825 protein-coding genes, 20 tRNA genes, 1 other RNA gene, 4 pseudogenes and 1 riboswitch (1 of these 851 cut by a window edge) are annotated in these 915,215 nt (G+C 68.3%); of the genes and pseudogenes, 416 read left to right on the top strand and 434 right to left on the bottom strand.

What is annotated here, in order from left to right:
* Positions 1-990, top strand: partial view of an NADP-dependent oxidoreductase gene (locus ASE35_RS05515; RefSeq protein ID WP_057163174.1) — the 3' portion only. 45 nt of this gene lie to the left of the window's left edge; 990 of the gene's 1,035 nt are visible here — the last part of the coding sequence; the start codon falls outside the window, past its left edge; it ends in the stop codon at positions 988-990.
* A gap of 241 nt (positions 991-1,231) precedes the next feature.
* Here ASE35_RS05515 and ASE35_RS05510 read toward each other — a convergent pair whose 3' ends face one another.
* Entirely contained in the window at positions 1,232-2,647 is a 1,416-nt protein-coding gene (locus ASE35_RS05510) for a PLP-dependent aminotransferase family protein (protein ID WP_056176620.1), read from the bottom strand.
* A 129-nt stretch (positions 2,648-2,776) separates the two neighbouring features.
* On the opposite strand from ASE35_RS05510, the gene ASE35_RS05505 reads away from it, so the two are divergent.
* From ASE35_RS05505 to ASE35_RS05475, 7 genes are all read left to right on the top strand, one after another.
* Complete coding sequence (locus tag ASE35_RS05505; protein ID WP_235569997.1) at positions 2,777-3,127, top strand: hypothetical protein; 351 nt, start codon at positions 2,777-2,779, stop codon at positions 3,125-3,127.
* 66 nt (positions 3,128-3,193) lie between these two features.
* A complete protein-coding gene (locus tag ASE35_RS05500) occupies positions 3,194-3,400 on the top strand; it encodes a twin transmembrane helix small protein (protein ID WP_056174799.1) in 207 nt (68 codons plus the stop codon).
* Between the two features lie 126 nt (positions 3,401-3,526).
* Positions 3,527-3,994: a nuclear transport factor 2 family protein gene (locus tag ASE35_RS05495; protein ID WP_057163173.1), complete on the top strand. Its 468-nt coding sequence runs from the start codon at positions 3,527-3,529 to the stop codon at positions 3,992-3,994.
* A 484-nt stretch (positions 3,995-4,478) separates the two neighbouring features.
* Positions 4,479-4,892 carry a DUF4124 domain-containing protein gene (locus ASE35_RS05490; RefSeq protein WP_056174795.1) on the top strand — a complete coding sequence of 138 codons (414 nt, stop codon included), beginning with the start codon at positions 4,479-4,481 and terminating at the stop codon, positions 4,890-4,892.
* A 478-nt stretch (positions 4,893-5,370) separates the two neighbouring features.
* Positions 5,371-5,772, top strand: a complete 402-nt coding sequence (locus ASE35_RS05485) for an EF-hand domain-containing protein (protein ID WP_082611124.1) — start codon at positions 5,371-5,373, stop codon at positions 5,770-5,772.
* Positions 5,773-5,783: 11 nt separating this feature from the next.
* A complete protein-coding gene (locus ASE35_RS05480; RefSeq protein ID WP_057163171.1) occupies positions 5,784-6,383 on the top strand; it encodes a DUF3011 domain-containing protein in 600 nt (199 codons plus the stop codon).
* A gap of 94 nt (positions 6,384-6,477) precedes the next feature.
* Positions 6,478-7,200 (top strand): M15 family metallopeptidase, encoded by a 723-nt coding sequence (locus tag ASE35_RS05475; protein ID WP_057163434.1) that lies wholly within the window; start codon positions 6,478-6,480, stop codon positions 7,198-7,200.
* A gap of 13 nt (positions 7,201-7,213) precedes the next feature.
* Here ASE35_RS05475 and ASE35_RS05470 read toward each other — a convergent pair whose 3' ends face one another.
* Entirely contained in the window at positions 7,214-8,230 is a 1,017-nt protein-coding gene (locus ASE35_RS05470) for a transporter (RefSeq protein ID WP_057159359.1), read from the bottom strand.
* 338 nt (positions 8,231-8,568) lie between these two features.
* Between ASE35_RS05470 and ASE35_RS05465 the strand changes: the two genes are divergently transcribed.
* Together ASE35_RS05465 and ASE35_RS05460 are read left to right on the top strand one after the other, a co-directional pair.
* Complete coding sequence (locus ASE35_RS05465; protein ID WP_057163170.1) at positions 8,569-8,964, top strand: type II toxin-antitoxin system PemK/MazF family toxin; 396 nt, start codon at positions 8,569-8,571, stop codon at positions 8,962-8,964.
* Positions 8,965-9,105: 141 nt separating this feature from the next.
* Positions 9,106-9,792 carry a DUF4386 family protein gene (locus ASE35_RS05460; RefSeq protein WP_057163169.1) on the top strand — a complete coding sequence of 229 codons (687 nt, stop codon included), beginning with the start codon at positions 9,106-9,108 and terminating at the stop codon, positions 9,790-9,792.
* A 48-nt stretch (positions 9,793-9,840) separates the two neighbouring features.
* On the opposite strand, the gene ASE35_RS05455 is transcribed toward ASE35_RS05460, so the two are convergent.
* Positions 9,841-10,758 carry a DUF2268 domain-containing putative Zn-dependent protease gene (locus tag ASE35_RS05455; protein WP_057163168.1) on the bottom strand — a complete coding sequence of 306 codons (918 nt, stop codon included), beginning with the start codon at positions 10,756-10,758 and terminating at the stop codon, positions 9,841-9,843.
* 237 nt (positions 10,759-10,995) lie between these two features.
* Between ASE35_RS05455 and ASE35_RS05450 the strand changes: the two genes are divergently transcribed.
* Positions 10,996-11,610 (top strand): hypothetical protein, encoded by a 615-nt coding sequence (locus ASE35_RS05450; RefSeq protein WP_057163167.1) that lies wholly within the window; start codon positions 10,996-10,998, stop codon positions 11,608-11,610.
* Positions 11,611-11,646: 36 nt separating this feature from the next.
* Here ASE35_RS05450 and ASE35_RS05445 read toward each other — a convergent pair whose 3' ends face one another.
* A complete protein-coding gene (locus ASE35_RS05445) occupies positions 11,647-12,147 on the bottom strand; it encodes a hypothetical protein (protein WP_057159354.1) in 501 nt (166 codons plus the stop codon).
* A gap of 176 nt (positions 12,148-12,323) precedes the next feature.
* On the opposite strand from ASE35_RS05445, the gene ASE35_RS05440 reads away from it, so the two are divergent.
* The 7 genes from ASE35_RS05440 to ASE35_RS05410 all read left to right on the top strand — a co-directional run bounded on the left by ASE35_RS05440 (position 12,324) and on the right by ASE35_RS05410 (position 20,597).
* On the top strand, positions 12,324-12,740 hold the full coding sequence (locus ASE35_RS05440) for a DUF4124 domain-containing protein (protein ID WP_157489274.1): 417 nt from the start codon (positions 12,324-12,326) through the stop codon (positions 12,738-12,740).
* A gap of 70 nt (positions 12,741-12,810) precedes the next feature.
* Positions 12,811-13,614: an arginase family protein gene (locus ASE35_RS05435; RefSeq protein WP_057163165.1), complete on the top strand. Its 804-nt coding sequence runs from the start codon at positions 12,811-12,813 to the stop codon at positions 13,612-13,614.
* A gap of 261 nt (positions 13,615-13,875) precedes the next feature.
* A complete protein-coding gene (locus tag ASE35_RS05430; protein ID WP_082611122.1) occupies positions 13,876-14,802 on the top strand; it encodes a CPBP family intramembrane glutamic endopeptidase in 927 nt (308 codons plus the stop codon).
* A 242-nt stretch (positions 14,803-15,044) separates the two neighbouring features.
* Positions 15,045-16,133 (top strand): hypothetical protein, encoded by a 1,089-nt coding sequence (locus tag ASE35_RS05425; RefSeq protein ID WP_056174730.1) that lies wholly within the window; start codon positions 15,045-15,047, stop codon positions 16,131-16,133.
* Between the two features lie 78 nt (positions 16,134-16,211).
* Entirely contained in the window at positions 16,212-16,832 is a 621-nt protein-coding gene (locus tag ASE35_RS05420; protein WP_057163163.1) for a hypothetical protein, read from the top strand.
* 24 nt (positions 16,833-16,856) lie between these two features.
* Positions 16,857-19,322, top strand: coding sequence for an apolipoprotein N-acyltransferase (gene lnt, locus ASE35_RS05415; protein WP_057163162.1), 2,466 nt, complete (start codon positions 16,857-16,859; stop codon positions 19,320-19,322).
* Positions 19,323-19,460: 138 nt separating this feature from the next.
* Positions 19,461-20,597 (top strand): S41 family peptidase, encoded by a 1,137-nt coding sequence (locus ASE35_RS05410; protein ID WP_057163161.1) that lies wholly within the window; start codon positions 19,461-19,463, stop codon positions 20,595-20,597.
* A 203-nt stretch (positions 20,598-20,800) separates the two neighbouring features.
* Here ASE35_RS05410 and ASE35_RS05405 read toward each other — a convergent pair whose 3' ends face one another.
* From ASE35_RS05405 to ASE35_RS05395, 3 genes are all read right to left on the bottom strand, one after another.
* Complete coding sequence (locus tag ASE35_RS05405; RefSeq protein ID WP_200956990.1) at positions 20,801-22,123, bottom strand: HAMP domain-containing sensor histidine kinase; 1,323 nt, start codon at positions 22,121-22,123, stop codon at positions 20,801-20,803.
* Between the two features lie 95 nt (positions 22,124-22,218).
* Positions 22,219-22,893, bottom strand: a complete 675-nt coding sequence (locus ASE35_RS05400; protein ID WP_057163159.1) for a response regulator transcription factor — start codon at positions 22,891-22,893, stop codon at positions 22,219-22,221.
* A gap of 49 nt (positions 22,894-22,942) precedes the next feature.
* Positions 22,943-23,602: a methyltransferase domain-containing protein gene (locus tag ASE35_RS05395; protein ID WP_235569996.1), complete on the bottom strand. Its 660-nt coding sequence runs from the start codon at positions 23,600-23,602 to the stop codon at positions 22,943-22,945.
* A gap of 336 nt (positions 23,603-23,938) precedes the next feature.
* On the opposite strand from ASE35_RS05395, the gene ASE35_RS05390 reads away from it, so the two are divergent.
* Positions 23,939-24,673: a hypothetical protein gene (locus ASE35_RS05390; RefSeq protein WP_157489273.1), complete on the top strand. Its 735-nt coding sequence runs from the start codon at positions 23,939-23,941 to the stop codon at positions 24,671-24,673.
* Positions 24,674-24,821: 148 nt separating this feature from the next.
* Here the strand turns inward: ASE35_RS05390 and ASE35_RS05385 are convergent, their stop codons facing one another.
* Positions 24,822-25,232 carry an SRPBCC family protein gene (locus ASE35_RS05385; RefSeq protein WP_057163157.1) on the bottom strand — a complete coding sequence of 137 codons (411 nt, stop codon included), beginning with the start codon at positions 25,230-25,232 and terminating at the stop codon, positions 24,822-24,824.
* 405 nt (positions 25,233-25,637) lie between these two features.
* Between ASE35_RS05385 and ASE35_RS05380 the strand changes: the two genes are divergently transcribed.
* The 3 genes from ASE35_RS05380 (at position 25,638) to ASE35_RS05370 (ending at position 31,202) form a co-directional block, all read left to right on the top strand.
* Positions 25,638-26,354: a hypothetical protein gene (locus ASE35_RS05380; protein WP_157489272.1), complete on the top strand. Its 717-nt coding sequence runs from the start codon at positions 25,638-25,640 to the stop codon at positions 26,352-26,354.
* 53 nt (positions 26,355-26,407) lie between these two features.
* Positions 26,408-28,075 (top strand): hypothetical protein, encoded by a 1,668-nt coding sequence (locus ASE35_RS05375; RefSeq protein WP_157489271.1) that lies wholly within the window; start codon positions 26,408-26,410, stop codon positions 28,073-28,075.
* A 433-nt stretch (positions 28,076-28,508) separates the two neighbouring features.
* Positions 28,509-31,202: an ATP-dependent RecD-like DNA helicase gene (locus ASE35_RS05370; RefSeq protein ID WP_057163154.1), complete on the top strand. Its 2,694-nt coding sequence runs from the start codon at positions 28,509-28,511 to the stop codon at positions 31,200-31,202.
* Between the two features lie 258 nt (positions 31,203-31,460).
* On the opposite strand, the gene ASE35_RS05365 is transcribed toward ASE35_RS05370, so the two are convergent.
* Positions 31,461-32,390 (bottom strand): hypothetical protein, encoded by a 930-nt coding sequence (locus tag ASE35_RS05365; protein ID WP_235569995.1) that lies wholly within the window; start codon positions 32,388-32,390, stop codon positions 31,461-31,463.
* A gap of 501 nt (positions 32,391-32,891) precedes the next feature.
* On the opposite strand from ASE35_RS05365, the gene ASE35_RS20995 reads away from it, so the two are divergent.
* Together ASE35_RS20995 and ASE35_RS20990 are read left to right on the top strand one after the other, a co-directional pair.
* Positions 32,892-33,341 (top strand): hypothetical protein, encoded by a 450-nt coding sequence (locus ASE35_RS20995; protein WP_157489269.1) that lies wholly within the window; start codon positions 32,892-32,894, stop codon positions 33,339-33,341.
* 58 nt (positions 33,342-33,399) lie between these two features.
* Complete coding sequence (locus ASE35_RS20990; protein WP_157489268.1) at positions 33,400-34,011, top strand: hypothetical protein; 612 nt, start codon at positions 33,400-33,402, stop codon at positions 34,009-34,011.
* 261 nt (positions 34,012-34,272) lie between these two features.
* On the opposite strand, the gene ASE35_RS05360 is transcribed toward ASE35_RS20990, so the two are convergent.
* Together ASE35_RS05360 and ASE35_RS05355 are read right to left on the bottom strand one after the other, a co-directional pair.
* The gene (locus ASE35_RS05360; protein WP_057163152.1) at positions 34,273-35,994 is read right to left on the bottom strand and encodes a hypothetical protein; all 1,722 of its coding nucleotides are present in this window, start codon (positions 35,992-35,994) and stop codon (positions 34,273-34,275) included.
* Positions 35,991-36,794: a hypothetical protein gene (locus ASE35_RS05355; protein ID WP_235569994.1), complete on the bottom strand. Its 804-nt coding sequence runs from the start codon at positions 36,792-36,794 to the stop codon at positions 35,991-35,993. Before ASE35_RS05355 ends, ASE35_RS05360 begins: the two co-directional genes overlap by 4 nt.
* An 841-nt stretch (positions 36,795-37,635) precedes the next feature.
* On the opposite strand from ASE35_RS05355, the gene ASE35_RS05350 reads away from it, so the two are divergent.
* From ASE35_RS05350 to ASE35_RS05340, 3 genes are all read left to right on the top strand, one after another.
* Positions 37,636-38,055 carry an H-NS histone family protein gene (locus tag ASE35_RS05350; RefSeq protein ID WP_057163150.1) on the top strand — a complete coding sequence of 140 codons (420 nt, stop codon included), beginning with the start codon at positions 37,636-37,638 and terminating at the stop codon, positions 38,053-38,055.
* Positions 38,056-38,881: 826 nt separating this feature from the next.
* Positions 38,882-39,979, top strand: coding sequence for an efflux RND transporter periplasmic adaptor subunit (locus ASE35_RS05345; protein WP_057163149.1), 1,098 nt, complete (start codon positions 38,882-38,884; stop codon positions 39,977-39,979).
* Positions 39,976-43,056: an efflux RND transporter permease subunit gene (locus ASE35_RS05340; protein ID WP_057163148.1), complete on the top strand. Its 3,081-nt coding sequence runs from the start codon at positions 39,976-39,978 to the stop codon at positions 43,054-43,056. The genes ASE35_RS05345 and ASE35_RS05340 overlap by 4 nt, the downstream gene beginning before the upstream one ends.
* Positions 43,057-43,116: 60 nt before the next feature.
* Here the strand turns inward: ASE35_RS05340 and ASE35_RS05335 are convergent, their stop codons facing one another.
* Positions 43,117-44,175 carry a DNA topoisomerase IB gene (locus ASE35_RS05335; protein WP_057163147.1) on the bottom strand — a complete coding sequence of 353 codons (1,059 nt, stop codon included), beginning with the start codon at positions 44,173-44,175 and terminating at the stop codon, positions 43,117-43,119.
* Between the two features lie 196 nt (positions 44,176-44,371).
* On the opposite strand from ASE35_RS05335, the gene ASE35_RS05330 reads away from it, so the two are divergent.
* The 8 genes from ASE35_RS05330 to ASE35_RS05295 all read left to right on the top strand — a co-directional run bounded on the left by ASE35_RS05330 (position 44,372) and on the right by ASE35_RS05295 (position 52,672).
* A complete protein-coding gene (locus ASE35_RS05330; protein WP_057163146.1) occupies positions 44,372-44,815 on the top strand; it encodes a CopL family metal-binding regulatory protein in 444 nt (147 codons plus the stop codon).
* Between the two features lie 121 nt (positions 44,816-44,936).
* The gene (locus tag ASE35_RS05325) at positions 44,937-46,754 is read left to right on the top strand and encodes a copper resistance system multicopper oxidase (RefSeq protein ID WP_057163145.1); all 1,818 of its coding nucleotides are present in this window, start codon (positions 44,937-44,939) and stop codon (positions 46,752-46,754) included.
* A complete protein-coding gene (locus ASE35_RS05320; protein ID WP_057163144.1) occupies positions 46,751-47,806 on the top strand; it encodes a copper resistance protein B in 1,056 nt (351 codons plus the stop codon). Before ASE35_RS05325 ends, ASE35_RS05320 begins: the two co-directional genes overlap by 4 nt.
* A gap of 10 nt (positions 47,807-47,816) precedes the next feature.
* Positions 47,817-48,608, top strand: a complete 792-nt coding sequence (locus ASE35_RS05315) for a cytochrome c (RefSeq protein WP_082611120.1) — start codon at positions 47,817-47,819, stop codon at positions 48,606-48,608.
* A gap of 15 nt (positions 48,609-48,623) precedes the next feature.
* Positions 48,624-49,265: a DUF411 domain-containing protein gene (locus tag ASE35_RS22255; RefSeq protein WP_343123515.1), complete on the top strand. Its 642-nt coding sequence runs from the start codon at positions 48,624-48,626 to the stop codon at positions 49,263-49,265.
* A gap of 110 nt (positions 49,266-49,375) precedes the next feature.
* Positions 49,376-49,774, top strand: a complete 399-nt coding sequence (locus ASE35_RS05305) for a heavy metal-responsive transcriptional regulator (RefSeq protein WP_056174698.1) — start codon at positions 49,376-49,378, stop codon at positions 49,772-49,774.
* A complete protein-coding gene (locus tag ASE35_RS05300) occupies positions 49,771-52,146 on the top strand; it encodes a heavy metal translocating P-type ATPase (RefSeq protein WP_082611119.1) in 2,376 nt (791 codons plus the stop codon). Before ASE35_RS05305 ends, ASE35_RS05300 begins: the two co-directional genes overlap by 4 nt.
* Before the next feature lie 100 nt (positions 52,147-52,246).
* Entirely contained in the window at positions 52,247-52,672 is a 426-nt protein-coding gene (locus tag ASE35_RS05295) for a hypothetical protein (protein ID WP_056174696.1), read from the top strand.
* 108 nt (positions 52,673-52,780) lie between these two features.
* Here the strand turns inward: ASE35_RS05295 and ASE35_RS05290 are convergent, their stop codons facing one another.
* Complete coding sequence (locus tag ASE35_RS05290) at positions 52,781-54,589, bottom strand: CocE/NonD family hydrolase (protein WP_057163143.1); 1,809 nt, start codon at positions 54,587-54,589, stop codon at positions 52,781-52,783.
* A gap of 388 nt (positions 54,590-54,977) precedes the next feature.
* On the opposite strand from ASE35_RS05290, the gene ASE35_RS05285 reads away from it, so the two are divergent.
* Positions 54,978-55,751, top strand: a complete 774-nt coding sequence (locus tag ASE35_RS05285) for an SDR family oxidoreductase (protein ID WP_056174692.1) — start codon at positions 54,978-54,980, stop codon at positions 55,749-55,751.
* Between the two features lie 115 nt (positions 55,752-55,866).
* Complete coding sequence (locus tag ASE35_RS05280) at positions 55,867-56,772, top strand: LysR family transcriptional regulator (protein WP_057163142.1); 906 nt, start codon at positions 55,867-55,869, stop codon at positions 56,770-56,772.
* 351 nt (positions 56,773-57,123) lie between these two features.
* On the opposite strand, the gene ASE35_RS05275 is transcribed toward ASE35_RS05280, so the two are convergent.
* The 4 genes from ASE35_RS05275 to ASE35_RS05260 all read right to left on the bottom strand — a co-directional run bounded on the left by ASE35_RS05275 (position 57,124) and on the right by ASE35_RS05260 (position 58,863).
* Positions 57,124-57,199, bottom strand: a tRNA-Glu gene (locus ASE35_RS05275).
* Between the two features lie 56 nt (positions 57,200-57,255).
* Positions 57,256-57,331, bottom strand: a tRNA-Ala gene (locus ASE35_RS05270).
* Between the two features lie 45 nt (positions 57,332-57,376).
* The gene (locus ASE35_RS05265; protein ID WP_057163141.1) at positions 57,377-57,910 is read right to left on the bottom strand and encodes a DUF1249 domain-containing protein; all 534 of its coding nucleotides are present in this window, start codon (positions 57,908-57,910) and stop codon (positions 57,377-57,379) included.
* Positions 57,911-58,041: 131 nt separating this feature from the next.
* Complete coding sequence (locus tag ASE35_RS05260; RefSeq protein WP_057159277.1) at positions 58,042-58,863, bottom strand: pyruvate, water dikinase regulatory protein; 822 nt, start codon at positions 58,861-58,863, stop codon at positions 58,042-58,044.
* A gap of 131 nt (positions 58,864-58,994) precedes the next feature.
* Here ASE35_RS05260 and ppsA point away from each other — a divergent pair, with 131 nt between their 5' ends.
* Together ppsA and ASE35_RS05250 are read left to right on the top strand one after the other, a co-directional pair.
* On the top strand, positions 58,995-61,370 hold the full coding sequence (gene ppsA, locus ASE35_RS05255) for a phosphoenolpyruvate synthase (protein WP_057163140.1): 2,376 nt from the start codon (positions 58,995-58,997) through the stop codon (positions 61,368-61,370).
* Between the two features lie 4 nt (positions 61,371-61,374).
* On the top strand, positions 61,375-62,319 hold the full coding sequence (locus ASE35_RS05250) for a mechanosensitive ion channel domain-containing protein (RefSeq protein ID WP_056174684.1): 945 nt from the start codon (positions 61,375-61,377) through the stop codon (positions 62,317-62,319).
* A gap of 379 nt (positions 62,320-62,698) precedes the next feature.
* Here ASE35_RS05250 and orn read toward each other — a convergent pair whose 3' ends face one another.
* Positions 62,699-63,265 (bottom strand): oligoribonuclease, encoded by a 567-nt coding sequence (orn, locus tag ASE35_RS05245; RefSeq protein WP_057163139.1) that lies wholly within the window; start codon positions 63,263-63,265, stop codon positions 62,699-62,701.
* A 78-nt stretch (positions 63,266-63,343) separates the two neighbouring features.
* Between orn and ASE35_RS05240 the strand changes: the two genes are divergently transcribed.
* Entirely contained in the window at positions 63,344-63,829 is a 486-nt protein-coding gene (locus ASE35_RS05240; protein WP_056174680.1) for a DUF2721 domain-containing protein, read from the top strand.
* 69 nt (positions 63,830-63,898) lie between these two features.
* Positions 63,899-64,384, top strand: coding sequence for a DUF2721 domain-containing protein (locus tag ASE35_RS05235; RefSeq protein WP_057163138.1), 486 nt, complete (start codon positions 63,899-63,901; stop codon positions 64,382-64,384).
* Positions 64,385-64,553: 169 nt separating this feature from the next.
* Here the strand turns inward: ASE35_RS05235 and tadA are convergent, their stop codons facing one another.
* Together tadA and ASE35_RS05225 are read right to left on the bottom strand one after the other, a co-directional pair.
* Entirely contained in the window at positions 64,554-65,033 is a 480-nt protein-coding gene (gene tadA / locus ASE35_RS05230; protein WP_255357124.1) for a tRNA adenosine(34) deaminase TadA, read from the bottom strand.
* A 127-nt stretch (positions 65,034-65,160) separates the two neighbouring features.
* Complete coding sequence (locus tag ASE35_RS05225; RefSeq protein WP_056174676.1) at positions 65,161-66,042, bottom strand: LysR family transcriptional regulator; 882 nt, start codon at positions 66,040-66,042, stop codon at positions 65,161-65,163.
* A 287-nt stretch (positions 66,043-66,329) separates the two neighbouring features.
* On the opposite strand from ASE35_RS05225, the gene ASE35_RS05220 reads away from it, so the two are divergent.
* Positions 66,330-67,868: an MFS transporter gene (locus ASE35_RS05220; protein WP_057163137.1), complete on the top strand. Its 1,539-nt coding sequence runs from the start codon at positions 66,330-66,332 to the stop codon at positions 67,866-67,868.
* A 253-nt stretch (positions 67,869-68,121) separates the two neighbouring features.
* On the opposite strand, the gene guaA is transcribed toward ASE35_RS05220, so the two are convergent.
* From guaA to folD, 3 genes are all read right to left on the bottom strand, one after another.
* On the bottom strand, positions 68,122-69,690 hold the full coding sequence (guaA, locus tag ASE35_RS05215) for a glutamine-hydrolyzing GMP synthase (protein WP_056174672.1): 1,569 nt from the start codon (positions 69,688-69,690) through the stop codon (positions 68,122-68,124).
* 114 nt (positions 69,691-69,804) lie between these two features.
* On the bottom strand, positions 69,805-71,262 hold the full coding sequence (gene guaB, locus ASE35_RS05210; RefSeq protein ID WP_056174670.1) for an IMP dehydrogenase: 1,458 nt from the start codon (positions 71,260-71,262) through the stop codon (positions 69,805-69,807).
* A gap of 247 nt (positions 71,263-71,509) precedes the next feature.
* Positions 71,510-72,385, bottom strand: a complete 876-nt coding sequence (gene folD, locus ASE35_RS05205) for a bifunctional methylenetetrahydrofolate dehydrogenase/methenyltetrahydrofolate cyclohydrolase FolD (protein WP_056174668.1) — start codon at positions 72,383-72,385, stop codon at positions 71,510-71,512.
* 69 nt (positions 72,386-72,454) lie between these two features.
* On the opposite strand from folD, the gene ASE35_RS05200 reads away from it, so the two are divergent.
* The 4 genes from ASE35_RS05200 to ASE35_RS05190 all read left to right on the top strand — a co-directional run bounded on the left by ASE35_RS05200 (position 72,455) and on the right by ASE35_RS05190 (position 75,916).
* Complete coding sequence (locus ASE35_RS05200) at positions 72,455-72,766, top strand: DUF1244 domain-containing protein (protein ID WP_056174666.1); 312 nt, start codon at positions 72,455-72,457, stop codon at positions 72,764-72,766.
* On the top strand, positions 72,763-73,830 hold the full coding sequence (locus tag ASE35_RS05195) for a beta-eliminating lyase-related protein (protein ID WP_200956989.1): 1,068 nt from the start codon (positions 72,763-72,765) through the stop codon (positions 73,828-73,830). The genes ASE35_RS05200 and ASE35_RS05195 overlap by 4 nt, the downstream gene beginning before the upstream one ends.
* Before the next feature lie 64 nt (positions 73,831-73,894).
* Positions 73,895-74,950, top strand: a complete 1,056-nt coding sequence (locus ASE35_RS20595; RefSeq protein ID WP_157489265.1) for a DUF4062 domain-containing protein — start codon at positions 73,895-73,897, stop codon at positions 74,948-74,950.
* A gap of 162 nt (positions 74,951-75,112) precedes the next feature.
* The gene (locus ASE35_RS05190; protein WP_057163136.1) at positions 75,113-75,916 is read left to right on the top strand and encodes an alpha/beta fold hydrolase; all 804 of its coding nucleotides are present in this window, start codon (positions 75,113-75,115) and stop codon (positions 75,914-75,916) included.
* Here the strand turns inward: ASE35_RS05190 and ASE35_RS05185 are convergent.
* The 11 genes from ASE35_RS05185 to ndk all read right to left on the bottom strand — a co-directional run bounded on the left by ASE35_RS05185 (position 75,913) and on the right by ndk (position 87,413).
* Entirely contained in the window at positions 75,913-76,926 is a 1,014-nt protein-coding gene (locus tag ASE35_RS05185) for a DUF2272 domain-containing protein (RefSeq protein WP_162259020.1), read from the bottom strand. The genes ASE35_RS05190 and ASE35_RS05185 overlap by 4 nt on opposite strands.
* 76 nt (positions 76,927-77,002) lie before the next feature.
* Entirely contained in the window at positions 77,003-78,130 is a 1,128-nt protein-coding gene (moeB, locus tag ASE35_RS05180) for a molybdopterin-synthase adenylyltransferase MoeB (protein ID WP_057163134.1), read from the bottom strand.
* 64 nt (positions 78,131-78,194) lie between these two features.
* Entirely contained in the window at positions 78,195-79,409 is a 1,215-nt protein-coding gene (gene glp, locus ASE35_RS05175) for a gephyrin-like molybdotransferase Glp (RefSeq protein ID WP_057163428.1), read from the bottom strand.
* An 8-nt stretch (positions 79,410-79,417) separates the two neighbouring features.
* The gene (locus ASE35_RS05170) at positions 79,418-80,023 is read right to left on the bottom strand and encodes an NTP transferase domain-containing protein (protein ID WP_057163133.1); all 606 of its coding nucleotides are present in this window, start codon (positions 80,021-80,023) and stop codon (positions 79,418-79,420) included.
* Between the two features lie 350 nt (positions 80,024-80,373).
* Entirely contained in the window at positions 80,374-81,774 is a 1,401-nt protein-coding gene (gene der, locus ASE35_RS05165) for a ribosome biogenesis GTPase Der (protein ID WP_057163132.1), read from the bottom strand.
* Between the two features lie 294 nt (positions 81,775-82,068).
* Entirely contained in the window at positions 82,069-83,289 is a 1,221-nt protein-coding gene (gene bamB / locus ASE35_RS05160; RefSeq protein ID WP_056176591.1) for an outer membrane protein assembly factor BamB, read from the bottom strand.
* Between the two features lie 14 nt (positions 83,290-83,303).
* The gene (locus ASE35_RS05155; RefSeq protein WP_056174655.1) at positions 83,304-83,933 is read right to left on the bottom strand and encodes a tetratricopeptide repeat protein; all 630 of its coding nucleotides are present in this window, start codon (positions 83,931-83,933) and stop codon (positions 83,304-83,306) included.
* 114 nt (positions 83,934-84,047) lie between these two features.
* Complete coding sequence (locus ASE35_RS05150; protein WP_157489328.1) at positions 84,048-84,863, bottom strand: RodZ domain-containing protein; 816 nt, start codon at positions 84,861-84,863, stop codon at positions 84,048-84,050.
* Positions 84,863-85,708 carry a type IV pilus biogenesis/stability protein PilW gene (gene pilW, locus ASE35_RS05145; protein WP_057159270.1) on the bottom strand — a complete coding sequence of 282 codons (846 nt, stop codon included), beginning with the start codon at positions 85,706-85,708 and terminating at the stop codon, positions 84,863-84,865. Before pilW ends, ASE35_RS05150 begins: the two co-directional genes overlap by 1 nt.
* Entirely contained in the window at positions 85,698-86,879 is a 1,182-nt protein-coding gene (gene rlmN / locus ASE35_RS05140) for a 23S rRNA (adenine(2503)-C(2))-methyltransferase RlmN (protein WP_056176589.1), read from the bottom strand. Before rlmN ends, pilW begins: the two co-directional genes overlap by 11 nt.
* Before the next feature lie 108 nt (positions 86,880-86,987).
* On the bottom strand, positions 86,988-87,413 hold the full coding sequence (gene ndk / locus ASE35_RS05135; RefSeq protein WP_055906769.1) for a nucleoside-diphosphate kinase: 426 nt from the start codon (positions 87,411-87,413) through the stop codon (positions 86,988-86,990).
* 218 nt (positions 87,414-87,631) lie between these two features.
* Between ndk and ASE35_RS05130 the strand changes: the two genes are divergently transcribed.
* From ASE35_RS05130 to ASE35_RS05120, 3 genes are all read left to right on the top strand, one after another.
* Positions 87,632-88,252, top strand: coding sequence for a TetR family transcriptional regulator (locus ASE35_RS05130; protein ID WP_056174648.1), 621 nt, complete (start codon positions 87,632-87,634; stop codon positions 88,250-88,252).
* 117 nt (positions 88,253-88,369) lie between these two features.
* The gene (locus tag ASE35_RS05125; protein WP_057163131.1) at positions 88,370-90,745 is read left to right on the top strand and encodes a 3-hydroxyacyl-CoA dehydrogenase/enoyl-CoA hydratase family protein; all 2,376 of its coding nucleotides are present in this window, start codon (positions 88,370-88,372) and stop codon (positions 90,743-90,745) included.
* A gap of 172 nt (positions 90,746-90,917) precedes the next feature.
* Positions 90,918-92,123: an acetyl-CoA C-acyltransferase gene (locus ASE35_RS05120; protein ID WP_057163130.1), complete on the top strand. Its 1,206-nt coding sequence runs from the start codon at positions 90,918-90,920 to the stop codon at positions 92,121-92,123.
* Between the two features lie 172 nt (positions 92,124-92,295).
* On the opposite strand, the gene ASE35_RS05115 is transcribed toward ASE35_RS05120, so the two are convergent.
* The 3 genes from ASE35_RS05115 to ASE35_RS05105 form a co-directional block, all read right to left on the bottom strand.
* Positions 92,296-92,583, bottom strand: a complete 288-nt coding sequence (locus ASE35_RS05115; RefSeq protein WP_057163129.1) for a hypothetical protein — start codon at positions 92,581-92,583, stop codon at positions 92,296-92,298.
* A 212-nt stretch (positions 92,584-92,795) separates the two neighbouring features.
* On the bottom strand, positions 92,796-93,155 hold the full coding sequence (locus ASE35_RS05110) for a tRNA-binding protein (protein ID WP_082576271.1): 360 nt from the start codon (positions 93,153-93,155) through the stop codon (positions 92,796-92,798).
* The gene (locus ASE35_RS05105; RefSeq protein WP_056174640.1) at positions 93,152-94,441 is read right to left on the bottom strand and encodes an FAD-binding oxidoreductase; all 1,290 of its coding nucleotides are present in this window, start codon (positions 94,439-94,441) and stop codon (positions 93,152-93,154) included. The genes ASE35_RS05110 and ASE35_RS05105 overlap by 4 nt, the downstream gene beginning before the upstream one ends.
* Positions 94,442-94,512: 71 nt before the next feature.
* Here ASE35_RS05105 and ASE35_RS05100 point away from each other — a divergent pair, with 71 nt between their 5' ends.
* Together ASE35_RS05100 and ASE35_RS05095 are read left to right on the top strand one after the other, a co-directional pair.
* The gene (locus ASE35_RS05100; protein ID WP_057163128.1) at positions 94,513-94,953 is read left to right on the top strand and encodes a hypothetical protein; all 441 of its coding nucleotides are present in this window, start codon (positions 94,513-94,515) and stop codon (positions 94,951-94,953) included.
* A gap of 128 nt (positions 94,954-95,081) precedes the next feature.
* A pseudogene (locus tag ASE35_RS05095) lies at positions 95,082-95,384 on the top strand (DUF1232 domain-containing protein); the annotation flags it as partial.
* A gap of 226 nt (positions 95,385-95,610) precedes the next feature.
* Here ASE35_RS05095 and galU read toward each other — a convergent pair.
* The 8 genes from galU to cmk all read right to left on the bottom strand — a co-directional run bounded on the left by galU (position 95,611) and on the right by cmk (position 104,095).
* A complete protein-coding gene (gene galU, locus ASE35_RS05090; protein ID WP_056174635.1) occupies positions 95,611-96,510 on the bottom strand; it encodes a UTP--glucose-1-phosphate uridylyltransferase GalU in 900 nt (299 codons plus the stop codon).
* Positions 96,510-98,423 (bottom strand): nucleoside-diphosphate sugar epimerase/dehydratase, encoded by a 1,914-nt coding sequence (locus tag ASE35_RS05085; protein ID WP_056174633.1) that lies wholly within the window; start codon positions 98,421-98,423, stop codon positions 96,510-96,512. Before ASE35_RS05085 ends, galU begins: the two co-directional genes overlap by 1 nt.
* Positions 98,424-98,432: 9 nt before the next feature.
* Positions 98,433-99,419, bottom strand: coding sequence for a hypothetical protein (locus ASE35_RS05080; RefSeq protein WP_056174631.1), 987 nt, complete (start codon positions 99,417-99,419; stop codon positions 98,433-98,435).
* Between the two features lie 4 nt (positions 99,420-99,423).
* On the bottom strand, positions 99,424-100,599 hold the full coding sequence (gene lapB / locus ASE35_RS05075; RefSeq protein ID WP_056174625.1) for a lipopolysaccharide assembly protein LapB: 1,176 nt from the start codon (positions 100,597-100,599) through the stop codon (positions 99,424-99,426).
* A 3-nt stretch (positions 100,600-100,602) separates the two neighbouring features.
* Positions 100,603-100,857: a LapA family protein gene (locus ASE35_RS05070; protein ID WP_056174623.1), complete on the bottom strand. Its 255-nt coding sequence runs from the start codon at positions 100,855-100,857 to the stop codon at positions 100,603-100,605.
* 192 nt (positions 100,858-101,049) lie between these two features.
* Entirely contained in the window at positions 101,050-101,352 is a 303-nt protein-coding gene (locus ASE35_RS05065; protein ID WP_055906732.1) for an integration host factor subunit beta, read from the bottom strand.
* A 163-nt stretch (positions 101,353-101,515) separates the two neighbouring features.
* Positions 101,516-103,207: a 30S ribosomal protein S1 gene (gene rpsA, locus ASE35_RS05060; RefSeq protein ID WP_056174620.1), complete on the bottom strand. Its 1,692-nt coding sequence runs from the start codon at positions 103,205-103,207 to the stop codon at positions 101,516-101,518.
* Positions 103,208-103,408: 201 nt separating this feature from the next.
* Positions 103,409-104,095, bottom strand: a complete 687-nt coding sequence (gene cmk / locus ASE35_RS05055; protein WP_056174617.1) for a (d)CMP kinase — start codon at positions 104,093-104,095, stop codon at positions 103,409-103,411.
* 189 nt (positions 104,096-104,284) lie between these two features.
* Here cmk and ykgO point away from each other — a divergent pair, with 189 nt between their 5' ends.
* The 10 genes from ykgO (at position 104,285) to ASE35_RS05005 (ending at position 111,940) form a co-directional block, all read left to right on the top strand.
* Positions 104,285-104,410: a type B 50S ribosomal protein L36 gene (gene ykgO / locus ASE35_RS05050; protein ID WP_010342887.1), complete on the top strand. Its 126-nt coding sequence runs from the start codon at positions 104,285-104,287 to the stop codon at positions 104,408-104,410.
* A gap of 219 nt (positions 104,411-104,629) precedes the next feature.
* A complete protein-coding gene (locus tag ASE35_RS05045; RefSeq protein ID WP_056174615.1) occupies positions 104,630-104,965 on the top strand; it encodes a hypothetical protein in 336 nt (111 codons plus the stop codon).
* A gap of 22 nt (positions 104,966-104,987) precedes the next feature.
* Entirely contained in the window at positions 104,988-106,019 is a 1,032-nt protein-coding gene (locus ASE35_RS05040) for an agmatine deiminase family protein (protein WP_057163126.1), read from the top strand.
* Positions 106,020-106,045: 26 nt separating this feature from the next.
* Positions 106,046-106,462 carry a hypothetical protein gene (locus ASE35_RS05035; protein WP_056174610.1) on the top strand — a complete coding sequence of 139 codons (417 nt, stop codon included), beginning with the start codon at positions 106,046-106,048 and terminating at the stop codon, positions 106,460-106,462.
* A 95-nt stretch (positions 106,463-106,557) separates the two neighbouring features.
* Positions 106,558-107,445, top strand: a complete 888-nt coding sequence (locus tag ASE35_RS05030) for a carbon-nitrogen hydrolase (RefSeq protein ID WP_057163125.1) — start codon at positions 106,558-106,560, stop codon at positions 107,443-107,445.
* Positions 107,442-107,987 (top strand): GNAT family N-acetyltransferase, encoded by a 546-nt coding sequence (locus ASE35_RS05025; RefSeq protein WP_235569993.1) that lies wholly within the window; start codon positions 107,442-107,444, stop codon positions 107,985-107,987. Before ASE35_RS05030 ends, ASE35_RS05025 begins: the two co-directional genes overlap by 4 nt.
* Positions 107,988-108,062: 75 nt before the next feature.
* On the top strand, positions 108,063-108,674 hold the full coding sequence (locus ASE35_RS05020; RefSeq protein WP_056174606.1) for a TetR/AcrR family transcriptional regulator: 612 nt from the start codon (positions 108,063-108,065) through the stop codon (positions 108,672-108,674).
* A 22-nt stretch (positions 108,675-108,696) separates the two neighbouring features.
* Positions 108,697-109,623, top strand: a complete 927-nt coding sequence (locus tag ASE35_RS05015) for an alpha/beta fold hydrolase (RefSeq protein WP_057163124.1) — start codon at positions 108,697-108,699, stop codon at positions 109,621-109,623.
* A 246-nt stretch (positions 109,624-109,869) separates the two neighbouring features.
* The gene (locus ASE35_RS05010) at positions 109,870-110,610 is read left to right on the top strand and encodes a hypothetical protein (protein WP_057163123.1); all 741 of its coding nucleotides are present in this window, start codon (positions 109,870-109,872) and stop codon (positions 110,608-110,610) included.
* Between the two features lie 124 nt (positions 110,611-110,734).
* Positions 110,735-111,940: a TraB/GumN family protein gene (locus ASE35_RS05005; protein ID WP_056174599.1), complete on the top strand. Its 1,206-nt coding sequence runs from the start codon at positions 110,735-110,737 to the stop codon at positions 111,938-111,940.
* 157 nt (positions 111,941-112,097) lie between these two features.
* Here ASE35_RS05005 and ASE35_RS05000 read toward each other — a convergent pair whose 3' ends face one another.
* The 3 genes from ASE35_RS05000 to ASE35_RS04990 form a co-directional block, all read right to left on the bottom strand.
* Complete coding sequence (locus tag ASE35_RS05000; protein WP_082611116.1) at positions 112,098-113,855, bottom strand: DUF885 domain-containing protein; 1,758 nt, start codon at positions 113,853-113,855, stop codon at positions 112,098-112,100.
* Between the two features lie 215 nt (positions 113,856-114,070).
* Positions 114,071-114,409, bottom strand: a complete 339-nt coding sequence (locus ASE35_RS04995) for an iron-sulfur cluster assembly accessory protein (RefSeq protein ID WP_056174597.1) — start codon at positions 114,407-114,409, stop codon at positions 114,071-114,073.
* Between the two features lie 90 nt (positions 114,410-114,499).
* The gene (locus tag ASE35_RS04990; RefSeq protein WP_200956988.1) at positions 114,500-115,585 is read right to left on the bottom strand and encodes a DUF2891 domain-containing protein; all 1,086 of its coding nucleotides are present in this window, start codon (positions 115,583-115,585) and stop codon (positions 114,500-114,502) included.
* 117 nt (positions 115,586-115,702) lie between these two features.
* Here ASE35_RS04990 and asnS point away from each other — a divergent pair, with 117 nt between their 5' ends.
* The 6 genes from asnS to ASE35_RS04960 are packed head-to-tail and all read left to right on the top strand — an operon-like array spanning position 115,703 to position 119,570.
* Positions 115,703-117,103: an asparagine--tRNA ligase gene (gene asnS, locus ASE35_RS04985; protein WP_057163121.1), complete on the top strand. Its 1,401-nt coding sequence runs from the start codon at positions 115,703-115,705 to the stop codon at positions 117,101-117,103.
* Positions 117,104-117,116: 13 nt separating this feature from the next.
* Positions 117,117-117,470, top strand: a complete 354-nt coding sequence (locus ASE35_RS04980; RefSeq protein ID WP_056174590.1) for a hypothetical protein — start codon at positions 117,117-117,119, stop codon at positions 117,468-117,470.
* Positions 117,471-117,477: 7 nt separating this feature from the next.
* The gene (locus tag ASE35_RS04975) at positions 117,478-117,783 is read left to right on the top strand and encodes a hypothetical protein (protein WP_056174588.1); all 306 of its coding nucleotides are present in this window, start codon (positions 117,478-117,480) and stop codon (positions 117,781-117,783) included.
* An 11-nt stretch (positions 117,784-117,794) separates the two neighbouring features.
* Positions 117,795-118,118: a hypothetical protein gene (locus tag ASE35_RS04970; RefSeq protein ID WP_056174587.1), complete on the top strand. Its 324-nt coding sequence runs from the start codon at positions 117,795-117,797 to the stop codon at positions 118,116-118,118.
* A 7-nt stretch (positions 118,119-118,125) separates the two neighbouring features.
* The gene (locus ASE35_RS04965) at positions 118,126-118,749 is read left to right on the top strand and encodes an FMN-binding negative transcriptional regulator (RefSeq protein WP_057163120.1); all 624 of its coding nucleotides are present in this window, start codon (positions 118,126-118,128) and stop codon (positions 118,747-118,749) included.
* A gap of 35 nt (positions 118,750-118,784) precedes the next feature.
* On the top strand, positions 118,785-119,570 hold the full coding sequence (locus ASE35_RS04960) for an SDR family oxidoreductase (protein WP_057163119.1): 786 nt from the start codon (positions 118,785-118,787) through the stop codon (positions 119,568-119,570).
* Between the two features lie 33 nt (positions 119,571-119,603).
* On the opposite strand, the gene ASE35_RS04955 is transcribed toward ASE35_RS04960, so the two are convergent.
* From ASE35_RS04955 to ASE35_RS04915, 9 genes are all read right to left on the bottom strand, one after another.
* Complete coding sequence (locus ASE35_RS04955) at positions 119,604-121,457, bottom strand: hypothetical protein (RefSeq protein WP_057163118.1); 1,854 nt, start codon at positions 121,455-121,457, stop codon at positions 119,604-119,606.
* Positions 121,454-123,628: a hypothetical protein gene (locus ASE35_RS04950; RefSeq protein WP_057163117.1), complete on the bottom strand. Its 2,175-nt coding sequence runs from the start codon at positions 123,626-123,628 to the stop codon at positions 121,454-121,456. The genes ASE35_RS04955 and ASE35_RS04950 overlap by 4 nt, the downstream gene beginning before the upstream one ends.
* A complete protein-coding gene (locus ASE35_RS04945; protein WP_057163116.1) occupies positions 123,625-124,779 on the bottom strand; it encodes a BatA domain-containing protein in 1,155 nt (384 codons plus the stop codon). Before ASE35_RS04945 ends, ASE35_RS04950 begins: the two co-directional genes overlap by 4 nt.
* The gene (locus tag ASE35_RS04940) at positions 124,776-125,672 is read right to left on the bottom strand and encodes a DUF58 domain-containing protein (RefSeq protein WP_056174580.1); all 897 of its coding nucleotides are present in this window, start codon (positions 125,670-125,672) and stop codon (positions 124,776-124,778) included. Before ASE35_RS04940 ends, ASE35_RS04945 begins: the two co-directional genes overlap by 4 nt.
* 25 nt (positions 125,673-125,697) lie before the next feature.
* The gene (locus ASE35_RS04935) at positions 125,698-126,696 is read right to left on the bottom strand and encodes a MoxR family ATPase (RefSeq protein WP_057159251.1); all 999 of its coding nucleotides are present in this window, start codon (positions 126,694-126,696) and stop codon (positions 125,698-125,700) included.
* Between the two features lie 22 nt (positions 126,697-126,718).
* Positions 126,719-127,423 carry a DUF4159 domain-containing protein gene (locus ASE35_RS04930; RefSeq protein WP_057163115.1) on the bottom strand — a complete coding sequence of 235 codons (705 nt, stop codon included), beginning with the start codon at positions 127,421-127,423 and terminating at the stop codon, positions 126,719-126,721.
* 62 nt (positions 127,424-127,485) lie between these two features.
* Positions 127,486-129,111 carry a TldD/PmbA family protein gene (locus ASE35_RS04925; RefSeq protein ID WP_057159249.1) on the bottom strand — a complete coding sequence of 542 codons (1,626 nt, stop codon included), beginning with the start codon at positions 129,109-129,111 and terminating at the stop codon, positions 127,486-127,488.
* Positions 129,112-129,208: 97 nt separating this feature from the next.
* Complete coding sequence (locus ASE35_RS04920; protein WP_057163114.1) at positions 129,209-130,543, bottom strand: TldD/PmbA family protein; 1,335 nt, start codon at positions 130,541-130,543, stop codon at positions 129,209-129,211.
* Between the two features lie 21 nt (positions 130,544-130,564).
* A complete protein-coding gene (locus ASE35_RS04915) occupies positions 130,565-132,193 on the bottom strand; it encodes a TldD/PmbA family protein (RefSeq protein WP_056174569.1) in 1,629 nt (542 codons plus the stop codon).
* Positions 132,194-132,466: 273 nt separating this feature from the next.
* On the opposite strand from ASE35_RS04915, the gene ASE35_RS04910 reads away from it, so the two are divergent.
* The 12 genes from ASE35_RS04910 to ASE35_RS04860 all read left to right on the top strand — a co-directional run bounded on the left by ASE35_RS04910 (position 132,467) and on the right by ASE35_RS04860 (position 143,957).
* Positions 132,467-133,894, top strand: a complete 1,428-nt coding sequence (locus tag ASE35_RS04910) for an aldehyde dehydrogenase (protein WP_057163113.1) — start codon at positions 132,467-132,469, stop codon at positions 133,892-133,894.
* An 8-nt stretch (positions 133,895-133,902) separates the two neighbouring features.
* Entirely contained in the window at positions 133,903-135,267 is a 1,365-nt protein-coding gene (locus tag ASE35_RS04905) for a hypothetical protein (RefSeq protein ID WP_057163112.1), read from the top strand.
* A 21-nt stretch (positions 135,268-135,288) separates the two neighbouring features.
* Positions 135,289-135,954 (top strand): carbonate dehydratase, encoded by a 666-nt coding sequence (gene can / locus ASE35_RS04900; protein WP_056174563.1) that lies wholly within the window; start codon positions 135,289-135,291, stop codon positions 135,952-135,954.
* Positions 135,951-136,394: a RidA family protein gene (locus tag ASE35_RS04895; RefSeq protein WP_057163111.1), complete on the top strand. Its 444-nt coding sequence runs from the start codon at positions 135,951-135,953 to the stop codon at positions 136,392-136,394. The genes can and ASE35_RS04895 overlap by 4 nt, the downstream gene beginning before the upstream one ends.
* Positions 136,395-136,397: 3 nt before the next feature.
* On the top strand, positions 136,398-136,928 hold the full coding sequence (locus ASE35_RS04890; protein ID WP_056174560.1) for a 3-hydroxyanthranilate 3,4-dioxygenase: 531 nt from the start codon (positions 136,398-136,400) through the stop codon (positions 136,926-136,928).
* Between the two features lie 238 nt (positions 136,929-137,166).
* A complete protein-coding gene (locus ASE35_RS04885; protein WP_056174558.1) occupies positions 137,167-138,177 on the top strand; it encodes an amidohydrolase family protein in 1,011 nt (336 codons plus the stop codon).
* 9 nt (positions 138,178-138,186) lie between these two features.
* A complete protein-coding gene (locus ASE35_RS04880) occupies positions 138,187-138,555 on the top strand; it encodes a 5-carboxymethyl-2-hydroxymuconate Delta-isomerase (protein WP_056174556.1) in 369 nt (122 codons plus the stop codon).
* Between the two features lie 4 nt (positions 138,556-138,559).
* A complete protein-coding gene (gene kynU / locus ASE35_RS04875; RefSeq protein ID WP_057163110.1) occupies positions 138,560-139,852 on the top strand; it encodes a kynureninase in 1,293 nt (430 codons plus the stop codon).
* A 78-nt stretch (positions 139,853-139,930) separates the two neighbouring features.
* Complete coding sequence (locus ASE35_RS20590; RefSeq protein WP_082576268.1) at positions 139,931-140,260, top strand: GIY-YIG nuclease family protein; 330 nt, start codon at positions 139,931-139,933, stop codon at positions 140,258-140,260.
* Positions 140,261-140,291: 31 nt separating this feature from the next.
* On the top strand, positions 140,292-141,662 hold the full coding sequence (locus ASE35_RS04870; protein WP_057163109.1) for an NAD(P)/FAD-dependent oxidoreductase: 1,371 nt from the start codon (positions 140,292-140,294) through the stop codon (positions 141,660-141,662).
* Between the two features lie 4 nt (positions 141,663-141,666).
* Positions 141,667-143,109 (top strand): exodeoxyribonuclease I, encoded by a 1,443-nt coding sequence (gene sbcB, locus ASE35_RS04865; RefSeq protein ID WP_057163108.1) that lies wholly within the window; start codon positions 141,667-141,669, stop codon positions 143,107-143,109.
* Positions 143,110-143,270: 161 nt separating this feature from the next.
* Positions 143,271-143,957, top strand: a complete 687-nt coding sequence (locus ASE35_RS04860) for a DUF2461 domain-containing protein (RefSeq protein ID WP_057163107.1) — start codon at positions 143,271-143,273, stop codon at positions 143,955-143,957.
* Between the two features lie 75 nt (positions 143,958-144,032).
* Here ASE35_RS04860 and ASE35_RS04855 read toward each other — a convergent pair whose 3' ends face one another.
* Positions 144,033-144,254 carry a hypothetical protein gene (locus ASE35_RS04855; protein ID WP_157489264.1) on the bottom strand — a complete coding sequence of 74 codons (222 nt, stop codon included), beginning with the start codon at positions 144,252-144,254 and terminating at the stop codon, positions 144,033-144,035.
* A gap of 219 nt (positions 144,255-144,473) precedes the next feature.
* Here ASE35_RS04855 and ASE35_RS04850 point away from each other — a divergent pair, with 219 nt between their 5' ends.
* Positions 144,474-145,034: a DUF2939 domain-containing protein gene (locus ASE35_RS04850; protein ID WP_057163105.1), complete on the top strand. Its 561-nt coding sequence runs from the start codon at positions 144,474-144,476 to the stop codon at positions 145,032-145,034.
* Positions 145,035-145,043: 9 nt separating this feature from the next.
* Here ASE35_RS04850 and ASE35_RS04845 read toward each other — a convergent pair whose 3' ends face one another.
* From ASE35_RS04845 to ASE35_RS04830, 4 genes are all read right to left on the bottom strand, one after another.
* Complete coding sequence (locus tag ASE35_RS04845; protein WP_056174539.1) at positions 145,044-145,949, bottom strand: 5'-nucleotidase; 906 nt, start codon at positions 145,947-145,949, stop codon at positions 145,044-145,046.
* Positions 145,950-146,159: 210 nt separating this feature from the next.
* Positions 146,160-146,930, bottom strand: coding sequence for an NAD kinase (locus ASE35_RS04840; protein WP_056174538.1), 771 nt, complete (start codon positions 146,928-146,930; stop codon positions 146,160-146,162).
* Between the two features lie 144 nt (positions 146,931-147,074).
* A complete protein-coding gene (locus tag ASE35_RS04835; protein WP_057163104.1) occupies positions 147,075-152,117 on the bottom strand; it encodes an NAD-glutamate dehydrogenase domain-containing protein in 5,043 nt (1,680 codons plus the stop codon).
* Between the two features lie 230 nt (positions 152,118-152,347).
* Entirely contained in the window at positions 152,348-153,568 is a 1,221-nt protein-coding gene (locus ASE35_RS04830) for an acyl-CoA dehydrogenase family protein (RefSeq protein WP_343123518.1), read from the bottom strand.
* Between the two features lie 296 nt (positions 153,569-153,864).
* Here ASE35_RS04830 and ASE35_RS04825 point away from each other — a divergent pair, with 296 nt between their 5' ends.
* The 4 genes from ASE35_RS04825 to ASE35_RS04810 all read left to right on the top strand — a co-directional run bounded on the left by ASE35_RS04825 (position 153,865) and on the right by ASE35_RS04810 (position 159,532).
* Complete coding sequence (locus ASE35_RS04825; protein WP_056174532.1) at positions 153,865-154,833, top strand: metalloregulator ArsR/SmtB family transcription factor; 969 nt, start codon at positions 153,865-153,867, stop codon at positions 154,831-154,833.
* Between the two features lie 2 nt (positions 154,834-154,835).
* Positions 154,836-155,945: a homocysteine S-methyltransferase family protein gene (locus ASE35_RS04820; RefSeq protein WP_057159234.1), complete on the top strand. Its 1,110-nt coding sequence runs from the start codon at positions 154,836-154,838 to the stop codon at positions 155,943-155,945.
* A 135-nt stretch (positions 155,946-156,080) separates the two neighbouring features.
* On the top strand, positions 156,081-158,768 hold the full coding sequence (gene metH / locus ASE35_RS04815) for a methionine synthase (RefSeq protein ID WP_056174529.1): 2,688 nt from the start codon (positions 156,081-156,083) through the stop codon (positions 158,766-158,768).
* Positions 158,769-158,824: 56 nt separating this feature from the next.
* Positions 158,825-159,532, top strand: coding sequence for a hypothetical protein (locus ASE35_RS04810; protein ID WP_057163103.1), 708 nt, complete (start codon positions 158,825-158,827; stop codon positions 159,530-159,532).
* A gap of 164 nt (positions 159,533-159,696) precedes the next feature.
* Here the strand turns inward: ASE35_RS04810 and ASE35_RS04805 are convergent, their stop codons facing one another.
* Entirely contained in the window at positions 159,697-160,518 is an 822-nt protein-coding gene (locus tag ASE35_RS04805; RefSeq protein WP_162259019.1) for a right-handed parallel beta-helix repeat-containing protein, read from the bottom strand.
* Positions 160,519-160,829: 311 nt separating this feature from the next.
* Here ASE35_RS04805 and ASE35_RS04800 point away from each other — a divergent pair, with 311 nt between their 5' ends.
* On the top strand, positions 160,830-161,687 hold the full coding sequence (locus ASE35_RS04800; protein WP_057163101.1) for an alpha/beta hydrolase: 858 nt from the start codon (positions 160,830-160,832) through the stop codon (positions 161,685-161,687).
* An 18-nt stretch (positions 161,688-161,705) separates the two neighbouring features.
* Here ASE35_RS04800 and ASE35_RS04795 read toward each other — a convergent pair whose 3' ends face one another.
* From ASE35_RS04795 to ASE35_RS04765, 7 genes are all read right to left on the bottom strand, one after another.
* Positions 161,706-163,826: an acyltransferase family protein gene (locus ASE35_RS04795; protein ID WP_057163100.1), complete on the bottom strand. Its 2,121-nt coding sequence runs from the start codon at positions 163,824-163,826 to the stop codon at positions 161,706-161,708.
* Between the two features lie 61 nt (positions 163,827-163,887).
* Positions 163,888-164,589, bottom strand: coding sequence for a DUF2058 family protein (locus tag ASE35_RS04790; protein WP_057163099.1), 702 nt, complete (start codon positions 164,587-164,589; stop codon positions 163,888-163,890).
* 82 nt (positions 164,590-164,671) lie between these two features.
* Complete coding sequence (locus ASE35_RS04785; protein WP_057159229.1) at positions 164,672-164,920, bottom strand: SlyX family protein; 249 nt, start codon at positions 164,918-164,920, stop codon at positions 164,672-164,674.
* Positions 164,917-166,263 (bottom strand): UDP-glucose/GDP-mannose dehydrogenase family protein, encoded by a 1,347-nt coding sequence (locus tag ASE35_RS04780; RefSeq protein ID WP_057163098.1) that lies wholly within the window; start codon positions 166,261-166,263, stop codon positions 164,917-164,919. The genes ASE35_RS04785 and ASE35_RS04780 overlap by 4 nt, the downstream gene beginning before the upstream one ends.
* Positions 166,264-166,341: 78 nt before the next feature.
* The gene (locus ASE35_RS04775; protein ID WP_200943939.1) at positions 166,342-167,175 is read right to left on the bottom strand and encodes an FKBP-type peptidyl-prolyl cis-trans isomerase; all 834 of its coding nucleotides are present in this window, start codon (positions 167,173-167,175) and stop codon (positions 166,342-166,344) included.
* Between the two features lie 119 nt (positions 167,176-167,294).
* On the bottom strand, positions 167,295-168,251 hold the full coding sequence (locus ASE35_RS04770; RefSeq protein WP_056174514.1) for an FKBP-type peptidyl-prolyl cis-trans isomerase: 957 nt from the start codon (positions 168,249-168,251) through the stop codon (positions 167,295-167,297).
* Positions 168,252-168,406: 155 nt separating this feature from the next.
* A complete protein-coding gene (locus ASE35_RS04765) occupies positions 168,407-168,994 on the bottom strand; it encodes a glutathione peroxidase (protein ID WP_056174511.1) in 588 nt (195 codons plus the stop codon).
* A 134-nt stretch (positions 168,995-169,128) separates the two neighbouring features.
* Here ASE35_RS04765 and ASE35_RS04760 point away from each other — a divergent pair, with 134 nt between their 5' ends.
* The 7 genes from ASE35_RS04760 to ASE35_RS21460 all read left to right on the top strand — a co-directional run bounded on the left by ASE35_RS04760 (position 169,129) and on the right by ASE35_RS21460 (position 174,703).
* On the top strand, positions 169,129-169,530 hold the full coding sequence (locus ASE35_RS04760; RefSeq protein WP_056174508.1) for a hypothetical protein: 402 nt from the start codon (positions 169,129-169,131) through the stop codon (positions 169,528-169,530).
* 3 nt (positions 169,531-169,533) lie between these two features.
* Positions 169,534-169,905: a GntR family transcriptional regulator gene (locus tag ASE35_RS04755; RefSeq protein ID WP_056174506.1), complete on the top strand. Its 372-nt coding sequence runs from the start codon at positions 169,534-169,536 to the stop codon at positions 169,903-169,905.
* Positions 169,902-170,786 carry an ABC transporter ATP-binding protein gene (locus tag ASE35_RS04750; RefSeq protein ID WP_056174504.1) on the top strand — a complete coding sequence of 295 codons (885 nt, stop codon included), beginning with the start codon at positions 169,902-169,904 and terminating at the stop codon, positions 170,784-170,786. Before ASE35_RS04755 ends, ASE35_RS04750 begins: the two co-directional genes overlap by 4 nt.
* A complete protein-coding gene (locus ASE35_RS04745; RefSeq protein ID WP_056174502.1) occupies positions 170,783-171,847 on the top strand; it encodes a hypothetical protein in 1,065 nt (354 codons plus the stop codon). The genes ASE35_RS04750 and ASE35_RS04745 overlap by 4 nt, the downstream gene beginning before the upstream one ends.
* Before the next feature lie 155 nt (positions 171,848-172,002).
* Entirely contained in the window at positions 172,003-172,767 is a 765-nt protein-coding gene (locus ASE35_RS04740; RefSeq protein ID WP_057159227.1) for a DUF2807 domain-containing protein, read from the top strand.
* Between the two features lie 38 nt (positions 172,768-172,805).
* On the top strand, positions 172,806-173,336 hold the full coding sequence (locus ASE35_RS21465) for a hypothetical protein (RefSeq protein ID WP_057163097.1): 531 nt from the start codon (positions 172,806-172,808) through the stop codon (positions 173,334-173,336).
* A gap of 116 nt (positions 173,337-173,452) precedes the next feature.
* On the top strand, positions 173,453-174,703 hold the full coding sequence (locus ASE35_RS21460) for a serine hydrolase domain-containing protein (protein ID WP_057163096.1): 1,251 nt from the start codon (positions 173,453-173,455) through the stop codon (positions 174,701-174,703).
* 12 nt (positions 174,704-174,715) lie between these two features.
* Here the strand turns inward: ASE35_RS21460 and ASE35_RS04725 are convergent, their stop codons facing one another.
* Positions 174,716-176,197 (bottom strand): class II fumarate hydratase, encoded by a 1,482-nt coding sequence (locus ASE35_RS04725; protein ID WP_082576266.1) that lies wholly within the window; start codon positions 176,195-176,197, stop codon positions 174,716-174,718.
* A gap of 275 nt (positions 176,198-176,472) precedes the next feature.
* Between ASE35_RS04725 and purB the strand changes: the two genes are divergently transcribed.
* The 13 genes from purB to pilH all read left to right on the top strand — a co-directional run bounded on the left by purB (position 176,473) and on the right by pilH (position 191,233).
* Positions 176,473-177,849: an adenylosuccinate lyase gene (purB, locus tag ASE35_RS04720; RefSeq protein ID WP_057163425.1), complete on the top strand. Its 1,377-nt coding sequence runs from the start codon at positions 176,473-176,475 to the stop codon at positions 177,847-177,849.
* A gap of 22 nt (positions 177,850-177,871) precedes the next feature.
* Entirely contained in the window at positions 177,872-178,300 is a 429-nt protein-coding gene (locus ASE35_RS04715) for a DUF695 domain-containing protein (protein WP_056174494.1), read from the top strand.
* A 65-nt stretch (positions 178,301-178,365) separates the two neighbouring features.
* Positions 178,366-178,776: a VOC family protein gene (locus tag ASE35_RS04710; RefSeq protein ID WP_235569992.1), complete on the top strand. Its 411-nt coding sequence runs from the start codon at positions 178,366-178,368 to the stop codon at positions 178,774-178,776.
* A gap of 385 nt (positions 178,777-179,161) precedes the next feature.
* Positions 179,162-180,334 carry a cupin domain-containing protein gene (locus ASE35_RS04705; protein ID WP_235570015.1) on the top strand — a complete coding sequence of 391 codons (1,173 nt, stop codon included), beginning with the start codon at positions 179,162-179,164 and terminating at the stop codon, positions 180,332-180,334.
* Entirely contained in the window at positions 180,331-181,245 is a 915-nt protein-coding gene (locus ASE35_RS04700) for a GNAT family N-acetyltransferase (protein ID WP_235569991.1), read from the top strand. The genes ASE35_RS04705 and ASE35_RS04700 overlap by 4 nt, the downstream gene beginning before the upstream one ends.
* A gap of 310 nt (positions 181,246-181,555) precedes the next feature.
* Positions 181,556-184,396 carry a 2-oxoglutarate dehydrogenase E1 component gene (locus ASE35_RS04695; RefSeq protein ID WP_057163093.1) on the top strand — a complete coding sequence of 947 codons (2,841 nt, stop codon included), beginning with the start codon at positions 181,556-181,558 and terminating at the stop codon, positions 184,394-184,396.
* Between the two features lie 69 nt (positions 184,397-184,465).
* Entirely contained in the window at positions 184,466-185,677 is a 1,212-nt protein-coding gene (sucB, locus tag ASE35_RS04690; RefSeq protein WP_057163092.1) for a dihydrolipoyllysine-residue succinyltransferase, read from the top strand.
* A gap of 185 nt (positions 185,678-185,862) precedes the next feature.
* The gene (gene lpdA / locus ASE35_RS04685) at positions 185,863-187,287 is read left to right on the top strand and encodes a dihydrolipoyl dehydrogenase (protein WP_057163091.1); all 1,425 of its coding nucleotides are present in this window, start codon (positions 185,863-185,865) and stop codon (positions 187,285-187,287) included.
* A gap of 145 nt (positions 187,288-187,432) precedes the next feature.
* Positions 187,433-188,026: a TIGR00730 family Rossman fold protein gene (locus ASE35_RS04680; protein WP_056174481.1), complete on the top strand. Its 594-nt coding sequence runs from the start codon at positions 187,433-187,435 to the stop codon at positions 188,024-188,026.
* A gap of 29 nt (positions 188,027-188,055) precedes the next feature.
* Positions 188,056-188,676 (top strand): hypothetical protein, encoded by a 621-nt coding sequence (locus ASE35_RS04675; protein WP_057163090.1) that lies wholly within the window; start codon positions 188,056-188,058, stop codon positions 188,674-188,676.
* 82 nt (positions 188,677-188,758) lie between these two features.
* The gene (locus ASE35_RS04670) at positions 188,759-189,730 is read left to right on the top strand and encodes a hypothetical protein (protein ID WP_057163089.1); all 972 of its coding nucleotides are present in this window, start codon (positions 188,759-188,761) and stop codon (positions 189,728-189,730) included.
* Positions 189,731-189,817: 87 nt separating this feature from the next.
* Positions 189,818-190,810, top strand: coding sequence for a YhdH/YhfP family quinone oxidoreductase (locus ASE35_RS04665; RefSeq protein ID WP_057163088.1), 993 nt, complete (start codon positions 189,818-189,820; stop codon positions 190,808-190,810).
* Between the two features lie 57 nt (positions 190,811-190,867).
* Positions 190,868-191,233: a twitching motility response regulator PilH gene (pilH, locus tag ASE35_RS04660; protein WP_056174471.1), complete on the top strand. Its 366-nt coding sequence runs from the start codon at positions 190,868-190,870 to the stop codon at positions 191,231-191,233.
* A gap of 229 nt (positions 191,234-191,462) precedes the next feature.
* On the opposite strand, the gene ASE35_RS04655 is transcribed toward pilH, so the two are convergent.
* Positions 191,463-192,356 (bottom strand): DnaJ C-terminal domain-containing protein, encoded by an 894-nt coding sequence (locus ASE35_RS04655; protein WP_056174468.1) that lies wholly within the window; start codon positions 192,354-192,356, stop codon positions 191,463-191,465.
* A 204-nt stretch (positions 192,357-192,560) separates the two neighbouring features.
* On the opposite strand from ASE35_RS04655, the gene ASE35_RS04650 reads away from it, so the two are divergent.
* The 4 genes from ASE35_RS04650 (at position 192,561) to ASE35_RS04635 (ending at position 195,221) form a co-directional block, all read left to right on the top strand.
* Positions 192,561-193,037 (top strand): peroxiredoxin, encoded by a 477-nt coding sequence (locus ASE35_RS04650; protein ID WP_056174466.1) that lies wholly within the window; start codon positions 192,561-192,563, stop codon positions 193,035-193,037.
* Between the two features lie 174 nt (positions 193,038-193,211).
* A complete protein-coding gene (locus tag ASE35_RS04645; protein WP_056176571.1) occupies positions 193,212-193,739 on the top strand; it encodes a DUF892 family protein in 528 nt (175 codons plus the stop codon).
* Positions 193,740-193,806: 67 nt separating this feature from the next.
* Complete coding sequence (locus ASE35_RS04640; RefSeq protein ID WP_057163087.1) at positions 193,807-194,583, top strand: hypothetical protein; 777 nt, start codon at positions 193,807-193,809, stop codon at positions 194,581-194,583.
* A gap of 11 nt (positions 194,584-194,594) precedes the next feature.
* Complete coding sequence (locus ASE35_RS04635) at positions 194,595-195,221, top strand: M50 family metallopeptidase (protein ID WP_057163086.1); 627 nt, start codon at positions 194,595-194,597, stop codon at positions 195,219-195,221.
* Between the two features lie 184 nt (positions 195,222-195,405).
* On the opposite strand, the gene ASE35_RS04630 is transcribed toward ASE35_RS04635, so the two are convergent.
* The 3 genes from ASE35_RS04630 to ASE35_RS04620 all read right to left on the bottom strand — a co-directional run bounded on the left by ASE35_RS04630 (position 195,406) and on the right by ASE35_RS04620 (position 203,784).
* Positions 195,406-195,840, bottom strand: a complete 435-nt coding sequence (locus ASE35_RS04630; protein WP_157489262.1) for a hypothetical protein — start codon at positions 195,838-195,840, stop codon at positions 195,406-195,408.
* 271 nt (positions 195,841-196,111) lie between these two features.
* Positions 196,112-198,433, bottom strand: coding sequence for a penicillin-binding protein 1C (pbpC, locus tag ASE35_RS04625; protein ID WP_082611115.1), 2,322 nt, complete (start codon positions 198,431-198,433; stop codon positions 196,112-196,114).
* Between the two features lie 392 nt (positions 198,434-198,825).
* The gene (locus tag ASE35_RS04620) at positions 198,826-203,784 is read right to left on the bottom strand and encodes an alpha-2-macroglobulin (protein ID WP_057163084.1); all 4,959 of its coding nucleotides are present in this window, start codon (positions 203,782-203,784) and stop codon (positions 198,826-198,828) included.
* Between the two features lie 407 nt (positions 203,785-204,191).
* On the opposite strand from ASE35_RS04620, the pseudogene ASE35_RS04615 reads away from it, so the two are divergent.
* Together ASE35_RS04615 and ASE35_RS22250 are read left to right on the top strand one after the other, a co-directional pair.
* A pseudogene (locus ASE35_RS04615) lies at positions 204,192-205,490 on the top strand (M12 family metallo-peptidase); the annotation flags it as partial.
* A complete protein-coding gene (locus tag ASE35_RS22250) occupies positions 205,476-206,105 on the top strand; it encodes a PKD domain-containing protein (protein WP_343123517.1) in 630 nt (209 codons plus the stop codon). The pseudogene ASE35_RS04615 and the gene ASE35_RS22250, both read left to right, overlap by 15 nt.
* A gap of 118 nt (positions 206,106-206,223) precedes the next feature.
* Here ASE35_RS22250 and ASE35_RS04610 read toward each other — a convergent pair whose 3' ends face one another.
* Positions 206,224-207,708: an FAD-binding oxidoreductase gene (locus tag ASE35_RS04610; protein WP_082611113.1), complete on the bottom strand. Its 1,485-nt coding sequence runs from the start codon at positions 207,706-207,708 to the stop codon at positions 206,224-206,226.
* 846 nt (positions 207,709-208,554) lie between these two features.
* Between ASE35_RS04610 and ASE35_RS04605 the strand changes: the two genes are divergently transcribed.
* Entirely contained in the window at positions 208,555-210,711 is a 2,157-nt protein-coding gene (locus tag ASE35_RS04605) for a M4 family metallopeptidase (RefSeq protein ID WP_082576261.1), read from the top strand.
* Positions 210,712-210,922: 211 nt separating this feature from the next.
* Here ASE35_RS04605 and gyrA read toward each other — a convergent pair whose 3' ends face one another.
* From gyrA to smc, 9 genes are all read right to left on the bottom strand, one after another.
* Entirely contained in the window at positions 210,923-213,664 is a 2,742-nt protein-coding gene (gene gyrA, locus ASE35_RS04600) for a DNA gyrase subunit A (protein WP_056174457.1), read from the bottom strand.
* A 213-nt stretch (positions 213,665-213,877) separates the two neighbouring features.
* The gene (gene mtnA, locus ASE35_RS04595; protein ID WP_056174454.1) at positions 213,878-214,933 is read right to left on the bottom strand and encodes an S-methyl-5-thioribose-1-phosphate isomerase; all 1,056 of its coding nucleotides are present in this window, start codon (positions 214,931-214,933) and stop codon (positions 213,878-213,880) included.
* A 115-nt stretch (positions 214,934-215,048) separates the two neighbouring features.
* Positions 215,049-215,825, bottom strand: coding sequence for a DUF3011 domain-containing protein (locus ASE35_RS04590; RefSeq protein WP_056174452.1), 777 nt, complete (start codon positions 215,823-215,825; stop codon positions 215,049-215,051).
* Positions 215,826-216,060: 235 nt separating this feature from the next.
* Positions 216,061-216,798, bottom strand: a complete 738-nt coding sequence (locus tag ASE35_RS04585) for a DUF3011 domain-containing protein (RefSeq protein WP_056174449.1) — start codon at positions 216,796-216,798, stop codon at positions 216,061-216,063.
* 104 nt (positions 216,799-216,902) lie between these two features.
* Positions 216,903-217,889, bottom strand: a complete 987-nt coding sequence (gene epmA / locus ASE35_RS04580) for an EF-P lysine aminoacylase EpmA (RefSeq protein ID WP_057163083.1) — start codon at positions 217,887-217,889, stop codon at positions 216,903-216,905.
* The gene (ligA, locus tag ASE35_RS04575; RefSeq protein WP_057163082.1) at positions 217,886-220,252 is read right to left on the bottom strand and encodes an NAD-dependent DNA ligase LigA; all 2,367 of its coding nucleotides are present in this window, start codon (positions 220,250-220,252) and stop codon (positions 217,886-217,888) included. Before ligA ends, epmA begins: the two co-directional genes overlap by 4 nt.
* Positions 220,249-220,647: a hypothetical protein gene (locus ASE35_RS04570; RefSeq protein ID WP_057163081.1), complete on the bottom strand. Its 399-nt coding sequence runs from the start codon at positions 220,645-220,647 to the stop codon at positions 220,249-220,251. The genes ligA and ASE35_RS04570 overlap by 4 nt, the downstream gene beginning before the upstream one ends.
* Positions 220,648-220,776: 129 nt before the next feature.
* Positions 220,777-221,532 (bottom strand): cell division protein ZipA, encoded by a 756-nt coding sequence (gene zipA / locus ASE35_RS04565; RefSeq protein ID WP_056174443.1) that lies wholly within the window; start codon positions 221,530-221,532, stop codon positions 220,777-220,779.
* Between the two features lie 195 nt (positions 221,533-221,727).
* Positions 221,728-225,231 carry a chromosome segregation protein SMC gene (gene smc / locus ASE35_RS04560; RefSeq protein WP_057163080.1) on the bottom strand — a complete coding sequence of 1,168 codons (3,504 nt, stop codon included), beginning with the start codon at positions 225,229-225,231 and terminating at the stop codon, positions 221,728-221,730.
* 300 nt (positions 225,232-225,531) lie between these two features.
* Between smc and ASE35_RS04555 the strand changes: the two genes are divergently transcribed.
* From ASE35_RS04555 to ASE35_RS04540, 4 genes are all read left to right on the top strand, one after another.
* Positions 225,532-226,545: a LacI family DNA-binding transcriptional regulator gene (locus ASE35_RS04555; protein WP_056174439.1), complete on the top strand. Its 1,014-nt coding sequence runs from the start codon at positions 225,532-225,534 to the stop codon at positions 226,543-226,545.
* Between the two features lie 301 nt (positions 226,546-226,846).
* Positions 226,847-229,876, top strand: a complete 3,030-nt coding sequence (pgmB, locus tag ASE35_RS04550; protein ID WP_057163079.1) for a beta-phosphoglucomutase — start codon at positions 226,847-226,849, stop codon at positions 229,874-229,876.
* 63 nt (positions 229,877-229,939) lie between these two features.
* A complete protein-coding gene (locus ASE35_RS04545; RefSeq protein WP_057163078.1) occupies positions 229,940-232,339 on the top strand; it encodes a TonB-dependent receptor in 2,400 nt (799 codons plus the stop codon).
* Positions 232,340-232,556: 217 nt separating this feature from the next.
* The gene (locus ASE35_RS04540; protein WP_235569990.1) at positions 232,557-233,822 is read left to right on the top strand and encodes an MFS transporter; all 1,266 of its coding nucleotides are present in this window, start codon (positions 232,557-232,559) and stop codon (positions 233,820-233,822) included.
* Between the two features lie 79 nt (positions 233,823-233,901).
* On the opposite strand, the gene ASE35_RS04535 is transcribed toward ASE35_RS04540, so the two are convergent.
* The 3 genes from ASE35_RS04535 to ugpC are packed head-to-tail and all read right to left on the bottom strand — an operon-like array spanning position 233,902 to position 235,999.
* Positions 233,902-234,324: an SMI1/KNR4 family protein gene (locus ASE35_RS04535; RefSeq protein WP_057163077.1), complete on the bottom strand. Its 423-nt coding sequence runs from the start codon at positions 234,322-234,324 to the stop codon at positions 233,902-233,904.
* Between the two features lie 37 nt (positions 234,325-234,361).
* Positions 234,362-234,856 (bottom strand): hypothetical protein, encoded by a 495-nt coding sequence (locus tag ASE35_RS04530; protein WP_057163076.1) that lies wholly within the window; start codon positions 234,854-234,856, stop codon positions 234,362-234,364.
* Positions 234,857-234,886: 30 nt separating this feature from the next.
* The gene (gene ugpC / locus ASE35_RS04525; protein WP_057163075.1) at positions 234,887-235,999 is read right to left on the bottom strand and encodes a sn-glycerol-3-phosphate ABC transporter ATP-binding protein UgpC; all 1,113 of its coding nucleotides are present in this window, start codon (positions 235,997-235,999) and stop codon (positions 234,887-234,889) included.
* Between the two features lie 124 nt (positions 236,000-236,123).
* On the opposite strand from ugpC, the gene ASE35_RS04520 reads away from it, so the two are divergent.
* The 4 genes from ASE35_RS04520 (at position 236,124) to pgl (ending at position 240,712) form a co-directional block, all read left to right on the top strand.
* Positions 236,124-237,497 (top strand): GH1 family beta-glucosidase, encoded by a 1,374-nt coding sequence (locus tag ASE35_RS04520; protein ID WP_057163074.1) that lies wholly within the window; start codon positions 236,124-236,126, stop codon positions 237,495-237,497.
* Between the two features lie 30 nt (positions 237,498-237,527).
* On the top strand, positions 237,528-238,952 hold the full coding sequence (gene zwf / locus ASE35_RS04515; RefSeq protein ID WP_057163073.1) for a glucose-6-phosphate dehydrogenase: 1,425 nt from the start codon (positions 237,528-237,530) through the stop codon (positions 238,950-238,952).
* Positions 238,949-239,935 (top strand): glucokinase, encoded by a 987-nt coding sequence (gene glk, locus ASE35_RS04510; RefSeq protein WP_056174422.1) that lies wholly within the window; start codon positions 238,949-238,951, stop codon positions 239,933-239,935. The genes zwf and glk overlap by 4 nt, the downstream gene beginning before the upstream one ends.
* Positions 239,936-240,022: 87 nt before the next feature.
* Positions 240,023-240,712, top strand: a complete 690-nt coding sequence (gene pgl, locus ASE35_RS04505; protein ID WP_057159203.1) for a 6-phosphogluconolactonase — start codon at positions 240,023-240,025, stop codon at positions 240,710-240,712.
* Positions 240,713-241,312: 600 nt separating this feature from the next.
* Here the strand turns inward: pgl and serS are convergent.
* Positions 241,313-242,605 carry a serine--tRNA ligase gene (gene serS, locus ASE35_RS04500; RefSeq protein WP_057163072.1) on the bottom strand — a complete coding sequence of 431 codons (1,293 nt, stop codon included), beginning with the start codon at positions 242,603-242,605 and terminating at the stop codon, positions 241,313-241,315.
* Between the two features lie 152 nt (positions 242,606-242,757).
* Here serS and ASE35_RS04495 point away from each other — a divergent pair, with 152 nt between their 5' ends.
* Positions 242,758-243,411, top strand: a complete 654-nt coding sequence (locus ASE35_RS04495; protein WP_082576258.1) for an energy transducer TonB — start codon at positions 242,758-242,760, stop codon at positions 243,409-243,411.
* 103 nt (positions 243,412-243,514) lie between these two features.
* Positions 243,515-244,090: an energy transducer TonB gene (locus ASE35_RS04490; protein ID WP_057163071.1), complete on the top strand. Its 576-nt coding sequence runs from the start codon at positions 243,515-243,517 to the stop codon at positions 244,088-244,090.
* A 142-nt stretch (positions 244,091-244,232) separates the two neighbouring features.
* Here the strand turns inward: ASE35_RS04490 and ASE35_RS04485 are convergent, their stop codons facing one another.
* From ASE35_RS04485 to serC, 5 genes are all read right to left on the bottom strand, one after another.
* Positions 244,233-245,732 (bottom strand): O-antigen ligase family protein, encoded by a 1,500-nt coding sequence (locus ASE35_RS04485; RefSeq protein ID WP_057163070.1) that lies wholly within the window; start codon positions 245,730-245,732, stop codon positions 244,233-244,235.
* Between the two features lie 306 nt (positions 245,733-246,038).
* Positions 246,039-247,358 carry a 3-phosphoshikimate 1-carboxyvinyltransferase gene (gene aroA, locus ASE35_RS04480; RefSeq protein WP_057163069.1) on the bottom strand — a complete coding sequence of 440 codons (1,320 nt, stop codon included), beginning with the start codon at positions 247,356-247,358 and terminating at the stop codon, positions 246,039-246,041.
* Positions 247,355-248,524 (bottom strand): histidinol-phosphate transaminase, encoded by a 1,170-nt coding sequence (hisC, locus tag ASE35_RS04475; protein ID WP_200943937.1) that lies wholly within the window; start codon positions 248,522-248,524, stop codon positions 247,355-247,357. The genes aroA and hisC (ASE35_RS04475) overlap by 4 nt, the downstream gene beginning before the upstream one ends.
* A complete protein-coding gene (gene pheA / locus ASE35_RS04470) occupies positions 248,521-249,717 on the bottom strand; it encodes a prephenate dehydratase (RefSeq protein WP_057163068.1) in 1,197 nt (398 codons plus the stop codon). Before pheA ends, hisC (ASE35_RS04475) begins: the two co-directional genes overlap by 4 nt.
* Positions 249,718-249,993: 276 nt before the next feature.
* Complete coding sequence (gene serC, locus ASE35_RS04465; protein WP_056174408.1) at positions 249,994-251,079, bottom strand: 3-phosphoserine/phosphohydroxythreonine transaminase; 1,086 nt, start codon at positions 251,077-251,079, stop codon at positions 249,994-249,996.
* 182 nt (positions 251,080-251,261) lie between these two features.
* Here serC and msrP point away from each other — a divergent pair, with 182 nt between their 5' ends.
* Together msrP and msrQ are read left to right on the top strand one after the other, a co-directional pair.
* Positions 251,262-252,230 (top strand): protein-methionine-sulfoxide reductase catalytic subunit MsrP, encoded by a 969-nt coding sequence (gene msrP / locus ASE35_RS04460; RefSeq protein WP_056174406.1) that lies wholly within the window; start codon positions 251,262-251,264, stop codon positions 252,228-252,230.
* Between the two features lie 67 nt (positions 252,231-252,297).
* The gene (gene msrQ, locus ASE35_RS04455) at positions 252,298-252,915 is read left to right on the top strand and encodes a protein-methionine-sulfoxide reductase heme-binding subunit MsrQ (protein WP_056176555.1); all 618 of its coding nucleotides are present in this window, start codon (positions 252,298-252,300) and stop codon (positions 252,913-252,915) included.
* Here the strand turns inward: msrQ and ASE35_RS04450 are convergent.
* Entirely contained in the window at positions 252,884-253,684 is an 801-nt protein-coding gene (locus ASE35_RS04450) for an FHA domain-containing protein (protein WP_157489261.1), read from the bottom strand. The two genes, msrQ and ASE35_RS04450, sit on opposite strands and share 32 nt — an antisense overlap.
* Before the next feature lie 123 nt (positions 253,685-253,807).
* On the opposite strand from ASE35_RS04450, the gene ASE35_RS04445 reads away from it, so the two are divergent.
* Positions 253,808-254,083: a polyhydroxyalkanoic acid system family protein gene (locus tag ASE35_RS04445; RefSeq protein WP_056174401.1), complete on the top strand. Its 276-nt coding sequence runs from the start codon at positions 253,808-253,810 to the stop codon at positions 254,081-254,083.
* Between the two features lie 267 nt (positions 254,084-254,350).
* Here the strand turns inward: ASE35_RS04445 and ASE35_RS04440 are convergent, their stop codons facing one another.
* Positions 254,351-255,073: a hypothetical protein gene (locus tag ASE35_RS04440; RefSeq protein WP_056176553.1), complete on the bottom strand. Its 723-nt coding sequence runs from the start codon at positions 255,071-255,073 to the stop codon at positions 254,351-254,353.
* 132 nt (positions 255,074-255,205) lie between these two features.
* On the opposite strand from ASE35_RS04440, the gene ASE35_RS04435 reads away from it, so the two are divergent.
* The 3 genes from ASE35_RS04435 (at position 255,206) to ASE35_RS04425 (ending at position 258,522) form a co-directional block, all read left to right on the top strand.
* The gene (locus ASE35_RS04435; RefSeq protein ID WP_057163067.1) at positions 255,206-256,456 is read left to right on the top strand and encodes a patatin-like phospholipase family protein; all 1,251 of its coding nucleotides are present in this window, start codon (positions 255,206-255,208) and stop codon (positions 256,454-256,456) included.
* Positions 256,457-256,668: 212 nt separating this feature from the next.
* Positions 256,669-257,262 carry a phasin family protein gene (locus ASE35_RS04430; protein ID WP_057163066.1) on the top strand — a complete coding sequence of 198 codons (594 nt, stop codon included), beginning with the start codon at positions 256,669-256,671 and terminating at the stop codon, positions 257,260-257,262.
* Between the two features lie 303 nt (positions 257,263-257,565).
* Positions 257,566-258,522, top strand: coding sequence for a restriction endonuclease (locus ASE35_RS04425; protein WP_056174390.1), 957 nt, complete (start codon positions 257,566-257,568; stop codon positions 258,520-258,522).
* A gap of 323 nt (positions 258,523-258,845) precedes the next feature.
* Here ASE35_RS04425 and ASE35_RS04420 read toward each other — a convergent pair whose 3' ends face one another.
* A complete protein-coding gene (locus tag ASE35_RS04420; protein ID WP_056174388.1) occupies positions 258,846-260,834 on the bottom strand; it encodes an SDR family oxidoreductase in 1,989 nt (662 codons plus the stop codon).
* Between the two features lie 152 nt (positions 260,835-260,986).
* Between ASE35_RS04420 and ASE35_RS04415 the strand changes: the two genes are divergently transcribed.
* Positions 260,987-261,244: an acyl-CoA-binding protein gene (locus tag ASE35_RS04415; RefSeq protein ID WP_056174386.1), complete on the top strand. Its 258-nt coding sequence runs from the start codon at positions 260,987-260,989 to the stop codon at positions 261,242-261,244.
* A 54-nt stretch (positions 261,245-261,298) separates the two neighbouring features.
* Positions 261,299-261,925: a TetR/AcrR family transcriptional regulator gene (locus tag ASE35_RS04410; protein ID WP_056174384.1), complete on the top strand. Its 627-nt coding sequence runs from the start codon at positions 261,299-261,301 to the stop codon at positions 261,923-261,925.
* A gap of 152 nt (positions 261,926-262,077) precedes the next feature.
* On the opposite strand, the gene ASE35_RS04405 is transcribed toward ASE35_RS04410, so the two are convergent.
* Complete coding sequence (locus ASE35_RS04405; protein ID WP_057163065.1) at positions 262,078-262,482, bottom strand: phasin family protein; 405 nt, start codon at positions 262,480-262,482, stop codon at positions 262,078-262,080.
* A gap of 148 nt (positions 262,483-262,630) precedes the next feature.
* On the opposite strand from ASE35_RS04405, the gene ASE35_RS04400 reads away from it, so the two are divergent.
* The 3 genes from ASE35_RS04400 (at position 262,631) to arsC (ending at position 264,116) form a co-directional block, all read left to right on the top strand.
* On the top strand, positions 262,631-263,485 hold the full coding sequence (locus ASE35_RS04400; protein ID WP_056174380.1) for a hypothetical protein: 855 nt from the start codon (positions 262,631-262,633) through the stop codon (positions 263,483-263,485).
* A 74-nt stretch (positions 263,486-263,559) separates the two neighbouring features.
* Positions 263,560-263,634 (top strand) — tRNA-Val (locus ASE35_RS04395).
* A gap of 122 nt (positions 263,635-263,756) precedes the next feature.
* Entirely contained in the window at positions 263,757-264,116 is a 360-nt protein-coding gene (gene arsC / locus ASE35_RS04390; protein ID WP_057163064.1) for an arsenate reductase (glutaredoxin), read from the top strand.
* 150 nt (positions 264,117-264,266) lie between these two features.
* Here arsC and ASE35_RS04385 read toward each other — a convergent pair whose 3' ends face one another.
* Together ASE35_RS04385 and ASE35_RS04380 are read right to left on the bottom strand one after the other, a co-directional pair.
* On the bottom strand, positions 264,267-265,889 hold the full coding sequence (locus ASE35_RS04385; protein WP_056174376.1) for an FMN-binding glutamate synthase family protein: 1,623 nt from the start codon (positions 265,887-265,889) through the stop codon (positions 264,267-264,269).
* 70 nt (positions 265,890-265,959) lie between these two features.
* Complete coding sequence (locus ASE35_RS04380) at positions 265,960-267,237, bottom strand: nucleotide sugar dehydrogenase (protein ID WP_057163063.1); 1,278 nt, start codon at positions 267,235-267,237, stop codon at positions 265,960-265,962.
* A gap of 353 nt (positions 267,238-267,590) precedes the next feature.
* Here ASE35_RS04380 and ASE35_RS04375 point away from each other — a divergent pair, with 353 nt between their 5' ends.
* The gene (locus tag ASE35_RS04375) at positions 267,591-267,863 is read left to right on the top strand and encodes a hypothetical protein (RefSeq protein ID WP_057163062.1); all 273 of its coding nucleotides are present in this window, start codon (positions 267,591-267,593) and stop codon (positions 267,861-267,863) included.
* 167 nt (positions 267,864-268,030) lie between these two features.
* Here ASE35_RS04375 and fabR read toward each other — a convergent pair whose 3' ends face one another.
* Positions 268,031-268,684: an HTH-type transcriptional repressor FabR gene (fabR, locus tag ASE35_RS04370; RefSeq protein ID WP_056174370.1), complete on the bottom strand. Its 654-nt coding sequence runs from the start codon at positions 268,682-268,684 to the stop codon at positions 268,031-268,033.
* Positions 268,685-268,769: 85 nt separating this feature from the next.
* Between fabR and ASE35_RS04365 the strand changes: the two genes are divergently transcribed.
* Positions 268,770-269,885 carry a ferredoxin reductase gene (locus ASE35_RS04365; protein ID WP_057163061.1) on the top strand — a complete coding sequence of 372 codons (1,116 nt, stop codon included), beginning with the start codon at positions 268,770-268,772 and terminating at the stop codon, positions 269,883-269,885.
* A gap of 5 nt (positions 269,886-269,890) precedes the next feature.
* On the top strand, positions 269,891-271,024 hold the full coding sequence (locus ASE35_RS04360; protein ID WP_057163060.1) for an acyl-CoA desaturase: 1,134 nt from the start codon (positions 269,891-269,893) through the stop codon (positions 271,022-271,024).
* A gap of 10 nt (positions 271,025-271,034) precedes the next feature.
* On the opposite strand, the gene ASE35_RS04355 is transcribed toward ASE35_RS04360, so the two are convergent.
* The gene (locus tag ASE35_RS04355) at positions 271,035-271,742 is read right to left on the bottom strand and encodes an aldehyde dehydrogenase family protein (RefSeq protein ID WP_082611110.1); all 708 of its coding nucleotides are present in this window, start codon (positions 271,740-271,742) and stop codon (positions 271,035-271,037) included.
* 245 nt (positions 271,743-271,987) lie between these two features.
* On the opposite strand from ASE35_RS04355, the gene ASE35_RS04350 reads away from it, so the two are divergent.
* The gene (locus ASE35_RS04350) at positions 271,988-272,227 is read left to right on the top strand and encodes a hypothetical protein (RefSeq protein WP_056174361.1); all 240 of its coding nucleotides are present in this window, start codon (positions 271,988-271,990) and stop codon (positions 272,225-272,227) included.
* Between the two features lie 27 nt (positions 272,228-272,254).
* On the opposite strand, the gene ASE35_RS04345 is transcribed toward ASE35_RS04350, so the two are convergent.
* A complete protein-coding gene (locus ASE35_RS04345) occupies positions 272,255-272,620 on the bottom strand; it encodes a hypothetical protein (protein ID WP_057163058.1) in 366 nt (121 codons plus the stop codon).
* A 205-nt stretch (positions 272,621-272,825) separates the two neighbouring features.
* On the opposite strand from ASE35_RS04345, the gene ASE35_RS04340 reads away from it, so the two are divergent.
* Together ASE35_RS04340 and ASE35_RS04335 are read left to right on the top strand one after the other, a co-directional pair.
* Complete coding sequence (locus ASE35_RS04340) at positions 272,826-273,935, top strand: histidine kinase (RefSeq protein WP_057163057.1); 1,110 nt, start codon at positions 272,826-272,828, stop codon at positions 273,933-273,935.
* A complete protein-coding gene (locus ASE35_RS04335) occupies positions 273,932-274,708 on the top strand; it encodes a LytTR family DNA-binding domain-containing protein (protein WP_057163056.1) in 777 nt (258 codons plus the stop codon). The genes ASE35_RS04340 and ASE35_RS04335 overlap by 4 nt, the downstream gene beginning before the upstream one ends.
* Before the next feature lie 10 nt (positions 274,709-274,718).
* On the opposite strand, the gene ASE35_RS04330 is transcribed toward ASE35_RS04335, so the two are convergent.
* The 3 genes from ASE35_RS04330 to ASE35_RS04320 form a co-directional block, all read right to left on the bottom strand.
* Positions 274,719-275,057, bottom strand: coding sequence for a hypothetical protein (locus ASE35_RS04330; RefSeq protein WP_056174353.1), 339 nt, complete (start codon positions 275,055-275,057; stop codon positions 274,719-274,721).
* A 67-nt stretch (positions 275,058-275,124) separates the two neighbouring features.
* Positions 275,125-275,397, bottom strand: a complete 273-nt coding sequence (locus tag ASE35_RS04325) for a hypothetical protein (protein ID WP_057163055.1) — start codon at positions 275,395-275,397, stop codon at positions 275,125-275,127.
* Positions 275,391-275,723: a hypothetical protein gene (locus ASE35_RS04320; RefSeq protein ID WP_056174348.1), complete on the bottom strand. Its 333-nt coding sequence runs from the start codon at positions 275,721-275,723 to the stop codon at positions 275,391-275,393. Before ASE35_RS04320 ends, ASE35_RS04325 begins: the two co-directional genes overlap by 7 nt.
* A 591-nt stretch (positions 275,724-276,314) precedes the next feature.
* Between ASE35_RS04320 and ASE35_RS04315 the strand changes: the two genes are divergently transcribed.
* The 6 genes from ASE35_RS04315 (at position 276,315) to ASE35_RS04290 (ending at position 282,118) form a co-directional block, all read left to right on the top strand.
* The gene (locus ASE35_RS04315; protein WP_056174346.1) at positions 276,315-276,758 is read left to right on the top strand and encodes a fasciclin domain-containing protein; all 444 of its coding nucleotides are present in this window, start codon (positions 276,315-276,317) and stop codon (positions 276,756-276,758) included.
* Between the two features lie 167 nt (positions 276,759-276,925).
* Positions 276,926-277,159, top strand: coding sequence for a hypothetical protein (locus ASE35_RS04310; protein WP_057159178.1), 234 nt, complete (start codon positions 276,926-276,928; stop codon positions 277,157-277,159).
* Between the two features lie 72 nt (positions 277,160-277,231).
* A complete protein-coding gene (gene ligD / locus ASE35_RS04305) occupies positions 277,232-279,790 on the top strand; it encodes a DNA ligase D (RefSeq protein WP_057163054.1) in 2,559 nt (852 codons plus the stop codon).
* A 105-nt stretch (positions 279,791-279,895) separates the two neighbouring features.
* Complete coding sequence (locus ASE35_RS04300; protein WP_056174339.1) at positions 279,896-280,777, top strand: Ku protein; 882 nt, start codon at positions 279,896-279,898, stop codon at positions 280,775-280,777.
* Between the two features lie 131 nt (positions 280,778-280,908).
* On the top strand, positions 280,909-281,622 hold the full coding sequence (locus ASE35_RS04295) for a hypothetical protein (RefSeq protein ID WP_056174337.1): 714 nt from the start codon (positions 280,909-280,911) through the stop codon (positions 281,620-281,622).
* A gap of 16 nt (positions 281,623-281,638) precedes the next feature.
* Complete coding sequence (locus ASE35_RS04290) at positions 281,639-282,118, top strand: MgtC/SapB family protein (RefSeq protein WP_235567138.1); 480 nt, start codon at positions 281,639-281,641, stop codon at positions 282,116-282,118.
* A 31-nt stretch (positions 282,119-282,149) separates the two neighbouring features.
* Here ASE35_RS04290 and ASE35_RS04285 read toward each other — a convergent pair whose 3' ends face one another.
* The 16 genes from ASE35_RS04285 to ASE35_RS04210 form a co-directional block, all read right to left on the bottom strand.
* The gene (locus ASE35_RS04285; protein WP_057163053.1) at positions 282,150-282,524 is read right to left on the bottom strand and encodes a hypothetical protein; all 375 of its coding nucleotides are present in this window, start codon (positions 282,522-282,524) and stop codon (positions 282,150-282,152) included.
* Positions 282,525-282,669: 145 nt separating this feature from the next.
* A complete protein-coding gene (locus ASE35_RS21455) occupies positions 282,670-283,395 on the bottom strand; it encodes a LytTR family DNA-binding domain-containing protein (protein WP_056174333.1) in 726 nt (241 codons plus the stop codon).
* Entirely contained in the window at positions 283,392-284,495 is a 1,104-nt protein-coding gene (locus ASE35_RS04275) for a histidine kinase (RefSeq protein WP_056174331.1), read from the bottom strand. The genes ASE35_RS21455 and ASE35_RS04275 overlap by 4 nt, the downstream gene beginning before the upstream one ends.
* Positions 284,496-284,680: 185 nt before the next feature.
* On the bottom strand, positions 284,681-289,645 hold the full coding sequence (locus tag ASE35_RS04270; RefSeq protein ID WP_162259017.1) for an RHS repeat-associated core domain-containing protein: 4,965 nt from the start codon (positions 289,643-289,645) through the stop codon (positions 284,681-284,683).
* Between the two features lie 443 nt (positions 289,646-290,088).
* Positions 290,089-290,175, bottom strand: a tRNA-Leu gene (locus ASE35_RS04265).
* Positions 290,176-290,474: 299 nt separating this feature from the next.
* Positions 290,475-290,548: transfer RNA gene (locus ASE35_RS04260), tRNA-Cys, on the bottom strand.
* A 119-nt stretch (positions 290,549-290,667) separates the two neighbouring features.
* Positions 290,668-290,743, bottom strand: a tRNA-Gly gene (locus ASE35_RS04255).
* Between the two features lie 128 nt (positions 290,744-290,871).
* Positions 290,872-291,447 carry a CDP-diacylglycerol--glycerol-3-phosphate 3-phosphatidyltransferase gene (gene pgsA, locus ASE35_RS04250; protein WP_056174327.1) on the bottom strand — a complete coding sequence of 192 codons (576 nt, stop codon included), beginning with the start codon at positions 291,445-291,447 and terminating at the stop codon, positions 290,872-290,874.
* The gene (uvrC, locus tag ASE35_RS04245) at positions 291,444-293,336 is read right to left on the bottom strand and encodes an excinuclease ABC subunit UvrC (protein WP_057163420.1); all 1,893 of its coding nucleotides are present in this window, start codon (positions 293,334-293,336) and stop codon (positions 291,444-291,446) included. The genes pgsA and uvrC overlap by 4 nt, the downstream gene beginning before the upstream one ends.
* A 408-nt stretch (positions 293,337-293,744) precedes the next feature.
* Positions 293,745-294,227, bottom strand: a complete 483-nt coding sequence (locus ASE35_RS04240; RefSeq protein ID WP_056174325.1) for a low molecular weight protein-tyrosine-phosphatase — start codon at positions 294,225-294,227, stop codon at positions 293,745-293,747.
* A 3-nt stretch (positions 294,228-294,230) separates the two neighbouring features.
* Positions 294,231-294,998, bottom strand: coding sequence for a 3-deoxy-manno-octulosonate cytidylyltransferase (gene kdsB, locus ASE35_RS04235; protein WP_057163051.1), 768 nt, complete (start codon positions 294,996-294,998; stop codon positions 294,231-294,233).
* Between the two features lie 214 nt (positions 294,999-295,212).
* A complete protein-coding gene (gene lpxK, locus ASE35_RS04230) occupies positions 295,213-296,232 on the bottom strand; it encodes a tetraacyldisaccharide 4'-kinase (protein ID WP_057163050.1) in 1,020 nt (339 codons plus the stop codon).
* Positions 296,233-296,235: 3 nt separating this feature from the next.
* Positions 296,236-297,984 carry a lipid A export permease/ATP-binding protein MsbA gene (msbA, locus tag ASE35_RS04225; protein WP_056174318.1) on the bottom strand — a complete coding sequence of 583 codons (1,749 nt, stop codon included), beginning with the start codon at positions 297,982-297,984 and terminating at the stop codon, positions 296,236-296,238.
* A complete protein-coding gene (locus tag ASE35_RS04220) occupies positions 297,981-298,430 on the bottom strand; it encodes a biopolymer transporter ExbD (protein WP_056174316.1) in 450 nt (149 codons plus the stop codon). Before ASE35_RS04220 ends, msbA begins: the two co-directional genes overlap by 4 nt.
* 12 nt (positions 298,431-298,442) lie before the next feature.
* Positions 298,443-299,111: a MotA/TolQ/ExbB proton channel family protein gene (locus ASE35_RS04215; RefSeq protein ID WP_056174315.1), complete on the bottom strand. Its 669-nt coding sequence runs from the start codon at positions 299,109-299,111 to the stop codon at positions 298,443-298,445.
* A 28-nt stretch (positions 299,112-299,139) separates the two neighbouring features.
* Complete coding sequence (locus ASE35_RS04210; protein WP_235569989.1) at positions 299,140-301,494, bottom strand: DNA internalization-related competence protein ComEC/Rec2; 2,355 nt, start codon at positions 301,492-301,494, stop codon at positions 299,140-299,142.
* Positions 301,495-301,693: 199 nt separating this feature from the next.
* Here ASE35_RS04210 and ASE35_RS04205 point away from each other — a divergent pair, with 199 nt between their 5' ends.
* The 6 genes from ASE35_RS04205 (at position 301,694) to ASE35_RS04180 (ending at position 304,434) form a co-directional block, all read left to right on the top strand.
* Positions 301,694-302,083 carry a GFA family protein gene (locus tag ASE35_RS04205; protein WP_057163049.1) on the top strand — a complete coding sequence of 130 codons (390 nt, stop codon included), beginning with the start codon at positions 301,694-301,696 and terminating at the stop codon, positions 302,081-302,083.
* 107 nt (positions 302,084-302,190) lie between these two features.
* Entirely contained in the window at positions 302,191-302,580 is a 390-nt protein-coding gene (locus ASE35_RS04200; protein WP_057163048.1) for a hypothetical protein, read from the top strand.
* Complete coding sequence (locus ASE35_RS04195; protein ID WP_057163047.1) at positions 302,577-303,023, top strand: hypothetical protein; 447 nt, start codon at positions 302,577-302,579, stop codon at positions 303,021-303,023. The genes ASE35_RS04200 and ASE35_RS04195 overlap by 4 nt, the downstream gene beginning before the upstream one ends.
* 113 nt (positions 303,024-303,136) lie before the next feature.
* Positions 303,137-303,604: a hypothetical protein gene (locus ASE35_RS04190; protein WP_157489258.1), complete on the top strand. Its 468-nt coding sequence runs from the start codon at positions 303,137-303,139 to the stop codon at positions 303,602-303,604.
* A 121-nt stretch (positions 303,605-303,725) separates the two neighbouring features.
* Positions 303,726-304,145, top strand: a complete 420-nt coding sequence (locus tag ASE35_RS04185) for a hypothetical protein (protein ID WP_057163046.1) — start codon at positions 303,726-303,728, stop codon at positions 304,143-304,145.
* 34 nt (positions 304,146-304,179) lie between these two features.
* Positions 304,180-304,434 (top strand): CPCC family cysteine-rich protein, encoded by a 255-nt coding sequence (locus tag ASE35_RS04180; RefSeq protein ID WP_082611106.1) that lies wholly within the window; start codon positions 304,180-304,182, stop codon positions 304,432-304,434.
* Between the two features lie 37 nt (positions 304,435-304,471).
* Here the strand turns inward: ASE35_RS04180 and lolD are convergent, their stop codons facing one another.
* The 13 genes from lolD to ASE35_RS20575 all read right to left on the bottom strand — a co-directional run bounded on the left by lolD (position 304,472) and on the right by ASE35_RS20575 (position 313,473).
* Positions 304,472-305,170 carry a lipoprotein-releasing ABC transporter ATP-binding protein LolD gene (gene lolD, locus ASE35_RS04175; protein ID WP_091634392.1) on the bottom strand — a complete coding sequence of 233 codons (699 nt, stop codon included), beginning with the start codon at positions 305,168-305,170 and terminating at the stop codon, positions 304,472-304,474.
* 13 nt (positions 305,171-305,183) lie between these two features.
* Positions 305,184-306,428 carry a lipoprotein-releasing ABC transporter permease subunit gene (locus tag ASE35_RS04170; RefSeq protein WP_056174306.1) on the bottom strand — a complete coding sequence of 415 codons (1,245 nt, stop codon included), beginning with the start codon at positions 306,426-306,428 and terminating at the stop codon, positions 305,184-305,186.
* 6 nt (positions 306,429-306,434) lie between these two features.
* The gene (locus tag ASE35_RS04165; protein ID WP_235569988.1) at positions 306,435-306,734 is read right to left on the bottom strand and encodes a hypothetical protein; all 300 of its coding nucleotides are present in this window, start codon (positions 306,732-306,734) and stop codon (positions 306,435-306,437) included.
* Between the two features lie 97 nt (positions 306,735-306,831).
* Positions 306,832-307,080, bottom strand: a complete 249-nt coding sequence (locus ASE35_RS04160) for a succinate dehydrogenase assembly factor 2 (protein ID WP_056174303.1) — start codon at positions 307,078-307,080, stop codon at positions 306,832-306,834.
* Entirely contained in the window at positions 307,073-307,843 is a 771-nt protein-coding gene (locus ASE35_RS04155; protein WP_057163044.1) for a hypothetical protein, read from the bottom strand. The genes ASE35_RS04160 and ASE35_RS04155 overlap by 8 nt, the downstream gene beginning before the upstream one ends.
* A complete protein-coding gene (locus ASE35_RS04150) occupies positions 307,830-308,546 on the bottom strand; it encodes a hypothetical protein (protein ID WP_056174298.1) in 717 nt (238 codons plus the stop codon). Before ASE35_RS04150 ends, ASE35_RS04155 begins: the two co-directional genes overlap by 14 nt.
* Positions 308,539-309,234, bottom strand: a complete 696-nt coding sequence (locus tag ASE35_RS04145) for a hypothetical protein (RefSeq protein WP_157489257.1) — start codon at positions 309,232-309,234, stop codon at positions 308,539-308,541. The genes ASE35_RS04150 and ASE35_RS04145 overlap by 8 nt, the downstream gene beginning before the upstream one ends.
* On the bottom strand, positions 309,231-309,653 hold the full coding sequence (locus tag ASE35_RS04140; RefSeq protein WP_057163042.1) for an MAPEG family protein: 423 nt from the start codon (positions 309,651-309,653) through the stop codon (positions 309,231-309,233). Before ASE35_RS04140 ends, ASE35_RS04145 begins: the two co-directional genes overlap by 4 nt.
* 120 nt (positions 309,654-309,773) lie before the next feature.
* The gene (locus ASE35_RS04135) at positions 309,774-310,556 is read right to left on the bottom strand and encodes a succinate dehydrogenase iron-sulfur subunit (protein ID WP_056174292.1); all 783 of its coding nucleotides are present in this window, start codon (positions 310,554-310,556) and stop codon (positions 309,774-309,776) included.
* 81 nt (positions 310,557-310,637) lie between these two features.
* On the bottom strand, positions 310,638-312,392 hold the full coding sequence (gene sdhA / locus ASE35_RS04130) for a succinate dehydrogenase flavoprotein subunit (protein ID WP_056176540.1): 1,755 nt from the start codon (positions 312,390-312,392) through the stop codon (positions 310,638-310,640).
* Positions 312,393-312,433: 41 nt separating this feature from the next.
* Positions 312,434-312,826 (bottom strand): succinate dehydrogenase, hydrophobic membrane anchor protein, encoded by a 393-nt coding sequence (gene sdhD, locus ASE35_RS04125; protein ID WP_057163041.1) that lies wholly within the window; start codon positions 312,824-312,826, stop codon positions 312,434-312,436.
* Positions 312,823-313,218 (bottom strand): succinate dehydrogenase, cytochrome b556 subunit, encoded by a 396-nt coding sequence (gene sdhC, locus ASE35_RS04120; RefSeq protein WP_057163040.1) that lies wholly within the window; start codon positions 313,216-313,218, stop codon positions 312,823-312,825. Before sdhC ends, sdhD begins: the two co-directional genes overlap by 4 nt.
* A 78-nt stretch (positions 313,219-313,296) precedes the next feature.
* On the bottom strand, positions 313,297-313,473 hold the full coding sequence (locus ASE35_RS20575) for a DUF1674 domain-containing protein (RefSeq protein ID WP_082611105.1): 177 nt from the start codon (positions 313,471-313,473) through the stop codon (positions 313,297-313,299).
* A gap of 29 nt (positions 313,474-313,502) precedes the next feature.
* Here ASE35_RS20575 and ASE35_RS04115 point away from each other — a divergent pair, with 29 nt between their 5' ends.
* Positions 313,503-314,378, top strand: coding sequence for a folate-binding protein YgfZ (locus ASE35_RS04115; protein ID WP_057163039.1), 876 nt, complete (start codon positions 313,503-313,505; stop codon positions 314,376-314,378).
* Between the two features lie 186 nt (positions 314,379-314,564).
* Here ASE35_RS04115 and ASE35_RS04110 read toward each other — a convergent pair whose 3' ends face one another.
* From ASE35_RS04110 to ASE35_RS04090, 5 genes are all read right to left on the bottom strand, one after another.
* Positions 314,565-316,880, bottom strand: coding sequence for a thiamine pyrophosphate-dependent enzyme (locus ASE35_RS04110; protein WP_057163038.1), 2,316 nt, complete (start codon positions 316,878-316,880; stop codon positions 314,565-314,567).
* A gap of 70 nt (positions 316,881-316,950) precedes the next feature.
* The gene (locus ASE35_RS04105) at positions 316,951-317,592 is read right to left on the bottom strand and encodes a glutathione S-transferase family protein (protein ID WP_057163417.1); all 642 of its coding nucleotides are present in this window, start codon (positions 317,590-317,592) and stop codon (positions 316,951-316,953) included.
* Positions 317,589-318,146, bottom strand: a complete 558-nt coding sequence (locus tag ASE35_RS04100; protein ID WP_057159159.1) for a GNAT family N-acetyltransferase — start codon at positions 318,144-318,146, stop codon at positions 317,589-317,591. Before ASE35_RS04100 ends, ASE35_RS04105 begins: the two co-directional genes overlap by 4 nt.
* Before the next feature lie 183 nt (positions 318,147-318,329).
* The gene (locus ASE35_RS04095; RefSeq protein WP_056174279.1) at positions 318,330-319,493 is read right to left on the bottom strand and encodes an acyl-CoA dehydrogenase family protein; all 1,164 of its coding nucleotides are present in this window, start codon (positions 319,491-319,493) and stop codon (positions 318,330-318,332) included.
* Positions 319,494-319,715: 222 nt separating this feature from the next.
* Positions 319,716-320,537 carry a glycine zipper 2TM domain-containing protein gene (locus ASE35_RS04090; protein ID WP_056174277.1) on the bottom strand — a complete coding sequence of 274 codons (822 nt, stop codon included), beginning with the start codon at positions 320,535-320,537 and terminating at the stop codon, positions 319,716-319,718.
* 180 nt (positions 320,538-320,717) lie between these two features.
* Here ASE35_RS04090 and ASE35_RS04085 point away from each other — a divergent pair, with 180 nt between their 5' ends.
* Together ASE35_RS04085 and ASE35_RS04080 are read left to right on the top strand one after the other, a co-directional pair.
* Complete coding sequence (locus ASE35_RS04085) at positions 320,718-320,936, top strand: DUF6116 family protein (RefSeq protein WP_056174275.1); 219 nt, start codon at positions 320,718-320,720, stop codon at positions 320,934-320,936.
* A 3-nt stretch (positions 320,937-320,939) separates the two neighbouring features.
* Entirely contained in the window at positions 320,940-321,722 is a 783-nt protein-coding gene (locus ASE35_RS04080; protein ID WP_157489256.1) for a TatD family hydrolase, read from the top strand.
* Positions 321,723-321,876: 154 nt separating this feature from the next.
* Here the strand turns inward: ASE35_RS04080 and ASE35_RS04075 are convergent, their stop codons facing one another.
* On the bottom strand, positions 321,877-322,674 hold the full coding sequence (locus tag ASE35_RS04075) for a tRNA threonylcarbamoyladenosine dehydratase (RefSeq protein WP_157489324.1): 798 nt from the start codon (positions 322,672-322,674) through the stop codon (positions 321,877-321,879).
* 108 nt (positions 322,675-322,782) lie between these two features.
* Here ASE35_RS04075 and ASE35_RS04070 point away from each other — a divergent pair, with 108 nt between their 5' ends.
* The 3 genes from ASE35_RS04070 (at position 322,783) to ASE35_RS04060 (ending at position 325,225) form a co-directional block, all read left to right on the top strand.
* Entirely contained in the window at positions 322,783-323,235 is a 453-nt protein-coding gene (locus ASE35_RS04070) for a hypothetical protein (RefSeq protein WP_056174270.1), read from the top strand.
* A gap of 140 nt (positions 323,236-323,375) precedes the next feature.
* Positions 323,376-323,855, top strand: a complete 480-nt coding sequence (locus tag ASE35_RS04065; protein ID WP_056174267.1) for a glycine zipper 2TM domain-containing protein — start codon at positions 323,376-323,378, stop codon at positions 323,853-323,855.
* Positions 323,856-324,103: 248 nt separating this feature from the next.
* Positions 324,104-325,225, top strand: coding sequence for a M35 family metallo-endopeptidase (locus ASE35_RS04060; protein WP_056174265.1), 1,122 nt, complete (start codon positions 324,104-324,106; stop codon positions 325,223-325,225).
* Positions 325,226-325,451: 226 nt separating this feature from the next.
* On the opposite strand, the gene ASE35_RS04055 is transcribed toward ASE35_RS04060, so the two are convergent.
* A complete protein-coding gene (locus ASE35_RS04055) occupies positions 325,452-325,661 on the bottom strand; it encodes a cold-shock protein (protein ID WP_055906256.1) in 210 nt (69 codons plus the stop codon).
* Positions 325,662-325,877: 216 nt separating this feature from the next.
* On the opposite strand from ASE35_RS04055, the gene ASE35_RS04050 reads away from it, so the two are divergent.
* From ASE35_RS04050 to ASE35_RS04035, 4 genes are all read left to right on the top strand, one after another.
* Positions 325,878-326,366, top strand: a complete 489-nt coding sequence (locus tag ASE35_RS04050; protein ID WP_056174262.1) for a DUF456 domain-containing protein — start codon at positions 325,878-325,880, stop codon at positions 326,364-326,366.
* Positions 326,367-326,507: 141 nt separating this feature from the next.
* Complete coding sequence (locus ASE35_RS04045; protein ID WP_057163036.1) at positions 326,508-327,704, top strand: phospholipase A; 1,197 nt, start codon at positions 326,508-326,510, stop codon at positions 327,702-327,704.
* A gap of 96 nt (positions 327,705-327,800) precedes the next feature.
* Complete coding sequence (locus ASE35_RS04040) at positions 327,801-328,757, top strand: patatin-like phospholipase family protein (protein WP_056174259.1); 957 nt, start codon at positions 327,801-327,803, stop codon at positions 328,755-328,757.
* 112 nt (positions 328,758-328,869) lie between these two features.
* A complete protein-coding gene (locus ASE35_RS04035; protein WP_056174257.1) occupies positions 328,870-329,991 on the top strand; it encodes a sterol desaturase family protein in 1,122 nt (373 codons plus the stop codon).
* Positions 329,992-330,138: 147 nt separating this feature from the next.
* Here ASE35_RS04035 and ASE35_RS04030 read toward each other — a convergent pair whose 3' ends face one another.
* A complete protein-coding gene (locus ASE35_RS04030; protein ID WP_235567137.1) occupies positions 330,139-331,698 on the bottom strand; it encodes a fumarate hydratase in 1,560 nt (519 codons plus the stop codon).
* 191 nt (positions 331,699-331,889) lie between these two features.
* Between ASE35_RS04030 and ASE35_RS04025 the strand changes: the two genes are divergently transcribed.
* Positions 331,890-333,737 (top strand): serine hydrolase domain-containing protein, encoded by a 1,848-nt coding sequence (locus ASE35_RS04025; RefSeq protein WP_057163035.1) that lies wholly within the window; start codon positions 331,890-331,892, stop codon positions 333,735-333,737.
* 23 nt (positions 333,738-333,760) lie between these two features.
* Here ASE35_RS04025 and ASE35_RS04020 read toward each other — a convergent pair whose 3' ends face one another.
* Entirely contained in the window at positions 333,761-334,597 is an 837-nt protein-coding gene (locus ASE35_RS04020) for a hypothetical protein (protein WP_057163034.1), read from the bottom strand.
* A gap of 202 nt (positions 334,598-334,799) precedes the next feature.
* On the opposite strand from ASE35_RS04020, the gene ASE35_RS04015 reads away from it, so the two are divergent.
* The 4 genes from ASE35_RS04015 (at position 334,800) to ASE35_RS04000 (ending at position 339,350) form a co-directional block, all read left to right on the top strand.
* Entirely contained in the window at positions 334,800-335,513 is a 714-nt protein-coding gene (locus ASE35_RS04015) for an alpha/beta fold hydrolase (RefSeq protein WP_057163033.1), read from the top strand.
* A gap of 79 nt (positions 335,514-335,592) precedes the next feature.
* Positions 335,593-336,150: a demethoxyubiquinone hydroxylase family protein gene (locus ASE35_RS04010; RefSeq protein ID WP_162259016.1), complete on the top strand. Its 558-nt coding sequence runs from the start codon at positions 335,593-335,595 to the stop codon at positions 336,148-336,150.
* A 49-nt stretch (positions 336,151-336,199) separates the two neighbouring features.
* Positions 336,200-338,140 (top strand): ABC transporter ATP-binding protein, encoded by a 1,941-nt coding sequence (locus ASE35_RS04005; RefSeq protein WP_082611103.1) that lies wholly within the window; start codon positions 336,200-336,202, stop codon positions 338,138-338,140.
* A gap of 13 nt (positions 338,141-338,153) precedes the next feature.
* Positions 338,154-339,350: a PQQ-dependent sugar dehydrogenase gene (locus tag ASE35_RS04000; RefSeq protein WP_057159151.1), complete on the top strand. Its 1,197-nt coding sequence runs from the start codon at positions 338,154-338,156 to the stop codon at positions 339,348-339,350.
* A gap of 225 nt (positions 339,351-339,575) precedes the next feature.
* Here ASE35_RS04000 and ASE35_RS03995 read toward each other — a convergent pair whose 3' ends face one another.
* Positions 339,576-341,975 carry a Tex family protein gene (locus ASE35_RS03995; RefSeq protein WP_057163031.1) on the bottom strand — a complete coding sequence of 800 codons (2,400 nt, stop codon included), beginning with the start codon at positions 341,973-341,975 and terminating at the stop codon, positions 339,576-339,578.
* A 178-nt stretch (positions 341,976-342,153) separates the two neighbouring features.
* Between ASE35_RS03995 and ASE35_RS03990 the strand changes: the two genes are divergently transcribed.
* The 4 genes from ASE35_RS03990 (at position 342,154) to ASE35_RS03975 (ending at position 345,070) form a co-directional block, all read left to right on the top strand.
* Entirely contained in the window at positions 342,154-342,780 is a 627-nt protein-coding gene (locus ASE35_RS03990; RefSeq protein ID WP_057163030.1) for a hypothetical protein, read from the top strand.
* On the top strand, positions 342,777-343,577 hold the full coding sequence (locus ASE35_RS03985; protein WP_057163029.1) for a hypothetical protein: 801 nt from the start codon (positions 342,777-342,779) through the stop codon (positions 343,575-343,577). Before ASE35_RS03990 ends, ASE35_RS03985 begins: the two co-directional genes overlap by 4 nt.
* A gap of 87 nt (positions 343,578-343,664) precedes the next feature.
* Complete coding sequence (locus ASE35_RS03980; protein ID WP_057163028.1) at positions 343,665-344,474, top strand: ferredoxin--NADP reductase; 810 nt, start codon at positions 343,665-343,667, stop codon at positions 344,472-344,474.
* Complete coding sequence (locus tag ASE35_RS03975; RefSeq protein ID WP_057163027.1) at positions 344,471-345,070, top strand: TlpA disulfide reductase family protein; 600 nt, start codon at positions 344,471-344,473, stop codon at positions 345,068-345,070. Before ASE35_RS03980 ends, ASE35_RS03975 begins: the two co-directional genes overlap by 4 nt.
* Before the next feature lie 6 nt (positions 345,071-345,076).
* On the opposite strand, the gene ASE35_RS03970 is transcribed toward ASE35_RS03975, so the two are convergent.
* Positions 345,077-346,012, bottom strand: a complete 936-nt coding sequence (locus tag ASE35_RS03970; protein WP_082607022.1) for a LytTR family DNA-binding domain-containing protein — start codon at positions 346,010-346,012, stop codon at positions 345,077-345,079.
* Positions 346,013-346,166: 154 nt separating this feature from the next.
* Here ASE35_RS03970 and ASE35_RS03965 point away from each other — a divergent pair, with 154 nt between their 5' ends.
* The gene (locus tag ASE35_RS03965; RefSeq protein ID WP_057159146.1) at positions 346,167-347,363 is read left to right on the top strand and encodes an acyltransferase family protein; all 1,197 of its coding nucleotides are present in this window, start codon (positions 346,167-346,169) and stop codon (positions 347,361-347,363) included.
* Between the two features lie 151 nt (positions 347,364-347,514).
* On the opposite strand, the gene ASE35_RS03960 is transcribed toward ASE35_RS03965, so the two are convergent.
* The 4 genes from ASE35_RS03960 to ASE35_RS03945 all read right to left on the bottom strand — a co-directional run bounded on the left by ASE35_RS03960 (position 347,515) and on the right by ASE35_RS03945 (position 353,750).
* On the bottom strand, positions 347,515-347,892 hold the full coding sequence (locus ASE35_RS03960) for a hypothetical protein (protein ID WP_157489255.1): 378 nt from the start codon (positions 347,890-347,892) through the stop codon (positions 347,515-347,517).
* 25 nt (positions 347,893-347,917) lie between these two features.
* A complete protein-coding gene (locus ASE35_RS03955; protein WP_057163025.1) occupies positions 347,918-348,400 on the bottom strand; it encodes a glutathione peroxidase in 483 nt (160 codons plus the stop codon).
* Between the two features lie 216 nt (positions 348,401-348,616).
* The gene (locus tag ASE35_RS03950; protein ID WP_057163024.1) at positions 348,617-350,932 is read right to left on the bottom strand and encodes a TonB-dependent receptor; all 2,316 of its coding nucleotides are present in this window, start codon (positions 350,930-350,932) and stop codon (positions 348,617-348,619) included.
* A gap of 724 nt (positions 350,933-351,656) precedes the next feature.
* Positions 351,657-353,750 (bottom strand): amidohydrolase family protein, encoded by a 2,094-nt coding sequence (locus ASE35_RS03945; RefSeq protein ID WP_057159143.1) that lies wholly within the window; start codon positions 353,748-353,750, stop codon positions 351,657-351,659.
* A 503-nt stretch (positions 353,751-354,253) separates the two neighbouring features.
* Here ASE35_RS03945 and ASE35_RS03940 point away from each other — a divergent pair.
* Both ASE35_RS03940 and ASE35_RS03935 read left to right on the top strand, forming a co-directional pair.
* Complete coding sequence (locus ASE35_RS03940) at positions 354,254-356,458, top strand: M3 family metallopeptidase (RefSeq protein WP_057163023.1); 2,205 nt, start codon at positions 354,254-354,256, stop codon at positions 356,456-356,458.
* A gap of 442 nt (positions 356,459-356,900) precedes the next feature.
* The gene (locus tag ASE35_RS03935; RefSeq protein WP_057163415.1) at positions 356,901-357,752 is read left to right on the top strand and encodes an NAD-dependent protein deacetylase; all 852 of its coding nucleotides are present in this window, start codon (positions 356,901-356,903) and stop codon (positions 357,750-357,752) included.
* Positions 357,753-358,023: 271 nt separating this feature from the next.
* Here ASE35_RS03935 and ASE35_RS03930 read toward each other — a convergent pair whose 3' ends face one another.
* The 3 genes from ASE35_RS03930 to ASE35_RS03920 all read right to left on the bottom strand — a co-directional run bounded on the left by ASE35_RS03930 (position 358,024) and on the right by ASE35_RS03920 (position 361,007).
* The gene (locus ASE35_RS03930) at positions 358,024-359,337 is read right to left on the bottom strand and encodes a glycerophosphodiester phosphodiesterase family protein (protein ID WP_200956184.1); all 1,314 of its coding nucleotides are present in this window, start codon (positions 359,335-359,337) and stop codon (positions 358,024-358,026) included.
* 221 nt (positions 359,338-359,558) lie between these two features.
* Positions 359,559-359,864 carry a hypothetical protein gene (locus ASE35_RS03925; RefSeq protein ID WP_056174225.1) on the bottom strand — a complete coding sequence of 102 codons (306 nt, stop codon included), beginning with the start codon at positions 359,862-359,864 and terminating at the stop codon, positions 359,559-359,561.
* A gap of 81 nt (positions 359,865-359,945) precedes the next feature.
* Entirely contained in the window at positions 359,946-361,007 is a 1,062-nt protein-coding gene (locus tag ASE35_RS03920) for a hypothetical protein (RefSeq protein ID WP_200943935.1), read from the bottom strand.
* Between the two features lie 158 nt (positions 361,008-361,165).
* Here ASE35_RS03920 and ASE35_RS03915 point away from each other — a divergent pair, with 158 nt between their 5' ends.
* Positions 361,166-362,605 (top strand): amino acid permease, encoded by a 1,440-nt coding sequence (locus ASE35_RS03915; protein WP_056174223.1) that lies wholly within the window; start codon positions 361,166-361,168, stop codon positions 362,603-362,605.
* Positions 362,606-362,724: 119 nt separating this feature from the next.
* On the opposite strand, the gene cfa is transcribed toward ASE35_RS03915, so the two are convergent.
* The 5 genes from cfa to ASE35_RS20980 form a co-directional block, all read right to left on the bottom strand.
* Positions 362,725-363,885 carry a cyclopropane fatty acyl phospholipid synthase gene (gene cfa / locus ASE35_RS03910; protein ID WP_057159141.1) on the bottom strand — a complete coding sequence of 387 codons (1,161 nt, stop codon included), beginning with the start codon at positions 363,883-363,885 and terminating at the stop codon, positions 362,725-362,727.
* 122 nt (positions 363,886-364,007) lie between these two features.
* A complete protein-coding gene (locus ASE35_RS03905; protein ID WP_200943934.1) occupies positions 364,008-364,841 on the bottom strand; it encodes a DUF3298 and DUF4163 domain-containing protein in 834 nt (277 codons plus the stop codon).
* Between the two features lie 95 nt (positions 364,842-364,936).
* Positions 364,937-365,650 carry a pseudouridine synthase gene (locus tag ASE35_RS03900; RefSeq protein WP_056174219.1) on the bottom strand — a complete coding sequence of 238 codons (714 nt, stop codon included), beginning with the start codon at positions 365,648-365,650 and terminating at the stop codon, positions 364,937-364,939.
* A gap of 79 nt (positions 365,651-365,729) precedes the next feature.
* Positions 365,730-366,002: a GNAT family N-acetyltransferase gene (locus ASE35_RS03895; RefSeq protein ID WP_057159140.1), complete on the bottom strand. Its 273-nt coding sequence runs from the start codon at positions 366,000-366,002 to the stop codon at positions 365,730-365,732.
* A 59-nt stretch (positions 366,003-366,061) separates the two neighbouring features.
* Complete coding sequence (locus ASE35_RS20980; protein WP_057163022.1) at positions 366,062-367,021, bottom strand: hypothetical protein; 960 nt, start codon at positions 367,019-367,021, stop codon at positions 366,062-366,064.
* Positions 367,022-367,279: 258 nt separating this feature from the next.
* Between ASE35_RS20980 and ASE35_RS03885 the strand changes: the two genes are divergently transcribed.
* A complete protein-coding gene (locus ASE35_RS03885) occupies positions 367,280-367,477 on the top strand; it encodes a hypothetical protein (RefSeq protein ID WP_157489254.1) in 198 nt (65 codons plus the stop codon).
* Between the two features lie 25 nt (positions 367,478-367,502).
* Here the strand turns inward: ASE35_RS03885 and ASE35_RS03880 are convergent, their stop codons facing one another.
* The 3 genes from ASE35_RS03880 to ASE35_RS03870 form a co-directional block, all read right to left on the bottom strand.
* The gene (locus ASE35_RS03880) at positions 367,503-368,105 is read right to left on the bottom strand and encodes a rhomboid family intramembrane serine protease (RefSeq protein WP_057163020.1); all 603 of its coding nucleotides are present in this window, start codon (positions 368,103-368,105) and stop codon (positions 367,503-367,505) included.
* Positions 368,106-368,129: 24 nt separating this feature from the next.
* On the bottom strand, positions 368,130-369,758 hold the full coding sequence (locus ASE35_RS03875) for an oligopeptide:H+ symporter (RefSeq protein ID WP_057163019.1): 1,629 nt from the start codon (positions 369,756-369,758) through the stop codon (positions 368,130-368,132).
* Between the two features lie 152 nt (positions 369,759-369,910).
* Complete coding sequence (locus ASE35_RS03870) at positions 369,911-370,537, bottom strand: glutathione S-transferase (protein WP_057159137.1); 627 nt, start codon at positions 370,535-370,537, stop codon at positions 369,911-369,913.
* Positions 370,538-370,689: 152 nt separating this feature from the next.
* Here ASE35_RS03870 and ASE35_RS03865 point away from each other — a divergent pair, with 152 nt between their 5' ends.
* Positions 370,690-372,486, top strand: coding sequence for a M14 family metallopeptidase (locus ASE35_RS03865; RefSeq protein ID WP_200956987.1), 1,797 nt, complete (start codon positions 370,690-370,692; stop codon positions 372,484-372,486).
* Between the two features lie 8 nt (positions 372,487-372,494).
* Positions 372,495-373,385 carry an endonuclease/exonuclease/phosphatase family protein gene (locus tag ASE35_RS03860; protein WP_057163017.1) on the top strand — a complete coding sequence of 297 codons (891 nt, stop codon included), beginning with the start codon at positions 372,495-372,497 and terminating at the stop codon, positions 373,383-373,385.
* 60 nt (positions 373,386-373,445) lie between these two features.
* Here ASE35_RS03860 and ASE35_RS03855 read toward each other — a convergent pair whose 3' ends face one another.
* From ASE35_RS03855 to ASE35_RS03815, 9 genes are all read right to left on the bottom strand, one after another.
* Positions 373,446-374,054, bottom strand: a complete 609-nt coding sequence (locus ASE35_RS03855; RefSeq protein WP_057163016.1) for a YdeI/OmpD-associated family protein — start codon at positions 374,052-374,054, stop codon at positions 373,446-373,448.
* Between the two features lie 25 nt (positions 374,055-374,079).
* Positions 374,080-374,466 (bottom strand): hypothetical protein, encoded by a 387-nt coding sequence (locus ASE35_RS03850; RefSeq protein ID WP_057163015.1) that lies wholly within the window; start codon positions 374,464-374,466, stop codon positions 374,080-374,082.
* Positions 374,463-375,059 (bottom strand): RNA 2',3'-cyclic phosphodiesterase, encoded by a 597-nt coding sequence (gene thpR, locus ASE35_RS03845; protein WP_057163014.1) that lies wholly within the window; start codon positions 375,057-375,059, stop codon positions 374,463-374,465. The genes ASE35_RS03850 and thpR overlap by 4 nt, the downstream gene beginning before the upstream one ends.
* A 31-nt stretch (positions 375,060-375,090) precedes the next feature.
* Entirely contained in the window at positions 375,091-376,197 is a 1,107-nt protein-coding gene (locus ASE35_RS03840; RefSeq protein WP_056174197.1) for a hypothetical protein, read from the bottom strand.
* 40 nt (positions 376,198-376,237) lie between these two features.
* Positions 376,238-376,945, bottom strand: a complete 708-nt coding sequence (locus tag ASE35_RS03835; protein ID WP_057163013.1) for a helix-turn-helix domain-containing protein — start codon at positions 376,943-376,945, stop codon at positions 376,238-376,240.
* The gene (locus ASE35_RS03830; protein ID WP_057163012.1) at positions 376,942-377,505 is read right to left on the bottom strand and encodes a hypothetical protein; all 564 of its coding nucleotides are present in this window, start codon (positions 377,503-377,505) and stop codon (positions 376,942-376,944) included. Before ASE35_RS03830 ends, ASE35_RS03835 begins: the two co-directional genes overlap by 4 nt.
* 114 nt (positions 377,506-377,619) lie before the next feature.
* The gene (locus ASE35_RS03825) at positions 377,620-379,524 is read right to left on the bottom strand and encodes an ATP-binding cassette domain-containing protein (protein ID WP_057163011.1); all 1,905 of its coding nucleotides are present in this window, start codon (positions 379,522-379,524) and stop codon (positions 377,620-377,622) included.
* Between the two features lie 873 nt (positions 379,525-380,397).
* Positions 380,398-381,954 carry a YdiU family protein gene (locus tag ASE35_RS03820; RefSeq protein ID WP_057163010.1) on the bottom strand — a complete coding sequence of 519 codons (1,557 nt, stop codon included), beginning with the start codon at positions 381,952-381,954 and terminating at the stop codon, positions 380,398-380,400.
* A gap of 1 nt (position 381,955) precedes the next feature.
* Positions 381,956-382,633 carry a glutathione S-transferase gene (locus ASE35_RS03815; protein WP_057163414.1) on the bottom strand — a complete coding sequence of 226 codons (678 nt, stop codon included), beginning with the start codon at positions 382,631-382,633 and terminating at the stop codon, positions 381,956-381,958.
* 115 nt (positions 382,634-382,748) lie between these two features.
* On the opposite strand from ASE35_RS03815, the gene ASE35_RS21590 reads away from it, so the two are divergent.
* The 5 genes from ASE35_RS21590 (at position 382,749) to ASE35_RS03795 (ending at position 388,990) form a co-directional block, all read left to right on the top strand.
* On the top strand, positions 382,749-382,907 hold the full coding sequence (locus tag ASE35_RS21590; RefSeq protein WP_200943932.1) for a hypothetical protein: 159 nt from the start codon (positions 382,749-382,751) through the stop codon (positions 382,905-382,907).
* A 129-nt stretch (positions 382,908-383,036) separates the two neighbouring features.
* Positions 383,037-383,525 carry a YaiI/YqxD family protein gene (locus tag ASE35_RS03810; protein ID WP_056174187.1) on the top strand — a complete coding sequence of 163 codons (489 nt, stop codon included), beginning with the start codon at positions 383,037-383,039 and terminating at the stop codon, positions 383,523-383,525.
* Positions 383,526-383,577: 52 nt separating this feature from the next.
* Positions 383,578-384,930 (top strand): amidohydrolase family protein, encoded by a 1,353-nt coding sequence (locus ASE35_RS03805; RefSeq protein WP_200956986.1) that lies wholly within the window; start codon positions 383,578-383,580, stop codon positions 384,928-384,930.
* A gap of 306 nt (positions 384,931-385,236) precedes the next feature.
* Positions 385,237-387,318, top strand: a complete 2,082-nt coding sequence (locus ASE35_RS03800) for a DEAD/DEAH box helicase (RefSeq protein WP_057163009.1) — start codon at positions 385,237-385,239, stop codon at positions 387,316-387,318.
* A 916-nt stretch (positions 387,319-388,234) separates the two neighbouring features.
* Positions 388,235-388,990 carry a gamma-glutamyl-gamma-aminobutyrate hydrolase family protein gene (locus ASE35_RS03795; RefSeq protein WP_057163008.1) on the top strand — a complete coding sequence of 252 codons (756 nt, stop codon included), beginning with the start codon at positions 388,235-388,237 and terminating at the stop codon, positions 388,988-388,990.
* A gap of 117 nt (positions 388,991-389,107) precedes the next feature.
* On the opposite strand, the gene ASE35_RS03790 is transcribed toward ASE35_RS03795, so the two are convergent.
* Positions 389,108-389,995, bottom strand: a complete 888-nt coding sequence (locus ASE35_RS03790; protein WP_057163007.1) for a pseudouridine synthase — start codon at positions 389,993-389,995, stop codon at positions 389,108-389,110.
* 90 nt (positions 389,996-390,085) lie between these two features.
* Here ASE35_RS03790 and ASE35_RS03785 point away from each other — a divergent pair, with 90 nt between their 5' ends.
* Both ASE35_RS03785 and ASE35_RS03780 read left to right on the top strand, forming a co-directional pair.
* Positions 390,086-390,643: a YaeQ family protein gene (locus tag ASE35_RS03785; RefSeq protein WP_056174177.1), complete on the top strand. Its 558-nt coding sequence runs from the start codon at positions 390,086-390,088 to the stop codon at positions 390,641-390,643.
* Positions 390,644-390,647: 4 nt separating this feature from the next.
* Positions 390,648-391,835, top strand: coding sequence for an NAD(P)/FAD-dependent oxidoreductase (locus ASE35_RS03780; RefSeq protein WP_057163006.1), 1,188 nt, complete (start codon positions 390,648-390,650; stop codon positions 391,833-391,835).
* Between the two features lie 292 nt (positions 391,836-392,127).
* Here ASE35_RS03780 and ASE35_RS03775 read toward each other — a convergent pair whose 3' ends face one another.
* Complete coding sequence (locus ASE35_RS03775; protein WP_056174173.1) at positions 392,128-392,532, bottom strand: hypothetical protein; 405 nt, start codon at positions 392,530-392,532, stop codon at positions 392,128-392,130.
* Between the two features lie 91 nt (positions 392,533-392,623).
* Here ASE35_RS03775 and ASE35_RS03770 point away from each other — a divergent pair, with 91 nt between their 5' ends.
* From ASE35_RS03770 to ASE35_RS03740, 7 genes are all read left to right on the top strand, one after another.
* Positions 392,624-393,466 (top strand): helix-turn-helix transcriptional regulator, encoded by an 843-nt coding sequence (locus tag ASE35_RS03770; protein WP_235569987.1) that lies wholly within the window; start codon positions 392,624-392,626, stop codon positions 393,464-393,466.
* Positions 393,467-393,718: 252 nt separating this feature from the next.
* Positions 393,719-394,087 carry a metalloregulator ArsR/SmtB family transcription factor gene (locus ASE35_RS03765; protein ID WP_057163005.1) on the top strand — a complete coding sequence of 123 codons (369 nt, stop codon included), beginning with the start codon at positions 393,719-393,721 and terminating at the stop codon, positions 394,085-394,087.
* Entirely contained in the window at positions 394,084-394,530 is a 447-nt protein-coding gene (locus ASE35_RS03760; protein WP_057163004.1) for an SRPBCC domain-containing protein, read from the top strand. Before ASE35_RS03765 ends, ASE35_RS03760 begins: the two co-directional genes overlap by 4 nt.
* A gap of 21 nt (positions 394,531-394,551) precedes the next feature.
* Positions 394,552-395,073, top strand: a complete 522-nt coding sequence (locus ASE35_RS03755; RefSeq protein ID WP_057163003.1) for an SRPBCC family protein — start codon at positions 394,552-394,554, stop codon at positions 395,071-395,073.
* 28 nt (positions 395,074-395,101) lie between these two features.
* Positions 395,102-395,530: an SRPBCC domain-containing protein gene (locus tag ASE35_RS03750; protein ID WP_057163002.1), complete on the top strand. Its 429-nt coding sequence runs from the start codon at positions 395,102-395,104 to the stop codon at positions 395,528-395,530.
* 45 nt (positions 395,531-395,575) lie between these two features.
* A complete protein-coding gene (locus ASE35_RS03745; protein ID WP_057163001.1) occupies positions 395,576-396,367 on the top strand; it encodes an SDR family oxidoreductase in 792 nt (263 codons plus the stop codon).
* A 60-nt stretch (positions 396,368-396,427) separates the two neighbouring features.
* Positions 396,428-396,904, top strand: a complete 477-nt coding sequence (locus tag ASE35_RS03740; RefSeq protein ID WP_057163412.1) for an FKBP-type peptidyl-prolyl cis-trans isomerase — start codon at positions 396,428-396,430, stop codon at positions 396,902-396,904.
* Positions 396,905-396,921: 17 nt separating this feature from the next.
* Here ASE35_RS03740 and ASE35_RS03735 read toward each other — a convergent pair whose 3' ends face one another.
* The 5 genes from ASE35_RS03735 to ASE35_RS03720 form a co-directional block, all read right to left on the bottom strand.
* Positions 396,922-397,920, bottom strand: coding sequence for an LLM class flavin-dependent oxidoreductase (locus tag ASE35_RS03735; protein WP_057163000.1), 999 nt, complete (start codon positions 397,918-397,920; stop codon positions 396,922-396,924).
* Positions 397,921-398,135: 215 nt separating this feature from the next.
* A complete protein-coding gene (locus ASE35_RS03730; RefSeq protein ID WP_056174159.1) occupies positions 398,136-398,594 on the bottom strand; it encodes a hypothetical protein in 459 nt (152 codons plus the stop codon).
* Between the two features lie 22 nt (positions 398,595-398,616).
* Entirely contained in the window at positions 398,617-399,882 is a 1,266-nt protein-coding gene (locus ASE35_RS03725; protein WP_057162999.1) for a threonine synthase, read from the bottom strand.
* A 16-nt stretch (positions 399,883-399,898) separates the two neighbouring features.
* Entirely contained in the window at positions 399,899-400,051 is a 153-nt protein-coding gene (locus ASE35_RS20975; protein ID WP_157489253.1) for a hypothetical protein, read from the bottom strand.
* A gap of 69 nt (positions 400,052-400,120) precedes the next feature.
* The gene (locus ASE35_RS03720; RefSeq protein ID WP_057162998.1) at positions 400,121-401,740 is read right to left on the bottom strand and encodes a serine hydrolase; all 1,620 of its coding nucleotides are present in this window, start codon (positions 401,738-401,740) and stop codon (positions 400,121-400,123) included.
* Positions 401,741-401,890: 150 nt separating this feature from the next.
* On the opposite strand from ASE35_RS03720, the gene ASE35_RS03715 reads away from it, so the two are divergent.
* Positions 401,891-403,135, top strand: coding sequence for a TIGR03862 family flavoprotein (locus ASE35_RS03715; protein WP_057162997.1), 1,245 nt, complete (start codon positions 401,891-401,893; stop codon positions 403,133-403,135).
* Positions 403,136-403,371: 236 nt separating this feature from the next.
* Here the strand turns inward: ASE35_RS03715 and ASE35_RS03710 are convergent, their stop codons facing one another.
* The 6 genes from ASE35_RS03710 to ASE35_RS03685 all read right to left on the bottom strand — a co-directional run bounded on the left by ASE35_RS03710 (position 403,372) and on the right by ASE35_RS03685 (position 414,279).
* Entirely contained in the window at positions 403,372-404,232 is an 861-nt protein-coding gene (locus ASE35_RS03710; RefSeq protein WP_056174150.1) for a GDSL-type esterase/lipase family protein, read from the bottom strand.
* Positions 404,229-404,858, bottom strand: coding sequence for a hypothetical protein (locus tag ASE35_RS03705; protein ID WP_157489252.1), 630 nt, complete (start codon positions 404,856-404,858; stop codon positions 404,229-404,231). Before ASE35_RS03705 ends, ASE35_RS03710 begins: the two co-directional genes overlap by 4 nt.
* 187 nt (positions 404,859-405,045) lie before the next feature.
* Positions 405,046-405,786, bottom strand: a complete 741-nt coding sequence (locus tag ASE35_RS03700) for a sulfurtransferase (protein WP_057162996.1) — start codon at positions 405,784-405,786, stop codon at positions 405,046-405,048.
* Positions 405,787-406,482: 696 nt separating this feature from the next.
* Positions 406,483-407,106, bottom strand: a complete 624-nt coding sequence (locus ASE35_RS03695; protein ID WP_157489251.1) for a hypothetical protein — start codon at positions 407,104-407,106, stop codon at positions 406,483-406,485.
* Between the two features lie 147 nt (positions 407,107-407,253).
* Positions 407,254-407,622, bottom strand: a complete 369-nt coding sequence (locus ASE35_RS03690; RefSeq protein WP_157489250.1) for an excalibur calcium-binding domain-containing protein — start codon at positions 407,620-407,622, stop codon at positions 407,254-407,256.
* A 138-nt stretch (positions 407,623-407,760) separates the two neighbouring features.
* Positions 407,761-414,279 (bottom strand): putative Ig domain-containing protein, encoded by a 6,519-nt coding sequence (locus ASE35_RS03685; RefSeq protein WP_057162995.1) that lies wholly within the window; start codon positions 414,277-414,279, stop codon positions 407,761-407,763.
* On the opposite strand from ASE35_RS03685, the gene ASE35_RS21450 reads away from it, so the two are divergent.
* The 5 genes from ASE35_RS21450 (at position 414,278) to ASE35_RS03665 (ending at position 416,974) form a co-directional block, all read left to right on the top strand.
* Positions 414,278-414,433, top strand: a complete 156-nt coding sequence (locus ASE35_RS21450; protein ID WP_162259015.1) for a hypothetical protein — start codon at positions 414,278-414,280, stop codon at positions 414,431-414,433. The two genes, ASE35_RS03685 and ASE35_RS21450, sit on opposite strands and share 2 nt — an antisense overlap.
* Before the next feature lie 321 nt (positions 414,434-414,754).
* Positions 414,755-415,279: a tail fiber protein gene (locus tag ASE35_RS03680; RefSeq protein WP_056174140.1), complete on the top strand. Its 525-nt coding sequence runs from the start codon at positions 414,755-414,757 to the stop codon at positions 415,277-415,279.
* A 27-nt stretch (positions 415,280-415,306) separates the two neighbouring features.
* Positions 415,307-415,837, top strand: a complete 531-nt coding sequence (locus tag ASE35_RS03675; RefSeq protein ID WP_056174138.1) for a tail fiber protein — start codon at positions 415,307-415,309, stop codon at positions 415,835-415,837.
* A gap of 35 nt (positions 415,838-415,872) precedes the next feature.
* Complete coding sequence (locus ASE35_RS03670) at positions 415,873-416,406, top strand: tail fiber protein (protein WP_056174136.1); 534 nt, start codon at positions 415,873-415,875, stop codon at positions 416,404-416,406.
* Positions 416,407-416,410: 4 nt separating this feature from the next.
* Positions 416,411-416,974, top strand: coding sequence for a GNAT family N-acetyltransferase (locus tag ASE35_RS03665; RefSeq protein ID WP_056174135.1), 564 nt, complete (start codon positions 416,411-416,413; stop codon positions 416,972-416,974).
* Between the two features lie 133 nt (positions 416,975-417,107).
* Here the strand turns inward: ASE35_RS03665 and ASE35_RS03660 are convergent, their stop codons facing one another.
* From ASE35_RS03660 to soxR, 3 genes are all read right to left on the bottom strand, one after another.
* On the bottom strand, positions 417,108-417,404 hold the full coding sequence (locus tag ASE35_RS03660; RefSeq protein WP_056174133.1) for a hypothetical protein: 297 nt from the start codon (positions 417,402-417,404) through the stop codon (positions 417,108-417,110).
* Positions 417,405-417,481: 77 nt separating this feature from the next.
* Positions 417,482-417,991, bottom strand: a complete 510-nt coding sequence (locus tag ASE35_RS03655; protein WP_057162994.1) for a DUF1993 domain-containing protein — start codon at positions 417,989-417,991, stop codon at positions 417,482-417,484.
* A 204-nt stretch (positions 417,992-418,195) separates the two neighbouring features.
* Positions 418,196-418,645 (bottom strand): redox-sensitive transcriptional activator SoxR, encoded by a 450-nt coding sequence (soxR, locus tag ASE35_RS03650; protein ID WP_057159105.1) that lies wholly within the window; start codon positions 418,643-418,645, stop codon positions 418,196-418,198.
* Positions 418,646-418,708: 63 nt separating this feature from the next.
* Here soxR and ASE35_RS03645 point away from each other — a divergent pair, with 63 nt between their 5' ends.
* Together ASE35_RS03645 and ASE35_RS03640 are read left to right on the top strand one after the other, a co-directional pair.
* Positions 418,709-419,755: an NADP-dependent oxidoreductase gene (locus tag ASE35_RS03645; RefSeq protein WP_200956984.1), complete on the top strand. Its 1,047-nt coding sequence runs from the start codon at positions 418,709-418,711 to the stop codon at positions 419,753-419,755.
* Entirely contained in the window at positions 419,752-421,155 is a 1,404-nt protein-coding gene (locus ASE35_RS03640) for an MFS transporter (RefSeq protein ID WP_082611098.1), read from the top strand. Before ASE35_RS03645 ends, ASE35_RS03640 begins: the two co-directional genes overlap by 4 nt.
* Before the next feature lie 197 nt (positions 421,156-421,352).
* Here ASE35_RS03640 and ASE35_RS03635 read toward each other — a convergent pair whose 3' ends face one another.
* The gene (locus ASE35_RS03635) at positions 421,353-422,564 is read right to left on the bottom strand and encodes a glycosyltransferase (protein WP_057162993.1); all 1,212 of its coding nucleotides are present in this window, start codon (positions 422,562-422,564) and stop codon (positions 421,353-421,355) included.
* 224 nt (positions 422,565-422,788) lie between these two features.
* Between ASE35_RS03635 and ASE35_RS03630 the strand changes: the two genes are divergently transcribed.
* Positions 422,789-424,615, top strand: coding sequence for a PHB depolymerase family esterase (locus ASE35_RS03630; protein ID WP_057162992.1), 1,827 nt, complete (start codon positions 422,789-422,791; stop codon positions 424,613-424,615).
* A gap of 132 nt (positions 424,616-424,747) precedes the next feature.
* Here ASE35_RS03630 and ASE35_RS03625 read toward each other — a convergent pair whose 3' ends face one another.
* Both ASE35_RS03625 and ASE35_RS03620 read right to left on the bottom strand, forming a co-directional pair.
* On the bottom strand, positions 424,748-425,050 hold the full coding sequence (locus ASE35_RS03625; protein WP_157489249.1) for a hypothetical protein: 303 nt from the start codon (positions 425,048-425,050) through the stop codon (positions 424,748-424,750).
* A 151-nt stretch (positions 425,051-425,201) separates the two neighbouring features.
* Positions 425,202-426,320, bottom strand: coding sequence for a hypothetical protein (locus ASE35_RS03620; protein WP_157489248.1), 1,119 nt, complete (start codon positions 426,318-426,320; stop codon positions 425,202-425,204).
* Positions 426,321-426,430: 110 nt separating this feature from the next.
* Between ASE35_RS03620 and ASE35_RS03615 the strand changes: the two genes are divergently transcribed.
* On the top strand, positions 426,431-426,769 hold the full coding sequence (locus ASE35_RS03615) for a hypothetical protein (protein ID WP_056174119.1): 339 nt from the start codon (positions 426,431-426,433) through the stop codon (positions 426,767-426,769).
* Between the two features lie 141 nt (positions 426,770-426,910).
* On the opposite strand, the gene ASE35_RS03610 is transcribed toward ASE35_RS03615, so the two are convergent.
* On the bottom strand, positions 426,911-427,384 hold the full coding sequence (locus ASE35_RS03610) for a hypothetical protein (protein ID WP_157489247.1): 474 nt from the start codon (positions 427,382-427,384) through the stop codon (positions 426,911-426,913).
* Complete coding sequence (locus tag ASE35_RS03605) at positions 427,368-428,258, bottom strand: sel1 repeat family protein (RefSeq protein WP_057162990.1); 891 nt, start codon at positions 428,256-428,258, stop codon at positions 427,368-427,370. The genes ASE35_RS03610 and ASE35_RS03605 overlap by 17 nt, the downstream gene beginning before the upstream one ends.
* A gap of 277 nt (positions 428,259-428,535) precedes the next feature.
* On the opposite strand from ASE35_RS03605, the gene ASE35_RS03600 reads away from it, so the two are divergent.
* Positions 428,536-429,051 carry a M48 family metallopeptidase gene (locus tag ASE35_RS03600; RefSeq protein WP_057162989.1) on the top strand — a complete coding sequence of 172 codons (516 nt, stop codon included), beginning with the start codon at positions 428,536-428,538 and terminating at the stop codon, positions 429,049-429,051.
* A 49-nt stretch (positions 429,052-429,100) separates the two neighbouring features.
* Here ASE35_RS03600 and ASE35_RS03595 read toward each other — a convergent pair whose 3' ends face one another.
* A complete protein-coding gene (locus tag ASE35_RS03595) occupies positions 429,101-429,466 on the bottom strand; it encodes a DUF6164 family protein (RefSeq protein WP_056174112.1) in 366 nt (121 codons plus the stop codon).
* Positions 429,467-429,601: 135 nt separating this feature from the next.
* Here ASE35_RS03595 and ASE35_RS03590 point away from each other — a divergent pair, with 135 nt between their 5' ends.
* Both ASE35_RS03590 and ASE35_RS03585 read left to right on the top strand, forming a co-directional pair.
* The gene (locus ASE35_RS03590) at positions 429,602-430,735 is read left to right on the top strand and encodes a carboxylate-amine ligase (protein ID WP_056174111.1); all 1,134 of its coding nucleotides are present in this window, start codon (positions 429,602-429,604) and stop codon (positions 430,733-430,735) included.
* A gap of 23 nt (positions 430,736-430,758) precedes the next feature.
* Positions 430,759-431,553: a type 1 glutamine amidotransferase gene (locus tag ASE35_RS03585; protein WP_082611096.1), complete on the top strand. Its 795-nt coding sequence runs from the start codon at positions 430,759-430,761 to the stop codon at positions 431,551-431,553.
* Positions 431,554-431,579: 26 nt separating this feature from the next.
* Here ASE35_RS03585 and ASE35_RS03580 read toward each other — a convergent pair whose 3' ends face one another.
* From ASE35_RS03580 to ASE35_RS03560, 5 genes are all read right to left on the bottom strand, one after another.
* A complete protein-coding gene (locus ASE35_RS03580) occupies positions 431,580-431,924 on the bottom strand; it encodes a RidA family protein (protein ID WP_056174109.1) in 345 nt (114 codons plus the stop codon).
* Between the two features lie 88 nt (positions 431,925-432,012).
* Positions 432,013-432,270 (bottom strand): hypothetical protein, encoded by a 258-nt coding sequence (locus ASE35_RS03575; RefSeq protein WP_057162988.1) that lies wholly within the window; start codon positions 432,268-432,270, stop codon positions 432,013-432,015.
* Positions 432,271-432,337: 67 nt separating this feature from the next.
* Positions 432,338-433,759 (bottom strand): M20/M25/M40 family metallo-hydrolase, encoded by a 1,422-nt coding sequence (locus ASE35_RS03570; protein WP_057162987.1) that lies wholly within the window; start codon positions 433,757-433,759, stop codon positions 432,338-432,340.
* A 96-nt stretch (positions 433,760-433,855) separates the two neighbouring features.
* The gene (locus ASE35_RS03565; RefSeq protein WP_162259014.1) at positions 433,856-434,335 is read right to left on the bottom strand and encodes a DUF1579 domain-containing protein; all 480 of its coding nucleotides are present in this window, start codon (positions 434,333-434,335) and stop codon (positions 433,856-433,858) included.
* A gap of 41 nt (positions 434,336-434,376) precedes the next feature.
* Positions 434,377-434,955, bottom strand: coding sequence for a YceI family protein (locus tag ASE35_RS03560; RefSeq protein WP_056174101.1), 579 nt, complete (start codon positions 434,953-434,955; stop codon positions 434,377-434,379).
* Positions 434,956-435,151: 196 nt separating this feature from the next.
* On the opposite strand from ASE35_RS03560, the gene ASE35_RS03555 reads away from it, so the two are divergent.
* From ASE35_RS03555 to ASE35_RS03530, 6 genes are all read left to right on the top strand, one after another.
* Complete coding sequence (locus ASE35_RS03555; protein ID WP_057162985.1) at positions 435,152-435,577, top strand: YciI family protein; 426 nt, start codon at positions 435,152-435,154, stop codon at positions 435,575-435,577.
* Between the two features lie 107 nt (positions 435,578-435,684).
* Positions 435,685-436,035 (top strand): YciI family protein, encoded by a 351-nt coding sequence (locus tag ASE35_RS03550; RefSeq protein WP_056174097.1) that lies wholly within the window; start codon positions 435,685-435,687, stop codon positions 436,033-436,035.
* Positions 436,036-436,061: 26 nt separating this feature from the next.
* Positions 436,062-436,481 (top strand): VOC family protein, encoded by a 420-nt coding sequence (locus ASE35_RS03545; RefSeq protein WP_056174095.1) that lies wholly within the window; start codon positions 436,062-436,064, stop codon positions 436,479-436,481.
* Positions 436,482-436,631: 150 nt separating this feature from the next.
* Positions 436,632-437,054: a YciI family protein gene (locus ASE35_RS03540; protein ID WP_057162984.1), complete on the top strand. Its 423-nt coding sequence runs from the start codon at positions 436,632-436,634 to the stop codon at positions 437,052-437,054.
* Between the two features lie 15 nt (positions 437,055-437,069).
* Positions 437,070-437,594, top strand: a complete 525-nt coding sequence (locus tag ASE35_RS03535; RefSeq protein WP_057159090.1) for an SRPBCC family protein — start codon at positions 437,070-437,072, stop codon at positions 437,592-437,594.
* A 29-nt stretch (positions 437,595-437,623) separates the two neighbouring features.
* Positions 437,624-438,907, top strand: coding sequence for an RNA polymerase sigma factor (locus ASE35_RS03530; RefSeq protein WP_056174089.1), 1,284 nt, complete (start codon positions 437,624-437,626; stop codon positions 438,905-438,907).
* A gap of 79 nt (positions 438,908-438,986) precedes the next feature.
* On the opposite strand, the gene ASE35_RS03525 is transcribed toward ASE35_RS03530, so the two are convergent.
* The 4 genes from ASE35_RS03525 to ASE35_RS03510 all read right to left on the bottom strand — a co-directional run bounded on the left by ASE35_RS03525 (position 438,987) and on the right by ASE35_RS03510 (position 444,468).
* A complete protein-coding gene (locus ASE35_RS03525; RefSeq protein ID WP_235569986.1) occupies positions 438,987-439,706 on the bottom strand; it encodes a hypothetical protein in 720 nt (239 codons plus the stop codon).
* 8 nt (positions 439,707-439,714) lie between these two features.
* Positions 439,715-440,455, bottom strand: coding sequence for an alpha/beta hydrolase-fold protein (locus ASE35_RS03520; protein WP_235569985.1), 741 nt, complete (start codon positions 440,453-440,455; stop codon positions 439,715-439,717).
* A gap of 237 nt (positions 440,456-440,692) precedes the next feature.
* The gene (locus tag ASE35_RS03515; protein WP_057162983.1) at positions 440,693-443,242 is read right to left on the bottom strand and encodes a S9 family peptidase; all 2,550 of its coding nucleotides are present in this window, start codon (positions 443,240-443,242) and stop codon (positions 440,693-440,695) included.
* An 83-nt stretch (positions 443,243-443,325) separates the two neighbouring features.
* The gene (locus tag ASE35_RS03510) at positions 443,326-444,468 is read right to left on the bottom strand and encodes an acyltransferase (RefSeq protein ID WP_057163405.1); all 1,143 of its coding nucleotides are present in this window, start codon (positions 444,466-444,468) and stop codon (positions 443,326-443,328) included.
* 380 nt (positions 444,469-444,848) lie between these two features.
* Between ASE35_RS03510 and ASE35_RS03505 the strand changes: the two genes are divergently transcribed.
* Together ASE35_RS03505 and ASE35_RS03500 are read left to right on the top strand one after the other, a co-directional pair.
* Entirely contained in the window at positions 444,849-445,172 is a 324-nt protein-coding gene (locus ASE35_RS03505) for a hypothetical protein (RefSeq protein ID WP_057162982.1), read from the top strand.
* A gap of 157 nt (positions 445,173-445,329) precedes the next feature.
* The gene (locus ASE35_RS03500; RefSeq protein ID WP_157489246.1) at positions 445,330-445,572 is read left to right on the top strand and encodes a hypothetical protein; all 243 of its coding nucleotides are present in this window, start codon (positions 445,330-445,332) and stop codon (positions 445,570-445,572) included.
* Positions 445,573-445,584: 12 nt separating this feature from the next.
* Here ASE35_RS03500 and ASE35_RS03495 read toward each other — a convergent pair whose 3' ends face one another.
* The 7 genes from ASE35_RS03495 to ASE35_RS03465 all read right to left on the bottom strand — a co-directional run bounded on the left by ASE35_RS03495 (position 445,585) and on the right by ASE35_RS03465 (position 452,292).
* Complete coding sequence (locus ASE35_RS03495; protein ID WP_157489245.1) at positions 445,585-447,780, bottom strand: hypothetical protein; 2,196 nt, start codon at positions 447,778-447,780, stop codon at positions 445,585-445,587.
* A complete protein-coding gene (locus tag ASE35_RS03490; RefSeq protein WP_057159084.1) occupies positions 447,777-448,148 on the bottom strand; it encodes a hypothetical protein in 372 nt (123 codons plus the stop codon). Before ASE35_RS03490 ends, ASE35_RS03495 begins: the two co-directional genes overlap by 4 nt.
* 117 nt (positions 448,149-448,265) lie before the next feature.
* Positions 448,266-448,934, bottom strand: a complete 669-nt coding sequence (locus tag ASE35_RS03485; RefSeq protein WP_057162980.1) for a hypothetical protein — start codon at positions 448,932-448,934, stop codon at positions 448,266-448,268.
* A gap of 46 nt (positions 448,935-448,980) precedes the next feature.
* Positions 448,981-450,105 carry a hypothetical protein gene (locus tag ASE35_RS03480; RefSeq protein ID WP_157489244.1) on the bottom strand — a complete coding sequence of 375 codons (1,125 nt, stop codon included), beginning with the start codon at positions 450,103-450,105 and terminating at the stop codon, positions 448,981-448,983.
* A gap of 16 nt (positions 450,106-450,121) precedes the next feature.
* The gene (locus ASE35_RS03475) at positions 450,122-451,174 is read right to left on the bottom strand and encodes a hypothetical protein (protein ID WP_057162978.1); all 1,053 of its coding nucleotides are present in this window, start codon (positions 451,172-451,174) and stop codon (positions 450,122-450,124) included.
* A 164-nt stretch (positions 451,175-451,338) separates the two neighbouring features.
* Positions 451,339-451,824: a hypothetical protein gene (locus tag ASE35_RS03470; protein WP_057162977.1), complete on the bottom strand. Its 486-nt coding sequence runs from the start codon at positions 451,822-451,824 to the stop codon at positions 451,339-451,341.
* Between the two features lie 201 nt (positions 451,825-452,025).
* A complete protein-coding gene (locus tag ASE35_RS03465) occupies positions 452,026-452,292 on the bottom strand; it encodes a DksA/TraR family C4-type zinc finger protein (protein WP_056174068.1) in 267 nt (88 codons plus the stop codon).
* Positions 452,293-452,721: 429 nt separating this feature from the next.
* Between ASE35_RS03465 and ASE35_RS03460 the strand changes: the two genes are divergently transcribed.
* Genes ASE35_RS03460 through ASE35_RS03450 form a run of 3 tightly spaced genes read left to right on the top strand, consistent with a single transcriptional unit; the run spans position 452,722 to position 455,326 of the window.
* Positions 452,722-453,246 (top strand): hypothetical protein, encoded by a 525-nt coding sequence (locus ASE35_RS03460; protein ID WP_056174066.1) that lies wholly within the window; start codon positions 452,722-452,724, stop codon positions 453,244-453,246.
* Between the two features lie 12 nt (positions 453,247-453,258).
* Positions 453,259-454,716 (top strand): DUF2235 domain-containing protein, encoded by a 1,458-nt coding sequence (locus ASE35_RS03455; protein ID WP_057162976.1) that lies wholly within the window; start codon positions 453,259-453,261, stop codon positions 454,714-454,716.
* A 22-nt stretch (positions 454,717-454,738) separates the two neighbouring features.
* On the top strand, positions 454,739-455,326 hold the full coding sequence (locus ASE35_RS03450) for a hypothetical protein (protein WP_057159078.1): 588 nt from the start codon (positions 454,739-454,741) through the stop codon (positions 455,324-455,326).
* A 48-nt stretch (positions 455,327-455,374) separates the two neighbouring features.
* Here ASE35_RS03450 and ASE35_RS03445 read toward each other — a convergent pair whose 3' ends face one another.
* Both ASE35_RS03445 and ASE35_RS03440 read right to left on the bottom strand, forming a co-directional pair.
* Entirely contained in the window at positions 455,375-455,992 is a 618-nt protein-coding gene (locus tag ASE35_RS03445) for a glutathione S-transferase (protein WP_057162975.1), read from the bottom strand.
* Positions 455,993-456,020: 28 nt separating this feature from the next.
* A complete protein-coding gene (locus ASE35_RS03440; protein WP_057162974.1) occupies positions 456,021-457,463 on the bottom strand; it encodes a M20/M25/M40 family metallo-hydrolase in 1,443 nt (480 codons plus the stop codon).
* A 116-nt stretch (positions 457,464-457,579) separates the two neighbouring features.
* Here ASE35_RS03440 and ASE35_RS03435 point away from each other — a divergent pair, with 116 nt between their 5' ends.
* The 6 genes from ASE35_RS03435 to ASE35_RS03410 all read left to right on the top strand — a co-directional run bounded on the left by ASE35_RS03435 (position 457,580) and on the right by ASE35_RS03410 (position 462,307).
* A complete protein-coding gene (locus tag ASE35_RS03435) occupies positions 457,580-458,056 on the top strand; it encodes an Lrp/AsnC family transcriptional regulator (protein WP_056174057.1) in 477 nt (158 codons plus the stop codon).
* 112 nt (positions 458,057-458,168) lie between these two features.
* Positions 458,169-459,215 carry a pyridoxal-phosphate dependent enzyme gene (locus ASE35_RS03430; RefSeq protein ID WP_057162973.1) on the top strand — a complete coding sequence of 349 codons (1,047 nt, stop codon included), beginning with the start codon at positions 458,169-458,171 and terminating at the stop codon, positions 459,213-459,215.
* Positions 459,216-459,416: 201 nt separating this feature from the next.
* Positions 459,417-459,926, top strand: coding sequence for a hypothetical protein (locus ASE35_RS03425; RefSeq protein ID WP_056174053.1), 510 nt, complete (start codon positions 459,417-459,419; stop codon positions 459,924-459,926).
* Positions 459,927-460,049: 123 nt separating this feature from the next.
* Positions 460,050-461,000 (top strand): hypothetical protein, encoded by a 951-nt coding sequence (locus ASE35_RS03420; protein WP_056174051.1) that lies wholly within the window; start codon positions 460,050-460,052, stop codon positions 460,998-461,000.
* A 62-nt stretch (positions 461,001-461,062) separates the two neighbouring features.
* Positions 461,063-461,380: a DUF6869 domain-containing protein gene (locus ASE35_RS03415; protein WP_057162972.1), complete on the top strand. Its 318-nt coding sequence runs from the start codon at positions 461,063-461,065 to the stop codon at positions 461,378-461,380.
* A gap of 156 nt (positions 461,381-461,536) precedes the next feature.
* On the top strand, positions 461,537-462,307 hold the full coding sequence (locus tag ASE35_RS03410; RefSeq protein ID WP_200956983.1) for an alpha/beta hydrolase: 771 nt from the start codon (positions 461,537-461,539) through the stop codon (positions 462,305-462,307).
* A 13-nt stretch (positions 462,308-462,320) separates the two neighbouring features.
* Here ASE35_RS03410 and ASE35_RS03405 read toward each other — a convergent pair whose 3' ends face one another.
* From ASE35_RS03405 to ASE35_RS03395, 3 genes are all read right to left on the bottom strand, one after another.
* Positions 462,321-463,778: a hypothetical protein gene (locus tag ASE35_RS03405; RefSeq protein WP_057162970.1), complete on the bottom strand. Its 1,458-nt coding sequence runs from the start codon at positions 463,776-463,778 to the stop codon at positions 462,321-462,323.
* A 176-nt stretch (positions 463,779-463,954) separates the two neighbouring features.
* Positions 463,955-466,504, bottom strand: coding sequence for an MAC/perforin domain-containing protein (locus ASE35_RS03400; protein ID WP_057162969.1), 2,550 nt, complete (start codon positions 466,502-466,504; stop codon positions 463,955-463,957).
* A 141-nt stretch (positions 466,505-466,645) separates the two neighbouring features.
* Entirely contained in the window at positions 466,646-467,584 is a 939-nt protein-coding gene (locus tag ASE35_RS03395) for a hypothetical protein (protein WP_057162968.1), read from the bottom strand.
* A gap of 205 nt (positions 467,585-467,789) precedes the next feature.
* Between ASE35_RS03395 and ASE35_RS03390 the strand changes: the two genes are divergently transcribed.
* The gene (locus ASE35_RS03390) at positions 467,790-468,989 is read left to right on the top strand and encodes a lipase (protein WP_162259013.1); all 1,200 of its coding nucleotides are present in this window, start codon (positions 467,790-467,792) and stop codon (positions 468,987-468,989) included.
* A 213-nt stretch (positions 468,990-469,202) separates the two neighbouring features.
* Positions 469,203-470,315: an alpha/beta hydrolase gene (locus ASE35_RS03385; RefSeq protein WP_057162966.1), complete on the top strand. Its 1,113-nt coding sequence runs from the start codon at positions 469,203-469,205 to the stop codon at positions 470,313-470,315.
* 121 nt (positions 470,316-470,436) lie between these two features.
* On the opposite strand, the gene ASE35_RS03380 is transcribed toward ASE35_RS03385, so the two are convergent.
* The 3 genes from ASE35_RS03380 to ASE35_RS03370 form a co-directional block, all read right to left on the bottom strand.
* A complete protein-coding gene (locus tag ASE35_RS03380) occupies positions 470,437-470,808 on the bottom strand; it encodes a cell envelope integrity protein TolA (RefSeq protein WP_057162965.1) in 372 nt (123 codons plus the stop codon).
* A complete protein-coding gene (locus tag ASE35_RS03375; RefSeq protein WP_057162964.1) occupies positions 470,805-471,239 on the bottom strand; it encodes a hypothetical protein in 435 nt (144 codons plus the stop codon). Before ASE35_RS03375 ends, ASE35_RS03380 begins: the two co-directional genes overlap by 4 nt.
* Before the next feature lie 167 nt (positions 471,240-471,406).
* Entirely contained in the window at positions 471,407-472,327 is a 921-nt protein-coding gene (locus tag ASE35_RS03370; RefSeq protein ID WP_057162963.1) for a M14 family metallocarboxypeptidase, read from the bottom strand.
* A 290-nt stretch (positions 472,328-472,617) separates the two neighbouring features.
* On the opposite strand from ASE35_RS03370, the gene ASE35_RS03365 reads away from it, so the two are divergent.
* From ASE35_RS03365 to ASE35_RS03345, 5 genes are all read left to right on the top strand, one after another.
* Positions 472,618-472,848, top strand: a complete 231-nt coding sequence (locus tag ASE35_RS03365) for a DUF4287 domain-containing protein (protein ID WP_056174026.1) — start codon at positions 472,618-472,620, stop codon at positions 472,846-472,848.
* A 155-nt stretch (positions 472,849-473,003) separates the two neighbouring features.
* Positions 473,004-473,354, top strand: a complete 351-nt coding sequence (locus ASE35_RS03360; RefSeq protein WP_057159063.1) for a hypothetical protein — start codon at positions 473,004-473,006, stop codon at positions 473,352-473,354.
* A 564-nt stretch (positions 473,355-473,918) separates the two neighbouring features.
* Positions 473,919-474,872 carry a sialate O-acetylesterase gene (locus tag ASE35_RS03355; RefSeq protein ID WP_057162962.1) on the top strand — a complete coding sequence of 318 codons (954 nt, stop codon included), beginning with the start codon at positions 473,919-473,921 and terminating at the stop codon, positions 474,870-474,872.
* Between the two features lie 137 nt (positions 474,873-475,009).
* On the top strand, positions 475,010-476,731 hold the full coding sequence (locus ASE35_RS03350; protein ID WP_082611094.1) for a sialate O-acetylesterase: 1,722 nt from the start codon (positions 475,010-475,012) through the stop codon (positions 476,729-476,731).
* 88 nt (positions 476,732-476,819) lie between these two features.
* The gene (locus ASE35_RS03345; RefSeq protein WP_082611093.1) at positions 476,820-477,740 is read left to right on the top strand and encodes a sialate O-acetylesterase; all 921 of its coding nucleotides are present in this window, start codon (positions 476,820-476,822) and stop codon (positions 477,738-477,740) included.
* A gap of 127 nt (positions 477,741-477,867) precedes the next feature.
* Here ASE35_RS03345 and ASE35_RS03340 read toward each other — a convergent pair whose 3' ends face one another.
* Positions 477,868-478,290, bottom strand: coding sequence for a helix-turn-helix domain-containing protein (locus tag ASE35_RS03340; RefSeq protein ID WP_057162959.1), 423 nt, complete (start codon positions 478,288-478,290; stop codon positions 477,868-477,870).
* Between the two features lie 52 nt (positions 478,291-478,342).
* Between ASE35_RS03340 and ASE35_RS03335 the strand changes: the two genes are divergently transcribed.
* Together ASE35_RS03335 and ASE35_RS03330 are read left to right on the top strand one after the other, a co-directional pair.
* The gene (locus ASE35_RS03335; protein ID WP_057159058.1) at positions 478,343-478,918 is read left to right on the top strand and encodes a hypothetical protein; all 576 of its coding nucleotides are present in this window, start codon (positions 478,343-478,345) and stop codon (positions 478,916-478,918) included.
* Between the two features lie 163 nt (positions 478,919-479,081).
* The gene (locus tag ASE35_RS03330; RefSeq protein WP_057163404.1) at positions 479,082-479,924 is read left to right on the top strand and encodes an MnmC family methyltransferase; all 843 of its coding nucleotides are present in this window, start codon (positions 479,082-479,084) and stop codon (positions 479,922-479,924) included.
* A gap of 105 nt (positions 479,925-480,029) precedes the next feature.
* Here ASE35_RS03330 and ASE35_RS03325 read toward each other — a convergent pair whose 3' ends face one another.
* From ASE35_RS03325 to ASE35_RS03310, 4 genes are read right to left on the bottom strand one after another with little or no spacing between them, the layout of a single operon-like run.
* A complete protein-coding gene (locus ASE35_RS03325) occupies positions 480,030-480,647 on the bottom strand; it encodes a TetR/AcrR family transcriptional regulator (RefSeq protein WP_056174008.1) in 618 nt (205 codons plus the stop codon).
* Positions 480,644-482,083 carry an efflux transporter outer membrane subunit gene (locus ASE35_RS03320; protein WP_057162958.1) on the bottom strand — a complete coding sequence of 480 codons (1,440 nt, stop codon included), beginning with the start codon at positions 482,081-482,083 and terminating at the stop codon, positions 480,644-480,646. Before ASE35_RS03320 ends, ASE35_RS03325 begins: the two co-directional genes overlap by 4 nt.
* Positions 482,076-485,282 (bottom strand): efflux RND transporter permease subunit, encoded by a 3,207-nt coding sequence (locus ASE35_RS03315; RefSeq protein ID WP_057162957.1) that lies wholly within the window; start codon positions 485,280-485,282, stop codon positions 482,076-482,078. The genes ASE35_RS03320 and ASE35_RS03315 overlap by 8 nt, the downstream gene beginning before the upstream one ends.
* A 12-nt stretch (positions 485,283-485,294) precedes the next feature.
* Positions 485,295-486,482, bottom strand: coding sequence for an efflux RND transporter periplasmic adaptor subunit (locus ASE35_RS03310; protein WP_057163403.1), 1,188 nt, complete (start codon positions 486,480-486,482; stop codon positions 485,295-485,297).
* Between the two features lie 369 nt (positions 486,483-486,851).
* Here ASE35_RS03310 and ASE35_RS03305 point away from each other — a divergent pair, with 369 nt between their 5' ends.
* Genes ASE35_RS03305 through ASE35_RS03295 form a run of 4 tightly spaced genes read left to right on the top strand, consistent with a single transcriptional unit; the run spans position 486,852 to position 488,047 of the window.
* Complete coding sequence (locus tag ASE35_RS03305; RefSeq protein ID WP_057162956.1) at positions 486,852-487,364, top strand: DUF2975 domain-containing protein; 513 nt, start codon at positions 486,852-486,854, stop codon at positions 487,362-487,364.
* Between the two features lies 1 nt (position 487,365).
* Positions 487,366-487,587 carry a helix-turn-helix transcriptional regulator gene (locus ASE35_RS03300; RefSeq protein WP_057162955.1) on the top strand — a complete coding sequence of 74 codons (222 nt, stop codon included), beginning with the start codon at positions 487,366-487,368 and terminating at the stop codon, positions 487,585-487,587.
* A gap of 4 nt (positions 487,588-487,591) precedes the next feature.
* Positions 487,592-487,726 carry a hypothetical protein gene (locus ASE35_RS22165; protein ID WP_255357121.1) on the top strand — a complete coding sequence of 45 codons (135 nt, stop codon included), beginning with the start codon at positions 487,592-487,594 and terminating at the stop codon, positions 487,724-487,726.
* Between the two features lie 36 nt (positions 487,727-487,762).
* The gene (locus tag ASE35_RS03295) at positions 487,763-488,047 is read left to right on the top strand and encodes a hypothetical protein (RefSeq protein ID WP_157489240.1); all 285 of its coding nucleotides are present in this window, start codon (positions 487,763-487,765) and stop codon (positions 488,045-488,047) included.
* Between the two features lie 61 nt (positions 488,048-488,108).
* Here ASE35_RS03295 and ASE35_RS03290 read toward each other — a convergent pair whose 3' ends face one another.
* Positions 488,109-488,297 carry a hypothetical protein gene (locus tag ASE35_RS03290; RefSeq protein ID WP_057162953.1) on the bottom strand — a complete coding sequence of 63 codons (189 nt, stop codon included), beginning with the start codon at positions 488,295-488,297 and terminating at the stop codon, positions 488,109-488,111.
* 153 nt (positions 488,298-488,450) lie between these two features.
* Positions 488,451-488,699, bottom strand: coding sequence for a hypothetical protein (locus ASE35_RS03285; RefSeq protein WP_057162952.1), 249 nt, complete (start codon positions 488,697-488,699; stop codon positions 488,451-488,453).
* Positions 488,700-488,906: 207 nt separating this feature from the next.
* Here ASE35_RS03285 and ASE35_RS03280 point away from each other — a divergent pair, with 207 nt between their 5' ends.
* The 3 genes from ASE35_RS03280 (at position 488,907) to ASE35_RS03270 (ending at position 490,887) form a co-directional block, all read left to right on the top strand.
* A complete protein-coding gene (locus ASE35_RS03280; RefSeq protein ID WP_056173983.1) occupies positions 488,907-489,263 on the top strand; it encodes a hypothetical protein in 357 nt (118 codons plus the stop codon).
* Positions 489,264-489,323: 60 nt separating this feature from the next.
* Positions 489,324-489,944, top strand: a complete 621-nt coding sequence (locus tag ASE35_RS03275) for an FMN-binding negative transcriptional regulator (RefSeq protein WP_057162951.1) — start codon at positions 489,324-489,326, stop codon at positions 489,942-489,944.
* A gap of 265 nt (positions 489,945-490,209) precedes the next feature.
* Positions 490,210-490,887, top strand: a complete 678-nt coding sequence (locus ASE35_RS03270) for a DUF2306 domain-containing protein (RefSeq protein WP_162259012.1) — start codon at positions 490,210-490,212, stop codon at positions 490,885-490,887.
* A gap of 97 nt (positions 490,888-490,984) precedes the next feature.
* Here the strand turns inward: ASE35_RS03270 and ASE35_RS20970 are convergent, their stop codons facing one another.
* From ASE35_RS20970 to ASE35_RS21855, 11 genes and pseudogenes are all read right to left on the bottom strand, one after another.
* Positions 490,985-491,218 (bottom strand): hypothetical protein, encoded by a 234-nt coding sequence (locus ASE35_RS20970; RefSeq protein WP_157489239.1) that lies wholly within the window; start codon positions 491,216-491,218, stop codon positions 490,985-490,987.
* Positions 491,219-491,356: 138 nt separating this feature from the next.
* Positions 491,357-492,130 (bottom strand): NHLP-related RiPP peptide, encoded by a 774-nt coding sequence (locus ASE35_RS21445; protein WP_200956982.1) that lies wholly within the window; start codon positions 492,128-492,130, stop codon positions 491,357-491,359.
* A complete protein-coding gene (locus tag ASE35_RS03260; RefSeq protein WP_057162949.1) occupies positions 492,120-492,380 on the bottom strand; it encodes a BrnT family toxin in 261 nt (86 codons plus the stop codon). The genes ASE35_RS21445 and ASE35_RS03260 overlap by 11 nt, the downstream gene beginning before the upstream one ends.
* A 307-nt stretch (positions 492,381-492,687) precedes the next feature.
* Positions 492,688-493,080, bottom strand: coding sequence for a GFA family protein (locus ASE35_RS03255; protein WP_057162948.1), 393 nt, complete (start codon positions 493,078-493,080; stop codon positions 492,688-492,690).
* Between the two features lie 100 nt (positions 493,081-493,180).
* Positions 493,181-493,747, bottom strand: a complete 567-nt coding sequence (locus ASE35_RS03250; protein WP_057162947.1) for a hypothetical protein — start codon at positions 493,745-493,747, stop codon at positions 493,181-493,183.
* 153 nt (positions 493,748-493,900) lie between these two features.
* Complete coding sequence (locus ASE35_RS03245) at positions 493,901-495,544, bottom strand: peptidoglycan-binding protein (protein ID WP_082611091.1); 1,644 nt, start codon at positions 495,542-495,544, stop codon at positions 493,901-493,903.
* A gap of 66 nt (positions 495,545-495,610) precedes the next feature.
* Entirely contained in the window at positions 495,611-496,726 is a 1,116-nt protein-coding gene (locus ASE35_RS03240; RefSeq protein ID WP_082611090.1) for a lysozyme inhibitor LprI family protein, read from the bottom strand.
* Positions 496,727-496,860: 134 nt separating this feature from the next.
* On the bottom strand, positions 496,861-497,235 hold the full coding sequence (locus tag ASE35_RS03235; protein WP_057162944.1) for a hypothetical protein: 375 nt from the start codon (positions 497,233-497,235) through the stop codon (positions 496,861-496,863).
* A 1,066-nt stretch (positions 497,236-498,301) separates the two neighbouring features.
* Positions 498,302-500,478 (bottom strand): annotated as a pseudogene (locus ASE35_RS03230) (RHS repeat-associated core domain-containing protein); the annotation flags it as partial.
* Between the two features lies 1 nt (position 500,479).
* Positions 500,480-500,699, bottom strand: a 220-nt coding sequence (locus ASE35_RS21860; RefSeq protein WP_343123516.1) for an RHS repeat domain-containing protein, incomplete at its 3' end; no start/stop codon positions are given.
* Between the two features lie 27 nt (positions 500,700-500,726).
* Positions 500,727-502,382 (bottom strand): annotated as a pseudogene (locus ASE35_RS21855) (hypothetical protein); the annotation flags it as partial.
* A 580-nt stretch (positions 502,383-502,962) separates the two neighbouring features.
* Between ASE35_RS21855 and ASE35_RS03225 the strand changes: the two are divergent.
* Positions 502,963-503,649 (top strand): transposase, encoded by a 687-nt coding sequence (locus tag ASE35_RS03225; RefSeq protein WP_057162942.1) that lies wholly within the window; start codon positions 502,963-502,965, stop codon positions 503,647-503,649.
* Between the two features lie 1,674 nt (positions 503,650-505,323).
* On the opposite strand, the gene ASE35_RS20550 is transcribed toward ASE35_RS03225, so the two are convergent.
* From ASE35_RS20550 to ASE35_RS03210, 4 genes are all read right to left on the bottom strand, one after another.
* Positions 505,324-506,955 (bottom strand): DUF3696 domain-containing protein, encoded by a 1,632-nt coding sequence (locus tag ASE35_RS20550; RefSeq protein WP_082611087.1) that lies wholly within the window; start codon positions 506,953-506,955, stop codon positions 505,324-505,326.
* A 236-nt stretch (positions 506,956-507,191) separates the two neighbouring features.
* Positions 507,192-507,905: a hypothetical protein gene (locus ASE35_RS03220; RefSeq protein ID WP_057162941.1), complete on the bottom strand. Its 714-nt coding sequence runs from the start codon at positions 507,903-507,905 to the stop codon at positions 507,192-507,194.
* A gap of 70 nt (positions 507,906-507,975) precedes the next feature.
* Positions 507,976-508,521, bottom strand: a complete 546-nt coding sequence (locus ASE35_RS03215) for a hypothetical protein (protein WP_057162940.1) — start codon at positions 508,519-508,521, stop codon at positions 507,976-507,978.
* A 617-nt stretch (positions 508,522-509,138) separates the two neighbouring features.
* Positions 509,139-511,160, bottom strand: a complete 2,022-nt coding sequence (locus tag ASE35_RS03210; protein ID WP_157489237.1) for a M13 family metallopeptidase — start codon at positions 511,158-511,160, stop codon at positions 509,139-509,141.
* A gap of 386 nt (positions 511,161-511,546) precedes the next feature.
* Here ASE35_RS03210 and ASE35_RS03205 point away from each other — a divergent pair, with 386 nt between their 5' ends.
* Positions 511,547-512,032: a hypothetical protein gene (locus ASE35_RS03205; protein ID WP_157489236.1), complete on the top strand. Its 486-nt coding sequence runs from the start codon at positions 511,547-511,549 to the stop codon at positions 512,030-512,032.
* Between the two features lie 374 nt (positions 512,033-512,406).
* Here the strand turns inward: ASE35_RS03205 and ASE35_RS03200 are convergent, their stop codons facing one another.
* Positions 512,407-513,624, bottom strand: a complete 1,218-nt coding sequence (locus tag ASE35_RS03200) for a hypothetical protein (RefSeq protein WP_057162938.1) — start codon at positions 513,622-513,624, stop codon at positions 512,407-512,409.
* Between the two features lie 270 nt (positions 513,625-513,894).
* Positions 513,895-514,452: a DUF3228 family protein gene (locus tag ASE35_RS03195; RefSeq protein WP_056173936.1), complete on the bottom strand. Its 558-nt coding sequence runs from the start codon at positions 514,450-514,452 to the stop codon at positions 513,895-513,897.
* A 294-nt stretch (positions 514,453-514,746) separates the two neighbouring features.
* On the opposite strand from ASE35_RS03195, the gene ASE35_RS03190 reads away from it, so the two are divergent.
* The gene (locus tag ASE35_RS03190; RefSeq protein ID WP_235570013.1) at positions 514,747-516,297 is read left to right on the top strand and encodes an SDR family oxidoreductase; all 1,551 of its coding nucleotides are present in this window, start codon (positions 514,747-514,749) and stop codon (positions 516,295-516,297) included.
* Positions 516,298-516,467: 170 nt separating this feature from the next.
* On the opposite strand, the gene ASE35_RS03185 is transcribed toward ASE35_RS03190, so the two are convergent.
* Together ASE35_RS03185 and ASE35_RS03180 are read right to left on the bottom strand one after the other, a co-directional pair.
* Complete coding sequence (locus tag ASE35_RS03185) at positions 516,468-518,090, bottom strand: hypothetical protein (RefSeq protein ID WP_235569984.1); 1,623 nt, start codon at positions 518,088-518,090, stop codon at positions 516,468-516,470.
* Between the two features lie 165 nt (positions 518,091-518,255).
* Positions 518,256-521,741, bottom strand: coding sequence for a methylmalonyl-CoA mutase family protein (locus tag ASE35_RS03180; RefSeq protein WP_057162935.1), 3,486 nt, complete (start codon positions 521,739-521,741; stop codon positions 518,256-518,258).
* A 393-nt stretch (positions 521,742-522,134) separates the two neighbouring features.
* Between ASE35_RS03180 and ASE35_RS03175 the strand changes: the two genes are divergently transcribed.
* From ASE35_RS03175 to ASE35_RS03105, 15 genes are all read left to right on the top strand, one after another.
* Positions 522,135-522,452 (top strand): YXWGXW repeat-containing protein, encoded by a 318-nt coding sequence (locus tag ASE35_RS03175; protein ID WP_057162934.1) that lies wholly within the window; start codon positions 522,135-522,137, stop codon positions 522,450-522,452.
* Between the two features lie 76 nt (positions 522,453-522,528).
* Positions 522,529-523,797 (top strand): 2OG-Fe(II) oxygenase, encoded by a 1,269-nt coding sequence (locus ASE35_RS03170; protein WP_057161171.1) that lies wholly within the window; start codon positions 522,529-522,531, stop codon positions 523,795-523,797.
* 783 nt (positions 523,798-524,580) lie between these two features.
* Positions 524,581-525,684 carry a Glu/Leu/Phe/Val dehydrogenase dimerization domain-containing protein gene (locus ASE35_RS03165; protein ID WP_056173918.1) on the top strand — a complete coding sequence of 368 codons (1,104 nt, stop codon included), beginning with the start codon at positions 524,581-524,583 and terminating at the stop codon, positions 525,682-525,684.
* Between the two features lie 93 nt (positions 525,685-525,777).
* Positions 525,778-526,935, top strand: coding sequence for an isovaleryl-CoA dehydrogenase (locus ASE35_RS03160; protein WP_057161173.1), 1,158 nt, complete (start codon positions 525,778-525,780; stop codon positions 526,933-526,935).
* A gap of 724 nt (positions 526,936-527,659) precedes the next feature.
* Complete coding sequence (locus ASE35_RS03155) at positions 527,660-528,835, top strand: acetyl-CoA C-acyltransferase (protein WP_057162933.1); 1,176 nt, start codon at positions 527,660-527,662, stop codon at positions 528,833-528,835.
* Positions 528,836-528,957: 122 nt separating this feature from the next.
* Entirely contained in the window at positions 528,958-529,326 is a 369-nt protein-coding gene (locus ASE35_RS03150; RefSeq protein WP_057161175.1) for a hypothetical protein, read from the top strand.
* A 201-nt stretch (positions 529,327-529,527) separates the two neighbouring features.
* Positions 529,528-529,920, top strand: a complete 393-nt coding sequence (locus tag ASE35_RS03145) for a hypothetical protein (protein WP_056173905.1) — start codon at positions 529,528-529,530, stop codon at positions 529,918-529,920.
* Between the two features lie 176 nt (positions 529,921-530,096).
* Positions 530,097-531,707: a carboxyl transferase domain-containing protein gene (locus ASE35_RS03140; protein ID WP_056173902.1), complete on the top strand. Its 1,611-nt coding sequence runs from the start codon at positions 530,097-530,099 to the stop codon at positions 531,705-531,707.
* Between the two features lie 255 nt (positions 531,708-531,962).
* Positions 531,963-533,654: a molecular chaperone HscC gene (locus tag ASE35_RS03135; RefSeq protein ID WP_056173899.1), complete on the top strand. Its 1,692-nt coding sequence runs from the start codon at positions 531,963-531,965 to the stop codon at positions 533,652-533,654.
* On the top strand, positions 533,651-534,940 hold the full coding sequence (locus tag ASE35_RS03130) for a J domain-containing protein (RefSeq protein ID WP_057162932.1): 1,290 nt from the start codon (positions 533,651-533,653) through the stop codon (positions 534,938-534,940). The genes ASE35_RS03135 and ASE35_RS03130 overlap by 4 nt, the downstream gene beginning before the upstream one ends.
* Before the next feature lie 12 nt (positions 534,941-534,952).
* Complete coding sequence (locus tag ASE35_RS21850) at positions 534,953-536,404, top strand: J domain-containing protein (RefSeq protein WP_057162931.1); 1,452 nt, start codon at positions 534,953-534,955, stop codon at positions 536,402-536,404.
* A 295-nt stretch (positions 536,405-536,699) separates the two neighbouring features.
* Positions 536,700-537,290, top strand: a complete 591-nt coding sequence (locus ASE35_RS03120) for a polymer-forming cytoskeletal protein (protein ID WP_057161179.1) — start codon at positions 536,700-536,702, stop codon at positions 537,288-537,290.
* Entirely contained in the window at positions 537,287-537,649 is a 363-nt protein-coding gene (locus tag ASE35_RS03115) for a hypothetical protein (RefSeq protein WP_056173888.1), read from the top strand. The genes ASE35_RS03120 and ASE35_RS03115 overlap by 4 nt, the downstream gene beginning before the upstream one ends.
* 156 nt (positions 537,650-537,805) lie before the next feature.
* A complete protein-coding gene (locus ASE35_RS03110; RefSeq protein ID WP_056173883.1) occupies positions 537,806-538,003 on the top strand; it encodes a hypothetical protein in 198 nt (65 codons plus the stop codon).
* Entirely contained in the window at positions 537,990-539,015 is a 1,026-nt protein-coding gene (locus tag ASE35_RS03105) for a zeta toxin family protein (protein WP_057161181.1), read from the top strand. Before ASE35_RS03110 ends, ASE35_RS03105 begins: the two co-directional genes overlap by 14 nt.
* Positions 539,016-539,400: 385 nt before the next feature.
* Here the strand turns inward: ASE35_RS03105 and ASE35_RS03100 are convergent, their stop codons facing one another.
* Genes ASE35_RS03100 through ASE35_RS03090 form a run of 3 tightly spaced genes read right to left on the bottom strand, consistent with a single transcriptional unit; the run spans position 539,401 to position 541,789 of the window.
* A complete protein-coding gene (locus ASE35_RS03100) occupies positions 539,401-539,643 on the bottom strand; it encodes a DUF6587 family protein (protein ID WP_056173878.1) in 243 nt (80 codons plus the stop codon).
* A gap of 2 nt (positions 539,644-539,645) precedes the next feature.
* Positions 539,646-541,520, bottom strand: coding sequence for a ferrous iron transporter B (locus ASE35_RS03095; RefSeq protein WP_057163402.1), 1,875 nt, complete (start codon positions 541,518-541,520; stop codon positions 539,646-539,648).
* Positions 541,521-541,534: 14 nt separating this feature from the next.
* On the bottom strand, positions 541,535-541,789 hold the full coding sequence (locus ASE35_RS03090; RefSeq protein WP_056173873.1) for a FeoA family protein: 255 nt from the start codon (positions 541,787-541,789) through the stop codon (positions 541,535-541,537).
* 148 nt (positions 541,790-541,937) lie between these two features.
* On the opposite strand from ASE35_RS03090, the gene ASE35_RS03085 reads away from it, so the two are divergent.
* The 20 genes from ASE35_RS03085 to ASE35_RS02990 all read left to right on the top strand — a co-directional run bounded on the left by ASE35_RS03085 (position 541,938) and on the right by ASE35_RS02990 (position 559,540).
* The gene (locus tag ASE35_RS03085) at positions 541,938-542,720 is read left to right on the top strand and encodes an enoyl-CoA hydratase-related protein (RefSeq protein WP_056173870.1); all 783 of its coding nucleotides are present in this window, start codon (positions 541,938-541,940) and stop codon (positions 542,718-542,720) included.
* A 48-nt stretch (positions 542,721-542,768) separates the two neighbouring features.
* A complete protein-coding gene (locus ASE35_RS03080; protein WP_057162930.1) occupies positions 542,769-543,158 on the top strand; it encodes a VOC family protein in 390 nt (129 codons plus the stop codon).
* A 115-nt stretch (positions 543,159-543,273) separates the two neighbouring features.
* Entirely contained in the window at positions 543,274-543,660 is a 387-nt protein-coding gene (locus tag ASE35_RS03075; protein WP_056173862.1) for a VOC family protein, read from the top strand.
* Between the two features lie 50 nt (positions 543,661-543,710).
* The gene (locus ASE35_RS03070) at positions 543,711-545,720 is read left to right on the top strand and encodes a biotin carboxylase N-terminal domain-containing protein (RefSeq protein ID WP_057162929.1); all 2,010 of its coding nucleotides are present in this window, start codon (positions 543,711-543,713) and stop codon (positions 545,718-545,720) included.
* On the top strand, positions 545,717-546,343 hold the full coding sequence (locus tag ASE35_RS03065; protein ID WP_057161184.1) for a hypothetical protein: 627 nt from the start codon (positions 545,717-545,719) through the stop codon (positions 546,341-546,343). Before ASE35_RS03070 ends, ASE35_RS03065 begins: the two co-directional genes overlap by 4 nt.
* Positions 546,340-547,233: a hydroxymethylglutaryl-CoA lyase gene (locus ASE35_RS03060; RefSeq protein WP_057162928.1), complete on the top strand. Its 894-nt coding sequence runs from the start codon at positions 546,340-546,342 to the stop codon at positions 547,231-547,233. Before ASE35_RS03065 ends, ASE35_RS03060 begins: the two co-directional genes overlap by 4 nt.
* Positions 547,234-547,262: 29 nt before the next feature.
* Positions 547,263-549,806 (top strand): EAL domain-containing protein, encoded by a 2,544-nt coding sequence (locus ASE35_RS03055; RefSeq protein ID WP_235569983.1) that lies wholly within the window; start codon positions 547,263-547,265, stop codon positions 549,804-549,806.
* 193 nt (positions 549,807-549,999) lie between these two features.
* Complete coding sequence (locus ASE35_RS03050) at positions 550,000-551,361, top strand: amidohydrolase family protein (protein ID WP_057162926.1); 1,362 nt, start codon at positions 550,000-550,002, stop codon at positions 551,359-551,361.
* 30 nt (positions 551,362-551,391) lie between these two features.
* Positions 551,392-552,162, top strand: coding sequence for an SDR family NAD(P)-dependent oxidoreductase (locus tag ASE35_RS03045; protein ID WP_056173852.1), 771 nt, complete (start codon positions 551,392-551,394; stop codon positions 552,160-552,162).
* A gap of 123 nt (positions 552,163-552,285) precedes the next feature.
* Positions 552,286-552,852: an elongation factor P-like protein YeiP gene (yeiP, locus tag ASE35_RS03040; protein ID WP_056173850.1), complete on the top strand. Its 567-nt coding sequence runs from the start codon at positions 552,286-552,288 to the stop codon at positions 552,850-552,852.
* A 249-nt stretch (positions 552,853-553,101) separates the two neighbouring features.
* On the top strand, positions 553,102-553,383 hold the full coding sequence (locus tag ASE35_RS03035) for a hypothetical protein (RefSeq protein WP_057162925.1): 282 nt from the start codon (positions 553,102-553,104) through the stop codon (positions 553,381-553,383).
* A gap of 58 nt (positions 553,384-553,441) precedes the next feature.
* Complete coding sequence (locus ASE35_RS03030; RefSeq protein ID WP_057162924.1) at positions 553,442-553,984, top strand: CbrC family protein; 543 nt, start codon at positions 553,442-553,444, stop codon at positions 553,982-553,984.
* 256 nt (positions 553,985-554,240) lie between these two features.
* Positions 554,241-554,966: a hypothetical protein gene (locus ASE35_RS03025; protein WP_057162923.1), complete on the top strand. Its 726-nt coding sequence runs from the start codon at positions 554,241-554,243 to the stop codon at positions 554,964-554,966.
* A gap of 46 nt (positions 554,967-555,012) precedes the next feature.
* Positions 555,013-555,297 carry a hypothetical protein gene (locus ASE35_RS03020; protein WP_057162922.1) on the top strand — a complete coding sequence of 95 codons (285 nt, stop codon included), beginning with the start codon at positions 555,013-555,015 and terminating at the stop codon, positions 555,295-555,297.
* Between the two features lie 19 nt (positions 555,298-555,316).
* On the top strand, positions 555,317-555,604 hold the full coding sequence (locus ASE35_RS03015; protein WP_162258803.1) for a hypothetical protein: 288 nt from the start codon (positions 555,317-555,319) through the stop codon (positions 555,602-555,604).
* Between the two features lie 48 nt (positions 555,605-555,652).
* On the top strand, positions 555,653-555,961 hold the full coding sequence (locus ASE35_RS03010; RefSeq protein WP_057161192.1) for a hypothetical protein: 309 nt from the start codon (positions 555,653-555,655) through the stop codon (positions 555,959-555,961).
* A gap of 55 nt (positions 555,962-556,016) precedes the next feature.
* Entirely contained in the window at positions 556,017-556,379 is a 363-nt protein-coding gene (locus ASE35_RS03005; protein WP_057162921.1) for a hypothetical protein, read from the top strand.
* A 1-nt stretch (position 556,380) separates the two neighbouring features.
* A complete protein-coding gene (locus ASE35_RS03000) occupies positions 556,381-556,848 on the top strand; it encodes a GNAT family N-acetyltransferase (protein ID WP_056173836.1) in 468 nt (155 codons plus the stop codon).
* A 147-nt stretch (positions 556,849-556,995) separates the two neighbouring features.
* Entirely contained in the window at positions 556,996-557,379 is a 384-nt protein-coding gene (locus ASE35_RS02995) for a hypothetical protein (protein ID WP_057161195.1), read from the top strand.
* Positions 557,380-557,458: 79 nt separating this feature from the next.
* Positions 557,459-559,540 (top strand): phospholipase C, phosphocholine-specific, encoded by a 2,082-nt coding sequence (locus ASE35_RS02990; protein ID WP_057161196.1) that lies wholly within the window; start codon positions 557,459-557,461, stop codon positions 559,538-559,540.
* A gap of 563 nt (positions 559,541-560,103) precedes the next feature.
* On the opposite strand, the gene ASE35_RS02985 is transcribed toward ASE35_RS02990, so the two are convergent.
* Entirely contained in the window at positions 560,104-560,565 is a 462-nt protein-coding gene (locus tag ASE35_RS02985) for an NUDIX hydrolase (protein WP_235568803.1), read from the bottom strand.
* Positions 560,566-560,835: 270 nt separating this feature from the next.
* On the opposite strand from ASE35_RS02985, the gene ASE35_RS02980 reads away from it, so the two are divergent.
* The 4 genes from ASE35_RS02980 to ASE35_RS02965 all read left to right on the top strand — a co-directional run bounded on the left by ASE35_RS02980 (position 560,836) and on the right by ASE35_RS02965 (position 565,177).
* A complete protein-coding gene (locus ASE35_RS02980; protein WP_056173827.1) occupies positions 560,836-562,305 on the top strand; it encodes an amino acid permease in 1,470 nt (489 codons plus the stop codon).
* A 135-nt stretch (positions 562,306-562,440) separates the two neighbouring features.
* Positions 562,441-563,874, top strand: coding sequence for an amino acid permease (locus ASE35_RS02975; RefSeq protein ID WP_057161198.1), 1,434 nt, complete (start codon positions 562,441-562,443; stop codon positions 563,872-563,874).
* Between the two features lie 110 nt (positions 563,875-563,984).
* Positions 563,985-564,623 carry a methylthioribulose 1-phosphate dehydratase gene (locus ASE35_RS02970; RefSeq protein WP_056173822.1) on the top strand — a complete coding sequence of 213 codons (639 nt, stop codon included), beginning with the start codon at positions 563,985-563,987 and terminating at the stop codon, positions 564,621-564,623.
* The gene (locus tag ASE35_RS02965) at positions 564,620-565,177 is read left to right on the top strand and encodes an acireductone dioxygenase (protein WP_057162920.1); all 558 of its coding nucleotides are present in this window, start codon (positions 564,620-564,622) and stop codon (positions 565,175-565,177) included. The genes ASE35_RS02970 and ASE35_RS02965 overlap by 4 nt, the downstream gene beginning before the upstream one ends.
* Positions 565,178-565,195: 18 nt before the next feature.
* Here ASE35_RS02965 and ASE35_RS02960 read toward each other — a convergent pair whose 3' ends face one another.
* Complete coding sequence (locus ASE35_RS02960) at positions 565,196-565,462, bottom strand: hypothetical protein (protein WP_056173816.1); 267 nt, start codon at positions 565,460-565,462, stop codon at positions 565,196-565,198.
* Between the two features lie 136 nt (positions 565,463-565,598).
* Between ASE35_RS02960 and mtnC the strand changes: the two genes are divergently transcribed.
* Entirely contained in the window at positions 565,599-566,294 is a 696-nt protein-coding gene (gene mtnC, locus ASE35_RS02955) for an acireductone synthase (RefSeq protein ID WP_057162919.1), read from the top strand.
* 528 nt (positions 566,295-566,822) lie between these two features.
* Here mtnC and ASE35_RS02950 read toward each other — a convergent pair.
* The 13 genes from ASE35_RS02950 to ASE35_RS02890 all read right to left on the bottom strand — a co-directional run bounded on the left by ASE35_RS02950 (position 566,823) and on the right by ASE35_RS02890 (position 577,769).
* A complete protein-coding gene (locus ASE35_RS02950; RefSeq protein ID WP_056173811.1) occupies positions 566,823-567,026 on the bottom strand; it encodes a hypothetical protein in 204 nt (67 codons plus the stop codon).
* A 21-nt stretch (positions 567,027-567,047) separates the two neighbouring features.
* Positions 567,048-567,494, bottom strand: coding sequence for a type II 3-dehydroquinate dehydratase (locus ASE35_RS02945; RefSeq protein WP_082576350.1), 447 nt, complete (start codon positions 567,492-567,494; stop codon positions 567,048-567,050).
* A 145-nt stretch (positions 567,495-567,639) separates the two neighbouring features.
* Positions 567,640-568,224 (bottom strand): YdeI/OmpD-associated family protein, encoded by a 585-nt coding sequence (locus ASE35_RS02940; RefSeq protein ID WP_057162918.1) that lies wholly within the window; start codon positions 568,222-568,224, stop codon positions 567,640-567,642.
* A 4-nt stretch (positions 568,225-568,228) separates the two neighbouring features.
* Positions 568,229-569,851, bottom strand: coding sequence for a calcineurin-like phosphoesterase family protein (locus tag ASE35_RS02935; protein WP_057162917.1), 1,623 nt, complete (start codon positions 569,849-569,851; stop codon positions 568,229-568,231).
* A 246-nt stretch (positions 569,852-570,097) separates the two neighbouring features.
* Positions 570,098-570,763 (bottom strand): bifunctional phosphoribosyl-AMP cyclohydrolase/phosphoribosyl-ATP diphosphatase HisIE, encoded by a 666-nt coding sequence (gene hisIE, locus ASE35_RS02930; protein WP_057161204.1) that lies wholly within the window; start codon positions 570,761-570,763, stop codon positions 570,098-570,100.
* On the bottom strand, positions 570,753-571,529 hold the full coding sequence (hisF, locus tag ASE35_RS02925; protein WP_057162916.1) for an imidazole glycerol phosphate synthase subunit HisF: 777 nt from the start codon (positions 571,527-571,529) through the stop codon (positions 570,753-570,755). Before hisF ends, hisIE begins: the two co-directional genes overlap by 11 nt.
* Complete coding sequence (gene hisA / locus ASE35_RS02920; RefSeq protein WP_056173796.1) at positions 571,523-572,272, bottom strand: 1-(5-phosphoribosyl)-5-[(5-phosphoribosylamino)methylideneamino]imidazole-4-carboxamide isomerase; 750 nt, start codon at positions 572,270-572,272, stop codon at positions 571,523-571,525. Before hisA ends, hisF begins: the two co-directional genes overlap by 7 nt.
* On the bottom strand, positions 572,269-572,871 hold the full coding sequence (gene hisH / locus ASE35_RS02915; RefSeq protein ID WP_056176464.1) for an imidazole glycerol phosphate synthase subunit HisH: 603 nt from the start codon (positions 572,869-572,871) through the stop codon (positions 572,269-572,271). Before hisH ends, hisA begins: the two co-directional genes overlap by 4 nt.
* Positions 572,872-573,002: 131 nt before the next feature.
* Positions 573,003-574,082, bottom strand: coding sequence for a bifunctional histidinol-phosphatase/imidazoleglycerol-phosphate dehydratase HisB (hisB, locus tag ASE35_RS02910; RefSeq protein WP_056173793.1), 1,080 nt, complete (start codon positions 574,080-574,082; stop codon positions 573,003-573,005).
* Between the two features lie 22 nt (positions 574,083-574,104).
* Positions 574,105-575,196 (bottom strand): histidinol-phosphate transaminase, encoded by a 1,092-nt coding sequence (gene hisC, locus ASE35_RS02905; RefSeq protein WP_057162915.1) that lies wholly within the window; start codon positions 575,194-575,196, stop codon positions 574,105-574,107.
* A complete protein-coding gene (gene hisD, locus ASE35_RS02900; RefSeq protein ID WP_057163401.1) occupies positions 575,193-576,494 on the bottom strand; it encodes a histidinol dehydrogenase in 1,302 nt (433 codons plus the stop codon). The genes hisC (ASE35_RS02905) and hisD overlap by 4 nt, the downstream gene beginning before the upstream one ends.
* 14 nt (positions 576,495-576,508) lie before the next feature.
* On the bottom strand, positions 576,509-577,423 hold the full coding sequence (gene hisG / locus ASE35_RS02895; protein WP_056173787.1) for an ATP phosphoribosyltransferase: 915 nt from the start codon (positions 577,421-577,423) through the stop codon (positions 576,509-576,511).
* Between the two features lie 55 nt (positions 577,424-577,478).
* Positions 577,479-577,769, bottom strand: a complete 291-nt coding sequence (locus tag ASE35_RS02890) for a YerC/YecD family TrpR-related protein (RefSeq protein WP_235570012.1) — start codon at positions 577,767-577,769, stop codon at positions 577,479-577,481.
* Positions 577,770-578,060: 291 nt separating this feature from the next.
* Here ASE35_RS02890 and ASE35_RS02885 point away from each other — a divergent pair, with 291 nt between their 5' ends.
* On the top strand, positions 578,061-579,929 hold the full coding sequence (locus tag ASE35_RS02885) for a diguanylate cyclase (protein WP_056173781.1): 1,869 nt from the start codon (positions 578,061-578,063) through the stop codon (positions 579,927-579,929).
* Between the two features lie 120 nt (positions 579,930-580,049).
* On the opposite strand, the gene ASE35_RS02880 is transcribed toward ASE35_RS02885, so the two are convergent.
* The 3 genes from ASE35_RS02880 to hisS all read right to left on the bottom strand — a co-directional run bounded on the left by ASE35_RS02880 (position 580,050) and on the right by hisS (position 584,244).
* A complete protein-coding gene (locus ASE35_RS02880) occupies positions 580,050-580,595 on the bottom strand; it encodes a 2OG-Fe(II) oxygenase (RefSeq protein WP_200956981.1) in 546 nt (181 codons plus the stop codon).
* Positions 580,596-580,647: 52 nt separating this feature from the next.
* Positions 580,648-582,540, bottom strand: coding sequence for an aromatic amino acid ammonia-lyase (locus ASE35_RS02875; RefSeq protein WP_057161208.1), 1,893 nt, complete (start codon positions 582,538-582,540; stop codon positions 580,648-580,650).
* 303 nt (positions 582,541-582,843) lie between these two features.
* Positions 582,844-584,244 (bottom strand): histidine--tRNA ligase, encoded by a 1,401-nt coding sequence (gene hisS / locus ASE35_RS02870; protein WP_082607327.1) that lies wholly within the window; start codon positions 584,242-584,244, stop codon positions 582,844-582,846.
* Between the two features lie 196 nt (positions 584,245-584,440).
* Between hisS and ASE35_RS02865 the strand changes: the two genes are divergently transcribed.
* Positions 584,441-584,517: transfer RNA gene (locus ASE35_RS02865), tRNA-Pro, on the top strand.
* Between the two features lie 93 nt (positions 584,518-584,610).
* Here the strand turns inward: ASE35_RS02865 and ASE35_RS02860 are convergent.
* Positions 584,611-585,879, bottom strand: a complete 1,269-nt coding sequence (locus ASE35_RS02860) for a S41 family peptidase (protein WP_057162913.1) — start codon at positions 585,877-585,879, stop codon at positions 584,611-584,613.
* Positions 585,880-586,548: 669 nt separating this feature from the next.
* Between ASE35_RS02860 and pgaA the strand changes: the two genes are divergently transcribed.
* The 7 genes from pgaA (at position 586,549) to ASE35_RS02825 (ending at position 593,804) form a co-directional block, all read left to right on the top strand.
* Entirely contained in the window at positions 586,549-588,594 is a 2,046-nt protein-coding gene (gene pgaA / locus ASE35_RS02855; protein ID WP_082611084.1) for a poly-beta-1,6 N-acetyl-D-glucosamine export porin PgaA, read from the top strand.
* A 70-nt stretch (positions 588,595-588,664) separates the two neighbouring features.
* Positions 588,665-590,485: a poly-beta-1,6-N-acetyl-D-glucosamine N-deacetylase PgaB gene (gene pgaB / locus ASE35_RS02850; protein WP_235570011.1), complete on the top strand. Its 1,821-nt coding sequence runs from the start codon at positions 588,665-588,667 to the stop codon at positions 590,483-590,485.
* Positions 590,486-590,489: 4 nt separating this feature from the next.
* On the top strand, positions 590,490-591,743 hold the full coding sequence (pgaC, locus tag ASE35_RS02845; RefSeq protein WP_057161212.1) for a poly-beta-1,6-N-acetyl-D-glucosamine synthase: 1,254 nt from the start codon (positions 590,490-590,492) through the stop codon (positions 591,741-591,743).
* Positions 591,740-592,261 carry a poly-beta-1,6-N-acetyl-D-glucosamine biosynthesis protein PgaD gene (pgaD, locus tag ASE35_RS02840; RefSeq protein ID WP_057161213.1) on the top strand — a complete coding sequence of 174 codons (522 nt, stop codon included), beginning with the start codon at positions 591,740-591,742 and terminating at the stop codon, positions 592,259-592,261. Before pgaC ends, pgaD begins: the two co-directional genes overlap by 4 nt.
* Positions 592,262-592,429: 168 nt before the next feature.
* Positions 592,430-592,738, top strand: a complete 309-nt coding sequence (locus ASE35_RS02835) for a hypothetical protein (protein ID WP_056173760.1) — start codon at positions 592,430-592,432, stop codon at positions 592,736-592,738.
* A 23-nt stretch (positions 592,739-592,761) separates the two neighbouring features.
* On the top strand, positions 592,762-593,100 hold the full coding sequence (locus tag ASE35_RS02830; protein WP_056173757.1) for a YciI family protein: 339 nt from the start codon (positions 592,762-592,764) through the stop codon (positions 593,098-593,100).
* A gap of 89 nt (positions 593,101-593,189) precedes the next feature.
* Positions 593,190-593,804, top strand: coding sequence for a hypothetical protein (locus ASE35_RS02825; protein WP_157489235.1), 615 nt, complete (start codon positions 593,190-593,192; stop codon positions 593,802-593,804).
* Between the two features lie 4 nt (positions 593,805-593,808).
* On the opposite strand, the gene ASE35_RS02820 is transcribed toward ASE35_RS02825, so the two are convergent.
* Positions 593,809-594,591: a uracil-DNA glycosylase family protein gene (locus tag ASE35_RS02820; protein ID WP_057162910.1), complete on the bottom strand. Its 783-nt coding sequence runs from the start codon at positions 594,589-594,591 to the stop codon at positions 593,809-593,811.
* Between the two features lie 304 nt (positions 594,592-594,895).
* Here ASE35_RS02820 and ASE35_RS02815 point away from each other — a divergent pair, with 304 nt between their 5' ends.
* Complete coding sequence (locus ASE35_RS02815; RefSeq protein WP_157498930.1) at positions 594,896-595,273, top strand: hypothetical protein; 378 nt, start codon at positions 594,896-594,898, stop codon at positions 595,271-595,273.
* Positions 595,274-595,295: 22 nt separating this feature from the next.
* Here the strand turns inward: ASE35_RS02815 and ASE35_RS02810 are convergent, their stop codons facing one another.
* From ASE35_RS02810 to ASE35_RS02755, 12 genes are all read right to left on the bottom strand, one after another.
* Positions 595,296-596,090: a class I SAM-dependent methyltransferase gene (locus ASE35_RS02810; RefSeq protein WP_057162909.1), complete on the bottom strand. Its 795-nt coding sequence runs from the start codon at positions 596,088-596,090 to the stop codon at positions 595,296-595,298.
* 129 nt (positions 596,091-596,219) lie between these two features.
* Positions 596,220-598,496, bottom strand: a complete 2,277-nt coding sequence (locus ASE35_RS02805; RefSeq protein ID WP_057162908.1) for a CocE/NonD family hydrolase — start codon at positions 598,494-598,496, stop codon at positions 596,220-596,222.
* Between the two features lie 91 nt (positions 598,497-598,587).
* Complete coding sequence (locus ASE35_RS02800) at positions 598,588-599,856, bottom strand: glutamate-5-semialdehyde dehydrogenase (RefSeq protein WP_057162907.1); 1,269 nt, start codon at positions 599,854-599,856, stop codon at positions 598,588-598,590.
* Positions 599,853-601,034 (bottom strand): glutamate 5-kinase, encoded by a 1,182-nt coding sequence (proB, locus tag ASE35_RS02795; protein ID WP_057162906.1) that lies wholly within the window; start codon positions 601,032-601,034, stop codon positions 599,853-599,855. Before proB ends, ASE35_RS02800 begins: the two co-directional genes overlap by 4 nt.
* On the bottom strand, positions 601,031-602,320 hold the full coding sequence (argH, locus tag ASE35_RS02790) for an argininosuccinate lyase (RefSeq protein WP_057163398.1): 1,290 nt from the start codon (positions 602,318-602,320) through the stop codon (positions 601,031-601,033). The genes proB and argH overlap by 4 nt, the downstream gene beginning before the upstream one ends.
* An 11-nt stretch (positions 602,321-602,331) precedes the next feature.
* A complete protein-coding gene (gene argC / locus ASE35_RS02785) occupies positions 602,332-603,294 on the bottom strand; it encodes an N-acetyl-gamma-glutamyl-phosphate reductase (RefSeq protein ID WP_057162905.1) in 963 nt (320 codons plus the stop codon).
* Positions 603,269-603,889, bottom strand: a complete 621-nt coding sequence (locus ASE35_RS02780; RefSeq protein ID WP_057163397.1) for a GNAT family N-acetyltransferase — start codon at positions 603,887-603,889, stop codon at positions 603,269-603,271. Before ASE35_RS02780 ends, argC begins: the two co-directional genes overlap by 26 nt.
* A 1-nt stretch (position 603,890) precedes the next feature.
* Entirely contained in the window at positions 603,891-605,219 is a 1,329-nt protein-coding gene (locus tag ASE35_RS02775; RefSeq protein ID WP_057162904.1) for an acetylglutamate kinase, read from the bottom strand.
* Positions 605,219-606,310, bottom strand: a complete 1,092-nt coding sequence (locus tag ASE35_RS02770) for an acetylornithine deacetylase (RefSeq protein WP_057162903.1) — start codon at positions 606,308-606,310, stop codon at positions 605,219-605,221. The genes ASE35_RS02775 and ASE35_RS02770 overlap by 1 nt, the downstream gene beginning before the upstream one ends.
* Positions 606,311-606,530: 220 nt before the next feature.
* A complete protein-coding gene (locus tag ASE35_RS02765) occupies positions 606,531-607,727 on the bottom strand; it encodes an argininosuccinate synthase (RefSeq protein WP_056173723.1) in 1,197 nt (398 codons plus the stop codon).
* Positions 607,728-607,872: 145 nt separating this feature from the next.
* Positions 607,873-608,880 carry an N-acetylornithine carbamoyltransferase gene (locus tag ASE35_RS02760; protein ID WP_057162902.1) on the bottom strand — a complete coding sequence of 336 codons (1,008 nt, stop codon included), beginning with the start codon at positions 608,878-608,880 and terminating at the stop codon, positions 607,873-607,875.
* Positions 608,881-609,264: 384 nt separating this feature from the next.
* The gene (locus tag ASE35_RS02755) at positions 609,265-609,738 is read right to left on the bottom strand and encodes a hypothetical protein (protein ID WP_056173716.1); all 474 of its coding nucleotides are present in this window, start codon (positions 609,736-609,738) and stop codon (positions 609,265-609,267) included.
* 241 nt (positions 609,739-609,979) lie between these two features.
* Between ASE35_RS02755 and cysS the strand changes: the two genes are divergently transcribed.
* From cysS to ASE35_RS02740, 3 genes are all read left to right on the top strand, one after another.
* On the top strand, positions 609,980-611,356 hold the full coding sequence (gene cysS / locus ASE35_RS02750; protein ID WP_057162901.1) for a cysteine--tRNA ligase: 1,377 nt from the start codon (positions 609,980-609,982) through the stop codon (positions 611,354-611,356).
* A 258-nt stretch (positions 611,357-611,614) separates the two neighbouring features.
* Positions 611,615-612,061, top strand: a complete 447-nt coding sequence (locus tag ASE35_RS02745) for a SufE family protein (RefSeq protein WP_057162900.1) — start codon at positions 611,615-611,617, stop codon at positions 612,059-612,061.
* A complete protein-coding gene (locus ASE35_RS02740; RefSeq protein WP_057162899.1) occupies positions 612,058-613,311 on the top strand; it encodes an MFS transporter in 1,254 nt (417 codons plus the stop codon). The genes ASE35_RS02745 and ASE35_RS02740 overlap by 4 nt, the downstream gene beginning before the upstream one ends.
* A gap of 199 nt (positions 613,312-613,510) precedes the next feature.
* Here the strand turns inward: ASE35_RS02740 and dksA are convergent, their stop codons facing one another.
* Positions 613,511-614,587 carry an RNA polymerase-binding protein DksA gene (gene dksA / locus ASE35_RS20545; RefSeq protein WP_082576228.1) on the bottom strand — a complete coding sequence of 359 codons (1,077 nt, stop codon included), beginning with the start codon at positions 614,585-614,587 and terminating at the stop codon, positions 613,511-613,513.
* 278 nt (positions 614,588-614,865) lie between these two features.
* On the opposite strand from dksA, the gene yidD reads away from it, so the two are divergent.
* From yidD to ASE35_RS02720, 3 genes are read left to right on the top strand one after another with little or no spacing between them, the layout of a single operon-like run.
* Positions 614,866-615,114 carry a membrane protein insertion efficiency factor YidD gene (yidD, locus tag ASE35_RS20540; protein WP_200943927.1) on the top strand — a complete coding sequence of 83 codons (249 nt, stop codon included), beginning with the start codon at positions 614,866-614,868 and terminating at the stop codon, positions 615,112-615,114.
* Complete coding sequence (locus ASE35_RS02725) at positions 615,099-616,430, top strand: dihydroorotase (protein ID WP_056173699.1); 1,332 nt, start codon at positions 615,099-615,101, stop codon at positions 616,428-616,430. The genes yidD and ASE35_RS02725 overlap by 16 nt, the downstream gene beginning before the upstream one ends.
* Positions 616,427-617,326 (top strand): M23 family metallopeptidase, encoded by a 900-nt coding sequence (locus ASE35_RS02720; protein ID WP_057162898.1) that lies wholly within the window; start codon positions 616,427-616,429, stop codon positions 617,324-617,326. Before ASE35_RS02725 ends, ASE35_RS02720 begins: the two co-directional genes overlap by 4 nt.
* Before the next feature lie 26 nt (positions 617,327-617,352).
* On the opposite strand, the gene ASE35_RS02715 is transcribed toward ASE35_RS02720, so the two are convergent.
* The 7 genes from ASE35_RS02715 to efp all read right to left on the bottom strand — a co-directional run bounded on the left by ASE35_RS02715 (position 617,353) and on the right by efp (position 625,079).
* On the bottom strand, positions 617,353-618,945 hold the full coding sequence (locus ASE35_RS02715; protein ID WP_235569982.1) for a diguanylate cyclase: 1,593 nt from the start codon (positions 618,943-618,945) through the stop codon (positions 617,353-617,355).
* A 535-nt stretch (positions 618,946-619,480) separates the two neighbouring features.
* The gene (gene folE2, locus ASE35_RS02710) at positions 619,481-620,413 is read right to left on the bottom strand and encodes a GTP cyclohydrolase FolE2 (protein ID WP_235567131.1); all 933 of its coding nucleotides are present in this window, start codon (positions 620,411-620,413) and stop codon (positions 619,481-619,483) included.
* A 147-nt stretch (positions 620,414-620,560) separates the two neighbouring features.
* A complete protein-coding gene (locus ASE35_RS02705; protein WP_157489234.1) occupies positions 620,561-621,319 on the bottom strand; it encodes a squalene/phytoene synthase family protein in 759 nt (252 codons plus the stop codon).
* Entirely contained in the window at positions 621,316-622,002 is a 687-nt protein-coding gene (locus ASE35_RS02700; RefSeq protein ID WP_056173686.1) for a phosphoglycolate phosphatase, read from the bottom strand. The genes ASE35_RS02705 and ASE35_RS02700 overlap by 4 nt, the downstream gene beginning before the upstream one ends.
* Complete coding sequence (ubiG, locus tag ASE35_RS02695) at positions 621,999-622,748, bottom strand: bifunctional 2-polyprenyl-6-hydroxyphenol methylase/3-demethylubiquinol 3-O-methyltransferase UbiG (RefSeq protein WP_057162895.1); 750 nt, start codon at positions 622,746-622,748, stop codon at positions 621,999-622,001. Before ubiG ends, ASE35_RS02700 begins: the two co-directional genes overlap by 4 nt.
* Positions 622,749-622,794: 46 nt before the next feature.
* Positions 622,795-624,135 carry a TRZ/ATZ family hydrolase gene (locus tag ASE35_RS02690; protein ID WP_057162894.1) on the bottom strand — a complete coding sequence of 447 codons (1,341 nt, stop codon included), beginning with the start codon at positions 624,133-624,135 and terminating at the stop codon, positions 622,795-622,797.
* A 377-nt stretch (positions 624,136-624,512) separates the two neighbouring features.
* Positions 624,513-625,079, bottom strand: a complete 567-nt coding sequence (gene efp, locus ASE35_RS02685) for an elongation factor P (protein ID WP_055909928.1) — start codon at positions 625,077-625,079, stop codon at positions 624,513-624,515.
* Between the two features lie 217 nt (positions 625,080-625,296).
* Here efp and epmB point away from each other — a divergent pair, with 217 nt between their 5' ends.
* A complete protein-coding gene (gene epmB / locus ASE35_RS02680) occupies positions 625,297-626,328 on the top strand; it encodes an EF-P beta-lysylation protein EpmB (RefSeq protein ID WP_057162893.1) in 1,032 nt (343 codons plus the stop codon).
* Between the two features lie 62 nt (positions 626,329-626,390).
* Positions 626,391-628,466, top strand: coding sequence for an EAL domain-containing protein (locus ASE35_RS02675; RefSeq protein WP_057161234.1), 2,076 nt, complete (start codon positions 626,391-626,393; stop codon positions 628,464-628,466).
* A 318-nt stretch (positions 628,467-628,784) separates the two neighbouring features.
* On the opposite strand, the gene ASE35_RS02670 is transcribed toward ASE35_RS02675, so the two are convergent.
* The 4 genes from ASE35_RS02670 to htpX all read right to left on the bottom strand — a co-directional run bounded on the left by ASE35_RS02670 (position 628,785) and on the right by htpX (position 631,358).
* The gene (locus tag ASE35_RS02670; RefSeq protein ID WP_057162892.1) at positions 628,785-629,087 is read right to left on the bottom strand and encodes a hypothetical protein; all 303 of its coding nucleotides are present in this window, start codon (positions 629,085-629,087) and stop codon (positions 628,785-628,787) included.
* The gene (locus ASE35_RS02665) at positions 629,080-629,616 is read right to left on the bottom strand and encodes a hypothetical protein (protein ID WP_057162891.1); all 537 of its coding nucleotides are present in this window, start codon (positions 629,614-629,616) and stop codon (positions 629,080-629,082) included. Before ASE35_RS02665 ends, ASE35_RS02670 begins: the two co-directional genes overlap by 8 nt.
* A complete protein-coding gene (locus tag ASE35_RS02660; RefSeq protein ID WP_057162890.1) occupies positions 629,613-630,251 on the bottom strand; it encodes a TetR/AcrR family transcriptional regulator in 639 nt (212 codons plus the stop codon). The genes ASE35_RS02665 and ASE35_RS02660 overlap by 4 nt, the downstream gene beginning before the upstream one ends.
* A 198-nt stretch (positions 630,252-630,449) precedes the next feature.
* Positions 630,450-631,358, bottom strand: a complete 909-nt coding sequence (gene htpX / locus ASE35_RS02655) for a protease HtpX (protein WP_057162889.1) — start codon at positions 631,356-631,358, stop codon at positions 630,450-630,452.
* Between the two features lie 197 nt (positions 631,359-631,555).
* Here htpX and gluQRS point away from each other — a divergent pair, with 197 nt between their 5' ends.
* The 4 genes from gluQRS (at position 631,556) to phbB (ASE35_RS02635) (ending at position 634,848) form a co-directional block, all read left to right on the top strand.
* Positions 631,556-632,479 (top strand): tRNA glutamyl-Q(34) synthetase GluQRS, encoded by a 924-nt coding sequence (gene gluQRS, locus ASE35_RS02650; RefSeq protein WP_057162888.1) that lies wholly within the window; start codon positions 631,556-631,558, stop codon positions 632,477-632,479.
* 43 nt (positions 632,480-632,522) lie between these two features.
* Complete coding sequence (phbB, locus tag ASE35_RS02645; RefSeq protein WP_056173658.1) at positions 632,523-633,263, top strand: acetoacetyl-CoA reductase; 741 nt, start codon at positions 632,523-632,525, stop codon at positions 633,261-633,263.
* A 244-nt stretch (positions 633,264-633,507) separates the two neighbouring features.
* A complete protein-coding gene (gene phaR / locus ASE35_RS02640; RefSeq protein ID WP_056173655.1) occupies positions 633,508-634,008 on the top strand; it encodes a polyhydroxyalkanoate synthesis repressor PhaR in 501 nt (166 codons plus the stop codon).
* A gap of 99 nt (positions 634,009-634,107) precedes the next feature.
* Positions 634,108-634,848, top strand: coding sequence for an acetoacetyl-CoA reductase (phbB, locus tag ASE35_RS02635; protein WP_056176436.1), 741 nt, complete (start codon positions 634,108-634,110; stop codon positions 634,846-634,848).
* 668 nt (positions 634,849-635,516) lie between these two features.
* On the opposite strand, the gene ASE35_RS02630 is transcribed toward phbB (ASE35_RS02635), so the two are convergent.
* Entirely contained in the window at positions 635,517-636,449 is a 933-nt protein-coding gene (locus tag ASE35_RS02630) for a M48 family metallopeptidase (protein ID WP_057162887.1), read from the bottom strand.
* Between the two features lie 88 nt (positions 636,450-636,537).
* Positions 636,538-638,373, bottom strand: coding sequence for a formylglycine-generating enzyme family protein (locus tag ASE35_RS02625; RefSeq protein ID WP_082611081.1), 1,836 nt, complete (start codon positions 638,371-638,373; stop codon positions 636,538-636,540).
* Positions 638,374-638,530: 157 nt separating this feature from the next.
* Here ASE35_RS02625 and rnd point away from each other — a divergent pair, with 157 nt between their 5' ends.
* Together rnd and ASE35_RS02615 are read left to right on the top strand one after the other, a co-directional pair.
* Positions 638,531-639,616, top strand: a complete 1,086-nt coding sequence (gene rnd, locus ASE35_RS02620) for a ribonuclease D (protein WP_056173647.1) — start codon at positions 638,531-638,533, stop codon at positions 639,614-639,616.
* Positions 639,617-639,653: 37 nt separating this feature from the next.
* A tRNA-Ala gene (locus ASE35_RS02615) sits at positions 639,654-639,729 on the top strand.
* A 214-nt stretch (positions 639,730-639,943) separates the two neighbouring features.
* On the opposite strand, the gene ASE35_RS20965 is transcribed toward ASE35_RS02615, so the two are convergent.
* From ASE35_RS20965 to ASE35_RS20535, 5 genes are all read right to left on the bottom strand, one after another.
* Entirely contained in the window at positions 639,944-642,007 is a 2,064-nt protein-coding gene (locus ASE35_RS20965) for a hypothetical protein (RefSeq protein ID WP_157489233.1), read from the bottom strand.
* Positions 642,000-642,872 (bottom strand): hypothetical protein, encoded by an 873-nt coding sequence (locus ASE35_RS20960; protein ID WP_157489232.1) that lies wholly within the window; start codon positions 642,870-642,872, stop codon positions 642,000-642,002. The genes ASE35_RS20965 and ASE35_RS20960 overlap by 8 nt, the downstream gene beginning before the upstream one ends.
* Positions 642,869-643,759, bottom strand: a complete 891-nt coding sequence (locus tag ASE35_RS20955; protein WP_157489231.1) for a hypothetical protein — start codon at positions 643,757-643,759, stop codon at positions 642,869-642,871. Before ASE35_RS20955 ends, ASE35_RS20960 begins: the two co-directional genes overlap by 4 nt.
* Before the next feature lie 125 nt (positions 643,760-643,884).
* On the bottom strand, positions 643,885-644,988 hold the full coding sequence (locus ASE35_RS02605) for a GTPase-associated system all-helical protein GASH (protein ID WP_082611080.1): 1,104 nt from the start codon (positions 644,986-644,988) through the stop codon (positions 643,885-643,887).
* Positions 644,988-646,277, bottom strand: a complete 1,290-nt coding sequence (locus ASE35_RS20535) for a metallophosphoesterase (protein WP_082611079.1) — start codon at positions 646,275-646,277, stop codon at positions 644,988-644,990. Before ASE35_RS20535 ends, ASE35_RS02605 begins: the two co-directional genes overlap by 1 nt.
* Positions 646,278-646,693: 416 nt before the next feature.
* On the opposite strand from ASE35_RS20535, the gene ASE35_RS02600 reads away from it, so the two are divergent.
* The 6 genes from ASE35_RS02600 to ASE35_RS02575 all read left to right on the top strand — a co-directional run bounded on the left by ASE35_RS02600 (position 646,694) and on the right by ASE35_RS02575 (position 651,238).
* On the top strand, positions 646,694-647,128 hold the full coding sequence (locus tag ASE35_RS02600; protein ID WP_057162883.1) for a helix-turn-helix transcriptional regulator: 435 nt from the start codon (positions 646,694-646,696) through the stop codon (positions 647,126-647,128).
* Between the two features lie 42 nt (positions 647,129-647,170).
* Positions 647,171-647,581 carry a VOC family protein gene (locus ASE35_RS02595; RefSeq protein ID WP_057162882.1) on the top strand — a complete coding sequence of 137 codons (411 nt, stop codon included), beginning with the start codon at positions 647,171-647,173 and terminating at the stop codon, positions 647,579-647,581.
* 89 nt (positions 647,582-647,670) lie between these two features.
* On the top strand, positions 647,671-647,889 hold the full coding sequence (locus ASE35_RS02590; RefSeq protein ID WP_057162881.1) for a hypothetical protein: 219 nt from the start codon (positions 647,671-647,673) through the stop codon (positions 647,887-647,889).
* Positions 647,890-648,063: 174 nt separating this feature from the next.
* On the top strand, positions 648,064-648,513 hold the full coding sequence (locus ASE35_RS02585; RefSeq protein WP_057162880.1) for a DUF1801 domain-containing protein: 450 nt from the start codon (positions 648,064-648,066) through the stop codon (positions 648,511-648,513).
* A 290-nt stretch (positions 648,514-648,803) separates the two neighbouring features.
* Complete coding sequence (locus ASE35_RS02580) at positions 648,804-650,456, top strand: multicopper oxidase domain-containing protein (protein ID WP_057162879.1); 1,653 nt, start codon at positions 648,804-648,806, stop codon at positions 650,454-650,456.
* A 53-nt stretch (positions 650,457-650,509) separates the two neighbouring features.
* Entirely contained in the window at positions 650,510-651,238 is a 729-nt protein-coding gene (locus tag ASE35_RS02575; RefSeq protein WP_057162878.1) for an FKBP-type peptidyl-prolyl cis-trans isomerase, read from the top strand.
* 21 nt (positions 651,239-651,259) lie between these two features.
* Here ASE35_RS02575 and ASE35_RS02570 read toward each other — a convergent pair whose 3' ends face one another.
* Both ASE35_RS02570 and ASE35_RS02565 read right to left on the bottom strand, forming a co-directional pair.
* Positions 651,260-652,411, bottom strand: coding sequence for a metallophosphoesterase (locus ASE35_RS02570; RefSeq protein ID WP_057162877.1), 1,152 nt, complete (start codon positions 652,409-652,411; stop codon positions 651,260-651,262).
* A gap of 90 nt (positions 652,412-652,501) precedes the next feature.
* A complete protein-coding gene (locus ASE35_RS02565) occupies positions 652,502-655,555 on the bottom strand; it encodes a TonB-dependent receptor (RefSeq protein WP_057162876.1) in 3,054 nt (1,017 codons plus the stop codon).
* A gap of 285 nt (positions 655,556-655,840) precedes the next feature.
* On the opposite strand from ASE35_RS02565, the gene ASE35_RS02560 reads away from it, so the two are divergent.
* A complete protein-coding gene (locus ASE35_RS02560; RefSeq protein WP_056173620.1) occupies positions 655,841-656,323 on the top strand; it encodes an RNA polymerase sigma factor in 483 nt (160 codons plus the stop codon).
* A complete protein-coding gene (locus tag ASE35_RS02555) occupies positions 656,320-657,339 on the top strand; it encodes a FecR domain-containing protein (RefSeq protein WP_057162875.1) in 1,020 nt (339 codons plus the stop codon). The genes ASE35_RS02560 and ASE35_RS02555 overlap by 4 nt, the downstream gene beginning before the upstream one ends.
* A 152-nt stretch (positions 657,340-657,491) precedes the next feature.
* Here ASE35_RS02555 and ASE35_RS02550 read toward each other — a convergent pair whose 3' ends face one another.
* From ASE35_RS02550 to ASE35_RS02535, 4 genes are all read right to left on the bottom strand, one after another.
* Entirely contained in the window at positions 657,492-660,284 is a 2,793-nt protein-coding gene (locus ASE35_RS02550; RefSeq protein ID WP_057162874.1) for a TonB-dependent receptor, read from the bottom strand.
* A gap of 70 nt (positions 660,285-660,354) precedes the next feature.
* Positions 660,355-661,302, bottom strand: a complete 948-nt coding sequence (locus tag ASE35_RS02545) for an AraC family transcriptional regulator (RefSeq protein ID WP_056173611.1) — start codon at positions 661,300-661,302, stop codon at positions 660,355-660,357.
* 354 nt (positions 661,303-661,656) lie between these two features.
* The gene (locus ASE35_RS02540; RefSeq protein ID WP_057162873.1) at positions 661,657-663,435 is read right to left on the bottom strand and encodes an ATP-binding protein; all 1,779 of its coding nucleotides are present in this window, start codon (positions 663,433-663,435) and stop codon (positions 661,657-661,659) included.
* Positions 663,436-663,445: 10 nt separating this feature from the next.
* Positions 663,446-664,195: a response regulator gene (locus ASE35_RS02535; protein ID WP_056173603.1), complete on the bottom strand. Its 750-nt coding sequence runs from the start codon at positions 664,193-664,195 to the stop codon at positions 663,446-663,448.
* Positions 664,196-664,335: 140 nt separating this feature from the next.
* On the opposite strand from ASE35_RS02535, the gene ASE35_RS02530 reads away from it, so the two are divergent.
* The 4 genes from ASE35_RS02530 (at position 664,336) to ASE35_RS02515 (ending at position 669,619) form a co-directional block, all read left to right on the top strand.
* On the top strand, positions 664,336-665,634 hold the full coding sequence (locus ASE35_RS02530; protein ID WP_157489230.1) for an FAD-dependent monooxygenase: 1,299 nt from the start codon (positions 664,336-664,338) through the stop codon (positions 665,632-665,634).
* Positions 665,631-666,053, top strand: coding sequence for a winged helix-turn-helix domain-containing protein (locus tag ASE35_RS02525; protein ID WP_157489229.1), 423 nt, complete (start codon positions 665,631-665,633; stop codon positions 666,051-666,053). Before ASE35_RS02530 ends, ASE35_RS02525 begins: the two co-directional genes overlap by 4 nt.
* A 114-nt stretch (positions 666,054-666,167) precedes the next feature.
* On the top strand, positions 666,168-667,697 hold the full coding sequence (locus ASE35_RS02520) for a S8 family serine peptidase (protein ID WP_057162870.1): 1,530 nt from the start codon (positions 666,168-666,170) through the stop codon (positions 667,695-667,697).
* Between the two features lie 83 nt (positions 667,698-667,780).
* Positions 667,781-669,619 (top strand): ABC transporter ATP-binding protein/permease, encoded by a 1,839-nt coding sequence (locus ASE35_RS02515; RefSeq protein ID WP_056173590.1) that lies wholly within the window; start codon positions 667,781-667,783, stop codon positions 669,617-669,619.
* A gap of 114 nt (positions 669,620-669,733) precedes the next feature.
* On the opposite strand, the gene ASE35_RS02510 is transcribed toward ASE35_RS02515, so the two are convergent.
* Together ASE35_RS02510 and ASE35_RS02505 are read right to left on the bottom strand one after the other, a co-directional pair.
* On the bottom strand, positions 669,734-673,867 hold the full coding sequence (locus tag ASE35_RS02510; protein WP_157489228.1) for an autotransporter domain-containing protein: 4,134 nt from the start codon (positions 673,865-673,867) through the stop codon (positions 669,734-669,736).
* A gap of 672 nt (positions 673,868-674,539) precedes the next feature.
* On the bottom strand, positions 674,540-675,013 hold the full coding sequence (locus ASE35_RS02505; RefSeq protein WP_235569981.1) for a hypothetical protein: 474 nt from the start codon (positions 675,011-675,013) through the stop codon (positions 674,540-674,542).
* Positions 675,014-675,303: 290 nt separating this feature from the next.
* Between ASE35_RS02505 and ASE35_RS02500 the strand changes: the two genes are divergently transcribed.
* From ASE35_RS02500 to ASE35_RS02460, 9 genes are all read left to right on the top strand, one after another.
* Positions 675,304-675,380 (top strand) — tRNA-Arg (locus tag ASE35_RS02500).
* An 80-nt stretch (positions 675,381-675,460) separates the two neighbouring features.
* A complete protein-coding gene (locus tag ASE35_RS02495; protein ID WP_056173582.1) occupies positions 675,461-676,993 on the top strand; it encodes an aldehyde dehydrogenase family protein in 1,533 nt (510 codons plus the stop codon).
* 56 nt (positions 676,994-677,049) lie between these two features.
* Positions 677,050-677,790 (top strand): metallophosphoesterase family protein, encoded by a 741-nt coding sequence (locus tag ASE35_RS02490; protein ID WP_057162868.1) that lies wholly within the window; start codon positions 677,050-677,052, stop codon positions 677,788-677,790.
* Between the two features lie 51 nt (positions 677,791-677,841).
* Positions 677,842-678,171 carry a hypothetical protein gene (locus ASE35_RS02485; protein ID WP_057162867.1) on the top strand — a complete coding sequence of 110 codons (330 nt, stop codon included), beginning with the start codon at positions 677,842-677,844 and terminating at the stop codon, positions 678,169-678,171.
* Between the two features lie 107 nt (positions 678,172-678,278).
* Positions 678,279-679,334: a quinone-dependent dihydroorotate dehydrogenase gene (locus ASE35_RS02480; protein WP_056173573.1), complete on the top strand. Its 1,056-nt coding sequence runs from the start codon at positions 678,279-678,281 to the stop codon at positions 679,332-679,334.
* Positions 679,331-680,377, top strand: coding sequence for a UDP-N-acetylmuramate dehydrogenase (gene murB, locus ASE35_RS02475; protein ID WP_057162866.1), 1,047 nt, complete (start codon positions 679,331-679,333; stop codon positions 680,375-680,377). Before ASE35_RS02480 ends, murB begins: the two co-directional genes overlap by 4 nt.
* Before the next feature lie 20 nt (positions 680,378-680,397).
* On the top strand, positions 680,398-681,285 hold the full coding sequence (locus tag ASE35_RS02470) for a DMT family transporter (protein WP_057162865.1): 888 nt from the start codon (positions 680,398-680,400) through the stop codon (positions 681,283-681,285).
* A gap of 283 nt (positions 681,286-681,568) precedes the next feature.
* Positions 681,569-682,972 (top strand): pectin acetylesterase-family hydrolase, encoded by a 1,404-nt coding sequence (locus ASE35_RS02465; protein ID WP_056173568.1) that lies wholly within the window; start codon positions 681,569-681,571, stop codon positions 682,970-682,972.
* Positions 682,973-682,987: 15 nt separating this feature from the next.
* Entirely contained in the window at positions 682,988-683,596 is a 609-nt protein-coding gene (locus ASE35_RS02460) for a hypothetical protein (RefSeq protein ID WP_082611076.1), read from the top strand.
* Positions 683,597-683,727: 131 nt separating this feature from the next.
* Here ASE35_RS02460 and ASE35_RS02455 read toward each other — a convergent pair whose 3' ends face one another.
* The 8 genes from ASE35_RS02455 to ispG all read right to left on the bottom strand — a co-directional run bounded on the left by ASE35_RS02455 (position 683,728) and on the right by ispG (position 701,649).
* Positions 683,728-684,189, bottom strand: a complete 462-nt coding sequence (locus ASE35_RS02455) for a hypothetical protein (RefSeq protein WP_057162864.1) — start codon at positions 684,187-684,189, stop codon at positions 683,728-683,730.
* 264 nt (positions 684,190-684,453) lie between these two features.
* Positions 684,454-686,142, bottom strand: a complete 1,689-nt coding sequence (locus tag ASE35_RS02450) for a YadA-like family protein (RefSeq protein WP_057161259.1) — start codon at positions 686,140-686,142, stop codon at positions 684,454-684,456.
* Between the two features lie 109 nt (positions 686,143-686,251).
* Positions 686,252-689,581, bottom strand: coding sequence for a S8 family serine peptidase (locus tag ASE35_RS02445; protein ID WP_057162863.1), 3,330 nt, complete (start codon positions 689,579-689,581; stop codon positions 686,252-686,254).
* A 1,463-nt stretch (positions 689,582-691,044) separates the two neighbouring features.
* Positions 691,045-691,554, bottom strand: a complete 510-nt coding sequence (locus ASE35_RS20950; RefSeq protein ID WP_157489227.1) for a hypothetical protein — start codon at positions 691,552-691,554, stop codon at positions 691,045-691,047.
* A gap of 396 nt (positions 691,555-691,950) precedes the next feature.
* Complete coding sequence (locus ASE35_RS20940) at positions 691,951-692,292, bottom strand: hypothetical protein (RefSeq protein ID WP_235569980.1); 342 nt, start codon at positions 692,290-692,292, stop codon at positions 691,951-691,953.
* A gap of 162 nt (positions 692,293-692,454) precedes the next feature.
* The gene (locus tag ASE35_RS02440; RefSeq protein WP_082611075.1) at positions 692,455-699,546 is read right to left on the bottom strand and encodes a toxin TcdB middle/N-terminal domain-containing protein; all 7,092 of its coding nucleotides are present in this window, start codon (positions 699,544-699,546) and stop codon (positions 692,455-692,457) included.
* 134 nt (positions 699,547-699,680) lie between these two features.
* Positions 699,681-700,403, bottom strand: coding sequence for a phosphatase PAP2 family protein (locus tag ASE35_RS02435; protein ID WP_082611074.1), 723 nt, complete (start codon positions 700,401-700,403; stop codon positions 699,681-699,683).
* On the bottom strand, positions 700,378-701,649 hold the full coding sequence (ispG, locus tag ASE35_RS02430; RefSeq protein WP_056173556.1) for a flavodoxin-dependent (E)-4-hydroxy-3-methylbut-2-enyl-diphosphate synthase: 1,272 nt from the start codon (positions 701,647-701,649) through the stop codon (positions 700,378-700,380). Before ispG ends, ASE35_RS02435 begins: the two co-directional genes overlap by 26 nt.
* Before the next feature lie 147 nt (positions 701,650-701,796).
* Between ispG and xseA the strand changes: the two genes are divergently transcribed.
* The 4 genes from xseA (at position 701,797) to ASE35_RS02410 (ending at position 708,922) form a co-directional block, all read left to right on the top strand.
* Positions 701,797-703,152, top strand: a complete 1,356-nt coding sequence (xseA, locus tag ASE35_RS02425) for an exodeoxyribonuclease VII large subunit (RefSeq protein ID WP_057161262.1) — start codon at positions 701,797-701,799, stop codon at positions 703,150-703,152.
* A gap of 299 nt (positions 703,153-703,451) precedes the next feature.
* Entirely contained in the window at positions 703,452-705,098 is a 1,647-nt protein-coding gene (locus ASE35_RS02420; RefSeq protein WP_057162861.1) for an acetolactate synthase large subunit, read from the top strand.
* A 41-nt stretch (positions 705,099-705,139) separates the two neighbouring features.
* The gene (locus ASE35_RS02415) at positions 705,140-706,612 is read left to right on the top strand and encodes an aldehyde dehydrogenase family protein (RefSeq protein ID WP_057162860.1); all 1,473 of its coding nucleotides are present in this window, start codon (positions 705,140-705,142) and stop codon (positions 706,610-706,612) included.
* A gap of 375 nt (positions 706,613-706,987) precedes the next feature.
* On the top strand, positions 706,988-708,922 hold the full coding sequence (locus tag ASE35_RS02410) for a VWA domain-containing protein (RefSeq protein ID WP_343123514.1): 1,935 nt from the start codon (positions 706,988-706,990) through the stop codon (positions 708,920-708,922).
* On the opposite strand, the gene ASE35_RS02405 is transcribed toward ASE35_RS02410, so the two are convergent.
* The gene (locus tag ASE35_RS02405) at positions 708,912-711,707 is read right to left on the bottom strand and encodes an EAL domain-containing protein (RefSeq protein ID WP_235570009.1); all 2,796 of its coding nucleotides are present in this window, start codon (positions 711,705-711,707) and stop codon (positions 708,912-708,914) included. The genes ASE35_RS02410 and ASE35_RS02405 overlap by 11 nt on opposite strands.
* A gap of 313 nt (positions 711,708-712,020) precedes the next feature.
* Here ASE35_RS02405 and ASE35_RS02400 point away from each other — a divergent pair, with 313 nt between their 5' ends.
* From ASE35_RS02400 to ASE35_RS02380, 5 genes are read left to right on the top strand one after another with little or no spacing between them, the layout of a single operon-like run.
* Positions 712,021-712,575 carry an RNA polymerase sigma factor gene (locus ASE35_RS02400; protein WP_056173542.1) on the top strand — a complete coding sequence of 185 codons (555 nt, stop codon included), beginning with the start codon at positions 712,021-712,023 and terminating at the stop codon, positions 712,573-712,575.
* Positions 712,572-713,627: a hypothetical protein gene (locus ASE35_RS02395; protein ID WP_057162859.1), complete on the top strand. Its 1,056-nt coding sequence runs from the start codon at positions 712,572-712,574 to the stop codon at positions 713,625-713,627. The genes ASE35_RS02400 and ASE35_RS02395 overlap by 4 nt, the downstream gene beginning before the upstream one ends.
* 10 nt (positions 713,628-713,637) lie before the next feature.
* On the top strand, positions 713,638-714,240 hold the full coding sequence (locus tag ASE35_RS02390; protein ID WP_056173537.1) for a YigZ family protein: 603 nt from the start codon (positions 713,638-713,640) through the stop codon (positions 714,238-714,240).
* A complete protein-coding gene (locus ASE35_RS02385; RefSeq protein WP_057161266.1) occupies positions 714,237-716,018 on the top strand; it encodes an ABC transporter transmembrane domain-containing protein in 1,782 nt (593 codons plus the stop codon). Before ASE35_RS02390 ends, ASE35_RS02385 begins: the two co-directional genes overlap by 4 nt.
* A gap of 20 nt (positions 716,019-716,038) precedes the next feature.
* On the top strand, positions 716,039-716,407 hold the full coding sequence (locus ASE35_RS02380; RefSeq protein ID WP_057162858.1) for an MmcQ/YjbR family DNA-binding protein: 369 nt from the start codon (positions 716,039-716,041) through the stop codon (positions 716,405-716,407).
* A 59-nt stretch (positions 716,408-716,466) separates the two neighbouring features.
* On the opposite strand, the gene ASE35_RS02375 is transcribed toward ASE35_RS02380, so the two are convergent.
* The 12 genes from ASE35_RS02375 to ASE35_RS02320 form a co-directional block, all read right to left on the bottom strand.
* Positions 716,467-717,648 (bottom strand): S1 family peptidase, encoded by a 1,182-nt coding sequence (locus ASE35_RS02375; protein WP_057162857.1) that lies wholly within the window; start codon positions 717,646-717,648, stop codon positions 716,467-716,469.
* A 936-nt stretch (positions 717,649-718,584) separates the two neighbouring features.
* Complete coding sequence (locus tag ASE35_RS02370) at positions 718,585-719,817, bottom strand: S1 family peptidase (RefSeq protein ID WP_057162856.1); 1,233 nt, start codon at positions 719,815-719,817, stop codon at positions 718,585-718,587.
* Between the two features lie 536 nt (positions 719,818-720,353).
* Positions 720,354-721,523: a S1 family peptidase gene (locus tag ASE35_RS02365; protein WP_057162855.1), complete on the bottom strand. Its 1,170-nt coding sequence runs from the start codon at positions 721,521-721,523 to the stop codon at positions 720,354-720,356.
* A gap of 448 nt (positions 721,524-721,971) precedes the next feature.
* Complete coding sequence (locus ASE35_RS02360; protein ID WP_157489223.1) at positions 721,972-723,177, bottom strand: S1 family peptidase; 1,206 nt, start codon at positions 723,175-723,177, stop codon at positions 721,972-721,974.
* Between the two features lie 432 nt (positions 723,178-723,609).
* Positions 723,610-724,089: a L,D-transpeptidase family protein gene (locus ASE35_RS02355; RefSeq protein WP_235569979.1), complete on the bottom strand. Its 480-nt coding sequence runs from the start codon at positions 724,087-724,089 to the stop codon at positions 723,610-723,612.
* 49 nt (positions 724,090-724,138) lie between these two features.
* Positions 724,139-725,776: an acyl-CoA dehydrogenase family protein gene (locus ASE35_RS02350; protein WP_157489222.1), complete on the bottom strand. Its 1,638-nt coding sequence runs from the start codon at positions 725,774-725,776 to the stop codon at positions 724,139-724,141.
* Positions 725,777-725,850: 74 nt separating this feature from the next.
* Positions 725,851-727,092, bottom strand: a complete 1,242-nt coding sequence (locus ASE35_RS02345; protein WP_057161272.1) for an NAD(P)/FAD-dependent oxidoreductase — start codon at positions 727,090-727,092, stop codon at positions 725,851-725,853.
* A gap of 121 nt (positions 727,093-727,213) precedes the next feature.
* Positions 727,214-727,420 carry a cold-shock protein gene (locus tag ASE35_RS02340; RefSeq protein ID WP_056176409.1) on the bottom strand — a complete coding sequence of 69 codons (207 nt, stop codon included), beginning with the start codon at positions 727,418-727,420 and terminating at the stop codon, positions 727,214-727,216.
* 192 nt (positions 727,421-727,612) lie between these two features.
* Positions 727,613-728,386 (bottom strand): S-methyl-5'-thioinosine phosphorylase, encoded by a 774-nt coding sequence (locus ASE35_RS02335; RefSeq protein ID WP_057162853.1) that lies wholly within the window; start codon positions 728,384-728,386, stop codon positions 727,613-727,615.
* 1 nt (position 728,387) lies between these two features.
* Complete coding sequence (locus ASE35_RS02330; RefSeq protein WP_056173511.1) at positions 728,388-728,957, bottom strand: hypoxanthine-guanine phosphoribosyltransferase; 570 nt, start codon at positions 728,955-728,957, stop codon at positions 728,388-728,390.
* Complete coding sequence (gene nagZ / locus ASE35_RS02325; RefSeq protein ID WP_057162852.1) at positions 728,957-729,952, bottom strand: beta-N-acetylhexosaminidase; 996 nt, start codon at positions 729,950-729,952, stop codon at positions 728,957-728,959. Before nagZ ends, ASE35_RS02330 begins: the two co-directional genes overlap by 1 nt.
* Positions 729,953-730,220: 268 nt before the next feature.
* On the bottom strand, positions 730,221-730,736 hold the full coding sequence (locus ASE35_RS02320) for a CYTH domain-containing protein (protein WP_057162851.1): 516 nt from the start codon (positions 730,734-730,736) through the stop codon (positions 730,221-730,223).
* Between the two features lie 2 nt (positions 730,737-730,738).
* On the opposite strand from ASE35_RS02320, the gene ASE35_RS21435 reads away from it, so the two are divergent.
* Together ASE35_RS21435 and ASE35_RS02315 are read left to right on the top strand one after the other, a co-directional pair.
* Positions 730,739-731,074: a hypothetical protein gene (locus tag ASE35_RS21435; protein ID WP_162259002.1), complete on the top strand. Its 336-nt coding sequence runs from the start codon at positions 730,739-730,741 to the stop codon at positions 731,072-731,074.
* 828 nt (positions 731,075-731,902) lie between these two features.
* Positions 731,903-733,234, top strand: a complete 1,332-nt coding sequence (locus tag ASE35_RS02315; protein WP_235567128.1) for a S8 family serine peptidase — start codon at positions 731,903-731,905, stop codon at positions 733,232-733,234.
* A 98-nt stretch (positions 733,235-733,332) separates the two neighbouring features.
* Here the strand turns inward: ASE35_RS02315 and rlmD are convergent, their stop codons facing one another.
* The 3 genes from rlmD to ASE35_RS02300 all read right to left on the bottom strand — a co-directional run bounded on the left by rlmD (position 733,333) and on the right by ASE35_RS02300 (position 737,515).
* Entirely contained in the window at positions 733,333-734,688 is a 1,356-nt protein-coding gene (gene rlmD / locus ASE35_RS02310; protein WP_057162850.1) for a 23S rRNA (uracil(1939)-C(5))-methyltransferase RlmD, read from the bottom strand.
* 146 nt (positions 734,689-734,834) lie between these two features.
* Positions 734,835-735,440, bottom strand: coding sequence for a YdbL family protein (locus ASE35_RS02305; RefSeq protein WP_056173498.1), 606 nt, complete (start codon positions 735,438-735,440; stop codon positions 734,835-734,837).
* A 35-nt stretch (positions 735,441-735,475) separates the two neighbouring features.
* A complete protein-coding gene (locus ASE35_RS02300) occupies positions 735,476-737,515 on the bottom strand; it encodes a hypothetical protein (RefSeq protein WP_057162849.1) in 2,040 nt (679 codons plus the stop codon).
* A gap of 34 nt (positions 737,516-737,549) precedes the next feature.
* On the opposite strand from ASE35_RS02300, the gene ASE35_RS02295 reads away from it, so the two are divergent.
* Complete coding sequence (locus tag ASE35_RS02295) at positions 737,550-738,299, top strand: response regulator (RefSeq protein WP_235569978.1); 750 nt, start codon at positions 737,550-737,552, stop codon at positions 738,297-738,299.
* A gap of 83 nt (positions 738,300-738,382) precedes the next feature.
* On the opposite strand, the gene recO is transcribed toward ASE35_RS02295, so the two are convergent.
* The 9 genes from recO to rpoE form a co-directional block, all read right to left on the bottom strand.
* Entirely contained in the window at positions 738,383-739,144 is a 762-nt protein-coding gene (recO, locus tag ASE35_RS02290) for a DNA repair protein RecO (RefSeq protein WP_057162848.1), read from the bottom strand.
* Positions 739,145-739,238: 94 nt separating this feature from the next.
* Complete coding sequence (gene era / locus ASE35_RS02285) at positions 739,239-740,135, bottom strand: GTPase Era (protein ID WP_056173489.1); 897 nt, start codon at positions 740,133-740,135, stop codon at positions 739,239-739,241.
* A 54-nt stretch (positions 740,136-740,189) separates the two neighbouring features.
* Positions 740,190-740,867: a ribonuclease III gene (gene rnc, locus ASE35_RS02280; protein WP_235569977.1), complete on the bottom strand. Its 678-nt coding sequence runs from the start codon at positions 740,865-740,867 to the stop codon at positions 740,190-740,192.
* Positions 740,845-741,228 carry a DUF4845 domain-containing protein gene (locus ASE35_RS02275; protein WP_057162846.1) on the bottom strand — a complete coding sequence of 128 codons (384 nt, stop codon included), beginning with the start codon at positions 741,226-741,228 and terminating at the stop codon, positions 740,845-740,847. Before ASE35_RS02275 ends, rnc begins: the two co-directional genes overlap by 23 nt.
* A 64-nt stretch (positions 741,229-741,292) precedes the next feature.
* A complete protein-coding gene (gene lepB / locus ASE35_RS02270; protein WP_056173480.1) occupies positions 741,293-742,078 on the bottom strand; it encodes a signal peptidase I in 786 nt (261 codons plus the stop codon).
* A gap of 105 nt (positions 742,079-742,183) precedes the next feature.
* Entirely contained in the window at positions 742,184-743,977 is a 1,794-nt protein-coding gene (lepA, locus tag ASE35_RS02265; RefSeq protein WP_056173477.1) for a translation elongation factor 4, read from the bottom strand.
* A 106-nt stretch (positions 743,978-744,083) separates the two neighbouring features.
* Entirely contained in the window at positions 744,084-745,598 is a 1,515-nt protein-coding gene (locus ASE35_RS02260) for a DegQ family serine endoprotease (RefSeq protein ID WP_057161281.1), read from the bottom strand.
* Positions 745,599-745,740: 142 nt separating this feature from the next.
* Complete coding sequence (locus ASE35_RS02255; RefSeq protein WP_057162845.1) at positions 745,741-746,607, bottom strand: sigma-E factor negative regulatory protein; 867 nt, start codon at positions 746,605-746,607, stop codon at positions 745,741-745,743.
* Between the two features lies 1 nt (position 746,608).
* Positions 746,609-747,211, bottom strand: a complete 603-nt coding sequence (gene rpoE, locus ASE35_RS02250) for an RNA polymerase sigma factor RpoE (protein WP_056173469.1) — start codon at positions 747,209-747,211, stop codon at positions 746,609-746,611.
* Between the two features lie 239 nt (positions 747,212-747,450).
* Between rpoE and ASE35_RS02245 the strand changes: the two genes are divergently transcribed.
* Positions 747,451-749,502: a 3-hydroxyacyl-CoA dehydrogenase NAD-binding domain-containing protein gene (locus ASE35_RS02245; RefSeq protein WP_057162844.1), complete on the top strand. Its 2,052-nt coding sequence runs from the start codon at positions 747,451-747,453 to the stop codon at positions 749,500-749,502.
* 587 nt (positions 749,503-750,089) lie between these two features.
* On the opposite strand, the gene ASE35_RS02240 is transcribed toward ASE35_RS02245, so the two are convergent.
* From ASE35_RS02240 to ASE35_RS02180, 13 genes are all read right to left on the bottom strand, one after another.
* On the bottom strand, positions 750,090-750,455 hold the full coding sequence (locus tag ASE35_RS02240) for a PilZ domain-containing protein (protein ID WP_055909722.1): 366 nt from the start codon (positions 750,453-750,455) through the stop codon (positions 750,090-750,092).
* The gene (locus ASE35_RS02235) at positions 750,452-751,426 is read right to left on the bottom strand and encodes a DNA polymerase III subunit delta' (RefSeq protein WP_056173464.1); all 975 of its coding nucleotides are present in this window, start codon (positions 751,424-751,426) and stop codon (positions 750,452-750,454) included. Before ASE35_RS02235 ends, ASE35_RS02240 begins: the two co-directional genes overlap by 4 nt.
* A complete protein-coding gene (gene tmk, locus ASE35_RS02230; RefSeq protein ID WP_057161284.1) occupies positions 751,423-752,061 on the bottom strand; it encodes a dTMP kinase in 639 nt (212 codons plus the stop codon). Before tmk ends, ASE35_RS02235 begins: the two co-directional genes overlap by 4 nt.
* Positions 752,058-753,203 (bottom strand): endolytic transglycosylase MltG, encoded by a 1,146-nt coding sequence (mltG, locus tag ASE35_RS02225; RefSeq protein ID WP_057162843.1) that lies wholly within the window; start codon positions 753,201-753,203, stop codon positions 752,058-752,060. Before mltG ends, tmk begins: the two co-directional genes overlap by 4 nt.
* The gene (gene pabC, locus ASE35_RS02220; RefSeq protein WP_057162842.1) at positions 753,200-754,042 is read right to left on the bottom strand and encodes an aminodeoxychorismate lyase; all 843 of its coding nucleotides are present in this window, start codon (positions 754,040-754,042) and stop codon (positions 753,200-753,202) included. The genes mltG and pabC overlap by 4 nt, the downstream gene beginning before the upstream one ends.
* Positions 754,039-755,394, bottom strand: coding sequence for an aminodeoxychorismate synthase component I (locus ASE35_RS02215; RefSeq protein WP_057162841.1), 1,356 nt, complete (start codon positions 755,392-755,394; stop codon positions 754,039-754,041). The genes pabC and ASE35_RS02215 overlap by 4 nt, the downstream gene beginning before the upstream one ends.
* A 193-nt stretch (positions 755,395-755,587) precedes the next feature.
* The gene (gene fabF, locus ASE35_RS02210) at positions 755,588-756,826 is read right to left on the bottom strand and encodes a beta-ketoacyl-ACP synthase II (protein WP_056173449.1); all 1,239 of its coding nucleotides are present in this window, start codon (positions 756,824-756,826) and stop codon (positions 755,588-755,590) included.
* Positions 756,827-756,988: 162 nt separating this feature from the next.
* Positions 756,989-757,228: an acyl carrier protein gene (gene acpP, locus ASE35_RS02205; protein ID WP_031373652.1), complete on the bottom strand. Its 240-nt coding sequence runs from the start codon at positions 757,226-757,228 to the stop codon at positions 756,989-756,991.
* 117 nt (positions 757,229-757,345) lie between these two features.
* Positions 757,346-758,092 (bottom strand): 3-oxoacyl-ACP reductase FabG, encoded by a 747-nt coding sequence (fabG, locus tag ASE35_RS02200; RefSeq protein WP_056173446.1) that lies wholly within the window; start codon positions 758,090-758,092, stop codon positions 757,346-757,348.
* Positions 758,093-758,200: 108 nt separating this feature from the next.
* The gene (gene fabD / locus ASE35_RS02195) at positions 758,201-759,148 is read right to left on the bottom strand and encodes an ACP S-malonyltransferase (protein ID WP_057163388.1); all 948 of its coding nucleotides are present in this window, start codon (positions 759,146-759,148) and stop codon (positions 758,201-758,203) included.
* 188 nt (positions 759,149-759,336) lie between these two features.
* On the bottom strand, positions 759,337-760,332 hold the full coding sequence (locus ASE35_RS02190) for a beta-ketoacyl-ACP synthase III (RefSeq protein WP_056173443.1): 996 nt from the start codon (positions 760,330-760,332) through the stop codon (positions 759,337-759,339).
* A gap of 205 nt (positions 760,333-760,537) precedes the next feature.
* On the bottom strand, positions 760,538-760,732 hold the full coding sequence (rpmF, locus tag ASE35_RS02185; protein ID WP_056173439.1) for a 50S ribosomal protein L32: 195 nt from the start codon (positions 760,730-760,732) through the stop codon (positions 760,538-760,540).
* 85 nt (positions 760,733-760,817) lie between these two features.
* Positions 760,818-761,345, bottom strand: a complete 528-nt coding sequence (locus ASE35_RS02180; RefSeq protein ID WP_056173437.1) for a YceD family protein — start codon at positions 761,343-761,345, stop codon at positions 760,818-760,820.
* A gap of 126 nt (positions 761,346-761,471) precedes the next feature.
* On the opposite strand from ASE35_RS02180, the gene ASE35_RS02175 reads away from it, so the two are divergent.
* The 3 genes from ASE35_RS02175 (at position 761,472) to ASE35_RS02165 (ending at position 763,054) form a co-directional block, all read left to right on the top strand.
* Positions 761,472-761,837 (top strand): hypothetical protein, encoded by a 366-nt coding sequence (locus ASE35_RS02175; protein ID WP_056173434.1) that lies wholly within the window; start codon positions 761,472-761,474, stop codon positions 761,835-761,837.
* A gap of 11 nt (positions 761,838-761,848) precedes the next feature.
* Complete coding sequence (locus tag ASE35_RS02170) at positions 761,849-762,442, top strand: nucleoside triphosphate pyrophosphatase (protein ID WP_057162840.1); 594 nt, start codon at positions 761,849-761,851, stop codon at positions 762,440-762,442.
* A 93-nt stretch (positions 762,443-762,535) separates the two neighbouring features.
* A complete protein-coding gene (locus tag ASE35_RS02165) occupies positions 762,536-763,054 on the top strand; it encodes a tetratricopeptide repeat protein (protein ID WP_056173428.1) in 519 nt (172 codons plus the stop codon).
* A gap of 46 nt (positions 763,055-763,100) precedes the next feature.
* On the opposite strand, the gene ASE35_RS02160 is transcribed toward ASE35_RS02165, so the two are convergent.
* The gene (locus ASE35_RS02160) at positions 763,101-764,933 is read right to left on the bottom strand and encodes a glycosyltransferase family 39 protein (RefSeq protein WP_056173426.1); all 1,833 of its coding nucleotides are present in this window, start codon (positions 764,931-764,933) and stop codon (positions 763,101-763,103) included.
* 241 nt (positions 764,934-765,174) lie between these two features.
* Here ASE35_RS02160 and ASE35_RS02155 point away from each other — a divergent pair, with 241 nt between their 5' ends.
* From ASE35_RS02155 to ASE35_RS02140, 4 genes are read left to right on the top strand one after another with little or no spacing between them, the layout of a single operon-like run.
* On the top strand, positions 765,175-766,101 hold the full coding sequence (locus ASE35_RS02155; RefSeq protein WP_162250600.1) for an AAA family ATPase: 927 nt from the start codon (positions 765,175-765,177) through the stop codon (positions 766,099-766,101).
* Positions 766,102-766,106: 5 nt separating this feature from the next.
* Positions 766,107-767,072 carry a DUF58 domain-containing protein gene (locus ASE35_RS02150; protein WP_057162839.1) on the top strand — a complete coding sequence of 322 codons (966 nt, stop codon included), beginning with the start codon at positions 766,107-766,109 and terminating at the stop codon, positions 767,070-767,072.
* Complete coding sequence (locus ASE35_RS02145) at positions 767,065-769,047, top strand: DUF3488 and transglutaminase-like domain-containing protein (protein ID WP_057162838.1); 1,983 nt, start codon at positions 767,065-767,067, stop codon at positions 769,045-769,047. Before ASE35_RS02150 ends, ASE35_RS02145 begins: the two co-directional genes overlap by 8 nt.
* The gene (locus ASE35_RS02140) at positions 769,044-769,544 is read left to right on the top strand and encodes a Slp family lipoprotein (protein WP_056173413.1); all 501 of its coding nucleotides are present in this window, start codon (positions 769,044-769,046) and stop codon (positions 769,542-769,544) included. Before ASE35_RS02145 ends, ASE35_RS02140 begins: the two co-directional genes overlap by 4 nt.
* 240 nt (positions 769,545-769,784) lie before the next feature.
* On the opposite strand, the gene ASE35_RS02135 is transcribed toward ASE35_RS02140, so the two are convergent.
* The 5 genes from ASE35_RS02135 to dnaX form a co-directional block, all read right to left on the bottom strand.
* Positions 769,785-770,138 carry a histidine triad nucleotide-binding protein gene (locus ASE35_RS02135; protein WP_056173411.1) on the bottom strand — a complete coding sequence of 118 codons (354 nt, stop codon included), beginning with the start codon at positions 770,136-770,138 and terminating at the stop codon, positions 769,785-769,787.
* Between the two features lie 109 nt (positions 770,139-770,247).
* Positions 770,248-770,844, bottom strand: coding sequence for a recombination mediator RecR (recR, locus tag ASE35_RS02130; RefSeq protein ID WP_057161293.1), 597 nt, complete (start codon positions 770,842-770,844; stop codon positions 770,248-770,250).
* Between the two features lie 10 nt (positions 770,845-770,854).
* A complete protein-coding gene (locus tag ASE35_RS02125) occupies positions 770,855-771,091 on the bottom strand; it encodes a hypothetical protein (RefSeq protein ID WP_056173406.1) in 237 nt (78 codons plus the stop codon).
* Between the two features lie 19 nt (positions 771,092-771,110).
* On the bottom strand, positions 771,111-771,431 hold the full coding sequence (locus tag ASE35_RS02120; RefSeq protein WP_056173402.1) for a YbaB/EbfC family nucleoid-associated protein: 321 nt from the start codon (positions 771,429-771,431) through the stop codon (positions 771,111-771,113).
* An 89-nt stretch (positions 771,432-771,520) separates the two neighbouring features.
* Positions 771,521-773,428 carry a DNA polymerase III subunit gamma/tau gene (gene dnaX / locus ASE35_RS02115; RefSeq protein WP_057162837.1) on the bottom strand — a complete coding sequence of 636 codons (1,908 nt, stop codon included), beginning with the start codon at positions 773,426-773,428 and terminating at the stop codon, positions 771,521-771,523.
* A gap of 224 nt (positions 773,429-773,652) precedes the next feature.
* Here dnaX and ASE35_RS02110 point away from each other — a divergent pair.
* Positions 773,653-773,745: transfer RNA gene (locus ASE35_RS02110), tRNA-Ser, on the top strand.
* 81 nt (positions 773,746-773,826) lie between these two features.
* An RNA gene (gene ffs / locus ASE35_RS20525) (signal recognition particle sRNA small type) lies at positions 773,827-773,923 on the top strand.
* A 455-nt stretch (positions 773,924-774,378) separates the two neighbouring features.
* On the opposite strand, the gene ASE35_RS02105 is transcribed toward ffs, so the two are convergent.
* From ASE35_RS02105 to ASE35_RS02080, 6 genes are all read right to left on the bottom strand, one after another.
* Complete coding sequence (locus ASE35_RS02105) at positions 774,379-774,810, bottom strand: molybdenum cofactor biosynthesis protein MoaE (protein WP_057162836.1); 432 nt, start codon at positions 774,808-774,810, stop codon at positions 774,379-774,381.
* A 3-nt stretch (positions 774,811-774,813) separates the two neighbouring features.
* Positions 774,814-775,056, bottom strand: coding sequence for a MoaD/ThiS family protein (locus ASE35_RS02100; RefSeq protein WP_056173394.1), 243 nt, complete (start codon positions 775,054-775,056; stop codon positions 774,814-774,816).
* On the bottom strand, positions 775,053-775,565 hold the full coding sequence (gene moaC / locus ASE35_RS02095) for a cyclic pyranopterin monophosphate synthase MoaC (RefSeq protein ID WP_057162835.1): 513 nt from the start codon (positions 775,563-775,565) through the stop codon (positions 775,053-775,055). The genes ASE35_RS02100 and moaC overlap by 4 nt, the downstream gene beginning before the upstream one ends.
* A gap of 74 nt (positions 775,566-775,639) precedes the next feature.
* Positions 775,640-776,644, bottom strand: a complete 1,005-nt coding sequence (gene moaA / locus ASE35_RS02090; protein WP_157489320.1) for a GTP 3',8-cyclase MoaA — start codon at positions 776,642-776,644, stop codon at positions 775,640-775,642.
* Between the two features lie 23 nt (positions 776,645-776,667).
* Entirely contained in the window at positions 776,668-777,426 is a 759-nt protein-coding gene (locus ASE35_RS02085) for an MBL fold metallo-hydrolase (protein WP_057162833.1), read from the bottom strand.
* A complete protein-coding gene (locus ASE35_RS02080; protein WP_056173383.1) occupies positions 777,426-778,175 on the bottom strand; it encodes a 3-deoxy-D-manno-octulosonic acid kinase in 750 nt (249 codons plus the stop codon). The genes ASE35_RS02085 and ASE35_RS02080 overlap by 1 nt, the downstream gene beginning before the upstream one ends.
* Positions 778,176-778,197: 22 nt before the next feature.
* Here ASE35_RS02080 and ASE35_RS02075 point away from each other — a divergent pair, with 22 nt between their 5' ends.
* Complete coding sequence (locus tag ASE35_RS02075; RefSeq protein ID WP_057162832.1) at positions 778,198-779,262, top strand: glycosyltransferase family 9 protein; 1,065 nt, start codon at positions 778,198-778,200, stop codon at positions 779,260-779,262.
* Between the two features lie 251 nt (positions 779,263-779,513).
* Here the strand turns inward: ASE35_RS02075 and ASE35_RS02070 are convergent, their stop codons facing one another.
* The 3 genes from ASE35_RS02070 to ASE35_RS02060 all read right to left on the bottom strand — a co-directional run bounded on the left by ASE35_RS02070 (position 779,514) and on the right by ASE35_RS02060 (position 781,991).
* On the bottom strand, positions 779,514-780,524 hold the full coding sequence (locus tag ASE35_RS02070; RefSeq protein WP_157489220.1) for a hypothetical protein: 1,011 nt from the start codon (positions 780,522-780,524) through the stop codon (positions 779,514-779,516).
* Positions 780,525-780,898: 374 nt separating this feature from the next.
* Positions 780,899-781,567: a hypothetical protein gene (locus tag ASE35_RS02065; protein ID WP_057162831.1), complete on the bottom strand. Its 669-nt coding sequence runs from the start codon at positions 781,565-781,567 to the stop codon at positions 780,899-780,901.
* Between the two features lie 13 nt (positions 781,568-781,580).
* Positions 781,581-781,991 (bottom strand): DUF6165 family protein, encoded by a 411-nt coding sequence (locus ASE35_RS02060; protein ID WP_057162830.1) that lies wholly within the window; start codon positions 781,989-781,991, stop codon positions 781,581-781,583.
* A 97-nt stretch (positions 781,992-782,088) separates the two neighbouring features.
* Between ASE35_RS02060 and ASE35_RS02055 the strand changes: the two genes are divergently transcribed.
* A tRNA-Ser gene (locus ASE35_RS02055) sits at positions 782,089-782,179 on the top strand.
* Between the two features lie 270 nt (positions 782,180-782,449).
* Positions 782,450-783,154 carry a PP2C family serine/threonine-protein phosphatase gene (locus ASE35_RS02050; protein WP_056173368.1) on the top strand — a complete coding sequence of 235 codons (705 nt, stop codon included), beginning with the start codon at positions 782,450-782,452 and terminating at the stop codon, positions 783,152-783,154.
* A gap of 190 nt (positions 783,155-783,344) precedes the next feature.
* Here ASE35_RS02050 and dnaQ read toward each other — a convergent pair whose 3' ends face one another.
* Genes dnaQ through ASE35_RS02035 form a run of 3 tightly spaced genes read right to left on the bottom strand, consistent with a single transcriptional unit; the run spans position 783,345 to position 785,288 of the window.
* Positions 783,345-784,064: a DNA polymerase III subunit epsilon gene (dnaQ, locus tag ASE35_RS02045; protein ID WP_056173365.1), complete on the bottom strand. Its 720-nt coding sequence runs from the start codon at positions 784,062-784,064 to the stop codon at positions 783,345-783,347.
* 19 nt (positions 784,065-784,083) lie between these two features.
* Complete coding sequence (rnhA, locus tag ASE35_RS02040; protein WP_235567166.1) at positions 784,084-784,542, bottom strand: ribonuclease HI; 459 nt, start codon at positions 784,540-784,542, stop codon at positions 784,084-784,086.
* 44 nt (positions 784,543-784,586) lie between these two features.
* The gene (locus tag ASE35_RS02035; RefSeq protein WP_162259007.1) at positions 784,587-785,288 is read right to left on the bottom strand and encodes a methyltransferase domain-containing protein; all 702 of its coding nucleotides are present in this window, start codon (positions 785,286-785,288) and stop codon (positions 784,587-784,589) included.
* Positions 785,289-785,410: 122 nt separating this feature from the next.
* Here ASE35_RS02035 and gloB point away from each other — a divergent pair, with 122 nt between their 5' ends.
* The 3 genes from gloB to ASE35_RS02020 all read left to right on the top strand — a co-directional run bounded on the left by gloB (position 785,411) and on the right by ASE35_RS02020 (position 788,326).
* Positions 785,411-786,190, top strand: coding sequence for a hydroxyacylglutathione hydrolase (gloB, locus tag ASE35_RS02030; protein ID WP_056173356.1), 780 nt, complete (start codon positions 785,411-785,413; stop codon positions 786,188-786,190).
* Positions 786,187-787,407 (top strand): lytic transglycosylase domain-containing protein, encoded by a 1,221-nt coding sequence (locus tag ASE35_RS02025; RefSeq protein WP_057162828.1) that lies wholly within the window; start codon positions 786,187-786,189, stop codon positions 787,405-787,407. The genes gloB and ASE35_RS02025 overlap by 4 nt, the downstream gene beginning before the upstream one ends.
* Positions 787,408-787,534: 127 nt before the next feature.
* A complete protein-coding gene (locus ASE35_RS02020; RefSeq protein ID WP_057162827.1) occupies positions 787,535-788,326 on the top strand; it encodes an enoyl-ACP reductase in 792 nt (263 codons plus the stop codon).
* A gap of 455 nt (positions 788,327-788,781) precedes the next feature.
* Here ASE35_RS02020 and ASE35_RS02015 read toward each other — a convergent pair whose 3' ends face one another.
* From ASE35_RS02015 to ASE35_RS01955, 13 genes are all read right to left on the bottom strand, one after another.
* Positions 788,782-790,773, bottom strand: coding sequence for a peptidylprolyl isomerase (locus tag ASE35_RS02015; protein ID WP_056173348.1), 1,992 nt, complete (start codon positions 790,771-790,773; stop codon positions 788,782-788,784).
* Positions 790,774-790,969: 196 nt separating this feature from the next.
* Positions 790,970-791,046 (bottom strand) — tRNA-Asp (locus ASE35_RS02010).
* A gap of 109 nt (positions 791,047-791,155) precedes the next feature.
* Positions 791,156-791,232, bottom strand: a tRNA-Asp gene (locus ASE35_RS02005).
* 80 nt (positions 791,233-791,312) lie between these two features.
* Positions 791,313-791,387 (bottom strand) — tRNA-Val (locus ASE35_RS02000).
* A gap of 11 nt (positions 791,388-791,398) precedes the next feature.
* Positions 791,399-791,671: an HU family DNA-binding protein gene (locus ASE35_RS01995; RefSeq protein WP_056173345.1), complete on the bottom strand. Its 273-nt coding sequence runs from the start codon at positions 791,669-791,671 to the stop codon at positions 791,399-791,401.
* Between the two features lie 221 nt (positions 791,672-791,892).
* On the bottom strand, positions 791,893-794,325 hold the full coding sequence (gene lon, locus ASE35_RS01990; protein ID WP_056173342.1) for an endopeptidase La: 2,433 nt from the start codon (positions 794,323-794,325) through the stop codon (positions 791,893-791,895).
* A 247-nt stretch (positions 794,326-794,572) separates the two neighbouring features.
* On the bottom strand, positions 794,573-795,865 hold the full coding sequence (clpX, locus tag ASE35_RS01985; protein WP_056173339.1) for an ATP-dependent Clp protease ATP-binding subunit ClpX: 1,293 nt from the start codon (positions 795,863-795,865) through the stop codon (positions 794,573-794,575).
* Positions 795,866-796,051: 186 nt separating this feature from the next.
* Positions 796,052-796,678 carry an ATP-dependent Clp endopeptidase proteolytic subunit ClpP gene (gene clpP, locus ASE35_RS01980; protein ID WP_056173335.1) on the bottom strand — a complete coding sequence of 209 codons (627 nt, stop codon included), beginning with the start codon at positions 796,676-796,678 and terminating at the stop codon, positions 796,052-796,054.
* A gap of 166 nt (positions 796,679-796,844) precedes the next feature.
* Positions 796,845-798,143 (bottom strand): trigger factor, encoded by a 1,299-nt coding sequence (gene tig, locus ASE35_RS01975; protein ID WP_056173332.1) that lies wholly within the window; start codon positions 798,141-798,143, stop codon positions 796,845-796,847.
* Positions 798,144-798,314: 171 nt separating this feature from the next.
* Positions 798,315-798,944 (bottom strand): alpha-ketoglutarate-dependent dioxygenase AlkB, encoded by a 630-nt coding sequence (locus tag ASE35_RS01970; protein WP_057162826.1) that lies wholly within the window; start codon positions 798,942-798,944, stop codon positions 798,315-798,317.
* A 35-nt stretch (positions 798,945-798,979) separates the two neighbouring features.
* Positions 798,980-799,065, bottom strand: a tRNA-Leu gene (locus ASE35_RS01965).
* Positions 799,066-799,154: 89 nt separating this feature from the next.
* A complete protein-coding gene (locus ASE35_RS01960; RefSeq protein WP_057162824.1) occupies positions 799,155-799,469 on the bottom strand; it encodes a hypothetical protein in 315 nt (104 codons plus the stop codon).
* A gap of 194 nt (positions 799,470-799,663) precedes the next feature.
* Entirely contained in the window at positions 799,664-800,551 is an 888-nt protein-coding gene (locus ASE35_RS01955) for a methyltransferase domain-containing protein (RefSeq protein WP_057162823.1), read from the bottom strand.
* A gap of 362 nt (positions 800,552-800,913) precedes the next feature.
* Here ASE35_RS01955 and ASE35_RS01950 point away from each other — a divergent pair, with 362 nt between their 5' ends.
* The 4 genes from ASE35_RS01950 (at position 800,914) to ASE35_RS01935 (ending at position 804,414) form a co-directional block, all read left to right on the top strand.
* Positions 800,914-801,495 (top strand): TetR/AcrR family transcriptional regulator, encoded by a 582-nt coding sequence (locus tag ASE35_RS01950; protein ID WP_057162821.1) that lies wholly within the window; start codon positions 800,914-800,916, stop codon positions 801,493-801,495.
* 91 nt (positions 801,496-801,586) lie between these two features.
* The gene (locus ASE35_RS01945) at positions 801,587-802,411 is read left to right on the top strand and encodes an oxidoreductase (protein WP_056173317.1); all 825 of its coding nucleotides are present in this window, start codon (positions 801,587-801,589) and stop codon (positions 802,409-802,411) included.
* A gap of 108 nt (positions 802,412-802,519) precedes the next feature.
* Entirely contained in the window at positions 802,520-803,524 is a 1,005-nt protein-coding gene (locus tag ASE35_RS01940; protein WP_057162819.1) for an NADP-dependent oxidoreductase, read from the top strand.
* Between the two features lie 206 nt (positions 803,525-803,730).
* Positions 803,731-804,414, top strand: a complete 684-nt coding sequence (locus ASE35_RS01935; protein WP_057162817.1) for an AraC family transcriptional regulator — start codon at positions 803,731-803,733, stop codon at positions 804,412-804,414.
* Here ASE35_RS01935 and ASE35_RS01930 read toward each other — a convergent pair.
* The 4 genes from ASE35_RS01930 to ASE35_RS01915 form a co-directional block, all read right to left on the bottom strand.
* On the bottom strand, positions 804,411-805,307 hold the full coding sequence (locus tag ASE35_RS01930) for a sterol desaturase family protein (RefSeq protein WP_057162815.1): 897 nt from the start codon (positions 805,305-805,307) through the stop codon (positions 804,411-804,413). The two genes, ASE35_RS01935 and ASE35_RS01930, sit on opposite strands and share 4 nt — an antisense overlap.
* Before the next feature lie 117 nt (positions 805,308-805,424).
* Entirely contained in the window at positions 805,425-806,042 is a 618-nt protein-coding gene (locus ASE35_RS01925; RefSeq protein WP_157489218.1) for a hypothetical protein, read from the bottom strand.
* A 211-nt stretch (positions 806,043-806,253) separates the two neighbouring features.
* The gene (locus ASE35_RS01920) at positions 806,254-806,895 is read right to left on the bottom strand and encodes a GNAT family N-acetyltransferase (protein WP_157489217.1); all 642 of its coding nucleotides are present in this window, start codon (positions 806,893-806,895) and stop codon (positions 806,254-806,256) included.
* Between the two features lie 278 nt (positions 806,896-807,173).
* Entirely contained in the window at positions 807,174-807,578 is a 405-nt protein-coding gene (locus ASE35_RS01915) for a hypothetical protein (protein WP_057162809.1), read from the bottom strand.
* A 338-nt stretch (positions 807,579-807,916) separates the two neighbouring features.
* On the opposite strand from ASE35_RS01915, the gene ASE35_RS20935 reads away from it, so the two are divergent.
* Complete coding sequence (locus ASE35_RS20935) at positions 807,917-808,732, top strand: hypothetical protein (RefSeq protein WP_157489216.1); 816 nt, start codon at positions 807,917-807,919, stop codon at positions 808,730-808,732.
* A 508-nt stretch (positions 808,733-809,240) separates the two neighbouring features.
* On the opposite strand, the gene ASE35_RS01910 is transcribed toward ASE35_RS20935, so the two are convergent.
* The 3 genes from ASE35_RS01910 to ASE35_RS21840 form a co-directional block, all read right to left on the bottom strand.
* Positions 809,241-811,325, bottom strand: a complete 2,085-nt coding sequence (locus ASE35_RS01910) for an alkaline phosphatase D family protein (RefSeq protein WP_057162807.1) — start codon at positions 811,323-811,325, stop codon at positions 809,241-809,243.
* A 289-nt stretch (positions 811,326-811,614) separates the two neighbouring features.
* Positions 811,615-811,711: transfer RNA gene (locus ASE35_RS20930), tRNA-Gly, on the bottom strand.
* A gap of 813 nt (positions 811,712-812,524) precedes the next feature.
* Entirely contained in the window at positions 812,525-812,719 is a 195-nt protein-coding gene (locus ASE35_RS21840; RefSeq protein WP_235569976.1) for a hypothetical protein, read from the bottom strand.
* Between the two features lie 1,304 nt (positions 812,720-814,023).
* Between ASE35_RS21840 and ASE35_RS01905 the strand changes: the two genes are divergently transcribed.
* The gene (locus ASE35_RS01905; RefSeq protein WP_235569975.1) at positions 814,024-815,346 is read left to right on the top strand and encodes a VCBS repeat-containing protein; all 1,323 of its coding nucleotides are present in this window, start codon (positions 814,024-814,026) and stop codon (positions 815,344-815,346) included.
* 265 nt (positions 815,347-815,611) lie between these two features.
* On the opposite strand, the gene ASE35_RS01900 is transcribed toward ASE35_RS01905, so the two are convergent.
* The 4 genes from ASE35_RS01900 to ASE35_RS01885 all read right to left on the bottom strand — a co-directional run bounded on the left by ASE35_RS01900 (position 815,612) and on the right by ASE35_RS01885 (position 816,048).
* A tRNA-Lys gene (locus ASE35_RS01900) sits at positions 815,612-815,687 on the bottom strand.
* 50 nt (positions 815,688-815,737) lie between these two features.
* Positions 815,738-815,814: transfer RNA gene (locus ASE35_RS01895), tRNA-His, on the bottom strand.
* A 39-nt stretch (positions 815,815-815,853) separates the two neighbouring features.
* A tRNA-Arg gene (locus ASE35_RS01890) sits at positions 815,854-815,930 on the bottom strand.
* A 41-nt stretch (positions 815,931-815,971) separates the two neighbouring features.
* Positions 815,972-816,048, bottom strand: a tRNA-Pro gene (locus tag ASE35_RS01885).
* 155 nt (positions 816,049-816,203) lie between these two features.
* Here ASE35_RS01885 and ASE35_RS01880 point away from each other — a divergent pair.
* Positions 816,204-816,962, top strand: coding sequence for a Bax inhibitor-1/YccA family protein (locus ASE35_RS01880; protein WP_057162804.1), 759 nt, complete (start codon positions 816,204-816,206; stop codon positions 816,960-816,962).
* Between the two features lie 64 nt (positions 816,963-817,026).
* On the opposite strand, the gene ASE35_RS01875 is transcribed toward ASE35_RS01880, so the two are convergent.
* The 4 genes from ASE35_RS01875 to grxC form a co-directional block, all read right to left on the bottom strand.
* The gene (locus tag ASE35_RS01875; protein WP_056173281.1) at positions 817,027-818,370 is read right to left on the bottom strand and encodes a Na+/H+ antiporter NhaC family protein; all 1,344 of its coding nucleotides are present in this window, start codon (positions 818,368-818,370) and stop codon (positions 817,027-817,029) included.
* Between the two features lie 424 nt (positions 818,371-818,794).
* The gene (locus tag ASE35_RS01870; protein ID WP_056173276.1) at positions 818,795-819,808 is read right to left on the bottom strand and encodes an isocitrate dehydrogenase; all 1,014 of its coding nucleotides are present in this window, start codon (positions 819,806-819,808) and stop codon (positions 818,795-818,797) included.
* A gap of 252 nt (positions 819,809-820,060) precedes the next feature.
* The gene (locus tag ASE35_RS01865; protein ID WP_223621702.1) at positions 820,061-820,396 is read right to left on the bottom strand and encodes a carboxymuconolactone decarboxylase family protein; all 336 of its coding nucleotides are present in this window, start codon (positions 820,394-820,396) and stop codon (positions 820,061-820,063) included.
* A gap of 192 nt (positions 820,397-820,588) precedes the next feature.
* A complete protein-coding gene (gene grxC / locus ASE35_RS01860) occupies positions 820,589-820,876 on the bottom strand; it encodes a glutaredoxin 3 (RefSeq protein WP_056173270.1) in 288 nt (95 codons plus the stop codon).
* Positions 820,877-821,106: 230 nt separating this feature from the next.
* On the opposite strand from grxC, the gene ASE35_RS01855 reads away from it, so the two are divergent.
* The 7 genes from ASE35_RS01855 to ASE35_RS20925 all read left to right on the top strand — a co-directional run bounded on the left by ASE35_RS01855 (position 821,107) and on the right by ASE35_RS20925 (position 829,603).
* Entirely contained in the window at positions 821,107-822,750 is a 1,644-nt protein-coding gene (locus ASE35_RS01855; protein ID WP_057161318.1) for a M48 family metalloprotease, read from the top strand.
* A 194-nt stretch (positions 822,751-822,944) separates the two neighbouring features.
* Positions 822,945-823,652: a phosphate regulon transcriptional regulator PhoB gene (gene phoB / locus ASE35_RS01850; RefSeq protein ID WP_057162802.1), complete on the top strand. Its 708-nt coding sequence runs from the start codon at positions 822,945-822,947 to the stop codon at positions 823,650-823,652.
* An 11-nt stretch (positions 823,653-823,663) separates the two neighbouring features.
* Positions 823,664-825,013 carry a phosphate regulon sensor histidine kinase PhoR gene (gene phoR, locus ASE35_RS01845; RefSeq protein WP_056176400.1) on the top strand — a complete coding sequence of 450 codons (1,350 nt, stop codon included), beginning with the start codon at positions 823,664-823,666 and terminating at the stop codon, positions 825,011-825,013.
* A gap of 40 nt (positions 825,014-825,053) precedes the next feature.
* Entirely contained in the window at positions 825,054-827,153 is a 2,100-nt protein-coding gene (gene ppk1 / locus ASE35_RS01840) for a polyphosphate kinase 1 (RefSeq protein WP_056173265.1), read from the top strand.
* On the top strand, positions 827,150-828,679 hold the full coding sequence (gene ppx, locus ASE35_RS01835) for an exopolyphosphatase (RefSeq protein ID WP_057162800.1): 1,530 nt from the start codon (positions 827,150-827,152) through the stop codon (positions 828,677-828,679). The genes ppk1 and ppx overlap by 4 nt, the downstream gene beginning before the upstream one ends.
* A 96-nt stretch (positions 828,680-828,775) precedes the next feature.
* Positions 828,776-829,150 (top strand): hypothetical protein, encoded by a 375-nt coding sequence (locus ASE35_RS01830; RefSeq protein WP_057162798.1) that lies wholly within the window; start codon positions 828,776-828,778, stop codon positions 829,148-829,150.
* Between the two features lie 240 nt (positions 829,151-829,390).
* Positions 829,391-829,603, top strand: coding sequence for a hypothetical protein (locus ASE35_RS20925; protein WP_157489215.1), 213 nt, complete (start codon positions 829,391-829,393; stop codon positions 829,601-829,603).
* A 48-nt stretch (positions 829,604-829,651) separates the two neighbouring features.
* Here ASE35_RS20925 and mdoH read toward each other — a convergent pair whose 3' ends face one another.
* The 6 genes from mdoH to ASE35_RS01795 all read right to left on the bottom strand — a co-directional run bounded on the left by mdoH (position 829,652) and on the right by ASE35_RS01795 (position 839,018).
* Positions 829,652-831,556 carry a glucans biosynthesis glucosyltransferase MdoH gene (gene mdoH / locus ASE35_RS01820; RefSeq protein WP_057162794.1) on the bottom strand — a complete coding sequence of 635 codons (1,905 nt, stop codon included), beginning with the start codon at positions 831,554-831,556 and terminating at the stop codon, positions 829,652-829,654.
* Positions 831,553-833,073, bottom strand: a complete 1,521-nt coding sequence (locus ASE35_RS01815) for a glucan biosynthesis protein G (RefSeq protein ID WP_056173252.1) — start codon at positions 833,071-833,073, stop codon at positions 831,553-831,555. Before ASE35_RS01815 ends, mdoH begins: the two co-directional genes overlap by 4 nt.
* Before the next feature lie 474 nt (positions 833,074-833,547).
* Entirely contained in the window at positions 833,548-835,713 is a 2,166-nt protein-coding gene (locus tag ASE35_RS01810; protein ID WP_157489214.1) for a prolyl oligopeptidase family serine peptidase, read from the bottom strand.
* Between the two features lie 82 nt (positions 835,714-835,795).
* Positions 835,796-837,613, bottom strand: coding sequence for a hypothetical protein (locus ASE35_RS01805; protein ID WP_057162791.1), 1,818 nt, complete (start codon positions 837,611-837,613; stop codon positions 835,796-835,798).
* A 28-nt stretch (positions 837,614-837,641) separates the two neighbouring features.
* The gene (locus ASE35_RS01800) at positions 837,642-838,571 is read right to left on the bottom strand and encodes an ABC transporter ATP-binding protein (RefSeq protein ID WP_057162789.1); all 930 of its coding nucleotides are present in this window, start codon (positions 838,569-838,571) and stop codon (positions 837,642-837,644) included.
* Between the two features lie 36 nt (positions 838,572-838,607).
* The gene (locus ASE35_RS01795) at positions 838,608-839,018 is read right to left on the bottom strand and encodes a GntR family transcriptional regulator (RefSeq protein ID WP_056173241.1); all 411 of its coding nucleotides are present in this window, start codon (positions 839,016-839,018) and stop codon (positions 838,608-838,610) included.
* Positions 839,019-839,212: 194 nt separating this feature from the next.
* On the opposite strand from ASE35_RS01795, the gene ASE35_RS01790 reads away from it, so the two are divergent.
* Together ASE35_RS01790 and ASE35_RS01785 are read left to right on the top strand one after the other, a co-directional pair.
* Positions 839,213-840,394, top strand: a complete 1,182-nt coding sequence (locus ASE35_RS01790; protein WP_057162788.1) for a glycosyltransferase family 1 protein — start codon at positions 839,213-839,215, stop codon at positions 840,392-840,394.
* A 5-nt stretch (positions 840,395-840,399) separates the two neighbouring features.
* Positions 840,400-840,942, top strand: coding sequence for a phosphatase PAP2 family protein (locus tag ASE35_RS01785; protein ID WP_157489318.1), 543 nt, complete (start codon positions 840,400-840,402; stop codon positions 840,940-840,942).
* Between the two features lie 139 nt (positions 840,943-841,081).
* Here ASE35_RS01785 and ASE35_RS01780 read toward each other — a convergent pair whose 3' ends face one another.
* The 5 genes from ASE35_RS01780 to creB all read right to left on the bottom strand — a co-directional run bounded on the left by ASE35_RS01780 (position 841,082) and on the right by creB (position 846,394).
* Complete coding sequence (locus ASE35_RS01780; protein WP_057162784.1) at positions 841,082-841,966, bottom strand: carbon-nitrogen hydrolase family protein; 885 nt, start codon at positions 841,964-841,966, stop codon at positions 841,082-841,084.
* Positions 841,963-842,571: a GNAT family N-acetyltransferase gene (locus tag ASE35_RS01775; RefSeq protein WP_057162782.1), complete on the bottom strand. Its 609-nt coding sequence runs from the start codon at positions 842,569-842,571 to the stop codon at positions 841,963-841,965. The genes ASE35_RS01780 and ASE35_RS01775 overlap by 4 nt, the downstream gene beginning before the upstream one ends.
* Before the next feature lie 127 nt (positions 842,572-842,698).
* Positions 842,699-844,075, bottom strand: a complete 1,377-nt coding sequence (gene creD / locus ASE35_RS01770; protein WP_056173226.1) for a cell envelope integrity protein CreD — start codon at positions 844,073-844,075, stop codon at positions 842,699-842,701.
* A 183-nt stretch (positions 844,076-844,258) separates the two neighbouring features.
* Positions 844,259-845,707 (bottom strand): two-component system sensor histidine kinase CreC, encoded by a 1,449-nt coding sequence (creC, locus tag ASE35_RS01765; RefSeq protein WP_057162780.1) that lies wholly within the window; start codon positions 845,705-845,707, stop codon positions 844,259-844,261.
* Positions 845,708-845,716: 9 nt separating this feature from the next.
* Positions 845,717-846,394 (bottom strand): two-component system response regulator CreB, encoded by a 678-nt coding sequence (creB, locus tag ASE35_RS01760; protein WP_056173221.1) that lies wholly within the window; start codon positions 846,392-846,394, stop codon positions 845,717-845,719.
* A 169-nt stretch (positions 846,395-846,563) separates the two neighbouring features.
* On the opposite strand from creB, the gene rlmJ reads away from it, so the two are divergent.
* Positions 846,564-847,427 carry a 23S rRNA (adenine(2030)-N(6))-methyltransferase RlmJ gene (gene rlmJ, locus ASE35_RS01755; protein WP_057162779.1) on the top strand — a complete coding sequence of 288 codons (864 nt, stop codon included), beginning with the start codon at positions 846,564-846,566 and terminating at the stop codon, positions 847,425-847,427.
* A gap of 15 nt (positions 847,428-847,442) precedes the next feature.
* On the opposite strand, the gene ASE35_RS01750 is transcribed toward rlmJ, so the two are convergent.
* The 4 genes from ASE35_RS01750 to ASE35_RS01735 all read right to left on the bottom strand — a co-directional run bounded on the left by ASE35_RS01750 (position 847,443) and on the right by ASE35_RS01735 (position 850,335).
* On the bottom strand, positions 847,443-847,889 hold the full coding sequence (locus ASE35_RS01750; RefSeq protein WP_056173216.1) for a GNAT family N-acetyltransferase: 447 nt from the start codon (positions 847,887-847,889) through the stop codon (positions 847,443-847,445).
* Complete coding sequence (locus tag ASE35_RS01745; RefSeq protein WP_057162777.1) at positions 847,889-848,869, bottom strand: DUF1963 domain-containing protein; 981 nt, start codon at positions 848,867-848,869, stop codon at positions 847,889-847,891. Before ASE35_RS01745 ends, ASE35_RS01750 begins: the two co-directional genes overlap by 1 nt.
* A gap of 109 nt (positions 848,870-848,978) precedes the next feature.
* Positions 848,979-849,893 (bottom strand): cation diffusion facilitator family transporter, encoded by a 915-nt coding sequence (locus tag ASE35_RS01740; protein WP_057162775.1) that lies wholly within the window; start codon positions 849,891-849,893, stop codon positions 848,979-848,981.
* A gap of 91 nt (positions 849,894-849,984) precedes the next feature.
* The gene (locus ASE35_RS01735) at positions 849,985-850,335 is read right to left on the bottom strand and encodes an MmcQ/YjbR family DNA-binding protein (protein ID WP_057162773.1); all 351 of its coding nucleotides are present in this window, start codon (positions 850,333-850,335) and stop codon (positions 849,985-849,987) included.
* 50 nt (positions 850,336-850,385) lie between these two features.
* Here ASE35_RS01735 and ASE35_RS01730 point away from each other — a divergent pair, with 50 nt between their 5' ends.
* A complete protein-coding gene (locus ASE35_RS01730) occupies positions 850,386-850,940 on the top strand; it encodes a GNAT family N-acetyltransferase (protein ID WP_056173204.1) in 555 nt (184 codons plus the stop codon).
* Between the two features lie 156 nt (positions 850,941-851,096).
* Positions 851,097-852,146 (top strand): class I SAM-dependent methyltransferase, encoded by a 1,050-nt coding sequence (locus tag ASE35_RS01725; RefSeq protein ID WP_056173199.1) that lies wholly within the window; start codon positions 851,097-851,099, stop codon positions 852,144-852,146.
* A gap of 65 nt (positions 852,147-852,211) precedes the next feature.
* Here ASE35_RS01725 and ASE35_RS01720 read toward each other — a convergent pair whose 3' ends face one another.
* Together ASE35_RS01720 and ASE35_RS01715 are read right to left on the bottom strand one after the other, a co-directional pair.
* Entirely contained in the window at positions 852,212-852,637 is a 426-nt protein-coding gene (locus ASE35_RS01720; protein ID WP_056173195.1) for an organic hydroperoxide resistance protein, read from the bottom strand.
* Between the two features lie 129 nt (positions 852,638-852,766).
* A complete protein-coding gene (locus ASE35_RS01715) occupies positions 852,767-853,240 on the bottom strand; it encodes a MarR family transcriptional regulator (protein ID WP_056173191.1) in 474 nt (157 codons plus the stop codon).
* 589 nt (positions 853,241-853,829) lie between these two features.
* On the opposite strand from ASE35_RS01715, the gene mfd reads away from it, so the two are divergent.
* From mfd to aqpZ, 9 genes are all read left to right on the top strand, one after another.
* The gene (gene mfd, locus ASE35_RS01710; protein ID WP_057162771.1) at positions 853,830-857,294 is read left to right on the top strand and encodes a transcription-repair coupling factor; all 3,465 of its coding nucleotides are present in this window, start codon (positions 853,830-853,832) and stop codon (positions 857,292-857,294) included.
* 408 nt (positions 857,295-857,702) lie between these two features.
* A complete protein-coding gene (locus tag ASE35_RS01705) occupies positions 857,703-858,119 on the top strand; it encodes a heme-binding protein (protein ID WP_056173183.1) in 417 nt (138 codons plus the stop codon).
* An 11-nt stretch (positions 858,120-858,130) separates the two neighbouring features.
* Positions 858,131-858,646, top strand: a complete 516-nt coding sequence (locus ASE35_RS01700) for a phosphoglycerate mutase family protein (RefSeq protein ID WP_056173180.1) — start codon at positions 858,131-858,133, stop codon at positions 858,644-858,646.
* Positions 858,646-859,320: a deoxyribonuclease V gene (nfi, locus tag ASE35_RS01695; RefSeq protein ID WP_057162769.1), complete on the top strand. Its 675-nt coding sequence runs from the start codon at positions 858,646-858,648 to the stop codon at positions 859,318-859,320. Before ASE35_RS01700 ends, nfi begins: the two co-directional genes overlap by 1 nt.
* A 155-nt stretch (positions 859,321-859,475) precedes the next feature.
* Positions 859,476-859,844 (top strand): hypothetical protein, encoded by a 369-nt coding sequence (locus ASE35_RS01690; RefSeq protein ID WP_057162767.1) that lies wholly within the window; start codon positions 859,476-859,478, stop codon positions 859,842-859,844.
* Positions 859,845-859,911: 67 nt separating this feature from the next.
* Positions 859,912-860,292 (top strand): hypothetical protein, encoded by a 381-nt coding sequence (locus ASE35_RS01685; protein ID WP_057162766.1) that lies wholly within the window; start codon positions 859,912-859,914, stop codon positions 860,290-860,292.
* Between the two features lie 127 nt (positions 860,293-860,419).
* Positions 860,420-861,280 (top strand): pirin family protein, encoded by an 861-nt coding sequence (locus tag ASE35_RS01680; protein WP_057162764.1) that lies wholly within the window; start codon positions 860,420-860,422, stop codon positions 861,278-861,280.
* Positions 861,281-861,537: 257 nt separating this feature from the next.
* Complete coding sequence (locus tag ASE35_RS01675; RefSeq protein WP_057162763.1) at positions 861,538-861,897, top strand: hypothetical protein; 360 nt, start codon at positions 861,538-861,540, stop codon at positions 861,895-861,897.
* A gap of 161 nt (positions 861,898-862,058) precedes the next feature.
* Positions 862,059-862,769 (top strand): aquaporin Z, encoded by a 711-nt coding sequence (aqpZ, locus tag ASE35_RS01670; protein ID WP_056173160.1) that lies wholly within the window; start codon positions 862,059-862,061, stop codon positions 862,767-862,769.
* 103 nt (positions 862,770-862,872) lie between these two features.
* Here aqpZ and ASE35_RS01665 read toward each other — a convergent pair whose 3' ends face one another.
* Positions 862,873-863,130, bottom strand: a complete 258-nt coding sequence (locus ASE35_RS01665; protein WP_057161340.1) for a hypothetical protein — start codon at positions 863,128-863,130, stop codon at positions 862,873-862,875.
* A gap of 140 nt (positions 863,131-863,270) precedes the next feature.
* The gene (locus tag ASE35_RS01660; protein ID WP_056173153.1) at positions 863,271-863,726 is read right to left on the bottom strand and encodes an Rrf2 family transcriptional regulator; all 456 of its coding nucleotides are present in this window, start codon (positions 863,724-863,726) and stop codon (positions 863,271-863,273) included.
* 183 nt (positions 863,727-863,909) lie between these two features.
* Between ASE35_RS01660 and ASE35_RS01655 the strand changes: the two genes are divergently transcribed.
* Positions 863,910-864,806 carry an NAD(P)/FAD-dependent oxidoreductase gene (locus tag ASE35_RS01655; RefSeq protein ID WP_057161342.1) on the top strand — a complete coding sequence of 299 codons (897 nt, stop codon included), beginning with the start codon at positions 863,910-863,912 and terminating at the stop codon, positions 864,804-864,806.
* Positions 864,807-864,876: 70 nt separating this feature from the next.
* Here the strand turns inward: ASE35_RS01655 and ASE35_RS01650 are convergent, their stop codons facing one another.
* From ASE35_RS01650 to ASE35_RS01630, 5 genes are all read right to left on the bottom strand, one after another.
* Positions 864,877-865,749 (bottom strand): pirin family protein, encoded by an 873-nt coding sequence (locus ASE35_RS01650; RefSeq protein WP_057161343.1) that lies wholly within the window; start codon positions 865,747-865,749, stop codon positions 864,877-864,879.
* A gap of 844 nt (positions 865,750-866,593) precedes the next feature.
* Positions 866,594-867,181, bottom strand: a complete 588-nt coding sequence (locus ASE35_RS01645) for a methyltransferase domain-containing protein (RefSeq protein WP_200943925.1) — start codon at positions 867,179-867,181, stop codon at positions 866,594-866,596.
* 11 nt (positions 867,182-867,192) lie between these two features.
* Complete coding sequence (gene rlmKL, locus ASE35_RS01640) at positions 867,193-869,379, bottom strand: bifunctional 23S rRNA (guanine(2069)-N(7))-methyltransferase RlmK/23S rRNA (guanine(2445)-N(2))-methyltransferase RlmL (RefSeq protein WP_057162762.1); 2,187 nt, start codon at positions 869,377-869,379, stop codon at positions 867,193-867,195.
* A 100-nt stretch (positions 869,380-869,479) separates the two neighbouring features.
* Positions 869,480-870,010, bottom strand: coding sequence for an alpha/beta family hydrolase (locus tag ASE35_RS01635; protein WP_057162758.1), 531 nt, complete (start codon positions 870,008-870,010; stop codon positions 869,480-869,482).
* Between the two features lie 63 nt (positions 870,011-870,073).
* Complete coding sequence (locus ASE35_RS01630; RefSeq protein WP_057161346.1) at positions 870,074-870,574, bottom strand: MOSC domain-containing protein; 501 nt, start codon at positions 870,572-870,574, stop codon at positions 870,074-870,076.
* Between the two features lie 41 nt (positions 870,575-870,615).
* On the opposite strand from ASE35_RS01630, the gene ASE35_RS01625 reads away from it, so the two are divergent.
* From ASE35_RS01625 to ASE35_RS22245, 5 genes are all read left to right on the top strand, one after another.
* Positions 870,616-871,188 (top strand): N-acetylmuramoyl-L-alanine amidase, encoded by a 573-nt coding sequence (locus tag ASE35_RS01625; RefSeq protein WP_056173132.1) that lies wholly within the window; start codon positions 870,616-870,618, stop codon positions 871,186-871,188.
* Positions 871,189-871,280: 92 nt separating this feature from the next.
* Positions 871,281-872,180, top strand: coding sequence for an acyl-CoA thioesterase II (gene tesB, locus ASE35_RS01620; protein ID WP_056173128.1), 900 nt, complete (start codon positions 871,281-871,283; stop codon positions 872,178-872,180).
* 1 nt (position 872,181) lies between these two features.
* Complete coding sequence (locus tag ASE35_RS01615; protein ID WP_056173124.1) at positions 872,182-873,018, top strand: hypothetical protein; 837 nt, start codon at positions 872,182-872,184, stop codon at positions 873,016-873,018.
* A 183-nt stretch (positions 873,019-873,201) separates the two neighbouring features.
* Positions 873,202-873,372 carry a hypothetical protein gene (locus ASE35_RS20920; protein ID WP_157489213.1) on the top strand — a complete coding sequence of 57 codons (171 nt, stop codon included), beginning with the start codon at positions 873,202-873,204 and terminating at the stop codon, positions 873,370-873,372.
* Positions 873,373-873,401: 29 nt separating this feature from the next.
* Positions 873,402-874,532: a sigma-70 family RNA polymerase sigma factor gene (locus ASE35_RS22245; protein WP_157489317.1), complete on the top strand. Its 1,131-nt coding sequence runs from the start codon at positions 873,402-873,404 to the stop codon at positions 874,530-874,532.
* Positions 874,533-874,706: 174 nt separating this feature from the next.
* Here the strand turns inward: ASE35_RS22245 and ASE35_RS01605 are convergent, their stop codons facing one another.
* Positions 874,707-875,348 (bottom strand): hypothetical protein, encoded by a 642-nt coding sequence (locus ASE35_RS01605; protein WP_057162756.1) that lies wholly within the window; start codon positions 875,346-875,348, stop codon positions 874,707-874,709.
* 142 nt (positions 875,349-875,490) lie between these two features.
* Here ASE35_RS01605 and ASE35_RS01600 point away from each other — a divergent pair, with 142 nt between their 5' ends.
* The 4 genes from ASE35_RS01600 (at position 875,491) to ASE35_RS01585 (ending at position 878,649) form a co-directional block, all read left to right on the top strand.
* On the top strand, positions 875,491-876,234 hold the full coding sequence (locus tag ASE35_RS01600; protein WP_057161349.1) for an arginyltransferase: 744 nt from the start codon (positions 875,491-875,493) through the stop codon (positions 876,232-876,234).
* A gap of 116 nt (positions 876,235-876,350) precedes the next feature.
* Entirely contained in the window at positions 876,351-876,680 is a 330-nt protein-coding gene (locus ASE35_RS01595) for a hypothetical protein (protein WP_056173112.1), read from the top strand.
* Between the two features lie 200 nt (positions 876,681-876,880).
* The gene (locus ASE35_RS01590; protein WP_057162754.1) at positions 876,881-877,324 is read left to right on the top strand and encodes a hypothetical protein; all 444 of its coding nucleotides are present in this window, start codon (positions 876,881-876,883) and stop codon (positions 877,322-877,324) included.
* Between the two features lie 98 nt (positions 877,325-877,422).
* Entirely contained in the window at positions 877,423-878,649 is a 1,227-nt protein-coding gene (locus ASE35_RS01585; protein WP_056176397.1) for an endonuclease/exonuclease/phosphatase family protein, read from the top strand.
* A gap of 683 nt (positions 878,650-879,332) precedes the next feature.
* On the opposite strand, the gene ASE35_RS01580 is transcribed toward ASE35_RS01585, so the two are convergent.
* Entirely contained in the window at positions 879,333-879,731 is a 399-nt protein-coding gene (locus tag ASE35_RS01580) for a hypothetical protein (protein ID WP_056173107.1), read from the bottom strand.
* Between the two features lie 49 nt (positions 879,732-879,780).
* Positions 879,781-880,980 carry a formate-dependent phosphoribosylglycinamide formyltransferase gene (gene purT / locus ASE35_RS01575; protein WP_057161352.1) on the bottom strand — a complete coding sequence of 400 codons (1,200 nt, stop codon included), beginning with the start codon at positions 880,978-880,980 and terminating at the stop codon, positions 879,781-879,783.
* A gap of 105 nt (positions 880,981-881,085) precedes the next feature.
* On the opposite strand from purT, the gene ASE35_RS01570 reads away from it, so the two are divergent.
* From ASE35_RS01570 to ASE35_RS01515, 13 genes are all read left to right on the top strand, one after another.
* The gene (locus ASE35_RS01570; protein WP_057162753.1) at positions 881,086-882,003 is read left to right on the top strand and encodes a hypothetical protein; all 918 of its coding nucleotides are present in this window, start codon (positions 881,086-881,088) and stop codon (positions 882,001-882,003) included.
* A gap of 262 nt (positions 882,004-882,265) precedes the next feature.
* Positions 882,266-883,129, top strand: coding sequence for an SPFH domain-containing protein (locus ASE35_RS01565; protein WP_056173098.1), 864 nt, complete (start codon positions 882,266-882,268; stop codon positions 883,127-883,129).
* A 12-nt stretch (positions 883,130-883,141) separates the two neighbouring features.
* Positions 883,142-883,513, top strand: a complete 372-nt coding sequence (locus ASE35_RS01560) for a hypothetical protein (protein WP_057162752.1) — start codon at positions 883,142-883,144, stop codon at positions 883,511-883,513.
* A complete protein-coding gene (locus tag ASE35_RS01555) occupies positions 883,510-883,698 on the top strand; it encodes a hypothetical protein (protein WP_056173091.1) in 189 nt (62 codons plus the stop codon). Before ASE35_RS01560 ends, ASE35_RS01555 begins: the two co-directional genes overlap by 4 nt.
* On the top strand, positions 883,695-883,877 hold the full coding sequence (locus ASE35_RS01550; RefSeq protein WP_056173089.1) for a DUF4177 domain-containing protein: 183 nt from the start codon (positions 883,695-883,697) through the stop codon (positions 883,875-883,877). Before ASE35_RS01555 ends, ASE35_RS01550 begins: the two co-directional genes overlap by 4 nt.
* A 44-nt stretch (positions 883,878-883,921) precedes the next feature.
* Positions 883,922-884,068 carry a hypothetical protein gene (locus tag ASE35_RS20915; RefSeq protein WP_157489212.1) on the top strand — a complete coding sequence of 49 codons (147 nt, stop codon included), beginning with the start codon at positions 883,922-883,924 and terminating at the stop codon, positions 884,066-884,068.
* A gap of 1 nt (position 884,069) precedes the next feature.
* A complete protein-coding gene (locus tag ASE35_RS01545; RefSeq protein ID WP_056173086.1) occupies positions 884,070-884,615 on the top strand; it encodes a hypothetical protein in 546 nt (181 codons plus the stop codon).
* Positions 884,616-884,624: 9 nt separating this feature from the next.
* Entirely contained in the window at positions 884,625-885,425 is an 801-nt protein-coding gene (locus ASE35_RS01540) for a M15 family metallopeptidase (protein ID WP_057162751.1), read from the top strand.
* A 69-nt stretch (positions 885,426-885,494) separates the two neighbouring features.
* The gene (locus ASE35_RS01535; RefSeq protein ID WP_057162750.1) at positions 885,495-885,800 is read left to right on the top strand and encodes an NIPSNAP family protein; all 306 of its coding nucleotides are present in this window, start codon (positions 885,495-885,497) and stop codon (positions 885,798-885,800) included.
* Positions 885,801-885,805: 5 nt separating this feature from the next.
* A complete protein-coding gene (locus tag ASE35_RS01530; protein WP_057162749.1) occupies positions 885,806-886,240 on the top strand; it encodes a GNAT family N-acetyltransferase in 435 nt (144 codons plus the stop codon).
* A gap of 4 nt (positions 886,241-886,244) precedes the next feature.
* Positions 886,245-886,730, top strand: a complete 486-nt coding sequence (locus ASE35_RS01525; RefSeq protein WP_056173077.1) for a metal-dependent hydrolase — start codon at positions 886,245-886,247, stop codon at positions 886,728-886,730.
* Positions 886,731-886,823: 93 nt separating this feature from the next.
* Positions 886,824-887,915, top strand: coding sequence for an acyltransferase (locus tag ASE35_RS01520; protein WP_057162748.1), 1,092 nt, complete (start codon positions 886,824-886,826; stop codon positions 887,913-887,915).
* A complete protein-coding gene (locus ASE35_RS01515; protein WP_056173072.1) occupies positions 887,912-888,595 on the top strand; it encodes a methyltransferase domain-containing protein in 684 nt (227 codons plus the stop codon). The genes ASE35_RS01520 and ASE35_RS01515 overlap by 4 nt, the downstream gene beginning before the upstream one ends.
* A gap of 132 nt (positions 888,596-888,727) precedes the next feature.
* Here the strand turns inward: ASE35_RS01515 and ASE35_RS01510 are convergent, their stop codons facing one another.
* The 5 genes from ASE35_RS01510 to ASE35_RS01490 form a co-directional block, all read right to left on the bottom strand.
* Positions 888,728-889,402, bottom strand: a complete 675-nt coding sequence (locus ASE35_RS01510) for a DNA-3-methyladenine glycosylase (protein WP_056173070.1) — start codon at positions 889,400-889,402, stop codon at positions 888,728-888,730.
* Positions 889,403-889,404: 2 nt separating this feature from the next.
* Positions 889,405-889,773 (bottom strand): DUF423 domain-containing protein, encoded by a 369-nt coding sequence (locus ASE35_RS01505; protein ID WP_057162747.1) that lies wholly within the window; start codon positions 889,771-889,773, stop codon positions 889,405-889,407.
* Positions 889,774-890,095: 322 nt separating this feature from the next.
* Positions 890,096-891,172, bottom strand: coding sequence for an SRPBCC family protein (locus ASE35_RS01500; RefSeq protein WP_057161360.1), 1,077 nt, complete (start codon positions 891,170-891,172; stop codon positions 890,096-890,098).
* Positions 891,173-891,468: 296 nt separating this feature from the next.
* Positions 891,469-892,146 (bottom strand): response regulator transcription factor, encoded by a 678-nt coding sequence (locus tag ASE35_RS01495; protein ID WP_056173064.1) that lies wholly within the window; start codon positions 892,144-892,146, stop codon positions 891,469-891,471.
* The gene (locus tag ASE35_RS01490) at positions 892,143-893,348 is read right to left on the bottom strand and encodes a sensor histidine kinase (RefSeq protein WP_056173061.1); all 1,206 of its coding nucleotides are present in this window, start codon (positions 893,346-893,348) and stop codon (positions 892,143-892,145) included. Before ASE35_RS01490 ends, ASE35_RS01495 begins: the two co-directional genes overlap by 4 nt.
* 193 nt (positions 893,349-893,541) lie before the next feature.
* Between ASE35_RS01490 and ASE35_RS01485 the strand changes: the two genes are divergently transcribed.
* The 10 genes from ASE35_RS01485 to ASE35_RS01440 all read left to right on the top strand — a co-directional run bounded on the left by ASE35_RS01485 (position 893,542) and on the right by ASE35_RS01440 (position 904,367).
* A complete protein-coding gene (locus ASE35_RS01485) occupies positions 893,542-894,156 on the top strand; it encodes a GNAT family N-acetyltransferase (RefSeq protein WP_056173054.1) in 615 nt (204 codons plus the stop codon).
* A complete protein-coding gene (gene minC, locus ASE35_RS01480; protein WP_056173051.1) occupies positions 894,153-894,941 on the top strand; it encodes a septum site-determining protein MinC in 789 nt (262 codons plus the stop codon). Before ASE35_RS01485 ends, minC begins: the two co-directional genes overlap by 4 nt.
* A 25-nt stretch (positions 894,942-894,966) precedes the next feature.
* Positions 894,967-895,776: a septum site-determining protein MinD gene (gene minD / locus ASE35_RS01475; protein WP_056173048.1), complete on the top strand. Its 810-nt coding sequence runs from the start codon at positions 894,967-894,969 to the stop codon at positions 895,774-895,776.
* Positions 895,777-895,778: 2 nt separating this feature from the next.
* The gene (gene minE, locus ASE35_RS01470) at positions 895,779-896,045 is read left to right on the top strand and encodes a cell division topological specificity factor MinE (protein WP_056173045.1); all 267 of its coding nucleotides are present in this window, start codon (positions 895,779-895,781) and stop codon (positions 896,043-896,045) included.
* A 139-nt stretch (positions 896,046-896,184) separates the two neighbouring features.
* On the top strand, positions 896,185-896,670 hold the full coding sequence (locus ASE35_RS01465; RefSeq protein ID WP_057161362.1) for a hypothetical protein: 486 nt from the start codon (positions 896,185-896,187) through the stop codon (positions 896,668-896,670).
* Between the two features lie 1,087 nt (positions 896,671-897,757).
* A complete protein-coding gene (locus ASE35_RS01460) occupies positions 897,758-899,749 on the top strand; it encodes a M2 family metallopeptidase (RefSeq protein WP_057161363.1) in 1,992 nt (663 codons plus the stop codon).
* Between the two features lie 1,269 nt (positions 899,750-901,018).
* Complete coding sequence (locus ASE35_RS01455) at positions 901,019-901,648, top strand: TlpA disulfide reductase family protein (protein ID WP_082611064.1); 630 nt, start codon at positions 901,019-901,021, stop codon at positions 901,646-901,648.
* Position 901,649: 1 nt separating this feature from the next.
* Positions 901,650-901,874, top strand: coding sequence for a hypothetical protein (locus ASE35_RS01450; RefSeq protein WP_056173035.1), 225 nt, complete (start codon positions 901,650-901,652; stop codon positions 901,872-901,874).
* 109 nt (positions 901,875-901,983) lie between these two features.
* Positions 901,984-903,084, top strand: a complete 1,101-nt coding sequence (locus ASE35_RS01445; protein WP_057162746.1) for an aromatic ring-hydroxylating dioxygenase subunit alpha — start codon at positions 901,984-901,986, stop codon at positions 903,082-903,084.
* The gene (locus tag ASE35_RS01440) at positions 903,081-904,367 is read left to right on the top strand and encodes an amino acid permease (RefSeq protein WP_057162745.1); all 1,287 of its coding nucleotides are present in this window, start codon (positions 903,081-903,083) and stop codon (positions 904,365-904,367) included. Before ASE35_RS01445 ends, ASE35_RS01440 begins: the two co-directional genes overlap by 4 nt.
* Positions 904,368-904,459: 92 nt before the next feature.
* Here the strand turns inward: ASE35_RS01440 and ASE35_RS01435 are convergent, their stop codons facing one another.
* The 6 genes from ASE35_RS01435 to ASE35_RS01410 all read right to left on the bottom strand — a co-directional run bounded on the left by ASE35_RS01435 (position 904,460) and on the right by ASE35_RS01410 (position 910,360).
* Complete coding sequence (locus ASE35_RS01435; protein ID WP_200956980.1) at positions 904,460-904,855, bottom strand: lysozyme inhibitor LprI family protein; 396 nt, start codon at positions 904,853-904,855, stop codon at positions 904,460-904,462.
* A 166-nt stretch (positions 904,856-905,021) separates the two neighbouring features.
* The gene (locus ASE35_RS01430) at positions 905,022-906,302 is read right to left on the bottom strand and encodes a M1 family metallopeptidase (RefSeq protein ID WP_162250597.1); all 1,281 of its coding nucleotides are present in this window, start codon (positions 906,300-906,302) and stop codon (positions 905,022-905,024) included.
* Positions 906,303-906,477: 175 nt separating this feature from the next.
* Positions 906,478-907,680, bottom strand: a complete 1,203-nt coding sequence (locus ASE35_RS01425; protein WP_057162744.1) for a DegT/DnrJ/EryC1/StrS family aminotransferase — start codon at positions 907,678-907,680, stop codon at positions 906,478-906,480.
* Positions 907,681-907,696: 16 nt separating this feature from the next.
* Positions 907,697-908,959, bottom strand: coding sequence for a multidrug effflux MFS transporter (locus ASE35_RS01420; RefSeq protein WP_057162743.1), 1,263 nt, complete (start codon positions 908,957-908,959; stop codon positions 907,697-907,699).
* Complete coding sequence (locus ASE35_RS01415; protein ID WP_057162742.1) at positions 908,959-909,396, bottom strand: VOC family protein; 438 nt, start codon at positions 909,394-909,396, stop codon at positions 908,959-908,961. Before ASE35_RS01415 ends, ASE35_RS01420 begins: the two co-directional genes overlap by 1 nt.
* Before the next feature lie 115 nt (positions 909,397-909,511).
* Positions 909,512-910,360, bottom strand: a complete 849-nt coding sequence (locus ASE35_RS01410) for a hypothetical protein (protein ID WP_057162741.1) — start codon at positions 910,358-910,360, stop codon at positions 909,512-909,514.
* Positions 910,361-910,654: 294 nt separating this feature from the next.
* A riboswitch (glycine riboswitch) is annotated at positions 910,655-910,806 on the top strand.
* Between the two features lie 99 nt (positions 910,807-910,905).
* Here ASE35_RS01410 and gcvP point away from each other — a divergent pair.
* Positions 910,906-913,821, top strand: coding sequence for an aminomethyl-transferring glycine dehydrogenase (gcvP, locus tag ASE35_RS01405; protein WP_057162740.1), 2,916 nt, complete (start codon positions 910,906-910,908; stop codon positions 913,819-913,821).
* A gap of 261 nt (positions 913,822-914,082) precedes the next feature.
* Complete coding sequence (locus ASE35_RS01400) at positions 914,083-915,099, top strand: sensor domain-containing diguanylate cyclase (protein WP_057161371.1); 1,017 nt, start codon at positions 914,083-914,085, stop codon at positions 915,097-915,099.
* Positions 915,100-915,215: the final 116 nt, after the last annotated feature.

Genomic DNA, 915,215 nt, shown 5'->3' with positions numbered 1-915,215 from the left:
CGTCCGCGCGGCGTGCCGACCCCGCAGGACTTCCGCCTGGACCAGACCGAGGTGCCGACGCCGGAGGAGGGGCAACTGCTGCTGCGCACTCTCTACCTCTCGCTGGATCCCTACATGCGCCAGCTCATGAACGAAATCGGGCCGACCTATGCACCTTCGGTGGCGCTGGGCCAGCCTATGGTCGGCGGCACCGTCAATCGCGTGGTCGCATCGCGGCACCCCCAGTTCCGCGCCGGCGACCTGGTCCTGGGCAACGCCGGTTGGCAGGACTACGCCCTGTCGGACGGCAGCGATCTGGTCGCGCTGGGCGACATGCCTCAGCCGTCCTTAGCGCTGGGCGGCTTGGGCATGCCGGCCTTTACCGCCTACGTCGGCCTGCTCGATATCGGCCAGCCCAAGCCGGGAGAGACCGTGGTCGTGGCCGCCGCGACCGGCGCGGTCGGCGCCATGGTCGGCCAGATCGCCAAGCTCAAAGGCGCGCGCGTGGTCGGCATCGCCGGCGGCGCCGACAAGTGCCGCTACGCAGTGGAGGAACTGGGTTTCGATGTCTGCCTGGACCGCCGCGAGTCGGACCTGGCTCAGCGCCTGGCCGCGGCATGCCCGGACGGCATCGACGTCTACTTCGAAAACGTCGGCGGCGAAGTGTTCGATGCGGTGCTGCCGCTGCTCAATATCGGCGCGCGCGTACCGGTGTGCGGCGTGATCGCGCACTACAACGAGGAGTCCCCGCCGCCGGGCCCGAACCGTCTGCCCCAGCTGACCACGATGCTGGTGCAAAAGCGCATCCGCATGCAGGGCTTCGTGATCCTCGACCACTACGCCGACCGCTACCAGGCCTTCCGTCGCGACATGGACCAATGGTTCGCCGACGGACTGGTCAAACTGCGCGAGGATCGGGTCGATGGACTGGAGCGGGCACCGGCGGCGTTCGCGGGCCTGCTCGAGGGGCGCAACTTCGGCAAGCTGGTGGTGCAGGTCGCCGACGCCTGATCCTTACGGCCTGAGCAAGACGCCAGCTATCAACGAGGCGGAACCGCGAAAGCGACTTCCGTCCGCGTATCGCCGCTCTCGCGAAGGAGCGGCGATACGCGTCGGCCGGCGATCGGATGCGCGACCGACCTCGCTCGGCGCCAAGGCAGCGATCCAGCGCGTGACGGACCGTCGACCGCGCGCGCCTCGCCGGCGCCGCCTCGATGCAGATCCGCTCGGATACGCGCAGTGTTGGATGCTCCTATCCGCCGCCGCCCGCCAGCCGCCCCAAGGTCGCCAGCGCCGCATCCACGCGCGCATCCAGCGGGTGCCCGCAGTTGAGGCGCAGGCAGTGGCCGAAACCGCGCCGCACCGAGAACATCGGCCCCGGCGCGATGCTGATGTCCAGGGCCGAGGCGCGTTGATAGACGCGCAGCGCGTCGCCGCCCTCCGGCAGTTCGATCCAGAGGAAGTAGCCGCCGGCCGGACGGGTCACGCGAGTGCCTGGCGGAAAATGCCGCGCCACCGCCGCCAGATACTGCGCCTGCTGCGCCGACAGCGTCGCGCGCAGCCGCCGCAGGTGACGGTCGTAGCCGCCTTTCTCCAGATAGTGCGCGATCGCAAGCTGCGCCGGCACGCAGGTGCTCAAGGTCGCGGTGAGCTTGCGCCGCGCGACCTCGCGCGCATAACGCCCGGGCGCGACCCAGCCGATCCGATAGCCCGGCGCCAGGCTCTTGGAAAAAGAACCGCAATGCATCACCAGCCCCTCACGATCGTAGGCCTTGGCCGGCGTCGGTCGGCGCTCGCCGAAGTAGAGCTCGCCATAGACGTCGTCCTCGATCAGCGGCACGCCATGGTGGGTCAGCAGTTCGACCAGGGCGCGCTTCTTCTCATCGGGCATGGCGCTGCCCAAGGGGTTTTGGAAGTTGGTCATCAGCCAGCACGCACGCGGGCGATGGCGTTCGATGGCCGCGGCCAGCGCCTCCAGGTCGATGCCGTCGCGCGGATGCGTGGGTACCTCGATCGCGTGCAGACCGTGGCGCTCCAGCGATTGCAGCGCGGCGTAGAAGCAGGGCGACTCCACCAGTACGGCATCGCCCGGGCGGGTCACCGCGGCCACGCAAAGATTCAAGGCTTCCAGCGCGCCGTTGGTGACCACGATCTCGTCGGCGCCGATCTGCAGGCCGTCGATCCGGTAGCGCAGCGCGATCTGGCGCCGCAGCGCCGCATTGCCCGGGGTCAGATCGTCGACCGTGCTCCAAGGGTCCAGATGCACCGCCGCCGAAGCCATCGCCCGACCCAACTTCTGCAGCGGGTACAGCAAGGGGCTGGGGAACGCCGACCCCAGCGGCACCACCGTGTGCGCCATCGCCGATCCCAGCACCTCGAACACCAGTTCGGACACATCGACCGCGCGCGATTCGCCGTCCGGCTGCGAGGCCGCGTCCGGCTCCGGCGGCAGCAGCGCGGACGGGCGGGTCACGTAGTAACCCGAGCGCGCGCGCGATCTCACCAGGCCGCGCGCCTCCAGCAGGTAATAGGCCTGGAACACCGTCGCCGGACTGATCCCGCGCGCCGCGCTGGCCTGACGCACCGAGGGCAGCCGTTGGCCCGGACGCAGCAGGCCGTCGCGGATCGAGGCCGCGATGTCGTCGGCTAGGGCTTCGTAACGCTTCAAGGCGAGGCTCCAGAGCGCGGCGGGACGGCCGCTCAGGCTCAACTGATACGGTTTTTTATCTCATTTCTGATTCTGGCGAAACTGATATGGTCGGCGCAGTATGGCCTCAACCCCACAGAGTCGCCGTCGATGCTCGCCGCCGCCATGAATCCGCAGGTCGAACTCAACCTCGCGCTGATACTGTTCGTGCCCTGGTTCTCGATCCTGGCCTGGCTGTACTGGGCCTACCCGAAGCAGCCGCGCCTGGCCGCGCGCACCGTCTTCGACAGCGGCGCCTTGCTGCTGGCCACGCTGCTGGCCGGGTGGGGCATGCATTGGTCGATGTACAACGCCGACCCCAACGCGGGTGCGATCTGGAAACAGGTGCTCGCAACCTCCGTCGCCTACGGCCTGTTCCTGCTGATCATGACCGCCGCCGTGTTCCTACGCCTGCGCATGTTGCCGCGCTGGCGCAAGGCCGTCGCCTCCGCGGACGCCTGAACCCGCCGCCGCCCGCGGCGTCCCGCGGGCTCGCTACGTCGCCGGCCGCGCCGGCATGGAACCCGTATGAAAACGCTGTTCATCGTCGCCTTCCTGAGCCTGATCGTCTGGAACCTGGGCGCCGGCCTGTACTACATGCTCGTCGATCACGGACAGAGCCGGCGCACCGTCAACGCGCTCACCCGCCGCATCGTCTTGTCGGTAGCATTGATCGCGCTGGTCGCGGCCGGCATCGCCACGGGCGTCATCGAACCGCACGGCATCGGCCGCTGAGCGCGCAGCGCTCCGCGCAACCACGCGAAACCGCAAGATCCGCGCAGCCTGCGCGAGCGCACGCGGGCATGCTGCGCGACGGGCGCCGTTCGCGTCCCTCGCCATCGATCCCGCAAGGAACCCGCAATGCGCCTGTACTCGCTGCTGCCGCTGTCCATCGTCCTGGCGCTGTGCGCGCCCGCCGCCATCGCCGCCGATCGCAGCGCCGACGAACGCGCCATCCTGCAGTTGGAGCGCGACATCTGCGCGGCCTATGAAGCCGAGGACGCCGCCTGGATCGGCAAGCACCTGGCCCCGGACTTCACCCTGACCGCGTCCAACGGCAAGATCACCACGCGCGACGATGAGGTCGCCGAACTCGCCAAAGGCGTGACCACCTACGAGGTGTTCCGCAACCACGGCACCCGCCTGCGTTACTACGGCAACGACACCGCGATCGCGCTGGGCATCACCAGCGTCAAGGGCGTCTCCGAAGGCAAAGCCTTCGCCGCCGATTTCCAGTTCACCGACACCTACGTGCGCGGGCCGCAGGGCTGGGTGATGGTGGCCAGCCACGCCTCGCGCCTGCCAGCGGCGCCTGCGGCCAAGCCCTGACCCAGGCTAGGGCGCCCGCGCCATTGCGGGACCTCGCTCATCGAGGCCCGCCGCCCGAGCTCTTCGTTGCTCCTGCGCCTCGCGTGCTAGCCGCCCATCGCTGCACAGGCTCGCCAGAACGTACCTAATCAGCACGCCCCGGCTCTGGTGCGATCGCCGACCTCCAGCCGGGAGCCGCTCGACCTGGTCCTTTGCTAAAGGGGGCAGGGGGATTGGGTACTGCGCGCGCATGCCCACCGCTGATGACCCGACCAGCGCGCCACGAACTCCCACAGGCCTCGAAGCGCTACGCGGTACCGGTGCCTTGAGAACGCGCGGCTGCAATGCCGGCCTCCGCAAATCCGGATAAGGGCTTTCCTACGTCCCGATCCTCCTTTATCCGACCCCGATCCGCGCGCTCCACCGCTGGCGATGATCTCCCGCCACGATCAATCTGACCGCACCCCACAACGCGGCCCCGCCGCATCGGTCAAGGACGATCGCCATGCCCCTCCATCCCATCTGCACGCTGCTGTTGCTGCTACCTACCGTCGCCGACGCCGCCAGCCTCTACAAATGCGTCGCGCGCTCCGGTGCGGTCAGCTATCAATCCGAACCTTGCGCCGCCGCCACCGCCCGGGTCTGGGAGGCCACACCTCAACCGCCGCCCGATACGGCCGAATTGGCCCGCCGTCAGCAGGCCGAGCAGCGCGGCCAAGCCGATTCGCGCTATCTCTCGCGCCTGGCCGGCACCGACCGCCCCGGCGGCGCGCGCGCCTACGCGATCCGGCTCGGCGATGGCCGCGACTGCGATGTCGCGCGCGAACGCCGCGAACGAAAGCTCGCCGCCGTCGGCATGGAACGCGACTACGCGTTGGTCAGCGCGCTCAACGACGCGGTTTTCGAAGCCTGCAAATAGCCGGAGTGGCGCGACGGCCGGTCATGACGTGACCGTGCGCACACCTCGGACGGAGTGCCCGGCGGCCGCTAGTCGGCGCCGGCCGCGAATACATGTTTTGCTAACGATTGATGCACTATTAGTGCGGGGTCGCAGCGGCATGGGGTGAGCCATGTTCCGTACGCCAGTATCGCCGGACCGTCGCGCCGGGCTCGCCACGGCTGGGGGCTCCGTCGGTGCGCCGTATGGCCTGAATCTGGAGCCGCGCGCGTTCTTGATGAGCGCAGGCGCACCTGGGGCCGACCCGCCAGTGCGCTGCGGATGCCCGCCCGACCCATCGATGTCCCGCAAGCGCTGAACCGATCGCCACCGAACCGCCAGGACGCCGTTCGTTCACGAGGAGAAGGAAAGCCGCCCACACATCGTCGTTCCCTCGTCCACCGTTCGGCCCCTCTCGGCCGACGGCGCTTCGTCCGCTTCCCATCCTCAGGAGAACCGCATGAAACGATGCATATTGTTGGTGGCCGTCGTGCTGCTGTGCCTCAGTCCATTGGCGCTGGCGAAGACCAAGAACGAACCCGTGGCCGTCACCCCGGAGGGCCTGCTCAAGCGCATGGACCGCGACGGCGACGGCAAGCTCTCGTTCGAGGAATACCGCAACGCCATGATCCGCCGATTCGCCCAGGCCGACGCGGACCGCGACGGCGTGCTGCGCGGCGCCGAGATCCCGGCGCACCTGGTGCCTACCGCACGCGCGGAAAACCCGCAGCACGAGATCACCATGGACGCCTACGGCGACGCGCTGCGGCCGGTCTTCGACAGCTTCGATACCGATCGCGACGGCTACCTCGCCGGCGCCGAACTCGAAGCCCTGGCCCAGGCCCGCCGGGCCGCGAAGTGAAGGAGACGACCATGAAACGAATCGTCAGCAGCGTCCTCGTCCTCGCCCTGGTCGTGCCCTCGTTGGGCCAGAGCGCCTACGCGGGCCAAACCGTGCGTTGCGAATCCGGCAACGGCCAGTACAAGAGTTGCCCGGTCGATACCCGCGGCGGCGTCACCCTGTCGCGCCAGCTCAGCTCTTCGGGCTGCTGGCAGAACGATACCTGGGGCTACGACCGCAACCGGGTATGGGTGACCAACGGTTGCCGCGCCGAGTTCAACGTCGGCGACTATCAGTCCTCCGGTCACGACAATTCCAACGCCGTCGCCGGCGCGGTGGTGGTGGGCCTGATCGGCGCCGCGATCCTGGCCAACAAGAACAAGAAGGACCGCGATCGCGACCGCTACGACGACGATCGCTACAACGGCGGCAACTACTACCAGCCCAGCAACACCGTGCGTTGCGAGTCCAACGACAACAACTACGTGCGCTGCCCGTTCTACGGCCGCGGCCACGTCGAGGTGCAGCGCCAGCTCAGCAAGACCTATTGCCAGTACGGCCAGAACTGGGGCGTCGAGCGCAACACGATCTGGGTCGACAACGGCTGCCGCGCAGATTTCGCGGTGTATTGAGTCCGCTCCGACCCGCGCCCACGACCGCCCGCCGCGGTCGCGGGCCGGGTCCTGTATGTTGGCGCCCATGCGCATCGCCATCTTCCTGCCGTTGATGCTGCTCCTGTCCGGCTGCGTCTCGACCTCGCCACCAGCATCGCCACCAGCGCCGAGCGCCGCGGTCGCGCCGCGCCTGTCGCCCGCTAGCGACGCCGATGCGGCCGGCATGGTCGACGTGCGCGCATCGGTGCCGGATCTGGCCCTGGAAATCCGCTACGCCTCCGCCGACAACTTCGTCGGCCGTCCGGTCGAAGGCTACGCTGCGGCGCGCTGCTACCTGCTGCGCCCGGTTGCGCAGGCCCTGCAACGGGTCGAGCGCAGGCTGCGCACCGAAGGCCTGCGTCTGAAGCTCTTCGATTGCTATCGCCCGGCCCGCGCGGTCGGCGACTTCGTGGCCTGGGCGGGCGACCTGCACGACCAATCCACCAAGGCCGCCTATTACCCCAGACTGGACAAGAGCGCCTTGCTCGGCGACTACATCTCGCCGACCTCCGGCCACAGCCGCGGCGCCACCTTGGACCTCACCCTGATGCGTTGCGGGTCGGCGAGCGATCCGGCCACCTGCACGCCCTTGGACATGGGCACGCCCTTCGATTATTTCGACGTCTCCGCGCATACCGATTGGCCCGGTGCCAGCCCCGCCCAGCGCGAAGACCGCCAGCGCCTGTTGGCCGCGATGGCGCGCGAAGGCTTCGTCAACTATCCGCTGGAGTGGTGGCACTACACCTACAAGCCCGAGCCCACGCCCGATACCGCCTACGACTTCCCGATCCGCTGAGCGCGGGCTGCGCTCAATCCCGCTTGCGGCCGAACGCCAGGTAGGCCAACACCGCGGTCAGCACCACCAGGGCGGTGACCACGATGGCGAAGCCGTGGCCGTGCTCCGACAGCGGCACGCCGCCCACGTTCATGCCGAACAGGCCCGCGATCAGGTTGACCGGCAGCGCCAGCACCGTTACCACGGTCAGCACGAACAGGCTGCGACCGGTCTGCTCGTTGACCAGCGCCGCCAGTTCTTCCTGGATCAGCTTGACGCGCTCGACCAGTGCGGCCGAGTCGCCGATCGCGGTGGAGAACTCCTCGGCGGCCTGCTGCAGGTCCTGCACGTCGTCGCGATCGACCCAGGCCGGTGGGCGGTTCAACAGCCGGAACAGCGCGGTCGGCTCCGGCGCCATCAGCCGCTGCAGGCGCACCAAGGAGCGCCGCAAGCTGCCCAGCTCGGTGCGGTCGCTGGCGATGCGATTGGCCAGCAGGCGGTCTTCGATGCCGTCCACGCGTACGGTCGACTTGCGCAGGATATCGCTGAGCACGTTGGCCTGATCGCGCAACAGATGCGCGAGCAGTTCCACCGGCGAGCGGAACGGCTGCCCCGCACGTACCGCCGCGCGCAGCCGGTCGACCGATCGCAAGGGGCGCAGGCGCGCGCTGACGATCAGGCGCGGATTGATGCACAGGCTGGTGGTGCCGACCTCGGAGGCATCGAAGCTGGATTCGAACAGCACGTCGTGGATCACCGCGATCAGGGCATCGTCGTCCTGCTCCAAGCGGGTCGAACCGACCTGGCTGCCGAGCGACTCGAAGAAGGCCTCGGGCAGATCCAGCACGCGCCGCAGATAGCGCTCCGCGCCCTGATTGGAGAGCGAGAAATGCAGCCACAGGAACTCGCCGGTGGAGGCGACGCTTTGCGCGGCCAGGAACGCCGCGACCGCGTCGGTGCCGATGGCCTGCGCGGCCTGGCCGGGCGCGAACCGATAGCCCCAGATCAGTCCATCCTCATTGGAGCCGTAAGTAGCGTCGATCGAGCGCATCGTGCGTATTCCGGGATTTGTCGAAAGCCTAGCGGAAGTTGGTGGCGGGCGATGCCTTTGGGCTTGCGGGCGGGCCCGCCGGGTCGCGGCCTCGGAACGGCGGCCGGGTAGGGCGCGATGAGTAGCTAGCTTGCGGGGGCGAAGCGGAGTCCCAGTTCGCCACCCAGTCGGGCGGCGCGATCCGATCCGGGAGTGCAGTCAGGCGGACCCGCACCGCGGCAGTCGCCGGATTCGCGTCAGCCGCGCTTCGGCGGCAGGCCTAGTATTCTCTTCCGCGCGCTCCCGCATCGGCGGCGCCAGCACGCCCTCACCGCACCTCAGCACCGGTATCGCAAGCCATGGATCGAGAGCCAGAAGCCCAAGGCGGGGAGCATGCCCGCGTCGTCAATCAAGGCGAAGTGTTCTGGCTGCCGCCCGATCCCACGAAAGGCTCGATCCCGGGCGCGCCGCATCCGCACGTGATCGTGCAGGACGATGTATTCAATCATTCGCGCATCGGCACGGTGGTGGTGTGCGCGCTGAGTTCCAACTTGAACCGTGCCAGCGAGCCCGGCAACCTGCTGCTGGACCCGGACGAGGGCGGGTTGAGCAAGCGCAGCGTGGTGGTGGTCTCGCAGGTATCGACGGTCTACAAGGCGCGACTGGGCGAACGCATCGGCAGCCTGTCGGGCGAACGCGTCGCCCAGATCCTGGCCGGGATGCGCTTCCTGCAGGCCTCATTCTTCCGTCGCTGAGCGGGCCGGTCCGCGCCACCGGTCGCGCCTGGCCGGCATTCATCCAGTCCTTGTCGTCGCCTGTCGTTGTCGCGCTTGAACGCGCTGGCGACGCATGACGACAGTGGGCCTCGCCGATGAGGCGGGGAACGAAGGGACGAGATGAACAACATCACCACCGTGGGTCGCTGGATCGGGGCGAGCATGCTGCTCAGTTTCGCCTTAGGCATGTATTCGAACTTCAAACTGCAGACCGATCTGTTCGTCGGCGAGGGCCTGCTGGTGAATGCCGCGCAGCATCCGTATCGGATAGGCCTGATCGCGGTGATCGGCCTATGCACCAGCTTGCTGAAACTATGGGTGGCGGCACTGGTGTCGGCGCACTTCCGCCGCAGCCACCCGGCGATCGTCACCTTCTATTTCGGGCTGGCGGCGGCCGCCCTGGCGATCTCCCTGATCGAATGTTCCACCCTGGTCGCGTTCGCCAGCCTCAGCGAGGCCTACACCGCCGCCGGTCCGCACGCGGGCGAACTGTTCCTGCCGGCCAAGAGCCTGCTGACCGGGTTGCGCAACAGCATCCACTTCATGGACGTGCTGATGGGCGGTGCGAGCGTACTGGTGCTGTTCGCGTTTCTTTACCGGGCGCGGCTGGTGCCGCGCGCGCTTGCGGTGGTCGGCATCGCGGCGGCGACGGCGCAGATGTTCTCCGTCGGTCGCCCTTTGTTCGGGCTGCCGGTGATCTATCCCTTGATCGCTCCCTTGGCCTTGGTCTACCTGACGTTGCTGTGCTGGCTGCTGGTCAAGGGCTTCCCCAAGGAGACGAACGCGCAGCGCGCGGTCGATGGCTGACGGGCGGCGGTGGTCGGCGCGTCGTCGGCGCCGACCCGCCGCGATGCCTCAATCCAACTGCATACCTGGCTTCCATCCGCTCTTGGCCAGGAAGGCCTTGGCGTCTTCGAATTCGATGATCTCGCGCACCGCGGCCCGTTTGTCCTTGGCCTGACGGTAGTAGGCCTTGGCGATGCGATAGCCGACCCAGTAACCCAGGTCGCCCGGGCGCTCAGGCGTGCCCAGGCCGTTGTACAGCCAGGCCGAGCCTTCGGCTTTCTGGTCCTGGTCGGCAAGGAACGCGGTTTCCAGCGCCAGTTCCTTTCCGCGCGTCGCGGCGCGCAGATGGCTGTAACCGACCGAACCGGAGATCAGCTCGCCCACGAATTCGGCGCCGCCTTCGATCAGCGAGGCCTTGAGCACCGTGCTATTGGAGTCCTCCACCTGCGCGGCCGGTTGCAGCACGTGCGCGTACTCGTGTGCGATCACGTAGACGAAGCGGTCCTCCAGATTGGGGTTGAGGACGTCCACCGCGCACAGAGACTCCAACCCAATCATCACCCCGCTGGCGTTGGCGGTGCCGACCGGCTTGCCGCGCCCGATCGCCAGGGTCACCGGAGGGAAACGCGTAGGCGGGTAGTACTGGCTGAGCTTGCCCAGCGCTGTGCCCAGCCGGGTCTCCACCGCGGGCAGCACGTCCACGCAGCGCTTGGCGTTGGTGTACAGCGCGGGCCGCTCGGCGATCATGCCGGCGATGCGTTCGCCGGTGATCCTGCGCATCCGAGCGAACTCCAGCAAGCCAGGGCTGCCCTGATCCAGATAGTCGCGCTGCAGTTCTTCCGCGCTCGGCTTGCCGCCGGCGCGATCGTAGATCGCATAGAAGCGTTCGACATCGTCGACGCGTATTTCCGGGCCGCGCTGGGCCGGGACGGCGGCGGTGAGCAGGAGCAGGGATACGGTGGTCAGAAGCAGGCGTGTGGCTCGCATGGGGGCATTCCATTCGTCGTAGGCGGTTTGGAATCGGCTGGTCGTGCTGCGCCTGCATGGTAGCGCCGCACCGCCTCGGCGATAGCGGCCCGAGTAGGCCGGACGACGGTGAACTCAAGAGGCTTGACAGCCGAAGCGGAGGCGCTGCGACGGTGGCGTCCTGCTCCTTCGTCGATAGCGCCGTGCCTTTAGACTATGCCGCCCGCGGTCTTCGTCCGCTCCACGCAGTCTTCCCGAATGCCGCTCACCGCGCTCGCACGCCGTTATGCTTTATTCGTCCTGTCGCTCGCGTCGGGTCAGGCCCTGGCCCTGGATGCGGCGCCGACCCTGGATCAGGCCAATGCCGCCTTGTACGCGGCCTTGAGCGCGGAACGGGCCGGGCCCCAGGCGGCGGCGTCGCCGCTCGGCCGGGCCTTGCTGGAATCGCTGAAGTTCTCGCTCGTGCAAGGGTGTCAGTCGCTGGTCCCCGCGCAGACCGCCTGCATCGTCAAGATCGAAGCGCCGATGCGCGATGCGTATCAGGTCTTCGCCTTCGACCTGGACGGTGCGCACTGGCGGCTGGTCAAACGGTCCGATATCGAGGCTCCGCAACCGACCCTGGGCAGCGCGCAAGCGCTGCTGCGCGAACATTTGCAGGCGCTGGGCGCGCGCGAAACCGATGCCCGGCGCGCCGCCGAGTATCGTCGGTTCGCGCTCGCCCTCGAAGTCGCCGCGCTGGAGTCCTGCGATCTGGACCGCGACAGCGGCGCGGTCGAATGCGATGCGCAACTGCATACGCCCGGTGCCGGCGCAGGCTCCAAACGGGTGCGCTTCCAACTGCAGGGTTCGCAGTGGAGCTTATTGCCGGACTGAGGCCGCCAAGGCGCGGGACCCCGGCAGTCCGGGCGCTTAACCGATGCACTGCCCCGAGCGTCCAGCGTCGGTCGGAATCGGCGACCCCTGCTTCTCGACGTGGTAGTACAAGGACAGCACCTGCCACTGCGTGCCCACCTTGTAGAGCTGGACGCTGTTGACGCCGACGAAGTCCGGACGCGCCGCGTGCTTGTCGGCCCGGGATTCGACCACGCTGTAGGCCACCGCGAAACGATCGTAGGTGTGGACCACGCGCGCGACTTCGCATTCGTGGAAGCCTTGCTTGCGCACGCCCTGGAAGTTTTTCAGGAAATCGGCGGCGGACCAGCGCCGAACCACCGGCGCGCCGTCCTTGTAGCGGCCGCCGAAGACCACCGCATCGGCATGGAATAGCCGTTCCAGCGCGGTCAGATCCGCGCTGCCTCCGGCTTCATTGGACGAGGCGCGCCACAACGTCGACACGGCTTGCTCCGGCGTGGCCTCGGCAGCGCAAGCGCACCACGGCAGCAACAGGGCCGTCAGCAGAAGGCTACGCATAGGGATTCCGAATAGGGCATCGGCCCACAGTATCGCGTCGCGCCAGAGCGATCGGCCAGCCAGTCCCGCAGCGAGCGGCGCAGCGTTCAGGCGGCGGTTCGTGACCGTGCGTTGCGGGGGCCAGGGCGCCGCGGCTCAGGTCTGCTAGCCTGCGCTTATCAACCGGGGGGTGATGGATGCGAATCGGACTCGCATGCCTGTTGCTGGCGTTCGCTGGCACGGTCCAGGGCCAAAGCGTGCACAAGTGCGTCGGCAAGGGCGGAGCGGTCAGCTATCAAAGCGAGCCCTGCGCGCCCGCGCAGAAGGCGGTGAAGTCCTGGGACGCAACGCCGGCGCCGCCGCCTAGCAACGACGAATTGTGGCGGCGCCACTATCGGCGTAAACAAGGCGAGGCGGATTCGCGGTACTTATCGCGCCTGGCCGGCACCGACGGTTCGCGGGCCAGCGCCGCCTACGCACCGTCGCCGGCCGCAACCGACGCCTGCGCGGCGGCCAAGGCCCGACGCGAGGCCATCCTGCGTCAGCACAACGACGACGTAGGCTACGACGCGCGCCGGGCCTTGAACGACAGGGTGTACGACGCCTGCAAGTAGGCTGATGGGGGAGCGCGCGGCGAAGCGATCCGGCCGGCACCGCGCGCGGCGTCCTGGAGGGAATGAACCGATGCCACCGAATTCCAACGCGTTCGACCTGGTTCTGGCGTACCCGCAATGGCAGGGCTCCGGACGCCATCGCAACCTGGCGCGCGGTGCCGCGGCCGCCGCCGCGGTCTGCGCGCGCTTCGCGCCCCTGCAGCGGGTGCCGGTAAGCGCCGCCGAGGGCGACGCCCACGGCGTGCGGCGCTGGAGTGCGATCCTCGAGCAGTTCCGCGATGCCCAGAACATCCTCGCGCGCTCGGGCGCCAAACGCGTGCTGACCGCCGGTGGCGACTGTGCCGTCGATATCGCGGTGATCGATCATCTGCATCGCACCCATCCGCAGCTCACCGTGATCTGGATCGATGCCCACCTCGATGCGAACACGCCCGAAACCTCGCCCAGCGGCAGCTTCCATGGCATGCCGGTCGCGGCCGTCCTTGGCCGCGCGCCCGCGCCGATGCGGTCGCTAATGGGCGCGCCGCTCGATCCCGGGCGCTTGCGCTACTTCGGCATCCACGTCGGAGACGAAGGCGACTGGGCGCTGCGGCGCGAACTGGACCTGCAGACCCTGGACCCGACGCAGCTTCCCAACGGGCCCGTGCACATCCACTTCGACCTCGACGTGCTCGAACCCAGCGAGTTTCCCTACCTGGCCTATACCGATGGCGATCTGCGCGTGGACGATGCGGTCGCCCTGGTGCGTCGCATCGCCGAGGCGGCGGATCTGGTCGGACTTACCCTGACCGAGTTCTCGCCCGCCGACGCGCTGGAAGCGGAGCAGGGCAGCGGGGTGATCGCGCGCCTGTGCGAGGCGGCCCTGCGCCGTTGAGGCCCTAACCGCGCACCGAACCGGTCGTATCGACCGGGGCGCGTCCGTTCCCGGCCCGCCCCGCAGCCAAGCGCCGACGCCTTTATGGAGACTTCCGCGGGCTAATGCGGACGCGACTGCCTTGGAGCGCAGGCACGGCACCCTTGCCTGCGCCATGACCGCCGTCAGTTGCGGTCTCAGCGGGATAGTGTTTACATCGAGTATCTTCACGTGAAGATATATTCGCCGGCACGATCCTGACCGTCGGCAACCGACGAGCACATGCCTGTCGTCACCCGACATCGCCCCGAGGACACCTTGAAACGCCTATTTCTCGACTCGAACGGACGCGTGCGCAACGGCTGGTGGATCCTGATCTTCGCCGCGCTGATGTTCGCCAGCCGTTTCGTCTACACCCCGGTGAGCCGGGCGCTGCAGGGCTGGGGCGCGTCGCAGGAGGCCCTGGAACCGCTGCGCTTCGTCTTCCTGCTGCTGGTCACCTGGATCTGCGTGCGTCTGCGCAAGGAGCCGCTGTCCAGCATCGGTTTCGTGTTGAATGCGCGCTGGGCCAGGGAGCTGGGCGTGGGTTCCTTGCTTGGCTTGACGACGGCCGTGCTTGCGGTCGCGATGATCTGGGCGGTCGGCGGCGTGCGGCTGGAACTGGACCCGGCGCGCAGCTTCGGCCTGCTGGCCTATGGCCTCTACATCTTCTTGTTCGTGGCCTTGTTCGAGGAAACCCTGTTCCGAGGCTTCGTATTCCAGCGACTGATCGCCGGCGCCGGCGTGTGGGTCGCGCAATTGGCCTTGGGCCTGCTGTTCGCGAGCAGTCACTGGGGCAACCCGGACATGCAGGGCGGCACCCTGGTCTGGGCGACGATCGAACTGTTCCTGGGCGCGGTCCTGCTGGGCCTGGCCTATCTGCGCACGCGCAGTCTGGCCATGCCCGTCGGCATCCACCTGGGTTGGAACTGGGCGCAGGGTTATCTGTTGGGCTTCGACGTCAGCGGCTTCGCGCACGCGGGCTGGTTCCATCCGCAACTGCTGGACCGGCCGCAGTGGGTGACCGGCGGCAGTTTCGGCCCCGAAGCCAGCATCTTCGCGGTGGTCGTGGACGCGATCCTGATTTCGATCCTGTGGAAGTGGAAGGGTTCGGTACCCGCGGCGGCTGCAGCCGATGCGGACCCGCTGCCGCACGCGCCCTCGCAATGATCGCAAGCGCGCGCAGCCTGGCCCGACGCAGGTCGGCCATATGCGAAAACGTGATGCAGCCCGTCGCGACTGTTGCAGCGCACATTGCGCCGCCCCGGACCGTACGCTAGCGTCTGGGGGCGATGGTAGGGGGAGAGACGCCCGGAAAACTGCGGGCGTCCTCATCGTGATCGGGTTTAGCGTTTTCTCAGCGGGCACCAACCGGTGTCCGTGGCGCACATCATTTCGAAGGGGAATTAAGGATGAAGACTCTGTTCCGCACCAGGGCGGGGCGGTGGCTGTCGGCTGCTGCGCTGCTTGCGCTCGCGGCTCCGGCCATGGCCAGCACGCTCAACCAGAACGTGTCGTGGACCATCGACCGGGCCGGGACCAGCACCAAGTACCGCGTCGTCGCGTACGGCGATTCGATCTTCGCCGGCTACAACGGCTCGATCAGCAACGCGGCGCGCTACTCGGCGCCGACGGTGGACGCCGAATACCTGTCGGCGCGTTGGAACGCCGACATCGAAAGCATCCGCCGCGCCAAGTCCGGCGCCGTGGCGCGCGACGTCTACGAGAACAAGATCGTGGCCGAGCGTTCCTACATGCAGGCCGCGACCACCCGCGTGGTGAGCTTCGAAATGTGCGGCAACGACGGCCTGCAGGCGCGTTCCGCCTTCAAGTCGCAGACCGGAACCTGCGATTACAGCGGCCTGGACGCGGCGGTCAATTCCTGCAAGACCTACGTGTCGGCGGCGATGGACTACATCAATACCAATGCGCACGCCAACACCCGTCTCAAGGTGATCTCCAACCTGTACTACCCGGGTTACAACGCCGACAACGTGCAGAGCTCCTGCCGCGACGCCAGCACCGGTCAAACGGTGAATATGCGCGATCGCTTCCTGCCCGCGATCGCCAAGATGAACTACTGGATGTGCGAATACGCCCGCCAGAAGGGCTTCCAGTGCGCGGACAGCTTCGCCCAGTACATGGGCGCGGACTACGACAGCAACGGCGACGGCCAGATCGATGCCGACGCACTGCGCTACGTGTCCGGCGAAAGCGAGGCCAGCTACATCAACCGCACCGCGGTCACCCTGCGTGCGACCTTGCGCGACGCCAACACCAAGTTCGTCTCGTCCTCCAGCTCGTTCGACTACATCCAGTCCGACGACACCCATCCCACCTACACCGGCGGTACCGTGTCGGCCGGGCTCTGGGGCGGCAGCACCGGCAGCGGCGCGCCGCGCTACTCCAGCTTCAGCAACGGCCGCAGCCCGATCTGGAACCAGTACGGACACGAGCGCATGGGCTGGGCGCTGTCGGTGTATCAGCCGGCCACGCCCTGACGGATGGGCTAGGAAACCCGCCTCGTGGCCAAGCGCAGCCAGCCGCGTACCCCGTCGTCCCGAGCGGACGGCGAGGGCATGCGTGTGATCGCGAAGCCGCCCACCGCCCGCGGCAGATGGCTGCCGTGGGCGGTTTGCATCCTCGTCGCGCTGGTCGCGGCGTCGGCCTGGTGGGTGCTCAAGCCAGAATCCGCTGATCGCAACAACGCGCTCGCCGCACAGGCCGGCGCGCAAGACGATGCGACGGCCGGCCTGATCGAGGGCCGGCCGCCGTACGCGCGCCCGAAGCTGCAGGCCGCATCGATGCAGGAGCCCGAGGCCATGCCCAGCCAGGATCCCGACGATCTGGCGGCCTACTTCCAACCCGGCGATCCGGAACCCAGCGGCGCGCAGGTGATCGAGGCCTTGCAGCAGGCCGGCGTGCGCACCGGTCTGGGCGCGTTCAATCCGCCCGGCACCAGCCCGCCGCTGGCGGGACTGGCCGTGCCGGAGGGCTACGACCTGCCCGAGGGTTATGTCCGCCATCACCAGGTCACCGACGAAGGCGTCGCGATCGAACCGATCCTGATGTTCGCGCCCGACTTCACGCTCTACGATCCGCAAGGCCGGCCGATTCAGATGCCGTCCGATCGCGTCGTTCCGCCCGCGCTCGCGCCACCGGGCATGCCGTTGCGGCAGGTCCGCATTCCTCCGCGCTAAGACCGCTACACGGAGTTCTTCGACTTGACCAAGGAACGGTTGTCTACGTCCCGCTGGCGCAGCCTCGCCGGCATCCTCGCCACCGCCTTGTTGCTCGGCCTATACGCTCGCGGCGGCCCCGCCTGGGGGCTGGGCTTCGTCGCCTTGGTGCCTTGGCTGCTGGCGCTCGATACCGATCGCAGCTTGCAGCGCGTGCTGGCGATAGGCGCGCTGATGAGCGTCGCCTTCGTGGCCGCGGCGTTTCATTGGTTCGGCGCGGCGATCGGCGCCTACACTGGCGTGGGCGCGGCGACGGCGACGGTGGCGCTGCTGCTATTGGCGCCGTTGCTGCAGCCGCAGTTCATCGCCTACGCACTGGTCCGCCAACTGACCGGACGCCGCTACGGGCCGCTGCTGCGCGCGTTGGCCGCGGCCTCGGCCTGGGTGGCCTGCGAATGGCTGCTGCCCAAGCTGTTGGGCGACACCCTGGGGCACGGCCTGTTTCCGTCCGCGGTCCTGCGCCAGATGGCGGACCTCGGCGGCGCCGCGGGCATCACCCTGGTACTGCTGCTGGTCAACGAGGCGCTGGCCTTCGCCATCCGCCAACGCGAACGCGGCTTGCGCGCGGCGCTGCGGCCGTTGGCGCTGGCGGCGCTGATCGTGGCCTGCATGGCCGGCTACGGCCTGCTGCGGCGCGCCGCCTTGCAGGCGCCCGCGATAGCCGATGCGGCGACGCTGCGCGTGGCCATGGTCCAGGCCAGCATTACCGACTACGAGCGGCTGCGCGAGGAAATGGGCGCCTACGCGGTGGTCCGCCACGTGCTCGATACCCATTACGCCTTGTCCTGGTCGGCGATCCGCGACCACGACGCGGACGTGCTGCTGTGGTCGGAAACCGTCTATCCCACCAGTTTCGGTAGCCCGCGCAGCGAAGACGGCGCAGCCCTGGATCGGGAGATCCAAGGCTTCGTCGATGCCGCCGGAGTGCCGCTGGTGTTCGGCACCTACGACCGCGACGAGCAGGGCGAGTACAACGCGGCTGCGTTCCTCGAACCCGGCAAGGGCCTGCTCGGCGCTTATCGCAAGACCTATCCGTTTCCGCTGACCGAATACGTGCCGCGTTGGCTGGACGGCCCCTGGTTGCGCGGCTTGCTGCCGTGGGCCGGCGGCTGGCGCCCGGGCGAGGGCGCGCGCGTGCTGCCCTTGCGCAGCGCGGACGGGCGCGAAGTCAACGTGGTGCCGCTGATCTGTCTGGACGACGTGCATACCGACCTGGCCATCGACGGCGCACGCTTGGGGGCGCAGGCCATCATCGGCATGTCCAACGATTCCTGGTTCACCGCCTATCCGGTCGGCGCCCGATTGCATCTGGCGGTCGCGGCCTTCCGCAGCATCGAGACGCGGCTGCCGCAGGTGCGCGTCACCACCAACGGACTCAGCGCCATCATCGACGACACCGGCGAAGTGCTGGCGAGTACGTCGATGGGCGATCAGGCCGTGCTCACCGCCTTCGTCAGCGCCCGCGATCCGGCGCCGACCTTGATGGTGCGCTGGGGCGACTGGGTGGGGCGTGCGGGCGCGGTGTTCCTGCTCGCGTTGGCCGCATTGAGCGTCTGGCGCGTCCGCTACCGCCGTGCCGCCGCCGTGCCGAAAGACGAATCGACGGTAGCGGTCGTCGCGCTCACGCCATTGTGGCGTATGGCGGCCGGCGCGTTGAGGCTGTGCGCGGGCGTGGGCTTGCTGTGGCTGGCCTACGACATGCTGTCGCGCATCGGCCTGCAGATCCAATCCTTGTCGCAGCTGAAGATCTTCGCCGCCGCGGTGGTGGCGCCGGCGCTAGCGGCCTGGGCGATCGAGCGCGCGTTCCTCGCGCAAGCGCGCGTGGAAGGGCCGTTGCTGGTGCTGGACCAACGCCGGCAACGGATCGAGATGCCCCTGGCCTCGATCGCCGCCTTGCGTCCCTGGCGGCTGCCGCTGCCACGCAGCGGCGTCGACCTGCGCTTGGCCGAGGGGCCTTACTGGACACGCGCCCTGGCGCTGTCTCGGCCGCATGCCTTGCGGCGCCTGTTGGCCGCGACCGGCACAGCGGTGGACGGGGGAGGGCGCCTGACGAACGCGTTGGCCGATCTGGCCCAAACGCGTGCGGACGCACGCCGGCCGCGGCTGGATCACGCGCTGGTGAAGTTCGCGCTATTCCCTTTGCTGCTGGCGCTGGTGGCGTTTCGTCTGCACCAGGTCATCGCCTTCGGCGGCAGCTTCGGCGAGTACTACAGCTACGGGCTGGCGGCCTACCTGACGGGGTTGCTGATCTGGTGGGCGTCCTGGTCGATCGGCCTGATGCTGTTCGCCGCCGTGCTGCGGATCGCGATCGAAACGGCGGTGGCGTTGGCGATAGCGCTGCGCTCCGCGCACCTGGCCGCGCTGCGCGACGCCTTGGAATGGCTGGGCCGTCTGGCGTTTTATCTGGGCGTTCCGGCTTGGCTGGCGTTTCGTCTGATCTCCACGGGATAAGCGGTCTATCGTCCGACTTCGGGGGTGGCGTTCGGGGGTGCGGAGCCGGGCAGGCGAGGGCAAGCAGAGCCCGCTTGCGACCAATCGGCCACGGCCGGCATCCGTACTGGGATCTGGCTTAGCCCGCGAGGATCCGCCATGCGCCACCATGAGACCAACTCCGGCATATACCCGGGCCTGCTAGCCATCGGCCTGTCCGCACTGCTCGCGATCGTTTCGCCGGCCTTCGCCGCGGACCCGGACGATCCCTATCCGGCGGCGATCGAGACCCTGGCGGACAAATTGGCGACGCGCTTCGTCGATCCGGGCGTGGGCCGGCGTTACGCGGACATGCTGCGTAGCAAGCTAAGCGCGGGCGAGTACGCGGACATCGACGACGCCAAGGACCTGGCGCAGCGCCTGACCCTGGACCTGCAAGCGGTCGCGGCCGATGGTCATCTGCGCGTCGATCTGGCGCCGGACCTCGGCGCGGGCGCCGGGCCCGTGTCCAACGGTCCGCGGCGAGTCGTTGGCCCCGCGCCGACGGGTACCGGAAGTGCGGGAGCATCGCCGCAACGCATGCCGGCGGCGAGCGGAGCGCCGAGTCGGGTATCCGCACTGGCTCCGATCGACCTGCCCAGCGTCGCCGAGACCAAGTGGATCGCGGACGGTGTGGCCTACATACGCTTCAACCAGTTCGCTGGCGAACCGGCGTCCGTGGCGGCGATCCGGGCCTTCGTGCAAGACCATGCGAACGCCAAGGCCGTCATCATCGACACGCGCAGCTTGGCGCGGGGCGGCGGACTGGCGGAGATGGACGCCTTGTTTCCTTTCTTGTTCGCGCAAGAAACGGTGCTGGTGGAAATGTCGGTGGCGAAGAACGAGAGGCCAGGGCGAGGTCCGGTGCCGTTCGCAACCCCGACGCTGCGTACCGTCCCGGGTGCCGCGAACCAGCTGGTACGCCAGCATGTGGCCATTCCCGACCCGGCCGAACGCCGCCTGCGCCAGGCCAAGGTGTTCTACCTGACCTCCAAACGCACGCGTTCGGCGGGCGAACATTTCGCTCTCGCCTTGCAGCGCACCCACCGAGGCACGTTGATCGGCGAGCGTACCGCGGGCGCCAATCACTTCGGCGGCATCGAGCCCATCGGTGCGGGCCTGGCCGCGTTCATCCCGGTAGGACGCACCTATGATCCGGACACCGGCAAGGATTGGGAGGGCGTCGGCATCGTTCCCGATATCGAAGTTCCGGCCGACGAAGCTTTGGCCAAAGCCTTGACGCTGGCCGGCGCTTGAAAGAGTCCGCGCTTCGGAACGGGCAGGCAGGCGAGTGGGAGATGGCGACGGAACGACGAATGCGCGACATCCCGCGACGAACAATCCTGTCAATGCCATCAACGACGCCGGGAACTGCCGATTCTTCGTCGACAATCCCTACGCCGACTGGCCTTGCGCAAGCCTGCGCCGCGCGCAGGCTTGCATAGGCCCGGTGGGCCGGTTCAAGCGCCGTCCTGCGCCGCGGTCACGTCGCGGTCCGTGCCGAGCTTCGCATGCTGCGAACGCGCCAAGGGCAAGGCCAATCTGAAACAAGCGCCTTGCCGCGGCGCGTCCACGATCTCGATGGAGCCCCGGTGCAGTCGCACGATGTCGCGGACCAGATTCAATCCCAGCCCGCTGCCGCGTTGGTTGCCCCGGACGCGATAGAAGCGTTCGAACACTTTCTCGCGATACTCGGGACGAATGCCGGGGCCTTGGTCGGATACTTCGATAATGCCGTGGCCGCTATCGCGACCGACGAAGATCGTGATCGCGCCGCTATTGCCGCCGTGCTCGATGGCGTTCTGAACCAGATTCACCAGGACGCGTTCCAACGCCAGCGCGTCGCCCGCGACCCGGGCCGCGTCGGTAACGGTTTCGAATGCGAGCTCGTAACCGGCGGAAATCGCCAGCGGCGCCAGGTTGGCGGCGGTTTGCCGGCCCAGGTCGACCAGGTCGATCGGTTGGAAATTCGGGTTGCTTCGATCCAGGCGCTGCAGGTTCAGCAAGTGCTCGGCCAGCACGGACAATCGCGCGACGTCCTGCAGGAGTCGTGCCCGGTCGGGGGAGGGGGGCATCGACTCCAGGCGGGCGTTGAGTATCGCGACGGGAGTGCGCAGCTCGTGCGCGGCGTCCACCAGGAAGCGTCGGCGTCTTTCGTGGCCTTCGTCGTAGCGCCCCAGGGCGTCGTTGACCGCCGACACCAAGGGAAGCACTTCCTCGGGCACGCCGGCTTCGGGCAGACGCGCTCCGCGCTGTTCGACATCGAGCTTGCGCGCGGTGTCGACGACGGGCTCCAGGCTCTTCAAGGACCAACGCACGACCTTGGGGGTGGCGATCAGGGTGACCAAGGTCATCAGGACCAGTAACGGCAGCAGGACGGTGACCAAGACCGACAGAATCAGCCAGCTCGCGCGGCCGGGCGCCATCACCCGGCCTTCTTCGGTCGTCAGTATCTGGACCCTGCCGTACGGAGTGTCGACCCGCTTGAGGCGCGCGCCGGTCGCCTTGTCGTCGTCTATCAGGTATCCCAGCCGGGCCTGACTGACCTGGTCCAACGCGCCGCCGATAGAGGCGAACTCCGGCGGAATCGGACCATGGCGCAGTTCGCGGCCTCGCCGATCGCGGATGACGTACCACAGGGCCGGAATTTCCCGGCGCAGTTCCATAAGGTCCGGCGTTTCGCGCAAGCTCATCCGGCCGCGGTCGTCCAGCGTCAATGCCTCCTGCAGAATCTCGACCGCATTGTCGGCGTCCTTGGCGACGTTGCTGCTGTACAGCGCCAATACGATCAGCAATCCGAAGACCGCCAGGAGCGCGCCTTGCAGTGCCAGCAGTCTCCACAGCAGGCGCTGCTTCAGCGAGTGCGGGCGCGATCGGGTCACGCCGCCTCCCGCAGCAGGTAACCGATGCCGCGGATGCTGTGGATCTCCACGCCGGCGCCGGCTTCGGCCAACTTGCGGCGCAAGCGGGAAACATGGGAATCGAGTGTGTTCGACTGTATGTCGTCGTCGAATCCATAGACGGACTCTTCGATCACGCTGCGCATCACGGTGCGGCCGCGGCGTCGCAGCAGGGCTTCGAGCAGCAACAGTTCGCGGCGCGGCAGTTCCAGCGGTCGTCCCGCGACCTCCGCCAGCCGTTCCACCAGGTCGAACGCAAGCAGGCCCACGCGTATCGTGTCGGATGCCATCCGCGCCGGCCGGCGCAACACGGCACGCAGCCGGGCAAGCAGCTCCTCGATCGCGAAGGGCTTGACCAGATAATCGTCGGCGCCGGCGTCCAGGCCGACGACGCGATCGGTCAGATCTCCGCGCGCGGTCAGCACGATTACCGGCGTGCGCAGGCCCATTGCGCGCAAACGCGGTATCAAGGCGACCCCATCGCCGTCGGGCAGGCTTCTATCGAGCACGATCGCGTCGTGGACGTCGCCCATCGCGGCCGCTTGCCCTTCGCCCAGGGTGGGGACGTGGTCGGCGACCATGTCGTAGCGCTTCAGGGCCTGCGTCAGGGCCGCGGCGAACTCGAGCTCGTCTTCGATCAGCAAGATGCGCATGGGTCCGACCCTGTCGCGTAGGCTGCATTCTGCCACCGCCATCGCAGGCTCATGCTCCGATCCAGCGCGAGGCCGCCCGTCGTGTTACCCGATACACCGTCGCGGGAGGCAGATTGCCGTACACGCGACCCAGCCTTTGCACCTTGAAGCCATGACGGTCCGTCCACGAGCGCGGCAATGGGAAGCGTGCGCCATAAGTGAACTGGTAGAACGCGCCGTCGACGGCAAGATGGCCGAATGCGCCGAGCAGCACGGCGAGCCGATGCCGTCGCGACAGGTTGCGCAAGGGCAGGCCACTGACCACGGCGGAGACTGGGCTGCCGACCCGCGAGAGCGGGTGCGGAAGGTAGCGGGCGTCGGCGCGCAGGACCTGCGCCGCCGGAAAGCGCCGCTCCAGCAGTGCGGCGAACTCCGGTGCCGCCTCGACCAGAACCAGATCCTCCTCGCGAACCCCTCGTTCGAGCAAGGCGCGGGTGAATACGCCGGTGCCGGGCCCCAATTCCAATACCCGGCCGGGGGCTGCCGCTACCTCGCTGGTAATCAAGCGGGCCAGCGCGACGCTGGACGGCGCGATCGCTCCGACGCGTCCAGGCGAGCGCCGCCAGGTACGCAGGAACGACCAGAGGTCGCGCCATCCGGGGTAGGCGGCCGCGGAAGAGTCCAGCGGCGCGGATTCGTGCGGGGTTTGAGGTAGCGATGCTGGACTCATTCGAACTCCACAGGGCAGGCGAGAGTCCGATCTTAGGAAGGAAGGTTGCGCCAACATTGCGTGCTCTCCCCCTGCGCCGGGACTTGGGTTCCGATTGGGGCACGGTCGAATGGGCGCTGCGGGCATGACGGTCGTCCATGCCTTGGTGCTGTTGGTCCCAGTGGCAACAGGGGAGCGGGGCGGGTGTCGCATGCTAGTTTGGTCTTCGGGCAGCGAACGGATTGGAAGCGGCTCCGCTGCAGTGGTTTTCCCTTGAACTTGAGGGGCAGCCTATGGCATTGGTTCCCAGCCGAATCGGTTGCCCGTCGACCAAGGTTGTCCGGAGAGCAAGCCTTCATGCACAAAATCGCTACGATTCGGTTTTTCGCACTGGTATTCGCGTGCGTAATCGGTTCCGCTCAAGCCAATCAAGCGGAAATGGCCGCGCATGCGCGAGCGATGAACGATATCGCCGCGACGCCTCCGTGTTGCAACGGCGGCGACGATGAAGACGACGATGGCTGGGAAGGCTACGAACCCAACTTCTCGGCCGCGGAGTTGCAGGAGATGCTGGATCGCTCGCGCAGAGAGGAGGCGGAAAGCCTGCGCCGGCATCAGGAACGCATGGCGCGCGATCCGGAGTATCGGTCCTTCTTCGACGGCTTCTGGAACTTCAGGCCCGCCCAGGACAACGCGCCGGGACAGTACTGCGCCGCGCGTTTCTATCGCGAAGGCAGCAGCATGATCGTTCTGGGCCCGGGCGGCGATTCTCCGTACGCCTACCTGGCGCTGTACGGACGTGGCGTACCGGTGCCCAAGTCGCCCAGAAAGCTGACCGTCCGGCTCCATCAGACTGGAGAAGCACCCCAAACCGTCGAGGTCTTCAACCTGGCCATGGCGGGCACCGGCGGAGACGGCGGCATGCTGCTGATGGCGGCCCCGAATGCGGACGCGCTGCTGGACGGCATGCTGGACCAGCATCGGTTCGAGGTCTTCGACAGCAAGCAGCGCGAGGTGTTCTACATACTCGAATGGACCGGCGGCCTCGCGGCGCGCGACAAGCTGCGGGCTTGCATCGGTACGAAGTCGTAAATACCGCGATCGCCGTCGTCGAACGGGGCGGGATTCCGGCGAGCTACCTCGGCACGCCGGCCCGGCGTCAGCTGTCCAATCGCTAGCCGCCTGCGGCCCGGGGCGGACCGCGGCGCCGCAGGTACGGCGCCGCGATGCGCGCTGGATGTCAGGCCTTCGCTTCGACGTGGCGGGCGAAGTTGTCGAGGATCGCCTGCCAGCCGGCGCGCTGCATTTCCGGCGAGTTCTCCGACTCGGCGTCGAAGGTGGACTTGACCAGGACGCCGTCGGCCTGAGCGACGAACTCGGACTGGACTTCGCGGCCGTCCTCCATCCGATACTCGATCGTCTGCTGCGGGACCACACGGGTGTAGGTGCCCTCGAAGTCGAAACCGAAGCTGCCGTCCTTGGCCTCCATGCGCGAAAGGAACTTGCCGCCCTCGCGCAGATCGACCGTGCTGTGGGTGGTGTGCCAGTCGTCGCTGGCGGCGTTCCACTGCTTGATGTCCTCCGGGGTATTCCAGGCCTTCCAGACCTGGTCCAGGTCGGCGCGTACCACGGCTTCGATGGTGATCTTCATGTTGTGCTCCAGTGCGGCCCGGAATGGGCGTTCATTAGCAGCGTCGAACGGAGGGGCGTCGAATCGACAGGCTCGCGAGGATTTTTTCAGATCGCCGCGCCGATGTCGCCGAACCGGGATGTCGCGCGGCCCCGTCCAGGCGCGTCACGGCGGGGCAGGGCTCGGCTCAGGACAACATGGTCGGCAGTTGCGCCTTTTTGTTGCTTTGAGCCTGTCTTCGGCCAGGGCAGGGCAGGCGCATCCGGTCCGGATCCGATTCGAACGATACGGCGGCATCGCGAGGGGCGTCGCGACGCCCCCCGGCCTTCGGCACCCGTTCGATTTGCGCTTGGTGTGCGCTTGACTTTGTCCGGTGGCGGTGCTGCGATGATCCGGTCCGCACCGTACGGCAAGGCAAGGATGCCCATGTACCCTCGTGGTCAGGTCGCCCAACCGGATATGGATGTCTCGCCACCGCCGCAGCGGGCGGAGCGCGACGATGCCGATCTGGATCGCAGAGGACGAGACGCTCGCGGGGACTCCGAAGATCCCGCGCAAGGCGACCCCGGCGAATCGCCGGACTCGCAGATCCGAATCCCCTCCGATGCCATCCACTTGCATTCCCTAGGGGGTGCGGAGGGCAAATCCTCGATGCTGGGGATAACGCTGCTGGAGTATCAGGGGCTTCCTTTTTTCGAGTTGACGGTGAAGGGTTCCTTCGAGGTCGGCCCCAGCCTCAGCATCGACTACGTTCCATCCCCGAGCATGCTCCTGGACGCCAAGTCCCTGAAGGAGGGCAGCTCCTTCGAGACGCCGATACCGCTGCCGCTGGCCGGTACGTCCTTGAACTTCGGCGTCGGCATGGACGGATCGCAGACCATCGGCCTGGAGTTGGGGCTGGGTCCCAAGCTCGGCAGGGCGTCCTTGGGCGGCGCGCAGGTCTACGCCTATACGGTTTGCCCGGATTCCGGCCCTTGTTTCGACGCCGGCGCGAAGCTCAAGACGGGCAACATCACCTACAAGGCCGACGTCGGCGTTTCGCTGGGCCGCGGGTTCGACGTCATGGCCGACGAGATCGGCCGCGCGATCATTCGTTCGCTGGAGCTGCCGGTACCCGGAGCAAACGGCGGTAGTCAACGCTGAAACGCACAGGGGGTGCGCGTATGTCGTCGTCTTCGGATTCGCTGTTTTCCAAGGTGCAATCGCCCGACGAGCTGATCCAGCGATTGCGATTCGACCCGGACCCGATTCCGACCGATTCCGACGAACTGCTGGACTTCCTGAAGCGCGACAAGGACCTTCAGCTGCGCCTGCTGATCCGGGACAAGGCCAAGGACATTCCCTTGTCGGGGATCGTGCAGCAAGGCGGCAAGATCCGGATCACCGTGCTGGATACCCTGCTCGAGCCGGGTCTGAATCCGTTTCTCGTGCTCGAGAACATCGGCGTCGCCCGCTCGCTATTGTCGGATTGCCTGGAGCTGCGCCGGCGCATCGAGGCGCTGCAGCTCGACCTGTTCAACTACGCGCAGGAATCCTACGAGTTCGAGGAGACCAAGAAGCTGCGGGACGCCGAGCTGGCCCGCCTTGCCGACGAAGTACAACTGCACGACGGCTTGCTGGCCGCCAAGCGCAAGGAGCAAACCGCTTTCGCGACCGTGATCGCGAACTGGGCCGAGGCCATGGCCAGCCATGGTGCGGACGCTCCCGGGCACACGTCCGAGCATCGAGTCGACCGGATGCTGGTCCAGTCCTATTGGCCGGTGATCCATTCCACGTCGACGCCGGGTAATGGCACGCCGGAATTGGTGAAAGTGTCGAATGCGCCCTACAGCGCCCTGTTCTCCGGTTCCGTCTTCGACATCGTCTGGGCGGCGATGTCCTCCGATGCCAAGCGCAGCGTAAAGTTCGAGACCGCCAACCAACGCAACGAAACCCTGCGTCTGCAGAACGAGAAGTCCGCGATCGACAGCCAGATCGCCCAGATCTCGGCCGCCAAGAAGATCGCCGTCTACGACCACGACTTGGCGAAGAATCGCAATGCGATACGCGACGAGAAGTGGCGCCGCAAGGTGGTGCAGTTCGAGACCAACTCCGGCCTGGGCCTCAATCGCCGCTTGCGCGACTCGCTGATGCTGTATTCGGAGATCTTCGGCCAGCTGCGTGTCGCGCTGCACGCGATCGAGTTCGGCCAGACGGAAATCCTGGGCATGACCATCGAAGGCTTCGACGCCGAAAGGCTGGACCTTCGCAATCGTTACATCCTGGAACCGGCGCGCACGCAAACGCAAAGCGCGCCGGGCGCGGACGTGCAGGAGTCGTTCGACGACGGCATCTGGATTTCGCTGGACACGCTGGGCAGCTACCTGGTCCAGGCCGAGGCCAGGATGCGCAGGCGCGCCCATTCGACGCACGTCACCCAATCCGTGCTGCGGCTGGACGGCGAATTGGGCGAGGGCAGTGCACCCATCAATCTGGAACAAGCCATCGGCCCCAACAGCGCGCTCGCGGCGGACACACGGCGGGACAATATTCTCGCCATCCGCATCCTCAACCTCGGCGACCCGATCAGCCTGAGCCTGCGCTTGCGGCGGCCGCAGCCGATGGGCCAGTACGTCCCTCCGGATTTGCAGCATCCGAACGGGTCCTGGCTGCCCGATCCGATATGGAAAATATTGTCGAGCTACGATCTGGCGCTGGACTACGCCTATCTGCCCAGCACCTCGGCGGCCGTCGCGCCCGAGGTGCCGTCCGTGGTCACGCAGTTCTTGAACCGGGAACTCAACGGTCTGTTGAAAGCGACCGTCGGACCGGCGGAGCCGACCGCGCGGAAGCTGTCGCTGAGGATCGAGGTGTGGCACACCTGATGGTCGCCATCGATGACGCTATGCGGTTGCGGCAGACCCTGGCCAGGATTAGTGCCGAATCAGTCCGGAGGCGGTCCCGAACAAGGACGCCGGATGGTTGCCATGCTGAGCGACGGCTGCGGTCGCACCGAGGGCGTGGGTCTAGCCGGCCCGGCCAGGGCTCACAGGGCCATTGGGGAGAGCCTGCGCGTAGTGGTGGGACAGGAAGTAGCGTTAACTTTGACCGTAACTCCTGCGCCAGTGCGACCTAGTCACGATCCAATTCAGGTGTTGAGTGTTCGGTATTTTGGCAGGTAGTGAATATCGATAAGGCGGGGATTAGGGAGGGTTATCGAGGGCAGGGGGGATGTCGGCTTCCGACCCTAAGTGGCCACAGAATCTATCAGTGGTACCTTGACCGTGCACGTTTGAGCATAATCGATGAGGCACTTCTATGGCTTCGGTTGGAGCACAAATCCAAAGCGCAAGCGAGGCCATCTGCCAGAATATTGCTTCGTTAACCGAGCAGCGCCCGCTGCTATCGCAGAACGTCCTCGCGCAACTTCGCAATCTGGTCGAGGGAGTTATTGTGCGACTGCATCTCGGTGCTGACAGCCCTCAGTTTCGCTATGAGGATGTCGAGCCTGCTTTGGCCCACATCCGTAGTCAGGCCAAGCTTAACTTTCTCGGCCGCTTCCACAAATTGCTGCAAGCCAGTGCGTCGCATTACACCCTCGACGGCGACGCCTCAGAGCGGCTGATGCTTAAGTACTACGAATACCTGTACCGCTTGCGAAGCCTGGTCTGGGCTAGCTGTCAAACGAGTGTATTGGCCAACCTGGAGTCGTTCCCAGTCGACCTGGACCCATCCCTTCGGGAATATCACTTGAGGATCGCCGAGCGCATCGAAGCTGTGCGCCAAACGAAGCTAAATCGAGAGGCCGGTGCGCGGTACTACATCCATAAGATCCGCCCGCTCTTCGTCGAAGGGCGCATCTACTACGAAGTAACGTTCCATCGTGCTGTGAACCGGGTGAGCAAGTTCGATCGCGCTATCGCTTTTACCGACATTGACATGACGGATAAGTACTCCGCCTACTTGGTCCTACAGCGCGACTCCATTCGTGTGCTTGATCGAGGTATGCCGATCACGATTATTCGTGCATGGGACGTGTCGATCCGGCCATGCGAATTGACAAACTTCGCCCGACTTCTTGGCATCAACGCCGGTATCCAAAGCACCTCAGCAGAATACCGCTACCTGATGCATGGTCTTACAGCCACATCTGGAAGCTTGCTAGATTTGATGGACATGGATGATGCGGAGTATCAATCTATTCGCTTCATCCCCAAGGCGGGGGAGAAGGCACTTATCTTCTCAGTCTTGGATGAGGCACGTCGGCTCATTCGGAGCCGGGCCCATGGTCACATCCTCCTGCGTTACTTGATGCTCCGGATGCACAACCAGACGATAAAATTGCAGTATGCATCCGAACCCTGCCGGTGGCTGTCAAACCTTCGCCTGCAGATGGGATGCATTCCATTTGAAACTATGCCGTTTTGCACTTCTCCCCGAGGCCATAACCCCCGCCTATCGGATCTTTTCGAAGCACTGGATGCGGGCGAGAGGCGACACGAGTTGCTCGCGCGGCGGCTCCATACCAACGTCGAACAGCACGGAATGCTGTACACGCCGGAGGAGGATCTCCTTGCATTCGGCGATCCAAGTGCGTTGATGGCATCATTCAATGAAAGGCTTTACCACAAGCACGCGCATCGCAAGCTTGTGCAGGACAAGCGCCATGTCTTCATCATTGGGTACGAGGATGAGACGGCAGAGATTGTCTCGACTCTACAAGCCGTGGCCGACGAGGGAATCGCAGGTTACACCCAAGCCGTGCAGCGCTGGATGCAACAAGCTCCGGGCGAGATCGACGATCCCGCCAAGAAAGACGCGATCGAGCGCTTGTTCACTGACTCAAGAGTCGCATTGATTTACGGCGCGGCGGGCACCGGAAAGTCAACGATGGTTAACCACATCGCGACCTATTTCAATGACAAGTCCAAGCTCTTCCTTGCCCATACCAACCCGGCTGTTGATAACCTGAAACGTAAGGTGATTACCCAGAACGCGACCTTTCGGACGATCAGCAGTCACATACATCGGTATGGTCACGATCCCGAGTACGACCTTCTCGTCATCGACGAGTGCAGCACGGTCAGCAACACGGACTTACTCAAGGTGCTCCGGAAAGGCTCGTTCAAACTCCTGGTTCTAGTCGGGGATGTCTTTCAGATCGAGGCAATTCAGTTCGGTAACTGGTTCTCGATCATCCGCTCGTTCCTCGCGCCGAGTGCAATTTTCGAGCTGACGACGCCGTATCGAACGAAGAATCCGGCGCTGCTGCGATTATGGGATAGAGTGCGATACATCGAGGAAGACATCGACGAAGTTATTGCGAAGAACGGCTATTCATGCGTTCTCGACCGAACTCTCTTCGAACGCATCTCAGACGACGAGATCATTCTGTGTCTGAACTACGATGGTCTCTATGGGATAAACAACGTCAATAGGTTTCTTCAGAGCAGCAATCCAAGCCCCGCTGTCATTTGGCGGGAGGCGACATATAAAGTGGGCGACCCGATCCTGTTCAACGAATCCGAGCGCTTCCGTTCGGTGTTCTACAACAACCTGAAGGGTCGAATCGTTGCAATAACCCAATCCCTGGACTCCCTATCCTTCGATGTTGATGTAGATCGACCGGTCAGCGCATTCGACGTCTTGGGAACGGACGTGGAGTGGGTGGCGGGATCGATCGTGCGGTTCACCGTTTTCGACCATGACGCCAGCGACGATGATGATGACGCACTGCACACCCTAGTTCCATTCCAGGTTGCCTATGCCGTCTCGATTCATAAGGCACAAGGATTGGAGTACGACTCAGTCAAGGTCGTCGTGACCAATGCGAACGAGGAAGACCTAACCCACAGCATCTTCTATACCGCTATCACGCGAGCTCGAGAAGATTTGCGGATCTTCTGGACACCAGAGACCCAACGCAAAGTGCTGGGCAACCTGCACCGCACAGTAAATCCGAAAGACGTCCAATTGCTTGCAGCGCGTCGCGGACTTCAACTGACGCGCTAAGTCGGCAGCGGAGCGCAGCGCAAGTTCGACCTTGCCTTGCGGTTGGATGTCGGCTTCTGGCCGATAGTGTACATCCGGCTGGTTGAGTTCGCTTCGGCGATGCTAATGTCCGCTTTCGACCCATAGCGGATGCGACCTTGGGGCATCTGCTGGCCATGCTCAGATCAAATACGACTAGGCACCACCGCTATAAGTGCCGAACGCTCTACAACAGCCAGAATATGTCGAATTCTCGCCGCGGTGTCGAAAGATCAGCGTTCAACTAGGTAGCTGTCCTGGCGCCCCGGGGATCCCCTTCACGATGGTCTGCATGAAGTGGTTTAGATTCAAGGCGACCTGAAGCGCATTGGCGTCCGAACGCTCGAGCGGATTGTGTTCGAGAACCATCTTCAGAACTGTGGGGACAGGCCCCGCTTCCGTAGCGACCTGGACGACTGCTTGACCGGACAGTAGGAAGAGCGGCGATGTCTTGCCCGTGAACGCCTGATGCCAATCCGCCTCAGTGCGATCCCGCTCCGCCAGCTCTGCCAAGCCACGCAGCTCAGAGCGAAGCGCTTGAATCGCCGAGTCCACCGTTGGGAACGGTGTCGCCCACAGGCTAGCGTGATCGATCGACCCTCGCGCGGCAATAAAGACGATGCCGCGTTCTGCTGAGCACGTCTCCGCGTTAATCTGCTTCGAGGCCTTGAGAATATTCTCGAAGATCGTTTGGCCTGATCGCGAAGCGATGCTCTTGATCGCAATGGCCCAGCGAGTTCTCACACCGCTGATATCTTCGGTGGTAAACATCACATCGGGATTGTCTCCTTGAGAAGCCTGGGGATGATCCAATACCACGTCGTGCGCGAAATGTACTGCCAATGCGCCGACGTAGAGCTCCGTAAGCTTCCGGCCTGCGTCATCTCGCGGGTCGCCTGCTTTTGACTGGAGCGACGAAGTGTAGAGCGCTGGCTTTGCGAACAACCTCAGGTGCGGTGTAAACGTCGCGAACTCCGGTTCGCCAGCAATCGACAACAATTTGGCGGCGAGGTCATACATGCCACCGGCTTCCGCGAGCAATTCGATTGAGATGTCCTGGGGCCGCGCTCTACGTGCGCGCTCCATAACTTCCAGTGGCGCAAGTAGTTCATGCTCGACGCGGGAGTCCACTGGAGGTGTCACGCCGTGCTTTGCCAAGAGATCGATCAAGCGGTCTGTCACCTGCGCCGCTTCGGGGAATGTTGAAATGACCACGCCAATTCGCGCCTGCATGAAGGTGAGATTTGCAAGGAGTGTGCCAAGTCCGCTCTCGCTTGACCATCTGTGCCAGCAGCACAAGGGAGAAAGGGGGGGCGAGCACTTCGAATCGCTCGCAGAGGCGCTCTTTCTGGCGACCCGTCCTGCTCATGCTCGCCGTCGGATCAGGCGTCGCTCGACCCCGTAACGGCCGCTCGTGGCCGCATGCTGACAGGCCAGTTCCCAGGGCAGCTATCGACGCGAAGCGGACATCCCTTCAATGCTTGTCCGCGGCTTTCGAGGTGCACTCTGTTCAGCTCGCTGGATTCGGTTATACATCGGCTTGTTAGCCGGCCCCAGCAGTCATAAGATCGAGCTGTATCAAGGGATAGCCGGCCATACGGCGGGCTCTGGATAAGTCGTATAACCGGATCCAGAGATCCGACTACTAGGTAGTTTGGGCACAGGGGCAGCATGGCCGCATCTCAACCCTCGCAAGATCAACTGCACTTGGCTCACGTACTCGGGATTGACATTTCCGCCGATACATTTGACACGGCAGCAGCTCGCTTACTTGACGGTGTTGCAGCGGCTATCGGTTACGAGCCCGCCGACAGGTCCAGCGAGCGGCAACGAGCTTTTGCCGAGTCGCTCGGTCAGGATGTGGCAGGCGATTCAAAGCGTGTCGCAAGCGCCAAGATCGGCGAGGCTCTTCTTTCCAAGAACCGGAGTGCAATTGAGTCCTTGGACCTACGACCGGGTAATCGCGTCATCCGTGTCATTCAGTTCGAGCATGCCGGGGAGCTACGATCTTTCGAGCAAGAGTTCATTGTTTCCTCAATCCAGCCAAATGGTCGGGCATTCTTCAAAGGTGGCAATGGCCAGGGCGCTTGGCCAACCCAGCTTCGTAAGCCTACGCCCTAACAATTCATTCAAGCCGAACCCGCTTCGCGGTTAGGCTTAACTCCGGTGTTATGCCCCAATGGAAAGAGCCAGCAGGCCACAGGTCGGATTAATCCACCTTGAGGTGATAGACCGCTTTAACTTCGCGGAGTTCGAGACGGCTGTCCGCTCAGAAGGGCTAGACCTGCGGATCGAGTCAAGACCAGATCCCGGTCCTTACGCTGGTATTGAGTGGCTAATTCCTACAGCTGTCGTGATCTATATCGGCAAGGCCTACTTCGATTCATTCCTTAAAGAGGCTGGTAAAGATCACTACACCGTCTTAAAAGCGGCCGTCTCAAGTCTTTCTTCAAAGTTCTTTGGCAAAAATACGCCAAAGGGTCGTGTGGTCTTCTCAGAAGGCAAAGCCGAGTCGGAGCATCCGCGCTACTCAATCTTTTATTCTATCGTAGCGGACTTCGGAGATGGCTACTCCGTCAAGCTACTTCTTCAAAGCGACTTTGATGCGGATCTCTGCAACGAAGCGCAAGACGCGTTCCTGCAATTTCTGTCCGAGGCCGCGGCCGGAAAGTTGGATCCAAACGCAGTGAAAGGGCTCTCCACCGCCAAACCGATCGGTCATACCTTGCTCATCGCGTACAACCCAGATAGAAGGGCCCTTGAGGTCATCGATCCATTAGGTCCGCGTTAGGCCGTACTAGAGGAGATCTAAGCGAGGCCGGGGATTAAGCGGGTTTATTGGGGTAGGGAAGGCCTGCCCCCGACCCAAAGTGGACATCCGACTCGGCGCCTGGATTGAGCCGTGTTTCGAGGCGGCGTTAGCTCGTTCGACCTATTGAGCGCTGGCCGATTTGAGTAGCACAGAGTTATGCGGTGACAGACATACTCTGCGGTGAATGATGTTCCGGATGCTTCCAACTTCTGGGGAGAACGTGGAAGCTCGATTCGCGGCTTACGCCTCTGGGGTGACCTCAGGTTCAGGGTACGCGGCTTCTTGGGCGATCAGGGGCGGGCGTCGAAACTGTTCCATGTACCACGTCGGCAGCGGATGCCGGAAATGGCGTGCCGACAGCACTAGCAGCTCTTCTTGGTTCTTGGCAACGCAGGCTACCTCGCTCGCACCCGCTGCGCCAACCGGCACAGTCACAGACGCGGCCGCTTCTTCTGCACAGCTGCCCTGGAGGGCTATCAGGGCGCGCGATACGCCCGGCAATCCGTCTTGGGGGCGCGCGGCGATCTGATCGATGGGCGCGGCGGGGAACCAGCGTTCTTTAGTGACATCCCCGAGCAGAGGGTGCAGCTCTTCGCGCAGCACACGTAAGGCTTCGTCGGCTTGTGCGAACGCAGCCACACTTGCCAGCATCGGGACGAGCGAAGTGGTTCGGCATAGCACCTCGGTTCGACCGTCGCCATCGCGCAGTGTAAGCGCGTCCTCAATCCTATCCGTCGAAACCGGGGTACAGCGACCATCGCCCCGGGCGGTCACCACGAATCGGCTCGCGACGTCTTGCGCGAGGAGAGAGACGTTTTTGTAGTCGCCAACGGACATCAATGCGGCCAATGCAATGGATAAATCGACCGCTCGGCCATCGAGCGCCGGTAGGCGTCCGCCAGGGTGCGCGTTGAACAATGCCACGATTTTCACCCCGAGATCGGCGCGAAGACCCTGATTTTCCTCCTCGTCTGGTGTGAGTAGCAGCAGCAAGCCGAGGCGGCCGGCTTCCTGCAGGACCAGGCGGTTGTAAAAAGCTCCTTCGCCGACATGGTCCATCAACACGTACTGGTCGATCAGTTGCGGCCAGATCTTCTCGAAGTAGCGCGTCAGTGCGTCGCGAAACTGGGATTTCATGCCGTCGAACCGAGCCAGGAACGCCGGGTCGTCCGCCAAGTCAGCCGCCAGTGCTTCCGCCCAAGCACGCAAGAGGAGGTATTCAGCGCCCTCGACGCTGGGGCGCAGGTTGGATTCGGACTTTCCCCAAATATCGAACACGCCCCAGCCCATCTGCGCGGCCGCGAACCGCTTGAGCAACAGCCGCTTCTTGGCGGCAGGCGAGGGCGCGGCTCGCACGTCTGCTGGGTCGAACGCGCGATCGACGAATCGTCGAAAATGCTTGGATGCTTCCTCGCTCTCTTCCAACGTCGCGATGGCCGCGCGCAGGTGGTCTCGGCCAGCCTTCAGCAACAAAGCCTCGTTAAGGAGGTTTTCTTCAATCAGTGTCGCGAGCTTGTCGATATCCCATAATTCGAGTTTGAAGCCCGGCTGCCGTTGCACATCCTCAGCCAGCGCGGAGAACCCCGCCTGCACGGTCTGCTTGAGCTCGCCACTGGTGACGACCACCAGATGTTTTGCGCGTTCGCGCAACCTCGGATCGAGGCGGTTTCGTGCGAAGTCGGTATAGGCCTCGCGGACGGAAGGTTCGATGGCCTGTGTACCGACGTACATGTCATCGCGTCCGATGTCACCAAACTTGATGATGTACATATAGGCGTCGTCATCGTCGCCGGTGGGCGCGAAGGTGGATACAACATCGACGCCGGCCTGGCCGGCACCCAGTTGGGGGCGGCTAAGCACCGTGTGCCCCATCGCCACCAGCAACTCCGGAAGCAGCGCATCGAGCTCGTCGCGTTCCCGCAGGGAACTCAGATATTGGGTCAGGAGGAGCCGGATACTCATGGCAAACTGCCTTCCACCAGCCGGTTTCGGATGCCTTCGGCGCCGAGCGGGTCAGTCCGTTCCAGAAAGGGCAGCTCGTAAACTAGCGAGAACTCCTGCATCGAAACCACCTGTTCGTGCGTCTCGCCTCCCGTATTGAACTGGAAGGCCGCTTGCTGCGCGTACTTAAAGTGGGCGCGAGTCACGATCTGGGCGAACACTGACGCTTCCTCTGCGTGCTGTTCGATGTCACGTCGCTCCTGAAGCCGTCGGCTCTGGCGGATGATTCGGTCTTCGACCGACAGGGTGAGTTCCTTGAGCCGTGGAGCCTGCGCGCGGTGTTCGTAGAGGGCGTTTGAGGCTCGAATCGTTTCTGCAAGCGTCGGATAGCGCTCGGTGAGGGCCGGGGCGGCACCGCCGAGAAGCTGTCTCGTGGTGTCCGGGAACTGGCGCGCCATATGCCGTAGCAACGGGCCCAGCGTAGCCTCCGAAGGATCGAGCCCAGCTTGCAGACAGGCCACGATCCAACCCAAGGACACGGCGGGGGTCGCATGGACGCCGACCAGACGATGAGCCACCAACAGGGCGTCCACTGGGTCAATCCTACCCGGTTCGAACGGGGTCAGGGCCTCGGCCCGCAAATGGGTCACGCTGAGCTCGTGTTCGATCGCCTTGCCCATTTGGGCCGCCACCGTTCTTCCGAACCAGGCCCCAAGGGCCACTGTCGCCATGACCGGCGACGAAGCCAGAACATGGATACAGTGGTTGAGCTCGAAGCTATTGACCGGGAGGGCAGCGATTTCTGCCAGTAGTGGGGTCACTGCTGCTGGATCGTTCTCGGCGGCTGCTAGCCGCCCGAAGAGGTGGTCTGGACTGGTCGCCATAGATCCGCTCGAACTAGGGGTCAGCGAGCACCACTCAAGGCGCCCAGCCGCCCCTGGATGCTAGCAAAGACCTAGGTACAACGTCCTCGGGTCGGCACGAGTCTCGTGGTCCTGTATTCGCTCTCGCACTGAAAGTGCTCGGTCACAAGGACCTCGACACCAAGCGATGCCATATCCATGCGCTAGCCCGCGGGGCAAACGGTGTGTAAGTCCACGGGATGCGGCGCTGTGGAGGATTCGATGTCCGCTCATGCCGAGAGCAGACTCCGAGATAGGGATATGCTGATCCAGTTCTACAGATACTCAATGACTCCGTCCTCTGAGAACCAGTCCTGATCGAGCACGAAGCGTTTGACGCGCTCTGGGTTGGAACTGTATGCCACCAATGCACAGCATTACCTGTCGGGATGTAACAACTTCACCTGTCCCGCCAGAACCGGCCGCTAATACGGCGTGCCATCCGTTCGCACCACCGAACCAAACTTCGCATAATGTATATTATGTAAATACGAACCTGGGCCCCAGGCCACGTGTCGGCAACCCGCTTTGTCAGCTTCGGACGCCAGATCCGCAAGCAACATGCCGGCTGGCTGGAGTTGGTTAAGGACTAGGCCTTTCGCGCCGGCGTGCCATTGCGGGCTGAGCTAGCGGATCTGGCGCAGGACTCTGATGACGGCTACTTCGACTGGCTGCAACTTCCTGCCGAAAGCACATTCTGATCACAGGACATCGGCATGTTGGTTGACAGGTTGATAGGCATGCCTGGACCCTAAGCGGCATGAACATTGATGTCGATAAGCTCAACCTCTCGGAACTGAAGTCCCTACTGACCGCCGCGGAGCAGCGAATGCGGCTGATTTCCAGCCGTCGCCCCATTGCCTTGGTGCGTCGAAAACTGATCGCACTCGCCGCCCAGCACGGTTACACGATCGAGGAACTCTATGGCGATCAGCCGGTAGCTGAGATTGCGACTAAGAAGCGAGCGCCGCGGCGAAAGGCGAGCAAGGTTGCCGCCAAGTACCGCGACCCAGAGAACATGCGCAACACCTGGTCGGGCCGTGGACGTATGCCGCGATGGCTGGCCCAGAAGACGAAGTATGGCCGGAGCGTCACGGACTTCCTGATTCCCGGCCTAGGAAAGCCAACCGCACGCAAGGGCGGATCAATAGGCCAACGAACGCTCATCAAGCAAGGATGACGCGAAATCGGAAGTCGCGAATGGCGGCCTTGGGTCGGAAGCTGCCTCCCCTACCCTAGATGACCCTCGCTAACCGCCCGGTTCTTCGTGAGATCCGCGGTCTCCGCGCTTGCCCAACTCATGGATTCCGACCAGATCCAGCCGTCTCACGCTCAGCGCCGGCCTCCAGATTTCATTCTGGCCGGTTGGTGCTCGCATCAGCCCTGGTTTTGCGCGCAGCGCGACGTCCGGCGCGGTCCTGAGCTATAGACCGGCTACGTTGTCGATCGCCGTCGCTCTCTTGCCGGCCAGTTTCGACCCATCGCCCTGGGTGCAGGTGCTCCGGATCCAATCACGGCGGATCGCAGCTGCCGTCGTCCGGCAGCGATCATCAGCCACTGACGTTTTGCCCGACTCGTCAGAGGCTTGCTTGGTCGCGATTAAATGCTAATGAGAATCACTTGCTATCGCGCGATGAATCGAGGACGATTACGAGCGCTGGGCCATCGGGAACGGAGACAGCCTGAGCATGGTGGGTGTCGTTCGCGCTTGCTGACCACAGATCGCTGGATGTGAGGGCATGCTGATCTCGCGCGCAAGGGGCGCATCGCATGTTGTGATCCAGGCCCGCTTCTGTGCGTTGCGCTCTCCCCTACTCCCGCCGCGCTGCCGCCTGCGACGCCCCGCGCCGGGAACTTATTAATCCCTTCTTAAACTCGCCACCCTAAGCTGGGTCACGATGCGCCAGTCAGAGTCTGGATTCGTCTGCCGTTGGATCGGTCGTCGTGTGACCCCATCAGCGACTGCGCCGAAACGGGCTTACCACTTTTCTTCTACGGAATCTTCCATGCGTGCACGCTCCCCGCGTTGGCTAATCGTGTTCCTGGTCTGCTCGCTGTTGGCGGCGTGCGGAGGCGCCAAGGAGGAAGACAAGGCCAGCGACGCGTCGGCCCTGGCGGTATCGCTGGTTGCGGCGCGTGCGCAGCCTCTGGCGCGCAGCGTGCTGGTGTCCGGGCCGGTGTCGCCTTATGAGGAGATGCAGCTCGGGGTGGAACTCAGCGGGCAGCGAGTGACCTCGTTGCTGGTCGATGTCGGTCAGTCGGTGCGCAAAGGCCAGGTGCTGCTGGAACTGGACCATCGCACGCTGGACAGCGAGTTGGCCCAGGCCGAAGCCTCGCTGCGGCAGGCGCAGGCGTCCTTGTCGCTGGCGCAGGTCAGCTACGACCGCGGCGCCAAGCTGGCGGCCGAACAACTGATCAGCGCCGGCAATCTGGACGAGCTGCGCGCCACCCGTGTGCAGGCCGAAGCGCAAGTCGCCACCGCCCGCGCGGGTCGCGATGCGGCCAAGTTGCGGCGCGACTTCGCAGAACTGCGTGCGCCCGCCGATGGAGTCATCTCCAAGCGGCTGGTGCAGCCGGGCCAGGTCGTGGCCGCGGGCAACGAGCTGCTGCGCCTGATTCGCGACGGCCGTCTGGAATGGCGCGCCGAGTTGCCCGAGGACCAACTGGCCGGCGTCGCCGTCGGCAACACGGTCGAGCTGCCCTATGGCGGCGGCATCATCGCCGGGCGCATCCGCGCGGTCACGCCCGGCGTCGATGCGCAGACCCGCACCGGCACGGTGTACGTCGATCTGCCCGAGCCGGGGCCGCTCAAGCCCGGCGTCTATGTGGAAGGCCGCATCGTCACCGGCGCCGGCCGTGCGCTGATGGTGCCCACCGCGGCTGTGGTGCAGCGCGACGGTCATAGCTATGTGTTCACGATGAAGGACCAGCAGACCGTGCAGCGCGTACGCGTGCGCACCGGCCAGACCGGCAACGGCCAGGTCGAGATCGTGCAAGGCTTGAAGGACGGCGATCGGGTGGTCGCCGAAGGGGCGGGCTTCCTCGGCGACGGCGATCGCGTGCGGGTGGTGCCGGCCGCCGCGGCCGGGAAGGCCGCACGATGAATTTCTCCGCCTGGGCGATCAAGCGGCCGTTGCCGGCGCTGATGGTGTTCTTCGTGTTGTGCGTGGCCGGGCTGTGGGGCTTCCACAAGCTGCCGGTGGCGCGCTTCCCCGATATCGCCTTCCCGATGACCACGGTCACGATCACTCAGCCCGGCGCCTCGCCCAGCCAGCTCGAGGCCGAGGTCACCCGCAAGGTCGAGGACTCGGTCGCCACGGTGACCAACGTCAAGCGGGTGATCTCGACGGTCAGCGAAGGCGTCAGCACCACCACCATCGAGTTCCAGCTGGAAGCCGATCTGGCCACCGCGCTGGACGACACCCGCGACGCGGTCACGCGCATCCGCACCGACCTGCCGCAGGACATCCAAGAGCCGGTGATCTCCAAGGTCGATATCGGCGGTTCGCTGATGACCTATGCCCTGGTCGCGCCGCAGATGACGCCGGACGAGGCCAGCTGGTTCGTCGATCGCGAGGTCTCGCGCGCCATGTACGGCGTGCCCGGCGTGGCCCGGGTCACGCGCGTGGGCGGCGTGCAGCGACAGGTGCGCGTGGACCTGGACGCGAACGCACTGCAGGCTTTCGGCGTCACCGCCGGCGCCGTGTCGCATCAGCTCGCCCAGATCCAGGTCGAGCGCGCCGGCGGCAAGGCCGAACTGGACGGTGCGCAGCAGACCATCCGCACCCTGGGCACGGTCGGCAACGCGCAAGCCTTGCGCGATTACACGATCAGCCTGCCGGACGGGCGCTCGGTGCGTCTGTCGGCGCTGGCCAAGGTGACCGATGCCGCCGCCGACCCCACCGAGGCAGCCTTGCTGGACGGGCGCGACGTGGTCGCGTTCTCGATGTCGCGCACGCGCGGATCCAGCGAGGTCAAGGTCGAGGAAGGCGTGCACAAGGCGCTGGACGCCCTCAAGGCCAGCCACGCGGGCATCGACTTCCGCCTGGTCACCACCGTCATCGACGAGACCCATCGTTCCTACGATTCGTCGATGACCATGTTGTGGGAGGGCGCGTTGCTGGCCCTGCTGGTGGTGTGGCTGTTCCTGCGCGACTGGCGCGCGACCTGGGTATCGGCGCTGGCCCTGCCCTTGTCGATCATCCCGACCTTCGCGGTGATGTACTGGTTCGGTTTCACCTTGAACCTGATCACCCTGCTGGCGCTGTCGGTGGTGGTGGGCATCCTGGTCGACGACGCCATCGTTGAGATCGAGAACATCGTGCGCCATCTGCGCATGGGCAAACCGCCGCTGGAGGCTGCCCGCGAGGCGGCCAACGAGATCGGCAACGCGGTGATCGCGACCTCGCTGACCCTGGCGGCGGTGTTCGTGCCGGTCGCCTTCATGCCCGGCATCGCCGGCAAGTTCTTCCGCGAGTTCGGCTGGACCGCGGCCACCGCGGTGTTGTTCTCACTATTGGTGGCGCGTCTGCTGACGCCGATGATGGCCGCCTATCTGCTCAAGCCGCATGGCGAGGAGAAAGGCGATAGCAAGCTGATGCGCTGGTACCTGGGCTGGGTGGACGCGGCCCTGCGCCATCGCGCGCGCACACTGTGGATCGCCACCGGTCTGTTCGTCGCCTCGCTGGCGCTGGTGCCGCTGATCCCCGCCACCTTCATTCCGCAGTCCGATCTGGGGCGCAGCAACCTGAGCCTGGAACTGCCGCCGGGCACGCGCCTGGAGGAAACCAAGGCGGTGGCCGAACGCGCGCGCGTGCTGCTCAAGGACATGCCGGAGCTCAAGCAGGTCTACACCGCGATCGGCAGCGTGCTGGACCTGGGCGATCCCTCCACCACCGGCATCGGCGAGTCGCGCAAGGCCACTCTGGTACTGGACTGGGGCGTGGCGGACGAGCGCGAGCGCGACCAGCGCGTGCTGGAACGCGAGGCGCGTTCGCGACTGGCCCAACTGGCCGGCGTGCGCGTGAGCTACGTCAGTTCCGAGCCCGGCAATCAACTGCAGCTGGTGTTGTCCGGCGACGATCCGCAGCATCTGCAGGATGCGGCGATCGCCTTGGAACGCGACCTGCGCCGCATCCCCGGCCTGGGCAGCGTGACTTCGTCGGCATCGCTGTTGCGGCCCGAGATCCAGATATTGCCGGACCCGGCGCGGGCCGCCGACCTGGGCGTGGCCACCGCCGACATCGCCGAGGCCGCGCGCATCGCGACCGCCGGCGACTACGAGCAGCGCCTGGCCAAGCTCAACCTGCCCGACCGCCAGATTCCGATCCGCGTGGGATTCTCCGAGGCGACCCTGGCGAATCCGGCCCTGATCGGGCAGTTGCGCGTGCCCGGCCGCTACGGGCCGGTGCCCTTGGCGGCGGTCGCGGACATCAAGATGGGCAGCGGCCCGTCGCTGATCTCGCGTTACCAGCGCCAGCGCAACGTCACCTTGACCGCCGAACTCAATGGCCGGCCGCTGGGCGATGTGATGGAGACGGTGCAAAAGCTGCCCAGCGTGAAGCAACTGCCGCCCGGCGTGAGCTTCCTCAATACCGGCGACGCCGAAGTCTTCGTCGAACTGTTCATCGGCTTCATGCTGGCGATGGCCGCGGGCCTGGTCTGCATCTACATGGTGCTGTTGCTGCTGTTCAACCACGCGCTGATGCCGCTGACCATCCTGACGGCGGTACCGCTGTGCGCGGGCGGCGCGTTCGGCGCGCTGCTGCTGACCCAGAACATGCTGTCGTTGCCGGCCTTGATCGGTCTGCTGATGCTGATCGGCATCGCCACCAAGAACTCGATCCTGCTGGTCGACTACGCGGTGATCGCCGAGGACGAGCACGGCCTGAGCCAGCACGACGCCCTGATCGACGCCTGCCGCAAGCGCGCCCAGCCGATCATCATGACCACGCTGGCCATGGGCGCGGGCATGATGCCGATCGCGATGGGCTTCTCCGGCGATTCCAGTTTCCGCGCGCCGATGGCGATCGCGGTCATCGGCGGCCTGATCACGTCGACCCTGCTGAGCCTGATCGTGATCCCGGCGGCGTTCACCGTCGTCGACGATCTGGGCGAATGGATGACGCGGCGTTTCCGCCGCCGCTCCTCGCATCCGCGGCAGCACACGCCTCCGGCCTGACGACGCAAACGGCCCCGCCGATCCGGGTACGGCGACCAGGCCGTACCCGGCGCAGGCGTTTCAGGATTTGCGCCGGCGGCGACGACGCTTGAGGAAACCGAGCATCGCCAGCTCCCACTGGCGGTCCCCGCGCGCTCGCGCCGCGTACGACGCCAAGGCCTCCTCGCGCCAGCCTGCGAAGACGGTGGGATCGATGTACGACTTGCGGCAGACCGCCGGCGTGTTGCGCAAGGCTTGCGCAACTTCGCCTACGACCGCCTTCTCGATCCGAGCCAAGGCACGCTCGCTGGGCGTTGCGCTCCGTTTGCCCTCTGGTAGCGGCAGTTGGGCCAGGCGTCGGAAGGCGGCCAGGGTCGCGCCCCAGGTGCGGAAATCCTTGGCGCTGAACTCGCCGCCCATGACCTCGCGCAGGTAGCCGTTGATCGCGTCCGAATCCACCGGCTGCACCGTGCCGTCGTCGTCGCGGTACTGGAACAGCGACTGCCCGGGCAGTTGCTGGCAGCGCCGGATCTGTTTCACCAGTTTGGCGTCGTCGATGGCGACGTCGTGCATCTTTCCGCCTTTGCCGCGGAAGTGCAAACGCGCGCGACCGTCGCGCAGGAAGTCGATGTGGCGGTTACGCAAGGTGCTCAGGCCGAACGTGCCGTTGCTGCGCATGTAGGCGTCGTTGCCGACGCGCAGCAGGGTGTCGGCCATCAACGCGACCACGATCGCCAGCACTTTGGCGCGTGGAAATCCGGCCAGTTGGAGATCGCTGCGCAAGCGCCGGCGCAGGCGCGGCAGGGCTGCGCCGAACTCCACGATGCGGTCGAATTTGCCGTGGTCGCGTGCGTGCCGCCAATCCGGGTGGTAGCGGTACTGTTTGCGCCCGCGCGCATCGCGGCCGGTGGCCTGCAAGTGGCCGCTGGCCTGGGCGCAGATCCAGACCTCGCGATAGGCCGGCGGTACCGCCAGTGAGCGGATCCGCTTCAGGGTGGTCGGGTCGCGCACGGCGCGCCCCTGGGCGTCGCGGTAGCGGAAGCCGCGCCCCGAGTGCAGGCGCGCGATGCCGGGATCGGCGTCGCTGACGTAGCGCAGACCGGCCTGCGCGGCCACGCGCGCGGACGCGGCGTCGGGCATGGGACCGGGCGTGGGTACGGCCTTCGCGGGTTTAGCCATGCGCCACAGATACGCAGCGGTCCGTCAACGCGATGAAAACGCCCGGCCGCCGCCGCTCGGAAGCGGTCCAGGGTCTGAACCATGGTTCAGGCTTGCAACGGCGTTTTTCGGCGGATTTGACGACAAGCCCACGCGCTGGCGCTAAAGTAGCCGGGTGATGTCCGTCCTGCTGCGACTGCTGCTGTGCGTCGGCCTGATCCTCAACGGATCGGCGTACGCGGTCGCGTCCACGCAAATGCAGTTGACGCATATGAGCGCCGCGATCGAAGCGGCGGCCACCGTCCAGACCTCTTGCCACGACGGCATGGCTGCAGGCGGCATGGCTCACGACGGCATGGCGATGGCCGCGATGGATCACGCGTCGATGTCGGCGCCCTCCGATCACAGCCATCACGGCCAAGGCCAGGCGCCCGACGGCGCCCAGCCGGACTGCTGCAAGTCGCCGACCTGTACCTGCTCCTGCCTGCAACCCGCGCCGGCCACGGCGATCGCGTTCGCCCTCGGCGGCGCGCATATCGGCCACAGCCTGATCGCGCGGCCGATGTCGGTCGATCACGACGCGCCGGCCCTGCCCTACCCCATCCGACCTCCCATCGCTTAAGCGCTCCACGCGCCGCCGTCGCGGCGCGCTCAGGCAGGTCGCGTGCGGCGTTCGCGTCTACGCGGCCTGGTGTCGCCGATCGCATCGTGCGTCGGCGTTATCGATCCTTTGGAGTTCGACGATGTCTTCCGATTTCTCCGGCCGACGGCCGGATGCCCTGGCCGAGCCTTCGCGCCGGCGTTTCGTTACCGGTCTGGCCGCGGGCAGTGTCGCCGCAGGCCTGGGCCTGTGGCGCTCGCCCGCGTTCGCGGGCGCGGCGCTGGCCACCACCGCACGCGAACTGCGTGGCCTCGATTTCGACCTCGCCATCGACGCGGCGCCGGTCAACTTCACCGGCCGGGTGCGCCCGGCGATCACCGTCAACGGCTCGCTGCCGGGCCCGATCCTGCGTTGGCGCGAGGGCGACACGGTCACCTTGCGCGTCGCCAACCGCCTGCGCGACACCAGCTCCATCCATTGGCACGGCATCCTGCTGCCGGCCAACATGGACGGCGTGCCGGGCCTGAGTTTCGACGGCATTCCGCCGGGCGAGACCTACGCCTATCGCTTCCAGCTGCGCCAGTCGGGTAGCTACTGGTACCACAGCCATTCGATGTTCCAGGAACAGGCCGGGCTGTACGGCGCGATCGTGGTCGATCCGTTGCAGCCGCCGCCGTTCCACTACGACCGCGAGCACGTGATGCTGCTGTCGGACTGGACCGATCTGGATCCGGCCGCGCTGTTCCGGCGCATGAAGAAGATGTCGGACTACGACAACACCTACAAGCGCACGGTCGGCGACTTCGCCCGCGACGCGCGCGAGCAGGGCCTAGCGGCGACCCTGCGCGATCGCGGCCAGTGGGGGCGCATGCGCATGACCCCGACCGATCTGTCGGACATCAACGCGCACACTTACACCTACCTGCTCAACGGAACCGCGCCGGCGGCCAACTGGACCGGGCTGTTCCGTTCGGGCGAGAGGGTCCTGCTGCGCTTCATCAACGCCTCGGCGATGAGCTACTTCGACGTGCGCATCCCCGGCCTGAAGATGACCGTGGTCGCGGCCGACGGCCAGTACATTCATCCGGTCAGCGTCGACGAGTTCCGCATCGCGGTGGCCGAGACCTTCGACGTGATCGTCGAACCCTCGGGCCAGGATGCGTACACGATCTTCGCCCAGGACATGGGCCGCACCGGCTATGCGCGCGGCACCCTGGCGGTGCGCGAGGGCCTGTCGGCGCCGGTGCCTGCGTCCGATCCGCGCGTCATCTTGACCATGGACGATATGGGCCACGGCGGCATGGATCACGGCAGCATGGACCACGGCAGCCACGGCGCACCCAAGCAAAAGACGATGCCCGAAGGCGGCTGCGGCGCCAGCATGGGCATGGCCGGCATGGACCATTCCGGCGGCGGCATGGCAGGCATGGACGGCGGTGCGACGCACCCGGCCAGCGAAAACGGCAACCCGCTGATCGACATGCAGACGATGGCCAGCACGCCGCGGCTGGACGATCCGGGCATCGGATTGCGCGACAACGGGCGCCGCGTGTTGCGCTACGCCGACCTCAAGAGCCTGTTCGAGGACCCCGATGGCCGTGAGCCCAGCCGCACGGTCGAGCTGCATCTGACCGGCCATATGGAGAAGTTCGCCTGGTCGTTCGACGGGCTGAAGTTCATGGATGCGCAGCCGCTGCGCCTGAACTACGGCGAGCGCATGCGCATCACCCTGGTCAACGACACCATGATGACCCACCCGATCCATCTGCACGGGCTGTGGAGCGACCTGGAGAACGAGCAAGGCGAGTTCCAGGTGCGCAAACACACCATCGACATGCCGCCCGGAACCCGCCGCAGTTATCGCGTGCGCGCCGACGCGCTGGGCCGCTGGGCCTACCACTGCCATCTGCTCTACCACATGGAAGCGGGCATGATGCGCGAAGTGAGGGTCGAAGAATGAGCGCCCTCCACTCTCCGCGCCGCGCCGCGCTCGCGGCCGCATTGACGCTGGCCTTCGTCGGGGCCGCGCAGGCCCAGCATCACGCTGCGCAGGCCGCGCCGACGCCGCCCGAACCCGCGCCGGTCGCGACCGAGCCGGCCGTGGACCACGCCGCGATGGGGCATGCCGCGCCCAGCAAGGTGAATGCCGATCACGACAGCATGGACCATTCGAAGATGGACCACGCCGCGATGGGCCACGCTGCGCCCAGCAAGGCGGACGCCGACCACGGCAGCATGGACCATTCGAAGATGGATCACGCGGCCATGGCCGACACGGCCCCGTCGGCGGCGAGCCAGACCCCGCGCGAACCTATTCCCGATGTAACCGACGCCGACCGCGCGGCCGCCTTCCCGCGCCTGCGTCACCACATGCAGCACGCGCGTGAGTTCAACAGCTATGTCTTGTTCGATCGCCTCGAGGTCGGCGACACCGACCACGGTCGCAGCGAGGCCTGGGAGGCCACGGCCTGGTTCGGCAGCGATCTCAACCGCGTGTGGTTGCGCAGCGAGGGCGAACGCGAAGGCGGTGCCACCGCCGCGGCCGATCTGGAGGTGCTGTACGGCCGCAGCGTCACGCCCTGGTGGGACGTGGTGGTCGGCTTGAAACACGACTTCAAACCCGGTCGCTCGCAGGATTGGCTGGCCGTCGGTGTGCAGGGCATGTCGCCCTACAAGTTCGAGGTTCAGGCCACCGCCTATGTCGGCGCCTCGGGACGCGTCGCGGCCAATGTCGAGGCCGAGTACGACGTGCTGCTGACCAATCGCCTGATCCTGCAGCCGCTGGTCGAGTTGGACTTCAACGGCAGCCAGGACACGCGCCGCGGCATCGGCTCCGGACTGAGTACGCTGGAAGCCGGACTGCGCCTGCGCTACGAGTTCAGCCGCCGCTTCGCGCCATATGTGGGCGTGGTCCACGAACGCAGCTTCGGCAACACCGCCGAGTTGCGCCGCGACGAAGGCGAAGCCCGCGAGGACACCCGCGTCGTCGCCGGCGTGCGGATCTGGTTCTGAGGGCACGCCCATGACCCTCACAACCCGAAAGGCGGCGGTGGCGGTCGCCATCGCCGCGACGGCATTGGCGGCGGCGGCAGGCGGCCTGGTCTTCGCTGGCGTCTACGACGTCGGCGCCGACACGCCGCATACGCGACCGGTGTACGCGCTGCTGGAAACCGTACGCGAACGCTCGATCGCCGCGCGTGCGGACGAGTTGCAGGCCCCGCCGGATCTGAACAGTCCGGCGCGCATCCGCCAGGGCGCGGGCAATTACCAGGCCATGTGTTCCGGCTGCCACCTGGCACCGGGCATGCAGAGCACCGAGCTCAGCCGCGGCCTCTACCCTGCCCCGCCCGACCTCAGCAAGACGCCGGTTGATCCGCGCCACGCGTTCTGGACCATCAAGCACGGGATCAAGGCCTCGGGCATGCCGGCCTGGGGCGCGAGCGTGGGCGACGAGTACATCTGGAACATGGCGGCCTTGTTGCAGGCCTTGCCGAGCATGGACGCGGCCCAGTACCGCGCACTGGTCGCCGAAAGTGGCGGACATTCGCACGGCGGCGGCGAGACCGCAGCCGGCGACGACCACCACGGCCGCAGCGCGCCCGCCGAGACGCAAGGACACGGCCACCACGAAGCGGTGAGCCAACTGGCCGCGAGCGAGCCAGGCGCCGCGTCCGAGTCCGCTCACGCCCCCGCCGATGGCAAGCCGCATGCGCACGCGCCGACACCGAAGGCGCCGACCAAGGCGGTCGCGCCGCAAGCCGCGCCCGCCGAACCGCCCACCGACGAACATCAGGCGCATGAGCATGCGCATTGACCGCGAGGATCCACGATGAAACCAGCAACGAGCCGATTCGTCGTCGCGTTGAGCGTCGCGTTGACGGCCAGCGCCTGCAGCGGCACCGCCGCGCCGGAGCGAGCCGTCGCGGCAACGACGCCGGCGACACCCACAGCCGCCTCCGCCTCGCAAGCTGCTGACGATCACGCCGATCACGCCGATCACGCCGATCACGCCGATCACGCCGATCACAGCGCGCACGCGGCTCACGGCGAGCAAGCCGACCACGCCAAGCCTGCGACCGCCTCCGTGTCCGCATCGCTGCCGAAAATGGTGGTGCACAAGAGTCCTACCTGCGGCTGCTGCAGCCTCTGGGTCGATCACGTGCGCGCGGCCGGGTTCGAGGTCGAAGTGCGCGATCGCGAGGACCTGTCGGCGATCAAGGAGCGCCTGGGCGTGCCCTACGCCAAAGGCTCCTGCCACACCGCCGAAGTCGGCGGCTATTTCGTCGAGGGGCATGTCCCCGCCGTGGATATCCAGCGCCTGCTCCAGGAACGTCCGCAGGCGCACGGCCTGACCGTTCCCGGCATGCCGGCCGGTTCGCCGGGCATGGAGACGCCCGACGGCAGCAAGCAGGCCTACGCCGTCGAACTGGTGGCCGACGACGGCACGACCACGGCCTACGCCCGACACTGAGCCCTAGGCGCGGGCGGCGGCGCACGCCGTCGCCCGCGAAGGCTTGACTCTGGACCATGGTCCAGACCGGAGACTGGCCCCCTCTCCACTCTCTTCAAGGGACTGCAGCCATGCAGATCGGTCTACTGGCCAAACGCGCCGGCGTCCCCATCGACACCGTGCGCTACTACGAACGCAACGGCATCCTGCCGGCTCCCGAGCGCCAGGCCTCGGGCTATCGGGCCTATGACGAGCGCGACGTCGAACGCCTGCGCTTCCTGCGCCGCGCCAAGGCGCTGGGCTTCACCCTGGTCGAGATCCGCGACCTGCTGGAACTGTCCTCGCGCCGCGACGACGACATGGGCAGCCTCAAGGCGGCCGCGAGCGAGAAGCTCGCCGATGTCGAGCGCAAGCTGGCCGAACTGAGCCTCATCCGCGACGGCCTGCGCATGCTGATCGAGGCCTGTCCCGGCCACGGCGCGCTGCAGCGCTGCCCGATCCTGGCCGCGCTGGCGCAGGAGGACGCATGAACCACCGCGACCACGACCACAGCGCGCATCCGACGCCCGCGCCCGCCGCCGCGCATGCCTGCTGCGCGAACAAGTCCGCCGACGTCGGCGTCACGACCGTGATCGATCCGGTCTGCGGCATGCGCGTGGATCCGGCCAAGAGCCCGCACCACGCCCAGCACGAAGGCCACGATCACGCCTTTTGCTCGGCCGGGTGCCGCAATAAGTTCGTCGCCGATCCGCTCAAGTACCTCGCGCCCTCGCCCGCCGAAACGGTGGCGGCGCCGGCCGGCACGATCTACACCTGCCCCATGCATCCGGACGTGCGCCAGATCGGGCCCGGCACCTGCCCGATCTGCGGCATGGCGCTGGAGCCGGACATGCCCAGCCTGGACGAGGAAGACAATCCGGAACTGCGCGATTTCGGCCGCCGTTTCGCCTGGACCTTGCCGCTGAGCGTGGCGACCCTGCTACTGGCGATGTTCGGACACCGCTGGTCGGCGCTGTCCACCGACACCCGCACCTGGCTGGAACTCGCCTTGAGCGCGCCGGTGGTGCTGTGGGCCGGTTGGCCGTTCTTCCAGCGTTGCCTGGCCTCGATCCGCAATCGCAGCCCCAACATGTGGACCCTGATCGGCATCGGTGTGGCCGCGGCTTTCGGCTACAGCGTGGTGGCGACCTTGGCGCCGGGCATCTTCCCGGCCTCGTTCCGAGAGCATGGCCGCGTCGGCGTCTACTACGAAGCAGCCGCGGTGATCGTGTCGCTGACTCTGCTGGGGCAGTTGCTGGAACTGCGCGCACGCTCCAAGACCTCGGCCGCGATCAAGCGCCTGCTCGGCCTGGCGCCGGACCACGCCCGCCGCTTGCGCGACGACGGCGAGGAGGAAGACGTGCCGCTGGCGCAGGTGCAGGTCGGCGACCGTCTGCGCGTGCGTCCGGGCGAGAAGGTACCGGTGGACGGCGAAGTGCTGGACGGCCGCTCCAGCATCGACGAATCGATGCTGACCGGCGAGCCGATGCCGGTCGCCAAGCAGGCCGGCGACAACCTGATCGGCGCCACCCTCAACGGCACCGGCAGCCTGGTCATGCGCGCCTCGCGCGTCGGCGCCGACACGGTGCTGGCGCAGATCGTGCAACTGGTGGCGCAGGCGCAGCGCTCGCGCGCGCCGATGCAGCGCATGGCCGATCGGGTCGCGTTCTGGTTCGTGCTGGGCGTGCTCGGCACCGCCGTGGCCACCCTGCTCGGCTGGGGCCTGTTCGGCCCGGAACCCTCGTGGACCTATGGCGTGCTCAACGCGGTCGCGGTGCTGATCATCGCCTGCCCCTGCGCGCTGGGCCTGGCCACGCCGATGTCGATCATGGTCGCCAGCGGCCGCGCCGCCGAAGCTGGCGTGCTGTTCCGCGACGCCGAAGCGATCGAGCGCCTGCGCGAGATCGATACCCTGATCGTGGACAAGACCGGCACCCTCACCGAAGGCCGGCCCGCGTTCCGCGATGCGATCGCGGTCGAAGGCCGCACGCCCGACGAGGTGCTGCGCCTGGCCGCCAGCCTGGACCAGGGCAGCGAGCACCCGCTGGCGGCGGCCCTGATCGCCGCCGCACGCGAACGTGGCCTGGCGTTGGAGGCCGCGCAGGACTTCGATTCCGCGACCGGCCAGGGCGTGCGCGGGCGCATCGGTGAGCGACGTTTGGCGCTAGGCAACGCGGCCTTGATGGCGCAGGACGGCGTGGATCTCGGCGACCTGGCGGCGCAGGCCGAAACCCTGCGCCAGGACGGCGCCAGCGCGATGTTCCTGGCCGTGGACGGCCGCGCCGCCGGCGTGCTGGCGGTGGCCGACCCGATCAAGGCCACCACCGCCGCCGCGATCCGTGCGCTGCAGGACGCCGGCCTCAAGGTGGTCATGGCCAGCGGCGACGCCGCGACCACCGCGCACGCGGTCGGCCGCAGGCTGGGCCTGGACGGCGTGCACGGCGAGATGCGGCCGCAGGACAAGGCGGCGCTGGTGGAACGCCTGCGCGCGCAGGGCCGACGCGTGGCCATGGCCGGCGACGGCATCAACGACGCCCCCGCGCTGGCCAGCGCCGACGTCGGCATCGCCATGGGCACCGGCACCGACGTGGCCATGGCCAGCGCCCAGGTCACCCTGATCAAGGGCGATCTGAACGGCATCGTGCGCGCACGCGCGATTTCGGCGGCGGCGGTGGCCAACATGAAACAGAACCTCGCCTTCGCCTTCCTCTACAACGCGCTGGGCGTACCGATCGCGGCGGGTCTGCTGTATCCGTTCACCGGCAGCCTGTTGAGTCCGATGATCGCCGCGCTGGCGATGAGCCTGAGCTCGGTGTCGGTGGTGGCCAACGCCCTGCGCCTGAACTCGACACGGATCGGCTGAACGCCAGGCCGCGCCGCGCGCCCGACGACGGGGCGCGGCGCCTTCCGGCTCGGGCTATGATCTGCGCGTAGACAGTCCGGTAGCGGCCAGAGGAAGCCCCATGTCGATCCATTCCAAAGCCCGTCGCGACGCCAAGAAGCGCAAGGCCGCCAAGGCCGCCCGCGCCCCCGCCCCGCCCGCGATCGAGCCCCACGCCGAGATGCGCGACCGCAACGGCCAGTTGCTGGGCGGCATCGTGCGGCGCGACGGCGAATGGACCCTGGGCCTGGGCGGACGCATCGTCGGCGGCTCCGACAGCGCCGCCAAGGTGTTGATCATGCTCAAGCGCGCGGCCGCGCTGCACGAGCGCGAAGGCGAAACCGTGCAGCTCAAGTTCTCGCCCGCGCTCAGCGCCGCCGCCGCCCAGGAAGCCGCCGACCGCGGCCTGAGTTTCGAGCAGTTCGAGGCCGAGTTCGAAAAGGAACTCGCCGACAGCCAGCGGCCCTCACTGGATGGGCCTAGCGGCGGTAACGAAGCGGTGCATTAAGCCCGATTCGCAAGGGCCGCCGACTAGGCATACCTCGCTTGGCGTTCCCCGTACCGCACGGACTTGACGATCAGAGTCAGCCCGCCTCGCCAGGGCGCCTAGGCGACGCTACTTCTCGCCAACCGACGACTTCGCCGCGATCGGTACGTACAAGGCACTGGGATGCTGCGCATCGTGATACAGCGTTACCGTCACTTTGCGCGCGTCCTTGCCGGATTCGTCCGCGGCGACGCCGCCGCTGTTGTAGTTCTTCTGCATCGCCAGGCTGTTCAGCGGCGCGATCACCAGGCGTAGGCGGCTGCCTTGGCTCAAGCGTCGCGCGGTGAAGGGAAAGCGATCGAAGTCGTAACGCTCTACTTTGCCCGGCGTGACCAATACCGCCTCGCGCAGACTTGCGCGATAACGCGCGCGCTTGAGCTCCTGGGTCAGGTATACCGTGCTGCCGTCGGCTCTGACTTCGTAGAGCTTCGCGGTGAAGTCGGTGTCCGGCTGGTCAAGAGCGATGTACGCCGATAGCTTGAAGAAACCGGCGATGTCGGTATCGCGATCCAGCACGGGCGTGTGGTAGACCAACTGCTTGCCCGACGACAACTGCGTCCCGCGCTGATCGAGGATGTAGGCGTAGCCCGGCGCGAACACGTCCGGCCGGTACTCGTACTGCAGCGGGCCTGTGTCCAGCGGATCATAGACGTATCGGTCCGGCGTGCTGGCGGCCGACGGCGCGCCGCGCAGTTGGCCGGCTTCGAATACATCGTTGGCACGGCCGCCTTGCGAATCCAGATACCAAGTCTGGGTGCTCGCGGTGGCGGCCTGCAGCGACGGCGCGTAACGCCAGGCCTCCTCGCCGACCATGTAGAACGCGACCTTGTCCTTCAGGAACTCGGGCTTCTTGCCCTGCTTCAAAACCCAGTCGTACCAAGCGATATGCAAGGCGGGCATGTCGATCAAGGCGGCCGGCGCGAACTTGAGCCCGCCCATCTCCGCCTGCGGAATATTGGTGCCGTCGTGATCCCACGGGCCGATGATCAGGTAGTGCGCGGCCTTGGCGCGGTTGCCGCCATGGCGCATGTGCTCCTTGTAGTAGCTCAGCGCGCCTGGCTGATCGTCGTCGTAGTGGCCGGTAATGCTCAGGATCGGCATCGTCATCTTCGCGTACTGCTCGGGCGATGGCCGATAGCTGTCCCAGTAGGCGTCCTGTTGCGGATGCTCGATCCAGCCTTGGAAGATCGGCGACGGATTGCCGATGTAGGTATCGAGTTCCTTGAACGGCGCGTGCGCCTCGTACCAACGCTTGTATTGCGCTCCCCAGAACGCGCCATCCGCGAAAATCCGATCCTGCGAGGCATGGCCGCTGACGAAGGTCAGCCATTGCATGTTGTAGGTATAGGGAATGTTGTTGAGGATCGGGAAATCGATGCCCGGCCCCACCGCCGCCACCGGAACGATCGTCACCAGATGCGGCGGCAACTCTTTGGCTACCGCCCATTGGCTGTAGCCGCCATACGATCCACCGCTCATCGCAACCTTGCCGTTGCATTCGGGCTGTCGCGCCAGCCATTCGCTCACGTCGTAGCCGTCCTTCGCCTCCTGCAGCATCGGCGTGAATACGCCTCCGGAATTGCCGCGGCCGCGCACGTCGACGGCGTAGTAGGTGTAACCCTGGCCGGCGAAGTACATCGCGCGCGGATGATTGCGCTGGGCCGTGTACGGAGTCAGCGCGAAAATGCACGGCGTGCCGACTTGCTGGGCCTGCGGGCGATAGCGGATCGCACTGAGGTTCACGCCATCGCGCAGCGGAATCCTCACGTTCCATTGAAACGCGATCTCGGGTGTCGTGGGCTTCGGCTCCTGGGCGACGGCCGATCCGGCCAGCCACAAGGCGCCCAGGATCCCGCCTGCGATGACGCGTGCGTACATGAGGTTTCTCCGATTTCAGCGAATCGTCGCCACGATCCGACCGGCTGTCGAGTGTCCTGCACGCTTGCCGCAGCGATTCCGCTGCGGCGGGCACGCGCAATGGGGATATTTGGGGGCTGGTAGACGGCGGCCGTTGGCGTTGAAGGCATCTTCAAGCCACATAAATGCCACTGAATCCGAGTGCTTCACCGGCGCTGGGTAGCGTCGTCTCCTGGCCGCGCTCGTGGCGACGCGAACCGGTCTTCGTGGGGCAGCGGATGTACAAATCCCCGCTTGCGACCGCTGCGTCATTGGGCCGATTCTCTGGATAATCCATCCACGATCGCCCGGCCAATGCGGGCGATGGCCTTGCCTAGAATCGGATCTCCCCCTCACCACGGAGACGTTCATGGCAGATCATTCTCTCAACGGCAAAGTCGCGCTGATCGCTGGCGGCGCCAAGAATCTAGGCGGCTTGATCGCACGCGATCTGGCCAAGCACGGCGTCAAGGCCGTGGCGATCCATTACAACAGTGCGGCGACTCGCGCCGACGCCGAGGCTACGGTGGCGGCGGTGAAAGCCGCGGGCGCGCATGCGGTCGCGCTGCAGGCCGACCTGACCAGCGCCGGTGCGATGGCCAAGCTTTTCGAAGACGCGGTCGCCGCGGTGGGGCGGCCCGACATCGCCATCAATACCGTCGGTAAAGTCCTGAAGAAGCCCTTCGTCGACATCAGCGAAGCCGAATACGACGAGATGACGGCGGTGAACTCGAAGTCGGCATTCTTCTTCCTGCAGCAGGCCGGCCGTCACCTCAACGACAACGGCAAGGTCTGCACCCTGGTGACCTCGCTGTTGGGTGCGTTCACGCCCTACTACGCCGCCTACGCGGGCACCAAGGCGCCGGTGGAGCACTACACCCGCGCCGCGTCCAAGGAGTTCGGCCAGCGCGGCATTTCGGTCACCGCGATCGGTCCGGGCCCGATGGATACGCCGTTCTTCTATCCGGCCGAAGGCGCCGACGCGGTCGAGTACCACAAGGGCGCCGCGGCGCTGTCGCCGTTCTCCAAGACCGGTCTGACCGACATCGAGGACGTGGTGCCCTTCGTCCGCTTCCTGGTGTCCGAGGGCTGGTGGATCACCGGCCAGACCCTGCTGATCAACGGCGGCTACACCACCAAGTGACCTCATCGCGCACGGCCGTGCCCGCGTCGCCGTGCGCTCGGTGGGGCGCGACGGGCGCGGCGGGCGCGGCGGCGTCTATTCTGCAAGCATCCCAGCGCCCAAGGCCGGAACCGCCGTGGATCTCCTCGACCAATACCGCGTATTCGTGCGGATCGCCGAAATGGGCAGCTTCATCAAGGCCGCCCACGCCTTGGACCTACCGCGCGCCTCCGCATCCGCGGCGATACAGCAGCTCGAGCGCGACATCGGCGCGCGCCTGCTGCACCGCACGACGCGCGAGGTGCGGCTGACCGCCGATGGCGCGCAACTGCTGGAGCGCGTGCGTCCCTTGCTGGCCGATGCCGAAGACATCCAGCAACTGTTTCAGACCCGCCAGCGCCAAGTGGCCGGCCGCCTGAACGTCGACCTGCCCAGCCGCATCGCCCGGCGCCTGGTCGCGCCCGCGCTGCCCGGCCTGGTGCGGCGCTACCCGCGCCTGCAGCTGGCCCTGGGCTCCAGCGATCGCATGATCGATCTGGTCCATGAAGGGGTGGATTGCGCCATCCGCGTCGGCGACCTGCAAGACAGCCGGCTGGTCGCCTATCCGCTGGGCCGGATCGCGTTGGTGAACTGCGCCAGCCCCGCCTATCTGCGCGAGTTCGGCTTGCCGGAAACGCCGGACGCACTGACGCGCGGCCATTGGTCGGTGGGCTACGCCTCGCCCAGCACCGGACGCGAACTGCCTTGGGAGTACGAATGCGGCGGCAGCACGCATACGGCGCCGCTGCACAGTCGCGTGCTGGTCAACAACGCCGAGAGTTACATCGCCTGCTGCCGCGCCGGTCTGGGGCTGATCCAGGTGCCGCGCTTCGACGTGCAGCACTTGCTCGACCGCGGCGAATTGATCGAAGTGATGCCCGCCTATCGCGCCGGCGCGATGACGGTCTCGGCGCTGTATCCGCACCGTCGTCAGCGCTCGCGGCGTTTGAGCGCGTTCGTCGACTGGTTCCAGGCGCTGATCCGTCCGCATCTGGACGCGTAGCGTCTATAGCGCAGCGCGCAGCGCGCAGCGCGCAGCGGCTGCGATGCTTGTCGTTCGACGAGCAGAGCGCAACGCGAGCGCGCGGCCGCCGCGGAATCGGTGAGCAAGATCGCGATCGCGCGACGCATCATCCGCGCCATGCGCGACGAACTCCATCGCGTACGCGGATGCGGATGCGGGTTCTCATGCGTGCGCCTGCGTCCCCGCGCACGGAAGCAAAAGTAAGAAAGCGCATCGCATTCGTTCTGCCCCACGCAATCGCGCCGCCATCGGCCGCGCTAGTCGCGCGCAAGATGCCGAACGCCAAAAACACTTAGGGCCCGGTTTCCCGAGCCCTAAGTGCTTTTTACTTGGCGTCCCCACGGGGATTCGAACCCCGGTCGCTACCGTGAAAGGGTAATGTCCTAGGCCTCTAGACGATGGGGACAAAACTGATTGTTCTTGCAGCTAACTCGTCGAAACCCTTTCACAGTGTTCGAAGAGTGGTGGAGCCAGCCGGGATCGAACCGGCGACCTCTACAATGCCATTGTAGCGCTCTCCCAGCTGAGCTATGGCCCCACGTGCTGGAAAGACGAAAATTCTAGCGGGCGTTCAGCGATGTCGTCAAGCATTCATCGCTAATTTTTTTGCCGCCCCGCCGGGACCCTCGTTGAGGGGTGTTCCGGGCGGGTGAATCTCGACCGGGCGCAATGTTGCCATGCCATGACCGCGTTCGGCTAGATACTCGAGCCACTTTCCTAGAAAAGTGTTCATGCGCATGCGGTGGCCGATCAGCTCCGCCGGCGGCGGATACATGCCGATCACGTCCTGCCAGCGGCGCCCGACATAGCAATGGGTGGCTTCCAGTTGGTGGGCGTCGTTGTACAGGCGCAGCCAGGCCGAGGGATCGGGCTCGCCGGTGAGCGGATCCAGCAACGCATAGGTCATGCGCAGCTCGGTGGTGTAGCGGTGCTGCTCGATCACGTCCAGCTGCAGATCCAGGCCGTCCCCGATCGAGGACCGGTAGGTGCCGACGGCCAGGTCGGCGGGCGCGAACAGGCGCGTGAGGCGGCGGTGGTTCTCGGCGTACAGGCCCATCAGCCAACCGAAACGGGTCAGTCGCGGGATGCGTGCGGAGCGGGCGGAAAGCGATGTCATGCGAGCGATGCTACACGCGCAAACCGCTTCGCGGCAGCGTTGACGGACCTGTCGCGGAGGCCTAAGTTAAGGGTTCCTACCGCATCATTGGTGGCGCTGGCGAAAACGCCGCCGCCAGGCGCCGCCGGCGCTTAGAACATCTCGCGGTGGATTCCCAACGTCGTCAGCACCTTGCTCGAGATTTCCTCGATCGAGGTATGGGTCGTGCTCAGGGTCGGAATGCGCTCGGCGCGGAACATCATCTCGGCCGCGGCGACTTCGCGCTTGCAGGTGTCCAGCTGGGCGTAGCGCGAGTTGGGGCGGCGTTCCTGGCGGATCTGCTGCAGGCGGATCGGGTCGATGGTCAGGCCGAACAGCTTGTTGCGGTATGGGCGCAGGCGCGGCGGCAGGCGGTCGTGCTCAAGGTCTTCCTCGGTCAGCGGATAGTTGGCTGCGCGTACGCCGTAGTGCAACGCCAGGTAAACGCAGGTGGGCGTTTTGCCCGCCCGCGACACCGCCACCAGGATCAGATCGGCCTCGGCGTAATCGATGCTCTGGCCGTCGTCGTGGGTCAGGGCGAAATTCATCGCGTTGATGCGGCGATGGTAGGTCTCGAAATCGGCGATGCCGTGGGCCTGGCCGATGCGGCGCTGGCGCCCCTCGCCCAGTTCGCGCTCCAGCGGCTCGATGAAGGGCGCGAATACGTCCAGCATCAGCGCCCCGCTCTCGGCCAGGGCCGCGCCCACGTCGCCGTCCATGCAGGAATTGATCACGATCGGGCGCACGCCATGGACTTCCGCGGCCTCGCGGATCTTGGCCCCGACCTCGCGCGCGCGCTCGACGCTGTCCACGAACGGGATGCGGTCGGTGACGAAGCGGGTCTCGGTGAATTGGGTCAGCAGGCTATGGCCTATGGTCTCGGCGGTGATGCCGGTGCCGTCCGAAACGTAGAAAACCGGCCGTGTTCCCGCCATCGCCCACCCCTCCAAAACCGCGTTCCAATACGAAAAAGCCCGTCGGATCAAGCTTGTATGCGCCCGACGCAGCGGCGATCATATCCGCTTGGCCGCGCCCCCACGCGCGCCCCCCTCGGAGACAGTGTGCCTTGAACGAGAATATCCTCTGGCTGCACGCGCTGCGCCTCAACGATCTGGCCCGCGTAGGCGGCAAGAATTCCTCCCTCGGCGAGATGATCGGCAACCTCGCCAATCTGGGGGTCTCGGTCCCGGGCGGCTATGCCACCACGGCCGAGGCGTTCAAGGACTTCATCGCCCATAACGACCTGCACCAGCGCATTTTCGACCGCCTGGCCACGCTGGACGTGGAGGACGTGCCGGCCCTGACCGCGGCCGGCGGCGAGATCCGCGGCTGGGTCATCGACGCCCCGCTGCAGCCGGCCCTGGATCAGGACATCCGCACCGCCTATCGCCAGCTCTGCGCCGAGAACGGCGGCGGCGACGTGGCGGTGGCGGTGCGCTCCTCGGCCACCGCCGAGGACCTGCCCGACGCCTCCTTCGCCGGCCAGCAGGAGACTTTCCTGAACGTGACCGGCGAGGACGACGTGGTCCGCAAGGTCAAGGAGGTCTTCGCCAGCCTCTACAACGACCGCGCCATCGCCTACCGCGTCCACCACGGTTTCAAGCACGAGGACGTGTTCCTGTCCGCCGGCGTGCAGCTGATGGTGCGCTCCAACGTCGGTTCCTCCGGCGTGCTGTTCACCCTGGACACCGAATCGGGCTTCCGCGATGTGGTCTTCATCACCTCCAGCTACGGCCTGGGCGAGATGGTGGTCCAGGGCGCGGTCAATCCGGACGAGTTCTACGTCTACAAGCCCACCCTGAGCCAGGGCAAGCCGGCGATCCTGCGCCGCTCGATCGGCGCCAAGCAGCTGCGCATGGTCTATTCCGACCAGCCCGGCGAGCGCGTGCGCACCGAGGACACCCCGGCCGAGCTGCGCAATCGCTTCTCGATCGACGATGCCGACGTGCACGAGCTGGCCAAGCAGGCGCTGGTGATCGAAACGCACTACGGCCGCCCGATGGACATCGAGTGGGCCAAGGACGGCGTCAGCGGCAAGCTGTTCATCGTTCAGGCGCGCCCGGAAACGGTGAAATCGCGCGGCAAGGCCACCCAGATCGAGCGCTACCAGCTCGGCGCCCGCGGCCCGGTGATCGCCGAGGGTCGCGCCATCGGCCAGAAGATCGGCAGCGGCGTGGCGCGCGTGGTGCGCAGCCTGGACGACATGGCCCGCGTGCAGCCCGGCGACGTGCTGGTGGCGGACATGACCGATCCCGATTGGGAGCCGGTGATGAAGCGTTCGGCCGCGATCGTGACCAACCGCGGCGGCCGCACCTGCCACGCGGCGATCATCGCCCGCGAGCTGGGCGTGCCGGCCGTGGTCGGTACCGGCAACGCGCTGGAGACGATCAAGGACGGCGAGACCATCACGGTCAGCTGCGCCGAGGGCGACACCGGCTTCATCTACGACGGCGCCCTGCCCTTCGAGCGCCACGTCGCCGACCTGGACAAGATGCCGCCGGCGCCGCTCAAGGTGATGATGAACGTCGCCAACCCGGAGCGCGCGTTCGACTTCGCCATGCTGCCCAACGCCGGCGTCGGCCTGGCGCGCCTGGAGATGATCATCGCCAGCCACATCGGCATCCATCCCAAGGCGCTGCTGGAATACGCGCAGCAGGACGCGGCGACCAAGAAGAAGATCGACGAGAAGATCGCCGGTTACGGCGACGATCCGGTGCAGTTCTACGTCGATCGCCTGGCCGAGGGCATCGCCACCATCACCGCTTCGTTCGCGCCGCATCCGGTGATCGTGCGCCTGTCGGACTTCAAGTCCAACGAATACGCCAACCTGATCGGCGGCTCGCGCTACGAGCCGCACGAAGAGAACCCGATGATCGGCTTCCGCGGCGCCAGCCGTTACGTCGATCCGTCCTTCTCCGACGCGTTCGCGCTGGAATGCCAGGCGGTGCTGAAGGTGCGCGAGCAGATGGGGCTGACCAATTGCTGGGTCATGATCCCGTTCGTGCGCACCCTGGACGAAGGCCGGCGCGTGGTCGAGGTGCTGGAGAAGAACGGCCTCAAGCAGGGCCAGAACGGCCTGAAGATCATCATGATGTGCGAGGTGCCGTCCAACGCGCTGCTCGCCGACGAGTTCCTGGACATCTTCGACGGCTTCTCGATCGGCTCCAACGACCTGACTCAGCTGACCCTGGGCCTGGATCGCGACTCGGCGATCGTGGCCAAGCTGTTCGACGAACGCGACCCGGCGGTGAAGAAGCTGCTGGCGATGGCGATCTCGGCCGCGCGCGCCAAGGGCAAGTACGTCGGCATCTGCGGCCAGGGCCCCAGCGATCACCCCGATCTGGCGGTGTGGCTGATGGAACAGGGCATCGAGTCGGTGTCGCTGAACCCCGATACCGTGGTCGACACCTGGCTGCGCCTGGCGAAGGCCAAGGCGGGCTGAGGCGGTGACGGCGAAAGTCCCGCCGGTGCAGGTCGAGGTCCCGGCGTCGCTGGCGGAGCTCAAGGGCTTCGATTGGCTGGGCATGGCGCAGGCCGCCGGGCTCAAGCTGATCGGCGCGCTGCTGGTCCTGCTGATCGGGATCTGGCTGGCCAAGCGCCTGTCCAACGCCCTGGACCGGGCCATGGCGCGCGGCCACATGGAAGCCACCCTGCGCGGCTTCCTGCGCAACATCGCCTACGCCGGCATGGTGGTCGTGGTCACCACCTCGGCGCTGTTCACCCTGGGCGTGTCGCCGGCCTCGGTGCTGGCGGTGCTGGGCGCAGCCGGCCTGGCGATCGGCCTGGCGCTGAAGGATTCGCTGTCCAATATCGCCTCGGGCGTGATGCTGATCATGCAGCGCCCGTTCCGCGTGGGCGACTACGTGCAGGCCGCAGGCGTCGAGGGCACGGTGGACCAAATCCGGGTGTTCCAGACCCGTCTGCGCACCATCGACAACCGCACCGTGGTGCTGCCCAACAGCCTCATCACCACCGCGCCGATCGTGAACTTCACCGCCAATCCGCGCCGCCGCATCGACATCGCGGTGGGCGTGGGCTACGACGACGATCTGCAGCAGGCGCGCGAGACCCTGCTGGGCGCCGCGGCCGCGCATCCGAAGGTGTTGAAGGAGCCCGCGCCGGAGGTGTTGGTGGTGGCGCTGGGCGAGAGCAGCGTCAATCTGGAGCTGCGGGTCTGGGCCAAGACGGCGGACGTGCTGCGCACGCGCAGCGATCTCAACGAAGCGGTGCGCAACGACATCATCGGGCGCGGGCTGAGCATTCCGTATCCGCAGCGCGATCTGCACGTGTACCACCACGATGCCGACGGCCGGCCGTTGTCGGACGTGCTGGTGAAGGCGGTCGCCGATGATGGCGACGTGGCGCGGCCTGCGGGCAAGCCGAAGACCTGAGCGGGCGCCGTTGCGGGAGCGGCGTGAGCCTGAATCCTGGCAACGATGACGGCGCGCAATAGCGTCGCGGCTTACGCTGCTTCTACAAGAGCGGCTCGTGTGCCGGCCTGTGGGCCTCTGTGCGCTGCTTTGGGGTAGGAGTGGCGTGAGCCGCGACCTGCGCGGGTGGCCGGAGATTCGCAATCGCGACTTACGTCGCTCCCACAGGAAGCGGAAGCGGGCGGGTCTGCGGATGGCGACACATGTGCGCTGCTTTGGGGTAGGAGCGGCGTGAGCCGCGACCTGCGCGGGTGGCCGTAAGGGCGTGGTCGCGGCTTGCGCCGCTCCTACAGGGGCTTGCGGGCGGCTCCGCGCGACGTGTTGCGTTGAGCTAGGAGGCTCAGCCCAGGCCGCCCAGCTTGCCCATCGAGGCGCGGTAATGGCGCAGTTCGGCGATGGAGTCGTGCACGTCGCTCAGGGCGGTGTGCTTGGCATCCTTGCCGACGCCGGCCAGCACCTCCGGGGCCCAGCGGCGCGCGAGTTCCTTGACGGTGCTGACGTCGAGGTTGCGGTAGTGGAAGTACTTCTCCAGGCGCGGCATCTGGCGGTGCAGAAAGCGGCGGTCCTGGCAGATCGAGTTGCCGCACATCGGCGAGGCGTTCTGCGCCACCCACTGCGCCAGGAAGGCCAGGGTGCGGTCCTCGGCCTCTTCCAGGCTCACGCCCTGGTCCAGCGAGCGCTGCCACAGGCCGGACTTGCTGTGCTGGTTGCGGTTCCACTCGTCCATGGCCATCAGCCGTTCCAGCGGCTGGTGGATCGCCAGTTCCGGCCCTTCGGCCAGCACCTGCAACTGGGCGTCGGTGACGACGGTCGCGATCTCCAGGATGGCGTCGTTGTCGGTGTCGAGCCCGGTCATCTCCAGGTCGATCCAGATCAGTCGGTGGTCGTTGCCGTTCTTCGCTGTCATGGGCCCCTGTCGTGTCCTCGCCGTGATGCGTCCGTTCGGGGCATCATAGCCCACCTCCCCTCCCCGCTCTCCCGGCCGATGTCGCAGACCGCCGCCTACGCCCATTACGCGATCCTGACTGCGATGCTGGCGCCCGCGTTTTTCCTGACCGCGACCGCCTCGCTGCTGCTGTCGGCCAACAACCGCCTGGCGCGCGTGATCGACCGCGCGCGCGTGCTGTTGAAGGAACTGGCCGAGAGCGAGGACGAGGAAGAGCGCGAGATGCTGGAACGCCACATCACCCGCCAGAAGCGCCGCAGCAAGATCATCCTGCGCGGCAGCCAGCTGCTGTACACCGCGATCAGCTTCTTCGTCGGCACCAGCCTGACCGTCGCCGGCGACGCCTACCTGGGCTACCGCCTGGCCTCGCTGCCGACCATCCTGGCGGTGTTCGGCGTGCTGGCGATGTTCGCCGCCAGCGTGCTGTTGGCGCTGGAGTCCTCGCTGGCGGTGGAAGCGGTGAACGAGGAAATGGACCACGGCCACCGCCGCGCCAAGGTCCGGCGCCCGCGCGACGGCGACTGACGAACGACGCGTCTGGCGGCATCATAGGCGGGTCGTCCCAACGGGACCTTGCCGTCGGAAACCGCGCCCATGAGCGATGTGCTGAACCTGACCACCGGCCACTACGCCGTGGTCTCGGCGATGATCACGCCGGCGTTCTTCCTGACCGCGACCGCGTCGCTGCTGGTGTCGTCGAACAACCGCCTGGCGCGCGTGGTCGACCGCATGCGCCAGCAGCTCAAGCAGCTCGAAGAGACCACCAACGACGATGCGCGCGCCTATCTGGAGGCGCGCATTATCCAGCACCGGCGCCGGGTCCGGCTGATCCTGACCTGCCTGCAGTTGCTGTACGCGGCAATGAGCGCGTTCGTGGCCACCAGCCTGTCGATCGGCATCGACCAGTTCAGCGACTACCGCCTGCGCGGCGTGCCGACCGGGTTGGCCATGTTGGGCGTGCTGCTGGTGCTGGCGGCCTCGATCAACCTGGGCCGCGAGGCGCGCATGAGCGTGACCATGCTGGACGCCGAGCTCAAGCGCGAGTTCGACCGCGACGGGCGCAAGCTGCCGGTGGAGTGAGGCGGCGCCCTGCCTTGGGGTAGGAGCGGCGTGAGCCGCGACCGCGTCGATTGAATTACGGCGCAGGCCGGATACGCACGCGATCGCGCGGCGACGGAATCGCAGTAGCACCGTGGGCGGGGCATGGCGGTCGCGGCTCACGCCGCTCCTACCCCAAAGCGAGTGTGGCTCAGTCGGTCTTGCCGCGCTTGCGCCGAAAGTACGCGGTCAGGCGGCTGCCGGCTTCCTCGCCCAGCACGCCGCCGCGGACTTCGACGCGGTGGTTGTGGCGCGGGTCGGCGAGCAGGTCGAACACGCTGCCGGCGGCACCGGTCTTGGGGTCGCTGGCGCCGTAGACCACCCGGGCGACGCGCGCATGCACCATCGCCATCGCGCACATCGCGCAGGGCTCCAGGGTCACGTACAGGGTGGTGCCGATCAGGCGGTGGTTGTCGAGACGGCGGCCGGCCTCGCGCATCGCCACGATCTCGGCGTGGGCGCTGGGATCGCGGTCGCCGATGTTGCGGTTGCCGCCCTCTCCCAGGACCTCGCCCGCGGCCGAGACCAGCACCGCGCCGACCGGGATCTCGTCGTGCTCGCGTTCGGCGCGCTCGGCCAAGGCCAGGGCGTGGCGCATCCAGCGTTCGTCGATGTCGTCCTGCTCGCTCACCAAGGCATCCCGTACGCGCAAACCGCGATTATCCCCGAGCCGCGCCGGGCGCGCACCGTTGCGGCCGCAGCTCGCGGGTTTCGAGGCGCGAGCCTGCGTGCCTCGGTGCAGGGCGCCGTTGCGGGTCTCAGGCTCTCGCGTTCGCCCGTTTTGCGGCGATCGACGGCTCGGGCATGTCCAGGATCAAGCGGCCGAACTCCAGCGCGGCCGGGGTCTTGCCGCCGGCGCCGCAGATCAGGGCGAAATCCGCCTTCGGCAACGACGGCAGACCGTACATGCCGTCGACGATCTTCATGCCCGGCTCCAGGTCGTCCACCGTCAGCGCGGTCACCGCCAGCCCGGCGAGCACGGCCGCGCGCAGGCCCTGATGGCTGGGCGAGGTGAAGATCACATGCCATTCGACGTCGGTGCGGCCGAGCGCGGCCAGGCTCTCGCGCCGATAGACACAAGGCGGCGGATAGAACGCGAGCGGCAAGGAAGCGCCGGGCGCGGGGTCGAAGCCGTCCGCGGCGATCCAGACCAGGCGCGTGCGCCGCAGCACGGTGCCGCGCTCGTGCTTGGGCACGGAAATCACCACCGCCAGATCGAGATCGTCGGCGTCGATCATGCTGTGCAGGTCGAAGTTCATGCCCACGCTCACGTCCATTCGCACCGCCGGATAGCCGCGCGCGAACTGGCACAGCAGGGTCGGCAGGCGTTCGCCCATGAAGTTCTCCGGCACGCCGAAGCGCACGATGCCCGACACCGGCGACGGCAGGAAACGCCGGCTCAACGCATCCAGCGACTCCAGGATCTGCTCGGCGTAGCGCAGGAAGTCTTCGCCGTCCTCGGTCAGGGTCAGGCTGCGCGTCGTGCGATGCAGCAGCGGCCGGCCGACGTGTTCTTCGAGGCGGCGTATCTGATGGCTGACCGCGGACTGGGTCAGGTGCAGGCGCTGCGCCGCGCGGGTGAATCCTCCGCAGTGTTTGACGGCGACGAAGGCGCGCAACAGGGTCGGGTCGAAGTCCACGGCCGGACATCCATGATGTGAATTAATTAATACTACAAAATTAAATCATTTCCATCATGAAATCGCTGGGCCGAGAATGGCCTGCGTCGACCGGCCTGCAGGCGCCTTCAGGCCAGCGACAGCGGCGCCCGGCGGGCCGCGCCGAACGCGGACCGATGTGCCGGACTCGTCAGCCGCGCGCCGTCTACGCCGCACGCTGCGGCGGTTTCTTCCTCCCCTACCCGATGGGTCCGGCCGCGATATCCGCGACGCGGCCGCGTGCCCGCCTCACTATCGAGAACCTACGCATGAGTTCATCCGCCACCGGCAAGAACGCGATCGCGCTGGCCGCCGTGTCCCTGTCGGCCTTGATGTTCGGCCTGGAAATTTCCAGCGTGCCGGTGATCCTGCCGACCCTGGAGACGCTGCTGCATGGCGACTTCAACGACATGCAGTGGATCATGAATGCCTACACCATCGCCTGCACCACGGTGCTGATGGCCGCCGGCACCCTCGCCGATCGCTACGGCCGTAAGCGCGTCCTGCTCATCAGCCTGCTGCTGTTCGGCCTGACCTCGTTGATCTGCGGACTGGCGTGGGACGCCCAGGTGTTGATCGTCGCGCGCTTCCTGCAGGGCATGAGCGCGGGCACGATGCTGATCTGCCAGACCGCCGTGCTCTCGCATCAGTTCCGGCCCGGCCCGGAGCGCAGCAAGGCCTTCGCCGTCTGGGGCATCGTGTTCGGCGTCGGCCTGGGTTTCGGCCCGATCATCGGCGGCGCGATCGTGGCGCTGTCGAACTGGCAGTGGGTGTTCCTGGTGCATGCGCCGCTAAGCCTGCTGACCATGTCCCTGGCCGTGGCCGGCATCGTGGAGTCGCGCGACACCCAGGCGCAGCGGCTGGACGTGCCCGGCATCCTCACCCTGTCGCTGTCCGTGCTGGGCCTGACCTACTACATCACCCAGGGGCCGGAACTGGGCTACGCCAGTCCCGCCGGCATCGGCATCGTCGCGGCGACGCTCGCGGCCTTCGTCGCTTTTTGCGTCGTCGAACGCTTAGCGCCGCACCCGATGTTCGACTTTTCGGTGTTCAAGTCGCGCGACTTTTCCGGCGCGCTGATCGGCTCGGTCGGCATGAACTTCAGCTTCTGGCCGTTCATGATCTACCTGCCGATCTACTTCCAGGGCGCGCTGGGCTACGACGCGGTCGCCACCGGCCTGGCCTTGTTGGCCTACACCTTGCCGACCCTGGTGGTGCCGCCGCTGGCCGAACGCCTGGCCTTGCGCTATCGCCCGGGGCTGGTCATTCCCAGCGGCTTGTTCGCGATCGGCCTGGGCTTCGTGGCGATGCGTTACGGCAGCGCGGTCGCGCAGCCGAGCTGGCTGAGCATGCTGCCGGGCGCCCTGCTCTCCGGCATCGGCCTGGGCCTGACCAATACGCCGGTCACCAACACCGCGACCGGCGCGGTATCGAGCGACCGCGCCGGCATGGCCTCGGGCATCGACATGAGCGCGCGCCTGATCACGCTGGCGATCAACATCGCGCTGATGGGCTTCCTGCTGCTGGCGGGCATCGCGTCGCACCTCCGCCAGGAGCTGCCCGCTACGGTCGACGCCGCGCAGTTGCAAGCGATGGCGCAGCGGATCGCGGCCGGCCATGCGGCCGCGTTGCCGGCGGGAACCTCGGGCGAGCTGTCGCCCGCGGCGATCGAAGCCGTCGGGCACGCCGCGCTGGTGCACGGCTTCGGCTGGGTGCTGTGGTTCGGCGGCGTGGGGGTGTGCGTGCTCGCGGCGCTGAGCTTGCTGGTGTTCGGGCCGGCGAAACGCAGCGAGCTGGCGACTGTCTAGCTGGCTCCGTGCGGCTAGCGGGGAAGCGCTAGCGCCCAGCAGCCACGCGGCTGCCGTCCATGGCGCGACACTTCAGCTTCGGCGGGTCCGACCCGGCCGTTCATGGCCGGTCAGTAGTCGAGCTGCGAGCCAGTGGCTCGCGAAGACGCGGCTGCCGTCCATGGCGCGACACTTCAGCTGCGGCGGGTCCGGCCCGGCCATCCATGGCCGGTCAATAGCCCACCTGCGAGCCAGTGGCTCGCAAGCAGGTGGGCTATTCCCACTCGATCGTCGCCGGCGGCTTACCGCTGATGTCGTAAACGACACGAGAAACACCGCGCAACTCATTGATAATACGGTTGGAAACCGTACCCAAGAAGTCGTAAGGCAGGTGCGCCCAGTGCGCGGTCATGAAGTCGATGGTCTCGACCGCGCGCAGCGCGATCACCCATTCGTAGGCGCGCGCGTCGCCGACCACGCCCACCGACTTCACCGGCAGGAACACCGCGAAGGCCTGGCTGGTCTTGTCGTACAGGCCGGCCTTGCGCAGTTCGTCGATGTAGATGTGGTCGGCCTTGGCCAGCAGATCGGCGTACTCGCGCTTTACTTCGCCCAGGATGCGCACGCCCAGGCCGGGGCCCGGGAACGGATGGCGGTAGACCATCTCGCGCGGCAGGCCGAGTTCGACGCCCAGGCGCCGCACCTCGTCCTTGAACAGCTCGCGCAGCGGCTCGACCAGGCCCAGCTTCATGTTCTCGGGCAGGCCGCCGACGTTGTGGTGGCTCTTGATGACGTGGGCCTTGCCGGTCTTGCTGCCGGCCGACTCGATCACGTCGGGGTAGATCGTGCCTTGCGCCAGCCATTTGGCGTTGGCGAGCTTGTGCGATTCCTCGTCGAAGATCTCGACGAACAGGTTGCCGATGATCTTGCGCTTGGCTTCCGGGTCGCTGACGCCGGCCAGGCGCTCGAAATAGCGGTCGGCGGCGTTCACCCGCACCACCTTGACGCCCATGTGCTCGGCGAACATCGCCATCACCTGGTCGCCTTCGTTGTAGCGCAGCAGGCCGGTGTCGACGAACACGCAGGTGAGCTGGTCGCCGATGGCCTTGTGCAGCAGCGCCGCCACCACCGAGGAATCGACGCCGCCGGACAGGCCGAGGATGACCTCGTCGCTGCCGACCTGGGCGCGTACGCGCTCGATCTGGTCCTCGATGATGTGGGCCGCGTCCCACAGGGTCTGGCAGCCGCAGATGTCGACCACGAAGCGGCGCAGCAGGGTCTGGCCCTGCTTGGTGTGGGTGACTTCGGGGTGGAACTGCACGCCGTACCAGCGGCGCGCGTCGTCGGCGAAAGCGGCGACCGGGATGCGGTCGGTCTTGGCGGTGACGACGAAGCCGTCCGGGGCCTTGGAGACGTGGTCGCCGTGGCTCATCCACACATCCAGACGCGGCGGCGAACCCGGATGGTCCTTGAGGCCGTCGAACAGGCGGTCGTGCGCGACCAGTTGCACTTCGGCATGGCCGAACTCGCGCTGGTCGGCCGCTTCGGTGTCGCCGCCGAGCTGCTTGGCCATGGTCTGCATGCCGTAGCAGATGCCCAGGATCGGCAGGCCGGCGTCGAACACCTGCTGCGGCGCGCTGGGCGCGCCGGCTTCGGTGGTCGATTCGGGGCCACCGGACAGGATGATGCCCTTGGCGCCGAACGCGGCGATCTCGGCCGGGTCGTGGTCCCAGGCCCAGATCTCGCAATACACGCCGATCTCGCGGATGCGGCGGGCGATCAACTGCGTGTACTGCGCGCCGAAGTCGAGGATCAGGATCTTGTCGCTGTGGATGTCAGTCATGAGAGCCGGGATTCGGGAATGGGGATTCGGGATTCGTCAAAGCGGAACGCTGGGATGGGAACGGACCGGCTTCGCCGAATCTCGAATCCCGAATCCCCAATCCCGCGCGCCGGCTTAGCCGGCGCGATAGTTCGGCGGTTCCTTGGTGATCTGGACGTCGTGCACGTGGCTTTCGCGGGCGCCGGCGTTGGTGATGCGCACGAAGCTGGGGTTCTTGCGCATCTCCTCGATCGTCGCGCAGCCCACGTAGCCCATGGTGGCGCGCAGGCCGCCGGCGAGCTGGTGGACCACGCCGCCGAGCGAGCCGCGGTACGGTACGCGGCCTTCGATGCCTTCGGGCACCAGCTTGTCGGCGTCGGAAGCATCCTGGAAATAACGGTCCTTGGAGCCCTGCTCCATCGCGCCCAGGCTGCCCATGCCGCGATAGCTCTTGTAGCTGCGGCCCTGGAACAGCTCGATCTCGCCCGGCGCTTCCTCGGTGCCGGCGAACAGGCCGCCGACCATCACCGTGGACGCGCCCGCGACCAGCGCCTTGCCGATGTCGCCGGAATAGCGGATGCCGCCGTCGGCGATCAGCGGGATGCGGTCTTGCAAGGCTTCGGCCACCATCGCCACCGCGGTGACCTGCGGGACGCCGACGCCGGCGACCACGCGCGTGGTGCAGATCGAACCGGGGCCCACGCCGACCTTGACCGCGTCGGCGCCATGATCCATCAGCGCCAGCGCGGCGTCGCCGGTGACGATGTTGCCGCCGATCACCTGCAACTGCGGGAAGTTCTTCTTGACCCAGCGCACCCGCTCCAGCACGCCCTGCGAATGGCCGTGCGCGGTATCGACCACGATCACGTCCACGCCGGCCATGGCCAGCGCTTCCACGCGCGCTTCGGTGTCGCCGCCGACGCCGACCGCGGCGCCGACCAGCAAGCGCTCGGCGCTGTCCTTGGCGGCGTTGGGGTTGTCGGATTTCTTCTGGATGTCCTTGACCGTGATCAGGCCGCGTAGCTCGAAACCGTCGTTGACCACCAGGATCTTTTCGATGCGGTGCTTGTGCAGCAGCTGCAGCACTTCCTCGTCGCTGGCGCCTTCGTGCACTGTGACCAGGCGATCGCGCTTGGTCATGATGTGACGGACCGGATCGTCCAGCTTGGTCTCGAAACGCATGTCGCGGCTGGTGACGATGCCGACCAACTGGCCGCCGTCGACCACCGGCACGCCGGAGATGTTGCGCGCGCGGGTCAGCTTGAGCACTTCGCCGATGGTGGTCGCCGGCCCCACGGTGAACGGTTCGCGGATCACCCCGGCCTCGAACTTCTTGACCTTGGCGACCTGCGCGGCCTGGGCTTCCAGGCTCATGTTCTTGTGCAGGATGCTGATGCCGCCCAGCTGGGCCAGCGCGATCGCGAGACGGGCCTCGCTGACGGTGTCCATGGCCGCCGACAAAATCGGCAGGCGTATCGACAAGTCGCGGGTCAGGCGCGTGGAGAGGTTTACGTCCTTAGGCAGGACATTCGAATGCGCGGGGACGAGAGACACATCGTCGTAAGTAAGCGCTTCAGCCTGGATGCGCAGCATGGGCGGTCCCGGGAGGATGAAGCGAGCCATTGTAACCCGAATCGCAGCCGCGGCGCTGGGGCGACGGGTGGAATTCGGCGTTCCGCGGGCGGATGCGCCACTAGGGCTGGGTGCGCCCCGGGCCCGGGCCACCAGATGCGGGTTCGGTGCCGGCCTAGGGGTATGAGCGGCGTGAGCCGCGACCCGCGCAGGTGGCCGTAGCTTCGTGGTCGCGGCTTACGCCGCTCCTACCCCGAAGCCGCGAAGCTTAGGTGTCGGAAGCCTCGGCCGCTTCCAGGGTGTTCTGCATCAGCGTGGCGACCGTCATCGGGCCGACGCCGCCGGGGACCGGGGTGATCCAGCTGGCGCGCTGGGCGGCGGCCTCGAAGCCGATATCGCCGACCAGGCGGCCGTCGTCGAGGCGGTTGATGCCGACATCGATGACCACCGCGCCAGGCTTGACCCACTCGCCCGGAATCAGGCCCGGGCGGCCGGCGGCCACCACCAGGATGTCGGCGCCGCGCACCGAGGCTTCCAGCACCTCGGGCGGGGTGAATTTATGGCAACTGGTGACGGTGCAACCGGCGATCAGCAGCTCCAGCGCCATCGGCCGGCCAACGTGGTTGCTGACGCCGACGATGGTGGCGCTCTGCCCGCGCACCGGGCGGTCGGTATAGCCCAGCAGCGTGGTGATGCCGCGCGGGGTGCACGGGCGCAGGCCGAACTGGCGCAGCGCGAGGTGGCCGACGTTCTCGGGGTGGAAGCCGTCGACGTCCTTGCGCGGGTCGATGCGGTGGATCAGGGCGGTGCCGTCGCGGCGGTCCGGCAGCGGCAGCTGGACCAGGATGCCGTGAACCTCGGGATCGGCGTTGAGGCGGTCGACCAGGGCCAGCAGCTCGGCGTCGCTGGTACTGGCCGGCAGGTCGTAGTCGATCGCGCGAATGCCGACCTTCTGCGCGGCGCGGCGCTTGTTCTTGACGTAGACGCTGGAGGCCGGGTCGTTGCCGACCAGGACCACGGCCAGGCCGGGGCGCGACAGGCCGGCCGCCACGCGTGCGTCGACCCGGGCCTTGAGATTGTCGAGCAAGTCCTCGGCGATGCGTTTGCCGTCGAGGATGCGGGCCGGGGTCGGAGCGGACGTCATGAGGCGGGATTGGCGTCGGGTTCTGGGCCGCGCATTATCCCCCATTCACGACGCACCAACCGAGCCGCCATGAACGAAATCGATCACGACACCCTTGCCATCGAGGCCGCCGCGTTCCGGCGCCTGCGCCAGCACCTGATGCAGGACCGCCCGGACGTGCAGAACATCGATCTGATGATCCTGGCCGGCTTCTGCCGCAACTGCCTGGCCGACTGGTACCGCGAGGCCGCCGAGTCGCGCGGCATCGGCATGACCCGCGACGAAGCGCGCGAGGCGGTCTATGGCCAGCCCTTCGCGCAATGGAAGGCGCAGCACCAGGCCGAGGCCACCCCGGAGCAGTTGGCCGCGTTCGAGGCCGCGCAGCGCGCGCATCCGCGATGACCGGGGCCGCCTCCCGTATCAATCTGGCCAGCGACAACGTGGTCGGCGCCAGCGCCCAGGTGCTGGATGCGATCGTGCGCGCCAACGCCGACGCCGAACCCTCCTACGGCGCCGACCGCTACTGCGCCCAGGCCGAGGCCGCGCTGGCCGAACTGTTCGAGCGACCGCTACAGGTTTGCCTGACCGCCACCGGCACCGCCGCCAACGCGTTGGCGCTGGCCGCGCTGTGTCCGCCCTGGGGCGCGGTGCTATGCCACGCCGAAAGCCACATCCTCGAAGACGAGTGCGGCGCGCCCGAGTTCTACAGCGGCGGCGCCAAGCTGATCGGCATACCCGGCGTGGCCGGCAAGATCACCCCCGCCGGCCTGACCGACGCCCTAGCCCGCCTGAGCCCCGGCGTCGCGCGCAGCGTGCAGCCGGCGGCGCTGTCGCTGTCGCAGGTCACCGAGGCCGGCACGCTGTACAGCCTGGACGAGCTGCAGGCGCTGACCGCGCTGGCGCGCCAGCACGGCCTGCGCTGCCACCTGGACGGCTCGCGCTACGCCAACGCGATGGTGGCGCTGGACTGCAGCGCCGCGGCGATGAGCTGGCAGGCCGGCTTCGACGCGATCACGTTCGGCGCGACCAAGAACGGCGCGCTGGCCTGCGAGGCGGTGCTGATGTTCGATCCGGCGCTGGCCGCGTCGCTGCCGTTCCAGCGCAAGCGCGCCGGTCACACCCTGTCCAAGAGCCGCCTGCTCGGCGCGCAGATGGCCGCCTATCTGCAGGACGGGCATTGGCGCGACAACGCCCTGCACGCCAATGCGATGGCGGCGCGCCTGGCCGCGGCGCTGGCCGCCGTGCCCGGCGTGCGCCTGCCCTGGCCGACCCAGGCCAACGAGGTGTTCGCGGTGGTACCGGCGGCGCTGGACGCGCGTTGGCGCGAGGCCGGCATCGTCTGCGCGGGTTGGTCCAGCTGCGGCCTGCCCGAGGGTTTCGCGATCGCCGCCGAGCAGCGTTTCCTGCGCTTTGTGACTAGTTACGCGACCACGCAAGGGCAACTGGCCGCCCTCGAGGGCGTGTAGCGCACCCATCCGCGATGAGTGATACAAAGCAAGCGAGTCGGACTGACTACAAAAATAAACGGACGTGAATTTTCTGGGGGGAAGCATGGAAAGAAGGCATCAAGTTTTTATTTCATCCACATTCTCGGACCTGACAGAAGAGAGGAGTGAGATAATACAGGCGCTGCTTGAGCTTGACTGCTTCCCGGCTGGAATGGAAATGTTTCCGGCCACCAATGAGGCAGCCTGGGAGCTCATTAAGCATGTGATAGATGACTCCGACTACTACTGCTTAGTAGTCGCAGGCAGATATGGCTCAATGGATAGCAGCGGATTGAGTTACACAGAAAAAGAGTATGACTATGCCGTCGCGAGTGGAAAGCCAATAATTTCTTTCTTGCACTCCGATCCCAGCAAAATTTCAGCCGGAAAATGCGACACCGACCAAACTGCGCGCGAGCGTCTATCGAAATTCAGATCGAAAATTGAGGGAAATCACCACTGCAAGTATTGGGCAACACCCGAAGACCTGGGCAGCAAAGTTTCTCGCGCTATGGTTTCTCTGCGAAAGAACCATCCTTCAGATGGCTGGGTGCCCGGGGCTTTTGCTGCTGATGAAGGAACGAGACTGGAATTAGCTGCATATAAAGCTCGAATCTTGGAGCTCGAAGCGGAGCTGGCAAAAATAGCATCGGCTGAAACCACTCAGTCACTGGAAGGTATCGCAGGGGGGGATGATGAATTTGCAGCTAGCGTGGCCTACAGACACAGTGGCGATACCAGTTGGCACGAAGTCACGGTTACATGGGATGAGGTACTGGCTTATGTCGGGCCAACGTTACTGGCGGAGTGCAGTAACGAAGAGCTGATTGAAAAGATTCATTTATGCTTTTATCACGCACTTGAAATCGCGCTACCAGGCTCTGAAATGAGCTTCTCTGATGTTATTGTAACCCACCTTACCATTGACCAGATTAAAGTGCAGTTGCGTGCTTTAGGCCAGATGATTCCCGGGACAAAACGGAGGGCTGTCGCGGACCGAAAAACTTACTGGAAACTTAGCACCATAGGTGAGGCCCGCCTGCTAAGTGTTCAAGCTTTAAAGAAGACTAATCCTCAGCTTTCTTTGCCGGTCAAATAGACTACGTAAGTTTTCTGGGCTGACACCCCTGCGCCAGGTGTGTTCAACGGTAGCCTGTGCATGCTCCATTAGGTTGGCCCATCGGACGCCCGTTGCCAGACGCGTTCGACGTTGGTCATAGTCGTAACCGTTCGCAACCGCGGTATCGGCCAGGGGGAGACGATGGCGCTCAAAGTCTCGCGGCATGCCTTGATGGCGATGTTGGGGTTGCCGGCGGTGGTCTACGCCGGCATCTGCGGCCTGATGTACGCCAAGCAGCGCGATCTGATCTATTACGGCCAGTACACGCGCGTCGATCCGGCCAGCACCGATTTCGTGCTGGAACGCGAGGGCGTGCAGTTGCGCGGCTGGGCGGTGAACCCGGACGCGCCGCGCCCCCTGCTCTACTTCGGCGGCAACGCCGAGCGCATCGAGGCGCGCCGCGACCAGCTCGCACGTTTGTTCCCCGATCGCAGCGTCTATCTGCTCGCCTACCGCGGCTTCGGCGCCAGCGACGGCCAGCCCAGCGAGGCGGCCTTGTTCGGCGACGCGCTGAGCTTCTACGACCGCGTGCGCGCCGCGCATCCGGGCCAGCCCATCGACGTGATCGGTTGCAGCCTGGGCAGCGGCGTGGCCAGCCACGTCGCCTCGCAGCGGCCGGTGGCGCGGCTGGCCCTGGTGACCCCGTTCGACAGCCTGGCCGCGGTCGCGCAGTCGCATTATCCGCTGCTGCCGGTGGGCTGGCTGGTGCGCGACCGTTTCGACTCGGCGCGCTGGCTGGCGGGCTATCGCGGACCGACCCTGGTGCTGCGCGCGGGCCTCGACCAAGTGATCCCGGCCGGCAACACCGACCGCCTGATCGCGGCGCTGGCGACACCGCCCAAAGTGGTCGCGCTGTCCTATGCCGACCACAGCAGCATCGGCGAGCAGCCGGCGTTCGAGCAGGCCTTGCGCGAGTTCTTCGCGGTGGCGGACGCGGCGCGCTAGTTCGCCGGCGCGGGCGCTTCCGGCAGCGGCGACGCAGCCGGTGCGATCGGGCAGCGCTGCATGCCGTCGGGAATAGGCAGCGGGCAGACCTCGCAGCAATTGCGCACCGGCGTCAGGGTCGGCGCCGGCGTGGTCGGCACCATGGTCTTGAGCTTGAGCAGCACGGCCCAGTCCTGGCGATTGAAACTGCAGCCCTGCTCGTGACCGGGGCGGCAGTCCGCGGGCGCGCCGTCGCGGCGCGGCAAGGCCCACAGCAGGCCGCCCGCATTGAGGTTGAGCTCGCGCAGGGTCACGCTCTGCAGCACGTTGCCGCCGATCAGATAGAGCTTGCCGCCGTCGATGCTGGCGGCGATATCGCAGTGCATGTTCAAGGCGCCCTGGTCGCGATCGAGGAAGGCCTTGAGGCCCGCGTACCCGAACGGCGTGGACGAGGCGCGCACGAAGCACAGCAGATCGCCCAGCGCGGGCGCGGTGGTGTCGGGATCGGCGAAGGTGTACGGGCTGCTATCGGGATGCAGGTAGGCGTCGCGTACGTAATCGATGTGGCTGGCCGAGGCGCGGAAGTTGGGCACGCCGGCGCGGTTCATCACGTAGGACACGAACACCGCCGACCAGGGGTTGTCGATCAGGAAGGCGCGGCAGGAGGCGTTGGCGACGCGCATCTGGACCGGATCGGCGGCCGGCGAATAGCCGCATTCGCTGGCGCCGGCGAAACTGCTCATCTGCCACAGCAGGCCGCTGCCCTTCCAATAGTCGGCGACGCGGCGCCAGGCCGGGGTGCTGGCGTCGCGCAGGCGCGAGGTCTCGGCTTCGGCGACGGTGGTGCTGGCCAGGCGGCCGTCGCCGTCGATGAAGGCGCCGAACCACAGCGCGTTCTCCTGGCAGGCGATCGCGGCGATGCGGTTGGCGTAGCTGTCGGGCCCGGCGGTGGGAACGCAGACGCCGCTGGCGTGCGCGGGTATCAGGGCCATGGCCAGCCACAGCGCTATCGTCGCCCACCCTGCCAGCATGCTCCGCTCCATCGGCTATCCCCGATGGAGCGAACGTCGCACAGTCCGTGTGTCGGCCGTTTTCACATCGCCGCGCTCAATGCGCGGCGCAGAACGCGGCGTAGTCGATGTAACCCGGGAAGGCCAGGCCCGGCGCGCACACCGCGCAGCCCGGATCGGGACGCAGGCGGGTTTCGCGAAAGCGCATGCCCAGCGCGTCGAAATGCAGCAGGCGTCCGCGCAGCGGTTCGCCCAAGCCCAGGATCAGCTTGATCGCCTCGGTCGCCTGCAACAGGCCGATCACCCCTGGCAGCACGCCGAGCACGCCGGCCTCGGCGCAGTTGGGCGCGGCTTCCGGCGGCGGCGGCTCCGGGAACAGGCAGCGGTAGCACGGCGCCTGGCCGCGTTGGCGGCCGGCGTCGAACACGCTGGTCTGGCCTTCGAAGCGATGCACGGCGCCGTAGATCAGCGGCTTGCCCAGCTTCACGCAGGCGTCGTTGAGCAGATAGCGCACCGGGAAATTGTCGGCGCCGTCGATGACCACATCGGCGTCGGCGATCAGGCGCTCGACGTTGCCCGAATCGATGCGCTCGGGGAACGCGATCACCTCGATGTGCGGATTCAAGGCGGTCAGCGCGATCCGCGCGGAATCGACCTTGGGGGTGCCGACGCGCGCTTCGGTGTGCAGGATCTGGCGCTGCAGGTTGCTGCGATCGACATGGTCGTCGTCGGCGAGCACCAGCGTGCCGATGCCCGCCGCGGCCAGGTAATACGCGGCCGGCGAACCCAGGCCGCCCGCGCCGACCATGGCCACGCGCGCGGCCAGCAGACGGCGCTGCCCGTCCTCGCCCACTTCCGGCAGACGCAGGTGGCGCGAATAGCGGTCGTAGAAATCGGCCTGCGCATCCGGCGGCGCCAGCGGCAGGCCCTCGGCTATCCAACGCGCGGTGCCGCCGTCGACCGAGGCGACGCGCGTGTAACCGGCCTCTAGCAGCGCCTGCGCGGCCAGCAGCGAACGCGCGCCGGACTGACAGATCAGCAGGACCTCGGCGTCGCGGTCGGCGACGCTGGCGGCGGGGTCGGTTTCCAGCTCGGTGCGGGCCACGCCCAGCGCGTGCTCGGCGCGGCCGGCGGCGCGTTCGTGGGCTTCGCGCACGTCGATCAATACCGCGCCCGCGCGTTGCCGGCGCAAGGCTTCGGCCGGGGTGATGCGTTCGATGCTCATGCCGCGATTATCCGCCTTCGCGGTGGCGCTGTGCGGCGCGGGCGGCGACGCAGCGTTGCGCGCATCAATACGGCAGCACCTCGACCACCGCGCCGGCGGCCAGGCGTTGCGGGCCTTCGCCGATCACGATCAGGGCATTGGAATCGGCGGCCGCGCGCAGGCGGTGCGAGCCGGTGGCGGGATTGGGATCGGCGTACAGGCTGCCGTCCTCGCCCGCGGACAGGCGCGCGCGGATGAACTCGCGGCGCGGGTGGGTCTTGTCGACCGCATCGGCGAGGCGCGCGCGCCAGCGCGGGCGCGGCTCGCTGCGGCCTTGCAGGCCGTCGATCAGCGCGCGTCCGAAGGTCAGATAGGTCGCCATCACCGAGACCGGATTGCCCGGCAGGCCGAGGAAGCGGGCCTGGTCCAGGCTGCCGAACAGCAGCGGCATGCCTGGCTTCATGCGCACCTTCCAGAAATGGGTACGCCCAAACTGCGCCAGCACGGCCGGCACATGGTCCTTTTCGCCGGCCGAGACCGCGCCGCAGGTCAGGATCAGGTCGAAGGCGCAGGCGGCGTCGCGCAGCGCGATCTCGACCTGGCGCGGATCGTCGGGCAGGCGCGGCCAGGCGGTGGGCTCCAGGCCGTCGGCGCGCAGCAAGCCCATCAGCAGGTCGCGATTGCTGTCGTGGATCTGACCCGGTCCCAGCGGCAGTCCGGGTTCGACCAGTTCGTCGCCGGTGGTGAACACCGCCACGGTCGGGCGCCGCGCCACGCGCAGCGAGGGCAGCCCCAGCGAGGCAGCCAGCGACACCCGCGCCGGCGTCAGCGCCTGGCCCGCGTGCAGCACACGGTCGCCCACACGCACGTCTTCGCCGGCGTAGCGCACGTTGGCGCCAGGGACTGTGTCGGCCGGGATGCGCACGCGCTCGCCGTCGAGCCGCACGTTTTCCTTGATCGCGACCGTGTCGGCGCCCGCCGGCAACGCTGCGCCGGTGGTGATGCGCAGGCACTGGCCCGCGTCCAGCGCCGGCGCGAGCGCGGCGCCCGCAAACTGCTCGCCGGCCAGACGCAGGCCGTCGCCCTGCCCGGCCAGATCGGCATGGCGGAAGGCGTAACCATCCATCGCGCTGTTGTCGAACGGCGGCAACGCCAGCGGCGCGTCCACGTCCTGAGCCAGCACGCGGCCGTGGCAGCGCGGCAGGGCCAGGCTTTCGGTGTCGAGGCGGTGCGTGGCCGCGACCTCGGCGACGATGGCCAGCGCTTCGTCGTAGCTCAGACCGGTCGGGAACTCATGCATGGCTTCGATCAATCGCGTGCGGGCGCGACGATCCCGGCCGCGGCCAGATCGTCGTGCGTGTTGAGGTTGCCGAAGCGTAGGCCATCGCAGCGCACGCGCGCCATGCCCAGATCGGTCTGCAGCCGCTGCACCGCGAGGCGGCCCTGCGCGAGCGCCTCGCGCAGCGTCGGGCGCAGGCTGTCCACGTGCCAGAGCGCGAACAAGGGTTGCAGGCCGTCGTCGTCGATCGCGCAGGCGCCGTGCGGGCCGGCGGCCGCGAGGCGCGCGAGCAGATCGTCGGGCGGGTTCAAGGCATCGACCGGCAGTGTGAACAACCAGGGCGTGGCGGTGGCCGCGGCCAGCGCTTCCAGGCCGCCCAGCGGGCCCAGGTCGGGATGCGGGTCGGGGACGGCGCGCAGGCCGTGGGCGGTATAGCGGTCGAGGTCGCGGTTGGCGCTGATCAGGGTCGCGCTGGTTTGGGCTGCGTAGCGCTGGGTGAGATACAGGACTTGCGGCACGCCGTCGCGTTCTAGCCAGGCCTTGTCGAGGCCGCCGAGGCGAGTGGCGCGGCCACCGGCTAGGAGGCCTAGGGTTAGGTCGGAGGGGGCGATAACGTTGGCAGGCTGCGCTCGCATTGGCTTGGGATCGACTCCGAAGACGAACTAGCAGTGCAAGCCCGCAAGCACCGCGCGCTTTTGCTCGTCATTCCCGCGAAGGCGGGCTCCGCTTCACTTCGGCGGAGCCGAACATCCAGTGACTTTAGCGAGCGCTACAAGATGTCGAGTAGTGGCAAAGAACAGCCATGGAATTAGACGCTGCTAGGGAACTAACGACGATCATCGCTGCATGGCGCTAAAGCCACTGGATGTTCGGCTCCGCCGAAGTGAAGCGGAGCCCGCTTTCGCGGGAATGACGACGCTGAGGAGCGGGTATCTACGCTACTACGAGCTATCTCAGTCGAGCGCGCAACACCTGCGCGCCCGCCTCACTTCCCGCGCTTCACATGCCGGATCAAGCGCCGCTTCTTCGCCACCTGCTTCTCGGTCAGCACGTTCTTCTTGCCCTCGTAAGGGTTGGTGCCTTCCTTGAAGATGAAGCGCACCGGCGTGCCGACCAGCTTGAAGCGCTTGCGGAAGAAGTTTTCCAGGTAGCGCTTGTAGCTGTCGGCCAGGGTGCGCAGGCGCGTGCCGTGGACGACGAAGGTGGGCGGATTGCTGGCCGCCGGGTGGGCGTAGCGCAGCTTGGCGACGTGACCGCGCACCACCGGCGGCGGATTGGTCTCGTAGGCGATTTCCAGCGCCTTGGTGACCTCGGCGGTGGCGAACTCGCGGGTCGCCGAGTCGTGGGCGCGGTGCACGGCCTTGAACAGCTCGCGCAGGCCGGAGCCATGCTTGGCGCTGATGCGCACCGCTTCGGCCCAGTCTACGAAGGCGAGCTTGCGCACCAACAGGTTTTCGGTCTGCTGGCGCTGATAGTCGGTCTGGCCGTCCCACTTGTTGACCGCCACCACCAGCGCGCGGCCGGCGTCCAGCGCGTAACCGAGCACGCTGGCGTCCTGGTCGGTCACGCCCTCGCCCGCGTCCAGCATCACCACCGCGACCTGGCACTGCTCGATCGCCTGCAGGGTCTTGATGATGGAGAACTTCTCCACCGCTTCCTCGACGCGCGACTTGCGGCGCAGGCCGGCGGTGTCGATCAGCCGGTACAGGCGGCCGTCGCGTTCCATGTCGATGGCGACCGAATCGCGGGTGGTGCCCGGCACTTCGGAGGCGATCATGCGTTCTTCGCCGAGCAGGCGATTGACCAGGGTCGACTTGCCCACGTTGGGGCGGCCGATGAAGGCCACGCGGATGCGCGAGGGGTCGCTGTCGAGCTCGGCCTGGGTGCCCTCTTCCGGCAGCTTGGCCAGCACTTCCTCGAGCAGGCGGTCGATGCCCTGGCGATGCGCCGAGGACACCGCGACGCGGTCGCTGAAGCCGTAACGGGCGAAATCGTTGAGCGCGGCCTGGACGTCGATGCCGTCGGTCTTGTTGACCACCAGCAAGGTCGGACGCGCGGCCCTGCGCAACCACTTGAGGATGTCGTCGTCCAGGGCCGAGGCGCCTTCGCGGCCATCGACGATGAACAGCACCAGGTCGGCCTCCTCGGCGGCGGCGCGGGCCTGGCGCGCGGTCGCGCCGGCCAGTCCTTCGTCCTCGCCGGCGATGCCGCCGGTGTCGACCACCGCGAACGGGCGCAGGCCCTCGGGGCGGCAGACGCCGTAGTGACGGTCGCGCGTGACGCCGGGCTGGTCGTGGACCAGCGCATCGCGGCTGCGCGTGAGCGCGTTGAACAAGGTGGATTTTCCGACGTTGGGGCGGCCAACGAGGGCAACTAACGGAAGCATGATTTAGAGCCGGGATTTGGGAATCGGGATTCGGGATTCGGAAAAGCACAAGCGCGGAGCCCAGGGGCTCGCGGCCGGATTTCCGAGGGGCATAGCGGTACATAGTGCCAGAGCGGCCGCCCCGGCGTTTTGCCGCGCTGGTAAAGGGCGCGCTTAAAGGCCACAAACGAACGGCCCGGAGCGGCATACGCCGCCCGGGCCCTACCTGACGGTGGGTCGAGCCGAACGGCGCAAACCGCGCCGCTTCGGGATCCGCTCTTGCGAATCCCTACTCCCGAATCCCGAATCCCGGCTTTACTGCAGCTTGAACGCGGTCAGCTCGCCTTCGACGTTCTGCACCACCAGGACGCCGTCGGAGACCACCGGCGCGGCGCGCAGGGCCTTGCCGCCGACGCGCTGACGCGCGGCGAACTCGCCGTTGTCGAGCTTCAGCCAATGCACGTAGCCGTCGAAGTCGCCGACCACGGCGTAATCGCCCTGGATCGCGGCGCCGGTGACGTTGCGACGGGCCAGGCCGGCCTGCTGCCACATCGCGCTGCCGCCGGCCTTGTCCAGGCCGAACACGGTGCCGGTGGGATCGGTGACGACCAGACGGTCGGCGCTGACGCCGATCCGGCCGGCGCCGCCGTGCTCGCTGTTCCACATCGGGCGGCCGCTGGGGCCGTCGATCGCCAGGGTCTGCTTCTTGAAGCTGCTTGCGTACAGCGTGCTGCCTTCCAGCACCGGGGTGCCGTCGATGTCGGCCATGCGGTCCAGCTCGGTGCGGCCTTCCGGCTGCGACACGGCCTGTTCCCACATCGGGCGGCCGTCGGTGGCCGACAGCGCGACCACGGTGCCGTCGTCGTTGCCGACGAAGACGAAGCCCGGGCCCAGCACCGGCGCGTCGTTGCCGCGCAGCGACAGCATCGGCACGTCGCGGGTCCAGAACCAGCGGCGCTCGCCGCTGGCGGCGTCGAACGCGCTCAGGCGGCCGTCGTTGGAACGCACGAACACCAGGCCCATGCCGACGGCGGGCGCGGCGATGACTTCGTTGCCGACCTTGGCGCGCCACTTCTCGGCGCCGCTGGCGGCGTCCAGCGCGATCACGTCGCCTTCCAGGCTGCCGACCACGACCAGGCCTTCGCCTACGCCGGGGCCGCCGGAGAGGCGGATGTCCTTGTCCTTCTTCTTGGCGTCCTCGCCCTGACGCATCGGCAGGTAGTCCCAGATCGACTTGCCGGTCTGCAGGTCGAAGGCGTGCACGCCGCCCTCGATCGCGGCGGCGTAGACGCGGCCGTCGGCGATGGCCGGGCCCTGGCGCACGCCCATGCGGTCCTCGCCCTTGCCGGCATGCGTCGACCACAGCTTGGCGACGTTGGCGGTCGGGGTGATGTCGGTCAGTTCGACCGGCTCGTTGGGCTTGCCGTCGTCCTTCTTGCTACCGCCGAACCAGCCCTTGACGGTGGAGCAGCCGGCCAGCGCGAAAGCGCACATCAGGACGGCGGAAACGCGGACTACGGTGCGGCTGGGGGGCATGGCTGCAACCTTCATCAAGACTTGGCCTCGGGCTTGACCGGGGAACCGCCGGCTTCGGTGAGCTTGAGTTCGAGCAGGCGGCGCTGCGGCGAGGCCACGTCCAGCTTGGTCATCGCCTGCGTATACGCTTCCTGCGCCTTGGCGCGCTGGCCCAGGGCCAGTTGCGCGTCGCCGCGCACCGCGATGGCGGTGGGCGTGGTTGCGTTGGCCAGCAGCTTGAGCGCGGCGTCGGCCTGCTTGGCGTCGATCAACAGACGCGCCAGGCGCAGATTGACGATCTCGGCGATGGCCGGCTCGTCGCTCTGGATCGAGCGCAGGGTCGCGATCGCGGCGTCGCGCTGGTTGGCGACCACCTGCGACTGCGCCAGACGCAGCGCGGCGAGCGTGTGATAGGTGTTCTGGCCCAGCGCCTTGACCTTGGCTTCGGCGCCCTTGTCCTTGGCCTCGATCGCGTCGAGCGCGGCCTGATACTGGTTGGCGATTTGCGCCTGCTGCTGGACCTGATGGTTCTCCCACCACTTCCAACCGCCGATCGCGGCCAAGCCCAGGGCGATGCCGCCGATCAGTCCGGCGCCGTTGCGGCGCAGCCACTCCAGTACGCGTTCGCTTTGTTCGTGTTCGTCAGCCAGATCGTCGATCGCCATCGTTCATCTCGCTCCGCCGACCGGCTGGAGCCCAAAGGAATATAACCGGCCCGCAGTGCGGGCCAGTGAGGGACATGCCGGATTACCGGGGCATGCGCAGACCCGCGTCGCGGGTCAGTCGGAGACCGGCGCGAGGGAACCGTCAGAGGATAGCGTAAAGCGCGCGACGTTCGCGCGGCTGAACGGCGCCAGATCGACGGGTTGGCCCGCCTGCTGCACTTCGACCGCGGACGAGTTGCCCAGCACCACGCGCGCGACTTCGCCGGCGGCGTAGCTGCGGCGTTCGCCGGCGCCTAGCAGGCCCTGTTCCAGGGTGCTGCCGTCGGTCGCGTAGACCTGCACCCAGCTGTCGCCGGTGAAGTTCAGCGACAAGGCGGTCTGCGCTTGCGCCGCCGGCGCGGCCGGCAGCGGCGCCATCGAGGCGATCAGCGGGGTGCGCTGGGCCGCGGCGGCGGGTTCGGTGGAGGGCGTGGCGCCGGCGCTCAGCGCGCTGGCCGGCACGTCCAGCGACTGCACGGCCAGGTTGCTGTCCAGGTGCGGACGCGTGGCCAGCCAGACCGGCACCGCGATCGCGGCGGTCAGCACGATGTAGATCGCGCGGCGGGTGGCCTGTTCGAACACGCGGCGGTAGCGCGGCGTGTGGGTGTGGCTGACCAGCTGCGACGGCGCCAGTTGGGCGACGGCGACGCGGTCGAGTTCGGGTTCCAGATCGACCCCGAGCAGGCGCGCATAGCTGCGCAGTTGGCCGCGCACGAACACCGGCGCGCCGATGCGCGACAGGTCGTCCTCTTCCAGCGCCTGCACCACGCGGGTCGGCATCTTGAGGCGCGCGGACACGTCCGCGTGCGACAGACCGGCCCGTTCGCGGGCGAGTTTCAGGCGCGCGCCACAGCTACCCCCGCCGTCAGGCGCGACTTCGTTAGAAAGCATCATCGCTTACCGTCATCCCCTGTCCCGGAGCCCTGCGCGTCAGGGAACTCCGCCCGTAGACGCTGAACGTATCTTGCGGCGGCAGCCGTGTCGCCGAGTTTTTGTTCGATTTGTGACGCAAGCACCAGCGCGTCCGGATCCGCCGGGGCGGCAGCCAGCCTGCGTTCAGAAAAAGCCCGGGCCTCGAAGGCATTGCCCTGCTGCAGCTCGATCCGCGCCAGGCCGCCCAGGGCCAGCGCGTTGTTGGCGTCCAGCGCCAGCGCGGTACGCAGGTCGCGCTCGGCGCGCTGGGTCTGGCCGGCGGTGGCGGCGCAGCTGCCGGCATTGGCCAGCGCCGCGGTCGGGGTGGCGTAGGCGCTGTCGGCCAGGGCGCGGTCGAACCAGCTCAGCGATTCGGCGGCGTGGCCGCTGGCGCACAGCCAGGCGCCGTAGTTGTTGAGGAAAGCGCCGCGCTCGGGCGCGAGATCGACCGCCTTTTTGTAGTGCTGCCCTGCCCCGGCCATGTCGCCACGGCGTTCGGCGACCGCGCCCAGGATGGTGATGGCGTCGACCGAGCGCGGGTCGGCCTTGAGCGCGGTGCGGGCGTCGCGCTCGGCGCCGTCGAGGTCGCCGTTGCGCAGCGCGGCCTGGGCCAGCTGGACCCGGGTGCGCGCCGAGGAAGCGTCCTTGGTGCGCTTGTCGTCGCGCACCGCGTAGTCGGGCCCGGTGTGCTCGTACTTGGCCTTATCGAAGTTCGGCCGCACGAAGGTCAGGCGCTTGCAGCCGGACAGCGAGATCGCGGCGAGCGCGATCAGCGCCGCCAACAGCGGCCACTTGACCCACAGCGGACGTCCTTCAAGCCGCATCGCCCAGCCCTTGAGATTCGAGTTTCTTGCGGAATTCGGCCTGACGCCGGGTCCGGTCCATGACCTGGCCCTTGAGCTGGCCGCAGGCCGCGTCGATGTCGTCACCGCGGGTGCGGCGCACCGGCGCGATCATGCCGGCGTCGTTGAGCAGCTTCTGGAAGCTGCGGATCGCGGCGTCGTCCGGGCGCTCGAAGCGCGTGCCCGGGAACGGATTGAACGGGATCAGGTTGACCTTGGCGGCGTCCTTCATCTGCACCGCGTTGTCGAACTGACGCAGCAGACGCAGCAGCTGACGCGCGTGCTGGGGCTGGTCGTTGACGCCCTTCATCAGGGTGTACTCGAAGGTCACCGAGGTGCCGCGCTTGCGCAGCGCGTAACGCACGCAGGCTTCCATCAACTGCGCGATCGGGTACTTCTTGTTGAGCGGGACCAGTTCGCTGCGCAACTCGTCGTTGGCCGCGTGCAGCGAGACCGCCAGCGAGACGTCGCTGACTTCGCCCAGCTTGTCGATCATCGGCACCATGCCGGCGGTGGACAGGGTCACGCGCTTGTTGGCCAGGCCGTAGCCCAGGTCGTCGCGCATGATGCTCATGGCGCGCACGACGTTGTCGAAATTCGCCAGCGGCTCGCCCATGCCCATCATCACCACGTTGGTGAGCTTGCGCTGCTGATGCGGGACGTTGCCCAGATGGCGCGCCGCCACCCAGACCTGGCCGATGATCTCGGCGGTCGACAGGTTGCGGTTGAAGCCCTGGGTGGCGGTGGAGCAGAACTGGCAGTTCAGGGCGCAGCCGACCTGCGAGGACACGCACAGGGTGCCGCGGCCTTTGTCGGGGATGAACACCGTTTCGATCGCGTTCTTGGGGTCCATGCCCAGCAGCCACTTGTGGGTGCCGTCGGTCGAGGCCTTGTCGAACACGACTTGCGGCACGCGCACCTGCGCATGCTGCTCGAGCTTGGCGCGCAGCGCCTTGCCCAGGTCGGTCATGTCGTTGAAATCGGTGACGTAGCGGTGGTGGATCCACTTCATCACCTGGTGCGCGCGGAAGCGCTTCTCGCCCAGGGTCTGCTCGAAGAAATCTTCCAGCGACACGCGGTCGAGATCGAACAGATTGGTCTTGCTCGGATCGACGGCGACGTAGCCGGGCGTGGCCGGCTGCGCCGCCGCGATCGCGACGTCGTTGGCGAGGGCTTGCGCGCTCACGGGCGTTGCCGCCGCCGGCGCGTCGCCGGCGTGCGGAAGATCGTTCGTGTTGGCGCGCAGCTCGGTCACGGCGATTTAGCGCGCGTAGACGTCGGTGGCCGGGAAGAAGTACGCGATTTCGATCGCGGCGTTCTCCAGGCTGTCCGAGCCGTGCACGGCATTGGCATCGATGCTGTCGGCGAAGTCGGCGCGGATCGTGCCCGGCGCGGCGTCCTTCGGATTGGTCGCGCCCATCAGGTCGCGGTGCTTGAGCACGGCGTTCTCGCCCTGCAGCGCCTGGATCACCACCGGGCCGCTGATCATGAATTCGACCAGGGCGGCGAAGAACGGACGCTCGCGGTGCACGGCGTAGAAACCTTCGGCTTCCTGCTTGGAGAGGTGCTTCATCTTGGAGGCGACGACCTTCAGGCCCGCCTTCTCGAAGCGCGTGTAGATCTCACCGATGACGTTCTTGGCGACGGCGTCGGGCTTGATGATGGACAGGGTGCGCTCCAGCGCCATGGAAATTCTCCGGGTAGGCGGGCCGCTGCTGCTTCCTTGCGAGGGCCCGAGAATAACAGAAAACCCGCGACAGGACGCGGGTTTAGCCAATATGGCTACGGTAATTCTACCGGATCGGTCAGGCGATTTGCACGGTTGTGCTGAAAATCCGTTGACGATCCGGCCGGGGCGGGACTAGGATCAAACAAGCGTTTGATTCAGCCCAGCCCCGGAGCCCCATGGCCGCCACCGCGCATTTCTCCACCAAGGACCGCATTCTCGGCGCCGCCGAGGAACTGTTCGCCCAGTTCGGCTTCACCGGCACTTCGTTGCGCCAGGTGACCAGCCGCGCCGACGTCAACATCGCGGCGGTCAACTACCACTTCGGCAGCAAGGAAAACCTGGTCAACGAGGTGTTCCGCCGACGCATGGACGACATGAGCCGGCAGCGCCTGAGCGCCCTGCAGGAGGCCGTGCAGCAGCATCCGGGCGAGCTGGATCCGATCCTGGCCGCGTTCGTGGAGCCGGCCCTGGCCTTGGCCCAGGACCGCCACGGCGGCGCCGCCTTCGTGCGCGTGGTCGCCCGCGCCTATGCCGAGAAGAACGACAGCCTGCGCAAGTTCCTGTCCGACCATTACGGCCACGTGCTGCGCGAGTTCGCCAAGGCGATCGCGGCCGCGGTGCCGGGCCTGAGCAAGGAAGAGCTGTACTGGCGCCTGGACTTCCTGGCCGGCGCCCTGACCTATGCCATGGCCGATTTCGGCCTGATCAAGCGTCCCGCCGGTGTCACCGAGGCGGCGCATCGTGAACGTGCGGGCCGCGAACTGATCCGCTTCGCCGCCGCCGGCTTCAAGAGCTGAGCGCCACGCCCAGCCGCTTTTTTCCTGTCGCGTCCGGGCGACCCCATCGGGGCCCTCGCTTCCGTTTCCGTCCGGACGCTGCAACATAAATGCAATCAATCCAAGGAGTTGCAGACGATGTCTAATAAATTGCTTGTCCGCCGTGCCGCGGTCCTGGGCGCCGGCGTCATGGGCGCGCAGATCGCCGCGCACCTGACCAACGCGGGCGTCGACACGGTGCTGTTCGACCTGCCGGCCAAGGAGGGCGACCCCAACGGCATCGTCGCCAAGGCGATCGCCAACCTGGGCAAGCTCAGCCCCGCCCCGCTCGCCGCCAAGGGCTTGGCCGAGCGCATCAGCGCGGCCAACTACGAGACCGGCCTGGAACAGCTGCGCGACTGCGACCTGATCATCGAGGCCATCGCCGAGCGCATGGACTGGAAGCAGGACCTGTACAAGAAGATCGCGCCGTTCGTGGCCGCGCACACCGTGCTGGCCTCCAATACCTCCGGCCTGGGCATCAACAAGCTGGCCGAAGTCCTGCCCGAGGAACTGCGCCACCGCTTCCTGGGCGTGCACTTCTTCAACCCGCCGCGCTACATGCACCTGGCCGAGCTGATCCCGGCCCGCGGCACCGACGCCAGCGTGCTCGAGGGCCTGGAAACCTTCCTCACCACCACCCTGGGCAAGGGCGTGGTGATCGCCAAGGACACCCCGAACTTCATCGGCAACCGCATCGGCGTGTTCTCGATGCTGGCCGCGATGCACCACACCGAGCAGTTCGGCCTGGGCTTCGACACCGTCGACGCCCTGACCGGTCCGGCGATCGGGCGCCCGAAGTCGGCGACCTACCGCACCGCCGACGTGGTCGGCCTGGACACCATGGCCCATGTCATCAAGACCATGGCCGACACCCTGCCCGACGACCCGTGGCATCAGTACTTCAAGGCGCCCAAGTGGCTGGCCGCGCTGATCGAAAAGGGCGCGCTGGGCCAGAAGACCGGCGCCGGCGTGTACACCAAGCGCGGCAAGGACATCCTGGTGCTCGACCTCAAGGCGCAGGACTACCGCGTCTCGGCCGGTGAGCTCGATGCCGACGTCGCCGCCCTGCTCAAGGAGCGCGACCCGGCCAAGAAGTTCGCCGCCCTGCGCGCCAGCAGCCATCCGCAGGCGCAGTTCCTGTGGGCGGTGTTCCGCGACAGCTTCCACTACAGCGCTTTCCACCTGGAATCGATCGCCGACACCGCGCGCGACGTCGACTTCGCGATGCGCTGGGGCTACGGCTGGTCGCTGGGCCCGTTCGAGACCTGGCAGGCCGCGGGCTGGAAGCAGGTCGCCGACTGGATCGCCGAGGACATCGTGGCCGGCAAGGCGATGGCGCCCGCGCCGCTGCCGAACTGGGTGTTCGACGGCCGCGACGGCGTGCACGGCGCCGACGGCAGCTACAGCCCGGGCCGTAACGCCAAGGTCGCGCGTTCGTCCAACCCGGTCTACGCGCGCCAGCGCTTCCCCGACGCCCTGCTCGGCGAGAAGTTCTCGCAGGGCCAGACCGTGTTCGAGAACGACGGCATCCGCCTGTGGGCCGACGACGGCGACGACATCGCGGTGATCAGCTTCAAGACCAAGATGCACACGGTCAACGACCACGTGCTCAACGGCATCCAGGAAGCGATCGGCATCGCCGAAAAGAAGTTCAAGGGCGTGGTGATCTGGCAGCCCAAGGAGCCGTTCTCGGCCGGCGCCGACCTGTCCGGCGCGCTCGGTCTGCTGCAGGCCGGCGATCTCAAGGGCTTCGAGGCCATGGTCGCCAACTTCCAGGCCACCAGCCAGCGCATCAAGTATTCGCTGGTGCCGGTGGTGGCGGCGGTGCGCGGCCTGGCCCTGGGCGGCGGCTGCGAGTTCCAGATGCACGCGGCCAAGAGCGTGCTCGCGCTGGAAAGCTACATCGGCCTGGTCGAGGCCGGCGTTGGCCTGCTGCCGGCCGGCGGCGGCCTGAAGGAGTTCGCGGTGCGCGCCTCCGACGCGGCCGGCCCGGGCGGCGATGTGTTAGCCCAGCTCAAGACCGCGTTCGAATCCGTGGCCATGGCCAAGGTCTCTACCTCGGCCTTCGAGGCGCGCGAGCTCAAGCTGGCGCGCGACGGCGACGCGGTGGTGTTCAACGCCTTCGAACTGCTGCACGTGGCCAAGGCCCAGGCCCGCGCCCTGGCCGAGAGCGGCTATCGCCCGCCCCTGCCCGGCCGCCGCGTCCAGGTCGCCGGCGACGTCGGCATCGCGACCTTCAAGATGCTGCTGGTCAACATGCTGGAAGGCCGCTTCATCTCGCCGCACGACTACGAGATCGCCACCCGCATCGCCACCGTGATCTGCGGCGGCGAAGTCGACCGCGGCGCGCTGGTCGACGAGGAATGGCTGCTCAAGCTCGAGCGCGAACACTTCGTCGCCCTGGCGCAGATGCCCAAGACGCAGGAGCGCATCGCGCACATGCTCAAGACCGGTAAGCCGCTGAGGAACTGAGAATCGGGAATGGGGAATCGGGAATCGCAGAAGCGCGGCTTCTTCTCCCGCCTCCCCGCTACTACCCCCACATAGAAGAACCGGGAGCAAGAATCGAATCGGAATGTCGCCGGGCCTTTGCTCCGACGATTCCCGATTCCCGATTCTCGATTCCCGGCTATCGGAGAAAGCCATGACCAAGCAAGTTCAAGACGCCTACATCGTCGCCGCCACCCGCACCCCGGTCGGCAAGGCCCCGCGCGGCGTATTCCGCAACACCCGTCCCGACGACATGCTCGCCCACGTGTTGAAGTCGGTGGTGGCGCAGGCCCCGGGCATCGACCTCAACCGCATCGACGACGCCATCATCGGCTGCGCCATGCCCGAGGGCGAGCAAGGCATGAACGTGGCGCGCATCGGCGTGCTGCTGGCCGGCCTGCCCAACACCATCGCCGCGCAGACCATCAACCGCTTCTGCTCCTCCGGCCTGCAGGCCGTGGCCCTGGCCGCCAACGAGATCCGCCTGGGCAACTCCGATCTGGTCCTGGCCGGCGGCACCGAGTCGATGTCGATGGTGCCGATGATGGGCAACAAGGTCGCGCTGAGCCCCAGCGTGTTCAAGGACGACCACGTCGCCATCGCCTACGGCATGGGCATCACCGCCGAGAAGGTCGCCGAGGAATGGAAGATCTCGCGCGAGGACCAGGACGCGTTCGCGCTGGCCTCGCACCGCAAGGCGATCGCCGCGCAGCAGGCCGGCGAGTTCGCCGCCGAGATCAGCCCCTACGAGGTGCTGTCGCACCAGCCCGATCTGAGCGGCAACACGATCAAGCTGCGCAAGAGCCTGATCGAGCTGGACGAGGGCCCGCGCGCCGACGCTTCGCTGGAAGCGCTGGCCAAGCTCAAGCCGGTGTTCCGCAACGGCCAGTTCGGCGGCACGGTCACCGCCGGCACCGCTTCGCAGATGAGCGACGGCGCGGCCGCGGTGCTGCTGGCTTCCGGCCAGGCGGTCAAGGACTACGGCCTGACCCCGCTCGCGCGTTTCGTCAGCTTCTCGGTCGCCGGCGTGCGCCCGGAAGTGATGGGCATCGGCCCGATCGCGGCGATTCCCAAGGCGCTCAAGCAGGCCGGCCTGACCCAGGACCAGATCGACTGGATCGAGCTCAACGAAGCCTTCGCCGCGCAGGCGCTGGCGGTGATCCGCGACAGCGGCCTGGACCCGTCCAAGGTCAACCCGCTGGGCGGCGCGATCGCGCTGGGCCATCCGCTGGGCGCGACCGGTGCGATCCGCACCGCGACCATCGTCCACGGCCTGCGCCGTCGTCAGCAGAAGTACGGCCTGGTGACCATGTGCATCGGCACCGGCATGGGCGCGGCGGGCGTGTTCGAGGCGCTCTGAGTTCGGCCATCGAGCGAAGGCCTCGGCCTTCGCATCGAATCATCGGGGCGGCTACGGTCGCCCCGATGCGTTTACGGCCCACAAAAAAAGCGAGGGCAGCCGGAACCGCCCTCGCCTCGCACCACGCTGGGCGCGCGACGCCCGGCCCACGGTAGCCGGCGTCGTGCGCGCACTACTTCGGGCAGGCGGTGAATTTGCCCTGGGCGTCGCGGCAACGCTTGCTGGCGGCCTGCTTGTCGCAGGACACGAACTTGCCCTGGGGATCGCGGCAGTGGTTCGCCGCGGTCGCTTTGGCCGGCGCCGGTTTGGCCGCGGCCGCCATCGGTTGGACGGCGGCACGCGCGGGCGCGGGCTTGGCGGCGGGCGCCGGATGCGTGGCCGCTGCGGGTTGCGTGGCGCCGGCGGCCAGGCTCAGCGACAGCAAGGCGGCGGCGATCGGTAGCAGGGATGTACGGAACATGACGGCCTCTCCCTAAGACGCGACCGGTGCGATCGCGTTCGCAGGCTAGGCGCGGCGAGACTACGGCCGGCTGGGCGTGGGATTAAACATTTTTAATCCGGCAACTCTTGTGCAGGAGCGGCGTAAGCCACGACCGCGCCACAGGCTAGCGTCGCTGCTGCGATGGCGGGTCGCGGCTTACGCCGCTCCTACCCCAGAGCAGTGCGGGTAGCTCAGGCCAGGCGCGTTCCGTTCGGCACCGGCCGTTCGATCGCGGTGACCACCACGCCTTCGTCGGTGGGGAAGCCGGTGAGCAGGAATTCGGAACGGAACGGGCCGACCTGCTTGGGCGGGAAATTGATCACGCCGACGATCTGGCGCCCGACCAGTTCTTCGGCCGTGTACAGCTGTTTCACCTGCGCGCTGGTCTTGCGCACGCCGTGCGGTCCGAAGTCCACCCACAGTTTCCAGGCCGGCTTGCGCGCTTCCGGGAACGCCTCGACCCGCAGCACCGTGCCCGCGCACAGCATCACCCGCTCGAACTCGCTCCAGCTCAGATCGCCGCCGGCGACCGTGGTTTCGTTTTCGCTCACGCGCGCCTGCCCTCGTTCCAATCTTTCCAATGATCCTTGAACTGGGCCCAGCTGTAACTCAGCTGCGCGCCCAGCAACCCCGCCGGCTTCAGCGCCGAGACCAGGCCGTAATGGGCGAACTCGCGCCAGCGAGGATCGCCGTGCGCGATCGCCGCGGCCAGCACTTCGCCCGCGTAGGTGGTCGGCGCCACGCCGTGGCCGCCGAAGGCTTGGGCCAGCCACAGGCCGTCCTCGACCTGGCCGATCTGCGGCATCTGGTGGCGCGCATAGCTCATCAGGCCGGACCAGGCCTGCTCGATGCGCACGCCCTCCAATTGCGGGAACACCTTGAGCAAGTCGCGCCGCAACAGGCGCTCCACCGCCGCCGGCGAGCGGTCCAGCACCGAGATGCGCCCGCCCCAGAGCAGCCGCGTGTCCGGCAGCGGCCGGTAGTAGTCGAACGCGAAACGGGTGTCGTAGACCGCCGCGCGCGTGCGCAGAGCCTCGTCCAGGCGCGCGCCCAGGGGCTCGGTGACCATGACGTAGGTCGCGATCGGCATCACGCCCGCGTCCACGCGCGCGCTCAGGCCGGCCAGGTAGCCGCCGCAGGCCAGCACGACCTGGCGCGCGGCGATCTCGCCTTGCGGCGTGGTCACCCGCCAATGAGCGCCCTCGCGGCGCAGCGCGGTCGCCGGCGTGCGCTCGTGCACGGCGACGCCGGCGCGCTCGGCCAGTGCGGCCAGCCCGTGCGCGTACTTGAGCGGGTGGAAATGGAAGGCCTGCGGTTCGAACAGGCCGTCGTGGTAGCGCGGGCTGCGTACCAGGTCGCGCAGTTCGTCCTGCGCCAGCCAGCGCCACTCGGCGCCGTAGCGCTCGGCCAGCAGACGTTGGCGCGAACGCAGGACCTCGGGATCGCGGAACCAGTTGGCCCAGATCACGCCGGCCTGGACCGCGTCGCAGTCCAGGCCGTGGCGATGGATGCGCGTGCGAATCAGCTCGACCGCCTCGGTGGTGCCCGCATAGAGGGCGCGCGCGCGTTCGGGGCCGAGTTCGCGCAGCAGCGCGTCCTCGCCGCGCGAATAGCCGCCGAACACGAAACCGCCGTTGCGACCGGAGGCACCGTGACCCAGGCCCTGGGCCTCGATCAGGGCGACGCCGGCGACACCGCGCTCGGCCAGGCCCAGCGCGGTGTTGAGCCCGGCGAAGCCGCCGCCGATCACGCACACCGAGGCCTCGCGGCGGCCCTGCAGCGCCGGGCGTTCGGGCGTCGGCGGCAAGGTGGCGCGGTAGTAGCTGGGGACGGTCATGGGCGGTCTGGAATGCGGCGGTCGGGTTTGTTGAAATGCGCGGGAACGCTCGGACTCACAGGAACGCGATAGTGCGCGAAGCGGACATCCACCCGGCCGACCTAGCCTATCGCAGGCGCAGCCTGCTGATCATCGCCGCGATCGTGGTGCTGGCCTTGTTCGGCTTGTGGCAACTCGACGGCTGGCTGAGCGGGCTCGCGACCCAGCTGGCCCAGGACGGCGACCCGCAGCGCACCCGGCGCTGGCTGCGCGGCCTGCTGGTCGCGCTGGCGCTGTTGCCGGTGGTCCCGCTGTCGCTGTTGGCGCGCAGCTTGCGGCGTCTGGCCGCGGCGGCCCAGGCCGAGCGGCGCTTCCCACCACGCGACTGGCGCACCCTGCGCGACGTGCGCGTGCTGCGCGGCGTGGTCGCGCAGCGCTGGATCGTGCGGGTGCGGCGCATGGCCGCGGCCGCGAGCGTGCTGGCCATCCTGTGCGCGGTCCTGGCGATGGCGATGCTCTGGTATTACCGGTGAACGGTAAGCGCAGGAAACGGTTGCCCTGACTGGCCTTCGCATACATCGTGATGCGTGCCCGCAGCCCAAGCGCCATAGAGGTCGAAGACGTGCAGTGGATCGATGCATTGCGGCAACGGGCTCGCGAACTCAAGCGCGAGATCCATGCGCTCTATCTCGCGGCGCGGCACCCGCTCACGCCGTGGTACGCCAAGCTGCTGGTCGCGGCGATCGTGGCCTATGCGCTCAGCCCCATCGACCTGATTCCGGACTTCATCCCGGTCCTGGGCTATCTGGACGACCTGCTCCTGCTTCCGCTAGGGATCGCCTGGGCGATCCGCATGATTCCAGCGACCGTCATGATCGAGTGCCGCGCGCGTGCCGCGCAGGCCGGCGATCCCGAGGGCGGTTTGGCAGGCCGCGTCGCGGCCGCTGCGATCGTGACGCTCTGGATCGGGTTCGCCGCGCTATGCGCGTTGCTGGCCTATCGGGCGCATCGCGGCACGCCTTGATCGAGCCGCCATCGCCGTGCGCGCGTTGCGCGGGCCGATGGCGATGGCGACGTTCTGGCGCTGCGGGTGAGGGGCAGGAACGAGTAAGTAGTAGCGAGTAAGTAGTAACGAGTGAGACAGCTGCCCGCCTCTACTCGTTACTCGTTGCTTCACTCTAGCTACCGCCTCACTCCAGATCCGCCACGCCCAGTTCCGCCAAGGCGTTCTGCATCAGCTGGCGCGCCGAGTCGCTGAGCACTTCGTGGTCCAGAGCGAAACGGATCGTGGCTTCGATCAGGCCCAGGTGGGTGCCGCAGTCGAAACGCGTGCCCTGGAAGCGGTAGGCGTTGACGGCCTCCTCGGTGAGCATCGCCGCGATCGCGTCGGTGAGCTGGATCTCGCCGCCGGCGCCAGGCGTGGTGTTCTCCAGCAGGGAGAAGATGCGCGGGTTGAGCACGTAGCGGCCGACCACGGCCAGGTTGCTGGGCGCGACGTCCGGCGAGGGCTTCTCGACGATGGCGCGGATACGGCCCTGGCGCGCGGCGAAACCGTCGGTGGCGACGATGCCGTAACTGCCGGTCTGCTCGCGCGGCACGTCCTGCACCGCGATCACGCTGGCGCCGGAGATTTCGGCCGCGTCGGCCATCTGCTTCAGCGCGCCCGGGCCGCGGTTCCAGATCAGGTCGTCCGGCAGCACCACCGCGAACGGCTCGTCGCCGACCACGGGCTTGGCGCACAGCACGGCATGGCCCAGGCCCAGCGCCTCGGCCTGCGTCACGAACACCGCCCGCACGCCCGGAGGCAGCACGTTGCGCACCAGTTCCAGTTGCTCGAGCTTGCCGCTGCGTTCGAGCTTCTGTTCCAGCTCGTAGGCCTTGTCGAAGTAGTCGGCGACCGCGTGCTTGTAGCGGTTGGTGACGAAGATCAGGGTGTCGCAGCCGGCTTCGATGGCTTCGTCGACGGCGTACTGGATCAGCGGCCGATCGACGATCGGCAGCATTTCCTTGGGGACGGTCTTGGTCGCGGGCAGGAACCGGGTCCCCAGCCCTGCGACCGGGAATACGGCTTTGCGGATGCGAGCGGCCATCAAACCTTCCTGGCGTTGCGTGTGGGGAACGCCACCACGGTGGCGGATTCGACATAGTCGGGATGCTCGCCGACCGGCGCGAATTCGGGCACCGCCATGCGCAGCAACTGGTTGAGCAATTCGCGGTCGTAGCGCGCCGAGGCCTCGCGCAGCTGTGCGATGGCCGACTCGATCGCGTGGGCGGACACCTCGCGCGGCTCGGCCTGCAGGATCTTGGGGTGCTGGGTCGGGCGGTAGCGCTCGTCGGCGTGAAACAGGGTCTCGTGCAGCTTCTCGCCCGGACGCAGGCCGGTGTAGATGATCGCGACGTCGCGGCCCGGCTGCTTGCCGGCCAGACGGATCATCTGCTCGGCCAACAGGCGGATCGGCACCGGCTCGCCCATATCGAGGGTATAGATCGCCTCGTGCGTGCCGATCGCCGAGGCCTGCAGGATCAGCTGGCAGGCTTCGGGGATGGTCATGAAGAAGCGCGTGACCTCCGGATCGGTGACCGTGACCGGGCCGCCGCTGCGGATCTGTTCTCGGAACAACGGCACCACGCTGCCGGCCGAGTCGAGCACGTTGCCGAAGCGCACGGTCACGAAGCGGGTCGAGCGCTGGTCGGCCAGCGATTGGCAGGTCATCTCGGCCAGGCGCTTGGTCGCGCCGAGCACGTTGACCGGATCGACCGCCTTGTCGGTGGAGATCAGCACGAAGGTGCCGACGCCGGCCTCGCGGCAGGCCTTGGCCACGGTCGCGGTGGCGAGCACGTTGTTGCGCACGGCCTCGCGCAGTTGCGCTTCCAGCAGCGGCACCTGCTTGTAGGCGGCGGCGTGGAAGACCGCGTCGGGTTCGGACTGGCCCAGCGCGAACGCGATCACCGCCGGATCGCCGCAGTCGCCGAGGATGGGGATGTATTCCAGATCGGGGAAGTCGCGGCGCAGCGCGGCCTCGGTCTGGGTCAGGGCGAGTTCGTCGATCTCGATCAAGGCGATGCGGCGTGCGCCGTGGCGCGCGCACTGGCGGCACAGCTCCGAGCCGATCGAACCGCCGGCGCCGGTGACCAGCACCGAACGCGCGCCCAGCCAGCTGCGGATCGCCTTCCAATCCGGCAGTACCGGCTTGCGGCCGAGCAGGTCCTCGATCGCGACCTCTTTCAACTCGCCCGGCAGCGAACGCCCTTCCAGCACGTCCTGCAGGCGCGGCACCATCCGGAACGGCAGCCCGGTGCGCTCGCAGGCGATCACCACCCGTTGCAGCGCGTTGGCGTCGGCCGACGGCATCGCGATCACCAGCAGCTTGGCCGCGGTCTCGCGCGCGATCTCCGCCACTTCGGGCACGCGCCCCAGCACCGGCACGCCCTGGACCTTGCTGCCACGCAGGCGCGCGGCGTCGTCGAGGAAGCCGACGGGTTCGTAGGTGCCGAAGCGGCGCAGGTCGCGCACCAGCGCTTCGCCGGCACGGCCGGCGCCGAGGATCAGGATGCGCACCGAGGCGGTGTCGGCGCGTTCGACGCGGCTGTCCTTCCAGGCGCGGTACAGCAGGCGCGGCGCGCCCAGCATGCCCACCAGCACCACCGGATACAGCACCAGCACCGTGCGCGGCATCGTGGTGTCGAGGCGGTTATAGAGGAACAGCACCAGCACGATCGCGAACAGACCGAGCATGCAGGCCTTGAAGATGTTCCAAAGGTCGGGCACGCCGGCGAAGCGCCACAGGCCGCGGTACAGACCGACCTGCCAGAACACCAGGCCCTGGGCCACCATCACCAGCGCGATCTCGGACGACCACAGCGGCAGCGGAACCGGGGCGGGGATGATGCCGAAGCGCAAACGGTACAGGGCCTGCCAGACCAACCACACCATCGCGAGATCGTGCGCGACTACCGCCATGCGCGGCAGTGCACCTTTAAGACGATCGCGCCATGAGCTCATTCCATGCCCCTATACCTTGCCGGGAGAATTCAACGCCGGCTCGGAGCCGGCGCGTTGTAACCACCACCACAAAAAAGCGCCGGACATATACCACGCCGCAACCGTACACAACATGAAAGCCATTCTCGTTTGCAGCAGGACTGGGAGCGCCAGCACAGCGACGAGGGTGTGCATGGCGTAGGCGATGGTGACTTTGGTGTGCCCTACCCTCCTGGCCCAAACCTGATATGCATGCTGAGAATGCGCCGTCCACCACGCTTCCCGACGCAGCATGCGGCGCAACAGTGTCAAGCCCGCGTCGATAAGGAACGCCGACAGCGGCATCAGGACGACCGCTGATCGGCTGCCCAGCACGGTCGCGGCCAGGACCATGAGCCCGGCCAGGGCATAGCCGAGCGCTCCGCTGCCCACATCGCCCATGAAAATCCGGGCCTTGGGGAAGTTGAAGGGCAGGAAACCGAGGCAGGCCGCGGCCAGGGCCAGACCCAGCCACAGCCCCGGCGCTCCGGCCAGCCAACCCAGCGCCACGGCGATCAGGGCGGCCTGGCTGGCGGCCAGGCCGTTGATGCCGTCCATGAAGTTGCAAACGTTGGTCAGCGCCAGCGCGGCCACGAACGCGCCCAGGGCCAGCCAGGGCGCGTCCAGCACGTGCCAGACCGCGTAGGCCAGCACCGCCGCGGCCACAGCGTGCACCGCCAGCCGCAGCGAGGCCGACAGCGGGCGGTGGTCGTCGATCAGGCCGACCCCGGCCACCAGGGCCAAGCCCAGGCCGAACGCGGCCAGCAAAGGCGCCTGCGCGGGCAGGCGCACGGCCAGGGCCAGGGTCGCGACCAGCAGGGCGATCACCAGCGCGATGCCGCCGCCGCGCGGAGTCGCCACGGCGTGGCTGCGGCGCTCGCCGGGCTGGTCGATCAGTTCGTTGCGCAGCGCGTACCAACGCGCCAGCCAGGTGCCGACCGCTCCGATCAGCAGGTGGATGAGCAGCCAACTCGCCATGGGATCAGACCACCGCGTAGTTCAGCAGCGGCTTGACCGTTCCCCATTCCTTGCAGCTGGGGCATTGCCAATGGTGGCTGCGCGCGCCGAAGCCGCAGCGGTTGCAGCGATAGCTGGGGTTACGCACCAGCAGCTGGTCGGTGATGTGCTTGAGATCGTGCAGGGTCGCCAGCGGATCGGCGCCCTCGGCCAGGGTCAGGTCGATCAGGGCGGCCTCGCCGCGCACCGAGGGCCGGTCCTTGAGCTGGCGCGCCAGATAGCTGCGCGCGGCCGGCACGCCGTCCTCGGCCTCGACCATGCGGGTCAGGGCCAGCACCGGGGCGATGCCGCGGTAGTGCTCGCACATCTCGGCCAGGAACGCGCGCGCACCGGTCGGGTCGCCGTCGCGTTCGTAGCAGCTCAGCAGCGCGGGCAGCACTTCGGGCAGGTAGTCGGGATCGGCGCGGGCGACGCGCTCGAACGCGCGGATGGCGGCGGCGTCGTTGCCGGCCTCGACCTCGATCCGGCCCTCGAGCATGCCGGCGCGCACCGAGTTCGCGTCGGCATCGAAGGCGCGCTTGACCGAACCGCGCGCGGCCTCGACGTCGCCGGCGGCGCGATGGCGATCGGCCAGTTCGCACTCGAACTGCGCAATCAGCTTGCCCATGGGCTCGCCGGTGGCGGCCTCGTAGCGGCGCGCGTTCTCGATCGCCTTGTCCCAATCGCGTTCGGACTGGTAGATGCCGATCAGGTGGCGCAGCGCCAGCGGCGCCATGTCCAAGGCGACCAGGTCGCTGAATACGGTCTCGGCGCGGTCGAGCAGGCCCGAGCGCATGTAGTCCTCGCCCAAGGCCAGCAACGCCTGGACCTTCTGCTGATCGCTCAGGCCTGGGCGCTGCACCAGCGCCTGGTGCAGGCGGATCGCGCGATCGACTTCGCCGCGGCGGCGGAACAGATGGCCCAGCGCGACCTGGGTCTCGAAGGTGTCCTTATCGAGCTCGGCGATGTGCAGGAAGATCTCGATGGCCTTGTCGGGCTGCTCGTTGAGCAGGTAGTTCAGGCCGCGGAAGTAGGTGGTCGACAGGTGGCTGACCTGGTTGTCGCTGTGGCGTTCGCCGCCACGACGGCCGATCACCCAGCCGCTGACGGCCGCGATCGGCAGCAGCAGAAAGAACCAGAACCACTCGCTGATGAATTCCATGCGTCAGGCCTCGCGCGGGGCGGCGGCGGCGCGCTCGGCGCGGGCCAGGCGGCGACGCAGCGGCAGCACCAGGCTGGCCGTGATCGCCAGGCCGCCGGCGAGCACGCCGATCAGCAGCGACACGATCAGGGCCACGCCCAGAGTGGTCGGAAAGGTGCCGAAGCCCAAGTCGATGGGCACGATCTGCCGATTGAGCGCGCCGACGGTGGCGCCGGCCGCGAGGCAGACGAAGGCGATGAGGAAACGGATCAGGCGCATGGGGGATGGGTCCAACGTCCGCGATGTCGCTCTAGCTTAAGGCCAGAAACGAGTGCAGAGGAACGAGGAACTAGAGAAAAGCCGATGCCGGCCATGCCAGCGGCCAGAATAGCGAAACGACAAAGCGCGATGACGAGCGCACGGCAACGCCGCCCTACTCGCTCCTCACTGCTCTAAGCTCGTTCCTAGCCCTTAGGCTTCGTCATCCAGCGGCGCCACGCCGCTGACGCGTTCGCGCAGTTCCTTGCCGGGCTTGAAATGCGGGACGTGCTTGCCGGGCAATGCCACCGACTCGCCGGTCTTGGGGTTGCGACCCAGGCGCGGCGGACGGAAGTGCAAGGAGAAGCTGCCGAAGCCGCGGATCTCGATGCGTTCGCCCACCGACAGCGCGCCGCCCATCATTTCGAGCAAGGCCTTCACCGCCAGATCCACGTCGTCGCCCTTCAGGTGGGCCTGACGCTGCGAAAGGATCTCGATGAGTTCGGACTTGGTCATGGGCGCTGCGCAAGCTCTAGTACTGGGATGTCGGGACGGTGCCGATACGACGGCGCCGCGACGGTGCCACAAATCGAAGGCGACCCGGCTCGGCCGGGCCGCCTCCGCGGTAGTGCGGCCACGCCGATCCGGTTGCCCGGAACGGCGCGCCTTGACGCTGGTATTACTCGGACTTGTTGCCGCTCAGCTGCTCGCGCAGCAGCGCGCCCAGCTTGGTGGTGCCGCTGGAGGCATCCGACGCCGAACGGTTGTAGTCGGCCAGGGCCTCCTGCTGCTCGGCTTCGTCCTTGGCCTTGATCGACAGCTGCATGGAACGGCCCTTGCGGTCCGTGCCGACGATCTTGGCTTCGACTTCCTGACCGACCTTGAGGTACTGGCTGGCGTCCTCGACGCGCTCCTTGGCGATGTCGCGTGCGGCGACGTAGCCTTCGATGCCGTCGGCGAGTTCGATCGTGGCGCCCTTGGCGTCGACTTCCTTCACCACGCCCTTGACGATCGAGCCCTTGGCGTTGGAAGCGACGTACTGACCCATCGGGTCCTGCTCCAGCTGCTTGACGCCCAGGCTGATGCGCTCGCGCTCCGGATCCACGGCCAGGACGACGGCTTCGAGCGTGTCGCCCTTCTTGTAGTTGCGGACCACGTCTTCGCCGGTGGTGTTCCAGCTGATGTCGGACAGGTGGACCAGGCCGTCGATGCCGCCGTCCAGGCCGATGAAGATGCCGAAGTCGGTGATCGACTTGATCTGGCCTTCGACCTTGTCGCCCTTCTTGTGGATGGCCGCGAAGGTCTCCCACGGGTTCGAGGTGACCTGCTTCATGCCCAGCGAGATACGGCGACGCTCTTCATCGACGTCCAGCACCATGACCTGAACCTCGTCGCCGACCTGCACGATCTTGGACGGGTTGACGTTCTTGTTGGTCCAATCCATTTCGGAGACGTGGACCAGGCCTTCGACGCCCGGCTCGATCTCGACGAACGCGCCGTAATCGGTGACGTTGCTGACCTTGCCGAACACGCGGGTGTCGGCCGGGTAGCGGCGCGCGATGTTGTCCCACGGATCCTCGCCCAGCTGCTTGAGGCCGAGGCTGACGCGGTTGCGTTCGCGGTCGTACTTGAGCACGCGGACGTCCAGCTCCTGGCCGACTTCCACGACTTCCGACGGGTGACGCACGCGCTTCCACGCCATGTCGGTGATGTGCAGCAGGCCATCGATGCCGCCGAGGTCGACGAACGCACCGTAATCGGTGAGGTTCTTGACGACGCCCTTGAGGATCGCGCCTTCCTGCAGCTTCTCCATCAGCTGCTCGCGCTCGACGCTGTACTCGCTCTCGACCACCGCACGGCGGGAGACGACGATGTTATTGCGCTTGCGATCGAGCTTGATGAGCTTGAACTCGAGCTCCTTGCCTTCCAGGTAGGCGGAGTCGCGCACGGGGCGCACGTCCACCAGCGAACCCGGCAGGAAGCCGCGGACATCCTTGATGTCGACGGTGAAACCACCCTTGACCTTGCCGCTGATGCGGCCGGTGATGGTCTCGTTCTTTTCGAGCGCCTCTTCGAGCTCGTCCCACACCATCGCGCGCTTGGCCTTCTCGCGGGACAGCACGGTTTCGCCGAAGCCGTTCTCGATCGAGTCGAGGGCGACCTTGACTTCGTCGCCAACGGCAACGTCGATCTCGCCGGCGTCGTTACGGAACTGTTCGATCGGCACGATGCCTTCGGACTTCAGGCCGGCGTTGATCACGACGACGTCGCCGCGGACTTCCACGACTACGCCGACGACGATAGCGCCCGGCTTCAGCTTGGCCAGGTACTGCTGGCTGGATTCGAACAGCTCGGCAAATGATTCGGTCATTGGTTGATTTACTCGGTTGAACACACGGGCCGCACCGGCTGGCATCGTCGCTGTCGTAGCGACGCAAGCAGCACGTGGTCGACCCACCCGTTATGTGGCGCGATGGACTGCACCATGTGTCGTTGTGGATCCCGCCGCGGAATTACGGCGGGGCTGTTTTTTGTTGCGTACTGCCGCGTTCGATCCGCGTTTGCGGAAACGTCAGCGCGCCGGCAACAAGGCCAGCACGCGTTCGACCACCTGCGCGATGCCCAGGCCGGTGGTGTCGATGCGCACGGCGTCGTCGGCCGGGCGCAGCGGTGCCACCGCTCGCTGTGCATCGCGGGCGTCGCGGGCGAGAATCTCCCGCAGCAGACCGTCTAAAGTAACGGAAACCCCTTTGTCTTTCAACTGCTTATAGCGCCTTTCCGCCCTTTCGTCGGCGCTGGCGGTCAGGAACACCTTGTAGGGGGCGTCCGGGAAGATCACCGTGCCCATGTCGCGGCCGTCGGCGACCAGGCCCGGCGGCTGGCGGAAGGCGCGCTGGCGGTCCTTGAGGGCGGCCCGGACCTCGGGGATGGCGGCAATGGCCGAGGCGGCCGCGCCGGCGGTCTCGGTGCGCAGCTCGTCGGTGGCGTCCTGGTCGTTGACCAGCACCCGCAGCTCGCCGCGCTCGTCGTCGCGGAAGCCGATCCGGGTGTCGAAGGCGCAGCGGACCAGGGCGGCCGGGTCGGCCAGGTCCAGGTCGGCCCAGCCGGCGGCGACGCCGACCGCGCGGTAGAGGGCGCCGGAATCCAGGTAATGCCAGCCCAGGGACTGGGCGACCAGGCGGCTGATCGTGCCCTTGCCGGAGCCGGAGGGGCCGTCGATGGTGAGGACGGGGATGCTGCTGTCGTGAGGGGTAGTCATGCCGGCTATTATGCAAGGACGCCGGCCCTTCCCTGTTCATCGTGACGGCCGCAAGCGCCCCGATCCGGATGCGCGGCGGGGCCCGATTCGGCCCACCCGCAATTTATTTCGCGCAAACACTTGATCGCAGTGGGATTTACCCGCTATTATCGCGGGCTGTCTATTCCAATCCTGTTGCCGAGGTCTGTCATGAAGGTCCTGTCCTCCCTGAAGTCGGCGAAGGCCCGTCACCGCGACTGCAAAGTCGTTCGCCGCCGTGGCAAGGTCTTCGTGATCTGCAAGTCGAATCCGCGTTTCAAAGCGCGTCAGCGCTGAAACCAGGGGCATGTTCAAAGCGCGTCAGCGCTGAGAAGCCCGTTCGCGGCGTTCGCGCCTCGAACCGCTCGACTGGAAGGCCGCCGCGAGGCGGCCTTTCTGCGTTGCGTGCCGGCGCCCTCGCTGGCCCGGCCGAATCGCGAAAACGTGACGGCCGCGTGCTGCCGTGGCATCGGGGCTTGTGCGTACAATCTCGCGTCCTCCAGCGAGGTTGCACCCATGACGTCCCGCACCGCTCCTGCCGTACTCGCGCTTGCCGCCCTGCTGCTCCTGTCCACCGCCGCCTCCGCCGACACCCTGCTGATCGAGCGCGTGTCCGAAGAGAACAAGGCGGCCATGCCCGTCCGCGGCCAGACCATGGCCCAGGTCGAGGCCCGCTACGGCGCCCCGGCCGAACGCCTGGACCCGCGCGGCGGCCAGAAGCGCCAGTGGCCCACCATCAACCGTTGGGTCTACCCGGCGTTCACCGTGTACTTCGAGAAGAACAAGGTGGTCGACGTGGTCGCCAACAAGGCCGACGCGCAAGAGATCGGGCCCAAGCCGCCCGTGCGCTGAGCCGCCGAACGAGACCGTAGTTTTGACCGAGCATGCATTGCGCTTCCCCGCGGAGTGGGAACCCCAGTCCGCGGTCCTGATCGCCTGGCCCAACGCCGACACCGACTGGGCCGATCGCCTGGGTGAGGTCGAGGAGACCTACATCGCCCTGGTCGCGGCGATCACCCGTTTCCAGCCGGCGATCGTCTGCGTCGCCGACGACGACGTGCAGGCTTATGCGCGTGCGCGCCTGTCCTCGGCCCGCATCGACATGGACCGGGTGCGCTTCGTCGAAGCGCCTTACGACGACACCTGGCTGCGCGATTCCGGCCCGATCAGCCTGCGCGCCGGCGAGGGCTTCCGCCTGCTCGATTTCCGCTTCACCGGCTGGGGCGGCAAGTTCGACGCCAGCCAGGACGATCTGCTGGTCGAGCGTCTGCACGACTTGGGAATATTCTCGAAAAGTGAGCGCCAAAGCATTGATTTTGCTTTGGAAGGCGGCGCCATCGAAACCGACGGCGCGGGCAGCCTGCTAAGCACCTGGCAGTGCCTGCACGAGCGCCATCCGGACGCCAGCCGCGAAGAGATCACCGCCAAGCTGGCCGACTGGCTGTGCCAGGACCGCGTGCTATGGCTGGACCACGGCTACCTCGAGGGCGACGACACCGACGCCCATATCGACACCTTGGCCCGCTTCGCCGGCCCGGACGCGATCGTCTACCAGGGCTGCGACGACCCGATCGACTCGCACTACGCCGAACTGCAGGCCATGGCCGCCGAGCTGGCCGCACTGCGCACCCGCGACGGTCAGCCCTATCGCCTGTTCGCGCTGCCGTGGGCGCAGCCGATCATCGACGAAAACCGAAGGCTGGCAGCCAGTTACGCCAACTTTCTCATCGTCAACGGAGCTGTATTGATGCCGGCCTACGGCGATGCCGCCGACGCCGACGCCCAGGCGATACTGGCCCAGGCCTTCCCCGATCGCGAGATCGTGGCGGTGCCCTGCCGCCCGCTGATCTGGCAGAACGGCAGCCTGCACTGCATCACCATGCAGCTGCCGGCCGGGCTGGTCTAAGCGATTCCGGCAGCCGGCGCCGCGGAATGCGTCACCTCGCGCCGGCCTTCCTGGAGTCGACCCTGAGACGCGGTGCGACGCTGGAACAGTTCATGGGCGGAAGCGTCGGCCCACTCGGCGAACGATCGGTGCGCTGGATCGAGTTGTGCCCGACAAAGGCCGGGATCGAAGTCCGCGAGTACCACGCCGCCGATGTCGGCGGATCGCTCAGCGAAACATCTCTGGACCTCTACGCGCTGTGCGATCTGCACGACCTTTACGAGGCACAGCCTGAGCCGACGATGGTCGCGGACGAGCCGGCGCAGGCCTTGGCCTATGCGCACTCCGTGCTGCGGGCCCAGCCTTTACGCTGGGTCAATCAGGGCGTGTCGCAAGACGAGTTGCTGGATTTCCTGCGTGCGGGGCGTCCGGCCCTCTGGCCGCCCGAGGCGGCCCAGCAATAGCGACCGCTACTCGGGCTGTCGCAGACACGCAAGCCTTACAATGCCAGGCTACGCCGCCGCTCCGGCTTGCCGGGCCCGCCCATACGAATCCGCCCATGAAGAAGACCACTCTCCCCGTCGCCCTGATCCAGGACCGCGACCACGGCTCGCGCGAGGCCAACCTCGCCAATATCGAGGACCGCGTGGGCGAAGCCGCCAGGCGCGGCGCCAAGCTGGTACTGCTGCAGGAACTGCACAACGGCCCCTACTTCTGTCAGCACGAGTCGGTGGACGAATTCGACCTGGCCGAGACCATCCCCGGCCCCAGTACCGAGCGTCTGGGCGCGCTGGCCAAGCAGCACGGCGTGGTCCTGGTGAGCTCGCTGTTCGAGCGCCGCGCGGCCGGCCTGTACCACAACACGGCGGTGGTCTTCGACGCCGACGGCTCCACCGCCGGCAAATACCGCAAGATGCACATCCCGGACGATCCGGGCTTCTACGAGAAGTTCTACTTCACTCCGGGCGACCTCGGTTTCGAGCCGATCCAGACCTCGGTCGGCCGCCTCGGCGTGCTGGTGTGCTGGGATCAGTGGTACCCGGAAGGCGCGCGTCTGATGGCGCTGGCCGGCGCCGAGCTGCTGCTGTATCCGACCGCGATCGGTTGGGATCCCAGCGACGAGCAGGCAGAGAAGGACCGCCAGCGCGACGCCTGGGTGCTCAGCCACCGCGGCCACGCGGTCGCCAACGGCCTGCCGGTGCTGAGCTGCAACCGGGTCGGCCATGAGCCGTCGCCGATGGGCGCGTCCGGCATCGACTTCTGGGGTACCAGCCACGTGCTCGGCCCGCAGGGCGAGTTCCTGGCCCAGTCCGCCCAGGCCGAGCCCGAGATCCTGGTGGCCGAGGTCGACCTGCAGCGCAGCGAGCACGTGCGCCGGATCTGGCCGTTCCTGCGCGACCGCCGCATCGACGCCTACGGCGACCTGCTCAAGCGCTATCGCGATTGAGCGCGGTGGCCGCCGCGCCGCTGATCCGCGCCGCCGTCGCCGGCGATCTACCGGCGATCGCCGCCCTGTATGCGCTGGAAGTGCGTGAGGGCGTGGCCACCTACGAATACGAAGTGCCGGACCTGGCCGAGATGACGCGGCGCTGGCAGGGTGTGCTGGCTCAGGGCTATCCCTATCTGGTCGCCGAACTCGACGGCGCCTTCGCCGGCTACGCCTACGCCAGCAGCTACCGCAGCCGCGAGGGTTACCGCTGGACGGTCGAGGACACGGTCTATGTGCAGCCCGGTTGCCAGGGCCGCGGCGTCGGCCGCGCCCTGCTGCAGGCGCTGATCGCCGACTGCGAGGCGCGCGGCTATCGGCAGATGGTGGCGGTGATCGGCGACGGCTCCAACGCCGCCTCGGTGGCCCTGCACGAGCGCCTGGGCTTTCGTACCGTGGGCGTGTTCCAAGGCTTGGGGCGCAAGCACGGGCGCTGGCTGGATACCGTGCAGATGCTGCGCCCGCTGGGTCCGGGCGATGGCGCGGCGCCGGAATCGCGCTGAGTCGCGCACGCTGAATGTGCCATTCTGCCGACGAGCGGTAGGCGTAAAACGAACGAACGTGCTATTTTCTCAGCCATGTCCAATCTGACCGCCACCGGCAAGGGCGCCGCCACCCGCGACGCCATCATCGACCGGGCCTACAGCATCGCCATCGGCGGCGGTCTGGAGAGCCTGTCGATCGGTCCGCTGGCGCAGGCGGTGGGCATGTCCAAGAGCGGCGTGTTCGCCCACTTCGGCTCGCGCGAGGACCTGCAGCTGGCGGTGCTCGACGCCGCCGGCCAGCGCTTCCTCGAGTACGTGCTGCTGCCGGCGCTGAAGGCCAAGCGCGGCCTGCCGCGCCTGCGCGCGATCATCGCCGCCTGGTTCGACTGGGCCCGCCACACCTCCGGCGGTTGCGTGCTGTTGTCGGCCGTCAACGAGTACGACGACCGCCCCGGCGTGCTGCGCGATCGCGTGCTGCAGCACGAAACCCGTTGGCGCAACGACATCGCGCGCGCAGTGCAGATGGCGGTCGACGCCGGCGAACTGCAGGCCGACACCGACGCCCACCAATTGGCGTTCGAGATCTACGGGCTGGCCCTGGTCGTGCACCACGACGCCGGCCTGTTCGGCTTCGAAGCCAGCGTCGAGCGCGGCCACCGCGCGTTCGAACGCCTGATCCGTTCCTACTCCTCCCCCACCGCCTGAGCTCGCGCAGAGAGGCTCCGCCATGTACCCGCTTATCCCCAAAATTAGCACGACCGTTCGTAGCTTTATTAAACTCTACGGCGTCCGCCTGGGCTTCCTGATCGGCAGCCGTTTCGCGCCCGAAGCGGCTGTGCAGCGCGCCGCGCGCTTGTTCAGCACCCCGTTCGCGTCCTCGCGCAGCCGGGCGCTGGCCGCGCCCAGCCATGGCGCCCAGGAGGGCGAACTGGAGGTCGCCGGCCATCGCATCGTCACCTACGTCTGGGGCGATCCGCAGCGCCAGCCCTATGTGCTGTTCGCGCACGGCTGGTCCAGCCACGGCACCCGCATCGCGCCCTGGCTGGAGCGCCTGCGCGGCGACGGCTACGCGGTGGTCGCGTTCGACCAGCCCGCGCACGGCAAGAGCCCCGGCCGTCAGAGCACCCTGCCCGACTTCACCCACCACCTGCTCGCGGTCGGCCGCCACTACGGCCCGGCGGCGGCGGTGATCGGCCATTCGCTGGGCGGCGCGGCGACCCTGCTGGCGATGGCGCGCGGCCTGCGCGCCGAACGCGCGGTGCTGATCGCGCCGGCCGCCGACCCGGTCGCGGCCGCCCACCGTTTCGCCGATCTGGTCTGGATCGGCGAGCACCTGTGCCGGCGCATGTTCGCCTACTTCGAGGCGCGCATCGGCATCGGCTTTCAGGAACAACAGGCGCATCTCAACGCGCCGGCCATCGCCAGTCCGGCCCTGATCGTGCACGACCTGGGCGACCGCGAAGTGCCGTGGTCGGAGGGCGAACGCTACGCGCGCTACTGGCCCGACTCGCGCCTGCTCAGCACCACCGGGCTGGGCCACAAGCGCGTGCTCGAAGACCGCGGCGTGATCGACGCCGGCCTGCGCTTCCTGCACGGCGAGTGCGTCGGCGATCGCATGGTGTCCAGCCCCAACCTGCCCTACGGCTGGGCGTGAGCGCGCAGGCGGCGCGACGCCCGCCGATACCCGCGCCGCGTTGCCGCCGATGAGCCGCCGGTGAGCCGCCGCGCCAGCGCCGCGCCCTGAGCCGCGACGCCACTCTTGTTCCGGCGCCGCGCTTGCTTCTACTCTGCGCGCTGGCGGCCCGCGGGCCGCGGCGAAACCAGGGGAAGACGCGGTGAATTCGGCTACGCACACCCACGCCCGACGCGCGCGCTCGGACGCACGCAGGAGCGCGCGCCCGTGATCTCCCCGGTCCGCCTGTTGCTGATCCTCGGCGCCGGCCTGCTCGCGTTCGGTTACCTCAAGCGCGACACCGTGCCCGAGCACGGCCTGCTGCTGCCCGAGGTCCTGACCGAACCGCGCCAACGCGCGGTCGAGGAGGCGCCGTTCTCGGTGCGCGCCGGCGACGTCGACTACCGCATCGAGCCGGTCGCCGACTACGACATCACCGGCCTGGTGGTGAGCCGGCACGACTCGGACACGTTCTGGGATAGCTTCCACACCCGCGCCAACGACCACCTCAACGTCGCCGACCTGTGCCTGGTCTGGGGCGCCAACGCCAGCGACGGCGCCTACGAGCGCATGGCGTTCTGGAACGGCCAGTGGACCTGTAATTTCCGCTACGGCGGCGACGCCGCGATCGGGCCCGAGCACACCCGCGCGCTGTCCAACAATCATCTGCTGACCGAGCGCAGCGACATCGCCGAACGCATCCGCGACCTGCGCGTGGGCGACCAGGTGCGCCTGCGCGGCCAATTGGCGGTGTACAAGCACCAGGCCGGCATGAATTTCGTGCGCGGCACCTCGCTGTCGCGCGACGACACCGGCAACGGCGCCTGCGAGACCCTGTTCGTGAGCCAGCTCGACCTGCTCCAGCCCGCGCCGGCGTGGCCGCGCTGGCTGCGCTGGATAGGCGCGGTCTTGCTCGCGCTGGGCCTGGTGTTGTGGTATCGGGCCCCGTTCGACGCGCGCGAGCAGTGATCGCGCCGGCCCGGGCACTTCCGGGCCCGGCCGCGGTCGGACCTACGCGGTTTGCCGCTATCTCCCCCAGCCTCTATCCTGCCGGCCTTCCTGTGCCAGCCCCCGTACGGCGCCCAATCACCGAATGAATGCACCGATCAGCGACGGCCTGCACGGCCAACCCCATGCCATCGTCGAACGCGACGGCGTCCGCTATACCCTGCTCGGGACCGCGCACGTGTCGCAGGCCAGCGTGGACGCGGTGCGCGACGCGATCGGCAGCGGCGCCTACGACGCGGTCGCGGTGGAACTGGACCCGCAACGCCTGCAGGCGCTCACCGACCCCGACGCGCTCGCGCGCCTGGACCTGATCCAGGTTCTGCGCACCGGCAAGACCGCGCTGTTCGCGGCCAACCTGGCCCTGGCCGCTTACCAGCGCCGGCTCGCCGAGCAGTTGGGCATCGAGCCCGGCGCCGAACTCAAGCGCGCGGTGCTGGAAGCGCGCCAGCGCGACCTGCCCGTGCACCTGATCGACCGCGAGGTCGGCCTGACCTTCAAGCGCGCCTCCAGCAAGCTGGGCTGGTGGGGCCGGGCCAAGCTCGGCGGCGGCCTGCTGGCGGCGCTGTTCGTCGACGAGGAAGTCGGCGAAGAGGAGATCGAGAAGCTCAAGCAAGGCGACATGCTCGAATCCAGCTTCGGCGAATTCGCCAGCGAAAGCCCGCAGCTGTACGAAAGCGTGATCGCCGAGCGCGACCGCTACATGGCCGCGCGCCTGCGCGAATCGCACGGCGACGCGCGCGAAGTGCTGGCCGTGGTCGGCGCCGGCCACCTCCAGGGCCTGGCCCAGCACCTGCGCGAGGAAACCCGCGCGCCGGCGACGGTGCGCGAGGAACTCGAATCGCTGCCGCAGAAGAGCAGCATTCCCTGGTTCACGATCATCCTGTCCGCGTTCGTGCTCGGCGGTTTCGCCTGGGGCTTCTGGCGCGGCGGCATCGACGTCGGTTCCGACTTGCTGCTGCAGTGGGTGCTGGCCACCGGCGTGCTCGGCGCGATCGGCTGCGCGGTCGCCGGCGGCCATCCGCTGAGCATCCTGGTCGCGTTCGTGGCCTCGCCGATCACCCCGCTGCACCCGGCCCTGGCCTCGGGCACGCTCAGCGCGCTCACCGAGGCCTGGGTACGCAAGCCCACCTACGCTGACTTCATGGCCCTGCGCGACGACGTCCAGACCTTGCGCGGCTGGTGGCGCAACCGGGTCGCGCGCGTGCTGCTGAACTTCTTCCTGACCAGCCTGGGTACCGCGATCGGCGTGTGGACGGGTGGGTTGCGGATGTTGGGCAAGTTGATCGGGTGATCGATTGAGAGCGGGTGGAGCAAATCCCCCCTAGCCCCCCTTTTTCAAAGGGGGGGAACCGTCGACTTCGGAACGCCCCGTATGGCGCCTGTTTGTCTTCCCCCTTTGAAAAAGGGGGATTGAGGGGGATTTGCTTGTCCCCAGCAGCCGAGCAAGCTCAGCGCTTGCCCTGCTCAGCCGCGATCCACGCATCGATATGCGCCTCCAGCGCCTGCAGCGGCACCGAGCCGGTCGCCAGCACTTCGTCGTTGAACGCGCGCAGGTCGAAACGCTCGCCCAGCGCGGCCTTGGCCTTGGCGCGCAGCGCCGAGATCTTGAGCTGGCCGATCTTGTAGGCCAGCGCCTGCCCCGGCGTGCCGATGTAACGGTCGACCTCGTTGACGATGTCCTGGTCGGTCTTGGCGGCGTTGTCCTTGAAGTAGGCGATCGCGCGCTCGCGGCTCCAGCCCTTGGCGTGCATGCCGGTGTCCACCACCAGGCGCACCGCGCGCCACATCTCGTAGGTGAGCTGGCCGAAGCGGTCGTAGGGATCGTCGTACAGGCCCATGTCGTAGCCGAGCTGCTCGGCGTACAGGCCCCAGCCTTCGCCGTAGGCGACGAAGTAGGCGGTGCGGCGGAACATCGGCCGCTCCGGCAGCTCCAGCCCGCGCGCGAACTGGAAGTGGTGGCCGGGCACGGCCTCGTGCAGCGACAAGGCCATCATTTCCCAGCTCGGGCGCACCTCCGGCTTGTACAGATTCACGTAGTAGAAACCGGCGCGGCTGCCATCGACGGCGCCGGGCTGGTAATAGGCGGTGGTGGTATCCGGGGCGATGTTGTCGGGGATCGGACGCACGCCATAAGGCTGCCGCGGGATGGTGTGGAAGACCTTCACCAGCTCCGGATCGATGCGCTTGGAGAGCGCGCGATACGCGGTCAGCAGGTCCTGCGGCGTCTTGTAGAAGAACTTCGGATCGCTGCGCAGGTAGGCGAAGAACTCGGGCAACGTGCCCTTGAAGCCGACCTCGGCCTTGACCTGCTCCATCTGCGCGCGGATGCGCGCGACTTCCTGCAGGCCGGTCTGATGGATCTGCTCGGCGCTCAGGTCGGTGGTGGTGTAGTAGCGCGCCAGAAAATCGTAATAGGCCTTGCCGTCGGGCTGCTCGGCCACGGCGATGCCGGTGCGGGTCTTGGGCAGGTATTCGTCGTTGAAGAAGGCGGCGAACTTGCGGTACGCGGGCACGATGCGCTCGGCGATCGCCTGCCTGGCCTGGGCCTGCAGCGCGGCGCGGTCGGACTCGGGCACCGTGGCCGGAAAGCGCAGGAACGGACGGTAGAACGCGCTCTTGGCCGGGTCGTCGACGATCTGCGAGGCGATCTGCGCCGGCACGCGCTGCATCAGCACGCGCGGCGGCGTGCTGCCCTGCTTCAGGCCTTCGCGCATCAGCACGGTGGTCTGTTCGATCGTGGCCGGCAGCGCGTTCAAGCGCGCCAGCCAGTCGCGATAGTCCTTGACGCTGGCGAAGGGCAGCACCTCGGCGATGCCGTCGGCGGTCTGCACGCCGCCCTGGTGGCCGACCGGCTGCAGGTACTCGCGGAACTTCTGGCGCTCGATGTTGCGCTCCAGGTTCCAGGCGTAGGTGTCGTAATCGAGCTGGCTGTCGGCCGACAGGGCGGCGCGGTCGATCGCCTTGAGCCGGCTCAGCGCGTCGCGGTCGGCGCCTTCGCGCTGCGCGATCGCGGCCAGGCTGCGGTCGGTCCAGCGGTCGTTGAAGCGGTTGTCGCCGTTGTAGCTGGCGCCTTCCGGGCTCTCGACCAGGCCGCGCTCCCACTCGGCCTCGAAATAGGCCTTGAGGCGGGCGTCGGCATTCTGCGCATGCGCGGGCGCGACGAACACGGCCGCGGCGAGCGCGGCGAACACGAGCTTGCGGAACATGGCGATCCCCTGGAAGCGGATCCCGAGTCTAGCCCGCGACTTGCGCATCGGCGCTAGGCCGAAAGTCAATGTCGGCACTATCGGACCGATTCGGACAGGCTGGGTCTGCGCGCCTGCGGGCGAGGTTTCAGTCGCGGTCGAGACGACGCGACCCGCCGCGCACGGCGCGGGATCGGAATCGTCAGGGGAGGTCGCGACCCGGCCGGGTCGCGGGCTCAGGCCGCGTCGGCGGCGGTGGTGAAGCTCTCGCCGCAGCCGCACTCGGCGCTCACGTTCGGGTTCTGGAACACGAACTGCTCGCCCAGGCCCTGCTTCATGAACTCGATGCGGGTGCCGTCGACCAGCGGCAGGCTGATCGGATCGACATAGATGCGCACGCCGTCCTGCTCGAACACGGTGTCGCCCGGGCGCTGGTCGCGGGCCAAATCGGCGATGTGCTGCCAACCCGAGCAACCGGTGCGGGTCACGCCGAAACGCAGGCCCAAGGCATCGGGCGCCTCGGCCAGGAAATGGCGGACGCGTTCGAGGGCGGCGGGGGCGAGGCTGACGGACATCGGGGGACTCTCGTTGCTAGGCGGTCATGGTAACAGGCAGGCCGCGGCGACGGCCTGGGCCCTACCGATATGGCCCCGGGACGCAGCGTTTCAAGTTCCAGGCGGGAGCAGCAGATAGGTGGCGAAACTACCCAGCCAGTGCGCGCCGGCATAGTGCGCGTCGCTGACCGCGGCCAGGCCGCTGTCGCGATGGCGCGCGGCGGCCGCGCGCAGGGCGGCAATGCGGCGGTCGCCGGGCGGCAGGCCGCGCGCCATGCCTTCCAGCATCCAGGCCCGGCTCAGGTTCAGGCCGTCCAGGTGGGCGAGCTTGCCGTCGGTGGGGTCCAGGACCACGCCCGGGGTCAGCCAGCCGGCGTCGGCCTTGCGCGGAATCGCGGGCAGGAAGGCCTTCAGCCAACGCGCGTATTCGGCCGGCGGCAGCACGCGCCGCATCAGGTCGGCCTCGGCCAGACAAGGCGAGAGGAAGTCCTGGCCGGAAGGTTCGTAGGCGATCGGGCAGTCGCGATCGTTCAGATGGAACTGGCGTATGCGCGCCAGCAGCGCCTCGCGCAGGCGCGCATCGCCGCTGGCCTGGCTCCAGTCCAGGGCCAGGCCGAACGCGAACGCGGTCTGCGAATGCTCGCCGACCCGGATCGGCATGGTCAGCTTGGGCAGCCAACGCAGCAGGCGCCCGGCGGCCTCGCGCTCCAGCGGCTCCAGCGCCGCGGCCCACTGCCGCGCCTGCGGATCGTCCCAGCTGCGCAGCTGCGTGCCCAGCTGCAGCAGCCAGGCCAGCCCGTAGGGGCGTTCGAAGGATTCGTCGCTGCCGGCGCGCAGATAGGCCAGCTCGCCGGCGATGTTGGCCGCGGTCAGGTTGGCGGCCAGGGCGCGCCGCGCGGGCGCGGCGAACTCGGCCTGCGGATAACGCTGCAGCAGGCGCGCCAGCAGCCAATGCCCGTGCACCGAGGAGTGCCAGTCGTAGCAGCCGTAGAAGGCCGGATACAGCTTGCGCGGGGGTAGCGCGTCGGCGTCGCTGCGCAGTTGGTGCGACAGCTTGTTCGGGTACTCGCGTTGCACGCAATCCAGCGCCAGCTTGGCGAAGCGCTCGGCGCGGGCTTCGTCCAGCGCCGCCGGCGCCTGCGCCCACGCGCTCGCGGCGCACAGCCACAGCAGCGCCACCATCCAGCCTCGTCGCATGTCCCACTCCCCTGCCCGATCCTGGCCCGAGTGTAGCGGCGCCGTCGGCGCTTCGGGCCGCGCCGATCCGTTATCATCCCCGGTTCTTATCGAACAGCGTTCCGAGGCAGGAATCCCATGACGGTGGTCAGCGTCGAACAGGCACTCGCAGGCAAGGTCCCGGCGGGCGGTGAAGTCACGGTGCGCGGCTGGGTGCGTACCCGTCGCGACTCCAAGGCCGGGCTCAGCTTCGTCAATGTCAGCGACGGTTCCTGCTTCGCGCCGATCCAGGTGGTGGCGCCGGCCACGCTGGCCAACTACGACGGCGAGATCAAGCACCTGACCACGGGCTGTTCGGTGATCGCCACCGGCACCCTGGTGGCCTCGCAGGGCCAGGGCCAGAGCTACGAGATCCAGGCCAGCGCGCTGGAGGTGGTGGGCTGGGTCGAACAGCCGCTGACCTACCCCATGCAGCCCAAGCAGCACACGCTGGAGTACCTGCGCGAGTTCGCCCACCTGCGCCCGCGCACCAATCTGTTCGGCGCGGTCACCCGCATCCGCCACAGCCTGGCCCAGGCCGCGCACCGTTTCTTCCACGAGAACGGCTTCAACTGGATCAGCACCCCGATCGTGACCACGTCCGACGCCGAGGGCGCGGGCCAGATGTTCCGCGTCTCGACCCTGGACCTGGCCAACCTGCCGCGCGGCAAGGACGGCGAGGTCGATTTCTCGCGCGACTTCTTCGGTAAGGAAACCTTCCTGACCGTGTCCGGCCAGCTCAACGCCGAGGCCTATGCGCTGGCGCTGAGCAAGGTCTACACCTTCGGTCCGACCTTCCGCGCCGAGAACAGCAACACCACCCGCCATCTGGCCGAGTTCTGGATGATCGAGCCGGAGGTCGCCTTCAACGACCTGGCCGCCAACGCGCGCCTGGCCGAGGATTTCCTCAAGTACATGTTCCGCGCGGTGCTCGACGAGCGCGGCGACGACCTGGCCTTCATCGCCGAGCGCGTCCAGCCCGATGCGATCACCCGCCTGGAAGCCTTCGTCAACGCGCCGTTCGAACGCATCGACTACACCGATGCGATCGGCCTGCTGCAGAAGTCGGGGCAGAAGTTCGACTTCCCGGTCGAATGGGGCTTGGACCTGCAGACCGAGCACGAGCGCTGGCTGACCGAGCAGCACGTCGGCCGTCCGGTGGTGGTCACCAACTACCCCGAGCACATCAAATCCTTCTATATGCGCCTCAACGACGACGGCAAGACCGTCGCCGCGATGGACGTGCTGGCACCGGGCATCGGCGAGATCATCGGCGGCAGTCAGCGCGAGGAGCGCCTGGATGTGCTCGATGCGCGCATCGCCCAGTTCGGCCTGGACACGACCCACTACGGCTGGTACCGCGACCTGCGCCGCTACGGCACGGTGCCGCACGCCGGCTTCGGCCTCGGCTTCGAGCGCCTGGTGGTCTACGTCTGCGGCCTGAGCAATATCCGCGACGCGATCCCCTACCCGCGCGCGCCTGGTAGTGCCGAGTTCTGAGCCCCCGCACGCCATGACCACGGTGACCCTGTATCGCCCGACCGGCCCGAAGGAACTGGCCCTGGTCGAGGCCAGCGGCTTCCGGCGCTGGCCGCCGCGCCTGCCCGAGCAGCCGATCTTCTATCCGGTGACCAACGAGCAGTACGCGATCGACATCGCCACCCAGTGGAACATCAAGGACAGCGGCGTCGGCTATGTGACCCGGTTCGAAGTCGATGCGGATTTCATGGCGCGCTACGAAATCCAGAAGGTCGGCGGCGCGCACCACACCGAATGGTGGATACCGGCCGAGGAGTTGGAGCAGCTCAACGACCACATCGTCGGGCCGATCGAAGTCATCGGCGAATACCGCGCACCGCAATCCTGAGTAGCCCGTGATCCTGTTTCTAGCCCTGCTGTTCGTCGCCGTCGCCATTGCCGGCTTCTGCGCTTTCGTGATTTTCTGGCCGCTGTCGCTGGTGCACATCCGCGACCGCCATCCGGACCTGCAGCGCGAGCTCGGCGCGGGCGCGTTCGCCAATCCCTCGGCCTGGCGCTGGCTGTTGGGTCGCGGCTACCGCAGCGCCAACGACCGCAACCTCGACGGCCTGGCCAATCCGGCCCGGCTGTCGCTGCTGACCATCATCGCCGGCCTGGTTTGCGCCGGCCTGCTGTGGGCGCTGTCCACGGTGCTGCCATGAGCGATGCCTCCATGAACGATGAAGCCGTGAACGACACTCTGCGCGAGGAATGGTGGCTGGCCACTTTGGGCCGCACCGTGATCTGGGCGCGCCTGCGCGTGCGCGAGGCCGGTACCGCCGAGGTGTTCGACAGCGACGGCAATACCCTGGCCTACGACAGCGAGGACACGGCCCGCGCGGCCCTGATGGACGCCGAGTTCGTGTCGCTGGACGGCCTGGACGACGAAGATGCGGCTGAACGCGGTTTCGCGGTGGACGAACTGACCCCGCCGCGCGCCGACGACGACGAGGTGCTGCGCGAGCTGATGGTGCGCAAACTGCCGCAGCGGCACTGAGCGACGCATGTACCTGCCGCGCGCCTTCGCCGAGACCGATCTGGCCGCCTTGGACGCACTGTTCGCGCGCGACAACTTCATCAGTCTGATCAGCGTGCGCGACGGCGAGCCCACGCTCTCGCACCTGCCGGTGCTGTACCACCGCGACGGCGAGCGCATCCAACTGCGCGGGCACTGGGCCAAACCGAATCCGCAATCCCAGCACGCCGGGCCCGCATTGGCCGTGGTGCATGGGCCGCACGCCTACATCTCGCCGGGTTGGTACACCGACAAAGAGGAAGCCGCGCGCGTGCCGACCTGGAACTACGCGGTCGCGCATCTGCACGGGCGCTTGGACACGTTCGAGGACGAAGCCGAACTCGCGCGCCTGGTCGACGATCTCAGCGTACGACACGAGGCCGAAGTCGGCAGCGACTGGCGCTTCGAGGTTGAGCGCGACGACCTGCGCCGGCAGTTGCGCGGTATCGTCGGTTTTCGTTTCGAAGTCGAACGCGCCACGCTCAAGTTCAAGCTCAGCCAGAATCACCCGCTCGCCAACCGGGTCGCGGTGGCCGAGCGCCTGGACGCGCTGGGCGGCGAGAACGCGACCGAGGTCGCCGCGCTGATGCGCGCCGCCCTGCCCGACGCCTGATCTCTCTCACGCCGTATCGCAACCGGAGCACCGCCATGGACCTCGATCTGACCGGCAAACACGCCCTGGTATGCGGCGGCTCCGACGGCATCGGCCGCGCCGCCGCGCACGAACTGGCCCTGCTCGGCGCCGACGTCACCGTACTCGCGCGCCGGCCCGATGCGCTGCAAGCGGTGGTCGCGGCCCTGCCCACGCGCGCGGCGCAGCAGCACGGCTGGATCGCCGCCGACGTCTCCGACACCGCCGGCCTGCGCGCCCAGGTCGAAGCCCTCGCCGCCGGTCGGCCGGTGCACATCCTGATCAACAACAGCGGCGGCCCGCCCGGCGGACCCGCCCACAGCGCCCAGCTCGACGCCTACCTGGATGCCTTCAACCGCCACCTGCTCGCCAACCAGACCTTGGTCGCGGCGGTGCTTGCGGGCATGCAGTCGGCGCGCTGGGGCCGCATCGTCAACGTGATCTCGACTTCGGTGAAGGAACCCATCGTCGGCCTGGGCGTGTCCAACACGATCCGCGGCGCGGTCGCGAGCTGGGCCAAGACCCTGTCGCGCGAACTGGCGCCGTTCGGCATCACCGTCAACAACGTGCTGCCCGGCTACACCGAGACCGGTCGCATCACCCAGATCATCGGCGACCGAGCTCGTAGCTCGGGGCAATCCGAAGAAGCGGTCATCGAAACCATGCGCAAGACCGTGCCGGCTGGCCGCTTCGCCCAGCCCGCCGAGATCGCCGCCAGCATCGCCTTCCTGGCCTCGCCCGCCGCCGCTTACGTCAACGGCGTGAGCCTGGCGGTGGACGGCGGACGCATGCAGTCGATCTGAGCCGGCGAGCGCCGGCATCGCACGGGATGCGCCTCAGACCGCCGCGGGCGGGCGTCCCAGGCGCGAGCGTTCGAACCACCACAACGCCGCACTGAACAACAACCAGGCCAGGAACCAGGGCCAGGATGCGCTGCGATGCGTGTTCGCAGCGACGTCCGCAACGTCTGTGCGCGACGACGGCTGCGCGGCCAGCGCCAAGGTCTCCGCCTGCAGAGCGGCCGCGCGCAGGCCCGGCGCTTCGTCGGCGCTGCGCACCGCGAACGGCCAGGCGCGGTCGCCCTGGCGCAACGTGTGCCAGCCCGGCAGGCGCGGCCAGTAAGCGGCGCAGCGCGCCGCGCCGCTGGCCGGATCGATCGGCAACACCAGCTCGCTGCCGTCCGGCGCGGACACGCGCGCGCCCGCGCTTAGGCCGCACAGGCGCATGCGCCGGTGTGGTCGCGCTTCGGTGTCGATGTCCGGCGCGCCGCCGCTCTGCGCACGCGCCACCTTGGCCAGCAAGTCGTTCCACAAACGCGCGTGCAGATCGCCGCGGCCGGCCAGGGCCAGGCGGAAGCTGTCGGTCAGCGTCCACAGCGCGACGCGTCCGCGCCCTTGCTCGCGCCACACCGCCAAGGCGACGCCGCCGGCATCGCGCAGCAGGGTCTGGGTCCGCGGCGATTCCAGTCGCAGCACGCGTCGGCTCAGCACCGGCGTCTCCGGCACGGCCTCGTCGCGCGCTCGCGGCGCGTCGGCGCTGCCCGGGCCGAGGCGCGCGCGGATCGCGTCTTCGTCGGCGCCGCCGTCCAGCGCGAGCTTGGCGGTGGCGGCTTCGCGGCCGGCGTCGACGTTGAAGCCCAGCGCACGCCATTGCGCGCGCGTGCTCTCGGACAAAGGCCCGGTCGCGCGCAGGACCACGCCCAGGCCGTTGCGCATGGCCTCGATCAGGGCGGCGCGCTGGGCCGCGCCCAGGCCCTCCCAACTGCGATCGTCCAGCACGGCCAGATCGAAGTTGGCGAGGCCGGTGGCGTTGAGCGCGATCGGCGCATCGCCCAACTGCAGGCCGCCGCCGACGCTGATCTGGGTGTGCAGATCGGCGCCGCTGTCCAGCGCCCAGCGTCGCAGGTACTTGAGTTCGGGACTGGGCGCGCCGGCCAGGATCAGGATGCGCGGCGCGGTCTGGGCGGCGACGCTCAACGGCAGCTCGACGTCCTGCACGACTTTGCGTTGGGCATCGAGCAGGCGCAGACGGAACGGGGCGAGACCGGCGCCGCGCGCACTGCCGCTCAGGGCCAGGGCGCCGTTCGCGTCCACAGCCACGCGATCGACGCGTTGTCCGGCCGGATCCAGCAGTTCGGCGCTGCCGCCGGCCAGGCCATGGGCGCGCGCATGCACGACGAAATCGTCGCCGGCGGCGATCCGGCGCGGCAGCCACAGTCCGGTGAGGCCGCGCGGCAAGGGCAACGGCCGGAATTCGATCGCCAGGCCGCTTGCGGCATCCAGATCGCGGGCCTCCAGGCCGGCGCCGATCACGCGCAAGCGCCGCGTGCCGGGATGCCGGCGCAAGGCGGTGGCCAGGTCGGGCACGCGCTCGCCTTCCAGCGTGGCGGGCGCTTCCGGCAGAACCACGCGCACGTCGCCGGCGACGCCCTCGGCGAAATCGGCGATGCCCTGGGTCGCGACCACCATCGTGCCGGCTTCGCCCGGCAAGCGCGGCGGCAGCAGCGCCAGGTAGAGCAGGATCGCGCCCAGCGGTTGCGCGATCAGCAGCAAGCCCAGACGCCAACCCCGCGCGCCCCCGCCCGCGGGCGCACGCGCCTGGCGCAGAACCAGTCCGGTCCAGGCCGCCAACACCGCCAGCGCGAGCAGCGCGGCCAAGGCGAATTCCGGCGTGAGGTAGGCGGGGTTCACGGCGCCGACTCCTTGCGCAGGGCATCGAGATAGCGCCGCCCTTCTTCGCCGCCGTCCTCGCGCCGCGGCAGCGCCGCCGGCGGACGAGGCAGCAGCGGCCACAGCAAACCGCGCAGACGCGCGCGGCACGGCAGGCAGTCGGGACGCTCGCGCAAGGCATCGATCGCGGCCACGAACGCGAGCGGATCGGCGACGCGCGCCTCGTGCTCGCCCAGCCAGCGCTCCAGCGCGGCGGTGTCGACGGTTGCGTTCGCCGCGCCAGGTGCGGTCTCCAGGCTGCGCCACAGACTTTCGAGGCTGGCATCGGGCGCGCTGGCCGCGCTCAGCGCATCGCCGCGCCGCGCCAGACCTTCGCGCTCGCCGCTCATGCGCCGGCTCTCGTCGATCGGCGGCAGCTCCGGGCCGACCCGCGCCAGGTAGATGCGGCTGGCCTGCTGCACTTGCTTGATGTAGCGCAAGGCGCGATAGGCATAGGGCAAGGCGGTCTCCGGATGGGCCTGGCGCAGGTGCAGCTCCGATTGCCACATCTCGTCCAGCGCGGCCTTGAGCAATTTGCGCGTCTCCGGATCCAGCAAGGTCGCGGCCTCGGCGTGATCGTGGGTGTGGCCGTATTCCTCCAGCACCGAGCCCGCATCGCCGAAACGCGAGGGCGTCTGCGCCGGTGCGTGATCGTGATCGTCGTGGGCCTCGGGCTTCGCTTGGGCGTCGTGCCCGCCGTCCGCATGCGCCTGGTCTTCGGCATCGTTGGTCGGCGGCGGCTTGGGCTCGCCTTCGGCTTCCTCGCCCAGGAACTGGCCATAGCGCAGGCGCAGGATGCGCTGATCCACGCCGATCGCGTCCGAGCGCTGTTCGTATTGCGCGGCCGCCAGCTTGCGCCGCTGCGCGTACAAGGCCTCGGCGTCGATGATGATCTGGCGCTGGCTGCGGAAATACGCCGGCAAGGTGGTCTTGACCAGGCCTTCGATGCCGGTCGCCTCCTGGCCCAGGTCCGCCGGCCAGCGCAGGATCAGGCTGGGGCTGCGCGCGCTCTGCGGCTGTGGCGCGCGGTTGTCGTCGACGCTGAGTTGCACGATCAGGTCGTCGCCGACCGCGAAGCCCAGCGCGGCCAGATCCAGACGATGCGCATACCGCTTGGCGGTGGCGCCGCCGCTGCCGCGCAGGCCGATGCGCTGTTCGCGGAAGGTAATGCTCTCGCCGGAGCCCTGGGCCAGGGTGATGCGCAGGCTCGCGTTCGCGGCCAGGCCGTAGTCGTCGCTGGCGTCGAACACCAGCGGCCACACGCGCTGCCCCGGCGTGAGCAGGCTCAAGCCGCGGTCGGGTTCGATCACGCGCAGTTGCGGCGCACGGTCGGGGGTGAGATCGAGACGATAAAGGCGCCGCTGCTGCAAGGGCAGCGCATGCGCATCCAGCACGATGCGGTACAGCGTCGACTTCTCCAGCACCGCGCTCGCCGACCAGTCCTCGCCCTGGCGCTGCAAGGCCAGGCGGCGGCCGTCGTGGAACACCAGCTCGGCCGAGCCCGGCTGCGGCTGGAAGCGCAGGCGCCAGCGCAAACGCGCGCCCTGCACGGTCTTGGCCTCCAGTTGCGCTTCCTCGCGCGCCGGCAGACGCGTGTAGGCGGGCGGCGCGATCGCCAGCGAGGTCTCGCTCAGCCGCGTATGCGTGGGCGACGACGCCAGGCCGACCGCATCGGCCAGCCGTTCGCTCAAGGGCGCATCGTTCGGGCGCGGCCACAGCGACAGTCCGAGCAAGGCGAGTCCGGCCAGCGCCGCCGACAGCCACGCGCGACGCGACGACACGACCGGTCCCAGTGCGGGCGTCGCCACGCTTTCGAGACGCCCTTGCAGGCGCGTGCGCTGCAGCCGCTGCAGAGCACCCAGCGTCGCCGCGTTGGCGAACAGCAGATCGGCGCTGTCGTCCATATCGCGGCGGCGCGCATTGAGCTGGCGCGTGAGCCAGGCCGTGTCCAGGCGCAGCGCCAGGCGCCAGGCCAGCAGCGCGACGGCGACGATACCCAGCAGCGCGACCGAGGCCGCGACCGGTCCCCCGCTCCATCGCCAGGCGGCGACCGCCGCGACGATCGCCCAGGGTGCGGCCACCCGAACGGCATCGAGCCCGCGCCGCCAGCGCGCCGCGCGCAACAAGCGCTGCAGTTCGCCAGTTGCGTTCATGGCGTCGTCCCGCGGCCGGGCCGGCAGGCCAGCCAGCGTTCCAGCGCGAACAGCAGGCCGATCAACAAGGCCAGCCAGGGTTGCAGATCGCGGGCGGGCGCGGCATAGGCCGGGCCGCCGCTGCGCGGCGCGTAGTCGCTGGCTAGCGCGAGCGTGGGCTCGGGTGCCGGCGCGCTCAGCAGCTCGCGCAGACGGCGCGGAAACTCGGGCTCCAACAGCACCGGCATCGCCTGCGGCGTAAGCGCGCGGGTGAAGCGCAGCACGCGCCCGTCCCGGTAGCGACCGCCTTCGACCAGCACCGCGCCGTCGGCGTCGCGCCACAGCGGCGCCGGCGAGGTTCCCTCCGGCAGCGGCGCGCCCGCATCGAGCAGAACGCTACCGCCCGCCCCTACCCATTCCAGCAGCGGCGCAGGCAAGGCACCCGGCGCCAGCCATAGCAGGCTGCGCGTGCCCGGATCGCCGGGCGCAGCCGACGTCGCGGCCGCGACGTCGAGCGCGGCGGCTTGCGGCGACCACGACGACACCGCCGCACGCAGGTAGGGCAGCGAGGGCGCGCGCTCGGGCGCATAGCGGATCGCGAGCTTCGGCACCGCGAGCGGGCGCGCGACCGGCGCGGCCGGCGCCGCAGCGGCCACCACCTGCCATTCGATCTTGCGCGACAGCAGCGGGCGTTCGCCATCGGCGCCGGTCAGTTGCGCCGGCACCAGCACGCGCAGCGGCACATCCGCCGGCAGGGTCGCATCCAGCTCGCGCAGCAGGCTGGCCAGCGCGACCGGCTGGGTCGGCGATGGCGTGTCGATCTTCGGGAAGCCTGGCGCCAGCCAATGCGCGCGCGCATCGGGCGGGAGCTGCAGCGTGCGCGGATCCAGCCCCGGCGCGACCGCGACCCAGGGCCGCGCGGTCGCCGCCCCGTACATCACCGGGCGCGCCAGCCACAGCGCCAGCAAGGCCAGCAACAACAGTCGCAGCAGCAACAGCCAGCGTTCGTCGAAGCGAATGCGGTGGCGCGGCCGCGGCTTGTGGCGCAGCCAGCGCAGCGCCGCGAAATCGGTGGGACGCTGCTCGCTGCGCCGGGCCAGATGGATCAGCAGCGGCAGCAGCAGGGCCGCAAGCGCGGCCAGGGCGGCAGGCAGCAACAGCGCGAAGCTCACGCGTACTCCGCGGCGTCGCGGGCGCCGAACAAGCGGCGCAGCGGCAGATCGAGCTCCTGGTCGAGCACGTACTCGGCATGGCGAATACCGCAGGCATCCAGGCGCGCATCGACCTCGGCGCGGGCGGCGGCGAAACGCGCCAGGAACTCGTTGCGCAGCGCGACGCCGTCTCCCAGCAGCTCCTCGCCGGTCTCGGGGTCGCGGAAGCGGTGCCCGCCCTGATACGGGAAATCGCGTTCCTCGGCGGTCAGGATGCGCACGCTCAAGACCTCGCGCCGCGCCGATGCGAGACGCTCGGCCACCGCGATGCCGCTTTCGTCGAAGCCGTCGCCGAGCATCAGCACCAGGTCGTCGGCGCCGATGCGTTCCCACAGCGGGCGCAACTGCTCGCTGCTGGGCCAGGCGCCTTGCGCGGACAGCGCCTGCAGTTCCAGCAGCAAGCGATCGCGCTGACGCGGGCCGCTGGCGGGCGCGAGCAGACGCAAGCCGTCGCCGCGCAGGCCGATCAATCCGAAGCGGTCGCCTTGGCGCAAGGCCAGTTCGGCCACGCAGGCGGCCAGGCCCTTGGCCGCATCCAGTCGGCTCCAGTTCGGACGCGCGGCGTCGGTCTGATTCATCGAGGCGCTGGCGTCGACCAGCAGCCACACCGCGAGCGGGCTTTCGCGCTCGGCTTCGCGCACGAAGAAGCGGTCCGAGCGCGCATACAGTTTCCAGTCGATCTGGCGCAGTTCGTCGCCGGGTTCGTAGGCGCGGTACTGGGCGAACTCCAGGCCGGCGCCGCGGCTGCGGCTGCGGTGCAGACCCAGCCCGTGCGCGCCGACCGCGCGCCGCGAGGTCAGGCGCAGGGTGCGCAAGCGCGCCCGCACCGCCGCCGGAATCAAATCGCCGCTCATCGCGCTATCCGCCCTGCCCCGACGCTCAGGCGCCGGCGAACGGCACGCCGCGCAGCAGCGCCGCGATCACGTCGTCGGCGCTCTTCTGTTCGGCCTCGGCCGCGAACGACAGCAGCAGGCGGTGGCGCATCACCGGCGCCGCCAGCGCCAGCACGTCGTCACGGGTCGCCGCGAGGCGCCCATGCAGCAGCGCGCGCGCCTTGGCCGCGAGCACCAGCGACTGGCCCGCGCGCGGACCGGCGCCCCACTTCACCCATTGCCGCACTTCGGCCAGGGCGCTGTCGCGCGGCCGGCTCGCGCGCACCAGGCGGGTGATCCACAGCAGCAGATCGTCGCCCAGATGGACCTCGCGCACGCGCGCCTGCAGGGCTAGTACCTGCTCGCCGTGCATCACCCGCGGCACCTGCGCGCTGTGCGCGCCGGTGGTCTGCTGCAGGATGTCGTGCTCCTCGCGCTCGCTGGGGTAGTCGACGCGGATATGCAGCAGGAAACGATCCAGCTGCGCTTCCGGCAAGGGATAGGTGCCGGCCTGTTCCAGCGGGTTCTGGGTGGCCAGCACGAAGAACGGCGACGGCAGCGTGTGGGTGACGCCGGCGTAGCTGACCGTGCGTTCCTGCATCGCTTCCAGCAGCGCGGCCTGGGTCTTGGGCGGTGTGCGGTTGAGTTCGTCGGCCAGCAGCAGATTGGTGAAGATCGGGCCGGGCTGGAAACGGAAATGGCGATGGCCGGTGCCGTGGTCCTCCTCCAGCAGCTCGGTGCCGAGGATGTCGCTGGGCATCAGGTCGGGGGTGAACTGCACGCGCCGGAACTGCAGTTCCAGCGCCTGCCCCAACGAGCGCACCAGCAGGGTCTTGCCCAGACCCGGCACGCCTTCGAGCAGGCAGTGGCCGCCGGCCAGCAGGCCGATCAGCAACTGTTCGACCACGTCGTCCTGGCCGACGATGGCCTGCGCGATCGCGCTGCGCAGCGTGCTCAGCTGGGCCAGTTCGGCCTGGATGTCGGATTCGCTGGGGGTCTGGCTCATGGGTGTGCCCTTGCTGGTTCGTTCACGCGGTCAGCGCGTACATGACGATGTTGACCGCGAACTTGGTGTTGTCCTCGGCCAGGAAGCGCTTGTTGCGCCAGTCGTAGTCCCACTCGCAGCCGTAGTCCTTGTTGCTGTAGAGCACGCCCAGACGACCGTCGATCTCGATGCCCTGCAGGTACTCGTGGACCAGGTCGTCGCCCCAGCCGTTGAGTTCGAAGCCGGTCGCGGGCGGGCCGTCGAAGACGAAGAAGCTGCGGTAGATCGGATGGTTCTTGGGCAGCTTCTTCATCGCCTTGCGGCCGAAGATCGCCGCCATCTGCGATTCGAACGAGCGCGCGAACAGGCCGTCGATATCGTGATTGCAGTCGTCGACGAAGACGAAGCCGCCGTTGCGCACATAGCGCTCGAAGTTGCGGCGCTCGTCGGGATTGAACTCGAGCAGCTTGTGCCCGGCCAGGTAGCAGAACGGCGCGGTCAGCATCTTGGGATCGGCCAGCGCCAGCACGTGCTCCTTGGGATCCACGCGCAGGTTGGTGTAGTCGATCAGCGAGGTGATCAGGTTGGCCGGCATGCGCTGGTCCACGTCCCAGTCGCCGGAGTCGTACTTCAAACGGGTGAACCAGAAGTCGTACTCGGCCGCAGCCAGGGCCGCCTGCCAAGGCCGGGCCAAGGCCGCGCCGGCCAGGCCGCCCAGCATCAGGCGCAGGAACTGCGCGCGGTTCATGCGTACGCGCCCGCGCTCGGAAGCGCCTGAGGGCTGCGGGCGACGACACTGAGCATCGGCGGCTACAGCGAACGCGCGGTGTTGATGATGTTGACGCCGTTGAAGCGCGTCGTGCTCGATCCGTGCGACACCGCCGAGACCTGGCTGGGCTGGCCCTTGCCGTCGAAGAAGGAGCCGCCCATGCGGAAATCGCGCTGGTCGCAGACCGCCACGCAGGCGTTCCAGAACTCCGGCGTGCGGATCTGGTAGGCCGCGTCCTCGACCAGGCCCACGACCTGGCCGTTCTTGATCTCGAAGAACAGCTGACCGCCGAACTGGGCGTTGTAGCGCTGCTGGTCGATCGAATAGGAACCGCGCCCGTGCACGTACAGCCCACGCTCCACGCCCTTGACCATCTCCGCCACGCTCAGGGGTTTCTTGCCGGGCTTCAGCGAGACGTTGGCCATACGCTGGAACTGCACGCTGGACCAGCTGTCGGCGTAGCTGCAGCCGTGCGATTCCTTGTGGCCGAGGATATGCGCCTCGTCGCGGGTGGCCTGGTAGTCGACCAGGATGCCGTCGCGGACCAGGTCCCACTCGCGCGTCTTCACGCCCTCGTCGTCGTAGCCGACCGCGCCCAGGCTGCCGGGACGGGTCTTGTCGGCGACGAAGTTGACCAGCTCGCTGCCGTAACGGTAGCCCTGCTCGCGCTTGTCGAGGGTGGCGAAGCTGGTGCCGGCGTAGTTGGCCTCGTAGCCGAGCACGCGGTCCAGTTCCAACGGATGGCCAACGTTCTCGTGGATGGTCAGGAACAGGTTGGACGGGTCCACCACCAGGTCGTACTTGCCGGGCTTGACCGAGGGCGCCTTGAGCTTGGCGCGCGCATGCTTGGCGGCCGCGACCGCGTCCTCCATGACGTCGTAGGAGCTGCCGTAGCCGGTCATGCCGCCGGGCAAGGCGTGCTTGCCGGCCGGATCGGCGTCCAGGTATTCGTAGCCCAGGCCCATCGGCGCCGACAGGCCGTCGCGGGTGCGGAACTTGCCGCTGGCCTTGTCCACCGCAGTCGCGGTGAGCGGCAGCCAGATGCGGTGCACGTCCTGATCGATGTAGCTGCCGTCGGTGGAGGCGAAGTACTTCTGCTCGTTGATCACGAACAGGGTCGAATTGACGAAATCGGCGCCGGCCTTGATCGCCGCGGCGTTGACGCCCAGCAACAGCTCGACCTTGTCCTTGATCGGCACTGCCATCGCGTTCTTGCGCACCGGCGTGGCCCAGCGCACCTCGCCCACACCGCGCACCGGCGCCAGCTCGACCTTGCGGGTCTGGACCTTGGCGTTGGCGCGCGCGATCGCCAGGGCCTGGCGCGCCGCGGCGGCCACCGCCTCGGGCGTGGAGCGCGCGGTGGCGGCGAAGCCCCAGGCGCCGTCGCAGAGCACGCGGATACCGACGCCGGCCGACTCGCCGTTGACGATGTTGCGCACCTGGGCCTCGCGGGTGATCACCGACTGGCGCAGGTAGCGGCCGATGCGCACGTCGCAGTACGACGCCCCGCCCTCGCGCGCGGCGCTCAGGGCGGTGTCGGCCAGGGCGCGCCGACGCACGGCGTCGACCGGCTCCAGCAGGGCCTCCGCCGCGATGCTGCGGCCGTAGGGAAGCATGAGACCGGCCAGACCGAGGCCGGTGAAACTCAGAAAGTCGCGTCGTTGCACGGGTCGCAGGCTCGGCTGTAGCGGGGGAACGCGCGGCTGGCGCGTCGGCGATGGGCGGCGCGCCGGACACCGGCGGCACCGCCCGCGCCCTGTGGCGTCAGACCGCGTCCGACAACGAAGTGAAGGTGAAATCGCGCAGCTTCATCGGCGGAATCATCATCACGAACGAGGACTCGTCGCCGGCCACGCGCACCGGCTTGCCGAGTTCTTCGATGTTGTTGAGCATGATCACCGGCGACTCGTTGAAGCGGAAATTCTTCACCGGGTGCTTGATCACGCCGTTCTCGATGTAGAAGGTGCCGTCGCGGGTCAGACCGGTCAGCAGCACGGTCTGCGGATCGACCAGGCGGATGTACCAGGTGCGGGTGACCAGGATGCCCTTCTGGGTGCCCTTGATCAGTTCCGCGGTGGACTTGTCGCCGCCGGCCATCAGCAGGTTGCCGGGCGTACCGACCGCGCGCTTGCCCTGCTTCTTGGCCCAGTAGCGCGAGTAGCGCAGCGCCGCGATCTTGCCGTTCTCGACCACCGCCATCTTCTCGCGCGGCAGGCCCTCGCCGTCCCAGGGCATGACCGCGGCGCGCTCGTCCCAGGGATCGGCGACGATGTTCACGCGCGGGTCGTAGACCTGCTCGCCCAGCTTGTTGCCGCCGCCCTTCTTGGACAGGAAGCTGCGGCCCTCGTCGGCCTGACGGGCGTCGAAGAAATTCATCATGAACGAGATCAGGCCGGCGGCCGCGGCCGGCTCCAGGATCACCGTGTACTTGCCCGGCTCCAGCGCCTTGGCTTCGGCCGATTCGGTGGCCTTGCGCATCGCCGTACGCACGTCGCTGTCGACCTTGAAGTCGCCCGCGCTCTTGAGGTTGCGGCCGACCCAGCCAGAACCGCGGCCGTCGTCGGTGCGCACGGTGCAGGTGTAGTCGAAGTTGGTCGCGCGCTGATAGCCGAAATTGCCCTTGCTGTTGGCGAAGGCGACGAAGCTCTGGCCGTCCTCGAGGAAGCCGGCGGCGGTCAGTTTGTCGGCGCGGCAGGGCGCGATCGAATCGGCGGCGACCTTGGCGCGGTACTCGGGCGTGATCGCGGCGGTGGCTTCGCTGAAGGTATTGCTGGGCTTGTAGGTTTGCTTCTCGATCGCCGGCATGAATTCGGGGTTCTCCGGCGCCAGGCGCGCCAGATCCTCGGCGCGGCGCACCACGCGCTCGAGCGCGTCATCGTCGAACTCGTTGATCGTGGCCACGCCGACGCGGTTGCCGAATGCGACCTGGACCGCCAGATCGGCGTCGTCGACGATGCCGCTGGTGGAGACGTTATTGAGCGCGAAACGGATGTTGCCGTTGATCGAGCCGCTCAGCGTGGCCGTGCATTCGTCGGCCTTGGACAGCTTGACGACCTTCTCCAGCAGGGTCCGGGCTTCGGCTTCGGTAAAGATACTCATCGTGAATTCTCCTGGCGTCGCTTAGCCGAGCTTGCGGGCGGTGTTGATGACGTTGATGCCGTTGAAGCGCGCCGTGCTCGATCCGTGCGAGACCGCCGACACCTGGCCCGGCTGGCCCTTGCCGTCGAAGAACGAGCCACCGAGGCGGTAGTCGCTGTCGTCGCAGACGGCGGTGCAGGCGTTCCAGAACTCCGGGGTGCGGATCTGGTAGGCCACGTCCTCGAGCATGCCGGTGATCTTGCCGTTCTTGATTTCGTAGAACAGCTGGCCGCCGAACTGTGCGTTGTAGCGCTGCTGGTCGATCGAGAACGAACCGTCGCCGATGATGTAGATGCCGTTCTCGACGTCCTTGATCATGTCGGCGACGCTGAGCTTGTTCTTGCCCGGCGCCAGCGAGACGTTGGCCATGCGCTGGAATTGCACGCTGGACCAGCTGTCGGCATAGCAGCAGCCGTCGGACTCGGTCTTGCCGACGATATGGGCCTGGTCGCGGATGGTCTGGTAGTCGACCAGGGTGCCGTCCTTGACCAGGTTCCAACGCTTGGTCTTGACGCCCTCGTCGTCGTAGCCGACCGCGCCGAGGCTGCCGACCTGGGTCTTGTCGGCGAACAGGGTGACGTTGTCGCTGCCGTAGCGGAACTTGTCCTTGAGCTTGTCCAGGGTGGCGAAGCTGGTGCCGGCGTAGTTGGCCTCGTAGCCGAGCACGCGGTCCAGTTCCAGCGGATGGCCGACCGACTCGTGGATGGTCAGCCAGGTGTGCGAAGGGTCCAGCACCAGGTCGTACTTGCCCGGCTTGACCGAGGGCGCGGTCAGCTTCTCGCGCGCCTGCTTGGCCGAAGCCACGGCGTCCTCGAGCATGTCGTAGGAATCGCTGTAGTTGACCACGCCATTGGGCGAGACCACCTTGCCCGAGGCGGCGCCGTCGAGATACTCGAAGCCCATGCCCATCGGCGAGGACAGGCCGTCGCGGGTGCGGAACTTGCCGCTGGCCTTGTCGATGGCGGTCACCGTCATCGGCGCCCAGATCCGGTGCACGTCCTGATCGATGTAGGAGCCGTCGGTGGACGCGAAGTACTTCTGCTCGTTGACCAGGAACAGCATCGAGTTGACGAAGTCGGCGCCGGCCTTGACCGCGGCGGCGTTCACGCCCAGCAGCAGATCGACCTTCTCCTTGAGCGGAACTTCCATCGAGTTCTTCTTGATCGGCGTCTTCCACGACACCTCGCCCACGCCCGGCGCCTTGGCCAGCTGCACCGGCGCGGTCTGGCTCTTGGCGTTGGCGCGCGCGATCGCGGCGGCCTGCTGCGCGGCCTTGACCACGCCGTCGTTGGTGAGGCGGTTGGTGGCGGCGAAGCCCCAGGCGCCGTTGACCAGCACGCGCACGCCGATGCCGGTGGACTCGGTGTTGACCACGTTCTGGACCTTGTCCTCGCGCGTGATCACGAACTGGCGCAGGTAGCGCCCGATGCGCACATCGCAGTAGGAGGCTCCGGCCTGGGTGGCCGCGCCCAGCGCGGCGTCGGCCAGCACCTTCTTCTTGGCCACATCCAACGGCGAAAGCAGCGCCTCGGCGGCGATGAGGTTGCCGTAGGGAACCATCAGCCCGGCCAATCCCAGGCCCGACATCGTCAGGAAATCTCGTCTGTCCACGTTGATTCTTCCGCCGTTGAGGCCCGCATGTCGACGTCGCCGTCCGCCATCGGGCGTGGATGAGAAGGGTCCGTCCGAATGTGCAGAGCCGCTAACCGGCGCGTCAAGTGCCGAGAGGCCCGGGTCATGCCCGCGTGGCGCGAAGCTGGGACCTGGATGCGTATGCGCTTTGCATAACTTGGCCGCAGCGCGTTCGAGGACGAGCGTGCCGGACGGACGCGCCTGCGCACGCCGCCGATGGGCGCGCGACGGCCCACGCGCTAAGCTAGCCGGATGCGATATTTCCGGCACTGCATCGACGGACAGTCCCGCGACCCTGCCAGCGGCCGCTGGCTAGATGTCTACGACCCCGCCAATGCGCAGGCGTATGCAAAAGTCGCCGCCGGCGACGCCGCCGATGTCGAGGCCGCGATCGCGGCCGCCGGCCAGGCCTTCCCGGCCTGGGCCGGCCTGCCCCACAGCGAGCGCGCACGCTGGATGGAGAAGCTGGCCGACGCGCTGGAAGCGCGCCTGGATGCGTTCGCGCAGGCCGAGTCCGAGGACGCCGGCAAGCCGATCCGACTCGCGCGCGAGGTCGAGATTCCGCGCGCGGTCGCCAACCTGCGCTTCTTCGCTCACGCCGCGACCCAGTTCGCCAGCGAATCCCACCACGGCCAGGCCGGGCTCAACTACACCCTGCGCTCGCCGCTGGGCGTGGTCGCGACGATCTCGCCCTGGAACCTGCCGCTGTACCTGTTCACCTGGAAGATCGCCCCGGCCCTGGCCGCCGGCAACGCGGTGGTCGCCAAGCCCTCGGAGGTGACGCCGGCCACGGCGACGATGCTGGGCGAACTCGCGATCGAGATCGGCTTCCCGGCCGGCGTGCTCAACATCGTCCACGGCCTGGGGCCCCAGGTCGGCGAGCCGCTGGTGAATCACGACGCGGTGCGCGCGGTGTCGTTCACCGGCAGCACCGCGGTCGGCAAGCGCATCGCCGCGCTGGCCGCGCCGCGCCTGAAGAAGGTCTCGCTGGAACTGGGCGGCAAGAATCCGACCCTGGTGTTCGCCGACAGCGACTGGCGCGCCCAGCTCGACACCCTGGCGCGCTCGGCGTTCCAGAACTCGGGCCAGATCTGTCTGTGCGGCTCGCGCCTGCTGGTGGAACGTTCGATCTACGCCGAGGTGCGCGAGGCCATGATCGAGCGCGCGCAAGCGCTGCGCGCGGGCGCGCCCGCGGACGAGGCGACCACGCTAGGCCCGCTGGTATCGCAGGCGCATTACGACAAGGTTCTGCTGGCGCTAGCGCGCGCCCGCGAGGAAGGCGGCCAGGTCCTGTGCGGCGGCCATGCGCTTGAGCGCGCGGGCTGGTACGTGGCCCCCACCGTGATCGAAGGCCTGGGGCCGGACAGCGTCAGCAATCGCGAGGAGATCTTCGGGCCTGTGGTCACCCTGCAGCCCTTCGACGACGACAGCCACGCCCTGGCCCTGGCCAACGCCGGCGACTACGGCCTGTCGGCCTCGATCTGGACCCGCGATCTCAACCGCGCGCATCGCCTGGCCGCGCAACTGCGCGTGGGCATGGTCTGGATCAACACCTGGCTGCAACGCGACCTGCGCACGCCGTTCGGCGGCGTCGGCGCGTCCGGCCTGGGCCGCGAAGGCGGTGCCGAGGCCATGCGCTTCTTCACCGACGCCAAGAACGTCGGTCTGCACCTGGGATGAGCCCGTCCATGCCGCCGTCCGCCGCCGAATCGCGCCCGCGCTCGATCCGCGGGGCCCTGACCGCAGTACTCGCCCTGCTGCTGTCCGGCGTCGCCCTGCTCGCCCAGGCTCAGCAGGCGCCGTTGGATCCGGTCGACGAGTTCTATCGCCAATTCAACGCCCAGCCCGACGAGTACAGCCGCTTCCTGCTCGCGTACGGCTACGACAGCGGCCAGGACGAGGCCCTGGCTAACGAAATCGGGCAGATGCTGGCGACCCAGTACGGCTTCTTCGGCCGACCCAACGACGCCGACCGCACGATGCCGTTCTGGGAGGAGGCGCCCGCAGGCTTCAGCTTGCCGGACCGGCCCCGTTATACCGCCCTGCCCGCGCTGGAATGGATCGCCGCGCGCGCCGCGCGACGTCAGGTGTTGATGATCAACGAGGCCCATCACCGCAACGACACCCGCCGCCTGACCCTGGCCCTGTTGCCGCGCCTGCGCGCGCTCGGCTACACGCATGTGGCGTTGGAAACCCTGGAAGCCGACGACACCGGGCTGCGCCAACGCGGCTATCCGCTCTACTCTCGCACCGGCTACTACAGCGGCGACCCGATCTACGCCGAGATCATTCGCACGGCGCTGCGTCTGGGCTTCGTGCTGGTGCCCTACGATTCGATCCGGGTGCCCGGCCAGACTCAACAGCAGCGCGAAACCCGCCAGGCCGAGCAACTGATCGAACGCGTGTTCCGCGACAACCCGCGCGCCAAGCTGCTGGTGCATGCCGGCTACGCGCATATCGACAAGTCGCCCGGAGGCTTCGGGCCGCGCACCCGGCCGATGGCGATGGAGTTCCAACGCCTGAGCGGGATCGAGCCGCTCAGCGTCGAGCAGGCGCTGCTGACACCGGCACCGCCGGGAACCGCCGCCTCGATCGCCGACCGCATCGCCGCGGAATTCCGTCTGACCCGACCCAGCGTCTTGCTCGACCGCCGCGTCGGCCGCGAATGGACGTTGTGGCCGGGACGCAACGATCTCACCGTGATGTTCCCGGACACGGCCGATTCGGTGTTGCGCCCGGATTGGATGCGCCTGGGCGGCCAGCGTAATCCGATCGATCTGTCCGACGAATTGCGGCCCTGTCTGGCACGCCTGCCGTGCGCGCTGGAAGCGCGATATCTCGGCGAAAGCGTCGATGCGGTACCGGCCGACCAGACCGTGATCCTGAGCGCGGCGGAGCATCGCCTGCCGCTGTACCTGAAACCGGGACGCTACGACCTCAAGGTCCGCGACCGCAGCGGCCAAGTTGTAGGTCGACACCTTTTGCGGGTCTGCGCTCCGGCGCAGGCCGCGTACGTGCGCGCTTGCGCCCGTCCGTCCCGCGCCGCCCACTGAAACGGACTCTGCGAACCCGCCATGAGCTCACTCGAAAACCTGCTTGGCCGAAACCGCGAATGGTCCGAACGGCTGCGTGCCGAGGACCCCGACTTCTTCGCACGCCTGTCTAGCCAGCAGGCACCCGAATACCTGTGGATCGGCTGCTCCGATTCGCGCGTGCCCGCCAACCAGATCGTCGATCTCGCCCCCGGCGAGGTCTTCGTCCATCGCAATATCGCCAACGTGGTCGTGCACACCGACCTGAACTGCCTGTCGGTAATCCAGTTCGCGGTCGACGTGCTCAAGGTCAAGCACATCCTGGTGGTCGGCCATTACGGCTGCGGCGGCGTGCACGCGGCCCTGCACGGCCATCGCTACGGCCTGGTCGACAATTGGCTGCGCCATGTCACCGACGTCGCCGACAAGCACGTCTCCTGCATCAGCCATGCCCATCATGACGAGCGCCACGACCGCCTGTGCGAGCTCAACGTGATCGAACAAGTGCAGAACGTCTGCCTGACCACGATCGTGCGCGACGCCTGGGCGCGCGGCCAGCCGCTGACCGTGCACGGCTGGGTCTACAGCCTGCGCAACGGCCGGGTCAACGACCTGGGCATGGACATCGAAGCGCACGAGGAACTGCAATCGGCCTACGACTCGGCGATCGCGCGCGTGCATTCCACCCACGGCGGTTCGCCGCGATGAGCGCCGCCGGCGACAGCATCCGCACCGACGCCGCGCCGCGCGCGGTCGGCCTGTATCCGCATGCGCGCCGGGTCGGCGAGCTGCTGTTCCTGTCCGGCATCGGCCCGCGCGATCCGGCCGGCAACGGCATACCCGGCAACGTCCACGACGCCGACGGCCGCCTGATCGCCTACGACATCGGCCTGCAATGCCGCGCGGTGTTCTCCAACGTGCGCGCGGTGCTGGAAGCCAGCGGCGCCGGCTGGGACGACCTGGTCGACGTCACCGTCTACCTGACCGACATGGCCCGCGATTTCGCTGCCTACAACGCAGCCTGGGCCGACGCCTTTCCCGACATCGACCGCGCGCCCTGCCGCACCACCCTGGGCATCACCGCGCTGCCGACTCCGATCGCGATCGAACTCAAATGCATCGCGCGCCTGGCGCGCCCCGCGGAGTAAATCATGCTGCCCGGACCGATCAACCTGCAGGCCTGGATCGAGGAACACCGCCACCTGCTCAAGCCGCCGGTCGGCAACAAGACGATCTACGTCGACGACTTCATCGTCATGATCGTCGGCGGCCCCAACCAGCGCACCGACTACCACTGGGACGAGGGCGCGGAGTGGTTCTACCAGCTCGAGGGCGAGATGGTGCTGCGCATTCAAGAGGACGGCGCCGTTCGCGACATCCCGATCCGCGCCGGCGAGACCTTCCTGCTGCCGCCGCGCGTGCCGCATTCGCCGCAGCGCATGCCCGACTCCATCGGCCTGGTGATCGAGCGCCGCCGCCGTCCCGACGAGGACGACGGCCTGATGTGGTTCTGCGAACGCTGCAACCACAAGCTCTACGAAGAGTACTTCCATCTGCGCAACATCGAGACCGACTTCCCACCGGTGTTCGAGCGCTTCTACGCCTCGCGCGAGCACCGCAGCTGCAAGCAATGCGGGCACCTGAACCCGGCCCCGTCCAAGTACGTGATGCCGGATACCTGAGGCCGCCACGGGGCCGTTGGGTCCGATGCGCGACCCTGCGGACGGCAGCGGCGCTCGGGGCCCCAATCGGGCCCAGCCGGACAGGCGGCCCGATCGGCCCACCGAACGCATCCCGGTCGGTGGCGAAGGCCGTATCCTTGAGTTCCCGCGGTCGCTCATCGACGCAGCCGGGCGAGCTCGCCGCCACGCCCGGCCTGATACGCTCAATCCACCAGGCGATTAAGGTTTCCGGCATTCCGTGCTCAAGATCGACACCCACGCCCACTACCTGCCGCGCGACTGGCCCGACCTGGCGCGCAAGTTCGGCGACGACCGTTTCCCGGTGATTCACCACACCGACGACGGCCGCCACCGCATCTACAAGGACGGCAAGTTCTTCCGCGAAATCTGGTCCAAGACCTGGGACCCGCAGGAACGCATCGACGACTACGCGCGTTTCGGCGTGCAGGTGCAGGTGATCAGCACCGTGCCGGTGATGTTCAGTTACTGGGCCAAGCCGCACCACGCGCTGGAGCTGCACCAGGCCCTCAATGACCACATGGCCGAGACCTGCCGCAGCCATCCGCGCCACTACGCCGGCATCGGCACGGTGCCGCTGCAATCGCCGCGTCTGGCGGTGCAGGAGCTGGAGCGCTGCATGGACCAGTTGGGCCTGCAGGGCGTGCAGATCGGCAGCCACGTCAACGACTGGAACCTGGACGCGCCAGAGCTGTTCGAGTTCTTCCAGGCCGCCAGCGACCTGGGCGCGGCGGTGCTGGTGCACCCCTGGGACATGATGGGCGCGGCCAGCATGCCCAAGTACTGGCTGCCCTGGCTGGTCGGCATGCCGGCCGAGCAGTCGCGCGCGGCCTGCTGCCTGGTGTTCGGCGGCGTACTCGAACGCCTGCCCAAGCTGAAGATCTGCATGGCCCACGGCGGCGGCAGTTTCCCCTACACCATCGGCCGCATCGAGCACGGCTTCAACATGCGCCCCGACCTGGTCGCCACCGACAACCCGCGCAACCCGCGCGAGTATCTGGGACGAATGTACTTCGATTCCTGGGTCGCCGATCCCCGCGCCCTGCAGTACCTGCTCGATACCTGCGGCGTGTCGCGGGTGATGCTGGGCACCGACTATCCGTTCCCGCTGGGCGAACAGGAGCCCGGCGCGGGCATCGCCTCGCTGGCGCTGCCGGAGGCGGACCAGGCGCGGCTGTACCACGGCACCGCCCTGGAGTGGCTGGGGCTGCCCTTGGCGCGCTTCGCCTGAGTTCCAGCGATGCCGCATCTGAGCCTGCAGTACACCGCCAATCTCGAAGGCTACGACGCCGACGCGGCCCTGGCCGAGCTCAATCGCGCGCTCGCGGACAGCGGCCATTTCGACGAATTCGCGATCAAGAGCCGCGCCTTTTTGCTGAACCACTACCGCGTCGACACCGCCGACGGCGGCCGCGCCTTCGTCCACGCGCAGCTCAAGATCCTGCCCGGCCGCAGCGAGGCGGTACGCGGCGCCTTGTCCGCGATCGCGCTCGACGCCCTGCGCCGCGGCCTGCCCTCGCACCATCCGTCCGTGCAGCTGTGCGTCGAAGTCGACGAGCTGTATGCGCCCGCCTACGCCAAAACCGTCCTAGACGCGAACCTGCCCTGAGTCCATGACCGACCTGTATTCCGAATCGCACGCACTGGCGCTGGATGCCGCCGACCCGCTGCCGACCCTGCGCGAGCAGTTCCTGTTGCCGCGCCACGGCGAATCCGAGCAAGCCTACTTCTGCGGCAACTCCCTGGGCCTGCAGCCGCGCGGCGCGCGCGCGCACGTCGAGGAAGTGCTGGACAAGTGGGCGCACGAAGCGGTCGAAGGCCACTTCACCGGTCAGGCCCAGTGGATGTCCTACCATGAGCTGGTGCGCGAGCCATTGGCGCGCCTCGTCGGCGCGCAGCCCTCGGAAGTGGTGGCGATGAATTCGCTGACCGCCAACCTGCATCTGATGATGGCCAGCTTCTATCGGCCCACGCGCGAGCGCCCGGCGATCCTGATCGAGGCCGGCGCGTTTCCGTCCGATCGCCATGCGGTGGCCTCGCAGATCGACTTCCACGGTTACGACTCGGCGGCCGATCTGATCGAGCTGGAACCCGATCAGCCGGGCGGCACCTATTCGATGGCCGCGATCGAACGCGCGATCGTCGAGCACGGTCACCGTCTGGCCCTGGTGCTGTGGCCCGGCATCCAGTACCGCAGCGGTCAGGCCTTCGATCTGGCCGCGATCGCGCGGGTGGCACGCGCGCAAGGCGCGGTCTGCGGTTTCGACCTCGCCCACGCGGTCGGCAATCTCGAACTCGCCCTGCACGACAGCGGCGTCGATTTCGCGGTGTGGTGCCACTACAAGTATTTGAACGCGGGCCCCGGTGCGGTCGCCGGCTGTTTTGTGCACGAGCGCCATGCGCGCACGCAGCGTCCGCGCTTCGCCGGCTGGTGGGGCCATGAAGCGGCCACGCGCTTCCGCATGGGGCCGCAGTTCGTGCCCACGCCCGGCGCCGACGGCTGGCAGCTCAGCAACCCGCCGATCCTGGGCCTGGCGCCGCTGCGCGCCTCGCTGGACCTGTTCGACCGCGTCGGCATGCCGGCCCTGCGCGCGAAATCGCTGCGCCTGACCGGTTACCTGGAGGCGCTGATCCGCGAGCGTTTGTCCGAGACCCTGCAGATCGCCACGCCGGCCGATCCGGGCCAGCGCGGCTGCCAGCTGTCCCTGCGCGTGATCGGCGGCCGCGGTCTCAGCGGCCGAGACGCCGGCCGCGCACTGTTCGACTACCTGGCCGCGAACGGCGTGCTCGGCGACTGGCGCGAACCGGACGTGATCCGGATCTCCCCGGCGCCGTTGTACAACACGCATGCGGATGTGCTGCGGTTTGTGCGGGCGGTGGAGGCTTGGAGGAACTCTGGCTCTTAAAGCTGTCATTCCCGCCGAGGAGCTCTGGCTCTTAAAGCTGTCATTCCCGCGAAGGCGGGAATCCAGTGACCCGACGTCATGAGCAAATCGCCGGCAGTCTATGTCCTGGCAAGCTCCCGCAAGGGAACGCTATACGTCGGCGTTACCAGTGATCTAGTGAGTCGCATTTGGCAGCACCGCGAACACATCACCGACGGTTTCAGCAAGCGATACGATGTCACGCGTCTGGTCTGGTACGAACTGACCGAATCGATGGAAAGCGCGATACAACGCGAGAAGCAGATCAAGAAGTGGAATCGGGAATGGAAAATACGCCTGATTGAAGAGCGGAATCCGACCTGGAGGGATCTATGGCCGGAGATTGCAGGTAACGCTGAAGTCCCTGGATTCCCGCCTTCGCGGGAATGACGGCAAGAACAACAGCTTAGAGCGAAACGCCTTGAACACACCCGCACCCCACAAACACCTCACCATCATCGGCGCAGGCCTCGCCGGCGCGCTGCTGGCCACCCTGCTGGCGCGGCGCGGCTGGGACGTGGATGTGTACGAGAAGCGCGGCGATCCGCGTTTGAAGGGGTATCAGGGCGGGCGTTCGATCAACCTCGCCCTGGCCGAGCGCGGTCTGCACGCGCTGCGCCTGGCTGGCGCCGATGCGGCGGTGATGGCGCAGGCGGTGATGATGCGCGGGCGCATGGTGCATTTCCTCGACGGTCGCACCGACCTGCAGCGCTACGGGCGCGACGACAGCGAAGTGATCTGGTCGGTGCACCGCGGCGAGCTCAACCTGATCCTGCTGCAGATCGCCCAGGACGCGGGCGCGCGCCTGCATTTCCATCGCGGCCTGCAATCGGTGGACTTCGACGCCCGCGTCGCGCGCTTCCTGGACGAGCGCGACGGCAGCGTTCACGAGGCCGGTTTCGGCAGCCTGGTCGGCGCCGACGGCGCCGGCTCGGCGCTGCGCGCTGCGATGAACCGCGCCACCGATCTGGGCGAGCGCACCGAATTCCTCGGCCACTCCTACAAGGAACTGGAGATCCCACCCGCGCCCGACGGCGGCTTCAGCGTCGAACCCAATGCACTGCACATTTGGCCGCGCGGGCGCTACATGTGCATCGCCCTGCCCAACGACGAGCGCACCTTCACCGTCACCCTGTTCCTGCCCAACGAGGGCGAGCCCAGTTTCGCCAGCATCCGCGACGGCGCCCAGGCGCGCGCCTTGTTCGAGCGCGACTTCGCCGACGCCCTGCCGCTGATCCCGAACCTGGAGCAGGACTTCGAGCGCAATCCCGCCGGCCTGCTCGCCACCCTCTACCTGGAACGTTGGCACCTGGACGAACGCGCGGTGCTGCTGGGCGACGCCGCGCATGCGATGGTGCCCTTCCACGGCCAAGGCATGAACTGCGCCTTCGAAGACTGCGTCGCCCTGGCCCAGCAGTTGGAGGACGGCGCCGACCGCGCCGCCGCGTTCGCCGCGTTCCAGGCCCAGCGCCTGCCGAACGCGCGCGCGATCCAGGCCATGGCGCTGGAGAACTACCTGGAGATGCGCGACCGCGTCGACGACGACGACTACCTGCTGCAGCGCGCCCTGGAGCGGCGCCTGGCCGAGCGCCATCCCGATCGCTTCATGCCGCGCTACGCCATGGTCACCTTCCATCGCATGCCCTATGCGGTCGCGTTCGAGCGCGGCAACCTGCAGCGCGAATTGCTGGTCGAACTGACCCGCGGCCACGACAGCCTGGACACCCTGGACTGGGACCGCGTCGACGCCGCGGTGCGTGCGCGCCTTTCGCCGTTACCCGTGGACGACTGAACGCATGCCCGCCAGCTTCCTGTTCTACGACCTGGAGACCTACGGCGCCGACCCGCGCACGACCCGCATCGCCCAGTTCGCGGCGATGCGCACCGACGCGGATCTGAACGAGATCGAGGAACCGATCAGCGTCTTCGTCAAACCCGCCGACGATCTGCTGCCCTCGCCCACCGCCACCCTGATCACCGGCATCGCTCCGCAGGACGCCCTGCGCGAGGGCATGAGCGAGGCCGAGGCCTGCGCCCTGATCTACGACGAGATGGCGCGCCCGGAGACCTGCAGTCTGGGCTACAACTCGCTGCGCTTCGACGACGAGTTCGTGCGCTACAGCCTGTTCCGCAATTTCTACGATCCCTACGAACGCGAGTGGCGCGGCGGCAATTCGCGCTGGGACCTGCTCGATGTGCTGCGCCTGGCCCACGCCCTGCGCCCCGACGGGCTGATCTGGCCGCGGCGCGAGGACGGCCTGGCCTCGTTCAAGCTCGAACACCTGGCCCTGGCCAACGAGGTACGCATCGGCGACGCCCACGAGGCGCTGTCGGACGTGCGCGCCCTGATCGGCCTGGCGCGCAAGTTCAAGGCCGCGCAGCCGCGCCTGTGGGATTACGCCCTGCGCCTGCGCGACAAGCGCTACGCCGCCAGCCTGCTCGACGTGGTCGGCATGAAACCGGTGCTGCACGTTTCGCAGCGCTTCCCGGCCAGCCGACTGTGCGCGGCCGCGGTGCTGCCGATCGCGCGCCATCCGCGCATCGACAGCCGGGTGATCGTGTTCGACCTGGATCAGGAACCCGACGCCCTGCTCAGCCTGGACGCCGACGCGATCGCCGATCGTCTGTACACGCCCCTGGCCGATCTGCCCGAGGGCGAGACCCGGGTCGCGCTGAAGGAAGTGCAGACCAACCGCTGTCCGGCGCTGATCGCCTGGGACCACCTGCGCGAACCCGACTTCGAGCGCCTGAAGATCGACCCGGCCGTGATCGAACGCCGCGCGGCGGTGCTGCGCGCGGTCGGCCCGGCCCTGGCCGACAAGGTGCGTCGCGTCTATGGCGCCGAACGCGAACGTGCGGCTGCCGACGCCGACGCCTCGCTCTATGACGGCTTCATCGGCGACGGCGACAAGCGCCTGTTCACGCAGGTGCGCACCACCGCGCCGGCCGAATTGGGCGTCGCCAGCTTCGGTTTCCGCGACGCGCGCCTGCCCGAACTGCTGTTCCGCTACCGTGCGCGCAACTGGCCCGACACCCTGACGCCGGCCGAGCACGAGCGCTGGAACGACTACCGTCGCCGGCGCCTGTACCAGGACGCCGGCTTGGCCGAATACAACTTCGAACGCTTCCACGCCGAACTGGCCGCGCTGCGCCAGACCCACGCCGAGGACGGCGCGCGCCTGGCCCTGCTCGATCGACTCGAGGCCTGGGGCCGCGATATCGACGCCGGCTTGGCGTGAAAGCCAGGAGTGAGCGGGGAGAAGTGAGGAGTGAGCGAAAGCGGTCGACAGCTCATTACTCGCGGCTCATTTCCTGTCTTGAAGCGCATAGGGGTGAGCGGCGAGCCAAAGCGGGGTAATCTCGGGCTCACTCCTCACTTCTCCCCGCTCACTCCTCGCTTATGAGCCGCTATTTCTCCGACGCCAGCTTCAAGTTCCTGCGCGGTCTGGCGCGCCACAACGAGCGCGAATGGTTCCAGGCCCACAAGGCCGAATACGACGAGCAGGTGCGCGCGCCGTTCCAGCGCCTGCTCACCGACCTGCAACCGGTGCTGGCCGGGGTCAGCGAGCACTACCGCTCCGAGCCCAAGACCGTCGGCGGTTCGCTGTTCCGGATCCAGCGCGACACCCGCTTCGCCAACGACAAGACCCCGTACAAGACCTGGCAGGGCGCGCGCCTGTTCCACGAGCGCGGCCGTCAGGTCGAGGCGCCCTCGTTCTATCTGCATCTACAGCCGGGCAATTGCTTCATCGCCACCGGCCTGTGGCACCCGGAGCCGGATTCGCTGCGCCGCATCCGCCATTTCATCCTGGACAATCCGGGCAGTTGGAAGGCCGCGGCGCACGATCCCAAGTTCCGCCGCCGTTTCGACCTCGACGAGGACGAGATGCTGGTACGCATGCCGCGCGGCTTTCCCGACGACTTCGAGTTCGCCCACGACCTGCGCCGCAAGAACTTCGTGGCCCTGCGCGCGATCGACGACGAGGTGATGACCGGCCCGCGCCTGCTCAAGACGCTGCAAACCGACTTGAGCGGGCTGGCGCCGTTCACCGACTACCTGTGCGCGGCGCTGGATCTGGAATTCTGAGAACGAGTCCGAGGCGCGGCCCGCAGGCGACAGCGGCGGGCCTGGCCGCCACCGCTGACGCCGGCCTTGCCGCGTTTACGAGAAAGGACAGACCAAGTAGCTGATCTGCACGTCTTCGGTGGCGATGCCGCCGCTGGTCAAACGTCCCTTGCAGTCGCGTTGCGCCCAGCCCACGTGCTGGCCGTCCTGGTAGTACTCGTGCACCTCGCCCACGTACACGGGCGGAATCGCCCACGCCGCGGTCGCCACCGCCAGCAACGCCAATCCAAGCGCCCACATCGGTTTCTTGTTACGCATCGTTCGCTCCTTGCCGTGCGCCGGCCTCATTGCCGGCGACCACGACCTTAGCCGCTCGCGCCGCGTTCGCGCGCACGCCCTGGCGCAGCGCGCGCCCGCTTCGACGCAAGCGCGTACACGACGGGCGCCGGGCCCGCGTCGCGCCCGCAAAGGCCGACATTCATCACGCGCGGACGCCACGGCGCTAAGCTGGGCCCTTCCCGTGCCCGGTAGGCCCGTATGAAGAAGTGGATCGCCCTCGTCGTCCTGGTGCTGCTGTTGCTGGTCGGCTACGTCGCCGCCGGCCCGTATCTGACCGTCAACGCGATCCGCAAGGCGGTGCAGGAGCAGGACACCGCCGCGCTGTCCGAGCACATCGATTTCCCGGCTCTGCGCCTGAGCCTGAAGGCCCAGCTCGAGGACTACCTGGTGCGCGAGGCCGGCGAGGACGTGCAGGCCAATCCCTTCGGCGCGATCGCGGTGCGCATCGCCAGCGGCGTCGCCGGCGGCGCGGTCGATGCGCTGGCCACGCCGGTCGGTATCGGCGCGGTGCTGGAAGGCCGCAACCTGTTCAACCGCCTGGGCGGCGGCGGGCGCGGCCAGGACAGCTACGCGCCCAACATTCCCGCCGATCCGCTCAAGGACGCCAAGTACGGCTTCGAGTCGCCGTCGCGCTTCACCGCCACGGTCAACAACGCCGACGGCGAACCGGTGGTGTTCGTGCTGACCCGCTCCGGCTTGAGCTGGAAACTCAGCGACATTCGCCTGCCCTTCGGCGACGCCGCGCCCACGCCTCGCTGAGCGCCGATCTCAGCGGTTGGCCACGCCGTGCGGCACGTGGCCGGCGGCGACGTGGTCGCGCGCCGAAACGATGTTGTGCTCGGAATCGTCGAAGAAGATGTCGGCGCCGAAGGCTTCCAGAAACGGCCCCTTGGCGCGACCGCCTAGAAACAGCGCCTCGTCCAGGCGGATGCCCCATTCGCGCAGGGTGCGGATCACGCGCTCGTGCGCCGGCACCGAACGCGCGGTGACCAGGGCGGTGCGGATCGGCGCGTCCGGGCCGATCGGGAACGCCGCCTGCAGGCGATGCAGGGCGTCCAGAAAACCGCGGAACGGCCCGCCCGACAGCGGCTCGCCGGCATGTTCGCGCTCGTGCTTGGCGAACGCGGCCAGACCGCCCTCGCGCGACACGCGCTCGCCCTCGTCGTCGAAGATCACCGCGTCGCCGTCGAAGGCGATGCGCAGCTGGTCGTGGCGCTGCTGCGGTGCCTTGGCCGGCAGCAAGGTAGCGGCGGCGACCCCGGCGCTGAGCGCGTTGCGCACGTCCTCGGCGTTGGCCGACAGGAACAGGTCGGCGCCGAACGGCTTGATATAGGGGAACGGCGGCGCGCCGTTGCTGAAGGCCGCGCGCTTGATCGACAGGCCGTGGTGGGCGATCGAGTTGAAGATGCGCAGGCCGCTGTCGGCGGAATTGCGCGAGATCAGGATCACCTCCACCCGCGGCGCCTCCGCCGGCGCGCCGTCGTTGAGCGCGAGCAGCTTGCGCACCAGCGGAAATGCGATGCCGGGCGCGAGCAGATCGTCCTCGTGCTGGCGCTGGAAGCTGGCGTAGGCGTCCAGGCCCTCGCGCTCGAACAGCAAGTGGCTCTCCTCCATGTCGAACAGGGTTCGCGAGGAGATCGCTACGATCAAAGGGTCGGCGTCGCGGTCGGGCATGCGGCTATTGTGCCTCCTGCGGCGTCTCAGCGCTTGCGACGGCGGCGCCTGCACGACGGAGCAGCGGCTTGAGCCGCGATCCGAGTCGGCCCTCCGCGTGCCGACGCGGCCACCTCCCTGAGTGGGAGCGGCGTGAGACGCGATCGCGCAACTCCATGAAGAGACGAACGCGGCTCACGCCGCTCCTACAGGAAGCCAGCGGCGCCCGCCTCAACCGCTGGTGAACTGCTCGATCAGCATGCGCTCTTCGAGGTTGTGCTCGGGATCGAACAGCAAGGTCACGGTGCGGTCCAGCGACTCGCGGATCATCACCTCGACCACGTCGCGTACCTCGTGCGAATCGGCGGTGGCGCTGACCGGACGCTTGTAGGGGTCGAGCACGCGGAAACGCACCTCGGTGTCGGCCTTGAGCAGCGCGCCGCGCCAGCGGCGCGGACGGAACGCGGCGATCGGGGTCAGCGCGATCACGCTGGAGCCCAGCGGCAGGATCGGGCCGTGGGCGGAGAAGTTGTAGGCGGTGCTGCCGGCCGGCGTCGCCACCAGCACGCCGTCGCAAATCAACTCGTCCAGCCGGGTCTGGCCGTTGAGATCGATGCGCAGATGCGCGGCCTGGCGGGTCTGGCGCAGCAACGAGACCTCGTTGTAGGCCAGCGAGCCCACGGTGGCCCCGGATTCGGTCTGCGCGACCATCTCCAGCGGCCGCAATACCGCGGGTTCGGCCGCGGCCAGGCGTTCAAGCAAGCCCTCGCCGTGTTGGTTCATCAGGAAGCCGACCGTGCCCAGTTTCATGCCGTACACCGGCTTGCCGAGGCTGCCGTAGCGATGCAGGGTCTGCAGCATGAAACCGTCGCCGCCCAGCGCGACCAGGACGTCGGCATCGGCCGGCTCGTGCTGTCCGTGCGATGCGATCAGCTCGGCGAGCGCGCGTTGCGCTTCGTCGATGGGACTGGCGAGGAAGGCGATGCGAGGCGTCGCGGTCATCGGCGGCTCCGAACGGATGGCGACCGCAGCATAACCCGCGCCAGGGGAAATGCCGATGACGACGGATTCCGCGGGGAAGCGGAGGCAGACAAAGCCGTGGCGGGAAAACCGCGCCCCTCCCCCATCGGGAGAGGGGCGCGTGGATCAGCCGCGCGAGGCCAGTTGCGACAGACGCTGCACCGCGACCGAGGCGGTCGGGTAGTCCAGGGCCTTCTGCGCGGCGAGTTCGTTGAGCATCGCCAGGGTGAAACGCAGCGAGACGTCGTCGCGCTCCAGCCACTGCTTGACCTTGGCTTCGGCGCTGGCGCCCGGCATCGCCAGGACCTGACCGACCAGGATGCGCTGCTGGGTGCCCAGTTCCTCGCGCAGCACGCCGCGTGCGACCGCGTGCCAGCGGCCGTCGACGGTCAGCGCGTCGATCTGCTCCAGCAGCCACGGCAGGCGCAGCGCCTCGCCGAGGCGGAAGTGGACCTTGGCCACATCGACCGGCTTGAGCTTGCGCTCGCGCGCGACCTCGATCACGTCGCAGCTGGGCTCCAGGTAGGGCAGCGCCGCGAGCTGGTCGGCCAACGCGACCGGCACGCCCTTGGCCTTCCAGTCGGCGAAGCTGGCCTCGTAGACCGGTCGCTGACCGTCGCCGAGGATGCCCTTGCCGGCGCGGATGTCCTTGAAGCCGTCGTGATAGCGCGCGACCGCGGTGGCGATGTCCGGAATCGCGCCCGGACGCGACAGCAGCCAGCGCGTGAACGAGCGCTGCAGGTTCCAGATCACCTGCAGGGCGTCGATCTGGGTGGACTCGGCGACCTTGCCGTCGAGCGCGTCGATCTGCGCCCACAGCTCGCGCGCGTCCAGCGTCTCGCGGGTGATGGTGAAGGCCTTGGCGACCTCGCCCGGGGTGCGGCCGCTGTCTTCCTGCATGCGCAGCAGGAAGGTCGCGCCCATGCGGTTGATGGTGGAGTTGGTGACCGCGGTGGCGATGATCTCGCGCTTCAGGCGGTGGTTCTCCATCGCCTTGGCGTACTTCTTCTGCAGCGGCTCGGGGAAGTAGCGGACCAGTTCCTTGGACAGGTACGGGTCTTCCGGCACGTCCGAATCCAGCAACTGCTGGAACGCCACCAGCTTGGAATAGGACAGCAGCACCGACAGTTCCGGACGGGTCAGGCCCTGGCCGCGCGCCTTGCGCTCGGCGATCTCGGCGTCGGACGGCAGGAACTCGATCTGGCGGTCGAGCAGGCCCTGCGATTCCAGGGTGCGGATGAAGTGCTGCTTGGAGCCCAGGCGCGACAGACTCATCCGCTCCATCAGGCTGATCGCCTGGTTCTGGCGGTAGTTGTCGTTGAGCACCAGCCCGGCGACCTCGTCGGTCATCGAGGCCAGCAGCTTGTTGCGCTCGGGCAGGGTCAGCTTTTTGGTCTGGACCTGGCCGTTGAGCAGGATCTTGATGTTGACCTCGTGGTCCGAGGTGTCCACGCCGGCCGAGTTGTCGATGAAGTCGGTGTTAAGCAGCACGCCGTGCAGCGCGGCCTCGATGCGGCCGAGCTGGGTCAGGCCCAGGTTGCCGCCCTCGCCCACCATCTTGCAACGCAGCTCGTTGCCGTTGACGCGCAGGCCGTTGTTGGCGCGGTCGCCGACGTCCAGGTTGGACTCGCTGCTGGCCTTGACGTAGGTGCCGATGCCGCCGTTCCACAGCAGGTCCACCGGCGCCTTCAGGATCGCGCTCATCAGCTCGGTCGGGCTGAGCGCGGCCACGCCGGCGTCGATGCCCAACGCGGCCTTGATCTCCGGCGACAGCGGGATCGACTTGGCCGAGCGCGGGTACACGCCGCCGCCCTTGCTGATCAGCTTCTTGTCGTAGTCGTCCCAGCTCGAGCGCGGCAGCTTGAACATGCGCTCGCGTTCCTTGAACGTCCTGGCCGCATCCGGGTTCGGGTCGAGGAAAATGTGGCGGTGGTCGAACGCGGCCAGCAGGCGGATGTGCTGGCTCAGCAGCATGCCGTTGCCGAACACGTCGCCGGACATGTCGCCGATGCCGACCGTGGTGAAGTCCTGGGTCTGGCTGTCGCGGCCGAGGCTGCGGAAGTGGCGCTTGACCGACTCCCAGGCGCCCTTGGCGGTGATGCCCATGCCCTTGTGGTCGTAGCCGACCGAACCGCCCGAGGCGAACGCGTCGTCGAGCCAGAAGCCGTGCTCGGCGGCGATGCCATTGGCGATGTCGGAGAAGGTCGCAGTGCCCTTGTCGGCGGCCACCACCAGGTAGGGATCGTCGTTGTCGTGACGGACCACGTCGCGCGGCGGCACGATCTTGCCGTCGACGATGTTGTCGGTGATGTCGAGCAGGCCGTTGATGAACATCTTGTAGCAGGCGATGCCTTCGGCCAGCACGGCGTCGCGATCGCCGCCGACCGGCGGACGCTTGGCGAAGAAGCCGCCCTTGGAGCCGACCGGCACGATCACGGTGTTCTTGACCATCTGCGCCTTGACCAGGCCCAGCACTTCGGTACGGAAGTCCTCGCGACGGTCCGACCAGCGCAGACCGCCGCGCGCGACCGGGCCGAAGCGCAGGTGCACGCCTTCCACGCGCGGGCCGTAGACGAAGATCTCGCGGTACGGACGCGGCTTGGGCAGGTCCGGTACCTGCGCCGAATCGAACTTGTAGCTGACGTAACCGCGCTCGCCGCCGTTGGCCGGGCGCTGGTAGTAGCTGGTGCGCAGGGTGGCGTCGATCACGCCGATGAAGCTGCGCAGGATGCGGTCCTCGTCGAGGCTGGCGACGCGGTCGAGCAGACCCTTCAGGGTCGAGCGGGTCACGTCGACCTGCTGCTCGCGCTTGCCGTTACGGGCCTCGATCACCGGCTGCAGCGCCGCCAGCACGGCCGCGTCGCCGCCGGCCAGCGCTTGCAACTGCTGGCTCAGGCGTTCGATGCCGGCCTTGATATCGGCCTTGCTTTCCTTGCCGGTGCAGGGATCGAAGCGGGCTTCGAACAGCTCGACCAGCAGGCGCGCCAGCAACGGATAGCGGAAGAAGGTTTCCTCGACGTAGCTCTGCGAGAACGGCACGCCGACCTGCAGCAGGTACTTGCAGTAGGCACGCAACATCGCGACCTGACGCCAGGACAGGTTGGCGGCCAGGATCAGGCGGTTGAAGCCGTCGTTCTCGGCGTTGCCGCGCCAGATCTGGCCGAACGCGTCCTCGAAGGTCTCGTCCAGGCGCGACACGTCGACGTCGGCGCCGACGGTCTCGACCTCGAAGTCCTGGATGTACAGCGGGGTGTCGCCGGCGGTCAGGCGGTAGGGGTGCTCGGAGATCACCCGCAGGCCCATGTTCTCCATCATCGGCAGCGCGTCCGACAGCGGGATGTCGTCGTGCTGGCGATAGAACTTGAAGCGCAGACCGCCCTCGCCGCTGCCGATGCGGCGCAGGTTGAGGCGCAGGTCGTCCGGGCCGCTGAGCGCGGCCAGGTGTTCGATGTCGTTGGCGGCGACCGCGGCCGAGACTTCGTCGACGTAGCCGGTCGGCAGCGCGCGGCCGTACTGGTTGATCAGGGCCAGGCCGCGCTCCTCGCCGTGGCGGGCGACCAGGGCCTCGCGCAGCTCGTCGCGACGGTCGCGCACGATCTGGGCCAGTTCGGCCTCGATCGCGGCGTTGTCGATCTGGATCGCCTCGCCCGACTTCGGCCGCACGATCAGGTGCAGCTGGGCCAGCGGCGATTCGCCGATCAGTACCGTGGTGTCGACCTGCTCGCCGTGCAGCATGCGCTTGAGCATGGCCTCGATGCGCAGACGCACGTCGGTGTTGAAGCGGTCGCGCGGGATGTAGACCAGGCCGGAGAAGAAACGGCCGTAGCGGTCGCGGCGCAGGAACAGCTTGCTGCGTACGCGCTCCTGCAGGCCGAGGATGCCGGTGGAGGTGCGCAGCAGTTCCTCTTCGCCGGACTGGAACAGCTCGTCGCGCGGCAGGGTTTCGAGGATGTGGCGCAGGGCCTTGCCGCTGTGGCTGTCGGAGGACAGGCCGGACTTGTCCATCACGTAGGCGTGGCGCTGGCGCACCAGCGGGATGTCCCAGGGGCGGCGGTTGTAGGCGCTGGAGGTGTACAGGCCGATGAAACGCTCCTCGCGCACCGGCTTGCCGTCGGCGTCGAAGCTGAGCACGCCGATGTAGTCCATGTAGCCCGGACGGTGCACCGACGAGCGCGCGTTGGTCTTGGTCAGGATCAGGGCGTCGACCGAACCCGACTGCGGCATGTAGTGCGCCGCCAGCGAGGTCAGCGGACGCGGCTTGCCGGCGTCCTGGCCGCGCAGCAGGCCCAGGCCGCTGTCGGGCACCGCGCACAGCACTTCCTGGCCGCCCTTCTTGGTGACTTCGTATTCGCGATAGCCCAGGAAGGTGAAATGGTTGTCGGCGGCCCAGCGCAGGAACTCCTGCGCCTCGCGGCGGCCGTCGTCGCTGACCGGCAGCTTGCGACCGCCCAGGGCATCGGCGACCTCGCCCATCTTGTCGCGCATCCGCGCCCAGTCGCGCACGCTCGCGCGCACGTCCTCGAGCACGGCTTCCAGCGCCTTCTGCACGCGCGGCATGGCTTCGACCGACTGGCGGTCGATCTCCAGGTGCATCAGCGATTCGGCCACGCCCTCGCCGACGGCGACGATCTTGCCGCTCTTGTCGCGGCGGAAGGTCACCACCGGGTGGCCCAGCACGTGCACGCCGATGCCCTGCTCGGCCAGCGCCATGGTGACCGAGTCGACCAGGAACGGCATGTCGTCGTTGGCGATCTGCAGCACGGTGTGCGCCGATTCCCAACCGTGGGTCTTGATGGTCGGGTTGAACAGGCGCACCAGCGCCTTGCCGGTCTTGCGCGCGCGCGCGAACTCGAGGAAGTCGCTGGCCAGCGCGGCCCAGCCGTCGGCGCTGTGCTGCGGCAGCTCGTCGCCGCTCATGCGGCGGTAGAAGGCCTGGGCGAAGGCCTCGGCCTCGGCGTGGCGCGCCTTGGGCAGGCGCTTGCGCATCGCGGCGATGATCGGCTCGAGGGACACCGCGTCGCTCTTGGGCGCGGCGGGCTGGCTGACGTTGCGCTTGGCGACCGGCTTGCTGGCTGCCGCCTTGGTGGCCTTGGTGGCTGCGGCCTTGGCGGGTGCCGATTTCGAGGCGGCCTGGGCGGTCGGTTTCGCGGCTTTGGGTTTGCTGCTCATGGGAACTTGGAGGTCCGATGGAATGAGGCCCACGCTCGCGCATGGGCCGTGAAGAGATTCAGTTCGCTGGCGTGACGGCTTGATGCAGAACGACGCCTCCGCGGGCCGGGCGGCCCGCGTCGCGTTTGACGGTCTTTGATACCCGCAGACCGCGAGCGCGATCCCCGGGTGAGGCGGTGACTCGATACGAGCCGATGCGCTTCATATCGATGCGTTTCATGCCGTGGCGATCAGCGCAGACCGGTTTCGTTGCGGGCGATCACCAGGCGCTGGATCTCGCTGGTGCCCTCGTAGATCTCGGTGATCTTGGCGTCGCGGAAGTAGCGCTCCAGCGGCATTTCCTTGGAATAGCCCATGCCGCCGTGGATCTGCACGGCCTGGTGGGCGATCCACATCGCCGCCTCGGAGGCGGTCAGCTTGGCGATCGCGGCCTCGTTGCTGAAACGGCCGCCGTTCTTCTCGGTCTGGCCCTTCTGCCAGGCCGCGCGCAAGGTCAGCAGCAGGGCCGCGTCCAGCTTGCACTTCATGTCGGCGATCTTGGCCTGGGTCATCTGGAAGGCGCCGATCGGCTGGCCGAAGGCCTTGCGCTCGCGCACGTAGGCCAGGGTGGCCTCGTAGGCGGCGCGGGCGATGCCGATGGCCTGGCTGGCGATGCCGATGCGGCCGGCGTCGAGCACGCCCATGGCGATCTTGAAGCCGTGGCCTTCGTCGCCGAGCACGTCCTCGGCACGGGCGACGTAGTCCTCGAACTCGATCTCGCAGGTGGCCGAGGCGCGGATGCCCAGCTTGGGCTCGGTCTTGCCGCGGTGGAAGCCCGCACGCGAGGTGTCGACCATGAAGGCGGTGATGCCGCGCGCGCCCTTGTCCGGGTCGGTCATGGCGAACAGGACGATGTACTTGGCGACCGGGCCGGAGGTGATCCAGCTCTTCTTGCCGTTGATCACGAAGCTGCCGTCGGCCTGCTTGACCGCCTTGCAGCGCATCGCGGTGGCGTCGGAGCCGGACTGCGGTTCGGTCAGGGCGAAGGCGCCGATCTCGCGGCCCTCGGCGATCGCGCGCACGTAGAGCTGCTTCTGCTCCTCGGTGCCGAACTTGAGGATGCCGTTGCAGAACAGCGAGTTGTTCACCGACACGATGGTCGAGTGGGCGGCGTCGCCGGCCGCGATCTCGACCATGGCCAGCACGTAGCTGATCGGATCCATGCCCGCGCCGCCGTACTCGGCCGGCACTTCGATGCCCATCAGGCCGTTCTCGCCCAGGGTGCGGATGTTCTCGAGCGGGAATTCGCCGGTCCGGTCGTGGTGCTCGGCGCTGGGAGCAATCTTTTCCTGGGCGATACGGCGCGCCACGTCCTGGATCATCAACTGCTCTTCGGTAAAGCCAAAATCCACGTCGGCACCTCTGCTGGTTCTGGAGTGGCGGCGGCCTGAAACCGCCCCCGGGACAGGGATCCGCGCCGCGCAAACCGGCGCGCGGATCGAGCCGCGGCCATCGTTCCGCGGCCGCTATGCGAATTGTAGCCGCGCGCGCCGAATAACCCCACCTCCCAGCCCAACGCCAGCTGCATCGCGCGCGGCGCAAGACTTGACCCTTTCGGGCGCGCGGAGGACACTTATCTCTGTATCGCGATAGGTTGATGGAAGCCAGGGCCGGCGATCGCGGATCCAGCCCGTGCCCGCTGCGGCGCCGGCGCCGCCCTGTCCTCTCCGTCGCGACTCCCGAATCCCGCATATCTAAGGCTCAACCCATGGATCTCGAAGGCTGGTCGTCCCGACTCAAGGTGTTCGCAGACGCCACCCGCGTGCGCCTGCTGACCCTGCTGGAAGGCGAGGAGCTGACCGTGGCCGAGCTGTCGGCGATCACCCGCCTGGCCCAGCCGCGCGTGTCGACCCACCTGTCCAAGCTCAAGGAGGCCGGCCTGGTGCGCGACCGGCGCGCCGGCGTGTCGGCCTACTACCGCTTCGACGAAGCCGCCCTGGACCAGGCCCAACGCGCGCTCTGGCAGACCCTGAGCACCGGCAGCGACGATCCCCTGCTGCGCCAGGACGCCGAGCGCGTGGCCGGGGTGCTGTCGATGCGCGCGGCCGATCAGAACTGGGCCGACTCGGTCGCCGGCGACATGGAACGCCACTATTCCCCGGGCCGCACCTGGGAGGCGCTGGCGCGCTCGGCGGTGCCTCTGCTGCAGCCCGGCGACGTGCTCGACATCGCCTCCGGCGACGGCGTACTGGCCGAACTGCTGGCACCGCACGCCAACCGCTATCTGTGCCTGGACGCCAGCACCAAGGTGGTCGCCGCCGCGTCCGAGCGCCTGCGTCGGCTCGACAACGTCGAAGTGCGCGAAGGCGACATGCACGCGCTGCCCTTCCCCGACGCCAGCTTCGACCTGGTGGTGTTGATGCACGCGCTCACCTATGCCGAGCACCCGGCGCAGGCGGTGGCCGAGGCCGAGCGCGTGCTGCGCCCGGGCGGCCGCCTGCTGCTGACCAGCCTGGCCCGGCACGAGCACCGCGGCGTGGTCGCGGCCTACGGCCACGTCAACCTGGGCTTCTCGGAGAAGGACCTGCAGAAGTTCTCGACCAAGGCCGGCTTCGAGATCGTCAGCTGCGAAACCGTGACCCGCGAGCGCCGGCCGCCGCATTTCGAAGTCATCGCCCTGATCGCGCGCAAGCCCCCCGTCGAAACTCCGGCGCGCAAGCCGTCCAAGAAGGCCTGAACATGAAGACCCTGCCCTGGCTCAACCCGACCCGTGCGCACGCCCTGCAAGACGCGCTCGCCGCACGCATCCTGCTGATGGACGGCGCCATGGGCACCATGATCCAGCGCCACGAGCTGGACGAGGCCGCCTACCGCGGCGAACGCTTCGCCCAGGGCTACGACGGCCTGCGCGCGCCCGAGGCCGAGGCCGGCCATGCGCACGGCGAAGGCTGCGGCTGCGCGCGCGACCAGCGCGGCAACAACGACCTGCTCAGCCTGACCCGGCCCGAGGTGATCTCCGGCATCCACGCCGAGTACCTGGCCGCCGGCGCCGACCTGATCGAGACCAACACCTTCAACTCGACCACGATCTCGCTGGCCGACTATGGCCTGGAGCACCTGGCCTACGAGCTCAACGCCACCGGCGCGCGCCTGGCGCGCGCGGCCTGCGACGCCGCCGAAGCGCTGGACCCGTCGCGCCCGCGCTTCGTGATCGGCGTGCTCGGCCCGACCAGCCGCACCGCCTCGCTGAGCCCGGACGTGAACCGCCCCGGCTACCGCGCGGTGACCTTCGACGAGCTGCGCATCGCCTACCGCGAGGCCACCGACGGCCTGATCGACGGCGGCGCCGACGTGATCATGGTCGAGACCATCTTCGACACCCTCAACGCCAAGGCGGCGGTGTTCGCGGTCGAGGAAGCCTTCGACGCGCGCGGCGCGCGCCTGCCGCTGATGATCTCCGGCACCATCACCGACGCCTCCGGCCGCACCCTCTCGGGCCAGACCGCGGAAGCGTTCTGGTACTCGTTGCGCCACGTCCAGCCGATGGCGATCGGCCTGAACTGCGCGCTCGGCGCCAAGGACCTGCGCGCCCACGTCGACGTGCTGGCCCAGGTCGCCGACGCCTATGTCAGCGCCCACCCCAACGCCGGCCTGCCCAACGCCTTCGGCGGCTACGACGAAACCCCCGAGGACATGGCGGCGGTGCTGTCCGAGTTCGCCGAAGCCGGCCTGCTGAACCTGGTCGGCGGCTGCTGCGGCAGTACCCCGGCGCATATCGCGGCGATCGCCGAAGCGGTGAAGGGCATGCCGCCGCGACGCCTGCCGGAATTGGTCAGCGCTGCGGCGTGAATCGGTAACGAGCAATAAGTCAGTAACGAGTAAAGAGAGAAAACAGCAACAAGCCGACGCACCCCAACTCGTTACTAGATTCTCGTCGCTACTCCTCAGCTTCCAGCCTCAAGAGCATTTCGAACCCCACACCCGATGACCACCGCACTCCCCCGCCAGACCCGCCTCAGCGGCCTCGAGCCGCTGCAGATCACGCCCGAAAGCAACTTCATCAACGTCGGCGAACGCACCAACGTGACCGGCAGCGCGCAGTTCAAGAAGCTGATCATGGAAGGCCGCCTGGACGAAGCGGTCGTGGTCGCGCGCCAGCAGGTCGAGAACGGCGCCCAGGTCATCGACGTCAACATGGACGAGGGCCTGCTCGATTCCGAGAAGGCGATGGTCGAATACCTCAACCTGATCGCGGCCGAGCCGGACATCGCGCGCGTGCCGGTGATGGTGGACAGCTCCAAGTGGAGCGTGATCGAGGCCGGCCTGAAGTGCCTGCAGGGCAAGGGCATCGTCAACTCGATCTCGATGAAGGAAGGCGAAGCCGAGTTCCTGCGCCAGGCGCGCCTGGTGCGTCGCTACGGCGCGGCGGTGGTGGTGATGGCTTTCGACGAGGTCGGCCAGGCCGACACCATCGATCGCAAGGTCGACATCTGTTCGCGCGCCTACAAGCTGCTGACCGAGGAAATCGGGTTCCCGCCCGAGGACATCATCTTCGATCCCAACGTGTTCGCGATCGCCACTGGCATCGAGGAGCACAACAACTACGCGGTCGACTTCATCGAGGCCACCCGCGAGCTCAAGCGCCGCTTCCCCTACAGCCACATCTCCGGCGGCGTCTCCAACGTCTCGTTCTCGTTCCGCGGCAACGAGGTGGTGCGCCAGGCCATCCACGTGGTGTTCCTGTACCACGCGATCCGCGCCGGCATGGACATGGGCATCGTCAACGCCGGCGCCCTGCCGCTGTACGACGATCTCGATACCGACCTGCGCGAGCGGGTCGAGGACGTGGTGCTGAACCGGCGCGCCGACGGCACCGAGCGCCTGCTCGAGATCGCCGATCGCTACAAGGGCAAGAAGGGCGAGAAGCGGGTCGAGGACCTGGCATGGCGCGAACGCCCGGTGCGCGACCGCCTCAGCCATTCGCTGGTGCACGGCATCGACCAGTGGATCGAGGAGGACACCGAAGCCGCGCGCGCCGAATCCACGCGCCCGCTGGACGTGATCGAAGGGCCGCTGATGGCCGGCATGAACGTGGTCGGCGACCTGTTCGGCGCCGGCAAGATGTTCCTGCCGCAGGTGGTGAAGTCGGCGCGGGTGATGAAGAAGGCGGTGGCCTACCTGCTGCCCTACATCGAGGCCGAGAAGCTGCGCACCGGCGAAGTCGGCAAGTCCAACGGCAAGATCGTGATGGCCACGGTCAAGGGCGACGTGCACGACATCGGCAAGAACATCGTCGGCGTGGTCCTGGCCTGCAACAACTTCGACGTGGTCGACCTGGGCGTGATGGTGCCGGCGCAGACCATCCTGGATCGGGCCAAGGCGGAGAACGCCGACCTGATCGGCCTGTCCGGCCTGATCACGCCCTCGCTGGAGGAAATGAGCCACGTCGCGCGCGAGATGCAGCGCCAGGGCTTCACCATGCCGCTGCTGATCGGCGGCGCCACCACTTCGCGCGCACACACCGCGCTCAAGATCGATCCGCACTACAAGTCGCCGACGATCTGGGTCAAGGACGCCTCGCGCGCGGTCGGCGTGGCCCAGTCGCTGATCTCGATCGAACTGCGCGAACCGTTCGTGGCCGCCAACGCCTCCGACTACGCCGAGATCCGCCAGCGTCACAAGAACCGCGGCGACGGCAAGCGCCTGGTGCCGCTGGAGAAGGCGCGCGGCCAGCGCTACGACGGCGGCTGGGCCGATTACGCGCCGCCGGCGCCGCGCCAGCCCGGCCTGCACGTGTTCGACGACTATCCGCTGGCCGAGCTGGTCGACTACATCGACTGGACGCCGTTCTTCAACACCTGGGAACTGGCCGGCCGTTACCCCGCCATCCTCACCGACGAGGTCGTCGGCGCCCAGGCCAGCGAGCTCTACCGCGACGCGCGCGCGATGCTCAAGCGCATCGTCGAAGAGAAGTGGATCGGCGCCAAGGCCGTGTTCGGGCTGTGGCCGGCCAACAGCGTCGGCGACGACGTGGTGCTGGGCGACGAGGCCGGCACGGTGCTGCACTTCCTGCGTCAGCAAGCCGACAAGCCGGTCGACCGCCCCGACTTCTGCCTGGCCGATTTCATCGCGCCCAAGGACTCCGGCCGCCAGGACTGGATCGGCGGCTTCGCCGTCACCGCCGGCCTGGGCATCGAGCCGCACGTGGCGCGCTTCGAGGCCGACCACGACGACTACAACGCGATCATGCTCAAGGCCCTGGCCGACCGCTTCGCCGAGGCCCTGGCCGAGCGCCTGCACGAGCGCGTGCGCAAGGAGTTCTGGGGCTACGCCGACGACGAAACCCTGAGCAACGACGCCCTGATCGACGAAGGCTACCGCGGCATCCGCCCGGCCCCGGGCTACCCCGCCTGCCCTGAGCACAGCGAGAAGGCCACCCTGTTCCGCCTGCTCGACGCTGAGAACAAGGCCGGCCTGCAGCTGACCGAGAGCTACGCCATGTACCCGGCCGCGGCGGTCTCGGGCTACTACTTCAGCCATCCGGGCAGCCAGTACTTCGTGGTCGGCCGGGTCAACAAGGAACAGGTCGAGGACTACGCGCGCCGCAAGGGCGTGAGCGTGATCCAGGCCGAGCGCTGGCTGGCCTCGAATCTGGATTACGATCCGGAGTGACACCGCGCGGGGCGCTCGTCGACCGCCCCGCCCGCCGCCCTTGCCGAGCACGACCGATGAGCGAAACGCTGCCGCCCGACCACGATGCCGACACCGACGACGAGAGCCTCGGCAACGCGGCCTTCATCGAGAAATACGCCGGCCCCGGCCGGATCGGCCTGTGCGGCGGCCGCGACTTCATCAACAAGCTGATCCGCAAGGCGCAGGCGCCGCTGACCCACGATGGCCATCGCAGCCTGTGGTCGCACGCCTTCGTCTTCAGCGAGCGCCGCGTCGACGGCCAGTGGTGGGTGATCGAGTCCGACCTGGACCTGCGCTACCGCCAGATCCGTCTGGGCGTGCAGGAGAACCGGGTCGAGCGCTATTACGACGCCGAGGCCTTCCCGAACATCGCCATCCTCGACTTCGGCCTGGACGAGACGCAGATCCGCCAGGTCCAGATCGCCGGCCTGGACCTGCTGTCGGGCCTGTCCAGTTATTCGATCAGCGAGCTGGTCGGCACCCTGATGGCCATGCACAGCCGGCGCCTGCGCCGGCGCAGCAACCTGCTGGCCAAGGAAGGCGCGCTGTACTGCTCGGCGCTGGTCCAGCACTGCTACGCCGCGGCCGGCATCGAATTCCTGCCCGGCGTGCCCGGCAAGAACATCGCCCCGCACGACATCGACGAATCGCCGCTGCCGCACCGCACCCACCGCATCCTGCGCGACCTGGGCGTGTCTACGGTGCGCGAACTCGGTCACGAGGCGCTGTCGCGCTTCAGCTGACGCGCGCCGCGCGGGCCGTGATTCCCGCGAAGGCGGGGATCCAGGGGCCTCGCCAGGCATGACTTTGCAGTCACTGGACCCCCGCCTTCGCGGCAAGCACGGCCTACCCGTGCAAGCCGGCCGCGGATCGCCGTTACGCGCGCGATCCGCGGCCCGCGCCTACCTCAGTGCGGCTCGATCCAGGGCTGCACCACGTTGAAGCGCGACACCCCGCAGATCTCGAAACCGCCGCCCATGGCGTTGACCACGATGTTCTCCACGCAGGTGTGGTCGTTGGTATCGCTGCTGACCGCCGAACGCCCGCGCACGGTTTGCAGGGCGATGGTGTTGTGCACCAGGCGGGTGCGCGGCGATTCCTGCATCGAGATCACTCCGTCGGTCTCGGCCAGAAAATCCAGCATCTGGTTGCCGGTGAGCTGCGACTCGGGCGAACGCATCATCAGGATGCCGCGGTTACCGCGGTAGCCCACGACCACGTTGTTGATCAGCTGCGACTTGGGCAGATCCCACACTTCGATCGCGGGCGTCCAGGCCGGGACCTCGTGGCCTTGGCGCTCGTAGCCCACGACCCGGTTGCCGGTCAGGCGCGAGCCCTGCGGATCGCGGCTGCCGGAGACGAAAATCGGCTGCCCGGCGTTGCTCACGGTGTTGTTGATGAGCTGGCCGTTGCGCTGGATCAGCATTTCGATGCCCACCGGATAGCCGTCGACGCGGCAATTGCGCACGGTCACGTTGTCGTGGCGCCGTACTTCGATGCCGATGTGCCTACTTTGCTGATCGCCGCGCGAAATCGTGCGGGTCTTGCAGTCGAGCTCCACATCGGAGGCGTCGATGGCGACCGGGTGATCGCGATTGGCGTTGAGGCAGTACTTGCCGGGCGCGTCGATGACGTAAACATCGGCGGCCAGCACGGTGTCGCAGGCCAGCACGGAGGTGGAACACAACAGGCCGGACAAAACCAGGCCCAGAGTCGGTACGACGCGCATGAAATCCCTCTCGATCGATGTCGCGCCGGTCGGCGCGGGGCCGCTCATCGGCCCTGGTTCATCCTAGGCGGCCGCTGTCGCATAGCCCGCGACTTGCGGCCACGGCTGCGCCCAGGCGTGCGCGTCTTGCGACAGTCCGTTCGCGGCTTCGCGCCACGGTGCGACGCTCGATCATCGCCGTTGCCGCGAATGCGGTTCGTGATCGAAGGTCGGCAAAACTTCCGTCCCTCCAGCGCCGCGTCCTCAGCGGATGCCCCGAGACCGTACTCAATGGTATGGTTGATTCTACACCCGTCTCGCCGCGCCCCGCCATGTCCGATCTGCTGCTGTTCTCGCACGCTAACGGCTTTCCGGCGCCGGTCTACGGACTGATGCTGGACGCGCTGGCGGCCGACTACCGGATCGAGCGGCCGGAACGCATCGGCCACGATCCGCGCTATCCGGTCACGCCGGACTGGCCGCACCTGGCCGAGGAACTGGTCGCACGCGTGCATGCCGCGGCTGGCGATGCGCGCCGCATCTGGCTGGTCGGCCATTCGCTGGGCGGCTACCTCAGCCTGCTCGCCGCGCACCGCCTGGCCGACAGCGCATTGGGCGCACGCGTGGCCGGCGTGGTGATGCTGGATTCGCCGCTGATCGCGGGCTGGCGCGCGCACTTGGTCGCGATCGGCCGCCGCACCGGCCTGGACAATCTGCTGATGCCGATGCGCGCGACCCTGCAGCGACGCCAGCACTGGCCCGACCGCGAGGCGGTGCTCGCGCACTTCCAGGCCAAGCCCGCGTTCGCACGCTGGCACCCGCGCGTGCTGCAGGATTATGTCGAACACGGCACCCGGGTCGCCGACGACGGCGGCCGCGAACTGGCGTTCGTGCGCGAAACCGAATACGCGATCTACCGCAGCCTGCCGACCACCGCGCTGAGCGACCTGGCCACGCGGCTGCGCGTGCCGGTGGCCTTCCTGGCCGGCACGCGTTCGCGCGAACTGCGCCATGCCGGCAGCGCGGCCACGCGCCGTCTGGTCGACGGGCGTTGGGCCTGGATCGAAGGCAGCCATCTGTTTCCGATGGAGCGGCCGCTGGACACCGCACAGGCGGTCGCGGCGATGATCGCGCGCATGCGCCCTGCCGCCGCCGCCGACGGCGCGACGCAGGCGATGCAAGCCGCCTGAACCGGCGCGCCCTGAACCTTACTGCGCGGGCGCGGCCACAGCCGGAGCCGACGCGCCCGTCTTCAAACCGTCCAGGTGCGCGGCGAAGCCCGGCAACAGCACGCGATTGCCGTAGCCGCTGAGGTGGTCGCCGTCGAAGTACAGCGGGCGGCCATCGCGCAGCGCGGCGCAGGTCGGGCCGGGGCATAGCAGCGGGAACGGGTCCCAGACGCTGGCGCCCGGCACCTGCGCGGCGATCTGCTGCAAGGCCGTCACCGCCGGCGCCCGGTAACGCTGCAGGAAATCGCGCTCCACGGTCAGCCCGCGCGCGCAGATCGGATTGTCTCGGTTGAACCAATCCGAACAGCGGTAGGGCGGCGCGCGCAGCAAGGGCTTGGGCGCCTCGAACACGATGCGCACGCCGCGCTGCGCCAGCGGGCGCAGGCGCTCGATCGCACCGGCCACGCCCTGGCGCCGCGAGGCGTCGGCATCGGCGCTGAACATCGCGCTCACCGCCGCCTGTTCGTCGAACAGCATCCATTGCTCGGACAGCCGCGGCAGGCGCAGCGCCGGCAGGAACAGCACGTCGCCGCTGCGCGCCTGGCGCGTCACGTCGGCGAGCACGGCATCGACGTAGCCGCGGCATTGCGGATTGTCGAACTCGCGGCGATCGACCAGACCGGCCACACCGCAACCGCCGGCGAAGTACAGCCGCACCGTGCGGCCGCTGGCCAGCACCGAGCGTTGCAGCAGTTCCGAATAGGCGCCGGCATGCGAATCGCCGGCCACGAACACGCGCCGCGCGTCCACCGGCGCCGACGCGCAGCCGCTGCGCTCGTAGACCCAGGCCGCGCCGCCTTCGATCTGTTCGGTGCGCGATACCAGCTTGCAGCCCGGATACGCCGGATCGGTTTCCGGCCCGTACGGATACCAGTCGCCGGCGTTGCGGCTGACCACGCTCAGCGAGTAATCCTGCGCGTGCCGCGCGACGTGCCGGTAGATCGCGCTGGAGGCGAACACCACCAGCACCGCCGCGGTCACGAAGCCCCAATTGCGCATGCGCACCAGCGGCGCGGCATGCCGCAGCGGGCGTTCTACCCACAGATAGGACGCCGTAGCGAGCGCGAACGTGAGGCCCAGCGCGAGCGAGCGCGTGCCGGCCGACTCCAGTCCCAGGGTCCAGCGGAACAGCACGAACACCGGCCAATGCCACAGGTACAGCGAATACGAGATGCGTCCGATGCCGACCGCCGGCGCGGTCGACAGCACGCGTCCGACCCAGCCGCCCGCGCCGCCGGCGTACAGCAGCCCCAGCAGCAATAGCGTGCCCAGCACCGGCCACACGCCGTCGGGCCAAGGCGAATGGCCGGGCCGCGCATACACGAAACCGGCCGCGATCAGCAGCACCGCCAGCGCCAGTCCGGCCGAACGCAGCCAGGCCCCGACGCGCGCACTGCCCTCGCCCGTGCGCGCCGACACGCCCGCCAGGCTCAGCGCCTGGTACAGCAACACGCCCGCGCCCAGCTGCCAGAAGCGGCTGGTGCTGAGGTAGAAGGCCTCGACCGCGCGGTCGCCGGCCCCTGCCAGCAAACGCGCGTACCACAGCGACACCAGCGCGCCTACTGCAAACAGCCCCAGCGAGATCCAGCGCTTGCGCGCACCGTAGCTCCAAGCCAGGAACAGCAGCGGGAACACCACATAGAACTGTTCCTCCACGCCCAGCGACCAGGTGTGGGTGTAGGGGTTGAACTCGACCTTGGGCGAGAAATAGTCGTTGCCGGTCGCGGCCAGGACGAAGTTGCTGAGCCCGAAGAAGGCCATGCGCCCGGTATTGCGGCTGGTCTCGCTGAGCCAGGCCTCGGGAATGAACAAGGCGCTGGCGACCACGGTCGCGAGCAGGCAGACGATCAGCGCCGGCGCGATCCGGCGCAGGCGGCGCGCGTAGAAGCGCAGCAGCGATTCGAAGAAGCCGGCGCGCGGAAAACGCGCGACCGAGGCGCTGACCACGAAGCCGGAAATGACGAAGAATATGTCGACGCCGGTGAAACCGCCCGGCAGCCACGCCGCGTTGAGGTGGTAGGCGACCACCGCGAGCACGGCGACGGCGCGCAGGCCGTCGATATACGGAAGATAGTCTGACTGACGCTCGTCTACGCGCATCGGTATCCATTCGCGGACGAGCCGCGTGCGCCGCGGCGCGGGTGATCGGAACGGCGCGACCTTACCAGACCAGGTCGTCGGGCACCTGGTATTGCGGATCGGCGTAGGGGTCGTCCTGCGCGGGCGCGTTCGGATCGACCTTGAGCGCGACCGCCGGCGCGAACACCGCCTCGGCCTGGGCCAGCATCTGCGCGCTCACCAGCACGTAGCGGCCGTCCATCTGCAGCACGCCCAGCTCGCCGGCGTTGAGCGCCTTGAGCTGATCGGGGGTGACGTAGATGCGCTTGATCTTGCCGCCGTACGGGAAGTGGCGCGCGATCTCGGCGTCGGGCACGTTGAGCGCCTGATCCTTGACCAGTTCGGCCAGGCGCGCGCGCGCCTCGCGGCGCTGGCGCGCCTCTTCCTGCTTGGCCTGTTCGGCGGCGATGCGCTCGTCCTTCTCGCGCTGGGCGCGGATCGCGTAGGCCTTGGCCAGGTCGATGTCCTCGCGCGAGCGCGGCTTGCCCTGCCCCGGCTGGCCCGGCTTTCCGGCCGGCCTTCCAGCCGGCTTGCCGCCCGGGCCGCGACGCTGTTCGTTGCGGTGCTGACCCGGCTGTGCGGGCTTGGCGCCCGGGCCGCGCGCATCGGCGCGCACGCCCGACGCGGGCTTGCCGTCGCGACGACCGTTGCCGCGCTTGGGATCGTTGCCGCGTTCGGGCCGCTCGGGCTTGGGCGCGGGCTTGAAGCCCAGGCCTAACAATTGGTCGCGCAGTGTGTCGCTCATCGGCTTGGATCTTCGGCTGGGGGACGTGCGTGGATAAGGGATCTAACGAGTTCGGGCGCTGTCGGTGAACGCGCCGCGGCGATCAGTAATGCGGCGGCGGCGGCTCGCTGGCGGCGTCGTTGCCGAGCGGACCGCCGCTGGACATGGCCATGCGCAGCTGGCGCAGTTCCTCCAGGGCGCGGTGCAGCAGCAGCGTGGTACGCGTTTCCTCGTCGCGCGAGGCGGCGAGCGCGTCGCTGAGTTCGAGCAGGGCATGCTCCTGGAACGCGAGCCGCGTCTCCAGGTCGATCAGGCGCCGCTCGACCTCGGCGCTGGCGGTGTCGGCGCTCACGGCGTGTCCAGCCGGATCGAGCGGCCGCGGCCGATGCCGTAATAGGCCAGGCCCGCCGACTCGACCTCATCGGGATGGTAGAGGTTGCGTCCGTCGAAGATCACCGCGTCGGCCAGCGCGTTGCGCACGCGCGCGAAATCGGGGCTGCGGAACTGCTTCCACTCGGTGACCACGACCAAGGCGTCGGCGTCGGCCAGGGCCGCGCGCGAGGAGTCGCACAGGACCAGATCGTCGCGCTCGCCGAAGACGCGCTGGGCTTCCTCGGTCGCCTCGGGATCGTAGGCGCGCACCTTGGCGCCGGCCTCCCACAACTGCGCCAACAGGCGTCGGCTCGAGGCCTCGCGCATGTCGTCGGTGTTGGGCTTGAAGGCCAGGCCCCAGACCGCGAAGGTCTTGCCTTCGATGGCGCCGCCGTAATGGCGCTGGATCAGTTCGAACAGGTGGCCCTTCTGGCTGTCGTTGACCGCCTCCACCGCATCCAGCAGACGCGCGCTGTAACCGCTGTGCTGGGCGGTACGCGCCAGCGCCTGCACGTCCTTGGGGAAGCAGGAGCCGCCGTAGCCGGCGCCCGGGTAAATGAAATGCCAGCCGATGCGCGGATCCGAGCCGATGCCCTGGCGCACCATCTCGATATCGGCGCCGACTTTCTCGGCGATGTTGGCGATCTCGTTCATGAAGCTGATCTTGGTCGCCAGCATCGCGTTGGCGGCGTACTTGGTCAGCTCGGCCGAACGCACATCCATCACCACGATGCGCTCGTGATTGCGGTTGAACGGCGCGTACAGGCGCTTGAGTTTCTCCACCGCGGCCGGATTGGACGAACCCACCACGATGCGGTCCGGACGCATGCAGTCGTTGACCGCATCGCCCTCTTTCAGGAATTCGGGATTGGAGGCGACATCGAAACCGACCTCGACCCCGCGCTGGGCGAGCTCGGCGGCGATCGCGGCCTGGACCTTGTCGGCGGTGCCGACCGGCACGGTCGATTTGTTGACCACCACCACCGCGCGTTCGATATGCCGGCCGATGGTGCGGGCCACCGCCAGCACGTACTGCAGGTCGGCGCTGCCGTCCTCGTCGGGCGGCGTGCCGACCGCGATGAAGATCATGTCGCCGTGCGCGATCGCGGCGGCGGCATCGGTGGTGAAGTGCAGACGGCCGGCGGCGTGATTGGCCTTGACCATCGGCTCCAGGCCGGGCTCGTAGATCGGAATCACGCCCTGGTTCAGGCCTTCGACCTTGGCCGCGTCGATGTCGACGCAGACCACGTCGTGGCCGACGTCAGCCAGACAGGTACCGGTGACCAAGCCCACGTAACCGGTGCCGAAAATCGTAACGCGCATATCGGGCTCTCTTGTTGCGTTGCGTTCGTGCCCGGCGAACTCCGCCGCCGGGCACGTGTGCGCGCGAGGCGCGGCGGCTTACTTGCCGGGCTTGGGACCGCCGGCGCCGAGCACGTCGAGCAGTTCGACCTCGAACACCAGCACCGAGTTCGGCGGAATCGGACCGCCCGGGGTGCCCTTCTCGCCGTAGCCGAGCTTGCTCGGGATCCACAGCTTGTACTTGCTGCCGACCGGCATCAGCGCGATGCCTTCCTGCCAGCCCGGCACCACCTGCTGCAGCGGGAACTCGACCGGCTGGTTGCGCTCGTAGGAGCTGTCGAACTCCTTGCCGTCCAGCAAGGTGCCCTTGTAGTGCACGCGCACCATGTCGGTGGGCTTGGGCTTGGCGCCCTTGCCTTCGGTCAGCACCTGGTACTGCAGGCCCGAGGCGGTGGTCACCACGCCCGGCTTCTTGCCGTTGGTGGCCAGGAAGGCCTCGCCGTCGGTGAGGTTCTTCTTGGCCTCGGCCATCATCTTGGCGATCTGCTTGGCCTGGATCTTCTGGGCGAAGCTGTCGCGCACTTCGGCGGCCTGCTTTTCGTCCATCAGCGGCTTTTCGCCGGCCAGGGCGGTCTTCATGGCCTTGTTGATGGTGTCCAGGTCGATCTCGTCCTTGGCCATCTCCAGCGACTTGGCGATGTCCAGGCCGATCATGTAGCTGACCTGCTCCTTCTCGGTGGCCAGGCCGGGGATGGCCTTGACCTCGCCCTTGCCGTCGGCCTTTGCGGTTTCGGTTTTGGCCGCGTCGGCTGCTTTTTCGCCGGGCTTCTTGTCGCAGCCGGCAGCGAACAGAACCAACGAACCCACGGCGAGCGCGAGGGCGGTGTGGCGCAGGAAGGGCTTCATCAAACGGAACTCCTGGTGGGTGGGCATGCCTGCTCGGTCATGCCGTCTTGCAATCGGGGGAGCCGCCAAGTTGCCAGCGGCCGGCTGAACGTATCGCTTATCGCATGCCGCGCGTGTCCGACGCCGTGACGCCGGACACCTAGTCCTTACAGGATCTCGACCAGCTCGACGTCGAAGGTCAAGGTCGCGTTCGGCCCGATGCTCGGCGGCGCGCCCTTGGGACCGTAGGCCAGTTCGGCCGGGATCCAGAAGCGGAACTTCGCGCCCACGTTCATCATCGCCACGCCTTCGGACCAGCCCTGGATCACTTGGTTCAAACCGAAGTCGGCCGGCTGGCCGCGGTCGTAGGAGCTATCGAATACGGTGCCGTCCAGCAGCGAGCCCTTGTAGTTCACGCGCACGCGATCGCTGGGCTTGGGACGCGCGCCGGAACCGGCGCGCAGCACCATGTACTGCAGGCCCGACGGGGTGGTGAACACGCCCTTGACCGCCTTGTTCTTGGCCAGGAAGTCGGCGCCGGCGACGCGGTTCTTCTCGCCCGCGGCGGCCGCATCGGCTTCCATCTTCTTGCGCATGCGCTCGCTGAAAGCGGTCAGCACGGCCTTTTCCTGGGTCTCGTCGAGCAGCGGCTTGGCGTCGCCCAGCACGGTGCGCACCGCCTGCATCAGCAGCGGCACTTCGATTTCGGCTTTGATCGGCGCCAGCGAGGGGCCGACCATGTAGCCGCCGACCAGCTGACTGACCTTTTCCTTGGCCACGGCCGGCGGAGCCGGCGGCGGCGTGCCCGGGGCGCTGCCCGGCGCGGGCTTGCCGTCGCGTGCGGCCACGCGCGCGCGCAGGGCCTGATCGGTGGCGCGCGCCTCGTCCTCGCTGATCAACGGCTTGCCGCCGTCGAAGCTGTTGCGCACCGCCTTCTCGAACGCGGCCATATCCAGGTCGGGACCCACCGGCTTGATCGACTTGCCTACGTCCAGGCCGATCGCATAGCTGATCTTTTCGCGTTCGGTGGTCAGCACGGTCTTGTCCTGGGCAATGGCCGCCGCGCTGCTCAGCGCGACCGCAGTGGTGATCAGCGCGGCGGCGCCGCGCACAAAAGCCTTCATCGGGTCCCTACTCCTTTGTATTGGGAATGATTGACGCTGCGGATGCGGGCGCAAGCCTGCCATTGTCGCGGGCTGCGCGCCTATCGGCAATCGCACCGAAATTCACAGTATTTGCGCCGGCGCCTTGCTCGCACCGGCTGGGCCGCTGCGCGCGCTCAACCGGCCTTCTTGGGGCGCGGTGCCTTCAGCGCGGCCTCGATCGCGGCCACCACGGTCGGATCGTCGGGCTTGATCTTGCTGCCGTAGCTGGCGATCAGCTTGCCGTCGCGGCCGATCAGGTACTTGTGGAAGTTCCATTTCGGCGCTTCTCCGGCGCTGCGGGCCAGATCCTGATACAGCGGCGTGGCCTGTTCGCCGACCACGTGCACCTTCTCGAACATCGGGAACTTGACCCCGTAGGTGAGCGTGCAGAACTCCTGGATCTGCTTCTCGTCCTCGAATTCCTGGGCCTTGAAATCGCCCGAGGGGAAGCCGAGCACGGCGAAACCCTGGCCCTTGTACTTGGCGTGCAGGCCTTCCAGCGCCTCGAATTGCGGGGTGAAACCGCATTTGCTGGCGGTATTGACCACCAGCAGCACCTGACCGCCGTACTGGCCACGCAGGTTGACCGCCTGCTTGCCCGCCAGCGGGCGGAAGCTGCGGTCCAGCAGGCCGCCCGCGGCCGAGGCCAGGCCGGCGACCAGGAGCAGGGAAACGGCGGCGACGGCGGCCGTACGGCGGATGCGGGGGGCGATAGCGTTCATGGCGGGCTTCGGAGCGGGGCCGGACGGCCGGTGGGCCAAGTATGACTTCAGTTGGGTAGGCCGGACTTGACCGGGCGTGTTTTGGTGTTATAGTTGCATACAACACCGGTCTACCAACGAGCAGGACGTTCGCCATGAACAGCAAGCTCCATAACTCGATTTCAGCCCTCCTGGTCAGCGGCGCCACGCTGGTGCTGGCCCTGGTGGCGGCGAACCCGGCCCTGCCGGAAGCCCCCGCCGCCCAGGTCGCGGCTGCGGCCGCGCCCCTGCCCTTGGATGCCGCCGCCATCGTGCGTCGCGCCGAGGCCCAGGCCCTGCGCATCGAGGCCCGCGCCCAGCAGGTCGAAAACCTGGCCGACGTCGCCGCCCTGACCGCCGAGGTCGCCACCGCGGTGGCCCTGGCGAACGCACTGGATAAAGCCTCTGCCGCGGAGCCGGCCGTTGACGCAGTACCGCACCGCAAGGCCCGGAAGGCCACGCGGCGCAATCGCCAGGCCTTAGTCATGCCTTATTTCTCATTCGCACCGCGGGGCTGAACCATGACCGCTATCCAATGGAGCGACGGCGCTCCCATCTATCGCCAGCTGAAGGAACGCGTCGTCGCCATGATGCTCGACGGCGTGCTCAAGCCCGGCGACGCCCTGCCCTCCGTGCGGCAGGTGGCGGCCGAGTACCAGCTCAACCCCATCACCGTCTCGCGCGCCTACCAAGAGCTGGCGGACGAGGCACTAGTCGAAAAACGCCGAGGACTGGGCATGTACGTCACCGAAGAGGCTGCCAAGAAACTGCTGCTGAACGAGCGCGAGCGGTTCCTGCGCGAGGAATGGCCGTTGGTGCTGGAGCGCATCCTGCGGTTGGGCCTGAGCACGGAAGAGCTGCTGACGGCGGGCAACAAGGCAGGTGCGCAATGAACGCCGACTCCCTCGCCAGCTCCGCCAATGTCGTCAGCGCGCGCGGTTTGCGCAAGGCCTATAAGAACAAGCTCGCGCTGGACAACACCGCGTTCGAGATTCCGGCCGGACGCATCGTCGGCCTGATCGGCCCCAACGGCGCCGGCAAGACCACCGCGCTCAAGGCCATCCTCGGCCTGATCCCGTTCGAGGGCGACCTCAAGGTGCTGGGCCGCGACCCGCGCACCCAGCGCGACGAACTGATGCGCGACGTGTGCTTCATCGCCGACGTGGCGGTGCTGCCGCGCTGGATCCGGGTCAAGGAGGCGATCGAATTCGTCGCCGGCGTGCACCCGCGCTTCGACCGCGCCAAGTGCGAACGCTTCCTCGCCGGCACCCAGCTCAAGCCCGAGCTGCGCGTGCGCGAACTGTCCAAGGGCATGATCGTGCAGTTGCATCTGGCCCTGGTGATGGCGATCGACGCCCGCCTGCTGGTGCTGGACGAGCCCACCCTGGGCCTGGACATCCTTTACCGCAAGCAGTTCTACCAGCGCCTGCTGGAGGATTACTTCGACGAGGACAAGACCATCATCGTCACCACCCACCAGGTCGAGGAGATCGAACACATCCTCACCGACGTGATGTTCATCCGCGACGGCAAAGTCGTGCTCAACAGCGATATGGAAGTGCTAGGCGAGCGTTTCGTCGAAGTGCTGGTCAACGCCGACAAGCTCGAACAGGCGCGCAGCCTGAAGCCGCTGGACGAACGCGCACTGCCGTTCGGCAAGACCGTGATGCTGTTCGACGGCGCGCCGCACGAACGCCTGGCGGAGCTCGGCGAAACCCGCACGCCGGGCCTGGCCGATCTGTTCGTCGCCACCATGAAGGGGACCTACGCATGAACGCGCTCGATATCAACGCCGACCGTCCGGCCCCGCGCGCCGTAGCCGCGGTCCATCCCACCCACACCTTCCGGCTGTTGCTGCGGCGCGAGTTCTGGGAGAACCGCGGCGGCTTCCTCAAGGCGCCGTTGATCGCCGGCGCGATCTCCCTGTTCCTGCTGGTGCTGGTGATCGTGTTCTTCGAGGCGGTCGCGCTGCCCAAGATCCAGGACCAGAACATCGAAATGAACGGCGGGCGTTTCGCCGTCAACGGCCTGGATCTGAATGCCCTGATCAGCAAGATGGATCCGGAGGACCTGCGCCACATCGGCCCGGCGATCGATCTGTCGCTGTACGGCGCCTCGCTGTGGCCCTTCATCGTGCTGGCTTTCGTGGTGTTCTTCTATTGCCTCGGCAGCCTCTACGACGAGCGCAAGGACCGCAGCGTGCTGTTCTGGAAGTCGCTACCGGTATCGGACGGTCAAACCGTACTGTCCAAGCTGGTGAGCGCGGCGCTGGTCGCCCCGGCACTGGCCACGGCGGCGGCTATCGCGACCATGTTCGGTTATCTCCTGATCATGAGCGGATTCGTCATGCTGCACGGCGCCAATCCGATCGATCTGCTGTGGGGACCGGGCAATCCGCTGTCGGTGGCCGCCACGCTGATCGCCGCGATCCCGATCTACGCGCTGTGGGCCCTGCCGACCATCGGCTGGCTGATGTTCTGCTCCGCCTGGGCCCGTAGCCTGCCCTTCCTGTGGGCCATCCTGATCCCGGTCGTGGCCACCCTGCTGCTGGGCTGGATCACCTTGATGGGCGTGGTCGATGCGGACTCCTTCATGTGGATCCTGCAGCACGTGAGTTCCCGCTCCCTGACGAGCGCGATCCCCGGCACCTGGATGAGCGCCATCCCCGCTTCCGTCCTCAACAACATCGAAGGGCCGGACTCGGTCAGCCACCTGGTCGGTATCCGCACCATGTACTCGACCCTGCTGAGTCCGCATATGTGGGGCGGTGCGGTGGCCGGTGCGGCGATGATCTTCGCCTCGGTCCGTCTGCGCCGCTGGCGCGACGAGGGTTGACCCCGCGGCGCCGGGCGGACCGCACAGCGGCACCGCCCGGCGCACGCTCTCAAGCGACACCTCGGCACCACCCGATTGCAACCTTGATCGCTCCCGCTGCATCCGAGTACGCGACGCCCGCCGCTGCGGCGGGTCAGACCCGACAGGAGTACGTGATGCGCAAGTCCATGCTCGCCGTCCTAGCCCTGCTGCCGCTGGCAGCCATGGCGCAGGACCGCAACTGCCAGCATTCCCAGGCCCGCGATCTGAAGCTGGACCTGGCCGGCGCCAAAGCGGTGGTCTTCGATATCGGCCAGCACGATCTGAACGTGGTGACCGGCAGCGAATACGCCGTCCACGGCCGCGCCTGCGCCTCCGACGCCAAGTACCTGCCCGAGCTCACCCTCACCCAGCACCGCGTCGGCGACAAGCTGGTGGTGGTGGCCCGGCGCAGCGAACGCAATTGGTTCAACCTCGGCGACCACTACGCCTACCTGCGCCTGGAAGCGACGGTACCGGCCGATCTGATGGTCCAGCTCAACGTCGGCTCCGGCGACGCGCGCGCCACCGGCGTGGCCGCGCTCAGCGCCGATGTCGGTTCCGGCGACGTGCGCGCCGAGAACGTGCGCGGCCAGGTCACCGCCGACGTCGGCTCCGGCGACATCGAGCTGGACAACATCGGTTCGCTGCACGTGGTCTCGGTCGGTTCCGGCGACCTCAAGGCGCGCCGCATCGCCCAGAACGTCAAGGTCGGCGATATCGGTTCGGGCGACGTCGAGCTGCGCGAGGTCGGCGGCAACGTCGACGTCGACGAGATCGGCTCGGGCGACATCGATGTCGTCGGCGTGCGCGGCAACCTGCGCGTGCACGCGGTCGGCAGCGGCTCGGTCGACCACCGCGACGTCGCCGGCACGGTCGCCGTGCCGCGCGACAACGAATGATCGCGTTCCCCACCCTCTTACGTCCTCGGGACTTCGCCATGAAACTCGCCACCGCCGCTTTCGCCTGCACCCTGCTCGCCCTCGCCCTGGTCGGCTGCGGCAGCCAAGACCGAGCAACGATCGGCAACAGCGTCCTCAAGGGCATCGAACTCGGCGACGACCGCATCAGCCTGCACGGCGGGCGCGAAGTCGCGGTCATCACCAAGCAAGGCGATCTGAGCATCGGCGGCAAGGCGGTGGCCTTGAATCCGGCTCAGCGCAGCCAGGCCCAGCGCCTGTACGCCAACGCGGTGGGCGTGCGCGACGACGGCATCGCGATCGGCAAGGCCGGGGCTGCGATCGCCGGCAAGGCCGTCAGCGAAACCATCGAAGGCATGGTCAAGGGCGACCCCGGCGCGGTCGGCGACAAGATGGACGCCGAAGCCAACAACATCGCCCAGCAGGCCCAGCGCCTGTGCAAGCGCGTGGTCGAAATGCGCGCCGCCCAGGACGCGCTGGTCGAAACCCTGCCCGCGTTCAAGCCCTTCGCCACCCTGGACCGGGGCAGCGTGACCGACTGCAACGCTTAACCGAGTGCGGTGCCCGTCGCTTCTCCGGTGCTGCGACGGGCACCCGCTCGACCTGTAACGCATCTCCCTACGCCCGCCACGCGGGTCGCCGTCCGAACGCCATCGGAGGTCTCGTCATGCCCGCTCGTCGCTCGTTCACCCGGTTTCTGCCCGCCTGTTTCGCGATCCTGCTGCTGGCCGGCTGCGCCGGCCAGGCCGTACGCGAGCCCGCGCCCCTGCGCGGCCCGGCGCTGGACCGCGAAGTCGAACGCCTGATGCAAGCCGCGCGCGTGCCCGGCCTGGCGCTGGCGGTCATCGACGACGGCCGCGTCGTGCACCTGAAGGCTTACGGTTCGCGCGATCTCGAACAGCGGTTGCCGCTGAACACCGACACCATCATGTACGGCGCTTCGATCACCAAGGGCGAGTTCGCCTACGCGGCGATGTCGCTGGTCGAGTCCGGGCAATTGGATCTGGACCGCTCGATCGCGCAGTACCTGCCCAAGCCGCTGCCCGAGTACGAGAAGTACGCCGACCTGGCCGGCGACGAGCGTTGGCGCAAACTGACCCCGCGCATGCTGCTGTCGCACACGTCGGGCTTCCCGAACTTCCGCTTTTTCCTGCCGGACGGGACCTTCGACCAGAACGGCAAGCTCAAGTTCTATTTCGAACCGGGTGCGCGCTACGCCTACTCCGGCGAAGGCATCAACCTGATGCAGTTCGTGATCGAGGTCGGTCTGGGCATCGACGTCGCCGACCTGATGCAGCGCCAGGTCTACGATCGCTTCGGCATGACGCGCACCAGCCTGGTGTGGCGCGAGGATTTCGCCGACAACCTGGCGATCGGCTACGACCAGCAGAACAAACCGCTGGGCCATAAGAAACGCGGCGCGGTGCGCGCAGCCGGATCGATGGACACCAGCATCGCCGACCAAGCCGCCTTCCTGGCCGGGCTGGTCCGTGGCGAGGGGCTGAGCGCGGCCGGCAAGGCCGAACTGCTACGCCCGCAGATCGCGATCGATTCGGTACAGCAGTTCCCCACTCTGTTGACGGACACGACTCAGGACAACCGCGGCATCGCGCTGTCCTATGCCCTGGGCTGGCTGACCTATCGCGAGCCGCAAGGCCAGGCCTGGGCCAAGGGCGGCCACGACGACGGCACCAACAACCTCGCCCTGTGCGTGGCCGACGGCCGCCGCTGCATGGTGATCCTGAGCAACAGCTCCAACGGCGAAGGCCTGTTCAAGTACCTCGCCGACGCCACCCTGAGGCCGACCTGCCTGCCCTGGTTCTGGAACGGCTATATCCCCTACGACCACCCGGAATGGCGCGAACCGGCCGCGCGTGCGCAGCCGCATCCGGCCTGCGCGCCGTTGCCGCGGCCGTAATCGCGCCCGGACTCAGCCGCCGCCACCAGCGCCGGCATGGATGCCGCCGCGGGTCAGCGCGGTCGGGTCCAGCAGCCGGCGCAGTTCCTTTTCGGACAGGCCGGTCTCGGCGATCGCGACCTCCAGCACCGGCCGGCCTTCCTTGTAGGCGCGCTTGGCGATCGCGGCGGCCTTTTCGTAACCGATGATGGGATTGAGCGCGGTGACCAGGATCGGGTTGCGATCCAGCGCCTCGCGCACGCGGTCCTCGCGCACCTTGAGCCCCGCGATCGCGCTGTCGGCGAGCACACGCATGACATTGGCGAGCAAGCGGATCGAATCCAGCAGGTCGTAGGCGATCAGCGGCAGCATCACGTTGAGCTGGAAGTTGCCGCTCTGGCCGGCCACGGTGATCGCGCCGTGGTGGCCGATGACCTGGGCGCAAACCATGGCCACGGCTTCCGGGATCACCGGATTGACCTTGCCCGGCATGATCGAGCTGCCCGGCTGCAGTGCCGGCAGCTCGATTTCGCCCAGGCCGGCGAGCGGGCCGGAATTCATCCAGCGCAGGTCGTTGGCGATCTTGCTTAGCGCCACCGCCAGGGTCAGCAGCTGGCCGGACAGCTCGACCGCGTCGTCCTGCGCGGCCAGGCCTTCGAACTTGTCGGTGGCCGACTCGAACTTGCTGCCGCCCAGCGCCGACAGCGCGCGCGCCATGGCCTTGCCGAAACGCGGATCGGCGTTGATGCCGGTGCCGATCGCGGTGCCGCCGATCGGCAAACGGCGCACGCGCTTGAGGCTGTCCTCGATGCGCGCCTGCGCCGAGCCCAGCTGCGAGGCCCAGGCCCCGAACTCCTGGCCGAAGGTCAGCGGCATCGCGTCCATCAGATGGGTGCGGCCGGTCTTGGTGACCTTGGACAGGGACTTGGCGCGGCGTTCGATGGTCTTGCGCAAGTGCTTGAGCGCGGGCAGCAGCGATTCGGTGGCGGCCAGCTTGGCCGAGACCCGGATCGCGGTCGGGATCACGTCGTTGGAGCTCTGCCCCAGATTGACGTGGTCGTTGGGATGGATGGCGAGCTTGCTGGCGCGCGTGGCCAGGGTCGCGATGACCTCGTTGGCGTTCATGTTGCTGGAGGTGCCCGAACCGGTCTGGAACACGTCGATCGGGAACTGGGCGTCGTGGCGGCCGTCGGCCACTTCCAGGGCGGCGTCGCGGATCGCCAGCCAGTGGCCCTCGTCCAGCAGTTCGAGATCGCCGTTGACCTCGGCCGCGGCGGCCTTGACGTAGGCCAGGGCGCGGATGAACTCGCGCGGCATGGGCTGGCCGGAAATCGGGAAGTTCTGCACCGCGCGTTGGGTCTGCGCGCCCCACAGCGCGGCCGTGGGCACCCGCAGCTCGCCCATGCTGTCGTGTTCGAGGCGGAACGCCGCGGCCGGGGTCCGGCCCTGGCCGGGCACGTATTTCGCAGGCTTGCTGTTCGCGGCCTGGGCCGGGGTCTTGCGTCGGGTCGCCATTGCCAACTCCATTGCGTCGTGGGATTCGGGAGCGTGGCGGCGCGCGGGCCTGGCGGGCGCGCGGGCGGCCACGTCGATCAGATCGGGTGCGCCGTGCTCGCTTGCAAGAGCGGCGCGGCCGGCTGGCATCGGACAGCGCTGGCGGCCGTCATGATGGCCGCCGCGGCCCGGGGCGTCGAGTGCGAGCGGCCGTGGCAGGCGCCATATGGCGTGGTCCGAACGGAGAAAACCGGCGGGCTGTTAGAATGTTCGACTGTTTCCCGCCGCCTCTGCCCATGTCCGCCGACCCCAACGCCCAGCTGCTCGCCCTTTCCCCGCTCGACGGCCGCTACGCCGCCAAGGTCGACGCGCTGCGCCCGATCTTCTCCGAATTCGGCCTGATCAAGGCCCGGGTCAAGGTCGAGGTGGAATGGCTGCTGGCGCTGGCCGAGGAGCCGGGGATCGCCGAACTGGCGCCGTTCTCGGCCGCCGCCGCCGCGCGCCTGCGCGCGCTTGCCGACGATCTTTCGGTGGCCGATGCGGCCCGGGTCAAGGAAATCGAGCGCACCACCAACCACGACGTCAAGGCGGTCGAGTACCTGATCAAGGAGCGCCTGAAGGACGACGCCGAGCTGGGCCCGGCACTGGAGTTCGTGCACTTCGCCTGCACCAGCGAGGACATCAACAACCTCAGCTACGCCCTGATGCTCAACCAAGCGCGCCAGCACGTGCTGCTGCCGCGCCTGGACCAGCTGATCCAGGTCCTGCGCGCGATGGCGCACGAGCACGCCGCACTGCCGATGCTGTCGCGCACCCACGGCCAGACCGCATCGCCGACCACCGTCGGCAAGGAAATCGCCAACGTGGTCGCGCGCCTGCTGCGCCAGGGCGAGACCCTGGCCGCGGCGCCGATGCCGGGCAAGATCAACGGCGCGGTCGGCAACTACAACGCGCACGTCGCCGCGTATCCGGACATCGACTGGCCGGCGTTCTCGCAGCGCTTCGTGAGCTCGCTGGGCCTGGACTGGCAGCCCTACACCACCCAGATCGAACCGCACGACGGCATCGCCGAGATCTGCGACGCCCAGCGCCGCATCGACACCATCTGCGTGGACCTGTGCCGCGACATCTGGGGCTACATCTCGCTGGGCTACTTCAAGCAGGCGGTCAAGGCCGGCGAAGTCGGCAGCTCGACCATGCCGCACAAGGTCAACCCGATCGACTTCGAGAACGCCGAGGGCAACTTCGGCATCGCCAACGCGCTGTTCGAGCATTTCGCCGCCAAGCTGCCGATCAGCCGCTGGCAGCGCGACCTCACTGACTCGACCGTGCTGCGAGCCCTGGGCACCGCCTTCGGCCACGCCCTGATCGGCTACGACGCGCTGCTGCGCGGCCTGGGCAAGCTCAGCGTGAATCCCGAGCGTCTGGCCGCCGATCTGGACGCGGCCTGGGAAGTGCTGGCCGAAGCCGTGCAGACGGTGATGCGCCGCCACGGCCTGCCCAACCCCTACGAGCAGCTCAAGGCGCTGACCCGCGGCCACGGCATCACCGAAGCCTCGATGCGCGAGTTCATCGCCGGTCTGGAGCTGCCGGCGGAAGACAAACAGCGCCTGCTGGCGATGACGCCGGGCAGCTACAGCGGCCTGGCCGAACGCCTGGCGCGCGAGATCTAAGGCCGCCAGGAGCGCACGCGCCATGGAAGACACCCGCGGCTGGACCCTGGCCGAACACCGCGCCGACGACGGCCTGTCGCTGATGCGGCTCAAGCGCTTCGAGCGCGGTTTCGATTTCCGCGCCTACCCCGAACGCCTGAACCTGATCTGGGCCTACCAGGACGACCGCAGCGTCGACACCGCCTCGCCGGAGGAACTGGAGGCCATGCAGCGCTTCGAGGACCGCGTCTGCGAACGCATCGAAGCCGCCGGTCACAGCCTGCTGGCGATCGTGTTCACCGAACCGGACCATCGCGAGTACGTGTTTTACAGCCGCAATGTCGAGGCTTTCATCGGCGTGCTCAACGCGATGCCGCAGGAAGCCACGCCCTACCCGATCGAGATCGACCGCGAGAGCGATCCGGGCGGCGAGTTCTACCGCTCCTTCGCCGAAGCCATCGGCCTGCGTTGAAGCAGGGCCGCGCCGAGACCGAGCCATCGGCCTGCGTTGAAGCAGGGCCGCGCCGAGACCGAGCCATGACGACGACGATGCGCCTGCTGCTCAATCTCGACGTCCCCGACCTGGCCACGGCCGAAGCCTTCTACGTCGCCGCCTTCGGCCTGCGTCCGGCGCGCAGGCTCGGCGATGGCGTGCTCGAACTCGACGGCGCGCAGGTGCCGGTCTACCTGCTGCGCAAGCCGGCCGGCAGCGTCGGCGCCAGCGGCTCGGCGCGCGATTACGCGCGCCATTGGATGCCGGCGCACGTGGACGTGGTGGTCGACGACCTGGATGCGGCGTTGACGCGCGCGCTCGCCGCCGGCGCGATTCAGGAAGGCGCGGTGCGCGAAGCCGACTGGGGCCGCATCGTGCAACTGGCCGACCCGTTCGGGCACGGCTGGTGCCTGTTGCAGTTTCTGGGCCGCGGCTACGACGAGATCGCAGGCTGACGCCTCGTCGGCGGGTTCTCCATCGCGCCCTCTCGATCGCCTCCTTTGCAACGGGGGGACGCCAACCGTCGCCACCTTTGCAAAAGGGGGCGGGCGCCCGATGTGAATCGATGTCGATGCTCTACTCGTGGCGCCGGGGGATTTGCTGTTGCTCGCGCAGAGCCAAAAGCAAATCCCCCCTAGCCCCCCTTTTTCAAAGGGGGGAACTCGCCCCCAATCTTCCACGCCGCATGAGCGACAATGAGGCGATCCGCGCGGATCGCCGCGCCACCGCATCGAGCCAGCCCGCCCCATGGCCAAGAAATCCCCCGCCGCGTCCACCGGCCAGTCCAAAACCGCCGCCGCGCCCATCGAGGTCGACGCCAGCCGCGCGCCGCCGCTGGGCATGCCCGCCGCGCAGTTCCTGCGCGATTACTGGCAAAAGCGCCCGCTGCTGATCCGCAACGCCTTTCCCGGCCTGGTCTCGCCGATCCAGCCCGAGGACCTGGCCGGCCTGGCCTGCGAGGAGGCCGCGCTGTCGCGGCTGATCCAGCACGACCGCGCCAGCGACCGCTATTCGTTGCGCCACGGCCCCTTCGAGGAGGCCGAGTTCCCGGCGCTGCCGCATCAGGACTGGACCCTGCTGGTGCAGGACGTGGACAAATGGGACGCCGACGTGGCCGCGCTGCTACCCGCATTCGACTTCCTGCCGCGCTGGCGCGTCGACGACATCATGGTGTCCTTCGCCGCGCCCGGCGGCTCGGTCGGCGCGCATGTCGACCAGTACGACGTGTTCCTGCTCCAGGCCCAGGGCCATCGGCGCTGGCAGATCGATGCCGGCCCCAACCCGCCGCAGGAATTCCGCGCCGACGCCGAGCTCAAGCTGCTGCGCGAGTTCGCGCCCAGCCACGAGTGGGTGCTGGGCCCCGGCGACATGCTCTATCTGCCGCCCGGCGTGCCCCACCATGGCATCGCCGAGGACGCCTGCCTGACCTTCTCGGTGGGCATGCGCGCGCCCTCCTCGGCCGAGCTGATGGGCGACTACATCGACACCCTGGCCGCCGAGGCCGACGAGTCGCTGCGCTACCGCGATCCCGACCTGAGCCCGCCGACCGACCCGGCCGAGATCGATGCCGCCGCGATGACGCGCGTGGTCGAGGCCCTGAACACCCTGCGCATGAACGACCCCGACCGCCTGGGCGACTGGTTCGGCCGCTTCATCACCGTCTACCGCGCCGCCGGCGTGGTCTCGGCGGGCGCCGAACCGGCGCGCTCGCGCATCGAGATCGAATGGGACCTGGAGCAGGGCGCGAGCCTGTGGCGCCACCCCTGGTCGCGCCTGGCCTGGCGCCGCGCCCACGCCAAGGGCCAGGCCGCGCGCCTGTACGTGAGCGGCCAGGAGTACGCCCTGGCGGCCAAGGACGCGCAGGCCCTGGCCAATGCGGTCGAGATCGACCAGGCCGTGTACGCCGCGCTGTCCGAAGCCGGCCGCGCCTGCGTGCATGAGCTGATCGCCGGCGGCCACTACCGCCTGGGCCTGGACAACGACGAAGGCGAGGACGAAGGAGAAGGCGCGTGAGCGCGGCCGGCCACGGCTTCAGCGTGGTCGCCGTGGCCGACTACGCGGCCGCGAAGCCGGCGCTGCGGGCGGTACGCGAGGCGGTGTTCGTGCGCGAACAGCAGGTGCCCGAGGCGCTGGAACTGGACGCCGAACGCGACCCGCTGTGCGAACACGTGCTGGCCCTGGACGCGGCCGGTGTCCCGATCGGCACCGGCCGGCTCACCCCGGACCGGCGCATCGGCCGCATGGCCGTGCTCGCGCCCTGGCGCGGCCGCGGCGTCGGCGACGCCCTGCTCGCCGCGCTGCTGCAGCGCGCCGCCGAGCTGGGCTGGCGCGAGGTGTCGCTGCACAGCCAGGCCGCGGCGGTCGGTTTCTACGCCCGCCACGGCTTTCTGCCGCTGGGCGAGCGCTTCCTGGAAGCCGGGATCGAGCACCTGGGCATGCGCCGCCTGCTCGGCGCGGCCAACCCGGTCGAGAGCCGCGAGGCCGCCCTGGCGGCCTTGCTGGGCGTGATCGCGGGCGCGCGGCGCGGCCTGTCGATCTACAGCCGCGAACTCGACCCCGGCCTGCTCGACCGCGCCGACGCGATCGCGGCGCTGCGCCGCCACGCCACCGCCGGCGGCGGCGTGCGCGTGCTGCTGCAGGACCCGGCCGCGCCGCAACGCGCGCTGGCGCCGCTGATCGGCCTGGCCCAACGCCTGCCGACCGCGTTCGAGTTCCGCGCGATCGAGGAACCCGTCGATCAGAACTACCCTTCCGCCTACGTCGTCAACGACCGCGACGGCTGGTACTTCCGCACCCTGGGACACCGCTTCGACGGCGAGACCCGCATCGACGACGGCGCCCGCGCGCGCCAGCTGCGCGCGCATTTCGATCCGGTCTGGGAGCGCGCCCGCCCTTGCAGCGAGTACCGCGCGCTCGGGATCTGAGCCGGGCCCGGCCCGGCTTCGACGCCGGGGCCTGAGTGCCGGTTAAATCCCCGCCCCGCTGCGGCCGCCTTCCGGCGCGGCTTGAAAGCGCGCGCGCCAGCCCAAGATTTTCCGGGCTTGCCGCAACGGCCGCTTCGACGGTCCGGCCCGGTCGGCTGCCGGAAATCGAAGAAAATCTGTCGCTTAGACCTAAGTAGTTATGCCGCTGGGCTTAACACTACCGCTATAATTCCGATCCTATGTCCGCGCGCCGCGCCGTCAGCGCGCGCGCGACTCCACATCCGCCCCCTAGAGTTTCCCGATAATCATCGTGGACAGCCTCCTGAAGCAGTTCTCCCAGTCCTCGCAACTCGGCGCCAACGCCGCCTTCATCGAAGACCTGTACGAGCAGTACCTGGTCGATCCCGACAGCGTCGGGGCCAAATGGAAGGCTTACTTCGACGGTTTCAAGGGCCGCGAAGCCGGCGACGTGCCGCATTCGGCCGCCATCGACGCCATCGCCCAGGCCAGCCGGGCCGCCGCCCGCGGCGCGTCCAACGGCGCCGCGCCGGGCACCGGCCCCAGCGACGAACGCGAGCGCGGGGTCGGCAAACTGATCACCGCCTACCGTTCGCGCGGCCACCTGGCAGCCAACATCGACCCGCTGGGCCTGCTCGAGAAGCCGGAAGCGCCGGACCTGGCGCTGGGCTTCCACCGCCTGTCCGAAAGCGACCTGTCCGGCGAGTTCAGCACCGGCGGCGTGGGCGGCAAGGAACGCATGAAGCTGGGCGACCTGGTCGCCCTGCTCAAGGCCACCTACACCGGCCCGATCGGCGCCGAGTTCATGCACATCGCCGACGCCGAACAGCGCCGCTGGATGTACGAGCGTCTGGAAACCGCGGCCGGCAAGTACGGTCGCAGCGCCGAAGACAAGAAGCGCATCCTCGAGCGCCTGACCGCGGCCGATGGCCTGGAACGCTACCTGGGCACCAAGTACGTCGGCCAGAAGCGCTTCTCGCTGGAAGGCGGCGACGCCCTGATCCCGCTGATGGACACCACCATCCGCCGCGCCGGCGAGCACGGCGCCCAGGACGTGGTGATCGGCATGGCCCACCGCGGCCGCCTCAACGTGCTGGTCAACACGCTCGGCAAGCCGCCGCGCAAGCTGTTCGACGAGTTCGAAGGCAAGTTCGAGCACATCGAAGGCGACCTCGCCCACACCGGCGACGTCAAGTACCACATGGGCTTCAGCGCCGACGTCGCCACCCCGGGCGGCCCGGTCCACCTGGCGCTGGCGTTCAATCCCTCGCACCTGGAAATCGTCAACCCGGTGGTGGCCGGCAGCGTGCGTTCGCGCCAGACCCGCCGCGGCGACCAGGGCCGCGCCCAGGTGCTGCCGATCCTGCTGCACGGCGACGCTGCGTTCGCCGGCCAGGGCGTGGGCATGGAACTGTTCCAGATGTCGCAGGCGCGCGGTTTCGCGGTCGGCGGCACGCTCCACATCGTGATCAACAACCAGGTCGGCTTCACCACCAGCGCCCGCGAAGACGCGCGCTCGACCCTGTACTGCACCGACGTGGCCAAGATGGTCGGCGCGCCGATCCTGCACGTGAACGGCGACGATCCGGAAGCGGTGGTGTTCTGCGCAGAACTGGCGCTGGACTTCCGCAACCGCTTCGGCCGCGACGTGGTCATCGACCTGGTCTGCTACCGCCGCCACGGCCATAACGAGGCCGACGAGCCGGCGGCGACGCAGCCGCTGATGTACCAGGTGATCCGCAAGCACAAGACCCCGCGCGAGCTGTACGCCGAGCGCCTGGTCGCCGAGGGCACGCTGCAAGCCGCCGACGCGCAGGCCCTGGTCGACGGTTACCGCGACAAGCTCGACGCCGGCGCGGTCACCACCGAACTGGTCGAGGTCAAGCCGGACGAGTTCACCATCGACTGGTCCAAGTACCTGTCGGGCAAGGTCACCGACCCGGTCGACACCACCTTCGACCGCGCCAAGCTCGACGGCCTGGCGGTGCAGATCAACACCGTCGCCGACAGCGTCAAGCTGCACCCGCGCGTGGCCAAGATCTACGAGGACCGCCGCAAGATGGCGGCCGGCGAACTCGCCGGCGACTGGGGCTTCGCCGAGAACCTGGCCTACGCCACCCTGCTGACCGAGGGCTACAAGCTGCGCCTGGTCGGCCAGGACTGCGGCCGCGGCACCTTCTTCCACCGCCACGCGATCCTGCACGAGCAGACCAGCGACGATTACGTGCTACCGCTGCGCGAGTTGGTCAAGACGCCGTCGGACGTGACCATCATCGACTCGCTGCTTAGCGAGGAAGCGGTGATGGCGTTCGAGTACGGCTACTCGACCGCCGATCCCATGACCCTGGACATCTGGGAAGCCCAGTTCGGCGACTTCGCCAACGGCGCCCAGGTCGTGATCGACCAGTTCCTGTCCTCGGGCGAAGCCAAGTGGGGCCGTCTGTGCGGCCTGGCGCTGTTCCTGCCGCACGGCTACGAAGGCCAGGGCCCGGAGCACAGCTCTGCGCGTCTGGAGCGTTTCCTGCAGCTGTGCGCGCTGGAGAACATGCTGGTGTGCGCGCCGACCACCCCGGCCCAGGCCTACCACATGATCCGCCGCCAGATGCGCATGAGCACGCGCAAGCCGCTGGTGGTGATGACGCCCAAGTCGCTGCTGCGCCACAAGCTGGCGGTGTCGAGCCTGGACGAACTGGCCCAGGGCGAGTTCCAGCACCTGATTCCGGACGCCGCCGCCAATCCGAAGAAGGTCAAGCGGGTCGTGCTGTGCTCGGGCAAGGTCTACTACGACCTGCTGGAAGAGTCGCAGAAGCAGGGCCTGGAAGACGTCGCCCTGCTGCGCGTCGAGCAGCTCTACCCATTCCCGCGCCAGGCCCTGAGCGAACAGCTCAAGCGCTACGCCGCGGCCAAGGACGTGGTGTGGTGCCAGGAAGAGCCGCAGAACCAGGGCGCGTGGTACCAGATCCGCCATCACCTCGCCGCCTGCCTGGCGCCGAAGCAGGCCCTGCATTACGCCGGCCGCGCGCGTTCGCCTTCGCCGGCGGCGGGCCATCTGGCCGACCACGTCGCCGAGCAGACCAAGCTGGTCGCCGACGCCCTGGTCAATTCGCTGCACGGCGAGGACAGCGCCGAGTAATCGGCGCCGTCCCGCGCATACCCCCTACCTACGCCCCATATCAATCAAGCAAGCCAGGATGCCCACCCCATGAGCACCGAGATCAAAGTCCCCGTCCTGCCCGAGTCCGTCTCCGACGCCACCATCGCCACGTGGCACAAGAAGCCGGGCGATGCGGTCAAGCGCGACGAGAACCTGGTCGACCTCGAAACCGACAAGGTCGTGCTCGAAGTCCCCTCGCCGGTCGACGGCGTGCTCAAGGAAATCAAGTTCGAGGAAGGCGCCACCGTGACCAGCTCGCAGCTGATCGCGATCGTGGAAGCCGGCGCCGTCGCCGAGGCCAAGCCGGCCGCGGAAGCCGCTCCGGCCGCCGCCAAGGCCGCCGAACTGCCGGCCGCCGGCGCGCAGCCGATCACCCCGAAGCCCGAGGCCGCCAAGGCGCCGGCCGGTAACGACCAGCTGCCCCCGGGCGCGCGCTTCACCGCGAACAAGGAAGGCATCGACGCCTCCCAGGTCGAAGGCACCGGCCGCAAGGGCGCCGTGACCAAGGAAGACATCCTCAACTACGCCAAGTCCGGCGGCGTCGGCAACGCCTCGGGCGCACGTGCCGAAGAGCGCGTGCCGATGACCCGCATCCGCGCGCGCATCGCCGAGCGCCTGATGCAGTCGAAGAACTCGATCGCGATGCTGACCTCGTTCAACGAAGTCAACCTCGGCAAGGTCATGGCCATGCGCAAGGAGCTGGGCGAGTCCTTCGAGAAGGCCAACGGCGTCAAGCTGGGCTTCATGAGCTTCTTCGCCAAGGCCGCCGCCAACGCGCTGCAGCGCCACCCGGTGGTCAACGCCTCGGTCGACGGCAACGACATCGTCTATCACGGCTACGCCGACATCTCGATCGCCGTGTCCACCGACAAGGGCCTGGTCACGCCGGTGCTGCGCAATGTCGAGCGCATGGGCTTCGCCGACGTCGAAAAGGCCATCGGCGATTACGCCAAGAAGGCCCGCGACGGCAAGCTGGCGCTGGAAGACCTGCAGGGCGGCACCTTCACCATCACCAACGGCGGCACCTTCGGTTCGCTGATGTCGACCCCGATCGTGAACCCGCCGCAGTCGGCGATCCTGGGCATGCACGCCATCAAGGAGCGCGCGATCGTCGAGAACGGCGCCGTGATCGCCGCGCCGATGATGTACATCGCGCTGTCCTACGATCACCGCATCATCGACGGCAAGGACGCGGTGCTGTTCCTGGTCGACATCAAGAACCAGCTCGAGAACCCGCATCGCATGCTGCTGGGCATGTAATGCCCAGCCGGGATTCGGGATTGGAGATTCGGGATTCGCAAAGGCAAAAGGCCGATGCGGGTTCCTCCCCTCTCCCGAAACCTTGGCCTATCGCAAGCATTTTTCGCGGGCTTCGGAATTCGCAGCGCTGACGCGCTTTGAACGAATCCCGAATCCCCAATCCCGAATCCCGTGAGCGAATGATAATGAGCGAACAATTCGACGTAGTCGTCATCGGCGCCGGCCCGGCCGGCTACCACGCCGCCATCCGCGCCGCCCAACTCGGTCTCAAGACCGCCTGCATCGACGCCGCGCTGGGCAAGGACGGCAAGCCCGCGCTCGGCGGCACCTGCCTGCGCGTGGGCTGCATCCCGTCCAAGGCGCTGCTCGACAGCTCGCGCCAGTTCTGGAACCTGCAGCACCTGTTCGGCGAACACGGCATCACCACCGACAACGCCAAGATCGACGTCGCCACCATGATCGGCCGCAAGGACAAGATCGTGAAGCAGTTCACCGGCGGCATCGCGATGCTGTTCAAGGCCAACAAGATCGCCCCGTACTACGGCTTCGGCACCCTGCATCCGGGCAACGTGGTCAAGGTCAAGCAGCACGACGGTTCGGAAGTCGAACTCAAGGGCACCAACGTCATCATCGCCGCCGGTTCGGATTCGATCGAGCTGCCGTTCGCCAAGTTCGACGGCGACAAGATCGTCGACAACGTCGGCGCGCTGGATTTCACCGAGGTGCCCAAGCGCCTGGGCGTGATCGGCGCCGGCGTGATCGGCCTGGAGCTGGGTAGCGTGTGGAAGCGCCTGGGCTCGGAAGTCACCATCCTCGAAGCCCTGCCCGACTTCCTCGCCGCCGCTGATGCCGAGGTCGCCAAGACCGCGGCCAAGGAATTCAAGAAGCAGGGCCTGGACATCAAGCTGGGCGCCAAGGTCAGCAAGGCCGAGATCAAGAAGGACGGCGTGCACCTGACCTACAACGACGGCAAGGCCGATCAGGCACTGGTCGTGGACAAGCTGCTGGTGGCCGTCGGCCGTCGCGCTGCGTCCAAGGGCCTGCTGGCCGAAGGCACCGGCGTCAAGCTCAACGAGCGCGGCCAGATCGAAGTCGACGAGCACTGCCACACCGGCGTCGACGGCGTGTGGGCGGTCGGCGACTGCGTGCGCGGCCCGATGCTGGCGCACAAGGGCTTCGAGGAAGGCATCGCGGTCGCCGAGCTGATCGCCGGCCTGCCGGGCCACGTCAATCTCGACACCGTGCCGTGGGTGATCTACACCGAGCCGGAAATCGCCTGGGTCGGCAAGACCGAGCAGCAGCTCAAGGCCGAGAACATCCCGTACAAGACCGGCAGCTTCCCGTTCGCGGCGATAGGCCGCGCCGTGGCCATGGGCGAGCCGGCCGGCTTCGTCAAGGTCATCGCGCACGCCGAGACCGATCGCGTGCTCGGCCTGCACCTGGTCGGCGTCGGCGTGTCGGAGCTGGTCCACGAGGGCGTGCTGACCATGGAATTCAACGGCTCGGCCGACGACCTCGCCCGCATCTGCCACGCCCATCCGACCCTGTCGGAAGCGATCCACGACGCGGCGATGGCGGTGGACAAGCGCGCGATCCATAAAGCCAACTAAGCCGGCAATCGGGAATGGAGAATCGGGAATCGGTAGGAGCGCAACGCGCTCGTCCGGTTCCCGATTCGCTTTTGGGCCCCATGAACCTGCGTTGGCGCTTTTGCCGTTCCGATTCCCTATTCCCCATTCCCGATTCCCTTAGCCAATGAAAAGCCTTTGCGTCTACTGCGGCTCCAATTCCGGCTCGCAACCGATCTACACCGAACGCGCGATGGCGCTGGGCCAGCGCATGGCCCGCGACGGCATCGCTCTGGTCTACGGCGGCGGCAACGTCGGCCTGATGGGCGTGGTCGCCGACGCGGTGCTGGAAGCCGGCGGCGAGGCCATCGGCGTGATCCCCGAGCAACTGGTCAACTGGGAAGTCGCGCATCGCGGGCTGAGCAAACTCGAAGTGGTCGGCTCCATGCACGAGCGCAAGGCGCGCATGTTCGATCTCGCCGACGCCTTCGTCGCCCTGCCCGGTGGCTTCGGCACTCTCGACGAGATGTTCGAGATGCTGACCTGGCGCCAGCTCGGCATCGGCGACAAGCCCTGCGCCTTCCTCGACGTCGAAGGCTTCTACTCACCGCTGATGGCGATGCTGGACCGCATGGTCGCCGAACGCTTCCTGCATGCCGACCAGCGCCGCGACCTGTGGCACGGCGACGACCTGGACGCGATGCTGACCTGGATGCGGGCCTACCGCCCGGCCGAAGCCAGCAAGTGGATGGACGAGAAGCGCCGCAACGCGCTGCGCTAAGCTGCATCGATCCAGAAGGAGATCGGACGATGCGCGCGATCGCGGTGCCCTTGCTGCTCGGCTTATGCGCCTGCCAGCCCGCCGAATCGGTCGAGCCCGAGTTCCGCGACGACACCCATGTCGTGCTCAAGCGCAGCGGCTGCCCCGGTGCGTGCACGCCCTACGAGGTGCATATCGGCCCCGGCGGCAATGCCGTGTTCGTCGGACGCGATCGAAACGGCAAGCACCCCGAGCGCAATCAGGACGGCGATCTGGTCAGGGCCTATGCGCTGGCCTACCCGCATCGCCGCGCGATGTTCGATCTGATCTTCTCCCCACGCTACGCCGAACTCGAACCGGTCTACAGTGCCGGCACCGGCGACGGCCAGACCACGACGATCACCATCACCGATCGCCAAGGCACCCGCTCGGTCTCGCGCAACGGCGCCGCCTGCCTGCGCGACAGCAAGCAGCCGGGCGCGCTTAAGGCGATCGCGGCGGCCGGCAAGCCGGCGCGCTGGGTGCCGGACGTGTTCTGCGAAACCGTAGAGCTGATCGACAGCGCCAGCTGCGCCACCTATTGGAGCGCCGAACTCGAAGCGCCCGACGACCCGGCCGATCCGCGCCTGTCGCCGCCGTGGCAATGCCGCCCGGCGGATCATCCCCACTGACGACGCCGCTCGCGCCGCCGGCCCGGATCCGCCCCGGGCTGCGTTAGGATCGCGTCGGGGAATACAGAATCCGGAACATCCGATGCGCACTCCGTTCGCGACCGCCGCGCTCGCGGCCTTGCTGGTCTGGCCGCTGGCCGCCGGCGCCAAAGACAAAGCGGCCAAATCGGCCTACGACTGCGCCGAGGTCGCCGAGCTGCCCGCCGATGCCAGCGACACCGACCGCCGCCTGACCTGCACCATCCCCGACAAATACCGCCGCGACGTCGCCATCGCCGAGTACATCGGCAACGCGATCCGCCGCCACGACCTGGCGGCGTGGCTGACCACCGACCAGTTGGTCAAGATCAAGGCCCTGCCGGACGCGCCCGGCCAGCCCTCGGGTTGGCTCACCCTCGAGCGCGACGACGACATCGACGTGCGTTACTTCAGCAAGGTCGATGGCCAGTTGGTCGCGTTCGCATCGGCGACCCTGGGCTTGGCGCCCCTCGGTGTGCGCGACGCCACCCGCCTGCAACCGCCGCAGCCCGCGCAGCCGCGCGAACAACGGTTGATGGCGGCGCTGCATCTGGCCCGCCAGCAGGACCAGGTCTATTGCAGCCAACGTCCGCCCAATACCGTCGCCTTCGAATACGAAGAAGACGGCCAGGACCAGATCCTGGTGTTCGTGATGACCCCATGGCTGGACGAGTCCGCGCCGCTGGGCGGTTACGCGATGTACCGCATCGACGCCCAGGGCGAACGCCTGATCGACCGTTACGAACAGACCCGCGGCTGCGTGAACACGACCCTGGATCAGGCGCGCAAGCCCGATGCGCTGTTCGTCTCGCATCTGACCTCGGCCGCGCCGACCATGTTCCATGTGTTCATGAGCCTGCAGTACGGCACGCCGATCGTGGTGTTCACCACCCAGAACGAGCAGTTGTGGAAGGTCGAGCAAGGCCGCATCCGGCTGTTGGGCCCGGACGAGCCCGACTACCGCAAACTCAAGCAGTGGAGCGACGGCATCGAACGCAAGCACGAAGCCGCGCCGACTTCGAGCCCGATCGGCTAAGCGCGACGCGTCCGCGTCTGGCCACGCCATGACGGGGCGCGCAATCGCGCTCGGTTATCATCGCGTTCTGTCCGCAGAGACCGCGCCATGACCGTGCCCAGCGACTTCAACGCCTTCCGCATCCACAGCGACGACGCCGGCTACCGCAGCGGCATCGAACGCGTGTCCATCGACGCGCTCTCGCCGGGCGAGATCGTGATCAAGACCGCCTATTCCTCGATCAACTTCAAGGATGCGCTGGCCGGCACCGGCGAAGGCAAGATCCTGCGCCGCTTCCCGCTGGTGGGCGGCATCGACGTGGCCGGCCATGTGGTCGCCTCCAGCGACGACAAGTTCCGCGAGGGCGACGCCGTGCTGGTGACCGGCTGCGGCCTCAGCGAAACCCGCGACGGCGGCTACGCCGAGTACGCGCGCCTGGAAGCGCAATGGGCGATTCCCCTGCCCGGCGGCCTCAGCCTGCGCGAGAGCATGATCCTGGGCACCGCCGGCTTCACCGCCGCGCTCGCCCTGCACCGCATGCAGGACAACCGCCAGACGCCCGAACTGGGCCCGCTGGCGGTGACCGGCGCCAGCGGCGGCGTGGGCTCGCTGGCGATCGACATCTTCAGCCGCGCTGGCTACGAAGTGCACGCGATCAGCGGCAAGGCCGAGCAGGCCGACTATCTGAAGTCCATCGGCGCCAGCCAGGTGCTGGGGCGCGACGCTCTGGCCACCGCCCGGCCGATGGAATCGGCGCGCTTCGGCGGCGGCCTGGACAACGTCGGCGGGCCGATGCTGACCAGCCTGCTGGCCCAGACCGCGCCCTACGGCAACGTCGCCAGCGCGGGCCTGGCCGCCAGCCCCGCGCTGGACGCCACGGTGATGCCGTTCATCATCCGCGGCGTGTGCCTGCTGGGGGTGGCCTCGGCCGGCACCGCGCGCCAGATCCGCGACGAAGTCTGGCGCCATCTGGGCAGCGACTGGAAACCCGCGCACCTGGACCGCATATGCACCCGTGAAGTGGGGCTGGCCGAACTGCCCCAGGTGTTCCCGGGCATGCTGGCCGGGGGTTCCCTGGGCCGGACGCTGGTCGTGATCTAGTTGGCATTGCGGCGTCAGCGCGCATCGCTACAATCGAGACAATTCCGGGGGAAACACATGGCGCGTATTCTGATCGTCGACGACTCACCGTCTCAGCTGATGGGCATCCGCCGCATCGTCGAGAAGCTGGGGCATGAGGCCTTGACCGCCGAAGACGGCGCGGCGGGCGTGGAAGCCGCCAAGCGCGAAATCCCCGACCTGATCCTGATGGACGTGGTGATGCCGAACCTCAACGGCTTCCAGGCCACGCGCTCGATCTGCCGCGAGGCCACCACCAAGCACATCCCGATCGTGCTGGTGACCACCAAGGACCTGGACACCGACCGGGTCTGGGGCATGCGCCAGGGCGCCAAGGCCTACATCACCAAGCCCTTCAGCGAAAGCGACCTGTCCGAGATCATCGCCCAGCTGTTGCCGGGCTGATCGACGCCCGCGGGCCGTGGCAGGCCCGCCGCTTTACCGTAAAGCCCTACCGCTTTCCGTGGGAGCGACGCGAGTCGCGATCGTGGAGCGTCGGCGTGCGGCGCAGTTCGGCCTCGCGTAGACCTGATGCGTAGGATGTGGTGAGCCGCAGGCGAACCGCATCGCCCGTCGCCAGTGCGATCTCGCGCCGGTGCGGTTCGCTGCGCTCACCGCACCCTAGGCCATCCGCTCAGCCGCGCCGCCAATCGTCGCCGAAGGCGTCGCGCATGCGCGCGTAGGCCTCGTGCTGTTCCTCGGTGTGGGCGCGCGGCGCCAGCACCTCCAGTTCGACGATCTGGTCGCCCGGCGGCGTGCCCGGCAGGCCGCGGCCGCGCAGGCGCAGCTTGCGCCCGGCTTCCGAGTTCGGCGGAATCTTCAGCTCGACCGCGCCGCCCAGGGTGGGCACGCTGATGGTCGCGCCCAGCGCCGCTTCCCAGGGCGCCAGCGGCAGCACGTGGATCACGTTGCGGCCGTCGACCTCGAAATGCGGATGCGCGGCGTATTCGATCTCCAGCAGCAGATCGCCGTGCGTCCCCTGCCCGCCCAGGCGTATCAACTGCCCCGGCTGGATGCCCTTGGGAATGCGCACTTCCAAGGTGCGACCGTTGACCGAGATGCGCACCATGCCGCCTTCGTAGATCGTCTCCAGCGCCACCGCCAACTTGGCGCGGCTATCGCCGCGCGGCGGCGGACGCCCGGCCTGGCCGCCGAAACCGGCCGGGCCGCGACCGCGTCCGAACAGGCTCTCGAAGAAGTCGCTGAAACCGCCGCCCGCGCCGCCGCCGGCGAAGATCTCGTCGAAATCGGCGCCGCCGTAACCGCCGCCGAAGCCGCCCGGCGGCGGCTGGACCTCGTCGCCGGGCCGGTAGCCGCGCGCGCGCAGTTGGTCGTAGGCGCCGCGCTTCTGCGGATCGCGCAGCGCTTCGTAAGCCTCGTTGACGGCCTTGAACTTGTCCTCGGCGCCGGCCTCCTTGCTGACGTCCGGATGGTACTTGCGCGCCAGCCGCCGGTACGCGGTCTTGATCTCGGCCTCGCCGGCGCTGGGCTCCACACCCAGGGTTTCGTAGTAATCCTTGAACTGCATCGCGGCTCCCTCAAGCTCGCTGGTGAGCGGCCGACACCGCCCCACAGAGTAGGCGGCGCGCGATCGCACGGGAAGACCGGGTCGAAATGGCCGCTGCGCCTGCGTTTTTCAATGCTTGCGCGCACAATGCGCGCTGTACCCGGGTCTTGACGCGCCGTTACGCGCGCGCCGACCAGACTGCCATCCCCACCGGAGAATATCCCCATGAGCATCCAGGTCGGCGACCGCCTGCCCGAAGTCAATCTGCAACGCATCCGCGAAGGCGTCGAGACCGTCGACACCAACGCCCTGTTCGACGGCCGCAAGATCGTGCTGTTCGCCGTGCCCGGCGCCTTCACCCCGACCTGCTCGGAAAAGCATCTGCCCGGCTTCGTCTCGCACTTCCACGATTTCCGCGCCAAGGGCATCGAAGTCGCCTGCATGGCGGTCAACGACCCCTTCGTGATGCAGGCCTGGGGCCAGAGCCAGCACGTGCCCGACGGCCTGATGATGCTGGCCGACGGCAACGGCGACTTCACCCGCGCGCTCGGCCTGGAGCTGGACGCCAGCGCCTACGGCATGGGCACGCGCGCCAAGCGTTTCGCCCTGTACGCCGAGAACGGCGTGGTCACCCAGTTGGAAGTCGAAGCCCCGGGCGAGTACCGCGTTTCCTCGGCCGAGCACATGCTGTCGCTGGTCTGACCGCAGCGAACTGAACGCGGGAGGCGGCGCCTACATCGCCGTCACCGGCCGCCGGGCATCGTTGGGGGCACCTCGCCCCCAGCGACCCGCCAGGAGGTCGATATGAGTGCCAAACCCACACGCAAGTCCGCACATGCGGTCGCCGCCACGGCCAGCCGCAAGCCCGAAGCGGCGATGATCACCGACGTCAAGGCGATCCGCGCCCGCGCCCGTCAGCATATTCAGGACGGCGCGATCACCAGCAGCTACAACGCCGACCGCGGCACCGTGATCAAGCTGCTCAACGAAGCGCTGGCGACCGAAATCGTCTGCGTATTGCGCTACAAGCGCCACTACTTCATGGCCAGCGGCCTGATGGCCGACGCGGTCAAGGCCGAGTTCCTCGAGCATGCCAACGAGGAGCAGGCGCACGCCGACCGCATCGCCGAACGCATCGTCCAGCTCGGCGGCGAGCCCGACCTGAACCCCGATGTCTTGTCCAAGCGTTCGCATGCCGAGTACGTGGAAGGCAGCGATCTGCGCGACATGGTCAAGGAGGATCTGGTCGCCGAACGCATCGCCATCGACAGCTATCGCGCGATCATCGACTACCTCGGCGACCGCGACACCACCACCAAGCGCATGCTGGAAGCCATCCTCGCCCAGGAAGAGGAACACGCCGACGAGCTGGCCGACCTGCTCGACGGCTGGACCGGCAAGTAAGCGCCTAGGCGGCGCGCCCGGATCGGGCGACGGCGGCGGCCGCCAGGGCCGCTGCTAGACTCGCCGCATGAGCCGCCTGGTCCATATCGCCCGCATGCGCGCCCGTCTGGAGCGCGCGCATTGGCCGCGCCTGCAGATGGCGACGGTGGTCGCCATTACCGGCGGCGTCGGCTTCGTGGCCTCTTACGTTCTGCTGCGCGGCGGCATGGACGCGATGTGGCAGCGTTACCCGCTCGCGGTCGCCATCGCCTACGCCGTATTTCTGTTGTTGTTGTGGCTGTGGGCACGGTTCTTCGAGCGCAAGGCCTACGACTGGCTCGACCTGGTGCCCGATGGCGGCGGCCACAGCGGCGGTGGCGGCTCCAGCGGATCTCCCGGTGGCGGCGGGCACAGCGGCGGCGGTGGCGCTTCGGCGTCGTTCGAGGTCGACGGCAACGTGCCCATGCCCTCGATCGCGGCGCCCGACATCGACATGAGCCTGCCCGAGCTGGAACTGCCCGACGCATTGGGCGGCGTCGAGGAAGGCGGCTGCGCGCTGGCGCTCCTGCTGCTGGTGGCGACGGTGGCGCTGGGCGCCCTGCTGTTGACCGTCGGCTGGGTGGTCTGGATCGCGCCCACCCTGATGGCCGAGCTGATCCTGGACGTTGCCCTGGCCGGTAGCCTGTACCGGAGACTGCGCCGTATCCAGACCCAGCACTGGCTGCGCACCGCGCTGCGACGCACGATCTGGCCGGTGCTGGGCGTCGCCCTGACCCTGGCCGTGCTCGGTTATGCCGGAACGCGCTACGCGCCGGGCGCGGACTCCATCGGCGACGTGGTCGCCGCGATGCGGGCGCGCGAGTGAAACCTCAACGCATGCGCCCTTTGCCGCGCGAATTCGTCCCGTTCCGCCTGCTCGGCGCGCCGGTGGTGTTCCACTGGAGCGTGCTGGTGGTCGTGGCGCTGCTCCTCAGCTTGTCGTTCAGAAGCAATCCGCTCACCGCCGCCGTGGGCGTGCTCGCGTACCTGCTGTTGATCGTCGCTCATGAAGCCGGCCACGCCTGGGTCGCGCGCCGCCATGGTCTCTACGTGGAGAGCCTGCGGATCTATCCGATGCATGGCTGCTGCGTGCACGAAGCGGCGCGTACGCCCGCGCAGGACATCGCGATCGCCTGGGGCGGCGTCGGCGCGCAGGCCCTGCTGTTCGGGTTGGCGATGCTGATCGGCGCGCTGCCCTCCACGCCCGGGTTGCTCGCCTCGCTGCAGACCGCGGTGGTGATCGCCTGGGGGCCGGTCAACCTGATGATCCTGGTGCTTAACCTGCTGCCGGTGCCGCCGTTGGACGGCGTTCGCGCCTGGCGCGTACTGCCCTGGTTGCGGCAGCGTTGGCGCATGCGCGCGCAGGCCAAGCCGGTCAAGCCGAAGCCGCGCGCGCCGGGCGAACGCGGCCAGGTCGTATCGCTGGACGAGCATCGCAAGCGCAAACCGCGCAGCGACGACTGAGACGTCGCGCTTAAAGCGCGGCGACCAGATGATCGCCCGGCGGCGTTTTAGGATGCGGTGAGCGCGGCGAACCGCATCACTGGCGTGAGTCCTGCATGGCGACGGTGCGGTTCGCCTGAGGCTCACCGCACCCTACGGCGGATCGGCGCGGGGTGGTTGCGATCCAACCGCCATGCATGCCCACTTACAGCGTCTTTTCCAGATACGCCTTGGTCTTGTCGGAAATGTTCGGCGTGTCCACATCGAAGGCGAAGGTCAGCGTGCCGTCCGCGGCCAGGCTGAAACTGCCGTTGCGGTCGCCGGGTTTGTGGCTGCAACGCAAGGCCTTGACCTTGGCCGCGATGGCCGCCTTGGACGTGGGGTCGTCGCACATATGCGCCATGCCGTCGGCGACGGCCTGGCAATAGTTCGAGGCGACCTGCTTTTGCGCCACGAACGGCGCGACCAGATTCGGATCGAGCTTGGCGCCGAGGGCATAGCCGCATTTTTCCTGGAACAGCGAGACCTTCGCATCCAGCCAACCCTGCCATTGCAGCAACTGCTTCTGCTCGCCCAAGGATTGCGCGAACGCGGGCAAAGCGGCGATCGACAGCACAGCAAGCACGGTGATTCTGTTCATGAGCACATCCTGTAGTGACGGAGGCGCGAGGCGCGCAACGGCAGCCGGCTTTCCACCATCGCCTCATCGCCACGATCATGCCGGCCGCTGCAATGGAACAGCCGTGCGGTTAGCGTCGAGTGACGAATCGGACGGCATGCACAGACATCACACTGCACAAGCACCAAATAGACATGCGCAGTGTCCATCTGATGCATTTGCAGCGTGCCATTCTCCGTCGTTACGAGCTTGCGATTCAGGCCCGGACGAACACCGCGCTATTCGAGCCAGCTCAGCGCAGCACCCGGAACCGCACTCGCGACCAGGCGCCGCTGTCGGCCAAGGCGGTGAGCTGATGATCGCCGGGCTCGCCGAAGTCGTGCGCGAAGGCGGTGTCGCCCTCGGTCTCGCCGATCAGGCGCCCATCCAGCAACCAACGGATCCGCGCCGCGCTGCCGATCGCACGCAGGGACAGCCGCAGCGCATGCACGCTGCCGGGCGCGCGCGCGATCGTGGCCTGGTCGGCCAGACCCTCGATGCGCAGTTCCTCGCTGGCGTCGCGCCCATCGGCGGCGCAGTCCGGCGCCAGCGCCGGCAGGCGCGAGGCGCGGCGGGTTTCCGCGGCCAGCCAGGGCGAGGCCAGGGCCGGCCAGCGCGCGATGCTGGCCTCGCGGCGCGCATGCGAGGCGCTGCAATCGGCGGACAGGCGCAGGCCGCTGCGCGCATCGACCTGGAAACGCTCGACGCCCGCGTTCCACAGGCGCGCATCGCGCTCGGCGAAGGTCGGCGGCACCGAGCCGTCCAGGGTCCAGGCCTGCAGCTTCTTCTGGCACAGCTGCGGCGCCAGCGGATCCGGCGGCAAGCCCAGCGGCCAGCACACCTCGATCTGCTCGACGTTCGCCGGCGGCGGCTTCAGCGCGCCGTCGCCGCGTTGGCGCGGCAGGCTGTCGACCACCTCGAACAGCAGCGGCAAGGCGGTGACCGCGCCGTACTGGCCGGGCAAGGGCGTGCCGTCCGGCCGCCCGACCCAGACCCCGACCGTGTAGCGGCGCGTGCTGCCCAGCGCCCAAGCGTCGCGGAAGCCGTAACTGGTGCCGGTTTTCCAGGCCACCCGCGGTCGGCCCGAGGTGTCGAAGGTATCGGCGACGGCGCCCGGCCGCGGATTGGCCTCGAGGATTTCGCGCACGATCCAGCCCGCGCCCGGCGACAACAAGCGCCGTTCCAGCAGCGGCGCGTCCGGCGTGTAGCGCACGCGTCCGGCCAGGCCTTCGCGGTTCAGCGCCGCGTAGGCGCCGACCAGATCCTCCAGGCGCGCGCCGGTGCCGCCCAGGATCATCGACAGGTTCGGGGTCGCGCCGCGCGGCCAATGCAGTTCGATGCCCGCATGCGCGAGCCGCGCCGAGAAACGACTGGGCCCGACCCGATCCAGCAGATCCACCGCGGGCACATTGAGCGACAAGCGCAGCGCCTCGGCCGCGCCCACCGGCCCGTTGAAGGTCGCGTCGAAATTGCCCGGCCGGTAGTCGCCGAACGACTGCGGCGCGTCGACCAGCAGGCTTTCGGAATGGATCAGGCCGTCGTCCAGGGCCAGGCCGTACAGGAAGGGCTTGAGCGTCGAACCGGGCGAGCGCCAGGCCTTGACCATGTCGACGTGGCCCAGGCGCGCGGTATCGGCGAAGGTCGCCGAGCCGACGTAGGCGCGCGCCTCCAGGCTGGCGTTGTCGATCACCAGCAAGGCCGCCGAGGTGCGCTCGGGCAGATTGGAGAAGTAGGCCGCGACGCGGTCCTCGAGGGTGCGCTGCAGTTCGATGTCGATGGTCGAGGTCAGCCGCGTCGCCTTGGGCTGCTCGAAGCGCAGTCGCTGCGCCAGCAGGGGCGCGTGCTGCGGCGGTTGCAGCGAACGCGCCACCACCGGTTCGATGCGCGCGTCGGCGACCAGCGCGCGCGACCACACGCCCAGCGCGGCCATGCGCGCCAGCACCTTGTCGCGCGCCACGCGCGCGCGCTCGGGTTCGCGGTCCGGACGCAGCCGGCTCGGCGACTGCGGCAGCACCGCCAACAGCGCGGCCTCGGCATGCGACAGGCGCGACGAAGGCTTGCCCAGATAGGCCCAACTCGCCGCCTCCACGCCTTCGACGGTGCCGCCGAACGGGGCGCGATTGAGATAGAGGGTCAGGATCTCGCGCTTGGACAGATGCGTTTCCAACTGCAGCGCGCGCAGCAACTGCTTGAGCTTGCCCCAGGGCGTGCGCGTATGCGGATCCAGGATGCGCGCGACCTGCATGGTCAGGGTCGAGCCACCGGACACCACCCGGCCGCTGCCCAGCCACTGCCCGCCCGCGCGCAGCAAGGCGTAGGGATTCACGCCGGGATGCTTCCAGAACCAGCGGTCCTCGTAGTTCAGCAGGGCCTGCAGGTACAGCGGCGAGACCTGCTCGATGCGCACCGGGTACCGCCAGATGCCGCCGCGATCGGCGAACGCGCGCAGCGGCGTGCCGTCGGCGGCGACCACCACCGCGCCGGCCTGACCCTCGCGCGGCAGCGGCAGCGGGAAGGCCAGATCGAGCAGCATCGCCGAGGTGACGAACAGCAGCGCGGCGAGCAGCAGCTTCATTCCGAAGCGGCGCGGCGTCGGCAGCGTGGTCGTTGCCGTTGCGGGGTCGGACTTCGCTGCGCGCAGGCGATGCCACCAGCGCTTGCACGCGCCTATGCCCCCTCTCCCGCCTGCGGGTGAGGGTTGGGGTGAGGGCCGCTCCGGCGCCGGAGGTTCCGTACTGCTCACTGGATTCACCGGCTTTCGTTTACTGGAAGTACTTGGGAATGGAAGCACTCACGCCTGCGGCGCTCGCTTCCCTCATCCGCCCTACGGGCACCTTCTCCCGCCAGCGGGAGAAGGGACAGCATTGGTTACGCCTCATGCGCTGCACCGAACGCCCGACCGCCATGCAGTCGGGCCGGGGCGCGGCTTGGGGTGAGGGCCGCCGCGAGCCCGCCCGCGGCGCTACCTCACTTGCCCGGCTGCGTCACCGTCAGCATCGCCGGTACCGCCTTGCCGACGCCACGCAGATCCGGACGGTACATGTCCTCGACCAACGACGGCGGCACGGTGTAGGTGCCCGGCGTGACCGCGCGCACCAGGTAGAACACCCGCGCGGTGTCGCCGACGTCGAGCTTGAGCGCGGCCACGTAACGGTCGTCGCGGAACTCCTCGTGACGCACTTCGGCGGCGTCGTCGCGGTCGGAGATCTCGATGCCGTCCACCACCACGCCGGCCCACTGCTTGGCGTCGCCGAGGTTGAAGTTCTCGATCTCCAGGCCCGCCGGCAGCAGGTCGGTGAGCAGGGCATCGGGCATGCTGCGGCTGGCCTTGATGCTGACCTGCACGATCAGGGCCTCGCCCTCCTCCAGGCTGCCGCCTTCCCACTCCTCGCCCTTGGTCGTGTAGTACTTGCGCTTGACCTCGATCACCGAGCTGTCCGGGTCCGGCGCGCGGCGCGGCACGCCGGCCACTTCCATGCTCGCGTACAGCGGCGGCTGACCGACCGGCGCGAAGCTCACGCCCGCGGCCAGCGCGTCGTAGTCGAACAGGCGGCCGACGATCTTGGCCGCACCGGCATCGCTGGCGACATCGCCGACCTTCCATTGGCCGGACACGGTCTTGGCCTGGTCGGCCATCAGCGCCTTGCCCAGGCGCGCCAGCGCGACCTGCTCCTGCGTGCTCAGCCACAGCCAACCGCGATTGCGGCGCGCGTCCAGCTCCAGGCCCAGCGGCACCGCGCGGCCGTCGTAGGCCGGCGTGGCGTAGCCGCGCTCGTGCACCAGCGCGATCATCAAGGCGTCGTCGCGCACGCGGCTGCCGTAGTCGCCCAGGTACTCCGGACGGTCCTTGGAGTCCTTGGCGAAACCTTCGGCGATCGCCTTCTTGCCGCGCGCCTTGTCGCCCTGCATCGACAGCGCCAGGCCCAGGTGCACCAGCGGCAGGCCGGTCACGCTGTTCTTGCGCTCGTTGTCGTAGAGCGCGCGCAAGGTACCCAGCGGCGCGCGGTTGACGCGCGCCAGCACATAGCCGGCGTGGGCCTGATAGGCGAACTTGAGGTGTTCGCGGCGGTCGTAGCCGAAGAACTGGGCGCCGCCCGACAGCAGGTCCTCGTTGAGCACCTTCAGCGACTTCTGCAGCATCGTCTCGGGCACCGCGAAACCGGCGTCGCGCGCGTCCAGCAGGAACTCGACCACGTAGGGTGTGATCGCCTGATTGACGTAGTCGCCGTCGCCCCACATCGAATAGTGGCCGGAGCCGATCTGCATCGCCGCCAGGCGACCGAACGCGCCTTCCATGCGCGCGCGCCGCTGCTTGGCGTCCAGGCCCTTGACCCCGAGCATCTTGGCGGTCGCCTCGTCCAGCTCCAGCGCGGCATAGCCCTTGCTGGTGGTCTGCTCGGCGCAGCCGTACGGATACTCCAGCGCGCCCTGCAGCGCGCTGGCGAACGGAATCGGCGGCAAGGCGCTGACCGTCATGCGCGCGTTCACCGAGCCCGGCATCAGGCCTTCGGCGAAGTCCGCGCCCAGGCGCACCGAGGCGTTGTCCTCCAGCACCTGGGTGCGCGCACGCAAGACCTGCGGCCAGGCCGGCCGCACCGGCACGTCGTAGCGCCGGTCGACCTTGTAGCCGTTGCCCTCCACGCGCACGCGCACCTGCGCGACCGTGTAGCCCTCGCGGGCGACGATCGGGAAGGTGTAGGTGGTCTTGGCCTCCACGCCCAGGTTGGCCTTGCGGTTGCCGTCGCTCAGCGACAGCGGGCCGATGCCTTCGACCTTGACCTCGAACTCGCCGGGCTTGCCGGTGAAGTTCTGCACGTCCAGGGTGACGTTGCTGCGGTCGCCCGGCGCGAGCACGCGCGGCGTGCTGGCCTCGGCCAGCACCGGCGCGCGCACGATGGTCTCGCGGTCGCGCTTGCCGTACTTGCCGCCGGAGTACACCAGCGCCGACACCCGCAAGGTGCCGTTGAAATCGGGCACCGCCAGCTTGACCAGGGCATTGCCCTTGGCGTCCAGCCGCACCGGCCCGGCGAACAGGTCCACCGTCTGCACCTTGGCGGTCGGGCGCCGCGCCTGCGGCAACGCCTCCAACGCCGCGTCGCCGCCGAAGCGGAGCTTGGCTGTGCCGCCCTCGAAGCTCTCGATCACGCGCCCGTAGACGTCGTAGGCGTCCACGCCCAGACGACGCTGGGCGAAGAAATGCGCGGCCGCGTCCGGCACCGGGAAGCGGGTGATGTTGAGGATGCCCACATCGACCGCGGACACGGTCACGTAGGCCTCCTGCCCGGCCAGCTGCGGCGCGCTGACGGTGACCGGCAGGTCCTGCTCCGGCCGCATCAGCTTGGGCACGTTGAGGCCGACCGCGACCGTGCGCTCGCGCCGGTCCATCGGCACGTGGGCGATGCCGACCGCACGCGCGGGCGTGATCTTGCTGGGCGCGCTGCCGCCGCGGAACACCAGCGCGGTCACGTAGACGTCGTGGCGGTCCCAATCGTTGGTGACCGGAATCTCGAAGCTGCTGCCGGCCTTCACGTCGATCGCCTGCACGTACAGCATGCGATCGCTTTCGACCATCAGCAGGCCCTTGCCAGCGTGCGGCGGGGTCAGGGTGACCTTGAGGGTGTCGCCGGCCTTGTAGGCGGTCTTATCGAGCGCGATCTTGACCTTGTCGGGGCGCGCGTCGAGGCCGCGGTTCTGGTCGTCCCAGCTCCAGCCGGCCTTGAACGGATAGCGCGAGGTCAGCTGGGTCGCCGGGTCGTAGACGTCGATGCGGTACTCGCCCCACTTGACCGGGAAATCCAGGCGCAGCGGCGAGGCGCCGAGGTCGACGTTGCGGGTCTGCACGTCTTCGTAGCGGCGGTTGAAGTCGTAGTCCCAGCCGCCGTCGGCGTCGTAGTTCCAGTGGTAGTCGCGGTGTTCGCGGATCAGGGTCACGCGCAGGCCGCGCGCCGGGCGCGGCTTGCCGTCGGCGCCGACGCGGGTCAGCTCGAAACCGGCGTTGCCGTTGGAATCGGTGCCTTCCTTGTCGTCGAACAGCGGACGCACGCCGACCAGGGCGTCGGCCGGCCACAGCACGCGCTTGAGGCTGCGATTGACGCTGCGGCCGCCGCTTTCGTAGACGCTGCCGGTGAGGATGGCGGCGATCGGGCTGACCGGCTTGGCCTCGCTGGGCAGCGCCACGCTCTGCTGCAACTTGCCCTGGGCGTCGAGCGCGGTATCGACCACGTCCTTGGCTTCCTTGGGCAGGCTCAGGGTCGGGTCGCCGAAGAAGTAGCCGGGCAGTTGTTCCAACGGATGCTGCTCCACCATCACCGCCAGCTTGGCGGTGAAGCGGTTGCCGGCCGCGGGCGCACCATAGAGGTAGGCGCCGTCGACGGCGAGCTTGATCGGCTCGCCCGGCTTCAGCGTGGCCTGGGCGTTGAGGTCCAGCTTGAGACGCTCGGGCAGGAACTCCTCGATGCGCAGGGTCATGCCCTGCACCGCTTCCTTGCTGGCCGGATCGGTGCGGAACTCGACCCGCCAACGGCCGGTCGCGGCGTCGGCCGGAATCACCTGGGCGTGGCGCACATAGCCCTGACTGTCGGGCTGCAGGCGCGTTTCCAGGAAGGTCTTGCCGTCGGGCTGCACGTAGCGCAGGAACACCGGCTGCAAGGCCTTGCCCTTGAGCGCGACCGGCTTGCCGTCCTGATCGCGCAGCAGCGCCGACAGGCGCACGGTCTCGCCCGGGCGGTAGAGATCGCGGCCCGACCAGGCGAACACGTCGAACCAGGCCTGCTCGCGGCCGGAGACCGCGAACTCGGACAGGTCCAGCGCCGGCTGGTTGAACGGCAGCATCGACACGTCGCTGCCGCGCTGCGCCACCAGCACCTGGGTGGCGTCGAGCTTGTAGGCCAGCATCACGTTGCCGTTGCGATCGGTCTCGCCCTTCAGCACCGGCTCGCCATTGGCATCCAGCACCTTGAGCTCGACCCCGCCGACCGCATCGCCGTTCTCCAGCGAGGCGGTATGCACGAACAGCTTGTCCTTGTAGGCGCGCGCGTGCAGGCCGAGATCGCTGACGGTGAAGAACGCGGTCTCGAACTCGTCCTTGAACTGGCCGCTGCGCTTCATCACCGCGAAGTACAGACCCGGCTTCTGCAGCTCCTCGATGTCCTGCAGCGGCAGATAGGTCAACACGCGCTCGTTGGGCTTGCCGCCGAGCACGAAACGATTGACGTAGACCGGCTCGGCCAGCTTGGACAGCGGCGTCTTGTCGTCCCAGTCGCGCTCCAGCTCCCAGCTGCCGCGACGGCCGCCGCGCTGGTACTCGGCGAAGAACTTGGGCAGTTCCTTGTCCTTGATGCGCATGAACTCGACGTCGACTTCGGCGACGTTGATCGACACCACCGGCAGGCCGCGGCTCTCGCGCGCCGGCAGCACGCTGCCTTGCGAGGCGAAGCCGACCACCGGATCCAGCGGACCGGTGTAGACGTTGCGGGTGACGGCCTTGCCGATGCGGTCGCCGTCGGCGGCGGTGAGGCCGCCCTTGATGGTGACCACGTAATCCTTGCTGGCTTCGACGTGGGGGAAACGCAGGACCTTGCCGCCGTCGTCCAGCACCCAGCTGCCCTTGACCACGGCGCCGTTCTTGTCGGCGACCGCGATCAGGTCGTCGAAGGCCTGGCTGCCGACCAGCGGCTGGCTGAATTCCAGGGCGATCGCGAGCTGCTCGTCGGCTTTCTGATCGGGATAAGCCGCGACCAGCCCGAAGCCCTCGACGGTCTCGCGCTTGGCCTTGATCGCCTCGCCGCTGACCTCGGGCAGTTGCCCGGTGGTGTCGCGCTTGCAGGCGACGGGCCCGCCGATCAGCAGCAGCGCCAAGGCCAAGCCAGCGGCCGCGCGCACGACGCGCCGGAACGAAAATGCAGCACCACCCACCACGCTATCCATGTCGTCTCCCCTAGGGTTGCGACGAGTATAGAGCGCGCCCAGCATCGCCATAAGGACAATTTGCGGGCCATGCGCAGGCATCGTTTTGCTGGCGTTGCCGAACGCCGACGGCGGCCGCATCGAGCGCCCGGCGCAATCGCCCCTCACACCCTGGAACAATGTTTCAAACCGAAGTCGGGCCGATCCAGCGCCAGCGACGCATGTGCCAATGCATGACTCGAATCACACTGTGAGTACAGGCGCGGTTGGTTTCCCCTGCCCCGCCCTGGCGCCTCGTTGGCTAGCTTGGAAAACGGCCGGATCGACGATCCGTCCGCCATCGCCCTGCGCATCGGCTAGCACGGACGCCGCGCCAGGGATCGCCATCGACGCGGCCGCGCCCCGGCCGACCAGGGAGAGAGAACCCGATGACCACCCGTAAGCATGCAGCGCGCCTGGCCCAGGCCGCCCTGCTCCTGTCCATCGCCAGCGCCCCAGCGTTCGCGGCCAAGCCGCTGTTCGTCGGACAGGCGCCGGCCCCGCAACGCGCCGCGCTCGCCACCGCCCAGCAGCTGTCGCACGCCGCCCCCACCCGCAGCCTGCGCATCGAACGCGCCGACGCCTCGGTGGTCAGCGCGCACAACCGCGAGATCGAACTGCGCCTGGGCTCGCGCCTGGTCACCGCCACGCTGGACGACGCGCACCAGACCGAGCGCGGCAACACCGTCTGGCTCGGTCGTCTGCGCGATTCGCGCGGCGCCGCGGCCTTGCGCGGCTCCCGCGAAGTGCGTGTCGACGAACGCAACTCGGTGGCCCTGGTCCGCCACGGCGACCGCATCACCGGCAACGTGCGCGTCGACGGCACCCTGTACCGCATCCAGTCCCTGCCCGACGGCAGCAACGCGGTGATCGAAGTCGACGAAAGCCGCCTGCCGCCGGATCACGCGGCCGACTACAACGAAGCCGGCATGCCGCAGATCGACATGCGCGCCGCCGCGGCGCGCGCCGTGAGCGGCGGCGGCCTGGTCGGCGCGGCCGCGATCGACCCCGGTGCCACCGCCACCATCCGCGTCCAGGTGGTCGCCACCAACCAGGCGGTCGCCGCGTACGGCGGCGACATGGAAGCGTTGATCGAACTGGCCGTGGCCGAGAGCAACCAGGGCTACGTCAACTCCAACGTCGGCATCAACATGGTCCTGGCCAACTACCGCACGGTGCAATACACCTCGGTCGGCGACGGCCACGCCACCGACGTGCAGCGTTTCGCGGGCACCAGCGACGGTTACATGGACGACGTGCATGCCAGCCGCGACGCCAACGCCGCCGACGTCAACGTGCTGGTCATCGACGACGACAGCAACTGCGGCCGCGCCAGTTCGATCGGCTCCAACGCCGCCAGCGCGTTCGCGACGGTGTATTGGGATTGCGCGACCGGCTACTACAGCTTCGCCCACGAGATCGGCCACCTGTTGTCGGCGCGCCACGATCCGACCAACGACCCCAGCAGCACGCCCTACGCCTACGGCCACGGCTACCAGTACGCACCGGCCACGGGCACGCGCTGGCGCACCATCATGGCCTACCAGTGCAGCGGCGCCGCCTGCACGCGCCTGAACTACTGGTCCAACCCCGACGTCAGCTATAACGGCGTGCCGATGGGCAACACCAACCTCAGCCACAACCAGCGCGTGCTGGTGCAGACCAAGGCGGCGATGGCGGCGTTCCGCGCCGACCCGGGTGCCAACGTCGCGCCGACGGCCAACTTCAGCTCCTCGGCCAGCGGCCTGACGGTAAGCTTCACCGACGCCTCCACTGACAGCGACGGCACGATCGCTACGCGCAGTTGGAACTTCGGCGACGGCACCACCTCCACCGCCACCAGCCCCAGCAAGACCTACGCGACGGCCGGCACCTACACCGTCACCCTGACCGTCACCGACGACGACGGCGCCAGCAACACCAAGACGGCCACCGTCACGGTTTCCACCGGCGGCGCGCAGACCTACAGCAACGGCACCGACGTCAACATTCCCGACAACAACGCCACCGGCGTGAGCAGCTCGATCGTGGTCTCCGGCCGCACCGGCAACGCCCCGTCCAACGCTTCGATCTCGGTCAACATCGTCCATCCCTACAAGGGCGACCTGATCGTGGACCTGCTGGCGCCGGACGGCTCGGTCTACAACATCCACAACCGCAGCGGCGGCAGCGCCGACAACGTCAGCGGCACCTTCGTCAAGAACCTGTCCACCGAAGCGCTCAACGGCACCTGGCGCCTGCGCGCGGCCGACCGGGCCGGCCAGGACGTGGGCTACATCGACAACTGGAGCATCACCTTCTGATGCGCCGCGACCGGGCCCGCGCGCCCGGCTCCGGATCCCACCGAAACCCCGGCCACGGCCGGGGTTTCTCTTGCGCCAGCGGGAAGCGCCACGGCGGCATCGCCCGACGAGCCCGCCCTCACCTCGGCAAGTACTTGTCCCACATCCGATTGCGGAAACGTCCTCGCGGATCGATCTGGCGCTTGAGCGCCGCGAACGTCGGCGCTGCCGGATAGCCGCGTAGAAACTGCTCGCGCGTGGCATGCAGGCGGTATGGCAGATAGTGGCGGCCGCCGTGATCCAGGGCCAGATCGATCAGGCGCCGCGTCCATTGTCCGGAGACCGCGTCGGCGCGCGCGCCGCTGCGCTGCTTGTGATAGAGCACGAACGAAAACACCTCGGTCGGCGACCAGCTCAGCAGCGATTGCCGATCCGCGGGCGCATGCCGGATCGAAACGTTCAATGCGTGCACCTCGAAGTCGCGCAGGACCCGCGCCAGCGCGCGCGCGAACTCGGCGAAGGCCGGGACCGGCACGAAGTACTCCTGCAGCAGATAGGTCGAATAGCGGCGCGTGCTCGGCTCCAGCGAAGCGATGTCCAAGCTGGCTTCGCGATTGCGCCAGACCACCTCGCGCTCGCGCAGCAGCCTCTCGACCGAGTATCGCTCGCGCATCCAGGGGCCGCCCGGCAATTCGGACGCGCTCCAGATCAGTTTGCGGTCGCGGCGGTAGTCGCCATTGCGCGCGATCAGGCGTTCATCGACGGTCAGCGGCTCTGCGCAGCGGCTCCAGGTCACCGCGACCGGCGCGTCGAAGCGTGGCGGCAGCAAGTCGGCGTTGTGCAGCACGCTGGCTGGATCGGCGAGCACGCGTTCGGCGAACCAGGCCGGATACTCGTCCAAGGCCACCCGCTCGGCGCGCCGCACGATGCGATGGTTGAGGCTGAGATCGAACTCGGCCTCGGTGATCGCGCCCAGCCCGCCATAGCCGCCCACCGCCGCATGGAACAACCGCGGGTCGCGCTCGCGGCTGAGCTCGTGCACCTGCCCGTCGCCGTCGATCAGTTGAAGCGCGCGCAGGCTGTGGATCAGGCTGCCCTTGCCGACGTAGCGGCCGTGGCAATTGACCGAGAGGGAGCCGCCTATGCTGAAGTTGCTGTAGCTTTGCATGATCGAAACCGCCAGACCGTGCGGGTCGATCAGCTCCTGCAACTCGCGCCAGGACATGCCGGTCTGCACGCGCACGCGCCGCTGCGCGGGGTCCAGCCACACCATGCGATTCAAGCCGCGCATGTCCAGATGCAACGATCCGTCCGCGGCGATCTGGCCGCCCATGCTGCAACGCGCGCCGCCGATCGACACCGCGCCTGGACCGCTTCGCAATGCGGCCACGACCGCGGCCACCGAGTTCGGTCTGAGCACGCGTCCCACTTCGATTTCGTCGATGCCGCCGATATCGCGCAGACGGCGTTCGTCGCGGTCCGGCGACTCGCGCGCGCAGCCGGACACGCCCAGCGCGGCGCAGGTGGCAAGCACCCGCAGCGCCTGGCGCCGTCCGGGATCGGCGCAAACCTCGTTCGCGACGTCGGCGTCGCCGCAGGCGGTATCGCTGTCGTCGCGGCCCATCAACGTGGGTCGCCTCCGGCCCGATCGGCGCGGCGCCCTCCACCCTGCCGCCGCGCGCCGGCCGGTCCGAATGCCGGGATCTCGATCGAAGCGTGGGGCGCGCGGGGCATGCGGTCAGGTTAGCGACCGTGCGCCAGGTGCACCAGATCGGTGGTCTAGGCCTGGCCGTGCCTGGCTGGAGGACGGAGGCCGGACTTCCGCGGCGTCGCGGTCGCGGCGGACACCCGCTCATCGAATCCGCATCGCCGGGCCCGTCAGCGTCTGCGAAGACCGGCTCCTGCCGTAACTGGAATAGCCCCCACGCTTATGCGCGGAATTAGGTCACATTCGATGATTGATTATCTAGCTGAAAATAATCAAGACCGCTTACTCGTTCATGTTAGTGAGCGTGAAAGCCTTTGATTTCGCTGGATAAGATCATCAACGCATTCAGGCGACAAAACCCCCACCCGCACCGCGCATAATCCTTGTGCATTGCAACAATATATTTAAAACATTATTACAATCCGATGGCGGTCTCGTGAAATCCGGATTCACGCGCCAAATACGGCAAAAAAACGGTTTCAGATGCAAGCGCCATGCACTGCATCAGTACGCATTCATTCCTTAACGAATGTGACTTAGTTCCACAGCTTTGACCCCAATTTGCACCCCGGCCTAGCGTCGCTCCGCCGTCGCGAAGGACATCGCGGCGGCATCCGATAGACCCACGACCTACCGCACGCACAAGGACGATCGAGTGCGCAGGGCCAGGGCGTGTTGGTGACAGGGGGCGGATGCACCACCTGCAGTGAGCCGGCCGCGACCGCGGCCCGACCAACAACACTAGCTTCGGGGGTAACACCAGTGAATCGTCATTCCGTACCGAAACTGCACGCACTCGCGGCCGCGGCCGCCCTGGTCCTGGCCGCTGGCGCGGCCGATGCGGCGCAACGCGTCGATCTGCACCAGAGCAACGTCAACCAGCTCAATCAGCAGTATCGCGCGGCCGCGGCCAGCGTCGGCGCCAGCGCCGATGCCGGTGCGCGTCACGCCGAGCTGCTGGCGCTGGACACGCAGTCCACGCTCAAGGCGGTCGCGATCAAGGCCGACCGCGACGGCACCCGCCACTACCGTTATCAGCAGAGCCATCGCGGCGTGCGGATCTTCGGCGAGCAGATGGTCGTCAGCGAAGACGCCAACGGCAACGTGCGCACGCTGTTCGGTCAGATGATCAACGGCATCGACGCCGACGTGCCCAGCGTCACGCCCAAGCTGGCCAAGTCGCAGGCGCTGAGCGTCGGCAAGCGCGCCGGCCTGGGCAACCGTCAGGGCCTGCTCGGCACCCGCGACGAGAAGACCGAGCAGGTCATCTATGTCGACGACGGCGGCCGCGCCCACCTGGCCTATGTCGTGTCGTACTTCGCCGACGCCGCCAAGGGCGGTTCGCCGACGCGTCCGTTCGTGATCGTCGACGCCAACGACGGCCGCGTGCTCAAGCAGTGGGACGCGCTGGCGCACGCCAACGGCACCGGCCCCGGCGGCAACCAGAAGACCGGCCAGTACGAGTACGGCACCAACTTCGGTTTCCTCGACGTGGCGCAGAGCGGCAGCACCTGCACCATGAACAACGCCAACGTGAAGACGGTCAACCTCAATCACGGCACCACCGGCAGCACGGCGTTCTCGTACACCTGCCCGCGCAACACCGTGAAGACCATCAACGGCGCCTATTCGCCGCTCAACGACGCGCACTACTTCGGCAAGGTCGTCTACGACATGTACGGCGCTTACGTGGGCGTGCCGCCGCTGAGCTTCCAGCTGACCATGCGCGTGCATTACAGCAACAGCTACCAGAACGCGTTCTGGGACGGCTCGGCGATGACCTTCGGCGACGGCGGCTCGACCTTCTACCCGCTGGTCAGCCTGGACGTGTCGGCGCACGAGGTCTCGCACGGTTTCACCGAGCAGAACTCGAACCTGACCTACTCCGGCCAGTCCGGCGGCATCAACGAAGCGTTCTCCGACATGGCCGGCGAAGCCGCCGAGTACTACATGAACGGCACGAACGACTTCCTGGTCGGCGCGCAGATCTTCAAGGCCACCGGCGCCCTGCGCTACATGGCCAACCCGCCGCAGGACGGCAGCTCGATCGGCCACGCCTCGAACTACACCAACGGCATGGACGTGCACTACTCGTCCGGCGTGTACAACAAGGCGTTCTGGAAGCTGGCGACCACCTCGGGCTGGGATACGCAGAAGGCGTTCAAGGCCTTCGCCCGCGCCAACCAGCTGTACTGGACGGCGAGCACCAACTTCATCCAGGGCTCCTGCGGCGTCGAGACCGCGGCCACCGATCTGGGCTACAACGTCGCCGACGTGAGTGCGGCCTTCGCGCTGGTCGGCGTCGACTGCCCAGGCGGCGGCAACGCTCCCCCGGTGGCGAACTTCACCTCGTCGGTCAGCGGCCTGACCGTGGCCTTCACCGATACCTCCACCGACAGCGACGGCTCCATCGCCTCGCGTAGCTGGAACTTCGGCGACAGCACCACCTCCACCGCCACCAACCCCAGCAAGACCTACACGACGGCGGGTACCTACACGGTGACCCTGACGGTGACCGACAACAACGGCGCCACCAACACCAAGACCTCCACGGTCACGGTCGGCGGCACCGGCGGCACCCAGACCTACAGCAACGGCACGGACTTCCCGATCGCCGACAACAGCACGGTCGAAAGCCCGATCTCGGTCTCCGGTCGTACCGGCAACGGTCCGAGCAACGCTTCGATCACCGTCAACATCCTGCACACCTACAAGGGTGATCTGAAGGTCGATCTGGTCGCGCCGGACGGCACGCTGTACAACATCCACAACCGCACCGGCGGCAGCGCCGACAACGTGACCGGCACCTTCACCAAGAACCTGACCAGCGAAGCGCTGAACGGCACTTGGAAGCTGCGCGTCAACGACAACGCTTCGCTCGACACCGGCAAGATCGACAGCTGGAGCATCACGTTCTGATTGCCCGATCCGGGCCAAGGAACGGCTCGGCGACGGCTATGCGATAAAAAAACCCCGGCTTCGGCCGGGGTTTTTCTTTTGAGCGTCGCGCTGCATGCGCGAACCACACGAACGCTCACGCTACGATCCCGATCGGCGACGCGTCGTCCGGACGCCGCAAACGAGAACGCCACCCGCAGGTGGCGTTCTCGTGGCAAGCGCGGGCCGCGGATCAGCTTTCCGGGCTGGGCGCGTCGCCTGCCTTGTCGCCCGCATCCGCGATCGGCGGCAGGCCATCGCCGCTCTCGTCCGCGTCGTCTTCCAACGAAGCATCGACGCGCTCGATGGTCTGCAAGGTCTCGTCTTCTGCCAGACGCATCAGGGTCACGCCCTGGGTGTTGCGGCCGACCTGAGAGATTTCCGCCGCGCGCGTACGCACCAGGGTGCCGCCGTCGGAGATCATCAGCACTTCGTGGTGATCGCTGAGCTGGATCGCGCCGACCAGGGCGCCGTTGCGCTCGGTGGTCTTCAGCGCGATCACGCCCTGAGTGCCGCGACCCTTGCACGGATACTCCTCGACCGGAGTGCGCTTGCCGTAGCCGCGCTGGCTGGCGGTGAGGATGTCGCCGTCGCCGTCGATCACGATCATGCTGACCACCATCTCGCCCGAAGCCAGCTTGATGCCGCGCACGCCGCGGCTGTTGCGGCCGGTGGAGCGAACGCCGCCCTTGCCGCGCTTGGACTTGTCGGCGCCTTCGCCCTCACCCGCCGCCTCGGCCTCGACGCCGTCCTCGGCGCCCTCGATCTCGGCCGACTCGTCGGCGCTGTCCGCCTCGTCCTCGCGACCGCTTTCGGCGAAGCGCACGGCCTTGCCATTGCTGGCGAACAGCATCACTTCGCGCTGGCCGTCGGTCAGGGCCACATCGACCAGGGCGTCGCCCTCGTCGAGGTTGATCGCGATCTTGCCGCGCGCCAGACGGTAGGCGAACTCGGTCAGCGGCGTCTTCTTGACCATGCCCTTGCGGGTGGCGAAGAACACGAAGTGCTGGTCGTCGTACTCGCGCACCGGCAGCACGGCCTGGACCTGCTCGCCGGCTTCCAGCGCCAGCCAGTTGATGATCGGACGGCCGCGCGCGTTAGGCCCGGCCTCCGGCAACTGGTGCACCGGCAGCCAGAACACGCGGCCGGAGCTGGTGAAGGTCAACAAGGTGTCGTGGGTGTTGACCAACCACAGCTTGTCGATGAAATCCTCGTCCTTGGTCGCCGCCGCGTTGCGGCCCTTGCCGCCGCGCTTCTGGGCGCGATAGGCGCTGACCGGCTGACGCTTGGCGTAGCCCGAATGCGACAGCGTGACCACCACGTCCTCCGGCGCGATCAGGTCGAGGATGTCGAGATCCTCTTCGCTGGCGCGGATTTCGCTGCGGCGCGCGTCGCCGAACTCTTCCTTCAGGTTCAGCAGCTCGGTGCGGATCACTTCCAGCAGCACGTCGGGATTCTCGAGGATCTCGATCAGGCCGCGGATGGTCTCCAGCAGCAGCTTGTACTCGTCGGTGAGCTTTTCCTGCTCCAGACCGGTCAGGCGGTGCAGGCGCATTTCCAGGATCTGGCTGGCCTGTGCCTCGGTGAGCTGGTAGCGGCCGTCGGCGAAACCGACGCCGGCCGGCAGATCGTCTGGACGCGAGGCCTCGGCGCCGGCGGCGGCCAGCAACGCGCCGACCAGGCCCGGTTCCCAGGTTTTGGCCAGCATGCGCTCGCGCGCTTCGTTGGGGTTCGCCGAGGTCTTGATCAGCTCGATCATCTCGTCGATGTTGGCCAGCGCGACCGTCAAACCTTCCAGGATGTGCGCGCGCTGACGCGCCTTGCGCAGATCGAAGATGGTGCGGCGGGTCACCACTTCGCGGCGGTGACGGATGAAGGCCTCGATGATTTGCTTGAGGTTCAGCAACTGCGGGCGGCCGTCGACCAGCGCCACCATGTTGATGCCGAACACCGACTCCATCTGGGTCTGCTGATACAGATTGTTCAGCACCACCTCGGCCGATTCGCCGCGCTTGACCTCGATGAAGATGCGCATGCCGTCCTTGTCGGACTCGTCGCGCAGCTCGCTGATGCCCTCGAGCTTCTTTTCCTTGACCAGCTCGGCGATCTTCTCGATCAGCCGCGCCTTATTGACCTGGTACGGGATCTCGGTGACCGCGATCGCCTCGCGACCGGTGTCCTCGTTGACCTCGATGTCGGCGCGCGCGCGCATGCGCACGCGGCCGCGGCCGGTGCGGTAGGCGGCGATGATGCCGGCGGTGCCGTTGATGATGCCCGCGGTCGGAAAATCCGGGCCGGGGATGTATTCCATCAGGCCGTCGACGTCCAGCTCCGGATCGTTGATCAGGGCGATGGTCGCGTTGATCACTTCCGATAGGTTGTGCGGCGGGATGTTGGTCGCCATACCCACGGCGATACCGGCCGAGCCGTTGACCAGCAGGTTCGGCACCCGGGTCGGCATGACCGTGGGTTCGAGTTCCTTTTCGTCGTAGTTGGGCTGGAAGTCGACGGTTTCCTTGTCGATGTCCGCCATCAGCTCGTGGGTGAGCTTGGCCATGCGCGATTCGGTGTAACGCATCGCGGCGGCGGAGTCGCCGTCGACCGAACCGAAGTTGCCCTGGCCGTCGACCAGCAGGTAACGCAGCGAGAACGGCTGGGCCATGCGCACCAGCGTGTCGTAGACCGACTGATCGCCGTGCGGGTGGTACTTACCGATCACGTCGCCGACGATACGCGCCGACTTGAAATGGGGCTTGTTGCTGTGCGCGCCGAGCTCGCTCATCGCGTACAGGACGCGGCGGTGCACCGGCTTGAGACCATCGCGGACGTCGGGGAGCGCGCGGCCCACGATCACGCTCATGGCGTAATCGAGATAGCTGCGACGCATCTCGTCTTCGAGATTGATCTGGATGATTTCCTTGGCGAGTTCGGCCATCAGGGTTCCGTGCTGAGCGGTTTTGCTAGGCGCCCCGGACGGCGGCGAAACCTGCCCGTGCGGGCCTGTTCTGCAGCTCGCTCAAGGCGGCATCAAAAGGACAGGAAATGATAGCACGAAACGGGGTCGGACAGCGGCCCGATTCCCACGCAGAAACAAGCACTTGCGGGTGCTTTTCCAGGCTTTGGCGCAGCCGCGCGACAGGCGCGGCGATCAGGCCGCGAACGCGGCCCGCATCGCCTGCGCGTCGGGACGCTCGATTACGCCGCGCTCGGTGACGATGGCGTCGATCAGTTCGTGCGGGGTGACGTCGAACACCGGGTTCCAGGCGCCGACCTGCTCGGCCGCCGTGCGCACCCCGCCGACCGCGAACAGCTCGCCGGGATCGCGCTCCTCGATCTCGATCGCCTCGCCCGAGGCGGTGGCCATGTCGACCGTCGAGGACGGCGCGGCGACCATGAATTTGACCCCGTGATGGCGCGCGGCGATCGCGAGCTGGTAGGTGCCGATCTTGTTGGCGGTGTCGCCGTTGGCGCAGATGCGATCGGCGCCGACCACCACCCACTGCACGCGCCCGCTCTTCATCAGATGCGCGGCGGCGGAGTCGGCGATCAGGATCGGCGCGATGCCGTCCTGCTGCAGTTCCCACACGGTCAGGCGCGCGCCCTGCAGCCAGGGCCGGGTCTCGCCGGCGTAGACCTGGTCGATGCGGCCCTGGGCGACACCGGCGCGGATCACGCCCAGCGCGGTGCCGAAGCCAGCGGTGGCCAGCGAGCCGGTGTTGCAATGGGTGAGCACGCCGCTGCCGGGCGCGATCAGGGCCGCGCCCAGCGCGCCCATGCGGCGGTTGGCGGCCAGGTCCTCGTCGGCGATCGCCTGGGCCTCGCGCGCGAGCGTGGCGCGCCAATCGGCGCCCGCCCCGCTCAGGCTGCGGCGCATGCGCGCCAGCGCCCAGGCCAGGTTGACCGCGGTCGGACGCGCGGCGTTGAGCCGCTGCAGCGCAGGTTCCAGCGCGGCCAGTGCGCCGGCGCCGTCGTCGGCCTGGATATCGCGCGCGGCCAGCACCACGCCCCAGGCGGCGGCGATGCCGATCGCCGGGGCGCCGCGCACGGTCAGGGCGTGGATCGCGGCCGCGACCGCGTCGCTGTCCTGGCAACGCACGTATTCGACGTGGAACGGCAGGCGGCGCTGATCCAGCAGTTCCAGGGCGTCGCCGGTCCAGCGGATCGGGCGAATGCGGTCGTAGCGGTCGAAGTCGATGTCGTTCATGCGCGCAGTTTATCGCAGCCGCGCCAGGCCCTGGTTGCGGGCGCGCGAAAGCGCCAACGAAAACGGGCCCCGCGTCGCCGCGGGGCCCGTCGTCCTCAAGCGCTGGCGCGGGCGATCAGCGCACGCTGAACTCGCCGCGGCAGCCCATCTGCACCCAGATGCCGTTCTGATCCCAGCCCCAGGTCTGGCCTTCGATGCAGGCGCCCTTGGACTTCTGGCGGATCAGGCGCGCGCCGTCGCGGATGCTGGTATTGCAGCGACGCATGCGGCCCTCGCGACCGTCGTTGGATTCGCACACCACGGTGCGCCACTGGTTGTTGCCGCCGTTCCAGCCGCCACCGTTCCAGCCACCGCCGCCGCGGCCGCTGCTGAACTCGCCGCGGCAGCCGTTGCTGACCCACACGCTGCCGCGTTGCGAGCCCCAGCTCTGGCCTTCCACGCAGGGCGACTTCGAAAGCTGGCGCACCAGGCGCGCGCGGTTGCCGCCGATGGCGCAGGTGCGGTAACGGCCGTCGTCGGATTCGCAGCGCACGGTGTCGCCGTTGTTGCCGCCGTTATTGCCGCCGCCGTTCCAACCGCCACCGCCGTTCCAGCCACCGTCGCCGCCGCGGCCCAGTTCGAACTCGGCGCGGCAACCGCCGCTGACCCAGATGGTGTCGCGGTTGTAGCCCCAGGTGCTGCCCTGGATGCACTGCGACTTGGAGAACTGGCGGACCAGGCGCACGCCGCCGCGGGTGTCGGCATAGCATTGACGGTTGCGGCCGTCGTCGGACTCGCAGCGGATGGTCTGCTGACCGCCGCCGTAGTAACCGGAATCGTATTGCGGCGCCGCCTGTGCGGTCGCGCTGAAACCCAGCGCCAGGGCGAAACAGGAAACGATGCGTACGAACATGTCCGTCACTCCTTTGTCAGTTGGCTGCAACTTTATCCACGCCCGCTTAACGCAGGCTCAAGATTTCGGCACCGCGCCGGACCCGATTCGGATGCGTTTATCTGCCGCTTAACGAGTCCCGGGGTCGCGGCCGGACAGCGGCGCGCATGGGCGCAAGTATGCCGCGCGCAGGGGGCGGCAGTCGCCCGGACTTATGGCAGGTGGCGACGGCGCGCGACGGCGCCGCGGTGGGGCCTCAGCCGCCGCGCGGCGTATCGACTTCGAACTCGGCGCGGCAGCCGTCTTCGACCCAGATGCCGTTGCCGTCGAAGCCCCAGCTGCGTCCTTCCACGCATTGCGAGCGCGAGAGCTGCTTGTGCAGGCGCACGCCAGCGCCGGTCTCGACCGCGCAGCGCTGGGCCTGGCTCTTGATCGATTCGCACAGCACCACCTTGCCGCGCGGCGCGACGGCGACCGGCTCGGTGGCACCGTCGGACAGCATTTGGAACTCGCCGCGGCAACCGCCGGACACCCACAGACCCTGGGCGTCCACACCCCAGTTCTGGTCGCGGATGCAGGGGCGCTTGGACAACTGGCGCACCAGCTGCACGCCATTGGCGCTGTTGCCACGGCAGTGATTCCAGCGCCCGCCCTTGGATTCGCACCGCATGACACGATCGCCACTGCGGCTGTCGCGGCCGCTGCCGCCCTGGCCGAGCACGAAGTCGGCGCTGCAGCCGCGCGCGACCCAGACGCCGCTGCGATTCACGCCCCAGCCCTTGCCCTCGACGCAGTCGCTGTCGGACAGGCGCCGCGCCAGACGCACGCCGCCGGTGGTGTCGGCCGGACATTGGCGCGGGGTTTCGCCATCGGATTCGCAACGCAGCACGCGGTCGCCGTACAGCCGTTCGCCGCCGGCCTGGGCCATGGCGTCGCCCGCGCCGGCCATCAAGACCAGCGCCAACGACAGTGCCGCGGCAGTACCTGTGCGCATTGCGAGCTCCCCCTTGCGATACGCGATCACTCTACCCCGCGCACCTGAATGGTCAATCAAAACATCTTGCAACTGCGCCGACTTGCGCTCTGCGTTCAGGCTTGTCATGCGCGCGCGAAATCGAAGGCCAAGGTATCGGCGATGCGCGGAACGTTCAGCATCGCCATTAGCAAACGGTCCACGCCCAGCGCAACGCCCGCGCAGTCCGGCAGACCGGCGGCGAGGCCGGCCAGCAGCGCCTCGTCGCGCGGCGGCGCGGGCGCGCCGCGTTGCGCGCGCAGCGCGAGGTCGCGTGCGAAGCGCACGCCCTGTTCGTGCGCGTCGGCGAGTTCGTGATAGCCGTTGGCCAGTTCCAGCGGCCCCAGGTAAAGCTCGAAGCGCTCGGCCAGCGGCGGCTCGCCGGCGCGCACGCGCGCGAGCGCGCACTGCGAGGCCGGGTAGTCGTAGACGGCGAGCAGGCGATCGGACGCGAAGCCGGGCTGCAGGCGGTGGGTCATCAGCAGATCCAGCCAATCGTCGCGGCCCAGGCCCTCGGGATCGATCACCAGCTCGCCCAAGGCGGCGCGCAATTCGGCTTCGTCGGCGCTCAGCGGATCCAGACCCAGGCGCTGTTGATAAAGCTCGCGATAGGCCACGCGTTCCAGCGCCGCCTCGCGCCCGACCAGGGCCAACGCGGCCTGGATCAGTTCGGCAGTCTCGGCGATCAAATCCTGATGGTCGTAGCCCAGCCGGTACCACTCGAGCATGCTGAATTCGGGGTTGTGGCGGCCGCCGGCCTCGCCGTCGCGAAACACCCGGCCGAGTTCGTAACAGTCGCCGAAGCCGGCCGCGAGCAGACGCTTGAGCGGGTATTCGGGCGACGTGCGCAGCCAGCGCGTGCGCGGTGCGCCGTCGGTGCGGCCGCTGAATTGCAGCGAGAACGAGGCGATGTTGGGGTCGGTGTTGCCGGCCATCGACAACACCGGGGTCTCGACCTCGGTCACGCCGCGCTGGGCGAAGAATTCGCGGATGCGCGCATTGAGCGCCGCGCGCAGGCGCAGCGCCTCGAAGCTCGCCGATGGCCGCCAGTCGCGTGCGCCGGTCTCGCTCACGGGACCGAGCGGCCGTGTTCGGCCAGGAACGCGAGCAACTGCGCCTCGTCCCAGATCGGCACGCCCAGCTCCTGGGCCTTGTCGAGCTTGGAACCGGCGGCCTCGCCGGCGACCACGAAGCTGGTCTTCTTGGACACGCTGCCGGCGACCTTGGCGCCCAGCGCTTCCAAGTGATCCTTGGCCTGATCGCGCGACAAGGCGCTGAGGCTGCCGGTGAGCACGGCGGTCTGGCCGTCCAGCGGGCCGGCGGCCGCGGCCGCCGCGGCCGCATCGGGCAGGCGCGCCTGCAGTTGCGCCAACGCCGCGCCCACGCGTTGTAGCAGGGCCGCGTTGTCGGCGTCGTCGCGCCACAGGGCGAAGGCCTGCGCGCTGTCGGCGGGCAGGCCGGCGGTGACGTAGGCGTGCTCGGGCGCGGCCGCCAGCTTGGCCGCATCCGCGAACGCGGCGGCCAGCTGTTCGGCGCGGATGCGGGTGACCTTGGGAATTTCCATATCCACCAACAAGGTCGCCAGATTCAGATCCGGAGCGAGCTTGGGCGTAGGCTCATGGGTGTCGGTAATGGTCACGCCGCGCGCGAGCAGGTCGTCGATCACCTGCTGGTTGCCAGGCTGGTCCAGGAAATGGCCCAGCGAACGCGCGACTTCGCCGCCGATGTCCGGCACGCGCTTGAACATGGGCCAGGGCAGATGGCGGATCAGGGCCAGATCGCCGAACCAGACCGCGAGCGCCTTGGCGGTGCTCTCGCCGACGTGCTGGATGCCGAGCGCGAACAGGAAGCGTTCGAGCGTGGTCGCGCGGCTGTGGTCGATCGCCTCGATCAGATTGTCGGCCCACTTGGTCGCGACCTTGCCGGCCTTGACCGTTTCCGGCGTGGTGCCGTCGCGCTCGTCCGCACGGCGCTTCATCTCCAGCAGGTCGTCCAGGCCCAGCTTGTACAGATCGGCCACCGACTGCACATAGCCCAGGTCCGACAGCACCTCGACATAACGCTCGCCCAGGCCTTCGATGTCCATGGCGCGGCGCGAAGCGAAATGAATGATGGCTTCCTTGCGCTGAGCCGGGCAGATCAGCTCGCCCGAGCAGCGCCAGACCACCTCGCCTTCCTCGCGCACCAGCTCCGAGCCGCACTGCGGACAGGTCTCGGGCATGGCCCAGGCCCGGGTGCCGGGCGGGCGCTGTTCGATCACCACCCGCACCACCTCGGGGATCACGTCGCCGGCGCGGCGCACGATCACGGTGTCGCCGTTGCGCACGTCCAGGCGCGCGACCTGATCGGCGTTGTGCAAGGTGGCGCGGGTCACGACCACGCCGCCCACCTGCACCGGCGCCATCAGCGCCCACGGCGTCACCGCGCCGGTGCGGCCGACGTTGATCTCGATCGATTCGACCGTGGTCGCCTGTTCCTGCGCCGGGAATTTATGCGCAATCGCCCAACGCGGTGCGCGCGAGACGAAGCCCATCTCGCGCTGGCCGGCGTAGTCGTCGAGCTTGTAGACCACGCCGTCGATGTCGAACGGCAGCTTGTCGCGCTTTTCGCCGATGCGGCGGTAGTAGCCGAGCAGGCCCTGGGTGCCGGCGACCACATCGCTTTCGGCGCTGACCGGGAAGCCCCACTCGCGCAACTGCGCCAGCGTGGCCGAATGCGTGGCCGGCAGCTCGTAGCCTTCGACGATGCCGACCGCGTAGGCGTAGAACGCCAGCGGACGCTGCGCAGTGATGCGCGGATCGAGCTGGCGCAGCGAACCGGCCGCGCCGTTGCGCGGATTGGCCAGGACCTTGCCGCCGTCCTTGAGCGCGCGCTCGTTGTAGGCCTTGAACGCGGCCAGCGGCATGTAGACCTCGCCGCGCACTTCCAGCACGTCCGGCCAGCCTTTGCCGCGCAGTTGCAGCGGGATCGCCTTGACGGTGCGCAAGTTCGCGGTCACGTCCTCGCCGGTGGCGCCGTCGCCGCGGGTCGCGCCCTGGACGAAGCGGCCGTGCTCGTAGCGCAGGCTGATCGCCAGGCCGTCGAGTTTGGGCTCGACCGAGAAGCTCGGCGAGCTGCGCTCCAGGCGCTCCTCGATGCGGCGTTCGAAGTCGGCGACTTCCTCGTCGCTGAAAGCGTTGCCCAGCGACAGCATCGGAATCGCGTGACGGACCTCGGCGAAGGCCGAGGACGGCGCGTTGCCGACGCGCTGGGTCGGCGAATCGGGCGTGAGCAGCTCGGGATGCGCGGCTTCAAGCTGGTCGAGCTCGCGCAGCAGGCGGTCGTACTCGGCGTCCGGAATGCTGGGATCGTCGAGCACGTGGTAGCGGTAGTTGGCGTCTTCGAGCTGCTGGCGCAATACGGCGGCGCGTTGCGCGGCTTTGGCGGAGTCGGTCATCGCGGGCGTCCATGGCGCTGCGGTTGCGGCGCTATCGGCGCATTTTGACCGGTTTGGGCGAATCTGGGGATGCTGGGTTTGTGAGTTTGCGTGGGGTGGAGCAAATCCCCCCTGCCCCCCTTTTCCAAAGGGGGGAACAGCAACGGCAACGGCGAGAGCAACGGCGACATAGGCGCGTGGGGGGCATGGGCGGCAATGGCGGCAATGGCGGCACCGGCGGCATCGGCGGCATCGGCGGCATCGGCGGCATCGGCGGCAATGGTGGCAATGGTGGCAATGGCGGCATCAGCGACAACGGTGCCATCAGCGGCATCAGCGGCATCGGCGCCAACGGCGCCAACGGCGCCAACGGCGGTAACGGCGGTAACGGCGGCAACGCCAACCGTAACGCTCATCGTCGCAGCCGATACTCCCGGCCTTGCACGGTCGATTGTCTTCCCCCTTTGAAAAAGGGGGATCGAGGGGGATTTGCTTTTCGAGCCGCGACGTCGCCGCGGCGCACCCGAGCTAAAGCGCGGGATCGCTTACCAGCGCGTAGGCCGCGTCAGCGGCGGCGCTTCGCGCTGGCGGTCGTAGGCGCGCAGCTCGTCGCGCAGATGGGCGATGCGCTGGCGGCCGAGGGCGTTGCGCTGCTCGTCCAGGACCACGCCGTCCAGCAATTCGGCCATGCGCTGCGCGGTGGGCAGCATGGTTTCCCAGGCGTCCAGCGCGGGCACCGGCGCCGGCAGGGTCAGGAAGAACGCGATCGCCGGCGTTTCCAGGGCCTGGATCTGGGCCATGTCGAAACTGCCGGGTTTCATGATGTTGGCCACGCTGAACACCGGGCCGCGCTCGGGATGGCCCTCGACCAGGCGGTGGAACACGCCCATGTGGCCGTAGACCAGGCCGGCCTTCTCGGCCGCGACCACGATGTCCGGGCCGTGCAGCTTGGCGCCGGCGCGCGCGGCCAGGTAGAGGGTGACGATCTTGTCGAATTCCTCGGTGGCGCGGCGGCCGAGTTCGCTGTTGGCGGCGCCGCCTTCGAGGGTACGATCGAACAGTTCCAGTTCGGCCTGGCGCGTGCTTTCGCCGGCCGCGGCCGCTTCGCCCTCGCCTTCGATCAGCTCGCCCAGGGTGGGCTCGCGACGGCCGCCCTCGCCCTTGCGCGCATCCGCGCCGCTCTCGCGCGGCACGCGCTTGCCCTGCCCGGGCTTGCGCGGACGGCCGAAGAACACGATCGCGCCGATCAGGATCAAGCCGGCGATCAGGATGCCGATCCGCAGCAGGGTCACTTCGGACATCGATTGCTCCTTTGAAAGCGGAGATTCGGGATTCGAGATTCGGGATTCGTCGAAGCACTTGCGCCGACTTTCGATTCCCTACCCGCTCCCGGCTCCTAAGTTAACTGCAAAAAAGCAGTTGCGATGCGACATCACGGGCCGGGCAGCGGCTCTTGCCAATCCCGAATCCCAAATCACTAATCCCGGCGTGGCCGCTTAGGCCGCGCCTGCCAGACGCGTCGCCTCGGCCAGGTCCACCGAGACCAGACGGCTGACGCCCGGCTCGCGCATGGTCACGCCCGACAGCTGCTGCGCGGCTTCCATCGTCGCCTTGTTGTGGCTCACGAACAGGAACTGTACCTGTTCGCTCATCTCGCTGACCATCGCCGTGAAACGGCCGACGTTGGCTTCGTCCAGCGGCGCGTCGACCTCGTCGAGCAGACAGAACGGCGCCGGGTTGAGGCGGAAGATCGCGAACACCAGCGCCACCGCGGTCATCGCCTTCTCGCCGCCGGACAGCAGCGAGATGTTGGACACGCGCTTGCCGGGCGGGCGCGCCATGATCGCCACGCCGGTATCGAGCAGGTCCTCGCCGGTGAGTTCCAGGTAGGCATGACCGCCGCCGAACAGGCGCGGATACAGCTCCTGCACGCCGGAGTTGACGCGGTCGAAGGTGTCCTTGAAGCGGCCGCGGGTCTCGCGGTCGATCTTGCGGATCGCGTCTTCCAGGGTCTCCAGCGCGGTGGTGAGGTCGGTGTACTGCGCGTCCAGGTAGTCCTTGCGGGTCGCGGCCTCGGCATGCTCGGCGATCGCGGCCAGATTGACCGGCTCCAGCCGGCGCAGCTTGCCGTCGAGTTCGGCGACGGTGCGCTCCCAGACCTGCGGCTGCATGTCCTCGGTGAGGGTGTTGACCACGTCCTCGAGCACGAACCCAGCCTCGGCGATCGCCGCCGACAGGGTCTCGGCCTTGAGCACCAGGGCCTGCTGTTCGAGGCGGCGCTGGCCGATGGCCTCGCGCTGCTGCAGGGCCTGCTCGTCGCGCTGGTGGCGGGTCTGCTCGTAGCGGCGCAGGTCGTTGTCGATGCCGTCGAGGTGGCTGCGCGCGCTGGTCAGGCTCTGCTCGGCGAGCACGCGTTGTTCCAGCGCGACCTGGCGCTGGGTCTCCAGCGATTGCACCGGCTGGTCGCCTTCGGCCAGCTGCGCGGCGAGTTCGCCCAGGCGGTTGTCGAGCTGGCCGCGCTGGCCGCCCATGCGGTCCAGGGCCTGCGACAGGCCGACGATCTGGGTGCGCTGCGCTTCCAGGGTCAGGGCCAGGGCATGCGCCATGTCGCGCGATTCGCGCGCGGCGTTGCGCGCGGCTTCGCGCGCGTCGCCCAGGCTGCGGCGCTCGGATTCCAGCGCCAGGCGGGTGTCTTCGAGTTCGCCCATGCGCTCGACCGCGGCTTCCTGGCGCGCACGCGCGTCGCGGGCCTGGTCGCGGCTGCCGTCGAGGGTGAGGATCAGTTGTTCCAGCTCGGCTTCGATCTTCTCGATGCGGCCGCGCGCGGTGTCCAGGCGGCCCTGCTGGCTCTGCAGTTGGCCGGCCAGTTCGGATACGCCGCGGTGGGCCATGTACAGGCCGCGCTGGGCGTCTTCGCGCTGCTGTTCGGCGGCCAGGGTGCGGTCGCGCAGTTGCACCAGCAGCGATTCGAGTTCGCGTTCGCGGTTGAGCAGGGTCTCGATCTCGCCGCGCAGGGTCTGGATCTCGCGCTCGCGCAGCAGCGCGCCCTGCTGGGCGGCGCCGGAGCGCAGCACCCGCACCCAGCCCGCGCCTAGGCGCTCGCCGCCGCGGGTGATGACCGAGTCGCCTTCGTCCAGTGAGGACTGCAGCGCACGCGCCGCGGCCAGATCCTCCGCCGTGTGCAGGCGCGCGAGCAGGCGCCGGATCGCGCGCGGGCCGCGCACCTTGGCGGCCAGCGAGGTCGGCGGATACACGCTGTCGTCGGCCTCGGGCGACACCAGGCTGAGGCGGCCGTCGGCGAGTTCGCCGATCGCGTCGACCAGGGACTCCGGGGCGTCGACCAGCACGCCCTCGATGAGTTGGCCGAGCGCGCTTTCGACCGCGTTCTCCCAGCCGGCGTCGACGTCCAGACGCTCGCCCACGCGCGCGGCGCTGTCCAGGCCGCGGCTCTTGAGCCAGTTCACCGCCGCGCCCTGCTCCTGGCCCAGCGCGGCGTGCTGCAAGGTTTCCAGCGAGGACAGGCGGCCGCGCGCGGCCTGCGCCTGCTTGCGCGCTTCGGCCAGTTCGGACTGGGTGCCGCGCTGCTGTTCCTGCAGCTCGGTGACGCTGGCCTTGCGGGTTTCGAGTTCGTGGGTCAGGCCTTCCAGCGATTCCTTCTGGACGTCGTGCTGGCTCTGGATCTGTTCGAAGGCGGCCGCCAGCGCGCTCAGGTCCAGGCCGGTGCGCTCGTTGGACAGGGCTTCGCGCCGGCGTTCGGCGTCCAGGCTCTGGCGGTCCAGGCCCTCGATGCGGGTGCGCTCGACGTCGGCCGCGCGCGCGGCCTCGGACTGGGCGCGGCTGTGCGCGTCCCAGCGCTGCTGCCAGTCGTTGAGCTTGGTCTCGGCGTCGCGCAGGGCTTCCTGGCGCGCTTCGTCGTTGTCGCGCAGCGCTTCCAGGCGCGGCTCGGCGTCCTCGACCGCGGCGCGCAGCGCGTCCAGGCGTTCCTGGTCGCTGCCCATGTGGCTGCCCAGTTCGGCCAGCTGCGCGGCGGCTTCGTCGCGCGCGCGCTGCAGGCGGGTGGTCATCTCGCGCTGGTGCTGGATCTGCTGTTCGATCCGGGCCAAGGCGCCGCCGACTTCGTAACTGGCGGCCTGGGCCTTGTTGAGCGCTTCGGCGGCTTCCTCGCGGCGCACGCGTCCGGTCTCGAGCTCGCGCTCGGCCTCGCGCTGCTCGGCGATCAGCTGCTGCAGGCGGGTTTCCTGCTGCGACAGCTTCTCGCGCTGCGCCTGCAGTTTCTGGTCCAGGGCGCGGTGTTCCAGCGCCTTCCACTCGGCGTCCTTGACCCGGCGCTCGGCCTGGATCGCCTGGTACTGCTCGGCCTGGCGGGCCTGGCGGCGCAGGTGTTCGAGCTGCTTGCCGACTTCCTCGCGCAGGTCGTTGAGGCGGTCGAGGTTTTCGCGGGTGTGGCGGATGCGGGTCTCGGTTTCCTTGCGGCGCTCCTTGTACTTGGAGATGCCGGCGGCCTCTTCCAGGTAGACGCGCAGTTCCTCGGGCTTGGCCTCGATGATCTGGCTGATCATGCCCTGTTCGATGATCGAGTAGCTGCGCGGGCCCAGGCCGGTGCCGAGGAACAGATCGGTGATGTCGCGACGACGGCACTTGCCGCCGTTGAGGTAGTACTGGCTGGTGCCGTCGCGGCTGACCGTGCGCTTGACCGAGATCTCGTTGAAGGCCGCGAATTCGCCGGTGATGGTGTGGTCGGAGTTGTCGAAGATCAGCTCGACCATCGCCTGCGACACCGGCTTGCGCGCCGAGGAGCCGGCGAAGATCACGTCGGTCAGCGAGTCGCCGCGCAGTCGGCTGGCCGAGCTCTCGCCCATCACCCAGCGCACCGCGTCGATGATGTTGGACTTGCCGCAGCCGTTGGGACCGACCACGCCGGTCATGTTGGTGGGCAGGTGCAACGTGGTCGGATCGACGAAGGACTTGAAACCGGAGAGCTTGATCGTGGACAGACGCATGCGGCGGGGTTGCCTCTGGCGCGCCTGCGAGGCGCTGCCGTAGATACCAAGGAAGATGAAGTTGTTCGTCTAAATTACTGATTACTATAGACGATATGCAGCGAAAACGCCGCACAGCCTCGTGAGTATAACGGGCCGGAGCCGGCCTCGCCGGGCCCGTCGCCGGTGCAGCCGCGGCCCGGATCGGCACAGGCTTCCGCCGCCCCGGGGGACTGCGAACCGCAACGGCCGTCATGCTATTGATGACGCACGGACCCGGACGCGGTCCGCGCCCGTCCGCAACGCAAGGTAGCCAGGCCGATGAGCCGACCCCGCGCCCAACGCCGCAAGAAAGAACCCGGCGACAGCCCGACCATGGCCGATCTGGCCAAGCTGGCCGGGGTCTCGGCGATCACGGTTTCGCGCGCCCTGCGCGACAGCCCCTTGGTCAATCCCGAGACCCGCGCCCAGATCAAGGCGCTGGCCGAGACCCAGGGCTACATGTTCAACATCTCGGCGCGCAATCTGCGCCTGCGCCGCAGCATGACCGTGGCGGTGGTGGTCGAGATGACCCCGACCATCGAACGCCAGATGTCCGGGCCCTACCCCTTGGACCTGCTCGGCGGCATCAGCCAGGAACTGACCTCGTCCGGCTACGCGGTGCTGCTGACCTCGCTGCAGGGCGGCGCGCTGCCCAGCGTGCAGGCCGCCGACGGCGTGATCCTGCTGGGCCAGGGCGCGCACGAGGACGCCATGCACCAGGTCGAGCGCTGGGGCCGGCCGATGGTGGTCTGGGGCGCGGTCAGCCGCCACGAATCGCAGGTGGTGGTGGGCAGCGACAACCAGCGCGGCGGCGCGCTCGCGGCCGAGCGTTTCATCGCCCTGGGGCGGCGCCGGCCGGTGTTCCTGGGCGATCCCGCGCACGGCGAATTCGCCGAGCGCCTGGACGGCTACAGCCGCGCCCTCGCCCGTCACGACCTGATTCCGCTCACGCCCTCGGTGCCGGCCCTGACCGTAAGCGCCGGCGCGGCCGCGGTGCATCGCCTGCTCGACGAGCATCCGCAGTTCGACGCCCTGTTCGCGGCCAGCGACTTGCTCGCGATCGGCGCGATCCGGGCCCTGATCGAACGCGGCCGGCGGGTGCCGGAGGACGTCTCGGTGATCGGCTACGACGACACCCCGCTGGGCGCGACCTATCTGCCGCCGCTGACCTCGGTGCACCAGAACTTCACCGACGCCGGCGTGCTGCTGGCGCGCAAGATCCTGGCCCTGATCGAGGGCCAGCCAGCGCAGTCGGAGATCCTGGCGACCAACCTGGTGGTGCGGGTGACCTGAGCCCGGCCTGGGCGCGGCGCAGACGCATGCTGCGCCGCAACGCGATTGACCGCAGCGCAATAGCGGACGCCGGGCGCCAGCGATTCGGCCCGCCCGCGTCGCGGCAACCAAAAACCGTCATGAATTCAGACGCCTAGACCTGGGCCAACGCGGGATCGAATGCTCCTGCGGCCCTGATCGGCAGCTCGGCACGCCCATGACGTCGGCTTTTGTTATCGATAACTTGACATCGATAACAATGCGCTTTTAGGGTCCGCCTCCAAGCCGCCGACCGGCGGTCCAGCGTGCAGGCCGAACCCGCGTGACCGATACGAATCCCCCGCCCCGCCCCGACCAAGACCCGCAAGCGCAGCGCGCCTGGCGCCTGCGCCAGGACCGTTACGAGCCGGCGCGCCGACAGCGCGACGCCAGCCTGTACGCGCTGGCCAACGGCTCGCTGGGCGTGCGCGGCGGTTTCGAGGAAGGTCGCGGCGACGGCGACGGCTGCTACCTGGCCGCGGTCTACGAGCACCACCCGATCCACTACCACGAGCGCTTCCGTGGTTTCGCCCTGAGCACCGACACCCGCGTGCCGGTCGCCGACGGCAAACGCATCGAGGTCTGGCTGGGCGAACAACGCCTGGATCCGGAAACCGCGGAAGTGCTGGCGTTCGAGCGCGAACTCGACCTGCATGCCGGCGCGCTACGGCGGCGCATGCGTCTGCGCGATGCGCACGGCGCGACGGTCGAAATCCTGGCCGAACGCGTGGTGCCGCTGAACGTGCATCCAGGCGCTTGCGACCTGCTGGCGATCCGCTACCGGGTGACCTCGATCGACTACAGCGGCCCGATCGCGCTGGTGTCGGCGATAGAAAGCGGCCGCCAGGCCGCGGCCCAGGGCGACGATCCGCGCATCGGCGTGTCCGGCAGCGAAGGCCTGCTCGCCAACGGCGCGCGCGCCGACGCCGTGCAGGCCCGCTACGGCCAGCGCACCCGCCACGGTACCGGCGCGGTGCTGTGCGGCCAACGCCATCGTCTGCCCTCGGGCGAGGCGAGCTTGCGCTATGCCGACGCCGTGGCCGACGAGGCGGGCGCCGCGCAGCGCTATGAAGCGCAGTTGCTGCCGGGCGCCAGCGTGGTGCTGGAGAAGTTCGTCGCCTACGCCAGCGCCGCCGATGCCGGCGGCTTGGACGCGCGCGTCGACAGCGCATTGTCGGCGGCGGTGGAGGCTGGCTATGAGGCCCTGGCCGCATTGCAGTCCGGCGCCATGGCCGAGTTCTGGCGCGACGCCGAACTGTCCATCGACGGCGATCCCGACAGCGAACTGGCGCTGCGCTTCAACCTGTTCCACCTGTGGCAGTCCGCTGGCCGCGACGGCGTGTCGGGCACCGCCGCCAAGGGCCTGACCGGCGAAGGCTACGAAGGCCATTGCTTCTGGGACACCGAGGCCTTCGTGCTGCCGGTGATGGCCTACACCGCGCCGGAAGTCGCGCGCGCGATGCTGCAGGCGCGCCACGGCATGCTCGAGGCCGCGCGGGCGCATGCGCGCGAGATGAACCACGCCGCCGGCGCGCTGTACCCCTGGCGCACCATCGGCGGCGGCGAGTGCTCGGCGCACTACCCTTCGGGCTCGGCCGCGTACCACATCAACGCCGCCATCGCCTACGCGATCGGCCTGTACCTGGACGCCAGCGACGACGTCGGCTTCCTGTTCGACGGCGGCGCCGAGATGCTGTTCGAGACCGCGCGCATCTGGCCGCAGATCGGCCACTACAACCCGCGCCGCGGCGGCGCCTTCTGCATCCACGAAGTCACCGGGCCGGACGAGTACACGGCCATGGTCGACAACAACTACTACACCAACCGCCTGGCCCAGCAGCATCTGCGGCGCGCGGTCGCGGTGTGGCGGCGCCTGCACGAGGAGCGACCGCAAGCGGCCATCGCCCTGGCCGCGCGCCTGGGCTTGGACGCCGACGAAGTCGCGAACTGGGAGCGCGCTGCCGAGGCGATGTACCTGCCTTACGACGAAGCCCTGGGCGTATACGCGCAGGACGACGGCTTCCTCGACAAACCGCGCTGGCCGTTCCCGCCGCGACAGGGCGAACACCGCCCGCTGCTGCTGGATTACCACCCGCTCACGCTCTACCGCTACCAGGTCTGCAAGCAGGCCGACGTGGTGATGGCGCTGGTGCTGGCCGGCGCCGACATCGACCTGGCGCGCAAGCGCCGCAGTTACGACTACTACGAAGCGGTGACCACCCACGACTCGACCCTGTCGGCGTCGATGTTCGGCATCCTCGCCAGCGAGGTCGGTTACGCCGATCGCGCGCTGCATTACTTCGACGCCAGCCTGCGCGTGGACCTGGACGACCTGCACGGCAACACCGATCACGGCGTGCACATGGCGGCGATGGCCGGGAGCTGGCTGGCCCTGACCCAGGGCTTCGCCGGCCTGCGCGCGATCGAGGGCGAACTGCATTTCGCCCCCACCCTGCCCGCGCGCTGGAACGGCTACGGCTTCGGCCTGCGCTGGCGCGGCCGCGAACTGCATGTGGGCGTCGAACGCGCGCAGGTGGTGTATCGGCTGATCGAAGGCGAGCCGTTGGAGATCGTGCACGCCGGACAACGCCTGCGCCTGAGTGTGGACGCCGCACAGACCCTGGCGCGCGCGCCCGCCGATGCCGCCGCATCCGCCCCGTTCCCGCGCCCGACCCAGGCCCTGATCTTCGACCTGGACGGCGTGCTCACCGACACCGCGCACACCCATTACCTGGCCTGGAAGCGCCTGGCCGACGAGATCGGCGTGCCCTTCGACGAGACCGTGAACCTGCGCCTGAAGGGCGTGGACCGCGAGGCCTCGCTGGCGATCATCCTGGAGCGCGCGGACCGGCCCTACGACGAGGCCGAACGACGCGAACTGGCCGCGCGCAAGAATGGCTACTACCGCGCCGCGATCGAAAGCATGGGCCCGCAGGACCTGTATCCCGGCGTGACCGAACTGCTGGAGGCGGCGCGTGCGCGCGGCCTCAAGCTCGGCCTGGCCTCGGCCAGCAAGAACGCGCCCGCGCTGTTGGCGCGGCTGGGCATCGCCGACCGCTTCGACTACGTCGCCGATGCCGCCCGCATCGCGCGCGCCAAACCGGCGCCGGACATTTTCCTGAGCGTGGCGCAGGCGCTGGGCGTTCCGCCCGAGCGCTGCATCGGCATCGAGGACGCGGCCGCCGGCATCGTCGCGATCCGCGCCGCCGGCATGCCCGCGGTCGGCATCGGCGCGGCCGATGCCCTGCCCGGCGCCGATGCGCACCTGCCCGAGATCGCCGCTTTCGACCTGGACGCTTTCGTGACGCCCTGACGCCGCGCCGGCACTCGGCGCGATCTACGCAACCTGACATTCTTGAGGAGTGGGGAGAACACCATGCAGCAGCAGTCTCTGATCCGTTACGCCCTGTCGATGGCCATCGCCGCCGCGTTGAGCCCGGGCCTGGCGCGCGCGCAGGACGCCACGCCGGCCGCGGATGCGCCGCCCGCCGACGAAAGTCAGGCCACCACCCTGGATGCGGTGGTGGTCTCCGGTACCGCGCGTTTCAAGGGCGTGCGCAAGCGCGACGCCAGCTTCTCGATCACCACCGCCTCGCTGGAGCAGTTGCAGGAAGCGGTGCCGCTGAGCACGGCCGACGCCCTCAAGGTGGTACCCGGCATCTGGGCCGAATCGGCCGGCGGCAGCACCGGCGCCAACATCTTCGTGCGCGGCATGCCGTCGGAAGGCGACGCCCCGTTCGTGACCGTGCAGATGGACGGCGCGCCGCTGTTCCCGCCGCCGACCCTGTCGTTCCTGGAGAACTCCACCCTGTTCCGCATGGACGACACCATCGACCGCATGGAAGTGCTGCGCGGCGGCCCCAGCCCGATCTTCTCCAACGGCCAACCCGGCGCCACCGTCAACTTCATCCAGAAGAAGGGCGGCGAAGAGACCGAAGGCAGCCTGCGCGTGACCGCCGGCAGCGACAACCTGCGCCGCGTCGACGTGTTCAACAGCGGCAAGCTCGGCGAAGGCTGGTACTACAGCATCGGCGGCTTCTACCGCGTCACCGACGGCGTGCGCGACACCCAGTTCCCGGCCGACAAAGGCGGCCAGTTCAGCGCCACCCTGACCCGCAGTTGGGACAGTGGCGAGATCACCCTGTACGCGCGCCACACCGACGACAAGAACGCCTTCTTCACTCCGATCCCGCTGCTGTCGCGCAACAACGGCAAGGACCTGTCCAGCTTCCCGGGCTTGAACGCGCAATCGGGCACCCTGCTGGGCAACGACTTCCGCCGCGTGACCATTCCGACCGGTCCCAACGGCCAGACCATCAGCCGCGACCTCGCCGACGGCCGCGGCATCAACCTCGACGTGTTCGGCGCATCGATGGACTTCTACGTCGGCGACTGGACCATCAGCGACCGCGTCAACTACGTCAACGGCAGCGCGCCCACCAACGGCCTGTTCACCGGCGCCAGCCCGCAGACCATCAGCAGCTACATCGCCTCCTTCGGCAGCCCCGGCACCGCCACCTACACCAACGGCGGCGGCGCGGTGGATCCGAACCAGCAGGTACTGACCGCCGGCTTCTGGGTGGTCGACAAGCAGATCGAGTCCTTCACCAACGACCTGCGCTTCAGCCGCGACCTGTTCGAGGGCAACACCCTCACCGCCGGCGTCTACTACGCGCGCTATTCCTCCAAGGACACCTGGTACCTGGGCAACAACATGCTGCTGACCGCGCAGAACAACGCGCGCCGCATCGACGTGACCCTGGCCGACGGCCGCCAAGTCACCCGCGACGGCTTCGTCGGCACCTCGTTCTTCTCGCTGCGCGGCGACTACGACGGTCAGAACACCGCCGTATTCCTGGCCGACGAATGGCAGATCAACGACCGCCTGCGCCTGGACGGCGGCATCCGCTACGAGTGGCAACAGGTCGACGGCACCGTGCACAACACCGCCACGGTCGATCTGGACGGCAACCCCAACACGCTCTACGACAACAACACCTCGATCTCGCTGCCGAGCACGCGCCGCATCGACCAGGACGACAAGCATTTCTCCTGGACCCTGGGCCTGAACTTCAAGCTCAACGAGACCTCCAGCCTGTTCGCGCGCGCCAACTCGGGCTACAAGCTGCCGGCCTTCGACAACCTGCGCGACGGCAACACCAAGGTCCAGGAAGTCGACCAGTACGAGCTGGGCTTCAAGTCCGGCAACTCGGTCTACGACCTGTACCTGACCGCGTTCTACAACAGCTTCACCAACTCGCCGTTCCAGGCTTTCCTCGACGACGGCAGCAACTTCACCACGGTCGGCGATTCGCGCGCCTACGGCGTCGAGCTGGAAGGCGCGATCCGTCCCTTCGGCGGCTTCGAGCTGCGCGCGACCGGGGTGTGGCTGGACGCCCAGTACGAGAACTATCGCGAGTTCACCGGCAACCAGGTGATGCGCCAGCCCAAGACCCAGTTCCGGATCACCCCGAGCTATTACTGGACCCTGCCGGTCGGCGATCTGAAGCTGTTCGCGACCTACTCGCACATCGGCGACCGCTACGCCGACCTGGCCAACACCCAGCAGTTGCCCTCGTACCACACGCTGGACGTGGGCGCGAACCTGCACGTGGGCGAGCATTGGGAGTTCACCGCCAGCGGCAGCAACGTCAGCGACGAGCTGGGCCTGACCGAGGGCAACGTGCGCGTGCCCGGCGCCGCCACCGGCGGCGTGTTCCTGGGCCGGCCGATCGCAGGCCGTTCCTACCAACTCTCGGCGGCCTACCGCTGGTGAGCGCGGCGGCGGCGGAGCGGCATGCGATGCTCGCTCCGTCGCGTTCGACCGCCGCGCGCCGCCCGGCGCGCGGTTTTCGAAGCCCGTTCGCGACGCGCTCCCGGAATCGCCGCCTGCGCAAGCCCTCCCCCCAAGGCGCAGGCGGCCTCCGCGACCGTCGCGAACGGTCTTTTTCTTCACAGCGCCCGGCCGCGACGGCCGTGCGCAGGAGCAGCGCATGAGCCCTACCGGCAGCCACCGCGGCCGCATGATCCTGGCGATGGTGTTGACCTACATGGTGTTCGCGGTGCTGCTCAACAGCGTCGGCACCGTGATCCTGCAGGCGATCCAGGGTTTCGGCGTGGACAAGGCCGAGGCCAGTTTCCTGGAAGCGTTCAAGGACCTGCCGATCGCGATCGTGTCGTTCCTGACCGCCTCCCTGCTGCCGCGCCTGGGCTATCGGCGCGCGATGATCCTGGGCCTGAGCCTGGTCGCCGCGGCCTGCGCGCTGATGCCGCTGTTCCACGCGTTCTGGGCGACCAAGCTGCTGTTCGCGACCGTCGGCGCCTCGTTCGCGCTGGCCAAGGTCGCGGTGTATTCCTCGATCGGCCTGCTCACCGACGGCAAGCAGCAGCACGCCAGTCTGACCAGCACCATCGAAGGCTGGTTCATGGTCGGCGTGCTCGCCGGCTATTGGCTGTTCGCGAGCTTCATCAATCCCGAATCGCCCGCCGATCCGCGCTGGCTGCGGGTGTACTACGTGATCGCCGCGGTCGCCGCCGCGACCGCGCTGCTGCTGGCGGGCAGCCGCCTGGACGAATCCGCCGCGCGCGACGACCATGCGCCGGGCCAGGCCTTCTTCGACATGTTCCGCCTGATCGCGCAGCCGCTGATCGGCGTGTTCCTGGCCTCGGCCTTCCTGTACGTGCTGATCGAACAGAGCATCGGCACCTGGCTGCCGACCTTCAACCGCGAAATCCTGCACCTGCCCACGACCATGAGCGTGCAGGCCGCGAGCATCTTCGCCGTGTCGCTGGCGCTGGGCCGGCTCGGCGCCGGCCTGCTGCTGCGGCGCGTGCCCTGGCATTGGCTGCTGATCGCCTGCGTGCTGGCGATGGGCGCGCTGGTGCTGCTGGCGTTGCCGCTGGCCGCGGGCCTGCGCCCGGATCCGAACGCCAGCTGGACCCACGCCCCGGTCGCGGCCTATGTGTTCCCGTTGATCGGCTTGTTCATGGCGCCGATCTATCCGGCGATCAATTCGGTGGTGCTGAGCGCGCTGCCGAAGTCGCGGCACGCCGCGATGACCGGCCTGATCGTGGTGTTCTCGGCGTTGGGCGGCACCACGGGCTCCTTCATCACCGGCCAGCTGTTCGCGCGCACCGGCGGCGAGACCGCGTTCTATCTGTCGCTGGCGCCGATGGCCCTGTTGCTGCTCGCGATCGTCGGCCTCAAGCGCCAATCCTTGCGCGCCGACGCGGCCCTGGCCGCGCAAGGTGCCGCCTGAGGCACAGGGTGGTTATCGGCAACGACGGAGCGTCGCGCCGTCGCGCAGGTCAGGCGCCGCAGCGATCGTCCCGCATCGTTCAGGAACACGACGCGTCGCGCTCGCCCAGCGTGCGCCCGCCGAACGCCAGCAGTAGCTGCTCCAGCGATCGCGCCGACACCGTCAGCTCGTTCTCGTCCATGCAGCCCATGCCGACCTCGTACACCGTGGACTGGTCGCCGCGCATCAGCAGCGCCCTACCGCCGCTGTCGTCGCCGATCATCACATAGCCGGGCAGATAGACCTGCACTTCGTAATCGGCATTGCGCGGGCCGATCGCAGCCAGTTCCAGCAGCGCCAGCCGGCCTTGCGTATGCAGGCCATCGCTGAGGCGCAGCAGCGCCGCGTAGTCGCCCGGCAGGCGAAAGGCCAGCTCCGCTTCGGCCGCGGCGATCGCCTGGACGTCGCATCCGGGATTCAGGGCATACAGCGCCGCCAGGCGCGGGCGAGCGATCGTGAGCAAACCGGCTTCCTCTCCGTTTCCGTCGCGGGGTCGTCGCTCAGCGCAGCAGTTCGTAGCCTGTGCCCGCATCGTTGAAGCGATACTCGCAGCCCAGCAGCCGCGCCGTGATCAGGTAGGAGTGTTCGTCGTCGGTCGGGTATTCCTTGTACGGCAGGCTCTTGAGATCGATGGTCGCATCGGTCACCGGCTGGCCGTCGCGCATGTCCAATACCTTGCTGCCGACCTGGAACAGCGCCGGCCCGAGCGGCGCGATCGCGCGCACCTGCCGGTCCAGCAGGCGCCAGGGCCGCGGGTTGTAGGTCGCGGCCAGGAACTCGCCGCCGCTGCCGAGCAGGTTGCGCACCGCCAGGCCGGCGTCCTCGATGCCGTCCGGCGGGGTGTCATCCGCGCCGATGCGGTCGTACACGTCGTACAGATAGCCCCAGCCTCCGCGCGCCAGGGCGACGTAGCCATAAGCGTAGCCCGCGCCCTCGACCAGCGGCACGCAGAACATCGCGCCTTCCGGGATGGCCGTCGCCTGATCGATCCGCATGCGCCGCTCCTTGGGTGGGACTGTCCGCGCTCAGCCGGCGGCCGGCGCCGGGCGCAGGCTGCGCTCGGTGTCGGGGTCGAAGTAATGCATGCGCTCGGGCGCATAGCCCAGGTGCACGGTATCGCCCGGCGTGGGCAGGTCGTAGGGCGGCAGGCGCAGCACCAGGTCGCAGCCGCCGCAGCCCAGGTTGAGGAAGGCCTCGTTGCCGACCGGCTCCACCACTTCCACGCGCGCGGCCAGGCGCTCGGGCGCGGCTTCGGCCAGATGCATGTCCTCCGGCCGCAGGCCGACGGTGAGCTGGCGGCCGAGGTAGCCGCGCACGCTCTCGCGCAGCGATTCGTCGGGCTGCAGCGGCAGCTCCACGCCTTCGGCGATGCGCAGGCGCAGGCCGTCGCGTTCGATCACCTCGCCCCACAGCAGGTTCATTTTCGGACTGCCCAGGAAGGTCGCCACGAACAGATTGGCCGGATGCCGGTACAGCGCCATCGGCGTGTCGATCTGCTGGATCTTGCCGTCCTTGAGCACGACGATGCGCTGGCCCAGGGTCATGGCCTCGATCTGGTCGTGGGTGACGTAGACCATGGTGGTGCCGAGCTGACGGTGCAGGCGCGCGATCTCCACGCGCATGCCCATGCGCAGCTTGGCGTCCAGATTCGACAGCGGCTCGTCGAGCAGGAACACCTGCGGCTGGCGCACCAGCGCCCGGCCCAGGGCCACGCGCTGACGCTGGCCGCCGGACAGCGCCGCCGGCTTGCGCTGCAGCATCGATTCCAGCTCCAGCGTGGCCGCGGCCTCGTTCACGCGCGCCTCGATCTCGGCCTTGGACGCGCCGCGCAGCTTGAGGCCGAAGCCGAGGTTCTCGGCCACGGTCATGTGCGGGTACAGGGCGTAGCTCTGGAACACCATGGCGATGTCGCGGTCCTTGGGCGGGACCTCGTTGACCCGGCGCTCGCCGATGCGCAGCTCGCCGCTGCTGATCGTCTCCAGCCCCGCGATCATGCGCAGCAGGGTCGACTTGCCGCAGCCCGAAGGCCCCACCAGCACCAGCAGCTCGCCGTCGCGGATCTCGAAACTGGCCTCGTCGACGCCGACGAACCCGTTCGGATAGACCTTGCGCAGACGTTCAAGCGTGACCTTCGCCATGAATTCTCCCAATCGTGACCCCGGCCACGATGCAATTGTCGTCGCCCTGGGCTATTCTGCCATGTAACCGTTTACATGCACGCCGGCGCTCGAAACGGGCGCCCGCTCCGGAGACCAAACCGCGATGAGTCAAGTTCGTGTCTTTCCCGAGGGGTTCCTGTGGGGGGCGGCCACCGCCGCCCACCAGATCGAGGGTTCCCCGCTCGCCGACGGCGCCGGTCCCAGCATCTGGACCCGCTTCGCCCACACGCCGGGGATGACCCTCAACGGCGACACCGGCGACGTCGCCTGCGACCACTACCGGCGCTGGAAGGACGACGTCGCGCTGATGAAGCGCCTGGGCCTGCAGGCCTACCGTTTCAGCGTGTCCTGGTCGCGGATCCTGCCCGAGGGCACCGGCCGGGTGAACCAGGCCGGCGTCGACTTCTATTCGCGTCTGGTCGACGAACTGCTGGCCAACGGCATCGAACCCCTGCTCACCCTCTACCACTGGGACATGCCGGCGGCGCTGGACGACCGTGGCGGCTGGCTCAACCGCGACTGCGCCGACTGGTTCGCCGAATACGGCGGCGTGCTCTATCGCGCGCTCGACGGCCGGGTCAAGAAGTGGGTCACCCTCAACGAACCCTGGGTGATCACCGACGGCGGCTACCTGCACGGCGCGCTCGCGCCCGGCCACCGCAGCCGCTTCGAAGCCCCGATCGCCTCGCACAACCTGATGCGCGCGCACGGCGCCGCGGTCCAGGCCTACCGTGCGATCGGCCAGCACGAGATCGGCCTGGTGGTGAACATCGAACCCAAGTACGCCGCCACCGACAGCGCCGCCGACGCCGCCGCGGTCAAGCGCGCGCACGCCTACATGAACGAGCAGTACCTCGACCCCGCCCTGCTCGGCTCCTATCCGCCGGAGCTGCGCGAGATCTTCGGCGAGGCCTGGCCGGAGTGGCCGGCCGAGGACTACGCGCTGATCCAGCAGAAGCTCGATTTCGTCGGCATCAACTACTACACCCGCAGCGTCACCCAGGACGCGGTCAGCTACCCGCTCAACACCGGCGTGGTGCGCCAGCCCTCGGGCACCTACACCGAAACCGGCTGGGAAGTGTTCCCGCAGGGCCTCACCGACACCCTGACCTGGTTCAAGCAGCGCTACGGCGACATCCCGATGTACGTCACCGAGAACGGCGCGGCCTTCTTCGATCCGCCGGTGGCCGAGCCCGACGCCAGCGGCGAGCGCCGGGTGCGCGACCCGCTGCGCATGGACTATCTGCAAAAGCACCTCAGCGCGATCCACGACGCGATTCAGGCCGGCTGCGACATCCGCGGCTACATGGTGTGGTCGCTGCTGGACAACCTGGAATGGTCGCTGGGCTACTCCAAGCGCTTCGGCGTGGTCCACGTGAACTACGCGACCCAGGAGCGCACGCCCAAGGACAGCGCGAAGTGGTACTCGAACGTGATCGCGACGCATGGCCGTTCGCTGTCCGAGCCGTTACCTTAAGCGCTTCGATCCCGACCAGGCGGCGGCGCCATGCACGACACCCTGTTGCTGTTCGGCGCCACGGGTGATCTCGCCCAGCGCTATCTGTTCCCGTCGCTGATCCACCTCTGGCGCGACCGTCTGCTGCCGCCCGACTTCCGCCTGATCGCGGTCGGGCGGCAGGATCTGAGCGACGAGGACTTCCGCGCCTGGCTGCGCGAACGCATGGCGGCCGAAGCCGCCGACGACGCCGCGTCCGTGGACGGGCTGCTGCGCTGCATCGTCTATGTCGCGGTCGACCTGCGCGACACCGCCGCGATCGCGGCCGCGCTGCCGCGTTACGCCGACCGCCCCAGCGTGAGCTACCTGGCCACGCCGCCGGACCTGTTCGTGTCGGTGGCGCAAGGCCTGAGCGCGGCCGGCGTGCTCGCCGATCCCTCGCGTCTGGTCCTGGAAAAACCGATCGGCCGCGACCTGGCCTCGGCGCGCGAAATCAACGCCGCGCTGCGCGCCTGCCTGGACGAGTCGCGGATCTTCCGCATCGACCACTACCTGGGCAAGGCCGCGGTGCAGAACCTGCTGGCGCTGCGCCTGGGCAACACCTTGCTGGAAGCGGTGTGGCAGCACCGCTGGATCGAATCGGTCGACATCCTGGTCGCCGAGACCGCCGGCGTCGACGGCCGCGAGGAGTACTACGCCGGCTACGGCGCGCTGCGCGACATGGTCCAGAACCACATGTTGCAGTTGCTGGCGCTGATCGCGATGGAGCCGCCCTCGAATCTGGACGCCGACAGCATCCGCGAGGAGAAGCGCAAGGTGCTGCGCGCGCTGCGCCCGATGAACGCCGCCGACGCCGCGCGCGACACCGTGCGCGGCCGCTACGGCGCCGGCGTGGTCGAGGGCCGCGCGGTCAAGGGCTTCGTCCACGACGCGCCGGTGGAGACCTTCGTCGCCCTGCGCACCTATATCGACAATTGGCGCTGGGCCGGCGTGCCGTTCCGGCTGGTGACCGGCAAGCGCCTGGCCGCGCGCGCGACCGAAGTGGTGGTCTCGTTCAAGCCGGTCTCGCACTGGCTGTTCGAGCGCCCCGCGCGCGGGCGCGAACGGCCCAATCGCCTGCGCATGCGCCTGCAGCCCGACGAAACCGTCGAGCTGGGCCTGATGGGCAGCCTGGCCGCGCCCGAATGGGGCGCGCTGGAACTGCGGCCGATGTCGCTGGACCTGTCGATGTCGAACTCGCCGCAACGCCGCATCGCCTACGAACGCCTGCTGGTGGACGCGCTGCGCGGCAACCAGACCCTGTTCGTGCGCGACGACGAGGTCGAATCGGCCTGGCAGTGGATCGACAGCGTCGAACGCGCCTGGAGCGGCACCGCCCAGCCCGTGATCGAGTACCCGGCCGGCTCCTGGGGCCCGACCGAGGCCGCCGACTTCCTGCCGGCGACGCTGCGCCAGGGCCGCGGAGGCGAACCGTGAGCGCGTCCACGCCGGATACCTTGCTGGCCGATATCGGCGGTACCAATGCGCGTTTCGCCCTGGCCGCGCCGCAGCTCGAGCAGCCGCTGCGCGAGGACAGCGTGCAGGTGTTCTCGGTCGCCGACTTCCCGTCCCTGGCCGACGCCGCGCGCCACTATCTCGACCGCATCGGCGCCACGCCGAGCGAGGCCGTATTCGCGGTCGCCGGCCGCGTCGACGGCGACGAAGCGCGCATCACCAATCATCCCTGGGTGATCTCGGCCGCGCGCACGCGCCAGGCCCTGGGCCTGGAACGCCTGCAACTGGTCAACGATTTCGCTGCGCAGGCGATGGCGGTGTCCTTGCTGCGCGCGCAGGACGTGGTCGCGATCGGTGGCAACGCCTGGCGCGGCGCCGACGAGGAAGGCGACCGTACCTATGCGGTGATCGGCGCCGGCACCGGGCTCGGAGTGGGCGGACTGATCCGCCGAGACGGCCGCTACTACCCGCTGCAGACCGAGGGCGGGCACGTGAGTTTCGCGCCCGGCACGCCTGAGGAAATCGAAATCCTGCAGCGCCTGTCGGGCGAGTTCGGCCGCGTCTCCAACGAGCGCCTGGTCAGCGGCAGCGGCCTGGTCAATCTGCATCGCGCGCTCAGCCAGATCGCGGGCGAGGACCCGGGCCCGCTGCAGCCGGCCGACATCACCGCGATGGCGCGCGAAGGCGACGCGCGCTGCCTGCGCGCGATCGACGTGTTCTGCGCGGTGTACGGCGCCGCCGCCGGCGACCTGGTGCTGACCCTGGGCGCCTGGGACGGCGTATTCCTGCCCGGCGGGCTGGTGCCGCGCCTGATGCCCTGGCTGCAGCATTCCGGCTTCCGCCAGCGCTTCGAGCACAAGGGCCGCTTCTCGCCGGCCATGGCGCGTATCCCCACCCTCGCCGTCACCCATCCCCAGCCCGGCTTGCTGGGTGCGGCGGCTCTGGCCAGGCACACGCCACGTTGAGGTGGTTCGTGCGAAGATCGGGAGATGCTCGACGATACGTCGCCCGCCTCAGCCGCTCCTCCGGAGCCGGAAACGACACGCTATGTGATGCACGCACATCGGGGCCGCGATGTGTGGACCTGGGCGTGCGCGGTCGCGATCGCGGCCGAATTGCGCCGCGACCTGTCGCTGCGCCCGCGCGCGCGCCTGCTGTTGTCGGGCGGCAGCACGCCCGGCCCGGTCTATCGCGCGCTGGCCAAGGCCCCGCTGGAATGGAGCCGGGTCGACATCGGCCTGGTCGATGAGCGCTGGCTGCTGCCGGACGATCCCGACAGCAACGCGCGCATGGTCCGCACCCATCTGCTGCACGACCACGCCGCCGCCGCGCGCTTCGAGCCGCTGACCCTGGCCGGCCGCCGCATCGAGGACGCGGTCGCCGCCGCCAACGCCCACGCCCAACTCGGCGCCAGCGCCGCGGTGCTGGGCATGGGCGAGGACGGCCACACCGCCTCGCTGTTCCCCAACAGCCGCGACCTCGCGCGCGCGCTCGAGAGCCGTCAGGCCTATGTCGCCGTCGACGCCCGGGACGCCCCCGGCGCGCAACAGTGGCCGCGCCGCATCAGCCTGACCCCGGTCGGCCTGGCGCGCGTGCAGACCCGGCTGCTGCTGATCCAGGGCGAACGCAAACGCGAAGTCTTCGAAGCCGCGCTACGCAGCGGCGATGTGACGCGCTATCCGGTGCTGGCGGCGCTGGAGGCGGGGCATGGCGCGCCGTTGCATGTGCATTGGTGCGAGTGAAGCGTCGGAACGCAAAACGTTGGTGGCTGCATAGCTGGCTGGGTGAGGATTCGACCTCAGCGTTCTCTTCGTGTCAGCGAGGCACGGTATCGGGCTACTTGAGCTCGCCTGGCCGGTACGGCCACCTTGGCGCCTATAGCCGGCAGCTTGTTGGGCAAGAGTTTCGTTGTGACAGGTGAGGCGGGAGGCGGCGGCAACACGGTCACTTCGGCTCGTCATTCTCGCGGACGCGGGCTCCGCTTCGCTTTGGCGCAGTCGAACATCCAGCGACGTAGGATGCGGTGATAACCGCATAGCTTTTTTGCTCGTCATTCCCGCGAAGGCGGGAATCCAGTGACTTCAGCGCGATGCGCCGGTGTATCGCGAACTGACATCGAGCGAACGCAATCGGAGACATGCAGCGCGACGCGCCTCCGTTCGACTACGTCGTGGCTATAGATGAGTCCAAGTCACTGGATTCCCGCCTACGCGGGAATGACGAATCGGAATATTCGCGATGCGGCGTAGTACGCGTGCGGTGCGCCTTCGGCTTACCGCACCCTACAACGGCACGGTAGCGAGCGCTCGCTAGAGCGCCGCACCGTTACCTCGGCCGCCGCATCAATCGATGCGCTCAGCCCCACCCATATACGAGCGCAGCGCCTCGGGCACGGTGATCGAGCCGTCGGCGTTCTGGTAGTTCTCCATCACCGCGATCAGGGCGCGGCCGATGGCGACGCCGGAGCCGTTGAGGGTGTGCACGGGCTCGGGCTTGTCGGTGGCCGGGTTGCGCCAGCGCGCCTGCATGCGGCGGGCCTGGAAGGCCTCGCAGTTCGAGCACGAGGAGATTTCGCGGTAGTTGTCCTGGCTGGGCAGCCAGACTTCCAGATCGTAGGTCTTGGTCGCGGAGAACCCCATGTCGCCGGTGCACAGCAGCATGCGGCGGTACGGCAGGCCGAGTTGCTCCAGCACCACCTCGGCGCAACGGGTCATGCGCTCGTGCTCTTCGTAGCTTTCGTGCGGGCGCGCGATCGTGACCAGCTCGACCTTCTCGAACTGGTGCTGGCGGATCATGCCGCGGGTGTCGCGGCCGTGGCTGCCGGCCTCGGCGCGGAAGCACATCGAGTGCGCGGTCATGCGCAGCGGCAGCGCCGCGTCCTCGACGATCGCGTCGCGCACGATATTGGTCAGCGGCACTTCGGACGTCGGGATCAGATAGCGCTTGCTGGCCGCCTCGCCCTCGCCCACCGTGGTCGCGAACAGGTCGTCCTCGAACTTCGGCAGCTGGCCGGTGCCGCGCATCGAATCGGCATTGACGAGCAGCGGCACGTTGGTTTCTTCGTAGCCGTGTTCGTTGGAATGCAGGTCCAGCATGAACTGCGCGAGCGCGCGGTGCAGGCGCGCGAGCTGGCCGCGCAGCACGGTGAAGCGCGCACCCGACAGCTTGGCGGCGGTGTCGCCGTCCAGCCAGCCCTTGCGCGCGCCCAGTTCGACATGGTCCTTGACCGCGAAATCGAAGGCGCGCGGCGCGCCCCAGCGATGCTGTTCGACGTTGCCGGTTTCGTCGCGGCCGGCCGGGACCGACTCGTGCGGCAGATTCGGGATGCCCAACGCGATCGCCTCGATCTGACCGCGGATTTCGTCCAGGCGCAGTTCGCTGGCCTTGAGCTCGTCGCCGAAGCCGGCGACTTCGGCCATCAGCGCGGCCACGTCCTCGCCCTTGGCCTTGGCCTGGCCGATCGCCTTGGAGCGGGTGTTGCGCAGGTTCTGCAGTTCCTGGGTACGGATCTGGATCTGCTTGCGCTCGCTTTCCAGCGACTCCAGCGCGCTCGCGTCGAGTACGTAGCCGCGGCTATCGCGCAGGCGCGCGGCGAGTTCGGCGGGTTGCTGGCGCAGCAAAATAGGATCGAGCATGGCGGAACCGGTGGGGAAGCGGAGCGCGATTATCGCGTGCTTAACGCGTTCAGGGCCAATCGCGGCCGCAAACCGCGACCGGTTGCCGACGGATTAACCCCGTTAGAGGCAGAATGCGCTCAGCCACGTTCCCTATCCCCGCCGGATCCCGCATGTCGACACCGTCCCCCGCACCGTCCCGTCCCAGCCTCGATCTGGCTGCCTGGCGCCCCTCGCGCAAGGCCCTGTGGTGGGTACTGGGCGCGTTCGCGCTCGGTCTGATCCTGTTCGCCCTGGTATGGTCGCGCAGCGGCGAGTACGACTTCTATCGCGCCGACGGGGTCGCCCCGCCGACCGCGGCCGGCCCCAACTACGCGCCCTTGCCGGCGCCGATGTCGGGCAACGAGGGCAGCGGCGTCGGTCCCGCGCCGCAGTCCGCGCCGCCCCGCGGCAGCGATCAACCGCGCCTGGTCGAGACCGCGCCTCCGCCGCCGGCCGATGCCGCGATCCCCGCGAGCCCGCAGACCCCGGCGCCGGCCGCGGTGGCCAGTTCCGACCCCAAGCCGATCCCGGGCCAGAATCCCGCGCCGCGCTACCCGCCCCAGGCCCTGCGCCGCGGCGAAAGCGGCACCGTCACGGTACGCGTGCAGATCGGCGCCGACGGTGTGCCGACCGACGTCAGCGTGGGCACCACCAGCGGCTCGCGCATGCTCGATCGCGCCGCCCAGGATGCGGTCCGGCGCTGGCGTTTCCGCCCCGCCCTGGCCAACGGCCAGCCGGTCAGCGGCACCGTGATGGTCCCGATCACATTCGATGCCAGTCGCTGAACGCGTAACGCCCTGACCCCCTCCGCCTCACTCGCCGCTAACACCGGCGTGGGGAAAGTCGGATCGCCACCCGGAACACCGGGGACGACCCGAGGAGGGACACATGACGGACAACACGCTGGACCATCGCGACACTCAACCGCAAGCCACCGCGGACGCCGCCGAGCCTGCGCGCAACCGTACCGGCCTCTGGCTGCTGGTGCTGCTGGCTGCGATCCTGCTGATCTGGTACCTATTGAGCCAACGTGCGCCGCTACCGGTGCCGATGCCGCCGGATGCCTCGATCGCGCCGGTTCCGACCGACACCACGCCCGCGACCACGCCCGAAGGCGACGCGCGCAAGCCGGTCGCGAGCGCGGCCAAGCCCAAGCCGACCAAGCCGGCGATCGCCGCCCCGCGTGAGACCGCGCCGGAACGCATCGCCAGCCGCAGTCCCGAACCCGAGTACCCCGCCACCGCGCTGCGTCGCGGCGAGGGCGGCGACGTACTGCTGCGGGTGAACGTGGGCGCCGACGGCGTGCCGGGCGAGATCGACTTCGTCCGCCGCAGCAGTTCGCGCGAGCTCGACCGCGCCGCCCAGGACGCGGTGCGCCGCTGGCGCTTCGAACCGGCCACGCGCAACGGCAAGGCCGTGCCGGCGGTCGTGGAAGTGCCGATCGAGTTCAAGCCGCAGGCCTGAGCGCGATCCAGACCCAACGGTCCTGAGCCGTAGGACCGCGCAATCGGGGGAGAGCGGGCTCCGGCCGCCACGACGGCGGCCGGAGCGATGCAAGAAGTGCGAATGCGGACGCACCCGCCGTCAACGAACCCGCTACCGACGCTCAGCCGCGAGCGCCCTGCCCGGCTTCGCTGCGCCGGCGGATCAAGCCCCAGGCCAGACAGGCGCCGAACAGGAACTCCAGCGGCGCACGGCCGTATTCGAAACGCCACAGCAGCGAATCGAAATTGTTCGCTACCAGGACGATGCCGACGCTGCCGGTCAGCGCCCAGAACCCCGCCAACGGCATCAGGCCGCGCCGCCAGGCCAGCAAGGCCTCGCGCAGCAACAGCGCGAACGCGACCGCCAGCAGCAGCGTGCCCAGCGCGCCCAAGCCCACCAGCGCGTCCAGATAGGTGTTGTGCAGATGCATGTGATGCTGACCGGCCATGTCGCGCCGGCTCTCGGCGATCAGCGACGGCGTGCTGCGCAGGCCCCAGCCCAGCAACGGCCGCTCCAGCCACTTCTCCATGCCCAGCTTGTACAGGGCCATGCGCACGCTCACGGCCTTGTTGTTGACCTGGGTCTGCTGGGCCGCGATCGCAGTCGGGATCGGTGCGGCGACAGGCGCCGCGGGCGTGGCGGCAGGCGTCGCGACGGGCGCGGCAGGAGCCGCCGGCGCCGGCGTGGGCGCGATCGCGACGGTGCCCGCGGCCGCGGCCTGCTGGGCCTCGCTGACCACGGTCTCGGAGCCGGCGAAGCGCAGGCTGATCAGATCGCGGGCCGCGAACAGCAACAGGGCCGACACCAGCGCCGCCGCGATCGCGGGCACCAGCGCGCCATAGCCGCCGCGGCCGCGGCGCAGCGCCCAGGCGTAGCCCAGCACCACCGGCGGCAGCACCGCCGCGAAGGCCAGCCAGGCGCCGCGCGACTGCGAGAACAGCAGCAGGCAGAAGCAGCCCACATAGGCGAGGAAGCCGATCGCCAGGGCCAGGCCGCGCCCGCGTTCGCGCCGCCGTGCCCACAGCGCCATCGACAAGCACAATGCCAGCCAGCCGCCGACCGCGGCGAGTTGGCCGCTCAGGTTTTCCGGAATCCCCAGGTCCGGGCGCAAACGCCCGTTCCACAAGGCATCGGCCTGGGTCCACGGCAGGTAGATCAGCGCCGACAACAGCAGGCCCAGGCCCATCAGCACGACCAGGCGCGGGATCGCGCGCGGCATCAGCGACAGCCACCAGCCGGTCACGCAGGTGAATACGGCCAGTCGCACCAACTTGCCCGCAGTCGACAACTGCGCCGACAGCGGTATGTCCGGCATCACGCTCACCGCCGCGTAGACCGCCTGCACCACCACGAACACGATCAGCAGCAGCAGCGCGCGCACCGCCGGCTGCGCCGCCAGTTCGCGCCAGGGGCGGCGGCCGGCGCAAACCATCAGCAGCAGGAGCACGCCCGCGCCCAGCTCCGGCCGCAGATACAGGCCAATGTCGGTCAGCGAGAAGAAGGCCTGGTAGGCCAGCGCGAACAGCGCGACCCGGCGCAGCCACGGCGGCAGATCGGCGGCGGCCTCGGAGTACAGAGCCATGCCCGCGCCTTCCGCACGGGCGCGCGATGCACGGTTCATGGCGAGCGCATCCTCAGCCATGCGCGATCGCCGCCGGCATCGCAAAATCGCTCGACGTCCGCACGTGCACGCGCGTGGCTGGCGTCGTCGAGCCGCATCGGGGTTGCTGCATCGCTTGCGTCCTCTCGTAAATCGCGCCGGGCCTGGCGCGAACCACGTGATGACCGTCGCGCCGCGGGGGCGGTGGACGACGGCCGTTACCTCCTTGTTCGCACATCCGGGTGCGTACGTCGGCCGATCGAGCGCCGCCGGCGGCGCGATTCGATCGGTCGACGAAGTCTAGCGAAACCCGGCTTCGCTGCCTGTCTACAAACCAAACGCCGTACGCAGTTCGAAGCCGCAGCCGCGCGCCAGGCCGTCGAAGTTCGGAAACGACGTCGCCACATTCTCGACATCGCCGATCCGGACGTCGCCGCGCGCGCGCTGCGCCGCCACCGCGAAGCTCATCGCGATGCGATGGTCGCCGTGGCTGTCGACCGCGCCGCCCTGCAAGGCGCCGCCGTCGATGATTGCGCCGTCCGGCGTCTCTTCGATTTGTGCACCAAGAATGCGTAACCCTTGTGCCATGGTCGCGATACGGTCCGACTCCTTGACTCGCAGTTCGGCCGCGCCGGAGATCCGGCTGCGCCCTTGCGCGCAAGCCGCCGCCACGAACAGAGCCGGGAACTCGTCGATCATGTCCGGCACCAGCGCCTCGGGCACCTCGACGCCGTGCAGCGGCGCGTAGCGCACGCGCAGATCGGCGACCGCTTCGCCGCCCTCCGCGCGCGCATGCTCCTCGACGATGTCGGCACCCATCAGGCGCAGGGCCGCGAGCAGGCCGGTGCGGCGCGGGTTCATGCCCACCGCTTCCAGCAACAGCTCCGAGCCCGGCACCACGCTGGCCGCGACCAGGAAGAACGCGGCCGAGGAGAAATCCGCGGGCACCGCGACCTGGGTCGCGCGCAGCGCGTGGCCGCCGCTGAGGCGCGCATAGCCGGGCGAGAACTCGATCGGCCAGCCGAACGCGGCCAGCATGCGCTCGGTGTAGTCGCGGGTCGGGTGCGGTTCGCGCACCACGGTCTCGCCTTGCGCGTACAGGCCGGCCAGCAGCAAGGCCGACTTCACCTGCGCGCTCGCCACCGGCAGGGTGTAGTCGATGCCCTGCAGGCCGCGTCCGCCGTGGATGCGCAGGGGCGGCAAGCCGCCGGCCTTGCTGTCGATGCGCGCGCCCATCGCCGCCAGCGGCTCGGTCACGCGCCGCATCGGCCGCTTGGACAGCGATTCGTCGCCGATCAAAACCGAATCGAAACCCTGCCCCGCCAGCACGCCCGCGAGCAAACGCATGCCGGTGCCGGCGTTGCCGCAGTCCAGCGCCTGCGCGCTCGCGCGCAGACCGTGCAGGCCGACGCCATGGACGATGCGCTCGCTGGCGCTGGGCGTTTCGATGCGCACGCCCAGTCGCTCGAACACGCGCGCGGTGGCGCGGGTGTCCTCGCCTTCCAGGAAGCCGGTGACGCGAGTGACGCCCTCGGCCAGCGCGCCCAGCATGACCGCGCGATGCGACACCGATTTGTCGCCGGGGACGCGCAGCGTGCCGCGCAGCGGCGCGCCGGGCGCCGCGATCCAGGTCTGGCCCGCGCTCATGCGCGCACCGCGTCCAGCGCGGCCAGCAAGCGGCGGTTTTCGTCGGCGTCGCCGACGGTGATACGCAGACAGTCGCCCAGGCCGTAGCCGCCCATCGGGCGCAGCACCACGCCGCGCGCGATCAGTTCGGATTCGATGCGCGCGGTATCGGCGCCGAATTCGACCAGGACGAAATTGGTCTGCGAGGGGAACACGCGCAAGCCGCGTTCGCGCAATGCGGCGCTCAGCGCGGCGCGCTGCTCGGCGTTGCGCGCGCAGGCCGATTCCAGATAGGCCTCGTCGGCCAGCGCGGCCTCGCAGGCGGCCAGCGCGGGCCCGTTGACGTTGAAGCTCTCGCGCAAGCGCTCCATCACCGCGACCAGGCCTGGCGCAGCCAGCAGATAGCCCACGCGCAGTCCGGCCAGGCCGTAGGCCTTGCTGAAGGTGCGGGTCACGATCAGGTTCGGATGCGCGCCCAGCAACGCGACCGCGCTGGCGAAATCGGCGGCCTCGCCGCGGTCGACCATCTCGGCGTAGGCCTCGTCCATCACCACCAGGGTCTCGGCCGGCACCCGCGCCAGGAACGCCTGCAGCGCCGCGCGATCGAACCAGGTGCCGGTGGGATTGTTGGGGTTGGCCAGGTAGACCAGGCGCGTCCGCGGCCCGATCGCGTCGGCGATCGCGTCCAGATCGTGGCCGGCCGGCATCGCCGCGTCGCGCGGCAGCGCCTCGACGATGCGCATGTCCGCGCCGGCGGCCTGGGTGGCCAGCGCGAACACCGCGAAGCCGTAGCGCGAGAACGCCACTTCGCTGCCCGGCGCGGCGAACACCTGCGCCAGTTGCATCAGCAGTTCGTGGGAGCCGTTGCCGAGCAGGATCTGCGCGCCGCTCACGCCGTGCTTGGCGGCCAGCGCGCGCTTGAGATCGGCGCCCAGCGGATCGGGATAGCGGTGCAGCTGATCCAACTGCGCCAATGCCGCCGCGCGCGCGCGCGGCGACGGGCCGTAGGGGTTTTCGTTGGAGCCCAGCTCGACCAGCTGCGCGGCGCCGAACTTGCGTCGCAGCGCGACCAGATCGTGGCCCGGGTCGTAGGCGCGCAGGCGCTGCACGCCCGCCTGCGCGCGCGCGGCGAACCAGGCCTCGTCATAGGCCGGCGTCGCCGCTGGCAAGGACGGCGCCGCGCTCACGCGATCGCGACCGGGTAGGAGCCCAGCACCTTGACTTCGTGCGCCAGCTCTTCGAGCTCCTCCAGCGCCTCGCGCATCGCCGGTTCCTGGACGTGGCCGCCGATGTCGACGAAGAACGCGTACTGCCAGCGGCCGGTATGGCCCGGACGCGACTCGATGCGGTTCATGCTCAGGCCGCGCTTGGCGAACGGCGACAGCACGTTGTAGAGCGCGCCGGGCTGGTCCTTGATGAAGATCAGCAGCGAGGTGCGGTCGTTGCCCGAAGGCGTGAACAGCTCACGTCCGATCACCAGGAAGCGGGTGGTGTTGTCGGGGCGGTCCTCGATCGGGCCGGCCACGTTCTTCAGGCCGTAGACGTTGCCGGCGCTGGCGCCCGCGATCGCGGCTGCGTCGTCGGCGTTGCGCGCGCGGCGCGCGGCCTCGGCGTTGCTGGCCACCGCGATCTTCTCGGCCTTGGGCAGGTACTGGCGCAGCCAGGCCTTGCATTGGGCGAAGGACTGCGGATGCGAGTAGACGCGCTCGATGTCCTCGATACGGCCGCTGCGCGAGAGCAAGTGCTGGTGCACGCGCAACTCGACTTCGCCGGAGATCTTGAGCTTCGAGGTCAGGAACATGTCCAGGGTCGACTGGATCGTGCCCTGGGTGGAGTTTTCCACCGGCACCACGCCGAAATCGGCGTTGCCGGCTTCGACCTCCTGGAACACCTCCTCGATGCTGGACAGCGGCAGGCCGTGGATCGAGTGGCCGAAATGCTTGAACACCGCCTGCTGCGAATGCGTGCCCTCCGGGCCGAGGAAGCCGATCTTGAGCGGCTCCTGCTGGGCCAGGCAGGCCGACATGATTTCGCGGAACAGCCGCACCAGCACTTCGTCGTTGAGCGGGCCGTCGTTGCGGTCGACCACGCGGCGCAGCACCTGGGCCTCGCGCTCGGGGCGGTAATAGTCCACCGCCGCCGCCAGCTTGCCCTTGGCCTTGCCGACCTGGTTGGCGAACTGGGCGCGCTCGGCGATCAGCTGCTGGATGTGCTGGTCGATGCCGTCAATGCGGGTGCGCAGGGTCGGGAGGTCGAGTGCGGGCGGCTCGGGCGTGGGCTCGGGGACGGCGGGCTTGAGCTTCGCGGCTTTGGCCGGTTTGGCGGCGGCCTTGTTCGGCTTCGGCTTCGGCGGCGCGGGCTTGGTGGGGTTCTTTGCCATGGTTGTCTCGTGGGTCCGGGGGGCTCGGCCGGAGGTGGTGCTGAGGTACGAGGATCTTTGAGGGTTACGAAAATCTACGACGCGAGCTGGAGTTCTAGGCTGCCGTCCATGGCGAGACTAGCTCGCTTGAGGACCGTCCGGCCCGGCCATCCATGGCCGTGCGTTCGCTACCGTAGTCGATGCCGATAGGGCATCGACTGAGCACGGCTGCTCACCCATGGCCGGGCGTTCGCCACCGCAACCGATGCCAATGAGGCATCGGTTAAGCGCGGTGGCTCACCCATTCCGCTGCTGGAAGTCCTGCATGAAGGTCGCCAGCGCCTGCACGCCTTCTTCCGGCATCGCGTTGTAGATCGAGGCGCGCATGCCGCCCAGGGCGCGGTGGCCCTTGAGCGAGATCAGGCCGGCGGCCTCGGCTTCCTTCAGGAACGGCTTGTCCAGCGCTTCGTCCTTGAGGAAGAACGGCACGTTCATGCGCGAGCGCGCGGCGGCCGCGACCTCGTTGCGATAGAAACCGCCGGAGTTGTCGATGGTCTGGTACAGCAGCGCCGACTTGCGCGCGTTGCGCTGGGCGAACTCGGTCACGCCGCCCTGCGCGATCATCCACTTGAACACCAGGCCGGCCAGGTACCAGTTCCAGGTCGGCGGGGTGTTGAGCATGGACTCGCCCTTGACGTGGGCGCGGTAGTCGAGGATCTCGGCGCGCGGCTGGCCGGCGCGCTCGAGCAGGTCGCGACGCACGATCACCACGCTCACGCCGACCGGGCCCAGGTTCTTCTGCGCGCCGGCGTAGATCACGCCGAACTTGGACACGTCCAGCGGCTCGGACACGATGCTGGAGCTGAAGTCGCCGATCAGCGGCACGTCGCCGGTCTGCGGAATGTCGCGGAACTCGACGCCGTGGATGGTTTCGTTGGCGGTGTAGTGGACGTAGGCGGCGTCCTTGGACAGCTGCCACTCGCCGTAGGCCGGGATGTCGCGATAGCCGCCAGCTTCACCATCGGCGACCACCTTGGCGTTGACGTAGGGCTTGACCTGCTTGAGCGCGGTCTTGCCCCAGTGGCCGGTCACCGCGTAGTCCACGGTCTGGCCCGGGGCGGCGAAATTCAGCGCGATCAAGGCCTGCTGGGTGGTCGCGCCGCCCTGCAGGAACAGCACCGCATAGTCCGCGGGGATCGACATCAGCGTGCGCAGGTCGGCTTCGGCCTCCTGCGCGACCTGCAGGAACTCCGGCCCGCGGTGGCTCAGCTCGACGATCGAGGCGCCGACGCCATGCCAGTCCAGCATTTCGGCCTGGGCCTGCTGGAGGACGGCTTCGGGCAAGGTCGCGGGGCCGGCACTGAAGTTGAACGCGCGGGACATCGGGTGCTCCGTGGGAGTGGGGTTGGAGCCCAAGTATGCCGCAGTGCAACACTTGCGCGCGCCTTGGTTACCCGCGCAACTTTTACCCCTCCGGCTGCCTCTATATGGCTAACCCGGCCGTATCTCCCGTACGACCCCGCGACGGTTCCCGCCGCACCCGCTTCCTGCAGGAGTCAGCTCCAATGGCATTGCGCGACGCCTTTACCCTCCCCGCCCGCGAAATCACCGACGAAACCGTCTACCGCGAGCGCCGGCGCCTGCTGGCCGCATTCGCCGCCGCACCCGCGCTGGGCCTGGCCGGCTGCGCCGATGCCGAGCCCCCGCCCGCGCCCAAGACCGCGATCACGCCCGCGCAGGCGGCCTCGGGCTTCCGCACCGACGAAACCCTGACCCGCTACGAGGACGTCACCAGCTACAACAACTACTACGAGTTCGGCACCGGCAAGGCCGATCCCGGCAAGGCGCCCAAGACCCTGCGCACCCGGCCCTGGACGGTCGCCGTCGGCGGCGCCTGCGCCAAGCCCGGCGCCCTGGCCCTGGACGACCTGCTCAAGGGCCTGACGCCGCAGGAGCGCATTTACCGCCTGCGCTGCGTGGAAGGCTGGTCGATGGTGATCCCCTGGCTGGGGGTGCCGCTGGGCGAGGTGCTCAAGCGCTTCCAGCCGACCTCAAAGGCCAAGTACGTGGCCTTCACCACCCTGGCCGACCGCAAGCAGATGCCGGGCCTGGCCTACCCCGCGCTGGACTGGCCGTACCGCGAAGGCCTGCGCATCGACGAAGCCATGCATCCGCTGACCCTGCTGGCGACCGGCCTGTACGGCAAGCCGCTGCCGCAGCAGAACGGCGCGCCGCTGCGGCTGGTGGTGCCGTGGAAGTACGGCTTCAAGAGCATCAAGTCGATCGTCGCGATCACCTTCGTCGAGAAGATGCCGTTCACCAGTTGGAACGACGCCCAGTCCAGCGAGTACGGTTTCTTCTCCAACGTGAACCCCAACGTCGATCACCCGCGCTGGACCCAGAAGAGCGAACGCCGCATCGCCGGCACCGCCAGCAAGCTGTTCGCCGAGCGCATCCCGACCCGGCCGTTCAACGGCTACGGCGACCAGGTCGCGTCCATGTACGCTGGCATGAACCTCAAGCAGTGGTTCTGAGCGCATGAACGACCGCACTCCGGCCGCCGCCGCGCGGCCGGCGCCGCGCCGCGCCGCATCCAAGGCCATGATCGCGGCCAAAACCCTGGTCCACCTGCTCGCGCTGACCCCGGCGGCGATCCTGGCCTGGCAGATCCGCGAAGAGTTCCTGACCGGCAGCGGCGGCCTCGGCGCCGACCCGGTCGCCGAGATCGAGCACCGCCTGGGTCTGTGGGCGCTGCGCTTGCTGTTGCTGACCCTGGCGATCACGCCGCTGCGCCAGCTCAGCGGGCAAGCGGTGCTGATCCGGTTCCGGCGCCTGCTCGGCCTGTACGCGTTCTTCTATGCCTGCCTGCATTTCGCCGCCTACCTGGTCCTGGACCTGCGCGGCTACTGGACCCAGATCTTCGAGGAGATCCTCAAGCGGCCCTACATCACCGTCGGTTTCCTGGCCTGGCTGCTGCTGGTGCCGCTGGCGCTGACCTCGACCCAGGCCGCGATGCGCAAGCTGGGCCGGCTCTGGGGCCGGCTGCATCAGCTCATCTACGCGATCGCAGTGCTGGCGGTGCTGCACTTCTGGTGGCTGGTGAAGTCCGACATCCGCGAGCCGCTGCTGTACGCGGCGATCCTGGCCGTGCTGCTGGGCTGGCGGGTGTGGAAGAAGCTGCGCGCGCTCAGCTCGCGCCGTACAGCAGCAGCAGGCTGAGCGCGGCGGCCAGCAACGCGGCCGCCAATAACAGCCACGGCATGCGCCGCACCGACGACGGCAGGGCCGCGGCCGGGCGCGTGCGCTCTTCGGCCTCGAATTCGACCGGATGCGGGGTATGCGGCGGCTCGCCGCCGCCGCCGCGGCTGGGCGCTTCGATCACGAAGCGGTGCTGCGATTCCAGCACCAGTTGATCGCCAGGCCGCAGCAGCGCGTTGCGTACCGAGCGGCCGTTGACCAGGCTGCCTTCCACCGAACCCATATCGCGCAGGACCACGCCGTCGGCGTGCGCTTCCAGGCGCGCGTGGCGCTCGGCGAAGGAGGCGTCGTCGATGCGGATATCGCACTCGCTGGCGCGGCCGATGGTGCGCGGCTTGTCCAAGGGATAGCAGCGGCCGTGATGCGGACCGGCGATGCCGCGGATCACCAGACGGCTCTCCGGCGCCTCGCCGAAACCATAGTCGGCCGGGGCCGGCAAGGGCTCGCCGGCGAGCAACAGCAGTTCGACGCCGTCCAGGAAGATCGTGTCGCCCGCGCGCAGCATCGCCATGCGCCGCACCGGGCGGCCGTTGACGTGCAGGCCGCGCACGCCTTCGCGCACCTGCAGCCATACGCCGCGACGGTCCACGCACACCTGTGCGACCGCGTCCGCGCCGTCGCGGACCAGGGCAGTGCGACCGTCGGCGTCGCGGCCGATCGCATGCACGCCCGGGCTCAGGGCCAGGTCGGCATGTTCGCGGTTGGGGTATCGCAGTCTTAGGCTTTCCACGCAGCGGAAATCTAGCATGCTGCGCGGCCATCACGCACACCGCATCGACGGCCGCTGTCGGCGCACTCTTGGATGCGGCGCGTCACGCCCGCACAATAGGCGGACCCTGGGAGGGAACCGTTTATGTCGAGCATCGATATCCGCCACGATCATTCGCTGACGCCGTCCAAGGCCCGCAAAGCCGTCGAAGAGGTGGCGGAAAAGCTGGCCGAACGCTTCGGCATCGAGTACGACTGGGCCGGCGACACCCTCAACTTCGCCCGCAGCGGCGTCGACGGCAAGATCGCGCTGGGCCCCAAGCAGCTGCGCGTGACCGCGAGCCTGGGCTTCCTGCTGGGCGCGCTCAAAGGCCCGATCGAAAGCGAGATCCGGCGGGTGTTGGACGAGCGCTTCAAGTAAGACGAGCGCGGCGGCGCTAGCGCCGCTGCGCGGCTTCGACTCGGGGGATCGTCCTCGAGTTGCGTTGCGTGATTCGGGCGCCGCAGGTCTGGCGCTCTTGGTCTGACCTAGTCGCCAAGCACGACGTCGTCATCTCGCGCAGTCATACGAGTCGCACGCAGTCACGCGCAGTCCCGCGCGGCCACAGCCACCCGGGCGCGCCCCGAAGTGACCTCGCGGTCGTCCTGAGCGGGCTCGCCCCCAACCGACAGATCTAGCAAGCCCGCCCTACTCCAACCCCGGAAACGGGTCCGGATCGCCCTCGAACAGGCGCTGCGCGACCTCGCGTTCGTCCTCTTCGATCTCGGCGATGAACTCGCGCACGTCGCCCAACTGGCCGAAGGCCGCGAAGCCGCGTTCGAGAAAGCCCTGCAACTCCGCCACGCCGGCCGCCTTGGCCGGTCCGCGCGAGAGTTTCAGCAAGGTCGCCACGCCCGGCATCCGCACCGCCCGTCCCAGGCCCAGGCCGACGCGTCCGATCAGGTCGATCTGGTGCCCGCGCAGGCGCGGCAGGCCGCAGTCGCGGTAGGCCAGCGCGTACAGGGCCGCGTCCAGGCGCCGGCGCCGCGGCGCCAGGGTCTGCAGGCGCTGGGCCATGCGCAGGTCGAAAGCGTGGGTGAGCAGCCCCAGCTCGATCGCGTCGGCGACCGTGCTCAACAGCGCCGAGGGCAACAGCCGCTGCATCATCGGCAGCACCCGCGCGATGTCGGCGTCGCGGCGGCTGAAGTCGTGGTCGTTGTAGACGTCGCTGAGGAAGAACTGCGCCGCCGGGCGCCGTCGTGGGTCGCGCAGGAAGCGGTCGAAGCTGGCCTCCAGGCGCCAGGCCTGCCACGCGCGTACCTCGGGCAACCAGCGCAAGCCGTTGCGCGACTCCTGTCGTGGGTCGTGCAGGGCCTGATGGCGCGCCAGCAGGTCGCTCAGGCGGGCGGAAAGGTCGGTCGTCCTGGACATCGAGCGCATGATCGCGGCCGCGGCCGGCTGCCGCAACCGCCCCTGGCTACGACCAAAGTCGCGGCGTCTGGCGTGCCCGCCGCGGTCGGCTACACTCGCGGGATACTCCTCCGCACGGTCGCCGCTCACCTCATGCTGTCACTCCATTCCGCCCAGCAACGGGCGCGTAGCACCGGCGCGCCGGCCAAGATCGGCCTGGCCATTGCCGGCGGCGGTCCGATCGGCGGCATGTACGAACTGGGGGCGCTGCGCGCGTTGGACGAAGCCCTGGAGGGCCTCGACCTGACCCGCCTGGATTGCTACGTCGGCGTCAGCAGCGGCGCCTTCCTGGCCGCGGGCCTGGCCAACCGCATGGACACCGCCGAGATGTGCCGGATCTTCATCACCGGCGACAGCGACGACGTCCAGTTCCGGCCCGAGACCTTCATGCGGCCGGCCTTCTTCGAATACATGAAGCGCGCCGCGAGCTTCCCGCGCCTGGCCACGCAGTGGTGGCGCGAGCTGCTGTTCTCGCCGCGCGAGGCGCGCTGGTCGGACCTGATCACCCGCTTCGGCGGCCTGATCCCGAACGGCCTGTTCGACAACGGCGAGGTCGAGCGCTTCCTGCGCGAGGTCTTCACCCGGCGCGGCCGCAGCAACGATTTCCGCGAACTCGATGCGCGCCTGTACGTGGTCGCGGTCGACATCGACAGCGGCGACGCGGTGCGCTTCGGCGGCGACGACTGGAACGACGTCCCGATCTCCAAGGCGGTCCAGGCCAGCGCCGCCCTGCCCGGTCTGTACCCGCCGGTGAATATCCGCGGACGCCATTTCGTCGACGGCGCGCTGCGCCGGACCATGCATGCCTCGCTGGTGCTGGAACAGGGCATCGACCTGCTGATCGGCATCAATCCGCTGGTGCCGTTCAACCACAACCACGGCGGCGCGCCGGTGGCCGAGGACAACAGCCTGGCCGCGGGCGGCCTGCCGGCGGTGCTGTCGCAGACCTTCCGCACCCTGCTGCAATCGCGCATGCAGGTCGGCCTGGCGCGCTACGCCCAGCAGTACCCCAACATCGACCAGTTGGTGTTCGAGCCCAATGCCGAGGACGGCGAGCTGTTCTTCACCAACGCCTTCAGTTTCTCGGCGCGGCGGCGGATCTGCGAGATCGCCTACCGCAACACCCTGGCCGACCTGCGCCAGCGCGCCGATGCCCTGCGACCGGTGCTGGCCGCGCACGGCATCCGCCTGCGCGAGGAGGTCCTGGCCGATCCGCAGCGCTCGGTCCTGGACGGCATCGCGCCGCCCTCGCGCGACACCGAAACCACCGCACGCCTGCGCCGGGCGCTGGACGATGTCGACCATTTGGTGACGAGCCGTCGCAAGCGCGCCAGGGCCAAGTAGCCGTAGGGTGCGGTGATGACCGCACCGGCACGGAGGTTCGGTTCGGCGCGATGATGCGGTTCGCCTTCGGCTCACCACATCCTACGGGCTGGCAGCGCCGGCTTCGCTGATTTTCGTCGGCCTTGGCCGCGCGTCCCGTCCAATGGTGTGAAAACTCTAGACAGCGCGCCCATCGTGCAGTGACATCGAATTCACGCCCGCTTGGAGGGCACATGGCCAAGTTCAAGAAGAACGCTAAGAAAACGACGGCCGGCAAGGCCAGCAGCAGCGCCCAGGAGCAGGCCGAGCGCCTGTCCAAGACCCTGAGCGAATCCGCGCAGCAGATCTGGCTGGCCGGCGTCGGCGCGTTCGGTCGCGCCCAGGCCGAGGGCACCAAGCTGTTCGAAGGCCTGGTCAAGGAAGGCCTGAACCTGGAGCAGACCGCGCGCAAGTTCACCGGCGGTCAGGCCGATGCCCTGCGCGACGTGGTCGAGTCCAAGGTCGGTCACGCGCGCGAGCGCGCCGCCGACACCTGGGACCGCCTGGAGAAGGTGTTCGAAGAGCGCGTGCAGCGCGCCCTGGTCAAGCTGGGCGTACCGGGCCGCGACGACCTCGCCGGCCTCAGCCAGCGCGTCGACACCCTGACCGCCGAACTGCGCCGCCAGGGCGGCAAGCCCGCCGCCAAGCGCGTCGCCGCCAAGCCGGCCCCGGCCAAGAAGGCCAGCGCCGCAAAGAAGGCGCCGGCCAAGAAGCCGGCCGCCAAGAAGGCCGCGAGCAAGGCGCCGCGCAAGTCGATCGCCAAGCCCAAGCCGCCGGTCGCTCCCTGATCCACCCCAGCCGGGCGGTCCGCCGCCCGGCCGCAGCGCTTCAATGCTCCAGCTCGCGCGCCTGAACGCCGGCCGCGCGACCCGCTAAGCCCGCCAGTCCGTCGCTCCGTATGCTCCCCTCCCCTTACGGTTTCGGACTGGCGGGCTTTCTTTGTCCGCCGCCCGCGGGCGCCCGCGTTTCTGTGGAAACCGGCGCCGATCTGTGTTCGCGGTGTGGCCGCTCGCGCATAGCGTGAGCCACGGCCGCAGCTGAAGGTGCCGAGTGGCGTATATTTTGCGCCCCACATTCGGCCTGAGGCCTGCATGTCCAATGCTGTTTCGCTGCTGACCGCGCTCCTGACCGCCGTGCTGGCCGGCGGCGCGATCACGGCCTATCTGTGGTTGTACCGCCGTCGCCGCGCCGAGACCAAGGCCGGCATCGACGCCCTGGCGACCATGCGCTGGCGCGAATTCTCGCGCCTGGTGGTGGAAGCCCTGCAGCCGCGCGGCTTCGAACCCGAATCGGTCGAGCAGACCCTGGAACGCGGCACCCAATCCGAGGAGCTGCGCCTACAGCGCGACGGCCGCCCCTGGCTGCTGGCCTGCAAGCAGGGCCATGCCGACTACCAGGTCAGCGCCGCGGTGGTGGCCGAGTTCGCCAACGCGGTGCGCTTCGCCGGCGCCAGCGGCGGCGTGCTGGCCACGCCCGGCCGGATCGCCGACGTCGAAGTGCGCGGGACCGAACTGGAACGCTACGACGGCCCCGCGCTGTGGGCGCTGGTGCGCCCGCTGCTGCCGGAGTCGCTGCGCAACGACCTGACCGCGAGCACGCGCAAGCGGGTGATGCGCGAGACCCTGTTCGGCTGGGCCGCGGCGATCGTGCTGGGCGCGCTGGCGAGCCTGCTGCTGCCGGATCCGCCGCGTAACCTCGACGCCGCGCCGGTGGCGCCCATCGCCGCCGCTCCGGCCGCTGCCGCGCCGCCGGCCGCCACCGCCGAACCGGTGCTGACCGCGCCCGCGCCGGCCGACCCGAATCGCGAGCAATACGAACGCGCCGAAGTGATGCGCATGGTCTCGTCGCTACCGAACGTGGAGCGCGCGTTGTGGTCGACCTCGTCGACGCTGCTGGTGTACCAGCTGCGCGAGGACGACCAGACCGACGCCAAGGAGATCTGCACCATCCTGGAGCGCTACGCCTTCCTGCGCTCCTCGCGTCTGCAACTGCAGCCGCCGCCGGGCAGCGACAAGCGGGTGCGTTTCCTGCAGTGCAAGACTTACTGAGCGCGTTCGTCTGTTGGAAGTTGTCGCCTCCGACGATCCTCCCCGTCTGAGGCTCTTCCCCGCTGCTGCTCTTCCCCGCTGATGCTCTTCCCCCCTTTGAAAAAGGGGGGCCAGGGGGGATTTGCTTCTCGCTCGAAAAGCACAAGGCACCAGCAACAGCAAATCCCCCCTAGCCCCCCTTTTTCAAAGGGGGGAATCGCGTAGGTAGGATGTGGTGAGCCGAAGGCGAACCGCATCGCCACCGCCCAGCGCTCTGCCCCTACCCCGGACAAAGAATCGGCCGCGCAAGGCGGCCGATTCCATACCCGCGATTCGCGCTACGCCTACCAGTGCACGCCGCGCATCAAGGCCGCAAACGCGATCTGCTCGTTGCTCGCGTGCTCGTCCTTCAGGCCCTTGCGATCGCCCTTGGCCGCGGCCGAGTCCGGGAACAGTTCGAAGGCGGTGCTCATCACCACCTCGTAGGCCTTGGGCGCCAGCGCGTTGACCACCGAGGCGAAGATGCCCAGGCGGGTCGCGATGCGGCTGGGCTTCTCGATGATGCCCTTCACCACCAGATCGGCGGCCTCGTCCGGGCTCAGGGTCGGGATGCTGTCGTACATCTTGGTCGGCGCGATCATCGGCGTCTTCACCAGCGGCATGTTGATGGTGGTGAAGCTGATGCCCTTGCCCGACAGTTCGCCCTGGGCGCAGCGGCTGAACGCGTCCAGCGCCGCCTTGCTGGCCACATACGCCGAGAAACGCGGCGAATTGGCCAGCACGCCGATCGAGGAGATGTTGATGATGTGGCCCTTGCGGCGCTCGGTCATCTTCGGCATGAAGCCCATGATCAGGCGCAGGCTGCCGAAGTAGTTGAGCTGCATGGTGCGCTCGAAATCGTGGAAGCGGTCGTAGCTGAGCTCGATCGAACGCCGGATCGAACGGCCGGCGTTGTTGACCAGGATGTCGACGTGGCCGTGCTCGGCCAGGATCTGCTTGACCAGGCGGTCGCAGTCGGCCATGTCGGCCAGATCCGCGGTGTAGGCGAAGACCTTGCCGCCGGCCGCCTTCATCGCGTCGCGGGCCTTGAACAGCTCCTCCTCGCCGCGCGCCACGATCACCGTGATCGCGCCGGCCGCGGCCACCTTCTCCGCGGTCGCCAGGCCGATGCCCGAGGAACCGCCAGTGATCACCACCACCTTGTTGCGGACCTTGCCCTTGAGGGTGCGGTCGATGAACAGGTCCGGGTCCAGGTGGCGTTCCCAGTAGTCCCACAGGCGCCAGGCGTAGCCGTCCAGGTGCGGCACCTTGATCCCGCTGCCGCGCAGCGCGCGCTCGGTTTCGCGGTTGTCGAAGCGGGTCGGATAGGTGATGAACTTCATCACCTCCTTGGGAATCTTGAAGTCGCGCAGCAGCATGCCGATGAAGCGCTTGACCGGCGGCAGGTTGCCGACCGCGCCGCGGATGCCCGAGGGCACGAAAGCGAACATGCGCGCGTCGATGCGCATGGTCATCTCCGGCGCGTGGCCGGCGCGGGCGAAGGTGTTGAGCACCTCGCCGACGCGCTGCGGCTCCGGATCGGTCAGGTGGAAGCAATGCCCGTCCAGCTTGGGCTTGTGCGCGATGTGGTCCATCGCGTCGACCACGTAATCGACCGGGATGATGTTGATGCGCCCGCCCTCGATGCCCAGGGTCGGCATCCACGGCGGCAGCATCTCGCGCAGCTTCTTGAGGAAGGTGAAGAAGTAGTAGGGGCCGTCGATCTTGTCCATCTCGCCGGTCTGCGAGTGGCCGACCACCATGCCGGGCCGGTAGATGCGCCACTTGACGCGCTTCTCGGCGCGCACTAGGCCCTCGGAATCGTGCTTGGTGCGCAGGTAGGGATCGTCCAGGCCCTCGGCCTCGTCGAACATGTCCTCGCGGAACACGCCCTGGTACATGCCGGCGGCGGCGATCGAACTGGTGTGGTGGAAGCAGCCGGCGCCGATCGCCGCGGCCAGGTCCAGCGCGTGCTGGGTGCCGTCGATGTTCGCCGCGCGCTGCGCCTCGGCGCTGGCGGTGAGGTCGTAGATGGCCGCCAAATGGAAGAAATGCTTGATCTTGCCGTTGAGCGCGCGCAGTTGCGCCGCGCTGAGCCCGCACTTGGCCGCGGTCATGTCGCCGTAAACGGGGATCACCCGCTTCAGGTCCCAGCCCATCTTCTTGGCCGTGGCGTCGAACTTCTTTTGCGAATCCTTGCGCACCAGCACATGGATCGTGCCCTTGCGCTTGAGCAGGTTGCTGACCAGGAACCGGCCGATGAACCCGGTCGCGCCGGTAACGAAATAACTCATGCCCCTCTCCTTGACCCCAAGTCGGCCGCGCGGCGGCGGTACACGCCTAACTTGCCAGAGCCCGGGCGCGCGGACAATTCCCTTCCGTATTGACCACCCCGCCGGTGCGTGCGGTAATGCCCCATCACCTTGGTCGCCGGGAGGGGCACACCATGTCCGATCTGAAGTCCAGTTTCGAGCAAGCCGCAAAGGATGTGCAGTCGCTGTCCGAGCGCCCCGACAACGACACCCTGCTGCGCCTGTACGCGCTGTACAAGCAGGGCGCCGAGGGCGACGTCAGCGGCGCCAAGCCGGGATTCTTCGATTTCGTCGGCACCGCCAAGTACGAGGCCTGGGCCAAGCTCAAGGGCACCGGCCAGGACGAGGCGATGAAGAAGTACGTCGACCTCGTGAAGAAGCTGCGCGACTGATGCCGCGCGGGGCGCGCCGACCGATGGCGTCACGATCCAGGGCGGGTTGACCCCGTGGCCAAACAGACCCGCCAGCGCATCCTCGACGCCGCGTTGACCATGTTCAACGCCCAGGGCGAGCCCAACGTCACCACCAACCATATCGCCGACGAGCTGGAGATCAGCCCCGGCAACCTGTACTACCACTTCCGCAACAAGGACGACATCATCGAGCAGCTGTTCGCGCGCTACGAGGAGCGCATGGACGGCGCGCTCGCCGCGCCGCAGGGGCGCCTGCCCGGGCTGGAGGACATCTGGCTGCAACTGCACCTGGTGTTCGAGTGCATCTGGGACTACCGCTTCCTGTACCGCGACCTGGTCGAGATCCTCAGCCGCAACCGCCGCCTGCGCCTGCGCTTCGCGCGCATCCTCAAGCGCGCCGACGAACAGGCGCATACGGTCATGCGCGGCCTGTCCCAGGCCGGGGTGATGCGCGCCTCCAGCGACGAACTGGCCGCCACCGCCACCAACGTGCTGGTGATCGCCACCTTCTGGCTCAACTACGCCTCCGCGCGCGGCGACAAGGACGAACATGCCGCGATCCGCGACGGCATCGTCCAGGTGATGATGCTGATGGCGCCGTTCCTGCGCGACGCCGAGCGCGTCCACCTCAACTCGCTGACCCGCGCCTACCTGGACTGACCGCGAATCCGTCGTTACGGAATCAGGCGCCTGCTGTGGGAGCGGCGTAAGCCGCGATCGGCATTCCATCCGCAGCAGCGGCCGCGACCGCCGACGCCAGCCACAAAAAAGGGCGCCGATCGGCGCCCTTTCTCGTCGCTAACGCAGCGGCCTCAGGCCTTGCGCGCGGTCCGCTTGGCCGGCTTGCGCACCGCGCGCCGCGCCGGCGCCGGCTTCTTCTTGGCCTTGGCCGGCTTGCGCGCCTTGCGCTGGGCCTTGGGCTTGAGGCCCAGCTTGTCCAGCACCGGCGCCAGACGGGTCTCGACCTCGGCGCTGAACTTCACCACCCGCGGCTCGACCTGGCCACGTACGTTGTCCAACTGCCCGCGCAGGTTCTGGCGCGTTTCGCGTACCAACTTCTGCGCCCTGCGCTGCAGTGCGTCGGCGCGCTCGACCGCGCGGCCGGCGGCGTCGAAGCCGCCACGGCGGGCGATCGCGACCAGGCCGAGGCCGGCCAGCCACAGGTGGCGCAGCGTGGTTTCCTTGGGCGCGCGGGTCTTGCGTTTGACGGTTGCCATCTGAGTGCTCCGCTGACCGGCCGGAGGGCCGGTTTCTCGACCGCCACTGTGGCCAAGCGCCATGGAGCAATCACACTAGGCGCCGGCCCTTGCCAGAACACCGCCGGTGGCGGGATGCTGCGCTACCGACTTACGACAAGGACTGCAGATGGCCGCGAAATCCGCCTGGGCCGCTTTTCCGCACGATGCCAAGGGCTACGCCTACGCCGGCGACGCCCTCAAGAAAGCCTGGCCCAAGCTGCACGCCGGCGACACCGAAGCCTATCCGGACGCCAAGCGCGCGGCCGCGCTGATCGCCGCCGCCGGCAAGGCCGCGCCCAAGGGCCTGGATGCCGACGCGCTCGCGAGCGCGCTGCAGGACGCCTGGCGCGCCTTCCACCGCGGCGATTTCAAGGCCGCCTTCGACGCCGGCGAAGCGCTGGGCCCGGTCGGCGCCTCGGTGGCGGTGAAGGCGCTGGGCATCCACGCGACCTATCTGGTCGACGACGAGGCCGAGAAGCTCAAGCGCTACGAGCACGCGGCCAAGCTCGCCGAGGCCGCAGTCAAGGCCCTGCCCGACGAGGCCAACAGCCACTACCGCCACGCCTTCGCGCTGGGCCGCTACAGCCAGGGCCTGAGCATCGCCAAGGCGCTCAAGGCCGGCATCGCCGGCAAGGTCCGCGCCGCGCTCGACGCCACCCTGGAACTGGCGCCCAAGCACGCCGAGGCGCATACCGCGATGGCGCTGTACCACGCCGAGATCATCGGCAAGGTCGGCGCGATGATCGGCGGCCTCACCTACGGCGCCAAGGCGGCCGAGGCCGACAAGCACATTAAGACCGCGCTCAAGCTGACTCCGGACTCGCCGATCGCCTACATCGAGCAGGGCAACGTGCTGATGCTGCTGCACGGCGACAAGCAGGAGGATGCGGCCGCCGCGGCCTACGAAAAAGCCGCCAAACTCAAGCCCATCGACGCCATGGAGGCGCTGGACGGGGCCTACGCGCGCGCGCAGCTGGAATGAGGCCACGGGGGGCGGCAACGAGGAAGGCTTGCCTAGTCCGCGCCCGCCCCCTACAATCTGCGGCCCAAGTATTTGGGCGGTTAGCTCAGCGGTAGAGCACTGCTTTCACACGGCAGGGGTCACAAGTTCGAAACTTGTACCGCCCACCAGATACGGACGAAGGCCGGCGCAAGCCGGCCTTCGTCTTTTCCGCGGCTCGATTCTCCGGAGCCGGTACCGTGGGCCGTCGCCGTGCGATCGCGGCCGGCACTGCCGCCGTCAGGAGCGCGCGATGCAGCCTTCGTCCCCTACCCGCCTCTATCACAACCCCGGCTGCTCGAAGTCGCGCGGCGCGCTGGAGCTGCTGCGCGAGCGCGGCATCGAGCCGCAGATCGTGGCCTATCTGGAACGCGCGCCCGACGCCGAGGAACTGCGCGGCCTGCTGGACCTGCTGGGCCTGCCCGCGCGCGCCCTGCTGCGCAACGGCGAGGACGCCTATACCGCGCTCGGCCTGGACAACCCCAACCTCGACGACGCGGCGCTGATCGCCGCGATGGCCGCGCATCCGCAGCTGATCGAACGCCCGCTGTTCGTGCACGGCGGCCGCGCGGTGATCGGGCGACCGCCGGAACGGGTGTTGGAGCTGCTCTGAGTCTTGCCGCTTGGCCGCTTTGGACTTCTGTGGGAGCGGCGTGAGCCGCGATTGAACTCCAACGGCTGTCGGGCTCGCGCTGCGGTGTGCGGGCTCGATCGCGGCTCACGCCGCTCCCACAGAAAGCGGGCGCCGCCGCAAACCGCGGACTCACATGGACTTGCTGGCCCGCAGCGACGCCACCTTGTCGGGCGCGGCGAATGAATCGCTGCGCGCGCCGGCCCAGTAGCTCTGGAACACCGCGTGCTGCGGAATGCGCCCGATCAGATCGCCGGGCGCGAGGAAGTTGTACAGCGCGCCCAGCGAACGCACCTCGGTCGCCGACACCCGGCGCACGATGTGCTCGGGCCCCAGTTGCTCCGGATGCGACAGCCCCGCCGCGCACAGCAGATCGCGCAAGGCCTTGAGCGTGTTGTCGTGGAAATGGAACACGCGCGTGGCCTTGTCCGGCACGTCCAGGCGCCGCCAGCGGCTGGGATCCTGGGTGGCGACACCGGTCGGGCAACGATCGGTGTGGCAGCTCTGGGCCTGGATGCAGCCCAGCGCGAACATGTAGCCGCGCGCCGCGTTGCACCAGTCCGCGCCCATCGCCAGGGTGCGTGCGATATCGAAGGCGCTGGTGATGCGGCCGGCCGCGCCGATGCGGATGCGATCGCGCAGCTCCAGCCCGACCAGGGTGTTGTGGACCAGCATCAGCGCCTCGTGCATGGGCACGCCGACGTGATCGATGAACTCCGCCGGCGCCGCGCCGGTGCCGCCCTCGGCGCCGTCGACGACGATGAAGTCCGGCAGCAGCCCGGTTTCGTGCATGGCCTTGGCGATGCCGAACCATTCCCAGGGGTGGCCGATCGCGAGCTTGAAGCCGGTCGGCTTGCCGCCCGAGGCTTCGCGCAGGCGCGCGACGAACTCGAGCAGCCCGCGCGGCGAATCGAAGGCGCTGTGCTTGGCCGGCGAAACGCAGTCCTGACCCATCGGCACGCCGCGCGTGGCCGAGATCTCGGCGCTGACCTTGGCCGCCGGCAGCACCCCGCCGTGGCCGGGCTTGGCGCCTTGCGACAGCTTGATCTCGATCATCTTGACCTGCGGATCGGCCGCGGCCGCGGTGAAGCGCGCCAGGTCGAAACGGCCCTGCTCGTCGCGGCAGCCGAAATAGCCCGAGCCGATTTCCCAGACCAGGTCGCCGCCGTTCTCGCGGTGATACGGCGAGATCGAGCCCTCGCCGGTATCGTGGTAGAAGCCGCCCAGCTTGGCGCCGCGATTGAGCGCGCGGATCGCGTTGGCCGACAGCGAGCCGAAGCTCATCGCCGAGATGTTGAACACGCTGGCCGAGTACGGCTGCGCGCTGGCATCGCCGATGACGATGCGGAAATCGTGTTCGACATGCGGCGTGGGCGACATCGAATGGTTGATCCATTCGTAGTCGTGGCCGTACACATCCTGCTGGGTGCCGAACGGGCGCACGTCGTTGACCGACTTGGCGCGCTGATAGACCAGGGCGCGCTGCTGGCGCGAGTACGGCACCTCGGCGGTATCGGCCTCGATGAAGTACTGGCGCATCTCCGGGCCGATCGATTCCAGGCCGTAGCGGAAATGCGCGAGCACCGGATAGTTGCGGCGCAGGGTGCTGCGCGTCTGCAGCAGGTCCCAGGTGCCCAGCGCGGCGATGGCGCCGAACGCGAGCGCGCCCCACCACCAATCCGGTTCCCACAGGGTCGCGATCAGCACCGATGCGAGCAGCAGGATCAGGCTGGCGATGTAGACGGCATAGCGCATGGCGGGCGGTTCGATCGCGGGCTGCGGCGAGCATAACGCGGCCGCGCGTCGCGCGGGTCGCATCGAACGATCAAAGTCGGGCGTCGACCTGGTCGCGCGGGTAGACGCTCTTGATGTCGTACAGCAAGGCGCCCGGGCGCCCGTAGGCGCGCGCGCCGGCCGCGCCCAGCGCGCGGAACTGCTCGTGCGCGACCGCCAGCACGACCGCGTCGTAAGCGCCCGCCTGCGGCTGCGTCACCACCTCGACCCCGTATTCGCGCAAGGCGTGGTCGGCATCGACCCAGGGGTCGTGGATATCGACCTGGGCCCGGTACTCGCCGAACTGGCGCGCCAGTTCGATCACCCGGGTATTGCGCAGGTCGGCGCAGTTTTCCTTGAACGCCAGGCCCAGGATCAGGATGCGCGACCCGGCGACGGCGACGCCGCGCTGGATCATGCGCTTGATCACGTCGGCGGCGACGTGCTCGCCCATGGCGTCGTTGATGCGGCGGCAGGCGTGCAGGATCTCCGGGTGGTAGCCGGCGGCCTGCGCCTTCTGGATCAGGTAATACGGATCCACGCCGATGCAATGGCCGCCGACCAGACCCGGACGGAACGGCAGGAAATTCCACTTGGTGCCCGCGGCTTCCAGCACCTCGGTGGTGTCGATGCCCAGGCGCTGGAAGATCAGCGCGAATTCGTTGACCAGGGCGATGTTGGCGTCGCGCTGGGTGTTCTCGATCACCTTGGCGGCCTCGGCCACGCGCAGGCTGGAGGCCTTGTGGGTGCCGGCCAGGATGATGCTGCGGTACAGCGCATCGACCAGCTCGGCCGCCTCCGGGGTCGACCCCGAGGTCACCTTCGGAATATCGACCAGGCGCCGCTGCTTGTCGCCGGGATTGATCCGCTCCGGGCTGTAGCCGACGTGGAAGTCCTGGTTGTAGCGCAGGCCCGAGGCGCGCTCGAGCTCGGGCACGCAGATTTCCTCGGTCGCGCCCGGGTACACGGTGGATTCGTAGATCACCAGCGCGCCCGGCCGCATCAGGCCGCCGATGCTGCGACTGGCCTGCACCAGCGGGCCGAAGTCGGGGCGCTTGTGCTCGTCCACCGGCGTGGGCACGGTGACCACGAACACGTCGCGGTCGCGCAGGTCCTCGGGGTTGGCGCTCAAGCGCAGGCGCGCGGCGGCCGCGATCTCGTCGGCGCCGGCCTCGCCGTTGCCGTCCTCGCCCGCGGCCAGCGCAGCCACGCGCGCGGCGTCGATGTCGTAGCCCAGGGTGTCGTAGCGCTTGCCCAGCTCGATCGCGAGCGGCAGCCCGACGTAGCCCAGCCCGATGACCGCGATGCGTGCGCTTGCCAGATCCTGCATGCCCTGCCCTGACGTAGTGAGGAACCGCCACCGTCCCCGGGAAGGCCCAGGCCAGGCGCCGGCCGATTATAGGGGCGGCCCACGCCGCCAGCGCGCGGCAACGCACGACTGTCATCGGCGCGCGCCACCATCCGACCGCGAGGCGGCCGTGCGCACACATGAACGGGCCGATTCGGATTTTTCCTACATGCGTATCAGGCCTGCGCCGACTGACTCGCCATCGACGCGGGTGCAGACTGGCCCGGTCTGGCAGCCAACGCGGATCCGGACCAGGACCTCGCTCGTCCCTGGATGCCCGCCCGACCACCGGCCCGTCCAAGCCGGCCCCCGCCCACGCCACCGGGACCTGCGCCATGCCGTACCGAGTCGAACTTCGCGAACAGCACAACCACGGCAGCCTGATCTGCAGTCCGGCCACGATCGAGCCGCACCGCGACCTGCAGGCCGCGGGCGCCGCCGCGCACCAGGACGCGGTCGAGCACGCCAAGGCCTACCGGGTGGACGTGCGCGTGCAGATCTACGCCCCGTCCGGCCAGCTCGCCATGGGCACCCAGGTACGTCATTTCGAAGTCACCGCACCGGGCCGGCCGCGGCCGCATCTGACCCTGGTCGCAAGCGCACCCTGAGCGCGGGTGCAGGATGCCGGCGAGCTTAGCGCTCGCGATTTCGCATCCACATTCGTCGGCCCAGGCCGCGCTGCCGCGGCTACGCGGCTACATCCGTCGAATCCGGCGCCTACGCGATCGGCGCGATCGCGGCATCGGCGGCGCGGCGTCGAGCGCGCCCCGCGGCCTCAGTCGCGCGCCATCGCCTGCGCGCCGGCCAGGATCATCCGCACCATCTGGGTCAGCTGCTGAATCAGCTCGGCGTCCTTGTGCGGCGGCAGGTCCATCGCGGTGGCGCCGACCGCGAACACCAGGCGGGTGATCGCCTTGGCCACCAACGCCGGTTCCAGCAGGGTCACGCCGTCTGCCGCCGACAGGCGCACCAGGTCGATGCGCAGTTCTTCCTCGAAGAAGGTCAGCTCGCGATCCACCGCCTGCTTGAACGCGTCCGAGCCCACCGTGCCCTCGCGCAGCAGCACGTGCAGCAACTTGTCGTCGGCGCGCACCTGTTCCATGAAGGCGGTGACCGAGTCGCGCACGATGCTGTGACTGGTCGCGGCGCGCCGGCGCGCCGCGCCGACGATCTTGCGCAGCGACTGCCCGGCCAGATCGATCAGGGCCACCGCCAACTCGTCGATGTCGCGGAACTGGCGATAGAAGCTGTTGGGCGCGATCCCGGCCTCGCGCGCGACCTCGCGCAGGCTCAGGCTGGACACGCTGCGATGCGGCCCGATCAGGCGCAGCGCCGCGGCCAGCAGGTCGTCGCGAGAAATCGCGGCCTTGCGCGCGGAGGTCGAATCGTCGTCGGCAGCTACGGGGTGTTGGGTCACGGAGACGAGCATGGACGGGATCGGGCCTGCATCATAACGACGGCGGTCAATATACATGTGTCTATACACTTGTGCTCTCACGTGTATAGTGTTGCCCATGAGCGCCCGCCCCCGCCCCACCCCCGCCCGCAACTCCAGCCGCCCGGACAGCCCATTCAGGCGCCTGGCCCGGCCCTGGCTGTCGCCGGGCGTGTTCGATTTCTGGGCCTCGCGCCTGCACCCGACCTGGTCCTGGGAACGCCCGCTGGCGCGCATCCTTGAGCGCCGTGCCGAATCCGCCGACGCGGTGACCCTGGTCCTGCGCCCGAACCACCACTGGGCCGGCTGCCTGCCCGGCCAGCACCTCAACGTCAGCGCCGAGATCGACGGCTGCCGCGTGACCCGCAGCTACAGCCCCACCGGCCTGCCCGGCCGCGACCGCCGCATCGCGATCACGGTCAAGGCGGTCGAGGGCGGCAAGCTCAGCCGTTATCTGTGCGAACAGGCCCAGGTCGGCGATGTGCTCGACCTGGGCCCGGCCTTCGGCGAGCTGCGCCTGGACAAGGGCGCTCACGTGGCACGCCTGTTGCTGGCCGCGGGCAGCGGCATCACCCCGATGATCGCGCTCACCCGCGCCCTGGCCGCGCAGGGCATGCCCGCCCCGCTGAGCCTGTTGTACTGGGCGCGCAAGCGCGAGCAGCTGTGCTTCGTCGACGAACTGCGCGGCTACGCGGCCGCGCATCCGCAGTTCCAGGTGCGCTTCCTGCTCACCGGCGAGGCCGCGCTCGCGCGCGATGAGGGCGAAGGCCGCATCGACGCCGCGCAGCTGGCCAGCCTGCCCGATCTCGCGCAGCGCGAGGTCTACGCCTGCGGCCCCGGCGGTTTCGTCGACCAGGCGCGCGCCTTGCTCGCCACGCAGGCACGCTCGTTCCAAGCCGAGGCCTTCAGCCCGCCGCCGCGCACGCTGGAAACCGAGGGCACGGTCGAGATCACCCTGGCCGCGAGCGCACGCAGCTTCACCGTGGCGCGCGGGCAGTCCCTGCTCAGCGCGCTGGAAGCGCAAGGCCTCAAGCCCGCCTCCGGCTGCCGCATGGGCATCTGCAACACCTGCGCCTGCGGTAAGCGTTCGGGCAGCACCCGCCACCTGCACACCGGCGATGTCCAACACGAGCCGGTGTCCGCGCTGCGCCTGTGCGTGAACAGCGCCACCAGCGATCTCGTCCTCGATCTGTGACCCCCATGACCACCACATCCCGCAATCGTGCGCTGAGCCCCGACGAACTCGAACGTTTCGGCGTGGAACTCGACGCGGTGCGCGCGCGCACCGCCGCCCAGCTCGGCCAGCGCGACGCCGACTACATCCGCGCCATCGTCGCCGCGGTGCGCTGGACCGGCCTGGGCGGACGCCTGGCGCTGATGGTCGGCGCGATCGGCGGCGCCTTCCTGCCGGCCCTGCTGCTGCCGGCCTGGATCCTGGGCGTGCTGCTGCTGGCGCTGTCCAAGATCCTGGAGAACATGGAGCTGGGCCACAACGTCATGCACGGGCAGTACGACTGGATGCGCGACCCGCATCTGGACGGCAAGACCTACGAATGGGACATCGCCGGCACCAGCGACAACTGGCGCAAGACCCACAACTACCAGCACCACACCTGGACCAACGTGCGCGGCATGGACGACGACATCGGCTACGGCCTGCTGCGTCTGTTCCCGGAGCAACGCTGGAAGCCCTACTACCTGGTCCAGCCGCTGGTCGCGGTGATCTTCGCCCTGCTGTTCGAATGGGGCGTGGCGATCCAGGACCTGCGCCTGGGCCGCTGGTGGATCGGCAAGACCAGTACCGCGCAGTTGCGCCGGCACTTCCGTCCGGTCGGCCGCAAGATGGCGCGTCAGGTCCTGAAGGACTACGTGTTCTTCCCGCTGCTGGCCGGCCCGTTCTTCCTGCCGGTGCTGCTGGGCAACGTGGTCGCCAATGTGCTGCGCAACCTGTGGACCTACACCGTGATCTTCTGCGGTCACTTCACCGCCGACGCCGAAACCTTCTCCAAGGAGTCGGTGGCCGGCGAATCGCGCGGCCATTGGTACCTGCGCCAGCTGCGCGGCTCGTCCAACCTCACCGGCGGCAAGCTGATGGACCTGATGACGGGCAACCTCAGCCATCAGATCGAGCACCACTTCTATCCCGACATCCCCGCGCACCGCTACGCCGCGATGGCGGTGGACGTGCGCGAGATCTGCGCGCGCTACGGCCAGCACTACAACACCGGCTCGCTGCCGCGCCAGTTCGGCCAGGTGGTGTGGCGGATCCTGCGCCACGCCCTGCCCAGCCGCCCGCCGGCCAAGCAGGCGCGACTGGCGCGTTCGCCGGCCTGAGCCGGCGCCGTCAGTAGCCCAGCCGCACCGCCTTGATCTCGGTGTAGGCCGACAGGCCGACGTGGCCGTTCTCGCGGCCGTAACCGGACTGCTTGACCCCGTCGAACGGCAGCGTGACCTCGCCGCCGCCGCCGTTGACGATGACCTGGCCGCTCTGGAGTCGTCCGATCAGCTCGTGCACCGTGCCCAGGTCGCGCGCCCACAGCTTGGCCGACAAGCCGTAGTGCGAATCGTTGGCCAGCGCCGCGACCTGCGCCGGCGTCGCGTCGTCGTCGAAAGCCATCACCGTCAGCACCGGCGCGAAGATCTCCTCGCGCGCGATCCGCATGTGCGGCGTGGCTTGGGTCAGCAGAGTCGGCTCGTAGAAATAGCCGGGCCCCGGCCGCGCGCGCCCGCCGCGCAAGGCCTGCGCGCCCTCGCTCAGGCTGTGATCGACGATGGCCTGCGCGCGTTCGCGCTGGCGCTGGCGCTGCGAGATCATCGGCCCCATGTCGCTGCCCTGCGCGTAACCGGCGCCGATGCGAATCCCGTCCATCGCCGCTTGCATGCGTTCCAGCAGGGCGTCCTGGATCGAACGCTGCACGAACAAACGCGAACCGGCCGCGCAGTACTGCCCGCTCTTGAACGCGATCTCGCCGACGATCGCGCGCGCCGCCTTGTCCAGGTCGGCGTCGGCGAACACCAGCACCGGCGATTTTCTACCGCGCGGTGGCCTGATGCACGATCGCGTTGATCAGGTTGACTATCTCGATGTCGCGGCTGGCCGGCATGAGGGTTCCGCAATGGAAGGCCGGCGGATTGTTGGATCGGCGCCGCGCAAACGTCAAATGCGCGAGCGCGAACGCGGCACTGACGCGGTTTTCACAAACCCATACGGATTCCGCGCGTCGCGGCCACCAGAGCCGGTACGTTCATGTAGGCACAGGCAAGGTGCCGCGGTCGCCACGACTGCATGAGGCAAGCATGGATCTGGGCTATCTGGAAGTCGTTACGGAAAAGGGCGTGCTCATCGAGGTGCGCTACGGCGGCGTGCACGTCGGCTGGATCCGCCGCAGCGCCGACCAGGCGCGATACGAGTACTACCACGGCGTCCTCAACGACTTCGCCTATGCCTACAGCAACAGTAGCCTGGACGAACTCAAACGCGTGCTCGGCGCTCGCATGGGGCGCTCGCCGCTGTCCAGCACGGGCCTGATGGTCTAGGCCCGTGCACTCGGCGCACGGCCCGGCTCACTCCCGGGCCATCGCACCGGCTTCGCGCTCGCGCGGAAACGGGCGCAGTTGCAGGCGCTGGCGGCGGCACACGTCGATATCGCGATAGAGCTGGCTACGGCCGTCGCGGAAGGCGACCCGGAAATCGCGCCGGCAGGCCTCGCCGTCCAGCTCGATCGTGGCCGAGCCGCCGCCGCCGCGTAGCGACTCGCCCAGCGCCGCGTCGCGGAACGCGCTCTGGCCGGCGTCGGCGATCGCCACGGCGACCACGCTGTCGTGGGCTCGGTTGACCAATTCCAGGTAACGGCCGCGGGCATGGGCGTTCGCGGCGGTCGTGGCGGCGACGCACAGGGTGAGGGCGACGGCGAAACGGATGGGGCGCATGGCGGGGCTCCGGCGGGATGAAGGGGCGCCGCGGCGCGCATGCGCGTCGCCATCGGCGCGACCATCAGGGCAGCCCGCCGCCGCGCGCGAAAGCGATTCGGGACGAATCGTCGCAGCGCGGCGACCAATCGTAGCGAGCGCGTGCGGCGCTTCCAGCCGGCCAGCGCTGCGCCTAGGATGCGGACATCCCTCACGACCGCGCCCGATGAAGATCCGCTTCGGCAGCACCGAGATCGCCCTGTCGCGCTACCTCGTCCTGTGGTCGGCGGTGGTGGCAGTGTTCGCCCTGCAGGGCTACATGCACGACGCCCTGGGCGGCAGCACCTGGTCGTCCTTCGACTATCTGCGCTGGTCGGCGATCCAGTGGTACACCTGGGCCGCGTTGGCGCCGCTGGTGTTCCGCCTGGCCGAGCGTTACCCGATCCAGCCGCCGTTCCGCCTGGACTCGTTCGGCACCCAACTGCTCGCCAGCGCCGGCGTGAGCCTGCTGGCGCTGGTGATCGGCGCCTTGATCTCGAGCGTGACCGAGTCCAGCACCTTCGCCGATCAATTCCGCCAGTTCGTCGGCAAGCACACCGCCACCTGCCTGCTCACCTACTGGACCCTGCTGGCGATCCAGCAGGCCCTGCACTTCCGCGCCGAGCAGGCGCGGCGCGAACTGGAGGCCAGCCGGCTCGCGACCGAGTTGGCGCAGTCGCGCCTGCAGGTGCTCAAGACCCAGCTGCAGCCGCACTTCCTGTTCAACACCCTGCACGCCATCGTGACCCTGCTGGACGAGGATCAGCGCTCGGCCGAGGACATGCTGCTGCGCCTGAGCGATCTGTTGCGCGCGTTCCTGGAGGACTACGATGGCCAGGAGATCACCCTGCGCCGCGAACTGGCCCTGCTCGATCTCTATCTCGGCATCCAGCGCATGCGCTTCAAGGACCGCCTGAGCACGCGCATCTACATCGCCCCCGACACCCTCGACTGCGCCGTGCCCAGCCTGGTCCTGCAACCCATCGTCGAGAACGCGATCCGCCATGGCATCGGCCGCCGCGTGGGCGACGACTGCATCGAGATCGAGACCCGGCGCGAGGACGCCCAGCTCTGCATCGATGTGCGCAACCGCAACAGCACGCTGGAGGAAGGCGCCGATCCGCTGGGGCACGGCATCGGCCTGTCCAACACCCGCCTGCGTCTGAAGGAACTCTACGGCGAGACCGCGGATATCCGTCTCGACATGATCTGGCCCAGCGGCGTCGCCTGCCGCATACGCCTGCCCTACCGCGAGATCGAGGAAGCCGACGAGGCGCCGGAGCACGTACCCGCATGAACCTGACCGCGCTGGTGATCGACGACGAGCCGATCGCGCGCCACGCGATCGTGCGCCTGCTGCGCGACGATGCCCAGATCGAGCTGCTGGGCGAATGCGGGGACGGCGCCTCGGCGGTGGTCGCGATCCGTTCGCAACGGCCCGATCTGGTGTTCCTGGACATCCAGATGCCGGCGATGACCGGCATGGAGGTGGTCGCCGCGATCGGCGCCGAACGCATGCCGGCGACGATCTTCGTCACCGCCTACGAGCAATACGCGGTGCGCGCCTTCGAAGCCAACGCGGTCGACTACCTGGTCAAACCCTTCAGCCGCGAGCGCTTCGCCGCCACCCTCCAGCGCGCGAAGGCGCGCCTGAACGCGGCCGCCGACGGTGGCGCCCTGCCCTCCGTGCAGATCCTGCAGGCGCTGGAAGCGCTGCGCCGTCGCGACGACTACCTGGAGCGCATCCCAGTGCGCGTGGACGAACGCCTGGTCTTCATCCCGGTCGAGGACATCGTCTGGATCAAGGCCAGCCGCAACCTCGTGGAGATCCACCTGGCCGATCGCGTGCACGAGTTGCGCGAGACCATGGCCGCGCTGGCCGCACGCCTGGACCCGCGCCACTTCGCCCGCGTCCACCGCTCGGCGATCGTCAACGTGCGCCGCGTCCAGGCCATCCACCCCTGGTTCAACGGCCACCACGTGGTCACCATGGACACCGGTCAGCAGCTGCGCATGAGCCGCTACCAGCACGAAGCCTTCCTGCGCCTGGCGACGACGCGCCAGGAGTGAGCGAGCCGTCCTAGGCCCGCTCGCGCTTGTTGGGGCCGCGATCCGGCGAGCGCATGCCCGACTTGTCGCAGAAGTGGATCTCGTCGTGAGCGAACCGGACCATCTGCCCGCGCGGGAAACCCGCCACGCGCTCGGACAGTTCCTCGAAGCCTTCGACCGCGCCCAGATAGTCCTGCCCTGGGGCGGCGGTGCGCACCCGCACGATCAACTGGTGATCGAGCTCGTCGCCCGCGTCGACGCGCAATATGACCTGATCGCCGACTTCGACCATCGGCGCGAGCTTGTCCTCGCGCGAGGACCCGTAGCCCGCGAAGGCGAATTGAAACTCGCCGTCGTTCTTCTGAAACATGGCTAGCCCCTCTTGGCCGAGATTGCGTAGGAATGGGTGTTGGATCGCCGCATCGCCACACTCCGGTTTACAGGGGTTCGCCCGCGCATTCCAGTCCAAGCAGCATCCGCCCAATCCGGATCTCGACCCTGGCGCGGATGTCGGCCAGCGCCAGGGCATAGGTTCCGGCGCCGGCGCCGACGATACCGATCGCGCTGCCCTCCACCCAGGCCTGGGGATCGAAGCGGCCGCCGCGGTGCCCGGCGATGCCGATCTCATAGGCCACCCCGCGATAGCGCTCGAACAGGCGGCCATTGCTGGTCCTGCCGCTCGCAGCGGTTTCGGTGGCGCGCCCTACCATCCGTTCGTTGCCACGCTGACCAGGAACGCCACGCCGGCCACGGCCGTGATCCAGTAGGCCGCCAGCATCGCCGCGCGATTGCGTTCGCAATAGCGGATGCCGCTGGAATCCCGACTGGAAACGAAGGCGTGGTCCTTCAGATAGAGCATGGTCTCACGTGCGCTGAACAGCGTACGGTCCTGCCACAACGGCGGCTGCGCCGCGTGCGCCCATTGCTTGGGATGTTTGCGCCTCAGGCGCAGCAGAAAGCGCAGCGACACCGCGCTTTCCAGCAGCATGGCCGACACGAAGAAAACCAGGGCGCATAGGGTCGGGCCGCTGCTCATGGGCTGGGCGCGATTTCCTTGCGCGACCAACGCCCACCCGGCCGCGGGCCCGGCACCGCATGCAGGATCTGAACCAGCTGCGCACCCAACCATCGTGGGGGCCAGCCCTCGTTCTCCGCCGATTCGATGGCGGGACGGGAATACGGGTCGGACTCGCCCGCAGCCGCAGCTGAGTGACGGACGACGCGGTGACGCTTGACCGGATTCATGAGATCGTCTCGCTGGAGCGGACAAGATCCCGTAGCACATGCTGTGCCGCAGCCCTTGAAGGCAGCTTCAAACTAGCACCAACCGGCCTGCGGCGTTGAAGTTTCGGACCGGCGGTCGGCGATGCGAGAGCGCCGGATGAGGCCCGCATCGCGCGCGAAACGACGCATGACGGCACCCCGCCTGCGATCACGAATCAGTAACGCCGACGCGCGCATGCTCCTGCGGCACTACGACGCAAGGTCGTAACGGCCACTCAGCCGCGCAGCACGCTTCCCTCCCCATCCGCACTGAGCCTTTCGACCTCCTGCCGACGCGGGAGTCGCGGCCACGGCCGTTCCCGATTCCGCCCTCGTGCGGATCGCACTCATAGGCACTCATCGCATGAATCCCGACAACCGCGCGCCCAACAGCCAGAACCTGGTCGATACCGCCGCCGCCCACGGCTCGTTCAAGACCTTCGGTCAGGCGATCGACCGCGCCGGCATGAGCGACATCCTGCGCAGCGTAGGTCCGTACACCCTCTTCGCGCCCACCGACGCAGCCTTCGAGAAGCTGCCAGCCAGCGATCTGGAGCGCCTGTTCAAGCCCGAGAACAAGCAAGAGCTGACCTCGCTGCTGAACTACCACGTCGTCAGCGGACGCAGGCTGGTGGCCGATATCGGCCAGTGGGAAAACGCCAGAACCGTGAACGGCCAATCGGCGCCGATCGCCGTGCTCGACGACACGATCAGCATCGACGGCGCACGCATCACCGCGGCCGACATAGGCTCCAGCAACGGCGTCCTCCACGGCATCGACAAGGTCAACATTCCGACCCAGCAGTAGGACGCCGGCGACGGCGCGGCGGCGGGGCTCGCGTCCCGTCGCCGCGCTGCGCGTCGAGATCGACGGGATATCGGCCGTTCAGGGTTTCGACTGGATCGGCCTTGCTGACGCGCTGTGCACGCGCCGGTGCGCACCATCCGATCGCGATACGTCTCGGGAGCAGACTTATGCAAGTCACGTTCCGCAAAGGATCGAGCGCGGATGCCATCGACGTGTACTGCGACGGCAAGAGGGTCGGCTGCATCCGCCGCAGCCAGGACAGCCGGCGCTACGAGTACTACCACGGGCGCCACAACATTACGGCCTACGCCTACGAAAACGTGAGCCTGGATCCGCTCAAGGCGCTGCTGTCGAGCCGTATGGGCCGACGGCCCCTGCTCTCCCTGATAAGCGAAAGCTAGAGGCCCGGATCGCGCCATGGCCACTCGTCCGCCGCCCAGCGTATTGCCCGGCGCCTGCGAGCGGACGCCGCAATGAGTCTGAGCGAGTACCAGCGCAAACGGCGCTTCGACAAGACCCGGGAGCCGGTTGCGAAGACGGGACCGCGGCACGGCGATCGACCGCAGTTCGTCGTGCAACTGCACCACGCCGGCCGTCGCCACTACGACTTCCGCCTGCAGGTAGGCGACGTGCTGAAAAGCTGGGCCGTGCCCAAAGGGCCGTCCTACGACCCCAAGATCAAGCGCATGGCCGTGGAGGTCGAGGACCATCCACTGGGCTATGCCGCGTTCGAAGGCGCGATTCCCGAAGGCGAGTACGGCGCCGGCCACGTCGCCCAATTCGACCACGGCGCATGGACCACCGACGACGACGTGGAGACGCAACTGGCCAAGGGCCACCTGCGCTTCGCCTTGCACGGCCGCAAACTCAAGGGCGCCTGGCACTTGGTCCGATCCGGCAAGCCGGCGCGGCAACCGCAATGGCTGCTGTTCAAGGAAGCCGACGAATACGCCAGCGTCCTGGAGGCCGACGACCTGCTGGGCGACGTCACGCCCGCGCCCGCCGCGGACCGCAGGCGCGCCGGCACCGGCAAGGCGAGCAAACGCCGCCTGAGCGAAGTCGCCGCGCCGTCGCGCCGCCGTCGCATCGACTGGGGCGCGCGGGCGCTGGCGATCGCCGGTGCCACGAAAGCCCGCATCCGCGACCAGGCCTTCGAAGCCCAGCTCGCGCGTCTGCACGAGCGACCGCCCGCGGGCGACGGCTGGGTGCACGAGCTCAAATGGGACGGCTACCGCCTGCTGACGACGGTGGTCGACGGCAGGGTCCGGCTGTGGTCGCGTAGCGGCGTGGAATGGACGCAGCGCCTGCCGGACATCGTCTCGGCGCTGGCGTCCTTGCGGCTGAAGCAGGCCCAGCTCGACGGCGAGCTGATCGCCGGCGCCGGCACCAAGGCGGATTTCAATCTCCTGCAAGGCATTTTGTCCGGCGAGAGGACCGGTGCGCTCACCCTGATGCTGTTCGACCTGCCGCATCTGGAAGGCGTCGACCTGCGCAAGGCCACCCTGCTCGACCGCAAGCGCCTGCTTGCGCGCTTGCTCGAGCCGCCGCCCGCACGGCTGGGCCTGAGTTCGCACATCGCAGGCGACGGCGAAGCCGCCTATGAGTTGGCCGCCGACCGACACTACGAAGGCATCATCTCCAAGCGTGCCGACGGCCACTATCACGCCGGCCGCAGCGACGACTGGCGCAAGACCAAACGCTTGAGCAGCGACGAGTTCGCGGTGGTCGGCTACACCGCGCCCAAGGGCCGGCGTCAGGGCTTCGGCGCGCTGCTGTTGGCGCGCCCGGACGCGCGCCACGGCTGGGTATATGCGGGTCGCGTCGGCACCGGATTCTCTGAAGGCTTGATCCGACAACTCGCGCCGCTGCTCGCACGCGACGCGCAGGACAGCCCCAGCGTGCACGTGCCGCCGCACAGCACCGATCTGCGCGGCGCGCGCTGGTTCGAGCCGCGCGCGGTGGTCGAGGTCTACTACCGCGGTTACGGCGGCTACGGCCTGCTGCGCCAGCCCTCGCTCAAGGGCCTGCGTTCGGATAAGGCGCCGGCGGACCTCGTCGATTCCGATCGTCCGCGCGCGAAGCCGGCGGCGTCGACTTCGCCACGCAAGCGCGCCGCCGCCCAGGACAAAACCGCGCCACCGGAGACACAGATGCAGCTCACCAGTCCCAATCGCGTCGTCTATCCCGATCGCGGCACCACCAAACAGGACGTGGCCGACTACTACCAGGCCGTGATGGATTGGCTGTTGCCGGAACTGATCGATCGTCCGGTCTCGGTGATCCGCTGCACCCAGGGCACGGCGCGGCCGTGCTTTTTCCAGAAGCACCGCGTCGCCGGCCTGGAACGCGTCGACGCGGTGGCGCTGAAAGAGGAGTCCGGCGCGCGCGCCGACTATCTGGTGATCCGCGACGCGCCCGGCCTGATGGAGCTGGTGCAGTTCAATGCGCTGGAGTTCCATCCCTGGGGCGCGCTCGCCGACGCGCCGGACCGCGCCGACCGCATGGTCTTCGATCTGGACCCGGGACCGGGCGTGGCCTGGTCCGAGACCGTCGCCGCGGCGCGCAAGATCCGTACGCTGCTGGAGGCTTTGGAACTGCGCAGCTACGTGCGCACCTCCGGCGGCAAAGGCCTGCACGTGGTGGTGCCCTTGGCCCCGGCCTGCGACTGGTCGCAGGTGAAACCCTTCGCCCACGGTTTCGCCGAATCCATGGCGGCGGCGGAACCGCTCAACTACGTGGCGTCGGCGGCCAAGAAATTCCGCCGCAACAAGATCTTCATCGACTATCTGCGCAACGGCCGCGGCGCCACCAGCGTGGCCTCGTTCTCGCTACGCGCGCGCGCAGGCGCGCCGGTGGCGATGCCGCTGCGCTGGGAGGAGCTGGGGCGCGTCAAGGCCGGCGACGCCTTCGACATCGATTCCGCGCTGCGACGCCTCAAGCGCCTCAAAGCCCATCCCTGGGACGGCATCGAGCGCGTCTCGCAGGACCTGAATGGGATCGATGCCCTGCTCGCGCGGCACAGGCGGGCCTGAGCCGAGGCGCGTTCGGCGCGCCTTCAGCCCGATGAAACGGCGTTAACGCGGGCGCTCGTATCGTCCGGCCTAACGCCTTCGTCTCGTCTACGCAAGGAAAACGCCATGGCACGCCCCATCTGGACCGGCACCCTCTCGTTCGGTTTGCTCAATGTCCCGGTATCGCTGATGTCCGGCGAGCGCCGCACCGACCTGAGCTTCCGCATGCTCGACTCGCGCGACAAGAAACCGATCCGCTTCGAGCGCGTGAACGCGGACACCGGCGAGGAAGTGCCCTGGAAGGACATCGTCAAGGCCTTCGAATACGACAAGGGCAGCTATGTCGTGATCGAGAAGGAGGACATCGCCGCGGCCGCGCCCGAGACCCACGAATCCATCGACGTGGAAGCGTTCGTGGGCCGCGCGGAAATCGGCACGCGCTACTTCGAGAAGCCCTACGTGCTGGTGCCCGGCAAGAAGGCCGAAAAAGGCTACGTGCTGCTGCGCGAAACCCTGAAGGAGACCGACAAGGTCGGAGTGGCGCGGGTGGTGATCCGCACGCGCGAGTATCTGTGCGCGCTGATTCCGGAGGGCGACGCGTTGATCCTGATGCTGTTGCGCTACCCGCAGGAGCTGGTCGACCCAGAGGAATACAAGCTGCCGCACGCCGCCACCGGTCGCTACCGCATCGCGCCCAAGGAGCTGACCATGGCCAAGCAGCTGATCGAATCCATGACCTCGCAATGGAAGCCGGACGGCTACCACGACGAGTTCCGCAAGCGCCTGTCGGCGATCATCCAAAAGCGCATCAAATCGAAGGGCAAGACCACCAAGATCGTCGACGAGCCGGCCGAGCACGAGCACGCGGCGACCAACGTGGTCGACTTCATGGCCTTGCTGGAGCAAAGCCTGAAATCCAAGAAGCGCACGCCCGCGGCGAAGAAGGCCGCCCCCGCCAAGAAGGCGGCGAAGGCGAGCAAGCGTCGGGCCAGCAAGCGAGCCTCTTGAACGAGGTGCATATCGCCGACGGCGAACGGTTCACGTCGGTGACGACGGGGTCAATGCACGCGGCTGCACATGACGCAAGCTTGACTCGCGCAGGCGTATTGGACAGTCACACACGCCGAGTCCACCTTCCGATGTCCATCGACGCCGCCCTGCGGCTGGCCAGCCGCGAATACTATCCACCGGTCCCCGAGCTGCTCCTGCTCGCGGGCCTGGAGGCTCGCCAGGCCCGCCCCGCACGCGGCCCGCCGCAGGCGCGGGCCCTGGACGCGCTCGCGTCCCTGCAGGTCGACATCGTTGCCGAGGTCGGCGCCTGCTTCCGTCAGGCGGTAAGGCAACGCAATGCGCCGCCTTACCGTCGCCAGGCCCTGCTGTCCACGGCGATCCAGCTCGATCGCCGCGGCGCGACCGCCTTGGTGGAGCGTTGCTTGCATGCCTTCCTCGCTCTGCATCACTACGGGCCGATCGCGCAGGTGCCCCTGCACACCTGGGCCGATTACCTCACCTGTGCGGCCGCCGCCCGCACCGTGTTGCTGATCGGTGCGGCGCAGTACCGCGCCGATGCCGCCACGTCGCCAACCACGGCCGTGGCGCATCGCCGGCTGCACACCGTGACCGGCTGCTTCTGGGACATGGGCGAGGATGAACCGGTCGCCGGCATCGCCGGCTGGGTCAGCCCGCATGCCGACGATCCGCACCTGCTGATGTCGGCGCTGGTCGTCGGCGAACCACCGGCCTTGAACGAGTTGCGCATCGACGCGGTGCGCGCGTACGGCGCGCTGGCGGCGGCCTCGCTGGCGCAGCCGCATCGCATCAGCCGCCCCTACCGGATCGAAGCAGCCACATGAAACGCGAGGAGCGCGAATGAGCATGGATTGGATGGACCAGCTGTGGGTGATCGTCGACACCGGTTACGCCATGGCGCTGGGCGGCTTGATCGGCCTGGAGCGCGAGTTGAAGGATCGCCCCGCCGGCTTTCGCACCCACATGCTGGTCGCGAGCGCATCCGCCTTGCTGATCGGTATCGGTCAGCTCAGCCTGGCCGACGCCAACCTGGCGCCGCCTGGCCGGATCAGCACCGACCCTCTGCGTCTGGTCGAAGCGGTCGTCGCGGGTGTGGCCTTCATCGGCGCCGGCACGATCTTCTCGCACCGCCGCGGCCAGGCGGTCGCCGGCATCACCACCGCCGCTTCGCTGCTGATGGTGGCCGTGATCGGCGTCGCCTGCGGTTTCGGCTACCACGCCCTTGCCTTCGCCGCGACCCTATTGACCTTGCTGGTACTGACCGTGCTCAACGTCCTGGAACGCCGCGCCAAGACGCACGACGAGCGGCACGACCGCTAGATCCGGCCTGCCGCGCATCCTTGCGGCCGCCTCAGCATTTGCCCGCGGCCTTCAGCAGCGCGTTGCAGGTGCCGGAGCGCTGAGACTTGGGAGCCGACTGCCCCGCGCCCTTGCCGGTTTCGGTGCATACCGCTTCGGACACCGATTTCCCCAGCACCGACACCGAACCCCCGACGAAGCAGTTGAATGTGCGCCCGCCGCTCGCCTTGACCTGGTAGCGCGTGGTGGTGCCCTCGTCCATGCGATTGGAAATGGTGAACTCGCGCGGCTCCATGCCCAAGGCGAAGCCCGTGCGCTGGACCAGCGCGTCGTCGCTGACCGCGAAGGACGCGCAGGCCGACAGCAGCGCCGACGCCGCGATCGCCGCGATGCCGAACCGGGCCGACGGTTTGTTGCCTATGCTCATGTCTCGCTCCGTAGCGAATGGAAGAGACTGGATCAGAACGCATACCGCCTTCGCTGCGCGCGCGTCGGGGACGAACGCCATTACCGCGTCGACGAACCGCACTCTCACCGCGACAGGGAGCGGCGCTGCGCCGCCCTCGGCATCGTCAACCGATCAGATCGTGCACCTGGTCGCGGTAGTGGCGGCCGGAATGCAGATGCTGGCCGCCCCACAAGCTGATACGGAAGCGCCCGGAACCGATCGGGCGGATCTCGCGGACCGCGGCGATGCGTACCACCGCCGAGCGATGCACGCGCACGAAGCGCTGCGCTTCCAGACCGCCGTGGAACTCGGTCAGGGTGCCGCGAACCGTGTATACGGCGCCGGCGGCATGCACATCCAGGTAATTGCCCTGGGCCAGCACCAGATCGATCTGATCGACCGGCACCAGGTGGGTGCGCTGGCCGACCTGCAGCGACAGGCGTTTTCCCTCGCCCGGGACCTGCGCCGATGCGGCCAGCGCCGGCATGCTTTCGCGCACGCGCTTGAGGGTGTCGCGTAACCGCTCGGCCGAAACCGGCTTCATCAGGTAGTCGGTGGCGCGCGCATCGAAGGCACGCACGCCGTGTTGCGGATACGCGGTGACGAACACCACCTGCGGCCGCGGCCCCTGCCAGCGCGCCAACGCGCCGAACCCGCCCACCCCGGGCATCTCGATATCCAGGAACAGCACGTCCAGCCTAGCGCTGTCGGCGATCGCGATCAGTTCCTCGGCATCGACGCATTCGGCCACCACCTCCAGCGAACCGTTGCCGACTTTCCCCAGCAGACGGCGCAGGCGCGCGCGCGCCAGCGGCTCGTCATCGACGATGGCCACGCGTAGAGCGGTCACGAGAACGCCTCGCGCAGGCTCGGCTTCGCGACCCGATCCATCCGCACAGCCGGGATGTTCAGACGCATCAGATACCGCCCGGAATCGGTAACGGCCTGGCTCAGACCCGCCTCCGCCCCGTACAGCAACTGCAGGCGGCTGCGGGTACTCTGCAAGCCGATACCCGTGCCCGGAACCACGTCCGTCTGCGGCGCGGCGCTGTTCTCGACCTCCAGCAGCAGTTGTCGGCCGACGATTCTCGCGCTCAAGCGCAAGGTGCCGGCCGTGCGCCGGCGCGCGATGCCGTGAATGATGGCGTTCTCCACCAGCGGTTGCAGAATCAGCGCCGGCACCGGCACCTCCAGGCAATCGGCGGCGACCTGCCACTCGACGCGCAAGCGATCGCCGAGCCGTATCGCCTCTATCATCAGGTAATGGCGCACCAATGCGAGCTCCTCGCGCAAGGGCCGCTGCTGCCCTCGATCCAAGGCCAGGCTGTCGCGCAACAGCGACGACAGCGATACCAACATGCGATCGGCCTGCTCGGCATCGCGATGGACCATCTCCGCCACCGAGTTCAAGGCGTTGAACAAGAAGTGCGGATTGAGCTGGGCCCGCAACACATCCAACCGCGTCGTCGCCAGGCTGGTTTCCAGCTCCGCCACCTTTTTCTCGCGTTCGCGTATGCGTTCGTAGAAGACCAGGGCGTGCACCATGCCGACCACGATCCAGGACATCAAGAAGTTGCTGTCCACGCTGGCCAACAACACGCCACCGAAATCGGGCAGCGGTTTGTCGCCGTACCAGTCGAAGATCGAGTCGGTGGAGTAGACGTAGACGGCGCGCAGAAACACGATCACCGCCACCGCCGCCGCCATCACCAGCCCCGAGCGCAGGACCCGACCGCGCTCGATGGGGTAGCGCCGAATCAGCCAGTACAGGCCCAGCGTCAGGGGCACCCAGGTCATCCAGCCCGCGTAGGTGCTGACCAGGGACTCGGCCCAACTGACGGGCGTGCCCAGCGCCTGGTTCATCCGCACGGTCTGGCCGCTCAGGACCAGCGAGCAAGCGGCCCACCAGAAAAAGACGATCCAGAAGACCGATAGATTGCGCTTAGACATAGGGACGGATACCGATAGGGGGTCGCCGATACTTCAATACGAAGAACCACACCGCACACGGGGAAACAACCGGCATCCGTGCCCTTGGGTCGCGATATCCGCCTATGCGGACACGAACCAGCCAGCACTGCGGCTGGCTGGTTCGAGACACCACTATAAAGACCGGGGGCTCCGGTATCGAACCCTCACTCCTGCATGGCTTTCCAGACGCTCTCCGCTATTCCCGTCAGCTTCTTCTCCAGCTTCAGCAGATCCACCCCGTTCCTCTCCATCCAGGGCTTGGCGTAATGGGCATCGATCTCCGCATCCGTCGGCACTTCGATATTGCCGACGGTCGCCATTCCCGCTGCCCCGCTTATGGCTACGTCTCGTGCGGCTTTGTAGGCCTTCGTCACCGACTTGACGCACCCCCGGACGGCGCAGTCCGCGCCAGCCTGGGCAGGCAATGTCGTGAACAGGAAGTCCGCCGACACCCTCCTCCTCATGTACCACTCGGCCTGCTTGTCGGACATCTGACCCATGGGCGGATTCCGAACGGTCCCACGCGCAGGCACCGGCTTCGGAGCGAAAACATGAATGGTCTCGAGAATGGGAACCTCATCCGCAGCCGGCGGCGGCGGCGGCGGTGGAGTCGGCACCACGGGCGCGTTCCTGGCCTGACGCCCGTCCGGATCCACGAACCGATAGGGATTGCCGTCGGCATACCGGTACCGATTGAAGCCGTCGCCCGAGGTCGCGTTCGCAGCGATCGGATCCACGCTCAGAAAGCTACCCAACTGCGCGTCGTAGTAGCGCTGCTGCATGTAGGTGAGGCCGGTGGCGCCATCCATGTGATGACCGGTGTAGCCCAAGCCGTTGGGACTGGGCTGACCGACGATCGCGCCGTAAGGTTCGTACTCCTGACGCTCGATCACCGCTCCGGCCTGATTGGTCGTCGCTACCGGACTGCCCAGTGCGTCGGTATGCCGGTACTTGGCCTGACTCGCGCTGTCCAGCGTGGCCACCAGTTGGTCGCCGAGATAGATATACGAGTTATCCAGCTTGCCGGTCTCGTGCTGGAACAGCAGCTTCCCCTTCAGGCCGTACTGCGACATCAGCAGATCGGCGCCGTCCGGAGCCGCGGGACGCCAGCTCGTCACCCGGCGCCCCAGGCCGTCGTAACGGTAGTACTCCTTTCCGGTCACGGCGCGCAGGCGGTTGCCGCTGTCGAACTCGTAGCCCTGCCCATTCTTGTTCTGAAGGTTGCCGTGGAGGTCGTAGCCCAGACCGATCACCGAGGCGCCCGCGCTGTTGCGGACATTGGTCAGGCGATTGCGACCGTCGTACAGATACTCGGCATGGTCCTTGACGCCCGCCAGCTTCCACGACTTCATGTTGTCCAGCGCGTCGTAACCGAAGCGATGCCAGCAGTCGCCGCCGAAGGAACACGAGCCGGCGTCGGTCAGACGATCCAGACCGTCGTAACTCATCCAACGTCCGTAATGGTCGCCTCGCAGGCCATCGACCATCTGGGTGACATTGCCGTTCTGGTCGAAGTGGTAACCCAGGTCCAGCACGCCTGCGCTGCTGGCGATGCGTTGCGGCAGCTGCCTCGCGTTCTGGGTCATCGTGTAGACGAGACCGTTGCCGTAGGTGAACTGCTTGAGGGCGCCGTTCGGGTGGTAGCTGGCGCCGCGGGCGAACGGGCCGGCCTTGGTCGCCTGACCCAGCGCGTTCGGGGCGTAGTCGATCGCCACCCCGCCCGGATAGGTCTGCCAATCCATATGGCCGCGGGCGTCGTAGTGATAGCCGATACCCCAGGTGTACCAACCGGGCTGGGTCAACGATTCGCCTTCCAACAGGCGCCGGTTGTTGTAGGTGTAGCCGGTCACGACCGGGGCCGCGTCGTTGGGCTCGTTGTAGGCCGTGATGCTGGCCGGCAGCCCGTCCTGGGTGTAGGTCCACACCTGGTTGCCGCGACCGTCGCCCAGGAAGCTCAAACGCGACAGCCGATTGCGCGCATCGTAACTACGCAGCGCCAGACGCCCCGCGTTCCATGCAGCGACGTGCTGGCAGTCGTAGGACGGGCCGAAGGCGGTCGTGTCCAGGCCCGATGCGGACCAGGCTAGATTGCCGCTGGCGTCGTAGCCCATCACCGTCGCGCCGGTTTCGGGCTCGACCGTCTTGCACAACCGCGCATTGCCGTCGTAGGCGTAGTAGCGGCTGGCTTGCAGCGTGTTGTCGGCGCTGCGCTGCTTGAGCTGCAGCGGCCAGCCGAATTGCGCGTGGCGCGTGATTTCCACGACCTTGCCCTCCGGCTGCAGGCTCTGCACCGGAAGGTCGTAGCGCGGCTGCTCCCAGGCCATGTAGCGGTTGCTGATTTGCGCGCCGCGGGGGTTGGTGACCCGCGTCTGCAAGCCGGACAAGTACTCCGTCACCGTGGTCAGCGGGCCGTGCTCGCTGTGCTGTTCCACCTTGGTGACGCGACTCAGGGCGTCGTAGTAGGTACGCGTGCCCTCGGTCACGTCGGCGAAACCAACTACGCCTCGAGTCGGATAGGACTCGAACGTCTTGCGCCCGTCGGCGTCGTAACGCTTGACCACTTGCTTGAGGGTGCCGGCGATATCGTTGGCGTCCATGGACGCTTCCAGCAGCGGCTGCGCGAGTCCGTCGTAGTAGGTATTGATGTGCGCATTCGCGCCGATGCGCCTGGCCAGGCGCCAGTGGCCCGCCGCGATTCCGTGCTCCTCCGAATCGACATACTGAAGCGCGAGCGTGACCGGCTGCCAACGCGAGGCGTCGCAGACGCCGAGCGCGGTCTCGGACGGATACGTGATGCTGGCCAGCCGCCCCATCGCGTCGTAGCCATAGCAGGTCTTCGCGCCGACCTCGTCGGTCAACGAGGCTATCCGTCCGTTGTCGTCGACGGAGACCGATTTAACGGCGCCCGACGGCGCCTCGGGCGTCGCGGGGTAACGGGTCAGGCGCGGAATGCCGCGGTAATAGTTCTCGAAAGAGGTGGTGTTGCCGCGCCCGTCCGAGCTGGCGGCCAGGCTGCCGTCGGCCGCGTAGGTCATGGAGCTTTGCAGCGCTCCGAACGAATAGACCTCGGCGGGCAAGGCACGGTCGTTGTAGCGGATATCCAATTCGAGCATGCCGGTGCCCAGGTCGGCGCGCCGACGCATCTGGCCCAGTACCCACAGCGCCGGATTGTCGTGGTAAGCGATCTCCTCGCGCTTGCTGTAACCCAGGCTGCTGTGCTTCTTGACCACCGTGGGCCGCGCGTAGCCGTCGAAGCAGTAAGCCGCGCCGGCACAGGCCTCCACTTCCCACGCGAACGTAGCCCCGTCCTGCGTGATCGAGGTGGCGCGCAGGGGATGCAGGCGCTCGGTCGCGAAGCGGTTGTTGGTGAGGTTCGGGTCCCAGCCCACGCGGTCCGGATACGCCTGCCCGTTGGCGTCGGCCATGTAGGTGTGGGCGACGCTGCGCAGGACCGTGCCGTTGCTGACGACATCCACGCGCAGCAATTGCCCCGCGCTGCGGTAGTAGTCGTTTCCGAAGGTCGAACGCGTGACGGTTCCATCCGGGCCCACGACCTGGGTGGACGAGGTCGCGTTGCAGCTAGCGCCGGCCCAAGTGCAGTCGTCGGAATAACCGGTCGGGTTCCAGCTCCAACTGGGCTGGTACTGATAGCTCCACGTCATCGGGGCCAGACCCGGGCCGCTGACCTGCTTGGATATCAACGAGGCGACCTTGTAGGCCATCAGGTTCGGACTGAGATCGACCTGCAGCGGACGGTTCGGATTGGGAACCGAGCACGACCCCGGGGTGCGGTCGGTGCCGTGCAGCAAGGTCTTGAAGGTGAAGACGCCCTTGGCGCCGGCGGGATGCCCGATCGTCACCGACTGGGTCGCGTCGGCCAGGATGACGGGGTCGCAATCGATCCACACGACCCGTTGATTCTCCGGATTGAGCATGCGCTCGAGGTCGCCGTACTGATACGTCCAGCGGCCGCCGTCGGGTTGCACCACCGCGGCCAGCGCGCGACCGCCGGCATCGGTGTACTGGTACTGCCAACTGCGATCGCCGGTCGTGGCCGACACGATCTTGCCGTTGGCGCCGTACTGGAACGACACCGACACGCCGTCGTTGGACGTAATCGAGGTCAAGCGCCGCGGCCGCGCCGGGTCGTACTGGTACGCGACCCAGTTGCCGAAGCGGTCCTCGACCTTGGTCGCGTGCAGGAAGTACTCGCGTCGGTTGACGACGACCTGCTTGCTCAGGGCGCAGCCTCCCAGCGAACCGCCCCCGCCCTCGAACGCGTGCGCGTAATGGGTATTGAAGCCGCTCTCCCAGGTCAGCGGCGGACGCCCGAACTGGGTGGTCACCGGCGCCGACGGGCGCTGCGCGAACAGACTTTCGTACAAAGCGGTCGACACGCAGTTGCTGCTCTTGAGCGGCGCCGACTTGCGCGAGGAGATCCAATCGAAGGTGTACCGGGTTCCGTCGGGCAGGACGATCAGGAAGCCCTCGCCGGTGCCGTTCTTCAGCGTCGGGACGCAGGCCACGCGCCAATCGCCGCGCGTGGTCCAGTAGTAGGCGCGGCCATCGCTGGGACGCGAGCGCTCGGGCGGCAGATACAGCAAGGGATAGCGGCCGACATCCGGAATATTGACGTTGTTGCCGCTCCAGTACTCCTCCGGCAGGTAGTAGGTATTCCAGGACGTATAGGCGCTCTTGACCGCCGGCGGGCCGGCCGCTCCCCATCCGGAGATGCTGCATCGCTGCTGCCCGTTGGGCATGCTGGACACCCAGCCGGTGCGCTCGTCGAATATGCCGGAAATGTAGGGCACGTCGAGTTGCCAGTTGCCGAACAACTCGCCGTCGCTGGCCGGATCGGCGTACTGGCCGGCGTCCCGGGTGTTGATGCGCAGGGAACGCTTCACCGCTAGCGGCAGGCCGCTGTTGGTGCGCAGTTCGATATCGGTCGCGTCGAACGCGGTGGCGCCGTCCTTGAGATCGACGGATTCGCCGAACTGATCGGGGCCGGAGCGACTCAGGCTCTGGGCGCCCTTGATGGCGTTGTCGTAATCCTCTACTTCGGTCCTCGCCGTCTGCGCGCTCAGGCCCGGCGCGAAGCACAAGCCCGCCAGCGCCATCAGGCAGAGCAAGGATGCGAGCGTGCGGTTCGGCGTTCGAACCGCGCCCGATCCGGCGATCAATCTCAACAACGACAGCCTAGTTGCAACAGCACGCATATGCGGCCTCCTGACCCCGCCCCGACGCTCGGGGCTGTGCGATGTGGGCTCGATCTCCAGCGGCGCCCGCCCGGGCGCGACGCCAGTCAGGCGCGCGACACGGGTTCGACCACGGGAGTCCCCACACTCAGTCAATGCCAAGGCCGCCGCCGCGACAACGACGCAGGGGCGAAGCGCACGAATGGGTACGCGAACGTACGCGACCGTGCGGAATCGCCGCGGGCCACGGGCCACGGGCCACGGGCCACAGCGATTCTCGCTAAGGGCAAACGCGTGCGGAGCGCGCGGGCCGTCTCTTACGGCGCAGCCAAGGGCGCGCCGAAGGCGGCTATGGGCGGATCGCCCGAATCAGGGAATGGTGCCCGGGGCCGGACTCGAACCGGCATGGCCTTGCGGCCGGCGGATTTTAAGTCCGATGCGTCTACCGATTTCGCCACCCGGGCCTGGGTTGCGACTGCAGCGATAGCTTACGACACGGCGCCGCTGGTCTGGAAAGTGGCTGCGGTGGCTGCGGGTCGGCATCAAGCGAGGATGCGCAACAGCGCCCCCTCGATCGGTCCGGCCGGCGCGCGCAGACCATTGGCGTTCGGTCGCGCGCGAACCTGCGGTTCGTAAACGCGCCATCACCCGCTTCAAAGGGGCCGCGCGGGTCGTCGCGCGGCGACGCGCCAAAAAGAAAGCCCCGCTTGCGCGGGGCTTCGGAGTTCCGATAAAGCCGGACCCTGCAAGCAGGGTCCGAAATTGGAGGCCTCGAGCGGAATCGAACCGCTGTAAACGGATTTGCAATCCGGTGCATCACCACTCTGCCACGAGGCCGGTGACTGGTCGCAAGCATACCGCTTGCGGTGGCGATTGCACACGTCGCGCGTGGGCTATCGCCGAAAAAACAAAACCCCGCATGCGGGGCTTTGTTCCTGAGGATGACTCCTCGAATTTGGAGCGGGAAACGAGACTCGAACTCGCGACATCTACCTTGGCAAGGTAGTGCTCTACCAACTGAGCTATTCCCGCAGAGGAACCAACATTTTAGGCATGGAAACAAAACTGTCAACACCCAATTTCGTTTTCCTTACAGCCCCGGACCCGGGCTTCAGCCCCGGTGCATCCGGCCCCCAGTGCCCCGGAGACGGATACCGCGATCAGCCCGAGGGGCCCTTCGCGTCCTCGCGCATTATAGGCCATGCCGCGCGCAAATACGCTAGCCCCGACCACAAAGTCAGCAGCGCGGCGCCGGCCAGCAGCCATTCGCCGATGCGGAAGATCGGCAAACCGAATACAGGTTCTTGATACAAAAGGCATACCAGCGCGACCATCTGCACGATGGTCTTGATCTTGCCGATCGAGGCCACTTTCACCGCCGCGCGCTGGCCCAGTTCGGCCATCCATTCGCGCAGCGCGGACACCGCGATTTCGCGGCCCACGATCACCGCCGCCCACAGCGTCATCCACACCGTCGGGTGCTTCTGCACGATCAGCAGCAGCGCCACGGCGACCATGAGTTTGTCGGCGACCGGATCGAGAAAAGCGCCGAAGGCCGAGTACTGGTTGTAGCGGCGCGCGATCCAGCCGTCGAGCCAGTCGGTGACGGACGCGAACGCGAAGATGAAGGCCGCGGCGAAGTTGGTCCACTGGAACGGCAGATAGAACACCACCACCAGTACCGGGATCAGCACGATCCGCGCCAGGGTGAGCATGGTGGGTATCGTCAACTTCATCCTTCGCTCCGCGTGCCGCCGTTGGCCGCTTTCGGGTTGGCCTTGACCGGGGCGCCGGCATCCGGCGCCTCCAGCCCGTGCAGGGTCGCATAGATGCGCTCGGCCAGGGCGGCATTGACGCCCTCGACCCGCGAAATTTCCTCGATTCCGGCCGCTTTCAGCCCGCCCAGGCCGCCGAAGTGGCGCAGCAGGCTGGCGCGGCGGCGCGGGCCGATGCCCGGGATGTCCTCCAGCCGGCTGGTATTGCGCGCCTTCTGGCGACGGCCGCGGTGGCCGGTGATGGCGAAACGGTGGGCCTCGTCGCGGACCTGCTGGACCAGTTGCAGGGCCGGCGACTCCGCGCCCGGGTGCAGCACCCGGCCGTCCGGCAGCAGCAGTTCCTCGTCGCCGGGGCGGCGCGCCGGGCCCTTGGCCACGCCGACCAGGATCACGCCCTCGACCCCGAGTTCGTCCAGGGCCGCGCGCGCCTGCGCGACCTGCCCCGCGCCGCCGTCGATCAGCAGCACGTCCGGCATCACGCCGTTCTCTTCGACCGCGCGCCGGAAGCGCCGCTCGATCGCCTGGTTCATCGCCGCGTAGTCGTCGCCCTCGACGATGCCGGCGATGTTGTAGCGGCGGTACTGGCCGCGTACCGGGCCTTCGGCGTCGAACACCACGCACGAGGCCACCGTGGCCTCGCCCATGGTGTGGCTGATGTCGAAGCATTCGATCCGGGTCGGGATCGCCGCCATGCCCAGCATCTCGCGCAGGGCCTCGGCGCGCGCGTGCTGGGCGGCGTGGCTGGTGCGCTCGGCGGCCAGCGACAGCTCGGCATTGCGGCGCGCCAGATCGAGGTAGCCAGCGCGCTCGCCGCGTACGTTGCTGCGGATCTGGACCTTGCGCTCGCCGGCGGCCGACAGGGCCTGCTCCAACAGCTCGCGATCCGGGATGTCGCGATCGAGCACGATCTCGCGCGGCGGGGTCTGCTCGGCGTAGTACTGCGACACGAACGCGGCCAGCACTTCTTCGGCGTTGTCGCTGCCGTTGGTCTTGGGATAGAAGGCGCGGGTGCCGAGATTGCGGCCGTCGCGGAAGGCCAGCAGCAGCACGCAGGCGGCCACGCCCTGCATCGCCACCGCCAGCACGTCCAGGTCGGCGGCGCGGCCGTCGACGTACTGACGCGCCTGCAGGGTGCGGATCGAGGTGACCAGGTCGCGCATGCGCGCGGCCTCTTCGAAGTCCAGGCGCGCGCTGGCGGCCTCCATGGCGCTGCCGAGTTCGTCGGTGAGCTCGTCGCTGCGGCCGTCCAGCAGCAGCCCGGCGCGGCGCACGCTCTCGGCGTAGTCGCGCGCCGCGACTAGGCCCACGCAGGGCGCGCTGCAACGGCCGATCTGGTGCTGCAGGCAGGGCCGCGAGCGATTGCGGAACACGCTGTCCTCGCAACTGCGCAGGCGGAACAGCTTGTGCATCAGGTTCAGGCTGTCGCGCACCGCGCCGACGCTGGCGTAGGGGCCGAAATACCGCCCCGGGATCGCGCGCGGGCCTCGGTGCATGGCGATGCGCGGCCAGGCCTCCTGGGTCATCAGCACATAGGGATAGCTCTTGTCGTCGCGCAGCAGCACGTTGTAGCGCGGCTTCAGCGATTTGATCAGCTGGTTTTCCAGGATCAGCGCTTCGGCCTCGGTGCGGGTGACCGTGACCTCCATGCGCGCGGTCTGCGCCAGCATGGACATGATCCGGGCCGACTTCGGCGTGGCGTTGAAATAGCTGGAGACGCGGTTCTTGAGCGCGCCGGCCTTGCCCACGTAGAGCACGCCGTCGTCGGCGCCGATCATCCGGTAGACGCCGGGCGCCGTACTCAAGGCCTTGACGAAGGACTTGCCGTCGAACGGCGGCGGCAACGCGCTCATGCGGCCCGCTCCGTCGCGCTCGGGCGGCATGCGCGCGCGGCCGCGCCCGAGCCGCCAAAGCGCGCGGCGAGCGGAACGATAGGCGGGGTGCGGGCGGTCACGGTCGCGAACATCGGCTACTGGATTGGGCCGATTATGCGTGAAGGCAAGACGGCGGCGCTGGAATGGGGGTTGCGGACTGGTGAAGCAAATCCCCCCTAGCCCCCCTTTTGCAAAGGGGGGGGAACAAGCGCTGGTGTTCTCCCTTTTCGCGGTAGGGGGCGGCGGCTTGCCTTCTTCCATTTTCCGACGTGGGGCGAGAGCTTGTTTTCTACCTGCACCGAACAGGGCGGCACCTTGCCCCCTTTTCCGAAAGGGGAACCGCACCCTGCCCTCCCCCTTCCAACGGGGGAGCGAGGAGGATTTGCGCTAGCGCCCGCGCAACCCCAATTCCTCGCGCAGGCGCGCGATCGCGCCGTCGGCGGCGCGGTCCAGCAGGCCGAACACGTGTTCGAACTGGGCGGGACCGCCGGTGTAGGGATCGGGCACCTCGCCCTGGCTTTCAACGCCGGTCCAATCCAGCAGCAAGGCCGCCTGCGCACGCGCGCCGCGCGGCGCGCGCGCCTGCACGTCGCGCAGGTTGGCGCGGTCGGCGCACAGCAACCAGTCGAAGTCGCGGTAGTCGGCGGCCTGCAGCTGGCGCGCGCGCAGGCCGGCGATGTCGATGCCGTGCTCGGCCGCGTTGGCGATCGCGCGCCGGTCCGGCGGCTGGCCCACGTGCCAGTCGCCGGTGCCGGCCGAATCCAGTTCGACCTGGCCGGCCAACGTCGAGGCGGCGATACGCGCGCGCAGCACGCCTTCGGCCACCGGCGAGCGGCAGATGTTGCCCAGGCAGACCACCAGCAGGCGCACCGCTCAGGCGTCCTGAGCCAGGCGCGACTCGGCGCGCGCGAGGTCTTCCGGGGTGTCCACGCCGGGCGGAAACGGTTCGGGCGTAAGCGCGACCGCGATGCGGTGCCCGGCCTCGAGCACGCGCAGCTGCTCCAGCGATTCGATCCGCTCCAGCCGCCCCGGCGGCATCGCCGCGAAGCGCTGCAGGAATCCGGCGCGGTAGCCGTAAATGCCGATGTGGCGTAGCCACTGCCCGTGCTCGGGCATGCGCTCGCGGTCGCGCGCGAACTCGTCGCGCGGCCACGGGATCGGCGCGCGGCTGAAGTACAGCGCGTCGCCGTTGGCCGCGCGCACCAGCTTGACCGCATTGGGATCGAGCAGGGTTTCGACCTCGGTCACCGGCGCGGCCAGGGTCGACATCTCCGCGCCGCTCGCGCGCAGCGCCTCGGCGCAGGCGCGCACGCCCGCGGCCGGCGCGAACGGCTCGTCGCCTTGCAGGTTGACCACCACGGTGTCGTCCGACCAGCCGGCGATGCGCGCGCATTCGGCCAGGCGATCGGTGCCGGAGGCGTGTTCGGTCGAGGTCATCGCCACCTGTACGCCGCTGTCGCGCAGGGCCTGCGCGATGCGCGCGTCGTCGGCCGCTACCCACACCTCGCGCGCACCGGCCGCGAGCGCGCGGCGCGCGACGTGCAGCACCAGCGGCTCGCCGGCGAGCAGGCGCAGCGGCTTGCCGGGCAGACGCGTGGCGGCGTAACGGGCGGGAATGGCGACGACGAAGTCCTGGGACATGGGATTTCCGTTTCGCGGACGGGCCGCGGGGTGTGGGCTGACGGCGCAGGGCAAACCGCAGCCTGTCTCATCTTACGGCGGAGCTCGCGGATGCGCGTTGCGGCCCGCTCCGGCATGCCCGCCCCGGCCCGCCGAATACCGACCGATCAGCGTAAGAGCCGGTGCTTCACGCCTGCGGCAGGATTTGTGTTCGATGCGGCCCGCATCGCGGCCGCTAGCGCCCTTTCAATGCCGCCAGCTTGGCCAGCAACGACACCCAGAAGGCCTCGGGCAGTTCGGTGCGCACCGGCACGCTGAAGAACTGCTCGGTGACGAAGGAGCCCTCGCCCACGCCGACCAGCTTGACCGCGTCCTTCTCGGTCATCAGCACCGGCAGTTGGCTGCCGAACTCGAAATCGGCGGCGCTGTAGCGATGGTGGTCGGGAAACGCGTGCGGGACCAAGGCGATGCCGAAGCCGCGCAGCATGGCGAAGTAGCGCTCGGGATCGCCGATGCCGGCAACGGCATGCACGCGCTGGCCGGAATAGGCGCTGAGCTTGCGCCCGCGCCCGCCCAGCACCGGCTGGGCCTGGTCGGCGACCAGGCGCATCGGCCATTCGCCGAAGCCGGTCTCGCCGCCGTTGACCACGCGGAAGTCGCAACGCGCGGCGCGCTCGGGCAGTTCGCGCAGCGGGCCGGCGGGCAGCAGTTGCGCGTTGCCGTAGCGGCGACGGCCGTCGACCACCTCGATCTCGATGTCGCGCGCCAGTCGGTAATGCTGCAGTCCGTCGTCGCAGACCACCACGTCGCAGCCGGCCTCGACCAGCGCGCGCGCGGCCACGACGCGGTCGCGGTCGACGCGCACTTTGACGCCGGTGCGCATGGCGATCAGGACCGGTTCGTCGCCGCCCAAGGCGGGATCGGTGGCGGCCTCGACCCACATCGGCTGCGCCGCACGCTCGCGGCCGTAGCCGCGGCTGGCGACGCCCGGGTTCCAGCCCTCGGCGCGCAGGCGCTCGACCAGGGCGATCGTCATCGGGGTCTTGCCGGCGCCACCGGCGGTGATGTTGCCGACCACGATCACCGGCACGCCGGGATGGCGGCGACGCAGCCAGCCCTTCAGGTACAGGCCGCGGCGCAAGCCGCTGACGCTGCCGTATAGCGCCGACAGCAGGCGTGCGCCGAGCGGAATCGGCGCGTCGCCGTACCAGTACGCCGGCAGGCGCGCGCGGCGCTCGTGGGAACCGCCGGCCATGCCCTACTCCGCCTCGCGGAACTGCATGCGGTGCAGGTGCGCGTACAGGCCGCCCTGCTCCAGCAACTGTGCGTGGCTGCCGCGCTCGACGATGCGGCCCTGGTCCAGCACCAGCACCTGGTCGGCGTGCTCGATGGTCGAGAGCCGGTGCGCGATCACCAGGGTGGTGCGGTCGGGCATCAGCCGGTCGAGGGCGTCCTGCACCAGGCGTTCGGATTCGGTGTCCAGCGCCGCGGTGGCCTCGTCGAGGATCAAAATCGGCGCGTCCTTGAGCATCGCGCGCGCGATCGCCAGGCGCTGGCGCTGGCCGCCGGAGAGCTTGCCGCCCTTGGCGCCGATGTGGGTCTGCACGCCCTCGGACAGGCGCTCGACGAATTCCATCGCATTGGCGCCGCGCACCGCGCGCTCCAGGCCTTCGGGCGCGGCTTCCTGCAACTCGCCGTAGGCGACGTTGGCGGCCACGGTGCCATCGAACAGCATCACCTGCTGGCCGACCAGGGCGATCTGACGGCGCAGGTCGGCCAAGCGGTAGTCCTGCAGCGGATGGCCGTCGAGCAGGATCTGGCCGGATTCAGGCTCGTAGAAACGCGGAATCAGCTTGATCAGGGTCGATTTGCCGCTGCCGGAGCGGCCGACGATGGCGGTGACCGTGCCGGGCCTGGCGCTGAAACTGATGTCGGCCAGCGCCGGGTCCTTCTGGCCCGGATAGCGCGCGACCACATCGCGGAACTCGAGCTCGCCGCGCGCGCGGGTGAGCGGACGGCTGCCGTTGTCGGGTTCGTCGTCGGCGTCCAGTACCGAGAACAGGCGCTCGGCCGAGGCCACACCCCGTTGCAGCATGTTCTGCACGTTGGTGAGCTGACGCAGGGCCGGGATGATCGCGATCATCGAGGTCATCAGGGTCACGAACTTGCCCGCGTCCAGGCGCCCGGCCAGGGCTTCGCGCCCGGCCACGAACAGCAACAGCGCCAGACCGACCGCGCCCATCAGCTGCACCATCGCCGAGGCGATGGAGCGCGTGGACTCGACCTTCATGCTCAGCTTGAGGTGGTTGTCGGCGATCGCGCCGTAGCGCGCCAGCTCGACGTCCTGGGCGCCGTAGACCTTGACCTCCTGGTGGTTGCCCAGTGCCTGATCGGCCGACTGCAGCAACGCGCCCGCGCTCTCCTGGATGCGATGGCTGATGCGACGGTAACGGCGGCCGATCTTGTCCATCACGAAGGCCAGCGGCGGCGCCATCAACAGCACCGCCAGGGTCACCTGCCAGCTCGCGAACAGCATCGCGCCCAGCAGCGCGATGGCCTGAAAGCTCTGCTGCAGCATCACCTTCATCGCATCGACCGCGGCCTGCGCGACCTGGTCGCTGTCCGAGCCCAGGCGCACCAGCATCGACGGCACCGGCTCGGTGTCGAAGCGCAGGCCCGGCAGGCGCAGGTACTTGCCCAGCACGTTCACGCGCAGGTCGCGCGCGATGCTGCGGCCGGCCTTGGCCATGTGGTAGTCGGTGACGTAGCCGGCCACGCCGCGCAGCAGGAACAGGCCGACGATCGCCAGCGGCAACAGGGTGCTGAGGTTCTTTTCCTTCTCGATGAAGGTCAGATTGATGATCGGCGTCATCAAGGTGGTGAAGATGCCGGCCGCGGCGGCCTCGACCAGCATGCCGATCAGGGCCAGCCACAACAGCCCGCCGTAGGGACGGGCGAAGCCGAGCAGGCGGCGGTAGGTCTGCCAGGGCGATACCTGGGCGGTCACCGCTTGCCCTCGCTGGGCGCGGCGCCCGTGCCGGCCGGCGGCGCGGTCGCGCTCATGATGCGGCGAAAGCCGAGCTGGCCCAGGGCGTCGTATACGGTCACCACCGCCTGGTAGGGCGTGCGCGCGTCGGCGCGCAGCATCACCGGGCGCTCGCGGTCGCTGCCAGCGACCTCGGCGATGGTGGTCTTCAGCGATTCCAGATCGTCGCGCAGCACTTCACGATCGTCGACGAAATAGCGGCCATCGGCGTTGACCAACACGATCAGCGCCTTGGACGCGTCGCTGACCGGCTCGCCGCTGGCACGCGGCAGCTCCAGCTTGAGCACCGAACGCGCGTCGAAGGTGGCGGTGACCACGAAGAAGATGATCAGCACCAGGATCACGTCGATCAACGGGACCAGGTTGATCTCCGGCTCGTCGTCGGCGCGGTGGTCGCGTATGCGCATGCCGGCCCTGCCTCAGCCCGCGGCCTGCTGCTGCGCCGACGCCGGCGCCGCCGGCGTGGCTGCGACCGGGCGCGCGGGCGTGCGCGGGTCCAGGGTGTCCAGCAACTGGATCGCCTCGTGCTCCATCGCCACGATGTACTCGGCGATGCGGCCGCGGAACCAGCGGTGCGCGATCAGCGCCGGGATCGCCACGATCATGCCGGCCGCGGTGCAGACCAGGGCCTTGCCGATGCCGCCGGCGAGCTGGTTCACGTCGCCGATGCCGTGATCGAGGATGCCCAGGAACATCTGGATCATGCCGACCACGGTGCCGAACAGGCCTAGCAGCGGACCGGCGGCCGAGATCGTGCCGAGGGTGTTGAGGTAACGCTCCATGCGGTGGACCAGGTGGCGGCCCACGTCCTCGATGCGCTCGCGGATCTCGTCGCGCGGGCGACCGCGCACGTCCAGGGCCGCGGCCAGCAGCGCGCCCAGCGGCGAGGTCGCACGCAGGGATTCGATGTGGGCCGGGTCCAGCTTGCCGCGACCGGCCCAGGCACGGACTTCCTTGCCCAGCTCGGGCGGCAGCACGGCCTTGCGCCGCAACGTCCACAACCGCTCGATGATGATCGCCAGCGCGACGGCCGACAGCAGCAACAGCGGGATCATCGGCCAACCGCCGGCCTTGATCAGTTCCAGCACTCGCGAACCTCCGGCCCATTCGGCCGCGTCAATCTGACCGATAGGATAGCCCAGGCGGCGCGGCCTCCACCCGCCTGGCCGCGTCCCACAGCCTCGGATGTGCCTGGCGTCGCGTTTCCAGCTTGAGCCCCTCCGCCGCGAGCCGCAGTCGCAGGGCCCCGCCGCGGCTGGTGTCCCAGACGCTGGCGCCGGCCGCGCGCCAGCGCGTCAGCACCTGCGGCTTGGGGTGCCCGTAGCGATTGCCGTAGCCGCTGGAGATCAGGGCGTGGCGGGCGCCGGTGGCGGCCACGAAGGCCGGATCCGACGAGCCCCGGCTGCCGTGATGGGGAACCAGGACCACATCGGCGCGCAGGTCGCGACGGCCGCTCTCGCGATCGCGACGGACCAGATCGCGCTCGACCACCTCACCGATGTCGCCGGTCAGCAGCACCGCGCCATGGGCGGTGTCGATGCGCAGCACGCAACTGGACTCGTTGCGCAGATAAGGGAAATACGGCGGCGGGTGCAGGAAGCGGAAGCGCACCCCGTCCCAGGTCCAGGCCTCGCCGGCCACGCAGGCCCGGGCCAGCGCGATTCCGGCCCCTTCGGGTGCGCGCCGGTCGTCGCCGGGGTAGGCCCGCGCCACCGCCTCCAGCCCGCCCGCGTGATCGTTGTCGGCATGGCTGACCACCAGCCGGTCCAGCGAGCGCACACCCAGCGCGCGCAGGGTCGGCAGCACCGCGCGTTCGCCGGCGTCGTAGCCGTCGACCACGGCCGGCCCGAAGTCGTACAGCAGCTCGTGGCGCGCGGTACGCACGTGCACCGACAGCCCTTGGCCGACGTCGATCACGGTCAACTCGGCCTCGCCGGGCTGCGGCAGGTTCCGGTCCGGCCACAGCAACGGCAGCCACAGCAGCAGGGCCAAGGGCTTGCCGGGCACCCCGCGCGGCAGCAACAGCCAGAACGCTCCGAGCAGGGCCAGCGGCAGGGCGAACCATGGCGCCTGCGGCAACCACCACAACGCCAGGCCGCCCGTGGCCAGGCGCTCGAAGCAGGGCCAACTCAGATCGAAGCAGAGCGCCGCCAGGCGCCAGGCACCCTCGCCCGCTCCCGTCCACAGCAGATCCAGCCCGGTGCCGATCAAGGCCAGCGGCACCACCACCAGGCTCCACCAAGGCACGGCGAGCAGGTTCGCGAGCGGGCCCGCCAAGGAGGCCTGGCCGAACAGCGCCACGCAGGCCGGCAGCAGACCCAGGGTGGCCACGCCCTGCGCCGACAGGAACTCGCGCAGCAGCGAAGGCCGCGGCCCGCTGCGTGGCAGGCACCACAGCAGCCAGGCCACCCCGAGAAAGCTCAGCCAGAAGCCCGCACCCAGCACCGCCAGCGGATCCACCAGCAGGACCGCGATCGCGGCCAGGGCCAGCGCCGCGGCGCCCTCGAACGGCCGCCGCGACAGACGCACGCCGGCGACCACCGCGATCATCAGCAGGGTACGCACCGTGGGCAACGCGAACCCCGCCAGCGCGGCGTAGAGCAAGGCACCGGTGGCGGCCGCCGAGGCCGCGGCGATCGGCCGCGGCCAACGCCGCGCCAACCCCGGCCGCAGGCGCCACACGCCGCGCACGATCAAGGCGAAGAAGCCCGCGACCAGGCCGACGTGGAAACCGGAGATCGCGATCAGGTGGGTGAGTCCGTTCGCGCGCAACACCTCCCAGTCGCGCTCGTCCAAGGCGCGGGTGTCGCCCAACGCGAGCGCGCGCACGTAGCGCGACGAGGGCGCCGCGACCGCGTCGCGGATGCGGTCCGACAGGCGTTCGCGCAAGGCCTCCAGCCCGCTCGCCGGCGCCAACAGTTGCGCTTGCTCGGCGGCGACCAGATAGCCGTTCGCGCTCAGACCCTGCATTAGCGCGTACTTCTCGGCGTCGGCGCCGCCCGGATTGCGCAGGCCGCGCGGTGCGCGCAGCCGCAGCTTCCAGCGCCAGCGCTGGCCCGCGCGCAACCGCTCACGCTCGACGCGATCCTCGCTGTACCACGACAGGCGTAACAGCCGCCCGCGCAAGGGCGCCGGCTGATCGTCGCCGCCATCGACGCGGAACGCGAAGCGCGTGCGCCTGACTTCGTGCACCGGCATTTCGACGATGCGACCGGACACCGTCGCCTGCCGCCGTTCCCACTCCGGCGGCAGCTGCCGGGACAAGGCGTAGCCCGCGTGCAGCCCGGTCCAGGCGAACCCCACCAAGACGACCCCGAGCAAGCGCCACGCGCGACCGCAGCGGCGCCAGACCCACGCGCCGACCATGAGTAGGGGCAACAACAACAGAACCGGCGACAGAACGGGGGCCGCGAGACTGACCGCCGTACCGCCCAGCAAGCCGATCGCGGCCGCCGGACCGAAAGCCGCCACCGTCGTTGCCCTGATCCCGACGCCCTTCGCCATCGCCCCGCCCGCACCGAATCGTGTGCGTCCAGCTTAGGAAGCCGCCTGGCGCGCCACTATCGGCGCTACACCCGATGCGGCCTAGGATTAATCCGAATGCCGGCGACATCGGAGCGGCCGTATGATCGCCATGGGCGCGAGCAGGCCGCCAAGGAGATCAGACGCCATGCAACAGACCTATCGCGGTTCCTGCCATTGCGGCCGCGTGAGCTTCGAGCTCGACGGCGAAGTGAAGTACGCGATCGAGTGCAACTGTTCGATCTGCCGCCGCAAGGGCGCGCTCTGGCACGGCACCGCGGATGCCGGCCTGCGCATCCTCAGCGGCGAATCCGAGCTGACCCTGTACCAGTTCAACACCATGACCGCGAAACACTATTCGTGTCGGCATTGCGGCATCTCGCCGTTCTCGCGCCCGCGCCTGGACCCGAGCGTGTGGGTGGTAAATATCCGCTGCCTGGAGGGCGTGGACCTGGCGTGCCTGCCCGTGCACGGGTTCGATGGCGAGCATTGGGAGGAGGCGGCGCGTACTTTGCGGGGCGGATCGCAACAGGCCTAGGCGATGGCGCGGCTTAATCGACTCGGCTCGCTCCGCCGACCTCGATCGCAGCCCTGTTCGCGTTTCTTCCACTGCGCCAAAATGCCGGATCACTCAGGGGAACCCGCATGCTGCTCCCGATTCTGTTAGCCGCCGCAATCGGTGGCCTACCGCCGGACTCGAACCTGGACTCGGTCATCGCTTTCGGCAACTCGAGCTCGTATCCGCTCGGGGTGAAGACCTGTAAACAGCTGTTTCCCGAACACCGCGACGCCTACGACGCCGCCTTGAAGGAATGGAAGGCCGCCAACGCCGACAAGGTGAAGGCCGGCCGCGACATCATCGCCGAAGAGGGGCGACGCACCGGCGTCGACACCATCCGCACGATTCGCGACAACCAGATCTGGCTGGACGAACGCTTGCGCGCAGCGCCGAAGGAACAGCAGACCAATAGCTGCAATCAGCTTCTGAAGGAGATTCGGGGCGATGGCGATCCCGCCTCCGGCTCGAATGCATGAGCGGCGCGATTTCGCTCTCCAGGATCTGGTCGGACGACGATTTGACCGAGTTGCGCATCGTTGTAGCCGGCACGAATTCGTCGTTCGCCAATTCGGTCTATGTCGGGCACGACGCGCTCGCCTCCCTGGTCAGGCAGATGCTGGAGTTCCGGTGTCAGGTGGTCGGGACCTCGGATATCCGTCTTGGGGCGTTCGGCCCGGAGTATGCGAGTGGCGGATTCCATGCTCACCTGGAGTTCCGCGATCCTGGACGCTTGTTCGTCAGCACTCATCAACAGGATGAGTTCCAACCTTTTCCACACGATCGCGTAGCCAACGAAGCCAGGCTGTATTTAGTGAGTGAACCTGTGCTGCTGGACCGGTTCGCATACGAACTGCAGGGCCTCGCCGGCGGCACCAGAGAAGAAGCCCAACTCTTATGCCCGATTGCACCCGGAAGCTGATTTGAACCAAAGCACCAGCACCGCCCCCCCTTGCATGGCTCGCTACGCCCAGCAGCAATCCGCGCGCCGACCCGCTTAAATACCGCCAGCAACCGCTCAGCCGGAGATACATCATGCGTTTTGGCAGTTTGTTGGCATTCTCAATACTTGCATACGCCTACCAGGGCCAAGCCCACGCCGGCTCCGCCCCCGCCAGCCTGACCTGCACGCCGCTGACCAAGGGCTCGAGCATGCAGCTCGACGGCACGATTCCGGCGAGCGAGGAAACCCTGTCCCTGGTGGTTTCCAGCCGCGAGCATCGTTACACGCTCAGCGACGCGGGCTCCGAAACCACGGTGATCGAGTCCCTGGCGGAGGGCGTGTTCGCGCTGAACATCAGGTCGCGCGGGTTCGAGACTACGCTGTATGCCATTCCCGCCACGGTGAAAGCCACGCCTCTGCCCTACGGCACCGACGCCCGCTTCGTCGCGAAACTGACCGCGCTGCGCCCCTCGCGCCATGCGGACGCCGGCGCCAGCTACCTCTACGACGATTACGTGCGCGATATCAAGATGTCCTGCCACTATCGCTACGAGATATGAGCGCGCAGGCCACCCGTCGGCGACGGCAAACCGAAGATTCGAATACCGCTCCGCGGCGACAGGGTCGCGCCGACCTCGCCGACGATTCCGCTTGATACGCGCGCAGCTTCGAGGAGGCCTTTTGTCCGACATCAACATGGAAGCGATTCTCTCCGCGCTGGCCCTGCTGGGCGGCGCGATCGCCTGGCTGCATCAGCTGCGCACCAAGTCGCGCCGCGACAAGATCAAGCTCGACCTGGAGATACTGGAGAAATCGAGGCACATGTTCGGCGAGACGGACGAGCGCACGAATCGGGTGCGGGCCGCAGTCGGGCGGCGGATGGATCGGGTTTACGGCGAGCAGTCCGAGCAAGGCCGCAAGCCCCTGCCCTGGGCCGACCTGGTGCTGCTGCTGTTCTGCATCGGCGCAGCGATCTTCTTCGTCAGGAACGGCATCGCTGGCAGCGAAGCCTGGGAACTGGTGCTGGCGGGCCTGCTGGCCTTCGTGGGCGCCGGCGCGGCGATGAACGCCCTGGAGCACCGGCGGGACACGGACAGCTAGAATCCAACACACGCGCAGAGCCCAGGTCACCCGCATGGCCGCAAACGAGTTACCGCTGCGCTGCCCTTGCTCCGGCTGCAAAACCTTGGATGAGCGTCGCGCTTACGAGATCTGCGCGGTGTGCTGCTGGGAGGACGACGGCCAGGACGACGCCGACGCCGATGAGGTCCGCGGCGGGCCGAATGGCGAGCTCAGCTTGAGCCTGGCCAGACTCAACTACGGCCAGTTCGGTGCGTGTCACAGGCGCTTCCTGCCGCGCGTGCGCGCGCCGCGCCCCGAAGAAATCTGAGCGAAGCTCAGGTCCGGCGGACCGGACCTATCCGCGATCAGACCTCGCTGGCCGCCAGCTGGCGCAGCTTGCCTTCGTGCAGCTCCAGCACGCGATCCAGGCGGCGCGCGAGGCGGCGGTCGTGGGTGACCAGAACCAGGCTGGTGCCCTGCTCGCGGTTCAAGGCCAGCATCAGCTCGAACACGGTCGCGGCGGTCTTCTCGTCCAGGTTGCCGGTGGGCTCGTCGCCGAGCACGCACGCAGGCTTGTTGACCAGGGCGCGCGCGACCGCGGCGCGCTGGCGCTCGCCGCCGGACAGCTCGCCGGGCTTGTGTTCGAGACGATGGCCCAGGCCGACCGATTCCAGCAGCGCCTTGGCGCGCTGGCTGGCGTCGGGCACGGCCGCGCCAGCCAACAGCACCGGCAGCATCACGTTCTCCAGCGCGGTGAACTCGGGCAGCAGGTGGTGGAACTGATAGACGAAGCCCAGCGCCTGGTTGCGCAGCGCGCCGCGGGCGGCGTCGGACAAGGCGTTCATGCGCCGCCCGGCGACGAAGACCTCGCCCGCGGTCGGGGTGTCGAGACCGCCGAGCAAATGCAGCAGGGTGCTCTTGCCGGCGCCGGACGCGCCGAGGATGGCGACGGTCTCGCCGCGCTCCACCGCCAGGTCCAGGCCGTCGAACACCGGCGTGCGCATCTTGCCCTCGGCGTAGGTCATGGCCAGGCCGGAGCAGCGGATCACCGCGTCGTCGGCCATTTCGGCTTGCGGATTACTCATAGCGCAGCGCCTCCGCCGGAGCCGTGCGCGCGGCGCGCCAGGCGGGATAGATGGTGGCGACGAAGGCCATCGCCAGCGCGACCGCGGCGATCGCGACCACGTCGCCGGATTGCAGATCGGTGGGCAGGCCGGTGATGTAGTAGACGTCCTCGGGCAACAACTGCACGCCCAGCACCTTCTCGATGGCCTTGAGGATGTGTTCGAGGTTGAGGGTGAGGACGATGCCGCCGATCACGCCCAGCACGGTGCCGATCACGCCGATCAGGGTGCCCTGTACCACGAACACCTGCATCACCCCGCGCGGGGTCAGGCCCAAGGTGCGCAGGATCGCGATGTCGGCCTGCTTGTCGGTGACCAGCATCACCTGCGAGGACACCAGGTTGAACGCGCCCATCGCGATGATCAGCGACAGCAGGATCGCCATGATGGTTTTTTCCATCTTCAGCGCGCGAAACATATTGGCGTTGTCGCTGGTCCAGTCGCTGACGTTGTAGGGCCCGCCCAGACCGATCGCGAGATCGCGCGCCACGTCCCAGGCCAGGTCCATGTCGTGCAGCCTCAGGCGCACCCCAGTGACGCCGTCGCCCATGCGCAGCACGCGCTGGATGTCGCGCAGGTTGACCACCGCCAGGCCCTTGTCGAACTCGTTATAGCCGGCTTCGAAGATGCCGCTGACGGTGAAGCGTTTGAGCTGCGGCAGCGCGCCCATCGGGGTGCTGCGGAAGTCGGAGGTCATCATCACCACGCTGTCGCCGACCCCGACGCCCAGCCACGCCGCCAGTTCCTTGCCGAGCACGATGTTGTAGCTGCCGGGGGTAAGCGAATCGAGCTTGCCCTGGACCATCTTCTCGGCCAGCACCGAAACCTTGCCCTCCTCGGCCGGCAGCACGCCGCGCACCATCGCGGGCTGGTTGCGCGCGCCGGACAGCAGGGTCTCCTTCTCGATGTAGGGCGCCGCGCCGGCCACGCGCTTGTCGGCGATGGCGGCGTCGACGGCGCGCTGCCAGTCGGTGAGCGGCTCGCCGTAGGCACTGACGGTGGCGTGCGCGGCCATCTGCAGCATGCGGTCGCGGATTTCGCGCTGGAAGCCGCTCATCACCGCCAGGGTGGTGATCAGGGCGGTCACGCCCAGGGCGATGCCCGCGATCGAGGCCAGCGAGATGAAGGAGATGAAGCCGTTGCGGCGCTTGGCGCGCAGGTAGCGCAGGCCGATGGCGACAGGAATAGGTTTGAACATATCCGGCTATGGTGCCATCGAAAGCGAATCGGGCGTAGGCGTTTGGACCGGCCAAGCCAGCCGCAGTTCACGACGGCCGGTGGAATCCAGGGTGTCGGGCCACCAGATCCGGTACCGGAGCCGGCCGCAGCCGTCGCGATAGCGCAGAAACGCCAGCGGACCGCGCCATTGCAGGGCCGGCTGGTCCAGGGGCGCGCCGTCCAGGGAGACCGCGTCGGCCGATACGACCAGTTGCTGCGGCGCGCTGCGCAGCTCCCGCCGCGCCAGCCAGGCGCCGTAGAGCGCGGCGCCCGCGGCCAAGGGCAACGACCCCGGCGCCGGCAATTCGCTGCTCAGGACCGCACCGGCGGCGAGCAGCCCGATCGCGACCAGCGCGCAGGCGAGCCCGCGCGAGGGCCGCCATTCAAGCCGGCATGGCGCGGATGCGTTGGATGAGCGCGTCGAGTTCGGCATCGGGACAAGCGTCGTAGCCCATGAACCAGCGCCAGAGCTTATCGTCCTCGCAATCCAGCAAGCGTAGGAAAACGCCGCGCTGGGCTTCGGAATCCTGCGCCCAGGCGCGGTCGAGGTAGCGGCCGAACAGCTGATCCAGCTCGCGCATGCCGCGGCGGCTGCGCCAGCGCAGGCGCCGCAGTTCGACGTCGTCAGTCATGACCGGTCTCCTGGGTCGGTGCCGCCTTCGCTTCGGTCCCTTTGCCCGGCCCCACGCATAAACCGATGTCTGGGTTACGGCTGCAGTAATCGACCATGAAGCGGGCGACCTCCGCGTCGCGCGCCTTCAGCACTTGCAGTGCGTCCCATAGCGCGGTTTCCATCGGCTCCACCGCCAGGGCGCGAACTTCACCCGGCGCGCCGAGATTCGCCTTGACGATCTTTGGGAAGAACTTGTTGTCGACGTCGTCCTTGAAGCAGTTGGGCGGCTGCCCGGCTTCCAGGCGCCAGCGCGCGTAACATTCGGACTCGAAGCGCCCCGCGTCCGAGCGGACGTAGTCCAAGGCCTCGCGCAACTGGGCCACGCTCGCCGTCTTGGCCAAGCCCTGGGCCAGGGTTTCGTTCATGACCTCGCGCGGCGCATCGCGCAGGATGCGCGTGAGCATACGGTCGTCGGGGTCGGCCGGCGGGTCGGCCGAGACCATGCGATCGAACAGCGCCAGCACCCGGCCCGTGGCCACGTAGTCGCGCGCCAGGCTTAGGCGCTCGTCGGCGGCGGCGGGCTCGGCCGCACAGACGCTACCGGCCCAGCCCGTCAAAACGCCCGCGAGGACGAATCGCATCGTGACGTTGCGCAGCGTGCGCGAGGACCGTGGCCGGGAACCTCGAACCATCGCGGACGCGGCCCAGGTGTCGGCAGCCGAGACGGCGCGCGCGCCGTGCGCCCGCACCGCGGCCATGGCGCCGCCCTCAAGGCCGCTCATCGTCGTCTCCCGCCGCGCCATCTGCGCTCGTAGCCTGCTCCGCGGTAGCGTCCGCGCTGTATCCGCACATACCCTCGCTCGGCTTGCGCTTGCAGTAGTCGGCCAGCTGCGCGGCGATTTCGGAGTCGCGCGAAGCCAGGTCGCGGGTGGAGGCATTCAAAGCAGTGACGATGGCGTCGCCCTTGAGCAACTTGTTGACCAGGGGCCAGCCGGATTCGGTTTCGCCGTGCTCGGCCATGCGCAGGATTTGGGCCTTGCTGGCGCCGGCCTCGAGACAGGCTTGGTAGCCCTCGGCTGGCTGCGGCCAGCGCGACATGCAACCGAACTCGAGCCGGCCGATATCGCTCCTGGCGTGGGCCAGACCGGCCTTCAACACGTCGAGCGACGCATTGGCCGCAAGCGAGCGGGCCAACGAATCGGCGATGACATCGCGCGACAGGTCGCGCACGATGCGGCGCTTCATGGCCAGGTCGTCCGCGCTTTCCGGAGCGGCGGGATTGGCCGCCATGTAGTTGATCATGCCGTCCAGCAGGTCGACGAAGCGCGCGCTCACGACGTAGTCGCGCGCGACGCCCAACCGGTCGGCCGTCGCCTCCGCAGGCGCGGCCGACAGCGACCACGGCAGCGCCAGCGCCAGCAGACTCGACAGCGCGATCCTGGCGCGACGCGTGCGCGGGCGGCGTGGCTGGGTACGGTCAGTCATGGATGCGGCTCTCGGCGGTGGGCGTCGCCCCGCTGGGCGGGCGCAAGGATGGACATGGACCGGCTTGCGGTTGGCGAGCGCAGTAATCGTCGAAAAAACGGCGGGTATCGTCGTCGCTGGCCATCAGGGCGCGCAGCGCATCGGCGATGGCGCCCTGCATGCCCTGCGCCGCCAATTGGTACACCTGCCCGGGCACGCCCGACTGGGCTGCCACCACCTGCGCGAACAAGGGCTGCTGGTCTTCGTCGCTGCCGAAGCAGCCCTCGCCGCGCGCTCCGGCGAAAGGCATGCGCGCGAAGCAGTCGGCCGCGAAACGGCCGGCGTCGGATCGGGCGTAGGCCGCGGCCTCGCGCAGTTGTTCGAGGCTGGCGCGTTCGGCCAGGGCCACCGCCAGGGATTGCGCCAGGACCTCGCGCGGCATGGCGCGCACCGCGCGCGCGAGCCGCAGCCGATCGGTGTCGGCGTCCGGATCGGGCGGCGGCAGATGCTCGAGGAAGCCGTGCGGCTTGGCGTTGGCGACGTACTCGCGCGCCAGCGCCAGCCGATCGGTTTGGGCGTTGTCGGCGGCCGGGGCGGCCAGGCTCCAGAGCGCTGCGCCCAGGGCAAGCGCCAGCCACCCTCCGCGCCAGCCAGGGCCAGGTCGCGAAAACATCGCGCCCGCATCCGACCAGGGGATCGAGCTCTTCATGCGCGCAACAGCCCCCAGGCCAGATAAGCCCACAGCGACCACAGCGCCAAGGCGCCGGCGACGTAGACCGCGAACCGGTGCATGACCCGGTTGTAGCCGCAATGGATGGCGCTGTGGACGACGCGCAGCGCCACGAAGCTCCAGGCCAGGCTCAATACGACCCGATCGCCCAGCGAGGTCATGGCCGCCACGGTCAGCGCCAGGTACAGCAGCACCGGCAGTTCGAACAGGTTGCGGAAATTGTCGGCGGCCGCGCTCTGAGTGAGCCGGGCGCTGGCCTGGGCCGAGGTCGCCACCGCCTGCGGGTGGATGCGCTCGCGCCGCATCTGGCCGATACGGACCACATACAGACGGATCCAGACCAGGCAGGTCAGCGCCGCCATCGCGGCGGCGGGCAGGAACAACTGCTTGGGGTCCATCGCTCGCCTGTCGGTGTCGGGCTAGATGGGGATGGTAGCCGGGCTCGCGGAGCTGCGCTGCCCCCGCCCCGCAGGCGGGAGAGAGGGCAGGTCGCCGCGAACGGGCCGCTAGCGTCGCGTTTAGACGCGACGCGCCAGCATCAGCTTCTTGATCTCGCCGATTGCCTGCGCGGGGTTCAGACCCTTCGGGCAGGTGCGCGCGCAGTTCATGATGGTGTGGCAGCGGTAGAGCTTGAACGGATCTTCCAGGTCGTCCAGGCGCGCACCGGTGTCCTCGTCGCGCGAGTCGACGATCCAGCGGTAGGCCTGCAGCAGGATCGCCGGGCCTAGGTAACGGTCGCCGTTCCACCAGTAGCTGGGGCAGCTGGTCGAGCAGCAGGCGCACAGGATGCACTCGTACAGGCCGTCGAGCTTCTTGCGGTCTTCCGGCGACTGCAGGCGCTCGCGATCGGACGGGGTTGCGCTCTGGGTGCGCAGCCAGGGCTTGATCGAGGCGTACTGGGCGTAGAAGTGGGTCAGGTCCGGCACCAGATCCTTGACCACGTCCATGTGCGGCAGCGGATAGATCGGCACCTCGGCCTTGCCGCAGTCCGCGATCGCGCGCGTGCAGGCCAGGGTGTTGGTGCCGTCGATGTTCATCGCGCAGGAACCGCAGATGCCCTCGCGGCAGGAGCGGCGGAACGTCAGGGTCGGATCGATCTCGTTCTTGATCTTGATCAAGGCATCGAGAACCATCGGGCCGCAGGTCGCCAAGTCCACCTCGTAGGTGTCCACGCGCGGGTTCATGCCGTCGTCGGGGTTCCAGCGGTAGACCTTGAAGGTGCGCGGCTGCTTGGCGCCCGGCGTCGCCCAATGGCGGCCCTTCTGGATCTGCGAGTTCTTCGGTAGGGCGAATTCGGCCATGCTGGCAATCTCTCGGCTAGCGTCGGTACTGGGGTCGGGTGCGGTGCCGGCGCGCATTGCGGCGCGCGCCGTGTGGGCCGATCAGTACTTACGCTCCTTGGGCGGGACGTAGGCGACGTCGTCGGTGAGCGTGTAGTTGTGCACCGGGCGATAGTCGATGCTGGTCTTGCCGCTCTCATCGACGTAGCACAGCGTGTGCTTCTGCCACTGCTCGTCGTTGCGCGTCGGGAAGTCCTCGCGGGCGTGGGCGCCGCGCGACTCGGTGCGGTTCTCGGCCGAGACGATGGTCGCCAGGGCCTGACCGAGCAGGTTGGACAGCTCGTAGGTCTCGATCAGGTCCGAGTTCCAGATCAGCGAACGGTCGCTGACCTTGACGTCGGCGAACGAAGCGTGGATCTCGCGGATCTTGCGCACGCCGTCGCTGAGCGTCTCGCCGGTGCGGAACACCGCGGCGTCGGCCTGCATGGTGCGCTGCATCTTGTCGCGGATGACCGCGGTGGGCGTGCCGCCGTTGGCGTTGCGCAGCTTGTCCAGGCGCGCCAAGGCGACGTCGCAGGCGTCCGCGGCCAGACGCGGCTGCGGCGCGTCGGGCTTGACGGTCTCGGCGCAGCGGTTGGCGACCGCGCGGCCGAACACCACCAGGTCCAACAGCGAGTTGGAACCCAGGCGGTTGGCGCCGTGCACCGACACGCAGGCCGCTTCGCCGATCGCGTACAGGCCCGGCACCACCGCATCGGGGTTGCCGTTCTTCAACTGCACGACTTCGCCGTGGTAGTTGGTCGGGATGCCGCCCATGTTGTAGTGGACGGTCGGAATGACCGGGATCGGTTCCTTCTCGACGTCGACGTTGGCGAAGATGCGCGCCGACTCGGCGATGCCCGGCAGCTTTTCGTGGATCACTTCCGGGCCCAGGTGGGTCAGGTCGAGCAGGATGTGGTCCTTGTGCTCGCCGACGCCGCGGCCTTCGCGGATCTCGATGGTCATCGAACGGCTGACCATGTCGCGCGGCGCCAGGTCCTTCACGCTGGGCGCGTAGCGCTCCATGAAGCGCTCGCCGTTGCTGTTGCGCAGGATGCCGCCCTCGCCTCGCACGCCTTCGGTGATCAGGCAGCCGGCGCCGTAGATGCCGGTCGGGTGGAACTGCACGAACTCCATGTCCTGCAGGCCCAGGCCGGCGCGCAGCGCCATGCCGCCGCCGTCGCCGGTGCAGGTATGCGCCGAGGTCGCGGAGAAATAGGCGCGGCCGTAGCCGCCGGTCGCCAGCACCGTGCCCTGGGCGCGGAACAGGTGCAGCGTGCCCTCGGCCATGTCCAGGGCGAGCACGCCGCGGCAGGCGCCGTCGGCGTCCATGATCAGGTCGAGCGCGAAGTATTCGATGAAGAACTGCGCGTCGTGCGCCAGCGACTGCTGGTACAGGGTGTGCAGGATGGCGTGGCCGGTGCGGTCGGCGGCGGCGCAGGTGCGCTGGGCCGGCGGGCCTTCGCCGTACTTGGTGGTCATGCCGCCGAACGGGCGCTGGTAGATCTTGCCCTCTTCGGTGCGCGAGAACGGCACGCCCTGGTGTTCGAGTTCGATGATGGCCGGAATGGCCTCTTTGCACATGTACTCGATCGCGTCCTGGTCGCCCAGCCAGTCCGAACCCTTGACGGTATCGAAGAAGTGGTAGCGCCAGTCGTCCTCGCCCATGTTGGCCAGCGCGGCCGAGATGCCGCCCTGGGCGGCGACGGTGTGCGAGCGGGTCGGGAACACCTTGGTGATGCAGGCGGTCTTCAAGCCCTTCTGGGCCAGGCCGAAGGTGGCGCGCAGGCCGGCGCCGCCGGCGCCGACCACGATCATGTCGAACTTGTGTTCTTGAATCTTGTAAGCAGCGGCCACGGTCAGGCTCCCAGCGCGATGCGGATAACGGCGAGCACGCTAGCGAGCGCAGCGAGGACGCAAATGAAAACGACGGCCAGCTGCGAGGCGAGCGCCAGCCCGTGGTGGCTCACGTAATCCTCGATGATCACCTGCAGGCCGAGCTTGGCGTGCCAGAACATCGCGACCAGGAACGCCACCAGCAGCACGGCGTTGCAGGGGTGGGCGACCGAGGCGCGCACCGCGGCGTAGTCGCCGCCGATCCAGGAGATCACCAGGCCGAGCACGTACAGGCTCAGGAAGATCAGCGCGATCGCGGTGACGCGCTGGACCACGAAGTGATGGGTGCCGTCCTTCGCCGAGCCCAGGCCGCGCGCGGTCTTGAGCGGATTGCGCAACTTGCCGGGGCCGCTCATGCGCCACCTCGCTGCATCATCGCGACCAGCCAGATGACGGCGGTCAGCACCAGGCTGCCGATCACGCTGATCCAGCCGTTGCGCACGAAGCTCGCCACGCGGTAGGCGTAACCCGCGTCCTGGACCAGGTGACGGATGCCGTTGATCAGATGGTAGGCGAAGGCCCAGGTCCAGCCGAACAGGATCAGGAAGCCCAGCGGCGAGCGCGCGCAGGCGGTGAACTGGGCCCAGGCTTCGGGACCGGCCGCCAGCGCGACCAGCGCCCAGGCGATCAGGAGACCGCCGATGGCAAGGATGACACCGGTGGCCCGGTGCACGATCGAGGTCACCATTTGGATCTGCCAGGCGTAGACCTGCAGATGCGGTGACAAGGGGCGTTCGCGGTTCGCCATGAGCGATGGCTGTCTCGGCTGGGCGGCGGCGCCGCGTGGCAGGAAGGATCGGTGAGGTGTCGTGAAGGCGGGGCGTAGCTAGAAGTCGATGCAGCGGCCGTTTTTTTCCCAGTCGCCGTAGCGGGTCGGTTCGGGACCCTCGCGGCCGCCGTACTCCTTGCCCGGTGGCGCATCGCTGCCGGTGGCCGGAACGGAAGTCGTCGGAGCCTCGACCTGGGGGTCGGGCGCTGCTTCCGGGGTGGTTTCGCCTATCATCACAGCGTTAAATCTTAAGTCCCGCCCCCATGCATGACAACCCGCAGCCTTCGTCCGGACAGGCGTTCGCCCTGCCCGGCCACCGCGTGATCGAGCTTTCCGGCCGCGACGCGGCGACGTTCGCGCAGGCGCAGTTCATGAACGATGTCAACGCCTTGGCCTCCGGCCAGTGGCAGTGGAGCGGCTGGTTGACGCCCAAAGGACGGGTCATCGCGCTGATGGCTTTACTGCGTCTGGCCGATGAACGGATTTGGCTGCTGTTGCCCGATGCCGACCCGGAATCGGTCGTAACTGCGCTGAAACGCTTCTTGTTCAGAAGCAAGACGACCATCGTCGTACGCGACGATCTGCGCGCGTTCGGGCATTACGCTGCGCCGCAGGCGGCCGTGGGTGCGACCCTGGCCGGCGAGGAGACGACGGGCGTGGAACTGGACTATCGCGGCGACGGCGACGCGCGCGCGCTGCGCATCGCACCCGGGCAGGCGGCGGGCGCCGAAGACCCCGTCCGGGCCGCGCGCTGGGCCCTGGACGACCTGCGCCACGGCCTGCCCCGGCTGGGCCCGTCCCAGATCGAACAATGGACCCCGCAGCAGCTCTCGCTGGAGCGCCTGCGCGCCTTCAGCGTCAAGAAGGGCTGTTATCCGGGCCAGGAGATCGTGGCGCGCACGCATTTCCTGGGCAAGGCCAAACGTGGGCTGGCGCTGATCGAATCGCCGCACTCGGTGGCGGTCGGCGCCGAGCTGCGCTCGCACGATGCGGTGCTGGGCACGATCGCGGCCAGCGCCAGCGCAGGCGACCGCCACTTGGCCCTCGCGGTCGCGCCGTTGGAGCGTGCGGAAGGCGGACTCAGCCTGGACGGCCACACGGTGGCCGAGATCGCATTGCTGGACGGCTTGGCGCGCTAGCCGCCCAATGCCGCGCGGCAACCTCCGGTAGAGGCGACGCAAGCCGCGACCGCGCCGCCGCGTGTGGCGGCGAGGCTATGCCTCAAGGTCGCGGCTTGTGAGCGTAGGAAATCCCTGCAGGACGCCGCTCTTGCACCCAAGCGCTGACGCTAGCGGACGGAGCGAGTCGCTCCGCCCACCGATGCCTCAGCCCGCGGCCAGCGTGTCCGCCGCGGCGACGATGTCGTCTTCGCCCGGAATCACCAGGAAGGCCGCGCCCGCGAGCGGGGTGTAGGTGTCGACGCCGACCACGCGCTGGAACGGGCGCGCGCCGTAGCCGCCCTCGGCGATCGCGGTGATCACGCCCTCGCCCACGCCGGCGCTGCGCCGCCCTTCATCGACCACGATGATGCGCTTGGCGGTGCGCGCCTGCTCGGCGATATAGGCGTCGTTGAGCGGCACCAGCCAGCGCAGATCGACCACACGGGTCTTCCAGCCGTGCTTGGCCTCGATCGCGCGCGCGGCGCGCAGGCTCATCGGCACGCCGTTGCCGTAGCTGAAGATCACCAGATCCTCGCCATCCCCGTACACCCGGCCCTCGCCCAGCGTCATCGCCTGGTCGGGTTGCGGGTACGCGGTCAGCCAGGCGCCGTCGCCCGGCTCGTAGAGATCCTTGGTCATGTACAGCGCGATCGGCTCAAGGAACACCGCCACGCGCCCGTCGACCTTGGCCAGCGCGGTCAGGGTGCGCAGCATGGTGGCGGCGTCGTCGCCGCGCGAGGGGCAGCCGACCACCAGGCCCGGAATGTCGCGCAGCGCGGTGATCGAGTTGTCGTTGTGGAAGTGGCCGCCGAAACCGCGCTGGTAGCCCAGGCCGGCGATGCGCACCACCATCGGGTTGCGGTACTGGTTGTTGCTGAAGAACTGCAGCGAGGCTGCTTCGCCGCGGATCTGGTCGCAGGCGTTGTGAAAATACGCCAGGTACTGGATCTCGGGGATCGGCAGCAGGCCGACGTTGGCGAAGCCCTGGGCCATGCCCAGGATCATGGTTTCATCGAGCAGCGTGTTGAACACGCGGCGCGGGCCGAAGGCCTTCTGCAGGCCCTTGGTGACGGTGTAGACGCCGCCCTTCTGGGCCACGTCCTCGCCGAACAGCAGGGTCTCGGGGTACTTGGCGAAGAGGTCGTGCAGGGCGTTGTTGATCTGGATCGCCAGATGGCGCGGCGGCTGGTGCTCGGGCAGCTTGGCCTCGCCGCCGAACACCTCCAGGCGGCGCGGCGCGTAATCGGCGCGTTGCGCTTCCTGCGCGACCGCGGCCGGCGTGTACGGCGCCAGCGGCGCGATCACTTCGGCGAGTTGGTCGAGCTTGGGCCGGCGGTCGGCTTCCTCGGCCGCGGCGAAGCAGCGCTTGCGCGTGGCCTCGTACAGTTCGAGCACTTCGTCGCGCGACATCAGGCCCGACTCCAGCGCGATCGCCGCCGACCGCAGCAGCGGGTCGCTGGCTTCGACCGCGCACAGTTCCTCGATCGAACGCCATTCGATCTCGAAGTCGGTGCCGGCGTGGCCCATGATGCGGGTGGTGCGCAGGTGCAGGAAGGTCGGGCGGCGGTTGCGGCGGCAATGCTCGACCGCGCGCTGCACGTCGGCGTAGCCGCTGGCCAGGTCGAGGCCGTCGGCAGCGAAATAGTCCAGGCCGTCCATGTTGCGGAAGCGATTGCCGATCCAGCCGCCCGGAGTCTTCACCGAGATGCCGATGCCGTTGTCTTCGCACACGAACAACACCGGCGCCGGCAGCTTCTGGTAGGCGGTCCAGGCCGCGGCGTTGAACGCGGTCTGGGCGGTGGCGTGATTGGCCGAGGCATCGCCGAAAGAGCAGATCGCGATGCTGTCGTCGGGGATCGGCAGCGCATGGCCGAGGCGGCGACCGGTTTCGATCGCCACCGCCGTGCCCAGCGCCTTGGGCAGGTGCGAGGCGATGGTCGAGGTCTGCGGCAGCACCCACAAGGGCTTGCTGCCCCAGACCTTGTGACGGCCGCCGGAAGCCGGATCGTCCTTGCTGGCCGCGAACGACAGCGCCGAGTCCATCACCGGGTCCATGCCCGGCAGCTTGCGGAAGCGCTCGGCCATGAAGCCGCCGCTGCGGTAATGCAGGAAGGCCGGATCGGTATGGCGGGTCAGGCGGGCGACCATCGCGTTGCCTTCGTGGCCGCTGGAACCGATGGTGTAGAAGACCTTGTTCTGCACGCGCAGTACGCGCGCCATCAGATCCAGATGACGGCTGATCAGCTGCGATTCGAACAGCTCGCGAAAGCCTTGCGCGTCCAGCGCGCTGCCGTCCAGCACCGCCTCGTGGGCGGCCGGGCGCGCGTCGGCGCGGCCGCTCCAGGCTTTGACGAACTCGACGAAGTTGAGGTCGCAGATCTCGGCCCGGTTGAGGCCCTTCATGCGCGCCGGAATCGGGCTGGGCACGGCATTGAAGTGGGGGACGCTGCTGAAGATCGAAGACTGCGCTTGCGCTGACATCGTGAGGCTCCGCCGCCCCGGGGGCCGGCTAGTCGTAGGGGGAATCGGGTCGTTTAGTCGCGGATCGTGTTCATGGGGTCTGCGCGATGAGCTCGGCGGCGACCGCGTCGGGCTCGGGCAAGGCGACGAAGCCCGGCGTCGCGCGCACGCGCGCCAGCCAGGACCGCAGCGCCGGGTACGGCGTCAGATCGACGCCGCCGTGGCCGGCGACATCGGTGTAGGCGAACAAGGCGATATCGGCGATGCCATAGCGCCCGGCGCTGAACCAGTCGTGCTCGCGCAGGTGGATTTCCATCACCTGCAGGGCCGCGTGCGAACGTTCGCGCAGGCGCGGCAGTTCGGCGCGCCGCGGCGAGTCCAGCGGCGTCCAGCCGGCGATGAAACGCGCGACCGCGACATAGGGTTCGTGGCTGTATTGCTCGAAGTTCATCCAGCTCAGGGTCTGCGCGCGCTCCCACCTGTCGTCGGACAGGAACGGCGTGCCGTCGGCCAGGTAGTACAGGATCGCGTTCGACTCGCTGAGCGTGCGCCCGTCCTCAAGTTCGATCACCGGTACCTTGCCGTTCGGATTCAAGGCCAGGAACTGCGGCGTGCGGGTCTGGCCGCGGCTGCTGTCGACCTCGACCCAGCGATAGGGCTGGCCCAGTTGCTCCAGCAACAGCTTGAGCTTGTGGCAGTTGCCCGAGGGCGAGAAACCGTGGATCGCGATCATGCCGGCGCCTGCGCGCGACGCGCGCGCCATTGCTCGCGACTCTGGCCCCAGATCTCGATGTCCTTGTCGTCGAACGGCGCCGGCAGACGGTCCTGGCGCAGGTAGCGCGAGCCCAGCTTGGCGGCCACGCCCTTGGAGCCGAGGTTGCCGGTGTCGATGCTGTGGATCACTTCGCTCCAGCCCAGGTGCTCGAAGGCCCAGTCGATGGCCGCGGTCGCGCCTTCGGTCGCATAGCCCTTGCCGCCTTCGCTTTCGATGATGCCCCAACCCACTTCGGGACCGGGCCAGCCCTCGGGCTGCCACGGGCCGAGCCGGCCGATCCAGCGCCCGGAGGATTTCTCGAACACCGAGAAGAAGCCGTAGCCCATCGCCGCCCAGGAGCCGATCACCGACATCAGCGAGCGCCAGGCCGGCGAGCGCGCCTGCGGCCCGCCGAGGTAGCGCAGATAGTCGCCGCCGCCGGCCATGAAGGCTGCCCAATCCTCGAAATCGTCCAAGCGCGGCGGGCGCAGGAGCAACCGCGGCGTTTCCAGTTCGATGTCGGGGATGGTCATCACGGATCGGCTCTCCTGCTGAGCGTGCCATCGCTAGCGGTATGCAAGCCCCTCTCTTGCCGGGAGAGGGGTTGGGGTGAGGCCGCTCCTAAGCTTGCGACTTGCGCCGTGGTTGCCTTGGCGCGGGCCCTCATCCGGCCCTGCGGGCCACCTGCTCCCGCGCCGCGGGGGCAGGGAAACTCGTTAGAACGCGTTGATGCCCGTCAGCTCGCGACCGACCACCAACTGGTGAATCGTCTCGGTGCCTTCGTAGGTGATCACCGACTCCAGGTTCAGCGCGTGTCGGATCGCGGCGTGCTCGGTGGTGATGCCGGCGCCGCCGAGCAGGTCGCGGCATTCGCGCGCGATGTCGATGGCCATCCGGCAGTTGTTCCACTTGGCCAGCGAGACCTGGGTGGGCTGCATCTGGCCGGCGTCCTTGAGGCGGCCGAGCTGGACCACCAGCAACTGCGCCAGGGTGATGCGGCGCGCCATCTCGGCCATCTTGATCTGCGCCGACTGGGTCGCCGCGACCGGACGGTCGAACAGGATGCGTTCCTTGCTGTAGTTCAAGGCCTCGTCCAGGCAGGCGATGGCCGCGCCGATCGGGCCCCAGGTGATGCCGTAGCGGGCCTGGGTCAGGCAGCCCAGCGGGCCCTTGAGGCCCTTCACGTTGGGCAGGCGGTTGGCCTCGGGCACGCGCACGTTGTCGAAGAACAGCGACGAGGTCACCGACGCGCGCAGGCTCATCTTATGCTTGATTTCCTGGGCCGCGAAACCGGCCATGCCCTTCTCGACCACGAAGCCCTGGATGCCGTCCTCGGTCTGCGCCCAGACGATCGCGATGTCGGCCAGGTTGCCGTTGGTGATCCACATCTTGGAGCCGTTGAGCACCCAGTCGCCGCCGTCCTTCTTGGCGTGGGTCTTCATGTTGGCCGGATCGGAACCGCCGTGCGGCTCGGTGAGGCCGAAGCAGCCGATGATCTCGCCGCGGGCCATGCCCGGCAGCCAGCGCTGGCGCTGCTCTTCGCTGCCGTAGGCGTAGATCGGGTACATGCACAGCGAGGACTGCACGCTGACGAAACTGCGAATGCCGCTGTCGCCGCGCTCGAGTTCCTGGCAGATCAGGCCGTAACTGACCGCGTTGAGGCCGGCGCAGCCGTATTGCTCGGGCAGCGAGGAGCCCAGCAGGCCGAGGTCGGCGATCTCCGACACCAGTTCCTTGGGGAAACGGCCCTGGTCGAAGGCGTCGCCGATGATCGGGATCACGCGCTCGTCGGTGAAGCGGGCCACGGTGTCCTGGACGGCGCGCTCCTCTTCGGTGAGCAGGGAACGGACGTCGTACAGATCGTAGGGATGCAGGGCCATGGCGCGCTCAGGAGACCGTAGGAACGGAAAGACCGCCATTGTACTGGCCGCGCCCGGTCCGGGGTAAACCCGCACTGCGCGCGCTCAAGCCCGCATGTAAGCGTTATCAGGCCGGTCGGCGCTGGCGCTGCGCGGATACAGCGCACCCAAAAAGAAACGGGGCCGGATAGCCGGCCCCGTTCGGTTGCGCTGGATGGCCGCGGGCCATGCCCGCGCGCGCACTCAGCCGCGTTCGTTGCCCGCGCCGGCCGAGGCGGTCTGGGTCACGACCTTGCCGTCGATCACCGGCAACTGCTGGCCCGGACGCTCGTCCATGCGCACGGTCTGCTCCTGGCCCTGGTAACGGTAGGTCACGTCGTAGCCGACCACCTTGTTCTCGTCGCCCAGGGCGATGCGGTTGCCCGGCTTGCTGCCGGTGCGCATGGTGCCGGTGGTGCCGTCGGGATTGCGGTAGGTCACGTTGTAGGCGACCACGCGGGTGGACTGCGAGGTCTCCGACACGGTGTGGCACTGGCGCTCGGTGCGGTTCACGACCTTGCCGCCGACGTGGTTGCGGTCGACGCGGTTGCCGATGTAGCCGCCGGCGGCGGCGCCGGCCACGGTCGCGGCCTTCTTGCCGTTGCCGCCGCCGATCTGGTTGCCGACCAGGCCGCCGATCAGGGCGCCGGCGACCGTGCCGCCGACGTTGCCGTCGCGCTCGGGCAGGCGCTCCTGCACGACCACGTCCTCGCAGACTTCGCGCGGGGTCGAGGCGGTGCTGGTCTCGCGCACCGGGTCGGTGCCGATCACGGTGGCGTACAGCTTTTCCTTCTGGTTGATCGGCTTGACGTTGACGACGTCGGCGTAATCGACTTCCGGCTTGGCGGTGGTGGCGATCGCGCCGTTCGCGGCGATGTCGCCCTCGGCGGCAGCCGCGGCGTCGGCGCTGGTCAGCGCCGTGGTCGGGGCGGCCGAGCCGTTGCCACGGAAGCTCTGGAACGCGGCGACGGCGACGCCGCCTACGAGCAGCGAAGCGAGCGCTACAGCCAACATGTTCTTGTTCATCGTGAGCCTCCTGCAGTGAAGCGAATTGGTGCGGGACGAGCCGCGGGTGTGGACGGCGCCATTGCACCACTCGAAACCTGAACGAGCACCTATTGAAATCCGCAAAACTGTCCCCTGCATGAACCCGTCGCGACGACGTGCTAGCGTGTTTGCAACGCGTGTCACACCCCTGGTGAGTCCATGGCCAATCCCCTGCTCGCTCCTTTGATGGGCTTCCTCGGACGCCTGAGTTATCCGCGACTGTTCATGCTGACCGCGGTCCTGTTCGGCCTGGATCTGGTGATCCCGGACCTGGTGCCGTTCGCGGACGAATTGCTGCTGGGCCTGGGCACCTTGCTGCTGGCCAACTGGAAGAAGCGCAAAGCGCCGCTGGAGCCGCCCGCCCCGCCCGCGCGCTGAACCGTGGTGGCGCTGGTCGACAGCCACAGTCATCTGGACGCGGCCGAGTTCGACCCCGACCGCGATCGGGTCGTGGCGCGCGCACGCGCCGCCGGGGTGACCCGGCAGGTGGTGCCGGCGGTCGATGCCGCCGGCTGGCCCAAGCTGCGCGAGGTCTGCGCGCGCGATCCGGGGCTGTATCCGGCCTACGGGCTGCATCCGATGTATCTGGCGTCGCACCGGCCCGAGCACCTGCGCGAACTCGGCGACTGGATCGAGCGCGAGCGCCCGCTGGCGGTCGGCGAATGCGGGCTGGACTACTTCGTCGAAGACCTGGACCCGCAAGCGCAGTCGCTGTACTTCGACGGTCAGCTGCGGCTGGCGCGCGACTTCGATCTGCCGGTGATCGTGCATGCGCGGCGCGCGGTGGACGCGGTGATCGCGGCGATCCGCCGCTGCGGCCCGCTGCGCGGCGTGGTGCACAGCTATTCGGGCAGCGAGGAACAGGCGCGGCAGTTGTGGAAGGCCGGCTTCCTGCTGGGTCTGGGTGGGCCGGTCACCTACGAACGCGCGAATCGTTTGCGCGGGCTGGCGGCGAGCATGCCGATCGAACACCTGCTGCTGGAAACCGACGCGCCCGACCAGCCCGACGCCGGCATCCGTGGCCAGCGCAACGAACCGGCGCGATTGGCGACGGTGCGCGACACCATCGCGGCCTTGCGCGGAATCGATGCCGACGAACTCGCGCGCGCGACCAGCGCGAACGCGGAGCGGTTGTTTCGCTTGCCGGCCGCAAGCGTCGGATAAGGCGATCGCGGGCCTTRGGGTGGGAGCGGCGCAAGCCGCGACCGCGCCACCGCATAAGCCGGCGCCATCGCGGTCACTCGAAATCGTTGTGACTCGCGCGGCAAGCGCTATGTCACGGTCGCGGCTTGCGCCGCTCCTACCCGAACAAGCGGCGCTAAGACGCCGACTTGGGCTTCAGCAATATCTCCAACGCCCGCCCCACCGCCGCGAACGCGAAGGCGCCGGTGATATGGGTGGCCGCGCCCAGGCCGGCGCCGCAGTCGAGCTTGAGCGCGGCGTCCGCGTCCAGCTTGGGGCGCAGGCCGCAGACGGTGCCGTCGGCTTGCGGATACTTGACGTTCTCCAGCGAGTAGATCGCCGAGACGCCGAAGTAGCGGTCCGGATTCTTGGGGAAGTTGAACTCGCCGCGCAGCTTCTTGCGGATCAGGGCCAGCATCGCGTCGTGCTCGGTGCGCGACAGGTCGCGCACGCGCACCAGGGTCGCGTCGGTGCGGCCGCCGGCGGAACCCACCGCGATCACCGGCCGCTTGCGGCGGCGACACCAGGCGATCAACTCGACCTTGCTGCGGAAACTGTCGCAGGCGTCCAGCACCAGGTCGTAGTCGCGGTCCAGCAGTTCGTCCAGGTTGGACGGGGTCAGAAAGCTCTGCACCGCGTCCAGGCCGATTTCCGGATTGATCGCGCGGCAGCGCTCGGCCATGACCTCGACCTTGGCGCGACCGTAGTGGCCGTCCATGGCCGGCAACTGCCGGTTAGTGTTGGAAAGGCACAAATCGTCTGCATCGATCAGGGTCAGATGGCCGACGCCGCTGCGCGCCAGGGCCTCCACCGCCCACGAGCCCACGCCGCCCATCCCGATCACCGCGACGCGGCAGCGGGACAGCCGGGCGACGGTGCCGGTGCCGTAAAGCCGGTCGATGCCGGCGAAGCGCTCCCGCCATGCGGGCGCCAGGGTGTTTTCGCTCATGCGCGCATTGTACGGGCGCGCCGCACGGGGCCCGGTGGCGGAACGCGCAACGCTGCGTGTTAAGGTTCGGCCATCTTGGATGGAGGCCAGGCAATGAACGATACCCAGCCCAACACCGTCGCCGCCCCGCGTAAGGGCAACGGCAGGAAGTACCTGTTCCTGTTCCTGATCGGCCTGGTGATGGGCGCGATCGGCACGGTGATGCTGATGCGCGCCTGGCAGGCGCGCCAGGACCCCTTCCCCGACAGCGTGATGCACGTGCAGGCCTGGCACCTGAAGCAGTTGGAAAGCCGGGTGCAGGAGAACCGCTGCGCGGCCACCGACACCCTGCCCCACGTCAAGGCGCTGCGCACCACCGGCGACGACCTGGAATGGGCCTTCCCCGACCTCAAGGACGACGCCCGTTTCACTGGCCACGCGAGCAAATTCCGCGCGACCCTGGACAGCGCGCTGGCGAGTCCGCCGCTCAATTGCGCGGGCGTGGGCACGATGAACAAGCAGATCCAGGATGCCTGCGGCGCCTGTCACCAGGACTTCAAGGGCTAAGCGAGGCCGCCAGCCCCGCCGCAAGCTGAACATCGCGTCGCGGCACAGGAACGGTTGATCGGCTGTTCACGCGGAGCCGCCTAGTTTGGAGGGCGCGTGGCGAGGTATGCCACTCGCCCCTCCATCCGCAGGAGATCCGAATGAATACCCAGAATCTACGCCTGCTCGGCATCGCCGCGGCCGCCACCCTGGCCTTGGCCGGTTGCGCCACGGGACCGGGCTACTCCTCCGGTTACGGCAACCCGCAGCCCAGCTACGGCAATGCCCCGGCCAACTGCTACGACTGCGGCACCGTGACCCGGATCGAGCAGCTGGCCGGCGGCTCCGCGCCCAGCAAGACCGGCGCCGTGCTCGGCGGCATCGTCGGCGCGGTCGCCGGCCATGAAATCTCGTCCCACACCGGCGGCAGCAAGGGCAACCAGAACGTCGCCGCGGTGGCCGGCGCGGTCGGCGGCGCGATCGCCGGCAATGCGATCCAGAACCGCACCGACGGCGGCCGTTTCAACGTCTACGTACGCATGGACGACGGCCGCACCACGGTGGTCACCCAGAACGATCTGGGCGGCATTCGCGAAGGCAGCTACGTACGCGTCTACAACGGCCGCGCCTCGGTGCGCTGAGCCTCGGCGTCGCGAACACGAAGGCGGCCCGCTACGGCGGGCCGCCTTTTTTGCGCCTGAAGCGCTAGCACGACGACCTCGTCGATGCTGCACAGCAGCATCGACAGCCGATCGCCACACTGCAACGGCAGTCACGATTGCGTCGCGACGCTGTCGTGGCCGAGCGCGCCCAACGCCTGCGTAGAGGATTAGTGTCGGCAGGTCCGCCCCCGCGGGCCTCGCCTACCCAAGACATGGAGACCAGTCGAATGAAGCTATTGCACCTCGTGTCCGGCACCGCCGTTCTGGCCGGCGCCATCGCCGCGGCCACCGCCGCCGGCCCCGCCGCCCCGACCAATCCGCTGCGCGTGAGCATCAACGCCTTCGACGGCGGCGCCCAGGCGCTCAGCGCCGACGCCGGCGCGCTGCAGGGCGCGGTCGAAATCGCGGTCACCAACACCAGCCGCCGCACCGTGCGCCTGCCCAAGTGGCAGCTGCCGACCGAAGTGCTGGATGCCAATCTGTTCGAAGTCAGCGTCGACGGCGTCAAGCTCGACTACCAGGGCCCGATGATCAAGCGCGGCGCGCCGCAGGCGGCCGACTTCACGATCCTGCGTCCGGGCGAAACCTACCGCGTGGTGGTCGACCTGGCCTCGGCCTACGACCTCTCGCAGGCCGGCGACTACACCGTCACCTACAACGCCCCGCTGCAGTTCGCCTCCACCGACGACCGCAAGCTGCTCAACCAGGCCAACGGCCTGCCGATGAGCGCGCGCAGCGCGCCCTTGCGCCTGTGGCTGGACGGCGGCGCCAAGCTCGACGCCGCGCAGCGCGTGAGCGCGGCGGCCAAGCCGGTCGGCCCCTTGCAGGTGGTCAACGGCGTCAACTACGTCGGCTGCACCAGCGCACGCATCACCACCGCCGGGCAGGCCGTGACCGCGGCGCGCAATTACTCCGAGAACGCCAAGGGCTATCTCAACGGCGGCACCGTCGGCGCGCGCTACACCACCTGGTTCGGCGCCTACACCTCGTCGCGCTACAGCACCGCGCGCCAGCACTTCGTCTCGATCGACGCGGCGATGGACCAGAACAGCGGCCAGATCACCATCAACTGCGGCTGCACCAGCAGCGCCTACGCCTACGTGTATCCGAACCAGCCGTACCAGATCTACGTGTGCAAGGCGTTCTGGAACGCACCGCTGACCGGCACCGACTCCAAGGCCGGCACCCTGATCCACGAGATGAGCCACTTCAACGCGGTCGCCGGCACCGACGATCACGTCTACGGCCAGACCGGCGCCAAGAATCTGGCGATCAGCAATCCGACCAACGCGTTGGATAATGCCGACAACCACGAGTACTTCGCCGAGAACACCCCGTTCCAGAACTAAACGTCGACTATCCAACGACGTGGCGATACCGGAAAGCGGTCCGTTTCGACGGGCCGCTTTCTTTATGTTTCGAAATCGCAAGTTTTAGAAACTTTAGCGGGCGCGCGAGCGTCGGCGGCAGATACACGCCGAGAATAAATCCCGGAAAAAGAAAAACCCGGCTCACGCCGGGTTTTTCAGGTCCTGAGCGCCCCCTTGCGGCGACGCTTCGATCAGGGGTGTTGCCTTACAGCGGTTCGACGGCGTCGGCCTGCAGACCCTTCTGGCCCTGCACGACGGTGAAGGAGACCTTCTGGCCTTCCTTCAGGCTCTTGAAGCCCTGGGACTGAATCGCACGGAAGTGCACGAACACGTCCTCGCCGTTCTCGCGGCTGATGAAGCCGAAGCCCTTCGCATCGTTGAACCACTTGACGGTACCGAATTCACGGTTCGACATTTTTACTTGCTCCTTGAAACGTTGGTTGTTTAACCGCAGCTCGCGCTGCGTGCTGGTTGCAAGGAGGAAGCGAGGTGCAACGATGTAGCGGATCGAGGATCAACCGCATCGGGCCACGATTCACGGTGACCCTTGGCAAACACAGCGCCCGCAACTTACCCCGCTATGGGGCAAAATGCAAACAGCCCGGACAGCCTGTCCGGACGGGGGTTCTGGATGGATTTCACGACTGTTTATTACGTACTGGCCGGGCTGCTGATCCTGGTCGGAATCGCCGGTACGGTACTGCCGGCACTGCCGGGTTTGCCGCTGGTTTTCGCCGGCATGCTGCTGGCCGCCTGGGCCGGCAAATTCGAACAGGTCGGCTGGATCATGCTGACCGTGCTGGGGCTGTTGACCCTGGTATCGCTGGCCGTGGATTTCCTGGCCACGGCGATGGGCGCCAAGCGCGTCGGCGCCAGCAAGCTGGCCCTGATCGGCGCCGTGGTAGGCACCTTCGGCGGTCTGTTCGTGGGCGGCCCGATCGGCCTGTTTGCCGGCCCCTTCGTCGGCGCTCTGGTCGGCGAGCTGATCCACAGCCGTCAGCTCGGTCAGGCGACCAAGGTCGGGGTCGGCACCTGGGTCGGCATTCTGATCGGCACGGTGCTGAAACTCGGCCTCGCATTCGCGATGCTCGCGCTATTCGCCGCGGCCTGGATTTTCTAGGCCGATAGTTACTCGCGAGTTTCGCGGGAGGCCGGCTTGGATACTAAAAGCGCGGCTGAAGCTCGAGCTCATGAAAACTGGAAACCGCAGGCGGTGGAAGACACACTGTCCGCGTAATCGCTTCGATCATGGAACCCGCACATGCGTTCAGCCGCGAACCGTCCCGCCCGCTCCCGTCCCAACGCCCATGCCGCGGTCCGCCCGCTGCTGTGGGCGCTGGCGGCCGCGGCGCCCTTGGCCGCGTCGGCGCAACCGGTACCGGCCCCAGCCACGCCCGAGGCCTGCACCGCGATCGCCGGCGACGCCGATCGCCTGGCCTGCTACGACAAGGCGCTCAACCGGCAAGCCCCGGACACCCGCGCCGCCGACGTGGCAGCCAAGGAAGCCAAGGCGATCCAGCGCAATCTGGAACTGGCCGACCAGATCGAAGGCAAGGCGCCGCCGGTCGAGGCCGAAAGCCAGCGCCGCCGCAACGACCTGTATTCCAGCGAGGCGCCGTTGGACAGCGCGATCGCCAACGCCGGCAAGGGCGGCCTGCTCGACAGCCGCTGGGAACTGGCCAAGGACTCCAAGCTGGGCGTGTTCAACTTCCGCGCCTACAAGCCGGTGTATCTGTTGCCGGCGTTCTGGACCAGCGACATCAACGAACAGCCCTACTCGCCCAACCCGCGCAACCAGGTCCCGACCCCGCAAGCGCTGGACAGCGTCGAGGCCAAGTTCCAGCTCAGCTTCAAGACCAAGGCGGTGGAGAACCTGTTCGGCGACAACGGCGACATCTGGATGGGCTACACCCAGAGCTCGCGCTGGCAGGTCTACAACGCCGACAACTCGCGGCCGTTCCGCGAGACCAACTACGAGCCGGAAGTGCTGCTGGTATTCCGCAACAACTACCGCATCGGCGGCTGGAACGGGCGCATGGCCGCGATCGGCCTCAACCACCAGTCCAACGGCCGCGCCGATCCGCTCTCGCGCAGCTGGAACCGGGTGATCGCCAACATCGGCCTGGACCGCGAGGACTGGGCGGTGACGCTGCGGCCGTGGTGGCGCATCTCCGACGGCAACGACGACGACAATCCCGACATCGAGGATTACATCGGCCGCGGCGACATGACGATCGTCCACCGCCGCGGCGGCCACGAGTTCAGCCTGATGGCGCGGCATTCGCTGCGCGGCGGCGACCGCTCGCACGGCGCGGTCCAGTTCGACTGGGCGTTTCCGATCCACAATTCGCTGCGCGGCCGCCTGCAGATCTTCGATGGTTACGGCGAGAGCCTGATCGACTACAACCATCGCGCGACCTACATCGGCCTGGGCGTATCGCTGCTGGAATGGTACTGAGCGCACGAAACGCGCAAGACGGGCCCCGCCCGTTCGCAAACCGCGCGACTACGCTGGGGTAGGCTCGACCTACCCCACGCACGCGCGAGACTCCCCATGAAAATGCGCCGCATTCTGTCGCTGGACGGCGGCGGCATCCGCGGACTGGTCAGCTGCCTGTGGCTGGGCGGCGTCGAACAGGCGCTGGCCCAGGCCGGCAAGCCCGGATTGCCGCAGGCCTTCGACCTGCTCGCGGGCAGTTCCACCGGCGCCATCGTCGCCTCGGGCCTGGCGATCGGCCTGGCCCCGATCAAGATGGCCGACCTCTACCGCGATCACCGCCACGCCATCTTCCCGGGCATCGCGCAGCGCTTGTGGACGCGCGCCGGCAGCGTGCTCTCGGCCGGCGTGTCGGCACCCAAGTACGACGCCAAGGGTTTGGAGCAGGTGCTGAAACAGGTATTCGGCGACGCCACCCTTGGCGATGCCCAGGTGCCGTTGCTGATCACCGCGTACGACACGATTTCGCGCACGCCGGTGATGTTCAAGAGCTTCAACGCCAAACACCGCGACCTGCCGCTGTGGGAGGTCTGCCGCGCCTCGTCGGCGGCGCCGACCTATTTCCCCGCGCATGCGATGAAGATAGAGGGCCGCGACTGCGCCCTGATCGACGGCGGCGTGGTCGCCAACAACCCCACCGCCTGCGCGATCGCCGAGGCCCTGCGCAAGGACGCCCAGGTCGACAACAGCCGCGACCTGGTGGTGCTGTCGGTCGGCACCGGCGAGCGCACGCGCAGCATCTCGCTGGCCTCGGCGCGCGAGTGGGGCGCGCTGGAATGGGCGGTGCCGATCATCGACGTGCTGTTCGACGGCAGCACCGACTCGGTCGACTACATCGCCCGGCAACTGGTCGGCGACGGCTACTTCCGCATGCAGGAGCACCTGCACATCGGCCTGGACGATCTGGACGACACTAGCTCGACCAACCTGATCGCGCTGGAGTTCATGGCCAAGGAGTATCTGGCCAAGGCGGACACCCAGCAGATGCTGGCGGAGCTGGCGCGGCAGCTGTAGGCCCGCACCTGCGGCCAGTCGTATCGGCTTGGCGGGCAAGGCCGTGCGGACCGGCGCGCGCAGGCGTTAGGCTAGGCGTGCCGCCGCCTTGCGGTGTACCCCGCTCGCAGACATGACGTCGACCGCCACCCGCCCCCGCCGTTCGTTCTTCGCCTACGCCTCGGCCCTGCTGGGCCTGCTCAGCCTGATGGCGGTGTTGTGCTTCCACTTTCCCGAGTTGTTGACCAGCAAGGAATTCCGCGCGGTCTACAACGAGACCTTCGCCCGCCACCTGCTGCTGGTGGGCCTGGTGGCGGCGTTCGTGCTGGGCACCGTGGCGATCCTGCGCGACCGCAATAGGCGCGTGGCCATGCTCGGCGTCGGCGGCGCGACCCTGGCGGTGCTGCTGGGCGGCAGCAACGTGCAATTCGACGCGATCGGCCAGACGCCGTATTCGCTGGGGCTGGACTGGTTCGTGATCTCGCTGTTCTTCTCGGCGCTGGTGTTCGTGCCGCTGGAACACTACCTGGGACGCCGCCGGGTCTCGCCGCTGCGGCGCGGCTGGCGCACCGACGTGGCCTACTTTTTCATGAGCCATGTACTGGTGCAGTTCATCCTGATCCTGGTCACGGCGTCGACCTCGACCATCGCCGGGCTGGCGGTCTTTCCCGGCCTGAAGGCCGCGATCCAGTCCTTGCCGGTGTGGGCGCAGTTCCTGATCGCGGTGTTCATCGCCGATCTGGCGCAGGCGCTGCTGCACCGCGCGTATCACAACATCCCCTGGCTCTGGCGCTTCCATGCCGTGCACCATTCCAGCCGCGAGATGGACTGGCTGGCGGGCTCGCGCATCCATTTCGTCGAGATCGTGCTGACCCGCAGCGCGGTGCTGCTGCCGCTGCTGATCCTGGGCTTTTCCACCCCCGCGGTGAACGCCTACGTGATCCTGGTGGGTCTGCAAGCGGTGCTGGCGCACGCCAATCTCGGCATCCGCTTCGGCTGGCTGGAGTACCTGCTGGTGCTGCCGCGCTACCACCACTGGCACCACGCCCGGCAGTACGAGTACATCGACGTGAATTACGCCATCCACCTGCCGCTGGTGGACATGCTGATGGGCACCTTCAAGCTGCCGCGCGAGCGCGACGCCTGGCCGCAGGAGTACGGGGTGATGAAGCTGGCCACCGTGCCGCGCGGCATCGTCGAGCAGCACCTGATGCCGTTCCGCAAGGGCAAGCATTACGACGACCACGTGGCGTGACGGCGCATGCGCCGGCAGCGGCCGGGTTCGTCGATGCCTGAGTTGCGCGGTCGCGGCTAACGCCGCTCCTCCCCCAAGGCGAAGCTGCGCTCTTAAAGCGCAACGCCCGGCGCGGGCCGGGCGTTGCGAGGACGACGGTTCCGGCGCTCAGGCCGGTTCGACCACGACTGGGATCTTGCCGATCCGCGCCTGCCATTCTTTCGGGCCGGTCTTGTGCACCGACTCGCCGGCGCTGTCGACCGCCACCGTGACCGGCATGTCCTGCACGGTGAATTCGTAGATCGCCTCCATGCCCAGGTCGGCGAACCCGACCACGCGCGAGGCCTTGATCGCCTTCGACACCAGGTATGCCGCGCCGCCGACCGCCATCAGATACACCGAGCGGTGCTTCTTGATCGCCTCGATCGCGACCGGGCCGCGTTCGGCCTTGCCGACCATGCCCAGCAGGCCGGTCTGCGCCAGCACCTGCTCGGTGAACTTGTCCATGCGCGTGGCCGTGGTCGGACCGGCCGGGCCGACGACTTCGTCGCGCACCGGATCGACCGGCCCGACGTAATAAATGAAGCGGCCCTTGAAGTCGACCGGCAAGGGCTCGCCCTTGTTGAGCATGTCGACCATGCGCTTGTGCGCGGCGTCGCGCCCGGTCAGCAGCTTGCCGTTGAGCAGCAGCACTTCGCCCGGCTTCCAGCTCGCCACGTCTTCCGGCGTGACCGTGTCCAGATCGACGCGACGGCCCTTGGAGGCGTCGTAGGTCAGCTTCGGCCAGTCTTCCAGCGAGGGCGGATCCAGCATCACCGGGCCGCTGCCGTCGAGGGTGAAGTGGGCATGGCGGGTGGCGGCGCAGTTCGGAATCATCGCCACCGGCAGATTGGCCGCGTGGGTCGGGTAATCCTTGACCTTGATGTCCAGCACGGTGGTCAGGCCGCCCAGGCCCTGCGCGCCGATGCCCAGCGCGTTGACCTTCTCGTACAGCTCCAGGCGCAGCTCTTCGGCGCGGTTGCTGGCACCGCGCGCCTGCAGCTCGGTGATGTCGATCGGCTCCATCAGCGATTCCTTGGCCAGCAGCATCGCCTTCTCGGCGGTGCCGCCGATGCCGATGCCGAGCATGCCCGGCGGGCACCAGCCCGCGCCCATGGTCGGCACGGTCTTGAGCACCCAGTCGACGATGGAATCGGAGGGGTTGAGCATCGCGAACTTGGACTTGGCTTCCGAACCGCCGCCCTTGGCCGCCACGATCACGTCGACCGTATTGCCCGGCACGACCTTCACGTTGACGACGGCCGGCGTGTTGTCCTTGGTGTTGCTGCGCTTGCCGGCCGGATCGGCCAGCACGCTCGCGCGCAACTTGTTGTCGGGGTGGTTGTAGGCGCGACGCACGCCCTCGTTGACCATATCCTCCACGCCCATGGTGGCGCCGTCCCAGCGCACGTCCATGCCGATTTCCAGGAACACGGTGACGATGCCGGTGTCCTGGCAGATCGGCCGGTGGCCCTCCGCGCACATGCGCGAATTGATCAGGATCTGGGCGATCGCGTCCTTGGCGGCGACGCTCTCCTCGCGCTCGTAAGCGGCAGCGAGGTTCTTGATGTAGTCGACCGGGTGGTAGTAGCTGATGTACTGCAGGCCATCGGCGATGGACTGGATCAGGTCGTCCTGGCGGATGACGACTGGGCCGCTGGAGGCGGCGGGGGACGGGCTGGCGGTCACGGCGGGCTTAAGCTGGCGGTGGGGACGGCTATTCTACTCGCCCGGCCTGTCGCGCCGCCTGCGGCCGCCGAGCATCCCGGGCCGGGACCGCGCCGCCGCCGCTCCGTGCGGGAAGGCCCCGTGACCTTGGCCACGGGGCGCGTTTGCGCCGCTCGCGCACACTGCCCCCCTTCCGATTCGCTGGTGCAGCTTTGGCAAGAACCTCGACGATCGCCCGCAAACGCGCGTCCGCCGCCTGGCGTGCCTGCCTGCTCGCGCTGCTGATCCTGCCCGTCCACCTGTTCGCCGCCGTCCCCGGGGTGGCCGCGCCGGAGCCGGACGTCGCCACTACCTTGCGGCAACAGGGCCTGACCGGCGCGACCTGGGCGCTGGTCGAACCGCAGCACGTGCGGATCGGCGCGGCCGGTCTCAAGGACGCCCGTACCGGCACGCCGCTGCGCGCCGAGGATCGGGTGCTGGTCGGCTCGATCGCCAAGACCATGCTCGCCACCGGCGTATTGCGGCTGGTCAGCCAGGGCCGGCTGCGACTAGACCAGCCGGTGACCGAACTGCTGCCCGGCATCGCCTTCGACAACCCTTGGGCCGCGACCGATCCGGTGCGCCTGCGCCATCTGCTCGACCAAAGCGCCGGCCTCGACGACGCGCGCTTCAGTCAGGTGTTCAGCCGCAAGCCCACGCCCGACACGCCGCTCGCACAGGCGTTCGCGCGCGAAGACAGCCGCTTGCGCGTGCGCTCGCGGCCGGGCACGCGCATGTCCTACTCCAATAGCAGCTACACCCTGCTGGGCATGGTGGTGGAGGCCGCGGTCGGTCAGCGCTACGAAGCGTATCTGGACCGCGAACTGCTGCAGACGCTGGGCATGCGCGACAGCAGCTTCGCCTACACGGACCAGCACCGCGATCCGCGCCTGGCGATGGGCCATTTCGACGATGGCAGCACGCATCCGATCGTGCCGATCTATCTGCGGCCTGCCGGACAGTTCAGCACCACCGCCGCCGACATGGCGCGGTTCGCGCGCTTCCTGATGAGCGACGGCCGCGTCGGCGGCGCGCCCTTCATCGACCCGACGCTGCTGCGCGGCATGGGCCGCCCCACGGGCACCGAAGGGGCGAATGCCGGACTCGGCGTCGGCTATGCCCTGGGCCTGTTCGCACGCGACCGCCACGGCGTTTTCGGGCACTGCCACGGCGGCAGCACGATCGGCTACCGGGCGATGCTGTGCGTGTTTCCGCAGCAGCAGCGCGCGTTCTTTCACACCACCAACACCGACAGCGAAACCGCCGACGCCGGTGCGCTGGACCGGACCCTGATCCAGGCCCTGGACCTGCCTGCGCCGACGCTCGCCGCGAAGCGGCGCAGCGCGCTGTCGCTGCCGGCGTGGGAAGGCTATTACGTGCCCGCGCCCAATCGCTTCGCCAGCTTCGCCTGGCTGGACACCACGCTGGGGTTCGTCCGGCTGCGCCGCGAAGGCGACGGCCTGCGCCTGCTGCCGTTCCAGGGCCAGCCGACCGCGCTGACGCCGGTGGGCGGCGCCCTGTTCCGCGCCGAGGATCGAACCCAGGCTTCGCACGCGCTGCTCACCGCTGCCGACGGCGCTCAGGTACTCACCACCGGCACCCAGAGCTACCAGCGCATCGCGCTGTGGAAACTGCTGGCGCTGTGGGCCAGCCTGGCCGCGGGAGGCCTGGGCCTGCTGTGGTTGATGCTGGGCGGCAGCCTGCGCGCCGCGCTGCGCCGCTTGCGCCGACGCGACCCCGTCTTCGCGCCGTGGCTGGCGACGTTGGCCTTGCTGCTGCCGCTGCCGTTCCTCTATCGCCAGTCGTTCCTGCAACTGGGCGACCTGACCTTCGGCAGCGGCCTGCTCACCGCGGTCGCCTGCGCCCTGCCCGCCGCGCTGCTGTTCGGCCTGTGGCGCTATCTGCGCCTGCGACCGGCGGGCATCGTGGCGGCGCTGGATGCGGTGGCGATGCTCGCACTGCTGCAATGGACGCTGGTGCTGGCAGCCTGGGGGCTGTGGCCGCTGCGGTTGTGGGCCTGAGCGAAGCCAGGCCCGGCACCGGATTACTTCACCAGCGCTTCCGAATTCGGAACGATCAGCACACCGGAGAAGCCCAGGCCCGCGGCCTGCACCGTCGACGGCGCCAGCGCACGGATCAGGGTGTGGGTCTCGTCGCGACGCACGAACTCGTACTTCACAGCGGCATGGAAGCGCGGCGCCAGCGCTTCCACCTCGACCTTCATCTTGGCGAATTCGCCGGCCCGTCCTTCCAGATCGAGCTGCAGCACCTTCAAGGTCTCGATGTAGGAGTCGCGCAGCTGGGTTTCCAGCATCGTGCGTTCCGCTTCCGGCAGGCCGGCCACGACCGCCGCCGAGGCGACACGCGCCGGCAGCACGCGCGAATAGCGTCCGCGCCAACCGTCCAGGTCGACATCGACGATGGTCCAGAAGATCAGGCGCTCCTGCTTGTCGCGGGTGAGGTAGAGGCTGGGCCGCAGCTTGGCCTCGCGGCTGGCCGACGCGCTCGCCGGCATCGCCGTCAATGCGGCCAGCAGCAGCGCATCCGGCGCGAAGCCGAGCTTGCCGCGCAGGGCCTCGGCCTCGCGCGCGGTGTTCTTCTGGATCGCGAGGGCGTTGGCGCCCGCGCCGAACGGGCCGAGCAGCAGGCCGCCGGCCACGCCCATGCCGCCGAAGTCCTGGCGGTAGACGACGCTGCGCGCCTCGTCGAGATAGGCGACGCCGGAAACCTCCGGCGGCAGCGCACCGCGCTCGCCTTCGACCAGTCGCACCTCGCCCGCTGCCGAGGCCGCGGGCGGCAGCGCGTACTGGAGCTTGCGCGCGCCCGCAGGCGCGCTGGCGAAGCCGATCGCGAGGATCAGCGCAGACGCAAGAATTCTCATGATTCCCCTGATAGTGACGTAGTCGCGACGCCGGCGCGCGGTACGGGATTGCGCCGATTCGCCGCGGGATTGTTCGGCGCGCGCTCCTGCGCCGTCAAGAAAAACCCGGCGCCGTGCGCCGTGGCGGTGGCGCTGCTGACAAAAGCTGGCAGCCGCGCGCCTTAGCCTGAGGCTATTCCCGCCATCGCCGAGGCACCGCCGCATGTCCACCCCCACCACCGTCCTGCTGCATGGCGCCGGCGTCGGCGCCTGGGTCTGGGATCGCGTGATCGAACGCATGGCGGTCCCCGCGATCGCGCTGGATATCGCGGGTCGGCATGCCGACGCGACGCCGGAGCGCTGCGCACGGGCGCTGATCGCCGAACTGGACCGTCGCGGCCTCGACGAGGTGACGATCGTCGCGCACTCGCTGGCCGGCGTGCTGATGCCGGACCTGGCCGCGGGCCTGGGTGCGCGTCTGCGCCATGCCCTCTATCTGGCCGCGGTGGTGCCGCCGCCGGGCGGCGCCTTCGTCGATGCGCTGGGCACGGTCGAACGCACCCTGCTGCGCCTGCTGTTCCGCTTCAACCGCGACGGGCTCGCGCCCGGACCGGCGATGATCCGCAAGGAACTGTGCAACGACCTCGACGAGGCCAGCGCGGCCCTGGTGGTCTCGCGCTACCAAGCCGAGTTCCCCGGCCTCTACCTCACGCCCACATGCGCGCAGCCGGTGCGCGCGGCCGCGACCTATCTGCGCTTGTTGCGCGACCGCAGCCTGCTGCCGGCGCGCCAGGGCGCGATGATCGCGCGCCTGCCGCAGGCGCAGGTGCACGACCTCGACGCCGGTCATCTGGCCATGCTGTCGGCGCCGGCGCAGCTGGCCGAACGCCTGACCGCGATCGCACTGGCCTGCCCCGCGGAGCGGGCCGCGGCTTGAGGGCGAACCGCTCGCGGCGGCACCGGTGGGCATCGTCGCGGCTATGCTGCATGCACGCCTCCACCTCGATGCCGCCGCGATGACGCACAGCCTGGACTCCGCATTGTCCACTCCGATCCCGACGCCGTCGCTGGCTGCGCGCTACCTGCGCGTGGATCACGCCGGCGAGTTCGGCGCGATCCAGATCTATCGCGCCCAGATCCTGGTCGGGCGCTGGCTGGGCCGCCCCTCGGTTGGCCTGTTGGAAGACTTCCTCAGTCACGAGCGCCGCCATCTAGCCACCTTCGACGAAATCCTCGCCGCGCGCGGCATCCGTCGTTGCCGCAGCTTCCTGTGGTGCGGCGTCGGCGGATATGCCTTGGGCCTGATCACCGCCCTGCTGGGCGAGCGCGCGGTCATGGCCTGCACGCGCTCGGTCGAGACCGTGGTCAACCACCACCTAGAGGAACAGCTCGCCCACATGGCGCATAGCGATCCGGATGCGCACGCCGCGGTGGCCTCGATCGTGCACGACGAACTCGAGCACCGCGACGTCGCCGCCGAGCGCGTCGGCCGCGACGATGCGCTCACCCGCGGCATCGATACGGTGGTCGCGGCCTCCACCGAAGCGGTGATCCGGCTGGGCATGCGCCTGTGAGCCGCGTCGCTTTCACGGCCCTCTAGCGCAGCCCAGGCACAATCCGGCCATGCCCTCGCCCGCCGACGCCGCCCCGCCCGCCTCCAACCCGAGCGCACCTGACCAGAACGCTCCTGGACAGAGCACGCCCGGCCGCAACGCCGGCCGATCGAGCGGCAAGCCCAGCCTGCGCGAGCGTTTCGATGCGCTGCGCAATCTGCCGCCGTTCCTGCGCCAGATATGGCAGACCAGCCGTAGCCTGACTCTGATTACGCTGGGCCTGCGTCTGGTACGCGCATTCCTGCCGGTCGCGACCCTGTACGTCGGCAAGCTGATCATCGACGAGGCGGTGCGCCTGGTCGCGGCCGGCGTCGAGTTCGAATCGGTGCGCGCCGCGCTCGACGGCGGCCAGCTCACCACCCTGCTCGGCCTGCTGGCGCTGGAGTTCGGGCTGGCGATCGGCTCGGACCTGCTCGGCCGCCTGATCAGCTACGGCGATTCGCTGCTGTCGGAATTGTTCACCAACGCCACCAGCGTGCGCCTGATGGAGCACGCCGCGACCTTGGACCTGGAGGACTTCGAGGACCCCGACCTGCAGGACAAGCTGGACCGCGCGCGTCGCCAGACCATGGGGCGCATGAACCTGATGAGCCAGTTGTTCGGCCAGGTCCAGGACACGATCACGGTGATCAGCTTCGCGATCGGCCTGCTGGTGTACGCGCCCTGGCTGATCCTGCTGCTGGCGGTGGCGCTGATCCCGGCCTTCGTCGGCGAGGCGCATTTCAACGCCTTGGGTTATTCGCTCAACTTCGCCTGGACGCCCGAGCGCCGCCAACTCGAGTACGTGCGCCAGATGGGCGCCAGCGTCGAGACCGCCAAGGAGGTGAAGATCTTCAATCTTCACCGCTATCTGATCGCCAAGTACCGCGAGCTGGCGGACAAGTTCTTCAAGGCCAACCGCTCGCTGGCGCGGCGGCGCGCGTTCTGGGGCACCCTGTTGGCGGCGCTGGGCACGCTGGGCTACTACGTCGCCTACGCCTACATCGCCTGGCGCACGGTCAAGGGCGATTTCAGCATCGGCGACCTGACCTTCCTGGCCGGCAGCTTCCGGCGCCTGCGCCAGCTGCTGGAAGGTCTGTTGGTGGGGTTCTCGCAGGTGGCCGGCCAGGCCCTGTACCTGGACGATCTGTTCTCGTTCTTCGAGATCGAACCGGAGATCGTCTCGCCCGCCGATCCGCTGCCGGTACCGCGTCCGATCGCGCGCGGCTTCGCGTTCGAGAACGTCGGCTTCCGCTATCCCGATGCCGAGCGCTGGGCGCTGCGCGGTCTGAATTTCGAACTGCGCGCGGGTGAAGTGCTGGCCCTGGTCGGCGAGAACGGCGCCGGCAAGACCACCCTGGTCAAATTGCTGGCACGCCTGTACGACCCCGACGAAGGCCGCATCCTGCTCGACGGCCGCGACCTGCGCGAATACGACCTGGACGAGCTGCGTGCCAACATCGGCGTTATCTTCCAGGACTTCGTGCGCTACCACCTCACCGCCGGCGAGAACATCGGCGTCGGCCAGATCGACGCCATGCACGACGAGGAACGCATCCGCAACGCGGCCCGGCGCGCCATGGCCGACCAGGTCATCGAATCGCTGCCGCAGGGCTACGACCAGCAGATCGGGCGCCGCTTCAAGACCGGCGTCGACCTCTCCGGCGGGCAGTGGCAGAAGATCGCGATCGCGCGCGCCTACATGCGCGATGCCCAGGTCATGATCCTGGACGAACCGACCGCGGCCCTGGACGCGCGTTCGGAGTTCGAGGTATTCCAGCGCTTCAAGGAGTTGTCGGACGACCGCACCGCGGTGCTGATCTCCCACCGCTTCAGCAGCGTGCGCATGGCCGATCGTATCCTGGTGCTCGCCGAAGGCCGACTCGAGGCCAGCGGCACCCATACCGAGCTGCTCGCGCAAGGCGGGCGCTACGCCGAACTGTTCGAATTGCAAGCCGCCGGTTATCGCTAAGGAGATTCCCCGCATGGTTGTCCGTCACCGCAGCATCGCGCTCGCCCTTGCCCTCGCTTGCGCCCTGGTCGCCTGCGACAAGACCCCGGCCCAGGACAGCGCCGCGGCGCGGCCCGCGCCGGCGCAGCAGAAAGCCCAGCAACTGGCCAGCGAACGCGGGCCGATCCAGGTCACCGAGATCGCCCACGGCCTGGAGCAGCCCTGGAGCGTGGCGCTGCTGCCCGACGGCGGCTTCCTGGTCACCGAACGGCCGGGGCGTTTGCGCCGGATCGGCGCGGACGGCGCGATCTCGGCGCCGCTGGCCAACGTGCCGCAAGTCTGGGCCGAGGGCCAGGGCGGCCTGCTCGACGTGGTGCTGGCGCCGGACTTCGCCAGCAGCAAGCGTATCTACCTCAGTTTCGCCGAGCCGGGCCCCAACGGCAGCGCCGGCACCGCGGTCGCCACGGCGACGCTGGGCGATACCGGCCTGAGCGAGGTCGAAGTGATCTACCGCCAGCAGCCCAAGCTGGTCGGACCCAACCACTTCGGTTCGCGCATCGCCTTCGACGGCCACGGGCATGTCTTCATCACCCAAGGCGAGCGCCAGGAGCGCATGGCCTCGCAGGATCTGAAGATGCTGCAGGGCAAGCTGGTGCGCCTGAACCTGGACGGCAGCGTGCCGACCGACAATCCCTATGTCGGCCGCAGCGATGCGCGCGCCGAGATCTGGAGCTACGGCCATCGCAACATGCAGTCGCTGGCGCTGGATCCGCGCAGCGGCAAGCTGTGGGAAGCCGAGCACGGCCCGCGCGGCGGCGACGAAATCAATCTGCCCGAGCCGACCAAGAATTACGGCTGGCCCATTATCACCAATGGCATCGACTACAGCGGCCTGCCGATCTCGGAAGCCGAGGGCAAGAGCAAGCCCGGTATGGAATCGCCGTACCACGTTTGGGCGAAATCGCCGGGGCTGTCGGGCATGGCCTTCTATACCGGCCGCCCCGACTCGCCCTGGAACGACAGCCTGTTCCTGGGCGCGCTCGCCGACGGCAACCTGATCCGCCTCACGCTGGATGGCGACAAGATCGTCAAGGAAGAGCGCCTGCTCAAGGAGCTCGGCTTGCGCATCCGCGACGTGCGTGTTGGCGCCGACGGCAAGGTCTATGTGCTGACCGACGAGAAGGACGGCAAGTTGTTGCGCTTGGATCCGCCGGGGAAGGCTGGCGGCTGAGTAACTGCGTTGCGAGGCAACGCGGCGATGGCCGTGTTGCCGTGGCGACGTGCGATTACGCGACGATGCGGTTCGCCTAGGGCTCACCGCATCCTATGGTCGAGGCCAATGACGTGGGTTGCGGCGCCCTAAAGTCGCTGGATCCCCGCCTTCGCGGGGATGACGAGCAAAAACAGTCACGTGGGATGGCTTTGGGACCACCCTACGCGGCATGGCATCGCGGAATCAGTTCTTCTGCTTGGCCCGCGCGAACGCATCAGCCAACGCCCCGCCCATCGGCGCATTGCCCTTACCCGCCGGCGCGAACGAACCGCCGCGTGCGGGCGGCTCGCGACGCCCGCCACGGCCGCCATCGCCGCCGCGCGGACCACCGCGATCCGCGCCGGCGCGATCGCCGCCGCCCGGCGGACGCGGCGCCGGTACCGCGTCGTCGAGACGGCGGGTGAGTGCGATGCGCTTGCGCGCGATGTCGACTTCCAGCACCCGCACCTTGACCACGTCGCCGGCCTTGACCGCCTCGCGCGGGTCCTTGATGTACTTGTCCGACAGCGCCGAGATATGGATCAGGCCGTCCTGGTGCACACCGATGTCGACGAAGGCGCCGAATGCGGCGACGTTGCTGATCACGCCTTCCAGGATCATGCCGACCTTGAGGTCCTTGAGATCCTCGACGCCGTCGGCGAAACGCGCGGCCTTGAACTCGGGGCGCGGATCGCGGCCGGGCTTTTCCATTTCCTTGAGGATGTCGCGCACCGTCGGCAGGCCGAAGGTGTCGTCGGTGTACTGCTCGGCCTTGAGCCCGCGCACGAACTGCGGGTCGCCCAGCAGTTGCTTCACCTCGCGGCCGCACTGCTGGACGATGCGCTCGACCACCGGGTAGGCCTCGGGGTGCACCGCCGAGGCGTCCAGCGGCTGATCGCCGTCGACGATGCGCAGGAAGCCCGCGCATTGCTCGAACGTCTTGTCGCCCAGGCGCGGCACTTTCAACAAGGCCTTGCGCGAGGCGAAGGGACCGTTCTCGTCGCGGTGACGCACGATGTTCTCGGCGACCGTGCTGGACAGGCCCGACACGCGCGCGAGCAGCGCGGCCGACGCGGTGTTCACGTACACGCCGACCGCGTTCACGCAGTCCTCGACGCGCGCGTCCAGCGCGCGCGCGAGGCGGTACTGGTCGACGTCGTGCTGGTACTGGCCAACGCCGATCGCCTTGGGCTCGATCTTGACCAGCTCGGCCAGCGGATCCTGCAGCCGCCGCGCGATCGAGACCGCGCCGCGGATGCTCACGTCCAGGTCCGGAAATTCCTTGGATGCGAACTCGGAAGCCGAGTACACCGACGCGCCGGCCTCGCTGACCACGACCTTGGTCAGCTTCAGCTCGGGCGCCAGCTTGATCAGATCGCCGGCCAGTTTGTCGGTTTCGCGCGAGGCGGTGCCGTTGCCGATCGAGATCAGTTCGACCGCATGCTTGGCGCACAGCGCGCGCAGGGTGTGCAGCGACTGGTCCCACTGTTTGCGCGGTTCGTGCGGGTAGATGGTGTCGTGGGCGACCAGTTTGCCGGTGGCGTCGACCACCGCGACCTTGACGCCGGTGCGCAGGCCCGGGTCCAGTCCGAGCACCGCGCGCGGGCCGGCCGGTGCGGCCAACAACAGATCCTTGAGGTTGTCACCGAACACGTCGATGGCTTCGGCCTCGGCCTTCTCGCGCGCCTGCCCGAACAGGTCCAGCAGCAGGTGCAGGTGCAGCTTGGCGCGCCAGGTCATGCGGCAGGCGTCGAGCAGCCAGCGGTCGCCGGCGCGGCCGCGGTCGGCGACGCCGGCATGCAGGGCGACGCGGCCTTCGCCGTAAGCGTGGCCGGCAGCGGGATCGGTGGTGGGTTCCAGATCCAGGTACAGCACTTCCTCGCGGCGCGCGCGGAACAGCGCCAGCAGGCGGTGCGAGGGAATCTTGGCCAGCGCTTCGGCGTGGTCGAAGTAGTCGCGGTACTTGGCGCCCTCGTTCTCCTTGCCCTCGACCACGCGCGCACGGATCACGCCGGTCTGGTGCAGCCAGGTGCGCAGCTCGCCGACCAGCGCGGCGTCCTCGCCCCAGCGCTCCATCAGGATCGCGCGCGCGCCGTCCAGCGCGGCCTTGACGTCGGCGACCTGTTTTTCCTCGCTGACGAATTCGGCGGCGTAGACCTCGGGCTGCAGGGTCGGGTCGGCGAGCAGTCCGTCGGCGAGCGGCTCCAGGCCGGCCTCGCGCGCGATCTGGGCCTTGGTGCGGCGCTTGGGCTTGTACGGCAGGTACAGATCTTCCAGGCGCGCCTTGCTGTCGGCGGCCTCGATATCGGCGCGCAACGCGTCGGTGAGCTTGCCTTGTTCGGCGATGCTCTCCAGCACCGCGGCGCGGCGGTCCTCGAGCTCGCGCAGATAACGCAGGCGGCCCTCGAGATCGCGCAACTGGGTGTCGTCCAGCCCGCCGGTGACTTCCTTGCGGTAGCGCGCGATGAACGGCACCGTCGCGCCCTCGTCGAGCAGGGCGATGGCGGAGCGGGCCTGGGCCGGTTGCGCGCCGATCTCGGCGGCGATGGTGCGTGCGATCTGTTCGGCGATCTGCGGTGCGGACTTCGAGGTCGTGTCTTGCATTGCTTCCAATCGGTCTGGCACCCGCTAGCTGCGGGCTGGACCGATTGTCGCAACGCCGGGCGGCAGGGGAAACCCGTTGACAGCGGGCACGGAAGCGGGGTCGTTTCCGCGCTGTCGCCGCTGCCGCGGGATTCGTGCTATATCGCGCGAACCGCTGGCTGCGTTCACGGAGCGAACCATGGCGACCGCCCTGCCCCCGGCCCTGGCCCTGCTGCGGGCCATCTCCGATCCGTTTCCGGTCACGGAAGTGGATATCCGCAGGCGCCTACGCTTGCAAGATTTCGCCGTCGACACCGACTTGGCGACTGTGTTCGTGGCGCGCTCGATCGAGGCGATGCTGGTGTTGCCGATCCGTATGCAATGGGACATCGCCGCCCGCCTGTCCGAACCGGTCGGCGTGCATTGGGAGCGAATGTTCGTCGCCCATGCCGAAGCGCCTGCGCAGCGACTGGTCCACGAGCGGGTGATCGAGCAGCGCGCGAAGCTGGAACCGCTGATCGAGCAGTTGGCGCTGCAATTGCGCCGCATCCTTGCCGCGCTCACACCGGACGATCCCGAATCCGGTGCCAGCAACGCCCAGCGCGAACCCGACCAGGGCGGAAGCCCGGGCGGCGCAGCGAGGGCCACCAGCTTCGAATCGACGGTCGTGGGCTACGGCGCCGATGCCGACACCTGGATCCAGCCGCTCGAACAGCAAGCCTTGCAGGTGGAAATCGCGCCCGACTATGCCCGCCAGGCAGACATCGAACCCGATGTCGATCTGGATGAAGAAGCTCATCGCTACGGCCGAGGCATGAAGCCATGAGCAAGGTCGCCTTCGATATCGACCAGGCCATCGCGGAGGTCGGCCGGATCGCCGGCGCGCTCGGCGCCCACGTGGAGGACCGCCATCTGCGCCACAGCGACAAGAACCAAGAGAAGGGCAAGTGCTACGAAGCCTGGGTGATGCTGGCATTGTCGGCCGCGCTGGTGGAGGAACTGAAAACCCGTTCGGCGGGGTCGTACCACGCTCATTGGCATCTCGGCTCCGGCGCTTCGGCCACCAGCGCCGATCGTGCGGTAATTCGCGGCGGCCCCGGGCTGCTGGGCTCGCGCCCCAACAGCCCCGGTTACATCACCCTCTACCGCAACGCACAACCGATCGTGCAGTTGCATAACTCCCTCCGATTCTCCGGCCGCAGCGGCGTCGCGCACGAATTCGATATCGCCCTGCTGCGCCCGGGCGCCGTCGATGAGGAACGCCGGCGCATCGCCGCCGGCGGCAGTACCGAAGGCGGCCATAGGATGCCGGCGCTGGTGGCGCTGGAGCTCAAATGCCTCGCCACCGATATCGCCATCGGTATCGCGCGCGAGGCCGTCGCCATTCGCTTCGACGTATCGCTCAATGCGTGGCCTGCGCCGCAACAGCCCTACCTGCCCGTCACCCCGCCCGGCAGCCGTCACGCGATGGTCTGCTACGAAGGCTTCAGCGACGGGGCCATCAGCTTCGGGCGCGCCTATCAGGTCGAAGCCTACCCCCGGATCGGCCGAGAGCTCGATCCGGCCTGGACTGGCCCGGAAACCATTGCTGCGCTGGCAGCCGACATGGTGGCGGCGGTCTGAACCGCTGCCACGGCCGCCGCGCGACAGATGAGAGTCAATCTCATCAATCGGCTACAATGCGCTCCCAGCTCCACACCCCTGCCCCGCATGTCCTCCGCTTTTGGCACCGAGACGGTGCTGGACGTCCGTCACTGGACCGACGACTACTTCAGCTTCACCACCACCCGCGACGACGGATTCCGCTTCGACAACGGCCAGTTCGTGATGATCGGACTGCAGGTGCCGCAGGCGGACGGTTCGTCCAAGCCGTTGCTGCGCGCGTATTCGATCGCCAGCGCGAACTGGGAAGAACAGCTGGAGTTCTTCAGCATCAAGGTGCCCAACGGGCCGTTGACCTCGCGCCTGAAGGAAATCCGTCCCGGCGATGAGGTGCTGATCGGCCGCAAGCCCACCGGCACCCTGCTGATCCACGACCTGCACCCGGGCCGCAATCTGTATCTGTTGGGCACCGGCACCGGCTTCGCGCCGTGGCTGTCGATCATCAAGGACCCGGAGACCTACGAACGCTTCGAGCGCGTAATCCTGTGCCACGGCGTGCGCAGCGCGCAGGACCTGGCCTACCGCGACTACATCGTCAACGAGCTGCCCAAGCACGAATTCCTGGGCGAGCAGATCGCGGCCAAACTGCTGTACTACCCGGCGGTAAGCCGCGAGGGCTTCGATTTCGCCGGCCGCGACCAGCGCGGGCGCCTGACCGAGATGATGGCCACGGGACGCATGATGGAGCAGCTCGGGATCGAGCCGCTGGCGGCCGAACACGACCGCGCCATGATCTGCGGCAGCCCGCAGATGCTGGCCGATTTCCGCGAACTGCTGGACAGCCGCGGCTTCGGCGCGGCGCCGCGTATCGGCGTCCCCGGCCAGTACGTGTACGAGCGCGCGTTCGTCGAGAAATGAGCGCGCGCCCGCCCTCGCCGCTGACCCATACGCTGCGGGGCTGGCTGTTCGCAACGATGCTGGCGCTGCTGGGCGGCGCGGCGCTGCTGCCGGCGCAGGCCGCGAGGGGCGACGCCACACCGGCGAACGCGACCGAGCAGGGCCCGCAGGTCGGCGACCTGCCGCCCGACTGGCTGGGCCTGGACCGCGACGGCCGTTCGATCCAGGTCAGCCACTACCGCGGCAAGGTGGTGCTGGTGGTGTTCTGGGCCGGCTGGTGCGAGCAATGCCGGCGCGAGCTGCCGCAGCTGTCGGCGCTGCAGACCGGATTCGGCCGCGAGCGCCTGCAGATCGTCGCGATCAACTACGCCGAACCGCAGCGCGACTACGAGGCCTTCCTGCGCCAGAACCCCGGCCTGGACCTGTTGACGCTGCGCGACCCGGGCACGGTCGCGCGCTACTACCGGGTGCGCGCGGTCCCCAACGCCTTCCTGATCGACACCCGCGGCCGGATCGCGCACGTGCAGCGCGGCTACACCCCGCAGAAGGTCGAGCGCCTGGTGCGCGAGCTGCACGCCCTGCTGCCGCCGCCGGCCGCGCAGGCCGGCCGCGACTGAGACGGCTCAGGCCGCGCGCCGGTCCTGGCGCAGCACACCGCGGTAGCGCCGGCTGCACGGGATGCGGGTGCCGTCGCGCATAGTGATGCGCGCGTCGCCGCTTTCCAGCGGCTCGATCTCGCCCACGCAGTCCAGATTGACCATATAAGAACGGTGCACGCGCACGAAGCGCGCGGGGTCCAGTTGGGCCTCGATCGTGGCCATGGTGGTGCGCAGCGGATAGTCGCGGCCGCGCAAGTGCAGGTTCACGTAGTTGGACGAGGCCTGCAGCCATTCGACCTCGCCGGCCGCGATCAGGAATTCCTTGCCCAGCTTTCGCACCAGGAAGCGCTCCGGGCGCTCGGGCGTGGCCGGCTCGGGCAGGTCGTCGGGCGGCGCCAGCAGACTGGCCTCGCCCTGCCAACGCCGCATCAGCAGGCGGTAGCCCTCGATCCACAACACCATGTAGACGTAGGAACGCACGTCTTTCAGATACTCGTAGACCAGCCCCATGCCCCAGGAACCGAAATCGTAGGACTCGCCCAGCCCGGCATAGATCAGCTTGCGCAGACCGACCATCAGGCTCACGTGCAGCAACGACCAGACCACGCTGCCCAGCAGGTGCAGCGCCAGCGCCCGTCGCCAGCTGTCGATATGGAACGGGATCCGGCGGGTGTACCAGACCAGGGCCGGCACCAGGCACAGCGCGACCAGGCAGCTGGTCGCCTCCCAGATCGCGGGCGCCCAGTCGGGGATGTCCAAGCCGACCCGATGGATGTCGATGATGGTGGTCAGGGTGCCGCCGATCGCGTTGGCCGCGAACAGCAGCACCCAGCTCGCGACCTCGGCGGTGCGCCGCCAGGGCTGGTAGCGGTCCCAGGCGCTGAGCGGGGCGACCGGCTGGGCGGGCGGAATGGCGGTGTCGGCGTCGGCCGTCCTGGCCGCGGTCGGTTCGTAATTCATGCGCGCATTCTCGCCTGTGCGGGCACGCGCGCGGCAACCGGCCGTCCCCAGGGCCCGCGATTCGTCCCTGCCGGCCCGCCACCGGTCACCTGAGCGCTGCGCGCGGCGCCGCTCGCGGCAAGGCTGGGCGCACCTTCACTGCCGCGGACCGACCATGCAACGCCGCCACGACATCGACGCCCTGCGCGCGATCGCCTTCGCCCTGTTGATCCTCTACCACTGCGCCATGCTCTACGTCGCCGAGTGGGACTGGCATCTGAAAAGCACCCATCTGTCGGAACCGCTGCAGATCCCGATGCTGTTCATGAACCGCTGGCGCATGGATCTGATCTTCCTGATCTCGGGCCTGTCGGTGCACTTCCTGTTGCGCGGCACCTCGCTGGGCCGCTTCGTGATCCAGCGCAGCTGGCGCCTGCTGTTGCCGCTGACCTTCGGCTGCCTGGTGGTGGTGCCGATCCAGCCCTACGCCCAGGGCGTGGCCAACGGCCTGGTCGAGCCGGGTTTCGTCGACTTCCTGTTGCGCTACTACCAGTTCCAGCCCTGGCCCAAGGACGCCTTCGACGGCTGGGAGTACGGCTTCACCTGGAACCACCTGTGGTACCTGGCCTATCTGTGGGTCTACACCCTCGCCCTGGCCGCCCTGCTGCCGCTGTTCCGCAATGGTCTGGGCCGGCGCCTGCACGCATTGGCGACGGGCTTGCGTGGCTGGAAGCTGGTGATCCTGCCGGCCCTACCGCTGGCCCTGGCGACCATGCTGCTGCAGCCGCACTTCGAGGAAACCGGCGACCTGATCCACGACTGGTACCGCCACGCGATCTATTTCAGCGTGTTCCTGTACGGCTATTGGCTGGGTAACGACAGCGGTTTGTGGAACGAGCTGGTGCGGCTGCGCAAGTGGACCCTGAGCCTGGCCCTGGGCCTGTTCGGCTTCTACCTGACCCTGGTGCTGGTGCTGCCCGACCAGATTCCGGACCTGCTGCAGAACAGCGTGTGGCTGCTGCGCAATCTGTACATCTGGTTCGCGATTTCCGCGATCCTGGGCTGGGGCCATGCCCTGCTCAATCGCCCGTTCCGCTGGCTGCCCTGGGCCAACGAGGCGGTCTATCCCTGGTACGTGCTGCACCAGAGCCTAATCGTGCTGATCGCGTACTGGATCCTGCCGCTGCACCTGGGCCCGGTGAGCGAACCGGTCATCGTGGTGGTGGGCACGGTGCTGGGCTGCTGGGGGCTGCACGCGATCATTCGCCGGGTGCCGCTGCTGCGGCCGTGCTTCGGGCTCAAGGCGCGGGTCCAGCCGCGCCGCCAGGCGATCGCGGCGACGGGGTTGCAGGCGGCGAACGACGCGGCTTGAGGGCCGATAGCTCTGGGGTAGGAGCGGCGTGAGCCGCGACTGCGCAGTTTCGGCTACGACGCGGTCGCGGCTCACGCCGCTCCTACCCCAAAGCCCTAGCAGCTTGCGCTAGATCGTTCTGCGGTCCTGACGAATACCCAGCTGCTTCCGTTCACATTGCATGACATACATAGGTTCCAGTTGCCGACGAGTACTCCACCCAAGGCCCATCGAAGCTCATCATGCCGTGCAGCCCAACGGATTTCACGGTGAACCCTCCGCGCTTGTCTAACTCGTAATTGGCAGCAAGATGCCCCGGAAGCCCGACACGCGTCATGTCCTCATCGTTTCCAGGCTCTGGAAGCTTGCTGCGCTCCAACTTGAACCGATGGATCGCATGGACCACTTCATCCACTCTCGCGATCTCATCCGGATATCGGTACTCGCAGGGGCCGGATGTCGCGAACCCGATGAAAGCCGCACCACATACGGCCACCGCCAACGCGACATAGACGATGGCTTTAACGGCAGACCTCAGTGTCATTCGCATGCGGGCGAGCCCGGTCGCTTTCGATCTAGGCCAGCGCCTTCTCGATATCCGACGCGATCGACTCGGGCTTGTCGGTCGGGGCGTAGCGCTTGATGACCTTGCCGTCGCGGCCGACCAGGAACTTGCTGAAGTTCCATTTGATCGCGTCGATGCCGAGGAAGCCGCCCTTCTCGTCCTTGAGCCACTTCCACAACGGATGCGCCTGGTCGCCGTTGACGTCGACCTTGGCGTACAGCGGGAAACTCACGTCATAGGTCAGCGAGCAGAACTCCTTGATCTCGGCCTCGTTGCCCGGCTCCTGGTGGCCGAACTGGTCGCAGGGGAAGCCCAGCACTTCGAAGCCCCGCTCCTTGAACTTGCGCTCCAACTGTTCCAGGCCGGTGTACTGCGGTGTGAAGCCGCACTGCGAGGCGACGTTGACGATCAGCAGCACCTTGCCGCGATACTCGTCCAGCGAGCGCGGCTGGCCGTCGATGTCGGTGGCGGTGAAGTCATAGGCGGTGGTCATGGTCGCTCCGGCGGGGCGGCGGGGATTGGGAGACGATAGCGCGTTCCGAGGGTACGGAAATAGGAGTGAGCGGGGAGGAGTGAGAAGTGAGCCGGAGCAAGCCCCGCCTTTACTCACTTCTCACTACGCACTCCTCTCTTCTGCATAAAAAAACGGCCCGCGCGAGGCGGGCCGTCCGGTATTGCGATGGCAGGCGGCGGGCCGCCCTGCCCGGCCTTAGAAGCCGGCCTTGAACTCCACGCCCACGATGCGCGGCTCGTTGACGAAGCCGGTCAGGTTGTTGAAGTCGATCCCGCCGACCGCCTGCACCTTGTCGAGGATGTTGCGGCCGTACAGCGCCACTTCGTACTTGCCGTTTTCCCAGCCGTAACCCACGCGCAGGCCGCCTTCGACCAGGGCCTTGCCGCGGAACTCCTTGGCCTCGTAGAGGAAGTAGTTGATCTCGCTGCGGTAGGCCCAGTCGGTGTAGACGAAGAACTCGCCGCCGTCGCCGACCGGCAGCGAGTAGCGCGCGGTCAGGTTATAGACCCACTTGGGGGCCTGCGGCAGCGGGTTGCCGTTGATGAACGCCAACGTGGTACCGCCCACCACCGTGGTCGGATCGGTAACCGTGCAGTGCGGCGGATTGCCGTTGCTGGCGCCGCAGACCGCCACCGCCAGATTGCCGTCCTTGATCTCGGTGTCGTTGTAGCTCGCGCCCAGCGTGATCATCAGGTTGTCGGTGACGTAGGCGTCGAAGTCCAGCTCGAAACCCTGGCCCACGGTCTTGTCGGCATTGACCAGGATGGTCTGGTTCGCACCGCCGCCGACCGCGTTGAGTTGCTGGTTGTCGACGTTGTAATGGAACACCGCGAAGCCCAGGCGCGCGCGCTTGTCCCACAGGTCGGCCTTGACGCCGGCTTCGTAGGAAATGACCTTTTCGGCGTCGGCCACCGACGGCTGCGGCGGCACCTGGAACAGCAGACGGCCCTGGATCGACGGCGCGCGGAAGCCCTTGGCCACGCGGGCGTACAGGTTCACGTCCGGGGTGACCTGGTAGACCGCACTGGCGTCCCAGCTGACGTCGTCGACGTCGGTGTGGACCGGGAACGGGCCCGACACCGGCGCGCCGAACGGCGCGCTTTCCAGCACGCTGGCGGTGAAATCCTTCTTGTCCTGGGTGTAGCGCAGGCCGCCGCGCAGGGTCAGCTTGTCGGTCACGTCGTAGTCCAGCGAACCATAGGCCGCCCAGGCCTTGTTGCGCTGCTTCTGCTGCGCCCAACCGGCACGCGCACCGGCGGCAAAGATCGTGTCGTAGTTGAAGCTGTCGACGGTGATGTCTTCGTCGAAATAGAACAGGCCGGCCTGCCAGTTCAGCGGGCCGCTGTAGTTGGACTCCAGTCGGAATTCCTGAGTCCATTGGCGGTGATCGGGCAGACCGTCCGCGGATTCGGCCGAGAACGGAATGAAGCCAGGGCCCGAGGGCGGCGCGAATACCGCGCCCACGCCGCCGTCGATGTCGCCGCGGCTGAGCGAATCGGCCGTCTCGTAGCCGGTGATGGAGTACAGGGTGAGGTCGTTGCCGAAATCCCAGCTCAGGCGCGCGCTGGCGCCGAAGGTGTCGAGCTGCTGCGAGTTGCGCCCGTCGATGGCGACCTTGCTGTCGTCGAAACCAGCGACCAGGTCGTTGGTGCCCGGCTTGAAGATGTTGGCGCGGAACAGGCGCGCGGTGCCGTTGAGATGGCGCGCGTGCACGTTGAACAGGGCGTGGAAGGTCTCGCTGCCGTCGTACTGCAGCTGCAGGCGCGCGGCCGACTCGTCGTAGCCTTCCAGCTTGGGATTGGTACGGGCGTTCGGGTTGGTGTTGGTCACCCACTCGTCGCGGCGCTGGTACAGCACCGAGGCGCGCGCCGACCAGTTCGGGCCCAGCGGGCCGCTGATCGCGCCTTCGATATTGGTGGTGCCGTGGCTGCCGTAGGCGACCTGGCCGTAGCCTTCCAGCTCGCGGGTCGGCTTGGCCGATTCGAACTTGACCACGCCGGCCGGGGTGTTGCGGCCGAACAGCGTGCCCTGTGGGCCGCGCAGCAGTTCGACGTTCTCCATATCGAACACCGGGAAGCCCTTCAGCAGCGGGTTCTCCAACACGATGTCGTCGTACACCAGCGAGACCGGCTGCGAGGCGTTGAGGTCGAAGTCGGTGTTGCCCAGGCCGCGGATGTAGAAGCGCGGGAAGGCACGGCCGAACGAGGACTCGATGTTCAGGCTGGGCAGACGGCCGGACAGGAAGCGGATGTCGCCGCCGCCGGAACCGAGCACGTGCAGCTTCTCGGCGTCGACGGTGGTGAGCGCCATCGGCACGTCCTTGGCGCGTTCGACGCGGCGCTGCGCGGTGACCATCAGCGCGTCCAGGGTCTTGGCGTCGGATTCGGCGGCGGGCGCCGTCTCGGTGGCGGCGGCGGGCGCGTCCTGCGCGAAAGCGGCGGCGGAAGTCAGGCTGATCGCGACGGCGATGGCCAAGGCATGGCTGCGGGGAGCACGGACGTGCTGACGCATGGCGGGGGGTCTCGATGAAAGCGGCGGCCCGGATCGGGGCGGCCTGGGTTCGTAAGAAGCCGGGCGATGCATGCGCCTGGCATGCGGCTCGGCGACGGGACGACTGCTACGTCGGTCCGACCGTCCCCTGACGGCCGTAGCGCGGACCTGCCCGCGCCGGTGGCGGCTCTTTGACAGGCGAATGTTACCAAAGCATTAAAGAGCCCGTACTCGGCGGTATGCGTTTAGGCATGGATTTGGCACATGTTTCGGCCAAATCGCGATTGCAAGACTACGCGATAAAAATCGCGCAACTAAATGAAATAGCTGAATTTATACGCAGAAATCCTTGCCCTGCTCCGGGTAGGAGCGGCGCGAGCCGCAACCGCGAACCCAAGGGCCGACGCCGGTCGAATCGCGCGCGCTGCCGAACGGGCCGACGAAGCGGCGCGTGCAAGCGCGGGCCGTGGGGGGCTCGGCAGACCTCAAAAAGCCGCGGTCACCGACTCCCCAATCGCTAAACGAATCTGACGCCGCAACGGAAACGGCGCGGTCGCGGCTTGCGCCGCTCCCACCCTTAGGCCCGGAGCCGGGCACGGACGCGACCGCTGTCTGTGGGAGCGACGTGAGTCGCGATTGCGCGGGCAGTCGCGGTGGCGCGGCCGCGGCTTACGCCGCTGCTACCCCAAAGCGGGGCCGGTGGAATGGACCACCGCCGTGTCGGCGACGGTCCATTCGCTTGCGCTTACTGCGCGCCGCCGACCTTCACCGGCGCCGCGAACGGCTTGATGCCCAGCGCTTCGTCGATCTCGCTGGGGTAGTAGGCGACCTCGCCCTTGAGCACCAGCGCGACCTTGCGGATGTCGGCGATGTTGGCGGTCGGATCGCCGTCGATCAGGATCAGGTCGGCGCGTTTGCCCGGCGCGATCGAACCGCGGTCTTCCAGGGTGCGCGAGTACTTGGCGCCGTTCCAGGTCGCGATCTGCAGCGCCTGCGACGGGGTCATGCCGGCCTGCACGTACAGCTCGAGTTCGCGCTGCAGGGTGAAGCCCGGAATCGCGTCGGTGCCGGCCACGATCGGCACCCCGGCCTTGTACAGGCGACCGACGAACTCGACCAGCTTCCCGTAGGACTTGTTGTAGCGCGCGGCGGTGGCGTCGTCGGGGATGTTCATCTCGGCCACGCGCAGGCCGCGCTGCAGGTCCGGCGGCAGATGCGCGGCGACCGCGGCGTAGGCCTGCGACAGTTCGCCCGGCCGCTGACGCAGGAAATCGAAGGTGGTCAGGGTGGGATCGATCACGGTCTGCTTCTTGGCCAGCAGCGCGATGAAGTCCTGGACCGGCTTGGAATCGAAATCCAGGTCGGCGGTCTTGTCGGCGACCAGGTAGAACCGGGTCAGGGTGCGGGTGTCGGTCTTGTCGTCGACGAAGAAGTTCAGCAGCACCTGATTGATGTGCTGGATCTCGTCGTAGCCCTGCTCCACCACGTCCTGGGCGCGCATGAAGGCGGGCACGTGGCCGCTTACGCGCAGGCCCTTGCTGTGGGCGTAGGCGGCGGTGTCGCGCAGCAGGTCCTTGGGGAAGGAGTTGTAGATCTTGACCTGCGGATAGCCGTGCTCGGCGTACCAGTCCACCGCTTTCTTGGCGCCGTCCAGGTCTTTGATCACGAAGCCGTTGCGCGCCGAGAAGTTGCTCTCGCCCTCGATGAAGCCGGCCGGCACCACGTCCGGCGACATCAGCTTGCCCTCGCGGATTTCGCCCAGGATCTGCTGCAAGGTGGCGTTGTCGTTGCCCATGTCGCGCACGGTGGTGACGCCGGCGGCGAGGTTGAGCCCGCCGTCCCAGCGGCCGACGTGGCCGTGCATGTCGAACAGGCCGGGCAACAGCACCTTGCCGCCGGCGTCGATCGTGCGGTCGGCCTTGACCTTGGTGGCGCCGCCGGCCTCGACCGAGACGATGCGGCCGTCGCGCAGCAGCACGTCGGAGGCCGGGCCGAGCTTGGCGTGCTCGCTGTCGAACACGCGCGCGTTGCGGATCAGGGTGCTGCCGGCGATGGGATGGCCCAGGCGCTTGCGCAGATCGACCAGGGCCTCGCCCTCGGCGACTTTCTGCTGGGTTTCCAAGGCGTCGGCGTTGCCCTGCCAGCCCTCCTCGATCAACTGCAGGAAGCCCGGGAAGATGTAGGCGAACAAGCGCGGATTCTCGCCCTGGGTGGCCCAGGCGAAGGTCGGGGTGAGGCCGACGCCGGTCATCGCGACCAGTTGCACCTTCTGCTTCTTGCCGTCGCGCACGACCTCGGCTTCGCCGACCTTGCGCACGGTCAGATTGCCGCTGGGGATCAACGGCAGCTTGCCGTCGCTGCGCTTGCTCAGCGCGGCCAGGGCGACGCTGAAACCGGCCGGGGTGCCGCCCAGCGGCGAGTACAGCGCGCCCGCCGCGGCGGCCTGCTCGCCCTGGTCGGACGTGGATTTCCACTTGGCCTTGCCGTCGGCGATCGAAAAGCTTTCGTCCACCGGCGCGCCGAAGGTCGAGGTGCCCTTGACCGCGTAGGTCTGGTAGGTGCCGTCGGCGGCGAGGGTGTAGGTCTCTTTGAGTTCGGGGCCGCGGCCGTTGTCCTTGAAGATGAAGTCGACGGCGATGCTGCCGTCGTCGGCGCGGGTCACGGTCTGATGGCCGGCCTGTTTGCCGCCGTCGACCAGGGCCAGGTAACGCGTGGTCTCGGCCGCCAGCACGCTGCTGACGAAGCAGGCGCTCAGGCACAGCCCCAAGGCCAGGCGGGCCAAGGCGCGGCGCGGACGGATCGGATGGGGGATCGCGGACGTCGTAAGCACAAAGGTCATCGTCGTTTCGCTCGTCTCGGGGAGGTGGGTAAAAGACGCAGGCGCGGCCGCGGATGTGACCGCGCGCGTTTTAGGTGTGGGGATCATGACGGCGTCTCCGCCGGCATCTGCGACGCCGCGGCGGCCTGGATCGCAATGCCGGCTTTCGATGCGCAAGCCCGGGTAGGCATGGAATGCGGACGCGCACGGCGGTCGGCGAGGTGCGCCGAGCAGGTGCAGACGCGTACCGGCAGCGGATTCATACCCGGCCCCGGCGATGGGAATGCCGCGATCCACGCCCCTCGTTGCGCTGTCCCATGCGCCCTGCCCCGGCCTGTGCGTGCCCGGCAGTGTAAGCCAGGGCCCCCGGCGCGTATGTGCCTGAAGTCGCCGGTTCAGGCAGCTTCCGACCAGGCGTTCGGCCTTGCCGCAGCGGCCGGCCCGCGGCAACCATGCCTTTAGTCATACGTCGGCGCAGACCCCATCCGGTAGGCTTCAGGGTTCCTTTCGACAAGGTCCGTCCGATGAAGCACCCCCTCGCCCTGGCGCTGGCCGTGGCATTGAGCGTCACCGCCCCCACGTATGCCGCGTCCCCCGCTAAAAAGGCCGACACCGCCGTGAGCGCGCAAACCGCCAACCCGTTCTACGCTCAGAGCCCGCTGCCGCTGCAGTATCCGCAGTTCGACAAGATCAAGGACAGCGATTTCGCGCCGGCCTTCGATCGCGGCATGGCCGACCAGATCAAGGAAGTCGAGGCGATCGCCAATAACCCCGACGCGCCGACCTTCGACAACACCATCATCGCGCTGGAGCAGTCCGGCCGCATTCTCGGCCGCTCGACTTCGGTGTTCTACAACCTGGTCGGCACCGACACCAACCCGACCCGCGAGAAGCTACAGGCCGAATACGCGCCGAAGCTGTCGGCGCACCGCGACGCGATTTCGCTGAACCCGAAGCTGTTTGCACGCATCAAGAAGCTTCACGAAACCCGCGACTCGCTCGGCCTCGACGCTCAGGGCGTGCGCCTGATCGAGCGCTACTACACCGACTTCGTGCGCAGCGGCGCCAACCTGTCCGAGGCCGACAAGGCCAAGCTCAAGGCGATGAACGCCGAGCTCGCCGGGCTGGGAGCCAAGTTCAGCCAGAACGTGCTGGGCGAGGTCAACGCCTCGGCGATCACCGTCGACACCAAGGAAGAGCTGGCCGGCCTGTCCGACGAGCGCATCGCCGCCGCGGCCGAAGCGGCCAAGACGCGCAAGCTCGACGGCAAGTACGTGCTGACCCTGCTCAACACCACCGGCCAGCCGCCGGAAACCGACCTGGACAACCGCGCCCTGCGCGAGAAGCTGTATCGCGCCTCGGTCGCACGCGGCAGCCGCGGCAACGAGTTCGACAACACCGCCATCGTCGCCCAGGTCGTCAAGCTGCGCGCCGAGCGCGCCAAGATGATGGGCTACCCGAACTACGCCGCGTTCGTGCTCGAGGACGAGACCGCCAAGACCCCGAAGGCGGTCAACGACATGCTGGGCCAGCTCGCCCCGGCCGCCGTCGCCAACGCCAAGCTCGAAGCCGCCGATCTGCAGACCATGATCGACAAGGAGCAGGCCGCCAAGGGCCAGCCCTCGTTCAAGCTCGAGCCCTGGGATTGGGCCTACTACGCCGAGAAGGTGCGCCAGGAGAAGTACGCCTTCGACGAAGCGCAGCTCAAGCCGTACTTCGAGATGAACAACGTGCTGGAGAACGGCGTGTTCTACGCCGCCGGCCAGCTCTACGGCCTGAAGTTCAAGCGCCGCACCGACCTGCCGCTGTACCACCCCGACACCGCCGTGTACGACGTGTTCGACGCCAACGGCAAGCAGCTGGCGATCTTCATCGCCGACATGTACGCCCGCGACAGCAAGCGCGGCGGCGCCTGGATGAACTCCTACGTCGACCAATCGCAGTTGTACGGCACGCTGCCGGTGGTGGCCAACCACCTCAACATCCCGAAGCCGCCGGCCGGCAAGCCGACCCTGATGACCTGGGACGAGGTCACCACCATGTTCCATGAGTTCGGCCATGCCCTGCACGGCATGTTCTCGAACGTGAAGTACCCCTACTTCTCCGGCACCAACGTGCCGCGCGACTTCGTCGAGTTCCCGTCGCAGGTCAACGAGATGTGGGCCGACTGGCCGTCGATCCTGGCCAACTACGCCAAGCACTACCAGACCGGCGAGCCGATGCCGCAGGCGCTGTTGGACAAGGTGTTGGCCGCGTCCAAGTTCAACCAGGGCTTCACCACCACCGAGTACCTCGGCGCGGCGATGCTGGACCAGAACTGGCACCAGATCGGCAGCCCGGACCAGGTCCCGGCGGCCAAGGACGTGATGGCCTTCGAAGCGGCGGCGCTGCAGAAGGACGGCGTCAGCTACGCGCCGGTCCCGCCGCGCTACAAGACCCCGTACTTCAGCCACATCATGGGCGGCTACGCGGCCGGCTACTACGCCTACATCTGGTCGGAAGTGCTGGACGCGAACACGGTCAAGTGGATCAAGGAGCACGGCGGCCTGACCCGCGAGAACGGCGACCGCTTCCGCGCCACCTTGCTCTCGCAGGGCGGCAGCAAGGACGCGCTGCAGCTGTTCCGCGACTTCTCCGGCCACGAGCCGCAGATCCAGCCGCTGCTGGAGCGTCGCGGCCTGACCGCGCCGGCCGGCGGCAGCCCGGTCAAGACCGGCTCCAAGGAATAATCCTCCGGTTTACGCACCGCAACCGCCCGGAGCGATCCGGGCGGTTTTTTTTTGGCGGTCGTCAGGCAGGTGAAGAGCAAATCCCCCTCAATCCCCCTTTTTCAAAGGAGGAAGCTGAAAGCAAATGCGGAGGCGTTGCGTCGCAACGGTTCCTTTCCGACACGGTTCCCCTCTTTGGAAAAGAGGGGTTAGGGGAGATTTGCTTTCCGCGGCAGCGAAGCGGTCCGAGCCGGCGTTCCAGTGCGTGGTGGCTGCGGACTCGGGGGAGCAAATCCCCCTCAATCCCCCTTTTTCAAAGGGGGAGGCTGAAAGCAAATGCGGAGGCGTTGCGTCGCAACGGTTCCTTTCCGACACGGTCCCCCTCTTTGAAAAAGAGGGGTTAGGGGAGATTTGCTTTCCGCGGCAGCGAAGCGATCCGACCCAGCGCTCTAGAATGGACGCCATGACCACCCTACCCGACTCCGACCGCCATGACCCGCACGCGGCCGCACAGGCCCTACGCGATTGGTTGGACGGGCATCGTCGCGTGTTCGTGCTTACCGGCGCCGGCGTCAGCACCGGCTCGGGGATACCGCATTACCGCGGCGAAGACGGCCAATGGCAGCGCAAGCCGCCGGTCACCTATCAGGCTTTCGTCGGCGAGGCGGCGACGCGGGCGCGCTACTGGGCGCGCAGCTTCGTCGGCTGGCCCTGGTTCGCGCGCGCGCAGCCGAATGCGGGCCACGCCGCGCTCGCGCGCTGGCAGGCGCGCGGCGGGCTGTCGCGGCTGCTGACCCAGAATGTCGACGGCCTGCACCAGCGCGCGGGCAGTACCGACGTGATCGACCTGCACGGCCGTCTGGACGAGGCGGTCTGCCTGGATTGCGGCGCGCGACGCTCGCGCGCGGCGGTGCAGGAGGAGTTGGCGGCGAACAATCCCGAATGGACCGCGTTGAGCGCGCGCAGCGCGCCCGACGGCGACGCCGATCTGGAAGACGTGCGCTTCGAGGATTTCGTGCCGCCGCGCTGCGGGGTCTGCGCGGGCCTGCTCAAGCCCGACGTGGTGTTCTTCGGCGAGAACGTGCCGCGCACGCGCGTCGCCGCCGCCCACGAAGCCCTGCAAGCCTCGGATGCGATGCTGGTGGTGGGCTCGTCGCTGATGGTGTATTCCGGCTTCCGCTTCGCACGCGCGGCGCGCGAGGCCGGGCTGCCGCTGGCCCTGCTCAACCGCGGCGTGACCCGCGCCGACGACATCGCGACCTTGAAGCTGGAAGCCGATTGCGCGGCGACCTTGGATCTCGCGCTGGCGGCGTGACGCTGTACTCGCGCATCGCGCCAATAGCCCGCCCTTTTGCCTCCTGTGGGAGCGGCGTAAGCCGCGATCGCGTCATGCGTACAACTGCGCTGGTGGCGGTAGTTGCGCTATCGCGGCTTACGCCGCTCCCACAGAAAGCCTGCAACGCGGAGCCGCCCCCGCCTAGGAGTAGGAGCGGCGCGTGCCGCGACCACGTCGGGTCCGGTGCGACGCAAGCACCGAGGAGCGAGCCGCCGCCTCGACTGAAGCCGCGCGGTGGTTCGCGCCGCCCTCACCGCTCGCGCAGTGGACGATGCAGGTCGAGGAAGATGTCGCGCGCGGCCACACCGATGTCGGGCTGGTCGATGAAGAAGCCCTGCACGCCCAGGCCGTATAGCTGCACGGCTTCAGCCAGCGCGGTCTGGGCGATGCCGTTCGGGCCCTGGCTCAGGAACGCTTCCTCGGCGCGCACCGTATACGGATGCACGACCAAACCGGCCTTCAGCGCCCAAGCCAGCATGGGATGGACCACGCCGGTATTGCGCGTGCCCAACTCGGCCTTGCCGTCGCCGTCGGCGTCGACTTTCGGGTCCAGTGCCAGGCGCGGCAACAGGCTGCTCTTGGACGGGCCGACGCCGCTGGCGTAATGCCCCTTCATCCAGCGCAGCGCCGGCTCGGTGGCGAAGTCGGCATAGCGCGTGTTCGCGCCGAGCCCGCCTTCGATCTGCTGGTTCAAGTCGCCATAGATCGCGCCCAGATCGTCGCCGCGCGCGACGTGATACGCCAGATCGTACGGGCGCCGGCTCTGGAAGTCCTCGTACAGCTGCACCAGCGGCAGGTCGACGCCGGCGCGCGGCATGATCCGGGTCTTGAGCTCGATCAGGTTCTCGATCTCGAAGCTTTGGATATAGACGCGGCGCGGATCGGTGAAGCCTTCCGTCACCAGGGTTTCGATCAGCTTGGCGCCCAGCGAGGTCGCGATCGGGGTGCCGTCGATGCGGCGGCCTTCGTGGGCGAAATAGGTCGGGTGCTTGGTTTCCGGATAAATGCCGATGCGGCGGCCGCCGCGGCTCTCGCGCTGGGCCAGGCGCACCACCTCGGCGAAGGTCGGGATTTGGTACATGCCGTCGAAGCGCGTGTTGGCCGGACGGATCGCAGGGATGCGCTCCTTGGCGCGCAGGGTCTTGAGCTCGGCGAGGGTGAAATCCTCGGTGAACCAGCCGGTCACGGCGACACCGTCGATGGTCTTGGTGACGCGACGCGAGGCGAACTCGGGATGCGCGGCGACGTCGGTGGTGCCGGAGATCTCGTTCTCGTGGCGCGCGACCAGCACGCCGTCGCGGGTCGCGACCAGGTCGGGCTCGATGAAGTCGGCGCCCATGCGGATCGCGAGGCGGTAGGACTCCAGGGTGTGTTCGGGGCGGTAGCCGCTGGCGCCGCGGTGGCCGATCACGATCAGGCCGTGGCGGTCGGGCGCGTGCCGGTCGGCGGCGCGGTCGGGCGAGCGGTCGGTCACGGTGGGCATCTCGGCGCAGGCGGCGGCGCTGACGGCGGCCAACAGCACGGCGCCGAACAGTCGGGCCAGCTTAGTGCAATGCGGGGTCATGGCGGACAACCTCGGGCGTGGGGGAAGACCGGCGCCCCTGCGTGCCGGCACCGCCATGCTCGCGGCCGAACATTGCGCGCACTTGACCGTCCATGCCCGCGATCGCCGGACTGCGACCGCCGGCGCATTCCGCGCCGGCCGCGCGCGCCGGCGGCGACAACGCCTGCGCACGCGGACGGCCCTGCCCCTGCGGCCCGGCCTCGCGCCGGGCCGCGCGTGCCTCAGTGTTCGCTGATCCAGGCGTTGACCGCGGTCACCGTGCCGTCGGCCACGGTGATCGCCAGACGGTCCTCGCTGCGCTTGCCGCCGGGATAGATCTCGATGCCGTTGAGGCTGCTCTTCCATTTCTGGGCGACGATCCCGTTCTGCTTCAGCACCAGCAGCCACTGGTTGACCTGATCGCCTTCGGTGGGCTCGGTCTCGGTGCACAGGGTGTCGATGGCCTGCAGCCGGGCCTCGGCGGTGACCGGATCGCCGAGCTTGGAGATCTTCTTGGCGCTGATTTCGTTGACGTAGGTGTAAGTCATGCGGATGGCTCCGGGCGCGCGGCGCCCTTGCGCGGATGTGGGCGGAGTAAGCCGCGGCCGCCGTGGCGGCCGCGGCGGCGATCACTCTTCGAGCACCGAGAAGTGGGTGGCGCCGGGCCACACGCCCGACATCTCGACATGGCGCTGGCCGGTCAACCACTGCCCCAGCGGGCGCGCCCAATGGCGGCGGTAACGATCGGAATTGATCATGCCGACGAAGGTCACGTCGAGGTTGAGGTCGGTGGCGTCGAGCGGGATGTTGCCGATCGTGCGCGACAGCCCGCCGCTGATCTCGAACTGCTCGCGGCGCGGGCCGCTGGGCGTGTTGTAGGTCAGCAGGATGCGGGTGATGTAGGTGCTGCCCGGACGGTTGTTGAAGAAGATCTGGAAGCCGCCGAGCTTGCCGATCCAGTTGGGCATCAGCAGACGGCCGTCGAAGGACGCGAACGAGTACGCGATCGGCACCGGCTCGACCGGACGGGTGTTGGCCTGGTCCGGCCACAGGTGGCGGTCGACGTCGCGGGCCTTGCGGATCGAGCTGAACGAGCCCTTGCCGCTGGCGCCGCCCAGCATCTCCTGGACCGCGCTGGCGCGGCCGGCGATCGAGAACGAAGCGTCGCTGGACTGCGAGCCCACATTGAGGCCGCTGTTGGCGAAGATCACATTGGTGACCACGCCGAAGCCCTGGGCGATCTGGCCGTTGCCGCCGAAGCCGACCGACTGCGCCTGCTCGGCCAGCCAATCGACGCTGCGCTCGACCACCGTGAGATCGCGCAGGAAGGACTCCTGGCGCAGCGAGAACTCCGAGGCGATCGAGTTGCTGTTGGCCATCGACCAGCTCACCTCCAGCCCGGCCTCGCCCTTGATGCCCGAATCCGGATCGGTGGCCTCGGCGCTCACGTCGACGCTGGCCTCGGTGCGCGAGACGCGCTCGGACATCAGCTGCCAGGAGCTCGAAGTGGCCGTGTGCAGCAGCTCGACATTGGGCAGCTGCTCCCGGACCAGGCGGAAGTCGCCGGTTTCGGCATCGACGATGCCCACCGCGCCGGGCCGGATCTGCGCATTGAGCGCCCAGTTGCCCCAATACGCCGGACGACTGCGCCGGATCAGGTCGGAAAAGGTGCGGTTCCAGCGGATACTCATTCGAATCTCTCCTGTGGTGCGCCTGTTGGCGTGGTGACAGGAAAAACGCGGCGGCGACGCGGCTGTGACGCGCGGGCTCTGGCCGTATCGAACCGCCCATGCGCCACCGTCCGGGGCGACAGCGGCTATGATGCGGCGATCACTGGGGAGGACAGCGGATGAGCCTGTTGGCGCGTATCTTGCGGCACAAGTCGGTGGAGCAACTTCAGGCCGATATCGGCAAGCGATCGGATTTCCGGCGCGTGCTGGGCCTGTGGCAGCTCACCGCGATCGGCATCGGCGGCATCATCGGCGTCGGCGTGTTCGTGCTGGCCGGCCATCAGGCCGCCGAGAACGCCGGCCCCGCGGTCGCGCTGTCGTTCCTGATCGCGGGCATCGCCAGCGCCGCCGCGGCGCTGTGCTACGCCGAGTTCGCCGGCATGATTCCGGTCACCGGCAGCGCCTACACCTACAGCTACGCGACCCTGGGCGAATTGCCGGCCTGGCTGATCGGCTGGGACCTGCTGCTGGAGTACGCGCTGATCGTGGCGGTGGTGGCGATAGGCTGGTCCGGCTACGTGCAGGTGCTGCTGGAAGGCATGGGCATCCATCTGCCGGTGTGGGCGCAGGGCGCGATCGGCACCGGCGAAGGCCGCGTGTTCAACGTGATCGCGGCCGCCGTCACCTTGGCCGTCTCGGCCCTGCTGGTGTTCCGCACCGAATGGGGCGCGCGCTTCAACACCCTGATCGTGGCGATCAAGGTGCTGGCGGTGCTGCTGGTGATCGGCGTGGGCGTGTTCTACATCGACACCGCCAACTGGACGCCGTTCATTCCCGAGCGCGTGATCGGCGCCGACGGCGTCGGCCACTTCGGTTTCGCCGGCGTCGGTACCGCCGCGGCGGTGGTGTTCTTCGCGGTGTTCGGCTACGACACCCTGACCACCGCGGCCGAGGAATCCAAGAACCCGCAGCGCGATCTGCCGCGCGCGGTGCTGCTGTCGCTGGGCGTGTCGATGATTCTGTACCTGGCGGTCTCGCTGGTGCTGACCGGCATCGCCCATTACTCCACCCTGGGCGGCGATGCGCCGGTGTCGGACGCGTTCGCGGCGCTGGGCCTGCCCTGGATCGCCAAGACCATCGCCTTCTCGGCCGTGGTCGGCATCGCCAGCGTGCTGTTCGCCTTCATGCTGGGCGCGGCGCGGATCTGGTTCTCGCTGTCGCGCGACGGCCTGCTGCCGGCCTGGTTCGCCAAGATCCACCCGCGCTATGGCACCCCGCACCGCCCGACCGTGGTGCTGGGCGTGTTCACCGCCCTGGTCGCCGGCCTGCTGCCGATCGGCGAGGTCGCCAAGCTGGTCAATATCGGCGTGCTCTCGGCCTTCATCGTGATCTGCGCCTCGGTGTGGCTGCTGCGCGTGCGCAAGCCGAACCTGGAGCGCTCCTTCCGCACTCCGCTAGTCCCACTGATCCCGATCATCGGCATCGCCTTCTCGATCTGGCTGCTGTCGGAGCTGCAGGCGATCACCTGGCTGATCTTCCTGATCTGGCTGTCGCTGGGCCTGCTGGTGTATTTCGGCTACGGCATTCGGCACAGCAAGCTGGCGTTGGAACAGAAGTAAGAAGTAAGAAGTAAGAAGTAAGAAGTGAGAAGTGAGAAGTGAGAAGTGAGAAGTGAGAAGTGAGAAGTGAGCAAAAGCATTACGCTCACTTCTCACTCCTCTACGCTCACTCCTCGCCTTCAGCGAGGCGCGACGTAGCCGCCCGGCACGCCCTCCGGCGACAGCACCAGCTGCCACAACTGGGCGTGGCGGCTGCGGAAGCTAGCCATGGCGCCGGCCAGGTAGAAGCGCCACATGCGCCGGAAGCGTTCGTCGTAGCGCGCGTCCAGCTCCGGCCAGGCGCGCTCGACGTTGGCGCGCCAGGCCTGCAAGGTCAGGTCGTAGTCGGCGCTGAAGTTATGCCAGTCCTCGATCACGAAGCGCTGCTCGACCGCTTCGGCGATCTGGCGCGCCGAGGGCAGCATGGAATTCGGGAAGATGTACTTGCCGATCCAGGGATCGGTATGGGTGACCGAATGGTTGCCGCCGATGGTGTGCAGCAGGAACAGGCCGTCGGGTTTGAGCGCGCGCCGCGCGGCGTCGAAATAGATCGCGTAGTTGCGCACGCCGACGTGCTCGAACATGCCCAGCGAGAACACCCGGTCGAAACGGCCGTCGGCGCGGCCGCCGCCCAGCGCATCGCCCTGCAGATCGCGGTAGTCCTGCAGCGCGATCTCCACCGGCAGCCCGGCGCACAGCTCGCGCGCGTACTCGGCCTGTTCGCGCGAGATGGTCACGCCCACGCCGCTCACGCCGTAGCGTTCGGCGGCGAACTTCAGGCCCTCGCCCCAGCCGCAACCGATGTCGAGCACGCGCATGCCCGGCGCCAGACCGAGCTTGCGGCAGACCAGGTCCAGCTTGGCCTCCTGGGCCAGGTCCAGGTCCTGCAGCGGCGCGCCCCCGCGATCGCGCCAGTAGCCGCAGCTGTAGACCATGCGCCGCCCCAGCATGGCGCGGTAGAGGTCGTTGCCCAGGTCGTAATGACGCTCGCCCACCGCGAACGCGCGCTTGCGGCTTTGCAGATTGATCAGGTGCGCGCGCAGGCCGTCGAACAACGCGCTCCAGCCGTGCACGCGTTCGTCCACATGCGCGCGCAGCAGCCGGTACAGCATCCCGTCCAGCGATGCGCAGCGCCACCAGCCGTCCATGTAGGACTCGCCCAGGCCGAGCGAACCCTGCGCGATCACGCGCGAATAGAAATGCTCGTCGTCGACCTGGATGTCCCAGGGACGGTCGCCATCGACCTGGACGTCGGCTAGCGCCAATAGAGCGACGACCCGATTGCGCAAGGTGGCGGGCATGGTGGCTCCGATCCAGCTGAAAGCTAGCAACGAGTGGAGATTAAACAGGAACGAGTAAAGGCCGTGCCTGTGTGCTTACTCCCACCTATCGCCACTAGTTGCTAGTTACTCGCTACTCGTTCCTAGCTTCCCGCGAACAGCGCCTTGTACGTCGGTGCCACGTAGGGCAGCAGCACGCTGGCCGGCACTTCCACGGTCTGGGTGCCGTCGGAGTACGGACCGACCTCGTAGGGCGCGAACACGAAGCGCAATGCGCTCAGCTTGCCGTCCGGCGCGACCACCGGCTCGAACAGAGCGAAGTTGGCTGGGTCGGCGTCGGTGCCGTCGTCGATCATGCGGCCGGCGCTTTCGACCACCTCGGCGCGCTCGGCCGGGGCCAGGTCGTCGGCGTCGACGCGCTGCGACAGCGCCGAATGCAGTTGCTCGCGCACGTAGCGCGAAATCGCATCCCAGCCCTTCTTGTCGGGCACCAGGTCGGTGGCCTTGAGCATCTGGTTCTGCTGCGGCAGCCACACGAAGCGCGCGATCAGCGGCGAGCCGTGGGCGCCGCCGGTGTAGCTGCTGCCCTCGGCGGCCACCGCCACCAGGGTCGGCGAATCCAGCACCTCGGTGAAGTTCAGCGACAGGTCGTAGGGCGCGCTGCCCTCGCCCTTCTTGCGCGCCTGCGCGGCTTCGATCAGGTCGGTGCGCGCGGCGTCGGCATAGCGCTTGAGCTCGGCCGCCAGGCCCGGGTACTTGGCCGCCGGGGTCTGGTAGCTGATGCCGATGATGTAATCGGGCGTGGTCTCGACCACGTCCTTGAGTTCGACGGCGGGCACGGCCGCGGGCGTGGCGGCCGCGGGCGTCGTGCCCGGCGCGGCGGCCGTGGTCGGGGCGGCGGCCTCGCGCTTGCACGCGGCCATGGCCAGACAAAGCACAGTGACGGCGACGGCGCGCCGGGCGATAACGGACTTCATGGGGCAATCCTTTGGTGTTCCCGCGGACATTATCGTCGAAACCGTGATGCCCGCATGCACAAGCTCGCCGAATTCGCGCTAGGTACGACGGCCGATCACCACTGGCTGCGGTGCGGCAGCAGCCCCTGCAGTTCGGCGTCGGTCAGATTGCGCCACTGGCCGGGCTTGAGGTATGCCAATTTGACGTTACCGATGCGCACCCGCATCAGCTGCTTGACCCGGAAACCGAAGTGCTCGGCCATCAAGCGTATCTGCCGGTTCAAGCCCTGCACCAGCACGATCCGGAAACCGAAACGGTTGAGCTTGCCGGTCTTGCACGGCAGCGTGGTCTGGCCGTGGATCGGCACGCCGCGGCTCATGCCGCGCAGGAACTCGGGGGTGACCTCGTGGTTCACCGCCACCAGGTATTCCTTCTCCAGCTTGTTCTCGGCGCGCAGGATCTCGTTGACGATGTCGCCGTTGCTGGTCAGCAGGATCAGGCCCTCGGACTCCTTGTCCAGGCGCCCGATCGGGAAGATCCGGCGCTCGTGGCCGACGAAGTCGACGATGTTGCCCTTGACCGTGGACTCGGTGGTGCAGGTCACCCCGGTCGGCTTGTTGAGGGCGATGTAGACGTGCTGGCGCTGGCCCTTGATGGCCACGCGGGTGCGCAGCTTCTGGCCGTCGACCAGGACCTCGTCGTCCTCGCCGACCTCGGCGCCGATCCGGGCGCGCACGCCGTTCACGGCCACCCGGCCCTCGGCGATGAGGCGGTCGGCCTCGCGGCGCGAGCAGTGGCCGGTGTCGCTGATGTGTTTGTTCAGGCGCATGCGGAATCGGACGCGGGGCGCGCCGGTCTGGGACGGGCGCGCATGCTGTCACACCTTGGGCCGCGGTGCAGCGTCGGGCTCAGCCCAGCAGGTCGGAAAATTCAGGATGGCGCTCGATCCAGGCCGCCGCGTAGGAGCAGGCCGGCCGGACCTTGAGGCCAGCGGCACGGGCATGTTCGAACGCCGCCCGGACCAGACCGCCGGCAATGCCGCGCCCGCCGATCACCTCCGGCACCCAGGTGTGGGTAATCACCAGATGGTGGCCGTCCAGGCGGGTGTCCAGGTAGGCGAGCTCGCCGTCGACCGTGGTCGAGAAGCGGCCGCTGGGAGCGTCGTGGTGGATATCGGGCATGGCGGTTCCTGGTGGGGGGCGCCGGGCCCGCGCATGGCGGGCCCGGCGCGGTGCTCGGGTCAGCGATTATCGCGCTTGCCCTGGTTGCGTCGATCCTGGGTGCCGATGCTGCCCTGGATCGCCTGCATGCGGCTCTCGGCGGCGTGCAGTTCCTCGGCCTTGGCGGCGGCGCCCGGCGACTCGCTGCCCTGCTGCGGGGCCTGGCCGTGCTGCGGATCCAGGTGCTGCCAGGGCGGCGGCTGGCGGTCGTGTTCCTGCTTGGCCTCCAACAATTGGCGGGTATTGGCCAGGGCCTGCTCGGGGGTGATCGGGCGGCTGCGTTCGGCCTCCGCTGCAGCCTCCTTGGCCTGCGCGGCGGCGCTGCGCGGCGCGGCCGCCGGCACCGGCGCGGAGGCCGCCATCGGTTTCCCGACCGGCGTGCGCGCGGCCGGCTTGGCTGCGCCCAGCGCCGGCACGGCAACGGCCGAGGTCGCGGCGGGTGCGGTGACCGCTGGCTCGGCGCGCGGCTTCGCGGCGGCCTTGGCCGCCGGCGCGGCGCGCGTGGGCTTGGACTGGGCCGGCGCAGCCACCGGGCTGCGTTGCGGCGTGGGCCGGACGACGGCGGGCCGCGGCACGGCCACCGGCTGCTTGGCGACGGCCGGCTTCGCGGACGCGGACTTGGCGGCGGTCTTCTTGGCCACGACCGGCTTGACGACTTTCTTGGCCGGCGCCGGCTTGGCCGACGGCCGCGCCGTGGCGACCTTGCCCGCGCTGCGCTTGACGACCTTCTTCGCCGCCTGCTTGGCCGCGACCTTCTTGGCCGCCGGCTTCGCGGTCTTCTTCGCGGCCTTCTTCACCGCCTTCTTCGCAGCCTGCTTGACCGCTTTCTTGACGACCTGCTGGGTCGTCTTCTTGGCCGCCTTCTTCGCGGTCTTACGGGCCGGCACCTTGCGCGCGGCGGTCTTGCGTACCGTTTTCTTGGCCGCCGCCTTGCGGGCGGGCGCCTTCTTGACGGTCTTGGCGGCTTTCTTGGTCGCCATGCCTTGCCTCCTGTGGGGTCTCCGAGGGGGCGGCGGCGCGGTGCCACCGCTGTATCGGTGGTAGCACGGCGGGCATTCAAGCCGGGTGAGCGACGCCCCGCCCGGCCGCCCCAGCGCGTCAGCCCCGGCCGGCCCTGAACGGCCAGCGTTGACACCGTACGTCACATTTTCCGGGTGATAGCCGCCACAAACGCTGGCATGGTTTCTGCGTTCTTTCCGTTACCAGAAAGGGAAAGTGAGAGGAGAAGGCGCATGTCCATGAACCTACCCATGAATACCGTCAGCGACGACGCTTTGGTCACCCGCATGTACGAGCTGGTCCGTACCGGCGAAGGCGATGCCCAGGAGCTGATGCAGCTAGACGCCGCCATCTACGGCCGCCTGGCCGAAGCCTACGGCGAGACCATTCCGGAACTGGACGCCCTGCCCCGCATCGAGAGCCGCTGGGCCGCCTGAACCCCGTCTTAGGGGAAGGGCGCGATCAGCGGAACTGAGGGTTGCTTAGCTGCTGCAGGAAGTACGGGCCCACGCGCGGCTCCATCAGCAGCATGAACAGCACGCCGTAGATCGCGCCCGACAGATGGGCGCTGTGGTTGATGCCGTCGCCACCGCGCTTGTCCATCCAGAACGAATACGCCACGTAGCCCACCGCGTATACGATCGCCGGCATCGGGATCGGGATGAAGACCAGGGTCCAGGGCTGCAGCAGGATCGAGGCGAACAGCACCGCCGACACGCCGCCGGACGCACCCAGGCTGCTGTAGTTGGCGTCGCGCCGATGGCGCAGATAGCTGGGCAGGATCGCCACGACGATCGCCGACAGATAGAAAAACACGAACACGACGGGGCCGACCAGCTGCGTCATGAGGCCTTCGAGCCCACGCCCGAAAAAGTACAGCGTCAGCATGTTGAACAACAGATGCTGCCAATCGGCGTGGACGAAGCCGTGGGTGAGCAGGCGGTCGTACTGATGACGGCGCTCCACCGCGGGCGGCCACAGGATCAGCCGCTGTTTCAGCTTGGGATTCTCGAACGCCAGCCACGACACCAGCATGGTCGCGGCGATCAGGACGAAGGTCAGCATCGGGTCGGGTCTCGCGGTGTTGCGTCAGGCGGCTCGGTAATGGTCCTGCATCGGATAGCGCCGCGCGTACAGCCCGAACGCGGCCGCCGCAACGAAGGCGAATCCGGCGAAGAAGAACATCAGGAAGGCATTTTCGCTCAGGCCCGTGCCGGCGATGTGAGCGGTCACCGAGGCGTTGCGCACCGCCGCGTTGGTCAGCATCACCCACAGGTTGCCGAAGGTGCTGGTGAGATACCACAGCGCCATGATCACGCCCTTCATCGACTGCGGCGCCTGGCTGTAGGCGAACTCCAGCGCGGTCGCCGACACCAGCACCTCGCCCAGGGTCAGCAGGATGTAGGGCAGGATCTGCCAGGACAGCGACATCGGGTGGCCGGCGTCCAGGTACAGCTGCAGCACCGCCGCGACGATCCAGGACAGGCCGGAGATCGCGATGCCGAAGCCCATGCGCCGCAGCGGCGTCGGGTTGAGGCCGACCCGGCGCAGCGCCGGGTACAGCAGCAGGTTGTTGAACGGAATCAGCAGCATCACCAGCAAGGGATTGATCGCCTGCATCTGCGAGGCCGCGGCGCGCGCGCCGCCTTCGCCGGAGATCAGCCAGGTCGGCCACCACCACAGGTCGGTGGGCACCACCATCTTCTGGCCCTGCAGCACCCAGGTCGAGGCCTTCTGGTCGAACAGCGACCAGAACGGGGTGACCAGGGCGAACACGATCACGATGCGCAGCACTGCGCGCACGCCGTCCACCGCCACCGCCGAATGCTTGCCGCGCGCGCGGTCCAGCTGCAGCGAGATGCCGTAGCCGCCGAAGCCGATCAGCAGGCCCAGCGCCAGGCACACGCTTTTGACGAAGCCCATCGCCGGCACGAAGCTCAGCGAGGCCGCGGCCAGCGCCAGGGCCACGCCCAGGCAGGCGACGATCGCGCCGGGGTTGCCCTGCCCCGGCGCCGACGTGGTCAGAGCGGTGCGGGCGACGTTGAAGAACGAATCCGGATCGGGCGTGTCGCGGGTCGGCGGCACGCGCACGTAGCGGTGGCGGCCGAGCCAGAAGATCAGGGTGGCCAGGAACATCAGCGCGCCGGGGATGCCGAAGGCGACGCTGGGGCCGTACTCGCGCAGGAAGATCGGCATCAGCAAGGACGCGAACAGCGAGCCGAAGTTGATCGTCCAGTAGAACGCGTCGAACACCAGCTTGGCCTTGGCCTTGTTGCTCTGGTCGAACTGGTCGCCGACGAAGGACACCACCAGCGGTTTTATGCCGCCGGCGCCGAACGCGATCAGGAACAAACCGGTGTAGAAGCCGGTCTGGCTGTGCTCGAACAGGGCCAGGCAGGCGTGGCCGGCGCAGTAGATCAGCGAGAACCAGATGACGGTGTTGTACTTGCCGAAATAGCGGTCGGCCAGCCAGCCGCCCAGCAAGGGGAAGAAGTAGGTGCCGATCATGAAGCTGTGGAACACCTCCTTGGCCAGGTGCTCGCGCTCGGCCAGGTCGGAGGTGGACGCCAGCAACAGGGTCCCGACCAGGAACGAGGTCAGGATGTTGCGCATGCCGTAGAAGCTGAAGCGCTCGGCCGCCTCGTTGCCGATGATGTAGGCGATCTGGCGGGGCATGCGCCCCTGCGAATCGGCGCGGGCGGTGGCGGCTTGGCTCATCTACGGGCGGTCCTGCGGTTGCGGTCCGCTAAGCCTAACCGATCGTCGCGGCCGGGCCGGCGGGGGCCGCACCGGCCGCTCGCCCGGGAGCCCGTGCCGGCGTCGCCGGCGGCCAGATACGGCACAGCCGGGCGCCGCTGGGGCCTAGGCGATCAAGCCCATTCGCTCAGGCCTTCGCGCTCGTACAAGGTGCGGAACGAGGGCCGCGCCTTCATGCGTCGGGCCAGCTCGCCCAAGTGCGGCCAGTCGTGGCCGGGGCGCGGCATGTTGCGGGTCCAGCGCATCAGCATGGTCAGGTAGAAATCGGCGATGCCCGGGCCCTCGCCCAGCAGATAGGGGCCATGTGCGGCCAGGTGCGCGTCGATGTGCTGCCAGGCCGCCTCGACGCGCTCGCGCACGCCCGCGCGCACGGCTTCGGGATCGGCGCCGACGTCGCCCGGGTACCACCACAACCGCAGCGGCGATTGCACCGCGTTGGCCAGGTACAGCATCCACTGGTAGTAAGCGCCGCGGCGCGGATCGCTGGGCGCGGGCGCGAAGCCGGACTCGGGATGGCGGTCGCCGAGCAGCAGCAACAGGCCGCAGGTCTCGTGCAGCGGCTGGCCATCGACCAGCAGGGTCGGAATGCGGCCGGCCGGATTCAGGGCCAGATAGTCCGCGCGTTTGTGCGCGCCGCTGTCGATGTCGGTCAGACGCAGCTCGTGCGGCTGATCCAGCTCGATCAGCAACCAATGCACGACCAGGCTGGCGGCGCCGGGAGAGTAGTAGAGCGCGTACATGCGGACATCCCTGGAGACGGCCGAGCAGTCTAAGCCAGGCCTCGGTCCGTACGCAGCCGCGTGGAGCGCGCGCCTTGCGTTTCGAATGTGCTGACGCCGCTTGTCAGCAGTGTGCCAACCGTGCACAGCCTTGGCCCGGAGGCTCCGTTACCATGCGGGCAGACCTGGGAGAGAGACCCCGCATGACCCGCACGCTCTTGCTCGCCGCGCTGCTCGCCAGCGCCCTGCCCGTCGCCGCCGCAGACACCTCGCTGAGCACCGTCGCCGAACGCAGCGGCTTCACCAAGACCGGCCGCTACGACGAAGTGATCTCGCTGTGCGAGGCCTATGCGCTGCGTTATCCGGACGCGGTGCGCTGCGCCGATTTCGGCACCTCGCCCGAGGGCCGGCCGATGAAGGTGTTGATCGTGTCGCCGGCCGGCGCGTTCACCCCGCAGGCGGCCAAGGCCAAGAACCTGCCGGTGATGCTGGTCCAGGGCGGCATCCATTCCGGCGAGATCGACGGCAAGGACGCCGGTTTCCTGGCCCTGCGCGAGGCCCTGGACGGCGCCGCCGCGCCCGGCGCGCTGGCCAGGCAGGTGCTGCTGTTCGTGCCGGTGTTCAACGTCGACGGCCACGAGCGCTTCGCGCGCTGGAACCGCCCCAACCAGCGCGGCCCCGAGGAAATGGGCTGGCGCACCACCGCCCAAAACTACAACCTCAACCGCGACTACCTCAAGGCCGACAGCATCGAGATGCAGTCCATGCTCAAGCTGGTCGACGCCTGGGACCCGCTGGTCTACGTCGATCTGCACGTGACCGACGGCGCCAAGTTCGAGCACGACGTGTCGATCCAGGTCGAGCCGGTGAAGTCGGGCGACGCCGCATTGCGCAAGGCCGGCACCGCGCTACGCGACGGCGTGATCCAGCGCCTGGCCGCGCAGGGTTCGCTGCCGTTGCCCTACTACCCCTCGTTCGTGCAGAACGACGATCCCAGCTCCGGCTTCGAGGACGGCGTCGCTCCGCCGCGCTTCTCGCACGGCTATTTCCAGCTGCGCAACCGCCTGGCCATGCTGGTCGAAACCCATTCCTGGAAGGACTACCCGACCCGCGTGCGCATCACCCGCAACACCGTGGTCGCGCTGATGGAACTGGTCGGCGCGCAGGGCGCGGCCTGGCGGCGCGAAACCGCCGCCGCCGATCAGCGTGCGACCAAGCTCGGCGGTCAGCCGGTGGCGCTGGACTACAAGGCCGGCCCCAAGACCCGCACCGTCGCCTTCCGCGGCTACGCCTACACGCGCACGCCCTCGGAGATCTCCGGCGCGCTGATGACGCGCTACGACGAGACCACGCCGCAGGTCTGGAACATCCCGATGAAGGACGACGTCCAGCCCAGCCTCACGGTCAAGGCGCCGCGCGGCGGCTACCTGGTGCCGGCCGCGCACGCGGCCTGGGTCGCGGCCAAGCTCGACCAGCACGGCGTCGCCTACCGTCGCCTCGACGGCGCGCTGCCCAAGGCACGGGTCGAGACCTTCCGCGCCGACAAGGCCGAATTCGGCGCGCAGTCGGTGGAAGGCCACCAACGCCTCACCGCCACCGGCGAGTGGAAGCCGGAACTGCGCAACGTCGGCGCCGGCGCCCTGTTCGTGCCGATCGCCCAGCCCAAGGCGCGCCTGGCCATGGCCCTGCTGGAACCGCAGGCGCCGGACGCGTTGGCGGCCTGGGGCGAGTTCAACAACGCCTTCGAGCGCAAGGAGTACATGGAGGACTACGTGGCCGAGGAAGTCGCGCGCGAGATGCTCGCCGCCGATCCCAAGCTCAAGGCCGCGTTCGAGCAGAAGCTGAAGTCCGATCCGGCCTTCGCCAAGGATGCGCAGGCGCGCCTGGAGTTCTTCTACCGCCGCCACTCGTCCTGGGACGACAGCTACCGCCTGTATCCGGTGCTGCGCATCGCGACGGTGCCGCGCTGAGCGCGCGGATGATCGGCGGGCCGGCGTCGCGGCGCCTGGCCGCGCGGCTGCTGGGCGGCGTCGCCCTGCTGGCGATGCTGGCGGCCGCGCCATCGCCGGCCGCCGAACCGCAGGCGCGCCCGCAAGCGGCGCCCGCCGACGGCGGGCTTTCGGTCGTTACCCTCAACCTCTGGCACGACAAGAGCGACTGGCCGGCGCGCCAACGCCAGATCGTGGTCGAACTGCGCCGCCTGCAGCCCGACGTGATCGCGCTGCAGGAAGTGCTGCAACACCAGACCCTGCCCAACCAGGCCCAGACCCTGGCCGATGCGCTGGGCTACCGCGCCTATTTCGTCTCGGTCGACGCCACCGACGCGGCGCGCCGCTACGGCAACGCGATCCTGAGCCGTCGCCCGCTGCTGGCGTTCGATTGGAAGCCCTTGCAGCCCGCCGACGACTACCGCACCGTCGCCCACGCCCGCATCGAGGTGAACGGTCGCGTAGTCAACGTCTACGCCACCCACCTGCACTACAAGCCCGAAGGCGGCGCGATCCGTCGGCGCCAGATCGACGATCTGCTGGCCTATATCGACGCCACGGCCGGCGGCGCTCCCAGCCTGGTCGCCGGCGATTTCAACGCCCCCGAGCATGCGCCCGAGTTCGCCGAGTTCGGCCGCCGCTTCCGCAACGCCTACGGCGCGCTGCATCCGGACATCGCCGACGACGCCCGCGAGCACAGCACGCTCAACCTCAATCAGTACGCGCCGCTGCGCATCGACCACGTCTGGTACCAGCCCGACGCGTTCGCGCCCAGCCAGGCCGAGATTCTGTTCGACGCACCGGATGCGGACGGCGTGTGGGCATCGGACCACTACGGCCTGCATGCCGTGCTGCGCATGACGCCGCCGACCGCTCCGTGACCGATACGCTTCGACGCGACCGCCGCGCAGCGATCGACGCGCGAACCTAGCGGGCCCCACTCAGCGCTGCATGTACTTCCAGTTGCGGTGCTTGCCTTCGGCCAGCCATTCCACGGCCTGCTGCACGCGCTTGAGCCGGGTCGCCTCGCGCTTGGCTTCGACGATCCACTCCACGTATTCGCGTCTGTGGCTGGGTGGGAAGGCCTCGAAGGTCTTGCGCGCCGGGGCGTTCTTCTTCAGTGCCGCCGCCAGGTCCTCGGGCACCGCCAGCGGCGGCTTGGGTTGCGCGCTCTTGGTCGTGGGCCGCTTCACGCCCGCGTCGATCAGGGCCATGGCCTGTTGGACGTAGCCGCCGAGCTCGCGCTTACCGGGCAGATCGGCGAGCCGGGTCAGTCGCCCGAACTGGCCCATCCCCTCCTCGCCCTTGCGGCCGTCCGGCCCGACGATGTGGGCGCCCTGCCAGAAACCGAAGCTGGCGTGCTGCTTGAACGCGGCCATGCCGCACAGGATCCGGCCGTGGTAGACGAAGCTGGGCATGCCCCACTTCAGGGTTTCCTCGACCTCCGGGCAGGCCTTATGCACCACGCCGCGCACCTGTTCGAGGATGGGCCGGGCGAACTCGGCGGCCTGGGCGATGTAAGCGTCGATGCGTGGGTCGTGCTGGGGCATGACGGGCTCCCGGGGCCGGCGTGGCTCACTGGCGCTTGAACACCAGGCTGAGCGTGGCACCGGGATCGTCGACGATCAAGCGGCCGTCGCGCAGGCAGTAGCGGTGACTGGGCGCGCTGCCCTGCACCTGCAGACGGTGGCAGTCGCCGTCGCGCTCGAGCTCGCGGTAGTTGCGCGCCACCGCGTCGGGCACGCCGAGCACGCGCATCACCAGGGCGTCGTCGGTGATCTCCAGCAGGCCGCGGCCGTAGAGCTCGCGCAGAAACGCGATCTCGCGCTCGCTGCGGCCGCCCCGACGCGCCTCGGCGACGGTCGCGTCCAGGTCCACCACCCAATGGCCTTGCAAGGTTTCGTCCGCGCCGCAGGCCGACAGCATCGCGACCGCGAGCACGGCGAGCGCCAGCGTCTTCATGCGTCCGCGAGCGCCCACTCGCCCAAGATGTCGTAGCGACTCTGTCCTTGCGCGGCCAACAGGCTATGCACCAGCACGAAGCGGTCCACCCGCCACGCGATCGGTTCGATCGGCGTCGGCGCCAGCGCGCGTTCGGCATCGCGCAGGATGGTCACGTGCGGCGCATGCGCGCGATGGCCGGATTCGATGCGCACGCCGGCCTTGGCCAGGGCCACGCCCAGACGCTCCCACAACTCGGTCAGGCCCGGTGCGGGGTGCTCGCAACCCAGCCACCACGGAATGGCGTGGTTGCGAAAGCTGCCGGCGCGGTCCAGGGACAGCTCGAACGCGGGCAGGCGCAGGGTCTGCGCGGCCGCGGCGGCGCGTTCGGCGATGGCCTGCGGCAGCGCGCCGAAATCGCCGAGGAACTGCAGGGTCAGGTGATAGCGGTGAGCGCCGATCAGGCGCCCGCCGCCCTGGTACCGCTGGCGCAAGGCCGGCGCGAGGCCGGCGATGCGCTCGCGCGTGGCCGTGTCCGGCATCAGCGCGAAGAACAAACGATGGATATCGGAACGCGCCGCGGGCGCCGGGCCGAACAAGGAGTCTTGTTGCATGCCGTCAGTTTAGCGCCCGCGCAGGGGGATCTCAGCCCTTCGGTGCCGCCGCCGGCGATTCGGCCTCGCGCTTGCGGGTGTCCTCGATCAGCGCCTCGCGCGCGGCGCGGCGCAGCGCTTCGGGATCGGACTGACGCAAGTCGGCGTTGGCCGGCAGACCCAGCTTGGCCAGCATGTCGGCGATCACGCGCTTGTTCGCGTACGGATGCGGGTGATCGGGCTCGTCGTCCTGGCTGCGGTAGAAGCGGTCGAGCAGCTTGATCCGGGTGACGTCGGCCTTGGCCAGCTCGACCAGCTTGGCGCGGTACTCCAGCGTCCACGGAGGCATGTCGGGCCAGCGCTTCAGGTCGGCGTAGTGCTGGGACTCGTGGCCTAGGAAACTGACCTGGAAGTCCTCGCCCTTGAGATCGCCGTAGGCCGCGCGCACCGCGTACAGCCCCTCGGGATTGGCCCAGCCGGCCGCACCGGTCTGATTGCAGGCGGTGTAATTGCTCCAGCCGCGGCTGAGCCAGCCGTCCATCACGAACACCTTGACCGGTTGCTGTTCGCCGCCGGGCAGCGCGACGACGTGGTCCTGCTCCTCCTGCTCGCTCCACAGGAACAGGTCGTACAGCGGCGGGGTGCGGCCCTGCAGAGGATGCAAACCGCTGGCACGCAGTTTCACGTTGATGCGTTCGGTCAACGCATCGAATGCCTCGTCGCCGTCGGCCGGCGGTTTCTCGCCGATCGTGGCGGCCAAGTCGGCCTTGAGCTTGGCATCCTCGGCCGGACGCTGGGCCGGATTGCGCACCGCGAGCCACCAGTAGCGCTGATAAATCTCGAGCACGCGCCGGGCGTAGGGATCGCGGACCTCGGCGGCCGAGGGTGGCGGCGGCGAACGACGCTCGTGACGATCCAGCATGCAGCTGCGGAAGGCCGCGTCCTTGGCGTTGAACTGCTCGACCGGCGCCGCCTTCAAGGCGGTGAGCGCGGTCGGCACGTCGGCGCGCAGGGAGGCGCCCAAAGCGTCGCTGACCGCCTTGGCGGCGAGCGGGCCGCTGGTTTCCGGCAACGGCGCCGGCGGAGCGGCGGCACCGCCCAGCCCCCAGGCCAGCAGCAGCGGCGCGGCGATCGCGGCGGACGACAGGGAAGGTTTCATGGCGAAGACTCCAGAGCGCGGGGGATGCGCGTTGGAGCCATTAGGCCGCGATGGCGAGCCGCCGGTCTTGTACGTACTTGATCTGGCGGCGCAGCCGCGCCGGCGTGCAGCCGGCATGCGCGACCACGATGCGGTGCAGGTGGCTTTGATCGGCGAATCCCGCGGCCGCGGCCACCTCGGCCAGCGGCAGCGCGCCGCCCAGCAGTTGCAGGGCGTGGCGCCAGCGCGCTTCGCGGCGCAGCGCGCGCGGCGACATGCCGTAGCTGCGGCTCAGCGCGCGGCTGGCGTGTTCGGCCGAGACCCCGAGCCCGCGCGCGAGCACGGCGATCTCGTGTTCGGACTCGGCCATGCCGCGCAACAGCTCGCCCTGCCAGTCGGGCAGCTCCGGCGCGGCCTGCGGGCGCGCGCAGGCCAGCAATTCCGACAGGCGCTGCGGGCAACGCTCGAACACTTCCACCGCCTCGCGCAGGTCGTGCACTTCCCAGGCGCTGGCGGCCAACTCGAACGCGCCGGGCGCGAGTTCGATGTTGATCGCGCTGGCGCCCAAGCCGCCGAAACGGTCGCCGTGGGCGTGAAACGCCGGGTGCAGCACCAGGGTGCCGGGCCGGCACGGCAGTGGGCCGTCGAGACTGGCTTCGGTGTAGTCGCCGTCCAGCACCAGCGCGGCGTAAGGCGCGCTGTGGCGATGGGTCGCCAAGGTCGCGCCGCGTTCGTGGCTAGTGCGGTAGGCGCTGCCGATCGGATTCAACGAGGCGGCTCCTGGGCGCCGTTCGCGCCGCCGCGCGCTTCGGGTTTGCGCAGGTAGTCGGCCAAACCGCCCAACTGCAAGCCCTGGACCTTGTCGATCACCGGCACGAACTTGCTCAGGTCGTCCGGCGTGTAGCCGCCGGCGCGGTAGGCCAGGGTGATGCGGGTGCCGCCACCGTCGGCGGGCGCCAGCCGGAACTCCATCGCGCCGTTCAAGCCCATGCCCTGCAGCGGGCCCAGCCCGCCGAGCAGGCGCAGGGTCTTGCCGGGATCGACGAAGCTCACCGTCATGTGCAGCGCCTGCTGCTGCCCGTCCAGACCGATCTCGCAGAAGCAACCGCCCGCACGCGGCTCGATCGACAGCCGCGACGCCTTGCCCCACCAGGTGTGATCCTTCGGCCACCAGCGATCGACCTCGCCGACCAGCGCCTTCCAGGCCGTGACCTGGTCGACGGGCACGACCTGTTCGTTCTCGATGCTGAAGCCGTTGGCGGCGACGTCCTTGACCGCGGCCGTGGCCGTGCCACCAACGCCCAGCAGCAGCGCCGCGGCGCATGCCATTGCGATCCTCACCATAGCCGTCCCCCTTCGCCAGGCCGCGACCGGCCGTTGCGGCGATTAGGAACCGCGCCGCGGCCGCCGCGCAAGCGACGGAAGTTGGGGGGCGGCGCGGCCTCAGGCGTCCAGTTCGCTCCAGCGCGCGTATGCCGCGTCCAACTCCGCCTGGGCCTGCGCCAGGGTCGCGTTGTGGGCGTTGATCGCGGCGCTGTCGCGCTGGTAGAACGCCGGTTCGTTCATCTGTTCGGTCAGTTCGGCCAGGCGCGTTTCCAGTTGCTCGATGCGCAGCGGCAACTGCTCCAGCTCGCGCGTTTCCTTGTAGCTGAGCTTGCGCTTGGCCGCCGGCGCCGCGGCTTCGGCCTTGGCCGGCTCCGGCTTGCCCGCGCTGGGCGCGCCCGCGGCGGGCTTGGCCGCGCCGACCGAGGCCACCGGCCGCTGCCGCAGCCAATCGGTGTAGCCGCCCACGTACTCGCCGACCCGGCCCTCGCCTTCCATCACCAGGGTCGAGGTCACCACGTTGTCGAGGAAGTCGCGGTCGTGGCTGACCAGCAGCAGGGTGCCGGGGTAATCGCCCAGCAATTCCTCCAGCAGCTCCAGCGTTTCCACGTCCAGATCGTTGGTCGGTTCGTCCATCACCAGCAGGTTGGACGGCTGCGCGAACAGCTTGGCCAGCAGCAGGCGGTTGCGCTCGCCGCCGGACAGGCGCGTGATCGGCGCGCGCGCGCGTTCGGGGGTGAACAGGAAATCCTGCAGATAGCCGATCACGTGCTTGCTCTTGCCGCCGACCTCGACGAACTCGCGGCCTTCGGCCACGTTCTCGATCGCGTTCCAGTCCTCGCGCAGGGTCGCGCGGTACTGGTCGAAGTAGGCGACCTGCAGTTTGCTGCCTTCGCGCACTTCGCCGGCCTTGGGCTGCAGATCGCCGAGCAGGATCTTGAGCAGGGTGGTCTTGCCGCTGCCGTTGGGCCCGATCAGGCCGATCCGGTCGCCGCGGAAGATCGTGGTCGACACGTCGCGCAGCAGCGGCTTGCCGCCGAAATCGAACGACACCGACTTGGTCTCCACGACCTTGCGGCCGGAGGCTTCGTTCTGGGCGAAGTCCATGCGCACGTTGCCGGTCAGGTCGCGGCGCGCGGCGCGCTCGTTGCGCATCGCCTTGAGGCGGCGCACGCGGCCTTCGTCGCGGGTGCGCCGGGCCTTGATGCCCTGGCGGATCCAGACCTCTTCCTGCGCCAGCAGCTTGTCGAAGCGCGCGTTCTCCTGCGCCTCGGCGTTCAGGCGTTCCTCGCGGCGACGCACGTAGTTGTCCCAGTCGCCGGGCCAACTGGTGACCTGGCCGCGGTCGATCTCGACGATGCGGGTCGCCAGCGCACGCAGGAAGCGGCGGTCGTGGGTCACGAACACCAGCGCGCCCTGCCAGGACTTGAGGAACTGTTCCAGCCAGTCGATGGCTTCGATGTCGAGGTGGTTGGTGGGCTCGTCCAGCAGCAGCAGGTCCGGCGCGGAGACCAGCGCGCGCGCCAGCAGCACGCGCCGCTTCATGCCGCCGGACAGGCCGGAGAATTCGACCTCGCCGTCCAGGTCGAGCCGGGCCAGGGTCTCGGTGACGCGCTGATCCAGGCCCCAGCCGTGGGCGGCCTCGATCTTGGTCTGGACCGCGGCGACCGCATCGGCGTCGTAGTGGTCGGCGTGGGTCAGATGGTGGTATTCGGCCAACCAATGGCCGAGCTCGCCCAGGCCGTCGGCGACCACGTCGAAGACGGTGCCGTTGGCGCCGGGCGGGACTTCCTGCTCGAGCCGGGCGATGCGGGTATTGCCGTCGCGGCGGCCGCCGTCGACCAGGATGCGGCCGTCGTCGGGCTGGATTTCTCCGGCCAGCAGTTTCATGAGCGTGGACTTGCCCGCGCCGTTGCGACCGATCAGGGCGATGCGCTCGCCCGGTTCGATGGACAGTTCGACGTTTTCGAGCAGGAGCGGGCCGCCGACGCTGTAGTCGACGTTCTGAACGGTGATCAAAGGCATCCGACCATTGTAGCCGGGGCACGCGCCCCGGCGCCGTCCGGGCGCGCGCCGGATCCCGGCACGGCGCATACTGGCGCCTCGCCGCCGGCATGGTGCTGCGGCCGCCACCACCGAATCGAGGAGCCTGCCATGAGCAAGGGCTTGGACCGCAAGAAAGAAACCAAGAAGAAACCGACCAAGACGATCAAGGAAAAGCGCGCCGAGAAGAACGAAAAGAAGGCCACCAAGGGCTTTGCGCCGACCTGATCGCGCGCTTCGCCGGCCCTATGCGGCCGGCCGGATCGCCGATCAACCCCGCCGCCCGCGCCTGTGCGCGGGCGTGCTTCATGAGCCTCGGATAAACCGGGCCCAGCCACCGAGCCCGCTGACGCTATTCGTCAGCATGCCCCACGCCTCGGGGTAGCAGCGGCGCAAGCCCTCGTAAGACCGCCGCGCCCCGCTTCCTGTGGGAGCGGCGTAAGCCGCGATCGCGCCGCCGCGCACCCCAGCGCCACCGGCGCCACCTGACGAATCGCGGCTTGCGCTGCTCCTACCCCGAGACCTCGAGCGCGCTCGACCATTCGCAAAGCCGCGCCCCTGCTTCCTGTGGGAGCGGCGTAAGCCGCGATCGCGCCGCCGCGCACCCCAGCGCCACCGGCGCCCACCGACGAATCGCGGCTTACGCCGCTCCTATCCCGAGACCTCGAGCGCGCGCGACCACTCGCAAAGCCGCACCCCTGCTTCCTGTGGGAGCGGCGTAAGCCGCGATCGCGCCACCGCACACTCCAGCGCCACCGGCTCCCACTGACGAATCGCGGCTTACGCCGCTCCCACAGAGAGCGGCGGTTTGCGTAGCCATCGAGCCGACCCTCGCTGCGACGACGGCACCCGACTTCAGGAGCTGCAGGACAGCATCGAACAACCGGCGCGGTCGCGCGCCCAGTCGGGGCGACGTTGCGCGTAGGCCTCGCGGCCGGGCTGGTCCTCGTAGGGTCGGCGCATCACCTCCAGCAACTCGGTCACACCGTCCGCATCGCCCTGCTCGGCGCGGTCGATCGCCTGCTGGGCCAGGTAATTGCGCAGCACATAGCGCGGGTTGCTCGCGCGCATGCGCGCCCGGCGCTCGGGCGCAGGCAGCGCGTCCTCGGCCAGGCGCGTGCGGTAGCGGGCCAGCCAGGCCAGCAGCGCCGGTTCGTGCTCAGCGCGCTTGGCCGGGTCGTAGAACGCGTCCGCGAACGGCTGCAGGCCGGCCTCGGCGTCCCAGTCGGACAAGGCGCGGAACCACAAGGTCATGTCGATCTCGGCCGCACGCATCAGTTCGCGCAGCGCGTCCATTAGCGCCAGGTCCTCATCGCCGCACTCGCGCAGGCCGAGCTTGCGCGCGACCGTGTCGCGCTCGGCCGCGTTCCAGGCCTCGACGTAGCGGCGCAGGCCATCCTGCAGCGGCGCCACGTCGGCGAACAGCGGCGACAGCGCGCCGGCCAGACGCGACAGACTCCAGTACGCCACCTGCGGCTGCGCGCCATAACGGTAGCGGCGGCCGCCGGCGTCGGTGGTGTTGGGGGTCCAGTCCGGATCGTAGTCGTCGATCCAGCCGTAAGGGCCGTAATCGATGGTCAGGCCGAGGATGGACAGGTTGTCGGTGTTCATCACCCCGTGCACGAAACCGACCCGCATCCAATGCGCCATGGTGATCGCGGTGCGCTCGCAGACCTGGGCGAACCAAGCCGCGTACAGCGCTTCGCCGCCGCCCGTCAGCTGCGGGTAGTCGCGGCCGATGCAGAAATCCACCAGGCGCCGCAGCAACTCGTTGTCGCCGCGCGAGGCCGGCAATTCGAAATGCCCGAAACGCAGGAACGAAGGCGCGACCCGACACACCACCGCGCCGGGTTCGGCCTTCGGATGGCCGTCGTAGAACATGTCGCGCACCACGTGCTCGCCGGTGCCGATCAGGCTGAGCGCGCGCGTGGTCGGCACGCCCAGGTGATGCATGGCCTCGCTGCACAGGAATTCGCGCACCGAGGAGCGCAGCACCGCGCGGCCATCGGCCGTGCGCGAGTACGGGGTCGGGCCGGCGCCCTTGAGCTGCAGCTCCCAGCGCTCGCCGGCGGCGTTGACGACCTCGCCCAGGCTGATCGCGCGACCGTCGCCCAACTGCCCCGCCCAATGCCCGAACTGATGCCCGCCGTAATTCGACGCGAACGGCTGCATGCCGGGCAGCAAGGCGTTGCCGGCGAACACCTGGGCGAACTCCGGCGAGCGCAGCGCGGCCTCGTCCAGACCCAGGCGCGCGGCCATCTCGGCCGAGTACGCGAGCAGGCGCGGCGCCGCCACCGGGGTCGGCTGCACGCGCGAATACAAGGCGCCCTGCACCTGGCGCACGCCTGGCCCCGTTTCGGGGTCGGCGGGCAGTTCGCGGATTAAGGCGTTGTCGAAGTCGAAAGCCAGCATCTCAGCCCAGCACGTCGAAGGGACCGCCGCGCTCCAGCGCGCGCTGGTACGCGGGCCGGGCGTGGATGCGTTCGAGGAACGCCTGCATGCGCGGACGATCGCCACCCGCGCGCGCGACCGCGGCTTCGACCGGGAAGCTCATCTGGATGTCGGCGATGCCGAAGCGCTCGCCCGCGAACCAGGCGTGCCGGCCCAGCTCGGCCTCGATGTAGTCCAGGTGCAGCTTGAGCTGCGGTCCGACGAAGCTGGCCATGGCCTTGTCGGCGATCCCGCGCGCCACCGGCTTGGCGAAGAACGGCATCGGCGCGCGCTTCAGGCGCGCGAACACCAGGCTCAGCAGCAACGGCGGCATCGCCGAGCCCTCGGCGTAGTGCAGCCAGTAGCGGCAGCGCAGGCGCTCGGGCCCATCCAGCGGCGCCGGCGGCGGGCTGTAGCGATGCTCGCCGTCGTAGCGCTCGGCCAGGTATTCCAGGATCGCGGCCGACTCGGCCAGGACCCGCTCGCCGTCCTCCAGCACCGGCGATTTGCCCAGCGGGTGGATCCGGCGCAGTTCCGGCGGCGCCAGCAGGGTCTGGGCGTCGCGCTGGTAGCGCACGACCTCGTAGGGCAGTTCCAGCTCTTCCAGCAGCCAGAGCACGCGCTGCGAGCGCGAATTGTTCAGATGGTGGACGCGGATCATGACGGCCTGGGCGGTGGGGTCCGGGCCCATGGTAGCGGTCGCGGCGGTTCGGCGATTCGGCTCCGGGGCCGCGCATGGCCTAGACTGGTGGCATTCCCCATCGAGATCGCCATACATGGCCAAGCCCAATTACTCGTTCGAGAAGCGCCAGCGCGAGATCGCCAAGAAGAAGAAGCAGGACGAAAAGGCGGCCAAGAAGGCCGCGGCCAAGGACACCGGCGCGCCGGCCGATCCCAGCGGCAGCCCCCGCGACGACGAACGCAGCAACGGCTGAGGCGTGCCCCGGGCCGAGGCGACGCCAGTCGCCCGCCCCGCCCCAGCCAGTGCAGGCGCGCGGACCCCGCTGTCCGCCCCGCCTCCCCCCGGCGCAGCCGTCACGGCCGTGCCTGCGAACCCCCTTCCGATGACCGACGCCCCCGTCCCTGCCGCGCAGCCGCCTGCCCCGCAGATCTGGGTCGATGCCGATGCCTGCCCCGGCGTGATCCGCGAGATCCTGTTCCGCGCCGCCGAACGCGCGCGCATCCAGGTCACCCTGGTCGCCAACCAGTGGCTGCGCACGCCCGGCTCGCGCTACGTGCGCGCGATCCAGGTGCCGTCCGGCCTGGACGTGGCCGACAACGAGATCGTGCAGCGCGTCGCCGCTGGCGACCTGGTGGTCACCCAGGACATCCCGCTGGCCGCGCTGGTGCTGGAAAAACACGCGGTCGCGCTGAATCCGCGCGGCGACCTCTACACCGCCGACAACATTGCCCAGCGCCTGTCGATGCGCAATTTCATGGACGAACTGCGCGGCGCCGGCGTGCAGACCGGCGGCCCGCCGGTGTTCCATGCGCGCGATCGCCAGGCCTTCGCCAACCAACTCGATCGCTGGCTGGCGCGAAGTCGCGTTTGAAGCCCGGCGCGCGCGGGTATGCTCGGGGCTTCGCGTCCAGCCGAGCCCGACGATGACCCCGAACCCGCGCCGCCCCGCCCTGCCCGCCTGGTGCCTGCCCGCGTTGCTGGCCTGCCTGCCGATGGCGGCGTCCGCGCAGAACGCCGACTGGACCCTGGTCCATGCCGGCCGCCTGCTCGACCGCCCCGGCCAGGCGCCGCGCGGCGCCAGCACCCTGCTGCTGCGCGCCGGGCGCGTGGAAGCAGTGCGCGACGGCTACCAGGACGCTGCCGCGTTCGCCGGCGTGCCCGCCGACGCGACCGTGCTGGACCTGCGCGACCGCTACGTGCTGCCGGGCCTGATCGACTGCCACGTGCACTTGGTGTCGGACAAGGCCGGCGTCGAAGGCCAGCTCGACAGCGTCTCCGGCAGCGTCGCCGACCACGCCTTCGAAGCCGCGGTCAACGCGCGCAAGACCTTGCATGCCGGCTTCACCACGGTGCGCAACCTCGGCGACAGCGACGGCGTGACCCTGGCCCTGCGCGACGCGGTCGCGGCCGGCAAGCTGCCCGGGCCGCGCATCCTCGACGCCGGTTCGGCGATCTCGACCACCGCCGGCCACATGGACCCGACCCTGGGCTTCCGCGAGGACCTGCATGCCGCGCTGGACGTGCACGGCAACACCTGCGACGGCGCCGACGATTGCCGGCGCGCGGTGCGCCGGCAGATCGCGCGCGGCGTCGACGTGATCAAGATCGCCACCACCGGCGGCGTCAACAGCCGCATCGGCGCCGGCCTGGGCCAGCAGATGTTCGACGATGAGGCGCGCGCCATCGTCGAAACCGCGCACCTGTACCGCAAGAAGGTCGCGGTGCACGCGCACGGCGCCGACGGCATCGCGGTCGCGCTGCGCGCGGGCGCCGATTCGATCGAGCACGGCACCCTGCTGGACCGCGAAGACATCGCCTTGTTCCGCAAGACCGGCGCCTACTACGTGCCCACGCTGTCCACGGTCAACGGCTACAAGGAGCGTCTGGCCAAGAACCCGCAGGCCTATACCGGCGAAGTCCGGGCCAAGATCGAATGGCGCATCGGCATCACCGGCAAGGCCCTGGAAGCGGCCGTGCCGGCGGGCGTGAAGATCGCCTTCGGCACCGACGCCGGCGTCAGCCTGCACGGCCGCAACGCCGACGAATTCGAGCTCATGGTCGCCCACGGCATGACCGCGCCGCAGGCGATCCAGGCCGCGACCGTGAACGCCGCCGACCTGCTGGGCCTGTCCGACCAGGTCGGCAGCCTGGAACCGGGCAAGCGCGCCGACCTGATCGCGGTATCGGGCGACCCGCTGCAGGACGTGACCGTGCTCAAGCGGGTCGAGTGGGTGATGAAGGACGGGCGAGTCGAGAAGGACGCGCGGGCGCGCTGAGGCGCGGATATCGCTCGCCGCGGCCCTCCCCATTTTTGGCTGGTCTCCCCTCTTTGAAAAAGAGGGGTTGGGGGAGATTTGCTTTTGCTTCTAAGCGGACGCAGCCGATCGCCTTCGCGCAAATCTCCCCTAGCGCCCTTTTCCAAAGGCGGGAACTGAACGACGATTCAGCGCGCGGAACGCCGCCAGCGCCAGAAAACCGCGCATTTCCAGGCGGTTTCCGCGCCGCTGAGCCAGTGCTCCACCCGCGTCCGGTACACTAGGCGGTCTTCCGACCGGCCTCCGCCGGCGCTGCCGAGCCGCCCCATGAGCGCCGAGACGCCCAGTTCCAGTTCCGCCCCTTCCGACCCCGCCAGTTCCGCCGAGGCGCCGTCGCTGAAGTTCACCGACCTCGCCCTGTCCGAGCCGCTGCTGCGCGCGCTGTCCGACGTCGGCTACGAGTCGCCCTCGCCGATCCAGGCCGCCACCATCCCGCCGCTGCTGGAAGGCCGCGACGTGCTGGGCCAGGCCCAGACCGGTACCGGCAAGACCGCCGCGTTCGCGCTGCCGATCCTGGCCCAGATCGATCCCAAGCAGTTCAAGCCGCAGGCCCTGGTGCTGGCGCCGACGCGCGAACTGGCGATCCAGGTCGCCGAGGCCTTCCAGAAATACGCCGTACACCTGCCCGGTTTCCACGTACTGCCGATCTACGGCGGCCAGAGCTACTACCCGCAGCTGCAGGCGCTCAAGCGCGGCGTGCACGTGGTGGTCGGCACCCCGGGCCGGGTCATCGACCACCTCGACCGCGGCACCCTGGACCTGTCCGAGCTGCGCTGCCTGGTGCTGGACGAAGCCGACGAAATGCTGCGCATGGGCTTCATCGACGACGTCGAGAGCGTGCTCAAGAAGACCCCGGAATCGCGCCAGGTCGCGCTGTTCTCGGCGACCATGCCGGCGCCGATCAAGCGCATCGCCCAGACCTATCTGAAAGAGCCGGTCGAGATCGCGATCAAGGCCAAGACCACCACCGCGGCCAACATCCGTCAGCGTTACTGGTCGGTCAGCGGCGTGCACAAGCTCGATGCGCTGACCCGGATCCTGGAGGCCGAGACCTTCGACGCCATGATCGTGTTCTCGCGCACCAAGCTGGGCACCGAGGAACTGGCCGAGAAACTGTCCGCCAGGGGCATTTCGGCCGCCGCGATCAACGGCGACGTGCAGCAGGCGCAGCGCGAGAAGACCATCCAGAACCTCAAGGACGGCAAGATCGACGTCCTGGTCGCCACCGACGTGGCCGCGCGCGGCCTGGACGTGGACCGCATCAGCCACGTGCTGAACTACGACATCCCCTACGACACCGAAAGCTACGTCCACCGCATCGGCCGCACCGGCCGCGCCGGGCGCAAGGGCGAAGCGATCCTGTTCGTGACCCCGCGCGAGCGCGGCATGCTGCGCGCGATCGAACGCGCCACCCGCCAGCCGATCGAACCGATGGAGCTGCCCAGCGTCGAGACCGTCAACGAGCAGCGGGTCACGCGCTTCCTCGGCCGCATCAGCGATGCGCTGGAAAGCAGCGACCTGAGCCTGTTCCGCGACATGGTCGAGCGCTACGAGCGCGAGAAGAACGTGCCCGCGGTGGAGATCGCCGCGGCCCTGGCCAAGCTGGTGCAGGGCGACAACCCGCTGCTGCTGACCCCGCCGCCGGCGCAACGCTACCAGCGCGAAGAGCGCGAGGGGCCGCGCGAGCACCGCGGCGCGGCCACGCGCAAATTCGTCGAGCGCGACAACGCCTCCAACGCCGGCGCCCACCGCCGCGAGCATCCGCGCGCCGACGCGCCGCGTCCGGCCCAAGAGCGCAGCTACGCGCCGCGCGACGAGGCGCCGCCCGCGCACCGCCACGAGACCCGCCAGTTCACCCCGCCCGCGCCGCGTTCGGTCAATGCCGCCGAGTCCTTCTTCGACGACGAAGCGCCCGCGCCGCGCGCGGAGCGCGAGCGCGCCCCGCGCCCGCCGCAGGCCGGTCCCGAACTCGGCATGGAGACTTTCCGTATCGAGGTCGGCCACAGCCACGGCGTGCAGCCGGGCAACATCGTCGGCGCGATCGCCAACGAGGCCGACCTGGAAAGCCGCTACATCGGCCGCATCGACATCCGCGACGACTACACCCTGGTCGATTTGCCGGAAGGCATGCCGCGCGAACTGATGGAGCATCTGAAGAAGGTGCGTGTGGCCGGCCAGCCGCTGCGCATCCAGCGCGCCGGCCCCGGCGACACCGAGGGCGGCCGCAGCCGTCGTCCGGGCGGCCCTGGCGGCCCCGGTGCGCGCGGCCCAGGCGGCCCGCGTCCCAGTGGTGGCAAGCCGCACGGCGCGGGTCCCCGCAAGCCGTTCAAGCCGCGCGATCCGCGCTGAGGCGGCTGGCTCCCTTATCCCGCTTGCGGGAGAGTGGCTAACGCAAACAGACGACCTTGGCTGTCCCTTCTCCCGTTTGCGGGAGAAGGTGCCCGCAGGGCGGATGAGGGCGCGCGAATCCAAAGTGTCGGCGCAAGTTGATGCTGCGCATGCCCTCACCCCAACCCCTCTCCCGCTTGCGGGAGAGGGGCTAACGCAAACAGGCGACCTTAGCGGTCCCTTCTCCCGCTTGCGGGAGAAGGTGCCCGGAGGGCGGATGAGGGCGCGCGAATCCAAAGTGTCGGCGCAAGTTGATGCTGCGCGTGCCCTCACCCCAACCCCTCTCCCGCTTGCGGGAGAGGGGCTAAGGCAAACAGACGACCTTGGCTGTCCCTTCTCCCGCTTGCGGGAGAAGGTGCCCGGAGGGCGGATGAGGGCGCGCGAATCAAAGCGGCGGCGCAAGTTGATGCTGCGCGTGCCCTCACCCCACCCCCTCTCCCGCAAGCGGGAGAGGGGCTAAAGCCAGCAGGCGACCTTGGCTGTCCCTTCTCCCGCTTGCGGGAGAAGGTGCCCGCAGGGCGGATGAGGGCGCGCGAATCCAAAGCGGCGGCGCTAGTTGATGCTGCGCGTGCCCTCACCCCAACCCCTCTCCCGCTTGCGGGAGAGGGGCTAAGGCAAGCAGGCGAACTTGGCGTCCCTTCTCTCGCTTGCCGGAGAGGGGCTAAAGCAAACAGGCGACCTTGGCTGTCCCTTCTCCCGCTTGCGGGAGAAGGTGCCCGCAGGGCGGATGAGGGCGCGCGTCCCCGAAGCGCCGACGCAAGCTTGAGGCGTCCTCAGCCCCCCGCCGCCTTCAGCGAACCAATCGTCATAAGCCAAGTCTCGCTACGCACGCCCCGGCTTTGGCATAGTCGTGAGGTAAGCCGCCGCCTCGTCCCCCATGCCCCGCATCCTGGTTTTCCAACACGTCGCCGCCGAGCCGCTGGGCACGCTGGACCCGCTGATCCGTCGTCGCGGGCACCGCATCCGGTTCACCAACTTCGATCGCGATCCCGACGCTCAGCCCAATGTCGACCGCTACCGCGGCCTGATCGTGCTCGGTGGGCCTATGAACGTCGAAGACCAGGCCCAGCGCCCGCACCTGCGCACCGAGCTGCTCGCGATCGAACGCATGCTGGAACAGGGCAAACCGATCCTGGGCATCTGCCTGGGCGCGCAGTTGCTCGCGCATGTGCTGGGCGCGCCGGTGCGGCGCCACCATCAGCCCGAGATCGGCTGGTATCCGCTGCACGCGACCGAACCGGGCCGCGACGACGCGGTGCTGGCGCCGTTGGCCGAGAGCGCTCCGGTGTTCCAATGGCATCGCTACAGCTTCGAGGTCCCGCAAGGCGCGACCCATCTTGCGCGCACCGACAGCTGCGAACAGCAGGCGTTCCGCTGGGGCGACAACGCCTACGGCTTCCAGTTCCATCTGGAAATGGACGTGCCACTGATCGAGCGCTGGCTGGCCAATCCGGTCTACCGGCGGGAACTGGAAGAACTGGGCCACGGCACCAGCGAGCCCGCGATCCGCGCCCACACCGCCGAACACATCGCCGGCATGCAGCAACGCGCCGACGCGGTGTTCAACAACTTCCTGGACCTGGTCGGCCGCCCGCAGCGCCGCTACACCCTGCCCTCGCGCGAGTGGGTGTGAACCTGTTTTAGGGGAGCGGCGCGAGCCGCGACCGCGTCGCCCTGCTGACGACGCCAGCGCGGCAGGCGATGGATGACGGCCGCGGTTCGTGCCGTTCCTGCCCTGCGATTCGCAGCGCTAGAGCGACAGGCCGCTTTCGTAGCGCCGCTGGCTGCCATCCACCGGATCGACGAACGCCAGCGACCGCGCCAGCAGCTTCAAGGGCCGGGCGTAATCGTCGGCCGTGCGCTCGGCCGGCAAGGGATAGAACGGATCGTTGAGGATGGGTGCGCCCAGCGCCGCCATGTGCACGCGCAGCTGGTGCTTGCGGCCGCTCACCGGTTCCAGCCCGTAGCGCCAATGCGTGTCGCCGCGCACCAGCACCTCGATCCGGGTCAGGCTGTTGGGCGCGCCTTCGGCTTCGCGCATCAGGAAGAAGGGATCGCCTGGCTCCAGCCGGCTGGCCCGCTCCAGCGGAAACGCCCATTGCGGCAAGGGCGCGGCCAGCGCCTCGTAGCGTTTGACGATGCGGCGCTCGCGAAACAGCGCCTGATAAGCCGAGCGCGTGCGCGGATCGACCGAGAACAACACCAGCCCGGCGGTGGCGCGATCCAGGCGGTGCAAGGGCGCCAATTCGGCGCTGCCGTAACGGCGCGTCAGCCGCGCCAGCAGCGTCTGGCTGACATAACCGCCGGACGGCACCACCGGCAGGAAATGCGGCTTGTCGACCACCAGCAGATGGGCGTCGGCGTACAGCACGCGTTCCTCGAACGGGATCTCGGCCTCGGCGGCGACCTCGCGGAAGTAGCGGATCTCGGCGCCGACCCGGTACGGCGCGTCCTCCACCAGCGCCCGGCCCTGCGCATCCAGCACGCGCCCGCGCGCGAAGCGCTCGCGCCACTGCGCGCGGGCGATGGCCGGGAAGCGCGCGCACAGGCCGTCCAGCACCGTCGCCCAGGGGCCCGGCGGCAGTTGCAGGCGACTGGCGGCGACGCCGTCGAGCGGCTGGAAGGGGGGTACGGGCATGCGCGCATTCTCGCCCAGCCGGCCCCGCTCAGGCGGCGCCGGCGCGCAGGGCCTAGAATGCGCGCTGTTTTTCACTCCGCAGGTCCGTCCATGGCGCCCAACGCCACCATCGTCAAGATCGAACTGCAAATCAGCGACATGGACCGGCATTACTACGCCGCCCACGCCCTGACCCTGGCCCAGCACCCCTCGGAAACCCAACAGCGGCTGATGGTGCGCATGCTCGCCTTCGCCCTGAACGCGCACGAGCGCCTGGAATTCGGCCCGGGCCTGAGCAGCGAGGACGAGCCCGACCTAGCCCTGCGCGACTACACCGGCGACATCGAGCTGTGGATCGACGTCGGCCAGCCGGACGAGTCGCGCATCCGCAAGGCCTGCGGACGCGCGCGCCAGGTGGTGGTGGTGAATTACGGCGGGCGCGCGGCCGACATCTGGTGGGACAAGAACGTCGCCATTCTGCGCCGCCTGAAGAACCTTACCGTGCTGGACATCGACAGCGACGCGGTCGAGGCGATGGCGGCGATGGTCGAACGCAGCTTCCGCCTGGACTGCCAGATCCAGGACGGCGAAGTCGCGCTCAGCAACGACCGCGTCGCGCTCACGCTGACGCCGTCGGTGCGCCAGGGCGTGGGCACGCAGGCCGCTTGAACGCATGGCGGAGCTTTACGACGTCCTGATCGTAGGCGGCGGCGCGGCCGGCCTGATGTGCGCGCTGACCGCCGGCCAGCGCGGCAAGCGCGTGCTGGTGGTGGAGCACGCCAACCGGGTCGGCAAGAAGATCCTGATGTCGGGCGGCGGCCGCTGCAACTTCACCAACACCGGCACCGGCCCGGCCAACTTCATCTCGGCCAATCCGCATTACTGCAAATCGGCGCTGGCGCGCTACACGCCGGCCGATTTCGTGGATCTGGTCGAACGCCACGGCATCGCCTACCACGAGAAGGAACTCGGCCAGCTGTTCTGCGACGTTTCGTCCAAGCTGATCGTCAAGATGCTGCTGGACGAATGCGCGGACGCGGGCGTGCGCATCGAGACCTCGTGCAGCGTCGAGCGCGTGCTGCACGCCGAGGGCGAGGCGCCGTTCCGCCTGCACACCACGCGCGGCGCGTTCGCGGCACCGCGGCTGGTGATCGCCACCGGCGCGCTGTCGATCCCCAGCATGGGGGCGACCGGTTTCGGCTACGAACTCGCCCGCCAGTTCGGCCATAGCGTGCTGCCCACGCGCGCGGGCCTGGTGCCGCTGACCCTCAGCGGCAAGCATCAGGAACGCCTGGCCGACCTCAGCGGCGTCGCCCTGCCGGTGACCGCGCGTTGCAACGGCCGCAGCTTCAGCAACCAGATGCTGATCACCCACCGCGGCGTCAGCGGCCCGGCGATCCTGCAGATCTCGTCCTACTGGCAGCCCGGCGACGACTTGCGCCTGGACCTGCTGCCGGGCCAGGACGCCGCGGCCTGGCTGCGCGCGCAGCAACTGGAACGCCCGGCGGCCGAACTCAAGACCGTGCTGTCGGATGCGATGCCGCGGCGTTTCGCCCAGCGCCTGTGCGAGCTGTGGCTGAGCAACAAGCCGATGAAGCAGTACACGCCGCCGGAGTTGAAGCAGCTGGCGGCGACGCTGCAGGACTGGGCCCTGGTCGCCAGCGGCACCGAGGGCTACCGCACCGCCGAGGTCACCCTGGGCGGCGTCGACACCGACGAGTTGTCCTCCAGCACCATGGAATCGCGGCGCGTAGCGGGCCTGCATTTCGTCGGCGAAGTGGTCGACGTGACCGGCTGGCTGGGCGGCTACAACTTCCAATGGGCCTGGGCCTCGGGACACGCGGCAGGTATCGCGGTCTGAGCTGAAGGCCGCTACCGGCTGCGCGCTTGCTGTGGGAGCAGAGCTCTGCCTTCTGTGGGAGCGGCGTGAGCCGCGATCGAAGCACCGAGATGCCGAATCTCGTCTCGATCTGACACATCCTTCGCGGCTCACACCGCTCCCACAGGAAGCAAGGGGCGCTGCGCTTTGGGGGTGGAGCCGCGCGAGCCGCGACCGTCATCCATCCCTTTGACCGCGCCATCGCCGCAAGCGAAGTGGCGCGGTCGCGGCTTGCGCCGCTCCTACATGGAGGCAGAGGTGGATCCGGGCCCGCTCAGCCGCGCTGCTGCTTGCGCAGGCCGAAGTACTGCAGCTCGGCGAACGCCGCCACCGCCAGCGCTTGCACGATCACGAAGGCCAAGCCCAGCGCGTTCGGCGAGACCCAGCCGCTGAGCAGCAGGATCGCGCTGTCGATCGTCCAGCAGGCGTTGATCGCGATCACCGACCAGGCCTGGGGCGCGGAGATGCGCTCGCGGCTGAGTAGCCAGCCCAGGAAGGCCACGTAGGGCACCAGTACCAGGCCCGCGCCCAGCAACAGGTTCTGCGGCAAGTGCAGCCACTGAGACAAGGGCGCGGCGGCCGCGATCAGCAGCGCGGCCATGGCCGCGGTGGCGATGGCGTCGAGCTGGATCGCGCGGCGCAGCAGTTGGGACTGGGAGGATCGGACGATGGCGCTCATGAGTTGCTCCTGTTCTGTCGGAGATGTCGGTCGGTTGGGTTCGACGCCATCTCAACCCAGCGCTCGCCGCCGGTCGATTACCTGCGAGGTCATGTCCGAACCCGGCGCCCTGGGCTATCGTTCGGCCATGAACGCGACCCGACCCGTAGGCGAACAATTGCGCGACTGGCGCCAGCGCCGCCGCCTGACCCAATTGGATTTGGCCGGCATGGCCGACATCTCCACCCGCCACGTCAGCTTCATCGAAACCGGGCGCTCGCTGCCGAGCCGGGCGATGCTGCTGCGCCTGGCCGATCGCCTCGACGTGCCACTGCGCGAGCGCAACCAGTTGATGACCGCGGCCGGGCTGGCGCCGATGTACGCGCAGCGCTCGCTGGACGATCCCGCACTGCACGAAGCGCATGCGGCGATCCAACTGGTGCTGCACGGGCACGAGCCCTACCCCGCGCTGGCCATCGACCGCCACTGGAACCTGCTGGCGGCCAACCGCGCCGTCGAACGCATGCTCGAAGGCATCCCCACCGACCTGCTGCAGCCGCCGATCAACGTTTTGCGCCTGAGCCTGCACCCGCGCGGCCTGGCGCCGCTGATCGTCAACCTCGCGCAGTGGCGCGCGCACTTGCTGCATCGCCTGCGCCATCAGGCCGACGCCACCGGCGATCCGGTGCTGAGCGAGCTGCACGATGAACTCGCCGCCTACCCCTGCGCGGATGCCGACGAGGTCGAACTGCCCACCACGCTCAGCGTCGCGGTGCCGCTGCGCTTGCGCAGTCCCGACGGCGGCGAGCACGCCTACATCAGCACCACCACCGTGTTCGGCACGCCGATGGACGTGACCCTGGCGGAACTGGCGATCGAATCTTTCTTCCCCGCCGACGCCGCCACCGCCAACGCGCTGCGCGCGCTGCAGGCCGCCGAAAGCCAGGCCGGCTAGAGCGCCACCGCGGCGCCAGATCGCGCCGACCCGGCTCTGGCAATCCAGCACGGCCAGCGGTGCGCCGCTGGTCACGCGCAGCCAGGGGCGGCTAACCGGCGCCACCCACGGCCGCCGGCAGCGTAGTGCCGCCAGGCTGCGCTGCGCAGCCGCTTTTGGGCGCCATCCGCGCCCGCAGGACGCCTTGCTGGAGTCGCTCGATATTTTACCGAATGGTTGACAATCGCTCCCAGCCGGAGGATATTCAACTCTATGGTTGAGAATAAGCCCGAACGCCTGGACGCCGTGTTCCACGCCCTTGCCGACCCGACCCGGCGCGCGATGCTGCGCAACTTGTCGCGCCAGCCCTGCAGCGTCGGCGAACTGGCCGCGCCGTTCGAAATGTCGCTGGCCGCGGCCTCCAAGCACATCAAGGTGCTGGAGCGCGCCGGCCTGGTCCAGCGCGAAGTCCAGGGCCGCACCCACGTCTGCCGCCTCGATGCGCGCCCCATGCACGGCGGCATGGAGTGGATGCGCCACTACGAACGGTTCTGGAACGAACGCCTCGACGCCCTCGACGCGCTGCTGCAGGCCGAGGATCGCGCCCTCGCGGCCGCGCGCAAACCCAGGAGCAAACGATGAGCCCGACCTCCCCCATCGTCGTGCGCGTCGCGCGCCGCTTCGCGGCCTCGCCCGAACGCGTGTTCGACGCCTGGCTGGATCCGCGCATGGCCGCGCGCTTCCTCTACGCGACCGCGAACGGACGCATGCAGCGGGTCGAGATCGACGCGCGCGTCGGCGGCGGCTACGTCATCGTCGAAACCCGCGAGGACGGCGACGCCGCGCACTACGGCCGTTATCTCGAGATCGATCGCCCGCGCCGGCTGGTGTTCACCCTGTCCCTGGATCCGGCCGCGGACGGCGACCGCATCACCGTCGAGATCGCGCCCATCGGCAGCGGCTGCGAACTCCGCCTCACCCACGAAATGGCGGCCGAATACGCGCCGTACGCGCAGCGCACCGAAGCGGGCTGGCAGCACATCCTCGCCTCGCTGGCCGAGCAGCTGTCGCACGCCCCCCACTGAGCATTCCCCAGGAGCCCTACCATGAGCGACTACGGCATCGTCACCGCCCCCGACACCGTGCGCATCGAACGCCTGATGCCCGGCCCGATCGAACGGCTGTGGAGCTATCTCACCGAATCCGAAAAGCGCCGCACCTGGATGGCCGCGGGCGAGATCGAACTGCGCCCCGGCGGCCGCGTCGAGCACGTGTTCCGCAACGCCGAACTGACCAACGACGACCCGACCCCGGCCAAGTACGCCGACCACGAGGAGTACCGCAGCGAAGGCCGGGTGATCGACTGCGATCCGCCGCATCGGCTCAGCTACACCTGGGACGGCGAATCGGAAGTGGTGTTCGAGCTGACCCCGAAGCAGGACCGCGTGCTGCTGGTGGTCACCCACCGTCGTCTGCCCAACCGCGGCGAGATGGTCAGCGTCGCCGGCGGCTGGCACAGCCACCTCGATCTGCTGCGGGACCTGCTGGAGGGCCGCACGCCCAGCCATTTCTGGTCCAAGCACTCCGCGATCGAGGCGGAGTACGAACGGCGGATCCCCAAGGAATGAGCCCTCGTATCCGCGACAGGAGCCGGCCATGGCCGCCATAGAACACATCCAATACGTGAACGCATCGCCGGCGCAGGTCTACGACGCGCTGACCAGCGAACGCGGCCTGGCCGAAGTCTGGACCGACGACCTGACCGTGCAGGCGGTGCAGGGCGCGGTCAACGAATTCCGCTTCGGCGAGGCCGGCCTGGTGCGAGTCAAGATCACCGAATGGCTGCCGCGCAGCCGCCTGGCCTGGCGCTGCCTGGATTCGGATCCGCAATGGATCGGCACCCAGATCAGCTTCGACCTGGAAGCGCGCGAGGGAAACACCGCGGTGGTGCTGCGCCATGAAGGTTGGCGCGAGGTCACCGAGTTCTATCGCTGGTGCAACTACAACTGGGCGATGTTCGTGTACAGCCTCAAGTCCTACTGCGAGGAAGGCGTCGGCCTGCCCTTTCAGCGACGCAGATTCTGATCTCGCGGCGACCGCCGCCACCCTGCCCTGACCCAGGAGTTCCCGATGCTGCTCGAACACAAAGTGGCGCTGATCCACGGCGGCGGCGGCGCCATCGGCGGCGCGGTCGCGCGTGCCTTCGCCCGCGAAGGCGCGCGCGTCTATCTGGCCGGGCGCGGTCGCGACAAACTCGCACGCGTGGCCGCCGACATCGCCGCCGCCGGCGGCCACGCCGATATCGCGACCGTGGACGCGCTGGACGAAGCCGCGGTGCAGGCGCATGCCGCCGCGGTCGCCGCGGACGCGGGCGGCATCGACATCGCCCTCAACGCGATCGGCGTGCCGCACGTGCAGGGCGTGCCCTTCGCCGAGCTGACGCTGTCGGACTATCTGCACCCGATCGAAGCCTACACGCGCAGCAACTTCATCACCGCCCAGGCCGCCGCGCGCCACATGCGCGGCGGCGGCGCGATCCTGACCCTGTCCACGCCAGGCTCGCGCATGAGCGGCGTGGGCTTCCTCGGCTACGGCGTGACCTGCGCGGCGATCGAGGCTTTCACACGCCTGCTCGCCGCCGAACTGGGCCCGTCCGGCATCCGCGTGGTCTGCCTGCGTCCGCACGCGATACCCGACGCGCAACCGGCCTCGCACGCGCACGAGGTCTTCGCCGAAAGCGCGCGCCGCGCCGGCGTGTCGATCGAGGCCATGCTCGACGAGGCCGCGCGCACCGGCACCCTGCTCGGCCGCCTGCCGACCCTGGCCCAGGTCGCCGACTACGCCGCCTTCGTCGCCTCCGACCGCGCCGGCGCCATGACCGGAGCCGTCGCCAATCTCAGCTGCGGCGCGCTGGTCGACTGAGCGCGCGCCGGGTCCGTTATCCTGGGCGTCGTCACCGCCACGCCCTCAGGGATGAACCCGATGCGCCCAACCCTCGTCACCCTCGTCTGCGGCGCGCTGCTGTCGGGCACGCTCCTGCTCGGCGGCTGCGCCCGCCACGAAGCCGAACCCGCCGCCGGCGGACGCGTGCAACGCTTCGAATGGATAGACGAGCGCCCCGGCACCGGCCCGGCCGCGCGCAGCGGCCAGGACGTGAGCGTGCACTACACCGGCTGGCTCTACGACGAAAAGGCCGCCGACAAGCGCGGCCGCAAGTTCGACAGCTCGGTCGATCGCGGCAAGCCGTTCTCGTTCCTGCTCGGCGCCGGCCGGGTGGTACGCGGCTGGGACGAAGGCATCGCCGGCATGCAGGTCGGCGGCAAGCGCGTGCTGATGCTGCCGCCGGAATACGGCTACGGCGCCGACGGCGCGGGCGGCGGCGTGATTCCGCCGGACGCGTCGATGGTGTTCGAGGTCGAGTTGCTGGGCGTGCGCGAGCACGTGCCGGGCTCGCGCTGAGGCAAGCCTGTCGCGCGTCAGGCGCGCTGCGCCAACTGCGCGCGCGCCTGCGCGGCCAGCTCGAACGAGCGCAGCCGCGCCGCGTGCTCGTACACGTTGGCCGTCAGCATCAACTCGTCGGGACGATGGCGCTCGATGAAGGCGGCGATGCCCTCGCGCACGCTATCGGGGCCGCCGACCACCGCGCAGGCCAGCGCGCGCTCCACGCCGGAGCGTTCGGCCGGCGTCCAGTAGGCGTCGATGTCGTCGATCGGCGGCGGAATCAGGCCGGGTTGGCCGCGCCGCAGGTTGACGAAACTCTGCTGCTGGGTGGTGAACAAGCGCCGCGCCTGCGCGTCGGTTTCGGCGGCGACCACGTTCAAGGCCAGTAGCGCATGCGGGCGCGGCCAGGCCGCCGAGGGCCGGAACTCGCGCCGGTAGATCGCCAGCGCCTCATCCATCGCATCGGGCGCGAAGTGCGAGGCGAACGCGTACGGCAGGCCCAGCTGCGCGGCCAGCTGCGCGCCGAACAGGCTGGAGCCCAGCAGCCACACCGGCACCCGCAGCCCCGCGCCCGGCACCGCGCGCACCGCCTGGCCGGGCCGCACCGGCTCGAAGTACTGCAGCAGTTCGGCGACGTCCTGCGGAAAGCTGTCGGCGCCGTCGAAATAGCGGCGCAAGGCGCGCGCGGTGGCCTGATCGGTGCCGGGCGCGCGGCCCAGGCCCAGATCGATGCGATCGGGATACAGCGACGCCAGGGTGCCGAACTGCTCGGCCACCTGCAGCGGCGAATGGTTGGGCAGCATGATGCCGCCGGCGCCGACCCGGATGGTCGAGGTGCCGCCGGCGATATGCCCGATCAGCACCGCGGTCGCGGCGCTGGCGATGCCGGGCATGTTGTGGTGTTCGGCCAGCCAGTAGCGCCGATAACCCAGGCGCTCGGCGTGCTGGGCCAGTTCCAGGCTGTGAGCGAAGGCCTGGGCGGCATCGCTGCCTTCGGTGACCGGGGCCAGGTCGAGTACGGAAAAGGGAATCATGGGCGCTCGCGGCGATGGCGTCCCTTCCAAGTTGGGGCGCCTGCGCACGATTTCGAGCGCGTTGCCGGGTACGCAGTGTTGCGGGGGTGGCGTTGCTTAGGAGCAAATCCCCCCTAGCCCCCCTTTTGCAAAGGGGGGAAACAAGCGGCTTTCGACGAACGTAATGCTCTTCCCCCCTTTGCAAAAGGGGGGCTAGGGGGGATTTGCTTTCGCCCTCACCAAAGATCGAACTTAAGCCCCTCGCGCTCGTTGTCCCAGATCGTGCTGAACACCCACCAGCGCCCGTGTTCGTGGCAGAGCTGCACGCTGTTGGCGCCGCGCTTGAGCAGCACCGGCGAGTCCGCGGTCGGGCGCGCCTCGTACAGGCTCCACACGTGCGCGACCTGGCCGAAGCGCTGCACGCGGCGGTCGATCTCGACTTCGAAGAAGTCGTTCTGGGCGAAGAAGGCCTCGACGTTGGCGATGTAGCTGTCGACGTCGAACACCATCGCGTGGGTACTGCCGTCGGCCTCGACCACGGTGCGCAGGCTGCGCGCGTTCGGGTGCTGCAGATAGCGAAAGCGCGCCCAGTCGCGCGGGGCGCCGGCCGGACCGGAGATGCAAGCGTAAACCGCGCGCACGCAGCGCTCGATGTCCTGGGTGTCCTGCCACCACTCGTGGTTGTCGGTGTCCATGTCCGCTCCTGCGGGCTTGAGGTCAGATCAGATGACGCAGGTCCGGCAGGTACTTCTCCGCCGAACCGGTATTGACCGCGACCACGCGCTGGCCGCGCGCGATCAGGCCACGTTCGATCAGCTGTGGCAACGCGGCCAGACAGGCCGCGCCTTCCGGCGCGATCCAGGCCGGCGCGCCGCCGCCGACCGGCTCGCGCCACAGGCGCGCGAACTCGGCCATGCTGTCGCGCTCCTCCACCGCGACCGCGGCGCCGCCGCTGGCGCGCAGAATTTCCAGAACGCGGAAGTGGCCGACGCCGCCGGGCACGTTGAGCCCGAACGCCAGGGTCTGGCCCGCCGCGACCGCTTGAGTGTCGGCCGCGCCGCTATCGAAGGCGCGCACCAGCGGCGGCGTGGCCGCGCTTTGCACGCACAGCATGCGCGGACGGCGCGCGTCGATCAGGCCCAGCGCCTGCAGCTCGTCCCAGGCCTTCCACATGCCGAGCACGCCGGTGCCGCCGCCGGTGGGATAGATCACCGCATCGGGCAGCGACCAGCGCGTCGATCCGGGCGCGGGTTCGGCCAGTTCCAGGCCCAGGGATTTCTTGCCTTCGATGCGCCAGCCTGGCTCCTGGAACGTGGCCACCGAAAAATAGCCTTGCGGCAGGTAGCGCTCCTTCAGCAGCGCGCCGGCCTCGCGGATGGTCGGGCCGACCAGTTCCAGGCGCACGCGCTCGGGGTCGCGCTGCGCGGCCGCGGCGACATTGCCCAGGATCGGCATCGGCGTATCCGGCGGCATCGCGATCGCCACCGACAGCCCGCCGGCCAGCGCATAGCGCAGCAGCGAATCGCCGGCATTGCCCTGGGTCGGCACCGCCAGCTTGAGCAGGCCCAGGCGGCGCGCCTGCGCGACCACCATGGCCATGCCGCGGTCCTTGAAGCTCTGGGTCGGATTGGCGCCGTAGCCGGGGTGCGCGCGGCCTTCGTCCTTCAACCACAGCGAGATACCGGCCGCGCGCGCGAGCGGATGCGCCGAGTAGTCGAGCAAGGGCGTGTGCCCCTCGCCCAGCGCGACGATATGGCGCGCGTCCTCGGGATCGGACGCGTCCAGCGCCATCAGCGCGCCGAAGCGCCAGAGGTCGCGGCGGCGCGGGTCGTACCAGGCCGCGTTCGGTCGCTGCGCGGCCAGGCGCTCCAGGTCGAGCAACATCTCCACCGGGCGGCCGTCGACCGGATCGAGATTCATCGCCGTGTCGGCGGAGTACTCAATGCCCGAACCCAGACCGCGCAGACACCTCACATAGGACATGCGACGCGGCTCCGGCTCAGAACGGCAAGGGCCAGCCCAGCGCCGGCGCGGCCAGCCAGTACAGGCCGCCCAGCACCACGGCCCACAGCAACAGCTTGAACACCAGCTTGACCGCCTTGAACGCGAGATAGCCCGCGACGATCACGATTCCTATGGCCATCCAACTCATCGTTCGCTCCTTCGGTGCGGGCGCCGGCAGCGGCGCCGCGCTTGTGGCTTCGAGCTTAGCAGCCGGCGCTCAACCGCCGCCCTTGGCCGGCACCGGCGTCAGGCGCAGATCGTGGAAATCGAAACTGAAATCGGTATTGGGCGACACCGATTCCATCCGCACTTCGCGCACCGCGCCGTCGGCGCTCAGCGAGAAATCGACGAAGGCGTCGGCGTTGAGCCAGCGCTGGTCCCAGCGCACGATGAAGCTGTCGTGCTGCCAGTGCTGCAGCTCGCCGACCAGGGCCTCACTGCGCGCGAAGCGCATGCGCAGCTTGCCGCCCTGCTGCTCGATCACCACGTCGCCGTACCAGGGGTCGCGATAGGTCGCGGCGTACTTGGCCAGCGCCAGCGAGGGCTGGGTGTTGGGCGCGCGCGCGGCCTGGTGCTGCTTCCAATCGTCGTCGGATTTGGCCAGCGACTTGTCCAGCGCCGCGCCGTAAGCCGCGGTCCAGTCGGTGCGCGGGCCGTCGAGATAGGCATCGAGCGCGCGCAGGGTCACCGCCTGGAACGCGCCCGACAGCTCGGCGCTGGTCAGCACCACGATGCCCAGCTTGTGCTCCGGCACCAGAGTCACGCGCGAGACCATGCCCGGCCAGCCGCCGGTGTGCCAGACCAGCTTGCGGCCGCGGTAGTCCGACAGCTGCCAGCCTTCGCCGTAGCCGAGGAAGTTGGGACGCACCGGCGCCAGCGCCGGCACCGAGGGCTCGCTGATCGGCATCGGCGTGACGATGGACCACATCGCTTTCTGGCGCTGCGCGCTGAACAAGCGCTGCGGTTTGCCGCCGGCGTCGGTGTACGCGCCGCCGTCCAGCTGCATGCGCAGCCACTGGCTCATGTCGTGCACGCTGGAGTACAGGCCGCCGGCGCCGGAGACGTTGCCCCAGGCCATGCGCGGCGCCGGTTGCAGGTCCTTGAAGTCGGCCTTGGCGTAGCCGGTAGCGACGTTGTCGCCGGGCTTGAGCGCGTCGCTGTTGTAGCGGGTGTCGCGCATGCCCAGGGGCTCGAGGATGCGCGTTCGCAGGAAACGCTCGTAGCTTTGCCCGCTGGCCTGCTCGATCACCAGTTGGGCGACGCCGTAAAGGATGTTGTCGTAAGCGTACTGGCCGCGGAAGCTGCCGCTGAGCGGGACATCGCGCAAACGCTGGGCGACTTCCAGGGTGCTGTAGTCGGTGCCGGGCCAATACAGCAGATCGCCCGCGCCCAGGCCCAGGCCGCTGCGGTGCGCCAGCAGGTCGCGTACGCGCATCTCGCGGGTGACGTAGGGGTCGGCCATGCGGAACCACGGCAGGTGGTCGATCACGCGGTCGTCCAGGCTGAGCTTGCCCTCGTCGGCCAGGATCGACAGCGAGGCCGAGGTAAAGGCCTTGGTGTTGGAGGCGATCGCGAACAGGGTGCGCGCGTCGACCTTCTCGGGACGGTCGAGCTGGCGCAGACCGTAGCCGCGCTCGAGCACGATCTGGCCGTCCTTGACGATCGCGACCGCGATACCCGGCACGTCGAAACGCTGGCGCACGCCTTCGACGTAGGCATCGAAGTCCTGCAGTTGCGCCGGCAGTTCCGGCGCGGGCGGCGCGGCCAGGGCCTGGCAGGCCAGCAGCGCGCCGAACAAGAGGCCGGCGCCGCGCGTGGCCAGGGACGTGGATCGCATCGTTCGCAACTCCGCCGATCAGGGGTGACGCCCGACGATACCCGAAGCCGGCCGCCGCGACCCGGCACGATGGTCATGGGCGCCCGGCCTCGCAGCGCGAGCGCGGCCTCATAATGGCGCGCCGTACACGACGGCGCCGGCCGCGAACCGATGAGCGATGCCCCCACCCTGTTGCCCGGCCTGGCCATCGTCGGCGGCGGTCCCGCCGGCCTGATGGCGGCCGAGGTCGCGCGCGCGGCCGGGGTCGAGGTCGATCTCTACGAGGGCAAGGGTTCGGTCGGGCGCAAGTTCCTGATCGCCGGCAAGGGCGGGCTCAATCTCACCCATGCCGAGCCGCGCCCGGGCTTCGACGCGCGCTACCGCGAACGCGCGCCGCAGATCGCGCGCTGGCTGGACGAGTTCGACGCCCAGGACTTGCGCGCCTGGGCGCGCGGGCATGGCGTGGAGACCTATGTGGGCAGCTCCGACCGCGTGTTCCCGGTCGATCGCAAGGCCGCGCCGCTGTTGCGCGGCTGGGTGCGGCGCCTGCGCGAGGACGGCGTGCGCTTCCATGTCCAGCACCGTTGGCTGGGCTGGAGCGAGGACGGCGCGCTGCGCTTGGCCACGCCCGACGGCGAACGGCGCGTACAGGCGCGCGCCTGCGTGCTCGCGCTGGGCGGCGGCAGCTGGCCCGAGTTGGGCTCCGACGGCGCCTGGGCGCCGTGGCTGGCGCAGCGCGGCGTCGAGGTGGCGCCGTTGCAGCCGTCGAACTGCGGTTTCGACATCGCCTGGAGCGAGCATTTCGCCCAGCGTCACGCCGGCGCGCCGCTGAAGCCGGTGATCGCGCACTGGCGCGATGCCGACGGCCGCGAACACGCGCTGCAGGGCGAGTGCGTGGCGACCGCGCACGGGATCGAGGGCAGCCTGATTTACGCGCTGTCGGCCGAGCTGCGCGAGACCATCGCGCGCGAGGGCACGGCGTCGCTGTGGCTGGATCTCGCGCCCGGCCGCGAACGCGAACGTCTGCAATCCGAGCTCGCGCGCCCGCGCGCGGGCCGCAGCTTCAGCGAGCACCTGCGCCGCCAGACCGGCCTCAGCGGCGTCAAGGCGGCGCTGTTGCACGAGGTGCTGGATGCGCAGGCCAAGCAGGATCCCGCGCGCATCGCGGAGGCGATCAAGCGCCTGCCTTTGCGCCTGCTGCGCGCGCGCCCGATCGCCGAGGCCATCAGCAGTGCCGGCGGCGTGCGCCTGGAGGCGATGGACGCGCAACTGCAGCTGCGCGCCCTGCCCGGCACTTACTGCGCAGGCGAAATGCTGGATTGGGAAGCCCCGACCGGCGGCTATCTGCTGACCGCCTGCTACGCCAGCGGCTTGATCGCGGGACGCGCGGCGGTGGCGTATTTGCGCGGCCGGTGAGCGACCGCGAACGCGGCACCGCTTCGGCTAGCAGCGGCGCAAGCCGCGACCACGCCACTGCGGCCACGACGCGGTCGCGGCTTGCGCCGCTTCTGCCCCAATAAGGCCTGATAGCGCATCTGCCTGGGGGACAGAAGGTCGAAGCGGCGGGATTTGCCTCGACAACTCAACAAAACGGCCGCGCAGGCGGCCGTTTGCGGGACCTCGGAAAATCGCGCGCCGCGGCGCGCGCCGCCTCAGCGCTTCAAGGCATCGCGCTGGGCATTGCAGACCTGGTTCACGCGCTGCTCGATGGTGGGCGCGTCCTCCAACCAGGCTTCCAGGCCGCCGGCACGCATCAGCATGGCCGCGCGCTGGGCAATCCTGGCCGCGCCGCAGGCCGTCGGCGAAGCCTCATCGTCGACCGGCAGCACGTAGCGGGTGTTGCGGTTGGCGTACACCAGCTCGTATTCGCTGTCGTACACGAACAGCGTCTTGGCGCCCTCCGACCCGGCCTCGCGCAGCAGCGCTTCGCTGGCGCGCTGCATGTCCATCAGCGGAACCTGGCGCTGCACCGCGATCGCGCGCACGACGTCGGCATACGGCGTGTTGTCGGTACGCAGGCCGCCGGAGCGGAAGTCCGGCTGCGCGACCTGGGTCAGCAGCACCGGGGTGGCGCCGCGCATGCGCGCTTCGTCGACGAAGCGCTCGAGATTGGCGCGGAACGCTTCCGGCGCAGTGTAGCGCTCCGGCCGCTTGGAGGCGTCGTCCTGGCCGAAAGCGATGAACACCACGTCGCCGGACTTGGTCGCGGTCATCAGCTTCGACCACAGCCCTTCTTCCAGATAACGGCGACTGCTGCGGCCGTCGGCGGCGCGGTTCTCGTACTGCACCACGTCGCCGCGCAGCAGCATCGGCAAGGACTCGCCCCAGCCGGTGGCCGGGCGCTGTTCGGGACGGCGGTTGGCCATCGCGCTGTCGCCGGCCACGCGCAGGGTCGGCGGCTGCATGGGCATCGGCGCCGCGTAGGCGTTCGCGCAACACAGGATCAGGGCGAGCGGGCCCGACCAGGCCAGGCCCAGCAGGCGTTGCGGAGTCGTACGCGGCGTGGATGTCATCGGCTGGCGACCAGGTAGCTGGTGGTGGCGCACACGCTCACGCCCTTGGCGCCGGGCGCGGGCAAATCTTGACCCTGCAGGGCGAGCACCTTGACGACCTCGCGCTCGCCTTCGCCGACCTTGGCCAGGGCGATATAGGCGGTGGGCGTGCCGCCACAGAAGGCGTTGCCGGGCTGATCGGTGGGCGGGGTTTGTTCGACCACGTGGCGCAGCTCGACCGGTTGGCTGGCGTCGATCTGCATCGAGGCGGCATAGGTGGCGCCGGCGCTGTACTCGTCGCCGCCGGTGACCAGGGCGACGCGCTCGGTGCCGAAGCTGGCGCCGTTGGCGCCCTTGAGGGTGGCATCCTCGATGCTGAGCTTGCCGGTGGCGGCGCTGGCGACGGGATTGCCGGGTTCGAACTCGCCCAGGGCGACGGGCTTGATCAGCGGCGGCGCGGCGCGCTCGACCGGGGCCGCGTTCGGGTCCGGCGAGGGCATGGCCGGCGGCGGCGCGGCGGTGGTGGATTCGGGCGCGGCGGCGTTGGCCGGAGCCTGCGGTTGGCAGGCGCTAAGGGCCAGCGCACACAGCGCCAAGCCTAGCGGCCAAGCAAAACGATGGGCAGATAAAGGGTGGATTCGACGCATCAGGGGTCCTTCGTACGGGGGCTGGAAGAGACGACCGTCGATCATAGCGGCCGCGTCGCCTCAGGTAACCCCTTGATTTGTCTGAATGGGATCGCCCGCCCGGTTTACGGTTTGGCTAACGTTCCCCTGTCCTTGGACCGAACAATACCGTTTTCGGGGCGCCGATGGCGCAGCCCGGGCCTGCGTTTCAGGCCGCGGCGTCGACCAGTGGACGCAGTTCCGGGTCCAGCGCGACGCGCTCGTCGAACACGAAGCAGCGGCCTTCGTAGTGGGCGCCGCCGACGCGTTCGAAGTAACCCAGGATCCCGCCCTCGAGCTGCAGCAGGTTGTCCATGCCGTCGTCGCGCAGCCACAGCGCGGCCTTCTCGCAACGGATGCCGCCGGTGCAGAAACTGACCACGGTGGCCTCGGCCAAAGCCTCGCGATGCGGGGCCAGGGCTTCTGGCAGGTCGACGAAATTGTCGATAGGCAGGGTCAGGGCGCCGGCGAAGCTGCCGTAGCCGACCTCCTCGCGGTTGCGGGTGTCCAGCAGCACGACCTGGCGGCCGGCGTCGTCGTGGCCTTGGTCCAGCCATTGGGCGAGGCGCTCGGGCGTCACCGCCGGCGCGCGCCGGCTCAGCGGCGCGCTGTCCTCACGCCGGAAGGTCACGATCTCGCGCTTGCGCTTGACCTTGAGCCGCGCGAACGGCTGGGCGTGGCTGTAACTGGCCTTGACCGCAAGCCCGGCGAAGCGCGGGTCGGCGCGCAGCTCGGCCAGGAACGCCCCGATTGCGTCCTCGCTACCGGCCAGGAACAGATTCAGCCCCTCCTCCGCCACCAGCACCGTCCCGCGCAGGTCCGCGGCCTCGGCGCTCGCGCGCAGACGCACGGCCAGGGCATCGGCGTCGTCGACGGGGACGAAGTGGTAGGCGGCGATATTGAGCAACATGCGGGCATTTTACCCGGGCCGGCGACCGGACGCCGGCAGGGCCCCGGCGGGGCCGGCGCATTAATACGCCGACGCAGCACGCCTGCCCGCGGCACCTGCCCCATCTTCACGAAGGCCCGCGCACTGTCGTTGCCGTTGCCGTTGCCGTTGCCGTTGCCGTGGCCGTTGCGGTTGCGATTGCGGTTGCCGTTGCGGTTGCGGTTGCGGTTGCGGTTGCCGTTGCGGTTGCGGTTGCCGTGGCCGTGGCCGTGGCATTGAAGTCCAAAAGCACCGCACTCACACGACCAACCGTAGACCCGAAGGGCGGCGCGCAGGACGCGCGCCGTTTTTCGAATGGACAGGGACGTCCATTCGAAAAATCCCGGCGCACGCACCGCACTCGCAAGGGAGGGTTGGTCACGCTAACCCTTCTCTTTGGTTACTTTCTCTTGGGTTAGCAAGAGAAAGTGACCCGCATGCGCAGCAGGCGGAAGCCTTTGACCTTCGGTCAGAAAAAACGAAAGCAGAGCGACAGCAAATCCTCCCCAACCCTCCTTTTACAAAGGAGGGAGCTAGGAGCAAGAGCCTGCTGGCGTTCACCCGTGCACGAACCTGCGATTCGTAAGCCGCACGGCTTCATCCTTTTCCAAAGGAGGGAGCCAGAGCCAAAGCACTGAATATCAAATCGGCCGACAATGAAGCGCTGAGCCAGGCGCGCTAGCGTTTAGTCGTAATCGCCCGCCGCAAATTATTGCGCGCCGCCGCGTCGTAACGCTGGTGGTAAAACTCGCTCAGATAGATGCGCTCGCGCTTGAGCAGCCCCTTGAGGAAACGGCGCCGATTGAGCCGGAACAACGGCCCCGGCACGTGCCCGCGATACTCCGACGCGATACCGCGGTCGTAAGCGTCGAACGCCTCCGGCGGCGCCCCCAGGATGGCCATGTCGCCATCCAGGAACAGCGCCGCCTCCTCGTCGACCTGGCTCGGATCGATCTGCCCATGACGCGCGGTGAGATCGATCAACTCGACCACCCGCCGCACCTCGATGCCCGCCTCCGGCAGATAGCGCGCGATGTGCGCCGCCGCCAGTTCGGCCGAACGCGCCTCGTTGTCGCGCCGTCCGGCCTGGTAGATCGCGTCGTGGTACAGCACCGCCAGCGCCACCTCGACCGGCTGCTGCCAGCCTGGCCCGGCCGCGACCTCGCCGTAGTGGCGCAGCACTTCGCGCACGTGATCGAAGTTGTGGTACGCCCGCGGCGGCGTCGCGTAGGCGGCTTCCAGCTCGGCCCAGAGCTCGGGCGGCAAGGCGATGGGCAGATCGACGGGCAATGCAGGCGACATCGGCGGCACGGTTAGGGGAACCTGCGCGCATCTTGGCACCGAACGCGGCGGCGGCGCGCGTATCGGCAGGGTCGCGTCTAAGCCGGCATGGACCGGCCATGCCCTGCCCCACGGCGCCCCGCTCATCCTGGCCCAGGCAGGGATCGCTCAGCGGCCGCGATACGGCTCGCAGCCGATGCCGTCGTTGTCGCGGTCCAGATGCGGGCCGTAGCCGGGGTCGCCGCGACGCACCGGCGCGGCGCCCGCCGCGCGCGCTTCGCCGCAATTGCGGTAGGCAGAGCCGGATGCCGGCGCGTAGCGTTGCGCACGCGCGGGGACGTAGGCGTTGGCATCGGACGCCGAGTACGAGGACCGCGCCTGCGCTCGCGTCGCGGGCGCCCCGCGGTGGCAGTGATAACCGCCATTGCGGCGGTCGTTGTGGCAGCCGTCGCGGTTGAGACCGCCGCCGTGCGCGTGCGCCGTCGGTGCGCCTAGCACCGCCAGCATCACCACCCAGCCCCACGACCGCCAGCGCATGCGCGCCTCCGTCAGCGCGCCCCCGGCCCGTTCGGACCGGAGGCGCCGGAATAAAGTGCCGGCGCGACGTTCACGGTGACGTCGCGCCGGCGTTCCTGAGAACAGGCGGAAGCGGTGTCGCCGCCTCCGCCTGCTCGATCAGTACTTCTTCTCCAGGTTCAGCAGGACGCCATGGTCGCTGTCGTCATCGCTACCGAACAGACCGCGGTACTCGAAGCGCAGAGTGAAATCGCGCTCGGTGTGCAGGATCGCGCCCAGTCCGAACACGAACCGGTTGCGCTCCAGCCCTTCGATCTCGGCCCGATAGAACGGACCGGACAGCAGGTCGGCGTAGTTCATGGTGACCGCGCTGTCGTCCTGGAAGTCGTGCTGGTACTCGAAGCGCAGCTGCGGCGAGAAGGTGCCGTAGCTGACCGGGATCTTGTAGTCGAGCCGCAGGCCGAGGCTGGCCGTGGTGGTATCGACGTCCTGATCCTGGTAACGCAGCGCATACACCGCGTCGCCCTGCTCGGTGTACCCGTCCAGGCGCGCGCGTGCGATATCGACGCGGGCGTAGGGCGAGATGTGCAGGCGGTCGCGCTGGTAGTCGCCGCCGGCCGAGAACGAGGCGAACCACTGCTTGCCGTCGCGCTCGCCGCGCACGCGGCCGCCGTTGGCGGTCACGTAGCGACGCGAGTCGAACGACATCCACTGGTAGCCAAGCAGACCGTCGAGGAAGAAGGTCTCGCCCGGGTGGTAGCTGCCGTACATCGCCAGCGTGTAGCTCTTGGCGTCGCTGCGGGTGCCGTTGCGGCCGATGTCGGTGTTGTCGCGGCCGTAGCCGATACCGCCGCCGATCGCGAACGCATCGTTGACGCGGGTGTCGATGCCGGCGCTGATGCCGGTGGTCTCGAAGTCGAACCCGGCGCTGCCCGAACGGCTGTCGCGGTCGCCGCTGTTGAGCGCGCCACCGGTCCAGATCGTGAACGAGCTCGCATCGCCGCCGCCCGACGCAGGCGCAGCGGTTTCCACCGGCGCGGCCTCGTCGCGGGTGGCGACCTGACGGCAGTCGCTGCCCGGCGTGCGGCGCACGTCGTCGGCGCAACGGCGATCCACGCCGAAGCTGATCCGGTTCTGGAAGCGGGCGCCGTCGCCGTTGCCGCCGTGCATGCCCTCCATGCGCTGCTGGAAGTTGCCGATCTGCGAGGTGGCGAAGCGGCGCGCGGCCGAGGTCTGCGCACCGAGCAGGCCCATGACCTCCGCATCCTGGGTCGGATCCGGACGGCCGGCGACGTCGAAGTCGATGGTCGCCGGGGCCGAGGTCGCGTAGGCGTTGGTCAGCGTGAACGTGGCCGTGGCCGTGCCCGAGAACGAAGCCGCCGGGGTGAAGGTCAGGCGGTAGCTCGCGCTGGCGCCGCTGCCGGAGGACGCGATGGTCGCGGTGCCGGCGCTGGCCGGCGTCAGCGAGACCAGGTTGGCGGCGGTGAACGGCCCACCGGTCGCGCCGGTGGTGAGCTCGACCGTGACCGGCGTGCCGGCGATCGCGGCGACCCGGCGCGACACCGCGACCGGCAACGGATTGACCGTGACCGTCGAGGTGATCGGTGCCGAGGGACCGAAGGCGTTGTTCAAGGTGTAGACGATCGAGACCGAGCCCGAGGCGCTGGCCGGCGGCGTGTAGGTGATGTTGGTACCCGCCACGGTGGTGGTGCCCGTGGCCGGCGCGGTCACGATGGTGACGCCGGTATACGGACTGCCGGTGGCGCCGACCGTGGTGTCGATGGTCACCGGCTGGCCGGCCAGCGTGGTCGCGGTGCGCGGCTGTCCGACCGGAACCGGCAGCGGCGTGACCGTGATCGAGACCGTGGCCGGAGCCGACGTGCCGCCCGGGCCGATCGCGGTGTAGGTCAGCGTATCCGGACCGAAGTACGCGGTGGCCGGGGTGTAGACGATGTTCAGTCCGCTGACCGTCGCGGTGCCGTGCGCCGGCGCCGAGGCGATCGCGATGGACGTGATCACGCCGGTGTCGTTGGCGGTGACGGCGATGGTCACCGGCTGCTGCGCCAGGGTCGTGGCGGTGTCGTTGTTGGCCACCGGCACGGCGTCGGCGATCACGATGGTGTAGTTCACCGTGGTGTTGTAGCCGGCATCGTCGGTGGAGCGGATCGCGGCGGTGTAGCTGCCGGCGGTGGTCGGGGTGCCGCTGAGCACGCCGGCCGAGCTGAAGGCCAGACCGACCGGCAGGTTGCCCGAGACGATCGAGTAAGTGTACGGCGCGATGCCGCCACTGCTGCTCAGGCTCTGGTTGTACGCCACCCCGACGGTGCCGCCCGGCAGGGTCGCCGGCGAGATCGTCACCGTCGCCGGGGCGATGCTGAAGGTGTACACGCGGCTGCCGGTCTGGCCGTTGCTGTCGGTGGACTGCACGGTGATGCTGAAGTTGCCGTCCGAGCGCGGGATGCCGGAGAACGCGCCGGCCGAGGTGAAGCTCATGCCGATCGGCAGCGCACCGCTGAGCAGCGAGTAGCTGTACGGTGCGACACCGCCGGTGGAGCTGAGCTGGGCGCTGTAGGCGACGGCCGCGCTGCCGTTGGGCAGGCTCGGCGGATCGATCGCGATCGCCGGAGTCGCTACGACGATGGTGTAGTTCTGCTGCAGCGCGAACGGTGCGCCCACGCCGGTGCTGGCGTCGGTGACTCGGACGCTCACGTTGTAGTTGCCCGGCACGGTCGGCGTACCGCTGAGCACGCCGGCCGAGCTGAAGCTCACCCCGACCGGCAGCGAGCCGGAGGCCAGCGAGAAGCTGTACGGACCGGTGCCGCCGCTGGCGGCGAAGTTGATCGTCGTGGCGACGCCGTAGTTCATCGGCAGGTTGCCGGCGGCCGGCGTCATGCTCAGCGTCGGCGCGCCCACGGTCAGGGTGAAGGCCTGGCCGACGGTGAACGGACCGTTGCCGGTGCTGGAGTCGGTGGCGCTGGCGTTGAGCGCGAACGAACCCGCCGCGGTCGGCGTGCCCGACACGGTCACGCTGTTGGCGGTGGTGCCGGTGATGCTCAGGCCCGCCGGCAGGTTGGTGACGTTGTAGCCGGAGAACGGCTGAGTGCCGCCGTTCCAGGTGAAGGTCTGGCTGTAGGCACCGCCGACCTGCGCCGTCAGCGGACCGCCCGCGGTCACGGTGATGGTCGGGTTGGAGACGGTGATGGTCACCGTGGCCGGCGCCGAAGTGCCGGCGCTGTTGGTCGCGGTGTAGGTGAAGCTGTCCGGACCGGCGTAGCCGGCGGTCGGCGTGTAAGTGATCGTGGTGCCGCTGGCCGTCGCCGTGCCATGCGCCGCCGCTGCCGCCACCGCCACCGAGGACGGAACGCCGCCGGTGATGTTCAGCGTGATCGGGTTGGCGCTGCTGTCGTAGGCCACCGTCGCCGAGACCGGGTTGGCCACCGGCACGATGTCGTTGACCAGCAGGGTGTAGCTCTGCGGCGCCGACGTGTACGGGCCGCTGCCGGTGCTGCTGTCGGTCGCGGTCAGGTTGAAGTTGTAGGTGCCCGGCGCGGTCGGCGTGCCGGTGATGCCACCGGAACTGCCGAGCGACAGGCCCGGCGGCAGCGCGCCGCTGACCAGCGCGTAGGTGTACGGCGAGACGCCACCGGTGGCGCCGGTCACGGCCACGCCGTAAGCGTTGGTCACGGTCGCGTTCGGCAGGGTCGTCGGCGGCAGGATCACCGTCGCGGCCGTGATCAACAGCGTGTAGGAGTTCGAGCCCGTGTACGGGCCGCTGCCGGTGCTGCTGTCGGTGGCGGTAACGGTGAAGTTGAAAGTACCGCCCGCCGTCGGCGTGCCGCTCAGCGTGCCGTTGCTGGCCAGGCTCAGGCCGGCCGGCAAGGCGCCGGCGGTGACCGCGAAGCTGTAGCCGGCGGTACCGCCCGAGGCGGTGATGGTCTGGCTGTAAGCCTGGGCCACGCCGCCGTTGGGCAGGGTCGCCGGGGCGACGGTGATGGTCGCCGCGCTCACGGTCAGGCTGTAGGCGCGCGAACCGCTCTGCGAGTGGTTGTCGGTGGCGGTGACGGTGAAGTTGAAGGTACCGCCCGCGGTCGGCGTGCCACTGAGGGTGCCGGTGGCGCTCAGGCTGATGCCGGCCGGCAAGGCGCCGGCGGTGACCGCGTAGGTGTACGGCGCGATGCCGCCCGCCGCGCTCACGGTCTGGCTGTAGGCGATGCCGATCTGCGCGCCCGGCACGGTGGCCGGCGTGATCGTGATCGTCGGCGCGGCCACCTGCAGCACATAGTTCTGCGTGCGCGCGAACGGTGCGCCGGCGCCGGTGGAGCTGTCGGTCGCCCGCACCGAGAAGGTGAACAGACCGGTGACGGTCGGCGTACCCGAGAGCACGCCGGTGTTGGCGTCCAGACTCAGGCCGGCCGGCAAGGCGCCCGCCGACACCGTATAGGTGTAGGCCGGCGTGCCACCGCTGGCGACGAAGGTCTGGCTATACGCCGCAGCGTAAGTCGCGTTCAAGGTACCGGCCGCCGGCGTCATGCTCAGCGTGGGCGCGCTCACGGTCAGGGTGAAGGCCTGGCCGACGGTGAACGGACCGTTGCCGGTGCTGGAATCGGTGGCGCTGGCGTTGAGCGCGAACGAGCCCGCCGCGGTCGGCGTGCCCGACACGGTCACGCTGTTGGCGGTGGTGCCGGTGATGAGCAGGCCCGGCGGCATGCCGGTGACGGCATAGCCGACGAACGGTTGGGTGCCGCCGTTCCAGCTGAAGGTCTGGCTGTAAGCGACGCCGATCTGCGCGGTCAGCGGGCCGCCCGCGGTCACGGTGATGGTCGGGTTGCCGACGGTGATGGTCACCGTGGCCGGCGCCGAAGTGCCGGCGCTGTTGGTCGCGGTGTAGGTGAAGCTGTCCGGACCGGCGTAACCGGCGACCGGCGTGTAGCTGATCGTGGTGCCGCTGGCGATCGCGGTGCCGTGCGCGGCCGCCGTGCCGATCGCCACCGAGGTCGGAACGCCGCCGGTGATGCTCAACGTGATCGGGTTGGCGCTGCTGTTGTAGGCCACCGTCGCCGAGACCGGGTTGGCCACCGGCGGGATGTTGACGATCTGCAGCGTGTAGCCACGCGGCGCCGAGCTGTAAGGGCCGGTGCCGGTGCTGCTGTCGGTCGCGGTCACGGCGAAGTTGAACGTGCCCGCGGCGGTCGGCGTGCCGGACAGCGCGCCGGTGCTGCTGCTCAGGGCGATACCCGGCGGCAAGGCGCCTGCGGTGACGGCGTAGGCATACGGCGCGGTGCCGCCGCTGGCCGGATTGAGCGTGGCGCTGTAGGCGACGTTCTGGGTGCCGTTGGCCAGCGTGGTAGCCGGCAGCAAGATGGTCGGTGCGGCGATCACCAGCGAGTAAGCGCGCGAACCGGTATGCGGCGCGCCGGTGCCGGTGCTGCTGCCGGTGGCGGTGACGGTGAAGTTGAAGGTGCCGCCCGCCGTGGGCGTGCCGCTCAGCGTGCCGGTACCGCTCAGCGTCATGCCTGCGGGCAACGCGCCCGCGGTGACCGCGTAGCTGTACGGCGCGATGCCGCCGCTGGCGGTGATGGCCTGGCTGTAGGCCGCCGCGACCGTGCCGTTGGGCAAGGTGGTCGGCGCGATCACGGTCGTCGGCGCTGCCACCACCAGGGTGTAGGCGCGGGTGCCCGAGAAGTTGTTGGCGTCGGTCGCTCGCACCGTGAAGTTGAAGGTGCCGGCCGCGGTCGGCGTGCCGGTCAGGGCGCCGGAGGTGGTGTTGAGGCTCAAGCCGGCCGGCAAGGCGCCGGCGGTGATAGCGAAGCCGTAAGGCGCGGTGCCGCCGCTGCCGGTGAAGGTCTGGCTGTACGCCGCGCCCACGGTCGCGCCCGGAATGGTGGCCGGGTTGACCACGATGGTCGGCGCGACCACCACGGTCAGGGTGACGGTCTCGACTTCGAAGTAGGAGCCCACGCCGGTGCTGCTGTCGGTGACGCGGATGCCGAAGGTAAAGGTGCCCAGGGCGGTCGGCGTGCCGCTCAGGGTCGCGCCGCTCAGGCTCAGGCCTGGCGGCAGCGGGCCGGAAACGACCTCATGCGCATAGGTGTACGGGCTGACGCCGCCATTGGTGCTGAAGGTCACCGAATACGGGAAGCCCTGCGCCGCGTTCGGCGGCGTGGACGGCACGATCTGCAGGGTCGGGTTGGCGACGTTGGGGGTGTAGGTCTTGACGCCGCTGACGCTGGCGCTGTCGGTGGCGCGGATCGAGAAGCTGTGCGGACCGCGCTGGGTCGGCGTGCCGCTGATCACGGCGCCGCTCAGCGTGAGGCCGGCCGGCAGCACGCCGCTGTCGAGCGTGTACGTGTAGGACCCGGTGCCGCCGGTAGCGGTCAGGGTGGTGCTGAACGGCACACCCGCGGTCAGGCTGATGGTGGCCGGGCCGATCACGATGGTCGAGGCCGGGCCGATGGCCACGGTGACGACGATGTCGCCGCCGAAATCGTCCTGCAGGGTGAAGGTGTCGGTGGTCGCGCTATCGCCGTTGTGCGAATAGGTCAGCGGGATGTTGCCGGGCGATTGCGCGCCGACGATGCGGGTGCCGTGGGGCGTGGTCGCGGTGCCGGCGGTGATGCCGAAGCCGCCATGGCAGTTGTTGATGTTGATGGTCTGCGAGCCGCTGTGCGCGACCGACATGCTCAAGGTCGGGCAGAACGTGGATGGCGCCGCCATCGCCCGCTGCGGCCATGCGCTGGCCAGGCACAGCAGCGCTATCGCGAGCCATGAAAACCAGGAAAAGAAGACGTGCGAAGGCGCACGCGGCGTCTCCACGCTATGCGCTGAAAGCTGATGCATGTTCTGCCCCTGTTGACACCACACGAGCTCGATCGGCCGCTGGCTGTCGAACCGTCCGGCGAGACTCGAATCCCTGTCCGCGGACACCGGGCCTACGCCCGAGCCGCACCCCTTGCGAACTGCTCTCCCCCATTCAATCAGGAATCGGCCCGCAAATAAAGTGCCACCCACTTCACAGATTTATATGCTGCACTGCCACAAATTTATATGCTGCACTGCCACAAAAAATTAGCTTGTACGGCGTACGGGCTGTGAGCGAGAGTAGCCACCGCGCCGGACATGACGTCCGGTGCCACCATCCTTTGGGGGGAAAGGTATGACCGAAGTCTTCCTCGGGCAGATTATGCTCACGGGGTTCCAGTTCGCGCCCAAGGGCTTTGCCCTTTGCAATGGGCAGCTGCTGCCGATCGCCCAGAACCAAGCGCTGTTCTCCTTGCTCGGCACCACCTACGGCGGCAACGGCACCACTAACTTCCAGCTGCCCAACATGCAGTCGCGCACCCCGGTGGGCTTCGGCAACTCGGTCGATGGCGGCTGGAATCCGGCGCCCTATCAACAGGGCGAAACCGGCGGTGTCGAGAACGTCACCCTGCTCACCACGCAGATGCCGACGCACAACCACATGGTGGCCGGCAACACGACCGCGAGCGCGGTCCGCAACCCGACCAACGCCCTGTACGGCACCAACAGCGCCTTCACCTTCGCCCCCTCCACGGGTGCCCAGGTCGCGCTGCAAGGCATCGGCATGACGGGCAACAACCAGCCGCACAGCAACATGCAGCCCTACACCACGATCAATTTCGTGATCGCGCTGGCCGGCATCTTCCCGTCGCGCAACTGACGCCCTAGCCATCTACAGGAGTTCCCTATGAGCACCCCTTACGTCGGAGAAATCCGTATGTTCGGCTTCGGCCGCGTGCCCAACGGCTGGTTCAGCTGCGACGGTTCGTTGAAGCCCATCAGCGAGTACGAAGTGCTGTACACCCTGCTCGGCACGATCTACGGCGGCGACGGCCAGAGCACCTTCGCCGTGCCCGACCTGCGCGGTCGCGCGCCGATCCACCAGGGCACCGGCCCGGGCCTGAGCACCTATGTGATCGGCCAGATGTCCGGCAGCGAGAGCGTGACCCTGATCAGCCAGCAACTGCCCAGCCATAACCACGCGCTGATGGCCACTACGGCCGCGGCCACCACCGGCGCGGTCGGCGTGACGGTACAGCCGGGCGCGGTGGCGGGCGACACCATGTACGTCACCGATATCACCGGCGCCACCGGCGCCGCGCTTGCGCCGGCCGCAGTCTCGATCAGCGGCAACACCCAGCCGCACGCCAACCTGATGCCCACCCTGACGGTGGGGTACTGCATCGCCTGGGCCGGCGTCTACCCGTCGCAGAGCTGAGCGGCCGCCGCGGACCATCATTCGAGGACATCACCATGACCGAACCTTTCATCGGCGAAATCCAGCTGTTCGGATTCAATTTCGCACCGCGCGGCTGGGCCTCTTGCAACGGCGCCACCCTGGCCATTCAGCAGAACACCGCGCTGTTCTCGCTGCTGGGCACCAACTACGGCGGCAACGGCACCACCACGTTCCAGCTGCCCAACTTCGTCAACCGCACCGCCTGCAACCAAGGCCAAGGCCAAGGCCTGACCCCGCGCAGCATGGGCGAGACCTTCGGTTCCAACAGCGTGACCCTGCAGCAGGGCGAAATGCCGGGACACAGCCATACGCTGACCGCCTACAACCAACCTACCGGCACCTTGCGCACCAGTGCGCCGGCCCCCGGCAACTACCTGGGCATCCCGACCTCGAGCAACCCGTTCATCGGCGGGCTGCAGCCGAACGTGCAGTTCGCCCCGACCATGTGCGGTCCGGCCGGCGGCGGCCAGCCGCACGAGAACCGTCAGCCCTACCTCGCGTCGAACTTCTGCATCGCGTTGCAGGGCATTTTCCCCAGCTTCCCCTGAGGCCATGCAGGCGCCATCGCGGCTGCTGCCGTTTCCGCGCAGCGACGATCCGCAAGGCCGCGACGACCGTCTGGCGACACCCGCGCTCCTGAGCGAGCGCGGGTTCGCATTGCGCCCCGCACGCGACGACGATCTGCCTTGGCTGCGCACGCTCTACGCCAGCACCCGCGCCGAGGAACTCGCTCCCATCCCCTGGCCCGACGAGGCCAAGCGCGCCTTCCTCGACAGCCAGTTCGCACTCCAGCATCAGCACTATCTGCTGCACTACGCCGACGCCGACTTCCTCGCGATCGAACGCGACGGCGCCCCCGTCGGCCGCTACTACCTGCAACGGCGCGCACCGGATCATCTGATCGTCGATATCAGCCTGCTGACCGCCGCGCGCGGCCAAGGCATCGCCAGCGCGCTGATCGAGCACAGCCAGCGCGACGCCGCCGCGCTGGGCCGCGGCCTGCATCTGCACGTGGCTTCCGACAACGCGGGCGCGCAGCGCCTATACCGGCGCCTGGGCTTCGTCCAGACCGAAGACAGCGGCGCCCACCGCCGCATGCGCTGGCCGGCGCCCTGACGCCGGCGATCCGTTTAAGGGGAAGGAGCGGCGTAAGCCGCGACCACGCCGGCACGATCCGCGCCGCACGCAGGAGCGCTTGAATCAGGTTGGGATCACCCAGCCGCCAAACGGACCGCGGGCCGGTGCGCGCTCAGTTGAATATCGCCTGATACAGAAAGCCCTCGCGCTCGCGCGCGACCGGCACCAGCATGATCCCGATCTCGCCCACGCTGTCGTGACGCATCAGATAGGTCTGCTGCGGGAACAGGAACGAGGAGGTATTGCGGAACAACAGCGAGAACGGCGCGCGCGCCGCCCCCGGCATGACCTGCTGGGGGTTCAGCGCCCGCGCCTCGACCAGGACGAACGGCACCTCGCCGTCGTTCAAGGCCGCCGAGAAGGTCTCGTTCACGTGGCGGGCGAAATGATCCAGCGTCAGCAGTTCCATGCGGGTTCCCCTAAAACCTGGGAACCATGGTCGCCGCGCCGCGCGCGCGATGCAAGCGCGCGCGGCGCGCGCAGGGCTCAGTACTGACCCATGTAATCGCGCTTGCCGACCTCGACGCCGTTGTGGCGCAGGATCGCGTAGGCGGTGACGACGTGGAACTGGAACTGCGGCAGGCCGTAGTGCAGCAGGTAGTCATGGCCGATAAGACGGCGCTCCTTGGGCGTACCCGGGCGCAGCACCACTTCGCGCTCATGGGCGCCGTCGAACAGCACCGGCTCCAGGCTGTCGATGAAGGTCGTGGTCTTGGCGACCAGCGCCTGCAGCTGTTCGAACGTGCGCTCGGAATCGTCGTACACCGGCACCTCCGCGTCGGCCAGGCGTGCGCTCACGCCCTTGGCGAAGTCGCAGGCGATCTGGACCTGACGCAGCAGCGGGAACATGTCCGGGTACAGACGCGACTGCAGCAGCACCTCCGGGTCGACCTTCTTCTCGGCCGCATAGGCCTGGGCCTTGTCCAGCAGCGCGCTGAGGCTGCCGAGAAACTGCTTGAACACGGGAACGGAGGCGGCGTGCATGGAAACGGTCATGGCGGGACTCGTGGGGTGAATCGCACATGGTACGCCGCCTCCGGCGTCCGACCACGCGCGCAACCGTGGATCGATGCGTCCTGCGGGCGGTGGCGTATGGGATGCGCGCTGGGGCGAGCGCGTCGAAGCGTGGGCGGATCGCCTACGCGGCGGCTGTAAAGCAAATCCCCCTCGCCCCCCTTTTCCAAAGGAGGAAGTTGCCCGTTACTCCCCCGCATGCTCCCAACGCTGCGCACCCTGCCCGTCCTCGGCCAGCACGTCGCCTGGGTTGGCCAGGCGGCAGCGATCGATCGACAGGCAGCCGCAGCCGATGCAGTCGTCCAGGGTGTCGCGCATCTGGCTCAGTTTCTGGATGCGCTCGTCCAGTTCCTCGCGCCAGATCGTCGACAGGCGCTCCCAGTCCTTGCGCGTGGGCGTGCGTCCGTCGGGCAGCGTCGAGAACGCCTCCAGGATCGTCGCCAGCGGCATGCCCACGCGCTGGGCGACCCGAATGATCGCGATGCGGCGCAGCATGTCGCGCCCGTAACGGCGCTGGTTGCCGGCCGTGCGTTGGCTGTGGATCAAGCCTTTGGCCTCGTAGAAATGCAGCGTCGACACCGCCACCCCGCTACGCTGCGCCATCTGCCCCACGCTCAGCTCGGTAGCCGCACCCATGGGCTTGACCTCAACTTAAGTTCAGGTCCTATCCTGGATCTCCCCCCTCTTTACGGTCAAGCCATGGACAATCGCAACGCGCGCGAGGACGACCTCGACCGCTCCGGCGCTCACCTCGATCGCGACGCCGACCTCGCCCTCGACAACGGCGACGACGGCCTGATGCAAGCCGTGCATTTCGATCGCTACGGTTCGCCCGACGTGCTCTATCCCACCGTGCTGGCGATGCCCAATGCGGCGCGCGGCGAGCTGCGCGTGCGCGTACGCGCGGCCGGCGTGCAGCCGGCCGACATCGCGCGCCGCAACGGCGAGTTCGCGCGCCGCGGCATCGACGCCGACGCCGCCTTCCCGCAACGACTGGGCTACGAATTCGCCGGCGTCGTCGACCAGATCGGCGACGGCGTGCGCGGCTACTACCACGGCCAGGAAGTGCTGGGCTGGTGCGACGGCGGCGCCTACGCCGAGGTCCTGGCCGTGCCCGCCGCGCAAGTCGTGGCCAAGCCGCCGATGATGTCCTGGGCGGTCGCAGGCGCGCTCTCGGCCTCCGGCCAGACCGCCCAGGTCGCTTTGCGCGCGCTCAACGTCGGCCGCGGCGACACCCTGCTGGTGCACGGCGCGGCCGGCGGCGTGGGTTCGATCGCGGTCCAGCTTGCGCGCCTGGCCGGCGCGCGCGTGATCGGCAGCGCCAGCCGCGAGAACCATGCCTACCTGCGCACCCTGGGTGTCGAACCGGTGCTGTACGGCGAAGGCCTGGTCGCGCGCGTGCGCGAGCTCGCGCCGCAAGGCGTGAGCGCGGCATTGGACGCGGCCGGGCGCGGCGCGATCGCCGCCTCGCTGGCGCTGGGCGCCGCGCGCGAACGCATCGGCACCCTGGTCGACGCCGACGGCGCGCGCGAACACGGCGTGCTGCGCCTGCGCGGCGAATGCGACCGCGACCGCCTGCGTCAGTTGGTCGAGCTGTACGAACACGGCCGCCTGCACGTGCACGTGCGCGAGATCTACCCGCTCGCGCACGCCGCGGTCGCGCACCGCGACGTCGAGACCGGCCACGGTCGCGGCAAGGTGGTGCTGATGGTCTACCAGACCGGCGACAGCGGCTTCGGGCCATGAGCGAGGCCGACAGCGCGGCCGACGCTCTCGCGCCCTTGCGCGCGCACGACGCCGACGGCGCCGCGGCCGGCCTGTTCGATCGCCGCTACCGCGTGCTCACCGTCGGCGCCATCGCCCTGGTCGCGCTTGCCGCCTTCGAGGCGCTGGCGGTCGCGACCGCGATGCCGACCGTGGCCGAAGCGCTGCACGGTCTGCCGCTGTACGCGCTCGCCTTCGGCGGCGCGCTGGCGGCCAGCGTGGTCGGCATGGTCGCGGCAGGACGCTGGGCGGATACTCGCGGCCCGGCCGCGCCGCTGCGCCAGGGCATCGTCTGGTTCGCGATCGGCCTGTTGTTGGCGGGCCTGGCGCCGTCGATGGCGTGGCTGCTGCTGGGCCGCGTCGTGCAAGGTTTCGGCGGCGGACTGATGTCGGTCGCGCTCTACGTGGTGGTCGGCCGCAAGTATCCGCAAGCGCTGCGCCCGCGCATCTTCGCCGCCTTCGCCGCCGCCTGGGTGGTGCCGGCGGTGATCGGACCGGCGATCAGCGGCGCCATCGTCGAACACTGGGGTTGGCGCTGGGTGTTTCTGTCGGTGCCGTTGATCGCGCTGGCCGCGGCGGCGCTGGTCTTGCCCGCGGTACGCGATCTGGGCGCGCCCGAACACGCCGACGCCTCCGACGCCGCCACGCCCGCGCGCATGCCCTGGGCGATCGGCGCCGCCGCCAGTGCGCTGCTGTTGCATATCGCCGGCCAGCAACGCGGCGCGCTCGCGGCCGTCCTGCTCGCATTGGCCGCGCTCGGCCTGGTGGTGTGCGCGCTGCGCCTGCTGCCGACCGGCACCTTGCGCGCCGCGCGCGGCCTGCCGACCGTGATCGCGCTGCGCGGCATCGCCTCGTCGGCGTTCTTCGGCACCGAGGTGTTCCTGCCGCTGCTGCTCTCGCACGAGCGTGGCTGGTCGCCGACCGCGGCGGGGCTCGCACTTACCGTCGGTGCGGTCGGTTGGTCGACGGGCTCCTGGTATCGCGGACGTCCGGTGCAGCGCTACGCCCCGGCGCGTCTACTGCAGATCGGCATGAGCCTCATCGCGATCGGCATCGCGGCCATCGTCGCGATACTCGTGCCGACGGTGCCCACCGCCGTCGGCGTGTCGGGCTGGGTGCTGGCCGGCCTGGGCATGGGCGTGACCTTCCCCAGCCTGTCGGTGCTGACGCTGGAGCTGTCGCCACCGGCGCAGCAAGGGCTCAACTCCTCGGCGCTGCAGCTGTGCGACGCGCTGTTCACCGCCAGCGTGCTGGCGATCGGCGGCTCGCTGTTCGCGGCCTTGTTGCCGCACGGCCACGCCGGCGCCTATCTGGCCGGGTTCGCGATTTCGCTGGCGCTGGCCGTGCTCGGCGCGCTGCTGGCGCGGCGGGTGCAGCCGTAGGCGGCTGCGATCACCGCTTCGGCTCCATCGCGTTCGCGCACGGAGATTCGATGCGGTGCGCCTACGGCTTACCGCATCCTACGAGAACGCTGCGCGTAAACCGTAGGATGCGGTGATAACCGCATCGGCTTCATTGCGTTCGCTCGTGGAAATGCGATGCGGCGCGTCTATGGCTTACCGCCTGCGTGGCGATGGGTTTACGAACTGGCTTCCGCGGTCATCGGGGTCGCGACGGCGCGCGGGCGCGCGAGCTGCTCGTACAAGGCGACCACCTGCTCCATCAGCCCGTCGGTGCTCCAGGCGCGCGCATCCTGCGGCCCCGCGGCCGACAAGGCGGCACGCGTCTCGGGCGAGCGCAGCACGTCGGCGACATGGCCCGCGAACGCGGCCTCGTCCTCGGCGCTGACCACCGCGCTGCGCACGTCGCGCAGGACCGTGGCCGTGCCCATCACCGCCGTCGATACGATCGGCACGCCCAGCGCCATCGCCTCGATCAGCACCAGGCCCTGCGTTTCGGTGGGCGAGGCGAACACGAACACGTCGCCGGCGCGATAGGCGTCGAGCAAGGTGGTGCGGCGGTCGAGATTGCCGAAGAAACGCACATAGTCCTGCAACTTCAATTCGACGCTGAGCCGCTTAAGACGTTCGGCGTCCGGGCCTTCGCCCGCGATCAGGAACAACAGCTCCGGAAACTCCCCGACCAGCCGCTTGGCCACCCGCAACAGGAAGGCGATGTTCTTCTCGACCGCCAGCCGGCTCACCGTCACCAGGGTCGGCCGCTGCGGCGCGATGCCGTGCTCGGCGCGGAAGCGCGCGCCGTCGCCGCGCGCGAATTCGCTCAGGTCGATGCCGGTCGGCAGCACCGTCGACGGCGTGGTGATGCCGTAGCGGTCCAGCACGTCCACCATCTGCGCGGTCGGTACGATCAGATGATCCACGCCATGGCACAGCGAGCGCGAGGCGCGCCGCGCGAACGCACGCAGCAGCGGCGCGGGCAGCCACGGCAGGTAGTGGCCCACGTATTCTTCGAAATAGGTGTGGTAGGTCTCCACGGTCGGCCGCCCGATCCGCCGCGCCAGGCGCACGCCCAGGCTGTGGGCGCGGAACGGCGTGTGGATGTGGATCACGTCCCAATCGCGGGCCGCCAAGGTTTCGGCCACCTCGCGCAGCGCGGAGGCGCGGATCAAGCGGTCCTCCGGATCGAAGAAGATCACCCGCGACGGCAGCCGCAGGATCTCGAACTCGCCGTGGCCGTCGTGCTGCTCCTGGCCGCTGCCGGGGCCGTAGTCCGGCACCACCAGGGTCACCGCGTGGCCCATGCGCGCCAGCGACTGGGCGAAGGTGCGGATCGACGTCGAGACGCCGTTGACCCGCGGGAAATACACGTCGGACAGCATCAGGATGTTCATGGCCGCCAGACTATGGCGGGGCGATGACGGATTTATGGCGGCGGCCTGAACCGGCGGCCGGCGACCGCCTTCGCGCTCGATGCTGCAGCGCAGCTTGCCCCATCGGACGATGGTGAGCCGCCTGTCGGCATGGCCTACTCCGCCGGCATCGGGCGCATCCGGGGAACCACGTCGCCGCCCGTTCCGCGTCACCCGCAGGATCCTCGTCCGAAGGAGTCGACCGCATGACTGTCCCGTCTCGCACCGCCACAACGCCCGCACGTCGCCGCCGTTTCCTGCCGGTCGCCCTGGCCGGTCTGTTCGCGCTCGCCATCAGCACGCCCGCCCTGGCCCTGACCGAAGTCACCGGCTTCGGCAGCAACCCCGGCAACCTGCGCATGTTCAAGTACGTGCCGCCGGGCCTGCCCGCCAACGCGCCGCTGGTGGTCGCCCTGCACGGCTGCGCCCAAAGCGCGGCCAGCTACGACGCCGAAACCGGCTGGGAGCTGCTGGCCCAGCGCTGGCAGTTCGCGCTGCTACTGCCGCAACAGCAAAGCGGCAACAATTCCAGCAGTTGCTTCAACTGGTTCGAAAGCGGCGACATCGCCCGCGGCCAAGGCGAAGCGCTGTCGATCAAGCAAATGGTCGACCGCATGCGCAGCGACCACGCCAACGCCGCCGACCGCGTCTATGTCACCGGCTTGTCCGCGGGCGGCGCGATGGCCTCGACGATGCTCGCGACCTACCCCGACGTGTTCGCCGGCGGCGCCATCGTCGCCGGTATCCCCTACCGCTGCGCGACCAGCCAGAGCGCGGCCTTCGGCTGCATGAACCCCGGCAGCGACCTCACGCCCGCGCAATGGGGCGACAAGGTGCGCGCCGCCAGCCCCCACGCCGGCCCCTGGCCCATCGTCTCGATCTGGCACGGCGACGCCGACTACACCGTGCGCCCGGCCAATCAGACCGAAATCCTGCAGCAATGGACCAACGTGCACGGCATCGACCAGATCCCGGAGGTGCAGGACACGGTCGCCGGCTATCCGCACCGGGTCTACCGCGACGCCGCCGGCCGCGCCCTGGTCGAAACCTACACGATCGCCGGCATGGGCCACGGCACCCCGGTCGATCCCGGCAGCGGCGAAAGCCAATGCGGCACCGCCGGCGCCTACATCCTCGACGTCAACATTTGCTCTAGTTATTACATCGCGCGCTTCTGGGGCCTGGACAACCTGGACGGCATCGCGCCGCAGGTCGTGCTGACCGCGCCTGCCGACGGCGCCGCCGTCAGCGGCAACGTCGCCCTCAGCGCCGATGCCAGCGACGACGTCGGTGTGGACCGGGTCGAGTTCCTGCTCGACGGCAACCTGATCGCCAACGACGCGAGCACGCCGTATACGGGTACGTGGAACAGCGCCAACAGCAGCAACGGCGCGCATAGCCTGCAGGCGCGCGCCTACGACCTGGCCGGCAACGTCGGCAGCTCCGCCGCGGTCGGCGTCAGTGTCAGCGGCGGTACCGGCGGCGGCAGCGGCGGCGTGCTGAGCTTCGACAACGAAGACGCCAACGACGGCTACGTCAAAGCCGACGCCAACGGCGGCGCGCCCGTCGTCGGCACCCTGGAAGCGACCTATGGCCTGGCCTCCGGCCGCGGCGCCGATGGCAAGTACAACCGCAGCCTGCTGTCCTTCGATACCGCCGCGATTCCCGACGGCGCCACCGTGGTTTCGGCCACGCTCAGCGTGGTCTACCGCAGCGCCTACGGCGACCCCTGGAGCAACCCGGCCGGCAACACCTTGCTGATCGACGTACGCAACGGCTGCTACGGCGCCTGCACCATCGAGGCCGCCGACTACGCCGCCGCCGCGAGCGCCAGCGCGGTCGCTCAGTTACCGCCCTTCACCGGCGGCAGCCAGACCAGCACCGCCTTCGACGCCGCCGGCTTGGCCGCGATCAACCGCGGCGGCCGCACCCAACTGCGCCTGCGCTACGCCAGCCCGCAGACGGCGACGAACTATCTGTGGATCGATCGCGGCGTGGGCGCGAAGTTACGGGTGGAGTATGTGATGCCCTGAACTCATCGGGCCGGTCGCACTGCATGCGGATCGCAGCTGACGGATCGATTGCCTGCCAGCCACTCATGCATGGCGTTCTGGTGGAACGACAAGCCGGAAAGCGACGCCCCATGACACGAGCGTCGCCCAAGATCACTCCTGCACCGTCTGCGGATCGCCCACGTATACCGTGCCGGTACCGCCGCCCGTGCCGCCACCGCCACCGCCGTCCCAACCCGGGTTGTAGCCGCCCTGGCCGCCGGCTTCGCCACCGCCGCTGGCATTGCCGCTACCGCTGTCGCCACCTACGCGCTCCATGCGTCCGTTGTCGGTGCCGAAGATGCCGAAGTCGTCGGTGATGAAGTACTTCGCGCAATGCGTCGGATTGCAGATGATGTAGATGTCGCCTTTGTTCCAGAACATGTCGCCGAACCATCGGTTGAACAAGGGTTTCATCTGCTCCACATACTCCGCCGTCTTCTCATCCGGCAAGGGATGCGCGATCTGGCAGCCGTTATCGCATACGAAGGGGCCGCGCTCTGCGGCAATCAGCCAAGCACCCGCAACCGCCAGCGGCACGGCGATGCCCGTGATCAGACACCATTTCTTAAGGTTTACAGCACACATCATAGATCCCTCTTCCCTGTTGGGTGGCCGCAGCCAGTTGCGTTGAATTCAATAGATCGGCATAGGCTTGCAGCCGCTTCTGGCCGTAGGTGCTGGGTGCGGCCAGGTCCTTCGCGTAGTAGTAGGCATAGGCCCTGATCGGATCGCGGCGGGTAATCACGCCGTAGTGGTAGGCATCGCTGAGACTCATCAGCCCTTCGATGCTCCCGCCCGCAGCGGCCCGCTGCATGTAGTGCATGGCTTTGCGCCTGTAAGCGATGACCTTCTCAGGATCGGAAAGCATCTGAGAGGAGTTGCCGATCACCGCTTCCGCATTCCGTGCATAGCTGAGCTGGGCCATGGCGATGCCGCTGTCGGCGGCCTGCTCCAGCCAGCGCACGTTGTTCCGGTATTGATCGGGGGTCAGGCCGTGGCATTGCGTGGGCGTACGCGCGATCAACTGCGTTTCGACATCGTCGCCGCGCACGGGCGCGGGTCGCGCGCCGCTGCTGGCGCCGTGATAGAGCGCGTAGCGACAGCCTTCGACTTTGACGAACAGATAGAAGGCGGCCTCGTTGTCGCCCGCCTCCGCTCTCGGCTGCAGGGCCGCCACCACGTCCACCGCGCGTCCGGGCGGCGGGTCGTAGCTGCGAGTGAAAGTCGATACCCGAGGCACAGTGTTCGGCGCTCGCGCCCGCAGCAGCTCGGCGGCCGGTCCATCGACGTCGCGCTCGTGCGCCGCCGCTACCGTCGCCGTCGCCGTCGCCGGCGGCTCGGCGGGTCCGGCGCTGGCCATCGGCCCGGCCGCATCCGGTTCCGGCGCACGCCGGCTCCACCACCAGCCCGCGCCCAGCCCCACGGCCAGCAACAACGCCATCACGATCGCGATGCGCGACTCGCGCTTGGACTGCATCCCTTCGCTCCTTTTCGTTCCATCCAGGTCGCCGGCGAGAAGGCCGGCATGCTTTCGCCAGCTCGCATTCGACAAATGAGCCCGCCATTTGACGAAAAGAAAAACATAGCCCTGATATGAAAATAAATTCCAAATTGAAGTTGCGATAGGAGTCACGGCGTGTTTTGCACACACCGAAGGCACCTCGTACGACGATGGAATACTCATGATTTGCGTGCTTGCAGGAGGAGCTAGCACGTACGCTGGCCGCTGCGCATCGCGCCTGCCGTGCGTCTATCGTTGCAGCGACCGACCTATCTCAACGGCTATCCCGAACCGTGCTGGCGCGTGTGCGCGAGTTGCTCGCGCAAGGCCGATTGGGCGAGATGCTGCGCCAGCGCCACGCCCAGGCGCACGAGGTCCGCGGCGACCACGCGCTGTACGAATACGCAACCGAGCCCAAGGCCCGTTACCTGCGCAATACCGAGCCGCCGCACAAGGCGATCTACGACTCAGGCAGTAGCCAGACCAGCACCGCCTTCGACGCCGCCGGCTTGGCCGCGATCAACCGCGACAGCCGCACCCAGCTACGCCTGCGCTACGCCAGCCCGCAGACGCGACGAACTATTTGTGGATCGATCGCGGCGCGAGCGCGAAGTTGCGGGTGGAGTACGTGATGCCTTGAGCTAACCGACTCGGCCGTGGCACCTCTGGGCCGCAGCTGGCGAGCCGATCGCCCGCCAGCCGCGGCGGCGTTGCGTTCGTGCGGAACAACCGGCCCAAAGCGACGTCCGTGCGATACGGACGCCGCCCCAGGATCACTCCTGCACCGTCTGCGGATCGCCCACGTACACCGTGCCGGTACCGCCGCCCGTGCTGCCACCGCCACCGCCGTCCCAACCCGGGTTGTAGCCACCCTGGCCGCCGGCTTCGCCACCGCCGCTGGCATTGCCGCTACCACTGTCGCCGCCTTCGCGCTCCATGCGTCCGTCGTTGGTACCGAAGATGCCGAAGTCGTCGGTGATGTAGTACTTCGCGCAATAAGTCGCATTGCAGACGATGTAGATGTCGCCCTTGTTCCAGAACACATCGCCGAACCATCGATTGAACAAGGGCTTCATGCGTTCGATGTAGTCCAAGGTGGCGGGATCGGGTTTGGGATAGCCGATCTGACAGCCGTTGTCGCATTCGAAAGGCCCGCGTTCGGCTGCCACCAGCCAAGTACCCGCAGCCAGTAGCGGTATCGCCAGCGCAGCGACGAGCCACACCTTGTGTTTATTTGCAGCACGCATCGTAAATTCTCCTTCCTTGTTGAGTGGCCGCAGCCAGTTGTGAGGGATCGAGTTGTTTCGCGTAGTTGCCCAGACGGAACTGCCCGTACTGCGGCAAGGCCAGGCTTTCCGCGTAGGCATAGGCGTAGGCGCGAGCCGGGTCGCGCGGGGCTAGCACGCCGTAGTGGTAGGCATCGCCGAGGCTGTGCAGGGCACCGACGCTGCCGTTGGCAGCCGCACGATGCAGGTAGCCCATCGCCTTGCGCCGGTAGGCGATGACCTTTTCGGGGTTCGCCAGCATCTGCGAGGAATTCCCGACCACGGCCTCGGCATTTCCGGCGTAGCTGAGCTGCGCCATGATCAATCCGCTGTCGGCGGCCTGCTCCAGCCAACGCAGGTTGTTCCGGTAGTGCTCGGGCGTCAGCCCGTGACAATCCGGCGACGTGCGCGCGATCAATTGCGACTCGACACTGTCGCCGCTGGTCGGTGCCGCACGGTTGTTGTCGCCGCTGTGATAGAGCTGGTAACGGCAGCCCTCGATCTTGAGAAACAGATAGAACGCGGCGTCGTTGTCGCCGGCCTCGGCACGCGGCTGCAGGGCTGCGATCACATCCAGCGCCCGCCCGCGCGGCAGGTCGTAGCTGCGCTCGGTGCTCAGGTCCCGTCGCGCCGCACCGGGACGGCGTGCCCGCACGATATCGCCAGCGGGATCACCGCCGACGAGGTCGGCCGGCTGGTCGACACCTGCGATCGGCGCGGGTGCAGGAGCGGCCCATTGCGCGATGGGCGTCGCATCCTGTCCACGCCGGCTCCACCACCAGCCCGCCACCAGACCCACCGTCACCAAGACTATGAGCACGATCGCGGTACGCGACCGGCGCTGATTGGAATGCATTCCTTCGCTCCTACGCCTTCTTGTTCGTCTCCGGCCATCGCCGGCATGCGCTCGCCAGTTCGCATTGGAGAAACGCGCCACTTCGAGTTGCCGAAAGATAAAACACAATCCTAAATTGATAATCAATACCAATTTTAAGTTGCGACACGAAACGGCGCGCTTTGCACGCATCGAAGGCATTTCATTAGGTGATGCAGTGCGCAGAATCTGCGTCTGCGCTTCGTCGGCGACCGCATGCGCTGGCCGCTGCGCATCGCGCCTGCCGTATCGTCTATCGATGCAGCGACTGACCTATCTCAACGGCTATCCCGAACCCGTGCTGGCGCGCGTGCGCGAGTTGCTCGCGCAAGGCCGACTGGGCGAGGTGCTGCGCCAGCGCTACGCCCAGGCGCACGAGGTCCGCAGCGACCGCGCGTTGTACGAGTACACGACCGAGCTCAAGGCCCGCTATCTGCGCAAGGCCGAGCCGCTGCACAAGGTGATCTACGACAATCGCCTGCAGGTGATCGGTCAGGCCCTGGGTACCCACACCGCGATCTCGCGCGTGCAAGGCGGGCGGCTCAAGGCCAGCCGCGAGATCCGCATCGCCAGCGTGTTCCGCGACGCGCCGGCGGAGTTCCTGAAGATGATCGTGGTGCACGAACTGGCGCACCTGAAGGAAAGCGAGCACAACCGCGCGTTCTATCAGTTGTGCACGCACATGGAGCCGGATTACCACCAGCTCGAGTTCGATCTGCGCCTCTACCTCACCGCGCTGGACCTGGAAGGCGCCGCAGCGGCATCGCAAGGCTGAGCACGCCTAAGAGGCCGCATGCGCGCGGCGCGCGCCCACGGCGGCAGGCTCAGGGCCGCAGCAGCCAGGCCGGCAAAGCCAGTACCGCCAGCAGGGCCACGATCGCGGCGACGATCGCCAGCACCCGCAACGGCTCGCGGCGCACGATTCCGGAAAAGGTTTCGGCGCTGCCGTCGCGCTGTGCGGCGGCGTGCTCGGCGCGCGCGCGCGCCTGACGCCCGGCTTGGTACTGCGCCATCAGCGCGCGCGCGGCGGTCTCGTCGGCGTCGGAGGCGATCCAGATGCCGCCATAGGAAATGCCCCAGCGGCTGGGCTGGGTCTCGTAGTACTCGATGCGGTGCGCGTCCAACATCGCGCGCACGTCGGCGACCTCGTCGTCGGGCACTTGGCGCAGGTTAAGCAGCAATTTCGACATACCGCGATGATAGCGCGTCGTCTTCAACTGGCGCTTACATCGACCGCGTTACCTTGAATGCTCCCGCGATCGCAAGGAGCGCCGCATGCGCCGACGCCACCCCATCGTTCCGTTCCCGCCGCGCGGTCGCCGCGCGTGAGCGAGGCCCACGACTACACCTACGGCATCGAGGAGGAGTATTTCCTGGTGCGTCCCGGCGCGCACGGCCTGGCCACGCGGGTGCCGGCCGAACTGCTCAAGCAGGCGCGGCGCGAACTCGGCGACTCGGTCGCCAACGAAATGCTGCAATCGCAGATCGAGATCTCCAGCCCGATCCTGCGCGACGCCGCCCATGCGCAGCGCTGCCTCACCGATCTGCGCGCCAGCCTGTCGCAGGTGGCCGCGCGTTTCGACCTGGGCCTGGTCGCGGCCGGCACCCATCCCCTGGGCGTATGGCGCGAACAGGAGCGCAGCCCGCGTTCGCGCTACCGGCGCATGATGGAGGACTTCCAGATCGTCGCCCGCCGCAGCCTGGTCTGCGGCTTGCACGTGCACGTGCAGCTGCCGCCGGGCGTGGACCGGGTGCGGGTGATGAACCGGGCCATGCCCTGGTTGCCGCTGTTCCTGGCCCTGTCGACCTCCTCGCCGTTTTGGAACCGTTCGCGCACCGGCCTGCTCAGCTATCGCCAGGCGGTGTACGACGAATGGCCGCGCACCGGCATCCCGGATTTCTTCGCCGACGAGGCCGAGTACGACGCCTTCGCCGCCCTGCTCACCCGGGTCAACGCGATCAACGACGCGCGCTCGCTGTGGTGGGGCATCCGGCCCTCGCTGCGCTACCCCACCCTGGAGCTGCGCATCGCCGACTGCTGCACGCGGGTGCGCGACGCGCTGGCGATCGCCGCGCTGTACCGCTGCCTGCTGCGCTACCTGGTGCGCACCCCGCAAGACGACCCGCCGCGCAGCGCCCTGACCCGGCGCGTGATCGACGAGAACCGCTGGCGCGCCAAGCGCTTCGGCACCGAAGCCAAGTTCTTCGACGAAAGCGGCGCCGAACCCGAGCCGCTGCCGCAAGCGCTCACGCGCCTGCGCGCGCTATGCGCCGACGACATCCGCGCCCTGGACTGCGCCGACGCGCTGGCGCCGCTGGATGCGATCATCGCCGAAGGCAGCAGCGCGCATGTGCAGCTGGCCCTGTACCGCGAGCAGCGCGAACGCGGCCTGGGCCGGGTGGCCTCGCTGGACGCGGTGGTCGACTGGTTGCGCGCGGCTACCGTCGTCGCCGACTGATCGCTCATCCCACGAGGCCGTCCATGTCCACTCCGCGCAAACTGATGATCGGCCTGTCCCCGCGGCTGATGCGCAACCTGCCGGCGCAGTACGGCTTTCGCAACAAGACCTTGCAATACCTGGAGCAGTCGATGGCGCACTGGGTGATGTCGGCCGGCGCGCTGGTGGCGATGATCCCCACCGTCGACCCGCACGGCGACGTCCAGCGCAGCGACCTGTCGGTGCGCGAGTACGCGCACTCCTTCGACGGCCTGATCCTGCAAGGCGGCGCCGACATCGACCCGGTCGCTTACGGCGAACAGCCCAGCGAGATGCTGCAAAGCACCGATCCGGACCGCGACCGCTTCGAGCTGTCGCTGCTGCGCGCCTTCGTCGCCGCCGGCAAACCGGTGCTGGGCGTGTGCCGCGGCATGCAGCTGATCAACGTGGCCTATGGCGGCAGCCTGTATCAGGACCTGGTCGCCGGCGGCGCCACCCGCAGCGTGCACTACCTGCCCGATCGCTACGACGAGCACGCCCACCCGCTGCGCGTGCAGGCCGATGGATGGCTGGCCGGTCTGTATCCGCCGCAGGAAGGCACGCGGGTGAATTCCATCCATCACCAGGGCATCCGTCGGCTCGGCGAAGGCCTGGAGGTCGAGGCCTGGTCCGAGGACGGCATCCCCGAGTGCGTGCGCGCGCCCAAGGCCGCCTTCGTGGTCGGCGTGCAATGGCATCCGGAGTTCCACGACACGCGCTTTCCGGACCTGATGCCCGGACGGCCGCTGCTGGATGCGTTCCTGGCCGCGGCCGAGGCCGGGCGTCGCGACGAGGGCTAAGCCTCAACGTCGCGACGCGAAACCCCTCAGACCGCCGCGGTCACCACGATCTCGATCTTCCAGTTCGGATTCGCCAACGCCGCCTGCACGGTCGCGCGCGGCGGCGTGCGGCCGGCCACCACCCACTGGTCCCAGACCGCGTTCATGCCGGCGAAATCGCCGATGTCGGCCAGATAGATCTGCGCGCGCAGGATGCGCGACTTGTCGCTGCCGGCCTGGGCCAACAGGGCGTCGATCGCCGCCAGCACCTGGCGGGTCTGCTCGCCGATATCGGCATGTTCGTCGTCGGCGATCTGGCCGGCCAGGTACACCGTGCCGTTGTGTACGGCCATCTCCGACATCCGCGGACCGACCTCGAAACGCTGGATCATGCTGCACCTCGTTCGCTGGGGAGGCGGGCATTATCGCCCGACGCGCACCGATAGCACCGGCGCGCGCGGCGGCGATGCGTGCGTTGGGCTAGGACGCGCAGGTGCCGGCGGCCCGCAACGCGCTCAGCAAGCTCAGCAGGTTGTCCGGCACGTCCGACTGCGCGATTTTCGCCGCGATGCCCGGATCGCTGCTGGCGACCAGGCGGACGTCGCGCTCGTCGTAGACGAGGTAGTGCACCAGCCCCAGGTGCGAGGTTTGCGCGATGAGTTCGGCGAAATCGTCGACGCTGGCGTTGGCGACGGTCGCGCCGTCGCCGAGTTCGGTGGTGTGCAGCAGGATTTCCATGGGCCTCCCCTGTGGTCGCCGGCCGGGGCACCCAGCCCCGGCCCGGCATCGCCTATCGGCGTGCCGTTCAATCCGCGGCGTCGGCGTAACGGCGCACGATCTCGTGCAGGAAACGCCGCCCGTCCAGCAGCGAGCGCACCCGGATGCGTTCGTTGAGCCCGTGCGCGCGGCTGCCTTCGGCATCGTGGAACAGCCCGGACAAACCGTAGGTCGGAATGCCGGCGGCGTTGAGGAAGCGGCCGTCGGTGGCGCCGGTGGCCATGGTCGGCACGATCGCCACCCCAGGCCAGATCGTGTCGGCGACCTCGCGTACCGGGCCGAGGATGCGCGGCGACAACGGCGGCACGCTGGTGGCCATGCCCGGCTCGCCGTGCGCGGCCACCGCGATGCGTTCGTCGGCAAGCACGCGCACCAGGGTCTGACGCACTTCCTCGACCGGCACGCCGGGCAGGATCCGGCAGTTGACGTTGGCGCGCACCTGCTGCGGCAGCGCGTTGGGCGCGTGTCCGCCCTCGATCTGGGTGACCACGCAGGTGGTGCGCAAGGAACTGTTCCAGCCGGGATTGATCGCCCACAGGCGTTCGGCCGCTTTCTCGTCGGACCCATCGGCCAGCACCGCGCGCATGTCGGCCGCGATCGCCGGGGCCGACAGGCCGGCCTGGGCCTCGAAGTAGGCGCGCGTGGCCGCGTTGAGGGCGATCGGGAAGCGATACGCACCCAGCCGCTCCAGGCCGACGGCCATGCGCGTGATCGGGTTGTCGCGGGTCGGGCGGGAGCTGTGGCCGCCGCCGTCGCGGGCGCTCAGCTCGAAATCCTGATAGACCTTCTCGCCGGCCTGGATCTGCAAGGCCAGCGGCTTGCCGTCGCGCAGCTCGCCGCCGGCGCCTTCGTTGAGCGCGAAACCGGCGGCCAGCGTCTCGGGCTGGGTCTGCATCAGCCACTTGACGCTGTTGAACACGTCGGGGGTTTCCTCGCCGCAGGTCAGGGCCAGTTTGATGTCGCGGCGCGGCACGTACCCGGCCTGGCGATAGCGCACCAGGCTGTCGGTGAAGATCGCGGCCATGGCCTTGTCGTCGCTGGCGCCGCGCGCGTAGAACCAGCCGTCCTCTTCGACCAGGGTGAAGGGATCGCGTTCCCAATCCTCGCGCCGGGCCTCGACCACGTCGATATGCGCCAGCAGCAACAGCGGCTTGAGCGTGCGCTCGCGGCCGCGCAGCACCGCGACCAGGGCGCCGTCCTGCGGTCGGTCGGCCGGCGCCAGGATGCGCGCGTCTTGCGCCGGCAAGCCCGCCGCGAGCAGGCGCGCCTGCATCGCCTGCGCCGCGCGCGTGCAACTGCCGACCGAACGGGTGGTGTTGATCTCGACCAGTTCGCGATACAAGGCGCGGAACGCGGCCTCGTCGGCCGCCGGCGCGGCCGGGCTGGCGCCGGACCACAAGGACGCGGCGATCGCCGCAACGAGGCTCAAGGCCGATAGCGCACGCGACATGCCGGGGCTCTCCTGTGCAAAGCCCCGACACTGCCGCCCGGCCGCGGCGCTGACAAGTGCCGCGGTCGCGACCGCAGTCGCGGCCGCGAAAGGCGCTCAGCCGGTGCGTCGGTAACGCACCGTCATCACCGGTTGCCATTGGCCGTCGTCGCCGAGCATGCGCGAACGCAGCTCGTGGCGGTCGTCGTCGATAAGCTCGACGATGTCCTGGAACCTGCGGGTCTGCCCGCTGCCGAAGTCCGGACCCTCGGTATCGAGCGTAAGCGTGCGCCCGTCGGCCTCGACCTTGCCCTGGTAGATCCACAGGTTGGACATCATGCTGCCGGCGAACACGCCCACGTAATGGCCCTGGGCCGTGTCGTAGCCCAGGGTGATCTGCATGATGTCCGCGCCGCCGTCCGCCATCTGGATGCGCGTCTCGCACTGGATCCACAGCTCGCCGATCTTGCGCACGCTCTGTAGCGAGCGCCAGGTGGTGGCCGCTTCGCCGGGCGCCGCCGGCATCTCGCCATCGCCTTCCCATTCGCCGACCAGACGATGCAGCCAGCGGTGTTCGGCTTGCGGTTCGTTGTTCATGCTCATGCTCCTGGCACGGTAGGCATCGAGGCGGGCCGCGCTTACTTGGCCTTGGCCACCGCTTCGACCTGGATGCGCAGGGTCACGTCCATGCTGAAGCCCCAGTCCTTGCCGGCGGAGATGCCGAACGCGTCGCGCTGGAAAGTGGCCAGCGCATCGGCGCCGCACAGCTCGCGCTTGAGCATCGGATGCGGGATGCACTTGAAGGAATTGATCTTCAGTTCCAGCGGCTTGGTCACCCCGTGCAAGGTGAGCTCGCCGACGACTTTGGTCGGATTGCCGTCGACGAAGCCCTCGAGCTTGCCCTTGTAGGTGGCGGTCGGGTACTTGGCGACGTCGAACAGATCCGCGCCACGCGCGTGCTCGTTCATTTTGTCGTGGCCGAAGTCGATGCTGTTGACGTCCACCGTCACCTCAACCGTGCCCGCGCCCTTGGCCTTGTCCAGCACGACCTGGCCGCTGGAGGAATTGAACTTGCCGCGCCACAGCGACACGCCCATGTGCGAGGCCTCGAAGCTGGGATAGGTGTGCGAGGGGTCGATCTCGTAGGTCTCGGGCGCGGCGACCGCCGCGGTGCTGGCCAGAAAAGCGAGCGGGATCAGATACTTGAGCGACTTCATCGGGGCGGCCTTAGGGTCCGTGGCGGGAGCCGGCACGCTAGCACCGGGCCCCGCCCAGGGGCAACCGCGCCGATTGGGAATTTATTTCGCACTCCTTGTCGATTCCGCGCGCCTGCGTTCGTCGTCCTGGGTAAGAGCGCCGTCAAACCACCGCCGAACGCGGACGACGCTCCTCACTCGACCCGGAGACACGACGATGCGATTCATGGTGATAGTCAAATCCAACGCCGCCAGCGAAGCCGGCGAAATGCCCAGCGAAGAACTGCTGACCGCGATGGGCAAGTACAACGAGGAGCTGGTCAAGGCCGGCGTGCTGCTGGCCGGCGAAGGCCTGCACCCCTCATCCAAGGGCGCGCGCGTGCGCTTCTTCGGCAAACGGCGCAGCGTGATCGACGGCCCGTTCCCGGAAACCAAGGAAATGATCGGCGGCTTCTGGCTGATCCAGGTCAAATCCAAGGAAGAAGCGATCGAGTGGGTGAAGCGTTGCCCCAATCCCTGCGAGGACGAATCGGAGATCGAGATTCGCCAGGTCTTCGAGGCCGAGGACTTCGGCGCCGAACTCACCCCCGAACTGCGCGCGCAGGAACAGCGCCTGCGCGCCGAGAGCGCCGCCCGCCACTGACGTCCGACGAAATCGATTCGGCGCGCTTGTCGATTCCGCCCGCCCCCGTTCGTCGCACTCCCATACAGCGTCGAAACCCAACCCGCATCACCGCCACGGAGCACGCGATGAAGTTCCTGACCATCTACACCCCCGACCCGACCAAGCCCGCCGATTTCGGCCCGGAGCAGCAACAGCGCATGGGCGCCCTGATCGAGCAAGGCTTCAAGGACGGCAGCCTGCTGCACACCGGCGGTCTGCTCGCACAGGGCAGCGCGCGCGTCAGCCTGACTGCGGGCCGTATCACCGTCACCGACGGTCCCTACGCTGAGGCCAAGGAAGTGATCGCCGGCTACGCCCTGATCGAAGCCGAATCCACCGCGGCGGCGATCGAACAGACCCGGCGTTTCCTGGAGATCGCCGGCGACGGCACCAGCCAGATCCATCGCATCGCCGAAGGCGACGCCGGCTGTCCCTGATCCCCCCACCCACACCGGAGCCCACCATGTACCTGAGTCCCTACCTGAGCTACGACGGCAACGCCGAACAAGCCTTCCACCGCTACGCCGAACTGCTGGGCGGCAAGATCGAACTGCTGCTGCGCTACGGCGAGGCGCCGGACGGCAGCTGCGAAGGCATGTCCGCCGCCGACAAGAACAAAGTCATGCACGTGCGCCTGGCCGCCAAGGACTGGGTGCTGATGGCCTCCGACGCGACGCCCGAGTATCCGTACCAGGGCATCAAGGGCATGTCGATCTCGCTCAACCTAGACTCCGCGGCCGACGCCGAACGCATCATCCAGGGCTTGTCGGAAGGCGGACAGATCACCATGCCGCTGCAGCAGACCTTCTGGGCCGAACGCTTCGGCTGCGTGACCGATGCCTATGGCGTGAGCTGGCTGATCAACTGCGAAAAGACCGCCTGAGCGGCCTTGCGAACGCGGGAGCCGTCGCACTCCCGCATTCGCGCCGCGTACGCGCGGCCCTCGCCCACGAATACCCCTCCCCCTGGCGCGCGGCGTAGCCTTGCCACGTCGCTCGCCGCGCCGCTTTTCCGCCACCACCGGAGCCGCACCATGCGCTTCATGATGTTGATGATTCCCCAGGGCTACGAACAAGCCGAGCCCGGCACCTCCCCGCCCGCCGACCGCGTCGCGGCGATGATGGAGTACAACCAGGCCCTGCAGCAGGCCGGCGTGCTGATCGCGCTGGACGGGCTGCATCCGCCGTCGATGGGCGCGCGCGTGTCCTTCGCCGGCGGCAAGCCCAAGGTCACCGATGGTCCCTTCAGCGAGGCCAAGGAAGTGTTGGGCGGTTACTGGATGATCGACGTCGCCTCGCGCGAGGAAGCGATCGCCTGGGCCCAGCGTTGCCCGGGCTCGGACAACGAAACCATCGAGATCCGCCAGGTCCAGGAATTGGCCGATTTCCCCGCCGATGTACAGGAAGCCGCCGCAGGCCTGCGCGACATGCAGACCGGCATCGGCCAGCGCAACTAAACCGGAACCACCCTCATGCTCGCACTCACCCTGTCCCTGCTCGCCCTGATCGTGGTCGCCGTGCTGATCTATGCCGCCACCCGGCCGAGCACGCTGCACATCGAACGCAGCCTGGTCATCCACGCCCCCGCCGAAACCATCCTCGCCCACGTCAACGACTTCCGCCGTTGGCGCGACTGGTCGCCCTACGAAAAGCTCGAGCCCGACATGCGCCGCGAGATCGGCGGTGCCGCCAGCGGACGCGGCGCGACCTACGCCTGGGAGGGCAAAGGCAAGGCCGGTGCCGGCCGCATGGAAATCACCGACACCCGCACGGACCGCACCACCATCCAGCTCGACTTCAGCAAGCCCTTCGTCAGCCACAACATCGCCGAGTTCGCCGCGGTCGCGCAGGCCGACGCCACCCGGGTGACCTGGACCATGCAGGGCCCGGCCGCCTACATGACCAAACTCATGGGCGTTTTCTTCAATATGGACCGTATGATCGGACGCGATTTCGAGACTGGCCTGGCCTCGCTCAAGGCTCTGTCCGAAAAGTAAGCCCTACCGCCATCACGAAGACGGACCGCATGACCACCGACACCCACCGCGCCATCGATGCCGTCTGGAGGATCGAATCGCCACGCCTGATCGCCGGCCTGGCGCGCATGGTGCGCGATGTCGGCCTGGCCGAAGAACTCGCTCAGGATGCCCTGGTCGCGGCGTTGGAGCGCTGGCCCGAGACCGGCGTGCCCGACAATCCGGGCGCCTGGCTGATGGCCACCGCCAAGCACCGCGCGATCGACCGCCTGCGCCGCAGCAAACTGCAGCAGCGCAAGTACGAGGAGCTGGGCTACGAACTGGAGGACTGGCAGGACGACGCCGAGGCCGCGTTCGAGGCGGCCATCGACGACGACATCGGCGACGACCTGCTACGGCTCGTGTTCACCGCCTGCCACCCGGTGCTGTCGACCGAGGCGCGCGTCGCCCTGACCCTGCGCCTGCTCGGCGGCCTCACCACCGACGAGATCGCGCGCGCGTTTCTGGTACCGGAACCGACCGTGGCCCAGCGCATCGTGCGCGCCAAGCGCACCCTGGCCGAAGCGCGCGTGCCCTTCGAAGTGCCGCGCGGCGACGAACTCGCCGAACGCCTGGCCTCGGTGCTGGCGGTGATCTACCTGATCTTCAACGAAGGCTATTCGGCCACCGCCGGCGACGACTGGATGCGCCCGGCGCTGTGCGAGGAAGCGCTGCGCCTGGGCCGCATCGTCGCCGAGCTGGTGCCGCGCGAACCCGAAGTGCACGGCCTGGCCGCGCTGATGGAAATCCAGGCCTCGCGCGCCCGTGCCCGCGTCGACGCCGCCGGCACGCCGGTGCTGCTGCTGGACCAGGACCGCGCACGCTGGGACCAGGTCCTGATCCGGCGCGGCCTGACCGCGCTGGAGCGCGCCGAAAAACTCGGCGGCGCACGCGGCCCTTACGCCCTACAAGCCGCAATCGCCGCCTGCCATGCCCGCGCGCGCACCGCCGACGAAACCGACTGGGCGCGCATCGCCGCGCTCTACGACGCCCTCGCCCAGCTCGCACCCTCGCCCGTGGTCGAACTCAACCGCGCCGTCGCCCTGGCCATGGCCTTCGGCCCCGCCGCCGGCCTGGAACTGGCCGACACCCTGCTCGACGAACCGTCGATGAAGACCTACCACCTGCTGCCCAGCGTACGCGGCGATTTCCTCGCCAAGCTCGGCCGCTACGGCGAGGCGCATGCCGAATTCAAACGCGCGGCCTTGCTGACCCGCAATGCGCGCGAGCGCGAGTTTTTGACCGAACGTGCGGCGGCCTGCGCGCGCAGCATCGCGACGATCAAGCGGGATTGAAGCGCGCCGCGCTGGCGCTGAAGCGCACGCGGCATAGGTCAAGCAGAGCGCAGAGCGTGTGGATGCGACGCGCCAGGCCTCAGTAGGTCGGACCGCCCACGTCCAGCACATACTCGAAGTTCTGCACCATGTTGCCGTAGCCGTCGTCGTCCTCGGCGTCGCGCCCGTAGTTCGCGCCGACCACCAGGGTGTGGCGACCCGGCTTCATCGGCGGCAGCAACAGCCAGTAGCCGTCGCTGGCGGCGATCACCGTGGCGCCGCTGCCATCGTCCTCGCCGAAGGCGTCGAAACAACGTTCGGTGCGGACCCGATAGCGCTTGGGATCGGCCACCCGCACGCCGTCGATCAGCACCACCGCGCTGCGCAGCGCGTCGTTGCTCAGGGCCAGTCCGTCCAGCAGCGACTTGCAGTGCGCCGGCTTGAGCCTGGCCGGAACCGGATAGCGGCTGCGCTGGTACAGATTGATGATCGGCAGGAACACATGCTTGTCGACCGGCACCGAACAGCGCCGCTGCACGTTCTCGCTGCCGTCGGTGCCGGCCAGAAACCACACCGGCCCAGACTGCGCGATCTTGCACCAGCGGCCGTCGGGGTCGCGATAAGGCTCCATCCCGCCCGGAAAGCGATCGGTCCAGCGCCACCAGTGCGCGCTGAGCTCGGCATAGCCCAGGCCTTCGACCTTGGCGTTCAAGGGCAGCACCGCCGATGCGGCCGCGGACTTCGGCGGCGCGGCCAAGGCCGACACCCCGCACATCAGGCCGGCCAACCCCAAACCGATCAGTATCCGCCGATGATCCATCCCGTTCCTCACTTCGCCTGCCGCGAGCCCGCGCCAGTCTCGGGCGGAAACGCATCGCGCAGCAACTGCGGCGACAGGGCACGGTAGATGGTGCTGTGCTGCAGGTCGGGCCGCGGATCGTAGCGCCAGGTCAGTCCCTTGGGCGCGACCGCGCGCAGCGCATCGGCCAGGCGCGCGGTCTGCGGCGCGATGTTGTCTTCGTTGGCCGACGACAACAGCAAGGTCCGTCGCCCGAACCCGCCCGCCTTCAAACGCGGCTCCGCGGCCTGCACCAACGCATCCTGGTTCCACCACAGGCTGGGACTGATCGCGATATAAACATCGAACAGTTTGGGCTGCTTGAAGAAAGTCTCGACCACGAACAACCCCGCCAGCGACTCGCCGATGATGCCGGTCTCATCGCCTGTCCGATAGCGCTTGCGGATCAACGGCATCAGCTCGGCGGCGATGTAGGCACGAAACTGCGCCGAGCCGCCCACCACCGACGCGATCTTGCGATCCTCGGCGAACGCCGTCGGACCGGTCATGTCGCGCCGCCGCTGGGTGTTCTCGATGCCGACCACCAGCACCGGCCGCATCTCCCCGGCCCGGATCGCCGCATCGACACTACTGGCCACATGCGGAAAATCCTCCTGCAAGCCGCCGTCGAGCATGTACAGCACCGGATAGCGCGCCCCCCTGGCCGCGTCGTAACCCGGCGGCGTATAGACGTTGATGCGCCGCGTTTCCTTCGGCACCGAGGTGTCCATGGTGAAGCTCTCGTGCGCGGGCACGGGCTCGGCGACGACGGCCGGTTCCGCAGCCAGCGCGGAGGCGCAGACACAGACCGCCAAGCAACCAGTCGTCATCATCTTCAAAAGCGTGTGCATGCAGTGCCCCGTTGAGATTGATCGGCCTCGGCGACAGGCACGAGAGCGGATCGCGCGATTATCGACGCACCCGCCCGGCGACAGGCATGCGCCGCGCCATGCGCACGGGTTGCGGCCTCATTGCGTCGCCGCAGCGGGAGCGGTGCCGGCGGGATCCGTCTTGGGCGCCGCGGCGCCGTCCAGATGCTCGCGCAAAAAGCCCGCGATGCCCGACCAGGTGATCTCCAACGCCAAAGGCTGATCGAAGCTGTGGCCCTCGTTCGGGAACGCCAGCACCACCGGCTGGCGCCCCTTGAGATTGAGCATGCGCACCAGGCGACGGGTGTGCTCGAAATCCACGCGCAGGTCCTCGCGGCCGTGGACCAGCATGATCGGCAGCTGCAGCTTGTCCAGGTTGTACAGTGGCGAGGTCGCTTCCATCTCGGCCAGGTCCTTGTTCGGGTCGCCAATGATGCGCTCCATCAAGGCGCGGGTCTTGGCCGAGCGCGCGCTGTCGCTGGCGGTGAAGAACAAGGCGCGATCGCTGACGCCGGAGATCGACACCACGCAACGGAAACGCCCAGGCCAGCGCATGGCCGACACCAGGCCCGAATAGCCGCCGTAACTGGCGCCGACCATGCACATCCGGGTCCCGTCGATGGGGTAGGACGCGATCGCGCTGCGCACGGCCGCGTCGATGTCGTCTTCGATCATCTTTCCGTAGTTGCGGTGGCCGGCCTCGCGAAAGGCCTTGCCATAGCCGTCGGAGCCGCGGAAGTTCACCTGCAACACCGCATAGCCCAGCGACGCCAGGTACTGCACTTGGCGATCGAAATGCAGGCGGTCGCCGACCCCGACCGGGCCGCCGTGCGGCAAAACCACCATCGGCCGCTTGCCAGGCGCCTCGGGCAAGGTCAGGAAGGCTTCGATCGTGAGCCCATCGCTGCCCTTCACCGACAGCACCTTCGCGGGCGCGAAGCGCTTCTCCGCCAGCCAAGGCATCACTTCATCGATCAATGAGGCACGCTTGGCGGCGACGTCCATGTGGTAGATCTGCGGCGGGCGATCGCTGCCGTCCACCCACAGAATCAGCTGCTTGCCATCCAGGCTGCGGTCGATCACGGCGACGGTGCGGCCGGGGTATGCCGCCTGCAGGGTCGCGCCCAGCGCGCGGTCCTTCTCGTCGAAGTACTCGGTGACCAGACGGCCCGATTGGTAGTAGCGCGCCGCCACCGGCTCGCGCCGGCGATCCAGCACCGGCGCCGCCACGTCCACGCCCGGTTTGCTGAACAAGGTGCGCTCGATCTTCTTCGTGGCTGGATCGAACACCACCAGGTCGCGCTGATCGCGGCCCTCGTCGCTGAGCCCATAGATCAGGTCGCCGTCGAAGGATAGCGCCAAGGGCTGGAACCCACCCTCCTTGCCCAGCTCCAGCACTTCCTGATACTGCCCGGCGATGCCGTGCAGCAGCACCATGCGCTCATCGCGCTTGACGATCGCCGCGCGCAGCCGGCCCTGCCCGTCTGCGTACCAGCCCAGGTCGTTGCTCATGCCTTTGTTGAGCCGGTCGCGCGAAGCGGCAGTGGAGAAACTGCGGATGTCTCGATCGCCGACGGTCAAGTCGATGCGATGCACCACCAGGGTGCCACGGCTGTCGTAGCCTTCGAACAGGATCGCGCCGGGCTCGTCGGGCAGCAGATCGACTATGGCGCCCTTGCCTTCCAATGCCAGCACTTGCGCGGCGCGCTTTCCATCCTTGGACTCGCCGATCCGGGCCACGGTGTAGTTGCCGCTGCCATTGCCGGCCAGCAGGATGCGATCGCTGTCCCACGCCAGCGAGTCGATGGCCTCCTTGCGGGTGGTGAGGCGTTGCACGCTACCGGCGACCAGGTCGATCAACTCCAGCCCGTAACGGTCCTCGCCTTCGCGCACCACCTCGGCCAACAGGTCGCCGCCGGGATTGAGCGCGACATCGACCACACGGCCGGGTTTCCACATCTGTTCGACCGGAATCGGCAGCGTCCCGGGCTTGGGCGGCTCGCGGCCGACGTTGAGCTTGGCCGGCGCTTCGGAATTGGATGCGCGCGCACTCCGATACAAAGCGGGGAACGGGTCCGGATAGCGCCCGACGAAGGACAGGCCATGCTGCGCGTAAACGGCCGGATGCTGAGCTTCCAGCCAGTCGATCACCGGCAAGGAGCGGTTCGAGACGTGCATGAAGATGCGCAGAAAGCCGGTCGCGCGCAGCACCAGATCGCCGCCGTAGTTAAGTTTTCCGGCTTCGACCCTGAAGCGGTATTCCGGATCGGTGATCGAGTAGCGCGCGTGATAGTCGCCGCCATAGAGATTGACCTCGGCCCACTCGTACTCGCCCGCCTTCAGCGCGTACAACTGCAGGTTGCGGCCCCCTTCCATGCGGTTGAGCACACCCTCGGTCGGGCCATGCCCGGCCTCGCGCACGTGCACGCTGCTGACGTAAACGCTGGTATCCACCACCAGCACCAGCAGGCCCTCGCCCGGCGCCAGCTTGGGCGCTTCGCCCGGATCGATCTTGCGCATCGCCGTGGCGTCCAGCGCCAGCGACATCAACAGCAGGGCCGCCAGCCAGCACGCGCCCCACTTCCATGCCCGCCGCGGGCCGTGCGTCTTCACCCGACCGCTGCCGCGGCCATCCGCCAGTTTCGCCATCGCTACCCACGCCCCAACGGGCGCCCCCTATCCACGCGTATATCCGCTACCACCCCTCATCGAAGCATAGCCCAGGGCCCGGCTCAGCCGGCAGGAGCGATCGCGGCCGGAGCGCGCGCCTCGCGCCGCAACCAACGCGCCCGCAACTGCAGAAACGGCCGCTCGACCGCGTAATGCAGCAAGGCGCCGGCCGCCAAGGTCGCTACCGCGTACACCGCAAACGCCAGCACCCCCTTCCCCTCCAACTGCGCGCCCAAATGGGTCTCCACCAGGTGGAACACCGGCTTGTGGATCAGGTACAGGCTGAACGAGGTCAGCGCGATCCAGCCCGCGCCGGGCACGCGCCAGCGGCCGAGCCAGCCGCTGGTGCTGGCGCCGGCGGCGACCAGCAAGGCCAGGCCGATCGACAGCAGCGGGTAGCCGATCACGGTCGGCAGCAAGGCGGTGCGCTCGTTGAACAAAGCGATCGCCACGGCGACCACGGCCAGGCCGGCGATCAGCAGCAAGTTGGCGCGGCGCTGCAGACCAGCCCACAGCTGCGGGCGAGAGACCTGGATGCTGGCCAGCACCACGCCGCAGAGCAGGCCGTCCAGGCGCATCCAGGTCGGGTAGTAGATGTCCTCGACGAAGCGTTGGCCGAAGCTGCGTTCGGCGGTCTCCAGGCCGCGCACCGGGGCCATTTCGTACACCCAGACGTAGCCGCGTAGCGCCAGCCCGGCGATCAGGACCGCGGCGCAGACGCTCAGGAACTTGGCCGTCGAGGGGCGCCGCGTCATCCACCAGGCCAGCCAGGGGAACACCAGGTAGAAATGCTCCTCCACGCACAACGACCACGCGTGCGAGAAGGCCTTGTTGTGCTGGTAATCGATCAGCAGGTTCAAGGTGAAAGTGAGGAACTGCCACAACGGCTGGATGCCCGGAGCCTCGCGGAAGCCCGGTACGGTGAAGTACAGCGCCAGCACCGCCAGGAACGCGGGCAGCACGCGGAACGCGCGACGCAGGTAGAAGTCGCCGGGGCGGAACGGTTGGCCCTGACTCAAGGGCTTGAGCAACTGGCCGCCGATCAGATAACCGCTGAGCACGAAGAACAGGTCCACGCCCATCCAGCCATGCGTGACCCCCGCCTGCCAGAACTCGCCCAATCCGCCGACCAGATAGGAATGGAACAGCATCACCCAGACGATGGCGATGGCGCGCAGCAGATCCAGACCGGGAAGGCGACCCATCGAGTACTCGTATAGCGTCGCGAGGCGCAGCGACCGCGGCGCGCGACAGTGGAAGGGATTGGGGGATGCGGGCGCCGTCGCGACCACTGGCTGCGCCCGCAGCGTCAGCATAGAACCGCGGCGGGGTCCTGCCTATCCCTCGCGATGGCCTTGCGCCGAGTCGTTGCGGCGGCGCCGCACCGCGCTGCCGCGACGGCGCGACCCAGCGCTGGGTGCCGAGGCGGCCGAGTCGCCTGGCGGCCCGATTCGGGACCGGCCCGCCGCCCCGCCGCAGGGCCGAAAAACCCCGTCGGCCGGTACCGCCGGCGACGCAAAACCATGGACAATGCGCGCAACCGCGGCGCGCCCGCGGCCCGTGCCGGATCGGAGGGGAGACACCGATGCAGCGGATGCTCGTGGGATTCGTGGCGATCGTCGCAGGCGCCCTGCTCGCCCTGGCCAGTCATTGGCTGATCGGCGTGGCGGTGCTGATCGTGGGCGTGCTGGTCGTCAACAGCGCTCGGCGCAACGCCCCCCTTGCCGCGGACACCGGCTCGGGCTACGACGGCGGCAGCAGCTGGAGCAACAGTTCCAGCAGCGACTGGAACTCGTCCAGCAACAGCAACGACGACAATCGCGACTGCAGCGCCAACGACGCCGACAGCGGCGGCAGCGACTGCGGCGGGGATGGCGGCGGCGGAGACGGTGGAGGCGGTGGCGACTGAGCCGCGTCGCCGCAGCATATCCAGTGAAGCAGGAGTGAGCGTTGGGAAGTGAGTACAGCCTCTTTGCCTGCTCACTGCTCACTTCTCACTTCTCACTTCTCACTTCTCAACACTCACACCTGCCCCCTCGATCGCGCCGTCGCAGCCGGCGAGACGCATGCCTCGCACAGTAGGCGGTCGAATCCGCGCCGCCGCCCGCATGCCCAGCTACTACCTCAACCGGACGCCGCAGCCCAACGGCACCTACGAAGTGCATGCGCTGGGCTGCCCGCGCCTGCCCTTGTATCGGATCCACCTGGGCGAGTTCGCGCAGGCGCGCGATGCCTTGCACATCGCGCAGCGCCATTACGCACCGGCCCAGGCCTGCCCGCGCTGCACCGCCGAACAAACGCGGCGCTGACGGCCACCGCCGTCAGTGGTGGAAGGCTTCGAACTTCACCTCGACCGGGGCGCCGGACGCGGCGCCGACCAGCACCAGGTAGTACTTGCCCGGGCGTATCGGCCCCGAGTACAGGTCCGAGCAGATCGCCAGGGCCTTGGACAAGGCGCGGCCGCGGGCATCGAACAGTTGATAGCCCGGGGACTCTCCGTCGTAGGGGTCGCCGATGCAGGTCATCTGATGCGACAGCACGAACAGGTCGCCGACATCGGGCTTGACGATGTCGATCAGATACGTGGTGCGTTGTCCGGCCGCTACCGCCACGTTGCGGGTGTTGCCGTTCGCCAGCGCCTCGGCCCGATCCATGTCCGGCGTCCATCGCGCCTCGAAGAACACGCTCGGCCCGGTCTCGCGTGCGGCCGCCGCCTCGGGTTTGGCGATCCGGCCCAGCGCCCGCGAACCCAGTTGATGCGAACTCAGGAAACCGCGCTCGCCGGTAACCGCCAGATCGAAGGCGCAGGCGTCCAGCAGTAGCGCGGCCACCCCGGCGGCGGCGCAGGCCTCGCGTGCCTGCGCCAGCGCGGCGGCCGTCGGCGCCGCGGGCGTGCGCGGGAAGTCGCGCAGGTCGTAGCTGGCCGCGTTGCGGCCGGGTGCGTAATCGAACAGCGACTCGTCGGTGCCGATGCGCCAACTCTGCACGAAGCCGTCGATGCCGGCCGTGTCGGGCTGCGAAAGCGCGACCCCGGAACGCGGCACGAAATCATGACTGGGGTCGTCGTCGGCGCGCCCGATCAGCCCCGCGTCCCCGGCGGTATCGACGCCGCGCATCAGCTGGTAGTCGAGGTCCAGCCAACTGCCGTGATGAACCACGCGCAGGCTGCTGCCGTCGGCCCACATCAGCGCGATCACCTCCGGCCGAGTCGACGCACCCCACACGCCCAGCGCATGGCCGTCGCCCAGATCCTGCTGGACGAACGCGCCCTGCCATTGCAGCGGTCGGCCGTCCACGCGCACGCCGTCGGCATAGACGCCGACGCGGCGCGCGCCGGCGCGTATCGCCACCGCGGTGACCGCGGCCACCGAGTCGCTGCCGTGCCAGGGCTCCTGGCGCACCTGGATCTGGACGCCGCGCGTGCTGCGCAGCAACCAGAACTCACCCGCGCGCTGGGTACTGAACACCGCGCCGCTGGGGACGATGTAATGCGGCTCGCCGACCGCGCCACCGCCGTGCTTGCTGCCATGCCCATCGGGGCCGCCCGTCGAAGCCGGCACGGTCGGCGGCGTCGCGGGGGCCGCGGCGGTCGGCTTGCGGCATTCGTCGATCGCGGGGTTGCGCGTGGGCGCGGGCGTGGCGCTGCCGTTGGCCGAGGGCCGCAGACAGACCTGGTCGTACAGCGCTACCCGTTCCAGCAGGGCGTCCTGTTGCTGTTTCAGGGCCTCGCGCCGGGCCGGGTCGTCGGCGCCGTTGGCCTCCCCGCACCAGGCCGCGATCGCCTGCTGGTTCTGCGCCAGTTCGCGCTCGGTGGTGTCGCGGCGTTCGGCGATGCCGCGCAGGGCTTCGTCGATGTTGTCGCGGGTTTCCTTCTTGTATTTGTCCGGGTCGGCGCGCATGCGCGAGGACCAGCCGGTCGCCCCCAGATGCTGGAGGAACTCGTCGATGCGCGGCGCGCTCGATTGAGCCATGGCCTTGAGCTGGTCGGTATAGGAAGGCCGGAACGCAAGGTACCCACTAGCGGCATCCTTCAGGCTGGGATAGGAGGGAAAGCAGACCTTCACCATCTGCATGGACTGGCCGTTCTCGATCCAGCACGGCGTGACCAAAGGCGACTCCAGCGCCTTCTTCTTGGACACCGCCAAGGGTTTGTCCTTGTTGGCGGACTTGCAGTTGACGACGGTGGACTCCTTGCAGCCCTCCTTATGATCGAACTGCACGTTCCACACGTTCTTGCTGGCCTTAACCGTGTGATTGCCAGCCTCGTCGACTTTGCCGCCCAGACCTTCCGCGCGCGCCTGACCGGCGATGTAGGTCCATAGCACCGGCCCTAGACCGCCCACGTTGTTGCGGACCAACGGCTCGGTGATGTTCTGGGTGAAACCTTCGTTGATCTTGCGCAGCTTGTCGCCGGCCGCGCGCGGCGATGGGCATTGCACCTGTGCATAGGCAGGCACGCAGGCCAACGCCAGCACCGCCAGCAGCAAGGTGCGCATGGCGCTCGCCCCCGCGCTCATGGCGCCCCTCCGGCGCCGGCCACCGTCTCGCGACCGTCGCGGCCGATGTAGCGCGAGGGCGCGGACGGCGGATGCCACCAACGCTCGCTGCTGCCGTCGGGCCAACGCTGCTCCAACACCTCATCGCCGTCGCGGTACAAAGCCTTGCTTAGCGACACTGCGCCGGGATCGGGCTTCAGCGCCACCCGCAGCGCGTCGCCCTGCGGCCAGCCTGGCGCCAAGGGCGCACTGGCGCCGTCCGCGCCCGCGATGACCGACGTCGATACCGAAGCCGGCGAAGGCTCGGGCCGCGATGCGGACCCGCGCCAGAACCAGTAACCGAGCAGGCCCAGCAGCGCTATCAACAACAGCCCGAACGCCTTCTTCATGGCCTCACTCCCTGTGATGGCGGGCCGACAGCCCGCGTCGCGCCGTTCCCGGCGCCATCGATCACCAACGCGCTCCGCGCGGCAATCAGGACATGAAGCGGGCGTCGCCGGCCGAGGCTACTTCGGTCCCAAAGCCAGGGCCGAGCCGGTGAACGGCACCGCCAGCTTGTAGCCGACCGGCACCGGTGCCGAAGTCGCGGCGGCGGTGCCGAACTGGGTCACGCCGGCGCCCAGGATCTGGGCCAGATCGTAGCGGCGCCCGCCGAACTCGAAGGCGCGGCTTTCCAGCAACCAGGCCGAGAACACGTTCGACGCCAACAACGGCGTCTGCGCCGGGCCGATGCCCTGCTCCACGGTGGTGCCCACGACCAGCCCGGTCCTGCGCAGCGTCGCGATGCATTCGCCCAGGGCGAACGAGGCTGGGTCGTCGAAGCTCGCCGCCGGCTCGCGTTGCAGGTACACCGAGAACTCGCCGACCGGGTCCAGCCCCAGGCTCAAGGCGCCGTTGACCACGCTGCCGGCTTCGAAGGGGCGCGCGGCGAAAGTGAAATGCGCGGTGGTGTCGCTTTGCGCGCCGTCGAACAGCGGCGCGTCGATGCCGGACAGATGCAGGAAATAGCCGAAGTCGGCCAGGCGGTTGTCGTTGTCCAGGTAAAAGCGTCCGGTCGCGTACCAGGCCAGTTCGCCCGGCATCAGTCGCTGGGCGCGCGCTTCGGCCCGGCGCGAAGGCCGCGCTAGACGGCGGCGACCGGCGCTGCGCGCGCCGGGATGACGGGGCGGGTTCATGCGGTGACGGCTCCGGTTCGGGCGCCTCCGATGGTAAGCCCCAAGTTTACTGCGACGCCACCCAGCAGCAGGTCGCGGTGACTTCGAAGCTGCGCGTTACCTGCCGGCCGCTGTTGTCCGCGTCGCAGTAGTAGGTGTCTCTACTCGGCCTGCCGTTCACCTGTCCGGGCTCGGGATCGCCGGCCGCGTTCTCCAGCCAACGGCAGCCACCGCCCATCGCGGTGCCGCGCGAGCCGCTGTCGGGCGTCAGGTAAGGGCATTGCGCGCCCTTGCTGCCGTAACGACTAGGTTCCATGTCGTAGACCTGCACCACCTGCTCGCAAGCCATGCCGACTTTGGGCGCATCGCCGAAGTAACCGACGACGTCCACGACCAGGTCGGTGGCCGCCGAAGAGAACACCGACAACGAGGGCTGGGCCGGGTCGGCGCCTTGCTTGGCGATGATCTCGTTGCCGGCGATGTCGGTAGCGCGATAGTTGAGGCTGGACGCGACCGGCAACTGCGTGCCGTAAGGGAACACGGTGAGGTAACCGGCCTGAGCCGGATTCACCGCGACCACATTGACCACCACGGCGCGCGCATCGACGGGAATCGCGCAGCCGGCCGGGTGCCCGCCTTGCGCGCTCAGGTCGGCGCCGGCGGTTTTCAGGTGCAGTTGCCCAGTCGCCACCAGGCGCGCGCCGTTCAGACGGGTGTCCGACAGGCGACAAGGAGAGAGCATGTTGTAGACCAGTTGCGCCGACGTCGTCTCCAGCAACGCGGCCGCACCGGCCTTGCGCGCGTCCCAGGCCGAGGGCGCGGGTATGTCGAGCGCCGGCTGCGGGGTCAAGGCAGCCATCATGGCGTCGAAACTGGGCATGGCTGCGGCGCGCCGCAAATCGCGTTCGCTTAGACGCGCGAGGGTGGGACGCATCGCCCGCGCCCAGGCCTGCGGCGGCGTGCCGTACACCTGCTGTACATGCGGCGCCCATAGCTGCAGCAGCCGCTCGCCGGCCTGTCGCGTCGGCGCCTCGATCACCGAGGCCGCAGCCGCCGCGCTCCCGGCCTGCGCGACCGCACGGGTCTCGCCGCGCAACGCGCCTAGCGCGCGCGGCGCCGCGATCGCGAACATCAAGCCCGCGGGCAGCAACAACGCCAGCGCCAGGGCCGCCTTCTTCATCGGAGTCTTCACGATCGCGATCCCAGGCTCAGCGACTGGGCACGCGACAGCACATGCCCGAGGCCGTGATCTTGTCGCTAGTGGTGGCGCGGTTGCGCGCGTAGCAAGCGTAACGCCCGTCCGCGCGCGGTCCGAAACTATGGAAGTACACGCCGTTGACCGCGGGGTACAGATCGACCGAGCTGCAGCCGCCGCCGCTGAGGGTGGAACCGGCCGGACACGCCGGCGTGATCGCCGCATCGGTGCCGCCCGGCGGGATAGTGACGTTCAAGGAGTAAACCGTGGTGCAGTTCAACGGTTCGTTCTTGGTCGGGCTGAAGTAGCCGGCCACATCGATCACCACGTCCGCCGCCGCATAGCTGTAGAGCGTGAAGCTGGGCAGGTTGTCGCCGCCGATGCGGGCGATGATTTCATTGCCGACGATGTCGCCATTGCGGTAGTTCAAGCTGGAAGCGAGCGGACGAACGCCGCCGGTCGGATACACGGTGAGGTAGCCGGCGGTGCCGGGGTCGACCACGGTGATGTTGAGCGTCACCGCCGAGGCATCGCTGGGCAGGCCACAGCCGCCGTTGGCACCGCCCTGCTGCGTCAGCATGGTATCGGTGTTGAACGCGCGCGCCTCGCCCGCGTACAGACGACGCGCAACCGTACGGGTATCGGCCAGGCGACACGGCGACAGCATGGTGTAGAGCAGCCGGTCGGTCTGCGGATAAAAGGCCTTCACCGAAACCGGCGGCGCCTTCGCCGCCGTCTCGGCGATGTGCGGAAACGGCTCGCTAACCGCCGCCATCATCGCCTCGTAGTCCGGCATCGACGCCGCGCGCTTGAGATTGACCAACGGCGCGCGCGCGAAGGTCGGGCCCATCGTCTGCGCCCAGCGCTGCGGCGGCGTGCCGTAGACGCGTTGCACATGGCCGGCCCAACGGCGCACGATGCCGGCCACCAGCGCGCCGCGTTCGCTGCGGGGCTGGTACTGGGCCGCGGGCGAGACGGGCAAGCTCTGGGCCAGACCGGCACCCGACGAACACGCCAGCAGCACGCCGGCCAGCAGGGCCGCGCGCGTCTTGTTTGCCAATTTCATGCTTTCCCCTGTGAACGCGGCCGGCTCGGCTCGCTATCGGCACACGGCGCCGGCAACGAAAGCGCCGGCTATCGCGACGATCGAAACTTCACGCGGATGGTGTCGGAACGCCATGACCGTTACAAGCGCAAGGCGCCGCCATTGCGCCTAACCGGTTCGGCGCCTCAACGCCGCAGCGCGCGCTTGGCGAACACCACGCAGATCACCCCGAACAGCATGTGCGCGAGCACGCTCCAGGCGATCCAGTCCGGATGCTTCAGCGATGGCGTGGCGTTGACGCGCGACAGCGGCAGCACCACGAAATTCATCACCAGGTACAGGACCACGCCGTAGGGAAGGCCGTAGGTCCAGATGCGCGACAGCAGTCCGGTGTAGCGGCGCGCGACCAGGGTGTAGATCAGCACGAACAGGGTCGCCATGAACACATGCAACAACACGCCCAACCCGGCCGATTGCAGGCCACCGTCGAAACTGGCCGGCCCCAGCACGCCCACCGCGATGGTCTGGAACAGACGCACCATGCCAGCCGCGTCCCAGCCGAACCACAGCGTGGCCGCGAAGCTCATGTCGCCCAAGGCCACGAGCAGGCCGCCCAGCAGCACCTGCGCCCAAGCAGGCGAGCGCGAGGTGTGATTGAGACTGGAGGACATGCCGGAACTCCCCGCGTTCGGATGGTGGCCGGATCATAGGGGCCGATCGGCGCGCGCGTATGTGCCGAAGGCAGGGGTTCGACGGCGCGCGGCTGTCGCCGCAACGCGTCTGGCGGCATCCGTGGCAGGCCGCCGCAGTCCTGGATGGAGAACCCGATCATCCGCACCCCGCTCGCAACGGCGCGGCGCGCGCAGGCGATCTCAGCGCAGCTGACTGTCCTTGCTGCCGCGTCGGTTGTAGCCGCTGGCCGCGCCCTGCTCGCGGTCGTGCGCTTCCTGGCAGCTCACGCACAGACGCACGCCCGGGATCGCCTTGCGCCGCGCTTCGGGGATGGGCGTGTCGCATTCTTCGCAGCGCTCCAGACCGGGGCCCTGCGGAAGTTGGTCGCGGGCGCGCTTGATCGCGTCCTTGATGGTGGCGTCGATCTGGTCCTGCACGGCGCCGTCGCCTGCCCAGCCGGTTGCCATGGCCGCCTCCGGGTGCGGTGGAAGGGACAAACAGCATAGCCGAGCGAAGCTGAGCGCCGCTCGACCCTGGACCGGCCTCCCGGGCGCGGCCGCGAGCGCGCAAGCGGACCTGCGTCTCCTCTCACGATACGGCGGCGTGTGTCGGTAGCGTGCCTGCGCTACCATCGGGCGATGCTCATGCCGGCGATGGACCGCGGCGACGGTCTCCAGGGGAGGAGGGGAATGGATCCAAAGTCAGGTCAGGGCTCGGCGCCCCGCTCTCGCGGATCCGCCAGCGCTCCCGGCCGCCATGACGGTCCCGATCCGGACCGCGCCTCGCCCCGCGCCGCCCGCCGCGGCATTCCGGTGCCATCCCCTCGTACGCGTCTGGCCGCACTGGCCCGCGTGCTCGCGCTTTCCGTCCTATTCGTAACAGGATGCCAACCCGCCATGTCCACCCAACCTGCCTACGTCGCGCCCAACAAGACCGACGCCAGCCGGCCGTTGACCTTCGCCCAGCACGATTTCGGCGCCGCGGCCTACGACACCTTCGGCTGCAGCGTGCTCTACAACGGCGAATACGCCCTGCGCGATTCCGATGAGACCAAGACGCCGTCCTCGGCCTCACTGGGCACCGACTACCGCAAGCACATCGCCGCGCCCTGGGCCGCGATCCGCAACTTCCCCGGCCCGGCGCAGCTGAGCTGGCGGTCCAAGGACGGCAGCGCGCACGAGGCCACGATCGATATCCCCGGCCTGTTCGAAGACCGCGTGATCCGCCATAACGTGCCCAGCGCCGAGCTCGCCGGATCCGGCGTGATCGCCGAGGACCCGGAGATTCTGGTCGAGGTCAACGACCGCACCGTCAACGTCTACATGCGCGCGATGGTCCATACCCGCGAGCTGCAGATCCCCGGCAACAAACACAGCGACTTCCGCAACGATCCGGTCCTGGTGTTCAGCCATACGTACTAAAGGAGTAGTGCGATGACGGACGACAAAAAGAAAAAAGGCCCGGACGGGGTCAGCACCTACCCCGCCGACGCGCACGACCTGGCCAGCTACGAGCAGGCCAGCGAGGCGCTGTCGCGTTTGTCCACGCCGGTGCTGCTGCACAGCTCGAACCCGCATGAGCGGCTGTTCATCGCCGCCTTCGACGGCACCGGCAACAGCATGCTCAAGGACGCGCCGACCAACCACACCAACATCGCCGACGTGGTGCGTCAGACCGCCGCGGCCAACAGCCGCGGCATGTCCAACATCCGCGTCGACTACATGGAAGGCCCCGGCACCCAGGACGGCGCGATCAAGAGCGGTCTGGACAGCATGACCGGCGGCACCTACGACGACCGCGTCGAAGAGATGTACGTGCGCCTCACCACCCAGAGCAAGAAGTGGCTGGCCGAGGATCCGGAGGCGGAGATCCGCGTGGTCAGCCTGGGCTTCAGCCGCGGCGCGGAACAGGCGGCGGGCTTCACCCGCCTGGTCGACGAGCGCGGCATCGGCGACCCGAAAGAGCGCGTGGAGGATCGCAACCTGTTCGGCAAGCTCAAGGGCGTGCATTACACCGGCGAGCCCTTGGTGCCTGCGCACGAAGTGCCGCAGGCCGTGGCCCTGTTCGATCCGGTCGGCACCGGCGAACCACGCAAGCACGACCGCCGCCAACCGCCGTCGGTGCTGTCGGGCTTTCAGATCACCGCCGAAGACGAACGCCGCAACCTGTTCAAGTCCACCAGCGTGCTGGACCCGGGCGTGAGCGAGAACGGCCGCTTCCTCAACGTCACCGTCGGCGGCGCCCACAGCGACATCGGCGGCAGCTATGCGCTCAACGGCCTGTCGGTGCGCAGCGGCAATCTGATGGTCGATTACCTCAACTCGCTCAGCGACCAACCTTTCCTGGCCAAGCGCCCGGTGCCCACCGCGCCGGAGATGAACGTCGTCCACCGCTCCGAAGAGCACCAGTGGTTCTATCGCACCTCCGACTTCGACAAGGACGGCCAGCGCGACCGCATGACCCAGCTGACACGGGACAAGCGCGTGGCCGATCAGCACAACAACGAGGCGCGCGACGATGTCATGAACGGGCGCTTCCCGCAGCGCCCGGTCGCGATCGGGCCGGTGCCGCCGGAGCGGCCCTCGCCCGAGCCGCGCCTCAATGCCGAGCCCGCGCCGATCGCCGCCGCGGACACCCGCGCGCTGTTCCAGCGCCTGGGCCAGGCCGCGGTGAACGGCGACGTCGACGGCGCACGCGCCGTCGGCGGCAGCTTCCTCGCCTCCGAGCAGGGCCAGCACCTGCAACGCCGCGGCGGCGAACAAGCCCAGGCCGCGGCCGCACCGCCCGAGCGCCAGCAGGACCGGCCGGCCGACCCCACGACGCCCACGCCGCCCACGTTGCCGCCGAACGGCCACGAAGGCCCCGAACGCCGCATGACGCCGCGGCTCTGACAGCAGGACGAGAAAGCGCACGATGGAGAAACAGGATCTGGAGTTGTTCGCCGTCCAGCTGATGGGCGTCGCCAAGATGTTCGAGGTGGTCTGCGACAAGGCCACCGAACGCTTCACCCAAAGCGCGACCGAACTCAAGCGCACCGCCGACGTCTGGGAGACCAACGCCCAGTTGCTGACCCGCGATCTGGTCGCCAGCGTCGGCGAGCAGACCCGCGACGCCATCGAGCTGGGCGTGGGCGCGGCCTCGGCGCAGTACGGCCAGCAGTTGCAGAACACCGCCGCGGCGCTGCGCGAGGTCTCGCGCAATGCCGAGAAGACCCTGCAGCAGTTGGACGACCAACGACGCGAGCTCAAGCGCGAACAGAAGTCGCTGATCTGGACCGGCCTGATCGGCCTGGGCCTGGGCGCCCTGCTCGCCGCCAGCGGCGCGGGTTATCTGATCTGGCAGAGCGGTCGCGAAGTCAAACGCGCCGAATTCGCCAGCGACATCCTGCGCGCGACCAAGTCCGGTGCGCTCAGCCGTTGCGGCCAGGCGCTGTGCGCGCGCGTGGACGCGAACGCCAAACGCTACGGGCCCAAGGGCGAGTACTTGCTGCTGGAGCAGTAGACCCGCCCCAGGGCGGCGCCAGGCGACCGCCCTGCCCTACCCCGAGACTCAATCGTGGGTCTCGCCCGACAACGGCGTCGCCCGCATCGAGGGCCGCGCCTGGAAGGCATCGAACCAGGCGCTCAGGCGCGGACGCCCCGCGCGAAAATCCGGCAGCGCGCGGAATTCCAGCCAACTCAGCGCGGTCGCCAGCGCGATATGGCCGACATGCAACGCGCCGTCGGTATCGAGCTCGCTTTCCAACCAGTCGTAGCTGGTCACCAGCTTCTCCGTATAGCCCTCGCGCAGGGCCGGATAGCGCAGCGCTTCCGGCCGCCGCACCGTCTCCCAACGCACCTTGATGCCGGCGTCGCCCAGGCCTTGCGCGATCGCCTGCACACGCAGGGCCTGCCAGCGCGCTTCGCCCTGGTCGGGAATCAAGCGCGGGCCCGCGTGCAGCGTGTCCAGATAGGCGCAGATCACATCGGAATCGAACAGGGCCGGCAGGCCCGGGCGCAGCAGCACCGGCACCTTGCCCAACGGGTTGGCGGCGTAGACCGCTTCGTTGCGCAAGGTCGGGCTGGTTTCGTGGTGCACGACCTCGATGCGGTCGGCGATGCCAGCCTCGTGCGCGAACACCAGCGCCTTGCGCGCGTACGGGGAATGGGTTTGATAGAGCAGTTTCATGGCAGGACCTTGAAGAGGAAGGAAACGCTTAGACGCGCGGCTGCGATGCCGGACCATCGGCGTGGGCCAGGCGGGCATCGTGCAGCAATTGCGCGACCACCGCGGTGATCCGTTGCGCGGTCGGCAGATGCAGAAACTCGTTGGGACCGTGCGCGTTCGATTGCGGACCCAGCACACCGGTGACCACGAACTGCGCCGATGGAAAGCGCTCGCCCAGCATCGCCAGGAACGGGATGCCGCCACCGCCGCCGATCAAGGCCAGGCCGGCGCCGAAGCTGGCTTGCGAGGCCCGCTCCAAACTGGCGCTCAGCCAGGGTGCGGTCTCGGGCGCATGCCAGCCCTGCGATACCATGTCGATGCGGAACGCGACCTCGCTGCCGTAGGGCGGCTCGGATTCCAGCAGCGCCTTCAATCGCCCGGCCGCGGCCTGCGCGTCCAGCGTCGGCGGCAAACGCAGGCTGAGCTTCAGCGTCGTCGCCGGCTGCATCACCGCCGCCGCATCGGCCACCGCGGGCAGACCATCCAGGCCGGTGATCGCCAACTGCGGCCGCCAGGCGCGATTGAGCAACACCTCGGCGGCGTCGGCATGCACGGGGCGCATGCCCGGATGCAGCGGCAGCTGCGCATGCAAGCCGTCGCCGAGGGCGCGCGCCGCGATCCGCGCCTGCGCACGACGCGAAGGCGGAATCGGGGCGTGGAACGGGCTGGCGATCTCGCCGCTGCCGGGATCCTCCAAGCGCGACAGCAGCATCCGCGCGATCCGGAACGACGAGGCCACCACGCCCGAGGCATCGCCCGAATGCACGCCCTCTTCCAGCACGCGCACGCTCAAGGCGCCCGCGACCTGACCGCGCAAGGAGGTGGTCAGCCACAGTTGCTCATAGTTGCCGCAGCCGGCGTCCAAGGCGACCACCACCGCGGGCGACCCCATCCGCGGCGCCAGGTGTTCGACGTAGTAAGGCAGATCGCCGCTGCCGGATTCTTCGCAGGCCTCGATCAGGATCGCGCAGGGCGCATGCGTCAGCCCCTGCGCGCGCAAAGCCTGGATCGCCAGGATCGCGGCGAAGATCGCGTAACCGTCGTCGGCGCCGCCGCGGCCGTAGAGCCGCTCGCCCTCCAGGGACGGCGTCCAGGCATCGCGTCCGTGGGTCCAGCCCGTCATCGGCGGTTGCTTGTCCAGGTGCCCGTAGATCAAAACCGGCGCCGTGCCTTCGCCGGGAATCTCGATGTAGATCACCGGCGTACGCCCCGCCAACGTCACGACCTCGACGCGCGCGCCCGGTACTTGCGCCAGGCGTTCGCGCGCCCAGTCGATCATCAATGTCACCGCGCGCTGCATATGTCCGCGTTCGGCCCAGTCGGGCTCGAAAGCCGGGGACTGGCAGGGAATGGCGATGTAGTCGCTCAGCACCGGCAACAGGTCGTCCTGCCAGCGGTGGGCGATGAAACGCTGCAATGCGGAAAAATCCATGGCCCGAGTCTGTGTTTTGGAGCTAGCATCCTAGGAGCGCAGCCCCGCAGTTTCGCCGCGAACCGGCATGGTCCTGCGCTTTTTTTCCGCGTTGTCGGCAAGCTCCGGAGCCCCGCATGTCTCTAGACCGATTCGATCGCCAACTCCTGAACCTGGTCCAGGACGATGCCGGCCAGACCGCCGAGCGCCTGGCCGAACAGGTGTTCCTGTCGCCATCGGCGGTGCAACGCCGGCTGCGGCGCCTGCGCGAACAAGGGGTGATCGTGCGCGACGCGGCGGTGGTCGACCCCAGGAAGGTCGGGCGCCCGACCTTCTTCGTGGTCTCGTTGCAGGTCGAACGCGAACGCCCCGAACTGCTGGCCCAGCTGCGGCAATGGCTGGCGGCGCAGGAACACGTGCAGCAGGCCTTCTACGTCACCGGCGAGGCCGACTTCGTGCTGATCATCACCGCGCCCGACACCGAGACCTACGACGCCCTGATGGCGCGACTGGTCGGCGACAACCCGAACGTGAAGCGCTTCACCACCAATGTCGCCCTGGGCGTGGTCAAGCGCGGGCTGACGATTCCGATACCGTTGGACGAAGACGAATGAGGCACGGGCGCGGCGCCGGATTCTGGCGTCGCCGGATGCTTGCGCGCGTTTTTCCCGCATCCGCGCGCCCACAACGCGGCCAGGCCGCGCACGCGGCGCGCAGACTGTCGGCATGAACTCCGACACCGACGCCACGCCCTGGAACATCGCCGAACTCTGGGACGACTACCGTCCCACCCCGTTGATCGCCTTGCCCGCGCTCGCCCGCCACACCGGCGTCGCCCAGGTGCTGGTCAAATGCGAGGGCCAGCGCCCGCTGGGCAACTTCAAGGCATTGGGCGGCATGTACGCCGGCTTGCGCGCACTGGCGCGCGCGACCGGCGCGTCCTCGCTGCGCGAGCTGGAGACGCGCAAGCGGGCGACCGGCACCTATCGCCTGCTCTGCGCCAGCGACGGCAACCACGGCCTGGCCGTGGCCGCCGCAGCGGCGCGTGCGGGTGCCGGCGCTTCGGTCTATCTGCCCGCCGACGTAGACGCCGGCCGCGCCCGTCGCATCGCCCGCTTGGGCGCCTTGGTCGTGCGCGTCCACGGCACCTACGACGACGCCGTCGATGCCGCCCAGGCCGCCGCGCTGCGGGGCGACGGGCTGTTGATCGCGGACACCAGCGAAGATCCGAACGACCCGGTCGTACGCGACGTGATGGCCGGCTACGGCCTGCTGGTCGACGAACTGCGCGCGCAGTTGCACGAACACGGCGATGGCCGCATCAGTCACGCCTTCGTCCAGGCCGGGGTCGGCGGCCTCGCCGCCGCGGTCGCGCAAGGCCTGCACGACCGTCTCGCCCAGCCCGCGGGCCTGGTCGTGGTGGAACCCGAGGCGGCCGCCTGCGTGGCGCATGCGCTGTCGCAAGGCGCGCCTTCGCGCATCCCCGGCGACCTGCGCACCAGCGCCGAAATGCTTTCCTGCGGCCTGGCATCGGCGCCCGCCCTGCGCGTGCTGCGAGACCACGGCGCGGTCGCCATCGCCGTCGACGAGTCAGCCTTGGTCAACGCGGCCGCCTGCCTGCATGAGCATGGCGGTCCGCGCACCAGTTCTTCCGGAGCCGCCGGCCTGGCCGGACTGCTGCAAGCCACGGTCGACGACCGCGCCCGCAGCGCGCTCGGCCTGTCCGCCGCAAGCACGATCCTGCTGATCGCCACCGAACAACCGCGGGACTGAACCTCGGCGGCGCTTACTTGGCTCGAGCTCGGGACGCCGCGTACAGATCGTGCCTTCGATTCGGATCGATCCTGCCCGCCGCGCGGCGCACGCAGACCGTGGTCGGCGAATTGGCCCTCTCCGCCGCAGGGTAATTGGCACTCCAAGTCGGCAGGCATCGGGCCTAAGGTCCGCCCTGCCCACCACAAGGAGGTACTCACCATGAAGACCCGCACGTTCCGTCTAGCCCCGCTGTCGACTCTGGTCGCCGCCACGCTGATTACCCTGTGCTCTTCCGCCAGCGCCGTCGCCGGCGATGCGCACCATGTCGGCATGGATTGGAAAGACAACATCATCACCCGTATCTGCGCCCGCCAGTTCGAAGTCGCCCAGCGCATGGACATGGAATCCTTCCGCGACTACGACGCCGAAACCTTCCGCGCCGTGCACGACGAGCGCGCGATCACGGTGTTCGGCAGCGGCACCACCCTGATCGGCATCGACGCGATCATGAACGCCTTCACCGGCCACTTCAGCAACCGCGAAGCTCGCTGGAGCTGGACCGAGCGCTATCGCGTGGTCGACGGCTGCAGCTCCGCCTTCATCCTGTACGAAACCGTGTACGAGATCCCGCGCATCGGCTTCCGCTCGCGCGCGCTGACCGGGGTTACCTACACCTACGACCGCGGCAAGTGGCTGGCGATCGCCGATCAGGGCACGCCGCTGCCGTAATCGCCTCTCGCAGTTGGGTTCGCAGCAGGGGCGGCGGCGAGGCCGCCCTTGTTGCGAATCCGTTCCGTCGACCGGTCGCGCCCAAGCCTGCGATACTGAAGTCTCCCTCAGGCCGGCATACGCATGGACCACCGCGATCTCGACATCGAGACTCTGCACCAACGCGCCTACGACGCATTCGATGCCGGCCGGCTAAAAGACAGCTCAACCCTGTTCGCGGAGCTGTTACGCCGCGAGCCCGATGCCGCGCACTACCACTACATGCGCGGGCTGACCCATAAGTACCTGCTCGACTGGCCGACCTCGTTGCGTCACAACCTGGACGCACTCGCGCTGGAACAGGCTCCCAATGAAGGCGCCGTCTGGAACGGCGCCATCGCAGCGACCGCCTTGGGCGATTGGGCGCAAGCGCGTCGCCTATGGACGCTGGGCGGGATCGCCATTCCTGAGGGCACCGGCCCCATCGAGGCGGACTACGGAATCGTCAGCATCCGCTTGAATCCCTGGGGCGACGGCGAAACCCTTTACGCACGCCGCATCGATCTCGTCCGTGCGCGGCTGCTCAACGTTCCCCTACCCGACAGCGGTTACCGCTACGGCGACATCGTCCTGCACGACGGCGCGCGCACCGGCGAACGCGGCTACTTCGGCCAACGCGTACCGGTATTCAATGCCCTCGCCCGACTGGTGCCTTCCGACCTCCAGACCTACGTGGCCTTCGTATCGTGCGAGAGCGCGGACGATATCGCGGCCTTGGGCTCAGTCTCGCTGCCGGGCTACGCCGATGCCGAAGACTGGAGCGCATCCATCGTTCACTACTGTTTGCGCTGCAGTTACGGCGCCCCGCATAGCCACGCATCCGCTCAGGACGACGCGGACTGGGAGCCCGAGCGCAGCCTGGGCATCGCCGCGCAAAGCAGGCGGGTGGTGGACAAGCTCCTGCGCGATTGGACCAGAGGCGGTCGCGGCCGCCGGGTCGACGCAGTGAATGCGGTCGATGCCCTGCCCCAAGCGCCCGCGGACGGCGGCGTGTGGTGGTGCGCGCCCGACGACGAGGAAGAGCCGGCTGAGTGAGCGGGAGACTTTGGTCCAGCGACGAGATCGAAGCATGGGCGGCCGCCCACATCGACTTTTAGTTGGACGCCCAACGACCTACCGAGGGCCATCCGCAGTGGTGGGCCGTGGACCGATTCATGGAGGACGAGCATTGGGAGGACAATTGGGCCGCAATCCTCTCGATTATCGACAAGACGGAAGCTAAGGAAGTGCTCGCTCTGCTGACTGCGGGCCCGCTGGAAGACTTGATTCATTCCGCCGGCCCGCACTTCATCGATCGCATCGAGCACGAAGCGCGGCGAAGCTCTGCATTCCGGCATCTGCTCGGTGGGGTTTGGGAGAGCAGCACGTCCGAGATCTGGGCCTGGCTGGAACGCGCCTGCGGCGAGAGTGGTTAGGGGCGAACATCCAGAGTTCGCCTTATCGATCGCGACACATGTCATCCCGGCGCCCGGTCACGCGTTGAATCGGCAACGCCCCGGGACTTCATCGCCATGCGCCCCTGTTCGATCCCTCCAACCGTACTGGCCCTGCTGCTGGCAGCGATCGCATCCATGGCCGCCGCTGCGCCGCCACGCGCCGCCCCCCGCGACCTGAGCTACGGTCCCGATCCCGCTCAGCGCCTGGATGTGTATCGTCCGGCGCGTGCGCGCAAGGCGCCGATCGTCGTGATGGTCCACGGCGGCGGCTGGCGGATCGGCAGCAAGGACTCGCGCGGCGTGGTCGGCAACAAGGCCGAGCACGCCCTGGCCAACGGCAGGATATTCGTCTCCATCGATTACCGCCTGCTGCCGGGGGCCGATCCGCTGAGCCAGGCTGAAGACGTGGCGCGCGCCCTGGCCTATGTGCAGAAGGAAGCCCCCAACTGGGGCGGCGACCCGGCGCGGGTGGCGCTGATGGGCCATTCCGCTGGCGCGCACTTGGTCGCCCTGCTCGCCGCCGCGCCCGGCATCGTGCGCGCACAGGGCGCCAAGCCTTGGCGCGGCACCGTGGCGCTGGACAGCGCCGCGTACGACGTCGATGCCCTGATGCGCCGGCCGCACCTGCCGCTGTACGACCAGGCCTTCGGCCGCGATCCCGCCTATTGGCGCCGGGCTTCGCCCACCCTGCAACTGCGCAGCGCACCCGCGCCGATGCTGCTGGTGTGCTCCAGCCAGCGTCGCCTGTCCTGCGCGCAAGCCGAGGGGTTCGCCCGCCGCGCGGTCGCATTGGGCGCTCGCGCGACCGTGCTGCCGGTGGATCTGAACCACGCACAGATCAACGCAGATCTGGGCTTGCCCGGCGACTACACCGCTCAGGTGGAGGCGTTCCTGGCGTCGCTGTGATCTCTACGCGCGGTCAGCGCCCCATCGCGATGGCCAACACCAATACCGACAGGCGGTTGACGTAGGCCGTCATCGCGTCGGCGACGCTGCCCTGCCTCGGCGTGAACGCATCGCAGGCGCCGCCCGGATAGGCTTGCTCGCCGAAACCGGGCAGCACGATGGCGTCGGCGTTGGCCAGAATTTGCGCGCGATAACCCTGCACCAGGGTCGGCTTGGCGCGCCAGGCCTGCAGCAGATAACGCATGAACACGGCCACCCCGGTCTGGTAGTCGCCGTCGTCGTTGCCGGGCGACGGCGCGTAATACGGGCTGGGTGAGGAGGTGTCCAACCACGGCATCGGAAAACTGCCGGACACCGAGCCGTAGCTGCGCGGCTGGTAGGCGTTCTTGAACACGCCCTCGATCAAAGCCGGATACAGGCTCAGCACCTTGGGCGGCGCGACACCGCCGGGCCAGACCGCCTGCGCCTCGCGCAAGGCGCCCAATAGCAGGCCCTGATCGCCGGTCCAGGCCAGGCTGCTGCGGTACATCGCGTCCCAATAGAGCTGCGCGTTTGGCCCGACCGGCTGGAACGTGGACACGCGCTCACGCACCAGCACGCCCGACGGCAAGGACATCAATAAGGATTGGTCGGGCTGCGGCGTGCCTGCCATCCATTGGTTGAACCAGCCGATCTGTTCGGTCCAGGCGACCCTGCAGGCCGATGTGTTCAAGTTGCTGGCGCGGAACACCTGCGCGAACGCGGGGTTCTGCGAGGCGCGATGCAGGCGCAGGCTCAACAGCGCATACAAACCGTTGGTGACAGTGTTCTGCACCGGGTTGAGGTAGCTGCGCCACCACTCGGTTTGACGCGTCGGCACCGGGTCCGGGTAGGCGTCCAAGGTGATCGGCGAGTTCCACGCGCCGCCGGGAATCCGGCGCGGCATCATCCACGCATTCGGCGGCAACGGCGGCTGCGGATTCGGACGCGTCTGGCCGATGCGCTTGCCGACGTTGGGCGCGCCGATGTTGTTCGCGTGCTCACTGGCGAAGCTCGCCCAGCCCGGCAAGTCCCGGAACGGATAGATCGCGGCACCGGCCTGCGTGGACCAGCCTGGGCCGTACATGTAAGCCCAGGCGTTGATCGCGATCTTGAGGAAATCGTCGCGGCGTTGCGGCGCGAAACCCTGCTCGGCGGCACGCAACGCGGCGATACCGATCCAACCGAAGTCGTCCCACCAGTTGCCCAGCTGGGTCGGGTCCAGCGCGCCCAGCGCGGCGTCGCCGTAGGGCGCGCTGTCGGCGCCGCTGACCAGGAAATAGTCGAGGATGCCGTCCATCGCCCAGGCGCTGCGCCAGACGTTATCGGCCGCCACCCAGCGCGGCAGGATTTCGCGCTCGAACAAACGTTTCGCCTCGGCGAGGTAGGCCTGCAGGTTGGCGTCCGCGGGCCGCACCTCCGCCTCATCTCGACCGTTGCGTTCGTCGTTCACCGCTTCGTCCTTGATCGCGCCGGGTTGGCCCCGTTTGCGCGCCAGGATAGCGCCGCGACGACGCGCGCGAGCGCGCGCGTCCTACCCGTTTTCGGCGATGCGGCGCGCGCCGGCGCCGGCCAGAATGCCGGGTTGCCCGGCGCTCCGCGCAACCGCCAGCGCTGCGTTACGAGCCGTCAGCTGCCCGCGGGTTCGGCCTCCCACACGATGTCGACGTTCGACAGACCCAGCGTGTACAAGGTCATCGCGCTGGTCTGCTTGATCTCGTGATCCTTGCTGGTCGCCAGCCAGCCATAAACCTGAGCCGCGCCGCCACGCCAGGCATCGGAGACCACCGGGCGCGAACCGGTCAGGCCGTGGTGCATGTCGGCGTCGGTCAGGCAGGCGCCACCGGCGATCATCACGCTGCGCTTGCTCTCGTCGCCGCCCGGATGCAACGCATGGGTGACGGTGTGGTCGTGATTGCTGGTGGCGCCGAAGCGGTGGTACTGGTAGTCAGCGTCCAGGGCGGTGCCGGCGCGCGCGCGTACGCCGATCGCATAAGCCTTGGCCGTGTGCGGGCAGGCCAGCACCAGATCGGTCGTTCGCACCACCACCTGGCATCGGCGCTCGGTCGCGGCGGGCGGCTTGCCGTCCAGCTGGGCGAAGCCGCAGGCCTTCAGCGCGGCCACCGAGAACACGTCGACCTCGCCGCCGCAGCCGGTCAGCAGGAAGTCGCCCGGCGGCTGCAGCGCGATCTCGTGCAGGGTCTGGTGCGCGGTCGCCTCCTTGACGAAGATCTGCACGTCCCAGACGTCGTCGGGGTCGTGCAGGGCCACGATGGTGAGCGCATGTCGGACCTTGGACACATGCTTGATGTCCTTCATGCGCGCACACCAGCTCCAACGCTGATCCGCGCCCTGCCCGCTGACTTTGGGATAGCTGGCGACGACGAAGTTGCCGGCCGCCTGGGTCACCGCGGACACGCCGCCGGCGAGGATCTTGTAGCCTTTGGGCAACGCGACTTCCTGGCCGAAGTGCTGCTCGGCCTGGTCCCAGCGGCGCTGGATCACCGTCAGCCGCATGGCCGGCGGCCGGGTCAGCGCCAGCAACGCCTCGGTCAGCGCGGCGGCGCTCGCCAGCGCCTTCGGCCGCATCGCCTCGCGCACCTTGGCGTCGGCGATCGAGGGGATGAACACCTCGTTGACCCAGGCCCGCTCCAGCAGCTCGGCCATGGCCTTGCGATCGAAGCCCAGCGTCTTCGCCGACAGCAGGCCCACGATCTTCCACACCGGCTGTTCGTCGCTGCGGTCGATCACCTGCCAATGCGCGTTGGCCTTGACGCTGGTCAGCCACAGGTCGCTGGGCAGCTCCGGCAGGCCGCCGAACACGCTGGTCGCCACCGACACCTGCTGCTCCTTGACCACGCACGACATCGCGGTCGAGGTCGCGCGCGCGGCGCTGACGCCGCCGGCGTGCGCGCTCGACACCGAGCCTGCGCCGCTCAGGCCCACGTAGGACGCCGACGCCGAAACCGCCCAGTTGGTCGCTGTGGACAGGGCTTCGTCCAGGGTCCTCATCTGTTCGGAGGAACTGCAGCTGGCCTTGGCCACGTGCTTGTACCAGCCGCCCAGTACCGCGGTGCAGAACACATGGCTGCCAAAGCTGCGCAGGAACTCGGCCGCCGCCGCGGCCTTCTGTGCGGGCTGCGCGGCCTCGATCGCGCGCAGGGCGTCCAGCGCGTCCTCGCTCAGCGCGAAGCGGTTGCTGGGCAGGGTCAGGGTCGCCTGCGGCGCCCATTGGTAGTGCACGCGCAGCTTGGTCGCCTTCTGCGAGCGCTTCATCGCGGCCTCGTCGCGCTGGCGCTGGCCGGCGGTCGCGTACTGCACCATCAGGCTGGCCGCGCCGATGCCGGTGCCCATGAACATCGCGCCGCGCGCACTGTTGGCGGTGGCGTAGGAACTGGCCGAGGTCTCGAACTGTTGCGAGGCCTCGCTGTAGGCGGCCTCGCTGCTGAACTCGAAATCCTGGGTCTGGATAGGCGCCGGCTTGCCTAGCAGCGCGGCCATGTCGAGCAGGTTGGAACCGCTGGCACGCGCCAGACCGGCTGCGCTGGCGCAGTAGCCGCGCAGCAGCTGGTTCTCCTCCAGCAGTTCGGCGGTGCTGCGCGGGCGCTGATCGAGGTAACTGTTGAGGCTGTCGGCGATCTTGCTCTGCAGGCCCTCCTGGATGCGTTCCATCAGCGCGGTGGCGCTGGCGATGGTCGCGAAGCTGGTCTCGCCGCCCTTGAGCAGGTCCTTGGCGTTGACCTTGGCCAGGATCCGATCGAGCTGTGCCTGAGCCTGCTTGGTCGCGGCCTCGCGGTCGGCGGCGGCCGCGTCGGCGGTCTCCTTGCGCAGCTTCTCTACCGCCTCGATCGCGTCGGCCAGCTGCTGCTTCTTCTGGTCGAAGTTCGCGCTGCCGGATTCCTCGGTCTCGCTGGCCAACTGGTCGATACGCGTCTGCACCTGTTTGGCGGTCAGCTTCTCGACGATGCCCGCCGCGATCCGCGCCGGCCCATCCGGATTGTCGCCGCGGATCTGCTGCGCCAATGCCTTGCGTTCGGCCGAATTGGCGCAGACCGCCTTGAGGAACTCCAGCGAATCGATGCCGTAGGCCTTGATGACCTTGATCTGGTTCTTCAGGCCCAGCGACTTGAGGTAATCCTCGAGCTGGGCCTCGTCGGTCTTCTTGGCGGGAGTGGGCATGGAAATCGCTCGATTCGTGAGTGAAGCGGCGGCACGCGATTGCGCACCTCTTCAGTTACGAACGTCGCGCCGCCGCGGGCGTGAACCGCGACGATGCCCATAGCCATGCCGTCTTGGTGCAGCTGGTTCAGACGCCAAACTTCATCTGACCGGAAGCGCCTGCGTGGCGACGACGGTGATGCCGCCATCCTTGTTGTAGAGATAGGCATAACCGCCCTCCTGCTTCCATACGCGACCGGGAAAAGTCAGAGTCGTTCCGCCTACCTGCAGGCGCGCCACCTCCTTGCTGGGGACCTGAGGCACCTCGAGCGTCTCGTCCCACACCATCGGCAGTAGCTGCTGCAGGCCCGATTCGAGCTGAGCGATGAATGCAGCACCGTCCTGGTCCGACCAGTAAGCCAAGGCATCGACGCCCGCGGGGGCGCCCTGGCCGACGAAGCGAACCGAGCGCCGCCTCACCTCACGTATCGGCATGCGCTCGCTGCCGTTATGCCTGTAGGTGCGGACATCCAGGGACAACAGCAAATGGCGGTCGTCCCAGCTCAACGTGACCAGATCAGCGGCCGGGTACGTCTGCACGGCAACGCAAACACCGTCCGCGGGCTTGCTGAGCACCCGTGACACGGCGCCCTGCCGGAGCGTCGGGACCTGTACCGTCCGGCTCACGGCATAGCCATTGGCCTGCATCGATGCGCGTAGCGCCTCTTCCATACGTTGCCGCAGTCTGTCGTCGCGTTCCATCGCGCGACGCAGTCCGGCGATGGAATCGTTACGCAGCGCCTGCATGCGGCCTTCGGCATAGCCGGCGCCGGCCGCCGCACCCATCGCACCACCCGCAAGGCCGCCCAGCACCGTGGCCGCTATATCGCCCCTGCGACCTCCCTCCTCCACCCAGACAGCGAGCTCGCCTTCGGCCGGAAGCCGATCGAAGCCGACTCGTCCGCGCGCGCCCGCTACGTAACTGACGGAAGCATCGAACACGAGCACGGCCGGCTTGTCCTGACCCTGGGCCAGGCCGGAAACCGCGGCGAAAAGCAGTGCCGGCACGGCCAGCGCCCGCGCTCTGGAAATCATGTTCATCTCTCCCCTTGGATCTAGCAGCCTCATGCTACGTGGCGGCTAGCGCTACCGAAAGGCGGAAATCATGCGCCGAATGAAGCTCATTGCAAGCGCCCAAGCGCCCGGCATTGCCCATAGGTGCAATACCCAAGCCCTGTCCCGCAGGTTCACCATCGTTCGATCCGGCTTTCGTTGTGATCGAACTGGCACCCTGGGGAGGGCTCTCATGTTTCGCAGCACGCTGAAGTTCGTTGGCTCCGGTCTTACCCGGTCGTGCGCCGCCGCGGCCCTGACATCCACCCTCATTCGCGCCCGCCTGTCCGGCTTGGCCCTGGCGGCGCTGCTACCGGCGCTCGGCGGCGCGGTCCTGCTCGCACCGGCGACCGCACAAGCCCTGGATTGCGGCAGCAACAACGGCTACACCTGCCTGGGCACGGCCAGTCAGTACGCGGGCGGATTCAGCCCGGGCGTGGGCAGCGGCGGCTTCGGCGGCGGCAGCTGCGTGGCCACGCGCACGCCGGTGGTGTTCATCGCCGGCAACGGCGACAGCGCGATCAGTTTCGATATGCCGCCCGCGGCCGTCGCCGGCTACACCACGCCGGCCAACTCCATCTACGACGAGCTCAAGGCGCGCGGCTACAACGACTGCGAGCTGTTCGGCGTGACCTATCTGGACGCGGACGAGCGCGCGACACCGCAGTACAACTACCACGAGCCGGCCAAGTACCAGATCCTCAAGACCTTCGTCGACAAAGTGAAGGCCTACACCGGCCGCAGCCAGGTCGATATCGTCGCCCACTCGCTGGGCTCGTCGATGAGTCTGGCCATGCTGCGCTACTACGGTTATCAGGGCAGCGTACGCCGCTTCGTGAACATCGGCGGAGGCTTGCGCGGCCTGCAGACCTGTCTGAGCACGGGCTACCAGTCGCCCTACGCGCCGACCTGCAACGCCGAGGCCTACGTCTTCCCTTACGACTACTACACCTTCGGCCTCTATCCCAGCAGCGGCGCGGTCTACTACGGCTACAACCGTTGGACCGGCAGCGGCAGCAACAGCCTGCGCGCGATGCCGACCCTGCTCAGCACGATCTCGTTCTACACCATCACCGGCGGCCTCTACGACCAGGTCCATTGCTTCACCACCAGCTACTCGGGTGGCTGCAGCTCCGGCGCCTTATTCAATGCCGCCAGCAACGTCAAAGCGCAGGTCGACATCGGCACCGGCAGCAGCGCCTATGCCTACGACTGGGACTGGTCGGACGGCAGCCCCTACAACGCCGGCGGCGGCGACACCAGCAGCGGCGTTGGCCACTTCCGCTCCAAGAGCAACGCGGGCCGGATCGTCTACAACATGCTGGCGACCACGTGCACCACGGGGTGCGCGAACGGCTATGTCGGCGTGAACGGGCCGTCGGTGAACCGCTAGCCCCGGGCAGCCCTGCAAGCGAGCGTGCACAAGGCGCGCTCGTACCCACGCTGTTCCTGCGCCGACGACCGCGAGCGGTCGATGCAACCGTGCGCGCCTTCTCCGTATCTGTATCGGTAACCGCACAGATACGAGCGGCCGGTCTTGCACCCGTCGCCTCAGTCCAGTACATCGTGCGGCCGCGCGTTCCGTTTCCACGCATGAGGCCCGCCTATGAAAACACTGTCGCTGCTGCTCGCCTTGTCGCTGCTCCTGAGCCCGGTCGCTCAGGCGGCCGAATGCAAGGACACCTCCAAGTACGCGGACGCCCGCCTCGTCATCCAGGACCTGGGCCGCATCCTCAACCCTGACGGCGTGCAGGAAGCCTACGCCGTAAAGGCCGGCGGCATCGAGCAATGGGTGAACGTGCGCGGCCAGGACAAGGCCAACCCCATGATCCTGTTCGTACACGGCGGACCCGCCTCGCCGCTGATTCCGGGCATGTGGCAGTTCCAGCGCCCGCTCGAGGAATACTTCACGGTGGTCAACTGGGACCAGCGCGGCGCCGGCAAGACCTACACCCAGCAGGACCCGAACGGTTACGCCGACACCCTGCACATCGAACGCTACGTCGACGACGCCATCGAGGTGGCCGAGCACCTGCGCAAGCGCTACGGCAAGCGCAAGCTGGTGCTGATGGGCCATAGCTGGGGCACGATCGTCGGCATGCAGGCGGCGTTGAAGCGACCGGACCTGTTCTACGCCTACATCGGCATCGGCCAGGTCATCAACGTACGCGAGAACGAGCGCATCAGCTTCGACCACGGCCTGCGCCAGGCCACCGCCGAGGGCAACCAGGAGGCGATCAAGGAAATGCAGGCTATCGCCCCCTACCCCGGCGACCAGCCCATCACCCGCGAACGCATCATCGCCGCACGCAAATGGGCCCAGCACTACGGCGGCCTGAGCGCCTACCGCGATACTTCGCTCTACTACTACCGCGCGCCGCTGCTGTCGCCGGATTACGACGATTGCGACCGCGCCGCGGTGGACGAAGGCAACGTGTTCTCGCTGGGCCGCCTGCTGCCCGAGTTCCTGGCCGTGAACATGAGCCAGGTGCGCGAGTTCCCGATTCCGGTGCTGATGTTCATGGGCCGCCACGACTACACCACGCCATCGGAACCGACCGATGCCTGGCTGTCGCGAGTCAAGGCGCCCTATAAACAAGGGGTTTGGTTCGAACACTCCTCGCACATGGTGCCCTGGGAGGAGCCCGGCAAGCTGCTGACCAGTCTGCTCACCTACGTGCGGCCGCTGACCGACGAGGGCGCCGGCGACAAGCGTTGACACTCGAGCAAGATTGAAGTGCGGAGACGTTCGGATGCGAGCGTCTCCGCTTTCATTTGGGCAAACCCAAGCCCATCGTTAAACAGTCGTCACCCTGTCCCGAATGAACGGCCCCACCCTTCTATGGCACGGAATCCTGAACGACGAATTTCAGGATCAAGCGACGATGGAACACGCTTTCGTAGCCCGCGTACGGCAGCGGCTGCGCCTTCAGCGTGGCGGCCATGATGGACTGCCTGCGGGCCGCGTCGTACTCGCAGTCCGACGCCACGTCCACGCTCGCGACGATGCCGCCGGGGAGCTGGCGCACGTCCAAAACGCAATGCTGACCGACGACCGCCGATTCCGGTCGCCTCCAATGCTTGAGGATGGCGCTTTGCACGGCGCGCGTGTATTCGTGCATCAGCGGATCGGGCGAGTCGGACGCGCGCTCCTGTGCGGAGACGACGCCCACGCTCAGCACCAGCACGGCGACCAGCGCGAGCCGCCTCACGCCTTGCCCGCCGACGCAGGCCTGCGCCGAAAAATGACGTAGGGCCAAAAACCGCTGAACGCCAGACCGGCCACCGTACCGAACAACGCCTTCAAGGCCGAGCCGACGTCGTTGGGGATCTTGAAGATCTGCAACTGCGGGTCGTACCAGGTCAGGTACAGCAGGCTCAGGCCGAAGATCAGCATCGGTCCGCCCAGGAACACCAGCGCGAACCAGCGCACGCCCGAACTCCTGCCGCCGTCGTGCAGCTTGCCGATGACGTCGGTGGTGGCGAAGCTGACCTGTAACGGATCGGAGGTGGAGCGTGCCGGTTCCATGGGCGCGGATGCGGGCGGCGCCACGGGCTGATTCAGATCGATCTCCGGCGCGGGTGGCGTCAGCAGCTCGTCCAGATTGGTGCGAGCCACGAGCTGTTGCAGTTTCGGATCCATTCGGCCTCCCCCAGGCCCACGGTCTGGCGCATTGATAGCAGAGCCCGCCGAGGCGCGTCCACCTCGGCCGCAAACCGCGTTGAAATCAGTCGCGACGGCAAAAAAGAAAGGCCGCTGGTCAGCGGCCTTTCGATCGAGTCCTCAAGCCGAATCGTGGGCGTCTGCGATCAAGGATGCGCCAGCGCGTAATCGATCGCCGCGCACACCGCGGTCGCCTGTGCCGTGTTGCACTGCTCGGGCGTGGCGCGCGGGCTGTCGGGGTAGACCTCGGTGGTGGTGCGGTAGCGCGCATCGGTGACGCCGGCGCACAGGCCCAGCGGGCGCAGCGCGTAGTTGATCACGCCCGGGGCGACCACGGCCGAGCCGATGATCTCGCCCTTGTCGTCGGCCGGCGCGATGTGGGTGACCTTGGCCACCGCCGCGATCACCGCCTGCTGGAACGCGGGCTGGGGCGCCTGCGCATCGTCGACCAGATAGAAGCCGTCGGGGATTTCGCCGGGTTCGAACGGCTTGCCGTCGCGCGCGGCCAGGGCCGGGCGGAATTCGGACTCGTCGCTGTCGGTGGTTTCGTGCAGATCGATATGCACCAGCACGCCGTCGCTCAGCGGCGCGACCAGACGCATCAGCGCGGCCGACTCCGGCGCCGGGCTGTCCTCGCGGAAGGAGCGGTTCGGGTCGATCGCCTGCGGGTTCCAGCGGTGGATGCGCTCGTAGGCCCAAGGGCTGATGCAGGGCGCGATCAGCAGATTGGCGCGGCCGGCGTAGTCCGCCGCGTGGCGGTCGACGAATTCCAGCGCACCGTGCACGCCGCTGGTCTCGTAGCCGTGCACGCCGCCGGTCACCAGCGCGGTGGGCAAGCCTTCCTGCCAGTCGCGGCTTTTGATCGCGAACAGCGGGTAGCTGTCGGGCGCGTAGTCCAGGCGACCGTACTCCAGCACTTCGAACCGCGAGCGCAGCGCATCGATCTTGCTCAGCACATCGTCCGCATAGCTGCGATGGCGAACCTGTCGCGAGCGCCACTCGGCGACTTCCGCGGCGCCCCAAGCCTGGCCGGGGGTACCGATGGGATAGAAGGCTGTGGCGGTCATCGCGTCGCTCGCTCCGAAGGCTGGCTGGGAAGGCCGACATTTTAGCATCGCGATTCCGCCGCTCAGCCTGTCGGCAACGGGCTATTCGCGGCTCGCTCGACGCGTTTCGCGGCAGCCGTCGCACGCCCGGAACCGGGCCGGCCGTCGAAGGGCGGTCCGCTCCACCTCGACCGGTCGAAAAAAAGTTCGCGCGCCATGTCGATTTGGCCCGCCCTGCTTCGTCGTCTCAAGTAAGAGCGGCCGAATCGCCCACGATCTCGCACGCTCGCCCACCATCCAGGAGCCCACCCATGTCCTTCCAGGCCTATCTCGACAACATCCAGACCAAGACCGGCAAGAGCCCGGCCGACTTCCGTGCATTGGCCGCCAAGAAGGGCTATGCGGGTCCCAAGGGCTTGCTGCCGGGGGTCAAACCCGGCGACATCATCGCCTGGCTGAAGCAGGACTTCGACCTGGGGCATGGCCATTCGATGGCGATCGTGGCGCTGCTGAAGGGCATGAAGAAGGAAGGCGACAAATAGCCGCGAATAACGCTCCAAGCGGTGCATTCCAAAAATCCGTCATTCGCACAGTGCGCTTGAACGCAGCCCCCCCGCGCTGGCGATGCAGCGATCTTTCACCTCGCCACGGCGGGCCCGAGCCCACCGTGGATCCCTCACCCTCACAGGAGTAAGCGATGAAGACTTATCTGGCGATCTTTACCGGATCCCCCGCCTCGATGGACGTCTGGAAAACCTTGGACGAGGCCACGCGCGCGGCGCGCGAGCAAGCCGGCATGCAGGCCTGGCAGGAATGGGTGACCCGCAACGCCGACGCCATCGTCGACCACGGCGCCCCGCTGGGAAAAACCAAGCGCATCACCAGCGACGGCATTGCCGACATCCGCAACGCCATGGCCGCCTACACCGTGGTGCGCGCCGAGTCGCAGGACGACGCCGCCAAGCTGTTCGAGAACCATCCGCACTTCGCGATCTTCCCCGGCGACGGCGTCGAGGTCATGGAGTGCCTGCCGATTCCAGGCATGTAGTCCAGTTCCACCCCCACGCACCGCGGACTGCGCGGGCGCCCCTGGGCGTCTACGCGCAGTCGGTGGTGCGCCAGCATTTCTTAGGCGCCGATTGCGCAGACCGTCAGCACGCATTCTGTGAACCGGTCTTCGTGCGCAGCGCGAGGCCGCCGCGCATTCGACTCGGCGGCGTCATTTTCGACTGCGGAAATTGGCTGTCCGATCCTGATACTTTGGTCTGAATTGCGGCCGCGCAACTGCCCTGAATAGCTTTAAAAATCATACGCCTAGGGAAAACACCCAGGAAGAACACCGGTCCATTTCGGCTTGACAGTCCGGGCGGGCATTCCTAGCGTCGATCCCATCCGCCGGACGCGGACCGACTCGCTCCAGCCGCTGGCACAGCCGCAGGCAAGCGTTCGCGCAGTACCCCACAGGACCCCCAAGACCATTGGCTCGACGCCGCTCGGGAGCTTTATGACGGGCCCATGTTCTCCGATTGGAAAACAGGTTTCGCATCCGCCGTAACCGGCCCCTGCCGCCTCGCACGGCCCCGCCCACCTACACGCACGAAGGAGCCACGACATGCCGCTACGCACCGCCGCAACCCGCGCCCGCCGCCTCTCCGGTTTGCTGCTGTCGCTCTGTGTCCTGGGCGCCAGCCTGGGCGCTCACGCGCAAGCCCCGGTCGTGACGCTGCGCACTTACATCGTGGCCGGGCAATCCAATGCCGAAGGCTTCGGCATCCGCAACATCGCCCTCTCCGCGAAGAACAACACCGACCAGGACCGCTACATCAACAGCGTCGTTCCCAAGCAGGACCTGTACACCATCGGCTTCGGCACTTGGGACAGCACCACCGACCAGGCGCTGATCTACAAAGCCCACCCCTCCACCGGCGTCGCGCCGGGGTGGGATGCCATGCGCCCCCACTACGGCTACTACTACGAGCAATACCTGCACCACAACAACATGTTCGGTCCGGAACTGGCCATCGGTCGCGAAGTCTCCACCCATCTGGGCGAGCGGATCGCGATCATCAAGTACACCCTCGGCGGCTCGCCCATCTCGATGTGGGACCCGGACGATCCGGCTCAGAATCTTTACGACCACCTGCTGGCGGCGGTTAACAACGGCAAAAATGCGATCGCCCCCGCCAACATCGCCCTGGATATCCAGGGGGTGTTCTGGATGCAGGGCGAGGCCGATTCGATCGACCAGGCGCGCGCGCAGGCCTACGAAGCGAATCTCAAGAAGTTCGTCGCCGCCTTGCGGCGAGACCTCAACAAGCCGCAGTTGGACGTCTACGTCGCCACCATCAAGGACACGCCGTACCTGACGTATCGGCAGCAGATCTGGAACGCGCAACAGACGGTGGCCGACGCAGATCCGAACGTCTATCTGGTCCACGGCCGGGACCTGGAGACCTACACCAGCGATCCCATCCACTACACCGCCCGCGGCCAGGTCTCGTTGGGCCAGCGCTTCGCCTTGCAAGCGCTGTACGACGCCTGGGGATTGGGCCAGGTCGCCTGGTAACGCATTCGGGCCGCTGCCTGGCGCGAAACGCGAGCCGTCTCGCTTCGTGCCCGGCGCGGGCCAGGGCTTCCGTAACGGGGGCACAACCGATCATCGGCAGTTCCGTAGCGCACGCACTTCACCCTAGGGGGTTCCCTATGTTCCATCCCAACACGTCAAGCCGCATCCGTCGCGCCTGTAGCCTGATGCTGATGCTGTTCGTGCTGTGCGCCAGTCTGGCCGCGCAAGCGCAAACCCGAACCATCCGCGCCTACATCGTCGCCGGGCAATCCAACTCCGAAGGCGGCGGCACCCGCAAGAACCCCGGCGGCCGGAATCCCGAACAAGACCTCAACACCATCGGCTACAGCCATTGGTACGCCGACTTCCCGCAGGCCTTGATCTATAAGGGCCATACCGACACGGGCGTCGGCCCCGGCTGGGACGCCATGCGCCCGGCTTACGGCGGCGGCTACGACCAAGCAAGGCATCTGAACAACCAGTTCGGCCCCGAACTCGCGATCGGGCACGAAGTCGCCACGCATTTGAACGAGCAGATCGCGATCATCAAATACGGCCAGGGCGGCACCTCGCTGGCGCAGTTCTGGAACCCCGACGACCCGGCGATAAACTGCTACGACAAGCTGATCGCGACCATCGAAAACGCCAAGCAGGCGATCGCGCCCGCCGGCATCACCCTGGACATCCAGGGCGTGTTCTGGACGCAGGGCGAAAGCGACTCGTGGAGCCTGGCCGATTCGCAGAACTACAAAGCCAATCTCGAACGCCTGATCGCCGCGCTCAGGACCCGGCTCAACAAGCCGAACCTGGCGTTCCACATCGCCACCCTGAAGGATCTGCCGCTATGGACGCATCGGCAGCTCATCTGGGATGCGCAACAGGCCGTGGCCGACGCCGATCCGAACGCCTATCTGGTCCACGGCAAAGACCTGGAAACCTATAACGACGACATCGCCCACTACACCGCCAGGGGCGAGGTCACCCTGGGCCAGCGTTTCGCACGGCAGGCGCTGTACGCGGCCTGGGGCAAGGGCCAGGTCAAGACGCTACGCGCCTACATCGTGGCCGGACAATCCAATGCCGAGGGTGTCGGCATCAGCAGAAACGCCGCGGCTTATGGCCTGAATCCGAAGCAGGATTTGTACACCATCGGCTTCGGCCACTACGACACCACCTACAGCCAGACCCTAATCTACAAAGGCCATCCGGACAGCGGTGTCGGCCAGCGCCTGGACGTGATGCGCGCGACCTACGGCCTCGGGCACGAAAGCAATCCGCTCAACTATCACTTGTTCGGTCCCGAGCTGGGCATCGCGCGCAGCATGGCCCACTACCTCGAAGAACAGATCGTACTGATCAAGCAATCCAAGGGCAGCACCACCCTGGCGGTGGACTGGAACCCCGCCGATCCGGGCACCAACCAGTACGACCACTTGCTGGTCGCCATCGCCAACGCGACCGCCGCCGCCCAGGCCGCCGGTGTCGAACTGGATATCCAGGGCGTGTTCTGGATGCAGGGCGAAAGCGATTCCATCGCCTTGCCGTATGCGCAGGCCTACGAGGCGAATCTCAAGCAGTTCATCGCGACCTTGAGGACGCAACTGGGCAAGCCGCAACTGCCCTTCCACCTCGCCACCATCCGCGATACGCCGCATTGGACCTATCGTCAGATGATCTGGAATGCGCAGCAGGCCGTCGCCGACGCCGACCCCAACGTCAATTGGGTCAGCGGCCGCGATCTGCAGGCCTACGACAACGACCCCGCTCACTACACCGCGGCAGGCCAGGTCACGCTGGGCAATCGGTTCGCGCTGCAAGGGCTCTACACCGCCTGGAGCCTGGGCCAGGTCCCCTGGTAAGGCCGGCTCGCCAATTCGACCCCGGCGTCGGACGCTAGCCGATCGTAATGACCGGCTAGCGTCCGCGCCCCAAAGAGGACAACCCCATATGTCGCATTCCAGCTCTCGCCAGCGCGCCCGTCGCGGTATCGGCCTCATGCTCGCCCTGTGCGTGTTCGGTGGCAGTTCCAGCGCACAGGCCCAGCAAGCCCCGATGCCGACCCTGCGCACCTACATCGTCGCCGGACAGTCCAATGCCGAAGGCACCGGCGTTCGCAGGAACAACCCGGCCAACGGCCTTAATCCGCAGCAGGACCTCTACACCATCGGCTTCGGCCATTGGGACAGCGACTACACCCAGGCCTTGATCTACAAGGGCCATCCGGACAGCGGCGTCGGCCCGGGTTGGGACGCGATGCGCCCCGCCTACGGCAGCGGATACGAACATTCGCTCTACCGCAACAACATGTTCGGGCCCGAGTTGGGAATCGGCCGCGAGGTCGCCGCGCACCTTAACGAGCCGATCGCGATCATCAAGTACAGCAAGGGCGGAACTTTGCTCGCGGTGGATTGGGACCCGACCGATCCCGGCATCAACCGTTACGACTATCTGATCAACACCATCAACCACGCCACGCAAGCCATGGCCGCAGGCGGCATCGCGCTGGATATCCAGGGCGTGTTCTGGATGCAGGGCGAAAGCGATTCGGGCGACATCAAGTACGCCCAGCACTACCAGGCCAATCTAGAACGCCTGATCGCGACCTTGAGGGCCCAGCTCAACAAGCCGAATCTGGATTTCTACGTCGCCACCATCCGCGACACGCCGGTGTGGACCTATCGCCAGCACATCTGGAACGCGCAGCAAGCCGTTGCCGACGCCGATCCGAATGTCTACCTGGTCAACGGCCGCGACCTGGAGGCCTACAACAACGACCCCATGCATTACACCGCCCGGGGCCAGGTCACCTTGGGCCAGCGCTTCGCTTTGCAGGCGCTGTACGACGCGTGGGGTTTGGGGCAGTTCTGAGTTCCGACGAAGCGTCTGGGCCGCGAAGCCAGCTGCGATGGCTTGCTTTGCGGACTCAACCGCTACGGATACGACATTACCGTCGCCGTAGCGGCCCCCGGCCTCGATCGCGACACCGCTTTGAGGGTCACGAATGCGCCTCACCGCGCGGCTCGATGGCCACGCCGCATGCCAGGCCCTCCGCGGCGACAGGCGATGCGGATCTCCGCTGTAGATGCCCTTCGCCCCAGACTCGCACGCTCTCGATAAGCGGCAGCAGCGTCTGGCCGTACGCGGTGAGTTGATAGATCACCGGCGCGGGTGGCGTGCCGGTCGGGGTGCGCTCCACGATGCCGTCGGCCTCGAGTTCGCGCAGTTGCTGCGCCAGCACCTTGTGCGAGATCGGCGCGACCCGGCGCGTCAGGCCGGCGAAATGCAGTTCGCCGTGGGCCAGCCAGTACAGAATCGTCAGCTTCCATTTGCCGCCGATGGCAGCGAACGCCGCCGCGAGCGGACAGCCTTCCAGCGGATTGGGCCGGGCACGGTTACCTGCAGGTGCGTTCTTGTTCATGGCCGCCTCGCGCTCGCAATCTGTGCGCCATCATGCGAAACGGAGCCCCGCGATGCAAAACGCCCTGCGACACTGGCGCCACGGCGCCTGCCTGCTGGCCCTGCTGGCGATGACGGCGTCCGCGCAACCGCCGCAGGCCGCGACCGCGCAGCGCGACGGCCAACACGATTTCGACTGGGAGTTCGGCACCTGGAAGACCCAGGTGCGCCGGCTGACGCGCCCCTTATCGGGATCGCAGGACTGGGTGGAGTACACGGGCACCAGCGTGGTGAGCGGCGTGCTGGACGATCGCGCCAACCTGGTCGAGCTGCGCATCGAAGGCCCCAGCGGCCGCATCCACGGCACCAGCTTGCGCCTGTACAACCCGCAGACGCGGCAGTGGAACATCAACTACGCCAGCGCCGGCAACGGCATGCTGACCCGTCCGCTGTACGGCGGATTCCAGAACGGGCGCGGCGAGTTCTACGGCCCGGAGGACCTGGATGGCCGCGCGATCCTGGTGCGCTTCGTGATCTCCGACATCACGCCCGATTCGGCGCGCTTCGAGCAGGCCTACTCCGGCGACGGCGGCCGGACCTGGGAAACCAACTGGATCGCCATCGACACGCGCATCCGCGCGTCCCCATGAAGACGGCCCCCACGCCGCTGGCACGCGGATAGCGGCGTCGACGAACTCGTCCTGGCTCACAAGGGCGTTGGCGCGCGGTACGATCCGCAGCTCCAAGCCGCACTGCTCCCGATCGCTCCGGATGCATGCGCTCACCATCGCGCCCTCCGAGATGCCGCCCGCCGTGTCCCATTACTCAGGCCCCCTGCTCACCCGCCCCGTCGCCGATGCTTTGCTGGCCGCACGCGACGCCAAGGCCGGCGCGTGGACCGGCTCGCTGGATCTGGGTCGATCGAACCAGGAGACGCGGTTGGAAGCGGACGCCTGGCACTGGCGCGACCAGGCCTATCCCTACCCGGATACGCTCAAGGACCGCACCATCTACTACTGGGACGGCGAGGACTACGCGGCGGTATCGCGCTACGCCGGCTCGCTGATCAAGCTGGTGCCGACCGAATGGGGCGCGCCTACTTTCGAGATCGACGGCATCAAGATGCTGCCCACCGCGAAGACCTCGCCTGTTGACGACGCGCAGCGCAAGGTCGCGCTGGTCGAACCGCGCGGCAAAGCGGTGCTGGATACCTGCGGCGGCCTGGGCTACTTCGCCGCCTGCTGCCTGGAGGCCGGCGCCGCGCACATCCAGTCCTTCGAGAAGAACGAGAGCGTGCTGTGGCTACGCACGCTCAACCCCTGGTCGCCCGACCCCGACGCGCCCAGCAGCGGCGGCCGTCTGCAGCTCACCCATGCCGACGTGTCGAAAGCGATCGCGCAGATCGGCGACGCCTCGGTGGACGCTCTGCTCCACGATCCACCGCGCTTCGGCATCGCCGGCGAGTTGTACTCGCAAACGTTCTACGACCACCTCGCGCGCGTGCTGCGCCGCGGGGGCCGTCTGTTCCACTACACCGGCAGTCCGAACAAGCTCACCAGCGGCCGCGACGTGCCGCGCGAAGTCGCCAAGCGCCTGGACAAGGCGGGCTTCAAGGCGCAGCTGGCGCTGGATGGGGTGTTGGCGAGCAAGCGCTGAGCGTGACGGCGCGAACATCGCGCGCCCGATCGCAACCCACAGACAAGACAGCCGCCCGAAGGCGGCCGTCTTAAAGCGATTCGTCGGCGCCGCGGCGCCGGCCGTTCAATCCGTGGTCGACAGCAACCCCGGCAGGACCCGCTCCAGCGCCACCCTCACCTGCGCCACGCTCAAGTCCGGCTGCGCGATCGAACGCATCGCCAGGCCCTCGATCAACGACTGCAGGATCAACACCCGGGTTTCGACCTCGCACTCGGGCACGCCCAGGCCGCCCTGCTCGCAGCTGCGCGCGAACCACGCCGCCAGATCGGCGCGGAACACCTTGTCGGAGGCATGCGTGGCCGCGGCGATCTCGGGATCGCGCGTGGCCTCGGCGGTAAGCTCCAGAAACAGCGCCGCGTTGGTGATGCTGGGATCGTTGGCCTGCCACTGCTGAAACACTTCGGCGATGCCGCCGACCAGATCGCTGCTCGCATGCAGCTTGGCCACATCGGCCCTGGCTTCTTCGAGCTGACGCTCGATGATGGCCAGGATGATGTCGTTCTTGGCCTTGAAGTAGCGATAGATCAGGCCGGCGCTCATGCCGGCCGTCTCGGCGATGTTGGCCATGCTCGCGGCATGGAAGCCATGCATCACGAAGCATTTCTGCGCGGCAACCAGTATCCGCTCGCGCTGCGCCAGCGCGCGCTCCTCGGCTTTGACGGTACGCTTGGGAGTGCTCATTGGCTGCGCTCGTTCCAGCCACCTCCGAGGACCTTGTAGAGCGTCACCCGATTGACCTGCTCGCTCAAGCGCGTGCTCACCAGGCCTTGCTGCGCGCCGTACAGCGTGCGCTGGGCATCGAGCTGGTTGAGGTAGCTGTCGCGACCGGCCTTGTAGCGCGCGGTCGAGAGCTGGTCCGCGCGCGCCGCGGCTTCCACCAGCGCCTGCTGCGCCTCGCGCTGTTGGGCGAGGGTCTGGGTCAGCGCTAGGGCGTCGGCGACGTCGCGGAAACCGGCTTGGATCGCCTTCTCGTACTGCGCCAGGGCGATCTGCTGATCGGCCTTCGCCGAATCCAGGCCCGCGCGCAGCTTGCCGCCCTGGAAGATCGGGATGTTGATCACCGGGTTGACCGACCAGGCGCGCGTGTTGGCATCGAACAGCCCAGACAGCTCGGTGCTGGCGCTGCCGAACAAGCCGGTCAGGCTGATCGACGGAAAGAACGCCGCGCGTGCGGCGCCGATGTTGGCGTTGGCCGCGCGCAGCGTGTGCTCGGCCTGCAGCACGTCGGGACGGCGCAACAGCACCTCCGACGGCAGACCGGACGGCAGGGCCGCGATGCCGCTCACCTCATCGCTCAAGCGCTGCGGCAGCAACGACGGATCGACCGGCTCGCCGACCAGCAGATTCAGCGCGTTGATGTCCTGGGCCACCTGCCCCGCATAGCGCGCCGCGTCCGCGCGCGCCTGCTCGACCTGGGTGCGCGCCTGGCTGACTTCCAGGCCCGACACCGCGCCCAGCTCGCGCCGCTTCACGGTCAGGTCGTAGGCCGACTGCTGGTTCTTCAAGGTCGCCTCGGACACCGACTGCAGCTCGCGGTCGGCGGCCAGGGTCAGGTAGGCGTTGGCGACCTCGGCGATCAGGCTCAGCTGCGCGCCGCGGCGCGCCTCCTCCTCGGCGAAGTAGCGCTGCAACGCCGACTGGCTCAGGTTGCGCACGCGACCGAACAGATCCAGTTCGAAGTTGGTGATGCCCACCCCGGCGGTGTACTGATCGCTGACCGCCTGGTTGTCGCCGCCGGTGCGCTGTAGCTGCGCATTCACGCCGACCGCCGGGACGCGGTCGGCGCGCTGGATGCGGTACTGCGCGCGCGCCTTCTCCACGTTCAGCACGGCCACGCGCAGATCGCGGTTGTTCTCCAGCGCGCGGCCGATCAAGGTCTGCAGGTTCTGGTCGACGAAGAAATCGCGCCAGCCGATGTCGGCCACCGCGGCGGTGGAGACCGCCTCGGTGGCCTCGCCCGTCGGCGCGGCGCCGGCGAAAGCCTGGGTGGTCGGCGGCAACGGCCACTCGCCCGGGATCGCCGCGTCGGCGACCGGCAGTTTCGGCGCCAGGCTCACGCAGCCGGCGGTCGCCAGCGTAATCGCCAGCGCCAGCGCATGGATCGACAGTTTATTCATGGCTCTGCACTCCTTCCGTAGCCTGCGCAGCGGGCGCGTGCTTCTTCCTCACGAACAATTTCTCGACCACCACGAAGAACAGCGGGACGAAGAAGATGCCCAGGAAGGTGCCCACCACCATGCCGCCGAGCACGCCGGTACCGATCGCGCGCTGCGCGCCGGAACCCGCGCCGGTGGCCAGGGCCAGCGGCAACACGCCCAGGCCGAAGGCCAGCGAGGTCATGATGATCGGGCGCAGACGGTCGCGCACCGCGGCCAGGGTGGCGCCGATCAGATCCATGCCGTTCTTCAGATTCTCCTTGGCGAACTCGACGATCAGGATCGCGTTCTTGCTCGACAAGCCCACGGTAGTGAGCATCGCCACCTGGAAGTAGACGTCGCGCTCCATGCCGCGCAGCCACGTGGCCAGCACCGTGCCCAGGATGCCCATCGGCGCGATCAGCAGCACCGAGGTCGGGATCGCCCAGCTTTCGTACATCGCCGCCAGACACAGGAACACGATCAGCAACGACAGCGTGTACAGCAGCGGCGTCTGGGCGCCGGCCTGGCGCTCCTGGAACGACAGCCCCGTCCATTCCAGGCCAATGCCCGCCGGCAGCTGAGCCACCAGCTTCTCGACCTCGGCCATGGCCTGGCCCGAGCTCACGCCCGGTTTGGCCTCGCCGTTGATTTCCAGCGCCGATACGCCGTTGTAACGCTCCAGTCGCGGCGACCCGTATTCCCAGCGCGTGGTCGCGAACGCCGAGAACGGCACCATCTCGCCCTTGTCGTTGCGCACGTACCAGCGGTTGAAGTCGCTGGGCACCATGCGGAACGGCGCGTCGGCCTGGATGTAGACGCGCTTGACCCGGCCGCGATCGACGAAATCGTCGATGTACTGACCGCCCCAGGCCGCCTGCAGGGTGGAGTTGATGTCGGCGATGTTCAGACCCAGGGCCGACGCCTTCTGGTTGTCGACGTCGACGCGGAACTGCGGCGTGTCTTCCATGCCATTGGGTCGCACGTTCTGCATCGCCTCGTTCTGTGCGGCCATGCCGAGGAACTGGTTGCGCGCGGCGACCAGGGCGTCGTGGCCCAAACCGGCGTTGTCCTTCAGGTAAAACACGAAGCCGTTGGAGTTGCCCAGTTCGAACACCGCCGGCGGCGCCAGCGCGAACACGAACGCGTCCTTGATCTGCATGAAACTGCCCATCGCACGCCCGACCACGCCGTTGACGCTGTTGTCCGGCATCGGGGTCTTGCCGAAGCTGGTCAGCCAGCGCCAGCGGTCGCCCCAGGTGGCTGCACGCTCTTCCCACGGCTTGAGCTGCGAGAACGCCATGCCGGCGTTCTGGCCGTTACCGGCGAAGCTGAAGCCTTGCACGGTGAACAGCGAATCCACGGCCTTGTCGGACAGGAACTGCTCCTCGACCTTCTTGAGCACCTCGCCGGTGCGCTCCTGGGTCGCGCCGACCGGCGCCTGCACGATGGTGAACAGGAAACCCTGATCCTCCTGCGGCAGGAACGAGGACGGCAGGCGGAAGAACATCACGCCCATCAGCACCGCCATCGCGACGAACACCATCATGAAGCGGCCCGAACGGGTGACGATGCCGCGCACCACGCCCTGATACTTGCTGTTGCCGGCGTCGAACTTCTTGTTGAACCAGCCGAAGAAGCCCTTGTCGGACGCGTGCTGGCCCTTCGCGATGGGCTTGAGCATGGTCGCGCACAGCGCCGGGGTCAGCACGATCGCGACCAGCACCGATAGCGCCATCGCCGAAACGATGGTCACCGAGAACTGACGATAGATGACGCCGGTGGCGCCGCCCAGGAACGCCATGGGCACGAACACCGCCGACAGCACCAGGCCGATGCCGATCAGGGCGCCGGTGATCTGGTCCATCGATTTGCGCGTGGCTTCGACCGGCGACAGCCCTTCCTCGCTCATCACGCGCTCGACGTTCTCGACCACGACGATGGCGTCGTCCACCAGCAAGCCGATCGCCAGCACCACCGCGAACATGGTCAGCATATTGACCGAGTAGCCGAACAGCGCCAGCAGGCCGAAGGTGCCCAACAGCACCACCGGCACCGCGATCGTCGGGATCAGGGTGGCGCGGAAGTTCTGCAGGAACAGGTACATCACCAGGAACACCAGCACGATCGCTTCGAGCAGGGTCTTGATCACTTCCTCGATCGCCACGCGCACGAACGGCGTGGTGTCGAACGGCGTCACCGCCTTCAAGCCCTTGGGGAACGAGGGCTTGAGCTGCTCCAGCTCGGCCTGCACCGCCTGCGCGGTGGCCAGCGCGTTGGCCAGCGCGTTGGCGCCGGTCGCCAGCGAGATCGCGATGCCGGTGGCCGGCTTGCCGTTGAAGCGGGCGATGGTGCTGTAGTCCTCCTGGCCCAGTTCGACGCGCGCGACGTCGCGCAGCTTCAGCACCGCGCCGCTGCTATTGGAACGCACCACGATGTTCTGGAACTGTTCGGCGGTCTGCAGGCGGTCCTGCGCGGTGATGGTGGCGTTGAGCTGCTGGCCCTTCACCGACGGCGTGCCGCCGAGCTGGCCGACCGCGACCTGCGCGTTCTGCGCCCGCAGGGCGGTAATGACGTCGGTCGGGGTCAGCTTGTAGGTGTTGAGCTTGTCCGGATCCAGCCAGATGCGCATCGCGTACTTGGTGCCGAACAGCTGGGTGCTGCCGACGCCGTCGACGCGCGCCAGCGGATCGACCAGATTGGCGGCCACGTAGTCGGCGATGTCGGCGCCGTTCATGCTGCCGTCCTCGGACACGAAGCCGATGACCTGCAGGAACGACGAGTTCGCCTTCGACACGCTCACGCCCTGCTGCTGCACGATCTGCGGCAGCAAGGGCGTGGCCAGCTGCAGCTTGTTCTGCACCTGCACCTGGGCGATGTCGGGGTCGACGCCGCTTTCGAAGGTCAGGGTCACGCCGGACTGACCGTCGGACGAACTGGTCGCCGACATGTACATCAGGCCGTCGATGCCCTTCATGTTCTGCTCGATGATCTGGGTCACCGAGTTTTCGACGGCCTTGGCGGAAGCACCGGGGTAGGACGCGTTCACCGATACGGTCGGCGGCGCGATGGTCGGGTACTGCGAGATCGGCAGCTGGGTGATCGCGATCGCGCCCCCCAACATGATGATGATCGCCAGGACCCAGGCAAAGATCGGGCGATCGATAAAGAACCGTGCCATGAATTTCTCCGATTACTGCTTCGGCGCGGCGGCGGGGGCCGCGGCCGGCTTGGCCGGGGCGGCGCCCTTCTCGGTCGCGTCGACCGGCATGCCGGGGCCGATCTTCTGCAGGCCCTCGACGATCACCTTGTCGCCGGCCTTCAGGCCGCCTTCGACCAGCCACTTGTCGCCGATGGCCTGACTGACCTGGACTTCGCGCGGCTCGACCTGGCCCTTGGCGTTGACGACCATCGCGGTCGCATTGCCCTTCGGGTCACGGTTGATGCCCTGCTGCGGAACCAGCAGCGCGTTCTGGCGCACGCCGGTGCCGATCAGCGCGCGCACGTACATGCCGGGCATCAGCAGGTTGTCGGGGTTGGGCACCACCACGCGCAGCAGGAAGCTGCCGGTGCCTTCGTCCACGGTGACTTCCGAGAACGCGAGCTTGCCTTGCAGCGGGTACTGGCTGCCGTCCTCCAACAGGATCGTCACCGGCGTGTTGGCCTCGGTGAGCGTGCCGGCGGCGATCTGCTTGCGCAGCGCCAGCAATTCGGCGCTGGACTGGCTGATGTCGACGTGCACCGGATCGAGTTGCTGCACCACCGCCAGGGCATCGGCCTGATTGGCCGTGACCAGAGCACCCTGGGTCACCGCCGACTTGCCGATGCGGCCGCTGATCGGCGAGGTGATGCGCGCGCGTCCCAGCACGACGCCGGCGCTTTGCACCGCCGCGCGGCCCGAAGCCACATCGGCCTGGCTCTGCTTGAGCGTGGCGACCGCGGTTTCGTCGTCCTGCTTGCTGACCGCGTCGATCTTGACCAGGTCGCTGGAGCGCTGTGCGTTCAAACGCGCCGAGTTCAGCGCCGCCTCGCCGCGCGCGAGCGTGGCCTTGGCGGTTTCCAGATCGGCGGCGTAGGTCTTGTCGTCCAGCTGATACAGCGGCTGGCCGGCGCGCACCAATCCGCCTTCGACGAACAGGCGCTGTTCGACGATGCCGCTGACCTGCGGCCGCACCTCGGCAACCAGCGAGGCGCTGGTGCGGCCCGGCAGTTCGCGGGTCAGGGTGACGGTCTCGAGCTTCAGGGTCACCACGGTGACCTGGCCCTTCTGGCCGCCGGGACCGCCCTGCGGCTCGCCGCCCTTGCCGCAGGCGGCTAGGGACAGCGCCAGCACGGCCACGGTGAGTACTGCGGGGACGCGGGAAATAGCGTTATGAGTCATGGACTTGCGCGACGGCATGGGGGAGCCTCAGGTCGTTATTGCGGTCGGACAGACCGCGGCCACATCGTAGAATGAACGATCATTCTCTTTTCTTTGGTAGGCGAGGTCAAGCGGCCTCGCCTCGCTAGGCGGCGATTTGAGTGCCTTTTTGGCCGTAGTTCCTGTGCCCTTGTGCAGGGCCGAAGCGAACAGCCAACAATCGCAAAGCCGTCGGCGACCCCTCGGGCACGCCGCGGGCAGCGGTCGCGGCGGCAGTCGCAATGCCCTGCCGCTGGGCTCTCCGCGCCGAGTGCCCCTGTCTTCCGGCCTATTTTTATCGTAAAACGATATGTTTATTATCGCTACACGATAACCTGCAGGGAGCCTTCTATGAACCGCACCTCCGCCCGCGCCCTCGCCGTCGCCCGCCCGGTCATCCAGGGCCTGACGGTCTTGAACCTGATCTACCTGGTCTGCCTGATCGTGCTGCTCAGCGCCAGCTTCCTGATGAACGGCTGGCCCGAACGCGCGCTGGGTTTCGACCTGGTCGCCAAGTACCCGCAGGCTTCGTACGGCCTGCGCGGCATCGTCATGGTCGGTATCGCCGGCGCCGCGATCGTGCACACCGTGCTGCGCCGGTTGCTGGCCATCGTCGACACCGTGCGCAACGGCGATCCCTTCATCCTCGAGAACGTGCGCCGCCTCGACCGGATCGCCTGGAGCGTGGTCGCGCTGGAAGTGCTGCGCCTGATCGTCGCCGCGATCGCCGCCGCGGTGTGGGAGCCGGGCCGCATTGAAGCCTTCTCCTTCGCGCCCTGGCTGTCGGTGCTGCTGCTGTTCGTGCTGTCGGGCGTATTCGCCCACGGCGCCCGCATGCGCGCCGATCTCGAAGGGACGGTGTGACATGGCGATCCTGGTCCGCCTGGACGAACAACTGCATGCGCGCCGCATGACGCTCACCGAGCTCGCCTCGCGCATCGACATCACTCTGGCCAACCTGTCGATCCTCAAGACCGGCAAGGCCAAAGCCATCCGCTTCTCCACGCTAGAAGCGATCTGCGCGGTGCTGGAATGCCAACCCGGCGACCTGCTCGCGTTCGATCCCACGCTGCCCTCCGAGGACTGACGCCATGCGCAACCCGTTCGCACCCGACCCGCGCCACGAAGGCGTGCGCCCGATCCAGCTCTGGGGCCTGCGATTGTTCTTTCTGCTGATGCTGGTGTTCGTCACGCCCACCGCATGGAGCGCATTGCTAACCCACTAAGGGCCCTGGGATCCGGTGCGCGCGGTCGCATTCGCCGTGTGGGCCACCTACCCCGCGCTCGCCCTGTTCGGCCTGCTGCGTCCGCTACGCTGGTTGCCGCTGATGTTCTTCACCATCGGCTACAAGACAGTGTGGCTGGCCTTCATCGCCTATCCGCTGTGGCAGGCCGGGACCTTGTGGGGCACGCCTACCGGCGAAGTCGCGGCTTCGTTCTTGGCGCTGCCGCTGTTGGCTTTGGTGGTGCCGTGGGGTTATGCGTGGCGGACTTACTTCGCTTGGCCGAAGAACGCAGTCGAATCGCTGCGTGCCGCTAGCAGCTAACACCGCGAACATACATCGAAGCGTCGGCGCTGCGCTCGTGCAGCGCCGATGACGCTCAGGGCTAGTCCTTCGACGGCGGATCCTCGCCCGGCAACGGCTGATGCCCTTCGCCCTCTGGCAGGTCCGCGTTCTGAACGTGCTTGCGGCGCGCCTGCCCTTCGCAGGAATGCGGGTTTTCGCCCGGCAGCGGCTGATGACCTTGCCCGTCCGGCGGGCCTTCGCCGCCTTGCTTGCTGGTGTCCTTGCCCATATCGATCGCCTCGTAAGCGCCGGGTGGGGTCCGGCTAATCTGCACGCTGCGTGCTGGGCGGTTAAGGCAGGGTCTAGCGCTTGTTCGCCGTTCTTCACGGTTACCGAACGTTAGCCGTCCATGCGCGCGGAACGGCAGCCCACGACGCCTGCGTCAAGGTACGTCGCAACGCCAGATCGAACTCGCCAGCCACAGGTTGGCGCGAGTGACATGGTTGTAGATCTCTTCCAGCGGCGTGCCGCCTTGCGCGATGCATTGGGCATTCGCATCCGCGCGCGCATCCGCCAGGGCGATGCCCGGATCGTAGCTCTGCCCTTGGCCGCTAACGGTCACCACCGTCGCGAAGGCGGATCCGCAGACCAGCAGCAGCGCCAGTGCTGTCGTTACCGTGTACTTCCTCATGCTCGTTCTCCCGTGCCCGAGTGGACGCGCGCATTCGAGCATGGCGCATGGAGGGGACCGTGAAAGGCGGGTAATCGAACCGTAAAGCCGATGGCCTCGCGCGTTGGACGCGGACGTAACGCAACCGCGCAATCGGATGTGGGAGATGGTTGAATAGCGCTCGAAAGCGAGCCATCGGCATCAGATCCTGTCTCAGGAGCGAGAGAGATGTCCTTAAGCATCACCGACCTCAAGGCCTACGTCCCCGCCCAGGACTTCGAAGTGTCCAAAGGCTTCTACCAGGCCATGGGGTTCGCCCTGTCCGAGGGCTGGGGCGGCACTGCCGACTTCGAGATGAACGGGCAGCGCTTCCGGCTGCAGAACTACTACGTCAAGGACTGGGCCGAGAACTTCATGATGGTGATCGGCGTGCCGGACATCGAAGCCTGGCACCAGCGCGCCAAGGAGGTCGTGGCCAGCGGCCGCTATGCGCCGGCGCGCTACATGCCGCCCGAACCGGTGGACGACTCCAGCGTGCTGCATGTCTGGGACCCGTGCGGTGTGTTGCTGATCTTCGTGCAGTAGCGGGCATCCGCGCCGCCGGTTTGCTCCTAGAATTGCCGATCGCACCGACGCCCCGAGCGCATGAACCCCCATCCCGTCTACAAGCCCGCCGCCCTTTCCGACGTCGACAGCATGATCGCCGCGTATCCGTTCGCGCTGGTGATCAGCTCCACCGACGCCGCACCGCTGGCCACGCCGGTACCGCTATTGCTGGAACGCGGCGCCGACGGCGAGCTCAGCCTGCTGGGCCATGTGCCGCGCACCCATCCGCATACCGACCTGCTGCGCCAGCAACCGCGCGCCTTGGCGGTGTTCCAGGGCGCGCACGGCTACATCTCGCCCTCGTGGCTGAGCGACCGCACCCAGGCGCCGACCTGGAACTACGAGAGCGTGCAACTGGAGATCGAAGTCGAGTTCGACGACAGCGACGAAGCTACCCAGAATGCACTGAACCGCCTGGTCGACCATATGGAGCGCGGTCGCCCGAACGCCTGGGCGGTCGCCGACATGGGCGCGCGCTACGCCAAGCTGGCTCCGTACGTGGTCGCCTTCCGCGCGCGCGTGATCGCGGCCTACGCCAAGTTCAAGCTCGGCCAGAACGAGCGGCCGGGCGATCTCGCGGAGATCCTCGCCGGCCTGGAACGGGAGCAACAGCGGCCGTTGCTGGAGGCCATGCTGAGGGCCGGCGTTTCGGTCGATTGAGCAGCGTGCGATCCGCCGCACGGCGGAACCCGCGTACCGACGTACTCGTGTGCGGGAACGCGGCCTTGGGTGTACTACACCCAGGTCTGGCGATCAGCCGCATCGAAATATCCTCACCGGCCAGCCGTAGGCGCTAACGCACCGCTGCGTCGATGGACCGTGCGCGAGATGCGCTGAAGCGAACGCCGACGCCCCGGAACCCACAGGCACGCGGGCTATGATTCGGGCAGCAAGCACTAACCGACTTATCGCCAGCGAGGGCATCATGGCCCCATCCAGCCGTGCAGCAGGTTCAGTCACCGCCGCGATCGTGGCCCGCCGCGTCGCGTGGGCCGCGTTGTGGCTGCTCGCGGTAGCCGTGGTGCTGCACTTCCTGTGGGGCACCTTCCACAAGTACGCAGCGCAAGACCCTAACGCCTACGGCATGTTCTGGTCGCGGCGGGCCTGGCTGTGGACGCACTTGGCCGGCGGCACGCTGACCGCACTGCTGGGGCCGTGGCAGTTCATCACGCGCCTGCGCAATGCCTACCCGCGCGCGCACCGCTGGACCGGCCGCGTATACCTGAGCGCAATGCTGGTCGCCTGCGTCGGCGCCGCCGGCCTGATCGCCACCACGCCCGGCGGTTTCGCCCTGCAGGCCGCGTTCGCCGCGACTGCGCTGGCTTGGCTGTGCACCTCCCTGCCCGGCTATATCGCGATCCGCGCCGGCCGCACGCAGGACCACAGGCGCTGGATGCTGCGCAACTACATCGTCACCCTGGCGCCGATGGTGTTCCGCTTGTCGATCCAGGTGCCGGGCATGATGACGCTGGCGCATCCGGCGGTGCTGATCCCGACGCTGCTGTGGCTGAGCTGGGCCGCGCCGCTGCTGGTCTACGAGCTGATGTCCGCCATAGCGCGCTGGGCACGTCGCACACCGACGCCCCAAGCAGGATTGGCGTAAACCATCGAGTACTGAATCAGTCGAGTCGACCGGATGCCTGTCCGAGCAGTGTTACACGCGCGCCGTTCGAGCACCCTGCCCCCGCCTGATACTGCCTCTAGGGCTTCGCCATGGCCTCTTCCGAGAAAATGATCAAGCCACCAGGCTCTCCATTAGATAGATGATCATTGAAGTGAGCATGCTCCCATTTCTGGTTACCGCTCATCTCAGAAACGCATTTTTCAAGAAAACATATGAGCTGCGCTGCTTCCGTCGCTGTCACAGCCAGCGCCACTTCTTCCAGCGCCATAGGCGCCGCCTCTGAGAAGCTTTTCTTTCCATAAAACTTCATCGCATACCTCCGCCGAGCTATCACAAGTGTTGCCCTGCGACGCTAACTTCTGTCGATCAAACCGATCTAACGCAGCATCTATCTTCTTGGCTTCAGGCAACACCGCGGTCAAAGATCTAGAGATACCCAACCTCACCATCACGCGCGTTTTGCGCTAAGAATGGAAACAACGTTGTCCGCTTCGAAGCTCCGAATCGCATTGTGAGCATCGGCAAATATCAGGTGCTGGAGCAACTCAGCGCGAGCTGCCTCGATTTCCGCCTTCGGAGCCAGATGCGTCACCCCCAAGCGGGCAGTCTTGTCGTGCACGTCCATCACACCGATTTGCTTCAACGCGGCCGCTGGGTCTTGCACGAACAATTCGCGAAAACGGTCATCGCTCCCGAGCATATCGAGCAATTTGTCCGCGGTCTCGAGACTCAGGCCTGGATGGCCCACAGCATCGCCTCCTCTGGAGGTTCTGCTTTGCGCGCCTTTCTGAGTTCTTCGAGGCGTAGGCGCATCGCCTCCTTCTGCCGAATCACTCACCGCGACCCTCGCGGAGTCGCCGACCTTCGGCGTGCGGTCGCCTCGGTCGCTGTACTGACGCGTCAACGCCTGATCGACCCCGGTATACAGCGCCCCTCGTTCCGAAACGGTGGCGGCAGGTAGGCGCTGTTTCATTTCGTCCAGCGTGTACTTTATTTCTGCCAGCAACGAAGGGACATCGGCCTGCGAAGCTCCCTCGGCAGACTGCATCGCGTTGCGTAGCGCACGGTTGATCACTGTCTGATAGCCCAGGCCCTCGCCGGTGGCGACGTCCCGAAAGTGGGTCAGCACGTCGTCATCCAGGTAGATAGTGATGCGCGTCTTTCCTGCCGCCGGCTTGACCGCGCCACGCTTGGCATTGGAGAAATCGTATTCAGCTTTCATAGGCCTGCCTCTCTTTTGCCGTCGCCGGGCGCGCCGAAATGATGCGTACCCGATCGCCTCGCTCCACCCACACCACCACCAAGATGCGACGCAAGGCATCGCGGCCCACAGTGACGGAACGGACTTCGTCGTCAGCGTGATCCTCAAGTGTTAGCGCCCGTTCGTCGTAGATCACGGGCTCCGCATCGGCTAGCGCTATCCCATGCTTTTTGAGGTTCGCGGCAGCTTTTTGAGGATCAAACTCGACCATGCGTTAATATATGCATATTATATGTATACAGGTCAAACAGCGTTCACCAAATTCACCCAAGTGGCTGCGCATGCTCATGACGGCGTAACCGTGACGAGTGCGCGCCAGGAGTGCGGTGACGAGCCCATGGTCTCGGTTTCGTGTGCCGAATACAGTCGGCGGCCGCTGCACCGCGGCGTCAGAAGTTTCTTGGCTGAAAAGTGGTGCGCGCAAGCACATACGCCCCAGAAGTAGCGCATGACGGCCCAAGCTCACAGAACTGCACTAGCCGCCAGTGAGTGAGCCGCATCGACTTGCCTGCCCATTTTTAGCTGTCGGCGCGCCCCGTGCCCTCGCGATCGCGTTCGTAATGCCGCTTGAACGGAAACGCCGGCAACCACGACTCGCGGCGGATCGTCCAGTTCTCGTATGTCGGCGTCAGCTGATCGGGAACATCCAGAGCGCCCAGGCTCACTTCGATCTCATCGCCCATACGCGCGAACACCGATGAGCCGCAGCGCGGGCAGAAGTGGCGTCCGGCGTAGTCGCGCGTTTCGCCGGCCACCGTCACCGCGTCCTCGGGGAAGATCGCGGAGCCGTGAAACACGGAGCCGGAGTGCTTGCGGCAATCGAGGCAGTGGCACAGGCCGACCCGGTAGGGGCGACCCGAGGCCACCAATCGGACGTCGCCGCACAGGCAACTGCCGGTGACTCGCTCCATGGCGCATCTCCTCTAAGCCAGATCGGCCATAGCGGACGGTAACGCCGGCGGAGTCAAGCGCGTGTCCACGCGTATCGGCCCGGGATCCGCACCCGGCGGCTTAGGTCGGCTCGATGAATCCGCTCGTCTTGTGTATCCGGACGAAGCCTTCCTTCATCACCGGCAGGTCCGCCAGGCACGCGGCGGCTTGCTCCACGTCGCGCACGAAGATGTCGACATGTGAAGTCTTAAGGTCGGTTTCGGACAGAAACTCGATGCCCGCCTCGTGCAGGCGCTGAGTCAGTAGTTGCTGGGTGCTGCGCAGGACTTGTAGCGACCTTGGCGCGGTTTCCGCCACGAACAGAGGATCGTCGCTGTAGGCGGCGAGTTGCGCCTTGGCGTCGCCGGTGAAGCGCACCACCACGCGATAGGTCGGTCGGTGCTCGATGTACAGGCCCGCGAACGTGTCCGGCCGTTCGGCCTCAATGCGCTGTCCCAGCTTGCCGATCTCGAGCTCGCGCATGGTGCGGCGCTCGGCTTCGGCGATGGACACGCCGTAGGTCTGCGCATACCAGTGCGCGATGGGACTGTCCTCGGGCGGATTCGCCAAGACGGTCATCGAGAGCAACAGGCTGCCGGTTAGAAACACCGCTGCGAAACGCAGCGACTTGCGCGAAGCATCTTCCATGAGACGGCGCTCCTTGATCCGATGAGGACACACGCCAGCGACTGTAGCGCGCCGCCGCGAGGCCTCGTCACCGGCTCAGCGCACGACGCACCGCATCCGCGGGCGGCAGCGTCGACTACAGGGGCGCGATTCGGACAGCGCGCTCCGCCCCTGCTAGGCCATCCTCATGCCCGAGCCCTGCGTCTGGGTCTGATTCTGAGTCGCCGTGCGTTGCGCCAGTTCGCGCTCGGCCACCACGCGCTCGCCTTCCTCGGCGCTCTGGCGCTGCGGGACGGCGACCGCGGCGGCGGTATGGACCGCTTCGGTGCTGCGGTTGAACGCGGGGTGGTCGTTGACGCGGCTGACTTCGACGGCGCGGGCGCGCGAGCCGTCGTTGTTCAACTCCACGCGGTCCGGATTGATGTCCGCGCGCAGGCTGGCCACGGTCAGCACGCCGGCGAGGTTGGCGCTGTGTTGACCGGCGGGGATGCCGCGTTCGCGTTCGACGCCGTGCACGTGGTCCAGCACCTGCGGAAACATCGAGGCATAGGTGCTTTGCGCGCCGCCGGTGGGTTGGACCGCACCTTGGCGCTGGTCGCCGGGCGGCTGTGCTGGCGGCGCGACGGGGGCGGCACCGGGCGCTTGCTGGGCCGGCGCCTGCGGGTCGGGCGCGGCGGCGTTTTCCTGGCGCCGGCGCACGGCTTCGGCGGCTTCGGGGAGACCGCGCTCCACCGCACGGGCGTTGATCGCATCGCGGGTGCGCTCGTCGGCGATGCCGTTGGCGGGCTCGATGTTTTCGTCGCGCTGGAACCGGCGCACGGCCGCCTGGGTGTTGGCGTCGTAGCGGCGGGTCACATCCAGCAGACCGTCGTTGTCGCGATAGCCCAGGCCGCGCAGCTGGCCCTGCAGGTCGGCGACCGGATCGCCGCGGTCGCCGGTGTTCAACACGCGGTCGTTCAAGGGCCCGTAGAGGTCGGTGATGCTCTTGAGGCGGAAGTTGGGGTCGGCCTGCAGCACGTCGCCGCGCATGCGGTCCATCAGCGCCTGGTCGACAGTCCCGGTCTGCGGGGTGATGCCGGCGTCGCGCTGGTAGTTGCGCACGGCTTGCGCGGTGGACGGGCCGAAATCGCCGTCCGGGGAAATCGCTTGACCGTTGGTGCCACGCACGTCCAGCGCCGCCAAGTACTGCTGCATTTCGAATGCGCGCGCGTTGGCGTCGCCGTTGCGCAAAACGGTGTCGGCGGCGGGCGCCGGTGCCGCGGGCGTCAGGTCCACGCCATCGCGCTGCACGGAGGTCACCAGGTCGGCGACCTGGCCCTCCCAGCCGCGCGCCAGCCCGGCAATGTGGGCCGCACGGTCGCTGCCGTTGACGATGGCGCGCGCGCCGTCGTAGTCGGTGCTGTTGGCGTTGACGTATTGGTCCAGCCGGCGCTCGGTGAACAGGCCGTCGCGCATGCCGATCACCAGCACGCGCGAGGCGGTTTGCGGATCGGCGGCCAAGGCGGGGGTGTCCGCCAGCTCGCTGCCGCGCCCCAGCGCGTCGCCCAGGCGTTGGTAGTTGTCGCGATGGGTGAGGTGCGCGTAGCCGCGGCCGAAGTACTCCTCGCCGCCCTGGTAGCCCAGGCGCGCGGCCTGCTGGCGGCCGTAGTCTTCCTCAGGCTTGGTGAAGTTGAGGCTTTCGTGCTCGGCGGTCGCCAGCACGTAGGCGATCTGGCGCTGGTCGGTCACGCCCTCGTTCAAGCAGGTTTGCACGATCAGGCGCACCGCCTGATCGCGGGTAATGGGGGAAGCGGCACTGCGCCCGTATCCATCGCTCATGACGTTTTCTCTCCTTGTGTCTTTGAACTCCTGGGGGCCGCGCGTCGTGCGCGGCCCCGGCCCGTGCTATGGGGCGTTTTTGGTGCAGGTGTTGTATTGCTTGCGTTCCACGACCTTGGGCGTGCCTGCGCGCGCGTCGATGGTTTGCTCGCCGCGCTCGCAGGCGCCGCTGCGGGACCACACGTACAGCCGGCCCACGGCGATGCGCGACACCGATTGCCCACGCACCAGTTCCGCCAGCGCGCGGTTTTCGACCAAGCGCCGAGTGCTGGCGTCGTACAAATAGTAGGTGTAGGACGGATCGCCGTAAGTGCCGTCCAAGCCGGTCCAGACCATCAGATCCTCATGCCCGTCGGCGTTGAGGTCCGACAATGCGAAGCTGTGCCAACCGTCGGCAAAGCCCGTGTCCAGGGGGCCGCGATAGCCGGTGGCGCCGGATTGCGGCGGCAAGGCCACCACTACCTGCGCCGGCGTCAGCGTTTGCGGCTCAGCCAGGTCCGGCGCCTTGATCTGCAGGCTGGGGCCTTGGCACACCATCCGCCCCTGCCCGCTGCACCCCTCAGAACTCAAGGTGATGACGGCATCGCCCAACTTCAGGCGCAGCGCACCTTGCGCATCGGGCACGCCCCGCGCGCTCAGCGCCGGTGCAGCAGAGAACGATTCATCGGCCAGTACGTCGAAGCGCTCGATGGTACGTTCCAGCCGGCACTCGCCACCGTCGGCGCCGCCAGGCCCCGAGGCCGGCGTAGTTGCGGTGCACAGACGGTCGGTCTTGTCCTCCCACGCAGCTTGTTGCGCGCGCAGCGCTTCACGCTCCGCGCCGGCCAGCTCGACGGTGCGTTCTTGAAATAATTGATCCAAGGCACGGGCCTGATAGGCCAGTTCGTCGTCCAGGCAACGTGATTGCGCTTGGGTGTCGTCGCGCGCGGCGGTCAAGCAATCGCGGTACTTGCGACTGCCTTGTGGGGGCGGCGGATCCAGCTGCGTAATCGCCGCGACTGGAGCGGCTGCGGGCGCGGTGGCGGCCGCCTTCTCGGCCTGGCCCGACGCGGCAGCGTCGGCCGCAGGCTGCGACTGCGCCGGGCCTTGGCAGCCCGACAGCACGGCCAGCAGCACCGTGCTGACCATGAGTGTACGGCTGCGCCGACGGCGCTGCGCTAGATCGTCCTTGTAACGAGCCATTCCTGCTTTTCTTAGGGTAGAAGAGACGGTTAAGTGGGCTTATAGCACACCAACTGGGGACGGCCGTAAGACGGGCGTAATTCGGACTTTCTCCACAACACCACACGGCCAACAAATGGACCGGCCTTCTTAGGCTAACTGCCGTTGCCCTTTGGCGCCCCATCTCTGAGCAGGCTCAGTGCTAGCAACCCGTTCCTCTCCACTTCCAACCATTCGGGCCGCTCAAAGTACCCCTCTGAATCTGGCTCCAGCCCATACAAGGAAAAGACGCGATCAAAGCTCTTCACCAGAGCCGTTATCGCCTCGGCCTCGGCGTGACTTCCAAGAAACCATCCTATTGCTGCGTCAGCATTACTGCCGAGCGACGTGTCGTCGTACAAGAAATGGATCAGATGATCTAGTGCGGTTGAGCGCAGCGCAAATTTATCCGCGGCGCGCGCAGGTTCGAAGAGTGCCCATAGATCGTCAATCAATTCCCGCCGCATATGCGGATACTTGATGTCATTCATGGCTTGTTCCACTGCTCCACTTAACCCATTCACGGCTTGGCAGGTCGCTTTCGCACCATGATCGAGCAGCAGCTAATGCGTCGCGCCGGACCGATAGCGATCGGGTGGCCGCGTAAGGCTTGAGCTTGCGGGGAACTGCACCTGAAAGTGCACTCCGCCCCGTTCCCCGGTGTCGACTTTTCAAAAAGTCGACACTGACCGCTGTCTCGGTGGGCGTCGTCAATCCCAATCTCGCCCTCATTTCAACAACGACCGCCGACGGCTCTCCAAAGCAGATCTGACACATTCTTCTATCGCTTTCGATTGAAGCAGGAAGAACCCTTCTTCGGCCTTGTCAATGCCTCTCTCGCTGCATCAAGCATTCCACTTACAAACACTCGACTTGGCGGCTTCCCGCCATCTATGGCGATCCTCAATGCGCGCATGATTGTGCCCACGTCGCGCAGCGTCCTCACATCGTGGTATTCGCTGCATTTAGCCCCCGCATTCACTGCATAAGACATGCAACGATCAACGATATGAAGCTGCCTGCTTTCTATAGATTCTATGCGAGCAACAAATTCGTTGGATTCAAATCCGCCCGTTCGAAAGGCAGCGTCTAGTTTTTCTACTTCTACACTTTGCTCGGATATCAATACAGAGAGCTGCTCACATCCTTCGGGCCCGCCAGTCTCGGCGCATGCGCACAGCCCAAGCAGAAGCATGATGAACAAGGACCTCATGGCACTGGACTCTTGGGCGGCTTAGTACCGACTATTCCAAGATTGCAAAGCCCGCCGACGATGTCCCACCACGGGACCGGGTCAACGAGCCCCAGATCTCTCTGTTCTCCGCGCAGCTCACACTCGACGGCAGCCCTTATCTTGTCGCATATCTTTAACGCATCTGGAACACAAGAAGGACTAGGGCTGTACTGGCAGCTTAGATAGATTTGCGTGCATTCGTTCTCAGCATTCTGCCTGCGCTCACTGCTATACCTTGAATAGTGATCCTCCTTTCTCTTATGCCAGTATCCACCGATACTGGCGACAAACTCACAAACCGCCTGACCAATGACCTGGCCCATCAGCCCATGCCTGTCGATCACTGACAAAGGATCTGCGTCGACGTATAAATAAGTGTTGACTCCGCCATTGAGGCCAATTGGATCGCTGGTGCCGTAGCGACCCGTAATCGACTCGTAATCTCGAAAGTAGTTGTAGTTGAGCCCGCTGCTTGCGTCATAGCGCTGCCCAGGGAACCGAAGATCGAACACGAACGCGGCGCCGTTGTTGTCCGGATCTTGATTCGGTGCGCTATCGCCGAACGCCTCATTGCCCAACTGCCACGCCCAGACGGATGTCTCTGCCACCGGATCAATCACGTTTCGCGGTGTACCCAGATGGTCAGCCTGGACGTAGTGCAGCTTGTTCGTGTCGATCACACCGATCGGCAGATCGCCTAGCCAAATGACTTCCTGGATGCGATTGCCCGTGTGGTCGTACACGCCAACCGTATGACCTGCCTCGTCGTAGCTCGCATAGGTCTGCGCGGTTGAGGTCGTGGTCGGATAACGCCGCGTCTGCTCGCCCTTGCCGTTGTAGGCATAGTTCATGACCGCACTGCCGCTTTGCTTCACCTGGCCCATGCGGTTGGCCGCGGTGTAGATGAACTCCTGTGCGGTACCACCAATAGCCGCCGTGTTGCCGACCGCGTCGTAGGTGCGGGCCGTGGCGCCGACCTGCGACAGGCGGTGATTGGTGCTCGGATAGGTGTAGACCTGCGTCGCACCGCCATCGGTCTTACTGGTGCGGTTGCCGGTGGCATCGTAGGTGTAGCCCTGCAGCAAGGCATTGGTCGTGCCGTCGCGGGCTTCGGTCAGGCGGCCGAGCTTGTCGTAGGCATAGGCGCGCAGCGGCGGTTCGGACTGGTCGCCCTTGCGCAGCTTGATCAGGTTACCGACCGCGTCGAACTCGTAGCCCAGGGACAGGCCGTCCGGGCCCACGTCTTCGATCACGCCGGGCTGGTAGTTCCGGTTGTGGGTGCGCTTGAGGCGGCGGCCGTCGCCGTACTCCAGCTCGGCCGCCGGGCCGAAGGGGTAGTAGGTGACACTGGTCAGCAGCACCTGCGGAGTCTGGCCCGGCTGGGTGACAGTGACGCCGCTGGGCTGGCCCAGGGCATTGTGGGTGTAGTCCACCCGCAGACCGCTGGGATAGGTGACCGACGACAGTTGATTGGCCAGGGTGTAGCCGTAGACCAGGGTGAACACCTGCCCATTGGTGGTCTGGACCTTGCGCACCACGTTGCCGCGGCGGTCGTAGCAGTAGCGGGTGTTTCCGCTGCCATCGTCCATGCGGGTCAGGCGACCGGCGCTGAAGGTCTCGCCGCTCTGGCAGACGGCCTGGGTGGTGTCGTAGGTGTAGCCGACGTTGAGCGCGGTGTCGCTGTAGGCGATACCCGTGACGCGGTTGAGGGCGTCGTAGCTGTAGGTGGCCGTCTCGTTGCGGGCGTCGGTCTGGGTGCTGCGGTTGCCGGCACTGTCGTAGGTATAGCCGGTAATGCCGGTGTCCGGGCTGGTCAGCTGGGTCAGGTCGCCCAGGCCGTTGTATTGGTACTGGGTGTTCAAGCCCTTGGGATCGGTGACCTGGGTCAGGCGGTCCAGCGCGTCGTATTGGAACTGGGTCTGGGCGTTGATCCCGGCGGTGTCCTGCAGGGTCTTCACCAGACGGCCCAGCGGGTCGTAGTTGTTGTCGGTGACCGTGCTTAGGGCATCAGTGACGGTATCTAGGTTGCCAGCGGCGTCGTAGACGTAGCCAGTGGCGTGGTTATAGGCGTCCTTGCCGGTGCTGAGCTGGCCGAGCTGGTTGTAGACCCGCGACAGGGTGCGCAGCAGCACCCCGCCGCTGTCCTTGGTGTCTTCCTTGGTGCGCTGGCCGGCGTTGTCCAGGGTGTAGACGATCTGGTTGCCGGCGTTGTCGGTGACCGTGGTCAGGCGGTGCGCGGCGTCGTAGCCGAACACGGTGTAGCTGCCGTCGGGCTGGGTGATCTTGTTGACCAGGCCGGTGGGCGTGTACTCGTAGCGGGTGATGGCGTCGTCGGTTTCGCTGCCGGCGTTGGGGCCGCGGACCTTTTGCGCGGTCATCCAACCGCGCGGGTGGTACTCCAGATCGGTGACGACGCCATTGGGGTCTTTGACCGACAGCGGACGACCGGCGCCGTCGTAGGCCAGGGTTTCCGTGACTTGGCCCAGCGCGTTGGTGACCTNTGACCAGGCCGGTGGGCGTGTACTCGTAGCGGGTGATGGCGTCGTCGGTTTCGCTGCCGGCGTTGGGGCCGCGGACCTTTTGCGCGGTCATCCAACCGCGCGGGTGGTACTCCAGATCGGTGACGACGCCATTGGGGTCTTTGACCGACAGCGGACGACCGGCGCCGTCGTAGGCCAGGGTTTCCGTGACTTGGCCCAGCGCGTTGGTGACCTTCCACAGGTCGCCCTTGCGGTGCGGGCAGGTGGNCAGCGGACGACCGGCGCCGTCGTAGGCCAGGGTTTCCGTGACTTGGCCCAGCGCGTTGGTGACCTTCCACAGGTCGCCCTTGCGGTGCGGGCAGGTGGCTGGAGCACTGGCGCAGATCGCGTCGTCGCTTGGGTAGTAGGTGAACTGGGTGGTGTCGGCGACGTCGGTGCGTGGGCCGTTGACCGAGGTGACCGCGCCCAGCAGCGGACAGGTGCCGGCGGTGATGTCGCCCTGCTCGCAGTAAGTGGTGGTGCTGGTACGGGTACTAGCGGGTGTCGCCGGGTCGGTGGCGGTCGACGTCAGCGCTTGGCCGCGTGCGTTATAGCTGTAATCCTTCTTGGCCAGCAAGGCGCCGTTGGCGGTGTAGGTCTGGCGCAGCGTGGGCAGGTCCAAGGCGGTGTCCCAGGCCGTGGTTTCGCTGCGAAGGCGGGTACTGGCTGCGGCCAAGACGTCGGTGGCCGGGCATTGGGCCGTAGTGGCCGCCGGGTAGTCGTAACGCGCGATTACGCGCAGCCAATCGGTGTCGTAGTACAGACAGGTCAGCAAGTCGCCGCGGCGGCGGTTAGAGACGTTCGATTTGGTGTCGTAGACGGTGCCCGCAGCGATGGTCACCCCACCTGCCCCCGACTCCACCTGCTGGCTCGGCACCCGCACGCCGAACCGGGTCTGGAACTGAAACTGGGTATTGCCACCCTGCGGCGTGGTGACGTTGACGCTGCTACCGTCGGCGCCGTAGTTGACCACGTAGCGGTCGACACCACCGGCATGTTCGGTGGTGATGGCGCGGCCGCTGCCGTCGTAGGTGAACGTGGCGTACGCCACGCCGTTGTGCGCCACTTCGGTCAGGTACCAGCTGTTGACGATCTTGACGTAGCTGTAGGACGTGACCGAGGCGCCCTGGGTGACGCTGGCCAGTTGGCCGTCGGCGTTGTAGGCGTAGACGATGGCCTGCCCGTCGGGCAGGTCGATGCGGCTGAGCTGATCGTTGACGCCGTAGGTCATCGTGGACACGCGGCCGTTGGCGTCGGTGACGGAGGCCACCCGGCCGTTGGCATCGCGCGCGTAGGACGCCACCACGCGGCCGTCGCGCAGATCGCGCTGGATCAAGCCCTGAGCGTCGTAGATTTCCTGTGCGTTGCCCGGCTTACGCAGCTCCCAGAAGCTTTGCCCGCCCACCTGATACGGAATGAGCCGGTACTGGCGCAGGTCGTCCTCGGGCTTCCATTGGCCATTGCCGTCGTGGGTGAACGCCAGCGAGCGCCCGTCCGCGCGCATCACCAGCGCCGCCTGGAACTGCGAGGGCCGCACATCGCTCACGACCAACTCGCGCGTCAGATCGGAGAACCAGGAGCCGCCATACGGGTTCGGTGAGCCGATGAAGGTGGGGAACGAGTTGTAGCTGCGCGCCAGGCTCAGCTGCGCGGTCAGCTCATCGCGCGCGCGCTCGATCTTGACGCCGCTGTTGACGGAAATGGGGTTGCCGACATCCGTGGGGCAGTGCTGGCAGGCCTTGGCGGGCGCCACCACCGACGAGTAGCGCACACAGGTGAACTGGTTCTTCAGGTAATTGTACCCAGCCGGGCACACCTGTTTGAGCGCCACGTAGTTCTGGTGGAAAACGTTGTACTGCGTCTGCCCAGTCGAGCGATCGGTCACGTCGTAATAGCACCCTATGCCGGAGGTCGGATGGGTGCCGAATCGGCCATTCGCGTAGGTGATTGGCGGTTGAGGCGAGTTCCGGGTGAGGGAGTCACCCACCAGTCGACAGGCCACGTTCGCATTCGCAAAGAGCAAGGTCTTGCCGTCAACACCGCCTTGATACATGGTGGTGGACGGCAGCGTGTGCTCCTGTGCCCCAACGTTGGCCGTTGCGCACAGCAGCAGCAGCGCGAGCGCGAAAGCCCGTGTAATCCGTGTCATCCCCAGTCCCCGAAGTGTTGCGATCAGCAGACATGATCGCGGTCGGGGCCCACGCGGCACAAGGCGCGCGGCTTGTCTATTTATGGCGGAGTGGGGTCGCCGATGCTGACCCTGCTGGGCGGCCGTGCCCGAATCGAGGACTCGGTCGCAGCGCCGGCCTTCAATCGGGTGTAGGCGGCGCTCCGGCGTGTATCGGGTGAGTAAAAAGGAAAACCGGGGTCAGAGTGGACTTTCCCTACCCAAACGGCCGACGCCCGCCTACGGATGTCCAATGGCGACTCTCGGAGACTGCACGCAGCTCGCATGGAGACGTCGCATGCCCCGCCAGCCCCGCCTCGACCTGCCGCACGTCCCTCAACACGTCGTACAGCGCGGCAATGATCGCCGCCCCTGCTTCTTCGAGGAGATCGATCGTACGCGCTATCTGAGCGAACTTAGCGATATCGCCGGGCGCATAGGTTGCGCGGTCCACGCCTATGTCCTGATGACCAATCACGTGCACCTGCTAGTGACGCCGTCCCAGACGGGTCAAGTCGGCTCGATGATGCAAGCGCTCGGCCGACGCTATGTCCGATACGTGAACGATCGATACCACCGCACCGGTACGCTTTGGGAGGGGCGTTACAAAGCCTGCCTGGTGGACAGCGACCATTACCTACTGCGGTGCTACCGCTACATCGAGCTCAACCCCGTACGGGCAGGGCTGGCGGCCACGCCTGGCCTGTATCGCTGGTCTAGCTATCACGCCAATGCGCTAGGCGAACACGCCCCACTGATCACCGCGCACCCCGCCTACCTGGCATTGGACCCGCAGACCGAACGGCGCGCACATGCGTATCGCGAGTTCGTCGAAGAAGCGCTCGACCCAGAAGAGTTGGATGTCATTCGACTGCGCCTACAAGGCCAGCACGCACTCGGCGGAGATCGCTTCCGCATCATGATCGAGGAACAACTACAGCGTCGCGCCGGACCGGCGAAGATCGGGCGGCCACGTAAGGCGTGAGCTGGCGGGGCGCTACAGATGAAAGTGCACTCTGACCCTGTTTCGAAAGTGCACTCTGACCCCTGTTTCGCTGGCGGGATCAGTGAGGAGCGGGCCTGGGTCATGGAATCAGAATCTCCGACCTGCCGTGCTTGCGCAGCCAGAAAATTCTGAATCGGATGTCAGGCTAGTGCGGAACTGTGGGTGTCCTCGATCTCCCTAGTGATCGATCCCGCACAGGAATGCTCGACGTACGCAACGCTGCACGCAATGGAACGTACCGGCTTGGCCGGGCGGGATCAGTGAGGAGCGGGCCTGGGTCATGGAACCAGAATCTCCGGCCTGCCGTGTTTGCGCAGCCAGAAAATTCTGAATCGGATGTCAGGCTAGTGCGGAACTGTGGGTGTCCTCGATCTCCCCTCGATCTCCCGGAACTGCTCGATCTCCGATCTCCGTCCTCGATCTCCGTCTTTGCCCTGCCACCAAGATGACTAGCTTGCGCTGAAACAGGAATCTTGTAGATCGCAAAGACATCGATCATAAGTCGCACTTCCGCAGCGCGTCGAAGGATAAACAGGAGTACGCCCAACGCTTTTTCATCAAACACCCAGCCTGACATAAAGTTTGGGATTTACTGTTTGCGAGGCAATGCCAGCGAAAAGCCCAAAAATAGTGAAGCAGCAGCAGTTAGATCAACCGGCCACCTTTCAACATCAGGAATCAAACGCCAACTATTGTGATCGCGAACCCAATCGCTAAATCTTCTCAGGAAATTCTCACCCAATGGAGGAGAAACAGAACAACCGCACTCATCGCAACTAGCACCACAGCGACTGAATCGCGCGTGTCGCTTTGCTGTTTCACGCAAAGCATTAATCGTTCTCTCATACCCCTCAGCGTCAGCCGAAACCCGATGGAACCGACACAGTGGCTCACCGGACTTCAAGCATACATAGCTCGACACATCAGAATGGACAGATTCAAACGAGGAAATTCTCTCGTCATCCATGCCAACACTTTCCGCCCATCTGCAAATCAACGGCCAGGGGACTATGTTCTCTAGCTCACGGCTATTTAATACGAAGAGCTCATTTCTCCAGCCTTCAGTCCAAACCCTTCTACAACCACGCGCAGTACTGCCCTCTGCGCCAAGCACTGCAGAGCGATCAGAGTCCAATATACACAAGAAAACTGGGCCAGGTCTTGCCAGAAGCCTCGACAGAACCGTTGATGTTGAAGCGCCGCCCCCCGCATGAGAACGCGAAGAAAGCACAAAACCCGGAAAGTTTTTTCGTGCCATAAATTCCGCGAATGCGGAGTAGATTTCGTAATCAGTGTCGTTTTCGCAAACGACGCTACATGGCTCCGAGTATTCTGACTGCGCGAAGAGGGACAATGGCACCCGCCATCCGCCTCCATAACTTATTGGAGCGAAAGCCCCAATTGAGGCAATTACATTTCTGACGCCATTAATGGCCGCGCCCAACTGCGTATACTCTTCGGCGATCCTTCTAAAATATACGCGCGCTCTCAAAGACAACGCCTCGAAATTCGCGAGATGGGCCATTAGAGGTCTAGGCCCAACAACCACGTGGCGCCCCTTGTAACCGGCCTCCCCCAACTCCAAAATGGCGTCGACAATAACTGCAGGCGTATTTTCGCAGCAATCCGCGGCGGCGGCATCAATCCAAATAATCATCGCCGATCGTCCGGCGTAAAGAAGCCAACAGGCCAATTAGCAGTTAGCACGCCATCCTTATCAAAACCCACTGACTCTGCGGTAGAACTTCCATTGCCGTCTTCACTTACTACAATCACTTGAATATCGTCTGGATCAATTTTCCCTTGAGAAACTAGCGACCCCAGTCTATTTACAAAATGATCGCTATGAGTCTCAATCAACACTCGTCCGCGAGCAAAAGTGTTCCTATTGGACGAAATGGCAGCAATTACATCAGCAAGCATCGCCTGATATTGCGGATGAAGATGAAGCTCCGGCTGCTCCATCGCAACAACAGCGCCACGAGCAGGCGTGGAAAACTTCACTCTCCATAACTGTAATATTATCGGTAAAAGCTGTGAATAGCCGAATCCGAGATCCGCCATATTTCTCGGGACGTGATCACCATCTGATATTTTAATCTGAACGTGCCCCGTCCCCGTCTCAACAGATACTGCGAATCCGAAATTTTCTTTCGTCCACAACTGCAAATTTTTCATCACAGTGTCAGGCAGTGAACTCAGAAACATCGCTATGTTCGTGCCACGAGAATCTATTTCATCAACAGCGAGATCCTGCTCCCGATAGTAGCGCTCAGCGGTCGCGCGAATTGGCTCGAGATATCTTATGCTTCGCGCGAACTGCGAAATTTCCTCGTCGACAGCTTTTACAATGGAGAGGGCAGAATTTATCATCACAGCCCTGCGGAGCGCTGATACCTCAACGGATTCCGCGCCCAAAATTTCTAGCCGTGACCGCAAGCTTGGAATACTGCTGGATGCTTCCACCAGAGTTTTAAAGAAAACTGAGCTCTTATTGTAGGAAAGTCGCCCAGCGAGAGTGGTCAACTTTTCAACACTGGTATTTCCATGCGCAATCGACGCCAACGCCTCCACTATTTCGTCTACAAAAGGACTATCCGACTCTTCCCAGGAGTATTCGATGTTCCCCTCATCATCCTCGTACTCCTCTTGTTGCAGGACTGCCATGAGGGGAATAATTTCACCACGATCTACACCCCATGCTCTGTCTGAGCTTAGCTGAACACTCTCCCCCATGATGGATACTAATTTAACCTTGTCATTTGAACCATATTCGATAACCATCTCATCCTGATCACAAGCAACGTGAACGGATCGAACCTGGCCCACTTTGTCATCAGCAGATCGCCCTAGAACCAACGAGGCTTTCACGCTGAGCTGAGACCTTAACGCTAGAGATGCCAGCCTGTTAGCGACTTGGTATTTTGGACTAAATCCTCTTCTGGTATATATTCTTAAATCAAACTCCAGTGACACCCCCCTTTCCGTGTCGCCATCGCGAGCAGCATTCTTAAAATCACCGAAATCCACCAGGCGCCCATACCAAAGAAGCGGCCCCTTGGTCGGCTGCTCCACGCTTTGCCTCAATAATGGCAGAAGCCTTAGTATCGTGCTTTTGCCGGAGCTATTTCGCCCGACCAAGACATTGATTTTTCTTAGTTGTATAACACCAGAATCCTCTATCGCTCGAAGATTCTTAATGCGGAATGATGTAATCACTCTAGCCGCCCCAACGTCAGATATGCGAGTACCCACCAAGTAGAGAGTGAAGCATGCGAACGCCATTGCCCACTCCCATACACCCTAATCGACGGCACTGAGAAAACGCCAGCCTGCTCCTATGAAGACACTTCGTCCTAGGCCTGATCCTACTTACCGCATGCTGCCACCAAATATATGCTCGATCTTTTTTGCGGGGACACAGGTGCAAGCTGCGAATCGGCAGATTTTAAGTGTAGCCCTGGAGAAGCGCCCCGGATTTTGCGATGGCTCATTTCTCCGAATGCAGGCGGGCACACGCCCTAGCCTCTCTCGCACTTCCATACCGGCTCTTTGCGCTCTGCCGTCTGCTTATGACTAGCCACTGAAGCGCGGGCGGCTCGACAGCGCCCCATTGATACGGCGCTTAGTGCTGGAGCGTGGTTTGTCTGGATCGCTCGCCTCCTCTTACGGTACTCGCACAGCGTCACTCGATGTCGAGGGTGAGAAATTCGGCCTGCAATGTGGTTGTATCGACATTGGCCGTAATCACGGCATCTGAATTGGCGGTGGTGCCAGTGTCGGTGCCCCCATTGATGCCTGCATAGACATAGATAAAACGTATCGCCAACGTCCAGGTTCCGAACCTCGAAGGTGTTGTTAACCACCACACTCTGCAGCGGCACACCGTTCTTGCTGACGATGAAGGTCACCGGGCTCACGTAGGTCTTCTGAAACTGCAGGTGGCTGGAACTGCTGCTGGGCATCTGCGCCACGGTGAGCTCGTAGATGCCTTGCGAAGCCAACTGCAGCACTTGGGCCAGGAAGCCGGTGCCGCCGGTCACGTCCATCGGCGCGACGGTATAGACGTTACCGTCGATCACCGTAGTGGCCGTGATTTGGTAGCTACTCGTGGTGGGAACGGCCACCTGCGCCTTGGGCGCGATACCCGGGATAAGCGCGATCACCTGGCGGCTGTTGAGCACCACGAGCTGGCAGGTATAGGCGGTAGTGTTGCGTAGGGTTAGAAGGCTCATGGGGCATCCTGTGCGGTGTAGGCGGCGATGGCGGGCCGCATTCCCCGCCGCCCGTCGCGCCTGCGCCCCCTCAATCAATTTCAAGCGTGAAGTACCCCTGCTCCAACGTGCTGGTATCGGAAATCGCCGTCACCGTCGCATTGGGATTGACCGTGCTGAACGTGTCCGTGGTAACCCCGTTCACCACCGCATAAACATAGAACGTGTCGCTGATATCCACCGTTTCCATCGTGAAGCTATCGGCCACCACCACCGCCTGCATGGCCACCCCATCCTTTTCGATGGTGAAGGTGACCGGCGCGATGGTGGTCTTTTGGAATTGCATCTGGTCGGGGCGGGTGCTGTAGCCCTGCACTACTTCGAACTCGTAGGTGCCTTGCTCGCGCACTTGCCGCACTTGGGCCAGGAAGCTGACGGCGCCGGTCACGTCCATCGGGGCGGAGGTGTAGGTGTTGCCGTCGATGATGGTCATGGCGGTGACCTGGTAGCTGTCTGCGGTGGGCACCGTCATCTGCGCTTCGGGCGCGATACCGGGCAGGCGCGCGATGATCTGGCCACCTTTGCGCACCACGAACTGGGCGATGTACTGGGTGGTGTTGCGTAGGGTGATGGGCATGGGGCGTCCTGAGGGATGAGTGGTGTGTAAGGGCGGTGGCGCTTTGCGCCGATAGACGTCAGGTACGCGTCGCCGGCCGGTGACCGGCGCGTGGGCCGCAGCGGTGGACGGCGCGGCGGTGCGGTGTTCGGCGTCGTGCGGGGGGCGATGGATGCGGGAACCGGTGCGGCGCGCGCGGGCCGCGCAGCCGTTGGCCGAACGCGTGGCGGGCTGTCCAGCCCGACCGTTGAGGCGCATGAGCATCGATCCCCTCCCTAGATTCGATGACGGCGTGCCGCCCGGCCGCGTGGAGCCGGGTTGCGATGGTGTATGCCGGTGTTACCCCTAGTGCCGCATGCTGCTACGAAATGTGCGCGCGATCAAATTTCGGCGGGCGCCGGCCGGCGGGTGGGCTTCGGCCATCCCCCACCTAAGGGGACGGCGTGCCATTAGAGAGGCGGCGGGCCGCCTCTCTATTTGCTTGCGGGGGCTGGGGTGGCACGGTGTGTGGGTGTCTAATCGCGGCTTACGCCGCTCCCACAGGAAGCAGGAGGGTGACCGGCGGCGGGGCCGGGGCCACCCTGGGTGCGACGACGGGGCGCAAGGCGGGCGGGGCCCGCCCTGCGCGTTGGGTCGGCTCACCAGACTTCGCAGCGGTCCTTCGCGGGGCGCACCATCGGTGCGTCGGCCTTGCACTGGAAGGCCTGCTGGAACGCGGGCAGGTTCGAGAGCGGGCCGTTGACGCGGTACTTGGCGATGGGGTGTGGGTCGCCCTGGATCATGCTGCGCTGGGTTTCTAGGCGGGTTTCGTCGCCGCGCCATTGGCCCCAGGCGATGAAGAACTGCTGTTCGGGGGTGAAGCCGTCCAGGGTGGGTTCGGGGCCTTTGCCTTCGCGCGACTTCAGGTAACCGCGGTAGGCGAGCTTGGCGCCGGCCAGGTCGCCGATGGATTCGCCCAGCACCAGCTTGCCGTTGTGGTGGACGCCGGGTTCGATGAAGTAACCCTCGAACTGATCGACCACGCATTGGCCCTTGGCGGCGAACTGTTTGCCGTCGGCGGGCGTCCACCAGTTGGCCAGGCGGCCCTGCGCGTCGAACTGGGCGCCCTGGTCGTCGAAGCCGTGGCTGATCTCGTGGCCGATGACCACGCCGATGGCACCGTAGTTGACGGCGTCGGTGGCGGTGACGTCGAACGCGGGCGGCTGCAGGATGCCGGCCGGGAAGACGATCTCGTTCTGCAGGGGGTTGTAGTAGGCGTTGGAGGTGGGCGGGGTCATGCCCCAGCGCGTGCGGTCGGTGGGCTTACCGATCTGGCTGCGGCCGTCGGTGACGTTCCAGCGTTGCGCGGCAACGAGGTTATCCCAGGCCGAAGCACGGCTGACGACCACGCCTTTGTAGTCCTTGAACTTGTCCGGGTAGCCCAGCTTGGGGAAGAAGGTGGCGCGCTTTTCCAGGGCCTTTTGCTTGGTGGCGTCGTCCATCCAGTCGAGTTCGCGGATGGTGTCGTCCATGGCCAGCAGGATGTTCTTGACCATCTCCTGCATGCGCGCCTTGGCTTCGGGCGGGAAGTATTTTTCGACGTACTTCTGGCCCAGCGCTTCGCCCAGCTGGTTGTCGGTGAGCTCGGCGCAGCGCTTCCAGCGCGGTTTGATCTCGGTGGCGCCGGTGAGGAACTTGCCGTTGAAGGCGAAGTTTTCCTCGACGAACGGGGTGGACAGGGAGTCAGCGGCGTAGTTGAGCAGTTGCCACTCCAGGTAGGTTTGCCATTGCGCGACCGAGGTGGTGGCCAGCTCCTTTTCGAACTGGCGCAGGAACTTGGGCTGGGTCACGTTGACGGCGTTGCGCGGGATGCCGGCGGCGTCGAAGTAGCGGCCCCAGTCGAAGCTGGGCGCGAGCTTGGCCAGGTCGGCAAAGGCGGTGGTGTTGTCCTGCAGTTTCGGGTCGCGCAGTTGCACGTTGTCCAACGACGCTTCGGCCAGGCGTTTTTCGAAGTCGAACACGACCTGGGCGTTCTGCTTGGCCTGCTCCACCGGCAAGCCGGCCAGCTCGAACAGCTTGGCCACGTGCACGAGGTACTTGGCGCGCGCTTCGACGAAACGCGGCTCCGGTTTCAGGTAGTAGTCGCGGTCGGGCATGCCCAGGCCGCCGGCGTAGAGGTGGGCGATGGTGCGCGAGGGCTGGTGCAGGTCCTCGCCGGCGAATACTCCGAAGGGCACGGGCACGCCGACGTCGTGCAGCTTGCCGATCATGCGCTGCACGCCGTCCTTGCCGCTGAGGCTGCTGATCTCGTCCATCCAGGGCTGGATCGGCTGGCTGCCCAGCGCGTCGATGCGGGATTCGTCCATGCAGGCGGCATAGAAGTCGCCGGCCAGCTGGCCGGCGCTGCCCTTGGGCCAGTCGGTGCGCGCGGACAGTTCGGTGAGGATGTCGCGCACGTGTTCCTTGTTGACCTCGCCGGATTGCCAGCGCCGGCTCCAGCGGTCCATGTAGGCCGGGATGGGGTTCTGTTTGCGCCAGGCGCCGTTGGCGTAGTCGAAGAAGTCGGTACAGGGGTCGCCGGCGCGGTTGATGTCGGCGGGCTGGATGCCGTGCACGGCGCCTGCGGAGGCGGTGGTGGAGGCGGCGAGCAATACGACGAGCGGAAGGCTGGACCTGATCACGGCAACGTCCCTGCTGGAAGGTAGGGCCACTATAGCCAGGGGCTGGAGAGGGGCCCGTCCCAGAAGTCCTGGCTGGGGTGGCCTTGCTGTGGATAGGTGCGGCGTGGGGCGGGAGCCGGGCCTGCGGAGGCCTGCGTCGGCATATGGAGTTGGCGGTCGCGGCTTACGCCGCTCCTACCCCAAAGCTGCGAGCTGGGAATGGCGCTGTGTGGGGTGACGGGTCGCGGCTTGCGCCGCCCCTACAGGGAGCACGGGAAGCGGCCTCGTCTGGGCTGGCTTCTCGCTTAAGCTCGTGGCGTTCCGGGCCGCGCCTACTGGCTGCCGCTGTCGACAGGTAAGGCTACGCAGGCAGCCGTTTGCGTGGATGCATACAACAGGGGAATGAGATGAATCGATACTTGAGTAGCCGCGGTCTGGCGGTGATGGCGGCGGTTGGGCTGTGCGCGCTGACGGGTTATGCGTCGGCGGGACGGGACGCCGAGGCTGGCGTTCCGATGTCGGAGCGTGTGACCAAGGTCGGCGTGGGTGCCGCAGTCGCGGCGCGCCCGGACGGCTGGCCTGAGGCAGTGCCGCTGCCGGAGGGCGTGCAGATCGACGGTGCGCGTTGCGCGAATCGCTACTGCACCTTGTGGTTCGGCCTGATGAATTACGACCAGATGGTCGCGCTGCGACGCGATTACGTTGCGCTGATTAACGACAGCAAGCAATGGGAGCGGTTAGGCGTGGACTACGGCCCGTTCGAACCCCATGCCTACCGCTATACCGGCACGATGCCGGCCGGCGGTTGCGGGTACACGGTGGAGATGCGCAGCGGGTCGATCTCGGGCGATGCGTTGCATCGGTTCCGCGTGCATTTGACGGTGACCTGGTAGTTGGACCCGTCGGGGTAGGAGCGGCGTCCGCTGGAGATTTCCTTCGGCCAGTAGCTGCGATCGCGTGGACTCGGAATCGCCGCGCCAACCACGTGCCAGCCAATTATGGCCTACGTCGCTCCCACAGGAAACTGGCAGGCACGGTTGCATCTGCATGTGGGCGCGCGCGGTCGCGGCTTGCGCCGCTCCTACAGGGGGCGGCTGCGAAGGGTGTTTGGCCTTGGGGTGGGAGCGGCGTGAGCCGCGACCTGGCCTCCGAGCTGGCGCCGTCGTCGAAATAGCGCGGTCGCGGCTTACGCCGCTCCTACCCCACAGCGGAGTATCGCGGATGCCGGGACGCTCGCTCACGAGCGTCCCGGGTGCGACGCGTGGGCTTACTTCACGTAGATCGAGGTGATGTGCGAGCCCAGCGCGGTGCCGTTGAGGCTGGTCATCGCGCCGTTCTTCCAGATCACCGCCTTGGCGTACTGGTTGAGGATGTTGTTGGTGCTGCCGCCGACGTAGACGTCGTTGCCGTGCACGAACACCGAGGTGGCGATGGCGCTTTCGCTCTCCTCCGACAAGTCGACGCCGGATTGGTTGATCCACAGCTTGGCCACGTACTTGCCGCTGGGGCGCAGCTCCCAGCCGACAGCGTAGATGCGGGTACCGACGATCTGCATGTCGGTCACGCGCGAGGTCATGCCTGCCTTGCCCAGGATCACGCCGTAGAAGATGCCCGGCGAGCCGGTGCCCGCGGAGACCGAGCCCAGCGACAGGGCGCGGTAGATGTACCCGGCGCGGTAGACCGTTTCGTTCGCGTAGGGCGCGAGCGCGCCGCCGACGTAGAGCTGGGTGGTGGTGGTGGTGACGGTCTCCGGGTACGGCATCGGTGTGTACAGCACCTCGGTGCCGTTGACCCACAAGGCCCCGCTTCCGAACGCGCCCGGGGTCGCCGGGTGGCTCTCTTGGGTGAACGCATGGGTGCCGATGACGTAGGTGTTGCCATTGCGCACGGTCATGCGCGTGCCCATGCCGCGATAGGCGCTGGGGTTGATCGGCAGCAACGTCATCTGGCCGTTCTTCCAGTACACCGGCTTCATGTCGGCGAAGTTGGGCTGGGGACCGGCGATGCTGCTGAACTTCGCGTCGGTGTAGCCGGCGGTGTAGATATTGCCGTTGTCGATGAACAAGCCCTTGGCGCCGGCGAACTGGTTGACGTAGGTGCTGGAGATGCTGGGGATCTGACTGTGGATCTCGCCGTTCTTCCAGACCATGGCGGAGGAGTCGGCAGCGGCGGCGTTGTTGGTGGTGATGTTGGCGGTGCCGGCCACGTAGATGTCGGGCTCGCCGGTCATGAAGTTGTCGACCACGACCACGTCGTTGGCCTCCTTGGCGCCGGTGTTGTAGGCGTTGACCAACGGCGGCAGGTCGGTGCGCACGCCGTCCACCCACATCGCGGCTTGCCAGTTCGGCAGGTAGGCGACGCCGACGGCGTAGACCTTGGGCGTGTCGACGGGGTCGCAGGGGTTGCAGGGCTCCAATGCGAGAGCCGGCAGGGAGAGCGCGGACAGCAGCAGGGACGCCAGCAGGTGCGGCTTGAGCTTGTTCATGGGTTGCCTGGATTCCTTGGTGGGCAGACGCCGCAGTCATTGCGGCGTGCTGTTTCCTCAGACGGGGGGACAGGCGGGGATATGACAAGGGCGGCGGCGCGGGTTGCGGATTTGTGGGATGGGTTGCAGAACGCGGGATGGGGGCTTGCGTTGGTGTGGGAGGGCAATAGGGGGCTGTGTGGCTCTGCGGGTGGAGCAAGAGCAAATCCCCCTTAATCCCCCTTTTTCAAAGGGGGAGACTGGGTTGGGGAATACATCGAGGGGCTGGGGTTAGCCGCGCCAGTTGGCGTGGGTGCGCCAGAACTCGACGCTGCGTTGGTAGGCGGCGCGGTCCAGCGTTACGCCGGAGCCGCCTTCCTCCACGCCGAGGGCGTTGCGCATCATGGTGATGGGCGCCATCGGGGTTTCGACGGGTTCGGCGGTGTACATGCAGCCGACCACGCCCCAGTCGGCGTCGGTATGAGTGCCCTCTTTCGCCAACTGCTCGCGGCTGTAGAGGATGACGATGAGGTAGTCAGCCACGGGCGGGTCCAGGCCTTCGAACCAGCGCACCAGCACGGGCAGTTCGTCCTTGGTGCGTGCGTCGTAATCGGTGCGCAGCAGGTGGCGGTTAGCCTCGGTGATGGGCACGGCCAGGCAGCGTGTCGAGGTCCAGTTGCGGTGCACGTGCAGCTTGCAGAACGGCGCGTAGCCGTCCAGGACCTGCAGCGGCGCGACCTCGTTGAGGTGGCGCTCGAACTGCTCGGGCGTGCAGTCCTGGATGGTGTTGCGGCGCGGTTCGCGCGGGAACAGGCGCGGGCGGGCGAAGTCGGTGAGGACGATGGTCATGGGCGCATTATCGGGCAGCCGGGGTCAGGGACGCGCCGGTGACCCGGCGACTGGCGGCCGCCGTGCTTCGCTGAGATCCGCTCGGAGCGCGGCCTAAGCGCTGGGATCGCACTCAAGCCGAGCGAGCGACCGCGTTCAGGGCCCGGCTGCCGCGCTATTTTGGCGAATAAATCACCGCAGCCCGCTTTTCCCGTACCCTTTGCCACCGTTTCGGCATGCAACACGGACCTGTCCTTGAACACCAACGCTGCACCTACCCCGCCCCTCTCGCCGGCCTGCGACACCGAAGCCGGCCTGTCCGGCGATCGTCTGCAGGCCACCCTGGCGCTGCTGGAAGCGATCATCGCCGACCGTAGCCTGCTCGATGCGCTGCCCGCGGACGAACGCGAGCGCCTGATGCAGGCGATCGCGCTGGTTCACCATCCCGAGCCGCGGGCGCGGCGACGCAAGTCCAAGGATCAGGCGCGCGAACGGGCGCAGGAGAAAGCCCGCGCGACCGAGGCGCTGTTGGATCAGACAGGCATCCGCACCCTGCGCCGCAAGCCGGTGTTCACCACGCCCAACTATTTCCCGCCGCAGGCCCCCGGCCTGCACGACCCCAGCAACCGTGCGACCGATCCGGTGGGCCATAATGAGTCGCCGGAACTGCTGCATTGCTATGTGTGCAAGCAGAAATACACGCGCATCCATCACTTCTACGATCAGCTGTGCCCGCCCTGCGCGGAACTGAATTTCTTCAAGCGCACCGAAACCGCCGACCTGCGCGGACGCGTGGCGCTGCTGACCGGCGGGCGCGTCAAGATCGGCTACCAGGCCGGTTTGAAATTGCTGCGCGCGGGCGCGTCCCTGATCGTGACCACCCGCTTCCCGCGCGATTCGGCCGCGCGCTACGCCGCCGAGCCGGATTTCGGCGAATGGCGCGATCGGCTGGAAGTGTTCGGACTGGACCTGCGCCACACCCCCAGCGTGGAAGCGTTCTGCACGCAGCTGCTGGCCACGCGCGAGCGCCTGGACTTCATCATCAACAATGCCTGCCAGACCGTGCGCCGCCCACCGGCGTTCTATGCGCACATGATGGCCGGCGAGACCGCCGCCTTGCAGACCCTGCCCGAGCACGTGCGCAAGTTGATCGGCCAGTACCAGGGCCTGCGCAGCAGCGACTTGTTGCCAGGCGCCGAGGCGACCGCGCTGCAAGCCAGCCGCTCCGACCTGGGCGCGATGGGCCTCGCCCGTGCCGCCGAGCTCTCGCAAGTACCGCTACTGCCCGATGAGCTGCTCGGTCAGACCCACCTGTTCCCCGAAGGCCGACTCGACCAGGATTTGCAGCAGGTCGATCTGCGCGGGCGCAATTCATGGCGCCTGCAGATGGACGAAGTGCCGTCGGTGGAGCTGCTGGAGACACAACTGGTCAACGCAGTCGCGCCCTTCATCGTCAACGCGCGCCTGAAGCCGCTGATGCTGCGCACGCCCGATGGCGCACCTGTCGCGCGCGACAAACACATCGTCAATGTCTCCGCCGTCGAAGGCCAGTTCTACCGCAACTTCAAGACCACCAAGCATCCGCACACCAACATGGCCAAGGCCGCGCTCAACATGATGACGCGCACCGCGGCCGCCGATTATCACGGCGACGGCATCCACATGAACAGCGTCGACACCGGCTGGGTGACCGACGAGGACCCGGTCGAAATCGCCGCGCGAAAAATCGTCGAGGAACGCTTCCATCCGCCGCTGGACATCGTCGATGGCGCCGCGCGGATCGTCGACCCGATCATCCACGGGTTCAACACCGGTGAGCATGTGTGGGGGCAGTTCCTGAAGGACTACGCGCCGACGGATTGGTGAGCCTTATCGCGTAAGCGAAGGCGGCTAGGTGCGATGACGGCGCGTTATCCGGCATGCGCGCGCCGGCGGGTCGGCGCCGGCGTGCGGTCCACGTTCAAGCCGGGGTTCCGCCGCGTGGCGACGGAACCCGGCCCAGCTGCAACGCCAGTCCTGCGCGTTTGCGGCAGCCATTACAGCGCGGAGAACTCCGCTTCCCATTTACCGTCATGCAGGCCGAGGATGCTGGCATCCGGCGCGAAGCACAGCACCGGCAAGTCCGGGGCGATGCGCATCAGGCGGCAATTGAACGGCGCCTCGCCCGATTTGTCCCAGTCGTTCTTGGCCGGCACGAAGGTGTAGGTCTCCCACACGCCGCTGAAGGCATTCATGTTCCAGCGGCTGGCCCAGCCGCGGTCGGCGCTGTCCATCTGCACGTCGTGGATGATGTAGGGCGGACGGCCGATCTGGGTCCAGGTGTCGCCGTGGTCGGAGGAGATATGGACCTTGGAGAAGGCGCCCTGGCTCCAAAGCGCGCTCACCACGCCGGTGGTCGGATCGATGCGATGGGAGGAAATGCGCGCGCCGGGGGTGATGGTCTTCCACTGCCCGCTGGCCAGATCCAGCCGTTGCAGGGCCGTACCGGCCAGGACGTAGTAGCGTCCGCCCGCCAACTGCCCGCGCGCGCCGAGCCAACCGGCCTGATCCTTGGGCGCCAGGACGAATTCCTTGGACAGGGCCAGGTCGGCGAGATCGTCGCTGCGCCCGGTGTAGACGCGCAAGCGCACCGAGGGCGTGCCTCTCGCGGCGGCCACCAGCCCGTTGCCTCGCGGGGCCTTGGAATCCTCGAACTTTTCGGTGGAGGTGACGATCCAGGTGCCGTCGGCGTGGTCGATGTCGATGATGGATTCCAGACGGCCCAGGGCCTTCAGCTCCGCCCAGGTCGCGCCGCCGTCGCGGCTGGCGCGCAGGTGGCCGTCGTCGCTGCCGGCGACCAGGCGACCATTCGCGTACTCCACCGCCAATATCTGGCGCAGCGTGTCCATGCCCAGGCTGCTCCATTGGCCATCCGGCGTGCGCTTACGCAACTGCCCAAGATCCGCGGGGAAGTACAGCGTGCCGTCGTCGAGCCTCGCAGGCTCGTCCTGCAGCGGCGGCGTAATGCCACGGAGCAGGCGCAGGAACTCCTTGGGGTCCTTGGCGGCGATCAGCGCGTCCTGTGTGGAGGGCTTGTTGACCTTGCGATCGTGAGCTAGCAGCAAGTCGGCGATCAAACCCAGGCCCGTGCTCTGCTGCTGGATCGTGATGGCCCCGGATACCGAAGTCATCGTGTACGGAACGGGGGTTGAGTCCTTCAGCACCGCCGCGATCGGCTTGATGGCTTCCGCTAGCGACCCCGCATGCTCCGGATGCGGCACCGGCACCACGACGAATTGGTACCCGCCCACATTCACCGGCATCAGGTCGCCCAGGTCCGTCACTCGCCCAGCCTGGACATCGAACTCCAGCCCGTCCGGCCAATCGGACGCAGGCTTGTCTGGCGGGCCGAATGCAGGCGTGATCGGCCACTTGAGCACACCCCAGAGTTTGATCTTGTACCGGCCTGCGGGCAGCCACTTCGCGAATGCATGCGCGGCGGGCAACGACGTCGCAGCCGCCGGCGTGTCGATCACCACATCCTTGCCACCCGCCACCGGAGCGACAGTGATCGCTTCGCCGCCGCCCTTCGGAAATGCGACATAGACATAACCGTGCGTGGGCGCCAACTCGGCCGGCACCTGCGGTTTCTCTTTGGCGGTTGCCGGCAGCGCCAGCATCAGGCCCATCGCAAACAATATGGCTCGCACTCGATCTCCCCCTGGACGAATCGCATTCATGCCGAGGGAGCCGAGCAGATGCGTCCCCCCGGCGCATCGAACACCGGCGCGCGTCAGCGCCGGCACTACGGGCGGGCGCGGCAAAGCTCCCGCGCCCACGCGACCTTACATATTGCGGCGGTACTCGCCACCCACGTCGTACAAGGCGTGGCTGATCTGACCCAGGCTATGGGTCTTGACCGCTTCCATCAGGCTGGCGAACACGTTCTTGCGCTCGCGCGCGGCGGCCTGCAGGCCCTTGAGACCGTCGGCGGCGTAGGCGTTGCGGCCGGTCTGGTAGGCCAGCACGTTGTCGATCTGCTGGCCCTTCTCGCCTTCGGTGGAGCGGATCAATTCGATCTCGGTGACGATGTCGCCGCCGTGGTCCTTGGGCAGGAAGGTGTTGACGCCGACCAGCGGCAGCGAGCCGTCGTGCTTCTTGTGTTCGTAGTACAGCGACTCTTCCTGGATCTTGCCGCGCTGGTACATGGTGTCCATGGCGCCGAGCACGCCGCCACGTTCGCTGATGGCCTCGAACTCCTTGTAGACGGCCTCTTCGACGATGTCGGTGAGGTAGTCGACGGCGAAGCTGCCCTGCCAGGGGTTCTCGTTGAAGTTCAGGCCCAGCTCTTTGTTGATGATCATCTGGATCGCCACGGCGCGGCGCACCGATTCCTCGGTGGGCGTGGTGATGGCCTCGTCGTAGGCGTTGGTGTGCAGGCTGTTGCAGTTGTCGAACAGCGCGTACAGGGCCTGCAGGGTGGTGCGGATGTCGTTGAACTGGATTTCCTGGGCGTGCAGCGAGCGGCCCGAGGTCTGGATGTGGTACTTCATCATCTGGCTGCGCGGATCGGCACCGTAGCGCTCGCGCATGGCGCGGGCCCAGATGCGGCGGGCGACGCGGCCGATCACGGTGTACTCCGGGTCCATGCCGTTGCTGAAGAAGAACGACAGGTTGGGCGCGAAGTCGTCGATCTTCATGCCGCGCGCGAGGTAGTACTCGACGATGGTGAAGCCGTTGCTCAGCGTGAAGGCGAGCTGGCTGATCGGGTTCGCGCCGGCTTCGGCGATGTGGTAGCCCGAGATCGACACCGAGTAGAAGTTGCGGACGTTCTTGTCGACGAAGTACTGCTGGATGTCGCCCATCATGCGCAGGGCGAACTCGGTGCTGAAGATGCAGGTGTTCTGGGCCTGATCTTCCTTGAGGATGTCGGCCTGGACAGTGCCGCGCACGGTGGCCAGGGTCCGGGTCTTGATGGCTTCGTAGGTCTCCGCATCGACGACCTGGTTGCCGGTGACGCCGAGCAGGCCCAGGCCGAGGCCGTCGTTGGTTTCCGGCAGCAGGCCGCCGTACTGCGGGCGCTGCTTGCCTTCGTACAGCTTTTCGATGGCGTCGTGGGCGGCGTCCCAGCGTGCGCCGTCCTCGCGCAGGTACTTCTCGACCTGCTGGTCGATGGCGGTGTTCATGAACATCGCCAGCAGCATCGGCGCGGGGCCGTTGATGGTCATCGACACCGAGGTGGTCGGGGCGCACAGGTCGAAGCCGGAGTACAGCTTCTTCATGTCGTCCAAGGACGCGATGTTGACGCCGGAGTTGCCGATCTTGCCGAAGATGTCCGGGCGCACGGCCGGGTCTTCGCCGTACAGGGTGACGCTGTCGAAGGCGGTGGACAGGCGCGCGGCCGGCTGGCCCACGGACAGGTAGTGGAAGCGGCGATTGGTGCGCTCGGGCGTGCCTTCGCCGGCGAACATGCGGATCGGGTCTTCGCCGGTGCGGCGGTAGGGATACACGCCACCGGTGTAGGGGTAGTAGCCCGGCAGGTTTTCCTTCTGCAGGAAGGTCAGCAGCTCGCCCCAGCTCTTGTAGGTGGGCGCGGCGATCTTGGGGATCTTCTGGTGGCTGAGCGAGTCGCGGTAGTTCTCGACGCGGATGGTCTTGTCGCGGACCTTGTACTCGTTGACCTCGTCGGTGATCGACTTCAGGCGCGCGGGCCAGTCGCGCAGCAGCTTGAGGGCTTCGGAGGTGAGCGACTGGACGGCGTCGTTGTAGCGCTGGCGCAGGGTCAGCAGGGTGCGGTCGACGGCAAGAGCGCCCTCATCCGCCCTGCGGGCACCTTCTCCCGCAGGCGGGAGAAGGGCATCGGCTGCGTAGAGATCCAATTGCTTGGGCAGGGCTTCGTCGCCCAGATCGTGCAGCGACTGCCAATACGACTGGGCGCGGTCGGCGATCTCCGCCTGCGTTTCGATCTGGCGGTTGATCGCCCTGCCCTGTTCGGCGATCTCGGCCAGGTAGCGCACGCGCGCGCCCGGGATCAGCACGGTGGCGCGCGGTTCCTTGAGGTCGGTGTTGACGTCCGGGGTCCAGCGCTGCGCCGGTAGCGACAGCTTCTCGCGCAGCAGGCGGCACAGGTTGGCGAACATCCAGCTGATGCCGGGGTCGTTGAACTGGCTGGCGATGGTCGGGTAGACCGGGATGTCTTCGTCCTTGGTGGTGAAGGCGACGCGGTTGCGCTTCCACTGCTTGCGCACGTCGCGCAGGGCGTCTTCGGCGCCGCGCTTGTCGAACTTGTTCAGCACGACCAGCTCGGCGTAGTCGAGCATGTCGATCTTTTCCAGCTGGCTGGGCGCGCCGAAGTCGCTGGTCATGACGTACATGGGGAAGTCGACCAGGTCGACGATCTCCGAGTCGCTCTGGCCGATGCCGGCGGTCTCGACGATGACCAGGTCGTAGCCCAGGCCCTTGAGGAAAGCGATGCAGTCCTTGAGCACGGCGTTGGTGGCCACGTGCTGGCGGCGGGTGGCCATGGAGCGCATGTAGACGCGCGGGCTGCGCAGCGAGTTCATGCGGATGCGGTCGCCGAGCAAGGCGCCGCCGGTGCGGCGACGGGTCGGGTCGACCGAGATCACCGCGATGCGCATCTCGGGGAAATTGGCCAGGAAGCGGTTGAGCAGTTCGTCGGTGACCGAGGACTTGCCGGCGCCGCCGGTGCCGGTGATGCCGACCACCGGGGTCTTGCCGCCGGACAGCTGCCATTGCTTGCGCAGGTGAGCGAGTTGGGTTTCGTCGAGCAGGCCCTCTTCGATCGCCGACAGGGTCTTGCCGATGGTGATCTCGTCGTCGATGGCGGCCGGCTTGTCGGGCGCGGTATCGGCGATGCGGCCTTCGTTGGCGCGCCGGATCACGTCCTCGATCATCGCCACCAGCCCCATATGCATGCCGTCGTTGGGGTGGTAGATGCGCTCCACCCCGTAGGCCTGCAGCTCGCGGATTTCCTCGGGCGTGATGGTGCCGCCGCCGCCGCCGAACACGCGGATGTGGCCGGCGCCGCGCTCCTTGAGCATGTCGACCATGTACTTGAAGTACTCGACGTGGCCGCCCTGGTAGCTGGACAGGGCGATGCCGTCGGCGTCTTCCTGCAGGGCGGCGCGCACCACGTCCTCGACCGAGCGGTTATGGCCCAGATGGACCACTTCCGCGCCCTGCCCCTGGATCAGGCGCCGCATGATGTTGATCGCGGCGTCGTGGCCGTCGAACAGGCTGGCGGCGGTGACGAAGCGCAACGGGGTGGCGTCGGTCTGGGCGGCGGGGACTACGGCAACGGGAGTGCTCATGGCGCGCTCAATACGAAAAACGGATAGCGCGCATTGTAGCGCGCGGGGGTGGCGGGGCTGGAGGCCGGGGACGTGCGGGCGGGTATGGGGCGCGGGACGAGGCGGCCGCCCTTGAGCTTTCTGCCTTCTGTGGGAGCGGCGTGAGCCGCGATTCGCCACCGCACACGCCGGCGCCACGTGGCGATTGGCTGCGACACCGCACACCGATCGCGGCTCACGCCGCTCCCACAGAGAGCTGGAGCCCGCGCCACAGCCAGAGCCGTTCACGCGCAGCGAGCTGGGCTTCAGCTAGCTGGCGTTGCACTGAACCGCGGCACGGGCCGCGTCAACACCGCGCGCGACGCGGGCGTTGTCTGGGCTGACGGCGGATGGCGCCGGTAGCGGAGCAGGAACATGACGATGCGTCCTTGGGTATTGGCGGCGGCGGTCGCGGTGGCCGCGCTGGGTACGGTGCACGCGCCGCCGGCGCAGGCGCGCGGCTATGTGGATGTGAGCGTGCGGGTGGCGCCGCCGCCGGTGCGTTACGAGCGGGTACGGGTGCGGCCGGGCTATGTGTGGGCGCCGGGCTATTGGCGCTGGACCGGGCGCCAGCACGTCTGGGTCGGCGGGCATTACGTGCGGGTGCGGCCGGGCTATGCCTATGTCGCGCCGCGCTGGTACCGGCACGGGCCGGGCTGGCGCTTCAACGACGGCCACTGGGCGCGGCGCTGAATCCGTCGCGGGCGTTGCGAAACCGTAACGCCCGCGACGTCTGCCCAGCGGCGTGCGCCTCGGTTACGCTCCGGCGATGACCGACGATCCCGAACTCACCCGCCTGCGGCTGGATGCCGAGCGCGGTTCGCCGCAAGCCCTGTACCACCTGGCGACCGCGCTGGTGGTGCGCCAGCGCCTGGACGAAGCCTGCATGCTGCACCGGCGCGCGGCCGAGGCCGGGCTGGCGAACGCGCAGATCGAGTACGCGCGCATGCTGATGTTCGGGGTGGGCACCGAACCCGACCCAGAACACGCGGTGGAATGGCTGCTGCGCGCGGAATCGGCGGGCAGCCCGATCGCGGGCTATTTCCTGGCCCTGATCGCCCTGGGCGGCAGGGCCCTGCCGCACGATGGGCGCAGCAACGAACGCCTGCTGGCGGCGATCCAGGCCGACTATCCGCCGGCCTTGCGCGCGGCCGCGATCCACTTCGGCCGGCGCGCCAACGAGCGCGACCAGACCCTGTGCCTGCAGTTGCTGGAACGCGGCGCGGGGCGCGGCGACGTGGTCGCCGCGCGATTGCTGGCCGAGCGCCTGGCGCGCGGCGAAGGCTGCCCGGCGCAACCGCGCGCGGCGCAGGAAATCCTGCAGCAGTTGGCCGCGCATGGGGTGACCCGTTTGCCGGCCAGTACGCCGCCGCAGCCGACGATGCGGGCGCAGATCGTGCCGGGCACGCTGGCCCTGGAGGAGGCGCTGCAACCCGTCGCGATCACCCCGCGCGCGTCGGCGCCGCGCGTGGCCACGGTCGACGGCCTGCTGTCGGCGGACGAATGCCGATTGCTGATTGCGACCGCGCAGCCTTCGCTGCAGCGTTCGCAAACCATCCATCCGGACACCGGCGCGCCGATGCCGCACGAGCAGCGCACCAGCAGCGACTCGGCGCTGGACCCTATCGTCGAGGACTTGGCGCTGCGCGTGGTGCAGCTGCGCATGGCGCACGCGGCCGGGGTGGCGCTGCCGCAGGCCGAGCACCTGACCGTGCTGCGCTACGCGCCCGGCGAGGAGTACCGCCCGCATCGCGACTACCGCCCGCCGGGCTCGCTGGAGCGCGACCGGCCCGAGGCGGGCAACCGGCTGCGCACGATCTGCGTCTACCTCAACGCGGTCGAGGCCGGCGGCGAGACCGAGTTCCCGGTCGCCGGGCTGCGGGTCGCACCGCTGCCGGGGCGCGCGGTGATCTTCGACAACCTGCACGCGGACGGGCGGCCGGATACGGATTCGCTGCACGCGGGTTTGCCGGTGCAGCGCGGGGAGAAATGGTTGGCGACGCTGTGGCTGCGCGAGCGGCCGTATCGGTTGTTTTGAGGGGCGGTTCGATATTCGGTATTCGGCAATGCCTGCGCGCGTACTGCTTTGGGGTAGGAGCGGCGTGAGCCGCGACAGGGTTCCCGAGCTGACGCCGTTGTTGCGATACCGCGATCGCGGCTTACGCCGCTCCCACATAAGGCAGGCGCTGCGTCCCGTAGCGAGACTGCCGCGCGCTTCTTGTGGGAGCGGCGTGAGCCGCGATTCGGTAGCCGCGGGGGCGTGGCGCCGGCACGTACGGTAGCGCGGTCGCGGCGTGTGCCGCTCCTACAGTGAGCGACCGCAAGGCGCTTCGGCTTTGGGGTAGGAGCGGCGTGAGCCGCGACGGGGTTCCCGAGCTGGCGCCGTTGTTGCGATGACGCGATCGCGGCTCACGCCGCTCCCACAGAAGGCAGGGCGCTGCGCCGAGGCAAGGACTGTCGCGGACTCCGTGACTGCCGCGCGCTTCTTGTGGGAGCGGCGTGAGCCGCGATTCGGTAGCTGCGGGGGCGTGGCGCCGGCGCGTGCGGTGGCGCGGTCGCGGCTTGCGCCGCTGCTACAGGGTGCGGTTGCGGAGGATGCTGCCGGAGTGGCCGGAGGCGCATTCATCTTCGCGCCGGACCGGGGCCGGTTCTGGCGGTTGGGCACGCATACGTAGCCGTATCCCCCGATTGCTTTAGACTGTCGCCCCTGCGGCGCCGGTAGTGCGGGCTCCGCGCAGGCGAATTCCTTCTTTTTCACCGACTTACCAGACATTCCTGGCGTTAAGCGCAACGCGCGATCCACGCCGTTTCGGAGCACCCGATGATTTTCGAAACCCTCGACACCTTCGGCCATGAGCAGGTCGTGTTCTGCCACAACAAGGACGCCGGCCTGAAGGCCATCATCGCGATCCACAACACGGTGCTGGGCCCGGCCCTGGGCGGCCTGCGCATGTGGCCGTACAAGACCGAGCAGGACGCGCTCAACGACGTGCTGCGTCTGAGCCGCGGCATGACCTACAAGAACGCGGTCGCGGGCCTGAACATCGGCGGCGGCAAGGCGGTGATCATCGGCGATCCGGCCGCCGACAAGTCCGAGGCGCTGTTCCGCGCGTTCGGCAAGTTCGTCGATTCGCTGGGCGGCCGCTACATCACCGCCGAGGACGTCGGCATCGACGTCAACGACATGGAATACGTCTACCGCGAGACCGAGTACGTCACCGGCGTGCACCAGGTCCACGGCGGTTCGGGCGACCCCTCGCCGTTCACCGCCTACGGCACCCTGCAGGGCCTGATGGCGGCGCTGAACAAGCGCTTCGGCGACGAGGAAGTGGGCAAGTACAGCTACGCCGTGCAGGGCCTGGGTCACGTCGGCATGGAGTTCGTGAAGCTGCTGAAGGAACGCGGCGCCAAGATCTTCGTCACCGACATCAACAAGGGCCTGATCGACAAGGCCGTGAGCGAGTACGGCGCCGAAGCGGTGGGTCTGGACGAGATCTACGACGTCAACGCCGACGTCTACTCGCCCTGCGCGCTGGGCGGCACCATCAACGAGCAGACCCTGCCCCGCCTGAAGGCCAAGATCATCTGCGGCGCGGCCAACAACCAGTTGGCCAACAACGCGATCGGCGACGAAGTGTCCAAGCGCGGCATCCTGTACGCGCCGGACTACGCGGTGAACGCGGGCGGCGTGATGAACGTGGCGCTGGAACTCGACGGCTACAACCGCGAGCGCGCCATGCGCATGATGCGCACGATCTACCACAACCTCGGCCGCATCTTCGAAATCGCCGAGCGCGACGCGATCCCGACCTACAAGGCCGCCGACCGCCTCGCCGAAGAGCGCATCGACGCGATCGGCAAGCTCAAGCTGCCGATGGGCCGCTCGGCTCCGAGCTTCCGGGGTCGAATCCGCGGCGGCCACTAAGCGATTCGACGACGACGGGGCCGCAAGGCCCCGTCGCTGCTTGGGCGCTACACACACAATTTGTGCAACCAGATCAGATCGACAGGAGTTCCGATGCGTCCGTTCCCCCTGGGTGAAGAGATCGATGCGCTGCGCGAGGCCGTGCGCCGCTTCGCCGAAGCCGAAATCGCACCGCGCGCCACGCAGATCGACCACGACAACGCCTTCCCGCAGGACCTGTGGCCCAAGCTGGGCGAGATGGGCCTGCTGGGCATGACCGTGCCGGGCGAGTACGGCGGCAGCGAGATGGGCTACCTGGCCCACCTGGTCGCGATGGAAGAGATTTCGCGCGCGTCCGGTTCGATCGGCCTGTCCTACGGCGCCCACTCCAACCTGTGCGTGTCCAATCTGTACGCCAACGCCAACGAGGCGCAGCGCCAGAAGTACCTGCCCAAGCTGTGCACGGGCGAGTGGAAGGGCGCGCTGGCGATGAGCGAGCCGGGCGCCGGTTCCGACGTGGTCGGCTCGATGAGCTGCCGCGCCGAACTCAAGGGCGAGGTCTGGGTCGCCAACGGCAACAAGATGTGGATCACCAACGGCCCCGAGGCCGACGTGCTGATCGTCTACATGCGCACCGCCGGCAAGGACAGCGGCAGCCGCTGCATGACCGCCTTCATCGTCGAGAAGGGCATGCCGGGCTTCAGCACCGCGCAGAAGCTGGACAAGCTGGGCATGCGCGGCTCCAACACCTGCGAGCTGGTGTTCGAGAACTGCGAGATCCCGGTCGCCAACGTGCTGGGCGAGGTCAACCAGGGCGTCAAGGTGCTGATGAGCGGTTTGAACACCGAGCGCCTGGTGCTCAGCGGCGGTCCGCTGGGCCTGATGCAGGCGGCGATGGACAGCGCCCTGCCCTACGTGCGCGAGCGCAAGCAGTTCGACGCGGCGATCGGCACCTTCGGCCTGATGCAGGGCAAGATCGCCGACATGTACACCGCGCTGCAGTCCAGCCGCGCCTTCGCCTATCAGGTCGCGCGCGATTTCGACGCCGGCCACAAGAGCCGCGTGGATGCGGCCTCGTGCCTGTTGCACGCGTCCGACAGCGCGGTGCAGGTGGCGCTGGAAGCGATCCAGACCCTGGGCGGCAACGGCTACATCAACGAGTACCCGACCGGCCGCATCCTGCGCGACGCCAAGCTGTACGCGATCGGCGCGGGCACCAACGAGATCCGCCGCATGTTGATCGGGCGCGAGTTGTTCGACGGCAAGTCGTGAGGTAGATCGCGCCCGCTTCGGGATGCCGGAGTGGGCGTGGGGTGCGGTGGCCGCGGCGGTGCGATTCGCTTGCCGCGGCTTCGATGCATTGCGCTGCCCGCTTTCCGTGGGAGCTGCTGTGTGTGGGAGCGGCGTCCTACTGGGATTTCCTTCGGCCATAAGGCGCGATCGCGGAAGCGTCGGAATCGCGGCGACAACCACACCTCAGCAATCGCAGCTTACGCCGCTCCCACAGGAAGCTGGGGGCGCATGGTTGCGCCGGAGTGTGTGGTTTCGCGGTCGCGGCTCACGCCGCTCCTACAGGGAGCGGCTGCGTAGGTGCTTGGCTTTGGGGTAGAAGCGGCGTGAGCCGCGACCCATCTCCGAGCTCGCGTCGTAGTCGAGGTAACGCGGTCGCGGCTTGCGCCGCTCCCGCCCCGAGTCCTCGGGCCAGCCCGGCGGGGCACCCGGACGCTGCCAAGGCCGGCGCATTTGGGCGCAGTCACCTTCGTGGGCGTTTCGTTGGCGTACACCAAGCTGAGCGGGATTGCGAAGATTTCGTTAGTCCGCTCTCAGCGGTCCCTGCGACGCAATCCACAGTTTTGATGCCCCGCTCAGCCCGTCCCGGGCCGGACTTCGACCCGCCCGAACCCGGCCCTTTCCGGCATTTGCGGCAGTGCAGCATCGGGTCGCATAATCGGAAAGTTCCGGCCGCCGCGCCGGCCGCACTATTTCGGAGTCCGCCATGAGCGACGTCGTCATCGTCGGTGCCAAGCGCACCGCCATCGGTTCCTTCCTCGGCCAATTCACCGGCGTCCCCACCCCGACCCTGGGCAGCGCCGCGATCTCGGCCGCGCTCGAGCAGGCCGGCGTGGCCGCCGACCAGGTCGACGAGGTGATCATGGGCTGCGTGCTGCCCGCCGGCCTCGGCCAGGCGCCGGCGCGCCAGGCCGCCCTGGGCGCCAACCTGCCGACCGCGGCGGGCTGTACCACCATCAACAAGGTCTGCGGTTCGGGCATGAAGGCGATCATGCTGGGCCACGACCTGATCAAGGCCGGCTCGGCCACGGTCGTGGTGGCCGGCGGCATGGAGTCGATGACCAATGCCCCGCACCTGCTGAATAACTCGCGCACCGGCATCCGCTACGGCAGCGCCGAGATGCTCGACCACATGGCCTGGGACGGCCTGACCAACCCCTACGACGGCAAGGCCATGGGCGTGTTCGGCGACGCCACCTGCGCCGAATACGGCTACGACCGCGCCGCGATCGACGCCTACTCCGAAGAAAGCGTGAAGCGCGCCCAGGCCGCGATCGCCAGCGGCGCCTTCAAGGACGAGATCGTCCCGGTCACCGTCAAGGGCCGCAAGGGCGATGTCGTGGTCGACAGCGACGAAGAGCCGGGCAAGATCGACGTCAGCAAGATCCCGGGCCTGCGCCCGGCGTTCGGCAAGGACGGCGTGCTCACCGCCGCCGCGTCCTCGAAGATTTCCGACGGCGCGGCCGCCACGGTGCTGATGTCGGCCGACCAGGCCGCCGCGCGCGGGCTCAAGCCGCTGGCCCGCATCGTCGCCCACGCCGGCCACGCCCAGGCCCCGGAATGGTTCACCACCGCTCCGGTGAAAGCGATTTCAAACGTGCTCGAGAAGGCCGGCTGGACGGTCGCCGATGTCGACCTGTTCGAGGTCAATGAAGCGTTTTCCGTGGTCGCCATGGCCCCCATGAAGGACCTTGGGATCCCGCACGAGAAGCTCAACGTCAACGGCGGCGCGGTGGCCCTGGGCCACCCGATCGGCGCCAGCGGCGCGCGTTTGGTGGTCACCCTGCTGAACGCCCTGCGCGCCCGCGGCGGCAAGCGCGGCGTGGCCTCGCTGTGCATCGGTGGCGGCGAAGCGACCGCGATCGCGGTCGAGCTCCTGTAAAAAGTTAAAAACGCGTTGTGCAAAAAAAACCGGCCAGCCGCTTGACACGCGTCACTGGCTTGTCATCATGTTATCGGCGCGCAACTGCGCGTTGCCTAACTAATCGACGAGGAAACCGAATCATGACTTTCAACAAGGCGCTGCTCGCCCTGGCTCTGGGCCTGGCCCTGGCCGCTTGCTCGAACCAGAAGCAGGCTGATGAAGCTGCTGCTGATGCCGCCGCTGCTTCGACCGAAGCCCAGGCCACCGCCGACGCCGCTGCCGCCACCGGCGACACCGCCGCTGCCGACGCTGCTCAGGCTGCTGCCGACACGGCCGCTACCGCTGCCGACGCCGCTGCCACCTCGGCCGACGCGACCGCCGCTGCCGCTACCCCGGCCGCTGCTGACGCCGCTGCCGACGCCGCTGGCAAGGCTGCTGACGCTGCCGCCGACGCCGCTTCGGCCGCGACCAACGCGACCGACGCTGCTAAGGAAGAGCCGAAGAAGTAATGCCCTCCTCGGTTCGCTAGAACCGATCGGGTACGCAAGTCAGGAAGAGCCGCCGGTTTACCGGCGGCTTTTCCGTAGCTGAAACAGTGGTCAGTGAACGATAGAACCGGCACAGCCCGGGTCGCTGCGCGCACTGGCGTTGCCTGATGTACGTCCGCGCTTACACAGATAATCCTTCAGACAACTCCTCCGGAGACAACCATGAACACCAAGCTCCACGTCCTCCTCGCCGTCGCCGTCCTGGCTCTGTCGGCTTGCACCAACAACACCGACGCTGCGAAGGACGAGGCCGCTCAGGCCGCGACCGCCGCCGAGCAGGCTGGCGACGCCGCCGCCCAGGCCGCTGACGCTGCCGGCACCGCCGTCGCCGAAGGCGCCGACGCCGCTGCTGCCGCCACCGGCGAAGCCGCTGCCGAAGCCGGCGCTGCCGTGAACAACGCTGCTGACGCCGCTGGCGCCGCTGCCGCGAACGCCGCTGCCGGCGCCGCCGCTGCGACCGCCGACGCCGCCAACGCCACCGCCGACGCCGCTCAGAAGGTCGCCGACAAGGCCGACGCTGCTGCGACCGAAGCGAAGGCCGAAGCGAAGAAGTAATTCGCTGCTAGCCCGCAACACCGAGAGGCCCGCGCAAGCGGGCCTTTCTTTTTGTGCCATGCGTATGCGCAGCCCCGCTCCGTACGCCGGCGCCCGGTCGCGCGCCGGCGAAAGCGTCATTGGCCGGCGCCTACGCTTTGTGGTTTGATGCCGCGTCTTTCGAACAGCCCGCATCGATGCCCGCGATCACCTCCCAGCTCGACCCGCGCTCGCAGGATTTCCGCGACAACGCGGCCTATCACCAGGCCCTGGTCGAGGAACTCGACGCCCGCCTCGCCCGCGCCGCCCACGGCGGCGGCGACAAGGCCCGCGACAAGCACACCGAACGCGGCAAGCTGCTCGCGCGCGACCGCATCGCCGCGCTGCTGGATCCGGGCTCGCCGTTCCTGGAGATCGCGCCGCTGGCCGCCGAGGGCATGTACGACGGCGCCGCGCCGGCCGCGGGCATGGTCGCCGGCATCGGCCGGGTCCAGGGCCAGGAAGTGGTGATCGTGGCCAACGACGCCACGGTCAAGGGCGGCACCTACTTCCCGATGACGGTGAAGAAGCACCTGCGCGCGCAGGAAGTGGCGCGCGAGAACCGCCTGCCCTGCATCTACCTGGTCGACTCCGGCGGCGCCTTCCTGCCGCTGCAGGACGAGGTGTTTCCGGACAAGGAGCACTTCGGCCGCATCTTCTACAACCAGGCCCGGCTGAGCGCGGAAAACATCCCGCAGATCGCCGTGGTCATGGGCAGCTGCACCGCCGGCGGCGCCTACGTGCCGGCGATGTGCGACGAGTCGATCATCGTCAAGGAACAGGGCACGATCTTTCTGGGCGGCCCGCCGCTGGTGAAAGCCGCGACCGGCGAAGTCGTCGACGCCGAGGCCTTGGGCGGCGCCGAGGTCCACACCAGCGTGTCCGGCGTGGCCGACCACTTCGCCCAGGACGACCGCCACGCGCTGCAGATCGCGCGCGAGATCGTCGGCAACCTCAACCGCCGCAAGACCCTGCCGGTGGCCGTGCAGCCCGCGCGCGAGCCGCTGTACGCGGCGCAGGAGCTGTACGGCATCGTACCCAAGGACACCCGCCGCCCGTTCGACATCCGCGAGGTGATCGCGCGCATCGTCGACGGCAGCGACCTGCACGAGTTCAAGGCGCGCTACGCCAAGACCCTGGTCACCGGCTTCGCCCATGTCCACGGCTACCCGGTCGGCATCGTCGCCAACAACGGCATCCTGTTCGCCGAGAGCGCGCTCAAGGGCGCGCACTTCATCGAGCTGTGCAACCAGCGCGGCATCCCGCTGGTGTTCCTGCAGAACATCACCGGCTTCATGGTCGGCAAGAAGTACGAGAACGCGGGCATCGCCAAGGACGGGGCCAAGATGGTCACCGCGGTGGCCTGCTCGCACGTGCCCAAGTTCACGGTGGTGATCGGCGGCAGCTTCGGCGCCGGCAACTACGCCATGTGCGGCCGCGCCTATGGGGCGCGCTTCCTGTGGATGTGGCCGAACGCGCGCATCAGCGTGATGGGCGGCGAACAGGCCGCCTCGGTGCTGGCCACGGTGCGCCGCGACGGCATCGAGGCCGCCGGCAAGGTGTGGACGCCGGACGAGGAAGAAGCCTTCAAGGCGCCGATCCGCGAGCAGTACGAATCGCAGGGCAACCCCTACTACGCCAGCGCGCGCCTGTGGGACGACGGCATCATCGACCCGGCCGACACCCGGCGCGTGCTCGGCCTGGGCCTGTCGGCCAGCCTCAACGCGCCGATCGAGGACCGCACGCGCTTCGGCGTGTTCCGGATGTAAGCCGTAGGGCCGAGGGGATACTCCGGCGGCGCCTGCGCGCGCCGTCCGCTCTCCGTGCGCCCTGCCCGCCTCCGCACGGCGAGCCACCGCCTTGCCGCAGAACCGCCCGGCCGCGCCCGCGCGCGCCGCCGAGCCGCCCCGCGGCAGGGTATCTTCCCGAGCTGCGCGCAGATGCGCCGCCGTGGGCGTCCGCGCCCGACGAACGCGACGTCCACGCACTGCCTCATTCCGACCCATCCACGCACATCCCTGACCATGATCGTCGGCATCGACCTCGGCACCACCCATTCCCTGATCGGCAGCTATGGTCCGGACGGCCCGCGCCTGATCCCGAACGCCCTCGGCGAGCTGCTGACGCCGTCGGTGGTCAGCGTGGACGACGACGGCGCCATCATCGTCGGCCGCGCTGCGCAGGAGCGCATGGTCTCGCACCCGCAGCGCAGCGTCGGCGCGTTCAAGCGCTGGATGGGCACCGACCGGCGCACCGCGCTGGGCAAGCACGCATTCCGGCCCGAAGAACTGTCGGCGTTGATCCTGAAGTCGCTGCTGGCCGACGCCGAGGCCCAGCTGGGCCGCAAGATCGAGGAGGCGGTGATCAGCGTGCCGGCTTACTTCTCCGACAGCCAGCGCAAGGCCACGCGCATCGCCGGCGAGCTGGCCGGAATCCGGGTCGAACGCCTGATCAACGAACCCACCGCGGCCGCGCTGGCCTACGGCCTGCAGCAGCGCAGCGAGGGCCGCTACCTGGTGTTCGACCTCGGCGGCGGCACCTTCGACGTCTCGATCCTGGAAATGTACGACGGGGTGATGGAGGTCCACGCCAGCGCCGGCGACAACTTCCTCGGCGGCGAGGACTTCTCGCGCTGCATGCGCGATGCCTTCCTGCGCGACAACGAACTGAATCTGGACAGTCTGTCCCTGGCCGAACTGGCGCAGTTGGAGCGCCGCCTGGAGCTGGCCAAGCGCGAGCTGGCGCACGGCCAGCCGGCCGAGGTCGAGCTGGTGTTGCACGGCCAGCCGCGGCGCTGGCGCATGGACGAGCACGCCTTCGCCCAGCTCTGCGACCCGTTGGTGCAGCGCCTGCGCGCGCCGCTGGAGCGCGCCATGCGCGACGCCAAGCTGCGTCCGGACCAGCTCGACGAGATCGTGCTGGTCGGCGGCGCCTCGCGCATGCCGCTGGCCGCGCGCCTGGTCTCGCGCATGTTCGGGCGCCTGCCGCTGCGCCACGTCAATCCCGACGAAGCGATCGCGATGGGCGCCTGCGTGGCGGCTGGCATGAAGGCACGCGACGAATCGCTGGAGGAGATCATCCTCACCGACGTCTGCCCGCACACCCTGGGCGTGAACACCTCCGAGGAAACCGGCAACGGCCAGCTCGCCAACGGCATCTTCTCGCCGATCATCCACCGCAACAGCACGGTGCCGGTGAGCCGGGTCGAGCGCTACTACCCGTTGCGCGACGGCCAGCGCCAGGTCGAGTTCGAGATCTACCAGGGCGAAAGCCCGCGGGTGGAAAACAACGTGCGCCTGGGCAGCGTCGCGATCGACATTCCGCCCAAGCGCCGCAACGAGAACCCGGTCGACATCCGCTTCACCTACGACATCAATGGGCTGTTGCAGGTCGAAGCCACCGCGTTGTCGACCGGCCTGACCCGTGAAGTGGTGTTGGAAAAGAACCCTGGTGTGCTCAGCCCCGACGAGATCCGCGCGCGCCTGGCGGTGCTGGAGGCGCTGAAGGTGCACCCGCGCGACCAGCAGGAGAACATCGCCCTGATCGCGCGCGCCGAGCGCTTGTACGAGGAGCTGCTATGGGCGCGCGAGCAATTGCAGAGCGCGCTGGTGCAATTTCGCGGCGTGCTCGACGGCCAGGATGTACGCGTCATCGCCGATCACCGCGGCCAGCTAAGCGTGTTCCTGGATCAGATCGAGGCCCAGGGCCACGCATGAATCCGTTCGAAGTGCTGGGGATCGACGAGCAGGCCGACGCGCGAGAGATCAAGCGGGCCTACGCGGCCGCTGTGCGCGTGACGCGCCCCGATCAGGACCCGGAACAGTTCCAACGGGTGAACGAAGCCTACCGGGCCGCGCTGGAACTGCAGCAGCAGCGCGGCGACGTACGCGGCGCGCATGCGCTGCCCGTCGGCGCGGTGCGCACGGGCTGGAGCAGCGGCCCGATCTCGATCGACCCGACCCAGGCGTCGCCGGCCGCCACGACGGCGACGCTGGCCGAATCGGTGTCGCTCGCTCAGATGGTGGTCGCGGTGTTGGATGCAGCGTCGACGCAGCCCGCAGCGACGTTCGCGCAATGGTTGCAGCGATACACGCCGCTGTACTCCCTGCAGCGTAAAACCGACGTCGCGATCGCCCTGGTCCGAAAGCTGGTCCTGCAAGCCGACTCGGCGCTGTCGCCCGCCGCTCTGGATGCGATCGCGGACTTCTTCGACCTCGGCAGCGTCGGGAATTATCCGGCGCCGGTGCAGTCCGCCTTCCAATCGCTGCGTCTGTTCGCGCACTTCGATTACGAGCGCTTCCAGGCCGAGCTGATCGCGCAATCCCGGGATCAATCGCTGTACCGAGTACATGCCTGGCTGCGTTCGCAGCATGCCTTGAACGACCGTGGCGTCAGGGACTACGTCGGCCAGCGCCTGCACGTTTGGTTATGGCTCGACGATACCCCTTACCTCTCCTCGCCGATCCTGGATCTGCTCGGTTCCTTGTTCGGCTATGAAGACTCCGCGCAGTTACAAGCACGCAGTACGGCGCGTTGGAGCATCGAGAGCGAAAACACCGGGCACCTGGGCGAAAATGCCAAATGGCCGATTCGCCAACTCAAGCGCCGCTTCGGCCTGCCGCGCGCGCTCGCGATCGCCGTGATACCGGAGTGGTCGCGCCGGGTCGCGCGACTGGCCCATCGTCTGAGTCAACGTTATGGTGAACGGCCATCGCAATTGAATGCCGCTCAGTGCGAATTCTTCCTTCAAGTCGCGCGCAAGAGCTATTTCGGTCGCTGGCGTTGGGTCGTCGCCGCTTTGCGCGCGATCGTGCCGGCCCTGGGCGTCCTACTGTTGGGTAGGCTGTTGCTCGGCGAATATCCGCTGGACGCCGGTCTTTGGTTCCTTAGCATCGGCGCGATCGTAGGCGCGACGACGATAGGTTTCGACGCCATCAACGCCTGGCGCGACCGCCGCCAGGCGGCGCGGCAGGCGGCCGCAGCGCCGACACCGGCACGCTGAGCGGCCACCGATATGCACGTCGACCCGTTCGCCGCACTGGGCTTGGATCGCGACGCCGACGAACGCGCGATCAAGCGCGCGTATGCGCAGCGCCTGCGCACGACCCGGCCAGATGAAGACCCGGTCGGCTTCCAGCGCCTCAACGAGGCGTACCAACGCTGTCTGGCGTTCGCAACGGCGTCGTTGGAATGCGAAGACGAAGACAACGACGAGGAATTCGTCGAAGAGCCCACCGTCGACGCCAGCGTCTTCACCGCCACACTGAGCCACGACGCGCTTCTGGCCGCCACCGGCGAGCCGCCTGCGCAACCGCAGACGGACCATGAACCCGGGGACTCGGACCGCTTCGACGCGCAGGCCTTCCTCGCCGAATTGGTGCTACGCACGCGGCAAGACTCCGCGCGCAGCCTGGAGCGCTGGTTGCGCGAATTGCCGGCGCTGTACGCGCTCGACCTCAAGGCGGCGCTACGCCTGCCGGTGGCGCTGGAGATGTCCCAGGCCGATCCGCCGCCGCGCGCCGCCAACGCGCGCGCCGTGGTGGCGTTCTTCGGCCTGGACACGGTATCGCCCAGCGACGGCTGGCTGTACGCGCAGGCGGCATATGTGCTGCGGCGCGCGCAAGCCGTGGAGGACTACGATTACGAGATCGCACGTCTACGCAGCGAGCACACGACCTCGGTCGATCGCCTCTTGGTGCGCGAGCTCGAAGGCCCGGCCCATTGGCTGCGACGCGCGTTCATCGCGCTGATCCCTGGCCTGCCATCGCGCACGCTGGCCTGGTGGCGTCATCTGTCCGACTTGGGCGCCGAACTCGCGGAAGAGCGCCTGGATCCAAAGGCGGTCGCGTTCTGGCAGGCCGCGACCGACCGCACGCGCCTAGATTGGCGCCGCGCGCTGATCGGGTGCGTGCGGGCCGCGTTGTACTGCATGTCGCTGGTAAGCCTGATCGCGATGTTGCGGGGCGACCGCGATTTCCTGGGCCTGGCCTTGCGCGAAAGCGGCATCGTCGCCGCGATCTGGTTGTTGTGGATATCGGGCGATGTCGGCGTGCGCAGGATGGCAGCGGCGATCGAACGGCGCACCCCTTGGGACGGGCCGTTGACGCTGGCGCTGCCCTGCCTGGCCGCAGCCCTGTCTCTGCAATCGGCGCAGCCGGAAGTCTCGATGCTGCTATCGGGCATGGCCTTGATCGGCTGGACCAGCGCACGCACGCCGGCAACGCGACGCGCGATGGTGCTCGCCGGCCTGTTCTGCGGCGTGGCCGTGCTGCCCACGCTGGGCACGACCGACCATCCCGCCATAGCGGTCGCAATGGGCGCTGCGATCCCGATCGCGACCGATGTCCTGTATGCGGCGCTGCGCCGCATCCCCCTGCGCGAAGTCCGCAGCCGCTCGGCCTGGTTGTGGCCGCTGTTTGGCCTGGCATTGGCCACGCTGATGGCGACTTCCATCTACGCGCCTTGAGTGCCTTGCGCGATGGGGCAGTCGCGCTCGCCCTATTCATCGTCCTGAAAAATTTCTGAACCATTCTGGCCTCGCATCGGATGCAACGCTGCGGCGCGAAGCATGCAAATCCGCGTTGTTGTTGGTCGTGCGCAATCGACGGCGAAACTGAATCCGCGATGTGCGTTTTCGCTATGCGGATTGGTGAGGCGCATCACATCGGTCGCGTTGTATCAGCGTGTTAGGCTCCAAAGCTCAACCTCGCTGTTACTCGTTCTTCACCCGAACGTTCCCCCGAACTAGAGGACGCCGCGTCATGGCCATTTTCAACCAGCCCAACCCGCCCAAGCGTGAGACGCTTCCGCCGCTGCAGCCGGAGACCGCACTCAAGCGCGAGCCGGACACGGCCAACGAGATCAACTTCGGCCAGGCTTCGACGCCGGCACCCGCGCCGTTCGCCAGCGCCGCGCCCGCGCCCTCGTATTCGGCCAAGCCGGTCGAGCGCGAAGGCGGCAAGGAATCGCTGATCGCGTCCGATCTGTCGATCGAAGGCAAGATCCAGGGCTCGGGCCATATCCGCATCGCCGGCCGATTCAAGGGCGACGTGCAGGTCGACGGCGATCTCACCATCGAAGTCGGCGCCAAGTTGAACGGCGGCGTGAGCGCGCGCAAGGTCGTGATCGCCGGCGAGCTCGAAGGCAACATCAATTCGGCGCAGCGCGTCGAACTGCTCGAAGGCGGCAGCATGGTCGGCGACGTCAAAGCCGGCGTGGTCACCGTCGCGCCGGGCTCGCGCATGCGCGGCCAGGTCGAGTTCGGTTTCGACGACAAGGACAGCAAGCCCGGCGGCGACAAGTCCGCCAAATCCGACAACGGCGGCAAATCGGAGAACGGCGCCGGCGCATGAACGCCGCACGCCCGGGCCTGCCCGGGGCGACGCGCACCTGTCCGCATTGCAAGACGACCATCCTCGACAGCGCCAACGTCTGCCCCGCCTGCAAGCACCATCTCAAGTTCGACCCGGACGCGCTGCAACAGGCGGCGGCGAAGTTTTCGCCGCTGCATGTCGAGGGCACGATCCACGCGCCCGCCGAGGGCGCGTGGGAGTACACCATGCTGCTGTCTATCCGCGACGAGGACGGCCACGAAATCACACGCCAAGTGGTCGGCGTGGGCGCCTTGTTTCCGGGCGAGCAACGCAGTTTCACCTTGGCCGTCGAGGCGGTCGCCGCGACCGGCTACAAGGCGGTCAAGCGCAAACGCTGATCCGCTATCGGGATCACGCTTCGGCATGGCCGGCGCTGGTTGCGCCGGTCGGCCCGCGTTAGCATGCCCAGGACACACCGAATCCGCCCCTGCGCCAGCGCGCACGCGGTCCGACGGTGCCAGAGAACGGACAGCCCCTACAAGGAGACGTAGCCGATGACCAAGTCATTGATCGACCAGATCGGGCGCGAGCGCGCCGATCAGATGATAGAGAAGGCGGTGACCGACGCGGTCGCCGAAGCGCAGGCGCGCGGCCTGCCGGAAGCCGTGAAAATCGATGGCGTGTGGGTCAAGCGATACCCGGACGGTCGGATCGAACCGATCGATGGGGAGGCTTCCCATGCCGACCGGTGACGACGCACCGCTGATGGTGGTGCTGGCCGGACCGAATGGATCCGGCAAGAGCACCATCACCCGCGAACTCCGCCAGAGCGAGCACTTCCCCAAGAACTACATCAACGCCGACGACATCGCGGTGACGCTCAAGGAGCGTGTCCCCGACGAGAACCTGCGCAATCTGCAGGCGGCCAACATGGCCGAGGACCAGCGCAAGGCCGCGGTCAAAGGCGACAAGCCGTTCGCGTTCGAGACGGTGATGTCCACGCCCGGCAAGCTGGCGCTGTTCGACGAGGCGCGCGGCCGGGGCTTCGGCGTCGACCTGGTGTTCGTGACCACCGAAAGCGCGCAGATCAACAAGGTACGCGTGGAGAACCGCGCCGCCGAGGGCGGGCATTCGGTCGACGGCGCCAAGATCGTCGAGCGCTACGAGCGCGCCATGGGCCTGCTGCCGGTCGCGGTGGAGAAGGCCGACACCGCGCACATCTACGACAACACCGGCAAGAAGCCGATGCTGGTGGCCGAGAAGCATCCCGACGGCCACATGAGCTATCCGCTCGGCGACCAGACGCCGGCCTGGGTGGTGGAGCGCCTGCAAAAGCCCTTGGAGCAGCGCGAGAAGTCGCGCGCCGAACTGGCGACGCTGGCCGAGCAGATTAAGCCCGGTTCGTCGTCGATGATGGTCGACGCCGACATCGGCCGCGGCCTGAGCTACAAGGGCCTGGTCGCCAAGACCACCGACAGCCATGTGATGCAGTTCGTGCCCGAGCACGAGAGCGGCAAGCCCAAGCTGGTGGTGCACGACCGCGGCGTGGCCCCGACCGGCGACTACGCAGCCCTGGCCCGGCCCGAACACCGCGGCACCCAGGTCGAGATCGGCTACGCCTTCGGCGCGGACGGCAAGCACCCGGCGACCTCGCACGTGGTCGCGCCGGCGCTGGCGCAGGGCCAGCAGCAACAGCAGCAACAAGGGCAGATGCCGCCGCCCGGGCAGGAGCCGCCATCGCAGGGGCCGCGCTCGAAGCTTTGAGGCGGTTCGGACCGTCACGAAAAACCCCGCGCTTGCGGGGTTTTTCTTGCGCGTAGTAGCGCTCTGGCCTCCTCCTTTGCAAAAGGGGGATTTGCTTTTCGACTGCAGTGGAGCAAATCCCCCTAGCCCCCCTTTTGCAAAGGGGGGAATGCGACGCGGGGGTTGGTGGTCGTGCGGCGGGCTTGCTCGCTGCCGGCATCTATCTGCGCGACTCTGCGCGAAATAACGCTCTGGCCTCCGCCTTTGCAAAAGGGGGATTGAGGGGGATTTGCTTTTCGACTGCGGTGGAGCAAATCCGCCCTAGCCCCCTTTTGCAAAGCGGGGAACCGAAACGTTTTAAAGCGGAAACCGAGGTCGGGTTTCAGAGTGAGATGGGACCGCGACGTCAGTCCGACGGCCCGCAGGTGTCGCAGCCGGCGCAGTTGGGGCCGGAGGCGCTGGGTACCGGCGCGATCGTACGGCCGAGGCGGCGCATCCAGTGCGGACGGCCCTCGCGCACCAGCGGCAGCGCGCAGGCGATGCGCAGGCGGCGCACGGCGCCGGGGAACTGCTTCTTCGCGACCACGGCCGCGCTGACGATCACCGCCAGCGCGATCACCAAGTATTGCGCGAGCAGGCCGGCGTCCATGCTCAACCCGCGCCCAGGGCGACGGCGACCTGGTAGGTCACGAACGAGGCCAGGTAGGCCAGCGCGAACAGGTAGCCGGCGCTGATCGCGACCTGCTTCCAGGAGTTGGTCTCGCGCCGGATCGTGGCCAGGGTGGAGATGCATTGCGGCGCGTAGATGAACCACACCAGCAGCGACAGCGCGGTCGCCAGCGACCAGCCGTCGCTGATGATGGGCGACAGCGCCTGCGCGGCCGCGTCGTCGTCGGCGGCCGACAGCGCGTACACCGTGGCCAGCGAGGACACCGCGACTTCGCGCGCGGCCAGGCCCGGGATCAGGGCGATGCAGATCTGCCAGTTGAAGCCGATCGGCGCGAACACCGCGGTCATGGCATGGCCGATGCGGCCGGCCAGGCTGTAGTCGATCGCCGGCAGGGTCGCGTCGGCGGGCGCGCCCGGGAAGTTGAGCAGGAACCACAGCAGGATGGTCAGGGCCAGGATGATGCCGCCGACCCGGCGCAGGAAGATCCAGGCGCGCTCCCACAGGCCGATCAGCAGATCGCGCGGATGCGGCAGGCGGTACGAGGGCAGTTCCAGCAACAAGGCATGCTCGCCCTTGTCGCGACGCCACTTCTTCATCACCCACGACACCATCAGCGCGCTGAGGATGCCGGCCGCGTACAGCGCGAACAGCACCAGGCCCTGCAGGTTAAGCACGCCCAGCACCTTCTGCTGCGGGATGAAGGCGCCGATCAACAGCGCGTACACCGGCAGGCGCGCCGAGCAGGTCATCAGCGGCGCGACCAGGATGGTGGCCAGACGGTCGCGCGGGTCCTGGATGGAGCGCGTGGCCATGATGCCGGGGATCGCGCAGGCGAAGCTCGACAGCAGCGGGATGAAGGAGCGTCCGGACAAACCGGCGCCGGCCATCATGCGATCGAGCAGGAAGGCCGCGCGCGGCAGATAACCGGATTCCTCCAGCGCCAGGATGAAGGCGAACAGGATCAGGATCTGCGGCAGGAACACGATCACGCCGCCGAGGCCGGCGATGATGCCGTCGACCATCAGGCTCTTGAGCGGTCCTTCGGGCATGACCCCGCCGACGAAGGCGCCGAACCAGGCCGTGCCGGCTTCGATCAGGTCCATCAGCGGCGTGGCCCAGGCGTACACCGCCTGGAAGATCAGGAACATCACCACCGCCAGCGACAGCAGGCCCAGCACCGGGTGCAGCAGCCAGCGGTCGAGGCTGTCGTCGATCTCGGCGGTGCGGCGCGGCATCGTCACCGCCAGCGCGAGCAGGCGGCGGGTCTCGGCGTGCAGATCCTCCGGCTGCAGGCCTTCGGTCGGCGTGGCGTGCGGCGCATGCGCGAGCTCGGACACGCGGTCCAGCATCGCCACCAGTTCGCGCGCGCCGTGGCGTTGCACCGCCACCGTCGGCACCACTGGCACGCCGAGCTCGCGTTCGAGCACGGTCAGATCGACGTCGATGCCGCGGCGCTTGGCCGCGTCCATCATGTTGACCGCCAGCACCATCGGCCGGCCGAGCTCGCGCAGTTCCAGCGCGAAGCGCAGGTGCAGGCGCAGATTGGTGGCGTCGACCACGCAGACCAGCACGTCGGGCGCGGGCTCGCCGGGATAGAAGCCGCGGCAGAGATCGCGGGTGACCGCTTCGTCCAGGCTGGCCGCGTGCAGGCTGTAGGCGCCGGGCAGATCGAGCACGGCGTAGCTGCGGCCCGAGGGCGCGTGCAGCCGGCCTTCCTTGCGCTCGACGGTGACGCCGGCGTAATTGGCGACCTTCTGGCGGCTGCCGGTGAGCAGGTTGAACAACGCGGTCTTGCCGCAGTTCGGGCTGCCGACCAGGGCCACGCGCGGAATTCCGGGCGTGGCGGCGGCTTGCATGGTTGCGGCGTGACTCATGTGTCGCTCCCGCCAGCCTCGGGCTGGACCTGGATCCGCGCCGCCTCGCTGCGGCGCAGGGCGAAACGGGTGTAACCGATCTGGATCAGCAGCGGCTCGGCCGAGATCGGCCCGGCCGCCATCACTTCGACCCGCTCGCCCTTGACGAAACCCAGCTCGCGCAGACGCCGCGCGATCGCGTCGTTCGGGGCCTGGTCTTCGACGGATTCGACCGTGGCCGCGACGCGACGCGGCAGTTCGGACAATTTCAAGGCTTCACCAATGGACGCGGCGGGGTGTCCGAGCGGACATCACGAATAGGAATAGTTCTCATTCTAGCATCGCCGGCCGTACCGGGGCGGATCGCGGCGGACGCCGCGTATCATTCGCCAGACTCCATACAGCCAGCCCCCGCCCGCGATGAACCATCCGTTGCTGAGTTTGCGCGAGGGCCCCGTGGCCCGGCTGCGCCTGAACCGCCCCGCCCTGCACAACGCCTTCGATGCGGTCCTGATCGCCGCCCTGACCGGCGCCCTGGAGGCGGTGGGCCACGACGACAGCGTGCGGGTGGTGGTGCTGGAAGGCGACGGCGCCTCGTTCTCGGCCGGCGCCGACCTCAACTGGATGCGCGGCATGGCCACGGCCAGCGAAGCCGCCAACCGCGACGACGCCCTGGCCCTGGCGCGGCTGATGCGGACCCTGGACGAGCTGCCCAAGCCGACCGTGGCGCGCGTGCACGGCGCGGCCTTCGGCGGCGGCGTCGGCCTGGTGGCCTGCTGCGACATCGCCATCGGCGCGCCGGAGGCCAAGTTCGGCCTGACCGAGAGCAAGCTGGGCCTGCTGCCGGCGGTGATCTCGCCGTACGTGATCGAGGCGATCGGCGCGCGCCAGGCGCGGCGCTGGTTCGCGACCGCGGAAATCTTCGACGCCGACACCGCCCTGGCGATCGGCCTGCTGCATGCGGTGGTGCCCGCCGATCAACTCGACGCCGCGGTGCAGCGCCAGATCGACCTGCTGCTCAAGGCCGGCCCGGTCGCCGCGGCCCAGGCCAAGGCGCTGGTGCGCCGGGTCGCCGCGCACGGCGACCGCGACCGCCACGACGCCGACAACGCCGACCTGATCGCGCGCCTGCGCGTCTCGCCCGAGGGCCAGGAAGGCCTGGGCGCGTTCCTCGACAAGCGCAAGCCGGCCTGGATTCCCTGAGCCGCGCGCACCGCCGCACCGCCCCCGACCGCTACAAGGAGCCGTACCGTGATCGACCATATGGGTATCAACGTCGCCGACTATCCGCGCAGCCGCGCTTTCTACAGCCAGGTGCTGGCGACGCTGGGCTACGCCGAGGTGATGGCGGTGACGAAGGAACAAAGCGGCGGCTACGAAGGCTGCGGTTTCGGTCCGCCGCAGCAGCCCAAGTTCTGGGTCGGCACCGGCCCGGCGCACGGCGGCGGCGTGCACATCTGTTTCAACGCCGGCTCGCGCGCACAGGTCGACGCCTTCCACGCCGCGGCCCTGGCGCAGGGCGCGCGCGACAACGGCGCGCCCGGCATCCGCGCCCACTACCACCCCAACTATTACGGCGCCTACGCCTACGACCTGGACGGCAACAACATCGAGGCGGTCTGCCACCTGCCACCGGCTTGATTCACGCAGACCACAGAAACGGTGCAGGCTGCTCGCGCGCAGTTGACCGCGCGCGGCGCCGCCGCGTTCACTAGCGTCCCCAATCGCGATTCGCACGGAGGCCGTAGGTAGCCGCATGCTCGACCACATCGACTTCGCCGTCTCCGACCTGGCGCGCAGCCGCGCCTTCTACACGCGTGCGCTGGCGCCGCTGGGGATGGTGCCGGTGCTGGAGATCGCGCGCGACGACGACGGCCACGAAGGCACCGGTTACGGCCCGCCCGGCCGGCCCTTGTTCTGGATCGGTCGCGGCGACAGCGTGTCCGGGCGGCTGCATGTGGCCTTCAGCGCGGACTCGCGCGAACAGGTCGACGCCTTCCACCAGGCCGCGCTGGCCGCCGGCGCACGCGACAACGGCGCGCCCGGTGTGCGGCCGCGCTACCACCCGCATTACTACGCCGCGTTTGTGTTGGACCCCGACGGGCACAACATCGAAGCGGTCTGCCATCGGCCGCCGGCATGACCCGTCGGCCCCTCGTCTCGCCCATCCCTGACCGGGAAGGATAGCCCCGCATGTTCAGCAAGATCCTGATCGCCAACCGCGGCGAAATCGCCTGCCGCGTGATCCGCACCTGCCGCCGCCTCGGCATCCGCACGGTGGCGGTGTATTCCGATGCCGACGCCGACGCCCAGCACGTGCGCCAAGCCGACGAGGCCTATCCGATCGGCGGGCCGCGTCCGGCCGACAGCTACCTGCGCGGCGACGCCATCATCGAGGTCGCGCTGCGCAGCGGCGCCCAGGCCGTGCACCCGGGCTACGGCTTCCTCAGCGAGAACGCCGACTTCGCCGACGCGGTCGCGGCCGCGGGCCTGGCCTTCATCGGCCCGGCCGGCGGCTCGATGCGCAAGATGGGCAGCAAGGCCGGCGCCAAGGAGCTGATGCAGGCCGCCGGCGTGCCGGTGGTGCCCGGCTACACCGGCGCCGACCAGAGCCCCGAAGTGCTGCATCGCGAAGCCGACGCGATCGGCTATCCGTTGATGATCAAGGCCGCCCACGGCGGCGGCGGCAAGGGCATGCGCATCGTGCGCGCCAGCGACGAGTTCCTGGCCCATCTGGAGAGCTGCCAGCGCGAGGCGCGCAACGCCTTCGGCCGCGACCGCGTGCTGCTGGAGCGCTACGTCGAACAGCCGCGCCACATCGAGATCCAGATCTTCGGCGACCGCCACGGCCAGGTGATCCACCTCAACGAGCGCGAGTGCTCGGCCCAGCGCCGCTACCAGAAGGTGCTGGAGGAATCGCCGTCCGCGTTCCTGAGCGCGGAACTGCGCCAGGCCATGGGCGCGGCCGCGGTCCAGGCCGGTCACGCGATCGACTACGTCAACGCCGGCACCGTCGAGTTCATCGTCGGCCAGGACGGCGGCTTCTACTTCATGGAGATCAACACCCGCCTGCAGGTCGAACACCCGGTCACCGAGTATGTGACCGGTCTGGACCTGGTCGAGTGGCAGCTGCGCGTGGCCTCCGGCGAACCGCTGCCGCTGGCGCAGGACGCGATCGTGCAGCGCGGCCATGCGATCGAAGTGCGTCTGTACGCCGAAGACCCCGAGGCCGGCTTCCTGCCCGGCTCGGGCAAGCTCGAGCGCCTGCGCCTGCCCACACCCAGCGAACACGTGCGTATCGACTCGGGCGTGATCGAGGGCGACACGGTCACGATCTTCTACGACCCGATGATCGCCAAGCTGATCGTCGCCGACGTCGACCGCCCCAGCGCCCTGGCCCGCCTGCGCGCGGCGCTGGCCGAATGCGAGATCGCCGGGCCCAAGTCCAACATCGAATTCCTGGAGCGCCTGGCGCGCCACCCGGCCGTGGTCGAGGGCCGCATCGACACCGGCTACCTGGACCGCCACCTCGACGAGTTCATGCCCGCCGCCGACGGCAGCGACGCCGAGGAGGCCGACGACCTGCTGATCGCCGCGACCGTGGCCGAACTGCTGGCCCAGGAGCGCGAGACCCGCCGCACGGCCGCTGCCTCCAACGACCCGGAATCGCCCTGGGCGATCGCCGACGGCTGGCGCCTGGGCCACGGCGGCCGCCGCAGCCTGGCCTTCCTGCGCCGCGAGGAACGCCTGGAGCTGCACGCTCAGGGCAGCGCCGGCGATTACCGCATCGAACAGGCCGGCCGCACCCGCCAGGTCCAGGGCGCCCGCCACAGCGCGGACGGCCTGAGCCTGCGCATCGACGGCCGCGCGCGCCGCTTCGCGCTGCTGGGGGATGAGCGCCGGGTGGTGGTCCACGACGGCGAACGCAGGCTGCGCCTGCTGCCGGTCCCGATGTATCGTCACGAATCGGCCGCGGCCGCCGGCACCGGCAACCAGGTGGTGGCGCCGATGCCGGGCCGGGTGGTGGTGGTCAAGGCCGCCGCCGGCGACACGGTCGAAGCGGGACAGGAGGTCATGGTGATCGAAGCGATGAAGATGGAACTCAGCCTCAAGGCCCCGCGCGCCGGCACGGTCGCCGAAGTGCGCGCGGCCGCCGGCGAATTCGTCGAAGCCGATGCGGTGCTGGTGGTGCTGGACGCATGAACCTGCGCTCCGCCCTCGTCGCCGCGGTCCTGCTCGCGCTGTCGCTGCCGGGCTGCGTCGCGTTCGAGCACGCGCCCGTGAAAACGCTGGCCTGCGACCCGGACCTGGTCGGGCGCTGGCACGCCGACCGCGACGGTCCCGGCCCCGGCCGCGAGATCGTGGTCGACGCGAAATGCGGGGCGCGGTGGCCGGTGCACGAGCGCGCGGTTGAGGTCAGCCTGCGCGGCTACACCCAGGGCGCGACCCGCTACGTGGTGCTGTCGCCCGAGCATGCCCAACGCATGCTCGGCAGCGAAAGCGAAATCAAGCTCGAGGACAGCGTGCCCAGGCACGCGGTGTTCATGGTGGCCTATCGCATCGAAGGCGACCGCCTCCAGGCCTGGCTGCCCGATCCGGACCGGGTCAACGCCGCGATCCGCGACGGCAAGGCACGCGGGCGACCGCTTCAGAATGGCGACGCCTCCTCGGTGCTGGTGCAAGGCAACGCACGCAACATCGCCCAACTGCTCGCGCAGGGCCCGGAACCGGTGTTCGGCCCGCTCAAGCCCGAGGTCTCGGCACTGCAACTGCAACGCGTGGCCGGCACCGTGCCGGTCGCGATCTCGCCTGGAGCCGCACCATGACCCCTTCGGTCCGCATCGTCGAAGTCGGCCCGCGCGACGGGCTGCAGAACGAGAAGGCGCAGATCGCGACCGCCGACAAGATCGCCCTGATCGATCGGCTGTCCGCGACCGGCCTGCGCAGCATCGAGGCGACCAGCTTCGTCAGCCCCAAGTGGGTACCGCAGTTGGCCGACGCCGCCGAGGTCTTCGCCGGCATCCAGCGCAAACCCGGCGTGCACTACCCCGTGCTGGTGCCGAACGAACAAGGCTACGAACGCGCGCGCGCGGTCGGCGTGGAGGAAATCGCGGTGTTCACCGCGGCCTCGGAAGCCTTCAACCAGAAAAACATCAACGCCAGCATCGACGAATCGCTGGCCCGCTTCGCGCCGGTGCTGGCGCGCGCCAAGGCCGACGGCGTGGCGGTGCGCGGCTACGTCTCGACCGTGCTGGGCTGCCCTTACCAGGGCGCGGTGCCGGTGGCCGACGTGGTGCGCGTGGCCAAGGCCCTGCACGCGATGGGCTGTTACGAGATTTCCCTGGGCGACACCATCGGCGTCGGCACGCCCGGCAAGGCGCGCGCGATGCTGAAGTCGGTCGCCGCCGAAGTGCCGATGCCGGCGCTGGCGGTGCATTTCCACGACACCTACGGCCAGGCCCTGTCCAACCTCCTGGCCTGCCTGGAAGAAGGCGTAGCGGTGGTGGATTCGGCGGTATCCGGCACCGGCGGCTGCCCCTACGCCAAGGGCGCCAGCGGCAACGTCGCCAGCGAGGACGTGGTGTACATGCTGCACGGCCTGGGCATCGAGACCGGCGTGGATTTGAACGCGCTGGCCGAGACCGGGCGCTGGCTGGCCGGCCTGCTCGGCCGCGAGACCGGCAGCAAGGTCGGCAAGGCGCTGGCGGCGGCATGAGCCAGCATCCGCCCGGGAACGAACCGACCGTGTCGTCGTCCCCGGTGGACGCGGCCTCGACCCTGGCGGCGCTGGAGCTGGCCAGCCACGACAGCAGCCTGTCCGACGCCACCCGCGCGCTGCTGCTGGAAGCCGCCGAGGCGATCCGCAGCAGCAGCGACGACGCCGACGTCGCGCACACGCGCTACCGCGCGGTGTTCGACGCGGTGCCCGACCCGGTCAGCATCCTCGACGAAGCCGGCACCGTGCTCGACCTCAACAAGGCCGGCATGGCCGCCTACCGGCGCCCGCGCGATCAGATCGTCGGCCAGCCCATCCACGTGCTTAACCCGGAATTGCCGCACGACCACCTCAATCCGGTCTGGGAAACGCTCAATCGCGGCGAGACCTACGTCATCGAAGTCACCAACATGCGCGGCGACGGCACCCGCTTCCCGGTCGAGGTGCATTCGGCCGGCTTCGAGCACGAAGGACGGCGCTGCATCGTCGCGGTCGCGCGCGACCTCAGCGGCCGCCGCGACGCCGAGCTGCGCTATCGCGAGCTGATGGAGACCATCGACCGCGGCATCGTGGTCCACGACCCCGACTTCCGGGTGATCTACGCCAACGGCGCGGCCATGCGCATCATGGGCCTGGGCCACCAGCACAGCGCCGACGAGGAAATGCGCTCCGAGCACTGGATGGTGATCGACGAGCACGGCCGCGAACTGAGCCAGAAGGAATTTCCGGCCCAGCGCGCGCTCGACACCGGCAAGCGCGTCGACAGCATGGTGCTGGGCCTGTACCACCGCGAGCGCCGCAACCTGATCTGGCTGACGGTGACCGCGCTGCCGCAGTTCCCGGCCGGCGGCGACCGCCCGAACCAGGTGCTGTCGATGTTCACCGACGTCACCGCGATCAAGCGCGACAGCGCCCTGTTCGACCGCGCCCAGAGCCTGGCCCAGATCGGCGGCTGGGAATGGGAAGCCGGCCCGGACCTGCTTTACCTCACCGAGGAAGCGCAGCGCATCCTCGGCCACGATCCCGCGCCGGCCAGCATGGGCGAGATGCTCAACTGCCTGCGTCCCGGCGACCGCCTGCGCCTGCGCGACGCGCTCGACCACGCGATCGCGTTCGGCCGCAACATCGATCTGGAACTGCAGGGCATGCGCGCCGACGGGCGCGGCTTCTGGGTGCGCACCATCGCCCAGGCCGAAGCCGCCGACGCGCTCAACGCGCGCCTGATTGGCACCCTGCAGGACATCACCGAACGTAAGCACGACGAGGAGAACCTGCGCATCCAGGCGCGCAGCGATCCGCTCACCGGCCTGCTCAATCGCGACGCCGTGCTGTCGGAACTGGAAAGCCGGCTGGACGACCCCAACCGAGCGGCGCTGGCGGTGCTGTACATCGACCTCGACCGCTTCAAGGTGGTCAACGATGTGCTCGGCCACGCCGCCGGCGACCGTCTGCTGGCTTCGGCCGCGCGCCGCATCCAGCGCGCGGTCGGCAGCGAGGGACTGATCGCGCGCTTCGGCGGCGACGAATTCCTGGTGGTGTGCGAAACCGGCAACGACCCGGCGCTGTCCGAGCGTCTGGCCGATTCCATCCTCGAAATCTTCGGCGACAGCTTCCGCCTGGACGGCGAGGAATTCAGCATCACCGCCAGCATCGGCATCGCCCAGGCCCCGATCGACGGGGTGCGGTCGCAGCAACTGATCCAGAGCGCCGACGTCGCCATGTACGACAGCAAGCGCCGCGGCCGCAACGGCTGGCAGAGCTTCACGCCGGAGCTGGCCGAACAGCAGTTGCACCGCCTGCAGTTGGAAACCCACCTGCGCCGCGCGGTCCACAACGACGAGTTCCATCTGGTCTATCAGCCTCAGGTCAATCTGGCCGACGGCTCGGTGGTCGCAGTCGAAGCGCTGATCCGGTGGCGCAACCAATCGCTGGGCGAGATGCGCCCGGACCGCTTCATCGACCACGCCGAAACCACCGGCGACATCGTCGGCATCGGCGGTTGGGTGCTGAAGGAAGCCTGCCGGCAGTTGCGGCGCTGGCACGAGCGCGGCCTGGACGTGCACCGGGTCGCGGTCAACGTGTCCTATCGCCAGTTCCTGGGCGAGGACCTGGCCAGCTCCGTGGCCGCGGCCCTGGCCGAGTCCGGCCTGCCCGGCACCGCGCTGGAACTGGAATTCACCGAACGCGTGCTGATCGAGGACGTGCCCGACACCATGCGCACCTTCCACGCCCTGCGCGAGATGGGCGTGATGCTGACCATCGACGATTTCGGCGAAGGCTACAGCGCGCTCAACTACCTGCGCCGCCTGCCCATCCACGGCCTCAAGCTCAGCCAGCTGTTCGTGCAGGGCGTGCCCGACAACCAGTCCGACGTCGCGGTTTGCCAGGCGGTGACCGGCATCGCCCGCAGCCTGGGCCTGGGCCTGGTCGCCGAGGGCGTGGAAACCGAGCGCCAACGCGCCTTCCTGCTCTCGCTCGGCGTCGAGATCGGCCAGGGCTTTTTGTTCGCGCCGGGCCTGATGCCGGACGAGCTGCAGCAGTACTACCGCTCGCCGCTGGTGCTGCCGGGTTAAGCGCGCAAGAGACGGCCTCTGCTCTCGCTCCGACCTTCGCGTTCCTGCGTCATCCCGGGTCTGGTTTCTTTCCATCGCCCAGGCGTTCTTGCCGTCGCCTGCCTTCTTGTCGTCATCCCCGCGAAGGCGGGGATCCAGTGGCTTCAGCGCCAGACCGCGCCAAGCCACTCAACCTTCCCCGCAAGGTCCGCCGATGAACCACCGCCTGCGCCTGTCGCTTTCCGGTTTGTTGCTCGCTCTGACCGCCGGACTCGCCCACGCTGCCGACCCCAAACCCGCCGCACGCGGCGAAACCCTGCTGCTGCGCCCCGAGCGCGTCTGGACCGGCGACGACAGCCCCTCGCACGCGAACTGGGCCGTGCTGGTACGCGACGGCGCCATCGTCGCGGCCGGGCCCGCCGATGGGATTGAAGCGCCCGCCGACGCACGCCGCATCGACCTGCCCGGCGCCACCCTGACGCCGGGCCTGATCGACCTGCACGCGCATCTGTTCCTGCACCCCTACAACGAGACCCCCTGGAACGATCAGGTGCTGAAGGAGCCCGAGGCCTACCGCACCCTGCTCGCCGCGCGTCACGCCGGCGCGACCCTGCGCGCGGGCTACACCAGCTTGCGCGACCTGGGCACCGAAGGCGCCGGCTACGCCGATCTTTCGCTCAAGCGCGCGATCGACGAGGGCCTGATCCCGGGCCCGCGCCTGTTCGTGGCCACGCGCGCCATCGTCGCCACCGCCAGCTACGGCCCCGGCCCGCGCGGCTTCCGTGACGACATCGAATTGCCTGGCGGCGCGCAGGAGGTCAGCGGCGTCGACGAGACCGTGCGCGCGGTGCGCGAGCAGGCCGGCCACGGCGCCGACTGGATCAAGGTCTATGCTGACTACCGCATCGGCGCCGACGGCAGCGCCCAACCCACCTTCAGCGCCGCCGAACTGCGCGCCCTGGTCGACGCCGCCCACCTCAGTGGCCGTCCGGTCGCCGCGCACGCGGCCAGCGACGCCGGCATGCGCCTGGCGATCGAAGCCGGCGTGGACAGCATCGAACACGGCTACGGCGGCAGCGCCGCGACCTTCCGCCTGATGCGCGAACGCAACGTCGCCTATCTGCCCACCCTGACCGCGGTGGAGTCCACCGAGCAGTATTACGCCGGCTACGTCCCCGGCCAAACCCCGCCCACACCAAAGCTGCGCGAAGCCGAACAGGCGTTCCGCACCGCGCTGGCGGAAAAGACCACGATCGGCTGCGGCAGCGACGTCGGCGTGTTCCGCCATGGCGACAACTACCGCGAGCCGGTGTGGATGGCCCAACTGGGCATGTCCCCGGCCCAAGCCCTGCGCGCCTGCACCTCGGTGGCCGCGCGCATCCTGCGCCAGTCCGAGCGCCTGGGCCGGATCGCGCCGGGCCTGCGCGCCGATCTGGCCGCGTTCGCCGGCGACCCCAGCCAGGACATCAGGGCCCTGAAGCAGCCGGTGCTGGTGGTGAAGGACGGCGTGGTCTATCGCGAACCGGGCCGCGACGCGCCGGCGCCGGCGCCAGCGGCGGCCCAGCCAGTCCGGTAAAATCGCCGTTTTCCCCGACCGGACCTTCCTATGCAACTCGACACCGTGCGCGCCATCGTCACCGGCGGCGTCTCCGGCCTCGGCCTCGCGGTCGCCCAGCACCTGGTGGCCCACGGCGGCAAGGTCGCCCTGTTCGACCTCAACGACGACAAGGGCGCCAGCGCGGTCGCCGAACTCGGCGCCGATAATGCCCGCTACTTCCGCACCGACGTCGCCGACGAAGCCGGCGTGGTCGCCAACGTCGCCGCGGCCCGCGACTTCCTCGGCGGCCTCAACGTCGCCATCAACTGCGCCGGCATCCTCGGCGCCGGCCGCGTGCTGGGCAAGGACGCGCCGATGCCGCTGGCGCAGTTCCAGGGCACGGTGATGGTCAACCTGGTCGGCAGCTTCAACGTCGCCAAGGCCGCCGCCAACCTGATGCAGCACAACGAGGCCGGCACCGACGGCGAGCGCGGCGTGATCGTCAACACCGCCTCGGTCGCCGCCTACGAGGGCCAGATCGGCCAGGCCGCGTACTCGGCGTCCAAGGGCGGCGTGGTCGGCATGACCCTGCCGATGGCGCGCGAACTGGCGCGCTTCGGCATCCGCGTGATGACCATCGCCCCGGGCATCTTCTGGACCCCGATGGTCGACGGCATGCCCGAGTCGGTGCAGCAGTCGCTGAGCGCGTCGATTCCCTTCCCCTCGCGCCTGGGCCGCCCGCAGGAGTTCGCCGACCTGGTCGCCTACATCCTGGGCAACACCTACCTCAACGGCGAGACCATCCGTCTCGACGGCGCGACCCGTTTGGCGCCTAAGTAAGTCAGGAGCCGGGATTCGGGGTTGGAGATTCGGGATTCGCCATAAGCACCCGCTCCACCCCGAACCATCGCCGCCCGACCTGCTCCTGCCAATCCCGAATCCCTAATCTCGAATCCCAAGCCCATGAAAGCCTACGACGTCAAAAAAGGTAACGTAATCGAGCACAACAACACCGTGTACCAGGTGCGCGACATCGAACGCAGCTCGCCGCAGGGCCGCGGCGGCAACGTCAAGTTCCGCTTCACCATGTACTCGGTTCCGGGCGGCACCAAGTTCGACCTTAGTGTCGGCGGCGACGACGAACTCAAGGAAGTCGAACTCAGCCGCCGCCAGGTGACCTATTCGTACAAGGACGGCGACGCCTTCGTGTTCCTGGACGACGAGGACTACACCCCGTACACGCTCGACGCCGACGTGATCGGCGACGCCGCCGGCTACATCGTCGACGACCTGTCGGGCTGCTACGTGCAGATCATCGACGACCAGCCGGTCGCCATCCAGCTGCCGGCCAGCGTGACCCTGGAAGTGATCGAGACCCCGCCGGAACTCAAGGGCGGCACCGCCACCAAGCGCCCGAAGCCGGCCAAGCTCTCGACCGGCATCGAGATCATGGTCCCCGAGTACATCGTCAACGGCGAACGCGTGCTGGTGAACACCGCCACCGGCGAGTTCGCCGGGCGCGCGGATTGATCGACGCGTAGCGAGCCTGCGGGCCGCCGCGACCTACACACCGGCGACGGACGCGGCGCTCCCGCGTTTGTCGCCGATGCGGCGCAGGCTCCAGGCAATCGATCGACGGCACCGGTGCCGGAAACGCGGCACCGGCGCATACACAGGCTGTGCGCTGGCGCCGCTCGACCGCATACTGCAGCGACATGCGCCGCCTCCGCGGCCAAGCCGCCGGGCGGCTGGCCCTAGGCCCGAACATCGGACGTCGCCATGCAAGCCAAGGCTAAATTCCTCACAGCGTTTCTGACGGCGGCTGGCATCGCCTCGCTAGCCAATGCGCTGCCCTACCTGCTCACCCGCCATGCGTACCAGCGCGACGGCCAGGAAGTCGCCGGGTTTCCCCTCGCCTTTCACAGAATCGGCGGCGATTGCTCGCCCTCGGCTTGCGACAACTACGACCTCCACCTGGTCTATTTCGCTACCGACCTGTCGCTTGCGCTGATCTTTGCGGCGGCAGCGGGCTTGCTTGCGGCACGGACAGGCAAGCGCTAGCGATATCCGCGCACGCAGCTGTTTCTGTGCGAGAGCGCGCCAACCTTGAGGACACCGCATGGAGCTGCCCAAGTTCAAATACCACGAGGATCCCATCGCTTCCGGCAACATCATCGAAGCGGACACGGCCTGTGCCTGCTGCGGCAAAGTCGGGGGTTACGTCTACATCGGCCCGGTCTACGCCGAAGCTGAGCTCGACGAGACGCTTTGCCCGTGGTGCATCGCCGACGGCTCGGCGCACGACAGGTTTGGCGCAAGCTTCACCGACGAAGACGGCATCGGCGATTACGGCAACTGGGAGGCAGTGCCCGATGGCGTGGTTCGGGAAGTCGCGCACCGGACGCCGGGGTTCTCTGGATGGCAACAAGAACGCTGGTGGACGCATTGTGGCGATGCTGGCGCTTTCGTCGGCCGGGTCGGACACAAGGAACTGCTCGCGTACGGGCCGGAGGCCATATCGCCAATCCAAGCATCGACCGGCCTGATGGACGATGCCTGGCAACGCCAGTTCGTTGCTTTGGACAAGAACGGCTCGCCCAGCGCGTATCTGTTCCGCTGCTTGAAATGCGGCGCTTTCGGCGGCTATCAAGACTGCGATTGAGTGCTCTTAGCAGCGGCACCCGCTGAACGGGACGCCTCCGGGCACAATCGGTTGCGTCTCCAGTCGTAGATAGCACGACCGGTCAGGCGCAAACCATGCGGACCGGCTCGCCGCGTACGGGCATCGCAGCGCGCTATGTGATACATCCTAGGCAAGCGCAGCCGCCCGTGGGCGCGACTGCGGCTCGATCCTGTCTTCGAGCCCGATCGCGCCGCTATCCCGCATCACTCGGGCGCCTGGCCAAGGGGGAGTCCGCATGATCAAATTTTTCCGCAACATGTTTGGCAGCAAGACCTCGGGCGCCGACGGCACCACGCCCGCAGCAGGGCCCGTACTCAACGAGTCGCAGCCGGCCGTCCAATGGCTGGAAAAGGACGACCCGAAGAATCCCTTCACCGTGAACGGCTACGACTGCCTGGCCTTCGTCCGGTCGATGCTGTCGACCACGCAGGACCCGGCCATTGCCACCTCCTTCTCGACCCTGCGCGCCAGCCTGGGGCAGGAACACATCGGCCTGGTGCCGTCCGGCGCGGTCGCCCTGGAATGCCGGCTGGAGTATCCCTTCGACGGCGAAACCACGGACGGCGTCCTGTTCCATGCCTCGCGCATGGAAGAGAAGTGGGACATCTATCTATACGCCGACCGGATCTACTTCTGCCGCAGCTGGACCGGCGCGCTGACCTTCCTGGCGCACTTCACCACCACCAGCAGCGCGCTGGTCATCCATCAGATTCTGGCCACGTCCAGCGGCCCGGGCATGGACTACCGCTACGTGGTCAGGCAGGTCGACTACCTGGTGCGCAGCCATATCCTGAAACAGGCCCATCCGCATCCGCTGCCAGCCGGCTTGGAACGCGATCCGGCCAGCGTCGGCCTGTACTCCTTCAGTCAGTACGGCTGGCAATGCTGCTTCGGCACCTTCGACGACACTTTGCGACGCGATATCAGGAAGCCCCAGGCTGAATCGATAGAAGAGGCCTGACAGCCCAGACAAAGCGGGCAGGTTTCAAACTCTAGGTAAATAGCTCATGCGCACAGACACCGTCGAGATCTACTCCGACCAGAGCAACGCCGCCGTTCTTCGACACCCTCAGCGCAAGTTTCCTGGGGTCCTGATTCAGGACGACTCTCTCCATGCGCTTTGCCGCCAAGCCGACGATATTCTGGCGGATGTCGATTCGTTACGTGGTACCGGCGCGTATGACGATCTCAACGACCTTCGCAACCGCCTGTGGGACTACCTCATTCACTACAAAGTCGTGCTGGGAGAGCATGGAATCCCGTTGCCCTTCAGCGAAAACACCCGCTTTTAGAACCATGCGCACCGTTTCGATGAGCATCCAGCGCAAACACGCCATGAAACGAATCTTCTATCCAGGAACGAGCACGCCTGTGGAAATCGGTGATCTCGTTCAATGGCTCAACGATGAAGAGCCCTCCAAGGTCATCTTCATCGTCAGCACCGGCCAATTTCCGGAGGACGAGGCGAACTCCAGTGAATGGTTCCGATCCGAATACGGCGAGGGCATCATGATCGATACGCCCGAGGCGGGGTGGGTTCTGGAGAGCGAGGACTGCGAGAACATCGTTTTGTTGCGCTCGGTCCTCGGGACCCGATAACGGGCGTATACAGCCCATAGCGCGACGCCATCGGGAACTCCAGACAAAATGGCAAAGTGGCACCCCTTCCGATACAAAGAATTCTGGGATCAACCCCGGGCCATCTACACCTCGGATGGAAAGCGGTCGTTCTTCCTCGACTGCTCATTCGACGAGGAGCTCGACGAGTATCCCGATCGCTACAAGGTGTACCTGATGCCTGAACTAGACGAACTGGAGCTTGCCGGCTCGTGGGCAGACCTCGAGCGCAAGGCGCTGGCCCAGCTGGGTACCGTGGATCTGCCACGCACCGCGCTCGACCCCACGCTTCGCAAGCTGATCGACTTCGACATCTTCGACCACTTGCTACCGCTGTAATGCGGATTACTCGATCCGGTCGGGCACTGGACCACTATCGACAGCGGGAGCTTCCATGTTCAAGAACCTCATCCCCAAAATCTTCTACGACCGCATCGAGGACGGGCTCGAATTCTTCGTCGACGGGCTGGGATTCGAAGTGCAGTATCGGGACGCGAACATGGCCGTGATCGCGCGCGACGGCGCCAAGGCCTATATCGTCGAGAGTCCGGAGTACGCGGCCAAGGATCGTCCGGAGCTGGGCATCGACACCGACGACGTCGATGCGGTGTACCGCGAGCTGTCCGCGCGCGCGCCGCAGCTGCTGCATCCCAATTCCAGCAAGGTCGCGCTTAAGCCCTGGGGCTCGCGCGAGTTCGCGATGCTGGACAAGACCACGGTCTGCGTGAACTTCCGTCAGTGGCCGGAGCAGGCCTGAGATGAGCCATAACGACTACCGCTTCGCGGCGGCGATGGAGGCGGACCTGCCGCGGCTGATGCCGGTGCTGCGCGAGTTCTACACAGTCGAGCACCTGCCCTGGAACGAACCGGCGCTGCGCTCGGCGCTGTCGGTGCTGATCGCCGACCCGAACGCGGGACGGTTGCGCCTGATCCTGCGCGGCGACGAGATCGCCGGGCACCTCGCGGTCGGGTTCTGCTTCAGCCTGGAGTTCGGCGGCCGCTACGGCCTGCTCGACGAGTTGTTCGTGCTGCCCGCGCACCGCGGCGCCGGGCTGGCCAAGCGCGCGCTGGCCGAGGCCGAGGCGCTGTGCCGCGCGGAAGGCCTGCGGGCGCTGCGGCTGGAGGTCAACGACGACAACGAGCGCGCGCGCGGCATCTACGAGCGCGCGGGTTACACGGCGCATGCGCGGCGCCTGATGACGCGCTGGTTGGACGCGAGCGACTAAGCCGTGGCGGCGCCACGCCTTGCCCCGACGCCGACATAGCCACATTTTTGGCACACTTATCGCGCTGAGTAACGGCCCCGCTATCGGGCGCCGGCGCCTAGGTTTACGCTCGGTCACGCTCACCCTCTTTGGCCCGAGGAAGGACCCATGCGCCGCCCTAGCCTGCTGCTGCTCTGTCTGATCCCGCTCGCCGCCGCGCAGGCGCGCGCGCCCAAGCTCGACGACCCACGCCCGAACGGTCATCTCAGCCCGCGCGAGCGCTCCTTGTGCGAGGCGCCGGAGCGCCATCCCAGCTGGTGCGAGCAGCCGCACGAGGTGCGCGCCTTCCTGCAGCGTTACGACGACTGCGAGCATTGGCGCGGCGAGGAAGCGCCACAAGGCGACAGGCAACGCAGCAAAGAGATCGTCCAGGGTGCCAACCGCGCCTGCAAGGGCAACGACCGCCGCCTGACCGAACTGCGACGCCGTTATCAGAACGTGCCTGCGGTCGCGGCCGTGTTGTCGAAACTGGAATTCGTCCACGGGCCCTGAGCGCCGCCTGCCATACCCTTGCAACCATCCTCGCCCAGCATCGCCCCTTCCCCCGCATCACCGCTCGCAAGGAAGATCCATGGTCTCCGACACTCGTCGCGATTTCCTCAAGTTCGCCGGCGCCGCCGCCACCCTGGCGATGCTGCCGCCGTCGATCCGCAACGCGCTGGCGACGCCCGCCGCACGCGTGACCGGCACCATTCAGGACGTGCAGCACGTGGTGATCCTGATGCAGGAGAACCGCTCCTTCGACCATTACCTGGGCGCCCTGCGCGGCGTGCGCGGCTTCGACGACCCGCGCCCGATCGCGCTGCCCAATGGCGACCCGGTGTGGCGCCAGCCCAAGAGCGGCGGCCAGGCCGTGCTGCCGTTCCGGCTCAGCACCGACAGCACCGCCTCGCAGTGCCTGGCCGACATCGACCACAGCTGGAAGGGCACGCACGCGCGCTGGAAGGACTACAACGCCTGGATCGCGACCAAGGGCCCGATGTGCATGGGCCACTTCACCCGCGCCGACCTGCCCTACTACTACGCCCTGGCCGACGCGTTCACGGTCTGCGACGCGTACTACTGCTCGCACCACGGCCCGACCAATCCGAACCGCATGCATTTGTTCACCGGCACCAGCGGCATGACCGTGGGCGACTTCGGCGCGCAGGCGGTGAACAACGCCGACGACGGCAACTGGACCTCGGACATGTCCAAGGACAAGGCGACGTTCGCCGGCCACCGCTGGGGCACCTATGCCGAGCGCCTGCAGAACGCCGGCATCGGTTGGCGGGTGTATCAGGAGTACGACAACTACGGCGACAACTCGCTGCAGTCGTTCGCGAACTTCCGCAACCTGGACCGCAATTCGGAACTCTACAAGCGCGGCCGCGCCTGGGTGGACGGCTCGACCGCCGCCAACGCCGCCGCCTCGCGCGGCGAGCACCTGGTCGCGGCCTTCGCCAAGGACGTGCGCGAAGGCACCTTGCCGGCGGTGTCCTGGATCGTGCCGCCCTACATCATGAGCGAGCACCCGGCCGCGACCCCGGCCTACGGCGAATCGCTGACCGCGCGCCTGCTGGAGGCGCTGGTCGCCAATCCCGAGGTCTGGTCCAAGACCGTGTTCATCATCAACTACGACGAGAACGGCGGCTTCTTCGACCACGTCCCGCCACCGCTGCCGGCGATCACCTCCAGCCTTGGCAAGAGCACGGTCGACACCGCCACCGAGAACTACAACGGCGTGCCGGTCGGCCTGGGCATCCGCGTGCCGATGTTCGTGGTCTCGCCCTGGAGCAAGGGCGGCTGGGTGAATTCGCAGGTGTTCGATCACACCTCGGTGCTGCGCTTCCTGGAATCGCGCTTCGGCGTGGCCGAACCCAACATCAGCGCGTGGCGACGCGCGGTCGCTGGCGACCTCAGCACGGCCCTGGATTTCGCCGGCGCCGACCCGGTCTGGCCGGCGCTGCCGGACACCCGCGAGCACATGACGCGCGCGGATCAGTCCTGCAAGTTGCCGGTGCCCAGCGCGCCCAAGCAGCCGAAGATGCCGCGCCAGGAGTTGGGCCAACGCCCGGCGCGCGCGCTGCCGTATCAGTTGCACGTGCACGGCCGCATCGAGGCCGCCAGCGGCCGCTACTGGCTGGACTTCGCCAATACCGGCGTCGCCGGCGCGGGCTTCAACGTGTACGCGCGCAACCGCAGCGACGGCCCGTGGTATTACACGCTGACGCCGGGCACGCAGCTGTCGGATTACTGGAGCGCCCAGGCCTATACGCAGGGCAAGTACGATCTCAGCGCGCATGGGCCGAACGGGTTCCTGCGCGTGTTCCAGGGCGATCTGCTGAAGGCGACCGCGAGCGGCGGCGCGAATCCGGAACTGCGCATCGAATACGACCTGGTCAACGAACGCTTGCTGCTGCGCTTGAGCAACAGCGGCAGCGGCGCCTGCCGCCTGACCCTGCGCCCCAACCACTACAGCAGCGCGCCGGCGCGCAGCTATCCGCTCGCGCCGGGCGCCAGCATCGACGACAGCTGGCCGCTGGCGGCCAGCGCGCATTGGTACGACCTGAGCCTGAGCTCGGACCACGATGCGGGCTATCTGCGTCGCTTCGCCGGGCATGTGGAGACCGGGCGGGCTAGCGTCAGCGATCCGGCGATCGGGGCGGGTTGATGGCTGTGAGCGGGGGCGCTTCGGCGGCATGAAGAGCAAATCCTCCCCGACCCTCCTTTGACAAAGGAGGGAGCTCGAAACGCGGCGATTACGCAGCGCGGCCGTAGGGTGCGGTGGTAACCGCGCCGGACCGGCGCGGCGATGCGGTTCGCCTGGGGCTCACCGCATCCTACGAGCGGGGGGCTTCGGCGGCGTGAAGAGCAAATCCTCCCCAACCCTCCTTTTACAAAGGAGGGAGCTCGAAGCGCGGCGATTACGGAGCGCGGCCGTAGGGTGCGGTGGTAACCGCACCCTCGTCATCGCCGGACCGGCGCGGCGATGCGGTTCGCCTGGGGCTCACCGCATCCTACGAGCGGGGGCGCTTCGGCGGCATGAAGAGCAAATCCTCCCCAGCCCTCCTTTGACAAAGGAGGGGGCTCGAAGCGCGGCGATTATGCAGCGCGGCCGTAGGGTGCGGTGGTAACCGCACCGTCGTCATCGCCGGACCGGCGCGGCGATGCGGTTCGCCTTCGGCTCACCGCATCCTGCGAGGGGCCCGAGCACGGGCCACGCGGCCGGACAGATTACTTGCGCGCCAACCACTTCCTCGCCATCCGCCGCATCGATTCGTCGCTGCCGGGGTCGTCGACCAGCTCGTCGATGCGGCGCCAGGCCAGGTCCAGCGATTCGTCGCTGACCACGTAGTCCTCGCTGCCGTTGGCGCGCACCACGTAGCGCACGTCGTAGTGCCAGTGCCCAGGCACGTCGCGACGTTCCGGGATCCAGTGGCGGTCCAGATCGAAGGGCTCGGGTTCCACGCTCAGGTCGGACAGACCGGACTCCTCCTCCGCCTCGCGCAGGGTCACCCGCGCCAGGTCGCGGTCGCCATCGGCGTGGCCGCCCAGTTGCAGCCAGCGTTCGAGCTTGCGGTGGTGGGTCAGCAGCACCCGTTCGCCGGCGCGGTCGACCAGCCAGCAGCCGCCGGTGTAATGGCCCTCCAGGCGCTCGCGCCGGAACGGGTCCTGGGCGTCGTCCAGCAGGTCCAGGAAAGGCTGTACGCGCTCGGCCTCGTCGGGCCAGCGTCGCGCATAGTCGACGAGATTGGAACGCAGCTCGGCGTCCGGGTCTGAATGTCTCACGAGCATCCCAAATGCTGCACTGCGGCTTGATTCGGACGCGGATTATGCCGGCAAAGACCATGACTTTGTCCCGCTTGCCGCTGCTTTCCCCGCTGGGTTATGGTGGCCCGCCATTGCGCCATACGCCGGGTGTGCCGTTTGTACGGCCAGCCGACCTCTCATCATCTGGGGATACTGATGTCTAAGGGCCTATTCATCACCAAGCCGGTGCAAGCTGCACCGCACGTCGACGCGGGAGAGCCGGTAGAAGGCAGCCTGCAAGGCGAGGTCACGCTCAAGCGGACACTGACTTCGACGCAATTGGTGATGCTGGGCATCGGCGCGGTCATCGGCGCCGGCATCTTCGTCCTCTCGGGTCACGCCGCCGCCAACCACGCCGGTCCGGCGGTGGTGCTGAGCTTCGTGATCGCGGGCTTCGCCTGCGCCCTGGCCGGCCTGTGCTACGCCGAGTTCGCGGCGATGCTGCCGGTCTCGGGCAGCGCCTACTCCTATTCCTACGCCACCCTGGGCGAGTTCGTGGCCTGGTTCATCGGCTGGAACCTGGTGCTGGAGTACATGTTCGCCGCGTCCACCGTGGCGGTAGGCTGGTCGGGCTACCTCAACAGTTTCCTCGAGCACTTCGGGCTAGGCCTACCCGCGTCGCTGGCGGCCGCGCCGCTTAACGTGGTCGACGGCGCCATCGTCTACACCGGCGGCCTGGTCAACCTGCCGGCGGTGGCGATCATCGCCGCCATCAGCGGCCTGTGCTACGTCGGCATCACCCAGTCGGCGTTCGTGAACTCCATCATCGTCGCGATCAAGATCGTGGTGATCGCGATGTTCGTGGCCTTCGCCGCCAAGTACGTGAACCCGGACAACTGGGTGCCGTTCATCCCGGAAAACCAGGGCCCCGGCAAGTACGGCGTCGATGGCGTGATCCGCGGCGCCTCGGTGGTGTTCTTCGCCTACATCGGCTTCGACGCGGTCTCCACCGCCGCAGGCGAGGCCAAGAACCCGCAGCGCGACATGCCGATCGGCATCCTCGGCTCGCTGGTGATCTGCACCATCATCTACATCATCGTCGCCGGCGTGCTGACCGGCCTGCTGCCCTACACCGAACTGGGCACGCCCAAGCCGGTGGCGACCGCGCTGGAAACCTACCCGGCCCTGGGTTGGCTGAAGATGGTGGTCGAACTGGGCGCGATCGCCGGCCTGAGCTCGGTGATCCTGGTCATGCTGATGGGCCAGCCGCGCATCTTCTACACCATGGCCCACGACGGCCTGCTGCCGAAGTTCTTCGCCAAGGTGCACCCGAAGTTCCAGACGCCCTACATCGGCACCATCATCGTCGGCGTGTTCGCGGCGGTGCTGGCCGGCTTCCTGCCGATCGGCCTGCTCGGCGAAATGGTCTCGATGGGCACCCTGCTCGCCTTCGCCACCGTCTGCGTCGGCGTGCTGATCCTGCGCAGCACCCGTCCCGACCTGCCGCGCCCGTTCCGGGTGCCGCTGGCGGTCGTCGTCTGCCCGCTGGGCGCGCTGATCTGCCTGTACCTGTTCTCCAAGCCGTTCGCCGAGCATTGGAAGGTCATGACCGGCTGGACCGCGCTGGGCATGCTGATCTACTTCTTCTACGGCTACCGCAACAGCAAGCTGCGCAAGGCGGGCTGAACGTAGCAAGATGCGCAAGGCCGGCGGAGGCTATAAACAGCCCGCCGGCCTTGTCCATTTCAGGACCGACAGTTCAGGCCCCAGGGCCTGCCCGATTCCGCCGGAGGCGCCGCGCCCCGGCGACAGGAAGATCCGATGAAACAACTCTGGGCGACCAAACACCCGCACGCCGCACACGCCGATGCCGAAGGCCTGAGCCTGCACCGCACGCTCGGCCCCTGGGGCCTGACCGCGCTGGGCATCGGCGCGGTGATCGGCGGCGGCATCTTCGTGATCACCGGCCAGGCCGCGGCCGACCACGCCGGCCCGGCGATCATGCTGTCGTTCGTACTGGCGGCGATCTGCTGCACCTTCTGCGCCCTGGCCTACGCCGAGTTCGCGGCGATGGTGCCGGTGTCCGGCAGCGCCTATTCCTACACCTACGCCACCCTGGGCGAGCTGGCGGCCTGGTTCATCGGCTGGATGCTGGTCTTGGAGTACGGCGTCTCGGCCTCGGCGGTGGCGGTCAGCTGGACCGGCTACTTCCTCAGCCTGCTCGAGCATTTCGGGATACACCTGCCGACCGCCCTGGTCAGCGCGCCGCTGGACGCGCAACTGCGCCCGACCGGCGCGATCGCCAACCTGCCCGCTGCCGGGATCGTGCTGCTGCTGACCTGGCTGTGCTACGTCGGCATCCGCAAGTCCTCGGCCATGAACATGGCCATGGTCGTGCTCAAGACCGGCCTGATCGTGCTGGTGATCGTCGCCGGCTGGAAGTATGTGGACCCGGCCAACTGGCAGCCTTTCATCCCCGAGAACCAGGGCCCGGGCAAGTACGGTTTCGAAGGCGTGCTGCGCGGTGCGGCGCTGGTGTTCTTCGCCTACATCGGCTTCGAGGCGGTGTCGGTGGCGGCGCAGGAATCGCACAAGCCGCAGCGCGACCTGCCGATCGGCATGCTGCTGTCGCTGGCCATCTGCACCGTGCTCTACATCGCCATGGCCGCGATCATGACCGGCCTGGTGCCCTACACCCTGCTGGGCACCGACGAGCCGGTGGTGACCGCGGTGGCCGCGCATCCGCAACTGGGCTGGCTGCGGGTGGTGGTGGAGATCGGCGCCCTGATCGGCCTGTCCTCGGTGGTGCTGGTGATGATCATCGGCCAACCGCGCATCTTCATGATCATGGGCCGCGACGGCCTGCTGCCGCCGGTGTTCACCAAGATCCATCCGGTCTACCGCACCCCGCACATCAACACCGTGATCACCGGCATCGGCATCGCCGTGCTGGCCGCGCTGTTCCCGCTGGACGTGCTGGGCGAGCTGACCTCGATGGGCACCCTGATCGCGTTCGCCGCGGTCTGCGCCGGCGTGCTGATCCTGCGCCGCACCCAGCCCGACCTGCCGCGCCCGTTCAAGATCCCGTTCGCTTGGGTGATCTGTCTGGCCGGCATCTTCAGCTGCCTGGCGCTGCTGTCGACCATGACCGCGCACAACTGGTTCCTGATGGCGGTCTGGACCGCGATCGGCTTCCTGATCTACTTCCTGTACGGCATCCGCCACAGCCGCCTGCGCGCGGCCTCGGGGCGCTGAGCCCGGCCACGGTCCCCGGCGGGCGGCCCAGGCCGCCCGCCGCCCGACCGGAACGCTGCGTCGCCGTCCGCGGATACGCCGCCGGCACGCAGAGTTTGTAAACTGGCGGCATGAGCACCGCCCTGCCCTACGACCCGCAACGCCTGGCCCACTGCGCCGGCGAAATCATCGTCAACGTGCGCGAGCTGTCCGCGCGCGGTTGGACGCCCGCGACCAGCAGCAATTTCTCGCGCCGGATCGACGCCCAGCACGCCGCCATCACGGTCTCCGGCCGCGACAAGGGCCGTCTGACCGAGGCCGACATCATGGTCGTGGACCTGGAAGGCGCGCCGGTCGCCACCAGCCACCGGCCCTCGGCCGAGACCCTGCTGCATACCCAGTTGTACAAGCGCTATCCCGAGATCGGCTGCGTGCTGCACACCCATTCGCAGACCCAGACCGTGGCCTCGCGCCTGTACGCGGGCTTGGGCCATGTGCATCTGGAGGGCTACGAGCTGTTGAAGGCCTTCACCGGCAACACCACCCACGAGACCAGCCTGGAACTGCCGGTGCTGCCCAACACCCAGGACATGCACACCCTCGCCGCCCAGGTCGACGCCCTGCTCGACCAGCAGGCGATGTGGGGCTATCTGATCGACGGCCACGGCCTGTACGCCTGGGGCCGCGACATGCCCGAGGCGAGGCGCCATCTGGAGGCGTTCGAGTTCCTGCTCGGATGCGAACTGGAATTGAGGAGACTGCAGCGATGAGCCGCCTGCGCATATTCGACGAAGACGACACCGTCAGCCCGCGCCTGAGCACCAGCGATCGCGCCGAGATGGCGCGCGAGCTGGGCAAGATCGGGGTCGGTTTCGAGCAGTGGCAGGCCAGCCGCCCGGTCCAGCCCGGCGATGCGCCGGACGCGATCATGGACGCCTACCGCGCCGACATCGACCGCCTGGTCGCCGAGCGCGGCTTCAAGAGCGTGGACGTGGTCAGCATCGCGCCGGACAACCCGCAGCGCGAGGCCATGCGCGACAAGTTCCTCGACGAGCACTATCACAAAGAAGACGAGGTCCGCTTCTTCGTCGCCGGCTCCGGCCTGTTCACCCTGCACGTCGATACCGGCGTGTACGAGATCAAGTGCGAACAAGGCGACCTGATCTCGGTGCCCGACAGCACCCTGCACTGGTTCGACATGGGCCCGGAGCCCAGCTTCGTCGCGATCCGTTTCTTCACCGAGCCGGACGGCTGGGTCGGCCATTTCACCGGCACCGACATCGCCCGGCGCTTCCCGCGCTACGAGAAGGGCCAGGCGGCCTGAAGCCGGGCGCCGCCGCGCTCAGCTCAGGCGTTCGACCGCGAGCACGGCGGTTTCGACCAGCGGGCTGAAGCGCTGCAGATCGCGCACGTCGTCCAGGGCCCACCACGGGCCCGGGCTGCGGATGTGCAGGCGGATGTTGGCCGCCCCCACCCCGGACGGCAGGATCCTGATCAGCACCTTGCCGTTGAGGGTGCCGCCGCCACCGCTCAGGCGCACATCGTTGCCTTCCACGATGGTCCTGTTGGCCGTGTTGTCGGCGATCGCCACGATGAATTCGATGGACATGCGCACTCCGCGATCGGGCCTGGGGCGGCCCGCTTACCTGCTAGAACGCCGCCGGCGGCGATGCGTGAACCGCCGCATCTTTGCCTAGGCGGCGCCGGGAGGCGACAATCCCAGGTCCCCGCCGCGACGCCCCGCCATGCCCATCCGCGCCATCCTCACCGACATCGAAGGCACCACCAGCAGCATCTCGTTCGTGAAGGACGTGCTGTTCCCGTACGCGCGCCGCGCCCTGCCCGGCTTCGTCAAAGCGCGCGGTCGCGAGCCGGCGGTGCGCAAATGGCTGGACGCGGTCGCGGCCGAGAGCGGCGGAGTATGCCAGGACGAGATGATCGTCGAGGTGCTGCAGGGCTGGATCGACGAGGACCGCAAGCACACCGCGCTCAAGGCGCTGCAGGGCATGGTCTGGGCCGACGGCTACCAGGGCGCCGATTTCACCGCCCACATCTACCCCGACGCCGCTGTCGCGCTGCGCGCCTGGCACGCGGCCGGCCTGCCGCTGTACGTGTATTCCTCCGGCAGCGTGCCGGCGCAGCGGCTGTTCTTCGGCCACAGCGACGACGGCGACCTGACCGGGCTGATCTCGGGCTGGTTCGACACCGAGATCGGCGGCAAGCGCGAAGCCGCCAGCTACGCGCGCATCGCCGAGTCGATCGGCCTGCCGGCGGGCGAGATCCTGTTCCTGTCCGACGTGGTCGAGGAAGTCGATGCCGCCCGCGAGGCCGGCCTGTCGACGGTGCTGATCGACCGTCTGGAAGACTACCCGCAGCCGCGCGAGGGTGAGGCGGCGCATGGGCATGCGCGGCTGACCTCGTTCGCGCAGGTCGAGGTGTAGGCGGCGCGATTTGGCGCCACCGGATCGGCGCTGTTGAATAGCGCGCGTGGGGCCATCGCGCGCTTTGCAGGTCGCGAATCGCGGCTTACGCCGCTCCCACAGAAAGCCGGCGCGCGACAGATTACGGCCCATGTCCGACCGGCCCCGCCCAAGTAGGGATCGCGAGCCAGCGAAGGACATCTTTGCGAGAGCCCCCTCCGCCTCCAAGGGCGCATGGTGCATGCCATAGGCAATGACACCGCGTAGGCGATGAAGACCGCGAACGCCGACCTGCCGGTCCCTGTGGGAGCGGCGTAAGCCGCGATTTCTCCAACAACGCCAGCAATCCGACCGTCCCACCGCCTATCGCCCCACCCTCGCCACCCCGGGTAGGAGCGGCGTAAGCCGCGACCGCGCCACCGCAAACGCGACGAACGCCGCCTCCGAGCGCGAGGGCTGGAGCGCACGCGGGCAAGCGCGATGTCGACGGCGATCGCGAACTCGCGGTCGCGGCTTACGCCGCTCCTACCCTCAAGGCGGATCGTCGCGCTATAGGCGGCTTACGTTGCGCACGCGCACTTCCGCGCTCTCCACGCCGTGCGCGTCCGCCGCCTGGCGACGGATGCGCTGCAGCACTTCGGCGGGATCGAACGGCGTCGTCGGCGCGTAGTCCAGGGTGCACTGGCCCCAGACGATGAAACGTCCGCCGACCAGGATTTCGTAATCGGCGAAGTAGTAGTAATGCGCGCTCATGGCGATACCGACCCGCCCGGCTCAGGTACCCACGTGCACGCCATGGCCGCATTCGGCGCAGCCCAGGTGTTCCAGCGCGATGGCCAGCGCCAGGGTGTAGCTCTGCGCGGAGTAGCCGTGCACGCGCGCCAGGCAGGCGCCGCCGCAGGAGGCCAGCGAAGGCTCGGGCTTGGCCATATCGTCGTCGTGGACCTCGATGTAGGGCATTTCCAAGGCTTCCAACGCGCGGCGCAAGCGCTCGCTGGCCGGCGCGCAGGCGCCGGGGTCGAACAGCAGCAGTTCGACGCCGTCGGAACGCAGGCCGCACAAACCTTCGACCAGTTCGGCCTCGCTGCGGCAGCTGCGCAGGGCGATGGTCTTGCCGGCGTCGGCCGCGGACTCGGCCAGGCGCGCGCGTACCGCGTCGGGCACGCGCGCATTAGCGCCGGCATGAGGGGAGTCGGGACCGCGCAAGATCACGATGGACACGTTGTCGCTCGCTGCGCGCTCGGGGCGGCGCGCTTGCGAGCACTGTAGGCGCGCGCGGCGTAAAGCCTCCATGTCGCGGCGGCGGCACGGGCGTAACCACCGCGTAAATTCGCGCGCGCCGATGGCGTGCGTTCAGGCCGGCCGCTCAGCCGTGGATCTTTTCGCCGCGCTCCAGCATCGCCACCAGTTTCTCGATCCGGGCCGCGCGCGTCTCCGGCTTCTTCGCCGTCGCGACCCGCCACAGCACCGCATAGCGGTTAGTGCGGTCGAGCTGCTCGAAGAACCGTTGCGCCTTGGCCTTCTTCTTCAGCGCCGCGGCCAGATCCTCGGGCACCTCGATGGTACGCGCCGACGCGTAGGCGCCCTGCCAGCGCCCGTCGGCCTGGGCCGCCTCGACTTCGCGCAGCCCGCCCGCACGCATGCGCCCGGCCGCGATCAAGGCTTCGATCTTGCCGATGTTGATCTTGGACCAGATGCTGCGCGGCCGCCGCGGGGTGAAGCGCTGCAGGAAGTAGCGTTCGTCGCAGCTGCGCTTGAGGCCGTCGATCCAACCGTGGCACAGCGCCACGTCCAGCGCTTCCGGATACGAGACCGAGACCACGCCCTGGTTCTTCTTGGCGATCTTCAGCCACAGCCCCGGCGCGTCGGTGTGCGCTTCCAGCCAGCGCTCCCAGGCCGCGGCGTCGGGGAACAGTTCGATCGGCAGATCGGTCGGCAGTTCGACGGGCATGCGGCTATTCCTTCGCATCCTGCAGGCGGTAAACGGTCTGCGCGCGCTGCTCGCCCTGCCAGGGATCGAGCACGCGCACCTCGATGCGGTGCTCGCCCACCGCCAGGTCGGTCGGCAAGCTGCCGCGCCACAGGTGCGCGGACGGCTCGGCCTCGGGCGAACGATCGTAGCCACGCAGACTCGCGGCCTCGTCGTCGCGCGCGTTCTCGGCCAGCAGCGCCGGGTCCTGCTTCGGAATCCGCCGCATCGGCGCCCAGGCGCCGTCGTCGATGCGGAACTCGACCTGGCTGTCGTCCTGGCCCATGTAGACGTTGGCGTACACGCCGAAGGCCGGATACGCGCCGCGGCGCAGCGTGCGCGGCGCATGCAGCGACATCCCCTGGGTCGACGCGGCCGCGGCCTGCAGGCGCGCGGGATGCCAGCTCAGGCGGTAGGCGCCGTCCGCGCTCACGCCCAGACGCGCGTAGCCGTTCGGGGTGCCGTCGGCCATGGTCGCGGCGGGAATGCCCTGGGCATCCTTGATGCCGGACCAGAACGCGCCGCAGGCGGCGCCGACGTTGTATTCGTGCAGGGGCGCGGCGCCGTGCCAGCCGTCCTGGGCGTCGTGGTAGACGTGGCGCTGGATGTGGCCGTGGCCGCTGAGCAGCAGCACGCGCGGGAAGTCGCGCAGCAGCGCGAACAGGCGCTCGCGGTCGCCGCGGCGGAAGGTCTCGCGGCCGGGCGCGGCGTCGAAGAACGGGATATGCACGCCGATCACCAGCAGGCGGTCCTTGCGCGCGCCGGCCAGGTAGCGCTCGAGGAAGGCGAACTGATCCTCACGCAGGCCGCCGATGTAGTCCGGCTTCTGGCCGGGCTGGTAGACCACGTCGTCCAGCATCACGAACGAGGCCGCCTGCTCTTCCCAGGCGTAAGTGTCGGGGCCGAACACGTGGCGGTAGCTGAGCAGCGAGTCTTCGTCGCGGCCGGCGTCGAAATCGAGATCGTGATTGCCGGGCGCGTGCAGCCAGGGCACGCCGAGTTCGGCGGTGGCGCGGTTCAGCGCCGGATACAGCGAGAGGTCGTCGTTGACGATGTCGCCCAGGCTCAGGCCGAGGTCGGCGATCGCGTCGGCGCCTTTGCGCTGCGCCAGCAGCGGTTCGACGATGTCGCGGCGGTAGTAGTCGACATCGGTGGCGGTCTTGGGCTGGGGATCGGCGAACACCAGCACGTCCAGCGGCGCGTTCGCGGGCGTGGTCTCGCGGATCAGGGCGTAGTCGCGGCAGCTCGGGAAGGCCGCGGGGATGCCGCCGTACTTGAGCTTGGGGCCCGGCTCGCGCTGCACGTTGAAGCTGAAGTCGGGCAAGCCATTGTCGCGACGGCCGACGCGGTAGCCCGGCGGCTTGATCACGAAACTGCTGCGGCCGTCGATCGCGGGCAGGTGATAGTGGCCGTGGGCGTCGCTGACGACCAGCTCGACGCCATCGGACACGCGAATATTCGGCAGACCCGGCTCGCCCTCGTCGCGGCTGCCATTGCCGTTGCGGTCTTCGTAGACGATGCCGCTGTTGCACGGCGGCGGCAGCGCCAGCGCGCGGGCCGGGGCGATCAGGGCCAGCGCGAGGACACAGGCGGTGACGGATGGGCGCATGGCGGGCTCCGGACGGGGCCCCATTATGCGGCGCTGAGTTACCGATCCATGTGCCGGAGCGCACGAGTGCGCGCTGTCGCTTCCTGTGGGAGCGGCGTGAGCCGCGATGCGCGACAACACGTCAACCGACGCGGCTCCAGGCCGGCGTTCTCTCGGTAGGTCGCGGCTCTCGTCGCATGCCGAAGGTCGAATCGCGGCTTACGCCGCTCCCACAGACAGCAGGAACCCAGGGACGCGAAAACCTGCTTAGGCCGGCTCGGAACCCCGATGCGGCTGGCCGTGGCGCGACTTCAGCACCGCCACCGCGTCGTCCAGCGACAGGCCGCGCGCGCGCAGCAAGACCAGCAGGTGGTAGAGCAGATCCGCGGCCTCGCCGCACAACGCCGCATCGTCCTCGACCACGCCGGCCAGGGCGGTCTCCACGCCCTCCTCGCCCACCTTCTGGGCGATGCTGCGGCGGCCCTGTTCGAACAGGCGCGTGGTATAGCTGCCGGCCGGGCGCTCGCGTTCGCGGCGCGCGACCAGGCGGTCTAGCTCGGCCAGGAAATCGTCGGGCGCGTGCTCGAAGCAGCTGTCGCGGCCGAGGTGGCAAGTCGGCCCCTGCGGGCGGGCCTGCACCAGCAAGGTGTCGCCATCGCAATCGGTTTCGATCGCCAGCAAGTGCAGCACGTTGCCCGAGGTCTCGCCCTTGGTCCACAGCCGTTGCCGGCTGCGGCTGTAGAAGGTGACGTGGCCGCTGGCCAGGGTCTGGGCCAGGGCTGCACGATTCATGTAGCCCAGCATCAGCACGCGCAGGGTCGCGGCGTCCTGCACGATCGCCGGCAGCAAGCCGTCCTGCTTGTCCCAGGACAGCGCTTCGACGGAAAAATCCGCCCACGGGCGCGCGGCCGCGCCGCTGGATTCAATGGACATCGCGTACCTCGACGCCTTGTGTGCGCAGTTCGCGCTTGAGCTCGGGGATGCGGATCGCGCCGGAATGGAACACGCTGGCCGCGAGTGCGGCATCGGCGTCAGCTTCGCGGAATACCTCGGTGAAATGGGCGATCTCGCCGGCGCCGCCGGATGCGACCAGCGGCACTTCGCAGCGCGCGCGCACCGCCGCCAGCTGTTCCAGGTCGTAGCCGCGCCGCACGCCGTCGCTGCCCATGCAATTGAGCACGATCTCGCCGGCGCCGCGCTCCTGCGCCTCGACCACCCAGTCCAGGGTGCGCCGCGCCAGCGCCCGGGTGCGCTCGGGATCGCCGGTGTACTGGCGCACGCGCCATTGCCCGTCCTCGTCGCGCAGGCTGTCGATGCCGACCACCACGCATTGCACGCCGAAGGCATCGGCGATCTCGCCGATCAGCGCCGGACGTTCCAGTGCGGGCGTATTGATCGAAATCTTGTCGGCGCCGGCGCTGAGCACCGCGCGCGCGTCCTCGACGCTGCGGATGCCGCCGGCCACGCAGAACGGGATGTCGATGGTGCGCGCCACCCGTTCCACCCAGTCGCGGTCCACGCTGCGGCCCTGCGGGCTGGCGGTGATGTCGTAGAACACCAGCTCGTCGGCACCCTCGTCGCGATAGCGCAAGGCCAGTTCGACGATATCGCCCATGTCGACGTGATCGCGGAAGCGCACGCCCTTGACGACGCGACCATCGCGCACGTCCAGACAGGGGACGATACGGCGGCTCAGCATCGTTGCGCCTTGTGCAGGGCTTCGCCGAGGCCGAAGCGGCCTTCGATCAGGGCCTTGCCCAGCACCGCGCCACGGCAGCCGGCTTCGTGCGCGGCGACGATGTCGGCGATATCGCGGATGCCGCCGGACGCCTGCACCTGCATCTCCGGTGCGATCGAGCGCACGTGCCGATACAGGTCCAGGTTCGGACCCTGCATGGTGCCGTCGCGGGACACGTCGGTGCACAGCAGATGGCGCACGCCGACGTTGGCGAAGTGCTCCAGCATCGGTTCCAGCTGGGCGCCGCTGTCCTCGGTCCAGCCGGCGACCGGCAAACGCCAGTGGCCGGTGCTGGATTGGCGCGCGTCCAGGGCGACGGTGATGCGGTCGGCGCCGTAGCGCTGCAGCCAGTCGCCGACGCGGTCGGGTTCGCGCACCGCCAGCGAACCGACCACGACGCGGTCGGCGCCCGCGTCGAGGATGGCCTCGATGTCGGCCTCGCTGCGCACGCCGCCGCCGGTCTGCACGCGCATCCAACTCGTGGTGGTGATCGCGCGCAGCAGCGGCGCCAGGGTGTAGCCGCCGTAGCGGGCGGCGTCCAGATCGACCAGGTGCAGCCAGCGCGCGCCGGTGTCGGCGTAGCGCTTGGCCATGGTCAGGGGTTCTTCGTCGTAGGCGGTTTCCTGTTCGTAGTCGCCTTGGCGCAGGCGCACCACACGGCCGGCGCGCACGTCGATGGCCGGGTACAGCGTGCAGTTGTTCATACCGGCACCCCGTCGAGGAAATTGCGCAGCAGACGCGCGCCCACCGCCGCCGAACGCTCGGGGTGGAATTGCGCGCCGTAGCGGTTGCCGCGCCCGACCACGGCCGAGAACGGCACGCCGTGTTCGCTCGCGGCCAGCGTGTCGGGGCCTACCGGCACCGCATAGCTGTGCACGAAGTAAGCGCGGTCGCCGTCGGCGATGCCGTCCAGCAGGGGCGACGGACGTCGCCGTTCCAATGCATTCCATCCCATGTGCGGCACGCGAACTCCCTGGCGCGGTTGCAGTTTGCCGATGCGTCCGGGCAACAGCCCCAGACACTCCACGTCGCCTTCCTCGGACGACTCGAACAGCAGCTGCATGCCCAGACAGATCCCGAGCAGCGGCTGACGCAGCGCCCGGATGGTGTCGACCAAACCGAGCTCACGCAGCCGCGCCATCGCTGGCGCCGCCGCCCCGACCCCCGGCAGGATCACGCGCTCGGCCGTACGGATCGTGGCGGGGTCGGCGCTCAGTACTGCGTACGCACCCAACCGCTCCAGTGCATAACGCACCGAGCCGATGTTCCCCCCACCCATGTCGATCAGTACGACGCCCGTCACGAAAAACCTCTTGTTCGTGCTACCGCCGACCACGCTGGGATCGGCTCAACTATCGCGATTCCGGACGCAAAGCGGACTTGCGACCGCCGCGCCGGCGCTGACTACACATTTCTGAACGACGCCGAGTGCCCTTAAAGCGTGCCCTTGGTGCTGGGCAGCCCGTGGCCCTCGCGCCGGATCGCCTGGCGCAGTGCGCGCGCGACCGCTTTGAAACATGCCTCCACTTTGTGGTGGTCGTTTTCGCCCTGGACGTTCAGATTCAAGTTCAGGCCGGCCGTCTCGCACAGGGAACGGAAGAAGTGCGGCACCAGTTCGGTCGGCATGTCGCCCACGCGCTCGCGCGCGAACGCGCCCTCGAACACGAAGTAAGGCCGGCCGGAGAAATCCAGCGCCGCCGTGGCCAGGCTTTCGTCCATCGGCAGCACGAAGCCGTAGCGGCCGATGCCGCGCTTGTCGCCCAGGGCCGCGCGCAGCGCCTGCCCCAGCGCCAGCGCGCTGTCCTCGATGGTGTGATGCTCATCGATGTGCAGATCGCCCTGGCACTTGAGCTCGAGCGCGAAGCCGCCGTGCTTGCCCAACTGCTCCAGCATGTGATCGAAGAAGCCCAGGCCGGTGGACACGCTGGGATCGGCCTCGCGGTCCAGGTCCACGCCGACCTCGATGCGGGTCTCGCGGGTGTTGCGCTGGATGCGCGCGGTACGCGGCGCGTCGGCCAGCGCGTGGGCGATGCCCGCCCAATCCCATTCGCCGCCGAAGCTATCGGTGCGCAGTTGGAAGCCGCGGACGCCGAGGTTGCGCGCGAACGCGATGTCGGTGTCGCGGTCGCCGACCATGGCCGTGCGCGTCCAGTCGATGCCGCGATCCTTCAGCAGCGGCAGGGCCAGGCCGATCGCCGGCTTGCGCGTGGGCGCGTTGTCGGCCGGCAGGCTGGTGTCGATCAGGACGTCGCGGAACACGATGCCCTGGCTGGCGAACACCTGCAGCATCAGCGCGTGCGGGCCCTCGAAGTCCTCGCGCGGGAACGCCTCGCTGCCCAGGCCGTCCTGGTTGCTGATCATCACGAACTGATAGCCGGCATCGCGCAGGCGCAGCATCGCCGGAATCACGCCGTCGACGAAACGCAGCTTGGCGTAGCTGTCGATCTGGAAATCCTCGGGCTCGGCGATCAGGGTGCCGTCGCGGTCGACGAACAAAAGCGGGGTCTGGCTCATAGGGACGATTCGATGGTCGGGTTCATGCGGCGCGCTCGCCGGCGTCGGTGCGCGCGAGCGTCTCCAGCACGCGCGCGTTCTGTTCGGCGGTGCCCAGGCTGATGCGCAGGGCATCGCCCAGCTGCGGCGCGGCGCGCATATCGCGCACCACCACGCCGGCGGCGAGCAGCGCATCGAAGGCGGACTGGGCCCGTTCGAAACGCGCGAGCAGGAAGTTCGCCTGCGAGGGATAGACCTGGCGTATGCCGCGCACCGCCGGCAGCGCGGCGTACAGGCGCTCGCGCTCCAGCACGCAGGCGGCGGCGTTGGCCTCGCTGAGCGCGCGCGCGCCGGCGTCGAGCGCGCGCAGCGCCAACGCCACGCAGGGCTCCGCCAGCGGGTACGGCGCCTGGCAACGTTGCAGCGCCGCGATCAGGGCCGCGTCGGCGATGGTGCTGCCGATCCGCGCCGCCGCCAGCGCATGCGCCTTGGACAAGGTGCGCAGCACCACCACGTTGGGCTGGCTGGCGATCAGGCCGATCGCCGACGGCGCCTGCGCGTATTCCAGATAGGCTTCGTCCACCACCACCAGCGCGCGCTCGCTGAGGCGTTGCGCGAGTGCGGCGATCGCATCCAGCGGCAGCAGCGTGCCCGAGGGATTGCCCGGCGAGCACAGGAACACCAGTTTGGCCGCCGTCTGCTCGGCCGCGCGCGCGATCGCTTCGAAATCGCAGACGAAACCCTCGGGCGTGTCGCGCAAGCCGACCTCGACCACGCGCGTGCCGTGCAGGCGCGCGCACACCGCGTACATGCCGAAGGTCGGCGGCGTGGTCACGATGGCGTCGCCACCGGGACGGCAGGACGCGCGCAGCAGCAGGTCGATGCCCTCGTCGCTGCCGCGTCCGGCCAGCAGTTGCTCGGGCGCGCAGCCATACAGCGCGGCCAGGGCCGCGCGCAGGCGCGGCGGTTGCGGATCGGGATAGCGGCGCAGCGTGCCGGCGTCGTCGGCGGCGTTGGCCCAAGCCGATTCGTTGGCGTTGAGCCAGACCGAACCGCTCAGGGCCTCGCTGCGCGCGGATTTGTAGCCGGCGAAATCGCGCAGGTCTTCGCGCAGCAGCGACAGCGGCGCGCTCATGCGGCCACCTGCTGCAAACGCAGCGCGACCGCGATGCGGTGCGCGTCCAGGCCTTCGGCGCGGGCCAGTTCGACCGCGCAGGGCCCGATCGCGGCGATGCCGCGCGGCTGCACCTCCTGCACCGTGATCGCGACCTGGAAACTGGCCACGTTGACGCCGCCGGCGTAGCGCGCCGCGCCGCTGGTGGGCAGCACGTGGTTGGTGCCGCTGCAGTAGTCGCCCAGCGCTTCGGGCGCCCAATCGCCGAGAAACACCGAGCCGGCCGCGAGCACGCGCGGCAGCCAGGCGCGCGCGTCGCGCAGGGCCAGGATCAGGTGCTCGGGCGCGTAGCGGTTGCTGACCTCGAGCGCGTCGGCGATCGAATCGACCCGGATCGAACGCGAGGCGCGCAGCGCGGCGCGCGCGGTCTCGGCGCGCGGCAGGGCCGCCAGTTGGGCGTCGATCTCGATCTCGACCGCGTCCAGCATCGCGCTGTCGTCGCTGAGCAGGATCACCTGCGAATCTGGACCGTGCTCGGCCTGCGACAGCAGGTCGGCGGCGACGAACGCCGGATTGGCGCCGGCATCGGCGATCACCAGCACTTCCGAAGGCCCGGCCGGCAGATCGATCGCCGCCCCGCCCTCCAGCAACGCGACCTGGCGCTTGGCCTCGGTGACGTAGGCATTGCCCGGCCCGAACAGCTTGTCGCACTTGCCGACGCTGGCGGTGCCGAAGGCCATGGCCGCGATCGCCTGCGCACCGCCAAGCTTGTAGACCCGGCTCACGCCGCAGCGGCGCGCTGCGTAGAGCACCGCGGGATCGGCGCGGCCGTCGCGGCGCGGCGGCGTGCACAGGGCGATCTGCGGACAGCCGGCCAGGCGCGCGGGCATGCACAGCATCAAGGCGGTCGACGGCAACGGCGCCGAGCCGGCCGGCACGTACAGGCCGACGCGCTGGATCGGTCGCAGGATGCGCTCGCAGCGCACGCCGTCGCCGCTGTCCAAGGTGTAAGGCTGGGTCATGCCGGCGGCGTGGAAGGCTTCGATGCGGGCGGCGGCCTGATCGATCGCGGCGCGCAAGGGCGCGGCGACCTCGCGTTGCGCGGCGTCGAACTCCTCGGCGCCGACGGCGAACGCGTCCAGGGCCACGCCGTCGTAGCGCGCGCCCAGCGCGCGCAGCGCGGCATCGCCGTCGCGGCGCACCTGTTCCAGGATCGCCGTCACCGCTTCGGCGGTTTCGCGCCGGGTCTGTTGGGCCGGACGGCGCAGCGCGGACTCGCGCTGATTTTCGTCCAGCGCATTCCACTGCAGGCGTTGCATGATGCCCTCGCCGCTCATGCCAGCATGCCCTCCACCGGCAGCACCATCAGGCCGCGCGCGCCGGCGCGCTTGAGTTCTTCCAGACGCTGCCAGGTCACCGCGCCGTGGCACAACGCCTGCAGGGCGACGCCGTCGCCGCCGTCCAGTTGCATCACCGTCGGCGCCTCGGCATCGGGCAGCAGCGGCAGCAGGTCGGCGAGCAGCTGGCGCGGGGCCTGGAACAGCAGCAGCTTGCTGTGGCGGATGCGCAAGGCGCCGTCGAGGCGACGCAGCAGCAGGTCGGCCAGCTCGCCGCGCACGTCGTCGAAGGGGTTGATCGGGCCGGCCAGCACCGCTTCGCTCTCGATCAGGGTGGTCACCGCCTTGAGCTGGTTCGCGGCCAGGGTGGCGCCGCTGGAGACCAGGTCGCAGATCGCCTCGGCCTGGCCCAGGCGCGGCGCGATCTCAACCGAACCGGACAGCAGCACCACCTGCGCGTCCACGCCCTGCGCGGCCAGCCATTGCGACAGCAGGGCCGGGTAGCTGGTGGCGATGCGCTTGCCCGCCAGCTGCGCCGGCCCCTGCCAGTCCCAGCCTTCGGGCACGGCCAGATCCAGGCGGCAGGCGCCGAAACCCAGCGCGCGCCATTCGCGGAAGGCCGCGGCGCGGCCGTTGCCGCGACGGTCGCCATCCTGCTCCAGCAGCACGTTGCGGCCGACCACGCCCAGGTCGCAGACGCCGTCGGCGATCAGGCCGGGGATGTCGTCGTCGCGCACCAGCAGCAGGTCCACCGGCAGGGTTTCGCCGTAGCAGAACAGGCGGTCGCGGCTTTCGCGCCAACTCAGGCCGCACGATGCCAGCAGCGCGCGCGCCGGCTCGGCGAGGCGGCCGGATTTCTGGATCGCGATGCGCAAGCGGTCGCGCGCGGCCGGGCTGGCGGTAGGACTCATGGGGAACATCTCGAAAGGCGGGGGATGGAGGGCGCTAAGGCCCCGGCACTACGGTTCAGCGGACGCGCGTGGGGCGTCGATGCAGGGCCGCGGCGTAGCCGCCGGCGCCGCGTTCCAGCATTCGCGCGACCCGACCGATCGTGGTCACGCTGACCCCGGTGCGGGTGTGGATTTCGCGATACGGCACGCCCTCGCTCAGCAAGGGCACGACCCGCCAGCGATCGGACATGGCTTCCAGCTCGGCCGGCGTGCACAGGTCTTCCAGGAAGGCCCGCATCTGCTCCGGATTGCGCAGCCCCAGCAGCGCGGTCGCCAGGCTGGCGATCGGGTCTTCGCTGTCGTCGATGTCTATGGCGCGGCGCTTCACGGGTGCTTCGCTCTATCGATAATGTATTAACGCGTTAATACATTAGACGATGCACCCCAGTCCCGTCAAGTCGTCGCCTCCCCCCGCCCGCGCGCCGGCCGGCATCGGCGAAAGCCGCCGTTCATCACAGTAAGAGCGACCGACCGGCGGTCGCTGGCGCCTCGCCTGTGGCCGCTCAGGCCGCAAACTAGGGCGGTGCCGGAGCGTAGACTGCCTCCGAGCCCGTGCCGCGAAGACCCAACGCCGGCCGGACCAACGGAGAGGGTGCGCATGGGGCGTGGTTGGAGAGGGCTACATATCTGGCTGCTCGCACTCGGGCTGTGCCTCGCCGGTGCATCTTGGGCCGCGTTCGCCAACACCGAGACCGCGCTGGTACTGGACGGCACCCACGTCGGCGTGCCGCTGGAACCGCACATCGCCTACTACCACGACGTCGAAGGCCGCCAGGATCTGATCGGCGCCGAACGCGCCCTGCGCGAGGGCCTCTACGCGCCCCTGCCCAACGGCAACGCCGCCTTCGGCTTCCAGCCGGGCGCGTACTGGTTCCACGTGCGCCTGCTCAACCGCGACCGCAACGAGCCGCGCTGGCTGTTGGTGCAGCAGTACGCGCTCAGCGACCGCATCGACGTCTATACCCGCCACGCCGACGGCAAGGTCGAACACCTGGCCGGCGGCGACAGCCTGCCGTTCGCATCGCGCAGCATCCGCTACCGGCATCCGAATTTCTGGCTGAACCTGCCGGCCGACCAGCCCGCCGATCTGTACGTGCGCGTGCAGAGCCAGAGCTCGATGCAGGTGCCGCTGACCCTGTTCACGCCGACCGCGTTCACCGAGGTCTCGCGCGACGCGCAGTTCGGCATCGGCCTGTACTACGGCATCCTGCTGGCCTTGTTCATCTACAACCTGGTGCTGTGGCTGAGCCTGCGCGACGCCAGCTACTTCTGGTACCTGCTGCACATCTCCGCCTTCGGCCTGGTCCTGCTGACCCTCAACGGCCTGGGCTTCGAGTATCTGTGGCCGCGCTCGACCTGGCTGGCCGACAAATCGGTGCCGCTGTCGATCTGTCTGGCCCAGGTCGGCATGCAGCAGTTCGCGCGCACCTTCCTGGGCCTGAAGCAGCGCTGGCGCCTGGGCGACCGGGTCGGCTTGGGCATGATCGCGTTCTTCGTGCTGCTCGGCATCGCCGCGACCCGCCTGCCCTACCACGTCGCCACCCCGATCGCGTCGGCAGCGGTGTTCTTCAGCATCGCCTGGATCGCGGTCGCGACCCTGGTGGTGCTGCGCCGCGGCTACAAGCCCGCGCAGCTGTTCCTGTTGGCCTGGTCGATGTTCCTGCTCGGCACCGGCATGTTCACCGCGATCGCGTTCGGCCTGCTGCCCAAGGTGTTCATCACCGAGTACGGCGTGCAGATCGGCTCGGCGCTGGAGATGCTGCTGCTGTCGGTGGCGCTGGGCTATCGCTACGCCTCGCTGCGCAACGAGAACGAACGCATCGTCCACGAGGCCAAGACCCAGCTCGAACACAAGGTCGAGCAGCGTACGGTCGAACTGCGCAGCGCGTTGGCGCAGTTGGAAGACGCGCACGAACGCCTGCGCGAAAGCAGCCAGCGCGACGGCCTGACCGGCCTGCACAACCGCACCCATTTCCGCAACGTGTTCCAGGAACTGCTGGAGAAATCGCAGCAAAGCGGAAGGCCGCTGTCGCTGCTGATGATCGACCTGGACCACTTCAAGCAGATCAACGACCGCTACGGCCACCTGGTCGGCGACGAATGCCTGTGCTGGGCCGCGCGCACCATGGGCCACGCCCTGCAACCGCACCGCGCCTTGCTGGCGCGCTTCGGCGGCGAGGAGTTCATCGTCGCCCTACCCGGCCTGGACCTGCAGGCGGCCTCGCGCGTGGCCGAGGACCTGCGCCAGCACCTGCGCGAACAGCCCTGCCGCAGCGGCGAGTACGCGATCACCATCACCGCCAGCATCGGCGTGCACGCGATCGCGCGCGAGGCCGACAACGACAGCGATTGCGACAACGCGATCGATCCCGCCCTGCAGGACGCCGATCAGGCCCTGTACCAGGCCAAGGCCGACGGCCGCGACTGCGTGCGCACCTCGGCCCCGGAAGAACGCCGACAAAATTAGCGCCCAGCGCGCCACGCAGGATGCGGTGAGCGCGGCGAACCGCATCGCTCGCCATGTCGCAACACGCCCTGCAATGCGATGGCGCGGTTCGCCTACGGCTCACCACAGCCTACGGCTGCGTCAGGCGGACGGTGCGTACATCACGTCCGAGCGCAGCACGTACTTGCTGCCGGCCTCGACCGCGGCGCCTTCGTGCCAGGTGTCGTGGACGAACAGCAGCGCGGCGCCGGTGCGCGGCACCACACGGAAGCCGCGGAAGTCGGTATCGCCGCCGGCGAACCCGTCGTTGAGATAGACCAGCAAGGTCAGGCGGCTGCTGCGCCCGTCCTCCAGCCAGGGCCCGTCCTTGTGCATGCGGAAACGCTGCCCGGGCCCGTACTTGTAGAAGCGCAGCGCGCGCGGCAGGCCGATCGCCGTCTCGCCATCCAGCAGCGGCAAGGCGAGCTCGCCGAGGCCGCGCCACAAGCGCGACACCCAATCCGGCGACTCGAACACCACCCGTTCGTTGTTGCGCACATGCGGCAGCGCACGCGCACCGCCCGGCGCGCGCACGTCGGCGGCAGTGAAGCCGCGCGCCTCGGCCAGCGCGATCAGGGCCGCGCATTCGTTGGCGCCGAGGAAGCCCTCGACGCTGAACACGTGTTCGGTATGCGCGATCACCCGCATGACGCAACCTCGCAGAGACGGGATACGGCGGCGCCGTATCCCGTCGTGGTTTTCACAACACCGAACGCGCCGCCGCCAGCACGCTGCCGTCGGAGACCATGCGCAGCGCGGTGGCGACTTCGCCGTCCAGGGCGCGGTCGCGCGGCAGGAAAGCGATGCGCTCGCGGATCGCCGCGTGCGCGGCCGCGACCGCGCGGCCCGGACGGAACTCTTCGGCCGCCGCGAGCTCGCTGCGCAGGCCTTCGACCTCGGCCAGGAAACCGGCGTGATCGGCGTCGCTGGGCAGCGGACCGCCGGCGACCTTGCCGGCAAGCCCCTGCGCATCGGCGCGGTCGGCCAGATCGCGCGCGGCATTGATCATGTCGCGACGCAGGTCCAGGGCCTGGGCGGCCGTGTACAGCTCCAGCGCCAGCACCTTGCCCAGATCGTCGGCCATCGCCAGCACATGCCGGGCCTCATTGGCGCCCATCGAGACATGGTCCTCGGCATTGGCGCTGGTCGGGATCGAATACACCGAAGCGGGATGCGCGCGGCTGGCCAGGTCGTTGACGATCGCCGCGGCGGTGTACTGCACGATCATGTGGCCGGACTCGGTCGAGTCCTCGTTGCCGATCAGGAACGCCGGCAGGCCGTCGTTGGTGGCCGGATCGACCAGCTTGTTGAGGCGGCGCTCGGAGATGCTCGCCAGCACCGGGATCGCGGCCTTGACGTAGCTCATCGCCAGCGCCAGCGGCATGCCGTGGAAGTGGCCGGCCGAGATCACCTGCTGCTCGACGTGCTCGGCCTGCGCGTCCGGGAACACGATGGGATTGTCGGTGAGCGAGTTGAGCTCGACCTCGAGCACGCGCGCGGCCTGGGCCAGCGCGTCGCGCACGGCGCCGTGCACCTGCGGAATGCAGCGCAGCGAATAGCTGTCCTGCGGCTGGTGCTTCTTGCCGCCGCGGAACGGCCGGAAGCGCAGGTAGAACTTCTCGCGGCCGTGACGCTGACCGAACGGTACCCAGTCCCAACCGATGTCGAAGCGCAGGGCCTGCGATTCCGGGGTGTCCCAGCTGTGCGGCTGCCAGGCGCGGAAGCGCGGCACCAGGTGGTAGGGAATGTCGGACAGGGTCGAACCCTCGAGCAGGCGGCGCAGGTGCGCGGCCACCTCGACCTGGCCCGGATGCGGGCGCAGCGCGTGCACTTCCTCGGCGAACGCGCCCAGGCGGCCGGCGAAGGCGTCGATGGTCATGGCCGCGGCGAGGTCGGCGGTGTCGGCCAGATCCTCCAGCTTCTCCAGCGCCAGCACGCCGCAGGCCAGCATCTGCGCGGTGCCGTTGTTCAGCGCCAGGCCTTCCTTGTACGACAGCGTGACCGGCTTCAGGCCGGCGCGCTCCAGCGCCTGCGCGCCGGGCATGCGCTCGCCCTCATAGAAGGCTTCGCCGCCGCCCAGCAGCACGATCGCCAGATGCGACAGCGGCGCCAGATCGCCGCTGGCGCCGACCGAACCCAGCTGCGGCACCACCGGCACGATGCCGGCGTTGAGCATCGAGGTCAGCGCCTGCAGGGTCTGCACGCGGATGCCGGAGTGGCCGCGCATCAGGGTGTTGATGCGGATGCACAGCATCGCGCGCACGATCTCCGACGCGAACGCCTCGCCCACGCAGACCGCGTGAGTGACGATCAGATTGCGTTGCAGTTCCTCGTGCAGGGTCTCGCCCGAGGCCTGCGCGCCCGGCAGTTGGTCGCGCAGGTGATGGGCGCCCAGCAGGCGATCGGCGTTGCTGCCGAAGCCGGTGGAGACGCCGTAGATCGGTTCTTCGCGACGCACCTGTTCGGCCAGGAAATCGGCCGCGCGTTGCACCGCCGGCAGTTGCGCCGCGGCCAGTTCGACCTGCGCGCCGTAAGCCACCGCCACCAGTTGCGCGCGCGTCAGCGAACGGCCATCGAGTTGAATCTTGTTCATTTGCAACCTCGCCTCGCACCCTGGCGATCATCTGAACGGCGGGCGTTCACCGCGAACGGTCTGGCCCGGCCGAGCGTACTCGGGAGTCGGTGCGTCTATGCCACATTGGGAACCGCGACGGCGGATGCGCGCCGCGGAGTGATTCGGTGCGCCGTCACGCCGGATTCCCATCCGGGTCGCGGCGCACCGTGTAGCGGAATCCGGAGGCGAACCCGCGCATCCGGTACCGCGATCCAACGGCGCGATCGGGCGGCAACGCGGTCGTACCACCCGCGGCGCCAAGGCCGTTCGCGCCTCGATTGCTCACTCGGACACGGCCTGCGGCATGACCCGCGCCTGCTCCAGCTCGATCCGCAGCGTGCGCGCCAGATCGCCGCGCGCGACTTCGAACTGGTCCTCGCGGCGCAGGTCCTTGACCGTCGCGGTGCCATTGGCGATCTCGTTCTCGCCCAGCACCACCACGAAGCGGATACCGGCGCGATCGGCGTACTTGAACTGCTTGCCCAGCTTGGACGGCTCCATCACCACTTCGGTGTTGAGGCCGCCGTGGCGCAGCTCGTTGGCCACCGCCAGGCAGTGCGGCAGGTGCGCGTCCTCCATCTGGGTGACCAACACCTGCACCGTGCTTTCGGCGGTGCTGACGATGCCGGCCTTCTGCAACTGATAGAACAAGCGGGTCAGACCGATCGAGATGCCGACCCCCGGCAAGTGCGACTTGGTGTAGTTGCTGGCGAGATTTTCGTAACGCCCGCCCGAGCAGATCGAACCCAGGCCCGGGTAATCGTTGAGCGTGGTCTCGTAGACGGTACCGGTGTAGTAATCCAGGCCGCGCGCGATCGAGAAGTTCAGCGCGTAATTCTGTTCCGGCACGCCCAGCGCGCGGATCAGTTCCAGCACCTCGCGCAGTTCCGCAACGCCTTCGCGCAGGGTGTCGTTACCCTCGCCGAGCGCATCCAGACGCGCCATCGCATCGGCGTGCGAAGTCGAACGTACGCCTACGAAATCCAGGATGGTCGCAACCGCCCCGGCGCTGAGACCGAACTCCGGGCCGGTCAGGGTTTCGCGCACGTAGTCGGCGCCGCGCTTGTCGAGCTTATCGACCTCGCGCAGCACCCGCGCCTGCAGCTCGGCATCGGCCACGCCCTGGGCCTCGAAGAAGCCGCGCAGCAGCTTGCGATTGTTGAGCTGGATGGTGAACGCACCGATGTCGAGTTCGGAGAACACCGCGTAGATCGTCGCCGGCAACTCGGCGTCGTAGCGCACGCTGAGCGAATCCTTGCCCACCACGTCGATATCGCACTGATAGAACTCGCGATAGCGGCCGGCTTGCTGGCGTTCGCCGCGATAGACCCGCTGCATTTGATAACGGCGGAACGGAAACGCCAGGTCGTGCTCGTGCTCGGCCACGTAACGCGCCAGCGGCACGGTCAGGTCGAAGCGCAGCGCCAGTTCGGGCGTGGCGCGCTCCTCGGCCTTGTTGTTCTTCGCGCGCGAACCGGTGGATTCGACGAAATACACCTCGCGTTCGGTCTCGCCGCCGCTCTTGGTCAACAGCACCTCGGTCAGCTCCATGACCGGGGTTTCCACCGGCAGGAAGCCGAAGCGCTCGAAATTGCGGCGGATCGTATCGAGCATGCGCTGGAACGCGATCTGGTCGGGCGGCAGCAGCTCCATGACGCCGGGCGGGGTGCGTGGCTTGATCAAGCGGGACTCCGGAGGAAAGACGCGCCGGCCCGGCGCGCTGCGGCGCGCGCCGGGTGGACGCAAGGCCCGTAGTTTAACGTTCCGCCCGTACGCCGCACCCTCACCCGGAACGGCGCCTGCGCGGGCTCGCGCGACGGATTGCGGCCTGCCTCTTGCTCGCCTCGATCGGTGTCGCTAGAATTGTCGGCTCAGCTGTCGGGGTGTAGCTCAGTCTGGTAGAGCGCTACGTTCGGGACGTAGAGGTCGCAGGTTCGAATCCTGTCTCCCCGACCAATCTGCTGAAAGCAAAGGCTCTGAAAGCCGCAGCGATGCGGACCTTCAGGGCCTTTTTGCTATGCGCGGTGCCGTGCTGGCGGGCCGCGCGCGCTACTTCGCCGCCTCCGGCACGGCCGACGCCGCCCGCATCGCCGCCTCCAGATCCGGATCGCGACCGCTGCAGTAGTCCTCGCGCGTCCACGCCACCGCCTGATCCGGCTGCACCGGCCGATCGGCGAAGTCGCGGCCGTCGGCGCCCCACAGGCCATGCACTGGCACGGTCAGGTTCCAACCCTGGCCGAGCGCGAAACGCTCGCCGCTGAGCAGTTCGCCGGCGCTGGCGCGGCCGATGAAGCGGGCCGGCGTGTGCAGGCGCAGAACCCAGGCGAAGCCTTCGCCGGAACTGGCGGTCTCGTGGTCGATCAGCACCAGCACCAGGCCGGCGTAGCGTCGGCCGTCCAGGGCGTCGCTATGGAATACCGCCGCGCCGCCGTGCTCGGACACGGCCTTGAACACCGCCTCGTCGGTGTAGGCGCCGACCACCTTGGGGCCGGCGCGCACCTCGTCCGCGCTGGGCGCGTGGCCCAGTTTTTGCAGATACGGGCGTGCGAACAGGCCCAGCACCGGCGTCTCGCCAGCGGGCATGAAATAGCTGGCCAAGCGCAGCGCCGAGGTGTTGCCGCCGCTGTTGCGGCGCAGGTCGACGATCAGGGCCTGAGTGTCGGCCAGTTCGCTCATGGCCTGATCGGCCAGCGTGGCGGCGCCGTCGTCGAAGCGATCCACGCGCAGATAGCCCACCGCCAGGCCGCTGCGCGGCGTGTAGCGGGTCCAGCGCCAGCCCGGATGTTCCGGCGGCCAACCCATCGCGACGCGCTCGACATTCAGGCGACGCTCGCCGCCCGCGCAATCGCGGATCGCGACCTCGGCACGGCTGCCCAGCGGCCCGGGCAGATCGTCCGGCGAACCCAGCAACTGGTCGCCTGGCCGCAAGCCGTGCCCCCATGCCGGACTCAGCGACGAGACGTCGACCGCGGTCTGCACGCCGTCCACGAGCTCGAAACGGGCGCCGATGCCGCGGCGCTGGTCGCCGCTCTTGCTCGGCGCCGACAGCGAGGTATGCGAGCTCTTGAGTTCGCCCAGCATGCGCGCCACCAGGGCCTTGAAGGCCGCGTCGTCGCGGACCTGGCGCAGCTGCGCGCGGTAACGGCGCCCGGCCTCCTGCCAGTCCACGCCGTGGAAACCGGGGTCGTAGTAGTTCTGATCGACGCGGGTCCAGACCCGCTCGAACAGCGCGGCATAGTCCGTTGCCGGCTCGGGCTTGGCGGCCCCGCACAGCAAACCGGCGACGATCGCCCAAGCCACCGCGCTGCGTTTCGCCACTGGGATGTTCCCTGCATTACGGAGACGGGCGACGCTAACAATGCGCTCCGCAGCGCTCAAGAGGGGCGCCCGCTGCGTGCGGCAGGACGTGGCCGGCCGGCGGGCGTCGGACGGCCGCCACTTTGCCGAATCTGCCGTCCCACCCCCGGTTTGGCGCAGACCGCACCGTTACGACTCAAGCACCGGCCCACCGAGCGCCTCTTGCTTGTGCGTCCGGGTATCGTCGCCGGCGCCGGGCGCGCCAGCGGCCCGACCGTACGCGATGGAGGATCGCCAGCCGCACCGACGCGGGTCCGAATGCGACGGATCGGCCGTGGCGATCATCCCTAACAGACAGGTCCGCCCATCCGCTCCAGCCAGGATCGGCACAGGCGGCTCCGCTTTGACAGGTTCTGCTCCTGTCCCCCAAACCGGCCTCGTGCCGGTTTTTTTTGGCCCGTCGATGCCTCGCCCGGCTCGATCCGCTGTTTCGGACCCGGATTCGACCTCAAGCCTCGCTAGCGAGGGCCCCGGCTGCTAAGTGCCTGTCGTACATGAACAATCGCGTCGAGATATATCGCGGTGGCACAGACTTTGCGTCCCAACTCCGTGACTCAGATCACACTTTCTCTGAGTCCATCCCCCTGGGGCCGCCCCGCCCCCTTCAGTCATACGGGATACGGACCATCCATGCCGTCTTTACATCGACTTACGTTGTCCCTGGCCTTGGTCTTGGCCGGTGGAACCTTACACATCACGTCAGTAGCTGCCGCTGAAGGTCAATCTGCGGCCGAGATCCCCTACGCCCAGATCGAACGACTGCGCGCCGACCGCGATTGGCTGGCGGCGCTGTCCTTGATCGAACGCCACCTCGCGGTGCACCCCGCCGACGCCGATCTGTACCGCCTGCGGGTGCTGACCCTGGCCGACATCGGCGCCCGCGACCGCGCGCGCACCCTGTACCTGGCGCGCCCGCAACTGTTCAGCGCCGAACAAGCCGCCGACCTCAACGCCGCCGGCCTCGCCCGGCGCATCGTCTGGAGCAAGGCCTACGCGGTCGACGAGGCCACCCGCCTGGAAGAGGCGCGCGCGGCCGACGCCGCCATCGACGCCTACCGTGCGCAGCTCGCGAGCGCCGGCACGCCGGAGCCGGCCAGCCTGGCCTACGACCGCCTGGTCGTGCTCAACCGGCTCGGCCGCCATCAGGAAGTCGCCGACGAATACCGTCGCCTGGAAAACAGCGGCCGCCCGGTGCCGGGCTATGCCCTGGGCGCGGTCGGCGATTCGCTGCTGACCCTGCGCCGCCCCGACGAGGCCGCGATCGCGCTGGAGCGCGCGCTGCAGGCCGACCCCGACGACCCCGACCTGCCGATCCAGCTCGGCTACGCGCATCTGGAACGCGAACGCTACGACCTGGCCCTGCCGCTGCTGCGCGGGCTGGTCGAGGCGCGCGCGCCCTGGCCGCACGCGCCCGGCGCGCGCCGCGGCTACGAGAACTGGCAACGCTACGACGCCGAGACCAACTACGCCCTGGCGCGCGCCTTCGGCGAGGACCAGCCCGGCGCCCAGGCGATGCTGGAGCCGCTGGCCGCGATCGGCCCCAACAACGCCGATCTGCAAGCGTCCTTGGGCTCCATCTATATGTTCCGCGGCTGGCCCAGCCGCGCGCTGGAGCGCTTCTCGATCGCCAGCACCCTGGACGAGCGCAATGTCGAGGCGCGCATCGGCCAGGTCGAAACCCTGTCCACGCTGCAGCGCTACGACCTGGCCCGGCCGATCCACGACCAGTTGCTGGCGCGCTACCCCAACGAAGCCCACGTGCGCTCGATGGACCGCAACTGGGACATGCGCCGCGGCTGGCAGGCGCGCGTGTACGCGGCCGGCGGACGCAACCGCGACGGCGGCGGCGCTTCGCCGCTGGGCAACCGCGACCGCGAGTACGGCGTCGAAGTCGCCACGCCCTTGATCGACGATCGCTGGCGCCTGCTCGCGCGCAGCGGCCGGCGCTGGGCCGATTTCCAGGGCGACCGCAGCGTCGCCCAACGCAACGAGGTCGGCCTGGGCTACGCCTACGACCGTCTCGATGCGCAGCTCTATGTCGGCCGCGACCGCGACGGCCTGGGCGGCACCGCGATCGCCGTCGGCGCCGGCTGGCGCATCGACGATCGCTACTCCCTGCGTGCGCGCGTGAGCCGCAACGACGCCACCGCCTCGCTGCAGGCGCGCGCGTCCGGCATCACCGGCGACTTGGTCGAGATCGGCGCCGACTACCACCCCAGCGAACGCACCGCGCTCGGCGCCAGCCTGCAGCATTGGCGCTACGACGACGGCAACCGGCGCGATCAGCTCAGCCTGGCGTTGGACCAGCGCCTGCTCAGCCGCCCGCACCTGCTGATCGACGGCCTGGCCAGCCTCGGCGCCGGCCGCGGCAGCCGCGACGACGCGCCCTACTTCAATCCTTCGCGCGACGCCTCGGCGGAATTCGGGATCCGTTTCGATCATCTGACCTGGCGGCGCTACGACCGTCATTTCCGCCAGCGCCTGACCTTGTCCTCGGGCGCCTATTGGCAACGCGACTACGGCACGGCCTGGGTGCCGTCGCTGCGTTATCAACACGAGTGGCAGTTCGCCCCGGGGCGGGTGCTGAGCTACGGCCTGAACTGGTCGCGCCCGGTCTACGACGGCCAGCGCGAACAGCGCCTGGGCTTCGACGCCGAATTCCGCTGGGGAGAATGAGATGAACCGTCCACACCGCCCCTCGCGGCTGATCCTGATCGTGCTGGCGCTGTACGCGCTGGTGTTCTGCATGCTGCTGCCCGCCGCCGCGCGCGCCGCCGAGCCGCTGCTGGTGCTGAGCTACCACGACGTGCGCGACGACGTCGCGCGCAAGGGCGACGGCGATGCCTATGCCGTCAGCACCCAGAACTTCGCCGCCCACCTGGACTGGCTGTCCGGGCACGGCTATCACCCGGTCTCGCTCGCGCAGGTGATCGCGGCCAACAACGGCGGCGCGGCGCTACCGTCCAAGCCGGTGCTGATCACTTTCGACGACGGCCTGCGCAGTCTGTACACGCGCGCCTTCCCGCTGCTGCGCGCCTACAACTACCCGGCCCTGGCCGCGGTGGTCACGCATTGGGTCGAGCTGCCGGCCGGCGAAACCGTCGACTACGGCCCGCGTCCGTTCACCGGCGACGACTTCGTGACCTGGGCGCAGTTGCGCGAGATGCAGGACAGCGGCCTGATCGAAGTCGCCAGCCACAGCGACGACCTGCACCACGGCATCGTCTCCAATCCGCAGGGCAACTCGACCCCGGCCGCGGTCACCCGTCGCTACGATCCGGCCAGCGCGCGCTACGAAAGCGAGGCCGAATACCTCGCGCGCGTGCGCGCCGACCTGGAGCGCAGCAAACAACGCCTGCAGCGCGAACTCGGCCGCGCCCCGCGCGCGGTGGTGTGGCCGTATGCGGCCTACAGCAGCGTCACCAACGACATCGCCGAGCAGCTCGGCATGTCGGTCTCGTTCGACCTGGAAGGCCGCAGCACGCCGATGCCGTCGGATCTGCACGGCCTGGCGCGTCTGTTGGTGATGAACAACCCCAACGTCGGCGACCTCGCCTATCAGCTGCGCCACGACGACGAGCGCACCGGCGTGCGCGCGTTGCAAGTGGATCTGGATTCGGTCTACGACGCCGACCCGGCCCAGACCGAGCGCAATCTCGACGCCCTGATCGAACGGGTCAAGCAGATCGCGCCCAGCCATGTGTTCCTGCAGGCCTTCGCCGATCCGGACGGCAACGGTTCGGCCGATGCCTTGTACTTCCCCAATCACGCCCTGCCGATGCGCGCGGACCTGTTCAACCGCGTCGCCTGGCAGCTCAAGTCGCGCGCGGGGGTGGTGGTTTACGCCTGGCTGCCGGTGCTGGGCTACGAGCTGCCCGATCCCGCCCGGCGCGCCGCATTGGCGATCCCGGGCGCGCGCGCCGACGAGGTGTATCGCCTCGACTACACCAAGCCGGAGGTGCGCCGCCTGGTCGCCGGCATCTACGCCGACCTCGCCGCCGGCTCCTACCTGGAAGGCCTGCTGTTCCACGACGACGCCTACCTGCGCGACACCGAGCTCAAGGGCAGCGCCGCGGTGGAATCGCAGGCGCGTACCCAGGAGCTGATCGACTTCACTCTGGAACTCAAGCGCGCCGCCGAACGCTGGCGGCCCAAGCTCAAGACCGTGCGCAACCTCTACGCGCGCCCGGTGCTGGAACCGCAGAGCGAGGCTTGGTTCGCACAGCGCCTGGACACCTTCAACCGCGCCTACGACTACACCGCGCTGATGGCGATGCCGTGGATGGAAGGCAGCCGCCAACCCGAGCGCTGGCTGGACCGCCTGGTCGCGGCCGCGCGCGCGCACGATCCGCAGCTCACCCAGACCCTGTTCGAACTGCAGACGGTGGACTGGCGCAGTCGCCGGCCGATTCCGGCCGAGCGCTTGAAGGCGCAGGTGCGGCGTCTGCTCGCCCAGGGCGTGCGTCATCTGGGCTGGTATCCGGACGACTTCGTCGCCGATCTGCCGAGCACCGCCGACGCGCGCGAGGCGCTGTCGGCGCGTTCGTTCCCGTACCTGGAAAAGTGAGGCGATGATCATGCATCGTCTCCTCTACCTGCTGTTCGAGTTCGCGTTCTTCTATCCGATCGTGATGTCGTTCTTCTGGATCTCGGGCGGGCTGTACTACTACCTGCGCCGCGAGCGCCACGAGCGCCCGCGCACCGATCCGCCGCCGCTGGCGGACACCCCGCTGGTGTCGATCCTGATCCCCTGCCACAACGAGGGCGACAACGTCCACGAGACCATCGGCGCGGCGATGGCGCAGCGCTATCCGGATTTCGAAGTCATCGCCATCAACGACGGCAGCCGCGACGACACCGCCGAGAAGCTCAACGCGCTGGCCCAACAGTACCCGCGCCTGCGCGTGATCCACCTCGACCGCAACCTGGGCAAGGCCAACGCCATGCGCATGGGCGCGCTGGCCGCGCGCTCGGAGTACCTGGTCTGCATCGACGGCGACGCCCTGCTGGACGAGTACGCGACCCATTGGATGGTCTGGCACCTGGCCTCGGGCCAACGCGTGGGCGCGGTCACCGGCAACCCGCGCATCCGCAACCGCTCCACCCTGCTCGGTCGCCTGCAAGTGGGCGAGTTCTCCTCGATCATCGGCATGATCAAGCGCGCCCAGCGCGTGTACGGCCGCTTGTTCACCGTCTCGGGCGTGATCTGCGCGTTCCGGCGTACCGCCCTGCACCGGATCGGTTACTGGTCCGACAACATGGTGACCGAGGACATCGACATCAGCTGGCGCCTGCAGATGGACCACTGGGACATCCGTTACGAACCCAACGCGCTGTGCTTCATCCTGATGCCGGAAACGCTCAAGGGCCTGTGGCGCCAGCGCCTGCGCTGGGCCCAGGGCGGCGTCGAAGTGCTGCTGCGCCACAGCCGCGACCTGCTGTCCTGGCGCAAGCGCCGCATGTGGGCGGTGATGGCCGAATACATGCTCAGCGTGGTCTGGGCCTACACCATGGCCTTCATCCTGCTGCTGTGGGCCTTGGGCCTGTTCCTGCCGCTGCCGCCGGAGCTGACCATCCGCAGTCTGCTGCCGTCCTGGCACGGCATGATCCTGGCGATGGTCTGCCTGCTGCAGTTCGCGGCCAGCATCATCATCGACCGCCGCTACGAGACCGGTGTCGGCCGCAACTACTACTGGATGATCTGGTACCCGATGGCGTACTGGTTGTTGAGTTTCGCGACCACGGTCACCGCGTTGCCCAAGGCGCTGCTCAAGCGCCGCGGCACGCGCGCGACCTGGGTCAGTCCTGACAGGGGAATCCGATGAGCACCACCCAGCCTGGCCGCGACCCGGCCGGCCGCCAGAGCACGGCCAAATACGATTCGCGCCTAATCCAGAAGCGGCGCGCCCAACCGCGCCTGCGCCGCACCGCGTGGGGCTTCGTGACCGCGGTGTTCTGGGGCATGTACGTGTACCTGTGGATGCCGGTGATCACCTTCCTGCTGTGGGTGCTGGGCATCCGCAACGCCTACTTCGAGCTGTACATGCGCGAGCACCGGGTCGAGCCCTTCCTGCTGATCGCGCTGCCGACCCTGGCGTTGTGCGCGACCGTGCTGCTGATCGCCTGGGCCGAGTACAACCGATGGCGCTTCTCCGGCAAGGACCGCCGCGGCGCGCCGCCCAGCGCGCCGCTGGACGACATCGCGCGCGCTTTGGGCGCCGACATCGAGATCGGCGCGGCCCTCAACGCCGGCCGCGTCGTCGTGCTGAACATGGACGCCCAGGCGATCCCGCGCGGCGTGCGCGCGGTGCTTGCGCCCACCGAGGAACCGGTTCCCGCTTAAGGCTTGCAGGAGCGGCGCGAACCGCGCCCATGCGACGGCCCGTGACGTCGGTGTGCGGCCGTGGGTCGCGCCGCTTCTGTAACGCCCTCACCGCGCCGCGAGGCCGGATTGACGGCCGCGCCCCGCGATACCCAGAATCCCGCTATCGCTGGATTCGGCGGATAGCTCATGGACCACTACGCAGTCCTCGCACTCCTGCTCGCGGCGCTGGCGTTGCCGGTAGTCGCGTTCTGGCTGTTGCGATCGCGCACGCGCCTGCACGGCCTGGTCGCGGCGGGCATCGCGGTCGCGCTGGGCTGGGCGCTCAATCTGGCCTATGCGTTCGCCGCTCAGGATCCGGCCCCGGCGGCAGACGACAACGTCGCCATCGCCGCCGCTTTCGGCTGGGCCTGCCCCGCCGTGCTGGTGCTGCTCACCTGGCTGGCTCGGCGTTTCGTGGTGCGCCGTGCACGCGCCGACAAACCGCAAGTGTCCTGACCGCCAATCACGGGAGAGTGGAGATGATGCGATACCTGATCTCGTTCGATGACGGAACGATGACGATTCCTGAAGCCGATTTGCCCGCGGTATCCGAGGCCTCGCACGCCGTGGTGCGCGAAGCCAAGGCCGCCGGGGTCTGGATCTTCGGCGGCGGGCTTCTGAGCCAACAGGCCAGCATCGTAGCCAGCGACGGCTCGGTCTCCGCCGGCCCCTACCCGGAAACCAAGGCGGTGATCGGCGGCTTTTCGATCATCGAAGTGCCCTCGCGGGACGAGGCGCTGCAGTGGGCGGCCAAGCTCGCCGCGTCCTGCCGTTGCGCCCAGGAAGTGCGCGAGATCATGTACAACCCGGAGTCCTGATCGCGGCGTCGGTCGTCGCCTCGCCGGCCCTGCGGCTCCCTGCCGGCGAACGCTAGCCCGAATCCGACAAGGCGCACTACCATGCGCGCATGCCGACGCCCAGCACGCACGACTACGCCGACGGCCATGTCATCCATCTCTTGCCGCGGCTCGAAGCGGCATCATCGCTGGAGCGGGCGCCGAAGGCTTTAAGACTCCCACGTCGCATGAGCGTCGCCGGGCGCAGGTCGTTCGCGCTCATGAACGCGATCGCATCGGCCGGCGCCGCCTGGGCCCTGCATCTGCTCTGGACCAGCGACACGCCCGGCGCTTGGTTCAACCTCATCTTCACCGTCATGATCGGCGGGCTCACGGCCGCGCTGTGGGCGCTGTTGATCGCTTCGATCCGGCAGGCGAAGCACGAAGCTCGGCTGCAAGCGGCTTGGCGCGCAATGGGGCCCAACGCGATCGCGACGACCGGCCGGGTGAGCGAGCGGCGCTGGACGCTCGCCGAAGACGGTGCGGTCGCTTCGTTCGCGCTCGTCGTGCAGATCCCCGGCGACCGGCCGATTAGCGGCCAGTGGCATCCCGAGCACTCGCGCGAGTATCTGCTGCAAACCCAAGTTCCCGGTGTAGGCGCGCAGGCGCGCGTCTGGTGCGCCCCGAATGCCTTGGGCGACACGCCGCGGGTGATCGAAGTCGCCGATCCCTCGGTGGTGGCCTGAGCGCTTACGGGACCACGATGGAGATGTTGGCCCGCTCGGTGCCGGGTGGGTCCGACATGCCCGCCCAGAAGTCCGTGTTGCGCATCCAGGGCTGTAGGCCCATCGGGAAGTCGCGGCTGGGAATCGCCGGCAGCTCGGCCGCGGTGAAGTCGTTGCCGTAGGGAACCAGGGGCTTGCTTACGTCCGGGTTCTGGATGTGCGGGCGCAGCTTGTTCAGGGCGACATTCCAGTTATCGAGCAGGTCCTTGCGCGTGATTGGCCCACCGGGCTTGTCGGCCGTAGGGTGCAGCGCCTTCTGATGGAAGGCCGTCACCGCCTGCCCGGCCGGCGTCGCCTTGAACGCGGTCCAGGCATTGAACGCGGCGTTGCCGAAGGTCACCACCGCTTCGATCTTGCCCTTCGCGAACGCCGCCTCCAGCCACTGATGACGATAGGCCTGAATCTCCGGATCGTTGAGGTGCGGCATCGCCATGTTCTGGTTGAAGATGCCGTACACGAAGGCGTTGATCATCAGATAGCTGCGCGTGTAGCCCAGCTTCTCGACGAAGCCCTGCACGCGCCGCCCGGCCTGTCCCGACAGAATCCGGCGCGTAAATGCCTCGGTCTGCGCCGGGTCCTGGCCGATGACCAACAGACGCGCAGTGCCATTGGCACGGCCGCGGTAGAAGATCGGTCCCCACAGCGAACGAAAACCGTCCGCGCCCCGATACACCGTGTCGTCGGGATACTTCTGGCACAGCGTGCGGAATTTGCCCGTAGGGCCGGTATCGAACGGGTCCGTGTTCATGCTTGACTCCCTGGCTTAGCGCCGTCGCTATCTAGGAACGCGGTCTTTCCTGGTCGGCGGCCATGGTCGGGGCGGGACTGAAGGCTGCCGCGCAAGGCCGCGCACCGGTTCCGACCCCGCCTCCACCGGCTCGCCGCATCCAGCTTGCATAAGTTCAGTGGCTTAGGCCTCATAGATCGGCCGCGACCGCCGACCGCTCACGCACGTGTACAAAGCTAGCCTGGGCGGCATCCCAGCGATCGCGGCTTAGCAGTTCTTCGCCCGCCGAAGCCGCATTGCGGCACGCCCCATCAGGAACCGCCCCATGAGACCAAGGATAGTTCTCGCTACCGCCCTATTGGCCCTCTTCGGCCAGCCCGCCACTGCCTCACAGACCGCCTGCCGTTTCACCGGCGGCGAATCGCCGCAATACTACGAGGTGGAGTTCATCGGCTACACCGACATCGACCCGATGGTCGTCTTCAGCTCGACGACCTTGGGCTCCGGCGATCTGATTACCTTGTCGTCGAAGCAGTACACCCTGAAACAGTTCAGCCAAAAGACGGCGACCGTCGATCTGACGTTTCGCAACCCTGGCGACGATTCGCTGCCGCCGTCTTTCACTCTGATCGGGCAGAAGGGCAAAGCCCAGCTCAAGATCAGCACGCGCACCATCGACGGAAGCTTGAGGTGCGACTTCTAGGCGACCACCTGGACTCGCAACATCACCGGCCTCCCGCGCTGACGATCCACGCCCGCGAGCCGAACCACACGCCTCCGTCCCGATAGTGCTGCGCGACGACTTCGCGCAGTCGCGCCCGCTCGCGCGCGGCGGCCGCTACGTCCAGCGATTGCAAGGCGGCCTTGGTGGCCTGGAACTGCCCGATCCATTCCAAGGCGGCCTCGATGCTATCGCCGTAGTACACAGGCTCGTGTACGTCCTGAAACGTCGCCTGGGCGAACCCGGCCTCGGCGAGCAGGCGCTCGGTGACCGCCGGGTCCGCTAGCGAGAACGCGGCGGTGGATTTGGCGTGGGCACCATGCACGGCGGTGGACCACTCGTTGGCCTCGCGGGCCTGCCAGACCATCATGACGAGACGGCCGTCTTCGGTCAGCACGCTGCGTATGTTGCGGAACGCAGCCAGCGGGTCGGCGAAGAACATGGTGCCGTAGCGGCTGATGGCGACGTCGAAGGCTTGCGATGGGAGCGGATAGGTGGCTGCGTCGCCGTGTTCGAAACGTACGTTGCGCACGCCTTGGGCTGCGGCGAATGCGCGCGCTTTCTCGATCGCCGGGGCCATGATATCGAGGCCCATCGCGCTACCGGACGCCGCCGCACGCGCCGCATCGCGGGTGGTCTGCCCTGCCCCGCAGCCGATGTCCAGTACGCGCTCATGGGCGGCGATGGCGCAGGCGGTGCGGAACACGCGGTCGTGCAACTGCAGTTCCGCGTCGTAGTCCACCGCACCGCCGACGCTCTTGGGGTGCGGGTCCGGCGATGTGGTGTCGGGCGATTGCATGGCGGCTCCCTGCGCTCGCGATCGATCGCGGGCTGGTTGAAACCCTAACACCCGCCCCCCGCACCGGACGCGACGCCTCACACAAAGGCGTCGGTCCCGGCCCATCCATGAGTCGCATGCGGACGGCGCTCAACGGCTGAGCGGAATCTCCAGATACCCATCGCCGTACCACTTCACCCGCAGCGGTTCGCCGGCGTCGGCGATGGTCTCGTCGGACACCGGCTTGCCGCTGCCGTAGTTGATCTGCTGTTGCGGGTTGCGCAGCACGCTGACCACCGCGACCAGGCGACTGCCGGCCGCGTAGCGGCGGCTGGTCAGGCGGCCGGCGCTGAAGTCGAGTTGGGTGCGCTGGTCCGGCGTGAGCAAGGCGCGACGCGACAGGTCGGCGACGTAGCTGGCGCGCGACTGGTAGCGCGACAGCTCGAAGTACTCGCCCTGCGCGTTGAGCTCGTACAAGCCGATGTTGAAGTCGAAGTCGCGCTTGTTCACCGCCAGGTCGAGATGTCCCGAGAACAGGCCGCTGAATTCGCCGGCCTCGGCGAAGGGTTCGCTCACGAATACCAGGCTGTCGGCGGTGTCGATGACTTTATCGACGATACCGCCGCCGGGCACCCTGCGGTCGGCGTCGCTGCGGTCGCGCATGTCCACGGTTTGAGTCACGTAGGCGTCGTGCCCCGACGATTGCGTCAGGAAACGATAGCGATCGCCCTCGCCGGCCGGACCGAAGTGGAAGCGCTGGCGGCGCTCGCCCATCGCGGCCAGCGAAGGAGCGTGCTTCCAGACATTGGCGCCCATCACCTGGTAGTTGATGCGGTCGGCCAGCAGCGCCGGCTTGGGTGCGCCCTTGAACACGTAGTCGAACCACTGGTAGCGCAGCACGCCGATATCCATTTGCGCGACTGGATCCAGTTTGTAGCCGCGCAGCCAATCGCCGGTGGCGACCGTGCCGCGCTGGCCGCTGATGTGGTTGTAGGGGCCGATCACCAGGTAGTGCTCGGCCTGCGGGCGGTAGCGGTAGTGCTCGCGCAGGTAGTACAGCGCGCCGATCTGGGCGCCGTCGTAATAGCCGGTGGTGGTGAGCACCTTGAGGTCGAGGTCGGCGAACTCCTCGCGGTACGGGATCATGTCCTGCCAGTAGCGGTCGTAGTCGGGGTGGTCCAGCCAGCGCAGGTAGAACGGGTTGGGCACGCCGTCGATCTTTTCCAGATCGCGGTAGCTGCGCCCGCTCACATACCACTCGCGCTGCATGCGCTGCCAGCGCGCGTAGTCCTCCATGGCCGCGTTGTCGACGCTGCGGTTATTGGCGACATAGAACGGCCAGTAGTACTGAAAGCCGTAGGTGATGCCGCCTTCCATCGGCACGTCGATGCCCGGCGCGCCAGTGACCGAGGGCATCAGCGCCTTGAGCGCCTTGGGCCGATGCTTGGCCGTGGCCCACTGAGTGAAGCCTTCGTAGCTGCCGCCGTACATGCCGACGCGGCCGTCGCTCCAGGGCTGGGCCGCGATCCAGTCGATCAGCGCCGCGGCGTCGCGGCCGTCGTGTTCGTAGGGCGTGGGTTTGTCGGGGCTGCAGGCCTTGCCGCGGCTGGTGCCGCCGACGCCGACGTAGCCGTGGGCGGCCGAACGCCGGGCCTCGTTGAGCAGCGTCACCGGGTTGGCGTAGATGGTGAAGTTGAGCAACGTCGGCGACTTCGCCGGCGCCGAGCGCTGGCGCACCACCAGCGCGCACACGGTCGCGCCTTCGGGCGTGCGCACCGCGATGTCGCGCTGGATCGTGTAGCGGCGCTGGTCGTCCTGCGCGACCAGGCGCGGCAGCAATGGCCTGAGGTCCCGATAGACCTGCTCGATCTGATAGACCCGCGACAAGCCCAAGGCGGGGTCGCGCTCGATCGTGGTCTTGCCCTTCTGCGCGGCCAGCGCATCGTCCACCGCGCGTCGTTCCTGCGCGTCTTCGGTGGGGTCCAGATTCAGCACTCGCATGGCCAGGGCCGACGTCGGGTCGTCCATCGCCCCGACCACGTCGGCGAACGCACGCCGGAACGCCGTCTCGAAGCTCGTGCCGTCGCGCGTCTGCAGCGCCTTGGCGCGCGCATAGAGCTCGTACTGAATCAGGTTGGGGCGCACCGGCACGGGACCGGTGCTTGGCGCAGTGGTGCGGATCTCGACCAGGCTGCGCTCGGCTTCCGCGTACTGGCCGGCGACCAGCTGCAGGCGGAAGCGGTTGTTCAAGTAGCGCGCACGGTCTTCGTCGCGATAGTCGGTCAGCAGTTGCCGCGCCAGGATCGGCATCGCGGCGTCCAAGGCCGCGCGGTCCTCGACGGCCGCGGCGGGAAACGCATAGGGGGCATCGGCGAATGCGGGCAACGCGGTCAGCCACAAGCATGCACACAGGATCGGTCGCAGCATTCGCCCTCCAGGCGTGACGGTTCCTGGAAGGGATGCATCCAGGCTGCCAAATCGTCGCACAAGGTCGATGGCGGCAGGGACCGGCCGGCGCTCAGGCCTGTCTCGACTCCGGGTGCCGGACCTGCCCTGCCCCACGCACCACGTAGCGCTCGATGGTCAGCGACTCCACGCCCATCGGGCCGTAGGCGTGCAGGCGCGTGGTCGAGATGCCGATCTCCGCGCCCAGGCCTAGCTGGCCGCCGTCGTTGAAGCGCGAAGAGGCGTTGACCATCACCGCCGAGCTGCGGGTGCGGCGCACGAAGGCTTCGGCCGCGGCTGCGTCCTCGGTGGCGATCACCTCGGTGTGGTCGGAGCCGTGGCGGGCGATGTGCGCCAGCGCGGCGTCGAGGTCGTCGACCACGCGCAGGCTCAGGATCAGGTCCAGATACTCGGCGTCGTAGTCGGCTTCGCTGGCCGGCTGCACGGCGTCCGAGTACGCCTGCGCGCGCGCGCAGCCGCGCAGCTCGACGCCGCGCTCGGCCAAAGCCGCGAGCGCGCGCGGCAGGAAGGCCGGCGCGATGTCGGCGTGCACCAGCAGGGTTTCTAGGGCGTTGCACACGCCCGGGCGCGAGGTCTTGCCGTCGATCAGCAAGTCCAGCGCGCGCTCCGGGTCGGCGGCGCGATCCACGTAGAGATGGCACACGCCCTTGTAGTGCTTGATCACCGGCACGCGCGCGTGTTCGGCGACGAAACGGATCAGGCCTTCGCCGCCGCGCGGGATCGCCAGATCGATCAGGTCCGACAGCTGCAGCAGTTCCAGCACGTGCTCGCGCGCTGTGTCCTCGATCAGGGTCGCGGCGGCCTCGGGCAGGCCGACTTCACGCAAGGCCGCATGCAGGCAGGCGGCGATAGCGCGGTTGCTGGCGCGCGCTTCCGAACCTCCGCGCAGCAGCACGGCGTTGCCTGCCTTCAGGCATAGCGCGGCCGCATCGGCGGTCACGTTCGGGCGCGCTTCGTAGATCATCGCGATCAGGCCCAGCGGTACGCGTTGGCGTTCGATCGTGAGGCCGTTCGGACGTTGCTCGCGGCGGGTGACTTCGCCCAGTGGATCGGGCTGGGCCGCGACTTCGCGCAGGGCCTCGGCGATCGCCGCCAGGCGCGCCGGATCCAGGCGCAGGCGGTCCAGCATCGCCGGCGACAAACCGGCGGCATGACCACGTTCAAGATCCTCGGCATTGGCCGCCAGCACCTGCGCCGACTGCGCATCCAACTGCGCGGCCATGGCTTCGATCAGCCGGCGCCGGGTCGCGCCATCGCTGGCCGCGAGCGCGGCCGAGGCTGCACGCGCCTGTAGCGCCAGATTGCGCACGTAGCCGCTCATGCCGGTGTCTCCAGATCGGTGAGTTGCGCGTCCAACAGCACCAGGTCGTCGCGGTGCACCACTTCCTCGCCGTAGCGGAAGCCGAGCAGCGCCTCGATCTCGCGGCTATGACGGCCGGCGATGCGCCGGGTCTCGGCGGCGTTGTACTGAGCCAGGCCGCGCGCCAACGGCGCCGCGGCGGGATCGTCGTGCGGGCGCAGTTCGAGCACGTCGCCGCGCCGGAACTCGCCCATTACCTCGACCACGCCGCCCGGCAGCAGGGAGGCGCCGCGCGCCTGCAGCGCGCTCACCGCGCCTGCGTCGATGCGCAGCGCGCCGCTGGCGGGCGCGTGGCGCAGCCATTGCTTGCGCGCACGCGCGCGATCGCGGCGCGCGGCGATCAGGGTGCCGTGCAGACGACCCTCGCCGAGCGCGCGCACGACCTCGGCGTCGCGGCCGCAGAACAGCGCGGTGGCGATGCCGGCCATCGCGGCCTTGGCGCCCGCCTCCAGCTTGGTGCGCATGCCGCCGGTGCCGAGCGCGCCGGCGCCGCCGCTGGCGGCTTGCAGCAGTTCGGGCGTCACCGCGGCCACGCGCTCGATCGGGCGCGCGTCGGGATCGCGCTGCGGGTGGCCGCTGTAGAGGCCGCCGATGTCGGTGGCGATCAGCAGCAGATCGGCGTCGACCAGCGAGGCCACCGCGGCGGCGAGGTTGTCGTTGTCGCCCAGCTTGAGTTCGTCGACCGCGACGGTGTCGTTCTCATTGATGACCGGCAGTGCGCCCAGGCGCAGCAGCTCGCGCAAGGCGGCGCGCGCGTTGAGATAGCGGCGACGGTGGCGCAGGTCGTCGTGGGTCAGCAGCACCTGCGCCACCGGCGCGGGCGACAGCGACTGCCAGAACGAGACCAGCGAGGCCTGGCCCAGCGCGGCCAACGCCTGGCGCAGCACCAGGCCGTCGCCACCGGTCTTGATGCGTCCGCGACCGGCCGCGACCGCGCCGGAGGACACCAGCACCACTTCGCGGCCTTCGGCGCGCGCGTGGGCGATGAAATGCGCGAGTTCGGTGGCATAGCGCGGGTCCAGGCCGTCTTCGGACGGCCGGTCGGGCGCACCGGCGAGCAGGCTGCTGCCCACCTTCAATACCGCGCGCCGCCAGGACGGCAAAGGCTGCGCTGCGAAGTCCTTTGCCGTCGTGCTCATGTCAGATCCTGCAATCGTTGGCGCAGGCTATCCAGGCGCAGATCGGCGGCGGCGCCGGGCGAGACGCGCGCGGCCAAGCTGGCTTCGGGATCGCCCTGGGCCCAGCGCGCGGGGTCGGCGGCCTGCTTGTAGGCGTCGCGGAACGGCAGACCTTCGCGCGCCAGATCGACCGCCAGGTCGGTGGCGTACATCGAAGGGTCCAGCGCCGCACGCAGGCGCGCGGGCTTCCATTCCAGATTGCGCAGCAGATCCGGCAGCAGCTCCAGCGCGGCCAGTCCGCGGCCGAAGGCGTGGAAGATCGCGCCCTTGGAGAACTGCAGATCGCGGTGATAGCCCGAGGGCAGCGACAGCAACTGCTCGATCTCGGTGCGCGCGGCGGCGGCGGCCGAATAGCTGGCGCGCATCAGCTCGATCACGTCGGGATTGCGCTTGTTGGGCATGATCGAGCTGCCGGTGGTGTACTCGGCCGGCAGGGCGACGAAATCGAATTCGGCGCTGGTGAACAGGCTCAGGTCCCAGGCCAGGCGGCGCAGGTCCAGCAGCGCCGACGACAGCGCCTCGATCGCGCCCATCTCGAACTTGCCACGCGACAGCTGCGCGTACGCAGCCGACACCTGCAGGCGGGCGAAGCCCAGGGCCTGGGTGGTGTGGTCGCGCGCCAGCGGCAGGTTCACGCCGTAGCCGGCGGCGCTGCCCAGCGGATTGGCGTCGACCCAGTCCAGGGTCTGGCGCACGCGCAGCGCGTCGTCGATGAAACCTTCCGCCCAGGCCGCCCACCACATGCCGGCCGAGGACACCACGGCGCGCTGCAGATGGGTGTAACCCGGTAGCGGCAGGGTGGCTTCGGCTTCGGCGCGCGCCAGCGCGACCTGCGCGCTTTCGCGGCACAGCGCGTGCAGGCGCGACAGACGATCCTTCAACCACAAACGCGTGGCGACCAGGATCTGGTCGTTGCGGCTGCGGCCGGTGTGGATCTTGCGGCCGGCATCGCCCAGGCGCTCGATCAGGCGCGATTCGATCGCCGAATGGCCGTCCTCGTAGCGCTCGTCGAGCACGAAGTCGCCCGCGCCGAAGTCCGCGGCCAGCGTATCGAGCTCGCGCGACAGCCCGGCCAGCTCGTCGGCGGACAGGATGCCGATCTGCTGCAGGCCTTGCGCGTGGGCGCGGCTGGCTTCGATGTCGAACAGGAAGAACTCGCGATCCAGGATCACGTCCTCGCCGGCGAGGAAACGCTGGATGCGCGCGTCGACCTTGACGCCGGGTTTTTGCCAGAGCAGATCGGACATGGAGCCTTCCTTCAAAGGGGGATGCCGGCGGTTTCGTCGTAACCGAACGCCAGGTTGAGATTCTGCAGCGCCTGGGTGGCGGCGCCCTTGAGCAGGTTGTCTTCGGTCGCCACCACCACCGCGCGGCGGCCGTCGTCGGCCAGGGCGAAACCGCCCAGCTCGACATGATGGCGGCCGGCGATCGCACTGACCCACGGCGCCTCATCGAGCACGCGCACCAGAGCTTCGCCGGCGTAGCGTTCGCGATAGCGCGCAACCAGGGCTTCGCGCGTGAGCGCCTGGTTCAGGCGCAGATTGACGGTAATGGTCAGGCCGCGGAAATGCGGCGCCACGTGCGGCAGGAACTCGACCGCGCGGTCAAGCTGACGCGTGACCTCGCGCTCGTGCACGTGACCGGTCAGCGCGTACGGCATCAGGTTGTCGCGCAGCTTGTCGGGATCGTTCTTGTCCGAGGGGGTGGTGCCCGCGCCCGAATAGCCGGACACGCCGAAGCACTGCACCGGGCCGTCCAGCAGATCCAGCAGGGGCGCGACCGCCAGCTGCATCGCGGTGGCGTAGCAGCCCGGGTTGCTGATCCGGCGCTGGCCGGCGTAGCGCGCGCGGGTAAGTTCGGGCAGGCCGTAGTACCAGCCATCGTCGAAACGGTAATCGGCCGACAGATCGACGATGACCGGGTCGACGCCGGCCGTGTCGAACGCGGCCACGCAGTCGGCGGCCTTGCCGTTGGGCAGGGCCAGGATCACCGCGTCGGCGCCGTAGCCGGGCAACTGCTCGTGCGAAGGCGCGCTGTAACGAAGCTCGCCGCCGACCTCGGGGAAATGCTCGGCCACGCGTTGGCCCTCGCGCTCGCGCGAGGACACGAAACCGAGTTCGAAACCCGGATGCGCGGCGATCAGGCGGATCAGTTCCGCGCCGACGTGGCCGCGCGCGCCGACGATGCCGACGGTCTTAGTCATGCTGGGCTCCGGTGGCATGGCGTGCCAGTTTGTACTCCAGGTTGCGCTTCACCGCCTGCCATTCCGTATCGATGATCGAAAACGCGACCGTGTCGCGCGGGCTGCCGTCGGCATGGCGGCGGTGGTTGCGCAGTACGCCGTCCTGCTTGGCGCCGAGCCGGGCGATGGCCGTGCGCGAGGCCAGATTGAACCAGCTGGTCTCCAAGCCCACGGCGATGCAGCCCATGGTTTCGAAAGCGTGCCGCAGCAGCAGCCACTTGGCCTGGGTGTTCAGGCCGGTGCGCTGCACGCGCGGGGCGTAGAAGGTGTAGCCGATCTGCAGGCGCGGCACCTGCGCGTCCATATCGTAGTAGCGCGTGCTGCCGACCACCCCACCCTGCCCGTCCAGCACCACGAAGGGCCAGGCCTGGCCGCGGTCGCGCATCGCCAACGCCGCCTCGATGTAGGCGTCCACGCCCTCGGGCGCCGGCACGTTGGTGTACCAAAGCCGGGCCAGCTCGCCGCCGGCCAGGGCCGCGCGCAGACCGTCGGCGTGCGCAAGGCTCAGGGGCTCGAGCGCGACGTGCTCGCCGCTCAGGCGCGGCTGCGCGCTCCAGGCTTGGTTCGCGCCCATCTCAGCCCTCCAGGGTCGGCGCGCGCCGGCTGGAATAGTCGACGCAGGCGGCGATCTCGTCGAAGCCCTGCATGCCGTACCAGAACACCTTCCACTTCTCCTGCTTCAGGCAGCCGTCGGACTCGGAGTAATAGAAGGGATTGACCGGGTTGCCGTGGCGCGAGCGCCAGAACACGCTGGGGTTCTGCTCGCGCATGACCTGCCACACCGCGCGCCCCAAGCCTTCGCCCTGGGCGTCGTCGAGCACCGCGAACTTGTCCAGGTAGGTGCGGCCCTCGGCCTCGATCAGGATCACCGCGGCGCGGTAGTTCTCGCTGACGTAGGCGCGCTTGAGCACGGTGCTGTCGAAATAGTCGTCGACCAGCTTGCGGCCGAACGCCGATTCGATCAGCGAACGCAGCCGCACCAGGTCCAGTTCGTCCCAGCGCTGCGCCTGCAGCACGCGCTCGCCGCGCCGGACCAGGGTGCCCGAGCCCTTATGGGTGAACAGTTCCTTGGCCAGCTCGGCCGGCTTGGTGATCGACACCGACGAGGTCAGCGGCAGCTTGTCCAGCAGGTCCTTGATCTGTTCGATCTTGACCCGCATGCCGCCGTTGATCCAAGGCTGCTGGATCAGGTCTTCGTATTCGGTGGACAGGTTGATCGAATCGATCACCCGGCCGTTGTCGTCGAGCAGGCCACCGGTGCCGGTCAGGAACACGATCTTGTACGGCTGCAGCATCTGCACCAGTTCGTTGGCGGCGAAATCGGCGTTGACGTTGAGGATCTGGCCGCCCGCGGTTTCGCCCAGGCTGGCGATCACCGGGATCGAGCCGGCCTGCAGGCTGGCTTCGATCGGCGCCAGATTGACCTGCTTCACTTCGCCGACCAGGCCGTAAGTGTCGCGGTCGAGGTAATCGGCCTCGAACACGCCGGAGATGATCGAGGTCGCGCGGCCGTCGCCGGACTGCAGCGCTTCGACCAGCTTGAGGTTCTGCGACTGGAACACGCGGCGTACGATCGCCAACGCTTCCGGCGAGGTCACGCGCAGGCCGTTGACGGTCTGTTTGACGATGCCGGCCGCCGACAGTTCGTCGTCCAGCTGCGGGCCGGCGCCGTGGATCACGATCGGGGTCAGGCCCACGTCCTGCAGGAAGGCCAGCGACGAGGTCAGCGCCTCCAGGTCGTCGCGCAGCACCGCGCCGCCGACCTTGACCACGGCGAAGCGCTTGGCGTCGAGTTGGGAGAAGCGCTTGAGGTACTGCGAGATCTCCTTCGCGCTGGCCATGCTGGACAGCAGGCGCACGATGGTCTGACGGGTCTGCAGATGGGCGTCCATAGAAATGGCCATCAGGCATTGCCTCCCATGATGCGGGCGACGCTGCGCGCGTAACGCTCCAGTTGCTCCAGGCTCACCCATTCGTCGGCGGTATGCGCCTGGGCGATGTCGCCGGGGCCGTAGACGATCGCGGTCAGGCCGGCGGCCGAGAACAGCGAGGCCTCGGTCCAGAAATCCACCGCGTTGCCGATCGGCAGGTCCAGCGCGTCGGCAAGGTCGCGCGCCTCCAGGCGGCGCTGCTCGGCCGTGGCGACGTCGCCCGCGGGCAGCGAGGGGCCGCGGAAGGTTTCCTCGTAACGCTCGATCGCGCCGGCTTCGATCAGGGTGCCGAAGGTTTCGTGCAGACCGTCGATGGACATGGACGGCAGCGGCCGGAAGCCGAAGCGCAACTCGGCGCTGGGCGCGATCATGTTGGCCTTGATGCCGCCTTCGACGCGGCCGATGTTGAAGCGCAGACCGGTCAAGCCGCCGAAGCGCTGGTGCGATTGCGATTCGACGTAGTCCAGGGCCTTGCCGCCCCAGCGCATGGTCTGGTGCAAGGCACTGGCCTGCATGGCGTTGGCGCCGGACGCGTGCCCGGCGACGCCGCGGAACTTCAACAGCACCGAGCTGATGCCGCGATGCGCGAGCACCGCTTCGCACAGGGTCGGCTCGGCCACGATCACTTCGTTGAAGCCATGCTGGGTGGCCAGGAAACCGGCGATGCAACGCGGATCGTTGGCTTCCTCGTCGGTGCTGAACAGGAACGCGGCATCGCCCGAGCTCACCGCCGCGGCGGCCAGCAAGCCGGCGGCCGCGCCCTTGATGTCGCAGGCGCCCAGGCCGATCGCGCGTTCGTCGGTCACGCGCAGCAGGTGCGGGTCGGCGCTCCAGTGCTGCGAGGACGGCACGGTGTCGAGGTGGACGTTGAACAGGCGCCGCGGATTGCCGCGCACGGCCAGCATCGACACCGCACCGTCGCCGTGGTCGACGACCTCGATGCGGAAACCTTCGAGCTGGTTGCGCAGGTAATCGAAGATGCCGCCCGTGCCGATCTGGCGCGGCGGGTTGCGGGTGTCGAAGGACACCAGGGCTTCGAGGTGTTTCAGGACTTCGGGGAGCATGGAGTTCGTGGCTCGTCGTGTCTGTGCGGTGGTTCGGTTGCGGGTTTGGTCGCGACGTCGGCTTGCGGCTCAGTCCCCTCTCCCGCTGGCGGGAGAGGGTCAGGGTGAGGGGGCTTTTGCGGTTGCCTTGAAGAAACAGCAACGGCGAAAGCAGCTTGCGCCTGCGGCGCTCGCCTCCCTCACCCCAACCCCTCTCCCGCGCGCGGGAGAGGGGCTCGGATCATGGCTTGCGGTTGATCTCGGCCCACAAAGTGCTGCTCATGCCGAACAGCTTGATGAAGCCCTCGGCCTCGGCCACGCCCCAATCCGCGGCCTGGGCGTAGGTCGCGCCCTTGGCGTTGAGGATGTGCGGCGAGCTGATCGCGACCGCGTTGACGATGCCGCCTTGGGTCTCCAGCACGACTTCGCCGTTGACGGTGGACTGCGAGCTGGCCAGGTAGGCCTCCAGGTCGGTCTTGAGCGGATCGTGGAAGAAACCTTCGTAGACCAGCTCGACCCACTTGCGCGCCACTTCCGGCTTGAAGCGGTTCTGCTGCTTGGTCAGCACCGCTTCCTCGAGCGCGCGATGCGCGGTGAGCAGCGCGATCAGGCCCGGGGCTTCGAAGATGATGCGGCCCTTGAGGCCGATGGTGGTGTCGCCGGTGTACAGGCCGCGGCCGACGCCGTACTCGGCGAACAGGCCGTTGAGCTTGGCCAGCAGGGTGTGGCCGGCGATCTTCTGGCCGTCCAGGGACACCGCTTCGCCGTTCTCGAAGCCGATCGTCACCTTCAGCGCGTCCGTCGGCCATTCGGCACGCGGCTTGCACCAGCCGCGCGCGCCCTCGCCCGGCGCCTGCCAGCGGTCGATCTCGCCGCCGGACATGGTCAGGCCCAGCAGGTTCTCGTTGATGGTGTAGGCCTTCTGCTTGGCGCGTACGCCGAAGCCACGCTCTTCCAGATACTTCTGCTCGTAGGCGCGCACCTCGGTGTGCTCCTTCTGGATTTCGCGGATCGGCGCGACGATCTCGTAGTCGCCCAGCGCCTTCACCGCCAGGTCGAAACGCACCTGATCGTTGCCCATGCCGGTGCAGCCGTGCGCGATCGCCTTGGTGCCCAGCTCGGCGGCGCGCGCGAGCGCGGCTTCGACGATCAGGTAGCGGTCGGAGACCAGCAGCGGGTACTGGCCCTGGTAGCCCTCGCCGGCCCATACGAAGGGCTTGACGAAACCGGACCAGATCGCCGGGCCGCCGTCGACGGTGACGTGGCTGGCCACGCCGAGTTCGGCCGCGCGCTGTTCGATGAAGGCGCGCTCTTCCGCGTCCACGCCGCCGGTGTCGGCGAACACGGTGTGCACGGCCCAGCCGCGCTCCTGCAGGTAGGGCACGCAGAAGCTGGTGTCGAGGCCGCCGGAGAAGGCGAGGACGATGTCTTTGCTCATTTCTTTCTCTCTTGTCTTTGCCCCCTCGCCCGCTTGCGGGAGAGGGTTGGGGTGAGGGCAAACGAATGCGGTCAAGGTTTCGGAGCGAAGGCGAACGCGCCTCCACCCCAAGCCCTCTCCCGCGCCGCGGGAGAGGGGCTGGAAATTACTGTCCGATCAAAGCGGCCATGATCGCCTTCTGCACGTGCAGACGGTTCTCGGCCTCGTCGATCGCGATGCACTGCGGGGAATCCATCACCGCGTCGGTGGCCTTGACGTTGCGGCGCAGCGGCAGGCAGTGGCTGAAGACGCCGTTGTTGGTCAGCGCCATCTTGGCTTCGTCGACGATGAAGTGCTGGTACTGGTCGCGGATCGGCTTCTCCGGGCCCCAGTTGCCGAAGTACGGCAGCGCGCCCCAGCTCTTGGCGTAGACCACGTCGGCGCCGCGGTAGGCGCTGTCGATGTCGTGGCTGATCTGCAGCGAACCGCCGCTCTCGGCGACGTTCTGCTCGGCCCAGCCCATGTAGCGCTCGTCCAGCACGTACTCCGGCGTCGGGCACAGCAGGGTCACGTCCATGCCCATGCGGGTGGCGATGGTCAGCGCCGAATTGGCGACCGCGGTGTTGAGCGGCTTGGGGTGGTAGGTCCAGGTCAGCACGTACTTCTTGCCGCGCAGGTCGGAGGTGCCGAAGTGCTCCTGCAGGGCCAGCGCGTGGGCGAGCTCCTGGCAGGGGTGGGTGATGGTCTCCATGTTGATGACCGGCACCGGCGAATACTTGGCGAAGCTGGCCAGCACCTTGTCCTGGCGGTCGTTGGCCCAGTCGACGAACTTCGGGAACGCGCGCACGCCGATCAGGTCGACGTAACGGCCCAGCACTTTGGCGACCTCGGCGATGTGCTCCTCGGTGTCGCCGTCCATGACCGTGCCCAGTTCGAACTCGATCGGCCACGCGTCCTTGCCCGGCTGCAGGACCACGGCGTGGCCGCCGAGCTGGAACGCGCCCAGTTCGAAGCTGGTGCGGGTGCGCATCGACGGGTTGAAGAACACCAGCGCGATCGACTTGCCTTTCAACTGGTCGCCGAGCTTGCTGCGCTTGAACGCGGCGGCCTGCGCCAGCAGCGCGTCGAGGTCGGCGCGCGACCAGTCCTGGGTGTTGAGGAAGTGCTTGATCATGGCTGGGATTCGGGATTTGAGATTGGGGATTGGGAAAGCAGGGGAACGGTGGTGGGAGGCGCGACGGGGGACGGAACTCGTAGTGCTGCTGTTACGAATCCCAGATCCCAAATCCCGAATCCCGGCGGTAGAAAACAAAAAAGCCCAGCGCTAAGGCTGGGCTTTTCGTGTGTGTGGCTTGTTACACGAACGACGGCGAGTACCGTCACCCAGCGGATTGGCAGGGCAACGGTCGGCGCGCGCGCGAGGTCATGCCCGCCGCCATGTAGGCGGAGGTGAGGACGTCGGCGTCGGCGCGCAGGTGGGTCATTAGGGGGCGAATGCTCGCATGCGGCCCCCGCCGGCGCAAGTCGAAACCGGGCCGGGGCTTATGCCGGATCGGCATCAGCGCGAGTTGAGCGGGGCCACCACCGGGGTCACGGCGACCCGGATGCGCAGCCGGTTGCCCGGATCCTCGGGCAGGCGCGAGCGGTACTTGGAGCCCTTGTAGACGTAATCCACGTCGTAGGCGATGGGCTGGCGGAACTCGCGCTCCACCGGCACCGAACGGCAGTTCTCGGCCGCGGCTTGGCGTTCGCGCTCGTGGCGGTCGCGGGTCAGCACGTCCTTGACCGCGCCGACCATGCGCGACAGGCGCGAGTCGTCGGTGGCCGGTTTCGGGCTCTGGTCGCAGCGCTTTTCGATGCTGGTCGCGGTGAGGGTCTGGTAGACCGGGGTCACGCGCAGGACCTGGGCGTACTCGTAGCGCACGTTCTCGGCCTGGATCACCGTCGTGCTCTGCGCCGACGCAACGCCGGCCCAAAGGGCCCCCAAGGCGCCAGCCAGCAAGAGTGGGACTACCAGGTCAGGACGGTTCATTGCGCTCGCATCGGTTCCGTGAACAAATTGTAAGGACCGGAGTGTAGCCACGACCTGAATCAACCCTCCAGCCCCCAAACCCGCGACGACACGACGCCCTCGCAGCGCGTCTCATTCCGCGCGCCGAGCGCGTTAGGAGCGCTTCGGGCCGGATCGGGATCGCGCGGACCTGAGCGGACGGATGCCGGCTGCGCCGGGCGGCCCCCTGCCGCTAGAATGGCCCGAACCATAGCGTGCCCCCATGAGCCTGCATCTCTACAACAGCCTGACGCGACGGGTCGAGCCGTTCGTACCCATCGATCCCGCCCGCCCGACCATGTACGTGTGCGGGCCCACCGTCTACAACTACGTGCATATCGGCAACGCCCGCGGCCCGGTGGTGTTCGGCGTGCTCGCCGACCTGCTGCGCCGCCGCTACGGCGGCCTGGTCTACGCGCGCAACATCACCGACGTCGACGACAAGATCAACGCCGCCGCGGCCGAGCAGGGGGTGCCGATCTCGGCCATCACCGACCGCTACGCCGCCGCCTACCGCGAGGACATGGCCGCGCTGGGCGTGCGCGCGCCGGACCTGGAACCGGCCGCCACCGCGCACATCGACCAGATCATCGCCATGATCGAGCGCCTGATCGCCAGCGGCCACGCCTACGCGGCCGAAGGCCACGCCCTGTTCGCGATCGGCAGCTTCGACCGTTACGGCAAGCTCTCGCGCCGCGATCCGGAGGAAATGCTGGCCGGCGCGCGCGTCGACGTCGCCCCCTACAAGCGCGACCCGGGCGATTTTGTGCTCTGGAAGCCGTCCACCGACGACCTGCCGGGCTGGGATTCGCCCTGGGGCCGCGGCCGTCCGGGCTGGCACATCGAATGCTCGGCGATGGCCGCCGCCCACCTGGGCGAGACCATCGACATCCACGCCGGCGGCGTCGATCTGCAGTTCCCGCACCACGAGAACGAGATCGCCCAGAGCGAGTGCGCGCACGGCGGCAAGACCTTCGCCCGCCATTGGCTGCACAACGGCATGCTCAACTTCGGCGGCGCCAAGATGTCGAAGTCGCTGGGCAATATCGAGAAGATCCACGATTTGGTGCGCGCGCATCCGCCCGAGGCGCTGCGCTATGCCCTGCTCTCGGCGCATTACCGCCAGCCGCTGGACTGGTCGGACGCGCTGATCGAACAGAGCGTGCGCACGCTGGACCGTTTGTACGGCACCTTGCGCGATCTGGCCGATATCCAGGCAGTCGACGGCATCGAGATTCCGGCCGCGATCGAGGCGGCGCTGGAAGACGACCTCAATACCCCCAACGCGCTGGCCGAGATCGCGCGCATCGCGGGCGAGGCGCGCAAAGCCGAGGGCGACGAGCGCGCCGCGCGCAAGCGCGAGCTGCTCGGCGCCGGCCTGGCCCTGGGCCTGCTGCAACAGGATCCGGCGACCTGGTTCGCCCGCGGCGCCGACGGCAGCGACGACGCCCGCATCCAGGCCCTGATCGACGAGCGCAACGCGGCCAAGAAGAACCGCGACTTCGCGCGCTCCGATGCCATCCGCGACCAGCTCGCGGGCGAAGGCATCCTGCTGGAAGACACCCCGCAGGGCGTGCGCTGGGTGAGGAAGCGCGCTTAGCCGATGCCCTATCGGCACCGGCTGCTCTTGCGAACGCCGGGCTTGCGCGCTCGCTACGCCGTGCCGAAAAGCAAATCCTCCCCGGCCCTCCTTTTTCAAAGGAGGGGGCAAAGTGCGGCGCTCAGCGACACCGGCTTTTTGCCTCCCCCTTTGAAAAAGGGGGATTGAGAGGGATTTGCTTTGCGAACGACAAGACAGCCCACGCAGCGACGCAGCGTCCCGCCCGTTCCCGCGCATGAGGCGTAGAATATGCAGGCAATGAACGCCGTCCCCGTCTCGCCCTTCCCGCTCGAACCCACCGCCACCGAAGCCCAGGCCGCGATCCGCGAGGAGTTCGCCTTCTTCGGCGACTGGTCCGAGCGCTACCAGTACCTGATCGACCTCGGCCGCAAGCTGCCCGCGCTGCCGGAGGAGTGGAAGACCGAGGAGCACCGCCTGCACGGGTGCCAGTCGCTGGTCTGGATCGTCGCCCAGGGCGACGCGCAGCGCCTGGATTTCCATGCCATCAGCGATTCGGCGATCGTCTCGGGCCTGATCTACCTGGCCTTGCGGGTGTACTCCGGCCGCAGCGCGGCCGAGATCGCCGCCACCGAGGCCGACTACATCGCCGACATCGGCCTGGCCAAGCACCTCTCGCCGACCCGCAGCAACGGCCTGTCCTCGCTGCTGGCCTTCATCCGCGACCAGGCCCGTCGCCGGCTGTGAACGCAGCGGCGACCGCCCCCGAGCCGTCGCTGCTGCATAACCGCGGTTTCGTCGGCCTGCTGGTCTATCGCCTGCTGGCGATGCTGTCGTACCAGATCGTCGCGGTCACGGTCGGCTGGCACATCTACAAGCTCACCAAGGACACCCTCGCGCTGGGCCTGATCGGTCTGACCGAGGTGGTGCCCTACTTCTGCTTCGCCCTGTTCGCCGGCTACGCGGTCGATCACCTGCCGCGGCGCAAGCTGGGCATGTTCGCCTGCCTGGGCCTGCTGCTGACCACCCTGATGCTGGCCGGCGTGGCCAGCGGCCACCTGCCCGCGGGCGCGTTCGGCATCGGCACCCTGACCATCTATGCGGCGATCGCGATCAACGGCGTGGTGCGCGCGTTCCTGTCGCCGGTCTACATGTCGCTGTTCGCGCGCGTGCTCAAGCGCGAGCAGTTCGCGCGCGGCGCCGGCGTCGGCAGCGTGGTCATGCAGACCGGGCTGGTGGTGGGACCGGCGCTGGGCGGCGGCCTGATCGCCTGGGGCGGCATGACCTCGGCCTACCTGACCTCGGCCGCGTTCGCGCTGGCCGCGGCCGTCGCGATCGTTTCCCTGCGCGTGACCGAGCCCGCGCCCGCGGCCGAACGCGCGCCGGTGTTCAAGAGCATCGGCGAAGGCCTGCGCTTCGTGTTCAACAACCAGATCGTGCTGGGTGCGCAGGCGCTGGACATGTTCTCGGTGCTGTTCGGCGGCGCGGTCGCGCTGCTGCCGGCCTTCATCCACGACGTGCTGCATTACGGACCCGAGGCCTTGGGCATCCTGCGGGCGGCGCCGGCCGCCGGCGCCGTGCTGGTCGGGCTGTGGCTGGCGCGGCATCCGCCGCAGAAGCACGCCGGGCGCCTGCTGCTGTACGCGGTGGCCGGTTTCGGCCTGTGCATCATCGGCTTCGCGCTGTCGCGCCAGTTCTGGCTGTCGGCGACCATGCTGCTGTTGTCGGGCATGTGCGACGGCGTGTCGGTGGTGCTGCGCTCGACCATCCTGCAGTTGTCGACGCCGGACGAAATGCGCGGCCGGGTGTCGTCGATCAACGGCATCTTCATCGGCTCGTCGAACGAGCTGGGCGCGTTCGAATCGGGCGTGGCGGCCAAGCTGCTGGGCCTGGTGCCGTCGGTGGTGTTCGGCGGCTGCATGACCCTGGCGGTGGTGGCCGCGACGGCGAAGCTGGCGCCGAAACTGCGGCGCTTGAATCTGCGCGATTTGCAGTAGGGGCGCTGGTCGGTCGAGCTTAAAAGCAAATCCCCCCTAGCCCCCCTTTTTCAAAGGGGGGAACAGCAAGCCGGCCTTTCGACGCACTGCCTCCCCCTTTGAAAAAGGGGGATTGAGGGGGATTTGCTCCTGCTCGCGCCCAATAACGAAAAAGCCCCGCTCGCGCGGGGCCTTTCGCAAGCGATCCGAGCCGCCAGGCTCAGTCGCCCATCTGCTTCTGCATGTGCTCCCAACGCTCCTGCGCGTCGATGGTGCGCTCGGCGGTGAGGCGGGCTTCCAGACGCTCCAGGCCGATCTCTTCGCCGGTGTCGACGCAGAAACCGTAGTCGCCCGAGTCGACGCGCTTGAGCGTGCTGTCGATCTTGCTGATCAGCTTGCGGTAGCGGTCGCGGGTACGCAGTTCCAGCGAGTTCTCGGTTTCGCGGGTCGCACGCTCGGCTTCGTCGCCGACGTCGCGGACTTCGTCCTTCAGGTTCTCGATGGTCTGCTTGGATTCCTCGACCAGGTCGGCGCGCCAGCTGAGCAAACGCTGGCGGAAGTACTCCAGCTGCAGCGGACTCATGTATTCCTCGTCCACGGCCGGGCGATAGCCCTGCGGCACGATCGGACGGCCAGTGGCCTCATCGTTCTGGTACGGGACGACCTTCACCTTGGCCTTGGGCGCGGGCGCCTGGGGCTTGGCGGCCACGGCCACAGCGACCTTGCCCAGGGGGCGGGTTGCGGCGGGCTTGGCGGCGGGCGGGGTCGCAGCGGTGGGGGACTTGCTGGAGACTGGTTGGGTCACTGTGCTCTTTGCGGGTTCGTTCTTGCTCGCGGGCGTCGCCACCGGTGCGGTCTTGGTCGGCGGGCTCGCTGCGGGTTTCTTGACGACGGTGGGCTTGGGCTCTGGCTTCCTTGCCGCGGCCGGCGGGGCCACCACGGGTTTCTTGACCACCGGGGCCTTGCTGGCGGCGACGGGCTTCTTGGCCGGCGCAGCGGGCTTGGCCGCGGGCTTCTTCACGGGCGCCGCCTGCTTGGCGACGACCGGCGATTTCTTGGCCGCAGGCTTGGGCGCGGGCTTCTTGACCGGCGCCGCCTTCTTGGCCGCGGGCTTCTTGACTGCGGGCTGCTTGGCGACCTTCTTGGCGGCGACCTTGGCCGCGGGCTTCTTCGCCGCCGGCTTCTTGGTCGCGGTTTTGCTGGCCGCAGTCTTGGAGGAGGCGGCCTTCTTCACGGCCGGCTTGACGGTCTTCTTAGCCGCCTTGGCGGCCTTCTTCGCAGGTTTTTTCACTGCCACGAGCGGCTTGTCCTTCTATTCCCTGAGGGAACTCCCGGACCGTTCCGGAAGCTTCGCGAACCGCGAGGTCCGCTCGGCGATCAAATACACAAATGCGCGACCGCCGCAAGCGAAATCCGCCGTACCCGGCATTTTTCGCCTCGTCAGGCCAACCCTGTCACTGGGGTTCGCCCGGCCTTGCCTTGCGCTTGCCTTGTGAGAGGAAAGCGCGCTGTTATACCCTGCCCCGACTACTGCGGCAACCGCAATCCGACACCGGTCGTCCGCATTAAGGAAACGTGATCGACCGCCTCCTCATCGTCCTGCTACGCGGTTACAAGCGCTGGATCAGTCCACTGCTGGGGCCGCGCTGTCGCTTCTATCCGACCTGCTCGGAGTATGCGATGCAGGCGATCGCCCGTTTCGGCGCCTTCAAGGGCAGCTGGCTCGCCTTGCGGCGGATTTTGCGCTGTCACCCCCTGCACCCCGGCGGCCACGACCCGGTGCCGCCCCTGGACCCCGGAAAACACTCATGTCATCGACACTGATCGTCAACGCCCGCCTGGTCAACGAAGGCCGCGAATACGACGGCGACCTGCGCATCGAAGACGGCCGCATCGCCCGGATCGGCGCCGGCCTGTCCGCGCGCGACGGCGAAATCGTGGTCGACGCCGGCGGCCGCCGCCTGCTGCCGGGCATGATCGACGATCAGGTCCATTTCCGCGAACCGGGCATGGAGTACAAGGCCGACATGGCCACCGAATCGGCCGCGGCGGTGGCGGGCGGGCTGACCACCTTCATGGACATGCCCAACACCAACCCGCCGACCCTGAATGCCGAGGCGCTGGAGGACAAGTACCGCCGCGCCGCCGGCCGCGCCTGGGCCAACTACGGTTTCTACCTGGGCGCCAGCAACGACAACCTGGCCGATATCCAGCGCCTGGATCCGCGAACCGCGCCGGGCGTGAAGGTGTTCATGGGCGCGTCCACCGGCAACATGCTGGTCGACGACCCGGTCACCCTGGACGCGATCTTCCGCGACGTGCCCACGCCGATCATCACGCATTGCGAAGACACCCCGATGATCGATGCCGAACTGGCGCGCTACAAAGCCAAGTACGGCGACGACATCCCGGCCGAATGCCATCCCGACATCCGCTCGCGCCAGGCCTGCAAGAAGTCCACCGAGCTGGCGATTTCGCTGGCGCGCAAGCACAACACCCGCCTGCACGTGCTGCACATCAGCACCGCGGACGAGTTGGCCCTGTTCACGCCCGGCCCGATCGAAGGCAAGCGCATTACCGCCGAAACCTGCATCCACTTCCTGCGTTTCGACCGCGCCGATTACGCCGCGCTCGGTCATCTGATCAAGTGCAATCCGGCGATCAAGGACGCCAGCGACCGCGAGGCGCTGATCCGCGCCGTGGCCGAGGACGTGATCGACGTGCTGGCCACCGACCACGCGCCGCACACGCTGGAAGAAAAGGCGCGCCCCTACACCTCCGCGCCCAGCGGCCTGCCGCTGGTGCAGTACGCGCTCAACGCCGCGCTGGAGCTGGTCCACGAAGGTCGCCTGAGCACGGCCCAGGTGGTCGACAAGTTCGCCCACGCGCCGGCCAAGCTGTTCGACGTCGAAGGCCGCGGCTTCCTGCGCGAGGGTTACGCCGCCGACCTGGTGTTGATCGACGACACGCCCTTCACGGTGCGCCGCGAGGACGTGCTGTCCAAGTGCGGCTGGTCGCCGTTCGAGGGCCGCAGCTTCCATTCGCGCATCGCCTCGACCTGGGTCAACGGCGTGCTGGCCTGGGACGGCGCGCGTCTGGTCGGCGCCGCCAACGGACAGCGCCTGGCGTTCGCACGATGAGGTCGGCCGCGGCGGTCGCGCTGGCGACGCTGGCGCTGGCCGCCTGCAGCGCGGCGATCGCGCAAAGCCAGCTCGCGCAGGCTCCGATGGCCGCGCCGGCGCCCGTCGCAGACAGCGCCGATCCGCGCGTGGTGTTTCCGCCGTCGGTGCAGCAAGGCGCGATGGTGATCGGCAAGGTGCCGGCCGGCGCGACCGTGCGCTACGGCACGCGCACCCTGCGCGTCACGCCCTACGGCTCGGTGGTGTTCGGCATCGGCCGCGAGCAGGCCGCGCCGGTCGAGGTCGAGGTGATTGACGCCGACGGCCGCAGCCAGCGCGTGAGCATCGCGGTGCTGCCGCGCGACTGGCCGATCGAACGGATCAACGGCGTGCCGCCCAAGACCGTGAATCCGCCGCCCGACATCGCCGAACGCATCCGCCGCGAGCAGGCCCTGGTGACCGCCGCGCGCGACCGCGACGACGAGCGCGCCGACTTCGCCCAGGCCTTCGTGTGGCCGGTGCGCGGCCGCATCAGCGGGCGCTTCGGCAATCAGCGCGTGTACAACGGCCAGCCCGGCTCGGCCCATTCGGGCATGGACATCGCCACGGCCTCGGGCACGCCGGTGCTGGCGCCGGCTGCGGGCGTGGTCGCCTTCGCCGCGCCCGACCTGTACCTGACCGGGGGCACCCTGCTGCTCGACCACGGCCACGGCATCAGTTCGAATTTCCTGCACCTGTCGCGCATCGACGTGAAGGTCGGCGACCGCATCGCGCAGGGCCAGGTCGTGGGCGCGGTCGGCGCCACCGGCCGCGCCACCGGGCCGCACCTGCATTGGGGCATGAACTGGTTCGACGTGCGCATCGATCCGCTGCTGGTGCTGGAACGCGGCGACGCGGTGCGCGCCGGCGCGAAGTAAATCCACGCCTCGCGCCGCCGCGGGCGCTAGTGCACCAGCTCCTGCGCGCGCGAAGCGCTGTGGCCGGTCACGCGATCGCGGCCGGCGGACTTGCTGGCGTACAAGGCCGCGTCGGCGCGCTCGAGCAGGTGCTCGGCGGTTTCCTCGGGCATCAGCTCGGCCACGCCCAGGCTAAGGCTGGACGCCAGCAGCTTGCCGTCGATCGACAGGGGCCGGCAGTTCACCGACGAGCGCAGGTTCTCGGCCACGCCCAGGGCCTCGCGCAGTTGGGTGTCGGGCAGCACGACCAGGATCTCGTCGCCGCCGTAGCGGCCGAACAAATCGTAGGTGCGCAGCCGGTTGCGGGTGCGCAGCGAAATGATGCGCAGGGTCTGATCGCCGACCCGATGGCCGTGCTCGTCGTTGATGCGCTTGAAGTGGTCGACGTCGAAGAACACCACCGACAGCGGGCGCCGGCTCTTGTGCGCGGACTCCACCGCGGCCTTGAGGCGGGCCTCGATCGCCGGCCGCGTCATCGCGCCGGTCAGTGCGTCATAAGTCGCCTGGCGGCTGGCCTGGTCGCGATCGCGGCGCAGCTGCTGCAGCTTGTCGGACAACCCGATCATCAACACCAGTCCGCCCATCGCGAAGCCGACCGGGAAGGCGTAGTCCATCCACTCCGGATTGCCCCACCAACCCAATAAACCGGCGAAACGCAGGCCGGTCAGCACGAACATCGGCGCCCACGACAGCAGCAGGAAATAGGCTTCGCGCTGGCGCCGCAGCGCGCCGATCGCGCCGGCCGCCATCACGATGCCGTAGCCGATCAGCAGGACCAGGTTGGCCGCCACCGCGACCAGCGGCGCGACCGTGGCCAAGGTCACCAGCATCAGCAGCACGATCGAGATGTTGCAGACCATCAGCAGCCGCATCAGCCGCGGCTGGGTCTGGCGCAGGCTGAGGTAGTGGGCCATGAAGGCGTTGCTGGCCAGCACCGCGATCAAGCCGAACATGCGCCCGGCGCGCGCGTCGTCGCTGACCAGCATCGCCAGGAACGGAATCGAACGCGCTTCGCCGCCGTAGCAGATCAGGTACAGCAGCTGCGCCAGCAGGGTCAGGCTGAGCATCAGATAGCTGCGCTCGCCGATCCCGGCCCAGAAGCCGAACCCGAGAATCGTCAGCACCACCATCGTGGTGAGCACGGCGGTGCGCCAGGCGACATGGGTCATGTCCTTGCTGTGCACCACCGCCAAAGGCTCGATCGAAGCCGTCATCGGCAACGGCATCAGCGATTGCACGCGCAGATACACCGATTCGCCGGCGGCCAGTCCGTGGCTCAAGGGCACCACCAAGGCGCGTGTGGAGGCGGTGCGGTCGGCGCCGTTGCCCAGCAGCGCGCGCGGCACCGGCAGCGGCGAATTCGGCAGCCAGACTTCGACGCGATTGAGGTGCGGCGAGCGCAGCACCAATTGCGGCTGATCGGCGGCGGAGCGATCGCGTGTCGCGGTCAACCGCCACCAGCGCGGCGCGCGTTCGCGTTCGCGCACGGACAGATCGGACACGGGGACGAAACGGTCGTCGAAGTCGCCGGCGATGACCTGCACGGGCAAGGGGTCGGCCCCCAGGCGCGAGAGTTGCAAGGATGGCGACTGCGCCGGCGCGGCGGCCGCCACTAGCATCCCCAACCAGACCATGACGGCCTGCCACCTACGACGCGAGGGTCTCCCCATAACCCGCCCCGGCACGCTGCAACGCTTTGAGCATAGCCCAACGAGCGTGACGACGCGCACGGTTTGACGGCCGTTTAGGTGCTCTAGACCGCCGGTAGAGGTGCTTGAAGCGAGGGTGGATGGTGGCTTTCGGATGCCAGCCGCGTGCCGCTCTGGACGGGGCGGCTAGCCGGGGCCGGCGACCGGGCCCGCCCTCTCCGGGACGCGGCTGGAACGATGGGTGGCGAGTCGGCCGGGCGGCCGACAGGCGCTCGGCGTGGCGCGCCCCGCGATCGCCAAATAACGCGGAAGTCGCTGCACCGTCGGCTGCGCAGACCTAAAGCGCAACCCGCTTTCGCGGCAATGACGGATTGCATTGGCGGCGACGCTTGGCGACGTCGCCAGCCGCTCGCGGTGCGTTCGCGGAACCAACGGCGGCCCCGCCGCGCGGTCCCTCAGTAGCCGCTCAGTCGCGCGCGCCCTGCCCGCTCACACGTGCGACCGCATCGTGCGCATGCAGGCTTTCGAAATGCGCGACCTGCGCATCGTAGCGGTCGATGCGCGGGTCGGCCGACAACGCCGCGGCGACTCGGCGGGCGGCGTCTTCGCAGAACATCAGGTTTTCGGCGTTGAGGCGGGCGAAAGCCTGCTCGTCCTCGCGTTTGACCGCGGTCTGCACCGGCGTGCCCAGGGCCTGCTCGATGGCATCGATCAGCGCGTTCAGCGGCAGCTCGTCGAAGGCCGGACGCAGTTCGACCCGGATATCGGCGCGGCTGCGCTGCGCGTGCGGCGTGGCGGCCAAGCCGCGCTCGGACGCCAGCCACTCGCCGACCACGGCGGTCGACAGCGGACGGGCGGCGGCGAAGTCCTCGACGAAGCGTTCGGCGTTGAGCTGGCGCGACAGCGCCGCCGAGGCCGGACAGGTGCTGGAGTACTCGACCGAGAAACGCAGGCCCAGATGCAGATGACCGTCCAGCAAGGTCGCGTCGATCTCGACCGGATAGCGCTTCCAGCCGGCGTTGGCGCTGGCCAGGGCCGGACGCAGCAGCAGTTGTTCGTAGCGCAGCAGCAGGCGCGCGGCGCTGGAGAGTCCGCCCTGACCTTCGATCAGCGCCTGCAGCACGCGCCGCAGCCCGGCCGGGGTGACCGTCTCGCTGGCGAAGGCGTCCTGCAGTTGCAGGTACATGCGCGACATGTGGATGCCGCGCGCGTCGGCGTCGCGCAGATCGACCGAGACGTCGACCGAGGCCGCGACTTGGATCGCCTCGCCGTTACCCGAGGCCACGCGCAGCGGCAGGGCGATGTTGGACATGCCGACCCAGTCCAGCGGACGCGCCGCGGCGGCGGCGTCGAAGGCGACATCGGGAAGGCGACGCGGGGTGTTGGAATGGGTGGTCACGACAGCTTCGATAAGGGCGGCGTGGGGGACCGCAACGCAGGCCATTCTACCGGCCGGGCCGGGCCCGCCCCTGTCCGGGGCTGAAACGCTGTGTCTGCGCGGCCGCGATTGGGCCGTGTACGCGCCGCGCCTATGTGCCGGCGCGGCCTAGCGGCGGCCGCGCGCGCCGCGCCAGGCGCTGAGCAGCGCGCGCCAGGGCGACAGCGGCCGGGCGGCGTCGCCGGCGCGCAGGCGCGCCAGCGCCAGCGCGGCCCACAGCCGCCTGGGCAGGCTCGCGGCCGGCTCGGCGGGCCAGTGCGCGCGCAGTTCCTGCGCCCAAGCGGCGACCGCACCAGCCTCGCCCACGCGTGCCAGCACGCCCAGCGGCACGGCGCTTTCGCCCTCGTGGGCCAGGCGCGCGTGGAGCAAGCCGGCACTGGTCGCGGCGGTATCGCCGGGACCGGCCGCGACGCCGAACAGGGCCGCATCGACCGCGGCCAGCGCGGCCGCGTAGGCCTGCAGGGAGGCGCTCGCGTCGTCGCGGTCGAGCGGACGTTCGCGGGTTTCCAGCAGCGTCGGCAACGCCGTCGCCAACGCCGCCCAGGGCGCCGCCTGGCGCTGCAAGGCCTGGCCCAGCGGATGCCGGCGCCGGCCCTGCGACCAGCCCTGCAGCTCTTCCAGCCACCAGCCCAGCTTGAGCTCGCCGGGCCGGGCATCGCGTCCGCCCCAGGCGGCATCGGCCAGCTCCTGCTGCAGCGCGGCCCAGGCCAGCGCGGTCTGGCGCTGCGCGGCCGGCACGAAGGTTTCGGCCAAGGCCCATTCCGGCCAGCGCGCGCGCCACTTGCCGATGAAGCTGGCCAGGGCGTCCTCGGGCGCGGCGGCGCCGTGGTCGCCGTCGCGCGCCTGATCGGCCTGCGGTTCGCTCATCGCGTGGGCGGCCACGCCGCCGCCGCGCACAAGGTGTCGGGTTGTTCGATCAGGCGATCGCCCTGCCAGGCCAGCGGATCGTCCTCGGCCAGGCGGTAGCCCCACAGCGCGACCACCGACGGCATGCCGGCCGCGCGCGCGGCGATGATGTCGCGCTCGTCGTCGCCGACGTAGACGCAATCGGCCGGCGCCACGCCGATGCGCTCGGCGGCCACCAGCAGCTGCAGCGGATCGGGCTTGCGCTTGGCCAGGGTGTCGCCGCCGATCAGCACCGCGCAGCGCGATTCCCAGCCCAGCAGCGGCATCAGCAGCTGCGCCAGATACTCGGGCTTGTTGGTGACGATGCCCCAGACGCTGCCGGCGGCTTCCAGTTCGGCCAGCATCGCCTCGATGCCGTCGAACGGTCCGCCGTGGCGGCCGAGTTCGCGCTGATAGTGGTCGAGAAATTCCTGCAGCCAGCCGCTGCGCTGCTCGGCCGGCACCTGCGGAAACGCCGCCGCGAGCATGGCCTGGCCGCCGCGCGACACGTGCGGGCGCAATTGCGACAAAGGCATGGGCGCATCGCCGCGCGCGGCGCGCATCACGTTCAGCGCCGCCAGCATGTCCGGCGCGCTGTCGAGCAAGGTGCCGTCCAGATCGAACAGCACCGCCTTGGGAAACGCCGTCGCGGCCTCGCGGTTCATGCGCTTTCCGGCTTGCGCGCGCAGGCCAGGTAGTTGACGTCGGTACGCGCGATCACGCGCGCGGCGTTGCGCCAGGGTTCGTACATCAGCCCGCTCACGTCCTCCAGTTGCAACTCGGCCGCGCGCAGCCACGCCGCCAGCTCGGAGGGCTTGATGAAATCGCGATACTGGTGGGTGCCCTTGGGCAGCACGCGGGCGACGTACTCGGCGCCGACGATGGCCAGCGCGAACGCGGCCGGGGTGCGGTTGAGCGTGGACAGGAACAGACGCCCGCCCGGCTTGAGCAGGCTGGCGCAGGCGCGCACGATCGCCGAGGGATCGGGGACGTGCTCGAGCATTTCCATGCAGGTGATGGCGTCGAAACTGCCCGGCTGTTCGGCCGCCAGCGACTCCACCGATTGCTGGCGATAGTCCACGCGCACACCGGTTTCCAGCTTGTGCAGGCGGGCGACCTTGAGCAGTTCCGGCGCCAGATCGATCGCGACCACGTCGGCGCCCGCGCCGGCCAGGGCCTCGCTGAGCAGACCGCCGCCGCAGCCGACGTCGAGCACGCGCGCGCCGCTCAGGGTGCTGCGCTGCGCGACATAGCCCAGACGCGCCGGGTTGAGCGCGTGCAGCGCCTTCTGCGGGCCCTGCGGGTCCCACCAGCGGTTGGCCAGGGCGCCGAACTTGTCGAGTTCGGCCTGGCTGTAGTTGTCGTCGCCGCCGGTCGGGGCCGATTCGGACGCGGTGCCGTGTGCGCTCATGGGAGGACTGCCTGTGCGTACGTGAAAAGGGGGAACGGCGCCGGACTCAACGCCCGAGCGCGGCGATCCGGCCGCGCCATTGGCGCGCGTTGGCGATCAGGGCCTGGACGTCCATATCCACCAGCATGCGCTGGCGCAGCTTGGCGGCGCCGGCGATCCAGACATCGCTGACCTGATGGCGACCGGTGGCGTAAATCAACTGCGAGACCACGTGGTGCAGCGGCTGGGTTTCGAGCTGGTCCAGATCGACGCAGACCAGGTCGGCCTGCTTGCCGACCTCGATCGAGCCGACCCGGGTTTCGAAGCCGAGCGCGCGCGCGCCGCCCAGGGTGGCCGCGCGCAGCGCGCTGAACGCGTCCAGCGCCGAGGCGTCGTCGGCCACGGCCTTAGCCAGCAGCGCGGCGGTGCGGGTCTCGCCGAACATGTCCAGGTCGTTGTTGCTGGCGCAGCCGTCGGTGCCGATCGCCAGGTTGACCCCGGCGTGGTGCAACTTGCAGGCCGGGCAGAAACCCGAGGCCAGCTTGAGATTGGATTCCGGGCAATGCACCACGCTCACGCCGCGCTGCGCGCACAACTCGATCTCGGCGTCGGTGAGCTGGGTCATGTGCACCGCGATCAGACGGTCGGTGACCAGACCCAGGCGGTCCAGCCGCGCCAGCGGGCGCTGGCCGTGCAGCTTGATCGAGTCGGCGACTTCCTGCGCGGTCTCGTGGGTGTGCAGGTGCACCGGCAGATCGAGCTGATCGGCGAGCATGCGGACGCGCTCGAAATTCGCGTCGCTGACCGTGTACGGCGCATGCGGCGCGAACGCGGTCGCCACCAGCGGATCGTCGCGCCACAGGTCGTGAACCTCGCCGGCGCGGTCGAAGTACTCGTCCGAACTCTGGGCCCAGGCGGTCGGGAAATCGATCACCGGCAGGCCGACCCGGGCGCGGAAGCCGTGGCGCTTGTAGACCGCGGCCTGGACGTCGGGGAAGAAGTAGTTCTCGTTGGCGCAGGTGGTGCCGCCGCGCAGCATCTCGGCGATCGCCAGGGTGACGCCGTCCTCGACGAACTGCGGCCCGATCACCGCCGCCTCGACCGGCCAGATATGGCCTTGCAGCCATTCCATCAGCGGTAGGTCGTCGGCGATGCCGCGCAGCAGGGTCATCGGGTTGTGGGTGTGGGCGTTGACCATGCCCGGAATCAGCGCCGCTTGCGGGCGCGATACCGTCTCGGCGGCGCGATAGCGGCCGCGCGCTTCGGCGGTGGGCAGCACGTCGACGATGACCCCGCCGCGCACCGCCACGGCGTGGTCTTCCAGCACCACCGCATGCGGTTCGACCGGGACCACCCAGCCCGCTTCGATCAACAGGTCGCAGGATTGGGTTTCGGTATCGGTCGTCATTCGCGTATTCGGCCCTTCGTTTTCGCGCAACGGCGGCGCGTATCGATAGCGTAGCGGGTCGGGGGCCGATTGCGGTTACGCGCGGATGGCTAGGCGCGGGGTAGCGTTCGGACCGCCCGGCTCAGGCGGTGGCGCCTGGGCTTTGGTGGATACCCCGCTTGCGCGGGAGGATCCTGATTCGATCGCGGATGTGGGGGTCGAGGGAATTCAGCGTGGCGCTGAAGTCTCTGGATCCCCTTCGCAAGGGTGACGCAATTGCATAGCGATCGCGGGGAGCCTAGAGAATTCAGCATGGCGCTGAAGGCACTGGACCCCCGCTTTCGCGGGGGTGACGCATTGGCAAAGCCGTGGCCGCTGTGCGGCCACGGGCCAATGCGTCACTTCACTCGGCTGACGTACTCGCCCGAGCGGGTGTCGACCTTGATGATTTCGTCCTGGCCCACGAACAGCGGCACGCGCACGACCGCGCCGGTTTCCAGGGTGGCCGGCTTGCCGCCGCCGCCGGAGGTATCGCCGCGCACGCCCGGGTCGGTCTCGGTGATCTTGAGCTCGACGAAGTTCGGCGGCTGGACCGCGATCGGCACGCCGTTCCACAGCGTCACCACGCACTCTTCCTCGCCCTTGAGCCACTTCTCGGAACCGCCCATGCCGGCCTTGTCGGACTGGACCTGCTCGAAGGATTCCTGGTTCATGAAGTGCCAGTACTCGCCATCCGAATACAGGTACTGCATATCGGTATCGACCACGTCGGCCTGTTCGACGCTGTCGGTGGCCTTCATGGTCATTTCGACCACGCGGCCCGACTTGATGCTGCGGTACTTGATGCGGGTGAAGGCCTGGCCCTTGCCCGGCTTGACGTACTCGGTCTCGGTGATGATGCACGGGTCGTTGTTGACCAGGATCTTCTGTCCGGTCTTGACGTCGTTCATGCCCAAGCTGGCCATGCTGAAACTCCTGCGAATGTAAGAATGAAGCGGTTGCGCCGGCCGGTACGCGGGGCCCCGACGGATAGGGGCCGCCGTACCGACGGCGGGAGGCTAGAATGTCGGGCTGCGCCAGCCACCGCCGCCGAAAGGCCGGGCGGGACGCGAACGGGACCGGAGCCGGGGAAACCCCAGGGCGCCGGGCCCACGAAACCGGATCCATACAAGCTAGCCCCGCATGATACCCGCAGCCCCGGCCTCCATACAGCCGCAGCCCCTCCCGCACCCCGGCGCGTCCGCGCGCTGGCAGGCGCTGTGGCGCGACGCGGTGCGCGATCCGCGCGAGCTGCTGGCCCTGCTGGGGCTGGACGGCATCGCCGCCGGGGTGTCCGACGCGGCCGCCGCGCAGTTCCCGCTGCGGGTGCCGCGCGGCTTCGTCGCGCGCATGCGCGCCGGCGACCCGCACGACCCGCTGCTGCGCCAGGTCCTGCCCCTGGACCAGGAGCTGCGCCCCATGCCCGGCTACGTCCTGGACCCGGTCGGCGACGGCCTGGCCAAGGCCGGCGACGGGGTGATCCGCAAGTACCGCGGGCGCGCCCTGCTGGTGACCACCGGCAGCTGCGCGATCCACTGCCGCTACTGCTTCCGCCGCCACTTCCCCTATGCCGAGGAAACCGCGGCCGCGGCCGGCTGGCGCGCCGCGATCGACCTGATCGCGGCCGACCCGCAGATCGACGAGGTCATCCTGTCCGGCGGCGACCCCTGGTCGCTGGCCACGCCCAAGCTGGCCGAGCTGACCCAGGCCCTGGCCGCGGTGCCGCATCTCAAGCGTCTGCGCGTTCACACCCGCCTGCCGGTGGTCCTGCCCGAGCGCGTCGACGCCCCGCTGCTGGCCTGGCTGCGCGCCCTGCCCTGGCCGGTCACCGTGGTCCTGCACGCCAACCACGCCCGCGAGTTCGACGACGCCGTCGACGCCGCCCTGGCCCGCCTGCGCGCGGCCGGCGCGACCCTGCTCAACCAGGCCGTGCTGCTGCGCGGCGTCAACGACAGCGTCGAGGCGCTCGCAGATTTGAGCGAACGCGGTTTCCGTGCCGGCGTCCTGCCGTACTATCTGCATCAACTCGATCGTGTGCAGGGGGCTGCGCACTTCGAAATCGAAGACGAACGCGCCCGCGCGCTGCATCGCGCGCTGGCCGCTAGGCTTTCTGGCTATCTGGTTCCAAAACTGGTGCGCGAGATCGCCGGAGATCCCGGAAAGCGACCGCTGTAACGCGGTTCGCATGGACTCCGGCCCGGCCTTCGTGTCATAAACGCGGGCCACGGAGGTGGTGAATGCAATTCGGCAAAGACATGGTGCTGCGCCTGCTGATCGTCGACGACAGCGTCGAGGCGGCGGAAGCCATCGTCAGCGGTCTACGCAACAGCGGCATCGCCGTGCGGCCGTCGCGTCCCGAGAACGAAACCGAGCTGGCCGCGCAGGTCCTGCAGCAGCCCGACCTGGTCCTGGCCGCGCGCGATGCGCGCAATCTGCCGCTGCCCAAGGTCATGCAGCAGGTCGACAGCACCGGCAAGGACCTGCCGGTGTTGGTCCTGCTGGACAGCGTCGACGACACCGGCCTGCTGGAAGTGCTGTCGATGGGCGCGCGCAGCGTGATCCTGCGCGGCCATACCGACCACGTGCAGAACGTGGTCCGCGCCGAATGGGCCGACCTGGAAGCGCGCCGCTCGCTGCGCCGCCTGGAAGCCCAGGTGCGCGAGACCGAACGCCGCTGCGACACCCTGATCGATTCCTCGCGCGAGCCCATCGCCTACATCCACGAAGGCATGCACATCCGCGCCAACGCGGCCTACCTGGAGATCTTCGGCTTCGAATCCTTCGAAGAGATCGAGGGTATGTCGCTGCTGGACCTGGTCGCACCGGGCCAGGTCGACGGCTTCAAGCAACTGCTCAAGCAGCTGTCCAAGGGCGAGGCGCCGCCGCCGCGCTACGAAACCGAGGCGCGCGCGCTCGACGGCAGCCATTTCGCCGCGGTCATGGAGTTCACCCCGGCCAGCTACGAGGGCGAGCAGTGCCTGCAGGTGATCCTGCGCCGCCAGGAGTTCGACCCCGAACTGGCGCGCGAGGTCGAGGCCCTGCGCCAGCGCGACCAGGTCACCGGCCTGCTCAACCGCGCCACCTTCCTGCGCGCGCTCGAGGACGCCGTGTCCGACACGGCCCAGAACAACAGCCACCACGGCCTGCTGCTGATCGAACCCGATCACTACGCGCGCCTGCTGCAGGAAATCGGCCTGGACGCGTCCGACGAGCTGATCGCCGCGTTCGGCGAGCGCCTGCGCACCGCGATCGGCCCCGACGACGTCGCCGCGCGCTTCTCCGAGCACCAGTTCGCGGTGCTCACGCCCAACTGCGACTACCACGCGACCTCGGCCCTGGCCGACCGCCTGCGCACCGCTTTCGCCGACCACGTGCTGGAAACCCCAAGCCGTTCGCTCAACACCACCGTCAGCATCGGCGGCGTGCAGATCGGCGAGAAGATCGCCAGCGTCACCGCGGTGCTGGGCAAGGCCAGCCAGTGCGTGCTGTCCAGCATCGGCGTGGGCGGCAACCGCACCGAACTGTTCGATCCGGGCGCGGCCGACCGCGCCGAGTCCGAGCGCGTCGAAGCCTGGGTCACGCGCATCCGCGACGCGCTCGACGCCGACCGCTTCCTGATGAACTACCAGCCGCTGATCAATCTGCACGGCGAGCCGATGGAGATGTACGAGGCCTACCTGCGCATGCAGGGCGAGCCGGGCGAACTGGTGCAGCCGCTGAGCTTCCTGCAGATCGCCGAGGAACACGGGCTGCTGTGGGAAATCGACCGCTGGGTGGTCGGCAAGGCGATCCAGGTCATCGGCGACCGCCTGCGCGCCGGCAAGCGCACCACGCTGCTGGTCAAGATCACCCAGGCCTCGCTGCAGGACGAAAGCCTGCTCCAGCACATCGAAGAGCAGCTGGCGCGGCAGAACGCCGAAGGCAGCCTGCTGGTGCTGCAGCTGCCCGAGTCCAAGGTCTTCACCCACCTGCGCGCGGCGCAGGAGTTCCAGGCCCGGGTCGCCCGCTACGGCGTGCGCGTGGGGCTGGAGCAGTTCGGCTCGGGCCTGAACTCGTTCCAGATGCTCAGCCACTTCGACGCCTCGTTCCTGAAGATCGACCGCGCCTTCATGGAAGACCTGCCCAGCAGCGCCGACCACCAGCAGCGCATCCGCGAGATCGCCAGCAAGGCGCGCGAACTGGGCAAGCAGACCATCGCCGAATTCGTCCAGGACGCGGCCAGCATGTCCTTCCTGTTCGCCGCCGGCATCGACTACGCCCAGGGCCACTTCCTGGCCGCGGCGGGCCCGGATATGGATTACGACTTCCAGTAAGGCGTCGGGAATCGGGAATCGGGAATCGGGAATCGGGAATCGGGAATCGGGAATCGGGAATCGGGAATCGGGAATCGGGAATCGGGAATCGGGAATCGATCGGGAATCGGGAATCGGGAATCGGGAATCGGGAATCGGGAATCGGGAAAGGCTACGGCCGCCTTCGTTGCCCCGAGTCGGCTTAGTCACGGCCATCCCGCATTCGAAGCCGAAGTCAAAAACTGAGAAGCCGAGCAAACCCCGCTTTTCTTCCCCCTTTGAAAAAGGGGGATCGAGGGGGATTTGCTTTTGAGCTTACCCAGGCGCGCTACTACGCATTCAACCCACCCCCAACCGATACAAATGCACCGGCTTGATCTGCGCCCGCGCGATCACGCCCTTCGCCTCCAGATCCAGCTGCACCGCCTTCAGCCACCACCCCGCCGTCTTGCCCTGCGGAAACAGCGCCTCCGGCAACAGCGGCAGCAACGCCTCCTTCGCCTCCGCCACCTTCAACCCCGGCGCCGCCTTCGGCAGCACCGACAGCAGCGCCTTGCGCATCGCCGTGTACTTGGCGCGATCCACCCGCTCGGTCTTGCCGGGCGTGTTGACGTTCTCGATCTCGATCTTGTCGTCAGGCATCGACCTTCCCTCCCACCTCGACCTTCGGGTTGCGGAACCCCATCGCCACCCAGGCGGCCAGCAACTTGGCGTAGAAACGCACCGTGTGGGTTTTCAGGTTGGGGATGTCGTCCGGCACCCGGGACGCATCGGCTAGGTCGCCCACCATCGTGCGCATCTGCGGCTTGGGCCGCGTCGCCGCCGGCCACAAGTGCGAGTACACGCTGAGCCAATGCGCGCCCTTCATCTCCAGGAACAGCGGCGTGTTGCAGCAGGTCGCGACCACGCGGCGCGAACCGGCGCCGGGACTCAGGCGGAACTCGGCCAGCTGCGCCGCGTCGGCGAGGATGCGGATGCGGTCCTTGCGGTACTCCGCGCTGGGCGTGGCGCCGTAGGACGTGAGCAGGCTATGCGCGCCGGGCAAGGTCGCCAGGCGCCCCGCCGCCTCGCGGCAGCTGTCGCACAGGCATTCGGATACCAGGATCGGCGCGCCGCTGGCTTGCAGACGGGTGCGCCCGCAGGCGCAGGCCAGGGTGGTGGTCTCATTCATGCCGCTTGCTCCTGCTCGACGCGGAACAGATGCCGGATATACCGGTCCAGATGATCCAGCGCTTCGCGCGCAAGCTCGGGATCGTTGCCGGCCTTGGCCAGCACGAAGCCGCCCTGGATCACCGTCTGGGTATGCCGCGCCAGGCTGGCGGCGTTCCACTCGCGCGCATCGATGCCGCGATCGCGGCGCGCGCGCTCGATGTCGGCTTCCAGCGTGGCGGTGTGGCCGAAGATGCTGCGGCCGCAGGCGTCGCGGATCTCGGGCGCGCTGGTGTGCACCTCCTGCGCCATGGTCCCGACCAGGCAGGTGAACTCGGCCAAGTCGCCGGCGATGATCGCCTTGCGGAACGCGACATAGGCCAGCACGCGGTCCAGCGCATCGGCCGGCTGGTGATACGGCGCGGCCGCGAAGAAGGCGGTGGTGGTCTCGGCCCAGAACTCGGCCGCGGCCACGCCCAGCGCGTCCTTGCTGCCGAAGTGATGGAAGAACGCGCCCTTGGTCACCTCGGCCGCCGCGCACAAATCGTCGACGGTGGTGGCCGCGTAGCCCTTGGCGCGGATCACGTCCCGCGCCGCTTCCAGGAGCCGGATTCGTGCGCCGCCGCGCTCGGGCGATTGCTTGGTAGGTCTGGCCATGACTTAAACATACCAAATAGTCGGTATGTGTCAACCCACCCCACGCAAAGCCAGCCGCGTTCCAGCCCCCGCCCCACACCCCCTGTTAGCCGCGGCGCAAGCCGCGACCCACCCGCGCGCGCGCCCAAAACTCCCCTTGCCCCAAAGAAAAAGCCCGCCATTCGGCGGGCTTCTTCCTGACTGCTCGGCCGCGCTAGATCAACGCGCCACCACCGATCCGCGCACCGTCTCGATCGGCGCATTGCGCAGCGCCGTGATGCGCTCTTCCAGCGGCGGGTGGCTGCGCAGCAGCTTGGACAGGCCGTGGCCGACCGCGCCGCTGATGCCGAAGGCCTGCACCTGCTTGGGCAGAGTGCTCTCGCCGTAGGTCTGGGCCAGGCGCTCCAGCGCGCCGATCATCTTGTCGCGACCGGCCAGGCGCGCGCCACCGGCGTCGGCGCGGAACTCGCGGTAACGCGAGAACCACATCGCGATCATGCTGGCGAACAGGCCGAACACCATGTCCAGCACGAACACGATCACGTAGTAGCCCAGGCCCGGGCCGCCGTCGCGGTTGCCGGACAGATAACCGTCGATCACGCGGCCGACCAGGCGCGCCAGCACGATCACGAAGGTATTGAGCACGCCCTGGACCAAGGCCATCGTGACCATGTCGCCGTTGGCGACGTGGCTGACCTCGTGGCCCAGCACCGCCTCGGCCTCATCGCGGCTCATCGAGCGCAGCAGGCCGGTCGATACCGCGACCAGCGCGTTGTTGCGGTTGGCGCCGGTGGCGAAAGCGTTGATCTCGGGCGCGTCGTAAATGGCGACCTCGGGCATGCCGATGCCGGCCGCTTCGGCCTGACGGCGGACCGTGTTCACCAGCCACTGCTCGGCCTCGTTGCGCGGCTGCTCGATCACATGCGCGCCGGTGCTGCGCTTGGCCATCCACTTGGACAGAAACAAGGACACGAACGAGCCGCCGAAGCCGAACAGGGTGGCCATGATCAGCAGCGAGCCATTGCGCCCGGTGGTGATGCCGAACGACTGCAGAACCGCCAGGACGATACTCAGCAGGGCGAGGACGGCCAGGTTGGTAGCGAGGAATAGAGCGATGCGTTTGAACATGGTCGTGGGGTTAACCGTACCCGCGCACCGTGCGCGGTCCGGAACAAAATGTGGCAGGCTCCCCGTGAATTCAAGTGAAACCCAGCCCCGCGCGGCTTTGCCCGGCGAGTCGGTTTAACTACGCTCTCCGCGCCCGATCGGCCCAAGGCTCGCGCCCGCCGTACCGCCCCGCCCCAAGACCAGCCGCCCGCACGCCCTTGCCCACGCCCCCCGTTCCCAGCTACCGCGGCCGTTTCGCGCCCTCGCCCACCGGCGACCTGCACTTCGGTTCGCTGCTGGCCGCGTTCGGCAGCTGGCTGCTCGCGCGGCATGCGAATGGCACCTGGCTGGTGCGCATAGAAGACCTCGATCCGCCACGCGAAGTCGCCGGCGCGGCCGAGCGCCAGTTGCGCGCTTTGCGCGCGTTCGGCCTGGAATCCGACGAACCCGTGCTGCGCCAGAGCCAACGCGGCGAGATCTACCGGCTGGTGCTGGAGGATCTGCTAGCGCGCGATCTCGCCTTCGCCTGCCATTGCAGCCGCAGCGACCTGGCCGCGGTCGGCGGCATCCACCGCCGCTGCGTGGCCGCGCCGGAACGCCCCGGCCGCATGCCGGCGATCCGTCTGCGCGTGGCCGACCACAGCGTGGTCGCATTCCAGGACCGCATCCGCGGCGCGCAGACCCAGGACGTCGCGCACGACGTCGGCGACGTGGTCCTGCGCCGCGCCGACGGCTACTGGGCTTACCAACTGGCGGTGGTGGTGGACGACGCCGCCCAGGGCATCAGCGACGTCGTACGCGGCGCCGACCTGCTCGATTCGACCCCGCGCCAGATCCTGCTGCAGCGCGCGCTCGGCCTGCCCACCCCGCATTACGCCCATCTGCCGCTGGTGCTGGGCAGCGACGGCCGCAAGCTGTCCAAGTCCGATGCCGCGCTGCCGGTGGATCCGCAACGCCCGCTGCCGGCGCTGCGCGCGGCCTGGCAGGCCCTGGGCCAGGCGCCGGCGGCCTTGTCGGGCGCCAGCACGGTGCCGCAATTGCTCAACCGCGCGCAGGCAGAGTTCGACCCCGGTCGCATTGCGTCCACACCGACCGTTTCGCTCGCCGCGATGCACAACGGCGATTTCATATTTGCTGACTAGAATCGGGTCAGGGCCGCACCGTCGCGGCCGTGGAGAGGAAGACATGCAGTCACGCGTCGCATTGGTCACCGGCGGTACCGGTGGCATCGGCACCTCGATCGTCCAACGCCTGGCCCAGATGGGTCATCGGGTCGCGACCAACTATCGCGACGAGGCCAAAGGACGCGCCTGGCAGGCGCAGATGAAAGGACTCGGCATCGACGTGGCGCTCGCGCAAGGCGACGTGTCCTCCCCCGAGCAGGCCGAAGCGCTGGTACGCAACGTCGAAAGCCAGCTCGGTCCGGTCGACATCCTGGTCAACAACGCCGGCATCACCCGCGACTCGACCTTCCACCGCATGACCCCCGAGCAGTGGACCGACGTGATCGGCACCAACCTCAATTCCTGCTTCAACGTCACCCGCCCGGTGATCGAGGGCATGCGCGAGCGCAAGTGGGGCCGGATCGTGCAGATCAGCTCGATCAACGGCCAGAAGGGCCAGTACGGCCAGGCCAACTACGCCGCGGCCAAGGCCGGCATGCACGGCTTCACGATTTCGCTGGCGCAGGAGAACGCGAAGTTCGGCATCACCGTGAACACGGTCTCGCCGGGCTACATCGCCACCGACATGGTCATGGCGGTGCCCGAGGAAGTGCGCAACAAGATCGTCGCGCAGATCCCGACCGGCCGCCTCGGCAACCCCGAGGAGATCGCCTATGCGGTGGGCTTCTTCATCCCCGACGAGGCCGGCTGGATCACCGGCGCCAACCTGTCCGCCAACGGCGGCCAGTACATGGGCTGGTAAGGCCCATACGCGCCGCGCCGGCAGGTGCGGCGCCTCCGGTTCGGGCGCCCTCGGCGCCCGACCGTGCCGTACACGTCGTGCAGACCCCGCCTGCACGGTCGCGCAGCCGGCGCCGCTGGCACATCAAATCCACCACGCTCCCTGCCCCGCGGCTCGGCCTGCGGCCGGGTCCGACCTTGCCTGTTGCAAGCCCCCTCGGCCTGCGCCATGCTGCAAGGCACCACGATTTTAGAGCCAAAGCTCCATGGCCTCGACCCGAGTCATCAAGAAGTACCCGAACCGCCGTCTGTACGACACCGAGATCTCCAGTTACATCACCATCGAGGACGTCCGCCAGCTGATCGTCGACGGCGAGGACTTCGAGGTCCGCGACGCCCGCTCGGGCGACGATCTGACCCGTCAGGTGCTGCTGCAGATCATCGCCGAGCACGAACAAGACGGCGAACCGGTGCTCTCGACCCAGTTGCTGAGCCAGATCATCCGCTTCTACGGCGACTCGCTGCAGGGCTTCATGGGTAACTACCTGGAGCGCTCGATGCAGACGTTCCTGGATCAGCAGGCGCAGTTCCGCAATCAGGTCGGCGGCATGCTCGGCCAGACCCCGTGGGCGATGATGAACCAGCTCACCGAGCGCAACCTGACCCTGTGGAAGGAATTCCAGCAGAACCTGTCCGGCAGCGTCGGCCAGAGCCCGGCCTCCGGCGCCGGCACCAAGCCCAAGGGCGACACCAAGCGCGAGCGTTGAGCCGCGCATCGATCACCGACCGCGACGGCTCGCGCGCATCCGCGCGCGCCGCCGGCGCGTGCGCGTAGCCGGCCCGCGCCGGCGCAGGGGGAACATCACATGAGCAAACGCATCGCCGTCGTCAGCGGCGGCATCGGCGGTCTCGGAAGCGAGATCTGCAAGACCCTGGCCCGCGCCGGCCGGCGCGTGATCGCGATCGACCTGGCCTCGCGCGAGGAACGCATCGCCGCGTTTCGCGACGAAGTGCGCGGCCTGGACGTGCGCTTCGAAGCGGCCAACGTCGCCGACTACGACGATTGCGCGGGCACGGTCGAGCGCATCCACCGCGAAGAGGGCGCGATCGACATCCTGGTCAACGCCGCCGGCATCACCCGCGACACCAGCCTGCGCAAGATGGACAAGCGCCAATGGGACGAGGTGCTGGGCGTGAACCTGGACGGCGTGTTCAACCTGTGCCGGCACGCCGTCGACGGCATGGCCGAGCGCGGCTTCGGCCGCATCGTCAACATCAGCTCGGTCAACGGCCAGACCGGCCAGTTCGGTCAGACCAACTATTCGGCCGCCAAGGCCGGCATGCACGGCTTCACCATGGCGCTGGCGCGCGAAGTCGCGCGCAAGGGCGTGACCGTCAATTCGGTCTCGCCCGGCTATTGCGAGACTGCGATGGTGATGGCCGTGCCCGAAGACATCCGCGCCAAGATCGTCGACAGCGTCCCGGTCGGCCGCCTCGGCAAGCCCAGCGAAATCGCGCGCACCGTCGAGTTCCTGACCGCGGAGGACGCCGGGTTCATCACCGGCGCCAACATCCCGGTGAACGGCGGCTTGTTCATGAGCTTCTGAGAGCGGCGCCCCGCTTCAGTCCTACCGACGTTCGACGTTATCAGCATCACCTTGCGGCTGCGGCTGCGGCTGCGGCTGCGGCTGCGGCTGCGGCTGCGGTCGCGGTCGCGGTCGCGGTCGCCGTTGCCGTTGCCGTTGCCGTTGCCCCGGCATTCAAATCCAAAAGCAACGCACTCACACGACCAACCGTAGACCCGAAGGGCGGCGCGCAGGACGCGCGCCGTTTTTCGAATGGACAGGGACGTCCATTCGAAAAATCCCCGCGCCAGCTCCGAACAAAGTGACCCGCATGCGCAGCAGGCGGAAGCCGTTGACCTTCGTGACGGCCCACGAAAGCAAAGCAAGAGCGAATCCTCCCCAACCCTCCTTTTTCAAAGGAGGGAGCTAGGAGCAAGAGAGTGACGCGCATGCGCAGCAGGCCGAAGCCCTTGACTTTGGTGACAAGGTTGCGGGCGCACCGACTCGACCAAGCGCATCGCGGCTCACGCCGCTCCCACAGAAAGCGGCGACATCGTAGGGTGCGGTGATAACCGCACCGTCGCGATGGCTCGGGCTTGCGTGATGATGCGGTTCGCCTTCGGCTCACCACATCCTACAAAGGCGCGGCGAAGCCGTAGGGCGTGGTGCCAACCGCATCGTCGCGCCGACGCGGCGAAGGCCGCCCCGCCTCACTTCAGCGGCGGCTGCCCCGCGCAATACTTCTGGTAATACGCCTCCGCCTGCGGCATCAGCCCCTGCAGCACCTGGATGCGATTGGCCGGATCCGGATGCGTGGACGCGAATTCCGGCGGACGCTGCCCGCCGCCCAACTGCTCCATCCGCTGCCACAGCGGAATCGCCTGACGCGGGTCGTAGCACGCCGCCGCGGCCAGCATCAGGCCGACCTGATCGGCCTGCGTCTCGTGGCTGCGCCCGTACGGCAGCACGAAACCGTACTGTGCACCGGCGCCCAGCGCGCCCATCACCGCCTGCTGCTGTTGCGGGTCCATGCCGCCCAGCGCCACGCCCGCCGCCATCTGCCCCATCTGCACCAACTTCTGCTGCGCCATGCGCTGCGAACCGTGGCGCAACAGCGCATGCGCGATCTCGTGCCCCATCACCACCGCCAGCGCGCTTTCGTTCTCGGCGATCGGCAGCAGGCCGGTGTACACCGCCATCTTGCCGCCGGGCAGACAGAACGCGTTGGCTTCCTTGGAATTGATGACCGCCACGTCCCACTTGAAACCCTGATAGTCGGTGGGCGCCTGCTGCTGATGCTGCGCGGCCAGATCGGCGGTGACCTGCGGCACGCGGTTGATCAGGCGCTGGGCGATCTCGCGCACCTGCCGGCTGACCTGGTTGTCGGCCGGCACCAGCGCGCCCTGCTGGCTGGCGTCGCCCAGCACCTGCTGGAACGCCTGCGCGCCCAACTGCACTTCCTCGTCGGCGCTGGCGCCGTAGTGGGCCTGCTCGCCGGTGTAGGGGTCGGTCTTGGCGCTGCCGAACCAGGACCAGGCCGCGTAGCCCGCGAACAGGATCAGGATCCACCAGCGTATGCCACCGAAACCGCGGCGCTGGCCGCCCTGACGTTGTTGCGCGTTCCCGAAGGGGTCGATCCGCATCTGTAGTCCTCCGCCCTGCCTGGTCTTGCCGCCTGCGCCGGCGCTGCCGGCTCCGGACGGGCGCACGGCCCGTCTGCCGCCCATCCTGTCAGATATCGCGTACCACGCGGAAGCCGATGCGCGCGCTGGTGGTGTCGGCGTCGCTGCCCTGGCGCCAGGCCGAGCGCGTCTGCGCCGGCGAACTGGCCCAGGAGCCCCCGCGCAGCACCCGTGTGCGGCAGCCCGGGTTGACCCAGGCCTCGCCGTTGCGCGGCGCACGCCGGTAGCTGTCGTGCCAGCAGTCGCCGACCCATTCGCTGACGTTGCCGGCGATGTCGTGCAGCCCGAAGGCGTTGGCGCGGTAGCGCCCCACCGGCGCCGGGCCCCAGGCGTTGTCGCCGTAGCCGGCGAAGGCGTTGTTCCAGCGCCGCCCGGTCGGCGACGCGTCCAGGGCGCCGGTCAGGTTGCCGACCCGGGTCAGCGGCGCGCCCTCGCCCCAGGGATAGGCCTGGGCGCTGCCGGCGCGCAGCATGTATTCGAACTCGGCCTCGCTGGGCAGCCGGTAGTGATGCCCCGTCTGCTTGGACAGCCAGGCCGCGTAGGCCATCGCGTCCTTGGCGCTCACGTGCACCACCGGCAGATCGTCGCCGGCCTTGGCGCCAGCGTAGTCCGACTGCCAGTCGACGTTGCCGCGCCGGACCAGGTTGCCGCTGCGCTCGTCGTAGGCGGTGGAATAGCCGCGCCGGCTGGCGCGTGCGCGGTGCTTGGTCGCGTTCATGAAACGGCGGAACTCGCCGACCGTGATTTCGGTGCGCGACACCGCCAGGCCACGGTCGAAGCGGATGTTGCGGGTCGGGCGCTCGGCGTCGCTGGAGCCGGCCTCCTCGGCCTCGGCGCCCATGCGGAACGCGCCGTGCGGGATCACCACCATGGTCGGCCCGCGCCCGCCGCTCTGCATGGCCTCGGTGAAGGCCTGGCCGGGGCGGAACAGGCCGTAGTGGGTGGCCAGCTCGATGCGCTCGCGCAGCTCGACCGCGGCCGGGTCGCCGGACGGCGCGATCCGCAGCAGGTTCGCCAGCAGCACCCGCGCCTCCTCGATCCCGCGCGGGCGCGGCAACGCGGCCAGCCCCAGATCGCGCAAGCGGCCCACGCGCGCGGCGCGCTGGGTGGCGATGCGGCCCTGGGCGTCGGCGGCAGTGCTCATCTTCGGCCGCACCTGCGCGGCCAGCGCCAGCCAGCGCTCGGCGCCGCCGTAGTCGTCGCGGTCGGCCGCGACCTCGGCGCGCCGGATCAGCGCGCTCTCGGCCGCGGCGATGCCCTGGCTGGCGCGCACGTCGCCGGGGCGCAGCTCCAGCGCCTCGCGGAAATAGCCCAGCGCCCCGCCCTTGCCGTCCTCGCCGATGCGCCCGGCGTTGAGCTCGCCCTCGCCCAGGCGATTGGCCTCCTGGGCCTGGTCGGCGCGGTCGACGCGCTGCAGATAGGCGCCGACCTTCTTGTTCTCCGGCGCGACCGCGCGCGCCACCGCCGCGGCCTCGTGCGCGCCGCGCAGCTGCAGCGGATCGTCGTCGATCCCGTCCAGGGCCTGATCGCCCTGCACGATCAGCATCGCCAGCGCGCGCTCGAAGCCGGCGGCGACCTTAACGTCGTTGGGCGCGTACTGCAGCAGCGCGTAATACAGCGGAATCGCCGAGTCGGCGTCCGCGTACAGCTGGCCGGCCGCCAGCGCGGCGTCGGCGCGGCTCTTGAGCGCCTTGGCGTTGGCCTCGTCCACCGCGATCGCGGGCGGCTGCCAGGCCGGCACCGGCGATACCGCCTGGTCGGCGCTGATGGTCACGATCGGCGTGCGCCCGGCAGCCGGGTTCGGCGTGGCAGGCGTCGACGGCTCGCGCGTACACGCCGCAAGCAGCACCGCCACCGCCAAACCTGCCCATGCCTGTGCGCGCAAACGTCCTCCGCAGCCTAATCCATCGATCCTACGGGACCGCCCCGGGCCGGCGCCGACGGCGCGGGCCCGGACCGGGCGAAAGTAGGCTATTGTCGCCCGCCGCGGCAACTTCGTCGCGCCGGCACCGCCGCACCGTCCCGCACACGTTCAGATCATCATGCCCATTTGGATCTCCCAGCCTGCCGCGCTGCAGGAATATTTCGCCTCCCGGCCCGCGCGCATCGGCCTGGACACCGAGTTCATCCGCGAGCGCACCTACTGGCCGCAGCTGGCGCTGGTGCAGATCGCGGTCGGCGACGAGATCCTGCTGGTCGACCCGCTCAAGCCCGGCATCGCCGAGGCGCTGGCGCCGATCCTGGCCGACACCGCCATTCTCAAGATCATGCACAGCGCCAGCGAAGACCTGGTCGCGTTCATGCATGCCTGCAAGGTCGTGCCCAAGCCGCTGTTCGACACCCAGCAGGCCGCCGCGCTGGCCGGCATCGGCGGCGGCCTGGGCTATCAGAAACTGGTCGAACAACTCACCGGCGTGACCCTGGCCAAGGGCGAGACGCGCTCGGACTGGCTGCGCCGCCCGCTGTCGCCCGCGCAGCTGGAATACGCCGCCGACGACGTGCGCCATCTGTTCGCCATGCACGACGCGCTGGACGGCCAGCTCGGCCAACTCGGCCGTCGCGAGTGGCTGGCCGAAGACGCCCAGCGCACCGTCCACAACGCCGAACACGAAGGCCTGGAACGCTGGCCGCACCTGAGCATGCGCAGCGCCCAGTTCCTCGACCGCAACGCCCAACGCCGCCTGCTGCGCCTGTTGCGCTGGCGCGACGCCTACGCGCGCGACCACGACCGCCCGCGCAGCTGGATCCTCGACAACGAACTCGCCGTCGCAATCGCGCGTTCCAACCCGGCCGACCGCGACCTGCTGCAAGCGCAGCTCGACGCCCACCCCAAAGCCCCGCGCAAGCTGGGCGACGTGGTCTGGACCGCCCTGAGCACCCCGCTGCCCGACGAAGAACACGCCCCCGACGCCTCGCTAGGCGAAACCCGCGACAAACAACGCCTGCGCAAGCTGCAGGACGTGGTCGCCGCGCGCAGCGCCGAACTCGGCCTGCCCGACGGCGTACTCGCCTCGCGCCGCTGGCTGGAGTCCCTGCTCGACCACGGCGACTGGCCCGACGCCCTCTCCGGCTGGCGCCGCGCCGCCCTCGAACCCGGCCTGGCCCCGCTGCTGGCCGCCCAGGACTAGCGCCCTCGCCGCCGGGCCGTTACACTTTTAAGCACGTGGGGCGGTAGCTCAGCTGGGAGAGCGTCGCGTTCGCAATGCGAAGGTCGAGGGTTCGATCCCCTTCCGCTCCACCATTAAATCAATCATTTACGAGAAGCCGGCCTAGTGCCGGCTTTTTCGTAACAGCGTGGTGGGACCTGATGGCGGCGCTTCCTCTCGCTATGCTTAGGCTCAACAACCAAAGGCTGTCAGCAGATCGACCAATTCATACCTCGGCGTCTGATGACGCCCTAAATGCGCCTTGCGAACCCGAAAAGTTCGCACGTCGTTGAAGTAGGTGGCATCCAGCTAGCTCTTAGGACTACGCGGCAACTTTGCAGAGAGAAAGGGCATAGCATCGTTGAGTGCTGCCTCTACCAGTCGAAGCGGCACTTTGAGTTCCGCGCTATGAGATCTCAGTTGCAAGGCAATCCGTCGAAGTGCGCTTTCGCCATCGCAGTGCCGTATATAACGCGCCAATTTACCGAGTCGACCATCTTGCGCAGAAAGCGCCATCACACGGCCACTGGCTGAACCTCGATAGCGGGCCCACGCCGTGCCAAGCAAGATATCCGGATAAAAATATTCTTTACGCACCATGGGCTGACCGCAAAGAAAGGTGGTTAGTTCTCGCGGAGCCCCCGGATGTTGATCGCTAATTGTCCACAGCGTGTCAAACGCTCGTTCGCACAAGGACAAATGCGCATCATTCTTGGAGTTCAAGCCAGCTAAGAACAATTGCCCAAGTACGTACGGATGCGCTACGCCTGGCCCAACATGTAGCCGTTGTGACAATTCCACCCAATCGCTCGCACACCCAATATTGTGCGTTCTCACTAATCGCTCGGATACACGCTCGAGCACTTCCCACGAGACCGATAGTCCGGCGCGCGCAATCTTACTGAGAACATCGGGAACTGTGCCAAGACCATTCGCGGCATGCAACGGAGCTAGTCCACTCCCAATCATCTGGCACAGTGGCACCGCTAAATTTGGCTCATACGCTAGGATTGTCTCTGCTTCGCTGGATGAGAGTCGAGCCCCCATACCCTCCAACAACGAGGCGCCCGCTATCTCGGCCGAGATAGCCTGCTGCATGAGAATCATGCGCTCGCTCTCTGTGACATCCCAAAACGAGGACTGACCGGCAAGTTCAGGCCGCTGCTCAAGCAAACGCTGACGCATGTCCGGGCTCGCTTGACTCGCGAGAACCGCCAACGGCAACTGACGAGCTAGTGCTATGAAGGCCTGATGCCCTGTCGTATTGCTAGGGGATTGAGCAACTGTTGCCAGAACTCGTGCCGCATTCGAAACGACCAACGGCGACTTGCTTAACGCCTCTTCAAGAGACTGCACTGAGACGAACGATGGCTCATTAGCGAACACTTGCAGAGCCCGCACCAAGCTATCTGCGTCCTGGCGATCATTGATACACACCAACAGCAACTCGCGCTTCAGGCGATCTATACCCGGATAAGTGCCGAGCAAGCGCTCGAAGGACGCCAAAGCATCTCGCGGTTTTTTGCGTTCATTGAACAATGCCGCTAAAGCCGGAACCGCCGCACGAGGCTTGGCCGCGTCATATGCGTATCGTCCTAGGAACCGACGGAGTCGCGTAGGCCCACGACGCGGCAAATCACGCTGCAGACGATCAAAGCCCTCAATCTCGTACTGGTCTAAAAACTGTGCACTGTTATTGAAGTCCGAGATAAGACTAGAATCCAACGAAAAACACAGCGCCGAACCTGCCGGAACCTCAGCTAGCGCTGATGTGCTCTTTGTAAAAAACGCGAAATCTCGACGTAGCCCCGGCCACATCTGCCTCCACAACGCCATAACCAAGAGTTCGTCATCGGCAGCATCGCCTGCTGGAACAACGAAGCGACTTACAGCGGCGCGTCCGTACAGATGGCGCAGAACCCATGAAACACGTGGATCGCTGGCTACAGTCGGGACATACGAGTCCACTGTCACTTCACGTGCGGACCGAACCGACAATCGAATCGCATAAGCGGAGCTCTCGCACGAAGATGACGGCTGCTGAAACAGCGTTAGTAACGGCATCACATCATCAAGCGCTGACAGGCTGGCATAGTCCAGTAAAAGCGAGTGAGTCCAGACACTACCTGGCCGCCCCCCCTCAGCTAGCCAAGTCCGGGCCAAGACGTACTTATTTGCTGATTTGAGCGGATAACCTGACAGATAGGACCCCCGAAGACCAAATGGCTCGGATGTCAGCAGATCACTCAATGCCAATAGCTGCGCTTCGCTTTCTGGATCAAAGTCCGTAGAGGCAGACAGCAATCGATGTCCCTGCCGGTAACCATGCAAGGCCTGATCAATTACGATACCGCTCGCGCGCAACTCAGCCATGCGTCGTAGGTGATTGCATTAACCAGTGCAAGATGACTGTGAGGTCATGAGCCTCTGTATCAGCACCGACAATCCTGATACGTTGACCAGCGATTTCAACATCTAGTAAGCGCGCTTGGTCTTGCGGTAGACGGCCGCCTAGAGCGCTGACTCCATACACGCGAACGTCCCATAGATCTGAATTACTCTCCAAAAACTGGTCGAGCATGGGGCGATGCTTAGCTAGCCAAGAGATCGGATCTTCTTGCGCCCGGACAGGGACGACATCCCAAGCCGACAGCACCAACGCGATCCGGCGCAACTTACTAGCGATCGGCCAACGATTCATGGCCTGCAATAGCTCTACTAGCTTGGACTCTTCGGGCATCGAGGAAGCCTGAAAAGGGTCGACATTGACAGTAGTCGGCGCAGCCACAGCTTCTGAATTGGCCGCCACAATGGTCGCCACAGCATTGGCCATGTCACAAGCCATGTGGTCGTCGTCAGGTCGGTCGACGTTAGTGAAAAGCATCATACCATCACAGTCCAGTAACGACTCCCAGAGCGCGCGCTGGCAGCCGCCGATAGTAGCTGGCTGCTCAAACAGTTCGCCACGCATGTCTGGCACAAGCAACTCGGCGGTATCGCCTGTGCGGGTATCGCGCACATTGAACTGACCCCAGTGCTCGTTTGTACGCTGTGTTCGGGGCAAGGGCTTCACACCAAGCCATTCATGCTCCAGCGCCTGGAGATGCTTCTCATCCCCTGAAAGCGAAGCGAGCGTTAGTCGCGTTTGCAGTTCCTTGGCGTTGAGTAAGTAGGTCAACGCCGCAATGAAACTAGATTTTCCTGAGGCGGGAAGGCCTGCAGCAATGATTCTCCTCATACACGTGCCCCTAAGGCATCCATGAAGCGACTCAATGCATCGTCCAAATGAGTAGTGAGCCCTGTTGGCACGGCGACATACATCGGCGCAACTTCGCGCGGCAACAGTGCCTGCAGCAGCTCTTCAATACCTTCCCCAAACTCTGCCTCCCCTGCTCGTGCACGAGCTCCCGTCAAGTGGAGATGCACTAAGCGATGGCGCTCACTGAAGAACTCCCCGAGACGCTGGGCCCGCTGCTCTACTTTATCGAGCTCTATGCCACTGAACATGTCCTTCTTAGTAACCACTATGTGAAGCGGGCGCGACCCCAGCAGATTATTTTGCTCCAACGCTTGAAAGACACGCTTGGCCGTTGAGTTCGCCTGAGGAGCTCGGTGAAATAGCTCGGACCCATCGACCAAAAGCAGCAAATGATCGGCGCGCACCACTTCGGGAAAGGTGGCAATACTGTCAGGGTAGGCCAGCACGCGTGTTACAAACTCGCCAGCCCGATCAGCCAACAAGAAGTCGAAAGAGCGAGTCTGGCCCGCCAAGCGCAAGTGTAGAAACTGCGGGGGGCCACCGCGGGTACGTTGCGTATCGGCATGTTCCGCTCCAGAAACATGACGTGACAAGTGACAACGCTCCTCAAAACCACGAATAGAATCACTCCCAGCGAAGCGCAGATCTCTATAACCTCGGCGCCGCGCTAACTCATACATCGTGGCGATTAGCGTGGTCTTGCCTGCTTCTGGACCAGCCAGCAGCGATACGATTACTGCATCGCGACGGCGCAAGAAGGCGTCACAGTCCAGTTGCCCAAAGGAAGCTCCAACCGAGACCTGGACTAGCTCGGCAGCCGGCTCACCCACAAACAGCTCGGCATCGACATCACCAAGTGCAGCCAACCGAACCTCAGCTGCTCCTGACTCAATGAGGTTAGGGCACTCGTCGAAAGGAAAATGCTCCAGGCACTGGCCAGAGGCCGGTCCGCCACACCCGGGTTGCCTACATTGTTTAGCAAGCACGCTACTCATGCACTGATATGTGGCTGCAAAAGCGATTCCAAATACACTTGGCGAGCCAGCCCAAGCAACTCCACCGACGCTCCCGGAGAGACGCCGCTAGCACGCTCATAGCGTGGCTCCCAATCGACCTCGTCGTTAGCATCGACCGCCATAGCGACTGCCAGCGTCACTGGTAGTAGGAGCGCAGAATCAGCGGCATCGAGCCAACCCGATGCCCACCCCTGCCGCCAATCTATGGAAGACGCTTTAACCACGTCCCCCAGCCTGACCACTTCTTTAGGATTGAAGCCGGCCTTCTCCAGCACCCGAAAGAGCAGTGCCGGCGCAGCGAACAGTCCGAGCGGACTACTTTTCGTCAGTCGCGCAAGCTCGATGCCGACCCGTATTGCCACATCCGCCGCGGGCAAATCCGAAAAGGATCGACCGGCGTCTAAACTCCAACCATTCAACACCCACCAATGGGCGTTCATTTGCTCAACCAACAAGTTATGCGCCGACACCAGACCGTTGAACTGAAGCGTTAATGTCGAATACGCCTTCTCCGTATACACCGGGCCGCTATCGAGGATCTTCTTCAAGGGCGCATGCGCGCTGGAAAAGTTATTCTGCTGTGCTGCCGCCAATAACAAGCCGTGATCATCATCCAACGATGGACGCTTTGCATGCTTGATCGTCGACACTACCGGCAGGCCAGTATCCTGGCGACGAGTCAACATCCTTTGCGCATGATCCACAAGCTCCACATCAGCCTCGAAGGTCCTTAGCCCCCCGAATGCTGCAACGACAGTAGCCAGCGTGGCACGATTGCCAACGCTCTCACCGTCGTCTATGACCTGCCGCAAGATCGCAGAAGCCAGAATAATCATCTCTGGCATACCTGCATTGGCATCGAAGGTGGGGTCAACCTTTTTGACCTCACCTATCAAACCTTCCAGATCACCGGGCACCGCACGCCCCATCGCCGTGCGCAGAAGGGCTGGAAGCTCAGACGCCCGAAACTCCTCATGCACGACCTGAGCCGCGGCGATACGATCGTTGATCAACTGCGCGTCTGTGTTCAAGCCGCGCTTACGGTACATGGGACCTATATTGCTCAACGTATCACTCATTACCCATTCTCCAGTTCATGGATAAGCCCCATCACCTTGGGCCAAAGGCCAGCTTGATTGGCTCTTACTAGAGATCGTTTATAACGCTCGAAGTCAGGGAAGTCTCGGTCTTCATCATTCGCGAGACCGAGCCTCCCAACCAGCTCGCTCTTCTGCGAGGCCCCGAGTCGAAAAAAACGATGCACGCCTTCCCGCACGTCCGAGCTCGGCCGTGCAGATGTCACGGGCGAACACGCAATCTCCTCTAAGGACGTAGAGACTGAGGACTGCTGTGCCGCCGGCGCAGGCTGATTCCACGGCTGCAGCGGAATGTGCACGGTTCGCACCTCCTTATGACTTCTATCTAGTTGCGCACGGAAAGTTAGCGGCGAATTCGTCCATTCGCGTACTCGCACCTCGACGCACAGGTGACGCGTCGAGTCGGTCCCAGACACTGACAAGTCAATGATATTGTATCCAGGCGACCAACCCTGCTCTCCTCGATGCGGGTTAACGGACCCCGCGTACAATCGGACGTAATCGAGCCCCATGTCGCACCGCGCATCATGTTCATGACCAAACAGCTGCAATCGGGTCCGCGCATCAAAGTTCCGTCTCGCATCACTTTGATCGAGGAGCCACGATGGAGGGTGATGACTCATAACAAGATACTCAACACCATCGTGTTGCAGCATAGTAGAAGCTCGCGCCCCGAGCATTAGAGATGTAGGCCGATCAGCCAGCCCCGATAGCAGCGCAGTATTCAGTCCGCGCACGCGCAGGACCGAGCCATCGTTGAGCGTGAAGTCCCGCTCCCAAAAGAAATTGTCACCCGAATAGAAGGCGCAGTTATATCTTGCCGCAAACTCATTAAACTCGGCTAACGGCGCGAACAACAACCGGCAGGCATCTGGCTCAGATAACCTCTGATCAAGAGCCTGCTGATGTTCATACAATTGATCGCCACGACGAATCGCCTCATGAGCATCTCGGATCAGGCTGCTTTTGCGAATAACGGCTTGATCTATGTCGTGGTTACCTGGGCAGACCAGAACGCCAGATCGCGGACACCCGGCCGCGTCGCATACCTCGTCTAACCAGTTGGCGGCAGTTATGTACTCGGCTTTCTTCCCAGCGTATGCAATGTCGCCTGAGACCAGAATGGCCTGCGCCTCACCACTGTCAGCTACTTGTTTGCGAATGTCACGAAGCAACTCATTGCGCACGTCACCGTCTGGAGTGACACCGAACCCAGGACTACTGAAATTAAAATGTATATCAGAAAGATGAATGAACCGCGTTGTCGTCATATCCCTTGAGCACCCTGCTACTGTCCCCTATGCGGACTTTCAGATCGTGACATCCGCGCGCAACGCTATCTCTGTAACCGGTGCCGGACGCCCACGAATCCTAGCCCGCTTCCGTTCCAGCGAGCATACATGAGCTAGCGGCCACTACCGCCATCGTTTTCTGCTGGGAGTACACGACACCATTGGCACCCCTGAAATTCCTAATCACCACTGAATCCAGTAAAAATTACTCGTACTTAGCCTTTAATTTCAATATGTTAAAGTAACACCAGCGGTTCCCGCAGCATCAGAAAACTTTGTGTTGAAGGCCTCGCTATGCCTGGTTATGAGCTTCGATCCAAACCCGCAAGCCTCAGGCCAAGCCCTGCCGTCACGGCATCTACAAGACTCCGACCAACACCAGCGCGAGCCCACGGGTGACCGACAACACCACTTCCCCCACCCACCTCCGCGACCTAGCCCGCCTGCGCCGCGTGCGCGACCGCATCGACCGCGAGTACGCCCAGCCGCTGGACGTGGAGGCACTCGCGCGTGGGGTGCATATGTCGGGTGGGCATCTGAGTCGGGAGTTTCGGGCGGCGTACGGGGAGTCACCGTATAGCTATCTGATGACGCGGCGGATCGAACGGGCGATGGCGCTGTTGCGGGTGGGGGAGATGAGCGTGACCGAGGTCTGTTTCGCGGTCGGGTGTTCGTCGCTGGGGACGTTCAGCACCCGCTTCACCGAGCTGGTGGGGGTGTCGCCCAGCGTGTATCGGCGCGAGGCGGCGGCCGCCACCGAGGGGATGCCGGCGTGCGTGGCCAAGCAAGTGACCAGACCGATCAGGAATCGAGAAGCGCCGGGCGACTAGGCGCGGCTAGCATGACGGCTCCTACCCAAACGCAGGACTGCCATGAACCTCAGCATTCACTCCAGCTTTCTCGCCCACACCGATCCGGAGGCCTCGCTGGCCTTCTACCGCGACGCGCTGGGCTTCGAGGTCCGTAACGACGTGGGCTACAACGGCATGCGCTGGATCACGGTCGGCCCGGTCGGGCAGCCCGAGGTGTCGATCGTGCTGTTCCCGCCCAGCGCCACGCCGGGGGTCACCCCGGAGGAGCATCGCGTCATCGCCGAGATGATGGCCAAGGGCACCTACGCCATGATCATCCTGGCCAGCCCGGACCTGGACGCGACCTTCGACCGCGTGCAGGCCACCGGCGCCGAGGTGATCCACGAGCCGACGGTGCAGCCCTACGGCGTGCGCGACTGCGCGTTTCGCGACCCAGCCGGCAATCACGTCCGCATCAACGAAGTACGCTGAAGCATTCGCTTTCGATGTCCGCAACCGTCTTGGGGTGACGGCCGGTAGTTCGCCGCGCTTTGAGGCGCCCATCGTCAAAGGAGCTCTGCATGAATCAGTGGATACGGCAATTCCACCGTTGGATGTCGATGATTTTCACCCTGTCCGTGATCGCGACCTTTATCGCGCTGGCGCAGAAGCAGCCGCTGGTCTGGGTGTCCTACGTGCCGCTGGCGCCGCTGGCTCTGCTGACGATCACCGGCCTGTACCTGTTCGCGCTGCCGTACCTGAGCCAGTGGCGCAGGCGCTCCGGCGCCGACTCCACGTGAACCCGGCGGGCGCGCCCTAGGCCGCGCCCGATGCTCTCCGGGCCAGCGCCACTCGCCCAGCGGGTGGCGCTGGCCTGACCTCCCCCAACGCCGCTACCCTGCCCCGGCCCGATCCGGCAGCGCCCGCTGACGCGGCCTGCCTCCACGGCCACCGATCGCATTAGGAGATTCCTCATGACCGCGAAGAAGAAAGCCGCCGCCAGCAAGATCCCGTCCAAGGCCTTCTCGGCCGAAGAACGCGCCGCGATGAAGGAACGCGCCAAGGAACTGAAGGCACAGGCGAGCAAGGCCGAGAGCGAAAAGGACCTGATCGCCAAGATCGGGGAGATGCCGCCCGCCGATCGCGCCATCGCCAAGAAGCTGCACGGCATCGTCACCGAGGTCGCGCCCCACCTGTTCCCCAAGACCTGGTACGGCATGCCCGGCTACGCCAACGAGGACGGTAAGATCCTGTGCTTCCTACAGGCCGCGTCCAAGTTCGGCAGCCGCTACGCGACCTTCGGTTTCAACGATGTGGCTCAGCTCGACGACGGCGAGATGTGGCCGACCGCGTTCGCGCTGAAGTCGCTGGACGCGGCAGAGGAAAAGAAGATCCGCGCACTGCTGAAGAAAGCCCTGGGCTGAGCCCATCGTCGAACCCTCGAAGCGCGCCGACACCGCGCCCGCGACGGGGGGCCGAACCCGGCAGACGCAGCATCGAGCGATGTCCTCAGCTCACCGCGGCCGCTTCGCCAGTCCGCTCGCCAGTGGGAACGCTGGCGCGCGGACGCCCTGCCAACCATAGCCGTTATGCGTTTTCGCGACAGCCGCCGCGCGCGCGAATGTGGGATACACCGCGGTTTTACGGCAATGATTCCATGACAGAATCCGGCGGCTTGGGGAGCCGCGAGCGCGCGGCGTGAGGGCAAGGCTGCATGACTGACATCACGCGTCGCCGCCTGTTCGTCGGATTGGCCGCCGCGGCCGCGGTGGTGGCCGCCACGCCCTGGCTGTTCAAGCGCCGGCGCGAGCACGACCACGCCATGAACCCGGCGGCGGACGCGCACACGGCGCCCGGCCTGCCCAACGCGCAACCGTTCCAGACGCCGCTGCGCCTGCCCGGCCGCGAGGGCCTGTTCGCGGAAGTCGCGCTGTCCGCGCCGCTGGCCTTGAGCGCGCGCGCGGCGGCGTTCCCGATCTTCGCCGGCAAGCCGACGCCGGTCTGGCACTACGCCGGCAGCGTCGAGGGGCGCGCCGTCGCCAATCCCCTGCTGCGCGCCGCCACGGGCGACAGCGTCGAAGTCGTGCTCGCCAACGAGCTGACCGAAGCCACCACCATCCATTGGCACGGCCTGAGCATCGACGAGGCCAACGACGGCAGCGGCCTGCATCCGGTGGCGGCCGGCGCGCGCCAGACCTACCGCTATCGCATCGACAACCGCGCCGGCCTGTGCTGGTACCACGCGCATCCGCACGAGCGCACCGGCCTGCAACTGCAGCGCGGCCTGGCCGGGTTGTTGCGGGTCGAGGACGAGGAAGATCGCGCCCTGGGCGAGCGCCTGGGCCTGCGCTGGGGCGAGCGCGACCTGCCCTTATTCATCGCCGACAAGCAGGTCGACGCCGACAACGCCATCGTCTATCGCATCGGCGCCGACGACTGGATCGGCAATCGCGTGCTGGTGAACTGGACGCCCGAGCCCTTCCTGGAGGTGCTGCCGGCGCTGTACCGCCTGCGCCTGGTCAACGGCTGCAACGCGCGCATGCTGCGGATCGCGTTCGACCACCAAGGCCAGCCGCTGCCGTTCCGGCTGATCGGCACCGACGGCGGCTTGCTGGCGCAGGCCTGGAGCATGGACGACGTGTTCCTGGCGCCGGCCCAGCGCGTCGACGTATTGGTCGACTTCGGCGCGCTGGCGCCCGGCGCGCGCGTGCTGCTGCGCAGCCTGGAATACGTGGCGATGGAGAACGAGGACGAGTCCGGCGCATTCGCGCCCGATCCCATGGGCGACCATCCGGGCGCGGCGCCGATGGGCGATGCGCTGGACCTGATGCAGTTCTGCGTGGCCGCGTGCAGCGACAGCCAGCGCCGTCAGGCCAGGCTGGCGTCGGCCAATGTGCCGGCCGCGCTGAGCACGCTGCCCGCGCCGCCGGACACCACCGCTTGGCCGGTGCGGCCGATCCGGCTGCGCATGGACAGCGACGGCACCTGGTTCATCAACGACTGGAACTACCATCAGGTCGGCCACGCGCCGGTCTTCAGCGTCAAGCGCGGCAGTCGCGAGGTTTGGGAAATCCGCAACAACATGACCAGCATGCCGCACCCGATCCATCTGCACGGTTTTCAGTTCCGCGTGGTCTCGCGCAGCATCAGCCCGCCCGACGTGCGCAGCCGCAAGGTCGCGCCGCAGGGCCTGGGGCCGCAAGATCTGGGACTGAGCGACACCGTCGTGGTCTGGCCGGGCGAGATCGTGCGCATCGCGATCGATTTCTCGCAGCCGTTCTCCGGCACCCAACGCTACATGCTCCATTGCCACAATCTGGAACACGAGGACATGGGCATGATGGTGAGCTTCGCCGTCGAGGACTGACGCGAAGCCGCGCACCGCCCATGCGACGTCCCCACTCCGTAGAGAGCCCCACCATGAATCGTGTCGCCCACGTCTGCCTGCTCGCCTTGCTGCCCATCGCGCTGAGCGCCTGCCAGCCCAAAGGCGGCGATACGGCCGCGTCGCCGGACGCAGCGCCGCTGCGCCTGAACGACGCCCGCGCCAAGACCAGCTACATGGTCGGCCTGGACCTGGCCAAGCAGATCGCGCCGGTGCGCAATGAGGTCGATATCGACATCGTGGTCGCCGCCTTGCGCGCCGCCCACGCCGGCCAGAAGCCGCAGTTGGACGAGGCCCAGGTCGCGCAGATCCGCAAGGACTTCGTGCGCCAGCTGCAGGACCAGCGTAAGACCGAGCAGGCGGCGCTGGCCAAGAAAAACCTCGAGCGCGGCCGCGAATTCCTGGCCGAGAACGGCGCCAAGCCCGGCATCGTCAAGACCGCATCGGGCCTGCAGTATCAGGTCGTGCGCGATGCGAAGGGCGCCAAGCCGGCCGCCGACGCGACGGTGCGGGTGAACTACATCGGCGCGGTGCTGGACGGCAAGGAGTTCGAGAACACCTACGCGATCGACCACCCGTCCGAGTTTCCGCTCAGCCAGATCATGCCCGGCCTGCGCGAAGGCCTGATGCTGATGCCTACCGGCAGCAAGTACCGGTTCTGGGTGCCGGCCGCACAGGGCTACGGCGAGGCCGGCGTGCCCGGCCAGGTCGAGCCGAATGCGACCCTGGTGTTCGACGTCGAACTGCTGGAGATCGCCCGCTGAGGCGCGCTGCGTCGCAAGCGCTCAATCCTCGGCGCTTGCGGCCTGGGTCAACGGCAGACGCGTGCCGTCCAGGGTGCCGCGGCTCAAACGCCCGTCCTCCACGATCAGCAGTTCGCCGGACTCGCCGTTCTTGATGCTGCTGTCGACCGAGATCACCGCACCGTCGAAATAGAGGCCGACCGTCTTCATCGAGGTATGGCCGACGACGATGCGCTTGACGCCGCTGCGGTGCAGGATCGCGTCCACGCGCGCCTGATCCAGCTGCGGGTCCGTGAAGTAGCCGCGGTACCAGATCGGGCTGGTCTTGCCGTTATAGAGCCCGCTCAGCACCGGGTCCTGCGACCACACCGCCTTGGGCGTGCCCAACGAGGCGCGGTAGCGCGCGTTGGCGTCGCCGCGCTCCAGCCCCAGCGCCAGGTATTCCTCGGCGATGCCGCCGTGCACGAACAGCAGGTCGTCGATCTGCGCCATCACCGGCTTGCTGCGCAGCCAGCGCCCCAGCACGGTGTCGGGGCCGTAGAGTTCGGGATAAGGCTTGCCCAGCAGCGTCGCGTTGGTCTTGTACCCGTCGTTGACGTAGCGCAGGTCGTTGGCCAGCACCATGATCTCGTGGTTGCCCAGCAGCAGATGCACGCCGCCGCCGGCCTTGCGCGCCTGGCGCTCCAGTTCGTAGATCAGCCATAGCGCCTGGTTCACTTGCGGGCCGCGGTCGAACACGTCGCCGACGATGACCAGATGACCCTTGCCGTAGCGCCATTCGTGGCGCTGGTCGATGACGCCGTTGGCGCGCAGCAGCTGCACCATAATCTCGTACTGGCCGTGCACGTCGGACAGGGCCGCGATTCGCGACACGCTCTTCACCGGTGCGCCCGAGTCGGGCGTGGCCGGCGCCGAGACCTCGATCACACGCGGATAGCCGCATTCGGGCTTGACCTCGACCGGCCAGCGCGGGGCCGGGATCTTGCGCTCGATGAGCTTGCCGCCGCAGACCCAGCGCGCCGACACCTGGCCCGGCTCGTAGCTCAGATAAGGGCCGTCGTCCAAGGCCGGCGCGGGCGCCGCGAGCTTGGTGTCGGCGGGTCGCGGCTGGCCGTCGCCGGCTTGCGCCTGCGCGGCACCCGCGCAGGCCAGGCACGCGGCCAAGGCCAGCGTTCGGTGCAGCCCGTTGCTCATGCTTCGTCTTCCCGGTTCGTCCGTCCGCCGCGCGAGGCGGCCCGAAGAGGATGGAGCCCGGCGCGCCGGGCCCCATCGTCGGCTACGACCTTACTTGAACTGGTACTCGAACTGCAGCGCCAGCTCGCGCCCGATCGGGCTGTAGGCGTCGTAGAAGTACGGGAAGCTGTTGTTGGTCTCGTCGTCGGGGTGCAGGTTGTTGAACAGGTTGTTGACGTAGAACTTGAGCGCGGCCTGTTCGGTGATCTGCTTGCCTATGTTGGCGTTCCAGATGAAGTGCACGCCGGTGCGGCCGACTCCGCCGAACTTGGGCAGGCTGCCGTAGCGGGTCATGAACAGGCTGGACGACCAGTCGCCGCGACGCCAGCTGGCGCCCGCGCGCACGCGGCTGCGGAAGTCCAGGTTGTCCGGATCGTCGCGCCAATCGCGTTCGACGCCGTCGGTGGCGAACACCTGCTGCTCGGACTTGAGCGTGTGCGACCAGTTCAGATCGAAACGGTAGTCGCCGAACCGATCGGTCTTGAGCCGCCAGTTGATGCCGGCGTCGATGCCGGCGACGCGGCGGTAGGACTGGTTGATCGGCGCCGAGCGAATCTCCACCACCCGGTCGATGGCTTCGTTACCTTCCGGGCGGCGCGTGACCAGCGCGGTGATCGCCTGGCAGTAGCCCGAGCCCGGTGCGAACTGGAACGGCTGGCCATTGAGCATCTTGCCGGTGCGGCAGCCCGCCTCGCCGGCCAGGATGCTGCCTACGCTGAGGCGTTCGATCGCGCCGTTGAGCTCGATGTTCCAGTAGTCGGCGGTGATCGACACGCCGTCGGCCACGTCCCAGACCACGCCCGCGCTCCAGGACTTGCCGGTCTCTTCCTCGAGATTCGGATCGCCCTCGCTGAGGCTGAACATGTTGTAGCTGTAGCCCGAACAACCCGGGTTGGCGCCGGCGGCGATGCAACGCCACACATCGGTGTTGCTGCCGAAGCTGCCGCTGCCCTCGCTGAACACCCAATGCAGGTCGGGCGCCTTGAAGCTGGTGGCGTAGGCGCCGCGTATCAGCAGCGACTCGGTCGGGCGCCATTCCAGGCCCACATTCCAGGTGCGCGCGTCGTCGACCGCGGTGATGTCGTCGTACTTGTCGAAGCGCCCGGCCAGGCTGGCCTTGATGGTCTGGGTGATCGGCACGCTGAACTCGATGCCGGCCGCGTAGCGGTCGCGTTCGCCGCCGCCGTTGGTGCCGGTGAGGTTGTACAGCTGGACCACGCCCGGCTGCACGCGCGGGTCGCTGGACAGGTCGTAGCCCTGCGAGCTGGCTTCGACCACGCCGGCCACGCCGACCGGACCGGCCGGCAGATCGAACAGTTCGCCGGTGACCACGAAGCTGGCGGTATTGACCCAGGACTCGGCTTCATAGCGCGCCAGCGTCGAGATCGAGGCGTATTCCTCCGGCGTCATCGGCCGGTACCAACGGTCCAGATTCAGGCGATGGATCGGCACGCCGTTGGGACGGGTGCCCAGTTGCGGGCCGAAAAAGTAGTCGTTGACCAGGTTGCCGACCATGCGCCTGCGCGTGCGCTCGAAGTAGTAGTCGGCGCGGCTGAGGGTGAGGTCCCAGTCCCAGCGCTGCGCGAAACTGCCGCGCAGACCCACCGCCACGTCCAGCGAGCGTTCGTAATAGTGCTGATTCATTTGCTCCACGCCGCCCAGATCGACCGGCGTGAGCAGGCGATTGGGCGCGATCACGCTGTTGAACTGCGGGTCGTAGAAATCGCCACGGCGGCCGACACCGTCGGTGTGCGGGCCGGTGATGCTTTCGAAGCCGCCCAGGGATTCGACCTTGGAGCGCCAGGCCTGCACCGAGGCCCAACCTTGCAGGCCGTCGCTGAAGTCCCAGGTGCCGAACACGTAGCCGGCCAGTTCGTCCTTGCCCTTGCTCAGGTGCTGGTAACGCGCGTCGTTCCAGGTGCCGCAGCCGTCGCCCAGGGTCTGGACGTTGTTGGAGCTGATGCGCTTGTAGGTATGGCGCACGAACTCGCCGCCCCAGCGCTCGCAGGTGCCGGCCGGCGGCGCGATCAGCGGGCTGGAACTGCTGGTGCTGCCGCGGCGGATGCGCAGGCCGGCGTCGGGCTGCACGCCCAGGCGCGGGTCGACCACCGGATTCTTGCGCAGGTCCCAATCGTCGCGCTGGAAGCCGTACAGCAGCTCCTGGTTGTAGTACTGGAACGCATAGGTCACGCCCCAGTTCTCGCCGGTGCGTCCGCCGGTCCATTGCAGGTCGAAGCGGTCGCGCCCGCCCATCGAGCTGGTGCCGGTGCGCAGTTTGATCTCGTCGCCCTGGTAATCGCGCTTGAGCACCACGTTGACCACGCCCGACACCGCGTCGGCGCCGTAGATGGCCGAGGCGCCGCCGGCCAGGATTTCGATGCGGTCCACCGCGCCGGAAGGGATGTTGCCGAAGTTCTGGAAGTTGCTGCGGCCTTCGTACGGAAAGGGATAGTCGGCGGCGCGGCGGCCGTCGATCAGCAGCAGCGAACGGCCGGGGCCGAGGCCGCGCAGGTTGAGCGGATGGGCGTTGGCGGAAAAGCCGCCGGACAGCTCGGTCTCGACCGCGCCGTTGGCCATGACCAGCGTGTCCAGGGCCTCGAATACGGTGGCGTGGCCTTCGCGTTCGAGCTGCTCGGCGCTGATCACGGTGATCGGCGACGGGCCTTCGATCTCGGCGCGCTTAATGCGCGAGCCGGTGACCTGGACGGTGGCCAGGTCGGTCGGGTCGGGTTCGGCGGCCGCCGCCTTGGCTTTGGGCGGCGGCGCGGTCGGCGTCTGGCGCGGACGCGGCGTGGCCGGCGCGGCGACGATGGTGATCACGCCGCTGCGGGTGACCCGGTAGCTCAAGCCGCTGCCTGCGAGCAGGCGCTCCAGCGCCTGCGTGAGCGTGTAACGGCCGGACAAGGCCGGCGCGGTGCGATTGCGCACCAGCTCCGGCGGCACCAGCATCTGCGCGTCCCCCGACGCGGCCAGCTGGTTCAACGCGGCGCCCAGCGGCTGCGCCGGCAGTGCGTAGTCGTGCGCGGCGCCTTGCGTCTGCGCCTGCGCGGCATGCGCACCGATGCAGGCCGACAAGCCGAGCGCGACGCTCAGCGCGACCGTCAACGGATGCCGCGTGCGCCACGGCTTCGCTCCCCTCGAAACTGTTCCCATTGAAACCTTCCCCCGGCTGACGATGGAGCCGTCCCTGACTTGAGTATTTGCCACTCCCTTGACCGATGCAGACGCAGCGCCGCACCGATCCCTCAGTCGACCGCATCGCACTTGCCGTAGCGCCCGCCATCACTTAGCGTGCGACCACCTGGCGGAGGCTGCAAGGCGATGAACGAGGGCGGGATAGACGCAGCGGAGCTGAGCGGTCCTGCATCGGGCCGCGCCGACCTGCCGCGCATGATCGAGCAGCACCGGCCCGCGCTGGTGCGCTATTTCCTGCGCCATCTGCCCAACGCCGACGACGCTGAGGACCTGGCGCAGGAAGCATTGGTGCGGCTGATGCGCATGCCCTCCACCGCCGATGTGCTCAATGTCGAAGCCTACCTGCTGCGCATCGCCTCCAATCTGGTGCGCGACCGTTTCAGGCGCGACGTCAGCCATTGCACCCAGCAGCACGTATCGCTGGACGAGCTGACCGGCGACTGGCCGAGTGAGGTGCCTTACGGCGAGCGCGTCTACGAAGGCAACAAGCGCCTGCAGTTATTCCTGACGGCGTTGGACGAGCTTTCGCCGCGCTGCCGGCAGGTCTTCCTGCTGCAGCGCTACGAAGGCCTGACCTACAGCGCGATCGCCAGGCGCCTGGAGATCAGCGTGAGCGCCGTGGAAAAACAGATGATGCGCGCCCTGCTGCATTTCGATACGCGATTGGGAGATCCGTGAGCACCACCCGTCTTAACGTCGTCGAAGGCGGCGATCCTATCCGGCGCCAGGCCGCGGCCTGGTTCGCGCGGCTGCGCGCCGACGACGTTAGCGAAAGCGAGCGTCGCGACTGCCGGCAATGGCTGGACGCCGACCCGCGTCATCGCGCCGCCTACGAACGCATCGAGCGCATGTGGTCGACCTTGGGCGAGCACGCGCCGCATCCGGAGGTCGCGCTGCGCATTCGCGCCGAAACCCCGGCGCCGGCCGCGCCCGCGTCGGCACGCAAGCGCGGCACGCGCGCGGCCTGGTGGAGTGGCGCGGCCGCCGCGCTGGTCGCGCTGGCGGTGATCGGTTGGCGCTTACAACCGGCGCCGCCCGTGCCGGAACAGCACTACGTCACCGCGATCGGCGAAAGCCGTACGATCGCGCTGGCCGACGGCTCGCGCGTGAGCCTGGACACCGACACCCGCCTGCAGGTGCGGTTCTCCGGCGAACAACGGCGGATATCGCTGGTGCGCGGCCGTGCCTTCTTCCGCGTCGCCAAGGAAACGCGCCCGTTCCTGGTCCAGACCGAGGACGGCAGCGTCAAGGCGGTCGGCACCGAGTTCGAGGTCTACCGCCGCGAGGGCGAGATCGAAGTGGCGCTGATCGAAGGCCGCGTGCTGCTGTTGGCCGCCGCGGCCGACGGCGCGGCGCCGGTGCAGCTGGCGACACTGGACCCTGGACAGAAGGCCAGCTTCGGCCAGCGCAAGCCGCTGCGCATGATCCAGCCCGATCGCCACGCCGCCCTGCCCGCCTGGTTGTCGGGCAAGTTGGCCTTCGAGGATCAGGCCCTGCCGGCGGCGGTCACCGAATTCAATCGCTACAGCCATCGCCGCATCGTGCTGCAGGGCGAGGCGGTGGCGCGGATCCGGGTCAGCGGCGTGTTCCGCAGCGACGATCCGCATGCCTTCGTCGAGGCCTTGCAGGAGCTGTACCCGGTGGCCGTGTCGGCCTCGCCCAGCGGCGACCTGCTGCTCAGCGACCGGCGTTAAAGCGTCCGCGCTTTCGTTTCGCAACGCCGGACGCGACGTCGCGACCTCCATCAACGCAAAACCCCGGCACCGTCGGTACCGGGGTCGTGTCGCATCGATCCGCCGCGGCCGTAATGGCCGCGGCGATCCTGGCGGGCATGCGCCCGCCTCGCTCAGAAGCGCTGGCGGTACTGCATGTAGTAGAACCGGCCCGGCACGTCGTACTGCTGGTCGAACTGGTTGTACGGCGCGGTCAGGGCCAGCGGCGGGTCCTTCGCGAACACGTTGTTGGCGCCGATCGAGACGGTCGCGTTCCAAGGCGTGTTGTAGCGGAACTGGAGGTCGTGGTACGTGACCGCGCCCAGGTGGTTCTCCAGCGTCTGCGGGCTGGAGCAGTAGGCCTTGAACGCCGCCGGGCAGGTCTCGTCGATGCCCGACTTGTAGCGCATGCCCCAGGTCGCGCCGAAGTCGCCCTTGCTCCAATCCAGGTACAGGTTGGACTTGATGCGCCAGTACGGATCCTGCGGCAGGTACAGACCCTGGCGTTGCTCGGGCTTGGAGTCCTTGGTGGTCTTGGCTTCCCAGTTGGCGGTGTAGCTGGTGTCCCAGGTGACCGAGAACTTGCCGTAGGCGGTTTCCGGCAGACGGTAGTTGACGGTGACGTCGTAGCCCTCGACCTCGTACTCGGCCAGGTTCAACAGCGGCAGGTCCATGTCGGTGATGGTGCCGGGGTTGCCCGGATAGGCGTTGTCGCGCTTGAACAGGGCGCAGTACACGGCGCGCTCGCCGGGCGTGCCGGAGTAGCACTTGTCGAGCACGAACTGCGCGGTAGGCCGCGTGATCGCGTTCTCGATGGTGATCCGGTACCAGTCCACCGCGATGTCGAAGCCCTGCAGCCAGCTCGGGCTGTAGACGAAGCCTAGGGTCTTGCTGATCGAGGTCTCCGGCTGCAGGTCCGGGTTGGACTTGTTGGTGAACGGCTCCACGGTCTGTCGCGACGAGCCGCTGCCGGACTGGGTGTAACCGTTAGGCACGCCGTCGGCGGCGCAGCGCGCGGCCACGGTCGGATCGCTGCGCTTGCCCGAGTGGCTGGAACAGGGATCGGCGTAGCTGACGAAGGTGTCGGAATCGCCGGCGTAGAGGTTGGTGATGCTGGGCGCGCGGAAGCCTTCCGACCAGTTGCCGCGGATCAGCAGATCGTCGAACGGCTTCCAGCGGAAACCGAACTTGCTGTTCAAGGTGTCGCCGAAGTTGCTGTAGTCCGAGTAGCGCGTGGCGATCGAGAAATCCAGCAGTTTGGCGAACGGCAGGTCGGCCAGCACCGGCACCGCGAACTCGGCGTAGAGATCGTCCAGCGAGTAGTCGCCGCGGGTCGGCTTGCTGCCGTTGCCGGTGCTCAGGCCGGCGGCGATGAAGGCGTCCGGATCGAACTGGCCGCTCTCGGTGCGGTGCTCGTAGCCGGCGGCGAAGCCCAGCGGACCGGCCGGCAGATCGAACAGCTCGCCGCTGATGTTGGCGGTGTAGCTCTTGGATTCGACCTTGCGCGAGTCGTGGGCGGTGAAGGACACGTAATCCAGCGCCTCCTTGCTGATCGAACCCAGGCCACCGAGCGGATTGATCGGCACGCAGCCGGCGATCACCGCCGTGGGCGTGCCGCAGCGGGCGACGCCGCCGCCGTCGATGAAGGACGGGCCGTAGGCGTTGCGCAGCGCGGCCAGGTTGAACAGACCGTAGGTCAGGGTGTTCTCGTCGCTGCGGTCGTAGCGGTAGCCCACGTCCCAGTCGAAGGTGCGCTCGCCGAAGTTGAAGTAGCCTTCCAGGCCGCCGTAGAAGTGGAAGTTCTTGACGTCCTGGTTGAACGAGCGGCCACCCGATTCCTGGAAGCGGCGACTGACGCTGATCAGGTCGCGTGCGCCGGCGGTGCCCTTGGTCGGGTTGTAGATGCTGTCCTTGTTCAGGGTCAGGCCGGTGACCGGCATGGCCGCGAGCAACTGCTCGGATAGGCGCTGGTTGTACAGGGTCTCGACGCGGAAGGTCAGGTTATCGGCGATGTCGAAGGTGCCCTGCGCGAACAGCGACTTGCGCTCCTGCGGGGTCAGCAGGTAGTTGTCCGGGGCGGTGTTGTAGCCGTGCGTGTTGGAGCTGAACGGTACGAAGCTGTTGTTGTTGCCCAGCACGTAGCGCTTATTGTCGCGCGGGTCGACGAACGAGCCCGGAAAGCCGGTATTGCTCTGGCCGCCGAAGAACGGCGGGCCACCGGACGAGATCTTGCGATCGCCGGCCATGACCTGCTCTTCCTTGACGTAGGAACCGCCGATCAACAGCGAGGAGCGATCGTTGCTCACGCCCAGCGAGAAGTCGTAGGCCTGGCGCATGCCGTCGCCCTGGCCGAACTGGCCGATGTAGGCGCCGGCCTCGGCGCCCTCGAAATTGCTGCGGGTGATGATGTTGACCACGCCGGCGATGGCGTCGGAGCCGTAGATGGTCGAGGCGCCGTCCTTCAACACTTCGACGCGCTCGATGATCGAGGCCGGGATGGTGTTGAGGTCGACGGTGCCGTCGAGCTGGGTGGTCCAGCGGCGGCCGTTGACCAGCACCAGGGTGCGACCGCTGCCGAGGTTGCGCAGGCTGATGCCGGCCGAGCCGTCGCCGCCGTTGTTGAACGTGGTATTGAGCGCAGCGCCGTTGGTCGAGATGCGTTGCAGCACGTCGGCGACCGAGGTCACGCCCTGCTTGTCGATCTCGGCGCGGGTCAGGGTGAAGATCGGCTGCGAGGTCTCGATGTCGGCGCGCTTGATGCGAGAGCCGGTGACCTGGATGCGATCGATTTCGGTCGGCGCCTTCTCGTCGAGCGCGGCGGCCGCGTCCTGAGCCTGCGCGACCGGCGCGACGACCGCCAGCGCGATGGCGATTTCCAGCGGCAGCCGCGCGCGGCGCGCGGCGGAGGTGGTGGCGTACTGCTTCATCTAGACAAGTCCCCTCGTAGTGGTGGTTGCGTTTCGCGTCTTGTTACAGGCGCGTTAAACGCAGGCCAAACTACGGCGCGGCGAGTCTTAGCTGGGTGCGCAATACGGGCGCGGGGCTTGCGGATTTCTGGCCGCTGGCTTGCAGGCTGCGATATTCGCTGGCGGTGCAGCCCATACGCGCCCGGAACGTACGCGCGAAGCTGCACGGCGAATCGAAGCCGCAGGCGTGGCTGACCTCGCCTATCGACAAACGGCTTTCGCGCAGCAATTCGCAGGCCTGTTGCACGCGCTGGTTCACGCAGGCGGACTGCACGGTGACGCCGTACACGGCGTGGAAGGTCTTGGAGATCCACCAGGTCGAAAAGCTGGTGAGCTGCGCGAGCTCGTCCATCAGCACCACCCGATGCGCGTTTCCGCGCAGGTACAAACGCGCGCGCTGCAGACGTCCCAGCACCTGGCGTTGACGCGCGCGACGGCGGCCCGGGCAGCGCTCCAGCAATTCGTCGAGCTCGTGCTGGGTTTCGTGCACATAGGCCAGCAGCATGCGGAACGCGGCCAGGCGCTCGTTGGTCAGCCCCTGGCCGGAGGCGGCGGTCGCGCTGCGTCGCCACAGGCGGACCAGCGCGCGTCGCTGGGCGGCGTCGACGCGGCCCTCGCCGGGAATCAGGTCGATGCGCGTGTGGCGTTCGATCTCGCGCATCAGCGCGGGCTTGCAGCTGAAGCCGATGACCAGGCCGCGACGCTCTGTGTCGATGCGCGGCGCGCTGTCGCGATCGAACGCGATCCATTGATTGCGACTCAGGGCGAAACGCCCCTCGCGGCTCTCGATCTGCGAGCGCCCGCGCAGCTGCAACCAGTACGAAGGCGAGGTGCCGGACACGCGCACGCTGCCGAAATCGCGCACCAGATAGAGTTGGAAGCCGTCGTTGGATGGCGCCCGGTCGCTGTCGATCAGCTGCCCGGATTCGACGCTTTCCCAGCCTTCCTGGCTGCCGTAGTGGTGGTATTCGCTTTGCATCGTCGCTGCCCCTGTCGGCCTGGCCGCATCGCGCGGCATCGGGCGCAGGACGCCGGCGCGCGCGCCGACGGCGCGGGCGAGCTGCGCCTGCGATGAGGTGGAAGGGCGATCCGGCCCGTGGTTCGTTTACGCGTGCGTAGCGCGATCGGCTGCGTGGCGCGTACCGTCGCGCTGTGGTGTCGCGACGCCGTCGAGTGTTGCGATGCGCGCTGGCGCACGGTTCGAATTGATTCGAACGATCGCGATCGCGTTCATGTCGCGTATGGATTGCGCACAGGTTTATGCGCGATTGCGAACGCGCTGAAGACACGATCCGCAACATCGCGTATCGCGGCCGACATCGCGATGCGCCGCTCAGCCTGGCCTGGGCAGTTCCACGCGCACCTGCAGGCCGCCCTGCACGCCCGGCGCGAGCGCGATGTCGCCGCCGTGGCCGCGGATCACGCTGCGCGCGATCGACAGGCCCAGGCCGGAGCCGCCGGCGTGGCGCGCGCGCGCGTCGTCCAAGCGCCGGAACGGCGCGAACGCATGTTCGTACTGTTCGGGCGGAATGCCGGGCCCGGCGTCGACCACGGTTACGCGCAGGGCCTGCTCGGTTTCCTGCAGCGAGACCCGCACGCGGTCGCCGTAGCGGCAGCCGTTGTCGATCAGATTGGCGAAGGCGCGCCGCATCGCGATCGGCTGGCAGGGCAGATAGGCATGATCGGGACCGTCGTAGAGCGCGTCGCCGCCGGCGTCGGCGACGTCGTCGCACAGACTGATCAGCAGCGAGGCCAGATCGACGGTCTGATGCGGCTCCAGGCTGGCGTCCTCGCCGGCGAAGGCCAGGCAGCCGGAGATCATGGTCTCCATCTGCGCGATCTCGGCCAGCAGGCGCTCGCGGTGGCCGTCGTCGACGTATTCGGCGTACAGGCGCATGCGCGTGAGCGGCGTGCGCAGATCGTGCGAGATCGCGGCCAGTTGCTGGGTGCGGTCGTCGACGAAACGCTTCAGCCGCACCTGCATTTCGTTGAACTTGTGCGCGATCGCGGCGTACTCGGGGATGGTCATGCCCTCGATCGGGGTCGGCTCGCGCTCGCGCCCCAGGCGCTCGGCGGCCTGCGACAGCTTGGTCAGCGGCTGCAGGAAACTGCGCGCGGTCCATACCGACAGCCCCGCGACCGCGACGATCAGCAGGGCCATGCCGCTGAGCTTGAACAGATGATGCAGCCAGCGCGGACTCGGCCGGCCGGGACTGGCCAGCAACCAACCGCCGTCGGGCAACTCGATCGCCACCGACATGCGCGGCAGCGCCTCCTCCGCGCGCAGGCCGTCCAGGAACGGCGGCCCCACGACCGCACCCAGGACCATGCCGAGCCGTCCCATCGGCGTGGTCGCGGGCGCCGCGTCGACGCGGCGCAGTGCGATGTTCGGAGGCAAGGCCACGCCGGCGGGGTCGCGCAAGGCGGTCACGCGAGGCTGGGTCTGCGGCAACGGCGGCGCCCAGGCCGGCTCGGTATCGTCGGGCATGCGCGGCCGCAGCGCGACCACGCCCTGCCGCTCCAGCGGCGCCGGCGCGAATGCGGGCGCATCCTCGCTGCCGGCCGGCAAGGTCGGCACCGGCGCGACCACGCCAGTGCTGGGCAGCGCGGCGATGGTGACCAGGCCGGCCGCCGGGCGCGCGGCCACCGACAGAATCTCGCCGCGCTCGGCGCCCTGACGCGGCACCACCACGGTCACCTGGCGCACGCCGCCGCCGTGTTCGTCGGGCAGCACGTTCATCGACACCGCGTAGGCGCCGCCGCTGGTGTCGGGGTTTTCGACCAGGCGCCGGCGCATGCCCTCGATCAGGCCCGACAGCGGCGGACCGTGGCGGTCGTCGCTGGGCGGCAGCAAGGCGAATTCGAGCTTGCGCCGGTGCGTGGCCTCCTCGGCCGCGGCCGCGCGCTGATCCTTCGGCAGCGCGGCGATCATCGCCCGCACGTCCAGCGCCTGCTCCACCAGCGATTGCTCGTCGACCAGGGTCGGGCCGGCAGAACGCAGGGCCATGCCGATCGCGATATCGATCAGCAAGGTCATGGCCATGGTCGACAGCACCACGATCGCGATCCGCGGCGCCAGCCGCATCCGCGACAAGGACAGGCGCGCCTTCATCGGTCCAGCCTCACCGCGCGCGCGCCTCGCCGGCGACGCTGACGTCGGCGGCGAAGATATAGCCTTCGTTGCGCACGGTCTTGATCAGGTTCGGGCGCTGCGGACTGTCCTCGATCTTGCGCCGCAGGCGACTGATCTGGACGTCGATGCTGCGGTCGTAGGGCGTGAGCACGCGGCCCTTGACCAGGTCGATCAGTTGATCGCGCGAGAGCACGCGTTGCGGGTGTTCCAGGAACGCCAGCAGCAGGTCGAACTCGCCGCTGGTCAGATCGGTGAGCGCGCCCTGCGGCGAAACCAGGCTGCGATGGCGGGCGTTGAGCTTCCAGCCCATGAAGGCGTACTCGGAGCCGCCGCGCGCGGCGCCGCGCCAGTCGGCATCGGCGCGGCGCAGCAGGGCGCGGATGCGCGCCAGCAGCTCGCGCGGATTGAAGGGCTTGGCGATGTAGTCGTCCGCACCCAGCTCCAGCCCGACCACGCGGTCGGTGTCGCCGTTCATCGCGGTCAGCAGGATCACCGGCACCTGGCTGCTGCTGCGCAGCTTGCGGCACAGGGTGAAGCCGTCGTCGCCGGGCATCATCACGTCCAGCAGCACCACGCTGACCGGTTCGGCGGCCATGCGCTCGGCCATGCCGACGCCGTCGCCGGCCTCGAGCACGCGCATGCCGTGGTCGCCGAGGAAGCGCGCGAGCATGGAACGGATGGTGTCGTCGTCGTCGACGACCAATACGGTAGGTGCGGCGCTGGCGTAGGCGGATCCCATGGGGCGCAGGTTAAACGAAGGCCGGGGGCGGCCCATGCTCTGTAACACAGTGAAACAAAACGATGGATAGCCGAAATCGCCCGGGGGCGCGCGCTGCCTAGGATTCAAGGGTCGCCGCCCCCACGGTCCGAATGCCGCGCATGTCTTCTTCGACGTTGCAGCTCTCCCCCGCTCCGCGCCGCGCCATCCCGGCCGATGCCGCGCCCCTTAGCCACTCCCATGCGGCGCCGCGCGCCGCCGCCCAGGCCCGCCACCCGCTGCGCGGGCGCAAGGTGGCGGTGGTCGGGGCTAGCTTGGGCGGCCTGTGCCTGGCCCGGTTGCTGCAGCGCCAGGGCGTCGAGGTCGAGGTCCACGAGGCGCGCAGCGCCAGCGACCCGGCCTGGTACCGACGCACCCTGGCGATCGACCGAGAACCGGCGCTCAAGGCCCTGCACGCGGCCGAACTGGGCCCCTTGTTCGAGCGCTGCTGCGAGCGCGAGCGCGCCTACACGCGCCTGGTCGACGCCCAGGGCCGGCGCCAGCGCGACCGCGCCCTGCCGGTGCGCGCCTTGTCGCAATGGCGGATCGAGTACGGCCTGCTGCGCGACCTGCTGTTGAACAGCCTGGAACCCGGCAGCGTGATCTGGGGTCGGCGCTTCACCTCCCTGACCAGCGCGCCCGACGGCAGCCAGCGTCTGAACTTCGCCAACGGCGCGCGCGGCAGCGCCGACCTGGTGATCGGCGCCGACGGCGCCTGCTCGCTGCTGCGTCCGTATGCGACGCCCAGCGGCCTGCGCTATTCCGGCGTGACCCTGGTCGAGGCCCAGGTGCCGCTGCCGGAATTGCGGGTGCCGCGCATCGCCCTGTGGCTGGACCAGGACCGGCTGGCGGTGCGCGACGCCGACGCGGCCCTGATCGCGCAGCGCAACAGCCAGCGCGGCATGGACCTGCGCATCGCCCTGCGGGTGCCGCGCGACTGGTCGCTGCGCGGCGTGGACTGGAACGATTCGGCGCAGGCGCGCGGGCTGCTGCGGCAACAACTCGCGCATTGGGATCCCAAGTTCCTGCGCCTGATCGACGCCGCCGAACCGCGCTTCGCCGCCCGCGCGCTGCTGACCAGCGCGCCCGACCGCGCCTGGGCCGAACGCGGCGCGATGACCCTGTTGGGCGCGTCCGCGCGCATGGCGCCGATGCTGCTGAACGATCGCAAGAACGGCGAGCTGCAGGACGCACGGGAACTCGCGCAGGCGCTGACCTCGCCGCGTCATCGCGACTCGATCGCGGCTGCGCTGGCCGACTACGAACGCGGCCTGCTTACGCGCGCGGTCGACGAAGGCCGCGCCGCCCAGCGCGTGCTCGCCGCGCTGCTGCCGCAGCCCAGCGTGATCGGGCCGACACGCTCGTGGCGGTCGATGGCGCGCAGCCTGGGCAGCCTCGCCGGCCGCTGGCTGCCGCGATGAATCTGACCGGCACCTGGCCCCTGCAGGCCCTGCCCGATAACGCCTCGGCGTCGAGCGGCGGGCGCGGCCGCGGCATCACCGCCCACGCCGCCGCCGCGACCGAACGCACCGCGGCCCTGGCCTCGGCCCTGACCGACGCCTTCGGCAATCCCAAGCGCGGCCAGATCCTGTTCTACGCCGCCAGCGCGCCGGGGCTCAGCATCGGCGACCTGTCCAGCCTGCTCGGCTGCAGCGTGTCGCTGGCCTCGCAGTACGTGGCGCAGCTGGAACATCAGGGGTGGCTGGCGGTGATCAGCGACGGTCGCCGTCGGCGCGTGCGCGTGGCCGACGAGAGCCGGCGCCTGGCGATCGAAACCCTGCGCGCGATGGCCGACGAACTCGGGCCGATGGCGCCGCTGCGGGCGGTGGGCGAGCGCTAGCCGTCCGCAACGACGGCCGCGCGCCCGGCCGGGCACGCGCGCTGCGCCGCCGCATGCCTTGCGCGGAGAACGCAGTACGCTGACCGCTGCCGTGCCCGGTATCGGACAGCCGCCATGCCCTTCTCTCTGCGTTGCGTCCTCGTGTTGTGGTGCCTGATCGCCTGGCCGGCGCTGGCGCAGACGCCCAAGGTGGCCGCGGCCGCGCTGGCGCGTGCACAGGCCCAGGGCGAGGCGCCGGTGTTCGTGCTGCTGAAAACCTCCGGCGCCGCGCCCGCCGCACGCGGCGCCTCGGCGGCGCGGTTGCATCCGCAGGTACGCCCGGATGTGGACGCAGTGCTGGCGGCGCTGCCGCGGCACGCGCAGAGCGGCGTGCTGCGCCGCTACCAGCGCGTGCCCGGTTTCGCCCTGCGCGCCGACACCGCGACCCTGGCCGCGCTGGCGCGCGACCCGCGCGTGGCGCGGGTGGATCTGGACGTCGGCGGCTCCGGCGGCGCGCTCGCCCCGGACAACGCGCTGGTCCTCAACAACCTGCACGAAGTCGCGGGCGCCGGGTATTCCGGCGCCGGCATGAAGGTCGCGGTGATCGACACCGGCATCGACAGCGACCACCCCGATTTCGCCGGCCGCATCGTCGGCCAGGCCTGCTTCTGCGGTGTCGGCGGCGGTTGCTGCCCGAACGGCGGCGCCAGCCAGAGCGGTGCCGGTGCGGCCGAGGACGATCACGGCCACGGCACCAACGTCGCCGGCATCATCGGCGGCAATGGTACGGTCGCGCCGCGCGGCGCCTTGCCGCAGGTGAGCTTGGTCGCGGTCAAGGTGCTGGATCGCAACAACCGCTTCTGCTGCAGCGCCGACATCGTCGCTGCGCTGGACTGGGTCGCGGCCAATCATCCCGATGTCGATGCGGTGAACCTCAGCCTGGGCACCGATGCGCAGTTCGCCGGCGACTGCGACAGCGCCACCGCCTGGACCCAGGCGATGGCGGTGGCGATCGGCAACCTCAACGCCCAGGGCGCGGTGGTCACGGTGTCCAGCGGCAACCAGGGCAGTCTCAATGCCATGGCTGCGCCGGCTTGCGTGCGCAACGCGGTGTCCACCGGTGCGACCTGGGACTTCCACGGCGGCGCGATCACTTATCTGGGCTGCAGCGAAACCTCGACCGCGCCCTTGCAGCCGACCTGCTTCGCCAACCGCAGCGCCAGCACCGATCTGTTCGGCGCCAGCGCGTTCGTGACCGCGGCCGGCATCAACGGCGGCAGCTCCACCTTCGGCGGCACCTCGCAGGCGGCGCCGCAGGCCTGCGCCTGCGCGATCGCGCTGAAACAGGCGGCGCCGGCCAGCACGGTGGCCCAGCGCATGGACGCGATGAGCCTGTCGCGCACGCGCATCCAAGACCCGGCCAGCGGGCGCAGTTATCCCTTGCTGGATTGCCGCGACGCCTTCGGCCTGCTCAATCCCGAGGTGTTCGGCCCGCTGCCGATGAACGGCTCGCAGCCGCTGATCCCGCCGGCCGATCCGCCTGCCGGCCTGAGCGGCGCGCCCAAGCCCACGCCGACATCGGCGCCACTGCCGCCCGCGCCGCGCGTCGCCCCCGTGCGCGAGGCGCGCGAATCGCGGGTACGCGGGGCCCTGCGCCTGCGCTGAACGCCGCGTCGGCACCTGTCGCGACTTGACCTCAAGCGGCCTTGAGGTCCTATCCTCCACGCCATTCCCCCACCGGTTTCTGCATGAACACCCCTGCCCCCGTCGACACGGAGGTCGTGCCGGTCGCACGCGCCGCCGGCTCGCGCGGCGACTACTCGGTCGTCGCCGAACTGCTGCCCTACCTGCGCCCGTATCTGGGCCGCATTCTGATCGCGCTGGGCATGGTGCTGGCCGCCAAGCTGTTGAACCTGGCCGTACCGATGGTGCTCAAGCGCATCGTCGATGGTTTGAACGTCGCCCCCAGCCTGCTGGTGCTGCCGGTCGGCCTGCTGGTCGCCTACGGCGCGGCGCGCGTCGGCACCACCCTGTTCGGCGAGCTGCGCCAGATCGTGTTCGCGCGGGTGATGGCGCGGACCTCGCGCGAAGTGACCCTGCGTGTGTTCCGCCACCTGCATGGGCTAAGCCTGAAGTTCCACCTCGGCCGCCGCACCGGCGGCGTCGCCCGCGACGTCGAACGCGGCGGCACCGCGATCACCGACCTGCTCGACTGGACCCTGTACTCGATCGTGCCGGTGATCCTGGAAGTCAGCCTGGTCACCGCGGTGCTGGTCTGGACCTACGACTGGCGCTTCGCCTGCGTGACCCTGGTCACTTTGGTCGCCTACGGCGCCTGGACCTTCGCGGTCACCGAGTGGCGCACGCGCTACTACCGCGCCGCGGTCGAGGCCGACACCCGCGCCAACGAACGCGCGGTGGATTCGCTGCTCAACTACGAGACCGTCAAGTACTTCAACAACGAGGCCCACGAAGCCGCGCGCTACGACGACAACCTGCGCTCGCTGGAGAACGCGCGGGTCAAGTCGACCAAGACCCTGGCGATCCTCAACCTGGGCCAGAGCGCGATCGTCGCCATCGGCGTGACCGCGATGATGTGGCTGGCCGCGAGCGGCGTGGTCGCGGGCGAACTCACGGTGGGCGACCTGGTGCTGGTCAACGCCTACCTGCTGCAGCTGTCGGCGCCGCTGAACATGCTGGGCATGATGTACCGCGAGGTGAAGCAGTCGCTGACCAACATGGAGCGATTGTTCGGCTTGCTGGACGAGCGCCACGACGTGCGCGATGCGCCCGGCGCGGTGGCGCTGGCGCCGAGCCGGCCGCGCGTGCGCTTCGAGCAGGTGCATTTCGGCTACGATCCGCGCCGCGAGATCCTGCGCGGCATCGATTTCGAGATCGCCTCCGGCGGCACGGTGGCGGTGGTCGGGCACTCGGGCTCGGGCAAGTCGACCCTGGCGCGCCTGCTGTACCGCTTCTACGACGTCGACAGCGGCCGCATCAGCATCGACGGCCACGACCTGCGCGAACTGACCCAGTCCTCGCTGCGCGGCGCGATCGCGATCGTGCCGCAGGACACGGTGCTGTTCAACGACAGCATCTACTACAACATCCGCTACGGCCGCCCCGAAGCCGAGCGCGCGGAAGTCGAGGCGGCCGCGCGCGCGGCGCACATCCACGACTTCATCGCCGCCTTGCCCGACGGCTACGACACCCCGGTCGGCGAACGCGGCCTGAAGCTGTCCGGCGGCGAGAAGCAGCGCGTAGCGATCGCGCGCGCCCTGCTCAAGAACCCCTCGATCCTGATCTTCGACGAAGCCACCTCGGCGCTGGACTCCAAGTCCGAGCGCGCGATCCAGGCCGAGCTGGACCGGATCAGCGTGGGCCGCACCACCCTGGTGATCGCGCACCGGTTGTCGACGGTGATGGACGCCGACCAGATCCTGGTCATGGACGCCGGCCGCATCGTCGAGCGCGGCGAACACGGCGAACTGCTGCGCCGCGGCGGCGTGTACGCGCAGATGTGGATGCTGCAGCAGCGCGAGGCGGAAGCCGGGCCGGAAGCCGGCGAGCCGGCCGCGGTCGTGTGATCGAGAGCCGATAAAACGACGGGCCCGCATGGCGCATCCGCCAGCGGGCCCGTTGCATGCAGCGTTGGCGATCCGCCCGCGACCGGCGCCCTGCGGCGCCGGCCGTGGCCGGCCTCATTCGCCGGTCTTGGCGGTGGCCGGGGCTTCGTCGCTCAGATCCGGCGCCATCGCTGACATCGGCTGCGCGCGCGGGTTGAACGACAGCAGCAGGCCGAAGCTGGTGCTGGGGTCCTGGCCCGAGGCGTGCTCGCGACGCAGCAGCACCGACAGCTTCCAGCCGCTGGCGATATCCAGGTCCACGCCGCCGCCGTACATCAGCGCGTTGTTGCCGTAGCTGCGCAGGCCGAGCGTGTAGTCGTTCGCGACCGGCATCACCACGTAGTTCAGATCGACGTTGCTGTTGTTGCTGATCGCGTCGCGGTACTCGAGCATCCAGTAGGGCCGGAACAGGCCCTTCGCGCCCTGCACCAGGTAGCTGCCTTCCAGGCCCACGGCCAGACCGTTGTTCTTCACGGTCTGCGAGCTGTAGGCCAGGTCGTAGATGCCCAGGCCGAACTCGCGGTACGCATCCAGACGCGTGCGGCTGGCGTCGAAGCGGCCGTAGCTGGTCAGGGTCATGCGATCGCCGGTGCGCTCGTAGCCCACGGTCAAGGCGCCGAAGGACTGGCTGCCGTCGCGTTCGGCGGTGCCCATCGCGGCGGCCGGATCGCTCCAGCGCTTGATGTCGAAGCCCAGGCGGCCCCAGCCCAGGGTGCCGTCGACGAACAGGTGCTCGCCGTGGCGCCACAGGCCGTACACCGACAGCGAGCGCTGATCGGCATCCAGGCGTGAGCTCGAACGGGTCAGGTCGGTGTCGTTCCAGGCAAAACCGCCAGCCACGCCGAACAGGAACTGCTCGTTGATGCGCCAGTCGGCGCCGACCGTGATGCCGTCGCTGCGGAAGTTGTAGCCCTCGCTGCCGCTGCGGCCTTCGCGATCGCCGGCGGTCACGGTACCCGCGGTCCACACGCCCCAACCCGGCGGCAGGCGCAGCGCATCGTCGGACACCAGCTGCGCGGCCGGCAAGGTCAGGCTGTTATTGCGGCCGCTGGCCACGTTCAAGCTCAAGCCGTTGCTGGAACGGTTGCCGCTGCCGTGGCGCAGCTGACGCAGGCGATCGCGGATGTTGGACTGCTGCGCCATCGCGAAGCGCACGCTGGTATCGACCTGGGCCTGCAGCAGACCGACCACGCCCGGATCGCGGGTCGGGTCGGGACGCGCGGTGACCGACAGACCGGTGCTGACCGAGGCCTGCAGGTAGTTCGCCGTCGCCGCCTGGGTCGCGACCAGAGTGGCCGTGCCGGGACCGACGATGGTGACCCGGCGTCCGCTCACCGTCGCCACCGCGGTGTTGCTGCTGGTGAAGGTGAAGGCGCCGCTGGGGTTGCTGCTGGTCGGATTGGGCAGATCGAACGCGGGCTCGCCCACGGTCTTGACCACGTTGCCGATCCAGCTCAGCACCGGCGTCGCGGCGCCGATGGTGACGGTGCGCGTGACCTGCGCGGCGGCGGTGTAGCTCGTATTGCCGGCCTGATTGGCGGTCAGCACGCAGTTGCCCGCGGCCAACATGGTCACCACGCTGCCGGCGACGCTGCACACCGCCGGCGTGGTGCTGGCGAACACCACCGGATTGCCCGAGGCGCCGCCACTGGCGGAGACCGAGAAAGTGCCGTTGGGCGCGTAGGTCGGCGCGGCCGGGTTGGCGTTGAAGTTGCTGATCGTCTGCGGGGCCGCCGCGATCGTCACGTTCAAGCTGACCTGCGGCGCCGCGCTATAGCTGGCGTTGCCGGCCTGGTCGGCGGTGAGCGAACAGGTGCCCGCGGATACCATGGTCGCGGTGCCGCCGGCGACGGTGCAGACCGCCGGCGTGGTGCTGGCGAATACCACCGGGTTGCCCGAGCCGCCGCCGTTGGCGGAGAGCGCGAACGTGCCGTTGGGCGCGTACACCGGCGCGGCCGGATTGGCGGCGAAACCGGTGATGGCCTGGGTCGCCGCGGCGATCGTCACGTTCAAACCGACCTGCGGCGCGGCGCTGTAGTTGGCGTCGCCGGCCTGATTGGCGGTGAGCGAGCAGGTACCGCCGCCGAGCATGCTGACCGTGCTGCCGCTGACCGTGCACACCGCCGGCGTGGTGCTGGCGAACACCACCGGGCTGGTCGAGGCGCCGCCGCTGGCGGAGACCGTGAACGTGCCGCCCGGCGCATACGTCGGCGCGGCCGGGTTGGCGGCGAAGCCGGTGATCGTCTGCGTCGCAGCCGAGATGTTCACGTTCAAAGCCACTTGCGGCGCGGCGCTGTAGTTGACGTTGCCGGCCTGGTCGGCGGTCAGCGCGCAGTTGCCCGCGCTCTGCATCGTCACCGTGCTGCCCGCGACAGTGCACACCGCCGGCGTGGTGCTGGCGAACACGACCGGATTGCCGGACGCGCCGCCGCTGGCCGAGAGCGTGAAGGTACCGCCGGAGGCGTACACCGGCGATGCCGGGTTGGCGGCGAAGCCGGTGATCGTCTGCGTCGCGGCCGCGATGTTGACGTTCAAAGTAGCCTGCGGCGCCGCGCTGTAGTTGGCGTTGCCGGCCTGGTTGGCGGTCAGCGCGCAGCTGCCCGCGCTCTGCATCGTCACCGTGCTGCCGGCCAAGGTGCACACCGCCGGCGTGGTGCTGGCGAATACGACCGGATTGCCGGACGCGCCGCCGCTGGCCGAAACCGTGAAGGTGCCGCCCGGCGTATACGTCGGCGCGGCGGGGTTGGCGACGAACGCGGTGATCGCCTGCGCGACCGTGGCCACCGTCAGGCTGTACGCGCGGGTGCCGCTGAAACCGTTGCTGGACGTGGCCTGGACCGTGAAGTTGTAGGTGCCGGTAGCGGTGGGCGTACCGGACAACGCGCCCGCCGCGCTCAGGCTCAGCCCCGTGGGCAAGGCCCCGGCGCTCAACGAGAACGTATACGGCGCGGTGCCGCCGTTGGCGCTGCTGGCGGTGATGGTTTGCGAGTACGCGACGTTGTAGACCGGATTGGGCAAGGTCGCCGGCGCGACCGTCGTGGTCACCGTGGTGCAGACCAACGCTGCGCTGGTCACGTCGGCGGCGATCGCGTTGCCGCTGCTCGGGGTAACGCTGCACAACTGCCCGGCCGGTGGCGAAAGCACGCTGATGGTCCAGTTCGCGCCGACCGGCAAACGGGTCGGGAAGACATAGCTGTTGGCGGCCTGCGCCACCACGACCTGCTGCGTGCTGACCGGATTGGTCGCGCTGAGCTGCAGGGTGACCGCGCCGGTCTGGCCGCTGGCCGGGCCGCCGACCGCGAACTGGGTCGGCGCGAAACAGATCAGCGCCGCGCCGTTGCCGGCCTGCACGCCGTTGTTGATGGTGACCGCGGTCAGGCCGGTCGCGCCCGAGCTGCCGCCCGCGCCGCCGCCGCCGCCGCCGTTCCAGTTCTGCTGGCAGCCGGTGGTGCCGACGCCGGCACCGCCGCCGCCCGCACCGATCGTGGCGCCGCCGCCACCGCCGCCGCCGTAGCCGGCGCCGGTGAAGGAACCGGAGAAATTGAAGGAATCGCCGCCGTTGCCGTTGGCCGCGTCGCCCGCGGTCGCCGGGAAGCCGCCGCAACCGCCGCCGGCCGCACCGCCGGTGCCGACCGAACCGCCGCCGCCGCCGTAGGGGCCGGGACCGCCGGGCACGTCCGCGCCCGCGCCGCCGACACCGCCGCCGCCCACGCCGCCGGCGCCGCCGGCGATCACGTTGGACGTGCTCCAGCCCGCATTGCCGCCACCACCACCGCCGCCGGCGATGCCGACGCGGTTGCCGACGCCGTTGCCGCCCACGCGCAGATCGGTGGCGCCGCCGCCGATGCCGTCCACGCCCTGGCCGAGGCCGCCGGGATTGACCGCCTGCGAGGCCTGCCCGCCGACCCAGATTGACAAGATCGCGCCCGGCGTGACCGCCAGGGTGCCGCGCACGCGTCCGCCCAGACCGCCGGTGCCGCCCGGAGAATTCGGGCTGCCGCCGATGCTGCCGGCGCCGCTGCGACCGGCGCCGCCCTGGGCGCCACTGAGGTAGACGGTCAGCGAATGCACGCCGGCCGGCACCGCGAGGGTTTGCTCGCCGCCGGTGAAGCCGAACGCCGCCGGGGTCTCCCCGACCGCACAGCTTTGCGCCCGCGCCGGGCCGATCAGGGCCAGGCCCGTCAGCAGCACCGCCCCCAAGAACGCCATGGATTTGCGCGCCATCCGCGTCAGCGGATCAGCGCAAGCGGACACCGGCACACCGGCGTTTAACGCCTTGCCTGCACAACGATTCATTACCGCCCCCTAGTACGGATCGCATCGACGCGTCCGCAAAATGTGTGTACTCACGGCACACTTTAGTGTGTGACAGTGCGCACAATTTCCCCGCGCAAAGATTGCATGTCGTCGCTTAGGGGGCAATCCCCGGGATCGGGTAGCTGGCTGGACCGGGCCGGTCGGGCGGCAGGGCCGCCCCTCGGCGCGGGGGCGTCGCCGCGGCGACGCCGGGCGTCGCAACGCCCGCTCCCCAACCGACGCGAACACGCCAAACCCCTGGAATTCAGCGCGTCCACGCTAGCCACGCTGCGCTGCCGTGGGCGCGGCGTCGGTGCTACATCTCCCTGATTCCCCCCGGACGACCTCGATCGCCCGTGTGTCCTGACTCCCGCTTAACGGCACAATTAAGGTCATCAACGGTAGTCACAGGGATCAGCGGCCACGCCCCCCCAGGGACGGAGCCGACGACGAGGCGCTCAGCGGGCAGGATCGGGGCCGGACGGGCCCCAGGGCGGCGCGCGCAGGCGCGCGCGCCGCGGCGTCATCGGATCGGCCGGGGGCCGATCGACGCCTGTCGGGCCGCAGCGGCGGCCCCGGTCGGCATCAGTAGGACGCGCCCGCCGGCAGCGGACGGCGCTCGAACATGGGCACGGTCGCGCCGGTGACCGGGCTGCCGTCGGCCTTCCAGACCAGGGTTTGCGCTGGGAACTCCTCCTTGCGCGTCATCGCATCGACCTTGGCCGCGATCAGCTTGGCCGCGCCCTTGGCGTCGGGGTTCCAGGCGAACACGCCGGCCGCGCCGTACCAGACCGCGGGAGTGGCGGCGTCCAGGCGGCGATCCGGGCACAGGATGTAGCTGCGCTGGGCCAGCACCCGCAACGCGCCCACCGGAACCGCGCGCACGCCGGGCGTGGTGCGTTCCTTGGAGTGCCCCGGGCACAGCCGCGCGGCTTCGGCGATCGCCGATTCGTAGACCTGGGCGTCGGACTGGGCGCAAACGCCCGTGGCGGCCAGGGCCAGAGCGGCCGCGACGCCGCCCTGGAACATCCATCGATTGCAGCTGGGATCGATACGCATGCGTGAAACTCCTTTATCCATGTCGGAAACACCGCGATGACGCGACCGTAGCGCAGGCGGAACCTCGTTCGACGCCGCGTACGGCGCAACGGTCATGGCCAGAGTAATCGTGCGGTTCGAGGCGAATGTGAGCGTTCGGTGAGGCGCCGCCCCGCCAATGCGGCGCGGCGAACATGGCGGCGCTCGCGCTGGGCCGAGTACAATTGGCGGATTGATACGCCGGCTTTAGTCGCCTCACCCGGTCTGCCACACGGGGCGCCAAGCCACGCAAGCGATTGATTTCATTGCACGGCCCCGTAGCTCAGCTGGATAGAGCATCCCCCTCCTAAGGGGAAGGTCACACGTTCGAATCGTGTCGGGGTCGCCAAATGGATCGCACATCCATGTACGCAATCCCGCACATCCATGTGCGGATTTTTCAATGCTTTTGACTCCGGAGTTTTTTCGATGACGCACGCAGTTTTGACCGCCCTAGGCCTGAAAGACCTGGAGTCCGGCACCTATCTCGGCCACGGCGAATGGGCCGCGACGCGCGACGCGGGCGTGCTGGAATCGATCAACCCCACCGACGGCGAAGTGCTGGCGCGCGTGCAGGCGTCCTCGCAGAGCGACTACGACACCATCGTCGAGCGCGCCCAGGCCGCGTTCGCGGTGTGGCGCACCACTCCGGCCCCGCGCCGCGGCGAAGCCATCCGCCTGTGCGCCGACGCACTGCGCAAGCACAAGGACGCGCTGGGTTCGCTGGTCGCGCTGGAGATGGGCAAGTCCAAGCCGGAAGGCGACGGCGAAGTGCAGGAAATGATCGACATCGGCGACTTCGCCGTCGGTCTGTCGCGCCAGTTGTACGGCCTGACCATGCACTCCGAGCGTCCCGGTCACCGCATGTACGAGCAGTGGCATCCGCTGGGCATCGTCGGCGTGATCTCGGCCTTCAACTTCCCGGTCGCGGTGTGGGCCTGGAATTCGTTCATCGCGGCGATCTGCGGCGACATCACGATCTGGAAGCCCTCGCCCAAGACCCCGCTGTCGGCGGTGGCCTCGATGAAGATCTGCAACGAAGCGCTACGCGCCGGCGGCTTCCCGGACATCTTCTTCCTGTTCAACGACGCCGGCACCGAGCTGGCGTCGAACTTCGTCGACGACAAGCGCATCGGCCTGATCAGCTTCACCGGTTCGACCAAGGTCGGCCGCCACGTCGGCGAGCGCGTCGCGCGCCGCATGGGCCGTTCGCTGCTGGAACTGGGCGGCAATAACGCCATCATCGTCGACGCCAGCGCCGACCTGAAGCTGGCGATCCCGGCGATCGCGTTCGGCGCGGTCGGCACCGCCGGCCAGCGCTGCACCACCACGCGTCGCTTGTTCGTGCACGAGTCCATCCACGACGACGTGCTGGCCAAGCTGGTCGCGGCGTTCAAGCAGGTCGAGAAGAAGATCGGCGACCCGACCGACCCGACCAACCTGATGGGCCCGCTCAACAGCCGCGATGCCGTGCAGGCGTATCTGGATGCGGTCGAGAAGGCCAAGGCCAGCGGCGGCACCGTCGCCACCGGCGGCGCGGCGATCGAGCGCCCCGGCAACTTCGTGCTGCCGACCATCGTCACCGGCCTGACCAACGACGCCGAAGTCGTGCAGACCGAGACCTTCGCGCCGATCCTGTACGTGATGAAGTTCAAGACGCTCGATGAAGCCATCGCGCTGCAGAACGACGTGCCGCAGGGCCTGTCCTCGTCGATCTTCACCGCCAACCTCAAGGCGGCCGAGGCCTTCCTGTCGGCGGCCGGTTCGGATTGCGGCATCGCCAACGTCAACATCGGCACCTCCGGCGCCGAGATCGGCGGCGCGTTCGGCGGCGAGAAGGAAACCGGCGGCGGTCGCGAGTCGGGTTCGGATGCGTGGCGCGCCTACATGCGCCGCCAGACCAACACCATCAACTACTCCGACGCGTTGCCGCTGGCCCAGGGCATCAAGTTCGACCTCTGAGGTCGCAACCGTAAACAGGCGGGCCTGCCCAGGCGGGCCCGCTGCGGGAGCACGCGATGCGTATCGCCGTCGTCTCCGATATCCACGGCAATCTGGATGCGCTCAGCGCGGTCCTGTCCGACATCCGCGCGCGCGCCTGCGATCTCACCGTCAATCTCGGCGACATCCTGTCCGGCCCGCTGCAACCGGTGGCCACCGCCGATCTGCTGATCGGCCTGGACCTGCCCACCATCCGCGGCAACCACGAACGCCAGCTGCTGGACACGCCGCGCGCGCGCATGGGCGAGTCCGACGCGTACGCGCGCGACGTCTTGCGCGAGGACCAACTGGCCTGGATCGCCTCGCTGCCGGCGACGCTGGCCCTGAGCGAGTCCGTCTACCTCTGCCACGGCACGCCGCGCGACGATCTCGAATACTTCCTCGAACATCTGGACCACGGCGGTCCGCGCGCGGCGAACCAGGACGAGGCGCGGCAGCGCGCGGGCGACATCCAGCACGCGCTGATCCTGTGCGGCCACACCCACATCCCGCGCGCCACCCGTCTCGACGACGGCCGCCTGCTTTTGAATCCCGGCAGCGTCGGTTTGCAGGCCTATCACAGCGAACACCCCAGCCCGCACGACATGGAGGTCGGCGACCCGCGCGCCCGCTATGCCATCGTCGACGACGCCAGCGGGCGTTGGCAGGCGGAGCTCATCGCGGTGGATTACGACCACGAAGCCGCGGCCGCGCTGGCGCTGCGCAACGGACGCGCGGATTGGGCGCGGGCCCTGCGCAGCGGCCGGGTCGCCGGCTGAGCGAGGTGTCGCAACGCGGCCGCTGTCGTGGGTCGGTACCGGGACCGCGCCGTGAACCGTCCCGAACTCGAAGACGTCGGCGCCTGGCCGCTGATCGGCCAGGCCCTGGCTGCCCTGACCTGGGCCCTGGCGGTCTGGACCTGGCCCGCCACCGCCCAGCTCCACGAACACCTGGGTCGCGTGCTGCCCGCCCAGTTCGTCGCCCTGCTGGCGATGATCTGCGGGCATAAGGCGCGCGCGGCGATCCGTCGCCGCGAGGAGCCGGCCGGCGGCGGCGGCCTGGCCGCGGCCGCCCTGTGGCGGGGCTATCCGGTGCTGCTGACCCTGTTGCCGGCACTGGGTTTCGTGGTGTTTTTCCTGTGCTGCGGCGTAGTGGGATAGGCCGCGGCGGGACGCGTCCGGCGCCCCCGCGGACGATCCGCGCTCGCCTGATGAGCGCCGCATAGGCGATAATGCGTATTCGTTCTACAGCGGACGCCTGCGATCCCGTGTACAGCCTCGCCCGCCCCTTTCTCTTCGGACTGGATGCCGAACGAGCGCATGGCCTTGGCCTCACGGCGCTGGAAACGGCTTATCGCACCGGCCTCAACCCGCTGCTGACCACACGGCCCAAGCCGTTTCCGACCAAGGCCTTCGGCCTGACCTTCCCCAATCCGGTCGGCCTGGCCGCCGGACTGGACAAGAACGGCGCGCATATCGACGCCCTGCTCGCGCTGGGTTTCGGCTTCGTCGAGGTCGGCACGGTCACGCCGCGGCCGCAGGAAGGCAATCCCAAGCCGCGCATGTTCCGCCTGCCCGAGCACGAGGCGGTGATCAACCGGCTGGGCTTCAACAACGAGGGCGTCGATGCCCTGGTCCGCAACGTCGAGCGCGCCCAGCGCCGCCACGGCCTGCTCGGTATCAACATCGGCAAGAACAAGGACACCCCGAACGAGTCGGCCGAGGACGATTACCTGCTGTGTCTGGAGCGGGTGTATCCGCTGGCCGACTACATCACGGTCAACATCTCCTCGCCCAACACCGCCGGCCTGCGCGAGCTGCAGGAAGAGCAATCCCTGCGCCGCCTGATCGGCACCCTGCGCGAGGCGCAGGAGAAATATGCCGGGCTGCACGGCAAGCGCGTGCCGATGTTGGTCAAGATCGCGCCCGACCTGTCCGATCACGACATCGAGGCCGCCGCGCGCGTGCTCAGCGAATTGCAGGTCGACGGCGTGATCGCCACCAACACCACCGTCTCGCGCATCGCCGTCGAAGGCTCGCCGCGCGCGACCGAGGTGGGCGGCCTGTCCGGGCGCCCGCTGATGGGCCAGTCGACCACCGTGCTGCGCATGCTGCGCACGCGCCTGCCCGAATCGATCCCGATGATCGGCGTGGGCGGCATCCTGTCCGGCGCCGACGCGGTAACCAAGATGGCCGCGGGCGCGGCCCTGGTGCAGTGCTACACCGGCCTGGTCTATCGCGGGCCGGCGCTGGTCAACGAATGCGTGGAAGCGATGCGTCGCCGCAAGGAAGCCCCGAGCCGCGGCAACGTCCCGCCGGCATGAGCGACGCCGTCCGCCTCCTGCGCGAGGCCGCGCTGACCCGACGCAACACCTTCGGCGTGGCCGCGACCGCGCCGGTGCTGGCCGAAGTCGCCGACGCCGCGCGCCTGGACGAGGTCCTGCGCCTGCCCGAACTGCAGGGCGGCATCGCCCTGATCCTGGGCGGCGGCAGCAATCTGTTGTTCGCCGGCGATCCCGCCGGCCCGGTGCTGGCCCTGACCGGCGAGCGCGTGCAGGTGCTGGGCGAGCGGCCCGATGGCGACGGCGCGATCCTACGCGCCGACGCCGGCGTGCCCTGGCACGGCTTCGTGATGCGCTCGCTGGAAGCCGGTTACGCCGGCCTCGAGAACCTGGCCCTGATCCCGGGCACAGTCGGCGCCGCACCGATCCAGAACATCGGCGCCTACGGCGTGGAGGTGCGCGACTTCGTGCACGCGGTCGAGGCCTATGAACCGGCCACCGCCACCCTGCACCGCTTCGACGCCGCCGCCTGCCGCTTCGCCTATCGCGACAGCCTGTTCAAGCACGCGCCCGACCGTTACCTGGTGACCGCGGTCGAGTTCGCGCTGCCGCGCACGCCCGCGCTCAAGCTGGACTACGCCGGCTTGAGCGAGGAACTGGCGGCGATGGGCGTGGACGCGCCAACGCCGCGCACGGTCGCCGAGGCGGTGATCGCGATCCGGCGCCGCAAGCTGCCCGACCCGGCCGTGCTCGGCAACGCCGGCAGCTTCTTCAAGAATCCGATCGTGCCGCGCGCGCAGGCCGAGGCGCTGCTGGCCGAACACGCCGCGCTGCCGGTGTTCCGCGGCGCCGACGAGGACAGCCGCAAGCTGTCGGCAGGCTGGCTGATCGACGCCTGCGGCTGGAAGGGCTACCGCGACGGCGACGCCGGCGTGGCCGCCTCGCACGCGCTGGTGCTGGTCAACCACGGCCAGGCCAGCGGCGCGCAGCTGCTGGATCTGGCGCGCCGCATCGCCGACTCGGTGCAGGCCCGCTTCGGCGTCGCGATCGAACCCGAGCCGCGCCTGATCGGCGCACGCTGGTGACTGCCCCGCTGTCGCAACCGATGCGCGCGGCGGCCTACATGCTGGCCAGCACGCTGTGCTTCGGCGCGATGGCGATCGTGATCCGGATCGCCTCGGCCGAACTGCACACCTTCGAGATCGCGTTCTTCCGCAACTTCTTCGGCCTGCTCGCGGTGCTGCCGCTGCTGGCCGGCGCCAACCGCGCCGCCCTGCGCACCCAGCAGCTACCGCGCTATTTCGTGCGTTGCGCGATCGGCATCTGCTCGATGCTGGCCGGGTTCTGGGCGATCGGCCACCTGCCGCTGGCGCAGGCGATTTCGCTGTCGTATTCCACCCCGTTGTTCGTGACCATCGCCGCGGTGCTGTTCCTGGGCGAACAGGTGCGCGCGCGGCGCTGGGCCGCGGTCGCGCTGGGCTTCGTCGGCGTGCTGGTGATCGTGCGCCCGGGCTCGGCCGATTTCACCGCCGGCACCCTGATCGCCCTGCTGGCGGCGGTGCTCAGCGGCGTGGTCGCGATCCAGATCAAGCAGCTGTCGCGCGTGGATTCGGCCAACACGATCGTGCTTTATACCTATCTGTTCTGGGTGCCGATGTCGCTGCTGCCCGCGTTGTTCGTGTGGGAATGGCCGCAGGGCGCGATGTGGGTGTGGGTGGTCGCCGCCGGCGTGCTCGGCACCGGCGGCCAGGTGCTGTGGACGCACGCGCTCAAACTCGGCGAGGTCTCGGCGCTGACCCCGATCAGCTTCATGCAGCTACCGCTGGTCGCGGTGGCCGGCTGGCTGTGGTTCGGCGAATCCATCGACCACTGGACCGTGATCGGCGCCAGTATCATCCTGGCCTCCAACGCCTACATCGCCCACCGCGAGGCGGTGCTGGCGCGGCGCGCGGCCTCCAACGCGGCCAGCGAAGCGGCGGCACCGGGCGAATAGGCCCCGCATCGCCGCAGCGTCATGCTGCGGCGCAAGAACCGCAGGCGCCCGCGCCCCGGTTCCGTGACCGGATTCCGGGCATAAACGGACACGCAGGGCTGCGTTTGCGGCCAATCGGCCGTGTGCGCGCGATACGCATTGACGGTGCCGCGCCTGCGGCGATATCCAGACGCAGCAGTATGGACAGGGGGCTGCCGCGACGGCATCGGACCGGGGGGACCGATAACACGTCGCGTCGCGCGGGCACCGCCCGCACACATCGCACGCAAAGGAGAGCTAGGCCATGGCCAATACCCGTTCCGTCGCCGTCGTCCTGCTGGGAGGCGCGATCGCGCTGGCCAGCCCGCCGCTGTTGGCCGAAGAAGGCGATTACGGTTTCTTCCAGACCCTGGGCAACCTGGTCTCGCCGCCGCGCGCCAACAACCCGGTGCAGCCAGCCCAGCGCCAGGGCCAGTACCCGCTGCTGAGCAAGGATGCGGCCAAGGCCGACGGCTTCAGCCCCGGCGCCTACTACCAATGGCAGACCGTGCAACTGCCGGCCGAGACCGGCGCGGTCTGCGGCGACGGCTCGCCGTACAAGATCTTCGTCAACCGCGTGCCCAACACCACCAACACCATCATCTACATGGAAGGCGGCGGCGCGTGCTGGGACTACGCCAGTTGCTCGGGCCAAAGCGGCATCCGCGGCGCGCGTAATCCCAACGGCATTCCCGACGACTACATGAGCTTGCTCAATCCCGGCGCCAGCCTGGTGAGCCCGTTCGTGACCCGCGTCAGCCCCTTCGATGCGGTCAAGACCCAGAACTGGAACATGGTCTACGTGCCCTATTGCACGGGCGACATCTACGGCGGCGACAAGGTCGCGGTCTACAACGATCCCAGCAATCAGGCCCCGCCGCTGGTGTGGCACCACAACGGCCTGCGCAACTCGCGCGCGGTGGTGGCCTGGTTGAAGGACAACCTGCCGCGCCCGGGCCAGATGCTCAGCACCGGCTGCAGCGCCGGCGGCGCCGGCAGCCTGATCAACTACGACCCGCTGCGTCGCGACCTCGCGCCCACACGCAGCTTCCTGATCGACGATTCCGGCCCGATCTTCCCGACCCCGCGCAACGGCGATCCCGCGCAATATCCCTCGCAACCGCTGATGGCGCACATCCGCGGCGCCTGGGGCCTGGACGCGCCCAACGGCCCGCTCGCCTACCTCGCCAGCGGCCTGCCGCAGTTGGATCTCAACGAACTGGGATCGCTGTATCCCGCGCTCGCCAACAAGCACGGCGGCGATCGCCTGGGCGCCACCCATTTCTGGCAGGACCTCAACTACTCCTCGTATTCCTACGAGCGTTTCCACGCCGATATCCAGGCCGCGCCGAACCAGGCCGCCAAGGAAGCGCTGATCCACGCCAAGTGGGGCACCGACACCCAGCGCCTGTCCGCGCGCCTCAACACCTTGGACAACTTCGGCGGCTATTTCCCGCAGTACCGCGCGCTCAACGAAAGCCATTGCACCACCATCGTCGATTTCAAGAACGGCGACGTGCAGGCGCAGAACCTGCAGCTGAAGCAGTTCATCGACAGCGTGCTCGACGGCAACGGCAAGGTCGTCGACGCCAGCGAAGCCAACGACCAGGCCGACCGCGCCAAGCCGTTCAACCTGCTGTACTGGCTGGTCGACCAGCTGCTGGGCTAAGGCGCGGCCGCGCGTATGAGCCGCACCAAGCTGTTGTTGATCGCCCTCGCCGTCGCGGCCCTGGCCGCGGCGGTGCTGGTGGCGCGCTCGCGCGAGGCGCGCGCGAGCGTCGCCGCCGTCGCGGGCGCGCAGGCCAGCCCGACCGACGCCAGGCAAGCCTCGCTGCTGGCCACGCCGCAAGCGCGTGCCTACCGCGATCGGCAACACTTTCGCGACCAGGCGCAGCGCTACTTCCGCGACGCCGCCGCACTGAGCGCGGCCGAACGCATGCGCCAGGCCCAGGCGCTGGAACAAGACGTCGACGCCTACGAGCGCGCCGGCGAACTGTCGGCCGGCGAAACCATGCTGCTGCGCGTGGCCCTGATCCAGGCCACCGTGCCCGACCAGGCCGAGCAGATGCGTCAGGTCGAAGCCATGGCGACGCGCTACCGCGCCATCGCCGACCAGCGCAACGCGCAGTGGCTGGCCCAGCAACGCAACGACCCGCGCTTCCAGTCCTACAAGCAGCGCGAGGCCCAGGTGGTGGCCGAAGTGGCGGCGCTGAGCAAGATCCCGGGCGGCCTGACCCGCGACGAGTACCTGCGCCAGCGCCTGCAGACCGAACGCGAACGCGCGTATCGATAGCGTCGCGGCGCGCGATGCTCTACACGCGACGACACTCGTAGGATGCGGTAAGCCGAAGGCGCACCGCATCGCCCGACGCGAGCAGCCCAGCACGCAGCGATGCGGCTATCAGCGCATCCTGCGAGACAGGCTCACTTGACCTTGGATATCCCCAGATAGGCGTAACCGGCCGAGATCGCCAGGCCGATCCAGGACTGGCCGTACGCCACCAGTTCCTTAGGCAGGGTCGGATTGCGGTCCAGCCCCAGGATGAAGGCGTACAGGCCCACCGAGGTCCACACCAGCATGCAGACGATCGAAATCGACGACTGCATGATGGACTGCCAGCTGCCTGGCGTTTGCGAACGCACGCCCAGCAAGGAGGGCACGTCGCCCGGCTCGGCGATGGCGAGCTGCGCGATCACCAATGCCGATACCAGTCCTGCGATCCAGGAGAAGGCTTGCGACATGGCCGGGGTGAAACCGCAGTTAGGCTCGTCGGTTTCGCAGTTCGCCGTCACTCCGTAGCGGAAGAAGATGTAGACGTAGAGCGAAAGCAGGATGATCACGATCGGCGCGCCGAACCAGGCGCGCGCATTGTTGTTGTCTGCCATATCCTTTCCCCTGTATTGGCGCGTCGCGCCAAATCCCGGCCAAGTCCTTCGCCGGCGCGCAAACACTGTGGCGCGGGTGCTGCGTCGTCAAGTCGCGGTGCAACACGCGCCCCAAGCCGGCCCTCGCCTGGGCGCACCCGCGGCCGCGTCGTATGCCGTGCGACAGCAAGACCAGCTCGACACGCCGCTGCGCGACGACCCGCTTCGCCAAAAAAAACGGCGCCCGGAGGCGCCGTCAATGTGTCGCACATTCCCAGGGAAGCCTTACCAACCGAAACCCACACCCACGCCCGCCGAGCTCTCCGAGCTGCTGAAGGCGCCGCCGAAGGTCACCGTGGCGCGTTCGCTGATCGCGCGCTGATAACCGATCGACAGAGCCTGCTCGCCGTTCTGGAAGCCCGCACCGACCGCGACGCGGTTCTTGGTGTGGATGCCCGCGGCGGAGGTCGCCATCTGCACCATCGCCGCGGTCATCGCGCCGGCGCGATCGATGCGACGATCGGTGCGGTCGAAGCCCCACTGCATGTCGCTGCGCAGGTCGTCGATCGCCACCATCGGCGCCGCGATCGCCTGGGCGAAGCGGGTGTCGGTGTAGGTGTTGGCGGTGCGCAGCGTAGCCACGTCGCCGGCGTCGGCGTGCGTGTTGGCGGCGTTGAGCGTGGCCGCGTCGCCTGCGTCAGCGTGTGCGTTGGCCTGGTTCAGCACCACCGCGTTGTTGCTGGTCACGCGCGAGTCTGTGTAGTTGTTGGCGCTGGCCAAAGTGCCCGCCGCGACCGTGTCGGTGTAGGTATTGGCGCTATTGAGCGTGGTGGCCGCAACCGTGTCGGTATAGGTGTTGGCGGCGTTCAAGGTGTTGGCCGCGACGGTGTCGGTGTAGGTGTTGGCCGCGTTCAAGGTGGCGGCGTTGCCGTCCTGCAACTGGGTCAGATTGACCGCGTCGGTGCCCTGGGTGCCGGCGGCGACGTTGGTGATCTGGCGTTCGTTGCCGGTATCGCCCACCGACACCGTGTTGGCGCGGTTGGCGTTGGAGCCCGCGCCCAGGGCGACGCTGTTGGTGGCGCTGGCGTTGCTGCCCTGACCGATCGCGGTCGCGTTCTGCACGGTCGCCTGCGCGCCGTAACCGAACGCGCTGCTGCCGATGCCGCTGGCGACGCTGCGGCCGCCGAAGGCGCTGGACTGGTCCGCGGTGGCCTGCGCGCCGCCGCCGTAGGCGCTGGATTCCAGGCCACTGGCGGTGGTCACTTCGTCCGGATCGACCACGCCGTCGCCGTCCTTATCGACCCAGCCGCCGTTGGCGGTGGCGCCGTCGGCGCTGGCGACGCTGTGCGCGCCGGTCGCGGTGCTGCCCTTGCCGCTGGCGGTGGAACCCGCACCGTTGGCCGTGCTGGCGTCCCCCGAGGCGACCGAACCGCTGCCGCTGGCGCTGCTGAGCTCGCCGCTGGCGATGGCGTTGTAGCCGTGCGCGGTGCTGCCCAGGCCGCTGGCTTCGCTGAAGGCGCCGGTGGCGGTGGCGTTGTCGTTGGTCGCACGTGCGCCGGCGCCGCTGGCGCTGCTGAACTGGCCGGTGGCTTCGCTGGCGGTGCCGGTGGCGGTGGCGAATTCGCCGCTAGCGTTGCTGCCGCTGCCGGAGGCGGTGGCGCCAAAACCACCGGCCTGCGCGCCCTGGCCCACCGCGGTGCTCTGATCGCCACCGGCGTTGCTGTCGGCGCCCACCGCGGTGCTGCCGGTGCCGCTGGCGGTGCTGGCCGCGCCTACCGCGGTGCTGCCGTCGCCGCTGGCGGTCGCGCCGCTGCCGCAGGCGGTGGCGCCGCCGCCGGCCGCGGTCGCGCCGCCGGTGGTGGTGCCGCCCAGGCCGTCGTCGAGCAGGCAGGGTTCGCCCGCCATCGCGGTGGCGGGCAGGGCCAGCGCGAGCAACAGCGCGGACGACAGGAGCGTGGAGTGCATCTGCTTCATTGCGTTCCCCCTAAGGAATCGATTGGATGGGCCGTGCAACGCGGCCCGTACCGGTATCTGAGAAATCGCCGGGCCCGTTGCCGGGCCCGGCGAAGTTAGCGAGCCAACGTTACGGCGTGACCGTCAGCGTTACGCGCGCGGCGACCTTGGGCTTGACCGGGTCGTTACTCGCCACGCAGATGTAGCCCACGTGCGTGCCCGCGCTTAGGCCGGCCGCGTTGAGCTGCACTTGGGCGTTGTTGCCCACCGCGCCCGGGTTCACGCGTCCCATCGCGCTCACCGGTGCGCCGATCCACGGCGCGCCGCAGGCGTTGGACGCGCCCACGTTCCAGGCCAGGCCCGCGAAACCGGTGGCCGCGGTCCAGGCGCCGGCGCCGGCGGTGGTCACCGTGATGGTGCGGAACACGGTGTCGCCCGTGTTGGAAGCGAACCACACCCAGCGATTGGCGAAGCTCGAACGCGCACTCACCACCAGCCAGTAACGGCCCGGCAGCAGATCCACGTTCTGGCCGGCGGTGGTCAGGTTGAGGCCGATGTTGGCGCCGGTGATGGTCACGCCGGCGGCGGTCGGTGCGGCGGTGTAGCTCCACACGGCCACGCCCGGCGACGCTTGCGGATTGCCTTCCGGATTGCCGCCGCTGTCGCGGAACAGGGTCCAGGTCAGGCTGGTCGCGGTGGTCGCCAAGGGCTGACCGCTGGACACGAAACCTTCCGTGTACAGCGTGACGATGCGCGTGGCCTCGGTCACGGTGAAGTCGTCGGCGCTGAACTGCGCCGCCGAACCGGCGGTCGCCGGATCCGTGTACGTGGTGGCGCGGAAACCGCTGCTGACCGCGCCGCGCGGCGCATCCAGCAAGGTGCGCAGGCCCTGCCCGGTGTTGTCGATCGTGTAATCCAGACGCGAACCGCCGAGGTTGTCGATACGGAAGTTGGCGAAACCGGTACCGCCCACGGGCAAGGTCGCTGCGATCTGCAGCGGGTTGAGCGCGATCACCGGCGGCGGCACCGACACCGCCACGGGCAGGCGCAGGGTCGGCTGGTCGAGCGTACCGATCGAGGTCGGGGTCAGCACCAGGGTGCCGAAGTTCCAGGAACCGTCAGCCGGCAACTGGTAGCTGTTGACCGTGACCTTGACCGCCTTGCTCTCGCCCGGATTGAGGGTGAACAGCGCCGGCGTGATCGTGCCGCTGAGGCCGGTCAGCTTCACCGTCCAACCCTGGCGCACCGTCTGGGTGTTGCGGAAGGTACGCGTGAACACGCAGCGCTCCACGCAGCGCGCCTTGGCCAGGCTGGGCTGGTTGAGGTTGGCGAGGTCGCCGCCGATGGCCGGATCGGCGGCCAGGTAGTTGGCGCGGATTTCGTTGAGCACCAGACCGGCGCGCAGCGCGAGGTCAACACGCAGACGGCCGCCACCGCGATCGAACGGCGTCGCCGGCGTGATCGAATCCTCCTTGAACACCTGCTGCTCGGCGGTCATCACCAGCGCCGACTTCACTTCCGGCACCGTCCAGGTCGGACGCGCCTGACGCAGCAGACCGGCGGCGCCGGCGTGATGCGGCGACGCCATCGAGGTACCGCTCATCAGGCCGACCGCGTTCTCCGAACCGCTGATCGCGGTGCCGGCGACCACCGCCAGGATGTTGACGCCGGGCGCGGTGACGTCGGGCTTGAGCAGATCGTAAGTGCCGGCCGGACCGCGCGAGCTGAAATCGGCGAGCACGTCGGGCGTGTTCGGGATCGGCAGCACGCTGATGCCGGCAGTGCCCGGGTTGCCGGCCAGGAAATCGCGCACCGCATTGGCGTCGGTCTGCAGCATCGCGAAGCCGGGGATGGTCGCGCCGGTCATGGTCGGGATCAGACCGCCGGCGGCGTTGTTGGCGATCACCACGGCCACCGCGCCGGCGGCGGCCGCATTGCCCGACTTGATCGTGAACGAACAGGTACCGCGGCGGATCACCGCGATCGCGCCGGCGAAGGTGCCGGCCGGATACGCGGCGCAGCCGTCGTCGACGGTGTCGATGCCCGGGCTCACGCGCAGCGGCGTGGTCGGCGCAATCGAAGCGGTGAACGCGACGCCGCCGGTGCCTTCGTTGAGCACGATCGCGCTCAGCGCGGCCGGCACGGTGCCGGGGCCGGTGACCTGCAGGACCGGATTGAAATCCTGACGGCCGTGTTGCGCCGCCGCGGTCGAACCGGTCCAGGGCTCGAGGTGGCCCATGGTGTTCGGGCCGGGGCCACTGTTGCCGGCCGAGGTCGCCACGTAGATGCCGGCGTTGACCGCGTTGAGGAAGGCCAGCGAGACCGAATCGCTCCACGGGTTTTCGCCGCCGCCGACCGAGAAGTTCAGCACGTCGACGATGCCGTCGGCGACCGCCTGATCGACCGCGGCGGCCGACGAGGTGTTCGGGCACAGGCCGCGACCGGTCGCCGTGTTCGTGTAGCACACGTCGTAGGCGATGATGTTGGCGTGCGGCGCGACGCCGGAGATCAGGCTGTTGCGGCCCTTGAAGTTCACCGTGCGGAAATTGCCCGCCGTGGTCGCGGCGGTATGGCTGCCGTGGCTGTTGGTGTCGCCGAAGCCCGGCTCCTCGCGGATATTCGGCGCGCCGCAAGTGTTGCCCGGCGCCGCGCACACGAAGTCGTAGCCGCCGATCAACTTGTCGTTGCAACGCCCCGCATCGACGCCGCCTGCGGCGCAGGTGCCCAGGTAGTTGCCGGCGCCCAGCGGATTGACGTGGGTGTAACCCTGCTCATCGGTGGCCGCGAACGAAGGGCTGCCGAAGTTGATGCCCGAATCGATGATGCCGACCACCACGCCCTCGCCCTTTACCGGGCTGGTCGGCGAATTCCACAACTGCGGCGCGCCGATCAGGGTCGGGCCGACGTCGGTGTCCTGCTCGTACTCGCGATATTCCTCGACGAACTGCACCTCGGACAGGCGCTGCACCTGCTGCGCCTCGGCCTCGCTGAGGTCGGTGACCACCGCGTTGAGCGCGTGCTGCATGCGGCGCTCGATCCGCAACGGACGACCGATCGCGGCGGCGATGCCGGCCTCGTGCTGGCGCTGCGCGCCTTCGAGGTGGCGCACATAAGCGCGGGCACGCGAACTGCGCACATCGACGCGGCCTTCGCCGGCCGCGGTCGCGGCGGCGCGCGCCATCTGCGGCACGCCGGGCTGGCCCACCATGCGCTCAGGCGCCGGCAAACCCTGGACCTCGCCACGGTAGGTCGCCAGCGGCGCCTCGCGGTAGACCACGATGTACTTGCGGACCTGCTGCTCCGGCAAGTTGTTGTTGGCGCCGGCACTGGCCGGCGGCGCGCCGCCGATCGGCGCACCGGCGTCGGATACGCGGCCGCCGAGCATGACGGTGGCGCCGGCGATCGCGGCCAGCGCACCCAGCGCCAGCCCGATCGTCCATCGGTTGATTCTTGTCGACATGTGCAACGTCCCCTAATGCGAGTTCCGCAATGCATACGCCCACCGACGGCGTTACGCCGAACCGGTGGCCCAGATGGGAGAGTGGTATTGAGCGAGGCCCGACCGGCCGCAGGAGCACGAACCGCCAAAGGCGCCGGCCAGCGCTTCCCCAGGCGCCGACCTGATCGATAACGGGCGCCGGTACAGATCGCCCTACCTCGTCAGGCACATGCTATGCACAAAATCGCCGAGCGGGCATGTGCCTGAGCGCCAGATTTAGACACCTGCGTAGTGCCGACCGGGGCAAGGCCGGTCTATATGGGGGCAGAAAAGTCCGAAAGCGCAGGGCCTAAAACTGCCTCATGCGCCGACGACGCGCCCGGATCAGACCCGCTGATCCGTCGCCCACCAGGACCCTTCCCGAGCGCCAGTAGATGCATCGCCCCCAGGCCGGGTCGCCACCGGCGCGCCGACCCGGAGGTCGGCAAGGTAACGCAGCCCCGTACACACGCGGCAGGCTGCAAAAGACGAAGCAAGGTGAAGCGCGGCAGACCGCTCCTTATAGGCCCTTCCTGCCCGGGATTTTCGATGCCAGAAGCCGATACGCCCGCCATTGCCCAACGCGATCTCGTAGGCCAGGCCGTCCAGGCTGTAGTGGGCATACCGCGCGTACCGAACTCCACCTTGCTCCAGCGGCCGGAGGTACTACAACGGCGGTAGCTTCAGGAGTCGCCACACCGCCGTCGGATCTGTAGGAATCTCACTCCCTCGCCCACTGATCTATGGGTGTCCTTGTTTCCTTCCCTGGTGCTGGCGCTGGCGTTGCCCTCCAAACCACCGGCACCGCAGCCGACATCACCGTCGTAGCTCGCGGATCAGCAAAAAAACGATCGCTCAATCAAGCCGCGAACCCGAGACCCCATTCACGGAATCCAAACTTACTGAACTAATCGATTACCGCATACGCCTCTACGACGCACTCATTTTTGGAAAAGGTGAGAGCGATGGAAACCGGATGCCCCTGAACTCTCCCATTCACATCGAACATCGCATTTCCATCCTTGACATCGAGATAAACCGTCGCAACTGAAGCATTCTCGAGTTCATGACCAGAAAAATTCAAAGCCTTCTAAATATCTGACTTGCATGGAGCGTAACGACAAGTCTGTACCGTAATCCGACCTTCCTCGACAAGCTGGGCGGCGCATAACAATACATCTTTGTCGCTATAAAAACCGACGGCGCGCGAACCAGCCGCACTCCCGGTGGTGTGCACACAACCAGCAATCAACGAAAACGTCACGCCCGCTCTCACTATTCCGACTATAGGCGTCATAAAGCGCACCATATTCCTTGATAGTGACTGCGCGACCGACTCCACACCCATAATTCCAACATAACCATTCGATCTGCCCGAAAAACCCGGGGCGCTCCACTCTGCCCCCTGTCCTCCTGCTGCTCTCCCTACGACAGCATTGCCCACATCATTTTGGATGCGGGAACCCTCTCTTATCGATGGAGATCAGCTGAAAAATTGACTTGCCTGCTTTCGTGAGGGTGACAAGTCGTAGACCAGCCTGTTTGGAGTATAGATACGACTGATCGTAAGACTCACCCTCGTCGCACGACTTTCCAGCTCGCGACTTTATGACCAGCGTATCACCAACAACCCCATCCCCCTTTATGTCAGGAGTAGCAGCGACCACGCAATAAACTCTCCCTCCGTAGATCCATTTGCGCTCATTCTTATATTCTTTTGGAATCGCAAACTCGAAGCCGAATGAACTCGAAAAACAAAAATATGGCTCTGCGCTTGCACAAATCTTTGCGGGCAATGCATCTTCCGCAACCCCAAACGTGCCACCTTCGTAATCTAGGTCGGCTGAAAGTCCCGTAGTCGTCTCTACGAATAGCCACTGTGGCGCTGCAGTCGCAGCCAGCACCTGGCTCGAAAATATAACCGCTAAGACTGCGATGGATAGATTAGCGAGCATATTTGATCACCTGCCCCTCAAAGCTGAAAGCATCCTTTTCATAGGAACGCAACTCGTGCCTCGCCTCACTGACGCCCGCATTCTTGTACTGGAAGAATAGCGCGGTTTCCGCCATCGTGGCATGGGAAAACAGGGGTCAGATTGGATTTCTTGCAAAGCCCACTCTGCCCCCTATTTTCGGTGCCATTGATCGCACCATTCGCGAACTTCCCGCCCGACAGCTCCGAGATTGTTCCACCGACAAGAGCGCCGACAAGCGTCCGACCTACATCATTGGTTATGCGTCCAACATGGGGCATAAACGCCGCCGTCAATCCAGCTGACAAAAACGCACTGCCGAAGTTGCCCCCTGCAACTGCGTCATTACGCCGGGTGTCCTTGTTTCATTCCAAAGTCTCAATTGGGTTGTCCAGCAGGACGCGGAGATTCATCGATTGATCTGAGCAGGAAGGCCGATGCAATCAATGCAACGAAGTGCAGCACGTACTCCACGAGCATGATTGGCGGGAAAAAAGCTAAAACACTGGCACCAACCATTCTGGCATCAGGCATGAAAGATACCATGCTGTATATATTGTATGCATTAATTAATATCAATGAAGCAAAAAACACAAAAATCCACGCGCGCCGCCTGACCAAAATCATTAGCGATGAAACGATCAAAACAACCCCAGAAACCGCTCGAACCCCCAGAAATGCAGCAAGAAAAACCGGCATCACATGCGGACCAAAACTCATATTCGGATCTGGAAATAATATTGTCCGGATACTGGAATACGCAAATGCGACATAGATAAATCCGTAAATCATCGCCATCGGAAGAACAAGAAAAGCAAGCCAACGATTTCGACACATATCACTATGACCCCCATTATATAAAGATAGCCAGCCCAGCCAATCTCACTTGGAGAGCCCTGACTCTACCTTCGGACCGTAATATCCGGTCACTGTAATCCCTGCCTGCTCCCATCTTACAATGTGATAAGCGCCCGGATAAGTTTTGGCGGCACGTTGATCTAGCAATGATGGCCCAGTCGGATCTTTTATCAAGAATGGAAACCGACTGATCCAATTATAACCTGTGCCCCAAGGATGCCCATGGAAAGTTAAAAAAAGTCTATAGCCTAGTGGTGGAGTTAAGACTCCTATCATGGCAGCCCGATCGAAGTAATCATACCTACCTGTTTCCACACTACGTAAGGCTGCAGGAAAATTTCTGAACTTTAATGGCAACCCAGGATTAACTTCCGATATAAATGCAGCAAACCCATTTTCTCGCCCACTGTTTATCATCCATGCCCATTGCCGATCCATTCGAGCCCCTAAATCGGAATTCGCGAACATAGACTTGAGCTCAACAGGGGCCTCACGACTAAATGGAACACCGGTATCGCCCCAAGTAATCTCGCTGGTATTGGCGAACCCCTTTTCTTGTTGTGAAGGCCCGTGAGGCAGCATCGCTGCCTGAATCGCTCCATTGATAGCACCATTGGCGAACTTGCCGCCCGACAACTCCGAGATCGTTCCTCCAACTAGAGCGCCGACAAGCGTCCGGCCTACATCATTGGTTATGCGTCCAACATGGGGCATAAACGCCGCCGTCAATCCAGCTGACAAAAACGCACTGCCGAAGTTACCCCCTTGTAACTGCGCCATTACGCCGCCGGTCAAGGCCATCATGCCGATCTGAGCGAAGGGCCCTGCCCCGACAGCAGCCCCTGCGATGCCCGCAGTCACCACGGCGGTCATCGCTCCCAGCACACCTCCTCGGAAGCTTTGCGTCGCTATCGCGCCGCCTACAAATCCGGACAAGGCAGTCCAAGCAACAGCCTCTGCAATACCGACGGGCTGCCCGACAATGATCATCGTGAGCGCCACGATCGCCCCCAACCACTGCCTCTCCTCCACCCCCAACATGCCGCTCGGGTCGGTATAGCGCAGCGGATTGTTGAATACGTAGGTGTACGCGTTCCAGCTTTGGGGATTCTCCGGGTCCTGGATAAACGGATCGACCTGCAGGAATCGGCCCAAGCTCGGGTCGAAGATGCGGCCGTTCATGTGGATCACGCCGACGGCGTCGACGTGCTCGTGGCCGGTGAAGCCGCGCGTGGTCAGGCTGGGCGCGGCGCCGCTGCCGGTGCCGGTCAGGTGGCTGCGGCGCGCGCCGTAGGCCGCGAAGTCCATGTTGTTGAATACGGCTCCCGATTCGGTGGCCGTGCGGACCAGGCTGCCCAAGCGGTCGTGGAACAGGAAGCGCTTGGTGACCGAGGTTCCGACAATCTGCTGCAACAGGACGCCGCCCAGGGTGCGCTTGATCGTAGTCACCCCCAGATCGGTCACGATCTCCACGTTACCCAGGTACAGCGTGGTCTTGCCGCCATCCTCGCGTTTGTAGCGCTGGCCATCGCTGCCGTACCAGAAACGGGTGCGCGTGCCATTACCCAACGAGATCTCGTAAGCCAGATCGTCCGAGCTGTAGTAGGCCGTACGGTCGTTGGCGGTGCCCGGCTCGTCGCGGACGGTCTGATTGCCGTGCGCGTCGTAGTAATAGAAAACGCTGCCGCCGCCATCCAGCACGGTTTCGGCGACCCGATGCGGGCCGCTGGCGCTGGCGCTGCCGTTGCCCTCCAAACCACCCGCACCGCAGCCGGCGTTGCCGTCATAGCGGTAGGTACGATCGTCCTTGCGGCAGACATTGCCGATCAGGTCGTAGGCGAAACGCTGGGTGACCAGGTCCACCGTCACGCCGTCGCGCATCGCCTGTCGGCCTTCGACCAGACGATTCAGACTGTCGTAGGTGAAGGTTTCCAGATAGCGGTTTTCTTTCTGCTGTGTATGCAGATTGCCCGCCGCGTCCCAGGCGTACAGCTCCTTCATCAGATTGCAGGTACTCGCGTTGCCGGCGCACAGCGATTCCAGCCGCCCCGTCAACGTCGAATACGAACGCTTCACGTCCATAGCCGCCGAGTTGCCGCGGCGCTCGCTGATGGCGTTGCCCCAGGCATCGGTTTCCAGCGTGCGCGAGACCGTGTTCGCGTCCGACGGACAGCCCGCCTGAGTGCCCTCCGGGTTCAGGCCCACGTCGCAGGTCGCGCTGGGCATGCCGCGCACGTTGAACTCCACCTTGCTCCAGCGACCAGACGCGTCTTGCGACAGCCAGGGCCGACCCAGCTCGTCGTACTCGGTTTGGGCGACATAGGTGGCGCCGTCGATCACGGTCTCCACCCGCTTGACGCGCCCCATGACGTCGTACTGGTAACTGCGACTGAAGCTGAGCTGCGGACCGCCTCCGGCCCCGCCGCCGGCCACCCATTCCGCGTAGGCCCCGGTCACCGTCTCGCTGGCCAGCTTGCCGGCGCCGTTCGTCGCGGTGTCGTAGTTATAGGTGGACTGCGATTCGATGTTGCCGTTCGCCAAGCGCACGGTCTTGCGCCAGACGCGGCCGCGAGCGTCGTACAGATTCTCGGTACGGCTGCCCGCCGCGTCCTGTTCCACCACCACTTCGCCAGCGGCGTTGTACTGGTACGTGGTTTCGCCGGCATCGGGGTCGGTCTGTCGTATCTTGCGACCAAGCACGTCGTACTGGAAGTAATTCACCACCGCGCCGCGTCCGGGGTCGCGGTTGACATTGCTGATCGTGCCGTCCGCGTTGTAATAGTTGGTCAGGCCGTGATAGTTCGGGTCGGTGACGGTGGTCACCTCGCCCAAGCCATTGCGCGTGGTGGTCATCTGATTGCCGCGCGGATCGATAGCTACCGTCCAGGGGCCAGAGTAGTAGTTTTGCGCAGTCGCCCCGTCTGGGGCGGTCACGAAACGCGGGCGTCCGAGCAGGTCGTAGGTGGTGGTCGTCCAGTCGCGACCGGTCGAACACACGTCCGCTGCCAGCGTCGGGCCGCTGGCGCCGACCGTTCCAGATAGGAAGAACGGGTTGGACGTGCGCGCGGGCTTGCCCGTGGCCTCGTATTCCGTGCAAACCGCCGAAACGTCTTTGCCGGATACGCCGACATTGAAGGTTTCGCTGGCCCTCATCACCGGCCGACCGAGCACGTCGAAGTAGGTCCAAGAAGCCAGTGAGGCCGTAGCGGTGACCTCCTGCCGGAAGCGTGCACCGGTCGGACAACTCACCGTATCTGCGCCAGTTCCACACCATCGATAACGCGCATAGCCGTAGGCACCGCCATTGCCAGGCGTGGAGGACGGGGAGGTCTGGCTCCAGGTCGCAAAGTCGCGTCCGAGCGCGCCGCTCTCGGCGACCGAGCGTACGCCGTTGATGTCGATAGCCTCGGTCACGGCGCCGTAGCGGTTGCGCCCCAACACGGTGAGGACGTCGCGCTCCTGACTGGTGCTCCCGTTGTAGAACGGCTCACTGGTTTTGATCGCGAATCGCCCTCTTGCATCGTACGTAGTGCGCACATGACGTACTACTTCGGCTGGGTCCGTGGAACGAAAATTCGCGGGACCCACACCGCAAATGGAGCTGGATACGCGCGCGCAGGTTTTCGTCAGCGTCCGATTTCCATAGCTGTCGTAGTAGTACAACTTGCGCAACTCTTGATCATCCGGGCCGCCCATCTGGATGCGTTCTTCCGTCAACAGACCGGTCGCCGGGCCGCTCATCGAGTAGAGAAAATTGGTCACGCGAGCGATGTTCGGCTTTCCGGGTCGCTGGTGCTCGACCCAATTCGTGGTTAGTCGTCCAAGCCGCCAACGTGCCGGATCGTCGGTGTAGCTGTTGTTGGTAACGACGGTCGAAGTAGGCACCGATTCGCTCAACGTGTAGGTCCTTACTTCCGACCAGTTCACATTGCCATGGCCGGTGTAATAGAACGCCGAGGTAGTACGGCTGGTAAGCATCCCGGTAAATGGGTCGCGCAGCTTCTCTTCGGTGCTCCCCGTCGCCACGTAAATCGGAGCTTGCACTTCCGGCTGAAAGCCAGATCCGGTCGCCCACCACACCTGCGTCTTATCCGAGAACCAACTGCCGCCCAAAGAGGGTAGCGCCTGGCCGCGGGGAACAAAGCAGGCATCGTTGACCGGTCCGACCAAGCACGCCGGCACCGTATAGGTCTGATCGGCAACCGCAGACTTCACGGTCCGTTGCGGCAGACCGATGAACGGAAAGTTCTGATGGTAGGTATTGCTGGTGACGACGTAGCCGCTGCTGTGATTGACATCGATGGTCTCGATGCTGCCGAACCCCAGGTAGCCGCGACCGCCCGCCTGCATCAGGGCACTGGCGTAGCGGTAGTACAAGGTCGCCTTGGCGTCGGTTGCACCCGACTTCGGCGCACTGCTGGCCGCACGCCAGACCACATAGGCCGGACCCAGCACATCGCGTACCGGCGAGGCGCGCCCCCATGCCGCTGTGTTGCGGGTGCTGGTTACGGCCGGCCGATAGAGGTCCTTGTTGATCAAAGGCGCGTAGCTCAGATCGGTTTCCGCGCCCAGGCCGTTGGTGAAACGGGTAATGACGTCGCGCGGGATGAAACGATTGCTCGGGCCAGGACGCGAGAAATAGATGGGCGAGCTGGAATCGTCCCAGCGCACGCGCATGTAGTCGACGTTGCCGTCGCCGTCGTAGTCGCCGAACAGATAGCTATGACGCGGCAGGCACATCGTGTCGCCGCAGCCCGTTAACACATTGGGGAGCGACACGGCCGGCGAAAAGCCGCCGGCGGGATCGCCGTAACGCGCCACGAAGCGCTGATAATCGGTACTTGGGTACAGCACGTCGGCACGACCATCGCCGTTGACGTCGGCCACGTGCACCTGCGCCGTGACGATGCCCAGCCCCAGATTGCCGCCCGAGCCGAACCCCACGCCGGTATTGATTCCATAGGTCGGAATATTGGTGGTCGTGCCGTGATAGACATAGTCGGTCAGGCCGTCGCCATTGATGTCGGCAAAGCTGATGGTTTCCGCAGTGGAGAATCGGCCCGGCCCATACACCCTGGCTGTAATGCCCGTCGCTGCAACTTGCTCGATGGTGAACGGAGCCATGGTGGCGCACTGACCGATCGAAGCCGGCGTTGCGTTGCTGAAGGCCACCGGCTGACTGTTGGGGTGGATGGGCGGGTCGCCAGGCCCTGGCCCCGGGGGACCGCCTCCCCCGCTGCAGCCGGCGCTGACCTCAATCAGCAGATCCGAGCGCGAATCGGCGTTGAAATCGTTGAGCTGCTGATAGTTGCTTTTGCGATACAGCCCGTAGACCGCGTAGCCGTTGCCTTGCGCATCGAGCAGCGTCAGCAGGCGCTCGTTGCCCCAACGATAGCCATAGCTGCCACCGCGCTCCATCACGCGGACGTACATACTGCCCGAGCGCGGATAGATCAGGTCGATCAAGCCATCGCCGTTGACGTCGGCATGCTGCGGTTCGGAATTCTTGGCCGAGCCCGCACCCGGAATCGGCTGGGCGAGTTCGGCGAGCAGGTTCACGCCGGTCTGGAACGGCTGGTTGTAATCGCCGTTGGAGCGATAGCCCACCCAGTTGGGCGTGCCGCTCAGGAACAGGTCGTCGCGCCCGTCCTCGTCGTAGTCGAGCAGGAACCAGCTCGCATCGCCCTCGTAGGTCTCCCAGCTCAACTCGTAGGGGCTGCACAGCACCGGGTTACCCACGGTGAAGTACGGCTTGCCGCTGGGATCCTGGCGACTGAAGGCCACGTAGATGCTTTCGGTGCCGCAAGCCTCGCCGGTCTGACCGTCCTTGATCCAGACCAGGTCCTGACGGCCGTCGCCGTCGATATCGCCGAACTTCAAACCCTCGAACTTGATCAGGCTGCCGTTGGGAATCGAGCCGGAAGATTCCTGCGTCTCGAAGAAGCCGCGGCTGTCGGTGTAGCTCTGACTCCAAGTGAAGTTGGTAGGCGCCGCGCACACCAGCTGAGCGCTGTCGTTGCATTCGCGCAGTTGGGTCAGCGTCTGAGCGGCGCTGCCGTACGCATAGGTCAGCGTGTAGTGGCGAGCCGTGGTGTAGCTGCCGTTGTCGTCGTCGTCCACCGTCGAGGTGATGCTGTCCAGCCGATGCGCCAGCTGGGTGTAGCCGCCGGCGATGTAGGCCTTGAACGCGGGCGAAGCGCTGTAGTTGAAGACGATTTCCGCATACGGCGTCGAGGCAGGGCTGGACTGCCCCGCCAACACGGTCTTGCCGGTGTAGCGCACCTTCTGGATCAGATGCTCGCCGACGATGCCGTCCAGGCCCTCGTGGTACAGGTAGTCGATATAGTTGCCGGTGGAATCCTGGAAACGCGTCTGCGCCCAGGTCAGCGCCATCGCTTCCTTGCCGGGCGCGTTGCTGTTGACGTAGCCGTCCGCGCGGTTGGCGCTGGTGTTGTTGTCGCGATCGCCGTACCAGGAAATCGAACCGTCCTTGCGCTCGACGGTGAAGAAGGAGGGGCCATTGGCGCCGCTGCTGTAGGCGCACACACGCTGGAAGGACTCCAACTCGGTGCGGAATCCGGAGGCGGTGAAACCGGCGACGCTGGGGCAGGCATCGTTGGTGCCGGCATGCGCGACCAGGCGCTGGCCGTCGAGGCAATAGCGATCGGAGGCGCTGAAGTTGACCGGTGGCGGGCTGCCGTCGACCGGCTGGCCGCTCTCGATGAAGTCGCCCGCTTCGCGGGTAGCGCGGCAGCGCGAGATCGAAGACAACCCGCCGATCGACCAGCCCTTGCCCAGCGCTCCGTTACCGGCCTGGCTGGAGTAATTCAGGCTCATCTTGGGCGCGACACCGGCCGTTCCCGGGACCGAGTACAGCGGCACCGTGTAGGTCGCTGCGCCCGATTCGTCGACGCGGAACTCCGCGCCGATCGCCGACACGCTGTCCGATGCCGGGTCGCTGGCGAACAAGGCGGTCGGAGGCGAACCGCCGCCGGTGACGGGATCCGCGAAACTGCCGGATATCAGCACCCCTGCCTGGAGCAGCAATAAACCCGCGACAGCGGACAACAGCAGGGCCGGCCCCAGCGGCGCGCGGGCAACAGATTCGTTCGACATGGATAGCGGTCCCCTCACCGCGATGCCGCCGACCACTCGTGCAAGCGCACGACCCTATGGCCGACATAAGCTATTGATTAGCTTGACGATCGTCACACTTCGCCGTCAAGACATAACGGCCGTGCCTTGCTTGCTCATTTCGTGCCCCGCCAGGGCCCCACCCCGCCCCGGAACGCCAGCAGATACACCGCCACCGCCCAGGCCGTGGCCACCGACCAGCCCGCCAGGATGTCGGAGGGGTAATGCACGCCCAGGTAGACCCGCGACAGGCCGACCAGCAACACGAAGGCGGCCGCGATCACCGCCACCGGCCAGCGCCAGCGGGTGCGCCAGGCCAACAGGGTCAGCACGCAGGCCAGGGTCGCCGAGCCCATGGCGTGGCCGCTGGGGAAACTGTAGTTGTGCTCGGGCGCGATCGATTCCCACAACGACGGCCGGTCGCGCGCGAACGCTTGCTTGGCGGCGATGTTGAGCAGGGCCGAGCCGCCCAACGCGATCGCGGCGTAGGTGGCCTCGCGGAAACGCCGCAGCAGGCTCAGCGCCAGCACGAACGCGATATCGAACGGGACCACGCCGTAGAGATAGCCCAGCTGGCTGATCGCGACGAAGAAGCGGTCGTAGCCCTCGCGCGCCAGCGAATGGGCGAATTGCAGGATCGGTACGTCGAACGGAATGATGTCCTGCTCGTGGATCTCGTCGGCCAACTCGACGAAGGCCCACAGCGGCAGCAGCAGGCCGGCGAACACCAGCAGCAGGCGCAGGCCGTGGCGGCGCAGGAAGGCGACGCCGAAGCGGGCCTCCTGCTTCAGCGCGGCATCGTGGAGCGGCGGCTCAGGCACCCGCTGCGCGAGCGCCATAGTTGCGGTCGACGTAACGGTCGATCAGGTCGACGAACTCGTCGGCGATGCGTTCGCCGCGCAGGGTCACGGTCTTCTCGCCGTCCTCGAACACCGGCGCCGATGGCGCTTCGCCGGTGCCCGGCAGCGAGATGCCGATGTTGGCGTGACGCGATTCGCCGGGGCCGTTGACCACGCAACCCATCACCGCCAGGGTCAGGTTCTCGGCGCCTGGGTGGCTGATCTTCCACTCCGGCATCTTCGCGCGCACATGCTCCTGCACCTTCTGCGCGAGTTCCTGGAAGAAGGTGCTGGTGGTGCGGCCGCAGCCCGGGCAGGCGGTGACCATCGGCGTGAACGCGCGCAGGCCCATGGTCTGCAGCAGTTCCTGCGCCACCACGACTTCGTTGCTGCGCGCCTGGCCGGGTTCGGGCGTGAGCGAAATGCGGATGGTGTCGCCGATGCCTTCCTGCAACAGCACGCCGAGCGCGGCGCAGGAAGCGACGATGCCCTTGCTGCCGATACCGGCCTCGGTCAGCCCCAGGTGCAGGGCGAAATCGCCGCGGTTGGCGAGCTCGCGGTAGACCGCGATCAGCTCCTGCACGCCGCTGACCTTGGCGCTGAGCACGATGCGGTCGGCCGGCAGGCCGATCTCGACCGCGCGCTGGGCCGAGTCCAGGGCCGAGCGGATCAGGGCCTCGCGCAGCACCCGGCCGGCGTCCCAGGGTTCGGCGCGGGCGTGGTTCTCGTCCATCAGGGTCGCCGCCAGGGCCTGGTCCAGCGAGCCCCAGTTGGCGCCGATGCGCACCGGCTTGCCGTGCTTGATCGCGAACTCGATCAGGGTCGCGAACTGGCTGTCCTTCTTCTTGCCGAAACCGACGTTGCCGGGGTTGATGCGGTACTTGCCCAGGGCCTCGGCGCAGGCCGGCTCGGCGGTGAGCAGTTGATGGCCGTTGTAGTGGAAGTCGCCGATGATCGGGACCTCGATGCCCATCATCGCCAGCTTGTCGACGATGCGCGGCACCGCGGCGGCGGCCTCGACGGTGTTGACGGTGACCCGCACCAGCTCCGAGCCCGCGCGCCACAGCTCGGCGACCTGCTTGGTTGTGGAGGCGACGTCGGCGGTGTCGGTGTTGGTCATCGACTGCACCACCACCGGCGCGCCGCCGCCGACCTCGACCGCGCCGATGCGGACGCTGCGGGTCAGGCGACGCGGCAAGGGGCCAAAACCGGGATGGGCGCAGGGCAAGGGAGCGTCGGAATTCATGCCTCTATTGTAAAGCCGGGATTTGGGATTGGGGATTTGGGATTCGTAAGGCATAGAGGCGCCCCAGCTTTAACGAATCCCGAATCCCGAATCCACAATCCCGGCCCTAAAAGCAGTACGGTATCGGGCCGTAACGCCCGCCCGAACATGAACGCCGCCGCGCCCGACCACGTCCTCTCGCCCAGCCAGCTCAACGCCCTGGCGCGCAATCTGCTGGAGGACACCTTCCCGCTGGTCTGGGTCGAGGGCGAGCTGGGCAATCTGTCGCGGCCGTCGTCCGGGCATCTGTACATGACCCTCAAGGACGCGCGCGCGCAGGTGCGTTGCGCGATGTTCAAGCCCAAGAGCAGCTGGCTGAAGTTCGTCCCGCGCGAGGGTCTGCGCGTGCTCGCGCGCGGCCGTCTGACCCTGTACGAGGCGCGCGGCGATTACCAGCTGGTGCTGGACCACATGGAGGAGGCCGGCGAAGGCGCGCTGCGGCGCGCGTTCGAGGAACTCAAGGCGCGCCTGAGCGCCGAGGGCCTGTTCGACCCCGAACGCAAGCGCCCGCTGCCGCGCTACCCGGCGCGCGTGGGTGTGATCACCTCGCCCAGCGGCGCAGCGGTGCGCGATGTGCTCAGCGTGTTCGCGCGGCGCTTCCCGCTGATCCAGGCGGAGGTGCTGCCGGTGCCGGTGCAGGGCGAAGGCGCCGCGGCCCAGATCGTGAGCATGCTGCAGCGCGCGGCGGCGTCCGGCCGCTACGACGTGCTGGTGCTGGCGCGCGGCGGTGGTTCGCTGGAAGACCTGTGGGCCTTCAACGACGAGCGCCTGGCGCGCGCGATCGCGGCCTGCGAGGTGCCGGTGGTCTCGGCGATCGGCCACGAGACCGACTTCAGCCTGTCCGACTTCGCCGCCGACCTGCGCGCGCCCACCCCCTCGGTCGCGGCCGAACTGATCGCGCCTGACCGCGACGAACTGCTGCGCCGCCTGCGCCAGCTCGACGCGCGCCTGCGCAACCTGCAACTGCAACGCCTGCGCCAGGCCATGCAACGCGCCGACCGCGCCGCGCTGCGGCTCAACGCGCTGCGGCCGCAGGCGCGCCTGCAGGCCCTGCGCCTGCGCCAGGCCGAAGCGCTGCGCCGGCTCAGCGCGGCCTGGCAGCGCCAACTCGAACGCGAACGCGCGCGCCTGCGCCACGCCGATGCGGTGCTGCGCGCCAATCACCCGCAACGCCGCATCGCGGCCCTACGCGAACGTCTGAGCGCGCTCGCGCCGCGCCCGCGCGCCGCGATGGCGCGCCGGCTCGCTCACCAAGGCCTGCACCTGCGCGGTCTGGCACGCTCGCTGGAAGCGGTCAGCCCACTGGCCACGGTCGCGCGCGGCTACGCCATCCTGCAGCGCGAGGACGGCCAGGTCGTGCGCAGCGTGCTGGATGCGGCACCGGGCGACCGCCTGAGCGCGCGCGTCCAGGACGGGCGGCTGCGGGTGAAGGTCGAGGGCGGGGACGACGGCGCGGCCGTCTGAGACGCGGCTCGATACGCGCTGCGCCGCAAACGGGATTCATCGCGGCTTACGCCGCTCCCACAGGCGGCGGGCACCAGAAACTCAGGGCCTGCGAAGGCCCCTCCGCAGCGCCGCCGCTGCGCCTGTGGGAGCGGCGTGAGCCGCGATAGCGCCACCTCGCACTCGACGACGGCGTCGACGGCCGGCGCCCCCGCCCACGCGACGCACCGTTCCGCCCAAGGCGCCCCGCCATCGCCCATCGCTAACACGATCTGAGCGAGGATCGCAGGACTCGGGCGCAGCCCACCACGGAGTCCCGCATGACCAAGGCGTCCGATCTGTTCGTCGCCGCGCTCGAAGCCGAAGGCGTGGAGTACGTGTTCGGGATTCCGGGCGAAGAGAACCTGGACCTGCTGGAATCGCTGCGCACCTCCACGATCAAACTGGTCCTGACCCGTCACGAGCAGGCCGCCGGTTTCATGGCCGCGACCTACGGCCGCCTCACCGGCAAGGCCGGCGTCTGCCTGTCCACCCTGGGCCCGGGCGCGACCAACCTGGTCACCCCCGCCGCCTACGCCCAGCTCGGCGCCATGCCGATGCTGATGATCACCGGCCAGAAGCCGATCAAGACCAGCAAACAGGGCCATTTCCAGATCGTCGACGTGGTCGACACCCTGCGCCCGCTGACCAAGTACACCCGCCAGATCGTGTCCGCCGACGCGATCCCGGCGCGCGTGCGCGAGGCCTTCCGCCGCGCCGAGGAGGAGCGCCCCGGGGCCACCCACCTGGAGCTGCCGCAGGACATCGCCGCCGATCCGACCGAGGCCCGGCTGATCCCCGCTTCGTACTCGCGCCGCCCGCTGGCCGAGGACAAGGCCATCGCGCACGCCGCGGCCGCGATCATGCGCGCGCGCCATCCGCTGCTGATGATCGGCGCCGGCGCCAACCGCAAGACCACCGCACGCCAGCTGCGCGCCCTGCTCGCCAAACTCGGCATCCCCTTCTTCACCACCCAGATGGGCAAGGGCGTGGTCGACGAAACCGACCCGTTGTGGCTGGGCAACGCGGCACTGTCCGATCACGACTTCGTGCACCGCGCGATCGACGCCGCCGACTGCATCGTCAACATCGGTCACGACGTGATCGAGAAGCCGCCGTTCTTCATGCGCGAGGGCCGGCGCACGGTGATCCACGTCAACTACGCCAGCGCCGAAGTCGACGCGGTGTACTTCCCGCAGATCGAAGTGGTGGGCGACATCGCCAACGCGGTCTGGCAGCTTTCGGAGGCGATCGCGCCGCAGCCGCACTGGGACTTCGCCTTCTTCGATCGCGTGCGCGCCGCGATGGAAGCGCAGATCGACGAGCGCAACGCCGACCCGCGCTATCCGCTGGTGGCGCAGCGCCTGGTCGCCGACGTGCGCGCCGCGATGGGCGAACGCGACATCGTGTGCCTGGACAACGGTCTGTACAAACTCTGGTTCGCGCGCGGCTATCGCTGCCGCCGGCCCAACACGCTGTTGCTGGATAACGCGCTGGCGACCATGGGCGCGGGCCTGCCCTCGGCGATGGCGGCCCGCATCGTGCATCCGGACCGGCGCGTGCTGGCGGTCTGCGGCGACGGCGGCTTCATGATGAACTCGCAGGAACTGGAGACCGCGGTACGCCTGGGCCTGGACCTGACCGTGCTGGTGCTGCGCGACGATGCCTACGGCATGATCAAGTGGAAGCAAGCCCACGAGCGCTACCCCAGCTTCGGCATGGACCTGGGCAACCCGGATTTCGTGAAATACGCCGAAAGCTACGGCGCGCGCGGCCACCACCCCGCCAGCAGCGATGAATTCCTGCCGCTGCTGCAACGCGCGCTGGACGCGCCCGGCGTCGACCTGATCGAAGTGCCGATCGACTACGCCGACGACGACCGTATCCTCAACGAAGACATCCCGCGCCTGAGCGCCGCGGTGCGCTGAGCGCCGACGCCCACCACCTCCGTACGCAACCGGAATCCGCCATGGCCAAGTCCCCCTCCAAGTCCAAGACCGTCTCCGGACTCAAGAGCAGCTATCCCTACTACCTCGCCAACCGCCCGGTCGCGGCCAACACCGACCTGGAAGTGCTGGACAAGTACAGCGGCAAGGTCGCCACCCGCGTCGCCTTCGCCGATGCCTCGGTGGTGCGCAAGGCCATCGTCGCCGCGCACAAGGCGCGCGAGGCCATGGCCGCGTTTCCGCCCGACGCGCGCCGCGACGTGCTCGAACACTGCGTCAAGCGCTTCAGCGAGCGCCATGAAGAACTGTCGCTGGCCCTGTGCATCGAGGCGGGCAAACCGATCAAGGACGCGCGCGGCGAAGTCACCCGCCTGATCGACACCTTCCGCATCGCCGCTGGCGAGGCCACGCGCCTGGACGGCGAGATCATCGAGTTGCAGATCTCCCCGCGCACGCGCGGCTACCGCGGCATGGTCAAGCGCGTACCGGTCGGGCCCTGCAGCTTCATCACCCCGTTCAACTTCCCGCTCAACCTGGTCGCGCACAAGGTCGCGCCGGCGATCGCCGCCGGTTGCCCCTTCGTGCTCAAGCCCGCGGTCAAGACCCCGGTGGGCGCGCTCATCATCGGCGAGGTGCTGGCCGAGACCGACCTGCCCCGCGGCGCGTTCTCGGTGATCTGCTGCTCCAACGAGGACGCCGGCGCGCTCACCGAGGACGAGCGCATCGCCCTGCTCAGCTTCACCGGCGGATTGATCGGCTGGGAGCTCAAGGCGCGCGCGGGCCGCAAGAAGGTGACCCTGGAGCTGGGCGGCAACGCGGCCTGCATCATCGACGAAGACCCGGGCGTGCCGTTGGACCACGTGGTCGAGCGGCTGGTGTTCGGCGCCTATTACCAGAGCGGCCAGAGCTGCATCAGCGTGCAGCGCATCTACGCGCACGCGGCGATCTACGACCAGTTGCGCAAGAAGCTCAAGGCGGCGGTGTCGAAGCTGCGCATGGGCGACCCGCGCGACGAGCGCACCTTCATCGGCCCGGTGATCGACGAGGCCGCGGCCAAGCGCATCGAATCCTGGGTGACGGCCGCGCGCAAGGGCGGCGCCAAGCTGATCGCCGGCGGCGAACGCCGCGGCAACATGCTGCCGGCGACGCTGCTGGAACGGGTGCCGCGCGACAGTGATCTGTTCCGCCAGGAAGTGTTCGGCCCGGTCGCGTTCATGGCCCCGTTCGAGGATTTCGACCAGGCCCTGGCCCAGGTCAACGACAGCGACTTCGGCCTGCAGGCCGGCGTGTTCACCGGTCGCCTCGACCACGCCATGCGCGCCTGGGACCGCCTGGAGGTCGGCGGCGTGATCGTCGGCGACGTGCCTAGCTTCCGCGTCGACAACATGCCCTACGGCGGCGTGAAAAATTCGGGCCTGGGCCGCGAGGGCGTGCGTTATGCGATCGAGGATATGACCGAGCAGCGGCTGTTGGTGATTCGGGATCCGGTAGCGTAACGCTGTTTTAGTCCCTCTCCGGCTGGCGATGCCCGAAGGGTATGCACGGCTGAGGGGAGTTGGGGTGAGGGCCGGCGCGAGCGCGCGACTCCAAGCTCGCACGGCGCCCTCATCCGCCCCGCGGGCACCTGCTCCCGCGAGCGGGAGAAGGCTTAAGGCGACGCAGGGTGCGGTGACAACCGCGCCGTCGCGATGGTGCGGTTCGCTGCGCTCACCACACCCTGCCTATGGCGCCTCGCGCGCGCGGCGCACGAAGGGTGGGCAAGGCTGAGGGGGCTTGGGGTGAGCGCCCCCCCAACACGCGATCGAGGCGCCTTTAACCCCGCTGCGCCAAGCCATGCGTTTCGACCCAGGACCTCCCTGGGAACCGCCCGCATGAACGCCAAGCCGCAGCCCTACCCCAGCTCCCTCCTGTTCGTCGCCGTGCTCAGTGCGCTCGCGCTGAGCGCCTGCCACACCAGCACCCGCAACGACGCGCCCAGCGCCGACAAGGCCGATGCGCGCAGCGAACGCCATACGGCGCAGACCGCGCCGTCCGCAGCCGACGTGGTCGCGATCCGGGACCAGGCCGCCGGCGCGGTGGCGGCCGCGGACGCCGCCAAGGCGGCCGCCGACTCGGTCGCCAACGCCGGCGTCGAGTTGCCGGAAGCCAATCTGTCCATGCGCCGCGCGCCAGGCGCTCCGCCACCTCCGCCGGCCCCGGCAATGGCCTACGTCACCGAGTCCAAGCAGCTGGCACCGGCTTCCACGCTGGAGGCCATCAACGTCAGTGGCAGCCGCATGAAGCGCGCTCAGATCGGCACCGCGTCGCCGGTGATGGCGGCGCCGTCCGTGGGCTTCTTGGGCGATGCGCAATTTCAACCTGCCAACACCGAAAAATACGCCGCGCGCGAAGACAACCCCGTGCGCCGCACCGCCGACGAACCGCTGTCCACCTTCTCGATCGACGTCGACACCGGCAGCTACAGCAACGTGCGCCGCATGCTCAACCAGGGCGTGCGTCCGCCCGCCGACGCGGTGCGCGCGGAGGAGTTCATCAATTACTTCGACTACGGCCACCCCGCCCCGACGTCGCGCGACACGCCGTTCCGGGTCACCACCGAACTCGCGCCGGCGCCGTGGAACGCGCAGCGCCAGCTGCTGATGATCGGCATAAAGGGCTACGACGTGCCCAAGGCCACCCTGCCGCCGGCCAACCTGGTGTTCCTGATCGACACCTCCGGCTCGATGGATCAGCCCGACAAGCTGCCCCTGCTCAAGAGCGCCTTCGGCCTGTTGACCAAACAGCTGCGCCCGCAGGACCGCATCTCGATCGTGGTCTACGCCGGCTCGGCCGGCCTGGTCCTGCCGCCCACCCCCGGCGATCGCCAGAGCGAAATCCTGGAGGCGCTGGACCGCCTGCAGGCCGGCGGCAGCACCAACGGCGGCGACGGCATCCGCCTGGCCTATGCCATGGCCAAGCAGGCTTACGTCAAGGACGGCGTGAACCGGGTGATCCTGGCCACCGACGGCGACTTCAATGTCGGCACCGTGAGCCCGGGCGCGCTCGAGACGCTGGTCGCCGATCAGCGCAAGAGCGGCATCGCCCTGACCACGCTGGGCTTCGGCCAGGGCAACTACAACGACGCGCTGTCGGAAAAACTCGCCGATGTCGGCGACGGCAACCACGCCTACATCGACACCCTGCAGGAAGCGCGCAAGGTGCTGGTCGAGGAAATGGGTTCGACCATGTTGACCATCGCCCGCGACGTGAAGATCCAGGTCGAGTTCAACCCGGCCTTGGTCTCCGAGTACCGTCTGATCGGCTACGAGAACCGCGTGCTCAAGCACGAGGATTTCAACAACGACAAGGTCGACGCCGGCGACATCGGCGCCGGCCACGAGGTCACCGCGCTGTACGAACTCACGCCGGTCGGCTCCACCGCCGCGCGCCTGCCCGCGCTGCGCTATCGCGAAGCGCCCGCCGCGCAGGCCGGCAAGAGCGGCGAGATCGCCAACCTCAAGCTGCGCTACAAGCGCCCCGGCCAGGACGCCAGCCGCCTGATCGAAACCCCGATCCTGCGTTCGCAGCTGCATGCCCAGCCCGGCGAGTCGATGCGCTTCGCCGCCGCGGTGGCCGCGTTCGCCGACGCCTTGCGCGGCGGCAGCCGTTCCGACGGCTGGGGCTGGGACAAGATCGAGGCGACCGCGCGCGCGAGCAAGCTGGACGATCGCTGGGGTCAGCGCCGCGAGCTGGTGCAGTTGATCGAACGCGCGCGCCGCCAGATCGCTGGCGACACGCCCTCCACCGCGGTCAGCGTCAGCGAGTGAGCGCCTGCCGCAGCGGCGCCTGCGCGCGCTCGGCCGGGTGCCCGAACAGATAGCCTTGGCCGTAGGCGCAGCCCAGTTCGCGCAATGCCGCGAGCTGGGCTTCGTTTTCCACGCCTTCGCCGATGGTGTGGATGCCCAAGGTGCCGGCCAGCGCCTGGATCGCGCGCACCACCGCCACGCTCTCGGGGCGGGTTTCGCCGACCAGGCCGGCGACGAAACTCTGATCGATCTTCAGGCACTCGATCGGGAACCGATGCAGGTAGGACAGCGCCGAGAAGCCGGTACCGAAATCGTCCAATTGGGCGAGCACGCCGTGGCCGCGCAAGGTGCGCAGCATGCGCAGCGCGCGCGGCACGTCGTCCAGCAGCGCGCCTTCGGTGATCTCGATGCGCAGCCGGTGCGGGTCGGCGCCGGCCTCGTCGATCATGCGCAGCAAGCGGTCGGCGAAGTCCGAGGCGCGGAAATGCCGCGGCGAGACGTTGACCGACACGTAACCCTCGCCGCCTTCGGCCAGCTGCCGCATCACTTGCGCGTACAGCAGCCAATCGACCTCCTCGATCAGGCCGCTGTCCTCGCCCAGGCCGATGAAGTCACTGGGCAGCAGCAGGCCGCGGCGCTCGTGGCGCCAGCGCAGCAGGGCCTCGTGACCGATCACGCTGTGATCGCTCAGGCGCACGATCGGCTGGTAGTAGGCGATGAAGCCGTCGCCGTTGATGGCGCGACGCAGGTCGGCTTCCAGGTCGAGGATGCGTACCGCCTGTTCGCGCATGGCCTCGTCGAACACCGCGCAGCGGTCGCGGCCGGCGGACTTGGCGCGGTACATCGCCGCGTCGGCGTCGCGCAGCAGCTCGGCGCCGGTGCGGTAGCGCGGGTGCCACATCGCGATGCCCAGGCTGGCCGAGGGGAACACCTCGCGCCCGGCCACCCAGCACGGCTCGCCTAGCGCGCGCAGGATCCGGTGCGAGAGCTCCTCGGCCACGCGCAAGCCGTCGATGTTGTCGACCAGGATCGCGTATTCGTCGCCGCCCAGGCGCGCGACCGTGTCGTCGGTGCGGACCGCGGCGACGATGCGGCGCCCGGCTTCGATCAGCAATTCGTCGCCGGCGGAGTGGCCGACGCTGTCGTTGACCAGCTTGAAGCGGTCCAGGTCCAGGAACAGCACCGCGAATTGGCGGCGCGGATCCTGCTGGGCGCGCGCGATCGCGGTCTCCAGCCGTTCCAGCAGCTGGCCGCGATTGGGCAAGCCGGTCAGGGCGTCGTGCAGGGCCTGATGGGTGAGCTGCTGCTCGGCGCGCAGGCGCTCGCCGATCTGCGACAGCAGCTCGGTGTTGGCCTGGGCCAGCTCGCGGGTGCGCGAGGCCACGCGCTGCTCGAGTTCGGAATGCGCCGTGACCAGGCGGTCCTGGGTCTGCTTGCGCGCCAGGCCGTTGCTGATGTGGTGGGCGACGAAGGTCAGCAGTTCCTGGTCGCGCACGGTGAAGGCGATCGCCGGCGAATAGCTCTGCACCGCGATCACGCCGACCACGTGGTCGCCGCGGAACAGCGGCACGCCCAACCAGCAGTGCGCCTGCGAACCCAGGCTGCGCACCAGGCCGGCCGCAGCCAGGCTGGCGATGCGGTTGCGGTCGGCCAGCAAGGCCTGGCCGCGCTTGATCACGTATTCGGTCAGGCCCACGCCCAGGCGCCGGCTCTCGCGGATCGGGTCGCGCTCGTCGATCGAGTACGGAAACTCCAGGTGCTCGCCGTCGTCGGCGATCAGGGCGATGTAGAAGTTGCGCGCGTACAGCAGTTCGCTGACCACATCGTGGACCTGGGCGTAGAAGCGCTCCAGCGTTTCGGAGGTGATCGACAGTTCGGCGATCCGGAACAAGGCGCGCTGCAGGCGCTCGGCGCGTTGGCGCTCGATGATCTCGGCCTGCAGATCGCGGTTGCTCAGCTGCAGCGCCTGGGTGCGCTCGGCAACCCGGCGTTCCAGCTCCTCGCGGGCGCGGTAGCGATCCAGCGCGGTCAGAATGTGCTGGGCCACGAATGCCAGCAGCGCGCGCTCTTCGTCGCCGTACAGGCCCGGGCGGTCGTAGCTTTGCACCACGATCGCGCCGCAGACGCGGTCGTCGCGGCGCATCGGCACGCCCAGCCAGTCCTGGCTGTCGGGGCCGTGGGTCAGGTCCTGGGTGACGTTGAGCTGCTCGCGTATCGAGGCCGAGGACCCCTGCAGCGGCTCGCCGTGGCGCAGCAGCGCCAGGGTCAGGCTGTTGGGCATCTCCTCGCCGCGGATCTCGCGCTCGGGCTCGGCGATGTAGGTATCGATGCGGTCGGCGAAGTACAGGAAGCGCAGGCTGTCGCGCACGTCGTCGTAGAGCACGATGTAGCAGTTCTCGGCGTACATCAGGCCGCCGACCACGCCGTGGATGCGGCGCAGCATGTCGACCATGTCCAGATCCGAGCCGGCCAGGTCGGCGATCTCGTACAAGGCCTGCTGCAGGCGCTCGGACTTTTCCAGCGACTCGACCCGCGCCTGCGCGCGCGCCGCCGCCAGCTGCACCGCCACCAGGCGCTGCGCCAGCGCCAGCCAGGGCTCGCGCGCGGACTGCGCCAACGGCGCGCCCAGTTGCGCGCACAGCGCCGCACGAGTGCCGTCGCCCAGGGTCCAGGCGGCCGCGACGCGGTCGGGGCGTTCGGGCTCCGGCCCGTGGCCATCGAGCAGGCGTTCGGCGATCGCGGCCGATTCCGGCGCCGCGCTCGCGGCCGAGCCGCCGACCACGCCGCGCGCGTCCAGCCAGCGCACCGCCACCCGCGAGCCCGCCGGCAGGCCGTCGCACAGCGCGCCCGCCAGCTCATCGCCGGTTCCAGGCGCCCCCGCGTGGACGCCTGCTGCTGGCCTTCCGGTTGTCTGCACCGCTACAGGCCTCTGGATCGTTCATGTTTCTACAACGCAGGGCGCAGGATAGCCTGAGCGGACGGCCGCGAACCGCCAACCCCGTCGCGGCCCTTGGGCCGTTCGTCTGGACATGCACCTGGCGATCGCCCCCCACCCTGGGGCCGTCCGGAGGGAGGCCCATGGCTTCCCGTCGGCGGCGCCAACCCGTACCCTGCCGCGGATGAATTCGGCTGCGGACGCGAGCGACGACGTATTGATGCTGGCCTGGACGGGCGGCGATACGACGGCGTTCGAGACCCTGTACGCCCGCCACCGCGGCCCGCTGTACCGCTTTTTGCTGCGCCAGGTGCGCGATTCGGCGCTGGCCGACGAGTTCTTCCAGGACGTCTGGCAGCGCGTGATCGCCGCGCGCCACGGCTGGAAGCCCGACGCCGCGTTCAGCACCTGGCTGTTCCGGATCGCTCACAATCGGCTCAACGATTACTGGCGCGGTCTCAAGCACCGCCCCGCCGCCCCCGAGGACGGCGACGAGCGCGCCGCGCGCGTGCCCGATCCGACCACGCCCGAGCGCGAACTGTCCGAATTCGAACAGCGCCGCCGCTTGCAGCGCGCGATCGAGGAATTGCCCGAAGAGCAGCGCGAGGTGGTGCTGCTGAGGCTGGAGCAGGAGCTGAGCCTCGAAGAGATCGGCGACATCACTGGCGCCGGACGCGAAACGGTTAAATCCAGGCTGCGCTACGCGATGGACAAGCTGCGGCTGAGGCTGAACGAATGAAGCGCAACACCCCCGATCCGTTGTCGCCCAAAGAACGCGCCCTGGCCGACCGCCTGGCGCGGCTGGGGCCGCACGACGGCCCCTCGCCCGCGCTGGACGCGAAGATCCTGGCCGCGGCGCATGCCGCTGCGGCAGGTTCGCGCCCGCCGCAGCGTACGCGGCGGCGCTGGGCCCTGAGCGCGATCCCGGGCGGCCTGATCACCGGCGTCGGCGTGGCCGCGACCATGGCCCTGGCGGTGGGCGTGGTCTGGCAGCTGCGCCCGATCAGCCCCTCGCGGGAGGCGCCGATCCACGAGCCCGCCGACGGCGCCTTCACCAGCGCCGAGATGATCGCGCGCCCGCGCCAGACCATCGCGCCGCCGCCTCCGCCGGCCGCGCCCGCGCTACCGCAAGCCAACATGAGCCGGCCCGCGCCGCAGGCGTCCGCCGATGCGGCCGCCGCGTCGGTGGCTGCGGCGCCGCCGCTCGCGGCGTCCGCCGCCAAGCCGGCCGCCGAAGCGCCGGCGCAAGCCGCCGACGGCTACACCTTCTACGAAAGCGACGCGCCCTCGCCGGCCGCGCCCAGCGCGCGTCGCCAACGCACCGATAAGGGCGTCGCGGCCAACGCAGCCGCGCCGGCCGATGCAGCCGCCGACGCCGCGGGCAACATGTCCGGTTTCTACAGGGCGCCCGACTACGCGCCGCCTGCGCCGGCCGCCAAGCCGGGACAGGACTCGGACCCCTTCAGCCTCAGCCCCTCCAAGGCGCGCCGCGCCGCCGAAGCCGCCGAACAGCGCCGCGAAGCCGAGGCCAAGCAGGAAACCACGCTGGACCGCATCGAGGTCACCGGCTCGCGCATCAAGCGCGCCGACATCGAGAGTGCGCAGGACGTCGCGATCGTGCTGCCGCCGCTGCGCGAGGACGCGCGCCTGGAACGCGCCGAATGGCTGGAACGCATCCGCGCCCGCCGCGATGCTGGCGACGTCGACGACGCCCGCGCCAGTCTCAAGCTGTTCCGCAAGACCTATCCGCGCGTGCGCATTCCCGACGACCTGCGTCCGCTGCAGCGATGAGGTTCGCGGCTTGAGCGCGGCCACGCTGGCGGCCGAGGTCTCGCACGAAATCGAGGTCAAGCACAGCCGCTTCCTGGCCCTGGCCGCGCCGGTAGACACGCCGGAGGCCGCGCTGGCCTTCCTCGCCCGCGTCGCCGACCCCGCCGCCACCCACAACTGCTGGGCGTACCGGATCGGCGCCCAGTACCGCTTCAACGACGACGGCGAACCGGCCGGCACCGCCGGCCGGCCGATCCTGGCCGCGATCGAGGGCCAGGGCTACGACCGCGTGGTGGCCGTGGTCACGCGCTGGTACGGCGGCATCAAGCTCGGCGCCGGCGGCCTAGTGCGCGCCTACGGCGGCTGCGCGGCCGAGTGCCTGCGCCGGGCCGAGCGGCGCGAACTGATCGTGCTGCGCAACGCGAGCCTGAGCTACGCCTTCGAGGACACCGGCGCCGTGCACGCAGCCCTGGCCGCCCACGGCGCCGACAAGCTGGACGAGGATTTCGACGCCACGGGCGCCCGCATGCGCATTCGCCTGCCCGAAAACCGCCTCGACGCCTTGAAAGCGCAGCTGCGCGACGCCACTCGTGATCGGGTACGCCTGCGCGCCGAAGACGCCGATACCCCATGACCGACACCGCCGACACCCCGCCGGCTCCGACCGCTGCCGCCAAGGCGCCCATCGGCAGCCTGCGCACCCTGTGGCCGTTCGTGCGCCGGCACCTGGGGCTGTTCATCGCCTGGCTGGTCGCCCTGGCCGCGTCCAGCACCGCCACGCTGAGCCTGCCGCCGGCGTTCAAGACCATGATCGACCAGGCCTTCACCCAGGGCGGCGGCGCGATCGATCAGGCCTTCGTGCTGCTGTTCGGTGTCGCGGTCGCGCTGGCCCTGGCCACCGCCGCGCGCTTCTTCTTCGTCTCGCTGCTGGGCGAACGCGTGGTCGCCGATCTGCGCCAGCAGCTGTACACCCACCTGATCGGCCTGGACGCCGGCTTCCACGACCGCAGCCGCAGCGGCGAGCTGGTCTCGCGCCTGACCGCCGACGCCGAACTGCTGCGCAGCGTGGTCGGCTCCAGCATGTCGGTCGCGCTGCGCAGCTCGATCACGGTGATCGGCAGCATCACCATGCTGTTCATCACCGAACCGCGTCTGGCCGCCTACGCGATGCTGGGCATTCCGCTGGCGGTGCTGCCGATCGTGATCGGCAGCCGCCGCCTGCAGAAGATCTCGCGCGCCAGCCAGGACCGCGTCGCCGACGCCAACACCCTGGCCAGCGAAACCCTGGGCGCGGTACGCACCGTACAGGCGCACGCGCGCGAACCCTACGAACGCGGCCGTTTCGACGCCGCGCTCAAGATCGCGGTGGCGACCGCGCGCAAGCGCATCGGCATCCAGTCGCTGGTCACCGCGGTGGCGATCACCCTGATCTTCGGCGCGATCACCCTGGTGCTGTGGTCGGGCGCGCACGAAGTCGCGCGCGGCCACATGACCGCCGGCACCCTGGGCCAGTTCATCCTCTACGCCCTGATCGCGGGCGGTTCGGTCGGCGCCCTGGCCGAGGTCTGGAACGATCTGCAACGCGCGGCCGGCGGCATGGGCCGGATCAGCGAACTGCTCAACGAGGACAGCGCGATCGAAGCGCCCGCGCAGCCGGAGGCGCTGCCGCAACCGGTACGCGGCGAGATCGCGTTCGACGACGTCACCTTCCACTACCCGATGCGCCCGGACTTGCCGGCGCTGGACGACTTCACCCTGCGCGTGCGTCCAGGCGAAACCGTAGCCCTGGTTGGCCCCTCGGGCGCCGGCAAGAGCACGGTGTTCTCGCTGCTGCTGCGCTTCCACGATCCGCAGTCCGGCGCGGTCCGCGTCGACGGCATCGACGCGCGCCGGCTGGACCCGTCGGCGCTGCGCGAAACCATCGCCCTGGTGCCGCAGCAACCGACCATTTTCGCCGCCACGGCGCGCGACAATATCCGCTACGGCCGCCTGGAAGCCGACGATGCCGCGGTCGAAGCCGCGGTGCGCGCCGCCCACGCCGCCGACTTCATCGACGCCCTGCCCGAGCGCCTGGACACCGAACTGGGCGAGCGCGGCGCGCGCCTGTCCGGCGGCCAGCAGCAGCGCATCGCGATCGCGCGCGCCCTGCTCAAGGACGCGCCCATCCTGCTGCTGGACGAGGCCACCAGCGCGCTGGATGCGCAGAGCGAACGCGCGGTGCAGCAGGCGCTGGAAACCCTGATGGAAGGCCGCACCACCCTGGTGATCGCGCATCGCCTGGCCACCGTGCTCAAGGCCGACCGCATCGTGGTCATGGACCGCGGCCGCATCGTCGCCGAGGGCAGCCACGAGCAATTGCTGGCTCAGGACGGTCTGTACGCGGAACTGGCGAAGCTGCAGTTCCTGGACTGAGCCCGAGGACGCGCGCCGGCATGGACACGACCCAGCTGAAGAAGTTCTGCGCGAAGTTCCCCGGCGCCGTGTCCACCCTGCACGGCCACCCGTCCAACATCCTCACCTACGCGGTCGGCGACAAGACCTTCGCCTATTTCAAGACCAGCGAACCCGAGCGCTGGCGCTTCAGCATCAAGGTCACGCCCGATCGCTTCCTGGAGCTGACCGGCGTGCCCGGGATCAAGCCCGCACGCTGGATGGGCCGCTTCCGCTGGATCACCATCGTCGACGTGCGCAGCGTGCCGGCCGACTACCTGCGCGAGCTGGTGGAGTGGTCGTATCGGGAAGCGCTGGGCAAACTCAGCCGCAAGCGTCGTGCGCTGGTGCTGAACGGCATCGACCCGTGACCGTAACCTGAGCCGCGAGGAGAACGCCCCGCCGGAGCGAGGCGTTCCCTGGCCGACGCTTACCGCGTCATCAGCGTCAGCCCATACTGGCTGAGGATGGGGTTGAGCCTATCGAAGTACATCCTGACCTGCGACGTAGGCAGCGAACAGTTGGTCCCGTCCGCGCCCACGTTACCGCCCGAGGTCACACCCTGCGCCTGACCGGCCGGGGTGATCCAAGCGCCGCCGGAATCGCCTTTACCGGCGCAGGCACTGGACTGGGTCAGGCCCCTCACCGTGCCTTCCTGGTAGTTCACGGTGACATTCTTGCCGGTAATGGAGCCGCAGCGGTACCCGGTGCGATAGCCCGAGCGGCAGACCGCCGCACCGATCGCCGCCTCGACGCTGCCCCGCACGGGCACTACGCCGCCGTTGTGGTCGGTGATTTCGGGCAACACGGTATGGGCGGTGCTGACCTGGACGTACGCACGATCGGTGCCGGGGAAGTTCGAGTGCGTGAACGATCCCAACGTCGAATTGCCCACATACACGCGGGTACCGACCGAACCGCAATGCCCGGCGGTCGCGTAGCCCGCAATGCCGCTACGCCTGGCCGGGATGCCGACCGAGCAGCCGAGGGTGGCGCCGGGGCTGAACCCATACAGCATGCCGCCGCGGATGGTGGCGACCAGGCTGGGCTTGTCCGCCGATTCGACGAAGCGCACGGTCGCGACATCGGCGCCGCTGGCCGCGACCAGGTCGATCGCTTCCTCGCTGGCGCCGGGGGAGAACGTCACCACCACGCTGTTGCTCGTGGGGTCCACATGCCACGAGTGCACGCCGGAGTAGAGCTTACTGATGCCCAATACGCGGCGCTGGGCGCTGCTGTCGAGCTGGCTCATCGACGACTGCAGCCGGCTCAGGCTGTAACGCACGCGGCGCAACTCCACGCCCGGCACCGCCAGCGCCTTGGCGCCGGCGGTGGCGGCGACAAAAACGAAACTGCCGTCGGCTTTACGCTCGATCCAACTACCGGCATAGCCGGCGCCGAGCTGGCGCTGGGCCAACGCCGCCTGCGATTGCGATACCCGCTCGGTTTTCAGGTATTGCGACATCTGCTGGGCATTGACGCCCATATCACGCTGCATCGCCGCCTTCAGCACCGGCGACACTTCGTCAGCGGCCATGGCGCTACCGCAAGAAATGGCCGCGAAGGCCACGACCAGCGGCAGCAGCGAACGCTTGGATTTGGAATGCTTCATGGAGAACTCCTGATGCGTTGAGCGTTTCCGCTCGGGGGAATTGACATCGTCGGAACCACCACGATGGGTAAACACGAACGTGGCGGGCATTGCCTGGTGACGCGGCGGAGCTTTCCCACGAGAGACGGGAACGCTTCGCGCGAACGAACTGCGTGAACAAAGTCGAGCCGTCATGACCGGGGACAGGATCGCGACGTCAAAAACAGCTCGCGTGCTGCGCTTGCACGACCTCGCACTGGTCGTTCTGCCGATTCGGCATATCGCCTTCGCACTCATGCATTGACCGTGCCCGGCGGTGGCGATCAGCGAACGGAAGAGGCTTGCATGGCGATTTCCTCCTGATAAATGGCCGTTACTCGAATGTGCGAAAACCGGTGGGATTGCTGAATCTCATCGTCAGCACCGCCATGACCGTCGGGATGGAACCGACTGCGTCGAAATCGACATCGCGATTGCGGACGCTTTTAGAAGATCAACTGCACGACAGTCCGTACAAGCCGATCGCAAGAGCGCGAACCGCCGAAAACAGGACTGCAATCACAGGAACGACATCGAGATCTGCGTGCGCGCGTGAAAATATTCGCACCCGTTTCGATACCCGAAAAAATGCGGCACACAGGGCGCATGACTTTTGCACGGACTATTTGGCAATCCGCCATGACTCAAAGGCACACGCCTTGCACTCGGCGCAACTGCTGCCGCGACCGTCATCGACAGCGACGGCAACTGGAATGTGGACAGCGACCTACATGCAGGCATCCAACGTCGCGAGCAACGCTACTGTCGGCGCGCAAGAGCGCCTGCGCGGGCCACGATGGCCGCCCAAGCAAAGAGGTCGGTACCGCCATGCGCTGGCGTCATCGCATGCACGCAAGCAGACCTAAAACCCGGAGCTCCCGTCGTGACGGGAGCTCCGGGCCGTGCTTGCGATGGCGATTAGCCGGTCACCAAGGTCAGGCTGTAGGTGCTGAGGATCGGGTTGATCGGCGTGAAATGGGTCTGAACCTTGTTCTGCGAATGCATGCAGTTGTGGGCGAAGGGCTCCGGCCCCAACAGATTCGCGGTCGAGGTCACGCCCTGGGCCTGTCCGGCCGGGGTGAAGAACGAGCCGCCCGAATCGCCCTTGCCGCCGCAGGCATTGGTGCGGGTCATGCCGCTCCAGGTGACCACGCCCGCGCTGGTATTGGCTTGCGTGGTGACGTTGATGGCCGTAATCGTGCCGCAGCGGGTCCCGGTGGTTCTGCCGGAACGGCAGACCACCGCACCGACCGGCGCCGGAACCGATCCCTTCACCGTGATGAAGTTGTTGTGGTTGTAGTCCACCACCCAAGGCGCGATCGTATGCTCCGGGTATACCGTGACCCAGGCCTTGTCGCTTTTCGGGAAATCGGACAACACGAAATGCCCGGTCAGATTGCCGGCAATCCAGACCTGTTGGCCCGCTTTGCCGCAATGTCCGGCCGTAGCGTAGCCCTTGTGCTCGTTCTGCATGACCATGAAGCCCACCGAACAGTACGAGGTGTACTGACCGACGGGATAGGTGTATTCGAAGCCGCCGGCGACCATGATCGCCGCCATCGCCTGTTGCTCGCCCTGGCTGGTCTCGAAGCGCACCGCGCCGGCGTCCGCCGAACTGGCGGCCACGAAGTCGACCGCGGCGTCGGTCGCGCCGGGCGCCAACTCGACCACCACGGTGTTGGTCGTTTGATCGACGTACCAGGCATGCACACCGTCCAGGGATTTGCTGATGCCGGGAATGCGCGACTTCGCGCCGCGGTCCAGCGACGCCATCGTGTCGTTCAGATGCGACAGGCTGTGGCGCACGCGACGCAGCTCGATGCCCTTGCGGCCGGCCAGGGCCTTGCCGCTGCCGGAGGTCGCCACCACCTGACGGAACGAACCATCGGCACCGCGCTCCAGCCAACTGCCGGCATAGCTGGCGCCCAGGGCGCGCTTGGCCGCGGCTTCTTCGGTGGCGGCAGCGCCTTCGAATTTCAGATACTGGCCCAGCTGCTGGGAACTCAGCCCCAGATCGCGCCGCATCGCATTCTTCACTTCGCTGGACAATTCGTCGGCGGCCACCGCGCCACCGCTGGCCAGCAGGGTCAGGCCGGCGCATGCGATCGCGCGCAGGGGCAGGTTTCGGGTTTTGGCGGAGATAACGGGCATACGGAGTACTCCAGGCGGGAGGAAGAGAGCACCGCTGCGCATCCACGAAGATGCGAGTGCCGGCCATCGCGCGCTCTTGGGCGCCGCGACGAAAACAGAGAAGCAATCGCATGCGGGTCCCGCAAGACGGCAGGAATGTGCCTGGACGCGCGACCTCGCCCGCGACTCGGGTGCGATGGCACAAAGCGCGCTCGCGGTGCGGACAGGTGGCGACGAAATTCGGCGAGTACAACGACAACGTGCGCTACAGCGCGCTTAACTCTCGGGCACGAGCCTGCGCCTGCGTGGCACTGAATGCATCACGCACACGCCGCGGCTACGCAAACGGTGAGATATCGGGCCGGCGAACGGTAGGAGATCCGCACACTTCATTGGCGCTTGTGCGCTCAGTGCGATCCCACGCCTACGACCAAAGCATAAGATGCGCGTCGCCATCGAAATCGCGTTATGCGACCGCGATCACCTAGCCCAAGCTGCCGAACGACCGCGGACGCTCCCTGGGCGGGAGCGTCCGGGCCGGTTGCACCGAAGAACCCTTACTGCGTGAGCAGGGTCAAACCGTACTGGCTGAGGATCGGCGTCAGGCGCTCGAAGAACGTCACCCGCTGCGCCTGCGCCACGCCGCAGTTGTTGGTGCTGCCCTGCGGAATCTGCCCGCCCGAACTCACGCCCTGGGCCTGCCCGGCCGTGGTGATCCAGGAGCCGCCGGAGTCGCCGCCGCCGATGCAGGCGTTGGAGCGCGTCAGGCCGCGCACCGTACCCTCGGCGTAATTCACGGTGACGTTCTTGGCGGTGATGGTGCCGCAGCGATAGCCGGTGGTGCGGCCCGAACGGCAGACCGCCGCGCCGGTCGCCGCCTCGGTGCTGCCACGCACGATCACGTTGCCGCCGGCATAGTTGCTGACCTGCGGCTGCAGCGTATGCGTGGAACCGACCTGAACCCAGGCGCGATCCGTGCCCGGGAAGTTGGATTGCGCGAACGAGCCCACCGCCGCGCCGCCCACCCGCACCGTTGCGCCGGCCGAACCACAATGGCCGGCGGTGACGAAGCCCTTGGTCGCGCCGCGCGTGACCGAGAAGCCGACCGAGCATAGGTACTGGTTGTTGATGGTGTATTCGATGCCACCGCGAATGGTCGCGGTCAGACGCGGTTCGCCCACCGATTCGACAAACCGCACGACACCGGCGTCGGCGCCGCTGGCCGCGACCAGGTCCACCGCCTCGTCGGTCGCGCCTGGCGCCACCGCGATCACCACCGAGTTGCTCTGCGGATCGACGTACCACGAATGCACGCCGCCGTAGAGCTTGCTGATTCCCAGCACGCGCTGTTGCGCGCCGCCGTCGAGCCGGTCCATCGCCGACTGCAGCCGTCCCAGGCTGTAGCGCACGCGCCGCACTTCGGCGCCGGCCACCGGCGAGGCGTCCGCGCCTGCGGTGGCGACGACGAAGGCGAACGAGCCGTCGCTCTTTTGTTCGATCCAACTGCCGGCATAGCCCGCGCCGAAGCGGCGTTGCGCGAGGGCAGCCTGCTGTTCGGCGATACGTTCGGTCTTCAGGTATTGCGACCACTGCGCCGGCATCACGCCCAGGTCGCGCTGCAGAACCGACTTCAGGACCGGATCGGTCGGATCCGCGGCGATGGCACTGAATGCCGCGCTGGCGATGGCGAGCGAGAGCAGGCAGCGACGTACGTTGGTACCTTGCATGGCGAGTTTCTCCTTGAGTGAGCGTATGCGCTCGGGGACGGCCCGGGGTGGGCCGCGGCGCCGCGTATCGGCGGCGGCCTGAACTCGGGCGCGTTCCGTGCCACGACGTGAGAACAGGCCCGTTCAAGGAAGCAAAGCCGAGCGTCCACGGCAATCGCCATGCACAGGCCGGGATCACAGCGGAAGCTTGAATCGAATCACAAGACCGCAACGCTCCCGGGCGACGTTCATCGCGGTGAAGGTCGCGTCACGACGGATATACGCGCGTAAGGACGTACGCCAACCGACCCAGCCGAGTCGCACGGCAACGACGCTGCGGGTGGAATATCCCAACCAATCGGGCGGCTCATGCGGGCGCGACCGGAGCAGCTAAAGCGTTCGAAGAAACATCGCGACCGCGAACGCTCCACGGGCGGGAGCGTTCGTGGTCGCTTGCGCTACTGGGCGCTTACTGCGTCACGAGAGTCAAGCCGTACTGGCTCAGGATCGGATTCAAACGCTCGAACCAGCTGACGCGCTGCGAAGCCGAAATGTTGCAATTGCTGTTGGTGCCGTCGTCCGCAAGCTCGCCGCCCGAGCTCACGCCCTGGCCTTGACCGGCGGTGGTGATCCAGGAGCCGCCGGAATCGCCGCGTCCCACGCAGGCATTGCCCTGGCTCAGGCCGCGCACGGTCAGGATCGAGCCGTCGTCCATTTGGTAGTTCACGGTGACGTTCTTGGCCGTGATCGTGCCGCAGCGATATTGAGTGGTACGACCGGAGCGGCACACCGCAGCGCCGATCGCGGCTTCGGTGCTGCCGCGCACCGAGACGTAGCCGCCGGCATAGTTGGTGACCTGACCCACCAAGGTGTGGCTGTTGCCGACCGTCACCCAGGCGCGGTCGTTGCCCGGAAAATGCGACTGCGTGAACGAACCCACGGTGACGCCGCCGATCCGCACCGTCTGGCCCTGCCCACCGCAATGGCCCGCGGTCGCGAAGCCCTTGACGCTACCGCGCGTCACCGGGAAGCCCACCGAGCACAGGAAGGTGCCGCCCGAAGTCGGCATCTGATACTCGATGCCGCCGCGGATGGTCGCGGCCAGGCGCGGCACGGTCGCGGATTGCACAACCCGCACCGTCGAGGCGTCGGCGCCGCTGGCCGCGACGAAATCGATCGCCTGGTCGAGCGCGTCCGGAGCGGCGCTCACCACGACCGAATTGGTGGTCGGATCCACGTACCAGGAATGCACGCCGGTCATCGGCTTGCTGATACCTGGGATGCGACGCTGCGCGCTGGCGTCCAGCGAGGACATCGCCGACCGCAAGGCGCTCAGGCTGTGACGCACGCGACGCACTTCGACGCCGGGCGCGGCAAGCACCTTGCCCGCGCCGGAGGTCGCGGCGACCGCGGCGAAGCTGCCGTCCGCGCGACGCTCGATCCAGCTACCCGCGAAGCTGGCGCCGAGTTTCCGCTCCATCGCCTGGGCCTGACCCTCGGCCAGGCGCTCGGCCTTCTGGTGCTGCGCCAGCTGATGCGGCGCCACGCCCAGGTCGCGTTGCATGGCCAGCCTCAGGCCCGGATCGAGCTCCTCGGCGGCCATGGCGTGGCCCGATAGCGCGGCGGAAGCGACGACCAACGACAACAATGAACGACCTATCTTGGATCCCTTCATGACGACTTCCTCATTTGACGAGCGATTGCCCGTAGCGTGGACGACCCGTTCGGATCGGTGGATAGAAGCGACGCGGCGCGTCGCATCGGCCGTCTGCCGTCGAATGCTTGTTAGGCACGATTCGTTGGCAGGCGCGTCCACGACAACAGAGCCGCGAACGATGCAACAAGCCGCACGCATCGACTCGGTCCGCATAAAAGTTGGAAGCGGATCACAGGAATGGATATACGCATGCGATAGCGCGCATCGTCGGATGCGATCGATGGGGATGCCGGAAAACTCGAGCGAAAATCGCGCGCGTCATGCGGGCGCAGCGACGAACGCAACCGATACTTGCGCTGCTACACGCGCGCGGCACTTTGTGGGTGATGCGACCGCATTTCGATAGCGCCGATTGCTGCGTTTGCAGGCACTATCGGCTCGAAATCGCGTTCATGGCTGGATGCGGATCGGCGTGCCCGTCGGTACTCGACGCCATATTTCCTCGATCTCGTCATCGCTGACCGCGGCGCAGCCGTCGGTCCAGTCTTCGCGCCACCAGCGCGCGCTACCGCCATGGATCATGATGTCGCCGCCGGGGTCGACGCCCAGCTCGCGCGCCCACCGACGATCGCGCTCGTTCGGATACGACGCCTGCAACGACAGGTGGAAGGCGCTGCTGGGATTGCGATCGCTGATGCGGTACTCGCCCTCGGGGGTGCGCTCGTCGCCTCGCCGCCGCTTGTGACCCTGCGGCGCGTCGCCCAGGTCGATGCGGTACCGGCCGATCACCCGGCCCTCGCGCAGCAGATCCATGCGGCGCTCGGACTTGTCGATCACGATGCGATCGGCGCGCTGCGCGGACGGCAGCAGGACCGGCGCGTCGCGCCCGTAGGCGGAACCGGCACCGTGCGGTCGTCGTCCTGGGCGCAACCCGCTATCGCCAACAACGCAAGCCACAACGACGTCCGCAGCGGCAGGTTCATTCCGGCAGTGCCCGCTGCAGGATCGCCGCGTAGTCGACATCGCCCGGCAGGGTGCCGAAAGCCAGACCGTGCGCGCCGCCCAGTCGGCTGCGGCAGAAGGCTTCGGCGCAGGGGCTGCGCGCGTCCAATAGCACGCCGGCTTGCATCGCCAGCGCGAGGCGCTCGACCCAGTGCCGTGCCTGACCTTCCTCGATGCGCACGCGGCCGTCCAGCACCGGTTCGAGTTCGGCGATGCGCGCATCCAGCGCCGCGTCGGCACCGAGGTGGCGGCGCAACTCGTTGAGCACCGCATGTCCCGCCTCCGGCTCGCGCGCCAGCGCGCGCAGCACGTCCAGGCATTGGATGTTGCCGCTGCCCTCCCAAATCGAATTCAGCGGCGCCTGCCGGTACAGCCGCGGCAGCAGCGACTCCTCGACGTAACCGGCGCCGCCCAGGCACTCCTGGGCCTCGTTGACGAAGGCCGGGGCGCGCTTGCAGATCCAGTACTTGCCCACCGCCGTAGCGATGCGCGCGTACGCAGCCTCCCCGGCATCCAGCGACGCACGATCGACCGCGCGCGCGACCCGCAGCGAGAACTGCAACGCCGCCTCGGCCTCGATCGCCAGGTCGGCCAGCACGTTGCGCATCAACGCGTGCTCGACCAGATGCTTTCCGAACGTCTGCCGATGGCGCGCATGATGCAGCGCCTGCGCCAACGCCATGCGCATCTCGGCGGCCGAGCCCAGCATGCAATCCAGACGGGTCAGCATCACCATCTCGATGATGGTCGCCACGCCGCGGCCCTCGTCGCCGATGCGCTGGGCCCAGGCGCCCTCGAACTCGACTTCGGACGAGGCATTGGACCAGTCGCCCAGCTTGTCCTTGAGCCGCATCAGGCGCAGCGCATTGCGACTGCCGTCGGGGCGCCAGCGCGGCAGCAGGAAACAGCTCAGCCCGGCCGGTGCCTGCGCCAGCACCAGGAACCCATCGGACATCGGCGCCGAGAAGAACCACTTGTGCCCGACCAGGCGGTACTCGTCGCCGGACAGCGGCGTGGCCACGGTCTGGTTCGCACGCACGTCCGAGCCGCCTTGTTTCTCGGTCATGCCCATGCCCAGAGTCACGCCGGCCTTGTCGCCCATCGGCAGGTCGCGACCGTCGTAATGCGGCGCGGCGGCCTTGCGCGCCCACTCCGCCAGCGCGGGCGCATGGCGCAGCACCGGCAACGCCGCGTGGGTCATGGTCAGCGGACAACTCGTGCCCGGTTCGACCTGATGGTGCAGGTAACTGAGCGCGGCGCGCGCCACATGCGCGCCGGCGCCGCCGTGATGCCAGGAGTAGCCGGCCACGCCGTGCTCGATCGCGGCCTGCATCAGGGCGTGATAGTTGGGATGAAACTCGACCAGGTCGATGCGCTGGCCATAGCGGTCGTGGCTGCGCAGACGCGGCCGATCGCGGTGGGCATCGAAGCTGAGCGCATACAGCGCGTCGCCGGCCAGGGCCGCATACGCCGAGAGCCGGGCGACGTGGTCGCCGCCGCCCTCGCGCGCGACCGCGTCGCGCAAGGCCGCGTCGTCGCGCCACAGATCGCGCGGCGCGAACGGCGGCGGTTGATTCTCGACCCGGTGGGTCGCGAACGGCGGCAGCTCGGACATCGTCGACTCCCTGCGAACGGCGCGAGCTTCGATTCTAGAGCGTCCGGCGCGCCGATCGCGACCGCCGCGCTCGCTCAGGGCTGCTCGCCCATGCGCTGCTCCAGCGCCTCCAGGAAGGTCGGCGCCAACGGCAGCGCGCCAAACCAGCCGCTGCGCAGGCCGGTGAGCACGCGCAGCATCTGCCCGCGCCCGCCCGGCACCCGCGACATCGGATGGAACACCCGGTCGCGCAGCGCGGCGATGCGGTCGTAATCGGACTGGAACAGCGGCGTGAGCCAGCGACTCCAGAAGTGATAGACGCCTACGTGCTTGCGGCGCTGACTCTGGTAGTGCGCCAGAGCGTGCGGAATGTCGGGTTGCGTGCGCAGCGCGTCGCGCAGCGCCAGCGCATCCAGCAGCGCCATGTTCACGCCCTGCCCCAGTTGCGGGCTCATGGCGTGCGCGGCGTCGCCCAGCAACACCGCGCGATCGCGATGCCAGCGCCGCGCGACCGCGTCGCGATAGCGCGCCTGCGCCAGTCCCTGCGGCACGGCGGTGTCGCGCAGGCGCGCGGCCGCCTCCGGCCACACCGCCGCGACCGCGCCGCGCCAGGCGCTCTCGTCCCGTACCGCGTCGCTGTCCAAGGCCGCGACCGGCAAGCTCCAGAAGAAGCTCAGGCGTTCGCTGGCGTCGCCGGGCCGGCTGCCGACCGGCAGCATGCCTATCATGCGGCGCGCGCCGACATAGCGTTGGCGCAGTTCGTCCTGCCACGCCCAATCGCCGCGCTCGACCAGACACCATTGCGCGCCCCAGGGATAAGGCCGGTCCAGCGCGGGCGCCGCCACGCCCGCGCGCAGCAACGAGGCCGCGCCGTTGGCGACGACGATCAGGTCGTAGGGCCCGTGCTCGTCGCCATCGGCGTCGCGCAGCAGACCGCGCGGGTGATCGAGGGCGACGATGTCGCGGCCGCAGTGCACGCGCCGGCCCTCGTCCCAGGCCTGGTCCAGCAGGGCGAACAGCGCGCCGCGCTGCAGTCCCAGGCCGAAATAGCGCGGGTGCAATTCGCGATAGCGCATGTCCATCACCGCGCGCCCGGCCACGGTCTCGCCGTACAGACGTCGCACGCGCGCGCCGTAGCGCAGCGCGGCGTCGAGCAAGCCCAGTTCCCACAGCACGCCCAATCCAGTGGGCTGGAGCAGGAAGCCCGCGCCTACCGGGCCGAGCACCGGTGCGCGCTCGAACACTTCGACATCGTGGCCGTCGCGACTGAGCAGCAAGGCGGCGGCTTGGCCACCGCTGCCGTAGCCGACGATGCCGATGCGCAACGGGGTACTCATGCGCGACTCCTAAGCGCATGGCGCCAAGAAAAAAGCCCCGCCGTAGCGGGGCCTGGAACACAGACCGGGCCGGATCGCGGCTGCGAGCAGCGCATCCGCAAGCGTCGACCCAGCAAATCGATCACGCCGCGGGCGTCACTTCGGACGCCTGCGCGCCCTTCGGTCCTTGGGTCAGCTGGTAGCTGACGCGCTGGCCTTCCTGCAGGCTGCGAAATCCCTTCGCAACGATGGCGGAGAAGTGGACGAATACATCGGCGCTGCCGTCTTCGGGCGAGATGAAGCCGAAGCCCTTGGCGTCGTTGAACCATTTCACGGTGCCGTACTGCATATCCTTATTGACCTCATGCTGGATGCGTTTGTCGTGCGCCATCGCGTCGGGGCGACCGAGACGCATCGCGAGTATATGCAAACTGAACAGGATGATGACAAGCATCTGGCGGACGAATACGGATGTCGCGACGCAAGAAACCGCGACGCAACGGCCGACTGACGCTGAGCGTCAGAAAAATTGCGATGCAGATCACTTTGCCAGCAGTGTCGCCAGCAATTTCGGCAGTTCCGCGGTCGCCGCGGCGACATGATCGAGCACGTCCTGCAGCGTGATTATTTCGTCAGGATCGGGCCCGGCACCGGCGGCCCAGTTGGCGACGATGGCCAGGCAGGCGTAATCCAGGCCCAGCTCGCGCGCCAGTCCGGCCTCGGGCATGCCGGTCATGCCGACCAGATCGCAGCCGTCGCGACGCATGCGCGCGATCTCGGCACGCGTCTCCAGACGCGGCCCCTGGGTGGCGCCGTAACAGCCTTCGTCGACCATCGCCACGCCGGCCTCGCGCGCGGCCGCGATCACCGCCTGGCGCAGGCTGCGCGTATACGGCTCGCCGAAATCCACGTGCAGCACTTCGCCGCCGCCGCGGCCTTCGGCATCGACCTCGCACAGGGTCGATATGCGTCCCCAGGTGTAGTCGATCAGCTGATCCGGACAGGCCAGCACGCGCGGGCCGAAACGTTCGGTGATGCCGCCGACGGTGTTGAGCGCCAGCACGCGCTGCGCGCCCAGCGCCTGCAGGGCGGCGAGATTGGCGCGGTAGTTGATCGCATGCGGAGGCAGCGAATGGCCTTCGCCGTGGCGGGCCAGGAACGCGACCCGACGCCCGCCCAGCGTGCCGATCCGGATCGGACCGGAGGGCGCGCCGTAGCGCGTGAGCGGCTGATGGGTTTCCACGTCCGCCAGCTCGGCCAGCTTGTACAGGCCGGTGCCGCCGATGACGGCCAGATCGATGCTTGCCTCGCCCATCTCAGTCCTTCAATGCGTAGATCGCGGGCAGGTTGCGGCCCTGCTCGTGGTAGTCCATGCCGTAACCGAACACGTAACGGTCCGGCACTTCGATGCCGACGTAATCCGCGCAGATGCCCGGCACGCAGCGATCGTGGGCCTTGACCGCGAGCGCGGCGATGCGCACTTCGCTCGCGCCCTGCTCGCGACACCATTCGCGGATCGCATGCAGGGTGTGCCCCTCGTCGAGGATGTCGTCGGCCAGCAGCACGCGACGCCCGCTCAGCGCGGTCGCCGGACGGTGCTTCCAGACCAGCTCGCCGCCCGAGGTCGCGCCGCGATAACGGGTGGCGTGCAGGTAGTCGAATTCCAGATCCAGGCCGCGCTCGCCCAGTTCCATCGCCAACTGCGCGGCGAACGGCAGGCCGCCATGCATCACGGTCAGATAGACCGGCCGCTCGCCGGCGTAGTCGGCGCGGATGCCGTCGGCCATGCGCGCGATCGCCTGCTCCAGGGTCTTGCGGTCGAACAGCAGATCGGCGTTGCGCAGCGCCGCGGCCAGATCGGCGCCGTTGCCGGTTTTAGCGCTCATCAGGCCAGGCCCTCGACGCGACCGCGGCTGTCGCCGTAGCGCTGATCGGCGATCAGGCCGTCCCAGCCCATCGCGCCGCGACCGATCAGGCCGGTCAGCGCCATGGTGTTGAGCTTGCGGCCGGCGACCGCGGCCAAGGATTCGTCGACCAGGTTCGGATGGCAGACCAGCACCACGTCGCAGCCCGCGTCCAGGTGCGCGTCGATGCGCGCCTTGACGCCGCCGACCGAGAACGCGGCGGCCATGCCGATGTCGTCGCTGAAGACCACGCCGCGGAAGCCCATTTCCTTGCGCAGGATCTCCTCGATCCAGCGCGGCGAATAGCCGGCCGGCTCCGGCGCGATCTCCGGATAGACCACGTGCGCCATCATCACCGCATCGGCCTTGGCCTCGATGCCGGCGACGAACGGAATCAGATCGGTCGCGCGCATCTCGTCCAGGCTGCGGCGATCGACGGCGTTGTCGAAATGGGTGTCCTCGAGCACCGAGCCATGGCCCGGGAAATGCTTGAGCGTCGCGGCCATGCCGGCCGCATGCATGCCGCGCACGTAGGCGCGGGTGAACTCGGCGACGATCCGCGGATCGGCGTCGAAGGCGCGATCGCCGATGGCGCGATTGCCGCGCCCCAGATCGACCACCGGCGCGAAGCTGAGGTCGACCCCGCTGGCCTGCACTTCCTGCGCCATCAGCCAGGCGTGTTCCTCGGCCAGCTTGAGCGCGGCGGCGGGATCGCTCGCGTAGCGGCGGCCGAACCCTTCCAGCGCCGGCAGCGCGCTGTAGCCCTCGCGGAAGCGCTGCACGCGCCCGCCTTCCTGGTCAACGCAGATCAGCTGCGGACGCGGCGCGGCCTCGCGGATCGCGGCCGACAGTTCGGCGACCTGCGCCTTGGACGCGAAGTTGCGGGTGAACAGGATCACGCCGGCGCAGGCATCGTGCTGCAACCAGTCGCGCTCTTGCGCGGTGAGTTCGGTACCGGCGACGCCGATCACGAGCATGCGGGGACTCCTAGCGGGTATGGCTGCGCTGACTGCGCGGGGCCATTGTCTCGCAGAAGCCGCTACAGGCGTAGCCCGGGGCCCCTGCGGGCGCGGCGGCGGCGGTTTCGGGGCGTTTCACGAAATGGCAACGATGGCTGGATCCGGCTTTGCGCCTGGAGAGCGTCGCTCTGAACCCGGCCCGCGGACAGCCCGCCGGCGTTCAGTCGCGCACGAACCTGCGGTTACTAAACACACGCCCTCCCCTGTCCAAAGAGGGAGGCCAAATTCAGGGCGCCTGGCCGGAGCGCTCGTCGGCGCTCCAGTCGGCGTAGGGGCGCGTGGCCAGGGCCAGGTTGTAGTAGCGCGCCGCGTCGGTCACCTCGCGGCCCAGCCAGTCCGGGCGAGCATAGGCCTCGTCGGCGTGCTGGAGCTCCAGTTCGGCCACCACCAGCCCGGCGTTGTCGCCCAGGAACTCATCGACCTCCCACAGGTGACCCTGGTGCTCGACGTAGTGGCGACGCTTGTCGATCGTGCCGCCGGTGCACAAGACCATCAGCGCGCGCGCATCGGCGACCGGAATCGGGTAATCGAACTCCTGCCGGGTATGACCCAGCTCGCGCGACTTCAAATTCAGATACGCCGCATCGCCGGCGATGCGCACCCGCACCGACGCCTTCATCGCACCGCTGTCGAGGATCGCCAGATCGTTGAGATACCCCTGCGCCATCGGCACGACTTCACGCGCCGCGGCGCGCCAGCCGTCACCCGAGACCAGGAATTTGCGTTCGATTTCGATACCCATGCATGCCCCGTAGCGCCGGCCATGACCGCACAGCCGTCTTGTTCAAATCAGACCGCGCAACGATACCGTCAATCGGCCCAACCGTCGCCCAATCGGCCATTGCCATTGCCGTTGCCGTTGCCGTTGCCGTTGCCGTTGCCGTTGCCGTTGCCGTTGCCGTTGCCGTTGCCGTTGCCGCGGCATTGAAATCCAAAAGCAACGCACTCACTCGACCACCCGTAGACCCGAAGGGCGGCGCGCAGGACGCGCGCCGTTTTTCGAATGGACAGGGACGTCCATTCGAAAAATCCCCGCGCCAGCTCCGAACCCGCAGGGCCCTTCTCTTTGGTTACTTTTGACCGAAGGGAATCCAGACGGACTCTTGGGCTAGCAAGAGAAAGTGACCCGCATGCGCAGCAGGCGGAAGCCTTTGACCTTCGGCCAGAAGAGGCGACAGCAAAGCAACAGCAAATCCTCCCCAACCCTCCTTTTACAAAGGAGGGAGCTAGGAGCAAGAGCCTGCTGGCGTTCAGCCGTGCACGAACCTGCGGCTCGTAAGCCGCACGGTTTCACCCTTTTCCAAAGGAGGGAGCTAAGAGCAAGAGAAGGTGACCCGCATGTGCAGCAGGCGGAAGCCGTTGACCTTCGTGACGAAGAGACGAGAGCAGAACCAAAGCAAATCCTCCCCAACCCGCCCGGCCAGCAGGCGCAGCCTGCCGGCGCTCAGCCGTGCACGAACCTGCGGTTCGTAAGCCGCTCGGCTTCACCCTTTCCCAAAGGAGGGAGCTAGGAGCAAGAACCTGCTTGCGTTCAGCCGTGCACGAAACTGCAACTCGTAAACGCACGATTTCGCCCCGCAAATGAAGAAGCCAGGGTCTAAAAGCTCACCCGCGACACTTCCGCACCCTTAGCCCCGTCCAGACGCGATCGCGGCAGCCCGAGCCTGGCCAGAATTTTTATGAATAGCCGCACATAAGAGTGATTTTGATCCTCAATGGCACGCTTGATGTGCCTACTTGGCAGCAATCCCAGCCTGCCGCGGCATTACGCGCTGCGATGCAGCAAGCATCCTGGGATTTTCCCGCTACATTCGCCCGCAGCCGCCCTCTGCCTGGGCGGTCTTACCAGGGGTCTTTAGCCTTATGAACAAGCGTATCCGCGTCGGTTTGATCGCAGGCGCAGTAGCCATGGCACTGGGAACATCCTTCGTCGCGCAAGCGGGCGGACGGCCCGATCTGGCGCTGAAAGGTTTGAAGGAAGGTCGCGCGCACGCGAGCGGCGAATTGCTGGTGAAGTACCGCGACGGCGCCAATGCCGGCGCGAGCGATGCGGTACAGCGCGGCCTCGGCGCGCAGAAGGTGCAGACCGTGCGCCCCGGCAAGGGCGGGCGCGGCGAGCTGTCGCTGCTCAGGCTGCCGGCCAACGTCGACCTCGCCGCCGCCGTGAGCGCGCTCAGCAACGACCCGGACGTCGAATACGCCGAGCCGAACTGGCTCCTGCATCACGATGCGTTCTCCAACGATACGTATTACACCAACGGCACCTTGTGGGGCATGTACGGCGACGTCGGCAGCCCCAACAACCAGTACGGCTCGCAGGCCTCGGAAGCCTGGAACACCGGCTCGACCGCATGCGGCAACGTGATCGTCGGCGTGATCGACGAAGGCATCTACTGGCAGCACGAGGATCTGGCCGCCAACATCTGGACCAATCCCTACGACGCCGCCGACGGCATCGACAACGACGGCAACGGTTTCGTCGACGACGTGCACGGCTGGGATTTCAACGGCAATACCAACGACATCAACTCCGGCGGCGCCAGCGACGATCACGGCACCCACGTCTCCGGCACCATCGCCGGCGTCGGCGGCAACGGCAAGGGCGTGGCCGGCGTGTGCTGGAGCGGCGTCAAGCTGATCAGCGCCAAGTTCCTCGGCCGCCGCAGCGGCAGCACCGCCGATGCCGTGCGCGCGATCGACTACTTCAACGACCTCAAGACCCGCCACGGCCTCAACATCGTCGCCACCAACAATTCCTGGGGCGGCGGTCCGTTCTCGCAATCGCTCAGCGATGCGATCGACCGCGCCGGTCAGGCCGACATCCTGTTCGTGGTGGCCGCCGGCAACGACAGCGTGAACTGCGAGGGCAACACCTCCGGCGCGTGCTACCCGGCCGCGTATCCGAATAGCAACATCCTGTCGGTGGCGGCGCTGCGCAACACCGGCGCCCTGGTCTACAACTACGGCGTCACCACGGTCGACATCGGCGCGCCCGGCTACGCGATTCCGTCGACGGTGCCGGTCAGCTCGAAGGGCAAGCTGGTGTCGGGCTACGCCAGCTACAACGGCACCTCGATGGCGACCCCGCACGTCACCGGCGCCGCCGCGCTCTACGCCTCGCGCCATCCCGGCTCGACGGCGCAGCAGATCAAGGCCGCGATCATGAACGCGGCCGTGCCCACGCCGTCGCTGAGCGGGAAGACGGTCACCGGCGGGCGTTTGGACGTCAGCGGGTTCTGAACCGCAACAGCAACCCAGCGCGTTAGCGATACGGAAGAACCCGGCCTAGGCCGGGTTCTTTTTTTGCGGACAAGGCAGCGTCAGCCGCCGCCTAAGCATCAGGGCTCGAACAGCGCGATCGACTCCACATGCGCGGTGTGCGGAAACATGTCCATCACCCCCGCCGCGCGCAGCTTCCAGCCCTTCTCGCGCACCAGATAGCCCGCATCGCGCGCCAGCGACGCCGGATGGCAGCTCACGTAGACGATGCGCTTGAACTGCTTCAAGGGCAGCTGGGTCAGCACGAAATCGGCGCCCGAGCGCGGCGGATCCAGCAGCAGACGATCGAAACCCTCGCGCATCCAGGCTTCGCCGCTGAGATCCTTGCCCAGATCGGCGGCATAGAACTGCGCATTGGTCAGTCCGTTGCGCTCGGCGTTCTCACGTGCGCGCTTGACCAAGCCCGCCTCGCCTTCCACGCCCACCACCTCGCGTACCTGGCGCGCCAGCGGCAGGGTGAAATTGCCCAGGCCCGCGAACAGATCCAGCACCCGGTCGTCCGGCTGCGGCGCCAGCAGGTCCAGCGCATGCTGGATCATGCGGCCATTGAGTCCGGCGTTGACCTGGATGAAGTCGAGCGGGCGAAACGCCAGCTCCAGATTCCACTCCGGCAGCGAGAACGCCAGACGCGGCTCGGTCGGCCATAGCGGATGCACGCTGTCGACGCCGCCGGGTTGCAGGAATACCGCGAACCGATGCTCGCGCGCGAACGCGACGATAGCCTCGCGGTCGGAGTCCGACAGCGGCGCCAGATGACGGAAGGTCAGCGCCACGCCGCCGTGCGCGTTGTCGCCGTCGTCGAGCATGGCGTCGCCGGCGATGAACTCGATCTGCGGAATCTCGCGGCGCGCCTGCAGTCCATCGACCAGCGCCGCGAGCGCGGCGATCTTGTCGCCGATCGCGGGGATCACGGTCTCGCAGCGCACGATGTCGGCGACGAAACGCGGATCGGTCTCGCGGAAGCCGACCAGGGTCTTGTCCTTCTTCTCGACCCGACGCACCGAGAACCGGCCCTTGCGGCGATAGCCCCAAGCCGAATCGGTGAGCGCGGGCAGGACCCGCTCGGGCGTCACATGGCCGATACGCTCGAGGTTCTCCAGCAGCACGTTCTGCTTGGCCAGGATCTGCTGATCCTCGGCCATGTGCTGCAGGGCGCAGCCGCCGCAGGTGCCAAAATGCTGGCAGCGCGGCACCACGCGATCGGCCGAGGCTTCCAGCACCTCCAGCGTGACCGCTTCGTCGTAGCTGCGCGAGCGCGCGGTCTGCTTGGCCATCACGCGTTCGCCGGGCAAGGCGCCGGCGATGAAGACCGCTTTGCCGTCCGGGCGCCGGGCGACGCCGCGGCCATCATGGGTGAGGCCGCCGATGGCGGCCTCGAAGGGGGTTTGATCGATGCGGGCCACAGCTGCTGGCAGGAATCAAAGGCCGCGCATTGTCGCAGAAAGGCCGGGATTAGGGATTCGAGATTCGGGGTTCGGTTCAGGCGGCAACGCAGCGGCAAGCGATCCGTAGGAGGATTGAACCGAGACCTCGAGTGCCGAACCCCGAATTCCAGCCCCGATTACTTCTGCTTCCAGCCGCCGCCGGCGTCCTGGTACCACCAGCCGGCACGGGCGCTGTCGGTCCACTGGCGCGCGAACACCTTGCGGATCTGCGGCTCCCATTCCGGATGGCCGTTGGCCACCGCGACCTCGCGGTAGACCGCGGCCGAGTCGCGGTTCTGGTCGGCCACCGCCTGGTTCACGCCGACCCGCTCGGCCAGCGGAATCTTGGCCGCGTCGCGCACGTCGATGCTGCCGTCGTTGCCGAAACCCAGCGCGCCGGAATCGAAGTGCGCGCGCAGCTGACCGTCGAAACGGCCCTTCATGCGCGCCTGGATGGCCTGGATCGCCGGCGTCTTGATGGTGATGTCCGGCGAGGACTGCGCATAGGCGCTGCCGATGCCGACCAGCGACAGCCAGTCGATGCGCGGGCCCAGCGAGGCGCTCTGCCCGCCCGGCTTGGGCGCCGGAGCCGGCGTGGTGGCCGGCTGGGTGTCGTCGCCGATCACCTTTTCGACGAACTCCTTGGCCGCTTCCTTGGCCTCGGCGGCCGGGAAGTACACGTTGATCGTGACGCAGGCCGTGAGCATCACGGCGGCGACCGGCAAACCCATCCAACGGCGCATGTTCGTTTCCTTCTGAAGAATGTTCTACGACGGGATTATTCGACGACGGGTTTGACGTCGCCCTTGCCGACGGCTTCCAGCCGTTCCAGCAAGGTCGGCCAGTCGACCCGGCGGTTGATGCCGACCACGTCCAGCCGCGGCAGTCCCGCGCCCTGGACGATAATAAAGGCCTTGTCGCCTGAATCCTTACTGGCCGGGCCCAATCCGTCCATATGGCAGACCTCGTCGGCGAGCCGGCAGGAGATGCCCAGGCGCGCGTAGCCGAAGTCGTCGAAGAAGCCGATCAGCATGCCCTGCAGGCTGCCGACGAAGGAGGCGTCGCCCACGCTGGACAGGTCCTGGACCGCGCGCTGGCTGATGCGCTGGCGGACCCCGCGCTTACGCTCGGTGCGCAGGTGGGCGTCGAACGCGACCGGCTGCCAGTCGACCAGGCGCAGGGCGTCGATGCGGCCGTCGAGCTTGCCGGTGATGCTGCCGAAACCGAGCACGCCGGTCAGCGACTCCAGATCCAGATCGTCCAGCGCGATGTCGGCCGAGAGCGTGGGCGCGACGCCGAACGGACGCTCCATCGCCAGCGAGGACACGCTCACGCTGCCGCCGAACAGCTGCATGGTCAGGCCGCCGTCGAAATCCAGGCGGTCGTTGGCGTAGTGCGCCTGCGGGATGCGCCCGCTGAGCTCGCCGCTGAAGGCCGGGCCGTCCACGGCCTTGGTGATGCGGCCGATGTCGAGCCGGTCCAGGCCCAGGCCGAAGCGGATGTCGAGCCCGTGTTCTCCCGCCGGCGGACGCAGGCGCAGGCCGTCGAAACTCACCTGCCCGCCCAGCATGGGGAAGCTCACCGTGCGTTGCAGGCGCAATTCGCCCGCGCCGCTGGTGAACGGCAGCTGCGCGGGGCCGAAGTCCAGGCCGTACAGCGCGCCGCCGCTCCAGCTCAGCGCGCTGGCGACCGGCGCGTCGGCCGAGTAGCGCAGGTTGCCGGCCAGGCCGTCGAAACGGAAGCGGCCCTGCGGATCGTCGATGGCGGCGTCCTGCAGGCTGGCGTCGGCCGCATGCAGCTCGCCGCCGGCCACGCGCACGCGCGCCTGCATGGCGCCGCGCAGCTGCAACTGGCCCAGGCCGGCCAGGCCCAGGAAGCCGGTGAGATAGCCGTCGCGCAGGGGCGTCAGGTTCGCGCTGCGCAGATCCAGTTCCAGCGCGTCCAGGCCGGCGTCGGGCGTGAGTGCCGCGCGGCCTTCGGCGCTGAGCACGCCTTCGTCGCGCCACAGCAGGCGCGGCAGCTGCCAACCCTGCGCGCCCTGGCGCTGCGCGGTCAGCTCCACGGCGACATCGCGTTGCTGCAACGACAGGTAGGCGTTGCCGAACAGCAATTCGCCGCCGCGCAGGCGGCCGTCCAGGTCGAAACGGGTGAGTTCGCCGAAGCGCGCGTCCAGCGCGAGTTCGGCGCCCAGGTGCTCGGCCGCGATCGTGCCGTCGGGCGTATCGAAGGCGCCGCCGCGCAGGCTGATCGGGCCGGCCACGCGCAGCGGTTGGCGCTCGGCGGCGGTGACGGTGAGGCGGGCGTCGAGCTCGCCGCCCTTGAAACGCGCCTCCGGCCAGGCTTGGGCGGCCAGGGCCTGGGTCCAGGCCAGCGGCACCCGGGTCAGATCGATCCGGGTCGCGTCGGGCGCGGCCGCATTGCGGTGCAGCGCGACCACCGCCGCGCCGCGCGACAGACGCGCGTCGGTGACCGCCACGCCCAAGTCCAACGCCAGCCGCAAGGGCGCGGCGCGCCCGGAGCGCAGCTCGCCGTCGCAACGCCAGCCGCCGCGACCGTCGCGCTGCAAGGGGCAGCGCCAGCTCACGTCGGCAAATCGGTAGCCCAGGTCGGGCGCGACCACGCTGGCCGCGCGCAGGCGCAGCTCGCCCTGCTTCGCCTGTGCCGGCCAGTCCAGCGACACCTGCACCTCGCGCAAACTTGCGACGGCGGTCTCGATCCGGCCGATCTTCGCGTTCAGGCTGCGCGCGCAGGCGTCGCCGGCCAGGCAAAAACCCGGAAGCGACATCCACAGCAGCAGGCGTACTATCGGAGACGACATAGCCGGCAGCATAACCAGCGGAGCCCCCGACCCGATGGAACCGACGATTAATTCGCCGCAGATCCCCCGTTTGCTTCTGGTCGAAGACGATCCGACCAGCCGCGCCTTCCTCACCGCCGCCGCGCAGGCCCTGCCCGCCGACATCGACGGCGCCGACAGCGTCGCCGCCGCGGTCGCTCTGGGCAATGCGCAGAATTACGACCTGTGGCTGTTCGACGCCAACCTGCCCGACGGCAGCGGCATCGAACTGCTCGCACGCCTGCGCGCGCGCCATCCGCGCACGCCCGCGCTCGCGCATACCGCCGCGGCGGACGCCTCGGTGCTGGAAGGCCTGATCGCGGTCGGTTTCACCGAGGTGCTGGTGAAGCCCCTGCCCGCGGCGGCGGTACGCGCCGCGATCGCGCGCACGCTGGGCCTGGAAGGCCACGATCAGCGCGCGGTCGCCAGCGTGGCGACTGGCGCCAAGCGGCCGGTGTGGGACGACGAGGCGGCCGCCAGCGCGCTCAACGGCAACGTCGCGCACGTGGACACCTTGCGCGGCCTGTTCGTGCAAGAGCTGCCGACCACCCACGAAGCCATCCTGGCCGCCGCCCATCGCGAGGACCTGGATACCGTGCGCACCGAACTGCACAAGCTGCGCGCGAGCTGCGGCTTCGTCGGCGCGGCGCGCCTGAGCGATGCGGTGCAGGCGCTGCAGAACGAGCCGGATTCGCGCGAGCGCCTGGCGCGTTTCGACGATGCGGTGCAGGACACGCTGGCGACTGGGTTGCCGGTGGAAAGCTAGATCGCGGCAAGTAGAGCATCGTCGCGCGAGCGACGATGCGGCTCGCCAGCGGCTCACCGCATCCTACGAACGGCGTGGTGGCGCTAGCCTTCGACGCCGTCTTCGCGCGTCGGTTTGGTACGCGGGGCGACGCGCGCCAGTTCCGTCAGCAATTCCCAGGACTTCAGCCCGCGCGGGCCGAGGTGGTGCGCGAGCACGCCGCGCATCGCCCGGCGCAGACCCGCCAGATCGTCGGCGCTGGGCAAACGGTCGTCGGCCAGGGCCAGCAGGGCCTGGCCGGTGGCCGCGCCGCTGCGGTCGGCGCGACCGCGATCGCTGAGCAGACGGCGCGGGCCGTGCTCGGGATCCAGGCGGTAGCGCGCGGCCGGGTCGATGGCTGCACCGTCGCCGTCGTGGTGCCAGTCGAAACCGAAGCCCAGCGCGTCGAGCAAATCGCGTTCGAACCGGCGCAGGGTCCAACCCGGCGACACGTCGCCGCCCAAGCGCGCGCGCGCCTGCTCGTAGGCCGCGAACAGATCGGGCAGCGGATCGTTGCGCGGGGCCAGGCGCAGGGTCAGTTCGTTGAGATAGAAGCCGGCGAGCATGCCGTCGCCGGACAGGCGCGGCGCGGCGTCGAGCGCCTCGGCCGCGGTCAAGCGCGCAAGCTCGCCCATCTGCACCGCCTCGAAGCGGACCCATTGCAGCGGCTGCAGCGCCGCGCGCAGCAACTGCTTCTTCGCTCCCTGTACGCCGCGCGCGACCAGACCGATGCGGCCGTGGTTCTGGCTCAACACCTCGACCAGCAAGCTGGTCTCGCGCCAGGGGCGCGTGTGCAGGACGAAGGCGGGTTCGGCGGTGTAGCGCATGGGGCTAGGAGTGAGCGCAGAGAAGCGAGGAGTGAGAGGGAGCGAAGAGCATGCGCTTTGACTCGCTCCTCACTTCTCTGCACTCACTCCTGCTTCAATCGTGATAGCCCAGCGAGCGCAGCGCGGCCTCGTCGTCGGACCAGCCTTCGCGCACGCGCACCCAGGTTTCCAGGAATACCTTGGCGCCGAACAGACGCTCCATCTGGATGCGCGACTTGGAACCGATCTCGCGCAGGCGCTCGCCGCCCTTGCCGATCACGATCGCCTTCTGGCCGTCGCGCTCGACCCAGATCACCGCGCCGATGCGCAGCATGGTGCCGTCGACTTCGAACTTCTCTACTTCCACCGTGGTCGCGTACGGCAGCTCTTCGCCGAGCTGTCGCATCAACTGCTCGCGCACCATTTCGCCGGCGAGGAAGCGCTGGCTCTTGTCGGTGATCTCGTCCTCGCCGTACAGCGCGTCCTGCTCGGGCAGGTAGCCCAGCACGGTCTTGACCAGCGCCTCCAAGCCGTTGCGCTTGAGCGCGGAGATCGGATGCACGCCGGCGAATTCGCGGCCGTCGCTGATCTTGGCCAGATACGGCAGCAGCGCGGTCTTGTCCTTGAGCCGGTCGATCTGATTGACCACCAGCACCACCGGCATGCCGGCCTTGCGCAGCGCGTCGAAGGCCAGCGCGTCCTCGTCGTCCCACTGCCCCGCGCGCACCACCAGCAGGGCCACGTCGACGCCCTCGATCGCGCCGCGCGCGGCGCGGTTCATCATGCGGTTCATCGCGCGCTTCTGCTCGCGGTGGATGCCGGGGGTATCGACCAGCAGCAGCTGGCCTTCGGGAAAGGTGGCGATGCCGAGCAATTGATGCCGGGTGGTCTGCGGGCGCGGCGAGACGATGCTGACCTTGGCGCCGACCAGGGCGTTGACCAGGGTGGATTTGCCCACGTTGGGGCGGCCGATCACGGCTACGTGACCGGCGCGATAAGGGGATGCGTTCATGCGTGGATTGTCCGCGTGTGCGGGCCCGAGGGCAAACCGGCCGGCGGCCGGGATTCAGTAATTCGGGTCCAGTTGGCGCAGCGCGGCCTCGGCGGCCAGCTGCTCGGCGGCGCGGCGCGATCCGGCTTCGCCCTCGGTGGCGATCAGCGGCTGGGCGATGCTGCAGCTGACCCGGAAGCTCTTGGCGTGGTCCTCGCCGGACTCCGACAGCAGGGCGTACAGCGGCAGCGGTTTCTGCCGGCCCTGCAGCCACTCCTGCAAGCGGGTTTTGGCGTCCTTGCCGACCTTGTGCGGCGGCGGCAGCGCCGCCATCGCGGCCTCGAACCAGGGCAGCACGCGCGCCCGGCAGGCTTCGAAACCGGCGTCGAGGTAGATCGCGGCGACCACCGCTTCCAGCGCGTCGGCCAGGATGGAGTCGCGACGGTGGCCGCCCGACTTCATCTCGCCGGGGCCCAGGGTCAGGCGCGCGCCCAGTTCCAGGCTGCGTGCGATCGGCGCCAGCGCGGATTCGCGCACCAGCTCGGCGCGCGCGCGCGTGAGCGCGCCCTCGTCGGCCTGCGGCCAACGCACGTACAGGGCTTCGGCGACGATCAGATTGACCAGCGAGTCGCCGAGGAACTCCAGCCGCTCATTATGCGGCGCACCGGCGCTGCGATGGGTCAGGGCCTGCTCCAGCAGGCCCGGATTCGCGAACCGGTGTTCGATGCGATCAGTCGGCACCACCGCCGCCACGGACGATATCCTGATGAGCTTCGAACCTGCCGACCACATCAAGATTGGCGATCAGCTGACGACGTACTTCGTAGTTCACCAGGATTTCGTAACCGGAACCCTTGCGCTGGATCTTCACGTGCTCGTGCTTCACGTTGTCTGCGTAGCTCACATACAGACGGCGGAAGAACAGATCCTCGATCTTCGCCGGATCGCGATCGGCGATGCCCGGCTCGGCCGCCAGGCTCGTCAGAGCCCGCTTGACCCCGTAATACTCGGTATACATCGGGATCAGCTTCATGCCCATGTAGACGAATACACCGACCACCGCCAGCACGATGATGAACCCGATCAGGGTCATGCCGCTCTGATTACGCTTCATCCGATCATCCCCCGTCGTAAGACGCGATTTGTTGATTGTCACCCTACCGCGACGGCGGGTGCCGTCACGGAATACTGTTGCCGATACGCGAGAAATCCACGCCCCCATCGACGTTCATCCAGATCAGGAACGCCTTGCCCCTCAGGTTCCGCTCCGGCAGGAAGCCCCAGTATCGGCTGTCCTCGCTATTATCACGATTGTCGCCCATCACAAAATAGTGACCGGCCGGAACCACCCAATCGCCCTCTCCTTGATCGAGCAACGGCAAATTGGTCCGCTCCAGGACGCGGTGCTCGCGCCCGAGCAGATTCTCCGCCAGTTCCTGCGAGCCCGTCATCTCGGTGCCGTTGCCGTGCCCCTCGTAGGTGCCGATCGGGGTGTACTTCAGGACCTCGCCGTTCACCGTCACCTGATTGTCGTGATAGCTCACGCGGTCGCCGGGCAGGCCGACCACGCGCTTGATCCAGTCCTGCTCGGGGTGGTGCGGCGGCTTGAACACGACCACGTCGCCGCGCTTGGGCTCGCCCAGCGACACGACCTTCTGGTTGCTGATCGGCAGGCGCAGGCCGTAGGTGAACTTGTTGACCAGGATGAAATCGCCGGTCAGTAGGGTCGGCATCATCGAGTTCGAGGGAATCCGGAACGGCTCGGCGATGAAGCTGCGCAGCACCAGCACCACCAACAGCACCGGAAAGAAGGCCTTGGAGTAGTCGACCAGGACCGGCTCCTTGCCGTCGTCCAGCAAGCCCTCGCGCGCGGCGCGGCGCTTGGCCAGGAACAGTTTGTCGAGCAGCCAGACGGCGCCCGAGAACAACGTCAGCGATACCAGTGCGATTTCAAACCAGCGCATGCAAGCTCCTTCGGAGCGGGGATTCGGGATTAGGGATTGGAGCTTGGGATAGCCGGGAAACGTGCACTCGGCCGCATCCCGAATCCCGAATCTCGAATCCCGGCTTCATTTGTTGTCCACCTGCAATACCGCCAGGAACGCTTCCTGCGGAATCTCCACGCGCCCCACCTGCTTCATGCGCTTCTTGCCCTCTTTCTGCTTCTCGAGGAGCTTCTTCTTACGGCTGATGTCGCCGCCGTAGCACTTGGCCAGCACGTTCTTGCGCATCGCCTTGACCGTGCTGCGGGCGATGATCTGCGAGCCGACCGCGGCCTGGATGGCGACGTCGAACATCTGGCGCGGAATCAGTTCGCGCATCTTTTCGGAGATCTCGCGGCCGCGGCGATCGGCGTGGGCGCGGTGGGTGATGATGCTGAGCGCGTCGACCTTGTCGCCGTTGATCAGCGTGTCCACGCGCACGAACGGACCGGCCTGGAAGCGCAGGAACTGGTAGTCCAGCGAGGCGTAGCCGCGCGAGACCGACTTGAGGCGGTCGAAGAAGTCCAGCACCACCTCGGCCATCGGCAGCTCGTAGCTGATCTGGACCTGGTTGCCCATGTAGGTGATGCCGATCTGGCTACCGCGCTTTTCCTCGCACAAGGTGATCACGTTGCCGACGTAGTCCGGCGGCGTGAGGATGTTGGCGCGGATGATCGGCTCGCGGATCTCCTCGATCATGTTGACCTGAGGCAGCTTGGCCGGATTGTCCAGCGGCATGGTGGTGCCGTCGGTCTTGAGCACTTCGTAGATCACCGTCGGCGCGGTGCTGATCAGGTTGAGGTCGTACTCGCGCTCCAGGCGCTCCTGCACGATCTCCATGTGCAGCATGCCCAGGAAGCCGCAGCGGAAGCCGAAGCCCATGGCCTCGGAGCTTTCCGGCTCGAAGCGCAGCGCGGCGTCGTTGAGGCGCAGCTTCTCCAGCGCTTCGCGCAGGTCCGGGTAGTCCTCGGCGTCGACCGGGAACAGGCCGGCGAACACGCGCGGCTGCATCTCCTGGAAGCCCGGCAGCGGCTTGCTGGCCGGATCGGAGGCCAGAGTCAGGGTGTCGCCGACCGGCGCGCCGTGCACGTCCTTGATGCTGGCGTTGATCCAGCCCACTTCGCCGGCGCCCAGCTTGGGCAGGTCCTTGCGCTTGGGCGTGAACACGCCGACCTTGTCGACCAGATGGGTGCGGCCGGTCGACATCACCAGGATCTTGCTGCCCGGCACGATCTCGCCCTGCATGACCCGCACCAGCGAGACCACGCCCAGGTAGTTGTCGAACCAGGAGTCGATGATCAGCGCCTGCAGCTTGTCGGTGTCGCGCGGCTTGGGCGGCGGGATGCGATGCACGATCGCTTCCAGCACGTCGACCACGTTGAGGCCGGTCTTGGCGCTGATCGCGACCGCGTCCTCGGCGTCGATGCCGATCACCGCCTCGATCTCGGCCTTGGCGCGCGCGATGTCGGCGGTGGGCAGGTCGATCTTGTTGAGCACGGGCACCACTTCCAGGCCCTGCTCGACCGCGGTGTAGCAGTTGGCGACCGACTGCGCTTCCACGCCCTGGGCGGCGTCCACCACCAGCAGCGCGCCTTCGCAGGCGGCCAGCGAGCGGCTGACTTCGTAGCTGAAGTCGACGTGGCCGGGGGTGTCGATGAAATTGAGCTGGTAGACCTGACCGTCCTTCGCCTTGTAGGGCAAGGACACGGACTGCGCCTTGATGGTGATGCCGCGCTCGCGCTCGATCGGGTTGGAATCGAGCACCTGCGCTTCCATCTCGCGCGCCTCCAGGCCTCCGCAGAGCTGGATGATGCGGTCGGCCAGGGTCGATTTGCCGTGGTCGACGTGAGCGATGATGGAGAAGTTTCTGATCTGCTGCATGCGGGACGGCGCGAAGCTCACCGGTTCCAGAGAGTTAACGGGAGATTATCGCATACCGCGCCGTACCCATGCCCCGCGCCCGCCCCAGGGCGGGCGCGTGCCCACCTCAGCCGGCTTTCGCCTCGGCGGTGACCGCGATGAACTGGGTCGCCGCGCCGCGGCGCACCAGCAGCATCACGGTGTCGCCCGGACGCACCCCGGCCAGCTCGCGGTTCAGCGCCGAGGCGCTGCCGACTGCGGTGCGGCCGACCGACAGCACCACGTCGCCCGGGCGCAGCCCGGCCTCGCCCGCGGCCTCGCCCGGCGTCTGCACCAGCACGCCCTCGCCCGCCTTCAGGCCCAGGCGCTGGCGCGCGTTCGCGGCCAAATCCTGGCCGACCAGGCCCAGCGCGTTGCTGCCGCCTCGGCCCGGGGCCGCGGCGCTGTCGTCGTTGGCGGCCGGACCGGGCGCGCCGGCGACCTCGGCGCCCAGGGCGCCCAGCACCACTTGCTCGGTCAGGACCTTGCCGCCGCGGTTGATCTCCAACTTGACCTTGGCCCCCGGCGCCAGTGCGCCGATCAGCGGCGGCAGGTCGCTGGAGGTGTTCACCGGGCGGTCGTTGACCGCCAGGATCACGTCGCCGAGCTGGATCCCAGCCTTCTCGGCCGCGCCGCCGGCCTGCACGCTGTTGACCAGGGCGCCGCGCGAATCCGACAGGCCCAGGCCCTTGGCGCTTTCAGAGGTGATCGCTTGCACGCCCACGCCGAGCAGGCCGCGCTGGACCTTGCCGGTCGCGCGCAGCTGTTCGGCCGAGTTCATCGCCACGTCGATCGGGATCGCGAAACTCACGCCCATGTAGCCGCCGGAGTTGGAGAAGATCTGCGAATTGATGCCGACCACCTCGCCGCTGGTGTTGAGCAGCGGGCCGCCGGAGTTGCCCTGGTTGATGGCGACGTCGGTCTGGATGAAGGGCACGTACTGCTGGTCGGCGTAGGGATTCATACGGCCGACCGCGCTGACGATGCCGGCGGTGACCGAGTGATCCAGGCCGAACGGCGAACCGATCGCGATCACCCACTGCCCGGGCTTGGTCAGGCTGGCGTTGGCCAGGCGCAGGAACGGCAGGCTCTTGGCGTCGATCTTGAGCAGGGCGACGTCGGACTGCTCGTCGCTGCCGACCACCTTGGCGGTGAACTCGCGGCGATCGGACAAGGTGACCTTGACCGTGTCGGCGCCGTCGACCACGTGATGGTTGGTCAGCACATAACCGTCCTGCGAAATCAGGAAGCCGGTGCCCAGCGAATTGCCGCCGCCGCGCGGACCGCGCGGGCCCTGCGGACCCCCCGGCATGTCGGGGCCGAAGAAGCGGCGGAAGATTTCCGGAATCTCCTCCTCGTTCGGCATCTGACCCTGGCCGCGGCTGGCGCGGCGCGGCGCGATCTCGGCGCGCACGTTGACCACGGCCGGACCGACCCGCTGCACCAGGGCGGTGAAATCGGGTAGACCGCTGACCAGCGGCGCGGACGGCGTCGCGGCCGGCGGCGGCGCGATCGGAGTGCTGGGAGTCTGCGCGGTGCAGGCGGCCGGCAGCAGGGCGACCAGGGCAGTGGTCAAGGCGATAGAGCGAAGCGGACGAGTCATGGAATCGGCCTCGAAGGTTGCGGAGATTTGGCCGCGCGGCCGCCGGGCCGCGCGTGATCGGGGGAACGACTGAGAGAGTGCGGGCGGATGCGCGGCGCGGCGAGTCAGGCACGCGGGCTTCGCGCTCCGCCGCCGCGGCCGCTTACGGCTGCGGCATCCGGCTTTCGGGTTCGGGCGCCGGCGGCGGCTGCACCGGCGCCGAGTCGGACGCGCTGGGCTCGAAGGGATAGAACGAACGCGCGCTGGCGCTGCTGCTGCCGTAGCTGGCGGTGAAGCCACCAGTGGCCGGATAGTTCGGCAACACCGCGCGTGGCCACGGCCGCGACGGCGCGTCGCTGTGCTGGGGCCGGAACGGATTGGCGGCGGCGCCGGCGCTGGCGGCCGCCACTTCGATCGCGGGCGCGGCGGCGACGGCCTGGGTCTGGGTTTGGGTTTGGCGACGCAGGGCGGCGCGCTGGGTCTGCCCGCGCGAGCTGCGGCGTTCGGCGATGCGGCGCGGCACTTCGGCCACCGCGACCGCGGCGGCACCGAGACCGGCGGCCTGCTGCTCGGGGTTCTGCGGCGACGGCGCGGCCGGTGCGCTGCCGGCATCGGCGCTGGCGACCTGGGTCTGCGGCGCGGCCGCATCGGGGGCGCTGTCGTTGGCGAACGGACGCGCCACGAACAGGGCCGCCACCGCCACCGAGGCGGCCAGGGCGCCGCCGATCCAGCCGCGACGGCTGGCCGGAGCGGCCGCGGGTGCGGCGGCCTGCGCGGTCGCGGCTTCGGCGGCGATCGCCGCGGCGACGCGGTCGGCGAAATCCGGCGCGGCGATGCCGGCGGCCTGCCCGCGCAGGGCATCGCCGCACAACTGCCAGCTGCCGCAGGCGCGGCGCCATTGGGCGTCATGGCTCAGGCGCTTGAGGGCGAAGCGGGCGGCATCGCCGTCGAGCTCGCCGTCGAACAGTGCGCTCAGGGCTTCGCGGTCGGTGGGAATGCCGTGCTCGTTGGAGGCTGCGTTGGACGTCATATCAGTGGGCGCGCTCGCGGGTGTCTTGGTTATCCAGCAGGGGCCGCAGCTCGATGTCGATCGCCTCGCGGGCGCGGAAGATCCGCGAACGCACGGTGCCGATCGGGCAGCCCATCTTCTGCGCGATTTCCTCGTAGCTCAGGCCGTCCACCTCGCGCAGGGTGATCGCGGCCCGCAGTTCCTCCGGCAGGGATTCGACCGCGTGCATCACCGTGCGTTCGATCTCCTGGCGCAGCAACTCGTGTTCCGGGGTGTCGCTGTCGCGCAAGCGGATGCCGGTCTCGAACTGTTCGGCGTCGCCGGCGTCGATGTCGTCGGTCGGCGGCCTGCGGTTCTGCGCGACGAGGTAATTCTTGGCGGTGTTCACGGCGATCCGGTGCAACCACGTATAGAACTGCGCATCGCCCCGGAAGTTCGGCAGCGCGCGGTAAGCGCGCAGGAAGGTTTCCTGGGCAACGTCCTGGCATTCGCTCCAGTCCGGTATGTAGCGCCCGATCAGCGCGGTGATCCGATGCTGGTACTTGCGCACCAGGGCATCGAAGGCCGTGCTATCGCCACGCTGGACACGCCTGACCAGCTCTTGGTCCAACTCATTCTCGGCCATGCCGCGCCGGCACTCCTGTCAGCTCGGCCGTGGCCGAACAATGGGACAACCCTGTCGGGAGAAAGTTCAATCACGATCATAAATGGGGCCGGGGCCGCGCCGGCGCAACCGCCAAGGGTCACGCCGCGGCGTGCGCCGGGGCCGCTCGCAACCGAGGCCTGGGAGCCGCCGATTTGACGGCGACGAAACAACCTCGGGATGATAGCGGGATATTCCATACCTGAACGGATGGTGCAGTCATGATGGCTGGCCTCGACGGACTTCGTTTCCAACATTGGCAGACCGAGCTGCGGGAGGACGGCATCCTGCTGCTGTCGTTCGACCGCGCCGGCTCGTCGGTCAATACCTTCGGACAGGACGTCCTGATCGAGCTCGACGCGCTGCTGGAGCGGCTGGCGCTGGACCCGCCCAAGGGCGTGGTGCTGCGTTCGGCCAAGGCCTCCGGCTTCATCGCCGGCGCCGACATCAAGGAATTCCAGACCTTCGACGAGAAGGGCACGGTCGGCGACGCGATCCGGCGCGGCCAGCAGGTGTTCCAGCGTCTGGCCGAACTGCCCTGCCCCACGGTCGCGGCGATCCACGGCTTCTGCATGGGCGGCGGCACCGAAATCTCGCTGGCCTGCCGCTACCGCGTCGCCAGCAGCGATCCCTCGACCCGGATCGGCCTGCCGGAAGTGAAGCTGGGCATCTACCCGGGCTGGGGCGGCAGCGTGCGCCTGCCGCGCCTGGTCGGCGCGCCGGCCGCGTTCGACATGATGCTCACCGGCCGCGCGCTGTCGGCATCGAACGCGCGCGCGATCGGCCTGGTCGACAAGGTGGTGGAAGCGCCGCTGCTGGTCGACGCCGCGGTCGCGCTGGCGCTCAAGGGCACCCAGCGTCCGTTCAAGCAGCGCTTCATGGGCTGGGCGACGAACAGCTGGCTGGCGCGCAAGATCCTGCCCGGCATGCTGACCAAGCAGGTCGCGCGCAAGGCGCGCAAGGAGCACTACCCCGCTCCGTACGCGCTGATCAACACCTGGGCGCGCAGCAGCGGCGGCGTGCAGGCGCGCCTGGCGGCCGAGCGCAAGTCGGTGGTCAAGCTGGCCTCCACCCCAACCGCGCGCAATTTGATCCGGGTGTTCTTCCTGCAGGAGCGGCTCAAGGGCCAGGGCGGCAAGGATCATGGGATTCAGCGCGTGCACGTGGTCGGCGCCGGCGTGATGGGCGGCGATATCGCGGCCTGGTCGGCCTACAAGGGCTTCGAAGTCACCCTGTCCGATCGCGAACAGCGTTTCATCGACGGCGCCCTGACCCGCGCCCAGGAGTTGTTCGCCAAGCGGGTCAAGGACGAGAGCAAGCGTCCGGCGGTGGCGGCGCGCTTGAAGGGCGACCTCGCCGGCGAAGGCGCGGCGCAGGCCGATCTGGTGATCGAGGCGATCATCGAAAAGCCCGAGGCCAAGCGCGAGCTCTACGATCAGGTCGAGCCGAAGATGAAGCCCGACGCGCTGCTGACCACCAACACCTCGTCGATCCCGCTGGTCGAACTGCGCGACCACATCCGCCGTCCGGCCCAGTTCGGCGGCCTGCACTATTTCAATCCGGTGGCGCTGATGCCGCTGGTCGAAATCATCCGCCACGACGCGATGGCGCCGGAGACGGAGCAGCGCCTGGCGGCGTTCTGCAAGGCCATCGACAAGCTGCCGGTGCCGGTGGCTGGTACGCCCGGCTTCCTGGTCAATCGCGTGCTGTTCCCGTACATGCTGGAAGCGGCGACCGCGTTCGCCGAGGGCATCCCGGGCCCGGCCATCGACAAGGTCGCGGTGAAGTTCGGCATGCCGATGGGGCCGATCGAATTGATCGACACCGTCGGCCTGGACGTGGCTGCGGGCGTGGGCGCGGAACTGGCGCCGTTCCTGGGCCTGAGCGTGCCGGCGGCGTTGAGCGGCGTGGAGCCGAACAAGCGCGGCAAGAAGGACGGCCAGGGCCTGTACAAGTGGGAGAACGGGCGCGCCCAGAAGCCCGAACTGCCGAAGGACTACCAGACTCCGTCGGACCTGGAGGATCGCCTGATCCTGCCGCTGGTCAACGAGGCGGTGGCCTGTCTGCACGATGGCGTGGTCAGCGATGCCGACCTGCTGGATGCGGGCGTGATCTTCGGCACCGGCTTCGCGCCGTTCCGCGGCGGCCCGATCCAGTACGTGCGCGAAACCGGCGCCGATGCGCTGTTGGAACGCCTCAAGACCCTGCACGCGCGCTACGGCGATCGTTTCGCGCCGCGTCCGGGTTGGGATTCGCCGGCGCTGCGTCCGTGAGGGGCGCGGCGCTGGCGTCAGCAGCCTGCGTTGCCGAGGCTGCCATGGCCCTCGCCGCACCGCGGCGCAAACCCGAATGGGTGCTTCACAGCATGCGCTGACCACCGCATTGACGCGGGCCGCTGTGGCGGCGCGACGGTACGGTTCGTCTTGGGCCCATCGCAGCGTACGAGCTGACGGCGCGAATTCGTAACCTCGCGCGCCCTCACCCCAACCCCTCTCCCGCCAGCGGGAGAGGGGCTGAAGGCRGCGTCGAATGGGTCCCCTCTCCCGCTTGCGGAGAGGGGCTGAAGGCAGCGTCGAATGGGTCCCCTCTCCCGCTTGCGGAGAGGGGCTGAAGGCRGCGTCGAATGGGTCCCCTCTCCCGCTTGCGGGAGAGGGCTAGGGTGAGGGATGAGCGCGAAGCGCGAATGCGCTTTATCCCGAACCTGGCCTTTGCGGTCGCGGTCCCGATTCAGGGGTATTCACACGCGGACGCACGTCGCGGCCGATGCCGCTCCCGGAGGAAACGGACCCTCGATGCGGAATGAGGACTCACGGTCGCGGCTTGCGCCGCTCCTGCACGGAGCGGATGCAGAGACGACGCGTTACATCGTGTGGGTGGCGCGATCCGCGGTCAGCGAGCCGGCCAGCAGCGCTTCGATCTTGCCCTTCACCGCATCGCCTTCGGCGGTCTCGGCGAACTGCACGCCGATACCGGCCGGGCGGTTGCCCTGGGCGCCGGTGGGCGTGACCCACACCACCTTGCCGGCCACCGGCAGGCGCTCGGTGGATTCGGGCAGGGTCAACAGCAGGAACACCTCGTCGCCGAGGAAGTAACGCTTGGGGGTGGCGACGAAAATGCCGCCGTACTTCAGGAACGGCATGTACGCGCCGTACAGCGCCGCCTTGTCCTTGATCGCCAACGACAGGATGCCCTGCCTGGCTGCGCCCGCGCCTGCCGCTCCGCTCATCCCCGATGTCCTCCAGCGGCCCGCGCGCCGTCGGGCGCGCGCCAAGCCATCAACAATTCGACTACCGCCAGGTCCGCGCGCACCGTCGTCCGCAACAGATCGCGGGTGCGATTGGCGCGATCGAACCAGGCCGCCAGACTGCGCGTTCGCACCGGGTCGGTCAAGCCGGAGGCTTCGGCCAGGGCGAGATCTGCGGCATGCCGCAGACGCAGCGCGGCGTGTTCGTCGCCGACCCAACGCGCGGCGATTTCCGAAGGCGAGGCGTCGCCGCGCGCGAGCTTGCTCAGATCGGCGGCGACGTCGCGACGCAGCTTCAGGCCGTCGCCCTGCAACCACTCGTGGGCCAGGCCCGGATGGCCGCGCGCGGCCTCCAGCGCTTCGCGCGCGGCGGTCTCGGCGTGGCCGGCGGCCTTCAGCCAGGCCAGCGCCTCGTCTTGCGGCGGCAAACGGAACTCCAGGCGCTGACAACGGCTGCGGATGGTCGCGCTCAGACGCAGCGGATGCGCGCTGACCAGCCACAGGTAGCGGCCGGGCACCGGCTCTTCCAAGGTCTTGAGCAAGGCGTTGCCGGCGGCGTTGTTGATGGCATCGGCCGGGTCCAGGATCGCGACCTGGGCGCCGCCGTACTGCGGCGTCAGCGACAGGCGCTCGGACAGGCTGCGGATCTGTTCGATCACGATCTCGGTGCGCAGGCGCGTGCCTTCCTTGTTCGGAATGAAGGACACGGTCTGGAAATCCGGATGGGTGCCCGCCGCGTACAGCAGGCAGCCGCGGCAATGCCCGCAGGGCTCGCCCTGGGCGTCGCGATCGCGGCACAACAGGCGCTGGGCCAGACGCTCGGCGACCGCGCGCTTGCCCAACTGGGCCGGGCCGCAGAACAGCAGCCCGTGGCCGAGGCGGCCGGCGTCGAGCGCGGCGGTGGCCTGCTCGTAGACCCGGCGCTGCCAGGGCGCGAACGCGGGCGCGCTCACGACTGCGCCTCGATCAATTGCCGCAAGCGCGCCACCGCCTGCGCGGCGACCGCATCGGCGGGCTGGCTGGCGTCGATCACATGGAAGCGATGCGCCTGCGCTTGCGCGCGCGCGCGATAGCCGGCGCGCACGCGCTCGAAGAAGTCCTCGCGCTCGGCTTCGATGCGATCGACAGCGCCGCGTCCGCGCGCGCGCTGCAGGCCGATCGCGACCGGCACGTCCAGCAGCAGCGTGAGCGCGGGCTCGATCCCGACCACGCGGCGTTCGAGTTCGGCGATGAACGCCGCATCCAGACCCCGACCCTCGCCCTGGTAGGCGTAGCTGGCGTCGGTGAAACGGTCGCTGATCACCCAGGCGCCGCGACGCAGCGCCGGCAACAGGGTTTCGCGCACGTGCTGGGCGCGGCCGGCGAACACCAGCAGCAGCTCGGCCTCGGGCGTGGCGGGTTCGTGATGGGGGTCCAGCAGCAGGCCGCGGATCTGTTCGGCCAGCGGCGTGCCGCCGGGCTCGCGCGTGCAGACCACTTCGACGCCGGTCGCTTCCAGCGCATCGCGCAGCGCGGCCAGCACGGTGGATTTGCCCGCACCCTCGCCGCCCTCCAGGGTGATCAGGCGCGGTTGGACCTGCAGGCTCATCGGCGCGCGCTCTGCGCCGGCGTAGGCGGCGTGGGAGTGGGCGCGGTCTCGGCCTCTTGCGCTTCTTCCAGCACCGCCTTGCCCTCCTCGGGCTGGCCGCCGCGGCGCTGCGCGCGGTAGCGCTGCAGGTACAGGCGTACGTTGGCTTGATGCTGGGCGTAGGTGGCCGCGAACAGGCTACTGCCGCTGCCGTCGCCAGAGGCGACGAAGAACAGCGCGTCGCCCGGCGCCGGATTGGCGACCGCCTTGAGCGCGCCCGCGCCCGGCATCGCGATCGGCGTCGGCGGCAGGCCGGTGCGGGTGTAGGTGTTGTAAGGCGTGTCGGTTTGCAGGTCGCGCTTGCGGATGTTGCCGTCGTAGCCCGCGCCCAGGCCGTAAATCACGGTGGGGTCGGTTTCCAGCTTCATGCCCAGCTTGAGCCGGCGTTCGAACAGGCCGGCGATCTGCGGGCGCTCGGAGGCGATGCCGGTTTCCTTCTCGACGATCGAGGCCAGGATCAGCATTTCCTCGCGGCTCTTGAGCACGCTGTTCTTGTCGCGGCCTTCCCAAGCCGCGTTGAGGGCCTTGTCCATGGCGTCGCAGGCGCGCTTGAGCACGTCCAGGTCGCTGTCGCCACCGGTGTAGAGATAGGTCTCGGGCAGGAAGCGCCCTTCCGGATGCTGGCCCGGGCGGCCCAGCGCCTTCATCAGCGCGGCATCGTCGAGTTTGGCGGCCTCCTGTTTCAGGTCCTGGTTGCGCGCCAGCGCCGCGCGCAGATCGCGCAGGTTCCAACCCTCGATCACGGTGAAACGATGGCTGACCACGCGGCCGTCGCGCATCGCGATCAGCAGCTCGCGCGGCGTGGTGCCGGGCTCGAGCGCGTACTCGCCCACCTGCAGGCGGCCGGCGGCGCCCAGGTGCTTGGCCAATGCGCGCCACTCCAGCGCGTCGCCGCCGCTCACGCCAGCCTCGCGCAGCTTGCGCAGCACCACCGGCAGCGAGTCGCCGCGTTCGACGATCAGGCTTTGCCCGGCCTGCAGGCCGGACAGCGGAGCGTCGGCGAAGCGCACGTAGCGCTGGAACAGCCAGCCGCCCGCGACCACGGCGGCCAACACCAGCAGCAGGAAGAAACCGCCGACACGGCGCTTGGTTTTACGACTCACGACACCTCCGAGCCCGGCAGGGCTGCAGATTCGAATGCGGGATGCGACTCGGCCAGGCGGCGCTGCAGGCCGCCCACCGCGGGATGCGAGGGCCAGACGCGCTCGCCCAGGCGGGCGACCGGCAGGATACCGCGCACGGCATTGCACAGGAAAACCGCGTCCGCGCTTTCCAACGCGTCTTGCGACAGGGTCGCGGTTTCGGCCGCGGCTTCGCCCAGGATCGCTAGCACCTGCTCCCGGCACACCCCAGCGACGCCGCAGCGGTCCACGCGGGGCGTCCACCAGCGGCCCTCGCGCAGCACGAACAGGTTGGCCGCGGTCGCGCACACCACCGCGCCTTCGCCGTCGCGCATCAGGCCTTCATGGATCTCGGCGGCGTCCCATTCGGCGCGCGCCAGGACCTGCTCCAGGCGGTTGCAGTGCTTCAACCCGGCCAGCGCCGACGGCGTCGCCAGGCGAGTCTCGCACCAACGCAGACGCAGCCCCTCGGCCGGTGCCGGCGGCGGCAGCGGATGGGTGGACAGCAACCACGTCGGCGGCGCATCGGTCGGCGGCGCGTACCCTCGCCCGCCCGCTCCCCGGCTCACGATCAGCTTCAGCACCGCATCGGCGCCGTCGAGCAGGCGCTCGGCCTCGGCGCGCACGTAGTCGGGACGCGGCAGCGGCAGGCGCAGGCGCGCCGCGCCGCGGCTCAGGCGCCGCCAGTGCGCGTCCCACCACGGCAGCTGGCCGCGATGCGCGCGCAGGGTTTCGAACAGGCCGTCGCCATAGGCGTAGCCGCGGTCCAGCAAGGGCAGCGCCTGCACGGCTCGCTCGCCGACGTAGACGCGCGCATTCATCCGGCCACGCCCAACGCGCGCAGCATGCCGCGCGCCTTGGCGCGGGTCTCGTCTAGCTCGCGCTGCGGATCGGAGTCGGCGACGATGCCGGCGCCGGTGCGGAAACGCAGCTCTTGGCCTTCCAGCTCGGCGCTGCGGATCAGGATGTTGAGGTCGAGGTCGCCGTCGCGGTTGAGCCAGCCCATCGCGCCGGTGTAGACGCCGCGACCGCCGCCTTCGAGCTCGGCGATGATCTGCATGCAGCGCACCTTGGGGCAGCCGGTGATGGTGCCGCCCGGAAACACCGCACGGATGGTCTCGCCCGGGCTCGCGTCCGTGCGCAGGCGGCCGCGCACGTTGCTGACGATGTGGTGGACGTGGGCGTAGCTCTCGACCGTCATCAGTTCGTCGACTTCGACGCTGCCCGGTGTGCACACCCGGCCCAGGTCGTTGCGCTCCAGATCGATCAGCATCACGTGCTCGGCGCGTTCCTTGGGATGCCCGACCAGCTCGCGGATGCGCGCCAGGTCGTCGTCGCCGGCCACGCGCGGGCGGGTGCCGGCGATGGGCCGGGTCTCGACCACGTCGCCGCGCACCGACACCAGGCGCTCGGGCGAGGCGCTGACCACGGCCCAGTCGGGGCCGGCGAACAAGCCGGCGAACGGCGCCGGATTGTGCTGGCGCAGGCGCTGGAACAGGGCCGCGGGCGCCAGCGGCGCGTCGAAGCGCGCGCGCCAGCCGCGCGAGAGATTGACCTGGAATACGTCGCCGGCGAGCAGGTAGTCGAGCACGCGCGCAACGCCGTCGGTGTAGCGCTGCGGGGCATCTTCCTCGATCGTCTGCGGCGGCTGCCATTCGGGCAGCGGCGCCAGCGCGGCCGCGCGCTCGATGTCGGCGACGATCGCGTCGAGCATGTCCGCGTGATCGGTCTCGGCCAGCACGATGCAGTCGCCGCTGGCGCGGTCGCGCAGCAGCGCGGCCGGGCAGCGCAGGGCCAAGGCCACCGGCAGGCCGCCCGGCGCCGCCGGCAGGCGCAGCACCGGCTCGACCTGCGCGGCCAGCTCGTAGCCGAACAGCAGCGCCCAGCCGCCGCGGAACGGCCAGCGCGGCTCGTCGCGCGCGACCCGCTGGGCGCGCCAGTCGGCGTCGAGCGCGGACAGGAAATCGCCGGCGCGCGCGCCCCCGTCCTGGTCGCGCACGGTACCGTCGGGGTCCAGTTGCAGCGACGCGCCGTTAGCGGCCAGCAACAGGTCCCAGCGGCCCTGGGCAGTGCCGTCGGCGCTGGATTCCAGCAGCATGGGATAGCGCTGCGGCGCCAGGCGCTGCAGCGACAACAGATCGACGGTGGCGGGCAGCGCGCGGGTCAGCAGCATGATGGTCGAACCTTATACCGGCGCGGCGCGAGCGGGCGAGCGCGACGCGGAAGCGAACCGGCCGCGAGCGGCGATCCGCTCGCGGCGGCGTCGCGGCGCAAAGCCGATACGCGCGGAAATCCGGCGGGCGCGGCGGCAGGTCCGGTGCAGAGGCGACCGGACCTCGCCACGGCGAGCGCCGAGGGTGCGCGGATCAGATCCGCTTGAACACCAGGGTGCCGTTGGTGCCGCCGAAACCGAAACCGTTGGAGACGGTGACGTCGACCTTCTTCTCGCGCGCCACGTTGGGCACGTAGTCCAGGTCGCAACCCTCGCCCGGCTGGTCCAGGTTGATGGTCGGCGGGATGATGCCGTGGTGCAGCGCCAGCACCGAGTAGATCGCCTCGGCGCCGCCGGCCGCGCCCAGCAGGTGGCCGGTCATCGACTTGGTCGAGCTGACCATGGTCTTGTAGGCGTGGTCGCCGAGCGCGCGCTTGATCGCCAGGGTTTCGGCCAGATCGCCCAGCGGGGTCGAGGTGCCGTGGGCGTTGAGGTAGGCCACGTCCTCGGGATTGATCTTGGCGTCCTTGAACGCGGCCGCCATGCAGCGCGCCGGGCCTTCGCCGTTCTCGCTGGGCGCGGTCATGTGGAAGGCGTCGGAACTGGCGCCGAAACCGGCCAGCTCGCAGTAGATGCGCGCACCGCGCGCCTTGGCGCGCTCGTACTCCTCCAGCACCAGGATGCCGGCGCCGTCGCCGAGCACGAAGCCGTCGCGGTCCTTGTCCCAGGGGCGTGAGGCGCGGGTGGGATCGTCGTTGCGCGTCGACATCGCCTTCATCGAGCAGAAACCGCCGACCGAGGTCTGCGAGGCGCCGCGCTCGGCGCCGCCCGCGATCATCACGTCGGCATCGCCGTACTGGATCATGCGCATCGCCATGCCGATGGAATGGTTGGAGGTGGCGCAGGCCGAGACGGCGGAGAAATTGGGGCCCTTGATGCCGGTCAGCAGCGAGACCTGGCCGGGCAGCATGTTGATGATGGTGCTGGGCACGTAGAACGGCGAGATCTTACGCGGGCCGCCCTCGTGGTACTTGATGGTCTGCTCCTCGATGCCGAGCAGGCCGCCGATGCCCGAGCCGATCAGCGCGCCGATGCGCTCGGCGTTGGACTCGTCCACGACCAGGCCCGCGTCCTCCATCGCCATCATCGAGGCGGCGACGCCGTAATGGATGAACTCGTCCATCTTCTTGGCGTCCTTCGGACCGACCCACTTGCCGATGTCGAAGTCGCGGACTTCGCCGGCGATGCGGGTGGTGAAGTTGGACGCGTCGAACCAGGTGATCGGACCGATGCCGGAGCGGCCGTTGACGATGCCGTCCCAGTTGCTGGCCAGATCGTTGCCAAGCGGGGAAACGATGCCGAGGCCGGTGATCACTACGCGACGGTTGGACATGGAGCACTCCGTACTGTTGACGCGATTGTTGACGCGGGTTGCTGACGCTACGCCGGCGTATCCACCGGCCCTAAAAACGCGGGGCCGCAATGCGGCCCCGGTTTGGTTTTGCCGACGACGCCGGCGGTCCGCTCGCGCTGGCCGCCGCGCCGCCTACGCCGATTACGACTTGACGTGCGCCTTGACGTAATCGATCGCCTGCTGCACCGAGGTGATCTTCTCGGCCTCTTCGTCCGGGATCTCGCACTCGAATTCTTCTTCGAGCGCCATCACCAGCTCGACGGTGTCGAGCGAATCAGCGCCGAGGTCGTCGACGAACGAAGCGTTGTTGGTGACTTCTTCTTCCTTAACGCCAAGCTGTTCGACCACGATCTTCTTGACGCGTTCTTCGATGCTGCTCATGAGTTTGTGCTCCTCCCGTGAGGGGTTTTCGATGGAATAGTCTAATGGAATCGGGGGCGTTCGCGAGCATGCGCGAAACCCCTTTTGGTTCAATCGTTTACGCTTGGCAACGACGGCTCATGGCATGTACATGCCGCCGTTGACGTGCAGGGTCTCGCCGGTGATGTAGGCCGCGCTGGGGCCGGCCAGGAACGCCACCGCGCGGGCGATGTCGGCCGGTTCGCCGAAACGGCCCAGCGCGATCTGGCCGAGCATCGCGTTTTTCGCGTCCTCGGGCAGCGAGCGGGTCATGTCGGTGTCGATGAAACCGGGCGCGACCACGTTGACCGTGATGCCGCGGCTGCCGATCTCGCGCGCCATCGACTTGCTGAAGGCGATGATGCCGGCCTTGGCCGCGGCGTAGTTGGCCTGTCCGGCGTTGCCGGTCACGCCGATCACCGAGGCGATATTGACGATGCGGCCCTTGCGCGCCTTCATCATCGCGCGCATTACCGCCTTGCTGGTGCGGAACACGCTGGTCAGGTTGGTGTCGAGGATGGCCTGCCAGTCCTCGTCCTTCATGCGCATCAGCAGGTTGTCGCGGGTGATGCCGGCGTTGTTGACCAGGATCGAGATCGCGCCGATGTCCTTGCCGATCGCGTCGATCACCGCCTCGATCGAGGCCGGATCGGCGACGTCCAGGGTGCGGCCGTGGCCGCCGTGCGCGGCCAGGCGCTCGCCGATCGCGGCGGCGCCGGCGTCGCTGGTGGCGGTGCCGATCACGGTCGCGCCTTGCGCGGCCAGTTCGTCGGCGATCGCCGCGCCGATGCCGCGGCTGGCGCCGGTGACCAGGGCGATTTCGCCCGCGAGGGGTCCAGTGCTCATGTAATGCTCCGTTTCTTTCTATTCGCTGCGGCGACGGTTCGGTGCGGCGTCGGCGCGATCATCGCCCGAAACGGGCGGAGCGCGCAGCCAGCCTGACCAGGATAGGGTTCAGGCCTGCGACCAGTCCGCCAAGGCGGCCTCGAAATCGCCGACCGTGCCCAGCGGGCGCGCGTCCAGCGCCTTGTCGATGCGCTTGGCCAGGCCGCTGAGGACCTTGCCGGGGCCGCATTCGGCCACGCGCGTCGCGCCGCGCGCGGCCAGGGCCTGCACGCAGCCGGTCCACTGCACCGGCAGATAGAGCTGGCGCACCAGCGCGTCGCGGATCGCGTTGAGCTCGGCATGCGCCTGGGCGTCGACGTTCTGCACCACCGGCAGCGCGGGCTGGCGCCAGCTCAGGCCAGCCATCGCCTCGCCGAGGCGGTTGGCGGCGTCGCGCATCAGCGGGGTGTGCGAAGGCACGCTCACGGCCAGCTTGACCGCCTTGCGCACGCCGCGTTCGGCCAGCAGGGTCAGCGCGGCGTCGACCGCGGCGGCATGGCCGCCGATCACGATCTGGCCGGGCGAGTTGTAGTTCGCCGGCACCACCACGTCCTTGCCGGACACCGCGGCGCAGACTTCCTGCACCAGCGCGTCCTCGGCGCCGAGCACGGCGGCCATCGCACCGGTGCCCGCGGGCGCGGCGTCCTGCATGAACTGTCCGCGCAGGCGCACCAAATGGGCGGCGTCCTTCAGCGACAGCGCGCCGGCGGCGACCAGGGCGGTGTACTCGCCCAGGCTGTGGCCCGACAGCAGCGCCGGCTGCGCGCCGCCCTGGGCCTGCCACAGGCGCCACACCGCCACGCCCGCGGCGAGCAGCGCCGGCTGGGTGTATTCGGTGCGGTTGAGCATTTCTTCCGGACCGCCCTGGCTCAGCGCCCACAGGTCGGTCGCGGCGCCGTCGCTGGCCTCGGCGAAGGTTTCGCGGATCAGCGGATGCAGCTCGGACAGCTCGGCGAGCATGCCCAGCGATTGCGAGCCCTGTCCGGGAAACACGAAAGCGAGGGAGTCGTGGCTCATCGAGTCGTGGCGCGAACGCCGGTCCAGTTCGTCAAGGACCGGCATGATACGAGGCAAACCGCGTCATCGTCTGTACTCGCGCGTATCGTGACGCATTGCGACAGTTTCCAAAGACGCGAATTCAGGCGCGAAAACGAACGCGCCCGGCAAGCCGGGCGCGTCGGATGAGGCGGCGAAGACCGAGCCGGTCAGTAGCGCAGCAGCGCCGAGCCCCAGGTGAAACCGCCGCCGAAGGCCTCCAGCAGCACCAGCTGGCCGCGCTGCACGCGGCCGTCGCGCACCGCTTCGTCCAGCGCCAGCGGCACCGAGCCCGAGGAGGTGTTGCCGTGCTTGTCGACGGTGACCACCACGCGCTCCATCGGCATGTCCAGGCGCTTGGCCGTGGCTTCGATAATGCGCAGGTTGGCCTGATGCGGAATCAGCCAGTCGATGTCGTGACGGTCCAGGCCGTTGGCTTCCAGGGTCTCCTCGACCACCGAATCCAGCGCCTTGACCGCGTGCTTGAAGACCTCGTTGCCGGTCATCATCACCTTCACGCCGGCGTTGTGCTCTTCCGGCTTGAAGCCGACCGAGACGCCGACCGGGTTCCACAGCAGCTCCTTCTTGCCGCCGTCGGCGTGCAGATGGGTGCTGAGGATGCCGGTTTCGCTATCGGCCTTGAGTACGACCGCGCCGGCGCCGTCGCCGAACAGCACGCAGGTGCCGCGGTCGCTCCAGTCGATCATGCGGGTCAGGGTTTCCGAGCCCACCACCAGCACGGTCTTGGCCGCGCCGGACTGGATGAACTTGTCCGCCACCGTCAACGCATAGACGAAGCCCGAGCAGGCGGCGTTGACGTCGAACGCGGGGCAGCCGTTGGCGCCCAGGCGGTGCTGCAACAGGCAGGCGGTGGACGGGAAAATCAGGTCGGGCGTGGTCGTGCCGAGCACGATCAGGTCCAGGTCCTGCGCGGCGACGCCGGCGGCTTCGAGCGCGCGCAGCGAGGCGTGGTAGGCCAGATCGCAGGTGGTTTCGCCTTCGGCGGCGACGTGGCGTTCGCGGATGCCGGTACGGGCCGCGATCCACTCGTCGCTGGTGTCGACCATCTTGGCGAGGTCGTCGTTGGTCAGGATCTTTTCCGGCAGATAGCTGCCGGTGCCCGCGACACGCGAATAGATCCGGTCTTGCTTGCGCTGCTCAGTCATCACCACTCCGCTGCGGAACCGTAGCCAGGCCCGATCGGGCCATTCCGCCAGACGCGCTGGCGGCGGAACCCCGCCGTGGCGGCCGCAGGTCCCGCGTGCTGGGTAAGCACGTGTTGGTTCCGCGCGCTATGACAGCGGCGGCCGGATCGGCGACGGCCCCGCGCGCCGCTGGTGCGTGCGCGCGGCGCGACGGGCGAAGCGAAGATTACTCTTCGTCGGCGACCTTGGACTGGGTGTTGATCACCTTCTTGCCGCGGTAGTAGCCGTCGGCGGTGACGTGGTGGCGGATGTGGGTCTCGCCGGTGGTCGGGTCGGTGGCCAGCTGCTTGCTGGTCAGCGCGTCATGGGCGCGGCGCTGGCCGCGGCGGGACGGGGAAACGCGGGACTTCTGGACAGCCATGGTCTTGCTCCAAGAGAAACTGTGGAAACTGAAACTGAGAGTTTGCGGTACTGCCCGGGCGCGTCTTGCGGAGCGCCGCGGTGGATCAGTTCGATTTGTTCTTCAACGCCGACAACGCCGCGAAGGGATGGGTGCGTTCCTGTTCGGCCTCGGTGGCCGGCCAGTCCCGCTCCATCGCTTCCGTGCCCGGAGCCATCGGCACCACCGGTACGGCGAGGATGAGTTCGTCCTCGACCAGTTCGATGGTCCGCAGCTGGCCGTCTTCCGGCATCAGCAGCGGTTCGTAACCCGGCGGCAGCCCGGCCTCGTCCGCTTCCTCGCGGATCAAGCCCAGGCGCTGCACGATCTGCACCGGCAGCAGGAACCGTTCCAGGCTGCGCTGGCACAGCAGCGGCAACGCCGTATCGATCTTCAACTCGACGTAGGGCACCTGCAGTTCGTCGTTGGCGAAATCCAACGAGAACGTCACGTCACCCTCGGTATCGAGCAGACTGTCCTGCAGCCGCTTGAACGACGACAACGGCACGCGCCCCTCGACGCCGCGCCTTGCGGCCACCAGGCGCCAGGCATCGAGTACTTCGGGCACCCGCCCGGCTGGCACGTCCGCTGACATAAGCCGCGGAATGTTAGAGACCCAACCCCCTGATGTCAAACCGGAAACCCAGGCCTGGCGGGGATTTGCCGCCGGCTGGGCCCTCGGGTCAGACTTCGGCTTTCCCTGCGTTCAGCCGACTCCGCCGTGACCACCACCCTGATCCTGCTTCTGGCCGCGCTGGCGGCCGCCGCCGTGGTCGCGTTCGGCCTGCGCCGCGGCTCCGGCCGCCACCAGCGCGCGGTGCGCGAGCTGCTGGACGCCGCCGATGCCCTGGAAGCCCGCCTGCGCACGGCCCGGGCCGAGATCGAGGCGGTCGCCGGCGACCTGACTCTGGACCCGGTCGGCGACGCCATGCGCGAAATGCTGCGCCAGCGCCTGTGGCTGCGCGACCACGGCAATTCGGCCAGCCCCGAGCAGCTGGCCGAGGTCCGGGCCTCGATCGACGCCGCGCGCGGCCGGATCGAGCAGCAGTTGTCGCAGATCGAGCGCGCGCGCGCGCCGCTGGCCTGAACGCGGCCGCCATGCCCGCTTCCCCGCCCCCGGCGCCGCTGGTGCTGGCCTCGACCTCGGTCTATCGGCGCGAGCTGCTGCAGCGCCTGCGCCTGCCCTTCGACTGCGAGCGCCCGCGGGTCGACGAGACCCCGCGCCCGGGCGAATCGCCGCTGGACCTGGCCCAGCGCCTGGCCCGGGCCAAGGCCGAGGAGGTCGCCGCGCGCAGGCCCGGGGCCTGGGTGCTGGGTTCGGACCAGGTCGCCGAGTTCGACGGCCGCCCGATCGGCAAGCCCGGCGACCGCGCCGGCGCGATCGCCCAGCTGGCCTCGATGTCGGAGCGCGAGGTGCGCTTCCTGACCGCGTTGAGCCTGGCCCGCGGCGGCCAGGCCACGCAGGGCGCCCTGGACGTCACCGTGGTGCGCTTCCGCGCACTGAGCCGCGCCGAAATCGAACGCTACGTCGACGCCGAGCAGCCCTACGACTGCGCCGGCAGCTTCAAATCCGAGGGACTGGGCATCAGCTTGTTCGACGCGATCGACAACCGCGACCCCAGCGCCCTGATCGGCCTGCCGCTGATCGAAACCGCGCGCCTGCTGCGCGCGGCCGGCTACGCCCTGCCCTAGTCCGGCACCGCTTCGACGCAAACGCAGCCACGCGCGCCTCACGGGCGAGCGGACCTTGGCTATGCTCGCAGCACTATCCAGGGGAAAACCAGCATGAAGATTCGCACCGCAGCCGTCGCGGGAGTTTTGTTCGTCTCGGGTATCGCGGTGGGCACCGCCGCGCAGAAGGTCGCGGCGCCGTCCTACCGCGACAAGCCCAAGCCCGATGCCGCCATGGCCCTGCTGCAGACCGCCACCGCGCTGGCCGGCAAGGGCAGTTGGGAACGCATCGCGGTCGGCCGCGTCTACTACCTCGGCGGCCATAAGGCCGAAGGCCAGGCGCTGTTCGACCAGGTGCTGGCCGGCAAGCCCGAGGACACCGACTTCTACCGCATCGCCCGCGTCTATCGCGAGGCCGGCGAGTGGGACAAGGCCAAGGCGATGTTCGATCGCTTCCTGAGCGTGAACGACGGCGACGAAACCAAGCTGGCCGAGATCGGCGCGTACTACCTGATCCAGGGCGATCGCGCGGGCGCAGAACGTCTGTTCGACCGTTCGTTCAAGGCCAAGCCGGACCTGTGGGCCACCGTGGCCGCCGCCGGCGGCTATCTGGATGTCGCGCCGCAGGAGTAAGCCGCTTGGCGCCGACGCGCGCGCAGCGCGTCGGCGCGGTTCGACTTCAGGGCGCCGCGTCGACCAGTTCGACCGGCTGCTCCGACCAGGTCTCGACGCTGCCGTCGCGACCGCGCAGACGCAGGCCCAGCCAGTGCCGGCCCGGCGCCACACCCGCGTCCAGCGCGACCTGCGCGGTGAACCCCACCTGCGGCTGCCGCGGATCGCGCGAACGCGCCCAATAGGCCTGCACGTCCAGGCGCTCCAGGCCGTAGCGCGCCTGCGCGACCACGCGCCCGTCGAGGGTGACCTCGACGCCATCCAATCCGACCCCGTCCTTGAACGCCCAACCGCGCAGGTCGAAGCGGCGACCGATGCGCGCGCGCGATTCGGGCGTGTCGATCCAGGCCATCGCCGGCGTCGTGCACGCGCCCGTGCGCGGACGGTCCAGCGCGAACAGCAGGAACCGCTGGCGGCCGTGATCGACGTTGAGCACTTGCGGCGGCGGCAGCGGCCCGACCATCGCGCACAAGGCCTGGTAGCGATCGAGCAAGTTCTTGTACTCGACCTCGCTGGCGCCCACCACCAGCAGCACCGGCGCATCGCCCCAGTCGGCGCGCCCCGCGCTGCTCAGGCCCCACAGTCGCAGCTGCGGCGCGCGGCCGTGCTTGTGATTGAGCGGATGATCGAGCACCGCGATGCGCGGATCGCGCAGGGCGAAACCCAGCTCGGCGGCGACCTTGAAGTTGTCGGCGATCAGGCGCGTGCCGGCCGGCATGCGCGCGCGTCGCGCGCGCACGCTCGCGGCCAGCTCGTCCCAACCGGCGAAGTTGCTCGGATACCACTTCTGCGCCGCGCTCAGCGCGCGCACCTGCGGCACCGACACCGCGACGTAGTAGCCCAGCATCGACAACAGGCCCAGCGCGGCCGCGATCCAGGTCAGGCGCCGCGCCCAGCGCGGCCACTGCGCCAGCAGCGCCGGCAACAAGGGCAGCAGCGCGAAATAGCCGGGCAAGGGCCAGTGGAAACTCACGCGCTCGGTGTCGGCGAAGAACCCCAGGGCGAAGAAACCCAACACCAGCAGACCGCCCAGCAGGGCGAAGTAGCGCGTCGCCTGCGCGTGGGCGCGATAACCGCGCTTGGCCGCCAGCATCAGCGCCAGGAACAGCGGCGGCGTGACCAGCAGAGCCTGGATCGCGACGAACCACAGGCCGTCGCCGTGGAAGGCCCAGGGATGGCGATCGACCAACTGGAAACGCAGGCCGGCCTCGGCGTTCTCGACGTTCCAGAACACCAGCGGCGCCCAGGCCGAAGCGCCGATTGCGATCGCGGTCAGGGTGCGCACGTCGCGCAAGGCACGGCGGCCATCGGCCAACATCAGCAAAGCCAAGAAACCCACGCCGATCACGGCGATGAAACGGTAATGGCTGAGCGCGCCTATGCTCAGGCCGGCGGCCAGTTCCAGCGCGGTGGCGGCATCGACGCGACGCAGCAGGCGCGCACCCGCGTCCATGCACAGCAAGGTCGCCAGCGCCATCGCCGCGTCCGGCAAGGCCAGCAGGCCCAGCGTGCCGCCCAAGGGCAGCAGCAGCGCGAAACAGGCCGCCTGCCAGCCGGCGCGCATACCGTATTCGCGCGCGGCGATGCGTTGCACCAGCAAGGGCAGCAGCGCGGCGATCGCCAGGAACGGCGCGCGCAAAGCCAGCGTGTGTTCGCCGCCGATGGTGGTGCCCAGGCGCGCGAGCCAGGCGGTCAGACCGGGCAGGTCGGAATAGGCGGCGGCCGGATGCCGCCCTTCCCACCAATAGAAGGCCTCGTCCACGAACAAGGGCAGGCGCGCGGCGACCAGCAACTTGAGCGACAGGACCAGCGTCCACAAAACCCAAAAAGTGCGGCGCATCACAAGGTCCCGATGGACATCGACCTCGTTCGCATCCGCCTGGTTTGCAGCAAGCTGTTCCGCATCCCGCATCGACTCGCGACCTCGTTACACTCTGATGGACTCGACGCGGGCGGACGTGGCGCATAAGCGCCCTGCCCGTCGCGCACCGGACGCAGCGGCCGCGATGCGGCGCGCTCCGGATTTTCGACGCGATTCTCAGGAGACGAGCACGATGGCGGCATCCCCCACGACGGCATCCATGCTAACCGATGGCCTGCGCGACGCCCTCGATCGCGCGCAGGCGCAGGTCAACGGCCTGGTGCTGGGCAAGCCGCACGAAGTCCGGCTCGCGTTCGTGGCCCTGCTGTCGGACGGCCATCTGCTGATCGAGGACCTGCCCGGACTGGGCAAGACCACGCTCGCGCACGCCCTGGCCGCGACCTTGGGGCTTGAGTTCCAGCGCGTGCAGTTCACCTCCGACCTGTTGCCGGCCGACGTGGTCGGCGTGTCGGTGTTCGATCCGCAGGCGCGCAGTTTCCAGTTCCATCCGGGCCCGGTGTTCACGCAGGTATTGCTGGCCGACGAGATCAACCGCGCGCCGCCGCGCACCCAAAGCGCGTTGCTGGAGGCCATGGCCGAGCACCAGGTCACCGTCGACGGCACCACCCATGCCCTGCCCGATCCGTTCTTCGTGATCGCGACCCAGAACCCGGTCGACCTGGCCGGCACCTATCCGCTACCTGACTCGCAACTCGACCGCTTCTTATTGCGACTGGCGCTGGGCTACCCGGGTGAGGCCGCCGAACGCGACCTGCTGGCCGGCGCCAATCGCCGCGACCTGATCGCCCAGACCCTGCCGATCCTGGGCAGCGAGGACGTGATCGCGGCGCGCGGCGCGGTCAACGCGGTGCACGCCAGCGACGCTTTGATCGGCTATGTGCAGGCGCTGCTCGCGCGCAGCCGCCGCCATCCGGGCGTGCGCGTGGGCCTGTCGCCACGCGCCGGCCTGGCCCTGCTGCGCGCCGCGCGCGCCTACGCCCTGCTGCTGGGCCGCGCGCACGTGCTGCCCGAGGACGTGCAGGCGCTGTTCGCGCCGGTCGCCGCGCACCGCCTGGTCGCCGACGCCGATGCCGGACACGACGGCGCCCTGGCCAAGGCGATTCTGCACGCGGTGCCGGTGGACTGAGCGCGATGGCGGACCGTCCGCGCCCCGGCCTGCGCGCGCGCCTGCGCAAGTTCGCGCGACCGCGCGATCCGGAGGCTTTGCCGGCTAGCTTCCATCGCGGCCGCGTGTACGTGCTGCCGACCGGCTTCGGCCTGTTCTTCGCGGTCGCGCTGATGTCGATGCTGCTGGGCGCGCTGAACTACAACAACAATCCCGCGCTGCTGCTCGCCCTGCTGCTGTCCGGCGCCGGGCTGGCCAGCCTGATCGCGGCGCAGATGCAGCTCACCGGCCTGAGCGTGGTCGCGATCGACGCCGAACCGATCGCCGCCGGCCAGCCGCTGCGCGTGCGCGTGCACGCCAAGGCGCCGCCCGAACGCGCGCGCCGCGGCCTGCGCGTGGACGACGACGGCGACAGCGATGCGCTAGCGCCGTTGGACCTGGACGCCGGCAGCGGCGAGGCCGAACTCAGCTTCGCCACGCGCCAGCGCGGCTGGTTCGAGCTGCCGCGCCTGCGCGTATCGACCACGCGTCCTCTCGGCCTGGCGCGCGCCTGGGCCTACGTCTGGCCCGATGCGCCCTTGCTGGTGTATCCGGCACCGGAACCGCACGGCCCGCCGCTGCCGACCGGCAGCGGCGATCAGATCCAGACCCGCCTGCATCCCAGCGGCGACGACGTCCATCACCTGCGCGGCTACCGTAGCGGCGACGCGCGTCGCGCGATCGCGTGGAAACCTTCGGCGCGGCGCGACGCGCTGCTGGTGCGCGAATACGAACAGCCGCTGGGCGCCGATGTGGTGCTGGACTGGCGCGCGGTGCTCGCGCTGGGCTACGAGGCGCGGATCGCGCGTCTGGCGCGTTGGGTCGACGAAGCCGAACGCGACGGCCGCCGCTACCGTCTGATGCTGCCGGGGCAGCCCGAGCTGGGCCCCAGCAGCGGCGGCGCGCATCGTCATGCCTGCCTGCGCGCGCTCGCGCTGATGCCGCATGCCTAAGTCGAACTCGCCCTTGCTGGATTCGGGCAGCCGGGCCTGGACCCTGTCGACCGCAGCCGCGTGCATGCTGCCGCTGCTGTTGCAGCTCACGCCGCTGCTGGCCGCGCTGATCGCCGCCTGCGGCATCGCGATCGCGCTGCTGGCCTGGCGCCGCCCGCTCAACTTCGTGGTGCGCGCGCTGCTGGCGCTGGTGCTGATCGGCGCGGTGATGATGCAGATGAACTTCGGCATCGGCCGCGACACCGGCTGCGCGCTGCTCGCGGCGATGCTCGCGATCAAGCCCGCCGAAACCTCGACCCTGCGCGATGCGCGCAGCCTGATCGGCTTCGCCCTGTTCGCGCCGTTCGGTACCTTCCTGCTCGACCAGGGGCCCTTGTCGCTGGTGTTGGGCCTGATCGCGGCGCTGCTGGCACTGGCGACGCTGCAGCGCCTGGCCGAGTTCGAATCCGGCGAACGCGTGCGTCGGCTCGGCCATTGGCAGCGCCTGGCCGGGATCGCGCGTCTGGTCGCGATCGGCCTGCCGTTGGCGCTGGCGGCGTTCTGGCTGTTTCCGCGTCTGGGCACCCCATTGTGGGGCGTGCCCGACCGCTCGCTGAGCCGGCCCGGCCTGTCCGGCAGCATGACCCCGGGCGGCTGGGCTGAGTTGATGAACGACGAAACGCCGACCCTGCGCGTGCGTTTCAACGGCGCCATGCCGCGTCCGTCGCAGATGTACTGGCGCGGTCCGGTGCTGTGGGATTTCGATGGTCGCGAATGGACTCAGCCGCTCTGGTACCGTGGTCTGCCGCCGGCCCAGACGCAGTCGGGTGAGGTGCGTTGGGACTACGAAATCGAGTTCGAACCGACCGACGGCCGACAGTTGGTCGCTCTCGACCTGCCATTGGCGGCGCCGCCCGGCACCCGACTGTCGATCGATCACGGTCTGTACACGGCTCGCCCCTTGACCTCGCTCACTCGCTGGAGGCTGCGCTCGGCACCGCCCGCGCGATATCAGCCTCAACTGCACAGCGTGTTGCGCGATGCCGCGCTGCGTCTGCCTGAAGGCTACAACCCACGTACGCGCGCGCTGGCGCAGCGGTGGCGCCGCGAGCTCGGCGGCAACGACGCAGCCTTCGTACAACGCGCGCTGGACTGGGTCCATCGCGAATTCGCCTACACCCTGGACACGCCCCTGCCCGGGCGGCATGCGGTCGACGAATTCCTGTTCGACTACAAAGCCGGCTACTGCGAACACTTCAGTTCGTCCTTCGTGGTGCTGATGCGCAACGCCGGCATCCCGGCGCGCGTGGTCACCGGTTATGCCGGCGGCTATCGCAATCCGTTCGGCGACTACTGGCTGGTGCGCCGCTCCGACGCGCACGCCTGGGCCGAGGTCTGGCTGCCGCAGCGCGGCTGGGTGCGGGTGGACCCGACCGCCGCGGTCGCGCCCGAGCGCGTCTACGACACCCTCGCCGAGCGCGCCCCGGGCGCCAACCTGCTCGGCGGGCTGACCATGGCCACGCCGATCTTCAACCTCGGCGACTGGGCCCGGCGTGGCTGGAACGACTTCGTGCTCGGCTTCGACGCCAAGCGCCAACAAAGCCTGCTCCAGCCGCTGGGCATCGACAGGCTCGACACGAGCCGCCTGGTAGCCTTATTCGGTGTGACCGCGGGCCTTACCCTGCTGTGGATGGTGTGGCTGAGCAGCCGTGGCCAGCGCGAACGCGACCCGGTCCTGCGCGCCTGGCACGCGCTCGGCCGCCGCTACGGCCGCCTGGGTCTGGCGCGCGAACCGCACGAGCCGGCCCAGAACTGGGCCGACCGGGTGGCCCGCAGCCGACCGGACCTGGCCCCGGCGCTGGCGGCGCTCAGCCACCGTTTCGCCGATTGGCGGTACGCTGTTGCGGAACCCGGGCGGCGCGACGCCCGTGAGAAGCGCGAATTGATCAGGGCGCTGCGCGCGCATCGCCCGGGCCCTAATGGAGAAGGCCGATGAGCATCCGTCTTACCCCCCGCCTGGTCCTGCTGGCCGCGAGCGTCGGCCTGCTGGCCGCCTGCGCGACCCAGCCGCAACCGCTGCAGGGCGCGTTCAATCCAATCACACCGGCCGACGCCACCGCCAACGACAGCACCGGCGCGACCGTGCGCTGGGGCGGCCGCGTGGTCGAGGTCGACCCGCAGGCCAACCGCACCTGCTTCGTGATGATCTCCACCCGCCTGGGCAGCAGCGGACGCCCCTACTGGGCCAACGACGACATCGGCGGCCGCTTCCTGGCCTGCCGTACCGGCTTCTACGATCCGGCCTTGTTCGAGAAGAACCGCGAAGTGACCTTCACCGGTCGCATCAGCGGCTACGAGAACCGCCGCATCGGCCAGTACGACTACCGCTTCCCGATCGTCGACGCCGAAGTGGTCTACCTGTGGCCGGTGCGCGAACAGGTCGACGTGGTGATGACGCGTCCGGCGCCGTGGCCGTGGTGGGGTTGGTGGTAATGCCAGCCGCATCGCGCGGATAAGGAAAACGCCCGGGATTTCCGGGCGTTTTCGTTTGCGTCTTCGCACGATGCACGTCGCCCAAGTCGCGGCGATGATCGCGTCCGCACGCACTGTGGGAGCGGCGTAAGCCGCGATTGAGCTCCAAACCACGGCGCATGCCCGACACAGCGATCGCGGCTTGGGATCGAAAGAAATCCCTGTCTGATGCCGCTCGCACAGAGCGCCAGGATCTTTCCGTCAGCGCGGCGTACCGAAGCGCCCAAGCTGGGCGCCGGCCAGCAGATGCAGGTGGATCTGGAACACGGTCTGGCCGCCGTCGCCGTTGCAGTTCATGACGATGCGGTAGCCGTCCTCTGCGAAACCTTCGCGCTGGGCGTACGCCGCCGCGGCATGCGCGAGGCGGCCGACCACTTCGGCCTGTTCGGGCTGCAGGTCGTTAAGGGTGGGCACGTGGGTCTTGGGCACGAACAGCACGTGCACCGGCGCCTGCGGAGCGATATCGCGGAACGCGATCAGGTCGTCGTCTTCGTAGACGATATCGGCGGGGATTTCGCGGCGGATGATCTTGCCGAAGATGGTGGGGTCGGTCATGGCAGGGCCGGGAATCGGGAATGGAGAATAGGGAATCGTAAAGATACAACGTAGAGAGCTTCGGTTTTCGCTCTAGCGATTCTCCATTCCCGATTCCCCATTCCCTGCTTCAACCCATCTCACTGCGGCTGCCGAAGGCGTGCGACAGGGTGCCGCGGTCGACGTATTCGAGTTCGCCGCCCAAGGGCACGCCATGCGCGAGCCGGCTGGGGCGCACGCCGTGCTGGCGCGCGAGCTGGGCCAGGTAGTGCGCGGTGGCCTCGCCTTCGACGGTGGGGTTGGTGGCGACGATCAGTTCCTGCACTTCGCCCTCGGCTAGGCGCGCGGCCAGGCCGTCCAGGCCGAGTTCGCGCGGACCGATGCCGTCGAGCGGACTGAGCCGGCCCTGCAGCACGAAGTACAGGCCGCGGTAGCCGGTGGCCTGCTCGATCGCGAGACGGTCGGCGGGCGACTCCACCGCGCACAGCAGGTGGGCGTCGCGCGCGGCGCTGGCGCAGGTGGCGCAGACCTCGGTCTCGCTGAAGTCGCGGCAGCGGCTGCAATGGCCTACGTGTTCGATCGCCTCGGCAAGCGCGTTCGACAACCGCTGACCACCGGCGCGCTCGCGCTCGAGCACGTGGTAGGCCATGCGCTGGGCCGATTTCTGGCCCACGCCGGGCAGCACCCGGAAGGCCTCGATCAGTTGTTCCAGCAGCGCGCTGCTCATGCCGGCGAACTCACTCGGACGGCGTGAACGAAGTGCTGCGCGGCGTCGGCTCGCGATTCATCGCGCGCACGACGTTGAGGCAAACGATCGCGCCCAACAGCGGCAGCAGCCAGACGAAGGCCGACTGCAGGCCCTTCTGCGCGCCGGTCAGGTCCGGCTCGCGCCAGATCGCCCAGGTCGTGTACAGGTCCAGGCCGAGCAGGCCCGAGGCGATCAAGCCGGCGGTGATACCCAGATGCAGGTTCATGGAGATGCGTTCCGGCGACTCAGAACGGCATCTTCATGCCGGGCGGAATCGGCATGCCGGCGGTGGCGGCGGACATCTTGGCCTGCGATTCGGCGTTGACCTTGTTGACGGCGTCGTTGAACGCGGCCGCGACCAGATCCTCGGCCATTTCCGGATCGCTGAGCACGCTGGGATCGATGCGCACCTTGCGGCACTCCATGCGGCCGGTGATGGTCACGCTGACCATGCCGCCGCCGGCGTTGCCGGTGACTTCGATCTTGGCCAGTTCTTCCTGGGCGCGCTGCACGTTTTCCTGCATCTTCTGCGCTTGTTGCATGAGTTGGGCGATGTTGCCGCGCATGGTGGTCTACCTGTCTCGTGGTGATGGGGAGCGGCGTCGCGCGCGGGCGCGACGCGATGACACTGGAATAGGGCCGGCCGGGGCCGTCCTCAAGCCTCGTCGAAGGGACGGATCGAATCCGGTACGACACGCGCGCCGTGCTGCGAGATCAGGCGCTGCACGTCGGGATCGTTCATGAACGCGTCCTCGGCCGAGGACTGGCGCTGATCGCGCGCGCGCTCGTTGCGCTCGCGCAGCGACTCGCTGGACTGGGCGGATTCGAAACGGATCTGCGGGGCCACGCCCAGGCGCGGCGCCAAGGCGTCGGCGACCATTTGGATCAGGGCCGGCGCGCGCAAGTGATCGTCGTCGGCGGACAGCGACAGGCGCAGCGCGCCGTCGGCGTAGGCGATGAAGCCGGCGTGCTCGGCCAGCAAACGGGCCGGACCGCGCAGGCCGCTGCTGGCGACCAGGTCGTGCCAGGCCTCGGCATCGGCGATGCCGGCGCCGCCGCTGCGCGACGCGGCCGCGGGCGGCGCGGCGTACGCGGTCGCGGCGTCGCGCGCCGCGACCGGTTCCGGCGGTGCAGGCGGACGGCGTGGCGGTGCGACTACCTCGGGCGGCTCCGCCCAGGGCACGTCGTTGCGCGCTGCCTGTGCACTGGTCGCTTCCGCTCGCGGCGCTTCGATGCGAGGCACTTCAATTCGGGGCGTTTCTATCGGGGGCGTTTCTATCTGGCGCGCCTCCATTCGGGGCGCTTCCGTCCGCACCGGTTCGGCGCGCGAGGGGGGGGCGGGACGCTCGTCGAACGGCGACGCCGGCGGCGCGGCGCGTGTTTGCGGCTCGGCCAGGGCGGCGGCCGCCGCGGCGGCGCCGGAGCCGCGCACGCTCTCGCCCGCGCCGGACGCTGCGGGCGCAGCACCGCGCCCGTCCTCGCTGGCCGCGGGACGGAAGGCCAGCATGCGCAGCACGCTCATTTCGAAACCGGCGCGCGCGCTGGGCGCCAGCGGCAGATCGCGGCGGCCGTTGAGCGCCATCTGGTACCACAACTGCACGACCTCGGGACGCAGCCGCGCGGCCAGCGCGTCGACGTCGACGCCGTCGGTCTCCATCGGCGCCTCGGGCACCAGCTGACGCACCTGTACGCGGTGCAGGGCCTCGCTCAAGGTGTCCAGCACCCCGCCCCAATCGGGCGAGAATTCGGCCAGGGCCGCGACCTCGGCCAGCAGCGCGTGGCCGTTGCCGTCGGCCAGGGCCTGCAGCAGCGCGCCGACGCGGGTACGGTCGACCGTGCCCAGCATGGTCGCGACCGCGCCGTCGCTGAGCTGGCCGCCGGTGTAGGCGATGGCCTGGTCCAGCAGCGACAGACCGTCGCGCAGGCTGCCATCGGCGGCCTTGCTGAGCTGGCGGATCGCGCCGGGCTCGGCGGCGATGCCCTCGGCCTCGAGGATGCGACCGATCTGGCCCGAGATCTGGGCCTCGTCCAGGCGCTTGAGGTTGAACTGCAGGCAGCGCGACAGCACCGTCACCGGCAGCTTCTGCGGGTCGGTGGTGGCGAGCAGAAATTTGACGTGGCCGGGCGGCTCTTCCAGCGTCTTCAACAGGGCGTTGAAGGCCGACTTGGAGAGCATGTGCACTTCGTCGATCAGGTAGACCTTGACCCGCCCGCGGCTGGGCATGTACTGGGCGTTGTCGATCACCTCGCGCACGTCGTCGACGCCGGTGTTGCTGGCGGCGTCGATCTCGAGCAGGTCGATGAAGCGGCCGGCATCGATGTCGCGGCAGGAGTTGCACTCGCCGCAGGGGTCGGCCGAGGTGCCGCGCTCGCAGTTCAGCGACTTGGCGAAGATGCGCGCGATCGTGGTCTTGCCCACGCCGCGGGTGCCGGTGAACAGGAAGGCGTGGTGGACGCGACCGGAATCCAGCGCATTGGTCAGCGCGCGCACCACATGCTCCTGCCCGACCAGTTCGGCGAAACGCTTGGGGCGCCATTTACGGGCGAGGACGAGGTAGGACATCGGACCCTTTGGTTGCGTCGTGTGCTTGCTTGCGTCGGTACCGCCGCGCGCCGCGGCCGTAGGCCCTGTCGCAGCGGCCGGCGCGGCGCGGGAACGGATCGCTCCATTGTGCCACGGACGTTCGCGACGGCCGCCACCGCGACGCCGCGACTTGTGGACAACCGCCGCGACGGCTAGAATTCCCGGCCCTGAGCCTGACCGGATGTCGCTGTCAGCCCAGGCCCGGAGAGGTGTCCGAGTGGTTGAAGGAGCACGCCTGGAAAGTGTGTAAGCGGCTAAACCCCGCTTCGCGGGTTCGAATCCCGCTCTCTCCGCCAGATTTCCAGCTATGTCGTTCAGATTCTGTCGCTGCGTCATGCGACACGTCTCGCGCCAGATGCGCACGTCCTATGGTGGCCCCGTCGGCCCCTCGCGACGCTAGGTCGAAAATCCCGCCAGGGCCGGAAGGCAGCAACGGTATCGACTGATGCGGGCGCCGAGGTCAGCCGGCGGGGCCGCCACCTTTTCGGGGCGGCCTCATGGGGCGATTCCGAGCGGTTCAGCGCTTTTGCGCACGGGAACCGTCGCGCCTTAAGCCGTCCCGGAGCCGTCCGTGGTGAGCGGGTCGAACCTGGACCGCGGATTCGCGCGGCGGTAGAAGCAAATCCCCCTCAGTCCCCCTTTTCCAAAGGGGGAAGACAAGCAAAGCCGCTCGCGACTCCGATAGCCGTTGGCGGCGAGCCTGTCGAACCATGGACGGCGAGCCCGCGCAGCTCCAGGCACAGGCCTGCTTGAGGTAAGAAATCGCGGATGCCAGGGCGCCGTCAGCGCCAGCGCGTTCAGCGCGACCGTCGCCCGCGGCTGGCGGCATCGCATCGTCCACCTCTCCGCCATGATCCGAATCTCTTCGCGTTGGGGTAGGAGCGGTGTCAGCCGCGACCTCGTCCTCGCACTTGCGACGAACAACGACTCTACCCTTGCGCCTGCGGCGGCTCCGGATGCAGCCAGCCCGCGTCGCCCTCGGCGTAGCGCTCGTGCTTCCAGATCGGCACCCGCGCCTTGGTCTCGTCGATGATGTAGCGGCAGGCGGCGAACGCGGCATCGCGATGCGCGGCGCTGACGCCGACCCATACCGCCAGCTCCCCCACGCCCAGCTCGCCGACCCGGTGCACGCAGCGCGCCTCGACGATCGCGAAGCGCTCCAGCGCCTCGGCCAGGATCTTCTCGCCCTCGCGTTCGGCCAGCAGCGCGTAGCTCTCGTAGCGCAGACCCAGCACCGCCCGCCCTTGATGATGGTCGCGCACCCAGCCTTCGAAACTGGCGTAGGCGCCGGCCTCGTCGCGCATCAGCCATTCGCGCGTGGCGGCCGGGTCGAACGGGGTTTCGGACAAACGAAAGCGCATCGCTCAGCCCCCCGACACGGGTGGAATGAAGGCCACTTCGCTGCCGGCGCGCGGCGCGTCGTCCCAGTGCGCGAACGCGCCGTCGACCGCGACCCGCAAGCGCTCGGCGGGCAGCGCGAAACCATGGCGCTCGCGCAGCGTCGCGTACAGGCCGCGCAGATCGGCGGCGTTGGTGTCCACGCTCTCGTCGGCACGGCCGGCGGCATCGCGCAGGCTGGCGAAATACAGCACGGTGAGCCGGTTCACGCCGCGCTCCCGAAGTCGCGCTTGCCGCCGGACTTGGCGAGCAGCTTGGCCGGCCCGATCACGATCCGGTGCGACAAGGCCTTGCACATGTCGTAGACGGTCAGCGCCGCCACGGTGGCGCCGGTCAGCGCCTCCATCTCGACGCCGGTGCGATGGACGGTGCGCACCCGGCATTCGATGCGCAGGGAATTTTCGTCCAGCCAGTCGATCGCGATCCGGCAGCCGTCGATCGGCAGCGGATGGCAGAACGGAATCAGCTCGGCGGTGCGCTTGACCGCCAGGGTGCCGGCCACGATCGCGGCATCGACGATGCCGCCCTTGGCGCTGCGCAGCCCGTTGGCACGCAATTGCGCGGCGACCGCGGCCGGAAAGCGCACCCGGCACTCCGCCTGCGCCTCGCGCGCGGTCGTGGCCTTGGCGGACACGTCGACCATGGCGGGGCGACCGTCGGAGTCCAGATGTGTCAGCGCGGAACGCGTCGGTGCGGGCTTGGCTTTGCGGGCTTTCAAACGATGGGCTCCGGCAGGACGGGACGCCTAGCGGTATCGGTGGATCGGGCAGCGGCCATGATACGCCGCGCGCTTCAACCGCCGACCAGGAACATCTCCACGTGCCGACTCGGGCGCGGCGCGTCGGCGGCGCGCAGTTCGCTGTAGCGGTCGGCGCGTCGCGACCACAGCTCGGCCACGCGCTGCGCCAGGCCGAACTCGCCCAGGGCCAGGGTCGAGCGCAGATCGACACCGTCGGCGGCGAACAGACAGGTGTAAAGGCGGCCGTCGGCGGACACCCGCGAGCGGTGACAGTCGCCGCAGAACGGCGCGCTGATCGAGGACACGAAGCCGACTTCGCCGGCGCCGTCGGCGTAGGCGTAGCGCGCCGCGACTTCGCCGCGGTAGTGCGCGTCCAGCGCGCGCAGCGGCCAGCGCTGGTGCAGGCGGTCGCGCAGTTGCGCCGAAGGCACCACGCGCGCGGCGTCCCAGCCGTTGCAGGTGCCCACGTCCATGTATTCGATGTAGCGCAGCACGTGGCCGCTACCGCGGAAGCGTTCGGCCAGGGGCAGCACCTGGTCGTCGTTGACGCCGCGCTGGACCACGCAGTTGAGCTTGATCGAGTCGAAGCCCGCGGCCTGGGCCGCGTCGATGCCGGCCAGCACCTGGGCGACCTCGCCGCGGCCGCCGGACAGGCGCCGGAACAGCTCGGGTTCCAGCGCGTCCAGGCTGACCGTGAGCCGGCGCAGGCCGGCCTCGCGCAGGGCGCGCGCCTGGCGCGCGAGCAGCGAGCCGTTGGTGGTCAGGGCCAGATCGTCGAGGCCGTCGATCGCCGCCAGCCGCGCGATCAGCTCCGGCAGATTCTTGCGCAGCAGCGGCTCGCCGCCGGTCAGGCGCAGCTTGCGCACGCCCACGCGCACGAAGCCGCGCACCAGGGTTTCGATCTCGTCGAAGCTCAGGCGCGAGGCGGCGTCCAGGCCGTAGTCGTCCGGTACGCGCTCGGCCGGCATGCAGTAGGGGCAACGGAAGTTGCAAGCCTCGATCACCGACAAACGCAGGTCGCGCAGCGGACGCCCGTAGACGTCCTGCGCCCATGGCATCTGCTTCGGATCCGGCAACGCGCTCACGACGGCGGCACCTGCTCTGCGCTGGATTCGGCCAGGGCGACGCATTCGCCCGGTCGACCCACACGATACCCCCGTGCGGCCAGGGTGTCGCCTTCGCCGGCGCTGGCGTAGTGGTAGAGCAGGCAGCGCGCGAGCAGTTCGCGCGGATATTCGCGCTCCAGGTCCTCGATACCGCTGTGCGAAGGGTTGCCGTGCAGGGCGCAATCGTGGGCGATCAGCTCGCCGGCGTCGGCGTACTTGGCCAGGGCCTCGGGGATCGGCCGGGTGTCGCCGGTCCAGACCACGCTGCCGCGCAGGCGCAGGCCGAAGGCGGTGTCCGGCCAATGGTGGCGGGTGGCGAAGACTTCCAGGCGCACGCCCTGGTGCCAGAACGCGGCGCCGACCGGGATCACCTGGAACGCGTCCCAGAAATTCACCCCGCCCTCGGCCAGAGCGTTGGGATAGTCGCCCACGCGCTGGTGCAGCAGCGGCACCACCGGCGCCGGCACGTACAGCTTGACCCGGCCGCGCCGCTCGGGATCGAAATAGGTCGAGACGAACAGCCGCTCGAAGCCGGCGACGTGATCGAGGTGGGTGTGGGTGATGAACAAGGCCTGCGGCGCCTGCCCGTAGTGGGCGAGGTAGGCGGTCAGGCCCTCGCCGCCGCAGTCGACGGTCAGCCAGGGCGCGCCGTCGCGCTCGATGGTCGCCATCGCCGAACCCAGCTCCACCGCGGATGCGTTGCCGACGCCGTGCAGGCGCAGATGCCAGCTCATCAGTATCCCTTGTCCCAGGCGCGCTCGTAGGCCGCGCGCAGACGGCCGTAGTCGCGTTCGACCTCTTCCGTCGAACGCGCGCCGCGCAGTTTCAGCAGCGAGCGCTTGAGCCGGGCCAGGTTGCGCTCGCGCCAACCGGTCGCCGGTATGTGCAGGTGACCGCGGTCCAGATCGATCACCCAGCCGCGCCCGGTCGGGTCGAACAGCAGGTTGTGGGCGTTGAGATCGGCGTGGTCCAAGCCGACGCGATGGCAGCGCGCGATCAGCCGGCCGGCCTCCTCCCAGGGCGCGCCGTCGCCGGCGACCGCGGCGCGGTCGGCCAGCGAGCGCACGTCGTTGAGGCGCTCCAGCAGGATCGCGGCGTAGTAGTAGAAGCCGTCGCGGCGATAGTAGGCGGCGATCGGACGCGGCACCGGCAGGCCCTTCTCGGCCACCGCGCGGGTCAGGCGGAATTCGGCGAAGCTGCGCGTCTCGTTGGCGCCGCGCCACCAGTAACGGTCGCGGTTGAAGCGCGCGACCAGGCCGCCGCGCAGGTAGCGTCGCAGCAGGCTGGGGCCGAACGGCGCGTCCACGAACCAGGCCCCGCCGCGACCGCCGCTGTCGACCGGGCGCGCGCGTTCGCCCCAGAAGGCAGGCGAGAACCATTCCGGGCTCGCTTGCCGCACCCGGGTGCGGTCGAACAGAATCGCGCCGTAGCCGCTGTCGTCGCGGAACGGCGTCAATCCTTCGGCGGCGTCGTAGCCCGTCATCCGCCGGAGTCTAACAAGTCACGTGAACAACGCACCCCACTCGATCTGCCTGCTGCGGCTTTCCGCCCTCGGCGACGTGACCCATGTGGTTCCGCTGGTGCGCACCCTGCGCGAGGCCTGGCCGCGGCTGGAGTTGACCTGGGTGATCGGCAAGGGCGAGCGCCGCCTGCTCGACGGCCTGGAAAACGTGAACTTCGTCGAATACGACAAGAAGGCCGGCCTGGCCGGCATGCGCGCGCTGGGCCGCGAGCTGCGCGCGCGGCTGGGCGAACGCCGGCGTTACGACGCCCTGCTGCAGATGCAGGTGGCCGCGCGCGCGAACCTGCTGTCGGCGTTCGTGCCGGCGCGGCGCCGGATCGGCTACGACCGCGCGCGCGCCAAGGACCTGCACGGCCTGTTCGTCAACGAACGCATCCCCGACCGCCCCGGCATCCACGTGCTGGACGCGATCGGCAGCTTCTGCGAGCCGCTGGGCCTGCGCCAGACCCAGGTGCGCTGGGACCTGCCGGTGCCGGCCGAGGCCTACGAGTGGGCGCGCGCGCAATGGCCGGACGACGGCCGCCCTACCCTGCTGATCTCGCCCTGCTCCAGCCACGCGCTGCGCAACTGGCGCAGCGAACGCTATGCCGCGGTCGCCGACCACGCCGTCGCGCGCGGCTGGCGGGTGGTGCTGTGCGGCGGCCGCAGCGAGCTGGAGCGCCGCACCGGCGACGAAATCCTGGCGGCGATGAGCGCGCCCGCGCTGGACCTGATCGGCAAGGACACCCTCAAGCAATTGCCGGCCCTGCTCGCGCGCGGCCATCTGCTCATGACGCCCGATTCCGGGCCCATGCACATCGCCAACGCCATGGGTATCAAGGTGCTGGGTCTGCATGCGGCCAGCAACCCCGCACGCAGCGGCCCCTACAGCGACCGCCGCTACTGCGCCGACCGCTACGACGACGCGGCGCGCAAGTACCTCGGCAAGCCTGCGAGCGAACTCAAGTGGGGCACCAAGATCGAGCACGACGGGGTCATGGATCTGATCTCGGTGGAGGATGGGGTCGCGGCGTTCGAGCGTTATGTCGCCGATCATTCGGCTGGCTGAGACCGCGGCACAGGAGCCGCGGTTTCGCTACGAATGACACGAGTCGACCTGAGCGATGGCATGAGCTGAATCCACTCGGCTTCGCTGTGATGGATGTGCGGGCGCGTTTAGCCGCGCGCTGCTGAGTTCCCATCGCACCCGCTTGCGAATATGCATCGGCTCGATCTGCGCAGCCCAAGCAGCGCCGCGGCAGCGGCGCCCTCACCCCAACCCCTCTCCCGCGAGCGGGAGAGGGGCTTGAAACCAGCGACTTATTTGACGCGCGACAGCCCGCGCCAGGTGTTGTTGCCGCCACCCATCGCCGCGTCGGGCGAGCCGATCCAGAAGTTGAGGTTCAAGAAGTCCTCGTCGTCCTGGTAGACGTAGCCGTTAGCCAGCGCATAGGGCCAAGGCAGATTGGTCGGCGAGAACACGCCGTAGCCGAAGCCCAGGGTCGGGAACGAGGACATCAGCGGCGTGGGCGTGCCGCCGTCGTACTGGCAGGTGTAGGTCCACCAGTTGCCGCCCAGGTTGAAGCTGGGGAACACGCCGCCGCTGGACCAGTTGGCGTTGGCCCAATCCTCGTTGTCGTGACGGCGCAGCACGCGGCGCGAACCCGGCGGGCAGAACATGCCCAGGTTCTGCACCGCGTAGTCGTACTGGTTGCCCCAGTTCGCCAGCGGCTTGAACGCGAACGAGGCGTCCCAGCTCAGGCGGCAGAAGCGCCAGGTGGTGTTGCTGTTGGACACGGTCGCGCCGATCCAGCCCCAACGCGAATTGGCGTTGCGGCGGTCTTCGTCGTCCATGTGCATCTGCACCAGCACGTGCGGCGACGGGCACGAGGCCTTGTCGGGGATCACGCCGACGCTGTAGAGCAGATTGAACAGCCAGTCGAACCAGCCGTAGCGACCGACCTTGGCCGCCGCGCGCTCGACGCTCATGGCGACGAAGCCCGAACGCGCCTGCGCCGACTGCCCGTCCTTGGCCGGTTCGCACGGCCCATCGAAGCCCAGTGCGCGGCAGTAGATCAGCGCGGCCTTCTCGCCTTCCTCGGCCATGAAGCGCTCGGGATCGACCTTGGAGGTGTCCGGATAGCGCTTATCGAGGTCCTCGATGTAGGCCAGGTGCTGCTTCACCGCCTCCGACACCGGCGGCTCGTTGCGCTTGAACTCCTGCTCTTCCTTGGGAGTTTCCTCTTCGGATTGGTCGGCCATCGCCACCAGCGGCGACATCGCCAACAGCACCGTCATGCACAGCGTCCCTAACACGTGTTCCTTTTTCACGTTGTTGCTCCTTGATTCGTCCATCCATTGATCGATCGGGCCGGTCCGTGGGCGAGAGGCCATCCAGACCTGCCCGCTGTCGCACCGTCCGGTTCGCACGCGTGGCGCGGACCGGAACGACGCGCGGCCACCCTAGCGGCAGTCGCCGGCGAAAAATGGGCTGCGGTTCCGCGCCCCGGCCAATCCGGTTGGCCGGTCCGGCGCGTGAAGGTCGGCTGCGGCAGGCCGGCGGCGTGCGGCGCTACCGATGGCGGGCAGGCTGACGAGACTCGCGCTCGCCGGGGCACTCTGGGTTGCGTCGGGCCTGCGGCATCCGGTGCAGGCTGGCGACGCGCGCCGCCCCGCGTGTCCAGGCCGCCGGCGTCTGCCGGAGATCAGTCGTTCGCGCCGACCTGCAGGCGTCGCCAGATCGACAGCTGGGTGCGCTGGCGCCGGCGTTCGCGGTACACCGCCGCGACCAGGGCCAGCGCGATCGCGAGCGCGGCGATGCCGACCTGAGCGTTGCTCCAGTAGCGGTAGCCGCCAAGCGCCGCGTCGATCGCGACGAACACCAGGGCCGCGGCCGCCGCGTTGCAGGCCAGGCTGCACAGCACCTTCATGCGGTTCAGCGCCTGCCGCGAGGACGGATCGACCGCCTCCAGATACTCGCGCATGCGCCGGTCGACGTCGTGGAACACCGAGGTCGACATGTGCGCGGCGTCGGGCAGGGTCAGGCCCTCGTCGCGCTGCAGGCGCTGGGCCAGGAACGCGATCGCCGGCGCCCAGGCCTGGCGCAGCCGCGGCCAGACGATGGCCTGGGCGAAGGCATAGACCAGACGCCCGAGCGGGCTCAAGGCCAGGCCCAGCACATAGGCCCCGGCGAACCAGGTCGGCAGGGTCAGTTCCGGCGCCTGCGCGCGCAGCAGGCGCAGGCTATCCGGGTAACGCAGGGCCAGCGCGGTCAGCAGCAGGCCGCCGGGACACAACCAGGCCAGCAAGTCGTCGTAGAGCCAGGCGCCGGCGACGCGCGGCCCGGGTTCGCGTCCCTGCGGCGAGGTCGGCATGCGCCGGACCGACTCAGGGCGCGGCGGCGCCGCTTTTGTAGTCCTCGTAGGACTTTTCCTCGACGTAGCTGGAACCCAGCGCGAGGTTGATGTCCTTCTTGATCCGGGCGCGCTCGTCGTTCTCGAAATAGACGCTGCGCGCCAGGCGCACGAACTCGGCGTCGAAGGCCTGGGCCTTTTCCTTGATGCGGATGTCGTCCTCGATCGCCCACAGGCGCTCGTTCACGGCCTTGAGCTCGGCGCGCAGGCGCACGATGTCGTGGCCGGCGGCCGGATGGGCCATCCAGGTCTGCTCCAAGGCGGACAGCTCGTTGCGCACGTTGGCCAGCTTGGCCGGGTCGCTCATGCGCTCGGACTTGATCTGCAGGATGGCGATCTTGTCCAGCAGTTCGCCGAAGGACACCGGAACCAGGATTTCGGACATGGCAGCGTTTCGTTCAGGGGGGCCACAGTGTAGCCGCCCGGACGCATGCCTTGTCGGAAGGCTTCGCGCCCCGTATCATTCCCGGCTCACTGCACCCGGAGAGGTGGCAGAGTGGTTGAATGTACCTGACTCGAAATCAGGCGTACGTTTATAGCGTACCGGGGGTTCGAATCCCCCCCTCTCCGCCAGATTATGCAAAGCGGGCCCGACCGGGCCCGCTTTTTTGTTGGCCGCGGCCCTGCCGGCGGCGCCGGATCGTGCGGGAATAGCGCCGAACCGTGCCGCACAGCATGTTTTTTACGCGATGATGCGCGGCTCCGGTCATGTTTCGTTACTGCAACACCGGGCATGGTCGTGAGGGGGAATGCGACCGTCGCTTGCCGCACGGCCGCTACGCCCCGATGATTCCGTTTACTACTCGAAGAGCCTCCGACAAACGCGACCGGCATGATCGACTCATGATCGAATTCGGACACCTGACGCATGTCGGCCTGCGCCGCGAGCTCAATGAAGACACCTATTACGGTGACAGCGAACTGGGCCTGTGGCTGGTCGCCGACGGAATGGGCGGGCATGAGTACGGCGAGGTCGCCAGCGCGCTAGCGCGCGAGGCCATCGTGCGCGAAGTCCGCGACGGCACCCCGCTGGCCCAGGCCATTCGGATCGCCGACGAGGAGATCATCCGCACCTCGCGCCGCCGCAACGACGCCCTGCCCATGGGCACTACGGTGGTCGCCGCGCGCGTCAACGGCAACCGATTCGAGGTTGCGTGGGTGGGCGACAGCCGGGTCTACCTGTGGCGCGACGGTCAGTTGGCCCAGCTCTCGCAGGACCACAGCTACGTCCAGGAACTGATCGCCAACGGCGCGATCACCCACGAGCAGGCGCGCAGCCATCCGCATCGCAACGTGGTGACCCAGGCCCTGGGCGTGACCGACCCGCGCAATCTGAACGTCGAGACCATGACCGGCGAGCTCCGCCCCGGCATGCAGCTGCTGCTGTGCAGCGACGGCCTGACCGAGGAAGTCGACGACCGCAGCATCGCGCGCGTGCTCGCGCACAACGACTGCAGCGCGCAGGAATGCGTGGACAGCCTGGTCGCGGCCGCGCTGGACGGCGGCGGCTCGGACAACGTCACGGTGATCCTGGTCCGCAGCCACTAGGCATCGCCGATGGCGATGCTGCGGTTGTCACCGCAGTCTACGGCCGCCCCCCATTCCGATTCGACTCGTAGGATGCGGTGAGCCACAGGCGAACCGCATCGCCACGTAGCAGGCCGGATGACGATGGTGCGGTTACCACCGCACCCTACCCTTGCACCCTATCGTGCCTGCACAAAGCAGCGAGGCGCCCCTACGTCGTCGCGGGAGCCTCCATCGCATCCCACAAACACTTCCCCGCCTTCTTGCGCAGCTTCTCCAGGCGCGCCTCGTGCGCGGCCCGTTCCTCGCTGCTGATCTGCACGCGCGGACGCGGCGCGCTGGCGTCCAGATCGAACACCGCTGCCGCGGACTGGCCGCCGCCGTCCTCGCCCTGGCCGAAGCCCAGATCGCTCTGGCCCGAGGTCAGGCCGATATAGACCTCGGCCAGCAACTGGGCGTCGAGCAGCGCGCCGTGCAGCTGGCGATGGGCGTTGTCCACGCCCAGGCGCTTGCACAGCGCGTCCAGCGAATTGCGCTGGCCCGGGAAACGCTGACGCGCGAGCAGCAGCGAGTCCTCGATGGTGGCGCGGTCGCCGAGCTTGCCGTACTGCGGCCCGGCCAGCGCCAGTTCGTTGTCGAGAAAGCCGACGTCGAAGGCCGCGTTGTGGATGACCAGCTCGGCGCCGTCGATGAAAGCCAGGAACTCGTCGACGATGGTCTCGAACTTGGGCTTGTCGGCCAGAAACTCCAAGGTCAGGCCGGTGACTTCCTGCGCCCCGGGCTCGAATTCGCGCTCGGGGTTCAAATAAGTGTGGAAGGTCCGGCCGGTGGGGCGGCGCTCGACGAACTCGACGCAGCCGATTTCGACCACGCGGTTACCGCGCTCCCAGCTCAGGCCGGTGGTCTCGGTATCCAGGATGACTTGGCGCATGGGTCGATTCTCGCCGAACTCAGCGCGCGACGCTGCGGTAGCGCTGCGCCTGGGTGCGCGCCAGCACGTCGACGCGCTCGTTGTCGGGGTCGCCGGAATGGCCCTTGACCCACTTCCATTCGACCTTGTGGCGCAGGTTGGCCTGGTGCAGGCGCTCCCACAGATCGCGGTTCTTGACCGGGTCGCCGCCGGCGGTCTTCCAGCCGCGCCGCACCCAGTTGCCCATCCATTCGGTGATGCCCTTGCGCACGTACTGCGAGTCGGTGTGCAGGGTCGCCACGCAGGGCTCGATCAGCGCTTCCAGGGCCATGATCGCGCCCATCAGCTCCATGCGGTTGTTGGTGGTGTCGGGCTCGCCGCCGGACAGCTCGCGCTCGCGGCCCTTGTAGCGCAGCAGCGCGGCCCAGCCGCCGGGCCCGGGGTTGCCCAGGCAGGCGCCGTCGGTGTGGATGTCGACGGTTTTGGTTTCGGTCGCCAGTGCGTGATCTTGCAAAGCCTGCGGTCCTGTCTGAGGGCCGCGCATTATCGCCGCTGCGGCGCGCAACGGCGCGCATTCGTTCCGACCATCGCGCCGCCGGCCTGCCAGCGCAAATTGCGCAGCCGCGCCGGCGGGATCAGGGCATGCACGCGCTTGGACACGGTCAGGCCGATGCCCGCGCGCAGACGGTCGGCGGCGCCGATACCGACCGCGCCGTGCGCGGGCCGCCACAGCGGGCCCAGCCATTGCAGGCTCACCGAGTCGGAGGCGAAGCCGGCGCCGCGCAACATCGCCTGCCAGGCGCCGGTGTTGTAGGCGTGCAGGCCCGAACGCGCCCAGCGCGCGCGGTAGGGGCTCCAGGGATTGAGCGCGGCCAGCCACAGGGTGCCGCCGGGCGCGAGCACCCGCGCGCATTCGTCCAGCAGCGGCATCGGGTCGATGCCGTCGTCTAGCACGTGCTGCAGCAGCATCGCACCCAAGGCCTCGCTGGCCAGGGGCAGCGGCAGCGCGCTGCGGAAGGCGCCGTCGAAGCCCTGGCCCTGGCGGCGCAGGCGCACCCCACGCGTGCTGGTGCCGCCCGGCGGCGAGGTCGCGTCGACGCCGATCCAGGCCCAGGGCATGGCCTGACAGCCGGCCAGCACCCGCGCCATCGCCGCGGATTCGACATCGAGCAGGCCCTGGCCGGCGACCCCACCGAACCAGGCGAGGGCGGCATTGGGTTGACGGCCGGTGGACAGGGCGGGCATGGTCGCCATTCTGTCGGAACATCCATTTGAAAGCGCGGTCCTTCGCAGGCCCGGCGGCGCGGCCCTGTTCAGTTGCATGTTCAGCGGAGCGCGGCGCGGCCGGCCGCCCAGGAGCTCAACGAATGCGATTGCTGGCTCTGCCCGCCCTCAACGACAACTACATCTGGGCGCTGTCGGCCGACGACGAGTCGGCGCTGATCGTCGACCCCGGCGACGCCGCGCCGGTGCTGGGCGCGGCCGTGCATGGTCTGCGCCCGACCGGGATCCTGCTGACCCACCACCACAACGACCACATCGGCGGGGTCGAGGCCATCCTCGCCCACTGGCCGGGCATCCCGGTGTTCGCGCCCGACGACGACCGCATCGGCGCCGCCACCGCGCGCGTCGGCGACGGCGTGCGCCTGCACCTGGGCGGCTGGAGCGCGCGCGTGCTCGCCGTGCCCGGCCACACCCTCAGCCACATCGCCTATCACCTGGAGGACGTGGGCGGCCACGGCCTGCTGTTCAGCGGCGACACCCTCTTCAGCCTGGGCTGCGGCCGTCTGTTCGAAGGCACCCCGGCCCAGATGCACACCTCGCTGTCGCGCCTGGCCGCCCTGCCCGGCGACACCCGCCTGTGCTGCGGCCACGAATACACCCTGTCCAACGCCGCCTTCGCGCGCGCGGTGGAGCCGTCCAACCCGGCGCTGCTGCGCCGCATCGAGGAAGCCCAGGCCATGCGCAACGCCGGACGTCCGACCCTGCCCAGCACCCTGGCCGACGAAGTCGCAGCCAATCCCTTCCTGCGCGTGCATCAGCCCGAGGTACGCGCGGCCGTGGCCCGGCGCCTGCGCCGCGAACCCGAGGACGACATCGACACCTTCGCCGAATTGCGGCGCTGGAAAGACGGGTTCCAGGCATGAGCCGGGCCCGCAAGGCCGGTCGCCTCGCCGCGGTCGCGTTGGCGCTGGCGGCCGCATGCGGCGCGCCCGCGTTCGCTCAATCCGCCGCCGCTGCCGCATCCACGCCGGCCGCGGCCGCCGAGCCCGCGCCGCAAGCCGCGATCCCCGGCCCGACCCGCAACGGCCGCGAGATCTACCAGCGCTTCCGCGAAGGCCTGGCCGATCCGACCTGCGAAGCCGGCGCCAGCACACGCTGGCGCCAGCACTTCGCCACCGCGCCCAAGCGCCTGGCCGCCAGCAACGACGACACCCTGCCCTTGTTCGGCTACGTGGTCGACGCGCTGCGCGAGGCCCACCTGCCCACCGAGTACGCGCTGATCCCGTTCGTCGAAAGTGGCTACAAGCCGGGCGCGCGCAGCGCCGCCGGGCCGGCCGGGCTATGGCAGATGATCGCGCTGACCGCGCGCAATCACCGCGTGCCGATCCTCGCCGGCTACGACGGCCGCCTGTCGCCGGTGGATTCGACCCAGGCCGCGGTGCGTTATCTGAAAACCCTGCACGGCATGTTCGCCGGCGACTGGCGCCTGACCGTGATGGCCTACAACGCCGGCGAATACCGCATCCTGGGCGCGCTCAAGCGCAACGGCCAGGTCGCGCGCAACGCCAAGCCCGAACAGCTGACCGGCCTGTCCGACATCACCCAGGCCTATGTGCGCAAACTGCATGCGCTGTCCTGCCTGATGGAGCAGGCCGACGATCGCGAGGAATGGCTGCGCGCGCTGGACCGCCCGGTGCCGCGCCTGCAAGCGGTGACCGTGCCCGACGACGTCGCCGACATCGCCGCCTGGGCGCGCCGCAGTGGCCAGGACGCGGCCCAACTGCAACGCCTCAACCCGGTCTTCGCCGGCGGCCGCATCGGCCAGGCCGGCGCCGCGCGCGCGCCGCTGCTGGCGGTGCCCGCGGGCGCGATCGGCGGCGTCGACGGCGACCAGGCGCAGGCCACCAGCACCGCCAGCGTGCCGGCCGCGGCGACGGAGCAGGCGCCCGCCGCCGACACCGGCAGCGCCGGCGAGCCGCGCCGCCACACCGTCGCCCGCGGCGACAACGCCTGGACCATCGCGCGCCGTTACGGCATCCGCGTGGCCGACCTGCTGCAACGCAACGGCCTGGGCGCCAACGCCGTGCTCAAGCCCGGCCAGGCCCTGCTGATCGATACACCCGGGGCGAAAGCGCCGTGAACCGTACCGGATCGTCCGTCGCCATCGCGCGGGTACACTAGAGTCTTTGCTCGACCGCGCACCGGTCGGGCGGTTCCGACGCGCGGCCCACGACGGCCGCGTCCACCGCAAGTTTTAGGGAGTGCACATGGGTTTCCTGCAAGGTAAGCGCGCATTGATCACCGGCATCGCCAGCGAGCGTTCGATCGCCAGCGGCATCGCCGAGGCCATGCACCGCGAAGGCGCGCAACTGGCGTTCACCTACCAGAACGAGAAGCTCAAGACCCGCGTGGAGAAGGCCGCCGCCGAGTACGGCAGCAACATCGTGATCCCGCTGGACGTCACCAGCGACGAGCAGATCGCGGCCTGCTTCGCCGAGCTCGGCCAGCACTGGGACGGTTTCGACATCCTGGTCCACGCGATCGCCTACGCCCCGCGCGAAGCCATCGCCGGCCAGTTCCTCGACGGCCTGACCCGCGAGAACTTCGGCATCGCCCACGACATCTCGGCCTATTCGCTGGCCGCGATGGCCAAGGCCGCGCGCCCGCAGATGCAGGGCCGCAACGGTTCGATCCTGACCCTGAGCTACCTGGGCGCCGAACGCGCCCTGGCCGGCTACAACGTCATGGGCGTGGCCAAGGCCAGCCTGGAAGCGACCGTGCGCTACCTGGCCTACAACCTCGGCCCGGAAGGCACCCGCGTCAACGCGATCTCGGCCGGCCCGATCAAGACCCTGGCCGCGGCCGGCATCGCCGGCTTCCGCAAGATCCTCGGCCATGTCGAGGAGAACGCGCCGATGCGCCGCACGGTTACGATCGAACAGGTCGGCAATGTCGCCGCCTTCCTGTGCTCGGATCTGGCCTCGGGCGTGACCGGCGAGATCACCTATGTCGACTCGGGCTACAACATCCTGGGCATGACGGGGATCGAGAGCGAGTGAGTGGGGGCTGCGCTTAGGCGCGCGAGTGACAAGACCAGAAAAGCCCGGTGCGATGCCGGGCTTTTTCTTTGCGCCATCCCAACCTGATGCGCTGCCCTCATCCGCCCTTCGGGCACCTTCTCCCGCACGCGGGAGAAGGAATAGCGAAGTCGTCTCACCGCTTTAGCCCCTCTGCGGCTTGCGGAGTGAGGGGCCGGCCTTACGAGCCATCGGCTTGAGCGGCACCTCAGCCCGATCGCTGTGCGATCGGGCTGAGGTGCGAGTCGTCGCCGCAAGCGCGCAGCAGCCCTACCTCACGCGCTGCACACGTCCGCCCTCCGGGCCCCTTCTCGGCTTTGCGGTTCCTTCGGTCGCCGCAAGCGGGAGAAGCGAGTCGCAAGCGCCGCCATCAAGAACCCAAAAGCAAAAAGCCCGGCGAGATGCCGGGCTTTTCGTTGCGATAACGCCAGTACCGATCAGAGATTCTGATCGACCACCGTCACCTTCATGCGCTTGCGCTGCGCGGCGACCAGCGCCTTGATGTCGTCGGCGCCGCTGATCTGGGCCAGCTGGGTCTGCATCTGTTCGCGCTGCGGCGGCGGAACCTGGGCCAGATCGCCCGGGGTGACCTTGCTGACCGCGAACAGCACCGCGCGGCCGTCCGGCAGCATTGCCCTGCCCGGGGTGACCTTGCCGGCCGCGGGCGGCGCGACCGCGAACACGGCCTCGCTCACGCTGGGGTCCGGAATCGGCGCGCCGCGCGGCAGGTTCGGGATCGCGTGCGGCGCCGGCAGCTGCTTGGAGGTCGCCACCGCTTCCAGGGTCTCGCCGCCACGCAGACGCGCCAGCAGCGCGTCGGCTTCCTTGGTCGCGGCCTTGGTGGCGCGGTCGGCGCGCACCGCCGCGATCACCTGATCGCGCACCTGCGCCAGCGGCTGCGAACGCTCGGGCGTATGCGCGGTCACGCGGATCAGCACGCTGTTACCGGGAGCGATCTCGATCGGGTCGCTGACCGTGCCGCCCTGGATCAGGGCGTCGGAGAACGCCGCGCGCAACAGCGCCGGGTTCGCGGCCAGGCCCTGGGCGCCGCTGCGCGCGCCATTGCGCGTGAGCGGGCCCAACTTCTGCACCGGCAGCTTCATCTCGCGCGCGGCCGGCCCCAGCGAGGACGGATTCTTGTAGACCAGATCGACCAGGCGGCCGGTGAAGTCGCTGACCACGCGTTCGCTGTCGGCCTCGGCCTGCTCGCGCGCCAGGGCTTCGCGTGCCTGCTCGTAGGTCTCCGGCTGGCCGGCCTTGACCTCGCGCACCTGGATCACGTGCCAGCCGAAGTCGGTCTTGACCGGGCCCACGATCGCGCCCTGCGGCGCGGCGAACAGCGCCTGCTCGAACGGCGCCACCATCATGCCCTTGCTGACCCAACCCAGATCGCCGCCGCCGGCCTTGGAGCCGGTGTCGTCGCTGTTGGCGCGCGCCAGCGCGGCGAAGTCGGCGCCCGCGGCCTTGGCCTGTGCGGTCAACTGGGTCGCTTTCTGCTCTGCGGCCTTCTGCGCCGCGGCGTCGGCGCCGTCGGCCACGCGCACCAGGATGTGCGAAGCCAGACGCTGCTCCTGAGCGACGAAACGGCTCTTTTCCAGCTCGTAGCGCTTGCGCAGGGTGTCCTCGTCGGCCGGCGCCGGCGGCGGCACACTGGCTGCGTTCACTTCCACGTATTCCAGGGTCACGGTTTCCGGTGCGCGGTAATCGGCGCTGTGGCCCTGGTACCAGGACTGCAGTTCGGCGGCGCTGACAGCGCCGGTGTCGGGCGCCGGCTGCGGCAGCATCACCAGGCCGACGTCGCGGGTCTCGCCCATCAGGCGGATCAGGCGGTCCAGCTCGGCCGAGGTCACGAACTCGCTCTCGACCAGGCCGCCGGCCAGCAGCGACTGCTGCAGCGACTGACGCACGGTTTCCTGGAACTGGGTCGGCGTTTGCGGCGGCACCTGCGAGGCCAGGGCCAGACGATAGCGATCGAGATTGAACTTGCCGTCGACCTGGAACGCCGGCACTTCGGCCAGGGTCTTCTTGACCAGCGCGTCGCTGACCACCAGGCCTTCGCTCTTGGACGCCAGTTCCTGCACACGCCGATCGATCAGCAGGTCCAGGATCGCCAGCTTGTTTTCCTTGCTCTCGAAATCGCGCGCATCGAAGGCCTCGCCCTCGGCCGCGCGGCGGCGCTGGCGCTCCTGTTCGAAAGCGGTGCGGAAATCGGTGGAGTCGATCTTCTCGTGCTGCCACAGCATCGACACCGGCCACCACGACGGCGCGCTCTGCCAGTACGAGGGCGGCACATCGATATGCGCGACCGAGGTGTCGGTGCGCGCGCCCATGTACTGCTCGATGCCGACGAAGGCGAAGGGAATGATCAGCAGGCCGAGGATCGCGGTGGCGATCCAGCCGGAAGTCTTGTCGCGAAGTTTCTGCAGCATATCCGGGTCGCGTAGGTCGTAAGCCGGACAGTTTAGCGCGCTTGAGGCCGGGCGCGCGGGCCTGGCCGGCCCAGGCGGGGCCGCCGGTTCCGGACCGGGGCGAAATCGCGAACGGCGTCGAAGCGACCGGCCTGGAACCCGGATCCCGGAGCGCGGGCAAAAAAGAAGGCGCCGTTTCCGGCGCCTTCGGCAAAACTGGCGGAGTGGACGGGACTCGAACCCGCGACCTCCGGCGTGACAGGCCAGCATTCTAACCGACTGAACTACCACTCCGCTGTTTGAACCTGGAAACTCGAGCCGACGATTCTACCGCTATGCAACAAAATCGAGGACCCTCACTTATATAAAACAAAAGCGCCGTTTCCGGCGCTTTTGGCGAAACTGGCGGAGTGGACGGGACTCGAACCCGCGACCTCCGGCGTGACAGGCCAGCATTCTAACCGACTGAACTACCACTCCGCACTTTTGAAACTTTTGGCCTTTCGCCTCGCGGCACTGCCGTTTCCGGCGGGCGGCTTAGCAGTAGGGCCAGTTTGATCTGGTGGGTGCTGAGGGTTTCGAACCCCCGACCCTCTCCGTGTAAAGGAGACGCTCTACCGCTGAGCTAAGCACCCGAGCGAGTCGCTTAGTTTACAGCATCCTTCAGCGCCTTGCCAGCCTTGAACGCCGGGTTCTTCGAGGCCTTGATCTTGATGGTGGCGCCGGTCTTGGGGTTGCGGCCCTGGCGCGCGGCGCGCTTACGGACCTGGAACGTACCGAAGCCCACGAGCGTGACGGTGTCGCCCTTCTTCAGCGCCTTCGTGATCACGCCGATAACGGCGTCGACGGCGTTGGCTGCGTCGGTCTTGGACAGCTCGGCAGCATCGGCGACGGCGCTGATGAATTCACCCTTGTTCATTCTTTGGACTCCCTGTGCGGTGTTACCGCGTGTTCTGAGAATCGGCGTGGCGCGCTGCGCGAGCGGGCCACGCCGATCGAGTTTGCCGCGCCTACTGCGTCTGTGGCAGCTTTCGCGCGGTTGCGGTCGTTATACCAGCGGCATTTTGGGGGTGCAAGCCTGAAAGCTAATAACGACGGGCCTTCCAGCCGATTCGATCGCTTTCCGACCAACGGAATCCGTCAATGCTTGACGTCCGGCTGAGGCGATGCTTGTCCGCCATCGCGCACCGGAACTTCGGCCGGACCGGCCACCGGCGTCGGCGTCACCGGACGCTCCAACGCGATGTCCAAGACCTCGTCGATCCAACGCGCGGGCACGATCTTCAAGCCTTGCGTCACGCTCTTGGGCAGGTCGGCGAGATCCTTCTTGTTCTCGTCCGGAATGATCACGGTGCGGATGCCGCCGCGCAGCGCGGCCAGCAGTTTTTCCTTGAGCCCGCCGATCGGCAGCACGCGTCCGCGCAGGGTGATTTCGCCGGTCATGGCGACATCGGCCTTGACCGGATTCTTGGTCAGCATCGACACCAGCGCGGTGGCCATGCCGATGCCGGCGCTGGGGCCGTCCTTGGGCGTGGCGCCCTCGGGCACGTGCACGTGCACGTCGTGCTTCTGCAGGAATTCCACGTCGATGCCCAGGCGTTCGGCGCGCGCGCGCACCACCGACAGGGCGGCCGAGGCCGATTCCTTCATCACGTCGCCGAGCTGGCCGGTCAGCAGCAGCTGGCCCTTGCCCGGCACCAGCGTGGCTTCGACCTGCAGCAGGTCGCCGCCGACTTCGGTCCAGGCCAGGCCGGTGACCAAGCCGACCTCGTTCTGCTCCTCGGCGCGGCCGTAATCGAAGCGACGCACGCCCAGGTATTTGTCGAGATTCTTCGAGCCGACGTTGACCGAACCGTCCTTGCTCTTCTTGGCCTTGGGGCCGGCCAGGGCGATTTCCTTGACCACCTTGCGGCAGATCTTGGAGATCTCGCGCTCAAGATTGCGCACGCCCGATTCGCGCGTGTAGTAGCGCACGATGTCGCGCACCGCCGACTCGGCGATCTTGATTTCGTCGACCTTCAAGCCGTTGGCCTTGATCTGCTTGGGCAGCAGATAGCGCATGGCGATGTTGAGCTTCTCCTCCTCGGTGTAACCCGGGATCCGGATCACTTCCATGCGGTCCAGCAGCGGGCCGGGAATGTTCAGCGAGTTGGAGGTGGCGACGAACATCACCTCGCTCAGGTCCAGATCGACCTCGAGGTAGTGATCGTTGAAGGAATTGTTCTGCTCGGGGTCCAGCACCTCCAGCAGCGCCGAGGACGGATCGCCGCGGAAGTCCATCGACATCTTGTCGATCTCGTCCAGCACGAACAGCGGGTTCTTGCTGCCGACCTTGTTGAGGTTCTGCACGATCCGGCCCGGCATCGAACCAACGTAGGTACGGCGGTGGCCGCGGATCTCGGCCTCGTCGCGCACGCCGCCCAGCGACATGCGCACGAACTTGCGGTTCGTGGCCTTGGCGATGCTCTGGCCCAGCGAGGTCTTGCCCACGCCCGGCGGGCCGACCAAGCACAGGATCGCGCCCTTCATGTTCTTCACGCGGGTCTGCACCGCGAGGTATTCGAGGATGCGTTCCTTGACCTTCTCCAGGCCGAAGTGGTCGGCGTCGAGCACGTCCTGCGCGGCCTTGAGGTCCTTGCGCACCTTGCTGCGCTTCTTCCACGGCACGCCCAGCAGCCAATCCAGATAATTGCGCACCACCGCGGCCTCGGCCGACATCGGCGACATCTGCTTGAGCTTGTTGAGCTCGTTGCGGGCCTTGGTCTCGACCGGCTTGGGCATGCCGGCTTCGGCGATCTTGCGGGTGAGCTCGTCGATGTCGTTGGGCGCGTCGTCGATCTCGCCCAGCTCCTTCTGGATCGCCTTCATCTGCTCGTTGAGATAGTACTCGCGCTGGCTCTTCTCCATCTGCGACTTGACCCGGCCGCGGATGCGCTTCTCCAGCTGCTGCACGTCGATTTCGCCGTCGACCAGGCCGACCAGCTGTTCCAGGCGCGCGCCGACGGCGTGCGTCTCCAGCAGCTTCTGCTTGTCGCCGATGCGCACGCCCAGGTGGGCGGCGATGGTGTCGGCCAGGCGGCCGGGCTCGTCGATGCCCGACAGGGTCTGCATCAGCTCCGGCGGCAGCTTGCGGTTGGTCTTCACGTACTGCTCGAACAGGGTCATCAGCGAGCGCGCGATCGCCTCGATCTCGCGCTCCTCGCGGTCGATCGCGGGCTCGACCACGTGGGCCTGGCCGGCCAGGGCGCCGTCGCGCTCGGCGACGGCGTCGACCTCGACGCGCGACACGCCCTCGACCAGCACCTTGATGGTGCCGTCGGGCAGTTTCAGCAGTTGCAGCACATGCGCCAGGGTGCCGATCGCGTACAGGTCCTCGGCGCCGGGATCGTCGGTCTCGGCCGACTTCTGGGCGACCAGCAGGATGCGCTTATCGGACTCCATCGCCAGGTCGAGGGCGCGAATCGATTTGTCGCGGCCGACGAACAGCGGGATGACCATGTGCGGGAACACGACGACGTCGCGCAGCGGCAGCACCGGCAGATCCAGCACGTCGCGTTCGGTGGGTTCGGTCATGACAGCTCCGGGGGGAGAAAACACTTGAAAAATACTGGAAATCCGGCAGGTAGAACCGGACGCCGTCGATGGCGTCCCCGACCGGGATCGCGGGCGATGCAGCCCCTTGCGACGGTTATGGGGGCCTGCGCCATAGGATGCAAGCGGCCCGCGCTTCGCAGCGCGGGCCGTGCAGGAAAACCGTCATGGAATCAGCCGGTTACAGCCGATATGCGGCGCCCGTCCGGGAACGCCGCTGGGGCCGCGTTCAGTCCGCGGCGGCGACCTTGGGCGCGGCGGCCGGCGGGGTCTGGTAGATCAGGTAAGGCTCGGACTTGTGGTCGATCACCGACTCGTCCACCACCACCTTGCTGACGTTCTCCAGCGAAGGCAGTTCGTACATGGTGTCCAGCAGCACCGATTCGACGATGGTGCGCAGGCCGCGCGCGCCGGTCTTGCGCTTGAGCGCCTTGCGCGCGATCGCGGTAAGCGCGTCGGCGCGGAACTCCAGCTCGACGTTCTCCATCTCGAACAGCTTCTTGAACTGCTTGGTGATCGCGTTCTTGGGCTCGGTCAGGATGGTGACCAGGGCCTGCTCGTCCAGCTCTTCCAGGGTCGCGACCACCGGCAGGCGGCCGACGAACTCGGGGATCAGGCCGAACTTGATCAGATCCTCGGGCTCGACCTCGGCCAGGATCTTGCCGACCTCGATCTTGCGCTCGCTGCTCTTGACCTTGGCGCCGAAGCCGATGCCGCCGGCCTCGGTGCTGCGCTGCTGGATGATCTTGTCCAGCCCCGCGAACGCGCCGCCGACCACGAACAGGATGTTGCGGGTATCGACCTGCAGGAATTCCTGCTGCGGGTGCTTGCGGCCGCCCTGCGGCGGAACGCTGGCGACCGTGCCTTCGATCAGCTTCAGCAGCGCCTGCTGCACGCCTTCGCCCGACACGTCGCGGGTGATCGAGGGGTTGTCGCTCTTGCGCGAGATCTTGTCGATCTCGTCGATGTAGACGATGCCCTGCTGCGCCTTCTCGACGTCGTAGTCGCACTTTTGCAGGAGCTTCTGGATGATGTTTTCCACGTCCTCGCCGACGTAGCCGGCTTCGGTCAGCGTGGTCGCATCCGCAATGGTGAACGGCACGTTGAGCAATCGCGCCAGGGTCTCGGCCAGCAGGGTCTTGCCCGAACCGGTCGGACCGACCAGCAGGATGTTGGACTTGGCGAGCTCGACGTCGTCGTTCTTCTGACGGCTCTCGATGCGCTTGTAATGGTTGTACACGGCCACCGCGAGGGTGCGCTTGGCGCGCTGCTGGCCGATCACGTACTGGTCCAGCACCTCGAGGATTTCGCGCGGCTTGGGCAGGTGGCTGCGCGCCGACTGCGCCTTCTCCTCGAGCTCCTCGCGGATGATGTCGTTGCAGAGCTCGACGCACTCATCGCAGATGAACACGCTCGGGCCCGCGATCAGCTTGCGGACCTCGTGCTGGCTTTTGCCGCAGAACGAGCAATAGAGAATCTTGCTGCTATCGCCGGTGCTGCGTCCCTGTCGATCGTCGCTCATGCTTTTGCCCAAATGGTGCGGTGTTCTCGGAGCGCGCCCGCTCGGGCCGCGTCCGCAGTTACGTGGTGCGTTGTCGGCCCGAGGATAACACAGCGCTCCGGCCCGTCCCCGGGCCGGTCGCCATGTTCATTGCCTGCCGAAAACAGGAGTTCGATCAACGGCTTGCGCGCGGGCTCGGGCCCGGCCTCAGGCGGCCTGGATCGAGTCTTCCGGACGCCGCTCGAGCACCTGGTCGACCAGACCGTACTCGCGCGCAGCCTCGGCGCTCTTGAAGTTGTCGCGCTCGGTGTCGCGCGCGATGGTCTCGATCGGCTGGCCGGTGTGCTTGGCCAGCACCTCGTTCAGGCGCTGACGCAGGGTCAGGATCTCACGCGCCTGGATCTCGATATCGGTGGCCTGGCCCTGCGAGCCGCCGGAGGGCTGGTGGATCATCACCCGCGAATTCGGCAGCGCGTAGCGCTTGCCCTTGGCGCCGGCGGCGAGCAGCAGCGCGCCCATGCTGGCGGCCTGGCCGATGCAGATCGTGCTCACGTCGGGCTTGATGTACTGCATGGTGTCGTAGATCGCCATGCCCGCGGTGACCACGCCGCCCGGCGAGTTGATGTAGAAGCTGATGTCCTTCTCGGGGTTCTCGGCCTCGAGGAACAGCATCTGGGCGACGATGACGTTGGCGACATGATCGTCGACGCCGCCGACCAGGAAGATCACCCGCTCCTTGAGCAGGCGCGAATAGATGTCGTACGCGCGCTCGCCGCGGCTGGTCTGTTCGACCACCATCGGTACGAGGTTCAGGGCTTGGATTCGGTTGTCCATCTCGACGGCACCTATGGCTGACGTTGAATGCTTTGCAGAGCCTTCGGCGGCACCGAAGGTTCCCGGGTAGGCCCAACTTGGGGCCTGCCGGGCCTCTACGCAAGGGCGTCCCGGGTTCGGGACGCCGGCCTGGCGCGTTCGCTTCCTGCGGGATCGCCGCCTAGACTTACTGGCGGATCGCTTCGCTGAACGAGAGCGGCTGCTCGGTGTGCTGGGCGCGCTCGGCGATCCAGTCGATCACCTGCTCTTCCATCACCCGGCCCTGCAGGCTGTTCATCAGCTGCGGGTCGTTGCGGTACAACTCGATCACCTGCTGCGGTTCCTCGTAGGTCGAGGCGATCAGCTTCAGGGTCTCGTTGACGCGGCGCGGGTCCAGCATCAGCTGGTTGCGGCGCGCGATCTCGCCGACCAGCAGGCCGACCAGCACGCGCTTCTGGGCGCTGTCCATGAAGGTCAGGTAGGCGTCGGCCGGGGCCTCGATGTTGCGGCCCTGGCGGCGCGCCTGCTCGACGGTCTGTCGGGCCATGTCGCGGGCCTCGCCCTCGACCAGCTTCGGCGGCATTTCCACGTGCTGGTAGGCGGCGATCAGCTGCTCGCCCACTTCGCGGCGCAGACGCGTCATCAGCGCGCCCTTGAGCTCGCGCTCCAGGTTGCTGCGGATGTCGGAGCGGAACTGCTCGGTGTCGCCGCTCTTGATGCCGAAGCTCTTGATGAAGGCCGCGTCGACCTCGGGCAGCACCGGCTCGGACACCGTGGTGGCCTTGAGGTGGACCTCGACCGTGCGGCCGGCGAACTGCGGCACGCGCCATTCGGCCGGGAACTCGATCGGGGCGACCTTCTCTTCGCCGGCCTTGAGGCCGACCAGGGCTTCTTCGATCGCCGGGAACATCGCGCCCGAACCGATCACGGTCGCGCCGCGCTCCACGCCCTCGGCGGGGATGCGCTCGTCGCCGACCTGCGACCAGGTTTCGATCTCGACCGCGTCGCCGGCGGCGGCGGCGCGCTCGATCGGGTTCCAGGTGCGGCGCTGCAGGCGCAGGTTCTCTATCATCGCGTCGATGTCGGCATCGGCGACGTCGGAGGTGTGGCGCACGACATTGAGCTTGGCGACGTCGATGTCGCCGAAATCCGGGACCACTTCGAAGGTGGCCACGTAGGCCAGCTCGCCGCCCTCGGCGGCCGCCGGCTCGATCATCGGGTTACCGGCGATCTGCAGCGACTCCTGGCGCACGGCATTGCTGAAGCCTTCGCGCAGCAGGCCGTCGAGCACTTCGGCGCGGACCTGCTCGCCGAAACGCTGCTCGATCACCTTGGCCGGCACCTTGCCGGGACGGAAACCCTTGATCTTGGCGCCGCGCGCGATTTCGCGCAGGCGACCGCCGACCTGGCTCTCGAGGCGATCCGCCGGGAGACTGAAGGTCAGACGGCGTTCCAGATTACCCAGCGATTCGACCGAAACTTGCATATCCACTCCTGCTACCGCGACGGCCCGTCGCGGCACGATGTTGAAGACCTGTCCGACCGCTGGCCGGGTCTAGGCCCTCCAGCGGAACTTACTAGTTTCGCCGATTACGGGCCGCGCTGCCAGCCGGGCGTCCGAAGGTCGCCTGGCGGCACGGATCGTACGGGTGCCGGCTCAGCGCAGGATGCGACGGAAGGTCAGGTTCACCCGCGGTCCGCAGGGCCGGGCGAGCTTGGCGATGCCGTGCAGCCAGTGGCGCTGGGTCTGGCCGCGCATCAGCAGCAGGCTGCCGGAGTCCAGGGGGATGCGCACCGGCGCGACCGCGCTGGGCGGCGCCCCGCGCGCGAGGCGGCGCTTCATCACGAACACCCGGCGCTCGCCCAGGCTTAGCGAGGCGATGGTGGGCGCCGGGCCCAGCTCGGGCTCGTCGTCGGCGTGAAAGCCCATGCCGTCGCGATGATCGCGGTAGTAGTTGAGCAGGACGCTGTTGAAATCGGCCCCGCTGGCGCGCTCCGCCCGCTGTTTCAGGTCGGCCAGCAAGGGCGTCCAAGGGCGCGGCCGCAGGTGCAGGCCGGAATAGGTGTAGGCGGCGTCGGTATCGCCGTACCAGGCGCTCAGGCGCGGCTGCGCGACCTCGCGCCCGAACACCACGATGCGCTCGGCGCGCCAGGGCACCTCCGCGATCAGCTCGGCCAGCACCTCGGCGTCGGGCCGCCCCAGGTCCAGGCGCGCCAGCAGCGCCACATCGGCGCCGTCCATCGTCAGGGTCTGGAAACCGTCGGCCGGGGCGAACAGGTCCTGCATGCGCGGTGGGCGCTCCTCAAGGCCGGCGCCGGGGCTGGTGCGAAAGGCGGGACTCGAACCCGCACGGGGGTTACCCGCTGGAACCTAAATCCAGTGCGTCTACCAATTCCGCCACTTTCGCGTTCGCGCCGACCCGCAACGCGGGCCGGGCATTCTAGGCGCGCGGCGGCGCCTTGCGCAAAGCGGTCGCGCGCGAAGCGTGCCCGACGCTCAGTCCTGCGCCTGAATCGGGGGCGCGGCGACGGGCGCGGAGCCGTAGACCTCGTCGATCGCCGCGACCTTGCCGTCCTTGATCGTGATCAGCGTGGTCTTGCCGTCGCGGTAATACTCGAAACGCTCGCCGACCTCGGCGCCGCGTTTGTTCTCGATCTTCTTGATCCGGCTGGGCGCGCCGGCGACCTGATAGACCTGCCCCACCGCATCGCCGGTTACGAGCACCCGGTTGCCGAACGCGACCGTATCGGCGGCCCAAACCGGCGTCGACAAAGCCAGGCCCACCGCCAGTCCCCACCCAAGCTTGCGCATGACCGCCCTCCTCTTCCGTGGATGCTGTCAGGCTACCCACACCACCCTAGCGCGGGCTTAACCGCTGCCCGCGATGCGACGAACCGGTTGCCGGCCCAGCGCTCCGGACTAGCGGGCCTCTGCCGCCTCCGTCTGCTTCATTTCCAGATATCGCCTCAGGCGCGACTCGCTCACGACAGCGGCGACCGCTGCGGTCAGCGGCTGCGGAACACCGCGATCCGGTCGCTCGGCGGCCGCGCGTCGCCCGCAAGCCAAGGCTCGGCGGCGACTACCGCGGTGCAGGGCCCCAGCGTGCAGACGCGGATCGCGCGCGATCGCGCCTGTTGCGCGATCGCGTCCAGCACCTGGCGCAGGATCGCGCCGGTGAACGGCGTGTACAGATAGAAGACTGTCGCCTGGCCCAGATCGACCGCGCGCGCATCCGCGCAGGCGAACGTGGCGCGCCTCAGCCCCAGCTCGGCGGCGCAGGCTTGCGCACTGGCCACATAGGCCGGCTCGATCTCCACGCCGTGCGCGCGCGCCTCGGTGCAGGCCGCGACCAGCAGCGGTACATGGCCGAGGCCGGCGCCGAGGTCGAGCACCACATCGTCGGCGCACAGCGACAGACGCCGCAGCAGATCGAAGACATGCCGCGCCGGCGTGGGCTGATAGAACACCATCTCCTCCGCCAGCGCGCCGATCTCGTCGCCGGGCGCAGGCAGGCGCAGCACGCCGCTGACGAGTTCGTCGAGGGGATCGTAGTGTTCGCCGGTCTCCGTTTCGGCGATGAAGCAGCGGGCGGCCCAGTCCAGCAATCCGGCGCCTCCGCCGCCGCGACGCAGGTCCTCGCGCAGCCCGTCGCAGAGCGCACGGTCCAATGCCTCCAGCCGGCCCCGCAATGCGTCGGCGCGCGCGCGTTCGGCATCGTCGCCGACATCGAGGCCCAGGGCGCGTTCGAGCCCGTCCAGTGCACGCGAGCGCGCCGGCAGCGCCTCGGGTTCGAGTAGCGCCCGATCGCCCTCCAGTTGCTCGAGCAGCCCCTGCAATGCGGTGGTTGGATGGGATCGTGCGAAAAGTTCGAGTTCGATGTTGCGGTCCGCCATCGCTGTCGTTGCCCAGATCCTTATCGCGAAGGCCTGCGGTCGCGGCGCCGTACGCGTTCGGGCGATTACCTTGGACGAATCCAAGTGGGTCGTCCATGGCTGCCCAACGCGACAGCCCCTGGCCGCGCGCGCTTGCTTTCCGCATCGGTCGGCTAGCCCGGCAAGGCTAGGGGAACGGCATAGTTCAATTACAAATCAATCGGTTACGCAAAAGGCAACGGCGACACCGTTCGCTCTCTGCGGAAAATCGGCGCATAAGCACGCTCGTCGGCGTGCCGTCGAAACCCTGCCCCGCAACGGCGGCGACCGGCTCCGGAAAGCCGTTTGCATCGTGCGCTCAAACTAAATATGATGACCATCATATGAAACGAGCCGCCACCCGCTCCAAAGAAGCCACCCACGATCGGATAGTCGACGCCGCCGCACGCGCCATACGGCGCAGCGGCTACAACGGCACCGGCGTCGCGGACATCATGAAAGACGCCGGTCTGACGCACGGCGGCTTCTATGCGCATTTCGCGTCGCGCGAGGCAATGCTCGCCGAGGCGGCGGACCGCGCCGGCGGCGAAAGCGTGGCGATGATGGAGCAGATCGCCGCCAGCTTGCCGCCGCAACAGGCGCTTCCGGCCATGATGCGGGCTTATCTCTCCGAGCAACACCTGGCAAGCATCGAGACGGGATGTGCGACCGCAGCGCTCGGATCGGAGATGCCGCGCCAGGCGCCCGAGGTCAGACGTGCCGCCACGCGGCGGATCAAGGAGATGATCGATCTCGTCGCCCGCCAGTCGCGCGACTGGGGACAACCCAGCGCGCACGAGCACGCCCTCTTCACCATCGCGGCGATGGTCGGCACCTTGGTGCTGGCGCGCGCCGTCGACGACCCCAAGCTATCCGAAGGCCTGCGCGAGGCTGCCTTGAAGCAGCTCACGCCCTCCCAGGACTGAGCGCAATACGTGCTCATGCCGATGCGCTCGACCTCGAATATGACGAACATCATATTCAATGCACGCCCGCCCCACCGACTGAAGGCAGCTCATGAAGATCAAGGAATCCATCGCGCTCGTAACCGGCGCTTCATCCGGCATCGGCGAAGCCACGGCGCAGCGGCTCGCGATGGCGGGCTACAAGGTCTACGGCACCAGCCGACACGGCGCTCAGTCGATACAACGCTCGTTCGCGATGCTGTCGCTGGACGTGACCAGCGACGAATCGGTCGAAGCCGCCGTGAGCGCGCTGATACGACAGGAGGGCCGTATCGACCTGCTCGTCAACAACGCCGGCTTCGGCGTCGCGCCGGCCGGAGCGGAGGAGAGCTCGATCGAGCAGGCCAAGGCGATCTTCGAAACCAACTTCTTCGGGCTCATCCGCATGACCCGTGCCGTCGTGCCTCACATGCGCCGCCAAGGCATTGGCCGCATCATCAACATCGGCTCGGTGCTGGGTTTCCTTCCGATGCCTTATGGGGCCCTCTATGCCGCGACCAAGCATGCGATCGAAGGCTATTCGGAGTCGCTCGATCATGAGTTGCGCACACGAGGCATCCGGGTCTCGGTGATCGAGCCCGCCTACACCAGGACCCGGTTCGACTCGAACTTTCTGGCTCCGGATTCGAAACTCGATGAGTATCGGGAAGTTCGCGCGCTCCTGGACAAGGTACTCGAGCAGGTCATGGCCCGCGCCGACGAACCCAGCATCGTGGCCGAGGTCGTACTGAAAGCGGCCACGGCCGCGCAACCCAAACTCCGCTACACGGCCGGCGGGCTGGCGAATCGTCTGAGGCTGTTGCGCAGGTTCGCGCCGACCCGGTGGGTGGACGCCGGCATTCGAAAGGATCTGCGGCTCGACAGTCCCAAGGCCTAGCCGCCACCGGGCGGTCCACAACCCTCGACGCACCGCCATGCGAACCACCGCCCCTGTCGACACCGTCCGCTTCAAGTCGGCCCGGGCCATACACCGAGAGCAGCAGTCATGAAGGCCTTCATCGTCGACCGTTACCAGAGCAACGGCCCATTGCGCCTGGAAGAAGTGCCGGAACCGGAAGTGCGCGAGCAGGATGTCCTGGTCGCCGTCCATGCGGCGGGTGTGAACCCACTGGACGCCAAGATCCGGGATGGCGAGTTCAAGCTCATCCTGCCCTATCGACTGCCGCTGATCCTGGGCAACGACGTGGCCGGGGTCGTGGTTCGCGTCGGCGCAAAGGTCCGCCGCTTCAAACCCGGCGATGAAGTGTATGCGCGGCCGGACCAGGGCCGCATCGGGACGTTCGCCGAGCTCATCGCGATGGACGAAGCCGATGTTGCGCTGAAGCCCAGGAATCTCAGCATGGCGGAAGCCGCCTCCATCCCGCTGGTCGGCCTGACCGCGTGGCAGGTGCTGGTCGAACGCGCCAAGCTGAAGACGGGGCAGAAGGTCCTGATCCATGCCGGCTCCGGCGGGGTGGGCACCTTCGCCATCCAACTGGCGAAACACCTCGGCGCGACGGTGGCGACGACCACCAGCACGGAGAATGTCGGTCTGGTCAGAAGCCTCGGTGCGGACGTCGTCGTCGACTACAAGAATGAAGACTACACAAAGGTCCTGCGTGGCTACGACGTGGTCCTGAACAGCCTGGGCAAGGACACACTGGAACAGTCCCTCAGGGTGCTGAAGCCCGGAGGGAAACTCATTTCGATCTCCGGCCCGCCGGATGTGGAATTCGCCAAGCACAGCGGTTTGAGCTGGCCCCTCCAGCAAGTCATGCGCCTGTTGAGTTTCGACATTCGGCGCAAGGCCAAGCGGCAGGGCGTCGGCTACTCGTTCGTCTTCATGCAGGCCAATGGCGAGCAACTGAGCAAGATCACTGCGCTCATCGAATCCGGCGCCGTCCGACAGATCATGGATAAAGTGTTCCCGTTCTCAGCCACCAACGACGCGATGGACTATCTGGCGAAAGGGCGCGCGAAAGGCAAGGTCGTCGTCAAGATGGTCGGATAGCGGTCGCGAACGCCGACGGCCGTCATAGGCGCTTCGGGTCACGATCGATCACAGGCTCGCTGCCCGTGCAGGAAGCGAAGATAGGCGGCAGTCCGATGGGCGCGGGAACTCCAGCCCGACCGCCTGTCGGACCTGCGATTGCCGAGCTTCGATTTCGGCCACAATCGCTCTTGCACGAACGCTAGCGAGTTTTCGCCGACATCCGCATGCCTGCATTGCCCTCCTCCAGCGCCTGGATCGGAACCTTACTGCTGGGCGAGCACGTGGCGGCGCTGCAGGGCCGCGCCGGCCGCAGCCTGCGCCACGCGCACTACGCCCACCAGTTGCTGCTCAGCGATGCCGAGCCCTGGCTGGTGGAGGTCGACGGCAAACGCAGGCAAGCGCATCGCCTGTGGCTACCCTCGTTCCAATCGCATGCGGTGCTCGCCGCCCCGGCCGAGGGCTGCACGATCTTCCTCGAGCCCAGCCACGTCGATGTCGACGCGGTGCTGGCGCAACTGCCGAACCTGCCGGCCCAGCTGTCGGCACTGCAGCCGTTGTTGTCTGGCCTGTGCCGGGCCCGGCCCTTGGACCGCCGCCTGCAGGCGGCCATCGCCGAGATCGGCGCGCGCCTGCCCCACAGCGTGTCCGCCGCCGACATCGCGCAGGCCGCGCACTGGTCGACCAGCCAGCTGCAGCGGCGCTTCCAATCCGACCTGGCCGTGACCCTGCGCGGCTGGGTGCTATGGCGACGCCTTCACCAGGCCCTGCTGCGCCTGCTCGCCGGCGACAGCCTCACCGACAGCGCGCACGCTGCCGGTTTCGCCGACCTGGCGCATCTGTCGCGCAGCTTGCGGCGCATGTTCGGGATCGGCGCCGCGCAACTGCGCGGGTTGCGCTTACAGACCTAACGCCTGGCGGCCGTCGTCAGCGCCGCCGGCATCGGCGGCGTATCGCCCGAGGACAGGTCGCGGAACGGCGCCAGCAGTTGGCCAAAGTAGTCGCGCGGATAGTCCGGCTGACTGCCTATCCCCAGGTCGCGGCTACCTAGGCGATAGCCGGGCGCATCGAAGGCGGTGCCGAGCAGCCGGTCCCAGACCGTGAAGAACAAGCCGAAGTTGACGTCGCCGGCGCGGCCGTAACGCAGGTGATGGAGGCGATGCCGCGGCGCCCAGACCATCATCCGTCCGAGCGGGCCCGGCCGCATGGCGATATTGCAATGCTGCAGCAGCAGCTGCACGGCGATGGCGAAGGCCAGCACCGCCGCCACCGGATACGGCATGCCCAGCAACAGCAGCGGCAACACCCCGCCTACCGCTTCGACGGCCTGATGCAGCGGATGCTTCATCAATCCATTGAGCCCGTACATGCGCGTCACGCCGTGATGCACGGCATGCAGGCGCCACAGCCAGCCGATGCGATGACTGGCGTAGTGCATCAGGGTGATGCCCAGATCGGCGCCCACGATGGCCAGCAGCAACTGCGCGGCGAACGGCCACTGCAGCGGCCACCACTGCCAGGGCAGCCAGCCCGCCAGCAGCGGCACCAAACCTATCGACAGCACGTTCGCGCCCTCGTTGACCAAGGCATGCAGGACATCGCGACCGCGATCGCCATGGCTACGGTTGAAGCAGACGTCGTAAGGCCACAACTGCTCGACCAGGAAGGACAGCAGCGCCGCCAGGCTCAGCAGCGGCAGCAACCACAGCGCATCGCCGTGGCGCTGCCCCACCCACCACGCGGCGGTGCCGACGAAGCCCAGCAGGAACACCGGGGCGTACAGGCGCAGGATCCAGCGTTTCATCTTCACTCCAGGCGATCATGGAGCGCGCATGCTCACGCCCGCGCCGCCCGCGCGGCTTGAACAAACCGCGCATCCTGCGCGCGCGGATCGTCCGGCAGGGAGAAGAACCGACAGCGTCTAGCGAGTTCCTCGAGTTGCGGTCTTCCCGCCGCCGCCCAAGGCGACCTCATGCGTTTTCGAGACCTCACCGGGACGCCACGACAGGCTCCAGCGGTAGCGACCCGGCTCCGGGCAGGGATTGCTGGCCGCACGCTCTATCGAGCGCTTGCAGATCGGCGAATCGCGGAGGACGTCGAAAGTGACCTGGATGCGGTCGCCGACGATCGCCAAGGCACGCACCTCGCCGGGCACGTGCAAGGATGCATTCCATGCGTATCCGCTCTGGCGGCCACGTCGCTTCAGATCCGCCATATAGTCGTTATCGAGCGAACTGGGACGCCAGAACGAATCGTCCTTTCGCATCGGCGTCATTACGATAATGTCGTTCTCGCAGTCGAAGTTCGCGCCGAGGCAGGTCGCCGTCTGCAGATAAACGACCTCGTCCACGCCGTTGCGATCGAAGTCCGCGATCTGGACGTGGCGCGCCGCATAGTCGAACTGGATGTCGTCGCCCGCCTGGGCCTCCGCCGAGATATTGGCCGCGCGCACCGCCCCGCGGCTATCGATGGCGCCCGCGACGCCGCTGAACCCCATGACCAGTGCGGCAACGGCCGCGATTCCTTGCAGCTTAGGCATGACACCTTCCTTGTCCGTCGTAGCCGCATTCTAGGACGGCTACACGAGCGCTAGGCACCGGTTCGGCGCGCGGCCGCACGGCCGGCACAGGACGCCAGACTCCGCATGCCTCGTATGGGTAGACGCCTTGTCCGTTGTAGCGGCCTAGCGCCTCCGGCTCAGCCACCCTGTATGGCCAAACATCGCCAGACCGGACCGCCCAGCCTGGCGCTCACCTTTCCGGAATGGTCGCCGCGGCGAAGGGCGCCAACACCGTCCAGCCCAGGTTGGCATAGAGGCCGCGGCCGTCCGCCGTGGCCACCAGCAATGGCCGGCTCGCAAGGGATGTTCGCGCGGCGCCCAGCGCGCTCATGACCGCGATGCCCAATCCTTTGCGCCGGTGATCCGGGTCGGTTTCGATCCGATCGTAGATAAAGACCTCCGCGGTCTCCGCCGCGCAGCCGCTCGCGGCCAGGCCGCCATCCGGCGCCAGGACGCAGGCGCGGGTGACCGGGCCGGTGCGATGGAGCTCCATCCGGTAGCCATCCGGCAGGGGCTTGGGCTCCGGGCCGACGGCCACCGTCGTCATGAAATAGTTCGCCGGCTGCATCTCCCAGCGTGCCGGCAGCGCGCTACGCAGCGCTTCGTCGGTGCCGCACAACTTCAAGTAATGGCGCGGCGCCGTGATCTCCCGCGCGATCTCGCGCAAGCCGTCGCAGAACTGCGGAAACACCCAGCGCTTGGTTTCCTTATCCGAGCCGGTATCCACCCGATAGCCGCCGCGATCGTGCACCGGGGCCGGGGTGCCCCTGACTATGGAATGCGCTGTTTGCCAAGCCAAAACGAGCTTCGGATCGAGGTGGGATGTGGGCATGGCTGATCGTATGTGGCGCCTGGTTGGCGCGTTCTCCGCGACGGCATCGGCTGCGTCGTGCCGTCTCTCCGCCGCGACGTCCGCGTGTGTTCCCACTAAAGCATCGTGCCGTCTCAGGATCTAAGACAATCGCCACGACCCAGAACACCAGGCAGGAACTGAGCGAGCGACTCACGCCGGGGCCTGCCCGCGCCAGCATCGAACGACGCTCGCCCCCTATTGATGGCCGACGTTGCCGCCCCTCCGCCGATCACACCGAACGGACGTTGGCGATCGATTCAGGCCGGCACGCCGATGCTGATCAACGCATGCACGGCGATGCCCATGCTGATGGACAAAAGCCAGAGCGCCAGCCCCTCGAATACTCGTTCAAGCCGCTTCGCTCCTAGATGCGGATAGCCGGCCGCTTCGCGCTTACGCAAGAGTTCGTGGCCTTGCCTGATTCGGTCCATCAGCGAGAACTGCACGAAGAAAGCCAACAGCGCCGATAGGAACATCAGGCTGGCGGCGATCATGACCTTGATGAAGAATTTCTTGTCGCCATCCACGAACTGGACCAGCGCGATAAGCCCGGCGGCGGCCGTCATCGCGACCGTTCCCAGCTGTTTGAGGTAATCGAAGGACAGCGTAACGGCCGTGTCCAGGCTGACCTGGGGCATCGGGTCCTGCGGGGGTTGATCCATGGAGAACTCCGAGCTCCTCTCGTTTAGTCCAACTACACAGTAGCCGACTCACGTGACTTCTGCTGTTCTTACGCAAAGCCTCTCGGGATCGAAGCAGATCGGCATCGGCATCGGCATCGGCATCGATCATCGTGCCGCCCCTATGCGCACTGCAGTACGTCGCTGCATGGCCACGACTGAGCCACGCTGCACTCCATCGACCTGGTGCTGGTCAACCGAGCCATCGGCCTGAGGAAAATGCGTGCCGTTTCTGATGAGCCGGCTCGCCTTGTTTCATAGGCGACCGGCATGCTCGACTACAGCGGCCGAAGGTTCGGCCAACTTAGGGTCATACGGATATGAACAAGCTCTGGAGGGCGGCCGGTCTGGTCGCGCTGGTTACGATGATGGTTGCAAACCCGGCGGTGGCCGGTGATGGCGGCGGGGATTACTCGGACCATGAGAATCCCGACGAAGAGCCCATGTTCGAACTTGATCGGCTTTACACGTCGCAGAACGGGATAACAAAGCAAAGCACAGTAACGATTGGCGATGGTAGCCAGTTGGTCACTGTGGTCTATGACGCCCCTACGGACCGCGTATACGTGAGCAACGCGCACGGCGCGGCTGAGGCTCCCTTGCAGCAAGTAGCGATGGCGTACGCCGGGAACAACGTTCAAGCGGCCAACGCATTTGCCGACTCCGTGAGGATGGCCGCTAGCCGGCCTGGTGGGTGGGAGCGTGTTATAGGCCCTGCCCAATGGAGCCCGCCGAGCGCGACAGGAGGCCCTTGCGATTTATCTCCTTGCGGCCCCGGCTACTTTCTACCGGACTATCAAATAGGCGACTTCTCGCGGCAGATGGGCATTCGTGGCTTCGACTACCACGACGATTGGTATTCGCTAACTTACGACCCCACGACAATTGCCCAGGACAAGCACTACTTCGAGGTTTGGAGAAGGGGGGAGTGCGACGAAGCAAATGAAGATGTTGTTGATGGCTTGTATGCAATCGGAGGTGTAGTTGCAACCTGTCCACTAGCGGAGACGGGTCTAGGCGCTGCGGGCTGTGGGTTGGCGGTGGGGACGCTTCTTCGGTCGGGAGGAGCAGATCATGACCAGCGTGATAGAAACTGCAATCAAAGCTATCCTGGGCCGACACGTTGGGGGTTCTAATAGCCATGACGAGAGAGCTGCTATTCGCAATTATGTACTGCCTCGCAATGTTATCCGTCGCGTTGGCCCTCTACTTCATCAAAGACAAAAGGCAGCGTTTGATCGTGTTGGCGCCAGTTGCCCTCGCGATCGCGCTCCATTTTTTGAAAGGGTACCTGTACTGACCTAGTGTAGGCGTCTTTAACAGCCACCTTCCGGCGCCATTCTCTGGCGGCGTTTTTTTGCGTTGCCGCTGCTGCGATCCGGCGGCGTATGCGCCGGCGTCGGCCGAGATCCGCACGATCGCGCCTGAGCCCGCACGGGCGCCGCCGTAGCCGCGATCACACGCGTGAACGCCGGGGGGCCTGCGCCACTTCGACCCGTAGCGTCGCGCGCACGCGGCCATCGCCATAGGAGCGTCGCGTCCAGAGCACGACGCTGTGGTGATCGGCAATGGATCGGTAGCGTAGTCATCGCCTGCGGTCACTCGACCCCACACGGACACCGAATCTCAACGCAATGGCGCGCCTCACACCGCCAGTCCGGGATCGCCCTCCAGGACCGTCTGCCGCATCCGTGGCCGCTCGCCCGGCCGCCACAGCGACACCTCGTGGCGGACGCGATACCGCAAGGGCCCGCCGTCCGCGCCGGGGCTGCGCTCGAGGGGCCTGGGGATGCAGACGAAGTCGGTCGCCATCGTGCCGGCGTCGACCCGCACGGTGGTGTAACCGTGTCCGCCCATGTCGACGAAGGACAGATGCGGCGCCAGGTCGGGATTGCTCGCCGCGTGCGCCTTGCGCAGGTCGCCGCTGCTGGCGAACTCCAGCGCCGAACGCACGCCGTGCTGCAGCAGCAGGTTGACGGTAGGCTGCGGCGCCCCGTCGCCCGGGTTGGCGATGTACAGCGGGCGCAGCGGATTTTCCTTTTTCTGGTTGTGCTCGTTGGCTTCGGCCATGCCCGGGGCGGAGATCGAGCCGGTCACGAAGGTCACGCCCACCGGCTCGAACGCCGCAGGCGGCAAGGCCTTGGCCGCGTAGCCCGCCCAGAAGCTGTGGCGGTCGCCAGACACGATGGCGAAACCGGTGATGCCGGCCTCGCGCACCGCGTCGAAGATCTCGGCGCGCTCGTGATAGGCGCAACCCCAGTCGCCGGTGGCCATGAGGGCAAAACCCGCGCCCTCGGGATACTTGCCCAGCGCCGCCGGCAGGTTCTGCGGATCGACGCGCCAGTCGGGGGTTCCCAGCGAATTGCCCCAGATCTTCCAGGTCGCCGTCGCGCCGCGCAGGCGCGCCAGGAACCAGGCCTTCTGCTTCGCCCCCAACATCGTCTGCGCGGCTTCGCCCACGCGGTAATTGGCCACGCTCTTGGCGCCGAAGGACAGCTTCGCCGGCGGATGGCCGTCGGCGTAGTCGCGGCCGCCGTCGAGTTGCCGCATCAGCTCCTCGGGCACGAAGCCCAGCGTGTCGTCTTCGAACAGCGGATTGATTTCGTCGTGATTGCCCGGATCGCGCGAGCGGAAGCTGCGCTGGTCGGTCACCAGCAGGTCGATGTGCCGGCCCCAGCGCACGCCGCGATACGCGATCAGGCTGTTGATCGCGGCCAGGTTGTTGGCTTCGGTGCCCAGCCCGTCGTCGTCGAAATCATGGACCAACGTGTCGACGACGTTCGGCGCATCGAAGGCCTCCAGCGCGGCGCCCGGCGCTAACACGCGCGCCGGCTGGTATTCGAACCAGGCCTGGTTAGCCGCGACCTTGAGGGTCTGCGCAGGCACCCAGCCTTCGCCGCCAGGGAACTCCTGGATCGACTGCCAGCCCTGCCAGGAGAATTCGTGGTTGTCCCATATCGCCACGAACGGCCAGCGCGCACGCGCATCCTGGATGTCGGGGTCCTGCAGGTAGGCGTGGTAGAGGACGCGATAGTCCTGCAGCGAGTCCGGCACCCAGAAGCGGTTCTTGGCGACCGTCTTGCCCTTGGGAAACCTGATCGGAAACTTGATGAGGCGGTCGTAGCGATGGCCGTTCTTGACCTGGTCCGGGTACTGCACGACTTCGTAGACGAAATCGCCCAGGTGCAGCACGAAGCCGAGCCGGTCCGCGGGCGCGGCGCGCTCGTCTTCCCAGATCATTCGCCGATAAGCGTTCTGGGCCCCCTCGCAGATGGTCTGGCAACTGACGAAGGCGAAGCGCGCCGGGCGCGCATCGTCGGCCGCGGGCGCCGTCAGCGTCCGGCCGATCCGGCTGCCGTTGCCGTCCTCGTCGACGAAGCGATACCAGTACTCGCCGGCCGGCGGCAGGTCGCCGACCAGCACGCGACAGGTCCAGTCGGCCTGGGCCAGCACCGGTGCCGTCGCGGTCGCGATCACGCGCGCGAACGCCGGGTCTAGCGCAACTTCGACCCGCAGCGTGGCGCGCTCGCGGCCATCGGCATAGGGCCGCCGCGTCCACAGCAGGACGCTGTGATCGTCGGGATCGCCCGAGGCGACGCCTTGCGGAAACAGGTCGCGACGCTCGCGCCAGCCGCTGGAGGAAGGGCGCACCGTCGCGCAGCCCCAGGCCAGGGTCGCTCCCAACGCGACGGCGAGCTTCAGAAACTTGCGACGGCTGAGTGTCGGCATGTCGGCCCACCGTTTGCGGTGTCGAGTCGGCGCAACGCTAGACCCGCAACCTGCGCAGGTGAGCGTGCCGGAAGTACCGCGGCGCGCGCCTGCCCCCTCGAGAGGCGATGCGAGTAGGCTTCCGCGGCATGCGGACGCTTGCATCCGGCAGGCCGCATGCGACCGCTTGGTACCGGTGATCGCCGCACTGCGATGACAGCAAACGCCCAACAGGCCGAGCGCACCCGGTCTCGTTTCTCGCGCAGCGAAAAAGAAAAAGCCCCGGCGTTTCCGCCAGGGCTTTCCGATTTGGTGGGCCGTCAAGGATTCGAACCTTGGACCCATTCTGATTAAGAGTTTGGGAAACTTTGCTCTTGAATCAATGGCTTAAACCGCTCCGATTTCCCGGTGGCGCTCACCCGCAACGCCGCCAGAACAGCCTACCAGCCATTTTCCCGATGTCCGCTAACGGCCAGGAGCTGACGTATGAAACTTAGGGCGCGTCTATGCACCCATCGGCGCGCGGCTGACCAACGTAATCACGCGAATCTGCGCGACATGCTTCGTTGCCTCCCATACCGACCAAGCCCCGAACTGGAGCAGTGAATCGAGATCGCTTTTGGATGCCAATATTCGGACGCGCGCACGTGCCGTCTCCCCCGGATCAACCACCCCGTTCTCGAAGGTAACCTCGCCCAGGAAGAACTCTCGGTGCGAGGATGCAGATGATTTGGACGGTACCTGGAACGCTTCGGCACAGCCGAAGGTAACAAAGCCAGCTCCACATCCACTTCAGCAACCTCTTCCACGTTTCCGATCTCCCAATGTCCGCTTCGGGTCGAAAGCGGACATTAGCATCGCCCGCCGCGGACGTGGCCGCATGGTCGCGCAAGCTCGATCAACTGCCCTGCTCCCCGCAAACTCAAGGGAACAGGGGTCAGACTACTAGTTCATGGCGGATCATCCTGACGCAGCGGCCCTGGCAGCAAGAACTGGCCAAGATAAATTCGTATCGAACGACAGTGTCCGCATGGCCGGAGAGTTCGCAAAGTGCTCCCGAGTGGACGCGACGGCTGAAGGTGCGAATCTCCAGGGGATCAGGAAAGCAGAGCACGACGTTGTGGTCTAAGCCTGTGAGGCGACTAGCGCCGCGGCTGCGTCGCTATGGCCTGCCGTGCAAACCTTGCGATCCGGACGATCGACCGGCCCGCGCTGCACACCTAGACGCCGGACGGGCAGTGCTTCGGATACGGCTCGGCCTCGCGGCTGTACGAGACCGACCCAAGCAGGATCACGCTCGGCGACACCCGACGAATTGGCAAATCGAGCGGTTCCGGCGCTGTCTTCGGAGGAATGCATTGGTCGCATCCTGCGTAACGCAGGACCGCCCGGCCCTCTTCGATCGAGCCCAGCATCTCTCCCTCGTAAAACATCGCACCACCGTCGCCCTCGGAAGAGTAAAGACGGCCTGCTTTGCAGACCCGTCTGCTTATGCAACTTCACGCGCGCACCTTCGATCTGGAGCGCGTTCTGGTAGTACCAGCGCTCGGGCATGCCCGCCTGATCGAACTCCGCGGCGCGTTCGAAGCCGAAGTAGGCGTTCACGTACCAAGGCAAAAGCGGCGGCAGCGGCGGCGTTTCATCGGCCCGCACCAGCGTGCAGGAGCAGAGCGTGGCGACCAGAACGAATCCCGTGAGCCCTTTCATGCCCCTCCCCGCGCCAGCGGCGTCCCTGCGACGCAGCCACTGTAGCAAGGCCACACACGAGACGGAGCAGACGCGCTGCCGGGGCGACAACCGGATGCGCGGCGCCGGCGAACGATCCACCGCGCCGGCATTCTCGGCGCCGAGCCTTGAAAAGAAAAAAGCACCTGGACTCGCGTCCAAGTGCTTCTTCGATTTGGTGGGCCGTCAAGGATTCGAACCTTGGACCTATTGATTAAGAGTTCAGGCAACCTTGCTATTCAATCAATGGCTTAAGCCACTCCAATTCTCCGGTAGCATCCACCAGTGGCGCCCCCAGATCAGCATCGTACTCACCATTTCCCCGGCCATGCGCTATCGGCAAGAAGCAGACACCGGACAAAACCCTCATTAAGACGAGCCGCGAAGCGGTGTCGGCTTGAATGAGCTATTGGGGCGCAGCCTGCATCGCTGGAGAGCCTGGCGCAACGTCTCCCAGAAACCAGTCTGTGGTCTAGGGGAACAGCCAGACGACGCCGCAAACGGGGCGCAAGAGAGGCACTGGAGTGATGTCTGCATAGTCGCTATGCAGCACCATCCCGCGCAGGCACGCGCCTAGACGGCGACAGGGGCCGCAGATCTGGAAACAGCGACGACAGTAGATTGATGCGGTCGCCTCCAATACCAGCCGATATACTCGGCCCAGATGACAATGGGGATGGGAATGCACAAGCGATCGGGTGCGGTGTTGGTGATCGTGGCCTGCGGTCTATGCGCTGGCTTGGTCTGGGCTTCACAGGGTTTGGCCGACCTTGTCCGCCGGCCGTCCGCCTCATGGGCCAGCGTTCTGGCAGGCGCGACGTCTAACGCGCGCTCGCGGGCAGACGCGACCTCTAGCCCAGGCCCGTGGGCAAGTGCGCCCCCTAGCGCCCATCCATGGATAGATCCGACGACCAGGGTGCGCCCGAGGGCAGGTGCGACGCTTAACGCACGCCCGTACCACCGGGTAGGCGCCGCCTCTACTTCAATGCTGACGATGTCCCTCGAGCAGCAGTCCTACTCGATGACTGCGCCGGAATTCCTCTCGGATCCGGCGACCTCTACGGCGCAGTCCATCGCTGTGGGCGACGTCTCCGGCGATGGACGGGACGACCTCGTGTTCCTTTCCCCGCGCGTCGCGCCCAACTCGGCGGATAGCCGCATGCGGGTTTACGTCGCGTACCAGCGCAGCGACGGCCGCCTTGACGCGGCAGTCAAGATCACGGAGTGGGGCAACGAATTCGACTACCAGCTCCTGATCGCCGACCTGGACCGCGACGGTGTAGGCGACATCATTACTACCGCTCGCAATGACGTCATGATGCTTCGCTCGAATGCAGATGGCACGTTCACCTCGAGCGCGGCCGCAGCCGGCGACCCCCACGAACTGGTCGTGACTGACGTCGATCGCGATGGATACCTCGACGTTCTCGTCGACTCAAGCGACACCTCGGCCACGGTCGTCCATGGCGGTTCTGGCGGCATTGGCCGCACTTCGACACTGTCATTGCCCTCGTCCGCCGTTCGCACGACCGGCGACGTCAACGGCGACGGCTTGGACGATCTCATTCTCGCCACGATCTTCAACAGACCGCTGGAGGAATTCCGGATCTACCCAGCGCTTGCATCAGGGGGGTACGCCGCACCGGTGGTGCTATCCCTGCCGCTGGGCTCCAACGCTGCCGCATCACTCGCTGTTGGCGATTTCAACGCGGATGGTCGCGGTGACCTGATGTTGGACGAAGCAAAGAATGAAGCAAACCTGCGCCTGTATTTACAAGATTCGCACGGCAACCTCATGTCGAGCGTTGGCGTCGCCAGGCTCACCGCTCCCGGCCCCCTGATTGCTAGCGACCTCAACCGTGACGGCCGGACCGACTTAGCGATCGCGCACAGCGGATGGGACTACGTCGGGTACTACCTTCAAACTGGCACTGGGCTCGCGCCCGAGACCCTCATCAACGCCTATCAGTACATGGGCCGGTCCAACTACTTTGCGTCAGGCGACCTCAACCATGACGGGTGTGGCGATCTGGTGGTCTCTCGATGGAGCCAGTCGCCCGTGCTGCTGTACGGTCAAGGTTGCATCGTCCGCCCACGCATTGCCGATTGCCGGCTGCCGGCAGTCGCGGTGGAAGGTTCGGGGCTCGTGGTGGCGGGACTGGCGTCTCCGCTTGCGCCTCAGCGCAACAGCGATGTGAGCGCGAACGTCGGTGAAGGCGTGATACGAGGTGTTCGCGCGCGCTTTGAAGGCAATGGATACCGTGTCCGTGGCGCGCCGCTGCCGAACCGGGCAGGCGTACCTGTTCGGGATCCGTAGGCACCACCATGATCTGCGCCCATGCGGAGCAATCGGCACGTAAGACGGTCACGGCTGGACATGGGCTGAGCGTCAGAGGCGGACATCCTCTGGATGTCCGCTTTGGGTTGGAGCGGACACAAGTGCCGCCCTCTCTGTCGCGCGCTCGATCAACTGCCCCGGCGCGGAACCCAAGGTCCGCAAGCGCCTTGCCGGGCACGCCCGACTGCGCTCCCCACACAGGAAAAAGAAAAAGCCCCAGCGTTTCCGCTGGGGCTTTCTGTATTGGTGGGCCGTCAAGGATTCGAACCTTGGACCTATTGATTAAGAGTCAACTGCTCTACCAACTGAGCTAACGGCCCGATACATCAGGAGCGAAATTGTAGCAGAAGCTTTTCGGTCCTTACAACAATGGGGTGGCTGAGGGGACTCGAACCCCCGACATCTGGAATCACAATCCAGTACTCTAACCAGCTGAGCTACAGCCACCGTAAAACGTAGACATACAGCGTAAATCAGTTGCGAATTTGGCGCGCCCGGCGGGAATCGAACCCACAACCACCGGCTTAGAAGGCCGGTGCTCTATCCAGTTGAGCTACGGGCGCCAGTCCAAACATCTTAACTGACGCCCCAGCCCGGTAGCGGATGGTCGGGGCAGAGGGATTCGAACCCACGACATCCAGCTCCCAAAGCTGGCGCTCTACCAGGCTGAGCTATACCCCGAAGCCGGGACTCTCGTTGCGCGCCAACGCCGCGAAAGGCCGACTAGTTTGGGCGGCGCCATCGCTGCTGTCAACGAGGCGTCGGCTAAAGCGGCCTGCGTGTATGCTCCCGGCATCGTGAACAACCGTTCATTCAGGACTACAGGGGCGACCAACATGCGCAGCGGCAATCCGGCACTCAAGGAATCCACCTTCCTGGACCTGGCCAGCGGCACGGTAGTACAGGGCGACAGTCAGGCCATGAGCTTGAACGGCACGGTCAACAAGACCGGCCTGTTGCTGCTGCTGACGGTGCTGACCGCCGCCTACGCCTGGAGCCAGATCACCATCACCACCGAGGGCGCGACCGGCCTGATGCCGTTCATGCTGATCGGCGGTCTGGGCGGTTTCGTCCTGGCGATGGTGACGATCTTCAAGAAGACCTGGGCGCCGGTGACCGCGCCGGCGTACGCGCTGGTCGAGGGCCTGTTCCTGGGCGCGATCTCCTCGGTGTTCGAGGCGCGCTATCCGGGCATCGTGATGCAGGCGGTGATGCTGACCTTCGGCACCCTGTTCGCCCTGCTGTTCGCCTACCGCTCGGGCCTGATCAAGGCCACCGAGAACTTCAAGCTGGGCGTGGCCGCGGCCACCGGCGGCATCTTCGTGCTGTATCTGGTCAGCTTCGGCATGCGCCTGTTCGGCAAGGAAATGCCCTATATCCACGAGTCCAGCCTGATCGGCATCGGCTTCAGCCTGTTCGTGGTGGTGGTGGCGGCGCTGAATCTGGTGCTGGACTTCGACTTCATCGAAACCGGCGTCGAGCAGCGCGCGCCCAAGTACATGGAGTGGTACGCCGCGTTCGGCCTGATGGTCACCCTGGTGTGGCTGTACATCGAGTTCCTGCGTCTGCTGTCGAAGCTGCAGTCGCGCAACTGAGCGACGCCGCGGGAAACGAGAAAGGGGCGCGATCGCGCCCCTTTTTTTCGCCTCCGCCCTGCCCTCAGCCGCGCTCTTCGGCCGCCTGCGGCAAGGGCTGCGGCGCGCGCTTACGCGAGGACCACAGCATGGCCAGGATGGTGATGCCGCCCAGCAGCCAGCTGTAGTGCACGCTGCCGGCCAGGGCCAGCGGCGAGACCGCGCCCAGCGAGGCGGCCAGCAGGATCTGCGCGCCGTAGGGCAGGATGCCCTGGGTCACGCAGGCGAAGATGTCGAGCACGCTGGCCGCGCGCGCCGGCGGCACGCCGTGCTGTTGGGCGATGTCGCGCGCCAGGCCGCCGCTGATCAGGATCGCGACGGTGTTGTTGGCGGTGAACACGTCGGTGGTGGCCGACAGCGCGGCGATGCTGACCTCGCCCGCGCGCCGGCTCTTGTGGCCGCGCGCGAACTTGCCGATCACCTGGGCCAGCCAGGCCAGGCCGCCGGTGGCCTTCATCAGCGCGCCCAGGCCGCCGACCAGCAGCGACAGCAGGGTGATCTCGATCATGCTCTCGAAGCCGTCCCAGATGTGTCCGGCGTAGGCGGCCAGGCCGAAGTCGTCGGCCAGGAAGAAGCCGAAGCCGCCGGCCACCAGCAGGCCCACGCTCAACACCACGATCACGTCGACGCCGGCCAGGGCCATGCCCAGCACGATCAGGTAGGGCAGGATCAACCAGGCCGAGACCGGTTCCAGCGGCGCGACCGGTGCGGTTTCGCCGACGAAGCCGAGCACGATCAGGGTCAGCAACGCGGCCGGCAGTGCCAGCTTGAAGTTCTCGCGGAACTTCTCGCGCATGGTGCAGCCCTGGGTGCGGGTGGCGACGATGGCGGTGTCGGAGATCACCGACAGGTTGTCGCCGAAGGTGGCGCCGCCGATCACCGCGCCCAGCACCAGCGCGCGATCCAAGCCGGAGGCGTCGGACACGCCCAGGGCGATCGGCGCGACCGCGGCGATGGTGCCCATCGAGGTGCCCAGCGACAGCGAGATGAAGCCGGCGACCAGGAACAGGCTGGGCAGCAACAGGGCCGGATGCACATGGCCGATGCCCAGCGAGACGATCGCGTCGACCGCGCCGATCGCCTTGGAGACTTCGACGAAGCCGCCGGCGAGCAGGAAGATCAGGCACATCAGCACGACATTGCTGTCACCCATGCCCTCCAGCAGCGTCTCCAGCGGCTTGAGCTTGCGGCGCCAGGCGATGAACGCCGCCAGCGCCAGCGCGGGCAGGATCGCGACCGGCGCGCGCAACTGATAGAAGCCCATCGCCTCGCCGTGGGTGGTGAAGTAGATCCCCGCGCCGAAGAACAGCGCCAGGAACAGCAGCAGCGGCGTCAGCGCGAGCGCGCTGGGGCGGACCGGGGCATTCATCGCTTCATCCGTATGGAACTTGTTAGGACTCTATTTTGCGGTGCAACATGGGCGCTGTCGAGGGCTGTGGCGGCCACAGGCGGGGAGGACGGTTCAGGTGGGGGAACTTGGCGTCCAGCCACCTGCTAGCAACGCCTGGAGCGGGCTGACACGGACTTGAGGGGGCCAGTGGTGGCCAGACGCCCCGCCCTCTCGCCCCGTGCGCGAGCCCAGGGGCGATGCAGCCTCGGCGGCCCTCCCTGCAGCCCACACCCCGATCCGACCGCAGGACGGCCGGACGGTCGATGCAGCGCGAGCCGATGGTGCGCAACGCCGGCCCTCACCCCGCACGCGGGAGAGGGCTACAAAGTCGCTGGGCTTTCCTGCGCCGCAAACGCAACGAGGCGCCCGAAGGCGCCCCGTGGCGGTACCGCGTTGGCCTGGATCAGGCGATGGCGCGGCTGGCGATCGCCTTGGCGAAGGACATGGTGTTGCCCTCGCCGCCCAGGTCCGGCGTCAGCGAGTCCTTGGCTTCCAGCGTGGCGATGATGGCCTCGCGCAGCTTGGTCGCCTTCTCGGGCTGGCCGATGTGGTCCAGCAGCTGCGCCGCGCCCAGCAGCAGGGCGCAGGGATTGGCCTTGCCCTGGCCGGCGATGTCCGGGGCGGTGCCGTGCACGGCTTCGAAGATCGCCGCGTCGGTGCCGATGTTGGCGCCCGGGGCCAGGCCCAGGCCGCCGACCAGGCCGGCGCAGAGGTCGGAGATGATGTCGCCGAACAGGTTGGTGGTGACGATGATGTCGAACTGCTCCGGACGCATCACCAGCTGCATGCAGGTGTTGTCCACGATCATCTCGTTGCACTGGATGTCCGGGTACTGCTGCGCCACTTCGCGCGCGGTCTTCAGGAACAGGCCCGAGGTCGACTTCAGGATGTTGGCCTTGTGCACCACAGTGACCTTCTTGCGGCCGGTCTTGCGGGCCAGGTCGAAGGCGTAGCGCACGATGCGCTCGGAGCCGCGGCGGGTGATCTTCTGCACCAGGGTGGCGGTTTCGCCGTCCGCGGTCAGCGACTGGCCTTCGCCGATGTAGGCGCCTTCGGTGTTCTCGCGCACGGTGATCAGGTCCACGCCCGAGGGGAAGCGCGACTTGGTGTTCGGGAACGACTTGGCCGGACGCACGTTGGCGTACAGGTCGAAGCGCTTGCGCAGTTCGACGTTGATCGAGCTGAAGCCCTCGCCGACCGGCGTGGTCAGCGGGCTCTTCAGGGCGATGCGATTCTTGCGGATCGAGTCCATGGTCGAGGCCGGCAGCAACTCGCCGTGCTTCTCCAGGGCGACCAGGCCGGCATCGGCGAATTCGTAGGACAGGCCGACGTTCATGGCGTCGAGCACGTGCAGGGTGGCGTCCATGATCTCCGGGCCGATGCCGTCGCCACGGATGACCGTAATGGTTTGCGTCATGAGGGAGTTCTTCCAGCGATAGGGCGCGGCGCAAGCGGCGCGGCGCAAGGTTGAGCCCCGTAATTATGCCGGAAGCGGCCCGACCCTGCATTCGGCGCCGTATTGGACGATGGTCGGGTGGCGGACGGCCCGATCCGGCGCGCACCGCCCCTGTGGGAGCGGCGTAAGCCGCGATAGGCCGCCGGTTGCGACGCAGGCTGGAGGCCCAATCGCGGCTTACGCCGCTCCCACAGGTCAGGTAATGGACGGGCCTCAGCCGTGATCGTGCCCCGCCGGCGCCGCGGCCTCGCCCTGCTCCAGCCGGTCGAGGAAATCGACCGCGCGGCGCAGGTGCGGGATCACGATCGAGCCGCCCACCACCAGGCCGACCGAGAAGGCCTCGAACATTTCGTCGCGGTTGACCCCGGCGTCCTTGCACTGGGCGACGTGGTAGCTGATGCAGTCGTCGCAGCGCAGCACCATCGAGGCGACCAGGCCCAGCAGTTCCTTGGTCTTCAGGTCCAGCGCGCCGGGCTGGTAGGTCTGGGTGTCGAGGGCGAAGAAGCGCCGCACGACCTGGTTGGGCTCGGCCAGGATGCGTTCGTTCATGCGCTTGCGGAACGCGGTGAACTCGGCGACGCGGTCGCTTTCGGTACTGTCGTTGCTCACGGAAACTCCTTCGATGATGGGGCGCGCTTGCCGTTCATGGCGTTACCGTTCCGGCTAGCGGATGGTCCGGCCCGTCCATCCCTGGCCGGGCGTTCGCGGGCGCAGGCGGCGGTGCCGCCCGATCGCGCCCACTCACCCCGCCAGCAGCGGCTCAAGCCCGCCCGCGCGATGCAAGGCGATCATGTCGTCGTAGCCGCCCACGTGGGTGCCGCGGATAAATATCTGCGGCACGCTGGTGCGCCGGGTCAGGCTCATCATCTTCTCGCGCTGGGCCGGGTCCAGGTCGATCCGGACCTCGGTCCAGGACTCGCCCTTGCTCTTCAGGAAGTTTTTCGCGGCCACACAATAGGGGCAGATCGCGGTGGTGTAGATCACGATCTTCTCGGGCGCTTCGGACGGCGCGGTATCGGTGACGCTCAAGACGGTTCTCCTGATGAAACTCGGCGGGTGGGTTGCGGTCTGACTATGGGCCCGCAGGGTGCGCCATTAAAGCGCGCCTGCGGAACGCTGTCGTCCACCGCCCCCTCCATGCGCCCTCGGACGGTAGCGAATTAATGGATGATTCACACCGCCGGACGTGGCGGGCCGCATTCTGCCGTGCGAACGTGCACTTGCCGCCCGCGACCACCCCGCGACCGAGGAACACCCGCTTGCGCCGCATCGCCCTGCTTTCCGCCGCCATCACCCTCGCCGTCGCCAGCCTCTGCGCGCCGGCCCAGGAATCGAGCCTGCCCGACATCGGCTCGTCCGCGGGCGAACTGCTGACCCCGGCCCAGGAGCGCGAGTACGGCGCGATGATGCTGGCCCAGTTGCGCCACTACGACTATCTGCTGGAAGACCCGCTGATCAACAGCTGGCTGGACACCCTGGGCACCCGCCTGGCTGCCAGCAGCGACCGCCCGCGCCAGCCCTTCACCTTCTTCGTGATGCGCCAGCGCCAGATCAACGCCTTCGCCACCCTGGGCGGCTACATCGGCGTCAACGTCGGCCTGGTGCTGGCGGCCGAGCGCGAGGACGAGGTGGCCGCGGTGCTCTCGCACGAAATCGCCCACGTCACCCAGCAGCACGTGCTGCGCGGGGTCGAACGCGCCCAGCGCGACCAATTGCCGATCCTGCTGGCGATGCTGGGCGCGATCGTCGCCGCCCAGGCCGCCGGCGGAAACTCCGCCGACGACGCCGCCCAGGCGGCGATGGTGTCGGCGATGGGCCTGATGCAGCAGCGCCAGATCGACTACACCCGTTCCAACGAGTCCGAGGCCGACCGCCTGGGCATCCAGACCCTGTCGCGCAGCCAGTACGACCCGACCGCGATGGCCGATTTCTTCGCCAAGATGCAGGCCAAGTCGCGCAGCAACAAAGCCGGCTACTTCGGCCCCACCCCCGACTACCTGCTGACCCACCCGGTCACCACCACCCGCATCAGCGAGGCCAAGGCGCGCGCCGAGCAGATCGCGCAAAGCACGGTGATCGCGACCACTTCGACCCCGAACGCGACCCGCAGCGAGCGCATTCCCAAGAACGGCTACAGCCTGCCCGGCGACGCGCGCGGGTTGGACAACCCGCTGCTGCCCAGTGCGTTGCGCCTGCAAGGCTATGCGCTGTCGGGCGGCGACACCGGCCTGTTCGAATTCGCGCGCGAGCGCATGCGCGTGCTCAGCGCCGAGTCGGCGCGCGACGCGATCGCCGAGTACGAGCGTCTGGGCAAGGGCGCCAAGCTCGACGAGGCCCAGCGCTACGGGCTGGCGGTGGCGCGCATGCGCGCCAACCAGGCCGGCGCCGCGGCGCCGGTGTTCGCCGAGCTGCTGGACAAGTACCCCGGCCACCTGTGGCTGAGCCTGGCCCTGAGCGAGGCCGAGGCGCAGAGCGGCAAGGTCGCCTCCGCCGACGCCCGCTTCGAATCCCTGCTGCGGCAGATGCCCAACAACCGCGCCGTCGCCCTGACCTATGCGCGCACCCTGTCGGAGCGCAACACGCTGGAATCCGGCAAGCGCGCCCAGGCCGTGCTGCGCCCGCTACTGGGCAGCGCCAGCGAGGACGCCCTGTTCCAGCAGGCGTTCGCACGCGCCTGTGAGATCGCGGGCGACCCGGTCCGTGCCGGCGAAGCCTACGCGGAAGCCGCCTACCTGGGCGGACGCCCGGAGCAGGCCCTGGTCCAGCTGAACACGCTCAAGAAGCGCCCCGAGCTGGATTACTACGCCCGCGCCCGCATCGAGGCGCGCATCGCCGCGATCACCCCGACCGTGCTGGAGCTGCGGCGCCAGGGCGTGAAGGACGAGGACCTGCGTCGGCGCTGACGCGCCTGGATTCGGGATTCGCAACCGCCGGCCGTGACGATTTGCCCACCAAATCCCAAATCCCGAATCTTGAATCCCGGCCTTTAAGACAGTGTCACGCGGACGTCACAAAACGGTAGTGTACTGGCGCGGTCTCAGGCAGCCCTGCTTGCAGCGGCTGTTCCAAGCCCCGCCTCCACTCCCCCGGTGACCGCGTGCAGAAGCGCATTCTCATAGTCGAAGACGAACCCGCCATCCGCGACATGGTGTCCTTCGCCCTGCGCAAGGGCGAGTACGACCCCATCCATGCCGGCGACGCGCGCGAGGCCCAGGCGGCGATCGCCGACCGCGTCCCCGACCTGATCCTGCTGGACTGGATGCTGCCCGGCACCAGCGGCCTGGAGCTGGCCCGGCGCTGGCGCAAGGAATCGCTGACCCGCGAGATCCCGATCATCATGCTGACCGCGCGCGGCGAAGAAAACGACCGCGTCGGCGGCCTCGAAGCCGGCGTCGACGACTACGTGGTCAAGCCGTTCTCGGCGCGCGAACTGCTGGCGCGCATCCGCGCCGTGCTGCGGCGCTCGCGCGAGGACGACGAGGACGGCAGCGTCGGCATCGGCCCGCTGCGCATCGACGGCGCCGCCCACCGCGTGTTCGCCCAGGGCGGCGGCGGCGACCAGGCGGTGCAGATCGGCCCCACCGAGTACCGCCTGCTGCACTTCTTCATGACCCATCCGGAGCGCGTGTATTCGCGCACCCAGCTGCTCGACCACGTCTGGGGCGGCAGCGTCTACGTGGAAGAGCGCACGGTCGACGTGCATATCCGCCGCCTGCGCAAAACCCTGGAACCGCACCGCCTCGACGGCATGGTCCAGACGGTACGCGGCGCCGGTTATCGTTTTTCTGCCTCACTCGCCGCGTAAGCTTGGCGGGTATGCCACCCCGCGCCCGATCCGCCTGGTTCCGCACCCTGGGACAGCTGCTGCTGATCCTGGTCGCCGCGGCCGTGGTCGGGCTGCTGATCGGCCAGCCCTGGCCGGTCGTGACCCTGGCCGCGCTGGGCGTGGTCGCCTGGCATTACTGGCGCCTGCGCAGCGTGCTGATCCGGCTGACCGCGCGCCAGCGCCTGACCCCGCCGCTGGGCGAAGGCATCTGGAACGAACTCGACCGCCTGCTGCACCGCAGCCAGGCCGAGATGCGCGGGCGCAAGCGGCGCCTGATCGAAATGCTGCGCGCCTACCGCGCCGCCGCCGCCGCGCTGCCCGACGCGATCGTGGTGGTGGAGCGCAACAGCCAGCGCATCCAGTGGTTCAACGAAGCCGCCAACGGCCTGCTCGGCCTGCGCTACCCGCGCGATATCGGCGGCTCGCTGTCGCAGAAGCTGCAGCCGCTGCAACTGGCGCATTGGCTGGCCGCGGGCCGTAACGCCGAACCGCTGGAGGCGGCCTCGCCGTGGAATCCGGCCGCGACCCTGAGCCTGCGCCTGATCCCCTATTCGGAAAACCTGTGGCTGCTGGTGGCGCGCGATGTCAGCCGCCTGCTGCAGCTGGAGCAGATGCGCCGCGATTTCGTCGCCAACGTCTCCCACGAACTGCGCACGCCGCTGACCGTGGTGCACGGCTACCTGGACATGCTGGACCCCAGCGAACACCCGGACTGGGCGCCGATGCTGGCCGAGATGCAGCGCCAGTCGCAGCGCATGACCCAGTTGGTCGAGGACCTGCTGATGCTGTCGCGGCTGGAGTCGCAGGACAGCCTGCCGGCCGAAGAGACCGTGTCGATGTCGTCGATGCTGTCCACGCTCAAGCGCGAGGCGATGGCGCTGAGCCAGGGCCGCCACGAGATCGCGATGGAGGACCTGGCCGGGGTCGATCTGTGGGGCTCCAACAAGGAACTGCACAGCGCCTTCTCCAACCTGGTCAGCAACGCGATCCGCTACACCCCGGCCGGCGGTTCGATCCGCATCCGCTTCCGCCCCGAGGACCAGGGCATGGGACGCGGGGTGGTGCTGGAAGTGATCGACAGCGGCTACGGCATCCCGGCCGCGCACCTGCCGCGCATCACCGAACGCTTCTACCGCGTGTCCACCAGCCGCTCGCGCGAAAGCGGCGGCACCGGGCTGGGCCTGTCCATCGTCAAACACGTGCTCAACCTGCACCAGGCGCGCCTGGAGATCGCCAGCGACGTCGGCCGCGGCAGCAACTTCGCCTGCCACTTCGGCGTCGACCGCGTGCGCAGCCGCGACCTCGCCTATCTCGATACCCTGCCCGACGCCCTGCCCTGATCTTTCCCAGCGCGCCCCACCCGTGAACCTCGAGTCCGCCATGAACGCCGCCCTCACCACCGCGCCGCCCGACGCCAATCACGACGGCGATCCGCTGCGCGATCACAGCCTGTACTTCAATCGCGAGCTGTCGCAGCTGGACTTCAACTTCCGCGTGCTGGCGCAGGCGCAGGATCCGCAGGTGCCGCTGCTGGAGCGCCTGAAGTACTTGTGCATCTCCTGCACCAACCTCGACGAGTTCTTCGAGATCCGCGCCGGCACCCTGCGCCACGCCCAGGACCTGGGCCTGATCCCCGGCGCCGACGGCCTGCCGCCGGCGACCGTGCTGTCGCGCATCCACGACCGCGCCGCCGAGTTGGTCAAGGCCCAGTACGAGTGCTGGAACGAGGTGGTGCGCCCGGCCCTGCGCGACGCCGGCGTGCGCGTGCTCGGCCGCGACTCCTGGAACGCCGCCCAGACCCGCTGGCTGCGCAACTACTTCCGCGAGGAAGTCATGCCGGTGCTGTCGCCGCTGGGCCTGGACCCGGCGCACCCGTTCCCGAAGATCCTCAACAAGTCGCTCAACATCGTGGTGGTGCTGGAAGGCAAGGACGCGTTCGGACGCGCCGGCAACCTCGCCATCGTGCGCGCGCCGCGCTCGCTGCCGCGCATCATCCAGATGCCGGAGAACGTCTCCGGCGGCAAGCACGACTTCGTGTTCCTGTCCTCGGTGCTGTCGACCTTCGTCGACGAGCTGTTCCCGGGCATGGACGTCAAGGGCGCCTACCAGTTCCGCGTGACCCGCAACTCCGAGCTGCTGGTGGACGAGGAAGAGGTCGACAACATCGCCCTGGCCCTGCGCGACGAGCTGGTCGGCCGCGGCTACCTGCGCGCGGTGCGCCTGGAGATCGCCGAGCAGTGCCCGAAGCCGATCGTGCGCAGCCTGCTGGAGAACTTCGATCTGCCCGAGAACGCGGTGTACCGCATCAACGGCCCGGTCAACCTCAATCGCGTGATCCAGGTCTACGATCTGGTGCAGCGCCCCGAGCTCAAGTTCCCGCCCTACCAGCAGCGCCAGTTGCCCGGCGTGGAGAGCATGTTCGAGAAGGTCGGCAACGGCGACGTGCTGCTGCACCATCCCTTCGACGCGTTCACGCCCGTGCTGGAGCTGATCCGCCAGGCCGCCGAAGACCCGAACGTGCTGGCCATCAAGCAGACCCTGTACCGCGCCGGCAAGGACTCGCCCATCGTCGAGCAGCTGGTCCAGGCCGCGCGCAACGGCAAGGACGTCACCGTGGTGGTCGAGCTGCGCGCGCGCTTCGACGAAGAGGCCAATCTGGGCCTGGCCGATCGTCTGCAGGAAGCCGGCGTGCAGGTGGTGTACGGCGTGGTCGGCTACAAGACCCACGCCAAGATGCTGCTGATCGTGCGCCGCGAGGGCCGCAAGCTGCGCCGCTACGTGCACCTGGGCACCGGCAACTATCACAGCGGCACCGCGCGCGCCTACACCGACTTCGGCCTGATCACCGCCGACCCGGACATCGGCAACGACGTCCACCTGATCTTCCAGCAGCTGTCCGGCCTGGCGCCGTCGCTGAAGCTCAAGCGCCTGCTGCAATCGCCGTTCACCCTGCACGCGGGCGTGCTCAAGCGCATCGACCGCGAGACCAAGCACGCGCGCGCCGGCCGCCCCGCGCGCATCGTCGCCAAGATGAACGCCCTCAACGAGCCGCAGGTGATCCGCGCGCTCTACCAGGCCTCGCAGGCCGGCGTGCAGATCGACCTGATCGTGCGCGGCGCCTGCACCCTGCGCCCGGGCGTGCCCGGGGTATCCGACAACATCCGAGTGCGCTCCATCGTCGGGCGCTTCCTCGAACACCACCGCGTCTACTGGTTCGGCAACGACGGCGAACCCGACCTGTTCTGCTCCAGCGCCGACTGGCTGGAACGCAACCTGCTGCGCCGCGTCGAGACCGGCTTCCCCATCCTCGACCCGGCCCTGGCCGAGCGCGTTTACGACGAAGCCCTGAGCAACTACCTCGCCGACAACCTCAGCGCCTGGGAACTGCGCGCCGACGGCGAGTACGAGCGGGTCGTGCCGCAAGGCGACGCCATGCCCCATTCCGCACAAGCCACTTTATTGGCGAAAATCTGCGGATGAACGACGCCTACCCGACCACCGCCCTGCCGCTCCAGGACGGCGACCTACTCGCCGCCGTCGACCTGGGGTCGAACAGTTTCCACATGGTGGTCGCGCGTTACGTGCTGGGCCAGCTGCGCATCGTCGATCGGCTGCGCGAGACCGTGCGCATGGCCGAGGGCCTGGACCGCAAGGGCGGCCTGGCCCCGGAAGTGCGCCAGCGCGCGCTGGAATGCCTGTCGCGCTTCGGCCAGCGCATCCGCGACGTGCCGCCGCAACGGGTGCGCGCGATCGCCACCAACACCGTGCGCCGCCTGGCCGCGCCGCAAAGCTTCCTGATGCCGGCCGAAACCGCGCTGGGCCACGCCATCGAAGTGGTGGCCGGCCGCGAAGAGGCGCGCCTGATCTACCTCGGCGTCGCCCACGCCCAGCCGTCCAAGCCCGGCGAGCTGCGCCTGGTGATCGACATCGGCGGCGGCTCCACCGAGTGCATCATCGGCAGCGGCTTCGAGGCGATCGAACGCGAAAGCCTGCAGCTGGGCTGCATCGCCACCACCCGCCGCTTCTTCGAGAACGGCAAGCTGTCGAAGAAGAAGTGGCGCGACGCGCTGACCGAAGTCACCGCCGAGTTCCAGCAGTTCGCCGGCACCTACCGCGCGCTGGGCTGGCAGGAAGCGCTGGGCTCGTCGGGCACCAACAAAGCGATCGGCGAAATTTGCGCGGCGATGAAGCTGACCAAGGGCGCGGTCACCGCCGAGGCCCTGCCGCAAGTGCGCGACCGTCTGCTGCAGGCCGAACGCATCGAGCTGATCGACCTGCCCGGCCTGTCCGCCGACCGCCGCCCGGTGATCGCCGGCGGCATCCTGGTGCTGGAAGCGGCGTTCAACGCCCTGGGCCTGAGCCGGATGGCGGTGAGCAAGGCGGCGATGCGCGAAGGCGTGCTCTACGACATGCTCGGCCGCGGCGGCGCCGACGATCCGCGCGACGCTTCGGTGGCCGCGCTGATGCAGCGCTACGGCATCGACGAGGGCCAGGCCGCGCGCGTGGAGGCGACCATGCTGCGCCTGTTCGATCAGGTCGCGGGCGCCTGGGCGCTGGACCCGGACGACCGCCTGATGCTGCAACGCGCCGCCCGCCTGCACGAGCTCGGCCTGGCGCTGGCGCACAGCCAGTACCACGTGCACGGCGCCTACGTGGTCGAGCACTCCGACATCTCCGGCTTCTCGCGCCAGCAGCAGCAGTTCCTGGCCGCGCTGATGCGCACGCATCGCCGCGGCATTCCCAAGAGCGCCTTCGACGCCCTGCCCGATCGCCTGTTGGCCCCGGCACGCCGCAGCGCCGCGCTGCTGCGTCTGGCGGTGCTGCTGCACCGTGCCCACGAGGGCGATCCGATCCCGCAGCTGGACGCCCACGCCGAGGGCAACACCCTGACCCTGACCGTGTCCAAGCGCTGGCTGGATTCGCGCCCGCTGGTGCGCGCCGACCTCGAGGGCGAGCCGCAGGACGCGGCCGGGCTGGGCATCGCGCTGAAGCTGCTGGCGGCCTGAGGCTATCGGTATTGCGAACGCGATCACGCGCGCGCGATTGCGTGCGCGGCGGCGCTCGCCGATGATGCCGACCGTCAGCGCCCCCCGGATCCGACCATGCAGCCTTCCCGCCTTCGTTCCGCCCTGGCTTGGGGCACGCTGATGTTCGTCGCTTCCGCGCTGGGCGCCTGCGACGCTCAACAGAAAGTCGGCGACGCCGATCCGTCCAAGACCATCGCACCGGCTGCGGACGGGGCGACCGCCAGCCGCACCCTGCTCCTGCTCGACGACGGCCGCGTGTACAGCCCGCAGGGCCCGGTCGAACTGCCGCTGGCGATCCGCGCGCTGGGCCCGGCCGCGACCACCGAAGTGATCCTGCAAGGCTGCAAGGCCGACATCGACTACCGCTACATCACCTTCGCTCTGCGCACGCTCAAAGCCGGCGGCTACGAACGCATCACCCTCAAGGGCGGCGGCGCGGATTGCGGCTAACGGCGCCACAGCGCGCAGACCGGCCCGACCGCGCGCTTGCGCGGGCCCAAGTCCGGATGACAGGATCGCGACGAGCTCAACGAATCGGGGATCCGGGTGTCCAATCGATACTCTCGCGTTTTCGCCCTCGCGCTGCTGGGCTGCGCCGTCGCGCTGACCGGCTGCGGCGACGGCCAGGTCGAAGTGAAGCTTCCGACCGCTAGCGCGCCACGGCCTGCGCTGAAAACACAGACCTTGCACATGCTGGCCGACGGCCGCTTTCGCGGCACGGATGCAACGATCGACTTGGCGGCCGCGATGAAAACGCTGGGGCCCGCCGCGACCACCCAGGTGATCCTGTGCGCGCACGGCGCTCAGTTCGAGCAGGTATCGCAGGCGTACGCGACGATCCGCAAGGCCGGCTACGAACGCTCGACGATGGCGGTAGGGGACAGCACCGACTGCAAGTCCTGAGTCCCGCGGCGCGGCCGCGCGCCGCCGCAGCGGCGCGCCGTCCGCGACTCAGGCCTGCGGCGCTATCGCCTTGCGCAATTCCGCGGCGCGCTTGAGCACCTGCGGCGGCGCGATCTCCTCGGGCGTGCGGAAGATGCCGACGCGACGCAACCAGCGCCCCGGCGCGCGCGCCGAGGTCAGGGCCACGATCGGGATCGCCAACAGCAAGCCGGCGATGACCGGCGACATCCACGCCGCCAGCGACGGCGACACCGCATAGGACATGCCCAGCGCCAGCACGCCCAGCAGGGTCGAGCCGCCGTAACTGCGCACCAGCCCCGACAGCGGCAAGGTGCCGTCGTCGCGGCGCTGCGATTCCCAGCCCGAATCCTTGCCCGCCAGCACCTCGGCGATGCCGCGCGATTGCACGTACATGGTCACCGGCGCCATCAGTGCGGCCAGCAGGGTTTCCAGCAGCATGCTCAGCAGCGCTCGCACGGCGCCGCCGCAACCGCGCCGGGTCGCGCCGTCGGTCATCGAGGCCAGATAGCCCATGAGCTTGGGCGCCAGCAGCACCGCCATGGTCGCCACGAACACCCAGGTGAAGCGCTCGGGATCCTGCTCGCGCCAGTAGCGGGTGGGCGAGAAGCCCGGCAGCGAAAGCGTGCCCCAGACGAAACCGGCGCGCTCCAGCGGAATCGCCAGGCCGATCAGCATCAGCATCGCCCACATAGGCGCGGTGAAGTAATGGCCGATGCCGATCAGCAGGTGCCAGCGACTCACCCAGTGCAGGCCCTTGGCCGGCAGCACCGCCGAGTGCTGCAGGTTGCCCTGGCACCAGCGGCGGTCGCGCACCAGCATGTCGGTCAGCGAGGGCGGGCCCTCCTCGTAGCTGCCGGCCAGTCCCGGCACCATGTGCAGGGCCCAGCCGCCGCGCCGCAGCAACGCGGCCTCGACGAAATCGTGACTGAGCACGGTGCCGCCGAACGGCCGATAGCCGCGCAGTTCGGGCAGGCCGGCGTGGGCGGCGAAAGCGGCGGTGCGGATGATCGCGTTGTGGCCCCAGTAGTTGCTCTCGGCGCCGTGCCACCAGGCCACGCCGTGCGCGATCACCGGCCCGTACACGCGTCCGGCGAACTGCTGCATGCGCGCGAACAGGGTGTTGCCGTTGACGATCATCGGCAGGGTCTGGATCAGGGCGACGTCGGGATGGCCCTGCATCGCCACCGCCAGACGCACGATCACCTCGCCCGTCATCAGGCTGTCGGCGTCCAGGATCAGCATCTGCGGATAGGCGCCGCCGTAGCGGCGCACCCATTCGGCGATGTTGCCGGCCTTGCGCTCGGCGTTGTCGTCGCGACGCCGGTAGTACAGGCGCGCGTGCCCGCCGGTGCGTTCGCGCAGGGCCGCGAAGGCCTCGCGCTCGGCCTGTGCGATCGGCTCGCGGGTGGTGTCGCTGAGCACGAAGAAATCGAAGCGGTCCAGATGGCCGGTCGCCGCCACCGATTCGTAGATCGCCTGCAGGCCGGCCATCAGCCGCTGCGGATCCTCGTTGTAGGTCGGCATCAGCAGCGCGGTGCGCACGCCCGGTTCGGGCAAGGCGCCACCGTCGCCCAGGCCCAGGCGCGCGCGCCGGCGCGAGACGATCTGGACGAAGCCGGCCAGGGCGCTGAAGAAGGCCAGCGCGATCCAGGCGAACAAGGCCACGAACAGCACCAGCAGCAGCGCCTCGAGCACGTTGATGCCGTTGCCGCGCAGCACCCACCAGATCTGGTAGGCCGCGATCAGGGTCAGCAGCGCCGAGCCGCCGACGATGTAGGCGCGCCGCCAGGCCATGCCGCGCGGTTCGGTCGGCAGGCGCGGATTGGCCAGCGCGCCCTCGCCCAGCGACTGGATCGGCATCTCCAGCGGCGTTTCCGGCGGCAGGATGGGGGCGACGTCGGCGACGCTCGCGTGCATGCCCGTCGTGCTCATGCGGTCCAACGGTAAAGCCAGATTTCGGACAAGGCGCCGCGCGCGTCTTCCAGGCGCATGCGCAGCTCGACGCTGCGCTCCTGGCCCGGTTCGAGCTCGAAGGCCACGCGCCAGCTGCCGGGCGCCGGCATCGCGTGCGCGACCACGTTGGCGACCCGGCCCTTGGACGCGGACACCACCGCGCGCGGTTCGCTGCCGGCCGGCAATCGCGCCAGCGCGCCGCCGGCCAGATCGATCACGATCCGGCGCGCGCCTTTGCCGCCCGCGCCGATGCGCGTGCCGGTAACCGTTGCCAGCTGCGGCAGCCATTCGTGGCGGTCGCACCAATGCAGGCGGTAATCGAAACGGTGCTCGCGCCCGGGCGCCAGGGCCTGCGTCGGGCGCCAGTAGGCGACGATGTTGTCGTGGAATTCGTCCGCGGTCGGAATCTCGATCAGGCGCACGCTGCCCTCGCCCCAATCGCCGACCGGCTCCACCCACAGGCTGGGCCGGCGCTCGTAGTGGGCTTCGCTGTCGGCGTAGTCGGCGAACTCGCGCTTGCGTTGCATCAGGCCGAAGCCGCGCGGCGCACGGTCCTCGAACGCGCTTTCCTGCAGTACCGCGGGATTGTGCAGCGGGCGCCAGATCTGTTCGCCGCGGCCGTTGATCAAGGCCAGGCCGTCGGAGTCGTGCACGGCGGGGCGGTAGTCGTCGATGCCGTTGCGGTCGTTGGCGTCGAACTGGTACATGCTGGTCAGCGGCGCGATGCCGGCGCGGTCCAGGCTCACGCGCGGGTACAGGCGCATGCTCACGTCGAACACGGTCTCGACACCGGGCACGATCTCGAAGCGGAATGCGGCCGCGGCGCTGGGGCTGTCCATCAGCGCGTGCACCACCGCGCGACGCGCCTCGCGCGCCGGCCGCTCCAGCCAGAACGCGCGGAATACCGGAAATTCCTCACCGGCCGGATCGGCGGTCTTGATCGCCAGGCCGCGCGCGGACAAGCCGTAGGCCTGGCCCTTGGCGACCGCGCGGAAGTAGCTGGCGCCGAGGAAGGCGCAGACTTCGTCGAAATACTCGGGCCGGTTGAGCGGCGCGTGCAGGCGGAAACCGGCGTAGCCCAGATCGTTCTCGCTGGGCGCGCTCACGCCCTCGAAGCGGAACTGCGAGGGCTTATAGATCACCGGCTGGGCGCGGCCGTTCTCGACCTCGTACACGTCGACGCGGTCGCGGAAGAAAAAGCCGCGATGGAAGAACTGGGCTTGGAACGGCAGCCCCAGACCGCGCCATAGCGCCTGATCGGGGTTGTAGCGGATGCCGCGGTACTGGTCGTAACCGATCTTCTCCAGCGAGGCCGGCAGCTGCTTGGACTGCGGTTTGAACGGCTGCGCGGCCAGGGCGCGCGCGAGCGCCGGCACGGTGTCCTCGCCGAATGCGGCGGCGGGCGTCGCGGCGGGTTCGGCCGCCAGCGCGTTCGCGCCCCACAGGCCCAGCACGGGCCACGACAATCCGGCCAGGATCACTTCTCTTCGGCGCATGCGCGCTCCTTCCAATAGCGTCTGGGCGCGATTGTAGGGAGTGAGTTGTTAAGGCCACCGCGATTTGTGGCGGGTTTCAGCCTCGAAATGTGCCTTCGATTGCAAGTAATCGTTTACAGGATGCGCGGCGGCGCGCAAGAGCAACGCAGGCATGGCGGTGGTTCGTTCTGAACACGTGCTGGCGTGGGCGCGCCGCGGAGCCTAGAGCAAATCCCCCTTAATCCCCCTTTTTCAAAGGGGGAGATATGGGCGTGGCGCTTGTTGGTTTTGAGGCGGTGCTGGCGTGGCTGTGCTGCGGAGCCGGAGCGAATCCCTCTTAATCCCCCCTCTTCAAAGGGGGAGACATGGATGTGGCGCTCGTCCGTTGATCCACCCTTCCCAAAGGCGAGATATAAAAAAACCCCGGCTTGCGCTGGGGTTTGGGGGACGAACCAAGACGATTTCGCGTCGGTTCGAAAAATCGGCGACCTGGCGTCAACGCGCGCCGGCGGCGGCGGTTGACGCGGCGGTCGCGGCGCCCAGCTCGGCCAGATCGGAGCCGGCCAGGCGCAGGTTCTTGCGCAGGTGCGCGCGCAGCTGCGCATCCGGCGCGCGCGGCGCGGCGCCGCCGAGGCGACGGTGCATCAGGCTTTCCAGCAGGAACAGATAGGCTTCGCGCGTGCGCGGATCGACCAGCTGATGGCCGCCCTGCGCGTCCACGAACAGGCTCACGTCCTTGTCCAGGGCGCGCAGCGTAGCAGCGTAATGCAGCACGCTGCGGATCGGCACGCGCTCGTCGTCGCCACCGGCCAAAAGCAGCACAGGGTGGCGCAGGCGTTGCGCGTTGGCGACCGGCGATTGCGCGCGCAGGCGTTCGGCGATCGCGGCGTCGGCCGGATCCAGCGCCAGCAGGCGCATGGTGGTCGACATCGGAATGCCGCGCGCGAACTGGTCCTGGCTGCGCGCGTACCAGCGCAGCACCCAGCCGAAGTCCGCCGGCGGCACCGCGGCCACCGCGACCTTGAACAGCTCCGGCTGGAAGGTCACGCCCTGCAGGGCCGAGTAACCGCCGAAGGAAGCGCCGACGATGCCGACGCGCTCGCCGTCGCCGATGCCCTGAGCGAGCAGATAGCGCACGCCCTCGACGATGTCGCGCTGCACGCGGCCGTTGCCGAAGTCGCCGCGGCCGGCGGTCATGTAGTCCAGGCCGTAGCCGGTGGAACCGCGGAAATTGGGCTCGAACACCACATAGCCGCGATTGACCAGCAACTGGGTCTGGGCGCTGAACTCCGGCCGGGTCAGATTGAACGGACCGCCGTGCACATTGGCCACCAAGGGCGCGCGCGCGGCGTCCACGCCCGGCGGCACCGACACGAAACCGTGCAGGCGCATGCCGTCGGAGGCGCGGTAGGCGAAGGCGATCTTGCGCGCCAAGGCGGACTCCGGGATTCGCGCCACCGTCTGGCGGCCATGCCGGAACCCGGCGTCGGCGAGGATTTCGCGGAAGCTTGCGCCGGCGGGATCGTACAGATGCAGGCGTTCGCCCTTCTGCGAGCCCGCGCGCTCGTGCACCAGCCAGCGCGCGCCGGCGCCGCTGCCGACTTCGATGCGCAGGTTGCGCCCCGGATAGCGGCGCTCGATCGCCGCGACCCGGCGTTGCGCCTCGGCGGTAAGGCCGTAGTTGGCCGCCACCGTGCTGCGATAGCTGGCGATCAACGGTAGTCCGCTGAGCGGATCCAGCACGACCTGATCCAGGTCCGCTTCGCCGCGCGGATCGGCATGCACGGTGCGCAGGACACCGTCGCCGCCCAGGCGCGCCAGCCGCAGATAGCCATGACCGACCGTGGTGTTCAGCCACAGGCCTACGCCATCGCTGGCCAAGGGCGAACAGCGCTGCAGTCGCGTGCACCGCATCGCCACGCGCAAGCGCGCGCCGTCCTTGCGGTAGAGCGCATAGCCCTCGCCTTCGACCAGGGTCAGATAGCGCAGGCGCCCGTCGCTGTCGTAAGTGCTGTCGACGATCTCCTGGACGGACTCGTGCAGCAAGGTCTGGCGGCCTTGCGTGTCGACGCGGTACAGCCGCCAACGCTTGGCCAGCCGCGACACCCGTGGCGGGCTTTCCAACACGATCGCGGCGGCCGGCAGGGCCGGGTCCACCGCCTCGAAACTGCGTTCCCAGCGGCCGCCGAGCTTGGCGATCGCGCCAGAGCCGCGCTGCCCCGCCGTGGCCAGCGCGTACAACTGCTGCGCGGACTGCAGGAATAACCAGCGCCCGTCGCGCGACCAGCTCAGCGTCTGGGCTTCGGTGTGCGCGAGCAACCGTCGCGGCGCGCCGCCCGCAGTCGGCAGCAGCCAGACGCCGCGGTTGCGCTCGCCCTGGAGCAGGTAGGCGACGTTGCGACCGTCCGGCGCCAGCCAGGCGCCCAGCAGCGCCGGGCGGGCCAGGAACTCCGCGCGCGCGTAGCTCGGTGCCGGGCTGCGTGCGCGCTCGATGGCGACCGCCGCGCGCAGCTGCGTGGCTTCGTCGGCATGCGCGCGTGCGCACACGCACAGCAACGCCATGATCAGCGCGTCGCGCAGCACGGTGCGCCACCAGGGTGGGTGAGGCGCACGCGCAGGCGGGCGCGTTCGCGCCGACGGCGCGATCGTACTGGGGCTCATGGGCCTCTCCTGCGGGGCCCGCCTAGGCAGGCCCACGGTTGAATGTTCTTGATCGGTCGGTGCTGGCTCGGCGAGCGACGGCCTAGGCCATCGCCGCTTGCGCCGATGGCAACTCGTCCAGGGTTTCGCGCGGCCGGTAGATCAGCCACAAACTCATCAGCGCCGGCAGGCCGAGCGCCGCGCAGGCCGCCAGCCAGGCGATCCGCGCCGGCCGCGACAAGGCGGTGCGCGGCAGGCGCCATAGCGCCCCCAACACGGACAGCAGCAACAAGGCGCCGGCGATCCACTGGGCCGTGCGCGGTGCTGGCGGCGTCGCCATGTCGCGTTCGGGCAGATAGCCCGAGTGCAGAGCCAGCAGCGCCTTCTGCGCGCGATACAACAGCGGCGAGGTGTACCAGTTCTGGTAGCGCCAGGCGATCGGGTAATCCAGGCTCAGCTGTCGGCGCGCCACCGGCGTCGTCCGGCCGGCGTCGTCCACGCGCAGCAACTGCTGGTAGGGCAAGACGCCCTCGGCGTTGTGCGAGGCGTAGGTAAACAGGAACGAGACCAGATAGCCGTCCAGCAGCTCCATCAGATCGATGCGCACCAGATCGCCGCTGCGTCCCGGCAGCGCCACGCGTTGGCGCGGCTTGAGCACGCCGTCGTCGTTGTCCAGCTCGCGCAGGTCGTAGAAGTACAGCGCGCGATCGCTCAACAGGACCGCGCTGTCGCCGACCTTGTCCAGGCCGGTCAGAACTTCGCCCCGCGGCAGCCGCGCGCGCGGCAACACGCGGCGCGCGTCGCTGTCGTACTGATAGACCGCATCGCGCGCGACCAACAGGCCCTCGGGACCGGGCTGCACCGGTTGCGGGAAGGCGGCGTCGCCGTCGACGCCGAGGCTGCCGACCGCGCGCTTGTCGACCAGGCTGTAACCCTCGAAACGCATGCGGTCGTGGCTGAATACCCAGCGCTGCCGCTGCGTCTCGTCGTCGAACTCCATCGGCTCGCGGTTGGTCAGTTGGTTGCGTTGCGGCAAGCCGCGCAGTCCGGGGCCGGTGCCGTAGATCTCCGAGATCAGGGCCTGCTCGCGCCACAGTTCGGCCTGCGGGTCGCGACTGCCGGCCAGGCCCATGCGCATCAGGTCCCTGCCTTCGGAGAATTCGGCTTCCTTCTCGCCGCCCGGCGGCGCCACCGCCATGTTGTTGGGATGCGAGCCTTGCGCGATCCATACGAACTCGACGCCGAAGCCGACGATCACCAGCGCGAACCACAGCGCGAACTGCAGCGGGATCGCGGTGAGCAAGGCGGCGGCGGCGTTGCGCGGCGGCGCGCTCAGGTCGGGCTTGAACGCGATCAGCAACATCGCCGCCAACACGATCAGCAGGTACAGCTGCAGCGCGATCGCGCCCAGGCCGGTGGCGCGCGCGATCAGCAAGCCGAACACCAGCACCAGCGCGGACCAGCCGTAGCGCTTGTCGGCCAGCATCGCGTAGCCGCCGGCCAGATAGGCGCACAGCGCCAGCAGCAGGCCGGAGGCGGCCAGCAGCAGGTGACGCAGATCGAGTACGCGCGCGGTCATGAATTCCTGCCAGGCCGCGACCAGCAGCAACGGCAGCAGCACCGCGATCGCCAGCAGCAGCGCGCCGGCGCCGACCAGGGCCAAGGCCACGCGCGCATGCGGCAGCGGCCGGTGCAGCAGGTTCAACCAGGCGTTCGGACGTCGGTAGCCGCCCATCTGGTACAGGCCCAGCAGCAAGCCGCTGACCGCGTAGACGATGCCGATGACCTGGTAGACCAGGTAGGACTGCTGCGCCAGATCGACGACCCGGCTCATGAAGCCCAGCACCACCAGTTGCACGGCGGCGTAAGCGATGGCCCAGGCGCGGAAGCGCAGCAGTTCGGCCTTGAACAAATCCCACATGGCGTAGTCCCCGAATATGGCGGCCGCGTCAGCTCGCCGCGTCCGCGGCGGTGGCCGGTGCGGCGTGGTTCTTGGCCAGGAAGCCGTTGACCGCGCGGTCCAGGCTGACCGGCATGCTTTGCACCGAACGCGCGCCGCTGGCGCGCAGGAATTCAGCGAAGTCCTCGTCCTGGTCCAGCACCAGGTAGTGGTGCAGGCCGTCCAGGCGCTGCGCCTGCAGCAGGCCCGGCACGGTGCGCGGGTCGGGGCCCTTGAACGGAATGTCGGCGACCCAGTGGCGCACGCGCGCACAGAAGTCCTCGGGCGCCGACATGTTCTTGAGCTGACCGCGCTCGAGGATGATGAGGTTGTCGGCGACGCGCTCGATCTCCTCCATCTGGTGCGAGCAATAGACCACCGTGCAATCGTCGCTGGCGTTGCTGTACATCAGCGACTCCAGGAAGGCGCGCTTGGCGACCACGTCCAGGCCCAGGGTGGGTTCGTCCAGCACCAGCAGTTCCGGCCCTTGCGCCAACGCGATCGCCAGGTTCAGACCCGCGCGCTCGCCGCGCGAGAGCTGGCCGACCTTCTGTTCGGGCAGCACGTGGTAATGATCGAGCACGCCGCGGAACGCGGTTTCGTTCCAGCGCGGGTACTGGCGGCGGTGCATGTCCACCACCGCCGCCACCCGCATCCAGCCCGGCAGGGTGTGCTCTTCGTTGACGAAACCGATGCGCTCGCGGTCGCCGGGGGTGAGCCGCTGACTGTCGCGGCCGAGGATGCTGGCCGAGCCGGCGGTCGGCGGCAGGAAGCCGAGCAGGATCCGGAACAAGGTGGATTTTCCGGCGCCGTTGGCGCCGACGATGGCGTGGATGCGGCCGCGCGGGATGCACAGGTCGAGGCGGTCCAGGGCGAGCTTGCGGCCGTAGCGCTTGCTCAGCCCCTGGGTCTGGATCACGTAGTCGTGGCTATCGGACATGGCGGCGGGCCTGGGATCGGAGGCGGGCATCGGGGGTCAGGCGGTCTTGCGCGGAACCAGCGCGAGAAACTCGCGCTGCAGGCGCGCCTGCAGTTCCTCCGGCGCATAGCCCAACCCGATCACGTCCTGCATGAAGCGCTGCACGGCTTCTTCCAGGCGGCGCTCGCGCTCGGGCTCGCTCAGGCGCTGGCGCACCGGCGCCACGTACAGGCCCAGGCCCTGGCGCGCCTCCAGCCAACCCTCGGCGGCGAGTTCGGCGTAGACCTTGGCGACCGTGTTGGGGTTGATCGTCAGCTGCTGGGCCAGGCCGCGCACGCTGGGCAGTTGGTCGCCGGGCGCGAGTTCGGCGGTGGCGATCTTCATGCGCACCGCGTCGGCGATCTGCTTGCCGATCGGGCGCGGATCGCCGGTCGCGATCTGGATCATCAGCGGGCGGGTGCGGGCCATGGGGCGCTCCTGGACTGTACTAACTGTACTGTTGTGACTAGTACAGTCGAAACGGCCTCCCCTGTCAATCGGCTTCGTCGGCGTATCCGGGGTTTCGTCGCAAACCCCGGCCATCGCGCGTCATGGCGCGGTCATGGCCCTGACATGGCCGCTTAACGCCTTTCCAACAGGCTTGCCCAAACCGGGAGCCGCGCATGCGCTACGCGATCGTCACCGAGACCTACCCGCCGGAGATCAACGGCGTGGCCCTGACCGTGCAAGGTCTGGAGCAGGGTCTGCGCGCGCGCGGGCACCGGGTCGACCTGGTGCGCCCGCGTCAGGCCCACGAACGCAGCGGCGCCGAACACGAGCTGTTGCTGCGCAGCGTGCCGCTGCCGCGCTACCCCGGCCTGCGCGTGGGCCTGCCGGCGACCCGGCGCCTGATCCAGGCCTGGAGCGCGCAGGCGCCCGACGCGATCTATGTGGCCACCGAGGGTCCGCTGGGCTGGTCGGCGCTGCGCGCGGCGCGGCGCCTGGGCATTCCGGTCGCCACCGGTTTCCACACCCGTTTCGACGAATACATGCGCGACTACGGCGCGCCGTTCCTGGTCGGCACCGCGCTGCGCTGGATGCGGCGTTTCCACAACGACGCCGACGCCACCCTGGTGCCGACCCGCGAGCTGGCCGAGTTCCTGCGCGCGCAAGGCTTCGAGAATGTGGTGCGGCTGCCGCGCGCGGTCGACACCGCGCTGTTCGAGCCAAGCCGGCGCAGCGAGGCGCTGCGTCGCGCCTGGGGCATCCCCGACGGCGGCGTGGCCGCGATCTACGTCGGCCGGATCGCAGCGGAGAAGAATCTGGACCTGGCCGTGCGCGCGTTCCGCGCGCTCCAGCAACAGCGGCCCGAGGCGCGCTTCGTCTGGGTCGGCGACGGCCCCGAGCGCGCCAAACTGCAACGCGAGCAACCCGACTTCGCGTTCTGCGGCGTGCAGCGCGGCGCCGATCTGGCCACGCATTTCGCCAGCGGCGATCTGTTCCTGTTCCCCAGCCGCAGCGAGACCTTCGGCAACGTGACCCTGGAAGCCATGGCCAGCGGCGTGCCCACGGTCGCGTTCGATTACGGCGCCGCGCACGAGCACCTGCGCGATGGCGAGCATGGCGCCGCGATCGCCGACGGCGACGAGGCCGGCTTCATCGCCGCCGCGGCGCGCATCGGCAGCGACGACGCGCTGCGCGCGGCGATGGCGCGCGCCGGCCGCGCCGCGATCGCCGGCCTGCGACCCGAGCAGGTCGCCGCCGATTTCGATGCCTTGCTGAGCGGACTGGCCGAGACCGCGCCACGCCGCCCGCCGCGGCACGGCAAAACCCTGGCCGTACAAGACGAACGGGAGGTCGTATGAACCGCATGCCCTTGCGCAAACGCTTCAACGCCGGCGATTCGGGCTGGTGCCTGCGCGCCAACCGGGTCTGCGAGCGCAGCGGCTCGCGCGCCTACTTCGCCGCGATCAGCCGCCTCGGCGACGGGGTGTTCTGGTATCTGCTGATGGGCACGCTGGTGGTGGTGGACGGCTACGCCGGCCTGCTGGCCTCCGCCCATCTGGCCGCGACCGGCGCGATCGCGTTGACCCTGTACAAGCTGCTCAAGCGCTGGACGCGGCGGCCGCGCCCGTTCGCGTCCGACACCCGCATCCACGCCTGGGTCGCGCCGCTGGACGAATTCAGTTTCCCGTCCGGGCATACCTTGCATGCGGTCGCCTTCAGCCTGGTGGCGATGGCGCATTACCCGGCGCTGGCCTGGCTGCTGGTGCCGTTCACCGCCAGCGTCGCCTTGTCGCGCGTGGTGCTGGGCCTGCATTACCCCAGCGATGTATTGGCGGCGACGGCGATCGGGAGTGCCTTGGCGGGGCTGTCGTTGTGGTTGGTGCCTGGGGTGTCGTTGTTTGGTTGAGGTGCGGCGCTTCTCTCGCGCGTCTTTGGCTGTGCGTTCGTTCGCTTGCGGCGGCCCTCACCCCAACCCCTCTCCCGCAGGCGGGAGAGGGGCTAGAAGCGCGCGCGGGAAAAGGGGCGGCCCGGAGAGCCTCTAGGCCTCAACCCCACTCCATCAACGCCGCCCGCTCGATCGCCGGCGCGCTCTGCCCCGCCCAGTCGCGATCGTTCGCCACCTGCGCCTGCGCGCGGCTGGCGTCCAGCGCGGCGAAATCCAGGTCCGCCACCGCCCAGGTCTGATCGCCGCGGGTGATCGCGACGATGCCGTCCGCGGGCAGGCCCACGTCCATCGGCGCATAGATCGCGGCTTCGCCGGTGTTGGTGTCCAGCGCCGGGCTCCAGGCCGCGTCGCCCGCGGTCACCGCCTGGGCGACGAAGCAACGGTTCTCCAACGCGCGCGCCAGGCAGCCCACGCGCACGCGGGTGGCGCCGGCCTCGGTGTCGGTGCAGCTGGGCGCGATCAGCACACGCGCGCCGGCTTCGCATTGGGCGCGCACCGGCAGCGGAAACTCGATGTCGTAGCAGACCGCGATGGCCGCGCGCGTCTCGCCCAGCGCGAACACGCGCAAGGCATCGCCGCCCTCGATCACCGCGGCGCGTTTCTCGAAGCCGGTCAGCTGCAGCTTGTCCTGCCACAGCACGCCGCCGTCGGGCGCGAAGGCATAGCTGCGGTTGCGATAGCGCCCGCGACCGTTGTCGAGCAGAAAGCTGCCGGCGACCACGTGCATGCGCAGCTCGCGCGCGAGCAGGCCGTACAGCTCGCGCCAGGCGTCGTGATAGGTCTGGATCGCGATCAGCGAGGCGTGCAGATCGCCCTGGGTGGCGGCGCCGAAACTCGCGCCCAGCTCCAGGGCCAGGTATTCGGGCAGCACCGCCAGTTCGGCGCCGGCGCGCTTGGCCTCGCCCAGCCAGCGCGCCTGCTTGTCGGCGAACTCGGCGAAGCTGCGCGGCGCGCCGATGCGGTACTTGGCGACCGCGACCTTCAACGCTGACGCTCCAGCGCACGCAGCCAGAAGCCCAGCGTGTGCGCGACCTCGCCGCGCCCGACTTCGCGCCAGGCCAGGCTCGCGCGCAGCTGCGGCTGCCGGCGGTAACCGCGCTTGCTCCAGAACTCGTCCTTGTCGCGCTGAAACGGCGGCCGGCGGCGGTCGTCAGCGGCGCGTTCGACCGCGCAGAAGGCGGTCCAGTCGTAGCCGCCCAGCGAGCGCGCATGCGCTTCGCGCTCGTCGAAGAAGCGATGGCCCAGGCCGCGCCCGCGATACGTCGGCAGCAGCACCGACTCGCCGCAATAGAACACGCGCTCGGGATCGAAGGCGCTGTCGGCGAACGGCGTCCGGAAGGCGTCGGACTCGTCGCTCAGGGGCAGGCCGGTGGACGCGCCGACCACTTGGTCGCCGTCGAAGGCCAGCACCGCGATGCTGCGCCAGGAGCGCAGATAGGTCTGCAGGTACTGGGCTTCGTAGTCGCTGTCGCCGTCGTACAGATACGGCCACTCGCGGAACACCGCGATGCGCAGCCGCGCGAGATCGTCCAGGTAGGGGGCGATCGCCTCGCCTACGACGCAACGTATTTCGATCGGGGACGCATTCATGACAGGCAGTTTAGGCCAAGCGCAGCACGGGACACTCGGCGGCCGACCGGCGCAGCAGCGACCCGATCGGCGGCCATGACACAAAGTGCGGCCGCGGGCGTCTGCCCGCGGCCGCGATATCGCCGAATCAGCGCGCCAGCGGGCGCGAGCCGGCGAGCTGGTACCAGTCGACCTTACGGGTGATCACCATCACCGCGGCCAGGATCAGGAACAGCAGGCCCGCGCCCATCACCAGCGCGTTGTCCTCCGACACCAGCAGGCCGTACAGCGCCGCGTACAAGGTCGCCAGCATCGCCGCGAAGCCCAGGCCGCGGCCGACGCTGCGCAAGACCGCGCTGAGGTAGAAGCCGAGCAGGCCGATGCAGGCCACGCTCGCGGCCAGATAGGCCCAGGCGAAGGCGATGTGTTCGCTGAGGCTGACCAGCAGCAGGAAGAAGATCGCCAGCGCCAGGCCGACCAGGCCGTACTGGATCGGGTGGATCGGGAGCTGCTTGATCAGTTCGAAGATGAAGAAGCCGATGAAGGTCAGCAGCACGAACAGCAGGCCGTACTTGCTGGCGCGATCGGCCTGCGAGTACACGTTGACCGGATCGACCAGGGCCACCGCGACCGCATCGATGCCGCCGGTGGCGACCGTGTCGGCGCGTTCGCCGCCGCTCATCTCGCCGCCTTCCACGCTGGGCACGGTCTTGCCGTCCAGGAACTGGCGCTGCGCGCTGGTGGCCAGCGAAGACACCTGCCAGTCGGCGTTGAAACCCTGGGCGCCGATGTCGCGGGTGCGCGGCAGGAAGCTGCCGCCGAAGCGTGGGTGCTGCCAGCTGGACTGGATCGCGAAGCGGTTGCTCTTGGCCAGCGGCACCAGCGCCAGCGACTCGGTGCCGCCGAGGTTGAAGTCCAGTTGGGTGCGCAGGTTCAACACCTGGCCGGGCTCCGGCACCGCCAGACGCGCGTGCACGCCGCCGCCGTCGCGGCTGCCCATGCCCTCCTCGACCTCGACCGCGGCGCCGTCGATGCGCAGCGCCGGCGTCGACAGCAGGCCGCGCACGTCGGCGAAGCCGTAGCTCAACCAGGGCCGGCCGATCTTGCGGGTATGCCCGGCGGGCAGCGCGGTCTTGGGCAGCTCGGCGCGAAAATCGGCCTTGGCCTGGGCCTGCCACTCGTACACCCGCACCTCGTGCAGGCCCAGCCGGCGCGTGCTGGGCTTGAGCGGGCCGCGCACGTCCAGGGTGGTCGGGAAATAGGTCCAGCGACTGCTTTCCTCGCGCACGACCCGGCGCACGAAGCCCTTCTCGTCCTTCTCGTCGGTTTCGATGAAGTCGGTGTACGGCACCACCAGCACCGGACCGGTGAAGGCCTGGGCGCCGGCATAGCTGCGCGCGATCGTCGCCACGGCCTGGTTGCGATAGCTCTGGCGGTCGTTGATCACGCCGCGGATCAGCAGCAGCGGAATCAGGATCGCCAGGGTCATGCCCAGCACCAAGAATATTTTCAACCAAAGTCGCATGTCCCCTCTCCTGTCGTTGCGGTGACGGCAGGATGGGCGCGGCCTGGGTGGGGAGGATGGGGGAACGGTGAAGCGATGGTGAAGTGTTGGGGCTAGGAGTGAGCGTGGAGGAGTGAGGAGCGAGCGAGTGCGCTAGCGGCTTTCGCTCACTCCTCACTCCTCTAAGCTCACTCCTCGCGCGGCCTACAGGCCGCGCGACAGCACTAGGCTGGCCAGGGCGCCGCCGCCATCGCGGTTGCTCAGCGCGGCGTGGCCGCCGTGCAGGGCCGCGACCTCGGCCACGAAGCACAGGCCCAGGCCGCTGCTGCGGCTGCCACCGGCGGGGCGCGACAGCGAGTAGAAGCGCTCGAACACGCGCGGCAGCGCGTATTCGGGCACGCCGGTACCGCGGTCGCCGACGTCGACGCGCTGGGCCTCGCCGTCGCGGTACAGGCGCAGCGCGATCTCGCCTTGCGCGGGCGAGAAGTCGGCGGCGTTGTCGATCAGGTTGACCAGGGCCTGGCGTAGCAGGAAGGGGTCGCCGTCCAGGGTGGGCAGGTCTTCTGCCAGGTCCAGCGTGAGGCGCAAGCCGCCCTGGGCCAGGCGCGGCGCGCACTGTTCGGCGGCCTCGCGCGCGATCACGGCCAGGTCCACCGGCTCGGGGTTGTCCAGGCGCTGGCGGTGCTCGACCGCGGCCAGCGCCAGCAGCTTGTCGATCATCTGCGCCAGCCGGTCGCTCTGGCGGCGGATGCTGGCGGCGAAGCGAGCGCGGTCCTCCTCCGCCATCGGCGCCTCGCCCGGCCGCGTTTCCAGCAGCTCGGCGCTGCCGCGGATCGCCGCCAGCGGGCTCTTCATCTCGTGGGTCAGGGTGTGCACGTACTGCTCGACGTACTGCTTGCCCTCGAGCTGGGTGCGCATGCTCTCCAGCGCACGCCCGAGTTCGCCGAACTCGCCGACCGAGGCCGGCAGCTCGGCGCGGCGGCCGGCGCTGACCGCGTGCGCGTAACGGCGCAGGCCGTTGAGCTGGCGCGACAGCCACCAGGCCGCGAACAGGCCGATCAGCAGCGCGGTGCCCATCAGCACGCCGCCCCAGCGCAGCACCACGCGCTGGCTGCGCTCGATGAAGGGCGCGATGGTGCGGTTGGGCTTGGCCACGGTCAGCGAACCGATGATGCGGCCGGCCGGGTCGCGAATCGGCGCGGCCACGTGCATCACGCTGGAGTTGGGATCGTCCGGATCGCTGGGCGTGGAGCGCGCACCGTAGCGCCCGCGCAGGGTCAGGTAGACGTCGTTCCAGCGCGAGTAGTCGCGGCCCAGGTCGCGGCCGTCGCTGTCGAACACCACGACGCCGCGCGCGTCGGTGATGTACAGGCGATAGTTGGTGGCGCGCTTGCCGAAGCCCCAGATCTCGGCGCCGAAGTCGCGCCCGCGCAGCTCGCGCACGCGCCGGGCGAAGGCGCCGTCGTTGATGCGCCCGGCGATGAAATCGTCGGTGGCCAGCTCGGCCAGCACGTTGGCCGAATCCACCAGGGTGTCTTCCATCGCCTGGCGCACGCCGGGCTTGACCTCGGCCAGGAACACCCGCGTCAGCAGCAGCGCGGCCAGCGCGACGATGCAGAAGTAGCCCAGAAAAATGCGCAGCCCGATCTTCATGCGCGCGGCTCAGTTCGCATCCAGCGAATAGCCCAGTCCGCGGTGGGTGCGGATCGGATCGGACTCGCCGTCGATCTCGCGCAGCTTGCCGCGCAGGGTCTTGATATGGGTGTCGACGGTGCGGTCGCCGCTGTCCAGGGCGTCGCCCCAGACCCGGTCCATCAGCTGCGCGCGCGACAGCACCGCGCCCGGCCGTTGCAGCAGCGCGGCCAGCAGGCCGTACTCGTAGCGGGTCAGGTCCAGCGGCTGGCCGCGGTAGCGTATGCGCTTGCCTTCCGGATCGTGGCGGAACGCGCCCTCGGCCGCGGCCGGCGCCTCGGCCTGGGCGCGCCCGCGCCGCAGCACCACGCGCACGCGCGCGACCAGCTCGCGCGGGGAGAACGGCTTGGTCACGTAGTCGTCGGCGCCGATCTCCAGGCCGAGGATGCGATCGGCCTCGGCATCGTGCGCGGTCAGGAAGATCACCGGCAGGTCGCGCTCGCGGCGCAGCTCGCGGCACAGGGCGAAGCCGCCGATGTCGGGCAGACCGACGTCCAGCACCGCCAGGTCGTAGGCCTGACGCTGGGCTTCGCGCAGGGCCTCGCCGCCGGTCAGGCAGTGCTCGGCCTCGAAGCCCTCGGCGCGCAGCGCGTAGAGCACGGTGGCGGCGATCGCGGGTTCGTCGTCGACCAGCAGGATGCGAGGCATTGGTAAGGCCGGGAATCGGGAATGGGGAATAGGGAATCGTTAAGGGCGAAGCATAATGGCTTCGCTCCCCTGCCGCCGGTTCTGTATGGTGCGAGGCGCCGCTCCCTGGCGGACCCCGGCTGTAACGCCCCCCGATTCCCAATTCCCCATTCCCCATTCCCGGCTCTGAATGAACTACCGCCACGCCTTCCATGCCGGCAACCATGCCGACGTGCTCAAACACGTCGCCCTGCTGGTGCTGTGCGACGCTCTCGCGGTCAAGCCCGCGCCGCTGTTCGCGCTGGACACCCATGCCGGGCGCGGGCTCTACCCGCTGGACGGCAATTCGGCGCTGCGCACCGGCGAGGCCGAGGGCGGCATCGCCCGCCTGCTGGCCGAGGCGCCCAAGCATCCGGCGATCGCGCGCTATCTGGGCGCGGTCAAGGCCTGCCGCGCCGAGCACGGCAGCGCCGCCTACCCCGGCTCGCCCTGGCTGCTCGCGCACGCGCTGCGCGCCGACGACCGCATCGCCGCCTGCGAGCTGCAACCCGAGGAAGCCGCCCAGCTCGAACACAACTTCGCCCGCGACCCGCGCATGGCCGTGCACCAGCGCGACGGCTACGCCGCGATGAAGGCCCTGCTGCCGCCCAAGATCGGCGCCACCCGCTACAACCGCGGTCTGGTCCTGATCGATCCGCCTTACGAGGCGCAGCTGGAGGAGTTCGACACCGCCATCGGCGCCCTGCGCGAGGGTCTGGGCCGCTGGCCACAGGCCTGCTACGCGTTGTGGTATCCGATCAAGCTGCGGCGCTCGCTGCAGCCGTTCTATCGTCGCGCCGCCGCGCTGCCGGCCAAGTCGGTGTTGGCCGCCGAGCTGCTGGTGCGCGCCGACGATTCGCCGCTGCGCATGAACGGCAGCGGTCTGCTGCTGGTCAATCCGCCCTATCAGTCGGACCAGACCCTGGCGGCGGTGCTGCCCCTGCTGAGCAAGGCCCTGGGCGAGACCCCGGCGGCGAGCTCGCAACTGCAGTGGCTGGCGCGCAGCGACGCCTGACCGTCTGGCGGCCCGCTAGCGCGCGGGCCGCTGCATCTCGACCAGGTCGTAGCCGGGCGCGAAGCCGTCGGCCACCTCGCGCGTGGCGACGAAACCGTGGCGAGCGAAGAATGCGCGACTGAATTGAGTGGTCTCGATCACGATGCGCTCGAACGCCGGCTCGGCAGCGATGCGACGCAGACGCTCTCGCAACAGATGCTCGCCGTAGCCACGCCGGTGCAGGTCGCGCCTCACCATCCCCCAGCACAGGCCGGCGACCTCGGGCGCGTCGTCCAGGGCCGCGTAGCCGCCGCATGCGACGAGGCCCTCGCCCGGCGCCTCGATCACGAAGTAATCGTCGATCTCGTCCAGGGTCTGGATGAAATCGGCGCGTTCGAGTTCGGCGAAGTAATCGGGCACGTTGCTGGTGAACAGCGCCAGGCAGGCCGCGCGATCGGCCGGCAGGTACCGTCGCAATCGCATCAATAGCAATCCCAGTGGTAGGCGACACGGCCGAACTCGCCGCGCTTGAGATCGTCGGAGTCGATGAAGAAGTTGGCGATGCCCGAGTCGCCCCACATCATGACCTCGTCGCTGTCGAGCTGCAGCAACAGCACCTGGCGGTCGCCGGCCTCGCGCGGGTCGCTCTGGGTGAAGTCCGGGTGGCCGCCGAACTTGTGGCCGCTGCGCGACAAGCGCTCGAACAGGGCGTCGGTCAGCGCATCGCTGTCCTGCTCGGGATGCGCCCGCACGTAGGCCTCGACGCGCTCGTCCAGCGACTCGCCCATCGCCGCGGGCCAGCCGCTGTCGTTGCTGCCCAGGCTTTCGCGCTCGGCGATGAAGCGCATCCGTCGAGGTTGGTCCGGTTCGAACGGCAGGCGCTGCTCGCCGCCGGGCCGAGCCGGCGGCGCCACCGCCGGTGCGCTCGCGTCGGGCCAATGCACCACGCGAAATCCCCGCGCCTGCCTCAACGCGTCCATGCCGTCGTGCTTGGGGTCGTCGAAGTTGGCGCCGTAATAGTCGCCGCTGTCGGAAATGAAAAACTGCAACAGGCCCTGTTGCGGCGCGCCGTCCAGACGCGCCTCGGCCAGGTCGACCTGGGCCAGCAGCACCAGCGGCCGGCCACCGGGATCGCGCGGATAGTCGCGGCCCGCGGCCCAGTAGGCGCGGCCGCCGACCTTGCTGGCCTTGAGTTGGTCCTGCGCCATCGGCGTCAGCGCGATATGCCGCACCGGGCGCTCGCTCGCGACCAGGCGCGGGCGCAGCGAGGCCAGTAGCTCCTCGGCCGCACGCTCGCTAAGCGCCTGCGCGGCGGGGTCCGCTTTCTTGGGCGGGGCCGCGCTCACCGCGTCATGCATCCGCCCCCGCAACTCCGCGGTGTAGGCGTAGGCGGCGTACGCCACCACCCCGCCGACCGCCGCCACCAAGCCCGTCGACAACAACACCGCATGCAGCGTTTTCATGCCCGCGTCCCTTCCCTGCCCGATCGCGGCGATTATCGCCCAGCGCCGGCCATGAAAAACGCCACGGGATTTGTGCCCCGTGGCGTCTTTATTCGCGGCCGTCGCGGCGTCAGAGGCCGGCTTTGGTATCCGGCTCGAAGAAGCTCCAGCGCACTTCCGGGAAGGCCTGCTTCATCGCCCGCTCGACCACGTTGATCTGCTCGGTCAGGGCCGGCACGCTGTGCTCTTCGCGCATGCGCGCCTGCACCGACACCATCACCTCGTTGCCCAGCTGCAGGGTGATCACGCTGATGACCTGGGCGATCTCGGGACGGCCGTTGAGGAAGTCGCGGATCTGCTGCTGACGCGCCGGATCGACGCTCTGGCCGATCAGCATCGCCTTGACCTCGATCGCCACGAACACCGCGACCACGATCAGCAGGGCGCCGATGGCGATGGTGCCGATGGCGTCCCAGATCGGGTTGCCGGTGATCACCGCGGTCATCACCGCGGCCAGCGCGAACACCAGGCCCAGCAGCGCGGCCAGGTCCTCGCCGAAGATCACCACCAGTTCGGCCTGGCGGCTCTCGCGGAACCACTGCCACAGGCTGCGGCTGCCGCGCGCCTTGTTGACCTCGACCAGGCAGGCGCGCATCGACACCGCCTCGGCGGCGATGCCGAAGGTGAGCACGCCGGCCGCCCACCACCACTGCTTCAGCGGCTCGGGGTGCTGCAGCTTATGGATGCCCTCGTAGAGCGAGAACATGCCGCCGACGGTGAACAGCATCACCGCGACCAGGAAGGACCAGAAATAGATCGCCTTGCCGTAGCCCAGCGGGTAATCCGGCGACGGCGGGCGCTTGGCCTGGCGCAGGCCCAGCAGCAACAGCAGCTGGTTGCCGCAGTCGGCCAGCGAGTGCACGGTCTCGGCCAGCATGGCGCTGGAACCGGTGAAGAACGCGGCCACGCCCTTGGCCACCGCGATCGCGAAATTGGCGCCTAGCGCGAACAGAATCGCGCGGGTCGAATCACCACCACCTGCCATGGTCGTCCTGCTCGTGAGGTTCGGAAGCGGCGGAGTCTAGCATCCGCGCCTGCGCGCCCCAGAGGCGCGCGTGGCGGTTGCGGCCGGCCGGTCAATCGGCCAGTTCGCGCTGCAGCTTCTTGCTCAGGCGGGCCCGGATCAGCTCGTAGCTGCGGCGCAGCAAAGCCTGCAGCTCGGCCGCCGGCAGGCGCTGCGGCTGCAGCACGTTGACCCAATGCGCGCGGGCCAGGAACGGCGCCGGGCGGAAGCCGGGGCGCTCGGTCAGCCCCAGGAAACGCTCGTCCTCGACCCGGAAACTGAGCCCACCCGGCTCCGGTCCCTGCAGCCGGCAGGCACAGAACATCCGCCCGCCGACGCTGAAGACCGTCACCTCCTTCCACTTCAGGTCTTCGACCACCCCGGGCCAGGCGCCGACCCAGGCGCGCAAGGTTTTTTCGTCCATGTGATCCCGAAATGAAGCCGCAACGGCTTCCAGTGTGCCAATATCCGGACATGGCCGCGCGCGAAAGACTCCCGCCTTGGCACGAGCGTCAGCGTCTCCCCAACGGACGCGAGTTGCTCATCCGTCCGATCCGACCGGAGGACGCCGAGCCGCTGCGCGCGGGCTTCGGCTTATTGCAACCCGATGAGGTTCGTCAGCGTTTTCTTTACGCGCTGAAGGAGCTCACCCCGGAGATGGCCGAGCGCTTCACCCGGATCAATCCCAAGACCGAATTCGCCCTGGTCGCGGCCGAACCGCTGCCACCCGGCGAAGCCCTGGTCGGCGCGGTGGCGCGGGTGGCCATCGACGACAACGGCAAGGACGCGGAATTCGCCATCCTGGTCAGCCATTTCATCGCCAACATGGGACTGGGCCGCTATCTGATGACGCGGCTGGTGAAGTGGGCGCGCGGCAAGAAGGTCGAGCGCATCTACGGCGACGTGTTCGAGCACAACCACGCGATGATCGCGCTGGCGCAGTCGCTGGGCTTCGAGCGCGAATTCCAGCAGGACGCGCCCGGCCTGATCCGGGTCTCGCTGGACCTGCGCAAGCCCAGCCCGGAGTGACACCCGCGGCGCCCGTCGCGCCGCCCCCGCCCCTGCTTCCCCGCCTCACCGACCGGTGGCTGTCCGCGCCTGCGCGCTCATCGCGTTGGCTAGCGTGCAAGGGACTGGCGGCAGGCCGTGCCGCGCATCCACGGACGGACCGGGCTGGACGCGGATATGAGCATCGACGAAGCACGCCTCAACGAATTCCTGGGCCGCGCGGTCGGCGACCTGGGCGCGGCCATCAGCGCCAGCCTGGTCCTGATCGGCGATCAGCTCGGTTATTACCGGGCGCTGGCCCAAGACGCCCTGAGCCCGGCCGAACTAGCCGCGCGCACCGGCACCCATGAGCGCTACGCGCGCGAATGGCTGGGCAATCAAGCCGCTGGCGGTTACGTGCAGTACGACGCGGCGAGCGGGCGCTACCGGCTCAGCGAGGAGCAGGCGCTGTGTCTGGCCGACCCGGGCGGGCCGGTCGATCTGCCCGGTGCCTACTCCATCGTCGAGGCCGCGTTCCATGCGCTGGAACGCACCAAGGACAACTTCCGCAGCGGCGCCGGCATGGAATGGGGCGAGCACCACCCCTGCCTGTTCCACGGCACCGAACGCTTCTTCCGCGCCGGCTACAACGCGCACCTGCTGGGCGAATGGCTGCCCGCGCTGGACGGGGTGCTCGACAAGCTGCGCCGGGGCGGCAAGGTCGCCGACGTCGGCTGCGGCCACGGCGCCAGCACCACCCTGATGGCCAAGGCGTTTCCGAACACCAGCTTCATCGGCTACGACTACCACCCCGCCTCGATCGAGACCGCGCGCCGTCGCGCCCAGGAGGCCGGCATCGATAACGCCTATTTCGAGGTCGCCGACGCCACCAGCTACAGCGGCCGCAATTTCGATCTGATCGCTTTCTTCGACTGCCTGCACGACATGGGCGATCCGGTCGGCGCCGCGCGTCACGCGCGCGATGCGCTCAAGCCCGACGGGCACTGCCTGCTGGTGGAACCCTTCGCCGGCGACCGCGTCGAGGACAACCTCAATCCGGTCGGGCGGGTCTACTACGGCGCGTCCTCGCAGATCTGCGTGCCGGTGTCGCTGGCGCGGCACGGCCCGGCGCTGGGCGCGCAAGCCGGACAGGCGCGCCTGCAACAGGTGATGAGCGAGGGCGGTTTCAGCCAGTTCCGGCGCGCCACCCAGACGCCCTTCAACCTGGTGCTGGAAGCGCGGCCCTAGCGCGCGCAAAAAAAATCCCGGCACGTCGCCGCGCCGGGATCGGGTGTCGCGGGCGATGGACGCGATCAGACGATGGTCAGGGTCACATCGATGTTGCCGCGGGTCGCGTTGGAGTACGGGCAGACCTGGTGCGCCTTCTGCACCAGCGCCTCGGCCTGCTCGCGCGGCAGGCCCGGCAGCGAGATCTTGAGCTCGGCCTGGATGCCGAAGCCGGCCGGGATCGGGCCGATGCCGACCGCGCCTTCGATCGAGGTGTCGGCGGGCAGGGCGATCTTTTCCTTGCCGGCGACGAACTTCAGCGCGCCGATGAAGCAAGCCGAATAGCCGGCCGCGAACAGCTGCTCCGGATTGGTGCCGTCGCCGCCGGCACCGCCGAGTTCGCGCGGGGTGGTCAGCTTGACGTCGAGCACGTTGTCGGAAGACACGGCGCGGCCGTCGCGGCCACCGGTGGCGGTGGCATGGGCGGTGTAGAGGACTTGGTCGAGGGACATGATCGGACTCCTAGGTGGTGGGGGGCGTTGGGTGGACGAAACCGTCGCCGGTTTCGAAGGTGTTCGGGTGTTGCGTACGGCGGGATTCGATCGGCGACGTGCGCGCAGGCGCCCGCGCCGCTAGCCGGTTCAAAGGTGCTGCATGAGATTGCCGCGCAGCGATTCCAGCTGCGCCTTCATCGATCCGAGCTGCTCGGGCGCGCAACCGGCCGCGCCGAAGATGCCCATCGGCACCGCGCGTGCCGGTTCCTGCAGCGCGCGCCCGGCCTCGGTCAGCGCGATCACGACCTGACGCTCGTCTTCGCGCGCGCGGGTGCGGTTGATCAGGCCGGCGGCCTGCAGGCGCTTGAGCAGCGGGGTCAGGGTGGCCGAATCCAGATACAGGCGCTCGCCGATCTCCGAGACGGTCAGCTGATCGCGTTCCCACAGCACCATCATTGCCAGGTACTGCGGATAGGTCAGGCCCAGGCCCGCCAGCAGCTTGCGGTAAACCTTGTTCAAGGCCAGCGAGGTCGAATACAGGGCGAAGCAGAGCTGGTCGTCCAGCTTCAACGAGGCGGCCTGCGGGGGCTGTGCGTTCGGGGCGGCGGGCTGCGTGTTCATGGGGCGTAATTTACATAGCGCGCTATTTAATAGCAAGCTATTTTATGAACGTGCGATAAATTTCCACCTCCCGGCTTCCTGTGGGAGCGGCGTAAGCCGCGATTGCGCCCCCCAAAGCAGCGCCGCCGCTCGGTTCTCGCGATCGCGGCTTACGCCGCTCCCACAGAGAGCCGCTCCCACAGAGAGCCACTCCCACAGAGAGCCGGTTTTAGACAGAACCGCTCCTACAGCGAGCCACGCCACTAGAGAGCCCTCCCATAGGGGCCCTCCAAAAGACAGCCCTCCCGCATAGAGCCGTCCTAAGAAAAGCCGCCCCCCGGAAGGCGCTCCCGCAGAAGGCCCTCAGCCCCAGCCTCGCCCCGGAACGAATCGGCACGACAGCGCCTGCGCTCGCCCGTCTCACGCTCTGCGACGCCGGCCGCGTACAAGGAAGTCCCCCGAATACGCACGGTCCGCTCACCGCCCTCGCGTACACTCGGCGCCCATTGCGCTGGCGGCGAAGGCTGCCGGCGCTGCACTCGTTTTGGCCTGCCGCCGCGACGAGCGCCCTCGCCTTCCGTCCTCATCGATCCAGCGTCCGCCGAACCCGATGCCCAAGTTCCCGTTCCCCGCTCCGCCGCTGCCCAAGGCCGGCCAACAACGCGCCTGGTGGCGCGCGCCGGTGTCGCCCTCGGCGCTGGCCTTCCACCTGGCCGCCGCGGCGGCCGCGCATGCCGGCCCGCTGCTGGCCATCGCGCGCGACAACCACGCCGCGCATCAGTTGGAATCCGACCTGCGCACCCTGCTGGGCGGCGACGACGAACTGCCGGTGCTGCCGTTCCCGGACTGGGAAACCCTGCCCTACGACCAGTTCAGTCCGCACCCGGACATCGTCTCGCAGCGCCTGGCCGCGCTGCACCGCCTGCCCAACCTGCAACGCGGGATCGTGGTGGTACCGGTGCAGACCCTGCTGCAACGCCTGGCGCCGCTGAAGCATGTGGTCGGCGGCAGTTTCGACGTGCGCGTCGGTCAACGCCTGGACATGGACGCGGAGAAGCGCCGCCTGGAATCGGCCGGCTACCGCAACGTGCCGCAGGTGCTGGACCCGGGCGACTTCGCGGTGCGCGGCGGCCTGCTCGACGTCTATCCGATGGGCGCGGACACGCCGTTCCGGGTCGAGCTGCTGGACGACGAGATCGAGACCATCCGCGCCTTCGATCCGGAGTCGCAGCGTTCGCTGGACAAGTTCGACGCGGTGCGCCTGCTGCCCGGCCGCGAAGTGCCGCTGGACGAGGCCTCGCTCAAGCGCGCGCTGGACGCGCTGCGCGACCGCTTCGATCTGGATACGCGCCGCAGCGGCCTGTACCAGGACTTGAAGGCCGGCATCGCGCCCTCGGGCATCGAGTACTACCTGCCGCTGTTCTTCAACGAAACCGCCACCTTGTTCGACTACCTCGGCGCGAGCGCGCTGCCGGTGCTGGGCGAAGGCGTGCTGGAAGCGGCCGAACAGTTCTGGATCAACACCGGCGAGCGCTACGAACAGCGCCGCCACGATCTGGAACGGCCGCTGCTGCCGCCCGACACGCTGTATCTGTCGCCGGACGCGCTGCGCGAACGCCTCAACCAAGGCGAGCGCGTCGAGGTCTGCGGCGAAGGCCATCCGCAGCGCGAGCGCGCGCTCGCGCTGGGCGACCAGCCGGCGCCGGCGCTGCCGTTGGCGGCCAAGGACGCCGCGCCCGCACAGGCGCTGAAGTCGTTCCTGGGCAGCTATCGCGGCCGCGTGCTGATCGCCGCCGACAGCGCCGGCCGCCGCGAAGCCTTGCTGGAACTGCTGCAGGCCGCCGAGCTGCGCCCGCAGGTGCTGAGCGACTGGAGCGCGTTCGCCGCCGGCGATGCGCGCTTCGCGATCGCGGTGGCGCCGCTGGACGACGGCTTCGCCCTGACCGATCCGACGCTGGCCGCGCTGACCGAACGCCAGCTGTTCCCCGAACGCGCCTCGCAGCCGCGCCGGCGCAAGCGCGTCGGGCGCGAACCCGAAGCCATCATCCGCGACCTGGGCGAGTTGTCCGAGGGCGCGCCGATCGTGCACGAGGACCACGGCGTCGGCCGTTACCGCGGCCTGATCGTGCTGGAAGCCGGCGGTCAGCCCGGCGAATACCTCGAGATCGAATACGCCAAGGGCGATCGTCTGTACGTGCCGGTCGCGCAGTTGCACCTGATCAGCCGTTACTCGGGCGCCTCGGTCGAAACCGCGCCGCTGCATTCGCTGGGCGGCGAGCAATGGAGCAAGGCCAAGAAGAAGGCCGCCGAAAAGGTCCGCGACGTCGCCGCCGAACTGCTGGAGATCCAGGCCAAACGCCAGGCCCGCGCCGGCCTGGCGCTGGATCTGGACCGGGTGATGTACGAGCCGTTCGCGGCCGCGTTCCCGTTCGAGGAAACCCCGGACCAGCACGCCGCGATCGAGGCGGTGATCCGCGACCTGGGCAGCAGCCAACCCATGGACCGCGTGGTCTGCGGCGACGTCGGCTTCGGCAAGACCGAGGTCGCGGTGCGCGCGGCCTTCGTCGCCGCCGCGGCCGGCAAGCAGGTCGCGGTGCTGGTGCCGACCACGCTGTTGGCCGAACAGCACTACCGCAACTTCCGCGACCGCTTCGCCGACTGGCCGCTGCGGGTGGAAGTGCTGTCGCGCTTCAAGACCGCCAAGGAGATCAAGTCCGAACTGGAGAAACTGGCCGAGGGCAAGATCGACGTGATCGTCGGCACCCACCGCCTGCTGCAGCCGGACGTGCGCTTCCCCGACCTGGGCCTGGTGATCGTGGACGAGGAGCAACGTTTCGGCGTGCGCCAGAAGGAAGCGCTGAAGGCGCTGCGCGCGAACGTGCACCTGCTGACCCTGACCGCCACGCCGATTCCGCGCACGCTCAACATGGCCATGGCCGGCCTGCGCGACCTGAGCATCATCGCCACCCCGCCCGCGCACCGATTGGCGGTGCAGACCTTCGTGGTGCCCTGGGACGACGCCCAGCTGCGCGAGGCCTTCCAGCGCGAGCTCGCGCGCGGCGGCCAGGTCTACTTCCTGCACAACGACGTCGAAAGCATCGGCCGCATGCAGCGCCAGCTGCAGGAGCTGGTGCCGGAGGCGCGCATCGGCATCGCCCACGGCCAGATGGCCGAGCGCGAGCTGGAACGGGTGATGCTGGATTTCCACAAGCAGCGCTTCAACGTACTGCTGGCCTCGACCATCATCGAGTCCGGCATCGACATCCCCAACGCCAACACCATCATCATGAACCGCGCCGACAAGTTCGGCCTGGCCCAGCTGCACCAGCTGCGCGGCCGCGTCGGCCGCTCGCATCACCGCGCCTATGCGTATCTGGTGGTGCCGGACAAGCGCTCGATCACCGCCGATGCGCGCAAGCGCCTGGACGCGATCGCGGCGATGGACGAACTGGGCGCCGGCTTCACCCTGGCCACTCACGACCTGGAGATCCGCGGCGCCGGCGAGCTGCTGGGCGAGGACCAGAGCGGGCAGATGGCGGAAGTCGGCTTCAGCCTCTACACCGAACTGCTGGAACGCGCGGTGCGTTCGATCCGCCAGGGCAAGCTGCCCGACGTGGACGCGACCGAAGCGCGCGGCGCCGAGGTCGAGCTGCACATCCCGGCGCTGATTCCGGACGACTACCTGCCCGACGTGCACACCCGCCTGACCCTGTACAAGCGCGTCAGCGGCGCGCGCGACGTCGACCAGTTGCGCGAGCTGCAAGTGGAGATGATCGACCGCTTCGGCCTGCTACCGGACGCGGCCAAGCATCTGTTCGCGGTCGCCGAGCTCAAGCTGGCCGCGACCGAGCTGGGCATCCGCAAACTCGACCTGGGCGAGAAGGGCGGCCGGGTCCAGTTCGTCGAAAAGCCGAACGTGGATCCGATGGCGGTGATCCGCCTGATCCAGACCCAGTCCAAGCTCTACCAGATGGACGGCGCCGACAAACTCAAGATCAAGCTGGACCTGCCCGACGCGCCCGCACGCCTGGCCGCGGCCAAGGGTTTGCTGACGGTGCTGCGACAGGCGGCCTGAGCGTAGGGCGCGGCGAGCCAAGGCGAACCGCACCATCGCCCACGCACCGCACTCAACGCCTGTGCGGTGACCACCACACCCTACGCCCCTCGTAGGGTGTGGTGAGCCAAAGGCGAACCGCACCATCGCCATGCACCGCACTCAACGCCGGTGCGGTTACCACCACACCCCACGCCCCCCCGTAGGGTGTGGTGAGCCAAAGGCGAACCGCACCATCGCCATGCACCGCACTCAACGCCGGTGCGATTGCCACCGCACCCCACGCCCCCCGTAGGCTGCGGTGAGCCAAAGGCGAACCCCACCATCGCCCCACCGCGCGCCACGACACTCGCAACGCAAGCGCGGCCCCTAGCCACCGCCATTCCGGCGTACGATGCGATGCCCTTCCGCACTCGCCACGCACCGCCGATGAAAGAGCTGCTGTCCACCCGCACCACGCTCACCCTGGCCGCCGCCGAAGGCATCGCCCAGGCCGCGCAAACACAGGCGCGCGCGGGCGGGCATGCGGTGAGCATCGCGATCGTCGACGACGCCGGCCGCCTGCTGCTGTTCCGGCGCATGGACGGCACCCCCAACGCCAGCGTCGAGGTCGCGATCCGCAAGGCCGAGCACGCGGTCAACTACCGCCGCGACACCGTGTTCCACCAGGAACTGCTGGCCCAGGGCCACACCGTCGTACTCGGCCTGCCGCAGGCGTTGCCGCTGGAAGGCGGCGTGCGCCTGCAACACCAGGGCCAGATCCTGGGCGCGATCGGCGTATCCGGCGCGCCCTCGGCCCAGGACGGCGAGATCGCGCGCGCCGGCGCGCAACGCTTGGACGCTTGAGGACCCCGCGCATGCCTTTCTCGAAAGCGATGTCGATGCTGCTGGCGCTATGCGTGTTGGCCGGCTGCGCAAGCGCGCCGCCGCGCACCGCCACCGCGCTGGAATTCGTGCTGGTGCGCCACGCCGAGAAGGCCGCCGACGATCCGCGCGATCCCAACCTCAGCCCGGACGGCCAGGCGCGCGCGCAGCGCCTGGCCGACAGCCTGAGCGGCAAGGACGTGTTCGCCGTCTACGCCACCGACTACAAACGCACCCGCAACACCGCCGCGCCGACCGCCAGCGCGCATGCGATGGCGGTGACCGTCTACGACGCCAAGCAGCCGGCCGCCGAGTTCGCCGCGCAACTGCGCGCCCGGCATCCGCTGGGCACGGTGCTGGTGGTCGGCCACAGCAACACCGTGCCGGAGATCGCCGCGGCGTTGTGCGGCTGCACGGTCGCGCCGATGGCGGAGAACGAGTTCGACCGCCGCATCGCGATCGTATTCGACGCCCAGGGCCGCGCCAGCCTGAGCGAGACTCGCTACTGATGGCGCAGGCCGCGCTGCCGGCCTGGGACGGCGACGTCGCGGCCGCGCGCGCCCTGCAGGAAACCCTGGCGCGCGAGCTGGTGCTGGAAGACGACTTCCCCACGCCCTTGCGACGCATCGCCGGTTTCGACGTCGGCTTCGAGGACGAAGGCGCGATCACGCGCGCGGCGGTCGTGTTGCTGGACGCCGACAGCCTGCAGCCGCTGCGGCAGGAAGTCGCACGCATTCCGACCCGCATGCCCTATGTGCCCGGCCTACTGAGCTTTCGCGAATTGCCGGCCTTGCTGGCCGCGCTGGAGGCCTTGGGCGAGGCGCCGGACCTGGCCTTCGTCGACGGCCACGGCATCGCCCACCCGCGCGGGCTGGGCATCGCCGCGCACTTCGGCGTCGCCACCGGCCTGCCCAGCATCGGCGTGGCCAAGAAGGTGCTGGTCGGCCGCCACGACGAGCCCGGACCGCAGCGCGGCGACTGCGCGCCACTGCTGTATCGCGGCCGCACCATCGGCCAGGTCCTGCGCAGCAAGCCGCGCTGCCGGCCGCTGATCGTCTCGCCCGGCCATCGGGTGTCGATGGCCAGCGCGCTGGCCCTGACCCTGCACTGCCTGCGCGGCTATCGCCTGCCCGAACCGACGCGTCTGGCCGACCGTCTGGCCTCGCGCCGCGACCGCGGCTGAAGGACAGGGCGCGACGCAGCGACGGCGCCGAACCGGACACCGGCTGGGCGCAGCCGCGCCACGCCTCGGCGCTGCGGCCCGCGTCTCATGGGCGCGCGCGCACGCGCTCGCCTAAGCTCGGTACCTGACGCTCAACGGGACAAGGAGTCCCCACGATGCAAGGCGTGCTGTTCGTGACCGCATTGCTGGCCTACGCCGGCACCTACACCCTCGGCGTCCATTTCGCGCGCGGCCTGCTCGGCGCCGGGCCCGAGGCCTTCCTGCCGCGCTTGATCGGACTGACCGCGCTGGCCTTGGCGACCCTGGCCTTCGTGTTCTGGGCCCAGGTCACCTTCGTCGATTCGCAGTTGGCGGCGATGCCCGAGCCGATCGCGCACGCCCGCTACGCGCAACGCGTGCTGGCCCTGTCGGTCGCACCGGCGCCGGTGATCGCGCTGGGCGCATTGATCCTGGGCTGGCGCTCCAAGCGCGCCCACCGCGCGCAGGCACGGCAGCTGCGCGAGCATCCCGCCGCCGCGCGGTGAACGCCGCGTCGCGGCGCGCGCGCCGGCGTCGGTTACGATCCGGGGCTCCCGCATCGAGGCCGTCGCCATGAGCCGTCTGTTCGCCGCCCTGCTGTCGCTGACCGCCCTGTCCGCCTGCGCCAGCGGCCCTGGCACTGGCCCCTCCGATGGCGGCGAGCGCAGCGCCACCCTCAAGCCGGGCGAGCGCATCGCCCTGGCCGATCGCTCGCAGCTGCGCTATATCGGCGTGAGCAACGACTCGCGCTGCCCGCCGAACGTGCAATGCATCCGCGCCGGCGACGCCGACGTGAACTTCGAATTCGCGCCCGCGTCGGGCGCCGCGCAGGCGCTGAACTTCAACACCGAGCGCGCGACCGTGCTGACCGCCGGCGCCTGGACCATCGAGCTGACCTCGCTGGCGCCAGGCGAAGCGCCGGCGGCCACGCTCAAGATCGCCACCACGCCCTGAGTCCGCGCGGGCGGCGCGGCGCCCAAGTCCCGGCGCCGCAACACGCCGTTGCGCGCAAGGCGCGCTCGCGCAGCGGGCGCCGTGACAAGCTAGCGACCTCGAATTCGCGCAGCCAGAGAGCCACGCCATGACCACGATCGTCGCCCCCCGCGTCCACGACCTCGGCGGTTTCCAGGTCCGCCGCGCCGTGCCTTCGATCCAGGCCCGTTCGGTCGGACCGTTCGTGTTCGTCGATCACATGGGCCCGGCCGTGTTCGAACCCGGTCACGGCATCGACGTGCGTCCGCATCCGCACATCGGCCTGGCCACGGTCACCTTCCTGTGGTCGGGCAGCATCGGCCACCGCGACACCCTGGGCAGCGTGCAGGACATCAATCCCGGCGACGTGAACTGGATGACCGCCGGCCGCGGCATCGCCCACTCCGAACGCACCCCGCAGGCGCTGCGCGCGGGCGAGCATCCGCTGCACGGCATGCAGACCTGGGTGGCGCTGCCGCGTTCGTTCGAGGAGACCGCGCCGGCCTTCCACCACCATGGCGCGGCGACGCTGCCGCAGCTGCGCCGCGACGGCGCCTGGCTGCGCGTGGTCGCCGGCCGCGGCTACGGCGAGGAGTCGCCGGTCAAGGTGTTCAGCGACACCCTGTACGTCGCCATCGACCTGGACCCCGACGCCGAGCTGGCGATCGAGGATAGCCACGCCGAACGCGCGCTCTACCTGCTCGAAGGCGAGGCCCAGCTGGATGGCGCCGATATCCCCGAAAAGCACCTAGTGGTGCTGGACCCGGGCACGCGCCCGCTGCTGCGCGCCAAGACCCCGCTCAAGGCCATGCTGCTGGGCGGCGAGCCCTTGGACGGCCCGCGCCACCTGTGGTGGAACTTCGTGTCCAGCTCGCGCGAGCGCATCGAGCAGGCCAAGCAGGACTGGCTGGAGGGCCGTTTCGGCCAGGTCCCGGGCGACGACGAGTTCATCCCCCTACCCGAGCGCTGAGTCCGGCCGGCCGACTTGGCCCCCTGCAGGCGCGGCGGAGGCGCACACCCGCCTATTCAGCTGCAGCCGAAACCACAGGATTTGTCAATCCCCCAGAACTGCCTTATGTTCTGACGCAGGTCACGTTTTATCGTCCAGACCTCAAGGGGGAACCAGTCGTGAAAATGCCGGCATGCCGCATGTCGATCCTGCCCGTGCTCGTCGGGCTCCTGTACGCAGGAAGCGCACAGGCTCAACAACAGGATGGATGCCCGCAGTTGCCGCCTTCTTCGCAACTGGTCTGGGAGCACAAGGCCAACGCCGGTTCGGATTTCTGCCGCGCTCTGCGCGAGGACGGCAGCGAAGCGTTCGGCATGTACATTTCCAATAAGTCGCCGTTCGTGCCCAAGCGCGGCGATCGCCGCGAAACCAGCGACATCGACGGCAAACCGGTGTTCTGGTACCGCGGCGAACTCGCCGGCAAGCCCGACGTGCAGGTGCGCGAAACCCTGCTCGATCTCGGCGACGGCCGGGTCGCCCATATCTGGCTGCAGGCCGCATCGCCCGACAAGCTCGGCGAGGTGCTGGGCCTGACCCAGGGGCTGCGATTTCCTTCGGCCCGACTGAGCAGCAAGTGATCCGATGACGGCGATGGCGGTCTCGATCCGCCCTCGCCGTCCTCGCTCCGTTCCCCTTTGCTCGCGAGCGCGCGCGGCGTACCGTGTGCGCAGGCGCGTGCGCGCCGGTGCGTGACACGACCATCCCGAAGCTCCCGATCCGTCATTCCAGGAGGAAGATCATGATCAAACGACTCGGCGCCGAATTCATCGGTACGTTCTGGCTGGTACTCGGCGGTTGCGGCAGCGCGGTGCTCGCGGCCAACTTCGGCGGGGTCGGCAATCCGCTCGGCATCGGCTTCCTGGGCGTGGCCCTGGCCTTCGGCCTGACCGTGCTGACCGGCGCCTACGCGCTGGGGCATATCTCCGGCGGCCACTTCAATCCGGCGGTGAGCTTCGGGCTGTGGGCGGGCGGACGCTTCGCCGGCAAGGACCTGCTGCCCTACATCGTCGCCCAGGTGCTGGGCGGCCTGCTCGCCGGTTTCGTGCTGTGGCAGATCGCGGCCGGCAATCCCGAGTTCTCGGTCGATCCCAACGCCGCCGGCGCCTTCGCCAGCAACGGCTACGGCTCGCATTCGCCGGGCGGCTATTCGGTCGCGGCGGCGTTCCTGTGCGAAGTGGTGATGACCGCGATGTTCCTGATCGTGATCCTGGGCGCCACCCACAAGCGCGCGCCGGCCGGCTTCGCGCCGATCGCGATCGGCCTGGCCCTGACCCTGATCCACCTGATCAGCATCCCGGTCACCAACACCTCGGTGAATCCGGCGCGTTCGACCGGCGTGGGCCTGTTCGCGGGCTCGCAGGCGATCTCGCAGTTGTGGCTGTTCTGGCTGGCGCCGATCCTGGGCGGCCTGCTCGGCGGCGTGATCTACCGCTGGTTCGACAAGGACTGAGCCCACGCGCGCGGCGCACCGCCGCAACCCGTTTCGCGAGCCACGAGAGGCCGCGTCCCACGCCCCCGTCGAGCGTGGGGCGCGGCCTTTTCGTCATGGCGCCTCAGCGTGCCGCCTTCTGCTTCACCGCTTCCTCGGCCGCGTCCAGCGCGGCCTGCTGCAAGGTCGCGGCAAGCTTGCGGTTGCCGGCGCTCTCGGCGGCGTCGAGCATCTGATAGCTGGCCTGCAGCAGCTTGATGCCGCGCGGCGGAATCTTGACGATCTTGCCGCCGACGATGGCGAAGCCGCCCGCGCCCTGGCTAACGCCGGGCGATACGAAACTGGCGACGATGACGAACTTGTTGGGATCGATCCCGGGCATGACTGCACTCCTTCGCACGGATACGGCGCGACCGGGCGGCCGCGCCGGCGCGTGATGCCCATCGGCGGATTCGTCCGATGAAACGCGCCGTAGCTAGCTAACGCGGCTGGCCGCGCGCGCCGGCCAAGCGCGCGCGTCGATCAGCGCTCCCACCACGGTCGCGGCGTCTTGCGGCCCTGCATGCGCGCTTCGTACTCGCTCGCGATCGTGTCCAGCGTGGTCGCGGCGAAACGCGCCAGCAGTTGCTCGCGCGCTTCGTCCAGGGCACCGCGCAAGGCCGCGTTCACGCCCTGCTCGACCAGGCAGCGCGGATGGTCGTCGGACAGGCCCAGCGCGAACACCGGCGGTTCGCCGATCGCGCGATAAACGTCCAGCAGGCTGATCCGCTCCAGCGGCTGGGCCAGGGTCCAGCCGCCGCCGTGCCCCTTCACCGATCGCACGTAGCCGCCCTCGCGCAGCCCGGCCATGGTCCGGCGCACCACCACCGCGTTGGTGTTGAGGATGCCGGCGATCAGCTCGGAAGCGATCGGCGCCGGATGCTGGGCCATGTGGATCAGCACATGCAGCATGCGCGACAGGCGGTTGTCGTTTCTCATCCGGCGCGCTCGCGGGTGGTCGGTCCGGCCCAGCTTAACAGCCGCGGACATCATGTAACACATGAAGTTGCATCATGGCCGGCGCGGGTGTTAAAACGTAACTTCAATTGATACGTATTGACCGTCAGGCTCGCGACGCCTCCTGCGTCGACGGGCGCGGTCGCCCAGCTCAGGAGCAGGACCATGCAGTACGAAGTCATCGTCGTGGGCGGCAGCTATGCCGGTCTGGCCGCCGCGATGCCGCTGGCACGCGCGCGCCGACGCGTGCTGGTGATCGACGCCGGCCGCCCGCGCAACCGCTATGCCGCGCATTCGCACGGCTTCTTCGGCATGGACGGCTGGGCCCCGTCGGAGATGCTGGAGGAGGCCAGCCATCAGCTCGCGACCTATCCCAGCGTCGAATTGCTGCAGGGACACGCGCAACAGGCGCGCGCGCACGGCGAGGACTTCGTGCTCGGCCTGTCCGATGGACGCAGCGTGAGCGCGCGCCGATTGATCCTGGCCACCGGCGTCGCCGACGAACTGCCGGCGATCCCCGGCCTGCGCGAACGCTGGGGCCGCAGCGTGGTGCATTGCCCCTACTGCCACGGCTACGAGTTCGAACGCGCGCCGCTGGGTGTGCTCGCGACCCAGGCCACCTCGCTGCATCAGGCCCTGCTGGTGCCCGACTGGGGCCCGACCACCTACTTCAGCCAGGGCGCGTTCGAGCCCGATGCCGAACAGGCGCAGCGCCTGGCCGCGCGCGGCGTCGCGATCGAACGCAGCCGCGTGGTCGAGGTATTGGGACCGGACGACGGACTCAGCGGCGTGCGCCTGGAAGACGGCCGCGAACTGGCGCTGGCCGGCCTGTTCGTGGCGCCGAGCACGCGCCCGGTCGACACCCTGGCCGAGCAACTGGGCTGCGAGTACGAGGAAGGCCCGTGGGGGCCGCTGCTGCGCGTGGACGAGTTCAAGCGCACCACGGTGGCCGGCGTGTACGCGGCCGGCGACGCCGCCAGCGCGATGGCCAGCGTCAGCCTGGCGGTCGCGGCCGGCACCCTGGCCGGCGTCGGCGCGCATCAGTCCTTGCTCGGGTCCTGATCGGCGCCAAAAACGAACGGGGCCGCGCACTGCGCGGCCCCGTCGTGGGCGTCGGCTTCGATGCCCGGGTTTAGAACTTGCCTTCCTGGAAATCGACGAAGGCCTGCATCACTTCCTGCTTGGTGTTCATCACGAACGGGCCGTAGCGCGCGACCGGCTCGCGCAGCGGGCGCCCGCCGACCAGAATCAAGCGGCTGTCGCGGCCGAGGTCGCGCAACTTGAGGCGCTGGCCGCCGGACAGCACCGCCAACTCCTGCGCATCGACCGCGCGCGCGTCCTCACCGTCGCCGATCTCCACCCCGCCCTCGTACACGTAGACGAACACGTTGTGGCCTTCGGGCAGGTCGTACTCCCAGCTGGCGCCAGCCGCGAGGGCGACGTCGATATAGACCGGATCGGTCGCCGGCTGCGCGATCGGACCGCGCAGATCGCCGATCGCACCGGCGATCAGCTTCAGCTGCACGCCATCGGCCGGTTGCAGCGCGACGATGCGCTCGGGCGCGAACTCCTGGTACTTGGGCTCGGTCATCTTCTCGCGCGCCGGCAGGTTCACCCACAGCTGGAAACCGCGCATGCGGCCCTCCTGCTGCTCGGGCATCTCCGAATGCACCAGGCCGCGGCCGGCGGTCATCCACTGCACGCTGCCAGGCACCAGCACGCCCTCGTTGCCGTGGTTGTCCTTATGACGCATGCGCCCGTCGAGCATGTAGGTCACCGTCTCGAAGCCGCGATGCGGATGCTCCGGAAAACCGGCGATGTAGTCCTCGGCGCGATCGGTGCCGAACTCGTCCAGCAGCAGGAACGGATCCAGATCCGGCAACTCGGCCCCGCCGATCACCCGGGTCAGGCGCACACCGGCGCCATCCGAAGTCGGCTGACCACGCAGCTTGCGCCCGACGCGCGCATAGCGCGGGGCCAGGTCGTGGGTGGTGGTGGTGGACATGCTCCTCTCTCCTGTCTCGCTCGCCGTATTGGCGTTGGGGCATAGGATGGCACTGCAAAAACAGAACGAAGCACTTAAGCGCAGGAGTATCTATTACAAATTTGGAACAATCAGCCTGATGTAGCGAGATTGGCGCAGGCCCACACACCCGGCTATGACAGGGCAGCGGGGCACCAGCGTTCAAACCGCCATGGCCATAATCACCATTTGCAATTGTTATTCGCACTCACGTTTCACCAGTCACGCATCGCGCCTGCAGTCGCAGCGGTTGCGGTTGCGGTTGCCGTGGTCGTGGTCGTGGTCGTGGCCGTGGTCGTGGTCGTGGTCGTGGCATTGAAGTCCAAAAGCACCGCACTCACACGACCAACCGTAGACCCGAAGGGCGGCGCGCAGGACGCGCGCCGTTTTTCGAATGGACAGGGATGTCCATTCGAAAAATCCCGGTGCACGCACCGCGCTCGCAAGGGAGGGTTGGTCACGCTAACCCTTCTCTTTGGTTACTTTCTCTTGGGTTAGCAAGAGAAAGTGACCCGCATGCGCAGCAGGCGGAAGCCGTTGACCTTCGGTCTGAAAAGACGAAAGCGAAGCAAAAGCAAATCCTCCCCAACCCTCCTTTTGCAAAGGAGGGAGCTAAGAGCTAAGAGCTAAGAGCTAAGAGCTAGGAGCTAGGAGCTAGAGCGCGATCCGAAACTCAAAAGGAACCCAGCCGACGCAGTAGCCGGAGCTCACGGTCGCGGCTCGCGCCGCTCCTACCCAAGGCCTCAGCTCAACCGCGAACGACCTGTCACCCACCGAATCGAAAGACAGCGCCGCCCCTCAAGCGCGGCAGCGAAACCACACGTCCCTACGCCTTGCGCGTATACACATACACCGTCGCCGGCGGCACATTGCGCAACACAAACTCGCCGCGCCGCACCTGCAGCCCCAACTCGCGCATCACCGCATCGGCCACCGGCGCCGCCGGCCCGTAGGTGAACTGCACGAAGGTGCCGTCGGCCCGCAGACACTCGAACGCCGCCGCCAACAGACTGCGCTGCAACTGCGGCGGCATCGTCAGCAGCCCCAGCCCGGACACGATCGCATCCGCCGGGCCCTGGTCCAGATAGCCGTTCGCGTGCGCTAGCTCCGGCAGCGATCGCGCGTCGCCCAGCAATACCTGCACCTGCGGAAAGCGCAGATGCAGATGCGCGTGCAACTCCTCGTTGAGCTCCAGCACCAGCAGATCGCGGTCGGCGATGCCGGCCGCGAGCAGCGCGCGCGTGATCGCGCCGGTGCCGCCGCCCAGCTCGATCACCCGGCGCGCGTCGTCGGGCAGCTCGGCGATCATCGCCGCGGCCAGCTCGGGGCTGGAGGGCGCGACCGCGGCGGTGCGCAGCGGGTTCTTCAACCACTGGCGGAAGAAGGTCCAGGTACCGGGCTTGCGCGTTTTCAAGGCTTCGTCCTTCACAGCGGCTGCAGCCGCCAGCAGCGATGGATACGCGCGTCGCGGGCGAAGTCGGGCGGGATGGTCTCGGCGCTGATCTCGCGGCAGTCGGCGAACTCGGCGATCGCCTCCTGGTCGAGGCGGAAGCGACGGAAGTTGTTGGAGAAATACAGCACGCCGTTGTCGGCCAGGCGCGCGACCGCGGCGCGCAGCAGGCGGACGTGCTCGCGCTGGAGATCGAAGTCGTCGGCGCGCGCGGAATTGGAGAAGGTCGGCGGGTCGCAGAAGATCAGGTCGTAGCGGCCGCGGTCGGCCTCCAGCCAGGCCACCGCGTCGGCCTGGACCAGGCGATGGTCGGCGCCGCCGATGCCGTTCTCGCGCAGGTTGTCGGCGCACCATTGCAGGTAGGTCGCCGACAGGTCGACGGTGGTGGTCTGCACCGCGCCGCCGACCGCCGCGTGCACGCTCGCCGCGCCGGTGTAGCCGAACAGGTTGAGGAAGCGCCGGCCGCGTGCCTCCTCGGCGATGCGCAGGCGCATCGGCCGGTGATCGAGGAACAGGCCGGTGTCGAGGTAGTCGTGCAGGTTCACGCGCAGCTTGGCCGCGCCCTCGCGCACCACCAGGACTTCGCCGCGCTGGTCGAAGCGGCCGTACTTGCTGCCGCCCTTGCCGCGCGCGCGGGTCTTGAGGGCGATGCGCTCGCGCGGCACCGCGAAAGCCTCGCGCGCGGCCGCCATCAGTTCGTTGAGGCGGCGGCGCTGGTCGGCTTCGGGGATGGTCGCGGGCGCGGCGTATTCCTGTACGTGCAGGTGCAGCTGCGGTTCGGGCTCGTCGCTGGCGTAGACGTCGATCGCGGCCGCGTACTCGGGCAGGTCGGCGTCGTAGGCGCGGTAGCAGCTGACCCCTTCGCGCTCGCGCCAGCGCTTGAGCTTGTGCAGGTTTTTGCGCAGGCGGTTGGCGACCATCTGCGCGCCTTCGGACAAGACCGGCGGCGGTGCGTCCGGCGCGCTGTCCGCGCGCGCACGCGGCGCGATCGGGTCGCATACGATCAGGGTGCATTCGATCGCGCCGTTGAACAGCTGGTACTTCTTGCTGGCGCGCAGGCCGGTGGCCTGGGCCAGCTCGGCGTCGCCGCACAGCAGGCTGGCGCGCCACTGCGGCGCCAGGCGCTTGAGGGTATTGCCCAGCGCGCGATACAGCGCGGGATCGGCGGCCAGACGCGCGTCGTAGGGCGGATTGCAAACCGCCAGGCCGGTCGCGGCGACAGGCTCGCCCTCGGCCGATTCGATGGCCATCGGCGCGGGCAGCTCCTGCAGTTGCTCGACCGCAGCGACCTGCCAGCGGATCACCCCGGCCAGGCCGGCCATGACTTCGTTGTCGCGCGCGGCGCGGATCGCATGCGGGTCGAGGTCGCTGCCCTGGAACACCGGCCGCAGCGCGGCACGGCCGGCGTCTTCGCGCACGCGCGCCTGCTCGCACAGTTCCTGCCAGGCGGCGCGGTCGAAACCGCGCCAGCGCGTGGGTGCAAAACCATCGTGACGCAGCAGGCCCGGCGCGACGTCGGCGGCCATCAGCGCGCCTTCGATCAGCAAGGTGCCGCTGCCGCACATCGGGTCGATCAGGGCGCCGCCCTCGGCGTACACGCGCGGCCAACCGCCGCGCATCAGCACCGCGGCGGCGAGGTTTTCCTTCAAGGGCGCTTCGCCCTGCTTGAGGCGCCAGCCGCGGCGGTGCAGCGAGCCGCCGCCCAGATCGATCGAGACGATCGCGCGGTTCTTGCGGATCACCAAGTTGAGGCGCAGGTCGGGCGCGTCCACGTCCACGTCGGGGCGCGCGCCGGTGCGCGCGCGCATCACGTCCACCACCGCGTCCTTGACCCGTTGAGCGGCGTAGCGCGCGTGGGTGATCGCGGTGCCGGAAACGTGCGCGTCGACGGCCAGCGTGTTGGTCGCGTCCAGATGCTGCGGCCAATCGATCGCGGCCACGCCGGCGTACAGCGCGTGCTCGTCGGGGCAGTCGAACTCGGCGATCGGCCACAGCACGCGGCTGGCCAGGCGCGACCACAGCACCGCGCGCTGGGCGTCGCGCAGTTCGCCTTCGGCGTTGGCGCCGGCCAGGGCGGCGGTCGCGCGCGCGCAGCCCAGCGCGACCAGCTCGTCGGCCAACAGATATTCCAGACCCTTGCCGCAACTGACGTAAAACTTCACGAAGACTTCCTGGTGTGCATGGCGAACAGCGGAGTGAGCATCAACGAGCACGGAGTATCCGCATCGACGGTCAAGGGCGCGTGTGGCGGCGGCGCGGCCGTCACAGGCGTTGCAGCAATTGCGCGAAAGCGTCGGCGCTGGTGTCGACGTGCGCGGCCAGGCGATGGCTGTCGTCGACCAGCAGCAGGCGCGCGCGCCGCGACCAGGCCCATTCCACCACTTCCTGCGCGGGGATCAGTTCGTCGTCCCAGCCGTGCACGATCGTGGTCGGCACGCGCGCGGCTTCCAGGCGCGGCGCCTGCCCCATCCGCACCGGCGGCGCCATCAGGAACAGGCCGGCCACCGGCACCTGCAGCGAGACCAGGCCGGAGATGTAGGCGCCGAGGCTGGAGCCGGCCAGCACCAGCGGGCCGCGCTGGGCGGCGGCCTGGGCCAGCGCGAGCAGGCGCTGCAACCGCTGCGGCACGTCGCCGAGTTCGCTGATCTCGCGGCGCGCGTCCAGGTCGGTGTAGTCCGGGCGCTCGTGGCTCCAGCCCAGGCGCTGCGCGGCCTCGGCCAGGGCGGTGACCTTGGTCGCGTCGGGGCCGCTCTCGAAGCCATGGGAAAGGATGCAGTGTCCGCGCGTGCTCATGCGTGTCGGGGTGGCGTATCGGTGAGGGGCCGGGACGGTGGCGGTCGCACGGCGCTGCGGAGTTCAGTCGGCAAGCACGATCAACGCGTCGCCGCGCCGGATGTGTCCGCCTTCGAGGATGCGCGCGCACAGGCCGCCGTGGCCGCGCATCGCGTTGTAGCCGCCGGGGCCGAGCGCGTCTTCCATGCGCGAGCAGGGGTCGCAGTCCTCGGTGCCTTCCAGCAGCGCTTCGCCGAGGCGGAAGCGGCGGCCCTTGAGCGCCACCAGCGGCAGCCCGGATACCACCACGTTACGGCGCAGCAGGGCCGGCTCGACCGCGTCGCGGCCGGACAAGGCGGCGATCGCCGGCAGGTGCTCGGCCTGGATCAGGGTCACCCCGCGCTTGCCGCTGCCGCCGGCATAACGGTCGCCGACCAGGCCCAGGCCGGCTTGGGCCAGCACGGCTTCGACCGGCTCCATCGGCACATCGCGCTTGGGACGCAAACCGATCCACTCCACCCGGCCGGGGCGCGGCAGGTGGGCCATCAGACGTCCTAGGGCGGAGTCGGCGGGCGGCAGGGACATGGCGGGCTCCGGTGCGAAGGCGAATGTTAGCATCCGCCCCCATGCCGCCCCTTCCGCCCCTGCGCGTGGAACCCCTGCCCTACGAGGCCCTGCTGGACGCGCGCGCGGCCGCGGCGGTGGACCTGGTGGTGATCCATTGCACCGAGTTGCCCGACCTGGCGACCGCGCGCGAGTACGGCGAGCGCGTGCTCTACCCGGCCTCGGGCACCGGCAACAGCGGCCATTACTACGTCGATCGCGACGGCAGCCTGCACCGCTACGTCGAGCCCCTGCGGGTCGCCCACCACACCCGCGGCTACAACCCGCGCTCGGTCGGGATCGAGCTGGTCAACACCGGCCGCTATCCGCATTGGCTGGACTCGCGCCACCAGGCCATGGACGAGCCCTACACCGAGGCCCAGATCGAGGCCCTGATCGCGCTGCTGGCGCAATTGCGCGCGCAGCTACCCGCGCTGCGCTGGATCGCCGGCCACGAGGACCTGGACACCACCCGGGTCGAGGCCAGCGACGATCCCAGCGTGCAGGTGCAGCGCAAGCTGGACCCGGGCCCGCGCTTTCCGTGGGCGCGGGTGCTGGACGCCTGCGGCTTGCAGCGGCTGCGTCCCGAAGCCTGAGCCGCGGCCCTAACGCCCGCGCCGGCGCCCGCGGAGCCCAGCGGGACGCGCCGTATACTTCCGGACCGTACCGACCCGGCCGCGCACGCCCCATGACTTCATCGCCCGTCTCCGAACTGATCGAACTGCTGTCGCTGGAGCGGCTGGAAGACAACCTGTTCCGCGGCCAGAGCCGCGACATCGGCACCAAGTACGTGTTCGGCGGCCAGGTCCTGGGCCAGGCCCTGTCGGCCGCGCAGGCGACCCTGGAAGCGCCGCGCAGCGCGCATTCGCTGCACGCCTACTTCCTCAAGGCCGGCGACATCGAAGCCCCGATCGTTTACCAGGCCGACCGCACCCGCGATGGCGGCAGCTTCTCGGTGCGGCGCGTGACCGCGATCCAGCACGGCCAGCCGATCTTCTTCCTGGCCGCCTCGTTCCAGAAGGACGAGGACGGCGGCGAACACCAGCTGTCGATGCCGGAGGTGCCCAAGCCCGAGGACATCGCGCCGGCGTCGGCGGTACCGCCGGAGGTGATGGCCACGCTGCCCACCAAGATCCAGCGCTGGCTGTCGCGCCAGGGCCCGTTCGAGTTCCGCCACGTCTATCCGCGCGACGAGCTCAATCCGCCCAAGCGCCCGCCTTACCAGCAGGTCTGGTTCCGTCTCAGCGAGCCGGTCGGCGATGCGCCCGAGCTGCACCGCGCGCTGCTGGCCTACGCCTCGGATTTCCACCTGCTCGGCACCGCCACCTTCCCGCACGGGATCAGCTACTACCAGCCCAATGTGCAGATGGCTTCGCTGGATCACGCGCTGTGGTTCCACCGCCCGTTCCGCGCCGACGACTGGCTGCTGTACTCGATCGACAGCCCCAGCGCCCAGGGCGGACGCGGGCTGGCGCGCGGGCAGATCTACGACCGCCACGGCCGCCTGGTCGCGAGCACCGCGCAGGAAGGCCTGATCCGGGTCGTGCAGGACGCCGCAGCGGCCGCGCACGTGCCCTCGAAGGAATGACATGAGGCAGGTCTTTTCGAGCGCGCGTTTGGAAAACGTCGAGTCGGTGGCGCAGATGCTGCGCGACGCCGACATCGAAGTGCGGGTCACCAACAACCGCTCCTACAAGGGCAACCGCCGCAGCGGCTTCAGCTACAGCGACAACGACTCGCCCAAGCCGGCGGTGTGGGTGGTGAAGTCCGAGGATCAGGTGCGCGCGCGCGAAATCCTGCGCGCGGCCGGCCTGATCGATTCCACCCGTGGCGGCGAAGGCTACTCGGCGATCAGCTTCCGCGCGCCGGAGCAGATCGCGCCCGCGCGCAACCCGGCGCAGCAACGCGCGTTCCGGATCAAGCTGGCCCTGATCGGCGGCATCGTGCTGGTACTGGTGCTGGCGATCGTGCATTCGCTGCGCGAAGACCCGGCCGAATCGGCGCTGGCCCAGCACCCGCTGGACGGTTCGGTGGCGGCGATCCCGCAGCCGCTGGCGGCGGCGGTGTTCGTGAAGGAACTCAGCAAGGCCGCGCCGATCGACACCCTGTGCCTGTCGATCGACGGCAAGGACGTGTCCAAGGCCATGATCGACGCCATGCAGGCGCAACTGCGCGGCCGCCGCGTGGCGCCGCTGTCGGAGTGCGTGCGCATCCCCGACGAGGAGCAAGGCAGCGTGCATCGCGCGTCCGGACACCCGGCGCTGCTGGTCGACGTCAAGGCGTTCCGGCCGCAGACCCGCGAGTCCGGCAAGATCGAGTACGAGGCCTACCACCACCGCATGTCGGCCTCGTACAAGACGCTGGAAGTGAAGTCGGTGGACGGGCAGTGGCAGGTGGTGCGGACGCTCAAGCACGTGGCGATGTAGGGCGGTTGGAAGCAAATCCCCCCTAGCCCCCCCTTTTTCAAAGGGGGACAGCAAACGACTCAGACGCATGTCCCGCTGGTCTTCCCCCTTTGAAAAAGGGGGACCGAGGGGGATTTGCTTTTGCGCCGGTCACATTCCCCGCCAGCAAGCGTCTCGGTCCAGGTATCCCCACCCGGCCCCGCCATGACGACCTCGTCCCCTGTTTCCATCGCCTGCCTCGTCCTCGCCGCACTGCTCGACGTCCTGGGCCCGCTGCTCGCCGCCGCGATCGCCGCGCTACTGGCTATCCTGGGCGCGCTCGACGGCCACCCGACCGTCGCCGCCCTGCCCGCCTGCCTGAGCTGCCTGCATTGAGCGCCCACCCGAGCCCCGCCGCCGACGGTCTGATCGGTGCCATCGATGCCGACCTGCCCGCCGCCGCGGCCGGCGATCGCGCCGCGTATTCGCGCATCGTCGCCGCCTGCCAGAACTCGGTCACCGCGATCGCGCTGGCGATCGTGCGCGACGTGCCGGCCAGCGAGGACATCGCCCAGGAAGCCTTCCTCAGCGCCTGGCAGAACCTGCGCCGGCTGCAGAGCCCGTCCAGCTTCCTGCCCTGGCTGCGCCAGATCACCCGCAACCTCGCCCGCGACCACCTGCGCAGCCAGCGCCGCGCACCGCGCGGGGTCGACGACGTCGAGGCGGCGATCGAGGCCGCGGCCGACCCGCAGCCCAACCCCTGCGAGCGCTTGCTGGACGACGAACGCCAGACCATGGCCGCCGAACTGATCTCGGCCCTGCCCGACGACAGCCGCGAAGTGCTGCTGCTGTATTACCGCGAAGGCCAGAGTTCGCAGCAGGTCGCGTCCCTACTGGGCCTCAGCGACGCCGCCGTGCGCAAACGCCTGTCGCGTGCGCGCGCCAGCGTGCGCGAGGAGATGCTGGCGCGTTTCGGCCGCTTCGCGGTCGACAGCGCGCCGTCGCTGGCCTTCACCAGCATGGTCGCCACCGCGCTCACCATCGCCAGCCCGCCGGCCGCCGCGGCCGGCCTGCTCGGCGCCGGCGCCGCGGCCGGCGCCAAGACCTTCGGCCAGATCGTGCTGGGCGCGGCCGGCAGCATCGGCATCGCGGTGGTGGCGGCGTTCGCGGGCATCTACCTGGGTCTGCGCAAGCAGCTCAAGGGCGCGATCGACGACGCCGAGCGCTACGCGCTGGTGCGCAGCGCGGTGATCTGCGGCCTGGTCTCGATCGCGTTCGTGGTCGCGCTGCTGCTGATCGCGCATAGCGGCCTCGGCAGCTGGTGGCTGCCCAGCCTGACCACGCTGGGCTTCATCGTCGCGATCCTGTGGCAGACCGCGGTGGCGCAGCCGCGCATTCTGCGCCGCCGTCACGCCCTGGAAGCCGCGCGCGATCCGATCGCGGCCGCGCGGCGTCGCCGCAGCGAGCGCATCCAATCCTGGATCGGGGTGGTGATCGGCGTGGGTTGCGGCGTGGGCGGCCTGATCGTGGGCCTGCTCCAATCCGGGCGGCTGTAAGGCGCCCGGTCGGATCCTGGACCTGGCCGCGCCGGAAGGCGCTTCGCCCTAGCTAGGCGAAAAACCAAAAAAAACCCGTGCCGCGGGACGCGGCACGGGAATCTGGAGGGGCAATCCTTCCATTCGCTACTACTGCTGGGTGCAACGTGAAACGCTTGCGGCTCCGGCCAGCGATCAGCGACGCGGCTTGGGCCGCAGATCCTCGCGGGTCAGATAGCCGTCGCGGTCTTCGTCCATGAAGGCGAAGGCCTTGGCCAGGCGCGGCATCTTCTCGCCGACTTCGATCTTGCTGAGCTTGCCGTCGTGGTTGAGGTCGGCTTGCGTGAAGTGCTGGTCGAAACGCTGGGCGCGCTCGGCCTCGCGCTGCGGGCGCTCGCGCTCGTGGTAGCTGCGCAGCTCGCTGCGCACCACGTAGCCGTCGCGGTTGGCGTCGATCTGGGCGAACTTCTCGCCCAGCTTCGGCAGCTTGGCCGCCTCGGCCTGGCTGATGCGGCCGTCGCCGTCGGCGTCGGCGCCGATCAGCCCGCCCATGCCGCCGTGACGGCCATGGCCGCCGTGTCCGCCCTTGCCGCCGCGACCGCGGTGGGAGGGGCGCTCGTCGGCGCTGAGGCGGCCGTCGCCGTTCTTGTCGAGGGCGTCGAACTTCTCGGCCAGGCGCGGCATCGCCGCGGCCTCGCTGCGATCGATCGCACCGTCGTTGTTGCGGTCCAGGGAGGGGCGCTGCGGGCGGTCCGGGCCCTCGCCCTGCGGCGCGGCCAGGGCCGCACCGGCGACGGCCGCGGCCAGCGCGGCGACCAGCAAGGTGGAATGTTTCATTGCGGTGGCTCCTGCAAGGGCGCCCGGGGCGGCGCCGATGCAGTGGTCAACGCCCAGGCCGGCGGTCGGTTGACACGCCCGTGCCGGAAAACGTGAACGCAGCGCTAGCGCCACGGCGCTGGGACGGCGCTATGCTGCCCCCATGGGCACCCAACCGCAGCCGGACAGCGAGGACCTGCGCCTGTTCCACACCGGCGAGCACGCCTGCGGCTATTGGCCGGAGCGCGTCGCCCGCGACCTGGTGCTGGACCCGCGCGATCCGCGCCTGCGCGCCTGGTACCCGCATGCGCTGGGCTGGGGTTTCCGCCGCTCCGGCGATATCGTCTATCGCCCGCACTGCGCCGGCTGCCGCGCCTGCGTCGCGGTGCGTATCCCGGTCGATCGCTTCAGCCCCGATCGCAGTCAGCGCCGCTGCCTGGCGCGCAACGCCGAAGTCGAGATGCGCGTGCGCCCCGCCGAACGCAGCGAGGAACACCTGGAGCTGTACCGTCGCTACTTGTCCACCCGCCATGCCGGCGGCGGCATGGACGGCCACGGCGCGGCCGAGTTCGACCAGTTCCTGATCGGCAGCTGGAGCGAAGGCCGTTTCCTGGAACTGCGCGAGCAACGCCGCCTGATCGCGGTGGCGGTGACCGACGTGGTCGATACCGCGCTGTCGGCGGTCTACACCTTCTACGATCCCGACCTGGCCGAGCGCGGGCTGGGCACGCTGGCGATCCTGCGTCAGCTCGAATGGGCCAAGCGCGAACGCCGCGAACATCTGTATCTGGGCTACTGGATCGCAGGCCATCCGAAGATGGACTACAAGCGCCGCTTCCATCCGCTGGAAGGCTTCGACGGCCACGAGTGGCGCGATCTGCACATACGCGACTTCATCAAGCTGTAATCGCGTTCCTTTACATAGGCAGGGATTTCGGATTCGGCGCGCGCACCGCGACGCCGACCGGATGCGCGACGCGGCGACGGATCCCGCGCCCCACGAACCCCTGCGAAGCCATCGTCATGAACTCTCCCGCCTGGTCCCTGGCCGCACTCGCGGCCGCCTGCCTGTCCCTCGCCGCCTGCTCGCCCGCGAGCGGCAGCGGCGGCAAGATCGACAACGCCATCGGCATCGTGCAATGCGACGAATACCTGGCCAAGGTCGCCGCCTGCATCAACCAGAAAGTGCCCGAAGCGCAGCGCATGCCGCTGCGCGCGAGCGTGTCCCAGGAGTACGCCACCTGGAAAGAGGCCCTGGCCAACCCGGTCCACCGCGCCGCGCTGCCGCAGGCCTGCACCATCGCCGAAGAGCAGGCCAAGGACGAATACGCACGCTACGGCTGCGCGATGTGAGGGCCGCGCCGGCGTCGCGCGCGCCCGGATCCGCGCCCTCCGCGGCGCCAAACGGGCGGCCCGGCGCGACCCGGTTTTACGAGGCGCTAACACAGACTGTCGCCGACTCGTGTACCTAGTGGCCCGTCGTCTACGCACGACCGAGTCGGCACTGTGTTCGGCATGGAGCCGCCGCCTACCATTCATTACGGGGATATTCGATGAAGCACACCGCTCTAATCCTGGCCGCCGCCTGCACCCTGGCGCTGGCCGCCTGCACCAAGCCGGCCGATAAGCCGGCCGACGCCGCGACCGATCCGGCCGCCGCCACCGCCACCTCGACGCCGGCCGAAACCACGCCGACCGACATGGCCGCGCCCACCGCCACCTCGGTTCCGGCTGAAACCGCGCCGGCCGCGGTCGCCGCCGCCGACAGCGTCGGCATCCCCGAGTGCGACGACTACCTGAGCAAGGTCAACACCTGCTTGGCCGACAAGGTGCCGGCCGACCAGCGCGCGATGTTCCAGACCGGTCTGGAGAGCAGCCGCACCGCGTGGAAGCAGGCCGCCGCCAATCCGGCCTCCAAGGCCGCGCTGGCCAGCACCTGCAAGACCGCGCTGGACCAGATGAAGACCGCGCTCGGCGCCTACGGCTGCGCGCTGTAATACCCGACACGACGCTTCGAACGACGCCCCGGTCCGCCGGGGCGTTTTCGTTGGCGCCTGTCATCGATCGCGCACGCACGCATGCGATCATGCGCGCCATGCGCAACCGATTCCTCCTGCTGATTCCCTTCGCCCTGCTCGCCGCCCTCGCCGCCGGCTGCGTGCGCGTCCAGGTCCACGGCGACCCCAAAGCGGCGCAGGCCGGCCCTATGAGCCAGACCGCGCGATTGCGCATCGCCACCTACAACACCTCGCTGTACGACGACGCCGACGGCGGCCTGCTGCGCCGCCTGGAAGGCGACGATGCCGGCGCGCGCAAGATCGCGGCCGTGCTGCAGCGCGTGCGCCCGGACGTGGTCCTGCTCAACGAATTCGACTACGACGCCGACGGCCGCGCCGCCGATGCGTTCCAGCAGCGCTATCTCGAGGTCGCCCAGCACGGCGGCGAACCGCTGCGTTACGCCTATCGCTATTTCGCGCCGGTCAACACCGGCGTGCCCAGCGGCCTGGACCTGGACCACGACGGCCACGTCGGCGGCGACGGCCGCGCGCGCGGCAACGATGCCTGGGGCTACGGCCTGCACCCGGGCCAGTACGGCATGCTGCTGCTGTCGCGTTATCCGATCGACAGCGCGCAGGTGCGCAGCTTCCAGCGGCTGAAGTGGAGCGCCCTACCCGGCGCGCGCCAGCCGCGCGATCCCGCCAGCGGCGCGCCCTGGTATGCGCCCGCGATCTGGTCGCAGCTGCGCCTGTCCTCGAAGTCGCATTGGGACGTTCCGGTGCGCACGCCGCAGGGCACGATCCACATTCTCGCCTCGCACCCGACGCCGCCGGTGTTCGATGGACCCGAGGACCGCAACGGCGCGCGCAACCACGACGAGCTGCGGCTGTGGGCCGAGTACCTGTCCGCCGGCGAGAAGCCCTGGCTGTGCGACGACCGCGGTCAGTGCGGCGGCCTGGCCGCCGACGCCGCGTTCGTGATCCTGGGCGACATGAACGCCGATCCGGTCGACGGCGACGGCGCGCGCGGCGCGATCGCGCAGTTGCTCGAACACCCGCGCGTCGACGCCGGCCACGTGCCGCGCAGCGCCGGCGCCCCGCAACGCGCGGCCGATTACGGCTTCCCGCGCAAGGGCGACACCGCCACCCACACCGGCGACTTCGGCCCCAAGTCCGGCACCCTGCGTTTGGACTATGTGCTGCCTTCGCGCGGTTTGAACGTACGCGACACGGGCGTGTTCTGGCCCGCGCGCGAAAGCGCCGACGCGGCGATCGCCGACGGCAGCGACCATCACCTGGTCTGGATCGACCTGGGCAAGCCGTAACCGGCTCGTATCCGGCATGGCGCGAAGGCATTCGCGCCTTCGGCGCTGCACTCCCCTCACCCTAGCCCTCTCCCGCAAGCGGGAGAGGGGACGCTATCGCTGCGGCTGCCGTTGCCGTTGCCGTTGCCGTTGCCGCGGCATTGAAGTCCAAAAGCTCCACACTCACACGACCAACCGTAGACCCGAAGGGCGGCGCGCAGGACGCGCGCCGTTTTTCGAATGGACAGGGACGTCCATTCGAAAAATCCCGGCGCAGGCACCGAACTCGCAAGGGAGGGTTGGTCACGCTAGCCCTTCTCTTTGGTTACGTTCTCTTGGGCTAGCAAGAGAAAGTAACCCGCATGCGCAGCAGGCGGAAGCCTTTGACTTTCGGTCTGGAAAGACGAAAGCAAAGCAACAACGAATCCTCCCCAACCCGCCCGGCCAGCAGGCACAGCATGCCGGCGTTCACCCGTGCACGAACCTACGGCTCGTAAGCCGCACAGCTTCACCCTTTTCCAAAAGAGAGAGCCAAAACAGCCTTGCGGGCAAGAAGACGCCAAAGGCACTGGACGTCCGGCTCCGTCGAAGTAAAGCCGAGCCCGCCTTCGCGGCGATGAAGAGCAACAGCCAAAGCCAAGCGGATTCGAAGAGCGGGAAGCAACGAGCCAGAGGCAAGGACAACCTCAGACCCCAGGATCAGCTCAAGCCCCGGGCTTGTTCGCAGCCGCCGGCACAGGATCAACCGCAGGAGTTGCCTCAGGAGCGGGAGCGGGAGCCGGAGCCGGAGTCGGCGTCGCCACCACCGTAGCCGCCTGCGGCGCGAGCGCGCGACGCGGGCCGAAACCGAAGGCCTCGTCGCTGCGTGCCGACACGATCATGCGCACCATGCTGGTCGGCACCATCAGCTCCAGCGAGATCGGCCGCCCCTCGCTGGTCTGCATCTCCAGCGTCATCTCGATGAGCGCGCCAGCGGTGTCGATCTCGCGGCACAGCACGTGCGGCCCGGCCGGCCCGTCTAGCAGATACGGCTTGATCGCTTCGCCCAGCGCCTCCATCGCCTGCGGAAAAAGGAATACGGCGTAGCCTCGGGACTCTTCCATGGGCGGATCCCCCTGTCAGGATCGTGGTTCGAATGATGGATGGATGCGCCTAGCGCAGCTCGATGTCCAGTGCCGCGGCCGCGCGCCGCGCGTGTTCGCGCGCGCCGTCGATGTCCTCGGCCACGGCCAGCGTCACCGCGACCCGGCGCTGGCCTTCCACCCGCGGCTTGCCGAACAGACGCAGTTGGGTGTCGGCCTGGCTCAGCGCGGCGTCGACGCCGTTGAACACCGGCACGCCGTGCCCCTGCGCCAGCACCGCGCACGAAGCCGACGGCCCGTGCTCGCGGATCAGCGGAATCGGCAGGCCGAGGATCGCGCGCGCGTGCAGCGCGAACTCGCTCAGGTCCTGCGAGACCAGAGTGACCAGGCCGGTGTCGTGCGGACGCGGCGAGACCTCGCTGAACCAGACCTCGTCGCCCTTCACGAATAGCTCCACGCCGAACACGCCCCAACCGCCGAGGTCGTCGGTGATGCCGCGCGCGATGCCCTGCGCGCGCGCCAGCGCGCGCGTCGACATCGGCTGCGGCTGCCAGCTCTCGCGGTAGTCGCCGTCGCGCTGGAGATGACCGATCGGCGCGCAGAAGGTGGTGCCGCCGACATGGCGCACGGTCAGCAGGGTGATCTCGTAATCGAAATCGATGAAGCCCTCGACGATGACCCGGCCGGCGCCGGCGCGGCCGCCGGTCTGGGCGTAGTCCCAGGCCTTGTCGATGTCGTCGGCGCTGCGCACTAGGCTCTGGCCCTTGCCCGAGGACGACATCACCGGCTTGACCACGCAGGGCACGCCGATCTGCGCGACCGCGGCGCGGTAATCGTCCAGGGTGTCGACGAAGCGGTAGGGCGAAGTCGGCAGGCCCAGGGTTTCGGCGGCCAGGCGGCGGATGCCTTCGCGGTCCATGGTCAGGCGCGCGGCGCGCGCGGTCGGGATCACCCGGGTGTGGGTGCCGCGCTCGGCGAATTCCTGTTCCAGCTCGACCAGGGTCTGGGTGTGGATGGCCTCGATCTCGGGCACGATCAAATGCGGCCGCTCGGCCGCGATCAGCGCGCGCACGGCCTGCCCGTCCAGCATGTCCAGCACGTGGCTGCGGTGCGCGACCTGCATCGCCGGCGCGTCGGCGTAGCGATCGGCCGCGATCACCTCCACCCCGTAACGCTGCAGTTCGATCGCCACCTCTTTGCCGAGTTCGCCCGAACCGAGCAGCAGCACGCGGTATGCGTGCGGGGACAAAGGCGTACCGAGGGTGATCATGCGCGTTCCTGAGAGGGGCCGTAGGCTGACGCTAGTCTAACTTTCCGCGCGCCCGACCGGGTCCGGATCTGTATCGGCGCGGGGGCCGCATGCGATGCTGTGGGCATGCCGCGTTCCGTGCCGCTACCGCTGCGCGCCGTCGTACTTGCCGCAGCCCTGGCCGTGGCGAGCGCCTGCGCGCGTCACGAGCCCGGCGAATCCGGCAGCGAGCTCAGCGGCATCCTGGTCGACGGCCAACTCGACGAGATCAGCGGCCTGGCCGCCTCGCGCCGCCACCCCGGCGTGCTGTGGATGATCGACGACGGCGGCAATCCCGAACGCCTGTTCGCGGTCGCCGACGACGGCGAGCGCCTGGCCACCTTCCGCATCGAAGGCGTGACCAAGACAGACTGGGAAGACGTTTCCTCGTTCCGCTTGAACGGCCGCAACTATCTGCTGATCGCCGACACCGGCGACAACGGCGGCCTGCGCCGCAGCCTGCAGCTGCACATCGTCGAGGAGCCGGCCAAGCTGGAGAACGCGCGCCTGCGCCCGGCCTGGTCGATCGCATTCCGCTGGCCCGACGGCGCGCGCGACTGCGAGGCGGTGGCGGTGGACGCCGCCAACGGCCGCATCCTGCTGATCTCCAAGAAACGCCAGCCGCCGGAACTGTTCACCCTGCCGCTGCGCCCGGCCGGCACCGGCCTGCTCACCGCGCAACGCAGCGGCGCCCTGGCCGGGGTGCCGCAGCCCAGCGCCGAGGTCCTCAAGCGCAACCCACGCAGCGCCCGCCTGCAAAGCCAGGTCACCGCCGCCGACGTCTCGCCCGACGGGCGCACCCTGGCGGTGATGACCTACCGCTACCTGCTGCTGTACCCGCGCCGCGGCGGCCAGAGTTGGAGCGCGGCCGTGGCCGCGCCGCCGAAGCAGCTGACCCTGCCCTGGCTGCCGCAGGCCGAGGCCCTGGGCTGGGCCGCCGACGGCCGCAGCCTGTACGCGACCGGCGAGTTCGTGCCCGCGCCGCTATACCGCATCACGCCCTGAGCCCCGCCCCCTGTAGGAGCGGCGCAAGCCGCGACCGCGCAAGTGGGACGCCGGCGCCTCGGTCCCGTAAGCCGTTCAACCTCCCATCGCCCCTCTGCCCGCCATCCAGCGCCGCGACCGTGCGGGGTCGGGGTCGCGGCTTGCGCCGCTCCTACCCTCAGGACCCGGATTAGGCAGCCTACCGCTCGTCCGAAACCCCTTGCGCCGATAGATATCATTTTGATATCACATGTCGAACCCATCGACGACGCGAGCACGCGCCATGAAAGAGAACCCGACCCACTCCCTGCCCGGGATCCCGACCCTGCTGTTCCTGCTGCTGGTCGGCGCCTTCGGCTTCTGGCTGTTCATCGGCGGGGTCGCGGCCAAGGCCGACCTGCAGATCGGCGCCGCCATCGTCGTCGGCATCCTGGTGTTCCTGGCCCTGACCGGCCTGTACAAGGTCGAACCCAACCAGGCCGCGGTACTCAGCCTGTTCGGCAAGTACGTCGGCACGGTCAAGGACAACGGCCTGCGCTGGAACAACCCCTTCTACGCCAAGAAGAAGATCAGCCAGCGCGTGCGCAACTTCGAAAGCGGCAAGCTCAAGGTCAACGAACTCGACGGCAGCCCGATCGAGATCGCCGCGGTGATCGTCTGGCAGGTGGTCGATTCGGCCGAGGCGGTCTACAACGTCGACGACTACGAAAGCTTCGTCCACATCCAGTCCGAATCGGCGCTGCGCGCGATGGCCACCAGCTATCCCTACGACCAGCACGAGGACGGCCAGTTCGCCCTGCGCAGCCACGCCGCCGAAATCTCCCAGCACCTCAAGGACGAGTTGGCCGAGCGCCTGGCCGACGCCGGCGTGCAGGTGAACGACGCGCGCATCAGCCACCTGGCCTACGCGCCCGAGATCGCCCACGCCATGCTGCAGCGCCAACAGGCCAACGCGGTGATCGCCGCGCGCACCCGCATCGTCGCCGGCGCGGTCGGCATGGTCGAAATGGCGCTGGCCGAGCTGCAGAAGAACGGCGTGGTCCAGCTCGACGAAGAACGCAAGGCGCAGATGGTCAGCAACCTGCTGGTGGTGCTGTGCGGCGACCGCAGCACCCAGCCCATCGTCAACGCCGGCACCCTGTATTGAGGCGAGGCACGCATGGATCAGTCCACCCAAGCGCTGCTGCTACCCGCGATCATCGTGATCAGCGGGCTGCCGATCCTGATCGCCGCGGTGCTGGTCGCGCGCGGCAACCTGCACCTGCTCAACGGCCTGGATGCCTCGCGCCTGCGCGATCCGGCCGCGGCCGCGGCGCGCTTCGCACGATTGCTGGCGCTGATGGCGATCGCGATCTTCGTGTCCGCGCTGGGCTACTACTGGGCGCATGGCAACGACGGCCGCATGCTGTGGGTCACCGTGGCGCTGCTGGTCGCGGTCAACGGCCTGGCCGTGGCCCTGATGCTGGCGCTGGCCCGGGCCAAGCGCGACTACCGCCAGCCGCGCGACGACGAACGGACCGGCCGCCGGTGAGCGAGAAGAAAGCCTACCCGCTGCGCATCAACGCCGACGTGCTGGCCGCGGCGCAGCGCTGGGCCGACGACGAACTGCGCTCGCTCAACGCCCAGATCGAATACCTGCTGCGCGACGCGCTGCGCAAGGCCGGAAGGCTGCCCCACCCCAAACCCGCAAACCCTGAAGGAACGGACGACGCATGAACCACACCCAATGGAAATACCACGTCAGCGAGATCGGCCTGCAACTGTTCGGCGCTTCCGCCTTCGACCGCATCCGCGAGGAGCTCGACAAGCGCGGCGCCCTGGGTTGGGAGCTGGTCACGGTCGCTCACAATTCCAACAACTCCAGCACCTGGCTGTACTTCAAGAAACCGGCCTGATCGCTTGCGGCGAACCATCGCCGCGCACTACCTGGGAGCCCGTCATGCTGCATATCGTCAAACTGATCGAACGCCGCTATCCGCGCCACGACCCGGCCCGCCCGGCGCCGCTGGCGCGGCTGGCCACGGTGGCGCTGCTGGCGCTATCGGCGGCCGCGTTGATGGCCGGCATGCTGTTGCAGCTGCGCTGAGATGAGCCGCTACGCCATCTCCGCGCCGGGGCCGGGCGCCGCCCTGGTGCCCACGGTCTCGCTGCTGCTGGTGCTGATCGGCATCGTCTTCGCGGTGCTGCGCGCACCGCAGGACCCCAAGATCCTGCAGTTGCTATGGATCGCCGTGCCGGTGCTGGCGTTGGTCGGCGGCCTGATCTGGCTGGGCGCGCGGCGGCGATCGGTGGAACTCGAATCCGGCCTGCTCACGGTCAAGGCCGGGCCGCATACCGTGCGGGTCGCGGTGGCGAGGCTGGACCTGGATCGCGCGCGCATCGTCGACCTGGACGAGCACGTCGGCCTGCGTCCTTCGATCAAGACCTTAGGCTCCGCCCTGCCGGGCTATCAGGCCGGCTGGTTCCGGATGCGCGATCGCTGGCGCAAGGCGTTTTACCTGCTGACCCAGCGCCGGCGCGTGCTGTGGCTGCCCGAGCGCAACGACGGCCCCTCGCTGCTGTTGTCGCTGGAGCAACCGCAGGCCCTGCTGGAGGCGCTGCAAGACGTGGCAAGGCGCGCGCGCAGCCGTTAACCTGCGCGCATGCGCGGCATAGTTCCGGTCCTGATCAATACGCCCGAGATCGAGCTCTGGCCCGGCGGTCTGCTGCGTGCGCGCAGCAACCACGACGCGCGCGCACTGGCGCGCGCGCGCCACGTGCTGCGGCGCAAGCGCGACGGCCAGTACCTCGCCGCCGACCTGCCCGAAGGCCTGCTGCCGCTGATCCCGCGCCTGGGTCACGAGCCCGGCCTGGACGCCGCGCTGGACGCGCTGGAGCACTACAGCCAAAGCCGCCGCGCCGGTCTGGAACGCGTGCGCGAGCTGCCGCTGGATCGCCTGGAAGAACGCCTGCACGCGCTGGGCCTGGACGATGGCTACGGCGAGCGCACCGGCCTGGCGCTGGTGCCCGAACCCGACCGGCTCGGTTTCGCCGGCCACGACCGCTACCGCCGCCCGCTGTGGCTGCACCCCTTGGCGGCGCGCGCCTGGGCCCACCTGCATGCGGCCGCCCTGGGCGACGGCGTGGTGCTGGAAGCGATCTCCGGCTATCGCAGCCACGACTATCAACTGGGCATCTTCGAACGCAAGCTCGCGCGCGGCCAGAGCGTGGAACAGATCCTCACCGTCAACGCCGCGCCCGGCTACAGCGAACACCACTCCGGCCTGGCCCTGGACATCGGCGCGCCCGACCAGCCGCCGGCGGAGGAATCCTTCGAAACCACCGCCGCCTTCGCCTGGCTGCGCGCCCAGGCCGGCGGCTACGGCTTCGTCATGAGCTACCCGCGCGACAATCCGCACGGCATCGTCTACGAGCCCTGGCACTGGCGTTTCGCGCCGCCCTGACTCGTCGCCATCGCAGCCCCGGGCTAGGATGCAGGCCCGCGCCGCGCGCGCCGCTCCGGGAGTGCCGCCTTGATCACCTGCTATCTGCGCTACGTGCTGGACCCGGCCAAGCTGGCCGAATTCGAAACCTACGCGCGCATGTGGATTCCGCTGGTCGAGCGTTTCGGCGGCACCCATCACGGCTATTTCCTGCCCGGCGAAGGCCCCAGCAACATCGCCCTGGCGTTGTTCTCCTTTCCCAGCCTGGCCGAATACGAGACCTACCGCCGTCGCGCCGCCGACGACCCGGACTGCCAGGCCGCGATGCGCTACTACGAAGACACGCGCTGCTTCCTCAGCTACGAACGCAGCTTCTATCGCCCGGTCTTCGAGTGAGCGCGATGAGCGAGGTCGAGGTGCGCCTGCTCGGCCGCGACGAGATCGCGGTGCTGGACCGCGTCGCCGCCGACGTGTTCGACCACGCCGTCGACCCGCGCTGGGCCGGCGAGTTCTTCGCCGACCCGCGCCACCATCTCGCGGTCGCCGTGCTCGATGGCGTGGTGATCGGCATGGCCTCGGCCTTGCATTACGTGCATCCGGACAAGGCGCCGGCGCTGTGGGTCAACGAAATCGGCGTGAGTGCGGCGCAGCAGCGCCGCGGCATCGGCCGGCGTTTGATCCAGGCCTTGATCGCGCATGCGCGTGAGCTGGGCTGCAGCGAAGCCTGGGTCGGCACCGAGCTCGACAACGCCGCCGCACGCGGCCTGTACGCCTCGGTGGGCGGGCAGGAAGCGGCGATGGTGGTGGTGGCCCTGCCGCTGCACGGCGCCGGCTGAGCGCATGCCCTTCACGCCCATCCACCTCGGCCCCGGCCTGGCGCTCAAGGCGATCGGCGGCCGCCATTTCAGCTTCATGGTGTTCGGCGGCGCGCAGGTGCTGATGGACATCGAGCCGCTGATCGGCATCCTGCGCGGTTGGCCGGTGCTGCACGGCCGCACCCACAGCCTGCTCGGCGCCCTGTTGATCGGCCTGCTCGCGGGCGCGATCGGGCGGCCGATCAGCGCCGTCTGCCTGCGCTGGCTGCGCATCCCGCATGCGCCGTTCACCTGGCGCGCCGCGTTCGCGGGCGGCCTGCTCGGCACCTACTCGCACGTGCTGCTGGACGCGATCATGCACTACGACATGCAGCCGGCCTGGCCGCTGTCGCTGGCCAACCCGCTGCTGCGCTGGATCTCGGTGGACCAGCTGCATCTGCTCTGCGTGGGCCTGGGCCTGTTCGGCGTCGGCTGGATGATCGTGCGCGCGGCCTGGAACAGCCTGGAATAGGCGGGCCGCGCCCGCAGCGTCGGCCGGCCCGCTTCGGGCACAATGCGCCGGACCCGCTGTGTTCGGCGACCGAATCCCATCCGCTCACGACTCATGACGCCGCGCACCCTGGCCGAGGGCCACGCCCAGCCCCGCAACAACTTCAACCTGATCCGCCTGGTCGCGGCCTGGCTGGTGATCTACGGGCACAGCTACGCGGTCACCGCCAGCGGCGGCCAGGACCTGCTGCTGCAGCTGGTGCGGATCAAGTTCGCCGGCGGCATCGCGGTGGACATGTTCTTCGTCATCAGCGGCTTTCTGATCGCGGCCAGTCTGGAGCGCAACCGCCTGCCCGGGTATCTGGCCGCGCGCGCGCTGCGCATCTTCCCGGCCCTGATCGTGTGCGTGGCCCTGTCGGTGCTGGTGCTGGGCCCGCTGCTGAGCACCGCGGCCGACTACTGGCGCTCGCCGATAACCTGGAAATACCTGAGCGCCAACGCCCTGCTCAGTCGCGACACCCAATACTTCCTGCCCGGCGTGTTCGAGACCCTGCCCAGCCACGCCATCAACGGCTCGCTGTGGTCGCTGCCGATCGAGGTGCGTCTGTATCTGTGGCTGGCCCTGATCGGCCTGCTGCGCCTGCTGCCGCGCCTGCGCTTCAACCTGCTGTGCCTGGGCCTGCTGGTGTTCGGCTACGCCAAATACGGCGGCCAGAGCCTGTCGCCGGAGAAGATCAACTGGCTGTACTGCACGGCCTACTTCCTCACCGGCAGCCTGGCCTGGGTCAACCGCGACCGCGTGCCGTTGCGTGGGTGGTTGCTGGTCGCGGTGCTGGCGCTGGCCGCGCTGTTGCGCGACAGCAGCTACTACTACCTGGGCTATTTCGTCGCGCTCAGCTACACCACGCTGTTCCTGGCCTTCGTGCCCAAGCTGCCGCAGATCCGCCGCACCGATCTGTCCTACGGGCTCTACCTGTACGGCTGGCCCGCGCAACAACTGGTGCAGTACTACGCGCCCAGCACCGGGCCGCTGATGAACACCCTGTGGGCGACCCTGATCGCGGGCACGCTCGCGGCGCTGTCCTGGCATGTGGTCGAACGTCCGGCCTTGCGCCTGAAATCGCGCTTCGGCGGCCGCAGCGATCCGCACGCACCGGCGGCGGTCGAGGACGCGGCCGTCGCGCCGGCCACGGCGCAGCGCGAATGAGCGCCTCCGACGACGAGGCGGTGCTCGCGGCCTGGCGCCGCAACGCCGCACCCTGGACACAGAGCGTGCGCGCGGGCGGCATCGAGAGCCGGCGCCTGGTCACCGACCGCGCGATCGTCGACGCGGTGCTGCGGCAGGCGCCGCGCACCGTACTGGACCTGGGCTGCGGCGAGGGCTGGCTGGCGCGCGCGCTGAGCGAACGCGGCCTGGCCGTGACCGGCGTGGATGCGGTGGCGGAACTGGTCGACGCGGCGCGTGCGGCCGGCGGCGGCGAACGCTATCTCGCCTTGTCGTACGCGCAGATCGCGCAAGGCGCGTTGGACGCGCGCTACGACCTGGCGGTGTGCAACTTCTCCCTGATCGGCGAGGCCGAGGTCGAGACCTTGCTGGGCGCGCTGCCCGGCCTGCTGCACGCCGACGGCCGCGCGATCGTGCAGACCCTGCACCCGATCGCCGGCTGCGGCGATTTGCCCTATGCGGAAGGCTGGCGCGCGGGCTCCTGGGCCGGCTGCGACGGCGACTTCGCCGATCCCGCGCCCTGGTACTTCCGCACCCTGGGCGGTTGGCTGGCCCTGCTCACGCGCTGCGGCCTGCGCACGCTTGCGATCGAAGAGCCGCTGCATCCGCGCACGGGCAAGCCGGCCTCCTTGATCCTGATCGCCGAGCCTATCCGCACTTAGCCCGCCGGATCTCGTCGTAGGATGCGGTGCGCGCAGCGAACCGCATCGCGCTAGGCGGCGTGGCTTGCGAAGGTGCGTATGGCGCGACGATGCGGTTCGCTGCGCTCACCGCATCCTACATACGGCAGCGGATCAATCCTGCGAGCGCTTGGTCTCGGTCTTGCTCGGCGCGGCCAGGTCGGCGATGCGCCACAGATACAGGCTGGCGTAGGTGCGGTACGGGCCCCAGCGCTCGCCGATCTCGATCAATTCCTTGGGCGTGGGCATGAGCGCGGCCTTGTCCACCGCCTGCGCGCCCTTGCGGATGCCCAGATCGTCCACCGGCAGCACGTCGGGGCGGCCTAGCCGGAACATCAGCATCATCTCCACCGTCCAGCGCCCGATGCCGCGGATCGGCACCAGCGCCTCGACGATGGCGTCGTTGTCCATCACGCTCATGCGGCGCAGGTCCGGAATCTCGCCGCGCGATTCGCGCAACGCCAGGTCGCGCAGCGCGAGCAGCTTGTTGCCCGACACGCCGCAAGCGCGGATGGTCGCGTCGTCGCAACGCGCCAGTGTGTCGCAATGGAAGCGGTCGCTGGCGATGGCCGTCTCCACCCGTCCCACGATGGTCGCGGCGGCCTTGCCGCTGAGCTGCTGGTAGAGGATCGCGCGCGCCAGCGCGTCGACCGGATCGAAACTTTTGCGCCAGCGCGGATCGGGCGCGATCGTGCCGACCCGTTTCATCCACGCGCCCAGCTTGCGGTCGCGCTTGGCCAGATGGGCGTAGGCGGCGTCGGTGTCGAAGCCGCGACTATGGCGCGGCACGCTCAGCGCCTCGCCGCGTCGGCCGCGTACAGCAGCCAGGCCAGGATCATCAGGCTGCCGCCGAACGGCAGCAGGCGGGTGCTGGTGCCGAAGAAATACGCCGAGGCCAGGCCGCCGGCGAACAGCAGCACGCCGATCAGCAACGCGGCCAGCGCGATCCGCGCCAGCCGGCGCGCCGCCGCGGGCGCGAGCGCGGCCAGGGCGATGCCGTGGCCGAAGGCGAACAGCGCCGCCATCTGCAGGCGCGACTGCGCGGTCGGATCGGCGACGTGCGCGGCATAGGCCGACAGCGCCACCGACAACGCGGCGAGCAGCGCGCCGGCGACGGCCAGCGCGCGCGTGGAAGGAAGCGAAGAGATGGGCGACGTCATGCGAAGGGTCCGCTCGTGCGTGTCGGCACGATAGCAGGCGGGATAGACGTCGCAAGCGCTGGGTCTTGCGGTTCGGCGTGGCGATGTTTTGGGACCTCGGCACGATCGGATGGAAACGTCGCCGGTCAAATTCGGTCTGGTCACGAATCGCGGCTTACGCCGCTCCCACAGAAAGCGGCGACGCGGCTTCGGCTTTCTGTGGGAGCGGCGTGAGCCGCGATCCCCACTCCGGTGCTGGAGCCGATCCATCCGCCGAACGACCCCACAAAAAAAAGCGCCGCGGAATCCGCGGCGCGTTCGGTGTAACGCAGAACCGGAAGACTTATTCCTTGACGGTCCAGTACACGTCGTAGTCGCCTTCCTCGGTGAAGCTCTTCTCGACGCCGGCCTTCCAGGTCTCGTACGGACGGTCGATGGTCTCGTCGCCCTGGGTCATGGCCCAGGCGCGCAGCGCATCGCGGACCTTGGCCAGGTTGGCCATGTGGCCCTTGAACGGGACGGTGGCGACCTTGGCCGGGCCCAGGAACACCGACTTGACCGGGCCCTCGAGGTTGACCTGCAGCTCGGTGGCCGGACCGGTCGCGCCGATCTTGCGCACCGGCTGGGCGACGTCGAACGAATAGGTCTCGGTGCCGAACTCGTTGGTGATGATGCGCACCGGACCGGCGGCTTCCAGGCCATTGGCGGCCATCACCTTCTTGATCCACTCGATGTTGCTGTTCATCTGCGCCTGGACCTTGGCGTTGTCGCGGTCCACGGCGGCGGTGACGATCAGCAGGTTCTCGGATTCGCGCTGGACGAACTTCGGCTTGTTGGCCGGGTTGTCCTTGCTCAGGTCGGCGTAGTCCAGGTTGGGCACCGCGGCCAGCATGTTGCTCAGGCGCGAGAGGCCGAGCTTGATGTCTTCGCCGACGCTGCTGCTGACGTACAGACCGGAATAGCGGCCCAGCATGTTCCAACCGTACTCGACGTCGTAGGTCTGGGTGATCTCGACGTTGCGGTTGTTGCGGCCGGTCGGACGCAGGGTGAACTCGGTGCGCTTGTTGTTGCCGCGCAGGATGTCGTCGATCTTGTAGGCGACGCGCTTACCCGGCTCGGAAGCGGTGATTTCCCAGCTGCCGTCGCCCAGGTTCTTTTCCTTGGAGGAGTACTCGAGGCGCGCGCCCACGCCGGCGTCCGGGCCAGCCAGCTTCAGCTGCATGTTCGGGTCTTTCATGACCAGCGGGTTCCAATCCTTGAACCGGTGCAGGCTGTTCAAGGTGTCGAACACGATCGTCATCTTGCGGTTGGTCTCAACCGAGTGCGACAGGTGGCGGCTGGACGGCAGCACGACGCCGACGACCAGGAACAGCACGGCGACGATCGCCAGGGAAATCAAAAACTCGATCAGACGGGTCATTCAGGTTTCTCCAAGGCCGGGACCCGGATCGGGCCGGGGCGCAGACCCACAATCGTATCAAGGAAGCTGCAATCGGGGCAGTCATCCGTCGCAACCGGCCGATGCGGGCAAGCCGGGGCCGGGGCGCCCCGGGGGCCGGCCCGGCGAAATCGCAAGCTACGACAAGGCACGCTGCCGGCGTGCGCGGCGAACGCGCCGCGAGCCGTATCGATCGGGGCTGAAAGTGGGCGCAACGGGTGTGCAACGGCCCCGCCGCCGGGCCCGACGCGGCGCGCCGGGCCCATGGCGCGCTGGGCTCAGACCAACTGCAGCTCGAAGGCCTTGAGCACGGCCCGGGTGCGGTCGCGCACGCCGAGCTTCGACAGGATATTGGACACGTGATTCTTGATCGTGCCCTCGGCCACGCCCAGGGAGTTGGCGATCTCCTTATTGGAGAAGCCGCCGGCCATCAGGCGCAGGATCTCGGTCTCGCGCTCGGTCAGCGGGTCCGGGCGGTCCAGGCTGACGAAATCGTTGCGCATGTGCTCCAGGCCCGACAGCAGGCGCTGGGTCACCGCCGGTTGCACCAGCGAACCGCCGTCGGCCACGGCCTGGATCGCGCCGACCAGTTGCTCCAGCGACACGTCCTTGAGCAGGTAGCCCTTGGCACCGGCCTTGAGCCCGGCGAGCACCAATTGGTCGTCGTCGAAGGTGGTCAGGATGATGGTCGGTGGCAGGTTGCCGGCCCGGGCCAGGGCCTGCAGGGCCTCCAGGCCGGACATCACCGGCATGCGCATGTCCATCAGGACCACGTCCGGACGCACCTGCGGGACGATCTCGACCGCCTGGCGGCCGTCGCCGGCCTCGGCGACCACTTCGATGCCCTCGGCCAGCGCCAGCAGCGAGCGCACGCCTTGGCGGACCAAGGTCTGGTCGTCGACGAGCAGGACGCGGATGGTGCGGGCGGGACGGGCATTGTCGGAGCTGGGGGTCATGCGGTGACTCCTTCACAAGCGGCGGCCGCGGCCGCCGAGGCCGGCAACGTGAGGTGCAGGCAAAAGCCCGCCTCCGGCCGGGTTTCGATACGCAAATCGCCGCCGTACTGGACCAGGCGCTCGCGCATGCCGCGCAGGCCGTTGCCGGAGACGGGATTGTCGGCGCCGTGGCCGTCGTCGCGCGCGTCCATCACGATGCAGTCCTGGTGGCGACGCACCTGGATGTCGAGATGACGCGCGCCGGCATGGCGCACGGCGTTGGTGATGATTTCCTGGGTGCAGCGCATCAGCACGTGGGCGCGCTCGGGATCGTCCAGGGTCAGCGGGGACTCGATGTCCATGCGGATATCGAGCGCGGGTACGTTCTCGGCCAGCGGCCGCAGGGCCACGGCCAGGTCGATCGCGCCGTTCTCGCGCAGTTGGCTGACCGCTTCGCGCACGTCGGTCAGCAGCAACCTGGCCAGAGTATGCGCCTGCTGCACGTGTTCCTTGACGCGGCCGTCGGACAGATGGCCGGCGACCTCCAGGTTCAGGCTCAGCGCGGTCAGGTGATGGCCCAGCAGGTCGTGCAGCTCGCGCGAGATGCGGGTGCGCTCGTTGATGCGCGCGCTTTCGGCCAGCAGGGCGCGGGTGGCGCGCAGCTCGGCGTTGAGGCGGCGCTGCTCTTCGCGCGCCTGGGTCTGCTGCAACGCGACCATCGCGGTCACGAACACGAAGCTGGAGAACCCCATGTACAGCAGCGACTGCAGCACCGCCACCAGCGGCGGGATGTCCAGCGCCTGCACGAACACCGGGGTGATCGCCAGGTTGCCCACCAGCAGCCAGACGATGCCCACGCGCAGCGGCAGCATCCACGGCAGCAGGCCGGCGATGACCATGAACAGCACGCTGCCCAGGCCGGTATTGGAGTAGTAGCTGACCCCGATCGCGCAGCCGGTCAGCACCAGCAGCAACAGGTGGTCGACGATGCCGGTCTCGCGCTCGCCCAGCGAACGGGTGATCCACCAGTAGACGACGCCGAAGGTCAGGTAGACCGCGACCCAACGCAGCACCTGCAGGTAGACCGGTATCAGCGACTGGCCCGGCTCGAGCTGGAAATAGCCCGGGTCCAGCCAAATCGAAAGCAGCCAGCAGCCCAGCAGGACCCACGTGAACAGGCCCGCATAGCGCAGCAATCGGGTATGGGTGAGGCGTGCCAGCATGAACGCATGCTAACGGCTGCGGCCCGCCCCGGAGCCGTCCGAAAGTAATGGAACGCCTGAGGGCACCGCCCAGCGGCCCGATTCGGCATCTCGCCGGCCGTCGAGCGCGGCGGTCGCCCGGAGGGGTCCGCCATGCGATAATCGGCCCGCCGGCCACCTATTTCGTGGCCGGCTTCGAATACTGGAGCCCGGAATGTCGATCGTCGTCCGCGACGTGCGTGAGCACGAGCTGGATTCCGTCCTTGCACTGAACAACGCCGCCGGACCCGCGATCCTGCCGCTGGATGCAGCCAGACTGCGCCACTTCTTCGACCGCGCCGAATACTTCCGGGTCGCCGAACGCGACGGAACCATGGCCGGTTTCCTGATCGGCATGGGCAGTCATTGCGAGCACGACAGCAGCAATTTCCGCTGGTTCCGCGAGCGCTATCCGGACTTTTTCTATATCGACCGCATCGTGGTCGCCAGCCGCCGTCGCGGCGGCGGCGTCGGTCGCGCGTTCTATGCCGACGCCCAGAGCTATGCCGAGTTGCGCTATCCGCAGCTGGCCTGCGAGGTGTTCCTGGAAGGCGGCAACGACCCGGCCCTGCTGTTCCACGGCAGCTTCGGTTTTCGCGAGGTCGGCCAGCACGTGATGGCCGAGGCCGACGTGCGCGCGGCGATGCTGATGAAGCCCTTGTGCAGCTACGCCTGGGTGCGCGACACCTACGGCGACCAATTGCCCGATCAGCCCTGGCTGACCCGTCCGCGCATCGCACTCGCCCACGACGATTCCCTGGCGCAGCGCCCGACGGGCACCTGCCCATGAGCGTGGCGGTGGATTACGAGCAAGCGGGCGAACTCAAGATCGGCCAGGTCGGCATCGCCAACCTGCGCGTGCGCACCCTCGACGTCGCGCGCCTGATCGAGGAAATGCGCGGCCGCGTGCAGCGCGCGCCCAAGTTGTTCGGGCGCGCCGCGGTGGTGATCGATTTCGGCGGCCTCAGCCACACCCCGGACGCGGCCACCGCGCAGGCGCTGCTGGACGGCCTGCGCGCCGCCGGCGTGCTGCCGGTCGCCCTGGCCTACGGCACCAGCGAGACCGAGCGCCTGTCCGAGGCCCTGGGCCTGCCGCTGCTGGCCAAGTTCCGCGCCCAGTACGAGCGCGGCGACGACGAACCCGCGCCGACGCCGGCACCCGCCGCGCCAGCTGCCGCGCCCGCCCCGGCGCGCCGCGAAGCCGCGGCCGCCGCCGCGCCGGCCAAGCCTGCCGCGCCCGCGGCCGCGCCCGGACTGATCCAGTCCGCGCCGGTGCGCTCGGGCCAGCAGATCTATGCCGAAAACCGCGACTTGACCGTGCTGACCGCGGTCGGCGCCGGCGCCGAGGTGATCGCCGACGGCTCGGTGCATATCTACGGCCCGCTGCGCGGGCGCGCCCTGGCCGGCGCGCAGGGCAATCCGCAGGCGCGCATCTTCTGCCGCGAGTTCCATGCCGAACTCGTGGCGATCGCCGGCCACTACAAAGTGCTGGAAGACATTCCCAAGACCCTGCGCGGCAAGCCCGTGCAGGTCTGGCTCGAAGACGAACAAATCATGATCGCGGCGCTGGATTGAGGCCGCACTTTAGGAGGAATACAACTTGGCCGAAATCATCGTAGTCACCTCGGGCAAGGGCGGCGTCGGCAAGACCACGACCAGCGCCAGCGTCGCTTGCGGGCTCGCGCGCCGCGGCCACAAGGTCGCCGTGATCGACTTCGACGTCGGTTTGCGCAACCTCGACCTGATCATGGGCTGCGAACGCCGTGTGGTGTACGACTTCGTCAACGTCGTCAACGGCGAAGCGACGCTCAAGCAGTCGCTGATCAAGGACAAGCGCTTCGACAACCTGTTCGTGCTGGCCGCCTCGCAGACCCGCGACAAGGATGCGCTGACCAAGGAAGGCGTGCAGAAGGTGCTCGACGATCTGATCGCCGACGGCTTCGACTACATCGTCTGCGACTCCCCGGCCGGCATCGAGAAGGGCGCGTTCCTGGCCATGTACTTCGCCGACTCGGCGGTGGTGGTGGTGAACCCGGAAGTGTCCTCGGTGCGCGACTCCGACCGCATCCTCGGCCTGCTCGCGTCCAAGACCCGCCGCGCCGAGAACGGCGAGCGCGTCAAGGAACACCTGCTGCTGACCCGCTACAGCCCCAAGCGCGTGGAAACCGGCGAGATGCTCAGCATCGGCGACGTCGAGGAAATCCTCGGCCTCAAGACCATCGGCGTGATCCCGGAATCCGGCGACGTGCTCAACGCCTCCAACAAGGGCGAGCCGGTGATTCTGGAAACCGAATCCGACGCGGCCCAGGCCTACGACGACGCGGTCGCGCGCCTGCTCGGCGACACCCGTCCGATGCGTTTCGTGCAAGTGGAAAAGAAAGGCTTCTTCAGCAAGATCTTCGGAGGCTGAACATGGGACTGTTCGACTTCCTGCTGGCCAAGAAGCAGACTGCCTCGGTCGCCAAGGACCGCCTGCGCATCATCGTCGCCCACGAGCGCGCCGGTCGCGGCGGCCCGGAGTACCTGCCGATGCTGCAGCGCGAGCTGCTCGAGGTGATCCGCAAGTACGTCAACGTCGACGTGGAGTCGGTCAAGGTCGACCTGGTCAAGGAGGGCGAGCACGACGTGCTCGATATCTCCGTGGCCCTGCCCGATCGGACCAATCCCGCGCAGGCGTGAAGCGAGGAGCGAGCAACTAGCTATGAGTGACTGGTAACGAGTAGCGGCAAAAAGCGCTGCGCACTTGCTAGTCGCTCGTTACTGGCAACTCGTTGCGCGCTTACCGGTTGCTCGTTACTGGCCACTCGTTACTGGCTCCATGCTCACCCTCTCCGACATCGACCCCGCCGCCGTCGCCGCCCTGCTCGCGCGCTACGGACTGAGCCTGGTGCGGGTGGCCGACGGCGAGCCCATTCCGGGCAGCTATTGGGGCGAGTGCGAGGCCGGGCTGATCGGCAGCCGCGTGTACGCGCGCGGCGATACGCCGGTGCATTCGCTGCTGCACGAAGCCGCGCATCTGATCGTGCTGCCGCCGCAGCGCCGCGCCGCGGTGCATACCGACGCCACCGACTCGGTCGAGGAAGAGGACGCCGTGTGCGTGCTGCAGAGCCTGCTCGGCGAGGCCCTGCCCGGCGTGGGCCGCGAGCGCGTGCTCGCCGACATGGATGCCTGGGGCTACACCTTCCGCCTGGGGTCGGCGCAGGCCTATGTCGAGCACGATGCCGACACGGCTTGGCGCTGGCTGCACGAGCGCGGCCTGGCCGACGCGACTCAGCGGACCCTGCTGCTGCCGACGACGTCCTGACGCCGACCGCCCGATCCCTCGACTACCGCGGCGCCGCCGCGCAGCGCGCCCGCAGGCGCTGCCCGGCGACGGCCACCGCGGCCGTCGCGCACGCCCTCCGGGCGCACGCATTGGGGCTCGCTACAGCCCCGCATCCGATACCGTCCCTGGCACGGTCGATCCAATGGGTACCCGCTACGGGCGATCCTTCGCCGCGGCCGCCGTCCTCCGGAGGTTGCCGCCAAGCCTGTAACTCCACACCCACCGCCATCGCCGCTGACGTCCCGACGGCTTCCCTAGCCGCCGACGACCGGTCCATCTCCTACCTCGCGCCCGCCGCTCCGCAGAGCGCCGGACGAGCATCCATGGCTCGGCACGGCCATCCAGGCCGACGCCGTCGAGCATTCGCTACCGCTCCCTGAAACCCCTTTCACGATCGGGCAACACCGCCGCCCCGCACTCCCGACGCCCTCCCCGGCGTCTTGATGGTCGGTCCTGCGCGGCGCGTGGCGCGCCTGCGCGAGTTCAGACCTTCCATGGCGTACCGGGCAACCATCCCCATGGCCATGCAGCACTGCCCTGGAGCGTCACCTTTCCCGCTTCTTCGTCACAAATCAAATGATTCTTTTATGACTGCTGTCGGTTTTAGTCGATGATCCGGGCCGCAACAAGCCCGGCTGACGCAAGGAGCTCAATCCGAAATTGCGCACAGTTGGCGCCTTTAGAGTGCATGAAGCCGACCATTTACCAACATAACGGGCATCGTCTTCACCCGTTCTTCACGCAAGCATGAACGCCAGCTGTACGTAATTAGCCAGCCGGTTGCCGCTCCGCGTCACCGATTCCGTTAGCGCCCGCCCGGGTCGGGCGCCGTTTGCGCGAAAAGCGCCGGCGCGCGCGCGCCGGTTCGCCGGAACCGGGCAAGCCGCCCGGCTGCCCGCGCACAGGTCGCGGCCAGCGCAGGCAAGCCGGCCTTCGCGGCCCGCGCCGCAGCCGCATGCGGGCACCCGGGTTCCGTCTTTTCGGCCTTGCGCCGCACCGGACGGCCCTCTAGCCTCGGGGCACCCCGCGCCCGGCTGCGGTGCATTCGTCCCGGAGAGAACACCCTATGAAGCCCTTACGCGCCCTGCTCGCGCTCAGCATTACCGCCGCCGTGATCGGTCTGGCCGGTTGCAAGAAAGAACCGACCGCGCCCACCACCGGCACCGCGCCGACCACCGCGCCCCAGGGCGAGACCGCCGATCAGTTCATCGCCCGCGTCAACGCCGAATACAAGGCGATGTACCCGGAGATGAGTTCGGCGCAGTGGCTGTCGAACACCTACATCAACGACGACAGCGCGATGATCGCGGCCAAGAGCAACGAGCGTTGGCTGACCCAGCTCAACAGCTGGATCGAGCAGTCCAAGCGTTTCGAAGGCCAGCCGATGTCGCCCGACACCGCGCGTTCGATCCAGTTGCTCAAGCTGCTGACCTCGATGCCGGCGCCGAAGGATCCGGCCAAGCTCGCCGAGCTGACCAAGATCGCGACCAAGATGGACGGCATGTACGGCTCCGGCAAGTACTGCACCGGCGAAGGCGACGCCAAGAACTGCCGCCAGCTCGGCGACCTCGAGGACGTGCTGCGCAGCAGCCGCGACTACGATGCCCAGCTCGACGCCTGGCAGGGCTGGCACACCATCGCCCAGCCGATGCGCAAGGACTACACGCGCTTCGTCGAACTGGTCAACGAAGGCGCGCGCGACATGGGCTACGCCGACACCGGCGAGATGTGGCGCTCGGGTTACGACATGAGCCCGGCCGAGATCGCGGCCGAGACCGACCGCCTGTGGGGCCAGGTCAAGCCGCTGTACGAGCAGCTGCACTGCTACACCCGCACCAAGCTGGAAGCGACATACGGCGCCGACAAGGGCCACGTCGCCGGCAACATGCTGCCCGCGCACCTGATGGGCAACATGTGGCAGCAGGACTGGGGCAACCTCTGGGATGTGCTGGCGCCGTACAAGAACGCCGGCAGCCTGGATATCAACGGCGCGCTGGCCGCGCAGTACCAGCAGCAGTTCGACGCCCAGATGGCCAAGAATCCGGACTCGCGCGAGCCCGAGCAGCAGGCCCAACTGGAGGTCGACGCCCAACTCGCCACCGCGCGCCAGATGACCGAGCGCGCGCAGGACTTCTACGTTTCGCTGGGCATGCCGAAACTGCCCGAGACCTATTGGAGCAAGACCCAGTTCGTCAAGCCGCGCGACCGCGACGTGGTCTGCCACGCCAGCGCCTGGGACATGAACATGGCCGGCGACGTGCGCACCAAGATGTGCATCAAGCCGAACGAGGAAGACTTCACCACCATCTACCACGAGCTCGGCCACGTCTATTACTACATGGCCTACAACAAGCAGCCGCCGCTGTTCCAGGGCGGCGCGCACGACGGCTTCCACGAGGCGATCGGCGACACCATCGTGCTGGCGATGACGCCCAAGTACCTGCAGTCGATCGGCCTGGTCGGCGATCAGCAGCAGAGCAACGAGGCGCTGATCAACGCGCAGATGCGCATGGCCCTGGCCAAGGTCTCGTTCCTGCCGTTCGGTTTGATGATCGACCGCTGGCGCTGGGGCGTGTTCGACGGCTCGATCAAGCCGGGCGATTACAACAAGGCCTGGTGGGATCTGAAGGCCAAGTACCAGGGCGTGGCCCCGGCCACCGCGCGCGGCGAGGAGTTCTTCGACGCCGGCGCCAAGTACCACGTGCCGGGTAATACCCCGTACACGCGCTACTTCCTCTCGCACGTGCTGCAGTTCCAGTTCTACAAGGCGCTGTGCGACGCATCGGGCTATAAGGGTCCGCTGTACGAATGCAGCTTCTACGGCAACAAGGAAGCCGGCGCCAAGTTCCAGGCCATGCTGAGCAAGGGCCAGAGCCAGCCCTGGCAGAAGACCCTGAAGGAACTCACCGGCGGCGAGAAGATGGACGCCTCGGCGGTGCTGGAGTACTTCGCCCCGCTGCAGACCTGGCTGAAGCAGCAGAACGAAGGCAAGACCTGCGGCTGGCAGCCCGACGGCAAGGTCGCCGCGGCGACCAAGCCCGCGGCCGGCAAGGGCTGATCGCCACGCGCCATGTTCCTAACGAAGGCCGGCATTCGCCGGCCTTCGTTTTTCTGGGGGCGTAGCGACGAACCCCGCCCCTTTCCCAGGAGCGGAACCGCCATTCATCCCACGCACCTTTCCAAAGAAGCACTGCCATTCATCGCCCCCTTTGAAAAAGGGGGCGGGCGCCCCGTGCGAATCGGTGTCGATTGTCTACTCGCGGCGCCGGGGGATTTGGCGTTGCTGGCGCGAAGCCAAAGCAAATCCCCCCTAGCCCCCCTTTTTCAAAGGGGGGAACGAGGCGACTTCGAAACAGCGCATCTCGCGCCGCCTCACAAAAAGGAGCCACCATTCATCGCCCCCTTTGAAAAAGGGGGCGGGCGCCCCGTGCGAATCGGTGTCGATTGTCTACTCGCGGCGCCGGGGGATTTGCTGTCGCTGGCGTGAAGCCAAAGCAAATCCCCCCTAGCCCCCCTTTTTCAAAGGGGGGAACGAGGCGGCGCCGAAAAGGGATGCAGCGCATCGCGCAGTGCGAGCACGCATCTCGCCCCACCCCGCAAAGAGGAACCCTCATTCGTGCCACGTGCCTTTCCCAAAAAGGCACCGCCATTCATCGCCCCCTTTGAAAAAGGGGGCGGGCGCCCCGTACGAATCGGTGTCGATCGTTTACTCGCGGTGCCGGGGGATTTGCTGTTGCTCGCGCGAAGCCAAAGCAAATCCCCCCTAGCCCCCCTTTTTCAAAGGGGGGGAACGAGGCGACTTCGAAACAGCGCATCTCGCGCCGCCTCACAAAAAGGAGCCGCCATTCATCGCCCCCTTTGAAAAAGGGGGCGGGCGCCCCGTACCAATCGGTGTCGATTGTTTACTCGCGGCGCCGGGCGATTTGCTGTCGCTGGCGTGAAGCCAAAGCAAATCCCCCCTAACCGCCCTTTTTCAAAGGAGGGAACGAGGCGACGCCGAAACGGATGCAGCGCATCGCGCAGTGCGAGCACGCATCTCGCCCCACCTCGCAAAGAGGAACCGCCATTCATCGCCCCCTTTGAAAAAGGGGGCGGGCGCCCCGTACCAATCGGTGTCGATTGCCTACTCGCGGCGCCGGGGGATTTGCTGTTGCTCGCGTGAAGCCAAAGCAAATCCCCCCTAGCCCCCCTTTTTCAAAGGGGGGAACAAGGCGGCGCCGAAACGGATGCAGCGCATCGCGCAGTGCGCGCACGCATCTCGCCCCGCATCGCTTCGTTGTGAGCCTCGTCAAGTTATGCCCGAGCATGCGCTGCTACGGTCGCCGACATGTCCAACCCCACGCCTACGGATAGCCGGGTGGTCTCGCGCCGGACCCTGCCCTTGCTGATCGCCGCGCTCGCGCTGGCCAGCGCGCTGGTGGTCGCGCTGGGCTGGCAGTTGCACCAGGCGCGCGAGAACCAGCGTTGGTTGGCGCAGCGCGCGACCCAGCCCTACATCGGCATGTACGTGCCGCGCATCGCGATGACCTCGCTGGACGGCACCAGCCGCACGCTGGGCCAGCCCGAGCGCGACTACCAGGTGCTGTATTTCTTCACCACCGGCTGTCCGCACTGCCGCGCCTCGGCGCCGTTGGTGAAGGCCATCGCCGCGCAGCTCGACGCCGCATCCGAAGGACGCGCCGAAATGCTGGGCGTGGCCCTGGACCCGGCCGCCGCCGCGGGCGCGTACGCGCGCGAGCACGGTTTCGCGTTCCCGGTGATCGCCACCCAGGACCGACGCAGCGCGATGCTGTTCCGCGCGCGCAACGTACCCCTGCTGCTGGTGATCGGCCGCGACGGCCGCGTGCGCTATGCGCGCGTGGGCGCGATCAATACCAAGGAAGGCGTCAACGGCGTACTGACCGCGGTGCGGCGCAAGGAGGCGTCGGCGGCGGGCCCCACCACCAAGGAGAGTTGAGATGAAGCATCGGACACGCAGTGTGCGCATCGCCCTGGCTGCCTTGCTGTTCTCCACCGCGATGAGCTTCGGCGCATTCCAGGTCGTCGCCGGCGACGGTAGCGGCGTGCAAGCCGAAAACGAAGCCTGCAGCGCCTGGGCCTGTCGCCAGGAATGCCAGGGTTTCGGCGGCGACCTCGGTCCCGGCGGTCCGGGCCAGCCCTTGCAGTGCTATTGCTGCGGCTGAGCCCCGCTCCGGCACCATCGCGGTCCCCGACCGGCCGGCGGAGCGATCCGCCGGCCGGTCGCGTTGCCCCCCTTTGCCGACGGCACGCGCGCGGCGCAATACTGCGGCCATGAGCCCGCGCCCCACCCTCGTCGCCGAACTCGCGCCGCAGCCGCTGCAACACGCCACCGCCCTGCCCGCGCGCTACTACACCGAGGCCTCGATGGCCGCGCTGGACCGGCGCCTGATCTTCGATCCGGGCTGGCAGCTGATCGCCCACCTGTGCCAGCTACGGCAGCCCGGCGATCACGTCGTGGCCGACCTGGCCGGCTTGCCGACGATCGCGGTGCACGGCGAGGACGGCGAGATCCGCGTGCTGCACAACGTCTGCCGCCATCGCGCCGGGCCGATCGCCAGCTGCGACGGCCTGGCCGCGCGTTCGCTGCGCTGCCGCTACCACGGCTGGACCTACGGCCTGGACGGAGTGCTGCGCTCGGCCCCGGAAATGGGCCAGGCGCCGGACTTCGCGGTCGCCGACGTGCGCCTGCCGCAACTGCGCGTGCGGATCTGGCAGGGCATGGTGTTCGCCTGCGTGGGCGAGCCTTCGATGAGTTTCGACGAACTGGTGCAAGGCATCGACGAACGCATCGGCGGCGAACGCGGGCTGGCCGACTACGGCCACCACCACCGGGTGAGCTACGACGTGGCCTGCAACTGGAAGGTCTACGTCGACAACTACCTCGAGGGCTACCACGTCCCGCACATCCACCCCGGCCTCAACCGCCTGCTCGACTACCGCAGCTACGTCACCGAGACCGCGCGCTGGTACTCCTACCAGTGGAGCCCGCTGGAAAGCGGCGACGGCCTCTACGGCGACGGCGACGCGCTGTACTACTGGCTGTGGCCGAACACCATGCTCAACATCCTGCCCGGGCGCCTGCAGACCAACCGGGTGGTGCCGGTCGGCGTGGACCGCTGCCGGGTGGTGTTCGACTTCTACTACCGCCGCGACGATTCCGGCGAAGCGCGCGCGCGTCGCGACGCCGACCTCGCCTTCAGCGACGAAGTGCAGTTGGAAGACCTGACCATCTGCGAGGACGTGCAGCGCGGCCTGGCCTCGGGCTCCTACGTCGCCGGCCGCTTGAATCCGCTGCGCGAGAACGCGGTCCACCATTTCCAGGAACTGCTGCGCGCGACCTACCGCGACGCCTGGGCGCCGGACGGGGCGTGAGCGCCGTCGGCCGGCCGCTGGGCGTGTGGTCGGCCACCGCACTGGTGGTGGGCAGCATGATCGGCAGCGGCGTGTTCCTGCTGCCGTCCGCGCTGGCGCCCTACGGCGGCGCGACCCTGATCGGCTGGGCGATCACCCTGTGCGGCGCGCTGCTGCTGGCGCTGACCTTCGCCCGCCTGTCGGCGCGGTGGCCGCACAGCGGCGGGCCCTATGTGTACGCGCGTCAGGCCTTCGGCGACACACCCGGCTTCGTGATCGCGTGGAGCTACTGGATCTCGATCTGGTGCGCCAACGCCGCGATCGCGGTGGCGTTCGCCGGCAGCCTGGGCGCGGTGTTCCCGGCCGCGACCGCGACGCCGGCGCGCGCGGCCGCCGGCGCGCTGGCGGCGCTGTGGCTGTGCAGCGCGGTCAACCTGGCCGGCATCCGCGAGGCCGGCCGCATGCAGCTGCTGACCACCGCCTTGAAGCTGCTGCCGCTGCTGCTGTTCGGCGGCGTCGCGCTGTGGTTCGCCGACACCCATGCGCGCGTGCCGTTCAATCCCAGCGGCGAGTCCTTGCCGCAGGTCGCGCACGCGACCGCGGCGCTGAGCCTGTGGGCCTTCCTGGGCCTGGAGGCGGCGACCGTGCCGGCCGGCGCGGTGCGCGACGCCGAGCGCACGGTGCCGCGCGCGACCGTGTTCGGCACCTTGATCGCGGGCGCGGCGACCATCCTGGCCTGCACCGCGGTGCTGGGCGTGTTGCCGGCCGCGACGCTGCAGGCCTCGCAAGCGCCGATGGCCGACGCCGCGCGCGCCTTGTGGGGCGCGCCGGCCGGCATCGCGCTGGCGCTGGTGGCGGCGGTGTCCTGCTTCGGCGCGCTCAACGGCTGGGTGCTGCTGTCGGCGCAGCTGCCGTTGGCGGCGGCGCGCGACGGCCTGTTCCCGCAAGTGTTCGCGCGCGTGGACGCGCGCGGCACGCCGGTGGCGGGCGTGCTGATCGGCAGCGCGCTGGCGTCGGCCCTGGTGCTGTCGAACTACAGCCGTTCGCTGGTGCAGCTGTTCACCTTCTCGATCCTGCTGTCGACCGCGGCCACCTTGCTGCCCTACGTGGCCGGCAGCGCGGCGTGGGCCTTACGCGGACGAGGCCGCGCCAGTCGCGCGATCGCGGTCGCGGCCTTGCTCTACAGCCTGTATGCCTTGTTCGGAATCGGCGCGCAGGCCCTGCTGTGGGGCGCGGCGCTGGTCGGCGCGGGCCTGCCGCTGCATTGGTGGTGGCGTCGACGCGCGGCAGCCGCGCCCCCGTAGCCGCAAACCTGTCCGTCGCCCGGCCGCCCGCCATTCGTTCCGATCGCGCGGCGGCTTTCGCTGTAACGAATCGCCGTAACGAATCGCCGGCCCTATTCGCCGTTCAGTTCGCGCAGCTCGGCCGCTCGATCGGCATTGAGCTTCATCGGGCAGTAGCCGTACATCGGAGAGCCCACGTACGCGCCGGCCAAGCCGCAATGGGTGTTGCGGTACTTCAACCAGGCCTTTTGCGACTCCTCGAACTTGGCTGCGTCCTCGGGATGGTCAGCGCTCAGGCGCGCGTGAATGGCCTGGTAGTGGCGCGTGATCTCGAGCTTCGCCCGCTCGGAGACTTGGCTGGAACACACCTCGACCACCGCGTTGTTGATCGGACCGTGTTCGTCGACGCAGGCGCTGTAGAGGGCGTCGTAGTTCGGCGCAGTCTGCGCGTTCGCCCGACACGGCAGCAGCATCGGCAGCGCCGCGAGAACAACCAGGATCGTTTTCATCGCCCGCGACTCCCACGCCACGCGCGCTGGCCGATCGACGGATCGAGCCGGTACGCGCGGCGAATTGAACTTGAAGGTATGCCCGACGCCATTGTGCATCAGCCCAGGCGCGAATCCGTCATCACCTAAGCGCTCGCACCGCGTCCACGCCGCGCGCGCTTGCGCCTCATCGCGCAGGCGCGGACGGATAGACCCAGGTCGCGAAGAACGCGCTGAGATCGCGGCCGCTGGCCTGCTCCATCGAGCGCTCGAAGTCCTGGCTGGTCACGGCGGTGCCGCGGTGGGCGCGCGTGTATTCGCGCAGGCCGTTCCAGAACGCCGCCTCGCCGAGTTCCTCGCGCAGCAGGTGCAGCACGTAGGCGCCCTTCTGATAGACCACGGCGCGATCGTCGCCGCTGGGCTTGTCCCAGTCCGGGAACACCAGCGGCTTGTCCTTGCCGGTTTCCTTAAGCTTCTCGTAGCGGCGGCGCCAGCCGTCGACCTGCTTGAGGTATTCCTCACGGCCGAAGCGTTGTTCCATGTAGCTGGCGGCGAGGAAGTTGGCGAAGCCCTCGTTGAGCCAGAAATGGCCCCAGTCGCGGCAGGTGACCAGGTTGCCCCACCATTGATGCGCGGCCTCGTGCGCGATCAGCGATTCGTCGCGGCGGTCGCCGAGCACGCCGCGGCCGTACTCCTCGGACAGCAGCGAGAAGCCCGCATGCTCCTGGCCGATGGTGCGCGCGACCAGGGCCTGGGTGTAGACGCCGCCCGGATACGGCACGCCGGCGCGGCGCTCGAAATAACGCAGCATGTCGCCGCTGTCGGCGAAGATCCGGCGCAGTTCGTTCTGGCTGTAGCCGGCGCCCAGGTAGCGCAGGCGCACCTTGCTGCCGCGGTCGCTGGCCTCCTCGAAGGGGCCGGCGGCGAAACCGTAGGTGTAGGCCGGCATCGGCACGGTCTGGCGCCAGCGGTGCAGTTCGCTGCCGTTGCCCAGGCTGCGGCGGCCGACCAGATAGCCGTTGCCCACCGCCTTCAAGCCGGTCGGCAGGACCACGCTGAGGTCCAGGCTGGCGCGCTCGTCGGGCGCGTCGATGCCGACCAGCCACTGCGCGGTCGAGAACAGGGTGTAGATCTGGCGGCGCTCGGGATGGAACTGCAGGCCGAAGCGCGGGCTGCCGTGGTAGGCGACGGTGATCTCGCGCAACTGGCCGCGCAGGGCCGGCCGCGACAGCCGCACCTTGAGCACGCGGCCGGTCTGGTCGAACGACAGCGAGCGCTCGCCTTCGCGCACGCGGTCGATGTCCAGGCCGTCGCGGTCCAGCACGATCAGGTCGGTGGCGTCGACGGTGGCGACGAAGCGGATCGCTACCTCGCCCTTGAGGCTGCGGGTCTTGAGATCGGGTTCGATGCGGGCGACGTAATGGCGGATGTCGATATCGCGCGCCGACGCCGCGGCCGTCCATGCCAAGGCCAAAGCCAGGCCGGCGCACCGAAGGGCGCGCGCCCCGACCCGTGTCCTCGCTGGGTTTCTGTCCTTGCCTACTGCCATGCCGTTCCGTCATGCCGCCCGTCTTCGGGGCGAAGTCTAGCGTCCCCGGACGCGGCTCGTTTGAACGCGTCCGTACCGATGCGTCGGCCGCGGTTCATGGGGACGGCGGGCCCGCCACGCTCGCGCGTACCGCCTCGGCCAGGCGGCGCAGGTCGTCCTCGCCCTCGGGGGCGGGCAGATACACGACCGCGGCCATGACGCGTCGCAGGTCGTCGGCGCCCGGCGCGGCATCGCCGGGCACCGCGTACAGACTGGAGGCGCCGCAGGTGGCGTCGAAGCCGCGCGCGAGCAGGCCGGCGATCAGTCGCGGCGGATCGTCGCTGAGCACCGGCAGCACCCAATGGGTGGCCTGGGCGGCGGCGCGGCCCGGCCGCGCCAAGGGCGAGGCCGACAGCAGGCGCTCGCCGCGCTGCGCGCGTTGCGCCACCCGCGCCGGCGGGTAGCCGCGCAGGCGCCGCAACAGCAGCCGGGACTGCGCCGCGCAGGGCCGGTGGCGGATGCGCTGGAACAGCTCGCCGCCGGCGAAGCCGCGCACCGAGCGATTGATCAGGGCATCGTGATCGATGCCGAGCGCGCGGCACGCGCGATAAAACAGGCGGTAGGCGGCGCGAACGGTCAGCGCCTTGAGCAGCGCGTACTTGCCGACCCGCTGCGCGAATGCCGCGGTTTTCTGCAGCGGCTGGCGCGCCTGCGCCGCGCGCACGCGCTCGCGCAGGTCCGGGTCGGCGAAACGCAGCAGGGCGCCGCCCAAGGCGGTCGCGGTCTTGATCGGGCCGAAGCTGAGCAGGCTGACGTCGCAGCCCGCCTCGCCGAACCAGCCGTCGCCGGTGTAGGCCTGGGCGCCGTCCTCGACCAGCAGCAGGCCGTGGCGGCGCGCGAATGCCTGCGCCGCCTGCAGCGGCATGCGGCTGCCGAACAGGTGCGCGACCAGCAGCATGCGGCTGCGCGGGGTCAGGGCCGCGGCCAGTGCGGTTTCGTCCAGGCCCAGCGTGTCGGCGTCCACGTCGACCGGCACCGCGCGCAGGCCGTGCCGCTCGATCACCGCGATCATGTCGCGGATGGTCACCGCCGAGACCAACACCTCGCTGCCCGGCGGCAGTTGCAGGGTCGCCAGCAGACGATCGAAGCCGCTGCGCACCGACAGGCTGACCAGGCTGCGGCGGCCGTCGTCGGCCAGCGCATCGGCGCCGGCCTCGGCGGCGGCCTGGGCGCGCTCGGGGTCGCCCCCGCGCACCGCATACGCCAGCGCGTGGGCGAGATCGAGCCAGCCGATATCCGGGCGTTGCCGCGGCAGCATCGCTGGCGCCCCCTCGCTAGAGCGTTTCCGGCGGTTCGATCGCGGGCGCGTCCTGGGTCGGCGGCGGCTGCCGCGAACGCGCCGACTCCCAACGCCAGAACGCCCAGCCCACCACCACGAAGGCCAGCGCGGCCAGGGCCAGCGAGGTGCCGCTGCCGCTGACCAGCGGCGACAGCACGCCGGCGATCAGGGCGTTGAGAACCAGGCCGGTGAAGGCCTGCAGCGAGGAAGCCGACCCGCGCTGACGCGGGTACATGTCGAGGATCGCCAGGGTCACGATCGGGAACACCAGGGCGACGCCGAACGAGCACAGCGAGATCGGAATCACCGCCCACGGCACCCGCGGGGTGGCGTCGAACAGGTTGTAGGCGACGTTCAACGCCATCGCCAGGATGGTGCAGGCGAAGCCGATCCGCACCATGCGCTGGCCGCCGACCTTGCCGGCGGTGCGCCCCGACACGAAGGCGCCGATCACCATGCCGCCGATCATCGGCACGAAGAACCAGGCGAACGAGCGCTCGTTGAGCTGCAGCAGGTCCAGCACGAACGACGGCGCCGAGGAGATGTACAGGAACAGCGCGCCGAAGTTGAAGGCGCTGGCCGCGGTCAGGCGCTGGAAGCGCGGGTTGATGAAGATCGCCACGTAGTCGCGCAGCAGCCGGCGCGGCACCAGCGGCAGGCGCGAGGCCGGCGGGTGGGTTTCCGGCAGCACGCGCAGGGTCGCGATCAGCAACAGCACCGAGAACGCGACCAGGAACCAGAAGATCGCCGGCCAATGGCTCCAGCCCAGGATCCAGCCGCCGATGATGGGCGCGATCGCCGGGGCGATGCCGAAGATCATCGAGACGTGGCTCATCAGGCGCTGGGCGTCGTCGCCCTGCAGCACGTCGCGGATCACCGCGCGGCCGACGATCAGGCCGACGCCGGCCGACAGGCCCTGGATCGCGCGGAAGATCAGCAAGGTGCTGAGGTCGCGCGACAGCGCGCAGCCCACCGACGCCAGGGTGAACACGAACAGCCCGCCGATGATCACGCGCCGGCGTCCGATCGCGTCGGACAGCGGGCCGTGCACGATGCTCATCAGCGCGTAGGCGATCAGGTAGACGCTGATGGTCTGCTGCATCGCCAGCTTGTCGGCGCCCAGCTCGGCGCCCATCGCCGGAAACGCCGGGAAGATGGTGTCGATCGAGAACGGCCCGAACATCGCCAGGCCGGCCAACAGCGGAGCGAGGTAACGCGCGGGTTTGGCGCCCGCTCGCGATGTCGCAGGTTCGGACATCAGGGCGCGGCCACCGCGCCGGCGTCCGGCGGGCCCTTGAGTTCGACCAGGTTGCCCTCCGGATCGAACAGATACTGCGACGGGCCCTCGCCTTCGGCGCCGTAGCGCGAACCGAAGTCGCCGATGCGCACCGCGTGCGCGTTCAAGTGGGCGACGATGGCCTGGCGATCGAAAGGATCGGCGCGCAGGCACAGATGATCCATGTTGCGGCCCTCCACGCCCGGCGCGGCGCCACCCATGCGGCCGAGCTTGCCGTCGATGCCGACCAGGTCGATCAGCGACTGGCCGGCGCGCAATTGGATCAGGCCGATTTCGTCCTGGCGGCGCTCCAGCGAACAGCCCAGCACCTCGCAGTAGAACGCGACCATGGCCTCGGGATCGCGCACCCGCAACACCACGTGATCGAGTTGCAGCAACTGGAACGGGGGTGCGCTCATGCGATGGATCCGCGGCCTCGTGATGATCGCGACAGCATACAACCGCGTCGTCGCGTCGGCGTCGCGCGCGACTGTCCGGATCGGTCGTTTGGCCGTCGCGATCGCGCCTTCGCGTTCAAGACGCAGGCGCGGTTGCGGCAGGCGCGGTTGCGGGCTGCGGCGCCTTCGCGGGCGCGGCATCGCGCTTGCGCGACCGCGGCAGCGCCTGCAGGCGACCCACGCCTTCGATCGGCACCGCTTCGGCGCGGCGCGCGTCGGGCCACCACAGGAACACGTAGGCGCTGCTGGCGCCGAGCAGGCGCGCCTGCCCCGGCAACGGCGCGGCCGCGCCGGCCAGGGTCACGCGCACGGCGTGGCCGGCGCCTTCGTCGCGGATCCGATTGGCCTTGGCGATCACGTAGGAACAAGTGCTCAAGGCCATGCCCATGAACACCACGATCGCGATGCCGGTCTCCGGCTTCAATCTCAGCAGGGTCCAGCGGAACCAGTCCGACTGCGGAAACACGAAGCGCCCCCACCACCGCCGTTGCAGTTCGCGCACCCGGCGCGGGTGCTGCTTGCGGTACATCTCCGGCCAGCTGACCAGCCACGAGATCGTCACCGACAGCGCCAGCACCAGCGCGTAGCCCGGATCGCGCAGGCCGGCGACCAGGTAGTCGCTGGCCTGCATGTATTCCAGGATCGGCAGACCGAACTGGCGGTAGAACCAGTAGTTCGCCCACAGCCCGATCATCGACACCAGCACATAGCCGGTGCTCAAGCCCAGGCTGGGCTCGCGCAGCATGCGGCGCCAGGCGCGTACCGCCCAGGCCTCGCTCGCCAGCGCGGCTTCGGCTGACCGCGGCCGCCGGTCCGCCTGGGGCGAGGCCTCGATCGCGGGCGCGGCCTGGCCGTCGCCCTGGCCGCCGCGACGGCGCCTGCGCTTGGCCCGCGGCGAACCGGGGCCGCCCGAACCGTCGCTCATGGCGTCCGGCTCCGGCGCGCCGTCGCGCGGCAGGCGCGTGGACGTGTCGCGGCCCCCCGGATCCCTACCCCCTGGCATGCCTGCATAGACGATCGACGGCCCGCGAACGACGAAGCCGCCATGGTACGGCGGATCGCCGCAAACTGAACCGGCCGCCTCCTGACCCGGCGCCGGCATCGGGCTATAATCCCGAGCTTGAAACACGCGGTGGGAGAAGCCGGCCGGCCCCGCAAGGGCGTCGACCGCTGCCGAAGGCGCAACGCCCGTAATCGCTCAGGCCCTATACCGCCGCGTGTACAAAACTCTGGAGAGACCGACCGTCCGGATCATCGGACGGAACCGGCGCCGAAGGGGCACGAAGCGAGCCGTACAGGAGCGACCCTCCCCCCGCTGCCTGTTGCGCAGCGCGCTTCCAAACTCTCAGGCAAAAGGACAGAGGGGCGAGCGGGGCTTTCGAGCGGCATTGCCGCGAGCCCGCGAGCGCTCGTTGGCCGTGAGGCCGGCGGGCCGCAACGCCCCTTCCTAAGCCTTCGGACGCCCCTGCCATGACCCAAGCCTCTCTGCGCGACCTCGAGCACCACGACGCCTTCCTGGAACGTCACATCGGCCCCAACGACGCCGAGATCGCGCACATGCTGCGCACGGTCGGCCACGACTCGCTGGAAGCGCTGACCGATGCGATCGTGCCGGCCAAGATCAAGTCGCCCGCGCCGCTGGCGCTGTCGGCGCCGATGACCGAAGTCGAGGCGCTGGCCAAGATCCGCGCCGTCGCCGACAAGAACCAGGTCTTCCGTAGCTTCATCGGCCAGGGCTACTACGGCACGCTCACCCCGAACGTGATCCTGCGCAACATCCTCGAGAACCCGGCCTGGTACACGGCCTATACGCCGTATCAGGCGGAAATCTCGCAGGGCCGCATGGAAGCGCTGATCAACTTCCAGACCATGGTCGCCGACCTGACCGGGATGGAGATCGCCAACGCCTCGCTGCTGGACGAAGGCACCGCCGCGGCCGAGGCCATGACCCTGGCCAAGCGCTCGGCCAAGTCCAAGTCCAACCTGTTCTTCGTCTCCAAGGACGTGCACCCGCAGACCCTGGAAGTGCTGCACACCCGCGCCGAGGCCATGGGCATCGACCTGCAGGTCGGCGACGACGGCGAAGCGCTCAACAGCGACAGCTTCGGCGTGCTGCTGCAATACCCCAACACCCGCGGCCAGATCGGCGACCACAAGGCCCTGGCCGACGCCGTGCACGCGCGCGGCGGTCTGGTCGCGGTCGCGACCGATCTGCTCGCCCTGACCCTGATCGCCGCGCCCGGCGAATGGGGCGCCGACATCGTGGTCGGCAACAGCCAGCGCTTCGGCGTGCCGTTCGGCTTCGGCGGCCCGCACGCGGCCTTCATGGCCTGCCGCGACGCCTACAAGCGCTCGATGCCGGGCCGCCTGATCGGTGTGTCCATCGACGCCGAAGGCAAGCCCGCCTACCGCCTGACCCTGCAGACCCGCGAGCAGCACATCCGCCGCGAGAAAGCCACCTCCAACATCTGCACCGCGCAGGTGCTGTTGGCGGTGATGGCCTCGATGTACGCCGTCTACCACGGCCCCGAGGGCCTGACCCGGATCGCGCGCCGCGTGCACCGCCTGACCGCGATCCTGGCCGGCGCGCTGCGCCAGGCCGGCCTCACCGTCGGTCCGGACTTCTTCGACACCCTCGATATCGTCGGCGTCGACGCCGATGCCCTGCGCGCCAAGGCCGTCGCCGCCGGCATCAACCTCAACTACTGCGGCGATCCGGCCCGCGTCGGCATCAGCCTGGACGAAACCACCACCCGCGCCGAAGTGACGCAGTTGGCCGCGCTGTTCGGCGCGCGCATCGACGACATCGACGCGCTCGACGCCGCCACCGCCGACGCCCTGCCCGCCGGCCTGCGCCGCAGCAGCGCGTTCCTGCAGCATCCGGTGTTCAACACCCACCACAGCGAACACGAACTGCTGCGCTACATGCGCGCGCTGGCCGACAAGGACCTGGCGATGGATCGCACCATGATCCCGCTGGGCAGCTGCACCATGAAGCTCAACGCCACCGCCGAGATGATCCCGGTGACCTGGCCGGAGTTCGGCAACATCCATCCGCTGGCGCCGGCCGATCAGACCGTGGGCTACCAGCAGCTGATCGACGAACTCGAAGCCATGCTGGTCGAGTGCACCGGCTACGACGCGGTCAGCCTGCAGCCCAACTCCGGCGCGCAGGGCGAATACGCGGGCCTGCTCGCGATCCGCGCCTATCACCGCTCGCGCAACGAAGGCCACCGCGACATCTGCCTGATTCCGGAATCCGCGCACGGCACCAACCCGGCCTCGGCGCAGATGTGCGGCATGCAGGTCGTGGTCACCAAGTGCGACAGCAACGGCAACGTCGACGTCGAGGACATCCGCCGCGCCGCCGAGAAGTACAGCGACCGCCTGGCCGCGCTGATGATCACCTACCCGTCCACGCACGGCGTGTTCGAGGAGGATGTGGTCGAGATCTGCGAGATCGTCCACGCCCACGGCGGCCAGGTCTACACCGACGGCGCCAACATGAACGCCCTGGTCGGCGTGGCCAAGCCCGGCAAGTGGGGCTCGGACGTGTCGCACCTCAACCTGCACAAGACCTTCTGCATTCCGCACGGCGGCGGCGGTCCCGGCGTCGGCCCCTGCGCGGTCAAATCGCACCTGGCGCCGTTCCTGCCAGGCACTTATGCCGACATCCCTGTCGGCGAGAATCAAACAGCAGCCATCCATGGCCGCACTTCTCGCAAGAAAGCAGTGGGCATGGTGTCTGCGGCTAGTTATGGCTCGGCCTCGATCCTGCCGATCTCGTGGATGTACATCACCATGATGGGCGCGTCCGGCCTGCGCCGCGCGACCCAGGTCGCGCTGCTCAACGCCAACTACATCGCCACGCGCCTGGCCCCGCACTACGAGACCCTCTACACCGGCCGCAACGGTCTGGTCGCGCACGAGTGCATCCTCGACCTGCGCCCGCTCAAGGACGCCACCGGCATCGGCGCCGAGGACGTGGCCAAGCGCCTGATCGACTTCGGCTTCCACGCCCCGACCCTGAGCTTCCCGGTCGCCGGCACCTTGATGGTCGAGCCGACCGAGAGCGAATCGCAACACGAGCTGGACCGCTTCATCGACGCCATGATCCAGATCCGCGACGAAATCCGCGCGGTCGAGCAAGGCACGCTGGACCGCGAGGACAATCCGCTCAAGCACGCCCCGCACACCGCCACCGCGGTCTCGGCCAGCGAGTGGACCCACGCCTACCCGCGCGAGCTGGCCGCGTTCCCGCTGCCCAGCCTGAAGCTGCAGAAGTACTGGCCGCCGGTCGCGCGCGTGGACAACGTCTACGGCGACAAGAACGTCATGTGCGCCTGCATCCCGGTGGACGCTTACAAGGAAGAAGCCGAAGCGTAAGCTGTAAAGCGCGACCGGCCCGCGGGCCGGTCGCGACGCGGCGACCGCGCCGCGCGACCATGGCGAACGGAGTCGCGGCTGAATGTATCGGCTGGGTTTCGCGACAGGGCCCGGCCGCTTAGGCCATACCGGTTCGCCCCTCATGAAAAATGCACAACAAATGCGCACCTTGTGTGCGCTCGCCGCGATGCGATCCGTTCCGCCTACCCGGCTGTCATCGGCACGCGTTATGTTGATACCGGTTCTCCGCCGGAGCCGCCCATGAGCGCGGTCGAAACGCCCGCGGCCGACGACGCCGCGCGCCTGCTGCAAGTCATCGAAACCCAGACCGAGATCGCGCGCCTGGGCCTGGACCTGGGCGGGGTGATGGACCTGGTCGCGCGACGGGCGCAGATCCTGACCGGCGCGGTCGGCGCGGTGGTCGAACTGGCCGAAGGCGAGGACATGGTGTATCGCGCCGCCTCCGGCATCGCCGAGCCCAGCCTGGGCCTGCGCCTGCGGCGCGCGGCCAGCTTGTCCGGCGCCTGCGTCGCGGTCGGCGCGCCCTTGAACTGCGAGGATTCGGAGACCGACCCGCGCGTGGACCGCGAGGCCTGCCGCAGCGTCGGCCTGCGCTCGATGATCGTGGTGCCGCTCAAACATCACCAGACCGTGGTGGGCGTGCTCAAGGTGATGGGCGCCGCGCCGTCCGCGTTCGACAGCGACGACCTGCGCATGCTCGATCTGATGTCGGGCCTGATCGGCGCGGCCATGTACCACGCTGCCCGCTACGAAACCGACGAGCTGTTCCACCAGGCCACCCACGACCAGCTCACCGGCCTGCCCAACCGCGCCCTGTTCTACGACCGCCTGCGTCACTGCCTGGCGCAGGCGCAGCGCGATCGGCGCCGCATCGGCATCCTCAACCTCGACATGGACGGACTCAAACCGGTCAACGACCGCATGGGCCATCGCGCCGGCGATGCCGCGTTGGTGGAGTTCGCCGCGCGGGTGCGCCGCAGCGCGCGTAGCGGCGACACCGTGGCCCGCGTCGGCGGCGACGAATTCGGGGTGATCCTGCCTGGCATCGAGCACCGCGACGGCGCCTTCGCCCAGGCCCAGCGCCTGGCCGAATCGCTGGACCCGCCGTTCGCATTCGACGACCGCAGCATCGCGCTGCAGGCCAGCATCGGCTGCGCGATCTATCCCGACGACGGCGAGGACCTGGGCGAGCTGCTGCACAAGGCCGACCAATCCATGTACAGCGCCAAGCGCCGCAAGAAGGGCGAGCCGGGCTGATCGGACTGCGGCAGGGCCCGGGCCGCGCTGCGCACGCCCCACCGCGGTGCTAGGCTGCCGCCAAGGCCCCGGGAAGGCCCCGGCGCCACAGGGGGCGCGCCGCTGGCGGCGCGGCC

Source organism: Lysobacter sp. Root916 (assembly GCF_001429785.1).
GTDB lineage: Bacteria > Pseudomonadota > Gammaproteobacteria > Xanthomonadales > Xanthomonadaceae > Lysobacter.
The sequence above is the reverse complement of the archived record's forward strand: the minus strand, read 5'-3'. Positions and strand labels throughout refer to the sequence as shown.

Coding starts and splice junctions, on each gene's coding strand:
- phaR (WP_056173655.1), top strand. CDS start 633,508: ATGGCCTCGACCCGAGTCATCAAGAAGTACCCGAACCGCCGTCTGTAC.
- ASE35_RS02540 (WP_057162873.1), bottom strand. CDS start 663,435: ATGAAGGCGCGCCTGTCCTTGTCGCGGATGCGGCTGGCGCCGCGGATC.
- ASE35_RS05380 (WP_157489272.1), top strand. CDS start 25,638: ATGTACCCTCGTGGTCAGGTCGCCCAACCGGATATGGATGTCTCGCCA.
- ASE35_RS02360 (WP_157489223.1), bottom strand. CDS start 723,177: ATGAAGGGATCCAAGATAGGTCGTTCATTGTTGTCGTTGGTCGTCGCT.
- ASE35_RS20995 (WP_157489269.1), top strand. CDS start 32,892: ATGGCCGCATCTCAACCCTCGCAAGATCAACTGCACTTGGCTCACGTA.
- ASE35_RS05105 (WP_056174640.1), bottom strand. CDS start 94,441: ATGACCGTCCCCAGCTACTACCGCGCCACCTTGCCGCCGACGCCCGAA.
- ASE35_RS03720 (WP_057162998.1), bottom strand. CDS start 401,740: ATGCGATCCACGTCCCTGGCCACGCGCGGCGCCGGCCTCTTGTTCGGC.
- pgaC (WP_057161212.1), top strand. CDS start 590,490: ATGATCATGCATCGTCTCCTCTACCTGCTGTTCGAGTTCGCGTTCTTC.
- ASE35_RS03020 (WP_057162922.1), top strand. CDS start 555,013: ATGCGCACAGACACCGTCGAGATCTACTCCGACCAGAGCAACGCCGCC.
- ligA (WP_057163082.1), bottom strand. CDS start 220,252: ATGACCGACTCCGCCAAAGCCGCGCAACGCGCCGCCGTATTGCGCCAG.
- ASE35_RS02275 (WP_057162846.1), bottom strand. CDS start 741,228: ATGAAGCGTAATCAGAGCGGCATGACCCTGATCGGGTTCATCATCGTG.
- ASE35_RS03645 (WP_200956984.1), top strand. CDS start 418,709: ATGGACAATCGCAACGCGCGCGAGGACGACCTCGACCGCTCCGGCGCT.
- ASE35_RS02105 (WP_057162836.1), bottom strand. CDS start 774,810: ATGCGCTTTCGTTTGTCCGAAACCCCGTTCGACCCGGCCGCCACGCGC.
- ASE35_RS04115 (WP_057163039.1), top strand. CDS start 313,503: ATGCATGACAACCCGCAGCCTTCGTCCGGACAGGCGTTCGCCCTGCCC.
- ASE35_RS02420 (WP_057162861.1), top strand. CDS start 703,452: ATGACCAAGGCGTCCGATCTGTTCGTCGCCGCGCTCGAAGCCGAAGGC.
- ASE35_RS02495 (WP_056173582.1), top strand. CDS start 675,461: ATGACGCACGCAGTTTTGACCGCCCTAGGCCTGAAAGACCTGGAGTCC.
- ASE35_RS02260 (WP_057161281.1), bottom strand. CDS start 745,598: ATGACTCGTCCGCTTCGCTCTATCGCCTTGACCACTGCCCTGGTCGCC.
- ASE35_RS03450 (WP_057159078.1), top strand. CDS start 454,739: ATGGAGAAACAGGATCTGGAGTTGTTCGCCGTCCAGCTGATGGGCGTC.
- ASE35_RS02145 (WP_057162838.1), top strand. CDS start 767,065: ATGCCTAAGTCGAACTCGCCCTTGCTGGATTCGGGCAGCCGGGCCTGG.
- cmk (WP_056174617.1), bottom strand. CDS start 104,095: ATGACTACCCCTCACGACAGCAGCATCCCCGTCCTCACCATCGACGGC.
- ASE35_RS02125 (WP_056173406.1), bottom strand. CDS start 771,091: ATGAACCTGCATCTGGGTATCACCGCCGGCTTGATCGCCTCGGGCCTG.
- ASE35_RS03820 (WP_057163010.1), bottom strand. CDS start 381,954: ATGCTGGCTTTCGACTTCGACAACGCCTTAATCCGCGAACTGCCCGCC.
- era (WP_056173489.1), bottom strand. CDS start 740,135: ATGAACGCATCCCCTTATCGCGCCGGTCACGTAGCCGTGATCGGCCGC.
- ASE35_RS22165 (WP_255357121.1), top strand. CDS start 487,592: ATGCGCAACCCGTTCGCACCCGACCCGCGCCACGAAGGCGTGCGCCCG.
- ASE35_RS04365 (WP_057163061.1), top strand. CDS start 268,770: ATGAGCGCCCGCCCCCGCCCCACCCCCGCCCGCAACTCCAGCCGCCCG.
- ASE35_RS04170 (WP_056174306.1), bottom strand. CDS start 306,428: ATGTTCAAACCTATTCCTGTCGCCATCGGCCTGCGCTACCTGCGCGCC.
- ASE35_RS03015 (WP_162258803.1), top strand. CDS start 555,317: ATGAGCATCCAGCGCAAACACGCCATGAAACGAATCTTCTATCCAGGA.
- ASE35_RS03505 (WP_057162982.1), top strand. CDS start 444,849: ATGCAGCGGATGCTCGTGGGATTCGTGGCGATCGTCGCAGGCGCCCTG.
- ASE35_RS04705 (WP_235570015.1), top strand. CDS start 179,162: ATGCCCGCCGCGCAGTTCCTGCGCGATTACTGGCAAAAGCGCCCGCTG.
- ASE35_RS02660 (WP_057162890.1), bottom strand. CDS start 630,251: ATGGCCAGACCTACCAAGCAATCGCCCGAGCGCGGCGGCGCACGAATC.
- ASE35_RS03825 (WP_057163011.1), bottom strand. CDS start 379,524: ATGCCTTTGATCACCGTTCAGAACGTCGACTACAGCGTCGGCGGCCCG.
- ASE35_RS03030 (WP_057162924.1), top strand. CDS start 553,442: ATGGAGCTGCCCAAGTTCAAATACCACGAGGATCCCATCGCTTCCGGC.
- ASE35_RS03765 (WP_057163005.1), top strand. CDS start 393,719: ATGGTTGAGAATAAGCCCGAACGCCTGGACGCCGTGTTCCACGCCCTT.
- ASE35_RS05085 (WP_056174633.1), bottom strand. CDS start 98,423: ATGAGCTCATGGCGCGATCGTCTTAAAGGTGCACTGCCGCGCATGGCG.
- ASE35_RS01875 (WP_056173281.1), bottom strand. CDS start 818,370: ATGAATGCCCCGGTCCGCCCCAGCGCGCTCGCGCTGACGCCGCTGCTG.
- ASE35_RS03160 (WP_057161173.1), top strand. CDS start 525,778: ATGCGTCCGTTCCCCCTGGGTGAAGAGATCGATGCGCTGCGCGAGGCC.
- ASE35_RS04765 (WP_056174511.1), bottom strand. CDS start 168,994: ATGAACGCTATCGCCCCCCGCATCCGCCGTACGGCCGCCGTCGCCGCC.
- zipA (WP_056174443.1), bottom strand. CDS start 221,532: ATGTCCGAAGTGACCCTGCTGCGGATCGGCATCCTGATCGCCGGCTTG.
- ASE35_RS04180 (WP_082611106.1), top strand. CDS start 304,180: ATGGCCGCAAACGAGTTACCGCTGCGCTGCCCTTGCTCCGGCTGCAAA.
- kdsB (WP_057163051.1), bottom strand. CDS start 294,998: ATGTCCCAGGACTTCGTCGTCGCCATTCCCGCCCGTTACGCCGCCACG.
- ASE35_RS04140 (WP_057163042.1), bottom strand. CDS start 309,653: ATGGACCCCAAGCAGTTGTTCCTGCCCGCCGCCGCGATGGCGGCGCTG.
- moeB (WP_057163134.1), bottom strand. CDS start 78,130: ATGAGCATCGAACGCATCACCCCGGCCGAAGCCTTGCGCCGGCAACGC.
- ASE35_RS02885 (WP_056173781.1), top strand. CDS start 578,061: ATGGGGCGTGGTTGGAGAGGGCTACATATCTGGCTGCTCGCACTCGGG.
- mdoH (WP_057162794.1), bottom strand. CDS start 831,556: ATGAGCACGACGGGCATGCACGCGAGCGTCGCCGACGTCGCCCCCATC.
- ASE35_RS03345 (WP_082611093.1), top strand. CDS start 476,820: ATGTCGCATTCCAGCTCTCGCCAGCGCGCCCGTCGCGGTATCGGCCTC.
- ASE35_RS04400 (WP_056174380.1), top strand. CDS start 262,631: ATGGCCGCGAAATCCGCCTGGGCCGCTTTTCCGCACGATGCCAAGGGC.
- ASE35_RS04890 (WP_056174560.1), top strand. CDS start 136,398: ATGCTGCCCGGACCGATCAACCTGCAGGCCTGGATCGAGGAACACCGC.
- ASE35_RS03740 (WP_057163412.1), top strand. CDS start 396,428: ATGCGCCCAACCCTCGTCACCCTCGTCTGCGGCGCGCTGCTGTCGGGC.
- ASE35_RS04545 (WP_057163078.1), top strand. CDS start 229,940: ATGCAGCAGCAGTCTCTGATCCGTTACGCCCTGTCGATGGCCATCGCC.
- ASE35_RS01590 (WP_057162754.1), top strand. CDS start 876,881: ATGAAGCACACCGCTCTAATCCTGGCCGCCGCCTGCACCCTGGCGCTG.
- ASE35_RS03420 (WP_056174051.1), top strand. CDS start 460,050: ATGGACCACCGCGATCTCGACATCGAGACTCTGCACCAACGCGCCTAC.
- ASE35_RS21460 (WP_057163096.1), top strand. CDS start 173,453: ATGCCCGCTCGTCGCTCGTTCACCCGGTTTCTGCCCGCCTGTTTCGCG.
- ASE35_RS05235 (WP_057163138.1), top strand. CDS start 63,899: ATGAGCGATGTGCTGAACCTGACCACCGGCCACTACGCCGTGGTCTCG.
- ugpC (WP_057163075.1), bottom strand. CDS start 235,999: ATGGCGAAGGTCACGCTTGAACGTCTGCGCAAGGTCTATCCGAACGGG.
- ASE35_RS03065 (WP_057161184.1), top strand. CDS start 545,717: ATGAACCTGCGCTCCGCCCTCGTCGCCGCGGTCCTGCTCGCGCTGTCG.
- ASE35_RS20550 (WP_082611087.1), bottom strand. CDS start 506,955: ATGGCGTTCGCATGCTTCACTCTCTACTTGGTGGGTACTCGCATATCT.
- ASE35_RS02385 (WP_057161266.1), top strand. CDS start 714,237: ATGACCGACACCGCCGACACCCCGCCGGCTCCGACCGCTGCCGCCAAG.
- ASE35_RS03995 (WP_057163031.1), bottom strand. CDS start 341,975: ATGCAAGACACGACCTCGAAGTCCGCACCGCAGATCGCCGAACAGATC.
- ASE35_RS04110 (WP_057163038.1), bottom strand. CDS start 316,880: ATGTCAGCGCAAGCGCAGTCTTCGATCTTCAGCAGCGTCCCCCACTTC.
- ASE35_RS03355 (WP_057162962.1), top strand. CDS start 473,919: ATGCCGCTACGCACCGCCGCAACCCGCGCCCGCCGCCTCTCCGGTTTG.
- ASE35_RS05485 (WP_082611124.1), top strand. CDS start 5,371: ATGAAACGATGCATATTGTTGGTGGCCGTCGTGCTGCTGTGCCTCAGT.
- ASE35_RS03620 (WP_157489248.1), bottom strand. CDS start 426,320: ATGAGTATTCCATCGTCGTACGAGGTGCCTTCGGTGTGTGCAAAACAC.
- ASE35_RS01415 (WP_057162742.1), bottom strand. CDS start 909,396: ATGAGCGCACCCCCGTTCCAGTTGCTGCAACTCGATCACGTGGTGTTG.
- ASE35_RS01570 (WP_057162753.1), top strand. CDS start 881,086: ATGCCGCGTTCCGTGCCGCTACCGCTGCGCGCCGTCGTACTTGCCGCA.
- ASE35_RS03430 (WP_057162973.1), top strand. CDS start 458,169: ATGAACTCCGACACCGACGCCACGCCCTGGAACATCGCCGAACTCTGG.
- ASE35_RS04930 (WP_057163115.1), bottom strand. CDS start 127,423: ATGAACCGCGCGCAGTTCCTGCGCCTGATGCTGGGCGGCCTGGCCGGC.
- argC (WP_057162905.1), bottom strand. CDS start 603,294: ATGCCACCGGAGCCCAGCATGACTAAGACCGTCGGCATCGTCGGCGCG.
- ASE35_RS03500 (WP_157489246.1), top strand. CDS start 445,330: ATGCCTCGCACAGTAGGCGGTCGAATCCGCGCCGCCGCCCGCATGCCC.
- ASE35_RS01750 (WP_056173216.1), bottom strand. CDS start 847,889: ATGCGATTGCGACGGTACCTGCCGGCCGATCGCGCGGCCTGCCTGGCG.
- ASE35_RS03240 (WP_082611090.1), bottom strand. CDS start 496,726: ATGGCTCGTTACAAGGACGATCTAGCGCAGCGCCGTCGGCGCAGCCGT.
- ASE35_RS03470 (WP_057162977.1), bottom strand. CDS start 451,824: ATGTCCTCCAGTCTCAATCACACCTCGCGCTCGCCTGCTTGGGCGCAG.
- pgaA (WP_082611084.1), top strand. CDS start 586,549: ATGCCGTCTTTACATCGACTTACGTTGTCCCTGGCCTTGGTCTTGGCC.
- ASE35_RS02320 (WP_057162851.1), bottom strand. CDS start 730,736: ATGGGTATCGAAATCGAACGCAAATTCCTGGTCTCGGGTGACGGCTGG.
- kynU (WP_057163110.1), top strand. CDS start 138,560: ATGACCGACCTGTATTCCGAATCGCACGCACTGGCGCTGGATGCCGCC.
- ASE35_RS03805 (WP_200956986.1), top strand. CDS start 383,578: ATGACCCCGAACCCGCGCCGCCCCGCCCTGCCCGCCTGGTGCCTGCCC.
- ASE35_RS03075 (WP_056173862.1), top strand. CDS start 543,274: ATGCTCGACCACATCGACTTCGCCGTCTCCGACCTGGCGCGCAGCCGC.
- ASE35_RS02345 (WP_057161272.1), bottom strand. CDS start 727,092: ATGAGTACCCCGTTGCGCATCGGCATCGTCGGCTACGGCAGCGGTGGC.
- ASE35_RS02460 (WP_082611076.1), top strand. CDS start 682,988: ATGAGCCGCACCAAGCTGTTGTTGATCGCCCTCGCCGTCGCGGCCCTG.
- ASE35_RS02815 (WP_157498930.1), top strand. CDS start 594,896: ATGAGACCAAGGATAGTTCTCGCTACCGCCCTATTGGCCCTCTTCGGC.
- ASE35_RS04430 (WP_057163066.1), top strand. CDS start 256,669: ATGGCCAAGTTCAAGAAGAACGCTAAGAAAACGACGGCCGGCAAGGCC.
- ASE35_RS04040 (WP_056174259.1), top strand. CDS start 327,801: ATGAAAATGCGCCGCATTCTGTCGCTGGACGGCGGCGGCATCCGCGGA.
- ASE35_RS04290 (WP_235567138.1), top strand. CDS start 281,639: ATGAGCATGGATTGGATGGACCAGCTGTGGGTGATCGTCGACACCGGT.
- ASE35_RS03640 (WP_082611098.1), top strand. CDS start 419,752: ATGAGCGAGGCCGACAGCGCGGCCGACGCTCTCGCGCCCTTGCGCGCG.
- ASE35_RS01910 (WP_057162807.1), bottom strand. CDS start 811,325: ATGCCGACACTCAGCCGTCGCAAGTTTCTGAAGCTCGCCGTCGCGTTG.
- ASE35_RS03635 (WP_057162993.1), bottom strand. CDS start 422,564: ATGAACATCCTGATGCTGTCCGACGTGTATTTCCCGCGGGTCAACGGC.
- ASE35_RS03860 (WP_057163017.1), top strand. CDS start 372,495: ATGATCGGCGGGCCGGCGTCGCGGCGCCTGGCCGCGCGGCTGCTGGGC.
- hisIE (WP_057161204.1), bottom strand. CDS start 570,763: ATGTCCATTGAATCCAGCGGCGCGGCCGCGCGCCCGTGGGCGGATTTT.
- ASE35_RS02960 (WP_056173816.1), bottom strand. CDS start 565,462: ATGTCCATCGAATTCATCGTGGCGATCGCCGACAACACGGCCAACAGG.
- rpoE (WP_056173469.1), bottom strand. CDS start 747,211: ATGGCCGAGAATGAGTTGGACCAAGAGCTGGTCAGGCGTGTCCAGCGT.
- ASE35_RS04810 (WP_057163103.1), top strand. CDS start 158,825: ATGAGCGAAACGCTGCCGCCCGACCACGATGCCGACACCGACGACGAG.
- ASE35_RS03170 (WP_057161171.1), top strand. CDS start 522,529: ATGACCGACGATCCCGAACTCACCCGCCTGCGGCTGGATGCCGAGCGC.
- ASE35_RS03965 (WP_057159146.1), top strand. CDS start 346,167: ATGCAACGCCGCCACGACATCGACGCCCTGCGCGCGATCGCCTTCGCC.
- ASE35_RS03940 (WP_057163023.1), top strand. CDS start 354,254: ATGAAGCACCCCCTCGCCCTGGCGCTGGCCGTGGCATTGAGCGTCACC.
- ASE35_RS03105 (WP_057161181.1), top strand. CDS start 537,990: ATGCCGACCGGTGACGACGCACCGCTGATGGTGGTGCTGGCCGGACCG.
- ASE35_RS04425 (WP_056174390.1), top strand. CDS start 257,566: ATGTCCAATGCTGTTTCGCTGCTGACCGCGCTCCTGACCGCCGTGCTG.
- ASE35_RS02675 (WP_057161234.1), top strand. CDS start 626,391: ATGCAATTCGGCAAAGACATGGTGCTGCGCCTGCTGATCGTCGACGAC.
- ASE35_RS01785 (WP_157489318.1), top strand. CDS start 840,400: ATGCCCTTGCGCAAACGCTTCAACGCCGGCGATTCGGGCTGGTGCCTG.
- ASE35_RS03990 (WP_057163030.1), top strand. CDS start 342,154: ATGGCGACCGCCCTGCCCCCGGCCCTGGCCCTGCTGCGGGCCATCTCC.
- ASE35_RS04160 (WP_056174303.1), bottom strand. CDS start 307,080: ATGACTGACGACGTCGAACTGCGGCGCCTGCGCTGGCGCAGCCGCCGC.
- pabC (WP_057162842.1), bottom strand. CDS start 754,042: ATGAATGCGCGCGTCTACGTCGGCGAGCGAGCCGTGCAGGCGCTGCCC.
- hisD (WP_057163401.1), bottom strand. CDS start 576,494: ATGCAACGCCTGCAGTGGAATGCGCTGGACGAAAATCAGCGCGAGTCC.
- ASE35_RS03610 (WP_157489247.1), bottom strand. CDS start 427,384: ATGCGTGCTGCAAATAAACACAAGGTGTGGCTCGTCGCTGCGCTGGCG.
- ASE35_RS04420 (WP_056174388.1), bottom strand. CDS start 260,834: ATGAGTTATTTCGTTACCGGCGCGACCGGGTTCATCGGCCGGTTCCTG.
- ASE35_RS04055 (WP_055906256.1), bottom strand. CDS start 325,661: ATGTCGAACCGTGAATTCGGTACCGTCAAGTGGTTCAACGATGCGAAG.
- ASE35_RS02580 (WP_057162879.1), top strand. CDS start 648,804: ATGACTGACATCACGCGTCGCCGCCTGTTCGTCGGATTGGCCGCCGCG.
- ASE35_RS02135 (WP_056173411.1), bottom strand. CDS start 770,138: ATGACCGACCCCACCATCTTCGGCAAGATCATCCGCCGCGAAATCCCC.
- ASE35_RS01920 (WP_157489217.1), bottom strand. CDS start 806,895: ATGCCCACATCCCACCTCGATCCGAAGCTCGTTTTGGCTTGGCAAACA.
- ASE35_RS03655 (WP_057162994.1), bottom strand. CDS start 417,991: ATGACCGTTTCCATGCACGCCGCCTCCGTTCCCGTGTTCAAGCAGTTT.
- ASE35_RS04990 (WP_200956988.1), bottom strand. CDS start 115,585: ATGCGACGAGGCTGGATGGTGGCGCTGCTGTGGCTGTGCGCCGCGAGC.
- ASE35_RS05335 (WP_057163147.1), bottom strand. CDS start 44,175: ATGCCCGACGCCGCGTCCGCGCGCGTGGCCGCGCAGGCCGGTCTGCGC.
- ASE35_RS05305 (WP_056174698.1), top strand. CDS start 49,376: ATGCAGATCGGTCTACTGGCCAAACGCGCCGGCGTCCCCATCGACACC.
- ASE35_RS05460 (WP_057163169.1), top strand. CDS start 9,106: ATGAACAACATCACCACCGTGGGTCGCTGGATCGGGGCGAGCATGCTG.
- ASE35_RS03945 (WP_057159143.1), bottom strand. CDS start 353,750: ATGACCTTTGTGCTTACGACGTCCGCGATCCCCCATCCGATCCGTCCG.
- ASE35_RS05200 (WP_056174666.1), top strand. CDS start 72,455: ATGAACGAAATCGATCACGACACCCTTGCCATCGAGGCCGCCGCGTTC.
- ASE35_RS20575 (WP_082611105.1), bottom strand. CDS start 313,473: ATGATAGGCGAAACCACCCCGGAAGCAGCGCCCGACCCCCAGGTCGAG.
- ASE35_RS04045 (WP_057163036.1), top strand. CDS start 326,508: ATGCGTTCAGCCGCGAACCGTCCCGCCCGCTCCCGTCCCAACGCCCAT.
- ASE35_RS03970 (WP_082607022.1), bottom strand. CDS start 346,012: ATGAATTACGAACCGACCGCGGCCAGGACGGCCGACGCCGACACCGCC.
- ASE35_RS02305 (WP_056173498.1), bottom strand. CDS start 735,440: ATGCGCCGTTGGATGGGTTTGCCGGTCGCCGCCGTGATGCTCACGGCC.
- ASE35_RS04000 (WP_057159151.1), top strand. CDS start 338,154: ATGGTTGTCCGTCACCGCAGCATCGCGCTCGCCCTTGCCCTCGCTTGC.
- ASE35_RS03390 (WP_162259013.1), top strand. CDS start 467,790: ATGTTTCGCAGCACGCTGAAGTTCGTTGGCTCCGGTCTTACCCGGTCG.
- ASE35_RS04540 (WP_235569990.1), top strand. CDS start 232,557: ATGAGCCCTACCGGCAGCCACCGCGGCCGCATGATCCTGGCGATGGTG.
- dnaQ (WP_056173365.1), bottom strand. CDS start 784,064: ATGCGCCAAGTCATCCTGGATACCGAGACCACCGGCCTGAGCTGGGAG.
- mfd (WP_057162771.1), top strand. CDS start 853,830: ATGCCCAAGTTCCCGTTCCCCGCTCCGCCGCTGCCCAAGGCCGGCCAA.
- purT (WP_057161352.1), bottom strand. CDS start 880,980: ATGATCACCCTCGGTACGCCTTTGTCCCCGCACGCATACCGCGTGCTG.
- ASE35_RS03110 (WP_056173883.1), top strand. CDS start 537,806: ATGACCAAGTCATTGATCGACCAGATCGGGCGCGAGCGCGCCGATCAG.
- ASE35_RS03150 (WP_057161175.1), top strand. CDS start 528,958: ATGACTTTCAACAAGGCGCTGCTCGCCCTGGCTCTGGGCCTGGCCCTG.
- ASE35_RS03715 (WP_057162997.1), top strand. CDS start 401,891: ATGAGCGATGCCCCCACCCTGTTGCCCGGCCTGGCCATCGTCGGCGGC.
- ASE35_RS04205 (WP_057163049.1), top strand. CDS start 301,694: ATGCAACAGACCTATCGCGGTTCCTGCCATTGCGGCCGCGTGAGCTTC.
- ASE35_RS04295 (WP_056174337.1), top strand. CDS start 280,909: ATGTCCATCGACGCCGCCCTGCGGCTGGCCAGCCGCGAATACTATCCA.
- ASE35_RS04490 (WP_057163071.1), top strand. CDS start 243,515: ATGACGGACAACACGCTGGACCATCGCGACACTCAACCGCAAGCCACC.
- ASE35_RS04135 (WP_056174292.1), bottom strand. CDS start 310,556: ATGGCCGAATTCGCCCTACCGAAGAACTCGCAGATCCAGAAGGGCCGC.
- guaB (WP_056174670.1), bottom strand. CDS start 71,262: ATGCTGCGCATCCAGGCTGAAGCGCTTACTTACGACGATGTGTCTCTC.
- ASE35_RS02765 (WP_056173723.1), bottom strand. CDS start 607,727: ATGAGCAAAGACATCGTCCTCGCCTTCTCCGGCGGCCTCGACACCAGC.
- ASE35_RS03795 (WP_057163008.1), top strand. CDS start 388,235: ATGCCCCGCATCCTGGTTTTCCAACACGTCGCCGCCGAGCCGCTGGGC.
- minC (WP_056173051.1), top strand. CDS start 894,153: ATGAGCGTGGCGGTGGATTACGAGCAAGCGGGCGAACTCAAGATCGGC.
- ASE35_RS04060 (WP_056174265.1), top strand. CDS start 324,104: ATGAAGCTATTGCACCTCGTGTCCGGCACCGCCGTTCTGGCCGGCGCC.
- ASE35_RS04825 (WP_056174532.1), top strand. CDS start 153,865: ATGGATCTCGAAGGCTGGTCGTCCCGACTCAAGGTGTTCGCAGACGCC.
- ASE35_RS03730 (WP_056174159.1), bottom strand. CDS start 398,594: ATGGACACCGACAACCACGAGTGGTGGCAGGACACCCAGGACATCGAG.
- ASE35_RS02755 (WP_056173716.1), bottom strand. CDS start 609,738: ATGAACCGTCCTGACCTGGTAGTCCCACTCTTGCTGGCTGGCGCCTTG.
- ASE35_RS05315 (WP_082611120.1), top strand. CDS start 47,817: ATGACCCTCACAACCCGAAAGGCGGCGGTGGCGGTCGCCATCGCCGCG.
- rpsA (WP_056174620.1), bottom strand. CDS start 103,207: ATGACCGAATCATTTGCCGAGCTGTTCGAATCCAGCCAGCAGTACCTG.
- ASE35_RS01705 (WP_056173183.1), top strand. CDS start 857,703: ATGAAAGAGCTGCTGTCCACCCGCACCACGCTCACCCTGGCCGCCGCC.
- ASE35_RS20940 (WP_235569980.1), bottom strand. CDS start 692,292: ATGAGTTTTGGTCCGCATGTGATGCCGGTTTTTCTTGCTGCATTTCTG.
- ASE35_RS01735 (WP_057162773.1), bottom strand. CDS start 850,335: ATGGACGAAAAAACCTTGCGCGCCTGGGTCGGCGCCTGGCCCGGGGTG.
- ASE35_RS02065 (WP_057162831.1), bottom strand. CDS start 781,567: ATGCCGACCTCGCCGCAGGGACGCGAACCCGGGCCGCGCGTCGCCGGC.
- ASE35_RS01685 (WP_057162766.1), top strand. CDS start 859,912: ATGAGCCGTCTGTTCGCCGCCCTGCTGTCGCTGACCGCCCTGTCCGCC.
- ASE35_RS03775 (WP_056174173.1), bottom strand. CDS start 392,532: ATGAGCGCCATCGTCCGATCCTCCCAGTCCCAACTGCTGCGCCGCGCG.
- lepB (WP_056173480.1), bottom strand. CDS start 742,078: ATGCGCTGGTTTGAAATCGCACTGGTATCGCTGACGTTGTTCTCGGGC.
- ASE35_RS04145 (WP_157489257.1), bottom strand. CDS start 309,234: ATGAAGAGCTCGATCCCCTGGTCGGATGCGGGCGCGATGTTTTCGCGA.
- ASE35_RS03850 (WP_057163015.1), bottom strand. CDS start 374,466: ATGAAGACGCTGGCGCTCGCCGTGCTCGCGGTCGCGATGCTGTCGGCC.
- ASE35_RS04035 (WP_056174257.1), top strand. CDS start 328,870: ATGACGTCGACCGCCACCCGCCCCCGCCGTTCGTTCTTCGCCTACGCC.
- ASE35_RS01495 (WP_056173064.1), bottom strand. CDS start 892,146: ATGACCCCCAGCTCCGACAATGCCCGTCCCGCCCGCACCATCCGCGTC.
- ASE35_RS04010 (WP_162259016.1), top strand. CDS start 335,593: ATGACGCACAGCCTGGACTCCGCATTGTCCACTCCGATCCCGACGCCG.
- ASE35_RS03290 (WP_057162953.1), bottom strand. CDS start 488,297: ATGGGCAAGGACACCAGCAAGCAAGGCGGCGAAGGCCCGCCGGACGGG.
- ASE35_RS03565 (WP_162259014.1), bottom strand. CDS start 434,335: ATGAACAACGAACCGCAAGCCGAACACCGCTGGCTGCATCGTCTGGTC.
- msrQ (WP_056176555.1), top strand. CDS start 252,298: ATGATCGCGGCCAAAACCCTGGTCCACCTGCTCGCGCTGACCCCGGCG.
- tmk (WP_057161284.1), bottom strand. CDS start 752,061: ATGAGCCTGCAGGTCCAACCGCGCCTGATCACCCTGGAGGGCGGCGAG.
- ASE35_RS03785 (WP_056174177.1), top strand. CDS start 390,086: ATGGCGCCCAACGCCACCATCGTCAAGATCGAACTGCAAATCAGCGAC.
- ASE35_RS02080 (WP_056173383.1), bottom strand. CDS start 778,175: ATGACGGGCTACGACGCCGCCGAAGGATTGACGCCGTTCCGCGACGAC.
- ASE35_RS01865 (WP_223621702.1), bottom strand. CDS start 820,396: ATGAACGAACGCATCCTGGCCGAGCCCAACCAGGTCGTGCGGCGCTTC.
- ASE35_RS03725 (WP_057162999.1), bottom strand. CDS start 399,882: ATGTCCTATGTGAGGTGTCTGCGCGGTCTGGGTTCGGGCATTGAGTAC.
- ASE35_RS03975 (WP_057163027.1), top strand. CDS start 344,471: ATGAGCGCGCGCCCGCCCTCGCCGCTGACCCATACGCTGCGGGGCTGG.
- ASE35_RS02780 (WP_057163397.1), bottom strand. CDS start 603,889: ATGGGCGCGAACCAAGCCTGGAGCGCGCAGCCGCGCCTGAGCGGCGAG.
- ASE35_RS01445 (WP_057162746.1), top strand. CDS start 901,984: ATGAGCCCGCGCCCCACCCTCGTCGCCGAACTCGCGCCGCAGCCGCTG.
- ASE35_RS04345 (WP_057163058.1), bottom strand. CDS start 272,620: ATGCGCCCCATCCGTTTCGCCGTCGCCCTCACCCTGTGCGTCGCCGCC.
- ASE35_RS01460 (WP_057161363.1), top strand. CDS start 897,758: ATGAAGCCCTTACGCGCCCTGCTCGCGCTCAGCATTACCGCCGCCGTG.
- sbcB (WP_057163108.1), top strand. CDS start 141,667: ATGCCCGCCAGCTTCCTGTTCTACGACCTGGAGACCTACGGCGCCGAC.
- ASE35_RS04405 (WP_057163065.1), bottom strand. CDS start 262,482: ATGGCAACCGTCAAACGCAAGACCCGCGCGCCCAAGGAAACCACGCTG.
- ASE35_RS04860 (WP_057163107.1), top strand. CDS start 143,271: ATGAGCCGCTATTTCTCCGACGCCAGCTTCAAGTTCCTGCGCGGTCTG.
- ASE35_RS03400 (WP_057162969.1), bottom strand. CDS start 466,504: ATGCCCACTCCCGCCAAGAAGACCGACGAGGCCCAGCTCGAGGATTAC.
- efp (WP_055909928.1), bottom strand. CDS start 625,079: ATGGCCAGCTTGGGCATGAACGACGTCAAGACCGGACAGAAGATCCTG.
- ASE35_RS02975 (WP_057161198.1), top strand. CDS start 562,441: ATGAAACAACTCTGGGCGACCAAACACCCGCACGCCGCACACGCCGAT.
- ASE35_RS03035 (WP_057162925.1), top strand. CDS start 553,102: ATGCAAGCCAAGGCTAAATTCCTCACAGCGTTTCTGACGGCGGCTGGC.
- ASE35_RS03670 (WP_056174136.1), top strand. CDS start 415,873: ATGACCGAACCTTTCATCGGCGAAATCCAGCTGTTCGGATTCAATTTC.
- ASE35_RS05465 (WP_057163170.1), top strand. CDS start 8,569: ATGGATCGAGAGCCAGAAGCCCAAGGCGGGGAGCATGCCCGCGTCGTC.
- ASE35_RS03130 (WP_057162932.1), top strand. CDS start 533,651: ATGAATCCGTTCGAAGTGCTGGGGATCGACGAGCAGGCCGACGCGCGA.
- ASE35_RS04275 (WP_056174331.1), bottom strand. CDS start 284,495: ATGTCTAAGCGCAATCTATCGGTCTTCTGGATCGTCTTTTTCTGGTGG.
- ASE35_RS05425 (WP_056174730.1), top strand. CDS start 15,045: ATGAAGACTCTGTTCCGCACCAGGGCGGGGCGGTGGCTGTCGGCTGCT.
- ASE35_RS01530 (WP_057162749.1), top strand. CDS start 885,806: ATGAGCGAGGTCGAGGTGCGCCTGCTCGGCCGCGACGAGATCGCGGTG.
- recR (WP_057161293.1), bottom strand. CDS start 770,844: ATGAGCAGCGCGCTGCTGGAACAACTGATCGAGGCCTTCCGGGTGCTG.
- ASE35_RS04630 (WP_157489262.1), bottom strand. CDS start 195,840: ATGAACAGAATCACCGTGCTTGCTGTGCTGTCGATCGCCGCTTTGCCC.
- ASE35_RS05480 (WP_057163171.1), top strand. CDS start 5,784: ATGAAACGAATCGTCAGCAGCGTCCTCGTCCTCGCCCTGGTCGTGCCC.
- gyrA (WP_056174457.1), bottom strand. CDS start 213,664: ATGGCCGAACTCGCCAAGGAAATCATCCAGATCAATCTCGAAGACGAG.
- ASE35_RS02810 (WP_057162909.1), bottom strand. CDS start 596,090: ATGCAATCGCCCGACACCACATCGCCGGACCCGCACCCCAAGAGCGTC.
- ASE35_RS02025 (WP_057162828.1), top strand. CDS start 786,187: ATGAGCCGGGCCCGCAAGGCCGGTCGCCTCGCCGCGGTCGCGTTGGCG.
- ASE35_RS20980 (WP_057163022.1), bottom strand. CDS start 367,021: ATGGCGACCAAGAAAGCCGCCAAGACCGTCAAGAAGGCGCCCGCCCGC.
- pgaD (WP_057161213.1), top strand. CDS start 591,740: ATGAGCACCACCCAGCCTGGCCGCGACCCGGCCGGCCGCCAGAGCACG.
- ASE35_RS03985 (WP_057163029.1), top strand. CDS start 342,777: ATGAGCAAGGTCGCCTTCGATATCGACCAGGCCATCGCGGAGGTCGGC.
- ASE35_RS01490 (WP_056173061.1), bottom strand. CDS start 893,348: ATGCTGGCACGCCTCACCCATACCCGATTGCTGCGCTATGCGGGCCTG.
- ASE35_RS03115 (WP_056173888.1), top strand. CDS start 537,287: ATGAACGCCGCACGCCCGGGCCTGCCCGGGGCGACGCGCACCTGTCCG.
- rpmF (WP_056173439.1), bottom strand. CDS start 760,732: ATGGCTGTCCAGAAGTCCCGCGTTTCCCCGTCCCGCCGCGGCCAGCGC.
- ASE35_RS02585 (WP_057162880.1), top strand. CDS start 648,064: ATGACCGCGAAGAAGAAAGCCGCCGCCAGCAAGATCCCGTCCAAGGCC.
- ASE35_RS03285 (WP_057162952.1), bottom strand. CDS start 488,699: ATGAGGAAGTACACGGTAACGACAGCACTGGCGCTGCTGCTGGTCTGC.
- ASE35_RS03790 (WP_057163007.1), bottom strand. CDS start 389,995: ATGCCCGTACCCCCCTTCCAGCCGCTCGACGGCGTCGCCGCCAGTCGC.
- ASE35_RS02970 (WP_056173822.1), top strand. CDS start 563,985: ATGAGCACCGCCCTGCCCTACGACCCGCAACGCCTGGCCCACTGCGCC.
- ASE35_RS02440 (WP_082611075.1), bottom strand. CDS start 699,546: ATGTCGAACGAATCTGTTGCCCGCGCGCCGCTGGGGCCGGCCCTGCTG.
- ASE35_RS01545 (WP_056173086.1), top strand. CDS start 884,070: ATGAGCCGCTACGCCATCTCCGCGCCGGGGCCGGGCGCCGCCCTGGTG.
- ASE35_RS20960 (WP_157489232.1), bottom strand. CDS start 642,872: ATGAGGAGAATCATTGCTGCAGGCCTTCCCGCCTCAGGAAAATCTAGT.
- ASE35_RS04920 (WP_057163114.1), bottom strand. CDS start 130,543: ATGAGTATCTTTACCGAAGCCGAAGCCCGGACCCTGCTGGAGAAGGTC.
- ASE35_RS03425 (WP_056174053.1), top strand. CDS start 459,417: ATGAAGACCCGCACGTTCCGTCTAGCCCCGCTGTCGACTCTGGTCGCC.
- ASE35_RS03350 (WP_082611094.1), top strand. CDS start 475,010: ATGTTCCATCCCAACACGTCAAGCCGCATCCGTCGCGCCTGTAGCCTG.
- ASE35_RS03370 (WP_057162963.1), bottom strand. CDS start 472,327: ATGACCGCCACAGCCTTCTATCCCATCGGTACCCCCGGCCAGGCTTGG.
- ASE35_RS04980 (WP_056174590.1), top strand. CDS start 117,117: ATGACCACGGTGACCCTGTATCGCCCGACCGGCCCGAAGGAACTGGCC.
- ASE35_RS03895 (WP_057159140.1), bottom strand. CDS start 366,002: ATGCCCGATATCCACCACGACGCTCCCAGCGGCCGCTTCTCGACCACG.
- ASE35_RS04760 (WP_056174508.1), top strand. CDS start 169,129: ATGAACAGCAAGCTCCATAACTCGATTTCAGCCCTCCTGGTCAGCGGC.
- ASE35_RS03880 (WP_057163020.1), bottom strand. CDS start 368,105: ATGCTGACCTTCGTCCTGATCGCCGCGACCATGCTGGTGTCGTGGCTG.
- ASE35_RS05150 (WP_157489328.1), bottom strand. CDS start 84,863: ATGCTTTCTAACGAAGTCGCGCCTGACGGCGGGGGTAGCTGTGGCGCG.
- ASE35_RS02775 (WP_057162904.1), bottom strand. CDS start 605,219: ATGGCCATTTCTATGGACGCCCATCTGCAGACCCGTCAGACCATCGTG.
- ASE35_RS02760 (WP_057162902.1), bottom strand. CDS start 608,880: ATGATCAAGCACTTCCTCAACACCCAGGACTGGTCGCGCGCCGACCTC.
- ASE35_RS05170 (WP_057163133.1), bottom strand. CDS start 80,023: ATGCGAGCGCAGCCTGCCAACGTTATCGCCCCCTCCGACCTAACCCTA.
- ASE35_RS04610 (WP_082611113.1), bottom strand. CDS start 207,708: ATGGGCCGCGACGACAGCGATACCGCCTGCGGCGACGCCGACGTCGCG.
- htpX (WP_057162889.1), bottom strand. CDS start 631,358: ATGTTCAAACGCATCGCTCTATTCCTCGCTACCAACCTGGCCGTCCTC.
- ASE35_RS02590 (WP_057162881.1), top strand. CDS start 647,671: ATGAATCAGTGGATACGGCAATTCCACCGTTGGATGTCGATGATTTTC.
- ASE35_RS03465 (WP_056174068.1), bottom strand. CDS start 452,292: ATGGCAACCGGCTGGGCAGGCGACGGCGCCGTGCAGGACCAGATCGAC.
- ASE35_RS03800 (WP_057163009.1), top strand. CDS start 385,237: ATGAGCGCCGAGACGCCCAGTTCCAGTTCCGCCCCTTCCGACCCCGCC.
- ASE35_RS20920 (WP_157489213.1), top strand. CDS start 873,202: ATGACGACCTCGTCCCCTGTTTCCATCGCCTGCCTCGTCCTCGCCGCA.
- ASE35_RS02295 (WP_235569978.1), top strand. CDS start 737,550: ATGGAACCGACGATTAATTCGCCGCAGATCCCCCGTTTGCTTCTGGTC.
- ASE35_RS02150 (WP_057162839.1), top strand. CDS start 766,107: ATGGCGGACCGTCCGCGCCCCGGCCTGCGCGCGCGCCTGCGCAAGTTC.
- ASE35_RS03235 (WP_057162944.1), bottom strand. CDS start 497,235: ATGAATGACATCAAGTATCCGCATATGCGGCGGGAATTGATTGACGAT.
- ASE35_RS02980 (WP_056173827.1), top strand. CDS start 560,836: ATGTCTAAGGGCCTATTCATCACCAAGCCGGTGCAAGCTGCACCGCAC.
- ASE35_RS21435 (WP_162259002.1), top strand. CDS start 730,739: ATGCCCCGTAGCGCCGGCCATGACCGCACAGCCGTCTTGTTCAAATCA.
- ASE35_RS02245 (WP_057162844.1), top strand. CDS start 747,451: ATGATGGCTGGCCTCGACGGACTTCGTTTCCAACATTGGCAGACCGAG.
- can (WP_056174563.1), top strand. CDS start 135,289: ATGAGCTCACTCGAAAACCTGCTTGGCCGAAACCGCGAATGGTCCGAA.
- ndk (WP_055906769.1), bottom strand. CDS start 87,413: ATGGCGCTGGAGCGCACCCTGTCCATCATCAAGCCCGACGCCGTCGCC.
- ASE35_RS03025 (WP_057162923.1), top strand. CDS start 554,241: ATGATCAAATTTTTCCGCAACATGTTTGGCAGCAAGACCTCGGGCGCC.
- ASE35_RS02410 (WP_343123514.1), top strand. CDS start 706,988: ATGAACGCCAAGCCGCAGCCCTACCCCAGCTCCCTCCTGTTCGTCGCC.
- ASE35_RS01930 (WP_057162815.1), bottom strand. CDS start 805,307: ATGAAACGCTGGATCCTGCGCCTGTACGCCCCGGTGTTCCTGCTGGGC.
- ASE35_RS02470 (WP_057162865.1), top strand. CDS start 680,398: ATGCGCGCGGCGGCCTACATGCTGGCCAGCACGCTGTGCTTCGGCGCG.
- asnS (WP_057163121.1), top strand. CDS start 115,703: ATGACGGTGGTCAGCGTCGAACAGGCACTCGCAGGCAAGGTCCCGGCG.
- aqpZ (WP_056173160.1), top strand. CDS start 862,059: ATGATCAAACGACTCGGCGCCGAATTCATCGGTACGTTCTGGCTGGTA.
- ASE35_RS02035 (WP_162259007.1), bottom strand. CDS start 785,288: ATGCCCGCCCTGTCCACCGGCCGTCAACCCAATGCCGCCCTCGCCTGG.
- ASE35_RS02140 (WP_056173413.1), top strand. CDS start 769,044: ATGAGCATCCGTCTTACCCCCCGCCTGGTCCTGCTGGCCGCGAGCGTC.
- ASE35_RS05395 (WP_235569996.1), bottom strand. CDS start 23,602: ATGAGTCCAGCATCGCTACCTCAAACCCCGCACGAATCCGCGCCGCTG.
- ASE35_RS05390 (WP_157489273.1), top strand. CDS start 23,939: ATGCACAAAATCGCTACGATTCGGTTTTTCGCACTGGTATTCGCGTGC.
- ASE35_RS04775 (WP_200943939.1), bottom strand. CDS start 167,175: ATGCCCACCCACCAGGAGTTCCGTTTGATGAAGCCCTTCCTGCGCCAC.
- ASE35_RS03770 (WP_235569987.1), top strand. CDS start 392,624: ATGTCCGAACCCGGCGCCCTGGGCTATCGTTCGGCCATGAACGCGACC.
- ASE35_RS03255 (WP_057162948.1), bottom strand. CDS start 493,080: ATGGAGCGAGTCACCGGCAGTTGCCTGTGCGGCGACGTCCGATTGGTG.
- sucB (WP_057163092.1), top strand. CDS start 184,466: ATGAGCACCGAGATCAAAGTCCCCGTCCTGCCCGAGTCCGTCTCCGAC.
- ASE35_RS20975 (WP_157489253.1), bottom strand. CDS start 400,051: ATGAGTTGGATGGCCATAGGAATCGTGATCGTCGCGGGCTATCTCGCG.
- ASE35_RS05130 (WP_056174648.1), top strand. CDS start 87,632: ATGGCCGCCACCGCGCATTTCTCCACCAAGGACCGCATTCTCGGCGCC.
- ASE35_RS04195 (WP_057163047.1), top strand. CDS start 302,577: ATGAGCGGCGCGATTTCGCTCTCCAGGATCTGGTCGGACGACGATTTG.
- ASE35_RS22250 (WP_343123517.1), top strand. CDS start 205,476: ATGGCGGCGTTCCGCGCCGACCCGGGTGCCAACGTCGCGCCGACGGCC.
- lon (WP_056173342.1), bottom strand. CDS start 794,325: ATGACCGAACCCACCGAACGCGACGTGCTGGATCTGCCGGTGCTGCCG.
- pilH (WP_056174471.1), top strand. CDS start 190,868: ATGGCGCGTATTCTGATCGTCGACGACTCACCGTCTCAGCTGATGGGC.
- fabF (WP_056173449.1), bottom strand. CDS start 756,826: ATGTCCAACCGTCGCGTAGTGATCACCGGCCTCGGCATCGTTTCCCCG.
- ASE35_RS02465 (WP_056173568.1), top strand. CDS start 681,569: ATGGCCAATACCCGTTCCGTCGCCGTCGTCCTGCTGGGAGGCGCGATC.
- ASE35_RS02725 (WP_056173699.1), top strand. CDS start 615,099: ATGTCATCGACACTGATCGTCAACGCCCGCCTGGTCAACGAAGGCCGC.
- ASE35_RS03685 (WP_057162995.1), bottom strand. CDS start 414,279: ATGTCGGTCGCGCACAGCGGCTCGCAGACCATCAACATCAACAACTGC.
- ASE35_RS02875 (WP_057161208.1), bottom strand. CDS start 582,540: ATGAACAAGATTCAACTCGATGGCCGTTCGCTGACGCGCGCGCAACTG.
- ASE35_RS02995 (WP_057161195.1), top strand. CDS start 556,996: ATGCGCCGCCCTAGCCTGCTGCTGCTCTGTCTGATCCCGCTCGCCGCC.
- ASE35_RS01680 (WP_057162764.1), top strand. CDS start 860,420: ATGACCACGATCGTCGCCCCCCGCGTCCACGACCTCGGCGGTTTCCAG.
- ASE35_RS01485 (WP_056173054.1), top strand. CDS start 893,542: ATGTCGATCGTCGTCCGCGACGTGCGTGAGCACGAGCTGGATTCCGTC.
- ASE35_RS04485 (WP_057163070.1), bottom strand. CDS start 245,732: ATGAACCGTGCATCGCGCGCCCGTGCGGAAGGCGCGGGCATGGCTCTG.
- ASE35_RS21840 (WP_235569976.1), bottom strand. CDS start 812,719: ATGCTGGGCTCGATCGAAGAGGGCCGGGCGGTCCTGCGTTACGCAGGA.
- ASE35_RS03225 (WP_057162942.1), top strand. CDS start 502,963: ATGCCCCGCCAGCCCCGCCTCGACCTGCCGCACGTCCCTCAACACGTC.
- ASE35_RS01915 (WP_057162809.1), bottom strand. CDS start 807,578: ATGGATCAACCCCCGCAGGACCCGATGCCCCAGGTCAGCCTGGACACG.
- ASE35_RS03185 (WP_235569984.1), bottom strand. CDS start 518,090: ATGCTGGCGCTGCCGGCAACCGCCAAAGAGAAACCGCAGGTGCCGGCC.
- ASE35_RS04085 (WP_056174275.1), top strand. CDS start 320,718: ATGGCCAATCCCCTGCTCGCTCCTTTGATGGGCTTCCTCGGACGCCTG.
- ASE35_RS05115 (WP_057163129.1), bottom strand. CDS start 92,583: ATGTTCCGTACATCCCTGCTACCGATCGCCGCCGCCTTGCTGTCGCTG.
- xseA (WP_057161262.1), top strand. CDS start 701,797: ATGAACGCCGCCGCGCCCGACCACGTCCTCTCGCCCAGCCAGCTCAAC.
- ASE35_RS05260 (WP_057159277.1), bottom strand. CDS start 58,863: ATGGCGGGAACACGGCCGGTTTTCTACGTTTCGGACGGCACCGGCATC.
- ASE35_RS02670 (WP_057162892.1), bottom strand. CDS start 629,087: ATGCCTGACGACAAGATCGAGATCGAGAACGTCAACACGCCCGGCAAG.
- ASE35_RS05220 (WP_057163137.1), top strand. CDS start 66,330: ATGAGTTCATCCGCCACCGGCAAGAACGCGATCGCGCTGGCCGCCGTG.
- ASE35_RS03665 (WP_056174135.1), top strand. CDS start 416,411: ATGCAGGCGCCATCGCGGCTGCTGCCGTTTCCGCGCAGCGACGATCCG.
- ASE35_RS04095 (WP_056174279.1), bottom strand. CDS start 319,493: ATGGCCCTGCATCCCTACGATCTGTACGACGTCCGTTCCCTGCTCACC.
- ASE35_RS03365 (WP_056174026.1), top strand. CDS start 472,618: ATGTCCTTCCAGGCCTATCTCGACAACATCCAGACCAAGACCGGCAAG.
- ASE35_RS04340 (WP_057163057.1), top strand. CDS start 272,826: ATGAAGATCCGCTTCGGCAGCACCGAGATCGCCCTGTCGCGCTACCTC.
- ASE35_RS03675 (WP_056174138.1), top strand. CDS start 415,307: ATGAGCACCCCTTACGTCGGAGAAATCCGTATGTTCGGCTTCGGCCGC.
- ASE35_RS03215 (WP_057162940.1), bottom strand. CDS start 508,521: ATGCCCATCACCCTACGCAACACCACCCAGTACATCGCCCAGTTCGTG.
- ASE35_RS02415 (WP_057162860.1), top strand. CDS start 705,140: ATGGCCAAGTCCCCCTCCAAGTCCAAGACCGTCTCCGGACTCAAGAGC.
- ASE35_RS02060 (WP_057162830.1), bottom strand. CDS start 781,991: ATGTCCGAAATCCTGGTTCCGGTGTCCTTCGGCGAACTGCTGGACAAG.
- ASE35_RS01775 (WP_057162782.1), bottom strand. CDS start 842,571: ATGAATGCGTCCCCGATCGAAATACGTTGCGTCGTAGGCGAGGCGATC.
- ASE35_RS05475 (WP_057163434.1), top strand. CDS start 6,478: ATGCTGCTCCTGTCCGGCTGCGTCTCGACCTCGCCACCAGCATCGCCA.
- pgsA (WP_056174327.1), bottom strand. CDS start 291,447: ATGAAGTTGACGATACCCACCATGCTCACCCTGGCGCGGATCGTGCTG.
- ASE35_RS03700 (WP_057162996.1), bottom strand. CDS start 405,786: ATGTTGCTCAATATCGCCGCCTACCACTTCGTCCCCGTCGACGACGCC.
- ASE35_RS01525 (WP_056173077.1), top strand. CDS start 886,245: ATGCCCTTCACGCCCATCCACCTCGGCCCCGGCCTGGCGCTCAAGGCG.
- ASE35_RS03205 (WP_157489236.1), top strand. CDS start 511,547: ATGAATCGATACTTGAGTAGCCGCGGTCTGGCGGTGATGGCGGCGGTT.
- ASE35_RS05440 (WP_157489274.1), top strand. CDS start 12,324: ATGCGAATCGGACTCGCATGCCTGTTGCTGGCGTTCGCTGGCACGGTC.
- ASE35_RS20950 (WP_157489227.1), bottom strand. CDS start 691,554: ATGCTCGCTAATCTATCCATCGCAGTCTTAGCGGTTATATTTTCGAGC.
- hisA (WP_056173796.1), bottom strand. CDS start 572,272: ATGAACAACTGCACGCTGTACCCGGCCATCGACGTGCGCGCCGGCCGT.
- ASE35_RS02190 (WP_056173443.1), bottom strand. CDS start 760,332: ATGACTGAGCAGCGCAAGCAAGACCGGATCTATTCGCGTGTCGCGGGC.
- ASE35_RS02165 (WP_056173428.1), top strand. CDS start 762,536: ATGAAGATTCGCACCGCAGCCGTCGCGGGAGTTTTGTTCGTCTCGGGT.
- ASE35_RS01800 (WP_057162789.1), bottom strand. CDS start 838,571: ATGTCCGATAGCCACGACTACGTGATCCAGACCCAGGGGCTGAGCAAG.
- ASE35_RS03435 (WP_056174057.1), top strand. CDS start 457,580: ATGTCTCTAGACCGATTCGATCGCCAACTCCTGAACCTGGTCCAGGAC.
- ASE35_RS01425 (WP_057162744.1), bottom strand. CDS start 907,680: ATGCTGCCGCGGCAACGCCCGGATATCGGCTGGCTCGATCTCGCCCAC.
- serS (WP_057163072.1), bottom strand. CDS start 242,605: ATGCTCGATCCTATTTTGCTGCGCCAGCAACCCGCCGAACTCGCCGCG.
- ASE35_RS01810 (WP_157489214.1), bottom strand. CDS start 835,713: ATGAGCCCCAGTACGATCGCGCCGTCGGCGCGAACGCGCCCGCCTGCG.
- ASE35_RS03630 (WP_057162992.1), top strand. CDS start 422,789: ATGACTGTCCCGTCTCGCACCGCCACAACGCCCGCACGTCGCCGCCGT.
- ASE35_RS02545 (WP_056173611.1), bottom strand. CDS start 661,302: ATGCAAAGCGAATACCACCACTACGGCAGCCAGGAAGGCTGGGAAAGC.
- ASE35_RS04655 (WP_056174468.1), bottom strand. CDS start 192,356: ATGCAGTTCAAGGATTACTACGAAACCCTGGGTGTGGAGCCCAGCGCC.
- ASE35_RS04670 (WP_057163089.1), top strand. CDS start 188,759: ATGCGCACTCCGTTCGCGACCGCCGCGCTCGCGGCCTTGCTGGTCTGG.
- lapB (WP_056174625.1), bottom strand. CDS start 100,599: ATGGAATTCATCAGCGAGTGGTTCTGGTTCTTTCTGCTGCTGCCGATC.
- ASE35_RS04320 (WP_056174348.1), bottom strand. CDS start 275,723: ATGAGCAGCGGCCCGACCCTATGCGCCCTGGTTTTCTTCGTGTCGGCC.
- hisB (WP_056173793.1), bottom strand. CDS start 574,082: ATGAGCCAGACCCCGCTTTTGTTCGTCGACCGCGACGGCACCCTGATC.
- ppx (WP_057162800.1), top strand. CDS start 827,150: ATGAACGACGCCTACCCGACCACCGCCCTGCCGCTCCAGGACGGCGAC.
- ASE35_RS03145 (WP_056173905.1), top strand. CDS start 529,528: ATGAACACCAAGCTCCACGTCCTCCTCGCCGTCGCCGTCCTGGCTCTG.
- ASE35_RS01615 (WP_056173124.1), top strand. CDS start 872,182: ATGAGGCAGGTCTTTTCGAGCGCGCGTTTGGAAAACGTCGAGTCGGTG.
- ASE35_RS05070 (WP_056174623.1), bottom strand. CDS start 100,857: ATGCGCCTGATCCGTTTCCTCATCGCCTTCGTCTGCCTCGCGGCCGGC.
- ASE35_RS05435 (WP_057163165.1), top strand. CDS start 12,811: ATGCCACCGAATTCCAACGCGTTCGACCTGGTTCTGGCGTACCCGCAA.
- ASE35_RS01795 (WP_056173241.1), bottom strand. CDS start 839,018: ATGGCCCGCACCCGCCCGCTGATGATCCAGATCGCGACCGGCGATCCG.
- ASE35_RS04005 (WP_082611103.1), top strand. CDS start 336,200: ATGCCCTCGCCCGCCGACGCCGCCCCGCCCGCCTCCAACCCGAGCGCA.
- ASE35_RS02435 (WP_082611074.1), bottom strand. CDS start 700,403: ATGGCGCTCGCGCAGCGGGTGCCTGAGCCGCCGCTCCACGATGCCGCG.
- ASE35_RS01805 (WP_057162791.1), bottom strand. CDS start 837,613: ATGTGGGATTTGTTCAAGGCCGAACTGCTGCGCTTCCGCGCCTGGGCC.
- ASE35_RS01715 (WP_056173191.1), bottom strand. CDS start 853,240: ATGAACACGCAGCCCGCCGCCCCGAACGCACAGCCCCCGCAGGCCGCC.
- ASE35_RS04780 (WP_057163098.1), bottom strand. CDS start 166,263: ATGCGCGTTACGATTTTCGGCACCGGTTACGTGGGCTTGGTCACCGGT.
- ASE35_RS03745 (WP_057163001.1), top strand. CDS start 395,576: ATGCTGCTCGAACACAAAGTGGCGCTGATCCACGGCGGCGGCGGCGCC.
- ASE35_RS01605 (WP_057162756.1), bottom strand. CDS start 875,348: ATGAAACATTCCACCTTGCTGGTCGCCGCGCTGGCCGCGGCCGTCGCC.
- ASE35_RS02335 (WP_057162853.1), bottom strand. CDS start 728,386: ATGGGCGAGGCAAGCATCGATCTGGCCGTCATCGGCGGCACCGGCCTG.
- ASE35_RS02160 (WP_056173426.1), bottom strand. CDS start 764,933: ATGCGCCGCACTTTTTGGGTTTTGTGGACGCTGGTCCTGTCGCTCAAG.
- ASE35_RS20925 (WP_157489215.1), top strand. CDS start 829,391: ATGCTGGCCGACGGCCGCTTTCGCGGCACGGATGCAACGATCGACTTG.
- ASE35_RS20970 (WP_157489239.1), bottom strand. CDS start 491,218: ATGAAGTTTTATGGAAAGAAAAGCTTCTCAGAGGCGGCGCCTATGGCG.
- ASE35_RS05505 (WP_235569997.1), top strand. CDS start 2,777: ATGCTCGCCGCCGCCATGAATCCGCAGGTCGAACTCAACCTCGCGCTG.
- ASE35_RS04585 (WP_056174449.1), bottom strand. CDS start 216,798: ATGCGCACAGGTACTGCCGCGGCACTGTCGTTGGCGCTGGTCTTGATG.
- folD (WP_056174668.1), bottom strand. CDS start 72,385: ATGACGTCCGCTCCGACCCCGGCCCGCATCCTCGACGGCAAACGCATC.
- ASE35_RS04200 (WP_057163048.1), top strand. CDS start 302,191: ATGCTGCTCCCGATTCTGTTAGCCGCCGCAATCGGTGGCCTACCGCCG.
- ASE35_RS21590 (WP_200943932.1), top strand. CDS start 382,749: ATGGCCAAGCCCAATTACTCGTTCGAGAAGCGCCAGCGCGAGATCGCC.
- ASE35_RS02015 (WP_056173348.1), bottom strand. CDS start 790,773: ATGCTGCAGAAACTTCGCGACAAGACTTCCGGCTGGATCGCCACCGCG.
- ASE35_RS02450 (WP_057161259.1), bottom strand. CDS start 686,142: ATGAAGCAGATGCACTCCACGCTCCTGTCGTCCGCGCTGTTGCTCGCG.
- argH (WP_057163398.1), bottom strand. CDS start 602,320: ATGTCCGATCTGCTCTGGCAAAAACCCGGCGTCAAGGTCGACGCGCGC.
- ASE35_RS02155 (WP_162250600.1), top strand. CDS start 765,175: ATGCTAACCGATGGCCTGCGCGACGCCCTCGATCGCGCGCAGGCGCAG.
- ASE35_RS03600 (WP_057162989.1), top strand. CDS start 428,536: ATGCAGCGACTGACCTATCTCAACGGCTATCCCGAACCCGTGCTGGCG.
- ASE35_RS01410 (WP_057162741.1), bottom strand. CDS start 910,360: ATGAGCGACGGTTCGGGCGGCCCCGGTTCGCCGCGGGCCAAGCGCAGG.
- ASE35_RS04375 (WP_057163062.1), top strand. CDS start 267,591: ATGCCGTACCGAGTCGAACTTCGCGAACAGCACAACCACGGCAGCCTG.
- ASE35_RS04150 (WP_056174298.1), bottom strand. CDS start 308,546: ATGACTGACCGTACCCAGCCACGCCGCCCGCGCACGCGTCGCGCCAGG.
- ASE35_RS04880 (WP_056174556.1), top strand. CDS start 138,187: ATGCCGCATCTGAGCCTGCAGTACACCGCCAATCTCGAAGGCTACGAC.
- ASE35_RS02520 (WP_057162870.1), top strand. CDS start 666,168: ATGCCCTTCTCTCTGCGTTGCGTCCTCGTGTTGTGGTGCCTGATCGCC.
- ASE35_RS02690 (WP_057162894.1), bottom strand. CDS start 624,135: ATGACGACCGATACCGAAACCCAATCCTGCGACCTGTTGATCGAAGCG.
- ASE35_RS03280 (WP_056173983.1), top strand. CDS start 488,907: ATGTCCTTAAGCATCACCGACCTCAAGGCCTACGTCCCCGCCCAGGAC.
- ASE35_RS01500 (WP_057161360.1), bottom strand. CDS start 891,172: ATGACCCGTCTGATCGAGTTTTTGATTTCCCTGGCGATCGTCGCCGTG.
- ASE35_RS03580 (WP_056174109.1), bottom strand. CDS start 431,924: ATGATCCAGCGTTTCGAGGTCGGTCCGCGGATGTCGGAGATGGCCGTA.
- ASE35_RS02050 (WP_056173368.1), top strand. CDS start 782,450: ATGATCGAATTCGGACACCTGACGCATGTCGGCCTGCGCCGCGAGCTC.
- ASE35_RS03340 (WP_057162959.1), bottom strand. CDS start 478,290: ATGAACAAGAACGCACCTGCAGGTAACCGTGCCCGGCCCAATCCGCTG.
- ASE35_RS03915 (WP_056174223.1), top strand. CDS start 361,166: ATGAGCCTGTTGGCGCGTATCTTGCGGCACAAGTCGGTGGAGCAACTT.
- ASE35_RS02940 (WP_057162918.1), bottom strand. CDS start 568,224: ATGCCCGTCGAACTGCCGACCGATCTGCCGATCGAACTGTTCCCCGAC.
- ASE35_RS05195 (WP_200956989.1), top strand. CDS start 72,763: ATGACCGGGGCCGCCTCCCGTATCAATCTGGCCAGCGACAACGTGGTC.
- ASE35_RS02340 (WP_056176409.1), bottom strand. CDS start 727,420: ATGCAGTACGGCACCGTGAAATGGTTCAACGACGCCAAGGGCTTCGGC.
- ASE35_RS03585 (WP_082611096.1), top strand. CDS start 430,759: ATGTCCACTCCGCGCAAACTGATGATCGGCCTGTCCCCGCGGCTGATG.
- ASE35_RS04100 (WP_057159159.1), bottom strand. CDS start 318,146: ATGACCATCCCCGACATCGAACTGGAAACGCCGCGGTTGCTCCTGCGC.
- ASE35_RS03320 (WP_057162958.1), bottom strand. CDS start 482,083: ATGAATAAACTGTCGATCCATGCGCTGGCGCTGGCGATTACGCTGGCG.
- ASE35_RS01955 (WP_057162823.1), bottom strand. CDS start 800,551: ATGGCGGACCGCAACATCGAACTCGAACTTTTCGCACGATCCCATCCA.
- orn (WP_057163139.1), bottom strand. CDS start 63,265: ATGACAGCGAAGAACGGCAACGACCACCGACTGATCTGGATCGACCTG.
- ASE35_RS03395 (WP_057162968.1), bottom strand. CDS start 467,584: ATGAACATGATTTCCAGAGCGCGGGCGCTGGCCGTGCCGGCACTGCTT.
- fabD (WP_057163388.1), bottom strand. CDS start 759,148: ATGAGCCACGACTCCCTCGCTTTCGTGTTTCCCGGACAGGGCTCGCAA.
- ASE35_RS03885 (WP_157489254.1), top strand. CDS start 367,280: ATGAACCTACCCATGAATACCGTCAGCGACGACGCTTTGGTCACCCGC.
- ASE35_RS03460 (WP_056174066.1), top strand. CDS start 452,722: ATGTCCACCCAACCTGCCTACGTCGCGCCCAACAAGACCGACGCCAGC.
- ASE35_RS02800 (WP_057162907.1), bottom strand. CDS start 599,856: ATGAGCGGCTACGTGCGCAATCTGGCGCTACAGGCGCGTGCAGCCTCG.
- ASE35_RS05490 (WP_056174795.1), top strand. CDS start 4,479: ATGCCCCTCCATCCCATCTGCACGCTGCTGTTGCTGCTACCTACCGTC.
- ASE35_RS05360 (WP_057163152.1), bottom strand. CDS start 35,994: ATGAGTATCCGGCTCCTCCTGACCCAATATCTGAGTTCCCTGCGGGAA.
- ASE35_RS03520 (WP_235569985.1), bottom strand. CDS start 440,455: ATGGACACCTCGGTGCCGAAGGAAACGCGGCGCATCAACGTCTATACG.
- ASE35_RS01665 (WP_057161340.1), bottom strand. CDS start 863,130: ATGCCCGGGATCGATCCCAACAAGTTCGTCATCGTCGCCAGTTTCGTA.
- sdhA (WP_056176540.1), bottom strand. CDS start 312,392: ATGATCGTGGTCGGCGCCGGCGGCGCCGGCCTGCGCGCCACCTTCGGC.
- mtnC (WP_057162919.1), top strand. CDS start 565,599: ATGCCCATCCGCGCCATCCTCACCGACATCGAAGGCACCACCAGCAGC.
- ASE35_RS04745 (WP_056174502.1), top strand. CDS start 170,783: ATGAACGCGCTCGATATCAACGCCGACCGTCCGGCCCCGCGCGCCGTA.
- ASE35_RS01580 (WP_056173107.1), bottom strand. CDS start 879,731: ATGGAAGAGTCCCGAGGCTACGCCGTATTCCTTTTTCCGCAGGCGATG.
- purB (WP_057163425.1), top strand. CDS start 176,473: ATGTCCGCCGACCCCAACGCCCAGCTGCTCGCCCTTTCCCCGCTCGAC.
- ASE35_RS05455 (WP_057163168.1), bottom strand. CDS start 10,758: ATGCGAGCCACACGCCTGCTTCTGACCACCGTATCCCTGCTCCTGCTC.
- tesB (WP_056173128.1), top strand. CDS start 871,281: ATGACTTCATCGCCCGTCTCCGAACTGATCGAACTGCTGTCGCTGGAG.
- thpR (WP_057163014.1), bottom strand. CDS start 375,059: ATGCAACAAGACTCCTTGTTCGGCCCGGCGCCCGCGGCGCGTTCCGAT.
- ASE35_RS04665 (WP_057163088.1), top strand. CDS start 189,818: ATGACCGTGCCCAGCGACTTCAACGCCTTCCGCATCCACAGCGACGAC.
- ASE35_RS20965 (WP_157489233.1), bottom strand. CDS start 642,007: ATGGCTGAGTTGCGCGCGAGCGGTATCGTAATTGATCAGGCCTTGCAT.
- ASE35_RS03010 (WP_057161192.1), top strand. CDS start 555,653: ATGGCAAAGTGGCACCCCTTCCGATACAAAGAATTCTGGGATCAACCC.
- ASE35_RS03245 (WP_082611091.1), bottom strand. CDS start 495,544: ATGAGCGATGGATACGGGCGCAGTGCCGCTTCCCCCATTACCCGCGAT.
- ASE35_RS01600 (WP_057161349.1), top strand. CDS start 875,491: ATGGGCACCCAACCGCAGCCGGACAGCGAGGACCTGCGCCTGTTCCAC.
- ASE35_RS04440 (WP_056176553.1), bottom strand. CDS start 255,073: ATGTCCAGGACGACCGACCTTTCCGCCCGCCTGAGCGACCTGCTGGCG.
- ASE35_RS03625 (WP_157489249.1), bottom strand. CDS start 425,050: ATGAAACCCTTGTTCAACCGATGGTTCGGCGACATGTTCTGGAACAAA.
- ASE35_RS03155 (WP_057162933.1), top strand. CDS start 527,660: ATGAGCGACGTCGTCATCGTCGGTGCCAAGCGCACCGCCATCGGTTCC.
- ASE35_RS03385 (WP_057162966.1), top strand. CDS start 469,203: ATGAAAACACTGTCGCTGCTGCTCGCCTTGTCGCTGCTCCTGAGCCCG.
- ASE35_RS05495 (WP_057163173.1), top strand. CDS start 3,527: ATGCGCCTGTACTCGCTGCTGCCGCTGTCCATCGTCCTGGCGCTGTGC.
- ASE35_RS02215 (WP_057162841.1), bottom strand. CDS start 755,394: ATGCTGCTGACCCGCGCGCTGCCCGCCACCGTCGATCTGTTGTCGCTG.
- ASE35_RS03140 (WP_056173902.1), top strand. CDS start 530,097: ATGCCCGCGATCACCTCCCAGCTCGACCCGCGCTCGCAGGATTTCCGC.
- ASE35_RS04520 (WP_057163074.1), top strand. CDS start 236,124: ATGAGTCAAGTTCGTGTCTTTCCCGAGGGGTTCCTGTGGGGGGCGGCC.
- ASE35_RS02595 (WP_057162882.1), top strand. CDS start 647,171: ATGAACCTCAGCATTCACTCCAGCTTTCTCGCCCACACCGATCCGGAG.
- ASE35_RS01550 (WP_056173089.1), top strand. CDS start 883,695: ATGAACCACACCCAATGGAAATACCACGTCAGCGAGATCGGCCTGCAA.
- ASE35_RS04755 (WP_056174506.1), top strand. CDS start 169,534: ATGACCGCTATCCAATGGAGCGACGGCGCTCCCATCTATCGCCAGCTG.
- ASE35_RS04835 (WP_057163104.1), bottom strand. CDS start 152,117: ATGAGCAGCAAACCCAAAGCCGCGAAACCGACCGCCCAGGCCGCCTCG.
- ASE35_RS02395 (WP_057162859.1), top strand. CDS start 712,572: ATGAAGCGCAACACCCCCGATCCGTTGTCGCCCAAAGAACGCGCCCTG.
- ASE35_RS03550 (WP_056174097.1), top strand. CDS start 435,685: ATGAAGTTCCTGACCATCTACACCCCCGACCCGACCAAGCCCGCCGAT.
- ASE35_RS05035 (WP_056174610.1), top strand. CDS start 106,046: ATGCGTCACCTCGCGCCGGCCTTCCTGGAGTCGACCCTGAGACGCGGT.
- ASE35_RS03180 (WP_057162935.1), bottom strand. CDS start 521,741: ATGAGCACTCCCGTTGCCGTAGTCCCCGCCGCCCAGACCGACGCCACC.
- nagZ (WP_057162852.1), bottom strand. CDS start 729,952: ATGCTCGTGATCGGCGTCGCCGGTACCGAACTCACCGCGCAAGAGCGC.
- ASE35_RS01635 (WP_057162758.1), bottom strand. CDS start 870,010: ATGAGCACGCGCGGACACTGCATCCTTTCCCATGGCTTCGAGAGCGGC.
- ASE35_RS05285 (WP_056174692.1), top strand. CDS start 54,978: ATGGCAGATCATTCTCTCAACGGCAAAGTCGCGCTGATCGCTGGCGGC.
- hisC (WP_057162915.1), bottom strand. CDS start 575,196: ATGAGCGCGCCGCTGTCGCTGCTGCGCGAAGACCTGCGCGATTTCGCC.
- ASE35_RS04570 (WP_057163081.1), bottom strand. CDS start 220,647: ATGAGCGTTACGGTTGGCGTTGCCGCCGTTACCGCCGTTACCGCCGTT.
- ASE35_RS01595 (WP_056173112.1), top strand. CDS start 876,351: ATGAACTCTCCCGCCTGGTCCCTGGCCGCACTCGCGGCCGCCTGCCTG.
- fabR (WP_056174370.1), bottom strand. CDS start 268,684: ATGCTCGTCTCCGTGACCCAACACCCCGTAGCTGCCGACGACGATTCG.
- gcvP (WP_057162740.1), top strand. CDS start 910,906: ATGACCCAAGCCTCTCTGCGCGACCTCGAGCACCACGACGCCTTCCTG.
- ASE35_RS03865 (WP_200956987.1), top strand. CDS start 370,690: ATGCGGGCAGACCTGGGAGAGAGACCCCGCATGACCCGCACGCTCTTG.
- ASE35_RS05030 (WP_057163125.1), top strand. CDS start 106,558: ATGAAGAAGACCACTCTCCCCGTCGCCCTGATCCAGGACCGCGACCAC.
- ASE35_RS03360 (WP_057159063.1), top strand. CDS start 473,004: ATGAAGACTTATCTGGCGATCTTTACCGGATCCCCCGCCTCGATGGAC.
- lpxK (WP_057163050.1), bottom strand. CDS start 296,232: ATGGCCGGCGGTTCCCACGAGCGCCGCGCGCGCCTGCCGGCGTACTGG.
- ASE35_RS03000 (WP_056173836.1), top strand. CDS start 556,381: ATGAGCCATAACGACTACCGCTTCGCGGCGGCGATGGAGGCGGACCTG.
- ASE35_RS01455 (WP_082611064.1), top strand. CDS start 901,019: ATGTCCAACCCCACGCCTACGGATAGCCGGGTGGTCTCGCGCCGGACC.
- ASE35_RS03710 (WP_056174150.1), bottom strand. CDS start 404,232: ATGACATCCACGCCGCGTACGACTCCGCAACGCCTGCTGGGCCTGGCC.
- ASE35_RS02990 (WP_057161196.1), top strand. CDS start 557,459: ATGGTCTCCGACACTCGTCGCGATTTCCTCAAGTTCGCCGGCGCCGCC.
- ASE35_RS05065 (WP_055906732.1), bottom strand. CDS start 101,352: ATGACCAAGTCCGAACTCATCGAGATCCTTTCGCAGCGTCAGGCCCAC.
- ASE35_RS02705 (WP_157489234.1), bottom strand. CDS start 621,319: ATGAGCGAACCGCAGGCCGATCAGGCGCGCGACGGCGACCACGGCGCC.
- ASE35_RS04635 (WP_057163086.1), top strand. CDS start 194,595: ATGCGCCCTTTGCCGCGCGAATTCGTCCCGTTCCGCCTGCTCGGCGCG.
- ASE35_RS03200 (WP_057162938.1), bottom strand. CDS start 513,624: ATGAACAAGCTCAAGCCGCACCTGCTGGCGTCCCTGCTGCTGTCCGCG.
- ASE35_RS01730 (WP_056173204.1), top strand. CDS start 850,386: ATGGCCGCGCGCGAAAGACTCCCGCCTTGGCACGAGCGTCAGCGTCTC.
- ASE35_RS03375 (WP_057162964.1), bottom strand. CDS start 471,239: ATGGATCCGAAACTGCAACAGCTCGTGGCTCGCACCAATCTGGACGAG.
- ASE35_RS03510 (WP_057163405.1), bottom strand. CDS start 444,468: ATGGGTCGCCTTCCCGGTCTGGATCTGCTGCGCGCCATCGCCATCGTC.
- ASE35_RS03705 (WP_157489252.1), bottom strand. CDS start 404,858: ATGCGTCGAATCCACCCTTTATCTGCCCATCGTTTTGCTTGGCCGCTA.
- ASE35_RS04935 (WP_057159251.1), bottom strand. CDS start 126,696: ATGAGCCAGACCCCCAGCGAATCCGACATCCAGGCCGAACTGGCCCAG.
- ASE35_RS01950 (WP_057162821.1), top strand. CDS start 800,914: ATGAAACGAGCCGCCACCCGCTCCAAAGAAGCCACCCACGATCGGATA.
- ASE35_RS03440 (WP_057162974.1), bottom strand. CDS start 457,463: ATGGATTTTTCCGCATTGCAGCGTTTCATCGCCCACCGCTGGCAGGAC.
- ASE35_RS03560 (WP_056174101.1), bottom strand. CDS start 434,955: ATGAAGTCGCTCAAGTATCTGATCCCGCTCGCTTTTCTGGCCAGCACC.
- ASE35_RS03535 (WP_057159090.1), top strand. CDS start 437,070: ATGCTCGCACTCACCCTGTCCCTGCTCGCCCTGATCGTGGTCGCCGTG.
- ASE35_RS01515 (WP_056173072.1), top strand. CDS start 887,912: ATGAGCGCCTCCGACGACGAGGCGGTGCTCGCGGCCTGGCGCCGCAAC.
- ASE35_RS02560 (WP_056173620.1), top strand. CDS start 655,841: ATGATCGAGCAGCACCGGCCCGCGCTGGTGCGCTATTTCCTGCGCCAT.
- ASE35_RS02525 (WP_157489229.1), top strand. CDS start 665,631: ATGAATCTGACCGGCACCTGGCCCCTGCAGGCCCTGCCCGATAACGCC.
- ASE35_RS02830 (WP_056173757.1), top strand. CDS start 592,762: ATGATGCGATACCTGATCTCGTTCGATGACGGAACGATGACGATTCCT.
- ASE35_RS05185 (WP_162259020.1), bottom strand. CDS start 76,926: ATGCTGGCAGGGTGGGCGACGATAGCGCTGTGGCTGGCCATGGCCCTG.
- bamB (WP_056176591.1), bottom strand. CDS start 83,289: ATGCCCCCCAGCCGCACCGTAGTCCGCGTTTCCGCCGTCCTGATGTGC.
- ASE35_RS05190 (WP_057163136.1), top strand. CDS start 75,113: ATGGCGCTCAAAGTCTCGCGGCATGCCTTGATGGCGATGTTGGGGTTG.
- ASE35_RS03920 (WP_200943935.1), bottom strand. CDS start 361,007: ATGAGTATCCGCTGGAACCGCACCTTTTCCGACCTGATCCGGCGCAGT.
- ASE35_RS01450 (WP_056173035.1), top strand. CDS start 901,650: ATGAAGCATCGGACACGCAGTGTGCGCATCGCCCTGGCTGCCTTGCTG.
- hisF (WP_057162916.1), bottom strand. CDS start 571,529: ATGCTGAGCCGCCGTATCGTCCCCTGTCTGGACGTGCGCGATGGTCGC.
- pilW (WP_057159270.1), bottom strand. CDS start 85,708: ATGCGGCTTGAAGGACGTCCGCTGTGGGTCAAGTGGCCGCTGTTGGCG.
- dnaX (WP_057162837.1), bottom strand. CDS start 773,428: ATGTCCTACCTCGTCCTCGCCCGTAAATGGCGCCCCAAGCGTTTCGCC.
- acpP (WP_031373652.1), bottom strand. CDS start 757,228: ATGAGCAGCATCGAAGAACGCGTCAAGAAGATCGTGGTCGAACAGCTT.
- creC (WP_057162780.1), bottom strand. CDS start 845,707: ATGAAGATCGGGCTGCGCATTTTTCTGGGCTACTTCTGCATCGTCGCG.
- ASE35_RS01565 (WP_056173098.1), top strand. CDS start 882,266: ATGAAAGAGAACCCGACCCACTCCCTGCCCGGGATCCCGACCCTGCTG.
- ASE35_RS05445 (WP_057159354.1), bottom strand. CDS start 12,147: ATGCGTAGCCTTCTGCTGACGGCCCTGTTGCTGCCGTGGTGCGCTTGC.
- ASE35_RS20935 (WP_157489216.1), top strand. CDS start 807,917: ATGAACAAGCTCTGGAGGGCGGCCGGTCTGGTCGCGCTGGTTACGATG.
- moaA (WP_157489320.1), bottom strand. CDS start 776,644: ATGCCATGGGCGCAGGACGTCTACGGGCGTCCGCTGCGCGACCTGCGT.
- ASE35_RS04715 (WP_056174494.1), top strand. CDS start 177,872: ATGGAAGACACCCGCGGCTGGACCCTGGCCGAACACCGCGCCGACGAC.
- ASE35_RS05470 (WP_057159359.1), bottom strand. CDS start 8,230: ATGCGCTCGATCGACGCTACTTACGGCTCCAATGAGGATGGACTGATC.
- ASE35_RS03595 (WP_056174112.1), bottom strand. CDS start 429,466: ATGTCGAAATTGCTGCTTAACCTGCGCCAAGTGCCCGACGACGAGGTC.
- nfi (WP_057162769.1), top strand. CDS start 858,646: ATGGCGCAGGCCGCGCTGCCGGCCTGGGACGGCGACGTCGCGGCCGCG.
- ASE35_RS04850 (WP_057163105.1), top strand. CDS start 144,474: ATGAAGAAGTGGATCGCCCTCGTCGTCCTGGTGCTGCTGTTGCTGGTC.
- ASE35_RS04590 (WP_056174452.1), bottom strand. CDS start 215,825: ATGTTCGTACGCATCGTTTCCTGTTTCGCCCTGGCGCTGGGTTTCAGC.
- ASE35_RS05000 (WP_082611116.1), bottom strand. CDS start 113,855: ATGTTCCGCAAGCTCGTGTTCGCCGCGCTCGCCGCGGCCGTGTTCGTC.
- lpdA (WP_057163091.1), top strand. CDS start 185,863: ATGAGCGAACAATTCGACGTAGTCGTCATCGGCGCCGGCCCGGCCGGC.
- ASE35_RS03270 (WP_162259012.1), top strand. CDS start 490,210: ATGGCCCCATCCAGCCGTGCAGCAGGTTCAGTCACCGCCGCGATCGTG.
- ASE35_RS03485 (WP_057162980.1), bottom strand. CDS start 448,934: ATGAACCCGCCCCGTCATCCCGGCGCGCGCAGCGCCGGTCGCCGCCGT.
- ASE35_RS05295 (WP_056174696.1), top strand. CDS start 52,247: ATGTCGATCCATTCCAAAGCCCGTCGCGACGCCAAGAAGCGCAAGGCC.
- pbpC (WP_082611115.1), bottom strand. CDS start 198,433: ATGAAGCTGCTGCTCGCCGCGCTGCTGTTCGTCACCTCGGCGATGCTG.
- ASE35_RS03750 (WP_057163002.1), top strand. CDS start 395,102: ATGGCCGCCATAGAACACATCCAATACGTGAACGCATCGCCGGCGCAG.
- der (WP_057163132.1), bottom strand. CDS start 81,774: ATGCTTCCGTTAGTTGCCCTCGTTGGCCGCCCCAACGTCGGAAAATCC.
- ASE35_RS02240 (WP_055909722.1), bottom strand. CDS start 750,455: ATGAGCGGAGCGGCAGGCGCGGGCGCAGCCAGGCAGGGCATCCTGTCG.
- ASE35_RS04190 (WP_157489258.1), top strand. CDS start 303,137: ATGCGTTTTGGCAGTTTGTTGGCATTCTCAATACTTGCATACGCCTAC.
- ASE35_RS04995 (WP_056174597.1), bottom strand. CDS start 114,409: ATGTCCGTCAGCCTCGCCCCCGCCGCCCTCGAACGCGTCCGCCATTTC.
- arsC (WP_057163064.1), top strand. CDS start 263,757: ATGCAGCCTTCGTCCCCTACCCGCCTCTATCACAACCCCGGCTGCTCG.
- ASE35_RS05370 (WP_057163154.1), top strand. CDS start 28,509: ATGGCTTCGGTTGGAGCACAAATCCAAAGCGCAAGCGAGGCCATCTGC.
- ASE35_RS01960 (WP_057162824.1), bottom strand. CDS start 799,469: ATGCGCAAGCTTGGGTGGGGACTGGCGGTGGGCCTGGCTTTGTCGACG.
- ASE35_RS04350 (WP_056174361.1), top strand. CDS start 271,988: ATGGATCTGGGCTATCTGGAAGTCGTTACGGAAAAGGGCGTGCTCATC.
- ASE35_RS03695 (WP_157489251.1), bottom strand. CDS start 407,106: ATGTCGCCTGCATTGCCCGTCGATCTGCCCATCGCCTTGCCGCCCGAG.
- ASE35_RS03515 (WP_057162983.1), bottom strand. CDS start 443,242: ATGGCGAAACTGGCGGATGGCCGCGGCAGCGGTCGGGTGAAGACGCAC.
- ligD (WP_057163054.1), top strand. CDS start 277,232: ATGAGTCTGAGCGAGTACCAGCGCAAACGGCGCTTCGACAAGACCCGG.
- ASE35_RS03060 (WP_057162928.1), top strand. CDS start 546,340: ATGACCCCTTCGGTCCGCATCGTCGAAGTCGGCCCGCGCGACGGGCTG.
- ASE35_RS03575 (WP_057162988.1), bottom strand. CDS start 432,270: ATGGAAATCCTGCTGCACACCACCGAACTCGGCGACGGCGCGACCGTC.
- ASE35_RS03085 (WP_056173870.1), top strand. CDS start 541,938: ATGAACCATCCGTTGCTGAGTTTGCGCGAGGGCCCCGTGGCCCGGCTG.
- ASE35_RS01945 (WP_056173317.1), top strand. CDS start 801,587: ATGAAGATCAAGGAATCCATCGCGCTCGTAACCGGCGCTTCATCCGGC.
- ispG (WP_056173556.1), bottom strand. CDS start 701,649: ATGAATTCCGACGCTCCCTTGCCCTGCGCCCATCCCGGTTTTGGCCCC.
- ASE35_RS04725 (WP_082576266.1), bottom strand. CDS start 176,197: ATGGCGACCCGACGCAAGACCCCGGCCCAGGCCGCGAACAGCAAGCCT.
- ASE35_RS03175 (WP_057162934.1), top strand. CDS start 522,135: ATGACGATGCGTCCTTGGGTATTGGCGGCGGCGGTCGCGGTGGCCGCG.
- ASE35_RS03475 (WP_057162978.1), bottom strand. CDS start 451,174: ATGAAATTGGCAAACAAGACGCGCGCGGCCCTGCTGGCCGGCGTGCTG.
- ASE35_RS05325 (WP_057163145.1), top strand. CDS start 44,937: ATGTCTTCCGATTTCTCCGGCCGACGGCCGGATGCCCTGGCCGAGCCT.
- ASE35_RS01435 (WP_200956980.1), bottom strand. CDS start 904,855: ATGAAAACGATCCTGGTTGTTCTCGCGGCGCTGCCGATGCTGCTGCCG.
- epmB (WP_057162893.1), top strand. CDS start 625,297: ATGATACCCGCAGCCCCGGCCTCCATACAGCCGCAGCCCCTCCCGCAC.
- ASE35_RS01520 (WP_057162748.1), top strand. CDS start 886,824: ATGACGCCGCGCACCCTGGCCGAGGGCCACGCCCAGCCCCGCAACAAC.
- ASE35_RS05500 (WP_056174799.1), top strand. CDS start 3,194: ATGAAAACGCTGTTCATCGTCGCCTTCCTGAGCCTGATCGTCTGGAAC.
- sdhC (WP_057163040.1), bottom strand. CDS start 313,218: ATGGCGAACCGCGAACGCCCCTTGTCACCGCATCTGCAGGTCTACGCC.
- ASE35_RS02180 (WP_056173437.1), bottom strand. CDS start 761,345: ATGTCAGCGGACGTGCCAGCCGGGCGGGTGCCCGAAGTACTCGATGCC.
- guaA (WP_056174672.1), bottom strand. CDS start 69,690: ATGACTGACATCCACAGCGACAAGATCCTGATCCTCGACTTCGGCGCG.
- ASE35_RS03095 (WP_057163402.1), bottom strand. CDS start 541,520: ATGCAAGCCGCCGCCACGCCCGGAATTCCGCGCGTGGCCCTGGTCGGC.
- ASE35_RS04905 (WP_057163112.1), top strand. CDS start 133,903: ATGCCGCCGTCCGCCGCCGAATCGCGCCCGCGCTCGATCCGCGGGGCC.
- ASE35_RS04050 (WP_056174262.1), top strand. CDS start 325,878: ATGGATTTCACGACTGTTTATTACGTACTGGCCGGGCTGCTGATCCTG.
- ASE35_RS05045 (WP_056174615.1), top strand. CDS start 104,630: ATGACGTCCCGCACCGCTCCTGCCGTACTCGCGCTTGCCGCCCTGCTG.
- ASE35_RS05155 (WP_056174655.1), bottom strand. CDS start 83,933: ATGGCGATCGACGATCTGGCTGACGAACACGAACAAAGCGAACGCGTA.
- ASE35_RS02255 (WP_057162845.1), bottom strand. CDS start 746,607: ATGACGTCCAACGCAGCCTCCAACGAGCACGGCATTCCCACCGACCGC.
- pgl (WP_057159203.1), top strand. CDS start 240,023: ATGCACGCACATCGGGGCCGCGATGTGTGGACCTGGGCGTGCGCGGTC.
- ASE35_RS03490 (WP_057159084.1), bottom strand. CDS start 448,148: ATGAAGAAGGCGTTCGGGCTGTTGTTGATAGCGCTGCTGGGCCTGCTC.
- ASE35_RS05420 (WP_057163163.1), top strand. CDS start 16,212: ATGCGTGTGATCGCGAAGCCGCCCACCGCCCGCGGCAGATGGCTGCCG.
- ASE35_RS01925 (WP_157489218.1), bottom strand. CDS start 806,042: ATGCCTAAGCTGCAAGGAATCGCGGCCGTTGCCGCACTGGTCATGGGG.
- ASE35_RS03275 (WP_057162951.1), top strand. CDS start 489,324: ATGAACCCCCATCCCGTCTACAAGCCCGCCGCCCTTTCCGACGTCGAC.
- ASE35_RS01725 (WP_056173199.1), top strand. CDS start 851,097: ATGAGCATCGACGAAGCACGCCTCAACGAATTCCTGGGCCGCGCGGTC.
- ASE35_RS03070 (WP_057162929.1), top strand. CDS start 543,711: ATGTTCAGCAAGATCCTGATCGCCAACCGCGGCGAAATCGCCTGCCGC.
- ASE35_RS03305 (WP_057162956.1), top strand. CDS start 486,852: ATGAACCGCACCTCCGCCCGCGCCCTCGCCGTCGCCCGCCCGGTCATC.
- ASE35_RS05080 (WP_056174631.1), bottom strand. CDS start 99,419: ATGGCGAGTTGGCTGCTCATCCACCTGCTGATCGGAGCGGTCGGCACC.
- soxR (WP_057159105.1), bottom strand. CDS start 418,645: ATGGGTGCGGCTACCGAGCTGAGCGTGGGGCAGATGGCGCAGCGTAGC.
- ASE35_RS01540 (WP_057162751.1), top strand. CDS start 884,625: ATGCGCGGCATAGTTCCGGTCCTGATCAATACGCCCGAGATCGAGCTC.
- ASE35_RS05385 (WP_057163157.1), bottom strand. CDS start 25,232: ATGAAGATCACCATCGAAGCCGTGGTACGCGCCGACCTGGACCAGGTC.
- clpP (WP_056173335.1), bottom strand. CDS start 796,678: ATGGACAACCGAATCCAAGCCCTGAACCTCGTACCGATGGTGGTCGAA.
- ASE35_RS04360 (WP_057163060.1), top strand. CDS start 269,891: ATGACCACCACATCCCGCAATCGTGCGCTGAGCCCCGACGAACTCGAA.
- ASE35_RS03100 (WP_056173878.1), bottom strand. CDS start 539,643: ATGGACGCCGGCCTGCTCGCGCAATACTTGGTGATCGCGCTGGCGGTG.
- ubiG (WP_057162895.1), bottom strand. CDS start 622,748: ATGAGCGCACACGGCACCGCGTCCGAATCGGCCCCGACCGGCGGCGAC.
- ASE35_RS03220 (WP_057162941.1), bottom strand. CDS start 507,905: ATGAGCCTTCTAACCCTACGCAACACTACCGCCTATACCTGCCAGCTC.
- clpX (WP_056173339.1), bottom strand. CDS start 795,865: ATGAGCGACGATCGACAGGGACGCAGCACCGGCGATAGCAGCAAGATT.
- ASE35_RS03815 (WP_057163414.1), bottom strand. CDS start 382,633: ATGATCCGCGTCCACCATCTGAACAATTCGCGCTCGCAGCGCGTGCTC.
- ASE35_RS03455 (WP_057162976.1), top strand. CDS start 453,259: ATGACGGACGACAAAAAGAAAAAAGGCCCGGACGGGGTCAGCACCTAC.
- ASE35_RS04020 (WP_057163034.1), bottom strand. CDS start 334,597: ATGAGAATTCTTGCGTCTGCGCTGATCCTCGCGATCGGCTTCGCCAGC.
- ASE35_RS02085 (WP_057162833.1), bottom strand. CDS start 777,426: ATGAGCTGGCATCTGCGCCTGCACGGCGTCGGCAACGCATCCGCGGTG.
- ASE35_RS02400 (WP_056173542.1), top strand. CDS start 712,021: ATGAATTCGGCTGCGGACGCGAGCGACGACGTATTGATGCTGGCCTGG.
- ASE35_RS04675 (WP_057163090.1), top strand. CDS start 188,056: ATGCGCGCGATCGCGGTGCCCTTGCTGCTCGGCTTATGCGCCTGCCAG.
- uvrC (WP_057163420.1), bottom strand. CDS start 293,336: ATGAGCGCGTTGCCGCCGCCGTTCGACGGCAAGTCCTTCGTCAAGGCC.
- ASE35_RS02300 (WP_057162849.1), bottom strand. CDS start 737,515: ATGTCGTCTCCGATAGTACGCCTGCTGCTGTGGATGTCGCTTCCGGGT.
- ASE35_RS02805 (WP_057162908.1), bottom strand. CDS start 598,496: ATGCTGCGACCGATCCTGTGTGCATGCTTGTGGCTGACCGCGTTGCCC.
- ASE35_RS04840 (WP_056174538.1), bottom strand. CDS start 146,930: ATGACCGCGACGCCTCGCATCGCCTTCCTCGCCAGTCCCATCGACGAA.
- ASE35_RS01505 (WP_057162747.1), bottom strand. CDS start 889,773: ATGACGTCGCCCATCTCTTCGCTTCCTTCCACGCGCGCGCTGGCCGTC.
- ASE35_RS02605 (WP_082611080.1), bottom strand. CDS start 644,988: ATGAGTGATACGTTGAGCAATATAGGTCCCATGTACCGTAAGCGCGGC.
- recO (WP_057162848.1), bottom strand. CDS start 739,144: ATGCGCTACACCGCCGAACCCGCCTTCGTCCTGCACACGCGCCCCTGG.
- ASE35_RS02745 (WP_057162900.1), top strand. CDS start 611,615: ATGAACGCCGTCCCCGTCTCGCCCTTCCCGCTCGAACCCACCGCCACC.
- ASE35_RS04750 (WP_056174504.1), top strand. CDS start 169,902: ATGAACGCCGACTCCCTCGCCAGCTCCGCCAATGTCGTCAGCGCGCGC.
- ASE35_RS04015 (WP_057163033.1), top strand. CDS start 334,800: ATGTCCACCCCCACCACCGTCCTGCTGCATGGCGCCGGCGTCGGCGCC.
- ASE35_RS05400 (WP_057163159.1), bottom strand. CDS start 22,893: ATGCGCATCTTGCTGATCGAAGACGAGCTCGAGTTCGCCGCGGCCCTG.
- ASE35_RS02630 (WP_057162887.1), bottom strand. CDS start 636,449: ATGCGGATCGACCCCTTCGGGAACGCGCAACAACGTCAGGGCGGCCAG.
- ASE35_RS02370 (WP_057162856.1), bottom strand. CDS start 719,817: ATGCCCGTTATCTCCGCCAAAACCCGAAACCTGCCCCTGCGCGCGATC.
- phbB (WP_056173658.1), top strand. CDS start 632,523: ATGCAGTCACGCGTCGCATTGGTCACCGGCGGTACCGGTGGCATCGGC.
- ASE35_RS01870 (WP_056173276.1), bottom strand. CDS start 819,808: ATGACGCAAACCATTACGGTCATCCGTGGCGACGGCATCGGCCCGGAG.
- ASE35_RS03660 (WP_056174133.1), bottom strand. CDS start 417,404: ATGGAACTGCTGACGCTGGATCATTTCGCCCGCCACGTGAACGAGACC.
- ASE35_RS03310 (WP_057163403.1), bottom strand. CDS start 486,482: ATGACTCATAACGCTATTTCCCGCGTCCCCGCAGTACTCACCGTGGCC.
- ASE35_RS02825 (WP_157489235.1), top strand. CDS start 593,190: ATGCCGACGCCCAGCACGCACGACTACGCCGACGGCCATGTCATCCAT.
- creD (WP_056173226.1), bottom strand. CDS start 844,075: ATGCGACTTTGGTTGAAAATATTCTTGGTGCTGGGCATGACCCTGGCG.
- ASE35_RS03300 (WP_057162955.1), top strand. CDS start 487,366: ATGGCGATCCTGGTCCGCCTGGACGAACAACTGCATGCGCGCCGCATG.
- ASE35_RS03980 (WP_057163028.1), top strand. CDS start 343,665: ATGTCCTCCGCTTTTGGCACCGAGACGGTGCTGGACGTCCGTCACTGG.
- ASE35_RS03855 (WP_057163016.1), bottom strand. CDS start 374,054: ATGCCCCAGCACGACCCACGCATCGACGCTTACATCGCCCAGGCCGCC.
- zwf (WP_057163073.1), top strand. CDS start 237,528: ATGCACGACACCCTGTTGCTGTTCGGCGCCACGGGTGATCTCGCCCAG.
- ASE35_RS04555 (WP_056174439.1), top strand. CDS start 225,532: ATGAGCCGACCCCGCGCCCAACGCCGCAAGAAAGAACCCGGCGACAGC.
- ASE35_RS03840 (WP_056174197.1), bottom strand. CDS start 376,197: ATGAAACCTTCCCTGTCGTCCGCCGCGATCGCCGCGCCGCTGCTGCTG.
- ASE35_RS02445 (WP_057162863.1), bottom strand. CDS start 689,581: ATGTCGACAAGAATCAACCGATGGACGATCGGGCTGGCGCTGGGTGCG.
- ASE35_RS03555 (WP_057162985.1), top strand. CDS start 435,152: ATGCGATTCATGGTGATAGTCAAATCCAACGCCGCCAGCGAAGCCGGC.
- ASE35_RS21850 (WP_057162931.1), top strand. CDS start 534,953: ATGCACGTCGACCCGTTCGCCGCACTGGGCTTGGATCGCGACGCCGAC.
- ASE35_RS03325 (WP_056174008.1), bottom strand. CDS start 480,647: ATGAGCACTCCCAAGCGTACCGTCAAAGCCGAGGAGCGCGCGCTGGCG.
- ASE35_RS20915 (WP_157489212.1), top strand. CDS start 883,922: ATGCTGCATATCGTCAAACTGATCGAACGCCGCTATCCGCGCCACGAC.
- ASE35_RS02455 (WP_057162864.1), bottom strand. CDS start 684,189: ATGGCAGACAACAACAATGCGCGCGCCTGGTTCGGCGCGCCGATCGTG.
- ASE35_RS01690 (WP_057162767.1), top strand. CDS start 859,476: ATGCAAGGCGTGCTGTTCGTGACCGCATTGCTGGCCTACGCCGGCACC.
- ASE35_RS03875 (WP_057163019.1), bottom strand. CDS start 369,758: ATGAGCCAAGCCGCCACCGCCCGCGCCGATTCGCAGGGGCGCATGCCC.
- ASE35_RS04770 (WP_056174514.1), bottom strand. CDS start 168,251: ATGAAGGCTTTTGTGCGCGGCGCCGCCGCGCTGATCACCACTGCGGTC.
- ASE35_RS05350 (WP_057163150.1), top strand. CDS start 37,636: ATGAACATTGATGTCGATAAGCTCAACCTCTCGGAACTGAAGTCCCTA.
- ASE35_RS02665 (WP_057162891.1), bottom strand. CDS start 629,616: ATGAATGAGACCACCACCCTGGCCTGCGCCTGCGGGCGCACCCGTCTG.
- ASE35_RS04795 (WP_057163100.1), bottom strand. CDS start 163,826: ATGCGCGTAGACGAGCGTCAGTCAGACTATCTTCCGTATATCGACGGC.
- ASE35_RS04380 (WP_057163063.1), bottom strand. CDS start 267,237: ATGCAGGATCTGGCAAGCGCACGCATCGCGGTCATCGGGCTGGGCTAC.
- ASE35_RS04680 (WP_056174481.1), top strand. CDS start 187,433: ATGAAAAGCCTTTGCGTCTACTGCGGCTCCAATTCCGGCTCGCAACCG.
- ASE35_RS03950 (WP_057163024.1), bottom strand. CDS start 350,932: ATGCGTCAGCACGTCCGTGCTCCCCGCAGCCATGCCTTGGCCATCGCC.
- ASE35_RS03605 (WP_057162990.1), bottom strand. CDS start 428,258: ATGCATTCCAATCAGCGCCGGTCGCGTACCGCGATCGTGCTCATAGTC.
- ASE35_RS01655 (WP_057161342.1), top strand. CDS start 863,910: ATGCAGTACGAAGTCATCGTCGTGGGCGGCAGCTATGCCGGTCTGGCC.
- ASE35_RS20990 (WP_157489268.1), top strand. CDS start 33,400: ATGGAAAGAGCCAGCAGGCCACAGGTCGGATTAATCCACCTTGAGGTG.
- ASE35_RS02350 (WP_157489222.1), bottom strand. CDS start 725,776: ATGTCCGAGCTGCCGCCGTTCGCGACCCACCGGGTCGAGAATCAACCG.
- ASE35_RS03335 (WP_057159058.1), top strand. CDS start 478,343: ATGCAAAACGCCCTGCGACACTGGCGCCACGGCGCCTGCCTGCTGGCC.
- ASE35_RS04740 (WP_057159227.1), top strand. CDS start 172,003: ATGCGCAAGTCCATGCTCGCCGTCCTAGCCCTGCTGCCGCTGGCAGCC.
- ASE35_RS03680 (WP_056174140.1), top strand. CDS start 414,755: ATGACCGAAGTCTTCCTCGGGCAGATTATGCTCACGGGGTTCCAGTTC.
- ASE35_RS05020 (WP_056174606.1), top strand. CDS start 108,063: ATGTCCAATCTGACCGCCACCGGCAAGGGCGCCGCCACCCGCGACGCC.
- phoR (WP_056176400.1), top strand. CDS start 823,664: ATGCCACCCCGCGCCCGATCCGCCTGGTTCCGCACCCTGGGACAGCTG.
- ASE35_RS04805 (WP_162259019.1), bottom strand. CDS start 160,518: ATGCGCGTCGTACCGACTCTGGGCCTGGTTTTGTCCGGCCTGTTGTGT.
- creB (WP_056173221.1), bottom strand. CDS start 846,394: ATGCCTCGCATCCTGCTGGTCGACGACGAACCCGCGATCGCCGCCACC.
- ASE35_RS03135 (WP_056173899.1), top strand. CDS start 531,963: ATGATCGTCGGCATCGACCTCGGCACCACCCATTCCCTGATCGGCAGC.
- ASE35_RS02490 (WP_057162868.1), top strand. CDS start 677,050: ATGCGTATCGCCGTCGTCTCCGATATCCACGGCAATCTGGATGCGCTC.
- ASE35_RS03315 (WP_057162957.1), bottom strand. CDS start 485,282: ATGGCACGGTTCTTTATCGATCGCCCGATCTTTGCCTGGGTCCTGGCG.
- ASE35_RS03495 (WP_157489245.1), bottom strand. CDS start 447,780: ATGAGCGCGGGGGCGAGCGCCATGCGCACCTTGCTGCTGGCGGTGCTG.
- ASE35_RS02935 (WP_057162917.1), bottom strand. CDS start 569,851: ATGCGCCCATCCGTCACCGCCTGTGTCCTCGCGCTGGCCCTGATCGCC.
- msrP (WP_056174406.1), top strand. CDS start 251,262: ATGGCATTGCGCGACGCCTTTACCCTCCCCGCCCGCGAAATCACCGAC.
- ASE35_RS03410 (WP_200956983.1), top strand. CDS start 461,537: ATGGCCGCCGCTGCGCCGCCACGCGCCGCCCCCCGCGACCTGAGCTAC.
- ASE35_RS02120 (WP_056173402.1), bottom strand. CDS start 771,431: ATGCGCGGCAACATCGCCCAACTCATGCAACAAGCGCAGAAGATGCAG.
- pgaB (WP_235570011.1), top strand. CDS start 588,665: ATGCTGCTGCCCGCCGCCGCGCGCGCCGCCGAGCCGCTGCTGGTGCTG.
- ASE35_RS01995 (WP_056173345.1), bottom strand. CDS start 791,671: ATGAACAAGGGTGAATTCATCAGCGCCGTCGCCGATGCTGCCGAGCTG.
- aroA (WP_057163069.1), bottom strand. CDS start 247,358: ATGAGCGCGGGCCAGACCTGGATCGCGGCGCCCGGCGCGCCGCTGCGC.
- ASE35_RS03900 (WP_056174219.1), bottom strand. CDS start 365,650: ATGCGCCTGAACAAACACATCAGCGACACCGGCCACTGCTCGCGCCGC.
- ASE35_RS03955 (WP_057163025.1), bottom strand. CDS start 348,400: ATGACCACCGCCTATGACTTCACCGCCACCGACATCGACGGCCAGCCG.
- ASE35_RS04530 (WP_057163076.1), bottom strand. CDS start 234,856: ATGCGGATCGATCAGGCGACGGCCATCCCGGAAGGCGCGATGTTCTGC.
- rnd (WP_056173647.1), top strand. CDS start 638,531: ATGCCCATTTGGATCTCCCAGCCTGCCGCGCTGCAGGAATATTTCGCC.
- ASE35_RS03050 (WP_057162926.1), top strand. CDS start 550,000: ATGAACCACCGCCTGCGCCTGTCGCTTTCCGGTTTGTTGCTCGCTCTG.
- ASE35_RS02570 (WP_057162877.1), bottom strand. CDS start 652,411: ATGAGCAACGGGCTGCACCGAACGCTGGCCTTGGCCGCGTGCCTGGCC.
- ASE35_RS04285 (WP_057163053.1), bottom strand. CDS start 282,524: ATGAGCATAGGCAACAAACCGTCGGCCCGGTTCGGCATCGCGGCGATC.
- ASE35_RS04155 (WP_057163044.1), bottom strand. CDS start 307,843: ATGAGCGGCCTTGAGGGCGGCGCCATGGCCGCGGTGCGGGCGCACGGC.
- ASE35_RS04495 (WP_082576258.1), top strand. CDS start 242,758: ATGTCGACACCGTCCCCCGCACCGTCCCGTCCCAGCCTCGATCTGGCT.
- sdhD (WP_057163041.1), bottom strand. CDS start 312,826: ATGAGCGGCCCCGGCAAGTTGCGCAATCCGCTCAAGACCGCGCGCGGC.
- ASE35_RS04640 (WP_057163087.1), top strand. CDS start 193,807: ATGAGCCGCCTGGTCCATATCGCCCGCATGCGCGCCCGTCTGGAGCGC.
- ASE35_RS05005 (WP_056174599.1), top strand. CDS start 110,735: ATGAATGCACCGATCAGCGACGGCCTGCACGGCCAACCCCATGCCATC.
- ASE35_RS03780 (WP_057163006.1), top strand. CDS start 390,648: ATGGCGGAGCTTTACGACGTCCTGATCGTAGGCGGCGGCGCGGCCGGC.
- mtnA (WP_056174454.1), bottom strand. CDS start 214,933: ATGAACGACATCGACTTCGACCGCTACGACCGCATTCGCCCGATCCGC.
- ASE35_RS05240 (WP_056174680.1), top strand. CDS start 63,344: ATGTCGCAGACCGCCGCCTACGCCCATTACGCGATCCTGACTGCGATG.
- ASE35_RS03195 (WP_056173936.1), bottom strand. CDS start 514,452: ATGACCATCGTCCTCACCGACTTCGCCCGCCCGCGCCTGTTCCCGCGC.
- ASE35_RS01880 (WP_057162804.1), top strand. CDS start 816,204: ATGCGCAGCGGCAATCCGGCACTCAAGGAATCCACCTTCCTGGACCTG.
- cfa (WP_057159141.1), bottom strand. CDS start 363,885: ATGCCCGCCACCTTGCGCAATCGGGTCGTCGCTCTATTGGCGCTAGCC.
- ASE35_RS04385 (WP_056174376.1), bottom strand. CDS start 265,889: ATGCGCTATGCCGTCTACATCGCCAGCCTGATCCTGCTGCTCGCATCG.
- ASE35_RS04325 (WP_057163055.1), bottom strand. CDS start 275,397: ATGGTAGGGCGCGCCACCGAAACCGCTGCGAGCGGCAGGACCAGCAAT.
- ASE35_RS04435 (WP_057163067.1), top strand. CDS start 255,206: ATGCTGTCACTCCATTCCGCCCAGCAACGGGCGCGTAGCACCGGCGCG.
- ASE35_RS02530 (WP_157489230.1), top strand. CDS start 664,336: ATGTCTTCTTCGACGTTGCAGCTCTCCCCCGCTCCGCGCCGCGCCATC.
- ASE35_RS05410 (WP_057163161.1), top strand. CDS start 19,461: ATGCGCCACCATGAGACCAACTCCGGCATATACCCGGGCCTGCTAGCC.
- ASE35_RS21450 (WP_162259015.1), top strand. CDS start 414,278: ATGCTCAAGGTCGGGCAGAACGTGGATGGCGCCGCCATCGCCCGCTGC.
- ASE35_RS03540 (WP_057162984.1), top strand. CDS start 436,632: ATGCGCTTCATGATGTTGATGATTCCCCAGGGCTACGAACAAGCCGAG.
- ASE35_RS03935 (WP_057163415.1), top strand. CDS start 356,901: ATGACCACCCTACCCGACTCCGACCGCCATGACCCGCACGCGGCCGCA.
- ASE35_RS05015 (WP_057163124.1), top strand. CDS start 108,697: ATGTACCCGCTTATCCCCAAAATTAGCACGACCGTTCGTAGCTTTATT.
- rlmJ (WP_057162779.1), top strand. CDS start 846,564: ATGAACTACCGCCACGCCTTCCATGCCGGCAACCATGCCGACGTGCTC.
- ASE35_RS02880 (WP_200956981.1), bottom strand. CDS start 580,595: ATGCGGGTGATCGCGCATACCGAACACGTGTTCAGCGTCGAGGGCTTC.
- ASE35_RS05120 (WP_057163130.1), top strand. CDS start 90,918: ATGACCAAGCAAGTTCAAGACGCCTACATCGTCGCCGCCACCCGCACC.
- ASE35_RS05340 (WP_057163148.1), top strand. CDS start 39,976: ATGAATTTCTCCGCCTGGGCGATCAAGCGGCCGTTGCCGGCGCTGATG.
- ASE35_RS04710 (WP_235569992.1), top strand. CDS start 178,366: ATGACGACGACGATGCGCCTGCTGCTCAATCTCGACGTCCCCGACCTG.
- ASE35_RS03445 (WP_057162975.1), bottom strand. CDS start 455,992: ATGAAACTGCTCTATCAAACCCATTCCCCGTACGCGCGCAAGGCGCTG.
- ASE35_RS05330 (WP_057163146.1), top strand. CDS start 44,372: ATGTCCGTCCTGCTGCGACTGCTGCTGTGCGTCGGCCTGATCCTCAAC.
- ASE35_RS03760 (WP_057163004.1), top strand. CDS start 394,084: ATGAGCCCGACCTCCCCCATCGTCGTGCGCGTCGCGCGCCGCTTCGCG.
- ASE35_RS01830 (WP_057162798.1), top strand. CDS start 828,776: ATGCAGCCTTCCCGCCTTCGTTCCGCCCTGGCTTGGGGCACGCTGATG.
- ASE35_RS03830 (WP_057163012.1), bottom strand. CDS start 377,505: ATGGCATGCGCCGCGGCGCTGCTGCTGGGCGTTGGTGGCACGGCCACG.
- ASE35_RS02505 (WP_235569981.1), bottom strand. CDS start 675,013: ATGCGTATCGATCCCAGCTGCAATCGATGGATGTTCCAGGGCGGCGTC.
- ASE35_RS01630 (WP_057161346.1), bottom strand. CDS start 870,574: ATGTCCCTGCCGCCCGCCGACTCCGCCCTAGGACGTCTGATGGCCCAC.
- lepA (WP_056173477.1), bottom strand. CDS start 743,977: ATGCAGCAGATCAGAAACTTCTCCATCATCGCTCACGTCGACCACGGC.
- ASE35_RS20590 (WP_082576268.1), top strand. CDS start 139,931: ATGAGCAAATCGCCGGCAGTCTATGTCCTGGCAAGCTCCCGCAAGGGA.
- ASE35_RS21465 (WP_057163097.1), top strand. CDS start 172,806: ATGAAACTCGCCACCGCCGCTTTCGCCTGCACCCTGCTCGCCCTCGCC.
- ASE35_RS05125 (WP_057163131.1), top strand. CDS start 88,370: ATGTCTAATAAATTGCTTGTCCGCCGTGCCGCGGTCCTGGGCGCCGGC.
- ASE35_RS04855 (WP_157489264.1), bottom strand. CDS start 144,254: ATGCGTAACAAGAAACCGATGTGGGCGCTTGGATTGGCGTTGCTGGCG.
- ASE35_RS03810 (WP_056174187.1), top strand. CDS start 383,037: ATGACCGACGCCCCCGTCCCTGCCGCGCAGCCGCCTGCCCCGCAGATC.
- ASE35_RS03530 (WP_056174089.1), top strand. CDS start 437,624: ATGACCACCGACACCCACCGCGCCATCGATGCCGTCTGGAGGATCGAA.
- ASE35_RS03005 (WP_057162921.1), top strand. CDS start 556,017: ATGTTCAAGAACCTCATCCCCAAAATCTTCTACGACCGCATCGAGGAC.
- ASE35_RS01420 (WP_057162743.1), bottom strand. CDS start 908,959: ATGTCCGAACCTGCGACATCGCGAGCGGGCGCCAAACCCGCGCGTTAC.
- ASE35_RS05430 (WP_082611122.1), top strand. CDS start 13,876: ATGCCTGTCGTCACCCGACATCGCCCCGAGGACACCTTGAAACGCCTA.
- gloB (WP_056173356.1), top strand. CDS start 785,411: ATGCGATTGCTGGCTCTGCCCGCCCTCAACGACAACTACATCTGGGCG.
- ASE35_RS01625 (WP_056173132.1), top strand. CDS start 870,616: ATGCCGCCCCTTCCGCCCCTGCGCGTGGAACCCCTGCCCTACGAGGCC.
- ASE35_RS01585 (WP_056176397.1), top strand. CDS start 877,423: ATGCGCAACCGATTCCTCCTGCTGATTCCCTTCGCCCTGCTCGCCGCC.
- ASE35_RS02315 (WP_235567128.1), top strand. CDS start 731,903: ATGGCACTGGGAACATCCTTCGTCGCGCAAGCGGGCGGACGGCCCGAT.
- ASE35_RS04960 (WP_057163119.1), top strand. CDS start 118,785: ATGGACCTCGATCTGACCGGCAAACACGCCCTGGTATGCGGCGGCTCC.
- ASE35_RS04820 (WP_057159234.1), top strand. CDS start 154,836: ATGAAGACCCTGCCCTGGCTCAACCCGACCCGTGCGCACGCCCTGCAA.
- ASE35_RS02770 (WP_057162903.1), bottom strand. CDS start 606,310: ATGCTCCCCGAAGTCCTGAAACACCTCGAAGCCCTGGTGTCCTTCGAC.
- ASE35_RS01560 (WP_057162752.1), top strand. CDS start 883,142: ATGGATCAGTCCACCCAAGCGCTGCTGCTACCCGCGATCATCGTGATC.
- ASE35_RS05290 (WP_057163143.1), bottom strand. CDS start 54,589: ATGTACGCACGCGTCATCGCAGGCGGGATCCTGGGCGCCTTGTGGCTG.
- phbB (WP_056176436.1), top strand. CDS start 634,108: ATGAGCAAACGCATCGCCGTCGTCAGCGGCGGCATCGGCGGTCTCGGA.
- glp (WP_057163428.1), bottom strand. CDS start 79,409: ATGCATGAGTTCCCGACCGGTCTGAGCTACGACGAAGCGCTGGCCATC.
- ASE35_RS05320 (WP_057163144.1), top strand. CDS start 46,751: ATGAGCGCCCTCCACTCTCCGCGCCGCGCCGCGCTCGCGGCCGCATTG.
- ppk1 (WP_056173265.1), top strand. CDS start 825,054: ATGAACGCCGCCCTCACCACCGCGCCGCCCGACGCCAATCACGACGGC.
- ASE35_RS05345 (WP_057163149.1), top strand. CDS start 38,882: ATGCGTGCACGCTCCCCGCGTTGGCTAATCGTGTTCCTGGTCTGCTCG.
- ASE35_RS01790 (WP_057162788.1), top strand. CDS start 839,213: ATGCGCTACGCGATCGTCACCGAGACCTACCCGCCGGAGATCAACGGC.
- ASE35_RS04620 (WP_057163084.1), bottom strand. CDS start 203,784: ATGGATAGCGTGGTGGGTGGTGCTGCATTTTCGTTCCGGCGCGTCGTG.
- ASE35_RS02720 (WP_057162898.1), top strand. CDS start 616,427: ATGAGGTCGGCCGCGGCGGTCGCGCTGGCGACGCTGGCGCTGGCCGCC.
- ASE35_RS03870 (WP_057159137.1), bottom strand. CDS start 370,537: ATGTACGCGCTCTACTACTCTCCCGGCGCCGCCAGCCTGGTCGTGCAT.
- ASE35_RS04300 (WP_056174339.1), top strand. CDS start 279,896: ATGGCACGCCCCATCTGGACCGGCACCCTCTCGTTCGGTTTGCTCAAT.
- ASE35_RS03960 (WP_157489255.1), bottom strand. CDS start 347,892: ATGCGAATGACACTGAGGTCTGCCGTTAAAGCCATCGTCTATGTCGCG.
- ASE35_RS04445 (WP_056174401.1), top strand. CDS start 253,808: ATGTCGAGCATCGATATCCGCCACGATCATTCGCTGACGCCGTCCAAG.
- ASE35_RS02950 (WP_056173811.1), bottom strand. CDS start 567,026: ATGAGCGCGCATTACTACTACTTCGCCGATTACGAAATCCTGGTCGGC.
- proB (WP_057162906.1), bottom strand. CDS start 601,034: ATGAGCACGACGGCAAAGGACTTCGCAGCGCAGCCTTTGCCGTCCTGG.
- ASE35_RS03545 (WP_056174095.1), top strand. CDS start 436,062: ATGTACCTGAGTCCCTACCTGAGCTACGACGGCAACGCCGAACAAGCC.
- ASE35_RS04790 (WP_057163099.1), bottom strand. CDS start 164,589: ATGAGCGACACACTGCGCGACCAATTGTTAGGCCTGGGCTTCAAGCCC.
- ASE35_RS01815 (WP_056173252.1), bottom strand. CDS start 833,073: ATGCGCCGAAGAGAAGTGATCCTGGCCGGATTGTCGTGGCCCGTGCTG.
- ASE35_RS03525 (WP_235569986.1), bottom strand. CDS start 439,706: ATGGATCATCGGCGGATACTGATCGGTTTGGGGTTGGCCGGCCTGATG.
- ASE35_RS02170 (WP_057162840.1), top strand. CDS start 761,849: ATGCCCGCTTCCCCGCCCCCGGCGCCGCTGGTGCTGGCCTCGACCTCG.
- ASE35_RS01650 (WP_057161343.1), bottom strand. CDS start 865,749: ATGTCCACCACCACCACCCACGACCTGGCCCCGCGCTATGCGCGCGTC.
- ASE35_RS04105 (WP_057163417.1), bottom strand. CDS start 317,592: ATGATCGCGATCCACGGTTTCTCGCCCTCGGGCAACTGCCACAAGCTC.
- hisG (WP_056173787.1), bottom strand. CDS start 577,423: ATGAGTCCTACCGCCAGCCCGGCCGCGCGCGACCGCTTGCGCATCGCG.
- metH (WP_056174529.1), top strand. CDS start 156,081: ATGACCACCGCACTCCCCCGCCAGACCCGCCTCAGCGGCCTCGAGCCG.
- ASE35_RS01970 (WP_057162826.1), bottom strand. CDS start 798,944: ATGCAGGACCTGTTCGCCCCGGCCGACGGTTTCCAGACCCTGACGATG.
- ASE35_RS04415 (WP_056174386.1), top strand. CDS start 260,987: ATGTCCGATCTGAAGTCCAGTTTCGAGCAAGCCGCAAAGGATGTGCAG.
- ASE35_RS02835 (WP_056173760.1), top strand. CDS start 592,430: ATGGACCACTACGCAGTCCTCGCACTCCTGCTCGCGGCGCTGGCGTTG.
- ASE35_RS03570 (WP_057162987.1), bottom strand. CDS start 433,759: ATGTCGCGTGCGCTATCGGCCTTGAGCCTCGTTGCGGCGATCGCCGCG.
- tig (WP_056173332.1), bottom strand. CDS start 798,143: ATGCAAGTTTCGGTCGAATCGCTGGGTAATCTGGAACGCCGTCTGACC.
- ASE35_RS04310 (WP_057159178.1), top strand. CDS start 276,926: ATGCAAGTCACGTTCCGCAAAGGATCGAGCGCGGATGCCATCGACGTG.
- ASE35_RS03755 (WP_057163003.1), top strand. CDS start 394,552: ATGAGCGACTACGGCATCGTCACCGCCCCCGACACCGTGCGCATCGAA.
- ASE35_RS03260 (WP_057162949.1), bottom strand. CDS start 492,380: ATGGTCGAGTTTGATCCTCAAAAAGCTGCCGCGAACCTCAAAAAGCAT.
- ASE35_RS05265 (WP_057163141.1), bottom strand. CDS start 57,910: ATGACATCGCTTTCCGCCCGCTCCGCACGCATCCCGCGACTGACCCGT.
- ASE35_RS01740 (WP_057162775.1), bottom strand. CDS start 849,893: ATGGCAGGTGGTGGTGATTCGACCCGCGCGATTCTGTTCGCGCTAGGC.
- ASE35_RS05450 (WP_057163167.1), top strand. CDS start 10,996: ATGCCGCTCACCGCGCTCGCACGCCGTTATGCTTTATTCGTCCTGTCG.
- ASE35_RS03735 (WP_057163000.1), bottom strand. CDS start 397,920: ATGATTCCCTTTTCCGTACTCGACCTGGCCCCGGTCACCGAAGGCAGC.
- ASE35_RS04065 (WP_056174267.1), top strand. CDS start 323,376: ATGAATACCCAGAATCTACGCCTGCTCGGCATCGCCGCGGCCGCCACC.
- ASE35_RS03930 (WP_200956184.1), bottom strand. CDS start 359,337: ATGACCCCGCATTGCACTAAGCTGGCCCGACTGTTCGGCGCCGTGCTG.
- ASE35_RS01905 (WP_235569975.1), top strand. CDS start 814,024: ATGTCCCTCGAGCAGCAGTCCTACTCGATGACTGCGCCGGAATTCCTC.
- ykgO (WP_010342887.1), top strand. CDS start 104,285: ATGAAGGTCCTGTCCTCCCTGAAGTCGGCGAAGGCCCGTCACCGCGAC.
- ASE35_RS04090 (WP_056174277.1), bottom strand. CDS start 320,537: ATGAACAAGAACATGTTGGCTGTAGCGCTCGCTTCGCTGCTCGTAGGC.
- ASE35_RS01720 (WP_056173195.1), bottom strand. CDS start 852,637: ATGTCCCTCGACCAAGTCCTCTACACCGCCCATGCCACCGCCACCGGT.
- ASE35_RS04330 (WP_056174353.1), bottom strand. CDS start 275,057: ATGTTTCAGAAGAACGACGGCGAGTTTCAATTCGCCTTCGCGGGCTAC.
- ASE35_RS03045 (WP_056173852.1), top strand. CDS start 551,392: ATGCAACTCGACACCGTGCGCGCCATCGTCACCGGCGGCGTCTCCGGC.
- ASE35_RS04220 (WP_056174316.1), bottom strand. CDS start 298,430: ATGCGCATACGCGACCACCGCGCCGACGACGAGCCGGAGATCAACCTG.
- ASE35_RS04970 (WP_056174587.1), top strand. CDS start 117,795: ATGAACGATGAAGCCGTGAACGACACTCTGCGCGAGGAATGGTGGCTG.
- ASE35_RS02515 (WP_056173590.1), top strand. CDS start 667,781: ATGAACACCCCTGCCCCCGTCGACACGGAGGTCGTGCCGGTCGCACGC.
- ASE35_RS01660 (WP_056173153.1), bottom strand. CDS start 863,726: ATGAGAAACGACAACCGCCTGTCGCGCATGCTGCATGTGCTGATCCAC.
- ASE35_RS01940 (WP_057162819.1), top strand. CDS start 802,520: ATGAAGGCCTTCATCGTCGACCGTTACCAGAGCAACGGCCCATTGCGC.
- fabG (WP_056173446.1), bottom strand. CDS start 758,092: ATGAGCACTGGACCCCTCGCGGGCGAAATCGCCCTGGTCACCGGCGCC.
- ASE35_RS04910 (WP_057163113.1), top strand. CDS start 132,467: ATGCGATATTTCCGGCACTGCATCGACGGACAGTCCCGCGACCCTGCC.
- ASE35_RS04650 (WP_056174466.1), top strand. CDS start 192,561: ATGAGCATCCAGGTCGGCGACCGCCTGCCCGAAGTCAATCTGCAACGC.
- ASE35_RS04315 (WP_056174346.1), top strand. CDS start 276,315: ATGAATCCCGACAACCGCGCGCCCAACAGCCAGAACCTGGTCGATACC.
- ASE35_RS02510 (WP_157489228.1), bottom strand. CDS start 673,867: ATGGCGTTCTTGGGGGCGGTGCTGCTGACGGGCCTGGCCCTGATCGGC.
- ASE35_RS05300 (WP_082611119.1), top strand. CDS start 49,771: ATGAACCACCGCGACCACGACCACAGCGCGCATCCGACGCCCGCGCCC.
- minE (WP_056173045.1), top strand. CDS start 895,779: ATGGGACTGTTCGACTTCCTGCTGGCCAAGAAGCAGACTGCCTCGGTC.
- cysS (WP_057162901.1), top strand. CDS start 609,980: ATGAGCCTGCATCTCTACAACAGCCTGACGCGACGGGTCGAGCCGTTC.
- galU (WP_056174635.1), bottom strand. CDS start 96,510: ATGGCCGCTCGCATCCGCAAAGCCGTATTCCCGGTCGCAGGGCTGGGG.
- ASE35_RS04800 (WP_057163101.1), top strand. CDS start 160,830: ATGTCCGATCTGCTGCTGTTCTCGCACGCTAACGGCTTTCCGGCGCCG.
- ASE35_RS02375 (WP_057162857.1), bottom strand. CDS start 717,648: ATGAAGCATTCCAAATCCAAGCGTTCGCTGCTGCCGCTGGTCGTGGCC.
- pheA (WP_057163068.1), bottom strand. CDS start 249,717: ATGGCAAAGAACCCCACCAAGCCCGCGCCGCCGAAGCCGAAGCCGAAC.
- ASE35_RS04845 (WP_056174539.1), bottom strand. CDS start 145,949: ATGCCCGACCGCGACGCCGACCCTTTGATCGTAGCGATCTCCTCGCGA.
- ASE35_RS04895 (WP_057163111.1), top strand. CDS start 135,951: ATGAGCGCCGCCGGCGACAGCATCCGCACCGACGCCGCGCCGCGCGCG.
- ASE35_RS04070 (WP_056174270.1), top strand. CDS start 322,783: ATGAACGATACCCAGCCCAACACCGTCGCCGCCCCGCGTAAGGGCAAC.
- lolD (WP_091634392.1), bottom strand. CDS start 305,170: ATGGCCGACGACGCGGTGATCCGCTGCTCCGGCCTGGCCATGACCTAC.
- ASE35_RS03165 (WP_056173918.1), top strand. CDS start 524,581: ATGATTTTCGAAACCCTCGACACCTTCGGCCATGAGCAGGTCGTGTTC.
- ASE35_RS03905 (WP_200943934.1), bottom strand. CDS start 364,841: ATGAAGTCCGTTATCGCCCGGCGCGCCGTCGCCGTCACTGTGCTTTGT.
- ASE35_RS02330 (WP_056173511.1), bottom strand. CDS start 728,957: ATGAGCGCTAAAACCGGCAACGGCGCCGATCTGGCCGCGGCGCTGCGC.
- ASE35_RS02575 (WP_057162878.1), top strand. CDS start 650,510: ATGAATCGTGTCGCCCACGTCTGCCTGCTCGCCTTGCTGCCCATCGCG.
- smc (WP_057163080.1), bottom strand. CDS start 225,231: ATGCGTCTGTCCACGATCAAGCTCTCCGGTTTCAAGTCCTTCGTCGAT.
- serC (WP_056174408.1), bottom strand. CDS start 251,079: ATGTCCCGCGCGTTCAACTTCAGTGCCGGCCCCGCGACCTTGCCCGAA.
- ASE35_RS02535 (WP_056173603.1), bottom strand. CDS start 664,195: ATGGGATCCGCCTACGCCAGCGCCGCACCTACCGTATTGGTCGTCGAC.
- ASE35_RS01400 (WP_057161371.1), top strand. CDS start 914,083: ATGAGCGCGGTCGAAACGCCCGCGGCCGACGACGCCGCGCGCCTGCTG.
- ASE35_RS03120 (WP_057161179.1), top strand. CDS start 536,700: ATGGCCATTTTCAACCAGCCCAACCCGCCCAAGCGTGAGACGCTTCCG.
- ASE35_RS01700 (WP_056173180.1), top strand. CDS start 858,131: ATGCCTTTCTCGAAAGCGATGTCGATGCTGCTGGCGCTATGCGTGTTG.
- ASE35_RS04950 (WP_057163117.1), bottom strand. CDS start 123,628: ATGAACGCAACTGGCGAACTGCAGCGCTTGTTGCGCGCGGCGCGCTGG.
- ASE35_RS02820 (WP_057162910.1), bottom strand. CDS start 594,591: ATGAACACGGACCCGTTCGATACCGGCCCTACGGGCAAATTCCGCACG.
- ASE35_RS01745 (WP_057162777.1), bottom strand. CDS start 848,869: ATGAAAACGCTGCATGCGGTGTTGTTGTCGACGGGCTTGGTGGCGGCG.
- ASE35_RS04940 (WP_056174580.1), bottom strand. CDS start 125,672: ATGAGCGGCGATTTGATTCCGGCGGCGGTGCGGGCGCGCTTGCGCACC.
- ASE35_RS02365 (WP_057162855.1), bottom strand. CDS start 721,523: ATGCAAGGTACCAACGTACGTCGCTGCCTGCTCTCGCTCGCCATCGCC.
- ASE35_RS01465 (WP_057161362.1), top strand. CDS start 896,185: ATGCTCACCCTCTCCGACATCGACCCCGCCGCCGTCGCCGCCCTGCTC.
- ASE35_RS02020 (WP_057162827.1), top strand. CDS start 787,535: ATGGGTTTCCTGCAAGGTAAGCGCGCATTGATCACCGGCATCGCCAGC.
- murB (WP_057162866.1), top strand. CDS start 679,331: ATGAGCGACGCCGTCCGCCTCCTGCGCGAGGCCGCGCTGACCCGACGC.
- yeiP (WP_056173850.1), top strand. CDS start 552,286: ATGAAAGCCTACGACGTCAAAAAAGGTAACGTAATCGAGCACAACAAC.
- ASE35_RS03925 (WP_056174225.1), bottom strand. CDS start 359,864: ATGACTTACACCTACGTCAACGAAATCAGCGCCAAGAAGATCTCCAAG.
- ASE35_RS22255 (WP_343123515.1), top strand. CDS start 48,624: ATGAAACCAGCAACGAGCCGATTCGTCGTCGCGTTGAGCGTCGCGTTG.
- ASE35_RS03250 (WP_057162947.1), bottom strand. CDS start 493,747: ATGGAAGATGCTTCGCGCAAGTCGCTGCGTTTCGCAGCGGTGTTTCTA.
- ASE35_RS20535 (WP_082611079.1), bottom strand. CDS start 646,277: ATGACGACAACGCGGTTCATTCATCTTTCTGATATACATTTTAATTTC.
- ASE35_RS02550 (WP_057162874.1), bottom strand. CDS start 660,284: ATGAAGCAGTACGCCACCACCTCCGCCGCGCGCCGCGCGCGGCTGCCG.
- ASE35_RS04645 (WP_056176571.1), top strand. CDS start 193,212: ATGATCACCGACGTCAAGGCGATCCGCGCCCGCGCCCGTCAGCATATT.
- ASE35_RS03690 (WP_157489250.1), bottom strand. CDS start 407,622: ATGCGCTGGCGGTCGTGGGGCTGGGTGGTGATGCTGGCGGTGCTAGGC.
- ASE35_RS02380 (WP_057162858.1), top strand. CDS start 716,039: ATGGACACGACCCAGCTGAAGAAGTTCTGCGCGAAGTTCCCCGGCGCC.
- ASE35_RS02965 (WP_057162920.1), top strand. CDS start 564,620: ATGAGCCGCCTGCGCATATTCGACGAAGACGACACCGTCAGCCCGCGC.
- ASE35_RS01935 (WP_057162817.1), top strand. CDS start 803,731: ATGCCTGCATTGCCCTCCTCCAGCGCCTGGATCGGAACCTTACTGCTG.
- ASE35_RS04965 (WP_057163120.1), top strand. CDS start 118,126: ATGTACCTGCCGCGCGCCTTCGCCGAGACCGATCTGGCCGCCTTGGAC.
- ASE35_RS02700 (WP_056173686.1), bottom strand. CDS start 622,002: ATGAACCGCGAGGCCGCGACGGCGTTTCCCAAGGCGGTGCTGTTCGAT.
- ASE35_RS04335 (WP_057163056.1), top strand. CDS start 273,932: ATGAACCTGACCGCGCTGGTGATCGACGACGAGCCGATCGCGCGCCAC.
- ASE35_RS21445 (WP_200956982.1), bottom strand. CDS start 492,130: ATGAAAGCTGAATACGATTTCTCCAATGCCAAGCGTGGCGCGGTCAAG.